Here is a 922746-nt window from a genome sequence, read left to right on the forward strand (position 1 = left end):
CGCACCCAAGCCACGGCACCCTGCGCCTGGCCGACAGCCATTACGGCATGTATGGCATCCTCGTGCCGCCGAAAGGCGTGCAGTACTGGAGCGAAGCCGCTGCGGAACTGGGCGTCGAAGGTATCGTGGCGGGCGAAGTCATCACCGAGGAATTCACCAGTCAGTTCGGCCAGACTGTGGCGGAGCTCTGCGCCAGCGACCCGTCCCTGTGCGTGCTGAAGGTGGCCTACGTGTGGACCAAGGCCGGCGCGGAAGAGTTTGCGGATGACAACGTGAAGGCGGGCGACCTGCTCGACCCCGTGGCGCTCAAGTGGCCGACGGTTTGCGAGGAAAAGCCCACCTGGTGCGGCACGGCCAACGCCACGTTCGACTACAAGGCCTCGAGCCTGCGCCACAGCGTGCTGCGCACGGGCACGGGCGACCTGGACCTGGTCAGCGGCGGCGACCTGCGCATGGACAGCCTGTATGGCGTGTACACGGCAGGCATGTCGTCCGTGGCGACGTCGGCCGGCGATCCGTACAACCAGGCGCGCGGCCGCAATGCCGACGGCAAGGTGCTGAGCAATCCTGACGGTGCGCACGAACACCTGGTCGACGGCGGCGCCGACAGCGTGTACCGCGCCTGGTACCCGGACCAGGGCGGCAACCTGCTGCTGAACGTGGCGGGCAACCTGACGGGCTCGCTGATGACGGGCAGCAGCGCGATCAATCTGCGTCCCGTCGGTTCGGACAGCGGCCACGACAGCGCGGCCGTCGGCAACTGGCTGTGGCGCCAGGGCAGCGGCGCGGTCGCCACGGGTGGCCAGGCGCAGCCGGCGGCGTGGTGGATCAATTTCGGCAGCTATGTGGGCGATGCCAGCGGCAACAAGGGCGCCGACAAGCTGCTGGGCTTTACGGGCTTCGGTACCCTGGGCGGCGGCAACGTGCGCGCCGACGTGGCCGGCGACGCGGGCGTGCAGGCGCTGCTGTCCGGCAGCAGTTTTGACAACAATATCAATACCCGTTCGCAGGGCCTGCTGCTGGCCGTGGGCGGCACGGGCCGCGTGCAGGCCGATGGTAGCCTGCTGCTGACGGGCGGCGGCGACCTCGAGCTGCGCGTTGGCGGCGCCCTCAATCCGGCCGGCACGGCAGGCCTCAACCACATGAATGGCGCGCTGGTCGATGTGCGCGGCCACGCGGCCACGTCGGCCACGCAACTGGGCAGCGTGGCGCTGGAATACGGCTCGCAGCCTACCCAGCACGTGCCGCTGGAAACGCGCGCCTACGATGCCTTCACCGCGACGCGCGCCGCGCCGAAGGGCGGCATGACCCTGGTGCCGGGCGACGCCACCTTCACGGTGGCGACCCTGGGCGACCAGGTGTTGCAGGACGTGGCCGACCCCGGCCGCGTGCCTTTGCTCAGCGCATCCCCGTTCACCAGCGCCGCGGGCGAGGCGGGCGTCGGCTACAGCTGGTTCAGCCTGTGGACGCCGCGCACGGCGCTCGACCTGTTCTCCGCCGGCGGCAACATGACGCCGTTGACGGCACCGGTCGGCACGGCCACCGACCTGGCCATCGTTTACCCGTCCATCGTGCGCGTCGCGGCGCCGAATGGCAGTTTGTACTACGGCAAGGCAACCGCCAGCTGGAATAGCGCCAACAGCTATGCCGAGCCGCTGGTGCTGGCGCCATCGCCGAATGCCCAACTGGAGTGGCTGGCCGGCGATTCCATCTATGCGGGCGGTTATGCCGTCAGCCAGTCCGGCGCCGGCGCGGACAGCATGGCGACGCCGTTCAAGCCAGCCTTCGTGGGCTGGAGCGCGAATGCGGCCGATGCTAATCCCGTGACGGGCAACATTTCCAGCACGGGCGCGCCGGCGACGCGCTGGAACTTCCCGCTGTTCGCCTTCGGCCCCGATTCCGCCGCCGGACCTGCCAACAGCGGCACGCAAGCGGCCCGCATCTATGCCGTGAAGGGCGATTTGATCGGCGTCAATAGTGGCCGCATGGTCGCGTTCTACGACGCCAGGCATGCGGGCACCACCTGGTATGAGGGGGCGCAACCGGTGTGGATGAAGGCGGGCCGCGATATCGTCAGCAGCGGCACGGCATTGCTTGAGGGGATAGACGGTAGCGAGAACACGAGCGGCATGATATTCAGGAATTACAGCAACCTGTTCGTGCACAACAATGCGTTTGACGTCTCGGTGGTCTCGGCCGGGCGCGATATCCTGAACAGCTCCTTCAACGTGGCCGGCCCCGGCACGCTCGACATCAGCGCGGGACGCAACATATTGATGCAGGACAAGGGCAGCGTCGTCAGCCTCGGTCCCGTCGTCGCCGGAGATAAACGCCCGGGCGCCGGCATCGCCATGCAGGCGGGCGTGGGCGCCGCCGGCCTCGACTATCTGCGCTTCGTCAAGCCGTATCTTGACCCGGCCAACGTGGCCCAGGCGGGCGTGCCGCTGGCCGAGCAGGCAGGCAAGGTGGTGAAGTCGTACGCGACCGAATTGACGACCTGGCTGAATGAACGCTACGGCTTCAAGGGCACGGCCGCCGAGGCGCAGGCCTTTTATCTGGCCTTGCCCGAGCCGCAGCAGCGCGTCTTTGCCCGCCAGGTGTATTTCGCGGAACTGAAGGCGGGCGGGCGCGAGTTCAACGATGCGGACAGCGCCCGCTACGGCAGCTTCCTGCGCAGCCGCAATGCCATCGCGGCCCTGGCGCCGGCCAAGGACGCCAGCGGCAAGGCCATCGATTATGCGGGCGACATCGTCATGTACCGCGGGCTTTACGCCAAGCGGAACGACGGCGAGCAGCGCTGGGACTATTTCCCCCGCAGCGGCTACGTGCACACCAACTTCGGCGGCGACATCCAGCTGTTGACGCCGGGCGGCAAGCAGGTGTTCGGCATCGAAGGCGAGGCGCCGCCGTCGACCTCGGGCGTTATCACCAAGGGCGGCGGCAACATCGAGTTGTTCTCGCACGGCAGCATCCTGCTGGGCCAGAGCCGCGTCATGACGACGTTTGGAGGCGATATCCTCGGCTGGTCGTCGGAGGGCGACATCAACGCGGGGCGCGGCTCGAAGTCGACTATCGTCTACACGCCGCCCAAGCGCGTGTATGACAACTGGGGCAACGTGACCCTGTCGTCCGACGTGCCGAGCACGGGCGCCGGCATCGCCACCCTGGCGCCGATCGCGGAAGTGCCGGCCGGCGATGTCGACTTGCTGGCGCCGCTGGGCACCATCGACGCGGGCGAGGCGGGCATCCGCGTCTCGGGCAGCGTCAACCTGGCCGCGCTGACGGTGGTGAACGCGGCGAACATCCAGGTCAAGGGCGAAGCCAAGGGCATGCCGACGGTGGCGTCCGTCAACGTGGCCGCCATGACGAACGCCAGCGCGGCCGCCACGCAGGCCACGGCCGCCGCGCAGGACGTGGTGCAGCGCGAGCGCGCCGCCACCCGTGCCGCGCAGCCGTCCGTGTTCACGGTGCGCGTGCTGGGCTTTGGCAACGACGCACCGCCCGACAGCGCGCAAGCGGCGCCGCAGGATGGCGCGCGCACCGAGGCGGCCGACTACAACCCGCGCAGCGCCGTGCGCGTGCTGGGTCTGGGCACGCTGCCGGAATCGGCCACGCGCCAGCTGACGGCGCAAGAGCGCAGCAGGTTGTCGCCATGATGGCCGGCATGGCTGGCGCCTTGCCCTTGCGCATGACAGGTGCCATGCGGCAGGCAGGCATGGCCTGGTACCGGCCCGCCATCCGGCCCCGCATGCAGGCGGCCAATGATATGGCGCCCGTGTCAACGCCGGCGCCGGGGCAGGGCGCAAGGCTGCAGGCGGTGCTGGAAGGCAATTACGCGGCCCTGCACCGGCGCCTGGCGCGCCACCTGGGCTGCGCCGAGCTGGCCAGCGACAGCCTGCACGACGCCTGGCTGCGCCTGGGCGCGCTGACGGCCGGGGACGGCGCGGCGCTGGCGCACAGCCCCGTCGCCTATGTGTTTCGCGTGGCGTGCAACGCGGCCATGGACAGTCTGCGGCGCAATCGCGCCTGGCTGTATGCGGACGAGGAGGATGGCGTCGCAGGCCTCGTCGATTTCCTCGCCGATACGGCGGCGGGACCGGAGCGCCTGGCCGAGCTGCATGCCGACGTGCGGCGGCTGGCGCAAGCCGTCGACTTGCTGCCGCGGCGCCACCGGCAGGTGCTCGAAGCGCTGCGCGTGGATGAGCTGACCCGCCAGGAAGTGGCCGAGCGGCACGACATGTCGCTGCGCAACGTCGATACGGCCTTGCGCCAGGCGCTCGACCATTGCGCCCGCCACACGGGCTACGCGGCGCAGGGCGGCGTCGGCACGACCCGGCGCAGCTTGAGGCTGAACGTTCGTTCGCGTACAGACGCTTAGGCATCCGGCGGCCAGACTGCTGCTTCGGGCCTGCATGCGCCCACCCAGCCAGTCCACAGCCAGGAGGAAGCGCGAGATGACAGACTCTAATCACATCAATGCCGGCAGGCGCGGCTTGCTGATCGCCGGTGCGCTGTCGGCCACGGCGGTGGCCGTGCCCGGCGTGACGGGGGCAGCCGAAGCGGCCCATGGCGCGGCCCAATCCGGACATGTGCCGCCCGTCCTGATGAAAGTCGGCCTGAACGTCAACGGCCGGCGCCACAGCCTGGAACTCGACACGCGCACCACCTTGCTCGACGCTTTGCGCGAACATTTGCAACTGACGGGAACCAAAAAGGGCTGCGACCACGGCCAGTGCGGCGCCTGCACCGTCATGCTCGACGGCCAGCGCATCAATGCCTGTCTGACCCTGGCCGTGATGCATGACGGCGCCAGGGTCACCACCATCGAAGGGCTGGGCACGCCGGAGAAACTGCATCCGATGCAGGCCGCCTTCATCGCGCATGACGGTTATCAATGCGGCTACTGCACCCCGGGGCAGATCTGTTCGGCCGTCGCCGCGCTGGGCGAGATCCGCCAGGGCATCCCCAGCCACGTCAGCGCGGACCTGAACGCGGCCCCGCAAGCGACGCCCGAAGAATTGCGCGAACGCATGAGCGGCAATATTTGCCGCTGCGGCGCCTATTCCAACATCATCGAAGCCATTACCGAGGTGGCGGGGAGGCCCGCATGAGAGTGTTCAGCTATCAAAAGCCCGCCACGCCGGCCGAAGCGGCGGCGGCCGCCTTGACTACGCCGGGCGCCCGCTTCATCGCGGGCGGCACGAATCTGCTCGATCTGATGAAACTGGAAATCGAAACGCCCGCGCATTTGATCGACGTCAATGGCCTCGCGCTGGACAAGGTGGAGACGACGAAGGACGGCGGCTTGCGCATCGGCGCCCTCGTGCGCAACACGGCCCTGGCCGCGCACGCCACGGTGCGGCGCGACTATGCCGTGCTGTCGCGCGCCTTGCTGGCCGGGGCCTCGGCGCAATTGCGCAACAAGGCGACGACGGCCGGCAACCTTCTGCAGCGCACGCGCTGCCCGTATTTCTATGACACGAACCAGGCGTGCAACAAGCGCGTGCCGGGCAGCGGCTGCTCGGCCATAGCCGGCTTCAGCCGGCCGCTGGCCATTCTGGGCGGCAGCGAGGCGTGCATCGCCACGCACCCAAGCGACATGGCCGTGGCCATGCGCGTGCTCGACGCCGGCATCGACACGGTGCGGGCCGACGGCAGCACGCGCAGCATCCCCATCGCCGACTTTTACCGCTTGCCGGGCAGTACGCCGCAGCTGGAAACGATGCTGCAGCCGGGCGAATTGATCACCAGCGTGACCTTGCCCCGGCCTATCGGCGGCACGCACGTCTACCGCAAGGTGCGCGACCGCGCCTCGTATGCGTTCGCGCTGGTGTCTGTCGCGGCGATCATCTTGCCCGATGGCACCGGCAGGCTGGCCCTGGGCGGCGTCGCGCCGCAGCCGTGGCGGCTTGCCGCCGCCGAGCAGGCCATGCCCGCTGGCGCGGCCGCCGTCAGCGAACGCCTGCTGGCCGGCGCCAGGCCGACGGCCGATAACGGCTTCAAGCTGATCCTGGCGCAGCGCACCGTGGCGTCCGTCCTGGCGCAAGCACCAGCGAAGAAAGGCTAGGGCCATGAAATTCACGACACCTGCGACCACCAATCCCATCGACCAGCTGAAAGTCGTGGGCCGCCCCACGGACCGCATCGACGGCCCCCTGAAAACCACGGGCACGGCGCCGTACGCGTATGAACAGAACAAGGCCGCGCCGCATGCCGCCTACGGCCACGTCGTCGGCGCGGCGATTGCCAAGGGGCGCATCGCTTCGATCGACACCAGCGCCGCGCGCCGCGCGCCCGGCGTGCTGGCCGTGGTGACGGCGGAATCGGCGGGCAAGCTGGGCAAAGGCAAGATGAACACGGCGAAGCTGCTGGGCGGGCCGGACATCGAGCATTACCACCAGGCCATCGCGCTGGTGGTGGCGGAAACGTTCGAGCAAGCGCGTTCGGCCGCGCAGTTGCTCGATGTCAAGTATATCGAGCAGCCGGGCGCCTTCGATTTGGCCAAAGCAAAGGGCACGGCGGCCAAGCCGAAGGACGGCAAGCCCGACAGCAAGACGGGGAACTTCGCCGGCGCCTTTGCCCATGCCCCCGTGCGCCTGGACGCGACCTATACGACGCCTGACCAGTCGCACGCCATGATGGAGCCGCACGCCTCGATTGCCGCCTGGGAGGGGGATAAATTGACGGTGTGGACGGCGAACCAGATGGTGGACTGGGGCCGGGGCGACTTGGCGCGCACCCTGGGAATGCCGAAGGAGAAGGTGCGCATCGTCTCGCCCTACATCGGCGGCGGCTTCGGCGGCAAGCTGTTCGTGCGCGCCGAAGCGTTGCTGGCGGCCCTGGGTGCGCGCGCGGCGCAGCGTCCCGTCAAGGTGGCCCTGACGCGGCCCATGATGATCAACAACACGACGCACCGGCCCGCCACCATCCAGCGCCTGCGCATCGGTGCCACGCGCGACGGCAAGATCACGGCCATCGGCCATGAATCGTGGTCGGGCGACCTGAAGGGCGGTCAGCCGGAAACGGCCGTGATGCAGACGCGCCTGCTGTACGCGGGGGCCAACCGCATGACGGCCATGCGCCTGGCCGTGCTCGACTTGCCAGAAGGCAACGCCATGCGCGCGCCGGGCGAGGCGCCGGGGCTGATGGCGCTGGAAATCGCCATGGACGAGCTGGCGGAGAAATTGAACATGGACCCCATCGTCGTGCGCATCCTGAACGACACCAGGGTGGACCCGGAAAAACCGGGCAGACCGTTTTCCCAGCGCCGCCTGATCGACTGCCTGCGCACGGGCGCCGTGGAATTCGGCTGGAAAGAGAGAGCAGCCCAGCCGGGCATGCGGCGCGACGGCCGCTGGCTCGTGGGCATGGGCGTGGCGGCCGCTTTCCGCAACAACCTCGTCATGCAGTCCGCCGCCCGGGTGCGTCTCGATGGCAACGGCATCGTGACCGTCGAGACGGACATGACGGATATCGGCACGGGCAGCTATACGATCATCGCGCAGACGGCGGCGGAAATGCTGGGCGTGACCTTGAACCGGGTCGTCGTGCGCCTGGGCGACTCGGATTTTCCCGTCTCGGCCGGTTCGGGCGGGCAGTGGGGCGGCAACAGCTCGACGGCCGGCGTGTACGCGGCCTGCGTGCGCCTGCGCCAGGCCATCGCCGGCAAGCTGGGCTTCGACGAGAAAGAGGCGCGCTTTTCCGATGGCCAAGTCAGCCAGGGCGAACGCAGCGTGCCGCTCGCGGCCGCCGCCTTGCATGGCGACGTCGTCGCGGAAGACCATATGGAATACGGCGAGCTCGATAAAAAATTCCAGCAATCGACGTTCGGCGCCCATTTCGTCGAAGTGGGCGTGGACAGCGACACGGGCGAAGTACGCGTGCGCCGCATGCTGGCCGTGTGCGCGGCCGGCCGCATCCTGAACCCGAAAGCGGCGCGCAGCCAGGTGATCGGCGCCATGACCATGGGCGTGGGCGCGGCCCTGATGGAGGAACTGGTGGTCGACCAGCGCCGCGGCTTCTTCGTCAACCACGACCTGGCCGGCTACGAAGTGCCCGTGCACGCCGACATCCCGCACCAGGACGTGATCTTTCTCGACGAAACGGATCCCATGTCCTCGCCCATGAAAGCCAAGGGCGTGGGCGAGCTGGGCATCTGCGGCGTGGCGGCGGCCGTCGCCAACGCCGTCTACAACGCGACGGGCGTGCGCGTGCGCGACTATCCGCTGACCCTCGACAAGTTGCTGCGCGGGCTGCCCGTCATGAGCTGACATCTGCCCGGCGCCGGCGCGCGCGTGACAAAGCGTGTATTTTTGGTAATTTCCAGATGCTATGCTCGGAACGCATGCTGCGGGGCAAGTTCCCTCTCCGCAAGGCCATGCCGCCAGGAGAATGCATGAACAGATCATCAATGCCGCCCCGGATACTGATCGTCGATGACGAGCTGGCGCACGTGCGCGCCCTGTGCGACACCTTGCGCGGCCAGGCGTACGACACGACGGGGCTCGCTTCGGGCGAGGCGGCGCTGGCCCTGCTGGCCGTCGAATCGTTCGACCTGCTGCTGGTCGACCTGATGATGCCGGGCATGAACGGCATCGCCGTGGTGGAAGCGGCGCGCAAGATCGATCCGGACCTGGCCTGCATCATCATGACGGGCGAAGGCACGATCGCCTCGGCCGTGCAAGCGATGAAGGCGGGCGCGCTCGATTACGTCGTCAAGCCGTTCAAGGTGTCGGGCATCCTGCTGATACTGGCGCGGGCGCTGGAGACGCGCCAGCTGCGCATCGCCAATGCGCGCCTGGAACTGCTGCTGCGCCAGCACACGGCCGAACTCGACGCCATGAACCGGGATTTGCGGCTGGCCCGCGAAGTGGCCGAGCGGGCAAGCGAGGAAAAGACCAATTTCCTGGCCAGCATGAGCCACGAGCTGCGCACGCCGCTCAACGCCATCCTGGGCTTTTCGCAGATGCTCACGTCCGATTCCATCCCCTCGACGGCGCAGGAAAAGAAAACCTTTGCCTCGCACATCTTCGGCGCCGGCCGGCATTTGCTGACCTTGATCAACGATATCCTCGACATCGCCAAAATCGAGTCGGGCAATATGGCGCTGTCGATGGAGTCCGTGGGCCTGGCCGGCATTTACCACGAATGCTGGCAAATGATGGAGCCGCTGGCGCGCAAGCGCGGCATCACCTTGACGTTCGTCGAAGCGGGCAGCGTGCACGTGCTGGCCGACCGCACGCGCCTCAAGCAGGTGCTGCTCAACCTGCTGTCGAACGCCGTCAAGTACAACCGCGATCAGGGCGAGATCCACGTTGATTGCCAGCCCGTCGATGCACGGCAGCTGCGCCTGTCCGTGCGTGACACGGGCGGCGGGCTGAGCGCCGCGCAGCTGGAGGTGCTGTTCCAGCCCTTCAACCGCCTGGGACGCGATGGGCGCGACGAGGAGGGCACGGGCCTGGGGCTGGTGGTCAGCAAGCGCCTGGCCGAAGCCATGCAGGCGACCATAGGCGTGACCAGCACGCCCGGGCGCGGCAGCACTTTCTGGCTCGATATCGACAGTTGCCCCGCGCGCTACCCGCTGCAGGAAAGCCCGCGCCTGTCGGCCCTTGCCCGGCCCGCTGAATCGATGCCCCTGCCGGAGCGCAAGACGCTGCTGTATGTGGAAGACAATCCCCTGAACGTGACCCTGGTGGCGGGCTTGGTGCATTTTCGCCCCGATCTCGACCTGCTGTCTGCCGGCGACGGGCAGACGGGCCTGGACATGGCGCGCCGCCACCTGCCGCAGCTGATACTGATGGATTGCGACTTGCCCGACATCAGCGGCACGCAAGTCATGCAGCTGCTGCGTGCCGATGCCCGCACCGCGCATATCCCCGTCATCGCGCTGACGGCCGTGGCCGGACCCGGCGATATCCGCCAGGGGCTGGCGGCGGGTTTTTTCCGCTATCTGACCAAGCCGATCGACGTGGCGGCGTTTTCCGAGGCCGTCAACAGCGCGCTGGAGTCGGCCACGGCGCAGTGCAGCGCATGAACGGCCCGGCACCGGCGCGGCGGGCGGTCTGGCTGGCGGCCGCACTGCCGCTGCTGGCGCTGGCCGCCGTGGCCGTCTGGCGGCTCGCTGCCCGTCCCGCGCCGCCGCCCGGCCCCGTGGAAGTGCTGCGCCTGGCCGTGAATGCGGAGTACGTGGGCAGCTGCCCCGTGCTGGCCGCGCGCGGGCACGGTTATTTCGCGCGCGAAGGCATCGACGCGCTGCTGCAGCCGTATTCGTCGGGCAAGGCCTCGCTGGAAGCCGTGCTGCAGGGCAAGGCCGACCTGAGCACGGTGTCCGATATTCCTGTGGTGCTGGCCAGCCTGCAGAACCAGTCCGTCGTCATCATCGCCAGCATCTTCGAGGCCGAGCGCGACCACGGCATCGTGGGGCGCCTGGACCGCGGCGTGTCCACGCCCGCGAGCCTGAAGGGCAAGCGCATCGGCGTCACGTTGGGCACATCCGGCCAGTTCACGCTCGAGGCCTTTTTGAACCGCCAGAAGCTGCTGCCCGCCGAAGTCACCTTGCGCAATTACGCGCCGGACCAGCTGGCCGGGGCGCTGGCGCGGGGCGAGGTCGATGCGGCGGCAGGCTGGGAACCGTTCCTGACGGGCATGACGCACGCCATTGCCGGCAATGCGGCCATCTTCTATGGCGAAGACGTGTATGCGGGCCTGTTCAACGTGGCCGGCACGGGCGGCTATGTGCGCAGCCACCCGGCGGCGATGCGCAAGGTGCTGCGCGCACTGATCGCCGGCGCGCGCTTTTGCCGGGATGAGCCCGATGCCGCGCGCGCGCTGTTTGCCAAGGCGTCGGCCAGCGAGGCGCAGCGCCTGCAGGCAGCCTGGCACGGTTATCAGTTCGGCATCGTGCTCGACCAGCGCTTGCTGCTGGCGCTGGAAGACGAGGCGCGCTGGGCCATCAAGAACCGCCTGGCCGGGAACGGCGAGATGCCGAACTTCCTCGATGCCGTCTACCTGGACGGCCTGGAAGCCGTGGCGCCGTCGGCCGTGACGGTCATCCATTGAGAAGGCCACCGTGAAAATCGTCACGCGCTTCAAGCTGGCAGAACTGTTTTGCGTGCTGCTCGTGGCCATCATCGTCGCCGTGCTGTTCTCCACCAGCATGGCGATGCAGCGCGAACTGGCGAAGAACAAGGCGGCGGCCGATATCCTGCAAGCCGTCACGTCGCTGCGCTACCTGTCGATCGAATATGCGCTGCACCATGGCGCGCGCACGCGGGCACAGTGGCAGCTGCGCAGCGAGTCGCTGTCCACCGGCTTGCTGGCCACGCCGGCCTTCGCCGCCGGCGAGGAGCGCGCGCTGCTGCGGGAATTGCGGCGCGACCTGGCAAGCGTGGACGGCCTGTTCGAGCTGTTTGTCGCGAATCACCGCGAGTTGGGTCAGGACCCGCAGCGGCGCGAGGTGCTGGGCGAGCTGGAGTCGCGCCTGTCCGGCCAGATCATGGGCAAGGTGCAGGGCATGATCGCCGATGCGATGCTGCTGTCCGCATTGAGCCGGCAAGGCGTGCTGGACGCCCAGCAGCAGGCCAACGTGGCCGTGATATTGTTCGGCGGCATGATCATCGCGCTGGTGGCCGGTTTGATCTATTTCACCATGACCAGCGTCACGGGGCCGCTGGAGAAGCTGCGCCAGGGCACCCTGATCGTCGGCGAAGGCAAGCTCGATTTTGCGCTCGGCGTGCATACCAGGAATGAAATCGGCGACCTGGCACGCGCCTTCGACGGCATGACGGAAAAGCTGCGCCGCACCACCGTCTCGCGCGACGAACTGGCGCAGGCGAATGCGGCCCTGGAAACGCAGATACAGGAACGTCAGCTGGCCGAGCGCAAGGTGCATGAACAGCTTGAGCGCCTGAACCTGCTGCAGCAGATCACGCGCTCGATCGGAGAGCGGCAGGATTTGCGCAGTATTTTCCAGGTGGTGGTGCGCAGCCTGGAAGAGCAGCTGCCCATCGATTTCAGCTGCATTTGCCTGTACGAACCGTCCGAACACGCGCTGCAGGTGATGTGCGTGGGCGTGCGCAGCGAGGCGCTGGCGCTATCGTTCATGATGGGCGAACACGCGCACATTCCCATCGACGAGAATGGCCTGTCGAGCTGCGTGCGCGGCAAGCTCGTGTATGAGGCCGACATTGCCGACGTGGCGTTCCCGTTTCCGCAGCGCCTGGCGCAAGGGGGGCTGCGCGCCCTCGTCATGGCGCCGCTGCCGGCCGAAAACACGGTCTTCGGCATCCTCATCGTGGCGCGCCGCGCCGCGCACAGCTTTACCAGCGGCGAGTGCGAATTCCTCAGCCAGCTGAGCGAACACGTGGCGCTGGCCGCCAACCAGGCGCGGCTCTACGGCGCGCTGCAGCGCGCGTATGACGATTTGCGCCAGACGCAGCAGTCGGTAATGCAGCAGGAGCGCCTGCGCGCGCTGGGGCAGATGGCCAGCGGCATCGCGCACGATATCAATAACGCCATTTCGCCCGTGGCCCTGTACACGGAATCGCTGCTGGAGACGGAAACCAATCTCAGTCCGCAGGGCCGGCATTGCCTGGAAGTGATCGAACGCGCCATCGACGACGTGGCCGCCACCGTGGCGCGCATGCGCGAATTCTACCGCCAGCGCGAACCGCAACTGGCGCTCTCGCCCATCGACGCGAACCTGGTGGTGCAGCAGGTGCTGGACCTGACCCGCGCGCGCTGGAGCGACATGCCGCAGCAGCGCGGCATCGTCATCGCCCTGCACACGGAGCTGGCGCACGGCCTGCCCATGCTGCCGGGCAGCGCGGGCGAGCTGCGCGAAGCGCTGACGAACCTGGTCTTCAACGCCGTCGACGCCATGCCGGAAGGCGGCACCCTGAGCGTGCGCACCAGCTGCGCCGACGTGGCGGGCGAGGCGGCGCGGCAGATGCGGATAGAAGTAGCCGACACGGGCATCGGCATGGACGACAATACGCGCCGCCGCTGCCTGGAACCGTTTTTTACCACCAAGGGCGAGCGTGGCACGGGTCTGGGCCTGGCCATGGTGTACGGCATGATGGAGCGCCATGGCGCCAGCATCGACATCGTCACGGCGCCGGGGCAGGGCACGGCGGTGCGCCTGGTTTTTCCCGCCTGCGCCGCCGACGAGGGGCAGCAAGCGCCCGACATGGCCCATCTTGTGCCGCCGCGCCTGCGCATCCTCGTGGTGGACGACGACCCGATGGTGCTCAAGTCCCTGCGCGACATCCTGGAAATCGATGGCCACGACGTGGTGTCGGCCGACGGCGGCCAGGCCGGCATCGATAGCTTCCTGGCCGCGCGCGACAGGCACGAGGATTTTGCCGTGGTCATCACGGACCTGGGCATGCCTCACGTGGACGGGCGCAAGGTGGCCAGCGCCGTGCGCCGCTGTTCGCCGGCCACGCCCATCATCATGCTCACGGGCTGGGGCCAGCGCCTGGCCGCCGACAGCGATTATCCCGAGCACGTCAACTGCGTGCTGGGCAAGCCGCCCCGGCTGAAAGAATTGCGGCGTGCCCTGAATGCGGTCATGTCGACGGGGTAGAGCCGCCGAGTCGTTCAACCCCGATCATCCTTGTTTAATCCGTATCAAGCTTCACTGCGATGTCCGCACAGCCGCGTGACGACTCACTAGACTTGCATGGATGGACCCGTCATTCCAGCCTTTGCCAAAGGCGTGATGAGAATGTCTGTTGTCTGTCCAAGCGCGTCAAACGACTTGTCGTTAAATTAGGGCGATACTGTGATCATACCGAGACCCCCGCCAGGAGCAGCACCTGTCCCGACGTACAGCAGCGATTCGCTGAGCAAGAAAATAGCGATCCTCGATCTCGTGACGACCTTGACATATAAACTGGCCGTTGCGGCGGGCGCCATCGTCACGCTGACCTATCTGTTTGACATTCAGTTTTTCCCCAGTGGCCTGACGCCAGGCGAAGTGGTGTTCTTTATCTTTGTGGCACTGATGTTCGGTTTTCTGTACTGCATCTTTTTGTTGTTCGGGGCCATGTCTGCACTGTGGCTGCTCAAACTACTTTCTTTGCTGGAAGTGCGGGTTTCCAGGCGGCGCGCAGCCCATGCGCAGGCGACCCTGTTTGTCGTTCCTGCCGGGCTGCACGGCCTTGGCTATTTCCTGTTATCGCTTCTCTTTTTTTTGCTGTCCCTGTTTTATGCCTTTGCCCTTGTACAACCTCCACTGCTGTTATTGATCACGATCTTTTTTTGTGCCGGTTTTCTCGCCCTGATGCTAGTTACGGCTGGCACGCAAGGCGGCATCACGGTCACAGGCGCGCGGCCGAAGCCGCAGCGCAGATTGGCGCAGCTTGCCGCAGTGTTCGTGGCACCGCTGGTACTCGTGCTGTTCTTCGGGCCGTTCATGAATATGGTGCATATGGCTTTCCAGCTATTGGGTGTACGTATTCCCGACGTGAGCATCGAAGTACCCGATAGCGAGCTCGGTGAAATCGAGCGCGTCACGGAAGTCGTCGGCCGCCCCATCCTTGACTGCCGCAGGGGCGCGGGGGGACGATTGCTGGTACATCATGCCGATGTCTTGTGGACTGGCGTTGGCGGCGTGTCGCTTGTCACGTTCAGTGTACGCACGAAGCCGGAGGCCGGCATTTTCAGCCCCGAACCGACCATCCTCAGGGTTGCCACCTTGCGCCTGGACGCGGCCACGATGCGCATCATCAAGAGCCGGCCTGCGCTGAATCCCTGTTTCGACCTTTCCAACGACTTGCTGTTCAAGACTGGCAGCGATCAATTGTTGCCAACGGCACAGCCGCGTCTGCGGGCTCTTGCCTCAGCCATTCTGGCGTCGGGTACGCCGCGTGACATTCTGGTACGCGGTCACAGCGATGCCCGTCCTTTCGCCCGGAACCTGGCAGGAAAAGGCGTGGATAACCAGCGTCTTTCGGAGTTGCGCGCAGAGGCGATTGTCAATGTGCTCAGAACTACGCTGGAGGGAAAGAACCTGACATTTGCCTCGGAAGGGGCGGGTGCGCGGGAACCGCGCGTGAAATGCCCTGTCGAGGCAAGTACCACCTCCTATGAAACGGAACAGTGCAATGCCCTGAACCGCAGGGTGGAGGTGCGCGTGATGTACGCAAGAACGCAGTAAGACGAGTTGCGGCAACGGCGTTTTTCAGCCGTTGCCACCGCTCGCCTGGCGTTTTATATCGGTACAGCTTGTATCAGAACCGGTACGTCAAGGTACCTCGCACGCTGCGCGGCGCGCCATACGTGCCTTGCGCATAGGTGTTGATGTTGATGTATTTCTTGTCGAGCACGTTTTCCACGTTCAGCTGGGCTGTCAGCTGGCGTGACAGCTGGTACGTGGCCATCAGGCTGACCGTGCTGTAGGCTTGCTGCGTGACGCGCTCCTTGCCGTTCGGGCCCGCATCGTCAAAGTAGAACTTGCTTTGCCAGTTGACGCCGCCGCCCACGGTGAGGCCGGGCTGGACTTTCCAGGTGGTGAACAATCGCGCCGTCGAGCGGGGCGACAGGGTGTTGATATCCTGCTGCTCGCTGTCCTTGGCGCGGAAGTGGCTGGCGCTGGCCGTCACGTTCCAGCCTGGCGCCAGGCGGCCCGACAATTCCCCCTCGATGCCGCGGCTGGTGGCGCCGCGCGCCGCGTAATACGCTTGCGTGGTGGTGCCGGGGACCCGGTGTGCGCCGTCGGGCTGGGCCAGCTTGTCCTGTTTGATCTCGAAGAGGCCGATGGAGCCGTTGGCCTGGCCGCCGGCCAATTCCCCCTTCACGCCCACTTCCATGCTCTGGCCCGTCAGCGGGTCCAGCCAGGCGCCCGCGCGGTCCTGGTTTTCCTGCGGGCGGAAGATGTCCGTGTAGCTGGCATACATCGAATACGTGTCGTTCAGGTCCACCACCAGGCCCGCGTAGGGCACGAACTTGCTTTTGGCGAAGGCGAAGCGGGCGCTGCCGTCAAAGCCGATGCGGTCCTTGTCCCAGCGGCTCAGGCGTCCGCCGACGATCAGTCTGGTGCTGTCGGCCAGGTTCAGGCGCGCCGCGCCGTAGGCACCATATTGCTTGGTGGTATATTTTTCCGACAGCACGGGCTCGCCCCAGGCCGGCTGCGGGTAGCTGCCATCCCAGGCGAGGAAATTGCCGATCGGTTCGGGATCGAGCGCTTCCTTGACGCTGAATTCGGCGTGCTGCACGGTGTAATTGGCGCCCACGATGGCTTCATGTTCGCGTCCGCCCAGGGTAAATGGCCCGGACAGTTTCACGTCGGCGCTGCTCTGGTCGCGCGAGCCGATGTAGCGGTTCGGGTAGGCCAGCATGCCCAGGCCCGTGGTGCGGTCGGGCCGCTCGGCCAGGAACAGCAGCGGCGTGTCTTCCGTGTGCTTGCTGTACATGGCTTGCGCCTGCGCCTTCCAGCCCTGGCCCAGCGCGTGTTCCAAGGTGGCGTGCACGTTGGTCTGCTCGGTGGCCCAGGCGGCCCAGCGGGGCGCCGTGGTGACGGAACGGTCGAAATCGGTGCGCGAACCGTCGCTGTACCACAGGGGGAAGCCACCCCAGTTGCTGCCTTTCGGGTCGTTCTTCTGGTAGCTGGCGCCCACCATGATCACGCTGCCGGGCGCCAGGTCCGCCTCGGCGGTGGCGTAGACGAGCTGGCGCTGGTTCGAATAGCCATTCGTAAACGACTTGCGGTCTTGCCAGGCGCCAGCGATCCTGCCGCGCACGGAGCCGTCTGCGTTCAGCGGCGCGGCCAGGTCGACGGTACCCCGGTAATCGCTCCAGGAGCCGGCCGCCAGCGACCATTGCCCCTCGAACTGCCTGGCGCTGGCCCGCTTGCGCACCAGGTTGATCGAGGCGGACGGGTAGCCGGCGCCCGTCAGCAAGCCCGTGGCGCCCCGCGTCACTTCCACGCGGTCGTAGATCAGCGAATCCATTTCCGATTCGCCGCCCGAATACTGCACCTTATACGTGGTGGGCACGCCGTCGTACTGGAAATTGTCGACGTCGAAGCCGCGCGCGGAAAAGGTGCTGCGCTCCGTGTCGAACTGGTTGACGGCGATGCCGGGCGTATTGCGCAGCACGTCGCGCACCGTCAGCAAGTCCTGGTCATCCATGCGCTGGCGCGTGATGACGCTGACCGATTGCGGCGTTTCGCGCAAGGACAGCACCAGTCCGGTGGCGCTGGCCGTGGCTGGCGTCGTGTACGAATGCGTCCCTTCCGTGCTGGTGCCGCGCTCGGCCGTGGCGCGCACGGCGATGCCGGGCAGGGTGGTTGCCTCGCTGGCGGACGGCAGCCTGCGCACGGCGTAGTGGCCGCCGCCCTGGTCGACCGCAATGAGGCCGCTGCCGTCGAGCAGGCGGGCAAAGCCGTCGGACACCTGGTAATTGCCGCTCAAGCCCCGGCTGTTCAAGCCCGCGTACAGGCTGGCGGCGCCGGAAATGCTGACGCCCGCCTCGGCCGCAAAGGCGGACAGGGCGGTACTGAGGGGACCGGCTGCCACCTGGTAGTGGCGCGCGGGCGCTTCCTGATGCTGGGCGAATGCGGGCGGCGTCAGGGCCAGGCTGCCCAACAGGGCCAGGGTCATGCTGGTGTTGCGGTAGTGCTTCATTGCTTGTTTCCCTTCGTTCATGTGTTGGTCTTGTGTGGATTGACGGGGCACATGCGCGAAAGGGACATTTTTTTTAAAATATTGATGCGGGTTCGATGGAAATCCACCAGCGGCTGTGGCGCTGCACGCGGATGGGTAGCGATGCTTGCAATAGTGATAACAATTGATCCGTATCATGCAATTGGTACACGCCCGACACGCGCAGCCGCGCCACGGCCGGGTCGCAGCGCACCACGCCGTGGCGGTAGCGGCTCAGCTGCGCCAGCACGTCGGCCAGCGGCGTGTCGTCCGCGTACAGCAATCCCTTGGTCCACGTGGACGCATGCGGCGCCAGCGGCTGCTGTGCGCTGGCCGCCGCTTCGTCGAAGCTGGCTTGCCAGCCCGCCTGCACGATGACGGGCAAGCCTTTCGCGGGCCGCACTTCGACGGCGCCCTGCGAAACGGCCACCTGAGTGCGCGCGCCGAACAGGCTGTCTTCCTGGCGCACCGTGAAGCGCGTGCCGAGGGCACGGATGCTGCCGTTGCTGGTGCGCACGATGAACGGACGCTGGCGCGGATCGGGGCTGGTCGCCACGTGCAGTTCGCCGGCGCGCAGCTGGACCAGGCGCAGCGCGTCGCTGAAACCGAGGTCGGCGGCGCTGGCCGTGTTCAGGCTCAAGGCGCTGCCATCGGGCAAGGTGAGATGGCGGATTTCGCCCGTTGCCGTGCGCAGGTCCGCCGTCCAAGCCTGCCACGGCGGCACTTTCAGCATGGCCCAGCCGCCTGGCCCGGCGGCGATCAGCAGGGCCAGGGTTTTCAGGGCGGCGCGGCGCGGCGCGCCGGACGGACGGTCGAGCACCGGCATGGCCAGCGGCGGGGGCAGCATGCCGAAGGTGCGGCAGACTTGCTCGGCCCGCTGCCAGGCAGTTTCATGGTCGGGGTGGGCGGCGCGCCAGCGGGCCAGGCCCTGCTGCGCATCAGCGTCCAGTTCGCCTCCTTGCAGGCGCATCATCCAGTGCGCCGCCACGCGCGCGGCGCGCGCATCGAGGGTTGCGCCCATGTCAGGCCAGCAACAAAATACATTGTTCGAACGCCTGCACCATATAGCGCTTGACGGTGCGCTCGCTCACGTGCAGGCGCGCGGCGATGTCCGCATACGCCATGCCTTCGAGCTGCGACAGCAAAAAGGCCGTGCGCACCTTCGCGCCCAGGCCGTCGAGCATGGCATCGATCTGGTGCAGGGTTTCCAGGATCAGCAAACGCTCCTCCGCCGATGGCGCGGCGGGCGCGGGCAGCTGCGCCAGGGTGGCCAGCCAGGCTTGCTCCAGCGACTGGCGGCGGTAGTGGTCGATCAGCAGGCGCCGCGCCACAGTGGTCAGGTAGGCGCGCGGTTCGCGCAGAGTGGCGGCAGGTTCGCCAGGCGTGGCCAGCAGCTTGACGAAGGTATCCTGCGCCAGGTCGGCCGCATGATCGGTGCAGGACAATTTGCCGCGCAGCCAGCGCAGCAGCCAGGGATGGTGCTGGCCATACAGCAGTGCGACAGGATCGGCGGCAGGGGATACGGCATACGTCACGGCACACTCCAGTTGGCGCGGAAGTCCCGTGCCGCTGGCGCATGCAGGCCCTTCTTAAATGCGAATGGTTCTCATTTTACATTGACGCGCCCGAATGTCAATGCGCTGGCTCAGTTGGCATGGCCATCATGGCATTTCCGCTATACTGGCCCCCCAATAATATTGCCGCCACCAGCCGAAAATCACCATGGACCTCAGTACCCACGCCGCCGTCGTCAATTGCGAAGCGTATCGCGACGGCAGGAAGATCGCCCACTTCGACATCGACAAGGTGGGCGACTTTCTTGGCGACCCCGATTATTTCGTCTGGATCGGCATGGCCAGCCCCGACGCCACGGCCATGCAGGCGCTGCAATCGGCCTTCGGCTTGCACGAACTGGCCGTCGAGGATGCGCAGGGTGCGCATGAGCGGCCCAAGCTGGAAGAGTACGGCGACACGCTGTTCATGGTGATGCACACGGCCACGCTGGACGGCGACGCCATCGTCTACGGCGAAACCCACGTCTTTCTCGGCCCCCGCTTCATCATCACGGTGCGCCACGGCCCTTCGGCCGGCTATGCGAAGCTGCGCGAGCGCAAGGAAAGCGTGCCCGAGAAGCTGGCCAGCGGCCCCGGCTACGTGCTGTATTCCATCATCGATTTCATCGTCGACCAGTACCAGCCGTGCATCGACCATTTGCAGGCCCGTTTCCAGCACTATGAATTGCAGCTGTTCAAGCCCAGCCTGAGCGAAGACAAGCTGCAGGATTTCTACCAGCTCAAGACGGAGCTGCTGAAACTCGATGCGGCCGTCAATCCCCTGCACGACATCTGCACCCAGCTGATCCGTTTCCATGGCGACATAGTGCCCAAGGAAAACCGCATCTATTACCGCGACATCCTCGACCACGTCAAACGGGTCACGCACACGGCGGGGCAGATGCGCGAGCTGGTCAATTCGGCCATGCAGGTGGCGCTGGGGCAAATTTCGATCCGCCAGAACGAGGTCGTCAAGCGCCTGGCCGCCTGGGCCGCCATCCTGGCCGTGCCCACCATGGTCTTCAGCCTGTACGGCATGAACTTCGAATTCATGCCGGAACTGAAGTGGCGCGGCAGCTATCCGGCCGTGATCGTCGTCATCATCGCCGGCTGCTACTGGCTGCACCGGCGCCTGAAGCGCGAACGGTGGCTGTAGCGGCAGAAGGCCGGCATGCAAATATTGGAGAGTTTTGCCGCGCAATCAGCTGCTACGATGAAGTGGCATGGCAATGCGGTTGACGGCAGGTGGCTGAACCTCCTTGGCGTGGATAGCGGTCCGGCCGGCGCTGTACCCCAGAGCTGCCGGTGCGGACCACATTGCCTGTCCGGCGCCAAAGGCTCCTGGTTTTCAGGAGCCTTTTTTTTGGAGCTCTGTCCCCGACAAATAGGGGAACTCAAGGAATCTTCCCCAGCCCCGGCTGTCTGACTGTGTATCGCAGACAAACGGGAACCATCCATGCAGCCAGCCGAATGGAAAACCTTCATCGCCCAGTTCGCCGTACTGAACCGTCGCCAGCGTCAGGCGAGCACTGCTCTGCTGCGCGGGGCAGGATCGCAGAACGCCGCCGTGGCACTGATCGAAAGCGTGGCCCGGCAGCGGTTACACTGTCCCGCCTGCAACAGCAGCCATGCGCATCGGCACGGTCATGCGCACGGACTGCAGCGCTACCGTTGCGTGCCGTGCGGGCGCACCTTCAATGCGCTCACCGGCACACCGCTGGCCCGCTTGCGCCACAAGACCTTGTGGCTCGACTACGCCGACTGCCTGCTCGAATCGGCTTCCGTGCGCAAGGCGGCAAGCCAGCTGGGCGTGCACCGCAACACCGCCTTTCGCTGGCGCCACCGGTTTTTAAGCCTGGCCAAGACGGACCGGCCCCATTGCCTGCATGGCATCGCCGAAGCGGACGAGCTGTATGTGCTGGAGTCAGAAAAGGGCGCGCGGCATCTGACGCGTCCGGCGCGCCGCCGTGGCGGCCATGCCCACAAGCGCGGCATTTCCAGTGAACAAGTCTGTATCCTGGTGGCGCGCGACCGCACGGGACAAACCCGCGATTTCGTCGCGGGAAAAGGGGCGCTGACGAAGGCGCAGCTGCATGCCTGCCTGCCACCGGTGATCGACAAGGACATCTTGCTGATGACCGACGACCACGCTGCCTATCGCGCCTTTGCCAAGGAAGCGGGAATCAGCCACCAGGCCGTCAATGTGCGTGCCGGCATCCGCGTGCAGGGCGCCGCGCATGTACAGAACGTCAATGCATATCACAGCCGCCTGCGGGCATGGCTACGCTCCTTTCACGGCGTGGCGACGCGCTATCTGCCGAATTACCTGGGCTGGCGCTGGATACTGGACGCCGGGCGCATCCGCTCCCCGGAAACATTATTGAAGGCAACATTGGGCGAGTTTCCACATTTGACGGTGACATAGCCTTTTTTGCCCGTGCCGCCTATGCCTGCGCCACCGCGCTTGCCGCCTCCAGGATCAGCGCCGCCACCTCCACGGGACGCGAGGCCAGCGACGCATGGCTGGCGTTGAGCGTGATGACTTTGCGCGCTTGCAGGCGCACCGCCATGCGCTCCTGGTTGACGGGGGAAATCATGCGGTCGGCGCTGGAAACCTGGTACCAGCTGGGCTTATGCTTCCAGGCCGGGTCGTTGACGGTGTCGCCGAAGGTGCTGGCCAGCGGTGCCTTCTGCACCACGCCCAGCACGGCGCCTTCTTCCGCGTCGAGGTCCTGGCAAAAGCTGTCATGGTATTGCTCGGGTTTGACCCACAGATAGCCGTCGCTGTCGCCTTCCAGATTGGCCGCACCCAGGGGCGGGTGTTCCTGCGTGATGCTGCCCGGGCTTTCGCCCGCATCGGGGGCGAAGGCGGCGATGTACACGAGGCCCGCCACATTCGGCGCATTGCCGGCCACGCTGATGACGGCGCCGCCATAGGAGTGTCCTACCAGCAACACCGGGCCATTTACTTGCGCCACCATCTTGCGCGTGCGCTCGGCGTCGTCGGCCAGCGAGGTCAAGGGAAGTTCGACGGCGCGGATGGCCGTGTGGCCCTGCCGGCGCAATTCGACGATGACGCGGCTCCAGTGGGTGGCGCCGACGGGGTGCGACACAGGCCGCGCGGCCCGGCAACAGGCGGCCGCGCAGTGTCCAGCCTGGCTATTCTAGGCCGTTCCCCGGCTGCAAGCATCGCTTGTCGAATGAGCAATCCCGGTTAAAATATGATCTGGAGCGTTGCAGCGGCACTCACCGGGTTTGCCCTGCACCAGCTCCGATTGATATCAATAACAAACTACATGACAATGAAATTAGTATTCACCGCTACGCTGGGCCTTTTATCGCTGCTTCGCACATCGTCTTCCTTCGCGGAGAATGTGAATGGAAAAAATCTCTACATGCAGCGATGCGCCGTGTGCCACGGAGCCGAAATCAGAGGAACAGGGCCGTTGGCGAATAAAAGCAATCCCCGTACCCCCGATCTGACCACCTCCGCTTTCAAGAAACGGCTCAATGATTATCCCGGCGTGATCGTCTCGTCGGTCATCCTTCGTCCGAATGGCGACCTGATTCCGAAAACCTTGAAAGAAAATGGCGTCAAGATTGCGCCGCACGCCTGGAGCGTGCAGGATTTTCGCGATCTGAATCAATACATGAGCGGCGTGATTTTAAAAAACCGGTGATGCGGCGATGAGCGGCGGGCATGGCAATCCGGAGCCATTCCGAATTGTCGACATGGCCTATTCTTTTGCCGCGGTTGCCCACGTCGTATCCGCAAATTTGCTGGCATGCGCCTTGGTCATGTCGGCAATCTTCAACGCCGTTATTTTAAACACCATGCCTGCTGGCGAGAAAGTGAATATCAAGGCCACGCCACAGCCTTCCTGCGAACTTGAGTATCCCTCATATAGTGTGGGGTCGGCCGAGTTCATCACTTTTTTTTCGCCACGAAAATAGCCGTCCACATACACCAGGACGTCTTTGCGTTCTTCCGCCAGGTAGGTCGCGAAGAACGGCGCTCCGAGCACGGCAATGATGTCATTGGAATTCCTGGCATTTTTCGGCAATTCAAAGCCCTTTAAGGGCCTGCCGACGGTGGTTTCTTCACATGCGCTGGTCGTTGCCGCATACGTATGCGGCACAACGACGCTCAATGCGCCGATGAGTGCCAGCGACAGTTGCCATTTATTTTTTTGAAAGACCATATAGCCGCATTCCCTTGTCAAAAGCTTGTTGTACATCGTGCATGCCGGACGTCGCCAGTTCATAGCCGCTTGACATGGCGTGCCTGCGCTGCTCGGGCGTACCATGATGGTCGCGATCGTTGAAGTTGGTATCGCCCATGGCGAAAAATTCCTGCTTTAATTCTTCATACGCAATTTTCATTCGTTGGCCTTTCATCCCCATGTACCAGCCGGCCAGAAAGTCCGCGTGTAGCTCCGATGGCGTGACGGGGGATGGAAATATCAGGCCCTGTTTGAATTGCAATACGTGGGCCCACTCATGTGCGATGACGCCGCCCATTGCCCCTTCCCACACTTCAGGGAATTTTTGCGGAATTTTTTTGTCCTCGACCGGGTTCAAGGTCCCGCTCATGCGGTGCAGCATGCGGATCCCGAACATGACGCGATAGACGTCATGGCCCGGAGAGGCATAGGCATTCGCACCATCCAGATCGTTAATAAAACCAAAGTCCGCGCGAACGCCAAATGTGCTGGCGAGTTCTTCGATTTCATTCTTCACCCCTGAATCGACGCGAAACAGGCCACTTTCTTCCATTTTAAGGCGGTTTTCCCACATGGCGCCGCCTTTTGTCGCGCTGACAAAGCAGCCAGTATCAAGGTGATTGCCGGGGCTTGCAGAACTGGCGCCAGTGCTTGCGGCCAAAGCCAAGGCCAGGTGGAAAGTCAAATAGTGTCTGAACATGCGTTCGCCAAGTTTGTTATTGATTGCCAATCATATTACATGATCAGTTCATGATGAAAAATTACCGCACTGCGCCCTAGTGCGACACCAGCACCGGTAACGTCATCTCTTGCAGCACCGTGCGCGTGACGCCGCCCAGCAGCGCCTCGCGCAGGCGCATGTGGCCGTAGCAGCCCATCACGACCAGGTCGCAGTGCCGCTGGGCCGCCATGGCCAGCAGGGCCGTGCCCACGTCCTGGCCCGGCGGCGTGTCGTGCTGCAGCACCTCGACGTTGACGCCGTGGCGCGCCAGGTACAGGGCCAGGTCGGCGCCCGGCTGCTCGCCGTGCGCGGCCGGCTGGGCGTGCGAATTGACGACGGCCAGGGTCACTTGCCGGGCCCGCTGCAGCAGCGGCAGCGCATCGGTGATGGCGCGCAGCGCTTCGGCGCTGCCGTTCCAGGCCAGCAGCGGATGCTGCGCGATGGCCGCTGGCGCGGCGCAAGGCGCGTGCGGCACCATCAGCACGGGCCGGCCGCAATGGAGCATCAGGTATTCGGCCGTGCCGGCGATGACGCGCGACGGCGTATCCTGCGCATCCGTCTGGCCCAGGATCAGCAGGTCGCAATAGCGCGCCTGCAGCAGCAGCGCGCCTTGCGCATCGTCGTCGACGAAGCGCGTTTCGTAGGTGCCCAGGCCTTCCTCGCGGGCAATGCGCTCGAAGTCGTGCAATGCCTCGCTGGCCTGGGTGCGCAGCGCCTGCATCTGCGCCGGTGCAAACTGCAGCGCGTTGACGCCGCCGCCATATGCGTAGCGCGAAATGCCGCTCATGGCCGAGCCGATCAGGTGCGCGCCTTCGGCAACGGCCAGGCGCACGGCCAGGCGGATGCGCTGGGCGCAATGGCGGGAATTGTCGACGTGGACCAGCAGGGTGGTGTAGGGCATGGCGTTTTCCTCGGTTGTTGGTTGTCAGGTCTGCAGCACGTAACTGCCCGGCGCATCGCCCAGGTCGGGTCCCATGGCCGGCGGCGCCGCTTGCGCGCCCGGGCGTTCTGCCAGCCAGGCTTGCCAGGCGGGCCACCACGAACCGTCATGGTGCGCCACCTCGCGCTGCCAGCTGTCCGCGTCGATGTAGGGCGCGTCGTGGCGGTGCGTGGCCAGCTGGTAGCTGCGGTGCGGCTGGCCCGGCGGCGAGACCACGCCCGCATTGTGGCCGCCCGAGGTGAGCAAAAAAGTGACGTCCGTGTCGGTCAGCAGCTGCAGCTTGTAGACGGAGCGCCACGGCGCCACGTGGTCCGTCAGTGTGCCGACGGCGAAGACGGGCGCCTTGATGTCGGGCAGGGCGATGTGGCGGCCCGCCGTGCGGTAGCGCCCTTCGGCCAGGTCGTTGTGCAGGAACAGACGGCGCAGGTATTCCGAATGCATGCGGCAGGGCATGCGCGTGGCATCCGCATTCCAGGCCATCAGGTCGCTGTCCTGTTCGTCGAGGCCAAGCAGATAATGGCGCAGCTGGCGCGACCAGATCAGGTCGTTCGAGCGCAGCAGCTGGAAGGCGCCCGCCATCTGTTTCGTATCGAGATAACCCTGCTTCCACATGGCCGCTTCCAGGAAACTGACCTGGCTCTCGTCGATGAACAGCGACAGTTCGCCCGGTTCCTTGAAGTCCACTTGCGAGGCCAGCATGGTCAGGCTGGCCAGGCGCATATCGCCGTCGCGCGCCATTGTCGCGGCGGCGATCGCCAGCAGGGTGCCGCCCAGGCAATAGCCGGCCGCGTGCACCTGCGGCGCGCCCGTGATGCGGATGACGGCGTCGAGCGCCTCCATCACGCCCAGCTGACGGTAGTCTTCCAGCGACAGCTCGCGGTCTTCTTCCAGCGGATTTTTCCAGGAAATCATGAACACCGTGTGGCCCTGGCCCACCAGGTAGCGCACCAGCGAATTGTGCGGCGACAGGTCGAGAATATAGAACTTCATGATCCATGCCGGCACGAACAGCAGGGGCGTCGCATGCACCCGGGCGGTCGCGGGCGCGTATTGGATCAATTCGATCAAGTCGTTGCGGTAGACCACCTTGCCCGGCGTGACGGCCACGTTCACGCCCACTTTATACGTGCGCCGGTCGGGCGCATGCGCGCCCATGGCGGCGCGCTGCCAGTCCTCGGCCGCGTGGATCATGCCGCGCGTCAGGTTGGCGCCGCCGCTTGCCAGGGTGGCTTGCTGCACCACGGGATTGGTCAGCAGGAAGTTCGACGGCGCCAGCATGTCGAGCCACTGGCGCACGGTGAACGTGACGACATCCTCGTGGTGCGGCGCGACGCCGCGCACGCCCGTGGTGGCGCGGTGCCACCATTGCTGCTGCAGCAGGAAGCCCTGGTAGACCAGGTTGTAGGGCCAGCGCCGCCAGGCCGGGTCTTCGAAGCGCCGGTCCTGCGGCAGCGGCGCGATGCACGGCGGCTCGGCGGCGCCGCCAGCGATGGCCGATTGCATGGCGTACTGTTGCCAGCGGCCGATCTTCTTCCACGCTTCCTGCAGCAGGGCTTGCTGCTTTGATGGCGCCAGCGCCAGATGGCTGAGCCAGTCGGCATAGGCGTTGCCCAGCGCGGCCGGCGAAATACCGCCCGTAAACTTGCCCAGCCAGGCATTCAGCAGCAGGTCCAGGGTGGCGCCTTCCGGCGCGCTTTCCGGGTAGTCGGGCGCCGGTACGCCTTGCCAGGCGCTGCCCAGGCGCTCATGTTCCACGTTGTGCTGCGCATCGCTCGGCTGCGTCTTGCTCATCCACGGCTCCTGTCATTTTTTTACAGGATAGCAAGAGCTTGTTTAAAAAATTATGATCTACATCAAGTTTGGCCGGATGCGTGCAGCATATGGCTTGCCGCCTGGATGGCCGCCTCCGTTTCCTGCACAAACAGGCGCAACTGCTCTTCCAGCGCATCGAGGCGCGCCAGCAACGCGCCCTGCGGCGCCTTGGCCGCTTCGCGCTCGATGGCGGCGGCGATGGCGACGGCCGGCGCGGCGCGGAAGTTGGCCAGCAGGCCGGCCAGGGTGTGGGCTTGCCGGCTCACGGTGGCCCGGTCGCCTTCCCGCATGGCCGCCCGCAAGGCATCCAGCTGCGCCGGCAGGGCGGTCAGGAACGATGCGCCGATGATGCCGATCACGTCGGCATCGGCCTCGGCCAGCGCGGCCCCGTAGCCGAAGCGCGGCGTGTGCTTGTTTATTTGCAGCACATGCTGCTCGATCAGACTGTGGAAGGCGGCCGCGCGGAACGGCTTGGACAGGTAGTCATCCATGCCGCCGGCGATGCAGCGTTCGCGGTCGCCTTCGAAGGCGCTGGCCGTCATGGCGATGATGACGCTTCTCGGCATGCCTTGCGCTTCGCGCGCGCGTATCTGCGCGGTGGCTTCGAAACCGCCCATTTCCGGCATTTGCAGGTCCATCAGGATCATGTCGAAATGGCCGGCGGCCTGGCAATCGAGGGCGATGCGGCCGTTGGCCGCATGCGTGACGCGGTGGCCCGCGTTCGACAGCAGCACGGTGGCCAGTTCGCGGTTCATGGCGTTGTCCTCGACGAGCAGGATGTCCAGGCCGGGCGTGCCTTCGCTTACGGTCTGGCGCGTCGCCACGGGCGCGGCGCTGGGCATGCCGCGGCAGGTGCCCAGCACGCTCATGGTGACGGCCAGCAATTCCTCTGGACTGGCAGGCTTGAGCAGGTAGCCGTCGATGCCCAGTTCGCGGCAGCGCGCCGCGTCGCCCAGGCTGCCGCAGGACGACAGCACGACGACGGGCACCTGGCTCCAGTGGGGCAGGGAGGACAGCGCCGATGCCGTGTCGAAGCCATTCATGCCGGGCATGGCGAAGTCCATGATGATGCAGTCCGCCGGCAAGGCGCCGCGGCAGTGCTCCAGCGCCGCCTCGCCGGACTCGCAGGCCGTGACCATGGCGCCGCTGTGCTCGAAGATCCGGCGCAGGATGGTCAGGCTGCTGGGATTGTCGTCGACCACCAGGATGGCGCGTCCCGCCAGCGAGGCACCGGGCGACGGCAAGGACTGCTGTTCGCCGATGGGCAAGGCCAGGTCCACGGTGAAGCAGCTGCCCTTGCCCAGTTCGCTCGACAGGCCGATGCGGCCTCCCATCATCGTCACCAGGCGGCGCGTGATCGACAGGCCCAGGCCCGTGCCGCCGAAGCGCCGCGTGGTCGAACCGTCTTCCTGCTGGAAGGCGTCGAAGACGGCCTCCTGCATGTCGGCGGCGATGCCGATGCCGGTGTCGCGCACGCACAGGCGCAGGCGGGCCATGCCGTCGCCGCTGGCGCGCAGCCTGGCGCTGACGACCACCTCGCCCTGCGGCGTGAACTTGATGGCGTTGCCCGCCAGGTTGGTCAGTACCTGGCGCAGCCGGCCCGGGTCGCCGAGCAGGGTGTGCGGCAGCGCGGGATCGACGTCGAGCAGCAGTTCCAGGCCGCTGGTCTGCGCCCGCATGGCGTGGGCGCGCATGGTTTCCTGCAGCAACCGGTGCAGGTCGAAGGGGATGCTTTCCAGGGTCAGCATGCCCGCCTCGATCTTCGAGAAATCGAGGATGTCGTTGATGATGCACAGCAGGGCGTCGGCCGAGGCCTTGACGATTTCCAGGTACTTGCGCTGGTGGGCATCGAGGTCGGAATCGAGCACCAGGTCCGTCATGCCCAGGATGCCGTTCATCGGCGTGCGGATCTCGTGGCTCATGTTGGCCAGAAATTCGCTCTTCGAGCGGCTGGCCGATTCGGCCACTTCCTTGGCCAGCAGCAGCGCGCGCTCGGCCGCCTTCTGACTGGAAATGTCGACGATGGTGCCCACCAGACCGTGCAGGCTGCCGTCGGACTTCAGCAGGGCCGCCTTGCTGCACAGGACATCGACCTGCCGCGTGCCGACGATCACCCGGTCTTCATATGTGTGGTTGCCCCGGTCCTGCAGCAGCGCCACGTCGTGCTGCCGCGCTTGCTGCGCCTGCTGCTGCGGCAGGATGTCCGCCACCGTCAGGCCCGCGATGCGCGCCTGGTCGAGATGGAAGAAGGCGCAAAAGGCGCGGTTGGCGCGCAGGTAGCGGCCGTGCACGTCCTTCAGGTACAAGGGGATGGGAATGGTCTCGATCAGCGCATCGACGAAGTTGAGGTTGTGCCGCAGCTCGCGCGCCGCCTGGCGCCGCTCCGTGATGTCCGTCAGGCTGCCGGTGATGCCGGCCAGCTGCCCCAGGCCATCGCGTTCGGCGCGCGCGCACACGTCGATCCAGCGCACGTCGCCGTCGCGGGTGACATAGCGCGCTTCATGGCGCATGCTGTCCACCTGGCCGCCCAACAGCTGGGCCAGGCCGGCCGCGGCGCGCTCGCGGTCGCGCGCATCGACGAATTGCAGGATATGCTTGCCCAGGCTGTCGGCGGCGTCGAAGCCGGTGATGGTGTGCCAGGCGGGATTGAGGAAGGTCCAGGCGCCGCGCAAATCCGTGCGGAAGACCACCTCATTGAGGCTGTTGACGACGTTGCGGTATTCGCGCTCGCTTTTCGCGATGGTCTCGGCCATGCGCTTGCTGTCGCTGATTTCCGTGCGGATGGCGATGTACTGGTATGGCTTGCCGGCCGCGTCGAGGAAGGGCACGATGGTGGCGTCCACCCAGTATTGCCCGCCATCCTTGGCGTGGTTGCAGATTTCGCCATGCCAGACCCGGCCGGCCGTAATGGTTTGCCACATCTGCGCAAAGAAGGCGTCCGTATGCGTGTGCGAGTTGATCAGGCGGTGCGTCTGGCCGACCAGCTCTTCGCGCGCGAAGCCGCTGATGGCGCAGAATTTGTCGTTGACGTAGATGATGACGCCGGCCGTATCGGTGACGCTGATAATGGCGTGCTGGTCCATCGCAAAGCGCTGGTTCTGCAGTTCGATGCGGCGCAGCTCCTGCTGCGCCACCAGTTCGGCCAGCAGCACCGACAGGCCCTCGATATCGCCTTCCTGCGGCAGGTGCAGGCCGGAATCGTCGTTGTCGAGCAGGCGCACGGCCGCCACGCGCAGCGACTGGATCACGCGGTTGCGGCTGGCCAGTTCCGTGCGCAGCAGGTCATTCGTCATGCTCAGTTCCGTCGAACTCAGTTCCAGGCTGCGCGAGCGCAAGTCCAGGTCGCGTTCGGACTGGTCGTAGGCGCCGTCGATGCGCTGCAGCAGGGCTGGCAAGCCGGCCAGGAAACCGGCCAGTTCGCGCGGCGTGTCGGCTTTCCCGCACAGTGCCTGCGCCTGTTCCAGCAAGGCGGCGCAGGCGCTTTCCGAGTCGATATCGCAGACGCGGTTCAATTGGCGGGCGAGGGTGCGGTTCATGCTTCGCTCAACACAGTCACGGTCATCGTCTGGTTGTGCAGCTGGCAGCTGCCATGCGGCTGGGCGATGCCGATTTCGCCGTTGGAGTAAAAGCCGGCGATGCAGGACGCGCCGCCCAGCAGGTCGGCCACCGCTTCGACCTCTTCCTCGGCCCGGTCGCCCATCACCAGCTTGCGGCCCACGCAGCTGACCAGCAGGGCCAGCTGGTCGCCCTGCGCATCGGCATGGGGCACGACGCCGCGCGCGGCCGTCTCGGCCCCGTCGATCAGCCGGTTGGTACTGGAATGCATGAGCTTCAGGTAGCCGTCGGCGAGGATGTCGCCGGCCAGGGTCAGCGAACCCTGTTCTTCGTCGACGGCGAGGATGGTGCGGAAGACATTGCTTTTTTCATGCGCGGCCGTGAGCATTTCAAACGGGAACAGCAGGCCGGAAGCGGGCAGATCGCGCGCATGGTCGCCCAGGTACAGCTTGTAGATGTCGAGCGCCCGCGCGCCATCGAGGCCATACAGCACGTTGTCGACGCAGCGCGTCACCTTGCGCGCGGGGCCGAACGCTTCCCAGCCCGCATGGCTGCCGTAGCCGAGGCGGATATGCTCGCCGTACAGGCCGACGGCGACGATGGTATTGTCGGCCGCGCCGCGCGGACCCAGGGTCCAGGTCTGGCGAAAGGCGCCGCCGTCCGCCGCCAGCCCGCCCGACACCGTCACGCCCGGCGGCAGGTTCGCCTGCAGGCCGGCGATGAGCGCGCTGCCGTTGATGGCCACGCCCGTGCCCAGCATGAAGACGGCCGTCAGACCGTCCTGCGGCAGCGCCTGCGCCAGGCGCTCGCCCGCCTCGTGCGAATCGGCCATGTCGCAGATGATGGCGTCGGCAATCGCCACCGTCGTGCGGGCGAAGCGGATGGCCGTGATGACGCAGCTGTCGTCGTAGACGCGCTTGCCGGCGATCTCGCCGGCCGTGGAGCAGCCGGCGATGACGGCGCCGGGCAGCTGGCGGCGCAGCGCCGCGTTCAGGCCGGGCGTGGCAAAGTAGGGGCAGGCGCCGAACACCAGCACCAGGTCGGGCGCCATGGCGGCCAGAGGTGCCAGGGCGGCATCGAAGTCGGCATGGTTTTTCAGGATCAGTTGTTGCACGCGCATGGCGGGCTCCTCGCTTACAGTGGGTGGGCGTGTTGCGGGACGGGGTCGGGCAGGCTGTCGCGGATGGCCAGCACCTCGTCCCAGGCGCCCAGGAAGGCGTCGAGGCACAGCGGGCAGAAATGGCTGCCCCTGTTTTGCTCCAGGTACTGGCGTGCCTCGGCCAACGGCCAGGCCGGCTTGTACGGGCGCTCCGAACTCAGCGCGTCGAAGACGTCGGCCACGGCGACGATGCGCGCCGACAGCGGTATCTGCTCCTCCGCCAGGCCGTCCGGATAGCCGCTGCCGTCGTATTTTTCGTGGTGGCCGCAGGCGATTTCCTCGGCCAGGCGGATCAGCGGCGAGTCGCTGCCGGCGAGGATATGGCCGCCGATTTTCGCGTGCTGGCGCATGATGGCCATCTCATCGGGGTCCAGCCGCCCCGGCTTGAGCAGGATATGGTCGGGCGTGGCCAGCTTGCCCACGTCGTGCATGGGCGCCGCCTTGAGCAGCAGGTCCTGCCATTGTGCGTCGAGGCCCAGTTCCCTGGCGATCAGCGCCGAGTAGCGCGCCATGCGCATGATGTGGGCGCCCGTTTCGGGGTCGCGGAATTCGGCCGCCCGCGCCAGGCGCGTAACCAGTTCCATCTCCCTGGCCGTGACGTTGGCGATCGCCTGTTCCACTTCGTGTTCGAGCAGCTTGGCGCGGTCGGCCAGCATGGTTTGCGCCGTGCGCAGGGCCAGCAGGTTGCGCACGCGCAGGCTGAACTCGATGGTGTCGACGGGCTTGGTGAGAAACTCCGTCACGCCCAGCGAAAAAGCCTGTTTGCGCACGGCGTGGTCGTTTTCGGTGGTCACCATGATGATGGGGATGTCGGCCATGCCCGGCATCTTGCGGAAAATGCTGAGGAACTCGTTGCCCGACAGGCTGGGCATCCGGTAGTCGAGCAAGACCAGGTCCGGCACATGCGACTCGCACCAGTACAGCGCATCGACGGGATCATTCATGCAGACGGGTTCGATGCTGCTGGCCTTGCCCGCCAGGGTCGCCAGCAGGCTCAGGTTGGTGTCGTTGTCATCGACGATCAGGATGCTCATGGTGTCTCCGGCGGATGGCGGTCAGGTGGCGGGCGGGACGGCGACAGCCGCCTCAGGCGGCCAGCTTGCCCATGGCGTGCATGCCCATGCCCGCCAGCAGGCTGTCGATGTCGAGCACGATCAGCATGCGCTCGTCGAGGGCGCCGATGGCCGTCACGTGGCCGGCCATGGCTGAACCGTGCAGTTGCGGCGGCGGCTTGATCTGCGCCGGCGCCAGCGGCACCACGTCGGCCACGCGGTCGACCACGATGCCGGTGGCGCCATGCGCGAAGATCAGGATGATCACCACGGTCGAGGCGTCGTAAGCGGGTTCGGCCTGGCCCAGCGCGATGCGCAGGTCGACCAGCGGCACAATGCTGCCGCGCAGGTGGATGAACCCCTTGAGGAAGGCGGGTGCGTTGGCGATGCGGGTGACGGCGCCGTAGCCGCGGATTTCCTGCACCAGGCCGATGTCGATCGCATATTCCTCCTTGCCGAGTCCGAAGACCAGCAATTCCCGGGCATCCGCTTGCGCCAGCTGGCTCGCTGCTGCGGCATGTGTCGTGATGGTTTCCATGTGCTTGCTCCTGTCAGGTGCTGCGTGATGCATGAAACTGCGAAGGGTGTCGGGCGGGATTCAAGCCTGCTCGACGCGGTTGCGGCCATTGTTCTTGGCCTGGTACAGCGCGGCGTCTGCTTGCATGAAGGCCGCCTTCCAGTCGCCGTTGTCGGGCAGCGGCGCCATTCCGATGCTGATCGTCACCGGAATGGACAGCTTGCCGAACTCGAAACGCGTCTCTTCCACGGCGCGGCGTATGCGCTCGGCCACCTGGCAGGCCATGCTCATGTTCGTATGCGGGAACAGGAAACCGAATTCCTCGCCTCCCACGCGGGCGACGACGTCCGAGGCCCGCGCCTGGAACTGGAACACGGCGGCGATGGTTTGCAGGACGGCATCGCCGGCGGCATGGCCATGCTGGTCGTTGACGTGTTTGAAGAAGTCGATGTCGGCGATGCCGATGGCCAGTGGGGTGTGGGCGCGTCTGGCACGCGCGGCCGCGCGCACGGCTTCGACCTCGAAGGCGCGGCGGTTGGGCAGATGGGTCAGCGGGTCGCTCAGGGCGATGCGCTGCAACTGCTGCCAACGGGCCGCATTCTGCTGTTCGAGCGCGCGCTCGCGGCGCTGGTCGATAAAAAAGGCGCCCATGTAGTTTTCGTCGCCGAGCTTGCCCAGGTCCATGGCCTTGAGCACGATGGGCAGCATGGAGCCGTCGTGGTGGCGAATGGCGAAATGGCGTTTGTGCCCAAGTACCCTGGACTTCTTTTCGCCGGCCAGATAGGCGCCGATCTGCGCGCCATGCTGCTCGCGCACGGCATCCGGCAGCAGCGCTTCGATCTGCTGGCCCGCCAGGCTGCCCTGCGCATAGCCGCTCAGCGCATACATGGCGTCGTTCGCATACTGGATGCGTGAAGCGGTGTCGATGATGACGGCAGCGTCTTCTGCGGCGTCGAGCAAGCGCAAGGCCAGGACTTTGTTCATGCGTATCTCCCTACATTGGTGCGGATTTCCCGAGTGGCGAAAGGCACGATGTCGTCGCATCGTTTTCGGTTCCCCATATCAATCATCATACCTCAAATAAAATAGAATGCAATGAATTTCATGATTTTAATGATTTGTGTTTGCCGTGCAACTGCCGTCCTGTTTGCGATATTGCCTCGAGACGCTTTGTTTTTCCTCTGTTGAGGCGAAAATCTATCCATTTGTCATCATTTCAAAAGTGATAAATTCGTTTAAATTTTTCATTTAAATGTTGTAATTGGTTAAATCATGGAGCAAAATGAATTTGATCTAAGTCAAAAAGATGGCAAATAGAGGCAAGTTGTTGGCAAGGCGCCTCTCGTCACTTGTCAGGATCTGTGCAGGAAAGAGCAGTGTTGTTCAGGCCAGGGCGCGAGCCCGCTTCTTTTCGGGTGGCGCCGCCATTCGCTTGTGTAGGACAGGGGAGACAGAAATGCGTACAAATATGCCGGTAACGAACAGGGAATATGTGCTTCATGACGGTCAGACGGTGGTATCGAAGACTGACCTGAAGGGCAACATCACCTATGTCAACCAGGATTTCATCGATATCAGCGGCTTTTCGGCCGAGGAGCTGATCGGCGCGCCGCAAAACATCGTGCGCCATCCGGATATGCCGGCCGAGGCCTTCGCCGACTTCTGGCGCACCATCAAGAGCGGCAAGGCGTGGACGGGCATGGTCAAGAACCGCTGCAAGAATGGCGATTACTACTGGGTGGAAGCGAATGCCGCGCCGATGCTGGAAAATGGCCAGATGGTGGGCTACACCTCGATCCGCGTCAAGCCCAGCCGGGAACAGGTGGCCGCTGCCGAGCAGGCATACCAGGCCATCAAGCAAGGCGGCACGACGCTGGAAGTGCGCGAGGGCGTGGCCGTGCACCGCTCGCTCGTGCGGCGCCTGAATCCGCTGGCGCAACTGACGCTGCGCGCCCGGATGTCCCTCGTGTTCGGCTCGCTGGCGCTGCTGTTCGTTGCCGCGCCGGCCATCTCCTATGTGGCGTCGGGACACGCCGGCATGCCGATGCTGTTCAGCACTCTCTGCGGCGTGGTGTCGTGCGCGGCCGGCGGCTACACCGTGCAGCGCGCGGCCGTGGTGCCGCTGGAGCGCATGCGCGGCGATATCGAGCGCATGAGCGCGGGCGACCTGTCGGGCAACATCAGCGCCAGCGGCAACGACGAACTGACGGCGGTGGCGCAGGCGCTGCGCGTCCTGCAGACGAACGTCAAGCTGCTGGTCGGGCAAATCAAGGAATCGACGGGCGTGGTGGGCCGCGGCGCGGAGGAAATCGCCGCAGGCAATGCGAACCTGTCGCGGCGCACGGAGTCGCAGGCCAGCGCACTGGAAGAGACGGCGTCGTCCATGGAAGAACTGACCGGCACGGTCAGGCAGAATGCCGACAATGCGCGCGAGGCGAACCGCCTCGTCAGTACCGCCTCCGAGACCGCGCACAAGGGCGAACAAGCCATGTCGCAGGTGATTGCCACCATGGGCTCGATCCAGGACAGCTCGCGCAAGATCGTCGACATCATCGGCGTGATCGACGGCATCGCCTTCCAGACGAATATCCTGGCGCTGAATGCGGCCGTCGAGGCGGCGCGGGCCGGGGAACAGGGGCGCGGCTTTGCCGTGGTGGCGTCCGAGGTGCGCAGCCTGGCGCACCGCTCGGCGCAGGCGGCCAAGGAAATCAAGGTGCTGATCGGCGATTCGGTGGACAAGGTGGGGGCGGGCAGCCGGCTGGTGCAGGACGCCGGCAAGACGATGGGCGATATCGAGCAGTCGGTGCGCCAGGTGGCCGGCTACATGGCGGACATTACGGCGGCCAGCCAGGAGCAGAGCGAGGGTATCGAACAAATCAACCAGGCCATCACGCAGATGGACGACGTGACGCAGCAAAATGCGGCCCTGGTCGAGCAGGCCGCCGCCGCCGCGGCCGGCATGCAGCAGCAGGCCGTGCAACTGGCGACGCTGGTCGATTCCTTCCAGCTGGTGCGCAGTGTGGCGGCCGGCGCGGCGGCCCGGCCGGCAGCCCGGGCTGCCGCGCCGCGCAAGCAGTTATCAGTGACGAGCCTGCTGAAACCGCAGCTGGCGTGATGCCGCGCCAGGCGCTGGCGCTGGAAAAGCCCGCTTACACCGCCTGGCTGACGGCATGAATCAGCAGGCCGGCCAGGCCGCCCACGATGGTGCCGTTGATGCGGATGAATTGCAGGTCGCGCCCGATGGCCAGTTCGATGCGCTCGCTCATTTCTTCCTTGCTCCACAAGTCCAGGCGGGCGGCGATGAAGGCGCCCACTTCGCCCCGGTAGCGCCGCACCAGCGCGCCGCTGCCGGCGACGATGGCGCCGTTCAGCCATGCCCGGGCATGCTCGTCCTTGCCCAGCACCTGACCCGTGTTGCGCGCCAGGCTGGCGACGGCTTGCGCCAGCACGGGCGCGTCGGCGTGCAGGTCGGCCAGCACGCGCGCGCGGATGGCGTCCCACAGCTCGCCAAGCATCGCTTGCACCGTATCGCTGGCGATCAGCTGCAGCTGGTAGCGGCGCACCGTGTCCTGCCACTGCGGATCGGCCTTCAGGTGCAGCGCGCTGTCGGCGATCCAGCCGGCGATGCGCTGGCGCAGCGGGTGGGCCGGGTCGATGCGCACGGCGAGGGCGAATTTTTGCAGCGAGGCGATCATGCGCGGCTCGTACGCTTTCACGGCCTTTTTCACGAGCGCGTTCTCGATCTGGAAGGCGCCCAGCACGAAGTCGCCGATGGCGGCGTGGTGCGCCTCGTCGTCCAGGTAGGCGGCGCCCCGGTCGAGCAGGAAGTCCAGCAGCTGCTGCGGCTTGCCGTCGGCGATCAGCGCGTCGATGCAGTCGGCCGCCACGTCCGATACGTTCAGCTGGCCCAGGTAGCTGCTGGCCTGCTCGCGCAGCAGGCGGCCCAGCGTGTCGTGGTCGGCCATCGCCAGCAGCTGTTTCACCACGCCGGCGCTGGCCATCCCCAGTTGCCGCGCGTGGACCTCGTCACTGAGCCAGGCGCCCAGGCGCGCGGCGGGATCGGCTTGCACGATGCGCTCGGCGATGCCTTGCTCGGTAATGAAATGGTTTTCCACGAAGGTGCCCAGGCTGCGCCCGATGTCGGCCTTGCTGTTCGGGATGATGGCCGTATGCCACAGGGGGATGCCCAGCGGGTGGCGGAACAGGGCGACGACGGCGAACCAGTCGGCGATCGCGCCCACCATGGATGCTTCGGCGAATGCCTCCACATAGCCCCAGGCGGGGTGGCCGCCCCGTTGCAAGCGGGCCACGGCGAAGACCAGCGCGGCGAGCAGCAGCAGGCCGGCGGCCAGCAGCTGCATGCTGCGCAGGCGCGCGCGCTTGAGCTGGTCCGTGCTCTGGTCCAGCTGGGCGATAAGGTCGGGGGAAGGTTGCATGGATGGCGGTCTGCACGGTTGCGAGACCGCCATCTTACTGCGATGGCGCAGTGACGGGCTTACTGTTGCGGATGCAGCAGCGAACGGCGGCGCGCGTAGCCGAAATAGATGGCCAGGCCGATCACCAGCCAGATGGAAAAGGCCATCCAGGTGACCCAGCTGAGGAAGGTCATCAGGCCCACGCACAGGATCACGGCCAGCGCCGGCACGAACGGCACGCCGGGGCAGCGGAAGGCGCGCGGCAGGTCGGGGCGCTTCTTGCGCAGCACCACCACGGCGACGGAGACCATGGTGAAGGCGGCCAGGGTGCCGATGTTGATCAGCTCGGCGAGGATGTTGAGCGGGATCGTGGCGGCGATCAGGCCGAAGACGATGCCGACCAGCCAGGTGGCGAAGAACGGCGTGTGGAAGCGCGGGTGCACGGTCGACAGGCGCTTGGGCAGCAAGCCGTCGCGCGACATGGCGAAGATGATGCGCGTCTGGCCGAAGGCCATCACGAGGATCACGGTGGTCATGCCGAGGATGGCGCCCAGGTCGACGAAGCCGGCGATCCAGTTTTCGCCCGCATACTGCAGGGCCAGCGAGACGGGATGGTCGACACCGAGGAATTTCTGGTACGGCACGATGCCCGTCATGATGGCCGAGACCACCACGTACAGTACGGCGCACACGGCCAGCGAGCCGATGATGCCGATGGGCAGGTCGCGCGACGGTTTCTTGACTTCCTCGGCGGCCGAGGTGACGGCGTCGAAGCCGATGAAGGCGAAGAAGACGAGGGCGGCGGCGCTCAGCATGCCGTGGTAGCCGAACGGCATGTAGGGCTGCCAGTTGGCCGGCTGCACGTGGCGCGCGCCGAAGATGATGAACAGCAGCACCACGCCCACCTTGATGGCCACCATGATGTTGTTCAGGCGCGCCGATTCGCGCACGCCCCAGCCCAGCATGGCCGTCAGCAGCAGCATGATGACGAGGGCCGGCAGGTTGATGAAGGTCGTCACGCCGGGCAGCGCGCCCGGCGCGGCCGTCAGGGCCACGGGCAGGGCGATGCCAAAGCCCGACAGCAGCGACTGGAAATAGCCGGACCAGCCGACGGAGACGGCGGCCGCGGCCAGGCCGTATTCGAGCAGCAAGTCCCAGCCTATCATCCAGGCCGCCAGCTCGCCCAGGGTGGCATAGCTGTAGGTGTAGATGGAGCCGGCCACGGGCACGGTGGAGGCGAATTCCGCATAGCACAGGGCGGCGAAGCAGCAGGCGACGGCCGCCACGACGAACGACAGCGACAGGGCGGGACCGGCCGTCAGCGCGCCCGTGCCGGTGAGTACGAAAATACCGGTGCCGACGATGGCGCCGATGCCCATGAGCACAAGGTCGAACGGTCCCAGCACCTTGGCCAGACCTCCCGGCTTCTTGCTGTGGGCAATCATGTCATCCAAATTCTTGGTTCTAAATAAGCTCACTGTGTCTCCTGGTGGTTTTTGTCATGGCGCCATTGCCGCCTCGTGAGTAGCACGACGCAGCCAGATTCTAGCCCACGCGCCCGTGATTCCAGAAGGAAAACCGTACGCTACCGTGCGCGCCGGCCCTGTCAACTTGACCGGCAGGCAAAAAAACAGCCCCGGACGGTGGGCCGGGGCTGGAAAGGAGACTGCTACAGTTGGTTACTCGGGCTTACTTGGAAAAGTGCGCTTCGATCTCTTCCAGGGTCTTGCCCTTGGTCTCAGGCAACAAAAACGCGGCCGCCAGGAAGTACAGCACGGTGCAGCCGGCGCCGAAGAAGAACAGGGTCGAATAACCGTGCAAGCCCACGGTCGGCAGGAAGATGGCGGCGATCACGGTCGAGACGAACTGGTTGACCAGCAGCGCGATGCTCATGCCGTTCGAGCGGATGCGGGTCGGCATCAGCTCGGACAGGGCCAGCCACACGCACACGCCCGGTCCCACGGCAAAGCTGGAGACGAACACGCAGATGGCGATCGCCACCAGCCAGCCGTGCGTGGACGGGGGCACGGGGCCCAGGCTGGCCTTCTCGATGCGCAGCGGCGCCTCGCGTCCGGCGGCCGGGTCGGCGAACGGGTTCAGGTGCAGCTTGCGGAAGAACACGCCGATCACGCTGTCGGCCTGTACGGCGTCTTCGCGGGCGATCGTCACCTGGCGCAGTACGGGGTCGTCGCTGCGCAGGCTTTTCACGTTGGTGAACGGACCGTAGGCGTAGGCGATGGTCAGCTGCTGCGGCGTGCCGTCGGCGGCCGCGCCCAGGGCCGTCAAGGTGGCCGCATCGAGGTGCACGGCCAGGCCGTCGTTTTGCACCTGGGCGGCGATGGCGGGGCGCACGTCGGCCAGGTGGGCTTCGGCGCCGCGGAACAGCAGCCCGGCCGCCAGCAGCGAGACGACGATGCCGCCCGTGCCCAGCATCAGCAGGAACTTGCGGCCCTTGCGGTCGACCAGCAGCACGGCCACCACCGTCATCACGGCGTTCAGCACTTTCAGCAAGACGTCCGCCATATTGGCCGAGGCGCCCGACAGGCCGGCCTGGTTCAGGATATTGACGACATAGGCGAGGATGGAATTGATGCCCGTCGCCTGCGTGCAGGCGAGGATCAGGCAGGCCAGCAGGAAGGGCAGCACGTAGCGGCGGCTCAAGAGCGGGTCTTTTGCCCTGGCATTGCCGCTGGCCTTGGCCGCGTTCTCGGGCGTATCGAGCATTTCGCGCAGTTCCAGGTCGGCGGCGGCGGGCAGGCGCGTGCGCAGCAGCGACTGGCGCGCCTGTTCGACGCGGCCGCGGCGCGCCAGCCAGCGCGGCGACTCGGCCAGCAGCAGGGCGCCGATGGTGAATACGAGGCCAGGCGCCAGGCAGACCCAGAAGATGCTGCGCCAGGCGTGGTCCTTGGCCGCGAAGATGGCGGCGATGCGGCCCGCTTCCGGCAACGACTGCGCCGCCTGCGTGGCCGTTTCCACCGTCTGCGCCTGCAGCAGGCCGATCAGGGCGGCCGCTACCAGGCCGATGGTCAGCAGCAGCTGGAACAGGGCGGCACCGCGCCCACGCTGTTGCGCGGGCAGGCATTCGGCCAGGTACAGGGGCACGACGACGCCGATCAAGCCGCCGCTGATGCCTTGCAGCAGGCGGCCCAGCAGCAGCGGCGTGTAGCCGTCGGCCAGGGCGATCAGCGGGATGCTGGCGCTGAACAGGGCGCCGGCCAGGAACATTACCCAGCGCCGGCCCAGGATATCGGCCAGGGCGCCGGCGAACAGCGACGACAGCACCGAACCCAGGAGCACGGCGGCGACGATAAAGCTCAGCTGCTGGGCCGTCAGTTTCCAGGCCACGGAGGCCGTCGATTCCAGGTAGGGCAGGGCGCCGGCGATGATGCCGATGTCTATGCCGTACAGCAATCCCCCCATGCCGGCAATAAATAGCAGGTAGCGCATGGCCCACACGGGGGCCTTGTGTGACGTGTCGTGCATGGTAACTCCGGGACGGGGTTGAGGTAAGTTGAGGTGGTCTAGCGGGTGGAAAGATCGATGGCCGCGCCTTCGACGAAGACGGACACTGGCTGTAGTGACGAATCGAGGACGACGATATCGGCCCAGGCGCCCGGTGCCAAACGGCCCCGTTCGGATTCGCCCAGATAATCGGCCGGGTACAGCGAGAGGCGGTTCGAGGCGTCGGCCAGGTCCAGGCCCAGGTCGACGAAATTGCGCAGGGCCTGGTCCATGGTCAGCACGCTGCCGGCCAGCGAGCCCGTGGCCAGGCGCACGCAACCCATGCATTTATAGACGCGCTGCGTGCCCAGGCCGTATTCGCCGTCGGGCATGCCGGTGGCCGAGGTGGCGTCGGTCACGCCGTACAGGCGCGGGATGGCGCGCAGGGCCGCGCGCAGGGCGCCCTTGGCCACGTGCTGCAGGTCGGGGATGATTTCCGCGTATTCGGCATGCGCGAGCGCCGCGCCCACCATGCCCGGGTCGTAGTGCGTCATGCCCGTCATGCCGTTGTACAGGTGGGTAAAGCCCGAGACCCCGGCCTTGAGCGCGGCCACGCCATCGTCATACGTGCCGGCGCTATGGCCGATCTGCACGCGGATGCCCATCGCCGCCAGCTGCGGGATCAGCTCCAGGTGACCGGGGATTTCCGGCGCCATGGTCAAGACCTTGATCGGGGCGATGGCGTGAAAGCGCTGCACCAGCGCCAGGCTCGCCTGCACCACGTCGGGCGGCTGCGCGCCCAGGCGGTGCAGGTTCAAAAACGGTCCTTCCAGATGCACGCCCAGCATGCGCGCGCCGTTGGCGGGGCGCTCGGCGATGACGCCGGCCAGTCCTTGCAGCGCGCGCACGATCGACGGCTCCTTGGCCGTCAGTGTGGTGCCCAGCAGGGCCGTGGTGCCGTGGCGCGCGTGTACCTGCGCCACGGTGGCGCCCGCGTTTGCGCCTTCCATGATGTCGACGCCGGCCGCGCCGTGCACGTGCAGGTCGATGAAGCCGGGCAGGATGGTGAGCGCGCTGTCGGCGGCAGGGTCTTCTTGTATCTGGACGATGCGCTGGTCAAAAGTGATGGTGCCCGTGATCCAGCCAGATGGGGTAAGGATTCTGCCGCTCAGCATGTGTTATTCCGCTATAAAAAGTTCGATGCCCAGCTTGTGCAGCCCTTCGCGGTATTCCTGGCTGATGCTGGCATCGGTGATGACGGTATCGACGCGGTCCAGCTGCACGATACGGTGCAGGCTGACGCGGCCGAACTTCGAGGCGTCCGTGAGGACGATGATTTTCTTGGCCCGTTCCACCATCTTGTGGTTCAGGCTCGCTTCCGCTTCGTGGTGGGTGGTGACGCCGAACTGCAGGTCGAAGCCGTCCACGCCCAGGAACAGCTTGTCGAAGCTGTAGGCCTGCAGACAGGTTTCGGCCTGGCTGCCCTGGATCGACAGCGACTGCTTGCGCAGCAGGCCGCCCGTGAGGATCAGGTCCACGCCGGGCGCGTCGGCCAGCTCCCACGCGATGTTCAGGCCATTCGTGGCCACCGTCACGCCGGTGGCGTCGCGCAGATGGCGCGCCAGCGAGATGGTGGTGGTGCCCGAGTCGATGATGATGTTGTCGCCCGGTTCCACCAGCCGCGCCGCGTAGGCGCCGATGCGCTCCTTCTGCTCGTGGTTGATGGCATCCTTCTGGCGTATCGTATGCTCGGGCGGCGGCGTGCGCGTCAGGGTCGCGCCGCCGTGGCTGCGCGTGGCCATGCCTTGCGCTTCCAGCGCATTCAAGTCGCTGCGGATGGTGACCGCGGACACGCCGAGCTTTTCCACCAGATCGGTCACCTGCACCGAGCCCTGCTGGGCAAGCATTTGGAGGATGGATTCACGGCGTTGGCTGGTATTTCGCATGGTGGCGGGCTCAGTAAAAAATGAAAATACCGAGCTTAACAGATTGCCGCTTCGGCAATGACAGCCACTGCCGCATTGCGGTTGCAGGCGCGCGCATATTGCGCCAGCAAGCTGCCGATCTTGTGCTCGATCAAGGCTGGCGCCTGCGCTGGCAGGCTGCCCTGCACCACGGCCAGATACTGTTCCGGCAAATGCTGGCTCAGCAGCGGCAGTGGAATCGCCACGGCATCGAGGTTGGCCAGCAGCTTGCCGACGGCGGCCGCCACTTCCGGCTCGCCCCAGTAATAGCGGCAACGGTCGCTCAAGCCGTAGCGGCGCATCAATCGCTGTTCTTCCGGCGTGCCCAGGTAATGCTTGATCCAGTTCTTCGGCTTGGCCACCATCACGTCGTCGAGCACCTGCATCAGCTGCGAGGTGGCGTGCGCCGGCAGCAGTTCTTCCTCGATCTGGCACAGGGCGAACAGCGCTTCGCGCAGGGCGAAGGTGGCGGCCGGGCCCACTTTCAGGATGGCGAAATGGTCGCGCACCATGGCGTGCAGGGCCGATTCGCGCTGGTAGTCGGTCGAGTGGGCTTCGAACACGAGGCCAGGCTGCTCGGCCACGAAGGCCGACAGCTCGGCGGCGGCCTGCGCATCGTAGTGCTGGATGCTGCTCTGGTCGAAATCGACGCCCGGCTGCACCACCATGGCGATGACGCGGCGCCAGGCGCTATGCAGCTCGTTTTCCATGAAGGCGCGGCGGTGGACGTCCAGCGTACGGCGCGCGGCCTGCGGGCTGGTGACGGCGCCGGCCTGCGCCAAGGACGCTTCGCCGCCGGGAACCGGCACTTCCGTGCCGATCACGTAGACGGGCGGCGCGAAGCCGGCGGCGGCGGCCGCCGTTTCGGCGACGATGCACAGGCGCGCCGAACGGGCGGCCACGGTTTCATCGTCGAGCTGCAGGGGATCATCGGCACAGCGCATGCTGCAATCGAGGTGGATTTTATGGAAGCCGGCCGACGCATACGCGGCGATCAGGGTCTCGGCGTGGGCCATGGCGGTGGCCGCGTCGAGGTGCTGCCAGGCGTTCGGACCCAGATGGTCGCCGCCCAGCACCAGGCGCTCGGTCGGGAAACCCTGTTCCCGGGCCAGTGCCAGCATGGTGTCGCGGAAAACGTTTGGTGTCATGCCCGTGTAGCCGCCGAACTGGTCGACCTGGTTCGAGGTCGCTTCGACCAGCAGCACGGTGTCGTAGTCGCTGGCCACGCGCATGGCGGCGCGCAGCACGCTCGGCTGGCTGCAGCAGACGGCGTACAAGCCCACGCGCTCGCCGCGGCGGTGCGCCTTGATCACTTGCTGGATGGGCGACAGGGTAAAACTCGGGTTTTCCGCTTGCTTCATCATGTTGACGCCTTTATATGTTGTCGTATCAAAAGGGCCGCGCCGCGCGCGCCGCCGGCGTCGCCAAAGCGGGGCGGCAGGATGGGCGGCACGTGCACGCCGGGGAACAGGTGGCGTTTCACGGCGGCCGGCAGCTTGTCGTACAGGTGCGGCAATTTGGACAGGCCGCCGCCAAGCACGATGACGTGCGGGTCGTAGGCCAGCACCAGGCCGGCCAGCGCGTGGCCCAGCACGTCGAGGTGCACGGCCACCGTGCGTTCGGCCACGGCGTCGCCCATGTTGGCGCGTGCCACGATGGCCAGCGGCTCGGCGCCGTCGCCGCCGAAATGCGCGTGGAGTTTACTCATGGCGGGTCCGGAAACGTAGCGTTCCAGGCAGCCCGCCTTGCCGCACGGGCAGGCGTAATCGATCAGGCCATGCTGCGCCAGCAGGGAGGCGGGCAGGCTCCAGTGGCCCCATTCGCCGGCCACGCCGTTCAAGCCGCGCAGCAGCTGGCCGCCCACGCAATAGCCGCCGCCGGCGCCCGTGCCGAGGATGGCGCCGAACATGCTGGCGGCATGGTCGGCCGTGCCGCCTTGCGCTTCCGACAAGGCGAAGCACTGGCAATCGTTGCCGATGGCGACAGGGCGCTGCAAGGCTTGCTGCAGGGTTTGCGCCACCAGGCGGCCGTTCAGGGCCGGCACGTTGGAGCTCAGTTGCCGGCCGCTGGCGCTGTCGATCACGCCGGGCAAGCCGATGCCGACGGGCGCCGTCGTGCCCAGCGCGGCGTCGCCGCGCGCCACCAGGTCGACGATCGCCTGCACGAAGGCGCTAAAATCGTCGCCCGGCGTGGCCACGCGCTCGCGGAACGTTTCGGTCAGCGCGCCGTCGCGGTCGGCAAAGGCGACCAGCTCCATCTTGCTGCCGCCGATGTCGATGCCGTGAAAGCCCTGGATGGAATTAGAATTGGTCATAGCCATAGATGGTGACGCCCTGCACGACACGGTTGACGATGCCGCCGGCGAATGGATTGTCGGGGCGCAGTTGCAGCAGCGCGGACTGGTGCAGCGCATATTGCTGCGCCATCAGCAGCCACAGCGGGGCCAGCCAGGCGTCGGGCCAGGCCGGCGCGTCGGCCGCCAAGTTGGCAGATAAGTCGCCGCCGATGCCCACCGTCAGGCACGTCTGCGCCACGCTGTCGCGCTGCAGTTCCTGCAGTAAGTCGTCTTCGTACTGGCGCGCCAATGGCTTGCTGCTGCGCAGCAGGATCACCAAGGACTCCGTGGTGACTGCCGATTTCGGGCCATGGCGGAAGCCCAGCGGCGTATTCGCCATGGCCATCACGCGCCCGCCCGTCAGTTCCAGAATTTTCAATGCCGCTTCCTTGGCCAGCGCTTCCAGCGGGCCGCTGCCCAGGTAAACGACGCGCTGCACCGGCTGCGAGCCCAGGTCCGCCACGGGAGCCGACCAGTCGCGCAGGGCGTCTTCGCCCAGCTGCGCCAGGGTCTCGAGGCGCGCCACGTCGACGTCCTTGCCCAGTACCGACAGGGCCGCCAGCAGCATGCTGCTAAAGCTGCTGGTCATGGCGAAGCCGCGGTCGCAGCTGCCTTCCGGCATCAGCAAGTTATATGTATTGCTGTCGTTGGCGCCTTGGCGCGCCAGCTTGCCATCGGCGTTGCAAGTGATGTTCAGGAAGCGCGCACCGGGCACGACCTGGCGCAGCAGTTCCACGGCCGCCAGGCTTTCCGGGCTGTCGCCGCTGCGGGCAAACGAGACGAGCAGGGTGGGCGCATCCGCTTCCAGGTACAGCTCATGGTGCGTCAGCAAAGTCGTGGTGGCGATGGCGCGGATCTGCGCGGGCCAGGCGGCATTCAGGGTGTCGACGACGATTTCGCCCACATACGCCGAGCTGCCGGCACCCGTCAGGATCACGCGCTGCTGTGGATGGGACAGCGCATCGCCCAGAAAGGCGGCCAGGCTGGCTTGCTCGCTGCGCAAAATGCCGGCCAGCGCGCGCCAGATGGCGGGCTGATGGGCGATTTCCTCGGCCGTGTGCAGGCCGCCGATGTCGCGCCAGGTTTGAATGTCACGCTGAAGAAGGGTAGTCATGAGAGGTCAGTAAAGTGTTTGTTGGAGAAAGCATAAATACTAAATTTCGAAAAGTCAAATACGAAAGTAAAACGAAAGTAAATAGTTGTGTGGCTTGCGAAATAATGGCGTCGGACTGGTGCTTTTCTGGACGCAAATCATGTTGCGCTGCCGCATGAAACCCAGTCGTGCCGCCGCCTGTCGCTGAAATACGACGATAACGAAAGTATGTTTTGTGACATTTTGTTGAAACGTAAGAAAAATGCGCCAATTCTGGGCATTTTATTAATAAATCGGTCTAAGAACTTTCTTTTGATTGACGATATTTATTTTTCTTCTTAAAGTATTTCCATCACTTCGATTTTCTGAAAGCCCGCAGATGAAACCTCTCCCGCTTCCCCGCCGCGCCCTTGCCGCCTGTGTCCTCGCCGCCCTTGCCACCCTGGCCGCTCCTGGCTTGCAAGCCGCGCCTATCGGCAATCTGCAGTCGCTCTCCGCCGTGCATGCGGCCGACGTGGCCAAGGGCGAGGCGCTGGGATGGGATCTGCGCAGCGACACGGGCGTGCAGCTGCGTATCAGCCTGCCGCAGGCGGACGTGTTGCGCATCCAGGCGGGCGGCAAGGGGGGCTTGACGGGTCCCGGCGACAAGGCCGCGCCCATCGTCGTGGGCCAGCCCGCCGCGCAAGTGGCATACGAGATCAGCGAGCATCCCGACCATATCCTGATCAGCACCGAAGCCCTGAACCTGCGCATCGACCGCAAACCCTTGCGCCTTACCTTGTACCGCAAGGGCGATGCGGTGCCGCTGTGGCGCGAAGTGCAGCCGCTGTCGCTCGACGACAAGCAGGGCGTGCAGGTGCTATCGAGCTTGCCGGGTGAGCGTTACTTCGGCGGCGGGCAGCAAAATGGGCGCTTCGAGTTCAAGGGCAAGCAGGTGCCCGTGTCGTATTCGGGCGGCTGGGAAGAGGGCGACCGGCCGAATCCCGCGCCATTCCTCATGAGTTCACGGGGCTGGGGCATGCTGCGCAATACCTGGTCCGACGGGCACTACGATTTGCGCGACAAGGAACAGATCTCGCTGCAGCACGCGGAAGGGCGCTTCGATGCGTATTTCTTCGTCGGCAAGGACTTGCGCGACGTCGTCGCCCGCTACACGGACTTGACGGGCCGCGCGCGCATGCTGCCCCGCTGGGCGCTCGAATACGGCGACGCCGATTGCTACAACGATGGCGACAACGTGAAAAAGCCCGGTTCCGTGCCCAAAGGCTGGAGCGACGGCCCCACCGGCAAGACGCCGGACGTGGTGGAAACCGTGGCGCGCCAGTACCGCGAACACGACATGCCAGGCGGCTGGATCTTGCCCAACGACGGCTATGGCTGCGGCTACACGAACTTGCCGGAAACGGTGAAGGGCCTGGCCGGCTATGGCTTCCGCACGGGCCTGTGGACGGAAAACGGCGTCGACAAGATCGCCTGGGAAGTGGGCCAGGCGGGCAGCCGCGTGCAAAAGCTGGACGTGGCGTGGACGGGCAAGGGATATCAATTTGCCATGGATGCGAACAAGTCTGCGTATGACGGCATCCTGAACAACTCCGACAGCCGCCCCTTCCTCTGGACGGTGATGGGCTGGGCCGGCATCCAGCGCTATGCCGTGGCGTGGACGGGCGACCAGAGCGCCAGCTGGGACTACATCCGCTGGCACATTCCGACCCTGATCGGCTCGGGCCTGTCCGGCCAGGCATATGCCTCGGGCGACGTGGATGCCATCTTCGGCGGCAGCCCGGAAACCTATCTGCGCGACTTGCAGTGGAAAAGCTTTACGCCCGTGCTGATGGGCATGTCCGGCTGGGCCGCGGCCGAGCGCAAGCATCCGTGGTGGTTCGAGCAACCGTACCGCGACATCAACCGCCGCTATCTGAAGCTCAAGATGCGTTTGACGCCATATATGTACACCCTGGTGCGCGAAGCGGAGCAATCGGGCGCGCCGCTGGTGCGCGGCCTGATGTGGGATTATCCGCAAGACCCGGCCGCCTACACGGAAGCGTATAAATATCAATTCCTGCTGGGCCGCGACGTGCTGGTGGCGCCCGTCTACCGCAGCCAGGCCGTCAGCGGCGGCTGGCGCAAGGGCATCCACCTGCCGCAGGGTACGTGGTATGACTACTGGGATGGCCGCCAGGTCACGGCGGACGCGAAAGGGCGCGACCTCGATATGCAGGTGACCCTGGACAAGCTGCCCGTGTTCGTGCGCGCCGGCGCCATCCTGCCCATGTATCCGGAAATGCTGTACGACGGCCAGAAACCGAAGGACCAGCTGACGTTCGATATCTACCCGCACGGCGATTCCGAATACACCCTGTATGAAGACGACGGCAACACGCGCCAGTACCAGGGCGGCGCCTTCAGCCAGCAAATCATCCGCATGCACCAGACGGGCGCCGACGTGCAGGTCGACATCGGCGCCGTCGATGGCAAGTACCAGGGCCAGGAAGCGCGCCGCGGCTATGCGCTGCGCATGCTGGCAGGCCAGGCACCGGCCGCCGTCAAGGCGGGCGAACGGCTGCTCGCGGCATCCGCCGACCGTGCCGCCTACGACAAGGCGCTTGATGCCTGGTTCTTCGATCCTGCCGACCGCCAGGGCACCCTGCACGTGAAGGTGGCGGCGCAGGATATCCGCCAGCCCCTGGCCTTGCAGGTGGCCGGCGCGCTGGCCGTGGCGCGTATCGATGCCGACTTCCCCGTCGCCCCCGTGCCGGGCCGCGCCTTGCCGGCTGACGCCATGCAGGTGGTGTCGCGTCCTGCGGAAGAAAGCGGCTATCCGCTGGAAAACGCCTTCGACGGCAAGCCCGAGACCTGGTTCCGCACCGTGCGCAGCCCGTCCGTGAAAAGCGGTCCCCATGAATGGGTGATCGGCTTTTCGGAACGCCGCCTCGTCGATGGCATCGAACTGGCGCCGCGCAACGATCAGCACTGGAAGCATGGCCAGGTGCGGGATTACGAAATCTACATTGGCGACAACAACGGCGAGTGGGGCGCGGCGCTTGCGCGCGGCACGCTCAAATTGCAAGAGGGTACGCAGACGATCAATTTCCCCGCCACGGCCGGGCGCTTGCTGCGCTTCCGCGTGATGAGAACGCAAAATCCGGAAGGCGATGGCGCCGCATCCACCGACCCGATGGTGACGGCGGCGCAAGCCGGGCCGGTGGCGCGCGCGTTCGACGCGGCGCTGGCGAGCGACGTGGCGCCCGTGACCTTGTCCGCATTCCGCGTGCTCGAACACCGCGTGGCCGAAGCAGAAGAGGTGCAGCGCTATCTGTCGGACCTGGCGCTGCCGAAGACTGTCGCGAAAGACCGGCCGGCCGGCAAGGCCGCCGAGATGCGCATGAACGGGCTGTGGTTCCGCAAGGGCCTCGGCGTGGGACCCGCCAGCCGCATCGACTTGCAGCTGGCGGGCAACTGGAATCTGCTGCGCGCCGACCTGGGCGTGGACGATAGCTGCCGCAGCGCGGGCGGCTTGCAATTCCAGGTCTGGAGCGGTGAACGGCTGCTGTATGACAGCGGCCTGGTCACGGCTCCCGGGGTGGTCAAACCCGAAATCGACGTGCGCGGCCTGAGCCAGCTCAGTTTGCGCACCCTGGGCGCGCGCGGCGCCCACCCGGCCCAGGTCTGCGGCAACTGGGCCAACGCCGTGCTGACCGGCACGGAGGGCGCGACAGTCAAGCCGCGCTAACTACTTCAATCATTTCACTAACAACGAGCCCCTCTTCGGACCGGGGAGGGGCTCTTGCAGCCTGACGAAAACAAATCACTTATAAAAGGGAGATGGGAATGCACTTGAAAAAACTGATGTCCGCCATGGTGGCGGTCGGACTTGGCTCAACCGCGTTGGCGTCGACGGCGCTCGCGGCGGAGGAGGAAAAACTGGCGCGCGTCGAAGTGACGGGTTCCAGCCTGAAGCGCATCAATGCGGAAACGGCGTCGCCCGTGCAGGTGATCAACGCCAAGCAGATCGAAAACATGGGCGCGCTCACCTTGCTGCAGGTGCTCGACAACCTGCCCGCGGCCCGTCCGGCGCAGCAGGACTTCCGCTCGATGTTCACGGGTTCCGATGGCGGCTCGCAGGCGAACTTGCGCGGCATGGGCGCGCAGGGCACGCTGGTGCTGCTCAATGGCCGCCGCCTGTCGTTCTACGGCGCGCCGGCCGGCTTCCAGACCATGTTCGTCAATATCGACGCCATTCCCGCCGCCGCCATCGAGCGCATGGAGATTTTGACGGATGGCGCGTCGGCCGTGTATGGCTCCGATGCCGTCGCCGGCGTCATCAACGTGATCACCAAGAAGTCGTATCAAGGGCTGGAGGCGCGCGCCAACGGCGAGTTTTCGCCCAGCGTGAAAGCGTACGGCGAACGCCAGGCCAGCGTGCTGTATGGCGTGGGCGACCTGGCCAGCGACGGCTACAACATCTACGGTTCCGTCAACGTCTACCAGCGCGACCGCATTGCGCTGGCCGATACCTGGCAGAAGCGCCCCTCGTATTTTTATGTGAACAATCCCAATTTCATCCCGAACATGCGCGTGGGCGTGGGCAGCGAACCGGGCGTGATGAATCCGGGGACCTTCTTTGTCTTCGACAAGGCCAACAACAATGCCCGCACCCAGCGCGCCGCCCCCGGCTGCAACAACAGCATCACCGAAGCGTCGGGCACGCGCTGCGTGTGGAATGCGCTGCCCAACCAGCTCGATACGGGCCCCACCTCGGAGCGCGCCACGGCCTACCTGAGCGGCCGGCTGAAGCTGGGCGGCGACATGGAAGCGTTCGCGGAAGGTGCGTTCACCCACATCAAGATGCGCGGCGAGAATGGCCCCTCCAGCTTCAACAGCGGCAGCACGAACAACTGGTTCGCGCGCAATACGGGCACTACCCTGAACACCTTCGCCACGCCTTTCCTGAGTCCCAACAACGTCTACCTGAAGGGCAAGCTCGATGCTGACATGGTGGCCAAGATGGGTGGCGCCGCCGGCTTGAACTACCTGCTGCAGGATGCCACGGGCCACTTCGGCCAGAAGAATGTCGATGAAAACTACCGCGCGCTCGTCGGCCTGCGCGGCAGCATCGGCGGCGGCTGGGATTTTGAAACGGCGCTCAGTGTGGCGGGCAGCCATTCCACGCTGTTCCAGACGGCGAACGTGAATATCAATGGCTTCAAGCAGGCGTTCGGCCCGTTCACGAAAGATCCCGTCAGCGGCCGCACGTATATCTCCGACAATCCCGCCTACAAGTTCGGCGAAATCAGCGAGGCCAATGCGGCGCTGCTGCGCGCCGCCTATCCGACCTTCGCCATCGAATCGTGGACCAAATTGATGACCTGGGACGCCAAGCTGGAAGGCACCCTGTTCAAGCTGGGCGAGCGCGAAGTGCGCGCCGCCGTGGGCACCAACGTCATGCGCGAAAGCTTCCTCACGCCCGGCAACGCGGATGCGGCCAATGGCCTGATCACGCAGCAGGGCGGTTCCTGGTTCGATGGCAAGCGCACCATCGCCGCCGTGTTTGGCGAAGTGGTGGTGCCGCTTTCCGACACCCTGGAAGTCAATGCGGCCGCGCGCCTGGACAAATACCCGCATTTCTCGGCCAACCTGGCGCCCAAGCTGGGCGTGATCTGGCGCGCGCGTCCCGACCTGATGCTGCGCGGGACGTATTCGGAAGGCTTCCGCGCGCCCAACCTGGCTGAATCGGGCTCGGGCGGCGTCTTTGCCCAGGTGGGCGGCATCCGCGATACGGTGCGCTGCGATGAGACGAATGCCATGGCGCGCGCCCTGATGAAGTCCAGGGTGGCGACGGACGCGGACCTGGGCAAGAGCCTGCTCAATTCGAACTGCTCGACGACGGTGGGCGGCCTGACGCCGCCGAACCAGAACCTGCGTCCGGAAAAGGCCAAGATTTCCACCGTGGGCCTGGTCCTGCAGCCGGCCAAGGACGTGAGCATCTCCATCGATTACTGGTTCATCAACCGCCGCGACGAGATCGTGCGCCAGGACTTCAACGAACTGTTTACGGAACTGGTGGACAAGTACGGCCCGACCCTGGCCGGTACATCGAGCGCCATCCGCAACGACTTGACGGACACGGACCGGGGCAATATGGCGGCGGTGGCGGCCATGTGCGCCAATCCCGCCAACGCGGGCGTGTGCGCGGGCGGCGTGCCGGGCTACTCGGTGGGCAACCTGGGTGGCTTGATCAACTCGTATTCGAACCGCGGCCGCACCCTCATGGACGGCGTGGACATCGACGCGCGCACGCGCTTTGCGCTCGGCGACTGGGGCAAGCTGAGTACCGGCATCGCCGCCACCATCCGCAAGCGCGACACCCACGACAGCGAAGACGGCAGCGATATCAAGGGCAATACCGTCGGCTACTACGATTCGCCGCGCTACCGCGCCACCGTCAACGCCGACTGGAGCTACCGCAATTTCGTCAGCAGCGTCTTCATCAACTATTCTGGCAAGACGCGCTGGGCCTACGGTCCGTGGGACAAGGACAACACGCCGGAAAACTGCACCGCCGCCTCGGTATCGCTGCCGGCCGGCCAGTGCAAGGGCGCGCCGTCGTACACCACGGTGAACCTGGCCTTCAGCTGGAAGCCGCTCAAGAACCTGGACGTGGGCCTGAACGTGAAGAACGCGTTCAACAAGCAGCCGTACTACGACCCGAACGGCTGGGAAGGCTACAACCATAGCCAGGACCTGTTCGGCCGCCAGTTTGCCCTGTCGGCCAGCTACAAGTTCTTTTAAGACGTGACGCCGCCCCGGCCTGCCAGCGGGCCGGGGTATCGTCATGAAAAGAAAAAGACAATATTCCGAAATGCGCAATACGAAAGATAAACGTAAGTGAAAGGGGATTGCCATGGCTACTTTCGCGTTTTTCCATCGGGATTGCCGTGTGGAATGTCTCCTGCGGGCCGCCTTCTTGCCGGCGCGTGTATCCGCCACGCCACGATAACGAAAGTTATTTGCCGCATCACGGATTGAATCGAAAGATAAAACGTCTTTATTTACTGAATTTAGCGATAAATTTGCGCTGTAACTTTCTTTTTGTTGACGATACTTATTTTTCTTTTTAAAGTAATCCCAAGAAAACGAAAATCAGCCAAGACGGACTGATTTCCCGGAAGGAACGGCTGCCTGGCTCTCCCTTCCGACGCTCACCATAAAAATTGCATCCCCCCGACTTCGCCCTGGAGCGGGGAGGGCGCGTATAACCCTCGATATAGACGGAGAGACACATGCATACCACCCGACTCAAATTGCGCGACATCAGCCGCGCCGCCGCGATCGTGATCGCCCTGGCGGCCGGCGTGCCAGGCCAGGCCTGGGCACAGTCGAACGCCACCAGCACCATCTTCGGCGAAGTGAGCGCGCCCGCCGGCGCCACCGTGGTGCTGGAAAACCTGGCGACGGGCGTGCAGCGCACCCTGACGCCGGATACGTCGGGCCGCTATGTGGCCAACTCCATGCCGCCGGGCCGTTACGCGGTGCGCGTGCTGCGCGCCGGGTCGGTCGAAGCGTCGCAGGAAGTCGAAGCCCTGATCGGCGCGGGCGCCGAAGCGAACTTCGGCCCGGCCAGCGCGGCCGGCCCCGTGGGCCAGGAACAGACCGTCGTGGTGAAGGCGTCGCGCAATCCGATCGACGTGTCGAACACGAACAATGGCGTGATCTTCACGGCCAAGGAATTGAAAGCGCTGCCGGTCGGCAATGACGTGGCCTCCATCGTGCAGCTGACGCCGGGCGTGTCGCGCGGCACCAATAGCGTGTACGGCAATGCGCCATCGATCGGCGGCTCGGGCCAGTCGGAAAACGCGTTCTACGTCAACGGCTTCCCCATCACCAACATCCTGACCCAGGTGGGCGCGTCGGAACTGCCGTTTGGCGCGATCTCCAACCTGCAGGTGCTGTCGGGCGGCTATGGTTCGGAATTCGGCCGCTCCACGGGCGGCGTGATCAATATCACCACCAAGAGCGGCGGCAACAAGGTCGAATTCGGCGGCAAGGTCTCCATCATTCCCCGTTCGCTGAAAGGCGAGCCGGAAAACACGTATTACCCGAACACGGGCGCCAATCCCAAGACGGACGGCAATCTGCTGTACTGGAACCGCGACAACGGCAGCACCAGCAAGGTGGTGGGCCTGTACGGCAGCGGTCCCCTGATCAAGAACAAGCTGTTCGCCTTCGTGGCGCTGGAACAGACGCGCACCGACAGCCAGGCCGTCGCCGCCACCGCCGACTCGGGCACGGCCCTGGCGCGCGGCTGGAGCACGAGCCAGAGCAAGGTGGACCGCATGACGGCCAAGCTCGATTTCAACCTGACGGACGACCATCACTTCGAATATACCAAGCTGTATGACCGCACGAAGACGGACAGCCAGGCGTATGGCTACAGCTACGCCACGCATGCGAGCAACGGCGTACAGGCAGGCAAGGGCGAGACGACGGTCAACTGCTGCGGCTCGTCGGCCGCGCCGGGCGCCAACATCGACATTTTCAAATATACGGGCTACCTGACGGACAACCTGACCGTGACGGCCATGATGGGCGAATCGCGCACCTCGCACACGCGCACGCCGAATGGCTACAATCCGCTGCTGGCGCAAACGTCGTCGAACGCATCGACCCAGGTGCCGGGCCTGAGCTATGCCAATCCGCAGACGGTGACGGGCACCCTGGTCGACCCGTCGTCGGAAGACCGCCAGAAAGCCAAGCGACTCGATCTCGAATACAAGCTGGGCAAGCATTCGCTGCGCGGCGGCATCGACCGCATCGACGTGGAATCGAAAGTGGGCCTGAGCCTGGCCGGCGGCTACCGCTGGAGCTACCAGCGCGCGACCGATCCGAACCGCCCGATCAACGGCGCGTTTGAAACGCCGGCCCAGGGCGGCGGCTACGGCGCGCAAGGCTACTACGTCAGCAAGGACTTGAACGCCAACCTGGCGCGTCCGACCAGCGTGCAATCGGCGCAATACATCCAGGATCACTACCAGGTTACGGAACGGGTGCTGCTGGACCTGGGCCTGCGCCGCGAACAGTTCACCAACTACAGCACCGATGGCGTGGCCTTCATTTCGCAGCGCAACATGATCGCTCCGCGCGTGGGCGCCACCTGGGATTACCTGGGCGACGGCACCCTGAAATTCTTCGCCAACGGCGGCCGCTACCACCTGCCGGTGCCATCGAATTTGTCGAGCAACATGGCCAGCCCTTTCCTGGCCACCAGCGAGATGTACACTTACACGGGCGTCGATCCAGTCACGGGCGCGCCGACGGGCCTGCACGCGATCAGCAAGCCGTATTCGGCCAACAACGCGTATGGCCAGAGCCGCGATGCGCGCGAAGTGACGGCCATCGGCTTGAAGCCGCTGTCGCAGGATGAATTCTCGCTCGGTTTCGAACGCGCCCTGAGCAAGAAGCTGGTGGTGGGCGCCAGCGTCCTGTACCGCAAGCTGAACGACACCAACGACGACACCTGCGACGCGCGTCCGCTGCAAGCCTGGGCCACGCGCAACAGCGTCGACACGAGCAACTGGGGCGGCTTCCAGTGCGCCATCATCAACCCGGGCCGCGACAACAGCCTGATGGTGGACTTCGACGACGGCAAGGGCTTGCGCCGCGTGGATATTTCGGCGGCCGAGTGGGGCAACCCGCTGCCATCGCGCACCTACCGCGCCCTGAACCTGTTCGTCGAGCACCCGTACACGAACGGCTGGTACGGCAAGCTGACCTACACCCTGTCTGCGCTGAAGGGCAATATGGAAGGCCAGACGGACAGCATCGGCGGCGGCGACGTGGGCCTGACGGTCAGCGACGACCACAAGGAACTGATGTACAACGCCTATGGCTACCTGCCGGGCGACCACCGCCATGCGTTCAAGGCCTACGGCTTCATGCAGGTGATCCCGGACGTGACGGTCGGCGCCAACCTGTCGCTGACCTCGGGCGCGCCGCGCAACTGCATCGGCGCGCTGCCCGATAACCTGAGGTTCGAGAACGACTACGGCGATTCCTACTTCTATTGCAATGGCAAGCCGGCGCCGCGCGGCAGCCAGGGCCGCCTGCCATGGCAAGCCCAGCTGGACATGAATCTGGCCTATACTCCCAGCGCCGTCAAGGGCCTGAGCCTGAAAGTGGACGTGTTCAATGTGTTCAACAGCCAGACCGTGACCCGCTACAACGAAACGCGCGAAGACCACGGCGCCATCGCCCGCAGCTATCTGCAGGTGGCCGGCCGCACGGCGCCGCGTTCCGTGCGCTTCACGGCGGAATACACTTATTAAATTGCAACCGGCCCGCCGTGCGGCGGGCCGGCGACGATCATTACCAATGGAAGCGAGAAGAGACCAATGACGACACAATTCAATCGACGCAATTTCCTTTCCGCCAGCGCCGCGCTGGCCGGTGGCGCCATGGCAGGCAGCGCCTTGCTGCCTGGCGACGCCAACGCCGCACCCGCCGCCGGCCGCGACAAGGTTCGCCTGGGCCTGATCGGCACGGGCATGCGCGGGCAGGTGCTGCTGGCCGAACTGGTGCGCCGCGACGACGTGGAAGTCGTTGCCCTGTGCGATATCGAACCGATCATGCTGAAACATGCGCTGGGCCAGGTGGAAAAAGCCGGCAAGCCGCGCCCGCGCACTTATGGCGAAGACCGCGACCAGAAAGCCTACAAGCGCATGCTGGACGCGGGCGGCCTCGACGGCGTGATCATCGCCACGCCGTGGGAATTCCATGCGCCGATGGCGATCGCCGCCATGCAGGCGAAGATCGCCGTCGGCTGCGAAGTGGTGGCCGGCATCACCCTGCAAGACCACTGGGATGTCCTGAATACCCAGCTGAAGACGGGCACGCCGTACATGTTGCTGGAAAACGTGTGCTACCGCCGCGACGTGATGGCGGCGCTGCAGATGGTGCGCGCGGGCCTGTTCGGCGAACTGCTGCACCTGCAAGGCGGCTACCAGCACGATCTGCGCGCCGTCAAATTCAACAGCGGCAATCCGGCCAAGCCGTACGGCGGCGGCGTGGAATTCGGAGAGAAGGGCTGGTCCGAAGCCCATTGGCGCACGCAGCACTCGGTCGAGCGCAACGGCGAACTGTATCCGAGCCATGGCATCGGCCCCTGCGCCATGTACACCAACATCAACCGCGGCAACCGTTTTACGCGCATCAACGCCTTCGCCACCAAGGCGCGCGGCTTGCACGACTACATCGTCAAGCAGCCGGGCGGCGCGCAGCATGCGAACGCCAAGGTGAAATTCAAGCTGGGCGACGTGGTCACCACGACCCTGGCGTGCGAAAACGGCGAAACCATCATCCTGCAGCACGATACGAGTCTGCCGCGCCCGTATTCGCTGGGCTTCCGCGTGCAAGGCACGGACGGCCTGTGGATGGACCTGAACAATTCCATCCATATCGAGGGCGTCAGCAAGCCGCACCAGTGGGACGACTTCAAGGCTTACCAGGACAAGTATGAACACCCCGTCTGGCGCAAGTATGCGGCGCAAGCCGAGGGCGCGGGCCACGGCGGCATGGACTTCTTCGTCATCCACGCCTTTGTCGAAGCATTGAAGGCCAACGCGCCGATGCCGATCGATATCTACGATGCCGTGACGTGGAGCGCCATCACGCCGCTGTCCGAGCAATCGATCGCCGCCAACTTCCAGACCCTGGACTTCCCGGACTTCACGGGCGGGCAGTGGAAATCGCGCAAGCCGATCTTCGCCCTCGACGGCAAGTACTAAGCCTTAACGACCCGCTACCGCACCAGTTGCCGTAGCGGGTTTTTTCTTTCCCTATCCATTTTTCAACCGCGGCGCAGGCGCGCAGGCCCTTGTTCGTCCGCCGCAAGCCGTACCACACCAGGAGACGTTGATGAAGCACACAAGTTCATTGCTCTTTGCATTCCTTCCCGCCATGCCGATGCTGCTGGCGGCCTGCGGTGGCGCCACCGCCACCGGCTCGGGCGGCACCGCCTTGCTGGCCGCCACCGTGGCCGCGCCCGCCACGTCCGCCACCGTGGAACTGGCCGGCAACGCCTTCATCACCAGCGGGAATGAGGGCGCCGTCATCAGCGAGCGCGGCCTGTCTGGCTGGAGCAATCCCGCTGCCGTCGCCAGCACCTACTTCCGCGTGGGCGGGGCGGGACCCGTGCAGGTGGCGCTCGACGCCAGCCTGGCCGATGGCGGCAACAGCACCATCCGCGTGAAGGTCAACGGCACGCCGTTCGACGTCAAGCTGGCCGGCAAGGAACGCAAGACCTATGCCGTGGGCACGGTGAACGTGGCGGCGGCCGGCTATGTGAAGGTGGACTTGCAGGGACTGTCGCGCGTGAAGGACACGTTCGGCGACGTCTCCGCGCTGAAGGTGACGGCCAGCGCCGCGCTCACCTACGCCAACGACCCCGCCAATTACTACTGGTCGCGGCGCGGCCCGTCCGTGCACATGGGCTACACGGTGCCCGCCAATACCGAGTATTTCTATAACGAGATGACGATTCCCCAGGGCCAGGACGCGATCGGCTCCTACTTCATGGCCAACGGCTTCAGCCAAGGCTACATGGGCATCCAGGTGAAATCGCCGAGCGAGCGCTGGATCTTGTTCTCCGTGTGGGATGCCGACAATGGCGCGAAAACCACCCTGGTCAGCAAGGGCGCCGGCGTGGTCGACAATGCGTTCGGCGGCGAGGGCACGGGCGGCCAGACCTATCTGTCGTATAACTGGGCGGCCGGCACGACGTACCGTTTCATCACGCGCGCGCGGCCCGACGGCAATGGCGGCAGCGATTACTCGGCCTGGTTCTTCGCGCCCGAGACGGGCAAGTGGCGCTACATCGCCACCTGGAAGCGGCCGGCGATTGCCACGTATTTGACGGGCGTGCATTCCTTCCTCGAGAATTTCATCGATACCCTGGGCTACACGGAGCGCCGCGTCCAGTTCGGCAACCAGTGGGCGAGGAACGTTGCCGGCACCTGGTCGGAAGTGACGGCGGGGCGCTTCACGGGCGACGCCACGGCCACCAATGCGCAGCGCATGGATTACGCGGGCGGCGTGGAAAACGGCAGGTTCTACCTGCATAACGGCGGCTTCTTTGCCGATGTCGTGAAAAGCAGCCAGAACTTCACGCGCCCCGCGACAGGCCAGGCGCCCGCCGTCGATGTGAGCGCCTTGCCGATGCAATAGGCGTGGGTGCTTAGCCCGGCCGCTTGCCCGCCATCGCTTCGATGCCGCGATAGTAGGTAAGCGGCCGGCCTATCGTCACGCCCATCAAGGCCGCCGCCTGGATGATGTCGTTTGTATCGCGCCGGTACACGAGCAGCGCATCCATTTCGTCGGAGCCGTTGCCGTCGATCTGGATCAGCTCATAGCCGCCTTCGTCCACGGCGCGCTGCGCCAGTTCCGTATCGAGCCACTCGAAGTACGGCAGCGCGCTGCCGCGGCCTGCCTTGAGCAGTTCGTACGGGAAGTCGGGGAATTCGTCGAACATGTCCTGTATCTGTTCGTGCAGCTCATCGAGCTTGTCGCTAGACGCCATATAGCCGCCCAGCTGCGAGAGGATCTCCAGCGCATAGGCCTGGGCATCGCTGTCGATCCACTCGTCGCGTGGCGCGGAGGGCGCAGCGGTGATGGCGGCGACGGCCTCGTCGAGCTCCTCGCCTTCGAGGTCACCGCAGGTCAGTTTGGTCAGCAATTCGGATAGCAGCATGTTCGCCTTTCAATGGGGGATGCATGGCCAGGGTGGCCGGCTTGTCGATGATGTTGCCGATACTATCATTGCCGCGTAGCCGGGCGCGTTCTGCTGAATTTGCAATGCAGGCTACGCCACCGGATACGATCAGCAAGGAAATTTTGGAAAGAAGCGCGTCAAACAAGCGCTGGCAGGGCGCTTGCGCCGCAGCAGCGTATGGATATAGAATGCGAATCATTATTATTTGCGAATCGGGGAGTATGCGACGTGTCGGCGGCCCAACCCGGCGCTCACCAGGAGGTGGGCAGCCTGTATCACGAACACCACCGGTGGCTGCAAGGCTGGCTGCGGCACAAGCTGGGCAACGCCTTTGACGCGGCCGACGTGGCGCACGACACCTTCATGCGCCTGCTCAATCGCGACGAAGCCATCGCCGCGCGCGCGCCTCGCGCCTTTTTGACGACGGTGGCCAAGGGCGTGCTGGGCAATCTGTACCGCCGGCGCGACCTGGAGGCGGCTTACCTGGAAACGCTGGCCAGCCTGCCGGCGCAGCACGCGCCCGATCCCGAGGCGCAGGCGATCCTGCTCGAAGCCCTGTTCGACATCGACCGCCGCCTCGATGGCCTGGCGCCTGCCGTGCGCCGCGCGTTCCTGCTGTCGCAGCTCGATGGCATGCCGCAGGCGGCCATCGCGCTGGAACTGAATGTCTCGCTGGCGACCGTGCAGCGCTACCTGGTCAAAGCCATGCACCAGTGTTTCTTTACCCATCCGGCATCGTGATGGGCGCCTTCACGCCGGAAGCGGCCAGCCTGCAAGCGGTGGAATGGCTGGTGCGCCTGCAGGCCGGCGACGCCACGCCGGAAGTGGAGCAGGCCTGGCGCGCCTGGCGCGACAGCGACCCCGAACATGAGCAAGCCTGGCAGCATGTGGAGGGCTGCATGGCGCGCATGCGTGCCTTGCCCGCGCCGCTGGCGCACGGCACGCTGGCGCGCAAGCCGGTCCATGCGCAGGCGAATGCGGCGCGCCGGCAGTCGCTCAAGCTGCTGGCGCTGCTGGCCGTGGGCGGCGGCGCCTGGCTGGCGGGCGGCGATGAGCAGGCGCGCTTCTGGCTTGCCGACTACCGCACGGGCACGGGAGAATTACGCCACGTCGTGCTGGACGACGGCACGCGCATCGCGCTCAATACGGCATCCAGCATCGACGTGCGCTATGACGCGGGCCAGCGCCTGGTGACGGTAGTCAAAGGCGAGATCATGGTCAGCACGGCGCGCGATCAGGCCGGCCGGCCATTTGTCGTGCAAACGGCGCAAGGCCGCTTGCAACCGGTGGGCACGCGCTTTGCCGTGCGCGTGGACGGAGAGCGCACGCAGCTGGGCGTGTTCGCCGGTGCCGTCGACATTCAACTGGAACAGGCGCCCGATGCTGCGCGCAGGCTGCAGGCAGGCCAGCAAACCAGCTTTACGGCGGCGCAGATCGGCGCCGTTCGGACCTTGGCTGCCGGCGCGGATGCCTGGACGGCCGGCATGCTGGTGGCGCACGACATGCCGCTGGCGGAATTTATCGGCGAGCTGGCCCGTTACCGCCATGGGCGTCTGGCCTGCGATCCGGCCATTGCCCACTTGCGCGTGTCGGGCATCTATCCGCTGGCCGACACGACGCAAGTGCTCGACATGCTGACGCGCACCTTGCCCGTCGACGTGCGCCAGACCACGCGCTTCTGGGTGAGCGTGGTGCCGCATCGGCAGCATGCATGAATATTTTTTGAAAAGTGAGGGGTTTGCGATTTTCGCGTGACATAGCAAGTGAACCCTCCATTCACTTTCAGGAAAACAGTCCGCATGCCCAGCACACCACTTATTCACGTTTCTTCCGCCTCCCGTACCTGCCGCCGCAGCGTGGCGGCGCTGGCCGTCAGTCAGGCCCTGTGGCTGCTCGCCGCCAGCGGCGCCACCATCTTCGCTCCTGCGGCCCAGGCCGCGAATGCGGTGCGCATCGCGCTGGCGATACCGGCCGGCTCCCTGGAACAGGTGCTGGTGCGTTTCGGCCAGGAGACGGGCACCATGATTTCCTACCAGGCCGCCGCCTTGGCGGGCAAGCGCAGCGCCGGCCTGACCGGTAGCTACAGCGTGCCTGAAGCGCTGGGCGCCATCGTCGCCGGCTCGGGCTTGCGCGCCGTGCCGCAGGCCAATGGCGGTTATGTGCTCGACGCGGCAGCGGCCGATGGCGGTCAGACCATGCCCGAGATGAAGGTCAGCGCCAGCTTTGATGCGAACGGCGCGACGGAAGGCAGCGGCGCCTATACGACGCAGACCATGCGCTCGGCCACGCGCCTGGGCCTGTCCGTGCGCGAGACGCCGCAAGCCGTCAGCGTGGTCACGCGCCAGCAGATGGATGACCAGAACCTGCAAACGGTGGAAGAGGTGCTGCAAAACGCAGCCGGCATCGCCATCAACCGCTACGACAGCGACCGCACCTCGTTCTTCGCGCGCGGCTTTTCCATCGCCAGCTACCAGTACGACGGCATTCCCACCACGGTCGACAATGCGTTCAATGTGGGCGACAGCACGCTGGACATGACGGCCTACGACCGGGTCGAGATCGTGCGCGGCGCCACGGGCCTGCTGACGGGCGCGGGCGAACCGTCGGCCACCATCAACCTGGTACGCAAGCGCGCATTGTCGGCGCAGCTGGCCGGGAATGCGGCCCTGAGCCTGGGTTCCTGGCAGAATGCGCGCGCCAGCGCGGACCTGTCCACACCCCTGAGTGCTGATGGCAAGGTGCGCGGAAGAGTCGTGGCCAGCTACCAGGACAGCGAATCGTATGTGAATCTGTATCATGGCAAGAAGGCCATGGCTTACGCCACCGTGGAGGCGGATCTGGCGCCCGGCAGCGTGCTGATCGCCGGCTATGAATACCAGGACAACCGCCCGCGCGGCGGCATGTACGGCGGCCTGCCGCTGTGGTACGCGGATGGCGAACGGGCCACGTTTTCCCGCTCCACCACCACGGCCACCACCTGGAGCCGCTGGTTCAGCACCAGCCAGACGGCCTTCCTGCGCCTGGAGCAGCAACTGGGCAAGGGCTGGAACCTGACGGCCATGCTGAATCACGGCTGGGGCAATTACTCGGCGGCCGAACTCTTCGCCAATACCTGGCCGGACAAGGCCACGGGCCAGGGCGTGACGGGCTACGCCGGCTTTTACTCGGGCACGCGGCGCCAGGACAGCGTCGACGCCTATGTGCAGGGGCCGCTGCAGCTGTTGGGCCGCACGCACGACCTGGCGTTCGGCGTTTCGGGCAGCAACCAGTTCGCCAGCAACCCCGGCATTGCCGGCGGCAGCGTCGACTACGGCAATTTTCATCAGTGGCAGGGCGTGACGCCGGAGCCGGACTGGAACGACCCGAATTTCTCGCGCTGGAAGCTGCTCGACACGGTGCAGCAGCGCGGCATCTATGGCACGGCGCGGTTTTCGCTGGCCGATCCCCTGAAGCTGATCGTCGGCGCGCGCTACAGCCGCTACAAGGCGGACCACGTCGATGACTGGGGCGGCGGCTACGCCTATGCCAAGCACGCCGTCACGCCATATGCTGGCCTGGTATGGGATATCGATGCGCAGCATGCGCTGTACACCAGCTACAGCAAGATCTTCAAGCCGCAGGGCTACCAGGACCGGTTTGGCCGCTATCTCGACCCCGTGCAAGGCAAGAATGTGGAAGCGGGCGTGAAGGGCGAGTATTTCGGCGGCAAACTCAATGCGGCGCTGGCCGTGTTCCGCATCGCGCAGGATGGCCTGGCGCAGGAAGACACGGGCCATTTTGTCGGCAATTCGCTGACGCAGGCGTACTACGCGGCCTCGGGCACCACCAGCAAGGGGGTGGAACTGGACGTGTCGGGCGAGCTGGCCAAGGGCTGGAACGTCTCGGCCAGCGTGTCGCATGCGGCGGCCGAGGACAACACGGGCGCGCGCCTGAACAGCTATGTGCCGCAGACCCTGGCGCGCGTGTTTTCCACGTACCATCTGCCTGGCGGCTGGCGCGCCTTGTCCGTGGGCGGCGGCGTGAACTGGCAGAGCGGCGCCTACCGCGACGCCACGGGACCGAACGGTGTCGAGCGCGTGGAGCAGGGCGGCTATGCCGTGGCCAGCCTGATGGCGAAATACGCGCTGTCGCGCCAGCTGTCCCTGCAGGCGAACATCAACAACGTGTTCGACAAGCATTACTACAGCCAGCTCGGCATGTACAACCAGGGGTACTGGGGTGCGCCGCGCAACGCCAGCGTTACCCTGCGCTACCTCTTCTGATGCGCTTGCCTGGTGCTACAGCGGCCAGGCCTGCTTGGTGACGGCCACGGCGACGATGTAGGCGAAGACCAGCACGGCGAGGGCGAAGGCGGCGCCGCGCACGGCCGGCGTCTTGCCCCGCTTCAGGGCGATGGTGCCCAGCGCGATGTAGGCCACCAGCGCGCACAGCTTGGCGGCCAGCCAGGGCTGGCTGCCCGGCGACTGGCCGCTCCACACGGCCAGGGCGATGGCGCTGGCCAGCAGGGCCGTGTCGACCAGGTGCGGCAGGATTTTCACCCAGCGCTGCTGCAAGGCGGGCGAGGCGCGCAGCATCCAGGCGCCGCGCAACAGGAAAAGACAGCCGCTGGCGGCGGCGCAGCCCATGTGGAAATGTTTGAGGCTCAGATAATCCATGCGTGATGTTGTGCGGTGATTGATGGTGGTGCCAGCATAGCCGCCTTTGGCCTTCCGCACCATACGCCGTCGGGATGAGACGAGCCTAAGGCAGGAATTTCACGTACACGAACTCCGGATCGCCCTCATCGAGATGGTCGATCCGGCCGCTGCGCACGAAGCCCGCGCCGGCGAACAGCCGTTGCGCGGCGCCGTTCGACCGGTTCGTCGAGGTGAATAGCTTCCCTGTCTGGCACGCGTCCGCGGCGGCCGCCAGCAGGCGCAATCCCACGCCGCAGCGCTGGTGCACGGGCGAGACCACCACCAGCGAGACAAAATCGTGGCCGAAGAAGTCGCCGTGCGTGAGGATATAGCCAGCCACCTGGCCGGCCCGGAGGGCCACCTGGCAGTGGCCCTTGCCGACGGCGGCGCGCACGGCCTCGCCGCGCTCCGGGTGCGTCTGGGCATAGGCATCGCAAGCCAGCATGGCTTTCACATCGCCAGCTTGGGCCACGCGCGTGATGATCTCGTCTGTTTCGTGCCTGTTCTGCATGCCGCTCCTTTTCTCCAGGCGCCGAGTGTGCCAAAAATGCGCCGGTTTGTAAAACACCCGCCATCCAGGCTAGGCGCGCACCCCCGTCATCTAGTCACTTTTGCCGATGCGGCTATCCAGATTGCCTTCCCGGAATCACCCTGTGGCCGATAGTGCCTTTCGCCGCTGCCACGTAAGCTGATCGGGACGGCTGGCCAGACGGCCAGTGCATTCATGGAGAAACATCGTGGCTACCCTAGATGGCACTAACAAGAACAGTAACAGCAGTAACAAGGCAGTCGAACCGGGCATGCGGCGCAAGCAGGCGTCCGTATTAATCAGCAGTACCTTCGCATTTACCATCTGCTTTGCAGTCTGGATGATGTTTGCCGTACTGGGCATCCCCATCAAGACCAGCCTGGGCTTGACTGAAACGCAATTCGGCCTGCTGGCCGCCATGCCCGTGCTGACGGGCTCCCTCGTGCGCGTGCCGCTGGGCATCTGGACAGACAAATACGGCGGACGCCGCGTCTTCTTCCTGCTGATGCTGGCCAGCGTGGTGCCGATCTACCTGATTTCCTACGCCACCGCCTACTGGCATTTCCTTGTGCTGGGCATGTTCGTGGGCCTGGCGGGCGGTTCGTTTTCCGTCGGCACGCCGTACGTGGCGCGCTGGTACGAAAAGGAGCGCCGCGGCCTGGCGATGGGCATTTTCGGCGCCGGTAACTCCGGTTCCGCGCTGACCAAGTTCGTTGCGCCGGGCATCGTCGCCGCCTTCGGCTGGCAGATGCTGCCCAAGGTGTATGCGGTGGCCATGCTGGCCACGGCCATCATCTTCTGGCTGTTTTCGTACACGGACAAATCGCACCTGGCGCCATCGGGCGAAAGTTTTTCGGCCCAGATGAAGGTGCTGAAGGATCCGCGCGTGTGGCGCTACTGCCAGTACTACTCGGTGGTGTTCGGCGGCTATGTGGCGCTGGCCCTGTGGATGACGAAGTATTACGTGGCCGAATACGGTTTTGATCTGAAGCACGCGGCGCTGCTGGCCGCCTGCTTCTCGCTGCCGGGCGGCGTGCTGCGCGCGCTGGGCGGCTGGATCTCCGACAAATACGGTGCGGCGAAAGTCACCTGGGCCGTGATGTGGGTGTGCTGGGTGTGCTTCTTCCTGCTGTCGTATCCGCAAACGCAGATGGTGATCGAGACCGTCACGGGGCCGCTGGCCTTCCATATCGGCCTGTCGCCGCTGTGGTTCACCGTGCTGCTGTTCATCGTCGGCATCGCCATGGCTGTCGGCAAGGCGTCCGTCTTCAAGTTCATCGGCGATGATTTTTCCGACAACATCGGTGCCGTCTCGGGCGTGGTGGGTCTGGCCGGCGGCCTGGGCGGCTTCATCCTGCCCGTGATGTTCGGCGCCCTGGTGGACTTCACGGGCGTGCGTTCGAGCTCCTTCATGCTCCTGTACGGCACCGTCTGCGTTTCCCTCGTCTGGATGCATTTCTCGTTCAAGCCGCTGCGTGCGGCACCAACTACTCAACCTGCAGGAGTTAAAGCATGAGCCGCTATATGATCAATACCTGGGAGCCGGAAACCCCGAGCTTCTGGCAAAGCACGGGCAAGGCCACGGCCGCGCGCAATCTGTGGATCTCGATTCCCGCGCTGCTGCTGGCGTTTGCCGTGTGGATGGTGTGGAGCGTGGTGGTGGTCAACCTGCCCAACATCGGTTTCACCTACAGTAACAACCAGCTGTTCTGGCTGACGGCCTTGCCGGGCCTGTCCGGCGCCACCTTGCGCATCTTTTACTCGTTCATGGTGCCAATCTTCGGCGGCCGGCGCTGGACGGCCATTTCCACGGGTTCCCTGCTGATTCCCGCCATCGGCATCGGCCTGGCCGTGCAGGACGTGAACACCGGTTATCCGACCATGCTGATCCTGGCGCTGCTGTGCGGTTTCGGCGGCGGCAATTTCGCCTCGTCGATGGCCAACATCAGCTTTTTCTATCCAAAGGCGAGCAAGGGCTTCGCGCTGGGCATGAATGCGGGCCTGGGCAACCTGGGCGTGTCGGTGGTGCAGTTCGTCGTGCCGCTGGTGATCACGTTCGCCGTCTTCGGCGCCTGGGGCGGCGATTCGCTCACCTGGGTCAAGAATGGCGTGAGCAAGGAGATGTGGCTGCAAAACGCGGGCTTCATCTGGGTGCCGTTCATCGCGCTGTCGACTTTACTGGCCTGGTTCGGCATGAATGACCTGGCGTCGGCCAAGGCGTCGTTTTCCGAACAGGCCGTGATCTTCAAGCGCAAGCACAACTGGCTCATGTGCTGGCTGTACACGGGCACCTTCGGCTCCTTCATCGGTTACTCGGCCGCGTTCCCGCTGCTGATCAAGATCCAGTTCCCCGACGTCAACCCGCTCGATTACGCCTTCCTGGGACCGTTGGTCGGCGCCCTGGCGCGCGTGGCCGGCGGCGTGATTTCCGACAAACTGGGCGGCGCCCGCGTCACCCTGTGGTCGTTCCTCCTGATGATAGGCGCCGTGCTGGGCGTGCTGTACTTCATGCCGCAAGCGGGCGGAAGTGTGCACACTGCGGGCAGTTTCAACGGCTTCTTCTGGATGTTCATGCTGCTGTTCGCCGGCACGGGTATCGGCAATGCCTCGACCTTCCGCATGATCCCCGTGATCTTCCTGACGGAGCACCAGCGCGCGGCCGCCGGCAAGGGCAAGGCGGCGCAGGAACAAGCGATCGTCGACGCCAACAAGGAAGGCGCGGCCGTGCTGGGCTTCACGTCGGCCGTGGCGGCCTACGGCGCCTTCTTCATCCCGAAAAGCTATGGCACGTCGATTGCGCTGACGGGCAGCCCCGACGCGGCCCTGTGGTGCTTCATCGGCTTTTATGTCAGCTGCATCGCCATCACCTGGTGGTGCTATGCGCGCAAGAATGCGCCGATGCCTTGCTAAAGTTGGAATGTCTGGCAAGTCGTTCTTGCCAGACGTTGAGGAAATGAGAGTATGTCATGGAAGAACTGGAAAAATTCGTCAACGGCTTCAGCCTGTTTCAGCAGCAGTATTTCAGCGAGCCGCAAACCTTGTACGACAGCCTGCGCGACGGGCAGCGGCCCACGACCCTGCTGATCGGCTGCTGCGATTCGCGGGTCGATCCGATGCTGCTGACGGGCAGCGACCCGGGCGACATGTTCGTCGTGCGCAATATCGCCAACCTGGTGCCGCCGTGCACGCCAGACGCGCCGCCCGGCGTCAGTTCGGCCATCGAATTCGCCGTCTGCAAGCTCGAAGTGGCCAGGGTCATCGTGCTGGGCCATGCGCGCTGCGGCGGCATCCGCGCGCTGCTGGAACCGCAGCCGCGCGCGGAAGGGCAGGAAACGGACTTCGTGGGACAGTGGATGCGCATCGCCGAACCGGTGGCGCAGCGCGTGCGGCGTGACCTGGCGCACCGCTCGTCGGAGGAACAGCACCATGCGTGCGAACTGGCCAGCATCCTGCAGTCGCTGGACAACCTGCTCACCTACCCGTGGCTCAAGCGCCGGGTGGAGCAGGGCGTATTGAAACTGCATGGCTGGTATTTTGACATCGACAGCGGGGCGCTGATGGCCTATTCGGCGCGCCAGCAGCAGTTTTTGCCGCTTGTCTGTCCGATAGAGCGGGCGCGCCATCTGCATGAGCGCCCTTGGCCGGATGCGGCCAGGTAATCCGAAACGTGCCGCCAACAATGTGTCGGATTACGCTACGCTAATCCGACCTGCATCTGGTAGGTCGGATTAGGCGGGGCTGCCGAGGCCGCAGGCCGTAATCCGACAAATTCCCTCAGCTAAAACGCAATAAATCCCCGCTGCGGTCAAACGCCAGCAGGCTGTCGATGCGGCCTTGCTCGATCGCCGTCACCATGGCGCGCAGGGGCGCTTCGCATTCCTGCGCGGCGGGCGGCTGGCCCTCGCGACCCGCCAGTCCCGCCACGAAGACCACGTCCCAGTGCGTCTGCATCTGTTTCGACTCTTCCTTCAATGTCTCGAAGCTGCCCAGTTCATCGGGCAGCTTGTCGGCGCACATCACGGGCGTGAGGGACTTGCCCTGGCCGCCAGGCTGGGCCTGCGCCTGGGTAAAGGTGAACAGCAGGCGTTGCGGCTGCTCCTGGTTGCGGGCGCTGTGCAGCAGGCTGGCGTAATCGGTAATCGACATGGTGCTCTTTCTCTGTGTTGAACGATGACGACAGGTATACCGCAGCACGGTCGCGGCGCCCATAGGCAATAGTGACTATCCGGGTGACTACGTGCCTATGCATTCCTGGTGCCGGAAACCGACTTCTTGCCAATACCGCCGGGCACGGCGCGTCGATAGACTGTTTGTATCGACGCGTGGGCCATCCGGCTTGCAGCGTTTTTATGACCTGGCGCCGCTCCGGCGGCGCAATGTGGAGGTAGCATGAGTCACTTTCTGGACCGTCTTAAATTTTTTAGCAAGCCCGCCGAGCCGTTTTCGAACGGCCATGGCACCGTGGTCGACGAAGACCGCACCTGGGAAAACGCCTACCGCCAGCGCTGGCAGCACGACAAGATCGTGCGCTCCACGCATGGCGTGAACTGTACCGGCTCGTGCAGCTGGAAGGTGTACGTCAAGAATGGCCTGATCACCTGGGAAACCCAGCAAACCGATTACCCGCGCACGCGGCCCGACCTGCCCAACCACGAACCGCGCGGCTGCCCGCGCGGCGCCAGCTATTCCTGGTACGTGTATTCGGCCCAGCGCGTGAAATACCCGATGGTGCGGGGCCGCCTGATGGAAATGTGGCGCGAAGCGCGCAAGACCATGGACCCCGTCACGGCCTGGGACTGGATCAGCCAGGACCCCGTGCGCTCGCAGCAATACAAATCCATCCGCGGCCTGGGCGGCTTCGTGCGCGCCACGTGGGAAGAATCGAATGAAATCATCGCCGCCGCGAACGCGCTGACGATCAAGAAATACGGCCCGGACCGCATCGTCGGCTTCTCGCCGATTCCCGCCATGTCCATGGTCAGCTATGCTTCCGGCACGCGCTACCTGTCGCTGATCGGCGGCGTGGCCCTGAGCTTCTACGACTGGTATTGCGACTTGCCGCCGGCCAGCCCGCAAGTGTGGGGAGAACAGACGGACGTGCCGGAATCGGCCGACTGGTACAACTCGACCTATCTGATGGTGTGGGGCTCGAACGTGCCGATGACGCGCACGCCGGACGCCCACTTCTACACGGAAGTGCGCTACAAAGGCACGAAAACCGTGGCCATCTCGCCCGACTACGGCGAAATGGTGAAGTTCGGCGACATCTGGCTGGCGCCGAAACAGGGCACGGACGCCGCGCTGGCGCTGGCCATGGGCCACGTCATCCTCAAGGAATTCCACTCGGAAGGCCAGAGCGCCTACTTCCGCGACTATGCGCGCCAGTACACGGACTTCCCCATGCTGGTGCTGCTCAAGGAGCATAACGGCACCCTGGTGCCCGATTACTTCCTGCGCGCTTCGCACCTGGACAACAACCTCGACGAAACCAACAACCCGGAATGGAAAACCCTGGTCATCGACGAAACCACGGGCGCCATCACCGCGCCGGCCGGCTCCATCGGCTTCCGCTGGGGCGAGTCGGGCAAGTGGAACCTGGAACAGAAGGCCGGCGGCAGCGGCGCGCCCATCGTGCCGATGCTCTCCATGATCAACGACAGCGACGCCGTCACGGAAGTGGGTTTTGCCTACTTCGGCGGCAAGGACGCGTCCGACATGCTGCTGCGCAAGGTGCCGGTGAAAACCATCCGCCTGGCCGACGGCACGACGGGCCTAGTCACCACCGTATTCGACCTGACCCTGGCCAACTACGGCATCGACCGTGGCCTGGGCGGCGAGAACGTGGCCGAGAGCTATGACGACGACGTGCCGTACACCCCCGCGTGGCAAGAGAAGCACACGGGCGTGAAACGCGCCGACGTCATCACCGTGGCGCGCCAGTTCGCAGAAAACGCGGACCAGACGCGCGGCAAGAGCATGGTCATCGTGGGCGCCGGCCTGAATCACTGGTACCACATGGACATGACCTACCGCGGCATCATCAACATGCTGATGATGTGCGGCTGTATCGGCCAGTCGGGCGGCGGCTGGGCCCATTACGTGGGCCAGGAAAAACTGCGTCCGCAAACGGGCTGGACGCCTTTGGCCTTCGCCCAGGACTGGGTGCGCCCGATGCGCCAGATGAACGGCACCTCGTTCTTCTATGCCCACACGAGCCAGTGGCGCCATGAAAAGCTGGAAACGGGCGACATCGCCTCGCCATCGGCGGCCGGCGGCACGGGCGACCTGACCCTGCTCGATTACAACGCCAAGGCCGAGCGCATGGGCTGGCTGCCATCGGCGCCGCAGCTGCAGACCAATCCGCTGGAGGTGGCCAAGGCCGCCAAGGCGGCAGGGCAGGCGCCGGCCGCGTATGCGCTCGACCAGATCAAGGCGGGCCAGCTGCAGTTCTCGTGCGACGATCCGGACAATCCGGCCAACTTCCCGCGCAATATGTTTGTCTGGCGCTCGAACATCCTGGGCAGCTCGGGCAAGGGCCACGAGTACTTCCTGAAATACCTGCTGGGCACGCAGAACGGCTTGCTCAGCGACGAAGACGACTGCATCACGCCGAAACAGGTGAAAGTGCGCCCGGCCGCCGAAGGCAAGCTCGATCTGCTGGTGGTGCTCGATTTCCGCATGTCGACCACCTGCCTGTATGGCGATGTAGTGCTGCCGACGGCCACCTGGTATGAAAAAGACGATCTGAATACGTCGGACATGCATCCGTTCATCCATCCGCTGTCCGAAGCCGTGCAGCCGCTGTGGCAATCGAAGTCGGACTGGGAAATCTACAAGGGGCTGGCAGAGAAATTCTCGGAAATCGGCGGCGAGCTGCTGGGCACCCAGCAAGACATCATCCTCACCCCGCTGATGCACGACACGCCGGGCGAACTGGGCCAGCCCTTCGATCCCAAGGATTGGCGCGCAGGCGAATGCGATGCGATTCCCGGCAAGACCATGCCGAACATGACGGTGGTCGAGCGCAATTACCGCGACGTCTACAAGAAGTTCACCTCGATCGGACCGCTGCTGGAAACCATCGGCAATGGCGGCAAGGGCATTTCCTGGAAAACGGGCCATGAAGTCGAGGTATTGCGGGGCATCAACCGCACGGTGCTGGAAGATGGCGTGTCGAAGGGCCAGCCGCGCCTCGATACGGCCATCGATGCAGCCGAAATGATTCTGTCGCTGGCGCCGGAAACGAATGGCCACGTGGCCGTCAAGGCCTGGGCCGCGCTGTCCGCCATCACGGGACGCGAGCACACACATCTGGCGCTGCCGCGCGAGCATGACAGCATCCGCTTCCGCGACGTGCAGGCGCAGCCGCGCAAGATCATTTCTTCGCCCACCTGGTCGGGCCTGGAAAGCGAGGAAGTCAGCTACACGGCCGGCTATACCAACGTGCATGAACTGATTCCATGGCGCACCCTGACGGGCCGTCAGCAGTTCTACCAGGATCACCTGTGGATGCGCGACTTCGGCGAGGGACTGTGCGTGTACAAGCCGGCCATCAACACGAAGACGACGGAAGCGCTGCTGGGCACCAAGCCGAACGGCAACAAGGAGCTGGCGCTGAACTTTTTGACGCCGCACCAGAAATGGGGCATCCACTCCACGTATTCGGACAACCTGCGCATGCTGACCCTGTCGCGCGGCGGACCGCACGTGTGGCTGTCGGAGACCGACGCGCAAGCTGCCGGCATCGTCGACAACGACTGGATCGAGGTCTTCAACGTGAACGGCAGCCTGACGGCGCGCGCCATCGTCAGCCAGCGCATCCCGGCCGGCATGACGATGATGTACCACGCCCAGGAAAAGATCATCAACGTGCCCGGCGCGGAGATGACGGGCAAGCGGGGCGGCATCCATAACTCGGTGACGCGCGCCGTGCCCAAGCCGACGCACATGATCGGCGGCTACGCCCAGCTGGCCTACGGCTTCAATTACTACGGCACGGTGGGCTCCAACCGCGATGAATTCGTATTGGTGCGCAAGATGAACAAGGTCGACTGGCTCGAAGGCCCGTTGCAGGAAGAAGGAGCATAGTATGAAAATCAGAGCGCAAATCGGCATGGTGCTGAACCTGGACAAGTGCATCGGCTGCCACACCTGTTCCGTCACCTGCAAGAACGTGTGGACCAGCCGCGACGGCGTCGAGTACGCATGGTTCAACAACGTGGAAACCAAGCCCGGCATCGGCTATCCGAAGCAGTGGGAAAACCAGGACAAGTGGAATGGCGGCTGGCGCCGCACGGACTCTGGCAAGATCGAGCCGCGCCAGGGCAGCCGTTTGAAGATCCTGGCCAATATCTTCGCCAATCCGAACCTGCCCGCCATCGACGAGTACTACGAGCCGTTCACCTACGACTACGAGCACCTGCAAAGCGCGCCGCTGTCGCAGACGCCGCCGACGGCCCGTCCGATCTCCGTGCTGACGGGGAAAAAGATGGAAAAAATCGAGTGGGGCCCGAACTGGGAAGATGACTTGGGCGGCGAGTTTGCCCAGCGCAGCAAGGACAAGCTGTTCGACAACATGCAGAAGGAGATGTACGGCACGTTCGAAAACACCTTCATGATGTATCTGCCGCGTCTGTGCGAGCATTGCCTCAATCCGACGTGCGTGGCGTCTTGCCCGTCCGGCTCCGTGTACAAGCGCGAAGACGACGGCATCGTGCTGATCGACCAGGACAAGTGCCGCGGCTGGCGCATGTGCATCTCCGGTTGCCCGTACAAGAAGATTTACTACAATTGGTCGTCCGGCAAGGCGGAGAAGTGCACGTTCTGCTTCCCCCGCATCGAGGCCGGCCAGCCTACCGTGTGCTCGGAAACGTGCGTGGGCCGCATCCGCTACCTGGGCGTGCTGCTGTACGACGCCGACAAGATCGAGGCTGCCGCCTCCGTGCCGCAGGAGCAGGACCTGTACCAGGCGCAATTGGGCCTGTTCCTCGATCCGCACGACCCGGCCATCATCGCCGAGGCGCGCCGCCAGGGCATCCCGGACCTTTGGCTCGATGCTGCCGTCAAGTCGCCCGTCTACAAGATGGCCGTCGAGTGGAAAGTGGCGTTCCCGCTGCATCCCGAATACCGCACCTTGCCGATGGTGTGGTACGTGCCGCCGCTGTCGCCGATCCAGGCAGCCGCCGAATCTGGCAAGCTGGGCGTGAACGGCATGCTGCCCGACACCCAAAGCCTGCGCATTCCCGTGCAGTACCTGGCCAATTTGCTGACGGCCGGCGACCAGCCGCCCATCGTCACGGCGCTGGACCGCATGCTGGCCATGCGTGCCTACATGCGCAGCAAGACGGTCGAGAAGGTGGAGAACCTCACGGTGCTCAAGCAAGTGGGATTGACCCAGGCGCAGGTGGAGGACATGTACCACATCATGGCCATCGCCAATTACGAAGACCGCTTCGTTATCCCCAGCAGCCACAAGGAAATGGCCGAGGACAGCTTCAACGAGAAGGGTTCGTGCGGCTTCAGTTTCGGCAACGGCTGCTCGGACGGCAGCAGCGAACCGACCTTGTTCGGCAAGAAAAAACACGGTTCGGCCATCTTCATGCAGATGCCGAAGTCGCGCAAAACGGCGCCTGGCGCCTAAGGAACCGATATGAACAACGCTATGCATCACTATCAAGTCCTCTCGCGCCTGCTGCTGTATCCCGAGCCCGAGCTGATCGCGCACCTGCCGCAACTGGAGGCCGCGCTGGCGGCCGTGCCGGAGCAGCAGGCGCTGTTGCGGCCCTTGCTGGCGCACCTGGAAAGCAGCAGCCTGATCGACCTGCAGCAGCAGTACGTGGCCACATTCGACCGCAATCCCTCGCACTCGCTGCACCTGTTCGAGCATATCCACGGCGAATCGCGCGACCGGGGCCAGGCCATGGTCGACCTGATGGAGGAATACAAGCGCCACGGCCTGCAGATGGTGGGCGACGACTTGCCCGACTTCGTGCCCCTGTTCCTGGAGTTTTTGGCGCAGCTCGACGAGGCAGTCTCGGCGCCGCTGCTGGGCGACGCCGTCCACGTGCTGGCCCACATCGGCCGCAAGCTGACGGCCAACGGCAGCCCGTATGCGCCCGTCTTCACCGTGCTCGAACGCCTGAGTCCCGTGGCGGCCGAAATGCTGGCCGAACCGCCGGTGCGCGACATGGATGAAGCGCTGGAAACCTTCGGTCCCGGTGCGGATGGCGTCGAGCCCTTGCTGCGTCAAGCCCCGGGCGGCGTCCATCCCGTGCATTTTCACCCGCAGCCGCGCCGCGCCGCTTGAAGCGCGCCCGCATGAGGAGAGTACATCATGAGTAATTATTTGCATCAATTTGTGTATGGCATTTATCCATACATCGCGCTGGCCATCTTTTTTCTCGGCAGCCTGATCCGTTTCGACCGCGAGCAATACACGTGGAAGTCCGATTCCAGCCAGCTGCTGCACCGCGGCAGCCTGCGTTTGGGCAATATCCTGTTCCACATCGGCATCATCGGCCTGCTGTTCGGCCATGCGGCCGGCTTGCTGACCCCAGTCTGGGTGTGGGATACCTTGGGCGTGTCGCATAGCCTGAAGCAGGGCGTGGCCATGGCGGCCGGCGGCGTGATGGGCGGCCTGTGCCTGGCCGGCATCCTGATCCTGCTGGCGCGCCGCTTCGGCAATGCACGGCTGCGCGCCGTCACCACGGCCGGCGACAAGCTGGTGATGGTGTGGATCTTGCTGACCTTGCTGCTGGGCCTGTCGTCAATCTTCGTCTCGGCATCGCACATGGATGGCCACATGATGGTCTTGCTGATGAACTGGGCGCAGCACATCGTCACCCTCCGCGGCGACGCCGCCAGCTTCATCGTCGATGCGCCGCTGGTGTTCAAGCTGCACCTGTTCATGGGCATGTCGCTGTTCGTCATCTTCCCGTTCACCCGTCTGGTGCACGTGTGGAGCGGCTTTGGCGCCATCGGTTACCTGGGACGCGCCTATCAACTGGTGCGCCGCCGTTAAGAAAGGAATCACATCATGGGAATCTCCGTCAATGGCATCGATATCGACGATGCCGACATCGCGCAGGAACTGCCGCATCACGACGGTGCCGGCAATCCGCTGAAACAGGCCGTGCATGAACTGGTGCTGCGCCGGCTGCTGCTGGCCGAGGCGCAGCGCCTCGGCGTGCAGGGCGGCAGCGATGACGACCGCATCGAGGCGCTGTTTGCGCAGGAAGTGCGCGTGCCGCCCGCCGACGATGCGGCTTGCCGCACCTTTTATGCACAGCGCCCGCAGCTGTTTCGCAGCGGGGCGCTGGTCGAGGCGCGCCACATCCTGTTTCAGGTGACGCCGGAGGCGCCTTTGGAGCTGCTGCGCACGACGGCGCAAGCCGTGCTCGATGCCCTGAAACTGGCGCCCGAGCGCTTCGCCGAACTGGCGGCGCAGTATTCGAACTGTCCGTCGGGCGCCCTGGGCGGTAGCCTGGGCCAGCTGTCGCCGGGCCAGAGCGTGCCGGAATTCGACGCCCTCGTGTTCCGCCTGGAGGCAGGCGCGCTGGCCGGCCATTTGCTGGAAACGCGCTTCGGCTACCACATCGTGCAGGTGCTGCGCCGGGTCGAAGGCCAGGCCATCCCGTACGAAGCGGTGCAGGCGCAGATCGCCGACCGCCTGGCGCGGGCGGCGTGGCAGCGCGCCGTGCACCAGTATCTGCACCTGCTCGTGGGGCGCGCGGACATCGCCGGTATCGAGCTCGAAGGCACTGCCAGCCCGCTGGTTCAGTAAGTAGAAATACGTAGCTAAAAAGGCGTAGGCCGCTAGGTCTTCTGGGGCACAGCCAGATCGTGCCCCAGCCTTTACAATCACGGAAGAATCAGGAGTAGCGTCATGGGTAGCGTCAAGTTGCAGGACCGTTTTGGCCGTTCGATCGATTATGTGCGGCTGTCCGTCACCGACCGCTGCGATTTGCGCTGCGGTTATTGCATGCCCAAGGGATTTCGCGGCTTCGAGGAGCCGAAGGACTGGCTGACGTTCGACGAGATCGAGCGCCTGCTGGGCATTTTCGTGCGCCTCGGCACGCGCCGCGTGCGGCTGACGGGCGGCGAACCGCTGTTGCGGCGCAATCTGCCGCAGCTGGCGCAAAGGCTGTCCGCGCTGCCCGGTCTGGACGACCTGTCGCTGTCGACCAACGCCACCCAACTGGGCAAGCATGCCGTGGCCTTGCGCGCGGCCGGCGTGGACCGCATCAACGTCAGCCTCGATTCGCTCGACCGCGCCTGCATGCAGCAGATCACGGGGCGCGACAGCCTGCAGCCCATTCTGGATGGCCTGATGGCGGGCAAGGCGGCCGGTTTCGACCCGATCAAGATCAATATGGTGGCCATGCGCGGCGTCAATGACGGCCAGATCGAGGCCATGGCGGCCTTCTGCATCGAGCAGCAGTTCATCCTGCGCCTGATCGAAGCCATGCCGATGGGCAGCACGGGCCGCAATGCCAGCTACATGCCGCTGGGTCCCGTGCGCGAACGCCTGGCGGCCCGCTTCGGCCTGGTGCCACAGGCGATGGAACTGGGGGGAGGGCCGGCGCGCTACATGGCGACCCCCGACGGACGCTCGAGCATCGGCTTCATTACGCCCATGTCGCAGCATTTTTGCGCCACCTGCAACCGCGTGCGCCTGTCCGTCGACGGCACCCTGTATTTGTGCCTGGGACAGGAAGAGAAATTCGCGTTTGGCCCCATGCTGCGCGGCGGGGCCACGGATGCGCAGATCGAGGCGGCGATCCGCGCCGCCATCGAACTGAAGCCGCAGCAGCATGATTTCAATACGCAGCCCGATAAAATTATCAGGTTCATGGCGCAGACGGGCGGCTGAGTGGAGGTGTCACTGCTGGGGTCAGACCCGCCGGGTCTGACCCCGGATCTTTGCCTGTGGGTGGAGTGATGTCGCTGACTTGACTGCATAGGGGCCACAAACAGGCATTCATTAGGGGTAGTATGAAATTCAAGGCGATGTTTTCCTCCTGGCAGAAGCTGTCGACCAAGATCGTCGGCGCGCTGCTGCTCATGCTGGTGCTGGCCTTGAGCGCCATCGGCTGCACCCTGTTTTTGTCGTGGCAGCTCGAAGGCAGTTCGGCCGCCATCAACGAGACGGGCCGGCTGCGCATGCAGACCTACCGCCTGACCCTGCTGCTTGCCAGCGACGCCCGCGAGCAGGCGCGCCAGCAAGTGCTGCTGATCGACGAGACCCTGGCCAAGATCGGCCACGGCGACCCGCAGCGTCCCCTGTTCCTGCCCCCCAGCACGGCTATCAAGTCCGAATTCGAACGCATCGGCGTCGCCTGGCGCAGTGCCTTGCGTCCGGCCGCCCTGGCCGCCGATTCCATTGTGCGCGCGCGCCAGTTCGAGCATGACGCCGACACCTTCGTGGGACAGGTGGACCAGCTGGTGCGCCTGATCGAGCACGACAGCGAACAGCGCACCTTCTGGCTGCGCGCCTCGCAGCTGATCCTCGTCGGCATGGCCGTCATCGGCACGGTCAGCATGATTTACCTGATGTTCATGCTCATCATCGAACCGGTGACGCGGCTGCGCCTGGGCATGCAGCGCATGAAGGAGCGCGACTTCAGCGTGCGCCTGGCCGTCGAGAGCAATGACGAATTTGGCCAGCTGGCCAGCGGCTTCAACCAGATGGCCGACCGCCTGCAGGCGCTGTACGGCAACCTGGAAGAGGGCGTGCGCAGCAAGACGGCCACGCTCGAATACCGCAACCGCGAGCTTGCGCTGCTGTATGAAAGCGCCGCCTTTTTGCAGCGCCCGCAGCCGCTGGAAGACATCTGCGGCGGTTTCATGCAGCGCATCGTCGATTATTTCGAGGCCGACGGCTCCACCGTGCGCGTGCTCGACGCCGAGCGGGGCAACCTGCACATGGTGGTGCATACGGGCCTGTCCGAAGAACTGGTGGCGTCCGAGCATTGCCTGAAGGTGGGCGACTGCCTGTGCGGCACGGCCGTCGAGATGAAGGTGGCGAAAGTGCACGACATGCGGCGCATCGACAAGGCGCACGAGCTGCGCTGCCACCGCGAGGGCTTTGCCACCGTCTCCGTTTTCCATATCCACGCGCACGAACAGCACCTGGGCTTTTTCAACCTGCATTTCCGCCATGCGCGCGTGTTTTCCGCGCGCGAGCTGGCCTTGCTGGAAACCCTGGGCCAGCTGCTGGGCATCGCGCTGGAAAACCTGCGCCTGGCCGCGCGCGAACGCGAGATGGCCATTTCCGAAGAGCGCAACCTGGTGGCGCAGGGTCTGCACGACAGCATCGCGCAAAGCCTCAACTTCCTCAACCTGCAGGTGCAGATGCTCGACGACTCCGTGCGCAATGCGCGTTTCGACGAGGTGGCGGGCATCGTGCCGGCCCTGCACGCGGGCGTGAAGGAAAGCTACGAGGACGTGCGCGAACTGCTGGCCAATTTCCGCAGCCGCCTGATGGAAGATGACCTGATCGGCTCCCTGCGCGCGGCGCTCGAGAAATTCCGCCGCCAGACGGGCATCGACGCCGAGCTGCTGGCCGACGTCGACGGCGCGCCATTCCCCCGCGAGCAGCAATTGCAGTTATTATTCATCGTGCAGGAAGCGCTGTCGAACATCCGCAAGCACGCGCAGGCCAGCCACGTCGAGGTGCGTCTCGCCGATCACCAGGATTTTACGCTGACGATCAGCGACAATGGCGTCGGCTTCGACGCTGCCGCCGTGCTGGAAAAGGGCGACAGCCATGTCGGCATCCATATCATGCGCGAGCGCGCGCAGCGCATCGACGCCACGTTCGACGTGCATGCCTGCCCCGGTGGCGGCACGACCGTCGAACTGCATTTGTCGCGCGAGCAGCGCCGCGCCGCCTAAGCCACTATCTGAAAGTATAAAAAAATGGAGACTCCCGATAAACCGATCACCGTCATGCTGGTGGACGACCACGCGCTGTTCCGCAGCGGCATACGCTCGCTGCTGCAGCGCCATACGGATTTTTCCGTCGTCGGCGAGGCGGCCGATGGCGTGGAAGGCATCAAGCGCGCCATCCAGCTGCAGCCCGACGTGGTGCTGCTGGACCTGAACATGGCCGGCATGTCCGGCGTGGAAGCGCTGCAGCTGATGCAGCACGACTGCCCCGATACGGCCATCGTCATGCTGACCGTGTCGGAAGACGCAGAAGACCTGGCCACGGCCCTGCGCGCGGGCGCCTGCGGCTATTTGATCAAGAATATCGACGCCGACTACCTGGTGCGCGCCATCCGCCGCGCGGCGGCCGGCGAAGTCGTCATCGCCGAAGCGATGACGGGCAAGCTGGTGGCGCAGCTGCAGGCGGGCACGCGGCGCGAGGAACCCGTGTCGGAACTCGACAAGCTCACCCCGCGCGAAAAGGAAATCATCGACTGCCTGTCGCGCGGCGAGAGCAACAAGGGCATCGCCCGCACCCTGGACCTGGCCGAAAGCACGGTCAAGATCCACGTGCAGAACGTGCTGAAAAAACTCAACCTCACGAGCCGCGTGCAGGCGGCCGTGTACGCGGTCGAGCACCGCCAGGGCAAGTAGCCCGAGTCGGGGTCGGACCCGCCGGGTCAGACCCCATGGTGACTTCTCGCTATCTCTCTAGTCCTTTATGCCGATGGCGGCATCTGCGCTTTTAAAGTAGTATATTGAATATATCTTTAAAGGCGACTCCATCATGGCCATCACCCCGATCAGCGAACCTTCTCCACCTTCCACGACAGCAGGCGCCGCTCCCTGGCATGCCGGCCACGCCGTCTGGCAACTGGGCTTCCGCCCGTTCTACCTGCTGGCGGCCGTGTTTGCGGCCATCGCCATTCCCCTGTGGCTGGCCAGCTATGCGGGCCTGCTGCCGGGCGGTCTGCAGGTGGGTCTGGGATGGCACATGCATGAAATGGTGTTCGGCTTCGCGCTGGCCGTCGTCGTCGGTTTCCTCTATACGGCGGGGCGCAACTGGACGGGCTTGCCCACGCCGCACGGTGCGCAGCTGATGGCGCTGGCGGGGCTGTGGCTGGCGGGACGCGTGGCCATGCTGTGCGGTCCCGGCCTGCTGCCGGCGCTGGTCGACTGGCTGTTCCTGCCGCTGGCCGCCTGGCCCCTGTACCAGGTGCTGCGCCGCTCGGGCAATACGCGCAATCTGTTCCTCGTCGGTCTGCTGGCCTTGCTGGCGCTGGCCAATGCCCTGTTCCACGCGGCCGTGCTGGGCGCTCTGCCGCTGTCGCTGTTTGTGCCCGTGCAGGCGGCCATCTTCATCATCGTGCTGATCGAATCGGTGATCGGCGCGCGCGTCATTCCCATGTTTACCCGCAATGGCGCACCTGGCAGCACGCCGGTGGCCAGCCCGAAACGCGCGCTGGTCGCCGTGGCCTGCATGGCGGCGGCCGCGATCGCGTGGCTGGCCGGCGCGCCCGCCTGGCTGACGGCGCCGCTGGCCTTGTGCGCGGCAGGCGTATCGCTGGCCAATCTGCTGGCCTGGCAGCCGCAGCGCACGGTGCGCGTGCCGCTGCTGTGGATTTTGCACCTGTCGTATGCGTGGATCGGCATCGGCTTTGCGCTGCTGGCGGCTGCCAGCCTGGGTCTGCTGCCGGCCAGCGCCGCCTTGCACGCGCTGACGGTGGGATCGATGGCGGGCCTGATCATCGGCATGATGACGCGCACCACCCTGGGCCACACGGGACGTGCGCTCAAGGGCGGCAGGGCGGAAGCGGCGATGTACTGGCTGATCCAGCTGGGCGCGCTGGCGCGCCTGCTGGCCGCCGTCGGTCCCGCCGCGCTGTCCATGCCGCTGCTGCTGGCCGCCGGCGCGTGCTGGTCGCTGGCCTTCGGCCTGTATGCGTGCGTGTATGCGCCTTATTTGTGGCGCGCCAGGGTGGATGGCCGCGAAGGCTAGCCTGGCATCAGAACGGGCGCCAGGCCAGCAGTTTCCTGATTTCCGGCGCCCAGTAGGACAGCGATTCGCCCACGACGAATAGCAGCATGCCCAGCATGAATGCTCTCAACAGCAAATCCCTGCACCAGATCATGGCGTCTCCCAAATTTTCATATTGGCAAGTCTATCATTGGCATGCGCTGCCATGTTGCGTTTCTGGCATGGCCGGCTGGCCGGGCGCCGGCGTCTGTGCCGTGAATGCGGCGACGGCATCGATGGCGTGCGCCAGCGTCTGTTCCAGGGCATCGAGCGCGGCTGACGCATCGCCGCCCGCGTGCAGCAGCTGTTCGGCTTGCTGGGCGGCTTGCAGGGTGGCGGGCAGGGCCAGGCTGCCTGCCACGCCGGCCAGCTTGTGCGCCAGCGCGGCGGCGTCGCCGCGTGCGTTGGCCGCCAGCAGCGCGCGCATGGCGCCCACCGTATTGCGGTAAGTGTTGCCGAAGTGCGACAGATGCTGGCGGTAGGGCGCTTCGTCGAGCCACTGCGCCATCCCTTGCGCCAGGTCGATCACGGGCGCCGCGCCGCCTGCCCGCAAGGGCGTCGCCGCTTCGGTCGCTGCCGGCGGCAGGGCCGGCAGCCCTTGCGCATGGCGCCGGTGCGCGCTCGCGATCAGGGCGATGGTCTGCGGCACGTCGAACGGTTTGCTGATGAAATGGTTCACGCCCGCTTCCAGCGCCGCCGTGCGCTGTGTCCGGAACGCCCCGGCCGTCAGGGCCACCACGGGCAAGTCCTGGAACTGCGGCAGCTGGCGCAGCGCGCGCGTCGCCTGCAAGCCATCCATGACGGGCATCTGCACATCCATCAGCACGATGTCGACGTCGGACGGGTGGGCCAGCAGCCAGTCCAGCGCCTGCTGGCCATCGCAGGCGAACGAGGGCAGGGCGCCCTGGTCGCACAGGATATGGTTGACCACGTCGCGGTTGATGTCGCTGTCGTCGACCACCAGCACGCGCACGCCGGCCAGCACGCGTGCGCCCAGCGCTGCGTGGCCCGTGTCCAGGCCGGCCGCTTCAGCACGCCGCTGGCGCGCTTCCATCGTCGCGTTGTACAGGCTGGAAGCCGTCACCGGTTCGTTGAGGATGGCATCGGCCGGATTGGCCGGGTCCGTATGGCGGCGCGCGGGCGCTGTCGCCGGTGCGCCGCTGGCCGCCAGGATCACGATGGGGCAATCCTGCGGCGGCAGGTGCTCGCGCAGGGCGCGCGCCGTGGTTTCCCCGTCCATGTCCGGCATGCGCGCGGCCAGCACGATGACGCCGGGCCGCGCGTCCTCGGCGCAGGCCAGCGCATGCTCGAGCGCCGCCTGGCCGCCGGAGACGGCATGCACGCGCCAGCCCAGACCCTGCGCGACGGCGGCCACGGCGGCGCGCGAGTCGGCCTTGCCGTCGGCCAGCAAGACGCGCAAGCCTTGCATGTCGGGCGAGGACGGGGCGCTGGCGGGCATCAGCTGCAGCGGCACCGTGAAACTGAATGTGCTGCCCTGGCCCATGACGCTTGTCAGGCGCATGGCGCCGCCCATCAGACGCACCAGCTGGCGGCAGATGGTCAGGCCCAGGCCCGTGCCGCCGAAGCGGCGCGTGGTGGAGCTATCGGCCTGGGCGAAGGCGGAAAAGATCGCCTCCTGCACCTCGGGCGCGATGCCGATGCCCGTGTCGCGCACGCTGAAACACAGCACCGCGGCGTCGCCGTCGCGGCTCTCCAGCGCGCTCGTCAGCTCGACCGCGCCTTGCGCGGTGAACTTGATGGCGTTGCTGGTCAGGTTGACCAGCACCTGTTCCAGCCGCAGCGCGTCGCCCATCACCTGCTCGACGCCATCGGGCAGCGGCCCGATGCGCACTTCGATCGGCTTGTCATGCGCGGCCACGCCCATGCTGACGGCGATCTTTTCGATCACGTCGGCCAGGCGGAACGGCGCCCGTTCGATGGTCATGTGGCCCGCCTCGATTTTCGATACGTCGAGCACGTCGTTGATGATGCCCAGCAGGGACTGGCCGGCGGCGCGGATCTTGCGCGCCATGAGCAGCGCTTCGCCATCGAGGCCGTCGCGTTCCAGCAGCCAGGCCATGCCGAGGATGGCGTTGAGCGGCGAGCGGATTTCATGGCTCATGTTGGCGAGGAATTCCGCCTTGCTGCGGTTGGCCGATTCGGCCGCGTCGCGCGCCAGCAGCATGGCCTCTTCGGCCTGCTTTTGCGTGGAAATATCCTGGGCAAAGATCAGGGTCGCCGGTCCATCCTTGAGCACCACGCGCGTGGTGGTCTTGTACATGGGCACGGGCAGGCCCTGCTTGCCCAGGCCGACGGCCTCGAACACCTGTTCGCTGGGCGAATCCGCCTCGATCAGCGCTTCATTGGCGGCCAGCGCCGCCAGCGATGGCGCGGAAATCATGGCGGACCAGGGCAGGCCGTTCAGATTGTCATCCGCCGTGTAGCCGTGCAGCCTGCGGTAGCGGGGATTCGAGTAGATGAAGCGGCCGTGGCGCAGGATGGCGATGGCCACGGGCGCGTCTTCGATCAGGGTGCGAAAGCGCGTTTCGCTGTCGGACACGGCTTGCATGGCCTGGCGCTCCGTTTCCTGCTCCGCATGCCAGGCGGCCTGCTGCCGGCGCCGCCGCTGGCTCCAGAACAGCAGGCTGGCCGCGGCCAGCGCCAGCACGGCAAAGGAAAGGACGTAGCCGAGCGCCTGGCGTTGCAGCGGGGCGGCGATGGCCGCTTCTTCGCGGCTCAGGCCGATGATGAGGGCGCGGTCCATGTGCAGGGCCGGCGGGGCGATGGTCGCCATGGCCATGACGCGGGGGGCGGCGGGGGCGCCGGCAATGTCGACGCCGCTCAGGACGCCCGCCTGATAGCCGCTGTCGCGAAAGCGCCGCAGGAAGCTGCCGGGGACGTCCATATTGGCGCCATTGGCAGTCCTGGCCGGGTAATTCAGGAACTGCCGGCCGTCGCCATGCAGCACCACGGCCCAGACGTCGGGCGCGTACATGGCGGTGCGGAACTTGGCCGTGAAGTATTCGGGGGCGAAGGTGGCCACCACCACGCCGGCAAAGCGGCCTTGCTTGTCCTGCACCATGCGCGACGCCGTGATGACCAGGTCGCCCTTGAAGGTATGGAAGGGCGCCGAGATGTACAGCATGCGCGCATCGGGGGCGTCGCGCGCCGTCTGGAAGTAGCCGCGGCGCGAAAAATCCTGGTCCGCCAGTTCCGCGATGTTGGTGGCGACCGGCTTGCCTTGCGCATCGATGACCAGCATGGTGCGCACGCCAGGCATGGCGTCGACCAGCGCGGCCAGGCGCCGGGGCAGCGCTTGCCCGGCGTCCGGTGCCGTGCCGGCGGCCAGATAGTCGCGGATCACGCCGCCCAGCACCAGGTTGGTTGCCTCCAGGTCGACTTCGATATTTTTTGCCAGCAGCGCCGTCAGCACGCTCAGGCGCTCGCGTTCGGCGGCGTCATGGCGCGTCGCCTCGGCCAGATGCGCATAGGCGAGGGCGGCAGCGACGATGAGCAGCCCGAGGAGCAAGAACAGCCATTCGATCCATTGTCTGCGCACCGCCGCCGCATCTGTGTGATAGGTCATGTGGCGATGCTATACCCGATATGGATTGAGAACAACTTTTGCGCACAACTATGCATGTGATAGTGTGGCCAATTTGCCCCCAAGGGACAGGGGCAGGTGCAGGCGGAAGACGGCGCCCTGGCCCGGCGCGGATGCCACGCCGATGCTGCCGCCCATCAGCACGGCGAGCTGGCGCGCGATGGCCAGGCCCATGCCTGCGCCGTCATGGGCGCGGCTCGGCGAGTCGTCCGCCTGCGAGAATTTGTCGAAGATGACGCCCTGCTGCGCCTGCGCGATGCCGATACCCGTATCGCGCACTTCGATCTGCAGGTCCGCGCCGCTGTGCATGACGTGCACGTCGACCCGGCCCGCAGCCGTGTAGCGGATGGCGTTATCGAGCAGGATATCGAGCACGCGCACGAGGCGCACGCGGTCGCAATCGATGCTCGGCGGCGTGGCGGGCGCCACGTGCGCGGCCAGCTGCAAGCCCTTGTGGGCCGCGCGCGGCCGGTGCGGCGCCAGCGCCAGTTCCAGCAGCTGGTCCAATGGCGCGGCGCTGGACTGCAGCCTTACCTGGTCCTGTTCGAGCGCGCTCAATTCCATCGCCGCCTCGACCATGGCCAGCAACTGGCGGCCGCTGTCCTGTATCGTTTGCGCGTAGGCGGCCTGTTCCGGCTGGCGCAGCTGCTCCAGCAGCAGCTCGGAAAAGCCGAGGATGCCGTTCAGGGGCGTGCGCAATTCATGCGACATGTTCGACAGGAAGCGCGACTTCGCCTCGCTGGCGGCGATGGCCCTGGCGCGGCTGTCGACCAGGCGGCCGATCAGCAGCACCAGCGCGGCCCACGACAGCACGATCAGGGCGCTCGTGATGGCCGCCATCAGCAAGGCCTGGTCGCGGCGCGAGACGTAGTCGGCCAATACCGTGTCGCGGTCCAGCCCGACCAGCATGTACAGCGGGTAGCCGGCCAGTTTTTCGAACGCGTAAAAGCGCAGGACGCCGTCGACGGGACTGCGTTCGGTGAAGCCGCCCCGCGTTTTACCTTGCATCAGAGAAAATACCTTGCTGCCGCCGATATCCTGGCCGATGGTGTCGACGGTGCCGACCCGGCGCGCGCGCACCACGCCGTCGTTGCCGACCAGTTCGGTGGAGCTGTTGTCGCCCAGGTCGACTTCGTCGTACAGGCGGGTAAAGTAATACGGGTCCATCGAGACCACCACCACGCCCTTGAAGCGGCCATCGGCATGGTTGATGCGGCGCGTCATCTGGATCGACCATTTTTTCGACACCCGGCCCAGCACCGGCTTGCTGATATACAGTTCGCCGCTGTCGCGCTGCATGTGTACCCGGATGTGCTCTCGGTCGGCCAGGTTGGTGGGCTGGAAAGGGCGGCTCGACAGCACCGTGTCGCCCTGTTCGTCGACGATGGTAAACAGGTTGTACAGGGGGCCGGGATTGAGGCCTTGCCGCAGATCGGCCACGATGTCGAGGCGGCTGCCCAGCGCCTGGTAGCGGCTGCGCAAATACGTGACCGCCTGATCCGCCGCCTCGATCGTGCGGATTGCGTGTTCGTCAAAGACGCGCGCCATGCTGCGCGCATCGCGCCCGGCGCCGGCGACGGCGGCGTCGTAGGCGTGCCGCAGTTGCAGCATGGTGATGCCCCACAAGCCCGCCAGCAGCACGGCCATGAAGAGCGACAGCAGGGTGCGCGTATCCCAACGCTCCCAACGCTCCCAGGCCATGGCCTTCCAGTATCTGTGCTGCCGCATGCCGCCTCCGCAAGGTCCGCCGCCAGTTGTGCCGTTGTGCGAGGATGCCCGGCGTCGCTGGCGCGTCGTTTTATCAATTATAGCGAATATAATTGATTTTAACGATTAAAATGATTTTTTTGCGGGGAAAGTGTTGTATTGTGCGCGGCCCGGGCGGCTAAGTAATCCTCGGGAAATTATTGTGAATTTATGACGAACAGAACCGGATGCTGTGCAAGGCGCCTGCAGTGACGCAGTGCGAGCACTGCTAGCTGCGGGCAACACAGCACAGCGCCGGTTATGGAAGTCAGAAATTACAATAATTTATTGGGGGTTACTTCGCGTATCGCCGCCTGGCGCGTCAGCCAGCGGTCGACCATTTCGCGCAGCTGGGCGGCCGTAAACGGCTTGGACAGATAATCGTCCATGCCGGCCGCCATGCAGCGCTGCCGGTCGTCCTCGGTGACGCCGGCCGTGAGGGCGATGACGGGCAGGCGCGGCGCGCCGCTGGCCGCTTCGCGGGCGCGCAGGGCCTGGCACGCCTGGTAGCCGTCCATGACGGGCATCATGCAGTCCATCAGGACCAGGTCGTACTGCTGCTCGGCCAGCGCCTGCAAGCCCAGCTCGCCGTTTTCCGCCGTGTCGATGCGGTAGCCGCGCGCGCCCAGCTGCAGGCACACCAGCTGGCGGTTCAGCGCCGTGTCCTCGACCAGCAGGATGCGCGCGCCCCCTTCCGATGCGGGAACGGGCGCGCAGGCGGCTGCGGATTCCGATGGCGCGGCTGTCTCCGGCTCCGGCTCCGGCGCCTGCGCCGGCATGCAGGGGATGCGCACGGTGAAGCGGGAACCGGCGCCGGGCGCGCTGCTGCAGAAAATCTCGCCGCCCAGCAGTGCCACCAGGTGCTTGCAGATGGTCAGGCCCAGCCCCGTGCCGCCATAGGCGCCGCTGATGCTGTCGTCGGCCTGGCAAAACGGCTCGAAGATGCGGCTCAGCTGCTGCCCCGTCATGCCGATGCCCTGGTCGCTGACCATGGCGACGAGGCAGGCGCTGGCGCCGTCCGGCGTGGCCGGTTCCAGGTGCAGGCGCACGGTCACCGTGCCGGAGGGCGTGAACTTGATGGCATTGCTGAGCAGGTTGCCGAGGATTTGCGCGAGGCGCGTGCGGTCCGAGCAGATCAGCGGCGGCACGCTGTTGCCGATTTCGCTGACCAGGAACAGCTGTTTGCTATCGGCCTGCGGGCGGTGCAGCGCCAGCACGTCGTCGAGCAGCAGGCGCGGGTCGAAGTCGCGCAGCTCGATGCCCATCTGGCCTGCCTCGACCTTGGACAGGTCGAGGATATCGTTCAGGATGCGCATCAGGTGCTGCACGCCATCGCCGATGCGCTGCGCATGCTGCCGCTGCGACGCATCGAGCGCGGTGTCCTGCAGCAGTTCGGCCATGCCGGCGATGCCCGCCATCGGCGTGCGGATCTCGTGGCTCATGACGGCCAGGAAGCGCGACTTGGCGGCATTCGCCGCTTCCGCGCGCGTTTGCAGCGCCAGCGCCATGGCCGCGTCGCGCTCCTGGCGCCGCAGCAGGGCCAGGATCAGCGCGATGGCCCCGGCCAGCACGAGCAGGCTGACCACGGCCGCCCCGCCCATGGTGCGCAGCATGCGCCGCCAGGCCGCCAGATACACCGCGTCCGTGACGGTCACGTTGACGGCCAGCGGATAGTCGCGCACCAGCCGGATGCCGGCCAGGCGGTCGACCGTGCGTCCCTGGTCGGCCGCGCGCGGCGTGTCCACCTGCAGCACGCCATCGCTCTTGCCCTGTTCCAGCAGGCGGTAGGTGCTGCCCGTCAGGTTGCGCTTGCCCATCATCTCGGGCACGGCCGGCCAGCGGGCCAGCAGCGTGTAGTCGCTGCGGTACAGGGAAAAGGCCGTGTGTTCGCCGATGCTGGTGCTCTGGAAGAATTTGCTGAAGAAGTCGCATGACAGGCCGACCAGCACCACGCCCAGGAAGCGGCCGTCCGGTCCGCTGATGCGCCGGCTGATATAGAAGGTCCAGGCGCCATTGCCCTTGTTTTGCACGGGCGCGCTGACGTGCATGCCGCCGTTCGGGTGGCGCCGGTGATACTCGAAGTAATCGCGCTCGCCGAGGCGGATGGACGGCGCGGGAAAGGCGCGGCTGAAGGCCAGCACGCTGGCGTCGCTGCCGACGATCGATACGACGTCCACTTGCGGCACGCCGCCGATCTTGTGCCGCAGCGTCTGGTGCATGGCCTGGGTACCGACGGCGGCGGCCAGCGCCTGCGCGTCCCCAGGGGCGGCGGCCTCGATCTCGTTGCTGACGCTGTCGAGCACCAAACGGGCCGCCGTCATGCTCTGCGCCGTGTTTTCCGCCAGCAGCAGCGACAGGTTCGACAGGTCCTGTTTCCAGTCATCGACGGCTTCGCGGTGCAGCAGCACGCCGGAGACGGCGATGCGCAGCGCCAGCAGGCCCACCAGCACCAGGCCCACGACGGTCGTCATGGTGCGCGGCCGGTAGCGGTGCACCAGGCGCAGGACGGCCTGGCGCGCGTTCATTCCTGCGCGCCCGTGTATTCAAGCATGCTGCGGCGAACCTCCTGCTCCACCGCGCCGAGCAGCGCCGCCGTTTCGGTCAGCCAGTCCGCTGCCGCCGCACCTTGATGGCGCACCAGCTGCTCGAGCGCCGCCAGGCGCGCCACCAGGGCGCTGGCGCCCAGCAGGGCCACGGTGCCGCGCAAGGTATGGCAGCTATGCACGATGGCTTGCGCCGCACCGCCGCGCACGGCCTGCTCGACGCGCGCAAACATGGCCGGCGACGTGTCGAGGTAGGTCTGCGACAGGGCGCGGAACATCTCCAGGTCGTGGCCGGTGGCGTGGAACAGCACGGCAGGATCGATGTGGCGATAGGCTGGCATGACGGCTCCGTGGCGAGGGGAAAGCGGTGGCGGGAAGGTGACGCGCTAGGCGGCCAGGCTGTTGCGCCGCGCATGGCCGGCGCAGCAGGCGCGCAGATAGCCGCGCAGTTCGTCGTAATTGACGGGCTTGGCAAAGAACACCACGCCGGGCGGCACGCCGCCCCGTTCTCCCAGCTCTTCCTGCGTCAGGCTCGACAGCATGGCGATGTGCATGTCCGCCAGCAGCGGGTCGGCCAGGATGGTACGGATCACTTCGTAGCCGTCGATGCCTTCCATGACGATGTCGGCCAGCAGGATGTCGGGCTGATCGCGGGCGATTTCCATCAGCGCCTGGTAGCCGTTCTCGCAAAAGCGCAAGTCCGCCTGCAAGCCCCATGAACCGATCTGTTTTTCATACAGCGCGCGTTCGATGGGATTGTCCTCGATCACGAGGATGGACGGTGGACGGCCCGATGGGACGGGGCGGTTGGCCCGTGCCGCGCGCTGGTCCTGGCCCGGCTGGCCGGGATTGCCCTTGTAGGCTTCGACGGCCGCGAGGGGAATGCGCCGGTGGCCGCCCTTGGTCTTCCAGGCTTCGATCACGCCGGCCTCGACCAGTTGCTGCACCGAGGTGACCGAGATGCCGAGGATTTCAGCGGCCTTTTGGGTAGTGCAAACGTCTGCAGTGTGCATGATGGGCTTTATGGTCGCGGATGTAGTTGAAAGGAATGATACGCAATCGGGCTCAAAAAATCAATTTCAACGAATTATATGAATTCACTAAAAACTTCGCGTGCGGCGGGCCGGACTCGCGTGCGCGTGCGGCAGGGGGCAATATGCGTCTGCGGTTCCAGGAGATCGCGCCGCTCGCTGCACTCGGCGCTGCTGTGGCGCAGCAGGGTTTCCATGTCGTTTCTGTCCAGGCCCAGTACCCGCGCGGCGGCCAGGACCGGCCCGCGCGGCCCCGCGCCGTTGCGCAATATCAGGTCGGCGAAGCCGCTGGCCAGCTTCAGCAGCCAGGCCAGGTCCGTCATGTGCCCGGCCCGCCCGAAGCCGGGCGGCGCGGCATGGCAGCGCACGGCGTCGCACAGGATGTCCGGCATGCCCCAGCCCCGCATGAGCATGGCCGACAACGCCAGCTGGTGGCGGCCGAAGCGCTGCGACTCCGCGCACAGCAGCCGGGCCCTGGCGCCATTGCCGTACTGGCCCAGCAGTTCCCCATATTCCTGCGGATGCCAGGTGGCCAGGGCCAGCTGGCCGCAGTTGGCCAGCAAGCCGCAACTGTACAGCTCATCGGCCGGCGCCAGCTGCAGCGCATCGCCGGCCACGCGGGCGGCGCACGCCATGGCCAGCGCGTGCGACCAGTAGCGCTGTGCGTCGAAGTGCGCGCACGTGGCCGCAGGCAGGGCCGGTGCGGCGAACGCCTGGCGCAGGGCGGGCAGGCCGATCGCGGCCAGCATCGCCGCGCTGACCGCCGCATGCGTGCGCTCGCCCGGCGGTACGCCCGCATTCGCCAGGCCGATGACCTTGCCCGTCAGGGCGGGATCGCAGCCCAGTTGTTCCGCCAGTTCATCGAGCGATACCTGCTGCTCGCACAAGTTTGCCAGCCAGTGGCAACGCCCGGCGGGCGAAGGCAGGATGGCGCCGCCGGGCAGGTGCGCCAGGTCGATATGCGCGCTCATGGCCGGCTCCCGACGCCGCTGCGGTCATCGGCTTGCGCCGCGCCCGCCGTCTGCAGGACCGTGACGGCCTGCGACAGCGCGTCGAGCGCCATCAGCAGTTCCGCATGCAGGCGGCGCAGCGCGCCGATATCGTTGGAAAAGCCCGCGTGCACGGCCTGGCGCGCCAGCGCCTGCAGCGGGAGCAGACCCATGGACTGGCTGCCGTCGAGGATTTCCTGCGCCAGCACGCGCGCCGGCGCGGTCCGTTCGCAGCGCAGCGCATGGGCGATGCCGGCCAGGCGGTCGCGCGTCTCGGCCACGAACAGGGCCAGAATCTCGCCCTGCAGGCGCCGGTCGTAGCCGAACATGGCGTCCAGGCGGGCCGCGTCGAACGGCGGCGTGTCCGGCGCCCTGGACGCTGGTGGTGGCGGTGTGCTGTCCGCCACCTTGGCCGGCGGGACCATTTTGCGCATCTGCAACAGTGCATGCAGATCGGCCGGTGCCGCGCGGCCGGCCTGACGCCCGCGGGTACGGCGCCAGAGCAGGGCGGCCAGCAGCAACACCAGGCCGGCCAGGGCCAGCGCCGTGCGCATCAGCGACAGGTCTTCGCAGCGAAGGAAGGGGTGAATGGTGAAGAGGGTGTTCATGACCGTGCTCCAATGAATGCTATCTAGGCAAGTGATGCTGCGGGATGGCGGGCCTAAAAGACGTCCCAGTCGCCCGCGTCGGCGGTGGCCGGTGCCGCGGCTCTGGCCTGGCCTGCGGGCCGCGTGGCGACCAGCTTTAGCGCCGCCTTGTGCTGTGCGGGCCGCCGCGCGGCTGGCGCTTGCGGCGCCGCGCCGGCCTGTCCTGGCGCCAGCTTGAAGGCGCCCACCACGCCAGCGAGCCTGGCCGCCTGCTCCTGCAGCGATTGCGATGCGGCCGCCGCTTCCTCGACCAGGGCCGCATTCTGCTGCGTGGCTTCATCCATCTGCGTGACGGCGCGGTTGATTTCCTCGATGCCCGTGCTTTGTTCCGCGCTGGCGGCCGAGATTTCGCTGACGATGTCGGTCACGCCGCGTGCCGTGTCGACCACTTCCGTCATGGCCGCGCCGGCCTGCCGCACCAGCTTGCCGCCTTGTTCGACCTGTTCCACGGAATCGCCGATCAGTACCTTGATTTCCTTGGCGGCGGCCGCCGAACGGTGCGCCAGGTTGCGCACTTCCGTGGCCACGACGGCAAAGCCGCGCCCCTGTTCCCCGGCGCGTGCCGCTTCCACGGCCGCATTCAGGGCCAGGATATTGGTCTGGAAGGCGATGCCGTCGATGACGCTGATGATGTCGGCGATCTTGTTGGACGAGCTGTCGATCGCTTCCATGGTGCGTATCACGTCGTCCATGACTGCTCCGCCCCGCTGCGCCTTGTCCGAGGCGCTGACGGCCATTTGCTTGGCCTGGCGGGCGTTGTCCGCGTTTTGCCGCACGGTGGCCGTCAGTTCTTCCATGGCCGAGGCGGTTTCTTCCAGCGAGCCGGCCTGCTGCTCCGTGCGCGCCGACAGGTCCAGGTTGCCGGCCGCGATCTGGCCCGATGCCGTGCTGATGCTGTCCGTGCCGGAACGCACTTCGGCCACGATGCGTACCAGGCTCGCGCTCATGTCCGCCATGGCCTTCATCAGCTGGCCCACCTCGTCGTTTGACGCGGTGTTCACTTGCACGCTGAGGTCACCGCCCGCGATGGTGCGGGCCACGTCGATGGCGCCGGCCAGCGAAGCGGCGATGCGCCGCGCCAGCAGCAGACCCATGCCGGCCACCAGCGCCGTCACGGCCAGGGCCAGGCCGATGGAAATCCAGCGCGCGTTGGCGGCGGCGGCGGCGCCATCGGCCGCGCCCTTGGCGGACACGTTTTCGTTGTAGCGGTGGTGGGCGGCGAGGGCGTCGACCAGTTCCTTGATGATGGGCTGGTTTTCCATCAGCAAGTCGCGTGCCGCGTCCACTTCGCCCGCCTTCGACAGCGCCAGCACCTTGTCGCGCACCGTGTCGTAGCGCGCCAGCACGGCACGGTCGGCAGCCAGCAGCGCGCGGTCCTGCTCGTCGGTGACATCGTCTTTTTCATACTGGTCGAGCGCCTTGCCCACCGCCGCGCGCGCTTCCCTGATGCCCGCTTCGAGCTTGTCGCGCCCGGCCGCATCCTTGCTGGCCATGTGCTGCCAGACGGCCGTGCGCATCTGCGCGAACGGCACGAAAGCCTGGTTCAATGTCAGCAGGCTGGGCACCGTGTTGACGGTGGCATAGCTGGCCGCCGTGTACACGCGGTCCATCTGGTAGATGCCAAAACCCGCCAGAGCGGCCAGTCCGAGGACGACGGAAAGAATCAATGCGTACAGTCGTTTAGCGATGGTCATGATGGGCGCCGCTCCAGTGAAGTGAAATGCAAGAAAAAGTGGTTGGTTTCGCTGTTTTTTTCATTCTACGATAAAAATTCGTTTTATTCGAGAAATTTGTTGTTAATTTATTTTATTCAATGATTTTCATCAAAATCGTACTGCTGTAGCTGGCTCGACGGTCAGCTCGTGTATAAAAAGCCACACGGCACGCGGCGCCCGTTCTCGCGTGTGGCACGCTTTGCCGATTGGTGAAAAAATGCAATTTGCTTGATTGCAATCAAATACGGTGCGCAGGCGCGTGCCGCCGACTGACTCTTGTAAAGGAGCATCATGACTGCCTCTGCCCGGCCTGGACCCTTGCTTGTCATCACCGCAGTCATCTTCATCTTGCTGGGCCTGGCGCTTGCCGGCGGCGGCGCCTGGCTCGTCAGCCTCGGCGGTTCCTGGTATTACGTGGTGGCCGGCATCGGCATGCTCGTCGCGGGCGCGCTCGTGTGGAAGGGGCGGCGCAGCGCCCAGCTGTTTCTCGCGCTGCTGCTGTTCGCCACCGTGATCTGGTCCGTCATCGAAGTGAAGTTCGACTGGTGGCAATTGCTGCCGCGCCTCGATATCTGGTTCGCCGCCGCCGTCTGGCTGCTGCTGCCGTTCGTCGACCGCCGCCTCGATCCGCCCTTGACGGCCGGGGCCAAACCGCGCGACGCGGGCAAGAGCGCCCTGACGGCGGCCGTGGTGCTGACGGCCGCCGTGGGTATCTTTTCCCTGTTCCAGGACTATTACACCTTGCATGGCGAAGTGCCGGCCGAGAACATGGCGGCCGCGCCGCAAGGCGATTTCGCGCCGGGCGTGGCGCCCAATGACTGGGCCGCGTATGGCCGTTCCGGCTATGGCGACCGCTATGCGCCGGCCGCGCAGATCACGCCGGCCAACGCGGCGCAGCTGAAACAGGCGTGGGTGTACCACACGGGCGACTTCAAGGGGCCGAACGACCCGGGCGAGATCGCCAACGAAGTCACGCCCCTGAAAGTGAACGGCATGCTGTACCTGTGCACGCCGCATAACATCGTCATCGCGCTCGATCCGGACACGGGCAAGGAACTGTGGCGCCACAATCCGAAGATCAACCGCGACGCGTCGAGCTACCAGCACATGATCTGCCGCGGCGTGGCCTACTGGGACGTCAACGCGGGCCGCGCCAAGGACGACCCTGCACCCGAGGCGGCCGGCATGGAGTGCCCGCGCCGCATCTTCGCGCCGACCATGGATGCGACCCTGATCGCCGTCAATGCCGATACGGGCGCAGCGTGCAAAAGCTTTGGCGAAAACGGCGTGATCGGCCTGTATCACGGCATGGGCATGAAGAAGCGGGGCTTTTTGATGCCGACCTCGCCGCCGGCCGTGGCGCAAAACGTGGTGGTGATGGCCGCCAGCGTGACCGACAATTTTTCCACGGAAGAGCCGTCGGGCGTGATTCGCGGCTACGACCCCGTCACTGGCAAGCTGATGTGGAACTGGGATGCCTCGAACCCCGACGACACGGCGCCGATTGCCGATGGCAAGACCTACACCAACAATTCACCGAATTCCTGGGGCGTCTCCAGCGTCGATGAAAAGCTGGGCATGGTGTACATCCCGATGGGCAATGAAACGCCCGACACGTGGGGCGGTAACCGCAATCCGCATGGCGAGAAATACAATAGCGCCATCGTCGCGCTAGACCTGGCGACAGGCAAGGTGCGCTGGGTCTACCAGACCGTGCACCACGATATCTGGGACATGGATATCGGCGGCCAGCCGACCCTGGTCGACATCGACACGCCGAAAGGCAAAGTCCCATCGGTCGTCGCTACGACGAAACGGGGCGACATCTATGTGATCGACCGGCGCGACGGCAGCCTGGTCGTGCCGGCGCCGGAAAAACCCGTGCCGACCGCCAACGCGGCCCCTGGCGACCGCCTCTCGCCCACGCAGCCGTTCTCGGCGCTCACGTTCCTGCCCGAGAAACACATCAGCGAAACGGACATGTGGGGCACGACGCCGTTCGACCAGCTCGCTTGCCGCATCATCTTCCGCCAGCACCGCTATGAAGGGCCGTTCACGCCGCAGACGGTGGCCGAAGGCAAGATCAAGGGCGCCATCATCTCGCCGGGCCCGCTGGGCATCTTCGAGTGGGGCGGGGCGGCCGTCGATCCCGTGCGCCAGCTGCTGCTGGTGAACCCCGACTACATGGGCTTCCTCGAGCGCCTGGTGCCGCGCGCGCAAGCCAATGCGAAGGGCGGTACGGGCACGGAAATGGGCTTGCAGCCGCAGACGGGCGTGCCGTTTGCCGTGGAAATCAAGCCCTTCCTGTCGCCGCTGGGTTTCCCATGCCAGGCGCCGCCCTGGGGCTATATCGCCGCTGTCGACCTGCGCACCATGAAAAAAGTGTGGATGCACAAAAACGGCACCACGCGCGACAGCGCCCCCGTGCCCATCGCCTTGCCGCTGGGCGTGCCCAGCCTGGGCGGCATCAGCACGACGGGCGGCGGCGTGGCTTTCCTCAGCAGCACGCTCGACTATTACATCCGCGGCTACGACGTGCGCAACGGCAAAACTGTATGGAAAGCCCGCTTGCCGGCCGGCGGCCAGGCCACGCCGATGAGTTATGTCTCCGACAAGACGGGCAAGCAGTACGTGGTGGTGATGGCCGGCGGCCACGGTTCGCTGGGCACGAAGATGGGCGACAGCCTGGTGGCGTTTGCCTTGCCGGATGAGGCGGTGAAGGAGGCGGGGAAAGCGAAGTAAGAGGATAAGTAAGTGAAGCGCATCGGCGGCATGGTCTGGCCATGCCGCCGATGCGCCGCCATTGAGGTGCCCGACGCTATGGCAAGCGGCGATTCAAGACGATGAGTTCGGCATTCTCCGCTGTACCGACTACCCTCGGGTAGAGCACGACCGCATAACCACGCTCCGTGGTCTTGTTGATGCTGGAAATGATCAATTTGTCATGCTGCATGGACAGAAGCTCGTTTGTCAGCAAGTTCCGGTAGCCTTGCTCGCCTTTGCTATAGAATATTTCCAATAACTTATCATTTTTCGTGGTCAGCCAGCCGTTTCCAAACTCGGTATTGAAACGCGTGACAAAAGTGTCGTCAGCGATGTCGACTGGTTGCCATGTATTGAACAGTGGATCGGCAAAGTCCACTAATGCAATGATTTCGCTTGCCCCAGCCGCATCTATTTTTTCGAGAATGATTTTATCGTTGTCTTGCGCCAGCAGATAAGAATCCTTGTCGAACGATGAGCTCAGTATCTGTAAAACATCGATATCCTTCGCGTCGATTTCCCGCGAGCGCAGGACGTTGCCTTTTTCATCGATCTCCCGGTGCAGGAGAATGCTGCCGTCATTGGCCAGCAAATGAATCGTCTTGTCGCAAATGGCGATGCGGTTATTTGCGGGTAATGGAATCTTGACATTGTGTTTCTTCTTCAGTTTTCCATTGATAAACTCGATGGCAAGGATTTTGTCCGGCTTGTTATCTTCAAAAGGCACATCGTGAAATATCGAATACGAGTCCGTCGTTCCAATGAAGTGTCCTGTAAATGGACGGTTACCCTTTGGTAATTCCACACCGTCACGATGAAAGACGGGAATGCTGATTTCCAGTTCTTTATCAGGATGATAGGGGATGACGGAGACATAATTTTCCTGATCCGGACTCAGGAACAGTGTCGGCAAAATGCCGTCATCCTCGACGTAGTTATCAATACTACCATCAATCCCGACCACCGTATAAATCAGCTTGTACGTGCCATTCTTGTCGTACACATAGTTCGATAGCAGCGTCTTTTCACCAAATGCAATGCTGTCTTTTGCCGATACGCCGACTTCGGCTACCAGCGTTGTCATGGTGCCCCAGTTTCCCTGGGTAATGGACGATGTATAGGGCGCTACCTTGTCGAGGTTTTTCATGCGTCAGATGGTTTCCATATCTTATTGTGCCGCCAATCCCAGCTTCAAGCCCACCAGCTTGCCCGGCGCAGCCTCCGTTTTTTCCGGCGCGCCCGCGCTGACCCTGGCCGCCGGCGTGCCGTCCTGCTGCAGGGCCGCCACAATCGCCGCGCTGCGCTGGGCGCCCAGTTTGCTCAATGCATCGGCAGGCAGGGGCTGCTTGGCTTCCAGCTGTTCGCGCAAGCCGTTGTAGAACGCGCCCGTGTCGGCCACTTGCGGCTCACCCTCGATCAGCTTGCCCAGGCGTTGGAAGACGGGGATTTTGGCCGCCGCCGGCGCGGAAGCGTTGGCGGAGGCCGCCGCTGGGGCAGGCGCAGCCGATTCCGCGGCCTTTTTCTGCTTGTCCAGCTCAGCCTTGCCGAAGCGCTCGCCATACAGGTCGCGCAGGGCGCCACGGATCTTGCGTTCGCCCAGGTTTAACGGCCCCGGTTCTTCGCCCGCTTCCAGCTTGATGCCGGCCTTGGCGGCGACGGCGCGGCGCACGGCCTGGGCGCGCAGGGCGGCCCCGTCCGTGTCGCTGTACTGGCCCGGCACGGCCAGCTTCAGCTGTTCGCGCTTGGCGAGGATCTGCGCCACCTGCTTGAGTTTTTCCCGCTCGGGCGGCAGCAGCACGGCGCTGCCCGCATCGAAGTCGATGGCTTCCAGCTTGTCGGCGCTGATGCCCAGTAAGTTGCCCAGCGCGCGGAACGGCGCCGTGACGATTTTCGTCAGCACATTGCCCACGGCTTTCCAGATCAGCGCGCCATAGCTGAATTGCGGGTCGTTCATGTCGCCCGACACGGGCAAGCCCAGGTCGATGCGCCCGTCGCTATCCTTGAGGATGGCCAGCGCCAATTCCAGCGGCAGCTTCAGGGCGTCCGGGCTGTCGATGCGCTCGCCCAGGGTCAGCTTGTCGAGCACGACCTGGTTGGTGCCGTCGAGCTGGCGGTTGCGCACCTTGTATTGCAAGTCCAGCGAAATCTTGCCTTCCGCCACTTTATAGCCGGCGAATTTCATCGTGTACGGCGAGGCGGATACCATGTCGACGTTCTTGAAGACCACGTTCAAGTCCGTGTTGTCGGTCGGGGCGAAGGGATTTAATTGTCCGCGCACGCGCGCCAGGCCGAATTCGTCGATGCGGCCGTCCAGCTCGATCTGGCTGCGCGCATCGCGCTTGGTCGACAGGCCCGTGACGACGCCGTTGAGCTCATAGATCTTGGCGGCGAACTGCGGGCGCAGGCTCAGGTCGGCAAAGTCCAGCTTGGCATTCTGCAGGCGCACGCGGCGTACGCGTACGGGGAAGGCGGCGTCGGCGGGCGCGCTGGCGGTAGCAGGAGCGGGTGCCGTGGCCGGCTCGGGCGCCTTCACCAGCAGGCGCTGGGCATTGAGGCTGCGGTCGTTTTCGATGATCAGCTGCGCATTCGGTTCGACCACGCGCAGCTCGGGTATGTCGACAAAATCGGGACCCACGCTGGCAGTCAGCTTGTCGGCACGCACGCTTTTCCATGACGCAAAACGCTTGCCATCCGTTTCATTGAGCACGAGGCCGGCGATATCCACGCCGCCCTCATAGCGTACTTTCGGCGCTTTCGGCGCGCCGCCGCCCGTCGTCAGGCGGCCGCTGCCGGAGAGGGTGCCGCCCGCCAGCTTCAGCTTTACATGCTGCGCCAGCAACGGTTGCACGGGCGCCAGGGTCAGCTGTTTCAAATTCAGTTGCGCATCGACGGCGCCCGTGGCCGGCACGAACTTGCCGTTGGCCGTGAGCAAGCCGCCTTCGCGCAGGCCCACGCCCAGCTCGAACGGCAGCGCCTGCTTCATATCGTTGCTGACCTTGTGCAGGGACAGGCTGGCATCCTGCAGCGTGCCCTTGATGCCTGTGCCCGCGTCTTCGAAACGGGCGCCGAACTTGCTCAGTTCCACCTTGTCTACCGTCGTGGACCACGGCGCGGAAGGGGTTTCCTTGCCTGCGTCGGCTTTGCCGGAGGCAAACACGGGCAGTTTTTGCGCAATCGCAAACTCTCCCTGGCGGTTGCGCGTCAGGTCAATCTGCGCACCGCTGGCCGTCACGGCGCTCAGGTGCACGCTATGCGCCGCCAGGTCGATCTTGCCTTCCGTAAAGCCCAGCTGGGCCAGCTTGAACGGCGTTTGCGCGCCCCGTTGCATGGCCAGGTCGGCCAGGCTGAAATTGGCGCCGTCGATCACGGTGGCCAAGCCCGCTGGCCCTTGTTGCAAGCCCAGCTGCAGCTGCAGTTGCAACTGTTTCGCGCTCAATTGCAGGGTAGGCGTGACGGTTTCATCGATGGCGGAGACGTCCACATTGGCCAGTGCGAGCTGTTTTAAATCCACCTTCCACTTGCCAGGTTTGGCTGGCGCGGCGGCCGGTGCTGCAGGTGCGGGATTGCCCGGCAGCATCAGGTTCGCCACGTCGATCTCGCCCTTGCTGTCGCGCCGCACGGCCACCTTGCCGCCGTACAAGTTGATTTTATCCACCGTGACGTTCTGGCGCGCCAGATCCACGTTCACGCCGGCGATGCCCAGGGTGTCCAGCGATGTAAATGGCGCGCCCTTGCCGTCTTGCACCAGCGCCAGGTCGCGCAAGGCCAGGCCCGCGCCCTTGACGGTCGCTTCCAGCGTGCCGTCGGCATAGGAAAAGGCGTAGGGCAGGCGCGCCGACAGCTTGCCGCTGCTCACCGTCGCCCGCGTGTACGCCTTCAAATACGCGGCCAGGCCGGGCAGGGAAGCGTCGTTCAGTATCAACTCGCCTTCGCCCCGGATCGGGCTCAGCGAGGCCGTGCCGCGCCAGTGCAGCTTGCCGCCGCGCGCCGCGTCGGCGCTGAGGCTGTAGCTGCCGTTGGCATCGGGCAGGGTGGAGATATTGTCGAGTGTAAAGTTGATCGGCGTGAAGTTATCCGCATAACCCGCCTTCTGGTCTTGCCAGTCCACTTTGCCTTGCTCCAGCGCAAAGTGGCCGATGACGAGGCGCGGCATGCCGCCGTCGCTCTTGTCCGGATGATTGCGTTGCCAGGTGGCCAGCACTTCGGCCAGGTTGAACTTGCCGTCCGGCGTGATGGTCAGCTGCGCCTGCGGCGCCGTGATGCGGATTTCCGCCAGGCTCCAGGCGCGGCGCACGATGGATTTCCATTCGAGTTGCACGGCCAGCGCGCCGATGGACAGCAGCGGCGCGCCGCTCTGGCCACCAGCGCTGGCCGCTTCCTTGAAGGCGATCTGCTCCGCTTCCAGGCGCAAGGTGAACGGGTTGAAGCGTACGGAGCTTATGCTGGCCTGGCGCGCCAGTTCTTTTGCTGCAAATTTGGGCAGCTGGTTTTTGATGACGTAGGGCACCAGCCAGAAGCCGGCCGCGCTGTAGGCGGCCAGGACGCAGCCGGTGCCGACGGCCCAGCGCTGCCAGCGTTTCCAGCGAAATGTTTTCGTCTGCACGCTTTTGTTGTCGATTGTGTTCACGAACTTACCTTTTGATCTTGTTGGGGCGGCACATCCTGCGCGCCGTGACTGTCAGTATGCCTCTTTGCGGCCTCGTCTGCAAAATCCAAACGTGTTCAAGTGATAACAGGCGCCACGGTGGCCTTGTTTCTTCTGTAAAACTCACACAAACTCACACTTACTTGATAATGATTCTCATTATCGGTATCATGCGCGCTAACCGTAAGTTTCCATCCGTACATATTTTCTCATTGAAAGCCCAATGTCATGCCTGCTGTATCTCCCCGCACCCGCTTACTTCCAGTCGCCGCGGCCCTGTCGCTGGCCTTCGCTTCCCATGCGGCCCATGCCGCCAGCGGCCAGGACGATCTGACGGCTGGCGATGAGAAAGTCATGCAAGCCGTGCAAGTGACGGGCACCCGCGCGCAAGGCCTGGTGCCCGTCACGACGGAGGCGGGCAGCTTTCGCGGCGCCAACATCATGGACGTGCCGTCGACCGTCAACGTGATCACGCGCGAATTGCTGGAGCAGCAAGCCGTGTCCGGCCTGTACGACGCCGTGCGCAATACGGCGGGCGTGACGCGCCAGCAAAATGGCGGCGAAACGTGGGATCAGCTGGTGATACGCGGCATCGCCGTGGAAAACCGCACGAATTACCGCCTCAATGGCTCCATGCCCATCATGAACTTCTCGCAAGTGCCCATGGAAAACAAGGAGCGCGTGGAAGTGCTGAAGGGCGCCTCGGCCCTGTACTACGGTTTTACGTCGCCGGCCGGCGTCGTCAACTTCGTCACCAAGCGGGCTGGCAGCCAGCCCGTCACCAGCATGGGCCTGAGCCTCGATGACCGGGGCAGTGCCGTGGCGAATGTCGACGTGGGCCGCCGTTTCGGCGCGCAGCAGGAATTCGGCGTGCGCATCAATGCCGCCGGCGGCACCCTGGGTTCCTACCTCGATCATGTCGGCAATGGCAACCGCAGCTTTCTCTCCACGGCGCTGGACTGGCGGGTGACTAATAAACTGCTGTTGAAGGCCGACCTGGAATACGACCGCCGCAAGGTGACGGAGCAGGCGGGCGTGGCCTTGCCCACCGCCGTGAAAGGCGTGATCAACCTGCCGCGCGCCGTCGATCCGCGCAACTTGATCGGCCCCGACTGGTCGAATTTCGAGGCGCAGACGAAAAACGCGCAATTGCGCGCCGACTACGCCATCACGGATGGCTGGGCCTTGACGGTGGAGGCGGGCCACTCGGAAACGGCGCGCGACCGCCGCCTGGCCATCTTCCGCCTGAATAACGCGGCCGCGCTGGCCACGGGCGCGGGCCGCATCACGGGCAATATCCAGCACAGCGTGACGGCGTCGGACTTGCTGCGCGCGGAACTGGCCGGCAACTTTAATACGGGTTTGATTGCCCACGAACTGACCCTGGGCGCCTCGCGTACGGACAAGTCGCAAGATGCTATCTACCAGAGCAACTACACGATCGCGTCGCAAAACCTGTACCAGCCCGTGCCCGTGACGAATGTCGTGTTCGGTCCCAAGCCGACGGCGCCGACGACGGCTGCGCTCGAGACGCGCGACACGGGCTTGTACGCGCTCGACCGCATGGTCTTCAGCCCGCAGTGGCAAAGCGTCATCGGCGTGCGCCGCAGCAGTTATCAGAGCGACCAGGGCGCCAGCCACTACGACGTCAGCAAGACGACGCCGATGGCCTCATTGATCTACAAGGCCACGCCCGAACTGTCGTTTTACGCGTCCACGGCGCGGGGCCTGGAAGAGGGCGAGACGGGCCCGACGGGCACAGCCAATCAGGGCGTCAAGATGGCGCCCGGCGTGAGCAAGCAGAAAGAGCTCGGTGCGCGCTGGCTGACGCCGGGCGGCACCCTGGTCTCCGCCGCGCTGTTCGACATCACGCGCCCCGGCTATTACACGAATAGCAGCAACGTCTTCACGTCGGATGGTGAACAGCGCTACCGCGGCCTGGAAATCTCGACGCAAGGCAAGCTGACGCGCCAGCTGTCGTGGCAGACGTCGGCCCAGCTGCTCGCCCCGCGCTTTGCGCACATCAACGCCGACTACAATGGCAAGGCGCCGGAAAACGCGTCGAAACGCACGGCCAGCGCCTTCCTCGCCTACGCGTTTGACGCCGTGCCGGGCCTGTCCGTCAATGGCGGCGCGTATTACTACAGCGCCCGTCCCGTCAACGACCTGAACCAGGCCTTCCTCGGCGGCGTGAGCCTGTTCAGCGCGGGCGCCCGCTATGCGAGCCGCGTGATGGACAAGGCCGTCGTGTGGCAGCTGAACGTGGAAAACACGGCCGACAAGCGCTACTGGGCCGGCGCGGGCACGCGGCTGGCGTCGGGCGCACCGCGCGCTATCAAGCTGTCGATGAAGGTGGATTTGTAAGAACGCCTATCAAAACCTACTGCGCGTCGTGATCTGCGGCCTGCGATGCTCACTGCCTCGGCGGCCCCGTGCCAAGCACAGTTCCGCTTCTCAGCCACAGCTCCCTTCCGCTCGCTACGGTTTTGTTAGGCGTTGTAAGCAAGGTTTGACTTGCACCCTGTGCGCAGGGGCCTTGCCCTGATACAATGTTGCCATGTTCATCAGCAAAGGCAAGGCCGGCATCGTCCTGTGGATCGCGTGTATCGCCATCTTCCTGGCCACGCTCGCCCCTACGGTGTCGCGCGCGCTGACGGTCGCCAGCGGCCTGGCCGTGCCCAGCCTGGAAATCTGCTCGGTGGCGGGCGGCATGCAAGCCGTGCCCGCCCGCTACGATGCGCAAGAGCCTTCCGCGCCTGAGAAATCGGGCATGCGCATGGGCGATTGCCCCTGCTGCAGCATGCATGCGGACACCTTGTCGATACCGCCCACCACCCTCGTGCTCGCTTCCGGCGAGCTCCTCACGGGCTTGCTGCCCGAGCTGTTCTACCAGTCCGCCACGCCATTGTTCGCCTGGACGCCCGTCCAGCCCCGTGGGCCTCCCGCCGCTTTCTGATCTGTCCCTTTCCCTGAACTGCCTTGCGCCGCGCGTGCCGTGCGCTTGCGCCTGTTCATCTTACCTATACAGAATCTGAAAGCAGCACCATGAAACATTTACCGTTCTTGATTTCCCTCGCCATCGCCATGCCCGCCGTGGCGCAAACCCACAATGAAGCGGGCACCACCGTTTTGCCGGAAATGAAAGTCATCGTCACGGCCATAGGCGACGGCTACCGTCCTGCCGCCGACTCGGCGCTCATGCTCTCCAGCACGCCCGGCTACAGCGTGGCGGCCGGCGGCGGCGTGTCCGGCTTGCCTGTCGTCAATGGTTTTGCCGATGACCGCCTCAAGATTCGCATCGACGGCATGGAACTGACGTCGGCCTGTGCCAATCACATGAATGCGCCGTTGTCGTACATTGATCCGCAACAAGTGCAGCGCATCCGCCTGATCGCGGGTGTGACCCCCGTCAGCGCGGGCGGCGACAGCATCGGCGGCACCATCGAGGTGCAATCGAACGCGCCCGTTTTCGCCCGGCCGGGCGCGGGCCTGCTCACGCAAGGCAGCTTTGCCGTGTCGGGGCGCAGCGTCAACAACAGCGTGGCGACCAGCGTGCATGCCACGGCCGCCAGCGACGTGCTCAGCATCGGCTACAGCGGCGCTTACACGCGCGGCCACAGCTATGAAGACGGCCACGGCAATAAAGTGCTGGCCAGCATGTTTGAAAGCATCAACCAGGCCATCGTGCTGGCGGCGAAGGGCGATGGTCAGCAGCTGACCTTGCGCGCCGGCGTGCAGCACATCCCGTACCAGGGTTTTCCCAACCAGTACATGGACATGACGGACAACCATGGCCAGTTCGCCAATCTCGCTTACCAGGGTACATTTGCCTGGGGCGTGCTGGACGCGCGCGCCTACTGGCAGCAGACGGACCACGAGATGGGCTTTTTCACGCCCGAGCGCAAGGGTTCGATGCCGATGATTACGCATGGCCGCAACACCGGTTATGCGCTGATGGCCAGTTTGCCGACAGGGGCTGGCGAGTTGCGCCTGGGCCAGGAGTGGCACAGTTTCCGTCTCGACGATTACTGGCCGGCCGTGCCCGGTTCCATGATGATGGGACCGCGCACCTACCTGAACATCAATGACGGCAAGCGCGACCGCACCGTGCTGTTCGGCGAGCTGGAAACGCGCCACGCTGCGCGCTGGACGAGCGTGCTGGGCGTGCGCGGCGAATCCGTGCGCATGGAGTCGGGCGACGTGCAATCGTACGGCACCAACATGATGAACATGCCGGACCTGATGGCCGCCAAGGCCTTCAATGCGCGCAGCCGCAGCCAGCGCGACACGAATATCGATGCCTCCGCGCAAGCGACATTCACGCCCGATGCGGCCAGCAGCTATGCATTCGCGCTGGCGCGCAAGGTGCGCTCGCCCAACCTGTACGAGCGCTACTCGTGGGGCCGCGGCTCGATGGCCATGACCATGACCAACTGGTTTGGCGACGGCAACGGCTATGTGGGCGATATCGACCTGAAACCCGAGACGGCGTACACGGCGGCGTTCACGGCCGACTGGCATGGCGGCGGCGAGGAGGGCTGGTTCCTGCGCGTCAATCCCTATTACAGCAAGGTCGACAACTACATCGACGTCGACGTGCTGGCGTCTTTCCACCCGTACATGAAAATGGGCGCGAACGGCAACCTGCTGCGCTTTGCCAACCATGACGCCAAATTGTACGGCGCGAATCTGGCGTGGCAGCTGCCGCTGGCCAGCAGCGCCCACTGGGGCCGCTTCATGGCGACGGGCAATGCCGCTTACACGCGGGGCAAGCGCAGCGATGGCGGCGACCTGTACCGCATGATGCCGTTCAACGCCTTGCTGGCCGTCGAGCACAAGCTGGGCGCCTGGAGCAGCCGCATCGAAACGAAGATCGTGGCCCGCAAGGACAAGGTCGACGTGCGCCGCTTCGAGCCGGAGACGGGCGGCTATGCGCTCGTCAACCTGCGCAGCAGCGTGGCGCTGAACAAGATGGCCAGCCTGAGCGCCGGTGTCAGCAACCTGTTCAACCGCGCGTATGCGGACCCGCTCGGTGGCGTGTACCTGTCGGGACTGAAGGCGAACGGCGGGGCGCTGCAAGCCTTGCCGGCCGAGGGACGGTCGATTGACCTGGGGCTGCAGCTGAAGTTTTAAGCCTGCTATCAGCGTGCGTCTTCCTGCCGCCGATGCGGGGGGAAGGCGCACGCTGGCAACGCCGCATCGGCGAGCGCCATGTGGTCGTGACAATGTGCGCATGTTTCTCGACGGTAATTTGTTATGCTCTCTGGCGCCTGCTTCAGGCGTTTGGCGCACATGGGTGCGATAGCGGAGGCTGAAGGCTTTATCTGCTGAAATGAAGCTGACTTAATATAAAGGTGTCCATGATCGCATTTAAAGATTTTCGTTCGACCACTGCGGGCAGTCCGCTTTCCGATGGCATGGACCGGTCGCTGGTATTGGCCAATGAATGGCTGTTAAAAACCGGCGTTCGTCCGGTCAACATCGAAACCATCACGGAAACGCGAGGCTGGACGGCGTTAGCCAAGGTTGAGCGAGGGATACGGGTTTGGTATGAAGTGGCGCCTCCTCCCTTGAAGTCCTGAGCTGTTCAGGCAGACCATTCCCCGCTCACCGGCCGCAGAGCCATCAACTTCCGCCTCCGCTCTTTTTTCGCCGTGAGCCCGTCAGCACGCGCAGCGCGGTGGCGATCGGCACCTTGTTCTTGGCCAGGTAGGCGGCGGCCGTGGCGGTATCGAGCATTTCCTGGAAAATAATGCCGACCTCGACCTTTTGGGCCGTCAAATCGTCCTGCCTTGCGCAGTCGAGGATTTCCATATTCGTAGCAGTAACTTTGTCATTCTTGGAGCGCATTTTTGCCTCGGTAGAAAAGAGAAAAAATGTCTCCTTTATTTGCCTTTAAGATAACTTATTTTTGTGACTTTGTGGAAATTTTTCTTTAATCGATAGTGCCTTCAAGAATTAAATTTAGCTATGGGCCAAGGTTGGTGCCTGGGGATGAATGCGGGATAGATGACATTCCCTCATGCATTGCCTGATCAACCATCGTTTGCCAGCGGCGCCCGGATGCGCTCTAATCATGGCTTGTTCCTACACGAGGTTGCCATGCTGCCCACTCCCGCCATCGCCGCGCTGCGCGAAAAATTTCCCCTGATTACAGAACTGATGGCCTTGCAGCCCTTGAGCTGGTTCAATCCCCGCATCGCCCCGGCGGCCGAGGGTTTGAAGGATGTGGGCTTGACGGCGGACGACGTGGCCGATGCCAGCGCGCGCCTGGCGCGCTTTGCGCCGTACCTGGCCAAGGCGTTTCCGGAAACGCAGGCCAGCGGCGGCGTCATCGAGTCGCCCGTCGTGCCGCTGCCCGCCATGCAGGCGGCCTTAGACATGACGAGCGGTCAGCTGTGGCTCAAGCAGGACAGCCATTTGCCCATTTCCGGCTCGATCAAGGCGCGCGGCGGCATCTATGAAGTGTTGAAACATGCGGAAATGCTGGCGCTGGACGCGGGCTTGCTGAAGGAGGGCGATGACTACAGCCTGCTGGCCAGCGACGCCGTGCGCGCCTTCTTTGGCCAGTATGCGATCGCCGTCGGCTCCACGGGCAACCTGGGTTTGTCGATCGGCATCATGAGCGCGCGTCTGGGCTTTCGCGCCACCGTGCACATGTCAGCCGATGCGCGGCAATGGAAGAAGGATAAATTGCGCAGCCACGGCGTCACCGTCGTCGAGTACGCGACCGACTACAGCGTGGCCGTGGAAGCGGGGCGCCAGCAGGCGGAGAACGACCCCACCTGCCACTTCGTCGACGATGAAAATTCGCACGATCTGTTTCTCGGCTATGCGGTGGCGGGCCAGCGCCTGCAAGCCCAGTTCCAAGCGGCCGGCGTCGTGGTCGATGCGCATCACCCCCTGTTCGTCTACCTGCCGTGCGGCGTGGGCGGCGGTCCCGGCGGCGTGGCCTTCGGCTTGAAGCTGGCCTTTGGCGATTTTGTTCACTGCGTCTTCGTCGAGCCGACCCACTCGCCGTGCATGCTGCTGGGCGTACACACGGGCTTGCACGAGGGAATCAGCGTGCAGGAGATCGGCATCGACAACCTGACGGCCGCCGATGGACTGGCCGTGGGACGCCCGTCCGGCTTCGTCGGGCGCGCCATGCAGCGGCTGATCGACGGCTACGCCACCGTCACCGATGACGAACTGTACCGCTTGCTGGCGACGCTGGAACAAACGCAAGGCTTGCGCCTGGAACCGTCCGCCGTGGCCGGTTTCGCGGGCATCCCTGCCGTGCTGGCCGCGCCGCAATACCAGGCGCAGCTGGAAACGGCCACCCACCTCGTGTGGGGCACGGGCGGCAGCATGGTGCCCGAGCCGGAAATGACGGCCTATGTGGCGCGCGGCCGCGCCTTGCTGGCGGCCGGAGCCGCGTGATGCCGCCCGGCATGCCGCGCATGTCCACGCTGACGGCCAGCCAGTTCGCCAACCTGCACACCTTTCTCGTGGCGGCGCGCCATGCCAGCTTCGCGCTGGCCGCGCAGGAACTGGCGCTCACGCCCAGCGCCGTCAGCCACCGCATCGCGCGGCTGGAAAGCAGCCTGGGCTTGCGGCTGTTCCAGCGCCTGACGCGGCAGGTCAAACTGACGGCCGACGGCGAGCGCATCTTTGCCGCCCTGCAAATCGGCTGGGACGGCTTGCAGGCGGCGCTGGCCGGCGGCGATGCGCTGGCGGGCAGCATCACCGTGCATGCGCGCCCGTCCATCGCCCGGTGCTGGCTGGTGCCCCGCCTGGCAGGCTTCGCTGCACAATATCCGGACGTGTCGGTCGACTTGCGCGTGGGCAATGAAAGCGTGGACTTTCGCGCCGGCCAGGTCGACCTGGCCTTGCACTATGGCGACGGCCACTTTCCCGGCCTGGCATCGCGCAAGCTGATGGCGGAATGGCTGGCGCCCGTGTGCAGCCCGCACTATGCGCGCGAACACGGCTTGTTTGACGCGCCGCATCAGCTGTCCAGCGCGACGCTGCTGCACGACACCCTGGCGTGGCCCGCCTGCGCGCCCGACGCCGAGTGGCGGTTGTGGCTGGACGGGCAGGCGCCGGAGGTGACCTTGCCGGCGCGCAGCCTGCGTTTCGACCGCGCCGACCTGTGCGCGCAGGCGGCCATCCACCACGCGGGCGTGGCCATGGGCCGGCGCCAGCTGGTGCAGCCGTGGCTGGCCAGCGGGCAGCTGGTTTTGCCGTTCGGCCCTTTTAACTTGCCCAGCCCGCAGGCGTATTACCTCGTGCACAGCGCACACGCCGCGCTGCCGGCGCGCGTGCAGGCCTTGTTCGATTGGCTGCTGGGGCAGGCAATTTGATACACTGCGCCCCTCATTGAAACGCGCACGAAAGTATGCCCATGCAGCCAACCCCATCGACTTCGACCGCGCCGGCGCAATTGCGCGAGTTACGCAGCACTGCGCTGGCCTGCCTGCTGGAACCGGACCCGGCAACCAAGGTGGCGATGGTGGCGGCCATGGCCGAGGCGCCGCTGGCACTCGACGCGCAGGCGGACTTGGCGCCCACGGGCGCCGTGCCGGGCCGGCCCGAGCGTCCGGAACTGGTGCCGCCGCGCCTGGTGGGGCGGCGTTCGATGATCACGCCGGAAGGGCGCGCCATGCTGGTGCACGCGCTCGCGCATATCGAATTCAACGCGATGAATTTGGCGCTCGATGCCCTGTGGCGCTTCCCGGACCTGCCGGCTGAATACTATACGGACTGGCTGCGCGTGGCGAAGGAGGAAGCGACGCACTTTGCCATGCTGCAGGCGCACCTGCAGGTCTTGGGCCACACGTATGGCGACTTTCCCGGCCACGACAGCCTGTGGGAAATGGTCGACAAGACGCGCGGCGACGTGCTGGCGCGCATGGCGCTGGTGCCGCGCACCCTGGAAGCGCGCGGGCTCGATGCGATTCCGCCGCTGCGCGCCAAGCTGGCGCAGGCGGGAGATCTGGCCGCCGCAGCCATCCTCGACATCATCCTGCGCGACGAAGTGGGGCACGTCGAGATCGGCAACCGCTGGTACGGCTATCTGTGCGGGCAGCGCGGCCTGGACCTGCGCGCGACGTATGCCGAGCTGGCGCTGCGCTACGAGGCGCCCACCCTGCGCGGCCCGTTCAACCTGGAAGCGCGGCGGCGGGCGGGGTTTTCGGAGCTGGAATTGTCCGATCTGCCCGCCTGACCTTGCCTACGGATGGGCCGTGAGGCTGATGTGCCAGTGGCTCAGGTGTCCCGTCTCGATGTGCACTTTTGCCGGCTTGGTCCAGGCGCCCGCGCCGGGGATCTTGTCGGCCGGCGCGGCGGAAAAGCGCCCGTCGACGAGGGCCAGCTTGATGAAGCTGGGGCCGATGTAGATGATGCGCGTGCTGGCCGGCGCCGCTTCCTGGGCCAGCATGGCCCGGTTCGCCGCGATCCACGCCAGCAGCGCCGCCAGTTTCGGCTTTTGCGCGGGGTTGGCCACCACTTCCGCTTTTGCGTCGTTGATCAGCTGGTGAATGGCGGCGCCGTCGTTCTGGCCGCCCAGCGCGTCCGTATAGCCGCCGGCGCCGTCCGCGTAGCGCAGGTCGATCTGCTGGCCGTCGCTGTGGCCGCTGTGGCCGAGGATGGACCGGCCCGTTGCCGTCTGCGTCACGTGCTGGCCGCTGATGTCGTCGAAACGGTAAGCCTTGCCCGCCAGCCAGGCGATGGCCAGGCGCGTGGCCCACGAATCGCCGCCAGGATCGCGCGTGCCGTAGCGCCGCGCCGCCAGCGCCGCCTCGTCGTTGGCCAGGTACAGGGGGATATAGGCCGTGTCGCCCTTGAACGCCACTTGTCCCCCTTCGGCCGGGTCGGAGCTGGCATCGGTATTGTCGATGCGGCCCTTCAGGCGCACCGTGACGACGGCCTTCTTGTCGAGCTTGGCGCCGGCAAAGGCGGGCAGCACCAGGCTGGGAAATTTCACGGTGCCGGCAGTCTTGGTATTGGTCTGGGACAATAAATTCTGCGTGCTGAAGGCGGGGTCGCCGCCGCCGGACGCAATGCCGATGTTCACTTCCGTAATCGTCGCCGCCGCCGGCGTGTAGTGCAATTCCAGCGGCAAGGTGTGCGTGGCCGTGGCGTTTCCTTGCGACACGGATACATACGGTCCCGCCAGATTGCCCGTCAACTTGATCGGCTGCAACACGGGGTGGGCATCCTTGTTGGGCGAAAGGAATTTTGCCAGCGTCACCTTCAAGCCCTTGCACGCGAGGCTCAGTTCCACCGTCGTCACGGTGGCCAGAGCGCTGTCGCCGATATTCGTGGCGCTGACATTGCCGCCCAGGTTCAACGCCCCATCCTTGGTTTGCTTGCTGACATCGACGCACTCGGTCCTGACGATGGTGCCCTGCGTAAAGTGGCTCTGGTTGACGGCGCCTGCGGCGGCCAGGTTGACCCCGGGCAGCCCCGTCACGGAATAGGACCAGGTATCGTTGTACTGGCTTTGCGCCGTCGTGTAGACGGGATACTCGGCCGTGCTGACGGTGATTTTCACGCCCACGTTTTTCGTGTCCTTGGGCACCGTGAAGGCGATGGGCGAGCTGATGGTCTGGTTTTGCGCGGCGGCCGTGGCCGTGAAGGTCTTGCTGTCCGCGTCATCCTGCGGCGTGACGTCGCCCGCGGCGCGATGGCTGGCGGGCACCTCGCGCGCGGGCGGCGCGGCGCCATCCTGCGTGACGCTGCCGGCGGTATAGGTCTTCGCCTCGGCGCGCAAGGCCGGGCTCGCCGCATACGGGTAGACGATGTCGACATTGACGTTGCTGCTGCTGTTGAAGACGACGGCGCTGACGCTGACCACGTTCGGATGGACGAGGTCGTTCAAGGTCAGCTGGTAGGTGTCGGGCAGCACGCCATCGAAGTGGAAGGCGCCCGTGGCGTCGATCACGGCCACCTGGCGCTGGCGGTTGTTGTAGCCGGCCAATAACATTTTCTTGCCGGCCAGTCCCGTGGCATTGGCGCCTGCGGGCGTGCGCAGCTGTCCTTGCAGCACGATGCCGGACTTGATGACGATCAAGGCATAGCTGGCCGTGAACTCGCCATCCTGCGAGACGAAATTGAGATTCAGGTCGTAGCTGCCGTTGGGCAAGGATGCCAGCAGTTGCTGCATGGCCGTGGCGCCGATGCTGAAGGTGCCGCTGGCCGCATCGAACGTCCAGTAGCTCTTGAGGCTGATGGCCGCGCCGTCCGGCATCGACAGCAGACCGTCGCTGTCATCCTGCAGTGCCATGGGGGCCGCGCCCACGAGGCGCAATCCCAGGCCGCCCGGCTGCAGGCGGTTGTTCGGCCCCAGCCCAGTGATGGCCAGCACGGGCGCCGCGGCGGGCACGCTGCCGTCGTCGTTCGGCTCCACATAGGTTTCCACGGCCGTCGGCAGTTCGGTCTGGATCAGCAGATCCAGGATGGTGACCTTGCCGCCCTTGCTGAGGGAAAATTGCGCATGCTGGTCGACGCCCGTGTCGCCCGGCGTGGAAAAGCGCAGGCTGCCTTCCTGCAGCAGCACGTCCGTGACGGCGCCGCTGGCCTTGACGCTGTCGGCGCCGTCGGGAAAGCCCAGCCCGGACAGCGGCAGCACGACCACTTGCGCGGGCCGCACGGGGTCGAGGGCGATGCCGGTGCTGGCGCTGAAAGTCCAGGTCAGGCCGGCGCTCTGGAAGGCGATGCTGCGCTCGATGCGCAGGGTGATGGTGTCAGCGGGCGTGACGGTGGCGCCCGCGCCGATGCTGCCGGCCTGCACGTCGCCATCGATGATGGTGCTGCCTTCTGGCGCGCTGGCCAGCACGGCTTGCACATTGCCGGCCGCCTCGCTGCCATTGTTGCGGATGTGCACGCGGTAGGTGTAGTCCCAGACCGTGCGGCTGACGCGCTGTTCAGCCACTTTATCGAGCATCGTCACTTCAAAGTCGCCGGCGGCCTGGACGGTGGCTGCCGCTGCCGCCAGCATGACCTTCGGCGCGGGCGACTGCGTGGGATCGTTGGGGCCGCCGCAGGCGCACAGGCCGAGCGCCAGGCCTGTGGCCAGCGCGGCGCCGGCCAGCTGCCGGCGCCGCAGGCACGCCAAGCCCAGCACGCCGGCCAGCAGCAGCCATGGTGTAGAGGGCAGGGGCACGGCGGCCGGCTGCGTGATGCCCGTGTCGAGTTCGATGAAGGAGACGGGGTCGAGGATGCTAAACGGCTGGGCGCCGGGGCTGCCCGCGCCCAGGTAATCGAAGGTGACGGAAAAGCCCGTGGCCGTGGCGCCGGGGACGATGCCGCCGGCCAGCGCCAGCGCGTCGAGGTAGCCGCTGGCGGGAATGGCGGGATCGGGCTGCACCAGCAGCACGTCCCAGCCCGGCGCCGTGGAGACGCTCTGCAGGTTGGCGTAGGTGCCCACGCTGAAGAACAAGGTGAATTCCTCGATGGGCACGGCCAAGGTGGTATTGCTGACCGTGTAGTCGTAGCGCCACTGCGTGCCGCCCAGCGACGTTGCCGTGTAGCCGATGCTGGTGGCGTGCGCGGCCGACATTGCGCATAGCAGCAGCGCCAGCAGCACTTGTTTGATAAAGCTCATGATCGTTCCCCCGTTGACTGGCGCCAAGCGTGCCCAGGCGAGAGGTCAAGCAGGAAACGTTCCTGTCTGGATTATGCTGCAAAAACAAGGGCTAGTCTGGGACGGGCCGGAGCAGGTGTCAAATCTGCCGACATCGGCATTTATGGCTGAGTCTGTCAGCGCTGTCCTACCCATCTTGTCGAAACCGTCTGATTGTATGCCTTGTGGAAACACGCGATGATCGTGTCCATGCTGCAACAGCCAACCAGTCCGACGGAGTATGCGATGCAAAAGCCAGGCCAGTCCCTTCACGTGAACAAGCCATTCCTGCTGATCTGCCTGTTCACCTTTTCGACCCTGGCGGCCACCTGGATGAATGCGGGCGAGGCGCAGAACGGCGATGCCGCGCCGGCCCCCGTGGCGCGCGAAGCGGGGCATGGCACCTTGCCCGTGTGCCGCAGCGATGCCCTCACGCTGTCGGCCCAGTGCCAGCGCCAGCCCGCGCGCCAGGCTTGACCGCACTCTGCAGGCGCTGCTGCAGCAAGGCCAGCACGGCCGCTTCCTCCGGCGCCAGCGCCGGCAGTTCTTCCCGTAATTGCTCCTGCGCCCGCGCGCGCATGCCTTCCAATAAACTGCCCTCCAGATACGATTCCAGCACGGCCGGATGCACATAGCATTTGCGGCAGATCGTCGGCGTATTGCCCAGTTTTTTCGCCACGGACTCGATCGCCTGCACGATGTTTTTCTTCGCTTGCGCATCGGAATCGACCTGCTCGAACGCCTGCAGGGCCAGCGCGGCCAGCAGGGTGCCGGACCAGGTGCGGAAATCCTTGGCCGTGTAGTCTTCGCCCGTCACCTCGCGCAGATAATCGTTGACGTCGCCCGAATCGACGCCGTGGCGAGCGCCATCGTCATCGATGTATTGAAACAGTTCCTGGCCCGGCAACTCGCGCATGCGCCGCAGCACCGTGGCCAGCTTGCGGTCGCTCAGGCGGATATCGTGGCGCACGCCGCTCTTGCCCTTGAAGTGAAAGGCCACGGCGCTGCCGTCGACCTGCACGTGGCGCGTGCGCAGGGTGGTCAGGCCGAACGATTTGTTCGTGCGCGCATATTCTTCGTTGCCGATGCGCATCATCGTCAATTCCAGCAGGTGCACGATGGTGGCCAGCACTTTTTCGCGTGGCAAGCCCGGCAGGTGCATGCCGCGCGCGACGGCGGCGCGGATGGCGGGCAGGGCGCGGCCAAAGCTGAGCATGCGCTCATATTTCGCTTCGTCGCGCACCTGGCGCCAGCGCGCATGGTAGCGGTACTGCTTGCGGCCCCGCGCGTCGCGGCCCGTCGCCTGCAGGTGGCCGTTGGCGTGCGGGCAGATCCACACGTCCGTCCAGGCGGGCGGGATGGCCAGCGCCTTGATGCGCGTCAAGGCGGCGCTATCGCGCACGATCTGGCCGTCCGCGTCGCGGTAGCGGAACTTGCCGGGCTTGCCCGATCGGGCGATGCCGTTCTGATGGTCGCCCGTGTAACGCAGGCCGGCGGCGCGGGCCGTGGTGGTGGCAGATATTTCCATGACGATAGCTTACCTTGCAGGCCGCGCATCCGGCGCGCCGTTATGCTAAGGTGCGCATTCGTAACGCCGTGCGCGGCAGACAGGAGCAGCAGATGTTTGGCAGAAAAAAGAATCTGGAAGAAGACCACGCCCCCCAGACCGACAAGCAGTATGAAAAGAAGTACACGGATGACAGCTTCTGGGACAAGGTCGTCAAGTTCGCCAAGACGGCGGGACGCGAAGTCATCGAAAAAGCCCTTTGGCTGTACTACGCCGCCCAGCAGCCGAACACCCCGCTGTGGGCCAAGACGGCCATTTACGGCGCGCTCGGCTATTTCATTTCACCCATCGATGCGATTCCCGACATCACGCCCGTGGTCGGCTATGCGGATGACCTGGCCGTGCTGGCGGCGGCCGTCGCCACCGTCGCCACCTACATCACGGCCGAGGTCAAGGAACGGGCCGCCGAGAAACTGCGCGGCTGGTTCGGCGCCTAGCCGCCGGCAGCGGGCAGGCCCGGCTGGCCCTTGACGGCGTTCCGGTACCTGGCCCTGGCCTCGGCCTTCTTCACCGCCTCGGCGGCGATGTTCTGCGCCTTGATGCGGGCTTTTTCACTCTTGCTGCGCTGCTGCGCCACGTCCTTGTTGCCGATGCGGTTCGTCATGCTGGTCTCCTCGTTGATGGTCAAGTTTGACCAGCACAGCATACGTTCTTGCCCAGGCGCTACCGTGCGCCCGTTCACACAAGCGCCATGCCTACCTCGCTGGCGCGCCGCCGGCCCCGTGCGCGAGCAGGCGCAGCACGACTTCTTTCTGGAATGAACGAAACTCCTTGTCGGCGCTGACGTTCGCGAAGGCCAGCACGGCCGTCTTGCTGGCCCGGTCGACGCAGACGACGGACGCGGCCCCCGGGTCGCCGCCGCTGTGCGTGGCCAGCGCCCGGCCGTCGACGTCGCGCAGCAGCCACACCAGCGCTTGCTGCACGGATGAATCGGCGGGCACGACGGGGGCCGCTTGCGGGGCGAAAAACAGTTGCAGCGTCGCGTCTTGCAGGTAGCGGTGGCCATCGACCCGGCCGCCATTGCTGAAAATGGCCAGGAAACGGGCAAAGTCCTGCGCCGAGCTGCGCAGCAGGCCGGCCGGCCAGTCCGGATAGCCGACGGGCGGCAGCGCTTGCAGGCCCGGCTCCTTGTGCGCGTACGGCTGGGCGACGACGGCGCGCCGCGGCAAGCCGGCCAGGTTCCAGGCCGTGCTGTCCATGCCCAGCGGTTCGAACAGGTGCTCGCGCGTATAGGCGTCGAGGCCATCGGGGTTCAAACGGCCGACCAGATAGCCGAGCAGGGCGATGCCAACATTGCTGTAGCGCCATTCCGTGCCGGGCCGGGCGGCAAACGACACATCCGCGTCATACCAGGCGCCGCCGCGCGACAGATAGCCCTTGACGAAGTCGCGCAGGGGCAAGCGCGGGTCGCCCTGGACGGCAAATGCCGTCGTCTTGTCGTACACGGCGTCGGAAATGCCCGAGGTGTGGCTGAGCAAATGGCGAAAGGTGATGGGCACGTCGGGAAACTTCGGATGCATGAGCGGAAAGTCCAGGTAGGCCGCCACCTTGTCGTCGAGCTGGAAGGCGCCCTGTTCCAGCAGCATCATGACGGCCGTGGCCGTGACGAGTTTGCTGACGGAGGCGACATGGAACACCGTGTTCGCATCGGCCTTCTTGCCGGCCTGGATGTCGGCCCAGCCATAGCCGCGCGCGAAGACGGTTTGTTCGCCGCGCACCACGGCCACGCTCATGCCCGGCGTTTCCGTGCGGGCCAGGCCATCGCGCATGAAGCCGTCAAATTCCGTTTCCCACGCCAGCCTGGCCGGATCGGTGGCGCAGCCCGTTTGCAGCAGGGCCAGTGAGACGCCCAGTCCCAGCATGCTTCGTCGTTTCATTGATTCTCTCTTTTGCCATTTTTAATTATCTTAACAATATTTCCGTCCGCCATAGGGGCAATTGACAAATCATTGCTTTGCAGCAATGACAAAGGGAGCGGCGGGTGCTTGTTTGGCCAGTTATTTGCGCCAGTAGCGTTCCAGCAAAGGCTTGACCGTCAGACCGTGCACGACGATGGAGAGGATGACGACGACGAGGGTGATGTCGGCCAGTTCGCGCGCCAGGCCGCGCGGCAAGCCATGCGCGATGGCATAGCTGAGGTAGTACAGCGAGCCGATGCCGCGCACGCCGAACCAGGCGGCCAGCCCCCGCAGCCGCACGCTGGTGCCGGAAGCCAGCAAGCCGAGCATCACGCTGGCCGGACGCGCCATCAGCAACAGGAACAGCGCCACGCTCCACGCCCGCCAGCTCCAGGCGGCGGCCGTGACGGCGCCGCCCAGCAACAGCACCAGGGTCAGTTCGGACAGGCGTTCCAGATGTTCCTTGAAGACGAGGGCTTCGCCGCTGACGGTCAGCGTCACCTCGCTGTCGTGCGGTTTGGCGGCGGACACGGCATGGGTTTCTTCCGCCTGCAGCAAGCCTTGCCGGTCTTTCGGCGCGCCGGCCAGCCGCAGTTCCGTCTGGCGCAAGGCCACGCCGGCAAAGAAGACGGCCAGGAAGCCCCACGCGTGCAGCCAGCTGGACACGCCGTAGACGAGGGCGATCAGACCCAGGGCCGCTAGGTCATCGAGCACTTCATGCTTCGGCTCCTTGGCGCGCAGCTGCCAGCCCAGCCAGGCCAGCAGCGCGCCGCCGGCCGCGCCCAGGGCGATGGCGCCCGCGCTGGCCCAGAGTAAATCGCGCCACAGCCAGGTGGCGCCATGCGGCCCCAGTTCATGCAAGCCCAGCAAGCCCAGGCCCAGCATGACGAAAGGAAAACCGCTGCCATCGTTCATGCCCGCCTCGCTGGTCAGCATGAAGCGCAATTGCTCGCTGTCGCCCGCATGGCGCAGCTGAACGTCGGTGGCCAGCACAGGGTCGGTGGGTGCGAGGATGGCGCCCAGCAGGATGCCCGCGCCCAATGGCAGATCCAGCAGCAGGCAGGCAAAGGCCGCCACGAGGGCCACGGAAATGGTCATCGACAGCCACGCCAGGCGCAGCGAAGGCAGCCAGCGTGCCAGGCTGAAGGGCACGGGCATTTTGACGCCGGCGGAAAACAGGGAGATGAGGACGGCGATTTCCGTCAGGGTTTCCAGCAGGGGCGCCTGTTGCACCAGGTCGAACGAGAACAGGCCGAGGAACAGGGGGCCCAGCAGCAGGCCCACGCCCAGGTAAGCCATGGCCGAGGTCAATGGCAGGCGCGCGATGCCGTCGGCGCCCAGGCCACGCGCCAGCATCAGGCAGCCGATCAGGATGAACCAGGCGGTGGTGCTCATGCTCCTATTCTAGCGGCGCATGGGCCGGGGCAGCGCGCCGCAGGTTTTGTTATGCCTTGTACAACTGCACCGTATCGTTCTGCGCCTGCATGGCGTGCAGCTCGATCGGGTCGAGCGTGGAGCGCAAGCGGGGCAGGCTGTGCGGATAATTGGTCGTGATAAAGGCCAGCATCTGCTCGCGCACGAGGCAGCGCAATTCAAACGCCGTGCCTGAATCCACCGCGCTGATCAGGAAACGCACGCGCACGGCCCGCTCGTTCGAATCCGTCGCCTGCACGGTGCAGACGCGGCCGTCCCATTGCTTGGCGGATGCGCAGATGCGCGTCAGTTCCGCCCGCAGGGGCTCGATCGGGATGCTGAAATCGAGCCACAGGAACACCGTGCCGAGGATGTCGGAGGAGGTATGCGTCCAGTTCTCGAACGGATTTTCGATGAACCATTGCAGCGGCACGATCAGCCGGCGTTCGTCCCACACGCGCACGACCACGTAGGTGCCCTTGATTTCCTCCACCGTGCCCCATTCGCCATTGACGATCAGCACATCGTCGATGCGGATCGGTTGCGAAAACGCAATTTGCAGCCCTGCAATGAAATTGCCGAGCACGGGCCGGGCGGCGATACCGGCCACCAGGCCCGCCACGCCGGCCGAGGCCAGCAGGCTGGCGCCGATCTGCCGCGCGCCGGGCAAGGTCAGCAGCACGAAGGACACGCCCAGCAGGACGACGATGGCATGCGCGCTGCGCGTGAGCACGCGGGCCTGGGTGATCCGGCGTCGCGCGCGCAGGTTGTCGGCCGCATCGACGGGATTGATCTGGGAAATCGTGATGCTGAGCGACTCGATGCATTGCATGGCCAGCCAGGTCAGCGCGATGATCAGCGCCACGCTGGCCAGGTGCGACATGGCGACGAGGCCCGGCGTGTCGTCGGGCGCGCTGGCCAGCACCATGCGCAGGCCGAAGACGATCAGGCACAGCTGGCTGGCGCGGAAGGCCACGCGCGCCACGTTGCTGGCCAGCGCGTGGCCATGGGCCAGTCTTTTCAGCAAGCCGATGCCGGCCCGGTGCACGCCGATGGCGACGAGGGTGACGAGCAGGGCGGAAACGAGCACGGTCAGCGCCGAGCGCAGCGGGCCTCCCATCAGCGAGTGAAACGTGCTGAGATCCATAGGCGAAAACTCCTTATTGATAAGTGAAATGGATGTCGGAAGCGGGTATTTTACGGGCAGATGACGTCGCGGGGGCGTGCGTTGCCGTACGGATAAGACTTCGGTCAAGGCGGATACTGGAAGAAATTGCTGCGCTGCGCCATGCCACGTTGACGTTTCAATACGGAAAGCAAGCGGGCGTCGCCGCATTGGAAACATAGTCATACTTGCCATGCTTTTTGTTTTTGCAAAGGAAACCGATGATAGTACGATCACTCCGCATGTCCTTGCGCTTCATCCTGCCGCTTGCCCTCGTGCTGGGACTGTTTGCTTATATCGTGGTACCCCTGTTAGACAATATTACCCTGCGCTGGTATGTGCGCGACCTCGACAGCCGGGCTGAATTGCTCGCTGGAACCCTCCGCCCCTCGCTCACCGAATACCTGCCTGCGCAAGACGCCGCGCGCATCGGCGAACTGTTCCAGGGCGCCACGCGCGACGAACGCCTGATCGCCATCGGCTTTTGCGACAACGGGGGCCACTTGCTGTACCAGTCCGCGCAATACCCAACTTCCATCGGCTGCTGGAGCACGCCCTCGACGGGCGGCCTGTACAAATCCCTGGCGCAATTGCCGCAAGGGCAAGTCCACCTCAGCGAAACCCCCGTCATGCAGGACGCGTCCCAGCTGGGCCGTCTGGTGCTGGTGCAGGACATGAGCTTTGTCGAGCGCCGCAATACCGATACCAAGCGTTTTATTTTTGCCTTCCTGGCCGTGCTGGCCGTGCTCATTTCCCTGATGACCGTGTTCGTCGCCCACCTGAGCTGGCGCGGCTGGCTGTCGGCCGTGAAGGATATTTTACGGGGCGAGTTGCTGCCGAAAAGCAATGGTGCAGTGGCCGCCGCTACGGCGCCCGCCGCCGCGCCCGCGCCGCCGCCGGAAATGCAGCCGCTGATCGGCGACTTGCGCGAATTGCTGCAGGAATACCATTTGGAACGCCAGGGCGACAACGGCTGGTCGTCCGACTGGACGCCGGACAAGCTGCGCGCCTTGCTGGAGGCGGACTTGCAGGGCGACCAGGTGCTGGTTGTGTCGAACCGCGAACCGTATATCCACACCAAAACAGAGAGCGGGATTGCCGTGCAGCGCCCGGCCAGCGGCCTGGTGACGGCCGTGGAAGCCGTGATGCGGGCGTGCTCCGGCACGTGGATCGCGCATGGCGCCGGTTCCGCCGACCGCGAGACGGTCGACAAGCTCGACCACGTACCCGTGCCGCCCGACAATCCCAGCTATACCTTGCGCCGCGTGTGGCTGACGGAAGAGGAAGAGCAGGGATATTATTATGGTTTTGCCAATGAGGGCATGTGGCCGCTGTGCCATATCGCCCACGTGCGTCCCGTGTTCCGCTCGTCCGACTGGGAGCAGTATGTAAAGGTCAACCGCCGCTTCGCCGATGCCGTGATCGCCGAGGCGAAGACGGACAATCCCGTCGTGCTGGTGCAGGATTATCACTTCGCCTTGCTGCCGCGCATGGTGCGCGAAGCCTTGCCGAAGGCGACGATTATCACTTTCTGGCATATCCCCTGGCCGAACTCGGAATCGTTCGGCATTTGCCCATGGCGCGAGGAAATCCTCGACGGCTTGCTGGGCAGCACGATCCTCGGCTTCCACACGCCATTCCACCGCAAGAATTTCCTCGAAACGGTGGACCGCTACCTGGAAACCCGCATCGAGCCGGAAGCGTCGACCATTTCGTATGGCGGCGAGATGACGCAGGTCGAGGATTACCCGATCTCGATCGCCTGGCCCGAGGATGATCCGGCGCAGCCCGACGTGGCCGCGTGCCGCGCGCAAATCCGTGCCGAGCTGGGCGTGGCGCCTGACCACTTGCTGGGCATCGGCGTGGACCGCCTCGATTACACGAAAGGCATCGTCGAGCGCTTCCAGGCCGTCGAGCGCATGCTGGAACAGCAGCCCGGCATGGTCGGCAATTTCACGTTCGTGCAAATCGCCGCCCCCAGCCGCGCTTCGCTCGATGAATATCAAAGTTTTGACGCGCGGGTGCGCAAGATGGTCGAGCGCATCAACCGCCGCTTCGGCAGCGGAGATTACGTGCCCATCCTGCTGAAGGCCGAACACCATGGCCAGGACGATTTGCAGCGCTATTTCCGCGCCTCGGAAGTGTGCATGGTGACGAGCTTGCATGACGGCATGAATCTGGTGGCCAAGGAATTCATCGCCGCGCGCGACGACGAACTGGGCGTGCTGGTGCTGTCGCAATTCACGGGCGCCGCGCGCGAGCTGCATGAAGCGCTGATCATCAACCCGTATCATATCGAGCAGGGCGCCGAGGCCCTGTACCGCGCCCTCGTGATGCCGCCCGTGGAACAGCGCGAGCGCATGAAAAGCATGCGGGCGAGAGTCAAACATTTCAATGTCTACCGCTGGGCCGGGCGCATGCTGCTGGATGCGGCCCGTTTGCGCCAGCGCGACAAGGTCATGACCAAGATCGACGCCCACAGCCGCATCAAGCGGCGCAAGGGGATGTGATGGCCGATATCCCTGACGATAGCGCAGCCCTGTTACAGCTGCTGAGTGCGCCCGGAACAGCCGTCTTCCTCGACTTCGACGGCACCCTGGTCGACCTGGCGCCCACGCCCGATGGCGTGCATGTGGCGCCCGGCGTCATCGAAGCGCTGGCGCTGCTGGCCGAGCGCCATGGCGGCGCGCTGGCCCTCATTTCCGGCCGTCCCGTGGCGCAGATCGACGCCATGCTGGCGCCCCTGGTCTTGCCTGTTGCCGGCGTGCACGGCGTGGAGCGGCGCGGCGCCGATGGCGCGTTGCACGTGGCGGCCACGCCCGACGTGGCGCCCGTGCTGGCGCGCGCGCAGGCGCTGGCGGCGATTCACCCCGGCTTGCTGGTGGAACGGAAGCGGGGCGCCGTGGCCCTGCATTATCGGCTGGCGCCCCACCTCGAGCAATTGTGCTTGCAAGAAATGACGGCCGCCGTGCAAGCGTGCCCGGGGGTATTGCTGTTGCATGGCAAAATGGTCCTGGAAGCCAAGCCGGCCGCCACCGACAAGGGCGGCGCCATCGCCGCCTTCATGCAGGAAAGCCCCTTCGCCGGCCGCCGGCCCGTATTCGCGGGCGACGACACCACCGACGAGGCAGGCTTTGCCTTTGTACAACAAGCAGGCGGGCAGGGCGTCAAAGTGGGCAGCGGCCCCAGCGCCGCCACCCTGCGCCTGGCCAGCCCCGGCGCCTTGCGCACGGCGCTGCTGGCCGCTTCCGTATCCCCGACATCGAAGGAGTAGCCCATGACGACATCGCATGACACCGCCGCCAGCCAACCACCCACGCAAGCATCGCTGAACTGCGGCGTTGTGGGCAATTGCGCCTTCAACGCCCTGATCGACCAGGCGGGGCAGGTCGTCTGGTCTTGCCTGCCCCGTTTCGACGGCGATCCCGTCTTCAACCGCTTGCTGGACGACACGGAAAACGGCAGCGTGTGGGCCATCGACATCGAGAACTTCGCGCGCAGCGAGCAATTCTACGAGCCGAACACGGCCGTGCTGCGCACGCGCCTGTACGACACGCAGGGGCGCGGCGTGGAAATCACGGATTTCGCGCCCCGTTTCCTCAGCCGCGACCGCATGTTCCGCCCGCTGATGCTGATCCGCCGCGTCCGGCCGCTCGACCATGCCGTGCGCATCCGCGTCCGTCTGCGCCCCCGCTACGACTGGGGCCGGCTGGCGCCGCAGATCACGCAGGGCAGCCACCACATCCGCTACGTGGGACCGGAACAGACCTTGCGCCTGAACACCGATGTGTCGCTCAATTATGTGCTGAGCGAAACGTATTTCGTGCTGGGCGGCACGGCCAACTTCCTGCTGGGCCCCGATGAAACCCTGGCCGGCGGCATTGACGAGACGGCGCGCATCTTCGAAAAGGAAACGATCAACTATTGGCGCACCTACACGCGCCGCCTGGCCGTGCCGCTGGAATGGCAGGACGTGGTCATCCGCGCCGCCATCACCTTGAAACTGTCTTTATATGAGGACACGGGCGCCATCATCGCCGCCATGACCACCAGCATCCCCGAAGCGCCGGGCAGCAGCCGCAACTGGGATTACCGCTATTGCTGGCTGCGCGATGCCTTCTTTGTCGTGCGCGCATTGAACAGCCTGTCGGAAGTGGGCACGATGGAAGAGTATTTGCGCTGGCTGACGAATATCGTCGCCCGCTCGAAAGGCGGCCACATCCAGCCCCTGTACGGCATCGGCCTGGAAGAGCAGCTGCCCGAATCGATACTCGACCACTTGCCCGGCTACCGGGGCAACGGCCCCGTGCGGGTGGGCAACCAGGCGCAGGAACACTTCCAGCACGACGTCTACGGCAATATCGTGCTGGGCGCGGCGCAGGCCTTCCTCGACCACCGCCTGTTCCACCGCGCCGGCAAGGCCGAGTTTGCAGCGCTGGAAGCCGTGGGCGACCAGGCATTCAGATTGCACGCGGAACCGGACGCGGGCATGTGGGAGCTGCGTACGCGGGCCCGCGTCCACACCTCGTCCATGCTGATGAGCTGGGCCGCCTGCGACCGCCTGGCCAAGGTCGCCCATAAACTGGGCTTGGCGGACCGCGCCGACCACTGGAACAGCCGCGCCGTGCTGATCCGAGAGCGCCTGCTGCGCGAAGCGTGGAGCGAAGAGCGCCAGGCGTTTGCGGAAAGCCTGGGCGGGCGCGACCTCGACGCCTCCGTCCTGCTGATGGCGGAAGTCAACTTCATCGACCCCATGGACCCGCGTTTCATCGCTACAGTCGACGCGCTCGAAGCATCGCTGTGCGACGGCCCCTACATGCGCCGCTATGAAGCCCCCGACGACTTCGGCAAACCCGAGACCGCCTTCAACATCTGCACCTTCTGGCGCATCGACGCCCTGGCGCGCATCGGCAGGAAAGACGAGGCGCGCAAGATCTTCGAAACCATGCTGCTGGCGCGCAACCACCTGGGCCTGCTGTCGGAAGACACGCACCCGGTGACGGGAGAGATGTGGGGGAACTTTCCGCAGACGTATTCGATGGTGGGGCTGATCAACTGTGCCGTGCGGTTGTCGGCGCCTTGGGATAGTGCGGTTTAGACACTTCGCGGTGAGAAGCTTACCTCTCACCTGCCGAAAATGACAATTTTTTTTGAGGCCCGCTGAAGCGGGCTTTTTTATGAGCACTAAGGAACGGTTTAATAACTTAGCGGAAATTTAGTCGACGCAGCAGCAACGAACCCATGGCCAGGTAAATCATATTTTCCGAAACATCAAGGCGCTGCTCGTAGTCGCGCACCAAGCGCCGGTAACGCATCAGCCATGCAAACGTTCGCTCGACCACCCAGCGCCTGGGTTGAACAGCGAAACCTTGCTGCCCTTGCAGGCGCCGCACGACTTCCACCGTGAAGTCAAGAAACGCAGCCTTGTCCATCAACTGTTTGCGGTCATATGCCGCATCCCCAAACAGATGCTTCACCCATGGCCAGCGTTTAATCAGGCCGTCGAGCACCATCTGAGCACCAGTGGAGTCGGCAATATCGGCTGGGGTCAGGTTCATCGCCAGTAAGCGACCGTCCGTGTCGACCGCGATATGGCGTTTGCGCCCGCTGAGTTTCTTGTGGGCGTCATAGCCTCTTGTTCGTGCCCCTGGCGCTTTCACGCTCTGGCTATCGACAACACCGGCACTCGGCAGCACCTCCCGTTCATTGCACATACGATCGAGCATCAGCGCCAAGTCATGAATGGTACGAAACAGCATGCGCCGCATCAGCCGCCGAAACCAGTAATAAACCGTCTGATACGGCGGGAAATCATTTGGCAGCATGCGCCACTCGCATCCGGACCGTACCATGTAACGCAGCGCATTGATCACCGTGCGCAAATCCGTTTTGCGAGGTCTTCCCGTCTTCGCTTGCCTTGGCAGCAGCGGTGCGATCAGACGCCACTCTTCATCTTTCACATCTGTGGGATAGCCACGTTTAAGTGCCGTCCTCACCTGCTGATGCCGGCTTCGATTCTCTTGCGTCCACATCGTCAATCACTCCAAAACATCAAAGATGCTTTGACCTGAAAGTTGCTATAAAGTTTTTAAACCGTTACTAAGAGCAGTCGATATATTGACAATTTATTTTAAGTGATATCTATAATAACTTTTGCATGAAAGTGTACGTTAGCGTTGACGCTGCGCCGAATTCTTGGCGTCGGACTGCTCACAGCGAATGCAGCGGTTGTCACCATCGGTCATCCTGCCGGCTTCAGTTCCGGTCGTCAATTTGCGACATGGCTCGGCTTGGTACTAAGCCAGACTGAAATTGGTGGATACGTTCGTTAATTTGGTTTAAGCAAACTGGGCGACGTCTATCTGTGAACATTGCTCGTTCACGGCGCTAGAGCGATCATCTCAGGCAGTGCGCACTCCCCATGGATTATTGAACTTTTAAGTGAAGGCCGTACGGCGTTACAGGTACCGCTCTGGCGAACAAGTTGGCTCGAATAATTTTGGCAGTATTGTTCACGATAACGTATTTGATCTCGAGTAAAGTCCACCGAACTGAAAAGTTCGGCATACGGGACAACAAGCTTTACTTCAGGAGTGCAAGCGAAAAATACATGATGGCGAACAGAGAGTACCGTGACGAGAATAACCTGATAGGGAATTGCAGCCATTGATATTAAAAATAAGATAAGAAATTGTCGGTGAATTCTATCAGGGTCTGCAAGTGATGGACCTGCATCAACAGGCTAGATATCAGACTGTTACCTCATCTGGACTTAACGTGCGAAGCTACTTAATCTCCGTGAGTCGTCCATATAAGTTATCCATAGAGCCTGTCCAGGCTCACGTCCACACTTATCCGCCAAAAAATATGCGCTTTTAAGTGATATTTAAAGAGACTACATCCAAAAATGAAGCTATCATTTAGGATTGATCCTACTTACTAAATTCAAAGGAAAACATGACAGTCGATCTTGATGTGGTTATAGATAGTCCCGACTATTCGGTTGAAATGAAATCTGGCCTTAAAACACTTCAGGGTTCATCGGATGCCATCAGAATAGTTGCAGAAACCGTTTTGTCGGGAAAAATCCCAGGAAGAAAGACTTTCAAAGGGAAAGTTAAAACAATCTTGAAGGCCAGCTTTAGCGGATCATATGGTCAGATTTTCACGTTAGATATTTCCGATCAGGTATTAAAAGAGAAATATGGAGAGATTGGATGGGAAGTATTTACGGAAATAATTTCTTATTTCTTAAATGATTCGGTTTATAAGGAAAATGAAATATTGAGCGCTCAAGCAAAGGAAATAATCGATAATCTGGGAGAGAAAGCAGAAGACCTTAGCAAACATCTTCGAGTTTCGGCGATGAAAAATATTCATGACACAAGTTTTAAATTTAACTATGATGTCAAAATTCGATTCAGAAAAAACAGAGATGAAAAGAAAATATTGGCAGAATTTGATAGAAGTACAGGCTTAACTTTAGCAGCGAAATTGGATCGCCAGAGCATAGATGTCTCTGTTGCAATTACAAGGTTGAATATAAATACAGGTAATGGACGTCTTCAAATTTTCGGTGAAAATGAAACTACAGCATTTGGTTTCTTGAGTGAGTATAAAGTAATAAACGCAAGGGCAAAAAGCTTGATATCGGATAATCTTTCGAAAAATAATATATTGGATGAAGAGCAACGAATTTATATAAAATTACAAGTTCGCGCTTTAAGAATTCGTGATGGAAAAGCAGTGAAGTATTTTATCTCGGGATTTTATGAGGAATAATTATCTTACTTTTCTTGGCGGGATGGCAATTACGATAATAATCGCTTTCTATGTATTGAAATTTTTCCCAATATTTGGCTCCCAATTGTCAGAGGATACGGCGGTTTGGGGCCAGTTTGGTGACTACATAGGTGGGACATTAAACCCAATCTTAAGTTTTTTATCCGTTGTACTCCTGATACGATCAGCCACATTGCAAAAAGAAGCAAATGCCGAGCTTAAAAAAGAACTTAAGAATAGCGAAAGAACTGAAAATTTTAGATTGTTTAATACGTTGTTTTTCAATATGATAGAATCACAAAAAAATATTTTTCGTGAATTTAAAATATATTTCTACGAAGGTCACAACATTGTGGAGAAAACAGGTGCTGCTGCTGTATTGCATATGGAAGAGGAAATAGAGAATTTGAGAGATAATGGCGTAGGCAACGAAGGTGTAGCAGATTATCTTAGTGAGTTGGATTCCGAAGATCAGATTTTTGGGGTTTTGCGTGCTTTTTACACTACCGTGAAAATAATTTGCGATAAGATTGTTGAGGAGAATGGTTTCAAAGAAGGAGAAGCAAGAGATCAAATAATAACTTTGATTAACTTTACAGATTTCTCTCAGCTTCGTTTGGTGGTGATTGGCACTCAATTTTTAAATTACAAATCTTGCGAGTATCTTAGAGGTAATAATTTATTTATATCCTCGCTCAACGAGGTTAAGCTTAGTTTGGATTTGTATTAATTAGAATTGGGACACTTATTGAACTTTTTCTGATGCAATCGATTTTGCTAAACATCAAGTTTTTGCGCAAAATTCGCGTCATGCATCAGCGCGCTTTTCACCACGCCCATACAACCTGCACTCCGCCGCCAGCGCCAGCAAATTGGGATCACGCTCGCGGCTGCTCTGCATCAACAGGGTGATTTGCTGGTGCGAGCCGTAGCGCGCGTCGAGGGGCAGCAGTTCGATGCGCGAGCTGAAGGCGCGCACTCTGCCTGGCAGCAGGCTGTAGCCGATGCCGCCGCTCACCAGGTTGATCAGCGAGAAGATGTCGCCCACCCTCATGGCCGTGTCGGGCACGAAGCCGGCCAGCTCGAATGCGTGGTTGAAGCTTTGCGAGGTGACGAATCCCTCGTTGAGCGTGACGAATTTGTCGTCGCGCAACTGTTGCAAGTCCACCGAGGCCGTTCCCGCATAGGGCGAGGCGAGCGGCGCGGCCAGGAAGATGTCGTCTTGGAACAGGGGCACGGCCACCAGGCCCGCATGCTGTTCGTCTTCCTGCACGCCGATGATGATGGCGTCCAGCCGGCCGTCGGCCAGGCTTTGCAGCAGGTCGCGGTTCGAACCCAGGGTCAGGTCGATGTCCAGGCCCGGCCGGCGCAGTTTCAGGGCGATCACCAGCTGCGGGATGCAGTGCAGGGTCAATGAATACAGCGAACCGATCTTCAGGCGCACGGGGTTGATGCCCGACATTTCGCGCACCTTGCGCACGCCTTCCTCGCATTCGGCCAGCGCGCGCCGCGCCGATTCGGCAAAGGTGTAGGCCGTATGCAGGGGTATCAGACTGCGCCCCTCGCGCTTGAACAGTGGGCAGCGCAAGCCGTCTTCCAGCGAGTGCAGGGCGCGGTGCACGCTGACCGTGCTCTGGCCCAGCGCATCGGCCACCCGCGCCAGGTTGTTCAATTCCATGAAGCTGAGAAAAACTTCCAGCTTTTTCAGGGTAATTTCTTCGTTGATGGCCATGACTAGCCTCTTTCAAGGGAGTTCATTAACTTCAGGGTAATGAACATGGTAGCAGGTTGATTGTCGCGCTGGCGCTTTCGTTCTATCGTCTGGACTCGATAGCTCATTCCGGAGGCATGATGTCAACCGCCACAGCAGCGCCAGCGCAGCGGCAAAAACAATGGGACACGCGGCGCACCGAGAAACGCCGACGCCTGGAAGCCGTGCGCCAATATGCGAACGGTCCCGTGCTGCAACCGGGCGACATGGTCGCCGTGCTCGAAGCGCTGCTCGCGCCGGGCGACCGCGTCGTTCTTGAAGGCAATAACCAGAAGCAGGCCGACTTCCTCGCCCGCATGTTGACCCAGGTCAACCCCGACAAGATCCACCATCTGCACCTGATCATGCCCAGCGTCAGCCTGCCCGAGCACTTGGACCTGTTCGAGCGCGGCATCGCCCGCAAGCTCGATTTCTCGTTCGCCGGCACGCAAAGCCTGCGCATCGCCCAGTTCCTGCAGGATGGCTTGCTCGAAGTGGGCGCCATCCACACGTATATCGAGCTGTATGCGCGCCTGTTCGTCGACCTCACGCCCAACGTCGTCATGGTGGCCGGCTACATGGCCGACCGCCAGGGCAATCTGTACACGGGCCCCAGCACCGAGGACACGCCCACGCTGGTGGAATCGGCCGCCTTCCGCGACGGCATCGTCATCGCCCAGGTGAACCAGATCGTCGACGACGTCAGCGATTTGCCCCGGGTCGACGTGCCTGGCTCGTGGATCGATTTCGTGGTGCAGTCCGACAAACCGTTCTTCATCGAGCCCTTGTTTACCCGCGATCCGCGCGTGATCAAGCCCGTGCACGTGCTGATGGCCATGATGGCGATCCGCGGCGTGTATGAAAAACACCAGGTGCAGTCGCTGAACCACGGCATCGGCTTCAATACGGCCGCCATCGAGCTGATCTTGCCCACGTATGGCGAGCAACTGGGCTTGAAGGGCAAGATTTGCCGCAACTGGGTGCTCAACCCCCATCCCACCCTGATCCCCGCCATCGAGACGGGCTGGGTCGAGAGCGTGCACTGCTTCGGCGCGGAACTGGGCATGGAAGGCTATGCGGCCGCGCGGCCCGACGTGTTCTTCACGGGCCGCGACGGTTCCATGCGCTCGAACCGCGCCCTGTGCCAGCTGGCGGGCCAGTACGCGGTCGACCTGTTCATCGGCGCGACCCTGCAGATGGATGGCCTGGGCAATTCCTCGACCGTCACCAACGGCCGCCTGGCCGGGTTCGGCGGCGCGCCCAATATGGGTCATGACCCGCACGGTCGGCGCCACCCGACACCGGCCTGGCTGGACCTGATCGAGACGGACGACCCGCTGGCGCGCGGCAAGAAGCTGGTGGTGCAGATGGTCGAGACGTTCCAGGACGGCGGCCAGCCGACCATCGTCGAATCGCTCGACGCCGTGGCCGTGGGCCAAGCCAGTGGCATGCCGCTGGCGCCCGTGATGATCTATGGCGACGACGTCACCCATGTGCTGACGGAAGAGGGCATCGCCTACCTGTACAAGGCCCGTTCGCTAGACGAGCGCAAGGCCATGCTGGCGGCGGTCGCCGGCGTGACGCCCATCGGCCTGCGCCACGACCCGAAGACGACGGCCAAATTGCGCGCCGACGGCCTGATCGCGCTGCCCGAGGATATCGGCGTGCAGCGCGGCGCGGCGAACCGCTCGCTGCTGGCGGCGAAAAGCATCGCCGACCTGGTCGAGTGGTCGGACGGCCTGTATCAACCCCCCGCCAAATTCAGGAGCTGGTAATGAGCACGATGATGACGACGATGACAATGACGCCGGTGCGGGAACGCGCCGCCGCGCTGGGGCGGCAGGTGCTGCAGGCGCTGCTCGATGAAGTGACCCTGACGCCGAAACCGGGCCTGGTCGATTTGCGCAGCCGGGGCGCCCACGCGGACTTGAACTGGGCCCTGATGTGCCACTCTGCCTGCGTGCTGGAACCCGTGTTTGCCGCCATGGCCCAAGCGGCTTGGGAAAGCGGCGATGACGATGGCCTGCGCCAGCGCATCGGCGCCATCGGCCGCGAAGGCGAGGCGTTGATGCTGGCAGCGACGGGCGGCGTGAACACGCACCGGGGCGCCATCTGGGCGCTGGGCCTCCTGGCGACGGCGGCGGCGCAGCAGGGCGCGCGCGGCGCATCGCTGACGCCGCACGCCGTGGCGGCGCGGGCCGGCGCGCTGGCCCGTTTGCACGATCGTGGCGCGCCTGCCGTCACCGGCAACAAGGGCGAGCTGGCATGCCGCCAGTACCAGGTGGACGGGGCGCGGGGCCAGGCCCGCGCCGGCTTTCCCCTCGTGACGGGGGCCGGGCTGGCGCAGCTGCGCGCCTCGCGGGCGCGCGGCGACAACGAGACGACAGCGCGCCTGAATGCCTTGCTGGCGATTATCAGCCAGCTGGACGACACCTGCGTGCTGTCGCGCGGGGGCGAGGCGGCCTTGCTGGACCTGCAGGCGGGAGCGGCGCGGGTGCTGGCGGCCGGCGGCGCGGCTACCAATGCCGGAACGCAGGCGCTGCTGGCGCTGGAAGCGGCGGCGCTGGCGCGCGGCGTGTCGCCGGGCGGCGCGGCCGATCTGCTGGCGGCGACCCTGTTCCTGGACAGATTACAAGAAGGAGAAGCGCATGGAGACGCGTGACTATACATTCCCCGCCGGGCAGCCGGCGTCGGGGCGCGCGCTGGCCGGCGTCGTCGGTTCGGGCGACCTGGAAGTGCTGCTGCAGCCCGCCGACGATGGCGTGACCCGCATCGTCGTCAACACCTCCGTCGACGGCAAGGGCGCCGTCTGGGATGCGCTCTTGCAGCGCGTATTCGGCGGCGAGCCGCTGCCGGCGGCGACCATCGTCATCAACGATTGCGGCGCCACGCCGGGCGTGGTGCGCATGCGCATCGAGCAAGCCTACGAAGAATTGCAAGCGGGGAGGGCGGCATGAGTACATTACAACAACTGCTTGAGCGCGACAGCTTCATCGAACGGGGGGCGCGCAGCCGCGCTAAAGCCTTGCTGGATGCGGGCAGCATGCGCGAACTGCTCGACCCGTTCTGCGGCATCGCGTCGCCGTGGCTGCCGCAGCAGGGCGTCACGGCCCAGGCGGACGACGGCGTGGTGGTGGCCAAGGGCCTGTTCGACGGCCAGCCGGCCGTGGTGCTGGCCATCGAGGGCGCCTATCAGGGCGGCAGCATGGGCGAAGTGGGCGGCGCGAAGATCGCCGGGGCGCTGGAACTGGCGGCGCGCGACAACCGCCAGGGCGTGCCGACGCGCGCCGTGATCCTGTTCGAGACGGGCGGCGTGCGCCTGCAGGAAGCCAACCTGGGCCTGGCGGCGATTGCCGACATCCATGCCGCCATCGTCGACCTGCGCCGCTACCAGCCCGTCATCGGCATCACGGCCGGCACGGTGGGCTGCTACGGCGGCATGTCGATCGCGGCGGGCCTGTGCAGCTATGTTGTCGTGACCCGCGAGGCGCGATTGGGTCTCAATGGCCCCGCCGTGATCGAGCAGGAGGCGGGCGTGGACGAATTCGACTCGCGCAGCAAGCCATTTATATGGAGCCTGACGGGCGGCGAACAGCGTTTTAAGAGCGGCCTGGCCGACGCCTATGTGGAAGACGATACGGCGCAGATGCGCGCCATGGTGGCCGAGCTGTTCGCGCGCGGCGTGCCGGCCCGGCACCGCAGCGACCAGGCGGAAAGCTACCTGGCGCGCCTGGCCGATGTCGACGCGGCCGTGCAAGCCACGCCGGAAGCCGTGCGTTTGATCTACAGCAAAGGAGCCGCAGCATGAACGCCATCACCGACACGAGCCGCGGCGCCGTCTGGCTGGCGGCCCTGACGCACAACGCTGCGCCCCTGCCTGATTATCCACCGTCCGTGCGCGTGGTCGATGCGCCGCTGGCCGGCGCACCGGCGCGCTATCTGGCCGTGCTGCCCGACCCGGACAACCGTTTTACGCGCGCCCGCACGGGTGAAATCGGCCTGGTCGAGGCGTGGCAGCTGGCGCGCGCCGTGCAGCAGGTGGTTGTTGAAGACCGCGACCTGGCCGTCAAGCGGCCGTTTGTTGCCGTCATCGACGTGGCCAGCCAGGCGTATGGCCGGCGCGAAGAGGCGTACGGCATCCACCAGGCGCTGGCCGGCGCGGCGGGGGCTTACGCCGAGGCGCGCCTGGCCGGCCATCCCGTCATCGGCCTGATCGTCGGCAAGGCCATGTCGGGCGCGTTCCTGGCGCACGGCTACCAGTCCAACCGCCTGATCGCGCTCGACGATCCGCAAGTGATGGTGCATGCGATGGGCAAGGCCTCGGCCGCGCGCATCACCTTGCGCACGGTGGCAGCGCTCGAAGCGCTGGCCGCGACGATTCCACCGATGGCTTATGACGTCAAGAATTACGCGACCCTGGGCCTGCTGTGGCAAACCTTGCAGGTGGCGCAGCCCGACCATCCTTCGGCGCAGGACACGGCTGCCGTCGACGCCTGCCTGCAGGCGGCGCTGGCCGACATCCGCGCCGATCCGGAAAGGGACCTTTCCAGCCGCCTGGGCGCGCCGCATCGCCAGGCGTCGGCAAAAGTCAGGGAGGTGCTACGGCAGCAGTGGTAAGTGAAATAACAGAGAAGACACCAAGTCATTCCTATTCCAATAACGGAGACAATCATGATCATTTACGGAACCGCACTGCTGGCCCTGTGCCATTTGCTCGGCATCTTCCTGGGCGACCTGCTCGGGCAGCTGATGGGCGTCAAGACCAACGTGGGCGGCGTGGGCATCGCCATGCTGCTGCTGATCTGCGCCCGGCTCTACATGCAGCGCCGATCCTGGCTGCCGCAGATGACGGAGCGGGGCGTCGAATACTGGGGCGCCATGTATATTCCCGTGGTGGTGGCGATGGCGGCCCAGCAGGATGTGGTGGCGGCCCTGCGCGGCGGCCCAGTGGCCGTCCTCGCCGCCATCGGTTCCGTGCTCGTTTGCGGCGCCGTGATCTCGCTGATGAACCGGATGGAAACCGCGCGCATGGAAAACCCGGCCGCCGCCGAAGCGGAGTCGATGTTGGTCAAGGAGCACCGTCATGCTTGAACTCTTTGAAAAAGCGGCCATCCACAATGGCCTGGTGACGGCCTTCGCCTTTGTCGGCCTGATCATGCTGGTATCGATGGCGCTGTCGAAATACCTGACCTTCGGCCGCGTGCATGGCTCGGCCATTGCGATCGTGATCGGCCTGGGGCTCGCTTACTGGGGCGGCGTGCATAGCGGCGGCCACAAGGGCCTGGCCGATCTGTCGCTGTTCGGCGGCATCGGCCTGATGGGCGGCGCCATGCTGCGCGACTTCGCCATCGTCGCCACCGCCTTCGAGGTGCAGGCGACCGAGGCGCGCAAGGCGGGCCTGATCGGCCTCGTGGCCCTGGTGCTGGGCGTGGTGCTGCCGTTTCTCGTCGGCGCCGGCGTGGCTTACGCGTTTGGCTATTCGGACGCCGTCAGCATGACCACCATCGGCGCCGGCGCCGTCACGTACATCGTCGGCCCCGTCACGGGCGCGGCCATCGGCGCCAGCTCGGACGTCATGGCCCTGAGCATCGCGGCCGGCCTCATCAAGGCCATCCTCGTGATGGTGGGCACGCCCGTCGCGGCGCGCTTCCTGCGCCTGAAGACGCCCCGTTCGGCGATGGTCTTCGGCGGCCTGGCCGGCACCGTCAGCGGCGTATCGGCGGGACTGGCCGCCACCGACCGCAAACTGGTGCCGTATGGCGCGCTGGTGGCCACGTTTCATACGGGCCTGGGTTGTCTGCTGGGGCCTTCGCTGCTGTTCTTCGCCGTCAAGGCTGTGGTGGCCTGATGGAAGCCTGGCGCGCGCATGATTTATTGTGGGTATCCGGCTTGCCGGACGGCGCATCCATGCCTGCCTGGCTTGATGCCGCGTGGATGGCCGCCGCACCTCTGGTGGTGCGGCGCGCCAACTGCGCGCCCGGGCGGATTCCCGTGGGCGTGCGCGGCCTGCTGCGCAGCGAGCGGCAGGCGTGCGAAGTGGAAGCGGCCGCCGTCGTGCGCCGCGTGACGCCTGAAACGGTGGCGAGGATGCCGCTGCCTGATTTTTCCTGCGCCGCGCTGGACGCATTGCGGCAGGTCGCGCCCCTGCTCGACGCCACGGGCTGGGCCTGGGGGCCGACGGGCGGCGTGGGATTTGCCCTGGCCAGCGGCTTGCCCGTGCTGCGGGCCGACAGCGACCTTGATCTTGTGCTGCGCCTTGCCGCGCCGCCGGACGCCGCGCAAGCCGAGGCCCTGCGCGCCATCGCGGAGACTGTCACGGCATGCCGGCTGGACCTGCAGATCGACACGGGCCATGGCGGCTTTGCGTATGCCGAGTGGGCGGCGGGGCGGGGCCGGGTCCTGCTGAAAACGGACCAGGGCCCCGTGCTGACGGCCACGCCATGGGAGCCGGCATGAGCGTGCTGTTTACCTTTCCCGGCCAGGGCGCCCAGTCTCCGGGCATGCTGCACGCGCTGCCCGGCGACGCGGCGGTGGCCGATACCCTGGCCGAGGCGGCTGAAGTGCTGGGCCACGATCCCTTGACGCTGGACACGGCTTGCGCGCTGGCGTCGACGCGGGCCGTGCAACTGTGCTTGCTGATCGCGGGCGTGGCCATGGCGCGCTCCCTGGCCGCGCGCGGCGCGCTGCCCGACATGGTGGCCGGCTTTTCCATCGGCGAGTATGCGGCCGCCGTCGTCGCCGGCGCGCTCGATTACGGCGATGCCGTGCGCCTGGTGGCGCGGCGCGGACAGTTGATGGAGCAGGCGTATCCCACCGGTTACGGCATGGCTGCCATCATCGGGCTTGATCTGGCGCAACTCGAACCCTTGCTGGCCCGGGTGCACGGCGCCGCCACGCCCGTGTATATCGCCAACCTGAATGCGCCGCGCCAGATCGCCATTGCCGGCAGCGAACCTGCCTTGGAGGCCGTGATGGCGCTGGCCCTCGCACATGGCGCCGGCAAGGCCAAGCGCCTGGCCGTCAGCGTGCCGTCGCATTGCCCGCTGCTGGAAGGCGCCGCGCTGGACTTGCGCGCGGCTTTCGACGGCGTGGCCATGCGCCGGCCGTCGCTCGTCTACCTGAGCAGCAGTGCGGCGCGCGCGCTGTTCGACCCGGCCCGCATCCGCGACAGCCTGGCCGCTAACATGGCCCAGCGCGTGCAGTGGAGCAGTACCGTGCGCCTGGCGTGGGAGCGGGGCGCCCGGCTGGCGCTGGAAATGCCCCCGGGCAGCGTGCTGACGCGGTTGACGGCGCCCGGCTTCACGGATGGCGTGGCCGTCTGCTGCGACGGCAACCGGGGCGACAGCCTGCTGGCGCTGGTGCGGCGGGAGCGCAACGGCAGCGTGCCTTAAAGCCTGGCGCTCAGGCCAACTTGGAAGCCACGGCCCGGCAAGGGCGCGATGTATTTCAGCGGGGAATTGTGCGGCCTGGCATCCGCGTCGAGCAGGTTGCTGCCGCTGATGAACACCTCGACGCTGGCAAACGGCGAATCCCGCACCTGCAGTGCGCGGCTTACCTGGAAGTTCACCATGGTGTAGCCGTCGAGCGGCACTTCCTCGCTGACGCTCTTGCCCAGGTACTTTTGCTTGTCGTAGCGGGTGCCTGACAACCGCGTCTTCCAGCCCTGGTTTTCCCACTGCAGATTGGCGCCGTAGCGGTTGGTGGGCATGTTGGGCAGGTAGGCGCCGTCATTGTGCGCGCGCAGCTTGTCGGGATAGTCCGCCTTGTTCTTGACCAGGTCGGCAAATGCGGAGAGGTTCAGCTTGCCGTAGGCGCCGAGTTGAACGGTCTGTGAGGCATCGATCTCGAATCCCTTGACCGTCGTATCGGTCTGCTTCCAGTATTTTAATGGCAGGCGATTGGCCATCTGGGCGCCCGAATGGCCAAGGTAGAGATAGTTCTCGTATTTCATGACGTAGCCCGTCGCGGACAGCTGGAAGCCGCGATTGGCGAACAAACCGGTCAGTTCCGTATTCCTCGCGCGCTCGGCCTTCAATTTCTGGTTGCCTTCTTCCTGGGTCATGATCGAATAGTGGCGGTTGCTCGCATACAACTCATTGACGTCGGGCGCTCTTTCCGACGCCGAGTAGCGCAGCTTTGCGCCGAACAGCTGGCCAAGCCTGGTTGAAGCGCCCAGGCTGTAGCTGTTCAGGCTGAACGACTTGTCCTCGAGTGTGGAGTTGCTCGCATTCCTCGACGTCTTGAATCCGCTCTTGCGGATGTCGTGCGCCACGTTTTCATGGCGAAAGCCCGCATCGAAGGTGGCCCAGTCGAATTCCAGGTTTTGCTTGACGAACAGGGCGCGGCTGAGCGTGCTTGCGTCGGGCAGGTAAAGTTGCGTTCCGCTGCCGGTGATATCCCTGGCCTTGTAGCTGAGGCCAAGCAAGCCGCTCAAGGGACCGGCGCGCCGCTGCGCCAGCAGGAGCTCGGCTTGATTCGTGTCGAACCGGTAGTCGTTGGCTTTGGTAGCGCCAAGACGCTCTCCCGACGCATTGTTCAGACGGGACACGCGCAATTGCGCGCTTTCAATGTACGCGACGGGGTCGCGCAGATGCGCTTCCAGCGCATATTTATCCTGCTTGATGATCACGCCGACGGGCAGCCCCTCGTCATAGTTCGCGCCGAACGACTTGTTTTCCATGGAAAAGCCCGGCACGCCATATTCGCTTTCCTTGGAATCGAGGCTGACGGCCACGTAGCCGCGATCGAAAAAGTAGGTGCTGCCGACGCCAAAGTGGGCATTGCTGGCATGGCTGTTGCCCAGGGTGCCGTGGTAATCGGGCGTCACGTCCTTGTTGATCTTGTTCTGGGTCATCGATGGCGTGCCCGGCACGTAGGCGGGGTTGGCCGGATTGACGTAGGTCTTGCGCTGCCAGACGGAGGTCGGATTATTGGTGTAGAAGGAAAAATCGCCGTCCGCCCAGTCCGGATTTTCCTTCATGAACTGGTCGATAAACGGCTGCGACGCCTTGTTGTAGACCTGCTGGATCCGCGCTTCCTTCTGGCAACTGTCGGCCAGAAAGGTATTCACGCCGCCCTTCGCGGGGAACAGCTGGCTGTTGCACACGCCTGCCTTGCTGTTGCCGGGAATATCGTAATGGCCGATCTTCTGGAATGACAGCTGCAGATTCGTCGAAAAGCGCTGCCCGTCGTTGAAGTTCGCGCGCAAGCCTTGCGCGTTCGCATCATTGAAGCCCTTGCGCAGCACCAGTTCCACATCCTTCCGCGTGCTCTCCATCTTGCGGGAAACGAGGCCGGAATCGACGTCGACGCTGCCGCCGATCGCATTGCCGCCGAAACGCACGCTATCGGATGATTTGTTGACGGTGACGCTGCGCGCAAACAGGGGATCGAACGGGATGTCGATGTCGCCGCTGAGCGCATTCATGCCGAGGATGGACTGGCCGTCTTCGAGGATCTGCACGCGGCTGCCGCTCAGGCTGCGGATCACCGGTGCGCCCGCATTCGGCCCGAAGGCGCTGCTTTGCACGCCCGAGACATGCTCGAGCATGCCGCCCAGCGTCCTGTTCTGGGCTTGCGTATTCTCGACCAGAACGACGCTGTCGATGTTTGAAGGCTTGTCTGCCCGGACCTTGATGGTTTGCAGGGTGACGTCGTCTGCCGCATAAGCGAGCGGGGCGGTGGACAGCATGGCAGCTGCGAATACGTGATGGCGCATGGATCTCTCTAAAAAGGCGGAATGGGGTGCTGGCGCGGGATGCAGGCGCAGCGCGATGGTATAGATGCAATCGAGTTGCAATAATAGCCGGCACGCCATGCTAATGCAAGTAAACTGCATTTGAGGGTTTGGGATGTCTGGCGCACGGCAAGCGCGCAGCGCAGACGGCCGGCATGTGCCGGCGACTGTGGTGCAAAGTGCTGAGGTGCGAGGGGCGTTGCGCGTTGCACATGATCGTGCCGGTGGCAATGCGTGCGGCGCAGGCTGAGTCAGTCCGCCTGCGCCCTATGGGGCGCTACTTGAGGCGGGTGTCAGCGGCTTTTCGCCTGCAGCCGGCGCGCGCGGCGCTTTCTTTCCCAGATGACGATGCCCGTCACGGACAGCATGGCGACCATCAGCCCCATGCAGGACATCAAAATACGCCCCGGCAAGCCGAGGATGCGGCCCGAGTGGAGGGGAAATTGCAGTTGCACGAAGACGTCGGCGGCCGTGCCTTCCCAGGGTTTGTGCTGGCCGATGATGCTGCCGTCCATGCCGTCGACGTACAGGTTCGACAAGCCCATGCCGGCCGTGCCGAACTCGTCGGCCGGGTCGAAGAACGAGACGTTGTAGAACGAATAATTGCCGCCATAATAAATGCCGCCGATGGGCGCCGTGATGCCGCGCTGCACGGCTTGCTTTTTCGCAATGTCCACCGCCTGCTCGAAGCCGATCACGGGCGTGATGTAACTGCCGTACGGCGCCGGCGTCTGCGTTTCATACGGTCCCGGCGTGGTGGTGGAGACGAGCGACATGACGGGGTAAAACACTTCGCGGTACAGGTTCAGCGAGAACGACGTGAACGCGACGACGATGATGACGGCCCACACCCACAGGCCGCCCGCGCGGTGCAGATCGAAATTGAGCTTGTAGCCGCCGGCCGCCCAGCGCACCACCCACGACGGTTTCCAGCGTTGCCACCAGCTGGCGGCGTCGCGGTGGCGCGGCGCTTCGTCCGGGGCGCGCTGGCGCAAACGGCGCGGCGTGGTCAGATACAAGGCCACCATGCTGTCGAGCAGCCAGATGAGGGCCACGCTCCCCATCAGCCAGTAACCCCAGCGGTCCGTGCCCCAGAAGGCGGGCACGTGCAGGCTGTAGTGCAGATGGCGCAAGAACGGCATCAGGCTGCGGCGCGACAGGGAAATGGCCGTCGAATCGCGCGTGCCCGTGATCTGCGCCGTGACGGGGTCGATGTAGACGGTGTTGTAGCCGAGCACGAACGGTTTGCCCGTGGCCGTATCGGTCAATGGGCGCACCATGAAGGCGGCCGCATGGCCTTCTTCCAGGCCCAGGGTCATGTAATTGACTTCCACGCGCGGGTCGGCGGCGGCCACCTTGTGCGCCAGCGCAAACGGCGCCTGCAGGGGGCCGCGGCCCGGGGTGTCCATGATGTCGGCGTTGAGCCATTCATCGAGTTCGTGGTCCCACGACGTGACGGCGCCCGTGAGTCCCGCGACGATGAGGAAGAGGGCGATGGTCAGGCCGGCCCAGCGGTGTATGACAGTCCAGAAAGCGCGCATGCGGTACAAACCTTCAACATGAAACCGGCTTGTTGCCGCCAGCAGGCGCCAGAGCGGCGCACAGGAAAACGCCAGGCATACGCCTGGTAGTTTGATAATGGGAATCGTTCTCATTATCCGCCGTAGCCAGGCGTTTGTCCAGCGCCAATGGTGTTGCCCAAGGTCAAATCGCGCATGTTAAGATGCTAGCAATAAATTAATTTACATTCCACATGGAAATATCCAAGGCTGAAGCGGCATGCGTATAGAAGATCGGAACAATGTCCGCGTAAGCGAACGCAGCGGTGCATCGCAGGCGGGCGCGGCAGCCACAATGGTGTTCATGCACGGTTTTGGCTGCGACCAGACCATGTGGCGCTATCTGGAGCCGCTGTTCCGTCCCCGCTACCGCACCGTGCTGTTCGACCTGGTCGGCAGCGGCGCTTCGGATTTGGGTGCCTATGATTTTGATCGCTATGCGCGGCTTGACGCGCATGGCGCCGATCTGCGCCAGGTCATCCATGCCGTCGGCGGCGGCCCCGTCATTTGCGTGGGCCATTCCGTCAGCGCCATGAGCGCCTTGCTGGCCAGTATCGCCGAGCCGGACCTGTTCGCCGCGCAAGTCATGCTGGCGCCGTCGCCGTGCTATGTCGACGATGCGGCGGCGGGCTATCGGGGCGGCTTCAGCCGTGCCGATATCGACGACTTGCTCGATGCCATGGACAGCAATTACCTGGGCTGGTCCGCCGGCATGGCGCCGGCCATCATGGGCGCACCCGGCCAGCCGGCGCTGGGCGAGGACCTGGCAAGCAGCTTTTGCCGCACCGATCCCGCCATCGCCCGGCATTTCGCGCAAGCGACGTTTTTGTCCGATCACCGCGCCATCTTGCCGCACAACCGCACGCCGGCCCTGATCGTGCAATGCAGCGACGATTTCATCGCGCCGCTGCCCGTGGGCGAGTATTTGCGCGAGATGCTGCCGCACAGCAGCCTGCACGTGGTCGAGAATGCGGGCCATTGCCCGCACATGAGCGTGCCCGATGCCAGCTACCGCGCCATCCGCCACTTTCTCGACGGCCTGCACCTGTAATGCGGGACGCGATGCCTTCCTTGCCTGATACCAGTACCTTGTTCCAGCACGCGGCCTGCGGCTTGCTGCTGTGCACGGCCGACGGCACCATCGTGCAGGCGAACGCCACTTTTTGCGGCTGGCTCGGTTATGGCGCCGGGGAATTGCTCGGGAGAAAGAAACTGCAGGACTTGCTGACCATCGGCGGGCGCGTGTTCCACCAGACGCACTGGCTGCCGCTGATGCAGGTGCAGGGCAGCGTGTCGGAAATCCTGCTCGACATGCGCCAGCGCCATGGGCAATCCATCCCCATGCTGTTCAATGCCGTGCGGCGCGTGCACGAGGGCGTGCGTTATGACGAGATCGCCGTCTTCGTCGCCAGCGACCGCCGCAAATACGAGCAGCAGCTGCAGCTGGCGCGCAAGGAAGCAGGCGAGCTCAACGACCAGCTGGCGGCCGCCGACCGGCGCAAGGACGAGTTCCTGGCGACCCTGGCGCACGAGTTGCGCAATCCGCTGGCGCCGATCCGCAACGTGCTGGAAGTGCTGCGCCTGGCGCAGCTGGACGACCCGCAGCTGCGCTGGGCCCGCGACGTGCTGGGACGGCAGGTGGGGCACATGACGCACCTGGTCGACGATCTGATGGAAGTGTCACGCATCACGCGGGGGCGCCTGGAATTGCGCCGCGCCAGCGTGGAGCTGGCGCCCGTGGTGGAAGCGGCTCTGCACAGCGTGGCGGAGCTGGCGGCGCAGTCGGGCCACAAGGTGCACGTGGAGCAATGGCCGCAGCCGATCTGGCTCGACGCCGACGCCACGCGCCTGGGGCAGATGATCGCCAACCTGCTGACCAATGCCGTCAAGTACACGCCCGCCAACGGCGTCATCTGGCTGGAAGTGGCTTGCACGGAAAACGACGTGCACATTACCGTGCGCGATTCGGGCATCGGCATTGCGCCCAAGCACCTGGACACCGTCTTCGACATGTTTTCGCAGCTGGAGCCGGCCCTGTCGCGCGCGCAGGGCGGCCTGGGCATTGGCCTGTCGCTCGTGCGGGGCCTGGCCGAATTGCATGGCGGCAGCATCAGCGCCCGCAGCGATGGCGTGGGGCAGGGCAGCACGTTCGAACTGCGCCTGCCGCTGCCCGCCGTGCCCCTGCAGGCGCCGCCCGAGCCCAACCGACGCTTGCTGGCCGGCACGCGCGAGGGCAAGGTGCTGGTCATCGACGACAGCGCCGACGCGGCCGAAAGCCTGGCGCTGGCGCTCGACATCCTCGGTTATGAGGTGCGCACGGCCTACGATGGCGCGGCCGGCATGGCGGCCGCGCAAGCTTTTATGCCGCGCGTGATCCTGCTCGACATCGGCTTGCCGGAAATGAACGGCTACGACGTGGCGCGGCTGCTGCGCAGCGAGCCCTGCGGTCAGAACGCCATCCTCGTGGCCGTCACGGGCTGGGGCCAGGACAAGGATCGCCAGATGGCGTCCGACGCGGGCTTCGATCTGCACCTGACCAAGCCTGTGGATTTTTATGAGCTTGATGCGGTGCTGCAAAAGATGCTGCAGGCGCAGTGAGCGATATATGCCGTATCAACAATCATCGCGCAGCGTGATCCAGGAAGAATGGCATCTGCCTGACTTGCTGGATGGCGCCCGCGCGCTGCACGATGCCTTGCTCGATTATGCAGGTGATGGCGTGTATGCCGACCTGCTCCTTCCCTGGTTGCGCGACAATCCGCAGGTACTGGGCTGGCTGCGTTCATTTGCGCAAAGGCAAGGAAATCCTGTTCCGCCGGCAAGCAAAGAGGAATTGTGGGTACTCCACGCGTTCAGCCGCATAGGCCAGCTGCTGGTCTTGCCCTTGCAACAGGGGCGCGGCAATGGCGAAGGCTGGGCCGGACCACCGCTGTCGCTCGCCGAGTATGAGGCTTTCGTCGAGGCGCTGGGCATGACGGTGCTGCGGCCGGCACAATTTTCGCCTTTTTATCACGAGATAGTCGAGCTGCAGCCCGCTGGGTCTGCACATGCGCGCGCCGCGATCTTGGCGTGGAGATGGCCGTGCGTGATGCTCGGCAACATGCTGTTTTCGCGTGGCGGCGTCGATGTCTGCGCTGGCAAGACAATTTTCAAGCCCGGCATCGCCGACGCATCGACGCTGTACTGGGCTGACCGCCGCAAGGGACGCCCTGTCAACGACCTGTCGCATGGATGGGGCAGCAATTCGCAATGGCGCACGTCATTCCGCCGCGACTATGTCGTCGGCGATACGCGACTTTACAATGTGGATGGCAAGTATGATCTGGCCACGAAAGGGGCCGATACGGCAGATGACGGCCGGTTTCCGGTGCTGACCCTGGCGGAAAGAATTGAGCTGCTGACGCAGCGATGCCTGGTCAGCAGCACGAAGGCCCATGATGAGCTGTGGCCCTATGACGACTGCTGGCGCGATTCGGCAGACAACGGCGGCGTGCGGGAGCGGTGGCCGCGCTGGCTGTCAGCCTTGCTCGGCAGCGGCAGGCGGGGAACAAATGCGTGAAACCGCGATACGGGATGCAAGCGAAGCGCCCCCGGTGTCGGCATGGCAATCACCGGTATTGAATGGAAAAACATGGAACAACTGACAGAATTGGAAATCGCCTTTTTTCAACTGCGCATGGGTTTTGGCCCGGCGGACCGCTGTGTCGACTGGGCCGTGGAGCGTTTGCGCCTGGACCAGGAAGGCGACGATCTGGACGTCGTGCTGCTGGCCAGCGCCCGGGGCCGCGATGAGGTGCTGCCCCTGGGCGAGGCCATCATCGAGCGCTACCGGGGTGTGCAGTGTCTCAGTGACCAGTTTCTGGCGGGAAAATTCATCGTCGAATTGCGCGCCGCTTATCTGGCGGGCAGGGAAAGCGTGTCGTCGCTCGACGCCATCCTGACACGCCTGTACCCGGCGCTTCGCTATCCCGACTGGCTGGTCATGCTGAGCCGCAATTGCGAGTATGCGACGGACGTACCCGATTTCGAGCAGCCGTTCGAGGATGAATTCCGCTACATCGCCAGCCTGTGGGCGCAGGCGGAGAGCCTGGCCGCGTTCGAGGGCGAATACAGCCGCGCGACGTCGGACCGGCATGATGTGGGCTATGCTTGAGAGGGGGCATCTGACTGTACTATGAAAAAAATCGATATTTTTGCCTGTTCCGAAGCCGAGATGCGCGCATGTGCCAGCTGGCAGGATGCCTTCGATTCTTTCCCCGTCACCGGCATCACTTTGCCCGGCGAACTGGATTTTGTGTCGCTGGGGCAATTGCTGACGTTCTCGACGGCTCCTGCCATCCGGCATGTGCCTTTTCCGGGCCGCGAGCTGTACATGTTCAGCGCTGCGATTGCGCAGGCGTTCGAGCGGATGGCGGCCGACGATCTGGCCGATATCGCGGCGGCATGGGCGCAGACCGCGCCATGGGCCGGGCTGGAGGTCAATCCCGTCGATCTGGCAGGATTCCTGATGGAGTTGAAAGCGAACTGGCATCGATCCGCCACACCGGATAAAGCCTTGTTCCTGTGGCTGGACGCCTGATGGGCAGAACATGGCTGGCGATGGCCGCCGTATAATTTTCGCAACTCATCTTGCGGGGAATAAGGTACATGCAAAACAAGACGATAGGACTCATCGGCGGCATCGGCTGGGCTTCCACCCTGGAATATTACCGCCTGCTTAATGAAATGCTGGTGGCGCGCCTCGGCCCCGCGCATAGCGCGCGCATCATGCTGGTCAGCATCGACCAGGCCGATTTCGTCGCGCACGCGGCGCAGCCCGATTCCCGCGCCATCGAGCAATTCCTCGTCGCTGAAGGGCAACGCCTGCAAGGCATGGGCGCGGATTTCTTCCTGCTGTGCGCAAACGGCGCCCACCGTTTCGCCCCGGCCGTCGTGCCACGCATCGGCTTGCCTTTTATCAGCATCGTCGAGGAAACGGCGAAGCGGGTGCGGGAGTCGGGTGTGCGCAAGGTCGGCTTGCTGGGCGTCAAACAGACCATGGCGGGCCGCTTTTATCACGATGCGCTGGAGCAGCAGGGCATCGCGACGGCGACGCCCGATGCGGCCGACCAGGAAATCCTGCACGACATCATCTACACGGAACTGGTGCAGAATATCTTTACCGATGCGAGCCGGAACATTTTCCTGGAGATCATCGAGAAACTGCGGCGGCAAGGCGCGCAGGGCGTGATTTTGGGCTGCACGGAGATTCCGCTGCTGATCCAGCCCGGCGATATCGACTTGCCGCTATTTAATACCACAGCCATTCATTGCGAGGCGGCGGTGGCGTTTGCCGTCGAAGACTAGCCGCTTGCATGTGCGCGGCGCCCGCAGGGGGCTGCCGCTCATTTCACACCATCAAGCCGGCTGCACACCGCCCACATTGCGGCTGCGATTTTCCACCAGCACGGAAATGCCGAGCACGACGATGCCGCCGCAGGCCAGCATGGCGCCCACCCAGCCCGTCGAGCGCAAGCCCATGCCCATGGCGATGGCGATGCCGCCGGCCCAGGCGCCCAGGGCGTTGGCGATGTTGAAGGCGGAATGGTTGAGGGCGGCGGCCACGGTTTGCGCGTCGCCGGCCACGTCCATCAGGCGCGTCTGCACGGCCGGGGCGACGGCGATGCCGGCGCCGATGGCGAACAGGTTGATCGCCGTCAGCCAGACATTGCTGCTGGTATAAGTAAACGCGGCCAGGGCGGCCACGTTCCACAGCAGCACGCCGAAGATCGTCCACAGGCGTGAGCGGTCGGCCAGCCAGCCGCCGATCAGGTTACCCACCGTCATGCCCACGCCGATGATGGCCAGCAGGATCGAGATGACGAGGGGCGAGACTTTCGTGATTTCCAGCAAGGTTGGCGTAATAAACGTGTAGACGGCGAACATGCCGCCGAAGCCGATGGCCACCATCAGCAGGGTCAGCCACACTTGCAGGCGGCGGAACACGCCCAGTTCGCGGCGCGGGCTGGAATCGCCGGCGGCGACCATCGGCACGAAGATGCGCACCATCAGCATGGTCAGCAAACCCAGCGCGGCGACCAGCAAAAAGGCCGAGCGCCAGCCCAGGGTCTGGCCGATATAGGTGGCCAGCGGCACGCCGAAGATATTTGCGACCGTGAGGCCCATCAGCACGCGGGCAACGGCCTGGCCGCGCCGGTCCGGTTCGGCCAGCGCGGCCGCCACCAAGGCTGCCACGCCGAAATACGCGCCATGCGGGATGCCGGCGACGAAGCGGGCGACGACCAGCAAGCCGTAGTTGGGGGCGATGGCGCTGAGCAGGTTGCCGCCGGCGAACATCAGCATCAAACAGATCAGCATCAGCCGGCGCGGCATGCGCGCCAGGAAGATCGTGATCAGGGGCGCGCCGATGACCACGCCCAGCGCGTAGGCGCTGATCATGTGGCTCATCTGGGGCAATGTCGTGCCCAGGTCGTCGGCCACCACGGGCAGGATGCTCATGGAGGCGAATTCGCCCGTGCCGATGGCGAGGCCGCCGATGGCCAGGGCCAGGTCGGCATAGCCAGCGCCAAAAGGCGCGGTGACGCGCGGAATCAATGGGTCTACGGAGGCGTGCATGTTCTTGTTGTTTGGGTAAAGAATGACAGGGTGGAGAGGGCGCGCTGTGGCCCGGCCGGAAGTGGCAATGCGCCACCAGAGTCGACGGCTGGCCGGTATTTTCGGGCTATAACAACTAACAACTGCCCAAGGACAACATTGTAAAAGATTCGGGCAAGCTCTGCTGGGCGGCGGCTAAAATCTGCTGCACTGCACACAACAGCGATGGCGCTTGTTGTTAACGATAACACGGAATGCGCGCGATTCCGCCACAGGGCAGGCGAAGAAAACCTGGCTGTGGCGGAAATGGTCTTACTTCGCCAACGTTTGCTGCAGCGCTTCCAGTCCCGCCACGTAGATCCCGTGGAACAAGTCGGTTACTTCCTGCTCGCTCGCGCCCACGGGCGTGAAGCGGCCCGACCAGGTGACCCGCGCGCCAGCGCCGCCTGCCAGGGGTTCGACTTGCAGGGTGGACAGATAATCGCTGGCGGGAAACGGCGCCTGCAGGATGGAATAGCTGTAGCTGCGCGCCGTGTTGTCGTACGCTTCCAGTTGCTCGACGATGACGTCGCCGGCCGGATTGGCCAAGTGGCGGATGCGGCCCCCGTCGCTCAAGGTGCTGCTGGGAATGTAGGGCAGCCAGTCGGGCAGCGAGTCGAAGCCGCCGATCAGTTGCCAGACCTTTTCCGGTGTGGCGGCGATGTCGATGGAGGTGGTGGTATGGGCCATGGTGCGTTCCTTGTATCTATTAGTTGGAGCCGGTTGGCAGCGGAGCATGGGCGGCTACCAGCTGTTCGGCGCGCATGTCGTGCCAGAACGCGGCGGGGATGACGCTGTGCAATGCTTGCTGATCTTCGGCCAGGCGTTCGGGACGGCTGGCGCCGGGGATCACGGCGGCCACGGCCGGATTGGCCAAGGAAAATTGCAGGGCGGCTGCCTTCACGCTGACGCCATGGCGCGCGGCAATGGCCTTGATACGTTCCACTTTGGCAATGATGGCGGGCGAGGCTTTCTGGTATTCGAAGTGCGCGCCGCCGGCCAGGATGCCCGAACTGTAGGGGCCGCCCACGACGATGTCGACGTTCTGGCTTGCCGCGGCCGGCATCATCCGCTGCAGCGCCCGTTCATGGTCGAGCAGGGTGTAGCGGCCGGCCAGCAGGAAGGCATCGGGCTGCGCTTCGCTTAAATCCAGGGTCAGTTCCAGCGGTTCCACCTTGTTCACGCCCACGCCCCAGGCCTTGATGACGCCTTCTTCGCGCAAGCGGGTCAGCACGCGGAAGGCGCCCGTGCGGGCAATCTCGAATTGCGCCAGCCAGTTGTCGCCATGGAAGTCTTGCGCAATGTCATGCACCCAGACGATGTCGAGGCGGTCCGTGTCCAGGCGCTTGAGGCTGTCTTCGATCGAGCGCAGGGTGGCGTCGGCCGAATAGTCGTCGACGATTTTGTTCTTGCGGCCGAATTCGAACAAGCCGCCTTTTTCGCCCAGTTCGCGGGCAGCCGGGTCTTCCAGTTCGTCGAGGATGAGGCGGCCGACCTTGGTGCTGAGCACGTAATCGTCGCGGCGGCGCTGCTTCAGGGCGGCGCCCAGGCGCAGCTCGGCCAGGCCGGCGCCGTAGAACGGGGCCGTATCGAAATAGCGGATGCCTGATTCCCAGGCGGCGTCAACGGTGGCCAGCGCTTCTGCCTCGGGAATGTTGCGGAACATATTGCCCAGCGGCGCCGTGCCGAAACCGAGTTTGCCTGTCAGTAAGTGTTTGATCGTCATGGTGTTTTTCCTTCAATGAGTGAGTCAATGGAGACAGAATAGCTGGACAAGTTAAGCCTGTCCAAGACATAATTGGCGCAACTTGAGTCCTGAAAGGTCTGACATGTTGGACATACGCCAATTGCAATATTTCATCGCCGTCGCCGAGGAAGAACATGTGGGACGGGCCGCCGAGCGCCTGCATATTTCCCAATCGCCGCTGAGCCGGCAAATCGCCCAGCTCGAAGAGAAGCTGGGCCTGACCTTGTTCGAGCGCAGCGCCCAGCGCATCCGCCTGACGCGCGACGGCCATACTTTCCTGGCCGAAGCGCGCGCTTTTATTACCCACGGGAACCGGCTGGAAGCGCTGGCCAAGCGCCTGGGGCGCGGTGATGAAGGGGGCTTGTGCATCGGCTACATCGAAAATGCCATGCATGCGGGCGTCTTGCCGGACGGCTTGCGCACCTTGCGCGCCACGCGGCCGCAAGTGCACGTCGCCCTGTATAACCTGCATTCGGCCGAGCAGATCGAGGGCTTGCGCCAGCGCAGCCTCGATATTGCGCTGCTGTGCGAACCGCCGCTGCCGAACGACCCGGACCTCGATTGCGCGCAGGTGCTGAGCGACCCCATGCTGCTCGCCTTGCCGGAGACGCATCCGCTGGCGCATAAGGCGGATCTGACGCCCGAGGACCTGGCGGGCCAGGAGTGGATTGCCGTGCTGCACAAAGAAAGCGTGCTGAAACACGATAACTTCATCGCCGCCTGCGCGCGCGCCGGCTTTACGCCCGATATCCGCATGGAAGCAACGGAGCCGCTGACGGCGCTGGGTCTGGTGGCGGCGGGCCTGGGCATGGCCATGATCCAGCACAGCCTGCGCCAGCACGCGCCGGCCGGCGTCGTCGTGCGCGAGCTGCCGTGGTTCAGCTACCGCACGCCATTGTGGCTGGCCTGGCACAAGGTGAATTTGCGCCCGCTGGTGGGGATCTTCCGTGCAACCTTGCTGGAACAAGCCAGCGGTGTGGCCATGGCGGGGCAAAAAGACGTATAAATAAGGCAATCATCTGTCGGGAGGATTGCCATGTTCGATCTGGAGGTGCCGGTGTGGGAACTGGTGGTGCGCGCCGTCATCGTCTACCTTGCCTTGCTGCTGATGGTGCGCATGACGGGCAAGCGGACGGTGGGGCAATTCACGCCGTTCGACTTGCTGGTGGTCATGTTGCTGAGCGAAGCCGTATCGAATGCCTTGTCCGGTGGCGACGATTCCGTTCCCGCCGGCCTGGTGCTGGCCTTGACCCTGATCTGCCTCAACATGCTGATTGCGTGGATCACCTCGCGCAGCCGCAAGCTCGCCGAGCTGGTCGATGGCACGCCCGTGCTGCTGGGCCGCGATGGCGTGATTTTCGATGATGTCGTCAAGAAATGCAGGGTGGCGGGCGGCGATGTCGAGCAAGCGCTGCGCGAGGCCGATTGTCCCTTGCCGGACATGAAATGCGCGTTCCTGGAAGCGGACGGCAAGATCACCATTCTGCAAAAATAGCCGCGGCGGCCAGCCACGCCTATATTTTCTTGCTGCGTTTTAAGTGCAGGGGCAGCAGCCACCACATACAGACGATCAGCGTGCCCATCAGGATGCTGGCGACGATGCCGGGCAGGTGGCCAAAGACTTCCGACATCACCAGATTGGTGCCCAGAATAAACGCCAGCGCGAGCGAAAAGGCGCCGCACATCATGATGCGGTCGGCCACGCGCTTGAAGCGTTCGCGGTCTTGCAGGGGGCGCATCACGCGGTGCTGGATGGCTGGCGCGCTGAGCAGTACCAGACTGGTCATGGAGAGGAAAAACGTCAGCAGGAAGACGACCTTTTCCGTCTGCACGATCTTCGCGAAGCCGCCGTTGAAGGGCAGGATGATGAGGAAGGCCGTCAGCATCTGCGCGCCCGGCAAGAGGATGCGCAACTCGCTGAGCAGATCGGACAGGTCGCCGTCGTCGCTTGGCTGGTCATCGTCTTGCTGCTGTCGCGCGTGTGGCATGGGGTGGTCCTTGAGGTAGTGATGGGACCAGTCTACGCGCAGGCGCCCGCGCTGACTGTGGGCGCGCGCACCTTCAGAAGCAATGCGCGATGTGTTGGCGCAAGCGCCACAGCGGTGTCGAGACGATGGCCGTTGCGCTGTGCGAGGCGTCATGGCCGCAATGGCCGCAGCTGTGGCGGCGGTGCGGTGCCAGCGCGAAGCTGCCCAGGTCCAGGTGCGGATGGCCGCAGCGGGCGCAGTCGCTGCAGTCCAGCGGCGTGCCTGCCTGCAAGGCGGCGGCGTAGGCTTGCGCGGCGGGCGGCGTGAGGTTCAGCTGGACGATGTCGGGCGGGAACAGGCCGGGCAGGGCGCGGCAATCGATGGCCAGCGCGGCCGCGTCGCGCGCCAGCAGGCTGCCGCCGTCATTGGCCAGGGCGCGCAGTTGCAGCAAGCCATCGGGGGACAGGCGCAAGGTGGTGGCGTGAAAGCGGCCGGGGTCGAACAGTTCCGGATACAGCACATAGCCCATGGGGCTGGCGTGCTGGCGGCAGCGCATCTGCCGCGTCGCCTGCCAGTCGGCCAGGTCGGCCTTGGCGCCCCAGTAGCACTGGTGCGTGCGGCACCAGTGGCGCGCCGCGCCATTGCGAAATTTTCCAGCCGGCAGCAGGTCGCACAGCACGATGGCATCGCAGCCCGCGCCGGCGCGAAAGTGCCCGGTGATATGCTGCGTGGTGACGGCGAGATGGCCCGTGCTCGCTTGCAGGGGCCAGCAGATGCCGGGCAGGGTCAGCGGCGTGGGCAAGCGCGCCTCCGCGCGGCGACCGGCTTGCCAGCCGCCATGGCGTAAAAAAGCCCGCCGGCTGGGGCGGGCCGTGCTGACGGGAATACCTGCGGCATGGCCCGGTTTATTCTTCCGTATCGGCCAGGGTGACGATGGCGCGCGCCCACTTCGAGTATTTCAAGTTCGCCAGATCGCGCACGGTCTTGATATTGAACGCCTGCTTGAGCAGTTCCGCATCCTTCTCGCTCACGCCTTGCAGCGCATCGACGGGGGCATCGGCAATTTCCTTGAACGTCTTTTTTTCGTAGGCTTTGTCTACCGCTTTATTGATGTTCATGTGTTGATACTCCTCAGTAAGTAGGAAAATTAATTCTACACGGTTTTGTAACTCGTCAATTTACGCTTGCATGTTGTGCCGAACTAAATATGATGGAGGTGGGTGAGGCTGCGGCCGAGCCTGGTTTTGTTCCGCCTGTTAAATTGTAATTATAGCATTTGAATTATGTATAGTATAATTGTTGCGTGTGTCGGCGACTATGCGCCGGCCTTACCGGATGCCGCTGTATGCGGCACCAATTGACAGCGTTCAGGAGAATACGATGAGTTTGCTAGATCAACTTGCAGGACAGGCGATGAGCGCTTTGGGCAACAAGGGTGCGGACGGCGAAGCCTCGTCGGGACTGATGGCCAGCGTGATGGACCTGGTCAACCAGCATGGCGGTTTGCCCGGCCTGCTGCAGAAATTCCAGGAAAGCGGCCTGGGCGACCAAGTGGCCAGCTGGATCGGCACCGGCGCCAATGCGCCCGTCTCCGGCGATCAGATCAAGGATGCGCTGGGCGCCGACACGATCACCGAGATCGCTGCAAAAGCGGGCGTCGCCCCGGACGCGGCCTCGGGCGGCCTGGCCGCCTTGCTGCCCCAGCTGATCGACAAGCTGACGCCGAACGGTCAAGTACCTGAAGGCAATGACCTGGTCAGCCAGGGCTTGAATATGCTCAAGGGCAAGATCTTCGGTTGAGCAGCCGATGCCACAACAAAAAACCTCGCAGCGATGCGAGGTTTTTTTATGTGCAAGGTTTTGTGTGCGAACTATGAACGTCTGAAAAACGCCCAGGGCTAGGCGCCGCCCCGAAGACAGTACGCGAGTACGGCGAGGGGCAGGCAACAACGCCATGGGCGTTTTTCAGGCGGCGGCCATCATGCCGAAGTGGGGAGGCGCGCCGGTCAGCCTGGCCGTACTCCCCTCGACCAGATAGGAACAATAGCGGCGCCGCTCGGCGATGCCGCCGCGCCGCTCCATCAGTTCGCCCAGCATGGCGACGGCGTCGGTGGCCATCTTTTGCACGGGCTGGCGCAGGGTGGTGATGTCGTAGCTGAGCCAGCCCGATGCTTCCAGCGCGTCGAAGCCGGCCACGGACATTTGCAGCGGCACCTGGATGCCCATCTGGTGGCGTGCCGTGTCCAGGCAGCCGATGGCCATGATGTCGTTGCCGCAAATGACGGCGTCCGGCACGCGTCCCAGGCGGTCGATGACTTTGCGCAAGCCATGGCCGCCGCTGGCGTAATCGTAGTTGCCGCTGACGACGATGGGCGCGGGCAAGCCCAGTGTGAACAGCCGGTCCAGCACGCCGGTCTTGCGCTCCTGCGCGACGGCCGAGTCGCCGGGGCCGTCGATGACGGCGAACTGGCGGTGGCCCGCCTCGGCCAGGCGCGAGACGAGCAGGCGCGCCGCTTCGCCCTGGTCGCACAGCACCGCGTGCACGGCGTGTTCGCGCGGGCTGCGGTTGAACAGCACCAGCGGCACGTCGCGCCGGCCGAATTCGGCCATCTGCTCGTCCGACAGGCAGGCGGCCACGACGGCGCCATCGACCTGGTATTGCCACACGTCGCTCAAGACCTTGCCGATGTCCGCTTCGCGCTCCAGGGTAAACAGCAATAAACGCTTGCCCTGGCGGGCGATTTGCTGGCTCAGGTCGGACAACACTTGCGGATAGTACAGATTGGCCAGGTTGGAAATGATGACGGCCACCAGGTTCGAGCGGCGCGTAATCAGGCTGCGCGCGGCCGCGTTGGGGATGTAATCGAGGGTGATGGCCGCCTGCATGACCTTGGCATGCGTGGCGGGCGAGACGCTGGCGCCCGGCTTGAAGCAGCGCGACACGGCCGATTGCGACACGCCGGCCATCAGGGCCACGTCATACGAGGTCACGCGCCGTCCGGCTCCGGGTATGGCGCGGGCAGTGGTGCCGGGTGTCCGGGCTACAGTATTCTTTTTTCGCATATTGGTCTGGCAAGCAACCTGTCTCAAAGTATTCCTGCAGGCCCGGCCGCTTGTGGCGGCCTGGGCGGGAAAAATGAGCATAGCGAAAATATTTCCATGTGGCAAGACTGTTTTCTTATCCATGTTGCAAATAATTTGATTGAATGGCAAGTGGTATGCATGCCCTTCCATGGTCATGGTCGCAGGGGCCGCTGCCATAGGGGCGGAGGCGTCCCGTCGGGTCCCGGCATCAATTTTCCAACAGGAGCTTTTGCGCGCGGCCCGTACCGAATGCAAAGCAAGCTTGGGACGTTCACCGGGCTGAACGGGTTTTTCTGGTGCAATGGCCTGCCTTCTGATAACATAACGCCCCTTTATTCAGGGAAGGGTCGACATGGCCAATGCTTGCGGCGTCGATTTCGGCACGTCAAATTCCACGGTAGGCTGGGCGCGTCCCGGGCAGAGCACCATGCTTGGCCTGGAAGATGGCAAGACGACCTTACCGTCCGTTGTCTTCTTCAATGCGGAAGACGAGGAAGTCAGTTTTGGCCGCGCGGCGCTGGCCGGCTATCTGGCCGGTTACGAGGGGCGTCTGATGCGCTCGCTGAAAAGCTTGCTGGGCACGAGCCTCATCGATGGCCAGACGGAAGTGGGTGGCCGCGCCTTGCCGTTCCGCATGTTGCTGGCGCAATTCATCGGCGAAGTGAAACGCCGTGCCGAGCAGTCCGCCGGCCGCGAATTCACGTCCGCCGTGTTCGGCCGTCCCGTCTTCTTTATCGACGATAATGCGCAGGCCGACCAGCTGGCGCAGGATACCCTGGCCGAAGTGGCCCGCTCCGTCGGTTTCAAGGACGTCGCCTTCCAGTTCGAGCCGATCGCCGCCGCCTTCGACTACGAGTCGCAAATCGACAAGGAAGAGCTGGTGCTGATCGCCGACATCGGCGGCGGTACTTCCGACTTTTCGCTCGTACGCCTGTCGCCGGAACGGGCGAAAAAGATGGAACGGCGCGACGATATCCTCGCCACGGGCGGCGTGCACATCGGCGGCACGGACTTCGATAAATACCTGAGCCTGTCCTCCGTCATGCCCTTGCTCGGCTATGGCAGCCGCCTGCACAACAATAGCGAAGTGCCGTCCAGCTATTATTTCAACCTGGCGACCTGGCACACGATCAACCTGGCCTACACGAAGAAGATCTGGGTACAGCTGGCTGACGTGTGCCGCGATGCGCGCGAGCAAGACAAAGTGAAGCGGCTGCAAACGCTGATCGACGAGCGCGCCGGCCACTGGCTGGCCATGAAAGTGGAAGAGGGCAAGATCGCCCTGTCCGACGCGGCCGAAGTACAGCTGGAGCTGGACCGTTTGTCGCCCGCGCAAAGCCTGTTGCTCAAACGTGCGCAATTCGACGACGCCATCGGCCACCTGTGCGGCTCCGTGGAAGAAACCGTGCTGCGGCTGCTGCGCGACGCGGGCGTGGCGCCGGACGCCGTCGACACCGTGTTCTTTACGGGCGGCTCGAGCGGCGTGCGCTTGTTGCGCGAAAAGATCGCCGCCCTGGTGCCGGCCGCGCGCAAGGTCGAGGGCGATTTGTTCGGCAGCATCGGTGCGGGCCTCGCGCTGGACGCCGTGCGCAAGTTCGGCTGATAAAATGTGCATGGCGGCGTTGCCGCGTCTTGCCGTACTAGTGTACTGTCTGCGACGCGGCGCCTTGCCCTGCGCATTTTATCGATACACCCACTGTTGCACCCACGAAAGAGCGCCCCATGCATGTGTTTGACAAACCGATCGTCATGATCGACTTCGAGACGACCGGCTTGTCGCCCGACATGGGCGACCGCATCACGGAAGTGGCGGCGCTGCGCATCGAGGGCGGGCGGATCACGGACCGCTATGTGACCTTGATCAATTGCCATGCGCGCATTCCCGCGTTCATCACAGGCTTGACGGGCATCACGCAGGCCATGGTGGACAAGGCGCCGCCCGTGGCCGAGGTGGTGCCGCAATTGCTGGATTTTATCGGCAGCGACGCCTTGTCGGCGCACAATGCCAGCTTCGATGAAAAATTCCTGCGCGCCGAAAGCGCCAGGCTGAACCTGACGCCCGCGCACCAGTCGCTCGTGTGTTCCTTGAAACTGTCGCGCCGCGTGTTTCCCGGCATGGCCAGCTACAAGCTGGGCTTGCTGTCGAGCCAGCTGGGTATCGCCTTCAAGAGCGCCGCCCACAGGGCCGAGTCCGATGCGGAAGTGGCGGCGCAAGTGCTGATCCATATCGGCCGCCACTTGCGCAGCAGCTACGGTATCGCCGATGTCGATGCCGACCTGCTGGTGTCGCTGAACAAGCTGGCCGCCGGCAAGGTGCCGCAATTCCTGCAAAAGCATCCATCGCGCCGCTGAGCGCCTTAGCCTGTCTAAGCAGGCTCATCAAAACGATATAATTTTGTTATTTCCTTTGAGCCTGCTCAAGTCCTTCCCCCGCATCGAATTTAAAATTTAAGCAACACACGATTTCGCCGCCCTGGGCCGCCGTTTTGCGCGTGCTGCCGGCAAGCGCAATGTGGATGGGGGCGCACATGGACAAGCACCATACTGCCAGAGATAGCCACGAAGCATATATCTGGTTCCGCACGGCTGCCGAGCAGGGCAATGCGTATGCCCAGTTCAATCTGGGATTGATGTACAAGAAGGGCGAAGGCGTGGCGCAGGACGATGCGCGCGCCTATGTCTGGCTGCGCCTGGCCGCGCTGCAAGGGCTGGCTTTCGCGCAGAACCATCTGGGTGCCCTGTATTACCACGGGCGCGGCGTGGCGCAGAGCGATGCAGACGCCGTGCTGTGGTTTCGCCGCGCGGCTGCCCAGGGCGATGCCTCGGCCCAGCAAAACTTGGGGCAGATGTACCGCAAGGGGCGCGGCGTGCTGCAGAGCGACGAGCTGGCCCTGGCGTGGTTCTACCGCGCTTCCGAGCAGGGCGTGGCCAGTGCGCAATCCTTGCTGGGCGAAGCGTATGCGCAAGGCCTGGGAGCGAAAAAAAACGATGCGCTGGCCCTGGCCTGGTTCCGCAAGGCGGCCTTGCAGGGCGATGCCCAGGCGCAGCTGAACCTGGGGCTCGTCTACAAACGCGGGCAAGGCGTGGCGCAAAGCGATGCCCAGGCGCTGGCATGGTTCCGCCAGGCCGCCGCTCAGGGCCTCGCCGTGGCGCAGCGGCAACTCGGCGTGGCATATGCGGAAGGGCTGGGCGTGGCGCCCGACCAGCTGCGCGCCTACGCCTGGCTGCAGCGGGCGGCCGAGCAGGATGACGCCGACGCCCAGTTCAACCTGGGCCTGATGCTGGCGCGTGGCCAGGGCGTGGACAAGGACGAGGCGCGCGCCGTCGTCTGGTACCGGCGTGCCGCCCTGCAAGGCCATTGCATGGCGCAATACAATCTCGGCGGCATGTTTGCGGGCGGGCGCGGCGTTGTCCGCGACTTGCGCCAGGCACTGGACTGGTATGCGAAGGCGGCGGCCCAAGGCGCGTCGAATGCGCAATTCAACCTGGGCGTGATGTATGCCAACGGCCAGGGCGTGGAGCGTGACGAGGTGTGCGCCGTGCGCTGGTACCGCACGGCTGCCGAGCAGGGCGATGCCAGCGCGCAAAATAACCTGGGCGTCATGTATGCGAATGGTCATGGCGTGCCGCAAGACGATGGCCTGGCCGTGCATTGGTATGCGCGCGCGGCGGGCCAGGGCCATGCGCTGGCGCAGTACAACCTGGGCGGCATGTACAACGGCGGGCGCGGCGTGGAGAAGGATCGCGTCTGCGGCTATATGTGGCTGGCGCTGGCGGCCGAGGGGGGCGATAGCGGGGCGGTCAGGGCCAGGGAAGCGGCTGCCACCAGGCTGGCGCCGGCGCAGCTGCAGGAGGCGCAGCAGCGCGTGCGGCAATGGCATCAGGTGCGCTCGCCGCCGTTGCCGCCGGTCGACTGACGCGCCGGCGCCGTGCGCGCAGCGATGCGCGCTGCATGCGATAATTGCCCAAGAGCATGCCGCGAAGGCGGCGCGGTTTTCGGCAAAGTGAAAGGTGGAGCATGGTAAGGCAGGCAGGTGAGGATGCATCCGAGCAAAAAGTTATCGACGACATCGCCACGCATGGCTGGCATGGCGTCCATATCGGTCCCGATGAAGAGGGGCCCGGCTATGCGTTCACGATAGGCGCCGGCCACAGCTTCGGCCAGCCTGAATTGCTGATCATGGGCTTGCCGCGCGCCATGGCCCACCAGATACTCGACGTGGCGCTCGATGCCGTGCGCAGCGGCGCCATCACGGATTTCACGGCCACCACGGACGCCTTGTTCGAAGGCCATCCGTGCGCCTTCGTGCGCGTGCCCGTCGAGCAATACCGCAACTACATCGGCTATGCGCGCTGGTATTACCAGGGCGATGATTTTACCTTGTACCAGATCGTCTGGCCGTCGCGTGATGGCCATTTTCCGTGGCAGGCGCAAGCGAGCGCGCAGTATGTGGAGAGCCAGCCCCTGTTGGGGCCGGCGCCGCTGGCCGCATGACGGCAGGCGCCTCCGTCCGCATTCTGACCGGCACGGCAACCTTGTGCGTGTTCGACCCGGCCGTCCTGCGCCACAAGCTCGACGATGACTGCGACTGGTGGAGCCTCCCCAGCGCGGAACTGGCGGCCGTGAATGCGGGGCAGGCGGCGTTTTTCAACGTGGGCGGCGACGGCGCGTATGACGTGGTTTTGCACGGGGAACTTGCCGAGCCGCATGCGAGCGTGCACCTGGTTGTGGCCTCGGGCCGCGTCTTCATCGGCGCCGGGGAAGACGTCACGGGCGGCGGCCTGGAACCGGACACGGCATACGGCGGCCTGTTCGTGGACGTGCCCGTGGGCAGCTACCGCGTGCAGGCACGCCGCGATGGCGCGCGCATCAGCCTGGCATTCGTGCCCGATGCGCGCAGCAGCAATGCGTTTGCCGACCTCGTGCGTATTTGATGCGCCGTTGCACCTTGGCTAGGCGTCCATGCGGGCCACGGCCGCGCCTTGCCGCCGGTCCAGGAACAGGCTGTTGCCGTGGATTTTCTTCGCCTGTTTCTTCGCTTCCGCCGCCTGGGTGGCGATCTGATGGTGCGTGTAATACTGGTGCGCCTCGACCTTGATCGCGCCCAGCGACAGGCTGATCAAGGAATAAAACACTTTTTTGCCTTGCCGGTCTTCGCTGATGTAGCCGCCCCGTTCGCAGTCGCTGGTGCTGTAGTAGGCGGGGATGGCGGCCGCGAAGTCGTCCAGCATGGCCTGGCAGCGCGTTTCCCAGTCTTCGCTCTGGAACAGAATCATGAAATCGTCGCCGCCGATGTGGCCGATGAAGTCGCGGTTCGGGTCGCAATGGCTGCTGAGAATTTCTCCCGTCAGCTGGATCACGTCGTCGCCCTTGCGGTAGCCGTACACATCGTTGAAGGGCTTGAAGTGGTCGAGGTCGCAATAGCAGACCCAGAAGCGGCTGCCGCTGTGCAATAAACGGTCGATATGCTCGTTGATGGGGACGTTGCCGGGCAGTTGCGTCAGCGGGTTGGCGTAACGGGCCGCATTGATCTGCATCTGCGTGATTTCGCGCATCAGGTCGTGCCCCGTGCCCATGCCGAGATAGCGGCCGTGTTCGGTAATGATGAAGCCGTTGAACAGGTGGTGAGCATCAGACTGCACCATGGTGTAGCTGAGTTCTTGCAAGCTCGTCTCGTGGTCGGCGATCAGGGGCGTGGCATCCATGAACAGGCTGCATGATTTCTTGCCGTACAGTTCGCGCTGGTAGGGGCGGGCGAAGTGGTCGATCATTTCGAAGCGGCTGATCAGGCCCAGCGGCACGCCGTCGTCGACGACGGGGATGATCATCAACTTTGGTTCTTTCAGGAAAATGTCGTAGACCTCGTTATTATTGAACTGCGGCGAGACGGCCGCTACCTTGTTCAGCAGCTTGCGGATGCTGGCGCCGTTCTTTTCCAGGCTGCTGCGTTGCGGATACACGGCCACGCCATTGCGCCCCAGCGCCTGCACCACTTCGGCGGGCAGCGCGCGCGCCGGCACCGCGTTGGGCCGGCCCAGGTGGTAGCCTTGCCCGAACGCCACGCCCAGGTCGCGCAAGACCAGCAATTCCGTCTGGGCCTCGATGCCTTCGGCGATCACCAGGGTGCCCGATTTTTCCGCGATTTCCTGGATTGAGCGCACGAACTGCAGTTTGACGGGGTCGTTGTTGATGCCCTGGATGAAATGCATGTCGATCTTCACGTATTCAGGCCGCAGTTCCGACCACAGGCGCAGGCTGGAAAAGCCTTCGCCCAGGTCGTCGATGGCGATCTGAAAACCCATGTTGCGGTAATGCAGTACCGCTTCGCGCATCAGCTCGTAGTCATAGGTGGGCTGGTTTTCCGTCAGCTCGATGATGACACGGTCCGGGTTGATGCCGATGTGTTCGATGTATTCCAGGGTTTCGCCATGGCGCGCATTGCGCAGCAACAAACACTCGGGGCTGACGTTGAGAAACAGTTTTCCTGGCAACTGCAGCTCGGCGAAGCGTTCAAGCACGACCTGGCGGCACAGGTGTTCCACTTCCAGGGTCAGGTCGTGCGCGCGCGCCACCTTGAACAGATTCATCGGCGCGTGCAGCGGGCTGTCGGACGGACCCCGTATCAAGCCTTCGTAGCCGATGATGTCGCCGCTGTGCATGTGGATGATGGGCTGGAACAGCGCGCTGAGCTTGCGGCCCGCCAGGATGTCGTGCAAGGCATCCGTCCCTTCGATGCTCATGCTGGCCGATGGGGGCTTCAGGTAAGCCACGTTCGATGGCGTCGCGGGGGCCGGCGCGGCGGTGGCGGAGGGGAGGGCGAGAGTGTACATAGGCGGACGTGGCGGCACGGCCTCTGGACGGGCCATGAACATGTTGCCGATAGTAAAGAAGATTTATGACAGCTTGATGAAACGACTTTGCTTTTGATAATGTTTCTTGTATGAACGTCAGTTTGCCGATTCCGCCGAAAGCGAGATTTATCATGGCAATCCATGTGAATTTGCCAAACAAAAGACGGCAAATCCATCGGATAACTGTGCTTTAAAAGTAGCAATCCGCGCTATGATTTCTCTTGGCGAAAGTCAACATGGGCAGCCGCGGTGTGTGTGCGGCTTGCTTTCCTCGACATCCAACAATGAGACAACAACCCATGCAATTACGTAGTGCAACCCTCATATTCAGCTTGCTGGCCGCTTTCGGTGGCAATGCCCTGGCGCAAAACGCCGCGATGCCATCGTGCCCGGCCGGCGACGGCGCTCCCGTGACGTATCCGGTCAGCAAAAAAGTCGATCAGCAAGACAGCTATTTCGGCACCACCATCGCTGATCCGTACCGCTGGCTGGAAGACGCCAACAGCGCGGAAACGGGCGAGTGGGTCACGGCGCAAAACAAGCTGACGCAGTCGTACCTGGGCACCATCCCCGAGCGCGCCGCGATCAAGCAGCGCCTGACCAAGCTGTGGAATTATGAGCGTTTCTCTACGCCAACGAAGCAGGGCGGCCGCTACTTCTACAGCCGCAACGACGGCTTGCAGAACCAGGCCGTGCTGTACACGGTGAAAAAGCTGACGGACGAACCGCGCCTGCTGCTGGACCCGAACACCCTGTCCACCGATGGCACGGTGGCGCTGGCCGGCACCTCGATCAGCCCGAACGGCAAGTATCTGGCCTACGCCACGTCCGCGTCCGGTTCCGACTGGAACGAGTGGAAAGTGCGCGACATCGAATCGGGCAAGGATTTGACGGACCACATCAAGTGGGCCAAGTTCTCGGGCGCTTCGTGGACCAAGGACAACACCGGTTTCTTCTACAGCCGCTATGACGCGCCGAACGAGGCAACCAAGCTGGCCGATATCAATTACTTCCAGAAATTGTATTTCCACAAGATCGGCACGCCGCAAAGCGACGACGTGCTCGTCTTCGACCGTCCCGACCAGAAGGAATGGGCGTTCGGCGGCAGCACCGTCAGCGATGACGGCAATTACCTGATCATCACGGCCACGCAGGGCACGGAACGCAAGAACCGCGTCTTTTACAAGGACTTGCGCCAGAAGAATGCCAAGGTCGTGGGCTTGCTGGAAGAGTTCGACGCATCGTACTCGTTCATCGACAATGATGGCCCCGTCTTCTTCTTCAAGACGGACAACAAGGCGCCGAAATCGCGCGTGATCGCCATCGATACGCGCAAACCTGCGCCTGCCGACTGGAAAGAGATCGTGCCGCAAAGCGCGGAAACCCTGGTCGCCGTCAACCTGATCAACAACCAGCTGGTGCTCGATTACTTGAAAGATGCGCAAACGCAAATCAAGATCGTCGATCTGAACGGCAAGCTGGTGCGTGAAGTGGCCTTGCCGGGCATCGGTTCGGCCGGTGGTTTTGCGGGCAAGCGTGGCGACACGGAAACGTTCTACTCGTTTACCAGCTTCACGACGCCGGCGACCATCTATCGCTACGACATGAAGTCGGGCAAGAGCACGGTGTACCGCCAGCCGAAAGTCGATTTCGACCCGAATGCCTTTGAAACGCGCCAGCAATTCTTCACCAGCCGCGACGGTACCAAGGTGCCGATGTTCATCGTCTCGAAAAAAGGCATGAAGCTCGATGGCACGAATCCGACCTACCTGTACGGCTATGGCGGCTTCAATATTTCGCTCACGCCGAGCTTCTCCGTGGCGAATCTTGCCTGGGTAGAAATGGGCGGTGTCTACGTGATGGCCAACCTGCGCGGCGGCGGAGAGTACGGCGAAGCGTGGCACCAGGCTGGCACCAAGCTGAACAAGCAAAACGTGTTCGACGACTTTATTGGCGCGGCGCAATGGCTGGTGGACAACAAGGTCACCTCGCCATCGAAGCTGGCGATCGGCGGCGGCAGCAATGGCGGCCTGCTGGTGGGCGCGGCCATGACGCAGCGTCCCGACCTGTTCGCCGCGGCGATTCCGCAGGTGGGCGTGCTCGACATGTTGCGTTTCCACAAGTTCACCGTGGGCTGGGGCTGGGTGCCTGACTACGGCTCGTCGGACGATGCCGAACAGTTCAAGGCGCTCGTGAAATACTCGCCGCTGCACAACCTGAAGGCGGGCGGCTGCTATCCGGCTACCATGATCACCACGGCCGACCACGACGACCGCGTCGTGCCTGCCCACAGCTTCAAGTTCGCCGCCGCCGCCCAGGCAGCGCAAGGCGGCCCGGCACCCGTGCTGATCCGCATCGACAGCAAGGCGGGCCATGGCGCCGGCAAGCCGACGACCAAGCAGATCGAAGAAGTGGCGGACCGCTGGGGCTTCCTCAGCCGTTCGCTGAAGATGACGCCGGCAGTGGCGGAGCCGGCCAAGGTGGCGGCGCAGTAAAACCGGGTAGGTCGGATTAGCGCGGCATCGCCGTGCGTAATCCGACACCACCTGTCATGTCAGCACGATGTCGGATTACGCGGCGTGCCGCCGCTAATCCGACCTACGCTGGCCTGCTTCCGTAATCCTCGCCAGCACCCCCTCTCCAAACACCGCCTGAAACGGCAAATCCTTGCGCTGCGCGTAGCCGATATAGCAATCGCACTTGAAGCGCGGGCAGCGGCGTTCCTGCAGCATGTCGGCCAGGTCATCCTCATATAAATTCCCCAGCCGCTCGGGCACGAAATGGCAGCGCGCCAGTTCGCCGTCGCCATCGACGGACAGCGACGCCTCGCCCGCCAGGCACGGTTTATTGCGCGAGGGAGACGGGCGGCGGTTTTGCGCGAACCACGGGTCGACGGCGTCCAGTTCGGCCAGGTCTTGTTCGCTGTAGTAGCCGGGGCCACGGCGGTCGTAGGCGTTCAGCCACAGGTAGACGTGGGCGGGCAGCGCCGCGCGCAGGGCGCGGACGGCGTCCAGATGCTCGTTCATGGCGACGACGCCGACGGAGTAGCGCACGCCCATGGCATCGAGCTTCGCGCAGCGGGCGAGAAAGCGGGACAAGGTCGTCTGGTCCGGGTGGAAGGTGCACCACAGGCCGACCTTTTCCAGCCCGTCCATGTTCTCCAGCCAGTCCAGGGGGCCGGACAGATTCGTCTGCAGCGCCACTTGCCGTACGTGCGGCAGGCTGGCCAGGGTTTGCATCGCGCTCCGGTAGTGGCGCCGCACCAGCGCCTCGCCCCAAGGCGTGAACAGCACGCCGATGGGGCGCGTCTGCTGCGCCACCCAGCCGGTAAAACGCGCCACTTCGCGCGCGTCGCGGGCCAGCGCGGCGCGGCTGTCGCGCTTCTTGGCGAACGGGCAGTAGCCGCAGGCGTAATTGCAGCTCGATAGCGTGCCCCGGTACAGCAGGGACAAAGCGCCAGGCTGCGTTGTCAGCACGTCTGGCCGCCTTCGGCCATCAGCGCGCGCACCGTATCGGATGCCAGCCAGGGGCCGATGGTGTCGGCGTAGCTGTAGCCCCGGTCACTCAGGCGCAGCAGCGGGCCATTTTCTTCCACTAATTCCAGCGCGTGCAGCTCGGCCAGCTGCGGCAAGTCTGCTTCGCAGCTGGAGCCGAAGCGCGCCGCGTAGGCGTCGCGGTCCAGGCCCGGTTCCGTCAGCAGCGACTGGATCACATAGCGCCGGCGCTGTTCTTCGTCATTGAGCTGGTAACCGTGTTCGGCCTGCGCGAAGCGCGCCTCGTCGAGCGCCAGGTAGTTGTCGATGATGTTGATGGTGTCAAGCCGCGCCACCGCGTACTCGCTTGAATAATGCAGGCTGGCCGTGTACGAGCGGGCGCCCGCGCCCAGGCCCACCATGCCGTCGTTCTGGCAGCAGTACGAGGGACCGTTCTGTTCCGGCGCATGGGGGGCGCGGAACATGCGCATCGAGACCTGCTCATAGCCCTGCGCGCGCAAATGGTCGCGCGCGGCCGCGTACAGGGCCAGACGGCTGTCGCCATCGCGGGCCAGCATGATGGGGTTGAGCGACTGCGCGCCCTGGCGGCGCGCTACCTTGCCGAGACCCGTCTGTTCGCGCACATACAGCGGATACAGATAGAGCTCCTCGGGCCGGAAGGCCAGCGCGCTGTCGATGGAGGCCAGCAGGCTGGCGACGGTTTGCCCCGCGATGCCGTAGATCAGATCCAGGTTCAGGGTGGGAAAACCGGCCGCGCGTATCAGACCGATGGCGTGATGGACGGTGGCGTTCTGTTGCGGACGGGCCAGCGCGCGCATTTCGCCTGCGGCAAAGCTCTGGATGCCCAGGCTGACGCGGTCGATGCCATGCGCGCGGCACACGGCCAGCCGTTCCGCCGTGATGGTTTCGGGCGAGGCCTCGATGCCGGCCGGCGTGTGCTGCAGGTCGATGCCGAGGATGTCGCGCGCGCCGCACAGCAGGGTGCCCAGCTGCGCGGGCGACAGATAGGTGGGCGTGCCGCCGCCCAGCGCGAAGCGGGCGAAGCGCCGTTCGCCCAGTGCGCCGTTGAGTGCGCGCATCTGCACCAGCACTTGCTGCACGTAGCGCTCGACCATGTCGGCGCTTGGGCGGGCCATGGCGAACAGGTTGCAAAAGCCGCAGCGCATCTCGCAGAACGGGATGTGGATGTAGGCGAAGAGGGCGGAACGGTCCTGCTGCGCCCACAGCGGTGCCAGGGGCGCGGCCTGCGGCAAGGCGCGGTAGGCGGCCTTGTGCGGATACGAATAGGAATACGCCTGGTAGGGCGTGTGGCGCATGCGCTGCGCCAGGGTGCCCGGCTGTTCGGATGGGTTCACGGTGCGGCTTCCTTGGAATGCGGTGGTAAAGAATCAATGAAAAAGTTCGCATACGGCACGTTCCACACGCTGTCGTGGGCGACCCGGTGGCCCCGGTAGCCATCTTCGCCGTACGCGCTGCCGTGGTCCGAGCAGACGATGGCGAACGTGGGCGCGCGCGCGGCGCAGGCGGCGAACAGCGGCGCCAGCGCCCCGTCCACATAGCGCAGGGCAGCAGCGTGGCTGTCCAGGCAGTCGGCGCGGCAGCCGGGCAGGTAGGCGCGGTTGGGCGTATGCAGCGCGCTGACATTGATGAACAAAAAAGTGCGTTGATCGTTTTGCGCCAGCAGCTGGGTCGCCAGCGCCACCTGTTTTTGCGTCGAATGACGGCTGGCCACGCCCATGCCTGCGCTCCAGTGGCTTTCCTGGAACAGCGACGGCAGCACGGAGCCCAGCGCCGTCTGTTTGTTAAAGAAACCCACGCCGCCGATGCAGATGGTGCGGTAGCCGCGCGCGGCCAGCGCGGCGGGAAGGTCGGCTTCTTCGAACGCAAACGTGTGCGGCGACGTCGTCTCGCTGCCGGCGAAGGCTGAAGCGAACAGGCGCGGATGGCGGCCCGGCGCGGCCGGCGTGGGCAGAAAGCCCGCGAAGAAGGCCTGGTGCGCCGCATAGGTGAACGTGGCGGGCGAGTGACGGCGTTCCCAGCCGCCCGGCGGTAAAAAGCGCCCCAGCACGGGCAGTTCGCCCGCCTCGTACAGGGCTTGCGCCACGTCGTAACGCAGGGTGTCGAGCGTGAGGAAGACGATGTCGTGGCTGCCGACGATGGCGTGCATGTCGGGGATGGTCGGTGTTTCTTCAAGCATGGGTCAGTTGTGCCGTGTAAGTATCGATGCCTTGCCAGAGCAGGCCGGGCAGCAGGTCGCCGAAGGCGTTCGCTTCCAGCACGTGGGCCTGGCCGTGGCGCACGACCAGGTCGTAGCCCGTCACGTGGCTGGCCGGGAAGGCGCGCGCGGCCAGGGCGGCGGTTTCCTCCAGCGTGGCCAGGTCGGCTGCGTTCAAGAGGCCGGACGCGTCGCCGCGCCGGTTGTCGAGGTGCAGATTCGTCATCATCTGCTGTCCGATGCGCGCCACGCGGTGCGCGGGCTGGCCCGCCACGGTCACGACTCTCAGGTCGTAATGGCTGTCGCCGCAGCGCGGCTTGTTCAGCCACGCTTCCGCATACAGTTCCTGCGCGGCCAGCGCATCGACGAGGGCGGCGATGTCGGCGGGGGTCTCGTAGCGCGCCATGCGCTTGACGTTGAACAAGCGCGTCTCGCCATCCGCCCGCGACAAGGCGGCCGACGTGGTGGCTTGCTGGCGCCCGGCCTTGTTTCGACGGTAGGCGACGACGCCCGATGCGGACGAGCCGTAGCGCGGTTTCAGGTAGACGCGGTCCAGGTCATGCTGCTGCAGCAGCGCCTGCAGATGCTCGTAGCCCTGCACGGGCCCCAGCAAGGCAGGAATCGGCACGCCATGCGCGGCCAGGTGGCGCTGGCATGCCAGCTTGTCCGTCATGCGGCTGATGTCGGACGGCGCATTGAAGACGCGCGTGTGCGGCAGCTCAAGCAATTGCGCCGCCAGGGCAGTCATGGCGGAAGTAAAACCGGCAAACCACGCATCCATGGCCAGCAGTTCGCCGTGTTCGGGCGCGGCGACCGGCGGACGCTCCAGCAGCCTGCAGCCTGCCTGCAGCAACAGCCGGTGGGCGGCGGGATCGTCGCCGGGCGGCTCGATTTTCAGCAAGCCGGGCTGGCGCAAGGCTTCCTCGAGCAGCGCCGGCTGCGCCAGCCAGTCGCGCCATTCCAGCACTTGCGCGGGCGGCAGGCGCAGTTGCGCGCGCGCCGCCTGCATCAGGCGCACGCGCTTGCTGCCCTGTGTCGCCAGCAGGGTGAGTTGCGTGTGCAAAGGGCGAAGCTCCGCTTATTCGCCCACGGCCACGTAGCGGTAGCTTTCGCCGTCGTCCTCGTCCGCTTCCTGCGGGTCGTCCAGCACCACCTCGAAAGGCAGCGCCTTGAGTTTCGCCTGGTTTTCCTCGGAAATGTAATGGTGCGACAGGTCCAGGCGCTTCAACTTGCCCAGCTGCGTGTGATTGAGCACGGCCACGGCGCCCAGGTCGCCGATGGTGCCCAGCGACAGGTCCAGCGTGTCGAGCTGCGCCACCAGCGGTTCCTCGGCCAGCCAGACGGCCAGGTCGTCGGCGATTTCCGCGTCGCGCAAGCCCAGGTAGCGCAGGGTCGGCACGGTCTGCTGCGCCAGCACCTTGCGGTACAGGTCCACGTCGCCCGAGAAGCCATAGTCGTCCGTGCCCAGCCACAGCTCCAGGTGTTCCAGCTGCGGCATGCTCGATTGGGCCAGCGCTTCGGCGATCTTTTGATCGAGGCCGCCCGCTTCGATGGTGAAGCGGCGCAGGTGCTGGTGCGCGAACGGCTCGATGACGAGTTCATTGCCGCCACGGATGCGCAATTCTTCCAGCAGCGGGAAGGCGTCCAGCAGGGGCTTGTAACTGCCTTGCACGATCCACGAGATTTCGCATTCCTCGTAAGTCATGTCGCCGATGAACAGGGCGCGCAGCTTCGGCAGCTGCGGCGCGTGGGCGATCAGCGCGGCCATCACTTCGTCGGCGCCTGATTCGTACGGGTCGCCCCACATGCCGATGATCAGCGCTTCGAGCGCGCCCTTGTCGGCTTTGTCGAGGAAGCCGGCGATCAGCTCGTCCATCTTGCGCTTGTCGTCGTATTCGAGCGACAGGCGGTAGACGATGCCCGGTGACGCATCGAACGGCAGGTCGGGGTCGTACTGGACGACTGTCTTGTTGTGGAAGGTGGTGGTGCTGTCGGAAATGGTCATCGCTGTGGCTCCGTGTAGGCGGTGGAGGCCTGGATGCCGCGCGCAGTGTGGCGGAGGGACGAGCCGGGATGTGCCGCGACGCTCTGCGAAGACATCCAGGCCTGGAAATCTTGTCTATACTAAAATCTTAGCATAGCCATATGGACATATTGCGCACTGCTGGCGTGCCTTATCGATGGATCACCACCAGCAAAGCCTTGCCCTCGGTCTTGCCCAGGTTGCGTATCGTATGCGGCTGGTCCGCCGGATAGCGTGCCGTGCCGCCATTCTTGACCTTTTTCTTCGCCGCGCCCACTTCCAGTTCCAGGTTGCCGTGGATGACCGTCAAATGCTCGGTGGTGCCCGGGTCGTGCGGCTGCGACGCCAGTTCGCCACCGGGCGCCAGGGTCACTTCATACCACTCGTATTTGCCGGCCAGTTCCATCGGCCCCAGGATGCGCAGCACGTAGCCCGCGTGGTCGCCGGGCAGGGTGGGGGTTTCGTGGGCATCCGTGATGCGGATGGTTTCCACGGCTTTTTCCGCGCTCGACAGCAATTCGCCGATCTGCACGCCCAGGGCGTTGGCCAGGCGCCACGTAATGGCGATGGTGGGATTGGCTTTTTCGCGCTCGATCTGCGACAGCATGGACTTCGACACGCCCGCGATGCGCGACAAATCCTCGAGTGTCAGGCCGCGCGCCAGGCGCAGCCGTTGCAGGGTGGCACCCACTTCAGGGGGAGAATTGGTCGAAACGCTGGTTTTCATCGGCAGGTGGCTTGCAAAGTTCAAAAGGCTTGGGTAATATCCACTATATTGAATTTCAGTTCGAAATAGTGGATTTTGAAGGAAATCACGGAAACGTGTAGACTTCAAACAGCGCTTCACGGTACAGCATTGTGCGCGCACCGGTCAAGCGGCGGCTTTTCCCATATGGCGGCTGAAACCACACGCACACCACACGCATACATCAGGGACACAAGGAATATCATGAGCGAGCAAGCGAAGAACACCTTTTTCAGCGGTCTGCAACAGAATCTCGATCAACTGCGCCAGCAGGGCTTGTACAAGCCCGAGCGCGTGATCGCCTCGCGCCAGGGCGCTGAAGTGGTGTGCGACGACGGCCGTACCCTGATCAATATGTGTGCGAACAACTACCTGGGCCTGTCCGGCGACCTGCAGACGCAGGAAGCGTCTATTGCCGCCACGCAAAAATACGGCTACGGCCTGTCGTCCGTGCGTTTTATCTGCGGCACGCAAACCGTACATAAAGAACTGGAACAGGCGATTTCCGCCTTCCTGGGCACCGAGGACACGATTTTGTACGCGGCGGCCTTCGACGCCAACGGCGGCGTATTCGAGCCCCTGTTCGATGAAAACGACGCCATCATCTCGGACGCGCTGAACCACGCTTCCATCATCGACGGCATCCGCCTGTGCAAGGCCGGCCGCTACCGCTATGCGCACAACGACATGGCCGACCTGGAAGTGCAGCTGCAGGCGGCGATTGCCGCCGGCAAGCGCCACAAGGTCATCGTCACGGACGGCGTGTTCTCGATGGACGGCACGATTGCGCAACTCGACAAGATCTGCGACCTGGCCGACAAGTACGGCGCGCTGGTGATGATCGACGAATGCCACGCTTCGGGCTTCATGGGCGCGACGGGCCGCGGCACGCACGAGCACCACAATGTGATGGGCCGCATCGACATCATCACGGGCACCCTGGGCAAGGCCCTGGGCGGCGCCATGGGCGGTTTTACCTCGGCGCGCAAGGAAGTCATCGACACCCTGCGCCAGAAATCGCGCCCGTATCTGTTCTCGAACACGCTGGCGCCATCGATCGCCGGCGCTTCGCTGTCGGTGCTGGAGCGCCTGGCCAAGTCGACGGAACTGCGCGACCGCCTGCATGACAACACGGCTTTCTTCCGCAGCGAGATCGAGCGCATCGGCTTTACCATCAAGCCGGGCACGCATCCGGTGGTTCCCGTGATGCTGTTCGACGCGCCCGTGGCACAGAAATTCGCCGCCCGCCTGTATGAACTGGGCGTGCTGGTGACGGGCTTCTTCTACCCGGTCGTGCCGATGGGCCAGGCCCGTGTCCGTGTGCAGCTGTCCGCCGCGCATACCCGCGAGCAGCTGGTGCAGGTGCTGGCCGCCTTCGAGCAGGCCGGCAAGGAACTCGGTCTGCTGACCGCCACTACCACGACCAACTAACAAGAATTCAGGAAAATAGCATGGAACGCATCTTAGTCATTGGCGCAAACGGCCAAATCGGTAGTGAACTGGTGGGCGCGCTGGCGCAGCAGCACGGCGCGGACAACGTCATCGCCAGCGACATCGGCACGAACAATCTGTACCAGGCCAGGCGCTACGCGCAGCTGAACGTGCTGGACAAGGACGGCCTGGCGAAGATCATCGCCGACGAGAACATCACCCAGGTGTACCAGCTGGCGGCCATGCTGTCGGCCACGGGCGAAGCGGCGCCGCTGAAGGCGTGGAGCCTGAACATGGATGGCTTGCTGAATATCCTGGAACTGGCGCGCGAGCGGGGCGAAGCGGGCAAGCCGCTGCGCATCTTCTGGCCGTCGTCGATTGCCGCCTTCGGCCCGAACACGCCGCAAGTGAACACGCCGCAAATGACGGTGATGGACCCGACCTCGATGTACGGCATCAGCAAGCTGGCCGGCGAGCGCCTGTGCGAATACTACTTCAACAAGTATGGCGTGGACGTGCGCAGCATCCGCTACCCTGGCATCATCAGCTACAAATCGCCTCCGGGCGGCGGCACCACCGATTACGCGATCGCCATCTTCCATGCAGCCTTGCGCGGCGAGCGCTATGACTGCTTCCTCGATGCGAACACCACCTTGCCGATGATCTACATGCCCGACGCCATCCGCGCCACCATCGAACTGATGGACGCGCCGGCGGCATCGATCAAGATCCGCTCGTCCTACAATGTGGCCGGCGTGTCGTTCAACCCCGAGCAGCTGGCGAAAGCCATCGTGCGCATGGTGCCCGACTTCAAGATCAGCTACAAGCCGGACAGCCGCCAGGCCATCGCCGACAGCTGGCCGCAAAGCCTGGACGACAGCAAGGCCAGCGCCGACTGGGGCTGGAAGGCGCAGATCGGCGTCGAGCAGATGGTCACGGACATGCTGGCCAATGTCGATGCGGGGCAGGCGGCCAAGGCGGCCTGAGTCTTGTCCCGGCATTCATAAAAACATACTAATATAAAGAGACACTACATGGATATGAGCGTATTTGACCTGTTCAAGATCGGCATCGGGCCGTCGAGTTCCCACACGGTGGGGCCGATGGTGGCGGCGCGGCGTTTTCTGGTCGAATACGGTCCGCTGGACCAGGTAGTGGGCGTCGAGGCGGCCCTGTATGGCTCGCTGGCGCTGACGGGCGTGGGCCATGCCACGGACAAGGCCGTCATTCTTGGCCTGATGGGCGAAACGCCGCAAGACGTGGTGCCCGACGAAGTCGACAGCAAGCTGGCCGCCATCGAGGCGGCCGGCGAGATCGCGCTGCTGGGCACGCACGTGGTGCCGTTTACGGCGGCCACGGGCTTGATCTGGCACAAGAGCGAATCCTTGCCCGAACACCCGAACGGCATGCGTTTTACGCTGAAACTGGCTGACGGCAGCCGCGTCGACAAGGTGTATTACTCGATCGGCGGCGGCTTTATCCGCGAGGCAGGCGAAGCCCAGGCGGAAGCTGCCGTGGAATCGGCCGCGTCCGCCCGCGTCGTCTTCCCCTTCGACACCATGGAGCAGTTGCTGGCGCATGGCGTGGAAAGCGGCCTGTCGATCCCTGAAATGCTGCGCGCCAATGAGTGCGTCAAGCGCAGCGAGACGGAACTCGATGAAGGCCTGGATCGCATCTGGCACGTCATGCGCGACTGCATCGCGCACGGCCTGGAAACGACGGGCAACCTGCCGGGCGGCTTGAACGTCAAGCGCCGCGCCGCCAAACTGTGGCGATTGGCGCAGGAAGCGAAGGCGTCGGACAACCGCGCCAACGACTTGCCGCACGACGCCGTGCACCTGGTCAGCCTGTACGCGATGGCCGTCAACGAGGAAAACGCGGCCGGCGGCCGTGTGGTCACTGCCCCGACCAACGGCGCCGCCGGCATCATCCCGGCCGTGCTGCGCTACTACGCGCAGGATTGCCGCCCCAGCGATCCGGTCGGCGGCGTGCGCCGCTTCATGCTGACGGCAGCGGCCATCGGCATGTTGTGCAAACGCAATGCCTCGATCTCGGGCGCCGAAGTGGGTTGCCAGGGCGAAGTGGGCGTGGCCTGCGCCATGGCGGCAGCCGGCCTGGTGGCGGCCTTGGGCGGCACGAATGAACAGATCGAGAACGCGGCCGAAATCGGCATCGAACACCACCTGGGCATGACCTGCGACCCCATCGGCGGCCTGGTGCAGATCCCGTGCATCGAACGCAACGGCATGGGCGCCGTGAAAGCCATCACGGCCGCCTCGCTGGCGTTGAAGGGCGACGGCACGCACTTCGTCAGCCTCGACGAAGTCATCGAAACCATGCGCCAGACGGGCGCGGACATGCAGGACAAGTACAAGGAAACGTCCCTGGGCGGCCTGGCCATCCACGTGATTACAGTCAACCACGCCGCTTGCTGATGCGCTGGTGGTGGCGTCGGATTACGCGCGCAGCGCTAATCCGACCTACGCCATGCCGCAAGCAACGCAGGTCGGCGCAGGTCGGCTTAGCCCGCAGGGCGTAAGCCGACATCACCAAATAAGTAAGCCGACATCACCAAATAAGTAAGCCGACATCACCAAAGCAGCAAACCACCACCTCACTCCTCCTCAAACAACTGCTCCAGCCTGCGCGGGTAGTTATTCAAAAAATCGCGCGTCACGGCATAGTGTTCCGTGTCTTCATACGCCACCTCATGGATGCCGCCGCCTGTAAACATCAGGATTTTCGCGTTCGGGTAGGCGAGCAGAATCGGCGAGTGGGTGGCGATGATCAGCTGCGAGTCATCCTGCACCAGCTGGTGGATCACCGATAAAGCCGCCATCTGGCGGCTGGGCGACAGGGCCGCCTCCGGTTCGTCCAGCAAATACAAGCCTTTTCCGCGCAGCTTGTTGATCAGGGTCGCCATGAACGCTTCGCCGTGCGACTGCGCGTGCAGCGACTTGCCGCCGTAGCTGCCCAGGTATTCCGGCATGGCGTCCATGTAGGTGGCGACGTTGAAAAAGCTTTCGGCGCGCAGGAAATAGCTGTCCTCGGGTTTTTTATAGCTCTTGCTCAGGCGCAAGTGTGCATGCAAGCCCGATTCCTCGTCCGACGGCAGGGCGATGTGCACGTTGCGCGTGCCGCCATCCTTGCCGAAGCCCAGCCCCACGGCCAGCGCTTCGAGCATGGTCGACTTGCCGCTGCCGTTCTCGCCCACGAAAAACGTCACGTCGGGGTGGAAATCCATGTGCACGAAGTCGCGGATGGCGGGGATGGTGAACGGATAGTGATCGAGGTCGACGACAGCGTCGGAGCGCAGCGCGGCGCTTTGCAGATATGGTTTTTTACTCAGCGACATGGCCGGTTTTCGACTCCATTATTGGCACTTTGCAGGGCAGAAAGCTCAGTGTGGCCTAAATCGTCGGCGCGCGCCAGTGCGTACGCGGGTCATGTTCGCCTGGCTTGATCTCATACAATTATGGCTTGTTTGATAATAAGCAGGCTCTCCAATTGTCACATCTTGATCAGGCTGGCGCCACGCGATTCGCCTTGGACGGCCGCTGGCACTATAATATCCGCTGCCATTCATGATCAACCGCACTCAGCTCAACTGGACTCTTCAAATCTATGCATTACGTGTCTACCCGCGCTGACAAAGCGCCATCGAATCCGCAGCAATTCTCCGACATCCTTCTGGGCGGCCTGGCCCCCGATGGCGGACTGTATCTCCCTGAACACTACCCGCAAGTCACTGGTGCCGAGCTCAATGCCTGGCGCACATTGTCGTATGCCGACCTGGCCTGCGAAATCCTGAAGAAGTTCGCCACCGATATCCCGGCCGCGGACCTGAAGGCACTGACGGCGAAAACCTATACCAAGGCAGTCTACAAGAACGCCCGCGCCGGCGAAAACGCGGCCGACATCACGCCGCTGCGCGTACTCGAAGAAAACGTCGTCAAGGGCGGATCGACCACGCTGATGCTGCAGGCGCTGTCGAACGGCCCGACCCTGGCCTTCAAGGACATGGCCATGCAGCTGCTGGGCAACCTGTTCGAATACACCTTGGCCAAGCACGACGCCGAACTCAATATCTTCGGCGCCACGTCCGGCGACACGGGCAGCGCGGCCGAATACGCGATGCGCGGCAAGAAGGGCATCCGCGTCTTCATGCTGTCGCCGCACAAGAAAATGAGCGCCTTCCAGACGGCGCAGATGTTCAGCCTGCAAGACCCGAACATCTACAATATCGCCGTCGAAGGCGTGTTCGACGACTGCCAGGATATGGTGAAAGCCGTGTCGAACGACCTGCCGTTCAAGGCGAAACAGAAGATCGGCACCGTCAATTCCATCAACTGGGCGCGTGTCGTGGCGCAGGTCGTGTATTACTTCCGCGGCTACCTGGCGGCCACCACCAGCAACGAGCAGAAAGTGTCGTTCACGGTGCCGTCGGGCAACTTCGGCAATATCTGTGCCGGCCATATCGCCCGCATGATGGGCTTGCCCATCTCGAAACTGGTGGCCGCGACGAATGAAAACGACGTGCTCGACGAATTCTTCCGCACGGGCGTCTACCGCGTGCGCAAGTCGGCCGAGACGTACCACACGAGCAGCCCGTCGATGGATATCTCGAAAGCGTCGAACTTCGAGCGCTTCGTCTACGACCTCGTGGGCCGCGACAGCGAGCGCGTGCGCGCCCTGTTCACGAAAGTGGAAACGCACGGCGGCTTTGACCTCTCCGGCAAACCTGGCAGCGATGGCGACGAGTTCAAGCTGGTGGCCAAATACGGCTTCAAGTCGGGCAAGTCCACGCACCAGGACCGCCTCGACACCATCCGCGACGTCGCCGACGACTACGGTATCACCATCGACACGCACACGGCCGACGGCATCAAGGTGGCGCGCGAACACCTGGAGCCGAACGTGCCGATGATCGTGCTGGAAACGGCGCTGGCGGCCAAGTTCAACGAAACCATCCTCGAAGCGCTGGGCGTGGACGCGGAACGCCCGGCCGGCTTCGAAAACATCGAGGACTTGCCGCAAAAGTTCGTTGTGATGGGCACGGACGTGGAAAAAATGAAGGCGTATATCGCCGCCAATACGGGCTTGTGATGACGGACGCCAGCACTGTACGCAAACCCATGCTGTCGGTGGCCGAAGCGCAAGCCTTCATGCTGGGCGCGGCGCGCCCGGTGACCGAGGTGGAGCTGGTCGACACCATGCGCGCCAACGGCCGCGTGCTGGCCACGGCGCAAACGTCGACCCTGAACGTGCCCGAGCGCGACAACACGCAGATGGATGGCTATGCCGTGCGCGCCAGCGATTGCGCCAGCGGCGCGGCCAGCCTGCCCGTGTCGCAGCGCATCGCGGCCGGTCACGTGGGCCAGCCCTTGCAGCCGGGGACGGCGGCGCGCATTTTTACGGGCGCGCTGATCCCCGAAGGCGCCGACTGCGTCGTGATGCAGGAGCAGTGCACGGCGGCGGACGGCATGGTGACGGTCAACCACGTGCCGAAAGCCGGGGAATGGGTGCGCCGTCAGGGCGAGGATATCCGCGCCGGCGGCGAAATCCTCGGCGCGGGCCGGCGCCTGCGCAGCCAGGAAATGGGCCTGGCCGCTTCCGTGGGCCTGGCGCAGTTGCCGGTGCTGCGCAAGCTGCGCGTGGCCGTGTTCTTCACGGGCGACGAGCTGGCCATGCCGGGCGAACCTTTGGTGCCGGGCGCCGTCTACAACTCGAACCGTTTTACCTTGCGCGGCCTGCTGGAAAACCTCGGCTGCGAGATCACGGACCTGGGCATCGTGCCCGACAGCCTGGAAGCGACGCGCGCCGTGCTGCGCCAGGCGGCGCAGGGCAATGATTTGATCATCACCTCGGGCGGCGTGTCCGTGGGCGAGGAAGACCATATCAAGCCGGCCGTGGAAGCGGAAGGGCGGCTGAACATGTGGCAGATCGCCGTCAAGCCGGGCAAGCCGCTGGCGTTTGGCGAAGTGCGGGAGGCGTTCTTTATCGGCTTGCCCGGCAATCCCGTCTCCAGTTTCGTCACGTTTTTGCTGTTCGTGCGCCCGTTCATCCTGCGCCTGCAGGGCGCGGCGGGCAGCCTGGCGCCGCGCAGCTACAAGCTGCCGGCCGCGTTCGAGCGCCTGAAGGCGGACAAGCGCAACGAGTTCCTGCGCGCCAAAGTGAATGATGAGGGCGAGCTGGAATTGTTCGCCAACCAGAGTTCGGGCGTGCTGACGTCCACCGTGTGGGGCGACGGTTTGATCGATTGCCCGCCGGGGCTGTCGATTGCGCGCGGCGACATGCTGCGTTTTATTCCGTTTAACGAATTGCTGTACTAAGGAAGTATCGATGAAGATCAATCTGCGATTTTTTGCCAGCGTGCGCGAACTGGTGGGCACGGGTCACGAAGTGCTGGAAGTGGCCGGGCCGCTGACGGTGGGCGAGGTGAGAAACCTGCTGATCGCCCGCGGCGGCAACTGGGAGTACGCGCTGGCCCAGGGCCGCGCGCTGCGCACGGCGCACAAGCAGGTGATGTGCGATGCCCACACCGTGATCGGCGAAGGCGACGAGGTGGCGTTCTTCCCGCCCGTAACGGGCGGCTGATCCCATTTCTCAAACAAGACGGCCACTTCATCGAAGTGGCCGTTTTTTCATGACGATCTGGTTTTCGGTTTGTCCCCGCTGCACGTGGCGCAGGCGACGGCCTTCCTGTAGCGCCAGTATTTCGAGCCGATGAAGATGGCCGACGCCACCAGCGACCAGGCCAGCGCGCTGAGGATGTCGGTCTGGCTGGTCGTGCCCTTGCTGTACTCGACCACCGTCAGGATGATGAATAAGATCGAGCTGGCCAGCAAATAACGGGAAATCCAGAATCCTGCACCCATGTGTTTCTCCTCTTGTCGTCGCGTTGTCGCGTGAAGTCAAGCCGCCGGTCGCTGCGGCCTCTGCGCGCAGTATGCATCATTTTTCGGCATTCTTGCCATCTCCGGGCCTTATCTCGACTAAAATGCCGGGGTTTTCACCGTCTTTCAGCCTGCCATGACCGATTCCAGCCTTCCTCCCTTTCACATCGCCGTCATCGGCGGCGGCCCCGCCGGCCTGATGGCCGCCCAGGCGGCCAGCGACCAGGGGGCGAGGGTGGAGTTGTTCGACGCCATGCCGTCCGTCGGCCGCAAATTCCTGCTGGCGGGGCGGGGCGGCATGAACATCACGCATGCGGAAGGCTACCAGGCCTTCGTCTCCCGCTACGCCCGGCAGGCGCACCGCGTGAAACCGGCGCTGGACCAGTTCGGCCCGCAAAAGGTGCGCGACTGGGTGCACGGCCTGGGCGTCGAGACCTTTGTCGGCTCGTCGAACCGCGTCTTCCCCACGGACATGAAGGCGGCGCCCCTGCTGCGCGCCTGGCTGCACCGCCTGCGCGAAGCGGGCGTGCAGTTTCACATGCGCCACCGCTGGACGGGCTGGCGCGACGGCCAGCTGGTCTTTGCCACGCCGGACGGCGAACGCCTGTGCGCCTTCGACGCCGTGATCCTCGCGCTGGGCGGCGGCAGCTGGGCGCGGCTTGGTTCGGACGGCGCCTGGGTGCCGCTGCTGCAAGGGCAGGGCGTGGCCGTGGAAGCGCTGGCGCCGGCCAATTGCGGCTTCGACGTGGACTGGAGCGAACATTTCAGCAGCCGCCATGCGGGCGAACCGCTGGCGACCGTGGCCATCACGGCGCATGACATCGACGGCTTGATCATCAAGCGCCAGGGGCAGTTCGTCATCACGGCGGGCGGCGTCGAAGGCAGCCTGATTTATGCGCTGTCGGCCGCGCTGCGCGAGCAGATCGCACGCGACGGCCACGCCACCATCTGGCTCGACCTGGCGCCCGACCACACGCATGAACGCGTGTTCGAGGAAGTGACGCGCCCGCGCGGCGCCCGTTCCATGTCCAGCCACCTGAATAGCCGGCTGGGCATCAAGGGCGTGAAATCGGGCTTGCTGCGCGAATGCCTGAGCGCGGCCGACTTTGCCGACGAGGCCAGGCTGGCGGCCGCCATCAAGCTGCTGCCTGTCACGCTCAAGCGTGCGCGCCCCATCGATGAAGCGATCAGCAGCGCCGGCGGCGTGGACTTCGAGGGCATCGACGGCAGCATGCTGCGCGCCATGCCAGGCGTCTTCGTGGCGGGGGAAATGCTGGACTGGGAAGCGCCGACGGGCGGCTACCTGCTGACGGCCTGCCTGGCGCAAGGCAAGGCGGCCGGCGAGCAGGCCGTGGCGTGGCTGGAAAAGAATTGCTGAAAAAGAAATGCTTCAACGCCACGACGCAGCTCACAATCGTAGCGAGCGGCCCCGAGTTGTGGCTGAGAAGCGCAGCTGTACTCTGGTACGGGGCCGCCGAGGCAGCGAGCATCGCCAGCCGCAAATCGCGCCGCGCAGTAGATTGTGAACTGCGTCATCATTAATGCCAGATGATGTCGCCTGACCCGCTTTTCTGGGTCTCGCGCTGGCGCGGATTACCGTGGACGTGGATGTCGCCGCTGCCGCGCAGGGTCAGGTTGGCGGCGTCGCGCACGAAGACGGTGCTCTGGCCCGAGCCTTGGAGACTGACGCTGGCCTTGTCGGCCGCCAGGTGTTCGGCATCGATGTCGCCTGAGCCGCTCAGGTCGGCACGCAGGAATTTCGTGTTGCCGCTGGCGGCGATGCGCCCGGAACCGACCATTTCCAGCACGACGCTGTCGCTGTTGCCGGCATTGATATCGAGATCGCCACTGCCGTTGACGGTCGCTTGCACCTGCTTGTAGCGGCCCGTGAAGCTGACGTCGCCTGAACCCATAAGTTCCAGGATGAAACTGTCGCCGGAAAATCCCGTGATCCTGCTGTCGCCATTGCCGTGCACTTCCAGTCGCACGAGACTTGGCAGCACCAGTTCCACCTGCAGCGGCTGGCGATGGTGGAACAGCATGCCTTTCGGGCCGATATGCAGGGTCGTGCCGTCGGCCGTCGTGTCGACGTTCGACAGCAGGCGTTGTTCGCCGCTCACTTTCAGCGATGGCGTGGCGCCGCGGCGCAGCACCAGGTCGATGGGACCGGCCAGATCGATGCTGTTGATAGTGGCGGAAATCGGGCGCGTGTCGCTGCGCACGGCGCGGCCGGCAGCGCTGCTGGGATTGCTGATCCCCTTGGCGCGCAGCGCCGCATACGACATGGCGATCAGGACCATGGCCAGCAAGAGCATGGACAGGCCGACTTTGAGCAAGCGTTTCATGGCAGCCTTTCTAGTGACCTTTGAGCAGGGAGACATTCATGGCGATATAGCGCTTGATACCGATCAAGGTATAGCGCGTGACCACCAGACTGAGCAGGAATATGGCGATGCCGCCGAGCAGCATGCCCACGCCGAAGACGGTTTGTGTGGTGCGCGCATCGCGGTCCATGTCGGTGGAGATGCGGATGCCGCCCCCGGCCAGCGCTTCGGCCCGCTCCATCATGCGCGACGAAGCGCCGGGCGCCTCCGCTTCAGCCGGTTCACGCTGCAAGGGGCCGGGCACATGGTCGATTTCGATGCCCTTGTCGCCGATGGTGATGCGCGTTTCGCGCCGTTCGTCGCCTTCGCCGCCCTCGTCGTCATGAATGAAGACGTGGCGCAGCGGCCCCTCGAGCACCAGTTCGTTGGCGCCGGACAAGCCGCTGGCCGTGATGGCGATGCCGGCCAGGTAAAAGCTCAGGCCGACCGCATACAGGGCGGCCAGCAGCGCCGCGTACACGGCGGCGGGCACGACCATGAACAGGTTGAAGATGGCCAGGCCCACCAGCGAGACGAGCAGGCGCAGCAGGTTGACGGGGGTTTTCTTTTGCTCGAACGCCTGGCGGTGGGTGCTGCTGCGCAAGGTGAGGGCGATCTTTTTCGGGTCGCCCAGGTCGTCGGCGATTTCGTGCTCGCTGCGGCCGGCCGCCGCGCCTTCGATGAAGGTCTGTTCGTAATAATCGAGGGTCTTGGCCACCAGGTCCGGCGGCAAGCCTGCCAGCGCGCGCCGCAGTGCCTCGAGATAGTCTTGCTTGTTCATCATATTCTTCCTGTTACTCCGCTTCGCCGCCTCAGCCCACCGCCGGCAGCAGCATGCTTGCCTGGCTCAGCAGCAATGGCGTTTGTGGCACTTGCTGTCCGTGAATGACGATGACGGTGGCGAGCAGCACACAAGCGAGCAGCGCCACGGCTTTCAAGCTGTTTTTCAAGTGCAAGGTGGTGTGCATGGTATTTTCCGTGGCATGGCCGTTGTCGATGATCAGACTGTACCCAAGCGCACGCGAGCGCACCAGCACGGTGCGACAGAATGCAATTTCGCGGGGGCGAGCGACACCAGGGCGGGATGCACCGTCAAGTCTGTTTTGCCGCCTTGCCCGTGTTCGCCATCCTGGCCGCCGCCACGCCGCTGCGCACGGCCGCTTCGATGGTGGCCGGATAGTCCTGCGTCCGGTCGTCATTGGCCGTGTAGTCGCCTGCCAGCAGCAGGCCCGGCATGCCGCTGGCATTGCCGGGGCGCGCCAGGTCCGGCGTGCAGGCAAAGGTGGCGCGCTTTTCCGTGATCAGCTGGCTCCAGGCCGGTTGCGCCAGTTCCGGGCGCTGCAGCACTTGCGCCAGCTGCGCGGCGATCGCCTGCGCCAGCGGACCATGGCCTTGCTCGGCGGCAGGGCCGGACGCGCTGATGACGACGGCCAGCAAGCCCGCCTGATTCGCGTCGAGCTGGCCCCGGTCGAAGACGAACTGCCCCCAGTGCTGTTGCTCTGGCGCATCGACGAGAGCGTAAAACGGCAAGTCCAGGCGCACCGACGCGTCGTATTGCAGGTAGCAGGTGCTGATGGCTTCCGGCGTGAAGGCCTGCATTTTGGTAATAACGTCATCGAGGCGCGCGTCCTGCACGCCTTGCAGCAGACTGGCCGCTTGCACGGATGAGGTGGCGACGATGACGCCGTCATAGTGTTCGCCATCATCGACGCCATCATCGAGTCGCCAGCGGCCATCGGGCAAGGCGTGCAAGGCGGCCACCTTGGCGCCCGTGCGCACTGCGCCGCCATGTTGTTCCACATAGCGGGCGGCCGCGTCGGGCAACAGGGTGGAGAGGTCCGCCTTCGGGATCAGCATGTCGGACGCGCGGCGGCGCGATGCCCCCAGGCTGTCGCGCAGCACGTTGATGAAGACGCGGGCCGATGCGCGCTCGGGCGGCGTGTTCAGCGCGGCCAGGCACAGCGGATGCCACATCAGGCGGTTCAAGGTGTCCGTCTGATCGAAGCGCTGCAGCAATTCGGTTACCGTGCAATCGTTGTACAGCTGCCAGCCCATCCACCGCATGGCGGTGGAAAAGCGCATCAGGGCCAGTTTGTCGGCGCGTTGTAAGCCTTTGGCGCGCAGCAATGCCCACGCCAGGTGCAGCGGCGCCGGCAGGCGCGGCGCGAGAAAATCCATGCCTTTGGTGCCGGGCGGATAGCGCATCTGCAGGGGCAGGGTGAGGATCAGCTCGGCAGGGTCTTGCCCTGCGAGCTTGATCAGGCGCAAGGTTTCCGTGTACGCGCCCAGCAGGATGTGCTGGCCGTTGTCGAGCACCGTCTTTTCCCGTTCGACCCGGCGCGCGCGCCCGCCCAGGGTGCGCGCCGCCTCGTAGACGGTCACGGCATGGCCGGCGCGCGCCAGTTCCATGGCTGCCGCACAGCCGGCCCAGCCGGCGCCGATGACGGCGTAGCGTTGCTTCACGCTACTGTCAGCCACGAACCCAGGTCTTCCAGGCCAGCCACAGTTTGCGGATCGGCGTGAGCGAGATGCGCTGGTTCAGCACGTGATAGCCGTCGCGCTCGACTTCGTTGAGCAGGGTGCGGTAGATGGCGGCCATGATCAGGCCCGGGCGCTGGGCGCGGCGGTCCTCCGCCGGCAGCAGGGCGAACGCTTCGTCGTAGGCTTTTTGCGCGCGCGCCACCTGGAAGCGCATGAGGTTTTCAAAGTTTTCGCTGTGGCGCGCGTTCAGCAAATCGGCCGCCGTCACATTGAATTGCTGCAATTCGCTGATCGGCAGGTAGATGCGCCCCTTGCGCGCATCCTCGCCCACGTCACGGATGATGTTGGTCAGCTGGAAGGCATGGCCCAGCTTTTCCGCGTACAGCAGGGTTTCCGGGCGGGTCGCGCCGAAGATGCTGGCCGACAAGATACCGACCACGCTGGCCACGTGCCAGCAATAGCGGCTCATGGCCTGGTAATCGAGGTAGCGGGTCTGATTCAAGTCCATTTCCATGCCGTCGATGATGGCCTGCAAATGCTTTTCTTCCAGCTTATACATGTCCAGGTGCGGCTGCAGCGCGCGCATCACGGGATGTGTGGGGTTGCCCTCGTACATGGCCTTGACTTCCTTGCGCCACCAGACCAGCTTGGTGCGTGCCACGGCTTCGTCCGTGCATTCATCGACCGTATCGTCGACTTCGCGGCAGAAGGCGTACAGGGCCGTGATGGCCTTGCGGCGCTCGGCCGGCAGGAACAGGAAGCTGTAGTAGAAGCTGGAGCCGCTCTGGGCGGCCTTTTGTTGGCAGTATTCGTCGGGAGACATAGTCAAAAGAGCAAGGGTTGCAGATCGAAGCCGCTATTCTATCGTCTTACAGAGTGGGCGACGGGGGAAAAGCCGTTTTTACTTGTGTCTCTTGATGCAGGCTTTTGCGCGACATGCGCAGGGCGCGCCAGAAAATGATCAGCCAGTCGCGTTTCTCCAGCTTGGGACGGCGTCGGAACACGTCGTAATTGACGGCTTCGATGCATTCGAGAATGCGCAAGCCCCCTTGCACCACCAGGCGCAGTTCCCAGCCGATGCGTCCGCGCAAGCGCAGGGCCAGCGGCGCGCCGGACAGCATCAGCGCGCGCGCGCGGGCCACTTCGAAGCGCATCAGGGCACTCCACTTGCCGTGCGCCTCGGGCCGCTCGAAGGCGGCGGCGGAGACGGCAAAGCGGCTCAAGTCTTCCATCGGCAGGTAGATGCGCTCTTTTTGCTGGTCGATGGCGACGTCTTGCAAGAAATTAATTAGTTGTAAAGCTGAACATATGGCATCGGAATCGCGTACATTCTGTTCATCGGCCGCACCGTACAGGTGCAGCATCAGCAGCCCCACGGGGTTGGCGGAGCGGGCGCAGTAATCGAGCACGTCATCGTAGCTGGCGTAGCGCGTCGTTTCCACATCCTGCTTGAAGGCGGACAATAAATCGTGGAACGGCTTGAGCGGCAGCTGGAACTTGGCGATGACGGCGGCCAGACGTTCGAACATGGCGGCGTTCTCGCCGGCATGGCCTTCCTGGCGGGCGATGCGGCCCAGCGCCTCTTCGTAGGCGTGTAGAAAGGCCAGGCGTTCGGCCGGTGTGGCGTCGCCTTCGTCGGCCAGGTCGTCGGCACTGCGGGCGAAGGCATAGATGGCTTCGACGGCGGGCACCAGGCGGCGCGGCAGTAAAAATGATGCAACAGGAAAATTTTCGTAATGGTCTACAGGCATGAACACACTTCTCTAGTCTTGCGTTTGTCCGGCACTCCCGCAAACGCTGGAATGTGGTCGGACGTTGTACGTCTCAAGATTAATGACGCAAAAGTCACTAAAAACTTTTACGCACGATTATAATTAATAACCAGAAAGTCATTAGCGGAAAATCGTCCTCCGCTACGACCAAACTGATATTGTCACAAATTTAAGGATATCGCGTGCGAAAAAGTTTGGCTTGGCCCAAAGGACAGGCAAAAAGTTTCTCCGCATAAAAATATTGCAGCCCGCATAGTAAAGGAAAATACCTTGTTTGCCCTGAAAACCCTGCGCCGCGAGACCGGCGCATCCGCACTTCCTGCCTTGCGGCTGATTGCCGCCGCGGCCCTTGCGACTACCCTGGCGGCCTGTTCCAAGCCTGCCGTCAAAGTGGAAGACGTGCGTCCCGTCCGTGCCATCGTGTTGTCTAGTAGCAATGTTGACGTGAGTGCCGAGCTGTCGGGCGAAGTCGTGCCCCGCGTCGTATCGCAGCTGGGTTTCCGCGTGGGCGGCAAGATCGTCGCGCGCAAGGTCGACGTGGGCGCCAGCGTGAAGAAGGGGCAAGTGCTGATGCAGCTCGACCCCGCCGACTTGCAGCTGTCGCAGGCGCAGGCGAAGGCCTCGCTGGTGAGCGCGGAAACGAACCGCGACCTGGCGCGCGCGGAATTGAAGCGCTACCAGGACTTGCGCGAGAAAAATTTCGTCAGCCAGGCCGTGCTCGATGGCAAGGACGCCACCTACAAGGCGGCGCAGGCAAACGTGGAAGCGGCGCAAGCCCTGTACCGGGGCCAGGCGAACCAGTCCGGTTATGCCAGCCTGCTGGCCGATGCGGACGGCGTCGTCACGCGCATCGATGCGGAAGTAGGGCAGTTGGTGGCGCCTGGCGCGCCCGTCGTGGTGGTGGCCAAGAGCGGCGAGAAGGAAGTGGTGATCGGCATTCCTGAAGACAAGGTGGAAACCTTGCGCAGTGTCAAGGATGTGGTCGTGCGTCTGTGGGCCGACCCGAAGCAGGCGCTGCCGGGCAAGATCCGCGAAGTGTCGCCCGTGGCCGATGCGGCCACGCGCACCTATACTGCCAAGGTCAGCATCCCGGACGCGCCGCAAGTGCGCCTGGGCATGACGGCCGTGGTGCAGTTCGCTTCGCAGACGGCCACGCCGCAGATCAAGGTGCCGCTGACGGCCCTGTTCAATGAAAAGTCGCAAAGCTCCGTCTGGGTGGTGGAAAACGGCGCCGTGAAGCTCGTGCCGGTGACGGTGGGCGGCGTGGCGGGCAATGAGTTGCTGCTGGCCTCGGGCGTGAAAGCGGGGCAGACGGTGGTCACGGCCGGCGTCAACCTGCTCAAGCCTGGCCAGAAAGTGACCATCCTCGGCGCCGAACTGGCCAGCAAGCCGGATGTCGCCGCTGCCGCCGTCAGCGTGGGTGCGGCCAAATGAAGGGCGGCTTCAATCTGTCGCGCTGGGCCCTCGAACACATCCCGCTGACGCGCTACCTGATGGCCGTGCTGCTGATCGGCGGCATGCTCAGCTACGCCAACCTGGGCCAGGATGAAGATCCCCCGTTTACTTTCCGCGCCATGGTCTTGCAAGCGTACTGGCCCGGCGCCACGGCGCTGCAGATGGCCGAGCAGGTGACGGACAAGCTGGAAAAGAAACTGCAGGAAACGCCATACATCGACGAGATTACCAGCTATTCGAAGCCGGGCGAAACCTTGATCCTGCTGGAGCTGCGCGAATCGGCGCCGCCCAAGGAAACGGCGGCCGCCTGGTACCAGGTGCGCAAAAAGATCGGCGACATCAAGGGCACCTTGCCGGCCGGCGTCGTGGGCCCGTTCTTCAACGACGAGTTCGGCGACACCTACGGCTCCATCTTCGCCCTGTCCGGCGACGGTTTTACGTACGCGGAAATGAAGGATTACGCGGACAAGGTGCGCCAGGAACTGCTGGCCGTGGGGCAGGTGTCGAAAGTGGAACTGTTCGGCGTGCAGGATGAAAAGATTAATATTATCTTTTCGCACAAGAAATTTGCCCAGCTGGGCATTCCTTTCGACGCCATCGTGCAGCAATTGTCCGAGCAAAACAGCATCAACGCCACGGGTGTGCTGGTGACGCCGACGGACAATCTGCAAGTGCGCGTGACGGGCGCCATGCTGACCGTCAAGGACCTGGAAAACCTGGAGCTGCGCGCCAACGGCACCACCTTCCGCCTCGGTGACTTTGCCACGGTGAAGCGTGAATTCGTCGATCCGCCCAAGGACAAGATGCGTTTCAATGGCAAGGAAGTGATCGGCCTGGGCGTGTCGATGGAAAAGGGCGGCAACATCATCGACATGGGCAAGGCCTTGCAGGCAACGGTGACGCGCATGAAGAGCGAGTTGCCGGTTGGCATAGAATTGCAGCGCGTGTCGAACCAGCCGGAAGCCGTGTCCGCTTCCGTGGGCGAATTCGTGCATACCCTGATCGAAGCCATTCTGATCGTGCTGGCCGTCAGCTTTGTCGCGCTGGGCTTGCACACGAAGCCGCTGCGCATCGACGTGCGCCCGGGCCTGGTGGTGGCGCTGACCATTCCGCTGGTGCTGGCCGTCACCTTCCTGTTCATGCGCCTGCTCGACATCGACTTGCACAAGATCTCGCTGGGCGCGCTGATCATCGCGCTGGGTTTGCTGGTCGATGACGCCATCATCGCCGTCGAGATGATGGTGCGCAAGATGGAAGAGGGCATGTCCCGCTTCGATGCGGCCACGTTCGCCTATACGTCCACGGCCATGCCCATGCTGACGGGCACCCTGATCACGGTGGCGGGCTTCTTGCCCATCGGCCTGGCCAAGTCGGCCGCCGGCGAATACACGTTTTCCTTGTTCTCCGTCAATGCGCTGGCCCTGATCATTTCCTGGGTGGTGGCCGTCGTCTTCACGCCCTACATCGGCTACGTCTTGCTCAAGGTCAAGCCGCACGCGCATGACGACCATGAATTGTTCGATACGCCGAACTTCCGCCGCTTCCGCCGCGCCGTCACCTGGTGCGTGGAGTGGCGCAAGACGACGATTGCCGCCACCCTGGCCATCTTTGCACTGGGTATTTACGGTTTTAACTTTATCGAAAAGCAATTCTTCCCCGATTCCAGCCGTCCGGAACTGATGGTGGAACTGTGGTCGCCCGAAGGCACGACGTTTGCTGCTAACGAGAAACAGGTGAAGAAGTTCGAGGCTTTTGTTGGCAAGCTCGACGGCGTGGAAAGCGTCACCAGCTACGTGGGAACCGGTAGTCCCCGTTTCTACTTGCCGCTCGATCAGATCTTCCCGCAGACCAACGTGTCGCAAGTGGTGGTCTTGCCGAAGAGCCTGGCCGACCGCGAACGCTTGCGCCAGCAAATCGTCGACGTCTTCAAGAAAGATTTCCCGGAAGTGCGGGGCCGGGTGAAACTGTTGCCGAACGGGCCGCCCGTGCCATATCCCGTGCAATTTCGCGTCATGGGGCCGGAGGTGGCCGGTGTGCGGGCCATTGCCGACCAGGTCAAGGACATTATGCGCGCCAATCCGAACACCCTGGGCGTGAACGATAACTGGAACGAATCGGTGAAAGTGCTGCGCCTGGACCTGGATCAGGACAAGATGCGTGCGCTGGGCGTTACCTCGAAAACGGTGATGCAGGCGGCCAATACAATTCTGTCGGGCACGGTCATTGGCCAGTTCCGCGAAGACAACAAGCTGATCGATATCCAGGTGCGCCAGCCTTTGGCCGAGCGGGCGACGATTTCCGTGCTGAATGACACGAATATCCCGACGGCAACGGGCAAGTCCGTGCCCATCTCGCAGCTGGCCCGCGCGCATTTCGTGTGGGAACCGGGTGTCGTCTGGCGCGACAAGCGCGAATGGGCCATTACCGTGCAGTCGGATGTGATCGACGGCATCCAGGGCGCCACCGTGTCGACGCAACTGGCGCCGCAGCTCGATGCCTTGCGCGCCAAAATGCCGACCGGTTACCGCATCGTCGTGAAAGGCGTGGCGGCCGACAGCGGCGAGGCGGAAGCGTCGATCTCGGCGAACTTGCCGCTGGCCATTTTCATCATCTTCACCTTGCTGATGCTGCAACTGCACAGTTTCTCGCGTTCCTTGCTGGTCTTCCTGACGGGGCCGCTGGGCGTGGCGGGTGCCGCGTTTGCCTTGCTGGCGCTGGGGCGGCCACTTGGTTTCGTGGCCAACCTGGGCATCATCGCGCTGTTCGGCATGATCATCCGCAACTCGGTGATCCTTGTCGACCAGATCGAGCAAGACATCAATGACGGTTCGACGCCATGGGACGCCATCATCGACTCGGCCGTGCGCCGCTGCCGACCCATCGTGCTGACGGCCGCCGCCGCGGCGCTGGCCATGATCCCGCTGTCGCGTTCGGTCTTCTGGGGACCGATGGCGGTCGCCATCATGGGGGGATTGATCCTGGCAACGGCCTTGACCTTGCTGTTCCTGCCGGCCCTGTATGCGGCCTGGTTCCGGGTCAAGAAGCCGGAGCCTGCGACCGCAAAAGAGGGCTAGTAGGCAACGCCAAGGTGCAGTCATAAAAAAGGCGGCATTCCTCTGGGAAATCCAGTAGAATGCCGCCTTTGCTTTACCGAGGGCTTGCTCTATCAGTCCACGGTAGCCAGATCGCCCACGAGTTGTTAAAATCAGGGGCAGCAGCCTGTGGCAAGTAGCACAAAGTAGTACAAATGCGGATGTGGTGGAATTGGTAGACACGCTGGTCTTAGAAGCCAGTGCTTCGGCTTGGGAGTTCGAGTCTCCCCATCCGCACCAATCCGGGTTGTTCCAGCCCGGAAGTGCAGCACCATCAAAATTTTCCCTGAACTAATTTCATCAGCCCAGTTTCATCAGCCCAGTGCGCCGAGTGCGCCCAGTTGCCGGCTCGACTGTTGCACCATCTGCGCAATCAGTGCCTGCGCCTGCGGGTAGCCGCTTCTTTCCATTAATTTATCATCTTCAGTCAGCGGCCAAAGTGCCTGCAAGACGCGCTGCCGTGCCTGCGGCCAGTTGTACTCCTGCGCATGGGTTGACTGCGGTGCTTCCTGATCCAGCAGGTACAGCGCCTCGCGCGTCATCGCCACCTCTTGCTGCGCCTGGGCGGCCAGCGTGTCGCTGCGGGGCGGCGGCTGCCGCGCGAGGAAAGTGTCGAGCTTGCGGCTCTGGCGTTCGTACAGGTCGAGCAGCAGGTGCAAGGTGGCGCCGCTGGGCCGCCGTTGCGTATCGAGTGCGTCGAGCACGTCCAGCAGCCAGCGCGTCATCTGGCGCCCGGCCAATCCCAGTTCCGGCCAGGTGGTGTTGTGCAATTGTTCGCCCAGGTAGCGGGCGCGGTCGATGGCGCGCCGGCTGCCGCTCATGTGCTGGCCAATGGGGCCGTACCGGGGCGCCAGCGCCGCTTCCTGGCGCTCGGCCAGCAGGCACAGCAAGGCCAGGTGGACGTACACGTGGAAGGCGGCCAGGGTGCGGTGGGCATCCCAGTAGTGATTGTCGTCATCATCGGGCGCGTTCCACAGCGAGCAGACCTTGGCGCCGTCGTCGCGCGCATAGTCGGGCGCCAGCAGGCTGTGGCCGTGGCGGAAGTCGTACAGTTTCTGGTGCAGCGACTCGTGCAGCAAGTGTTCGGCCAGCCACCACGGGTTGCCGATCAGCTCCTGGTTCAGGAACACGCTGCCATTGACGCGAAATTGCGAGCTGGACGCCTTGCCGCGCCACGTGCCCAGCTTGGGAAACAGGGCGATCAATTGCACGTGAGACAGCGCGCTGGCCGTCAGGCGGGGCAGCAGGGTTTCCAGCAAGCCTAGCCCGCGGCGCAGCAGCGCCCGTTCCTGCGGCGTAGGGGTGGCCAGCGGCGCGCCGTAGTTATCGTCCATCACGGCAAGAAAGGCGCGCGCATATGGCGTGCCTTCCTGCCAGGCATGCCATATGCAGGTGTCACATTCGGTGTCCGCGTCTTCCATGGTGCGCCCCTCGTGCAAGCGTGCCATGGGCGGCAGATGGGCTACCAGCGGGCCGCCGGGCAGGCCTGCGTCCAGGTGCTCGCTGGCCGCCTGGAACAGCGCCGCGCATTGCGGCAGGGGCAGTCCGTACTCGTCACCCAAGTGCAGTTGCCGCATGGCGTGCTGGACGGCGCAGCGCAGCACCGTGTCGCCCAGCAACTGGCGCTGGCGCGCGGGCGGCGCCGTATCGAGCGCGCCGGCCAGCCGTTCGGCCTCGGGCAGGGTGCCGCCCAGCTTGTGCAGGCGCCGCCGGTAGGCGACGGCCAGCTGGTCGCGGATGTAGCCGCTGTCGCCAAAGGCGCGGTGGGTCACCAGCGCCGTTTCCACGGCGGCCAGCACGTCCGCATCCGGTGGAGCGGCTCGCAGGGTAGGCGCAGCCACTGCCGGGTCAGGCGACGGTAGGGTGGTCGTGGTCGTGGTGGCCATCGCCCTTCATGCGCAATTCCATTTCATCGACTTCCGTCTGGATTTTTTGCAGATCGTCGTCCGTGACGCCGTCGAGCAGGCGGCTGAGGACCATTTGCAGCTTGGCTTTGGCGTTGCTGGAACTGCCGGGTGTGCTATCGCTCATGATGTTTTCTCCTTTAAATTCACTTGGAGAGGGGATGTGCGGCTTAGGTTTGCCTGAAAAATGGCCAAATTGAGGTAAATCAAAGGTTTTTTGGCCGAAATCTTCGCCAGGAGCGCATTTCTTTGTTTCGGACGGGGCGCCAGTTCGCATATACTAATGAACGAAGCAGGCTGGAAAGCCTGTCTCTGGCGAAATAAAGAATGCCGGGGCAAGAGTAAAGACAGGGCCATCCAGGCTGTAGCGATTCGTTCGCCGCCGCCGGTATCCTCTGTGGCGTGGCTGCAAAGCCAGCCACTTTCCCGAAGTCCTTTGTTATAATGCCACGCTTTACCGAATGATGGCCGGCCCTGCATTTACTGAGAAGCAGGGTTGGACGCTCGGAGCCCTGTCGCAGTACTGGAAGCGGCGGATTGTTTGGTGCCTGGTGCGGGTTTTTCCCTCCGCCGGGTAGACCAGGTCCATCGTCCTGTTTTCAGTGCTTTTACAGATGAATATGCGAGCGAGTGAAGCTGGACCCATGTCTTGCGCCAGTGATGGCGCAAGGGGTCGGGTCTTCTTTTCTCGCACCAACAGTGTTTATTTTTTGGACGATTTTTTACATGGCAACTGCAGTCGAAACCTTGGGCAAACTCGAACGTCGTATCACGATCTCCTTCCCGCTGACGGACGTCCGCACGGAAGTTGAGAAGCGCCTGAAAGTGCAAGCCCGTACGGCTAAGGCACCGGGCTTCCGTCCGGGCAAAGTGCCGTTGAAAATGGTCGCAGCACAATACGGCTACCAAATTGAATCCGAAGTGCTGAATGACAAAGTCGGCCGCGCGTTCAACGACGCCGCCAACGAAAACAATCTGCGCGTGGCCGGTTTCCCGAACATCGTGCCGAAAGAAGAAGCCGCCGAAGGCCAGCTGGCTTTCGACGCCACGTTCGAAGTGTATCCGGAAGTCGCCATCGGCGACCTGACGGCCGTTGAAATCGAAACCGTGCAAGCCGACGTGTCGGAAGCCGAAATCGACAAGACCATCGACATCCTGCGCAAGCAGCGCGTGCATTTCCACACCAAGGGCGAAGCTGGCGAACACGGCGACGGCGGTGAGGCTATCGCTGCCAACGGCGACCGCGTGACCGTCGACTTCGTCGGCTCGATCGACGGTGTTGAATTCCCAGGCGGCAAAGCTGAAGGCTACGCTTTCGTGCTGGGCGAAGGCCGCATGCTGCCGGAATTCGAAGCAGCGACCCTGGGCCTGAAAGTAGGCGAGTCGAAGACTTTCCCGTTGTCGTTCCCAGAGGACTACCACGGTAAAGACGTTGCCGGCAAAACCGCTTCGTTCACCATCACGCTGCAAAAGCTGGAATGGGCGCACCTGCCGGAAGTCGATGCCGAATTCGCCAAATCGCTGGGCGTTGCCGACGGCGACCTGGCCAAAATGCGCGAAGACATCAAAGTCAACCTGCAGCGCGAAGTAGCTGGCCGCGTAAAAGCACGCAACAAGGAAGCCGTCATGGACGCGCTGATCAAAGTTGCTGAGCTGGAGGTGCCAAAAACGCTGATCGCTCAGGATTCCGAGCGCCTGGCCGAAATGACCCGCCAGGACATGGCGCAGCGCGGCATGAACGTCAAGGACGTGCCTTTCCCAGCAGAACTGTTCGCGGAAAAAGCCGAGCGTCGCGTACGCCTGGGCCTGATCCTGTCGCAACTGGTGGGCGACAACAACCTGCAGGCAACGCCTGAGCAAGTCAAGGCGCAGATCGAAGATTTCGCCCAAAGCTACGAAGACCCGCGCGAAGTGCTGAAGTACTACTACAGCGACCGTCGTCGTCTGGGTGAGATCGAAGCCCTTGTATTGGAAGAAAACGTCGTCACTTACGTGTTGGGCCTGTCGAAAGTCACGACGAAAGCAGTTGCTTTCGACGAACTGATGGGAAGCAACGCACAAGCGTAAACCAGTTGGTATCCGGATGCCGCTCCCGGCCGTCAGGCCGGGGCGGCGCCCTCTAACTGCTTCACAAGGAAATGAAATGACAGGTATGAACCGTAATCCGGCGCTGGACACAGAGATGCTCGGCCTGGTGCCGATGGTGGTGGAACAAAGCGGTCGCGGCGAGCGCTCGTATGATATTTACTCGCGCCTGCTGAAGGAACGCTTGATTTTCATGGTCGGCCCGGTCAATGACCAGATGGCCAACCTGGTTGTCGCCCAGCTGCTGTTCCTGGAAAGCGAAAATCCGGAAAAGGAAATCTCGCTCTACATCAACTCGCCAGGTGGTTCGGTCTCGGCCGGCATGGCCATCTACGACACCATGCAGTTCATCAAGCCGGACGTCTCGACCCTGTGCACGGGCATGGCTGCTTCGATGGGCGCTTTCCTGCTGGCCGCTGGCGCCAAGGGCAAGCGTTTCTCGCTGCCGAACTCGCGCATCATGATTCACCAGCCGTCCGGTGGTTCGCAAGGCATGGCGTCCGACATCGAGATCCAGGCGAAGGAAATCCTTTACCTGCGCACCCGCTTGAACGGCATCATGGCCGAGCGCACGGGCCAGACGATCGAACAGATCGCCAAGGACACCGACCGCGACCGTTTCATGTCCGCCGACGAGGCCGTTGAGTATGGTTTGATCGACAAAGTGTTGACCAGCCGCGCTTGATGAGCCCCTACCGGTATTGCTAAGCAAGTAAGTAAACGCCCGGGCGATCAAACGTTCGGGCGTTTCGCTTTTATTTCGGGTAGCATGGAGCTTGTGCACGTTGTTGACTTGCGCCATGGGTAGCTGCCTTTCCGGCAACTACCGCACTCCGGCTTGCGATTTTGCAATATTGTTAATGCAGTTCCAACCAAAATGCCTTATGTCAGACAAAAAATCCTCTAGCGGCGAAAAATTACTGTATTGCTCGTTCTGCGGCAAAAGCCAGCACGAGGTGAAGAAACTCATCGCCGGCCCGTCCGTGTTCATTTGCGACGAGTGCATCGACCTGTGCAACGACATCATCCGTGATGAAACGTCGAGCATCGAGACGGTGACCGGTACCAAATCCGACCTGCCGACGCCGCAAGAAATTGCCGCCTTGCTCGATCAGTACGTGATCGGCCAGCAGACTGCCAAGCGCATCCTGTCGGTGGCGGTGTACAACCATTACAAGCGCCTCAAGCACCTGGGCAAGAAAGACGACATCGAACTGGCCAAGAGCAACATCTTGCTGGTCGGTCCTACCGGCTCGGGCAAGACCCTGCTGGCACAGACCCTGGCGCGCATGCTCAACGTGCCGTTCGTGATCGCCGACGCCACCACCCTGACCGAAGCCGGTTACGTGGGTGAGGACGTGGAAAACATCATCCAGAAGCTGCTGCAAAGCTGCAACTATGACGTCGAGAAAGCCCAGCGCGGCATCGTCTACATCGATGAAATCGACAAGATTTCGCGCAAGTCCGACAATCCGTCCATCACGCGCGACGTGTCGGGCGAGGGCGTGCAGCAAGCCTTGTTGAAACTCATCGAAGGCACGATGGCTTCCGTGCCGCCACAAGGCGGCCGCAAGCATCCGAACCAGGATTTCGTGCAGATCGACACGACCAACATCATGTTCATCTGCGGCGGCGCCTTCGACGGCCTGTCGAAAGTGATCGCCAACCGTTCCGAAAAGAGCGGCATCGGCTTCTCGGCCACCGTGCGCAGCAAGTCGCAAAGCTCGGCCAGCGAACTGATGTTGCAAGCGGAACCGGAAGATCTGGTCAAGTTCGGCCTGATCCCGGAACTGGTCGGCCGTCTGCCCGTCATCGCCACCCTGGCGGAATTGACGGAAGAGGCGCTGATCCAGATCCTCGTCGAGCCGAAGAATGCGCTGATCAAGCAGTATTCGAAGCTGCTCGAGATGGAAGGCGCGGAACTGGAGATTCGTCCGGCCGCCCTGCATGCGATCGCCAAGAAGGCGCTGGCGCGCAAGACCGGCGCCCGTGGCCTGCGTTCCATCCTGGAACATGCTTTGCTGGACGTCATGTACGAACTGCCGAGCGAACAAAATGTGGTGAAGGTCGTCATCGACGAAAATACCATCACCAGTGGCGCCAAACCTTTGTTGATTTATCAAGAGACTGCCAAGGCCTCCGGAGAAAATTGATTACTGCCGAGACAAATGCATAAAAAGGATTTTGATTCCTTAATGCATGGCAGTACAATTTAAATCAATGAGTGCAGGCTTCAATCGGAAAGCCACTCGCGGCGCTTAGCTGCGCGTGGCTTTTTTACTGTGAAAACTGCATTTATTACCGTCATGCGGGTGTGTTTTGCGAAATAGACAGAAAATGTTTGTTTCACAGAATTATTTATTCTCGCCGGTCTTGTGTTTTGGCAGCGAGCGCCAACATCGTAAACACGCTTTCTATAAGGTACGCCATGACAACTTCCAAATTAACTGAGCAAACTCAACTGCCGTTATTGCCGTTGCGGGATGTCGTCGTTTTCCCGCATATGGTGATACCGCTGTTCGTTGGCCGTCCAAAGTCGATCAAGGCGCTGGAAGCTGCGATGGAGCAGGGCAAGAGCATCATGCTTGCCGCTCAAAAAGCAGCCGCGAAGGACGAGCCGTCTCCTTCGGATATCTATGAAATTGGCTGCGTTGCCAATATTCTGCAAATGCTGAAGCTGCCCGATGGCACCGTCAAGGTGCTGGTCGAAGGCGCGCAGCGTGCCCGTATCAACCACATCAGCGATGCGCCGACGCACTTCATCGCCGACCTGACGCCGCTCGAGTCCGAGCCGGGCGACGAGTCGGAAGTCGAAGCCATGCGCCGCGCGATCGTGCAGCAGTTCGACCAGTACGTCAAACTGAACAAAAAGATCCCGCCGGAAATCCTGGCATCCTTGTCGGGCATCGACGATGCCGGCCGTCTGGCCGACACGGTGGCCGCGCATCTGCCCCTGAAACTGGAGCAAAAACAGGTCATCCTGGAAATTTTCAGCGTGGCCAAGCGCCTCGAGCACCTGCTGGGCCAGCTCGAAGGCGAGCTCGACATCCTGCAGGTGGAAAAACGCATCCGCGGCAGAGTCAAGCGCCAGATGGAAAAGTCGCAGCGCGAGTACTACCTGAACGAGCAGGTCAAGGCGATCCAGAAAGAACTGGGCGAGGGCGAGGATGGCGCCGACCTCGACGAGCTGGAGAAAAAAGTCGCTTCGGCCAAGATGCCGAAGGAAGCGCTCGACAAGGCCACCAACGAGCTGAAGAAGCTGAAACTGATGTCGCCGATGTCGGCCGAAGCCACCGTTGTGCGCAATTACATCGACACCCTCGTCAACTTGCCTTGGAAAAAGAAATCCAAGGTCAATAACGACTTGTCGAATGCGGAAAAAGTGCTCGAAGGCGACCACTACGGCCTCGACAAGGTCAAGGAACGCATCCTGGAATACCTCGCGGTGCAACAGCGCGTCGACAAGCTCAAAGCGCCTATCCTGTGCTTCGTCGGTCCTCCGGGCGTCGGCAAGACCTCGCTGGGCCAGTCCATCGCCCGCGCGACGAACCGCAAGTTCGTGCGCATGGCCCTGGGCGGCGTGCGCGACGAAGCCGAGATCCGTGGCCATCGCCGCACCTACATCGGCTCGATGCCGGGCAAGATCCTGCAATCGCTGTCGAAAGTCGGCGTGCGCAATCCTTTGTTCCTGCTCGATGAAGTCGACAAGATGGGCGCCGATTTCCGTGGCGATCCTTCGTCGGCCCTGCTGGAAGTGTTAGACCCGGAACAGAACCACACGTTCTCCGACCATTACATCGAAGTCGATTTCGACCTCTCCGACGTGATGTTCGTGGCCACGTCGAACTCGTACAACATTCCGCCAGCCTTGCTTGACCGCATGGAAGTGATCCGTCTGTCCGGTTACACGGAAGATGAAAAGACCAGCATCGCGCAGCGTTACCTGCTGCCGAAGCAGATCAAGAACAATGGCTTGAAGGAAGAGGAAATCTCGGTGGCCGAGTCGGCCTTGCGCGACATCATCCGCTACTACACGCGGGAAGCCGGTGTGCGTTCGCTCGAGCGTGAAGTGTCGAAGATCTGCCGCAAGGTGGTCAAGATGCTGCTGCTGAAGAAATCCGACAAGAAAGTCATCGTCAACTCGAAGAACCTGGACAAGTTCCTCGGCGTGCGCCGCTATGATTTCGGTGTCGCAGAGAAAGAAAACCAGGTGGGCCAGGTGGTCGGTCTGGCATGGACGGAAGTGGGCGGCGATCTGCTGACCATCGAAGCCGTGTCGATGCCGGGCAAGGGCGGCATCATCCGCACGGGTACCCTGGGCGACGTCATGAAAGAGTCGATCGAGGCAGCCCGCACGGTGGTGCGCAGCCGGGCACAGCGTCTGGGCATCAAGGCGGACGTGTTCGAGAAGAGCGACATCCACATCCACGTGCCGGAAGGCGCGACACCGAAGGACGGTCCTTCGGCTGGCGCGGCCATGACGGTGGCGATGGTGTCGGTCTTCACGGGCATTCCCGTGCGCGCCGACGTGGCGATGACGGGCGAGATCACCTTGCGCGGCGAAGTGTTGCCGATCGGCGGCCTGAAGGAAAAGCTGCTGGCAGCGCATCGCGGCGGCATCAAGACGGTCCTGATTCCAGAGCAGAATGTGAAAGACCTGGCCGATATTCCGGACAACGTCAAGAACAAACTGGAGATCGTGCCCGTGCGCTGGATCGACAAAGTGCTGGAAATCGCCCTCGAACGCATGCCTGAAGCGTTGGCGGACGTCGCTGCGGTGGAGGCTGTCACGGCCGCCGCGGCCAAGCCTGACGCGGCCGGCGAGGTAGTAAAACACTAACGTTTTACCCCTGTTTTCCCCAAACAAGCGCTTTTAGAGCGCTTGTTTTATATTGAAACGTGAATTGCGCCCCCAAAGCGCTTGACACATATACAGTGTGGCTTGTTTAATACGCCTGCACATTTTTTTCGCCGGACAGCTGTGGTGCCAAAAGTGCCGCAACGATACGGTAAACGTTTTATACCTTTGTAATTGGGGATGCTAGTGAACAAGACTGAATTGATCGACCACATTGCTGAAAAAGCTGACATTTCCAAAGCCGCCGCTGCGCGCGCACTCGACGCTGTTATCGGCGGCGTGACGGAAACTTTGAAAAACAACGACAGCGTAACGCTGGTTGGTTTTGGCACTTTCTCGGTCAGCGAACGCGCTGAACGTACCGGCCGCAATCCGCGTACCAAAGAAGCGATCACGATCGAAGCAGCAAAAGTTCCAAAATTTAAAGCTGGTAAAGCTTTGAAGGATGCTGTAAACTAACGGACTTCGGTGAGGTGACAATCACCGGAAACATTTGGCGGCGCCTTCGGGTGCCGCGATTTCAAGGTTGACGTTCTGCGAATTGCAGCCTTGAATGCAAATGCAAGCAGTACTGTGTATTTTTCGGAGTGGTAGTTCAGTTGGTTAGAATGCCGGCCTGTCACGTCGGAGGTCGCGGGTTCGAGTCCCGTCCGCTCCGCCAAAAAAATACGCTCTTAAGGAGTGGTAGTTCAGTTGGTTAGAATACCGGCCTGTCACGTCGGGGGTCGCGGGTTCGAGTCCCGTCCGCTCCGCCAGAATATAGAAGCCCGCGCTGCTGAATAAGTAGCGCGGGTTTTTCTTTTTCAGCGCCAGATTATCTCGGTGCGACGTCTTTTAGAATCCCTTCCTGCCGTTTTGAATAAAACGCACCTCGATTTAAATCCGCTTTAAGCTGCGCCCGGTTTAATGCCTGCCCTGGCGCCTTGCCGTTCAGGCGGCGCCAGGGCAGGGCGCGCGCCCTGATTTACCCTTGCTATAGCGCTATGGGCATTGTAGAATCAGGAGATAATGGCTTGGGCGTCAGAATCCTGCTTTAGTTCCAGCGCCAAGTTGTTGAATCTAAAGGGGAAGTGGACATCTGTCCCGTCCATTCCGCCGAAGAAATCAAGGCGAACGCATGTTCGCCTTTTTTTATAGTGATCCACTCATCCCGAATTGGCTGACCATGTTTGAATTTATTCGTACCCATCGACGCTTGATGCAGTTTCTTCTGATGCTGGTCATCGTCCCGTCTTTTGCACTGGTCGGTATCAGCGGCTACCAAAGCTTCGGCGATGGCGCGAACACCATCGCCAAGGTCGGCGACCAGGTCGTTACGCAGCAGCAATATGAAGAAGCGCAACGCCAGCAGATCGACCGCTACCGCCAGATGATGGGCGAGCAGTTCGACCAGAAAATGTTTGACACGCCGGAAGCCCGCAAGAGCATCCTCGACAACCTGATCGCCGAGCGCGCCGTGGCCGCCGAAGTGGGCCGTAGCCGCCTGGTCATCAGCGATGCCGTGCTGCAAAAGGAAGTGCTGGAAATCCCAGGCTTGACCTTGCCGGACGGTAAATTCGACCTGGAACGCTACAAGGCCATGCTGGCCGCCCAAGGCATGTCCCCACAGCAGTACGATGCGCGCCGCCGCAGCGACCTGGCCCTGCAGCAACTGGCGGGCGCCGTGCAAGGTACGGCCTTCGCGCCGAACACCGTCTCCAAGCGCCTGTCCGACATCACCTCGGAAGAGCGTGAAGTGCAGGAACTGCTGTTGCCGATCGCCCAGTACGTGCCGGAAGTCAAAGTGACGGACGCCATGATCAAGGCCTTCTATGACAAGAACAGCAAGTTCTTCGAAATCCCGGAACAAGCCAAGATCGAATACGTCGTGCTCGACGACAGCGCTGCGGGCGAGCAAGTCGACGTCAGCGACGCCGACGTGACTGCCTACTACGCGAAGAACCAGAAAGCCTACACGACGCCAGAGGCGCGCCAGGCCAGCCATATCCTGGTCGCCGTCAAGAAAGATGCATCGGCCGCCGACAAGGCCGCCGCCAAGGCCAAGGCCGAAGCGATCCTGGCGGAAGTACGCAAGGCGCCTGCCAGCTTCGCCGCCGTGGCGAAAGCCAAGTCGGAAGATCCGGCATCCGCCGAACAGGGCGGCGATCTGGGCGTGATCGGCAAGGATGGCTTGCCGGCACCGTTGCTGAGCGCTGTAAGCAAGCTCAAGCAAGGCGAAATCAGCGATGTCGTCGCTTCCGATTTCGGCTACCACATCCTGACGATCACCTCGCTCAAGCCGCAGCACGTGCGTGCGCTGGACGAAGTACGCGGCGAAATCACGGCCGACCTGCGCAAGCAATTTGCTGCCAAGAAATACTCGGAAATGGCGGAAACGTTCACCAACACGGTCTACGAGCAATCGGACAGCCTGAAACCGGTGGCCGACAAGCTGAAGCTGAAAGTGGAAACCGCCGCCAACCTGTCGCGCACGCCGTCGCCGGCACTGGGCAAGGCGCCGTTCAACAACGCCAAGTTCCTCACCGCCATCTTCTCGAACGACTCGCTGAAAGACAAGCGCAACACGGAAGCCGTCACCGTCGCGCCGAACGTGCTGATCGCCGGCCGCGTGGTGGAATTCAAGCCCGCCTCGAAGCGTCCGCTGGCCGAAGTCGAAGCGATGATCCGTCAGCGTGTGACCATGGAAGAAGCGGAAAAGCTGGCCAAGAAAGCGGGCGAGACCAAGCTGGCCGCCTTGAAAGCCTCGGGTGATGCGAGCGGTTTCGGCGCAGCGCAATGGGTGTCGCGCAGCAAGCTCGACGGCATCAACCGCGCCGCCATCGCGCAAGTCATGAAGGCGGACACGAGCAAGCTGCCAGCGTACGTGGGCGTGGACTTGCCAGCCCTGGGCTACGGCATCTACCGCATCGCCAAGGTGCAGCAGCCGGCGCAAGTCGATGCGGCGCGCCGCCAGCAAGAGAAAGACCAGATCAGCGGCATCCTGGCACAACAGGAAATGTTCGACTACGTCGAATACCTGAAAGCCAAGGCCAAGGTGAAGATCGTCAAACCGGTCACCGCGCCAGCGGCCCCAGCGCCAGCGCCGTAAGATTTAGTTTTCACGCATAAAAATAGCCGCTCTTGAGCGGCTATTTTTTTTGTCTGTGAGTCGGGAACTTTATTTAACCCACCGGCGTAAGACTGGGGTCGGACCCTCAGGGGCCGACCCCGGCAGTTCGGCCTTCGGGGTGAAAATTGAGTGAGCTTATGAACCGGCTTACTTCGCCCCCAGCAACGGCGCCAGCCGCGGCCAGATATTTTTCAAAATGGTCGGGTGCGCCTGCGCATTCGGGTGCATGCGGTCGGCCTGGAACAGCTGCGGCTGGTCGGCGATGCCTTCGAACATGAAGGGCACGAGCGGCGCCTTCCATTCCTTGGCCAGCTTGCCGTACACGCCATAAAACTGCTCGCCGTAAGCGCGGCCATAGTTGGGCGGCATGCGCATACCCACCAGCACCACCTGCGCGCCCGATTTTTTTGCCGCTTCGCCCATGGCGCGCAGGTTCGCTTCGGCGGCCGCCACGGGCAAGCCGCGCAAGCCGTCGTTGGCGCCCAGTTCGATCAGCACGACATCGGGCTGGTGCTTGGCCAGCAGCGAGGGCAGGCGCGCGCGGCCGCCGCTGGTGGTCTCGCCGCTGATGCTGGCGTTGACGATGCGCGTGTCGTTCTTTTGCGCTTGCAGCCGCTGTTCCAGCAGCGCCACCCAGCCAGTACCGCGTGCCAGCCCATACTCGGCCGAGAGACTATCGCCGAGCACCAGCAGCGTTTTTGGTGCAGAATAGGCGTTCGTCATGCTCGATACCAGCAGCACGGCTGCCGCAGGAAGCAGGGACAGCGTGCGCCGCCGCAGGCGGTTGCCGCCCTTGACACTTATTTGTTCACGAAATTTTTTAAGATAGATCAGCATGCCCGAATTCCCTAAAGCGACTTCCACCAGTTTTCTCCCGTCCGACGCGGCGGCCCAGCGGCCCGCCGCACTCAACAGTCAAAACAGCCAAAATGCCCGGCCGGCCATCGAAGTGGTCCAGCTGGCCAAGCGCGTACCTGATGCCGATGGTGAGCTGACCATCCTGCATCAAGTCGATTTTACCGTGCAAACGGCGGAGACGCTGGCCATCGTCGGCGCCTCCGGGTCCGGCAAGTCCACCTTGCTGGGCTTGCTGGCCGGGCTGGACACGCCCAGCGACGGCAAGGTGGTGCTCGACGGTACCGATATCTTCGCGCTGGACGAAGACGGCCGCGCCGGTTTTCGCAAGGAAAAGCTCGGTTTCGTGTTTCAGTCCTTCCAGCTGCTGGCCCACCTGACGGCGCTGGAAAACGTCATGCTGCCGCTGGAATTGCGGGGCGACCCCGATGCGAAGGAAAAGGCGCAAGCCATGCTGGGCAGAGTCAACCTGGGCAGCCGCCTGAAACACTATCCGAAATACCTGTCCGGCGGCGAGCAGCAGCGCGTGGCCCTGGCCCGCGCGTTCGTGACGGAGCCGCCGCTGCTGTTTGCCGATGAACCGACGGGCAGCCTGGACGCCGCCACCGGCGAGGCCGTGATCCAGCTGATGTTCGAGTTGAACCGTGAACGGGGTTCGACCTTGGTGCTCGTCACGCACGACAGTTCAATTGCGGCCCGTTGCGGCCGCACCATCACGATTGCGGCGGGCAGGTTGGTGTGATTGCTGGTGGTGATTGTCGGATTACGCGCTGCGCGCTAATCCGACCTACCCGACTTCCGGGCCGTAGGTTGGATTAGCGCAGCGTAATCCAACGCCACCACACCGCATGCCTATGCCGACAAGGCATTGATCAAGCTGCGTATCGCCGGGATCAACTCCCCCGCCGTCAGGCCGATCGGGCCGCTGCCTGCCGCCACCAGCGCATCGGCCGCCGCGCCGTGCAGCCAGACGGCGCCGAGCGCCGCTTCCCATTCCGGCCAGCCCTGGGCCAGCAGGCTGCCGCACAGGCCGGACAGCACGTCGCCCGTGCCGGCCGTCGCCAGGGCGGGGCCGCCCGTGTTGTTGACGACCACCTGGCCATCGGGCGCGGCGATCACCGTGCCCGACCCTTTCAATACGACGATCACGCCCAGCTGCGCCGCCAGCTGGCGCGCCGCGCCCAGGCGGTCGGCCTGCACCTCGGCCACCGTCATGTCGAGCAGCCGGGCCGCTTCCAGCGGATGCGGCGTCAGAATCGTCGCGCCCGCGCCCGTGCGCACGGCCAGCGCCGATTGCAGCTCCGGCTCTGCCGCCATCAGGTTCAGCGCATCGGCATCGAGCAGCAGCGGGCTGTCGCTGTCAATGGCACGCTGCAGCAGTTCCACCGTATCGGCGTCGTCGCCCAGGCCCGGCCCCGCCACCAGCGCGGCAAAGTGCAGGCCGGAGAAATCCACGTCCTGCGCGCGGCGGCACATCAGCTCCGGCTGGCCGCTGTCGAAGGCGGGCGGTGCATCGGGAAAGGCGATATACACTCTTCCCGCGCCCGCATGCAGGGCCGTGCGGGCCGCCAGGATGGGCGCGCCGGCCATGCCTTGCGCGCCCCCGATGACGGCCACGCTGCCGTAGCTGCCCTTGTGCGTATTTTGCCGGCGCGGCTGCAACTGGCGCGCGAACAGGTGCAGGCCGCCCAGCTGGGCCCTGGCTTCCGGCAGCAGGGACGGATCGATGGCCAGCGCCGCCACTTCCACTTCGCCCGCGTAGTCGCGGCCATTCGCCGTGTGCAGGCCCGGCTTGTCGCCGATGAAGGTGAGCGTGTGCGTGGCGCGGATGGCGACGCCGTCGATGGCGCCCGTGTCCGCGTGCAGGCCGCTGGGCACGTCGAGCGCCAGCACGGGGCAATCGAGATTGTTGACCAGCTGCGCCATGTCGCGGCATTCGCCTTCCAGGGGGCGCGACGCGCCGATGCCGAACAGGCCATCGATGACCAGGTGCCACGGCGCGGCGCCCACGGCGGCCGAGGCCATGGACGTCGCCGCATCCATGAAGCGCGCGGCACTGTTGCGGGCGCGGTTCAGGGCCTGTTCGCGTTCGGGCGACGTGGCCGCTGCTTCGGGCGCCAGCCATATCAGCACCTCGGTGCCACTGGCGGCCAGGTGCGCGGCCGCTTCCAGCGCGTCGCCGCCATTGTCGCCGGGGCCGGCCAGCACCAGCACGCGCCGGTGGCCCGCCTCGTCGCCATCCTCCTGGGCGTGCAGCAGCTTCAGGGCGGCGCTGGCGGCGGCCTGGCCCGCGCGCTGCATCAGCAGCCCTTGCGGCAGGTCGCGCAGGGCCGCTTGTTCGATGGCGCGCAGTTCGGCGATGGAGTACAGCGCAAGGGTGCTACCGGCAAAGTCGATCGGGGTCATGGGGTGTTCCGTTAGTCAGCATGCCTTCAACATAAGGCCGAAGCGGGCGAAAGGCAAGGCGCGCACGCCTGAAACGCGTCCCTGTTTGGCGGCTACAATAGCCATCTCACATAAGCACGGGGGCAGGACGATGGACTGGCAATTCTGGATCGACCGGGGCGGCACCTTTACGGACATCGTGGCGCGCCGTCCTGACGGCAGCCTCGCCACGCATAAACTGCTGTCGGAGAATCCGGGCCAGTACCGCGACGCGGCGCTGGCCGGCATGCGCCAGCTGATGGGCCTTGCGTCCGGCGCGCCGCTGCCCGTGGAACAGGTGGGCGCCATCAAGATGGGCACGACGGTGGCGACCAATGCACTGCTCGAACGCAAGGGCGAGCCCACCGTGCTGGCCATCACGCGCGGTTTTCGCGACGCCTTGCGCATCGCCTACCAGAACCGTCCGCAGCTGTTCGCGCGCCAGATCATCCTGCCGGAACTGCTGTACGGCGACGTGATCGAGATCGATGAACGTGTGGGCGCCCATGGCGAGGTGGTGACGCCGCTCGACGAGTCGTCCGCGCGTACGGCGCTGGCACACGCGCATGCGCGTGGCGTGCGCGCCATCGCCATCGTGCTGATGCACGGCTACCGCTACCATGCGCACGAGGCGCGGCTGGCGCAGCTGGCGCGCGATGCCGGTTTTACGCAGGTGTCCGTGTCGCACGAGGTCAGCCCCATGATGAAACTGGTGGCGCGCGGCGACACCACCGTCGTTGACGCCTACCTGTCGCCGATCCTGCGCCGCTACGTCGACCAGCTGGCGATGGAGCTGCCCGGCGTGCACCTGCAATTCATGCAATCGAACGGCGGCTTGACGGATGCGCGCGCCTTCCAGGGCAAGGACAGCATTTTGTCCGGCCCCGCCGGCGGCATCGTCGGCATGGTGCGCGCCAGCGCGCTGGCCGGCTTCGACAAGGTCATCGGCTTCGACATGGGCGGCACGTCCACCGACGTGTCGCATTACGCGGGCGAGTTCGAGCGCGTGTTCGAGACGCAGATCGCCGGCGTGCGCATGCGCGCCCCCATGATGAGCATCCACACGGTGGCGGCGGGCGGCGGCTCCATCCTGCATTTCGACGGCGCCCGCTACAAGGTGGGACCGGACAGCGCGGGCGCCAATCCCGGCCCCGCCAGCTACCGGCGCGGCGGCCCGCTGGCCGTCACCGACTGCAACGTCATGCTGGGCAAGCTGCAGCCCGCCTTCTTCCCCCGCGTCTTCGGCCCCGACGCGAACGAAGCGCTGGACGCGGCCACCGTGCGCGCCCAGTTCGAAGCGCTGGCGCGCACGGTGGACAGCACGCCGGAACAGGTGGCCGAAGGCTATGTCACCATCGCCGTGGGCAATATGGCCAACGCCATCAAGCAGATTTCCGTGCAGCGCGGTCACGACGTCACCGACTATACGCTCACCAGCTTTGGCGGCGCGGGCGGCCAGCACGCCTGCCTCGTGGCCGATGCGCTGGGCATGCGCACGGTCTTCATCCACAGCCTGGCGGGGGTGATGTCGGCCTACGGCATGGGCCTGGCCGACCAGAGCGCCATGCGCGAACGGGCCATCGAGGCGGCCCTGGCCGTGGACCTAGCGCGCCATTTCGAGACCTTGGGCGCGCAGGCGCGCGACGACTTGCTGCGCCAGGGCGTGGAAGGGGAGCGCATCGCGCTCGTGCATCGCGTGCACCTGCGCTACGAAGGCACGGATACGGCCCTCGTCGTGCTGTTCGACACGGCCGCCGGCATGCAGGCGCAGTTCGAAGCGGCCTACAAAAAACGCTTTTCCTTTTTGATGCCGGCGCGCGCCCTGATCGTCGAAGCCATTTCCGTGGAAGCCATCGGCGCGTCCGATGCGCCGGAACCGGCCGCGCCCGCGTATGCGCCCCGTGAAGGCGCTCTGGCGCCCGTGCAGACGGTGGCCATGTACTGCGCCGGCGCCTGGCGCGACAGCGGCCTGTATGGGGCGGACAGCCTGCGTCCCGGCGATACTATCGACGGCCCGGCCATCGTCAGCGACGCCAACGCCACCACCGTCATCGAACCTGGCTGGCGCGCGGAAGTGACGGCGCACGGCCATTTGATCTTGCGCAGAGTCGTCGCCGTGCCGGAGCGTGTCGCCATCGGGACCAATGCCGACCCTGTGATGCTGGAAATTTTCAATAATCAGTTCATGTCGATCGCCGAGCAGATGGGCCTGCGCCTGCAGAATACGGCCCATTCCGTCAACATCAAGGAGCGGCTCGATTTCAGCTGCGCCATCTTCGACGCCCAGGGCCACCTGATCGCCAACGCGCCGCACATGCCCGTGCACCTCGGTTCCATGGGCGAGAGCATCCGCACCGTCATGACGCGCAATGCGGGCGCCATGCGGCCCGGCGACGTCTTCATGCTGAACGACCCGTATCACGGCGGCACGCATTTGCCCGACGTGACGGTGATCTCGCCCGTGTTTGACGAAGCGGGCGAGGCCATCCTGTTCTATGTCGGTTCGCGCGGCCACCATGCCGATATCGGCGGCACCACACCCGGCTCCATGCCGCCCGATTCCACGCGCATCGAGGAAGAGGGCGTCCTGATCGACAATTTCAAGCTGGTCGACGGCGCCACCGGTTTGCTGCGCGAAGCGGAAACCCTGGCCCTGCTGGCGGGCGCCAGCTGGCCGGCGCGCAACCCGCAGCAGAATTTGGCCGATCTGCGCGCCCAGGTGGCGGCCAACCAGAAGGGGGCCGAGGAACTGCATAACATGGTCGCGCATTTCGGCTTGCCTGTCGTGCAAGCCTACATGGGCCACGTGCAGGACAATGCCGAGGAAGCCGTGCGCCGGGTCATCACCACTTTGAAGGATGGCAGCTACGCGCTGGACCTGGATAACGGCGCGCGCATCCAGGTGGCGATCAAGGTGGACGTGGCGCAGCGCAGCGCCGTCCTCGACTTTACGGGGACGTCCGTCCAGCTGCCGAACAATTTCAATGCGCCGTCCGCCGTCTGCATGGCGGCCGTGCTGTACGTGTTCCGCACCCTGGTCGACGACGAGATTCCCCTGAATGCGGGCTGCCTGAAGCCATTGACCGTGATCATTCCGTCCGGCTCCATGCTCAATCCGCAGTATCCGGCCTCCGTTGTGTCGGGCAACGTGGAAACCTCGACCTGCATCACCAACGCCCTGTACGGCGCGCTGGGGGCGATGGCCGCCTCGCAGGGCACGATGAACAATTTCACGTTCGGCAGCGATAAATATCAGTATTACGAGACGATATCGGGCGGCTCGGGCGCCGGTCCCGGCTTCGACGGCACGGACGTGGTGCAGACGAACATGACCAATTCGCGCCTGACGGACCCGGAAATCCTCGAGTGGCGCTTCCCCGTGTGCCTCGACAGCTACGGCATCCGCGCCGGTTCCGGCGGCGCGGGGCGCTGGCACGGCGGCAATGGCGGCGTGCGCCGGGTGCGCTTTCTGGAACCGATGACGGCGGCCATCCTGTCGAACAACCGCATTGTTCCGCCGTTCGGCATGGACGGCGGCGCGCCAGGCGCGCTGGGGAGCAACTACGTCGAGCGCGCGGACGGCATGGTGGAGCAGCTGGCGCATATCGGCAAGACCGCCATGCAGCCTGGCGACGTGTTCGTCATCGAGACGCCGGGCGGCGGCGGTTACGGCAAGACGGAATAGGCCAGGTCAGCACTGGTGCCGCTCAGCTGCGCGCGCACTTGGCCCACGTCGCGCATGGGTGCGCGGCCGAACTGGCGGCTGTATTCTCGGCTGAACTGCGACTCGCTGGCGTAGCCGACCCGGTAGCCGGCCGTGCCCGCGTCGATCTGCTCGACCAGCATCAAACGCCGCGCTTCCTGCAGGCGCAGCAGCTTCTGGTACTGCATCGGCGTCATGGCCGTAATCGTCTTGAAGTGGTGGTGCAGCGAGGACATGCTCATGTTCGCCATGCCGGCCAGGTGCTCGATGCGCAGCGGCTGCGCGTAATGGTGCTTGATCCAGTCGATGGCTTGCGCCACTTGGTGCGACTGGCTGCTGGCCAGCGCCATGTGGCGCAGGCGCGCGCCGACGGGACCGTTCAGCAGGCGGTAGGTCAGTTCGCGGCGGATCAAGGGCGCCAGCGTGGCGATGTCCTCCGGCTTGTCGAGCAGGCGCACGAGGCGCAGCATGGCGTCGAGCAGTTCGGCCGACACGTCGCTGACGGAAATGCCGCGCGTGGCGGGCAGGATTTTCTGCTGCGCCGCGCCGGCTGCGCCGCTGGCGCTTTCGCTGTCGAGCAGCGCGGCCACGTCGGCGATGTCGATGCCCAGCACCACGCACAGGTGCGGCTGCTCCACGCTCGCCTCCACCACGCGCACCTGCACCGGCAAGTCGACGGACGTCAGCAGATACTGCATGCGGCTGTAGTGGAAGGTTTCGCTGCCCAGGGTGACGTCCTTCGCGCCTTGCGCGATGATGGCCACGCTGGGGCGCGCCGCATGGAACAGCGATTCCGTGACGGACGACTGGCGGTGGAAGGTCAGGTTGCCGATGGCCGTCGTGAAGTCGCCCGTGCGCGGCGCGTGGCGGATGATCAGGGCGGCGATTTCATCTTGCGGAGTAAGTGGCGTGGACATGGAGGTCAGTATGCGTGAGGCGAGGGAGGGCAGGGGCTGATCTTACGCAGATTTGGAGGATCGTGCAAAGGTCTTGCAGGATCGCGGTAACGGCGGACGGGCATCTCGGGCACACTTGTGCAATCGCATGCACGGCACGCGTCACCCCTCGCCACACATTACAGATACAGGAGTTTTTATGACCACCATCGCCAAAGGCTACGCCGCACTGGGCCCGACTTCCGCACTGCAACCGTTCACGTTCGAGCGCCGCGCCCCGCGCGAAGACGACGTGGCCATCTCGATCAAATACTGCGGCGTATGCCATTCCGACATCCACCAGGCGCGCGACGAATGGGGCGGCGCCGCCTTCCCCATGGTGCCCGGCCATGAAATCGCCGGCGTCGTCACGGCCGTCGGCGCCAATGTGAGCAAGTTCAAGGTGGGCGACCACGTGGGCGTGGGCTGCTTCGTCGATTCCTGCACTACCTGCAAGACACGCAACGTGGATCTGGAGCAGTACATGCCAGGCCTGATCCAGACCTACAACGGCCTGGAAGCGGACGGCAAGACGGCCACGCAGGGCGGCTACTCGGACAGCATCGTCGTCAAGGAAGGCTATGTGCTGTCGATTCCCGACAACCTGCCGCTGGACGCGGCCGCGCCGCTGCTGTGCGCCGGCATCACCCTGTATTCGCCGCTGAACCACTGGAAGGCCGGCCCCGGCAAGCAGGTCGCCATCCTGGGCATGGGCGGCCTTGGCCACATGGGCGTCAAGATCGCCCACGCCATGGGCGCCGAAGTGACGGTGCTGAGCCAGACCCTGTCGAAGCGCGAAGACGGCCTGCGCCTGGGCGCCGACCATTACTACGCCACCAACGACGCGGAAACGTTCAGCAAGCTGGCCGGCACCTTCGATCTGATCATTTGCACGGTGGGCGCGGCCATCGACTGGAACCAGTACATCAACTTGCTGAAAGTCGATGGCAACATGGTCATCGTCGGCATCCCGGATGGCGCCGTGCCGCCCGTGAACGCCTTCGGCCTGGTGGGCGCGCGCCGCAGCCTGTCCGGCTCCATGATCGGCTCGATCAAGGAAACCCAGGAAATGCTCGATTTCTGCGGCAAGCACAATATCGTGTCCGACATCGAGATCATCCGCATCCAGGATATCAATGAGGCGTTTGAGCGCGTGGTCAAGAGCGACGTCAGGTATCGTTTCGTCATCGATATGGCATCCCTGTAACACCCGGCCCGCCTGTGTTTGTTGGATTACGCGCTTTGCGCTAATCCAACCTACGCCTGTCCAGCGGTCCGGTTCGCCTGATTAGTGCGGTAGGTCGGATTAGCGCGTACGCGCGTAATCGGACAACCCCGCCAGTTCCCCATTCCCGCCCAAAATCAAGCACCCATGTCAATTTTTCTTTCCTTGCATCAAAAATCGGCATAAAATGAAACCGTACAGTACAGTTTCACTACGTAGATTTAAAAAACCAGCCATCCCCGGCGTGCTTGCCTGGGCAGGGGAGGCGTCATGGATAAAAAATGGACACTTCAGTAAATAAAGGAGCGCCGGCGATCCCGGCGGTCTTCAGGGGCAAGCGGCTTGCCCTGACGGTTTTCGGCATCTTTCTTGGATTCTCCGGCCTGGCCCTGGCGGCGGGCGGCATCGAACTCATCACCATTGGCGGTTCCTGGTATTACCTGCCGGCCGGCCTGGGCCTCATCCTCGCCGGCGTGCTATATCTGCGCCGCAAACCGCTGGCCAGTGCCGTCGTCGCCGCGCTGCTCGTCGCGACACTGATCTGGGCCGTGTGGGAAATCGGCTTTGCCTTCTGGCCCATGGTGCCGCGCCTGGCGCCTTTCCTCGTCATCGGCCTGGTGGCCGCCTTGCTGCATCCGTGGCTGGCGGGGCGTTCACACAGTGGCCAGTCGCGCGGTTTCGCTGCCCTGTTTGCCGTCGTGCTGGCGGCCGGTTTCGCCTCGATGTTCAAGCCGCATGGCGTGACGGAGGCCACGGCGCAGCCGCAGCAGGATGCGGTGGCGGCCATCAATGACGGCAGCGCCAACTGGGCGCATTACGGCTATGGACCGTCGGGCACACGCTTCGCGCCGTACACGCAGATCGGCAAGGCCAACGTCGACCAGCTGCAGGTGGCGTGGACCTACCGCTCGGGCGAGCTGGCCGAAGGGGCATCCGAATCGCAAAACACGCCGCTGCAGATCGGCGACACCATTTATACCTGCACGCCGACGAGCAAGGTCATCGCGCTCGACGCGGACACGGGCAAGGAACGCTGGACCTTCGATCCGAAGCCGGCCAACACGAAGACGTGGAACCGCTGCCGCGGCGTGGGCTACTACGAGCCGGTGAAAGTGACAAAGCCGTTCCAGTTCGAGGGCATGCAGGCGGCCAGCGCGCCGGTGGCGGGCGCATGCGCGAAGCGCATCGTGCAGGTGACCATGGATGCGCGCCTGATCGAGATCGACGCGCAGACGGGCAAGCGGTGCGAGGGTTTTGGCGACAAGGGCTCCGTCGACCTCACCGTCGGCCTGGGCAAGGTCAAGATGAACGTGCCGTACTACGCCTATACGTCCGCGCCCACCGTGGCGCGCAACCTGATCATCCTCGGCGGCTGGGTCTTCGATGGCCGCTCGACCGATGAACCGTCGGGCGTCGTGCGCGCCTACAGCGCCGACACGGGGGAGCTGGTGTGGGCGTGGGACCTCGGTAATCCGGCCATCACGAAGCTGCCGCCGGAAGGGCAGACCTACACGCGCAGCACGCCGAATATGTGGTCGGCGCCCGCGTTCGACGATGCGCTGGGCCTGGTCTACCTGCCGACGGGGAACGAGCAGCCGGACTTCTGGGGCGGCAAGCGTCCGCCGCTGACGGAGAAGTATTCGTCGGCCATCGTCGCCCTCGACATGGCCACGGGCCGCGAGCGCTGGACGTATCAAACCGTTCACCACGATATCTGGGATTACGACGTGGCCGCGCAGCCCGCCCTGTACGACGTCCCGGACGGCAAGGGTGGAAAAATACCCGCGCTGGTGCAGCTGACCAAACGGGGCCAGATCTTCATGCTGGACCGCCGCACGGGCAAGCCGATTGCGGACGTGGTGGAAAAACCCGTGCCGCAAGAGCATGCGGCCGGCGACTGGGTATCCAAAACGCAGCCATATTCGACCGGCATGCCGGCCCTCGGCGCGGAAACGCTGACGGAACGCGACATGTGGGGCGCCACCTTCTTCGACCAGCTGGTTTGCCGCATCAGCTTCCGCAAGCTCAATTACCAGGGCGAGTTCACGGCGCCGAGCACAAAAGAGACGCTGATCTACCCGGGCTACTATGGCGGCTTCAACTGGGGCGGCGCTGCCGTCGATGAAGGCAACGGCTATATGTTCGTCAACGATATCCGCATGCCGCAGGTGGTCAGGCTGGTGCCGCGCGAAACGGTGGACGTGGCCAAGCTGACGTCGGGCCACGGCGTGGGCAGCACCTATCCGATGGATGGCACGCCGTTCGTCATCGACCACAAGGCCTTCAATTCGCCGCTGGGCATACCGTGCCAAAGCCCGCCCTGGGGCGTGTTTGCCGCCATTGACCTGAAAACGCGCACGAAAGTGTGGGAGCGCCCGGCCGGCACGGTGCGCGATGCCGTCATTCACGGCGTGCGCGCAAGCCTGCCCATCCCGCTGGGCATGCCGACCCTGGGCGGCGGCGTCAGTACGGCGTCCGGCCTGGTGTTTTATGCGGGCACGCAGGATTACTATTTGCGCGCCATGGATATCGCCACCGGCCGTGAAGTGTGGAAGGCGCGCATGCCCGTCGGTTCGCAAGGCACGCCGATGACGTATGTGTCGCCCAGGTCGGGCCGCCAGTACGTCGTGGTGGTCGCGGGCGGCGCCCGCCAGAGCCCGGACCGGGGGGATTACGTGATAGCATACGCGCTTCCCAAGACACAGTAAGAGTTTGCTTCATGCCCCAGTTGCGCACCGTTCCCGCTTCCCCGAGTACCCGAAGCGAGGAGCGGCGGCGCAAGCTGCTGGCGGCGGCGGCGGGCCTCTTCCTCGCCTCCGGCTACGACGGCGTCAGCATGGACGCCATCGTGGCCGAGGCGGGCGGCTCGAAAGCCACCGCCTACCGCTACTTCGGCAGCAAGCAGGAACTGCTGGTGGCCGTGGTCGAGTACCTGTGCGCCGACTTCATCATCGCGCTGCGCCAGCTCGATACGTCGCAGGCGGGCCTGGAGCAGGGTTTGCAGCTGATCCTCGATGAACTGGTGGCGGTCGTCACCAGCCCCCGCCATGTAGACTTTTATCGCCTCGTCGTCACGGGTGCGGCCGCCGTGCCGGCCGTGGGCCAGACCTGGTACGAGCACGGCCCGCAAGTGTGGCACGCATTGATATTGCGCCTGCTGGAGCAGCAGCGCGCCCAGGGCCGCATCGCGCCCGACACCTCGTTTTCCAATCTGCCGCAGATCCTGTTCGACGCCGTCTTCTCGCACCTGACCACGCGCACCGTAATGCTGGGGCGGGGCGGCGATGCCGCCACGTTCCGGCCCTTGATCGCGGAGCTGATCGAGCTGGTGGTGGCGAGGGTGGAGCGCAGGTAAGCGGCGAAAAGAGACTTGAGCCCATCGGGCAGCATGCTTTAGCCATAGCATCACTCCTGCCAAGAACCCGCCGGTCATCCTGTCGCTGACTGTCGTGTCGCTGACTGCCGTGTACGTCCGCTATCGCCCCAAACCGGAAGTTCAGGAAGCGTCTAAGCGATCATTCAGCCTGTAAATTTAGCCGCGCTCACGCTTTGGGCGGCGAGCTGACAAACTAATCAGTCCAAGCAGCTAACATCATCAAGAATCCAATTTCGGCGACCTTGCTGCCATTCAGAAAGCGAGTCAGGCGAAATGTAAGATGACCAATTCTCGATATATTCGGCGATGGCTGCCGACGTTTGGTCATTAGTACGTTCGAGGTACGACAAAGTCTCATTAAGCCCAGCGCCGATGAAATACCACCCATCTAGCTCACCAATGTCCTGATTAAGGTACTGCGCCCTCCATATATTCACCGTATCGCTTGGCTCTGCGCAGCAGTAAAGCAGAAATGCGCAGTGGTAGATACATTCGGAAAACGCCCCATTGTCCTTCACAGTTCCGTCCCACAGCGCATTCCGGAATGCAATCTCTTCATCGAAGAGACGAAGCAACAATTGCCGGAATTGCTGGGGTTTTCGATCAACGATGAATCCATACATCGCCAATCGGTCATCAGGGTTTCGAAGACGCGCCGCCAAGGTGGGAGGTATTGCGCCAGTTTCCAAGACTTGGATGAGTTCGTGCTGGATGAGCTTCATTGTCAGCTTCCCGGTTGGTTCAGGTGTTCCTTGCGGTGTTCGCTGGAACAAAGTGTTGGGCGAAAATTTTAAGAAAACTTCCACCATGGCTGCGGTGCCGCAGTAGTATTTAAATGTCCGCTGCTGGCCGCCAGCGGCCCACGAGCATAACGAATTATCAAGCGAGAAAAGTCACGCATTGTCACCTCAACGTGAATGGCCGTTTGTGGCGGCGGATTCTATCGGTGGTCGCAGCACCTTGGAGTACGCTAAAGTCAAGCGGCCAGCGCAAGCTTCTGCTTGGGCCAGACGCCAGACGCCATGTCGCGCCGATTCTGATGGCAACTGCATCATCAGCATGCAAAATCGCCGGTCCCATCGAGCGCTCCCGGCAGAAGATGGGCCAGGCTGTTGTCGCCAACTGTGACGTTATCACGCGCAGAAGCAGGCGCTCTGCCGCGGCTGCTCCGGCCGGGGCGATGGACTCGTTCCGCCCCCGGGTCGCGTTGCGCCAGGGGCGAATGATATAGTGGCGGAAATGTATACACTGAAAGAAACTACCATGAAAAACGATGCAAGCACTCGCCCGCCAGCCAGCCAGGCACCTGCCAGGCTCAGCAAAGGGGACTTCGTCACCGCACTGCGCAAGCAGTTGCAAGAAGAAGGAAAGGCCGGCAAGTCCAGCGTGGACGTACGCGCTGCGACCCTGCACACGGACGTTGGCGTGTATCCGGCGCGCGGCCACTCGATGCCGACCTGTTGCACGGTGATGTATGAAGAGATGCAGCCCGGTGACGAGATTCTGCTGACGCCATCCGGCGGCAAGGGACCGACGCTGCTGGTACGGTATAAACTCCCGCGCTGATCGAACCTTGCCCTGCGCCGTGAACAGGTGTTCACGGCACCGCTCTGGCTTGCGGCGGCAAGCGGCGGACATTGGCACAGCAGTTGTTGACCATCCATTTCACATGCGGCTGGCGCTGGCAGCACCATCCATCACTGCGCAAGAATGGCGTTATCGCACCAGAGACTGCTCAGCGGATGTTCAGTGCCGGTACCTTTGAAAACGCTTCCGCGATGAAGTCCATGAACACGATGGCCCGCGTTGGCAGCAGCCTGTTTGCGACATAGACGATTTGAACCGGGACGGGCAGGGCAGTGTGCGCCGTCAGGAGCAGCTGCAAATTGCCATTCCTGAGTCCTTCCTCGAACAGCCACTGCGGCCCATGTCCGATACCGAGTCCCGCATTGACCAGTTCGCGCACGGCCTCGGGTGAGTTTACCCGTACCTTTCCCGATACTGCTACTTCCGTATCGCGGAAGCGCCATGTGGCACCCGACGACAGCAGGGTGTAGATCACGCAATCGTGCCCGCGCAGATCATCGGGCGTGACCGGCACGCCGCGTTTGGCGAGATAGCCCTTGCTGGCGACAAACACGCGCTCGAACAGGCCGATGCGCCGCGCGCGCAGGGCGCTGTCTTCCAGATGGCCGATCCGAATTGCCAGTTCCGCTCCTTCATCGACCAGACCCACATAGCGATCATTGATCTGGAGATCGAGCGCCAGGCCGGGATAGCGCTCCAGGAAGGCGGGGACATGCGGCAACACAAATGCATGCGCCAGAGCGGTCGGACACGCGACGCGCAGCAATCCGGACGGATCGACGTTCTCCCTGAAGGACGATTCGGACTCGTCGACGGCGTCAAGGATGCGCCGCACTTCCGCATAGTAGCGTTCCCCTTCGGGCGTGAGGGCAAGCTTGCGCGTTGAGCGGTGCAGCAGCCGCGTCTGCAGATGCTCTTCCAATGCCGCCACATGACGGCTGACGTTGGGCTGCCCCAGGCCCAGGTCGCGGCCGGCAGCGGAGAAGCTCCCCGTCTCCACAGCGCGCGCGAAGCATGTCATCAAAAGAAACCGGTCCAAAGTTACTCTCCCCGATTCATGCAATTGGAGCATGAATTATATGCAAAGATACGATCTTATCGAATTTCAAGCATGGGCGCATAGTTCTTCCCACGGCAGGTCAGCCAATGCTGGCTGACCCTGAATCACCTACAGGAGAATTTTATGTCCCGCTTGCAAGGAAAACGTACTCTTATCACCGGCGGCACCAGCGGCATCGGCCTCGAAACAGCCAGGCAGTTTCTCGCCGAAGGCGCACGCGTCATCGTCACCGGCGTCACTCCGGAATCGATCGAGAAGGCCAGGAAAGAACTTGGCGCCGAGGTTCTCGTGCTACGCGCCGATTCCGCCAATGTCGCCGCCCAACAGGAGTTGGCGCGCGCCGTCCAGGCGCACTACGGCCAGCTCGATATCGCCTTTCTCAACGCCGGCGTATCCGTCTGGACGCCGATCGAAGCGTGGACGGAGGAAATGTTCGACCGATCGTTCGACATCAACGTCAAGGGTCCCTATTTCCTGATCCAGGCGCTGCTGCCAGTGTTCGCGAACCCCGCATCGGTGGTGCTCAACACATCGGTCAGCGCGCACGTGGGCTCGGCGCATTCATCGGTATATGCCGCAACCAAGGCCGCATTCCTGAACTTGTCGAAAACGCTGTCGGGCGAACTGCTGGCACGCGGCATTCGCGTCAACGCCGTCAGTCCCGGCCCCGTCGAAACGCCGCTGTACGACAAGCTCGGCATCCCGGATGCCTACCGCGATCAACTCAACAAGGACATTGTCGCAACGATTCCGTTCGGCCGCTTCGGCACGCCGGAGGAAGTGGCCAAGGCGGTGTTATACCTCGCTTCCGACGAGTCCCGCTGGACCGTCGGCTCCGAAATCATCGTTGACGGCGGCCGTACGCTTAACGGCTGACGTCACACAACTGCCGAACTATACGGATGCGCCCGCTCCGAATGCGTGAGCGGGCTTCATTTTGAAACAGAGTATTCAAATTGCGCAAACGGCGGCGAAGGGACGGCCCACCTTGTCGAAAGGCTTGTTGTCGATTGACAGGCAGGGCACAGGCAAGAGTCAGGTCGCAATACCATACTTGTGCTGCGTAGCCGCATACTGCTGCTTGAGCGACTCCAGCTGCGGATGCCTGGGGTCGATCTTGCGGATCACCTGCATCTGGTGCTGCGCCTGTTCAGCGAGCGGGGCTTCCCAGCCCAGCATGTTGAGCTGGCGCAGGATGGCCTCGACGGAGGCGAACAGCACGGGCAGGTTGCCCGGCGTCTTGCGCAGGGCCTGGCGCAGCACGAAGACGGCGCCCTTGAGTTCTCCGCTTTCCGCCTTGCTGGCCGCATCCTGCATCAATTCCTGCACCTGGTTCGTGATCTGCTGGCCCATGCCTTGCGCCAGGTCGTGGCGGCCCGCTTTTTCAAAGACGTCGACGGCCGCTTCCATCGTCACGTCGCTGTCGGCTTCGTTGACGAGTTTCATCATGACGTCGGACGCGGCCTGTTCCAGGTTGTTCTTCAGGCAGCTTTGCACGAGGCCCACCTTCAGCTGCGTCGACAGGCCCCGCGCGTCGTCCAGGGCGGCGGCGGCCAGTTGCAGTTCGGTGGCGGCGGCGATGTCGTTGCCCGACAGTTCATGCAGCATGGCGGCCGAGATGGCGCGGCATGCTTCCACGTTGGCGCTGCCCCGCAGGGAGCGCTCCATGTCGCGCAGCACGCCGCTCGCTTGCGGCGCGTCGCCCTTTTTCACCAGCGTTTTTACCAGGTTGACGTGGTCTTCCGGGTCGCGGAATTCGGAGTACTTCGCTTTCGTCACGACCTGCTTGTAGGCCCGTTCGGCCGCGCCGATGTCGCCCGTGTCGAAGGCGATGCCGCCCAGGTGGCGCAAGCGGCGCACCATGTGCGGCGAGATGGCCACCGCGTCCTCGAGGATTTTCTTGGCCTGCAGTTGCTGGCCCATGGCTTCGTGGTTTTGCGCCAGCAAGTCGTAGGCGGCCATGAAGCGGGGATAGGTCTCCACCAGTTCCAGCAGCGCTTCCTGCGCATCCTCGTGGCGCTGCTGTTCGAACAGGGTGCGCGCCAGGCCCAGGTGCGCCCAGGCCATGGGCCGCGTTGCCAGCATGTCGGCGTAGAGCTGTTCCGCTTCCTTCCATTCGTCCAGGCTGATGTGCAGTTCGGCGCGCAGGCGGGCGAAATCGGCCGCCAGGCGCGGGTGCTGCAGTTCGGCCGCGCGGCAGCTTTTCACGGCTTCGCGCAGGTCGCCCTTGTCGATCAGCTGATACGTGGGCAGAAAAACGGCGCGCCGCTCGATGGCGCGCGCGATGCGGCCGCTCAGCACGTCGACGGTGAACGGTTTTAATATGTAGTCGGACGGGGTCAGCTCCGCTGCGCTGATCACCTTGCTGTGGATGGCCTCCGAGGTCAGCATGATGAAGATCGTCCACAGGCCGATCAGCTTATGGTGGCGCAAGTCTTCCAGCAATTGCTGGCCATCCTGGCCATCCGTGCCGCTGCCAAGGTCGTATTCGCACAGGATGATGTCGAACGGTTTCTTCATCAGCAAGCGGATGGCCGTGCCGGCATTGACGGCATATTCCACCTTGGTGATGGCGGCCTGGTTCAGCATATTGTGCAGATTGCCCCGCATGCTGGGGTTCGGGTCGACGATCAGGACAGATAAGTCGCTAGTTTCTGGCATGGTTCAGCTCTCGTTCATCTGTTCGGTCATTTGCGGGAACTCTTCTTATATGTAGCTGCCTGGCAGTATTGTTTTTTATCAGCATACTGCAAAGCCGCCCGACACTGCCAGCAAAATGCATGCAATCGGGTGCCGTGCGCAAGGGCAGGCGCGTGCAGCGCCGTCCGGCGTTGTATTTCATGACACGAGCGCCCCTTGCGACAGTGCGGGCGCCTGTTTTTCCGGCCATTCCCTGACTACCGTGATAGTATTCTAAAATGCAACACCTGTTGCATGCCGCACCACGTCGCGGCAAGGCATGCGCAAGGCTTTAACGGGCGCTTTATCCCTCTCTGGTGTCGATACCCGTCATGCGCGTTCCTGAACTGTCTACCTTGCGGCGCATTGCCGTTCCCCTTGCCTTTGGCGGCAACAGCGAACAGCAGCATACGTATTTTGCGGAATTGCACCGGGTCGGCCTGATCACGCAAGTGATGGGCATCATCGCCTTCAGCCTGGCCTGGCTGCTGATGCCGCCGGCCTACCATCCGAACCTGACGCACGCCGTGCTGGCCTTGCTGGGCATGTTGGCGAGCCTGGCCGTGCGCGCCCGCTGCACCACCTTGCCCGTGCTGACCATGACGGGGGCCTGCGCCGTGCTGGCACTGACCTTCGGCTTGCGCACCATGGCCGATGCTGTCCACCACGCCAGCTTCTGGGTCTTGCCCGTGGGTGTCTTCATGACCCTGGCCATCGCTTCCATCTTCAATGGCGGTCTCAGCTACCTGGCCGTGGTGGCCGGCGTGTGGTGGAACGTGGGCCACGGCCTGTATCCCGTCAACGCTGGCTTGCCCGACCAGCCCTGGGTGCCGTTGATGATCGCCGTCAGCGTGCTGTTCGGGCTGGCGCTGAACGTCAGCTTCAGCTTATTGCGCCTGCGTAACTATCACGCCAAGGTGGAATTGACGCGGCTGGCCTTCCAAGATAGCCTGACGGGCTTGAACAACCGCCGCATGTTCACGCAGCGCGCCCAGCAGATGCACGGTGCGCATCAGGGCGGCATGCTGCATTTCCTGATGATCGACATCGACGATTTCAAGATCATCAACGACCAGCAGGGCCACGACGCGGGCGACGCGGTGCTCATGCGCACGGCCGCCATCATCGCGGACAAGGCGCAAAGCCATCTGTGCGGACGCCTGGGCGGCGAGGAATTCGGCATCGTCTACGCGGGCGACCGCGAGGCCGTGCGCGCCTTCGCCGGCGCCCTGGTCGCCGCCGTCAGCCAGGCTTTCCATGCGGCACAGTTCGTGTCGATCAGCGTGGGCGTGGCCGAGCTGGACCGGGACAAGGAGCTGAGCCACAGTTACCGCCTGGCCGACGAGGCGCTGTACCTGGCCAAGCGCCAGGGGAAGAACCGCTATGTGATTGCCTGATCCTGTTGTTGCAAGTTGGCAAAAACTGCCGGTTTCAGGGGCAAAATGGCCGCAAAGCCATAAGTTCCGGTAATAAAGCAGGGGTAAAACGGGTATAATGCGCGCAAAGGAAATTTGCCGTACGAAAGATATTGTCATACCTACCTTTAACCCGCAGCCACGCTGCATCAACCACCTTCCAATCATGTTGATACTGCCGGGTTCCAATGCCCTGTCCCATTTCCGTAGCCACCGTCTGTTAAGCCAACTGCAAGCCGTCTCGCCTGCGATCGTTGCCGTGCAAGCACGCTATGTCCATTTCATCGATGCCAGCGCGCCCCTCACGGCCGGCGACAGCACGCGCCTTGGCGCCTTGCTGACGTACGGCGAGCCGGCCCAGGCCGACAATACGGAAGGCGCTGCCGAAGAATTCTTCGTCATCCCCCGTTTCGGCACGATTTCGCCGTGGGCTTCGAAAGCCACCGACATCGCGCACAACTGCGGCATGGCGCACATCAAGCGCGTCGAACGCGGCATCGCTTTCCGCATCAACCTGAAATCGGGCATCCTGGGCAGCGCCATCGGCGCCGGCAAACTGACGGACGAGCAAGTACAGGCCGTGGCCGACCTGCTGCACGACCGCATGACGGAATCCGTGCTGCGCAGCGCCGACGACGCCAAGGACTTGTTCCGCACGCTGGAAGCGCGTCCGTTGGAATCGATCGACTTGCTGGGGCAGGGCAAGCGCGCGCTGGAAACGGCGAACACGGAACTGGGTCTGGCGATGTCGGAAGACGAAATCGACTACCTGGATGCCGCCTTCACCAAGGCCGGCCGCAATCCGACGGACGTGGAACTGATGATGTTCGCGCAGGCGAATAGCGAGCATTGCCGCCACAAGATCTTCAACGCCAACTGGACCATCGACGGCGTGGCGCAACCGAAGTCGCTGTTCGGCATGATCAAGAACACGCACGAACTGCAGCCGAAAGGCACCGTCGTCGCCTACAGCGACAACTCGTCCATCATGGAAGGCGCCACGGTCTCGCGCTTCTACCCGCGCGGTGCGAACCACGAATACGCGGCATCGACGGAGCTGACGCACACCCTGATGAAGGTGGAAACGCATAACCACCCGACGGCCATCTCCCCATTCCCTGGCGCCTCCACGGGCGCGGGCGGCGAGATCCGCGACGAAGGCGCGACGGGCCGCGGCGCCAAGCCGAAGGCTGGCTTGACCGGTTTCACCGTGTCGAACCTGTCGCTGCCGGACGCCGTGCGCAGCTGGGAAACGGCCGCTTCCGTGACGGCGCCGCTGGCGGGCCGTACGGATGCAGATCAATACGGCAAACCGGAACGCATCGCGTCGCCGCTGCAGATCATGATCGAAGGCCCGCTGGGCGGCGCCGCGTTCTCGAACGAATTCGGCCGTCCAGTCCTGGGCGGCTACTTCCGCACGTATGAGCAGAACGTCGGCGCAGATAAAGACGCCGTGTTCGGCTACCACAAGCCGATCATGATCGCGGGCGGCATCGGCAATATCTCGGCGCAGCACACGCACAAGAACGACATCCCCGTCGGCAGCCTGCTGGTGCAGCTGGGTGGCCCGGGCATGCGCATCGGCATGGGCGGCAGCGCCGCCTCGTCGATGACCACCGGCAGCAACACGGCCGACCTGGACTTCGATTCCGTCCAGCGCGGCAATCCTGAAATGGAACGCCGCGCCCAGGAAGTCATCAACGCCTGCTGGCAAATGGGCGCGGACAATCCGATCATCTCGATCCACGACGTGGGTGCGGGCGGCTTGTCGAACGCGTTCCCGGAAATCACCAACGACGCCAAGCGCGGCGCGATTTTCGACCTGCGCAAGATCCCGCTGGAAGAATCGGGCATGGCGCCGAAGGAAATCTGGAGCAATGAATCGCAGGAACGCTACGTTCTGGCCATCGCGCCGGAAAGCCTGCCGCTGTTCAAAGCCATGTGCGAACGCGAACGCTGCCTGTTCGCCGCCGTGGGCGTGGCCACCGAAGAACGTCAACTGAAGTTGATCGACCCGGAACTGGGCAACGAACCGGTCGACATGCCGATGGACGTCTTGCTGGGCAAGCCGCCCAAGATGCAGCGCGATGTGGTCCATGTGGCCAACGATTTCCCGGCCATCGACCTGACGGGCATGGACCTGGTGGACGTAGCGCAAAAAGTGCTGCTGCTGCCGACCGTGGCCGACAAATCGTTCCTGATCACCATCGGCGACCGCAGCGTGGGCGGCATGACCGTGCGCGACCAGATGGTGGGACCGTGGCAAGTGCCGGTGGCCGATTGCGCCGTCACCACCATGAGCTTTGAAGGTTATCTGGGCGAAGCGATGGCCATGGGCGAACGCACGCCGCTGGCCGTCATCGACGCGGCAGCTTCCGGCCGCATGGCCGTGGGCGAAGCCGTCACCAACATCGCCGCCGCCGCGATTGCCGACATTTCCGACATCAAGCTGTCCGCCAACTGGATGGCCGCCTGCGGCCAGCCTGGCCAGGACGCGGCCCTGTACGACACGGTGAAAGCCGTCGGCATGGACCTGTGCCCGGCGCTGGGCATCAGCATCCCCGTCGGCAAGGATTCGCTGTCGATGCGCACGACCTGGAAAGACGAGAACACGGGCGCGGCGAAATCCGTCACGTCGCCGGTGTCCCTGATCGTTTCCTCGTTCGCGCCAGTCACGGACGTGCGCAAGTCGCTCACGCCGCAGCTGAAAACGGACCAGGGCGATACGTCCTTGATCCTGATCGACCTCGGTCGCGGCAAGAACCGCCTGGGCGCCTCCGCCCTGGCGCAAGTCATGGGCCAGCTGGGCAATGAAACGCCGGACGTGGACAGCGCGGAAGACCTGAAAGGCTTCTTCGCCGCCGTCCAAAAGCTCAACAGCGACGACAAGCTGCTGGCCTACCATGACCGTTCGGACGGCGGCCTGTACGCCACCCTGACGGAAATGGCCTTCGCCGGTCACACGGGCATGTCCGTCAACCTGGACATGCTGACCATGGAAGGCGAGCATTCGAGCGACTGGGGCGACGCCAAGAACTGGACGGGCCAGGTGGCGGAACGCCGCAACGAGCTGACCCTGCGTGCCTTGTTCAGCGAAGAGCTGGGCGCCGTCATCCAGGTGCGCGCGGAAGAAAAGTCGCTCGTCATGGACGTGCTGCGCACGTTTAATTTGGGCGCCTGCAGCCATATCATCGGTAAATTGAACGACCGCGACGTGATCGAATTCACGCGCGACGCCAAGCTGATTTACACCCAGCCGCGCGCGGACCTGCACCGCCTGTGGAGCGAAACGAGCTGGCGCATCGCCCGCCTGCGCGACAATCCGGCCTGCGCGGACGCCGAATACGACCGCCTGCTGGACGTGCAAGACCCGGGCATGTCGCCTATCGTCACGTTCGACCAGAACGACAACATCGCCGCGCCATTCATCGCCACCGGCGTGCGTCCGCGTGTCGCCATCCTGCGCGAGCAGGGCGTCAACTCGCACATCGAGACGGCCTACGTGATGCACCAGGCAGGCTTCACGGCCGTCGACGTGCACATGAGCGACCTGATTGCGGGCCGCGTGAAACTGGACGACTTCCAGGGCGTCATCGCCGTGGGCGGCTTCTCGTACGGCGACGTGCTGGGCGCGGGCGAAGGCTGGGCAAAAACGATTCTGTTCAACGCCAGCCTGGCAGAACAGTTCGCGCGCTTCTTCAACCGCACGGACAGCTTCGGCCTCGGCATCTGCAACGGCTGCCAGATGATGAGCAACCTGAAATCCATCATCCCCGGCGCCCACGCCTGGCCCAAGTTCACGCGCAACAAGTCGGAGAAATTCGAAGGCCGCTTTGCCATGGTCGAAGTGATGGATTCCCCATCGATCTTCTTCAACGGCATGGCCGGCACCCAAGCCGGCATCGCCATCGCCCACGGCGAAGGCTACGCCGACTTCTCGCAAACGGGCGACATCACCCAGGTCACGAAAGCCATGCGCTTCGTCGACAACAAGGGCGCCGCCACGGAAGCCTACCCGTACAACCCGAACGGCTCGCCGGAAGGCATCACCTCCGTCACCACGCCAGACGGACGCTTTACAGTGTTAATGCCGCACGCGGAGCGCGTGTTCCGCAGCGTCCAGCAGTCGTATCACCCTGAAGCATGGGGCGAGGATTCGCCATGGATGCGCATGTTCAGGAATGCACGGAAGTTTGTGGGGTAATTTAGTTAGCTTTCAGCGCGGCACCTTGGGTCAAGGCGCTGTTGCTGGGTAGGAATGAGAAAGCCGCTGTCGGGAGATAGCGGCTTTTGTATTTAAATGCCTAATTTTCTATTTCTGTGTTAATACTGAAAATTAATCAATAAGTGTTCGGCCAAAAAGCAAGGTTGTGTAATTGCTTCTATCGCAACAAGTGTCATTTTTTGAGATATCTTTAAGGTCTTTGAGATATACATTTCTCTGTACTAGTGCTTCTATGTTGGCCTGTTCAATCGTTCGTGGCCCACCCGGTCGACCAAGCATTATGGATAGTATATTTAATATTATATCTAGATAATAGTGAGCACATTGTACAATTTCACCTAATCCATCGGTGCTCTTTCCATTGTGAACAATTTGGTTTCTTGTTCGATAAATTCTATTAATATCATATTTTATTCTGTCTGAAATATTTTTATTATGGATTGATATCTTTCCTGCTGATTGACACCATTTTATGCAGGAAAATATTCTTTGTCTCAGAAGAGGATTGCAGTCTAGTTTTCTCAAAAATTCCGTCATCGGGGCCTCGTATTCTTTTATGGATATTGCTGCGGCGAATCCATAATGATTTTCGCCCATATTTAATTCTGGAAATTTTTCAATAGCCTCATTCCAGTGAGTTAAATGCGAGTCCACTATTTCCGACCAAAGTTCTGCGAATTGGTATGATATCCATCGTCCACTTATATATGGTTCAACTGCATCCATTATCTCTTTTATTTTTGATGTATCACCTTTTCGAACAAATAGCGTCTCGAAAGCAATCCAAATATTTAATAATTGAGATTCATCCTCTGGTGCAGAAAGAGCCGTTCCGTGTAGTTCAAGTGCACGGATAAACCTATTTACACTTCCAGCCTCCGACATGCGGAAAATAGAAGAGAACTGTAAAAGCGTCTCTTTCTCAATCCCTGTTGGGTCATGTGGGACTCGCAGCACTGGTGGTCTGGGTCGATTGGAGTGAACAGGTGAACCATCTTTTCCTTCAATTGATACTACAGCTGGATTTTCGATAAGGAAACGTTGGCTATGAATCGAAAATTTTAAAAGATCATCTAATAAGCGCAACCTGCGTTCAGATATTTGTCTTGCTGATTGAGGGTCAAGTGCTTGAACCTTCTCGAAGCACACAATTGACTCCCATTCATGTTCATTAAAGAACCGTTTTGTTGTCGCAGGAAATTTATCCAAAATATTCTCAGCATCAGCCGATGTTCTTTTTTGAATGGTGCTGCCTATCGATGCAAAAGTTTCTGATACTCCGCTGGCAATTCCTGATATTCCAAAATATACTGTGTAGGAATGTTTTTTTAAGTCGAAATTTGAGAAGAATTTCTCTAGGCGACTTTTGGCATCCATTGGAGTTTTTGTTTTATCAAGAAATGATACGTTAAGTAGGTGATATATTGTTTGTGCCGGATATCCGGCATCTCGTATGCCTGCAATAAATCCTTCTGTGAGTTTTATTAATTTATCTTTTTCTTTTCCTCCCGACGTTATTATTTTTATTATTGCTTCTGATGAATGATCGAAATAACGTTTCTGTGCTAATCTATTTTTGAGTATTTGAGCGGCTTCTAGTTGATTATTTATATCATTATCCGATAGGAGTGACTCACTGATATATGTCATTCTATCGCCAATTAATTCTGTCGCGATTGAATCTTCACGTAGTGATTCTCTTAATTCATCCAATAGAAGTCGAATGTTAGCGCTAGTTGAGCTATGAGGGGTCTCCTTCTGTTGCCTAATTAAGTAATTTATTTCTCTGCAAATTGTAAATGGTGCTGCTCTGTCTGCTCGGCATAAAAGGCTACTGGTGTGAAGGAGTAGCTGCCGAGCTCGTTGAACAAACAATAGTAATGGCATTGTCTCATTTTCTTCGCAGCCCCATGTTTTTGCATGTGTAGATAAAACTCTATTAATCGCCATTTTCGCCTCTTAATTATTTTATTTATTAAAGTTTATTCGCGAAACCCACAATCACCACCGTCGACGGCACCAGCAAAAACTGCGCAATCAGCGTTCCTGCCAATCGAACCCCCACCAGCCACACCACCGCGCACCCGAATTGCGACTCTTCGATCTTGCCTTCGATGACGTCATCCGTCATGCCCGAGATATGCGGGTCGATGAAGATGGCCATCATGATGGTGGCGCCGCCGTTGATGATCGATGAAAGCGTGCTGGAGGTGACTCGCACGCTCTGGTCGAGCACGCCTGCGTACAGGGCGGCGGTGTAAGGTGGACAAAGATGCGCCCACCGTCCACAGGGCCGTGGCGATGACGATGGAGACGGAGACGCCCGATTTTTGGCGCAGGCCCGTGACGTTGGCGGGCTTGGGCAGGCTGGCGGAGGTCTTGAGGTAGGACAAGCCGCCCTTGAAGACGGCGTGCAGCAGCAGTTTCGGCACCGACCTGTGTACCTGGAAATGCTCGACGGCGCGGCAGAAGGCGCGCTGGAATGAATTTAAGGGGCGGCGACAGCAGCATTGGAATGCTGAACAGGGCCAGCCGCCGCGTGCGGATGCCGGCGATGCGCACGGAGTAGGCCAGGGTGGCGATGAAGGGGATGATGAACGCCAGTGCGTAAATCAGCAGCAATTGCTTGTCCATCACAACCTTGCAGTATGGAAAATGTAATTCCATGCTGCCATGAAATTATTTATTTTTCAACTGCAAATAAGTTAATTTTCCTGTGATGGGAGATTTGTGGTGTTTTGGCTGGCGCGCAGTGTATTGCCAGCCCGGTACAGAAACCGGGGTACACTCTGCCGTTGGGTGACGGCGGCAGCGTAACTGCGCTACATGCGTTCGTCTTATTCGGGACGGAATTGCAAAAAATGCAAAAACTTATTAAAATGAAAATTCTGCTTTGATAAGGAATGCCATGCGCCAGCTCGCTTTCAGCCGTATCGCCGTACTCATGGGCACTTGCCTGACAGGGCTGGCCATCGCTGCGCCCACTGTGCACTTGTCCGCCAGCCCGGACGTGGTGGCCAAGGGAACGAGCACCTCGATCGCCTGGGATGCGCTGGGCGCCGAATCGTGCGCTGCGTCGTGGTCGCCGTCGCTGCCCCTGACGGGCTCGTACACGCCGCCGGCGCTGCAGGGGGCCACTAGCTATACGGTGACGTGCCAGGGTGGCGGTGCCAGCGTGTCGCAGCAAGTGATGGTGCAGCTGGCGCCCGTCTGCGTAACGAATTGCTTTACCAAACGCTGGATCTATTTTTATGGCGGTATTGCTTGGGGTAAAAAAACCGCGAACGCGGACTTCAACAAGTTGTCGGCGCTGATCGTCAACGCGGCAGCGCTGGGCTATAACGGCATCGTCGTCAATATCGGCGGCGAAGACTCATATATTTCCGACTCGCGCGATTCGCCCGATTTCGCCGGCAATCTGGCGGCGATCAAGCAACTGGCGCTGGAGCAGCAAATAGAATTGATACCGATGGGCGGCCATCCGCACATCCCTGCGCAATTGCAGCCGGAACTGTCGGAGGCGCTTGCCGTGGAAAAGACGCCGTTTGTCGTCACCCAGGGGCGGGCGGTACCGGCCGTGCGCTGGCTGGCCAACGACAATTTCAGCAACGGCAATGGGCCATGGGACTTGATGGACCCCGGCACGGTCAGCTTCGACGGCGGTACCGACCACCTCAAGACGGGCAACGTGCCGGGCAAGGGTGCGATCCGGCTGTCGCAGCCGAATGTGTTGCTGCCTGACGGCAGCGTGAAGACGCAAACGCGCTTGCATCGGCGGTTTGTCAATTTGAAGGCGCACACGGCTTACCGCGTGTCGTTCTGGCTGCGCACGGCGAACTACAAGGCGCCGCTGAAGGTGCAGATCTATGACGATGCCGTCAAGGTACCGCTGTACCTGAATTTGTATCCGATGGGGCGGGGTACGACGAATGGTGCCTGGAACGCCTTGCCGAACACGGTATTGCCTGACCAGGATTGGACGAACTACAACTTCGATTTCAATACCGGCGCCAATACCAGCATCCGTTTCTACCTTGGCGCCTGGAGCAATGCAAAGAATAACGAGGCGGGCCAGGCCTGGATAGACGACATGCAGATCCGCGAAATTGGCCTCGCGCATACAATCACGCGCGCGGGGCTGCCGATAGTCGTCACTTCGGCTGATGGCACGGTGCAATACTCCTCGGTGAATGGCAAGGATTACGTGGCTGGCATCGAATCGCTGGCAATTCCCGCCACCAGCGCCATCCCCGATGGCAGCAACTTGCTGGTGTCGTGGTACCAAGAGGCGAAGAACATGATGCCGGTCTGGACCTCGCCCGCCAGCGCTTGTCCGCCGCAATTCATGGCCTTGCAAAGGCAGGGCTACGAAAAAATCAAGGCGCTGTATCCCACCAGCCAGAAGTTCTTCATCAATTACGACGAGTGGCGCATCATGAACTGGGACCCGACCTGCCAGTACGCGAGCGCGGGCGCCTACCTGGCCGGCACGATGACGGCCATGCAAGCGATGGTCAAGCAGGTCAATCCTGGCGTGGAACTGTATGTGTGGAACGACATGTTCGATCCCAACATGAATGCCATCGACAAGTATTTCATGGTCAATGGCAGTCTGCTGGGGGCTGCCGACGGCATCGAGCCGAATACCGTCATCGTCAACTGGACGCAGAGGAATGTGTACGTTGACCCGCCGGCCATCCCGCTGCAGCAGTCTTCGTTGAAATTTTTCCACGACCGCAATCTCAAGCAGGTGATTGCCCTGTATTACGACGACTTGCCGCTGACGGACGAATGGCTCGACAATCTGGATGCGGCCGAAGCAGACGGCGTGACGGGCGTCGATGGCTTCATGTACACCACCTGGGTCGACAATGGCAAATATGACGACCTGGCGGCAGTCGCCAGCAAGATCAAGGCGCGCGCCAAGGCCCGCTGGCCGCAGTGACGGGCAATGGTGCGCTGGCGTGCCTTGGCTGCCTGCATTCCGGGCAAGCGGCCTCAACCGAAGTCACGGCACGACTAGCTTTTGTCCCACCACGGCGGCGTGCCCGACGACCAGGGGCACGCCATGTCCATTTCGCGTATCCTGTAGCGGATCTCGATCACCTGGCCGGGGCTGAAGGGACCGCGCTTCCAGTCGCCGGAATCAAAGACGTAGCCTTTGCCCTTGATGCAATGAGTGGTCGGATTGTTGCCGATGGGGCCGGTCGAGTGCAGGGTGACGCGCACTTCGCCGTTGGCGTCCAGCGGGGCGTCGCCGCCCGTGAACAGTGGATCCGAGCCGACGTCGCAGACAGTGGTGCTGCCTATCTTGCTGCAGCGCTTGATGTACGTTTGCTGGCGCGCATTGGCCAGGTAATCGTCATGCCGCATCGGCTTGCCGTCGTCATAGGTAAAGCGCAGGACGACTTGCGTGGGCTCGCTGGCAGGATGGCGCGTGGTGCTGGTGCAGGCGGCGCTGACCAGGGCCAGCAGGGGCCAGGCCAGCAGGCGCAGGACGCCGCGCAGCAGCGTCGAGATCGGGTTGTTGCCGGGTGAGTGTTGCATGTGCCGTTGCCATCTGTCTCATGATCGGGGCGCCGATCATAGCATGTGGCGGCAGCGGTTCGGCTAGGGCGCGCCGCGATTCAATTCCTGCAGCACTTTCTTGCACAACACCCCATAGCCCACGCCCGTGCCGCGCTTGTGTGCGGCCAAGTCAACTCTGGCGCTGATGTCATCCCACGCCACGCTGCCAGGCAAAGGGCGCAGATCGTCGTCGAGGTCCATTTCGAAATGGATGAAGCGGCCATCGGCGCTCAGCAGCTTGCCGCAGACGAGGGGGAGGTCGGGGAAGGCCAGTTGCAGGTCGAGCATGATGGCCGTGTCCAGCGCCACGCCATGGCTGGCCGCGCACTGGCGCAAGGCGTCGGGCAGGGGGCGGGCGCGCCACCAGGCCGCCGTCTGTTTGATGGCGGCCAGGGTCAGCGCGTTTTGCTGTTGCACAGAATATTGCTTGCTCATGGCTGTCACCCATGCGGAAGGCGGCTTGCTGCATCAGCGCGATGCCAGGCTCATGCTTTGAACATGGGCGGGCACGATGTCGCCGCTGGCCAGTTTTTCGGCCGGCACCACCATCAGCACTTCGCCGCCCACCCTGCCATTGTCGCGCAAGTCGATGCGCATGGCCATTTGCCGGTCGAGCGCCACGAAGCTGTTGCTGCCGCTGGCGACGATGCGGTGTTCTTCCTGGTCATCGATGCGCGCATACATCATGGCGCCGATGCTGCTGGCGTTGCGCAGGTACAGCACTTGTCCGTTCGACAGCTCATAGCCGCCGCGGAACGGAGAAAATTCTTGCGCGCTCATGAAGTGCCTGTGGGCGGGCAGTTCGATCGTCTGCATGCGCCCGCCTGGAATGACGACGGTCTGGCTGTCGGGAAGCGTTTGTGCATTTGCCAGCAGGGCGCAGATGCCCAGGGTGCCGGCCAAGATCCATGTTTTCATTTTTTTACCCATCCTTGAACTTTGGTGCCGTCCGCTGCCGGCGCGGCGATATTGTTGTCGATGCCAGGGAAATCGCGCCGGGTGGCCCGCGTGCGCCGTGGTGACCTTGGCAAGGCGGGAGCGCCCGGTCTTGCCAGTGTAGGCAGGCAAGATGCCGCGCACATCATCCGATCGGATGACACGGCCTCATGCATCCAACACGGTCAGGTGCGCCGTCGCGCCGTGGATCAGCGCGATCAGCTCGCCCTGGCGCCGCGTGTCGGTCTTCAAATAGGTGTGGTGCAGATGCGTCTTGACGGTATTGACGCTGATGCCGCCGCGCGCGGCGATTTCCTCGATGGTGGCCCCTTGCGCCAGTGCCTTGCCCACTTGCGCTTCGGCTTGCGTCAAGTCGAACAGCTGCCGCAAGGCAGTGACAGACGTGCTCGCTTGGGTGGGATCGCGCGCGATCAGCAGCGCGCATGGGGGCTGGCAATCGGCAAGCGGTGTGACTGTCAGGGCCAGGGGACCTTGCTGCCTGCGGGCCAGGCGCAGCGACTGGCATTGCGCTGCGCCGCCGGTGCTGCCGATGACCATGCGCACGGCGCGCGCCAAGTCGGGCGGCGCGGCGTGCGCCAGTTGCGCCGCATGCAAGGCGTGGCCGGCGGGCGTGGCGAAACGCAGTCCCAGGTTGGCGTCGAGCACCAGCACGATGGCGCCCATGGCGTCGAGTGCCGCCAGCGCGCAATGGCTGGCCAGTTGCGCTTCGCGCAGGCGCTGCTGCAGGCACAGGGCGCGTTGCAGATGCGGCAAGAGTTCCTGCCATTGCTGGCCGCTCAGGTCAGCGCTGTCGAGCTGCGGCCAGTCGCCCGCGCCACAGGCCGAGTCGTACATGGCGGCGATCAGTTTCCCCACATCCGCCGTTGCTGTACCTGTGTCCATGCTTGCCCCCAATCCTGACTACATCAATGTGCCGCAGGCGCGCAGGTGCGGAACTGGGTAAGGGCGGTGTTGCGCAGCGATTCGTCCCACCTTTGTGAGGAAAGTCTGTTCGCTGCCTTCTGTCCTGGGCAACTATCAAGATAGTACAAAGATATCGGTGCCGCAATGGTTCACGCCTGTCCTTCTGGATAGTGTTCTGCAGGAAACTCGCGCGGGTAAATCATGGCCATGATGTAAGATTCGCACTATGTCCGATTTCACATTTACCGATTGCCCATGAGTTCAATAATGATTCCCGACGTCGCCCTGGTCGACAACACCGAACAACGCACGCCGCTGGTGCTCGTGCTCGACTGCTCCGGCAGCATGGATGGCGAACCCGTCGCGCTGCTCAACGATGGCCTGGCCTTGCTGGAACAGGAACTCAAGTCCGATGTGATCGCCGCCAAGCGCGTGCGCATCCTCGTGATTCAATACGGCGCCCACGATGAAGCCGTGGTGGCCAGCACCTGGTGCGACGCCATGGATTTCACGGCGCCCCGGCTTGAAGCGAACGGCACCACGCCGACCGGGGCGGCTGTCGAACTGGCCCTGGCCGAGATCGAGCAGGAAAAGCAGCGCTTCCGCGCGGCGGGCGTGGCGTACACGCGGCCGTGGCTGTTTTTGATGTCGGACGGCGAGCCGACGGACCGCTGGCAGCGCGGCGCCGAGCAGGCGCGCGCGGCTGAACAGGCGAATAAAGTGGCGATCTTCCCCATCGCCGTGGGCGACCATGCGAACATCGATACGCTGGGGCAGTTTTCCAGCCGTGGCGAACGGGGCGTCAAGCAGCTGAAAGGCTTGCAGTTCCGCGAGCTGTTCCTGTGGCTGAGCGCCAGCATGCAGGTGGTGTCGCAGTCGCGCCCCGGCGCGCAGGCGCAGCTGGCGTCGACGGACGGCTGGTCTGTCGTGAGTACGTGAAAGCCCGTTGATCCATGGCAATAGCAAATCAGCATTGGCGCGTGTTCGGCGCGTCCGTCACGGGCAAGGCGCACCTGGATAAGGACATTCCTTGCCAAGACGCGCACGCGCACGCCGTCGTGAACGACGTTTTGGTGGCCATCGTCTGCGATGGCGCCGGCTCGGCCAGGCTCAGCGAGCAGGGCGCGCAGTTTGTTGCCGCGCAAACCGTGCAGGCGCTGGCCGGACGGCTGGAGCAGGGCGCCACCGTGCAGGATCTGCATGACGGCGCGCTGGCGGGCACCCTGGCGCAGATCCGCGCCGCGCTCGACGACATCGCCCGCGCCGCCAATGCCACCTTGGACGACTACGCCAGCACGGTGGTGGGCGTGGTGATGGGCGCGGATGCCGGCTTCTTCTTCCACCTGGGCGACGGCCTGGGCGTGGCGCAACTGATGGACGGTGGCGAACTGATCTCGCTGCCCGCGAACGGCGAATACGCCAATGAAACATATTTCATCAGTGGCGAGCGCTGGCGCGAACAGTTGCGCCTGCTGGCGATTCCGCAAGCCGTGCGCGGCGTCGTGCTGATGTCGGATGGCTGCATGCCCTTTGCCATGAGCAAGAACAATGCAGCGCTGTACGCGCCGTTCATGGATGCCGTGCAAGGCTATCTGCGCACGGTCGAGAGCAGCGAGCTGGGCAATACGGCGCTGGCGTCCACCCTGGCCGACCCGCGCACGCACCAGATCACGGGCGACGACAAGACCCTGCTGCTGGCCTTGCGCGCATGAGCCGGAAGCAGGGAGTCACGCCCGGATTGAGTCCGGGCGGCAAGATATGGCTCGATAAAGTCCGCAGCCTGGTACTGGGCAAACTGATTAAAAGCGGCGGGGCGGGCAGCGTGTATCTGCTGCCCGGCGCGCCCGCGCAGGTGGCCAAGCTGTACCACCCGCACCTGGACCGGGCCGCCAACCGGCGCAAGCTCGAAGCGATGCTGGAACTGTCGCCCGAATTGCCCGATCAAGTGGAAAACGGCAAGCGCTATGTGCAGATCGCGTGGCCGCAAGCGGCCGTGTTCGACGGCCAGGGCGGCTTCGCCGGTTTCGTCATGCCCCTGCTTGACATGGCGCAGACGGCCGAGCTGGAACAGATCATGCAGGAGCGGCAAGCACGCGCGGCCGGCTTGCCCACGGGACTCGGTCCCAAGCTGACCCTGGCCGCCAATCTGGCCGCCGTCCTCGACGCGCTGCACCAGCAGCAGCATTACGTGGTCGACTTAAAACCCGTGAACCTGCGCTTTTACCGCGATTCGCTGTACATCGCCATGCTCGATTGCGACGGTTTCAGCATCCAGGGCCATGCGGAGCGTTTTCCTGCCGAGCAATTCACGGCCGACTACCTGGCGCCGGAATTCCAGCGCAAGGGCATGCCTGCGGGCACGGAAATGGCGCAAGACCGTTTCGCCCTGGCCGTCGTCATCTTCCAGTTGCTCAACTTCGGCATCCACCCGTACAGCGGGCGGCCCGGCAATGCGCAGGTGGCCACCGATATTCCCGGCCGCATCCGCGATGGTTATTACGCGTATGGCGTGAAGCGCCACAAGCTGCTGGCGCCGAACGCCACCAGCGGCCACGCGCTGATGCCGCCCGAGCTGCGCGCCATGTTCGACCGCGCGTTTTCCCAGTCGCCAAACTCCCAGCGGCCCTCGGCGGCCGACTGGGCGCAATTGCTGCGCGGTTATGCGCAGCGCAGCGGCGGCAAGTTGACACTGTGCGCCGTGAATCCCGAACATCAGCATTTTGCGGGCCACGGTTGCGCGGCCTGCGCGCGCGACAAGGTGATCGGCGCGGCCGCGCAAGCTTCGGCTCAGGCTCAGGCTCAGGCTCAGGCTCAGGCTCAGGCTCAGGCTTCGGCGCAGGCAAGGCAGGCGCCGCCGCCGCGGCGTCCGCGTACCTTGCCTGGCAACGCCGCGCCGGCGCCGGCCGCGCAAGGCCAGTCCGCCGTGTCGGACACGGGCTGGGTGGTCATCGTCATCCTGATCGTGCTGTTCGTGATCGGTTTTGCGATCTGGACCGCCGTACCGGACGATGCGGAAAAGAAGACCGGGCAACAAGCCACGACGGTGCCCGTAGCCGGGCTGGAACAGCTGGATTGGCATGCGCGCAAGGCCGGTGCATTGCAGCAGTCGGACGTGCGCCGTGCCGTGCGCAGCCTGTCGCAAGCCATGGGCAAGGGCGACGATGCCGCCGTCGTGCGGGGCCTGCAACTGCTGTACCGCAGCGAACGGGAAAAATCGTCGGGCTACAGTGGCGACCTGACGCGCACGCGCCTGCGCACCTCGATGATGGAAAGCATGGGCTGGCTGCCCGGCTACCAATCCAGCCTGTCCGATACCTACCTCGATTTGCTGCAAGCCGATCCGCGCGACCACCTGGCCGCGGCGGCGTTGGCGCGCACGCACCTGAGCCTGAACGAGCCGCAAGCGGCGCGCCAGTACTTCGAGCAAGCCGTGTGGGCACGTCCGACTGATGGCGTGGCCTGGCTCGGCATCGCCGCCACGGCGCTGCTGCGCGGCGGCGGGGGCGAGCAGGATGCCGCCAACCTGGTGGCGCTGGCGCAAGTGACGGCGCAGCGCCATACGGCGCAGAATGCCATGCCGGCCGAAGAAGGCGAAGCGGCCGACAACGGCGTCGAGCGCACTGCCAGCCGCATGGAGCGCGCGGCCAATATGCTGCGCCTGGTGCAGCCGGGCGCCTATCCGAAGCGCTGGGACAAGGCGCTGGCAGACGGTGCCTTGCTGGCAAAGAAGTTGGCAGCCTTGCCGGCGCCGCCAGACCAGGGCGCCAGCGTGCAGCGCGACACGATGGCCACCGTCGCCTACCGCGTGTTGAGTGAGGCGCAGGCCAGCGGCGAAAGCCGCCTGACCCTGTCCATCGCTGCCGATGGCAGCCTGACCGCTGCGCGGGCCGAGCAATTCATGGAGCCCATGCTCAACAAGGTCATCCTGGATAGCCTGAAGAGCTGGACTTTCAACCCGTCCGTGAAAAATGGACAATTCCAGGACGGCAAGGTTGACGTGCTGGTGCGCTACCGCAATGGCCGTGCCAGTTTCGTGCCTGCCGACGCGCCCGCCACGACGCAAAATTAAAGGAATAGCATGAAAATCAAGATCCTATGCGCCATGTTGGGCGCCTGCTTGTTGTATCCGGGCATGGCGCAGGCGGACATCGTGCAGCGCCAGGTGCTGGCCAGCATGGCCAGCGAGCAAGATAGCGAAGGCGGCGATGTGTTCACGATTGCCGGCACGACGGCCTGCGGCGGCAAGCAGATTCGCATGGATGCCCGCTCGGTCAATCTGGACGAGGCGCCGTACGACGCGCTGAAAGCCGATCTGGCCCGGCACATCCGCAGCAAGACGCCCATGCTCGTCACCCTGAAAAAATGCCCAGAGGATGCAAGCGTGCCCATCGTGCGCCAGATCGCCGCCTGCACGCCAGCCGCCTGTGCCGATGGCCGGGCGCGGCTGTACCTGCACGCAGGTTTCTACCCCATCGAGCAGGAAAAAGCGCCCAACGTACTGCTGTTGCCCTTGCCGAAAGGCAAGCTGTCAGGCACATGGAAGGTCGATATTTATAGCGTCGCCGACCACAAGTTGCGCCTGTCCGGCCAGGTCAACCGCGCCGATTATGCCTCCGGCGAGCTGGTGGGCGGCTATGTGACGTATTTCCCCAATGGCAAGGTCGAGAAACAGGTGGCGCAGGATGGGCAAGGCCGGCAACACGGCATCGGCAGCAAGTACTATCCCGACGGCACGCTGGAGCTGCGCGGCAATTGGCGCCATGGCATGCCAGAGGGCGAGCACCAGCGCTATCACGCGACGGGCAAGCTGAGCGAGACGAGCAGCTACCGCGACGGCCAGCGCCTGGACGGGCCAGTGCAAACCTTCGATGAAAATGGCAAGCCCAGTACCAGCTACACTTTACGCAGCGGCAAGATGGAAGGCGAGATGCTCACGTATTTCCCGAATGGAAAAGTCTCCAGCCGCTCGGAAATGCACGATGGCAAGTCTAATGGCTTGACGACGAATTACTACCCCGATGGCGCCGTGCACGCCAGGATGACGCAGGTCGACGATTTGCCGGTCGGGGAAGCGCTGGAGTTCTATCCCGACGGCAAGGTGCAAAGCCGCCAGCGGTACGGCGACAAGGGCGGGCTGCTGAGCCTGCAGCGCTACAGTCCGCAGGGCGTGCTGGTGCTGGAACGACGCTGGGATGCGCAATGGCGCGAGCAGGGCACGTCGCGCTCGTGGTACGAGAACGGCAAGCCCGAGCAATCGATCGAGTACGTGAATGACCGGCGCGACGGCTGGAGCCGCAGCTGGCGCGAAGATGGCAGCCTGAAAAGCGAATGCCAGTATGTGGCCGGCAAGGCCCGGGGCGGTTGCAGCGAGCCGTTGCCATCGCAGGAACTGGAACGCAAGGAGCAAGCATGGCGCGCATTGTGAAGCACGTGCTTGGCGCCACGCTGCTGTGGCCGGCGCTGGCCAGCGCCGAGATCGAGCAGCGCCAGGTCGTCAGCGCCATCGCGGCGGCGGCCGGCGGCGATGTGCTGACCCTGGCCAGCGACAGCGGTTGCGGCGGGCGCCAGGTGCGCATGGATGCCTTGTCCGTGCACCTGGACGCAGCGCAATACGCGGCCATGAAGCAGCAACTGGCGCCGTTGATACGCGAGGCGACGCCCTTGCTGATGCGCATCAGATCGTGTCCGGCACCCGGTGCGACGCTCGCCATGCCCGAAGTCAGCAAGCTGGGCGGCTGCGAGCCGCAAGCGTGTGCCGACGGCAAGGCGCGCCTGTACCTGAATCACAATCTGACGCGCGGCGAAGTGAAGGAACATGCGCGCTATGCGCTGGTCGTTCCGCTGCCGCCCGGCAAGACGCCGGGCACCTGGCAAGTCGAGATCTATCACGTGCGCGAAGGCGAGCCGAAGCGGCTGACGGGCCAGGTCGACGCCCCCGATTACCTGCGCGGCAAGCTGGTGGGCAACTACAGCATGTATTACCCGCATGGTCAGCTGGAAATGCTGGTGGAGCAGGACGGGCGCGGCGTGCAGGAAGGCGTGCAGACCCGCTATTACCCGGACGGCCAGGTTTCCATGCGCGGCACGTGGCGCAATGGCGTGCAGGAGGGCGAGGAGCAGACTTATCACCAGAGTGGCAAGCTGATCGAGTCACGCACCTACCGCAACGGCGCCCGCGCCGATGGTGTGGTGGAAACGTTCGATGAGCACGGCAAGCTGCGCACGCGCATGACGCGGGTCAAGGGCGAGACGGACGGCGAGCTGCTGCTGTTCTATCCCGACGGCACCGTGGAAAGCCGCAGCCTGTATGTCAACGGCATCAGGACGGGACCGGGCACGGAATATTTTCCAGATGGCAAAGTGCGCAGCACGGGCAGTTATGTCGATGGCAAGCCTGCCGGCGAAAGCGTCGAATATTATCCGGACGGCAAGGTGGCCAGCCGGCGCACGCACAGCGGCCATTACGTGCTGCGCAGCGAACAGCGCTTCAGCCCCCAAGGCGTGTTGCTCGTGCAGAAACAGTGGAACGAGGGCGGCCGCGAGGAGGGCGCATTGCGCTCTTGGTACGCCGATGGCAAGCCGAAGCAGCTGATCGAATACGTCGATGGCGAGCGCCAGGGCTGGACCCGGCACTGGCGCGCAGATGGCAGCCTGGAAAGCGAATGCCGCTATGTGGCGGACGAGCCGCAGGGGGAGTGTATGGGTGCGTCTGCCAAGATGTCGTACACGGAGGATGGCATCGCGCCGATGATACCGGAACCGTGAGCAGGGAAGGTTATTGCCGTTCGATCACTGATGCGTGGCCTGCCTTTTTTGCGAGACAGGTACAGGTACAGGTACGGGAATGACACTGGTTGGCGTCCACGGTTCGTCCGGTCGCAGCACTGTGCTGCTGGCGTAAAACACCGCTGCCAGCCCGGACGAGACCTTGGCGCATGGCCGTTTGTGCCGGACCGGGCCTTTTGTGGTCGGCAGGTTCCGCCCCGTTGCAGACCCTCGCGATTAAGACGTCTGATAGAGTCGTCTACGCTTCAGCGCCAAGTCAGCTGCCGGTATTTCAGTATTTAAATATACAGCGATTGAGAGTAAAGCAAATACTGCGCAGACCTCTAGTCTACTTTCGAAAGTAGCTACTTTTTTAAAAACCATGCCATTACCCACCTCTCCAAGCTCGTATATATCGCCATTTTTACCGTAGGACCACCCTCCAGAACCACGTCTGTCTTCGATATCAATCTCCCATTCACGGACAAGTTGAGGGTGTTTATCAAGACAATCCACAATTTCTTCAACACTCAAGTCTTGAAGATAGATTCTTATTCCAGATTGAAGTGCAAGTTCTATTCGAGAATCACTACGTTTTTCCCGCCAGTCTAAGGGGACCGAGCAAGCTTTCAAAACCGACTGATGACGGCTTGGTATTGTATTTTTGGCGCTCATTGAAGGTCTCCTTCTGGCCGGCAGCTGTCGTTGGCAGGTTCCGCCCCAAACCGGACATAATCCTCAGTGGGTCGAAGTAACGGCTAATCGGCTAGCACACTCCTGGCCGGCTCCAAAATATAGGCTTCAAAATCATCAAACGCTTCGTTTGAAAGGAAGTACGCATTAAGACACTCTTCGCCGGATTGCACATACTCATCCCAAGGACGTCGTGTTTTGGGTGCGCCATAGACTAGGGCAGAGCACAGTCCAACAAACTCCCACCCAATGCAAGAGTAAGCCAACTTAACCGCGTCGTTATATGCAGCGACTGCGTCTTTCTCATATCCAAATAACGAGCCGATTTTTGCATACGAAATGAACGGCAATGTTTTTAGCCCTTGGTTCATTGTGTTGATCTGTCGTTCTGGTTCCTCGTACTGCCTATACAAACCAGATAAGCTCGCCATGATAGTACGAGGCCAATAGAGGCGATCCAATTCTAATAGCGCGTCGTCAACGTAACTCATTTTTTTCCTTATTCGCCGTTTCAGCCCTGTCTGCTTTTGGCCGTATGCTGTCGTCACCGGGAGCAGGAGCGGTTGAGTCGAACCAATCAATCGGGAACCCAAATTTTTTTCGGCACGGTTCGCACGTAAAGAAAAAGTAGGCCTAAGCAGATCCAAAAGCCATTTCTATAGATTCTCTCTTCCGGAAAAGTGAAGTTCAACATCGCACATAACAAAATCAAACCTGCGATCAATGACGCACCAGCGAAGGCAAGTCGTCGTGCATTATTCTCAGTCATCATCCTCTCCCGGGGCACTTCGTTCAGTGCAGTATATGCGAAAGCGTGAATACGTCTGCTTCTGGCCGGATACTGTCGGAGGTCAGAATAGCACCTTGCGATGTTCCCCAACGCCTGTACCTATTGGCTCAACCATGACCCGCCCGGAAAAATCAGATGCCACCACCTGGACAGTTGCGGAGGCGTCGTTGCGCCTGTATTCGCAGATAAGCTCGTAAGCCTCAGTGCACGAGACTAAGGCGCACTGGTGCGAACTTGCGTAAACAATGACGTCCTTCGTGCCTACATATTCCCTAATCAAAGAATCCACCAAATTCACGTCGAGTACGTTCTCTTTTATGAGGTGGTGATATCCGTCCGCCGCTGAAACGCGGAAGTAGCAAAACTTTCTCATCAGGGTTTGAATCTCTCGCGGCGTCATCAATGTCGATTCAATATGTTGTCATCTTTGGCGGCAACGTCGGCTTTTGGCCGGTTGCCGTCGTTGGCAGGTTGCGCCCCTTAGCTGCCTTTCGAAAATCCGAAGTCAGCGATGCCCGGATTTCCTCCAATAGTTCCGGATATCGTGTCAAATTGATAGGCGACGATGAAAGCTCATTGTCCAATTGGTTTCCCAAGTATTGCAGTCATCGGTCGAGAATGCTTGCTCCCAGCGAAGTTCATCCGGCCCTACCTGACTCCATAAGAATCGAACCGTGATAGGCAAGTTTGCAAAAGTATCTTTTGCAAAAAACGTACCGACGCCGTCTTTAAATTCGCCCACGACTGGAACATCGATTTGACCAGGAAATCGACCATCAAGCCACCAGATTGACCATTTTTTTGTTGACTGGTCATAAGAGCGCAGTGCGATTGCTCGAAATTCTCCTTCCGGAAAATGTAGAACATTGTCTTCAAGGTTGCCAAAGCCACCTAAAATCTTCTGTGTCGACATTGCTCCGTCGAACTCCACCCACTCGTGGCAGTCCGCGAGTCGCTGTTTGAGTCGTTTATGAATCACTGCCCAGTCGCCTATGACAAAGTCAAAGTCGTTCGGCGCTGATGCGAGGGTTTCCAATGCCATTGTTTTTCCTGACTGAGGATTAAATGGTTATTTTTGCATGGGAAAATTGTAAAAGCTACGGCCCTGTTAAAAATATTCAACTGTCCGCTATTGGCCGAAAGCGGAACTTCCCGAGACCATGTCTACCTCAGCCTCCTGTGTCAAACATTGTTGTTTTGTGTCTGACTTTAATAAGCGCGCTCCAGTGAGGCTGCCGGATTAATCCACTGCATCGTTAAGCAGCGCATCCATCAGTGAAAAAGCGTGACCGCATCCGGCGCAACATGCGCTGCCAAACAGGAAAGGCAAGCGAAACGCGATGTCATCCAGCAATGGCAAAGCGTCCGTTTGCGCTTGCAACCAGGCAAAGGCGGCAAGGTGGGGTGAATTGTCGGCAGGGCCGGCAATCACCAGCAGCGTTTTCGCTGTTGGCGTAAAGACGGGATCCTCGGCGGCGACCGACAGCCCTTGCGCTACCGGCCACACATAGAGCTCTACGCCGCAGGCAGGACATGCCAGGCAGAACTCCTCGTTGGCAAAGCCGCCCAGCACTTGCGCCACGCCGGCAAATCCGGCGAATGATGCGGCGGCCTTAAGCAGGTAGATGCCGCTCACCGTGTCTTCGACCTGCCGCAGGTCGGCGGTTGCCATGACGAGCGCGGCCGGGACTGCGGCATTAAAGGCCGCGGCATAAGGGGATGCCTTCAATTCCTTGTCGAAGCCGGCGCTTTCATGAATCGAGGCCGCCAGCGACAGCACGCCGGCGCGCAGGTCCGGCGAAGTCAGCGTCGCCGCCAGGGAAACCAGGTGCGGGAATGCGGCGACCGAAGCCGGATAAATCGAACCCTGGTGACAAATATGGCCATACAAATCGTCCAGGGCCTCGGCGTCGCTCCGCCGCAGGTCCTGCAGCAGCGCGGGAATTTTTTCAGCGCCGCCGTAACCATCCGTCAGGCTTGCCCATGCGGCAGAACGCAGATCGAGTGGCGTCGTTTCAGTCTGTTTTTCCATTGCATCAACTTAAATGATGGGCGACAGGCAGTCAAGCCTGACGCTACGGGACCGTGTACTGCCCGGGGCCGGTCCAGGCGCTGATCCTAAACGGGCCGGTGATATGGCCTTGATCCCTGTAGTACGTTACCACCTCGGCCGACAAGGATTTCATAGGAAAGGGTTTGATCTTCATGGTCTTTCCCGTGGTTTTTTGTCTGCTTATGGCCGGTTGCCGTCGTTACCCGGTTCCGCCCTAAAACATACATCCTACGTTTCACCGGTGATGTATCGATTCGCCACCGCTGCCGCTGACCTGGCAACCGCTGGCAATTGGGCAGTCACTCTGCCGATAGCCTCAATCATGAAGCGCTGCGCTGAAGATTGTTCTGCAGGGTCATCCAGGTCCACCGCGGATGCAATGGCATTAAAAAGTCTCTTATTCAACATTTGCATTCAGTTTCGGTGATTGCGCGATGCCTGCAGCGCTGGGCGCCTCCAGCAAATGGCGTTCCCCCAAGACACAGATTGGGGTCGTACCCTCAGGGTACGACCCCGGACCTTGCATGGGTTCCATGATGGAAGGGCCTGGTGGCTTAGCGGTGCGGCGGCGTCAGCACGCTGGCGATGGCCTTCGGCAAGGTTTCCGGATAATCGCGGCTGAAGTGCAGGCCACGGCTTTCGCGGCGGGACAGGGCGCTGTTGACGATCATCGAGGCCACGTCGACGAGGTTGCGCAATTCCAGTAAATCGTGCGTGATGCGGAAGTTGCGGTAGTACTCGTCGATTTCTTCCTTCAAGAGCGCAATGCGGTGCTGGGCCCGCTCCAAACGCTTGGTCGTGCGCACGATGCCCACGTAATTCCACATGAAGCGGCGCAGCTCGTCCCAATTGTGGGAAATTACCACTTCCTCGTCCGCATCCGTGACGCGGCTTTCATCCCAGTCGGGCAGGTAGGGCGTGCCCAGCTTTTCCTTGCTTTCGATATCCTGCGCGCAGGCGCGGCCGATGACGATGCATTCCAGCAAGGAATTACTCGCCAGGCGGTTCGCGCCATGCAAGCCCGTGCACGCCGTCTCGCCGACCGCATACAGGCCCGGCAAGTCGGCACGGCCGGACAGGTCCGTCACGACGCCGCCGCACGTGTAGTGGGCGGCGGGCACGATGGGAATCGGCTGCTTGGTGATGTCGATGCCCAGTTCCAGGCAGCGCGCGTAAATGGTGGGGAAGTGTTCGATGAGGAATTCGGCCGGTTTGTGGCTGATATCGAGGTGCACGTAGTCGAGGCCCCGCTTCTTGATCTCGAAGTCGATGGCGCGCGCCACCACGTCGCGCGGCGCCAGTTCGGCCCGCTCGTCGTGGGCCAGCATGAAGCGCTGGCCGGCAGCCGCGCCCGCTTCAGGCGGCAGTTTCAGCAAGCCGCCTTCGCCGCGGATGGCTTCGGTGATCAGGAACGACTTCGCATATGGGTGGTACAAACAGGTCGGGTGGAACTGGATGAATTCCATGTTCGACACGCGGCAGCCGGCGCGCCAGGCCATGGCGATGCCGTCGCCGCTGGCCGTGTCGGGGTTGGTGGTATATAAATACACCTTGCCGGCGCCGCCCGTGGCCAGCACGGTGTGCTCGGCGGCAAACGTGTGCACCTTGCCCGTTTGCTCATCCTGCACGTACAGGCCGTGGCAATGCGGTTGCGCATTGCGCTGGGTCGGTTTCATGCCCAGCTTGTCGGAGGTGATCAGGTCGATCGCGCAATGGTGTTCGAACAGGCTGATGTTCGGGTGGGCGCGCACCTTTTCTTCCAGGGTCACTTGCACGGCGTGCCCGGTGGCGTCGGCCGCGTGGATGATGCGGCGCTGGCTGTGGCCGCCTTCGCGGGTCAGGTGGAAACCCAGCTCGGCCGAGGCGTCGCGCGTGAACGGCACGCCTTGCTCGATCAGCCATTCGATCGCTTCGCGGCCGTGCTCGACGATGTAGCGCGTGGCGCTCTCGTCGCACAGGCCGCCGCCGGCGATCAGGGTGTCTTCGATGTGCTGCTGGTGGCTGTCGCCGGAGTCCAGCACGGCCGCGATGCCGCCCTGCGCCCAGTTGCTGGCGCCATCGAGCAGCGCGCGTTTGGAAATGATCGCGACGGTGCGCGTCTCAGCTAAATGCAGTGCAACCGATAAACCCGCCAGGCCACTGCCGACAATCGCTACATCAAATTTCATGACATTTATCTTCTTTTAGGGGAAGCATACTATATGCCATTTCCCCTCATTCGGTAATGTATTGAGATAAATTCTGCCAGTGAAAGATCGCTGGGGCTGTAGCTTGTGGCGCATCAATGTCTTCTTGGAACAGTTCGCCATCATGGCAAGACCAGCAGCGGCCCGCCTTGCGCGCCGCCTGGTGCTTTTTGCCGCAGGGGGAACCATGATCCGCATCTTCAGCCATTATGTCTCGAAAACAGCGTTTATCTTGCTGTTGCTGGAAATCCTGCTCCTGCTGCTGTCGGCCACCCTGACGTCCTTGCTGTGGCTGGCGGACGGCAGCCGCGTGCTGCGCGTGGGCGATATTTACCTGTCGTCCGCCATCTTTGCGCTGGTCATGGTCCTGAGCATGAGTGCGCTGGGCATGTACCAGCACCGCTCGCGCGAAGACATCCGCAACACCTTATTGCGCATCCTGCCTTCGTTCGCGCTGGGTTTTGCCGTGCTCAGCGTCCTGATACGCTTCATTCCGACGCTGCAATTCGGGCGCGGCAGTGCGATGATCTTCGGCCTGGGCGCCATTGGCGTGCTGCTGGCGCGCCTGGTGGTATTCAAATCCTCGCAATCGGCGCTGATGGAAGGCCGGCTGATCCTGGTGGGCGGCGGGGCGCTGGCGCGCGAATGCATGGACTTGGCGGCCAGCAAGATCGGCTTCCATCAATTTACGGTGGTCGGCTGCATCGATGTGGCGGGCGAGCAATGCTGCGTGCCGGCCTCGGCCTTGCTGCCGGCCGGACCGTCGCTGCTGGCCACGGCGCAGCGCCACGCCGCGCATGAAATCGTCGTGTCCGTCAGCGACCGGCGCAATGGCGCGTTTCCTGCCAAGCAATTGCTGGAATGCGCGCTGGGCGGCGTCAAGGTGATCGACGCGGCCACGTTTTTCGAACGCGAAGCATGCCAGATCCGCATCGATTCCTTGCAACCGAGCTATCTGATCTATGGCGGCGGTTTCGACCAGAGTTTTTTCCGCGCCGCGTCGAAGCGTTTGTTCGATCTGGCGGCCAGCGCGGTTATCTGCCTGGCCACGCTGCCCGTGATGCTGGTGACGGCCCTGTGCATCCGCCTGGAAGACGGCGGCCCCGTGTTTTACCAGCAAGAGCGGGTGGGGCGCGATGGCCTGCCTTTCAAGGTGCTGAAATTTCGCAGCATGCGTTGCGATGCCGAGCGCGACGGCAAGCCCATCTGGGCCCTGGCCAACGATGCGCGCATCACGCGCGTGGGCAATCTGATCCGCAAGCTGCGCATCGACGAACTGCCGCAGATGCTCAATGTGTTTCGCGGCGAAATGAGTTTCGTGGGCCCCCGTCCCGAGCGCGCGTATTTTGTCGAGCAATTGAAGGAGCAGGTGCCGTACTACAACATTCGTCACAACATCAAGCCTGGCATCACGGGTCTGGCGCAGGTGCGCTACCAGTATGGCGCTTCCGTCGACGATGCCGTCAAGAAGCTGCAATACGATCTGTATTATGTGAAAAACAATAGCCTGTTCCTCGACTTGCTGATTTTGCTCGACACGGTGCAGGTGGTACTGTTTGGCAAGGGCAGCCGATGATGCGGGCACAGTCGGCCTGGCTGGCGGCGGCCGATGCGGCGGCGCTCAGCCATGGTCTGGCATCGCTGGCTTTTTTCGTGCTGGCGCTGCTGCTCATCAGCAATTGGCGCGCGCGGCAGAACGTGCGCGCCTTGCTGGTCGCGTGCCTGGCGACGGGAGTCTGGGCCACGGGCACGGTGGTGCTGGTGCTGCTGGGGCAACGCATCGCGCTGGCCGGCGATGCGCTCGAATTGCTGCGCACCCTGGCCTGGCTGGTGTTTTTGCTGCTGCTGATCGAACCGTCGCGGCCCCGCCTGCGCCTCGTGCTGGCCGGCATCGTTCTCACGGCGCTGGCGCCCTGGCTGCTCTCCGTGGCTTCCTCCTGGCTGGCGCTGCCTTTGCCGGCGCGCATCATCGCCAGTGTCTGCCGTTTGCTGCTGGCCGTGCTGGGCATGTTGCTGGTGGAACAGTGGTACCGCAACACGCCGCCCTTGAAACGGTGGGGCATCAAGTTTGCGTGCCTGGGCGTGGGCGGGCTGTTTGCCTACGATTTCTATCTGTACAGCGATGCCTTGCTGTTTCGCGCGGTCAACGATGACATCTGGGCCGCGCGCGGCATCGTCGACGCCCTGTGCGCGCCGCTGCTGGCCGTCTCGGCGGCGCGCAATCCGGGCTGGGCGCTGGGCTTGTCCGTCTCGCGCCAGATGCTGTACCGCTCGGCCGCCTTGCTGGGCTCGGCCATTTACCTACTGGCCATGGCGGCCAGCGCCTATTATTTGCGCTACTTCGGCGGCACCTGGGGTTCCTTGATGCAGATGGCTTACCTGGGCGGCGCGGCCCTGCTGCTGGCGGGCGTGCTGTTTTCGGGCAGCCTCCGCGCCAAGCTCAAGGTGACTATCAATAAACATTTTTACAATGCCATCTTCGACTACCGCGAGGAATGGCTGCGGTTTACGCGGGCCTTGTCGGAAGACGGGCCGGCCCTGGGCGAGCGCACGATACAGGCCATGGCGAAACTGGTGGAAAGCCGCGCCGGCGCGCTGTGGATACTGCGCGAACCTGGCCTGTTTGCCCCGGCCGCCAGCTGGAACTGGCCGCCGAGCACGTGGAGCGAGCCGGCGTCCGGCAGGCTGTGCCAGTTTCTGGAGGCGCGGCAATGGGTGATCGACGTGCCCGACTGCGAGCACAACCCGCGCCAGTACGGCGGCTTGCTGTTGCCGCCCGCGCTGCTGGCGCTGCCCGACGTGTGGCTGCTGGTGCCCCTGATGCTGCATGGCCAGTTGTTCGCCTTTGTCGCGCTGGCGCGGCCACGCACGCACATCGGCTTGAACTGGGAAATCCTCGACGTGCTGAAAATTGCCGGCAGCCAGGCCGCCAGCTACCTGGCGCACCGCGAATCGCTCGATACGCTGACGGTGGCGCGTCAGTTCGAGTCGTTCAACCGCATGTCGACTTTCATCGTGCACGACCTCAAGAACCTCGTGTTCCAGTTGTCCCTGTTACTGAGCAATGCGGAAAAGCACCGCGCCAATCCCGCCTTTCAGGAAGACATGCTGGGCACCTTGGACCATTCCGTGCAGAAAATGAAGACCCTGCTGCAGAAGCTGGCGCGCGGCGAGGCGCCGGAAGCGCCCGCGCCGCTGCTGCTCGACGGTTTGCTGCGCCAGGCCGTGGCCGCCAAGGCGAGCCTGGCGCCGGCGCCCCGGCTGGAAATCGTCGATGGCGAACTGACGGTGCTGGCCAACCGCGCGCGGCTGGAACGGGTGCTGGGCCACTTGATCCAGAACGCCATCGAGGCCACGGCCAGCGACGGCAAGGTGGACGTGCGGCTGCGGCGCGAAGAGCATACGGCAGTCGTCGAGCTCGACGATACGGGGCAGGGCATGAGCGAACAGTTCATCCGCGAACGCTTGTTCAAGCCGTTCGACACGACCAAGACGGCGGGCATGGGCATCGGCGTGTTCGAAAGCCGCGAGTACCTGCGCGAAGTGGGCGGCAGCCTGGAAGTGCGCAGCGAACCGCAGGTGGGCACGACGTTTCGCGTGATCCTGCCGCTGCATGCGCCTTTGGGGGCAGCGCCGTCGGCGCTGACCCCGGACTTCCGTTGCCCTATTCACTGACAGGAGCTGATACGCATGGCCAAGCAAAAGTTGCTAGTCATCGAAGACGATCCCGGCCTGCAAAAGCAGCTGCACTGGAGTTTCGACGGTTATGAGGTCTTGCTGGCGGGCGAGCGCGAGGCGGCGCTGGCGCTGGTGCGGCGCCACCAGCCTGCCGTCGTGACGATGGACCTGGGCTTGCCGCCCGACCCGGACGGCGCCACGGAAGGCCTGGCTACGCTGCAGCAAATCCTCGCGCTGGCGCCGGACACGAAAGTCATCATTTTGTCGGGCAACCAGGAGCGCGCGCATGCCTTGAAAGCCATCGCGCTGGGCGCCTACGATTTCCACCAGAAACCGTTCGAGGCCGACATGCTGGGCCTGGTCATCGCCCGCGCGTTCTACCTGCACGCGATGCAGCAGGAAAACCGCCGCATGCTGCAGACGCAGGCCGACTCGCCCCTGGCGGGCATCGTCAGCCGCGATCCCGGCATGCTCAAACTGTGCCGCAGCGTGGAAAAAGTGGCGCCCTCGTCGGCCAGCGTGATGCTGCTGGGCGACTCGGGCAGCGGCAAGGAACTGATCGCGCGGGGCTTGCATGCGCTGTCGAGCCGCCATGCCCAGCGTTTTGTCGCCATCAATTGTGCGGCCATCCCGGAAAACCTGCTGGAAAGCGAGCTGTTCGGTTATGAGCGGGGGGCGTTTACGGGCGCGGCGCGGCAAACGCTGGGCAAGATCGAGCTGGCCCACGGCGGCACTTTCTTTCTCGATGAAATCGGCGACATGCCGATGGCGCTGCAGGCGAAACTGCTGCGTTTCCTGCAGGAGAGAATCATCGAACGGGTGGGCGGACGGGCCGAGATCGCCGTCGACGTGCGCATTGTCTGCGCCACGCACCAGGATGTAAAGGTGCTGGCGGAACAGGGCCGTTTCCGCGAAGACCTGTTTTACCGCCTTAGCGAGATCGTGCTGCGCATACCGCCGCTGCGCGAGCGGGCTGGCGATGCGGCATTGCTGGCCCATCATTTCAAGAACAAGTTCTGCGCCAGCGAAGGGCGCGGCAACCTGCATTTCAGCGCCGGCGCGCTGCAGCTGATCGAAAGCTATGGCTGGCCAGGCAACGTGCGCGAAGTGGAAAACTGCATCAAGCGGGCCGTCATCATGAGCGACGGGCCGCAGATCGCCGCCGACGACCTGGGCTTGCCCGCCGGCGCCCAGGCGGCGCCCCAGGACGAATCGCTGAACCTGCGCCAGGCACGCGACGGAGCCGAATACAAGGTCATGGTGCGCGCGCTGGCGCGGGCCGACGGCAATATCGCCAAGGCGGCCGAACTGCTGGGCGTCAGCCGGCCCACGCTGTACGACTTGATGAACCACCACGGCATCAAATAGTGTCCGTGCACTGATGTGTATCAAATATCAAGATTGTGTAAGGCGTCGCACATACGCAGGCGCCGCCGTGGCGCATCCTAGCCTCATCAACAACGAGGAGGCGTCATGAATGCGATCAGTTTATTAATGCAGGACCACAAGGCCGTCAAAGCCCTGTTTGCCCAGTATGAAGGCTTGAGCAACCGCTCATTTGCCACCAAGAAAAAGCTGGCCGACCAGATCTGCCAGGAATTGACCGTGCACACGCAGCTGGAAGAAGAAATCTTCTACCCGGCCGTGCGTCGTCCCATCCACGATGGTGACCTGATGGATGAAGCCCTCGTCGAGCACGCGAGCGCCAAGGAACTCATCGCGCAAATTACCGCGATGGACCCCGCCGACGACCTGTACGACGCCAAGGTCAAGGTCCTGTCCGAGCAGATCGAGCACCACGTCCAGGAAGAAGAGGGCGACATGTTTCCCAAGGTACGCGATACGGCCGTCGACCTCGACGCGCTGGGCAAGGAAATGGCCGCGCGCAAGGAACAGCTGACGGGCGTCGCCGCCTGAACGGCATAAAAAATCAACAACCAAGGGAGTATTTCATGCAAGCTACACAATTGTCCGTATCGGACCTGAACAACCCGGGCGTGTCCTGGGGCGCCGTGCTGGCGGGCGCCGCCGCGGCGGCCGCCTTGTCCTTCATCCTGCTGATCCTCGGCGTGGGCCTGGGCCTGTCGTCCGTATCGCCGTGGTCGTTCAACGCCACGGCCATCGGCATGTCGACCATTGCCTGGCTGGCCTTCATGCAACTGGCCGCCTCCGGCATCGGCGGCTACATGGCGGGCCGTCTGCGCGTGAAATGGAGCGCCATTCACACGGATGAAGTGCATTTCCGCGATACGGCGCACGGCTTGCTGGCCTGGGCCGTGGCTACCCTGATCACCGTGGCCGTGCTGGCCGGCGGCACGCGCGCCGTGCTGAGCGGCGCCATCGATGCGGGCAGCGGCGTGGCGGCGGCAGTTGGCCCGACCGTGGGGGCGGGCGCAGGTGCAGCAGGTGCCGCCAGCGCCAGGCAAGGCGAGGGCGGCGGCGCCAATCCGCTCGATTATTTCTCGGACATGCTGCTGCGCGCGGCGCCAGCGCCAGCTGCGACCGGCACGCCAGCGATGGCGAATCCTGGCGCGACCGTCGCCGACCAGCGCATGGAAATCGGCAAGATCTTCGCCACCAGCCTGTCCACGGGCAGCCTGGCCGCCGATGACCGCGCCTACCTGGGCCAGGTCGTGGCCAGCCGCACGGGCGTGACGCAGGCTGAAGCGGAAGCGCGCGTCGACGCCGTCTATGCGCGTGCCGTGAAAGCTGCCGCCGATGCGAAGGCTGCCGCCCAGCAAGCGGCGGAAACGGCCCGCAAGGCCGGCGCCCACACGGCACTGTGGATGTTCGTCGCCTTGCTGCTCGGCGCTTTCGTGGCTAGCCTGGCGGCAACGTTCGGCGGCCGCCAGCGCGACCATGAGCGTGTGTTGCGCCACGTCACCATCTGAACCCCTACCTATTAGATAAATCAAGGAGTCTGCCATGCGTTCCATCCTCTTGCTGCTGTTGGGCATTCCATTACCCATCGTCATACTGATCGCCCTGTTCGTCCGCTGACAAGGCCCAGACCAGGCCAACATGAGAAAAACCGGCGCCCGCTGCAAGGTGGGCGCCGGTTTTTGCGTGAAAGCAGACGCATGTGTAAGATGACGCCATCTTTCCACCGAGACTATCCATGAACGTGAGCACCATCCGTCCCTTGCTGAAAACCGCCGCCATCGCCGCCTTTGCCTGCAGCGTGCTGGCCTCGTGTTCCACCCTGATCGGCCCGCGCGACGTGAATGTGTCGCTCAGCAAGATGCAGCAAGGCCTCGAGCGCCGCTTTCCCATCGATAAACGGGTACTGTCCGTGCTGGACGTCAAGCTGACCCGCCCGCAGCTGTCCTTGCAGCCCGAGCGCGAGCGCGTCGCCTTGAGCGTGGACGCCAGCGTGATGCCGCCGTTCATCCGCCAGACCTGGCGCGGCAGTCTGGCCATGTCGGGCCGTTTGGTGCTCGACGCGCAGCGCAACGCCGTCTACCTGAGCGAAGCGAGCGTGGACAAGGTGAGCATCGACGGCATGGACGAGGCGCAGCAGCGCCAGTTCGCCAAGGTGGCCAGCCTGGTGGCCGACCAGCTCATGCATGAAACGCCGATCTACACCTTCAAGCCCGACGAATTGCGCTATGCGGGCGTGCAATTCGTGCCCACGCAGATCAGGACCACGGGCAATGGCTTGACGGTGACGTTCGAGCCGGTGAAGTAGCGGTGAAGTAGCTTAGGCCCGGAATGCGGGAGCGGCGAGTTGCTTGGCCGTGTTATTGCGTGGCGTCGCTTCTTCATGGAACAGGTCGGCCAGGTATTCGCATAGCGCGTCGCCTTGAATATCGTCTGGAATAATGAAATCGGCGGGGCGGCGCTTGCCTTCCGCACCCAGGTAGAAGGCGCGCCATGCTCCCGGATTGCCCCGGATGGCGATCAGCGTGCCGAAAATATTGAATCTGTATTCCTGCATCAAGCTGCTCCGTTCCCTTGCCCAGGTTTGACATTTGTTGTGCTATAGTAATATTTACTTATATAGTAACATTTACTGATCCAGGGGCGGACAATGGTCAATATCAGCACGGCGGGAATCCAACCAGGGGCACTGTCTGCCGCGGAAGGCAACAAGGTGTCATCAGGCAAGGCAGCATCGGACAAGGCCCAGACAACCCAGGCGCCAGCCGGCGTCGGCGCCGTCGCGGACGCGGTCGTGATTTCGACCCTGGCCGGGCGTTTGTCGACGGCCGCGACGGCGACCAGCGCCGCTATCGAGGGTTACGATCATCGATCGCTGGGCGCATGGGTCAATGACAATATCAGCAGCATCCTGTATCCGCTGGACGCCGAACACAAGGCGGCCGCCGCACAGCAGCTGCCGCAACCAAATGACGCGGCATCGGCCAGGTCGGCCGCGGCCGCGGCCGCGTTTATCGATAACAAGGGTCCCAATCCGTTTGCGGGCTTGTCGCGCGAGCAATTGGCCACCATCACGCACGACGACAGCGGGACATTTACGGTCAACGAGCGGCGCGCCGCCTATACGCAGGCCTATGATGAAGAGCAGGCGTGGCGCAGCCAGGTCGTGGCGCAAGCCATGCAGGAATACAATACCACCGGCAAGATGACCAATTTCTTCAAGTCGGCGCTGGCGCATTTCAATGCATTGCCGCAGCTGGAACAGGCACAGTATCCTGAGAATTACGCGAGCGGCCTGCAAGACAAAATCAAGCTCGATTTTAACTATTTCAATCACGCGGCCGGCGATGGCGCGCCTACGCCGGGTTCGCTGGCCGACATGCAGCGCAATCAGGGCGCCAAGCAAGGCGCAGACCTGTTTGAGCTCCTGAGCCGCTGATCACTGGAATTGTTCAACGGACATTGTTTCCACGAAGGTTGGCCGACTATAATCCTGCCTCGCATGCCTGGACACAGCATGTTCTCCAACATGAAGTGAAAACAATTAAAGGAATCTTCGTGAAACGTTCGCTTATCAGCGCCGCCTGCTGCGCTTTGTTCGCCTTATCTTCGCCATCGCTGTACGCCCAGCAAGCCGTAACTGCTGCTGCACCCGTCTCCGGCATCGACCTGAAAACGCTGGACCCGGCCGTCAGTCCCAGGGATGATTTCTACGGCTACGTCAACGGCGTGTGGACCCGCAATACGGAAATCCCGGCTGACAAATCCGTCTGGGGCACGTATATCGAATTGCGTGAAATCGCGCAAGGCCAGCTGCGCGGCCTGATCGATGCCACCGTCAAGAATCCGGGCAAGCCCGGCAGCGAGGCGCACAAGATCGCCGACCTGTACACGAGTTTCATGAACGACAAGGCGCGCGATGCGGCCGGCTTCAAGCCCCTGAAGGCCGAGCTCGCCCGCGTCGCCGCCATCAAGGACAAGAAGGACTTGCCGGCGCTGTTTGCTTATTTGCAAGGCAATGGCATCCAGACGCCGTTTTCCGCCTATGTGGCGCCCGATGCGCAAGACCCGGAGCGCTACACGGTCAACATCAGCCAGTCCGGCCTGGGCTTGCCCGACCGCGATTACTACCTGAAGGATGACGACGCCAAGTTGCAAGCCGTGCGCGCCAAGTACCTCAAGCATATCGAGACCATGCTGGCCATGAGCGGCGACAAGGCCGCGGCCGAACACGCGGCGCAGATCCTCGACATCGAAACGCGCCTGGCGGCCGTGCAGTGGACGCGCGTGCAGATGCGCGATCCCGTCAAGTCGTACAACCGCGTCGATTTCGACAAGTTCGCGGCACTGGCGCCCGCCTTCGACTGGAAAGCCTACTTTGCCGCCGCCGGCCTGGCGAAAAAGGAAAGCTCGGGCGTGGTACGCCAGCCCAGCTTCCTCAGCGGTTTTTCCGAGACCGTGGCCGCCGTGCCGCTGGCATCGTGGAAGAGCTACCTGAACTGGCGCATCATCGAAAGCTATGCTTCCTACCTGGACAGCGCCACCGTCAAGGAGCGTTTCGCCTTCGACGGCACGGTGCTGCGCGGCGTGCCGCAAAGCGAACCGCAGTGGCAGCTGGCGCTGCGCTTCACGGATAACGCCATCAGCGACGCCGTCGGCAAGCGCTACGTGGACATGTATCTGCCGCCGGAAACCCGGCCCCGCGTGATGGCCATGTTCGACAATTTCGTCGCCTCGTTCAAGGAGGGCATCGAGCAGCTCGACTGGATGGGTCCGGAAACCAAGAAGGAAGCGCAGCTCAAGCTGGCAGCCCTGAAGCCGAAGATCGCGTATCCCGATACCTGGCGCGACTACAGCAGCATGCAGACGCGGCCGAACGACCTGATCGCCAACGTGCGCGCCTCGCGCGTATGGAGCCGCCAGCAAAACCTGGCCAAGCTGGGCAAGCCCGTCGACCGCGACGAATGGTCGATGACGCCGCAAACCGTCAACGCCAGCTACAGCCCCGCGCTGAACGCCATCACCATCCCGGCCGCCATTTTGCAGCCGCCATTCTTCAACGTGAAAGCGGAAGACGCCGTCAATTACGGCTTGCTGGGCATCACCTTCGGCCATGAGATCAGCCATGCCTTCGATGATTCTGGCAGCCAGTACGATGCCAAGGGCCGCCTGCGCAACTGGTGGACGGCGCAAGACCGCGCGGCCTTCAAGGCGCTGGCCGCCGGCCTCGTCAAGCAGTACGGCGCCTACAGCCCCGTGCCGGGCTACCACATCAATGGCGAGCTGACCCTGGGCGAAAACATCGGCGACAATTCCGGCCTGTCGATCACCTACAAGGCTTACCAGCGTTCGCTGGGCGGCAAGCCGTCGCCCGTCATCGACGGTTTGACGGGCGAACAGCGCCTGTACATCGGCTTTGCGCAGAAATGGCGCGCGAAACTGCGTCCCGAAGCGGCGATCGCCCAGATCAAGAGCGACCCCCATTCGCCGGGCGAATTCCGCGCCAAGGGCACGGTCAAGAACCAGCCCGGCTTTTATGAGGCGTTCGGCATCAAGCCGGGCGACCCGATGTACCTGCCGCCCGAGCAGCGCGTGATCATGTGGTAAGCATGGTTTAAGCGGCTCGCCGCGCCGGGGACTATTCCTTGGCGTGGTTGAGCGTGTACCGGGGCAGTTCGACCGTCAGGTCTTCGTTTGACACGCGCGCCTGGCAGGACAGGCGCGAGTGGGGTTGCAAGCCCCAGGCCTGGTCGAGCATGTCTTCTTCATTGTCGCCCAGTGCGTTGAGCGAGTCGAAACCCCGCACCACGACCACGTGGCAGGTGGAACAGGCGCCCACCTGGCCGCAGGCATGTTCGATGTCTATCTTGTGAAGCAGCAAGGCGTCGCAGATGCTCATTTGCTCGGGCGCGTCGAAGACGGCGCCGTCGGGAGCGAGCTCGGGATGGGGCAGGACGGTGATTTTTGGCATGCGGGATTCTCCTCGGTTATCTTGCAATACCGTCACCTTGGGCCTTCCCGCCTTGGCAAGGTCAAGCCCCTGCGCGATCCTGTGCGACGATGCACGCGTCGAGATGATCGAGCAATTGCAAGAACACGCGTTTATCCGCAAAGTGATTCATCGTGGCGCTCGTCAAGACATCGCTGGCCACCGCCGTCACGGCGGCCCTGGCCTGCGCGCAGGCGGCATGCAGCTGCGCGCGATCGAGTTCCAGCAAGGCCGTATCGATGGCTGCGCGCGTAAAATCGTAGGCATCCATGCCGCAGCAGCCGGCCACGCAATGCGTTTCCAGCCGGCAGATCAGCTGCCACAGTTCCCCCAGCAAGGCATCGATGTCGATCGCCTGGTCATAGCGGCCGTCAAGATCGATGAATTCGATCCAGGCGTCGTCGCCGATCTGGATATCGTACTGGCGGTCGCGTTCGGTCATTTTTCAACATTCTCCGGGTCGGTGGCATCGCATTATAAAAAAAACCGCCCGAAGGCGGCTTTCCAATGCGGTGCAAGCAAGGCGCTTAAATAAAATAGATCAGCGCGATGATGCCGACCACCAGCGCCACGCGGGTGACCTGGTAGGCCGTCTTGTTCCACGCCTTGAAGCGGCGGCGGTACTGGCCCATGGTCCAGGAAATCTGGAACAATTTACTCACGCCGCCCACCTGGTCGCCCAGTTCGTTGGGCGAGGCGGCGGCCGTCATCAGCGTGCGGCCCAGCCAGCGGTTCAAGCCTTGCGCCCAGCGGTAGCGCATCGGGCGCTCGATGTCGCAGAACAGGATGATGCGGTCGCTGTCGGCATCGTTGCGGGCCCAGTGGATATACGTTTCATCGAACATCACGGCCTGGCCGTCGCGCCAGCTGTGGCGTTCGCCATCGACGTCGATGAAGCAGCGGTCGTCGTTCGGCGTCTGCAGGCCCAGGTGGTAGCGCAGCGAACCGGCGAACGGGTCGCGGTGCGGGTTGAGCTTGCCGCCTTGCGGCAGTTCCGCGAACATGGCCGCCTTGATGGACGGAATCGATTGCAGCAGCGCATAGGTTTGCGGGCACATCTGCTGTGCCGACGGGTGGTTCGCGTCATACCATTTCAGGTAGAAACGCTTCCAGCCATACTTGAAGAAGGAATTGAAGCCCACGTCATTGTTCTTTTCGGCCGCCTTGATCTTTTTCATTTCCTGCATGCGCAGCGCTTCATCGCGGATGATTTGCCAGTTCTGCTGCAGCGGCGCCAGTTCCGGAAATTGATCGACGGACAGATAGGGCGTGGCCGGCACCTTGGAAAAGGTATGCATGAACAGGTTCAGCGGCGCCATGAACGAGGAGTGATCGAAGATCTGGCGGCGAAACGGCAGGCGCACCTTGCCTCGAAAATGAATATGTAAAACAGAAAACACAAAAATGCCCAGCAAGGCCCACTTCATACACAACCTCGTTTTGAAAGAATGGGGCAATTATAACCAGTTAATGCCCCGGCTACCCCGTGCCACGGTGAAGGAAAGATGAAGCGGCGCGCGCTGGCGCTCTGTCCTACAATGGCTTTATTTCATCACTGAAGGGGTAACAATGGAAATCTGGCACGCACCGCTCGACCTGGCCGCCCTCAACGCCGCCAGCGAGGGCACGGCCATGCGCCACCTGGGCATCGAATTCTCGGCCTTCGGCCCCGACTGGATCGAGGCGACCATGCCCGTCGACCACCGCACCATGCAGCCTTTCAAGCTGCTGCATGGCGGCGCGTCCGTCCTGCTGGCCGAAACCCTGGGCAGCATGGCCGCGAATGCCTGCCTCGACAGCCGCCGGCAGGTCAGCGTGGGGCAGGAAATCAACGCCAACCACGTGCGCGGCGTGCGCGGCGGCCACGTGACGGGGCGCGCCACGCCCATCCACCGGGGCCGCGCCAGCCAGGTCTGGGAAATCCGCATCAGCGACGACGACGGCAAACTGTGCTGCATCTCGCGCATCACCATGGCCGTTATCGACACTCCGGGCGCAGGTTGACGCGGCGGTTCTTGACTTGCATCAAGGCACTAAAAGCGAGCGCGTGGAATCATCCATAACGCTGTTCGCTTATAATTCAGTGTGCTGTTGTATTGCGCGGGGTTTCCAGCCGCGCAACTACATTGCCCGAAATTAAAAGCTGACTGCCCAAAAAACGCCAGTTAGATACCCATCCTGCGCCATGCGGGAAAGGCAACACGACGGCGAGCAGATCGCTGGTTCCAAGTAACTTCCAGTGGATTACTTGACGTAACCGGCAACAATCAACTTTATACAGGGCAATAACAACAATGATGTCATTCAATCGTTTGACGATAGGCGCGCGCCTGAGCGCAGGCTTCGGGCTGCTGGTCTTGCTCATGCTGGTGCTGGCTGCTTTCGCGCTGCTGCGCATCGGCGCCATCTCCGGCGCCATGGACGCGCAAGAAAAAGTGCAGCTGGAAAAACTCGAACCGCTGTACGTGGCGCGCGAAGCGCTCGACCAGACGGGCCTGGCTGCCCGCAACGCATATATCTTCCATGACCAGGCCGCCGCCGAAAAGGAGCTGGCCATCCTCGACACCCAGAAAGCGCTGTACCTGGACGCGCTGGCGAAGCTGGCGCCGCAGTTCGCCGGCGATGCGCAATTCGAGAAGGTCAGCACGGGCCTGAAAACCATGGCGCAGGAATTGCTGCGTCCGCGCCAGTTCCGCGCCACGGGACAGATGGAGCAGTACGGCACTTTCCTCGTCGAGGAGTGCAGCCCTCTGCGGCGCCAGATCGTGTCCGATATCGATGCCGTCCTGAAAAACGTGCAGCGCGAATCGGAGCAGGCCAGCGTGGCCGCGCGCGCCATCTACGGCCAGTCGCTGCGCTGGATCGGCGTGCTGGCCGCGCTCAGCGTGCTCATTTGTATTGCGGTCGCCACCGTCATCACGCGGGGATTGCTGCGCCAGCTGGGCGGCGAACCGGCGTATGCGGCCTCGATTGCCGGACGCATCGCGCTCGGGGAACTGGCCATCGACGTGCATACGCGCCACGGCGACGACAGCAGCCTGCTGTTCGCCATCAAGACCATGCGCGACAACCTGGCCGCCATCGTCGGCAAGGTGCGCCACGGTACGGAAAGCATCGCCACGGCCTCGACCGAGATCGCTACCGGCAACCGCGACCTGTCGCAGCGCACGGAGCAGCAGGCCGGTTCGCTCGAGGAAGTGGCGTCATCGATGGAAGAACTGATATCCGCCGTGCGCCAGAATGCGGACAATGCCCAGCAGGCGAACCACCTGGCGCGCGAAGCGTCGAAGGTGTCGGAGCAGGGCGGCAAGGCCGTGGCCGAAGTGGTGCACACCATGGGTCTCATCAATGCCTCGTCGAACAAGATCGTCGACATCATCGGCGTGATCGACAGCATCGCCTTCCAGACGAACATCCTGGCCCTGAACGCGGCCGTGGAAGCGGCGCGCGCGGGCGAGCAGGGGCGCGGTTTCGCCGTGGTGGCAACGGAAGTGCGCAACCTGGCGCAGCGCTCGAGCGCGGCCGCGCGCGAAATCAAGGCCCTGATTGACGATTCCGTCAGCAAGGTGGGCACGGGCACGGTGCTCGTCGAGCAGGCGGGCGCCACCATGCATGAGGTGGTGGCCGGCATCGGCCGGGTGACGGGCATCATGGCCGAGATCAGCCATGCCACGCAGGAGCAGGGCGCCGGCATCGAGCAAGTCAACCGCGCCATCGTCGACATGGACCGCGTGACCCAGCAAAATGCAGCCCTGGTCGAGCAGGCGGCGGCCGCCGCGCACGAATTGCAGCAGCAGGCGGCGCAGCTGGAACAGGAAGTGGGCATTTTTAAATTGGCCCCGCCGGCGAACGGCCCTTTGCGCCTGGCGGCCTGACGCCGATGGCACGGCGGCACGGCGCGCCGGCAGCCATGCGCCAATAGTCGTATTCCGCGCTACAATGAGCGCTGGATCACCGCCAGGACTACTCATGCAAGTGCGCAGCAGCCATGATCTATCCAGCCCGGACGACGACAAGCCGGCGCCGCCCGTGCTGCAGCTGGCCCTTGCCGGTCTCGGCTGGGGCTTGCTCACCTGCATGCTGTGCTTTGCGATCCTGTTCCTCACCAAATGGCTGCTGCCGCCCGAATACTGGGGCGCGCACACGGGCCTGTCCAAGTTCAAGCGCGAAATGTCGCTGCCGCTGCTGGTGTTCTGGGTCGTCATCTATTCTCCCATCCTGGAAACGTTTCTCGGCCAGCTGCTGCCGCTGGAAATCCTCAAGCGCCTGGGCGCCAGCCGCCAGCTGAGCATTTTTATCGGCGCCATCCTGTGGGCCATCGTGCATTTCATCAGCGGCGGCTTGCTGCACGCCATCGTCGCGCTGGGTTCGGGCGCCATGTTCAGCTTTGTCTACCTGCGCTACCGCGCACCCACTGTGGCCGTGGCCTACGCGACAACGACCTTTTCCCGCGCCTGCAACAACATCGCCATCCTTGTCGCGGTGTTTTACGGCCTCGACGCGTAGACGCCTTCCAAAACCTGCTGCGCAGCATCGCGCAGCTGCCGCCGCAGGAAGCGCTGACGGCGGCCCTGCGCGACGACTGGGTGCGGCCCCTGTACATGGGCTTGCACCAGCCCCAGGCGCAGGAGTGCGCGGCGCGGCTGGCGCAGGCCGACGCCGCCGTCATCGCGCGCCTGCTGGGGCAATTCGACTGGCGCAGCCGCACGGCGGGCGCCTACCTGGCCGCATTGACCGGGCAGGGCGCCTTCACGGACCAGCTGGGCGGCCTGCTGCTGGCCAGCGAGGTCTGCTACGCGGGCAGCGCGTATTGCCTGGCGCTGGCCGTTTTCGACACGCCCGCCAGCCGCGACTACCTGCACCGCTATCTGGAACATTACCTGCGCCAGCCGCAGTTGTACTTTGATCAGGAACAAGCCATGGCTGTCATCGCCTGGCTCGATGGTCAGCACGGCCGGGATGAGGCGGCGCGCCACGCGCCAGCCTGGGCCGTTTTCGCGGCCAGCCGGCCGGGTCTGGCGCTGGACGATGCGCTCGCGGCGTTTGCGGCCAGTATGGACCGCTTGCGCGCCCTGCAAGCTCTGAGGGCGCCCGCTAAGTAATCCTCAGGAAATTCTTGTGAAGTTTTGCAAGTCAGAAATCACAATAATTTCTTGGGGGTTAGTTACTTAGCATCGCTCCAGCCGCCGACGTCCCATCCCCACGCCGTACGGCCACTCCCTCCCCACATCCCGCTTTCATGACATTTGCGTGACAAATGGCAGTGTTTCCCCGCCTGATCTGTCACTGCAGGGTGCATGCCGAAGCTGCCTTTCGACGCGGCACGACTTTGTCTTCCATGCCGGCTTGCGCTGGCATATCCACGCGTGATTTTTTTAAGTTTAACGACAGGAAACTGCAATATGACTAAGAAATTTGAATCCGCCGCCTTCGCGCAATCTTCCGAAGCGGCCGGCGTGTCCGCCATTGACGCCTATCTGAACAGCCTGGCGGCCCCGCAGCGTTTCGTGGGCACGGCGAACGCCGATGTACTCACCGGCACCACGGGCGCGGACGTGCTCGAAGGACTGGCGGGCGACGACACGTATTACGTCAACCATAGCGGCGACGTGGTCGTCGAGCTGGCCAACGGCGGCACCGATACCGTGTACACCAGCGTCAACTACACGGTGGCCGAGAACGTCGAGAACGTCCACCTGACCGCCGCAGGTCTGACGGTGACGGGCAGCGCCACGACCAACAACATCTTTTACGTCGATGTCCCTGGCGGGCACGTGATTGATGGCGGCAGCACGGGCAACGTGGTCAACTACGGCGGCGCAAGCGCGGGAGTGACGGCTGTCTTTGCGCCTGCGGACGGCCCACTAGTGGCGCGTCCTGGCGCTGACGTAGTGAGGAATGTGGCCAGCATCGTCGGCAGCAAGTTCAATGATGTGCTGACCGGCAACGAACTCAGGAATTTCCTTGCCGGCGGTTATGGAAATGACATTTTGCAGGGCGGCAAAGGCGACGATGGCCTGTTCGGCGCGATGGGTGACGATACCTACATTTTCGCTCGCGGCGACGGCGCCGATAACATCACCGAGATGGTGGAGGCGGGCAGCCGCAACGTCGTCTCCTTCCTGGCAGGCGTCAGCGCCGACCAGTTGTGGTTCCGCCAGGTGGGCGCGAACCTTGAAGTGAGCACCATCGGCACGGCCGACAGGATCACCATCAATGGCTGGTATAACGCCGGCTCGCCTCCTCGCATCGATGAATTCCGCACAGCCAACGGCCGCGTGCTGCTGGGAAGCGACGTGGAAAACCTGGTGCGGGCGATGGCCGTCCTGGTGCCGCCGCCGGCGGGCCAGCTGACCTTGCCGGCCGGCATCGCCGCCGCGCTGGCACCAGCGCTGGCGCAGAACTGGCGCACGGAAGGGCCGAACCAGCCGACCAACGGCACTTTCACCGGCACGGCGAACCCGGACATCATCAAGGGCACGGCGGGCGCCGACGTGATGGCCGGCCTGGGCGGCGACGATATCTATTACGTCAACCATGGCGGCGACGCTGTCGTCGAACAGGCGGGCGGCGGACGCGACACAGTCTACACCACCGTCAATCACACCCTGGCCGCCAACGTGGAAGAGGTGCATGTCAGCGCCGCCGGCCTGACGGTGACGGGCAACGGCAACGCGAACGTCTTCCACGTCGATGCCGCCGGCGGCAATGTGCTGCGCGGCGTCGGCGCGAACACTTCGGCCACCTATGCCGCGTCCAAGGCTGGCGTGACGGCCGCCATGATCGCCGTCAACGGTGACGCCACGGCGCGCCCGGGCAGCGATGTGCTGGTCAATATTTCCAACGTGACAGGCAGCGCCCATGACGACGTGCTGTCAGGCAACGAACTGGCCAACACCCTGTCCGGCGGCCTCGGCAACGATACCTTGCAAGGCGGCAAGGGGGACGACGTGCTGACCGGCGGCCTGGGCGACGATATCTATGTCTTTGCGCGCGGCGACGGCGCCGACGTCATCGCCGAGCCCTCGGCCGACGCCAATTACGACAGCATCGCCTTTTTGGCCGGCGTGAACATCGACCAGCTGTGGTTCCGCCAGGTGGGCGCGGATCTGGAAGTGAGCACCATCGGCACGACGGACAAGATCACCATCCGCAGCTGGAACGCGGCTGCGCCGAACATCGAGGAATTCCGCACGGCCGCCGGCCACGTCATGCGCGGCGCCGACGTGCAGCTGCTGGTGCAGGCGATGGCGAACCTGACGCCGCCGCCGCTGGGCCAGTTGACCCTGCCGGCCGCCACGGCCGCTGCCCTGGCGCCCGTGCTGGCCCAGGCCTGGCACTTCAACGGTCCCACGCAGCCCACGGGGCAGCACTTTGTCGGCACGGCGAACGCCGATGTCATCAACGGCACGGCCGGCGCCGACCTGCTCGAAGGCTTGGGCGGCGACGACACGTATTACGTCAACCACAGTGGCGACTTCATCGTCGAGCGGGGCAACGGCGGCAACGATACCGTCTACACCAGCGTCGATTACACGGTGGCCGACAATGTCGAATACGTGCGCCTCGCCTCTGCCGGCCTGAAGGTGACTGGCAGCGCCTATAACAACAACGTCTTTTATGTCGATACCCCCGGCGGCAATGTGCTCGATGGCGCCGGTGCCGGCAACTCGGTCACTTACAGCGGCGCCAGCACAGGCGTGACGGCCGTCTTCGCGCCCGTTGGCGGTCCCTTGACCGCGCGTCCCGGCGTAGACGTGCTGTCCAATTTCGGCATGCTGTTCGGCAGCAAGTTCGACGATGTGCTGATCGGCAATGAGCTCAAGAACATTCTCTTTGGCGGCTTCGGCAATGATATCTTCCAAGGCGGCAAGGGCGGTGACACTCTGGCCGGCCTCGCGGGCGACGACACCTATATCTTCGCCCGCGGCGACGGCGCCGACATCATCGCTGAGACGGAGGAGGCGGGCAGCCATGACGTCGTGTCTTTCCTGGCCGGCATCAGCGCCGAGCAGCTGTGGTTCCGCCAGGTGGGCGCCAACCTGGAAGTGAGCACCATCGGCACCACGGACAAGATCACCGTGAATAACTGGTTTGCCGATACGGCCGTGCGCATCGAGGAATTCCGCATGGCCGATGGCCGCGTCTTGTTGGGTAGCAATGTGCAAAACCTCGTGCAAGCGATGGCTAGCCTGACGCCGCCGCCGGCCGGCCAGCTGACCTTGCCTGCCGGCACGGCAGCCATCCTGGCGCCGGCGCTGGCGCAGAACTGGCGTGCCGCGCAGCAATTTGGCGCGGCCAGCCAGGGCGGATCCGCTGCCTGGCAAGCCGATCCGGCGCATCTGGTGCAAGCGATGGCCGGCTTTGCCGTGCCCGCGGCCGCATCGGCGCCCTGGTCCGGCCACGGCAACCCGTCGACGCAGATCCAGCTGGCGGCAGCGCAATGACCGCTTACGTTGATCGCTTGAGCACGTAGTTCCACCCCCGCGCAGCCGGGCCGGCCTTGCACGTGCCGGCCCGGCTGCGCCATTGATTTCCGACATGATCCGATGACCGTACTTCCATATCGCCACGCCACTTCGTCCACCGAACCCGCGCCCGACACGGGCCTGCTGTCGCTGCTGCTGATGGCCAGCCTGCACGGCATCGCCGCCGACGGCGCCCAGCTCAAGCACGCTTTCGGCCAGGCCGTGTTCACGCGCCAAACCGTCCTGCTGGCCGCGAAAGGGCTGGGCTTGACGGCCAAGCTGGTGCGCCAGGCGCCCGAACGGCTGGCGCAAGCGCCGCTGCCCGCCATCGCCATCGGTCACGACGGGCGTTTCTTTATTCTCGGCAAGGTCGACAGCAGCGACGGCGCCGTGAGCAAGGTGCTGATCCAGCATCCGGGCCAGCCGCCGCAGATCCTCGGCCGCGACGCTTTCCTCGCCGCCTGGTCGGGCGAACTGATCTTTTTTACCAGCAAGGCCAGCTATGCGGGCGAGACGGCCCGCTTCGACTTCAGCTGGTTCATCCCCGCCATCGTCAAATACCGCAGGCTGCTGGGCGAAGTGTTGCTCATTTCCTTCGTGCTGCAGCTGATCGGCCTGGCCACGCCCCTGTTTTTCCAGGTGGTGATGGACAAGGTGCTGGTCAACCACGCCATGCAGACCCTGAACGTGGTGGCCATCGGCCTGGTCTGCGCCATCGTCTTCGAGGCGGCGCTGGGCCTCATCCGTACCTATGTTTTCGCGCGCACCAGCAGCAAGATCGACGTGGAACTGGGCGCGCGGCTGTTCCGCCACCTGCTGGCCTTGCCGATCGCGTATTTCCAGGCGCGCCGCGTGGGCGATTCCGTGGCCCGCATCCATGAACTGGAAAACATCCGCTCATTTCTTACCGGCAACGCCATGACCCTGGTGCTCGACCTGCTGTTTTCCTTCATCTTCATCGCCGCCATGCTGTGGTACAGCGCGGCGCTCAGCGTGGTCGTGCTCGCGTCTATCCCCGTCTACGCGGTCCTGTCGATGCTGCTCACGCCCGTGCTGCGGGGGCGCTTGAACGACAAGTTCAACCGCAGCGCGGAAAACCAGTCTTTTCTGGTTGAAACGATCAGCGGCGTCGACACGGTCAAGGCCATGGCCGTCGAGCCGCGCTGGCAGCAGCAGTGGGAAAAACAGCTGGCCGGCTATGTGTCGGCCGGCCTGTCGGCGAACAATATCGGCATGCTGGCCAGCGGCGGCGTCACCCTGGTGAGTAAACTGGTGACGGCGGCCATCATGTGGTGGGGCGCCACGCTCGTCATCGACGGCAGGATGACGGTGGGCGAGCTGGTGGCCTTCAATATGCTGGCGGGGCAGGTGGCTTCGCCCATCCTGCGCCTGGCGCAGCTGTGGAACGATTTCCAGCAAGTGGGCATCTCCATGAGCCGTCTGGGCGACATCCTCAACGCCCGTACGGAAGCAGGCAGCCAAAACGCGGGCAACCAGAAGGCGCGCCTGCCGCGCATCGCCGGCGCCATCGACTTCCAGCAGGTGGGTTTCCGCTACCGACCCGACGCGGCCGAGGTGCTGCGCGAGGTGACGATCGCCATCGCGCCCGGCGAGGTGATCGGCATCGTCGGGCGCTCCGGCTCGGGCAAGAGCACCCTGACGCGGCTGGCGCAACGTCTGTACATCCCCGAGCGGGGCAAGGTGCTGATCGACGGGCAGGATATCGCCGTCATCGACACGGCCTCGCTGCGGCGCCAGATCGGCGTGGTGCTGCAGGAAAACATCCTGTTCAACCGCTCCGTGCGCGACAACATCGCCCTGAGCGACCCGGCGCTGCCCATCGATGCGGTCATCGCCGTGGCGAAACTGGCGGGCGCCCACGATTTTATCTGCGAACTGCCGGAAGGCTACGACACCATGGTGGGCGAACACGGCACGGGCCTGTCGGGTGGCCAGCGCCAGCGCATCGCCATCGCCCGCGCCCTGATCGGCGACCCGCGCATCCTGATTTTTGACGAAGCGACCAGCGCGCTCGACTACGAGTCGGAAAAGATTATCCAGGACAATATGCGCGGCATTTGCGCGGGACGCACCGTGCTGATCATCGCCCACCGCCTGTCGGCCGTGCGCGAAGCCAACCGCATCGTCGTCATGGAGCGGGGGCAGGTGGCGGAACTGGGCAGCCACGACGCGCTGCTGAAGCGGCCGGGCGGCATCTACGCCCATTTGTACAGCCTGCAGCAGGGTACGCACGGAAGCGCAACAGGGGACGCAACATGAGCGCCGGCCACCGTCTCGCCGCGTATGGCGAGCTGTTCAAACGCTATGGCCAGGTGCTGCGGCACAGCTGGCAAAGCCGCGCCACGCTGGGCGGCCCTGTGCTCAGCGAAGACGAGGCGGCCTTCCTGCCGGCCGCGCTGGCGCTGCAGGAGCGGCCCGTGTCGCCGTCGTTGCGCCTGACTGCCAGGGTGCTGATGCTGCTGGTCGGCTGCGTGGTGCTGTGGGCCGTTTTTGGCCGGGTCGACATCATCGTCCATGCGGCGGGCAAGATCATTCCATCCGGTAACACCAAGACCATCGCTTCCGTCGACGTGGCTGCCGTGCGCGCCCTGCATGTGCGGGAAGGGCAGGCCGTGCAGGCGGGCCAGCTGCTGGTGGAACTCGACAGCCGGGGGCCCGACGCCGAGCGCGACAAGGCGGCCGGCGACGCCGTGGCGGCCGCGCTGCAGGTGGCCCGCGCGCGCGCGCTGATCGCCGCCGTCGACACCCTGACGATGCCGAAGCTGGCGGCGCCGGACGCGATCCCGGCCCTGGAGCGCGCCGCCGCGCAAGCGCACGTGGATGGCCAGTACGCGAGTTTTCGCGCCAGGCTGGCGCACCTCGACGGCGAAATCGCCCGCTACGCGCAGGCGCTGCCATTGGCGGCCCAGCGGGCCGGCGATTACCGGGCGCTGCTGGCCACGCGCGACGTGGCCGAACACGCATGGCTGGAGAAGGAACAGGCGCGCATCGACCTGGCCGGCCAGCTGGCGTCGGCCCGCAGCGAGCGGGCGGCCCTGGTGGCGCAGACGAGGAAAGACGCCTACGACGCGCTGGCGGAAGGGGCGCGAGTGGCGGCCGCCAGCGGCCAGGACGCGCGCCGCGCGGGCGCCCGCGGCAGCCTGCTGCGCCTGACGGCCCCCGTCGACGGCACGGTGCAGCAACTGAAACTGCACACGGTGGGCGGCGTGGTCCCGGCCGCGCAGGCGCTGATGCAGATCGTGCCGCGCCAGGGCAAGCTGGAAATCGACGCCATGCTGGAAAACCGCGACGTGGGTTTCGTGCAGGCAGGGCAGGCGGTCGCCGTCAAGATCGACGCCTTCGACTACACCAAGTATGGCACCGTGCCCGCCGTCGTCAGCAGCGTCTCGCGCGACGCCATCGAGGATGAAAAGAAGGGGCCCGTCTACGCCGTCAGGATCACCTTGCGCCAGCCGGCCATCGTCATCGACGGCAGATTGGTGCCGCTGTCGGCCGGCATGGCCGTGCGCGCGGAAATCCGCACGGGCACGCGCAGGGTGGTCGAATACGTGCTCTCGCCGCTGGTGCGGCACCAGAAGGAGGCGCTGCATGAACGCTAGGCACGCCGCCATTTTCTTCGCCGCCGGTTTGTTCCTGGCCGCCGCGCCAGTCCGGGCGCAGATGCTGGACGCCGCGCCATGTCCATCTACCTATGAAGCCGCAGTCCCATTGACCCTGCCGGCGGCCGTCGACCTGGCCCTGTGCCGCAACGCGCAGGTGCACGGCGCCTGGGCCGGTATCCGGCTGCAGGCGGCCGGCGTGGGCGAGGCCAGGGCGGCCTATCTGCCCACCCTGAATGGGGGGCTGAGCCGGGTGCACGACCGCACGGCCTATCCGGGCGCGGACACGCCTTCCGGCAGCCTGAACAGCAATACGGGTTCGCTGAGCCTGTCCTGGCGCCTGTTCGACTTCGGCGGGCGCGCGGCGGGCCATCGTTCCGCGCAAGCCATGCTGGACGCGGCCCTGGCCAACCGCGACGCCGTGCTACAAAAGACCCTGGCGGCGACGGTCAGCGCGTATTTCGAGGCGCAGACGGCGCGCGCCAGCGTGCGCATGCGGCAGGAATACCAGGCGCTGGCCAATGAAACGGTGCAGGCCACGCAGCGCCGCGCCCAGCGGGGTCTCGGCTCGCACAGCGACACCCTGCAGGCGGCCAGCGCCCTGGCCAAGGCGGCCCTGGGCGCCAGCCGCGCCGACGGCGAGTTCCACAAGGCCCGTGCCGTGCTGGTCTACACGCTGGGCTTGCCGGCCGATGCGGGCGTGATCCTGGACGACGACGCGGACGGCGCGGCGGCGGGCCTGCGCGAGGGGTTGCAAGATGAGCTGCACGCCTGGCTGGCGCTGGCCCAGGCGCGCCACCCGGCCATCCTGGCGGCGCAGGCGCAGCTGGCGGCGGCGCGCGAACGGGTGGAGATTGCCCGCTCGGAGGGCCGCCCCAGCATCGATCTGACGGCCAATCTCTACCAGAACGGCCGGCCCAACCAGGGCTTGTCGCCGGCTTCCACGCGCGAAACGCTGGTGGGCATCTCGCTCAACATCCCCCTGTTCGACGGCTTTGCGCGCCACTACAAGGTGCGCGGCGCGCAGGCGCAGGCGGGGCAAAGGGAAGCCGAGGCTGAGGAAGTGCGGCAGCAGACCCTGATGGAACTGGTGAAAACCCATGCGGAGGCCAGCATGGCGCTGGCCAACCTGGCCGCGTCGCAAGCGTGGCTGGATGCGGCGCAGGACGCGCTGGCCAGCGTGCGGCGCAAGTTCGGCCTGGGCGCGGCCGATATCCTGGAAATGCTGAACACGCAGTCCGCGCTGCTCGAGGCGCAGCAGGAGCGCATCCGTTGCCAGGCGGAATGGCGCTCGGCCCGGCTGCGGCTGCTGGCCAGCGCCGGCATGCTGGCGCGCGACGACGTCGCGCAAGGGGGAGGCAAATTGCGCGCCCCGGCGGCGCAATAATGACTATATTGGTGGCGGTCCTTCCCGCACAGGGAAGGCGTTCCTGTTTCGGACTAGGGAGACATCATGCACAGCGTACAAAAGATTACCCCATGTTTATGGTTCAACGGCAACGCCGAGGCGGCGGCCCGGTTTTATATGGAAATATTTCCCAATTCGAAGATCGGCCAGATCCTGCGTTATGGCGAGGAAGGCAAGGAAATCCACGGCCAGGAGCCGGGCAGCGTGCTGACGGTGGCCTTTGAGCTCGATGGCCAGACGTTTACGGGCTTGAACGGCGGGCCGCAATTCCAGTTTTCCGAAGCGATCTCGTTCCAGGTCAATTGCGAAACCCAGGATGAAGTCGACCACTACTGGAACCTGCTGTCCCGGGGCGGGCCGCCGGAAGCGCAGCAATGCAGCTGGCTCAAGGACCAGTTCGGGGTGTCGTGGCAAATCGTGCCCACCCTGATGATCAAGCTGCTGGGCGACCCCGATCCCGTCAAGGCCGGGCGTGTGATGAAGGCCATGATGGGCATGAAAAAAATCGACATCGAGCAGATCAAGCGGGCGTACGCGGGCTAGCCCGCCACGCGGGGCAGGGGGCGCACGCCAGCGGCGCACCCTGTCCAAGATGGCCGGCATTTGCTATAGTTCCGGCCATCTTTCCATTGCCAGATTGACCCTGCCCATGACTATCAGCACCAGCAACACCATCGCCCCGCGCACCTTCGGCACACCGCTGTCTTCCACCGCCATCAAAGTCATGCTGCTGGGTTCCGGCGAACTGGGCAAGGAAGTGATCATTGCGCTGCAGCGCCTGGGCGTGGAAGTGATCGCCGTCGACCGCTATCCGAACGCGCCGGGCCACCCCGTGGCGCACCGCTCGCACGTGATCGACATGAGCGACGGCGTGGCGCTGGCCGCCCTGATCGACCTGGAAAAGCCGGATTTGATCGTGCCGGAAATCGAAGCCATCGCCACCGACACCCTGGCGGCGCTGGAAGCTGCCGGGCAGATCACCTGCATCCCGAACGCGCGCGCGGCCGTGCTGACGATGAACCGCGAAGGCATCCGCACCCTGGCGGCCGAAACCCTGGGCGTGGCCACGTCGCCATACCGCTTCGCCAGCAGCCTGCAGGAGTTGCAGGCCGCTTGCCAGGAGATCGGCTTCCCGTGCGTGGTGAAACCCGTGATGTCGTCGTCGGGCAAGGGCCAGTCCAAACTCGATGGCGCCGCTGACGTGGACGCCGCATGGGCGTATGCGGCCAGCGGCAGCCGGGTCGATACGGGCCGCGTCATCGTCGAAGGCTTCATCGACTTCGACTACGAAATCACCCTGCTGACGGTGCGCGCCGTCGGTGCTTCGGGGCAGATCGAAACGCAGTTCTGCGAGCCGATCGGCCACTTGCAGGTACACGGCGACTACGTGGAATCGTGGCAGCCGGCCCGCATGGCGCCGCTGGCACTTGAGCGTTCGCGCGAGATCGCCCGCAAGGTGACGGACAACCTGGGCGGCCTGGGCCTGTTCGGCGTGGAGCTGTTCGTCAAGGACGACATGGTGTGGTTCTCGGAAGTGAGCCCCCGTCCGCACGACACGGGCATGGTCACGATGGCCAGCCAGGTGCAGAGCGAATTCGAGCTGCACGCGAAAGCCATCCTCGGTTTGCCCGTCAACGTGGCGCTGCGTTCGCCCGGTGCCTCGGCCGTCATCTACGGCCAGCTGGAAGCGAAAGGCATCGCCTTTGAAGGCGTGGCCGACGCCTTGAAGGTGCCGGGCGCCGATTTGCGCCTGTTCGGCAAGCCGGAATCGTTCGCCCGCCGCCGCATGGGCGTGGCGCTGGCCACGGCCGACGATATCGACACGGCCCGCCAGCGCGCCGTGCTGGCCGCGTCGAAAGTCAAGCCGGTGGCCCGCTGATGGCCCTGGCGGCGCACGCCAGCCTGCCGCTGGCTGACGCCGGCGGCGACGACATCAAGCGCAAGCTGCGCGGCCACATCGCGCGGCGCAACCTGGCCGGCGCCGCCAACGACTGCAAGTGGAACGAACTGCTGGCCTTCATGCGCGGGCGGACCGACTGGGTGCCGTCGTACCGCTACGGTTCCGTGTCCGGCTACGTGTCGCGCTGGGACACGGAGTGGGATTACCACCCGCCGTTTCCGTTCATGGGCGTGGAATGGTTCGACATCAGCCTGTACTCGGAAGAACACGTGGCCATGCTGCTGCCGAAGAAAATCATCGACCATGGCGTGTGGATCGTGCCGGAGCTCCAACGCATCGGCTTCGATTTCGAGGTGCGGGACCGGGTGGCGCGCATCTGGGGCTATCTGCCCCGTTCCTACCATGACTTCCCGCCTGCCGACTAATTCAATGAGTATTGATATGCCTGACAACGATATTCCACAAGTACCGCAACCGGACGACGCCGTCGTCGGCAAGGAAGCGGGCGCGCAGATGCTGGTTGCGGCCTGTGCCGCGCGCGACGCCTTTTATGCCACCCTGGGCACCGTAGACACCGACGTGCTGGCGCCGCTGGTCAACCCGGCCTTCATGGGAGGCCCCCGCTGGCCATCGCTGCGCCAGGCCTGGAGGGTGATCCGCCGTGCCGATACCATCATCATCGCCAGCGATGGCTTGAGCGATCCGTTCGAGGATGACGACGACGTGTTTGTGCCGCGCGGCCACCTGCTGGAAGTGTGCATCGAGGCGCCGCTGTCCGCCTTTGACGGCAAGGACGTGGCGCATTCCTGGCTGTTCGACCTGATCTACCAGGTCAGCCAGAACGTGGCCGACCATGGCTCCATCGACTTGCTGGTGCAGCGCCACGGCAGCGTCTCGATGGTGCTGGACGTGCGCGATGCGCCGGCAGGCCTCGAAGACGAGGACGAACAGGTGGGCGTGCTGCTGGCCCAGGGCGCAAGCAGCATCGCGCCATCGTTCGATACGCCATATGGCGAAGTGATGCTGCTCGCCGTCACCGCGCTGCAGCCGGCCGAACTGGCGTTCATCAGCGAGGCCGCCGACAAGGCGCAATCGCGGCGCGACCTGGCTGCCGCGCTGGCCGCCTCGCCGACGGGGCATTGGAGCGTGGCCCAGCGGCCGGCCGTCATTCCCCGCTAGGTTCTTCGACCGGCGGCACGGCCGGTTCCTCGGTTTTCCGTGCTTCCTTCGCTTCAACGACGGCCGGCGCCGGCGGCGGCTCGCGCCACTTGCCCGCCGCCTTCAGCTTGTTCTTCAGCCCCGGCAAGGGGAAGCCCAGCGCATAGGCTTTTTGCGCATGCGCGCTGGCCTTCTCGTATTCCTTCTTTTTCACATACATCAAGCCCAGGTTGTACTGAATGGTGGCCTGCTCGGGCGCCAGGCGGCTGGCCGCATCCAGCTGTTCCAGCGCCATCGCATCCTGGCCCGTGGCCAGCAGGTAGTTGCCAAACACCATGCGCGCCGTCACGTCCTGCGGCGCGAAGGCGATCGCCCGTTCGAAGTAGCAACTGACCGTGTAGCGGGCGCCCACCGGCTGCGCGCTTTTCAGCCGCAATCCCAGCTTGGCCATCGACGCCAGCGCCCGGTGGTGGTTCGGGAAGTGCTCCAGGGTGTAGAGAAATTCGCGCTTGACCTTGAGGATTTCGATCATTTCCAGCATGCCGCGGCTGGCCGCATACACGGCGCCCGACCAGGACCAGGCGCGCGGATCGCCTTCGTCGCCGTACTGCGCCACTTTCGACAGGTCGACGGAACCCACGAGGTCGGCCAGGTCGGCCGTCGTGGGATCGTGCGGCGCATACGTGCCGATGCCGCAGCGGCCCGCCTCGGACAGGTGGATGCGCTCGACGGGCATGCGCAGGAAGTCGCCCCCGTACTGTTCTTCCAGGCGGGCGCGGCAATGGGGACACAGTTCGCCGTGCAGTTCGGCATCATAGCTGGCGCGAAAGTCGGCGCGCATGCTGTGCGGCACCAGATGCAGCGGCGATTCGTGCACGGGACAGCCGGCGATGCCATATAGCGCGCCTTCACTGCTGTGGCTGTATTCTTCCAGCCCCCGCTTGAGCAGGATCACCATGGTCGACTTGCCGCCCGATGGCGGGCCCAGCAGCAACAGCATGCGCCGGCCGACTTCGGAGCCGGCGGCGGCCGCCTTGAAGTAGGCGGCGACCCGGTCGATCGCCTCGTCGATGCCGAACAGCTCGTCGTCGAACAGGCGGCAGCGGAAGCGCCCGCTGTCGTCGGTCTGGCCGTTCCAGCGCATCATGTCCCACAGATACTGGTGCGCGCTGCGCGTCAGCAGGCCCGCGCGGCCGGGCAGGATTTGCTCGATGAAGTCGGCAAAACTGCCACGCCAGGGACTGATGCGGTGTTTTTCCGCCCAGGCCGCCATGCCGTGCACAAAACCCGCATGCTGGCCTTGCTCGCCCGCAGGCGCGTCGTCATCGGATTGGTGTGGCCTACCAGGAATCGTCATTATTTTCCCATCCATACCGTTGCTGCCGTGTGCAGGCCCAGTTCCAGCCTGCCAGTCAAGTATACGACGCTGCCTCTGCCCGCACGACTGATCTCGCTCAACCTTGACGAGGGAACTATTTTTATCCTCGCCGCGCCCATTGAGACAAGGCAGCCATGCGTCAGCGCGGTTCAATCCAGATCAATACTGGCCTGCGCGGCACGTCCACACTGGTCTTGCGACGACCCACGAGGAGAACATAATGATAGGTAACGAGAATGGTTTCAGCGCCCCGCCTGGCGGCAGCGGCAGGGGACAAAGCGCGGACGATGAAGAGGCCGTCGGCCAGTTTGCCGCCCCCGGCGAAGACGACCATACGATCGAGAGCGCGTCCGTCTCGGAGGTACCCGACGCCCTGAGCGGCGTCAGCATGGAATTGCTGGAAATCAAGCGCAGCATCGAAGACGGCATGCGCCAAAGCATTTCGCAGGCGGGCGGCGTGCGCGCGGCCGATGCCTTCAGCGACGGCGGCAATATCCAGGGCGTGTCCATCGGCCTGGGCGAGGGCGCCAGCGACAGCTCGTCCGGCGAGCCGGGCTTGCCGGCCCTGACCCTGTACGTGGCCGAACCCACCTCCGTCGACCGCGCCAAGGCCGCCATCGTGGGGGCCATGGGCGTGCGCGCCGTGGCCAGCGACAAGGTGCCCGTCAACATCGTCGTCACGGGCGTGATCGATGCGCAACCGCACCGTTTCCGCTTGCGCCCGGCGCCGGGCGGCGTGTCGGTCGGGCATTTCCGCATCACGGCCGGCACCATCGGCTGCCTGGCCGTGGGCCGCAGCGCACCGCGCAGCGGCCGATTGATGATCCTGAGCAATAATCACGTGCTGGCCAATTCCAACGGCGGCGTGTTCAACGATTGCATCGTGCAGCCTGGTCCTATCGACGGGGGACGTTGTCCGCAAGACCAGGTGGCCGTGCTCGAGCGTTTCGTGCCCATCAATTTCAGCGGCGGCGTCAATTACGTCGATTGCGCCACCGGCTGGGCCTGGCCTGACCGCGTGCGGCCCGAACTGGTCTACCTGCGCGGCGGCGTGCCCGCCTACTTCCGTATCAGCAATGCGCTGGTGGCCCCCGCGTTGGGCATGATGGTCGGCAAGTCCGGCCGCACGACGCAATTGACGCAGGGCCGCATCACGGGCCTGGGCGCCACCATCAACGTCAATTACGGCGGCGGCAGGATCGCGCTGTTCCAGGACCAGATCGCCATCACGGGCGTGAGCGGGGCGTTCAGCGCGGGCGGCGATTCGGGTTCGTCCATCTGGACCTGGAACCAGCAGCGCAATCCCGTCGGCCTGCTGTTTGCGGGCGGCAACAACATCACGTTTGCCAACCAGATGCGGCGCGTGGTGGCGGCGCTCGACATCAATTTGTACACCTGAGCACGCTGCCAGGTGCCGCCTTGCATAACGCTGCTTTTTGCACGATGATGATTGTATGAGAGGCCGCAGCCATGCATGGTTGTGCCCGGCGAACGGCGCTGCAGCGCCGGATGGCCGGGTGTATCATGGAATGCCTCAGGAGGGTTGTCATGTCAAACAGTAAATTCGTACCATCGCCATATGCCGTCTTCGAAGACGCTGCCATGCCGTACTTACCGGATGAGATTCCTGGACAGGGCATGGGGCAGTACTCCCCGGCCGCGCCCCAGGGCCGCCTGGAAGCGGCAAGGCGGCGCAACGAGCGGGCGCTGATGGCCATCGACGGCGTGGAAGGCGTCAGCGTGGGACACACGGCCGTGGGCAAGGACGCGCTCGTCGTGTATTTGCGCGACTCGTCCGTCAAGCGGCGCGTGCCGTCGCAGGTCGAGGGCTATCCGGTGGAAACGAGCGTCACTGGCCAGATCGATATCCAGCGCTGGTAGGCAGGCCTGGCCGCGGATCGTTGCGGCGGAAGGCCTGTTGCCAGGCCTTCCGGGTTCCTTTCAGCCTGCCTTACTTGCTCAGGCGGCTGATCGCTTCGGCCACGCCCGCGCCATAGGCGGGGTCGCACAGCGTGCAATTGCCGATGTGGCGTTGCTTGACTTGCTCCGAAGCGCCCGAGATGGCGCGCGCCGTGTTGTCGAACAGCGCCTGCTGCTGTGCCGGCGTCATCAGCTGGAACAGGGCGCGCGGCTGCGAATAGTAATCCTCGTCGACCCTGTGGTTCCAGTGGTCGGCCGCGCCTTCGATGCTCAATGGCGGTTCGCGGAAGTCCGGCTGCTCGGCCCATTCCTGCTCGCTGTTCGGCTCATAGCCCAACGTTCCTCCCTGGTTGCCGTCGACGCGCATCTGGCCGTCGCGGTGGTAGCTGTGGAACGGGCATTTCGGCGCGTTGACAGGGATATGGCTGTGGTTGACGCCGAGGCGGTAGCGCTGCGCGTCGCCATACGAAAACAGGCGGCCTTGCAGCATCTTGTCCGGCGAAAAGCTGATGCCCGGTACCACGTTGGCCGGGTTGAAGGCCGCCTGTTCCACTTCCGCGAAATGGTTGTCCGCATTGCGGTTCAGTTCCAGCACGCCCACTTCGATCAGCGGGTAGTCGCCGTGCGGCCACACTTTCGACAGGTCGAACGGGTTGAGGTGATACGTGCCTGCCTCTTTTTCCGGCATGATCTGCACGTACAGGGTCCAGCGGGGGAAATCCTTGTTTTCGATGCTTTCATACAGGTCGCGGTGCGAGCTTTCGCGGTCCTTGCCGACCAGTTCCTCGGCTTGCGCGTCGGTCAGGTTTTGAATGCCTTGCTGGGTTTTAAAGGTGAACTTGACCCAGAAACGCTCGTTTTGCGCATTCAGGAAGCTGAAGGTATGGCTGCCGAAACCGTGCATGTGGCGGAAACTGCGCGGCAAGCCACGGTCGCTCATCACCACCGTCACCTGGTGCAGCGCTTCGGGCAGCGAAGTCCAGAAATCCCAGTTGCTGTTGGGGCTGCGCAAGCCCGTGCGCGGGTCGCGCTTGATGGCGTGGTTCAGATCGGGAAATTTCAATGGGTCGCGCATGAAAAACACGGGCGTGTTGTTGCCGACCAGGTCCCAGTTACCTTCTTCCGTATAAAACTTCAGGGCGAAGCCGCGGATATCGCGTTCCGCATCGGCCGCACCCCGTTCGCCGGCCACCGTGGAAAAGCGCGCAAACATCGGCGTTTGCTTGCCCACTGCGCCAAAAATCTTGGCCCGCGTGTAGCGCGTGATGTCGTGCGTGACGGTAAACGTGCCGTGCGCGCCCGATCCCTTGGCATGCATGCGGCGCTCGGGAATCACTTCACGGTCGAAGTGGGCCAGCTTTTCCAGGAACCAGACATCTTGCAACAGGGCGGGGCCGCGTGGGCCGGCCGTCTGGATGTTCTGGTTGTCGACGACAGGCGCGCCAAAGGCGGTGGTCAGCTTTTTCATTGGACTCTTTCTTTCATGGCTAGGCAGAGCAATGGACGCACCGGCGCTACTCAAACACTGGCTGGGCTGAATGCACACTCACCGGGGCTGGTCCAGAGTAAAATTTCTAAAATGCAAACCAGTGTAAACTTTTTGGTACGGGATGGCTTGCCACGCCGTCCGAGCAAGCTCAGCCGGCGTACTTGCATCATAAGCGCTCCATCGCTGCCGCTCCCGCACGCTTGCAAGTTGCCAGTATATAAAGGCAGGCGACGATCACGCCACTGGCCTTTTGCCCAGTTCTTAAAACTTGTTCCAGTTGTTATGCCGGTGCTCCGTCGCTTCCTTCATCAGGTGGCCCGCGCGCAGGGCGTCGTCCGCCTGCAGCGTCATGGCCAGTTCCTGGAGGGCGGGCGGGTATTCGTGGTGGGCGGCTTCTTCCAGCAATTCACGGCCCTTGGCCAGGTCGCGCGGCACGCCGCGGCCTTCGCGGTAGGCGTTGTACAGCAGGAACATGGCGTGTGGATTGCCCAGTTCGCTGGACTTGGCCAGCCAGTGCGCCGCTATGACGGGATCTTGCGGCACGCCTTCGCCATTCGCCGCCAGCAAGCCCAGCATCAGGGCCGCCTTCGCATGGCCTTGCTGCGCCGCTTGCCGGTACCACAGCCACGCTTGGGCCGGCGTGGCCGCGCGCAGCATCTGGCCCAGCTCGAACGCCGCTTCCGTGTCGCCGGCGCGGGCCGCCTGTTCGAACAGACTCAGCGTCTCGGCGCGGCGCTCGGGGCGGGGCTGGTAAATCAGCGCCAGTTCGCGCTCGGCGACGGGCATGTCCTTGCCGGCCCAGCTGCGTACCTTGCGTTCGGCCTGGTGGTCGCCCGCCTGGCGCGCGAGCATGGCCACGGCTTCGATTTCCGCCGCCGTGGGTGGTGGCGACGACTGGCAGGCGGCCAGGACGGTAGCCAGCACGACGGAGGGAAGGGAGAGTGCGTGTTTCATCTGGATGACCTTTCATCAAAACAGGCCGGAACTGCCGCAGTCCCGGCCCATGGACCTTATTTGCTCAGGTCGATGCGGTACTTGGCGAAACCGCTGGCGTCGAGCCCGCCTTCGGCCGCCACGCTGGCGATGCCGCTGCCCTGCGCCAATGCCAGGTGGCCCGGCGCCGAGCGCAGGATGACGGGGCCGGCCGTGGCCGTCTTGACGAAGCTCCAGCTGCGCGCGCTGCCATTGGCCGCCAGGGTCACCTTGCCGCCCTTGGTGCTGAGCGACGCCAGGTAGTTGCTGACCACGGCCTGGTTCGCATCGGGCGACTTGATGATGGTCTTGCTGCCGTCAATGCCCGGCACGGCACCGCCGCCGCCGGCGCGGTAATCGTTGGTGGCGACGATGAAATCATCGCCATCGGCCACGGGCGCGCCCTTGTACGTGAGGTTGACGATGCGGCTGCCCGGTTTTTTCGTCACGTCGATCTGATACGTGAGGGCATTGTTTTCCGCGTAGAACACGTCATAGTTGTAGATCGTGCCATACGACGGCACCAGGTCCTGCTCCGCCGTGGCGCTCGGGTCGATCTGGGCGAATTGCCTGGCCGACGTTTCCAGCCAGGCCTTCAAGTCCGCGCCCTTGATCTTCACGGCTTGCAAGTTGTTATTGCTATATAAATACAGGTCGCCCGGATTGCGCACCTGCAAGCCAACCGGCGCGGCCGGCGTCGCGCCCGCGGCCACGTCCGTGAAGTCCGACGGCCCGTTGCGGCCCGCCTTGAATGGCGCGCTGCACGAGATGACGGGGATATTCTTGTAGCTGGACAAGGTCGCATCCGTGCTGGTGGCGATGAAGTTCTTCACGTAATCGAGCTGTGCCTGGTTCACCAGCTGGATGGCGCTGACGTCGCCCACCAGCGCGAAGTAGGCCGACATCTCGAAATCCGTGCTGATGCCCAGCGGCTGCCTGGCGTAGGCGATGGTGGCCGCATGCTCGGTGGCTACCAGCGGGGCGATGGCCGGGTCGGCTTTCACGAGGGTCGTGCCGTCCGTGTACTTGAAGCCGCGCGATTCCACCGTCGTCTTGGCCGGCTGCACCACCCACTTGCCGCCCTGATAGACCATCGTCAGCTTGATGATGCCCAGACGGCGGCCCCAGCTTTGCGCCATGACGGTGGGCACGCCGTTCACAAAGCCGTTGACGGCGTCGATCTTCGCGCTGGCGGGGAAGGCGGCGAACGAGGCGTCCAGCGCGGCCGCGCCCGTCTCTTTGCCTTTCGGGAAGATCAAATGCGAGTGGCCGATCATCAGGGCGTCGATGCCCGTGCTGGTCAGGTGATAGCTGCCGTTTTCCATCTTCGGGCTGTAGGTGCTGGTGTCCAGGCCGCCATGGGACAGGGCCACGACGAGGTCGGCTCCCTTGTTGCGCAATTCCGGCACATATTGCTTGGCCGCTTCCTGCACGCCCGTCACGCTGACTTTGCCGGCGAGCACTTTCTGGTCCCATTCGAGGATTTGCGGCGGTACAAAGCTCAGCACGCCCACATTGATTTTCACGGTCAGCTTGCTGCCGTCGGGCGCCGTGGCGGCGAAATCGCGGGGCAGCAGGGCGTAAGGCTGGAAGATGGGCTTGCCGCTGCTCACGCCGACGACATTGCTCAGCACGGAAGGGAAGGCGGGCGCGCCGCAGGTGCCCGTCGGTTTGGCCACGCCGGGTATGCCGAAATCCGTGTTGGTGATCTGGCTCAGGTAGGGCAAGCCATAGTTGAATTCATGGTTGCCCATGCCGCCCGCGTCGTATTTCAGCGCGTTCATGGCCTTGTGCACGGCCAGGGTGCCGCTGCAAGGAACGGGCGCGGCCACGGCCTGCAGGTCGGCCAGCAAGGTGCCCTGGATGACGTCGCCATCGTCGAGCAGCACATTGTTCGGATTTTCCACGCGCGCCGCCTGGATCAGGGTCGACGTGCGCTCCAGGCCCAGGCTCGTGTCTTCGGCCAGCGCATAATAGTTGTAGCTCAAGACGTTCGAGTGGATATCGGTGGTTTCCAGCAATGCCACGGTGACCGTCGTGCCCTCGGGAATGGCTGGCGCCGTGTTCGAACTGCCGTTGCAACCGACGAGACCCGCACTTGCCAGCGCCGCCAGCATGACCCAATTTGTTTTCATTACCGCCCTCGGAAAGATTCAAAGGACGCGACTGTAACGCCGCCATATGACGCGGCGATGACAGCCGTGCAAGGCGCATGGAGACAGGGTCGCGCGCGATGGCGCGACCGCCTGTCAATGTGCCGGCAGTTTTTTCAGCACTTCATTGCTGAAGTAAGGCTCGTCTTCCACCCAGAAAATATAGTCGAGGTCCAGGTAGTTGCGGGCAAAGTCGAGCAAGTCTTCGACTGAATTCTTTTTCCCGGTACGAGGATTGATTTGGCGCAGGTTGCCGTCCTGTACGGCCATGCCCTTGACCAGGTTCGCCGGATAGTCCTTAATAAAGCCGTAACTCTGGCCCATATGGCTTTTCCGATACGGCATCAGGTCAGGACCGCCGACGCCCATACGCAGCATTTGCGCCTGCGCAAACAGGCCGCGCATATAGCCCTTGTCGGTCCACGGCAGCCATTCACCGGGCAGAAAATTCAGATACACCATGGTGGTGGTGTGGGGAAAAGCCGCGGCCAGTACCTGCATGTTGTCCTTGATGGCATCGACATAGTGTTGCGGCTTGAAATCATCGGGGAACGTCGTATTTCCCTTGCCGTCTTCCACGCCAATGTCGATCGAGCTTTCGCTGAAATTGATGCCCTCGATTTTCCCGTCAAATTCCTTGCCCAACGCCTGGATCAAGCGTTGATAACGCTCGCGTACCGGCGCTTCCCACATTTTTGGCGACCAGCCATATTCATCATCGGTGACCGCTTTATGCGGATCGCGTTCCGGTGCGGAAAGCATGCTTTGCTTGATGATGCCGCCCTGGTAGCGAGGATCGCTGAGCAAATATGCCGGCACATTGTGGCGCGGCGTGAATGATTTTTCCTGCAATTGTATCCACAGCTTTTTCCCGATCGAGTCGAGATAGCTGATGTCGTGGCGGATCGGCGCAAAATCGTAACGGTCCTGTTCCGGCTCCAGGCTGCGCCAGGTGTACACGATTTGAGCACCGCTGAAGCGCGGATCGCTTAATGCCTTATCCGCGCGGATGTTTTCCCCGTGCGGTTCACGGTGATTGAAGTAAATATAGTGCTTGATCGGGTGCTTTATTTCCGCGGCAATCGCACTGCCCATCATCAAAATAACTAATGCAAAAAACGTTGTATGGCTGCGTAAGATCATCGATTCCTTGGGCACTGTGAGAATTTAGCTATTCAGTCGCCAGGCGCTTGCTTCGATAGCAGAGCCGGTGCGATTCCACTATAGCACCTTGAGGAGGTGGCCTGGACTGCGCGGCGTGTTCAGGATGGCAGGTGACGATTAGCATGCTCAATGCAAGTAAGTTGCATTATAATTCGCAAATGCAATTGAACTGCATTTGCTTCCGCCATCACGCACCCACCAATTCGAAGGATTCCCCATGCCCCAGCGCAAACTCCCCGTCACCGTCCTGTCCGGCTTTCTCGGCGCCGGCAAGACCACCTTGCTCAACCACATACTGCGCAACCGCGAAGGCAAGCGCGTGGCCGTCATCGTCAACGACATGAGCGAAGTCAATATCGACGCTTCGTTGGTCAAGGATAGTGCCGAAGCGGCCGGCGCGGCGCTGTCGCGCACGGAAGAAAAACTCGTGGAAATGTCGAACGGCTGCATCTGCTGCACCCTGCGCGACGATCTGTTGCTGGAAGTGCGGCGCCTGGCTGCCGAAGACCGCTTCGATTACCTGTTGATCGAATCGACGGGCGTGGGCGAACCGATGCCCGTGGCCGCCACCTTCGACTTCGAGGACGAGCACGGCGACAGCCTGAACGACGTGGCCCGCATCGACTGCATGGTCACCGTCGTCGACTGCGCCAACCTGCTGGCGGATTTTCATAGCGAAGACAGCCTGGAGCAGCGCGGCGAGATCGCGGGCGAGGGCGACGACCGCCAGCTGGCCAACCTGCTCACGGAACAGATCGAGTTTGCCAATGTCATCGTCCTCAACAAGGTCGACATGGTGGCGGCGGACGAGCGCCGGCGCGTGCTGGCCATTTTAAAAGCCCTCAATCCCGGCGCGCGCATCATCGAAACCAACCAGTCCGTCGTGCCGCTCGACGCCATCCTGGGCACGCACTTGTTCGACCTGGAGCAGGCGGCCGCCATGCCGGGCTGGGCGCAGGAGTTGGCTGGCAGCCACACGCCGGAGACGGACACCTACGGCATCGGCAGCTTCGTCTACCGGACGAAGGAACCGTTCCACGCGCAGCGCCTGCACGATTTCATCTCGCAACCGATACCGGGCGTGGTGCGCAGCAAGGGATATTTCTGGCTGGCCAGCCGCCCCGAATGGGTGGCCAGCCTGTCCGGCGCGGGCAAGCTGATGAATATCGAGCCCGTGGGACTGTGGTGGGCGTCCGTGCCGAAGGAGCGCTGGCCCACGGATGCCGCCTCGCTGGCGGAAGTGAAGGCGGGCTGGAGCGAAACGTACGGCGACCGCTACCAGGAGCTCGTCTTCATCGGCCAGGACATGGACCAGGCGGCCATCGAGGCGGACTTGAAGAAATGTCAACTCAGCACCACGGAAACGCGCCAGGGCATGGCCGCCTGGCGCCAGCTGCCCGACCCGTTTCCACTATGGCAACGCATGGAAGAACTCGAAGACTAACTTGAACAGGAACACACTATGACAGAACTGATCCCCGTCACCATCATCACGGGCTTTCTCGGCAGCGGGAAAACGACCTTGCTCAAGCGCATATTGCAGGGCGATCACGGCGTGCGCATCGCCGTGATCGAAAATGAATTCGCCGCCGAAAGCATCGACCATGGCTTGCTGGTGCAGGACAGCGACGAGCAGATCGTGGAAATGAACACTGGCTGCATCTGCTGCAGCGTGCGGGGCGACCTGATCCGCATCCTGGGCGAATTGCACGCCAGGCGCGCGGCGGGAAGCATCACGTTTGATCACGTCATCCTCGAAACGACGGGCCTGGCCGCGCCGGGTCCCGTGGCGCAAACCTTCTTTGCGGAACCCTCCGTCAGCGAGTGCTACATGCTGGACGCCATTTTGACGGTGGTCGATGCGCGCCATGCGCAGCAGCAATTGACGGCGCACAAGGAAGCGCAGGAGCAAGTGGGCTTTGCCGACCGCATCCTGCTGTCGAAGACGGACCTGGTCAGCAAGGACGACCTGGCCGCGCTGCGCCAGCGCCTGGTCGCCATCAATGGCCGCGCCAGCATACAGAAAGTGCGCTTTGGCAATGTTCCGCTGCGCGACATCCTGAACATCCGCGGTTTCAATCTGAACGCCATCGTCGAACTGGAGCCGGATTTCCTCGGAGAATTGGGCCACCGCCATGGGGACGGCGTGCAATCGTTCGTCTACCACCAGTCCCAGCCCCTCGATCTGCTGCAGGTGGAAAACTTTCTCGATGCCGTGGTGCAGCTGTTCGGCGCCCAGCTGATGCGCTACAAGGGCATTTTGTATGTTGCCGACTTGCCATGCCGCGCCGTGTTCCAGGGCGTGCACATGCTGATGGGCTCGGAATTGGGCGCACCGTGGCGCGACGATGAGCCGCGCGCCAGCAAGATCATTTTTATCGGCCGCGACTTGCCGCAGGAGATGCTGATCCGGGGCCTGGACCGCTGCGTGGTCAAGGCGGATAGTCCCGTCGGGGTGGCCGCATGAGCGTGGAAGCGGGCTTGCCCGCCCTGGCGCTGATCTTTCTGCTTGGCATGCGGCATGGCCTGGAACCGGACCACCTGGCTGCCGTCGATGGCCTCACCTTGCGTAGCCAGGCGGCCCACCCGCGCTGGACGCCGTGGATGGGGGCGCTGTTTGCCCTAGGGCATGGCGTCTGCGTGCTGGCCATCGTGGCCGTTGCCGCCCTGGCATCCAGGCAATTGACTCCTTCGGAAAGCGTGTTCGGCTGGCTGGAATGGCTGCCCATCGTCTTGCTGCTGGTGATAGCCGCGCTGAATGCGCGCAGCTTGCTGGCTGGCGCGCAACTGGCCGAGGTGCGCGGCCGGCTGCTGCCAGGCTGGCTGCGGCGCGCGTCCGGGCCGCTGGGCGCCATCCTCGTCGGCATGCTGTTCGCGCTGGTGTTCGATACGGCCTTGCAGGCGGCGGCCTGGGGCTACGCGGCCGTGGCGCTGGGCGGCATGGGGCCAGCCTTGCTGACGGGGACGGTGTTTGCCGTCGGCATGGGCGTAACGGATACCTTCGATGGCTGGGTCACGGCAAAGGTCATGCGCACCGGCAAGCTTGATGTCGTGCGGGCGTTCCGGCGCCGCCTGGGCTGGCCCATCGTCGCCATCTGCGTGGCGATGGCCGCTTACATGGCTGCCGGCAAGCTTGATCCGGCCTGGTCGCTGCCGGAAAGCTGGACGGCGGCGCTGGGCGCGGCCATGGTCTTGCTGATGGCGGCCGTGTACGGCTGGACCTTGCTGGGCTTGCGCCGCGTGCGTGCGTAAGGGAAGGGCGTGGGTATAATGGGAAAAAACTGCCGAGTCCTCCCATGCCCGCACCCGATATCGTCATCCGCCTGCTGACGCCAGCCGACACCACCGCCTTTTGCGCGCTGCGCCTGCGCGCCATCCTCGATTCGCCCAGCTCGTTTTCGGCGTCACGCGAGGATGAGCTGGCGCGCACGCCGGAAGAACACGTGCAGCGCATCGCCGGCGGCACCCTGCAGCGCGGCTTTGGCGCCTTCGATGGCGATCGTCTCGTCGGTTTTGCCGGCTTGCGGCGCGAATCGCTGCGCCAGCTGTCGCACAAGGCCGTGTTATGGGGCGTGTTCGTCGATGTGACGCAGCGGGGCCATGGCGTGGCGCGGCGTCTGGTGAACGCCTGCATCGAACTGGCCGAGACGGACCCTGCCATCATGCAAGTGCACTTGAGCGTGAATGCGGAAAACAATGCCGCCCTGCGCCTGTATGAATCCCTGGGATTTATCGCGTATGGCACGGAGCCGCGCTCGATGCGCGTGGGCGACCTGTTTTATGACGAGCATCACCTGGCCTTGCTGCTCAAGTGATGTCAGAAGAGTCTTACTTGCAGCGCGGGCACAGGCCCTTGATCAGGTAATCGACTTCGCCGCCGCTGAAGCCTTCCGGCAAGAGCACGGGCGGCGGCAGCTTGACTTCATTGAAGCAGGTAACGTTCGCGCATTTGGTGCACTGAAAGTGCGCGTGTTCGTGCGCCTGGTGGCCGGCACCGGCGCTGAAGCGCCACACCTGGTCGGCGCCCGCGATGCGGTGCACCAGTTCATTTTCCGTCAGCCATTCCAGCACCCGGTACAGGGTGACGGAATCGATATCGCTGTCCTGCGACAGCGCTTGCTGGATTTCATGGTGGGTCAGCGAACGGCTTTGCGCCATTAAAAAGTCGAGTACCTTCACGCGCGTCTTGGTGACGCGGGCGTTGGTATTGCGGATCAGCGATTCGGCGTGCGGTGTAGAAGATGATGTCAACATGATAAGCCTGCTTGCGGGGGATCGGCTGACGGCGTCATCGCCGTGCCCGTTGCCACCCTATGGGCCGTATCTTAGCATGCGTGCCGCACCGGATGGAACGGCGTCATGGTTTGAACGTCCAATAGCGGCCGGCGGCCGTATCGACGGGCTCGAGAAAGCGCTGGTCGGCGCGCGCATGGTTGCGTATCAGATAAAACATGTCGGACAGGGCCGAGCGCTTTTCCGCAAAGTAGGAGTGCTTCATGAAGCTCGTGTCGACCCCGGTGGCGTCGATGGTTTCCACGCCCGCCACGATCAGCATGCCGGCGCCGCTGTCGCCTGCGCGCGCGTAGCCGTGCACGGCTTTCGAGGCGGCCAGCGCCAGGTCTTGCGAAGAGGCATATAAAGTGACGGGGTTGCGCGCGCCGGCCAGTTTGGGCGCGATATCCTGTTTGAAGATGGCGGCGTCGATGTCGGGCGCGGACAGGATGATTTCCGTGATCTTTTGCGCCAGCTGCGGTTGCGCGGCCAGCAAGTCGGCCACGGCGCGCGCCAGGCCCCGGCTGCCCATGCTGTGGCCTACCAGATAGACTTGCGCCGCCTCCGTGCTGGCGAGAAAGTCGCCCAGGAAGGCCGTGATGTGGGGCGTGCTCCATTCGATATTGTTTTCATCGATGGTGTAGCTGGCCACTTCACCGCGCGACGGCCAGCTGTAGAACACGGGCGCGCCGTCGAAACCGAGGTCGTAGGCCATTTGTCCCGTGCGCCGCGCCGCATCCTCGAAACTCACGTTGTAGCCGTGCACGAAGATAAAGGCGCTCTTGCCGGCCGACGCGCGGATCTGGGTTTTCAGTGCGGCAAAGAAGTTGTCGTGGTCCTGCACGTCGGCCGACAGCACCACCACGTGCTTGGCTGGGTCGTCGCGAAATTCCAGGCGCCACAGCGACGGCGATTCCAGCTGGCCCATGCGGTGGTCGCGCGGGATGCTGATGTCGCAGCTGCCATAGCTGAGCGGGCCATTGCCTCCCATGACGTTGCGTTCGCCGCTGAAGCGCTGGGCCGGCGGCTTGCCCACGTCGCGCTGGCGGTCCGTGGCGAAATACACTTTCACCACCGCGTAGTTCGACACAACGGCGCTTTTGTCGGCGGGGGCGGGCGCCGTTTGCGCCGCAGGCGCTGCCGGCGGCAGGGCTACGGGCGGACGCAGCGCATCGAGCAAGCCTTGCGCGGCGAACAGGGTTTCCATGTCATCGGGTATTTTCGCCGTGGAGAGGGCAGCCGACAGGGCCAGTTGCAGCTGGGTATTGGCGGGTTCGGCCTCCAGCGCGGCGATGGCGGCCAGGATGGCGGCGGCGCTGTCGAACTTGGCGATGGCCAGCTTCAGGCGTTGATAGTGGCTGGCGACGGCTTCCGGCGCGTGGCCGGGCGCGCCATGTTCGATGGCCGCCACGACGGCGGAAGTAATCAAGTCCATGCGCTACCTGCCTCTCTGATCAGTATGAATTAAATATCAACTCATATTGCCATAAAAGCACGCGGAAAGCGACTTGTCCAGCACCGCGCGCACGCGGTGCGCGGCAGGTCAATGCTGCTTGTCGTCGCTGAACTGCTGCGCCAAGGATTGCAGAGGGGCCACCGTCAGGCCGCCGCGGCTCACATGCTCGGGGATGGCCACGCGCACCGGCTTGCTGTGCATGTTGCTTGACGACAGCACGTTCGTCGTGGTCTCTGGCGCCGCATTCCACACGGGATCGACGATGCCTTCGAACACCTGTTTCAATTGCTCGCCCCAGGTATCTCGGATCATGCGGAAATACTGGTTCTTTTCATCGATGGTGACGAAGCGCGTGACGGCCAGGCTGCCCGTCTCGTAGACGAGCAGATCGAGCGGCAAGCCGACGGAAATGTTCGAGCGCAAGGTGGAATCCATGGAGATCAGCGCACACTTGGCCGCTTCATCGAGGCGCGTGAACGGGTTGATGACCCGGTCGATGATGGGCTTGCCGTATTTGGCTTCGCCGATCTGGAAATACGTGTTTTCATCATGCGATTCGATGAAATTGCCGGCCGAATACACCTGGAACAATCGGCAGCGCTCGGCGCCTATCTGGCCGCCCACAATGATGCTGACGTTGAAATCGATGCCGCAGTCGGCCAGGGCCTTCGCTTCGCGCAGGTGCACGGTGCGCACGGCTTCGCCCACGATGCGCGCCGCGTCGTACATGCTGGCCACGTTCCAGATGCTGCGTCCGTCCGCATCGACGTGTTCGGAGACGATCTGGCGGATCGCCTGCGAGATCGACAGGTTGCCGGCCGTCATCAGGACCAGCATGCGGTCGCCCGGGTTCTCGAACACGCTCATCTTGCGGAAGGTGCCCACCTGGTCCACGCCGGCGTTGGTGCGGGAGTCGGACAGGAAGACCAGGCCTTCGTTCAGGCGCATGCCTATGCAATAAGTCATCGTCGTAAATCAAATCCAAAGGGGGAGCATTCTACACCAGCCGGGGCTTGAGTATCCGCCGCAAGCCCCGGCCAGCCTCATTCCTGCCTATTTACACGGGCACGATCTGTACATCCACGTGCAGCGTTTCCGTGCCGCCGCCCTGGCGCACGCCGCGCACGGGCGCCGCCGAATCGTAGTCGCGCCCGATGGCCAGGCGGCAATACGCATCCGTCATCAAGCGCGCATGCGTGACGTCGATGCTGACCCAGCCCGCGAAATCCGTGTCTTCCGTCCAGGCGTCGACCCAGGCGTGGCTGGCCGCGTGGCCCGTCGTGCCCGGGTCGATATAGCCGGACACATAACGGGCCGGGATGCCCCAGGCGTGGCAGCAGGCGAGGAACAGGTGCGCGTGGTCCTGGCACACGCCGCGTCCCAGCGCCAGGGCGTCGCCGGCCGTGGTGGTGACCATGGTGGCGCCGCTTTCATAGGCCACCTTGCCGACGATGTGCTCGGCCAGGCGCAGCAAATGGCCCGTGCCGGCCGTCACGCGGCGGTCCGGCAGGCTGGCGGCCGCCAGCTCCACGATGGCAGGGTTGGCCTGCGTCAGCGGCGTCGGCATGGTAAACAACAGCGGCGAGAGGGTATCGACCAGGTTCAGTCGTCCCTTGTGCGGGTAGATGGTTTCCACCACGCCCTGGGCGACCAGGCTCAGCGACTGATGGCTGCCGTTAATGGTCAGCATGTGCGACAAATTGCCGTAGGCATCCGTATAGGCGTGGCACTGGCCCGGCGTCGTGATTTGCCAGGACAGGGGCCGCTGCTGCGGCTCGATACGCGGCGTCAGGTGCAGCTGCTGGATGGTATAGGCCAGCGGTGCACTGTAGGCGTAGCGGGTTTCGTGGCGGATGGCGAGCTGCATCAGGCCGCCAGGGGAACGAGGAAGTCGCGGCTGACCCGGTTGCCCAGCTCATAGATGTTTTCCAGAAACTCAGTCAGGGTATGGTGCAAGCCCGCCTTCATGATGTCGTCGATATGGCCGAATTTCAGTTCCGCATGCAGCTTGCCGGCGAACCGCTCCGTATCGGCCGACACGTCGTTGCGGATATGTTTCAGATTTTCCACCACGTCATCCATGCAGGCAAGGAGCGACCTGGGCATGTCGCCGCGCAGCATCAGCAATTCCGCCACGCGCGCCGGCGTGATCACGTCGCGGTAGACCTTGCGGTAGATCTCGAAGCCGGACACGGAGCGCAGCAGGGCGGCCCAGTAGTAAAAGTCGCGCTGGGTGATGTCTTTCGAGGTGTCGCGCGCGCCATGGAACTTCACGTCGAGGATGCGCGCCGTGTTGTCGGCCCGCTCGAGGAAGGTGCCCAGGCGAATGAAGTGGATGGCTTCGTCCTTGAGCATGGTGCCCAGGGTCACGCCGCGCGACAGATGCGAGCGGTATTTGACCCATTCGAAGAAGGCGCTGGGGTCCGTTTCCAGCAGATTGCTTTTCAGGCGCTTCTGCATGTCGAGCCAGGTGGCGTTCTGGATTTCCCACACTTCCGTCGTCAACGTCCCCCGCACGGCGCGGGCGTTTTCGCGCGCGCCCGTCAGGCAGGCCAGGATGGACGAGGGGTTGTTCGGGTCGCGCACCATGAAGTCGAGCACGTCGCGCGTATGAAAGTGGCCATATTGGTGGTCGTACGCGCTTTGCAGCTCGGAAATGCCCAGGGTGGCGCGCCAGCCTTGCTCCGCGTCCTGCTCGGACTGGGGCAGCATGGACGTCTGCATGTTGACGTCGAGCATGCGCGCCGTGTTTTCCGCCCGCTCCGTGTAGCGGGCCATCCAGAACAAATGATCGGCAGTGCGGCTCAGCATGTTTTCTCTCCTGCAAAAGCTGCTTTTTCTTCTGATAATGTGGCTTCCAGTACCCAGGTATCCTTGGTGCCGCCTCCCTGCGAGGAATTGACCACCAGCGAGCCTTCGCCCAGCGCCACGCGGGTCAAGCCGCCCGGTACCATGGAAATCGTCTTGCCGGACAGCACGAACGGACGCAAATCGATGTGGCGCGGCGCGATGCCGGCCTCGACATACGTGGGGCAGGCGGACAGGGCCAAGGTCGGCTGGGCGATGTAGCCGTCCGGATTGGCCAGCAGGCGCTGGCGGAAATCCTCGATCTGCGCCAGGCTCGACGCGGGCCCCACCAGCATGCCGTAGCCGCCCGCGCCATGCACTTCCTTGACCACCAGTTTCGGCAAATTCGCCAGCACGTAGGACAGGTCGGCCGCCTTGCGACACTGGTACGTCGGCACGTTGTTGAGGATCGGTTCCTGCGACAGGTAGAACTTGATCATGTCGGGCACGAAAGGGTAGATCGACTTGTCGTCGGCCACGCCCGTGCCGATGGCGTTCGCCAACGTCACACGCCCGGCGCGGTAGACGGACAGCAGGCCCGGCACGCCCAGCGAGGAATCGGAGCGGAAGGCCAGCGGGTCGAGGAAATCGTCGTCGACGCGGCGATAAATGACGTCGACGCGCTTGGGCCCGCGCGTGGTGCGCATGTAGACGGAATTGTCGTTGACAAACAAATCCTTGCCTTCGACCAGTTCCACGCCCATCTGCTGGGCCAGGAAAGCGTGCTCGAAGTAGGCGGAGTTGTACATGCCGGGCGTCATGACGACGACCGTCGGGTCATCGACGCCCATGGGCGCGACGGAACGCAAGTTGTCTAGCAGCATATCCGGGTAATGGTCGACGGGCGCGATGCGGTTGCGGGCGAACAGTTCCGGGAACAGCCGCATCATCATCTTGCGGTCTTCCAGCATGTAGGATACGCCGGACGGCACCCGCAGATTGTCTTCCAGTACATAGAATTCGCCCTGGCCCGCGCGCACGATGTCGACGCCGGCGATGTGCGCATAGATGTCGGAAGCGACGGCAATGCCCTGCATTTCCGGGCGGTATTGGGCATTCTTGTAGATTTGCTCGGCGGGAATGATGCCCGCCTTGATGATGTTTTGCTCATGGTAAATATCATGGATGAACATGTTCAAGGCTTGCACGCGCTGCACCAGGCCCGTCTGCATCTGCGCCCATTCGGCGGCGGGGATGATGCGGGGGATGGTGTCGAACGGAATCAGGCGTTCCGTGCCGGCATCGTCGCCGTAGACGGCGAACGTGATGCCGACGCGGCGGAACGTCAGGTCGGCTTCGGCCCGCTTGCGGGCGATGGTCTCGGGCGATTGCTGTGCCAGCCAGTTGCTGAATTCACGATAGTGTTCGCGTACCTTGCTGTCCGTACCCACGTCATCTGCAGTCATTTCATTGAAAAAATTTGCCATGTTGTGATTTCCCTTGAGCCGTGTCTGACTATAGCTCAGCAGGAAGCGTGCCAATGGCGCACACCCGAAAGTATGTAAAAAATGACCACTTTTGTGGCGTAAAACCGTCATCCGCACCGCTTTGGTGCGCTACGGCAGCGATTTTGCCGGCAGATGGGGCGCAGGGCAGGTGAGGTCAGGCGCCTGGCGTGACGAAGGGCCGGCAATCGATCGGCAGGTCGATGGTAAACGTGGTGCCCGTTTCCGGCGCACTGTCGACCAGCGCGCTGCCGCCGTGACTTTCCGCCACGTTTTGTACGAAGGGCAGGCCGATGCCCCAGCCGGGCGCGTTGCCTTCGTGCTCGCGGCGCAGGTATTCGAAGATGCGCTGCGTCTGGTCTTGCGCGATATTGCTGCCCGTGTTGTGCACGCTCAAGATCATGCGTTCGCGCAAACTGTCGATATGAATATGGATGGGACCGTCGTCGCCATACTTGACGGCATTGACGACGAGGTTTTCCAGGGCACGGCGCAGCGAATTTTCGCACCACCAGCCCGTCACGGAGGTGCCGCTGACCACGCATTTGCCCGGATGGCCGATATTGACGCTGTCGGCAACCTGCCATGCCAGCGGCAGTACGTCGAGGCGCCGCAGGACGAGGGGCAGCTTTTGTCCCCGGTGGTAGCTGAGCGTATCGAGCAATTCCTGGATCATGTCGTCGAGGCGCTTGCCGTGCTCGATAATTTTCAGCGCCAGCGCCGCCACGTCCGGCTGTTGCGCGCGCCGCTGCAGCAGCTGTGCACTGTTGAGCATGACGGACAGGGGATTGCGCATGTCGTGCGACAGCCCGGCGGCGATGCGGCGCTGAAAACTTTCGTGCATGGCGGTAAATTCCAGGATGGCTTCGCGGATGCCCGTATCGATCGAGGCATTGATCACCTTCCAGTCCTTTCGCCGCAGCGGCACGCCCGCCTCCAGCGCGGCGGCGGCGAAGCAGTCGCGGAAAATCTGGTATTCCTGAATTACCTGTTCCGGGCCATAACTGGTCATGCGCGCCCGTTCGTTGCCATGCACGGCAGGCGCGTTGGTGTTGCTGGTGGCGTCGTCGCGCGGGTAGCCTGGCGTGAGCGCTTCGGCCAGGTTGTCGAAGAAGGCGGGCAAGGTGTTGATGAGGATGGGCGTGAGCAAGGCATCGGCGCCGCGTACCTTGGCGCGCACCTCGTGCTCCCACTGCGTCAGCACGGCATCGCGCATGCTGAAGATGCGCCGCGTGCGTGCGGGCATGTCCAGCGCGTGCATTTTCTGGTCAGAGGCATAGGTCATCGCGGCTCCCCATCGACATCCCGGCATCCGCGCGATGCAAGGCGGGAGCTAAAGTATCCTCCAAATCGGCGCGCAGGTGGCGTTCAATTTGACGCGTGGGCGCCCGTCATGACGGCGCTCAAATGGCTGAGGGCCGCATCCCATTGCTCCAGCGAAAAGTTTTGCGGGTCGTCATGACCGTTCGCAAAGCCCGTATCGAGCACGGCGTGGAAGGCGGGAATCAGCCACGTGCCCTTGCGCACGCTGGCGGCGATGTACAGCAGGGCCAGGCGGTCGTATTGGGCCGGCGTAAAGCCGGGATCGGGCGCCAGGCCGTCGTTGCCCTTGCCGCCGCCGGGCACGGAGTTGCGCGGCTGCACCAGTTCCACGTGCAGGAACAGGCCCGTCAGCGACGGCTTGTCCTTTTCCAGCTTGCTGGCATAGCCGGCCGTGCCGAAGTCGCGCACGGCCAGGGAATCGCCGAGACGGTTCACGTAGACATGGCCTTTCGGACCGCCGCCCAGCGCCGGATTGTGCAAGCTGAAGTCGTTGAAATCCCAGCTGGCGTCGTTGATGTGATCGGGAATAGTTTCTAACAAGAAATTCGGGTAGCTGGTGTCGTGGATGACGAAATAGCGGGCCATGGGCGCGGCCAGCCGGCCCACGGCGCGCGACAGCGGTGCATCGACGGCGCCGCCCGCGTCCGCTTCGCTGATCGATTGCTGCGCCAGCCAGGCCCGCAGGGCGACGGGGGCGATGCCCGTGCGCTGGCCGACGTGGGCGGCAAGAAAGGCCGGCAGCGGCGCACTGTCGCCCAGGCGCGCATACAGTTTCACGGGGCGCAGCAGACACGTGGCTTGCGCCCGCGCATCGCCCTTGAAACCACTTTTCCAGGCGGCGTAAGGGCAGGCGGCCTGCTTTTGGGCAGCGGCGGGCAGGGACAGGCAGAGCAATAACAGGAGGGCAGGGAGTTTCATGCGGGCATTGTCGCCCAAATCCGGCCGTTGGCACAGGCGCGCACGCGAAGCTGCCCAGGAAAGCGGCAGCTTCGCGTCTGTCCGGTTAAAACGCCACGCTGCCCGATACGACGAAGGTGCGCGGCGCGGCCAGCACGAGGCTGCCCGCATCGAAGGAAGACACGGCGGAAGCCCAGTAGCTGCGGTCGGCCACGTTGTCGATGCGCGCGCGCAAGGTCACGTCATGGCCCGCCAGTTGCGTCAGGTAGCGCGCGCCGATGTCGACGCGGGTCCAGGATGGCAACTGTTTGGTGTTGGCCAGATCCGCATACTGCGTCGAGGTGTAGACGGTGCGGGCATTCAGGCTCAAGCCTGGCGCGCCGGGCACGTCCCATTCGCCGGCAACGCTGAGCTGTGTTTTTGGCGCGCCGATGGCGTTCTTGCCATTGTTGGCCGGCTTGTCCGTCTTGCGCTGTTCCGTATCGAGCCAGGTCAGGCCGCCCAGCAGGCGCACCCCCGCCATCGGCGTGCCGAAGACGGACAGTTCCAGGCCCTGGTTGCGCTGTTCGCCCGACAAGGTGGCGCGCGAGCCGACCACGGCCGGCAAGGGCTTGGCGGTCGAGAACAGCGCGGCGCTCATGCCCAGCCTGCCGCCGTCGTACTTGATGCCGATTTCCTTCTGCTTCGACTTGTAGGGCGCGAAGACTTCGCCATGGTTGCTGACCAGCTGGTTCTCCTTGCCATCGAAGTAGGTGCCGCTGGCAACGGGACCCTTGACCAGCGCTTCGATGTAGTTGGCGTAGACCGACACGTTCTTGCCGGCCTTGTAGACGATGCCGGCCACGGGCGTCGTGGCGCTCTTGTCATAGCTGGAATATTGCACGGCCGTGCCATAGGCATACGCCGCGTCGCGGATCTGCTGGCGGCGCAGGCCCACGGTCAGCAGCAGCCGGTCGTCGAGGAAGGCCATGGTATCGGCCACGGCGTAGCTGTTGAGGATAGTCTTTTGTGTCAGGCGCGGGTCGTTCATCACGCCGCCCGAGTTCGCGGGCAGGGTGGGCGGCATGGCCACGTCCAGCGGATGGTAGATATTCGTCGGCAAGCCCGCGTAATCGCTGATCGCATACGCATTCTTCGCCTCGTTCCAGTGACCGGACCAGCTGGCCACCAGGGTGTGGCGGACGGCGCCGGTATGGAGCTTGCCGCGCACGCCCAGTTCGCCCGTGCGGATTTCCTGCTTGCGGGCATTGTCGAAGCGGTACACGCTGGCATCGCCATTGAGCGCGCTCAACGTCGGTTGGGCCAGGCTGTTCGCTTCCTTCGTCGAGCGGCTGCCGAACGCGGCCCAGGCTACGACATCCTTGGCGAGGTCGACTTCGGCGCGCGCCGTGCCGAACACGTCATGCTCCTTCGAATAGCTCCACGGCTGGGCAAAGTTCTTCGACGCATCGGGTGCGCCTGGCAAGGCCGTCAGGCTGCCCGTGTTGATGGAAGGGCGCGGCGCCGTCAAATCGAAATTCTGGTAGCCGGCGTCGGCCGACAGGCGGTAGCCGCGGCCCCGGTAGTCGAGGCCGACCGAGAACATGCCCACGTCGTGGTCTTCGCGCTGGATGCCGGTTTCGCCCTGGCGCTTGGCGGCATTCACGCGCACGCCGAATTCCTGCTGCTCGCCGAAGCGGCGCGCCACGTCGATGGCCGCGTAGGCGTGGCCGCCCGATTCCACGCCCACGGTCAATTCCGTCAGCGGCGTGTTGCCGGCGCGCTTGGGCATCAGGTTGATGGCGCCGCCGATGCCGCTGCCGCCCGGCGCCGCGCCGTTGAGGAAGGCGCTGGCGCCGCGGAACACTTCCACGCGCTCGAGTAATTCCGGCGAGACATATTGGCGGGGCAGAACGCCGTACAGACCGTTGTAAGCCACGTCGTCCGAATCGAGGGCGAAGCCGCGGATCACATACACTTCCTGGAAGTTGCCGTAACCGCGAGACATGCGCACCGCGCCATCGCTTTGCAGCAAGTCGCCCACGCTGCGCGCTTGCTGGTCGGCAATGAATTGCTGTGTATAACTGGTGCTGCCGAATGGCGAGTCCATCATGTCCACGGCACCGAGGATGCCCATGCGCCCGCCGCGCGCCACCTGGCCACCCGCATACGCTTTCGACAGTCCTTGCGCCGACGCGTCGGCCGAGGCATTGACGACTACCGTGGGCATGGTTGGCGCGTCGCCGGCCGCTGCTGCGGTGCTGGTTTGCGCGTGGGCGGCGGCGCTGGCCAGCAGGAAGGCGGCCAGGGCGAACGGGGTAGGGACGAGGTGGAAGGTGCGCATGGAGTTATCTGGATATTAATGAGAATGATTATCATTATATTCCAGCGCGGTGCGGCGCGTGGGAAAGTGTGAGAAAGCGATGAAAAAGTCGTCATTTGTGCAACATCCGATACCCCAGGGTGCCGGAATCTGGCGAGAAAAGGCGCGCCAGGCGATACCTTGTGGATTTATTAATGCCTATGGTCAAGTTTCGCTAAAATAAGCCATCGCGCCCGGCGCCCACAGGAAACCGCATGCCATTGCACCGCCATCTACAGTCCGCTTCCATGCGCCTACGGGGCGGCTTGAGCTTCAAAGGCGCCGCCGTCGCCCTGATCCTGGCCATGCATGTGCTGGGCCTGTATTTCCTCCTGCTGCCGGCGCGGAAGCTCAAGCAATATACGGAAGTGGCTTTCATGACCTTGCTGCCGCCCCGGCCCGCGCCGCCGGCGCCGCCGATGGCCATGCCGCCACCCATGCCGATTCCCGTGCCGATTCCCGTGCCGCGCGCGCGGGCTCAGGTTCCGTCCGTCGTGCCTGACATGCCGCCCGTGACAGCAGAAGCCATCACCATGCCCGCCGAGGAATTGTCCGCCGCGCCCCCGAACGCGCCAGCTGGCCCCGATTTGCGCACGCGCGCCCGGCTGGCTGCGGGCGCGGCCGACAAGGCCTTGCGCGGCGAACTCAAACAACAACAGCCTTGGCTGGCCGCGGCCGACCTCAAAGGCGACAGCGCGTTCCAGAAACAGGTCGCCTCCGCCTGGCGCGGCGGCGCCGTCATCCGCGTAGAGGAATACCTGACGGCCGATGGGCGTCCCGCCACGCGCGTCGTCAACCCCGGCGGTGCCACGTGCTTTGGCATGGATGCGAACCCGGGCGCGGGCGCCGACCCGTTCAAGACGGGCGGCAAGATCAAACGCGTGCCTTGCCCTGGTTGAGCCGGATTGAATGCTATGTAGGTCAGATTAGCGCAGCGTAATCTGACAGGCTGCGTGGCGGCGCTTGTCGGCTTACGCCCGTTGGGCTAAGCCGACCTACGATGGAATCGGGTGGCTCCACGCAGGCAAAGACCGCGCGGCATGCAGTTGTAGGTCAGATTAGCGCAGCGTAATCTGACAGGCTGCGTGGCAGCGCTTGTCGGCTTGCGCCCTGCGGGCTAAGCCGACCTACGGCGGAATCGGGCAGCCCGACGCTGGCAAAGACCAGTTGTAGGTCAGATTAGCGCAGCGCAATCTGACAGGCTGCGTCGCGGCGCTTGTCGACTTGCGCCCTGCGGGCTAAGCCGACCTACGGCGGAATCGGGCAGCCTGACGCAGGCAAAGACCGCGCGGCGTGCAGGGTTTTAGGGGCGGTATTAGGGTATGCCATCCCCGGCTGGGTCTCAAATATGCTAAGTTGCGTCTGCAAATCTTGTCGACACGACCCAGGACGCCCATGCCACCCGAACTCCTCATCCTCGCCCCCAGTCCCTCGGCTGCCGTCAACGCGCAGCTGGAACAGCAATATACCTGCCACCATGCCTGGCAAGTGCCGGCGGATGAACGCCGCGCCTGGCTGGCTGAACGCGCACCCGGTATCCGCGCCGTCGTCACGACGGGCGCGCTGGGCTTGAACGCCGCCGACATGGGCCTGCTGCCCGCATTGGAAATCGTTGCCGTCAATGGCGTGGGCCTCGATGGCGTGGCGCTCGACGTGGCGCGCGAGCGCGGCATTGCCGTTACGACCACGCCGAACGTGCTGACGGACGACGTGGCCGACATGGCGCTGGCCTTGCTGCTGGCCAGCGCGCGGCATGTCGTGGCACTCGACCGTTTCGTGCGCGATGGGGGCTGGGAACGCCGCGAGGCCATCGCCCCCGCATCTACCTTGCGCGGCAAGACGGCCGGCATCTTCGGTTTTGGCCAGATCGGGCAAGCCATCGCACTGCGCCTGGCCGCCTTCGGCATTCATGTGCGCTACTTCCAGCCGCGCGCCATTGCCGGCACCAGAGTGCCGCGCGCGGAGTCCTTGCTGGCCCTGGCGCAGGAAAGCGATTATTTGATCGTCTGCGCGCCGGGCACGCCGGCCACGCGCAAGATCGTCGACCGCACCGTGCTCGACGCGCTGGGGCCGCAAGGCACCCTGATCAATATCGCCCGTGGCGCCCTGATCGACGAAGACGCCCTGATCGCCGCCTTGCAGGATGGCCACCTGGGCGCGGCCGGCCTCGACGTGTTTGCGGACGAACCGCGCGTGCCAAACGCCTTGCGCGCCTTGCCCAACGTCGTGCTCACGCCGCACGTGGGCAGCCTGACCGTGGAAACACGCCATGCGATGGGACAACTGGTCGTCGATAACCTGGCCGCCCACTTCGCCGGCTTGCCCTTAATGACACCAGCAAGCGCATAAGCCCGGAATGCACCGTTTTAATCAAGCATGAATGAAAGAGTCGCTATGGAATTAAGTAAATCGCTGTTGCGCACGCGCGGCGGGCTGGACAGCGGCAAGGTGGGCATGATCGAGCTGTTCTTCGATCTCGTGTTCGTGTTTGCGGTCACGCAACTGTCGCACGGCTTGCTGGCGCACCTGAGCGCCATGGGCTGGCTGCAGACGGGCTTGCTGCTGATGGCCGTCTGGTGGGTGTGGATCTTCACCTCGTGGATCACCAACTGGCTCGACCCCGAGCGCATTCCCGTGCGCATCAGCCTGTTTGCGCTGATGCTGGGCGGGTTGATCATGTCGGCCTCGATACCGGAAGCGTTCGGCACGCGGGGCCTGGGCTTTGCTGGCGCCTATGTCGCCATGCAGGTGGGCCGGCCCCTGTTCGCCTGGTGGGCCGTGCGCCATGAAGCGCTGGCGCGCCGCCGCAATTTCCAGCGCATCGCCTTGTGGGCCGTGCTGTCCGGCATCTTCTGGATCGCCGGCGGCATCGCGTCGCCCGAGCAGCGCATCTTCTGGTGGGCAGCGGCCCTGCTGATCGACCTGGCCGGACCATGGATGCTGTTCGGCATGCCGGGCCTGGGCCGCTCGACGACGGCCGACTGGGACGTCGATGGCAGCCACATGGCCGAACGCTGCGGCCTGTTCGTCATCATCGCCCTGGGCGAATCCTTGCTGGTGACGGGCGCCACGTTCGCGGGCCTGGAATGGACGGCCGGCAACTGGCTGAGCTTCTTGTCTGCTCTGGTCGGCAGCATCGCCATGTGGTGGATTTATTTCGACACGGGCGCCGAAGCGGGCCACCACCGCATCGCCCACTCGAAGGACCCGGGCCGCATCGCCCGCAAGGCTTACACGTATATCCACGTGCTGATCGTGGGCGGCGTGATCGTCAGTGCCGTGGCCGATGAACTGGCCCTCGTGCATCCGGATGAAGCAAGCTTCGCCGGCATCAGCGCCTTGCTGGGCGGCCCGATCCTGTATCTGCTGGGCAATGCGCTGTTCAAATGGGTCAGCAGCGACCGCACCGCGCCGCCGCTGTCGCATCTGCTGGGCATTTTGATCATCCTGGCGCTGATCCCGATGGCCTACGGCCGCCTGTATTCGCCCTTGATCCTGGCCTGCATCACGAGCTGCGTGCTGGTACTGGTGGCCGTGTGGGAACATATGGCGCTGCGCCGCCCGCCGCCGGAGATTGATCCTTGACGTCTGTTTGACCTCAACCGGCCGGCGCGATGTCGTCCGGATCGCTGCGCGCATCGAGTTGCAGCTGCAAGAACGCCAGGTCCAGCCAGGCGCCGAACTTGGTGCCCACCTGGCGCATCAAACCCACTTCCTCGAAGCCCAGCTGCTTGTGCAGGGCGATCGAGCCGGCATTGCCCGCCTCAATGCCCGCCACCATCACATGCTTGCCCAGGCCGCGCGCCCGCATAATCAGTTCCCCCATCAAGGCCTTGCCGACCCCGGCGCCGCGGCGATCGGCGCGCACATACACGGAATGCTCGACCGTATGGCGGAAACCCTCGAACGGGCGCCAGTCGCCGAACGAGGCGTAGCCAGCCACCTTTTCCTCTGCATCGATGGCGACGAGCACGGGATAGCCGGCCCGCTCGCGATCGGCCAGCCAGGCGGCGCGGTTGGCCGCATCGACTGTCCGTTCATTCCAGATGGCCAGGGTATGGCTGACGGCATCGTTGTAGATGGCCGTGATGGCCTCGATATCGCCCGCGTGGGCATCGCGTATGTGCATGTTGCTCTCCTTGCTGGTAGTCTACTATAATGGACAAATAATAGTGTGCCGCCCACGCCTTGTCCAATAAAATCCGAATGGAACCCGATATATGTCCACTAAACCAGACGAATTGAACCAGCGCATCGGGGCCCGGGTGCGCCTCGAGCGGGAAAGCCTGGGCTGGTCGCTGACGGACCTGGCGGCCCGCTCGGGCGTGTCGCGCGCGATGGTGCACAAGGTGGAGCGCGGCGATTGCAGCCCCACGGCCACCTTGCTGGCGCGCCTGTCGGGCGCCTTCGGCCTCAGCATGTCCGAACTAATCGCCCGCGCCGAGATGCGCGAGGGACGCTTGCTGCGCAAGCTTGAGCAGCCCGTGTGGGTCGACCCGCAGAGCGGCTATGTGCGGCGCCACGTGTCGCCCGCGTCCGACATGCCGCTCGACCTCGTGCACATTACCTTGCCGCCGGGCGCCGTGGTGGCCATGCCGGCCGCCGCCTACGTGGCGCGGCGCCAGCTGATCTGGTCACTCAGCGGCAGGCTCGTCTTCATCGAGGGCGACACCCGCCACGTGCTGGACGAGGGCGACTGCCTGGAACTGGGTCCGCCGGCCGACTGCGTGTTTAGGAATGAAACGACTACGGCCTGCACCTACGCCGTGGCGGTATTGAAAGGCGCTTGACCTTAAGCCAGTGCCGCCGCGCGCAGCTGGGCAATGAAGGCGCGCGCGGCGGGCGCCTGTTCGTGGCGGCGGAAGGCCACGGCGATTTCCGAGCTGATCTGCGGCGCTGCCAGTTCGCGGAACACCACGCCGGGCAATTGCACGCTGGCCATCACGGAGTGGGGCACGATGGCGCAGCCCATGCCCAGCGACACTTCCGTCAGCACGGCCACCAGGCTGCCGGGGCGCGACACTACCTGCGCCGCAAAGCCGCCGCGCCGGCTCACCTCCAGGGTGCCCAGTTCCTGTTCCGGCACGATGAACGCCTGCTGCGCCAGCACGGCCGGTGCCGCCACCTCCAGCCGGGCGAGCGGGCTGTCGGCCGGCACGGCCAGCACGAAGCGGTCGCGCAGCAACACAACTCTGTCCAGTCCGTCCGGCAGGCGCAGGGGCGGGCGCACGAAGGCCAGGTCGACTCTGCCCTGGTCCAGCAAGCCGGGCAGGGCATCCATCGCGTATTCGCGCGCGCCGATCCGGATGCCGGGGTGGCTGGCGCGAAACTGCGCAAACTGTCCCTGCAGCACGCCGGCATAGGCGGCCGAAGCCACGTAGCCGATTTCCAGCCGTCCCAGTTCGCCCCGTCCCGCCCGGCGCGCCACGTCCTGCGCCTGCGCCAGCTGCTCCAGCGCGCGCGCCGCTTCCAGCACGAACAGTTCTCCGGCGGCCGTCAGGGACACGGCGCGCTTGCTGCGCTGGAACAGGCGCGTGCCCAGCAGCTGCTCCGTTTCCTGCACCTGCTTGGTCAGCGCGGGCGGCGAAATGCCGAGTTCCGCCGCCGCCCGCGCGAAGTGCAGGCTGTGCGCCACGGCCAGCACGCAGCGGAAATGCCGCAATTCCATGTCTTTGTCTGTATTCACCATAGGTAAATTATAAGGCGCTTGTCTTATAACAGGAAATAACAGCAGCCTGCTTAAAATACAGGCATGAAGAATACCAACTGGACCCTCTATACCTGCTCGGGCGTGTGCGCGCTGATCATGCTCGACACCAACGTCGTCGCCGTTTCGCTGCCGTCGATCGCCCGCTCGCTCAACGCCAGCTTCGTCGACGTGGAATGGGTGGTCAGCGCCTACATGCTGGCGTTTGCCTCGTTCCTGTTGCCGGCCGGCAGCATCGCCGACCGCCTGGGACGGCGCAAGGTCATGCTGTATGGCCTCTCCGTGTTCGCGCTGGCGTCCTTGCTGTGCGGCCTGGCGTGGACGCCGTTCGTGCTCAACGTGGCGCGCGCCGTCAAGGGACTCGGTGCCGCGCTGCTGCTCACGTCCGCGCTGGCCGTCATCGGCCACACGTTTCATGCGGAAAAGGAGAGGGCGCGCGCCTGGTCCGTGTGGGGGGCGGCCATGGGCGTGGCCATGACGGTGGCGCCGCTCTTGGGCGGCCTCGTCACGAGCGCCATCAACTGGCGCTGGATTTTCTACCTGAACCTGCCCGTCGTCGCCATCCTGATGTGGCTGGTAGGCAGGCACGTGGACGAGTCGAAGGACGCTTCCAACGCCAGTTTTGATCCATTGGGCGCGCTGCTGTTTTCCGCCGGCCTGTTCTGCATCATCTGGGGCTTGATCGACGCCAGCGTGGCGGGCTGGTCCAGCCATGCCACCATGCTGCGCTTTGCGGCCGGCGCCGCGCTGCTGCTGGTGTTCGTGCTGGTGGAACGGCGCCAGCGCGCGCCCATGGTCGATTTGAGCCTGTTTGGCCGGCGCGTGTTCGTCGGCGCCGTGCTGGGCATGTTCGGCTACGCCATCGCCGCGCAAGTGATGATGACCTTCTTGCCGCTGTACCTGCAGAACGGCTTCGGCTTTTCCGCCGTGCTGGCCGGCTGCGCCATGCTGCCGTTCGCCGTCGCCATGGTGGTGTTGTCAAGGCTGGCGCCGCGCGCCATGCGGGTGCTGGACGACCGCGGCATATTGGTGACGGGCTTGCTGATCGTCGCCGTGGGCAACGTCGCCACGGCGCTGGCCGCCGCCAGCCTGCAGTACGGCTGGGTGGCAGCCGGCATGGTCGTCACGGGCGCGGGGGCGGGCTTGCTCAACGGCACGACCCAGAAGGCCATCCTCGCCTGCATCCCCCGCGAACGCACGGGCATGGGCTCGGGCATCAGCACCACCACGCGCTTCGTCGGCATCGTGCTGGCCGTGGGCGCGCTGGGCGCCGTGCTGGCCATGCGCACGGCCGCCTCGTTCGAGAAACTGGCGTGGCTGCACGGCTTGAAAGCCTCGCCCGAGATGATCGGGCGCATCGTGGCCGGCAACGCGGCCGACGCCTTCGGCCAGCTGCCGCCCGCGCTGCAAGCCGTGGCGCAGGAAGCGGCGCGCCACGCCTTCATCGACGGCTTTGCCAGCGTGCTGTATCTGGCTGGCGGGCTGGCGGCCGTGGTGGCGGCGCTGGTGTTCGTGCTGGCCAGGCCGCTGGAAAAAGTGTAACTCTTCAGCAAGATGCGCGTGCGCCGCCCGCACTTGTAATATGATGCCATCGAGAAATACATGGCAATAATATAACTATCGCAGGGAGTAGCATGCGCAGAAAACGCATTATCGTGACCAGCGTGCTGGTCGCCGTCATCGGCGTGGCCGCCCCCCTGAGCCTGGCCTTCTATTTGTCGTCCGTGCGCGCCGAGCAGGGCGAGCAGGAACGCCTGCGCCTGCTGGCCGGCTACGCGCTCGAGCGCGCCCACCGCTCCATCGCGTCGGCCGGGCTCGCCTTGCGCAGCGCCGATGCGCTGGACCTGGCGCCGTGCTCGGAGGCGCATATCCTGCAGTTGCGCCGCATCACCATCACCACGCGCAGCATCGACGATATCGGCTACGTGGAAAATGGCTTGCTCAAATGCACGTCCACGGGCATCGAAGAAGCACGCATCGCCGTCACGCCTGCCGGTTTCACCCTGGCCAACGGCATGGGCATCGATTTCAACCTGCGGCCCGTCGTCAGCGGCGGCAAGCGCATGGTGGGGCTGTCCCACCGCGCCTACAAGGTGCTGATCGATCCCGTACGCTTTTCCGACGTCATCGTCGACAGCGATATCCAGATGGCCGTGGCCATCGGCAAGCAGGGCGTGCTCGACACCCTCCATCATCCCGACCCGGCCGTGGTGCAGGCCCTGCTCGCCGGCCAGCCAGCGGCGGACGGCCACATCCACGCGACGCTGTACCGCGACGGCTTGACGGCCGTCATGATCGAGCCCCGCAGCAAGCTGAACGACAGGCTGCGCCGCGAACAGCTGCTGCTCCTGCCGCTGGGCCTGCTGATGGCGGCCTTCATCGTCGGCATTGTCATCTGGCTGTCGCGCCGCCGGCTGTCCTTGCGCGGCGAACTGGAAACGGCGGTCGAGCGGCGCGAATTCTTTGTTCATTATCAACCGATCATCGCGCTCGACACGGGCGTGTGCGTGGGCGCCGAGGCGCTGATACGCTGGCGCCGTCCCGACGGCAGCATGATACGGCCCGACCTGTTCATCCCCGTGGCCGAGGAAAGCGACCTGATTCTGCCCATCACGGACCAGGTGATCGCCTGCGTCATCGCCGACATGCGCGCCGCGCTGCTGGCCGACCGCGAACTGCACATCGCCATCAACCTGTGCGCCAGCGATATCGAGACGGGCAGGGTGCTCGACGTGCTCGAACGGGCGCTGGCCGGCACGGGCATCGAGGCGCAGCAGATCTGGCTGGAAGCGACGGAACGGGGCTTCATCAACGTGGAAGCGGCCCGCGCCACCATCGAAAAAGCCAGGGCACGGGGCCACGCCGTGGCCATCGACGACTTCGGCACCGGTTATTCCAGCCTGTCGAGCCTGCAAAACCTGCCGCTCGACGCCTTGAAAATCGACAAGTCCTTTGTCGACACCATCGGCACGGATGCGGCCACCAGCAGCGTCACGCCGCACATCATCGACATGGCGCGCACTTTGAACATGCTGATCGTGGCCGAAGGCATCGAAACGCAGCAGCAAGCCGATTATTTGCTGGAACGCAAGGTCGAATTCGGCCAGGGCTGGCTGTTTGCCAAAGCGCTGCCGGCCTTGGACTTCCTCGCCTTTTACGCAAGCCGCCGCCTGCCATCGCCCACATGAAACAGCCACGCTTTCCCTATCCATTGCAGCCGCTGCGCGTGCCGGGCGGCTGGCACATCACCGTCAACACCCTGTTCGAGGTGGAGCCTGGCCCGGATACCATGCAATGGTTCAGCAGCGCATTGCTGCTGTGGGGCAGCTGCCGCGACAGCGGTTACTGCTTCAATTCGCATTTTGAACCGGAAGACGATCCCGATGGCGAATTCGTGCTGGAGATGGGCAAGGTGGCATACGACCGCCACGGCAAGATCGTCCAGGGCAGCGACGCCTTCCTCGGCGAATTTCGCACGCGCAGCAAGGCGCAATTCGTCGCCCGGGTCGAGCAATTCATGCAGGACCCGGCAGCCTAGGGTTACTGCTTGCGCGGCAACACCACGTCCTGCCCGCCTTGCGTGAGCACGGCGCCGGCGATCTTGCCCGCGGCATCGCGCGTAAAGGCCAGGTCCGCCTCGATGGCGCGGAAGAAAAATTGATCTTTCGCGCTGGCAAACAAGGGGGCTGAGCCGACGCCCGTGCCTGCCGCTTCCAGGCCATGCTTGCCCAAGGTCACCGTCAACGTGAAATCCTTGTCCAATGGATACTCGCCCACGTACTCGGCCAGCGCGGCGCGCGGCAATTCGATGGCGGCCGGCGGCTTTTTCAGCGGCGGCAAGGGCGTGCCGGGCAGCAGGGCGGACAAGCCCAGCGCGTCGATATCGCGCGCCGCGTTCGTCAACACCACCACGCCCCGCTTGCCGTCCGTCGTGAACGCCGCATAGCTGGTGTAGCCGCCCGTCTGGCCGCTGTGCCAGGCGTAGCTTTGACCCTGCCGCTGCTCCAGCAGCCACGCCAGGCCGATTTTCGTCTCGCTGTCCGGTGCCAGTTGCCGCTGCGGCTTGAGCGCCAGCGCATACGGGCGCAGCGGCTTGAACATGTATGCTTGCAGGTAGGCAACCATGTCGCGCGCGCTCGAATATACGCCGCCGGCCGGCGCCACCACGTTCAAATCCCAGGCGGGTGTCGGCTCGCCCGACAGCAAATGACCGGGCGCCAGGCGCGCCAGCATGCCGTGCGTGGGCGTGTTCGACGTCGAGCGCATGCCCAGCGGTACCGCGATGCGCTTTTGCAGCAGCGCTTCATAGCTGGTACCGGCCTGTGCGGCCAGGGCCGTGCCCAGCACGGCATAGCCGATGTTCGAGTAGTCAAATTTGGTGCCCGGCGCGCGGGGCAGATGGTAGGCGGCGAGAAACTGCCGCTGCTTCGCTTCCGTGTAGTCCGCATACGGATTGGCGGGGTCCTTGGGCGCGAAATTGTCGGGCAGGCGCGGCAGCGAGGAATAATGCGTGGCCAGGTCGAGCAGGCTGATCTGCTTGCCGTCGAAGGCCGGCATGGTGTACCCAGGCAATATTGCCGTCACCGGCGCGTCGAGTTTGACCTTGCCTTCGACGACGGCGTCGGCCAGCAGCAAGGCCGTCATGGTCTTGGTGACGGAACCGATCTGGTAGACGGTGTCGGCGCCCGGCTTGGTATTCTTGCCTGCATGCACGCTGCCAAAGCCGTAGACGGCGCTGGTCTTGCCGTCGATCACGGCGATGACGATGCTGGGGAGCATGCCCGTGCGCGTGAGTTCCTCGGCGCGCTGGCGCACGGCGTCGTCCAGGACGGGCGCGGCCAGGGCGGCGCTGCCGAGCAGGCAAAGGGGGAGAAGGGCGAAAGTGGGTGTCATGGGTAACCTTGTCCAGGGTGGGCCGAATGCACGCCGGCACCTGGATAAGATGGCTGGCATGCCCTGGGAAGCATACGGCGCCAACATGAAGGGCGTCTGAGTTTTATGCTACTTTTACCGCTTTGCTAAGGTTTGCGCTTGCCCGGCATGGCCTGGCCGTTCTGGTGCAGGACGACGCCCGTGATGGCACCCTGGGCGTCGCGCTGGAACACCAGTTGCGCTTCGACCACCTTGTAAAAGAAGGTGTCCTTCGCGCTCGCGTACACGGGCGCTTCGGGCTGGCCCGTGGCGCCCACCAGCAAGCCGTCGGGACCCTGGCGCACGCTGAGGACAAACGTGGGCGCCAGCGCATACTGGCCCGCATATTGCGCCAGCTCGGCCGGGGCGATGGCGATTTCCTTCGGCGCCGGGGCATTTGGCGGCGGCAGGCTGCCGGGCAGCAGCACGCCCACGCCCAGCCCATCGACGTTGCGCGCCGTGCTGCTCAGTACCACCACGCCCCGCTTGCCGTCCAGGGTGTAGCCGGCAAAGCTGGCATAGCCGCCCGTCTGCCCGTTATGCCAGGCGAAAGGCTGGCCCTTGACCTGGTCGAGCATCCACGCCAGGCCGATCTTTTTCACGCCGTCGCCTTCACCTTCGCCGGCCAATACCCGGCGCGGCTGCACGGCCAGCTGCTGCGCAGGACTGCTCGCCCGCATGTACGATTGCATGTAGGCAATCATGTCGCGCGCGCTGGAACGCACGGCGCCAGCCCCCGCGATGGCCTGGAAATCCCAGTTCGCGGCCGGCTTGCCATCGGCCAGGTGGCCGGGCGCCAGCCGCGCGCGCAGGGCGGGCGTCGTCACTGCCGAGCTGCTGCCCATGCCCAGCGGACGGAAAATGCGCGCTTGCAGCAGTTCTTCGTAAGACATATTGGCTTGCGTGGCCAAGGCCGTGCCCAGCAAGCCATACGCGAGATTCGAGTATTCATACGCGGCGCCCGGCGCGCGCGCCAGCGCATGGCCGGCCAAAAAGGTGCGCAGCTGCGCCTCGCCATAGCCGACGTAGGGATTGGCCATGTCCGCCGGCGCCAGGTTGGCAGGCAGGCGGGGCAAGCCGGAAAAGTGCGTGGCCAGCTGGCCCACGGTAATTTTCTGGCCCGTCAGCGCGGGGATGGCGTAGGCGGGCAGCAGTTCGGCCACCGGTTGATCCAGTTGCGCTTTGCCCGCCACGACGGCGTCGGCCAGCAGCAAGCCCGTCATGGTTTTCGTCACGGAGCCGATTTCATACACGGTGTCGGCATCGGGCACGCCCTGGTCGCCGGGCCGCACGCGGCCGAAGCCGTACACGGCGCTGTCCTTGCCGTCGATCACGGCGATGACCAGGCTCGCATGCTTGCCGTCACGCACCAATGTTTCCGCCCGTTCCCGCATGGCCGCGTCGAGGGTGGGCGCGGCCAAGGCGGCACCGCCGGACAGGGACAGGAGGGGCAGCAGCAGGGTGCGTAAGCGTGGAGGCATCGTCGATTCCGTCAGGAAAGTGATTGGTGGGAATACAGCATAACAGCATCACTGGAAAGATAGCCGTTTTGGCAAGATGGTGCGGCGATCATGGCCGCCAGCTGCGCGCGCATGTCGGCGGCCATGCCGAGCAGCAATTCACCGCGCCGGCGCGCATCGGCCCGTTTCTTCGATGGCACCGCGGCCAGATCCGGCACGCGGTAAGCAGCGCAGGGCAAGTGATAATTGCCGTCGCGCATGCGCAAGGCATGCAATTCCTGCCACGCCTGGTCGTAATCGGCGGCGATATGGCGCCGCCGGCGCGCATTCAGGGCGATGCGGTTGTCATTGCTGATCAAGAACAGGTTGGTGCAGGCGAAAAAATCGCCAAAATCGCGCAAGGCCGTCACCATCAGGTTTTTCGGACGGCAGCCGTGCAGCGCCCGCGTGGCGTCCTTGACGGCCAGCTTGCCCGCTTCCGAGCGCAAGCCTTGCAGCGCGCCCAGCTGCAGCGAGACGCCATCGGCGCGCGGCACGAACAAAAAGCTGGCCAGGTACAGGGGCAGGCCGTCGCGCGTCAGGCGCAGGCACAGTTCGCCCTCGCGGTAGCTGTCGTGGATGGCCGTCAGCTGCAAACGGTATTGCGCCCCGTCCTTGCCGTCGAACGCGGCCAGCACCACGGCTTCGCGCGCGGCCCGCTCGACCAGCGCACGCGCACCCGCCTGCCACAGGAAGCGGTAATGCCCTTCCAGCAAGGCCAGGCGATCCGCGCAGCCGAGCCGGCGCGAGGCGTATGGGCGGTAAATCTTGAAGCGCAGGCAGGGATGCAGCTGCGCCAGCGAGTTCAAGCCCGGCATGCTGCCGAGGAAGGCGTGCCAGCGCGTGCGCTGGCGGGGAAAGAAGAGGGCGCCCAGCGCCGCTTTCAGACGGTGGCCGCTGGCGGAATATAGTGGCACTGCGGGTGGCGTGGCGGGCGGCACGGCGGCGCCGTGGTGCAAGGTCAAAGCGATGTCATTCATGGTTCTGCCGGAAAATGGCAGGCGCTGCACAATGAGAGCCTTGCCAATTTGAATGCTACGCGGGCCAGGTGAATTTCATATTAAGAAGCTATCCCCACGGATATTTAGAGGATGGAAACTAAACATTTGCCTTTTGGCAACGTCGCCGGTTATGCTCGCGTCACTGTGACCCGATGAAATGATTGCACCCCATGAAACTCCGCCATTTGCTTGCCATCCCCATGCTGCTCGCCGCGCAGGCCGCCCATGCCCAGGACCGCACGGCCGATCCTCTGGCGCCGCTGGCGCAATGCATCAACCGCAGCCAGTTCCAGTTCAAAACGCAGGACCGCTTGCCGGCCAGCGCGACCACGCGCGTCGTCAAGATGGCGGCGGGGGAGCGCCGGGTCTCGACGGCCGATGGCTACCGGCTGATGCTGTTCCGCAAGAGCAGCTTGCCCCTCGCGAATCTGAAGATCGAGCGCAGCGCCGCAGGCCAGTTTGCCGCCGACCGCGAGACCATCGTGGCGCAAATGCAGGAGATGTCGGCCAGCAGCAAGCCGCCGAATCAGGTGCCGCTGGAAACGGACGCGCGCCAGGGAGTGGAAGTGCTAGGATTGAATAACGCCAGCATCGCGGAGACACCGGGCATTATCAGTTTCTATACGCTGCTGCATGCCGCCAGCGGCACGGTCGCCAGCGCCTATGTGCTGAACCAGCCGGCCGACCCGCGCGACTTTGCCACGGATGCCCAATACCAGGCCTTGCGCGACCAATTCATTGCTTCGCTTGCCAACTGCATGGCCGATCCTGCGCAGTAAGACAAGCGCACAGGAAGGAGACGTGAACCATGAAAAAAGCCGCTGCAAGCGCGCCGCCCGCCGGGGAAGCGGCAATCACCGAATCGCCCGCCCGCCAGATCGACGCGAAAATCGCCTCGCTGGCGGACTGGCGCGGCAAAACCCTGGCCGCCGTGCGCGCACTGATCCACCAGGCGGACCCGGAGGTGGTCGAAGAAGTCAAATGGCGCGGCGTGCCCGTCTGGTCGCATGCGGGCATGATTTGCACGGGCGAAACGTATAAACTGGCCGTGAAACTCACCTTCGCCAAGGGCGCCACCTTGCCCGATCCGGCCCACCTGTTCAATTCCAGCCTGGACGGCAACACGCGCCGGGCCATCGACATCCACGAAGGCGAGCATCTCGATGCCGCGGCGTTCAAGGCGTTGATACGCGCCGCCGTGGCCGCAAATACGGCGCCAAAACCAAAGCGAACGAACACTTGAGACATTATCTGTATATCTGGCACGACCCGGCCGCGCGCATGCTGGTCGCCTCCGGCATCGAATTCAACGATGTCATCCCCGCGCTCCTGGACGCGGACGGCATCGTGCTGCGCAAGGGCAGCGCCGGGACGCCCAGGAAACCTGCCGGCTACCAGACCCTGGCGCGGCAGCAATTGCCAGCGCTGGCGCATGAAGATATCCATGCCTGGGGCAGCCACGCCTGGGCCGATTGGCAGGGCGCGCCGCCGGCCCCCGGCGATGCGGACGTGGCCGCGATGCTTGACCATCGTGGCGCGCTCACGCCGCCTGCCGCCTTGCGCAGCCGCTTTCTCGCCTTTGCGCACGACGACGGCTGGTACCTGAAACTGTTGTATGCGGCATGGGACGACGCGGCGGCCTTGCTTGCCGGCGCCATCGCGCCAACCTTGGGCGCGCTCGACATGGACGCGCTGCAACGGGGAGGCGAAGGTTATTGGCTGCAGGATGGCGCGGTCCAGGCCGAGCTGAAAACCCACGATATCGACAGCGTGCTGAACCGCCGTTTGTAGCCCATGAAAACGCCACAAGAAAAGAAACACCTCAGTTACGCCAAAGACCGCCGCAATACTTATGGCGAAAACAGTAAATCCTCGCGCAAGGCGATTCACGCCGCCAAGGCACGGGCGAATCGCATGGAGAGACATACGCAAGAGCAACTATTGGCGTCCACCCTGAAAGCGGACGACGCCGAGCAGTTGGCAGCGGTCGAGAATCGCGTGCGTGCCACGCCGCCCAGGCGATGGCGCAAGTTTCCCGATACGGCGCTCGGCCTGGTGCTGGCGCGCCGCCGGCCTGCTTGATACTGGCGGCACGGTTTGGTCTCGGCGGCATCCAGGAAAAGATGTAAAAAGCGGGGCACAGCGCGGCTTTGCCGCAGCAGCGGCACCAGGGCAGCCTGGATGGCGTCCTCAAGCGCATCCTGGCGGACGCCGACGCCACGGTGTCCGCGATGGCTGTCCAGTGCGACGGTGCCCGTTTGAAATTGCAGCTCCCGGCGGCGGAAGATGTCTCATTGCTCAGTTGCCAGCGCCAGCAGCGTCGCGTGGATTGGCATCAAGGTGAAATGCTGTGCGTACTCGTCCCCGTCGGCCGTCATCTGGCAGGCGAAATACTGGGGCAAGCCTTGAACGCTGGCCAGGCCCGTCCCGCGACCGTCATAGAGACCCCATACCATGTAGACAAGCTCAAACAGCGCGTTTCTCCCGGCTATCCATGAGCAGGGCCAGCTTGGCCGCCATGCCGGCACTGTCGCGCAGCAAGGTATCGCGTTCCAGCGTCAGCGCTTCGGCGCGCTGCTGCGCTGCCTGGGTGTTTTCCGCCAGCATGTCGAGCTGTCTGTCCTGTGCAGCCAGCGCCACCTTGGCGTCGTTCAGCGCCAGCAAGGCCGTGTCCAGCTTGGCCAGCAGGGCGTCGGCCGAGGCGGCCGCCTGCAAATATTGAAACTCGAACTGGTCGCGCTCGGGGCGCACGGTGGCCAGCGCCTCGCGGTCGGCGGCCGCTTCATCTGCCAGGCGCGCGTGTTCCGCCTGCATCTGTGACAGGCGCATGTCTTGCTGCACCAGGGTCGCCTGCTGGCCTTGCAGGCGTTGCTGCAACTGCGCGTTATCCTGCTCCAGACGGCTGATCCGTTGCTGCGCCTGGGCCCGCTCCTCGCTGCGCTGGGTCGCGGCCGCTTCCTGGTAATGGTCGAACTGCGAGCGCACCTGCGCCAGCTGGCGGTTCAGGGCGGCGATTTCCTCGCCCCGGTCGGCCAGGCGCTGCGTCAGGCCCGCATTGTCGCTGTGCAAGGTCGCCAGCGTGACGGCGCGAAAATGGTGTTCTTCCTTCAGTTGCGCCAGCGCATGCTGGGTGGCGCGCAATTCCTGGGTGAGGGCGGCGCGCGCCTCCGTCAGTTTCAAGCGTTCGCTTTCCGTCTTCTTCAGTGTTTCCAGCGCCGCATCGCGTTCCGCGCGGTGTTGCTGCATGCCCGTTTCCAGCTGCTGCGCCACGTCGCGCTGCTGCTTTTCATAGACGCCGCGCATCGCTTCCATCAATTCGGCCGGCAAGCCTGACTCCGTTTTCACGGCGCCCGCGCCCTGAAACTCTTCCTTCCAGCGCTTGAGCAGGGGTGCGATGGTGCTCTTGCTGCCCGTGCTGCCCAGCGCTTCGCGCACATTGTCGACCGTGGGATTGCGCCCATCGGCAGCGACGATTTGGGCTGCTTTCATAACATCAGAGTACAGAATGCCGGTGCGGGCCATGAAATCACCTATGAACGAAATTTAGTAACGTATTACATGATACGTAATATCGCATAATATTACGATATAAATTTTCATCGTTTTTGAAAAATATAAGGCACGATAAGATCGCTTATCGCATGTTATGGGGGTGTCTGGCATGCTATTCTGTGACCCTCTCAGTACAAAACCGCGATTTCGCCGCCGCCATGCCCGATTTGCCCCTGACTAAACGCCGCCTTGCCGTGCCGAAAAACGCCGCCTTGGCTCCTGTGCCGTTACGCGGCGCCCTGGTCGATGCCGAGCTGGCCGCGCGCCACCAGGCCTTTTTAGCCGCCGCCACGTCCGACAACACGCGCCGCACCTACCGTTCCGCCATCCGCCACTTCCAGGCCTGGGGCGGGACGCTGCCCGCCGACGAGTCCACCGTCATCCGCTACCTGATGGCCTATGCGGACAGCCTGAACGCGCGCACCCTGGCCCTGCGCCTGACGGCGCTGTCGCAATGGCATGTGTACCAGGGCTTTGCCGACCCCGCGTCCACGCCCACCGTGCGCAAGACCCTGGCCGGCATCGCGCGCCTGCATGGCAAGCCGAAAAAGAAGGCGAGGGCGCTGCCGCTGGAAGATCTGGAACTGATCGTCGCCAGGCTGGCCGCCCTGGGTACCAACAAGGCCTTGCGCGACAGCGCCTTGCTGCAGCTGGGCTTTTTTGGCGCTTTCCGCCGCAGCGAACTGGTGGGATTGAGGCTGGAAGACATCCGCTGGGAGCCGCAAGGCCTGGTGATCACCTTGCCCCGTTCGAAAACGGATCAACTGGGGGAAGGCATCGTCAAGGCGATCCCGTTCGGCGACGGCATCTGCTGCCCGGCCACGGCCCTGCGCGCCTGGCTGGGCGTGGCGGGCATCGCCGCCGGGCCGCTCTTGCGCACCGTCAACCAGTGGGGCCATGTGGGAGGAAAAGGATTGCACGCGAGCAGCATCAACACGATATTGGAAGGCTGCGCCCGGCTGGCCGGGCTCGATTACGTGCCGGAACTATCGAGCCACAGCCTGCGCCGCGGCATGGCCACCAGCGCCCACCGGGCCGGCGCCGATTTCCAGGCCATCAAGCGCCAGGGCGGCTGGCGCCACGACGGCACCGTGCATGGCTATATAGAAGAGGCGGGCCGCTTCGAGGAAAATGCGGCGGGGAGTTTGTTGAAGGGGAAGAAGAAGGCGGCGGGATGAGGCGAGCGACAACACCTCGCGGCAGGCCTTCAGCGGATGGCATGAATACGTATAGAGGCTCCCTTTGAAGTAGTCGGTTGCCCGCTTCACATGCTGTTAATCACACTCAAAGAACTATATCCAGTCAACGACATTGCTGGCCTTCAATCGCAGCCAGAGACTTGAGCACCCAGCAGCTGTAGCTGGCCGGCGCAAGACTCAACTGGTGAGCGCATACGTCTTGTCCGCGATCTTCTTGAATATCTTCCGCGCGCACAAGCTGGTGATGACGCGCCCAACAATATCGTCGATAGACGTACCGAAATCCTGAGGCACGATGCATTCCTCGATCCAGCCAGCAATACTCTGCCGTGTGATCTCGCTGCCCTCACGTCGACCATTGAATATCACGAGGATCGAACCTAGGAGTAGTTCAAGCTCACGCCCATTGTTTTCAACGCTCGCGCGAGGGTCGAACAACTGGTTCGTGCCAGCAATCTTTGCTGCGACATTCCGAATTGAGGTCAAAGGGGCGGAAAGGGTAACCTCCTTGCCCTCGAGTAGGTCGTAAGCCTGACGGATGGCATCCGCGTTCAACGCTACCGAGGAACAGGGAATACAGGATTGGAGGAACGGATGTGGTGTCATACGCGCGCATGCGTTGCAGTACTTGGGCCTGACTGCATATGCCAAGCGATTCTGCGCCTGCTCAATACTATAGAAACGCGTGTTCGTCAGAATTTTGAGCAAAATGCCCCAAAGTTGTGCTTCTGAGTTTGGCCAGCTCTGCGTATCCGTCAACCATCCTCGCCAAGCTTCTGAAAACGAAAAAGTACATCCCGCAACATCATAGGACTGACTCTTGCCGGCATATTTCTTAATGATGTTCGCGATATAGACGGGCTCGCGCTCGTTGAAATCTTTTTCGATGAGTTTGGGCCGGCAATGCTCAAGCTCGTCCTTCAAATAATCGAGCCGGATATGCGCAGGATCGGTAAAACACTGGGCTTGGTGCCACAGGACAATAGCACGTGTCGTGCATCGACCAAGTGCACAGGCGAGGGTGTTTCCATCCATGTCGACATCGCCGAGGATAATCACGATGGGAGCCTCCATGCCACGGAAGGCTGCAATTGTCGTGACTTCGACGCCGGGGATTATGAAGTCGACACTGAATTGTGATAAGACGACGATATCTTGCGCCTTCGCCCCCGCGCTTTTCAGGTTCTTAATTTGGTTTTTGAGGCTTACTTCGACGTTTTTGACGAAATACTGGTTGAGCGCCATATTCCTGTCGGTGCGCTGATTGATGATTTCATGATTCACCGGCAATATTTCCAGGATTTTTTCGGTTACCGACCAGGGATTCCGGTACACGGCATGCAAATAATAAGCCTCGACGCCATACGTCGCTTCCAAGTAGCTGTAGTCTACGCCTTTTTCCATAGGCGAAAATACTTGGTAGCGATCCGCAAAGATATATTTCTTTGCATGTTGAAAGTGACGCACGAGCGCAGCGTGGTCGGTTTCGCTCAACCCTTGAGCCTCATCAACGATCAAACAGTCATAAATTGTATCGACGCTCGACATCAAGTATTTGTGATAGTCGTCAAATGCGTGCCGTTCCGTCAGGTCATCCCGGGAATACTTATCGCAATAAGCATGAAATGTCGATACCATGATTCTGTCACCATTCGGCGCGGTGTTAACTTGTTCTGCAATATGGGAAGCGATTTTCTTATTCTTGAACAGGAAAGCAACACGCTTTCCAGCAGCCGCATATGCCGTCGCGACGGCATATGCGATGACGGTCTTACCTGTCCCTGCAAAGCCGGCGGTTATCCAGGAATTGTTCTTTAGGCATCTCTTTACGATATGATGCTGATTCTGATCGAGTTTTAGCCAGACTTCGTTGTCGAAGGAAATCTTGCGGGCTAATTCGTTATCGATGATTTCCTTCGGCCAAACGGTAGCGATGAATCGCTCTATCACATCTGCAAAATCCTGTTTGGCAGGAGACAATGCCGTGCGCCAAAATTCAAATAATTCGAGAATACGTTCCTGGATGCGTTGCTCGTGCTTGGGCAGAAGAATGATGCCTTCCTGTAGTTGGGTCTCACCGATAGGGAAATATGCTGAAGCGAAATCCGGAGTGTCGAGCTGACTGTTGCAGATATAAACTGCATAACCGACCGGGCAGGAAATCTGCTTTTGTTCAAGTAAATCAATGGTTGTGAACGCATTTTTCTTGACCTGATCCAGCGGATCAATGATGTGACGATCCTTCGCATGTACGAAACGGGCTCCGAGTGGGTGGTAATCGCCGGTCTTGACCTCGATGCAGAGTATCCCGTACTTGGGATGCGTAATAACGAAATCTGTTTCCCCTGTTAAGTTTTTTTTATTGTTCCGGAAAAGGTTTATATAGCGGTGCTTTGTTTGTGAGAAAATGCGATTTACACTCGGCCTCAGCCAGGGGCAGGAATGGACGACAGTAAATTCGTCGTCTAGCGCAGCCAGCGTATTGAACAGCTTGTATTCACCTTCGCTCTTGAAACATGCATCTTTCAGTTCAGGTAAGAAAACTGCCATATTCATTCGACTTTACAAAGGTAGATGGACGTATGCGGTGCTAGCGATATATGTCTCAGTGTATGGTGTTGTTACTCCCATGACAAGGAAGAACCAAACCAGTGGCTGCGTGAGCCGTTCGAAGGCAAGGGCTTGATGAAGTGTATGCGCTCCCGGGTCGGGTCTCCAAAGTGCTCCACTGCGCGTATCCGATACCCTTTGCGGACCAGCAAGCGCAGCATGGCCGGGTAGCGGTTCATCGATTTCACGGTGACGGCCGCAAAGCCTTGTGCACCGGCCCCGGCTTCCTGGCGTTCCAGCGGGCGCTGCGTCAGGCCTGTCTTGCGGTGCGCGGGCAGCACACCGCCCAGTCAGCTATACAAGGAGCCATCGTCGGTGCCATAGCCCAGCTTGCGGCCCATGGGCTGGCCGCCCGCTTCCGCGATCAGCGCCAGCGCGCTGGCGGACAGCCGGCCCTGCAACTGCGCCAGGTACCGGGCCATATCACGCGGCCGCTTGCTCCCGCGGCCGGATGATCATGCAGGTGGCCGTCGCGTGCGCGTAGACTTTGCCGGCTTCGTCGCGGATCGTGCCTTCGGAAATGACCAGGTTGCGGCCTGCATTGATGACCTTTCCTTCCGCAAAGACCGTCACGTTGAAGGGCAGGGGGCGGCACATCTTGATGTTCAGGTCCGTCGTGCCGTAGCTTTCGCCGGCCGGCAAGACCGTGTGCGTGGCGCAGCCCGTGACCGTGTCGAGCACGGTGGCGGCGAAACCGCCGTGCACGCCGCCCATGGGATTCGTGTGGTTTTCATTCGCCGTGGCCGTGAAGATCACGCGGCCGTGCTCGATCGTGTGCGCATCCATGGGCATGGTCTTGGAAATGCCGGGCCGGGGGAACAGGCCTTGCGCGAATGCTTGCATCAGTTGCAAGCCGTTCATGTCGTTGGGGTGCATGGGTAACTCCTGTGGTGGTGATGGGGGGATGAATCAGACGTCCTGCGCAAAACGCAGGCGCGAGGCGTGCAGCAGGAAGCGGGCGACGACGGCCAGCTCTTCCTCGCTGAAACCGGCTTTCAGTTGTTCGTTCAGGCTGTCGAGCAGGGGCAGGGCATGGGCCAGTACCTCGCCGCCCTTGGCCGACATGTGCAGGGTGCCGGCACGTGCGTCGAGCGCCGACTGGCCGCGCACGATCAGGCCGTTTTCTTCCATGCGCGCCACCAGGCCCGTTACGGCCGAGTTTTTCAGCTGCAATGCCCGCCCCAGATCCTTCAATTGGCAGCCTTCTTCGCCCTTCAGGGCAAACAGGGCGACCACTTGCGTGCCGGAAAAGCCCAGCTCACTGGTGAAAACGGCATCAGCCGAGCGGAACAGGTTCTGGCGCGCCAGGTTGAGCAGATTGAACAGGCGCGGCGAACGCTCGCCCAGCGGGCAGGCGGCGGCATCGGGAAGGTCTGGCTGGAGGGAGGTATTGGTACGCATGCGAAGTATACTACTACGTATGCGTAATAAATCAAGCGACTATTTTCAGTCGCGCTGGTGGCGCCCCACGTAGCGGGCGCGGGGCCGTATCAGTGCCGCGCTGGCGGCTTGCTCGGCGGCATGCGCGATCCAGCCGGCCGAGCGGGCCAGCGCAAATACGCTCATGCCCGCGCCTTCGGACCAGCCGAACGCCAGTTCCATGGCGGCCAGCGCCAGGTCGGCATTCGGGCGGGCATTGAGCCGTTTGCTCGCCGTGGCGCAGACGGACAGAATGGCGGCCAGATGGGGGTACCCGGGCGACAGCGCCGACAAGCTTCCCAGCAGATACGCGGCACGCGGGTCGCCGTCTGGATACAGCGGATGGCCAAAGCCGGCAAATTCCGGTGCGATGGTCTTGTAATACTGGCCGATGGCGGCCCTGGCGTCCGGTGCGGCCAGCGCCTGCGTCAACATGCGCCTGGCCGCCGCGCTGCCGCCGCCGTGCTTGTCTCCGGACAAGGCACCCAACCCGGCCATCAGCGCGGCGGGCAGGCTGGCGCCCGTCGAAGCGACGCAGCGTACGGCAAAGGTCGAGGCATTCAATTCGTGGTCGGCCAGCAGCACGAGGGCCGCGCGCAGCAATTCCGTTTGCTGCGCATCGGCATGCCACGCCCAGGCCAGCTGCAGGTGCAGCGGCAGGGCGGACGGCGGCGTCCGGAGCAGGGCGGCGGCCAAGATGCGCATCTGGGCGGGACCGGATGACAGCATGCTTGCAGGCAGATTCGCGGACGTGGACGCCAGCATGGCCAGGGCGAGCATGGCGCGCGCCAGCGGCGGCGCGTCCGGCGCGCTGGCCAGTCCTGGCGGCAGGGCCGGCGCGTCCTGCTGAAAATAGTCGCTCGCGTTATCGTCCCACAGCAGGCCGGCAGTCGCTTCCAGCGTCGCGGACTCGGCCAATGCCGTCGCATCGCAGCCCCGGTACAGCAATCGTCCATCGAGAATGTGGGAAATCCGTGTCTCCAGCACGGGCAGGCCCCAGTGCATGGCGGCCACGGCCGTCTGGCCGCCGCGCTTGGCGTCGTTCTTGCGGGCCGCCAGGCGCAGCACGTCTTCCTGCGGATAGCGCTTGCGGCGCGATGCACCGTTGCTGACGGAGGCCAGCAAGCCCCGGCTCACATAGGAATACAGGGTGGGCAGGCTGACGTTCAAGAGGCGCGCGGCCTCGGCAGCAGACAGATCGTTGTTCATGGCGGCCATTGTAGCGGCTGTCGCTTTACATTGATTGATGGAATCAAGATTGACGGGCCGGGCGGCACGTCACTAGACTCATGCCTTTCCAGGAGTCTCCATGAGCATATTTACCATTCGCACCCTGCGCCCCGGCGATGCCGCGCCCTTGCTGGCCTTCGAGCAAGCCAACCGGGCCTGGTTCGAGCGCCATATCGACCGGCGCCCCGACGATTTTTACAGCCTCGACGGCATTCATGCCCACGTCGCGCAATTCCTGGACCAGCACGCACAGGGCCGCATGCACCCCTGCATCATCGTCGATGAACAGGGACAATTGATCGGGCGCGCCAACCTCAAGGACATTGACCAACAGCAAGGCGTAGCCGAAGTCGGCTACCGCATCGGGGAATTACAGGCTGGCAAGGGCCTGGCCACGGCCGCGCTGCGCCATCTGATTGATCTGGCGCAAAACGAATGGCAGCTGGCCAGCCTGTGCGCCTACGCCATCGACGGTAATGCGGCGTCGATCCGCGTGCTGGAACGCTGCGGTTTTGTGCAGGGAATGGCCGTGCCCGATATCGCCATCGTGGAAGGCAAGGTTGTGGATGGCCATGGCTATGCGCTGCAGTTGCGGGCGGCTGGGGTAGACTCTGCCAGGTAATAGATAGGCAATGTTGACAAATATGAATCATGATGGCCCAAAACGCGCTGGACGCATTGCCATCGTCGGCGCGTCGCTCGCCTACCACCGGGCCAGCAAGGGCCACAAGTCACCGTGGTCGAGGCAGGCGGCATCGCGTCCGGCGTGACGGGGACCTGATTTGCCTGGCTAGCACCACAGTTGCGGCAAACGCCGGAACAGGCTGTCCACGAGCCGGAGCAGGGCGTCGTCGACGCCGTTGCCGCAACCCACGCCTTGCTGGCAGCGGCCGGGGCGCTCGACGCCACGGTCCGCACGCATACCGTTAATGCGACAGCACCGAATCGCGCGACCTGTGCCCGAGGTAAGGCAGCAAGCTGATTAGTCCAAGCACTGCCAGCGCGACGCCGACCCACAGTGGGGAGCGCAAGCCGTAGCCGGCGGCAATGCCGAGGCCTCCGAGCCATGAGCCGGCGCCCAGGCCGATGTTGATGACGGAGGTATGGACGGTGTTGACCAGGGGCCCGGGATGGGCGGTTTTCATCACGCGGGCGATGATGGCGGGATTCATCGACATGCCCACGAGGCCTGTGACGACCAGCAAGGCGACGCTGATGGCCTTGTCGTGCGCAAAGACCGCGAACAGTGCCAGACTGATGCTCAGGATGACCATGCCCCAGACCATGATGGGCGTGGTGTAGCGGTCCGCATAACGGCCGACCACGCCATTGCCTACCACGTTCGCGATGCCATAGACGCCCAGCAGCCAGGGGATCGAAGACGCTGGAAAGCCGGTAATTTCCGTCAGGATGGCCGCGAAGTAGCTGAACGCCGCGAAAATCGCACCGATGATGAGGCCGCTGCTGGCATACGCTGCCCACAGATGGCGGTTGCGAAACTCCCCCAGTTCCTTGCCGAGGCTGACGATTTCGGACGGCTTGGCGCGCGGCACCAGCACGGTGATCAGTGCCAGGCACAAGAGCGCCAACAGTACCACCAGCCAGAAGCTGGCGCGCCACCCCAGGTGCTGGTCGATGAGCGTGGCGACCGGCACGCCGACCACCGAAGCGAGCATGAGGCCGCCGATCACGACGGCGGCGGCGCGTCCGCGCGCGTTGGGGTTGACGATGTCGGCACAAATGGCCAGGGACAAGCCAAAGCAGGTGGAGGCCGCCACGCCCGTTACCACGCGTGCAATGGCCAGCATGTCATAGCTGGTGGCCGACGCGGCGACGGATTGGGCAAGGATATAAAAGCCCAGCAGCCACAGCAGTCCCTTCTTGTTCGGCACGCGCAGTTTGAGCAAGGCAATGGTGCTCAGCGGCCCGCCGATGACCATGCCCATGGCATAGAGCGAGATCAGGTAGCCGATCCGTGTCACCGGTTCGTCCATGGCCAGGGCCAGCGACGGCATCATGCCCGCCACCATGAATTCGGATGTCGTTAACGAAAAGATCGTCAACCCCAGAATGTAAACAACCAGCGGCATAGCAATATCCTTCGAGATTAATAACTAAAACACTCGCCAGGCGCGCGCGCGCCCGGGCCGTATGGGGCTCGGGCGCGCGCCACATCCTGGTCAGGTGTTGCAAGACGTAAAGACGCTATCCGGAATGTCGCCGACTAGCAGGTTGGGGAAGTCGCGTACCGAAAGGTGCTGCGGATCATTGCCGGTGACCATGCGCAGCAGGCGGTTGCCGCCGGCCTCCAGGTAAAAGACCGATGGCGGCTTGCCCGCACGCTCGACTACCCAGGCGTCCGCCTCCTGGCCCAGCACGGTGTGGCGGCCGTCGTGACGCGCACCGCCGTCCAGCAGCACGGCTTGCGGCAGGAACAAGTCATGGAATGGCGTGACCTCGTCGGCCAGCGCCGTGCCCTGCAGCTGCTCGCCAGTTGCCTGCGCCTGCCTCGCGTAGGCCACTTTCTGCTTGCGGCTTTGTTCGCGCCTGGCATCGCCGATTTCCGACATCCACAGCAGGTGCCCATGTTCCTTTTCCGACCAGGGATTGAACAGGCCATCGATGCGGCAGATGTTGCGCGCATAGTCGAACCAGCAATAGCCGGACGTGACCTGATCGTCCTCCTGCATCGGTGTCCAGTAGGAGATATAGGCGCTGCTCCATTGCAGCGGCAGCAGCGGCGGGGCGAGGTGTGTCGGCATGGCGGCTCCCTAGCGGCCCAGCGCGTAGCCGAGGCTGGCCATCAGCGCTTCCTGCAGCGACGGCAAGTCCTTGCGTCGCGCGTCGAAGCTGGCGGTCAGCTCTTCATTGCTCAGTCCGATACGCTCGCCCACGCTTTCAAACCACAGGCGGCTGCTGTTGGCGTGGTCCTTGAACAATTGCATCAGGGGCACGGCGCGCGCGTTGAAGCTGTCCAGGGCGGCCGCCGCGCCGGCTTCGGTATGGAGGATCTTGACCAGCAGCAGGGCTGCCACCACCGCCATGGTGGTGCCATGGCCGATGGAAAAATGCCCCGATTGCAGCGCATCGCCGAGCAGCACGAACTTGCCGTCGCAGGCCCGGTCGCGGCTGAGAGTCATGAAGTTGCGCCAGCCCTGGCCCGGTTGGCTCTGCAACCCGTGCTCGCCGAGTTCGGCCTTGAAGGTTTGGGCGATATACGCGGCGGCGTCGCGTTCGGACAGCGCCTCCAGCCCCGCCTTGGCGTACGTTTCTTCGCTGCATTCGACGATAAAGGTGCTCATCGTGTCCGAGTATTTATAGGCATGGCCGATGAAAATCCCTTGGTCATTGCTGCGGAACACCAGGTTCATCTGGTCAAACAGCTGGGTGGTGCCGTACCAGATGTATTTGTTGCGGCCGAAATCGATGTGCGGCGCCAGCGCGGGCGGCAAGTCCAGCGATTTGTAGTTGACGCCATTCGACACCACCACCAGGTCGTACTCGGCTTCCAGCTGCGCCTTGTCCGCCGGCGGCGTTTCATAGCGGATGGCGATGCCGGCCGCCACGCACTTGGCGCGCAAGGCCTGCACCAGGGCCTGGCGTCCCACGCCGCACAGGGTCACACCGGTGCTCATCAGGTTGGGCTGGTCGTGATGCACGAGCTTGAATTCTTCCAGGAACTGCGGATTGAGCCGTTCCGGCTGCTCCAGGTAGGAGAGCGGATTGGCAGGATGGCGCGGCGGCCGGCCCGGCAGCACCACGCCCCAGCCCAGCACTTCTTCCGGGGTATTTTTTTCCGTAATGCTGATATCCCAGCCCGGTTGGGCTTGTTTCATCTGACTGGCAAAGATCAGTCCTGCGGGTCCTGCGCCGATAACGAGAATGTTCATTAATTTACCCTTCCAAGTTTGTACCAAACGTTTTGTTTCTTCTGGATTTGCTGCAGTTCATCGTAGGGAACCGATGTGAAGTACAGTTTCTCCGCCATGTCTGGCGGATAAACACGGGGGAATTTCTTGTGCATGTAGCGCGTGTAGCGCGTCTGCAGGAAGAAAATCAGATTCGGATTGCTCAGCGCTTCATAGTTGGCGATCGCCATGTCCTGCATGGCGTCGGCCTGCACCTTGCGCTGCTGCGTGAATTCGGACAGGGCGGGGCCCAGGGCATTGCCATGCTTTTCCAGCAGGGAAACGAAGACGTGGACGTCTTCCAGCGCCATGTTCATGCCCTGCCCGAGGAAGGGGGCGGTGGCATGCGCCGCATCGCCGATCAGCAGAATATTGGCCTTGTAGTGGAAGGTGCTGGAGCGGACATTGATGAGGTCGTTACTGGGCAGCGTCATGAACTGGTCCAGCATCTCCTTGCGATGCTCCGGCGGCAGGCTGCCGAAGTAGCGGCTGAAGAAGTCGGCCATGGCTTCGCGGTTCAGCGTGCCCAGGCTCGGTGTGCCGGTGTAGGGCAGGCACAGGGCAAAGCTGATGCTGCCGTCCGGAATGGTGGCCGCGCGGCCGGCAAACAGCCCCTTGGAATCCATGCCGAAGAAGTACAGCAAATCCTTCCTGAATCCCAAGTCCGCCGCGTTCGGCAACACCAAGGTTTTGTAGCCATGGCGGAAGTAACTCTGCCTGAACTCAAAGCGGCGCACGCCGCTTTGCATGGCACGCCGTACTGCGGAGTGGGCGCCGTCTGCGCCAATGATCAGGTCGCCATCCAGCTGCCGTACGGCGCCGTCCGGGGCCTGGATCAGTACGCTCTTTCTTTCCAGGTCGACATCCAGGCATTTATGCTCAAAGTAATACTTCACCTCGTGCTTGACGGCATGCCGGTTCAGCAGGCGCTGGAAGGCCGTGCGGTCCAGCGACAGGGGAAACAGGCCTTCGAGCGGGGTCAGCTCGCGTATCCGGTGCCGGCCGCCCACGCTGAACGCCATGCCGACGATGGGCTCGCCGCACTGGTCGAGCTCCTGTTTATTGATGCCGGCTCCCAGGACGGCCTTGATGCCGCGCACGGTCATGCTCACGCCGATGGCGCGCGAGTTGACCGGGTCGGCGTTTGCGGCATTCTCCAGCAGCGGATCGCCGCGTTTTTCGACAACGTGGACATCGTGTCCCCGTTGCGCCAGATAAATGGCGCTGAGGCTACCTGCCAGGCCTCCGCCGACGATAATGATTTTATGCATTTCAGGCCTCTCTTGACATCTTTCCCCGAGATAAATCGGTAAGTTGCTGATTGAAAAACTCCAACATTTCTATCGGCGCCATGCCGATGACATCGCTCTCAAGGCTGCGCGCGTACTGCGCCAGCGCCAGGCATTTCTGCGCCAGCATGTCGCAGCCCAGGCTGTAGTCGCTGCTGACCCGGCTGCCGACCGGCTCGGGTACGGGCGGTCCCGCGTGGCGGCCGGGCAAGCCGGACGGCATGTTCATCAGGGCCGCCGACAGGGGACGCAACAGGCCGGTCATGATGTCGATCGAGGCGTTCATCAGGCGCGAGCGGCGCAGGCTGCCCAGCGGCTGCTGCGCGAAATGGTGCGCCATCAGCAGGAAGGTCAGTTCGTAGCACCCCTGATACAGCCGCATCAGCGCGCGCGCCTTCGGGTCGGTCACCACGCTGCAGTCCGCGCGCGCTTCCAGCACGGGATTCTTCAGCGCCGGCAGGGCCGGCTCGAACGGCTTGTCGCAGGCGGAAAACCTGCCGGCGACGGCACGCAGGCGGTGGAAATGTGACGAGGCGAAATGCGGCGAATCGACAGCCACACCTTCTCCCTGCTCGGTGACGAAGTCGATGGCGAACAGCGCGCTGTCGCGGTCGGACACCTCCAGCTGGTAGCCGGGATAGGCGTGGTTGGTCAGCTCTTTCAGGAACAGGTGGTGTTCGCCGCCGCGCTTGCCGCCGCCGCTCTCGAACAGGCCGGGCAGCTCGGCCACGGCCTGGCGGATCGCCGTATAGAAGGTCGCGATGGATTTGCCCGGCGTGGGAATATAGTCGGGCCATTCGAAACGCACGAAGCGGGCCAGCACGTGTTCGGAAAATGGCTCGAAGGCGAATTCCGTGTCCAGGCCGAAACGCTGGCGCGCCTGCTGGCCCAGCACCGGGGTGCCGCTATAAAACGGTTCGCCCAGCGCCATCAACACATTGTTGACTAATAAGTAGTGAATCATTTCTTCATGGGCGATTTCCAGCAGCGCGCCGCGCGTCCCGCTGTTGCGGCGCCGGTCTTCGCCGCCGCAGGCCAGTTCCAGCTCGGCCGGCAGCCAGCGGCCGGCCCGCACCAGCGCCGCCCCCTGCGCGTAATTGGGAATCGAATACGCGGCATACAGGTATTGCAGCATCAGCGACAATTCCAGGTCGATGGCCTTCTTCAGCTCGTCGATCAGCTCCGCCTTGCCGCCGATGACATGCTGTGCCGCCGGTTGCGGCAGCGCCGCCTTGGCCTTTGCCTCGACCTGCGTCAGGTATTTCAGGAACAGGCGCGACTTCGGCAGCGACAGTTCGCGGGTGCTGGGCATGTAATAGCTCTTGTCGCGGTTCTGCGGGTCGCACATCTGCCACATCAGGCGCGAATACGTTTCGCACTTGCACTGGTCCGCCAGGCTGAAGACCTTGTCCGACATGAAGGGGTACACGAGCTCGTAGTAGCTCATCACATGCCGGTAGAGGAAGGCGTAGTCGACCTGTTCGGCCGGTACATCGTCGAGGTCCCAGTCGTCGGGCAGCACGCGCACGCCGAGGTACTGTTTGTCGTTGCCGGTCCCCAGCACGATCCTGGTCGCGCCCGGCTGGCGGCCCGTCAGGGTCAGCGCCGTGTAGCCATGCCCGAGCGGCGACGGCTGCTGCTCCACGGCCAGCAGCGCACCGTCCTCGGCCTGCGCTGACAGGGTAGCAAGTGCCGCCAGTTCGCCGCGGAAGCGGCTTTGTACGGTGATCGTCTGCGGAAATTGCTCGTGCTTTTTCCGGTTCGGCGCTTCCAGGTACAGCTGGTTGCTGTCCGATTGCAGCACCCAGTCGGCTTCTTCCCACTGCGCCTGCGCGCTGCCCAGGCTGAGCGAACCCGAGGCGGCGGCATGTTGCAGCGGCACATCGAAGACGCCGTGATGGCGCCAATAGTCGCGGTACAGCTGCTCGGGAATCCGGGCCAGCAAGGTGCCGGCGCCGTCATGCAGCAACAGCTCGCCCAGCGCCTGCTTGCCGCCCAAGGCATGCGTCGGATGCTGTTCCGAGACGGCGCCCGTGCCGCGCGTGGTGAACGGAATGGCGGTCGGCATGTTGAACGAGACGCGGTCCGCATGTACTTTTACCAGCACCGGCCCCAGGCTGCCCTGGCGCGGCTGCAGCAGGCGGCCGGCCGGATAGGTGGCCAGCTCGTCGCGCCGCCACAGGCCGATGCTGCCGGCCAGGTCGTAGAACACGGGCGAGTCGGGTTTTTGCGGCGTGGACATATTGAACAGGCAATACTGCACCGTCAGTCCCAGCACCTCGTCGTCGGCCAGGGCTTGCTGCAAGGCATGCATGCTGGCCGGCAGCGGCAGGTCCGCATTGAACAGGAAATGCGGGTCCCCCTTTGCCACGGAAAACTGGAACAGCCTGGAGCGGCCGAATTCATCATCCAGGAAATGCCCGCTGCGTTCCGTGATATGGCCGCTGCCGAGCCAGCGCACCGAATGCGCCTGCGCGATGTCGGCGGTGAACAAGGTGGGCGTGTTTGGCGTGGCCAGTTTGTCGCTCAAGGTGAACTGGCCGGCGTAGATCAGCGTGGTGTCCGGCTGCGCCGGGTTGTTGTCGATCCACCTGGCGCGGTTGAACGTCGTACGCAGATACTCGTTGTAGTGGCCCCACAGCGCCAGCCTGGCGCCCACCAGCGCGTCTTGCGTATCGACCTCGCCATCGCGCAGCTGGACGCCCGTGATCCTCGCGTTCTCCCACGAGAAATGATTGTTGCCACAAAAATTATAGCCTGCCGCCTGGCTGAAGATGCCGTCCGGATCGGGCTTGCCCTCCGCATTGAAACGGGGGGCAAGCTGTTTCAGGTGCGCATGGAATTCGGCCGGCGGCCGGCTCAGGTCGACAGCTTCGCCCGCCATCGATACCGCATTCGTGGCGATATCGATGTTGCCATGCGTATTGCGATTCCCGGTCGGCACATTGGCGCGGGCAAAACCCCGAAAATGCAGGCGGGGGAAGTCAAGTAGGCTCATGCGCGCTCGGTCGAGGTAGTGATGAAGGTATCGTTGGCGGCGGCGACGTCTTCCAGCTGATCTAGCCGTTGCAGCAACAGGCCGCAGGCTTGCTGGGCACTGATCAGGCTGCCTTCCATCCAGCCGCAATGCGCGGTATACGCATCCGAACAGGAAATGATGCCGTCCCGGTGCAGCAGGACGGCCGGGTGCTCGGCTTCCGGCTCCACGCAAAACTCGACGCCATGGGGCCAGAACTTGTGAAAGTGCGCCTTGATCTGTGGCAGCGGCTGACCGTCGAGCGGCAGCACTTCTTCCAGGTGGCTGCGGACACGCTCCAGGTACACGTCTTCACCGAGCTCGAGGCTGTCCCGCCAGTAGGCGGCGCTTTTGCTGTCGGTATAGAACAGCACATATTTGTCGCTCTTGAAGTAGATCTTGCGCAGGGGATTTGCCGCCATCAGCACCTTGTCGGTCAGCCCGAGCGCGTCCCACCAGGCCGTGTCGAACGTCAGGAAGCCCTTGAACAGGGGCAGCGAGTCGTACTGGAATGGACTCCAGGCGTGCGGGAAATCCAGGTTCAGGCGCGGCATGGCGGACGGCGGGATGGCCATCACCAGATGGCGTGTGCGGTGCATCTGCGTGTCGCCATGGTGGCTGAAGGCGAGCACATGCTCGGCGCCGGATTTTTCAACGGACAGCAGACGATGTTCGAGCCGGAATTCCACCCCGGCGGCCTGGGCCTGGTGCTGCAACTGGCACAGCAACGCGTGGTAGCCGTCGGTCGCATAGTGCCACTGGTTGGCGGCGTTTTCCGTAAAGTGCTGCGTTTCCGGGTGTTTCTTGATGATGTCGTAGGCCATGACCGCCGACACCATCGGCAGCAGCAATGCGTCATAGCCGGTCGCCTTGATGATGTGGGTGGCCTTGGCGGCGCCCAGGTAATGGCTGACGAACGCGAGGAAGGAGTCATTCGGATGCTCTTTCAGCATCGGGCTCAGGTCATCCAGTGTTGCCTTCAGCTCTTCCAGCACGCTATCGTGGGAGATGACTTCGGTGAACGGGTAGACCGCATGCGGCAATCCGCTACCCTGCATGAGTTGCTGGAAATGCGGATGCAGCTGCGGCGAGTAGCGGGCGGCGCCCAGTTCGGCGATTTCCTCGCCATCTATTTTCCGCGACTGGATGCGGCCGCCGACGGTGGCATTCAGGTCGAATACGTGGATGCGCAGCTTCCTGCCGGCGGCGCCGTCGATCAGCCGATTGGCGCAAGTCAGGCCGCCTATGCCGGCGCCGATGATGCAAATATCAGAATACGTGCTCATACGAAATTCCTTTTTAACGTTCATTAAAAAAGCTGCAAAATCGTTAGCAAAAGTTTCCCCAGCTCGTGTAGGCAAGAGAGGGGGAACGCTGGGTGTTACCGCACTTGGCGAGCGTTATCGGCTGGGAAATGAAGAGCCTGGCGAGAACTGGCGTTGCGTCTGGTATGGTCGATTCTTGGCAGCAGAGTTTCTGTTTCAAATCAAAGATGGCACCGACAATAGCCCGGGTATCGGGCTGTCAGTTTGATAAATATCAATGTAGTTGTCGTCTGCAAGGCGCGCGCTGATCAAGCGCGAATGTTGCTACGCTCATCGAAAACAGGAGGCACCATGTCCGAATTCATCGACTTATTGCAATGCTCCGCCATGGCCGCTTCGCTGCTGGTGGCGTGGCTGGTGGGTTCGCGCACGGCTGCGCGGCGCCTTGCCGGGTTCTAGATATCGCCATCGTGGAAGGCAAGGTTGTCGATGGCCATGCCTATGCGCTGGAGTTGCTGCGCCCGTGGTAGACTCGGTCCCGTGATAAATAAGCAAAGTTGTCAACTGTGAATCAAAGTGCTCCAGAACGCGTCGTCGTCATCGGCGCCGGCATCGTCGGCGCGTCGCTCGCCTACCACCTGGCCAGCAAGGGCGCACAAGTCACCGTGGTCGAGGCGGGCGCCATCGCGTCCGGCGTGACGGGCACCTCGTTTGCGTGGATTAACACCTCCTGCGCGGGGATTGATCCCATCGCGGCCCTGCGCGGCGGCGCCATCGCAGCCTACCGGAAGCTGGAATCGCAGGTGCCGGGCTTGACGATGCGCTGGCACGGAGCCTTGTCGTATGGCACGCAGGATGGGCGTGTGTCGCCCGAATCCATCTTGATTGACCGCTCGCGCATCGCCCAGCTTGAACCTCAGCTGCGGCAGCCGCCGGAACAGGCCGTCCACGAGCCGGATGAGGGTGCGCTCGACGCCATTGCCGCCACGCACGCTTTGCTGGCGGCGGCCCAGGCGCTCGGTGCAACGGTCCGCACGCACACGCCCGTGCTGGGTTTTACCATACGGGACGCACAGGTGACGGGCGTGGAGACGGCCGCGGGCCTCATCGGGGCCGATATTGTCGTGCTGGCGGCGGGTACGGGCACGGCCAGCCTGGCCGCGCAACTGGGAGTTGACTTGCCGATTCACGCCTCGCCCGCCATCTTCCTGCGCTACCAGGCGCCGCCCGGCCTCGTGCGCGGCATCATTTCCAATCATGCAATGGAAGTGCGGCAAGCCGAGGACGGGACCATGCTGGCAGCGGAAGACTATCTGGACGACGCGCCGGAAAACCAGCCCGCCGCCATCGCGCTACGCACGGCCTGCGCGATTAGGGCAGAACTGGCGGGCGCCGATGCCATTGTGCCGGAATTCGCCGGCATCGGCTTGCGCCCCATGCCCGCAGACGGCGTACCCGTCATCGGCTATCTGCCAAATATCAAAGGAGTGTACGTATGCGCCATGCATCCGGGCGTGGTGCTGGCCGCCATCGTGGGCCAGCTGGCCAGCGGGGAGATTGTCACTGGCGAGCCAGCGCCGGCCCTGGAGGCTTGCCGGCCCGCGCGTTTTCTGGCGTGCTGACTTTTAAGGCACGGCTACCACGAACACGGGCAGGACGAACGGCACTTGCTCCTGCGCATCGCCTTCCTCCGACGGGGCCTGCATGAAATCCTCATTGCGCCAGTCGCCGTTGACCACGCGCTCGGCGATCAGCGCCATATCCTGCGTTTCGCGCAGTTCGCAGCGAAACGGCAGCCGCCCATGCGAGCGCGACACCAGGCTAAAACGCAACTGCCGGCATTGCGCATCGTGCCAGCAATAGAACAGCATATCCTCGCCAGCGAGGGCACTGCGGCGCGCCGCGATCACCTCGCCGATGAAGGCGACGATATCGGCCGCATGGATCTGCGGCGTTTCCTCGTCTGTGGGAGAGAAGCTCCACATATTGGCTCTGGCTTCGTGGTTGATGTCGTCGGGATCAATCTCCACGGGATCGTCTTTGGCCATGGTGAGCCAGTTGCTGAACACCGTTGATAGCGTCATGTCAATCTTTCTATTTTCGTGCGTGCAAGCGGCTAGCGGGCAATGCGGTGGCGGCGTAGCCACTCATCGGCAACATCGCCCATGGTTTTCGCGGCGCCGTCGCGTATCCAGGCCATGAAATCGCGCTGGAACGTAAATTGCGGTCCGCATTGGGCAAGCAAGAAGCGCCTGACGTTCTGCGTATTCCTGTAGTGCACATCAACGACAGTGTGGCGGGAAATAATGCCGCCGTGCCAATCGAATTCCATGCTGTATTCCCTTTGCTGTATTACCTTGAATGGCCAGAGCGTGCCATTCTAGATCATGGGCAACAGTTCAGCGACTGTCCAACTGTCTCACCCCCTAGGCCCATCCGCCAACAACTCCGCCAGCCTGGTCGTCAGCCACAAACTCGTCTCGCTCAGCTTCTTGCCATGGATAGCCAGCCGCCGCACCGGTAGCCTGGATAAAGCCAGCGCAGGGCAGGGCACTTCCTGCAGATAGCCCTTGTAGTTATCGTAATTGGCGATGTTCAGCGGCAAAATTGCCCAGCCCAGCTCGTCCGCGACCATTTCCGCGATGCTGTAAAAACTGTCGGAAAACCAGACGGCGGGGCTGAAGGCCTGTTCGCGGTTGAGCTCGGAATCCATGATCAGCTGGCGGTAGCGGGTCAGCTCGTTGCGGCTTACTTCCTGGCCGTGCGCCATGGGGTGGCCCTTGGCCACGAACACGCCTTGCGCCACGCTGCCAATGTGCTGCTGTTCCAGCACGGGAGAAATCGGGCCACGGTCAAAATGAAAAGCCACGTCGGCTTGCTGCTGCTCCACGTATTGCGCCACTTCCGACGCCGTGGCGTTGAGCATCACCAGTTCCAGCGCCGGGTAGCGCGCCGCCAGCTCTTTTACCAGGGTGCCGATGGCCAGATAGGGCAGGGCTTCGTCCAGGGCCAGGGTCAGCTGCGCTTCGGGCGCCTCGCTCAGCAGCTGGGCGCGCAGCTGCAAGCGCTCGGCCTGGCGCAGCAGTTCGCACGCTTCGAGGTGCATGACCTTGCCCGCTTCCGTCAGCACGGCGCTGCGGCGCGAGCGGTCGAACAGTTCCACGCCGAATTCCGCTTCCAGCAAGCCGATCGAGGTGCTGACCACCGATTGCGCGCGGCCCAGCCTGCGCGCCGCGCCCGAGAAAGAACCGGCCGCGACAGCCGCTTCAAAGTAACGCATTTGTTCCAAAGTCCATTGCATGGCATCCACCTATCTGTTTTACAGATGGATTTTAACTTGAATGCCATTCAGGGGCGACATAAAATGCTTTTACTAATTCAATAACACGAGATCCGCCATGAAAAACGCCCAAGCCCATACCCCCGCCATCAGCTTCAGCTGGTGTCACGACGCCACCGCCGAAGACGCGCTGTGCAAGCTCTACCTTGACAATGTCAGCGCCGACTATATCTCCCATTCGGAGCTGCAGGGCGAACGGGCCGATGCGCCCGGCAACTGGCGCGCGGACTTGCCTGAAGTCATACGCGGCGAAATCCGCGCCGCCCTGTCGCACGACTGGGCGCATGGCGATTCGACCCTGCTGGCCGTCGCCACTGCCGGCGACGCCATCGTCGGCATGGCCTTGGTGTCCATCGATACGCGCCAGCGCGCCTCGAAATCGTTCGCCGCGCTGGACGACCTGGTCTTGCTGCCTTCCGTGCGCGGCAGCGGCATCGGCAGCTTGCTGGTGGAGTGGGTGGCCGACGAGCTGCGCAGCCACGGCATCGCCCGCTTGTTCCTTGAATGCGGCGCGCACAACCTGACGGCACAACAATTCTTCCAGGGCCGCGGCTTCAAGCAAGTGTCCGTCGTCATGCTGCGCGAACTCGACGCAACTACAGCGAGTGCCGCCGTGGATGACAAGGATGGCGACCGTGGCTGACGCAAGCCGCCCCCGACAAGGCCAGGCCCGTGGCAGCCTGGAACGTAAATATTTGCGCAGCACCAGATTTATCCAAACCGATAGTTGTTAAAAGTTACACTAAAATCCATGAGTTGTTTATGCATCCAATGAAAAAATGGCTGACGCTGGCCATCGTCTCCAGCGCCCTGTTCCTGATCGTGGTCGACATGACCGTGCTCTACACCGCCTTGCCCGCGCTGACGCGCGACTTGCAAGCCACTTCCTCGCAAAAACTGTGGATCATCAACGTCTACGCGCTGGTCGTCTCCGGTCTGTTGCCCGGCCTCGGCACCCTCGGTGACCGCTTGAGCCACAAACCCGTTTTCCTCGCCGGCCTGGCCGTGTTCGGCATCGCCTCGCTGTGCGCCGCGTTTTCGCCTGCGCCGGAATGGCTGATCTTTGCCCGCGTGCTGCTGGCCATCGGCGCCGCCCTGATGATGCCGGCCACCTTGTCCATCATCCGCCTGACCTTTACGGATAACCGCGAGCGCTCGTTCGCCATCGGCGTGTGGGCGGCCATCGCCTCCGGCGGTGCCGCCTTCGGGCCCGTGCTCGGTGGTTTCCTGCTGGAACATTACTGGTGGGGTTCCGTCTTCCTGATCAACGTGCCCATCGTGCTGCTGACCTTGGTATTGGCCACTGTCATCCTGCCGAAACGGGCCGGTAACCGCGACAAGCCATGGGACTTGAAGGGCTCGCTGCAAGTCATGATGGGTTTGCTTGGTGGCGTGTATGCGATCAAGGAGCTGGGCAAGTCGCAGCCCTCGTATGCGCTGGCCGCCGCCTCGTTCGCCGTGGGCGCCTTCTTCATGCTGAAGTTCGTGCGTCGCCAGAAGCGCCAAGCCCGGCCGCTGATCGACTTCGCCCTGTTCCGCGAACTGCCGTTTTCCAGCGCAGTGGCCGCCGCCATGGTGGCGTCCGCCGCCCTGATCGGCATGGAACTGGCGCTGAGCCAGCACATGCAGCTGGTGCGGGAACTGTCGCCGCTGGAAGCGGGTCTGCTGCTGTTGCCGCTGCCGCTGGCGTCCGTGTTTGCCGGTCCGTTGACGGGTTTCATGCTGCCGCGCGCCGACAAGGCCAAGGTCTTGTGGGGTTCGCTGTTGCTGTCCGGTATAGGCATGGCATCGTATCTGGTGCTGCATGACGCCGCCGTCTCGGCGCAAGTGGCCAGCCTGGTGATCCTGGGCCTTGGCCTGGGCGCCGTCATGACGGCCGCATCGAGCGCCGTGATGCTCAACGTGGCTCCCCAGCAAGCCGGCATGGCCGCCTCGATCGAGGAAGTGTCGTACGAACTGGGCGCCGTGATCGGCGTGACGGTTCTGGGCACCATCATGTCGGCCGTCTACAGCGCCACCCTGGTGATCCCGGAAAGCGCGGGCCTGCTGCCGAACGCCCATGACACCTTGGACGCGGCGCTGCTGGCCGCCGAGCAATTGCCGGCCGAACTGGGCTTGCAAGTGTCGGAACTGGCCCGTTCGGCCTTCGACAAGGCATTTATTGTCGTGCTGGCAACGGCTTCCGCCATCCTGATGGCGGCCGCCGCCACCATCCGTTACCTGCATCTGCGGGCGCGCCGCGCGATTTAATGAATCAGCGGCACCACCTGGTCGCGCAAGACCGTCCATTGGGCGTGCAGCACGGCCTGGTTGGGGTCGTGTCCGGCCCGTTTTACCAGGGTAAAACCCTTGGCCGGCGCCGTGATGCTGTCGAAATACGTGCGCGCGATGGCGGGCGAGGTCAACAAGTCCGCTTCGCCCGTGATGAAGAAGACGGGCAAGTCGAAGCGTGTCCCCAGCGCGGGCAGGTCGACCTTGGCGAACATGCCGTCGCCGCGCAGGCCGATGAACTGGAGGTACGAGTAGTCATCGGCCGCCTCGGCATCGGCCAGCGCTTGCGGCGTGGCGTAGAACGGCGCCGGCTGCCACCAGTGTTTTGGCGGCGCATCCGTTGCCAATCCCTCATATTTGCGGTCGAAACGGCGCAGGATGCCGAAGTTGCGCGGATCGGTCCATGGCGGCGGCCCCAGCGCTGCCAGCTTGTCCACCGTAGGGGTATCGCCGGCCGCTTGCGCCAGCGCAAGCACTTCGCGGTACATGCCGGCCTCGTTGTCGCGCGCATTGACCACTTGCGCCGTGCCGAGATACGCGTGGAACAGGTCCGGCTGCGCCTTGGCCATGTGCACGCCCAGGATCGAACCCCAGGAACTGCCCATCAAGATGACCTTGTCCTTGCCCAGGTGCTGCCGCAGATAACGGGCTACGGCGATGCCGTCGTCGCGCATCTGTTCCACCGTCAAGGGGATATCTTCCGTCGGGCGCTGTTTCGCGTAGGTCATGCCCGCGCCGCGCTGGTCCCACTGCACCAGGGTGTAATTCTGTTGCCAGGGTGCATAGATGGCGTCGGCAAACGGACTCAAGGCATTGCCGGGACCGCCATGGATAAACAGGATCACGGGATTGCCGCAGGCGGCGCCCGTGACCGTGATCCATTGTTCGATGCCATTGATGGGCACGTAGCCCTGTTCGCGCACGGCTTGCGCGGGCGAGGCGAAGATGGTGCCAGCGGAAAAAGCGGGTTCGGCTGCCTCGACAAACCCCAGGCAGGACAGTAGTGAAAGTACTGAGCAGATTTTGCGCATATTATCCTGACAGAATGTTCCATAACGGCGATGCATCGGAAAAACGTGCAACCCGAAAGCAGAAACTGGGGTCGGACCCTGAGGGTCCGACCCCAGACCTTGCCTTGGGGGTTAATACTCACAGCGTACCCTTGGCAGGCTTGCCGGCAGGCACATCGGCGGCAAACTTGCGCACGAAGACGTGCATGGCATCCGCGTCGCCGACGGCGTGGCCCTGGGCATCGTAGCTGCCGGGCACGTTCAAGCCCGAGCACAGGCTGCCGGGGGCGGCCGTATCGGAGCAGGGCGTGAAGAACATCGGTTCGGCGTGCAAGGAGGTGCCAGCCAGCAGAGCGGCCAGCAGGGACAGGCGGGGCAGCAAGGTCATCGGCTACTTTGGCGGCGGTGGGAGCAGCCGCCAAAGTAGCGTTTTTTACACCAATTGTCCAGATGGAAATATTTCTTTCCGGGACTATGTTTGCTTGTTATTGCGCAACAGGCGCAAGCCATTGGCCACCACCAGCAGGCTGGCGCCCACGTCGGCAAACACGGCCATCCACAGGGTCGCCATGCCGGCCAGGGCCAGGCCGAAGAACACGGCCTTGATGCCGATGGCAAAGCTGATGTTTTGCACGAGGATGCTGCGCGTGCGCTGGCTCAGGCTGATGAATTCAGGCAACTTGCCCAGTTCATCATCCATCAGGGCCACGTCCGCCGTTTCGATGGCCGTGTCGCTGCCGGCCGCGCCCATGGCAAAGCCGATGTCCGCCTGCGCCAGGGCCGGGGCGTCGTTGACGCCGTCGCCCAGCATGGCCACCACGCCGAACTCTTGCTGCAAGGCCTTGATTTCATCGAGCTTGTTTTCCGGCAGCAATTCCGCCTTGACCAGGCTCACGCCGACGTCAAACGCGATGCGCTGCGCCGTCAGCAGATTGTCTCCCGTCAGCATGACGGTCGTCACGCCCAGCGCATTCAGGCGGGCAATGGCGGACGCGGCCGTCGGACGCAGCACGTCGGCCACGGCGATCACGCCCAGCGCACCGGCCGGGGTGGCCAGCACCATGGCCGTGTAGGCTTGCTGTTCCAGCCGTGCCAAAATCGCTTGCAGTGCCGGCGTCAAGACTTTCAATTCCGTCATCAGGCGCGCGTTGCCCAGATAATAGGTCTGGCCATCGATATTGCCTTGCACGCCGCGTCCATGCAGGGCGGCAAACTGGCTGACGGGCAAGTGGCTGCCGGCGGGCGGACCCGCCTTGACGATGGCGGCGGCCAGCGGGTGGGCCGAGTTGGCGTCCAGGCTGGCGGCCAGCAGCAGGATGGTGTCGCGGTCGCTGCCATCCAGGGCCACCACATCCGTGACGGCCGGCTTGCCCATGGTCAGGGTGCCCGTCTTGTCGACGGCAATGGCCTTGATCCGATAACCCGTTTCCAGGAATTGCCCGCCTTTCACTAAAATGCCGCGCCGCGCGGCCGCCGTCAGGCCGCTGACCACCGTGACGGGCGTGGAAATGACGAGCGCGCAAGGGCAGGCGATCACCAGCATCACCAAGGCCTTGTAGACCCAGGCCATGAAGGGCTGGCCCAGCAGCAAGGGCGGCAGCACGGCCACGAGGATGGCGAAGACGACCACGGCAGGCGTGTAGTAGCGGGCGAAATTGTCGACAAAGCGCTGCGTGGGCGCCTGCTTGCCCTGGGTTTCCTCGATCACCTTGACGATCTTGGCCAGAGTGCTGTTGCCGCTGTTGACCGTCACGGTGACGTCGAGCAAACCCCGTTCATTGATGGTGCCCGCATACACGACGTCGCCCACGGCCTTGTCCACCGGCATGCTTTCACCGGTGATCGGCGCCTGGTTGACGGACGATTCGCCGCTGGCCACGACGCCATCGAGGGCGATGCGCTCGCCCGGTTTCACGCGCATGGTCGCGCCGATGGCCACGGTGGCGACGGATACTTGCTGCCAGGCGCCGCTGGCGTCGGCCACTGTCGCCGTGTCCGGCGCCAGCTGCATCAGGCTGTGCACGGCGTTGCGCGCGCGGTTCAGGGACAGGCCCTCGATCAGCTCGGCGATGGCGAACAGGAAGATGACCATGGCCGCTTCCGGCCACTGGCCGATGGCGATGGCGCCAAACACTGCCAGGCTCATCAGGAAATTGATGTTCAGGGTGAACGTCTTCAGGGCAATCCAGCCCTTCTTCAGGGTCGGCCAGCCGCCCGTGGCGATCGACAGCAGGGCCAGGGCGATGACGAGGGGCGAACTGTCTTCATGCGTGGTCCACGCCAGCGCTTCGGCGCCCGCTGCGGCCAGGCCGGAAACGACCAGCAAGCCTTTTTGCATGCCGGACAGATTGCCTTCGTTCGGGTCACGCGCAACGGCAGCGTTCGCTTCCATGGGAATGGCCTGCATGCCGATGCCGTGCAGGGCCGCTTCCACCGTGGCCAGCGCGGGCAGGGTGTGGTGCACGTCCAGCACGCGGTTCATCAGGTTGAAATCGAGGCCCACCACGCCCGCCATATTCGCCAGCTTGTTGCGGATCAAGCGTTCTTCCGTGGGGCAATCCATGTTGGCGATGCGGTATTTGGCCGTGCTCGCGCCGGCGATGGCCGCGCTGGGCAGCGCTGGACCAGACGGGGCCGCAGGCGTGGACGAGCACGCATGCTGGCTGGAACAGCAACTGGCCGCCTTGGGTGCATGCTGATGCTCATGGTCGTGCTTGTGCTCGTGGGTATGATCGTGGCTATCGTGCGGCATCGCATTCGTCCTTCCGGTTTCGTGTATGCTTCCATTAGAAACCCTGTAGCCGCTACAGGGTCAAGCGGAATTTGCACGAAAGAATGAAAAAGGGGATGCCATGCGTATCGGAGAACTGGCCAAACGGACAGATTGTGACGTGGAAACCGTGCGTTACTATGAAAAGGCGGGCTTGCTGCAGGAACCGGGGCGCAACAGCGCCGGCTACCGCGAATACCGCGAAGAACACCAGGAACGGCTGCAATTCATCCGCCATTGCCGCTCCTTGCAGATCGGCTTGACCGATATCCGCGCCTTGCTGGAATTTAAGAACAATCCGGCCGAAGGCTGCCAGAGCGTCAACGAATTGCTCGACCACCATATCCTGCGCATCGCCGAGCAGATGGCAAATTTGCAAACCCTGCAGCAGCAGCTTGTGACCTTGCGCCACCAGTGCGACCAGCCGCAGCCATCGCAAGACTGCGCGATTCTGCAAAACCTGTCCGAGGCGGCCAGCGGCCACGACTGCGCCTGCCATACCGAACTCCCACAATCCCATTGATTCATGCTGAAACTGTTACCTGCAAGAGCTTTATTCACCTTGTCCCTGCTGTCGCCGCTGAGCCATGCGGCAGATATTCCCGCCGCCGCCGGCCACTACCTGACCCTGTACGCCGCCCCCGGCGTGCCGCAAGACGATGATCCGTACACCTGGAGCACGGTGGGCGGCAAGCAACTGACAAAGGGCGTGACCAAGGCGGACGGCCGAGCCTATCTCAAGGCAGAAGAGGGCGAAGAGACGTATGTCCTGGAAACGGTCAGCATGCGCTGGACGTTCACGGTGCCGGCTCGCTGCTGGCAAGAAGCGCCTGCCGCCTTCCAGTCATGCCTGAAACTCAAGCAAAGCGCCAGCCAATACGATATCAGACAGGATGCGGAAAAACTGGCCAGAGAGAAAGATCAACAGGCCAAGGCGGTAGCCTACGAGCTGGCGGTGCGGGCCAACGACGATGCGCTGGCCTGGCTGGGCAAATTGCCGCCGCAGTGTTCCGTACAGGAACACGCCAGGCGCCTGCTGGCCATCGGCGACAAGATCGAGCGGCATATCGCCAGCGGCTTGCGGCAAGGCGGCCCCGATGCGCGCCAGTTTGTCTGCAAGGCGCCCACGGCCTACGGCGCGTTGCCGCAGCAGCAAGCCGTGCTGGCCTATCAGCTGCAGCCGCGGCCCGTGCCGCACGCCGGTGCCGCCTGGGACCAGCTGCTTGCGGCTGCCGCGCAGGGCAACTGGATGGCGCGCCTGGAAGTGTATGAGGCGCTGGCGGAGCGCAAGGTGAGCGAACTGAGCTATGTGGAGCAGGCGCGCCTGGTGCAATTGATGGCATGGCTGCAGCAACGCGAAATCGCCGGCCTGTACAGCTTTTTCAGCGCCCGTACCCTTGGCGATGGTGCCACGCAAGACCGCGTGGCACGCCTGGCCGCCATGCAGGGCAGCGTTGCCGACCAGAGCGTCGTCGGGACGCTGCTGCAGGACGAGGACGATCCGGCACTGGCGGCGGCAGGCAAGCGGATGCTCGCCTGCGCGGCAGCGGCCATGCGGTCGCCGCGCTAACGCGGCAGCAGCGGCGGGCCACCGTCGCCCAGGCGGAAGGCGTCGACCACGCGCAATAAATCATGCGCCTGGTCCTGCATGCTTTGCGCGGCGGCGGCCGATTGCTCGACCAGGGCGGCATTGCGCTGGGTCAATTCGTCCATTTCCGTGATGGCATTGTTGACTTCCTCGATGCCCTTGCTCTGGCGCTGGCTGGCCGCCGTGATGTCGTTCATGATCTCCGTCACCTGCTGAACGGAGGCGACGATATCGCCCATGGTGCGCCCGGCGCTGTCGGCCAGCTCGCTGCCCGTTTCTATTCTGGCAACGGAATCCTCGATCAGCTGCTTGATTTCGCGCGCCGCCGTGGCCGAGCGCTGCGCCAGGCCCCGCACTTCCGTGGCGACGACGGCGAAGCCGCGCCCCTGTTCGCCCGCGCGCGCCGCTTCCACGGCCGCGTTCAAGGCGAGGATATTGGTCTGGAAGGCAATGCCGTCGATGACGGCGATGATGTCGACGATGCGCCCGGAACTGGCCTTGATCGACCCCATCGTCTCGACCACCTGGCCCACGACGCGGCCGCCTTCCAGCGCCACGTTTGAGGTCGACAGCACCATCTGGTTGGCCTGGTGCGCATGGCTGGCGTTTTCCTTCACGGTATCGGTCAGCGCATGCATGGACGAGGCTGTTTCCTGCAAAGAATGCGCTTGCGACTCCGTACGGGCCGACAGGTCCGCATTGCCGAGGGCGATTTCGCTCGCTTCTACCGTGATGGTGGAGCCCGCCTGGCGTATCTCGCCCAATAAAGTGTTCCAGTTTTTCAAGACGGTAGCCAGCGCCCGCGACAGCTTGCCGACCTCATCGTCGCTCCGGGCGTCGATGCGCGTGGTCAGGTCGCCGGCCGCCAGGCTTTCAGCGGCGCGGCACGCCTCGTCGATGGGGCGCACGACGGAGCGCGCCACCCAGGTGGCAATCAGGGCCAGCAGGGCAAAGCCGACAGCCATGGTGCCCAGCGACAGCCAGCCGGCGCGCTGGCCCGCATTTTTTGTCTCTTGCAGCGCGTCGACCGTGCGGTGGTCGAGGTTGAGCAGCACCTGGCGCAGTTGCCCGCTCACTTGCTGGTAGTGCCCGGCGGCATTTTGCATCGCCGCCACGCCCGTATTCGGGTCCATCGAGGCCAGGTCCAGCGCCTGCGCCACGCTGGCACGGTAGCGCTCGACACCGGGCAGCGCCTGGCCCGCTTCCGTGGCGGCGCCCGAGAATTGCTTGAGTTCCTTCAAGCCTTGCGCGATGGCATTGAGCTGGCGATCCGTTTGCGCGCCGAACTGCTTGAACTGTTCGTCCGACAGGCTGGCGGCGATGGCGATCTTCGCATACACGTCGGCGTGTACCTGACCCAGGGCAATGGCTTGCTGGTTGGCAAGCCGCTCGGCCGTCAAGGTCACGTCTTTCAAGTCGCGCATGCGGCTTTCGTTTTGCTGCATGGCGAAATAGGACAAGGCCCCCATGGCCAGCAGGCAAGCCAGCGCGACCACCGGGACGATCAACATCTTCTGTGCGATTTTCACATGAGGCCCATATCGTTGAGAAATTCGTTGAGAGATCGGTGTGCCATCCCGGCGCTGGCGGCGCGGCGGCGGCTACAGGTAGATGCCGCCGCAGACGACGGTCTCGGCGAGTTTCTCGCAATACATTACCTTCGGCTCGATCTTCTTGGTTTCCGGATTCGTGAATTTGTATTCCTGCCAGAACGTGCCCTTGCTCTTGGCCAGGTCGACTCGTTCCTTCACGAAAGCCTTGCCATCGATATCCTTCAGCTCGATCAAGTTCTTGCCGACCATTTTCGGATTGGCGCCATGCGCAACCACCGTCCCGTCGAGTTTATAGACGACCAGGTACAGGTCGTGCAGGATGAATTGCGGCGACTTGGCCGTGATGTCGCCATACGCCTTGGCGTCGCCGGCGCTCTTGATGTAGGACACGCCTTTCTTGACCATGGCTTCCGCGTCGGCGCGCGTGGCGCCGCCTTCGGCAGCGCTGGCGATACAGGGCAGCATGCCGGCGGCAAGCATGACCGACAGGCAAATGGCAGGGGCGAACTTGGGCATGAGAATCTCCTTCACATTGCGGCAGGGGAAAGCCGGCGGGGAACCGGTGCGGTGAGGCGGCGCCTATCGAAGTGCCGACGTTTCATAGTAGCGCGATGCCAGCAGACATGCGCTGGTGCAACAGATTTTTTTTGAATGGGGCGTTTTTGCAACGATGCGTGCAGACGGCCGTAATCGCGTCCACAGAGGGAAAGTGAGAGCGCAGACTAGCGTATCGATAGTGTGGTGCGGGCGCCGCGTTACCAGCTGGCCGGGTCTTCCGCCGCCGCGCGCGCCAGGTCGTCGTGCCAATCTTGCTGCACCAGGCGGTAGATCTCGGCAAAGAAGGCGCGCGGATCGGCCATTTCATCCCACAAGGCAGGCAGGGCATTCGTGCTTTCCGGGTCATGTTCGAGGATGGCCTGGAAATCATAGCCGGGGTCTTGCAGCGCCTGCGCCAGCACGGCCACCAGCGCATGGCGGTGGCGATAGCTGAGTTCCTTGTATTGCGACGTGATGTCGCGCCGTATCAGGGCCACGCGCTGGAGCGGGTCGTTCATGTCCCAGCGGTCCAGTTCCACGCCCAAGGTTTCTTCACGATCATACACGTCGAAGGGGCCGAGAAAATGGTGAAGCGTAGGAATGTAGGGAGCATCGCTCCAGGGGCCGCGCAGCATGGGACTCTTTCGTTTGATTGCTAAATGATCACGCGCATTCGGGCAAGGTCCAGCTTTCGTCGCCCATGTCCGTCGGGTAGATGGCGCGGGTCTGGTTCTGGCCCCAGCGCGCATGGTCGAGGATGCCGTCTTCATGCATGTCCAGTACCCATTCCGTGCTTTCCAGCAAGGTGCCATCCTTGTGGTAGACGCGGAAGAAGGTGGAAGTGCTGAGGGCGCGCACGATGTTCTGCGGCACGCCGTTGCCGTAGTGGGGTACGTAGGTATTGATCACGCACGTGCGCTGATCGTTCCATTCCTGGGCATATACGCTGGCATTGCGCGCCGCGCTCACTTTGATGAAGAGCCAGCCTGCCAGCACGAGGATGAGCAGGAAGGCGGCGGCGATCAGGCCGGTTTTCTTGAGTAGCTGCATGAGGTCATGGCATGGCCAAAAACGAAGTTGCCGCATTGTATGTCAATAGCAGATATGCTTGCCGTACGGCACGTACAGCAAGCATATCCCCGCTAATTGCCGGTAACTTGGCTATTGACTTGGCTATTTGCCCACCGCCGTGTGCAGGGTATTGGCCATGTCCAGATGATGTTGCAACGCTGGCAAGGTCTTCGCGGCAAAGGCCTTGATGTCGGGATCGCTCGCCTTCTGGCTGGCATCCGTGAACAGTTTCACCGCCTCCTTGTGCGCCGCCACGCCGATGGTGGCCGCATATTCCTTGTCAAACTGCGCGCCTTCCAGGCGGCTCAGCTTGTCGATCTGCGCCCGGTGCTTCTTGCCGGGCTGGTCGCTGATCTCGATCTGCTTGCTGCTGGCCAGCTGTTTCAGCTCATCCGCCACTTTCGTGTGATCGGTGACCATGGCATCGGCGAATTTCTTCACTTCCGCATTGCTGCTCTTGCTTTGCGCGACTTTGCTGGCGGCAATTTCCGTGCTGCCAGCGTCGGCGGCCTTGCTGAGGAATTGCTTGTCGTACGCGCCCGGCGCCGCGGCGGCGATGCTGTTGATGGCGATGCCGCTCAATAAGGCAACGGCGGCGCCGATTGCCACGCTTTTGAAGGACGGGGCACGGGAGCTGGTGGTCGGGATAGGCATGGGAAATCCTTTCGAGTGTGGTTTTTTCTACAAGCTGATGACAATGTTAAGCCAGCAGCCTGCGCACACCCATAGGACAGTCGCGATCATGCCCGTAGGATTAGTCCTGTTCGTTAGCGCACAGTTCGACTTGCTTCAGGGCAAATAAGGCGGCAATACCGGCATCGCGGCGCCACGCGGGCATGCCGATATCGAGCCATTCCGCCATCGCGTCCAGGTGCGACGGTTCCGAGACGCTGTGTTCGAGTTCGTCAAGCACCGTGTCGCGGTCGATATACAGGCTATCCAGCCACGCGTCGAATGAAGGCGCCAGTTCCATCAGGCCATGGGCGCGCTTGCCCGTCCACTCCGGCAACTCCTGCACATAGGCCAGCACGCGGCCGCCGCCTTCCTCCGTCAGATCCAGATAAACCATGGAATTGCCGCCATCGCGGGCGAACGGCAGGATGCGCACCGGCATGTCCGTATGCTTGCGCGCGGCGCGGATTTCGCCGACCAAGGTTTCGTCGCAGAAATCGCCTTCGTCGGCGCTGAAAAAGGTATTGAAGCCCATTTTTTCCACGCCGCCATTGCCGTCCGGCACATCGCAGGTGTAATCAAACCAGGCGCCGTTGGCCACTTGCAAGAACGCCAGGAAGGCGGGCGGCAACGGCGCTTCCAGCAGGGCTTCGATGGCGGCGAGCTGCTGCGCCGTGGGGGCGGGCTTGGCGCCCTCGAGCGCCAGGTGGCGGTATTGCGTGTAATAAGTCATTGATTATCCTTGTAGTTTCCTGCGGCCGCCACGCTATCCTTGCAGCCCGTCTCCACCTTGGCCAGCGCATCGACGAGTCCGGCCCGCAGCACGGCCATCGAGCGGGCCTTGTCGTCGATCTGCGCGATTTTCGTTTCCAGCATGGCCCGCTTGGTTTGCGCATCGAGCGCATTTTCCTGCCATACGGCAATGACCTCGGCGATTTCCTTCAAGGTAAAGCCCAGCGCCTTGGCGTGGCCGATCAGCTCGATGCGGCGCAAGGCTTGCGCCGAATATTCCTTGTAGTTATTCGTCAGGCCCGGCTGCGGCGCTTCGTCCAGCAGCCCCTGGCGCTCGTAAAAGCGCACCGTATCCTTGCTGACGCCCGTCAGGCGGGTGATTTCTCCGATACGCATCGATTCCCCTTGACCGTGGACTAAAGTCTACAGTTTACAGTAGAAACACTTTCAACTACACACCGCTGCCATGACCGCCATCAACTACACCAACCAGACCGTGCTGATCACGGGCGCCTCGTCCGGCATCGGCCGCGTCTTTGCGGAAACCCTGGCCGCGCGCGGCGCCCATTTGCTGCTGCTGGCCCGCTCCGGCGCCGTGCTCGACAGCCTGGCCAAGGAACTGTCCCAGCGCCACGGCATCCGCGCCCACGCGCTGGTGGCCGACCTGAGCCTGCCTGGCGCCGCCGCACAAGCCCATGCGCAGGCTTGCGCGCTGGGCATGCCGCCCGACGTGCTGATCAATAACGCGGGTTTCGCCACGCATGGCCGCTTCGAAAACATCGCCCTGGCGCGGCAAGTCGATGAAGTGACCGTCAATTGCACGGCCCTGATGGAAATGACGCACTGCGCCTTGCCGCACATGCTGGCGCAAAAGCGGGGCGCCATCATCAACGTGGCGTCCACGGCGGCCCTGCAGCCCGATCCCTATATGGCGGTCTACGGCGCCAGCAAGGCTTTCGTGCTGTCGTTCTCGGAAGCGCTGTGGGCGGAAAACCGCAGCCGCGGCGTGCGCATGCTGGGCTTGTGCCCGGGCGCCACGGACACGGCTTTCTTCGACGTCGTGGCCGCGCCGGAGGCAGCCGTGGGCCAGCGCATGGATCCTCAAACGGTCGTCGACGAAGCGCTGCGCGCGCTGGACCGGGGCCGCAGCAGCCACGTGGCGGGCCGCCCGAACCGGCTGCTGGCCTGGCTGCCGCGCTTGCTGCCGCGCCAGACCGTGCTGGGCATCGTGGAAGGCATGCTCAAGCCGAAGGCGGCCTAGGCATCAGAACGCCATGGTGGCGAACATGGACAGCACGGCCGTCGCCATGACGATGGTCGACAGCCAGCCCAGCGCCCGCAGGCGGCGCGAAATGGTCAAGGTGCCCATGATGGCGGGGCGCGAGGCCATCACCATCATCAGGGCCATGATGGGCACGGAAATGACGCCGTTGATGACGGCGCTCCAGTACAGGGCCTTGATGGGGTCGAGCGGCGAAAAGCACAGGGCGGCGCCGATCACGGTGGCCGTGACGATGATGCCGTAAAACTTCTTGGCGGCCCGGGGCGCCAGTTCCAGGCTGTTTTTCCAGTGAAAGGCGCCGGCCATGGCGTAGGCGGCCGAGCCGGCCAGCACGGGAATGGCCAGCAAGCCCGTGCCGATGATGCCCAGGCTGAACAGCGCGAAGGCGAAGTCGCCCGCGATGGGGCGCAGGGCGGAAGCGGCCTGGGCGGACGTATCGATGTGCGTGATGCCTTGCGCGCCCAGGGTCACGGCCGTCGTCAGCATGATGAAGAAGGCCACCAGGTTGGAAAAGCCCATGCCGATAGCCGTGTCCATCTTGATGCGCTGGAATTGCCGTGGCGCCTGTTCCGGCGCACGGCGCAAGGCTTGCGCGCCAGCGTCCGCCTGCAAGTCTTCCACTTCCTGCGAGGCTTGCCAAAAGAATAAATAGGGGCTGATCGTGGTGCCGAACACGGCCACGATCATGGTGACCGAGGCGGCCGACCAGGCGAACTGGGGCCAGACGGTGCGCAGCGCCACTTCGCCCCAGGGAATGTGCACGGTCAGCACGGTGGCCACATAGGCCAGCAAGCCCAGGGTCAGCCATTTCAGGATGCGCACGTACTGTTGATACGGAATGAAGACTTGCAGCAGCAGCGACAGCAGGCCAAAGCCAGCGGCGTACAGATGCGTGGGGCCGCCGATGATCAGGGTCAGGGCATCGCCCATGGCGGCCACGTCGGCGGCGATATTGATGACATTGGCCAGCAGCAGCAAGCTGACGATGGCGTACAGCAAGGATTTCGGATAGTGGCGGCGGATGTTCGTTGCCAGCCCATGGCCGCTGACCCGGCCGATCTTGGCGCTGATGACCTGGATGCCCAGCATCAGGGGGAACGTCAGGCAGACGGTCCACAGCATGCCGAAACCGAACTGGGCGCCCGCCTGCGAATACGTGGCGATGCCGCTGGGGTCGTCATCGGCCGCGCCTGTGATCAGGCCGGGGCCCAGCTTGCCCAGCCAGGTGTCGGATGGGTCGGCCCGGCCGCTGTCGGTCTGCATGCGTCGCTCCTGCGTGATGGAGCGAGCAGCGTATCACAGGCGGGCGGCGTCCAGAAGGGCGCCGCCCGGAAAATTCACGCGTCAGTAGCGCGCATCCTTCGGCTTGCCGCCCTTGGGCCAATCCTTGACCTTGTCGGGGAAGTCCGGACGGGGCATGTGCGTAAAATATTCGGCCACGTCGACGGCGTCCTGGTCGGACAGGTTGCCTTGTCCCAGCGGGAATTTCTGGCCGTGGCCCATCACCATATTGGCCTTGACGAAGCCGGCCGCCGTGTAGGTGCGGGCCATGCCGGCGCCAATGTTGAAGGAACGCTCACCCCACAGCGGCGGGAAGGCGACGACGCCGTTGGCGCCCTTGATGCCTTCGCCATTCGCGCCATGGCAAACGGCGCATTGCTCGGCATACACTTTTTTGCCATGCACGGGATCGGGCAGCAGAGCCCGGTCAATCTTCGCCACGCCGCGTCCCGCCACCTTGTCGCCCGCTTGCGTGGCGCCCTTCATCCAGTCGATGTAGGCGACCATCGCCTGCAGGTCGGGGCCGTCCACGGGCAGCGGCTTGCCGTGCATGGAGCGGCGGAAGCAGCCGTTGATGCGCTCTCCCAGGCTGATGACCTTGCCGGCACGCGGCGCTTCCGACGGGAAGAAGGCGGAAATGCCGAGGAAGGGCGAACCGTTGGCCACGGTGCCGCCATTCAGGTGGCAGCTGCTGCAATTGAGGTCGTTGCCCACGTTTTGCGGCAGCCGGGCCCGTGTTTCCGTCATCAGCTGCATGCCGTGAATCAATTGACTGGCGTTCGGATCGGCCGTCAGGGCGGCGAAGCGGGGCGTGACGAAGCCGCCCGCGTCCGGCGCCTTGAGCTTGAGCTCCTTGCGCACTTTGGCGATCTGCGCCGGGGTCACGGGTGCGCCCTGGTTGCCCCACTTGCCGCGCACAAAGGTGAGGATTTCCGCCAGTTCCGTGTCCGCCAGGCGGTCATACGCGGGCATGCCGAACGAGCGGGGCGAGTGCTGCGTGACGGCCGACTGCCAGCCCGTCAGCGCGATATGGATGACGGAGGTGGCGTCTTTCGATTGCACCGAGTCGTTCTGCGCCAGCGGCGGGAAGATGTTTTCCACGCCACGGCCGTCGCGGCGGTGGCAGGTGGCGCAGAACTGCAGGTAGCCGAGGCCGCCCCGCGTGTTGTACAGGGCATCGTTGCTGGCCGCCACGACGGGCGCCGTTTTCTTCGGCGGCGCGGCCGCCCCATCCTTGGCCGGCAAGCCGTGCAGGTAGTGCGCCAGCGCGTCGAGGTCGGCATCCGTGAAGTATTGCGTGCTGTGCGTGATGACTTCCGTCATGCTGCCGGCCGCCGTGCCGAAACTGTTGCGGCCGGTTTTCAGCAATTGCACGATGTCGCCCGGCGTCCACAGATTGCGCAGGTTCACCGCATGCCAGCCATCGAAGGTAAAACCGGACAGGTAGTGCTTGCCGCTGCCGCCGTCCTGGCCCATGGTTTTTTCCTGGAAAGCCACGCCGCGCGGCGTGTGGCAGGAGCCGCAATGGCCCAACCCTTGGGCCAGGTAGCTGCCCCGGTTCCACTGGGCCGACTTGGCGCTGTCGGGCTTGAACGGTGCGTCGTCGAGGAAGACGGCGTTCCACAGCGACAAGCCCCAGCGCATGCTGAACGGCCATTTCATGTCCGTTTCGCGGTTTTGCTGCGCCACGGGCGCCACGCCCCGCTGCAGATAGGCGTACAGCGCCTGCATGTCGTCGGGCGTGATCTTCGCGTAGGAAGGGTAGGGCATGGCCGGGTACAGATTGTGGCCGTCCGCCGCCACGCCCTTGCGCATGGCGCGGTCGAACTGGGCAAACGTGTACGTGCCCAGGCCCGTCTTCGCGTCGGGCGTGATATTCGTGCTGTAGATGGTGCCGAACGGCGTTTTCAGTTCCAGGCCGCCGGCCATGGCGGCGCCGTTCGGGCTGGTATGGCAGGCCACGCAGTCGCCAAGGCGGGCGACGTATTCGCCGCGCTTGATCAGCTCGGCCGAGGCTGCGGGCATCCTGGCGGGCGCGGCGGCGGGTGCCGCCCTGGCGTTGGCGCAGAAGCCCAGCATGCCCAGAAGCATTGCCGCCAGCCAGGCAGTGATCGAAAAGGAAAAAGCGGGAGGGCGGCGCGAACCGCGATGCAGGATGGAAATGGCGTTCATGGTGACCCTTTATTATTACGCGCAAGCTTACGCAGTCGTCACCACGGCGAACATTGGGAATTTCTTTCGAGCAACTAGGTAATCTTCCCTAGTGTTTTATAGCGGGAAATCGTGTAGCGGCGCCTGCAAGCTGGCCAGGATGCGTTCGCGCAGCCAGCGGTGCGCCGGGTCCAGGTGCATGCGTTCGTGCCAGACCATGGCCATTTCGTAGTCGGGCAGGGCGACGGGCGGCTCCCAGGTGCGCAGCGCGCCCAGCGCATTCTTCAGCAGGCGCGACGGCAGCAGGGCCACCATGTCGGACGCTGTCAGCAAGGGCGGCACGATCAGGAAATGCGGCACGGACAGCACCACCTTGCGCGTGCGCCCCAGCTTTTCCAGTGCCGTATCGACGTTGCTGCGGAAACCGCCGCCGTTGGGCGAGACGACGATGAATTCCAGCGCGCAGAACTGGTCGAGCTTGGGCGGCGATTGCAGCAACGGGTGGTCGTGGCGGCCCGCCAGCACATAGTGTTCAGTGAACAGCGTGCGGTGGCGCAAGCCGGGCGGCGCTTCTTCCTGCGCCAGGAAACCCAGGTCGACCTGGCCCGTTTCCAGGTCGTGCGCCATGCGCGCCGGCACGGCTTCGAACACGGCCATGCGCGACAACGGCGCCTGCGCGCGCAGGGCGGGCAGCATGGGCAGCAGGATCGCATATTCGGCGGCGTCGGCCGCCGCCAGGTTCCAGCGCACCTGGGCCGTGGCCGGATCGAAGGCCGCTTCGGGTTGCAAGACTTGCTCCAGCTGGGCCAGCACGGCTTGCAAGGGCGCCAGCAGGGCCAGCGCCCGCGCCGTGGGCAGCATGCCGCGCGGACCGGGCAAGAGCAGCGGATCGTCGAAGGCCGCGCGCAGCTTGCCCAGTTGCACGCTGACGGAGGGCTGGCTCAGGTGCAGTCGCGCGGCCGCCCGCGTGACGTTGCGCTCGATCAGCAGGGCGTTGAGGGTCAGCAGCAGGTTCAGGTCCAGCTTGCGCAAATTGTCCATGACTATACCTTGTATATCAACTATTCATTTCCGCTATGATAGCGCAAGCCCTACAGTGGTTCCTGTGACTTTTACTCTTCACCTTTTACAGGAACTAACTGATGCAACTGCATGAATATACAAGCTTTGATGGATTAGGACTGGCCCAGCTGCTGCGCGAGGGCGCCGTTTCCGCCGCCGAATTGCACGACGCAGCCCAGCGCGCCTGCGCCGCCGTCAATCCGCAGATCAATGCCGTGGTCGAGCTGTGGCCGGCCGATGTATCGCAGGTGGACGGCACCGCGCCATTCGCCGGCGTGCCATTCCTGATCAAGGATGTGGCCGTCACCATGGCGGGCCAGCGCAGCGAAGCGGGCAGCCGCCTGGGCGCCGGCCATGTCGCGTCCGCCGATTCCCATCTGATGACGCAGTTCCGCGCCGCCGGCCTGGCGACGTTCGGCCGCACCAGCACGCCGGAAATGGCGTTTGCCACCACCACCGAACCGGTCTTATATGGCGCCACGCGCAACCCGTGGAACGTCCACCTGAGCGCGGGCGGCTCCAGCGGCGGCGCGGCGGCGGCCGTGGCGGCTGGCATCGTGCCGCTGGCGCATGCGACGGATGCGGCCGGCTCCATCCGCGTGCCCGCCGCCTCGACGGGCCTGTTCGGCTTCAAGCCCAGCCGGGGACGGGTGTCGAACGGCCCCGCCATGGACGAAATCTTCAGCGGCCTGGGCGTGCAGCTGGGCGTGAGCCGCAGCGTGCGCGACAGCGCCGCCTTGCTCGACTGCGTGCAGGGCGTGCTGCCGGGTGAGCCGTATGTGACGAATCCTCCCGGCCACAGCTGGTTGTCGCAGGTGAGCGTGGCGCCGGGCAAGCTGCGCATCGCCGTGCAGCGGACCGCCAGCAATGGCGCCCGGCCCGTACCCGCCGTCGATGCCGCGCTGCAAGACACCGTGCGCCTGCTGGAAAGCCTGGGCCACCACGTGGAAGAAGTGTCGCCCGCGCTGGGCGTGTCGTGGCAAGCCTTCGTACAAGCCAATGCCGGCATCTGGTGCGCCAACCTGGTGCCGTGGATAGACGGCCTGGCGCGGGAAAGCGGGCGGACCGTGTCGCTCGATACGCTGGAACCGGCCACGTTGGCCTGCTACCGGTACGGGCAGACGGTGTCGGCCGTCGATTTCGTGGCCGCGCTCGACGTGCGCAACACCGTCACGCGTCAGGCCGGCGCCTTGTTTGAGCAGTACGACGTGCTGCTCACGCCCACCATGCCGGATATGCCGTGGCAACTGGGGTGCTATGGAGAAAACGAGGAAAAGCTCGATGGGCTGGGCTGGACGGCACGCCTGTTCGAGCATTCGCCGTACACGCCGCTGGCCAACGTGGCGGGCTTGCCGGCCATGTCCGTGCCGCTGGCCATGTCCAATGATGGCTTGCCGATCGGCATGCAGTTCATGGCCGGGTATGGAAACGATGGAACCTTGCTGCGCCTGGCGGGCCAGCTGGAGCGGGCGGCGCCATGGCTTCCAAGGCGGCCGCCTGTGTGGGCAGGCAAGGTGCAAGCACGCCTTGCGGACGGCTGAAACCGGCCACCATCGCGGCTTTGGCCAGCGACAAGAAGCCGGGGTCGGACCCGCCGGGTCCGACCCCAGTCCTTGTTCTTGGGTGAAAAGTATCAGGTGGGCATCGTAGTCAGCTGCGCCGCGCCCCGGCCTTCCATACGGAAACGAAATCGTTCCCACAGCCGGTCGTGGAAGGGCAGCACGATCACGTTGCAGATGGGCTCGACCACGGCCAGCAAGCCGCCGAAGGCCATGGAACCCGTGGCCCAGTACATGACGCTGAAAGCGACGCCCATGTGCATGGCCGTCTGGCTCAGCTTTTCACCGGCCAGGGCGGCAAAGCCCAGGCGGCTGGCCGCGTAGCGGCGGCGGATCGCGTGCCAGGCTTTTTCATGCCACGGCAGCAGGCTCACATTGATGATCGGTTCGATGATTGCGGCCAGGCCACCGAGTGCCAACGAGCCCGTCAGCAAATAGGCTAGGCCGAAGGCGATCGACATGTGCGTGCACACCTGGCTGAATGTTTTGATGGCTGTGAACAAGGGACGCTCCTTTCTGTTGAATTCGCTTATCCTTGATTTAGATAGTAACGATTCTCATTTACAAAAGGAAGTGAAATATTTCAACTGGATCGATAGATTTCATCTATTGATTTGGAAATATCAATTACCCATGCTGCGGGCGTATCCCGCTGCAGGCATCGCCGTCAGCGTATAGAGGGCCGGCCGGGATTGCGGCTTTTACCGCAAAAAGAATTCTAACCAATTGATTTATTTAGTAAATTCGACTTTGTAGTTCATCGGGGCCACCTCTCGCTCAAGGTCCAGCATGTATTCGCCGAATCGGTTGATGTGCCCTTTCCGATATGGCGCTAAGCCGCGAAGCACCTCCTCCGTTAGCACATATCCCTTTGCCTGTATTGTCTTGAGGAGCCGCGTCATCTCATGGACATTGTGCAGGATGACCATGTTCGCAACGAGCTGGTTGTACTTGATAACCTTGCGCTGTTCGTGCCGAACGTTTTCGGCAATGATGCCTTCGCCCCCAAAAAACAACCATTTGATGAAGCCGTTGAATTCCTCGCTCTTGTTGGTTGCTGCATGGATGGTACGACGCAATTCCGCGTCGTTGATGTACTTGAGCAGGAACATTGTCCGATGTACCCTACCGAGCTCGCGGAACGCGTAGTAGAGCTTGTTCTTGCGGCTAGCGGTCCCTAGGCGGCGCAGGATCGTCGATGGCGCAATCTTGCCCGCTTTTATGGAAATAACGACGCGCAGCATGTCCTTCATATGACGCGCGATCAGTTCCCAGTCGATCGATCCACGGAACAGGCTGCCAATATTGTCATACTGGTCGGCCTTGTCCGCCTTGAAGAACACCAGATCTTTGATATTGCGGATGCGCGGCATCAGGTCGATACCCAGCAGCGAAGCCAGGCCAAAGACAGGCGTGCTTTGGGCCTGGGTATCGCCGTGCAGCGTATCTGGCTGGATGTCCGACTGGTTGTTGATTAGCCCATCGAGGATGTAAACCGCCTCATAGACGCCGCATGGAATAAAGTGACTGAACAACGCGATGTACTTGTCGGACACATGGTAGTAGCCAATGCCGCCGTATCCACCGTAGCGGATATGGTATTCGGAAAGCAGGTTAGCCTCGTAAATGTTCCATTTGGTACCGTCGGCCGACGCGCTCTTTCCCGACCCCCAATAACGTGGCAATGCGAAGCGGTTGTATGCATTGATCACCTTGACGATCGCCTTGTCCAGACGCTGCTCGGTGACATGCTTGAGATTGAGCCAGGCCACCTGCTTGCGGCTCAGTCCCTTGATCGAGCGTGCGGTTTGCGTGGCGCCCAGGTTACAACCATAGCAAAACAACGTAGTGATGAAGCGCTTGCGCGGATCGTCTACTTTGGCCTCGAAGCCGGACAACGGACCGAAGAGTTTATGCAAGTCCAACCATTTTTCAGTCTCGGTCAATACATCAAGGATGCTCACCGGATCCATTTCATTGGTGACCATCTGCTCGATGGCGTCAAGTTCGGGTGGCGGCTTCGGGCGCTCCATGCGACGGATCACAATGCCGCTCTCGTCTATATCGGCAAGGCTATTTTGCGGGAATCGGCTGTCAACGTCGCGCGCTAGACTGCCGAGTTTGTCGCGCAACTGCGCGACAAACGCCGGAGCTTCCACCGACAGCCCTACCAGTTCACCATAGGCTTTCACTTCACGCTCGTATTGCTCCCAGTCCACCAGGTGGTTGCGATAATCATCGTAGTCGCCGCTATGCTCGACGTACAGATCGCCCGACTTGAGTTCATCCATGACTTGCGTCATCACGGCAAGTTCGAAATACTTGCGATGCACGTTCGCTGGGGCATCGGCTGCGACTCGGCCAAAAACCAGCTTGCGCCACTTATCGGACATCCAGTCCAGTGCCAATTCAGGTAGCGCACCTTCTGCCGCTGGCAGTTGTTCCTTGTGGCTGGAGCGATGCTTTTGGATGATGGCGATCGCCGCCAGCAGGCTCTGATCCTGGGAGCTCGATTTCAGACTGAGCGCTTCGAGGCACTTGAAGAGCAGGCTGCGCTTGCCAACATACCCGACCAGCATGAACGGATAATAGTTATTGCCAGCATACGCCATGTGCTCGTCGCATTCAGTGATCCATGCCCCAAGATCCCCGTCGAGGGATTGCTCGACCCTAGCGACGCGCTCCTCGTCGCTGCCCTCGTCGCTCAGGACGGTCAGCACTTCGCGGAACTGTCCGATCAAACGCTCAATCTGTTCGGCGTGCTGCAGGTGATATTGCCGCAACCGTTCCTCGGCACCGTTATGCAAGCTGCGGATGGTCTTGATGAAGATTTCGGCGATATCGTCCATTGCCTTCTGCAACTGGCTTTGAATCAGCAGCACGATGAGGGTGTGGCGCTTGAGTGGCTTGAGCCGCCGCATTTCCGCCACATCCAGGGCACGCGCCTCCAAAACGAGTTGTTCACGCTTGGTTGCGGCGATGGCCTCGGTATTGGGCAGATCCTGCGCCAGCGCGATCATGGTCTCAATGTGGGCCAGGAAATCCGTCACCGCACGCACATTGGGCTGCTTCGGCTCGCGTTTGAGGCTATCCCATATGCGCAGGTTCTTACCCGCAGTGAGCATGTGTTCAAAACGCTCGACCACGCAAGTTGGCAATCCGCCAGCCACCGCCTTATAGATGCCGTCATTGACGCTGGTACGGGAATGGCGAGCCAGCCTGAACAAGTAGGTGAATCCAGGCAGTTCCAGGCGACGCTGGACCAACTCTTCAATCAGGACATTGATAATGTCGGGTAGCTCCTGCTTGGTATGGGCAGCCTGCAGGGCCTGATCTTCCAGCCAGTATTCATCGGACGAGTCCATCACCCGGATCCCCACGTACCCGCGCAGACGGCGCTGGTGTGTTGTCTTGCTACCGGATTGATCGTATTGCGCCAGCGCTCGTTTTGCCGGAACGCGCAGACCGCTATGTTCGCAGATATGCCGCACCACGATAGACGGGATGCTCGACAAAGGGACGAAATAACCGAGCCTTTGCAACAGCATAAGTTGGATCAGCAAAAAAGTACGATGCGATGCTTGGCGATACAGCGTGAAGATATGGTCAATTTGAGCGCGCGAAGGCGTGTAGATCGCCCCGAGCTCCTGCTCAGTGAATTCTTGTTTCAGGCGTGGATAAGCCGTTTCATGAATATTCGTCATTGAAATCAGTCGACACCGGTCCAGCGAAGGAATTGCTGGAAATCGTGCATCGATTGCAAGTTTTTTGTCAAGCAATTAAACGTAAAGCATTCCAATCCGGCGACATATGTCTTTGACCTTCCCCATTATGGTAATGCGTATAGTGATGATACCGGTCATTCGGATCCGTACTTGCTCACGGTCAAGTGCATCGCAGCAATACCTTGACAGTGGGTCTGATACAACCTAGGCTACGAATACCGTCCATATAGATAGTTTATGAAGACCTCCCGCACAGTGCGATTGTTCACGACTCTTGTCGCGATACTTAGCATGCTGTTCATGCAGCATGCGGTTGCTTCGTACCTGTGCCCTGGCGTACCGATGGGAGGCGGTGGCTCTGTTGTAGCCGCAGGTGTTAGGGCATCTGCGATGCCCGCGATGACAGATTGCGCTGGCATGGACACTGACCAGTCGACGTTGTGTCAAATTTATGCTGTGGGAGATGCATCCAGGCAGTCGCTGGACAAGACACCTGTCGCCGACCACCCATCATTCGTCCCTGTTGTCCTGCTTTTGACGTTAGCTATTTATGACACTCCCGTAGTGTATTCAGCAAAACCTCCTTTGCTCATTACCTTGGCGAGGCCAACGGCACCGCCTATCGCTATCCGCCATTGCTGTTTGCGTATTTGATACTCCAGACTGCCTAGATCGTCATCGCCTTGTCGGGTTCGACAGGGCGTTGTTGCCCATCGCATTCTGGAGCTGCCATGCCAATCCCGTACTCCGTGCAGTCGCATGCACGCGTCGTCCGTCTTCGCCCATTCATGAAGACGGCGCTCGCTCTCGCCCTTACTTTTCCGCTGCTTGCCTTCGTTCATGATGCGCGCGCGGCCCCCCAGCCAATCACCTTCACCGAGGCGCTGCAGCAGGCTGTCGTCCGCTCGCGCCAACTTCATGCGCAGGACCAGGCCACTGTCGCTGCACATGAAATGGCGGTAGCGGTGGCGCAGCGCCCCGATCCCACTCTCAAGGTCGGCATCGATAATGTGCCCTTAAGTGGCAGTGATCGCTTTAGTTTGAGCGGGGATTTCATGACGATGCGGCGCATCGGCATTTCGCAGGAACTGACACGCGCCGATAAATTGCGCTGGCGTTCCGCACGTCTTGAGCGCGAAGCCGACAAGGCGCAGGCGCAAAAAGATGTCGCACTCGCCGCGATTCAGCGCGACACGGCGATCTCCTGGCTCAACGTCTACTACATTCGGAAAATGTCAGTAGTTCTGACAGAACAAGTGGTCTTTTCCCGCCAGGAAATTGACGCCGCTACGGCCGCCTATCGGGGCGGGCGTGGCAGCCAGGCCGACGTGCTGGCTGCGCGTTCTGCCTTGTTAACCCTTGAGGACCGAGCCAGTCAGGTCGAACGCGACCTCAATACGGCAAAAAACATGCTGGTGCGTTGGACCGGCAGCAGCGGCGAACTTGCCGATGCCAGCATGCCCGACTTGGGCACCATCCCTCTGGACCCGGTGTTGCTCGACACTGAACTGGCGCACCGCCCGCAGATCATGGTGTTGAATCGGCAGGAAGAAGCCGCCCAGGCGGACGTCAATCTGGCGCAAGCGAACCGACGCCCGGACTGGAGTATCGAGTTCGCATTCCAGCAGCGCGGTGCGGCCTATTCAAACATGGTCTCCATTGGCCTGTCTCTGCCATTGCAGTGGGATCGCAAGAACCGGCAGGACCGCGAACTAGGCTCCAAACTCGCCTTGGTCGAACAAGCCAGGAGCGAGCGCGACGAACTGCTGCGGGAAGATGCTGCCAACATCCGTGCCTTGCTCATCGAATGGAGGAGTGGCCAAGAACGTAGCGAGCGCTACGCGCTCCAGCTATTGCCACTAGCCGACGAGCGCAGCCTGGCGCTCCTGGCCTCCTATCGTGGCGGTAAAGCCTCTTTGGCCGAGGTGCTCGCTGCCAGGCGTAACAGTGCTGACATGCACGTTCAGTTGCTGCAGTTGCAGATGAATACAGCCCAGTTTTGGGCACAGCTTCGCTTCCTCTTTCCCGACACCGCAAGCGCGCAGATTTCCGCAGTACATAGCCAGCAGGAACTCAAATGAACAATAAGAAATTACGCGTCCTAGTACTTGCGGGTGCCCTTGCAGCGGTCGCTTATGCCGGTTACCAGTTTGGTGTACGACAAGCACATCAGACAGTATCTACAGGTGACGTCAAGGCGGTATCCGGCAACGCAGCAGGCGCCGCGAGTGCTGCCAACAAGAAACCATTATATTGGCATGACCCCATGGTGCCGGGCCAGAAGTTTGACAAACCCGGTAAGTCACCGTTCATGGATATGCCGCTGGTGCCCGTCTATGCTGCGGGGGATGGTGAGGACAGTAATGTTACGATTAGCCCGCGGGTCCAGCAAAACCTGGGAGTGCGCACAGCGCTCGTCACATCAGGAAGGATGTCCGCCGGCTTGGTTGCCGTCGGTAACGTTGCCTATAACGAGCGCGACGTGGCACTGGTGCAGGCGCGTAGCGGTGGATTTGTAGAGCGCTTGTATGCGCGTGCCCTGCTCGATCCGGTGGAAAAGGGGCAACCCTTGGCTGACTTGTATGTCCCTGACTGGATCGCGGCACAAGAAGACTATCTGGCAAGCCGTCGTATGCAAGGCAATGAAACAGCATCCCTGGTCGACGCTGCCCGCCAGCGCATGCGGCTAGTTGGTATGAGTGAGGGGCAAATCCGGCTAGTCGAGTCAAGTGGAAAGGTCCATCCTCGCTTGACGGTTTCAGCACCCATCAGCGGTGTGATCGCAGAGCTTGGCGCCCGCGAAGGAATGACCGTCTCCGCTGGTGCGCCGCTGTTTCGCATCAATGGACTTGCGACAGTATGGGTCAACGCGGAGGTTCCCGAAAGCGTGGCGGCCAAGGTTCGCCCTGGTGACGCCGTCGAAGCGCAGGTACAGGCGCTACCCGGAACTATTTTCAAGGGCAAGGTGGGTGCCATTTTGCCGGAAGTTAATGCCGCGACGCGAACCCTGAAAGCCCGTGTGGAGCTGGCTAACCCCGGCGCTCAGTTGTTGCCCGGTATGTTTGCTACTCTGACCTTCGCGTCAAACAGTGGCACCGATGTTTTGCAGGTGCCGTCGGAGGCAGTCATCCAGACGGGTACGCGCAGCGTTGTCATGCTTGCCCAGGAGGGCGGCAAGTTTATGCCCGTCGATGTGGAGGTCGGCAGCGAAGGCAGTGGTCTCACCGAAATTCGCAAGGGCCTATCCGCTGGTCAGAAAGTGGTCGTCTCGGCGCAGTTCTTGATCGATTCCGAGGCCAGCCTGAAGGGAACGACGACACGCATGAGCGATACGCAGTCCCCTGACGCAGACAAGGCACTTCCGCGCCACCATGGGGTAGGCAAGGTCGAACAGATCGGCAAGGATGAAATCACCATTTCGCATGGCCCTATCACGTCGCTGCAGTGGGGGGCGATGACGATGGGTTTCAAAGTGTCTTCCACGGGCTTGCAGCGCAATATTGGCATAGGTGACCGAGTCGCCTTCGACATCCAGCAAGGCGAGGATGGCAGCTTTGAGATCGTGGCCATTGCGCCGACCTCCGGTGCGCCGAAACCCGAAAATAAACCCATGGGTGGCATGAAAGCACCCGCGGGAGTGGCGAAATGATCACAAAACTGATCCGCTGGTCTATCAGCAACCGTTTTCTGGTCTTGTTGGCGACTGTATTCATTACGGTCTGGGGCATTTGGTCGCTGGCGCGCACGCCGCTCGATGCCATTCCCGACCTGTCGGACGTGCAGGTTATTATCCGCACCAGCTATCCGGGGCAAGCGCCGCAAATCGTCGAGAACCAGGTCACGTATCCACTGACCACCACCATGCTGTCGGTGCCGGGTGCCAAGACGGTGCGCGGATACTCGTTTTTCGGTGACTCCTTCGTCTACATTCTGTTTGAAGACGGTACCGATCCGTACTGGGCGCGTTCACGGGTGTTGGAATATCTGAACCAGGTGCAGTCACGCCTGCCACCGCAGGCAAAAACCGCGCTCGGACCAGATGCGACCGGCGTCGGCTGGGTCTATGAATATGCGCTGGTCGACCGTAGCGGCAAGACCGATTTGTCGCAATTGCGCGCCTTGCAGGACTGGTTTCTCAAGTATGAGTTGAAAGCGGTGCCCAACGTCTCGGAAGTGGCCAGCATTGGCGGCATGGTGCGTCAGTACCAGATCGTGCTCGATCCAGACAAGATGCGCGCCTTTAACATCCCACATGGCAAAATTATCGATGCCGTGCAGAAAGCCAACCAGGAAACGGGCGGTTCCGTGCTGGAATTGGGCGAGGCCGAATACATGGTACGGGCCTCTGGTTATCTGAAGTCGCTTGACGACTTCCGCAAGATTCCGTTGATGACGACTGACGCTGGCGTATCGGTCCGGCTGGGCGATGTCGCGCGCATCCAGATCGGGCCAGAGATGCGGCGCGGGATTGCCGATTTGAATGGTGAGGGCGAAGTTGCTGGCGGCGTGATCATCATGCGTTCCGGGAAAAATGCGCTGGAAACCATCGATGCCGTCAAGGTCAAGCTGGAAAAGCTAAAAGCGAGCCTTCCGCCCGGCGTCGAGATCATCCCCACCTACGACCGATCGAACCTGATCAAGCGCGCTGTGACCAACCTGAAAGAAAAGCTGATCGAGGAATTCATTGTCGTCGCTGTGGTCTGTGCGCTGTTCCTGTTTCACTTGCGCTCGGCGCTGGTGGCCATCATCACGCTGCCGATCGGCATCCTGATCGCCTTTATCGTCATGTACTACCAGGGAGTCAACGCCAATATCATGTCGCTGGGCGGTATCGCCATTGCTGTAGGCGCGATGGTCGATGCCGCCGTGGTGATGATCGAGAATGCCCATAAGCATATTGAAGCCTGGAATCATGCCCATCCAGGTAAACAGCTAAAGGGTCATGAGCATTGGCGCGTCATTGGCGACGCTGCTGTTGAGGTTGGACCAGCACTGTTCTTTTCGCTTTTGATCATCGTTCTCTCGTTTATTCCCGTGTTCACTCTGGAAGCGCAAGAGGGCCGTCTGTTTTCGCCGCTGGCCTTTACCAAGACGTATGCGATGGCGGCGGCGGCTGGACTGGCGGTGACGCTGATTCCCATTTTAATGGGCTATCTGATCCGCGGCCGGATTCCCGATGAGCAAAAGAATCCCCTCAATCGTTTCCTGGTCGCGCTATACCGCCCCTTGCTCGATGTCGTACTGCGTTTTCCAAAGCTGACTTTGCTGGCGGCAGCACTGGTAGCAGCCATCACGATCTGGCCCATGACCCGGCTCGGCGGCGAATTCATGCCGCCATTGGATGAAGGCGATGTGCTGTACATGCCGTCGGCGTTGCCCGGTCTGTCGGCCGGCAAGGTCGCGCAGTTGTTGCAGCAGACTGACCGGCTGATTAAAACGGTACCAGAGGTACAAAGCGTCTTCGGCAAGGCCGGTCGAGCCGAGAGCGCCACTGATCCGGCGCCGCTGGAAATGTTCGAAACCATGATCCAGTTCAAGCCGCGCGATCAGTGGCGCCCTGGCATGACGCCGGAAAAATTGATACAGGAACTGGACCGCACCGTCAAGGTGCCTGGGCTGTCCAACATCTGGGTGCCGCCGATCCGCAACCGGATTGACATGCTGGCCACCGGCATAAAAAGCCCGGTCGGCGTCAAGGTCGCAGGCGTTAGCTTGCAGGAAATTGACCGCATCACTGGTGAGATAGAACGCGCAGTCAAGAAGGTGCCGGGTGTCTCCTCAGCGCTGGCCGAGCGCCTGAACGGCGGACGGTACATCGACGTCAACATCGATCGCGACGCGGCCGCCCGCTACGGCTTGAATATTGCAGACGTGCAAAGCGTGGTGTCGGCGGCGATCGGCGGTGACAATATCGGTGAAACTGTCGAAGGATTGCAGCGTTTCCCGATTAATGTGCGTTATCCACGCGAGGTGCGCGACTCAGTCGAGAAACTGCGCCAGCTACCGGTGCTGACAGAGCGGGGGGCGCAAATCCGGCTGGGTGATGTCGCCGCGATCCGCATCGACGACGGTCCACCGATGCTCAAGAGTGAAAATGCCCGGCTGTCAGGCTGGGTGTATGTCGATATTCGCGATCGCGACTTGAGTTCGACTGTGTATGACATGAAGCAAGTCGTCGCCAGGGAAGTCAAATTGCCGGCGGGTTACTCCATTGCATGGTCGGGGCAGTTCGAATATCTAGAGCGTGCCACTGAAAAACTCAAAATCGTCGTGCCAGCGACCTTGCTTATTATCTTCGTGCTGCTTTATTTGACCTTCAAGCGCTTCGATGAAGCGGCCTTGATCATGGCAACGTTGCCGTTTGCGCTGGCCGGCGGCATTTGGCTACTGTGGTTGCTCGACTATCACCTGTCAGTCGCCGGCAGCGTCGGCTTCATCGCGTTGGCTGGCGTCTCGGCCGAATTCGGCGTAATCATGCTGCTTTATTTAAAGCATGCCTGGGATGAACGTCTGGCGAATGGTAACGCTGGTGAAACCGATCTGCTCGATGCAATTCGTGAAGGGGCGGTCTTGCGCGTGAGGCCCAAGGCAATGACGGTGGCGGTCATTATCGCCGGCCTGGTGCCGATTATGCTGGGCACCGGCACTGGGTCGGAGGTCATGCAGCGCATCGCCGCGCCGATGGTTGGCGGCATGATTACCGCGCCGTTGTTGTCCATGTTTGTGGTCCCTGCGGTTTATCTGCTGCTACGTCGGCGTCAGATCCGTGCCGCCGGCTCGGCAGCAGCAGAGGAGAATTAGCCGTCATGAGACCGTTTGGCACCTACCGATCGGCTAAGCACCTCGTGTATTTCGTGAGGTGTGCGGTGGTGTTGTTCGGTTTTATCTGGTGCAGCCATGTGCCGGCGTTTCCACTGCAAAACGACATGCGTGCATCTGCGGCGATTGCGCAGCCGATGGCCATGCCAAGCTGCCAGCCATGCGCCTTCTGCTATATGGGACCACCTTTTGCCGACCATAACGCAGGCGGCGACTATCCGGATCTCGGTGCTACCACTGCTACGATGCGTTTTGTTTCGCAAACGGATAGAGGTGATTTTTTTTCTGATATGTCAGACGTTCCCGCAGTTGCGCTGCGGCTTTTGTATTGTCGATGGTTGAATTAGCCACTTGACCATGGGGATGACGATGCATACATCAAATTAGTTTATCGAGGAGTCTATCATGAAAAAATTACTACTTACGCTGCTCTGTATCAGCACTCTTAGCACTGCATTTCCCGCCTTCGCTGGCCCGGACTGGCAACTGATTGAGCAAGGGCGCAAGGCCAAGCAGGCGCAAATGATGCGAGCGGCCAATAAAGCCCCGCAAGCTGGAATGGAACATCAGATGGAGCCAAAAATGGATCATCAAATGGATCCGAAAATGCATGAAAAAATGGATCAAATGATGAAGGACTGTCAGGAAATGATGAAGAAAAAGTAACGCGTTTTTGAGTGCTGGATGCGATCGCTGCTGGTGGCATATGCGGACAGCAGCGATCGTATCCATTCAGGTGCTTACCCGATCACGCCATGACTTAATCTTTCCGTTGCCTGCGGTAGTTGCATTAAGTCGCTACTGTCAGTATTTCCAAGTAGGGATTACTAATATGGTGTATTTTTCAAAAGGTCATCTAGTTCCTTGAAGCGTCCCTTGACACGATCAACGCTGTATTCATACATGAGGGAATTGTGAGCAAACTGGGCCCGTTCAACATCCATATCAACGGTATTGCCATCAATACTACCTTGGGCTGGAAGACGAAATTGCAGGGAAACGTCATCTTTTGACTTTCCTGTTTTTAAGGCCTTCTCAACATCAATATCTACCGCCACATATCCAGGCGTATCGGCATTCGCGATATTGGATGCGAGAAGTTCTTGACGGTATGCCCGCAGTCCGAGCGCACGTTCATTGATACTCGGCTGCTGCCAAATCTTAGCAGCGGTCAAATTCAATGGAAGGTCAAACTGTGTGTGTTGAATAGTTGCCACTGGAGGCAAGGCCATTGCCACTTTTGGCGTCGATCCAAGTGCATTAGCTAATGTGGCAGAAAACATTTGCCCTGCCGTCTTGCCTTCCGCGCTAGTGCTACCCTTAACTGTGAGCCCGATAGATGCCTGGATCGATTCAATTTTATTCATGGATTCCTCCCTCATTGACATTCGATTTCTGACGTTTCAGAGAGCTGGTCGGATAGAGTAACTAACTAACCTGTTCGCTTTAAGGATCAAACACGTCTCAATCGTGATGGGAACTAGCTCTAGTCGCGATAGAGCTGATTTCATTCGCAGTGCGCTCGTCGTCCAAACTATAAACAGGTGCAAAACCACCTCCAGGGGTGCGAAAGTTGGTGGTTTGCCCCTGATACATCCTGGCCGCGGTCCACTGCACCTTTCCGTCATAAACATAGACTCGAAGGTCGAATTTCAGCGAGCTAGGATTATCGGTGGAACCGATCGAGCGCTCACCGGGTATGACGAGGGCCTGAGCGACGTAGTCACCAGCCAGAATGTCCTGCCATACCCGTTTGGTGATCTTTTCACCACGGTACGTGGCTCGCCCCCCGTAACCTGCAACAGGTTTAAAAAACAACTTTCGGCGCTCCGTCCACAAGCGGTCCGCATCGGAGGCCGTCACAATCTGCGTTCGCGGTATGCTCTTGAGCAGAATATCTTGCACGGCGGGGGCTACGCCAAGCGCTACGAGCTCTTTCTTATCCGATAGCAGAACCAGATTTGCCTTATTTGCATAGAGGGCATGCGCTTGGGGGTGCGGCGTTAGCACGATCGCACTGTCTAGATACGCCGACCGCAATGGGAGACACTGGGGCGACTCAAGCATGAAATCGGTCAGCCGGTTATAGACCAAGTCGACAGCAAGATCCCCATGACGTAAAACGCCATCACGATAGGTAAGGTCCGATGGTGAGGCAATGACGGCCTCGATGCCGTGGCGTTGGAACAAGCGTTGAAAAAGAACAAACTCGGGATAGAGATACTGCTGCTCTGGATGTTCGTCAACTATCGCGACTGTCCGAAGTGGCTGTGAACGTCGAGAGAGTACCCATTCAGACTCAAACATGTTGAAGATGGTGTCTTCAAGGGTCGCACCGCTATCAATGGCACGTGTCAATTCACTATCGCTGAGACAGCACGATCTATGGGCTTTGGCCATCGCGGCGTTGAGCATCGCTCCACCGGCATTTGTGTTGATTTCGATGAGCGCCAAGGTATCGTCGCGCATGTGGAAGTCATAGCCAAAAAATACTCCTTTTGCACCATCAGGATTATGCTTGGCAATGTCAGGAGCATCAGTCAGAACGCGCGCACGAAAGGATGGCAGCGATATCACGGATTCAATCGCTGCAATAACGTCCGCAATACGTTTGCTTTGGTGATAGGAGACAAAAATAGGCCGCGCAGAAAATAGATAGGGACACCGCTCCTCGATCAACTCGTGCAATCCGTCCATACCCGGTTCGCTAGAAAGCGCTATTTTCAATGCGGAGCTATCCAAACTGGTGCAGAAACAGTCTCTATTGAGGCGTGCAGCCGGAAGAAAGCTCAATTCTTCGTTGCTAAGCAAGCAGCCGTTTTTCGATGCAGCTTTCACTATCGCAGGTGTATTCATGTTTGCTTCCACAAGAATGTCGCTCGGTGCCACAGTCAGCGGTTAAGGCCGACCGGTACCGCGCAACCGGAGTGCATTAGTAATGACAGACACGGAACTCAGGCTCATCGCTAACGCGGCGATCATCGGCGATAGCAGTTGGCCAGTAAATGGATACAGCACACCGGCAGCCAGGGGAATGCCCAAGGCATTGTAGACAAACGCGAAGCCCAGGTTCTGCCACATATTTCGAACAGTGTCGACCGAGATTCGACGGGCAAGGGCAATCCCACGCAGATCTCCTTTTACTAAAGCGACGTGAGCGCTATTGATAGCCACGTCTGTTCCTGTACCCATGGCAATACCAACGTTGGCCTTCGCCAGTGCGGGGGCATCATTGATTCCATCGCCGGCCATTGCGACCACCTTGCCTTGCTTTTGGAGTTTTTCTACCAAGGCCAACTTGTCCTGTGGTTTCACCTCGCCGTAGAACTCCGTGATGCCCAGCCTTTCGGCCACGGACCTCGCAGTAGTGACGCCATCGCCAGTGGCCATGATCACGGTCAGCCCTTCGGCGCGCAGGCCCTCTATCGCCTCACGCGTCGTTGCCTTGATGGGATCCGACACGGCGATCAGTCCAGCCAAAACGCCGTCAGAGGATAGATACATGACGCTAGCACCTTCTGTTCGCAAGCGTTCAGCGACCTCAGCAAGCGGCCGCCAATCAACTTTGTCAGTATCCATCAGGGCGGTGTTGCCCAGTGCGATGTGCACCCCGCCAAGCGTGCCGCGCACGCCAATACCGCTGGCGGACTCAAAACTGTCAGGCTTTGTTAGCGCCAGTGCTCGCCGATTCGCTTCGTTGACAATCGCGTGCGCTAAAGGATGTTCGCTTCCCTGGTCTATGCTCGCCGCCATTTGCAGGACGTCTTCGTCCTTGAAACCAGGCGCTGCGACCACGCTGTTAAAGGAAGGCTTACCTTCAGTGAGGGTCCCCGTCTTGTCGACAATCAGTGTGTCGACCTTCTTGAGGTCTTCTATTGCCGCGGCATCCCGAAAGAGCACCCCCTGGGTGGCGGCGCGGCCAGTGGCGGCCATGATGGACATCGGTGTGGCTAACCCCAATGCACATGGGCAAGCAATGATCAGTACTGCAACGGCGTTAACAAAACCAAAGACCCAGCTTGGTTCAGGGCCATACATTCCCCATAACACGAACGTCAGTAGCGCTATGGCCACGACCACGACCACGAAATAGCCTGCGACACTATCGGCGAGTCGTTGCATAGGCGCGCGGGAGCGCTGTGCCTGCGCGACCATTTGTACGATTTGAGACAACATCGTGTCGCTGCCGATTTTCTCGGCACGCATAATCAGGCTCCCGCTGGTATTGATCGTTGCGCCAATCAACGTGTCTCCGGGACGTTTTGTCACAGGTAAGGGCTCGCCAGTCAGCATTGATTCATCAAGCGAACTCTCGCCATCAAGCACTACGCCATCAACCGGCACCTTCTCACCGGGTCTGACACGGAGTTTGTCGCCGACGTGGACGTGCGTGAGAGGAATGTCGTCTTCGGCCCCATCGTCCTGAATGCGCCGAGCCGTTTTCGGAGCGAGGCCAAGTAAGGATTTGATTGCCGCGGAAGTTTGGGAGCGTGCGCGCAGCTCAAGGATCTGTCCCAGTAGCGTGAGCGAAACAATGACTGCTGCGGCTTCAAAATAGACGCCTATGCGGCCATGTGCAGCAAAGGTAGGTGGGAAGAAGCCCGGTGCGATGGTGGCGACGACACTATAGCCATAGGCAGCCATTACGCCAAAACCAATCAAGGTCCACATATTCGGGCGCATGCGTGCCAGCGATTGCGCCCAGCGCGTGAAAAATGGCCAGCCGGCCCACAGTACGACAGGGGTACTTAATGCGAATTCAATCCAGTTCTGGCCTGGCAGCCCCATTTCAAGGAACACATGCCCAAACATCGCCAACAGGAACACCACCAGAGTCAGAGGCAGCGTCCACCAGAAGCGGTGGCGGAAATCGACTAGTTCCGGATTTTCCGCCTCATCTAGCGTCGGCATTTCAGGTTCGAGCGACATGCCGCAAATGGGGCAAGTTCCCGGTGCAGGCTGGCGTATCTCGGGGTGCATGGGGCAGGTGTAGACCGCTCCCTGCTGTGGCGAGTGCTCGGGGCTGGGCGCCGCATTCGCTCTATCGATGAAGGAATCTGGCGCTGCGTTGAACTTTGCCATGCATTTCCCGCTACAGAAGTGGTAGACCATACTTTTGTAGGTGATTTCTTGCTCGGGATTTGCGCCAACGCGCATGCCGCACACAGGATCGATGAATGGTTTTTCTTCCCCTGTCTTCATCGTATTGCCAGGCCCGGTCTTGCTATGGGTATCGTGATGATGCTCGTGCGCATGATGCTCGGCGTCAGTTCTACTCATGAATCACTCCTTGGGCAGATTCGCCTGTTTCTTTGCCTACGGTGGAACCAGCTATGGTGACAATGGCGGGAATTGAACATTCCCGCCGAACGAAGTCATCTACTTGGCGGAGACTACTACCAGCCCCTTCATGCCGGCCTCAAAGTGACCGGGTTGTAAGCAAGCAAACTCCACTTTGCCGGCTTTGTCGAACTGCCAAACGATGGTTCCCGATTTTCCAGGCGTCACGGTCACTTGATTGGGTTCCGCATGCTCCATCTCCGGAAACTTTGCCATTTGTTGGGCATGTTCTTTTAACTCGCTCTCAGAACCAATGACCATTTCATGCTTGATCTTGCCGGAATTGTTGACGACAAAGCGAATGATCTCGCCCCGTTTCACGGCAATAGACGCTGGGCTAAAGCGCATGCTGTCGTTCATATCGACAGTGACGGTACGCGTCACTTTTTTCGGGTCTCCCGCCTTGCCCACAAGAGATGCGCTCTGCTCATTTGCGCCATGCTGGTGGCCACTATGTGCTACTGGGCTGCTATCCGGTACCGCAGCATTGCTGAAAGTGCTCAAGCTGGCCAGTAACATTACTGCAATTGCATTTAAGGTCATCTTTTTCATATCGTACTCCCTTGTAGAAAACCGTCGCGGCATTACATCGCGGTAGGTGGTTGTTGAGTGGTAAGAATTGCCGCCGCAAACAGTGCACCGAGCAGTAGCAAGGTTTCCACTTGTAAAACGACTCTCACCAGAGTGACGCCGCGCAAGGAGCGGGAGGCGGCAGGCAGTCCAAGAAATTTGTTGTAGCCGCCCAAGGCGATAGCCAGGAGGACCAATGCAACTTTGACCAACAAGGTTATGCCATAGGTGGTATGAACAAGATGCTCTGAGCTCCCCACACGGTGCCAGGCGCTGTAAATACCAGTGGCGGCAATGGCAACTACTGCAAGCATTGCTGCCTGAGACATCAATTCGAGGTACTGATCGGTGCTACCCGTATCAAATTTCCGTACCCGCGCCTCATGCAGAACAAACCAGCCGGTAACCATCACCGCACCAGTCCATAGGCCGATGGCAAAAAAATGAATCGCTTCAACCGCTAGCGGAATAGTCCAGAAGCCTTCCTCTCCCGCATGCCCCATGGACGCCCGTGTTACAGAAAAAACAGCCAAAAGTAGAACGACTGCAATATCGCTGATGCGGCCGACTCCGCCTGCTAATCGCACAAAAAAGAGAACAAGCATCGCCACAATAATGGCGCAGCCTGCATGTCCGTAGTCGGTTGTAGACACCATCATCCAGAACATCGGGCACGCTTCGCGCAGGCCAACACCTCCCATAACTGCCGTCGCGCTCAATAGTGCCGATGCACTACCAACTATGCTGATTGCCGCTGCCATCAAGTCAAGTTTGCGCAGCGCTGGCTCGAAATGATCATGATCGACACCGCTAGAACGCATCCAGTAGCGTGCAAACCATGATCCGACGAGCCAGGCAAAGCCGAGGTTCAGCAGCAACGCTGAACTGACTTGCAACAGCGAGACTGCATCCAATTATTTCACCGTGAACTTAAAGTCGCCTTTGCGACGGTGTCCATCGTGCCCTGCAACTGCCCAGCTCACGGTATAGGCGCCAGCATTCAATGCCGGTACTTCCAAGCGTAAGATGGCTGGATTTGCGGCATCGACCTTTGCCTTGTTTGCAGCGACGGTTTTGCCTTCGCCATCGGCCAGAACGATCGTGCTAAAGGCTTCTTCCACCTTCTCGTTGAAGGTCAGCGCAATCTCTTTCGGTGCAACTGCCAGGGAGGCGCCCGCCTCGGGATTGGAGCTCTTCAAGCTCGCATGTGCCAAGGCAAATGGGGTAGCCAGCGTTGCCGCCAATATGGACGTGGCAAGAATAATGTTCCGCAGGGTCTTCATCTTCTACTTTCGTTGTTAAATTTACTTTACTGCCTCGATGGAGGTGACCGTGAGTGCGCCACCAACTTTTTCCACGACGAAACGTACTTTGTCCCCTTGTTTGACCTTGTCGAGCATTGACGGCTCTTTGACTTTGAACATCATGGTCATCCCTGGCATGCCCAGGTTCTTCAGCTCACCATGCTTGATGGTCAGCTTGCCGGCGTCCTTGTCCACTTTCTTAATTTCCCCTTCGCTCATCGCGTCTTGCGTCGCGGAGGCGCTCTGCTGCTGGGCGAACGCCACGGAGGTGGTTGCCACGGAAGACAGGCCAATCAAGGTTGCCAATACAACTTTGTGCAGGTTTTTCATGATGTTTCCTTTCAGTTAAAAAATTAGTGACCGCTATGTCCGGTCGGTTTACGAACAGTGACTTCAATATTAGGTTTGTTCATCGTTGGCATCGACTGCCCCCCAGCATTGGTGGCACGTTCTGGTTCAGGAAGGGTACCCGTCCACTCGTATGCCACGGTTCCGGCCGGATGCTTGTACCAACCAGGGTCGGAATAGTCGCCGCGCTTCTGATCCTTGCGTACCTTCAGTACGGTAAACATGCCTCCCATCTCAACCCCACCGAACGGTCCTTCACCTGACATCATCGGTAAAGTATTATCTGGCAGTGGCATTTCCATGCCTCCCATGGAGCCGCCCTTGTCGCCCATCACCATATATTCAGGAACGATTTTGTTAATTTTCTCTGCAACCCCGCGATGGTTGACGCCAATCATTGTCGGTACCGAGTGGCCCATTGCATTCATGGTATGGTGGGATTTATGGCAGTGAAGTGCCCAGTCACCCAGGTCGGTAGCGACGAACTCGATGGCGCGCATTTGTCCAACGGCGACATCGGTGGTGACTTCAGGCCAGCGCGACGCTGGTGGAGTCCAGCCGCCATCCGTACCAGTAACGAAAAATTCATGGCCATGAATGTGAATAGGATGATTCGTCATCGTCAAATTACCGACACGGATACGTACCTTGTCACCTTGGCGCACCGGCAATGAATCAATGCCGGGGAAGACGCGGCTATTGAATGTCCACAAGTTGAAGTCCAGCATGGTGTTGATCTTCGGCGTATAGCTTCCCGGCTCTACGTCGTACGCGTTGAGCAGGAAGACGAAATCGCGGTCCACCGCATGGAGCGAAGGATCCTTTGGATGGGTCACCCAGAAGCCCATCATCCCCATCGCCATTTGGGCCATCTCGTCGGCGTGGGGATGGTACATAAACGTACCTGGCCGTTTGGCCTCGAATTCGTAGACGAAAGTCCTTCCAGGAGCGATACCTGGTTGATTGAGGCCCGTTACGCCATCCATGCCGTTCGGCAGTCGCTGGCCATGCCAATGAACACTGGTGTGCTCAGGTAACTTGTTGGTCACGAAAATACGCACACGGTCACCTTCGACCACTTCAATTGTCGGACCTGGGGATTGACCGTTATAGCCCCACAGGTTGGCTTTCATTCCTGGTGCAAGTTCACGCACCACGGGTTCGGCCACCAGATGGAATTCCTTTACGCCATTTTTCATGCGCCATGGCAATGACCAGCCGTTCAGGGTCACGACCGGATTGTAGGGCCGTCCAGTGGGGGGCGCCAAGGGAATGTGTGTCTTGGCATTGTCCATCAACATCGCCTCAGGCAATGACGCGGCACCAGCCTTGCTAACGGCAACGGCACTCACCGCTACAGCACCGGCACCTCTGAAAAAGTCTCTACGTGAAATCATGGCATGGCCCTTGTATCGTTCGTACTTCCACCGTTGATGGCGGATTGAAGTTTGGTTTCCGCTATCCAAAAGTCGCGCTGGGTTTCGATGGCGGTATTCACGCTCACCAGTTGCTCGCGCGAGTCCGCCAGCAATTCGAATACGCTGGCAAGCATCCCGTTGTAGCGAAGCAGAACCTCGTCGGATATTTTTTTCCGCAGCGGCACAACATCGTCGCGATAATGACGAGCGATGTCATAGCTAGTACGGTATGCGGAGAAGGCCTCACGCACCTCTGAGCGCGCCCGCACGGCGGTGTCGGTGGTGCGATGGACGGACTGCATATAAAGCGCTTCCGCCCGTGCGACCTTGGCGCCACCCCAATCGAAGATCGGTAATTCAAGGGAAATCTGGTAGCCGTTCTCGCGTGGCAAGCCTGTCGTACTCTTGTTGGTGTAGCCAGCGTCAAAGACGTTGATGAAGCCAGTTGCCTTTGTTAAGCCAAGTGCTGCGGCCGTTGCTTCGGTCTCGCGGCGGGCCGACAGCATATCGAGGCGTTGTGACATGGCCTGTGCTTCCGCATTGTTCGTTTCCCGCGGCTTGTCCGGCAGTGGAGGCAATCTGTCCGGCAGGACGAAATTTTGCTGCTCTCCCCACAGGCCCAGGAGGCGAATGAGCTGTTCGCGCGTGGCTGTTGCTTCATGCTTGGTCCTCGCCAATTGTGTCAACGCATCTTGGTAAAACGCACGCTCACGGGCCTGGTCAAGTGTGCTCCAGTTGCCAACCTTGGTCATGCTGTCGGCGAGTTGCGATGATGCCTCGGCGGCGCCGCGCACTTGCTCCGCGAATGCGGCCGATTGGGCCGCCGCAACGGCCATAAAATATGCCCGACGTGTCTCTGCCGCCAACTGCACAGCCTGAGCAGCTGTTAGCAACTTTGTTTGTTCAAAGCGTCCTTGCTCAATGCGTCGACGCGTGGGCAGCGTCAGCAGGCCCGCAATGTCAAACATCACACTGCGATCGATTTCAGCGTCGCCACCGCCGCTGACGCGGCCAAAACTAAAACTTGGATTACGCATCCGTCCAGCTTGTACAAACTCAGCCTCCGAGACCCCCAATTCAGCGAAGGAGACCTTCAGCGCTGCATTATTGAGCAGCGCAATCTGGACAGCAGATTCAGGCGTAAGTGGTGCGGACAGCAAGGACTGCACCTGTGTATTGGACTGCTGGCTGTCTTTCAGCGTCTCTTTCGTGAAGGGCTTGACTTGCCCAATCCGCTCTTGTGTTAGCCGAGAGACATCATTTAAGCCACCATCCGGTGAAAAGCTGGCGCAACCTGCAAGAAATACCACGCCGAATACAGTGGCTACCCGATTGGCTGTCGGCAACGATAATCGCTTCATGCTATTTGCCTTTCATGTTCATTTGATGGCCTTTGTGCGGATCGTTCGCCGAAGACGGCTTGGGTTTTTCCTGGCTTTTTGCCCCGGGTACCATTTCCATCGACATGTCCCCCTGAGCGCCATGCTGAGAGCCCCCTGTTACATCTTGATTTGCCTGAATCCAGGCCTTATCCGGAGATGTCGGGGGCTCCCCAATCGGCTTAACATCCGCAAAAGCGGAAACATATTTCAACGGCGGCACCATCGCCTTAGCATCCGTCACTGTCGCCGTGGTGCGCGCGGGTTGAGTGGATTGTGCATAGACAACCGGCGAGAAGCTAACCGTTGCCAGAAGCAATAAGTGGAAGCGTTGCATGATTCTCTTTCAAAATGACTGGTTACTGGGTGGATACAGCACGAGGTGAGGCGAACGCCAGTACATGATTTCAGGAGACGGCGGGGAAAGTGGTGAGAAGGGAGCTCAAGGGACGCGAGGAACGAGTGGCGGCTCTTGTTGCCTCCAAAGGTAGAGCAAGGCGTACGCTGTTCTGCACCTATTTCGGCCCGGTTGCTTACAATGCGCGTCAGCATGAAATTCATCTGCAGTATCTTCCCTATGACGGACAACTAAGTTGCTTGCAAATTGCCTGAACCACCTGAGATGAAATCGCCTTTTTAGGCTACACCTTCCAACGGACGGAAGGTCAAGCGAATTTCAGTTTTCCAGAGTATTTTCACTTCCACCTTGTCACAATCACCGCCCGCTGATTTAATTGCATCGCTGCAATTCATCATATAAACAAAAAACACTGGAGACCTCGTGCGCCAACTTACTTCCCTAATCGCTATTTCCGTATTCAGTCTTCCCCTATACGCCGCCACACCAACTGAAACTGTTGCTGCATTTCACGAAGCGCTTGCCAGCGGAAAATCCGAGCAGGCGAGTACTTTGCTTAGCCCTGAAATTAAAATTTACGAATCTGGACATGTTGAACGTTCACGTGATGAATATGCTGGCCATCACCTGCCAGCCGATACCGCCTTTGCTAAGGCCACTAAAAGCAAAGTCCTAAAACAAAACGAACGTATTGATGGAAACCTGGCCGTCGTGATGCAGGAAACAGAGACCACAGGACAATTCCAAGGCAAAAATGTCCACTTATTCGGCACAGAAACAGCTTTGCTTGAAAAACAGGGCGATCAATGGGTCATCTTTCATCTTCACTGGTCGTCCCGGAAATCTCAGTAATTTCATGTGCCGGCAACGCACTGGCGGGCGTACATGTAGTTAGTTGGCGTAGGTCGGGTTAGGTGCCACATACACGCGTACGCCGTGGGTATTCACGCCGGACGGCGCAATTGCCGAAAAGTCAAAGCTGGCATTGGCTCGCAGCGTATCGAACTGCCAAGTGAACGTCTTACCATCCACATCAAACTTGACGACGTCGCCCTGGGCGACATTCACATACTTCGTAGTCGATGAAATCGTGATAGTGCGCGTGGCGGCCGGCGCCGGAGCCGCACTGCCAAACGCTGGATTCGAGTGCATTTCGCCTTGGTGTGCCATCGCGGCAAGCGGGCTGAGAGCGATGACAGCGAAAACGGCGACGATGTTGGCTTTGATGGATTTCATTGGAATGTCCTTATTTTTCAGTTGCGGGTGAATGAAGTTGCGGATCCGATGAAGCTATTCTACGTAGGGGACCCGCACACCCGAATGACGGAAGCATTACATTTACATTACAGAAACTTCAGCAGTTCCAAGGTCAAGTACCTATCCCCAATTCAACTTGAACTAACTGTTTAGTGACTGTTCAGCCGCAGTCAGCAGGCAGAATAGGACGACCAGTAGACGCCTGAGCTAGCGGTGCAGCGCCACAAGCGCACCCGCATCGAACTATCAGTGGGTAATAACGCCTGGAAAAAATAGCGTGAATTGGGTCACTCCATCGGGCTCACTCGTGACGCTGGCGCGGCCATGGTGAAGCGTCATAATGGATTTGACGATTGAAAGACCCAATCCAGCGGAGGCTGACGTGCTGGACCTCGATTTATCGGAACGGTAGAACCGGTCAAACAGCCGCGGCAGGTGTTCCTTCACGATGCCAGGGCCAGGATTGGAAACGGAAACCAGTGCCCCGTCGTCGTCGGCTTTTGCCTCGAGCGAGATAGTTCCTCCCTTCGGGGTGTATCGAAGGGCGTTCGACACAAGGTTGCTCACCGCGCGGCGAAGCAGGTGCCCATCAGCAAGCACTGTGCCAGAGGCGATGACGACGAATGATATTTCGGCGTCGGATGCCGGCCCTTCAAAGTACTCGGCGATTCGCGTCAGCTCAACATCCATATCAAGCTGCTCAGTTGCTAGCGAAATTTGGTCATGGTCAGCCCGCGCCAAAAATAATATGCTTTCCACCATTCTAGCTAGACGGCCAAACTCCTCGTAATTAGATGAAAGCAGGTTTTGATATTCATCGGATGATCTGGGCTGAGACAGGGCAACTTCTGTTTGGACCATCAGATTGTTGAGAGGCGTACGCAAATCGTGTGCCAAGTCATCTGCGAACTGGGAAAGGTTATTAAAGCTATTTTGCAGGCGGTCAAGCACCTCATTGAACGAATCAGCCAGTATCTGGATTTCCTTCGGGGCTGATTTTGCATGCAAGCGCACTTCCAAATTGTGCGCACTGACTTGCTGAGCTTGCTGCGCGATGAGCTTTACTTTGTGCAACGCGCGACGTACTAGTAGAAACCCCAGTAGGGCTGTTAGCACCGCACCAAAGAAGCCCGATGCAAGCACTTTTAACTTGTATGCAGATAGAACAGCTGCGCGGCTCTCTTCGCTTCTGGCGAGCGTGATTTTCACCACGGAACCGGTCGAACCAACGGTACCCAGCGCAGCAATAACTCTTAGGTTGGGTTCGCTATGCCCTGGTGCAGCACGTACGTGAGATGGCTCTGGCATCGTCTCTACCGGCACAGCCCCGCTGGCATGCATGAATGAACGGTCACGGGTATTGCGGATTAATTCTTCACCGTCTTGTGCCTGCATAACGAGCAAAAAGCCGCCATGCAAATCGACAGCATCTAAAAAACGGTGCGGATCCACACGAATCGACTCTACACTCGGTGTTTCCTCCAGCATATGTCTGATGAACACAATACGGTCGACAAGGTCTGCATCATCCCGTGCTTGGAGCTGCGCCGCGAGTGCTTGATAGAGATAGATGCCTAAGACCGAAAATGCAATTGCCGAGATGCAGGCGAAGAGCACCCCCAGCTGCGTGGTAAGAGACCAGTTCTTGGCCTTCATTGTCTATCTTCTAATACATAGCCCATACTCCGAATCGTATGGATCAGTTTTACCTCGAAGGGGTCGTCAATTTTTGCTCGTAGACGGCGTACCGCGACATCCACCACGTTCGTGTCGCTGTCAAAATTCATATCCCAGACTTGCGATGCAATCAACGGCCGGGATAAAACTTGTCCGACCCGCTTGGATAGCAAATGCAAAAGTGCAAATTCTTTCGCAGTCAAATCAATCCGAACACCGGCACGTATTACTCTTCGCTTAGGAATGTCCAGTTCCAGATCGGCAATCTGAAAAATATCAGCTTCTCTGATCGGCCCTCGACGCAACAACGTTCGAATACGAACAAGCAGTTCAACAAAAGCGAATGGCTTGACTAAGTAATCATCCGCACCGAGCTCCAGGCCTTTGATGCGGTCATCGAGTCCATCCCGTGCGGTAAGAAACAGCACCGGCGTATCGACCGTTTTGCGCAACTCAGCAATGACTTGCCAACCATCTAAGCCCGGAAGCATGACGTCAAGCACGATCAGGTCGTAATGGGCAGTCGTGGCAGCGTGAAGGCCGTCGGGCCCAGTTCTCGCCAAGTCAACAACAAAACCAGACTCACTCAGACCTTTCTGAATATATTCGCCCGCCTTTTGCTCGTCCTCAACCACTAATAATCGCATGTCACTTTTCCACTAGTTCAACTGCTGTGTCCACGTTATGCGGATGGTGAAGATCGCCGTCGGTCTCTTTCTTCAGTCTACCTTGGAAAGATGACAATCGTCTAACGCCAGGATTACAATCTTGTCAGAATTAAAGGTCCACCTGCAGCTGTTTAATTACTTGCTATAAAGAGGATACAGGTTTTGTTCGATACGGCGCTGGTTAAAGGGATCTTCCCTATCGATGTAGCGCATGGCGGATTGGGCGTTTTTCCAGCCCACGTGCTCCATCAGCGTCTTGAGATCCCAGCCATTGGCTGTTGCCCAGCTGGCAAAGCCGCGCCGCAGCGAGTGAGCACTGTACAACTCAGGCGCATCAACGCCAGCTTCCTGCAGGATATTACGCAGGAGCGGTACCAGGCTATCGATGTTCAGTCCGTTATCGCTGATGTTGCCCCAGCGATCAATGGCACGAAACACCGGTCCAGCCGTCAATCTCGCCGCAGCGATCCATTCCTCATAAGCGCTGACCGGGCACAGGCGCGATAGCAACGGCACCTTGAAGTAGCCGCCCTTGAACTGGCGATCACCTTTGGTGCGCGGCAAGAAGCAAGTCATCCCTTCACCTTGCGTGATGTGAACATGCTCGATTTGCAGGCGCGTCAACTCGTCGCCGCGAAACCCGCGCCAGAAACCAAGCAGAAACAACGCTTTGTTGCGGCGGTACCGCAGCTCGGTGCCCATTTCTCCCTGGGATTGCGCGGCGTCGACGTTGGCCGTCAACCAGTGCTCGACCAGCATGAGTTGATCGATCTGAAATGGTTTTGCCCGCTTTTCCTCGGCTGGATGCAGCGTCTGGAGGTTCTGTCGCATTAGCATACCGTCGATGGCCGATCAGGTAAGCTACGGCGCCCGAACCTTGGATGAATCGCCATGCTCAACTTCAAAGGGATGCGCTTTCCGATCGATGTGATCCTGGTCTGCATTCGCTGGTACGTAGCATACCCGCTGAGCTACCGGCACCTGGAAGAAATGATGGAAGAGCGCGGCGTATCGGTCGACCATTCGTCGATCAATCGGTGGGCGATTCGTTTCCTGCCTCTCGTCGAGAAGATGGCCCGGAAACACAAGCGCCCGGTCGGTGGCAGCTGGCGAATGGATGAGACGTATATCAAGGTCAAGGGCGTCTGGAAATACCTGTACCGCGCCGTCGACAAGCAGGGCAAAACCGTCGACTTCCTGCTCACGGCCAAACGCGATATGGTCTCAGCGAAGCGCTTCTTCGACAAGGCGATGGGAGCGCACGGCGATCCGGACAAAGTCGCGATGGACAAGAGCGGGGCCAACAAGGCGGCGATCGATGCGATCAACGCCAGCCGTGACGTGCCGATCGTGGTGCGCCAAGTCAAGTACCTCAACAACATCGTCGAACAGGACCATCGCGCCATCAAGCGGGTAACCAGTCCGATGCTCAACTTCAAATCGTTCCGCGCCGCCCACTGCGTGCTCGCCGGCGTTGAGCTCATGCACATGATCCGCAAGGGCCAGTTCGCAATCAACGGAACCGATGCGATGTCGTTCGCCGACCAATTTTATGCGCTGGCAGCACAGGTCCGTCCAGTTTGAGGCACCCCAGTTCCTTTCCTGGAAAATTCCGTCTTCGGATCAACAACGCGACACAACCCCTTAGCACCACAAGTTCGACAGGCGATTTCCAGCATGTCGCCATGCACCGGGCAGCATTTGTTGGCGCCGATTTGATGCACGACGCTGTGATATCCGCGGCACAGGCACTTCCGACAATACCGGAAATCGGGGCCGCTGATAGCTTGCAATGCATCAGGGAGCACAGAGTCCCGCACCAGCTTGAGCGGTAGCCCCAGGGTGAGATGTAAGCGGCACAGGTCGACCTCTGAGCGGCGTGCCGCCACGCCCTCGTATGGGTCAATGTCGGACTTGGCCAACTGCGTGGTGATCGCCTGGCCGGATAGCCGGTTCATCCTGGCCAGCTTCCACAGGATGGACACGATCGATTCAAACGGATCGAGCCATTTGGGGTCGAACACGTAGCCGAAAGATGGCCTCAGCGCGCGCTCGTCGAACAGCATGATGGGCAAGCTCTTGCTCTCCATCGCGTCACGCAGCGCTGGACAGTTCAGAGAGGCCGCGGGTGGTCGCCACCCTGGCTTGGACATAACCGGAACTGCGCACCGCCTGGGTCCACAACTGGGCCGACGGCCGATACTGCGCAGCATCCTGCAGCTCACTTTCCTTGAGCACGATCTCGACGGCACGGGTGAACGATTCCATCGGAATTTCCAGTGCGCCGGCCAGCCCCGCCTTGTTGTGTATCGAGGCGAAGGCCTCCCAGAGCACTTGGGCATCGTCAACCAGGCGATATCCGGCATCCACCGCCTGCTGCAGATAGAAGCGCGTAAAAGACCAGTCGGTCCTGCGGGGGAAATTGGTCTGGCCATAACCGACCAGGCAGGTGGCGACATCGTCGGCATTGCGAATGCCATGGAATGCGAGTTCGTCGACCATCAGGCGCGCCACAATCTGGGTCTTGCCGGCGCACTGCATGGCGATCTTGATGGCCAGCAGATCCTGCTGGCCGACGAGGATCGTGAACAGCTTGATCTGCAGCCGATCAAGATGATCATGTACGTCGCGCAGCCATTCGTACTCGTTGTCGTCGTAGCGTTGTGCCTCGTCGCAAAACAGGATGACTGTCCCGCCGCCGTTCTTGGCACAGGCTTCCTTGATTTTGTTGATGAGCCGAATGCGCTTGGTTGGATTCGACCCGTGGTCAGGATCGGGATAGCCCACGGCTTCTAACAGATTTGAGAAAAATGGACCCTCGGCATGGCGCGGCTTGTGTTCGGCCTGGGCGTGATAGGTGGTGATCTTGGGATGGGTCTCGGCCAGCAACAGCCGCACATATTCGATGGCGCGCGTCTTGCCAATGCGCGAGGCGCCGTAGATGAGCGCACCGGTGGTCCGGTAGCGTAGACAGCGCATGACGAGCTCGTGCAGTTCCTGGATGGCCGGTGTGGCGATGCGGTAGTTGCCGGTGGCAATGGGATGCAAATCGGGGGCGATTGGCCGGGGCAGTTTCAATGACATCAGACTTCTCCTTGGCGAAAGAATCGTTTAGATGACTGTCGTAAAGCCGGAAGGGATCGTGAGTTTTTGTGGCTCGATATTCTGAGGAGTCTGTGCCGCGGGCACCGAATCTGTTGTCGCTAGCGGCGCGGCGGCTGGTGACAACGGCGTGGACTTTGGCAGATCTGGCGGTGTGTTAGCCGTTGGCGCGTTCGCCAGAGCGCGCATCGTTCTTTCCAGGGCGCTGGCAGCGCGCCGGCTGTGCTTTGCCTTCTTCCGCTTCTCTTCTACAAAGCGGTCAATGAATTCCTGCGTAACCGTGGATGCCAGCCGCTTCTTGGCGCGCAGTTTCATGATCTCGCGGCGCAGCTTCAGGTCGTGCCTGATCTCGCCCCACGCACCCTGCGCCTTGAGTATGCCAAGCTCCGATCCGTCTGCGAGAAAGGCGCGCACGGTGCGCAGGTCGTCGCTGTTGTAATAGACGCGCAGCTCCTTCCCCAGCAGCGCACCGCTGGCGGCCAGCACCTCGCTTGTGTAGCGTACCTGGAACAGGTTGATATGCGGCCTGGTGCCTTGCGCCAGATAGCCGCGGATCCGGCAACGGTGCGCCGTCTGCATCAGGCACATCGTGCGCCGCTTCGCTTCTGGCAGCCACCAGATCATCTGTCCTTTGCCGCGTACCAGGTATTCCATAGCCTCCAGCGGCGTACGGCCATTCAAACCATCGTGCGGCGTAGCGTTATAGCCGGCGATCGACGCCTCCATCAATTCCTCCATCTCGGCAAGCGACACGAACAAGCGCAGGTTACCCTTCGGGTCGGCCAACGCACGACGGAGATCCTTGGGATTCGAGCCTGTGTAGCCCGGCAGACGCGAGGAGAGCGTACTGGCGACGGTGCCGAAAAAACGTTCGATATAGGGCCTGTCGTCGGGATGATGTGGCGGGCCGGCGTCGGCGGCCGTAGTGGAAAGCGAAAGTGTCACTTTTGCGAGGGTAAATGTGTCAATCCATCTTTTTGGTCTCGGAAAATTCAAAATTTGTTAATTTTTTCAATGGCTTACCGAATCTGGAAAGCAATTGTGTCAACTGGGACGCAAGGAAAGGAAATGTGTCACTTCATTGCCGCCTTAAATCGGCACCGATTCGCATCGTCAGCGTCATATCGATGCGATCAGAAATACGCAAAATAGCTCCATCGCAGCCGCGTGATGGCGATGCGCGCCTTCTTGTTGAATGGACGCTTGTTCCGCGGCGAAACGGGCGGCGATGCGCCATATAGGTGGCCACAGTTTCCGCATCGGTAGGGCGCGTCGAGCAGGGCTACGTTGAGCCGGTAGGGCGCCTTGGCGCCGCACGTAAGACAGGCAATTTCCAGCATGTCGCCATGCACCAGGCAGCATTTGTTGGCGCCGATCTGATGCACGACACTGTGATAGCCGCGGCACAGGCATTTCCGGCAATACCGGAAATGGGGGCCGCTGACAGCTTGCAATGCATCAGGGAGCACAGAGTCCCGCACTAGCTTGAGCGGTAGCCCCAGGGTGAGATGTAAGCGGCACAGGTCGACCTCCGAGCGGCGTGCCGCTAAGCCCTCATATGGGTCAATGTCGGACTTGGCCAACTGCGTGGTGATCGCCTGGCCGGATAGCCGGTTCATCCTGGCCAGCTTCCACAGGATGGACACGATCGATTCAAACGGATCGAGCCATTTCGGGTCGAACACGTAGCCGAACGACGGCGTCAGCGTGCGCTCGTCGAACAACATGATGGGCAAGCTCTTGGTCTCCATCACATCATGCGGCGCTGGACAGTTCCGACAGGCCGCGGGTAGTCGCCACCCGGGCCTGGACATAGCCGGAACTGCGCACCGCCTGGATCCACAACTGGGGCGACGGCCGGTAATGCGCAGCGTCCTGCAGCTCGCTTTCCTTGAGTACGATCTCGACGGCACGTGTAAACGATTCCATCGGAATCTCCAGTGCGCCGGCCAGCCCCGCCTTGTTGTGTATCGCGGCAAAGGCCTCCCAAAGCACTTGGGCATCGTCGACCAGGCGATATCCGGCGTCCACCGCCTGCTGCAGATAGAAGCGCGTGAAAGACCAGTCGGTGCGGCGCGGGAAATTGGTCTGGCCATAACCGACCAGGCAGGTGGCGACATCGTCGGCATTGCGAATGCCATGGAATGCGAGTTCGTCGACCATCAGGCGCGCCACAATCTGGGTCTTGCCGGCGCACTGCATGGCGATCTTGATGGCCAGCAGATCCTGCTGGCCGACGAGGATCGTGAACAACTTGATCTGCAACCGGTCCAGATGGTCATGCACGTCGCGCAGCCATTCGTACTCGTTGTCGTCGTACCTCTGCGCCTCGTCACAAAACAGGATGACCGTCCCGCCACCATTCTTGGCGCAGGCTTCCTTGATCTTGTTGATGAGCCGAATGCGCTTGGTCGGATTCGATCCGTGGTCCGGATCGGGGTAGCCCACGGCTTCCAGCAGATTCGAGAAGAAGGGGCCTTCGGCATGGCGCGGCTTGTGTTCAGCCTGGGCGTGGTAGGTGGTGATCTTGGGATGGGTCTCTGCCAGCAGCAGCCGCACATATTCGATGGCGCGGGTCTTGCCGATGCGGGAGGCACCGTGGATGAGCGCACCGGTGGTCCGGTAGCGCAGACAGCGCATGACGAGCTCGTGCAGTTCCTGGATGGCCGGTGTGGCGATGCGGTAGTTGCCGGTGGCGATGGGATGCAGATCTGGGGCGATGGGCCGGGGCAGTTTCAAAGACATCAGACTTCTCCTTGGCGAAAGAATCGTTTAGATGACTGTCGTGAAGCCGGAAGGGATCGTGAGCTTTTGTGGTTCGATTTTCTGGGGAGTCTGTGCCGGGAGTGCCGAATCTGTCGTTGCTTGCGGCGCGGCGGCCGGCGCCACCGGCCCGGACTTTGGCGGCCCCGGTGGTGTGTTGGCCGTTGGCGCATTGGCCAGAGCGCGCATCGTTCTTTCCAGGTCGCTGGCAGCGCGCCGGCTGTGCTCTGCCTTCTTCCGTTTTTCTTCGACGAAGCGGTCGATGAATTCCTGCGTGACCGTGAATGCCAGCCGCTTCTTGGCGCGCAGTTTCATGATCTCGCGGCGCAGCTTCAGGTCGTGGCTGATCTCACCCCACGCACCCTGCGCCTTGAGTATGCCTAGCTCCGAGCCGTCGGCGAGGAAGGCGCGCACGCTGCGCAAGTCGTCACTGTTGTAATAGACGCGCAGCTCCCTGCCCAGCAGTGCACCGCTGGCGGCCAGCATTTCGCTCGTGTAACGCACCTGGAACAGGTTAATATGCGGCCTGGTGCCTTGCGCCAGATAGCCGCGGACCCGGCAACGGTGCGCCGTTTGCATCAGGCACATCGTGCGGCGCTTCGCCTCGGATAGCCACCAGATCATCTGTCCTTTGCCGCGCACCAGATATTCCATCGCCTCTAGCGGCGTGCGCCCGTTCAAACCATCGTGCGGTGTGGCGTTGTAGCCAGCGATCGATGCCTCCATCAATTCCTCCATCTCGGCGAGCGACACGAACAAGCGCAGGTTGCCCTTCGGGTCGGCCAATGCGCGGCGGAGATCTTTGGGATTCGAGCCTGTGTAGCCGGGCAGGCGGGAGGATAGCGTGCTGGCGACCGTGCCGAAGAAACGTTCGATATAGGGTCGGTCGTCGGGGTGATGTGGCGGGCCGGCGTCGGCGGCGCAGCCGATGAATTCACACAATGCCGTCATGGTGTCGCTGGCCAGGTTGGCCTTCGCGTTGTCGAGCCGCATGCGTTCCCATATCGCGTACCCCAGCTCTGGCAGCTTGCCGGATGGGAAGCCGCCCGTCGATCCATATCCGACGTCGGGCAGGGTGAACGTGCGCGGCCGGTGCGGTGTCAGCGCCTGCTCGATTGTCTTGATCACATCGTAGCGGCTGTATTCGCGCGACAGCACCAGGTGGTAACCCAGCACCGCGCGGGTGCATACGTCGATGATCACCAGCAGCCAGATGCGCTCGATTTCGAATTCCTGTTCGAAGCCAAGCGGGTCGCGGATCACTATCTTCAAGCGCACATCGAGCCGGTGTCCGTCGAATTCGACCACCTGGTATGGACGAACGGCGCCGCGGCCGGCGGCGCCGGGCATACCCTTGAGACGCGTGGCGCCGGCGGCGCGCGCCGCGTCACCGAAGTTGGTGAGTATTTCCGCCGTCACGTAGGCCGACAATGAGCGGATGCCCATGCGATCGGTGTTCAAGGGATAGTCGGCAGCCGTGATACCGACGGCCCTGCACTGCGTAAGAAAACCGGCATGCAGATTGCCCAGCCCACTCAACCTGGTCTTGAGCGGGCCATCTGTACTGACTTGGTGTAGTGTGACGGCGCGCTTGCAAATCTTTTGCGTCAGCCATTGCGCCAACGGTGGATGCTGTTCAAGCAGAAATGCGAAGGCGCCGCCCAATCCGCCGCCGCTGGCGGCGGCGCGAGCACTTCCCAAAGGCGCAGTGCGGGTATATGGCGCAATGCGTTGATACTTGAGTAGCGCCGGAAATCCAACAACTCGGCCATCCGCATCGATCTTCAGGCAACGATCAAGCAGGAAATAGAGCTGGCGTCGGTTGATGCCTGTCCGCTCTTCAATCAGGCGTACGGCTTCTCCTTTGACATACAGTTCAATCGCTCGCCGTCTTTTGGAAAAAATGATGCGCTGTGCATCGGAGAGGGCATTGAAATCAACGTCAGGCCAGATACCGATGTCGATGCCATGAAGGTCTCCGCGTTGACGATTCATGATGGCGGCCTCACCGGGTGGATTGAAGTCAAGAACGAAATTTTTTCCGGGTGCAGCTGCGGGGCCCGGAGTTTTCCAGCATGGAGTAAGCAAAAGACAGCGGCTCACACAGGCGTCGGATCACCGGCGGAAAATTCCTGTTCGATGCGGGAAAGCTGCATCGGCTCGGCTACAAATTTCAGGATCGATTGTTGGAGCGAGGGTGGGATTTCCGTTCGAGAGCAGGTGATTGCCACCAGCATGCGCTGCCAGTTGTCGGTCCACATTTTGCTCGCTGAAAGTTCGGCTGGCGGTACGACGCGCACTGCCATTTCGACGCCATCGATTATCGTGCTGCGCGCCTCGCAGGCATCGTCCATGACGAGCAACATTTCGCGGTCGCCTTGGCGTACCCAGAAGTCAACTCGGAGTACCCCATCCGCGAAATTCAAGTCGAGTGGGCGCTCGCAAAATGTCTGGATTGTTGGATCAACTTCGAGACGTATCCACTGTTCAAAAACGGCTTCGCCAAAGCACTGCAGGCGCCGACCCAGCTTCAGACTGTACGCCTCGATGATGCGAGAACCGGCAGGCCTTGCGCGCGGAACAGCAGAGTGGAATCGTGCGGTTTTGTTCATGATTTCAGCAGCTTATCGCTGCTGCCGCATCTTCAAAGCTACGAGTTGACGGATTTTCTTTCCGATGCTACGAATTGACACAATTGCTTTCTTGGACGTGCCGGTAAATGTGTCACTTTCCGGCTGCGGTCAAGAGGGAAGCAAGCGTTGAAACCGGTGACACAATTGCTTTCCTCTACGGTAGGGGCGACGCCTTTCCTGAGCAAGGGGTTGGAGCGCGTAAGGACCGAGATGAGCCTTCATGTCCTCGCCTATAACCTGAAGCTGCTGATCGCTATCCTCGGCATTACGGATATGATGAAGGCCATCGAGGCTTTTATCCATTTCCGCGGCTTAAAAGCGGCGCTTCCAGCGATGTCGTGGCATTTCGAAGGAGAATTCCCATAAAACGATATGGCACAGTGCAACGCGTTTTAGACCCTCCTCAACATAGCTTGGCGGCCCGAGTCCGCCATTGTGGAAACAGAATTGCATTTTTACACAGCCTGGGCCGAAAGCGGAAGTTCATCGCGGCTAGTTTAACTCGGCAAGGAGCGGGGGGCCTTGCTACTTCACCCCCGGTAGTCGCAGCAATTTCCAAAACGTCGCATCTATTTCGGAAAGTCACAGGCATATCTTTGAAAACGGCGAGACCGCCAATGGGGAAATGACAAAGTTGAAAATGTGCCAGTCAATGGCCTTAGTCGGTGGCGCTTCTACATGAAACGCCACCGACGGAGGTTACTAAAACATGAAAATACTACTACTTCTTCTGTTTGATATCTTGGTACTGACCGCTCACTTTGACTGTGATGGTCACGGCCTTATCGCCGCGATTTCGCCAGAACCAGCCATGCTCTCCATCAAAGGCAGCGATCAATTCACCTTTGTCGGAGCCAACCTGCACACCCTTTGAGTAGCGATGCGAGCCTTTTGTCCCGACGATGGTCGATTCACCATGCGTATCATGATTGACCAGTCCGCCATCTGTGGTCCATGAGTACTCGACCCTGGCACCCTTGGCCATGAGCATTTTAACTTCGGTGCCCTGATTTGAAGCGAGCGTCACCTTCACTTCATCGCTACGGATGCCTGTGTTGACGTTCGGCGCGGCTATCGCCATTGATGTTGGTGCTGCCACTGCGGTTTTTGCAGACGTTGGCGCATCATGATCATGGCCATGTTTTTCCTCACCTTGGCAGGCGCTGAGTACTGACAGGGACAGAGCGGCGACAGCGAGTTTTTGCATAAATTTTTTCATTACAATTTCCTTCAAGTGATCAAGCGGGGTGGGAATCAGGATTTTTGCTTCAGATTTTTGAATTGACCGCTGACGGTCAATGAAATGCGAATGCTGCTTTCGCCGCGATTACGCCAATACCAGCCGTGGGAGCCATCGAATTCGGCCGTCAACTGGCCGCGATTGCCAGCGACATTCGCTTCCTTCAAATAACTGTGAAATGCATTGGCTGGCCCACTGACCGGCTCGCCGTGCGTGTCGTGGTTCACTACACCGCCATCGGTTTGCCAGGCATAACTTACTTCCTGGCCTTTGAGCATGTCCATCTTGACTTCTTTGCCCGCACCTGGAGGAAGTACTATCGTGATCTCCTGTGTAATACCGGCTTTGGCCGCATCATCTTGGACAGGTGCAGGCTGTGCAACGGCTGGTGCATTAATTGCAGCAGTGACTGGCGCCGGCGTAAGCGCTTGGCGCGCGGCTGCCAAGGCGTCAGCTTGCGCATCAGCGGCAGCTTCGGTGGCGAGTTGTGTTTTGATCTCGCCCATCGCTTTCAAGCCGAGTACCTTCCCAATGCCGGTTGGATCAATGCCGTATTCCGATGGCAGCACCACCGTGACCAGCAGCGCTGCGGCGGTTATCAATGCGATTGCCGTGGAGCGTAATAATTTGGCCGAGCTAGGCAATTCCGCCCGTGTTGGCAAATCTGTGTTGTACATTTGAATTCCTTATTAAGATGTGAAATAACCGGTGAGCTGATAGCCAATCAGCATGAAGCCTGCGGTCATCATCACGGTGTTGGCGGTATAGGCATGCTTGAGGAAACTACTGGTACGACGCCAGTAGCCCATACCAATCAGAATGGCTGATAGTGCGAGCAGTTGACCTATCTCTACACCGACGTTAAATCCGATCATGTTCGCCAGTAGCCCATCAGGAGAAATTTCATATTCCTGAATCTTGGTGGCCAAGCCAAATCCGTGGAACAAGCCAAAGATGAGTGTTGCGACCTTGGTGTTGGGCTGCACCCCAAACCAGCGCTGGAATGCGCCGACGTTGTCCAGGGCCTTGTAGACCACAGATAAACCGATAATCGCGTCAATCAGGTAGCCATTGATCGTCGTACCCATGAACACGCCGAGCAACATCGTGCTGGAATGGCCGATGGCGAACAAGCTGACATACAGTCCGATATCTTTGAGCTTGTACAGAAAAAAGATCACGCCGAACAGGAAGAGGATGTGATCGTAGCCAGTGAACATGTGCTTGGCGCCCAGATACATAAAGGACAAAAAGTGCACGCCAGTGATCTCGGAAATATAGCCCTTGTCACCCTGGGCGATGCCATGAGCATGGGCCAGGGAGAGCGTGAGAAAGTACAAGAGCAGCGTGCCGATGACCCACCGCAGGTGACGGAGGGGACGCTGACGTAAAAGCGTTCTCCCACCGTCGATTTGAGACAGAAAAAACATATATTCTCCAGTTACTAAGAATGGCGGATGTTGAGGCCACCAGAAAAGGTTAGACGGACGTGGAGGCTTTTGGCGGCTTATCGGGCAGCGGCAAAATGACGGATGGAAAGCGCACCGTCTGCCGTTGGTACCCGTCGTCGGCTGTCACACTTGGGACGCCGAAAGGAACGGGCAATAGTGGGATATCGTGGGTATGGTCGCCTGGATTATGTTTGTGTAAGTGTGTTGCCGACAGCTCGGACGATTCAATAGCGTCAGCGTCATCCGTGCTGGCATCCAGCTGATGCGTGTGCGGCAATAGGACGTGCGAACCCGACTTGGCTCCCCATAAACTGAGGCCAAGCATCGAAATCATCATTAGCGCCAGAATAAGGCGGACGGTAGCACGACACAGGTTCATGGCAATTCCAAAAGAGATAAATTCAGTCCACTTAAATGTCTTATGTATTCGCACCGAAGGCCGGCGGTTGAAAAAGACAGCTCGTCCGAAAGGAATGTCCAGCGGCCTGATTCAGTACGGTTAATCATGCTCGCCACGGCTACTTTCCGCCCTTGATCCATTGCGCCGGAACAGGAGAACATCACAACCCAGTTCAGGCGGCAGCAGCAGACGCGCCAGATCCGGTCTGTGTTCCATTGCAAATGACTGTTGGGATGCATAATCACTCCAGTTCCCACTAGCAAAATGGTGAATGCTCACCACCACCAAGTAGATCCGTACGCTTGCTGTTTGGAAGACTTCGCGCTCGAAATTGTTTTGCGATGGCGGCCAGGAGCACAACACAACCTCGGGGGCATATTTTCGTATTGCCGCAATGGCCTCAAGCCGCTCCACGTCAGCCGGAAAGCTGATCCGGTCATGCCAGCTATAGTTATCAGTTGCCCGTACCTGGATTCCTTCCTGACGCAAGAAACGGCTCAACGTCCCGTCGCCTGCGGCAATTTCCAGGCAAGACCGCTCGCCGATGATTTCTGCTACCCGCCTAACGAAGGCATCTGAATAAAAACAGTAGATGCCCTTGCGCGTTACCAGTGGCATCAGCAGGCGCTTTTGCCAGACCAGAGGCCACAACAAACGAAACCATAGCAATGGCACAGCTTTGCGTTCGAGGTCACGTCGGAACAGCAGGCGCTGTGCCAGCCAGCCGTTGAACAGGTTGAAACGCATCGTGCCCGATGCTTTCCCTGTGACCGCCGCCATTCCATAGTGCTCAATTGTCAGCGCGGCCATACGCTGGCGTACCGCTACGCGCACGAGCTCACGTCGTGCATGCCTGGGGTTCCCACCAGGCGGCATGGCAGGATGGAGCAAATGGTGAAGGCGGGCTGAATCACGTTGTGACAATGCCGCTTGCAGTTCCTGTTCCATCGTTATCCATTCATCTGGAAATGCTGTGCGCAACGCCTGAGCAGTCGGGCGTTGCTGCAGCCAAGCGGCGACCTCGCGTGGCTTGTCCAATGTTGGCACGGCAGCGTTGATGGTCATGGCATACCCTCGGCACGCGTAGCACCCGGCTTCACATACGACGGCATTGCTCCGCAGTCCTTGACGTCCACATGCTCGTTCTCCAGCAAGACGGGTCCGCAATGTGGCAACACAATCGGAGTTTGAAAAAGGCGCATCGTCATGGTCTCAGTCCGGCCAGCGCCGGTGATGCTCATCGATGACAAATACATGTTCATGCGTATCAGTATCGTTTTGCCCGCCCTGGTGCAGGTGTTCCTGGTCAGCCAGGCCGGTATGGCGATGCTCAATGACATCCGGATCGTTGGCTGGCCAGGCGATCGCGGCAACCGCCACGCCCACTATCGTAATCGCTGCCAGCACCACGAAAGTGGCTGGCATGCCAAACTTGGCGCCCATGAAGCCGGCGATTGGATACGTGATCAACCAGCATACGTGCGAGAGCGAAAATTGCGCGGCGAATACCGCTGGCCGGCTATCGGAGCTAGCCGATCGGCGTAAAAGTCGGCCACTGGGCGTGAGAGTGGTGGAGTAACCGACGCCGATTACAAACCAGGTCATAAGGAGGGCGGGCCATTCGTAGGCCCCGCCCATGGTGGCTACAAAAGCGCCCGCAATCAGGCCGCCGCCCATCAGTGCAGCACCTGCCAGCATGGCCGGACGATCCGGCCGCTGATCGAGTAACTTGGGCAAGAACAACGCGATCAGCATCGAGCCACAGCCAAATGCAGCCAGCGCGAATGGCACATCGGAGCTGGGGCGGAGAAGCTTACTTTGCACATACACCACCGTATTGACGATGACCATGGAACTGCCCGCCGCTGCGGCCAGGTTCAGGCCCAACAGTCCACGTAGGCGTGGCGTGCGCAGGTAAATGGCGATGCCGCGAAAGGTCTTGGCATAGATGCTGCCGGTCGCTGGCACCGCTGGTGATTGCGGCAGCGACACTGAAACGACCAGCGCCGCCGAGCAGATGAAACCGATCACCGTGCCACCAAAAAGCCAGTGGTAACTGATTATCGATAGCAAAGCGGCCGCTAATATCGGGCTCACCAGGGTTTCCATATCGTAGGCCATACGCGAGAGGGACAATGCTCGCGTGTAATCGCTTTCCTCTGGCAAAACATCGGGAATCGTTGCCTGGAAGGTAGGGGTAAAGGCGGCTGAGGCCGATTGGAGAAAAAAGATCAGCAGATAAATCTGCCATATCTGTGTCACGAACGGAAGTGATAACGCGACGCCGGCGCGTACCAAATCCATTGCGACCAAGAAGGCGCGGCGCGGGAGCATGTTGGCAAAGGCACCGACCACGGGGGCGATCAGCACGTAAGCGAGCATCTTGATCGCCAGAGCGGTTCCCAACACGCTGCCGGCATTGGTGCCAGCAAGCTTATATGCAAGCAAACCCAACGCTACGGTCAGCAAACCGGTGCCCACCAAGGCAATAATTTGTGCCAAGAACAGGTGCCTGTATGTACGATTGGCCAATATATTTAACATGTTAATTCAGCTCCTTTTAAGCACGAACAAGGGATTCAAGCTGGCGACATGGCCGCCAGCTTATGCTCCGAGTGAAGTCGCTTGGTGATGAGTTATGCCAACGCGACGGCGCTGTCAACCAGCGTCACCGATACTCCGACCGTCACGACCTCAACGGCAGTTGTTCCGGCAAGCAAGGCCGTAAACCACGCGGCCAACGCAGTGCTACGATCAAAAAAACGACATGCATATTCCTCGCTGTTCGAGTGCGACGTCCGCTTGTATTGGCGGGCGTCGCAGGCGATTGCATTACACCGGCTTAGGCTCAGCCACAAGTACAGGCACGGTGCCGCTGGTATCCCCATCGTCCTTGACGGTACGGCGACGACGCAAAACGATACCTGCTATAGCCGGGAGTACGAACAGCGTCAGGATGGTGGCCGTCACAAGGCCCCCGATGACCACAGTCGCAAGTGGTTTTTGCACTTCGGCGCCTGTGCCGGTGGCAATTGCCATCGGCACGAAGCCCAGGGAGGCCACCAATGCGGTCATCAGGACAGGCCGCAGACGCTCCATTGCACCGTCGATTACCGCCTTGGAAGCTTCCATGCCATCAGCTATCCGTTTATTGACAGCAGAGATGAGCACCAGGCCGTTGAGCACGGCCACGCCAGATACGGCAATGAAGCCCACTGCTGCTGAAATCGAGAACGGAATGCCGCGCAGTACCAATGCAAACACGCCTCCTGCCAACGCCAGCGGCACAGCCGTCAGCACGGTTGCCGTCAACATCGCATTTCCGATTGCCATGTACAACGCGACAGAGATCAGCACGAAGCAGATAGGCACAATGATCATCAGACGTTCGGTCGCCGCACGCAGGTTTTGGAATTGGCCACCCCATTCAATCCATGAACCTGGCGCCAATTTGACCTCTTTCTGCAGGCGCTGCTGCGCTTCGTCGACATAGCTGCCCATATCGCGGCCGACGACATTGGCCTCGACATAGATACGGCGCTTGCCATTGTCGCGGCTGACTTCGTTCAAGCCTTGGGTAAAGCGGAATTCCACAAGCTGACGCAGTGGCACTGACTGGCGCACTTGTTCACCGGTGGCTGGCAGCATGATGGGCAAAGCACCCAGCTCATCAAGGTTGTCGCGCAGTGCCGGCGGCAAGCGCACGACAATATCGAAACGCCGGTCGCCTTCAAAGATCTGACCGGCCGAACGGCCCGCCAGCGCAGTGGCCACAGTGTCGGCAACTTCTTTGACTGTCAGGCCATATCGAGCGATAGCGGCACGGTCAAACGAAATGTCGAATGTCGGAAACCCTTCCGTTTGCGCCACTCGCACGTCGGCCGCACCTGGCACCTTGCGCAGCACTGCTGCAATTTCCTTGGCATTTTGGGCGAGCTTGTCCAGATCATCACCAAAGACCTTGACGGCGACATCACTGCGCACGCCGCCGATCAGCTCATTGAAGCGCATTTCAATCGGCTGAGTGACGTCATAGTTGTTACCGATGATAGGCGCAGTCTTGGCGCGGATACGTTCGATGACCTGTTCTTTGGTGGTGATGCCTGCAGGCCATTCCTCCTTCGGTTTCAGAATCACGTAGTTATCCGACGCGTTCGGTGGCATCGGGTCGGCCGCCAAGCTGGCGGTACCAGCTTTCGAATACACGGTTTTGACTTCCGGAAGTGACAGAATGGCGCGCTCGATCGGCAGGTCAAGTGCTGCCGATGCTTCGATCGGCGTCGACGGGATACGTACCGAAGACAGATTCAGATTATGCTCATCGAGGGTAGGCATGAACTCGCGACCAACAAAGCTGAAGGCCACACCTGCAAGTATCAGTACGGCGACACCGGCGCCGATAAACGGCAGCGGTCGCGCTACAGCACGGCGCAGCAGCGGCTCATAGCGGTTTTTCGTCATGACGATAGCTTTGACCTCATGCTCGGCCACTTTCCCGTTCATCATTACCGCGATCAGCGCCGGCACGAACGTCAGCGACAGGACGAAAGCTGAGCCCAGGGCGAGCATCAGAGTGATCACCATCGGCGAGAACATCTTTCCTTCCACGCCTTGGAAGCTCAGACAAGGCAGAAACACCAGGAAGATCACCAATTGGCCGTAAATGGTGGGACGAAGCATTTCGCGTGATGACGCCACCACTTCTTCCAGACGTTCCTTCAGCAACAGGAGTCGCCCTTCTTGATGCTGGCGTTGGGCCAAGCGGCGCAAGGTATTTTCAACGATGATCACGGCGCCATCGATGATCAGACCAAAGTCGAGCGCACCAAGGCTCATCAGGTTGCCGGAGATCCCCATCGAATTCATGCCGATGGCGCTCATCAGCAGCGATAGTGGGATGACCAATGCGGCGATGATCGCTGCGCGCCAGTTGCCCAACAATGCAAACAGAATGACGATCACCAGCAGCGCGCCCTCAGCCAGATTTTTCGCGACAGTGGTAATGGTGGCAACCACCAGTTGTGAGCGATCCAGCGTTGGCACGATAGTGATGCCGGCAGGAAGCGTTTTAGTCACCACCTTCAGCTTTTCGCCGACGGCGCTGGCGACTGTGCGGCTGTTTGCACCAACCAGCATCAGCGCGCTACCGATCACCGTTTCGTAGCCATCGCGACTTGCCGCGCCACGGCGCAACTCGCCACCGATGGTAACCTTGGCAACCTGACTGACCATAATCGGTACACCGTTACGGGTAGCAATTACTGCGCGCGCTATCTCGTCGGCACTGCGGGCGCGGCCGTCCGCGCGCACCAGATAAGCTTCGCCGGAGCGACGAATGTAATTGGCACCCACCGACACGTTGGATGCTTCGAGTGCGGTGGCGAGTTCGGCGTACGAAATGCCTAGCGCAACCAATTTGGCGGAATCAGGTTCGACCACGTATTCCTTGACGTAACCACCCAAGGAATCGACATCGGCCACACCCGGTGTCGTACGCAATTGCGGACGCACGATCCAGTCCTGGACTGTACGCAGGTACGCCAGTTTTGACACTTCGTCGGACAGGCTCTCGCCCTGATCGGTCAAAAAGCTGCCATCACTTTGCCAGCCGGCCTTGCCATCGTTACGCGGTGCTCCCTTGCCTTCAGGATGGGTGAACTCCACACTATAGTGAAACACTTCACCAAGCCCGGTAGACACCGGACCCATCTGCGGTTGGGCCTCCTCAGGCAGATCTGCCCGTGCCCGCGCCAAGCGTTCAGAAACTTGCTGACGCATGAAATAGAGATCGGTATTTTCCTTGAAGATGGCGGTGACCTGGCTAAAACCGTTACGCGAGAACGAGCGCACAGTCTCGACGCCGGCCAAGCCGGAAAGCGCAGTCTCGATCGGATAGGTCACGCGCTTTTCGATTTCGACCGGACTTAGTGTCGGAACGACAGTATTGATCTGCACTTGCTTGTTGGTGATGTCCGGTGTGACATCAATTGGCAGTAAATTGAGCTGCCACGCACCGATCACCGCCACGATGATGGTCATGAACAGGACCAGCCAACGCGACCGAACGGAGCTGGTAATTATGGAATCAATCATTATTCTTCCTTGCCAGACTTAATCATGTCGGCCTTCACGAGAAAGGCGTTGCGAGTGGCGACCTGGTCGCCGGCCTTGACGCCGGAGACGATCTGCGCCACACCGCCGCTACGTATGCCCACCAGTACTGGTTGGATGCGAAAGCCTTTCTGGCTGCGCACGAACACCACGTCACGACCCTCAAGGTTTTGTACCGCTTCCTCCGGTACCACCAAGCCGTCGCCTTGACCCTTGACGTGCAGGCGTACCCGCACGCCTTCGCCGACGACCAGCGCCGCGGTGGCGGCAGTCGGCGTCAGTATCACGGTCGCGGAGCGCGTAGCACCGTTGACCGTCGATGTTACCGAGCGCACAGTGGCATCGACTGGCATGCCATTGGACGCTATCACGGTCGCCTGGTCGCCACTGGAGATGCGGATGATGTCGGCGGATGAGACGGCAGCTTCAATCTGTACCGGACCTGTGCCAGCGACGCGAAATAATTCGGTCTGAGGCTGCACAAAACTGCCCAGTGTGGCGGCGTTAAACGTGACCTTGCCGGCGATCGGGCTGACGACGGCTACCGATCTGCCATCGGCGGCCACCTTCGCGGCACGAGCCACGGCGTTGGCGCGTTGTGCCTCGCTTTCGGCAACGGCCAGCGTCGCCTGTGCCGCTTCAAGATCAGCACGCGGCGTGACACCCTGTTCGAATAGCGAGGCTTCACGCGCTTGGTTCTTGCGAGCGAGTTCAGCCTTGGCATTGGCGACGGTGCGCTCCGCAGCAAGGCCTGCTGCTTCCATACTTTCGACGGTAGCGAGCGTTTCGCCGGCCTTCACGGTATCGCCTAACTGGCGATTGATCCGTGCGATGTTGCCCGCCGCGCGGGCAACAATGACGGCTTCGCTGTTAGGTTGAGCGGCAACCGAACCTGGCGCCAGGATCTCGGAGCGCAGACCGCCTGCAGCAACGGCTTCAACCGCGATGCCGGCAGCTTTGAGGTATTCACCAGGAATATTAACTTCCTGTACCGGCTCTACGGCCGCAGCAGGTGTGGAAGAGGCCACCGCTGCAACAACCGGTGCCTTTTTGGTCCCGGTCCATTGCGCGGCGCCGAAGCCGGCGGCGGCAGCGATTGCCACCAGGGCTGCGGCGAGCGGCAGGTTAATGGCGCGACGTGGTTTTTCTGTCATGGTGTAACTCCAAATGCGATGCGGCCTTCGGCCGTGAAAAGGGTAGCGAGGGCGCGCACGCGCGCCAAGCGGGCTTCAATGGAGAGAGCCTGTGCTTCGGATAATGCGCGCCGGATAGCCAGTAATTCGATCAGTGGTGTCTTGCCAGCGTCATAGCCGGCTCGCCCCAATCGATAGGCGTCGACTGCGGCAGTTTCGCCCTGTTCGGCGGCTTGGAGGCGTCGCTCTGTAGCCACCACCCGGGCTTGTGCGGCGCGGTGCGTTGCCTGTGCTTCCAACCGCGCCGCTTCCACACGCTGTTCGGCGGCGCTGGCCCGCTCACGCGCGGCTGTCACGCCATGCTGATTGCGATCAAACAAGGGGATGTTGATGTTGACGCCAATGATGGCGGCACGCTCGTTACTCCAGCCAAACTTCCGCATGCCTGCGCTAACACCCACATCGGGAACCCAGCGTTTTTGCTCCATCCTCACTTGCGCCGTTAATGCGTCGCTTTCTGCACGCGCGCTGGCCAGCGCTGGCGACGCGTCGGTCGTCCAGCGTTGATCGCTACGGGGTGCTATTGCGTGGTCGAGAAACGGATGGCTGATGCCGGTGTATGGCTGATCGGCGCCAGCTACCGCAGATAATCGCTCCAGCGCATCAGTAGCGTCAGCCACGGCCGACTGAACCGCTGCTTCGGCGGCAGATACGCTGGCGCGCGCTTGTGCCAAGCGCAGCTGGGCTTCACGGCCGGCTTGCACCAGCGCCGTTGTCGCGCGAAAGTCATCGTTGGCGCGAGCCAGTTCGGCATCGGCCACTTGTTTTCGCAATTGCATGGCCTCTGCCGTGGCGTAGGCGACTGCCAATTCATTGGCGAAAGCAATGCGAATCTGACGTTCGCGCGCGCCCACCGCATCGGCCTTGCGTTGCTCCGCTTCGATACGGGCGCTGCGCTTGCCTCCGATCTCGAATACCTGCGTTAAGGTATAAGTGTCTTGGCGCTGGCTGACGCCGTCCATCTTGGGTGCGCCAAGATTTTCGCCGGTGTAACCCAGCGAAGGGTTAGCCCAGGCGCGTGCCTGGCGCGCATCGGCGCCGGCAGCGCGCACCGTGGCGGCCTGCTCCAGCAGCGCCGGTGCCTGCGTTTCAGATTGTTGCAATAGTGCAGCCAGCGATGGCGCGTCGGCCGCTTGGGCAGCGCCCACGAATAGAGACAGGACGATGCCTGTCAGTTTGCCGCGCGCAAGTGCGCACGGACTCACGGATAACCTGTACATAGTTAAGCCCCTGCTTGTTAAAAAGAGTGCAGTGCAGCGGGCCGCAGCATGAACGTCAGGCGTTCATGCGCTTTACAGGAATGTGAAGGAGGGCAGCCCGCGTGTTAGACGGGCGAACGAGGAGGACGTAACAGCGGTAATGTGGCTCGATCGGAAAAAGTGTCGAGAAATGCTTCAGGGGCGATACGAATATCGAGAACCAGCGGCAGCTGAAATGGCGGAGGGAACAGCAAGTTCATGCTGTTTCCGTGCTCGAAGTCGGACAGGTGACGGGATGATTTTTGAGAATCGTCGAGATGGACGTCGCCGTCGTCGTCACCAGCGTCGTCGAGATCGTGGTGATGGAGAATTTCGGAGGAATGCTCCGTCATGTGCTTGGCGACGAAGCCGATCCCGTATGTGTTGTAGCCTTCCATGACGTGAGCGAAGTTGCGTTCCGCAGCAATCAGCGATTGCAAGGGAAGCAAAAACATCATCAAGATGAGTAGCGCTTTCTTCATGTGCGAAGGATATCGTCGGTAGGCAACAAACAAAGTATGTGTAGTATTATATCCCCTAGGGAGGATACCATGTCAATTCATAATTCGCATTCAGCGATCATAAAGCGCCTCAAGCGTGCCGGCGGCCACCTTAGCAGCATTGTCGCCATGCTGGAGGAGGATCGCCCTTGTGTAGAAATCGCGCAACAGTTGCAGGCAGTCGAAAGTGCCATCGGTTCGGCCAAAAAAGCACTCATACACGACCATATCAGTGAATGCCTGACCGTTACCAGTGCCGATACACAAGGGCATGACCGAAATGTTGCTGCGGAATTCAGAGCTATCGCCAAGTACTTATAGATAGTAGATTTTTTGACAATTTTGGCAATCCTGCACGTTAGAAGGAAAGTGCATGGCACTGCCTTCACGGTAGCAAGCTTTGTGGAAGCGAAACGGCCTGGTTTCCGCTTCATTCGATCAACTATGCGACATTTCCAGCGCCGCCAAGCCAGCATTGGCCACAAAGACGGACCTCGGCAACTTTTTACGCTTTTGCAACATCAGCAAGGTGATCGAGGGGGTTGAAAAGTCAACGAGCGAGTGTTTGGCACTTTTTTCTTTGTTAATCAAAAAAATGAACCGATGTTACAAATCACGCCACGCTGCCACTGTCACGGAAACACTCAGCTGTTTATACAAGTTTTTATTAAAACGACCTAATATCCCATTAAACTTTTTAATATCTCGTTGAAGTTTCTATTCCGACGTAGCCTGCCACTCAGGAGAAAGTCTTGCCCGTTTGTCGCTGCCGACAATTGCCGCTAGGTACAGACGCTGAGGCACTTGGAAAAAATAAAGTAAATGTCGTTACACCATCCTGTTCGCTCTGAACTTGAGCACTTCCGTGATGCAAGGACATGATCGACTTGACGATGGCCAGTCCTAATCCGGCTGATGCAGAAATGCTCGATCTTGATTTGTCCGATCGGTAAAAACGGTCGAACAGGCGCGGCAAATCTTCCGCGACAATACTTGGGCCAGTGTTGGAAACCGATAGGTGCACACCATCTTGATCAGCCACCGTACGCAACACGATGGTGTTGCCTCTTGTCGTGTAACGAATAGCGTTGGAGACCAGATTGCTTACTGCGCGGCGCAGCAGGTGTGCGTCGGCATGCACCGTGCCGGTGGCAATCAGCAAAAGGAGAACCCCAGCCTCGGAGGCGGGGCCTTCGAAGTACTCGGTAATGCGCGTGAGCTCGCCGTGAGCGTCCAGTTGTTCCGTCGATAGTGCAACCTGATCGTGATCTGCACGAGCCAAGAACAACATGCTTTCCACCATTCTCGCTAGCCGCCCAAATTCTTCATAGTTAGATGAAAGCAGGTTTTGATATTCCTCGGTTTCTCTAGGTTGAGATAACACGACTTCGGTCTGAACCATCAGGTTGTTCAGCGGCGTGCGTAAATCATGAGCAAGGTCGCCAGCAAATTCGGACAGATTATTGAGACTGCTTTGCAGGCGGTTAAGCACCTCGTTAAACGAATCGGCCAGAACCCTTAGCTCAGCAGGTGCCGATTGTGCATCCAATCGTATTTCAAGGTTATGCGCCGTAATCTGTTGTGCTTGACCTGCAAATAACTTCACTTTCCCCAAGCCACAACGAACGACAATAAAGCCCAGTAGCGCTGTCAGCACTGCGCCGATGAGTCCTGCAATAACAACTTTCAATCTATAAGTAGCTAAGACCGCAGCAAGGCCATTGCTACTGCGGGCAAGCGTGATGGTGACTTCCGTACCGGTGGCGCCAACAGAACCCAGTGCACGGATGACTCGCAAATTTTGCTCGTTGCGCTGTACGGCATTGCGAACATGCGATGGTTCAGGTATCACAGCTGCAGGTATCGGTGCGGCGGCATCCGTGAACGAGTACTGGACATTATTACGCACCAAGATCTCCCTATTCTTAGCTTGTATCAGCAACGAAAACTCTCCGTGAATGTTAACTGCCTCCAAAAAACGATGAGGATGCAGGCGGATCGAGTCGACATCAGCCGTTTCCTCTAAAACGTGTCTGATGAATAGAATGCACTCCACGAGGTTGGTATCGTCCCGTTCCTGGAGTTGGCTTGCCAGCGCCTGATAAAGGTAAATGCCAAGCACGGAAAACACAAACACTGAAATAAAGGCAAAGAGTGCTCCCAACTGCGCGGTGAGAGACCAGTTGCTGACCCTCACCGCCGGTCTTCCAAAACATAACCCATACTGCGGATTGTATGGATAAGCTTAACTTCAAACGGATCATCAATTTTCGCCCGCAGGCGACGTATCGCAACATCGACAACATTGGTATCACTGTCGAAATTCATGTCCCAGACTTGAGAGGCAATCAGTGGCCGCGACAAAACTTGACCGACGCGCTTCAGCAGCAAATGCAAGAGGGCAAACTCCTTTGCAGTCAAATCGATGCGGATCCCAGCCCGAATGACTCGCCGCTTGGGAGCGTCTAGCTCCAGATCGGCGACGTGTAAGAGATCTGGTTCCCTAGTTGGACCTCGCCGAAGCAGTGTGCGGATGCGCACAAGAAGCTCTACAAAAGCAAATGGTTTTACCAGGTAGTCATCCGCGCCGAGTTCAAGTCCCTTAACGCGGTCATCCAAGCCATCCCGCGCAGTCAGAAAAAGTACCGGCGTATCAATGGTTTTGCGCAACTCCGATATCACCTGCCAGCCATCAAGGCCAGGAAGCATGACGTCAAGGACGATCAGATCATACTGTGACACGGTCGCAGCATGAAGCCCGTCTGGGCCGGTGGTGGCGAGATCGACTATAAAACCTGACTCGGTGAGACCCTTGCGAATATATTCGCCTGCCTTTTGTTCATCTTCCACCACTAATAGACGCATGTTGTTGTTCCACTGAGCAAGCTAATTATTGACATCTGACAGCATATGGGACTTCTGGTCAGCGTTTTTGCGTTGAGTCTACTTCGACCAAGTGACAACCGTCTGACGCCAACATTACATTTTTGTCAGAATCAACGTGTTTTCGAACCTATTAGAGCCAAAAATCAGATAAGTATTGATGGCCTTGCTGGCACTTGCAAGCCTTCCTCGACGATGTCCCTTCGGCCGTTCGGGTTGGTAGAGAAAATCCTGCATTATGGAAAATGATGCATTCGAATGTACGATATTTGCACGGCGGGCCTATGAAAACAAGGAAAAAGACAGTGTTCAGGCTTTTGGTTGCTGACATGGATGCGAGTCAGGAAGAATCGATAAAGCTGTTGTTAGAACGTGCCTCCTCACCCAATAAATATTATCTTAAAGGCAAATTAAATGGTTTAGTTATGTAGCAACAGCTTGCTGATCTGGCGTTTAGCATGTATCACATCCCAAGTAATATCCAGTTATAATCAGTCATGCTCAAACGCTTCCTCTATATTCTTGCTGTCGCTTTCGCTCTCCAGATGAGTTGGGGAATTGCGAGCGCATATTGCTTGCATGAGACCGGTAAAGCAAGTTTGCATTTTGGGCATCACCAGCACGAACACAAAACATCCAAAGATACTTGTTGTGGTTCTTCCTCTTCCAGTTCAAAGAAATCGGCTGTTCATCTTGACTGCCCATCGTGCTCGCATGGCTTGGTAGGCATGATCACTTGGGCTTCCAATTTCGAGGAGCCGTTGACGGCAATTCATTCCCCGCCGTTATTAGTTCGAGCACTACCCCCTCCCTATCCTGACTTACCTGAGCGCCCTCAGTGGCATGTTGCCGCCTAGTCCGGCGACATAGACTCATATACATCTTCGTATTTGTAGATCACCACTACAGGTGAGCGTGTCGTCGCCGGATTCTTCCCATTTTATTTTTTGGAGAATTCTATGCGACCATCATTTTTGCCGCTTGTGCTTGCGATCGTACTCGCATTTCCGCTGCAAGCGGCTGCACAGACGGAAGTACCGTCAGTTGCAACGGCAGCCCCAGCGGCTGCTCATAAAGGCGCTTCTGCATTGACATTGGCAGAAGCAATCAAACTCGCCTTTGAGGGCAACCCTGGGCTCCGGACAGCCATGCGTGATATTGATATCGCCGCTGGCGAATTGATCCAGGCGGGTACCCGACCTAACCCTGAGCTTTCCTTTGTTTCGGAGGGTCTTAAAAAAGAACAGAGGACACGAACTATACAATTCAGTCAACCGTTGGAGCTGGGTGGCAAACGTGCTGCCCGCATGGCGGCAGCGAGCCTCGGAGGAGATATTGCCTCTGCCGATCTGGCCGGGTACCGTACCTCGTTGCGCGCTGACGTCGTGACTGCTTTTTTCGACGTCGTAGCGGCTCAAGAGGGCTATCAACTTGCGCTTGCATCACAGCAACTTGCGCAGCGCGTCAGCGATGCAGCGGCGCGGCGTGTGATGGCAGGCAAGGTGTCTCCGGTAGAGCAAACCCGGGCTCGTGTGGCGGAAGCAAGCAGCAAGATTGAACTCAATCAGGCTGCCAATGATCTGACGCTGTCCAAACGGCGTCTCGCTGCAACTTGGGGAAGCCAGACACCCCAGTTTGATTCCGTTGTCGCACTTGAAATGCCAGCACAGGCTGTCCCTACCTCTAATGAATTGAATAATCGCCTTCCGACAGCCCCACAGACTCTCCGGGCACGTCTGGAAGTTGATCGCCAAGAGGCGTTGACTAAGGTAGAACGCAGCCGCAGGATTCCTGATGTAAATCTGATCGTTGGAACCCAGCGTGACGAACAACTTGGTCAAGTCGGGCCGCGTCGCACCATCTTGGGGCTATCGATTCCGTTGCCACTTTTCGATCGTAATCAAGGCAACGTCCTCGCAGCCTTGCGCCGAGCAGACAAAGCCAGAGATGAGCTGAAGGCAGTAGAGAACAGATTGTCAGCGGAAGTTGCTGAGGCAACTGCACGCCTCAGTGTTGCGCAGTCCGAATTGACAATTTTGCGGACCGACATTCTGCCAGGAGCGCTGAGTGCATATGAGGCAGCTTCAAAAGGGTTTGAACTCGGAAAATTTAGCTTCCTGGATGTCCTTGATGCACAGCGCACACTTTTCCAGGCAAAAACTCAATATGTACGCGCGCTCGCTGAATCACATCGCTCCGCCGCCGACATCGATCGCATTATCGGACGCGTTGAATCGAATGGCACTTTGATTGCACCTGCGATCTCATATCAGGAAACAAAATGAAAACACCGAACATTGAAAAGAAATCGCTGCGCGCGATGATGGCGATCGTAGCAATCGGCGCTGTGCTGTTGGCCGCCATTTTATTTACTGGTAAATCCGGCGGCGCCCCGGAAGGGACGGACACTGAAACTACCGCCAAGGCAGATGAAAAAGAGAAAGGCGTTGGAGGAGGCGCCGGCAAAGGCAGCCATGGCGGAAAATTGTTTGTCCAAGGGGCGACTACCGTTGAAGTCATCCTTGCAGAAGAGAAGGGAGAAGCTCGCCATCGCTTATGGCTCTACGAAAATGGCAAACCCGTCGCGCCGACTACCGCCACTGCGACCGAGCAAATCAAACGCGCTGACGGCCAGGTGATGAACTTTGAATTCGCAGTCGACAAAGATAGTTTGCTGGCCAAAGAGAGCATTGCCGAACCGCATATTTTTGATGCTCTCATTACTGTCCGTAAGGGCGGCGTCACGATCCCGATCAAGTTGCAAAGCGAGGAAGGCAAAATTGAGTTGACTGATGCTCAAATCAAGACTGCTGGGGTGATGGTAGCAAAATCCGGTACGGCGAGTATTAATAGTGCCTTTCAACTAGCTGGCGAAGTGCGCTTCAACGAAGACCGTACTGCACACATCGTGCCCCGTTTGCAAGGTGTAGTTGAAAGTGTGGCCGTCGACCTTGGTCAGCAGGTAAAGAAAGGACAAGTTCTAGCAATCATCGCCAGCACCGTTTTGTCTGAAATGCGCAGCGAATCGCTTGGTGCGCAAAAGCGCCTGGCGATGGCGAAATTGACCTACGACCGTGAGAAAAAATTGTGGGAAGACAAAATTTCCGCAGAGCAGGATTATTTGCAAGCCCAGCAGGGGCTGCGCGAAGCGGAAATAGCTGCTCAGAACGCTTCTCAAAAAATCGCCGCCATTGGTGCCTCTGGTGCTAGTTCCGGTGCATTGAACCGCTTTGAACTGCGTGCGCCATTCGATGGTGCAATCATCGAAAAGCACATTACTTTAGGCGAATCTGTGGCCGCCGATGTGAACGTATTCACGATTGCGGATCTGTCAACGGTATGGGCAGAAATCATCGTTCCCGCCAAGGATCTCGGCACTGTGCGCGTTGGTACGAAAGCACTCGTCAAGGCAACCACGATGGATTCCGAGGCATCTGGTGTCGTTTCCTATGTCGGTTCGCTGCTTGGAGAACAGACACGCACGGCTAAAGCCCGAGTCACCCTGGCCAACCCGAAACTGGCCTGGCGCCCGGGCCTGTTCGTCAATGTCGACATGACCTCCGATGAGCGCGAAGTACCTGTTGCGGTGGCCAGCGATGCAATCCAGACGGTCGAAGGTAGTCCAGCCGTGTATATCCGCATCGATGGCGGCTTTTTCGCTCAGCCAGTGGAGACCGGCCGCAGCGATGGGAAATACACCGAGATCGTAAAGGGTCTTGCTGCTGGTACTACGTATGCGGCAAAAGGTAGCTTCGTCCTCAAGGCGGAGCAGGGCAAAGACAGCGCCGAACATGCACATTAAGCCGGAGAAATCAAATGTTTGAACGCATAATCCGCTTTTCCATCGAGCATCGATGGTTGGTGATACTCGGTGTTATTGCCATGATGGGTATTGGTATCTTCAGCTACCAAAAGCTGCCAATTGATGCCGTACCCGATATTACCAATGTCCAGGTTCAGATTAATACCTCAGCACCAGGATATTCGCCGCTGGAAGTTGAACAACGTGTTACTTTTCCGATCGAAACAGTGATGGCCGGCTTGCCAAGTCTGGAGCAGACGCGCTCATTGTCGCGTTATGGCTTGTCGCAGATTACCGTCATCTTTAAAGATGGAACGGATATTTACTTCGCCAGGCAACTGGTCAACCAACGATTGCAGGAAGCGAAAGAACGCCTGCCTGAAGGCGTTTCTCCGGTACTCGGTCCAATTTCAACGGGTTTGGGCGAAATTTATCTCTGGACAGTTGAGAGTGAGCCGAACGCAAAGAAGGCCGATGGCCAGCCTTACACGCCGACGGATCTGCGTGAAATCCAGGACTGGATCATCAAGCCGCAATTGCGCAACGTGACTGGGGTTACGGAAATCAACTCCATAGGTGGCTTTGCAAAGGAATATCACGTTACACCGAACCCGACAAAGCTGTCATCGTATGGCCTGACGTTTCAGGACATCGTCACTGCGCTGGACGCGAACAACAACAATGTCGGTGCCGGTTATATTGAAAAACGTGGTGAACAGTTTCTGATCCGCGCTCCTGGCCAGGTAAAGTCGCTGGAGGATATGAGAAATATTATTCTCAATACCGTTCAAGGGGTACCGATTCGCATTCGTGATGTGGCCGAAGTCGAACTCGGGCGTGAACTGCGTACCGGTGCGGCGACCGATAACGGCCGCGAGGTTGTGTTGGGTACTGTCTTCATGCTGATTGGACAAAACAGTCGGATCGTCTCGCAAGCGGTAGACAAAAAAATGGCGGAGATTAACCGCACTTTGCCCGCTGGTGTCAAAGCCGTCACTGTTTATGACAGGACCGTGCTGGTTGACAAGGCAATCAATACCGTTAAGAAAAATCTGATGGAAGGCGCGGTACTGGTCATCGTCGTACTGTTCCTATTCCTTGGTAACATACGAGCTGCTCTGATCACCGCGATGGTCATTCCGCTGGCCATGCTGTTTACGTTCACGGGGATGGTAACTTATAAGGTCAGCGCGAACCTGATGAGTCTCGGCGCCCTTGACTTCGGCATCATCGTCGACGGAGCCGTTGTCATTGTAGAAAACTGCGTACGCCGTCTGGCTCATGCGCAAGCGCATCATCAACGCACATTGACTCGCGCGGAACGTTTTCATGAGGTATTTGCTGCGGCAAAAGAGGCACGTCGCCCATTGTTGTTCGGTCAGCTCATCATCATGATCGTCTATATTCCTATCTTCGCCCTGACCGGTGTGGAAGGAAAAATGTTCCATCCAATGGCATTTACCGTTGTCGCGGCACTTGTCGGCGCGATGATTCTGTCGCTCACTTTCATCCCGGCCGCTATCGCACTGTTTATCGGCAAGAATGTTGCTGAAAAAGAAAATCGCGTAATGGAGTTCGCCAAGCGCTTATACACGCCTTTGCTGGCCAAGGCGTTGCTCAATAAAGCTATCGTGGTAACCTCTGCAGTCGTGCTTATCGTACTGTCGGGTGCTGTCGCAAGTCGGATGGGGAGCGAGTTCATTCCCAATCTGAACGAAGGCGATTTTGCGATTCAGTCGTTGCGCATCCCCGGGACTAGCCTGACCCAGTCGATCGAAATGCAGAAACAGCTCGAAGCTGGTCTGAAGGCCAAGTTTCCGGAAATTGAGCGGGTCTTCGCGCGTACAGGTACTGCGGAAATTGCTTCTGACCCGATGCCGCCGAATATTTCAGACGGCTATGTGATGCTTAAGCCTGAAAAAGACTGGCCGAGTCCGAAAAAAACCCGCGCGCAAGTACTAGCGGCCGTACAAGCGGAGGCAGCCACTTACGCCGGCAACAGTTATGAGTTCTCACAGCCCATTCAGTTGCGCTTCAATGAACTCATTTCTGGGGTGCGTAGCGATGTCGCCGTCAAGATATTTGGCGACGATATGGACGTTCTGAATGCGACAGCGGCGCAGATCGCTGGTGTACTTTCTCGCATCCCCGGCGCGGCGGAGGTCAAGACCGAACAGACTTCAGGCCTGCCAATGCTCACTGTCAATATCGATCGGGAGAAGACTGCTCGCTATGGCCTCAATGTCGGCGCGGTTCAAGAAGCGTTGGCGATTGCTACAGGCGGAAGAAATGCCGGCACCGTGTTTGAGGGTGACCGCCGTTTCGACATCATCGTGCGGCTTCCGGAAGATCTGAGAACTGACTTGGAGGCACTCAAGCGCCTGCCTATTCCTTTGGCACGTTCTTCGGGAACGAACGGTGCGGCCGGGGAAGTTAGTTTCATACCTCTCTCCGAAGTAGCCACCCTCGATTTTGCACCAGGTCCTAATCAGATCAGCCGGGAGGATGGCAAGCGACGCATCGTGGTGAGCGCGAATGTGCGTGGGCGCGATATTGGTACCTTCGTTCCCGAAGCGGAAAAACTGATTCAGAAGGAAGTCAAAATACCACCTGGTTACTGGATGATCTGGGGCGGGACTTTTGAACAACTGCAGTCAGCAACCCAGCGACTGCAACTGGTCGTGCCACTCGCATTATTCCTCGTGTTTACCTTGCTATTCGTGATGTTCAATAACGCCAAGGACGGCTTGATTGTGTTCACAGGCATTCCGTTTGCGCTGACAGGCGGCATTCTGGCGCTTTGGCTGCGCGATATTCCGCTCTCGATTTCCGCTGCAGTCGGTTTTATCGCCTTGTCTGGTGTGGCCGTGCTGAACGGTTTAGTGATGATCTCCTTTATCCGGACACTTCGCGATGAGGGCATGTCCTTAGATCAGGCAATCACGACGGGTGCGCTGACTCGTTTGCGACCAGTCTTGATGACTGCATTAGTGGCATCGCTGGGATTTATTCCGATGGCGATTGCGACCGGCACAGGTGCGGAAGTACAACAGCCACTTGCGACAGTCGTTATCGGGGGAATTATTTCATCGACGCTGCTAACGCTACTGGTCCTTCCGCTGCTTTATCGCTTAGCACATGGCAAGGATGAGGATGCTGAATCCGGTACTGCCCAGGAAAAAGATCAACTTCCTGCTTGATCCTCATATTGATTAACGACAACTGATAACAAACCGCCCAAGCATGGCATCGCTTGGGCGGAAAAAGAGCGACATAGACGTGGTCAGAAATCACAACACCGCCATAGGCACAGTAGAAAAGTATGATTTCGATAATACTTAATGTAATTATTATTTATTTTATTAAAAATGAAAATTTTTAATTAACATTTTTAGAATTTCTTCTTGGTTCGCGCGATCAGAAGGTTGTCAGTAATTGAATTTTTTCAAAAAATATTACGATTTAATTATGCATTGATATGATGTATAGGGAAAGAGTTGGTGTACCAATGGAAAATGAAAGAGAATTTATAAAATATATCGGTGAAAAATTGTTGATATTGGCACTCGTTTTATTGTTGATTTTTGTTTTTTTTGATTCTGTGTCCTATTGGTTGCCGGATTTAAATTGGTTAATCACAAATATTTTATAGAAATAAAATATTTCACAATCAAATAAAATAATTTTTTGGTAAAGATGGGGGGAGTCATGCGTATATTATTGCTGGGAAGTGATATCTCATTTGCCGACAAGGTATTTGATAGCGCCTTGAAAAATGGCTGGAATATCAATCATGTAAAAGACCTTATCGCAGCAAGATTGGCCTTGCTTGAGACGAGTTACTCTATTGTCCTAATCGATAATGATCTATCTTCGAAATTCGGGTTGAACCTCCTTCGAAATATGCGTGCACAATATGATGTGACACCAGTACTCATAACAGCCGAATCCTGTAAGGTGAGTGAGCGTATAACCTGGATTGATGCTGGTGCAGACGATTATTTGCTGAAACCATTTGAATTTGATGAGCTGTGGGCGCGTGTACGCGCAGTAACCCGAAGAAGTGAGGGCCGTATGGTGCCTTTAATAACTTGGGGCGATATTGAAATTGACGTCGTAAAGCGTAGTGTAACGCGTGCTGGTAAGCCAGTCCGGCTTAGCGATCACGAATACCGGATCCTGCTGACCCTTATGCAGGGAAAGGGACATGTTGTTGGACATGAGCATCTGGAAGCAATGATGTATGACGGAGCGGCTACGATTGAAAGCAATACGCTAGCCGTGCATATTTGTCAGGTCCGACGCAAACTGGGTGCGGGCATTATTACTACCGCCTATGGCCAAGGATATTTAATGGCTAATCCGTGCTGAAAATTCATTTGGCGTTGACTGCGTTCTAAATACAAAATATAAAAATTAAAAAGCCATATTAATTTTAATATACATCTCACATATTAATTGAGATTTGAAATGAATGATGCGATTAAAAATTCTCCGATAGTAGAAAACAAACCACTTGAAAGCGTGGGAGCCCGCAATCTGACAGAGATGCCTGATTTTCATCTGGACGTCACTTGGACAGTTTTGGGTACATCCGTTCTGACATTCTTGCTGCTCATGGGATTCGTGTTATGGATGCGGCTGTCGAGTCGTAGAAGAAAGTTGGTAAAGAAAGAAATTCTTCTACCGATTCGACATCCACGCAAGCGAAAACGGCGACGCCATTAAAACCATTGTGAATTCCCAAATTTTAATAAATTAGAGGAAGGTTATATTTTGATGCTTCGCTTTCAAGCAATGAGCTGGATTGAAGTCGCTTCTCACATTATTGATATGTTGATCGCCTATGCTTTGGCATTGCCAATTGGCTGGGACAGAGAGTCAGCAACAAATGGTGGCGCAGGTTTGCGGACATTTCCTATAGTTGCAATGGCCAGCTGCGGTTTTATTTTAATTGGAATCGGTGCGTTCGGTGAAAATTCACCACAGTTAGCGCAGGTTCTATACGGTTTGATCGTGGGGATTGGATTTATTGGTACCGGTACTATCTTCAAGAGTAGCAGCGAGATGCGCGGAAATACCACGGCATCGACAGTGTGGGTGACTGGCGCAATTGGCGCTGCAGTGGGATTTGCTTTGTACGATATCGCCGTGGTATTGAGTTTTGTAACTTTTTTGACACTACGTCTCAGAAAATTAAATACATGAATGATCATGAATGCCCATCATTACGAATATTTCTTTTGAAGTTTTATGTATAATTATTTGTTAAAATTAATGAAATTTAAAATTATTATCAATAGGAAGATATTTTAAAATATATTTCGGAGTAAACTATGTTGGAACACATCAAAGCAAGTTTGACCGATGCTAAGCAGGCCCTCGATACATTTCTAGCCGACGAAGCTGGGCTGCAGCGGGTAGAGCGTGCAGCAAATGTCTTGCTGGCTGCCTTTAATGGTGAAGGAAGGATATTCACATGTGGTAACGGAGGGTCCATGTGCGACGCGATGCATTTTGCAGAAGAGTTTACTGGGCGTTTCCGTAATGATCGATCTGGTCTGCCAGCAACAGCGATCAGTGACCCAAGCCATATGTCGTGTGTTGCAAACGATTTCGGATATGACCAGGTATTTTCTCGCTATCTGGAAGCGCATGGTCGTAAAGGCGATGTGTTGTTAGCCATTAGTACGAGCGGGAAAAGTCCGTCGATCATTATGGCTGTTACCAGCGCGCGCAATCTCGGAATGAAGGTAATTGGATTGACAGGCAAGGCGGGTTCGGAATTTGAGCCACTATGCGATGTTTGTATTTGTGCACCAGCTGGCCAATATGCAGACCGCGTGCAAGAGATGCATATTAAAATTATTCACATACTGATCGAATTGGTAGAGCGTTCGCGCTTTCCTGAAAACTACTAGTACATTTATGTGAAAATCCGGTCTCACTGGAATGCAGAGAATTTTTACCTGATGAGATAAAACTTGTCTTTGGTTTGTACTGTTTTTTTACTTCCCATCGTTAGGGATGGTTCTTAAAGACACTGTTCCAATAGCTGCGCGAAAGATGCGGTATCGGAAAATGTTAAGTACGACCGACGTTCCACAGCGCAAGCTCCATTATTCCTTTGACATGAAAGAATTAATCCATGAATGCAACTAAACATCCCGTTGAAGGCGGACCGGAAGATAAACAGCCTGACAAGGCTGCGCAAGCCCACGACCATCCTGGGCAGGTGGCATCTGATCACCGCCCTAAGGATGAACATGTTGGCCACGACCATGCGCATGGTGGTGCTTTGGGTGAAAATGCGGAACTCATTTTTGCCGGTTTATCTGGCGTCTTGCTGCTGGCAGGATGGGGGATCGAAAAATTCTCGTTCGGCCCAAGCTGGTTGCCTACTGCATCATTTGTTGCAGCGTATTTTTTCGGCGGATTTTTTACCGCCAAGGAAGCGATCGAGAATATCCGTGCGCGTCGTTTCGAAATTGACACTCTGATGCTGGTCGCTGCCGTGGGTGCTGCGGCATTGGGAAAATGGGCGGAAGGGGCTCTATTACTGTTTTTGTTTAGCCTTGGGCATTCGCTGGAGCATTATGCAATGGGGCGTGCCCGTCGTGCGATCGAGGCATTGGCCAAGCTTGCTCCCGAAACGGCCAACGTACGCAGGAATGGGACCATGATTGAGCTTCCAGTGTCACAACTGCAGCTCGGCGATATCGTGATTGTCCGACCGAACGAACGCCTTCCTGCTGACGGTGTGGTGACCCTGGGTACCAGCAGTGTGAACCAGGCGCCAGTAACCGGCGAAAGCGTTCCCGTCGACAAGCAACCCGCTTCTAATCCTGCAGAGGCGGTGAAGGCTTTCGACAAGGTCGCAGCTGTAAACCGCGTGTTCGCAGGCACCATCAATGGTAGTGGCGTCATCGAGGTCATGGTGGCCCGGCGTGCGGATCAGTCGACGATGGCGCGCGTAGTCAAGATGGTTGCCGATGCAGAAACGCAGCGCTCACCGACGCAGAATTTTACCGAAAAGTTTGAGCGTATTTTCGTGCCGGCGGTTCTTGTTCTAGTAACCATTCTGCTGTTTGCCGGAGTTGTGGTGGATGAACCTTTCTCGGACAGCTTTTACCGCGCCATGGCTGTCCTGGTTGCCGCAAGCCCATGTGCGTTGGCCATCTCCGTACCAAGTGCTGTATTGAGCGGTGTTGCAAGGGCGGCGCGGGGTGGTGTGCTGGTAAAAGGAGGAGCGCCGCTGGAAAATCTCGGCACGCTTACTTCAATTGCTTTTGATAAAACCGGCACTCTCACTGAAGGCAAGCCTAAGCTGACTGATGCTGTTGCGGCTAACGGGGCGAGCGAACAGGAACTGTTATCAGTAGCTATGGCAATCGAGGAGCATAGTGACCATCCGCTGGCGTCTGCCGTGGTGGTCGGTGCAAAGGAACGACTAGGGAACTCCGTGATACCAGTGCAGGCGTCCGATATCAAGAGCATTACGGGTCGCGGAGTACAGGCGCTGGTTGGTGAAGAACTCGTGTACATTGCCAAGCCGGTCTTTTTTTCGGAAACAGCCGGCAATGTCCTGCCGGTAGACGTGCTCAACGCTGATCTGAAACTAGTGGAAGCTGGGCGTACGACCATGATTGTTCTTAAAGGGAAACGCTTTCTGGGAGTACTGGGCGTCATGGATACGCCTCGTCCTGTGGCAGGAGAGGTCATGGCGGCGCTGCGTGGTTTGGGTATCGATCGCCTGATCATGATTTCAGGCGATAATCAGCAAGTTGCCAATGCGGTTGCCAAAAGCGTAGGCTTAACTGAGGCGCGTGGCGACCTGATGCCAGAGCAAAAGGTCGAAGCGATCAAGGAACTTCGTGATAAGCACGGCAAAGTCGCCATGGTTGGCGATGGCGTCAACGATGCACCAGCTATGGCAAATGCAACAGTGGGAATCGCCATGGGCGCTGCGGGTTCGGACGTTGCGCTAGAAACGGCAGATGTTGCACTGATGGCAGACGACCTTGCACAATTACCCTTCGCCGTAGGACTGTCCAGGAGCACCAGTCGTATCATCAAGCAAAACTTGTGGGTCAGTTTGGGCGTCGTCGCGGTATTGATACCAGCCACCATAATGGGTTTGAACATTGGGACCGCGGTCATATTCCATGAAGGATCGACGTTGCTGGTTGTCATCAATGCATTACGTTTGCTGGTTTATGGTGATGTTAAATCTGCAAAAACCATCGCGTAAAAAGAAAGGGCGCGCTCCAGAGCTGAACGGTAGCGCGCCGAAATTTATTTTCTTAAATCCTCCCTCGTTGGCTCTATGCAGAGCCAAAATAAAGAGCAAGGATTAGCGCCGCGGCGAACCAGATCGACCATAACGTATGGCTCAGAAAATGGGCCCCGCGTAATTGCTGTGATATACCCATGGTTAACCCCACCGCAAGACCTGCTACGCCCGCAAGAATAGCCTTTTTTGGCTCGGCCGGTAGCCAAAAAACACATAACGAAATCAGCCATAAGCCGCCTGAAGCGTGTCCGGCAGGAAAACAATTTCCGGCTATAACGAAATCCGGCATAAATTCCAGAAGACGGTAATAAGGCACGGTGCCGCCAAATTGATCAATATCCCAAGGGCAGTGCGACCGGCTACGCCTCTTCAATAGACTGATAGTCGCAGGAACCAGTATCTACGATAGAATGACTAGTCGGATGCGGCGGTCGAATTTGGGTTTCCAAAACTTTCCCGGATACTTCCAGCCGATCATGGTTAGAATAGCAAAGCCAATAGCCAGTAAAATCAGTGAATTTTTAAGATATTTGTGTAACAGGCGTTCGGTCACCCATGGATTTCGCAACGGAAAAACCTGCTGTTGGGCGTCAAAGCTCAGTCCTGCTAGCCACATGTCGATATTAGCGGCCTGCCCCATCCATAATAGCAAGCCGGCGCTAACAGCTAAGAGGAGCAATGCCTTGGAGTATGCCTTACTCTGCATTGGTGCATCCGTTTAAGATATCAAGCTCTGGCTTGTAAACTGAGGTGCTTACGCCGAGCAATCCCAGTATCGAATGGAATACATTATCGTGCGAGTAAGGCAAGGCGCGTCGCGCGTCCAGACAATAACGTTTGAGTCGCAGTCTGTCTTGAAAGCGATCTGACATCCATATAAGCATCGGTACGTGGCGCTGTTCTATGGGGGATATAACAAAAGGCGTTCCAAAAAAACAACTTAAATGATATGTAAGAGAATGAATCAGTGGATAATAGTTAATTCGATGGCGGATGCCTGTATTCGATCAACCTTTTCTCAGCATCGCATAGAAAAATATCCGCGAAGTATACATCGTATATTCTTATCTCGAATTTTAGATAGGAGGGGCACAAATTTCTGGATATTGCAGAAAAAATGAATTGGCTGTGCAAAGCCATTGCTTCTGGAATAGCAAGTAATGTATAAGTCTGGCACGTAGATGTATGCTGCAAACTACGGTTCGCGTAGCGGTTTGGCAGGCTGTTTGGCAGGCTTTAGCTACGCGAGTAACAAGCTACACTGTCGGGCTACATGCCACGTGCAAGGAAATGACATGTGCCGGTTAAACAGTTATCAGCTAGTTGGCATAAAGAGGATTTGATCCCACATATACGCGAACACCATGCGTTTTCATTTCGGCTGGGGCAATGGAGGATAGGTCAAAATCATCTGTAGGGCGAAGAGTATCGAATAGCCAGGTAAACTGTTTTCCATCAGAGGTGAATGTAACGACATCTCCCTGCCTGACATTTACATATTTTGTAGATGGCAAAATTGTGACGCTACGTGTTACTGCTTGGGTTTGGACCGTGCTGCCAAGGTTGGTTTTAGCCATGACTTTACTCTGAGACTGAGCAGTGGCAATTAGCGGGCTGAGGGATGCAATCACAAACGCGGTGATGATTTTGGTTTTGATTAAGTTCATTTGATCTCCTGCCTCATGGTTGTGGTGAAAGAATCTTCGAATTCGGTGAGTTCATTTTATAGAAGTGATCGCACACCGGAATGGCCGAATCATTACATTTGCATTACAACAGTAAGCGTCAGCTACCCAATCTTTACCGCTCTCTCCGCGTCGAGTAATGAGGTACCCTGACTTTTTCGGACACTCTAGTTTGGTAAACTTCACCAACTGGAGAACTTATGACACGCTCACAAACCTACACACCGGAGCTTCGGGAAGAAGCGGTAAAACTGGTCCTGACACAAGGCCTGACGCTGGAAGATGCTGCGTTGCGCCTGACCATTCCAAAGGGCACGCTGGCAACTGGGTGAGTGCGGCAAGGCGCGGCACGTCGCCCAAAGTGGCCCCCGGCAGCCGCTCCGTACCGGAGCTTGAGGCCGAGGTAACCAAGCTGCGCAAAGAGCTCGCGGAGGCCCGCATGGAGCGCGATATCGTAAAAAAAGCGGCAGCGTACTTCGCACGGGAGTCGCTTCCAAGTACGCGGTCATGAAGACATTGCGACTCGAATTTCCCGTCACCGTCATGTGCCGCGTCTTTGATGTGTCGTGCAGTGGTTTTTATGCCTGGGCGAACGGCAAGCCGTCGCAGCGGGCACAGGACGACGCGCGCCTGAAGGTCGCCATCGAGGCCGTGCACGCGCAGAGTCGGCAGACCTACGGCCCGCTGCGCATGCAGCCGGAATTGACGGCGCAGGGCTTTCCGGCGGGGCGTGACCGCATCGTCCGCCTGCGTCGAGAACTCGCCTTACGCTGCAAGCAGAAGCGCAAGTTCAAGGCCACCACGAACTCGAATCATGACCTGCCGGTGGCCGACAACCTGCTCAATCAGACCTTTGCACCGACCCGTCCGAACGAAGCCTGAGTGACCGACATCACTTATGTGGCCACCGGCGAGGGGTGGCTTTACCTGGACGGCATCAAGGACGTGTTCACCTGCTAGCTGGTGGGCTACGCGATGGACGAGCGCATGACGCAAACGCTGACGGCAACGGCGCTGTGGAAGGCCGTGCGCAACAAACGCCCGGCGCCGGGTCTGATTCACCACTCCGACCTTTGCAGCCAGGGCGGATTCAACTGGTCCTCGCAACACCCTAAATCAAGGAGGTGTTTATGGGACGACCCGCGAGGTGGATGGAAAAATTGACGGGGCGTGGAGCGATGCGCTCACCAGGTGCGCCGTCGCTTCGCCGCGAAACAATGCGGCTATTCTGGGAGCAAATAGCAACAGGTATTACGAGTGAGAAGGCTGCTGAGGCGGTGGGCGTTTCTCAAGCGGTTGGGACGCGATGGTTCCGCCATAATGGCGGCATGCCACTTTCTATTTTGAGCCCGGTTTCCGGGAGGTACTTGTCGTTCGCGGAACGAGAGGAAATCGGACTTCTTTCGTGCCGAGGTGCTGGAGTACGCGAGATTGCTCGTCTTATCGGGCGCAGTGCATCAACGGTTTCCCGCGAACTGACGCGTAACGCTGCAACTCGCGGCGGCCGACTTGAGTATCGAGCTTCGGTTGCGCAGTGGAAGGCGGAGCTGGTTGCCAAGAGACCTAAACCTTCGAAACTGGCAATCAATGAGCGCTTGCACGACTACGTTCAAGACCGTCTTGAAGGTAGGATTCGAGACGCCAATGGCCGTCCAGTTTCTGGGCCGCAGCAAGCGCCGTTCATTGGGAGAAACAAGCCGCATCGCGGTGACCGTAAATGGGTCAGTGGTTGGTCGCCCGAACAAATTTCTAACCGGCTGAAGACCGATTTCCCTGACGACGAATCGATGCGCATTTCTCACGAAGCCATTTATCAAGCACTTTATATCCAAGGGCGAGGAGCCCTCAAGCGCGAGTTGGTTAGTTGTCTGCGCACTGGGCGGGCTTTGCGCGTGCCGAGGACAAGGGCCCAAGCTAAGGCTTGGGCACACGTCAGGGAGGATGTGATGATCTCCAAGCGGCCCGCTGAGGCCGAAGATCGTGCTGTGCCAGGACATTGGGAAGGTGACCTGATCATTGGCCTAAACCGATCCGCGATCGGCACCTTGGTCGAGCGATCAAGCCGATTTACGATGCTTGTCCACCTGCCTCGTGAGGACGGCTATGGGTTGATGCCGAGGATGAAGAATGGCCCCGCCCTATCTGGCTACGGAGCTGTGACGATGGCTAATGCGCTCAAGAATACCGTGACCGACATGCCTGCCCTTTTGTGGCAAACGTTGACTTGGGACCGCGGTAAAGAACTGTCTGATCATGCCCGTTTCACAATCGAATCAGGGGTAAAGGTATTTTTCGCCGATCCGCATAGTCCATGGCAGCGAGGTACAAACGAAAACACGAATGGCCTCCTGCGACAATACTTCCCAAAGGGCACAGACCTGTCTCGGTGGAGCGCTCAAGAAATCCGAGCCGTTGCTAATGCATTGAATTCCAGACCACGAAAAACACTGGGTTGGAAAACTCCGGCCGAAGCGCTGGACGAGTATCTAAAATCTGCTCAATAATCTGGTGTTGCGAGGACCAGTTGAATCCGCCTCGCCGAGGGCCGTCAGACGCAGTGCTAGTGTGCGCGGATTGAGGGATTCTGCGTAGGACATCAGAGCGCGGATCCTCGTCGGTTCGTCGGCAGGCAGCACGCCGCCCCCCGCCAAGTAGTGGCTCACCGCTGAGCGGTAGGGCAGAATAACATGCAGCGGCCCGGCTTGACTCACGATTAATTGAAGTTGTCGAAGGTGAGCGTGTGCGTATTTTCGTGACCAACAAGCTACAGGAACAGACGTGGCTATCAATAGCGTTCACGTGGCCTTAGTAAAAGGAGACCTGCGTGGGATTGTCCTTGCCCGGCGAATCTCAGTCGATACTGTTCGTAACATATGGCAGAACCTGGGCTTCGCCTTTGTCTACAATGCCTTGGGCATTCCCCTGGCTGCCGGCGTACTGTATCCATTTACTGGCCAATTGCTATCGCCGATGATCGCCGCGTTAGCGATGAGCCTGAGTTCCGTGTCTGTCATTACCAATGCACTTCGGTTATGCGGCACCGGCCGGCCATAGCCCGCTGCGGGGGACGACCACCAGCGCGCATCGCGCTGGTGCTGACTTCCGCGACATTGAGTGCCAAGGCGACTGGCGCCAGGATGGCACGGGGCAAGGTTACATCGAGGAGGCCGGTTGATTCGAGGATAACGTGGCCGGAAGCCTGCTACGTGCGAGGGCGAAACGAAACTGATTCGCATCAACGTCGATACCCCGCCAATTACAGTAACTTCGCGCCAATTCCCAGCCGACGAATGGAAATCCAGTCGGTCATCTCCCTTGGACGAGATTACGGTAATTATCTTGACCGAGTCAACGTTTCATCATGGCGTCAGCCGCATTGGCACTTGATTTCCGTTGTGACTGGATATTGTAGACAACGCTGGCCACAATAATCATCAGGGTCAGCACTTGCGCCAGGATGGTTTGCATCGACGGATAGACGCCCAGGACGTCAATCCGAGGCATGGTGATTGGCGTTATTTCCAGATAGCCAATCTTTTGCAATGCGGCGACGCCTTTACCCATGAGTACAACTGCCAGCACTGCAACCAGAGCCGAGCTGAACGCGAAAAACTGGCTGATCGGCAAACGCGCCGACGAGCGCAATAAAATCACACCGATGGCAGCGAGGATTGCCGTGCCGGTCGCAAGGCCGGCGAGTAAGTACCCACCGTTCTCTGGTGTCCAAAGCGCCGCGTAAAACAGGACGGTTTCAAAGACCTCACGATAGACCGTGACGAACGCCAATAGGAACAGCATCATGGCCGATTTTTTGTTCAGCGCCGACGACAGCTTTTGTTTGACGTAGGACTGCCAGCGCCCCGCCAGACTCTTTTGATGCATCCAGATGCCAACGCCGAGTAGAACGATAGCGGCAAAGATGGCCGAAAACCCCTCTGTCATCTCGCGGCTAGCTCCGCTCAGGTCGACTAGGTACGTGGCGACCGCCCATGTTAGTCCGCCTGCCGCCAGCGCCGCCATCCAGCCGGCATGCACATAGGGCAGAACGTCGGTGCGTTCAGCCTTCTTCAGAAAAGCTATCATCGCGACTACAACCAACAATGCTTCAAGCCCTTCGCGCAGCAGGATCGTCAACGCGCCCACAAACGTCGACAGCGGATCATTGGATGAATCGAGCGCTAATTGCGCCTCGGTCAGCAACACCTGCAAACGCTGCTCGATGGAATGCGCCTGCGGGACATTCCCAGTAGTGACCGCATTGCGATAAGAGCCCATGGTCTTTTCGATATTCTCAAACAAGCCCTTGTTCTTGGCCGCCAGCGCCGGCTCGACGGGTTCGAATCCGTCGAGATAGGCAGATAACGCAAGCCGCGCCGCCGCCGACTTGTCTCCGCTATCCAAGGCGGCAATGCTTTCCCTTAACTTGTTCTTGGCAATCGGAAGACTGTCCGCGCCCGATGCATTGAGGGCGTCCGGCGTGCTTCTCAAATAGGCGACCAACGGCCGCGCCGCATCTCCTACAGCGGTTTTGGCAAGCGCCGCCTCGGCGGTCAGGCTCAATTTGGCAAGCGTGGGCACGGCCGCGTGCAGATCCGCACGTGACGACCATAGCTTTGCGCCTGCCTGACGCTCACTCCCAGAGTACGACAGCGTAGACGCAAAATAGGCGACAGCCCAACGCTCATCCTCTGATAGTTGTGCAAAGCTTGGCATTGATGTACCCGCGACGCCCTGTGTGATGATTTGCTGCAGGGCGAACACGCTACGCTCTTGAGCGCGACTGTGGTCCGACAGCGCAATGGGTGGTGGATTCAAGGTGGCGGCCAGTGGGCCATCAGCATGGCCCGATACTCCGTGACAGGAAGCGCACTGGCTTTGGTAGAGCGCTGCACCACGCTGCAGATCCGGCAATTTGGTGGGAGCAACCGGAACAGGATAGATCGCGAGCAAAGCGGCAGCTAACGCGTGCGCTTGGTCGCCGACCGCCGCCGCCGGCGCTTTTTCAGCAACGGACGCACGCAGCGTGGCCGCGTCCTTTATCAATCCTGGTAGGGCCTGGCTGGTCGGCATTTCTGTCAGTTGCCGTTCCGCGGTGTAAGCAAACTCCTGCATCTCAGTGTATTCCACTTGGTTGACCACCGCGCCGTCCTTGACGGATTTATGATAGTCAACAGCGATATAGTCGAGCAACTGCCAGACCTGCTTCGTTTTGTTCTGTGTGGATAGGTCATCTGCATGAACCGGCAGCAGCGATGACGCGAGACAGATCAGGGCAATCGAAAAAAAGCGGAGAGTGAACATACAGTTTTTTCTTCAAAAATCGAAAGGTTAATGCGAATAATTCCCATTGTAATCTTCTTTTGCTAGTCGTAGGCTTATGTGTATAATGTTAAGGGATGAAACGTGCGCTCCTTATCCTGCTAATGACTTTATTGCCGCTCCACATGGCGTGGGCAGCGGTAGCAGGCATACGCGAATTGGCGGACACGAGTCTTTCGCAGGCTGCGTCTGAAAACGCAGGACAACGCTCCACCGTTGATAAGCCCACTCAGAAAACTGCCAACAAATATCAACGTAGTTGCTGCCCAGGTTGCCACCTGTTTTGTAATTTTGCCGCCGCTACACCAGCGTATTCCTTCAATTCATTAATTCCGGTAGAACAAGACTTTGTGTCCGTTTTATCCGATGCCACGGCATACCAATCGCACATTCCCGATGGGCCAATACGGCCTAAATGGCCTGCCGCCAGCTGAGCTGGCGGGGGCGTTCTGTTCTAAGCGCACACTTTAGTTGGCGCTATTGCGACCTCTCGCCGAATATTCCTCGTTTTGTTGGAGAATTCGATGCAAGTCGTTATGCTGCCGCTCTTTGCGGCACTACTAGTCATTCCCGTTGCTGCCCATCCCAGTGAACGGGTGATACAAATCTCAGTTGATCAAACCGCCGTTACTGCCATGACGTCCGGAACCTCGCTCTCGCTCGAACAGGCGTTTCTGCGTGCTGAACAACAGAACCCAGATCTGCGCCGTGCGCTAGCACAGCGGGCGGCGGTCGAAGGCGAAGCGGCAGATGCGCGCGGCCTGCTACGTAACAATCCGGAATTGTCATTGGAACGCACTCGGCGCACTGTGCCCCAAGCTGGCTTGACATCCGACATTCAACGCGAGTGGATGGTGGGCATCGCCCAAACCGTCGAAATCGCGGGCCAACAAGGTTATCGGCGCCAAGCGGCCCGACAGGAACTTGATGTGCTCGATGCATCGATTGAGGAGGCGCGGCTCCGGTTGCGCGGTGAAGTAGAACGCCGGTTCGTCCAAGTGCTGTCGCTGCAGGAACGTGCGGCAACGGAACAGAGCTCGCTGAAGACCATTGAAGATACCGCATTGGCAATCAAGAAACGGGTGACGGCCGGCGAGGATAGCCGTCTCGATGGCAACTTGGCCCAAGTCGAAGCGGTTCGTGCCAGAAATCAAATCGGCTCATTGCAAGAACAGGTGATACAAGCCCGTGCAGAATTGGGCACGATCCTCCAGTTGCCACCCGGCCAGCTTCCCGAAGCGATAGGTTTGCTGGATGTTCCGACGCCCGACTACACACTGGAAAAATTGCTAGAGCAAAGCGCAAACCGTCCTCAGCTGCGAGTACTCGATCACCGCGAACAGGCGGCGACACATCGCCTCTCTCTTGAGCACGCGGCGCGTTACCCGGACGTGACAATGGGAATTTCGACCGCCCGTGAAGGCGCTAGTGATGCCCGCGAACGGATTACCCGATTGACACTGTCACTGCCGTTGCCACTATTTCGAAATAACGCCAGCGGAATCGGGCGTGCAAGTACTGATCTGACGCAGGCACAGATCGAGCGGCAAAGCGCTATTCGCGACACAGGAGCGGACATCAACGCGATGTGGCAAAAACTACAGAGCCAAATTGTACGGATGAACGCTTTGCGTCTGTCCGCGCTTCCCGCTCTTGAAGAAAACCAGCGCCTGTCGCTCAAGAGTCTCCAGGCAGGCGAGATCGGATTGATGCAACTCCTTCTCGTAAACCGCCAAGTACTCGATGGACGGCGCGACCTGATCGATGCCGAAACCGAACTGCGGATGACACGCATTGCTCTGCAGCAGGCAGCCGGATGGCTCGATACCGGGGCACCAAGATGAGCCCAGAGATTCACTCCAACTCCAAACATTCTGACGGAAAAATATCCATGACCTCACTCCAATGGCGTTGCGCCTGCGCGCTCCTCTTGGTAGCGGCCCTCGCCGGTTGCGGCAAAGGGCAATCCTCGACACCGACCGCCGCTAAACAAGAACAGCCTGCTGGACAGCGAGCCGACTCGGCGAGCGAGAAAGGGAAATCGGCAGAAAGCGCCGAACATGAAAAGGGAAAGCTACAGCTTTCCGCTGAAGAGATTCAAGCTGCGGACATCTCCATCGCCCCATTACAAGAAAAAGAGGTCAGTGAGCAAATCGAAGTGACAGCATCGATCGGTGCCAATCAAGACCGGTTTGCCCACGTCGCGCCGAGAGTCGCAGGTCGGCTAGTCAAAGTAATAGGCAATCTGGGAGACAATGTGCGGTCGGGTCAAACGCTAGCGTTGATCGACAGCATTGAAGTGGGAGAAGCTCAGTCTGCATTCATACAGGCGGTCAGCGAACATGCTTTGGCAAAGGCCGGTGCGGAACGTGCTGACAAGCTGTTTGCCGATCAAATCATCCCACAAAAGGATTATTTGCGTGCCAAGGGAGATTTTGAGAAATCCAAGGCCGTGTTGCGCGCAGCGGAAGATAGGCGTCAGACCTTGGGAGTCGCCGGGCACCAGGCGTCCACAAGCGGCACCTCTGTATTTGCTGTCTCCGCGCCGTTTGCCGGCACGGTGGTGGAAAAAAAAGCGGTGCTCGGTGAGCTTGCGCAGCCGGATAAGGTCCTCTATGCCATAGCGGACCTCTCCAGTGTTTGGATTGATGTCAACCTGTACGAGAAGGATATTGCGAGAGTCAAGACCGGCGCAGCGGCACTCATTACCTTGACCGCTTACCCCGGTGAGAGCTTTACAGGAAAGGTCTCTTATATCAGCAGCCTAATGGACAAGGAGACGCGCACAATCAAAGCCAGAGTAGAGGTTCCTAATCCAGACGGGAAGCTGAAATTGGACATGTTCGCTACAGCGGCGATCATGGCGGGAGGTGGGAGCAAGAAGCTGCTGCTTCCCGAACAGGCCGTCGTACTAATTCAAGGACAACCTACTGCATTTGTGCGCGAGGACGATGGCTTCGAGGCGCGCGCGGTCGACCTGGGCGAAAAGCTGCGTGGAAACGTGGTGTTGAAGTCGGGTATCAAGCCAGGCGAAAAAGTGGTGACTTCTGGTGCCTATGCATTGAAGGCCAAGATGCTCAAGTCGCAAATCGGCGACGCTGATTAAGGGGCCACTATGCTAAATACCATTGTTGATGTATCGCTGCGCTACAAGGTGCTGGTCATTGTTGCGTTCGTGATTGTTATTATTTTTGGGATAAAGACCTGGCGCGATCTGCCGGTTGATGCTTTCCCCGACGTCACCCCGGTTCAGGTCAATATCTACACGGAATCGCCAGGACTGGCTGCCGAAGATGTCGAGAAACTGCTGACCACGCCGATCGAAACGAGCATGGCTGGTCTCGCCGGTGTGGAGGCGATTCGGTCAGTCTCGCTGTTTGGGTTGTCCTATGTGAGTGTCAATTTCAAGGATGACGTCGATACCTATTTCGCGCGGCGACTGGTCAGCGAAAAATTGCTGGAAGCGAAACAGCGGATACCGGAAGGGTATGGGGAGCCGACACTCGGTGCCAATAGCTCAGGACTGGGACAGGTCTTCTGGTATACCGTCGAATCGGCTGATCAAAGCATGTCGACAATGGACTTGCGAACGCTGCAAGACTGGAATGTGCGGCTCAAACTGCGCACGGCGGCTGGCGTAGATGACGTGACATCCTGGGGCGGTGATGAAAAGCAGTATCAGGTGCTGATCAATCCGAATCAGTTAATCAAATATGGCATCAGCCTCAAAGCCGTCATGGAAACGTTAACGGCCAATAACCGCCAGGTCGGCGGGCAGTATTTGAACATCGGACAAGAGCAATATCTGGTGCGCGGCCTGGGTCTGGTCGCTAGTGTGAAAGACATTGGCAGTGTGGTACTGGCGACCCGCAACGGTACGCCGGTCTATGTGCGAGATATCGCCGAGGTCAAGGAAGGTCCCTCCCTGCGCTCAGGTGCCGTAACAAAGGATGGCAAAGAAGTCGTGCTTGGCACGGCGCTGCAGCGCATCGGGGAAAATGCCAAGGTTGTCGTTGAAGGGGTGAAGGAGAAACTCAAGGTCGTTCAACAAGGGCTGCCCAAAGGCGTGTCGATTAAGCCCATTTATGACCGTACCGAATTGGTTGACAAGGCAGTCGCCACGGCGGAACGCGCTTTGATTGAAGGGTCGATTCTGGTTGCACTCATTCTGTTCCTGTTTCTGGGTGAAATCCGGTCCGCCCTAGTCGTTATCGTCACCTTGCCGTTGGCAATGCTCATCAGCTTCATCCTGATGAAGCAATGGGGTCTCTCAGCGAACTTGATGTCGCTTGCCGGCTTGGCGGTGGGGATCGGCATGATGGTCGACGGCGCGGTCGTGCTGGTCGAGAATGGATTTCGTTTGCTGTCCCATCAAGGCGGCAAGTCCGTCAACAAGACCCACATCATCCTTGAGGCGGCGCGCGAAGTGATGAACCCCGTTGCGTTTGCCATCCTGATCATTATTGTCGTCTTCCTGCCCTTGTTCTCCCTGACCGGATTGGAGGGCAAGATGTTCAAGCCGATGGCATTGGCCATCACCTTTGCCATGATCGGTTCACTGGTACTGACACTGACGCTGGTGCCCGTATTGTCGGCGCTGATTCTGAAACCTAAGCAAGAGAAGGATACCTTTGTTGTTCGGCATGCAAAGCGACTCTATCTGCCATTGCTGGATTGGGCACTGGAACGAAAAAAGCTCGTCGTCAGCGTAGCGGTCGTGGCGCTGCTCGCGTCCTTTGCATTGGTTCCTTTTCTGGGCAAGGAGTTCATGCCTTCTTTGCAGGAAGGCACGATCATGTTCCGAGTAAGCAGCATCCCATCAACCTCGCTCGACGAATCGATCCGCATCTCCCAACAACTGGAAAAGACGCTGAAAACGTTCCCCCAAACTGACTCGGCCATTGCGATGATTGGACGGGCCGAAAAAGGTGATACGGCAGACGTGAACTACATGGAATTGCTGGTGAATCTGAAACCGCAAGCCACCTGGCCCGAGAAGATCAACGTGCCGACGTTGGCAAAAACGATGCAGGAGAAGCTCGAAAAGGCCGCACCTTCATCGGTGATTTCGGCGACCCAACCGATCCAGATGCGCGTAGAAGAGCTGATTTCAGGCGTACGCGCCACGTTGGCATTGAAGCTGTATGGTGAGGACCTGAACACGCTGGACCGGCTATCCGGCCAGCTCAAGGGCGTACTTGACAAAGTTCCTGGCGTAGCGGATCTGTCGCTCGAAGCAAACAAGGGTAAGCCGCAATTGGTCATTAATGTGAACCGGGACGCCGCAGCGCGCTACGGGATCAACGCCAATGACATCCTCGATGTGGTCCAGGCAGGTATCGGCGGCAAGGCCGTGTCCACGGTGATCGAGGGCACCAGACGCTTCGACATCCAGGTGTGGTTGGCGCCAGAATTTCGCAACAGCGTCCAAAGCATCAGTGTTATCCCGATTCGCACCGAGAGCGGCGCCCTGGTGCCCCTGTCGGATGTGGCGACAATCGAACTCGACGAAGGCTATTCGTTCGTCCGCCGGGAACAGCTGCAGCGCTATGCGGTCATCCAGATGGACGTCAAAGGCCGGGACGTAGATAGCTTCGTGAAGGAAGCCAGCGCAAAAATCGCTCAACAGGTCAAGCTTCCGGAGGGCTATGTGATCGAGTGGGGCGGTGCCTTCGAGAATCAGCAACGAGCGATGACCAAACTGGCCATCATCGTTCCCTTGACCATCGGCCTGATCTTTATTTTGCTCTACACAGCTTTCAATTCACTCACCTACGCCACGCTCATCATCGCCAACGTGCCCTTCGCGACAATCGGCGGTGTGGTGGGCCTGTTCATCACGGGACAATACCTGTCCGTGCCGTCGGCGATCGGATTCATCGCGGTCTTTGGCGTTGCCATGCTCAATGGCATAGTCCTGGTCACCTTCCTGAATGACCAGCGCGAACAAGGCATGTCGATTCGCGACGCGGTGCGGCAAGGAGCGGCATTGCGTTTGCGACCGGTCCTGATGACCGCATCGATCGCGATTTTTGGTCTGGTACCGATGCTGTTGTCGAGCGGAGTCGGGGCCGAGACACAGCGACCGCTGGCCACCGTTGTTGTTGGCGGTCTATTCACTTCGACGGCGTTGACCCTCTTACTACTTCCGCTGCTCTACGAGTGGGTGGAGAATCGCAAGCAACGTAAAGCTCTTTCGGCGACTTAATCGACCATTTGCCGCCCCAACGGGCGGCATCCCTTAGCGGAGCATGACATGAAACAGATTAACGCTTTTGTACATCCTCATCACATCACCGCAGTGACCGAGGCATTGCGTGACTCCGGAATGTGCGATATCACTTCGGGTATCGGTTGCTATCACCTGACAGTCTCAACTGTGCAAAGACTGTACACCAGTGCGGACCCGCACCAGCAACACTATTCCGTCGAGCTTGCCGAGCCGGTAGTGGCGGAAATAAAGTTGGAACTCATTTGTGACGACGGCTTGGCTGAGTCGCTGCAGCAGCTCATTATTCAGGCTGCGCAGCCCAGCACAGGATGGGTCTTCATCAACGACATTCAAAGCGCCACTAAAGTTGGCTAGTGACGAGGTGACCTCACTTTCATGGAAATAGACTGCGATGAAAACTCACATATTTGCATTGGTAGCATCGGCATTGACGGCTGCAGTTCTAACTCTAACAGGATGTGCGACAGATCCGGGATTGGGTCCCAACAGCCGAGCCGGCTATGTTAGCGAAATCTACACCGTTGAGAATTTACGCGTATCCCCGCCGCGCTGTCTTACGTCATTGACATCAGCGCAGATCGCTGCCGGAACTTATATAGGAATCAAGGTTCCCCACGGCCGCCACGGCGAATATCTCAGCGCGCATGTGCCTTCATCGATCAAGCCTGAGCTTTACGACAAGGTCGAAATATCCCCACAATACTGCAAGGACGGGAACGTGCCGGAAGTAATACAGATCCTGTCGGGTAGTGTTTCGCCTGACAGTTCCCCCGAAACGCCTCTCACTCGGGACAAAAAGTAGCCCAAGCCACCAAGCTGGTCACCTTCGATAGCATGCGCCGAGTGGCGTACACTGGCCTAGCCTAGAGAGTAACGCTTTTCCGGTATTCTCTCTGAAACAGTCATCAGCGCTAACCCTGCAAAATAACGCTAGTGTCCCGAGTTAAAAATTCGTTGAATAAATATGCCGAGAATCGCTCCGATACTGCGTCACAAATGCGCGCCAGGCCCCGGCCTAGCTGTGCTTTGTTCCTTGTCTCCATGCGATTTCAACACATTTAATCATCAACGAATTTCCAACTCAGTACACTAGGGAAACATGAATAAAGGAGTTCTTTGAAGACAAAAACGAATCAACAAGTTGCGGTTGTGCGGTGACATCATCGACGTCAATGATGACCTCCTCGCTTGCAGACCAAAGTCGCGCGACATATCACATCGAAAATATGGATTGCCCGACCGAGGAAGGACTGATCGACGAAGGCATCCCAGGACATGACGGCCTCAATGGCGGCGAATGGGTCGCGGCCCGACTGTTTGGCGTCAACCAGCACCTGGCCGATGCGTCCGCACAGGCGCGCCTTGGCATTGATCGCCATGCCGGACGCCTGGAACTGCTGCTGATGCTTGTTCTGGGCAGCATTAAACAGCTTGCCCATAATGCGCTCGTGCAGGTCGATGATTTCGTCGGTGACGGTGGCCATGCCCTCGATAACTTAGCCAGGTCGGCAGGCGTCATCTGGCCGCCCTCGCGGGCAATCTTGAGCAGACGGTTCTGGTGAGCCAGCATTGCATCCAGTTCCGGCCGCAGGGTATAGCTCAACCGGACAATTCGCCTTCTGCGGTTACACCTCTTTGGATTACAACTACCAAAAGCAAGCAGACGGCTCCGGCAGAAATTGCCACATCGGCGACATTGAAGGCGGGCCAGTGCGCGAGCCGCCAATGGAAGTCGAGGAAATCAACAACCTGTCCACGCAACACGCGATCCGCGACATTGCCAAGCGCACCACCAAGAATCAGGCTGTAGCCCGCCGCTTCAAGCCGTGGCCGTTGCTGGCACAGCATGCGTCCCAGCCAAACAGAAACGGCCAGACCCAGCGTGATGAAGAAGTAACGTTGCCAGCCGCCGGCATTCGCCAAGAAGCTGAATGCCGCGCCGGGATTCAGAACATGGACAAAGTTGAAGAAGGTGGTGACTTCGACCTGCTCACCGTAGGCAAACGTGCGGGTGATGGCGAACTTCGCGAGCTGATCGGTCATGACAGCGCTGGCGGCCATTGCAAACCAGATCCAAGTCGATGTGCGGCGAGGCAATTGCCACACAGGGGCAGCCAGCAGGGTCAGCCGCCCGGTGAGCGCCGAGCAACTTAATCCTAATACCCACCCCGCCAGCACATCGGCTGGAAAGTGCATTCCGGCTGCGATGCGCGACCAGCCGACCAGCATGGCGTACAGCATTAAACCGATGTGGCCACGACGGCCCATCAAAGGCCAGAGCGCGCCGCCCACCAGCGCGCCATAGGTAGCATGCCCGCTGGGCAGGCTGTAGTGCTGCTCAATCTCACCGATGACGCGTACCAGGTCGCCGAGAACGGCAGGCGGGCGTGGAAAGTCAAGCCATAGCTTCAAGACGGTGGTGACCAGGAAAGCCAGCAAAACGGCCGCGCTAAATCCAATAAGGCGGCGCAGAACGACCGCGCCACGCGCCGGGTTGGTGGCCAACTTCGACCACCGCCACAAACCCAGCATCATCAGCGGCGCTGTCCAGTAACTCCCCACGAGGCTGAAGAACCACGCTAGCTGCCCCAGCGTGGCTGGTGTACCCGTGTTGATGGCTTGAAACAACGCGATGTTCAGGCCACCCCAGTCATAGAGAAAGAATTTCCAGCTCATCTGCGCAACAGCCTCAGGCCATTGCCAACGACGAGCAAGCTAGCCCCCATATCAGCAAACACAGCCATCCACATGGTCGCGTGACCCGTGAAGGTAAGCACCAGAAACACTGCCTTGATGCCAAGGGCCAGTACAATGTTTTGCATCAGCACCTGCGCCGTCGCACGCGACAGGCGCACGAACGTCGGAATCTTGCGCAGGTTGTCGTCCATCAGGGCCACATCGGCGGTCTCGATTGCGGTATCCGTGCCAGCAGCCCCCATTGCAAAGCCGATGTCCGCTCGTGCCAAGGCCGGGGCATCATTGATTCCATCACCGACCATGCCAACCTTGCCGTTTCTGGCAAGTTTCTCAACTTCGCGCAGTTTGTCGTCTGGGAGCAGGTTGCCTTGCGCACGGTTGATTCCGGCTTGTGCGGCAATGGCCTGTGCCGTATGGGGGTTATCGCCGGTCAGCATCATGGTTTTGATGCCCAGTGCATGCAGCTCTGCAATGGCGTTCCTGCTGCTGTCCTTGATGGTGTCCGCTACGGCGAATAAGGCATGTACCTCCTTTGCGCCTACCAACATCACGACGGTCTTGCCCGCGGTTTCCAGCGCAGCGATGCGCTGTCCCAGCTCTGGAGTGCTCTGTCCCAGCTCTTCGAGCATCCGGTGGTTGCCAAGATGGTAGGTCTCCCCGTTGATTTTACCTTGCGCACCCCGACCGGGCAACGCGCTGAACTCGGCTACGTCGAATAGGGCAACTGCATCAGTCTGCGCGGCCTGTGCCACCGCTTTGGATACAGGATGGTCGGAGCGGGCAGCCAGACTGGCAGCGATGCTGCGGCTGTCCAAGGCGAGTGTATTGCCCCATGCGACGAAATCGGTCTGTGCGGGCTTGCCGTGTGTGATCGTGCCGGTCTTGTCCAAAGCCAGCCAGCGCAGCTTGCGGCCTTCTTCCAGATAGACGCCGCCCTTGATGAGAATGCCGTGGCGGGCGGCAGCGGCCAAGCCGCTGACAATGCTGACCGGTGTAGAGATTACTAGTGCGCATGGGCAGGCGACCACCAACAGAACCAATGCACGGTAGATCCAGTCGAGCCATGCCGCACCCATGAACAGCGGCGGCAACAACGCAACGGCGATGGCAACGCCAAACACAATGGGTGTGTACCAGCGGGCGAACTGATCGACAAAACGTTGGGTTGGTGCACGGCTCCCCTGAGCAGCCTCAACCGCGTGAATGATGCGGGCTAGTGTGGAGTGGCTGGCTACAGCGGTGACGCGGTACTCGAATGAACCGGATTCGTTTATGGTGCCAGCGAACACCGAATCACCGGGGCCTTCTCGACCGGGAGGCTTTCACCCGTGATCGGGGCTTGGTTTACGGCAGAGCGGCCTTCCAGCACCTCACCATCAAGGGCGATGCGCTCACCCGGCTTGACCCGGACGCGGCTTTCAATGGCAATTTGCTTTGCACTCACCTCCCTCCATGTACCGTCAATCTGTTGCACCGTGGCCAGTTCCGGGGTCAGGTCGAGCAGGCCACGGATTGCGTTGCGGGCGCGATCCAATGACTTGGCTTCGATCACTTCGGCCAGCGCGAAGAGCACCATCACCATAGCCGCTTCGGGCCAGTGACCGATCAACATGGCACCCGTGACGGCAATCGACATCAGAGCGTTCATGTTGAGGTTACGGTTCTTGAGCGCAATCCAACCCTTCTTGTAGGTGGAGAGGCCGCCCGTGAAGACTGCGACCAGGGCCAAAGCGACGACCGACCAATGATTGCCATTGTGGAACCAGTAGACCGCCTCGGCCGCCGATGCAGTTACCAACGAGATGCCCAGCGGCCACCAGTTGGTTGGCGCGGTCAAAGGAGAAGTGGATGGTGCGGCCTCGGTCGTGTCCATCACCTGCGCCTCAAATCCAAGCGTTTGCAGAGCCGCGAGCACGTCAGGTAGAGCTTGGTCAGCATGGCGTACCGACAGCGTGCGCTGCATCAGGTTGAAATCGAGATCGGCAACCCCAGCCACGGTGCCGAGCTTGTTGCGGATCAACGCTTCTTCGGTCGGGCAATCCATCTTGGCGATGGACAGCTTGGTCTTTTTTTCGGTCGATGCCTGATCCATGCGCACGGCTTGCATACCGATGGCCGTCAGCGCTTGCTCAACGGAAGATAGCGAGGGCAATTCGTGCCGCACGGCTAAAGTGCGCTGCATCAAGTTGAAGTCGAGTCCGACTACGCCGGGCAGCCCGCCCAGCTTGCCTCGAATCAACGCCTCTTCCGTGGGGCAATCCATGTTCTCGATGCGATACACCGCTTGAGCCGATTCGGTTGTCTGCGGGACTTGTGTCGTGGGTTGGATGATCGGCTCAGTTGTGCAGCCACACCCCTTTGAAGCGCATTCGCTCATGGATAACTCCTTCAAATGTTCTATACAATCTCAATTAAAATCCCTATAGTCACTATAGAGTCAAGTAATAAATGGAGATTGAGGCATGGAAATCAGAATTGGCGATCTCGCCAAGCGCTCTGGGTGCGTGGCTGTGACCATCCGCTACTACGAAAAGGAAGGGCTGCTGCCGAAGCCGGCGCGAAGCGGTGGTAACTTCCGGCTGTACGGCGATGCTCACATTGAGCGCTTGCAATTCATTCGTCATTGCCGCTCGCTCGACATGACGTTGAGCGAGATTCGGGCGTTGTTAGGTCTGAGAGACAACCCAACGCAGGATTGTGGCGAGGTTAATGTGCTACTGGACACCCATATCCAGCAAGTGGAAGTACGTGTGGAAGCGTTGTTGCAGTTGAGGCAATACCTGCTTGTTCTGCGCGAACAGTGTTCAGGTGCTCGCCCTGTGCAGGCATGCGGCATTTTGCAAGGGTTGGGCAATTGCAATTGCCATGTTGTAAGTGCCGAACAGTCAGCCATCTGAGCAAGCCAGGGCTTAACGTGCTTAATTTTCCGTTTTCTGAGATACCCCCCATATGGGCAATAACTCGGTGCGGATAGCCGAACTGACTGAGCAGTATCGGTCGTGGGCGGCAGGTTTACGCATCAGATCGAGGCTCAGGCTGATGGCCTTTACCAAACCCATCACTTCATTCGAATCGGCCCTGCATAAGGTGCTCAGTGGATACGCGCCTTCGGTACAGCCGCAGATGTGCGATCACTTGCTCTCAGGAGGACGCAGATTTTGCTCGATGCGGTGCCGGTTAAAGGGATCTTCACTGTCGATGTAGCGGATGGCGGACTGGGCGTTTTTCCAGCCCACGTGCTCCATTAGCGTTTTGAGATCCCATCCATTGGCTGTTGCCCAGCTGGCAAAGCCGCGCCGCAGCGAGTGAGCGCTGTACAACTCAGGCGCATCAACGCCGGCTTCCTGCAGGATATTACGCAGGAGCGGTACCAGGCTATCGATGTTTAGTCCGTTATCGCTGATGTTGCCCCAGCGATCAATGGCACGAAACACCGGTCCAGCCGTCAATCTCGCCGCAGCGATCCATTCCTCATAAGCGCTGACCGGGCACAGGCGCGATAGCAACGGCACCTTGAAGTTGCCGCCCTTGAACTGGCGATCACCTTTGGTGCGCGGCAAGAAGCAAGTCATCCCTTCACCTTGCGTGATGTGAACATGCTCAATTTGCAGGCGCGTCAACTCGTCGCCGCGAAACCCGCGCCAGAAACCAAGCAGAAACAACGCTTTGTTGCGGCGGTACCGCAGCTCGGTGCCCATTTCTCCCTGGGATTGCGCGGCGTCGACGTTGGCCGTCAACCAGTGCTCGACCAGCATGAGTTGATCGATCAGAAATGGTTTTGCCCGCTTTTCCTCGGCTGGATGCAGCGTCTGGATACCGCGCAAGACCTGGCGTACTACCGGAGCTTTGGTTGGGTCTGGAAAGCCTTGGTCGAGATGCCACTGAGCTAATGCGGCCAATCGCTGACGCAGGGTGTTGACGACATGTTTGCCGGCACGATCGGCCAGGTAGCGTGCCACGCTATCGGACGTCGCCGGCAAAAAACCACCCCATTCCACTTCAAAGTCGCGGATCGCGCTTTGATAGCTTTTTCGCGTGTTCTCGCGCGTGGCGGCCTGCAGAAAGAGGTCGATATTAGACATGGCATGACAAGGGAGAAAAAGCGGGCGGGTAACGCCGGCGTGTAGATCGTAGCGAGCGGCGTAACCAATTATGTCTGGCGCTATCGGCAAATGTACAACACACGCGGCCAAAATGGCACGAAAGCAGGTCTGACACAGGATAACCTTATATTATCCTGCTTCAATTTCAAGGAAAAGTTGAGCTTGAATTTCGAGAAAAATGGTATGTAATTACATGGTATGTAATCCATCATCTTATTTCGTGGAGACGCCATGGCCCGCGCCGGACTGTATCAATCGAATATCAAAAAAGCTCGCGATGCGTTGCTGGCGCAAGGGCGCTACCCGTCGGTTGACGCCGTTCGCGTAGCGTTGGGAAACACCGGCTCCAAAACCACCATCCACAAGTACCTCAAGGAGCTGGAAACCGAGGACGGCGGCGGCGACGGCAAGCGCACCTCGGTAAGTGAAGCTTTGCAAGATCTGGTGGAGCGACTGGCCGCGCGGCTGCAGCAGGAGGCTGAGGAGCGGGTAGCAGCGGTCCGTGTCGATTCCGATGCGAAGGCTGCCGAGCATGCGGCGTCGCTGCAAGGTATCCAAAATGAGAATTCGCGGCTACGGGCTCGCGCGCTGGAACTGGAGATCTCCCTGCAGGAACAGATGGCGGCGCTCGTTGTCAGCCACGCCGATCATCAAAGGGAGTCGACCATGCGCCAGGTCACCGAACAGCAGGTGTCAGACCTCCAGCAGCGCCTTGCCGAGAATGAGGCGCACCGCCAATCGCTGGAGGAAAAACACCAGCACGCGCGCCAAGCGCTGGAGCACTATCGCCAGTCGGTAAAGGAGCAGCGGGAAGCCGACATCCGACGCCACGAACAGCAGATCCAGCAAGTGCAGGCCGAACTGCGGCAGGCACAGCAGACGATCGCCGTGAAACAGGACGAAACGACCCGTCTGAACCAGGAAGGGGCGAAGCTGGTGGCGGATCTGTCCTACACGAAACTGGGCCTGTATGAGCAGTTGACGCAGAACCGTAAGCTGGAGCAGAAAATCGACACGCTGCAATCGCTGCACGTACATGCCGCCGATACTGAGCACCAACTTGCCAGCAAAATTGCCGAGGCGAAATTGCTGGCTGAACAGTTGAGGGACGCCAACAACGGTATGGCGCCGCTGAAGGCGCAGGTCAGCGAGCTGGAGTTCATGTTCGCGCAGGCCAACGCCAAGGTTCAGGCGCAGGAGCAAATCGGCGAGCAGTTGCGAGCCTACCTCGACAAGATCGCAGCCACCCCAGCAACCTCAAAGGCAGACCACTGAGTATCCGTCTATGATCAATGCCAGAATGCCAATTATATAATCGTTTTTTGAGAAAAGGACCTTTTTGTAATCGTTTTTGAGTCAAATTAATTGTTTTTTGCGTGCTTATGTCGATCAGTATCAGTCCATTCAGCGGCCGGCTAGCCGCAGCACCCACGCTGCAGTTGGATTGGCGGACATTTCACTGTGCCGTATGAACAGAAGACGCAACAGTCGCCGGCCTTCGGCCTCAACACGATGGCGCAGCCCGTACATTCATAATAGAACTGGCACGCATCGGTAGGCATGACTTCCTGCTTGCTTAGTCCGCAGTGCGGGCAGATCAGGGTCGATGTGAGAATTGCCTCGGCCATGGCGTTACTTCCCGACCGTGGACGGGAAGCCCGCATCGGCGGTCGCCTTGGTCAGCAGCGCGATATTGGCCTTGTCCGCATCCAGATGCACCGTTGCGGTCTTGTGCTCGAAATCGATCTTCACATCGCTCACACCTGGAACCTGCTCCAGCGCTTTTTTGACGGTGATCGGGCATGCCGGACAAGTCATATTCTGGATATTGAGGGTGACGGTTTTCAGCGAACTGGCGAAAACCGATCCAGCCAGTAGCAGCGAGAAAATGAAGGTGGGGATGCGCATAGAATATCCTTTCAATAGAACAGCGGGGCATACAAGGGGAATGCCAGCAGCAGTATCACTGGCAACGTAACGAGCCAGTACAGGATGCGTTGGCTCCTGATGACTCGATCTGCAGCGCACGCTTCACCCGGCGCGCAGGCGCGTCGGCGCACATAGAGATTGTAGAAGGCCAGGCCGAGAAGCAGCAGCGTCAGGCCGGTGAAATAAGGACTGTACAGCTCAAATGCGATAAGGCGCGACGCCCAACCACCGCCGACGCCAAGCATCAGCAGGACGAGCGGGCCGGCGCAGCATGCGGATGCGCCAAGCGCCGCCAATACCCCAGCGGCCAGAGTGCCTTTCGTTCCGATCGTCATGGCGATTCCAATTGGTTTTACACGAGAATAGGATAAACTCCGTACATAGATACGGAGTCAAGTGCATGATCGAGAAAATGACCATCGGCCGTTTGGCCGGCGCCGCCGGCGTGAACGTGGAAACAATCCGGTTTTACCAGCGTAGCGGGCTAATCGACGAACCGGCGCGGCCGCACGGAGGCTACCGGACCTATGGAGAAGAAGACATTCGTCGGATTCGGTTCATCAAGCGCGCGCAGCTACTTGGCTTCACGCTCGATGAAATTACGAGCTTGCTCAAACTGGAAGGTTCGCTGGCCTGCGTCGGCACGCGCAATCTGGCTGCCAGGAAGCTTGCCATGGTGGAGTCCAAATTGGCCGATCTGCAGACGATCAAAATCGCTCTCACAGGCATGGTTGCACGGTGCGACAACGAGGAACGGGACGAATGCTGCCCAATCATTCAGGCGCTGATCAACGACTGAAATGCAAATCCTTGTAGCCCAGACACGAAAAGCCGTTGCGGCCGAGCTGTACTACCATAATGCCATCTTATGATAAGGACCTTCGAAACAAAAGTTGGGTGCAGATCACTTGGCGTTTTCTTAAAAGGACTTTTGTGAGAGCGAGAATCTATCTTGTCGATGATGCATTAGTTGCGGACTGCGAAAGCGGCCTTCGTTTATCGCACTCTGATGCCACTGAACTGGCTGATCTTCTTTGGACAAACGATGTGACATCGGAAGAAGTATCCATGATTGACTGGCATGAGGACGTAGAGCGTGCCCCTCTAACCGGGCACAAGATAGCCGTCTATCAGCGTCTACGCCTGCATGAGCAATCATTGGAGTGACAGCCGGCTTGGCGCACGGGCAGGAGTTGATTAAGTAGCACAGCGGGAGTGCTCAAAATGCTGTCGGCGCAGATGTAGATTGGATAGAGCACAGGACCCACGACATAAAAGACTATCCATTTATAAAAAAACATCAATGGGCGACTATTGTATCCACTGCGGATAGAGAATTGTGTCGATTTACTATTTCTTTCCATGTAATCATTAGCTTAGTTAGCTTTTCGCGAAAAAAACCGCAATCCCGGCCGACCCTCGTATAGCCGTCGCCTGCGACCAGACGGCTTGCCAGCGCCCATCGCGCCATTCGTAGCTATCCATATGCCAGTAGCGGGCGCGCGGCACGGCGTGGCCGCCGAAGATGATTTCCAGTTGCGCCGAGTAACGCAGGATGGCGGCCGTGCCGTACAGGCGCACGCTGATCGCGTCCGGCTCCCAGCTCAGATAGCGCATGTGGCCGGAGGCGATGGCGCCCAGGTAGTGTTCCCGTGACAGCATGCTGCCGATGGGCGTGATCAGCTGGAAGTCGTCGGCATGCAGGGCGCGCGCCGCCTGCGTATCGGCGGCCACGAGGGCGCGCAAACGGCTGCGTTCCGTATGGCGCAGCAGGTCCATCTGCTGTTCTTCAGTCGGTGCGGCATTGAAATCGTGCATCGCAGTCCTGTTCGGGTAGGTAATTGACATTTTGACGGTTTTTGTCCAAAAGTCATGTTGACACTATATGCTCAAAGTGTCAACATGACTGGATGACGACCGATACCCTGAAAAGCCAGCTCATCCTCGATGCGGCCCTGGCCGTGTTTTGCCGCTACGGCTACCGCAAGACGTCCATGCTCGACATCGCGCAGGCGGCCGGCATGTCGCGCGCGGCGCTGTATTTGCACTTCAAGAACAAGGAAGACGTGTTCCGCGCCGGCTCCGAACGGGCCCATGCCACCGTGATGGCGCACGTGGCGGCGGCGATGGCCGAGCCCGGTCCCGTTCTTGCGCGCATCGAAACGGCACTGCTGGCATTCCAGCAAGGCTTGATGGCGGAAATTTCCGACAGCGCCCACGGACAGGAATTGTTCGACGCCAACATGACCCTGGCCGCCGACATCACCTTGACGGCGCGGGCAACCTTGGTGGCGTCGCTGGCCGGCGCGCTGGAACAGGCCGAAGCGGCAGGCGACATTGCGCTGCGCCGGGTGGACGCGACTGCCGCGCAAGTGGCCGCCTTGCTGGTGGCCACCATGGATGGCATCAAGCACACGCAGGGGGGAGGGGAGGCGTTTCGCCACGGCATTGCGCTGCAGATGCGCGTGCTGGGCGCGGCGGTGCTGCGCATGTGAGCGGCAAAGCCCGCATGCGCAGTCGGGCAATGCCGCTTACGGCAAGGTTTTCAGGACATTCTTCGTCGGCACGGAGAAGTTATAGCCGTCGTGGCGGTCCCAGTTAATTGACCACGTCATCACGCCGCGGAAGTCCGGATACGCCTGCAGAGGCTTGATGGTGCCGCAGTTGAGCAGGCGCGTCAGGCAATTCAGGGCGTTGCTGACGTCGGCATTCGTCGTGAAACCGGAACCAGCCGAGCTGCGGCCCGATGGCACGCCGAAGCCCACCTGGTCCGGACGCAAGCCGGCGAAGGTGTTGCCGCCATAGTTAAAACCCTCGATCAGCATGCGCGCCGTGGCCACCAGCTGGTCGGCCGAGCCCGCCTTGATGGCACCCGTGGCGTACGGCGTGTAGATGTCGCCGTTGTTGTAGTACTGCGGGTGCAGCACCGTCAGCTCGCTGCGCAAGGCATTGATGATGGGAATGTAGGCGCCCCAGATGCTGCCGTAGCTCGTGTAGCCCCCTTCCACGTACACCCATTCCGGCGCCATCGACAAATAAAAGCTGCTGCCGACCTTGGCTTTCAGGTTTTTCACGGCGATCGGCAAGTAGGTCTGAATGGCCGCGCCCTGCGCCACGCCGTTTTCCAGGTCCAGGTCGATGCCGTCGAAACCATACTTGGTGATGATGGCGTACAGGCTGTTGGTGAAATTCGTCGCTTCGGCCGTGTTGCCGACGGAAACGGAACCGTTTTGCCCGCCCAGCGACAGGATGACTTTCTTGCCTTTCGCCCGCTTGGCGGCCACGTCGGCGATGAATTGCGCTTCCGTGCCCGCACCCGGATCGATGGTCAGGCTGACATTGCCGCCGCCCGCGTTGTCGCCGAACGAGACGACGATCACGTCCCAGTCGTCGCTGACCTGGCTGATCGGATACGTCGCGCCGCTGGGGTTGGTGAAGTTATGCCAGTAGCCAATCAGCGCGTGCTTCGCCAGGCCGGTCGGCGTCGGAGTTGGTGTCGGCGTTGGGGTTGGGGTAGGAGTTGGCGTTGGTGTTGGGGTAGGCGTCGGTGTCGGTGTCGGGGTGGGCGTAGGCCTTGGGGTAGGAGTCGGTGTCGGCGTACCGCAGTCTCCCACCACCGTCCAGGGCTGGCCGCTGCCGGCGCCGCCGCTGCTGGTCGACGGGTTATTGCCTTGCGTCCACCAGTTGGCCGTGTAGTTGACGTTGTTGTAACTGGCCTTGCCGCCGCCGTTGTAGGCGGTGCCGCTGTTCCATGGCGTGTAGCAGGCGACCGCTTCGGTGGCGCCGGCCAGCAGCTGGCTTGCTCCTGCGCTGGAGCCGTCGCCCCCGCCGCAAGCGGCCAACGTCCCGCCGAAGAGGGTAAGGATGAGGGTATTCATGACTGTCCGGTTCATTGCGTCTCCTTGTGTATTTTTTTCATGGCCCAGCCGGTTTATCACCGTCCGATTTTTCAGAGTGCAAGCATTGCAGGTGGTAGTCAACTGGTTTTATTGTTTGTGCAAGATCACAATACCAGTTGCGGACTTTCCCCTTCGGATGGGCGATGCGGGCCATACCAGTGCCTGTTTTCCGGTGCGCTGGTATGGTGCCAGGAATGGTGCCGGGAGCAGGGCGGGGAAGGGAGGATGACTCTCTCAGCGGCTGCGGTATTGTTTCCTGGCGCAAATCGGCATGCGGCACGCGGCACATCCAGCAGCGACAGAAAGCGGCAGCAATGCACTAAAAGAAGCGCCGGGCGTGGATGCGAGTGAGTCATGCGGGTCTCCTGATTGCTTATCCAATGTTGAGACTTCTCATTCAACATAGTCGGCAAGCACTTGATTTCATTGAAATTACACGGGCAGCAATCTACCATGAGACCAGGCGATGGGCTGGCACTCATGGAGCGTTTTGTCTTTTTTTCAAGCGCGCCGTGTTCCTTTCGTCGAAGAAAGGCTGTAACTTCCTGCATGGCAGCGTGCCATGACGAAAACGATAACGATGAAAAAGATATTGATACTGGGTGCAGGCGGACAGGTGGCGCAGTGGGTCATCCGCGCCTTCGCGGGCCGTAAAGACTTCGCCTTGACGCTGTTGCTGCGCAATCCCGGCAAGCTGCCAACGCCAGTCCCGGCCAACAGCAGCGTGCTGGCCGGTGACGTGCTGGACCAGGCTTTGCTGCGGCAAACGATGCCCGGTCACGACGTGGTCTACGCCAATCTGGTGGGCGACGACATGGAACACCAGGCCAACAGTATCATTGCCGCCATGCGGGCCTCGGGCGTCGAACGCCTGATTTTCGTCCTGTCGATGGGCATCTACGATGAAGTTCCCGGCAAATTCGGCGAGTGGAACAACGCCATGCTGGCCGAAGACCTGAAACCATTCCGCCGCGCCGCCGACGCCATCGAAGCATCGGGCCTGGCATACACCATCGTGCGCCCAGCCTGGATGACGAACGAAGACGAAGTCGACTACGAACTGACCACGCGCCGCGCGCCATTCAAAGGCACCGTGGTCTCGCGCCGGAGCGTGGCAGACCTGATCGCCAGCATCATCGAAACGCCAGACCTGCACCGGCACGCCAACCTGGGCGTGAACAAACCGAACACGGACGGGGACAAGCCGTATTTCATGTAGCTGGTGCGCCGCCGGCAACAGCGGCGCGCAAAGGGCCAAAATCGCATTTGCGATTGTATAAGTTGCAAAACGGGGGATTTGACAAATCCGTCCATAACTTCGCATAATTTATATTATGTCAAATTATGGACGGAGGTGGGCGATACTTTTAGTACATTCGTTCGTTTGCACAAAGTTGTTCCCGAAATTTGCATAAATTTGTTCCTACCCCCCTAGCAGCAAATAGTAAGCCCACACAATTCTCTACTCTCTGTGGACACAATAGTCTCTCATCGATAGTTTTTTCATAAATGGATAGAGTTCAACATTGCGGCTGTCCGCGGCCATGCCGACATGGTTTCGGCCCATTCGTGAAACTCTCTCGCAAGCATACGCTCTTGATCACCGCCTTCATCCATAGCCCTACTGTAAACTCCTCGCATATTGGACCGTTCTGTGAACACACCACGTTCACGAGCCGTTCGATGACCGACCTTACTGATTCGTGTGGCCATGCATTTTCCTTCTTGCTTAAGGGATCTTTTCTGGAGCAATATCCTGTCTCTTGCGCAACTCATCGAAGGCCCGCTCGATGATGTAAATGGATATGGTCATATGCCCACGTTGCCGCCGATTCATCAAGTACCATGAGAAATCTTGCAATTCGCTCGGGAGATGCTCCCTCGCCAGATAACTTATCTGCGGTATCCATGTAAATTGGTGGTGACGAATGTATATTTTTCAAATATCCTGAGCACGACGCTTAATAAGATTTTGCACACTCACCATTCAGAACCAAGAGAGGTTTCGTTGTCCACTTTGCTTAAAACAATTGTAGATGGTATTCGGGAGGACTTTGGTCAGCCAGTCAGCCTAATGCGCCTTCTCGCCGAACATCCAGAAATACGGGTTTCGTTGGATGATCCACCTCCCTGTATTGCCGCTGAAAGCATCGTGCAATGGCATAAGTTGGGCCAGGTTCCATATACAGACTACTCCCGCCGTAAACACGGTACGCTGATGGGGTGGAAATTGCATGACAAATACCACTACAGCGGTTTCACTTTGAATCGTCCAGAATACGAACACATTGGGAAGCAGGAAGTCATTGAGCACTGGACTTGCGACATAGCCGACGTGCATGGATTCTCAGCATCAAAGTCCGAACTTCGACAATTTTCCAGCACCGATGAGATGGTCGAAACCAATTCAAGCGAAATGATCGATGTGGTCACGCACGAGAAGTTGGCCAAAAACCTCGCTCACAGCGAGATTCGAATTATTCATTCCCCAGGGAGCGACTATTTTGGACGCTATCGTTGGGACAACCGTCTGTTCTTGATGAACAGCGGTGGTTCACATCACTTCGCCGCAGCAAAGTACATCGCCACTCGTCTTTCTGAGTCGGTTCCGCTTCAGGGTAAGCTCTATACTTATTCGTTGAATTTAGATGCAATTACATCGCTTTGTCGTGATTACGAGATGTTCGTCATCTCTGATGAAACGACCGTCTCACTGCGGTTTCATGACGCAATGAAAGCCTTCAGGGCAACATGGTTATGGCACTACATGCCCCGTCCATTTAAAAATGCCAAAGCGATTTTGCTGCCTAAAAACGAGCGTCGTTCGCTAAAAGTTGCCGCTGTGCTTCGACAAGCGGGCGTGGTCGATTTGGGGCAACACCTTATCGGCCTTGCGTCCAAGCAGTTGATCCACTGAGCAATCGACTTCTAATACGTTGCAGGCCATACTTGGCGGTACGCGACAGCACTTGGCTTAGCCAAATGTTACTCTAATGATTGCTCATAGAGGCGTAGACGTTGATATATGGCCACCTTGTGCCCGGATAGTGGAGCATGTTCTGCGTCCTCATGCCAGTCGATCATAGAAATTTCTGACGATGTCACATCGTTCAACCCAAGCAGATCAGCTAGTTGAGCGGCGTCAGCGTGTGATAAACGGAGTCCGTCTTCGCGCTCCGCAACTAGCACGCCTTCAGCAAGATGAATTATGGCTCTCACGAAATCCTTTTTAGGCATGCGACCAGTGATGCTTAACCGGCCTCTCGGTTATAGCGTGGATGGTTCATTGCTTCGTACTTAAACTATTCAGAAAACACTCCTCTTCCACGTGCCATTTTACACCTCCGGCAGCGACACTAGAACATTGTGGCTACCCACAATTACTCATCCCGCTTGCTTCGCCCAATGACGCGCTCGGCCTCATGGTCATACTCTGCGGCGAGATCTCGTAGAGTGGACGCGAACCGCATAAAGCCCGCGTTCTCCACAGCTTCCGCACGTGTCCGGTATTTTTCGGCTAATCCACGCTCAGGGGCACCGGTGGGGTCAACCCAGTGCGCACCCCGCGAGTTATACAACTGAATCCGAAAACCGTCACGCAAAGTCTCTGCGTCAGGTGCATCCAGGATAGCAGCCACAACCTTATGAATCCACAGCCCAGATGGATCCTCTGGTGCATGGGTCAAGACACGGCCGAACATATCCAATGAAATGCCGAGATGTCCCGTTCTAGTTGCATTCTCCCGCATGGCCTGTGACCATTCGATTAACGCTGCACCGTTAAATCTTCCATCACGTGATCCTGGGACCACCTTCCAGTTACTCAGCAAACGATATGCGTTGGTGGCAATATTTTGCTGTGAAGGGGAAGCCTCCTCAATGGGTTTTTCTTCCTCCTCCGGCCCGAAAACCAGGCGAATCATGTCACAGAATGTATTGGAGTTCTCTGCCATCTCCGATTCGATTGTTTTCGGCGAAACACCTAGATGATGTTCAAGGAGCGGCAGATACACCCATTCTATGCGCGCCAGTTCGCTTTGGTCAGTGCCCTTGGTTTCTTGAAGAAGTGCTATCAACTTAATGGACGAATGCTCCTCCAACTGATGTTGTGGCTCTGACGAATTCACCGCCGCGAGAAGAGCCTTGGCCACTTGGGCATGGTCGATCTTCTTGTGCTGGTGATGAAGCTGATACAGGCAGCTGATAGCCGTGCGGGGCCTGTCATACTGGAGTAATTTATCAATCGCATCATGGCTTCCTTCGTCCGCTTCGTACATGTTGGCATCTGCGATGCGCCAATACAGTTCTTGGTCTTCCCCCAAGACCACGTCGGCCCTTTGCCAAGTTGGCAGAGTGAATGGGAAAAGGGACAGGAATTCGGCCGCATCTGGTTTCGTCCACTGCGCAAAGCCCTGTTTGTCGATCCATTCCCATTTAGCCAGTGTGAAGCGTGACCAGGCATAGCCGCTCGCAAACTGGTATCGGACGCTATGTCTGTCGCTCAAGAAAGCAGGGAATACGCGCGCGTCCAGATGCTCGTCCGCCTCTGCTCCATAAGCCAGGCCGACCTGCCGAGGCGACTTTGTAGATTCCGCAAACCGGACAACCGATTCAAAGCCACCGGATGAGTGGATCTCTGCCACCGCATCTTGGCGGCTTTGTTCCAAAGCCTGACGGGCGGCCTCCCAGTCGTTTTCCGAACTGTAGAGATCAAAATCATTGCCGTTAAATAGCCGACGGTAAAAGATGAGCGGATCCTTTGGCGTGAGCTTGTCCGTCAACCGGGCAATCTGCTCCACTTCTTCCTCTGGCATGGCCCATGCCGCATCTGCGAAACGTCGGTGCTTCCGTACAACGTGGTCCAATGCGGACCAAATGGCAAAGCCAGTTTCGCCGGAAGTGTCCTTCGACACACCCTCTTCGATACTTTGAAACAGCAATTCCTGCACATCTGGTGGCAACACGCCGATTCGGCCAGTAACCTCGATCAGGCGATCAGTGTCGGAACGCGCCATTTCAGTCGCTAGCCGCGCGTATGCCCCAGTCTGATGCCAGTATTCCTCCTCGGACACTCCCTTCTTCCAGTCCTCTGGTATCCAAGAGCGCCATGCAGGACGCCGCGTCCCATCTGATGTGGAATGAGACTCGGGAAAAAGCTTCAACAGCAGTGACCATGCAACCCTGGGTAGGTCCTTGATCAATATTTCGACCGCAGAAATTCGCTTGGGCACATCAGCGCACGTTAAAGGGAGCCACGGCAGCAAAATGGTGCGAAGCGAATTTATTGGGCGGTTGGACCACTTCCCTCCAGGATCCCGCTCGGCCAACTGGGCCAGGCAATGAATTGACCGAATGAACAGATCTGGGGCCCACGCAAGGGTTTCCAGTGCCCACAATAACCCGCTAATGTATGTTCCCCCAGTGAGCGCGCCGTCGCCTTCTTGTTTAAACAGTTCATCAAATGGGCAATCAGTGGCCTGGAGCGAGTCCTCTACCGCCGCTAGAAAAGCACTAGGCGACGCCTCAGCTAGCAAAGGTAGGACATCGTTGAGTGTTGCCCAGTGCTGCCAAGTGGCACCATCCAGGATGTCGCGCACCACACGAGTGGCAATATGGGGGGCTTTGCCAGTTGAACAGGATGTTAATGCAGTCGGTTCGCTGCCAAGCAATGCAAGGAATTCAGACACCCCTAGCCGCAGCGTCGACGAATGCCGATTTGACTTTCCTTTAAAATTGGCAAAATGGCGCTGGTCGGCCGGCAAATCAAGTTCAGGATGCACCTCACGGAGAACTGTGACAGCAACTTGGCCGACGCGCTCAACCTGATCGTCGAATAGCATTGGGCCTAGTGCGAACCAGCCCTCGTAGCGTGCGGCGAAGCGCCATTCGCTTTCCCATTGTTTAAGGGGAGTGCCCGGGCGCAACGCTGCCTGACGGATTGCCGCGATCCACTCCCCGTAGGTCTTTCCCGCGGCGATTCCTACTGCCTGAGTATCCGCGTCGGAGCGCTCGTTCCAAGATCCCAAAAGCATCGCGATGGCCAGTTCTGCCGAAGCCGAGTTCTCCGCCCATTGGGGCATCAAAGAAAGGTTTTGAATACAGCGTAAAAGCGATCCCAGATTCCCTCCACTTTTCTGGGCAAGCGATCGGGCGCGCTCGTCGTTGTAGCCGCCTTTCTCCAGCCCATCTTGGATATGCTGCATTTTGGGCATGGACAAGGGAATACTGGCCGGGTCTGGAATGCCGCCTCGGGGGCCGCCGAATATCACAGCATGCCCTTTGCGTCGTGCCTTCTGGATTAAACGCAACCCCATGTCATTATTCAGGTCGAGTTGCGCGTCAGCAATCAGAATGTGCTTTTCGTCGTAAAGAACAAGCGCTTCCCATGCTGCAGGGCTTGATAAGATCAAGCACCGCCCCATTGCATCGGCCTTGGTTTCTGCATCAAATGTCGAGATATATGCCGAGATGAAGTCGACAACTTGATCGGGATAATGGGTCTCCAGCTTCAGCTGCGTCAGCTTATCATCGATTACTTCTTGCAATTTAACGCAGGCATCTCCCCTGTTGGCGAGAAATAGCTCGCTGACCAGGGCCGGAGGCTCGCCAATTGAGCGCGTTAGATCCCAGCGCTCCTCCGCAGTTTCAATGTCGTGCATTGGCATGCCGCGCATCGTTTGAAGCAACCATTTTTCCACCGCTGGAAACTTGCGAATCCAGTCCAGCAGCACGGTTCCATCGATCACGCGTACCTCGCGCCACTCCTCTTGATTTCGACGCTTAGACAGCCAATCAAGCTGAGCTTCAGGTTTCCACGAACCCTCCCATCCTCGTCGTCCAGAAAATGGCGTGACAAATACAAAGGTCGCCGCCTTGCGAACATCTTCAGGCGTCGCTTCTTTCAGGCTTTTGTAATCTGACGTAGCCTTCGCTCCAGCATCTAGATTGGTACCGATTTCCCAGTAAGAATCACCGTCTGGCACGAAGGGATCGAAACCCAGATCAACACGTAGTTTTCCATCGGGGCCGTGCTGCCCGATACTGTCGCCCAGCGGGAAACGGCGCTCCCGTGGTTTTGGCACAGATGCAGCAACTATACGCCAAACCAGTTCCACGATGACACCTTGTGCGTCCCGGGCATTGCCTCGGACCCAGTCATCGAGTAAATTTTCAGTGAGCAACAAGTGGTAGTCTCCCAGGAGTGGAAAAAGCCAGCGTGATGGTTAACCGCGAAAAGCGTGCGCGCCAAGTTTCTACTAAAAAAGATTTTACTAGAGTTGCCAAGGAAATAGAGATAACTTTAGGTAAGCGTTCAGTAAAAGTGGCCGATGATCTTCGACTACATCGAGATGCTCTACGATCCGAAGCGTCGTCATGGCGTCAACAACAAGCAGCCACCGGTGAATTACGAAAATCACTATTTTGAGTGGCTCGAGAGAGTCTAGTGAACCCGTGGCAATTCAGTTAAAGGCATTGGAGCATCCGTAATTAGTCGATGCGACCGATGAATATCGGAGTTCCGTTCAGCCTATACGTTCGGATGGATTACGAATCAATTCAAATAATAAAGCGAGCACCCACACGGCCCTATTCACCAGCGTCTACGCCTACATGGACTCCCATTGTAGTGACTGCAACTCGCGCCGCGTGCTTGCCTAACCTATCAACAATAAGATGAATGTCTAGTCTTGTATGGACACTTTGGATGATGCTTGGAATTTTCGAACCGAGGCAACAAAAGGAGAGTTCTGGCGCAAAGCAGCTGCGTGAGGCGACCGTTCTTCCAAAATGGAAGCCGCGTCATTAGGATGCTTGAGAAGTTCTCGCCAAGCATAAATATAGTCTCTGCTACAGAGTGAACTCTTTTCCCATCGTTCTACCTGGAGGTTGGCTAAAAAGATAATTTCGCTCACAATCGGAGCCGCTGCCGTACGAAGGGCTAATGCAACTGGCGCATGCTTTGCAAGACGACGTTCATCAATATCCAAGAACGCTTTACTGTTGTGTTGAATTTGTGAATTGCCGACCATAATGCCATCTCAGACCGCTATGTATATAGCTAAGAATTCACCGATAACTTCAGCATAGCACATGTTTTGCTTAAAAATGATGCACCACCCCGACAAAGTAGAGGGTTGGATATGCCGTCGATCTCAACTCAATCAGGTTGCGGATTACGGCCACGCAACTCACAAATAATTTGCTGCTGTGAAACCAACGTTGCCTGCGCCGTCCCAAGTGCCGCTTCCAACGTGCGTGATTGGTTTGACAGCACCTCTGTTTGCGCTGCCGCCTGAGTCAGCTGTTCCTCAAGAGCCTCTATCCGACGCTCGCTGCTGGCGACTTGCACCAACATTACTCCGACCTGGTGTTCGGCACTTTGGCTGGCGGCAAGCTGCTCGGTTAATCGACGCCCTGCTGCCTGCTCATCATATAACGACTTTTCAACCTGCAAGAGCGCAGCAACCAGCCGTGCACCTTCCTGATTGAGGTGCGTCGCTTCTTCCTGCTTTTGCACAAGAGTATGTTGCTGTTGCCGTAGCTCTGCTTGAACTTGTTGTAGCTGTTGCTCGTGGCGCCGGAGATCCTGGTCTCGCTGCTCTTTGACGGATTGCCTGTAGTGTTCTAAAGAATTGCGTGCATGTGTATGTTTTTCTTCCAGTGATTGTCGGTGCGCCTCATTTTCGGCCAGGCGCTCCTGGAGGCCAATCACCTGCTGTTGTGCGGTGTGACGAGAGATAGCTTCTTGTTGCAAGCGGTTACCGGTGTCGGCATGTGCCCGCCCTATTTCCTCGACCTGGTCCTTGGCCAGGCGCAGTTGCTCTTCCAGCGACACCAATTCCTGCCGCAAACCAGCCACAATCACAACATGATCCCTCTCCTTCTCTTTTACAGCTGTCTCGATCACTGAAACGCGTTCATTTGCTTCATCGTGCAACTGCGCCGCCAGCCGCGCCACGATATCCTGCAATGCATCGCTGATAGGCGCCTTTCGTTTATCACGTCCCCCCTCCTCCGCTTCCAATTTTTTCAAATATTTATGGATGGTGGTTTTGGAACCGGTGTTGCCCAGGGCAACGCGCACTGCGTCGACCGACGGATGCCGTCCTTGCGCAAGCAAGGTGTCGCGTGCTTTTTTGACATCAAAATGATAAAGTCCAATACGGGCCATGGCGTGTCGACGAAATAAGATAGGATATTACGTACCATGTAATTACATACCATTTTTGCCGAACTTCAAGAAGAGTTCTTACTTGAAAATGACGCAGGATAATGTATTCTTATCCTGTGCCAAGCCATGTTTTGTGCAGTTTTGACCAGTGCATCTGTACATTTAGTCTGAAAGCCAGACAAACGCGGCACCGCTCCTTTACCAACGACCACGTCACGGCCCTTGTCCACATTCCTTCAGCTTTGCTTGCCATGTCTGATATCGATCGCTTCCTGCAGGCCGCCACACGCGAAAATACCCGGCAGAGCTATCAAAGCGCTATCCGCGACTTCGAGGTGGAATGGGGCGGGTTTTTACCCGCCACGCCTGACAGCATTGCGCGCTACTTGGCCAATCGCGCCGACAAACATGCCGTTAACACCTTGCGTCAGCGTTTGGCTGCACTGGCCAAGTGGCATCTCGATCAAGGCTTTCCAGATCCGACCAAGGCATCCGTGATACGCCAGGTCTTGCGTGGCATCCAGACCTTGTACCCGGCCCAGGAAAAGCGGGCAAAACCCTTTCAAATCGATCAACTCAAGCTAGTCGATCGCTGGTTGACGGCTAATGCGGACTCCGCGCAATCCCATGGAGACTTGGCCTCCGAACTGCGATACCGCCGCAACAAAGCGTTGTTTCTGCTGGGTTTCTGGCGCGGGTTTCGCGGGGATGAGCTGACCCGCGTGCAGATCGAGCATGTCCATGTCACTCCAGGTGAAGGGATGACTTGCTTTTTACCACGCACCAAAAGTGATCGCCAGCTCAAAGGCGGCAATTTCAAGGTGCCGTTGCTATCATGCTTATGCCCTGTCACCGCTTATGAGGAATGGATCGCTGCAGCGAGATTGACGGCTGGACCGGTGTTCCGTGCCGTTGATCGCTGGGCCAACATCAGCGCTAACGGCCTAAATATCGATAGCTTGGTACCGCTCCTGCGTAATATCCTGCAGGATGCTGGCGTGGATGCGCCTGAGTTGTACAGCGCCCACTCGCTACGCCGCGGCTTTGCCAGTTGGGCAACCGCGAATGGGTGGGATCTGATAACGCTGATGGAGCATGTGGGCTGGAAAAATGCCCAGTCCGCCATGCGCTACATAGATCGGGAAGATCCCTTTAACCAGCGCCGTATCGAGCATGCCCTGCTTCCTACTCAAGGCAAGTGACAGGTTCTCGCCGGCACGTCAATAATCTGGTACCGCTCAACTACTTCGGCCTGCTTCACTGGCAGCCCGCTTCGACGGTGAACGCAAAGCGACGGTAACGGATGATTCACTATGGCGATCGGTGTGGCAATGCCGAACTGACCTTTCTCTTCTGGCGCATCGACTAGCACATCTATACAGAGGCGCTGGCCGGGCAACGGCCCCGGTAGGTTTGCATATTCATCCAGTCAGGCTCTCATATAACGGCGTGCTCGCAGAAGATTCTTTACGCGGCGGCCATTTCCTTGTGTACTCATTCGGTTGGGAATCACTTATGGTGCCACGAAGACGGCTCCAGTGTGGATTGCTTCAACGTCAAAAAGATCAAGCTGACGTATGTGCTCCGCTGCCTGCTCAGGATTGGCCGTGAAAAGAACAACCGCGAGGTCTTTCAACGCCCTCGTGCAACTCACATAGAAAAGACGGCGCGTTCGATCCATGGTTGTTTCTTCGCCTGCATCTATATGTTTTCGGTCGTTATCTGACGGTTCCTTAAGGCCTAGGTATTTTTCGTAGGAGAACTGGAAGTGGCTACTTTCAGCATCATCCAAGACGACAAGTACCCTATCGAACTCGGCTCCTTTGATGCCTTGCTGAGTCCAAAAAGGTGACCGTTCCGAGATATAGGTATGGTATGACAAAAGCTGGCTAGCAGGGCACGCTAGAAAAGCATCCATTGAGGCCATTTCCTTGTCGGACTCATCGTCTTCTTGAACGTCGTCGTCATTGTCCGCGCCTTTTTCGGGCTCAGGCGGCACAGGAACAGCTGCATTTGGGTCCAAGTACGATACTAACCGAGGGTCGAGGATCAATAACTCAGCGACATGTACCTGTCTCAGAAGAGCGCCGATCGTTACTCCGGAATCCCCCGCTATGCCTTCTGCGATCGAAGCGATAAGGTCACCAAGTACTTTAAGACGCTCAGCTACGCTTACCTCGACAAGGGAATCTTTATCGAGAAGAAGTGAATATTCCCGAATAAGTCGCATCACTTCAAGCTGTCGGCCACGAGTGTGAGCGATAGCGATCGGGATCAAAAACTTTACACATGCCGAAATAGGCCACGCAGATCCGTCTAAAAAACCGTCTTTGAACGCCAATGGAGCTTTGGAGTTGAGCGCAGCGTAGAGGTCTCCAAATCCTAACCGCCTTGCGGCCATATTGTGAACAATGACAAGAAGCTTGACGCGCGCTTGGTCGTCATCACCTGATTGCCAATGGTCATCACCGGTTCGTGCCGCCATCCATTCGCGTACTCGAACCAGATTCGCGTCCCGTGTATCATCCGCAGGGAAAATGAAAAGGTGCGCTGAACCTTCAGGGGTTGGAACGATGCCGTCTGGGCCTAGACGTTGGCCAGGGGTTTGAACTAGGTCATCACCATCACGACGAATGGCATTCGCGAGCTTCAGAACTTTAGTTGAGCACCGAAAATTTTCAGGTTTCGGAATGTCAGCCCAAGTGGGTTCTGCTTCAACCTGTCCGGTCCCCGTAGCGTAGATACGTTGCATCGGATCCCCAAAGAAGCCGAGACAAAATGTGACTTCGGGTTCACGCTCGACGGTCTTCAAAGCTTCCACGACCTCGGTGGTCGTGTCTTGGCTTTCGTCGACAAATACGAAAGGGAACTGGCGCGCGAGAAGGACTCGGAAGAGAGGGCGTTCGGCAATCAGATAGGGTACGAGCTTCAGAATTTCATCATGGCCCAGAATCCCCTTTGCGTAGTTACTACCTGTTCCGTATCGGAAACCTTTGACTGCAGCGATCCGCCCCGACTGCCGATGGAGGCGTTCTATATCTCGGGTGTCCTTATCCTTCGTCCGTTGCTGAACCCTGGGACCATAGGCTGCCTGCTTTTCTTCAAGAGCCTCAATTTTTTCCACGATGCGCCCAGACACCCAAACGCGAATGTCGTTCTGGAAAGGCTTAGCCAGCAGCCACATGAAGCTGTGGATTGTAGAAACGTGAACCAGAGGGTCACTGCCGACGTCCCGCCAGATCTCTCCGGCCGCAATCTCGGTGTAGGTAATGCAGGCAACGCGTTGACGGGTCTTCTTAAGCTTATCGCCGTGCATTTGGATAATTGATGACAGGCCTTTAATCAGCGACGTAGTTTTTCCAGAGCCAGCACCAGCCTTCATGATGAAACTGCGAGGTGGCACGTTTCCAAGGCAGTTTCGCAGATCGATGTCGGCCTGTGTGTCCGGCTTATTCGCTCGGCTATTCATGCTCGCCCCTTATCGCGACATCTTCTTCAGCGATGAGGATGGCGTCGGGCAGCACGGTCTCAAGTTCGATACGTATTTCGTCCTTCAGCCAGACAAGCCCATCACGGATGTAAGCCGGTACATGCCAGGCTTCTTCGTCTTCAGTGAGAACGGCAAGCGCAAACTTCGTTTTGTCGAAGCTCTTCCGCGAAACCTTCTCATGAAGGCCTTTGGCAAGAGCAACAGGACTAGCGGCTCCGCCCTTCACAATTAGGCCCAGAGGCTTCCTCGCAATGGCCTGGGACCAGTCGGGGTTTTCGAGGCCAAAGTCCTCCTCTAACGTACGCCCGCAGAGGGTTTCTGCGGCTCCGTTCCAAGTGATAGCCCGTTCAGTCTGATAGGCCACGCGAACCTTCGCATCGTCTTCGAGCACATGAATTTTGTCTGCTTCAGATGCGTTACGCAAATCTTCGATTGTGAACTTCCCCGGAAGCCATTTGATGAGGGTCTGATTCGAAGTTGCAGCGTCCGGTTCGCTGGGCAAACAAGCCTTGCCATACTTCTTCTTGGGTGCTGGAACCATAGCCTCATCGACTGGATCTTGCCCATTGTCTTGGGCCTGCACTGCAGCATCGTCTTCGGCGTCGTGTGGAACCTCGAACTCTTCGACTTCCTCGTCGTCGACGGCCGCAGGTGCCACAAGGGCAACACTATCAATATCAGTAATGATCAGGGTTGTCAGACCAAGAAATTCTATAAGCGACTGGAAGCGGTGCCCAAAGGCACCGCCGACCTCCAAAATGCATAGACAAGCTGAGCGGAGAGTCTTCGCGCTCTTTCGAATCATGACAGGGAGGAGCAATCTCTCAACGTTGCCTTCAACGAGAATAGCTGCATCTGAGAAAAATAGATCACAGTGTGTCAGCTTCAGATATCGTTCCAGAAAATCACGATCATCTGGCTGGTTTTTATAGAATGCCGATAGGTTTAGAACTTCCGTCAACTGTTCCTTGCCAACTTTCTTGCGTCGGAAGTAGCGGATCGGCTTGAAGCCTCGCTCGTAAAGGATGTGCGGCGAGTGGGTCGTGATGACCATCTGGCTGCCAAAAATACTTCCATCGTCGCCCTCTATATTCAGAAGCTCAAGAATATTTCGTATGAAGACCTGTTGGAGTTGGGCGTGAAGATGGGCCTCTGGTTCCTCCACAAAAAGCAGGTGCAATGGTGGGCGATCGTCCATCGTAGCCCACCTGGCTTGAGAGTCGAGAATCTCTACGACCATGTAGATCAAATTCTTGAAGCCAAGCCCGTTATAACTGTCTGGAAGGGTATTGGTGTCTTCGCCTTCTCCGATCTGATAGTGAACCCGCGCGTCTTGGCTCATGACGTGGGCGGGGTCTAGCGCCGACATTATCTTCAGGCGCGGGTTATTGACGCCCGGATAGCCAAGCTTGGCGAGCCGATCAAGCGTTGGCTTGAATACCCCATCCAGGTGAATGTTGAGCGCTTGCTCAGATTCGAACAGAGCCTTGAGGGCTATGTGATCGTCTTGCCTCTGATTAAGGTTTCGCTTGTAAAAACGGCTCAATCGCTTTGACAGGTCTTCTGATCTGCTGCCTGCTTCCGGATTAGGATCAGCAAGGTGTCGCTGAGCACCAAGATTGTCGATATGAATAAGAGATTTTAGAATCGTTCCGCCACCTGGCTCTCCGCCTAGTTCATCTGGAATGTAACCGCCGATCTCGCGGAAGGTCTCATCGAATTGCGTGCGATCCAAGATGAAGTAGCGGAGCTCATATTCGCTCTTGAGCTCGCGCTGGAGATAGTCCGTCATGGAGCGAGGCCAAGGGATATATTGTGATTCGGGCGGCAGTTCCGCTGCCTGCCCAGCACCTTTAACCTTAGCTTCTTGGAAATTTCGGATGAGGTTAATGGGGCTTCTAGCGGTTAGGGAAACTCGGATGCCGACCTTGGTTCCCTCCCATGCTGTACTCGGAAGCAAGGGAATCACTAGATAGAGGTCTGGCGCCGCAACCTCGAACCAGAGATCAAGATCTATGCTTGGAAGCGTGAAACCCTTGGGTATCGGGGCGGCCAAGTTGATATTTGCAGCTTCATCGAAAATCTTCCAGCACGATGAGCTGAAATCATAGAGACTGAAACGATCCCGTCCGCCCGTGACGAAAGCATGGATCGCCTGAGTTGCCGACGTTTTTCCACTGTTATTCGATCCTACAAATATTGAGATGTCGTCAGCCAGCTCAATATGAGCATCTTTCAGGCGTCGAAAGTTTCTGAGGCGATACGAGTGAAGATGCACGAAAAATCCTCCGCTAATTTTTGAAATTACATAGAAAGCCATATTCGCCGAAAGATAGCGGAGCGTTCGCGTTTTGCTAGAGTCAATATCCAGTTCTACCTGTAGTAGCTAACTCATTCAAATTAATAATAAGCGAAATAACACATCAGTGCGTCTCCGTTTCTCGGACCGCGCTGTTCCAAGTTCGCTTTTCGCTCATCCTTGGCGGAATTGGCTATCTCCAGCCTTTCACATCCCTGACGCCCAGCTTCGGGCCTTCGCGCTTCGCTTGCGGGCGATCCGCACAAAGGGACGGCCGTTGCCTGTCCAACCATCTTTCTTTACCTCATTACCTTGCTTGCGACTGTAGCCTGCGGCCGTGTGCTGCCAAGGCGCGCAGGGTCGTGTCCTCGGCTTCACCTAGAGGCCGCTTCGCCGCTCAGCACCGTACCTGATGCGAATACGCTTCGTATCATTGCTTTGCCGCTCGGTAAGGTTCGCGGCCCTTGCTTGTTAGGGGCACTGTTGATGGTTTCATGAATGATCGTGCCGATGATGAATGTCTGGATAATGGGGATGTGCATGGCGCAGCGGCACATGCTGATGCGCGTGCACATGTGGCTCCTTGCCGTCCCAACCATCCTCGTGGGTATGCTGATGATGGGCGTCGTGGCTGTGTGCATGCGTGTGTAACAGCGGCTCGTGCTCGTGATCGTGCTCATGCTTTTCCGTCAAATGCAGCCAGATGCCTGCGGCCATCAGTGCCGCGGCTAGCCAGAATAGCAGTCCGGGTATCTCGCCCAGCATGAACAGCGAGATGACGGCCCCGACAAACGGTGCCGCCGAAAAATAAGCGCCCGTGCGGGCAGTTCCCAGGTGGCGCAACGCCAGCACGAACATCACCAGGCTCAAGCCATAGCCGCAAAAACCGACCAGTCCGGCGCTCAGGGAAATGGTGACGCTGGGCAAGGAATAACCGAGGGCCAGGGCAATGGCCAGGTTGACGGAACCGGCCACCAGACCCTTCAAGGCGGCAATCTGCAAAGCATCGCTGGCCGACACCTTGCGCGTCAGGTTGTTGTCGATGCCCCAGCACAGGCAGGCGCCGACAATGGCGATCGCCCCCCAAGGCACGCCAAGCTTGGGCACTTGTTCCCACGACAGCAGGATGCCGGCGGCGACAATCAGCAGCATGCCGATGAAAATGCGGCGGTCGAAATTTTCCTTGAAGACGAACCAGGCCAACATCGCTGTGAGCACGCCCTCGATATTGAGCAGCAGCGATGCCGATGAGGCTGGCGTGAGCGTCAGGCCAAACATCAGCAGGACCGGCCCCGCAATCCCGCCGAAAGCGATCGCCCCCGCGAGCCAGGGCAGATCCGCAGCCGTCAGCGTGGCGGGTTTGTCCTGATTGTTACGGGTGAGCACCGCGCGCGCCAGGAAGCAGGCCAGCAGGCCCAGCCCGCTGCCTAGGTACAGGATACCGGCCAGGGTCACCGGAGCGACCTGCCCTACCAGCGTTTTGGCAAAGGGCGTGCTGGCGCCAAACAGGGCTGCCGCCAGCAAGGCGTACACGACGCCCTGATGCGCACCCTGCCCGGGTAAAGATGATAAAGATGCCATGCGATGCTTTCGTGGGGTGTTTTTTTATCCTGGCTGCCAGTATGCACGATCCGACACACGCTGGCAGCGCCTTCCTCATTGCGGCCCGGTGAGGGGCCGCATGGTGGCTTACTTGGCGACCAGCTCGGCCTTGACCGTGTTCTTGTCCGCGAAGGTGATGCTGGCCTGGGCTCGGGTGCCGGCGGCCAACGGCGCCGCCGTCTTGCCGACCATCGTATTGTCGGCGCCAGGCTGCAATACGACGTCAGTCTTGGTGCCGCCCGAGATAATCGTCAACACACCCGTTGCGCCGGCGGTCGCATAGTTCTTGCCCGCGCTTTTGGCATACACCGTGGCTCCCGTCTTACCGCCCTTCAGTTCGAGCTTGATCTGCGCTGGCGCCTCATCATGGTCGTGGTCGGTGTGGGCCCACGCACCAGGTGCGGCCGAAACAAACAACAAGGCAGCCAACGTCAACATAACTTTTTTCATGTAATTCTCCATGGATGCGGCGATTTTGGTCGGCCTCGCCGCGATAAGCCGTCGTGCTTATACGCAGCACCGTGTGACTGGTGCCGCGCACTGAAACCAGCGGTACTAATTACTTCTTGTAAATGTCAGCGTAAAAACCACTGGAGCGCAGGACCAAGGTCACCGGCTCGGCCGATTTGTTTTTCCAGTACCAGCCGTGCACGCCTGTAAAGGGCGCGATGAGCGAGCCGCTGGAGCTGCTCACGCCCTTGTCGGCGATAAAGCTCTCGAACTCGTCTTCCCGCGCGTTGACCGGTTCGCCATGAAAATCATGGTTGACCACGGCGCCACCCTTCGTTTCCCAGGAATAAATCAGCGTTGCGCCCTTGGCCAAGTGGGTTTTGACTTCCAGGCCTTTACCGGGCGCCAGCGTAATTTCCTGCTCGTCCGAGCGATATGGCACCGTTTGCTTGGCGGCAATCGTGAGTGCGCGCGCCTCGCCGGGCGCTGCTACCTGCGAGCCCTGCGCTGCGGGTGCGCTGTCGGCGGCGGTCGCCGGGCGATGCAAGGTGGTCAAGCCCAGCGCCTTGCCGATTCCAGTCGGATCGATGCCATATTCGGCAGGCAGGATCGCAACGGTCAGAATGAGGCCGGCAACCACGGCCGCCAGGCCGGTACCGCGCAACAGTTCTTTTTTTGCGACCGAAATGCCGCCGTTCATTGGTGTGGATGTCATGGGTCGTGCTCCTATTTGCTAAGAAAGCCGGTGAATTGGTAGCCGGCCAGAATGAATCCGGCCGTCATCAGGACGAAATTGCCGGTGGCGGCATGCCGTACAAAGCTGGTGGTGCTGCGCCAGTAGCGCATGGCGATCAGGATCATGCTCAAGGCCAGCAGCTGGCCGATCTCCACGCCGACATTGAAGGCGATCATGTTTGGCACCAGGCCATCGGCGGACAAGGCAAAGTCCTGTAGCTTGGTAGCCAGGCCAAGACCATGGAAGAAGCCGAAGATCAGCACGGCCGCCCGCTTGTTCGGCTGCACGCCAAAGACCGCCTGGAAACCGCCCAGGTTGTCGAATGCGCGGTACACGATGGACAGGCCGATAATGGCGTCAACAAAATAAGCATTGATATGCCAGCCGTTGATCACGCCCAGCAGCAAGGTCGTGCTGTGGCCGATGGCAAACAGCGTCACATACAGGCCGATATCCTTCATGCGGTACAGGAAGAAGATCACGCCGCACAAAAACAGCAAATGATCGTAGCCGGTGACCATGTGCTTGGCCCCCAGATAAATGTACGGCAGGATCTGCATGCCGCTGCTGGCCTGCAGAAAGCCCTTGTCGGACTCGGATACGCCATGGGCGGCCGCGATACCAGCGCATAGCCACAGCAAGGCGCCGGCCAACCAGCTCCACCAGGCGCCAAGGCCCGGCTTGTTCGTCATCAATTTCATGTATTGCTCCTGTTAAAAGTCATAGTGTCGGGAGACGCCTGTAAGGTGCTTTATTCATGGTCCATGTCCCACACCACATGCGCGTCGACCAGGATGCCGTAATACGCGCGTGCCGCCGCCACCCGCGCCGCCAGGGCGTTTTGCTGAGCGGTGGTCGCCTGGCGGCGGGCCGCCAACAAGGTAGGAAGATCGGCTTCGCCCAAGGTGTAGGCACGTTGCAGCAGGCGTGCGTTGTCACGCATGTCCGCCGCGCCCGCTTCGGCCACCTGCCAGCTTTCATGCGCGCCCTGTGCCGACGCCAGCGATACGGCAATGGCGCTATCGAGGGCGCGCCGCTTCAGTGCGACCTCATGCTGCGACACCTCCATGGCCTGGACTGCCCGCCCATCGCGTGCGGCCCGGTGGGCGCCCGGCAAGGGAATGCTGAACATGACACCCGTGATGCGCTCACGACCGCCCACCTCGGACGCCGTGTACAGGCCGACAGTGGGATCTGGCGTGCGCTCGGCCCGCATGCGCGCGCTCATGCCTTGCGCCTTGAGCAGTTGCGCCTCGGTAATCTTGAGTTCGTCACTCTGGGCCAGGATGCGTTCACGCCAGAACGTCGGCGACTCGGCAAGGGGAAGCGAGGAAGGCAAGGTGGACAACTCGCGCTGGAAGCCAGGAAAACGCGCATGCAGGCGTGCCCAAGCAACAGCTGCCGCCGTTTTGGCTTCGATACTGACTCGTTGCTGGTCGGCCAGGTCCCCGCGCGCCAGGCTGGCGTCGAGTGCGGCGGCGTCACCGGCCTTGACGCGCTTGTTCACCGCAGCAAGATTGTCGCTGGCCGCCTGCTGGTGTTCGGCCGCCAATACCAGCGCCTGTTCAGCGTGCGACCAGTCCAGCCACAGTCCCAGCAATTCACGCGCGGTCTCGTGCAAGGCCTCGCCATAGCGCGCCTCCCCCTCTTCCTGCAAGGCCTGGCCGATGCGGCGATCCGCATTGGCCTTGGCCGGCAAGCGCAAAGTGCGCTCCACGCCCGCATTCCACTCCCTGTAATGGGGGCCGGCTTCCACGGTACGCCGCTGGGCCGTGACCTTGGCGGTCCACTCGTACGGCGATTCCTGCGCCAGCGCGGCGTCCTGGCGCAGCATCTCGCGCCCGGCACGGGCGGCGGCCACCTCAGGATCCTGGTCCAGTAAAGGGCGCACCATCGCTGTCGGCAACAAGCCGGGCGCCGGCGGAATTGGCGCGGCCTGGACCGCACCCGCCGCCAGCGCAATGAGTAATCCATACTTCATAGCAGCTCCCCCGATTCGGTAATGGGTGTGAGCCAATAGCGCACACCACCGCCCTGCAAGACTTGGCGCAGCATAGTCAGCACCGTTTCCCGATGCGTTTCCGGCAGAAGTGCATCGATGCGCGTCATCTTGGCCAAGCCGAGCACTTGCTCGGTGGCGCTGAGCCGATCGTGCGCCAGGCCGTGCGCGGCGGCCGACGTGCTGGTAAATAGGGAAATTTCACTGCTCATCAGCAGCGTGTCGAGCACGCGCTCTTCCAGCGCTGGAGGACACAGCAAGGTTAAACACAGTTCAGTCATGGAATTTCTCCTGCTTCGCCACCGCGAAGCGCAAATAAAGAATGGGCAACAGCAGCAGGGTCAAGGCGGTCGCCGTGATCAAGCCGCCAATCACCACAATGGCCAGGGGGCGCTGAATTTCCGAGCCCGGCCCGCTGGCGAAGAGCAGCGGGATCAGGCCAAAGGCCGTAATCGAGGCAGTCATCATCACGGGGCGCAGGCGCCGGCGCGCCCCCTGCACCACCAGTTCGGCCAGGGCCATGCCTTCGGCACGCAGCTGATTGAAGTAACTGACCAGAACGATGCCATTGAGCACCGTAATACCCAGCAAGGCGATAAAGCCCACGGATGCCGGCACGGACAGATACTCACCCGTGGCCCACAAGGCAACGATGCCACCCACCAGGGCGAACGGGATGATCGACAGAATTAACAGCGCCTGGCGTACCGAGCGGAAGGTGGAAAACAGCACGATAAAGATCAGTCCCAAGGCCACCGGAACGACAACGCCCAGGCGCGCGGCCGCACGCTGCTGGTTCTCGAACTGGCCACCCCAGGTGATGCGGTAGCCGGTCGGCAAGGCCAAGGTCTTGGCGACGCTGGCCTTGGCCTCGTTGACAAAGCCCACTAGGTCGCGCCCGCTGACATTAGCAATCACCACGCTGTAGCGGCTGCCCATCTCGCGGTCGATCTTGACCGGTCCTTCGGCGCGTTCCAGCTTCGCCACAGTGCTGAGCGGCACGCTGCTGCCATCCTTGGCGGTAATGCGTACGGCGGCGAAATCCGTCGGCGACAGACGGATGGACTCGTCGGCGCGCAGCACGATCGGTGTGCGGCGGTTGCCTTCGACCGCATGCCCGGCCTGCTGGCCTTCGATCTGCACCCGCAGCGCATCCTGGATTTCCTCAACGCTCAAGCCCAGGCGGCCCGCCTGCAGGCGGTCGACCGCCACGCGCAGGTATTGCACGCCATCGTTTTGCACCGTGTACACATCCTGATTGCCTGGTATGGTTTTCAGCACGCTTTCCACCTGCGACGCGAACTGGTTCAGCTGCGCCAGATCGGGACCGAAGATTTTCACGGCGATGTCGCCGCGCACGCCAATAATCATCTCGCTCACGCGCATTTCGATCGGTTGCGTAAAACTGTATTTAATGCCCGGCAGCTGGTCGAGTACCTTGCGGATCTCGTCCATCAGGGCTTCCTTGCCCTTCATCCGCCATTCGCCGCGTGGCTTGAGCAAGAGATAGGTGTCGGTTTGATTCAAGCCCATCGGGTCGAGGCCGATCTCGTCAGAACCCGCACGCGCCACCACGCCCGTCACTTCCGGCAGCGCCTGCATCAAAGCCTGATGGATCTTGAGGTCCAGCGCAGCGCTTTGCTCCAGGCTGACGGAAGGCAGCTTTTCGATGCCGACAATCAGGTCGCCCTCATCCATGGTGGGCATGAACGTCTTGCCCACCTGTGTGTAGAGCAAGCCCGCGCCGAGCAGCATGACTGCGGCGCCGATGGCAACCACCCGTTGCCGGCGCATGCTCCAGGCCAGCACGGGTTCGTACCAGATCAGCAGCTTGCGCGGCAACCAAGGTTCCTGATGCGCTACGTCGCGTAGCAGATACGAGGCCAGCACGGGAATGACGGTCAACGACAGCAGCAGCGAGCCTGCCAGTGCAAAGACGATGGCCAGGGCGACCGGTGCAAAGAATTTGCCTTCCAGGTCCTGCAAGGTCAGTAGCGGCAAAAATACCGTGATGATGATGACGATGCCGGAAGTGACCGGGACAGCCACTTCGCGCACCGCCCGGTAAATCGTATGCAGGCGTGGCAACTTGCCCGCTGTCGGGTCGTGCGCCAGCCTTTGGACGATGTTTTCCACCACCACCACGGCCGCATCGACCAGCATGCCGATGGCAATGGCCAGGCCGCCCAGACTCATCAGATTGGCCGACATATTGAAACCACGCATGAGAATGAACGTGATCAGCGCCGCCAGCGGCAGTACCAGGGCTACCGTGAGCGCCGCGCGCATGTTTCCCAGGAACAGGACCAGGAGGACGACGACAATCACCGTTGCCTCCAGCAGCGCCGACGAGACGGCGCCCACGGCTTTCGAAACGAGCTCGGCCCGGTCATAGAAAACATTCAGGGTGACGCCCTTGGGCAAGGTAGGCTGGATCTCGCCGAGCTTCTTGCGCACGCCTTCAACCACTTGCTGCGCATTGGCGCCGGCAAGACCCAGCACCAGTCCCTGCACAGCCTCCCCTTTGCCGCTCTGGGTGACGACGCCATAGCGTGTCAGCGAGCCGATACGCACTTCGGCCAATGCTCCCACGCGTAGCGGCGCCCCGTTCTGTACCGTCACGACGACCGCGCGCAGATCATCGAGGCTGGTGATGCTGCCCTCGCTACGCACCAGCAATACTTCATCGCCTTCGCCCAAGCGTCCGGCACCGTCGTTGCGGTTGTTGGCACGGATGGCCTCGCTCAACTGCGCCAGGGTGACGCCGCCGGCCGCCATGGCCAGTGGATTAGGCACGACCTCGAAGGCGCGCACGACACCGCCAAGGGCATTCACATCGGCCACGCCGGGCACCGTGCGCAAGGCGGGCCGGATCACCCAGTCGAGCAAGCTGCGGCGTTCGGCCAGGGAAAGACCGCCGCCCTCGATGGTAAACATGAACATTTCCCCGAGCGGCGTGGTAACCGGCGCCATGCCGCCGCTGATGCCACTGGGCAAGCTATCCGTGATGCCCGCCAGCCGCTCACTGACTTGCTGGCGTGCCCAGAAGATATCGGTGCCGTCCTGAAAGTCGATGGTTACGTCGGCCAGGCCGTATTTCGTCACCGACCGCAGGACCTTGGTCTTCGGAATGCCCAGCATTTCAACTTCAACCGGCACCGCAATACGGCTTTCCACCTCTTCCGGCGTCATGCCGGGGGCTTTCATGATGATCTTGACCTGTGTACTGGACACATCAGGAAAGGCATCGATGGGCAGCTGCTTGAACGCATACCACCCGGCGCCGCCCAGCATCAGCGCTGCGAGCAGGACAAACAGGCGTTGCGAGAGGCAGGCCTGGATCAGGCGGGCGAGCATCAGCTGCCCCCCTTCTCGCCCAGCCAGGAGCCTTTCAGGGCCACGACACCGGAGACGGCGATTTTCTCACCGGCCTTGAGCATGCCGGACACCCGCACGCGCTGCCCTGCGCTACTGACGACGGCGACTGGACGCGCTTCAAAACCGTCCTTGGAGTGCACAAATACATAGGCTTGCTTGCCGTCGTGCGCCAGCGCGGCCAGTGGCACGTCCCAGGCGGCCGTATTGGCGCCCAGTGGCAATTGCACTGTGACCATTTCGCCGGGCCGCAAGCCGCTGGTGCCGGCATCGAGTTCCGCGCGGATCGCAACCGTCTGGCTGCCTGGCGCGACGACGGGGCTGATACTGACGATGCGTGCCTTGCTGTTGCGCCCCTCGACCTGCAGGGTACCGCCGACACGCCAGGCCGCAGATTGCGCTGCGGGCGCCTGGATTTCCAGTGCCAGGCGATCGAGTTGCGTCAGGTGCAGCAAGGCGGTGGCAGGATCGATGCGCTGGCCTGGTTTGACGTCGATCTGGGTCACGATGCCGGCCTGGGTAGCCGTCAGCGTCACTCCATCCTCCAGCTTGCCGCTGGCAATAATGCGCTCAATTGCCTGCGCCGGGAGACCGGCCAGGCGCAGCGCAGCTTTCGCCTGGCGCAATGTCGCTTCGCTGTCCTGTAACGCTGTCTGCGCTTCCTGAACGCGGCGCTGGGCGATGATGCCTTCATCGAACAAGGCGCGTTCGCGCTGCGCAGTCTGGCGGGCCAGGCCGGCCCGGCTCGCAGCTTGCAGCAATTGCAATTGCAAAGGCCCAAGTTCCTGGCTCACCAGGCGCAGCAATGGTGCACCGCGCTTGACTACCTGGTTCGGCTGCACGTACAACTGCACCGCCAGGCCCGTCACGGGCGAGCTGACAATCTGTTCACCACTGGCGGGCAACGTGACTTGTGCAGGCAGGTTCAGCACGACCAGCTCGGCATCGCGCTGCAATGCCCGCACTTGAATATCGAGGGCTTTCATCTGCTGTTCCGTGACAGCAAATTTGGCCGAGCGCTCCGCAGCGGACGACGGAAGGCACCATGCCAGCGCAAGCGCCAGGCACAGTGGCGAGAGTATTTCTCTTGTTTTCATGATTCTTTCCTGAATGAGACAGACAGGGCTACCGGGCAATCGACGCCATGGCCCGCGGGCCAGGCACGCCAACGCTCCCAGGCGCGCCAAAGTGGCGGCTGTGAAGGAAGGCAGCACAAGGTAAAGATGCAACGAGGACAGAGACGCACGGCGCATCAGGGCGCGCGTCTAATCCGGCAGATGCTGGATGGGGAGCGCAGGCTCCCGGTCTTGCAGACGGAGTTAGGCTGTCAGCGCACCGCTACAAGGCGGGCGGAACGGAGGGTCGTACGATGGGAGCGGCAAGCGCAGGGTGACGAATTGCGGAGGGACATTGGCGTCCGCAGCCAGCATGGAAAAACCACCAAAGGCGGTATCCGGGAAAAACTGCAGGTGGTCGACGGCGTGCAAGGCCTGGTGTCCGGACTTGCCGGGCACCTCATTGTTGCGATCATCATGATCGCCGTCGTCGCTGTGGCCCAGGTGGGCATGCTCATGTTCACCTGCATCCTGGTCGAGCTGGCCGATATGCTCCATCTCATGCGCCAGGCGAACGCTGCTCCCCGTCCATGCGCCGCTGTTCGTCATGAACATGACGAACAGAAAAAAAGCGAGGTAATGGGAGAGTGACTTGCGCATGCCCGGAATGTATCACGCCAGCCTAGACTTGGCGAGTGCTACTTGTGAGGGTAGGAAAAGCGCGCCAACAGATTCAAAATCACGATTGAGTAATTTACTCTACATATCTTGTAAAGATAACTACAGCATTGTATGCTGTATCCATGAAAACTATTCCACCAAATTGGCTGCTGCTCGTCGTGAGCCTGCCGACCGATAGCGCGACAGCCAGGATGCGTATCTGGCGTGCCCTGAAAAGCCTGGGGTGCGGCGCCTTGCGCGACGGTGCCTACCTGCTGCCCGACCGCGCCGACCAACAGCAACAGCTGAGCGACCTCGCGGCGGAAACCCTGCGTGAAGGCGGCAGCGCCTGGCTATTGACGGTCCAGGCCCAGTCCACGGCCGACAACGAAGCGTATTGCAGCCTGTTCGACCGCAGCGCCGAAATGGCCGAGTTTGTCGAGGGCCTGACGCGCGTGCGCCGCACGCTGGATGGACTGGCGCCGGCGGACATCAACCGTGCCCTACGCAAGCTGCGGCGCGAATTCGATGCCCTGTGCGCCACCGACTATTTCCCCTCACAGGCCAGCGCCGCTGCCCAGGCAGCCTGGATGGACTTTATCCATGTAGCCGAAGCCCTGCTGTCGCCCGGCGAACCGCAGGCCAGCAATGCGCCTATCGTGCAACTCGATGCCGCAGCCTTCCAGGGACGCCTTTGGGCAACTCGCCGCCACCTGTGGGTGGACCGGGTAGCCAGTGCATGGCTGATCCAGCGTTTTATCGATCAGCAAGCCCGCTTTGCCTGGGTGGACACGCCAGCCGACTGCCCTCCCGAGGCACTGGGATTTGATTTCGACCAGGCCCGCTTTACCCACGTGGGCGACAGTGTGACATTTGAAGTGCTGGTGGCCAGTTTTGGAATGGGCCACGATACAGGCCTGCTGCGTCTCGGCGCCATGGTGCATGCGCTCGACGTGGGCGGCACCTTTGTGCCGGAAGCGAGCGGTTTCGAAGCCATGCTCAGCGGTGCCCGCCAACGCGCCAGGGACGACGATCAGTTGCTGCAAGAGATCAGCCTGGTACTCGACGCCCTGTACCAGCATTTTTCCAGTGAATTGAAGGTTGTGCCATCGCTGGCATAAGGATTCCCCATGAAGACAATAGACGCCCAGCCAGCCCGTGCCAGCTACACGCTATGGCAGATGATCGCGTACATGCTGCGACTGGGCAGCCTGGGATTCGGTGGCCCGATTGCGCTGGTCGGCTATATGCACCGCGACCTGGTCGAACAGCGCGGATGGATCACGGAGGCCGACTACAAGGAAGGCCTGGCGCTGGCGCAGCTCGCGCCGGGTCCGCTCGCCGCGCAGCTGGGCATCTACATGGGTTACGTCCATTACCGCTTGCTCGGCGCCACCTTGGCTGGCCTGGCGTTCGTGCTGCCGTCGTTTTTCATGGTCGTCGCGCTGGGCTGGGCGTACATGCGCTTTGGCGGCCTATCCTGGATGCAGGCCGTGTTTTATGGTGTGGGTGCGGCGGTGATCGGTATCATTGCCATCAGCGCCAGGAAGCTGACGATTAAGAGCATTGGCAAGGATAAATTGCTGTGGGCCATCTACCTGCTGCTCGCCGGCGTGACCATCGTCACTGAATCCGAGGTGGCTTGGCTATTTATCGCGGCCGGCGTACTAGTGTGGCTGGTGCGCGCCCCGCCAAAGGGCCTCGTGAAAGGCGGTGGATTGCAGGCGATCGGCATGGCGCAGCTGCCAACGGCGCCTGGCATTTGGGGCGTGGTGGACGTGTCGCAGTTGACGCAAATCGGCATCTTCTTTGCCGAAGCGGGCGCCTTTGTGTTCGGTTCAGGCCTGGCCATCGTGCCGTTCTTGTATGGTGGCGTCGTCACCGAGCACCATTGGCTGACCGACAGGCAATTTGTGGACGCCGTCGCCGTTGCCATGATCACGCCGGGACCCGTCGTCATCACCGTCGGCTTTATAGGCTACCTGATCGCCGGTTTCCCGGGCGCCGCCGTGGCGGCCCTGGCCACCTTCATTCCCTGCTACCTATTTACCGTGATTCCGGCACCGTACTTTAAAAAATACGGCAAGCTGCCGGGCGTGCTGGCCTTCGTCGACGGCATCACTGCCGCAGCCATCGGCGCCATCACCGGCTCGGTGATCGTCATCGCCAGGCGCTCGATCATGGACATCCCGACGGCCTTGATCGCCGTGGCCGCCGTGGTACTGTTGTGGAAGTTTAAAAAGTTGCCGGAGCCCGTCGTCGTGGCCACCGCTGCAGTGGCAGGTTTGCTGATTTATCCACTGCTGCATCACTAACCGAATGAAACGGAAGGCTAGGCGTAGCCGCCTATCTTGCCATCGCGTTCGAGAACGTACCACGGTGACTGCGCGCCGACAGAGGCACGGTGTAACCCAGGGCCAAGGAGATGGCCGGGTTGACGGAACTGGCCACCAGGCCCTTCAAGGCGGAAATTTGCGAGGCATCGCTGGCCGGCGCCTTGCACGTCAGGTTGCTGTCAATGCCCCAGCACAGGCAGGCGCCGACAATGTCGATCGCGCCCCATGGCACGCCAAGCTAAGCAGGGAATATCCGTTGAAATGACTGGCAATCTTCGACGAGCGAAACATTGTCAGGCGCTCCTAGACCTAGCCCATCTACTACTTTCCCATCGGGCGTAACGTAGAGGGGAAAATCATTATTTTCGTCGCCATCTTTCCTAAAAAAAACTTCTCTTATCGGTACAAAGCTCCATTTGACGTGTGCCCCATCGTGGACAGGAATAAGTAGGAAGATATCCAGCAGCTTTCGCTTTTCGTCTATGTTCACATGCTTGCAAAACGACAGCGCATCGTTATGTCTCCAGAACATTGAGGTCTGTGGCAACCAGCCATCTTCATGCCTAATTGCGTAACTCATGACAACGTAAATCACCCCTACGTGAAGTGTGACCGCTCTCCATGTTGACACGCCAGGTCCGGTCGCAAAAGGGAATCTAGGGAGCTCATGCTCCTGCTGTGTAGTTAGCATTTCAGTTTTTCACCAACAAATGAACACTATAGATTGTAGTCCTAAAGTGCGCGGCGTGAGTACATCGTGTATTTTGCACTGGACCAATGTATGGGTTTACTTGAACGCTTCGGCGCGGGCCTACAGAAGGCACGGAAGAGCCGCGGACTTACCCAGGAGGACTTTTCGATTGTATCCAGTCGAACTTACCTTAGTAGCTTGGAGCGAGGACTGAAGGCGCCAACTATTTCGAAGATTGATGAAATCTCATCGGTGCTGGAAGTGCACCCTCTATCGCTACTCGCACTCGCGTATTTGCCAGAAACAGACGAGCAGCGCAAAGAACTATGGGAGCGAGTCCATGCAGAAATACAGTCGTTTGACCGCATTTTTCCCGACAAGCGTGGCGCTGACGAAACTTAATTGGCGCCACTACGGCGAAAAATACCTTGTTTCACACAGATCAAGAACGCTTCATGTCGACAACAAAAGTAGCATCCGCTGCTTCAGGCTGAAAGACGTTCCTTACCGCCGCGACGACCGCCGCGGCTAACGAGGTAGCAGCGAGCTGAGGAAACTTTTTAATTAGGTCGTTTGACACTGTCCAGCCATTGTCACGCACTGACCGGATGATTTGATCTATATCAGAGTTCGGTCCCTCCAGCGACCCTTTGACGGCATGCCGTGCACGTTCAATGTCACGCTGATAACTAGCTTCGTTGCTCATTTCTACTTCGATGGTGGACCTGATGATATTTCCGAGAAACTCGGTCTGGTGTGTCAGGTCCGGGTAACGCCAGGTCGGCAGAGCATCGTCGTAAGCATCAAAATGGAAATTGGAGCGAGCGCCATCTGGACAAGTGTATTCGTTACCGAAATGAAAGTCCTCTTGGTACATGCTTACCAAGGGCCGCGACAAGGTTTCCAGTGCGCGACTATACCCTAAGCGCTGCTGCGCCTTGTTAGTGATAGTTGCTGAGATCGGCAGGATGAAGGGGGCCGGTATAGCACCGTCTCTGCGCAGCACGTCATTGACCAAAAATCGAGAGATGCGGCCGTTTCCATCGCTCATCGGGTGAATATAAACGAAGCCGAACGATGCGATCGATGCGCGCAATAACGATGATGTACCTGTAGTCTTGGCCAAGCACCGCTGGAGACCTACGAGCAATTCCGTCGTTCGCTCCCATGGCGGTGCGATGTACTCGACGATATTCTCAACGCCGTGCGTATATCCGATGACGGCTGGTGATTGGCGTACGCCATAGCGCGTAGCAATGCCGAGGATTTCACCTTGAATCTCGCTAAGTGCTTGTAGCGCGAGAGAATCACCATTTTGACCGCATCGGTGCTCCATGAGTGCAGCGAAGCGCTTCACTCGATCGACCTGTTTTTCCTCCTTCTCAATTGCAAAAGAGGCACGACTCTCTTTGATAGAAAGCCATACGGCACTACGCACCAAGATATCGGCACCAAACTGGATCTCGAGGGATTCAAGCGCTGCGGCGCAATTGAAGTGCTCTAGAGCACGAACAGCGTCAGTTCGCCGGATCGTTGGGCAGAAGTCACGGGTTCCAGGAAGATTGTCTCTAACACGCCAGCGCTGGGTGTTGGAAGCGCGGGATGCTACGACAAATTCGATGGGATTTAGGGCGTCGACGTAATTTCCGGATGGGGTATCTTGCACGTCGAGACGGCGGCCTGTGAGCCATTCAAACAGAAAGCCTGCGCGCCGGGCGTACGCGCCAGTAGGTTCGCTACGAATCCAGTCCTCCAGTACCGTCTTGTCGATTACCGAGAAGAGTCTCGCCAGAAACTCTAGATTGACGAGCTCATGCTTCAGCGCAAAAGATAGATGACTGGCTGTTGTTGGATCCGGCCGAACAGTCCTGCTATATGTTTCTTTCCTGATTGAACTGATCACCGTTCGACGCAACTTGCCTACTTGACTTTCTACCGCGAGAGGCTGTACCTCCCGGATATTCAGCTGTTTAGCCAGCCACTTAAAACCTATGTAATCTGTCATTTTTCAGTTAAACCGCTCACTTTTTATATAAAAAATAGTGTCACGCAAAAAATATGATTATTAAATTGCATCCTTACAAACACTTCGATGCCTAAAATGCAAATTATCTGAACATCTCAACCTATCTCAAGACTTTTCGAACGATCTCATCAGGCTGTTCAAGATGGTGTAGACGTTGAAACACTGCCACCTTATGGCCGGACATTGGCGCATGTTCAGCGTCCTCATGCCAGTCGGTCATCCAAACTTCTGACGATGCCACATTATTCGCCCAAAGAAGGTCAGCCAAGCGAACGGCATCAGTGTCCGATAGGCGAAGACCATCCTCGCGTACAGCAATCAGCAAACCATCAGCAAAATAAATTTTGGTTCTCATAAAAATCCGTTGGGAAAATACTCAATGATAGTTAGCTATTGTTTTGCCATCAGACAGATAGATGTATTTTAGACAATAATATGCACTCATAAATTTGCTTACCGTGCCGTGTGCACATCGTGAATTGCACAGATAAGTGAGCATTTCCCGTAGCGCTTGTGCTTCGATCTCTCTTTCGCCATCTTACCCTAATGAAGCGCTAGGTTCTTCAACTGCGACTCCATTTTCTCAACCTGGTAGCATTGACTTTTAGACTTAGGATCTACTGTACACACAATAGTTTAACAATCTACAGCTTGAACTGCTCGATTTTTGACTGCGCGTATTTCATTTGTTTGCGCAATTCTTCAAGAATCTCTTTCTAGGCATATACGAAAATATGCAAGGTACTGCTCTATACGCCGACATAATAATTTTATTAAAAATACCAATTGTAGTGACAAGCCGTTACTTCGTATAGCTTCCTTAATGTTTCTTTTTTTTGCGCCACCATTTTAACAAGAGCAAACCATCTTCAGTCTTAGCTAAATGAATCGCACCTCCTTGAGGCGGACAGTTTTCTGGATCTTCGCCGCACTCAATATCGTCCAGCCAATCGAATAGTGAATCGGAAAAGGATTCCACTTCAAATTGTGTAATATTTTCTAGCACCAAATTAATAAAAGGAGTTCCGATCCACTCCATGTAGGGTAAAAAATTAGGGGAAAAGTAAAAATATTCATCAGGAGATGAATTCAATTTCATATTAAATTTCACTAGACCTATTTCATTTAATTCTTTGGCATATTTTATGTATTCAAGACGTTCTTTATAAGATTTTCGATCGGATAAAAAATCAAGTCGCAACCCCACAGCAAGCTCAAATTCCTGACGAGCAACATCATATGGACAGGTTATTTGCCAATGTGGCCAGTGATTCGGAGATACACCAATCCAATGCGTTCCGAAAGAAACCACCTCCCGCCCCCATTTGCAATGGCATTTTGGATGACGCTTATCTAAGGCCTGACGCACAAGGTTGATATTTTCAGTAAAAGGAAAATGTTGCGAAGAATATGCGGCCGCACATTTATAAAACATCCACAGTAGATCGATATTTAGATCGGAAATCCTTTCGAATTCTTCCTTAGCTTGAATCGGAAAATGCATTACCTCCACTTTCCAGCCCTCCTGCACATCAGTAAACAGCGGAGTCAAGGCTTCTGGAATATGTTCAAGGGCACGAACCATTCCCAACAACTGAGCATTGTCATGCGGCCGAGGGGGTCTAGTGTTAGTGCAATACCAAAATTCTCCCTGATCAAATTGCTTTGCCACTTTAATGACACGAGGCATCCATTCTGCGAGCGCTCGGAAGCACTCGTAAGATTCCGGAAAAAAAGGCTCCGGACTTGAAGCTGGCCAATATGGGCAGGCCGTCTGCATCAGCTCCAGCAACGCTTGGCCGCGACGCACCTGAATTTTTGTATAGTCCTTTCCGGCGCAAGTACTGTGCAATGGCGTCTGATGGAAAGGGCATCGTGCCATCCAAGGTTGCTCATGTAAGTAACTGTGGTAGCCGATTTTCGAACATTCTGCACAGTAGCGTAAGGAATAGCGCGGCAATTGATCAACGGAGCTCAGATAAATATTATACGGCAATGAAATCTCCATATTGAGTACACTTTTGGTGACTTGAATATCCTCTCCCAGTATTTCGTTAATCCACCTGATATCCACATCATCGAGGGAAAAACCCGCTTCAAGATGGCCACGAAAGAAACTATTACATTGTTTCAAATCGATTCCATTTAGTACGGAAAAACGAGTCGCTAGTGAAATGAATGACTCATAAGGTCGCAAATTTCCTTTCCACCAGTTTACGGCTGGAAAAGATTTCATATCAACCAGCAGTCGCAATGATTCGCATGTGGTCCGAGTAGTTGACCTTGGCAAGCTCATTTAGCCAGCTTTCATATGATGTAGTTACGTTCCAATCTTCGCCGTGTGATAGGCGGCTTAATATCTCTTCCACTGTCCTCGCTATATGCTGCATCGGAAATTCCGTATAATTTTTTACGGATGCAGGACGTAGCTCAATCAGTGCTCGCCATAAGTATTCAGCACAGTCAACAAGGCGCTTTCCCTGAGCAAATGAGGTCGGGGCGAAACAATTCAGGAATGATATCCCACTACCTGCTGGCCATTCGGAATCCACGTCATAGTTATTGAGGACATATCGAATCTCCTCTAGTGTACGAATGCCATGGAAGCGAGCGTGTGCGGCCATAAATCTGGCAGCAATATGTGCATTTCCGGTGCTAGCTAAGTATTCGTGACGATAACCTAATTGATGCGATCCTATTGAGAATACACTCAGAAGAATCCCACTGTAATCCAAACGATTTTGCAGACCGACTAGCCACTTCCATTCATGCAGCGTCATTTCCTGGGCCTCATCGATTACTAGTACTACATAGTTTCTTCCAGCATTTTTGGCTATCGAAATGAATCGCTGCAGGCACAGATACGCTCCTTCAGTTTTTTTTGCTGGCTTACGTGGATCAACGAATTGAAAATTAGAAGCTACCAATAATTGATGCCAGAATGCTGCTTCGGTTGGCAATGAGTCTGACCTATCCCAGATAATAAGCGGAACAATGGCACCGAAACGCTCAGCCAATACGTCTGCGAGATACCAAATGATTGCACGTGTCTTCCCCAGGCGCGATGCTCCATAAATGTATCCTCCCGGACGCTGCTGATCTATCCAATCACCTATCTGAACGGTCATCTCGTGTATGGGTTGGGTGTAGACCGCGTATTGCTTGGTAAAAATGCAATGATCTGGATCAATGTGAGATGCGCGCATAGTTATTTCCGTATCGAGGTCATACGGCGGAGCAGTATGGTAGTTTGCGCACTGAGATTATTGCTTGATGAGGCCCGTGGAGTCCGAGGAGCATTAGAAGATTTAACATCATCTTGAGACGGAGAGGGCCTTACACGGTCCTGCGCGGCCTTCAGCAAACTTTCGCCAACAAACTGATCTGCGGCTTGTGTCAATATTCTGCGTGACTCAAGATATGCTGGGTGAATTGGCAGCTTATTACTTGGCTGGTGTTCGACAAAATTTATGAATGTGTCAATTGCGTCGCCTCCCGCTGGAATCAAGAATTGTCCCCGCGCCTCCGCTTGGCAGACCGCTTTACGAACTGACAGGCTATGCGGTGAAATATGCCATGGCGGTGATGCGCGGAGAATTCCTAATGGCATCCCGTCTAGCGTCGAAGCTAATGCTACGCGGCCATCGTCCTCTTTATGGTTAATAACCCAAATATCGGTGCCTACAAGATCCTGACGATTTTGCAACATCTCATTTGTGTAGTGCGCATAGTAAAACTCGACAAATGCTGCTCGTCCAACTTTGGCTCCACCACGAACCCGGCACTTTTTCCTAATACTAAACAGTGATGCGACCACATCAGGTTCAACGTGACGCATCGGTTGTTGGGAGTGTTCAAACAGGAACTTCGCGTAGTTCAGCGGAGTTTTTCTGCCAATACCTTTGTGCGGATGCGCATTGTAGTTAGCGATTAGTACGTTCAGGAGTTCTTCAGCGTACTCGTACGAAAAACAAGACGTGATAGCCACCGTATCAGGATCACGCCCCTTTCGATCAGCAGCTTTAGCACCAGTAGTATTGGATAAACGTTGGAACCCATTGCCAGCTAGGTTCCGGAAAAAAGTTTCAATATAAGGTCGGTCGTCCAAACCCCGCTTAACAGAAAAGGAGTTTTCCGGTTCCAGTAACACCGACCCAACTGCGTCTTTCAGTGCGCCCCTTACGCGAGTGCAAACTTCTGCCAATGCCCCATCAACGCTGGTTTCATCCCAGCAAAGACCTACAAAGTCTTCCCCCATCGTTGACAACAGCCCTGCTCCTTGCACATAAGGTTCCTTGGAAAACGACACCGGGCGAAGATGCCACTTAGTAAGAGCACCCTTGATCGCTCGCATCACATCATCGGAAGATACTTCTTTCCTCAGGCTGAAGTAGTAGCCAATAACGGCGCGGGATACTACCTCTACCAGCACAATGACCCAAAGTCGATATACGATACGCTCCCTGCTCTCCCCAGAAATATCTGGTATCGATACGCAAAACCGGCCATCAAGCTTATGTGCATCCATTTCAATCCGTTGCATGAACCGCATAACTGGACGGTTAGAGCCATCTCCAGTCTTAAGCTTGCGCACAAGATTTTCTCCGCCGGCATTATTTGCCAAGGCTTTTACATCAGATGCAAGAATTTTGTTGATATATCGTCGGACCGAATAATAAGCAGTACTACTGGTATTGAAAGGCCATTCACCTCGTTGTTCGTAGCCAAGACTTCGCAACTCATCAAGAAACCAAGTGCAGTGCCTAGTCACGGAACGTTTTATTTCGACTAATTTCCCTCTACCTGGCACCGCTTTGATCCGCTTCTCAAACCTTAGCCTTAGGTCAGGGTGAGCATCCAGCATTGTATCCATCGCACCGGCACCACCAGCCCCGAATTGATCGAGTTGGATTTTTTTTCGTCGCTTGTATGATCGTATTCGGAGGTATGGAATTAGCGCACGCCACCCATATGGTTGACCATCGACATGAATGGCTAGACAGCGTTCCCGAATCAGTCTATATGCTTGTTTCGCTCCAAGTGAGGTAACTCGCTTTATTTGAGCGGCATCCGCCCCCTGCAAATAAAGCGTGACTGCGGACTTCCGTGCGAAATAAAGGGCACAATCTTCGCTGTTCAGCGCCCCCTCATCAGGAGTAGGCCACTGGCTCGCGTCTATACATTCGCCGTTAATTACGCGAAATGAGAATTGAGCCTTGACCTCCCCACCCTCTGGCATCCCAGCTCCCGAGATCATGTCTAGTCAGTTATCAAAATAGCATATGCAACAACTGAGGACAAGAAGTTTGATAGGTGTTCGGATTAGATACAATTTTATGCAAAATGCATGCAAAAGATACAGTTTTATGCAAATTTTTTTTGCATAAAACTGTACTTATAGACGATCTCGCTAGAGGGCAGTAGCAGGAACATTATTATGCAAAATGTCGACATTCGGCCCTACCTGCACATGACAAGAAAAGTAGCTAGGCGCTTGAAACTTTTACCATCGTCACTAAGCGCCGCCTCGCTCTCATGAATGCCTAAAAAAACAAAAATACGAAGAATGTCTCAGTCATTGGGAAGAAATTGAATGGCCAAGAACATTTACAACAACCTACTTATGCGGCAGCCAACTTACGACGATTAGTAAAGTCAGTGCGCCACTGCTTAAGTAATTCAATATCTGCTTTCAACTCAACTGCTTCTGGAATGAAAGCCGGAATTTCTTGAGATTGACTATGCTCATAAAATGAATATTTGGTCATCAACCTATCAATAAGTTGGCAATCGTCTGACTCAATAGAGTGTATTGTCCCAAGCCGATTATCTGTAGTTATGCTTCTACGATGACGTTTAACCACTTCGTTAAAAAGATCGTCTTCGACAGTGCGTTCCAATAACTTCCGGAAATCGCTGCATATCCCCTGTGCTAAGCCGCGATACATTTCAGCGCCACTCTCTTCACCCACCTTTTTTGCCGCATCAATTCGAGTTATTAGTATATTATTTGCCTTCTCAGTCTTACCGTTCCATACTGCTTGCTCAACTGGATGACCAGCAGCACCAGAAAATGCCTCAATGCATAGCTGAGTGAAATTTCTCTTTTTCCAATCTTCACCTATTTTCTTCGCTGCATCATCCAATAATCCATACAAGGAAAGTCGATGTGTAAACACCAAAACTTGTCGACTTTTTGCTAGTTCAGCCAGACGCACAGCAACGCTCCATTCAAAATCATGATCCAAGGAGGAAATAGGATCATCAAAAATAAATGGCGCAATTTGCGGCTTATCTGCCACATCTGCCAAAAATGCCGCAAGTGAAATAATTCGTCTTTCACCTTCACTCAATATGGCCTCTGGCATTGTTTTATCGTTTTTTACGCCCTTTAATCTTAGCTGATGATATACCTTGGCTCGACTAGTACGACTTTTTATAAGCTCAATTTGAATTTTCCGTGCTCCTAGTGCTTGCAATTCTTTATTGAAGCGTGCCACATATGCTTGAGTAATGAACTTCTCTGATACATCACTTGCTTTAATGGAAATTTTCCTTGAATTAGTCAGCGTCTTCCAAGAATCGTAGATTTTAATTTTCTTCAGTCGTTCAACTTCGACAAGCACAGCCGCAGCTTGTTGTGATATCCATTTTTGTGCTTCCAACTCTAACTTGGCATTTTCAGCTTTAACTCGATCAAATCCCATTGCATCTATATCATAGCGTTGAGCATCCAACTCTAACTGCAAAATATATTCACGAAGTATACGTAAACTCTCAGTCTGCTCATCAACGGGAAAAGCCATTTCAGTTGACTCATCGGTCAATAAACTACTTCGAACCTGCATAACCATAGTCCAAAACTTGTAAAAATGCTGCTTCCACTCTTCAGTATTAACGCCAGCGGCCTCACATTGAGTATCAATCTGCTGTTTATTCAAAGCAACAGGAAGATCTTTTAATATATCACCATAAAGCGCCTCTGCAGCCTTAGCCTCGGATTCTAACTTGCTTTGTACAAAGTTCTCGAAATCCTTGAGCCGTTGTTGGGCATCGGCGTTTAACTCTTGATGACACAGAACACAAAACGCATCATTAGTTACTGGAAAAACCTGTTGCGGATATGCCGTTGCAGAATATGATTTAGCTGCGCTCCAAAGGGCGCGCCAGGTGGCTGACCCTACACCATCTAATCTGGCGGACACTACTTGTGCCGCTTCAGTTGCAATTTTCCGTTTAGCCCATGCGTCGTTCCGAAGCATCCTCACAAGTTCAACATGAGCCAAACCATAATTTTTCGCAGTGTGATTCAGGGTGGTGATTAGCTGCTCCACTTGCAATTTTGTTGCCCTCTTTTGCCTCGCAAGTGCTGCTGGATCGACTACCTTTAAGCGCTCAACAAGCTCATCGAGATTTTTACCATCCAACTCTGTCCAATTAAGCAGCTTTTTGAGCGCTAATTCTTTTATACCATGGAGCGCTACATACTGTTTTCCACGCTCAGTTGCAAGAAAAGCAGCAGGAACTACAGGAAGAACACTAACCAATCGGTCCTGCTCTGCTTGTAACGCATCTCTTATCCTATCGCTTGTGGAGGCCAACGACTCAAACATGGCAACCATAGGTGGCGTGTATGCAGCGGCATTTTCTTTGCTTAAATAATGCCCGGCTTCATCGCTGTCAAAAATATCAGTGGCGCGAATATTCTCAATTACATCACCATTGGCAATCCATTCGGTTACAGTATTTTCTTCGCCATATTTATAAGAAATTGTGCATTTTTTATCGATAGGTGCAGGCTGAAACACATTATGCTTAAGGTCAATTGCCCTAGGTTTTCCAGATGCTCTTTTAATAATTCGAGAGTAACTAGATTTCCCCGATCCATTGTGACCATAAATTATAGTTAAATTTCCTGGCCCAAAAACTAATGGGTGTCGCGGGCTGAGATTTTCGATGCCGACAACGCTACCTATAGAATTCAAACGAAGCTCATGCCCGACATCCCTTCCTACAATCAGTCCTTCGAATATCCGATTTTTAGTAACGATCTGCCCAGCAGGAGTCTTGAGAATGGCCGTAATTTCCGACATGTCGTCATCACTGAGTACACCTTTTCTCATTAGCCTGTCAGCTGCTACTTGAAGCCATTCCTGCTGCGTCAAAAGCCATTCATGAACGTCCTCTTGAATTGTCGACATTAAATTTCCTTTTAATATATTCCACGGATTGGCATAAAAACTTATTTCATCTTTATTTTCTAAATACGACACCTATGCTATCAGCAAAAAAATCCAAGATCATAAGATAGATAATCCAATTATCACAAATCGTAAAATTATAAAGAAATATATGGAAATGGTGGTTTTGTTGCAACAATTTATTGCATTATTGAGATTTATATACATCTATACAATTGTTAAAAAGTTACTTATTGAAGTCACCTCGCTTAGCCCGTGTGAAGTATAACTTGCAATTAAGTTGATTTTGCGAGTTGTTTTGCACTGCTAACACTATCCTGTAGTCGGGACTCTAAACATAACATAGCAAGCCACTTATCTCGGTGGTTTCAAGTACGGAATTGCGAATGCCGCATTAGGGCGGTTTCGGCCTAGTGTGAAGATGCGTGAGTTTTACAGATGAGCAAGCTGCTATCCTAAGCGCTGTCAGCCGAGGTCGGCCAGAAGCTGCCGGTTAGCGGAAATAGAGATATCGACTTTCGAGCCTTGATCGAAGATGGAATGGAAAAAATGTCTACTAAATACGAGGCCGTGAAAGCCGCTGTTGACCAAGCCGTAGAACGATATGCTTCATCGGACACGTTACGTGCAGCGGTGCAGTTTGTGCCTGTCGTGGGTGGAGCAATCGATACGATATTATCGGGACGGGGATCACGCCTTCAGCTTGCGCGCTTGGAGCGATTTGTCGGCCAGCTTCATGATCGCCTGCTTCACGTAGAAGCAGGCAGCATCAACCTAGACGGTGAAGACTTTATTGATTTCATGATTTCCTGCTTGGAAAAAGCTTCACGATCGCGCACGCCCCAAAAATCCCAGCGTTTTGCAGAAATCGTTGCTACTCAAGTTTCGGATGTACGGCCTTGGGATGAAGCAGACATGGCGGTGCGACTGTTGGCCGACCTTGAGGACATTCACATGAGTATACTGGGCGCTGCCTTGGCTGCGCCCGAGGGCATGAACTCATTTTCTGGAATAAAAGTCATAGCATTGAAAATCCAGGCAGGCGATACCCTATTAGATGGACTTTCGGCACCGCTGTTGAACGAACTGGGCAACCAGTATTCTTTGATCTCTGTACGCTTAGCATGTTCTGAACTAGTCGCTAGGGGCCTGCTACATGATGAAGGTGTAGGACGATGGGACACCGTCGCGATGACATACTTTGTAGCAACTGATCTCGCGACTTGGCTGAAAAACTGGACCCAGCCAACCGGAACGTAACTTGAGCAGGCTACTGCGCTCTATTCCTTCACTAAAGCGCTCGTGCAGCAACCGTTGAACGCCGGAAAACCATTTGCTAAATGTCTGGAGGTATTCCAGACGTCGATTGGTTCGATCAACAGCTGTATCTTATGGTTTATCAGCGGTGGCTATGTGCACGGGCTGACCTTCAATGAACTCCAGTTCGCCCTTCCCCCATCTTCGATAATTGCTGCTGCCCGAGGGGAAAACTTTGATAGACGCCCATCGCCTACCACAGCATCTGCGTCGCCATAAAAGCAAGGAAATCGCCGAAATCAAAAAGGCGACAGAGATGTTTACGCGGACCCCGCGTGAGTGCGTCGCCGCCGTAAAGCAGCATGCTATGAACTTGGCTGCCGCGCAGCAGTGGATCATCAGCAACGCTTCGGAGGAGCCCGAACCGCCAATCACGGCGATTTCGAAGGTGCCGGCGTGCAACCTGATATCCCTAGCCCCTCGATTCGCGCGCTGCCTCTGGCGCACAAGCTGGCGCTTGAACATCTGGCCAAGACCGATGACGCCAGGCGAACCGAACTTGCCTGGCTGCTCCCGAGCCTGACGGCAGCGATCGAGCGCCCGCACGTCGATGCCGCGGTGTTGGCGAAAGCCGCCGGAAAATACGAAGGCCGCCAGATCATCCTGGACAATGGCACGCTTTACTATCTCTGGCGCGAACGGTTCCGGGTCGCGCTTGAGCCGATCGGTCCCAACCTGTTTGCGGTGGAAGGCGTGTCGGATTTTCGATACCGCCTGACTACCTTGCGCGGAAAAGTGACGGAGCTGGAACGCGTGAACAAGGATGGCAGCATCCAGAGGTACAAGCGCCTTGACTAAAAAAACCCATCAACCGGCCCCGATCGATGACGCCGTGTTTCTCGGCCGCGCTGTCGAACGGCTGAGCGTCCTGATCGCCGAGCAATCCAAGACTGTCTTCGATACGATGGGGATCGTCATCCAGGTTCGTTCGTGTTCGCTGATGACTGTCCTGGCAACGCTCGGCACGGCCTCCGCCGCGGATCTGGCGCGTGAACTCGGACATTCGCACCAGCTGGTCATGCAAAAGATACCAAAGCTGCTCCGCCTGGGCCTCGTACGGTATCGGAACGATGACAATGATGCCCGCCGACGGCTATTGGTGCCCACGGAGGAAGGCATGTCGCAGCTCGCGAAATTCGAGCAGTGCACGGTGCTGATCCGGGCAGCCTATGCCGGCCTGTTTGCCGAGGTGGGAGACGTCAGGCAATTCGTGGACCGGGCCGCCGATGCGCTCAACGAGAGGCCGCTGGACAAGCGCATCCATTCCCCGGCGCGTTTGACCTGACGCACAAGCAGTTTTGTCTTCAGTTTTTGCTGGCTATCCCCATGCTTTCCATGATCCTGGCTGTATTATCCTTGCAGTCGATATCCTCGGGTTTTGCCTCGATCAGCTGAATCAGCGACAAAAGATGGGCCTTGTTCTGCGCCAGCCGCACTTCCAGCGACTCGATATCGGCGATCTTCTTCTTGAGCGCCACCATCAGCTCATCATGTTTCCATGATGAAATATCCTCCGGCAAGACCTGCCTGATTTCGTCCAAGGAAAAGCCCGCCTGCTGGGCGTCGGTGATGATGGACAGTACCGCCACCGCTTCCAGCGGATAGTCGCGGTAGCCGTTCGATTGCCGGTCCACGGCTTTCAGCAAGCCCTTGGCTTCATAGAAGCGTATCGTGGACGCCGCCAGGCCGCTGCGCTTGGCCAGTTCGCCGATTTTCATCTTTTTTCCTGCTCCCTTATTGTGGTGTGTTATTCCGCAGGGCCGCGAGCAGAGCTTGCGCCACTTCCTTGCTCGATCCGGGGTTCTGGCCCGTGACGAGGCGGCCATCGGTCATGACGAAGCTGCCAAACGGTAGAAAACCCTTGTCATACAGCGCTCCCCTTCCCTCGAGCTCGCTTTGCAGCAGGTAGGGTACCTGATCCTTGATGCCGGCCAGCGATTCCTCCGTATTCGAAAAGCCCGTCACGCGGCGCCCTTGTATCAGCGGCTTGCCGTTGTCGTCCTGCAGGTCGAGCAAGCCGGCGGCGCCGTGGCAGACGGAAGAAACGATGCCGCCGTTGCGGTAGATCGCCTCGGCAATGCGCTTGAGGTCCTGGTTGCCCTTGAAATCCCACATCGTGCCATGGCCGCCCGTGTAGAAAATAGCCCGGTAGCCAGCAGGATCGATGTCGGCCGCCGCTCGTGTCGACGCCAAAGCCGCCATGAAAGCGGGATCTTTCAAGTGGTTTTTTGCGGCGGCATCGATATACAGCCATCCCAGACTGCGCTCATCGAGCGGCACGGCGCCGCCGTTCGGGCTGACGAAGTCGACGCCAAAGCCGGCGTCCTTCAGCGCGTCATAGACGTGGGTGAGTTCCGTGAGCCAGAGCCCGGTATGGTCGTTTCTGCTCGGATACTGGGAATGATTGGTCATGACCACGAGTACCGTGCCCGGTTCCCGCTTTGGCGACGCCGGTTCGGCAGCGACGATCTGCATGAGCAGCAAGGGCATGAGCGCGAGGAAAAGCTGCTTGAAAACTGACATGGGATCGTCCTCCTGATGATTGAGTGGCCTGCGCCATGTGATCCACTATAAGCTTAAAGCCAACTTGAATGTCAAGCGGCAGATGGGCGGTGACAGGATTTTGTTGTCTCAGGCTGCTGCGTTTCTTCCAGCCCGTGTTGCGAACGGTACACAGGCAAAAAAAGTGCGTTTTAGAGCTTGACCTTCAAGTTAGCTTAAAGCTTATCGTGAGGTCATCGCAACCCTGGAGATAAGCATGAAGCCTTTTACCCCACTGACGCTGCCCAATGGAAGCGTCATTCCGAACCGCCTCGCCAAAGCCGCCATGGAAGAGAACATGGCTGACAACGATCACGCGCCCTCACAGGAGCTGATCCGCCTTTACCAGTCATGGGCCGACGGTGGCGTTGGCCTGATGATCACGGGAAATGTGATGATCGACCGCCGCGCCATGACGGGACCGGGCGGCGTGGTGCTCGATTCTGCGCAATTTGGCGCCCGCTTCGAGCAATGGTCGCGCACTGCCCGTTCACGCGGGGCGCAGATCTGGATGCAGATTAACCATCCCGGACGCCAGATGCCGGCCGCCATGGGACAGGAAACCATCGCGCCCTCGGCCGTGCCCATGGATATGGGCAACTTTTCCAAGCAGTTTTCCGCGCCGCGTGCAATGACGGAAGCCGACATTGCCGACGTGAAGCAGCGCTTTGTCAACAGCGCCAAGCTGGCGGAACAGTTCGGCTTTACGGGCGTGCAAATCCATGCGGCGCACGGCTACCTGCTCAGCCAGTTCCTCTCCCCTATTACAAATAAACGCACGGACCGCTGGGGCGGCTCGCTCGAGAACCGGGCGCGGCTGCTGGTCGACGTCGTCAACGGGGTGCGGCAAGCCGTGGGCAAAGGCTTTGCCGTCGCCGTCAAACTCAACTCGGCGGATTTCCAGAAAGGCGGCTTCAGCTCGGAGGATGCCAAACACGTGGTTTCCATGCTCAACAGCCTGGGCGTGGACCTGATCGAATTGTCCGGCGGCAGTTACGAAGCCCCTGCCATGCATGGACAGGCCCGCGACGGCCGCACCTTGGCCCGCGAAGCGTATTTCCTGGAGTTTGCCAAGGACATCGCCACCGTGGCCACGATGCCCATCATGGTGACGGGCGGCATACGCCGCTACCCGGTGGTCGAGCAAGTGCTGGGCAGCGGCATCGCCATGGCCGGGATGGGAACGGGGCTGGCCATCGACCCGCACTTGCCGAAAGCATGGCGTGCCGATCAATCGGCCAGCCCCTTGCTCAGGGCCATTACCTGGAAAAACAAGGTGCTGTCGTCGATCGGCTACATGGCGATGGTCAAGTATCAGCTGCGGCGCCTGAGCCAGGGCAAGCCAACGCGGCCCAATGTGGCGCCCGCCCTGGCGCTGGCGATGCAGCAATGGGAAACCGCCATCAGGAACCGGCAGTATCGCCGCCGCATGAATAGCGGCACGTGAATTGAATTTTTTAAATCCAACATAAAAGGTGCAAGCAATGAACATGAAAATTGCCGCGGCGGTATCCGCATTGATATGGAGTGCCGCCGCAGCCCCGTCGCGGGCTGACAATCCTGTTGAAAACAAGCCGGTCATCATCGATATCGCCGGCCATGACGTGCCGGTGGCGGCCGGCGGCCTGTACGACCGCTATCGCTCGAACCCGCCTCTATCGGTGATCGCGGCGGAAGCGCCGGAGCTCGACCTGAGCTGGTTCAAGGGAATCAAAAAAGAAAAGGTCGCCATCGGCTTTGACTCGTATTCGCCGAATTTCTATTATAAAAACAGCAAAATCACGGCCGTCTTCACGGCGGACCTGGCAAGGCTGAAGGAACTGATGCCGGAAGACATACTGAAGCAGGTGCAGCCATTGCAAGTGTGGCCGGGCCGGGGCGCGGTGGCATTGACGGCCTACGCCTATGAATACTGCGACAACGACAGCTACAATGAAATTTCCCTGGCGATCGTGACGAACAAGCCCGGCACGTCCAGTTTCGGCCCTTTCACCTTGCTGGGCCAATCGCTGTCGAAGGATTTCTGGGGCTATGTGCTCAAGCTGCCCGTGAACACGGAACTGGCCAGGGTGCGCGGTGTCGTTGGCTACAACTTGCCAAAGTGGCTGACCGGTATCGAGCGCAAGGAAACGGACGCCGCCGTCTCCTTTGAAGTCATGGACAGCGCAACGGGCAAGCTCGATTTTGTCTTCGCGGGGAAAAAACTGGACGGCCTGTCGCACCAGGCCGAGCTGGTGACGAACAGCTTCACCAACCAGGATGGCGCCGGCACGCTGACGTATGGCTATGCCGTTTCGCGCCAGCTCAGCCATGCAACGAGCACGAGCGCGGAAGCGGTCGGCCTGACACTGTGCGACGGCAGCTTCTCCAGCTATCTCAAGTCATTGAAGCTGGGGAAGATGATGAAATATGAATATGTGCCGGAATTTCAAAATGCGCTGTATGCGCCGAAACCCTTATTAATAGGCAATTAATAAGCTACTTGCCCGGCGTCTCGTGTTCCATGGCCGCCGCGGCAAGGGCGCGCGCATCGAGCGGCATGGATTCCTTGCGCTCGCTGTAGCGGCTGGTCAGGTAATCCGAGCGGTCGCGCACAACCAGGGTGAATTTGTACAATTCTTCCATGACATCGACCAGGCGGTCGTAGTACGGCGACGGCTTCATGCGGTCGTTGTCGTCGAACTCCTGGTAGGCCTTGGCGACGGACGACTGGTTCGGGATCGTCACCATGCGCATCCAGCGGCCCAGCACGCGCAAGCCGTTGACGGCGTTGAACGATTGCGAGCCGCCCGATACCTGCATCACCGCCAGGGTGCGCCCCTGCGTGGGACGCACGCTGCCCATTTCCAGCGGCAGCCAGTCGATCTGCGACTTGAACACGCCCGTCACGGCGCCATGACGTTCCGGGCTGCACCAGACCTGGCCTTCCGACCACAGCGACAAGGCGCGCAATTCCTGCACCTTGGGATGGTCGGGACCGACGCTGTCGACCATGGGCAAGCCATGCGGGTCGAAGACGCGTGTCTCGGCGCCGAAATGCTGGAGCAGCCGCTCCGCCTCCAGGGTCAGCAAGCGGCTGAATGAACGTTCACGCAGCGAACCGTACAGCAGCAGGATGCGTGGCGGATGCGTGGCCACCGCCGGTGGCGCCAGTTTATCGAGGGTCGGCGTGTCGAGGTGGGCTGCGCTGATGTTGGGCAAGTCATGCATGGTGATTTCCTTGTTTAATAATTCCATGATAGTCGAATTATGGAATTAATGTAAACCTGTTTTGTTCCTGAAGCACCGGCCCTCCCTTCCGGCATATGTTGATGTAGATCAATCAATTTTTGTATCGTGTGCAGCAGAATATGACCATGCGCAACTCGCTATCCAATAGACGATGGTCCGCGTCTGCGCTCCGCACTACTCCGTACCCACTTCAAAGGAATACCATGATCCCCACTACCATGAAAGCCGCCGTTGTCGAGCAACTGGGCCAGCCGCTGGTGCTGCGCGACGTACCCGTGCCGGTGCCCGGTCCCGGCCAGATCCTCGTCAGGACGGAAGCATGCGGCGTCTGCCACACGGACTTGCATGCGGCGCGCGGCGACTGGCCCGTCAAGCCGACGCCGCCATTCATTCCCGGCCACGAAGGCATCGGTGTGGTGGTGGAGTTGGGCACGGGCGTGACCGAGGTGCGGCTGGGCGACCGGGTCGGCGTGCCCTGGCTCTATTCCGCTTGCGGCCATTGCGAACATTGCCTGGCAGCCTGGGAAACCGTGTGCGCCGAGGCGCAGTTCGGCGGTTACACGAAAAATGGCGGCTTCGCCGAATACATCCTGGCCGACCCGCGCTACGTCGCGCATATTCCGGCCGGTCTTTCTGCCGTGCAAGCGGCCCCCATCATCTGCGCGGGCGTAACGAGCTACAAGGGCATCAAGGAAACGGGCGCGCGGCCGGGCCAGTGGCTGGCCGTATCCGGCATCGGCGGACTGGGCCACCTGGCCATCGAATATGCGGTGGCGATGGGCTTGCGCGTGGCGGCCGTCGACATCGATGAAGGCAAGCTCGAGCACGCCCGCACCCTCGGCGCCGAAGTGACGATCAATGCGCGCCAGGGCGACCCCGTCGCCGCCTTGCGCGAAGCGACGGGCGGCGGCGCCCACGGCGTACTCATCACGGCACCATCGATCGATGCCTTCCAGCAAGGCGTGGCGATGACGCGCAAGCGCGGCACCTGCGTGCTGGTGGGCTTGCCGCCGGGCGACTTCCCGACGCCGCTGTTCGATGTCGTCGCCAATTGCGTGACGATACGCGGCTCTTTTGTCGGCACGCGCCAGGACATGGCCGAGGCGCTGGCGTTCGCCGCCACCGGCAAGGTCACGGCCGGCATCGAATTGCAGCCGCTGTCGGCCATCAACGAAGTCTTCAGCCGCCTGGAACATGGCAAGGTCGCCTCGCGCGTGGTGCTCGATTTCAGCAGCAGCTGAGCGCGACGCCGCCGCGCGGCCGGTGTGTCCTATGGTGCGACGGCAAGCAATTGCCGTTGTTATGATCGCATTTCATAAAAGACACAACAAGGACACCGCGATGAAAAAATCCCTTTCCGGCCTGCTGGCCTGCGCCGCCCTCGCCTGGCCGCTTGCGGCCGGCGCGGCCGGGCAGGCTCCATCCGCGCTGCCCGGGCACTATTACCTGCAGGGCGTCATGGAAACGGGTTCCGAGCTGCTGCTGAAAAAGGACGGCACCTTCGAATGGGTGCTCAGCTACGGCAATACCGACCAGCAAGCCAGCGGCGAGTGGCGCGTTGCCGGCGACACGGTGACCCTGGTGACGGGCAACAGCGGCAAGGAGCCGCAGTTCCGCGTGTTCGAGGAAGCGGAAATGCGCATCCAGAAACCGGCCGAAGCGGGCCTGTGGGTGGCCATCGTCGGCTTCCCCAAAGTGGGGCCGATGGCCGGCGTGGAGGTAAAATTCGAGGCGCAAAGCGGGAAGACGGCCACGGCGGTAAGCGTGGCGAACGGCGACGCCATCGTCCGCATGCCGGCGTCGGAACGCTGGGTGCGCGCCGGCTTGCGCCGCCAGGGTTCAACAGCCGACTATCAATGGCTGGCCGTGCCGGCGGCGCGCGCGCAGGAACGCATCGCCGCGTTCGCCGTCACCGACGCGCAGTGGCTGCGGGGCCAGGCATTCCAGAAGCTGGCCTTGCGCGTCGTCGATGGCGGTCTGAAAGTCGACGATGCGGACAATGGCCTGTCCAGGGGCTTGTACGCCAAACCGGCATCGAAGCAGTAGCCCTCAATCTACCTCATTCCATTGCGCAAACGCCTTGCACCTGGCCAGCAATATCGGCCAGGGCAGCGCTGTTTTGCGCCCACGCACGCCCGTGCGCCGTTGACACCCTGCGCCGTCTGTCCTATAGTCGCCGGGTTAACGACAAATGAGAATGAGAATCATGTTCACTTCTATCAAGAGATGGCTGGTCTGCTATCCGCTCGTGGCTGCCAGCCTCAGCCTGTTACTGGCCGGAGGCGCGCAGGCGCAGGCGGCCGATCCTGGCGCCGGCGCCAAGCAATTGTGGCAATTGATTGACTACGTTGCCGTCGATTACAGCGGCGCCGTCGAGCACGGCAAGGTGGTCAGCGAGGCGGAATACGCGGAAATGCTCGACTTTACCGACAACGCAACGACGCAGATCGCCGCCCTGCCCGCCCACGCATCGCAGGCGGCCATCGCCGCCGCCATCGCCGACCTGCGCAAAGCCGTCGTGGCCAAGGCCGATGGCGTGGAAGTCAAGCGCCTGGCGCACCACGCGAATGACTTGCTGATTGCCGCCTACCCGATACCCGTGGCGCCGAAAGTGCTGCCGAACCTGGCGCGCGGCGCGGCCCTGTATGCGGCCCAGTGCGCCTCTTGCCACGGCGTGGCCGGCGGCGGCGATGGTCCGCTGGCGGCAAGCCTGGAGCCGAAACCGATCGCCTTCACGGATGGCGAACGGGCGCAGTCGCGCAGCCTGATGGCCCTGTACCAGGTCATTTCGCAAGGCGTGGCGGGCACCTCGATGGCCAGTTTCGGCCAGTTGTCCGAAAACGAGCGCTGGGACCTGGCTTTCTATATCGGCGGCATGTCGCACGATGCGGCGGCAAGCGCGCGCGGCGAAAAACTGTGGCAGGACGATCCGCGCAGCAAAAAACTGTACGCGGACCAGGCCGCCGTGACGACCGTGACGCAGGAAGCTGCGGCCGCCAAGCTGGGCGCGGACGAGGCGCAAGCCTTGACGGCATACCTGCGCAGCCATCCTGACAAGGCCGAGGCGCACAAGCCTGCCGGCCTGGCCCTGTCGCGTATGCGCCTGGAAGAAAGCCTCGCCGCCATGCATGCGGGCGACCGCGCGGCCGCCACGCGCCTGGGCCTGTCCGCCTACCTGGACGGTTTCGAGCCGATCGAGCCGATGGTCGGCGCGCGCAACAAATCCCTGCTGCTGGCCGTGGAAAACGCCATGCTGGCCTACCGCTCCGCCGTTGCCAAGGGCACGGTGGCCGACGCCGAGGCGGCCGGCGACAAGCTGCAGCAACTGTTTACCCACGTGGAAGCGGAACTGGGCGACGCCAAGGCCGATCCGATGACGACTTTTGTCGGCGCCCTGACGATCCTGCTGCGCGAAGGCGTGGAAGCGCTGCTGATCGTCATCGGCATCATCGCCTTCCTGCGCAAGGCCAAGCGCAACGACGTGTTGCCCTACGTGCATGCGGGCTGGGCCAGCGCCCTGGTGGCGGGCGGCCTGACGTGGGTGGCGGCAACCTATCTGGTGACCATCAGCGGCGCCAGCCGCGAGGTGAGCGAGGGTCTCGGTTCCGTGTTCGCGGCCCTGGTCCTGCTCAGCGTGGGCTTGTGGATGCACCAGAAGAGCAGCGCCGGGCGCTGGCAGGAATATTTGCACGAGAAACTCACGGCGGCGATGACGCGGCGCTCGGCCTGGGGCCTGTTCGCCCTGGCCTTCATCGCCGTCTACCGCGAAGTGTTTGAAACCGTGCTGTTCTATTCCGCCCTGGCGGCGGACGGCAACGGCGGCGCCCTTCTGGGCGGCTTCCTGGTGGCCATCGTGCTGCTGGTCGTCATCGCCTGGGCCTTGCTGCGCACCAGCGCCCGCATGCCGATCGGCAAGTTCTTCTCGTGGACGTCGGCCTTCGTGGCCGTGCTGGCCGTGATTTTGATGGGCAAAGGCGTGGCCGCGCTGCAGGAAGCGGGCTGGGTCGGCGTCACCCCCGTCGACTTCATGCGCATCGACTTGCTGGGCATCCTGCCGACGGCGGAAACCCTGCTGGCGCAGGCGTCCATCGTGGCCATCATCATCGCCGGCTATGGCTGGAACCGCGTCTCCGCAGGCAAGCGCAAGCTGGCCTGACCTTGCAATAGCCGGCATGGGCAAGCCGCCCGTGCCGGCACTTCCGCACTTTTTCCCCATTCACCTGTTGCCATGCCGCTCAAGGAGCGGCATGGCGCGCATCCACGTAGGCCCAGGCTTGCAGGCCCGACGCCAGGGTCACGCGTTCGCGCCGGTAGTCGGCCACCTCGTAACCATCCGCCTGCCGCAATTCCTCGAGCGAGACGGCCAGTACGGCGCCCGGCACGCTATCCGTCGGTTCGCCGCGCGAGGCGATCGGATGATGCGTCTTGCCGCTGGTCGCCACCACCTGCGCATCGTCGATGGCCAGCAGCGCCAGACGGTAGCCGGGTAACTGGTCGGGCCCGCTGTCGAGCAGGCGCCCGAAGGTGGCCAGTTGCACCCCGGGCTGCTGCAAGGTGCCGTAGGAAAACAGGTGTTCCATCGTTGCCGTTGAAATAGTTGCCATCTGTCGCTCCTGGTCGCATGTCGATAGCATGCATCGTAACGCCTTTTGGCGGCACAAGCCCTGCACGGTTTTGAAAACTGCGATATGATGACCATCATGCAGAACTCATCCAACAAATCATCTGACAAGCAACCCTCGGCGCAAAGCCGCAAGGAAGCCACCCACGAACGCATCGTCGAGGTGGCCACGCGTGCCATCCGCCGCAGCGGCTATGCGGGCACGGGTGTGGCCGACATCATGAAGGAAGCGGGCCTGACGCACGGCGGCTTTTATGCGCACTTCGCCTCGCGCGACGCGCTGCTGGCCGAAGCGGGCGACCGCGCGGGCGCCGAAGCGGTGGCGCTGGCGGCCAGGGTGGCGGCCGCCGCCCCGCCCGGCCAGGCGCTGCAGGCGATGCTGGCCGCCTACTTGTCGCCCGAACACATCGCCGCCATCGAGGTCGGCTGCCCCGTGTCGGCGCTGGGCTCGGAAATGCCGCGCCAGGCGCCCGAGGTGCGGCGCGCCGCCACCATCCACATCAAGGAAATGATCGACCTGTTCGCGCGCCAGCTGCCGAACTGGGGCCAGCCCGAAGCGCACGCGCAAGCCATGGCGACGGTGTGCGCCATGATCGGCACCACCATCCTGGCGCGCGCCGTCGACGAACCGGCGCTGTCGGACGCCCTGTGCGCCGCCACCCTGGCGCAGTTCCAGGAGACAAACCAGCCGTAATGCCCATGGCCCGGGTCCGTCCCGGGCTTTTTTTCAAACAACAATATGACGATCATCATATTCAACACTATCCACCACTGAAGGACTGCCATGAACGATAACAAGATTGCCCTGGTCACCGGCGCCTCGTCCGGCATCGGCGCGGCCACGGCCCAGCGCCTGGCGCAAGCGGGCTACACGGTGTACGGCACCAGCCGCCGCGGCGCGCAAGCCGATGCGGTCGGCTACACGATGCTGGCGCTCGACGTCACCAGCGACGCTTCGGTCGCTGCCGCCGTGGCCGAGCTGATGCGGCGCGAAGGCCGCATCGACCTGCTGGTCAATAACGCCGGCTTCGGCGTGGCCCCGGCGGGCGCCGAGGAAAGCAGCGTGGCGCAGGCGCAAGCCATCTTCGACACGAATTTTTACGGCGTCGTGCGCATGACCCTGGCTGTGCTGCCGCACATGCGGGCCCAGAGCGGCGGGCGCATCCTCAACATCGGTTCCGTCGTGGGCTTTTTGCCCATGCCCTACGGCGCGCTGTATTCGGCCACCAAGCACGCGATCGAGGGCTACACTGAATCGCTCGACCATGAAGTGCGCGGCTGGGGCATCCGCGCCAGCGTCATCGAACCGGCCTATACGAAAACCACGTTCGAAGCCAATCTGCTGGCGCCCGATACGCCGCTGTCCGCCTACCGGCAAGTGAGCGCGGCCGTCACAAGCCGGCTGCAAGCGCTGATGGCCGGCGCCGATGACCCTGGCGTCGTGGCCGATACCGTGCTGGCGGCGGCCCAGGCAAGCGAGCCGAAATTGCGCTACACGGCCGGGCCGCTGGCGGCACGCTTGCGCCTGATGCGCCGTTTCCTGCCCGCCGCGCTGATGGACGCCGGCTTGCGCAAGGACCTGCGCCTGGCCTGAACGCCAGCATTTTTTCCAGCATTCAGAGAGAACATCATGCAAGCATTGCAACTTAAAAAATACGGCGGTCTCGATCACGTGACGTTTGCGGAACTGCCCCGCCCTACCCCCGGCCCCGGCGAACTGCTGGTGCGGGTGCACGCCGTCGGCCTGAACCCCATCGATAACCTGATTCCCAGGGGCGACTTCAAGCCGATATTAAAACTGCGCTTGCCGGCCACCCTGGGCAGCGACCTGGCCGGCGTCGTGATGGAAGTCGGCAGCGGCGTCACGCGCTTCAAGGTCGGCGACGCCGTGTATGCGAGCATTTTCGACACGCCGCACGGCAGCCTGGCCGAATTTGCCGTCGTGCCGGAACAGGCGGCCGCCCTGAAACCGGCCAGCCTCGATTTCGTGCAGGCGGCGTCGATTCCCATGGTGGGCTTGACGGCGTGGCAAGCCATGCACGAGCGCATGCAGCTGCGGCCGGGTCAGAAAGTGTTCATCCCGGCCGGTTCCGGCGGCATCGGCACGTTCGCCATCCAGCTGGCCAGGCACCTGGGCGCCCGCGTGGGCACCACCACCAGCACGGCCAACGTGGAACTGGTGCGCGGCCTGGGCGCCGATGAGGTGGTCGATTACAAGAAACAGCCGTTCGAGGACGTGCTGCGCGATTACGACGCCGTGCTGGGCACGGTGCGCGGCGACGGGCTGGAAAAAGCCTTGCGCATCGTCAAGCCCGGCAGCCGCGTCGTCTCGCTGGTCGGCCCGCCGGATGCGGCCTTTGCCCGCGCGCGCGGCATGCACGTGGTGCTGAAACTGGTGTTCGGCTTACTCAGCCGCAAGATCATCGGCCAGGCGCGGCGGCGCGGCGCCAGCTACGCCTTCCACTTCGTGCGTCCCGACGGCGGCCAGCTGGCGCAGATCGCCGCCCTGCTTGAGGCGGGCACCATCCGCCCCGTCATCGACCAGGTGTTTCCTTTTCTTCAAGCCAAACAGGCGCTGGCCTACCTGGCGCAGGGACGCGCACGGGGCAAGGTGGTAGTACAGCTGACCATGCCTTGAACGAGCTGCGCCGCAACGGCTTCGGGCGCCGTGACTATGTGTGAGTTTTTTGTTGGCAATTTCCTCCATACTCGTTGTCAACCCCATGCCTATTGATACCGGTCAACCTCCATAAAGGTAGCTCATGCGCTTTTCCCCGGAATGCTGCTGGCTCGCTATCGCTCTCGTGGCCGGCATAGTCCATGCCGCCGAACCGGGCGTCACCGATACGCACATCCGGCTGGGCATGGTCAATGCGCAAACGGGCGCGGCCTCGGGGCTGGGACGGGCCATGCTCGATGGCGCGACGGCCGTGTTCCAGGAAGCGAACCGCAGCGGCGGCATCCACGGCCGCAGCATCGAGCTGGTGGTGGCCGACGATGGTTACGATCCGGACCGCGCCATCAGCGAAACGCTCAGGCTGGTCGAGGAAAAACAGGTATTCGCCCTGTTCGGCAACGTGGGCACGCCCACCACCAACGCCGTCATACCGATTGTGCAGGAAATGAAGGTGCCGCTGGTGGGCGCGTTTACGGGCGCGATGACCTTGCGCCGCCCCGTGGTGCATGAAATCATCAACTTTCGCGCCAGTTACGACGATGAGTCCGATGCCCTGGTGCAGTATTTCGCCAGCCGGGGCATCCAGCGCTTTGGCGTGCTGTACCAGGACGACGGTTTCGGCAATGCCGTGCTCGACGGCACCGTGCGCGCGCTGCAGCGGCGCGGCATGGAACTCGTTGCCAAGGGATCGTTCCAGCGCGGCACGACGGCCGTCAAGGCGGGCCTGGCGGCCCTGATCGGCCACGACCTGCAAGCGGTGATCATGGCCGGCCCCTACACCCCGGTGGCCGCATTCGTGCGCGAAGCGGGCCAGGCCGGGCTGAAGGCGGCCTTGGCCACGGTATCGTTTGTCGGTACCGACAGCCTGCTGCAGCTGCTGGGCACGGAAGGCAACAACATTGTGATTTCGCAAGTGGTGCCCCTGCCGGAAGACCGCCAGTTGCCGATCGCCGCCGACTGCGCCGCCCTGCTGGCCCGGCACGTGCCGGCGGCCAGGCTGTCTTTCGTCAGTTTCGAAGGCTGCATCTCGGCCACCCTGATGGTGGCGGCGCTGCGCCGCACAGGCGCCGACCTCACGCGCGAGCGCCTGATCCAGAGTTTCGAAACGTTCGACCGGCTCGATCTGGGCGGCATGCTGGTAACGCTGCGGCCGGACAATCACCAGGCGTCGACGGCCGTTTTCCTGACCCGTATCGCCGACGGCAGGATCGTTCCGGCGGATATGGCGCCTGGCGCGAAGTGATGCGCGCCCATTTTTGCGGCCCGCCCTGGAGCCTGGCATGAAAATCAGGACCAAGCTGATCATCAGTACCACCGTCCTGCTGGCCGGCGTGGCGGCCATGGCGGCAGCGAGCCTGCTGCTGGTGAAAGGCATCGAAACCCATGTCCACGGCTTGACCGACGAAACGGTGCCGTTGTACACGGACGTGTTGCGCCTGCGCTATACCGTGCAGGATATGGCGTCGGACTTTTTCGAGCTGGGCAAGGCGGAAGACCTGGCGCAGCTCGAGCAGGTATCGAACAAGATCGGCGCCAATATCGAGGCCGCCGAGAACATCAGCGACGATTTGCGGCGCCATGGCGAATCGCAGGCGCCCCGCTACCACGCAGCCTTCGAACGGGAATTCCAGCGCATGCGCGTCGCCGTGCGCAAGCGCCTGGAAAACGAGGCCTATTACAAGGCGCAGGCGACGGAGATGCGGCAAGTGCTGGCGCAGATCAAGGCCGCCGCCAAGGGCGCGCGCAGCAAGATCCGCGTCGTCGACAGCCAGGCCCAGGCCACGGCCGCCGAGGTGCAGCTGCAAAGCCAGCGCCTGAACCAGAATGCCCGCTACCTGACCGACCTGCGCAAGAGCATCCACGACATGCAGATTGCGCTGGCCGAAACGGAAGCCGTGAAGAACCGTTTCCGCATCGCTCCCCTGCGCGAGCGGCTGACGGCGGCCGTCGCGCACCTGGCGGGAACCAGCGAGCGCGACATCAGCCCGGCCCAGCAGACGCTGCGGGCGACCCTGCTGGCCACGGCGCGCCAGATGCTCGATCCCGCCGCCGGCTTGCTGGCCCTGCGCGCCGGCCTGCTGGCCGAGGGCGGCGCCAGCGCGGCGCAGCAGGCGCAATATGCGGCGCTCAAGGAACAGACCAGCACCGCCCTGGCCGCTGCCCACCTGCGCCTGGCCGAGGAGCTCGATCCCATCGAACTGCAGCTGGCCATCGGACGCGCCCGGATGGCCGAGGCCGGCCGCTACATGCGCACCTCGGCCCGCATCGAGGATGCCAGCGGTGAAATCAACCTTGCCGTCGACGCCATCAGCATCGACGTGGGCGAAGTCATGCTCGCCACGGCCGCCGCCGACGTCACCCGGCTGGGCCAGGATATCGCCCGGCGCATCAGCGCCCTGCACCGCGACATGGCCACCATGCAGGCCCTACAGCAAAGCATAGGCCAGCTGGGCTTGCTGGCCGAAACGAGGGTCGTCAACACCTACCTGGACGCCGTGGAGCGCTCGGGACAGCGGCTGGTGCAGGCCAAGGGCAGCGTGCTGGACAGCCAGACGGCGCTGAACGAGGTCATCGACCATGTGCGCGCCTTCGAGCGCGAACAGGCCGCCTATTCCGCGCAGCAAGTGGCGCGCATCACGGGGCAGCAGCAGGATGCGGTGGCCAAGGTGCGCGACGGCGTGCGGCATGCCTTCGTGCTGATCCTCGGCATCGCGCTGGTCCTGCTGCTGGCCTGCGTGGCCATCACGGGCCTGATCAGCGCATCGATCGCCAGGCCGCTGGCGCGTTTGTCCTACGCCATCGCGCATATCCGCGACGGCAAGGCCCTGTCGGTGCGCGTCGCGCAGCACGGCAGCGACGAACTGGGGCAGCTGATCACGGGCTTCAACGGCATGCTCGAGCACGTCGAACAGCGCGACCTGGCGCTGACGCAGGCCAAGGCCGAGGCCGATGCCGCCAACCGCGCCAAATCGGAATTCCTGGCCAAGATGAGCCACGAGATCCGCACGCCGATGAATGGCGTGCTGGGCATGACGGAATTGCTGCAACGCACGGAACTGAGTCCCAAGCAGCAGCGTTTCGTGCACACGGTGCACCGTTCGGGTGAAAGCCTGCTCAGCATCATCGACGACATCCTCGATTTTTCCAAGATCGAGGCGGGCAAGCTGGTACTCGAACACATCCCTTTCGACCTGCGCCAGGTGATCGACGACGTGGTGGCGCTGTTTGCCAACGGCATCCAGCGCAAGGTCATCGAATTTACCTGCCGCATCGCCTCCGACGTGCCGCAGCACGTGCGCGGCGACCCCGTGCGCCTGCGCCAGATCCTCACCAACCTGCTCAATAACGCCACCAAGTTCACGGAACGGGGCGAAATTTCCGTCGATGTCAGCTGCCCCGCTGCCGGCCGGATCCGCCTGGAAGTGCGCGACACGGGCATCGGCATGGCGCCGGAAGCGGCCGCAGCCGTCTTCCAGCCGTTCCGCCAGGCCGACAGCACCACCTCGCGCAAGTACGGCGGCACGGGACTGGGCCTGGCCATCATCAAGCAGCTGGCGGAAATGATGGGCGGCAACATTGTGCTCCAATCCGTGGCGGGACAGGGTTCCAGCTTCGCCGTGACCGTCGTCGTCGGCGAGGTGGCGCCCGAGGACGCGCCGGCGGCGCCGCCACCGCGCGTGTCGCTCCATGCCTTGAACGTGCTGATCGTGGACGACAACGCCACCAACCGCAGTATCCTGCTGCAGCACGCGATCGAGTGGCAGATGGCCGCCGCCAGCGCCGCCGACGGCGCCGAGGCGCTGGACCGGCTGCAAGGCGCGCTGCGCAGCGGGCGCCCGTTCGACCTGGCGATCATCGACATGCGCATGCCAGTCATGGATGGCGCCGAGCTGGTGCGGGCAATCAAAGGCGACGCGCGCATGGCGGCGCTGAAAATCATCATGCTCAGTTCGCTCGACGCCTCGGCCGATCTGCGCCAGGTGACGGCGCTGGGCGTGGAATACTGCCTGACCAAGCCCGTGCGGGCGCTGGAATTGCGCCACTGCATCGAGGCCGTCGGCGGCTTCGGCACCCTGGCGCCAGCGACGGCTGCGATACCTGCCACGTCGGCCCCGCCCGCCGCGCCGGATACGGCTGGCGCAGCCCCGGGCCAGGCCCCGCTGCGCATGCTGCTGGTGGAAGACAACGCGATCAACCAGGAAATCGCCCTGGCCATGCTGGAAGACACGGGCTACGAGGCCACGCCGGCCGACAACGGGCGGCGCGCGCTGGCCCTGTGGGAGCGCTACCCGTTCGATGTGATCCTGATGGATTGCCAGATGCCGGAAATGGACGGCTTCGAAGCGACCCGGCGCCTGCGCCGCATGGAAGCCCAGCAAGGCCGCAGCCGCACGCCCATCATTGCCCTGACGGCCAACGCCATTCTGGGCGACCGCGAACTGTGCCTGGAGGCGGGCATGGACGACTACCTCGCCAAGCCGTATACGCGCGCCGCCCTGCTGTCCATGCTGGCCCGCTGGTGCCCGCCGGCGGCAGCGGAGACGGTAGCGGAAGCCGCTCCGGCGCAGCCCGCCCCGGCGGCGCCGGCTGAAACAAGCGCCATCCTCGACGCGGCCGCCCTGCAAAACCTGCGCGCCATGCGGCGTCCCGGCCGTCCCGACGTGCTGGGCCGCATCATCGATTTGTTTTACAGCGATGCCCCGCGCCTGCTGGGCCAGCTGGAAGTGGCGGCCGGGGCCAGCGACGCCGCGGCGCTGCAGCTGGCGGCGCACACGCTCAAGTCCAGCTGCGCCAACGTGGGCGCGCTGGGCTTGTCGGCCACCTGCCGTGAAATCGAACAATACGCGCGCGGCAATGACGTCGGCAGCGCGCTGCAGCATATCCGCGGCATCCAGCAAGAACTCGACCGTGTCCTCGCCGCCCTGGCCATTGAGAAGGAAACCCCATGAATACAGCACAGCCCCCGCAAGCACTGGTCCTGGTGGTCGATGACGACACCATGACGCGCATCCTCGTGACGGAAGCGCTGGAGCCGGAAGGCTTCCGCATCGAGGAAGCGGCCAGCGGGCTGGAAGCGCTGGCCGCCTTCCAGCGCGGCGTGCCCGACCTGATCCTGCTCGACGTCGCCATGCCCGGCATGAGCGGCTTCGAATGCTGCGCACAGCTGCGCCGGCTGCCCGGCGGCGCGCACGTGCCCATCGTCGTGCTGACCGGCAACGACGACGATGATTCCATCAAGCAGGCGCTGGAAGCGGGTGCCAGCGATTTCATCTCCAAGCCGATGCAATGGCGGCTGCTGGCGCACCGCTTGCGCTACCTGCTGCGGGCCAGCAGCGCGCTCACCGAGCTGAGCCGCATCCAGGATAGCCTCAGCCACGCGCAGGCGCTGGCCCGCCTCGGCAACTGGGAATACCGGGGCACCGGCGGCGATGGCTACTGGTCGCCGGAACTGTTGCGCATCCTGGGCCTGGACGCCGATTCCGGCCCCACCAGCTTCGACCGTTTGCTGCAATGCCTGCCCGAAGACCAGCGGCCCCTGCTGCTCGATGCCTTCATGGAACTGCATGCCAACGGCACCAGCTACAGCCTGGAGCACAAGGTGCTGCAGCCCGATGGCGGCGAGTGCATCGTCTTTCACCAGGCCGAAGCCGTGCGCGAAGGCCATCAGGTGCTGCTGATGCGCGGTACCGTGCAGGACATCACGGAACGCAAGCTGCAGCAAAGGCGCATCGAATACCTGGCCAACCACGATGCGCTGACGGACTTGCCCAACCGCCAGTTGCTGAACGACCGCATCGGCCAGGCCATCGCCCACGCGCGCCGCACCCGTTTGCACCTGGCGACCCTGATGCTGGACCTCGACCGTTTCAAGTTCGTCAACGACAGCTATGGCCACCCCGTGGGCGATGCGCTGCTGCAGGAAGTGGCCCGCCGACTCAAGCTGGCCGTGCGCGAAGGCGACACCGTGGCCCGCCAGGGCGGCGACGAATTCGTCGTCCTGCTGACGGACCTGCCCGACATCGGGACGGCCGAAGAGATCGTGAAAAAAGTACTCGAACTATTCGCCGATCCTGTCGTGCTGGGCGAACATACCTTGCACGTCAGCACCAGTATCGGCGCCAGCGTCTTTCCCTCCGACGGCGACAGCGCCGACATGCTGCTCAAGACGGCCGACGCGGCCCTGTACAGCGCCAAGGACAAGGGCCGCAATGGCTGCCAGTTCTACAACCACAAGATGGGCGTGCTGGTGGAAGAGCGGGCCGAAATCGAACACGCGCTGCACCAGGCGCTGGCGCTGGGCGAGCTGGAATTGCATTACCAGCCCAAGGTCGACCTCACCAGCGGCAAGATTTATGGCATGGAAGCGCTGCTGCGCTGGCGCCGCGACGGCATCGGGCTGGTGCCGCCGGACCGATTCATTCCCCTCGCCGAGGAAACGGGCATGATCGTGCCAATCGGCGAATGGGTGCTGCGCACGGCCTGCGCGCAGCTGGGCGTATGGCATGCCTACGGCTTTACGCACCTGACGATGGCCGTCAACGTGTCGGCACGCCAGTTCCGCCAGGTCGACATGCCGGAACTGGTGCGCGCAGTGCTGGACGACAGCGGCCTGCCGGCGCATTGCCTGGAACTGGAGCTGACGGAGAGCGTGCTGATGCAGAACCGCGACCTCGTGGTGCGGGCGCTGGAACACCTGAAGGAAATCGGCGTCACCCTGTCGCTGGACGACTTCGGCACCGGCTATTCCAGCCTGTCCTATCTGAAGCAATTCCCCATCGACGTGGTCAAGATCGACCAATCGTTCATCCGCGACGTGACCGACAGCGTGGATGGCGCGTCGCTGACCCGCTCCATCATCGCCATGGCCAAGTCCCTGCACCTGACCACGGTGGCCGAAGGCGTGGAAACGGAGGGTCAATTGGGTTTTCTCAATACCAACCGCTGCGACGCCATGCAAGGCTATTACTTCAGCCGCCCCCTGCCCGGCGCCGAGATGGATCTGATGCTGCATGCAGGCACCCATTTGCCGCCCGAGAGCTGCCATGCCGTGGCGCCCCAGCGCGTGCTGCTGCTGGTCGATGATGAGGAGCATATCCTGTCCGCCCTGCGCCGCTCGCTGCGCAAGGAAGGCTACCAGATACTCAGCACCACCAATCCCCAGGAAGCGCTGGAACTGGTCGCCTCGCATGCGGTGGGCGTGATCCTCACGGATGCGCGCATGCCGGGCATGTCGGGCAACGAACTATTGCGCCGCATCAAGGGCGTCTATCCCGAGATCGTGCGCGTGATGCTGTCCGGCTACCCTGAGCTGCATTCGGTCACGGCGGCCATCAACGAAGGCTCGGTGTACAAATTCATCACCAAGCCGTGGGACGAAACCCTGCTGAAAGACCACTTGCTGGAAGCCTTCCAGCGTTTCGAATCGGGCGTGCAGCGGCCACCACGGGGGCCCCATGGCATCGAGATCAGCAACCGCGCCGCCTAGCGCGCCGCCAGGAGCCATCATGCAGGAGCAGCTGTTCTTCGAAGGCTTGCGCGCCCTGGCCGAAGCGGCCTTTCCCAAGCATTGCGCCTGCTGCGGGCGCGTCTTCGCCACGGCGCACGAGTTCATCGGGCAGACACGGGCGATGCGCCAGGATGTCTCGGGGCTCAAGCAAAGTTTCGATGACAACAACGTCGCCATCGTCGAGGTCTACCGCAATTGCCTGTGCGGCTCGACCCTGATGGATTTCTTTTCGGACCGGCGCGACAGGTCCGAACCATCGCTGCGGCGGCGCCAGCTGTTTGAGCGCCTGCTGCCGCTGCTGCAGGAAAAAGGCATGGAACGGGCCGCGGCGCGCGACTATCTGCTGCAAGTCGTGCGCGGCGAGCTGCCTTACCAGTAGCCGAGCACCTTCCACCACGTCGTGCCGACGACGGCAAAGATCAGCAGTTCCACCACGCACATGATGAAGCCGACCCGCCACCAGTTGCCCATCGTCACAAAGCCGCTGCCGAAGATGATGGGCGAGGTACCCGTCGCGTAGTGGGTCAGGGTCATCATGATGGCCGAGCCGGCCGTCATCATCAGCATGAACGGCACGTGGTATTCGGCCGGGATCAGGTGCAGGCCCACGGTCAGAAAGGCCAGCAGCATGGCGCTGATGTGCGCCGTCGTGCTGGCAAAGAAGTAATGCGAAAAGACAAACACCAGCACGAGGACGCCGGCGATCGGCAGCCAGTCCATGCCGCTGGCGACAATCGCCGCCTTCATGCCGGCCGAAAACCAGGCGATCACGCCCGTCTTGTTCAGCTGCTCGGCCATCATCACCAGCGCGCCGAACCACACCAGGGTGTCCCAGGCGCTCTTTTCGGACAGCACGTCGTCCCAGTCGATGGTGCCGGTAATGATCAGCACGAACAAGCCGACAAAGGCGACCACCGTCGCATCGAGCGAAAAGGCGGGGCCGAACAGCATGGCGGGCACGTTGGCCCACAGCAGCAGCAACAGGGCGAAGGTGCCCAGCATGACTTTTTCCGGCGGCGACAGCGGGCCCATGCCTTTCAATTGCGCCTTGGCGTAGGTGACGGCGTCGGGCGTGGCTTTCAGTTCCGGCGGCGACAGCCAATAGATGATCAAAGGCATCACCAGCAGGCAGACCAGGCCCGGCAGCAGCATGCACAGGGCCCAGGTGGTCCACGTCAGGTGGAAACTCTGGCCGCTGGCCTTGGCCACGAAGTCGACCACCAGCGGGTTGGGCGCCGTGGCCGTCAGGAACATGGCCGAGGTGATCGGGTTGGCATGGTAGTTGACGAGGGCCAGATACGTGCCCACCTTCTTTTCCGTGCCCTTGGCCGGGTCCGAATCGAAGGCGTTGGCGATCGATTTCATGACGGGGTGGACGATGCCGCCGCCGCGTGCCGTGTTACTGGGCGTAAATGGCGCCAGCACCAGTTCGCAAATCGCCAGGCCATAGCCGATGCCCATGGTGCGCTTGCCCAGCAAGGAAATGAACAGCAGGCCGATGCGGCTGCCCAGCCCCGTCTTCTTCAGGCCGCGCGATATCAGAATCGCCACGACGATCAGCCAGATCAGAGGATTCGAGAAACTGCTGAGCGCATCCGTGATGGCGCCCTTGGACGAAGTCGACGTCACCTGCGACAAGGAAACAATGACGATGGCCATCATCGCCATCACGCCGATCGGCATGACTTTTAATATGATCGCCAGTATCGTGGTGAGGAAGATCGCCACCAGGCCCCAAGCCTTGGGCGTCAAGCCTTCGGGCGCCGGCAGCAATAGCATGCCGACAAGCAAGGCGGTGCAGATCAGGGCGGGGACAAGGCGGAATGGGACGGCTTCCTTGAAATGCAGGAACAGGTCGCGCACTGTTTTATACATCATGATTTCCTTTACTGGACAGGCATCCGGACGGGCAGTGGCGCCCGCTCGGCTTGTGATAATTCTTTTTAGCAACATCATACAAGCTCATACGCAACCGCCCCGCTCCATTACGCGTGCGCGTGCCAGGAAATTCCCGAATCGTTGACTTGAGCGCTATCACAGGAGCGGAATATATTGACGGCCAGTGACAATGGGTGACTTTTTTGGCAATTTTTCTCTGTATCTTTCCCCGTAGCTGCCGCCAGATATGCCACCAGGATTGCCAACCTTTCAGGGGAAAACTTGATGAATAGCACGGAACAGTATTCGATCCACCCATCCATCGGCATCGCCCGCGTGGGCAACAGCCATGATTCGTTCTATCTGGCGCCGGAAACCATCGGCGGGCTGCCGGTCGAAGCGGACGGCAACAACGATCCGCTGCTGGCCGATGGCAAGCCGGTCCACGTTGCCCAGTTCAAGGATGCGGCCGGCCGCGTGCGGCGCCAGGCGGCCAGTTTCCGCATCTACAAGTCCGTGGCGGGACGTCCCGGGGAAAAAGTCCTGGTCGACCTGCAAGACCCGAGCATTGCCAAAATCGAGTGGACAGTGCACGTGGCTAACAAGAAGGCGGCCTGGTGGAACTTCATCCCCCTGCTGGGCGACCTGATGTTTGGCCCGTACAACAGCTATGAAACCTGGGAAAATACGCCGCCCGCCTGGAACCTCACGCCCACGTCCTGGACCAATCTGCGCAACAGCGACGTCACGGGAGAGGCGGCACGGCAAAAACTGATCGTCGATCCGGGACCGCGCACCCTCGACGCGCCGCTGGGCAAGGCCCAGTTCGACAAGGACGGCGCCGGTTCCTATGCGCACGTGTCCTTCCCCGATCCGCAAGCCATCACGCAAGGCTATCCGGTGCGCACCCTGGGCGAAATGCGCACGGATTCGCGCGGCAACTTGCTGGTGATCGGCGCCTATGGCCGCGCCGGCGGCTCGGAAAGCATCACGGGCTTCGGCGGCGGCGATACGTGGAATGACGACGTGGCCGACGGCCCCGTCAGCGCAACCATCCATTTCAAGGATGGCAGCCCCTCCGTGGAGCTGAAAGCCTGGGTGGTCATCGGCTCGCCGAAGTTCGCGCCAGAACTGGTGAATATTTCCACCTGGGATGACGTCGTGGCCGACATGGCCATCAAATACAAGAACGCGCTGCCCGAGGCCTACGATGCGGCCCGCTGGAGCGGCAGCGATGGCTGGAACCCCGACTATGTCGTCAATTACGCGCAGGACATTCAGCCATTCCTCGCCAGGATAGGCGATTACCAGTGGGTGGCAACGGTGCCGTCGATGACGGCCTTCATCCGCCCCGCCTTCGACGTGGCCGATGCCTCGGAAGCAAACCGGCCCCAGCGGGAGAAATTCCTCAGTTACTTCAGGAAGCCATCGGCCATCCGGCCAGGGACAAAGGAACAGGTGCCGGGTTTTACCGGCGGCCAGGGCGGGCAATTGTTCAGCGCCGCCACCACGGACAATGCCGGCGCGGGCATACCGCTCGTGCCCCTGAATTCGGGCAGCAATTCCGTGCGCAACAACGTCATCAGCAAGTTTTCGGTATTGACGGATACGCAATACTTTGCCTTGCAGCAATGGGCGGCCGGCAAATTCGCCCCCGACGCGCCGGGCCTGGCCTTGCCGGGCATCGACCCGCTCGACCACGCGACCATCGGCAATTGCGTCGGCGAACCCATGTGCCCTGGCATCGAAGTGACGTGGAGCGTGCGCAACCCCATCATCTATGAAAAACCGTACGCCATCCTGCACCGCGTGGATGCCGACTACGCCAAAAACGGCCTCTCGCCGGGCCGCGACGAATGCGAACCGCTGGACTGGAGCGATCCGACCGTCGGCACCGGCTGCGAACCGGGCGACCTGACCAAGCGCATGGCGATTCCATGGCAGGCCGACTTCTATGACTGCTCCGTGCAGATGATCAACTTCGACAATCCGGACATCGTCAAGAATCCCGATACGATGATCCCCGTGCCGCCCACCTACTACGCCTACTGGTGGCCGCCGCAAAGCCCGTGGAACGTGATCAATGGCGCCACCACCAAGGAAGAACAGGCGCTCGCCGGCGTGCCGGCCGGCATGCAGGTGATGTACAGCCGCGGCATGAACAGTTTTTCGCAGATGATCAGCTCCTGGCACTACCTGGGTTTCATCGTGAACCAGAACGAGGATGCAGAATCGGGCCGCCAGTATCCGTACTTTGTCGAAAAGGAGCGCAATCACGCGAAATTCGTGGCTGCCAGCGTGGGGGTCGGCAATGCCAGCAGTTTCATCACGGGCGACGATGCCAACTACCTGCCCGCGTGGTTCCTCAAGGATGAAGATCCGCAGACGGCGCCCGAGAAGGCCTCGCAGCTGTTTGCCAGCGGCGGCGCGCAAGTGGCCCTGCATGACACGCCGAAGAAAATCATGCCGGCCAACCGGCGCCGGTTTTCCCATTGAGCATGTCTTCATCGCCCGACTACGACGTCGTCATTGTCGGCGGCGGTGCCGCCGGCACGGCCGCCGCCCTGACCCTGGCCCGCTACACGGGCTTGCGCATCGCCTTGCTGGAAAAGCAGCTGTTCGACGATTACCGGGCCGGCGAAACGGTCTCGTCGTCCATCTTCTCGATGCTCGACTTTCTGGGCGTGGGCCGCGACCTGCTGGACGGCGCCCAACTGCCCGCGTTTTCCCACGCGGCCGCCTGGGGCAGCGCGGAACTGATGTCGCGCGACGCCGTCTTCAGCAGCCATGGCCACGGCCTGCACCTGGACCGCCGGCATTACGACGCCATCCTGCTGGAGCAGGCGCGCCAGGCGGGCGTGGAGCTGTGGCGTCCCGCCCAACTGGTGCAGCTGGAACACGGCGACCCATGGCGTTTGCGCGTGGCGGCCGGCGGGCAGGAAGTGGACCTGACGGCCCGTTACCTGATCGATTGCAGCGGCAAGCAGGCGGCCATCGTGCGCCAGCGCAAGCGCCCCATCCACACGCAAGACGCGCTGGTGGCGCTGTACGCCTATTATCAGTTGCAAGAACCGCAATTCCTGCCGCACCGCACCCTGGTGGAAACGACGCAGCACGGCTGGTATTATGCGGCGCCCCTGCCCGGCGACCGCGTGGCGCTGGCCTTCATCACGGATGCCGACATCCTCAAGCGCCTGCGGCTGAAAGAGGAAGCGCCCTGGCGCGATGCCGCCATGGGCACGCAGCACGTGCGCGATATCATGCCGCGCCTGCCCGCGCCGAACGCCCTGCGCCACTATGCGATCCACAGCCGCGTGGCCTCGCTGCCGGCGGACGACAACTGGACGGCGGCGGGCGACGCGGCCGCCTGCTTCGACCCCATCTCATCGCTGGGCATCGGTCAGGCCATGGCGTCGGGCATCCATGCGGCGCGGGTCGCGGAAGCCTGCCTGGCGGGCGACCGGGGCATGGCGGCGGGTTACCGGCGCAGCGTCTTCGCCTCGTTTGAAACCTATCTGCAGATGCGGCGCGGCTTCTACGGCGCCGAACAGCGCTGGCCGGAGGCGCCATTCTGGCAGCGCCGGGCCGCGTCCTGATGCCGCCGGCGAAAAACTGAGCCAGGTCAAGAGACCGCATGCCCACCGCCCGTTTCCGGGCGAATTTCAGCCCCGCCTTGCCGTTCGCACTATAATGTCGGCACCGCGTGCGGCAGCATTGGCGGCGATAGACGGTAACAATTTCGTGTGGAGGCCAGTACAATAGCGTCTGGGCCTACACAGGGTTTCACTTTTGCCAGCAGTTGCCAGCAACTAACCATTTTTTTGACCAGCCAACAAATACTATGAGTTCGATGAATGAAGAGCGCGTTTTAAGCGTGCACCACTGGACGGATACCCTGTTCTCCTTTACCACCACGCGCGACCCGTCGCTGCGTTTCTCGAATGGCCACTTCACCATGATCGGCCTGCGCGTCGACGGCAAGCCATTGCTGCGCGCCTACAGTATCGCCAGCGCCAATTACGAAGACCACCTGGAATTCTTCAGCATCAAGGTGCCGGGCGGCCCCCTGACGTCGCGTCTGCAACACTTGCAAGTGGGAGACACCGTCATCGTCGGCCGCAAGCCGACCGGCACCCTGGTCTCCGACTACCTGCTGCCGGGCAAGCGCCTGTACATGCTGTCGACGGGCACGGGCCTGGCGCCTTTCCTCAGCATCGTGCGCGATCCGGACATCTACGAACGCTTCGACGAATTGATCCTCGTGCACGGCGTGCGCCAGGTCGACGAACTGGCTTACCACGACTTGCTGGAAGAACATCTGCCGAAGCATGAGTTCCTGGGCGAAATGGTCAGCGACAAGCTGCGCTACTACCCGACCGTGACGCGCGAAGACTTCCGCAACATGGGCCGCATCACGGAACTGATCGAGAACGGCAAGCTGGCCAAAGACCTGGGCGTGCCGGAACTCAATCCTGCCGAAGACCGCGTGATGATTTGCGGCAGCTCCGAGATGCTGCGCGACCTGAAAGACATGCTGGAAGCGCGTGGCTTCAAGGAAGGCAATACCTCGACGCCTGGCGACTTCGTTGTCGAGCGCGCATTCGCCGAGAAGTAATCGAGAGCAAATCCGCAGCAAATGCAGGGGCCCGGCCCCGCCGCTTCCCGCGGCGGCGCCGGGCCTTTTCATTGCCGGCTCAGCGGCGCAGCCCCGCGCTGGTACTGCAAGCCATTCATGAAGCGCTGCACGGGCGTAAAGGCACTGCTGAGGATATCGTCATGCGCGGCGTAATAGCGCGTCTCGATCTTCAGCAGGCCCAGCACGGTCGCATCAAGCTTGTCCGTCTGATACGGCCGGCTTTCCAGCGCGGCGCGCGCGGCCGTCGACTGCGGCGCTTGCTGGTTATCCCAGATCAACATGGGGATTTCATAGCCGCTCTTGTCCGACGCGGAATGGCCCGCGTGATTGCGGCTGTAGCCCACTTCCTGCCCATGGTCGGAGACGAACAGCAAGGAGGCGGCCCGGCCGGTCTTGGCCGTTTCCGCCATGCCGATCAGGGTGCCCAGCACGTAATCGCCATAGCGGATGGCGTTATCGTATTCGTCGCGCTGGTTGCGTATCCAGCTGGACCTGCCCTGGCTGGCCATCTGCGCGCTGACGGCGTCCTGTGCCCGGTCGAAATGGGCGAAGCGGCTGGGATAGCGCATGTCATAGCTGGGATGCGCGCCCAGCAAGTGCACGACGATGAGCTTTTTCGGCGCCGCGTCGCGCAGCGCGTGGGCGAATGGCTGGAACAGGTTGCCGTCAAAATTGTTTTCTCCACGACCGGTGCCGTAGTTGATGAAGTCGCTTTCATCGGCCTCGCCCGCCAGCAGCCCGATCCAGCCATCGTTACGCGTCTGGTTCGAAACCCAGAACGTCTTGTAGCCGGCCGCCTCGGCCAGCATCAGCAGATTCGGCTTGGCCATCCACGCATCGGGGTTGCCGATATCGGCCGGCGTGAGCATGGTCATCATCGATTCCACCGTGCTGGACGCGGGCGAAATCACATCGTTAAAAACCAGCAGCTTCGCACGCATGGCGTCGAGCTGGGGCGTGGTCGCGCGCGGATAGCCGTACAGCGACATCGAGGCGCGGTTGGTGCTCTCGCCGATCACCAGGATGACGGTGCGCGCCTCCTCGCCCGCATAGCGCACATTCCAGTCGCGCGGCGCGGCCATGGCCGCCGTCAGCGCATGCTGCATCGATTTCATCGCGTCCAGCTGCGCGCTGTACTGCTGGTAGCGCAGCGGCCAGAACAGGGCCGGATTTTCGCGCCGCATGGTGGTATTGACGTGCAGCAGCACGAGAAACACGGCCATACCGGCGGCAAAGGCTTTGTGCGGCCAGCCCGGCGCGGTACCGGCGCGCGACGCCTGCCAGCGCTGCAGCTGGTGGTCGGCCAGCAGCACGGCCGCCGTCACGAGCACAAACCAGCCGGCCGCTTGCGCCAGGGCGACGCTGTTGTGCAGGAGAAATTCTCCCGTTTCCGCTTGATCTGTCGCAAACATGGCCTGCAAAACCGCATTCGGGTTCGGGCGCATGCCAAAATAGCCACGCAAGAAGCCTTTTACGGCGGCGTCCAGGTAAAACACGGGCACGACGACGCGCACCAGCACGGTGATCGCGCCGGAACTGCCACGCCATGCGTGCAGCACGCCGCCCACGCCCAGCAGGAAGGCCGCCAGCAACACGCTCAATTTCAGGCATTCGTTCGCGCTTAACTGATCGAAGAGGAAGAAAACCAGCAGGCCAGCAATGCTGAACAGGACACGGCAAAACAGAATCAGCATGGAGGCGATGGAGAGTAAGCATTGAACAAGGACAAGCCCGCGCGGACGGGCCAGCGATTGTAGCGCAGTCTGTTGCAACTTGTACCATCGTTTCCTGCGCGCTGCTGATTCACGCATGCTACTGACAGAAATTGTCAGTGCTTTTTATTATGATTTCGGCACCAGCTGGCCAGCCAGTACTATTGATATCTCCACCTGCGACAGGACTTTTCATGACACGTGCCATTACCATACTGACCGAAAACTTTGCCGATTGGGAAACCGCCCTGCTCAATTCCACGGCGCGCCTGTACTACGGCTTTTACACGCAGTTCGCCACGCCAGGCGGCTTGCCCGTCACCTCGTCCGGCGGCATGCTGGTTACGCCGCAACTGGCGCTGGAAGATATCGTGCTCGAGGAGCTCGATTTGCTGATGGTGTGCGGCGGCAGCCATTGGCAAAGCGGCAAGGCGCCCGACCTGGGACCCCTGCTGCGCGCGGCGCGCGACAAGGGCGTGGTGCTGGCCGGCATTTGCGACGGCACGCGCGTGCTGGCGCAGGCGGGCGTGCTCGACACCGTGCGCCATACGTCCAACAGCGCGGGCAACTTGCTGGAAACGGGCTATGCTGGCGCCGCCCTGTACCAGGACGTACCGTGGGCCGTTGCCGACCAGCGCATCATCACGGCGCCCGGCACGGCGCCCGTCACCTTCACCAAGGAAGTCTTGCGCGCCCTGGGCATCGCCGACGACAACCTGACGGCCTACCTGGCCATGCATGGGTCCGAGCACGGCCAGGCCGCAGCGGCGCGCTAATCCGGGGAAAGCACGCGCAAACGCGCCACGGCGTGCGTGTTGCCCGGGTCCAGCTCCAGCGAACGGCGGTAATGCGTGACGGCCAGCGCCGTGGCGCCATCGGCCTCGTACGCTTCGGCCAGGCTGTCGTGGCCATTCGCCCCTTGCGGATACAGCTGCACACCCAGCTGGAAGACGGCGACCGCCTGTTTCGGCTGCTGCCGGCCCAGCAAGCGATAGCCCCAGGCATTCAGGTCGTCGTCGGCGGGTGCGGGCAGCCCATGCTGGCGCCGGATGGCGGCCAGTTTCTGCTCCAGCCCTTCAAAGCCCGTGCTGGCCGCCTTGTTGCGCAATAAATGCGCGGCATACGCGCCGCCCCGCTGCTGGCGCAGTCCGGGAACATAAAAGCCGGCAATGGTATCGATCAGCTGTTCCGGCTGGCCGCCGGCCAGGTTGCTCAGGATAATGACGGCCAGGCCATCGTCGGGATACACATAGAAGGCCGAGCGGCCGCCGCCGATGCCGGCCACGGCGCGGTGGCCATCACGGCCGATGGTGGGCCAGCCCAGCGCCCACGGCGCCGGCTTGCCGTCGTTCAAACTGGTCGGCTGCCACAGCCGTTCCACACTGGCGGGCGCCAGCAAGCGCCCCGACTGCAGGGCGATGAGCCAGTTGACCAGTTCGCCCGCATTGCTGTTGATGCCGGCCCCGGCGCGCATGAAGACGGGAAAGTCCTCGATCACGTTGCGGTAGCCGTTGCCTCCCCGGTCCAGCACGTAGGAACTGGCCTTGTTGGCGACGACGTCCTTCGCATCGCCAAAGCCGCTGTGCCGCATGCCGGCCACGTCGAACTGCCGGTGCCGGATGAAGTCGGTAAAGGGCTGGCCGTTCTGGCGCTCAATCAATTGCGCCAGCAACACGTAATTGGTCTGGTTGTAGCGGTAGCGCTGGCCTGGCGGGGCTTCCACGGGCAGCGCCTGCACGGCGCTCCACGCCGCAGCGGCGTCGTCCGGTTGCGGCCCCACCAGCTTGCCGCTGCGCTGGTCGAGCACGTCGGGCAAGCCCGAGGTATGGTTGAGCAATTGCGTCACCGTCACGGATTGCCAGGCTGCAGGCAGCCCCGTCAGGTATTGGCCGATGGGCGCGGCCAGGTCGATCTTGCCCTCCTGCACCAGCTGCATCACGGCCACGCCCGCAAACGCCTTGGTGGCCGAGTTGATGGAAAACAGGCTGGCGTCCGTCACCGGCACCTGGTATTGCAGGCTGGCCAGGCCGAAATTGCGCTTCAGCACGACCTTGCCGTGCCGGATCACGGCCAGCTGCAGCCCGGGAATCTGGCGCTCCCGCATTTCGCTGCGCACAAAGGCGGCAATCTCCTGTTCCGCGCGCGATGCCTGCGATGGGCTGGCGGGGGCGGCGATGGCGAGCGAGGTGACGGGAGCTGCCACGGCGGCAAGCGCCATGACGAGCAGGACGGACGGGAGGCGTGGCTTCAAGATGCGGCTTTCGACAGTTGAAAACGGAACCGCAGCATCCCATACCTATTTGTCAACGTCAACGACAATCTTGCCGACTAGAAAGTTACTCTTCCAGCCACACATCTTCATACCCTTGCCGGTCGAGAATGAACTTGGCGCCGCTGGGCAAGGCCAGGTAATCGACCACCTGCGGCAGCATCTCGTGCAGGTGCTCCGCATGCAGGGCCTGGTAAAAGCCGCTGGCGTCGTCGTGTTCGCCGCAGTGGATGAACCAGCTGATGGTGCCGTTTTCCGGCAGCACGATGCGGGTGCCATAGATGGGCGACTGCGCCAGGCTGCCGATGGCCAGGGCCACCATAGTTTCGGGCGCCTGCGCCGGCAAGCCGAATTTGTCGCAGATGCGTTGCTGTGTTTCGCTGATCAGTTCAGTCATGGTGCTCTCAGGATCCGATGTAGCGGTAATGGAGGCGCAGCGCGCCATCGTGGCCGGACATTTCCAGGTGCAAAATCGCTTCGCCCGGCTTGCCGTCGGCCAGCAACAGGCATTCCAGGCCCAACGGGCCGTCGCCGGTGGCGTACACATCGACGCCGGGCCGGCCGCCCTTGCCCGGCACAAAGGCGTGCGCCAGCGGCGTCAGGGACAGCGCCTCGTTGGCCGCAAAGTAGCTGTCGAGCATGTCGACGATCTCCGCGGCCACGGCCGGCGACAGACCCCAGTCGCGTTGCAGCGCAACAGGATCGCGCCCGTTCAGCGTCTGCACGAACGCTGCGGCCTGCGCGTACGCCAGCTCTCGCAGGCTGTCAGTAACTGTCATTTCCATATAGCGACTCCACCTTCTCCATTCAACAGGCGCCATTATAGTGCGTGGCCGGGCGCATAGTCGATCCGTTTGCCATCCATAATCAAACGGCTTGCCGATCATTTAAAACGCCGCCTTTATTATTTATCGCACTGCAATAACATAAATGGCCGGCGTGATATTTGGTGAGTATCTCGGACATATAATCGCGAATACGGTTGATTTCCAATTGACGCTTATTTATTCCGGCGCTAATATCGAACGGCCATATACCATGGCACACAGCGCAAGCCGTACTTAACCATCACAAGAGGATAGTACAATGCAAAACCAATCCAAATTGTTCGCATTCAAACTGGCTGAAAAACAAGTTCAAAAACAGGCGGCGCCCGCCACCGTCTGGAAAGTGCGCGACGGCGTCGCCGTGGCCGGCTGCACCGCCGTCGGCACCAATGATCAATATCGCGACTCTTCGCGTCTCAAGCCGAACGACAGCGGCCAGTATTGCTGATTTCCGGCACGCCATAACCCCGCCCGGCGCGGGGTTGCATATATTCCCCATATTCAAACCGGCGCCGTGCGGCGCGGATTTTCCGCGCGCAATGAATATATGAACCCCTCTCAATTGGAGATGCCATTCTTTAAAGCAGTTATCGGTAAAAATCGAAACATAACCATTAACAGAGGATCTCATGCACGATAAAACCAAGCTGTTCGCATTCAAACTGGCGGAAAAAAAGGAAGAGGAAAAACCGGCGCGTCCTGCGCCCTGGAAAGTGCGCGACGGTGTCGCCGTGGCCGGCTGCACGGCGGTCGACAGCGAGGAACAATACCGCTATTCGCGCGTCGGCTCGAGTGACGGCGGAGAATTCTGCTGATCGCTGCGCCAACTGAAAGCCTTGCCGCGGCAAGGCTTTTTCATCTTCCCGATTTTCCGCTACTGCAGGCTCCCCGACATGCATAAAAAGGTATTGATTATCAGCCATAGCGGCGATCTGCACGCCGACCTGGTGGCAACGATTCTCGCCGACCGCGGCCATGCCCCCTTCCGTATCGATCTCGACGCCTTTCCCCGCGATTACCAGCTGTGCCAGCGCATGCTGGGCGGCCAGGCCAGCGCGCGGCTGCGCCGCCTGCCCGACGGCGACTGGCTGGACCTGCGCCAGGTGGGCGCCGTCTGGCTGCGCAAGGCGGCCGACTACGCCTATGCCAGCGCCGACCTGACGCCGCAGGAACGCGCCTATGCCCGGCTGGAAACGGAACAAGCCATCTTCAGCGTGCTGTACAGCCTCGATTGTTACTGGCTCAGCCACCCGCTGGCCCTGCGCGGCGCCCAATGGAAGGGCGAACAGCTGGCGCGGGCCGCGCGCATGGGTTTTCGCGTGCCCGCCACCGTGATTACCAACGTGCCCGACGACGTGCGCGCTTTCCGCGCCACCGTCGGCGGCCCCATCATTTTCAAGAGCATGTCCACGCCCAGCCTGGCAGCCGAAGCCGTCGAAGACGTGGACAGAATCAGCGCCGGCCTCGGCACCACCATCGTCGACGACGCCATGCAAGGCAGCCTGGACGCCGTTAGCGAGCTGAGCTGCCAATTCCAGGAATATATCGCCAAGCAATATGAATTGCGGGTCACCGTAATCGGCCAGCAACTGTTTGCCGCTCGCCTGTATTCCCAGGACGATGCGCGCACGGCCATCGATTCACGCGACATGTCGGCCCCCATCCGCTATGAAGCCGCGACCTTGCCCGATGACATACGGCAGCGCTGCCTCGCTTTCGTGCACAGCTATGGGCTCGAATATGGCGCGCTGGATCTCATCGTCACGCCCGAAGGCGAATATGTTTTCCTGGAAAACAATCCTGTTGGTCAATTTCTATATGTGCAACAACTGGTGCCCGCCTTGCCCCTGCTGGAAAGCGTGGCCACTACCCTGATCGAAGGAGCCTTATGCCGCAGCCAGACCTGAGCCAGATTCCCCACCAGTTGCGCGAACTGGAACTGGCGCGCGACAGCCGTGCCATCGTCCTGGCCGCCTCGCACCTGGACATGGAACTGCTGCCCGCCCTGTATGAACTGTGCCAAGACATCGGCCCCGTGGCGCGCCTCGACGTGGTGCTGCACGGACGGGGCGGCATCGTCAACGCGGCGCGGCGCATCGCCCTTCTGCTGCGCCGGCATGCGCGCCACCTGAGCTTTATCGTGCCCTTCCACTGCCAGTCGGCCGCCACCTTGCTGGCCCTGGGCGCCGATGAGATCATCGCCGGCGACCTCGCCCTGTTCTCGCCCATCGACCCGCAGCTCGATGGCGCCGACGGCGGCTCCATGTCCAGCCTGGACATCAAGGTCTTCGGCGACATGGCGCAGCAGTGGTTCGGCGTCGATGCCGGCGAAGCGCGCCAGCAATCCTTGTCCCTGCTGTGCGGCAGCATCTTTCCCCCGTCCCTGACGGCCTTTTACCGCACCACGCTGGAACTGGCGCAAATCGGCGAGGAATTGCTGGCGTGGCAATTGCCCGATGCCACGCAAGAGGCGCGGCGTGCCATCGTCGCGCAATTGGTGACTGGATACCACTCGCATAACTATGCCTTGACGCGCGAAGAGCTGGCCCGGCTGGGCTTGAACATGGCGCGCGATGCCCAGGCTGAACGGCTGGGCTGGGCCATCTCGACCCAGTTGCAGGCGCACATAGGCGGCGCCCTGCGCAGCGCCCCCGACGAACCGTGGAACGATGCGCTGCTGGCCTCGCGCGACGGCGTGCAGCTGCGGCGCCAGCGTCCGGGCGGCTTCGCACCGCTGTGGACCACGCAAACGGGGGCAGCATGCTGACGGCATTACTGTCTGATATTGCGCGCTGCTGCATCGCCTTGCTGCTGCTGGCGGCCAGCGTGGGCAAGCTGCGCAGCTACGGGGAATTTCGCGGCAACCTGGCCACCTCGTTCGGCCTGCCGCCCGCCGCCGCTGCCTGGGCCGCGCCAGCCCTGGTGGCGGCAGAACTGCTGCTGGCCGGCTGGCTGCTGGCCGGCGGCGCCCGGCTGCCGATGCTGCTGTCGTTATTGCTATTGAGCACCCTCACTGCCGTGCTGGCCTGGCGCTACTTCACGCACAGCGTGGTGCGCTGCAGCTGCTTCGGCGAAGCGGCGCGGCCCGTCTCGCAGTACGACTTGCTGCGCAACGCGCTGGCGGTGGGCATCAACGGCAGCTACTTTGCGCTGGCGCAAGATGCGGCCTTGCCCGTCGCCACCACTGTATTGGCGGCCGGCTTGGCGGCCATCGCCTGCGTGGCCATCATTTCCCTGCACGACATCGCCACCCTGGCAAAGGCCGGATGATGGATGCCGCGACCTTGCAACTGGTGCTGGCGGCACTGGCGTTCGCCATCGCCGGCAATCTCTGGCTGACCCTGGCCGTGCTGCGCGCCAGCCGCCGCGAAAGGCTGGCGCCCACGGCGCTGGCGCCGGGCGAGCCCCTGCCCGCCGTGCCAGCCCGCCCGCTGACTGGCGGCGCGCGTTTCCAGCCGGGCGCCCCCGGCCAGGCGGCCGTGCTGCTGTTCCTCGCCAGCCGCTGCCCGAAATGCGCGGATAAGCTGGCCGGCATCGAACGGCTGCTGCCGTTGGCGCGCAATGCGGGCCTGGCCGTGTGGCTGCTCAGCGAAGAACCGGCCCGCCGGCTGCGCGCCTTCCTGCCCGGCGACGCCTTGCGTGCGGCGGCGGCGCGCGTCAGCCTGCGCGACTACCGGCGCGTCAATCCCCAAATGAGCTCGCCGTCCTATGTCTTTGTCAATCACCAGGGACGCGTGGAAGCGGCCGGCCTGATCGGCGACGCAGACTGGCTGGCCCTCGTCGGACAATTGAACGCCGAACCGTCACAGGAGCGCGCCGCATGAGCAATATCAACTTCGGCCCGCATTTTGAACGCCTGCGCCTGCTGTACCCCGTGCGCTGGCGCATTGCCGCCGGCCTGCTGTGCATGGCCCTTACCGTGGGCGCGCAGCTGGCCTTTCCGCAAGCCATCGCGTATTTCATCGACAACGTGACCGCCCTCACCCGGCACGGCGTCACGCCGGGCATGGTCGCCGCCATGCTGGCCTTCAGCGTGCTGTATGCGCTGGCCTCGGCCGCGCGCTTCTACCTGCTGCAATCGAGCGGCCACATGGTTGTCATGGGCGTGCGCCGGCGCCTGTTCGACGTGGTGATCAACCAGCCCATCGCCTTCTTCGACAAGCACCATGGCGGCGAGCTGAACAGCCGGCTCACGTCCGACGTGTCGGCCCTGCATGAAAGCCTGACCATCGGCGCGGCCAACGCCCTGCGCTCGCTGTGCGTGTTTTTGGGCGGCATCGCCATGCTGCTGCAGCTGTCGCCCATGCTGAGCCTGCCGCTGGCCTTGTTCATTCCCATCAGCCTGTATCTCGGCAAGTTATCCGGCAGCAATTACCGGCAGCGCGCGCGGGCCATTTCGGCCACCCTGGCCGCCAGCGGCAAGGTGGCGCAGGAATATTTTGCCCATGCGCGCCTGGTGCAGGCGTTCAACCAGCAAGGCGGCGCCATGGCCCGTTACGCGCAAGCCATGCGGGAGCTGCTGGAGGTGTCGCTGGCCGGCACGCGGCTGCTGGCCGTGTTCCAGGGCGCGCAGGGGCTGCTCGCTTTTGCTGCCCTGCTGACCACCCTGTGCTTCGGCGCCCACCTGATCGGCCAGGGCCGCCTGAGCGTGGGCGAGCTGACGGCCTTTGTCATCTATGCCAGCATGGTGACGGACACGGCCGGCTCCATCAGCGAGTTCTGGAACACCTGGATGCGCACCATGGGCTCGACCGACCGCATCTTCGAGATCCTGCGCAGCCACCGTGCCGTGCCCGAGGCGCCGCCGCAGCCGCCGCTGGCGGGCCACATCGCGCTGCGCGACGTGCGTTTTGCGTATCCCGAGCGCGTACAGGTCGCGGCGCTCGACGGCGTCAGCCTGTCCATCCGCGCAGGCGAAAAGATCGCCCTCGTCGGCGCCTCGGGTGCGGGCAAGTCCACCATCGCCAGCCTGGTGCTGGGCCACTACAAGATGGACGCGGGCAGCCTGCAATTCGACGGCATCGACGCGCAGGTGCTGGGCGTGACGCAGTTGCGGCGCCAGATGGCCGTGGTGGAGCAGGAGCCGGCCCTGTTTTCCGGCAGCATCGCCGACAATATCGCCTTTGCCGTGCCGGACCGGGTCGTGGCGCGCGAAGCGATGGTGGCGGCGGCGCGCCTGGCCCATGCCCACGATTTTATCGCGGCCTTTCCGGACGGCTACGACACCCTCGTGGGCGAACGGGGCGTGCAATTATCTGGCGGACAGAAGCAGCGCATCGCGATTGCCCGCGCCATCCTGCGCGCGCCGAAAATCCTGATTCTGGACGAGGCCACCAGCGCGCTCGACGCGGCCAGCGAACAGCTGGTGCAGCGCGCGCTCGACGCGCTGATGCAAGGACGCACCACCATCATCATCGCCCACCGCTTTTCCACCATCGTCAAGGCCGACCGCATCATCGTCATGGACAAGGGCCGGATTTGCCAGCAAGGCACGCACGCCGAGCTGCTGCGCGCGGGCGGCCAGTATGCGCGGCTGATGCAGCAGCAGCTGTCGCAATTCCAGCAGTTGCATGACAGTACGGCCACCCTGTAGAGTGGGCCAGATGAAAAAAACCTACCATGGCAGTTGCCACTGCGGCGCCGTGCGCTTCGCGGCCGAGATCGACCTGGCGGCCCCCAGCCTGCGCTGCAACTGTTCCTATTGCCTGAAAATCCGCTGCTGGGCCAGCCAGGTGCCGCCCGCCGACTTCCGGCTGCTGGCCGGCGAAGGCGACTTGAGCGCATACCGCTTCGGCGCCGGCCGCGAACGCCACTATTTTTGCCGCCACTGCGGCGTACACCCGTTTGGCTACGGCGATTCGCCCCGCAGCGGCCCATTTGTCGGCATTGGCGTGAACTGCCTCGACGATGCGGCGGCGGCCGAGCTGGCCCGGGTGCCCGTCACCTTTGTCGATGGCTGGCATGACGACTGGGACAGGCCGCCGCAGGAAACAGGGCACTTGTAAACAATGCAAATGTAGAAATGGTTGTCAGCTACGCCGGAGTTTTCCTACGTGGCGACAAGGAGTGTCCCTATGGTTAAGCCCGACGCTTGCAACGAGAATGGTCTCAACGGTGCTGCACGGCGCCGGAGCTCAGCAGGAACATCCGACCCAATATTGGAGCGGATGACGACGCAGACTAACCTTAGGGGACATGATCATGACTTCGAACAGCAACGACAAATCCGGCAGCCAATCGGACAAACAGCAATCGGGCAGCCAACAGTCGGACAAACAGTCCGGCAGCCGCCAATCGTCGGGCGGCACCCAGGGCGGCACGCACGAGCAGCACGTCGAGGCGGGCCGCCAAAGCCACAAGAATGACGGCGACAAGCAATCAGGCTCACAAGGTTCGCAGCAGTCGGGCCAGCAATCGGGCCAGGGCAAGAGCGGCGGCGGCAGCCAGCAATCGGGTTCCGGCTCCGGCACGCGCGGCGGCACGCATGAGCAGCACGTGGAAGCGGGACGTCAAAGCCACAAGAATGACGACAAATCCTGATTTCGCAGGCACGGCCCGATGCTGCTGGTCGACATGAAAGCGCTGAAGGCCATGCTGTGCGCCGGGCTGGGCATGGGCCTGGCCGCCTGCGGCGCCAGGAATACGGCATCGAACGTGGAGGCCCCGGGCGCGCCAGCCGGGGTCTCCACGCGCGTGCTCGATGCTGGCGCCGACGCCCTGCAAGCCCGGCCGCCCATTGCGGCCCTCAATGCCTATCTCGACGGTTTTCATTTCTACAACGGCAATCTGCGCGGTCAGATGGAGGCGCACCACTATTGCGCCATCGTCAATGAAGAGTTGATTCAATGCGTGATTTACGACGGCAACGTCAAGGATGCCAAGCTGATGGGCGTCGAATACATCGTCAGCGCCAGGCTGTACCAAGGTTTGCCTGCGGCGGAAAAAGCGCTGTGGCACAGCCATGTGCATGAAGTGAAGTCGGGCCAGCTGATCGCGCCCGGCATACCGGCCGTGGCGGAAAAGGCGCTGATGCAAAAGCTGGTGGGCACCTACGGCAAGACCTGGCATACCTGGCACACGGATCTGCACAAGACCTTGCCGCTGGGCGTGCCGCAACTGATGATGGGCTTTACAGCCGACGGTCAGGCCGACGCCGCCATGGTCGCCGCGCGCGACCACCGCTTCGGCATCGATTCGGCCGAAAAACGCCGCCAGCGGACCGACATCGCCGCGCCCGCCATCGTTGCCGGTGCCGACGCCTGGCAGCACGGCACGGTCATCCAGCTGGCCGACCCGACGGGAATGCCGCACAGTTCATCATCACCGCCGCCGCCATCCACGCACACGGCCGCGCCCGCCATTTCGCGTCCATCTAGATAGACGGCGTGCGAAAGGCCGTTGTCTGGATCGGCATTCTGGGCGATAATTACGCCCATGAACGATACCACTACCTTACCCCCATTGCCCGATCGCCTGTCGATCGACCCGAGCAGCCCTTACCACGTTGCAGCCGTGTTCGAGAACGACGTCGGCATCCGCTTCAACGACAAGGAACGTCTTGACGTGGAAGAATATTGCATCAGCGAACGCTGGATCAAGGTCGCTTCCACCAAGTCCCTCGACCGCCGCGGCCGTCCGCTGCAGATCAAGCTGAAGGGCAAAGTCGAAGCGTTTTACCGCTAAGCAACACCTGCAGTTGTCATCGAGGCCGATTTTCATCGGCCTTTTTTGCGTCCGCCGCCTTCCGCTCAGGCAGCGCTGGTGATCAGCCCGGCCGCGGCCGCCATGGGCAGCCACAGCATGGCGTCGGCCAGCACCTCGTCCGGCGGCCTGCCGCTGGACTGCGCAGCCTGCTGCGCGCACTGCGCCAGCGTCGCGCCGCCGGCCAGCGCCTGCAGGCAGTCAAATTGCCACGGCTGCAGCTCTTGCATGGCAAGCCGGTAATGCATGCGCGAGATGGCAACAAAGGCGGGACTGGCCTCCGGCTGGGCCGGAATGGCGTCGTCCGGCGCGGCCTGTGCCTGTTGCCAGAATGCACACAAGGGAAATGACAGGGCCAGCAACCGCGTGCACGGCGCCAGGCGCCAGGCCGGCGCATTTCCCAAAAGCAAGTCCAGACCGGACGGCAGGACGGGCTGCACCAGTTTTTCCAGCCCCGGCGCCCTGCCCGCCTCGCTGCGCGCCCGCTCCAGCCGCGCCAGTTCGACGGGAAAGCGCAAGACGTCCCCCTGCGCGCCGGCGGCACCCTGGCTGGCGGCGAGAAAATCGGCAAAGCCGCCGCCCAGGTCGTACAAGGTCGGGGAAGCGGACGGGTGGCGCCACACATAGGCGCGGGCAAAGAAGGCGAACAGCTCGTCGCCCATGACCTTGCGCAAGACGGGATAGTCGGCCTGCAGGCATTCGAGCAGACGCTGCACGTAGCCGTCCGCATGGATGTGCAGCGGCGCCGGCCCGCCCCGCGCCCGCTTCAACACTTGCTCCTGCGTCAAACCGTGGCGCTCGCTGGCCAACTGCGCGCCGCGCGCCGCACCGCCCGGCGCCGTCATGGCCGTCAGGAACCACGCCTGCAATTGCGCCAGCGGTGCGTCCGCGCGCGCGTCGCCGTCGGCGCTACGGGGCATGGGCGGCCTCCAGGTGAAAGCCCAGCGGCGCCGGGACGCCGGCCAGGCTCGCCGTGGCCGTGGCTGGTACGGCATCGGAAAACTCTCCCCGCCCGGCCGCGCGCGCCTTGTCGAGTTCGGCCAGCAGCTGCGGGTACGCCGGGATATCCGCATCCCATTCCAGCAGGGCCGACACGCCCCCCGTCAGCTGCTGCGCCAGCGCGTACAGGCGCCAGACGGCCGCCGGCACGGGGGCGTCGTGCGTGTCGATCAGCATGGCGCCGCAGACGGTGGGCCCGGCCAGGTGGATCTGCACGATGTGGTCATGCGGCAACTGGCGGATGTAGGCGGCCGCGTCATAGCCATGGTTATGCGCACTGACATGGACATTATTAACGTCGAGCAAGAGTCCGCAGCCCGTGTCCACCGCCAGGCGGCCCAGGAATTCCCATTCCGGCATGCTGGACTGGGCAAACTCCACGTAGGAGCTGGGGTTTTCCAGGATCAGGGGCCGGCCCAGGAATTCCTGTACCTGGCGCACGCGCGCGCCCACATGGCGCAGGCTGGCCTCGTCCAGCGGCAAGGGCAGCAAGTCATGGCTGTTGAGCGAGGCGGCGCCCGTCCAGCACAGGTGGTCGGAAATCCACGCGGGGCGGATCTCGGCGGCCAACTGGCGCAGCTTGCGCAGGTAGGCCAGGCTCAGGGGATCGCTGCCGCCGATCGACAGCGACACGCCATGCATGACGATGGGCACCTGCGCCGCCACCTGCTCGAGCACATGGCGCGCATAGCCGTGGTTGTCGATGAAATTCTCGCTGATGATCTCGAACCAGTCCACCTGCGGCCCGTGTTCCAGGATGTGCGCGTAATGGGGCGGGCGCAGCCCCACGCCCAGGCCCAGGTTCGGCAGGCCCAGGCGCGGCCGCGCCTCGTGCAGGATGCCCCGCATCAGGTCGACGGCGGCAAGGCCAGGCGCAGGTCGGTGGGCGCCGGCGGCGCGCCCACCGGCGTGCCGCGCGCGGCCATCACCTTGCCGTAGGCTTCCCATGCCTTGTCGTAGACATTGTCGCCGAGCGCAAAACTCATGCTCTGGCCCAGCGGAATGCTGCGGTGCTCGGGCGCGGGACCGAAATCGTACAGGGTCATGGTGGCGGGTTCGGGCGGGTCCTTCTTCGTGGTGTTCGGATACAGCTGCGAGGCCGAAATCGGCACGGCGCAGCCGCCGAAGCCGCCGCATTTGTTGTCGCTGGGCGCGCTGTAGACTTTATCGTCCTGCGGCGGCGGTGGCGGCACGTAGCACTCGCTGCCAGGCGCCGCGGCAGCCTTGACCGAATGGCCGCAGGACGAGCCGCCCGTGTCGGCCTGGGCAAAGCCGCAGCCGCCCTGGGCATGGCAGCCGTTGGAGCCGCGGCACGTATGGTAGACGGCCAGCGCGGCGCAGGTGGACGACGCTTCGCCCTCCAGATGCATGCCCTGGCAGGCGTGGTACAGCACGCCTTTCTCGGCCAGCGGCACGCCCGTCGCCAGGTTCGGCGCCTGGCCCAGCACGGCCCAGCAGATGGCCATGCGGTCGCCCGCGCCCACCATCGACGGATACGGAAACTCCAGTTGCTGGTTCAGCCAGTACTTGTCCAGCACGGAAGTGATGCCATAGATGGCGCCCGTGGCCACCGTGCTCAGCATTTGCAGGGTGCCGCCGGCGTCCTTCAGGCGGTTCAGCGCGCCCGCCACGGCAGCGGGCGCGGGGATGTTCTTCGGCGCGGTGGCCGGGTTGTAGCGCTCGTTGGTCAGCATGGCTTCGCTCCAGCGCCCGCCTTCCTTGTGCCAGCCGGCCCAGGTCTTGACGGGCAGCATGGCCTTGACCTGACCGAAACGCTCATAGTGATCGAACGGGGCGCTGTCGTGGCGCGCGGCCGCATCGCGCGATTCGGCGTCCTTGCCATTGTTCGCGTACGACGGGTAATCGCACTTCAAGGCGGCCAGGTCTTCGCGGTAGTCGGGCTGCACGGCCATCAGGCGCTGCCCTGCGTCACGGCGGTAGCGCTGGATGGCCGTGTCGCTGCCCTCGCCCTGGTCCGTGATGGCCGCCATCATGTCGATGGCCTTGTTGAACGAGCCCCTCTGGCCGCCATCCTGGTCCTGCGGGCCGAAGCAGGTGTCGAACTTGGGAAACTCGGCCCGCGCATGGCCCTGCACCTGGCTGTTGAACATGTCCTGCTGCACCGAGCCGGTGACGAACAGCTTGTGCCACAAGGTCTGGCCATCCGTGTATTCGATGCTGATATAGCGCGCGTAGCACTCATACATGTAGCCGATGGTACCGAACAGGGGCAGATCATGCACGTGCTTGCCCGGCGTCCAGCCCACGAACGGCACCTCGGGGAAATATTTGGTGTGGTTGTGCTCGTCAAACTTCGCCAGCTGGGCGCGCGCCTGCTGTTCCGGCTGCTCGATGGCGAGGAACAGGTCGCACTGGTTATCGTTCAGCTCTTCCAGGTTGACGCGCACGTGGCGGTAGCCGGCCGTGTCCTGCAAGTCGACGATGTGCGGGATCACCGTGCAATCCTTGCCGTAGCAGGTCCAGCCGTGGTCCTGCGACTGCAGCTCCGAGCCCGTGAAGCATGGCGCCGTGCCGATGGCCGTGGCCAGGTTGGCCGCCATCTGCAGGTGCAGCATTTCCTGGATGAAGACGCTGAAGATGATATTGAAGGCCTTCTGCTCATTCAGTTCGGGGCGCGCCGTGGTACCCATGCCCGGCCACTGGCGGCCTTCGTAGTAGGTGATGCCTTTCGAGTTGATCTGGTGCGTGCCCTGGATCGAATACATGGTGGCCATGTACAGGGGAATGGTGAACAGTTCCACGCTGACGGCTGCCTGGGCGATGGCGCGCACTGCCGCCGTATCGGTGGCCAGCATGTCGAGCGGACGGTTGCTGATGGCGGCCTGGGTGCTTCCTAAAACGGGCATTTTCATTCTGTCTCTCCACAGGAACGATGCGTTTCGGATATCGGACCGGGCCGCGCCATCTGCGTGCGCTGCTCACGGCACGGAAATCATACGCCTGAGAAAGATATTTTTGCGGCAATATTTATATGCCGGCCGACGCATTGAACTGCGCCTATGCAGCCGGCCTTGCACCATGAAAATAAGCGTTTCAGGCTGTCATTCGATGACAATTGAATAGAATCGGCGAAACGCGCGCGTGTATAAGCAGCGCACCGGCCATGGCCGGCGCGTCGCTTGCATGATGATAGTCAGGCACTTGGCGGCGGCTGGAAGGCGCAAAAGCCGGGCCACTGGTCGCGGCTGTCGCACACTTTCAGGCAGCCTTGATTGCCCTTGAACGTGGCGACGACCTTGATGCGAAAGCCATAGAGTGGCGTGGTGGCCAGGAAGGCGGACGGGCAGCTTTGCTCATTGCTGAAGCGGAAAGTGATTTCTTCGCGGCGGCCCTTGCGCGCAAAGCTCAGCATGAAGGTTTCATTGCTGTTCCACTGCGCCTTGCCCGGCACGCGGAAGCGATAGCGGGGGCTGCCCGGCTGCTGGCCGTCAAGTTTCTGGCCGAAGACGCGGCTGCTGGCCGTGGCCGTTTCCACCTTGGCGATCGGATACGGCACGGCAAACATATAGGTGCCGGCAAAACCCTGGTCGAAGCCGAGACCCTTCTGGTAAAACGGCACGACGATGTGCGGCGCGCCCGCGTATTCCACGCTATTGCGGGCCGTCACGCGCGACGTCAGCTTGTCATCGGGCGCTTGCCCGAAGACCACGTCCACTTCCACCAGCGCCTGGCTCTTGTCGATGTCTTGCGCCAGATAATCCCTGGGGGCGATTTCGCCATGCACGCAGCCGGCCAGCAAGGTGGCGGCGAGGCAGCCGGCGATCAGTTGAGGGGTGCTCATGGCTGTTTTCCTTCCGGCGGCGCGGAAGCGAGGCCCAGGCCCGTCACTTGCCAGCCGCCCTTGCCTTGTTTCCATTGAAATTGCTGGCCGAACCAGGCCAGTTCCAGCTCGCGCCGGATGCGGTTCGAATCCGTGCGGCCCTGGCGCGCCTTGATGGCGGCGCGCGCCTGCGCGGAAGCCGTTTCCGAGATCGGTTTCAGCCAGCGCTGATACGTGTCTGGCGGCAAGGCCAGCACGCCGGCCACGCCGTCGTCGCGCGTGGCGACGATGATCCCCACCTTCGTCAGCGCATTCGTCAGCGTATTCGTCAGATATGCGCCGCGCCGCCCGTCGGGCGAAACGGAGACCAGCATGGCGGGCGCGTAATCGCCCGTGACGCCGCCCGGCACGTCAAACCACAGCAGCTCGCCCGTGTCCGTATCGAGCGCGCGGCCGTCGCGGGCAAACAGCAGCATCTCGGGACGGCCCGGCTGCGGCACGCCCCATTCGGGGTCGCGCTCCGTGCGCACCATGCTGTCGCGCTGCAGGGGACTGATGGGGCGCATCAGCGGTTCGCCATTCTGCACGCCGATCAGTATCGTGCCCTGGCCCGTATAGCCCTTGGTGAATGCCAGCAGCATGGGCTGGCCCTCGCGCGTCGCTTTCAGCGGACGCACCTCCACCACTTCGCGCGCGCCGCCGGGCCAGTAGCCGTGCTTGCGGAAAGTCAAGGTAACGAGCGGGGCGTGGCGGTCACGCGTGACGACAAAGTCGCCGTATTGCTGCATCACCGGCACGTATGGCGCTTGCGCCTGCGCGGCGGGCACGATGGCGGCGGCCAGGATGGCGGCGGCCGCCAGGCGGTGTAAAGAAAAGAACAGCATGGCATCCTGTAAAGGTCGCGCTGGGCGAAGGAACGCCATCATAAACGATTCATCGCCAGCAATACTGTCCAATAGGAAACATCAGCGGCGCTGGATTTCGATCAGTTCGATCTCGAACAGCTTGGGCCACAGTTTGCCCGTGACAAACAGGCGTTTTCCCCGTGCATCCCAGGCGATGCCGTTGAGCACGGCGTCGGGATTGGCCGTGCCCCGCTGCTCGGGCGGCAGCAAGCCCGTCAGGTCGATCCAGCCCACGACCTTGCCGCTGGCCGGGTCGACGCGGGCGATCACATCCGCGCCCCACACATTGGCGAACAGTTGCCCGTCGACCATTTCCAGCTCGTTCAGCCGGTCGATGGGCCGCCCTTCGGCTTTCACTTCGAAGCGGCGCACTTCCTTCAGGGTTTTCGGATTGAGCACGCGGATGGCCGACGTGCCGTCGCTCATGTAGACGAATTGATTGTCGCTGGCCAGGCCCCAGCCTTCGCCCGGGTAGCTGAATTTGCGTTTCAATTTGAAGGTCTTCACGTCGAAGACATAGCCGGTCTGCGAAATCCACGTCAGGCCCAGGAGCTCATCGCCCACATCCGTGATGCCTTCGCCAAACACATTCTTGTCGAGCATGCTTTTCTGCAGCACCTTGCCCGTCGTCAATTCCACCTTGCGCAAGGAGGACTGGCCATTCTGGCCCGTGCTTTCATACAGATGGCCATCCTTGAACAGCAAGCCTTGCGTGAACGCCTGGGGGTCGTGCGGATAGGTGTTCTTGACGAAATAACCATACACGGGCAAGGCGGCCTGGGCGTAGCCCATTTCGCTCATCAGGCCCACGGTGCATAACAATCCCAGCAGCAATGAGCCGGCCGTGCGTTTAAGTCTGGTATTGACGTTGATGTTCATCGGGTCGGGCGGAAGTTGGCGAGCGCCTATTGTAAACGTGCCGAGTCCGCCATGCGCGCCCTGACGAGCTCCAGCCAGGCGCGCGCCGCGAACGACAGCCGCCCGCCCCGGCGCCAGGCCAGCATCAAATTCCACTCCACGGGCGGGCCGTCCAGGGGGATGACGTCAAATTGCGCGGCATCAAGCGTGTCGCAATACATCTTCGGCAGCAGGCAGATGCCCACGCCCAGGCGTACCAGCGAGGCAATGAAATCCCACTGGCCGCTGCGGCCCGTGATGCGCGGCGCGAAACCGGCCCGCTGGCAGGCATCCTGCACGATGTCGTTGAGGGCAAACGCGGCGCCATAGAAGATGAAGGGGCTGTCGGCCAGCTCGGCCAGGGCCACGGCAGCGCGCCCCTGCCACGGCGAGCCAGGCGCCGCCAGCAGGCACAGCGGCGAGCGCACGAGGGGCAAGGCTTCGAAATCCTGCCAGGTGGCCGCGTTGCCCGGATAGTCGAGCATGGTGCCCAGTTCCACCGTGCCGGTGCGCAAGTCGCGCTCGATCGCCTGCGTGCCGCTTTCATACATTTTCAGTTCGATGCCCGGATAGCGCTGGTGGTATTCGGCCAGCCATGGCGCCAGGGTGGAGTGCGTCTGCGGCGACACGCCGACGCGCAATTCGCCCCGTTCCAGATGTTGCAGGTCACGCAATTCCACCTTCAGTTCCGCATGCAGGGCCAGCAGTTCATGCGCGCGCGACAGCACCACCTTGCCCGCGTCCGTCAGCGTAAAACGCTTGCCCGCGCGGTCCAGCAGGGCCAGGTCCAGCGATTGCTCCAGCTGTTGCACCATCTTGCTGACGGTGGGCTGCGTCACGTGCAGCCTGGCGGCCGCGCGCGTAAAACTGGCTTGCTCGACCACTTCGACGAAGTAGCGCAGGGAGCGGATATCCATGATGCATTCCAATATCGAATGATAATCATGAGTTTAAGTCATTTTATCTTTTGATGTGGGCTCACTACAATGAAAACCTCCCCCATCCGTTTGAAAGCCTGCCGTGAAAGCCGTCCCTTGTTCCACCGCCGCCCCACTCTCCATCCCTGTCTGGCGCCAGCCCGCGCAGACCGCGTGGCAAGTGGGCATCCTGATCGCCGCCTGGTGGCTGGCCGACGCAGCCGCGTCCGCCCTGCACTTGCCGTTCTCCGGCGGAGTCGTGGGCCTGTTCGTGCTGGTGGCGCTGCTGCTGGCGGGCTGGGTGCGCCCCGCCGCCATCGAACTGGGCGCGAACTGGCTGCTGGCCAATATGCTGCTGTTCTTCATACCGCTGGTCGTATCCGTGGTGCAATTTACGCAACTGTTGAAGTCGCAAGGTCTGATGCTGTTCGTAAATATCGGCCTGGGCTTTGCCTGCGTGATGCTGGCGACGGCGCTGACGGTGGAAGGGGTGTGCCGCTATGAACGCAAGTTGCGTCTGAATAAGCTGCTGCGCCAGCGCGCCGCGAGGGCGCAAGCATGAGCACCCTGCTGCTGTCGCTGCTGTTCCTGCTGCTGACCCTGGTGCTGTTCTACGCCAACCAGGCCGTGCACCGCCGCCACCCGCATTTCTTGCTGACGCCCGCCATCTGCACCTCGGCCATCTTGATCGTCATCGTGCAGGCCACGTCGACGCCGTTCGCCACGTATTTCGGCGAGACGCGCTGGCTGCCGTGGCTGCTGGGCCCGGCCACCATCGCGTTTGCGCTGCCCATCTTCCAGGAGCGCAAGCTGATCCGCAAGCACTGGCTGGCCTTGTCGCTGGGCAGCTGCGCCGGCATCGTGGCATCGGTCGCCGCCACCTTGCTGCTGGACCGGGTATTTGGCGTGCACGGCGACATGGCGCGCAGCCTGCTGGCACGCTCCGTCTCGACGCCGTTCGCGCTGGAAGCGTCGCGCCACATGGGCGGTTCGGCCCAGCTGACGGGCATCTTCGTGGTGATGACGGGCTTGTTCGGCTTGATGCTGGGCAAGCCGCTGCTGAAACTGCTGCCCTTGCGTATGCGCATCGCCCGTGGTGCCCCCTATGGCGCGGCCGCGCACGGCTTCGGCTTGTCCGTGGCGCGCCGCGTGGGCACGGAAGAAGGCGCCGTGGCCAGCCTGACGATGATCTTTTCCGGCATCGTAACGGTGCTGCTGGCGCCGCTGCTGGGACATGTGCTGGGCTAGCGGCCCGCTTGCAGCGCCTGCATGCCATGCACGATCAGGTCGATGCCCGCCAAAAAATCCTCGCGGTCGTCGTGCGCGCGCAACTGACCCGCCACCTTGCGGGCAAACGGAAAGGCCTGCACATCGAGGCGTGACCAGGCGCCCGCCAGGGTGTCGAGGAAATGCGCGCGTTCCAGGCCCTGTTCCCGGGCGATGACGGCATTGGCCGCATTCTGCCCGCTCACGCCCAGCAGATAATTGAGCAAGGCGCATGCCGCCATCCACTGCCGGTCCTGCGGCACGCCCAGCGCATCGACCTGCCGGCCCAGGCGTTCCAGGATGCGCACGGTGGGCAGCTGGCCCGGCGCGCGGGACAGGGCCGAACCCAGCCACGGATGCGCATCCATCGCCTCGAACATGGCCAGCGCCACTTCGCGGATGCCCGCCTGCGGCGTATCACCAGGCGGGGCGGCCTGCATGGCGCGGGCGACGATGGCGTCGCTGGCGGCCGTGAACAAATCATCCTTGTCGGCCACGTGCCAGTAGATGGCGCCCGCTCCCGTCGCCAGGCGCGCGGCCAGGGCGCGGAAGGTCAGGCCGCCCTCGCCTGCCGTGTCGAGCAGGGCAATGGCGGCGTCGATGATGGAGTCGCGCGTCAGCGAGTCGGCGCGTCGTGGTGGGGTCGCTACGGTATCGGGCATCGCTTATCTTGACACAGATGATGGCTTGCCGCAAAATTCTTCTGGAACGCCGTTCCACTACTATTTTGAACACCACCTGAAGGATCACCATGCAAATCGCCATCATCGGCGCGGGCCTGGGCGGGCTGATGCTCGCCCGCGTGCTGCACGTCCACGGCATCGCCGCCACCGTGTATGAAGCGGATGCGTCGCCCCAGGCGCGCCGCCAGGGCGGCATGCTCGATATCCACGAGGAAAGCGGCCAACAAGCGCTGCGGGCGGCCGGCCTGCACGACGCCTTCCGTGCCCTCATCCATGTGGGCGGCGAAGCGAGCCGCGTGCTCGACCAGCATGGCACGGTCCTGCACGACGAGGGCGACGATGGCACGGGCGGGCGTCCCGAAGTGCCGCGCGGCGAGCTGCGCCGCATCTTGCTCGATGCCTTGCCTGAAGGCTGCGTGCGCTGGGGCCACAAGCTGACAAACGTCGCGACGCTGGACGACGGCAGGTACATGCTGAGCTTTGCGCATGGCGCCACGGCGGCCAGCGATCTGCTGGTGGGCGCGGACGGCGCCTGGTCCCGGGTGCGGCCGCTGCTCTCCAGCGCGCAGCCCGCCTACAGCGGCATTGCCTTCATTGAAACGTATCTGTTCGACAGCGACCGCCGCCACGGGGCCACTGCGCAAGCCGTGGGCGCCGGCGCCCTGTTCGCGCTGGCGCCGGGCAAGGGCATCCAGGCTCACCGCGAAGCCGATGGCGTGCTGCATGCGTATGTGGCCCTGAGTAAACCCGAAGAGTGGCTGGCAGGCATCGATTTTGCCGATCCCGCCGCCGCGCGGGCAGCCATCGCCGCCCAGTTTGCCGGCTGGGCGCCGGCGCTCACGGCCCTGATCACGGACGCGGACACGCCGCCCGTGCCCCGTCCCGTGCACCTGCTGCCCGCCGGCCACCGCTGGCAACGCGTGGCAGGCGTGACCTTACTGGGCGACGCGGCCCATTTGATGGCGCCGGCCGGCGAAGGCGCCAACCTGGCCATGCTGGACGGCGCCGAGCTGGCGCAGGCGCTTGCCGCGCACCCAAGCGACGTGGAAGCGGCCTTGCTGGCATATGAAACGGCGCTGTTTGCGCGCAGCAGCGCGGCCGCGGTGGAGTCGGAACGCATCCTGCGCCTGTGCTTTGACGACGACGCGCCGCATAGCCTGGTGCGGTTCTTCACAGGCATGCGGGACGCCGGCCCGGCACGCACAGTGTGAAAGGCGGCGCCAAAGCCCCACGCCGGCGGCCTTTATCGGGGATAATACGTCTTTCCCCATTCCAAGCAGCCGCGCCACGATGAAATACCCCGCAGTCCTTCCCTTCAGCGACATCCTGCCACGCCTGCATGAATTCGACGCCATCATCGACGTGCGCAGCCCGTCCGAGTTCGCGGAAGACCACTTACCGGGCGCCATCAACCTGCCCGTGCTCGACGACGAGCAGCGCGTGCGCGTCGGCACGCTATATAAACAGACCAGCGCCTTCGAAGCGAAGAAGCTGGGCGCGGCGCTGGTGGCGAAGAATATCGCGCGGCATATCGAAGACGGTTTCCTCGGTCACCCGCACGAATGGAAGCCGCTCGTCTACTGCTGGCGCGGCGGCAACCGCAGCGGCGCCATGGCGCACATCCTGGCGCGCATCGGCTGGCCCGTCACGCAACTCGACGGCGGCTACAAGGATTACCGGCGCCACGTGAATGCCGAACTGGCCACCCTGCCCGAGCGCTTCGATTTCATCAACGTGCTGTGCGGCCCGACGGGCAGCGGCAAGAGCCGCTTGCTGCAAGTGCTGGACACGCAAGGCGCGCAAGTGATCGACCTGGAACAATTGGCAGCGCACCGCGGCTCCGTGCTGGGCGGCTTGCCCGAGGAAGAGCAGCCCTCGCAAAAGGCGTTCGAAAGCGCGCTGTGGCAGCAGTTGCGCCAGTTCGACCCGGCATTGCCCGTCTTCATCGAATCGGAAAGCAAGAAAGTAGGCCGCGTGCGCGTGCCCGACGCGCTGATGGACAAGATGCGCGCGGCCGCCTGCACCGACGTGCGGCTGGCCACGGACCAGCGCGTGCAATTGCTGATGCAGGACTATGAACATTTCGTCGGCGACCCGGCCCGCCTGAATGTGCAGCTGGCCCTGTTGACGCAGCTGCATGGCAAGGAGAAAATCGCCCATTGGCAGCAGCTGGCGACGGCGGGCCAGATGGCCGAGCTGGTGGAGGAACTGCTGGTCCAGCACTACGACCCCGTCTACCGGCAATCGATCGCCCGCAACTTCAGCCGCTACGCCCAGGCGACGCCGCTGGTCTTGCCCGATATTTCAGAACATGCCTTTGAGCAAGCCGCGCGCGCGTTGTGTGGTATTGTCGGCACTAATTCCCCCTAAAGACGCAGTGCCGGGGTCGGCCCCTGAGAGTCCGACCCCAGACCTTGCGTTTGGGGTAAAAATGATCATCGTTGTACACAACATCAGCAGGAATTTCCATGTCAGATAGCGCAGCAACATCCAATACCCCCATCCGATTGACCGAATTTGCCCATGGCGGCGGCTGCGGCTGCAAGATCGCGCCCGGCGTGCTGGCCGACATCTTAAAGGGCAGCGGCGGCTTTCCCCTGCCGAAAGAATTGCTGGTCGGCATAGAAACCTCCGATGACGCGGCCGTCTACCAGCTCAACGACGAGCAGGCGCTGATCGCCACGACGGATTTCTTCATGCCCATCGTCGACGACCCGTTCGACTTCGGCCGCATCGCCGCCACCAACGCCATTTCCGACGTGTACGCCATGGGCGGCACGCCCATCATGGCGCTGGCCCTGGTCGGCATGCCGATCAACAAGCTGCCCGTGGAAACCATCGGCCTCATCTTGAAAGGCGGCGAAACCATCTGCGCCCAGGCCGGCATCCCCATCGCGGGCGGCCACACCATCGATTCCGTCGAACCGATCTATGGCCTCGTCGTGCTGGGTCTCGTGCACCCGTCGCAAGTGAAGCGCAATGCGGGCGCGCGCGCCGGCGACAAACTGGTATTGGGCAAACCGATCGGCGTGGGCATCCTGTCGGCCGCGCTGAAGAAAAATGCGCTCGACGCGGACGGCTACGCGTCCTTGATCGACAACACCACCAAATTGAATACCCCAGGCAAGAAACTGGCCCTGCTCGATGGCGTGCATGCGCTGACGGACGTGACGGGCTTCGGCTTGCTGGGCCACACGCTGGAGCTGGCACGCGGCGCCAAGTTGCAGGCGCGCATCGCCATGGCTGACGTGCCGCTGCTGCCGCAAGTGCAGCAACTGGCGCAGAATGGCAACATCACGGGCGCCTCGGGCCGCAACTGGCAGGGTTACGGTGCGCAAGTGGCGCTGGATGACAGTCTAACTGCCATCGACAAGGCGATCCTGACGGACCCGCAAACGGCCGGCCCCCTGCTGGTGGCCTGCGCGCCGGAAGCCGTCGAACAGGTGCTGGCGATTTTCCGCGCCGAAGGCTTTGGCGACTCCGTCGTCATCGGCGAGATGCAGGATGGCAATACCGGGGTTTCCGTATATTAATGAACAATCTTTCAAAGGCAGTCCCATGACCACATTCTCCAACAAGTTCCCCGCCATCCTGGCCACCGTCGCCGCCACCCTGGCCATCCACAGCGGCCTGGCGCAGGCGCAGCAAGTGCTGCGCGTGTCCGCCATCCCCGACGAAGCGCCGACGGAGTTGCAGCGCAAGTTCAAGCCGCTGGGCAGCTATCTGGAGAAAAAGCTGGGCATGAAGGTGGAATTTACGCCCGTCACCGATTACGCGGCGTCCGTGGAAGGCTTGATCAATCACAAGCTCGACATGGTCTGGTTCGGCGGTTTCACGTTTGTACAAGCCAACGTGCGCAGCGGCGGCAAGATCGTGCCGCTGGTGCAGCGCGAGGAAGACACGAAGTTCCGCTCCGTGTTCGTGACCACCAGCAAGGACATCAATCAATTGTCGGACCTGAAAGGCAAGAACTTCACGTTCGGCTCGGAATCGTCGACCTCGGGCCATTTGATGCCCCGTTACTACTTGCTGGCCGCCAAGATCAACCCGGACACGGACATGAAGCGCATCGCATTCTCGGGCGCGCATGACGCCACCGTGGCCGCCGTGGCCGGCGGCAAGGTCGACGCGGGCACCTTGAACATTTCCGTATGGGAAAAGCTGGTCGAAGCGAAAAAGGTCGATCCAAGCAAGGTGCGCGTGTTCTACACGACACCGGGCTACTACGATTACAACTGGAGCGTGCGCGCCGACATGAACCCCGTCGTGCGCAAGAAGCTGACGGACGCCTTCCTGGCGCTGGACCCATCGACGGCCGAAGGCAAGGAAATCCTCGAGCTGCAGCGCGCGACCAAATTCATCCCGACCAAGGCCGAGAACTACAAGGATATCGAAGCGGCCGCGCGCGATGCGAAGCTGTTGAAGTAAACTACGTCGTCGCGTTTTATCGTAGGTCGGATTAGCGGCAAAGCCGCGTAATCCGACACAAGCAATAATGCCAACAATGTTGTCGGATTACGGCCTCCGGCCTAATCCGACCTACGCTGCCGTCGCATGGCGTAATCCGACACACCAACGCCCCCATACCGAACATCGCATGACATTCCAACTTCACAAGGTCAGCGTCCACCACGCGGGTGCCGCCGGCAATGCGCTGGCCCTGCGCGAGCTGGACCTGGACGTGGCCCAGGGCGAACAGATCGCCCTGATCGGCCCTTCCGGCGCCGGCAAGACCAGCCTGCTGCACACCTTGGCCTGCGCGCTGCGCCCGGCATCGGGCACATTGCACATCCTGGGCACGTCGCCCTGGCAAGTCGGCAGCGGCGAACGCCACGCCTTGCGCGCTCGATTATTCCTGGCGCCGCAAACGCCGCCGCTGCCGCCGCGCCAGCGCGTCGTCAACGCCGTGCTGGCGGGACGCTTGCCGCAATGGAGTTTGTGGACGGCCATCCGTTCGCTGGTCGCGCCCGTCGATCCGCGCGCCGCGTGGGAAGCACTGGGCAAATTCAACCTTCAGGATAAGCTGTACGCCAGGGTCGACCGCCTGTCCGGCGGCGAACGCCAGCGCTGCGGCATGGCGCGCGCGCTCGTGTCGGATGCACAAGTGTTCCTCGTCGACGAACCCTTGTCCGCGCTCGACCCCACACTGGCCTTGCAGACGATCCATGTGCTGCAGGCGGAAGCGACGGCGCGCAACGCCACCCTGATCTGCAGCCTGCACCAGGTGGAGATCGCGCGCGCCTGTTTTACGCGCATCATCGCCTTGCGCGACGGCAAGATCGTCTTCGACTTGCCTGCTAGCGAGGTCAGCGACGCCATGATCGCCGAGCTGTACCGCAACAAGGCCGACGCCGCGCCCCAGTTCGAGGCGGTGGAGGCGAACCTGGACGCCGCGAGGCCCCTTTGCTGAAGAGCGCCGACGCCGCCATGCCGCGCGACCCCGCCTGGCGCGGCCGCCTGACCGGGGCTGCCATCGTGCTGCTCGTGCTGTGGCCGATGCTGGTGCAGGCCGAATTCAAGCCGTGGATACTCTGGGATGCGCAAAGCCTGGCCGCCACCTGGCAATTCATCGCCAGTTTCGTGCCGCCCGCCCACTCGCTGGAATTTTTGCAACTGGTGGCCATTTCCAGCTGGGAAACCATCGCCATGGCCACGGCCGGCATGGCACTGGCCATGCTGGGCGCCATTCCCCTGACCTTGCTGGTGACGGAGCGCTTGTCGATTTCCCGCATCGGTTCCGGCCGGGTGGCGCCGCTGGCCGCCGCGCTGCGCCACGCGGTCCGTGCGCTGCTGGTGCTGCTGCGCAGCGTGCCGGAACTGGTCTGGGCATTGCTATTGGTGCGCATCGTGGGACTGGGGCCGACGGCGGGCGTGATCGCCATCGCGCTCACGTATTGCGGCATGCTGGGCAAGGTGTATGCGGAAATCCTCGAATCATCGGACGCCGCCGCCTGCAACGCGCTATTGCACAACGGCAGCGGCAGATTAAAAGCCTTGCTGTACGGCGCCCTGCCCGAATCGGCCGCGGAACTGGTATCGTACACGATCTACCGCTGGGAATGCGCGATCCGCGGCTCCGTCGTCATGGGATTTGTCGGCGCGGGCGGCCTGGGCCAGCGCATGGATGAATCGATGAAGATGATGGCGGGCAATGAGCTGGCCACCATGCTGATGGTGTTCGTGCTGCTGGTGGCGGGCGCCGACGCCGTCTCCGCCATGCTGCGCCGGAGGCTGGCATGAAGACTGAACCGATGTTGCCCGCCCCTGCCCCCGTGCGCTGGTCGACCTGGGCCTTGCTGGCCGGTCTGCTGCTGCTGGTCATCGCCAGCTTCGCCACCCTGCCCCTGAAATGGGGAGAATTCTTCAGTGCCGATGCCGTGCGCACGACGGCCGATTTCCTGCACGGCTTCGCCCCGCCCGAGCTGGCCAGCCCCTTCCTGATGAAAGTGGGCATTGCCACCTTTGAAACACTTGCCATGTCGGCCATCGGCACGGTGATCGCCGCCATCCTGGGCGCGCTGCTGGCCCTGCCCGCCAGCGGCCGTTTCGGCAGCCTGGCGCGCAACGCGACGCGTGGCGTGTTGAATGTGCTGCGCTCGATCCCGGAGCTGGTGTGGGCCTCGATCCTGCTGATCGCCGCCGGCCTGGGCCCGTTCGCGGGCACACTGGCGCTGGCCCTGCACACGGTGGGCGTGCTGGGCCGCTTGTTTGCCGACGCGTTCGAAAACTGCCCGCCCTTGCCGGCCGCAACCCTGCGCATCAACGGCGCCCGGCCTGCGGTGGCCTTTTTGTACGCGACCTTGCCGCAGTGCGGGCCGCAGATGATGTCCTACACTTTGTACCGCTGGGAAAACAATATCCGCGCCGCCGCCATCCTCGGCGTCGTCGGCGCGGGCGGCCTGGGGCAGATGCTGAAATACCATCTGTCGCTGTTCCAGATGCAGAACGCCGCCACCGTCATCGTCGCCATGCTGCTGATGGTGGCCGCCGTCGATGGCCTCAGCTACCTGCTGCGCCGCGCCATGACCCGCTAATTTTCACTTTTCACAAGGAATGCCCATGTCAGGCTGGTGGACGATTATCTCGACAGAAACGCCGGAACAAATGGCCGATATGACGAAGGTCAACAAGGAAGCGTTTCTCGCCACGTGGGAAGCGGGCCTGTTCGGCGCCGACTGGATCGCGCAATTGTGTGAGCAAGGCAAGGCGACCCAGCTGGCCTTCAACGGCTTCCCCAACCGCTACACGGCCTCGACGGACGTCATCGCGCCCCTGCTGCTGGCGGGCATCGCCGAAGCGCAGGATGGGGAATTTCCGCAAGACAAGCCCACGGGCTGGCCCGGCAGCATTACCGTGTATCCGGAGCGCATCGCCGCCTGCAGACCTGGACAGTTGCTGACCATCGAAGTGTGGGACCAATCGTAAATGATGATCAGAGGCAAATGATTTACACTGACAGCTGAACAATAAAGGAGTCCATGCATGGGATTGGCAATAACAGTCGGCGCTCTGGCCGACCTGCACGAAGAAGACCCGGAAGGCGCGCAATGGTTGGCCGATTCCCTGGCGCAAGCGAACGCCCTGCTGCAAAAAGCGGGCTTGCCGCAGCATGGCGAACCGCTGGTCTTGCCGCAACTGCAGTCGCGCGCATCGCTTGATTCCTTTCCATACAGCTACCTGCATTATTTGCGCCGCGCGTATGCGCATGCGGTCCAGCATGGGCAATGGCAGGCCACGCCGCTGGCCGAAGGCGAGGATCCAAGCGAAGATCCGGTGCTGGAAGCAGCGCAGGATGACCTGGACAGCCACCTGCTCTGCCATTCCGATTGCGAGGGCTTTTATTTCCCCCTCGTCTTCGACGACGTCATTTTTGCCGATGATGAACATCCGCTGCTGGGCGGCATGCTCGGTTCCTCGTACAGCCTGCGCGCCGAACTGGTCACGGTCGCGCCCGCGCTGGGCATTTTCCTGCTCGGCGACGAGTTGAGCGATGAAGAAGCGGCACGCATCAATGCACGCATCGACGCAGAAGACGGTCTCGAGCGCGAACTGATCGCCTGGCTGGCCGCGTATGAGGCATGCAGGCTCAGCATCGAACACAAGACGGCGATCGTCTTCAACTGAGCATGCTGATACGGCCCACCACCGCCAGCGACTGGCCGGCGCTGAAAGCCACGCGCCTGGCCGCGCTGCTCGACGCCCCCACGGCCTTTGGCGCCAGCCACGCCAGCGCGGCCGCTTTTTCCGATGCCGACTGGCAGCAGCGCGCCGTCAGCACGCCGCAGCGCACGTTTTTCCTTGCCTTTGACGGAGAACAAGCCATCGGCCTGGCCGCGCAAGTGGTGGCCGGCAATGGCGAATGCCATTTGATCGCGATGTGGGTACAGTCCGCATATCGGGGCCTGGCCGTGGCGCAAGGCTTGGTCGAGGCCGTAAAACAATGCGCGGTGGACAATGGCCATTCCCGGCTGGTGCTCGACGTCGCGCCCGAGAATGCGCGTGCGGCGGCGTTCTACCAGAAGCAGGGGTTTGTCTTTTTGCCCGAATGGGAAGCGCTGGAAAGCCATCCGCATATCCGCGTGCAGAAAATGGCGTGGCGAGCGGCGGCGTGAACTCGCTCCGTACCCGCAACAACCGTTATGCGGCCATCCTGGCGCTTCAGGCAATGGTAAGCAGAGAGTGGCAATTTTATGTGTAACTGCAAGGAACTGCCTCCGGCAATTGCCGATCTCGATAATGGGCGAAGGCACTTTGATTACCAGGGTGCGCAAGCCTTTGCCGCCTATTTCCAGCAGTTCGATGCCGAAGATCTTTCCCCGGCGCTCGACCATGAAATTTCAAACTATGCGTGCAAAATATGCTTGCAAAAGTGGTATGTGGAATGCGCGCCTGAGCAGACAAGCTGGCCCGTATTTGCCATGAAAGACATGACAGGCAAGCTGACCGCGCACTCGGCCGGTGTGGCGGCGCAGAAGGCTTTTCTGGAAGTGCTTGCCCACGGCGGCTTTTCAGAGGAACGGTGTTTGTTCAAACACTGCAGCGGATTGACTTTGAACGGCCGCTTCGTCTGCTACGCGCACCTGCAGTAATCGTCCAGGAGCGGTCCTGGCTGGGCTTGTTATTATCATGAGGAATCGACGTACTATGCCGAAACACAAAGCACTTTCTGATGGGCTTGCACTGATCTTTCAAGGTATCGCCCATCTCCATTCAACATTTCCAAACCGGAAATTTACCGTTGATGGCCGGCTGGTTGGCGATATCGGGGAAATCATTGCGGAGCTTGAATACGACATCATTCTGGACGCAGTATCGCAACCCGCCTACGACGGCGTTACCAGCGATGGGCAGAAACGCGTGCAAATAAAGGCAACTTTCAAGGATAGCTTGACCTTCAAGGGTACACCCGATTACTTTCTCGGCTTTAAGCTCTTCCCCGATGGGCGTTACGAGGAAATCTATAATGGTCCGGGGAGCTTCATTCATGACAGATACGCGCATCGGCGCGGCATAGGCAGTACATTGCTTTCCTTTCCCAATGCAGTTTTAAAAGAACTTTCAAGTGCCGTGGCACCCGGGTCCAGAGTTCAAAAACGCGGCAGCTAAACAAATGGACAGCATCATGAATATCTGAGCCTACCCGGCCACGTAACAACACAGGGGGAATCTGTGATTCCTGCAGCGTCCGAATGGCGTTTGCTCACGCAATTCCGACAAGAGCAATGTGCACCTTGAAGCACCGCATGCTGAAAAACAGCGATTTCAAGCATTCCATTTATCCGGATTGACACCCTGTCTTAAATATCTGCATTCACCTGCGGTTTTTTTCTACACTTGCTTTTCCCTCAATGCGCGCAATAACCCCTGTATTTCTTATGCGCCGGGAATACGGATGCCAAGGTGGTTTTGGCTTGACAAGCAATTAATTGAGATTCAAAGGAAGAGAATGAATATGGGTGCAGTCAAAAAAGCCGGTCTTCTGCTGTGTTTATGCGGCGCTGCGCTGCAGACCCATGCTGACACCGCGCAAACAGCGCAGCACGCCACAGAGCCATCCCCATCCGCGCAGGATGCGGCAGCATCCGTCAACGTGAAAGGCGTCCGCGACCCGGACTGGAAGCCCTACAGTGCCATGCTCAAGGGCGTCAAGCGCTTCGAGGAAAAGCATGCGCTGGCGCCCGGCACGGAGTTGAAATTCATCCTGGAGCCGTGCCGACGTCGACATGCATGGCATCGCGCTGCGGCTGGAAAGCGACGAGGCGGGCCTGGCGATACCGTTGGGCGAGCGCAATATCTTCAGCTTGCCCGTCGGACAGGGTCCGCTGTACGACAAGGCCGAGCTGACAGTGAACCGCAAGGCGGGATCGGTCCGGTGGATACCCTACGTCAGGAGCGCGGCGACCAGCGACACGCTGCGCCGCTTGGGCGACCTGCGGCTGGCGTGCGAAGTCCACTGGGCCATCGACAAGGAGACCTTGCCTTTCGCCATGCGCACCATGATGAGCGCAATGGGCGGGCCCTGCAATTTCGTGTCGCAGAAAGGCACCTACAGCTTTACGGAAACGCGGCGCATCACGGCCGCGACGATCAGTTTCAATGGGAAAAGCGCGCCCGTGCCATTCAGCGGCTCGTGGTTCACGCCGCCGTTGCGGGAGCAGGACTGGAGCGATGAAAGTACGATCGAACTGGCATTCGACAACGACCAAACTGCGCAGTGACTACCGGAATGTCTACTTGACCCGCTGCTTTTCCAGCTTGCGCGCCAGGGTGCGCCGGTGCATGCCCAGCCTTCTTGCCGTTTCCGAAATATTGAAATCCGTCTCGGCCAGCATTTCGTGGATGCGTTCCCATTCCAGGGTCTTGATGTTGGTGGCGCGATTCGTCAGTTCGATGTCGGCGTTGCCGGCCACGTGGCCGAAAGCCGCTTCGATGTCGTCCGTGTTCGACGGTTTCGCCAGGTACTGGCAGGCGCCCAGCTTGATGGCTTCGACGGCCGTGCCGATGCTGGCGTAGCCCGTCAGCACGACGATCAGCATTTCCGGGTCGTGCTGGTGCAGCATCTGCACGCAGGCCAGGCCGGACGTATTGCCATTGAGTTTCAGGTCGACGACGGCGTAGTCGGGGCAATGCTGTTCCAGCAAGGCGCTCGCTTCGTCGAAATTGGTGGCCAGGATGACCTGGTAGCCGCGCCGTTCGAACGAGCGGCCAAGGGTGCGGGCAAACGCGGCGTCGTCTTCGATGATCAATAACAGACGGTCATCCTGCATGGTGGTCGCTTTCTCTTTCCAGTTTGATGGCCGCCAGCGGCAAGGCCAGGTGCACCACCGCCCCGCCCTGCACCCGATTGCGCGCCGTCACCGTACCACCTAAAGTACGCGCGACATTCACCACCAGGAACAGGCCCAGGCCGCCGCCGGGCTTGCCCTTGCTGCTTTGATATGGCTTGCCCAGGTGCGTCAGCATCGACGGCTCGAAGCCGGGGCCCGCATCGGTAACGACCAGGTGCAAGGCGTCCGCTTCGCGCGTCGCTTCGAAGCGCAGCCACTCGGGCGACGCTTCCAGCGCATTGTCGAGCACATTGCAGATGGTTTGCTTCAGGGTCGAATCGAAGACGACGGGCACGTCGTGCTCGATGCGGTTATCGTACTCGAAATCATGGATCGGCCGGCTCGTACGCCACTCGTCGACCAGGTCGTTGAGGAAGGTATTGATCGTCGTTTTCACGGAAGACTCCCCGCGCGCCTCGCCCGCCGACAATAAAATGCCGCTGACAATGCTCTTGCAGCGCTGCAATTGCGCCTGCATTTCCGTGATTTCTTCCAGCAATTCGCTGTTCTTGCTCAATTCCGGCATGCGGCGCCAGTCGCCGAGGATGACGGACAAGGTTGCCAGCGGCGTGCCCAGCTCGTGCGCGGCGCCCGAGGCCAGCAAGCCCATGCGGATGATGTGCTCCTCTTCCGCCGCGCGCTGGCGCAAGTCGGCCACCTTGGCGTCGCCGGCCCGCTGGTTGCGGTTGATGCGCGTGATGAAGACCACCAGCAAGGCGGCGTTCAAAATAAAACAGATCAGCAGGCCCTGCACGTACAGGCTGGAAAAACCGCGCTCGGGGTCGATCGGCAGGATCAAGGGGCCGGGCAGCAAGGCCAGGCCCGCCAGGCACAGGCTGGTAATGGCCACCATGATCCAGGTCGACCACACTTCCAGCAGCACGGCGCTGAGGATGACTTGCAATAAATACAGGAAGGCAAACGGATTGCTGATGCCGCCGCTCAGGTAGAGCTGGGCCGTCAGCACGGTGACGTCGACCAGCAGGGCAAGAAACAGGGCCGTATTGGACACGGGCTGGCGTTCGTGCCAGCGCAACAGGCTGGCCAGGTTGAAGGCGATCAGGCAGGACAGCACTTCGAGCATGTAGGGCACGGGCAAGGCGATGCCCAGTCCCACGCCCACGCCGAAGATGGTGCTGATCTGGCCGATCACGGCCAGCCAGCGCAGCTGGATCAGCAGCTTCATGTTCTGGTGGCCGGCCGGATGTTCCATCTCGGCCGCCACGGCGCCGCGTTCTAGTACCTCGCGGTTGGGCAGGATTTCAATCCTGCCCGGCATGGTCGCTTTCCTGGCGATCGGCATTGCCCGCCTTGCGCGCGCGGCGGCGCTTGTCTTCGCGCACGATCCACCATGTGATGCCGACCACCATCAGGGCCAGCGCGAACCACGTCAGTGCATACACGAGGTGGTTGTTGTGGAACGAGATCACGGTCAGGCCGCCGACGGGGGCGTCACTGGCCGTTTCCGATTTCTCTTTCGCATCGACGAAATATGGCGCCACGTTGGTGAGCATGTGCGAGGCGGCGATGGCGGCCACGTCGCGCGAATACCAGTGCTGCGTGGCAGGACTGTTTTCACGCAAGAAACCGCCGCCCGTCTCGCTGATGCGCAGCAAGCCGTCGACCTCGACGATGCCGGCCGGCGTGCTGGCGGCGATGCCGGCGCGTTTCGGCACGAAGCCGCGGTTGATGAGCACGGTGCTGCCGTCGGCTAGGCGCAAGGGCGTCACCAGCCAGTAACCGCTGCCCAGTGCCGTCGTTGCTTGCACCAGGGTATTGAATAGGGGGAGATAGGTACCGGAGAGTCGCACATGGCGGTATTCATCCGTTTGTGGCGTGATGCTGGCCCAGGCTGCGGGTCCAGGCGCGTCCGTTGCGGGCGCATGTACGCGTTGTTCGACGCGCTCGATCAGGTCAAGCTTCCAGAACAGGCGCTTGACTTGCCAGGTTCCCAGGACACAGAAACCGGCAAACAAGATCCCCGCCAGCAAGGCCAGTGCATACCGCATAGCCATGCCGCGTGGGCCTGGCGCGGCATCTTGCGATGCGGCGCCAGGGGCGCGCCCGGTGTTGCTTGGGCGCGTATTACTCATCATGGAGCCGTTTTCGTATGCATGTACTCAGGCATCAGATCCGGCATCATGTTGTGGTTCATGTGGTACATGACCCACAGGGAACCGGCCATGGCGATGCCCACGATCATGATCGTGAAGATCAGCGCCATCATGTTCCAGCCGCCTTCGGACTTGGTGTTCATGTGCAGGAAGTACACCATGTGTACCACCACTTGAACCGCCGCGAACGCCAGCAGGACCAGACCCATGGTGCCCGAGTTGGTGATGGCTTTCGTCATCACCAGCCAGAACGGAATGGCCGTCAGGATCACCGACAGGATGAAACCGATCGCGTAGCTTTTCAGGCTGCCATGATCGTGGTTGTCATGGTGGTGGCTATCGCCGTGTGTGTGGTGGTCGCTCATGGCAGCACTCCCATCAGGTAGACAAAGGTGAAGACGCCGATCCAGATGACGTCCAGGAAGTGCCAGAACAGCGACAGGCACATCATGCGGCGGCCGTTTTCCGGGGTCAGGCCATGCTTGTTCAACTGGAACATCAGGGTCACGAGCCAGATCACGCCGAACGTCACGTGCAAGCCGTGGGTACCGACCAGGGCGAAGAACGACGACAGGAACGCGCTGCGCTGCGGACCGGCGCCTTCGTGGATCAGATGAATGAATTCATACATTTCCAGCGACAGGAAGGCCAGGCCGAACAGGCCCGTGATGCCCAGCCAGACCAGGGTGCTGCGCAATTGCTTGCGCTGCATGGACAGCATGGCGAAGCCGTAGGTGATCGACGACAGCAGCAGCATGGCCGTGTTGACGGCCACCAGCGGCAGGTCGAACAGCGCGGCGCCCGTCGGGCCGTCCGCATAGCTGCGGCCGACCACGGCGTACGTGGCGAACAGACAGGCGAAGATCAGGCAATCGCTCATCAGGTAGAGCCAGAAACCGAGCAAGCTGCCGTTTTCCGGGTGGTGCTCGCGCACAAAGTAGCTGCGCGTGCTTGGTGCGGCGCCAGCGGCGCCGGTGTTATGGGCGATGGTATCAGACATGGCTGCTCAGCAATTTAGTATAAGCGTCTTCGGTACGGACCACTTCTTCCGCAGGAATGTAGTAATCGCGCTTGTAGTTAAAGGTATGGACGATGATGGTAATCATCATGATCGCGAAGCCGATGCCGGCGACGAGCCACATTTGCCAGATCAGGCCAAAACCAACCAGTGCGGACAGTGCGGCGATCACGAAACCAGCCCAGGTGTTCTTCGGCATGTGGATCTTCGTGAAACCGGACGTCGGACGCTGGTAACCGTGTTTCTTCATGTCGGTCCATGCATCGAGTTCGTGCACTTGCGGTGTGAAGGCGAAATTATAGTCTGGCGGTGGCGACGACGTCGACCATTCCAGCGTACGGCCGCCCCATGGGTCGCCGGTGACGTCGCGCAGGGCGTGACGGTTGCGGAAACTCACATAGAACTGCATCAGCAGGGAACCGATGCCCAGCGCGATCGAGACGGCGCCAAACCAGGCGATGATGGTCCAGATTTGCAGCGATGGATCTTCAAAGTGGTTGACACGGCGGGTCACGCCCATCAGGCCCAGCACGTACAGCGGCATGAAGGCCAGGTAGAAGCCGACGAACCAGAACCAGAACGAGCATTTGCCCCAGAACGCGTCGAGCTTGTAGCCGAAGGCTTTCGGGTACCAGTAGTTAATTGCAGCAAATACACCGAACACCACGCCGCCGATAATCACGTTATGGAAGTGGGCGATCAGGAACAGGCTGTTATGCAGCACGAAGTCCGCTGGTGGCACGGCCAGCAGCACGCCGGTCATGCCGCCGATGGTGAAGGTGACCATGAAGCCGATCGTCCACAGCATAGGCAGTTCAAAGCGGATACGGCCGCGGTACATGGTAAACAGCCAGTTGAAGATCTTCGCGCCCGTCGGGATCGAGATGATCATCGTCGTGATGCCGAAGAAGGAGTTGACGCTGGCGCCCGAACCCATGGTGAAGAAGTGATGCAGCCATACCAGGTACGACAGGATCATGATGACGCAGGTGGCGTACACCATCGAGGCGTAGCCGAACAGACGCTTGCTGCTGAACGTGGCAACCACTTCCGAGAACACGCCGAACAGCGGCAGGATCAGGATGTAGACTTCCGGGTGGCCCCAGATCCATATCAGGTTGACGTACATCATGGCGTTGCCGCCCAGTTCCGTCGTGAAGAAGTTAAAGCCGGCAACGCGGTCCAGCGACAGCATGGCCAATACGGCCGTCAGCACCGGGAAGGCGGCGACGATCAGGATGTTGGTGCACAGTGCGGTCCAGGTGAAGACGGGCATTTTCATCCAGGTCATGCCTGGTGCGCGCATCTTGACGATGGTGGCGATCAGGTTGACACCGGACAATAGCGTCCCGACCCCGGCAATCTGCAAGGACCAGATGTAATAGTCTACCCCCACGTCCGGACTGCCGACGATGCCCGACAGCGGCGGATACGCAAGCCAGCCCGTGCGGGCGAATTCGCCGACGAACAGCGAAGCCATGACCAGGGCGGCGCCCATGGTGGTCATCCAGAAGCTGAAGTTGTTGAGGAATGGGAAAGCCACGTCGCGCGCGCCGATCTGCAGCGGCACCACGTAGTTCATCAGACCCGTCACGAAAGGCATCGCGACGAAGAAGATCATGATCACGCCGTGGGCGGTGAAGATCTGGTCGTAGTGATGCGGTGGCAGGAAGCCGGCATTGTCGCCAAAGGCGATCGCCTGCTGGGTACGCATCATGAGCGCGTCGGCAAAGCCGCGCAGCAGCATGACCAGGCCCAGGATCATGTACATGATACCGATTTTTTTATGGTCGATACTGGTGATCCAGTCGCGCCACAGGGTACCCCAGACGCGGAAATACGTCAGTGCCGCAACGAGTGCGATACCGCCCAGGGCGACCATTGCAAAGGTCGCCAGCAGGATAGGTTCGTGAAATGGAATTGCATCCCAAGTCAGACGGCCGAATATAAGCTTCGTCAGATCAATATGGTCTAGCATTGTTACTCTCAGAGAAAAAAGGGAGGCGCCAGGCAAGCGGCGCCAGTATCTGCAGCGCCACTACGATGCGCTGCGGGATTCATGCAGTGGTTACTTGGCTTGAACGCCCTTTTCCACGACTGCATCGCTAGCGACTACTGCCGTTACGGCCGCTACCGGGCTTTTTGCCATCGTCAATTTGTATGGCTCGACCGGCGTCACGCACAGGGCGTCGGAAACGATGGTGCGGTTCAGAATTGCCTTGTACAGATCGTTAGGCACGGCGCTGTAGCGGCGTACCGGGTCGCGTTCGCTAGGCTGGGCCAGCGACAGGTAGTCGTCGCGGTTCAGCGCGCCGCCACCGGCACGTGCCGATTCCACCCATTTGTCGAAGTCCGCATCATTGACACCGTGGAACTTGAAGCGCATGCCCGAGAAACCGGCACCGCTGTAGTTCGCGGAGAAGCCTTTATAGACACCCGGCTTGTTGATGACGGCATTCAACTGCGTTTCCATGCCCGGCATGGCGTAGATCTGACCTGCCAGTGCGGGGATGAAGAACGAGTTCATGACGGACGACGCGGTGATCTTGAAGCGGATCGGACGATCGACGGGCGCGTACAGTTCATTCACGGAAGCGATGCCTTGCTCCGGGTAGATGAACAGCCATTTCCAGTCCAGGGCCACGACTTCGACGATCATCGGCTTGTGGCTGGCGGGAATGGGACGGTTGGCGTCGATACGGCTCAATGGGCGGTATGGATCGAGGGTGTGGGTGCTGATCCAGGTCAGCAGGCCCAGCACGATGATGATCAGCAGGGGCGCGCCCCAGATAATCAGCTCGAGGCGAGTCGAGTGGTCCCAGTCCGGCTCGTATTTGGCCGCGGTGTTGTTTTTTCTATAGCGCCATGCGAACAGCAGGGTCAGGGCGATTACCGGAACGATAATCAACAGCATCAGCAATGTCGAGATGACAATCAGATTGCCTTGCTGAACTGCGATGTCGCCAGACGGATTCAGTACCACCGTATTGCAACCAGCCAACAATGCGAGAGGTAAAAGAAGCAGTCCGCGACGAACTTTTAATGAAAACATACAGGAAAGTCCAGTACAGGGGATGAAGATATGGTACTGTATTCTCACTGGAGCGCACTGGCAATTGGACGTTTTGTCCTACCCCTTGCTCGGACTTTCACTTGGTAGACGAGGACTTCTCCTACAACTATCTAATGAATAGTCCTGCTCCGGGCGTGAGACACCCGGGGTAAGTTACGCGTTGGCCGAACTCGAAACGATATTGGAGACGATCATCATGTCCAGCACGCGCACACACAGCGGCGATGTACCCGCCGACTTTTCCCCCCACTCCCTGCGCGACGCACGCGGGGCCGGTACGGTCGAATCGCATATCGACCCCGGTGAGATCGCCGTCGGCGTGATCATCGGCCGCGCTTCCGAATACTTTGACTTCTTTGTTTACGCCATCGCCTCGGTGCTGGTGTTTCCGCGCGTCTTCTTCCCGTTCGAAGAACGCCTGGAAGGGACGTTATATGCGTTCCTGATTTTCTCATTCGCCTTCATCGCCCGTCCGTTCGGCACCGTGATCTTCATGGAAATCCAGCGCCGCATGGGACGCAGCGCCAAGCTGACGTTCGCCCTCTTCCTCCTGGGCGTGTCGACGGCCGGCATCGCCTTCCTGCCGACCTACTCCCACCTGGGCTTTGCCGCCATCATCTGGCTGTCCGTGCTGCGCATCGGCCAGGGCGTCGCCCTGGGCGGTTCCTGGGATGGCTTGCCATCGCTGCTGGCCCTGAACGCGCCGGAAAACAAGCGCGGCTGGTACGCCATGCTGGGCCAGCTGGGCGCGCCCGCCGGCTTCCTGATCGCCGCCGGCCTGTTCTGGTTCATGCTGACCAGCCTGACGGATGAAGACTTCCTCGACTGGGGCTGGCGCTATCCCTTCTATGTCGCCTTCGCCATCAACGTCGTGGCCCTGTTTGCCCGTTTGCGCCTGGTGTCGACGAATGAATATGCGCGCCTGCTCGACGAACGCGAACTGCAGCCCGTGAGCGTGTTTGAAATGAGCCGCGGCCAGGGCCGCAACGTGCTGATCGGCGCCCTCGCCGCGCTGGCCAGCTACGCCCTGTTCCACCTGGTCACCGTGTTCCCGCTGTCGTGGATTTCCGTCTACCAGACGCGTTCGGCCCCGGACTTCCTGCAAATCCAGATGCTCGGCGCCGTGCTGGCCGCCATCGGCGTGGTGATTTCCGGCTTGCTGGCCGATAAAGTGGGCCGCCGCACCACCCTGGGCGTGCTGGCCGTGCTGATCGCCATCTTCAGCGCCTTCGTGCCGACCCTGATGGGCGGCGGCAATACCGGCCAGAATGTGTTCATCCTCGTGGGCTTCAGCCTGCTGGGACTGTCCTACGGCCAGGCTGCCGGCGCCGTGACGGCCAACTTCCCTGCCCGCTTCCGCTATACGGGCGCGGCCCTGACGTCCGACCTGGCCTGGCTGGTCGGCGCCGGTTTCGCCCCGCTGGTGGCGCTGGGCCTGTCGGCCAACTTCGGCCTCGCCTATGTCAGCTTCTACCTGCTGTCGGGCGCCGTCGCCTCGCTGGCCGCGCTGAGCCTGAACCGGGCGCTGGAAATCCGCGACTGACATATATATAGAGGCAAATCGGGTGGCAGCGTGCTGCCACCCGACAATACCCAAGAAACGCCGGCACCGTCCGGCGTTTTTTCATGCCCGCTCCTTGGCCAGGCTTACTGTATCGCCAGCTGCCGCCCGCCCGTGCCCTCCTTCTTCGGCAAGTCCAGCAGCAGCACGCCATTTTCATAGCGCGCCTGCGCGCCGGCCTCGTCCACCTCGTGCGGCAGCACGAAGCTGCGGTATTGCTGGCCATACTCGCGTTCGCTGCGCACGGTCTTGCCGCCGCCGTCGCGCGTCACTCTTTCATCCTTGAGTTCGGCACTGATGGAGACGCGGCTCCCGTCGATGGAGACCTTGATATCGTCCTTGTTGACGCCTGGAATGTCTGCCTGCACCTGATAGGCTTGCTCGGTTTCGGAAATATCGACGCGCATGCGTGACGAACCCGCATCGCGCAAGCGCAAGGCGGGCGCGAAAAAGTCATGCATGAAATCTTCCATGTCGCTGAACGGGTCGAAACGTGCCAGCGGGTTTTGCGGATCGCGACGCATCAATTGATTAGCCATGATGTCCTCCTGCATGGGTTGGTTTGCACACGGCGGTCGTCGCAGGGACGCCGCCACCTCCTGCATCTTAGGATGCGAACCGTTTGTCTCTTTGATCTGCCTCAATCGCGGCCAGCTTGATTTTTCCCCGACGATCATCTGTGCGCTGGCGCGCTTTGCATCGCCTTACGCGTCGGCAATTTAGCGCAAGACTGTTATGCTAGCGCACGCTATGCTTGACCACCAGAAACCTTGCATTTCAATTAAAATTGACTTTTTCGCGACAGCCTTACACGGACATGATGAATACCAAGACCCCGATCGACTCCTTCAGCTTTCGCCGCATCCTCGCCCGCAACGTTACCTTGCCGCTGCTTATCGGGATCGTCACGGCCCTCGTCTTTGTCGGCTTGATCGCCTACCTGCTCTCGGCCCTGCGCTCGGTCGAGCATTCCGAACGGGTGATCGGCAACGCCAACGAGGTCATGAAGCTGTCCGTCGACCTGGAAACAGGCATGCGCGGCTACCTGCTGACGGGCGATGAAACGTTTTTGGCGCCGTATAAATCGGGCAAGGCAAAGATCGCCGTGGAAATGAACACGCTGCTCGAGCTGGTGTCGGACAACTCCATCCAGGTGGACCGGCTGCGCCGCATCCGCGCGCTGCAAGGCCAGTGGATGGAGTACGCGGAAGCCGTGATCGCCCAGCGCCGCAACAACCAGGAATTCCTCGCGCGCGTGCGCCAGGGCGAAGGGAAGCTGGAATTCGACGAAATCCGCCGCGAATTTCTCACCTTCCTGTCCATGGAGCAGCGCCTGCGCCAGGAGCGGGCCGACTCGGCCGAGGGCCGCACCATGCTGGCCGTGGTGGTGTTCCTGATCCTCAGCCTGGGCATGTCCGGCTTGCTGGCCTACCTGGGACGGCGCGAACTGCTGCGCCTGTCCGATATCTATAACGATGCGCTGGAGCAGCGCGGCAAGGACAACGACGTGCTGCAGGAGCAAGCATGGCTGCGCACGGGACAGACGGAGCTGGCGGCCCACACGAGCGGCCAGCTGGGCCTGCCGCAACTGGGACGGCACGTGCTCGATTTCCTGGCCCACCGGCTGGAAGTGGCCGTGGCCACCCTGTACGTCGTCGACGAGGATGGCAGCCTGCGCCGTACTGCCGTGTACGGCTTCAACGAACAGGGCGTGAAGGAAAAACAGGTGTTCAAGCTGGGCGAAGGCCTGGTGGGCGAGACGGCGCGCGAAAAACGCCTCAAGCATGTGCAGCAAGTGCCCGAGAATTATCTGACCGTGACGTCGAGCCTGGGCAGCGGCGCGCCGCTGGAACTGGTGTTGGTGCCCGTCAACAATGAAGGCGTCGTCAACGGCGTCATCGAACTGGGCTTTACGCATCCCGTCAGCGCCCGCGCCAAGGAGTGGCTGAACCTGATTGGCACCAATATCGGCACCTCGCTGGAAGCGGCCCTGTACCGCCAGCGCCTGCAAAATGTACTGGAAGAAACGCAGCAATTGAATGAAGAACTGGAAGTGCAGCAGGAAGAACTGCGCACGGCCAATGAAGAGCTGGGTGAGCAATCGCGCGTGCTGGAACAGTCGCAAGCCCACCTGGAAGAGCAAAAAGCGGCGCTGGAACAGTCGAACGAGCAGCTGGCCGTGCAGGCGCTGTCGCTGGACCAGAAGAACATGGCGATCGTCCAGGCGCACGCCCAGCTGGAAGCGCGCGCCGAAGAGCTGCAGCGGGCCAGCCGCTACAAATCCGAGTTCCTGGCGAACATGTCGCATGAGCTGCGCACGCCGCTGAACAGCTCGCTGATCCTGTCGAAGCTGTTGTCCGACAACAGCAGCGGCAACCTGACGCCGGAACAAGTGACGTTTGCGCAAACCATCTATTCGGCCGGCAATGACCTGTTGACCCTCATCAACGACATCCTCGACATTTCCAAGGTCGAGGCGGGCAAGCTGGAATTGACGCCGGACGCCGTGCCTTTCGACGAGCTGCTCAGCAGCATGAAGATGCTGTTCGGCGCCCAGGCGCAGCAAAAGAAACTGGTGTTTGACGTCAAGGTGGCGCCGGACACGCCGCCATCGTTCGTCAGCGACCGCCAGCGCCTGGAGCAGATCCTGAAAAATCTGCTGTCGAACGCCATCAAGTTTACCGATGCGGGCACGGTGTCCCTGCACGTGAGCGCCGATGCGGCGGGCCAGGTGCGCTTCCAGGTGCAGGATTCGGGCATCGGCATCGCCGACGACCAGCAGCACAAGATTTTCGACGCCTTCCACCAGGCCGACGGCACCACCAGCCGCCGCTATGGCGGCACGGGCCTGGGCCTGTCGATTTCGCGCGACCTGGCCGCCTTGCTGGGCGGCGGCATCGAGCTGGCCAGCACGCCGGGCCAGGGCAGCACGTTTACCTTGGTGCTGCCGGCCGTCATGCCGGAACGCGCGGTGGAGGCGGCGGCAGCGCCCCACGCCGCGCCGCAAGCGCCCGCAAAAACCGCGGCCGCCGCACCGAAGGCGGCGCCTGCCGCCAAACCCGTGCCGCTGCCCACGTTCCAGGATGACCGCGATAGCGTGCCCCCCGCCAAGACGGGCCAGCGTTCCGTGCTGGTGATCGAGGATGAGCCGTCGTTTGCCGGCATCCTGTTCGACCTCGCGCATGAAATGCAATACCGCTGCCTGGTGGCGCACGGCGCAGACGAAGGCTTGCGCCTGGCGGAAGAATTCCTGCCCGACGCCATCCTGCTCGACATGGGCTTGCCGGACCGCCCTGGCTTGCTGGTCTTGCAGCAATTGAAGGAAAACCCGATAACCCGCCACATTCCCGTGCACATCGTCTCCGGCAACGACCAGATCCAGGAAGCCATGCAGCTGGGCGCCATCGGCTACGCCACCAAGCCGCGCACGCGCGAACAATTGAAGGAAGTGTTCCACAAGCTCGAATCAAAATTCACGCAGCAGATGAAGCGCATCCTGCTGGTCGAGGACGATGAACGCCAGCGCGAAAGCGTGGTCCACCTGATCAGCGACAACGACGTGGAAATCACGGCCGTGGCGCTGGGTGAACAGGCGCTGGAACTGCTGAAGACGCAAATTTTCGACTGCATGATCATCGACTTGAAGCTGCCCGACATCCAGGGCAACGAATTGCTCGAACGTATGGAACATGAAGAATTGTGCTCGTTCCCGCCCGTCATCGTCTACACGGGCCGCAACCTGAGCCGCGAGGAAGAAGCGGATTTAATGAAATATTCGCGCTCGATCATCATCAAGGGCGCCCGTTCGCCCGAGCGCCTGCTCGACGAAGTGACCCTCTTCCTGCACAAGGTGGAGTCGGAACTGTCGAGCGAGCGCCAGGGCATGCTGCAACAGGTGCGCAGCCGCGAGCGCGTGTTTGAAGGGCGCAAGATTTTGCTGGTGGACGACGACGTGCGCAACATCTTTGCCCTGACGAATGCGCTGGAACAGAAAGGCGTGGTGGTGGAAATCGGCCGCAACGGCTTCGAAGCCATCAGCAAGCTCAACAGCGTGGACGATATCGACCTGGTGTTGATGGACGTCATGATGCCGGGCATGGACGGCCTGGAAGCGACGCGCCTGATCCGCGCCGATGGCCGCTACAACAAGCTGCCCATCATCGCGATTACGGCCAAGGCCATGAAGAATGACCAGGAAGAATGCCTGCAGGCGGGCGCATCCGACTACCTGGCCAAGCCGATCGACCTGGACCGTCTGTATTCGCTGCTGCGCGTGTGGATGCCGAAGATGGAACGCATCTGATGCCACGCCACGCGATGGAAAGCCGCTGATGTCCCCGCGCTACACGGACGAGCAGCTGCATGCGCTGATGGAAGCCATCTATCAGCGCTACAGCTACGACTTTCGCGACTATTCCCTGCCCTCGCAGCGCCGCCGCCTGAACCAGGCGCTCGAGCGCTTCCATTGCGCCGACTTGCCTGCCTTGCAACAGCAAGTGCTGGACGACGCAGCCAGCTTTGGCAAGCTGCTGCAGATTTTGACCGTGCCCGTCACGCAGATGTTCCGCGACCCGGCGTTTTTCCTCGCCTTGCGCGAACACGTGGTGCCCGTGCTGAAAACCTACCCGTCGCCGACCATCTGGGTGGCCGGCTGCTGCACGGGCGAAGAAGCGCTGTCGCTGGCCATCGTGCTGCACGAGGAAGGCTTGCTCGAACGCAGCACGATCTACGCCACGGACATCAATCCGCAGGCGCTGGCCACGGCCGCGCGCGGCGTGTATCCGCTGCACCGGCTCGAGGAGTATGGCGCCAACTACCTGGCAGCGGGCGGCCTGGGCCAGCTGGCAGACTACTACACGGTCGAGCATGCCACGGCGCGTTTCCAGCAGCGTCTGCTCGACAGTATCAACTTTGCCGACCACAGCTTGTCCACGGACAGCGTTTTTATCGAAACGCAATTGATTTTGTGCCGTAACGTACTGATTTACTTCAACAAAACCTTGCAGGAGCGGGCCCTGGGCCTGTTCCACGACTCGCTGTGCCACCGGGGTTTCCTGGGTCTGGGCAGCAAGGAAAGCACGCATTTCACGCGCTTTGCCGCCGACTTCGAGCCATTGCCGGGTCCCGAAAAGCTCTACCGCAAGCGTGCGCCGTCGCACGCCGCTTCCCATTACGCTGGGCGGCACATGCCAGGATTGAAACATGATGAATGAAACAAGCACCAAACTGCTGATCGTCGATGACTTGCCGGAAAACCTGCGCGCGCTCAATGCGCTGATCCGCGAGAGCGACCGCAGCGTCTACCAGGCCTCGTCGGGCGAAGAAGCGCTGGCCCTGCTGCTCGAACACGATTTCGCGCTGGCCATCCTCGACGTGCAAATGCCGGAAATGGATGGCTTTGAGCTGGCGCAACTGATGCGCGGCACGGAAAAGACGCGCCATATCCCCATCGTCTTCGTCACGGCGGCCGGCAAGGAAATGAATTTCGCCTTCCAGGGCTATGAAAGCGGCGCCGTCGACTTCCTGCACAAGCCGCTCGACATCAATGCCGTGCAAAGCAAGGTCAACGTGTTCGTCGCCCTGCACCAGCAGCGCAGCGAGACGCGGCGCCAGGTGCAGGCGCTCGAGCACAGCCGCCAGCAGCAGGAAGCGTTATTGAAGGAATTGCGCGCCACCCAGGCTGAACTGCAGCGCTCGCTGCGCCTGCGCGACGAATTCATGTCCATGGTGGCGCACGAGCTGCGCACGCCCCTGAACACGCTGTTTCTCGAGACGCAGATGCGCACCGTGAACCTCGAGCGGGGCAATCTGGCCGCCTTCGAGCCGGAAAAGCTGGGCAAGATGGTGGCGCGCGACGGGCGGCAAATCCGCAGCATGGTGCGCCTGATCGACGACATGCTCGACGTGTCGCGCATTACCAGCGGCAAGCTGTCTATCCGCCGCGAATCGGTCGACCTGACCAGCCTGGTGCGCCGGGTGGCCGACGACCTGTCGCCGTATGCCGCCGCGGCCGGCAGCGTGCTGGAAGTGCTGGCCTTCGAACCCATCCACGGTTACTGGGATGCCTTCCGCGTCGAGCAAATCGTTGTCAACCTGATCAGCAATGCCGTGCGCTACGGCCAGGGCCAGCCCGTGGAAATCAGCCTGGCGCACACGCAGAACAGCGCCGTCATCGAAGTGCGCGACCATGGCATCGGCATCAACGCGCGCGACCAGGAGCGCATCTTCGACGCCTTCGAGCGCGTCATGCACCAGGACCGCACCGGCGGCCTGGGCCTGGGCCTGTTCATCACCAAGCAACTGGTCGACGCGCATGGCGGCGCCATCACCCTGCAAAGCCAGCCCGGCAATGGCGCCCTGTTCAGCGTCACCCTGCCGCTGGCCGGCAGCTGAGGCCGGCATGACCATCACACCCGCCCCCCGCGGCCAGGCCGGCGCCAGCGGCGTCGCCTTCTTGCTGCAGCTGGAACGCCGGCTGCGGCTGCTGCAGGACACGGGCGAGATCCTGTCCCTGTCGGCGCAGCTGCTGGGACAGCGCCTGGGCGCCCAGCAAGTGGCCTGTTTCGATATCGACCAGAGTCTGCAATGCCCTACCCTGCAGCATGCGTGGAGCGACGGCCTGGCGCCCGGTGCCGCCGGCGAGTATTTCCTCGGCGATTATGCCGCACGCCTGGCCGATGCGCTGGCCGCAGGCCAGGCGCTGGCCGTCAGCGATGTGGCGAGCGACCCGCGCACGGCCATGCCGGCCGCGCTGGCCACGTTTGCGCGCCTGGGCATCCGTGCCTTCCTGAACATTCCCATTGCCAAGGAAGGCCGGCTGGCGGCCCTGTTCGTCGTGCACAGCAGCGCGGCACGGCTGTGGCATGCGGACGAAATCGAACTGGCCGTGCAAGTGTCGGAACGGGTCTGGTCGACCATTTTGCGGGCCCGGGCGGAATCGCGCCTGCGCGCCCTCAGCGCCACCATGGAAACACAGGTGGCCGAGCGCACGCGCGAGTTCGGCCGCACCTGGAACGTCAGCCCCGACTTGCTGGGCGTGCTCAACCTCGACGGCTATTTCGAACACTCGAACCCGGCCTGGCAAGCCACCCTGGGCTGGTCGGTCGAGGAAATCCGCACGACGAAATTTTTTGAACTGATCCATCCCGAAGACTTGCCGCGCACCCATGCGGCCTGGGAGGCGGCCAACCAGGGCCAGCCGGCGCTACGCTTCGAAAACCGCTACCGCCACAAGCTGGGCGGCTGGCACTGGCTGTCGTGGGTGGCCGTGCCCGAGGGCGAGAAGGTGTATTGCAGCGCGCGCGACATCACCGTGGAAAAGAAGCTGGAAGCGGACCTGGCCGCGCGCAACAGCGAGCGCGAACGGCTGTGGCGCAGCGCGCAAGACCTGATGGTGGCCATCGATGCCGAAGGCTGCTTTACCGCCGTCAACCCGGCCGCCAGCGCCATCCTGGGCTGGCTGCCCGAGGAAATGCTGGGCCGCAGCCTGTTCGACTTCGTGCTGCCCGAGGATGCCGCCGCCACGCGCCAGGCGCTGGCGCAAGTGTCGCGGGAAGCCATGCCCAGCTTTGAAAACCGCTACCGGCACCGCGATGGCGGCCACCGCTGGCTGTCGTGGGTGGCGGCGACCGAAGGCGACCTGGTGTTTGCCACCGGGCGCCACGTCACCCTGGAAAAGGAAGCGCAAAGCACCTTGCTCAGCATGCAGGAATCGTTGCGCCACAGCGAAATGGCGCTGCTGCAATCGCAAAAACTCGAAGCGCTGGGCAAGCTGACGGGCGGCGTGGCCCATGATTTCAATAACGTCCTGCAAATTATTTCGGGCAATCTGCAGCTGCTGCAAATGACCCTGGACGGCGACCCGCTGGCCGCCAAGCGCATTGCCAGCGCCTCGGCCGCCGTGGAACGGGGCGCCAAGCTGTCGGCCCAGCTGCTGGCGTTTGCGCGGCGTCAACCGTTGAAACCGCTGGTGACGGACCTGGCGCAACTGCTGCGTTCGACGGAAGAGCTGCTGCGGCGCGCCACGGGCGAAACCATCGAAACGCGTTTGCTGCTGTCCGACGACTGCTGGCGCGCGCTGGTCGACCCGCACCAGCTGGAAAACGTCATCCTCAACCTGGCCATCAACGCGCGCGACGCCATGAATGGCCAGGGCCAGCTGACCATCGAACTGAGCAACAGCGTGCTGGACAGCGGCTACGCGGCGCGCCATGCGGACGTGGCGCCCGGCGACTACGTGCAGCTTGCCGTCTCGGATACGGGCACGGGCATTCCCGCCGAGCTGCTGGACAAGATTTTCGAACCGTTCTTCACGACGAAAAGCGAGGGCGAAGGCACGGGACTGGGCCTGTCCATGGCGTACGGCTTCCTGCGCCAGAGCGGCGGCCACCTGACGGTGGACAGTTTGCCAGGCCACGGCAGCACCTTCCGCATCTACCTGCCGCGCTCGCTCGAAGCGGAAACGGAACTGCCGCTGCAACTGGGCGGTCCCGTGCTGGGCGGCAAGGAAACCATCCTCGTCGTGGAAGACGACGTGCAAGTGCAGACGACGGTGGTGGACATGCTGCGCGGCCTCGGCTACGTCGTGCTGCGCGCGAGCGACGGCGAAAGCGCGCTGGCCATCGTTGGCAGCGGCGTGCCCATCGACCTGCTGTTTACGGACGTGGTAATGCCGGGCAAGGTAGCCAGCACGGAACTGGCGCGCCAGGCCCGCTTGCTGCTGCCGCAGCTGGCCGTGTTGTTTACCTCGGGCTACACGCAGGACGCCATCATGCAGGGCGGCCGGCTGGAACCGGGCGTCGAGCTGCTGAGCAAACCCTACCGGCGCGAAGACCTGGCGCGGCGCATCCGCCACCTGCTGGCCAACGGCCGCCATGTGACGGCCCTGCACCAGTACCGTGCGCAGCTGGCGCCGCAGCCTGCGCCGGCGCTGCCGGAGGGAAGGCATATCCTGTTGGTGGAAGACAATGCCGACGCGCGCGCCATGACGAGCGAACTGCTGGCCATGCTCGGCCACACGGTGCTGGCCGTGGGCACGGCCGAGGAAGCCCTGCCGCTGCTGGGCACGCCGGGACTGGATCTGCTGCTGACCGATATCAGCCTGCCGCAGATGTCGGGCGTCCAGCTGGCCGAGCTGGCGGCGCGCGACTATCCGCAGCTGGAAGTGGTGTTTTCCACCGGCCATGCGCCGGCCAATTCCGGCGTGCTCGACCCGCAGGCGCGCTTCCTGGTGAAACCATTTACCGTCAAGCAATTACAGCGGGCCTTGCTGCCGCCAGGTCAGTAGACGTCGAGCCGGCGTGCCTTCAGTGCGCTGGCCAGCTCTTCCAGGCCAAACGGCTTGCGCAGGAAGCGCGCGCTGGCGTCCTGCATCAGGCTGGCGCCCCAGTCGTGTCCTGAAGCAAACACCACGTCCAGCTGCGGCCAGTGCGCGCGCGCATGGCGCGCCAGCTCCAGGCCGGACATGGTGGGCAGGCTGATGTCCGTCACCAGCACGTCCAGGCCCGGCATGGCCAACAGCGGCATGGCCGCTTCCGCGCTGGCCACGCCGTGCACGGTGTGCCCCAGCATATTGAGCATCTCGGTGGTCATTTCGCGCGCATCGTCATTGTCTTCCACCAGCAGGATGCGCCGCCCGGACGGATCGGGCGCGCCCACCAGGCGGCGGTCGGCCAGCAAATGGCGGATGCGCCGCGCCAGGTCTTCGCGCCGGTAGGGTTTGCTCAACAGCTCGACGCCAGCGTCCAGCCGCCCGCCGCGCATGATGGCGTTATGCGTATAGCCCGAGGTAAACAGCACGGCCAGGTCCGGCAGCAGCAATCTCGCCTGCTGCGCCAGCTCCTTGCTGCTGACGGGACCGGGCATGACGACGTCCGTAAACAGCAGGTCGATGGCCACGCCCGTGCCCAGCAGGGCCAGCGCCGAGGCGCCGTCGTCCGCATGCAGCACGTCGTAGCCGAGGCCGCGCAGCATGTCGACCACCGTGTGCTGCACGGGCGCGTCGTCTTCCACCACGAGGATGGTCTCGCCGCCGCCCAGCACGGGGCCCGTCAGGCCAGGCGGCGGTTCGGCCAGCTTTTCCAGCGAACGGGGCAGATAAATTTTAAAAGTCGTGCCCGCACCGGGCGCGCTGTGCACCTTGATGTGGCCCGCGCTTTGGCGGATGAAGCCGTACGCCATGGACAGGCCCAGGCCCGTGCCCTCGCCTTCCTTTTTCGTCGTGAAGAACGGTTCGAATATCTGGTCGATCACGTCGCGCTCCATGCCGTGGCCCGTGTCGGTGATGGTCAGCAGCACGTATTGCCCCTCCAGCACATCGGCATGCAGGCTGGCATAGGCGGCGTCGAGCGTGACGTTACTCAAGGTAAACGTGAGGCGCCCGCCCTTGTCCATCGCGTCGCGCGCATTGATGGCCATGTTCAGCAGCACGTTTTCCATCTGGTTCGGGTCGACCAGGGTATGCCACAAGCCTTCGCTGATGAAGGTTTCCTCGGTAATCGCCTCACCCAGGGCGCGGCGGATCAGCTCATGCATGCGGCGCAGCAGCCGGCCCAGGTCCGTCACCAGCGGTTTTAATGGCTGGCGCCGTGCAAAGGCCAGCAGTTGCGACGACAGCTTGGCGCCCCGCTCGACGGCCGAGGCGGCTGAATCGAGGCGCCTGGCCGCCTGCGGATTATCGGCCACAGTCAGCTTCAGCAACTGCAAATTACCGGAGATAATTTGCAGCACGTTATTGAAATCATGGGCCACGCCGCCCGTCAGCTTGCCGATCGATTCCAGCTTTTGCGCCTGCAACAAGGCTTGCTCGCTGCGCACCAGCGCCAGACGCGCCTCTTTTTCATCGGTGACGTCGCGGCCGATGGCGTGGATCAGCTTTTGCGCCGGCACGGCCGTCCAGGAAATCCAGCGGTAGCCGCCATCGCGCCGGCGGTAGCGGTTTTCCATGCGCAAGGTGGGTGCGCCGTGGGCCAGGCGCGACAAGTCCTGCAGGGCCGCCATGCGGTCGTCGGGATGCACGAGGCTGATGAAGTCCATGCCCAGCGATTCGATTTCCGGGCGCTCGAGGATCTTGCTCCATGCGGGGTTGACGGCAATGATCATGCCGGACAGGTCCGCCACCAGCATAATGTCGGTGGACAGCCGCCACATGCGGTCGCGGTCTGCCGTGCGGTTGGCCATTTCCACTTCCAGCGAGGAATTCAGGTAGGCCATCTTTTCCAGCACGTTCTTCTGTTCCTGCACGTCCGTATTCGTGCCCACCCAGCGCAGTACCTTGCCCGCCTCGTCGAACAGGGGCAAGGCGCGCGCCAGGAACCAGCGGTAGGCGCCGTCGCTGGCGCGGCGCATGCGGAACTCCTGCTCATAGGCGCTGGCGGTGGCGACGGCCCGGTCCCAGCTTTTCTGCGTGATCTGCACATCGTCCGGATGCACGCAGTGGCGAAAGCCGCTCGATACAAGCGACTTCATCGATTGCCCTGTGTATTCGCACACCTGTTCGTTGACCCAGTAAGTGGCGCCGCTGCCATGCGCCAGCCAGGCCTGGTTGGGCATGGTCGAGGCAAGCGAACGGAACTGCGCCTCGCTGTCGAGCAAGGCGTTGCGCGCCTGCCAGTGTTCGTCGATATCTTCGCAGGAGCCATACCATTTCACGGCCTGGCCGCGCTCGTCTCGCCGGCAATACGCGCGCGAATGCACCCAGCGGTACTGGCCATCCTGCCGGCGCACGCGCATTTCCTGGTCCAGGGGTTGGCCGCTGCCCACCGCTTCGCTCCACGCCGCCAGTGTACGGGGTACGTCCTCGGGATGGATGGCGTCCAGCCAGCTGGTGCCGAGGCCGCTGCCGCCCGTCCAGTCGCGCCAGCGCTGCGCCACATAGTCGAGCTTGCCGTCGAGGTCGGCCGTCCACAGCACTTGCGTGTTGAGCTCGATGGCGTAATGAAAGTGTTCGCGGCTGTCGTGCAGCGCCTGTTCCAGCTGGCCCCGCTCGATGACATGCGCGGCCACGCGCGCGGCCAGCGCCAGCAGTTCGATTTCCGGTTGCGTGGGATGGCATGTCGCCTGGAAAAACAGGCCCAGCACACCCAGGATATGCCCCTTCGCGCCAAAGACGGGGGCGACCCAGCAGGCGCGGTAGCCGTGCAGCATGGCTTCCTTGCGTCCCGCGCTCCAGTGCACGTCGCGCGTGATGTCGCCGCAATATACGGGCGCGCCGGAAAAGGCCGCCGTGCCGAATGGAGAAGGCTGTTCGCCGCCGTGGCGCAGGGCCAGGCACAGGTCTTGTGGCAGGCTGGGCGCGGACAAGCCGCAAAAGCGGTCGGCCTCGTCGATGAGCACCAGGCAGGCATGCGCGCCGCCCTCGGCCAGGTCTTGCAGCGCCAGCAACAAATGCTCCAATGCCTGGGCCAGGTCGGCGCCTGCCGCGATGCTGCCCAGCGCACTATGTTCGGCGTCCAGCAAGGAAAGAATGTTGTTTGCGTGCACCGTGTCGATAAGGGGAAAACTGATGCCCGAAATATACCATGGGGCAACGCTCTTGCAGGAGGAAAACAGCATGCCCCTTGATCTCTCCCCCCACGCGACCCTATGCTAAAGTGTTGCTCTCTTCTCAAGCGAATCCCAGCATGCCTACCACCTTGCCGTCCTCCCTGATCGCCACCGCCCTGCTCGCCTCCGTCCAAGGCGCCGTCGCCGCCCCCATGAGCCTCGACGATTACCTGGCCCTGAGCGGCCCCGCCCCCACGGCGCAGATCGCGTATGGCCCCGCGCCGTCGCAATACGCGCAGCTGTTCCGGCCCGAAGGCAGCGGCCCGTTCGCCGTCGTCGTGCTCGTCCATGGCGGCTGCTGGACGGTGGCCTTCGGCGGCATCAAACAGATGCGCAACGTGGCCGGCGCCCTCGTCGCGCAAGGCATCGCCGTGTGGAACGTCGAGTACCGCCGGGTCGACGAGCCGGGTGGCGGCTATCCGGGCACCTACGAAGACATGCACGCGGCGCTCGACAGCCTGCAGCAGCACGCGCCCCAGTACCAGATCGACACGAGCCGCATCGTCGCCATGGGCCACTCGGCCGGCGGCCAGCTGGTGCAGTGGATCGCCGGCCGCGAAAAGCTGCCCAGGACCAGCCCCCTGTACCGCGACACCTACCTGCCGGTAAAAAACATCGTCAGCCTGGGCGGCCTGGCCGACCTGCGCCATGAAAAGGAGTTGATCAAGACCAGCTGCGAGCGCGACATCGCGCAACTGGCAGGCAGCGCCAGCACTGAGCGTCCCGACATCTACAGCGACACCAACGCCGCCGACCTGATCCCCAACGGCAGCCGCACTGTGCTTGCCACGGGCGAGCTAGACACCATCTCCCCGCCCAGAGTCGCGCACGACTACGCGGCCAGGGCACTCAAGGCCGGCGACCATGCGGAAGTGCTAATCTTGCCCGGCGCCAGCCATTACGATGAGATTGCGGCGACGTCGAATGCTTGGGGGATAATTTTGCCGGTGGTGCGGGAGATGTTGGAGATGGCGGATGAAAAGGTGCAGTAAATGGGGCAGCATCCGCCTCAAACTTCACCCTGCATGTGCTATGTGATCAGTTACAATCAGAAGGAATAGCGTATAGCGTCAGAACGAAAGTCTACAACATGAGAGTAGTGAAAATTTGGGACGCGGATATTTATCGAGACGGCGGATCATATGGCTTTTGCTTTGATGCCGATGATGGTCACTGGTACGAGTTGTTCATGCAAACCACTGCGTTCGATGACGATAAGAGCGCCACGCACCGCCCTCCCGTCATTTACTTTGAAGGCTGCAATAGCGGACATGTCGTTCAAAACCTTTCATGGGATGAAGCAAAGGTCTTTATCAAACACCTGTCCTACAACAATCATCGCTTCAGCGAATTAGCGCTCATCGTCGCAAATGAAGGTCGCGAACTTACCGGCTGAGATTGTCCGCCACCCAGTTCGATCGCCACTCGTGGCCTGGAATTTAATTCAACTATAAATTTTTCAACAAGACTGCGATCCTTTTCCGTTTTGTCATTCTTCCAGTGAACAATGGTTCCGCGGTTTGGGGGCAGGCCGCGCCTTTGCGAGCAGACAACGACAGCAAGAACCCGCCCGCGCCTCGAACGAAGGCTGCCCGGGCCCAGCGGGCCTGAAAAATGGCCAGGGCAAGGCGCGCGGGCGAAGACAGTACGCATGTACGGCGAGCCCAAGCAACGCAGCCATGGCCATTTTCTCAGGCCCGCGGCTCTGGCCCGCCGTTCAAAACAATACGCTCACTGAACACGCGCCAGGTACTGCGCCAGCTGGGCAAACGTCGCCTTGAACCCCTGCTTCATCGACTCAAACCCCTGCTTGAACGTCTCATGCTGCTCATCCGTCGCCTTGTGCGGCGTCGACCGCAAGGTCATCGTCGTCTTGCCGTTTTCCTCGGTAAGCGTCATGACGTTGAACGATTCCAATGGCCAGGTCGCGCTAACCGGATGCTGCACGGCATTGCCCTGCTTGTCGGCGAAGGACAGGATCGAGACGATCTTTTCCGGCGCTTCAATGGCCTGGTAGGTGAACTTGCCCCACATCTCGTAGCCATTGTCGGCGCGCATGCCGTAGTGGAAGACGCCGCCCGGCCGCAAGTCCAGCGCCAGCACGCTCAATTCGAAGCCGACGGGGCCCCACCACTGGGCCAGGCGATCGGGCTCCACCCACGACTGGAACACCAGTTCGCGCGGCGCGTCGAAGGTTTGCGTGATGACAAAGTCGCTGCTGTCGCGGTGCTGTCCGTCCTGCTTCTGTTTTTCCGTCGTCATGCTGTCTCCTGATGGTGATGGGCTGACTGTTAATGTACCAGCGGCGCCAACAAACGGAAAGGCCTGTACGCCTGTCAAACCAGCATGCTAGAATATTAGTTAGACACCTAACCATTAGACGACTCACCTTATGATTTCTATCGAAGAGCGCTTTTCCGCCGCGCTCCACAAGACGGCGCGCGGCTGGCGCCATGCCATCGACCGGCGCCTGAAAGACCTGGACCTGGGGCAAGCGAGCTGGATGTGCATCGCCATGATCGCCAAATCGCCGCAGCCGCCCTCGCAAAGCGAGCTGGCCCATCAACTGGGCGTGGAAAACCCCACCATGGTGTCGATGCTGGACCGGCTCGTGAAATCGGGCTTCGTGCAGCGCCAGCCGTCGGAAACGGACCGCCGCGTGAAACTCGTCGTGCTGACGGAAGCTGGCCTGCAGGTGTATGACACGGTGCGCAAGGAAGCGGACGGTTTCCGCAAGGAGCTATTGCAGGGTATTGATCCCGATCAACTGCGGGCCGCCACCGAACTGCTGGAAGCCTTGCAGGCGGCCACGGAGAAATCCGCATGAGTTCGGCCACAGCCAGCGCCATACCGGCGCTGCCCGCTTCACAGGACCCTACCTTGAACCGGCGCATGATCACGATTTCGATCATGCTCGCCACCATCATCCAGGCGCTCGACGGCACCATCGCCAACGTCGCCCTGCCCCACATGCAAGGCAGCCTGTCCGCCTCGCAAGACCAGATCACCTGGGTGCTGACCTCGTTCATCGTCGCCGCCGCCATCGCCACGCCCCTGACGGGCTGGCTGTGCGACCGTTTCGGCCAGAAAAACACCTTTCTCGTGTCGGTCGCCGGTTTTACGCTCGCCTCCGTGCTGTGCGGCCTGTCCGGCACCCTGTCCGAGATCGTCGCCGCCCGCTTGCTGCAAGGCGTGTTCGGCGCGGCCCTCGTGCCGCTGTCGCAGGCGGTCTTGCTTGACATCAATCCACGCGAAAAACACGGCTCGGCCATGGCCATCTGGGGCATGGGCGTAATGATCGGCCCCATCCTGGGACCGACCTTGGGCGGCTGGCTGACGGACAGCTACAGCTGGCGCTGGGTCTTCTTCATCAACATCCCCATCGGCGCCATGGCCTTCTATGGCATCTGGCGCTACATCCGCAAGGACCCGCCCAACCGCCGCATGAACTTTGACATGTTCGGCTTTGCCACCTTGAGCCTGTCCATCGGCGCGCTGCAGATGCTGCTGGACCGGGGCGAGCAGAACGACTGGTTTTCCTCGACGGAAACGTGGATCGAAGCCATCGTGCTGGCCATGAGCCTCTGTTACTTCATCGCCCACACGGCGCTGCGCCCGGCCGGCAAGTCCTTCCTCGACTACCGCCTGCTGAAGAATTCGAACTATGTGAGCGGCCTGCTGTTCATCTTCATCGTCGGCATGGTGCTGTTCGCCACCCGCGCGCTGACGCCGTCGATGCTGCAAGGCTTGATGAATTACCCGGCGGCCATTGCCGGCCTGGTGACGGCGCCCAGCGGCCTGGGCACGATGCTGGCCATGCTGATCGTCGGCAGGCTGACGGGCAAGATCGATACGCGCATCCTGCTGGGCGTGGGCTTTTCGATTACCGCGTTTTCGCTGTGGCAAATGGCCAATTTCACCCTGGACCTCGTGCCGAAGACGGTCGTATGGAACGGCATCATCCAGGGCATCGGCCTGGGCCTCGTCTTCGTGCCGCTGAGCGCGGCCACGTTCGCCACCCTGTCGCCGCAGATGCGGGCCGAAGGCACGGCCATCTACAGCCTCGTGCGCAATATCGGCAGCAGCATCGGCATCGCCCTCGTGCAAACCTTGTTGGTGCGCAATACGCAGATTGCCCATGCCTCCCTGACGGAACACATCACTATCGCCAACCCGGCCCTGCATGACCCCGGTATCGCCCAGGTGTTCGACCTCGGCACGAGCACGGGCATGGCGGCGCTGAATGGCGAAATCACGCGGCAGGCGTCGATGATCGCCTACCTCGACGACTTCTGGCTGATGATGTGGCTGACCATCCTCGTGCTGCCGCTTTTGCTCCTGATCAAACCACCAAAGAAGAATGCGCCCGTCGTGGTCGACCACGCGGCCATGGAATAACCCTCATGCACACACCGATGAAACTCTCCCTGAGCGTCCTGGCGCTAAGTTTATCCCTGGCAGGCTGCGCCAGCATTCCGCCCGACACGCAACAGCTGCCGCAACAAGACCTGGCCACCGTGCAACTGGCGGCCGACATCCACCTCGCCAGCGAAGGCTGGCCCGCCGCCCAGTGGTGGCGCCAGTTCCAGGACGATCAGCTGGACCAGCTGATTGAACAGGCGCTGGCCGCCAGCCCGAACCTGGCGGTGGCGAATGCCCGCATCGGCTCGGCCCTTGCCGCGTTTGACGCGCAACACGCGCAGCGCGGCCCCAGGGTCGACCTGGACGCCAACGCCAGCCGCCAGCGCTATTCGGGCAACGGCCTGATGCCCGCCCCCATCGGCGGCAATTACTACAACGAGGTCACGGTGGGCGTGCAAGCCCATTACGACCTGGACTGGTGGGGCAAGCATAAGGCGCAGATCGCCGCCAGCCTGGGCGAAGTCAACGCGCGCCGTGCCGAGTATGCGATGGCGGAACAGATGCTGGCGGCCGAGATCGCCCGCCACTACTTCAGCATGCAAAACGGCTGGGCCCGCATGGACAACCTGCATGCGCTGGTCAAATTGCAACAGCTGCTGGTGCTGGACAAGGAAAAGCGCATCGCCAACGGCCTCGGCGTGAGCGACGACCATCTGTCCGCGCAAACGCGTTTGAGCTTGCTGCAGCAGCAGATCGCCCTGCTGGAAACGCAGGTCGTCACGGAACGGGAAGCCTTGCGCGCCCTGGTCGGCGGCGACAGCTCGGCGCTGGCCAGCCTGCAGCCGAGACAGGCCCAGGCGCTGCCGCATGCCCTGCCCGGCAAGCTGGGCATGGAATTGCTGGCGCGCCGGCCCGACTTGCAGGCGGCGCGCTGGCGAGTGCAAGCATCGATGAGCAAGATCGAGGCGGCGCAGGCGGCGTTCTACCCCGATATCGACCTGGGGGCCTCGTTCGGCCTCGATGCCATCAAGCTGGGCAAGCTGCTGCAATCGGGCAGCCGCACCCTGTTCATCGGCCCCGCCCTGTCCTTGCCCCTGTTCGACAGCGGCCGCCTGCAGGCGCAGCTTGCCGGCGCGCGCAGCGAACGCAACGAGCTGATCGCCGACTACAACCAGAACGTCTTCAATGTCGTGCGCGACGTGGCGCAGGCAGGCGCCAGGGTGCAAGGCGTGGAAAATCAGCTGCGGCTGCAGCAGGAAAACCTGCGCGCCAGCGAAGCGCAGCTGCGCAACGCCAATGCCCGCCTGAAACAAGGTCTGGCCGACCGCGCCACGCAACTGAACGCGGAAATGACCGTGCGCGGCCAGGTGGACCTGGGCATGCAGCTGCAAAACCAGCGCCAGAACGCGGAAATCAGCCTGACCGTGGCCCTGGGCGGCGGCTACCGGGGCAGCAGCGACTTTGCCGCCACGACGACTCAACAATAACGATCGATTACGGAACACATCATGAGCAGCGACACCACAGCCACCACCACCTCCACCGAACAGCCGGGCAAGCGCAAGGCCGTCCTGATCGCCATCACGGCCGCCTTTCTCGTGGCGGGTGCCGCCTGGACCGCCTACTATCAACTGGTGCTGTCCAGGGAAGAAGTGACGGACAACGCCTATGTGGGCGGCAACCTCGTCACCCTGTCCGCCCAAGTGACGGGCAATGTCGACGCCATCCGCGCCGACGAAACGCAGATGGTCAAGGCGGGCGCCCCGCTGATCACGCTGAACGCCATCGATGCGGACCTGGCCCTGAGCCAAGCCGAGGCGCGCCTGGGCAACGTCGTGCGCCAGGAGCGCGAACGCTATGCCAGCGTGGCGCAGTACGACGCCGTCATCGAGCAGCGCCGCCTGGCGCTGGCCACGGCGCAGGGCAACCTGGCCCGCCGCGCGCCGCTGGCGGCGGACCATACGATCTCGGGCGAAGATCTTGTTCATGCGAAACAGGCCGTCGACGACGCCAAAGCGGCCTTGATCGTGGCGCAGCGCCAGGCCGAGTCGGCCAAAGCGGGCGTGAGCGGCGTGAACCTGGCCAGCCATCCGGCCGTGCTGTCGGCCAAGGGCGACGTGCTGCAGGCGTGGCTGGCCGTGCGCCGCAACGCCGTGGTCGCGCCCGTTTCAGGCTATGTGGCCAAGCGCAGCGTGCAGCTGGGCACGCACGTGACGCCGGGCACGCCCCTGATGTCCATCGTGCCGCTCGACCAGTTATGGGTCGACGCGAACTTCAAGGAGTCCGAATTGCGCAATATCCGCGTGGGACAGGCGGCGACCATCGAAACGGATTTGTATGGCAGCAAAGTCGTCTACCACGGCAAGGTGCTGGGCATGTCGGCCGGCACGGGCAGCGCGTTTTCGCTGTTGCCGGCGCAAAACGCCACGGGCAACTGGATCAAGGTGGTGCAGCGCGTGCCCGTGCGCATCACGCTGGACCCGAAAGAGCTGGCCGCCCACCCGCTGCGCATCGGCCTGTCGACGACGGTGACGGTCGACACCAGCCATGGCGAAGGGGCAACCCTGGACCAGCCGATGGTGGCGTCCACCGTCTACACTACCCAGGCGCTGAGCCAGCCCGTGGACGAGGCGGAGAAGATGGCCGATGCCATCATTGCGCAAAACCTACTGAATTGATGCGTAGGTCGGCTTAGCGCAAGGCGCGTAAGCCGACAACATTGTTGGCATGGCCGGTGGTGGTGTCGGATTACGCGGGGCGTTGCCCCGCTAATCCGACCTACCTGGCCTTGCCAGCCGATGCTACCTGGTCCAGGATATGCTTGGGCACTGCCGCATAATGCTTGAATTCCATCGTGTACGTGGCGCGGCCCTGGGTCAGCGAGCGCAGGGTGGTGGAATAGCCGAACATTTCCGCCAGCGGCACGAGGGCCTTGACGATGCGCCCCGCACCGCCGGGGATGTCGTCGACGCCCTGCACCATGCCGCGCCGGGCCGTCAAGTCGCCCATGACGTTGCCCATGAACTCTTCCGGCGTTTCCGCCTCCACCTGCATCATCGGTTCCAGCAGCACGGGCGACGCCTTGCGCATGCCGTCCTTGAAGGCGATGGAGCCGGCCATGCGGAATGCGTTTTCATTCGAATCGACGTCGTGGTAGGAGCCGAACGTCAATGTCGCCTTGACGTCCACCACCGGATAGCCGGCCAGCACGCCCGATTTGAGGGTTTCGATGATGCCTTTGTCGACGGCGGGAATGAATTCGCGCGGCACCACGCCGCCCTTGATGGCGTCAACGAACTGGTAGCCCGTGCCCGGCTCCAGCGGTTCGAGTTTCAGCACCACGTGGCCGTACTGGCCCCGTCCACCCGATTGCTTGACGAACTTGCCCTCGATATCTTCCACCGCGCGCGTGATGGTTTCACGGTACGCCACCTGGGGCTTGCCCACCTTCGCTTCCACGCCGAATTCGCGCCGCATGCGGTCGACCAGAATTTCCAGGTGCAGTTCGCCCATGCCCGACATGATGGTCTGGCCCGATTCCTCGTCCGTATGCACCCTGAACGACGGGTCTTCCTGCGCCAGGCGGTTCAGGGCGATGCCCATCTTTTCCTGGTCCGGCTTGGTCTTCGGTTCGACGGCCTGGGAAATCACGGGTTCCGGGAAGATCATCTTTTCCAGCACGATGATGTGGTCGATGGCGCACAGGGTGTCGCCCGTGGTGACGGCTTTCAGGCCCACGGCGGCGGCGATGTCGCCCGCATACACTTCCTTGATTTCCTTGCGCTCGTTCGCATGCATCTGCAGGATGCGCCCCAGCCGTTCCCGCGCGCTCTTGGTGGGGTTGTAGACCATGTCGCCCGAGTTCACCACGCCCGAATACACGCGGAAGAACGTCAGCTGCCCCACGAACGGGTCCGTCATGATCTTGAAGGCCAGCGCCGAGAAATGCTCGTCGTCGGCCGGATGGCGCTCCACCTCGTTGTCGTGCTCGTCGTGGCCCATGATGGGCGGCACTTCCAGCGGCGACGGCAGGTATTCGATGACGGCGTCGAGCATGGCCTGCACGCCCTTGTTCTTGAAGGCGCTGCCGCACAGCATGGGCACGATTTCGTTGCGGATGGTGCGCGCGCGCAAAGCCTGCTTGAGTTCCGCTTCCGTGAACGTGTCGCCATTCAGGTAGCGCTCCGTCATGTCGAGGCTCGCTTCAGCCGCCTGTTCGACCAGGTGCTCGTGCCATTCCCGCGCCTGCGCCAGCAGCTCGGCGGGAATCTCGCCATAGCTGAACTGCACTCCCTGGCTGGCGTCGTCCCAGGTGATGGCGCGCATTTTCAGCAAGTCGATGACGCCCGTAAAATGCTCTTCCGCGCCGATGGGCAGCTGGATGGGCACGGCCACGCCCTTCAGGCGCTCGCCGATCTGCTTGCGCACGCGCAAGAAATCCGCGCCCACCCGGTCCATCTTGTTGATGAAGGCGATGCGCGGCACATGGTATTTATTGGCCTGGCGCCAGACGGTCTCGGACTGGGGCTGCACGCCGCCGACGGCGTCGTAGACCATCACGGCGCCGTCGAGCACGCGCATCGAACGCTCCACCTCGATCGTGAAATCCACGTGGCCGGGCGTGTCGATGATGTTAATGCGGTGTTCGGGGAAGTTGCCGGCCATGCCTTTCCAGAACGCGGTGGTGGCGGCCGAGGTGATGGTGATGCCCCGTTCCTGCTCCTGCTCCATCCAGTCCATGGTGGCGGCGCCGTTGTGCACTTCACCGATCTTGTGATTGACCCCCGTATAAAAAAGGATGCGCTCGGTGGTGGTGGTCTTGCCGGCGTCGATATGGGCGCTGATGCCGATGTTGCGGTAGCGCTCGATAGGTGTTTTGCGGGTCATCACAATCTCCATGGCTAGCCCCGGCACGACTGTGTTTGCGCCGGTTTTCCAGTGTAGCAGACATCGATTTTGGCAGTGGCGGGTAACCGGTTTTTACCATGCGCGCAACACTGACATTAACGCGCACGCGCGTTGCACAGGACAAATAAGAGTTTCGGCTATACTTTCAACTTTATTAATCCAGCAAAGATTAATCAAAATCAATACGCACGGTGAATTACCGTGCAAGGCGACGCCGCCGGCATGCAGCCCAGGTGCGCACCGAATGACATGCCCCACTCAGCCTATGACCATCCAACTAAGAAAAATAATCCTCTCCTCCCTGCTGGCGTCGCCGGCGCTGGCCATGGCCGGCGAACTGGAACAGCAAATGCAGCGTTGCGCCGTGCTTGGTGACGCCAGCGCCCGCCTGGGCTGCTTCGACACCCTGGCCAAGGCGGCGGAAAAAGCCACCATCGCCGCCGGCGGCGATCCCGTCACCGCTGCCGTGGCCCTGGCAGCGGCTGCCGAGGTTGCTCCCATCACGCCCGTCAGCCCGCCGGGCGTGGCCACGCCGGACGCCGTCAACGCCGCCATCCCCGCCATCGCGCAGGCTGGCGCGGCGCCGCCGGAAGCACCGATTTCGCGCACCCAGCAATCGTGGGAACTGAACGACGCATCGAAACGGGGCCTGTTCAACTTCCGCCCGCACCGCGACACCTATCTGTTGCTGGCCAATTACAGCGACGCCTCGAACGACGAACCGTTCCAGGATTTCACGCCAGCCGGCATCAAGAGCCAGCACGTGGAATTGACCTTCCAGCTGAGTTTCAAGATGAAACTGCTGGAGGACATCGCCGGCACGCCCATCGACATGTGGTTCGGCTACACGCAGCAAAGTTTCTGGCAGGCGTATAACCGCAAGGCTTCGAGCCCCTTCCGCGAGACCAATTACCAGCCGGAGCTGATGCTGATCTTGCCGATCAACAAGAATTTCGCGGGCCTGGAATTCAATTACCTGAACCTGGGCCTCGTGCACCAGTCGAATGGCCAGACCTCGACCCTGTCGCGCAGCTGGAACCGCGTGTATGCCGAGCTGGGCGTGGAAAAAGACAACCTGGCCGTCACGGGCCGCATCTGGCACCGCCTCGACAACAGCGCGACGGACAACGACAATATCGACATCACCGATTACATGGGACATGGCGACTTGCGCGTGAGCTACCGCAACAAGGGCCATGAATACGCCGTGACGGCGCGCCGCAATTTCAGCAAGAAGCATGGCTCGATGCAGGCCAGCTGGGCTTTCCCATTGAAAGCCAACCTGAAAGGCTATCTGCAGCTGTTCTCCGGCTATGGCCAGAGCCTGATCGACTATAACTATTCGCAGAAATCGATCGGCGCCGGTTTCATGGTCGACCTGTAAGCAGTACACGCATAAAAAATGGCGCCGACGGCGCCATTTTTTATGGGAAATCCAGTTCAGTGCCGCCCGCCACCGAGCACCCGAGCCGGCAGCATGACGATGGCGCGCAGCAATTCGAACACGCCTTCCACGCCGATGCCGATCAGGCGAAATGGCAGCAACAGCAGCCAGGCCAGCGGATACAGCACGAGAGCCAGCAAGGCCAGGGGCCAGCACACCAGCAAGAGCAGCAGCCACAGCACGAATCCCAGCATCGCGTTCCCCTCGAATGAAATGTGCGGAGCAAGCCGTGCTTGCCCCGCTACCGTGACGGCACTATAGCCAAGCGCCGCGGGGGCGGCAACGGCCGTGCGACGAACTGCGTGCTACGGGGATGAACGGTGCAAAAACGGGAATGAACGGGGGCTTACTGGCCGACGCAAATCACTTTCGTGATGTACTCGTGCGCGTTCGGCTTCTTGCTGGCGGCCCATTTGATGGCCTGGTTGGCCTCTTCGATGGTCAGGATGGAGGCCTTGTCCTTCGACTTGATGAAGGACACGCCTTCAAACACGCCTTCCTTGCTGCGCATTACCTTGGCAAACACGGGCGGTTTGGTCTCGCCGTCGCTGATTTTGTTCTGTTGCACGAGGTAACGCTGATCGATCTGTTCCATGATAATAAAGCTGTCCAGTGGTAAAAGACGGAATATACCCTGAATGGACAAACGCCGCAGGATGAAATCGCTGCGGCGTTATCTTTAAATCAATGATACTCAGGCGTAGACGGCGTTCTGCGTGGCAGGCTGCAGATTCACGTCATAGATCACCTGCGCGCGGATCGACGTTTCCAGCGAGGGGATCGAGCCGCCCGCGCGGTACTGGAAGCTCACCTGCAGCACGTCGCCCGCCTTCACGGCCACCGGCGCGGCCAGCGGCAGGCACATGTAGTGGTTCAGCCAGTCGATGGTGGTCGAGCGCTCGGGCACGACGGCCAGGATGTTCTTGGTGACGAAACGCAAGGCGTTCAAGGTGCCGCTGCGCTCGACGACGAACTTGCCGTCGAAGCCGAACACGCTGTCCGTCGGCTGGCTGAAGTCGATGATGCTGTAGACGGACGGCGGCGCCAGTTCCAGCACGCCCGGGTGGATGGCCGTGGTTTCCTGGAATTGCACGATGGGCGCATAAAACCCCTCGAAATCGTATTCCTGCTGCATCGGCTGCACGGCCATGATGACGGCCTCGGGCAGGAAGATGGGCAGCGGGCCGCCGAAGCGGGCCAGGTAGCGGCGCTTGAACGATTCGATCACTTCCACCTGCTTTTCGCGCAGCATGCCTACATGGATCATTTCGCAGATGACCACGTCAACGGGCTCGGGCGGCAGGTATTCGAAGGCGTCCGCATGGACGACTTCGACTTTTTCACCGTTCGGGTTGAGCGCCAGCATCTTGCGCGCTTCCTTGACCATGTCCGGATTGAACTCCACGCACCAGACCTTGTCGGCGCGCGCTGCCGCAAACCACGACAGCACGCCCGTGCCGCCGCCCAGCTCCAGCACCTTCATGCCGGGTTTCACCGCGTAATCGATCGCCGACTTGAACCCGTGCATGCGGTTCTGGTCCATCAACATATTGTGATGGTAATGGACGGGGATAAATTGCCCCAGGTAACAACTCTCGATTTCTCGTTCATTCAGCATGTCTGTCCTCTTGGAGTCTGGCTCCGATGGCCGATCGGTTTTGTCATTCCAGAAAGCAGTGATATCGCACGGGCTGCGCGAGGGGCGGCGACAATACAGCCGGCGCCTGACGGTGGTGTGATGGCCCATGCGAACAATCTCCTGATTAATGCGACACGATCATTATCGTTAATCGCCAGGGAGAACAAAGGGCTGAGGTGAGAGGCAATTCCATGCCAGTTTCGGCGCTGGCATGGAAAATATTATCAGAACGACTATTTGCGGGCAGCGCGCGCCTTCTGGGCCGCTTCGATGATGGCGACCACGCCCGGCTTGTCGCCGGCCTGGGCGAACTGCACGGCCGTCCAGCCATGGTCGCTTTTCAGGGTGGCGTCCGCGCCCCAGGACAACAGCAGCTTGACGGCGCCCTCCTGTCCTTCGCGGGCGGCAAACATCAGCGGCGTGATATTGGCAGGCGCGCGCGCATCAACGACGGCGTCGCGGTCGAGCAATATCTTCATGATGGGCAAGTCACCCGCCGAGGCCGCATAGTGGAGCGCCGTCCAGCCGCTCTGGTTGACCTTGGCCCCCTTGGCCAGCAAGGCGTTCACCGCGTCCAGCTTGTGCTTGTAGGCGGCCATCATCAGCGCCGTGTTGCCGTTGGCCGAACGGGCCTCGATGTCGATGCCGGGTGCGTCGAGCAGCAGCTTGAACACCTTGTCCGCATCGTCGCGCAGCGCCAGCACGAGCGGTATGTCGCCGCGCTGCGCGTCAGGCTGGTTCGGATTCATGCCGTCAGCCAGCATGCCGCGCACGCCGCTGTCGTTGTTGACGGAGACGGCGCGGAAGAAGGCATCCGGTTCCGGCGCCGCCTGGCCGGCCGTCGCCCAGCACAGCAGCATCGCCGCAGCGAGTTTTCTCATCATGTCGGACCTTAAGAAGTTATGGCAACTGATTGAATAGCTTGAAGAAATTGTCCGTCGTCTGTTTCGCCACCTGGTCCAGGGGGATGCCTTTCAGGGTCGACAGGTACTCGGCCACGTGGGCCACGTAACCCGGTTCGTTCATGCGGCCGCGGAACGGCACGGGGGCCAGATACGGCGAATCCGTCTCGATCAGGATGCGCTCGAGCGGCACTTCCAGCGCCACGGCCTGCAAATCCTTGGCGCTCTTGAACGTGACGATGCCTGAAAACGAGATATAGAAACCCATGTCGATGGCGGCGCGCGCCACTTCCAGCGATTCCGTAAAGCAATGCATGACGCCGGCCACGCCGCCGTCGGCCACGCCCGCGCCCTCTTCGCGCATGATGCGTATCGTGTCTTCGCTGGCCGCTCTTGTGTGAATAATCAAGGGTTTACGGGTGATTCTTGAAGCTTTGATGTGAGTGCGGAAACGCTCGCGCTGCCACTCGAGGTCGCCCGTCAGGCGGAAATAATCGAGGCCCGTCTCGCCGATGGCGATGATCTTCGGGTGGTCGGCCAGGCGCACCAGGTCTTCCACTGACGGTTCAGGCGTGTCCTCGTAATCGGGATGCACGCCAACGGAGGCAAAGATATGCGGATACTGCTCGGCCAGGGCCAGCACCTGCGGAAAGTCCGGCAAGTCGACGGACACGCACAGCGCGTGCGTCACCTTGTTCTCGGCCATCTTGGCGAGGATCTCGGGCATGCGAGCAGCCAGCTCGGGGAAATTGATATGGCAATGGGAATCGATATACATAAGGCGGGATTGTACCGGAGGGAGCAAAAACTGGCAGGGGAACGGCGGCGGCGCGCATCCCCTGCCGGGGCGGTTCGGATGCTGGCAGCCGATTACATCTGCGAGGCCGGATGTTCTGCGAGCGGAACGAAGTTGCCGGTCGATTCGTCGAGCGCGTCGAGCGAACCGTTCTCGATGTCGTACACCCAGCCATGCAGGGTCAGGCGATGCTGCGCCATGGCCAGCGCCACCGAGGGATGCGTGCGCAGGTTATTCAGTTGCGCGACCACGTTGGCGCGCACCATGCCGTCGATGCGCGACTGCTCCGTCGGATGGTCGACCGATTCGTTGATCATGCGCGCAGCATCCGCATGGTGCAGCCAGCTGCGCACGGCCGGCATGTGATCGAGGCAGGCGCAGGTGGCGATCGCCTTCATCGCGCCGCAATCGGAATGGCCGCAAATGACGATGTCGCTCACGTTCAGGGCGGACACGGCAAATTCCACCGTGGCGCTGACGCCGCCCGGCTCCGGGCCGTACGAAGGCACGATGTTGCCCGCGTTGCGGATCACGAAGAGTTCGCCCGGCTCGCGCTGCGTCACCAGTTCGGGCACCATGCGGCTGTCCGAGCAGGAAATGAACAGGGCCTTCGGGGTTTGTCCCGTGGCCAGGGTCTTGAACAACTCGCGGCGCTCAGGAAAAACCTCTTTTTGGAAACGTAGGAATCCAGCAATAATGTCGCGCATAATCAATAGGGATCGTTATCTGAGCCGGTATTATCGCTGAATGGCGCAGGTTTCGCCTATTGCCCCGCCTACTGCCCTTCTGGCGGCTGCCACAGTTCCACCTTGTTGCCCTCGGGATCGATGACCCAGCCGAACTGGCCGTATGCCGAGTCGGGCGCCTTGTCCAGCACATTACAGCCTTCGTCGCGCAGCGCTTGCAGCAGCGCATCGAGGTCGTCGACCCGGTAATTGATCATGAAGGACGCCTTGCCGGGCGCGAACTGCTCGCTGTCCTTGGCCGCCACGGACCAGATGGTGGTGCCGGCCGTGGGCTGGCCAGCGGCGTCCGTCCAGGTGAAGGCGGCGCCGCCCCAGGGCTGCACGTCCAGACCCAGGTGACGCTGGTACCAGGCGCGCAGCGCGGCCGGGTCTTGCGCCTGGAAAAAGATACCGCCAATGCCAGTGACTCGTTGCATGCACGCCTCCGTTGCTGTCCAGTGCCTGACTGTAACACCGGGGGTCAAGCGTGGCAAACGGCGCAGAGATAATTTACATTAACTTAGTAACACAAGCGCTTGATTTCATTGGCAACTTGACGCATAGTCCAGCAGCATGTCTTCGAGGAACAGCTTGGGCGACAAGGGGTGTTCGGCAATCGCGCGGCGCTCATTCGCCGCCTTGATGGCGGCCATCAGGCGGCTGACGTTGATGCGCCCGGCCAGCGCTTCCAGTTCGCGCCGGTGGCGCGGGTAGTAGCGGATGGTGCCGGACAATTTAACGGAAAACACGTCGTACAGCCAGCGCTGGAGCGATGCCACGAGCGGCGCCAGCGGCGCCTTCTGCAATTTGTCGGCCGCCTTCAGGGCCGCTTCCACGCCGGGATTGGCCAGCACCTGCAGCAACTGTTCCGTTTCCTCGCGACCGCCCGATTCGGACTGGGCCAGCGCGGCCAGCGGCGCGCCGCCCTGCTCGCGCAGCCAGCTGTCCGCATCGTTCAAGCCTTGAGCCTTGAGCCACGTCAACGCCTGCTCGTGGCTGGGCATGGGCAAGGCAAATTTCCTGCAGCGCGACAAGATCGTCGGCAACAGGCGGTCCAGGCTGTTCGAGGCCAGCAGGAACAAGGTGCCCGGCGGCGGCTCTTCCAGGGTCTTCAGCAAGGCGTTCGAGGCGGGCGTATTGAGCGCCTCGGCCGGGTACAGCACCACCACGCGCAAGCCTTGCCGGTGCGTGGAAATGTTCATGAAGTCGGCCAGGTTGCGGATCTGTTCGATCTTGATGTCTTTCGACGGCGTCTTGGTCTTGGCGCTTTTCTTCGCGCCTTCACCCTCTTCGCCGTCGTCCGCCACTTCGTCTTCCAGCGCTTCCGGACGCACGCGGCGGTAATCGGGATGGTTGCCCTGGCTAAACCAGCCGCACGAGACGCAGGCACCGCAGGCATGGCCGTCGGCGCGCACGTCTTCGCACAGCAGCGCTTGCGCAAAATGCTCGATGAAGTCGGCCTTGCCGATGCCTTGCGCGCCATGGAACAGGATGGCATGCGGCATGCGCGGGCGCAAGGCTTGCAGCTGCTGCCACGCGTCCTGTTGCCACGGATACAGAGAACTTGTCATATCTTCTTCTTTTAAATCAGCGCGTTACAGTGCTTTGTGCAAGTAATACATCAAGCAATTGCGCGAGCTGCACCTGGATGTCGGCAATGCTTTGCGTGGAATCGATGATGCGGAAACGCTGCGGGAACTGGGCCGCGCGGCGCAAATACTCATTGCGCGTGGCGGCAAAGAAGTCGGCCTGCTCCTGCTCGAATTTATCCAGGGCACGCGTGGCGTCCAGGCGGGCCCGGGCAACTTCCAGGGGCACGTCGAACAGGAAAGTGATGTCCGGCTGCAGATGCGGGTGCACCCACGCTTCCAGCGCTTCCATCTTGCGCAAGTCCATGCCCCGCCCGCCGCCCTGGTAGGCGAAGCTGGCATCGGTAAAGCGGTCGGAAATGACCCACTCGCCCCGCTCCAGGGCGGGCGCGATGACTTGCGCGATGTGTTCGCGGCGGCTGGCGAACATCAGCAGGGCTTCCGTTTCCAGGTGCATCTTTTCATGCAGCAGCAGTTCGCGCAGCTTTTCGCCCAGGCTGGTGCCGCCCGGTTCGCGCGACGAGACGAGGGCCACGCCCCGTTGCCGCAGGTAATCGGTAACAAAGCCGATATGCGTCGACTTGCCCGCGCCATCGATGCCTTCGAAGGTGATGAAGCGGGGTTGATAGTGTTGTGTCATGAAACTCTTGATCTGATAAGGATATTAGCGCTGGTACTGGTTCACGGCGCGGTTATGGTCGGGCAAGTTGGCCGAGAACTGGCTGGTGCCGTCGCCGCGCGCGACGAAATACAGCGCCTGCGTGCGGGCCGGCGCGAGCGCCGCCGTCAGCGATTGCGCGCCAGCCAGGGCGATCGGCGTGGGCGGCAAGCCGCCGCGCGTGTAGGTATTGTACGGGGTGTCCGCTTCCAGGTCGCGTTTGCGGATCTTGCCCTGGTAATTGTCGCCCATGCCATAGATCACGGTCGGGTCCGTCTGCAGCAGCATGCCCGTCTTCAGGCGGTTGACGAAGACGCCGGCGATCATGGCCCGCTCGGACTTTTGGCCCGTTTCCTTTTCCACGATGGACGCCATGATCAGCGCCTCGTACGGGTTTTTATATGGCAAGGCCGGATCGCGCTTGAACCACGCTTCGGACAGGCGGCCTATCATGGCCGCGTGCGCCTGCTTGAAAATCTGCATTTCGCTGGCGCCCTTGGCGAACAGATACGTGTCCGGGAAGAACAAGCCTTCCGGCAGCACATATTCGGGGCTGATCTTCGCCATCAGTTCCTTGTCGGACAGGCCCACGGTATCGTGCTTGAGACCGGGATGGCTGGCCATGGCCATGCGCATCTGCTTGAAAGTCCAGCCTTCGATGATGGTCAAGGATTCCTGCGCGAACTCGCCGCGTGCCAGCTGCGTGATCAGACGCTGCGGCGTCGTGCCCGGTTTCAGCTCGTAGGAACCGGCCTTGATCTTCGAGGTCTTGCCTTCGATGCGCGCCAGCATGTTGAACAGGATGGGCACGATGGGCACGCCCGCGTCCGCGATCTGCTGGCCGGCCGCATGCGCGCCGCTGCCGGGCGCAATCGTAAACGGAATCGCTTCGCCGTCCGTGGTGATGGGCTGCTGCGCCCAGTACACAAAAGTACCGCCCACGCCGATGGCGGCGATGACTGAACTGACTACAAGTTTTTTAAAGAAAGCCATTGTTCCGATTCTTGTGATGCACTCGCTGGCGGGCAGCGCGCGCTTGTTATGATCGTTCATTTGTGAAGCAAGTACGCGCAAAGCGGCGCCAACACTGGCAATCTTGCCGCTGCCGACGCAATCTGCGCGACATCACTATAATGAACCCGTAATGATAATGCTTAATCGCTGATCTAATGGAAATTATGAATAACTGGAATCAATTTTTAACCGCCCAAGGCGCCCGCCCCGCTGCCATCGATGGCGCGCCTGACGGCACCGTCCCCATCGCCGCCGCCCCTATCGCCGATTTTGGCCAGTCCCTGACAGTGTCCCAGCTGCAAGAAGGTTTTGTCGTGGCCATCACGGACCAGGGCTTGATCGGCTTGAACGGCGACGAGGCAGCCAGTTTCCTGCACGGCCAGCTGACCAATGACGTGGAGCACCTGAACCAGGAGCAAGTGCGCCTGGCCGGCTACTGCACGCCGAAAGGCCGGCTGCTGGCCAGTTTCCTGATGTGGCGCAACGCCACCACCATTTATCTGCAATTGCCGCGCGCCATACAGACCGCCATCCAGAAGCGCCTGCAGATGTTCGTGCTGCGCGCCAAGGCCAAGCTGCACGATGCATCCGTTGATGAAGCGAACCAGGTCGTCCTGGGCTTGGGCGGCAAGCAAGCTGGCGCGGCCCTGTCGGCCTGGTTCCCCGCCCTGCCCGCCACGCCGTTCAGCAAGGTCGAGCACGCGCTGGGCACCCTGCTGCGCGTGGCCGATGCCTTTGGCAGCCCCCGCTATGAATGGCTGACGTCGGCCGCCACGGCACGCGACGTGTGGCCGCAGCTGGCTGAAAAACTGGCCAAGGGCGGAAATGACGCCTGGCAATTGTCGGACATCCATGCGGGCATCCCGCAAATCACGGCCGCCACGCAAGAGCAATTCGTGCCGCAGATGGTCAATTTCGAGCTGCTGGGCGGCGTCAATTTCAAGAAAGGCTGCTACCCGGGCCAGGAAATCGTCGCGCGCAGCCAGTACCTGGGCAAGCTCAAGCGCCGCACCACCCTCGTCAGCATCGCTGACGCAAGCGTCGTGGCCGGTGGCGAACTGTTTGCCGTCAGCGACCCCGAGCAACCTTGCGGCATGGTCGTCAACGCCGCACCCAACGGTGATGGCGGCATCGACGCCCTCGTTGAAATGAAGCTGGGGGCGATCGAAGAAGGTTCAAGCGCCGCCGGCGCCGTGCGCTACGGCTCGGCCCAGGGTGCGGCCGTGCATTTCCTGCCCATGCCTTACGTGCTTGACGCACTCGACTTGTGAGAATGCCATGAAAGATTTGTACATTTATTATCAGGTCAAGCAAGAGCACGCCCAGGCGCTGGAAGCCAGGGTGCGCGCCTTGCAGGCGAAACTGGCGGCCGCGTCCGGCGTGGCGCCGCAACTGAAGCGCCGTCCTGACAGCAAGGATGGCTTGCAGACGTGGATGGAAATCTATCCCGTCGTCGGCGAAGGGTTTGCCGAATTGCTGGCCGCTGCCGCCGACGAGGCAGGCTTGCTGGCCCTGACGGCCGGCGCGCGCCATACGGAAGTGTTCATGGATTTGCCCCCATGTGCCTGATCGTTTTTGCCTGGAAAGTCAATCCGCACATTCCGCTGATTGCCGCCGCCAACCGCGACGAATTCTATGAACGCGCCAGCGCCCCCGCCGGGGCCTGGCCCGAGCACCCGCAAGTGTATGCGGGCCGCGACCTGCAGGCGGGCGGCAGCTGGATGGGCATCACGCAGTCCGGCAGCGGCAGCTCGCGCTTTGCCGCCATCACGAACATCCGCAGCCCGCAAGACCGCAACCCGGACGCCCCCTCGCGCGGCGCCCTGGTGGCCGACTATCTGGCCGGCGACATGTCGCCGCAAGACTATATCGCGCAAATCCGTCCCGGCTGCAAAGCCTACAACGGTTTTAACCTGGTGCTGGGCGATGCGGATACGCTGATCTGGTTTTCCAACCGCGGCGATGGCGACGCGCGCAATGGCCAGCCATTGGAACCGGGCATCTACGGCCTGTCGAACGCCCTGCTCGACGCACCGTGGCCGAAGGTCCTGAAGACCAAGGCCCAGTTCGCCAGCCTGCTGTGCCAGGGCGCCCCCGACGAGGCCTATTTCGACATGCTGGCCGACACCACGCGCGCGCCGGACTTCCGCTTGCCCGACACGGGCGTGCCGCTCGACCTCGAGCGCGTGCTGTCCGCCGTCTGCATCGAAACACCGGGCTACGGCACGCGCACGTCCACCGTGGTGAAACTGTTCCCGGACTCGCCCGGCGAATTGCATGAGCTGGTGATCCAGTAGGTCGGGTTAGCGCGCAAGCGCGTAACCCGACAATACCAGCGTCCTCAACCGGCATCACCACCGTCCCCGATGTCGGATTACGCGCGCCTCCGGCGCGCTAATCCGACCTACGCAAGCTTTCCCTATCCTCATCGAAAACCCATCCATCATCGCCGCGCAGAAAAAAGAAAACGCTTGCATTAGCGCGCAAGCGCGTAACCCGACAACACCAGCGCCCTCAACCGGCATCACCACCGTCCCCGATGTCGGATTACGCGCGCCTCGGGCGCGCTAATCCGACCTACGCAAGCTTCCCCTATCCTCATCGAAAACCCACCATCCACCCATCCGCACAAAAAAAGAAAGCGCTTGCGCAAGCGCTTTCTTTTGTTTACGATAGATTCCAACGCGGCGACACAGCCGCACACTATCGCAGCACACAATAAGAATAAAACCATCAGGAGACACCATGGCCACCATGGAAGATGTAGCGCGGGCGGCGGACGTATCGTTGTCGACCGTTTCGCACGTACTCAACGGCACCCGCAAGGTCAGCCCGAAAACCGTCGCCGCCGTCAACGCGGCCATGCAGCAGATCGGCTATGTGCCGAACATGCTGGCGCGTGCCCTGGCCGGCTCCTCGTCGGGCACCATCGGCGTGGCCATTTCCGCTTTCACCAATCATTACTTCAGTGAAACCGTGCGCGCCATCGAGGCGGCCTGCACGCGCCACGGTTTGATGATGCTGTTTTCCGATACGCATGACGATCCCGAACAGGAACTCAAGGTGGTGCAGAACTTGCACCAGCGCCGGGTCGACGGCATCGTGCTGGCACCTTCGGGCGACTCGCACCATCGCACGCTCGACTACTTGACCAGCAACAAGATCGCTTCCGTGCTGGTCGACCGCATGTCGCCCCAGCCCTTCGACCAGGTGGGCGTGGAAAACATCGAGGCGACGGCCCAGCTGGTCAGCCACCTGATCGCGGCCCACGGCCACCGCCGCATCGGCTTCATCAGCGGCGCACCCGGCCTGTCCACGACGCACGAGCGTATCGACGGCTACCGCCTGGCCTTGCAGCGCGCCGATATCGTTTTTGACCCCGCACTGCTGCGCTCGGGCGACTCGAACCTCGAGCGCAGCGGCGCGGCCACGCGCGAGTTGCTGGCCCTGCCCGCCGGACAGCGCCCGACAGCCATCGTGGCCGGCAATAACCTGATGACCATCGGCACCATGCACGCCTTGCGCGATGCACAGATTGCGGTACCGCAAGACGTGGCGCTGGCCGGCTTCGATGATTTCGACTGGGCCGATTACTTCAGCCCCCGCCTGACCGTGATGGCGCAGCCGCTGGAAGAGCTGGGCGCCATGGCCGTCGACCTGTTGATCGACCGTATCGCCAACCCGGGCCGCGCCCAGCATGTGCAGCGCTTGTCGCCGACCTTGCGCGTACGCAACTCCTGCGGCTGCCCCTGACCTTTCACTGTAAATCAACATGCATCCAGCGATTTCCCTCGGTATCGACCTCGGTACCTCCGAACTGAAAACCGTGCTGATGGACGGCACGGGCGCCGTGCGCGGCCAGGCCTCCGTGCGCATCGATACCAGCCGCCCGCAGCCGGGCTGGTCCGAACAGTCGCCGCAGGACTGGTGGGCCGCCTGCGTCAACGCGCTGGGCCAGCTGCGCACCGGCTGGCCGCAGGACTACGCGCGCATCGCCTGCATCGGCCTGTCGGGCCAGATGCATGGCGCCGTGCTGCTCGACAGCAACGACAAGGTGATCCGCCCCGCCATCCTGTGGAACGATGCGCGCGCCGAAGCCGAGGCGGCGAGCCTGGCGCGCGATTATCCCGCCTACGCGGACGTGACGGGCAGCCTGCCCATGGCGGGCCTGACGGCGCCAAAACTGCTGTGGCTGCAAAAGCATGAACCGGCCGCGTTTGCCGCCATCGCCTGCCTGCTGTCGCCGAAAGACTATCTGCGCCTGCGCTTGACCGGAATCAAACTGACGGACATGTCCGACGCGGCCGGCACCCTGTGGCTGGACGAGGCCGCTCGCGCCTGGTACGGCCCCATGCTGGCCGCCTGCGGTTTGCGTGCGAAACAGATGCCGGCGCTGGCCGAAGGCGACGCGGCCACGGGCATCGTGCCGGCCGCCGTCGCGGATCAGCTGGGCTTGCCGATGGACGTGGTGGTGGCCGGTGGCGGGGGCGACAACCCCGTCTCGGCCGTAGGCATCGGCGCCGTCAACGGCGGCGACAGTTTCATTTCGCTGGGCACCAGCGCCGCCATCGTCTCCGTCACCGAGCAGCCGCTGGGCAACCCGACCGGCGGCGTGCACAGCTTTTGCCACGCCCTGCCCGGCCGCTGGTATGCGATGGGCGCGATCCTGTCGGGCGCCAGCTGCCTGCGCTGGGCCACTGGCGTACTGGGCCAGCCCGACGAGGCGGCGCTGCTGGCGCTGGTGGAAAGCGCCCTGCCGCTCGATACGGCCATCGCGCCGTCCGCCCCCCTGTTCCTGCCCTACCTGTCGGGCGAACGCACGCCGCACAACGACCCGCAGGTGCGCGGCGCTTTTTTGCAGCTGGGCCACGACAGCACGCCGGCGCAGCTCGGCTACGCCGTGCTCGAAGGCGTGGCGTTTGCCTTGCGCGACGCCATGGCGGCCGTCACCTCGACCGGTGCCGTGGTGCCCCACTGCATGCTCGTGGGCGGCGGCGCGCGCAGCCAGTACTGGGCGCAGCTGCTGGCCAATGTGCTGGGACGCGAAATGCGCACCTTGCACAACAGCGAGCTGTCGGCCAGCCTCGGTGCGGCCAAGCTGGGCTTTGCGGCCATCGGCGACGCCAGCCTGCTGACGCAGGGCTTGCCCATCAAAAACACTTTCCTGCCCGATGCCGCGCACAGCGCAGCCTTGAGCATCCGCTACGGCCGCTACCGTAGCCTGTTTCCCGCCGTGCAAGCTCTGCACCAACTCAGTGATAAGGAATAGCAATGAATCAGCTGCAACAACTGAAGCAAACCAGCACCGTCGTCGCCGACACGGGCGACTTTTTGCAACTGGCCCGCTTCGCGCCGCAAGACGCCACCACCAATCCGTCGCTGATTTTAAAAGCCGTGCTGCAACCCGATTACGCACCCTTGCTGGAAAGCACGGTCGCAGCCCACAAGCATGCCTCGCTCGACGATATCGTCGACCAGGTGCTGGTGCGCTTCGGCCTGGAAATCCTGAAAGTGGTACCGGGCCGCGTGTCGACGGAAGTCGATGCCCGTTTGAGCTTTGACCGCGACGCCACTGTCGCCCGCGGACGCCGCCTGATCGCCCTGTACGAACAAGCCGGCATTGGCCGTGAGCGCGTGCTGATCAAGGTCGCCGCTACCTGGGAAGGCATCCAGGCGGCGCGCGAACTGGAGAAAGACGGCATCTTTTGCAACCTGACCCTGCTGTTCGCGTTTTGCCAGGCCGTCGCCTGCGCCGACGCCAAAGTACGGCTGATTTCGCCATTCGTGGGCCGCATCTACGACTGGCATAAAAAATCGCTGGGCGCGGCATGGGACGAAGCGGCGCGCAGCCTGTCCAACGATCCAGGCGTGCAATCGGTCACGCGCATCTTTAATTACTACAAGCAACATGGCATCGCTACGCAAGTGATGGGCGCCAGCTTTCGCAACGTGGGGCAGATCACGGCCCTGTCCGGCTGCGACTTGCTGACCATCAGCCCCGACCTGCTGGCGAAACTCGAAGCGTCCAACGAACCGTTCGAGCGCGCGCTGGGCGGCGACCTGGGCGCGGCGCAGCCGGCCGTCACGTATGACGAAGCCGCTTTCCGCTATGCCCTGAACGACGATGCGATGGCGACCGAAAAGCTGGCCGAAGGCATCCGCGGCTTTGCCGTCGATGCGGGCAAGCTCGATGCCATGATCGAGAAATTACGCAGCCAATAAGTTTGCACCCGTTTTTTCACCCGTAGCACCGTTTGTTTTTACAATAAAAACCCTTGGAGATCCTCATGAAAAAAGTCATTACCGCCACCCTGCTGCTGTCCGCCGCCTGCGGCGCCTTCGCCGCCGACAAACCGCTGAAATCGATCGGCGTAAGCGTGGGCGACCTGGCCAACCCGTTTTTTGTCGCGATTGGCCGCGGCGCGGAAGAAAGCGCGAAAAAGCTGGGCGGCCCCGGCGTGAAAGTCACCACGGTGTCCAGCAAGTATGACCTGAACACCCAGGTGGACCAGATCGAAAACTTTATCGCCAATAAAACCGACATCATCATCCTGAACGCCGTCGATTCCAAGGGCATCGCCCCGGCCATCAAGAAAGCGCGCAATGCGGGCGTGGTCGTGATCGCCGTCGACGTGGGCGCCGTGGGCGCTTCGGCCACCGTGATGTCCGACAACACCATGGCCGGCGACGTCTCGTGCGCCTACCTGGCCAAGCAGATCGGCGGCAAGGGCAATGTGGTGATCCTCAACGGCCCACCGGTCACGTCCGTGATCGACCGCGTGAACGGCTGCAAGAAGACCCTGGCCGCGTTCAAGGATATCAAGATCCTGTCCGACAACCAGAATGCGGGCGGCAGCCGCGACGGCGGCATGACCGTGATGTCGAACTTGCTGACGGCCCATCCGAAGATCGACGGCGTGTTCGCCATCAACGATCCGACGGGCATCGGCGCCGAACTGGCGATCAAGCAATCGAAACGCACGGACGTGAAACTGATCACGGCAGTCGATGGCGCGCCCGATGGCCAGAACGCCCTGAAAAACAAGGCCGGCCTGTTTGCCGCCACCTCGGCGCAAAACCCGTACCGCATGGCAACGGACGCCGTGCAGATGGGCTACGACATCATGAACGGCCGCACGCCGAAACAGACCATGGTGCTGTTGCCGACCCCGGCCATCACCAAGGAAAACGTCGCCACCTACACGGGCTGGGTAAAGAACTGATCTGCCTGACCTGAACCACGTGGCGCCGCCGGCCAGTTCGCGGGCGGCGCCAGTTTCACCAGCAAGGAAGGACAGTCATGAGCGACAATATTATTTTTGAAATGCGCGGCATCGAGAAGCGCTTCGGCGCCACGCGCGCGCTGCGCGGCGTGCACCTGACGGTGCGCAGCGGCGAAATCCATGCCGTGATGGGAGAGAATGGCGCCGGCAAGAGCACCCTGATGAAGATTTTATCGGGCGTGTACACCCCCGATGCGGGTGAAATCCTTCTCGACGGCAAGCCGATCAAGATCCGCAACCCGGGCGAGGCCCGCGCCCTGGGCATCAACCTGATTTACCAGGAACTGAGCGTGGCCAAGAACATGACGGTGGCGCAGAACGTCTTCATGGGCAGCGAGCCGCAAGGCCCGTTCTGGACCGTCAAGGGCGGCGAGATGCGCGCGCGCACGAACGCCATCCTGGCCGACCTCGGTTCCCGTTTCGACGCCGACACCATGGTCTCGACCCTGTCGATCGCCGAGCAGCAGCAGGTGGAAATCGCCCGCGCCCTCGTGCACGAAAGCCGCATCCTGATCATGGACGAGCCGACGGCCGCCCTGTCCGACCGGGAAACAGAACAATTGTTCCGCATCATCGAAGAACAGCGCGACAAGGGCCTGGCCGTGCTCTACATCAGCCACCGCATGGCCGAGGTGGAACGTTTGGCGCGCCGCATCACGGTGCTGCGCGACGGCGCCTATGTGGGCGAGCTGGGCAAGGATGAGCTGGATCAAAAGAAAGTCGTGCAAATGATGGTGGGCCGCCCTGCCGACGACTTTTATTCGCACCAGCGCCGCACCACGCGCGGTGCCGAACGCTTGCGCGTGGAAAACGTGGGCGGCGGCAAGGTCAAGCCCGCCTCGTTCGCCCTGCATGCGGGCGAAGTGACGGGCCTGGCGGGACTCGTGGGCGCGGGCCGCACGGAACTGGCGCGCCTGATCTTTGGCGCGGACAAGAAGCAATCGGGGCAAGTGTGGCTCGACGGCCAGGAAGTGCACATCCAGCGGCCGCTGGCGGCCATCCGCCACGGCATCGGCTATCTGCCGGAAGACCGCAAGAGCCTGGGCTTGTTCATGCAATTGTCGGCCATGGAAAACATGTCGATGAATATCCTGTCCAAACATTCGACGGCGGGCGTGGTCAACCGTGGCGCCCTGACGCAGCTCACGCGCGAGGCGATTGCCAACCTGAACGTCAAGGTCTCGGGTCCGGAAGGCATCGTGGGGGGACTGTCCGGCGGCAACCAGCAGAAAGTCTTGCTGGCGCGCTGGCTGGCCATCGCGCCGAAAGTCCTCATCCTCGACGAACCGACGCGGGGCGTGGACGTGGGCGCAAAGAGCGAAATTTACAAGATCATCCACCAGCTGGCGGACGCGGGCACGGCCGTCCTGTGCATTTCCAGCGAACTGGCCGAGCTGGTCGGCATCTGCGACCGCGTGATGGTGATGTGCGAAGGACGGCTGACGGGCGAAGTGACGGGCGACGATATCACGCAGGAAAACATCCTCGCTTACGCCACCCAGCTGGAAGCGGCATAAGAATAATCATTCAGGAGATAGACCATGACAACGAGTACCACCCGCGGCGCCCCGCGCGCCGGCGAACCCTTCAATGCCTCGAACCTGATGCGCCGCCTGGGCATGCTGCCCGTGCTGGTCGTGCTGTACCTGGCCATGTATGGCCTGACCGTGTATTTCTCGGCCGACGGCACGTCCACGTTCATGACCAGCAACAACACCATGAACATCTTCCGCCAGGTGTCGATCAACATCGTGCTGGCCTCGGGCATGACTTTCGTCATCCTGACCAGCGGCATCGATTTATCGGTCGGCTCCGTGCTGGCCGTCTCGGCCGTGGCAGGCATGCTGATGTCCTTGTCTGCCCAGTTCGCCGGCTTTTCGATTCCCACCTTCCTCATCGTCGGCTTGCTGCTGGGCGCGCTGAACGGCGTGCTGGTCGCCCTCGTCGGCCTGAACCCGTTTGTCGTGACCCTGGGTACCATGACGGCCCTGCGCGGCGCGGCCTATCTGCTGGCCGACGGCACCAGCGTGCTGAACACGGAAATCCCCAGCTTCGAATGGATGGGCAACGGCAGCTTCCTGGCCGTGCCCTGGCTGATCTGGCTGGCCGCGGCCGTCGTTCTGCTGACCTGGTTTATTTTGCGCAAGACCACCCTGGGCCTGCATATCTATGCCGTCGGCGGCAATATCCAGGCGGCCCGTTTGACGGGCATCAAGGTCGGTCTCGTGCTGATGTTTGTCTACACCATCAGCGGCCTGTTCGCGGGCCTGGGCGGCGCCATGTCGGCCAGCCGTCTGTATGCGGCCAACGGCAACTGGGGCACGGGCTATGAGCTGGACGCCATCGCGGCCGTCGTGCTCGGCGGCACGAGCCTGATGGGCGGCGTCGGTTCCGTCTGGGGCACCGTCATCGGCGCCCTGATCATCGGCGTGATGAACAATGGCTTGACGATCCTGGGGCTGTCGTCGTTCTGGCAGTATGTGGCGAAAGGTGTCGTGATCGTGCTGGCCGTGATCCTCGATAAATGGCGCCAGTCGCACGCACAGAATTGATGGCGCTGGTGGTGTCGGGTTACGCGCTTCGCGCTAACCCGACCTACCATAGCCGCCACAGGCCGGCGTAGGTCGGATTAGGACCGAAGGGCCGTAATCCGACAACACCGGAAGCACCGTTAAAACACCAGCCGCATCTCCACATGCGCAATCCCCGCCTCTTCAAATTGTTCCCCCTGCTGCACGAAACCGTGGCGCGCATAGAATGGCGCGGCCACGGTTTGTGCGTTCAACACCACCGCCAGGTCACCGCGTTCGCGCGCCTTGTCCATCAGCATGGTCAAAATGGCGCCGCCCACGCCCGTGCCGCGGCCCGGCTGGCGCACGGCCATGCGGCCGATGTGGCCATCGGGCAATAGCCGGCCCGTGCCGACGGCGTTGCCCGCGTCGTCATAGGCCACGGCATGCAGGCAGACGGCGTCCATGTCGTCGAGTTCGATCTCGGCCGGCACTTTCTGTTCATCGACGAAGACTTCAAAACGGATGGCGGTGGCATCAAGGCCCAGGGTGGCCCAGTCGCCGAGGCGGATGGTGTGCTTGGTCATGGTGTAATGTAGAAAGAAACAGGCCGTTATTGTCGCACGGCCTGCCTTTCGAGAGGGAGATCAGCTGAGCTTGACCAGCTGCTTGCCGAAGTTACGGCCTTTCAACAGGCCGATGAAGGCTTCCGGCGCGCTGGCCAGGCCCTCGGCCACGGATTCGCGGAATTTCAGCTTGCCCGTCGCCACCAGGGTACCCAGCTCCGCCAAGCCTTGCGGCCAGAATTCCGGCTGCTCGGAAACGATGAAACCGCGCATGGTGAGGCGGTTGGTGAGGATGAAGCGCGCATTGTTGAGCGGCGTCGGTTCGCCGTTGTAGCCGGCTATCCAGCCGCACAGGGCCACGCGGCCAAACGCGTTGGTGCGCGCCAGGGCCGCGTCGAATACGGCGCCGCCCACGTTTTCAAAGATGGCGTCGATGCCGTCCGGCGTGGCCGCGGCCAGGTCGGCTTCCAAGTTGCCCGCCTTGTAATCGACGCAGGCATCGAAACCCAGCTCGTCGACGACATACGCGCACTTCTCCGCCCCGCCCGCGATGCCGACCACCCTGCAACCTTTCAGTTTCGCCAGCTGGCCCACGACGCTGCCCACGGCGCCGCTGGCGGCCGATACCACCACCGTTTCGCCCGCTTTCGGCGCCATGATCTGGTTCAAGCCATACCATGCCGTCATGCCCGGCATGCCGACGGCGCCCAGGTAGGCCGACGCGGGGATGTGCGTCGTATCGACCTTGCGCAGCATCGTGCCATCCGACACGGCCACTTCCGTCCAGCCCAGGGTCCCCACCACCGTGTCACCCACGGCGAACTTTGGATGCTTCGACTCGAGCACCATGCCCACCGTGCCACCGATCATGGTTTCATCGAGCGCTTGCGGCGCCGCATAGCTTTTATTCGTGCTCATGCGCCCCCGCATGTAGGGATCGAGCGACAGGAACTGGTTGCGCACCAGCAGCTGGCCATCCGTGATGGCGGGAATCTCGACAGTTTCCAGACGGAAGTTATCCGGCTGCACTTCTCCCGTGGGACGCGAGGCGAGGACGATGCGTTGGTAAGTGGTCATAAGGGTTCCTGTTTGTGGGGTGAATTCAGAATTTAGCCCGTAACGCAAGAGCTGGGGTCAGACCCGGCGGGTCTGACCCCGGATTTACACTTCGTAATCCATGCATTGCCGTGCTTCGCGCACCGCCCCAAAAAACGGCTTGATTTTCACGTGCTCGGGATGGTTCTGGTAGGCATCGAGCGCTTCGCGGCTGGCGAACTCGCTGTACAGGACGATGTCGTAGGTCGCTTCCAGGCCCGGCTGGGCCACGGCTGCCTCGAATTTCAGGATGCCGGGCACCAAATCCGAACAGGAATCGAGCAGGGCCTTCAGTTTCAGGGCATTCGTGGCGCGGTCGGCGCCTTCGGCGTGGTCTTTGAGTTTCCAGAAAACGATGTGCTTGAGCATGGTGGCAGCTGCTTGTTTATTAATGAACCATTACTGTACCCGCTATCGGCGTGCCTTGCAGAAAGTGAGCGGCAAAAGAAAACGGGCGGCACTCAGGCCGCCCGCAGACTGGCTGTCAAGCAAGCATCACAGCACTTCGAACAGCCCGGCCGCGCCCTGCCCACCGCCGATGCACATGGTCACCACCACGTATTTGACGCCGCGGCGCTTGCCTTCGATCAAAGCGTGGCCCGTCAGGCGCGCGCCCGACACGCCGTACGGGTGGCCGACGGCAATCGCGCCTCCGTTCACGTTCAGGCGGTCCATGGGGATGCCCAGGGTGTCGGCGCAATACAGCACTTGCACGGCAAACGCTTCGTTGAGTTCCCACAGGCCGATGTCGGCCACCGTCAAGCCCGCCTTTTTCAGCAGTTTCGGAATCGCGTACACGGGGCCGATACCCATTTCATCAGGTTCGCAGCCGGCCACGGCAAAGCCGCGGAAGATGCCCAGCGGCTGCAGGCCTTTCGCTTCGGCCACTTTCGCGTTCATCACGATGGCCATGGACGCGCCGTCGGAGAACTGGCTGGCATTGCCGGCGCTGATGACGCCGCCGGGCATGGCGGGGCGGATCTTCGCCACGCCGTCATACGTTGTGTCGGCACGGATGCCTTCGTCGGCGGCAATCGTCACTTCGCGCGACACCAGCATGCCGCTGGCCTTGTCGGCCACGCCCATGACGGTGGTCATCGGCACGATTTCCGCATCGAACAGGCCGGCCGCCTGGGCCGCGGCGGCGCGCTGCTGGCTTTGCGCACCGTAGGCATCCTGGCGCTCGCGCGAAATCTGATAGCGCTTGGCCACGGTTTCGGCCGTCTGCAGCATGGGCCAGTAGACTTCCGGCTTGTGCTGCTGCAGCCAGACTTCCCTGTACATATGCGTGTTCATTTCATTTTGCACGCAGGAAATCGATTCCACGCCGCCGGCCGCATAGATATCGCCTTCGCCCGCGATGATGCGCTGCGCCGCCAGGGCGATGGCCTGCAAGCCCGAGGAACAGAAGCGGTTAACGGTCATGCCGGCCGTGGTGACGGGGCAGCCGCCGCGCAAGGCCACCTGGCGCGCGATATTGCCGCCCGTGGCGCCTTCGGGGAAGGCGCAGCCGACCAGCACGTCTTCCACTTCTTCCGCCTCGATGCGCGCGCGCTCGACGGCGGCCGCCAGTACATGGCCGCCCAGGGTGGCGCCATGCGTCATGTTGAACGCGCCCTTCCAGGACTTGGCCAGGCCCGTGCGGGCAGTCGATACGATGACGGCTTCATTCATGCTGTGTCTCCTTGTGGGGATATTATTGGGTGGGGTGTCTGCGGAATGAGAATAGCACATTTAAGTACGGTCGTTCGCAAAGTTGGAATGATCAGCAATTTGTAAGCTTGGTGTAAGTTTCAAGCAAGCATGACGTAAGGTTCGGAGAACACACTCGCCCCAAGCTGTTGCAAGAATGGTCAAAAAGACCTCGGCACCAGTTCACTATAAAACATAGGGAGACAAACCATGGCATCACCATCCGGCTCGGCCGACGTACGGAAAATGTCCACCAAGGGAACGCCGATTACGCCCGAGGAACGCAAGGTCATCTTTGCATCCTCGCTCGGCACCGTTTTTGAATGGTACGATTTTTACCTGTACGGTTCGCTGGCATCCATCATCGCCAAGCAATTCTTCATCGGCGACCCCACCACCACCTTCATTTTCGCGCTGCTGGCCTTTGCCGCCGGCTTCATCGTGCGTCCGTTCGGCGCGCTGGTCTTCGGCCGCTTGGGCGACATGATCGGCCGCAAGTACACTTTCCTGATCACGATTCTGATCATGGGCGGCTCCACCTTCATCGTCGGCTTGCTGCCGGGCCATGCGTCCATCGGCATCGCCGCACCGATCATCCTCGTCATCCTGCGCATCCTGCAAGGCCTGGCGCTGGGCGGCGAATACGGCGGCGCAGCCACCTATGTGGCCGAGCACGCGCCTGAAGGCAAGCGCGGCGCGTTCACGGCGTGGATACAGACGACGGCAACGCTGGGCTTCTTCCTGTCGCTGATGGTCATCCTGGGCACCCGCCTGGCGACCGGCGAGAAGGATTTCGAGGCCTGGGGCTGGCGCATTCCCTTCCTCGTTTCCGTCATCCTGCTCGGTATTTCCGTGTGGATCCGCTTGGCCATGAATGAATCGCCGGCATTTGCCAAGATGAAGGCCGAGGGCAAGACCTCGAAGGCGCCGCTGACGGAAGCGTTCGGCAAGTGGAAAAACCTGAAGATCGTCATCCTGGCCCTGATCGGCCTGACCGCCGGCCAGGCCGTCGTCTGGTACACGGGCCAGTTCTACGCCCTGTTCTTCATGATCCAGACCCTGAAAGTGGACCTGGCCACGGCCAACGTGCTCGTCGCCATCGCCCTGCTGCTGGCCACGCCGTTCTTCCTGTTCTTCGGCAGCCTGTCGGACCGCATCGGCCGCAAGTACATCATCCTCGGCGGCTGCCTGATCGCCGCCCTGACCTACTTCCCGATCTTCAACGGCCTGACCCACTTCGCCAATCCGCAGCTGGAAGCTGCACTGAAGAACTCGCCAGTGGTGGTGGTGGCCGATCCCGCTTCCTGCCACTTCCAGTTCAACATGACCGGCACCAAGAAGTTCCCGTCGTCGTGCGACATCGCCACGGGCTTCCTGTCGAACAGCTCGGTGAACTACACGAAGGAAGACGCGCCAGCGGGCAGCATCGCCAAGGTACGCATCGGTGCGAAGGAATTTACCTCGTTTAACGCCGTCATGACGCCGGACGGCCTGAACTTCGATGCCGAGAGCAAGGCCCATGAAGCAGCGCTGAAGAAAGAAATCGGCGCCGGCATCAAGGAAGCGGGCTACCCTGCGAAAGCCGATCCGGACCAGATCAACAAGCCGATGGTCGTCTTGCTGCTGTTCATCCTGGTGCTGTACGTGACCATGGTGTATGGCCCGATCGCCGCCATGCTGGTGGAAATGTTCCCGACGCGTATACGTTACACCTCGATGTCGCTGCCCTACCATATCGGTAACGGCTGGTTCGGCGGCTTGCTGCCGACCACGGCCTTCGCGCTGGTGGCCTTCAAGGGCGATATCTATTACGGCCTGTGGTATCCGATCGTCGTCGCCCTGGCGACTGTCGTGATCGGCACCCTGTTCGTCAAGGAAACCAAGGACAACAATATCTACGCCGACGACTGATCCGATGCAAGCCCCGGCCGCCAGGCCGGGGCCCGCAAAGCAAAACGCCGCTGACTGGTCAGCGGCGTTTGTTTTTTTAAGCAGCGTATGCGGCGCAGGCGGCGGCAAGCCTATTTTTCGCTCTTGCCCTTTTTCAGCTGGTCGCGCTGCTGCACGTATTCCTGGTAGCTGGTCTGGTTGCGCTTGCGGCAGGCGTTGCGGTCGTCGAAATTATTAAGGCTGTTGCAATACTCGCCGATCTTGTCCCGGTTCGCGTCATACAGTACTTCGCAGCCAGTGATGGCCAGCAAGAAGGGAACGATCAGATATTTCATTGCTACTCTCATGGATAGGGACGGATTGCGCGAAAAAACACCAGATTGCCCGCTGGATAAGCGTGCAGCTTTATCTTAACGCGATCCTGGCGAAAAGTACAAGCGCTCGGTATTACTAAATAGAAAGGATTCCCGGCGTGCCGCGCGCCAGGGCAGCCACCTCATCGGCACCGGCATCCTCATTCAACAGCGGGTTGGCCGCCGCAAACGCCGCCAGGTGCTCGAGCAGCACGCGCACGCGGGCCGGCAGGTAGCGCCGCTGCGTCCACACGGCATACACATGGCGCGGCTGCGGCATCCAGTCGGGCAGCACGCGCACGAGCGAACCGCGCGCCACCTCGTCGCGGCACTGCAAAAGCGGACACAGCAAGATGCCGATGCCCGCGTCGGCCATCTCCACGGCCAGGCGCATTTCGTTGACGCGCAGGCGCGCCTGCGGCTCGATCAGCATTTCGGCGCCGTCGCCGGGCCGCCGCAAGCGCCAGCTGCGCAACGGTTCGGCCACGATCAGCTCGTGCCGCTCGAGGTCCTGCAAGTCGCGCGGCACGCCGGCGCGCGCCAGGTAGCCGGGCGCGGCCACCATCACCAGCGCGGCGCTGCCCAGGCGGCGCTGCATCAGCGAGGAATCGTCGAGTGCGCCCACGCGGATGGCCAGGTCGGCGCCGCTGCCCACGAGGTCTTGCAGCAGGTTCGACAGTTCCAGCTCCAGGCGGATATCCGGATACTGCTGCATGAAACTGACCCAGGCCGGCGTCAGCAAGCCGCTGGCAAAGTTCACGGGCGCCAGCACGCGGATGCTGCCCGAAACGGCCGACAGACTGGCGTCGAGCTGCTGCGTCGCCTGCCGCAGCGCGTGCACGAGGGGTCTGCACTGCTCGTAGTATTGCCAGCCTTCCGCCGTCGGCTGCAGGCGGCGCGCGCTGCGGTTCAGCAAACGGTAGCCGAGCTGGCTTTCCAGCTTCTGCAGCCGGCGCGTGACGGTGGCGGCGGGCAAGTCTTCCTTGACGGCCGCCGCATGCAGGCTGCCCGCCTCGACGATGGCGACAAACAGGGCTAGGTCATCGAGCATGATTCGTCAAGCATGATTGCATTTTCGGAATTTGAAATTAAAAATATGGCTCTAGTATAGATTGCTGCAAGTTGTTACGCTGCATATCTTCACCATTTTGAAAGTGTCCCATGTCCGACGCCCTGCGCCTGCGCTGCGTATTTGCCTTCCTGATGTCGCTGCTCATGACCCTGCTGATGAGCGCCTGGGTCACCTGGCTCAATATCGGCTTGCAGGCGGACTTCCTGCCCCGCTGGCGCCATGCCTTCTTTGCCGCCTGGCCCGTGGCCTTCTGCGCCGTGATGCTGTTCGCGCCCCGCGTGCAGCTGATGAGCCGCAACATCGTGGCGCGGCTCGCCCGCCACCCTTAACCGGCAGTCAACCAGCAACGGTATCACTCGGTCACTGCCGCCCACGGCCGCCCTGATCCGGGCTATGCTATGGCCGTCCTGTTTTTTACAGCGGAGTGCCCATGCTCGATCACGTATCCCTCACCGTCAGCGACCTGGAACGCGCCGAGCGCTTCTATGACGCCGTCTTTGCCGCGCTCGACGTGCCCAAGGTAGGCAGCGACCATGCCAACGCCTGGATAGGCTACGGCGAGCGCAGCGATGCACAGCACCCCGAGCGCAGCTACTTTTCCGTGCGCCTGGGCCCGCAGCCCGACGACGCGCCGCGCCGCCACTGCTGCTTCAAGGCCCCCTCGCGCGCGGCCGTGGAAGCGTTTTGGCAGGCCGGACTGGCGCATGGCGGCATCGACCTGGGCGCGCCCGGCCTGCGCCACTATCACGCCAGCTATTACGCGGCCTTTCTGTTCGATCCGGACGGCAACCGGATCGAAGCCGTCTGCCACCGCGCCGAGGCCGGCTGACAGGTGGGGAAATCCGGCTCTGTTCGGCATTTCCACTTCGAGACGATTTGCCTATAATGGCTGGCACGCCATACCGGTCCGTGAACAAAGAAGGAGATTCATGCATCATCTATTCGTCGGCCGCCCCGCGCGCACCATGCTCCTCTCCAGCGCCGGCTTGCTGCTGGCAGGCTGTTTTTCCGGCTGCTCTCTGTTTCCATCCGCCCCGGCCACGCCAGGTGTGCCGGCCACTGCGGCCCTGCCCGACGCCAGCATCGCGTATACCCTGAGCGGCCAGGACGGCTTGCCCGTCGTGTTCCAGTCGGCCATGGGCGACGGCAAGGATGTATGGGCCAAGGTCGTGCCGGAAGTCGCCCGGCAGCACCGCGTGCTCGTCTACGACCGTCCCGGCTATGGCGACAGCCAGAAGACCACCACGCCGCGCGATCCCTGCACCATTGCCGCCCAGCAGCGCGCCCTGCTGGCGCAAGCGGGCCTGAAGCCGCCGTATATACTGGTCGGCCATGGCCTGGGCGGGCTGTACCAGTATGTGTATGCCAGGCTGTACCCGCAGGACGTGGCCGGCCTGGTCCTCCTCGACCCCACGCACCCGCAGCAGTGGAACCGCCTGCAGACAGACGCGTCCACCTACGCCATGCTCGTGAAGACGCGGCGCAAACTCATGTTCAACAGTACGGAATCGGCCGAATTCGATGCCCAGACGCAATGTCTGCAACACGTCGACATGAACAGCCCGCTGCGCGTGCCCGCCATGCTGCTGGTGCGCGACAAGTTCGGCATCGAGGAAATGGGCTCGTTTGAAAACGTGGTGCGGGCGCAGGAAAAGGATTGGCAGCGCCTGTCCGGCGCGCCGGCCATCGAGCGCATCACGGGCGCCGGCTATTACATCCAGAAAGACAACCCCGTCATCGTCAACGAGGCGGTCAAGATGGTGGCGAAGAAGAAGTAAACATGCTTGCTGGCGTCCGTGGTGGTGTCGGATTACGCGGCGTGCCGCCGCTAATCCGACCTTGTATTATTCCCCTCATGCCGTTCGTGGTATTGCGAACGGTATCGACCGCTGTCAAAATCTTGATAGGCATATCAAGACCGGGTAACTGGATGCCGTATCCGCCCTTAGGCCCCGAGCCAGCTCCGTAGATCTCGCACCAGTTACCCATCCTCCATGTCAAGATCGGACAGTATCTTTGGCACCGGCATGCCGGTTAGCCCGCATTTGCAAGGTAGATCGCAAGAGGACCACAGCATGTTTAATTTAGGAATCGACGTTGCCAAGGCCAAGCTCGACTGCGCGCTGCGCCTGCCCAACGGCAAGCATCGTAACAAGGTTGTCGAGAACAACCACCAAGGATTCACCGCGCTCCACGCATGGCTGCTGAAGCATGCTGCCGGCAGCCCCAGGGTGTGCATGGAAGCGACGGGCACGTATTGGGAAGGGGTTGCCGAATATCTCGCTGGACTTGGCATGGTGGTCAGTGTCATCAATCCAGCCCAGATCAAGGCCTTCAGCGCTTCACGCCTGGTGCGCACCAAGACCGACAAGGTCGACGCACAGCTGATCGCCGACTTCGCCCATGAACGCCAGCCAGAGCCCTGGCAGGCGCCATCGCCGGCCGAGCAATCGCTGCGCGCGCTGGTGCTGCGCCTCGATGCCTTGCAAGCGATGCGCCAGCAGGAAAGCAACCGGCTTGAAGTGGCGCGCGCGGCGGTACGCCAGGGTATCGAGGATCATATTGCCTGGCTCGACGCCGAGATCAAGGCGCTGATCCTGGCGATCCGCCGTCATATCGATGACGACCCGGATTTACGCGGCAAGCGCGAATTGCTCGATAGCATCCCTGGCCTGGGCGAGCGCACGATTCCCGTGCTGCTGTCCTACTACGCCAATCCTGAGCGCTTCGACAGCGCCAAGCAGGCGGTGGCGTTTGCGGGCCTCGATCCGCGCCAGCACGAGTCAGGTTCCAGCGTGCGTGGCAAGCCACGCATGTCGAAGGTCGGCCACAGTTTCCTGCGCAAGGCACTGTACATGCCGGCCATGGTGGCAGTGCATAAGACGCCTTGGGGCAAGCGCTTCGGTCAGCGTCTGCGTGACGCCGGCAAAGCGCCCAAGCTGATCATCGGCGCCATGATGCGCAAGCTGGTGCACGTGGCATTCGGCGTGCTCAGGTCGGGAAAAATATTTGATCCGGCCTTGCACGCCGCTTGACGGGGATAACAGTATCTACCCGGCTCTTGAGCCCCTTGTCAAACCGTAGGTCGGATTAGCGAGGCTTCGCCTCGCGTAATCCGACAATACTGTTGGCATCGGCTTAGCTATTGAAACCCTTGCCTTCGCCTGCCAGCTTCACCAGCAGGGGCGCCGGCGTCCACGCTTCGCCGTGGCGGCCTTTGGCGTAGCCGGCGATCGTATCGAGCACGTTCGGCAAGCCCACCGTGTCCGCGTAGAACATCGGGCCGCCGCGGAACAGCGGGAAGCCGTAGCCCGTCAGATACACCATGTCGATATCCGAGGCGCGCAAGGCGATGCCCTCTTCCAGGATGCGCGCGCCTTCATTGACGAGCGCATACACGAGGCGTTCGACGATTTCCTGGTCGCCGATCTTGCGCCGCGTCACGCCGATGTCGGCGGAGTGCTGAACGATCATGGCGTTGACCTGTTCCGACGGATACGCCTTGCGGTCGCCCGCCTTGTAGTCATACCAGCCGGCGCCCGTCTTCTGGCCATAGCGTTTCATTTCGCACAGCAGGTCGGCCGTCTTCGAATACGTGACGTCCGGCTTTTCCACGTAGCGGCGCTTGCGGATGGCCCAGCCGATGTCGTTGCCGGCCAGGTCGCCCATGCGGAACGGGCCCATGGCAAAGCCGAACTTCTCGACGGCCTTGTCGACCTGCTCCGGCAAGCAGCCTTCTTCCAGCAGGAAGCCGGCCTGGCGGCTGTATTGCTCGATCATGCGGTTGCCGATAAAGCCGTCGCATACGCCCGAGACGACGCCCGTTTTTTTCAGCTTTTTCGACAGCGCCAGCGCCGTCGCCAGCACGTCCTTGCCCGTTTCCTTGCCGCGCACGATTTCCAGCAGCTTCATGACGTTCGCGGGGCTGAAGAAATGCGTGCCGATCACGTCCTGCGGGCGCTGCGTGAACGCGGCGATCTTGTCCAGGTCCAGGGTGGACGTGTTCGAGGCAAGGATGGCACCCGGCTTCATGACGGCGTCAAGCTGCTTGAAGACGGCTTCCTTCACGCCCAGCTCTTCGAACACGGCTTCGATGACGATGTCGGCTTGCGCGATGTCGGCATACGCCAACGTGCCGCTGACCAGCGCGATGCGCTGCTCGGCCTTCTCTTGCGTCAGCTTGCCCTTCTTGACCGTGTTTTCGTAATTCTTGCGGATCGTGGCCAGGCCCTTGTCCAGCGCTTCCTGCTTCGTTTCCAGCAGCATCACGGGAATGCCCGCGTTGGCGAAGTTCATGGCGATGCCGCCGCCCATGGTGCCGGCGCCCACGATGGCCGCGCTGGCGATCGTGCGCACGGGCGTATCAGCAGGCACGTCGGGCACCTTGCTGGCGACCCGTTCGGCAAAGAAGGCGTGGCGCAGGGCTTTCGATTCCGGTGACTGCACCAGTTGCATGAACAGTTCGCGCTCGTACTTCAAGCCATCGTCGAATTTCATCGTCACGGCGGCCGCCACGGCGTCCACGCATTTGAGCGGCGCCGGGAACGGGCCGGACATGGCCTTGACGGTATTGCGCGAAAACTGCAGGAACGCTTCATGGTTCGGGTAATCGACCTTGCGCTCGCGCACTTTCGGCAGCGGGCGCACGTCGGCTATCTTCGTGGCGAAGGCCACGGCGGCGGCCAGCAAGTCGGCGCCGGGGGCGATGACTTCGTCGAACAGGGCCGTGCCGGCCAGTTTTTCGGACGCCACGGGCGTGCCCGAGACGATCATGTTGAGGGCCATTTCCAGGCCCAGCACACGCGGCAGGCGCTGCGTGCCGCCCGCGCCCGGCAAGATGCCGAGTTTGACTTCCGGCAAGGCCATCTGCGCGCCAGGCGCCGCCACGCGGTAGTTGCAACCGAGCGCCAGCTCCAGGCCGCCACCCATGCAGACGCTGTGGATGGCCGCCACGACGGGCTTGGTCGACTGTTCGACGACGTTGATCAGGGTGTGCAGGGTCGGTTCCGTGAGCGCCTTGGGCGAATTGAATTCCTTGATATCGGCGCCGCCCGAAAAGGCCTTGCCGGCGCCCGTGATGACGATGGCTTTGACGGACTCGTCCTCCAGCGCCTGGCGGATGCCGGCCACGGCGGCCGTGCGCGTCGCCAGGCCCAGACCATTGACGGGCGGATTGGCCAGGGTAATGACGGCAACGGCGCCGTTCACTTGATATTCAGCACTCATGTCTCTTCCTTATTGGTTTTGCTCAACGTATGAGGTGGTTGCAAGGGATGAAGCTTTACTATACCGCATAAAAGAACGCTCGTATTATTTTTGTCGTGTGCGCGCGGCCGCCAGCATGCTACGCCATGGTACAACATCGTTTGCGAATCGATTCTGCTACAAGCGGCAAACTCCGGCAGAAGCTATCAATTGGATATTCATTCAAATAACAAAACCACAATAATAATAACGTCGTTTTATTCTGCGAAGGAATGCGTTTGTGATATGCCGGCATGGGGTAATTACGACAATTCTTACATTATTTATTCCCTCCCCTTGTTTTTCGACAGACGCTGGGGAATAATAAAATTATTGATTCAAATCAATACTCTACAATTTATCTACCATAGGGCCACGCGCAGAAAAAACATGGGCGGCAGTTCATTGCGCACATTCTCACCGATTATCACCAAATCACGGCCGGTGCAATGACATCCTTGCCTTATACCGATAGCAGAAAAATAATAACAGCAGCCTTATCGCCCCCATTCCTCTTCTCATATCGAAGGACATACTATGGACGCAGCCAGCCATGTCAGCCCCACGCAGGATCTGGACTTAGAAGCGATAAATACTGCATTGAACCGTGTCCAGGCCGTCATCGAATTCGAACTCGACGGCACCATCCTGCATGCGAATGACAATTTCCTGCGTGTCGTCGGATACAGCCTGGCCGAGGTGCAAGGCAAGCACCATGCCATCTTCTGCGATCCCGAGTATGTAAAAACGGCCGAATACGCCAACTTCTGGGCCAAGCTGGCACGCGGCGAATTCGACCAGGGCGAATACAAGCGCCGCGCCAGGGATGGCCGCGAAGTGTGGATCAACGCGTCGTACAACCCCATCCTCGACGCGGACGGCAAACCGTATAAAGTCATCAAGTTCGCCACCGACATCACGGCCAGCAAGCACCGCAACGCCGATTATGAAGGCAAGATCGACGCCATCAGCAAGGCCCAGGCCGTGATCGAGTTCCGGCTCGACGGCACCATCATCCGCGCCAACGACAATTTCCTCAAGTCCGTCGGCTACACGCTCGACGAGATCGAAGGCAAGCACCACCGCATGTTTTGCGAGCCCGAGTACGCCAAGAGCGCGGAGTACGCGCAGTTCTGGCAAAAACTGGGCAAGGGCGAGTTCGACGCGGGCGAATACAAGCGCGTGACCAAGGACGGCCGCGAAATCTGGCTCAATGCCTCGTACAACCCCATCTTTGACGCGGAGGGCCGCCCCTTCAAGGTGGTCAAGTTCGCCAGCGATGTGACGGCCCTGAAAAAGCGCAATGCCGAATACGAAGGCAAGGTCAGCGCAATCGGCAAGGCGCAGGCCGTGATCGAATTCGACATGCAGGGCAAGGTGCTCGATGCCAACGGCAATTTCCTCGCCGTCATGGACTATGACTTGAGCGATATCCAGGGCGAACACCACCGCATGTTCTGCGAGCCCGAGTATGCGGGCAGCGCCGAGTACAAGAAGTTCTGGCAAAAGCTCAACCGGGGCGAATTCGACGCGGGCCGCTACAAGCGCCTGGGCAACCATGGCAAGGTGGTGTGGATACAAGCGACCTACAACCCCATCCTGGACCTGAACGGCAAGCCGTATAAAGTGGTCAAGTTCGCCATCGACATCACGGACCAGGTGAACCTGGAAAACAGCATCCAGGCCAAGGCCGCCAACGACAGCCGCAAGGTCAATGCCCTGCTCGACTCGGTGGCGCGCGCGGCGCAAGGCGACCTGACCTGCCATATCGTGCCCGAAGGCGGCGAACCGATCGATTTGCTGGCCGGCGGCATCAGCAAGATGATCGTCGACTTGCGCGGCGTCATCGGCAACGTGGTATCGGCGGCCAACGGCTTTGCCGAGGCTTCGCACACCATCGCCGAACGGGCCACGGGCGTAGCCGTGGGCACGCAGGCGCTGGGGGCCACGGTGGAAGAAATGAACGCCTCCATCGACGGCTTGACGTTTTCCATCAATTCCATCGCGGAAAACACCTCGAACGCCGATTCGCTGGCGAAAGCCACGCAGCAGGAAGCGGAATCGGGCGCGCGCGCCGTCGCCAAATCGATCGAGGCGATGGACCTGATCAACCGCTCGTCGGAAGACATCGGCGAAATCGTCAAGGTCATCAGCGAAATCGCCAACCAGACCAACATGCTGGCCTTCAATGCGGCCATCGAGGCGGCGCGCGCGGGCGAGCACGGCCTGGGGTTTTCCGTCGTCGCCGACGAGGTGCGCAAGCTGGCCGAGCGTTCCTCGCAGGCGACCAAGGAAATTTCCAAGCTGATCAACGAATCCGTCAAGCGGGTGTCCACCGGCAGCGAGATTTCGCGCCAGGCCAGCGACGCCTTCGACAAGATCGTCTCGGGCGTGGCCAAGACCACGCTGGCCATCTCCGATATCTCGAAGGCGGCCAACGAGCAGCTGCTGACGGCGCGCGAAGTGTCGACGGCGATCCAGTACATCGCCGAGGAAACGGAAAAGTCGGCCGCCAACTGCGACAGCATCGCCCGCTCGACGGATGGCTTGAACGAGCGCGCGGGCAGCCTGAACCAGACTGTCTCCGGCTTCGTGGTGTAGGCCATGAGCCACGCGGCCACCTTGACGCCCGAGGTGCTGACGACCCTGATCGCGCTGGTGCGCCAGCATACGGGCATCGCCATGACCGCGCGCAAGAGCGTCTTGCTGGAACGGCGCTTGCAGCCACGGCTGCATGCGCTGTCCCTGCACAGCTACCAGGCGTACCTGGACCGGGTGGCCAGCGACCGCGACGAGGTGGCCCATTTCATCGACCTGGTGACCACCAACGACACCCTGTTCTTCCGCACGCCGCAGGTCTGGGATTACTTCCGCGACCGCTACCTGCCCGCCTGGGCGCGCGCCCATCCCGACGGCTGCCTCGCCATCTGGTCGGCGGCCGCCGCCAGTGGCGAGGAGCTGTATTCGATCGCCATGCTGTGCGAGCAATTCAAGCTGCAAGTGCCCGCCTTCCGCTACCAGATCCTGGCCAGCGACATTTCGCAGCAGATCCTCGCGGCGGCGAAGGCCGGCCAGTACAGCGGGCGCTCCGTCGAGCGCATCCGGCTGTCGCACCCGGACTTGCTGCGCAAATATTTCTCGCCCGCGCCATATGGCGTCAAGGTCAACGACGAGCTGCGGCAGCATGTCAGCTTTGCCCAGCATAACTTGCTCGAAGCGCTGCGCCCGGCGCGCCAATTCGACCTGGTGTTCCTGCGCAATGTACTGATTTATTTCGACGCGGAGCACCAGGAAGCCGTGCTGCGCCAGACGCGCCTGAGTCTCAAGGATGAAGGCCGGCTGATCCTGGGCGAGTCGGAAACGATCGCCCGCCTCGGTACCGGCTATCAGTTCGAATTTCCCATGATTTACAAGGCGGGCAGCGCATGAGCATCATCATCGAACATGGCCTGGCGCCGCAACATGTTGGCATGGGGCAACTTAGCGTCGGTACGCATGGCGAGCAGCTGCAAGCCTTGCTCGGCTCCTGCATCGGCATCGGCTTCATCTGGAAGAACGGCCCCTGCTGCGGCCTGGCCCACTGCCTGCTGCCGGAAGCGCCCGGTGCCGAGCATGCCCTTGGCGCCCGCTATGTGAGCCAGGCCGTGCCCTCGCTGCTGCGCCTGATGGGCGTGCGCCAGGCCGATTATGCCGATATCGAGGTGGTGCTGGCGGGCGGCGCCAGCATGTTCGGCCCCGCCCACGTCCATGGCCGCCTGCAGGTGGGCCGGCAAAACGCGGAGGCGGCGCAAAAATACCTGGCCCAGTGCGGCTTGCACGTCAGTTTTTGCGCGCTGGGAGGCCGCCACGGCCGCCAGTTGCTGATCGATTGCGCCCGGCACAGCTACGCCGTCACCGAGGTGGTGGCGCCACCCGAATGGATTCCACGCAAGGAAGGCGCATATGGATATGCATGAAGCGACGGGCTTGCAGGCCCATGGCGCAAGCGACACGGCCGCCGAACTGTTCGGCTCCTTCCACCTGGGCGGCGATGAATTCGCCCTGCCCGCCAGCTGCATCCGCGAAGTGGTGAACTACCCCGCGAAAGTCACGGCCCTGCCCCTGTCGCCCGCGTATCTGGAAGGCATGTTCACCTTGCGCGGCAGCGTCATTCCGGTGGTCAACCTGGGGCGCTTGTTCCGCGCCGATGCGCCGCGCGCCGTGGCCACGGACAAGATCGCCATCCTCGATTTCCAGCAAGTACTGATCGGCATCGTCTTCCAGGATACGGGCGAAATCCTGCGCGTGCCCGCCAGTGCGCGCAGCGCCCTGCAATATGCGGCCGGCGACAGACAGGCCGTCATCGCCGGCACGATTTTGCTCGACGGCGGCGCGCGCCTGCTGCAGATACTCGACCCGCACGCCCTGCTGCGCATCGAAAACGTGCCCCACGTACTGGCCCTGCAGGCGACGGGCGCCAAGCTGAGCACGGCCCGCTACCATGCGCAAAGCGAACGCCGCCAGTGCGTCAGCTTCCATGCGGCCGGCGCCACGTTCGCCTTCGAAATGCTGGCCATCCAGGAAATCATCAAGGTGCCGGAGCTGCACAGTTCCCTGCTGAACAACGAACTGTGCCTGGGGCGCATGCATTTCCGCGGCAACCAGGTGGCCGTCGTCGACTTCGGCGCCCTGCTGCAGGCGCCTGCGTGCGGCAAGGCGGCCAGGGAAGCCACGCCGGACCAGCGTGTCATCGTCGTGCGCCTCGACGGCACGACCGTGGGCTTCCTCGTCGACTCCGTCGACAGCATCGTGCATTTCTTTGGCGACGAGGTGCTGCCGATTCCCCTGCTGAGCAAGGCGCGCGCCGCCATGTTCGCCGGCTGCATCACGAAAGAAGGCTTGGGCGACATCATTTTCCTGAACCACAAGGACATCCTGTCGCAGGCGGAGATCGTCGAGATGCGCGACGGCCACGCGCGCCTGTACCCGGCCGACACGGAAACGGGCGCCGCCAAGCACAAGGCGCGGCGCCGCGTCTACATCACCTTTACGGTGGAAACCCGCTTCGCCGTGGAAATCGGGCAAGTGCGCGAAATCATCGATTTCAGCCACGCCATCACCACGCCGCCGGGGATGCCGGCCTGCATGCTCGGCATGCTCAACTTGCGTCAGCAAATGATCAGCATCATCGATCTGCGCCAGCTGTATGCGATGCCGGCCCTGCCGGACGCCAGCAGCGGCAAGATCTTGATCGTGGAACGGGGCGCCGAACGCTACGGCTTCCTCGTCGACCACGTCGACAACATCATGACCATCTCCGACAGCCAGCGCTTTGCGGCGCCGCAAATCATCCGCACGGGAGAACACGACGATCTGCGCAGCGAAATGGATGAAATGATCGACATCGGCACGGAGGCGCAGCGCCAGACCCTGTCCGTCTTCCAGTGCGATCATCTGCTGGAAAAGCTGGAGACGGCGCTGCCGCGAGCGGCCTAGGATTCCTTACATCCCCGGCAACTGGTGTCCCTTGAACTGCTCGCGCAGCTTGTTCTTCTGGATCTTGCCCGTGGCGCCCATGGGCAAGGCGTCGATGAACAGCACGTCGTCGGGCGTCCACCACTTGGCGATCTTGCCCTCAAAGAACTGCAGCAAGGCGTCGCGCGTGACCGTCATGCCGGGACGCAACACCACGACGAGCACGGGACGCTCGTCCCATTTCGGGTGGAACACGCCGATGCAGGCCGCCTGCAGTACGGCCGGGTGCGCCATGGCCAGGTTTTCCAGGTCGATGGTGCCGATCCACTCGCCGCCCGACTTGATCACGTCCTTGCTGCGGTCCGTGATCTGCATGTAGCCGTCCGCATCGATGGTGGCCACGTCGCCCGTGGGGAACCAGCCGTCCTGCAGCACCTCGCCGCCCTCGTTCTTGTAATACGAGGAAATGATCCACGGTCCCTTCACCAGCAGATGGCCATACGCCACGCCATCCCACGGCAATTCCTTGCCGTCGTCGTCGACGATCTTCATGTCCACGCCGTAGATCGCGTGGCCCTGCTTTTGCAGGATCTTGCGCTGCTCGTCCTTCGGCAAGTCCAGGTGCTTGGTCTGCAAGCCGCCCGCCGTCCCCAGCGGCGACATTTCCGTCATGCCCCAGGCGTGGATGACCTCGATGTCGAACTTGTCGATCAGGGTGTCCATCATGGCCGGCGGGCACGCCGCGCCGCCGATCACCGTGCGGCGGAAGGTGGAAAACGTCAAGTTATTCTGCAAGGCGTGGTTCAGCAAGCCCAGCCAGACGGTGGGCACGCCGGCCGAGAACGTCACTTTTTCGGCCTCGAACAATTCATACAGCGACTTGCCGTCCAGCGCCGCGCCGGGAAACACCATGCGCGCGCCGGACAGGGGCACGGAATACGGCAAGCCCCAGGCGTTCACGTGGAACATGGGCACGACGGGCAGCACGGTATCGGAGGCGCGCACGTTCAGGGCGCTGGGCATGGCCGACGCATACGCGTGCAGCACGGTCGAGCGGTGCGAATACAGGGCGCCCTTGGGATTGCCCGTCGTGCCCGACGTATAGCACAGGGTGGCGGCCGAGTTCTCGTCGAACAAGGGCCATGCGTAGTCGTCCGAATGCGTGGCGATCAAGTCTTCATAGCACAGCAGGTCGGGGATGGTGCTGCTGGCGGGCATCCGCTCCCGGTCGCACATCAGCACGAAATGGCGCACGAAGGTGCAGTCGGCGGCGATTTTTTCCACCACGGGCAAAAAGGTCAGATCGAACAATAAAACCTGGTCTTGCGCATGGTTCGAGATGTAGGCGATCTGGTCGGGGAACAGGCGCGGATTGATCGTGTGCAGCACAGCGCCCGAGCCGGACACGGCATAGTACGCTTCCAGGTGGCGATAGCCATTCCAGGCCAGGGTGGCGACGCGGTCGCCCATGCCGATGCCGAGGCCATGCAAGGCATTGGCCAGCCGGCGCGCGCGCTGGTGACAATCGCGGTAGGTGTAGCGGTGCATATCGCCTTCCACCCGGCGCGAAATGATTTCGCTGCCGCCATAATGACGCGCTGCAAACTCGATAATGCTGGAAATCAGCAGGGGCTGATTCATCATCTGGCCCATCACTGGACTCAAGGGGAATGCCGACATCGTGTCTCCTGGGGTAGCTACTCGGTTATTGTTGGAATTGACAGATTTTTCCTAGTTTCGTACGGTCGTGCGGAAATCGTCAACGCATTTCGATATTGCGCTGCAGCATGGAATTTTTGATTCCGTTTCCAGCCGCATGGGCAAGCGCCACGCGCCCTGGCGCGGTGCGGTAAAATCGCATTCCAGGCTGGCGCACCTTGCCGGTCCACCTTATTTGACTGGAATTGCCATCACCGCTCATACCTTACCACTGGATAACGCCTTTGCGGCCTTGCCGCCCGCGTTCTATACGCGCTTGATGCCCACGCCCCTGCCCGCCCCATATTTCGTGGCCGCCAGCGCGCCGGCCGCCAGCCTGGTGGGCCTCGATGCGGCGCGTCTGGCCGAGCCTGATTACGTGGCGCTGCTGGCCGGCAATGCGATTGCCGAGCGCTCGCAGCCCCTGTCGGCCGTGTATTCGGGCCACCAGTTCGGCGTCTGGGCCGGCCAGCTGGGCGACGGCCGCGCCATCCTGCTGGGCGATATCGCCACAGCGAGCGGCCCCATGGAACTGCAGCTGAAAGGCGCTGGCGCCACGCCGTATTCGCGCATGGGCGACGGGCGCGCCGTGCTGCGCTCGTCCATCCGCGAATTCCTGTGCTCGGAAGCCATGGCGGCGCTCGGCATTCCCACCTCGCGCGCGCTGGCCATCATGGGTTCGCAGCAAGGCATCATGCGCGAAACGGTGGAAACGGCGGCCGTCGTCACGCGCATGGCGCCCACGTTTGTGCGCTTCGGCTCGTTCGAACACTGGTTTTACCGCAAGCAGCCGAACGAACTGAAAATCCTCGCCGATTACGTGATCGACAGTTTTTATCCCGAGTTGCGCGCCGCAGCAAATCCATATCAAGCCTTGCTGGCGGAAGTGTGCGTGCGCACGGCGCACATGATCGCGCAATGGCAAGCCGTCGGCTTCATGCATGGCGTGATGAATACGGACAATATGTCGATCCTGGGCCTGACGCTCGATTTCGGCCCGTTCGGCTTCATGGAAGCGTTTGATGCCGAACACATCTGCAACCATACGGACCAACAGGGCCGCTATTCCTACGCCAACCAGCCGCAGGTGGGCCACTGGAACTGCTACGCGCTGGGCCAGGCCCTGCTGCCGCTGATCGGCGAAGTGGAACTGGCGCAGGCGGCGCTGGACAGCTACCAGCCGGCGTTCGCGGAGAAGATGAATAGCTTGCTGCGCGCCAAGCTGGGCTTGCAAACGAGCCAGGACGGCGATACGGCCCTGTTCGACAGCATGTTTGCGCTGATGCAAGCCAATCATGTGGATTTCACGAATTTCTTCCGCGCCTTGTCTACACTGCAGGTAGCGGCGCCCGAACATGACACCATGTTGCGCGACATGTTCATCGACCGCCCCGCCTTCGATACGTGGGCAGCGCAATACCGTGCGCGCCTGATGGCGGAAAAGAGCGTCGATGCCGAACGGCAAGCGGCCATGAACGGCGTCAACCCGAAATACGTGCTGCGCAACTATCTGGCGCAAGTGGCCATCGAGAAAGCCCAGCAGCAGGACTACACGGAAGTGGCGACATTGCTGGAAATATTGCAAAAGCCATTTGACGAACAGCCCGAACACCAGCACTATGCGGCCCTGCCGCCCGACTGGGCCAGCCACCTTGAAGTCAGCTGCTCATCCTAAGGAGTCATTATGACCACGAATAAAGTCAAGAAAACCGACGCCGAATGGCGCGCCATGCTCGACTCGATGCAATACGAAGTCACGCGCCACGCTGCCACGGAACGCGCGTTCACGGGCAAGTTCTGGGACCACCACGAACACGGCGTCTATACCTGCGTCTGCTGCAACACGCCCCTGTTCGCCTCGGACACGAAGTTCGATTCCGGCTGCGGCTGGCCCAGCTATTTCCAGGCGCTGGACCCGGCGAATGTCACGGAAATCGTCGATCGCAGCCACGGCATGGTGCGCACGGAAATCGTCTGCGCCGTCTGCGACGCCCACCTGGGCCACGTCTTCCCGGACGGCCCGCCGCCGACCGGCTTGCGCTATTGCATCAATTCGGCCTCCTTGCGCTTCGATCCGCAGCCTTGATCTGGCGATGGCTTGGGCGTTGCTCCTAAGCCATTCCTAAGATGATTCTAATAAGACCAGTGTAAAGTCTCGCCATGAAATTTCTATTCGACCTATTCCCCCTGATTGCCTTCTTCACCGCCTTCAAATTGGGCGGCATGTATGAAGCGGCCACGCACGATTTCGTGCAGCAATATTTGTCCGGCTTCGTGTCTGGCGGCCTGATCAAGGCCGACCAGGCGCCGTGGATACTTGCCACCCTCGTCGGCATCGTCGCCACGGCTTGCCAGGTCAGCTATCTGCTGCTGCGCGGGCGCAAGGTGGACGGCATGCTGTGGCTGTCGCTGTTCATCTTTGTCGTGTTCGGCGGCGCCAGCATCTATCTGCATGACGATTTCTTCCTGAAATGGAAGCCGACCCTGATCTACTGGCTGTCCGGCCTGGCCCTCTTGATTGCCCACGTGGGTTTCAAGAAAAACCTGATCCGCAAGACCATGGAAGCGCAAGTGCAATTGCCCGATGCCGTCTGGAACCAGCTGCTGGCCGCATGGATCATCTTCTTCGGCGCCATCGGCGCACTGAACCTGTTCGTCGCCTTCGTGCTGTACAAGGGCGACATGGCCGCCTGGGTCAGTTTTAAAGCGTTTGGCGCGACGGGCATCTTCTTTGCCTTCATCGTGGCGCAAACCCTGTTCCTGGCCAAACATATCAAGGAAGACGCATGATGAGCTCCACCACTGAAAACACCGCGCCGGAAACGCGCATGCAGCGCATTCGTACCCGCCTGGAAACGGCACTTTCCCCTCTGGAATGCGTGCTGGAAGACGACTCGGCACGCCACCGGGGCCATGCGGGCGCCGCCTCGGGCGGAGGCCATTACAATCTACGCATAATTTCTAGTCAATTTGAGGGGCTCAGACTCGTCATGCGTCATCGACTGGTGTATGATTCCGTGCACGATATGATGCATAATGAGATACATGCATTGGCGATTGTGGCCCTGGCGCCGTCCGAAGTAGTGTAAGGACGGCGTTTTTGGCGTACCGGGGCAACTTGGTATGCCATTTGCCGCAAGCGCCATGCACGCGTTTTCTTCCCATGCGTTTTTTACGAAACTTTCCCTAACAGGATTTAATAATGACTTTTAAGCCAGCCCGCTTGCTGATCGCACTACTCGCCGTTGTCGCGGTACCTGTTTTTGCGCAAAATGTTGCCGTTGTTAATGGCAAGCCTATCCCATCGTCGCGCGTTGATGCAGTCGTCAAGCAAGTCGTCGCCCAAGGCCAGCAACCGGATTCGCCGCAACTGCGCGAAATGATCAAGAAAGATTTGATCGGCCGTGAAGTGCTGATGCAAGAAGCGGAAAACAAAGGTTTCGGTAAAGATGCAGCCGTCAAGCAGCAAATCGAGAACGCACGCCAAGCCATCGTCATCAACGCCCTGGTCGGCGACTACCTGAAAAAGAACCCGGTCAACGACGCTGAAATCAAGGCCGAATACGACCGCTTCGTGGCGCAGACGGGCGACAAGGAATACCACGTACGCCACATCCTCGTGGGCACCGAAGCAGAGGCGAAAGACATCATCGCCAAGCTGAAAGGCGGCGCCAAGTTCGAAGATCTGGCCAAGCAATCGAAAGATACCGGTTCGGCCGACAATGGCGGCGACCTGGACTGGGCAGCCCCGTCGTCGTTCCCGAAAGTGTTCTCGGACGCCTTCGTGAAACTGCAAAAAGGCCAGGTTACCGACACCCCGGTGCAAACGCCTAACGGTTTCCACGTGATCAAGCTGGACGACACCCGCGCGGCAAAACTGCCGACCCTGGAAGAAGTCAAGCCACAGATCGCCGAAGCGCTGCAGCAAAAGAAACTGCAAGCGTATCAGGAAGAAATGATCAAAAAAGCGAAAGTTCAGTAAGAACTGACCTCCCCGGCGCCCTTTTCGGCGCCGGTCGTGTATTCTGCGCCTGAATGCGCACTGCGCGCCAGTCGCGTATATCGATTTTTAGTATATTTATTAGGAATGAACATGATTTTGAAGCCAGCCCGCCTGATCTTAGCCCTGGTCGCCGTCGTCGCGATCCCTGCGTTCGCGCAAAACGTGGCCACCGTGAATGGCAAGGCCATCCCATCGTCGCGCGTCGACCAGGTCGTCAAGCAAGTCGTCGCCCAAGGCAAGCAAGCTGATTCGCCGCAATTGCGCGAAGCCATCAAGAAAGACCTGATCGGCCGCGAAGTGCTGATCCAGGAAGCCGACAAGCAAGGCTACGGCACGCGTCCGGAAGTCAAGTCGCAGATCGACAATGCCCGTCAAAGCATCATCATCAATGCTCTGCTGGCCGACTACGTCAAGAAAAACCCTGTCAAGGACGCTGAAATCAAGGCCGAATACGACAAGTTCAAGGCACAAGCGGGCGACAAGGAATACCATGCACGCCACATCCTGGTGGCCACCGAAGCGGAAGCGAAAGACATCATCGCCAAGCTGAAAGGCGGCGCCAAGTTCGAAGAACTGGCGAAAGTGTCGAAAGACGGTTCCGCAGCCAATGGCGGCGACCTGGACTGGGCTAGCCCGGCTTCGTACGTGAAGCCATTCTCCGACGCCATGGTCGCCCTGAAACCAGGCCAGGTCACGCAAACGCCCGTGCAATCGCAATTCGGCTTCCACGTGATCAAGCTGGAAGAAACCCGTCCGACGAAGCTGCCGGCACTGGAAGAAGTCAAGGGCCAGGTGGCTGAGTCGCTGCAACAGAAAAAACTCGCCGCCTACCGCGATGAACTCATGAAAAAAGCCAAGATTCAGTAATATTGGATCGGCATGAAAAAGCGCTCCCGGTGAGCGCTTTTTTTACGCCTGAAAGAAAGCGAGATGCCATGAATCTACATGCAGAATTGAAAGCCGCGCTGGAAGCGGCCGCCGAACCGGGCCGCGCAGCGCCCATGCAGGCCTACATGCGCGGCCAGTTCGTGTTCCTGGGCGTGGCGGCACCACAGCGGCGGCTGGCCGCCAGGGGCTTGCTGGCGGGCTTGAAAGGCGTGGGGGCCGAGGTGCTGCTGGAACATGCGCAACTGCTGTGGCAGCAGCCAGAGCGTGAATACCAGCATGTGGCGCTCGACATGCTGGCCCTGCACCGGCGGCAACTGGGCGTCGAACACCTCCCCGCCCTGCTGGGCCTGGCGCGTCAGCGCGCGTGGTGGGACAGCGTCGACGGCATGGCGGGCATCGTGGGCGAGGTGCTGCAGGCGGAGCGCCAGCGCGGCGGCGATGGCCATGCGCACATGGATGGCGCCTTGCGCCACGAGGACCTCTGGCTGCGCCGCATCGCCATGCTGCACCAGCTGGGCTGGCGCGCCGGCACGGATGCCGGCTGGCTGTTCGGCGCGGCGCTGGCGCTGGCCCACGAAGACGAGTTTTTCATCCGCAAGGCCATCGGCTGGGCCTTGCGCGATTACGCGCGCCACGCGCCGAGAGAGGTGCTAGCTTTTGCCACAGAGCACCGCCAACGGCTCTCTCCCCTCAGCTACCGCGAAGCGCTGAAGCACCAGCGACCTTGAACGACTGACCGCTGAGCAATCGCAGCGCCGCGTCGATACGGGGCGCCGCATCCCAGGCCGGCACGGGTGCCAGCAAGCCCAGCGCCATCTGCCGCAGCGGCTCGGCAATTACCATGGCCAGCAGCAAGCCGGCCAGTTCGTGCCCATCCTGCAGCACCAGATGGCCGCGCGCGGCCTGGCGCTGCAACCACTGGGCCAGCAAGGCCGTACCCCGCTCGATGCCGTTGCGCTGATACACGGCCAGCAAATCGGCGCGTGCGGGAAACTCCGTGCACAGCAGACGGAACAGGCCCACGGCATCGGCCGTCAGCACGCGCGCGGCCATCGCCTGCAAGATCTCTTTTAATAATGGCAGCACTTCGCCGGGCCCAGCCGCATCGTGCGCCATGGCCGGTAAAAAGGCGTCCGTCCAGCCGCGCACCACCAGGGCCACGAGTTCCTCGCGGTTGGCCGCATACTGATACAGCGACTTCTTTGCCATGCCCGCGTGGCGCGCCACCGCTTCCATGGTCGTGGCCGCATAGCCTTCGTGCAGCAGCAGCCAGGTGGCCGCCTGCACGGCCGCCTCGCGCGCTTCTTCGGGCGGGCGCGCCGGACGGCCCCGTCCACGCACAGCCTTGCTCTCTGCCTTGCTCTCTTCTTCCTGCATGCCGGCTCCAAGCTTGATCGATGGGCAATTTTACACTGAAACATATTTAGGAAACCCTATGCGTTTCTTTAATATATAATTGCTTCACCCAAACAAAGGAGAACGACATGACGAAGCATATTGAATTCCCATGGAGCATCACCGGTACGGGCGACTTGCTCGACCCGTTCCCGCTGCACCTGGAAACGGGCATCACGCGCCTGGAAAATGGCTGCCTGCTGGTGGCGGCGCGCACAGAGCTGCACGGCTGCAGCGGGCGCATGCTGGACTGGTGGTTTACGTTTTTCGAGACGACGCAGCACATCAAGTGGTGGCATCCGCACGACCATGTGGCCCATCACGGCTGGAACAGCGCGTGGAAAAAGGGAGAAAGCTATTACGGCGCCTCGATCGAGGCGGTGGAGTCGCTGGGCGATATTCCACCCGTGAAAGCCAAGCTGAAGTTCCATGATCCGAAGGAAGTCTTTGACCCGGTGCAGCTGCAGCAGGCACGCGACAGCGGCGCGCTGTCGGCCGCCATCTGCGCGCGCATCGGCTTCGGCCAGCACGTGCAACTGGACCCGCAGGGCGACCCGCTCGATGGCGAAATGCTGCACCTGACGCGCGACACGCCGACGGGCTGCGTGCTGCGCAGCCGCTTCTTGCTGGGCCGCAATAGCCTGGACCCCGTGCGCGACGTGCCCGACGTGCTCGGCCTGAATTTGCTGCGCCATTGCTACAGCGAATTTACCTATCTGTCGCGCTTTTTACCGTCGCTGTACTACGGCGAGCACGCCAATGGCGAAAAGGCGCCGCTGCCCTGGTAAAGAGCCTTACAGCCGCTTGTGCATGCGCGCCAGCGGCAGTTTGATCGCGTTGGGCAAGTCGAGGTGAAAATCTTCCGTGACGGAAAAGCCGCTGGCCAGGTACAACGCCACGCCGGGCAAGGTGGCGGCCAATTCCAGTGCCGTAAAACCCGCGGCCCGCGCCTGCCGTTCGCAATGGCGCATCAGCATGCTGCCCAGGCCCTGGCGCGCCGCGGCCGGTTCCACGAAGAAGGCGCGGATGCGGCCCGGCTGGCTGGCCGGATCGAGCAGCGGGTCCGGCCCGCTCTTCGCGCGGTCGGCACCGTACAGGGTGGCGCGCCGGCTCCAGCCGCCGCAGGCCAGCATGACGCCGTCGCGTTCGATGACGAAATACGTGCGGTCGGCAACGAGCTGCGTATCGACGCCGAACACGTGGCGCGTCACGGCCTCGGCCTGTTCCAATGTATAGAATCCCGCGCTCAGCGCCACGCCGGAACGGGCGATCAGCGCATTCATTGCAGGCACGTCGGCCGGCAGCGCCACGCGCAGGCGCGTCAACGCGCCAAAGCTGAACCAGGCACGGCGGATGCGGCCCTGCTCCACCTCATAGGTCGCCACCAATTCCTGTGCCGAGACCCCATCGTCCGTGTCGCCATGGACGATTTCATGATCGATCACCAGCTTGCCGCAGGCGATGCGGTTGAGCAACTGCGCCTGCGGCTGGCTGGCGGCGAAGCGCGCCGTGAAGCGGGGGCCGATCTGCGCACTGCCTTGGGCCAGCAAGGTATCGGGATGCTGGAATTGCTGTGCGTCATCGGCGTAGATGGCCAGCAAGGCGGCCACGTCGTGGGCATTGTAGGCGTCCAGTTGCGCCTGGACCACCGCCGTGGGAGAAATGCGTGTATCGTTGGCAAGCGCCATGCGTGTACCTGTTGTGGAGTCGATGGAAAGTTGCAAAGGGTAACATTGTCGCCCCTGTCGCGGCGTGGTTTACTGCGATAATAACAAGATTCGTCGCAAGTGGCATATTGAGGCGTCATCCATCAACCGTAGAGCGCAATCGCACAAGCACAGCAGGAGTAAATATCATGAAATGGGAAGGCAATCGCGAAAGCGACAATGTGGAAGACCGCCGTGGCGAAGATGGCGGCGGGGGCGGCGGTGGGGGCGGCTTTGGTTTTGGCGGACGCTCGATCGGCATCGGCACCATCGTCATCGCCCTCGTCGGCTCGTATGTGCTGGGCGTCAATCCCCTGACCCTGCTCAACCTGCTCAGCGGCGGTGGCGGCCAGGTCAGCACCCAGCAAAGCCAGGCCCCGGCGCGCCAGCCGCCCGAATCGGACGAGATGGCCCGCTTCGTGAAAACGGTGCTGGCCGATACGGAAGACACCTGGGGCGCCCTGTTCAAGGCCGAAGGCGGCAGCTATGTGAAGCCCAAGCTGGTGCTGTTTTCCGGCAGCATCCCGACGGCCTGCGGCACGGGCCAGAGCGCCAGCGGGCCCTTCTATTGCCCCGGCGACCAGAAAGTCTATCTGGACCTCGACTTCTTCAATCTGATGCAGCAGCGCTTCAAGGTCTCGGGCGAGTTTGCGGAAGCCTACGTGATCGCGCATGAAGTGGGCCACCACGTGCAGAACCTGATGGGCTTGTCCGAGAAGGTCGACAATGCGCGCCGCACGGCCTCCGAACGCCAGGCCAACGCCATGTCCGTGCGCCTGGAATTGCAGGCCGATTGCTTTGCCGGCGTGTGGGCATTTCACGCGAACCAAGACCGCAAGATCCTGGAACAGGGCGACGTGGAAGCGGCCCTGAAAGCGGCCACGGCCATTGGCGATGATGCGCTGCAGCGCCAGTCGCAAGGCCATGTTGTGCCGGACTCATTTACGCACGGCACCTCGGAGCAGCGCGTGCGCTGGTTCAGCAAGGGCATCGAGAGCGGCCAGATTGCCCAGTGCAATACGTTCGAGGCGCGCCAGCTGTAAAGATCGCCCCCGTGCCGCCCTGCGCGCGCACGGGGACGTTGCTTCTACTTCAAATCGATGCGCCCGTATTGCCCATGCGTCTCGTCATCCGGCCCGGCCGCATAGAACAGCGTATTGACGGGCTGGCTGTTGAGGCCATTGCCGAAGGCGATGCCCCACAAGCCATCGATCGCCAGCGGCGTGCCATCGGTCTTGCGCAGCACGCCAGCGGCGGTACCCGTGTCGGGGTCATAGGCATTGATCTTGCCATCGCCAAAATTCCCTATCAACAACATATTGCTGGCCGTGCCGAAATCGGCGGGCGCCAGTGCCATGCCCCATGGCGCATTCAGGGTGCCGCCGCTCACCAGCCGCTTGATCAGTGTGCCGCCCGTGTCATACACGTTCACGATACCGAGGCCGGCACCGGCCTCTTCATCGTCGCCGCTGGCTTCCCGCTTCGCGTAGGCGACATAGATGCGCTCGCCAATGGCCTGGATGCCGAACGGCGCATAGCCAGCCGGCAAGCCGGGGTCGCCGAATGCGCCAGGCAGGGCGACCCTGGCGAAGCCGGCATCGAAGACGTCGACGCGCCCGTTGTGGAAATCGGCCGCATACAGGTAATTGGCGCCCGCATAGCGCGAAATGGCCAGGCCCTTGTAGACGCTGCCGCCCGCGCTGCCGTCGAACACGACCAGGGCCGTCGTCGGGCTGACCGTGGGCGACCAGGCGGAAATAGTCCCGCTTTCGCTGGCGAAGATGAAGGGGCTGGGCGCCGTCACGCCGTTCTGGCTCAGCTTGAAGTCCTGCGTGCCGTTGAAGACGATGCCCGTGGGCCCTGCCGGCGTGCCGACCACCAGCGATTGCGGCACGCCGTTGCCATCGTACAAAGTGGACTTCGCCGTGCCATTCGCGGCCACCCAGACGAAACCGCGCGGGTTGAAGGCCACGCCCCAGGCGTTGACGAGGTTGGGGTCCGTGTGCGCGGCCGGCACGGCGGGCGTGTCCGACACCAGGCTGGTGGCCGCATAGGCGCTCACGGCCGGTGGATGGTGATGATGGCCGCCGCCGCAGGCAAACAGGGCCGCGGCCAGCGCGATGACGAAACCGGTGCAGATCAGTTGCTTGATGCGGTGCGTATCCATGGCATTCCCCTCGGCGTGATGGGCAGTATTTGCTGCCTGCTTTCAGGGTAGAACCGGGCCATGGAGCATGCTTGAGGCGTGTCAAGCGCGGCAAAGATAGCCAGTGTCAGGGTATGCTGACGTCGTAGCGCTTGCCCAGTCGTTTCAATTCGCCCGTCTCGATCAGGTTATTCAGTTCCTGGTCGAACTGCAGCCGCAGCCTGTCGAAAGCGGGTGAGCGTGGATAGGCAAAATAGCCGTTTTGCAGTTCGATGATTCTGGGCAGCGGTTTCACCTGGCGGCCATAGCCGAGACGGGCGATGACGGGGTCGGTATTGCGGCGGTTGCTGATGAACACGTCGACGTGGCTGTGCACCAGCATCTTCAAGCCATTTTCCACATTGTTGGCCACGCTGACCTGCAGGCCGGGCCGCACGCGCTCCCAGTCCGCGCCATAGGCCCAGCCATTGAGCAGCACCACTCGGCGGTTCTTCAGCGCCGCGTAATCGCCATCCCAGCCGAAACTGGCGTCCTGGCGCGTATAAAAGACCATCTGGTCCTGGTAGAACGGCTTGTCGGAAAACGCCATGCTGGCAATGCGCTCGGGCGTCTTGTAGGGACCGATGAGGATATCGGCCTGGCCCTGCACCAGCATGGCTTGCGCGCGCGCCCACGGCACCATGCGAAAACGCACGGTGTTACCCGTGCGCGCCGCCATCACGCGCAGCAGTTCCGCGCCCAGGCCGCCGTATTCGCCGCTGTCCTGATATTCGAACACGCGCTCGAACTGCGCACCCACGGCCAGCAGCTCGCGCGCCGGCGCCGGCAAAGGCACGGCAAACGCCGGCCACAGCAGCGCCAAGGCCAGCAGGCGCCGCCCCGCTCTTCTCATCAGCCGACGATGCGCAAAGAGTAATCGGTGGCCCGCACGTCCTTCGTCAGGCTGCCGATCGAGATGCGGTCCACGCCCGTTTCGGCGATGGCGCGCACGGTGTCGAAGTTAATGCCGCCCGACGCTTCGAGCAAGGCGCGGCCGTTGGTGAGGGCCACGGCCTCGCGCATCATGTCGTTGCTGAAGTTATCGAGCAAGACGGAGACGGCGCCCGCATCGAGCGCTTCCTGCAATTGCGCCAGGGTTTCCACCTCAATCTGCACGGGCACGCCCGCATCGAGGTTGCGCGCGTTTTCCAGGGCTTGGCTGACGCCGCCTGCCGCCGCGATATGGTTTTCCTTGATCAAGATGCCGTCGTACAGGGCCAGGCGCTGGTTCTTGCCGCCGCCAACGCGCACCGCATACTTTTGCGCCAGGCGCAGGCCCGGCAAGGTCTTGCGCGTGTCCAGGATGGACGCCTTGGTGCCGGCGATCACATCGACATACCGGCGCGTGGCCGTGGCCACAGCCGACAGCAGCTGTAGGAAATTGAGGGCGCTGCGCTCGGCCGTGAGCAGGGCGCGCGCCGGCGCCTGAATCGTGCAGACGACGCTGTCGGCCGTCATCATGTCGCCTTCAGCGTAATGCCAGGCAATATCGATGCTGCGGTCCAGGCTTTTCATGATGCCTTCGAACCACGGCGCGCCGCACAGCACGGCCGCTTCGCGCACGATGACACGGGCCGTGACGATGTGGTCGGGCGGCACCAGCTCGCCCGTCAGGTCGCACTGGCCCACGTCTTCCAGCAAGGCGGCCAGCAGATTGCCCTCGAACGCGCGCGCCAGGGCCGGATCGAAGGGAGCGAAAGAATTAACGAGGGTACTCATGCTGGACCGATTCCTTGGAACAATGTGGTTTCTTTTGCCAGGTCCGCGCCCGGCTTGAGGCCCGCCTTCTTGGCGGCGGCGAAGTCGAGCATGCGATTGATCGAACGCACGGCCAGCTGGCCGACGGCGGGATCGACGTGGATTTCGTTGTGCATGTTTTCCAGCGTTTGCGCCAGGTTCAGCAAGCCGTTCATGGCCATCCACGGGCAGTGCGCGCAGCTTTTACAGGTGGCGCTGTTGCCGGCCGTGGGCGCTTCGATGAAGCGTTTACCTGGCGCGGCCGCGCGCATCTTGTGCAGGATACCGTTGTCGGTGGCGACAATAAAAGTGTCCGTGTCCATGGTTTGCGCTGCCGCAATCATTTGCGACGTCGAGCCCACCATGTCGGCCAGGGCCACCACGTTGGCGGGCGACTCCGGATGCACGAGCACCTTGGCTTGCGGATACTCTTCCTTGAGCAAATCGAGTTCGATGCCCTTGAATTCGTCGTGCACGAGGCAGCTACCTTGCCACAGCAGCATGTCGGCGCCCGTTTCCTTCTGGATGTAGGAACCCAGGTGCTTGTCGGGCGCCCACAGGATTTTCTTGCCCTGCGCATGCAGGTGGGCAACGATGTCGAGGCCGATCGACGACGTCACCATCCAGTCCGCGCGCGCCTTGACGGCCGCGCTGGTGTTGGCGTAAACAACGACCGTGCGGTCCGGATGGGCATCGCAGAAGGCCGTGAATTCATCGACCGGGCAGCCGAGGTCGAGCGAGCAAGTGGCGTCGAGGTCGGGCATCAGGACGGTTTTCTCGGGACTGAGGATTTTCGCCGTTTCACCCATGAAGCGCACGCCGGCCACGACGAGGGTCTTGGCCGGATGGTCGCGCCCGAAGCGGGCCATTTCCAGCGAGTCGGAGACGCAGCCGCCCGTGGCTTCGGCCAGGTCTTGCAGGTCGGCATCTACGTAATAGTGGGCAACGAGCACGGCTTCGCGCTCGATCAGCAAGCGCTTGATGCGCGTGATCAGTTCGGCTTTTTCAGCCGGGGACGGCGTCGCTGGCGTGCGTGCCCAGGCGTGGGCAGTGCAGCTGGCTCCGTCTTGTGGATGTTCGTACTCGACGGATTTGATGGCTAAAGTTTGCATGGCTGTGTCAAACAAAAACGGGATAGACCGGCACGATTGCAATGAAGCAGGTGCGCCGGAACGAATGAACCGCGGCGCGTCGGTGTGGTGCTCGGTGGTTTGCCTTGTAATGTCGGATTACGCTACGCTAATCCGACCTACGCGACCAACCCGGGGAACTCACCCTGACGTAGGTCGGATTAGCGCACAGCGCGTAATCCGACCCAACGTGAGCGCACCAATTAATCGATACCCTGGCTCTTCAGGTAATCCTCGTAATTGCCGCGGTAATCGACCACTTCATCTTCCTTGATTTCGATGATGCGGTTGGCCAGCGAGGACACGAATTCGCGGTCATGCGACACGAAGATCAGGGTGCCCGCGTATTTTTCCAGCGCGATGTTCAAGGATTCGATCGATTCCATGTCCATGTGGTTGGTCGGCTCATCGAGCATCAGCACGTTGTGGCGGCCCAGCATCAGCTTGCCGTACATCATGCGGCCCTTTTCACCACCGGACAGTACCTTGACGGCCTTTTTCACATCGTCGCCGCCGAACAGCAAGCGGCCCAGGATGGAACGCACGGCCTGGTCGTCGTCGCCTTCTTTCGTCCACTGGCCGATCCAGTCGGTCAGGTTCGTGTCTTTGGCGAAATCTTCCGTCGGATCTTGCGGCATGTAGCCCACGTTGGCGTTTTCCGCCCACTTCACGCGGCCCTGGTCCGGCTGCAGGCCGGCGATGTCGCCCGCGATGCAGCGCAGCATGGTGGTCTTGCCGGCGCCGTTGGCGCCGATGATGGCGATGCGTTCGCCCGCTTCGACCATGATGCTGAAATTCTTGAACAGCTGGCGATCAAAACCTTTCGAGATGTTCTCGACTTCCACGGCCAGACGGTGCAATTTCTTTTCGCCGTCGAAGCGCACGAACGGATAGGCGCGCGACGATGGCTTGATGTCGTCGACCTTGATCTTTTCGATCTGCTTGGCGCGCGACGTCGCCTGGCGGGCCTTCGATTTGTTCGCGGCGAAGCGGCGCACGAATTCCTGCAGTTCCGCAACCTTGTCTTTCGCTTTCGCGTTGTTGGCCAGCTGCTGGTTGCGCGCCTGGGTCGAGGCGAACATGTATTCGTCGTAGTTGCCCGGATAAATCTTCAAGGTGCCGTAATCCATGTCGGCCACGTGGGTGCAGACCTGGTTCAGGAAGTGGCGATCATGGGAAATGATGATCATGGTGGAGTTGCGCTCGTTGAGCACGTCTTCCAGCCAGCGGATCGTGTTGATGTCCAGGTTATTCGTCGGCTCGTCGAGCAGCAGGATGTCCGGATTCGAGAACAGCGCCTGCGCCAGCAGCACGCGCAGCTTCCAGCCTGGCGAGACATTGCTCATCGGGCCTTGATGCAGGTCGATGGCGACACCGGCGCCCAGCAGCAGTTCACCGGCGCGCGATTCGGCCGTGTAGCCGTCGTATTCGGACACTTTGCCTTCCAGCTCAGCGGCTTGCATGTAGTCGTCGTCCGTCGCTTCCGGGTTCGCGTAGATCGCGTCGCGTTGCTGGATGGCGGCCCACATTTCCGTGTGGCCCATCATGACGACGTCGAGCACGCGCATGTCTTCAAACGCGAACTGGTCCTGGCGCAGCTTGCCCAGGCGCTCGTTGGTGTCGAGCATGACGTTGCCGCCCGACGGGTCCAGGTCGCCGCCCAGGATTTTCATGAACGTCGACTTGCCGCAGCCGTTGGCACCGATCAAGCCATAGCGGTTGCCGTCGCCGAACTTGACGGAGATATTCTCAAACAATGGCTTGGCGCCAAACTGCATCGTAATATTTGCTGTAGAGAGCATGTGATATTGGGTCTTTATTCAGTTAAAACAGCTAGTTAAATACTTTTCTCCCATTATACAGCACCCACCCTCATCACTCTATAGCGGTCCGCCGAGGGCGACCGGAGCACATGCGGAGAAATAATGGCAAGAAAATATGATTGCCGTATTTTAATTTAACAGATACGCTGCGGGGCATCCGTTTCCACCCCTCCATCTCACAGGCTTCACTTGAAAAAAATCACCATCGCCGCGGCCCTGGCCGTCATTGCCGTCGCCGCCACCGTCTACGCGTCGCCGTACTATGCCTTGCACCAGATCAAGACCGCCCTGGCCGAGCGCAATGCCGAGGCCCTGGCCGAAAACGTGGACTTCCCCGCCCTGCGCGCCAGCGTCAAGACGCAGCTCGAAGCGAGCATGGCGCGCAGCATCGCGGCGACCGCCGGCAGCGATAACCCGCTGGCCGCGCTGGGCCAGTCGATCGCCGGCGCCATGCTGGGCAAGATGGTCGATGCCATGGTCTCGCCGGCAGGTGTCGTCGCGCTGGTCAACAAGAGCGCCGTCAGCCCGCAAGCGGGAGCCGCAGGCGACGCGGACGCACCCGCCGATGGCGCCCGGAAAAAAGCCGCGTATTCCGCAGGCTACGCCGGCCTGAACACCTTCGTCGTGCGCGCACAAGACGGCAATGCGCAGGACGGCGCACTGGTCCTGCAGCGCCATGGCGTGTGGGGCTGGAAGCTGAGTTCGATCGAGATTGCGTCGGCGATGGCAGCACCTTAAGGAAAGGAACGCGCATGCGCAGGCGATCTGAGACACAATGCGTGTCATTTTGCCTCGGATTGCAGGAAATTTCATGCTGAAACATACGGCTTTATCGCTGGCGTTGGCCCTTGTCGGCGCCGCGCCATTCGCCCACGCCCTCGATGGCACAGCCGGGAGCAGCCACTCCGTCGTTTCGCGCATGCAGGCGGAAACGTCCAGCGCCGCCGATCCCGACGCTCCCGCGCCGCTGCCCGTGCCCAGCGACATCTCGCTCGCCGAGCTGGAGCGTCGCTGGGCGCTGGGACAGGCGCAAGCGGCCGAAAAACACTGGACCAGCGCGCTCGACCCGGCCCCGCTGACGGCCCTGGCGCAGCAGATGGATTGCCAGGATATCGTCGGCGTGCAACCGTTCGGCTTTCCGCTTGAGCCAGCGCAAGCGACCGTCCTGAGCGGCGCCCACCTGCTGGCCCGCTGCCCGGACCGCGCTTACGTGACGATCACGGCGATGTCGATGGCGGGCAAGGCGGGCAAGCGCGCCTCCCTCAACCCGCAGGCGTTCAGGCACACGGTCGATGGCCGGCCCGCGCGGCGCCTGTATTACAAGGCGCCCAACGGCCGCCAGAAGGAATCGCTGACCATCATTGATGGCAGCTATGCGTATGCGCTCGAATACTGGTCGCTCGATGACAGCCAGCACAGCGGCATGGTGGGCATGCGCCGCATGGAAACATTGACGTTGCCGCAACAAGACGGGCAAAAATAGCCGAAATACTGTATATTCATACAGTTATCAGCTATTTTCCTGCCCGCCATGCCCGCCAACCCGCACCACGCCTTGCCCTACACCATTTCCGTCAGCGCCACCATCGATGCGGAGGTCGAGCAAACCATCCTCGACGGCTTGAACGCCTATAACGATGCGATCACGGGATACCAGGACAGGCAGGTGTTGAGCGTGGTCGTGCGCGACCGCGACAGCCAGCGCGTGCTGGGCGGCGCCATGGGCCGGACCTCGCTGGGCCTGCTGTTTCTCGATTTGTTTTATTTGCCCGCCGCCTTGCGGGGGCTGGGACTGGGCAGCCAGGTACTGGCGCAGTTCGAGGAGGAAGGCCGCCGGCGCGGCTGCGCCTCGGCGGTGCTGTACACCATCAGTTTCCAGGCGCCCGAATTTTACGAGCGCCGCGGCTGGCGCCGCTTCGGCGACATCGCCTGCAGTCCCGAAGGCACGAGCCGTATCTTCATGAGCAAGACCTTGTAGGCTGTCAACGGCAGCGGCCGGCGGCAAACCGGCCGCCAGCCGCTCTCCGATACCGCTGCTTACATGCCCAGCGATTTGAGCAGGTCGGCGTTGTCGTCGTCTTCCGGTTCCGCCGCAGGCGCCGGGGCGGCGTCGCGTTCGCGGTTCGCATACTCGCTATCCATCAGCGAATCGGCGTCGATTTCGCGCGAATCGAAATCGTGCAGCTTGATGAACTCGGTACGGTCGATCGCCAGTTCCAGATAGAAAATATTATTCTTTTCCGTATAGAAAGTGACGCGGCGCATTTCCGGGCGGTCCAGCGGCGTGTCGACGCTGAGCATCACCTGCTTGTTCAGCACCAGCATCTTCGGCTGGCTCTGGGTGATGTTCGTTTGCAGCTCGCGCCGCACCTTGCCCGTGAAGTCGCCGACGATCTGGTTCATCAGTTCGCCCATGATGTTCGACACTTCGTCCGACGTGTAGAAGCTGGCCAGCTCCGACTTCGGCATACCCATGTGCAACATGTAGCGCTCGTAGATTTCCATCGCCGTATCGGCGGCGAAATTGAGCACCACCAGGCCCGTGAAACCGCCATCGAACATCACGAAGCAGCCGATGTCGGGCTTGAGGCCCGTCTTGGTAATGCGCTGCACCATGCCCGAATAATTGACCTTGCTTTGTGTTGCCACGTTGAGCACCCGAACCACCGAGTTGCACAAACTCATCAACAAATCTTCTGTACCGTACACAACATCCTTTTCTGCATCCATGAGCAACCTCTCCTACTATTTTAAAGATGACAGCACTGTTCCCTGCCCGCCGCGAGCCGAAACATGACCGTTTCGCTCAGCAAGCGGACGACTTCACCTTTGCATGCCTGACCTTGCGTGGCAGTGCGCGCCGCGATGCCGCCGGCCCGAACCGCCCTCTTACCTTTTTCTGTATAGAAATAAGTATCAGATGCGCAGAATACCGAGATGTAACATTTCCGTCCAGCCATACCTGCATTTACTTGACGATCTGTGCGGAAATACCATAGCTGGCCAGGACACGGGTGCAGGCAGAAGAAATAGTAACTAAAAATCAAGTGCGCGCAAGACGACGCTGCTGACCAGCAGATCGCGGCTCAGGTAAGCGAAGGCGCGCTGGCCGATGCGCAGGCGGTGGCTGTCGAAGATGTCCAGCAAGTTGCCGCCCTGCTCCTGGTCCAGGCTGTGCAAGGCCGTCACGGTGATGCGGCAGGTCTTTTCCGCCCCGAAGACGGACAAATGGAAGCGAATGGCATCGCCCGCCGGCTCGAGCGCGATGCTGTCGCGCAGGATTTCATAGGGCATGGTCTGGCATCCCGCTGTGCGTATGGTCCGCCGCCCCCCGGCACCACCTGACTGACGGAATGGCCGAACAACGACGCTCAAGCTCGGCGCGGTTTTCTGCTAGGAATAAATGCATCATGACGTGTACGGCAATCTCAATGATCAATAACAAGCAAGCGTAGCGCGACGGCTCGTCAACTACCGTCTGTTACCGTACATATTCAACCGCGCGCCTGCCTTGGGGCCGTGCGGCGCACGTCCCGGCCCTCCCCCTGTGCTATTGTCGTCAGGTACATCACCAGGCAGGAGCCATGCATGAGCAACATCGTTACCAGCGTCTCGTTCCGCTACATCGATCCGCGCCACAAGGAACCGGGCCCCAGCCGGGAATTCATCAACCAGAACATTCTGCTGCCGCCGGGCGCCCATCTGCCGCGCATGGGCGAAGCGATCGAACTCATGCACTGGGACTTGAACCGCGACATGAAATCGGGCGTGTATTCCGTGCTGTTCGTCCACACGCGCATCGCCTTGTTTGATGGCAATGACAAGCCATCGGGCTGGCACACCACGATCACCGTGGGACCGCAGTCCGACGACATCGACGCGCGCTTCCTCACCGCCCCCTCGTGACAACCGTGCGGCCCTTGTTGCAGCCAGGCCCGACCACCTAAAATAGTGCTTTATATTAAACATGATCGTGACGGCAGCCGGTGGCACCGTCACGTGCAATGCAGGGAAAGACGACGATACAGATGAGCAATCTTGTAGAGCAGGCAACACAAGAAATGACGGCGGCAATCGAAGCGTGGTTTGCCGAGCGCCTCAAGCGTACCGACCTGGAAGCCGCCGTGAAGCGGACCACCTTACAAATGGGCGTTTTTAACGATTTCCTGCTCGACTACAAGCCGGGACGCACCACGGCCGACGATTTCCATCTGGCCGAGGACGATGATGTCGCACCGAGGACGCCTTCGCGCCTCGACGAAGCCGTCGTGCGCGACACCATCGCGCCCCGGCTGGCAGCGCTCGTGCGGGCGAAGCTGGAAACACTGGCCGACACGCCCTTCGTCGATTACCGCTTCAGCTTTCGCGGCAAATTCCAGACGGCCCAGGGCATGCTGCACCTGAACCTGCTCGAGTATGTCAACGCAGGCAAGCGCACAAGCTTGCTCGAGCACATACACAGCTACGTCACGCAAAAGCTCGAGCATGGCAACCGCCCGACGAAAAAGCTGGAAACCTTCTTCCTGGCGCGCCACCTGCTCGATCCCCACCTGTTTCCCCAACCCGATATCGCCTGGACGATCGCCCAATTCGAGCGCATCGAGCAGCTGAACAAGTCGCGCCCGCAAGCGCTGGCCGAACACCGCAGCGATATCATCCAGGCCGTGTCGGCGTGGGCGGAAAAGCAGTTCCTGCCGCAGTTCTATGACGTGCAGCAATCAAGCTACCGCGCCACCGAATACACATTGAAAGAGGGCGCGGCGCTTGACACGCAGGCGCTGGCGCCCATCGACCTGTTGCTGTATGGCGCCGTGATGATCTTGCGCCACGAACCGAGCTACGCCAAGTCGACGGGCGTCAAATTCCTCGACATCGCGCGCGAACTGGGCAGCGAACGGGCCGTGCGCATGCTCAAGGAAGGCAGCGGCACCTTCGCGCCCGACGCCGTCCACCTGAAAAATGCGCAGCTGGAATGCCGCGCCAACGATGTGTTTGCCACCATCAGCATCGCGATAGCCCGGGAAGAGGAAGAGGCGTATGCGCAGGCACTGGCCTTCATCACGCATTTGCTGAACAACGGTTTCCCGAAAAGCTGCCAGATCAAGCTCAAGTCCAAGGTCAAGCAGTACCTGCCGATCAAGGGACTGGCGAAATCCGATACGCACCGCTTCTTTGCCAACGCCCTCGCCTATCCCGCCCTGCAGCCGCAACTGGAAGCGTATGCGCGCGCCGCCATCGAGCAATTCGAATTCTATGCCGACACGGAAGGCGAAAAGAATTGCATGCCCGGCAGCTATGCCACGTTCGGACTGGGCCTGCTCGACGCGCGCTATTTCCCGCTGGTGCAACACTACATGGCCAACGTCGACGAGGAACACCAGTCCGTGCAGGACCAGTTCACGGCGGCCTTTGCCGAAAAGCATGGCGTGACGCGCGATTCCGCTCCCGTGCTGGCCGCGTGCCTGCGCGCCTGCACGGATAACGCAAAGGTGAAGATCCAGGCGGAACTGGAAGAGGTGGGGAAACTGGAGCTGTTCTGCCAGCAACTGCAAGGGCTGGAAGGCTATCTGGTCGAGCACATGCTGTATCCCATCTGGGGCAAGCTGGAAAAACTGGCCACCCTGGCGCGCAAGGCGGACGGACGGCGCAAGGAACTGCTGCTGGCCTTGCTGGAAGCGGCCAGCAAGGCGGACGCCTGAGGTGCGCAAGCTTCTGTGCGCAACGTTATGACTTTTACCATCTATAATGCGCGCGCCATAGTTGCTATAAAGCATTTTTTGGCGCCTGACATTGAATCGTGGAGAAAATACATGCACCAAACACAAGAAACATCGCGCACTGCCCTGCTGGCGGCAGCCTTGGCTACCGCCGTGGCACTGGCCCAGCCCGCCATCGCCGCGGAAACCGCCGCCGAACTGGCCCCCGTCGACGTGGCCAACCTATACATCAAGACCATCATCAACCAGGATGAAGCGAGCGTCGCCCAGCTCAATGCCTATCTGCGCCCCACCCGCCTGGCGGGCAAGCAGAGCGCCGAATACGCGTCGTACAGCGACCTGAAGGCGGCCGATGCCAAGTTTCCGACGGAAACCGGCAAGCTGATCGCCGACCTGTTCCCCGCCGCCATGCGCGCGGCCGTCACGCCTGCCGCCGAACAGCTGGCCGCGAATGTCATCGCCGCCAAGAATGGCGCCCTATGCCGGGCCACGAAGGCGGCCCCCGTGACGGTGGAAAACGGCATGCAGACGGCTGCCGTCAGCTTCGAATGCCAGGTCGTCAAGGTGCCGGTGGCATGGGCACCTGCCGCCCAGCAACTGGCGAAGAGCGGCTGCAAGGTTGAACAATGCACAGCCGGCCTGCAAAAGATCGCCGCCACCTACACGAGCTCGCCGAAGCAGGCGTGGCGCGCCGTGTTTGCTGTCAGCCGCGAAAAGAACTCGGAAGCCTGGCGCAACGATTTCGCGCGCGAAACCTTCGATGAAATCTGGGAATACCTGTAATCCCGGCCTCGTTTAGAATGGCTGGATGGACAAATTGACACCGGCACCACAGCCCGCGGGCCTGGCCTTGCTGCGCTTGATCGACCCCGAGCATGTGGAAGGCGCGGTGGTCGCGCAAGCGCTGGCGCAAGACTTGCCCGCCCTGCACGCCAGGCAATTGCTGGCGCTGCTGCGCCGGCTGCGGGCCGCGCAATCGAATCAGCAGGATTATGCGGGCGCCAGCCCCGCGCAGGCCGAACAGCAGTTCGGCGCCGCCATCGCCGCCGTCAAGGCGGAGCTGGCCACGCGCCCGCACATTCCCAACAAGCAGGAAGCCAAGGCCCTGCGCCAGGCGGCGCCAAAGAAGCGCTGAACGGGCCTGCGGTGCGCGGGCGGGCACGGCCCGCCTTCTATAATCGGTGACAATACCTTGTTTCCCGCACTGAAAGGACCCCCCATGCCCACATCAATCTCCCGCCATGTAGCCGGTTGCGCCGTATTGGCCTTTTCCGGTTTGGTCGCCATGCAGGCCGTCCATGCCGAAGAGACGGGGCCCATCGATGCGCGTGCCGTGTGGCAGGAACGCTCGCTGTCAACCTGCCGCAGCGGGCAATCGCACTCCGCGCCCGACGTCTGCCTGCTGCGCACCATGCAGCGTACCGGTGCGCACCCGCAAGCCATCGCCGCCGCCAGGATGCTGGTCAGGGCAAACATGGCAGGTTACATCTCTGCCTGGCGCCCGCTGGGCAAGGTGGCGCTGGCCACCGTCACCTATCCGTTTCGCGCCAACACGAATGAAAGCACCTTGCTGATCGGCAGCGATGGCGCCGCCATCGACGTCGACGAGCACTCCGTGCGCGAGGAAGACCGCGCCACGCCTGCATGGCAAGCGTTTACCGCCGCCCACCCGGATGCCATGCCGTTTGCGCCCGCCGAGTTCGTCGGCAGCACGGCCACCAGCGATGGCGGCCAGAGCGTGCTGTTTTCCACGCCCCTGATCACCTGCCACGCCTGCGCCGAGGATGGCGCGCTGCTGGTCGCCTACACGATCGACAAGGCGGGAATCGTGCGCGAGCGCAAGGTATTGACGATCAAGTAAGCCTGCCTCAAAGATAAGATAGAATTGCTTAGTGGCATGTCTATACGCGTACATGCCATCTATCCACTACTTATTATGGGAAAACATGCGCCGCTCTTGCCTTGCACTGCACCTCACTGCCGCCCTGCTGCTGTCCAGCTCTGTCCACCTCGCCACTGCCGCGCCCGCCGCTACGGCTAACGCTGCCGCCAGCGCGGCCACGCCGCTCGTCATCGGCGAAAGTTTCACGATCGACTCGCAGGCGCTGAGGGAACAGCGCCACATCAATGTGTATGTGGCGCGCGCCTGGGATACGCCGCCCGACGCGCCCCTGCCCGTGCTGTACATGCCGGACGGCGGCGTGGCCGAAGACTTTCTGCACGTGGCCGGCTTGCTGCAGGTGTCGGTAGCCAACGGCACGATGCGCCCGTTCATGCTGGTCGGCATGCAAAACACGCAGCGCCGGCGCGACCTGACGGGGCCGACGGACAGCGCGGAAGACCGCAAGATCGCCCCCGTCGTGGGCGGTTCGCAAGCCTACCGGGCCTTCATCCGCGATGAACTGATGCCGGAAGTCAAACGCCGCTACCGCACGACGGGCGAGACGGCCATTGTCGGCGAATCGCTGGCGGGCCTGTTCGTGGTGGAAACATACCTGCTGGAACCGCAGCTGTTCGACCACTACCTGGCCTTCGACCCCAGCCTGTGGTGGAACCAGGGCGCGCTGCCGCGCCAGGCGGCGGCGCTGCTGGCCAAGGGCAAGCCGGGCAAGCACAGCCTGTACCTGGCGTCCAGCAGCGAAGCGGGCATCGCCATCGAAGTGCAGCGCCTGTCCGACGTGCTGCAAAAGCAGGCGCCGCCCGGCTTGCAATGGCACGTGGAAAAGATGCCGGAAGAGACCCATGGCACGGTCTACCACCCCGCAGCCTTGAAGGCTTTCCGCAGCGTCTTCAAGCCGCAAGAACCGGCCAGGCAGTAAGACATGGACAAACTGTAATCTGGTGAGGGGCTCATGCGCAGGGTCGGGCGGGTAAAATCGGCGGCCCTGCGTTTCCATCCAAGTCCCGTCCCCATGAGCTTTTTGCAATTATTTATCCTTTCCATCGTCCAGGGCTTCGCCGAGCTGCTGCCCGTGTCCAGTTCCGCCCACGTCATCATGGCGGAAAAATGGATGGGGCTGGATCCCACGTCGCCCGAACTGACCATGCTGCTCGTGATGTTGCATACCGGCACCATGTTCGCCGTCATCGTGTATTTCTGGGCATCCTGGCGCGCCACCTATTTCAGTTCGGCCAGCGCCTTCCGACGCAATGTGCTGCTGCTCGCGGCCGCCACGGCCCTGACGGGCATCGTCGGCTTCGGCTTGCTCAAGGGCATCACCCATGTCATGAGCAAGGATGCACCCGGTTTTGAAATCGAGCACCTGTTTGGCAACGCGAAACTGATGGCCGCCGCGCTGGCCGCCGCCGGCGTGCTGATCATTGTGTCGTCGCGCCTGCAGGCGCGTCAGCATGGCACCTTGTCCATTGGCAAGGCGATGGTGATCGGCGCCGTGCAAGGCCTGTGCCTGCCCTTCCGCGGCTTTTCCCGCTCGGGCGCCACCATTTCCGCCGGCATCGCCATGGGCGTGCCGCAGCGCCGGGCCGAGGAATTCAGCTTTGCCCTGGCCGTCGTGCTGACGCCGGCCGTGCTGGCCAAGGAAGGCTGGCGCTTCTACCAGGCCGTGGCAAATGGCAGCCTGGACCATCTGGAACACGGCAACAGCCTGCTGCACCTGCTCGGCCCCAGCCTGCTGGGCATGCTGCTGTCGTTCCTGGCCGGCTTGCTGGCCTTGCGCTGGCTGTCGCGCTGGCTGGAACAGGGCCGCTGGCATTTCTTTGGCACGTATTGCCTGCTGGCCTCTGCCGTGGTGCTGTACGTAGGGTAAAATCGCCGGGTTTGTCATTTGTCACTACCATCCCAGCCAGGTTTTACAGAAAGCCAACGATGAATTTCGCCGCCACCGCCGCCCTCTCCCTCGCCATGTCCACCGATGCCTTCGCGGCTGCCGTCGGCAAGGGCGCAGCCCTGCACAAGCCGCAATGGCGCGAGGCGCTGCGCACGGGGCTGATCTTTGGCGTCATCGAGGCAATCACGCCCATCATCGGCTGGGCCCTGGGCAGCGTGGCAGCGCCCTACGTGGAAGCGTGGGATCACTGGATCGCCTTCAGCCTGCTGGGCATCATCGGCCTGTTGATGATACGCAATGCCCTGTCCGACGCCGACGAGGAAGAAGCGCCGGCCCAGTCGCACTCGTTCTGGGTGCTGGCCGTCACGGGCCTGGCGACCAGCATCGACGCCATGGTCGTGGGTGCGGGCCTGGCCTTGCTGGGCGCCAATATCGTCGTCACGGCGGCCGCCATCGGCTTTTCCACCTTCGTCATGGTGACCCTGGGCGTGATGCTGGGCCGCGTGCTGGGCACGGTAGCGGGCCGGCGCGCCGAACTGGTGGGCGGCCTGGTGCTGATCGTCATCGGCTGCGTGATCTTGTACGAGCATATCGGCCACCCGGCCTGAAGCCCGGGCGCGCACGGCACAAGCGCCGGCGTGGACGGCAGCGCGCTTTGTGCTACATTCAATGCTCTGCATTCCTGTCTCGCAAGGTGACCATCATGGAAACTATTGAGCTGCTTTTTGCCGCGCTGGTGCGCGAAACGGCCGAATCGATACGCGACCACCACGTCCCTTTTACCATCAAACACGATGAGCGCGCGTATTTCGAGTGGATGGATGGGCACCCGATCCATGGCTATATTCAGGAAGCGTATCGCGAGATCGAGGAAACAGCCCAACAGATCCGCGCCATTCGCGCTGGGTGATGACGGCTGGCAGAATCGGCTGCGCGGGACGCTTTGCGGCCTGCGATGCTCACCGTACTTATGTACGGTTGCGCTTCTTAGCCACAAATCGCCGCCGCTCGCTTCGATTTTGCCAGCCGTCGTGACGTGCGTTGGATCGTGCTCAAGAAATGGGGTATTGATCGAGATCAAACACTCTGCTGTTCGATACGCGTGGCATGGTCTGGCCCATGACAATCAGGTCTGGAGGCGGCAAACATGGATCAGCAACAAAAACACCAGATCCGGGGCTATGAATTTCATGTGGCGGGGGCGCTGGAGAAGGATGGGCGCTACCGGGGCATGATTTTGATCAGCAAGCGCGGCGATACCCTGCAGGTGTACGCCAAGCCCGTGCTGATAGAAACGCCGAGCAGTTTCAAGTCCGTGCATGCGGCCTTGATCGAGGCATCGGCGTATGCCCAGGAACTCATCTATAACGGCGCCATCAAGGCGCTGCTGCCGGCCGACGGGCCGCTGGCCGGAAAACAGGCGCCGCAGCCGCCGGATTTCGTCGGCAACTGACGCCGGCAAGCGCATCCGGCCATCCAGGGTGGCGCGTATAATGACGCGCTTTCCCGGATGAAAAATCAACACCATGGAATTTGTGAATGTACCGCTCGTCTTCCTGGTCGGCTGCGCGCTGATCGCCTTGCTGGCCAAGAAGAATGGCTACTCGTGGTACCTGTTTTTCTTCGCGATCGCCGTGCCCGCGCCCCTGTTGCTGCTGGCTTTGCCCCATGTGCTGGGCGTGGAGGCCGCGTCGCTGACCTCCGTACGGCTGGGCGCCGCGCTGCTGCTGCCGCTCGCAGGCTTGCTGCTGGCCCTGCGAGGCAAGCGCTAAGGCCGTTTCAGCGTGCAGGCACTCCATCGGCCAGGCGCCAGCCTACCGACAAGGCCACTTGCTGCGCCTCTTTTTCATTGCTGCAATCGTCGTAATCGCAGGTGTCCGCATATGCGCCGCACGCCTGGTTCTGGCTGATGTACGAACCGACCCAGCGGCCATCGCGGCGCTGGCTGGCCGTGGCGCTGATGATAAAGCCTTTGTGGATGGTGGGGTTTTCAAAAGACATAATTCCTCCGATGCAAAAAAAGCGTCAGGGATCTGACTGGATCCCACTGTGCGCCACATGCTGCCAGCAGTCTGTACGTTTGATCACACTCACGAAAAGGACGCACGCCGCGCTCGCGCCAACAGGCGATCGGGTATGATTTCGGCATGTGTGGACGATTCGATCAAAATGACACGGCGCGCGTGCTGGCGTCATCGTTCGGCTGGACCGACGCGGTGTTCGACAGCGAGGCCGAGCCGCACCTGAACGTGTCGCCCGGCACGTACCGGCCCGTGCTGCATATCCAGGATGGTGTGCACCGGGTCGACGATGTCTTCTGGGGCTACCGCCCTGCCTGGGCCGCCCAAGCCGTGCCCGTCCCCGGCAAGAAAAAAATCCCCATCGCCATCAATGCCCGGCTGGAAAAATTGGCAAGCGCCTACTGGAAACCCTTGCTGCGCGCGGGGCGCGGCATCGTCTGCGTCGATGGCTGGTATGAATGGACGGGAGAGAAAGGCCGCAAGCAGCCGTGGCACATCCACCGCAAGGACCGCGCGCGCCTGTTCCTGCTGGCGCTGGCCCAGTTCGGGCCGTACAAATTCAACCGCGAGGAAGCGGGCTTCGTGCTGGTGACGGCCGACAGCCTGGGCGGCATGGTCGATATCCACGACCGCCGCCCCGTCGCCGTCAGCCTGGAAGACGCGCACCGCTGGCTAGCCCCCGCGCTCACGCCCGAGCAGGCGCTGCACCTGGCGCGCACCTGCATGCTCGACGTGGACTTGTTCGAGTGGCATGCCGTCGATAATCCGCTCGTGCCGTCCGCCAAACCCAAGGCACCACCGCCGGCGTCGCCGCAAGGCGCGTTCGACTGGGGCGCCGACTAACTCAGCCGGGCAAGCGCGCCAGCCGGCGCCACAGCGCTTCCATCGGCCCCTGGCGGAAGTGCCGCAACCAATAGTGGCTGAGCAGCACCTGCCCCGCCATGATCACTATGGCCAGGCCCAGCATCTCGATGGGACGCAGCGTGGCGCCCCAGCCCAGGCCCGGCCCCTGCAGCAGCCAGGTGCCAAGCAAGGATTGCAAGAGATAATTACTCAGCGCCATGCGGCCCACGGGCGCCAGCCATGCACCGAGCCAGCGCAGCAGGAAGGGACCGGCCAGCATCAGCACCGCCACATAACCGGCCGCCAGCACGGGACCGCCGGCAAACAGGCCCACTTCGAACAGGGCCGTATCAAACACGGTTTGATACGGATCGGCCACCTGCCACGCGACGGCCCCCGCCGCCAGCAGGTTGAATGGCAAGCCCACGCCCAGCCCCACGGCGCGCACGCGGCGCCACAGGCGCTCGTGGCGCCGCGGCTGCGTCAGCCAGCCGCAGCGCACGGACAAAATACCCAGCAGGAACAGCACGATGATGTGCGGCAGCATGACGGCGGCGTACAGCAAGGACACGAGAAAATCGTTGGCGCGCAGCCTGGCCACGGCCCACACACTGCCTTGCGTGTAGGTGGCGTAGCGGGCGGCGAAGTTTTGCAAATCCTGCGCCGTATCCGGCGCGCCGCCCTGCTGGCCCACGGGAATGAGCAAACACATGAAGAGCAGAAAACCGGCCGCCACCAGCCAGGCGCGGTTGCGTATGCGGCTCAGTTTGGCCGCTGCCAGCGGCAGAATCAGCATGCCGGCGACAGCATACGAGGTCAGCACGTCGCCGCTCCAGATGCAAAAGCCGTGCAGCAGGCCGAACACGAGCAGCCAGCGCAAACGGCGCCGGTACGCCGCTTGCGCCGCTTCCCAGCTGCCCAGCTGGCGTTTCAGTGAACGTGTTTGCAGGGCAAATCCGGCACCGAACAAGAAGGCGAAGACGGGGTAGAACTTGAATTGCGCCAGCGCCGCCACGCCGAAAATGACGAGCTGGTCCAGCACGGGCGGCTGCGCCGGCAAGGTGCCGTAGCGCAAGGACAGCGTCCCCCAGGCAAAGCCCCAGATATTTACCAGCAAGATGCCAAACACGGCGATGCCGCGCAGCACGTCGAGCTGCAGCAACCTGCCGGGTTTGGCGTGAATAGCGTTCAGGGAGTTCAGGGGCGCGCCAGGGTCGGGTAATCAACCACCTGCAGGGTGAAGCCGGACGCGTCCGATTGCAGCCGCGCCTGGCCGCCGAACGGCAAGGTGACCCGCCGGCGGACGTGCCCGAATTCGAGCCCCGTCAGCACGGGCACGGGCAGGCGCTCGCGCACGTAGGCCAGCATGACGTCGAAATCGTAGCCCCTGTCCATCGGACTCAGCTTATAGGCGGAAAAGTCACCGAGCACGACCGCATGCTGGCGTTCGAACACGCCCGCATGCAGCAATTGCAGCAGCATGCGCTCGACCCGGTACGGGTGCTCGTTGACGTCTTCCAGGAACAGAATGCCGCCGTCGATCTCGGGGAAATACGGCGTGCCGAGCAGGTGGACCAGCATGGCCAGATTGCCGCCCCACAATTTCCCCGCCACATCAACCTGCGGATTGCCAGCTGCCGTGCCCGTGACCGTGTGCGTGGGTCCCTCCAGGCACGACCACAGCTGATCGAGCGTAAATTGCTCGGGTTCGTCACGGATGAAATCGTCGCAGACCATGGGGCCGGCAAAGCTGGCGCGGCCCGTTTTCGCCATCAAGCCCATGTGGAAGGCAGTAAAATCGCTGTAGCCGACGAACAGCTTGCCGCTGGCGGCCATGCGGTCGAAATCGATGTCGGGCAGGATGCGGCTGATGCCGTAGCTGCCGCGCAAGGCGATCACCACCTGCACGTCCGGGTCGGCGGCTGCAGCGTTGAGCTGCGCCAGGCGACCCGCATCCGTGCCGCCGAAGCGCTGGAAGCTGTGTGCGGGGTCGTAGTAGTTGTGGACGGTGGCGCCTTGCGCCTGCAGGCGGGCGATGCCGCGCGCCACGGCCGCGTCATCGGGCGCGCAACCGCCGGGCGCCACGATGGCGATGCCAATTTCAGGTGTCTTCAAAATGCCCGTGCCTTCAAAAGTTGTGGGCGCGCCTAGGCTGGCTGGGAGCGCATCTGGGGCGCCATCTTACCTTGCAGATGCACATCGATCAAGGCGAGCAGGCGCTCGATCAGCTGGGGCGGCATGTCGTGCCCCATGCCTTCGATCACTTCGAGCGTGGCGCCCGGAATCAGCGCCGCCGTATCGATGCCGCAGGCGACGGGGATCAGGGGATCGGCCGCGCCATGGATCACCAGCGCCGGGCAGCTGATACTGGGCAGCAAGGCCGTGCGCTCGCCCGAGGCGGCAATGGCCACCATTTGCCGCGCCACGCCTTCCGGGCAACTGCCCCGCTGCAACGCCGCTTCGATGCGCTGGTACAGCAGCTTTTCCGACACCGGATAGGCGGGACTGCCGATCACGCGCACGGTGGCCGCCATATGGGCCATCAGTTCGGCGCGGCTGGCATTGCGTTTCGGGCGTTGCAACAGCGCATTGCGTGCCGCCCGCGTGGGGCCGGGCAAGCCGCGCCGGCCGCTGCTCGACATGATGGAGGTCAGGCTGAGCACTTGCAACGGCGCGCGCGCCGCCATCACTTGCGCGATCATGCCGCCCATCGACACGCCGATCACGTGCGCCTGCGCAATGCGCAGAGCCGCCAGCAAGCCCAGCGCGTCGTCCGCCATGTCATCGAGGGTGTAGGAAGTTTTGAGGGGCCAGCCCAGCAGGTTTTTCACGTAGGCCAGCGGCAGATACGGTTTGCCCGCCTGCGCCATCTTGCTCGACAGGCCGCTGTCGCGGTTATCGAAACGCACGACGCGAAAACCTTGTTCGACGATGCCTTCGACAAAGTCCGCCGGCCAGGCGATCAGTTGCATGCCCAGGCCCATGACCAGCAGCACGCACGGATCATCCGGGTTGCCGTGGCTTTCATAAGCTATGTTGAGGCCGTTCGCCATGATGGTTGCCATGATTGCCTCTCTTCAGGAACCAGCACGCAGACACGATCGCTGCGGCCTTGCAATCAGCATACCACTATTGTGCTTCAGACATGAGACCGGCACGCGGCACCCACACTGAAGTGTTGCTCTGGTCGCACATGACATCAGCTACGGCGTATCGCTGCGGTTCTGTCACGTGCTGATACTCATCAACTTGCAAAAACCTTATTTTGCCTTTGGCAGACTATCGGCCAGATCCACCCAGCTTTGCGGCTGCGGTTTGCCCCGCTCGCGCACGCCGAAGAAGGAGACCACTTGCGTGCCGTCGTTGTCGAAGAACTCGACGGACGTGACGCCGCCGCGCTTGACGACCCAGCCGCTGCGCAGGGCTGTGTCGCGGATGTGCAGGTTGAAGTCCGGGTCCAGCACGTTGAAGAAACCGCCGGCCGCCATGGTTTTTTCGATCTTGCCGCTGTAGATCTGCGTCAAGCCTTCATTGCCCAGGAACACCATGATGGCGACCTTGTCCTTGGCCGCGTTTTCCAGCAGGGTGCGCAGTGCTTGCGGCGTCACGCGCTCGACCACGCCGGCCGGCGCCAGGCGCAGCGCCTGTTCGCGCGTCAGGTGGAATTCGCGCATGATTTGCGCAAACTGGTGCACGTCCGTCATGTCTTTCCAGGCCAGCTGGAATTCCTTGACGTCGATTTCGCTGTCCGGCTTTTCCGCCGCTTTCGGCGCCACGGCCAGCACGTTCAGTTCGGCGCTTTGCTGCGGCGCGCGGAAGGTGGCCACCAATTTATCGTAGACGGCCACGCCAGGCTCGTTGCGCAGGTAGATTTTGTGCACGGCCGTGCCGTTGGCGTCAAAAAATTGCAGGCTGCGCGTCGGCTTGCCATCGCGGCCAGGCTGTTCCACGGCAAATGCGTATTTCCAGTTTTCAAAGTGGAAACGCAGGTCGATCTGGCCGCCCAGGTAGCCGCCCGCGATATTGCGCTGGCGCGCTTCCGTTTCCGGGTCCTTGGCGTCGGCCTGCTCGGACTTGTCGCCCGCCTGCTTGAACTTGCTGGCCACGCCCGTCGTTTCGATGACGCCGTTTTCATTGCGCGTGATCGCTTGCACGAGGCCCAGGTCCAGCGCGGCGCGCATGATTTCGCGCGGCTGGTTGCCGTCCGCCTGCAAGCGCGTGACGCCCTTGCCGATGTTGGTTGCCAGCAATTGCGCTTCCGACACGCCCAGCGCGCGCGCCGCGTCGCGGATCTGCAGCTTCGGCTGTTCCGTGCGCAAGGTGGACCAGCGTTCCGCCAGGGTGGCTGGGGCCGCATATGCGTTTGCAATCAGCAGGCTGCCTAGCAGGGATAGAACGAGTTTGGATAACTTCATAGAGAGACCATTCAATCAAACATGGAAAATAAGAGGGGCAGGCGCCCCTCCCCGGTAAAAATCAGAAATTGACGCTGAGGCTGGCGGCGACGTTGCGGCCCGGTTTGGCGTAGCGCTCGATCTCGGCGCGGCTGGCGGCCGTGGTGCCGGCGGCCAGGCTGCGCGAGGCGGCGTAGTCCCAGTACTTGCGATCCGTCAAGTTGTACACGCCGACGACGATCTTCGCGTTCTTGTGCACGTTCCAGTACGTCGACAGGTCGAAGATGGTGTACGACGGCACGGTAAACAGCGGGCCGGCATCGCCGATCAGCAGGTTTTCCGGCGCCTGCTTGGCGCCCGCATGCACGGCCGTCAGCGCCAGGCCGAACAGCTGGTTCGCATGGTCGTAGCCGAAGGTCAATGCCGACTTGGCGGGCGCCACCGAGTTCAGGCCGCCGCTCTCGCCCGTCTGGGTATTGAAGGAGCGGCCCTTGGCCACGCCCGTGGCCAGGTCCATGTGGTAGCCCTGCATGGCCGGCGCCCAGGCGCCCAGCTCGGCGCGCAGGGTCAGCTCGGCGCCCCAGGTGCGGGCATTGCCGATGTTTTCCGGGCGGAACAGGCCGCGCGTGATGGTCGGGTAGTTCACCGGATCATCTTTTTGCATCACGTAGTCGATCATGTCCGTGTATTCCGTCTGATAGACGGACGCGTGCATGCTCAAGCCCCTGGTGACGTCGCCCTTCAGGCCCAGTTCATACGCCTTGCTCGTTTCCTTGCGCAAGTTCGCATTGCCCAGCACGGCATAGCCCTGCCCCGTGCCCGTATAGCTGAACGAGTCGTAGGTGCCCGTGCGCTCGGCCGCCGTCGGCAGGCGCGTGCCGCGCGTGAAGGTGGCGTAGGCGTTCATCTGCGGCAAGACTTCCACGGACAGGCTCAGGCTGGGCGTGAAATAGGTGTCGCTCTCTTTGCGCACTTCCTTGGCCGCGTTCGGCACGGCGATCGCATAGGTTTGCAGGTTTTTCGGTTCGTTCTTGCGGTAGTCGGCACGCAAGCCCGGCGTCAGCACGGCTTTCTTGCCCGCCAGATTGAAACTGAAATCGTCGCGCACATACAGGGCCAGCTTGCTCGTGTCCATGTCGGCCATGCGGTTCTTGTTGGTGACCTGATGCTGGCCCGTGGCAACGATGACGCGGTCTTCGCGCCACGGACGGCGCGTTTTCAGCTGTTCCAGCTGCACGCCGTACAGCAGCGCGTTGTCCGCATTGAGCTGCTTGAACGCTTCCGACGTCAGGCCGATGCTGTCATTCTTGAAATTGGTATCGATGGCGCGCCGGGCCGGACTGCCGAACGTGTAGAGGCCTTGCGTCTTGTCCTCGGTTTTCGCGTTCTGCAGATAGACCTTCGACGTCAGGCGGTCGAACAGGGCGAAATCCTTGAGCACCACGTCGTGGCCCAGGCTCACGCGCGTGCGCTTGGTGGTGGAATCCTGCTGCACGCCCGTCGGATAATACGTGCTGACCTTGCTGCGCAGGTCGCGCTTGTTCTTGCGCTCGAACATGTCGACCGTCAAGTCCAGCTTCTGTTCGCCAGGCAAGGTCCACACGAGCTTGGACAGCAAGGCGTTCGAATGCCAGTCGTCCGGGTTGACGGGCGTGGTACCGCGGCTGTCCATCTGCTCGCCATCGCGGTGCACGTAGACGGCCAGGCCCTGCAGATTGGCGCCGAGCTTGGCGGCGCCCGTCAGCGTGTGCGCATTGCTGCGGTCGGCCGTGGCGCGGCCGTATTTATAGGCCACGTAATGGTCTTGCCCTTCGCCCAGGTAATCCTCGGGCGACTTGGTGATGAAGGCCACGCCGCCGCCCAGGCCGGGATTGGCGCCGCTGGCGGCCGTCGTGCCCGAATCGATGCGCACTTCGCGGAAGGTTTCCGGATCAAAATAATCACGGCCCGTGGCGAAAGCGTTGAGGGTGTTGCCGTCCGGCTTGGGCGCCGCGTCGGGCAGCGAGATGCCGTCGAGTTCCAGGCTGACCCGGTTGCCTTCCAGGCCGCGGATGTTGTAACCGGTATTGCCAGAGCCGTCCCACACGCTGCCGCTGCCGGAGGCCGCCGCCGGAGCACTGATCAAGGGCAAATAGCGCACGATGCCGCCCATCTCGGTGACATTGCGGCGCTCCAGGTCGTCCGCCGTGACGACCGTCTTGGTGCCGGCGCGGCGCTCATAGTCCTGCTTGGCGTTGACGACGATTTCCGGGAAGACAGGCAACTTGGCCGGCTCCTGAGCGGCCGTGCCCGCATTGATGGCGGCCGTCTGCGCGAGAGCAGGCAGCATCGGCGCCGCGAACAGGCCCAGCAAGGCGGCGCGCAGCACCAGGTTATGGCGGCGGGCAGGCAGATGAGCTGAGAATACGACGGGTGCAGCGGTGCGCTGCGGAAGCACAGTAGTCATGATGGTCCGGTTTAAGAGTGGAGGCTGGCTCTTGAACCCGGATCGATAACGAAAGTGTTAACGATGCATAAGGAAAGTTTGCTGGCGAAAACAATACTGTAACACGAATCATTCTCATTTGAGAATGGCAATTGGTCTAGACAGATGTTATTTCGCAACAATTGTAAAAAAGCCAGCCGGATGGCTGGCAAGGGATGACTGACAAGGCATGGCTGACATTCTGGCAAAGCCATGGCGGCCCTGCCCTGCCCGGCGTCAGGTAGCCGGATTGGCCAGCTTGCGCGCTTCCGCCTGCGAACGGCGGCGCTCGGCAAAGAAACGCTTGAGGAAGGCGCCGCACTCGTCGGCCAGCACCCCGCCTGCGATGGCCGTCTGGTGGTTCAGCGCGGGCTGCTCGAACAGGTTCAGCACGGAGCCGCAGGCGCCCGTCTTCGGGTCGCCCGCACCGTACACCACGCGCGCCAGCCGGGCATGCAGCATGGCGCCCGAGCACATCACGCACGGCTCCAGGGTCACGTACAGCTCGCAGCCGGGCAAGCGGTAGTTGCCCAGCTTTTCGGCGGCGGCGCGCAAGGCCATCACTTCCGCGTGCGCCGTGGGGTCGTGGCGGCCGATGGGCTGGTTGTAGCCGACGGCGATGACTTCCCCGTCCTTGACAACGACGGCGCCGACGGGCACTTCGCCCAGGTCCCACGCGTGCTGGGCCTGCTCCAGGGCCAGCTGCATGTAGCGCGCGTCCTGCGCGCCAGCGTGCATTTCAGTCATCGGTCACTTCTGCCCAGCAATTTGGCGTTTCATGCAGCACCAGCTTATGCAGGTGCAAGCCCGTGCCGAAATGGTCGGTGAACGCCGCTTTCAGGATCTCGAAGGCGATGCGCGCCAGGTTTTCCACGGTCGGGATGCGGTCGATGACGACGGTTTTATGGTCGGGCAGGCTGGCCAGGAAATCGCGCACGGCCGTGTCTTTCTCGTAGACGAGGAAGGCGTGGTCCCACACATCGACCAGGTGCTGCTTGGCCAGGGTTTTCACATCGGAAAAATCCATGATCATGCCATTGTCGGAATTGCCTTCCGCTTCGATGACCTTGCCGACCAGCGTGATTTCCACCGTGTAGCGGTGGCCGTGCAGGTTGCGGCACTGGCTTTTGTGGTCGGGAATGCGGTGGCCCGCGTCGAATTCGAGCTTGCGTGTGATAGTCAGCATATTGTTTTATTAAGGTATTTGCAGGAGTTTATGGGTTTGCAGGCTCAGCTTCCACTTCGGGTTGCTTTTGCACGTCTCGATGGCCAGCTTCATGTTGTGCGCGGCCAGGGGGCCGTCCATCGCCTGCACGAAGAAGTTCTCGAAGTCGAGCCCTTCGTAGGCGGCCAGGTCTTGCTGGAACTGGGGGATGACGACCTTGATCTCATTGCCCTTGTGGACGACCAGTGTCGAACCCATCTTCGGGCTGACGCAGATCCAGTCCACGCCGGCCGGCACGGGCAAGGTGCCGTTGGTTTCGATGGCGATGGTAAAACCCACCGCGTGCATGGCGTCGATCAGGGCCGTGTCCAGCTGCAGCAGCGGTTCGCCGCCCGTAAACACCACGTATTTGCTCGGCGCGTAGCTGGCCGGCCACAGGCTGTCGATCAGCGCGGCCAGCTCCTCGGGCGTCTTGAACTTGCCGCCCAGTTCGCCATCGGTGCCGACGAAATCCGTGTCACAGAACTGGCACACGGCCGTGGCGCGGTCGCTTTCGCGGCCCGTCCACAGATTGCATCCGGAAAAGCGGCAAAACACGGCCGGACGGCCCGCGTGCGCACCTTCGCCCTGCAGGGTGTAAAAAATCTCTTTGATGCTATAAGTCACTGTATTTCCTAAGAGCTGGCCGGCACATCGCGCATGGATGCGGGCGCGCCCGGCGCAAAACACCTGGCCGGGGCGTGAAGCCGATTGACAACCCTCTATTATATGCCGCCGCGACACTTCCCGTGCAAATGCCGTGCCTGCTGTCTGGCGCCGCGGCATCCGGCAGCAAGAAAGCCACAGCGGCCGGCAAAACTGCGCAGCTTTTGCGTTTAGACAATATAAATAACCCAAGGTTAATATATTTTCTGTAAGAACATTGCCTGTTGGAAAACATTTAGGGAGCGAGAAAATGATGCAACGCTGGCTACGCCCGCCGTGTCGCCTGAGCATTCTGGCTTGCCTGGCGGCCGGCGCACTCGCTTCCCTGCACGCCGGTTACGCCGCCGGCCCGATACTGCAGACCGGCACGCCCTTGCCCCTGATGCTGGCCTGCGCCATCCTGTGCGGTGCGCTGGCGCTGATGCTGTGGCGCCAGCACCGCCTGGCGCTGCGCCAGCGGGCGCTGGAACAGCTGCGTGCGGACGCCGAGCAGGAGCGCCTGGCCAGCGGGCAGCAGCAGGCGCGCGAACAAGAGCGCCAGCGCATCGGGCGCGACATCCACGACGACCTGGGCCAGCATCTGCTGACCTTGAAGATCGACCTGTCCATGCTGCAGACCAGCACGCATGGCACGGCGCCCCAGCTGGCGCAGCAACTGGCCGTGATCGTGCGCAATGTCGACCTCAGCATCGCTGCACTGCGCTGCGTCATCCATGACTTGCGCCCGCCCGCCCTCGACGCCGGGCTGCAAGCAGCATGCGAAGAGCTGCTGGCCGACTTCCGGCGCACCACGGGCATCGATTGCCGCTGCGATTACCGGCTCGATGCCGCCGCCGGCCGCGCGCACGGCGCCTTGCTGTACCACGTGGTGCAGGAAGCGCTGGCCAATATCGCCCGCCACGCGCGCGCCACGCATGTCCGGCTGTGCCTGCAGCAAGCGGGCGCCACCGTGGAATGCCGCATCCGCGACGACGGCATCGGGCTGCCGGGCTCGCCGCCGCGCCTCGGTTGCGGCCTGTCCGGCATGCATGAGCGCGTGGCCGCCGCCGGCGGCAGCCTGCACATCGACAGCCGCAGCGGCGCCGGCACCACCTTGCGCCTGTCGCTGCCGCTGCCGGTCCGCCATGACGAGGCGATGGCCCATCGCTGAAAATATTGCTCAATATCAACACCTTCGGCCCGCCACGCTGCATCATGGCCAACGAACCAGCCCCCACTCACGCCCAAGAAGGATGCTTTCATGCCGGATAGCCACGCACATGCCAGCGTATCACCGTATGGTGAAGCCCAGGGTTTCGCCGTCAAGATGATGGAATTACTGGTCGTGCCCACCTTCGTACTCGATGTGCATGGCAGGGTGATGATCTGGAACCGCGCCTGCGAGCAGCTGACGGGCGTGCCAGCGTCCGAAGTGCTGGGCGCGCGCGAGCCGGGCCGCTGCTTTTACAACGACGAGCGCCCCACCCTGGCCGACCTGCTGCTGTCCGGGCGCGGCGGCGACATGCGCGCCCTGCATGCCCAGCAACAATATCGCAGCGGCACGGGCAGCAACCTGTGCGCGGAAAACTGGTGCGACATGCCGCGCACGGGGCGGCGGCGCTACCTGGCCGTCGATGCCAGTCCCATCCATGGCAATCACGGTGAACTGATCGCCGTGGTCGAAACCCTGCGCGACATGACCGATGAAAAACGCGCGCAGGTGGAACTGGAACGCCTGGCCACGCGCGATGGCTTGACGGGGCTGGCCAACCGGCGTTGCTTTGACGACACCATCCTGGCCGAGTGGCAGCGCGCGCAGCGGCAGGAGCAGCCCCTGTCGCTGCTGATGGTCGACGTCGACAATTTCAAGGAATATAACGACAGCCACGGCCACCAGGGCGGCGACCTGTGCCTGCGCAAGGTGGCCGGCGCCGTGGCCAGCGAAATGCGCACGAACGACCTGGTGGCCCGCTACGGCGGCGAAGAATTTGCCGTCATCCTGCCGAACCAGTCGCTCAAGGGCGCGGCCATCGTGGCCGAACGCATCCGCCAGCGCGTGGAACGGCTGCAGCTGCCGCGCAAGCGTCCCGACGGCGCCTGCGTCACCGTCAGCATCGGCGCCGCCACGGCCCTGCCCGGTCCCGGCACGGAACTGGGGCAGTTGATCCACACGGCCGACTGCGCCCTGTACCGCGCCAAGCACTTGGGCCGCAACCGCATCAGCCTGCCGGAAACGACGCTGACCTGAGCACCGGTCCCTGCGGCACGCCTTGCCTGCCCTGACGCCCCCCTTCATGCCAAAACGCCTTGCCCCTATGCACGGCGGCATGAATATTCTATGCTGCGGCGTTGCACTTTCATAACATCCAAAAAAGAAGGAGCCCCCGTGTCAAGAATCATGCCCGCTTTATTACCCGTTTTCGCCCTGGCCCTGTCGGCCATGGCCGCGTCGAACCTGGGTGCGGCGCCCGTCAAACCGGCCGCCGCCCACGGCGCCACCGCCGCCAAGGCCGATTTGCTGCCGTTCAAGGCCACGGAAAAAACCCTGGCCAACGGTTTGAAAATCATCATCGTGCCGACGGGCTTCCCGAACCTGGTCTCGCTGCAGATTCCCGTACAGACGGGTTCGCGCAATGAAGTCGAACCGGGCAAGTCCGGTTTCGCGCATTTCTTCGAGCACATGATGTTCCGCGGCACCAAGGCCTATCCGCCCGAGAAATACCAGGAAGTCATTACCCGCGCCGGCGCGCGCCAGAACGCCTATACGAGCGACGACCTGACCAATTACCACACGACGTTTGCCAAGCAGGACCTGGAAACCGTGCTGAAAGTGGAGGCGGACCGCTTCCAGCACCTCGACTATGCGGAAGACGCGTTCAAGACGGAATCGCGGGCCGTGCTGGGCGAATACAACAAGAACAGCGCCAATCCCGTCTCGAAACTGTTCGAAGTGATGCGCGACAGCGCCTACACGACGCATACCTACAAGCATACGACGATGGGTTTTATCCAGGACATCGAAGACATGCCGAACCAGTACGCGTACTCGAAACTGTTCTTCGACCGCTGGTACCGACCCGAGCGCACCACCATCATCATCGCCGGCGACGTGGAGCCGCAGCAGGCGATCGCGCTGGTGGAAAAGTACTGGAGCGGCTGGCAGCGCGGCAAGCAGCAGGCGGCCGTGCCCGTCGAACCCGCGCCGCGCGGCCCCGTCTACAAGCACGTGGCCTGGCCCACGCCGACCCTACCGTGGGTAGCCGTGGGCTTCCACGCGCCCGCGTTTTCCGTCAAGGACAAGGACCAGGCGGCGCTGGCGACCTTGCTGTCGCTGTCGTTCGGCCGCACCTCGCCGCTGTATAAACGCCTGGTGCAGAACGAACAGAAGGTCGACCAGTTGTTCGAGATGACGCCGGACCGCGTCGATCCGACCCTGGCCGTGCTGGGCGCGCGCGTGAAAAACATCGATGACGCCGTCTACGTGCGCGACGCGATATTGGCCACCGTGGCGCAGCTGCGCGACACGCCGGTGAGCGAAAAAGACCTGGCGGACGCCAAGTCGGCCGAAAAATACGGCTTGATCCGCTCGCTCGACAACACGGAGCAGATCGCCGGCACCCTGGCCTCGTTCGTGCATTTCGACCGCTCGTATGCCACCATCAACCAGTACTACCGCCTGATCGACACGCTCACGCCGGCCGACCTGCAGGCGGCCGCGCGCAAATACCTGACGGATGACGGCCTGGTGGTGACCACCCTGTCGCACCAGCCGATGGCAGCCGCCATCGCCACCACGCCAAAGCTGGCCAGCCTGCTGCCGGCCGCCTCGAACGCGAAGTTCGACGTGCTGGTGCAAAAGTCCGCGCTGCCGCAAATCCGCTACAAGCTGCTGTTTACGGCCGGTTCCGCGCAAGATCCGCAAGGCAAGGAAGGCCTGGCCGCGCTGACGGCCGCGATGGTGGCGTCGGGCGGCTCGTCCGAGCGCAAGATCGACGAAGTCAACCAGGCACTGTTCCCGCTCGCCGGCAGTTTCAGCCAGCAGACGGACAAGGAAATGACGACGTTTACGGGTTCCATCCACAAGGATAACTGGACCCAGTTCAACGCCATCGCCCTGCCGCTGCTGCTCTCGCCCGGTTTCCGCGAAGACGACTTCCGCCGCCTGAAGGATGCGCAAAAGAACGCGCTGCTGCTGGACCTGAAGGACAACAACGAAGAGGAATTCGCCAAGGAACGCCTGCAAACCAATGTGTATGCGGGCACGCCGTACGGCCATCCCGTACTGGGCACGGTCGCCGGCATCGACGCCATCACCCTGGACGACGTGAAACAGTTCTGGCAGACGGCGTATGTGCAGGGCGCCGTGAAGGTGGGCATTTCCGGCGACGTGTCCGAGGCCATGACGGCGTCGCTGACACAGGCGCTGGCAAGCCTGCCGGCCGGCCCCGGCTTGCCGGCCACCGTCAAGCCCGCGGGCCGCAAGGCGCAGGGACTGGAAGTGGAAATCATCGAGAAAAACACGCGCGCCACGGCCATCTCGTTCGGCCTGCCGCTGGAGGTGACGCGCACGCACCCGGACTTCCCCGCTCTGTGGCTGGCGAAAACGTGGCTGGGCGAGCACCGCGCCTCGAATTCCTATCTGTACCAGCGCATCCGTGAAATCCGCGGCATGAACTACGGCGATTACGCGTACATCGAAGCTTTCCCGCGCGGCATGTATCAGTTCTTCCCGAATCCGAACCTGGGCCGCAAGGCGCAGCTGTTCGAAATCTGGGTCCGCCCCGTGGCGCCGGACAATGCCCACTTCGCCCTGCGCGTGGCGCTGACGGAATTGGGCAAGCTCATCGACAACGGCCTGACGCAGGACGATTTCGCCACCACGCGCGACTACCTGATGAAGAACGTCTTCGTCATGACCTCGACGCAGGACCAGCAACTCGGTTACGCGCTCGATTCGCAATGGTATGGCACGCCCGAGTTCACCAGGCTGATGCGTGACGGCTTGTCGAAACTGACGGTACAAGACGTCAACCGCGCCATCAAACAGCACTTGTCGGCGAAGAACCTGTCCGTGGTGATCGTCGCCAAGGATGCGGCCGGCTTGAAGGAAAAGCTCGTCAGCGACGCGTTTTCTCCCATCAAGTATGACGGCAACAAGCCGCAGGCCCTGCTCGATGAAGACAAGGTCATCGGCGCGATGCAGCTGAACATCAAGCCGGAGGCCGTCACCGTGACGCCGGCGGCGCAGGCGTTTGCGAAGTAAGCCGGCGCAGCATCAACCCCATCCGATGCAGACCGTCGGATGGGGTTCCGTTCCGCACGGGCGCCTGCCGCTCACTTTGCCGTAGCAAATTCATAGCACATATATTCCTCATGACATCCGAAGTAGTAGATTCCCCACGAGCAGAAACGCTCCCGCCGACCATGCCTGACAGCAGCCAGGCGAGACGCCCGCGTCCTGCAGCCGTCACGGTGACTGCCTATCTGTTACTCATGAACGCGGGCGGCGCGGTCATTTATTTCCTGCTGTTCGGCCGCCACACGGCGTCCGGTGCGCTGCAGTTACTTGAAGCATCTGGCTATGCCGACTTTTTCATTGCGATTGGCCTGCTCCGCGCGCAGCGGTGGGCGCGCATGGCCTACGTCATTGCGGGCATGATCGGCATAGGGGTGATGATCGCCATCGAATCGCCGGCACAGGGCAGCCTCGCCCTGCGACTGCTGTTCGCCGTACCGGCATTCGCGACCTTCCTCTACCTGCTGTACCGTGAGGATGCCCGGCTCTACTTTGCATCAGCGAAACTGCCCCGCCCCAGCCCTGGCGGCCGGCGGCGCATCGGCGCCTACCTCTACATCATCGCTGCCGTCTATGCTTACTGGTGCCTCAATGCGATTGTACTGGGCATTACAGAGATCTATCCGGCAAGCCTGCATCGCGACAAGCTGATCTTTATTGCCTTGCCGGTCATTTTGATCGCGGAGTGGGTGGGCAACACACCGGGACGCCTGGCCAGGGCCAGCATCCTGTCCATCGCATTCGCCCTGTACCTGGCGCAGATGTTTTTCTATAAATATATCTCACCGTACGCCGTTCAAATTGGGCCATCGCTGTGGCAACTGCGGAACTGGGCCATCGGCATGAGCTGCATCGCAATTGCCCTGCATTATCTGCAGTGGTCACGGGGTGCGCGGAAATGATGATCAGCGCTGACGCTGCACAAGCGATGATATTGCAGTTCTGCGAAGGCGACACGCAGTCGCCGCACTACATGAAGCACGCGATCCAGTGTTGCGTCCTGTCCGAACGCGGCGACTACTGGATCATCCGTGCCAATTCAGAGGCATATGTGGTACATGGCCGCAGCGAGTATTGCTACGTCGGCGTCAATGCATTCTTGCTTGACGTCCTGTCAGGCAAGATCGAGACCGTTGTGAGCGGAAACCGTGTCAGTCACTACCTGCAGGATAAATATGACGTCCGCGACGCGGCCGGCCAAGCTTACGTGCTCGAACCTGCCTTTGAGCGATCAGACAAAGCAGCAGTCGTCCGCCTGCGGCAAACCCTAGCTTGTCGCTTGCCCCACGCCCTGGCGCTGCTGTCGCCTGAACATCGCAGCTGGCTGACGGGCCAGCGTCGCGTGATGCAGTGGGCGCAACGCGAGCTCATGGCAAATGGCGTGGCAACCGAAGTTATGCTGCGCCCGGGGTCGGGCGGCGCATTGCATATTCCAGAGCAAATCTGGCATTGGGATTTGCTGCTGGCCGAACTCAAGCGGCTTCCGGGCCTGGTCTGACGATACTAAAGCGGCCCGGCCATGGCCAACTCACTCGAAGGGATTGGCCACCGACGTCACCTCGGGCGGCGGCAGCTGGTCCGGCAGTTCCCGCTTTTCCAGCTGCGCCACCACGTCGGCCAGCAGCTTTTGCAGCTGCTTCGCCAGCGCCAGGCCCGGCTTGTCCAGGGTCAGGTCGATGTCGCCGCTGATGCTGATGCGGTCGACGCGGTTTTCGATGGTCAGACTGCCGATTTCCAGCACATCGCTTTCATTGGCATACGGGACGAATTTCTTTGCGCACATGGCATTTCCTCTCAAGGCGATTATTTTTTGGACTTGCTATTGATCTTCGGCAAACTCAGCATGCGCAGTTTCTGCTGGCGCGTCAGCGACGGTAACAGATCGATGCCTATCCTGTCTTCCAGTTGCGCAATGCTCAGCACTTCATACGTCTTCGTGTCGACGTTTTCAATGAAGTAGGCGGCGCCGGCGCGCTGGCGCGGGCTGTACACGGCCTTGTACAGATGACTGGGCACAATGACTCTTCCCACCTTGCGCAGGTTGCCGCCGATAAAAGCCGGCCCCGTGATCACGTACAGGTCGCCCTCTTTCTTCGCCATCTTGCGCACGGCGCCCTCGATGCCGGCCCACACATAGCGGTTGTTGCGCGCGTCTTGCGGCACCATGTTAGCCAAGGTAAAGCTGTCGCGCTGGCTCTGGCGGTCCGGCATGTCGCCGTTGGGCGCCATGTGACCACGGTCGAAGCCGCTGCGCGCGTAGTCGGCCAATTCGGCGCGCTGGGCGGCGGGCAGCTTGCGTTCAGCGTGAAAGGAGTTTTCGCGCGACAAATCCTGCGCCGCTTCCAGATTGTTGGCCGTCAAGTGCTCGGCCGACCACAGCGGCGTGCGCGTGATACCCGAGTGCATGACGCCAAACACGTTGTAGCACAGCTCTTTGGTTGCCACGTCCAGCTTGGGGTTGGTGATTTCCGGCTTGCGGCCGTCGACGTAGTGGGCGGGACAGGCATCGGCATGCGCCAGGTTCGCGGCAAAGGCGGAAGCCAGCACGCCGCACGCCAGGGTCAGCCTGGCGATCGTTCCTTGAATCATATTTCCCTTTGAAATCTTTGCAGGCCAGCATTCTAGCGGACGGCGGCCCTCGCCACAAACCGGCACCAGCCTGGCGTGCGCGCCTGTGCGGGGCGGCAAATTGGCGTGCAGGCAGGCGTACAAGCGGCCCTGCGCAAAGCCGGCGCAAATAAAGGCCAACAGGCCGCGCACGGCCATTCATATCTGCTAAGATTGCCTTGATTCGTTCGCATCGACCATTCAAGATTTGGAGAGCATATGATCAAAAAAACCCTGCTGCTGATCGTTGTCGTCGTCGCCGCCATCCTCGGCTATGCCACCACCAAGCCCGACACCTTCAGTGTCCAGCGCGAAATCACCATCAAGGCCCCGCCCGAGAAAATCGCCGGCCTGATCACGGACTTCCATTACTGGGCCGCCTGGTCGCCGTGGGAAAAGCTCGATCCGGCCATGCGCCGCACGTTTACGGGCCCGGCCAATGGCCTGGGCGCGCAGTATGCATGGCAAGGCAATGACAAGGTGGGCGCCGGCCGCATGGAAATCACGGAGGCGGCCCAGCCCGAACGCACCGTCATCAAGCTGGACTTCCTCAAGCCGTTTGAAAGCCACAACACCACCACCTTTACCATGACTCCCGAGGGCGACGGCACCAAGGTGAACTGGACCATGACCGGCCCCAGCCCTTACGTCAGCAAGGTCATGACAGTCTTCGTCAGCATGGACAGGATGATCGGCAAGGATTTTGAAAAAGGCTTGAACAACCTGAAGGCAGCTGCGGAACGCTAAGTCTGCTCGCAGCACATGGCAACAGGGCCCGCGCGGCCCTGTTTTATTTGGCGCTCCCCCTTGCGGGCCCCGTCAGAATTGCTCGATCCAGGCGGCCAGGTGGTCCGGCGTGAGCGCCGGTTCGGCCTGCACCACCTTGCCCTGCAAACCCAGGTCCGTCTTGCTCAGCTGCAGCGACCAGCCGCGCCGCGCCAGCCACAACAAGCTGGCCAGCCAGAACGAGTGGATGGCCGAGACGGGCGCCGTGGTCGGCGTTTCCAGAAATTCCGTCAACAGCCGGCCATCGAGGAACAGCGCCGTGCCGCCCTGGTTTTGCAGCGCCGCGCCAAACACGGGCAGCAGCATGTCGATCGCCTGCTCCACGCCGCGCCCCGGATGCTCGCGCTCGAGCGTGTCGAGCTGCTGGCGCACGGCGGCAGCAAAGGCCGTGCCGCGGAAGGCTTCCGAACTGACCAGGTCGGCATAATCCATCAGCAGCCAGTCCGGCTCGGGCGGCGTGACGCCGGCCGTCAGGGCCGCCGACAGATACGCTTCCACAGGCAGCTGCTGTTCCGGACCGGCCAGGCTGGCGCACAAGGCGTACAGGGTGCCGATGCGGTTGGCGACGGCTTGCCGCTGGCGCACCATCAGCTTTTCGCGCAGCAACTGGGCGTGTTCATTGCGCAGCCGCGCCAGTTCCAATGCCTGCTTGAGTTCCATGCGCAACGCCGCGATATCCCATGGCTTCTGGATGTAGCGGTGGATCTGCCCCTGGTTGACGGCTTCCACCGTGTGCTCGAGCTCTGAATACGCGGTGGTCAGGATGCGCACGATGTGCGGATGGCGGTCCCAGCAATACGACAGCAGCTCGTTGCCGTAGGCGCCGGGCATGCGCTGGTCGGAGACCAGCACGGCGATGCGGTCGGCCTGCTCGTCGAGTATGCGCTTGCCTTCCTCGACCGAAGTGGCCGTCAGCACGTCGGCCAGCGGCGCGATGGCGCGCTGGAAGTATTTGAGGGCGTTGGCCTCATCATCGACATAGAGTATCGTCGGCAAGCCTTGCGCCGGCTCACGCTGAGCCGGTAAACGCAGATTGGCGTCAATCATGCTCGTTCCTTATATGTACTGGAAAATTCAGGGTTACCGTGGTGGAAGTGTCAAATTCGGTGGCGATATCGAGGTTGCCGCCGAACGACTGCATCATGCGGTGGCAAAACACCATGCCCCAGCCCTTGCCTTCGCCGCCACCGGCACTGACGGGGTCACTCAACAGCTGTGTAACGATCTCGGGGGCGATGCCGGCGCCATTGTCGCGCACCGCGATGCGGCCCGCATCGATACGGATGCCGATCGCAGGACGGGCTTGCTCGCCGGCCGAACGCAAGGCATTCGCCAGCACCGACGATAAAATCAGCGCGACGCAATTGGGCGACTCGGCAATGGAGAAATCGTCGCCCACTTCCACCGTAATGGCGGCGCGCTGGTCCGTGCTCAAGGGATAGCTGTCGAGCAAGGCATCCAGCAGCTGGCGCGCGCTGCCGGCGCGGCGTCCGCCCTGCATGCCGGGCCCGGCGCTGGCCAGGCGCACCGTGTCGACAAAGCTGGCCAGCACGGACAAACAATAGCGCGCATTGTCGTGCATCAAGGCGGCCGCTTCGCCGATCTCGGCCTGCGGTGCGGCGTCCGCCTGCGCGCGGCGCGCAATGCCGCGCGCAAAATTGGCGATGGCCGCCAGCGGCGTGTTCAATTCATGCGCGAGAAAGGCCAGCGATTCCTCCATCGCCACCAGGCCCTGGCGGCGGGCGGCGCGCTCGCGTCCCGTCTGCACGGCCAGCTGCAGCGCCGCTTGCATGGCGGCCAGGTCGAGCGGTTTTTCCAGCAAACGGAACAAGGTGCCGCCGTTGATCAGCTCGAGCAGCACGTCCTTGTCTGCATACGCGGTGACGAGCATGCAGACGATGTGCGGATAGCGCTGCGCCACTTCCTGCAGCAATTCGCTGCCCAGGCGGTCCGGCATGCGGTAATCGGTGACGAGCACGTCGATCTGGCCGGCCTCGTCTTCCAGCAAGGCCAGCGCAGCATCGACGCTCTGCGCCGTCAGTACGCGGTAGCGCTGGCCGACGGCGCGCTCGAAATACTTGCAGGCGAGCGCTTCGTCGTCCACGTACAGCACGCTGGCGCGGCTATCGTTATCCATGCTAGCGGCCCTCCCAGTCGGAACGCTGCAAGTCGAAATTCATGCTGGCCCATACACCCAGCTCGCTTTCGGCGGAGAGGGTGCCGCCGTGGCGCTCGATCACGCCATAGCTGATGCTCAGGCCCAGGCCCAGGCCCTGCCCCACTTCGCGCGTGGTGAAGAACGGTTCGAACACGCGCGCCAGATTTTCCGGGGCGATACCGGGGCCGTTGTCGCGCACGCTGATGCGCAGGCGGTTGTCATCCCAGTGGGCCGTGATGCGGATCTCGAACGGCGGCGCATTGCCCTTGCGCATGGACAGCACGGCATTGCCCAGCAAATTGATCAGCACGCCCACGATGGCCGCCTCGTCGCCGCGCACCAGGGTGTCGACCGGCAAGTCGTGGCTGATGCTGACATTCTTCGTTTCGTGACCCACGAGGCGGATGGCGGCCTCGAGCGCGCTGCGAAACTGGAAGTGGCCCGTTTCCAGCTGGTTGCCGCTCTTGCGGTAGGCAAAGGTTTTCAAATCGGACACGATGTGCTGCACGCGCAGCATGCCCTGCTTGGCGTCGGCCAGGCATTCGCTGACCAGCGCGCTTTGCTTGGCGGCCGGGTCTTCGATGGCCACCTCGATGGCCATCATGCAGAAATTCACGGGGTTGTTTACCTCGTGCAGCATGCCGGCGGCCAGGGTGCCGATGGCGGCCATCTTCTCTTGCTGCAGCATCTGTCCCTTGATATCGGCCAGGCTTTTATTCGTTTCTTCCAGCTGCGTGTTCTTTTGCGCCACCTCCGCCTTCAGCTGGAACAGCATGAAGCGGGCGCGTTCGTTAAAATAGGTAAATACGGCGCTGATGCTGGCCGACATGATGAGGAATAAACAGTTGACGACAAACGTGCTCGGCAAGTCGAAACCGCCGGCATGCCAGGCGCACGCAGCCACGTACAGCAGGCAGGAAATCGCGCCAAAGACCATATTTTGCCACAGGCCGAAGGCCAGCACGATGCCCGATGAATAGATGGCCAGGGTCATGCCCACATAATAGATCGAGGTGGCGCCTTCCGTGACGGCGATCATCCAGGCGATCATGATTTGCGGCAGGATCAGCCAGACAAAGGTCAGTCCCTGGATGCGGTCTTGCGCCCAGCGCGTGCGCATGGCCAGCACGACGCAAAAGATCAGCACGGACACGACGATGCGCGCGCTGGTGAACGCCGACTGTTTGTCCGGATACAGGGCCGAATCGAGGCCCATGCCCAGCAGGATCAGCACGATGCCCGTGTAGGCCCCGCCGCGGCTGAATTCCAGGCGGAAGTCGCGCAAAACGGCCGTGTAGCCGGCGTGCAGGCCTGGGGTATCCATGATCAAGGAATGCTCACTTCCGCAAACACATTCACGCCCGTGGCGTCGACATAGATTTTCGGGTCCCTTGCATGCTCGGGCAGCAAGGCCGACAGGCCCGCTTCATTGCGATAGATCAAATGCCATTCCAGCAAATGCTCCATGCCGAACTTGCCCGGATTATCCGCGTGCACATTCGTCACCAGCAAACGCCCGCCGGGACCCACGCGCGAGGCGAAGTGCATCAGCAGACGCGCGCACACCTTGTCGGACAGATAGTCGAACAGGCCGGCGCAATACACGGCGTCGAAACTGCCGGGCAAACCCGTGGCGCCCGAACCGTGGCGGCGCTTGAGCAGGTTGTGCACGGAATCGTGCACATAATCGATCTCGACCACGCGCCCCGTGCGCTGCATGATGGTGGTCAGGCGCGCGCGCGTCCAGTCCAGCGTCTCGCTGCTGAAGTCGACCAGTTCGAAGGCCAGCCATTGCGCATCGGGGCACGTTTCCAGAAAACGCTGCACCTCGATGGCCGGGCCACAGCCCACGTTGAGCACCTTATACACACGCCCGGCGGCGCGCGCCGCGGCCGCCTTTTGCGACAAAAACTCCGTCAGGATATCGATGCGGTTGCGGTGCGCCGTCGCCACGGCCGCCTGCAGAAAGGCCGCATTGACGATCTGAAAATACGTGCTCGGGCCCTGGCGCGGATCGTCCAGCAGCTGGTTGACCATCTGGTAATCGCCCGCATAGCCGAGCGGCTTGGTAAACGTGCGGAAAACGAACGGGGCGCGCAGGATCAGCGGGTGCAGCGCCGCCTGGGCGAAGGCGCGGTGGGCCGGCGCCCGCTCTTCCTCGACCAGCGAGGCTTCCACCTCGAGCTGGCGCAGGTAAAGCTGGGTCTGTTCCATCAGCGGCAAGGCCAGCTCGTCGAAGATATCGGGGCGCAGGCGGCCGTTTTCCTTGGGCAGCGAGTCGGACAGGTCGACCTGCTCGACCCAGCGCGCCACTTCCGACAGGAAGGCGCGCATTTCGTTGACGACGATCTGGTAGTCGCGGCGGATGCGGAAGCGCTCGCCCCAGCCGGCGACAAAGGCGCTCGACTCTTTCAACACGGCGCCCTTGACGACGACCACATCGCTCAGCTCGCGCCACTCGTCGATCAGGGTCACGGAAACGATGGCGGTCAGGCCCGTGTTGACGCTGCTGATGACGACGGCCTTGCCCACGTAGGCGTTTTTCGCCCCCATGCGCACGGTCACGTCATTGAGCACCTCGCTGACCTGCACAATCGAGTATGGATTATAGATTTCCATGACCAGCGAATTGCGCTGCAAGTTGAAAATCGTGCCGCGCACCGCCTCACCCTGGGTGTTGCGGAAACTGACGACTGGATCGATCTGCGATTGTGAATACACGATTGAGCATTATCAAGTTGCCCGGTTTCCGGCGCACCACACTGGTGACGCCAGTTTCCAGGCTGGGTTAAGGCACGGCACGCCGGTTGTCTGCCGCCGGCCCGCCATCGTGATGGCGGTATTGCGGCGTCGCGTGACGCCGTACCGGAGCGCCTCAAAGCGCGTCTGTCCGCTCTCTGATCGAGTGTACTATGGATGTAGCAGAACGGGCAATTGTTCCCTCAGGAACGACCTTGCGTGGCGCCGGCGCGCAACGCCGGCGATCATCCAGCAACGAACAGGGCCAGCGCGTGACGCAATAATTGCGGCGTTTGCCCCGTCCAGCGTTTGAACGAGCGGCGGAAGTTGGTGGCATCATGAAAGCCGAGGTAGGCGGCCACGGCATCGTTGTCGTAGCCATGCGCCTGGAACAGATAAATCGCCTTGTGCGCGCGCACCTGGTCCAGCTCGGCCTGGAAATGCGTGCCATGGCGCGCCAAATGGCGTTTCAGGGTGGCGGGACTGACGCCGAATTCCTGCGCCGTGCGCTCCAGGGTCGGTGCGCAGCGGATATTGAGCAGCAGGTAGTCGTACAGCGCACCGAGCAGGCTGGCTGCCGGCACGGGCGCCAGGGCCGCCGCGCGCAAGGCCAACGCCGCCGCCGTGGCATTGCCGCGCGGCCAGGGCTTGTCGAGCCAGCTCGAATCGATGAGCATGGCGTCCACCTGGCAATCGAAACGCAGGGACTGGCCCAGGTGCACTTCGTGCTGCTCCACGTGGCGAGGCCGCGCGCGGTTGAAACAGAAGCGCCATGGCAAGGACTCGCCCGCCAGCCAGCGGCACATGGCCGCCAGCGCCGTCATGTGCATTTCCACCAAAAAAGGCAGCTGGCTGGGCGCGCCGAACGCATCGACCCAGTACAGCACGTGCATGTCGCCGGCCTCCCGCAAGCGCGGCTGCAGCAGCGGACACAGCAAGGTATGAAAATCGCACAGGATGGTCAAGGCCTGGCGCAGATTCTGCGCCTGCAGCAAGGCATGGCTGGCGGCGCCGTAATGGCCGGGCAACATTTGCTGGCCCAGCATGAAGCTGGTGTCGGCACTGTCGAGGCCGCGCGCCACGTTGGCCAGCAATTGCAGGTATTGCGCGGCGCTCACCTGGCTTTCCGCGGACGGCAGCGCGCCGCCGTCCAGGCCCGTGCCCTTGAGCAGCGGCGCCGTAGCCAGTTCGCGGCTGCGCGCGTAATCGAGCACCAGCGCCGGCTGGTGATGGGCCGCGATGCCGGGGTCGCCCTGCTGAATCAGCGGCATCAGGCGGGCGCGGCGCTGCCGGCCCTGGGACTGGTGCTGCGGCCCGGTGTTTCCACGGCCCGGCTCAGCTCGGCCAGCACCACTTCCGGCACGCCATCGGTGAGCGAGCACGCATGCCGCAGGCTCAGGCGGATTTCGCGGTTGTCGTTGGTGTGGTGGCGCATCTGCCCCACCATGACGCACAGGTGGCGTGCCCGCACGGCCGCATCCTCGCGCGACACGCCCGGCATCAGCACGGCGAAGCGGTCGCCCGCATAGCGGCACAGCAGATCGTCATTGCGCAAGTTCAACAGCAGCATGTGGCCCACGGCTTGCAGCACGCGGTCGCCTTCGCGGTGGCCGTATTCGCGGTTAATCAGGTGAAAGCTGTCGATGTCGAGCAAGACCAGCGCGCAATCGAGGCCGGGCCGGCGTTCCTGCTCCAGGCGCATCTGCGTACGCAGGTAGCTGGCGTCGGCCAGCTGCGTGATACGGTCGAAGGCGCGGTGGTCGCGGAACAGGCGTTCGCGCTTTTGCAGATGTTCGTTCAGGCGGAACTGTTCCTGGCGCCAGTAATACATGCCGATCGTCAGCACCAGCATGCCGAACGGGATCAAGGCTTCCAGCCAGTTATCCCATACTTCCTGCTTGTCGATGGCGAAGAATTCATCGAGGCAATCGGCCCAAGACCCCAGCATGATGGCGCACAGGCCGCCGGCGATCAGGCTCGTCACCCGTCCACGCGGCCGGCTGCTGAGGGTAAACAAAAACCAGATGCCCGCCATGACGGCCGTGCCGCCTTCGCAGACGATATCCATCCACTTCCAGACGGCAAACGGTTTAACGTGGCCCAATGTGGCGTACAGGAACAAGAACAGGGGCAAGGCCAGTGCGGCGGCAATCAGGCTGTTACGGTGCAATGGCAGCATGTGGGAAAACCTTTAAAAGTGGTGCTGCCGCCACGATAGCGCCTGCCCATGACGGCACGATGACATGCCCCGCTCCCGTGCGGCAGGTGCAAACGGCTCATCATTACCAGGGACACCCATGCAAATACGGCGAGCCTTTGCCCATGCGCCCTGCGCCGGCAGGTCATTTCAGCTCACCCCGGTTCATTTCCGGCCGGAAAGCGTTCACCCGCCGTTGTTTTCAGGCTGGCAATCGATTGCCTGTCACGCAACCGTCATATTTGCTGCCTAGAATCCGCCCGGTTCCTTCCTCCCTAACCGAGCTCTTCATGAAAACCACGCACACATCGTTCCCCTCTCCGCTTCGCCTGACGGCCCTGTCCCTGGCCATCATGGCCGTCTTCAGCGGTCAAAGCCATGCGCAAGCACAAGATGCGGCTGGCCAGCCGGCCGCCACCGTGGTCGTCAGCGGCCAGCGCGCCAGCCTGCGCAACGCCATCGCCGCGCAAGAGAAAGCCGACAACATCATCAGCGTCATCAGCAGCGACGATATCGGCGGTTTGCCCGATAAAAACGCGGCCGAGGCGCTGGCCCGCTTGCCGGGCGTGTCCGTCCAGCGCGACCAGGGCGAAGGCCGCTACATCACGGTGCGCGGCCTGGGGCCTGACCTGAATGCCGTCACCATCAACGGCGCGCTGGTGCCGTCGCCGGAAGCGGGCCGCCGCGCCGTGGCGCTCGATATCCTGCCTGCCGGCCTGATCCGCACGCTGGAAGTCTCGAAGACCTTGCTGCCGGAAATGGACGCCAACTCCCTGGGCGCCACCATCGAAGTGAAATCGCTGTCCGCCTTCGACTTGCCGGGCAAGCTGCTGTCGGCCAACGTGGCCGCCAGCCATGATGAAAAGACGGGCAAGACCAGCCCCAGCGGCGGCGCCCTGTGGGCCCAGCGCTTTCTCGATGGCAAGCTGGGCGTGGCCGCCGGCCTGAGCGCGGAAAAGCGCTCGTTCGGCTCCGATGACGTGGAAACGGGCGGCGCCTGGAGCAAGGGCAAATTGTCGGGCCTGGAATTGCGCGACTACCTGCCCGTGCGCAAGCGCGGCGCCCTGGCAGTCAACCTCGATTACCGTCCGGAAGCGGGCAACAGCTGGTTTTTGCGCTCTTTTGTGAGCGAATTTTCCGACGATGAAGTGCGCGACCGCCTGACCATCAGCAATATCGCCGGCGGCAGCCTTGCCGAAGGCCAGACGGCCAGCGCGCGCGCCGAACGTCGCATCCGCCAGCGCAAGTACACGCAGCAAGTACGCTCGCTGGTGCTGGGCACGCAGCAGAAATCGGGCGACTGGACCCTGGACGTGAAAGGCGGCCTGAGCCGCGCCACGGAAGACACGCCGGAATCCTTGAACGACGGCCGTTTCCGCGGCCTCAGCAATTTTGCCGGCATCAGTTTCAACGGCACCGAGCAACCATCGTTGAGCGGCCCCGCCTCGCTGTACGAACCGGCCAGCTACGCGCTCAACGCCATCACGCTGCAAAAGCGTTACTCGAAGGACAATGAACACCATGCACGCATCGACCTGGCGCGCAAGTTCGACATCGCCACCCTGAAATTCGGCGCCAAAGTCAGCCGCCGCGAAAAGACGAATGACACGGATCAATGGGCGTATAACAGCAGCAAGGCCACCAGCGGCAATTACTGGGGCGCCGGCTCCACCTCGATGAGCGCCTTCGTGCAGGGCCACAATCTCGATTACGATCTGGGCAACATCGGCGTGGCGCTGGACCCGGCGCTGATCCGTGCCCGTGTGGCCGGCCTGGACCGCGACAAGGCGCGCCTGGCCACGGAATCGATCATCAACGATTACCGCATGCATGAAGACATCAACGCCATGTATGTGCAAAACAGCTATGACTTCGACGCCTGGCACATCCTGGGCGGGGTGCGCGCCGAACGCACCAGCTTCGAGGCGGCCGGCTCGCAGGTGGACAGCGCCGGCGTCGCCACGCCTTTGACGCGCGAACGTTCGTACACCAACTGGCTGCCGAACCTGCAAGCCCGTTATGACGTCGATCAAAAAACCAGCGTGCGGGCCGCCTGGACGCAAGCCGTGGTGCGCGCCAACTTCAGCCAGCTGGCACCCGGCATCAGCCTGGCCAGCAACACGGAAGCCGTGATCGGCAACCCGGACTTGAAACCCTTGAAAGCCAACAACCTGGACCTGGGTATCGAAAGAGTCCTGGGCAACGACGGCGTGATGTCGGCCTACGGCTTCTACAAGGACATCAAGAACTTTACGTACACGACCAACCTGGCCGGCACGGGAGCTTGGACGGGCTACACGACGGCCACCTCGTATGCGAACGGCGACGCGGCGAAAGTCAAGGGCATCGAACTGGCTTACATGCAGCCGCTGCGCATGCTGCCGGCGCCATTCAACAAGTTTCTCGTCGGCGTCAACGGCACCTTGAGCACGTCTAGCGCGCAAATCGGCCGCTACGACAAGGCGAGCAAGCAGCAGATGAACCGCGACATCCGCCTGCCGGGCCAGTCGAACCAGGTCATGAACCTGATGCTGGGCTATGAAACGGGGCCTGTCAGCGCCCGCCTGGCCCTCAACTACAAGTCGCCTTACCTGCTGGAAATGGGCGGCGATATCCTCGATCAAAGCCAGGACCGTATCGTGGACAGCCAGAAACAGCTCGACTTCTCGCTGTCCTACCAGATCAACAAGCAGTTCCAGGTGACGTTCGAGGCGGCCAACCTGAACAACGAGAAATACTATGTCTACCAGGGCACGAAGCCATACAACGTGCAAAACGAACAATACGGCCGCACTTTCAAAGTGAGCCTGAAAGCCAGCGCCTTCTGATGATTGTCAATAACATGAAAAAAACCGTACTCTGCAGCGCTTTGCTGGCTGCCTTCTGCATCAGCGGCACGGTGCAAGCCGCCCCCGTCGCGTCCAACGCCACCCCCTCCTTCACGCAGGAAGCGGAGGAACTGGCCCGCCTGCCCGGCGGCGGCTGGCTGACTTTGGACAAGCACGGCTTGCGTCTGTTCAATGCGGCCGGCCAGGAGCAAGAACGCATTGCCGTGCGCGCCAAGCAGCTCGACACGCGCATCGATGGCAGCAAGGTGCTGGCCGTCTTCCTGGAAGCGGACACGCAGCGCCCGCTGCCCGTCTCCGTCGATGTGCAGGCCGGCAAGCTGGTGAAACTGGCGCCGTTTCCCGTGCCGACGTTTTCCGTGGAAGCGTCCTGCCTGTACCGCGACGCCCAGCAGCTCGATCACCTGTTCTTGATCGGCAAGGATGGCCAAGCGGAACAATGGGTCATGCAGGGCGAGCAGCGCAGCCTGGTACGCAAACTGGCCCTGCCGCCGCACGCCAAACATTGCCGCGCCGACGATGGCGCGCAGCGCCTGCTGGTGAGCGAGTCCAACATGGGCGTGTGGGCGTATGACGCCGAGTCCGAAGGCATGGGCAAGCGCGAAGTGGTGGCCCTGCGCAAGCCGTACGGCCAGCTCGACGGCGGCGCCGGTGCGCTGGCCGTGCTGCCGGGCGGCGTGGCCGTGCTCGACGGCAAGGCGGACAAGCTGCACCTGTTCGCCCACCAGGACGGCCGATGGACGGCACAGCCAGCCCAGTCCGTCGCCTTGAACGTGCGCAAGGGCGACAGCCAGCTGGCGCTGGACAAGGACGCCTTGCTGCTGCGCGGCAAGAACGGTTGGCAGGCGCGGCCCTTGAAATGGGCAGGCAAAGCGGAAACGCAGCCTGCGGTGGCCATCATCGCCCCGCAAGCGCAGACGGAACCGATGGCGCGCCAGGGCGACGCGGCCGACGACCCGGCCATCTGGCTGTCCAGGAATCCAGCCGATGCGCGCATTCTCGGTACCAACAAGAAGCAGGGACTGCTCGTCTACGACCTGCAAGGCAAGCAGACGCAGCTGCTGGAAGTGGGCCGCCTGAACAACGTCGACGTGCGGCAGAACATCCAGTTGGGCGGCAGCAAGGTCGACCTGGCCGTGGCCACCCAGCGCGACGACAACAGCATGATGTTGTTCACCATCAATGCCAGCGGCGAGGTGGCGGAAGCGGGCCGCTTCCCGACCGGTCTGAAAAGCATCTACGGCATGTGTTTATATCAACCGGCCGGCGGCGGCGTGCAAGCGTTCATCAACGACAAGGACGGCACCTTCCAGCAATACCGCATCGGCCTGGAAGGGGGCAAATTCAGCGCGACTCTGTTGCGCAGCTTCAAGGTTGACACCCAACCGGAAGGCTGCGTGGCCGACGATGCCAACGCCAGACTGTTCCTGGGCGAGGAAACGCGCGGCATCTGGACCACCTCGGCCGACGCCGCCAGGCCGGACGCCCTCACCATGGTCTTGCCGGTGGGAGCGCACCTGACGGCGGATGTGGAAGGCATGGCCATCTACCGCCAGCCAGGCGCCAAGCCCGACACGGGCTATCTGATCGTCTCCAGCCAGGGCGACAGCAGCTATGTCGTGCTCGACACGCAAGCGCCGTACAAGGTGCGCGGCCGCTTCAAGGTGGGCTTCAACTTGCCCGCTGGCATAGACGGCACCTCGGAAACGGATGGCCTCGACGTCACCTCCGCCAACCTGGGCGGTGCGTATGCGCAAGGCATGCTGGTGATCCAGGACGGCTACAAGCGCTTGCCCGATGGGCCGCAGAACTTCAAGTATGTGGCGTGGGGGGATGTGGCGAAGGCGTTGAAGCTGGAGTAAAAGAGACGGTGAGCGTGGGTCAGTGGCATTCGCAACGTGACACCTGCTTGAGCCAGAGGGGCAAACGAATGAGATCGTGTCTGTCTGCCCCACAAACCCTCCGGGCGCGATTTCCGCCTTCTACGCGCCCGGGCCAATGGATCGCGGACAGTGGTGATGCCGTTATTGCACTGCCTCGTAACCCTGTGTGTTCGAGGTACCTCAGCATTAGTTGAATTTGGGAAATGCATAATTTGCAATATATTGCAAATGTTATAATTTGATAGATTATCTGTCATTATTGCCTGCCATACTTGTGACGCTGCATATCGACAAGGCAGGTAGGTAAAAAACGTAATTTTCGAAATTCAAAAAATGGAGAAATTGATGACTATCGTTGGAAGCCAAATTATTTTCCCAAAGGGTAACGAAACGTTTGTAAAGCTCACAAAAGAGGCGCCAGGTCCGCTACCTTGCCCCTCGGGAGACATTATTGCACCATTCGCAGCATTTCCAGCTCCGGCACCCGGTACATCGCGCTGGTACCGTCTGAAAGCAGTCTATTTTGACGAAAATGCAGGTGGTCAATGCAACGTGCAAATTCTTTTCAACATGTTTTCTGGCGAAACGATCAAATTTACCCTGCCTCAGGTTGCGAGCGGTGCTGGCGCGTCGAATTTTCACTATAGCGACTGGTACAAACCAGGAACAGTGAATGGGGAATACTCCCGTATCACCGCCTATTTTTCTAGTGCAGCCCCATATAACAACTCTGCCGGAATTTACTCCCTGATCTTGGAAGCCTACGACGTTTTAGCGTCACAAGCTGCATAAACAAACCGGGATCAGCTAGACAGGTATATTCTATGTGAAGCGTCACGCATTCGTTGCATGCGTGACGCTTGAGGTAGTCGGACATTCTCTGACCTCGTGCGCGCCTCAAAAACCCTCTCCAGCTCCAACATGAAGCCGGTGGCACCATTTCCCCGACTGTGATGATCAAACACAGCCTGTTTGCCGACCAGGAGCACAAAGCAAAGCTCAACAAGTTTGGCGATACGCTGCGACTGCTGGAACAGCGTGCTGACTTCGCCGCGTTAGCCGCAGCAGTCGATGCCGCTGCTCCAGGCCCCAGCTGCAAACGCGTCGGTTGTTTACCGTTCTCAACCAAACGGATGGTGCGTGTGCTGCTAATTTTACGGCTATTCAATCTCAGCGACGAGCAGATGAAACACCAACTGCTCGACCGCCTCGGTTTGCAACGCGTTTGGGTCGCGCATGAGCAGCCATATCCCCGACCGGAACACGTTCCGGACGCCAGGACTATCGGCGGGCGGGCCCCTTGATCGCTTATGGCGTCACTAATTTCTCAGCACACAAACCCGAATTCCAGTGATCAGAGCTTTCCTAAAAATAAAGCCGTGCATCCGATGCCGTATTAAAATACCGCCCCATGACCTCCCCCGCCTCGACCTCCGCCCTCCCCGACAACATCCTGCTCCCTTCCCTGGCCGTCCTGGGAGGGCAGATTTCCGTCAATCTGGGGGCGGCGATTGCGAAGAATCTGTTTCCCGTCATCGGGGTCGAGGGGATTACGGCGTACCGCGTGGGGTTCTCGGCGCTGATCCTGCTGGCCATCTTCCGGCCGTGGCGCTACCGGCTGACGCGCAAGGATGTGCTGAACCTGCTGGTGTATGGTTCCGTGCTGGGGTTGATGAACTTGCTGATTTACCGGGCGTTTGCGCTGATACCGATCGGTATCGCCGTCGCCATCGAGGTAACGGGGCCGCTGGCCGTGGCCATGCTGTCGTCGCGCCGGCCACGCGATTTGCTGGCCGTCGCGTGCGCCGTGTTTGGCTTGTATTTACTGTTGCCGCTGCAAGGCAGTCCGGGCAGCCTGGACCCCGTCGGCGTGGCGTATGCACTGGGCGCGGCCCTGTGCTGGGCGCTGTACATCATCTTCGGCAAGCGGGCCTCGACCTTGCAAGGTGGCCAAGCCGTGGCCTGGGGCATGACGGTGGCGGCCATGGTGACGGTGCCCATCGGCATCACCTACTCGGGAACAGCCTTGCTGGCGCCGTCGATTGCCTTGATGGGCCTGGCCATTGCCATGCTGTCGAGCGCCCTGCCGTACTCTCTGGAAATCTTTGCCCTTCGCCGCTTGCCGCAAGGGGTGTTCGGCATGTTCAGCAGCGCGGCGCCGGCCGTCAGCGCGCTGGCGGCCATGGCCGTGCTGGGAGAACTGTTGAGCCTGACCCAGTGGCTGGCCATCGCCTGCATCGTGTTTGCCTCGGCCATGGCGGCGCTCGGTGCACAGGGCGGCAAGCGCTAGCGGTATGGAGCCTGTCCCGCAGCTTGCGGCGCCGTGCCCTCGCCTAGCCGCCTGGCATGGCTAGCCTGGCATGGTTGCATAGCTGACGGGCAGGTTTTGATGCCCGCCTGTAAAATGCGTCATTACTTGCCATATCGCGCACTTCCGCCTCACCGATGACATCCCCATTTCTTTTTCGCTGGTCCTCTCCTCTTGCCGCCGCAGCCTTGCTACTGGCGCCAGCCCTGCTGCTGGCGCCAGCAGCCGTAGCGCAGGCTGCCGCTCCCGCCCCCCTCACCGGCAATGCCGAAGCGGGCAAGGCAGCATTTCGCAAATGCGCTTCCTGCCATCAGGTGGGACCATCGGCGCGCGGCGGCTTCGGTCCCAAGCTGACGGGCGTGATCGGCCGCAAGGCCGGCGCCACCACCGACTACAAATACTCGGCGGCCATGAAAAACGCGAATATTGTCTGGACCGAGCAAAACCTGGCCGCCTTCCTCAAGGCGCCCAGCGATTTCATTCCCGGCAATAACATGCGTTTCTGGGGCATCGGCAATGCGCAGCAAGTGGCCGACTTGCTGGCCTACCTGCGTACGCAGCAAGCCGTCCCATAACGCATGCATGGACAAGCCGGACACCGCATACAGCTCATGACGCCAGCTCAAGCCTCCAGCGCTTGCAGCACGCCCTTGCGCTTCTTGTGTGCCGCCTCATAAGCGCGCAGCCGCTTGCGCTGGGCAGCAGACAGGCTGTCCAGCTTGTCGCGGATCTGCGCCACCGTCAGTTGCTGGTAGCCAGCGATGGGCAAGTCAGGCGGTGACGCCTCCGGGGCAGCGCCGCCGGCTTTTTTCCGCTCCTGCGCTTGCCTGGTTTCACCCGACTGCGCCCTTTGCTTGTTCACGATGCGCGCCGCGACCTCTTCCTCGCGGCCCGGGTAACGTCCTTCCTGCTTGAAATCGCGTTCCAGCTTCTTGAATTCGCGTTCACGCTTGGGGCTTGCACCAACAGGCATGTATCCTCCCGTCTAGGATTTGGCCGGGAACTTGCGCAGGCACAGGTAAATGGAATACAGCGCCGCCAGCCCCACCAGCACGTACACGCCGCGCGAAGCCGCCGTCATGGCACCGAGGATGCGGGCCACGATGTCGATATCGAACAGGCCCACCAGCGCCCAGTTCAAGCCGCCCACGATCAAGAGGATCATGGAGATCCAGTCCACCACGTTCAAGCGCTTTGCCGACATTTCCTGTTTTGCCGCACCGTCCGATCCTGCCTGGATATTTGCCATATCAGCCTCCTGTAAGAAGAAAGGACCCGCCGCCGGGTCTATCAAAGAACAGTGTAGGCGCGGCACCGGCACACGCCAGTCGGACGATGCCGGGTATCGAGGTAGGACGGTTCTGTAATCAGACGGGTGATTTTATCTGGCAACAAGCCAGCCGACATTGGCTGGCAGCGGCAACATGCGGTCCTTGCAATTCATGAGTTCCCTTTGCCAGATCAATGCTGCAGTTGCTTGTACAGGATGGTGGTGGCGTCCAGCCGGTCGCCGGCCGGCGCCAGCGCATAGGCGGGGATGCAGCCCGCCACCACGTAGCCGAGCGACAAATACAGCGCTTGCGCATGGTCGCCGCTGCGCGTGTCCAGAGTCAGCAGGCTGCACGGCAGCTGCCGCGCCTGTTCTTCCAGCGCCCGCATCAACTGGCGGGCGATGCCATGCCGGCGGAAAGCGGGCGCGACCAGCAGCTTGCGCACTTCGGCCCGGTGCGCCTGGTTGGGATTGGTATCCCAATCCAACTGCACGGCGCCCGCCACCTTCCCTTCCACTTCGGCCACCAGCAGCAGGCGCACGCCGCGCGTCACGGCCGGCAAGACGTTATCCGTCCAGAACGCCTGGCTGGCCGCCGTATCGAACGGCAGGATAAAACCGATGCTGGCGCCGTCGTGCACGCAGTCTTGCAGCAAGGCGCCCAGTTCCGGCAGGCGTACAAGAATATCGGCGGGCAAAAAATGGCGTAGCGATGGGGACATATCAACCTCAGACGATGAACAAAAAATAGCGGGCACCGCTGTCCGGCGGGGTCGTAAACGCGCTGGCGCCATGCAACTGGTAGCGCAGGCAATCGCCGGGCAGCAAAGCGTGGGAGCGGCCGTCGACCGTCACGTTGAGCTTGCCGTCCTGCAGCAACAGATGGTGTTCCATGCCGGGCCGGGGCGAGGCGGCATAGCTGATCGTCACGCCCGCGCCGAGCTCGCATTCGAGCGCTTCGCCGGCCAGCGCGCGCGACGGGGGCGAGACGGAACGGCGGACAAAGCCCGTGTCCGCGTCCGTCCACACGCTTTGCTCAGCCCGCCGCAGCAGGGGCGGAAAATCGTCCTCTACCATGCGCAGCAGGCGCGACATGGCCAGGCCATACGCGGCGCACAGCTTGCCCAGCACGGCTGTCGTCGGACTGACTTCGCCATTTTCCAGGCGCGACAGGGTGGCGCGGCTGACCTGGCTGGCACTGGCCAGCTGGTCCAGCGACCAGCTCCGCTCCACGCGCAACTGTTTTAATCGCGCGGCCAGGCGCTGTTCCGTCTCGTTATCTGTGAGCGTTGAATTTTCCATATGTGGGAATTTATCCCTTATATGGAAAACAGTCAAGCCATGCGCGAGGCGTGGCGGCACAGTTCCAAAAATCCTGTCAAACGGGGCGAGAGGATCTTTTTGGCTTGGCGGATCAGATAGAAATTGCGCTCCAGGGGCGGCAGCATGGTTTCCAGCTCGACCAGTTGGCCGCTGGCCAGCAAATCGGCCACGACGACCCGCGACAGGCAGGCGATGCCGAGACCGGCCGCCGCGCCATATTTGATGGCTTCCGAGTTGCTGAATTCGCCTGCGGCGCGCAGATAATGCAGATACGGCACCAGCGCCTGCTCCACGGCTTCGCGCGTGCCCGAGCCCGCCTCGCGCAGCAGCCAGCCCGCCTGGTTCAGCTCCGCAAAGCTGAGCAAATGGCGCAGCTGCGCCAGCGGGTGCGTGGGCGCGGCCACGATCAGCATCTGGTCCGTCAGCCACGGTTCCACCAGCAGGCCCGCCTCATGGCACGGCCCTTCGATCAGGCCGATATCGACACGGAACTCCGCCACGGCGGCGGCGATGTCGGCCGTGTTGGCAATCGTCACCTGCGGGATGCTGCGCCCGTACTGCTGCGCCGCCTGGGCCAGGATCTGCGGCAACAGATAGATGCCTATCGTCGTGCTGGCGCCGATCTGCAGGCTGACGGGCACGGACGGGTCGGCGCCCGCGAACTGGCGCTCGATGCTGGCGGCCGCGTCGCGCATCTGCCGCGCCTGCGGCAACAGCAGGCGGCCATTGTCGTTGAGCAGCAATCGCTTGCCCACGCGGTCGAACAGTTGCGCGCCCAACAAGGTTTCCAGCTCGTTCAGGGCCGCGCTGGCGGCCGATTGCGACAGCGCAATCAGTTCGCCGGCCGCGCTGGTGCTGCCCGTGTCCGCCACGGCCAGGAAGATCTGCAGTTGCCGCAACGTAAGCGCCATCCAATATACTCACTCAATAGGTTAAACATACAAAAACAATCCGTTTTACCACTTATTCAGCGAACTGTACAGTCATGCCATACGAACCAAGAACCATGGAGTACGGCATGTCTTCCCTCTCAACAAGCAACACAACAAGTTTCAGCGACCGCTATGGCCGCCTCCTGCCCGGCCTGCTGCTGAGCGGCGTGATCGCCTGGGGCGCCATTGCGCTGGGCAAGCTGGAATGGATGCAAAGCCACGGCATGAGCGCCCTGACCTTGGCCATCATGCTGGGCATTGTGCTGGGCAACAGCGTGTATGGCAGCCTGGCGCCCACGTGCGGCGCCGGCGTGGCCTTTTCCAAGCAGACGTTATTGCGTCTTGGCATCATCCTGTATGGCTTCCGTTTGACATTCCAGGATATCGGCCAGGTGGGCCTGGCCGGCATCGCCATCGACGCGCTGGTGCTGGCGTCCACGTTTGGCCTGGCCATGTTCCTGGGCACCAGGGTGTTCAAGCTGGAACGCAACAGCGCCATCCTGATCGGCGCGGGCAGCTCGATCTGCGGCGCGGCAGCCGTGATGGCGACGGAGCCCGTCGTCAAGGGGCGCAGCGAGGACGTCACCGTCGCCGTCTCCACCGTCGTGGTGTTCGGCACCATCGCCATCTTTTTGTACCCCGTGCTGTACCAGCTGAATCAAGGCTGGCAAGTGCTGGGCGCCACGCCCACGGCCTTCGGCGTGTACATCGGTTCGACCGTGCATGAAGTGGCGCAAGTGGTGGCGGCCGGCAAGTCGATCGGGCAGGAGGCGGCGAATGCGGCTGTGATCGCCAAGATGGTGCGCGTAATGATGCTGGCGCCGTTCCTCGTCATCCTGTCGGCCCTGCTGGCGCGCGGCAAGGCCAAAGATGGCGGCCACGACAAGGCGGCCAAGCTGGCCATCCCCTGGTTTGCCTTCATTTTTATTGCCGTGGTGGCCTTCAATTCGCTGGGCCTGTTGCCAACGGGCACAGTGGCCACCATCACCGACATCGACACGGCCCTGCTGGCCATGGCCATGGCGGCCCTGGGCTTGACGACGCACATGTCGGCCATCCGCCGCGCCGGCATCAAGCCCCTGCTGCTGGCCGGCCTGCTGTTCTGCTGGCTGATCGCCGGCGGCGCCGCCATCAACCATGTGGTCGCCAGCCTGTTCGCCTGAAGCAAAGCCTGATTCAGGCGGGGCCGCCGGCGCGGGAGCCGAAAACTTCGTACAATAGACGTGTTTTGACTTCCCAATCCGGCTTCGGCCCCACCCAGGAACATCCATGCACCTCTCGAACTGGCTGCTTTTCTGCAGCGTCGCCCTGCTCGTCACGTTTTCTCCCGGCCCGGCCGTCTTGCTGGCCATCTCGAATGCCATCGCCGTCGGCCCCCGCCGCGCGATGATCAGCAGCATGGGCAATGGTTTTGGCTTGTTCATCATTTCCGGCGTGGCCATGGCCGGCATGGGCGTCGTGCTGGCCACCTCGGCCACGGCCTTCATGCTGCTGAAACTGGCCGGCGCCCTGTATCTGGTGTTCCTGGGCATCAAGCAATGGCGCAGCAAGACCAGCGTCGTGGCCGATGCGCCCGTGGTGCAAGGCGCGGCGAATCCAAATTCATTCTGGAAACTCTTCCGCCAGGGCTTGACGGTCGCGCTGACCAATCCGAAAGCCATCCTGTTCTTTTCGGCCCTGTTCCCTCAATTCATCACGCCGGGCGAGCCGGTGGCCATCCAGTTCACCGTGCTGACGACCTCGTTCGTCGCCTGCGCCATGCTGGCCCATCTGTTCTATGCCAACCTGGCGCGCCTGCTGAAAACCCAGCTGGCAACGCCGGGCCGCGCCAAGCTGTTCAACCGCATCACGGGCGGCGCCTTCGTGCTGCTGGGCCTGAGCTTGCTGCGCCTGCGCAGCAAGGCAGCATAAGGTCACTGCGCCGATAGAAACGCCTCGATGCTGGCCGCCAGGGCCAGCGGCGCTTCATTCATCGGATAGTGTCCCGCATTACCCAGCACCTCCAGCCGGGCTTGCGGGTACCACGCCAGATACGTGCGGCGCATCAAGTCCGCATCAAAGCGGGGGTCGTGTTCCCCCACCAGCGCCAGCAAGGGCAGTTTCGACGCCGTTGCCTGCACTTCGCCGCTGAAATCCGTCCCGCTCCACGCGAGGAAATAGGCGGCAAACGCGGCCTGATCCGCACTTTCCCACGAGTACTGCGCCTTCCAGTCCAGCCAGCTTGCAGGCAAGCGCCCGCCCGTGCTGCGATCGATGATGGCGCGCCGCGCATCGATGTTCGCGCTGGCATCGAGAAACAGTTGCCGGGCCGGCCCCTGCAGCGCCACGCCGCAGCTGGGCACGGGCGCCACGGCCACCAGCTTGCGCAAACGCAAGGGCGCCAGCAAGGCCAGCCGTTCCAGCGCCATGCCGCCCATGGAGTGACCGACCACGCTGAATGTGGCAAAGCCCAGCGCATCGGCCAAGGCCAGTGCGTCACGGGCGACCTCTTCCATCGAATACTCGCCCGCCGCGCCACGCATGCCGCCATAGCCGCGATTGTCCATGAAGACGTAGCTGAAGGCGCCGCCATCGAGGGCCGTTTCCATGGGCGCGAACGCGTGCGCGTCGCCAAACCAGCCGTGCAGGACGATGACGGCGTGGGGGCCATGGCCCACGCGATGATAGGTATTGTGCATATATGCATCCTTGAAGGAAAAGTCTGCATGGTAATGGCACAGGCAACGGCCCGCCTTCGATGCCAGGTCAAATACTGTAGAGTACGGGCCATGGATGATTTTTATACGGAAGTGCCGCGAACACTGATCGCCATCGCGCGCGACTATGCTACCGGCGAGATATTTCCCAGCCACAGCCATGCGCGCGGGCAATTCGCGTATGCGGCGCGCGGCGTCATCAGCGTGCACACGCCGCAGGGCAACTGGCTGGTGCCTCCGCAACGCGCTTGCTGGGTACCGGCCGGACTCGTCCACGGCATGCGCATGCATGGCGCCGTCACCATGCACAATGTGTTTGTCGATCCGCACGCCATCGCCGGCATGGATTTGCCGCCCGATTGCCAGGTGCTCGATGCCACGCCGCTGCTGCGCCAGTTGCTGGCCGAAGCCGTGACCGTGGAAGCCTTGTATGTGCAAGCGTCGCGCGCCGGACGGTTGATGGCCTTGCTGCTCGACGAGATCGCCGCTGCCAATCCCCTGCCCCTGAGCGCGCCCCTGCCGCAGGACGCCAGGCTGGCGCGGCTGTGCATGGAATTGCTCGAACAGCCCAGCCTGGACAGCAGCCTCGACGCGATGGCGGCGCGGGCAGGCATGAGCCGGCGCACGTTTACGCGGCAATTCCGCGCCCAGACGGGGCTGCCCTTTGCCCAATGGCGCCAGCAAGCGTGCCTGCTGGCCGCCATCACGCGGCTGGCCGAAGGACAAGCCGTTACCCGCGTGGCGCTCGATCTCGGTTATGCCAGCCCCAGCGCTTTTACGGCCGCCTTCCGCCGCGTGCTGGGCCGGGCGCCCAGCGACTATTTAGCTTAGGCAATCATGGCGGCGATGCGCTGTGCCAGCGCCTGCGCCAGTTTCTGCACATGGTAGCCATCGACAAAGCCGTGATGGGCCTGCGCCGAAAACGGTATCCGCATGCGGCCATCGTCCTGCGGCGGGCCGAATTTGCCCCAGGTAAAGGTCGGGATGTCCGCGTCGCGGTGGCGGCAGACCGGGTGCTCGATGGCCGCCAGCTCCAGCCATGGCAAACAGGTGATGAAGATATTGTTGCGCTGCTCCCGCTCGCTTTGTCCCTCGCCCGTGTTGATCAGCGCGGTGCTCGCTTCCGCGAGGCGCTTGGCTTCCAGGCTGCGTTCGATGAAGAGATAGAGCTGGTCCGTCATGATGAAACGCGTATAGTTGAGGTTCTCGTCGCCGTTGATGACGGTGTAGGACGCGGGAAAATCGTCGATACGGATCACTTCGCCCTGGCAGATGCGGTACATGAAATTATCGATGTCCTTGACCGTATTGAGCAGGCAAAACAGGAAAAAGTGAAACACGGGAATGTTCCGTTCCTTGCACCAGGGCCGGAAATCGGGCACGTCGAGCTGGAAATTGATGTTGACGAGGGGATTGTCAAACGCGCGGAACAAATCGTAGCGGTCGCGCCGCTTTTCAAAATTTTTCATGCGGCGAGTGTAGACGATGGAAGTGCTGGCGGGCAAGTCACGCCGCACCAGCGCCGCTGCCCGCCAAAATCTCCCGGGCCGCCTCGGCCACGCCTTCTTCCAGCTCGGCAGCCGTTGGCGACAGGGCGAAGCGCTGCAATTGCCCGTCCACCGCGGTAGCGAGCCCGGGGGAATGGCGCACGATGCCCAGCAGAACAACATATTTCCATTGTTCATCGTCGCTGGCCAGCACCGTCTTGAGATACGGAGCCAGGCGCGGACCGATGCCGGCCAGGTAAGGCAGGAGGACGGCGGCCACGGGCCAGTTGGCGTCCTGCACCCACTCGAGGATCTGCGGCATGGCGGGACGCAGTTCTTCCCAGCGCAAGGCGGTCAGGGCTTGCGCATTGTCCGTATCGTGTTTGTCGCGCGGCAATGGCAGACTCATGCGAGGCATCCTGTCATGCGGCGCCGCCATGCGCCAGGCCCCGCTGCACCTTCCACGCCAGCGGCAAGGTCAGCAGCAATACGGCCGCCAGCGCCAGCAAGGCCGTGGGCACGCTCGTATGGTCGCCCAGCGCGCCGAACAGCACGGGCGACAGCGCGCCGCCGCCGATGCTGCCCGTGTAGAACAGGGCAAACGCGTGCTCGCGCCTGCCGGACTCGGCCAGTTCCGGCACCACGCCGTACAGCACGGACGAGGTGCCGTTCAGCGCCAGCCCCAGCAGTGGCAGCATGGCCATGATGCCGGCCAGCGGCAGCCACAGGGCCGCGACGATCAGCAGCGAGGTCATCGATTCCGTCAGCCACACGGTCTTCATCATGCCGATGCGCGCGCCCAGGTAGCCGCACAGCAACTTGCCGAAGGCGCCGCCCACGAACAGCAGCGACAAGGCCACGCCGATGCCGGCCGTGCCCGCGCCCTTGCTTTTCAGCAAGAACGGCAAGAAGGTGAGAAAACCCATCCGCACGGCGCTGTCCAGGGTGCCCGTTGCCAGCAGCGCGCGAAAGCTTGCTTTGGAGCCGCTGCCAGTGACGGGCTTGACCGCTTTCTTCTGACTGGCCTGGATCTCTTCCGGCTTCGGCAGCAACCACCACAGCAAGCCGGCCGCCGCCAGGCCCAGCAAGCCCAGCAAGGAAACGCTCGCTTGCCAGCTGCATACGAGCAACAGCAAGCCCACCAGCGCGGGAATCAGGGTCTTGCCGATATCGCCCGCAAAGTTGTAGTGCGACAGCGCTTCCTTCACGCCGCCGCCCGCCTCGTGCGTATCGGTGACGATGGACGAGGCCAGCGGATGCTGGGTGCTGGCGCCCAGGCCGCCCAGCAGCAAGGCGATCAGCAGCACGGCCAGGCCGCCCGCCTGCCCCGCGATCAGGTAGGCGACGCCGGCCAGCGCCGTGCCGCCCACCAGCATGCGCTCGCGCCCCCAGCGCCTGGCCAGGCGGCTGGCCAGCAGCTGAAATCCGGCCATCATGCCCGAGTAGGACCCGCGCAACAGGCCCACCATGGCGTAGCTGATGGCAAACTGCGCCTGCCAGATGGGCAGCAGCACATAGATCACGTCCGTCAAACCGTCATGCACGGCATGCGCGCTGCAGGCGGCGAACAGCGAGCGGCGCCGGATCGATTTATCGGAGGAAGGTGCTTCGGGAGACAACGCGGCAACGGACGGTTCGGTCATGACTGTGCATGCGGGAAATCAGGAGGCGTCAAGCTTACACCAATTAGCAACTTCGCATCATGCGGCAGCATGGGTGAACGCTGGAAGACGCGCGCGGCCTGGCGCCATCGCGTTGACGGCGCCAGGCCCCTGCACTACTTGGCCATCGCATCCTTGGCCATGCCATCCTTTTTCATTTCATCCTTTTTCATGCCGTCTTTCCCCATGGCATCTTTTGCCATGCCATCCTTGGCCATGTGATCCTTTTTCATGTGTTTCTTGGCCATCGGCTTGTGCATGCCGTCCTTGTCCATCGCATCCTTGTGCATGGCGTCGGCCGAGGCAGGCTTGGCCATCGCGTCTTTCTGCATGGCGTCCTGGGCAAACGCGGCGCCCGACAGGAGGATGGCGGAAGCGATGATGGCGGCGAAGGTGGTGATGGTGGTTTTCATGATATGTCCTTGTCTCAGTGTTAGATGGGCGAGATTGCCCGGTGGTAAAACTATTGCTGTGCTACAGGGTGCTGCTTGCTGCTGAACATAAGGAAGGCCGGGAGGTGGTCAGGGCCAGGCGCATTGCCGCAGGCAGTACGACTAGTACGACAAGGCAATGCAACGCCGCCCTGGCCGGCTCCCCGGCCTTTCTAGGAACCGCCGAACCAGTTGTAGCCCTGATTCTCCCAATACCCTCCCGGGTAGGTATTCGTGACAAAAATGGCCTGGATGTGCTTGGGGTTCTTGTAGCCCAGCTTGGTCGGCATGCGCAATTTCATCGGGTAGCCGTATTTCGGCGGCAATTTCTGGCCGTCGTACGTGAGGGCCATGATGGTTTGCGGATGCAGGGCCGTGGCCATGTCGATGCTGGTGAAATAATCGTCGGCGCACTGGAAGCCGATGTATCTGGCCGTCGTGTCGGCGCCCACGCGCTTGAGGAAATGGGAAAACGGCACGCCGCCCCACTTGCCGATGGCGCTCCAGCCTTCCACGCAGATGTGGCGCGTGACCTGCGTTTCCTGCGGCAAGGCGCGCAGCTGCGGCAGGGTCCACGGCTTCTTGTCGGCGATCAAGCCGCTCAACTCCAGGCGCCAGGCGTCGCCATCGACCTGTTCCACCTCATCCTCGCCGTAATAGGCGTTGAAGGGAAACGGCCGCGTGATCATGGAGTCCGGATACGTGGGCGCCAGTTTGTTGGGGTCGAACAGCCAGCCCTGCACCCGGTCGTTGAAGCGCGAGACCGTCGTCAGGGCCGTCTCGATGCTGGACGGGTCGCTGGCGTTGCAACCCGTCAGCAGGGACAGGCCGCCCAGGGTCAGGCTGCGCTGCAAAAACAGGCGGCGCGACGGTTGTTTGATCTGGCGCAAGGCGTCGGCCAGCATGGCCTGGCCCTGCTCTTGCACGAGGATGGATTTTTTCATGCTCATCTCCTTAGCGGCCGCGCAGCATGGCGACCAGGGTGCGCGGCACCAGTGCCACCATCAGCAGGTGCACGCCCACAAAGCCCGTCAGCAGCGCCATGGCGATGAAGTGGACCCGGCGCGCGCTGTCATAGCCGCCCATCAGCTCGCGCAGCAGGGGAAACTGCACGGATTTCCACAGCACCAGGCCGGACAGCACCAGCACGATGCAATCGAGCATGACGAACAGGTAGGCGGCGCGCTGCACCATGTTGTAGCGGCGCGGGTCCGCATGGGCCAGCTTGCCCTTCAGCGCGGCGATGAAATCGGCCAGCAGCGCTCGCGGCGAGAGGGGAAAGAACTGGCGCCGCAGCCGTCCCGAGACGATATTGATGACCAGATACAGCAGGCCATTGCCCACCAGCAGCCACATGGCGGCGAAATGCCATTGCAGGGCGCCGCCCAGCCAGCCGCCCAGGGTCAGCGCGCGCGGCAGCTCAAACGGGAAGAATGGCGCCGCGTTGTAGATGCGCCAGCCGCTGGTGGCCAGCACCACCACGGCCACGGCATTGAGCCAGTGCGTCAGGCGCAGCCAGGCGGGGTGGATCACGCTTGCTTGTCCGTTCATCACATCACCCCTTTCGCGCAGGATGCCGTACTGACGGCTTGCAGGATGGCGCTGCTGTCGGCCCGCTGCACGAAGGCGACGATTTGCAGGTTTTCCGGGCGCCAGCTGGCGGGCAGGCTGACTTCGCGGCGCAGCCGGGCGCGGCCTTGCGCCAGCGCAACCGGCCCCAGCCACAGGCGCACGGCCGCATCGTGATGCAGGGTGGCGCCGCGGTTTTCGCCGCGCAGCACGGTCGAGACGATGCCGTTTTCGCTGATGGCGACGTATAGCTGGCCGTCCGTCCGCGCATCCGGCGCGCTGGCATCGGCTTCCAGCAGCAGCTTCCCACCCGGCGCCGGCGTGGCGGACAGGCGGATAGCGACGGGCGCGGCGGTCGCGTTGATGCGGCGGATGGCGGCCGGCAGCTGCGTATCCCAGCCGCGCAATTCCGTGCCGCCCACGAAGAACTGGGGCGTATAGGCCACATGGCGCGGCTGGTGGCGCAACAGCTCGGCCTGGCGCGCATCGAATTGCGCCTGCGCCAGCGGGTCCGTCCAGCCGATCTGGTCCCAGTACGTGACGTGCAGGGCCAGCGGCACGATCAGGCTGGCCGCCCCCGCTTCCTTGCGCAAGGCGTTCAGGCGCTGGTCGGCGGGCGGGCAGCTGGAGCAGCCTTCGCTGCTGTACAGCTCCACCAGCGCCGCCGTCTGCGCACCGCTTTTGACTTCGCAGCGCTGGCCGGAAGCCATCTGCGCCATGGCCGGCGCTACCACAGCCATGCTCAGCAAGGGTAAAAGTAATGTTGCAAGGCGCTGCTTGATGTCCATGGTCTTTCACCGGTATATTAAAAATAGGAAGCGTGCTTGCCTGTCAATTCGCCGCACCGTGCGGATTGGTTACAGCCACCCTCAAATAATTTAAGATTTATTTTTTTCAACGCCTGTCACCAAAGGCTTGCATGCAACGAATACCAATAAGCGAGCAGTTGCACGGCACGGAATTGCGGCTGCACGGCTTGATGCTGCGCGGCCTCGATGGCGATGCGGCGGCGTATCGCAGTTTCTTGCAGGCAAGCAGCGCCCATTTGCGCGCGTTTTTCCGGCGCCGCCTGCAGCGCTGGCCGGACGAGGTGGAAGACCTGGTGCAGGAGTGTCTGCTGGCCATCCACAACCAGCGCTTGACGTATGACACGGGGGTGCCGCTGACGTCGTGGATCCATGCGATCGCGCGCTACAAGATGATCGACTGGCTGCGCCGGCATGGGCGACGCGAGGCGCAGCACTTGCCGTATGACGAAGAGGATAGCGCGCAGGAACTATTTTCCAGCGCCGATGCCGAGGCGGCCGAGGCCAGCCGCGACTTGGGCAAGCTGCTGGCCACCTTGCCGGCGCAGCAGCGCGACGCCATCGTGCATACCAAGCTCGACGGCTGGTCCGTGCGCGACACAGCGGCGGCCATGGACATTTCGGAAGCCAGCGTCAAGGTGGCCGTGCATCGCGGCTTGAAAGCACTGGCGGCCCATTTAAGGATAGAAGGAAGCGCACCATGAAAACCGATGACTTGATCGCCATGCTGGCCAGCGGCCCCGACGTGGCCGCCACAGCGCCGCCCGGCACGCACTGGCGCGCGGCAGGCACTTTGGGCGCCGGCCTGCTGGCCAGCGTGGCCCTGATGGCCATGCTGCTGGGCGTGCGGCCCAACCTGGAACAGCTGGCACTGCTGCCCGACTTCTGGATCAAGGTGGGCTTTGTCGTGTGCCTGTGCCTGGCGGCCTGGCACGTCAGCCGCCGCCTGTGCCTGCCGGGCGCCGCTACCCGTGCCCTGCCCCTGCTGCTCGCCATGCCCGTGCTGCTGATGTGGGCGCTGGGCGCCATCATCGTGCAGGAAGCGCCGCCCGAACAGCGCGCCGAGCTGTTCTGGGGCGCCACCTGGCGCAGCTGCCCCCTGCTGATCGCCATGCTGTCGCTGCCCATCCTGGCCGCCGTGCTGCGCCTGATGCGCCAGCTGGCGCCCACGCGCCTGCGCCTGGCCGGCGCGGCCGCCGGATTTGCCGCCGGTGCCATGGCCGCGCTCGTGTATTGCCTGCATTGCCCGGAGCTGGCGGCCATCTTCGTCGGCTTCTGGTACGTGCTGGGCATGCTGGTGCCGACCGCCATCGGCGCCGCCCTCGGTCCCAAAGTGCTGGCCTGGTAGGGGGCCTACAAGGTCAGTTGCAGACTTTGACAAAGAGTTGAATCCGTTTTTTGTAGCCGTTCGTATAAGTCAGGCAGCCTGCAGTTTCTTGGACTTGTCTGTCAACGCCAACAAAAATCGGGAGAATCGAAATGTCATTGTCACACTCGAAAACCGCACTGGGTGCCGCCCTCCTGGGCAACCTTCTCGCCGTTTCCTTCACTTTGGCCATCGCGCCAGCCGCCTACGCGTCCAGCCACCGCGAAGCGCCGTTCATCACGCAAAACCCCAAAGTCGACGCCACCGACTTCTATATGTTCCGCAGCTATGAAGCGGGCCGCGGCGCCTACACCACCCTGGTGGCCGACTATATTCCCCTGCAGGACGCCTACGGCGGCCCGAATTACTTCGCCATGGACCCGAACGCCCTGTACGAAATCCATATCGACAACAATGGCGACGGCAAGGAAGACCTCACCTTCCAGTTCCGCTTCAGCAATACCATCAAGGACGGCCAGTTCACCGTGGGCGGCAAGAAAGTGTCGATTCCGCTCGTCATCAACGGCGGCGCCATCGATTCCGTCAACCCGGCCGGCCTGAACGTGCGCGAAACCTACAGCGTGACGGTGGTGCGGGGCGACCGCCGCTCGGGCACGCGCAGCAGCGTGACCAACGCCACAGGCGGCGGCACGACCTTCGACAAGCCCGTCGACTACATCGGCACCAAGTCCATCCCCAACTATGCCGCGTATGCCGCGCAGCACGTCTACACGGTCAACATCCCCGGCTGCGCCACGCCGGCGCGCATGTTCGTCGGCCAGCGCAAGGACCCTTTCGTGGTGAACCTGGGCGAAACGTTTGACTTGATTAACATCAAGGCGCCTGCCTCGGAGTTTGCCGCGAATGCGGAGTCGGCTGCCAAGGATGACCTGGCACGCAAGAACGTCACGGCCATCGAGATGGAAGTGCCGACCGCGTGCCTGACGGCGGGCCTGGAGCCCGTCATCGGCGGCTGGACCACGGCCAGCCTGCGCCAGGGTCGTTTGCTGAACCCGGCGCCGGGCAGCACCGCGGCATCGAAGGAAGGCGGCGCGTGGGTGCAAGTGTCGCGCCTGGGCATGCCGCTGGTAAATGAACTGGTCATCGGTCTGAAGGACAAGGACCGCTTCAACGCCAGCAAACCGTCGGGCGACGCGCAGTTTGCCGACTATGTCACCAACCCGACGGCGCCGGCGCTGGTGGAAGTGCTGTTCGGCTCGGCAGGCGCCAAGGCGCCCACCAACTTCCCCCGCAACGACCTGGTGGCCACCTTCTTGACGGGCATCAAGGGCGTCAACCAGCCCGTCACCGTGACGGCATCGGAAATGCTGCGCCTGAATACGTCGATCGCGCCCACCAACGTCGGTGCGCAAAAGCGCCTGGGCGTGATCGATGGCGACAACGCAGGCTTCCCGAACGGCCGGCGTCCCGGCGACGATGTGGTCGACGTGGTGCTGCGCGTGGCCATGGGCAAGCTGTGCACCTTGAACATCGGCTGCGCTCCGGCCGACGCGCCGGCCGGCGGCCTGCACTTCACGGACGGCGCCTTCCTCGATGAAACCTACTTCACGGCAGGCTTTCCCTACCTGAAAAACCCCATCGCCGGTTCGCCGCAGATGTAAGCCAACGAGGAGAACGCGATGAAAAAGCTCCATGCACTCAGCGCCCTGGCGCTCACGGCCCTGCTGGCAGGCTGCGGTGGCGGCGGCAGCAGCCACGACGGCGATAACGGCAACGGCGGCACCACGCCGCCGCCCGTGGTCTTGCTCGATGCGTTTTATGTGGCCGTCGGCAACGTCATCCTGACCACCAGCGATGACAAGGATGGCGTGGCCATCGACGCCATCATGGCGACGTCGCCGGAAGACACGGAACCGGTGCCGCTGTAAGGCCCTTGCGGGCGCCGGGGAGTCCGCTCTCCGGCGCCCGCATCAATGACTGTTGATGGCATCCATGATGAAAACACCGATTTCCCTGCTGTGCGTCTGCCTGCCCCTGCTGGCCCAGGCCGCGCCCTACACGCCGAAAGACGGCGGCGCCGTCATCGAACAGCTGCCGCGCCGCGCCGACGCCACGCAGAGCGAACTGCGCGGCCTGCGCCAGCAATTGAATGCTACGCCGCAAGACCTGACCCTGGCGGCAAGCCTGGCGCAGCGCTACATCGCCCTGGCGCGCAGCGAAACGGACCCGCGCTACCTCGGTTACGCGCAAGCGGCCCTGGCGCCCTGGTGGCGGCAAACGGCGCCGCCCCTGCCCGTGCGCCTGCTGCGCGCCACCATATTGCAAAGCACCCACAAGTTCGGTCTCGCCCTGCAAGACCTCGACGCCGTCATCGCGCAGCAGCCGCACAACGCCCAGGCATGGCTGACGCGCGCCACCGTCCTCACCGTGCAGGGCGATTACGCGCAGGCGACGGCCAGCTGCGCGCGCCTGTCGGCGCTTTCCACGCAGCTGGTCACCGTCACCTGCCTTGCCAATATCGCCAGCGTCACGGGCCGCGCCGCCGCCAGCGAGCGCCTGCTGGACCTGACCCTGCAAAGGAGCGCCGGCGCGGCGCCCGAGCTGGAAAACTGGGCCGCCACCCTGCTGGCGGAAATGGCCACGCGGCGCGGAGATTCAACGCTGGCCGAAGCGCGCTACAAGTCGGCGCTGGCGCGGCAGCCGCGCGACAGCTACCTGCTGGGCGCCTACGCGGATTTCCTGCTCGACCAGCAGCGTCCGCAGGACGTCGTCAAGTTACTCAAAGACCAGCAGCGCATCGACGCCCTGCTGCTGCGTTATGCGCTGGCCCTGCAATCGCTGCCCGGCCAGCAAGCGGCATTCCTGGCGGCCAAGACCGAGCTGGCGGCCCGCTTCAATGCGGCCATGCAACGCGGCGACACCGTGCACCAGCGCGAGCAAGCCCGTTTCGCGCTGTTCTTGCAACAGGATGTACCGTCCGCGCTGCAGCTGGCGCAGCAGAACTGGGCGATCCAGAAGGAAGTGCCCGACATGCGCATCGTGCTCGAAGCGGCCCTGGCCGCGCGCAACTACGCGGCGGCCCGGCCCGTGCTGGCGTGGGTGGCGGCCAACGGCGTGGAAGACGAGGCTCTGCAGCGCCTCGTCAGGCAGCTGGGGCCGCAGGATGGGCAAAAAGTCAGTATTATCGGGAAAGCGGGGCTACTGTGATGTGTGCTGTAAAGCGCTGCCTGTTCATCCTGTTCCTGTGCGCCTGGCTGGCCCCCGCGCAAGCCCACAAGCCCAGCGACAGCTATCTGAGCCTGGCCGTGCACGGCCAGCAGGTCGAGGGGCAATGGGATATCGCCCTGCGCGACCTCGATTTCGCCATCGGCCTCGATGGCAATGGCGACGGTGCGCTGACCTGGGATGAAATCCGCGCGCGCCACGCGGCCATTGCCGCCTACGCGCTGCAGCGCCTGCAGCTGGCCAGCGACCAGGGCGTCTGCCCCTTGCAAGCCGCCGGGCAGCTGATCGACAACCACACGGACGGCGCCTACAACGTGCTGCGCTTCCAGGCCACTTGCCCCGACGCCGCACCGGCCAATCTGACCATTGGCTATACACTGTTCGCCGACCTCGACCCGCAGCACAAGGGGCTGCTCAAGATCGACAGCGGCGGCGCCACGCAAACGGCCATCTTCGACCCGGACAGTCCGCGCCAGACCATCTCCCTGGCCGCGCCCGACCGCCTGGCGCAGTTCGGCGCCTACGTCAGACACGGCATCTGGCATATCTGGATCGGCTACGACCATATCCTGTTTTTGCTGTCGCTGCTGCTGCCGGCCGTGCTGCTGCCGGGCTTGCGCGAACAGCAGCAGGGTCTGAAGGCGGCCTTCCTTGACGTGCTGAAAGTCGTCACGGCGTTCACGCTCGCCCATTCCATCACCCTGAGCCTGGCCAGTCTGTCGCTCGTATCGCTGCCTTCGCGCTGGGTGGAGTCGGCCATCGCCGCTTCCGTCATTCTGGCCGCGCTGAACAACCTGCTGCCGCTGTTCCGCAGCAAGCGGCCCGTGGCCGCCTTCGCCTTCGGCCTGATCCACGGCTTCGGCTTTGCCAGCGTGCTGCGCGACCTGGGCTTGCCGCAAGGCTCGCTGCTGGCCAGCCTGCTGGGCTTCAACGTGGGCGTGGAAATCGGCCAGCTGGCCATCGTCGCCGCCTTCTTGCCCCTCGCCTGGCTGCTGCGCAAAACCTGGCTGTACCGGCAAGTGCTGACTGTGGGCTCGCTGGCGATTGCCCTGGTGGCGTGCGTGTGGCTGGTCGAGCGGGTGGCCGATATCAGGCTGATCCCGGCCTGATGCCGGCTCGCTAGCGTTGCTGGCCCGCCACTGCCGGGCCACAAGTCGCGGCAATCAGTCTACAATACGAACAATTCTCAATCGCATCAAGGCCACGCTGTCCCGCGGACCATGGCATGGAAAGGTTGCATGCTACGCCCGGAACTGGAACTGCACCATCAAATCGAAATCCTGTACAGCGACCATCACGGCTGGCTGCAGGGCTGGCTGCGCCGCAAGCTGGGCAACGCCTTCGATGCGGCCGACCTGGCGCACGACACGTATCTGCGCATCCTCGCGCGGGGCCGCGCGCCCCAGCCGGAAGAATCGCGCCAGCATCTGGCGCAGATCGCCAACGGCCTGGTGGTGGACCTGTTCCGCCGACGGCATATCGAGGCCGCCTATGCGGACGCCATCGCCGCGCAGCCGGAAGCGACTGTCCCCACGCCGGAAATGCGCGCGCTGATCCTCGAGACACTGCTGGAAATCGACGCCATCCTCGCCAGCCTGCCAGCCAAGGTGCGCGACGCCTTTTTGCTGTGCAAGCTCGAAGGCATGGCGTATGCCGACATCGCCGCGCGCCTGGGCGTATCCGTCTCGTCCGTGGAAAAATACATCGCCCGCGCCCTGCTGGCCTGCTGCGCGGCGCAATTCGCATGAGTTCCCAACCGGACGGCGCCCCCATCGCCCCCGCCGCGCTGCAGCGCGCCGCCGAGTGGATGGCGCGGCTGTGGGCGGAAGACGCCAGCGTGGCCGACGCGGATGCCTGCGCCGCCTGGCGCGCCGCCCACCCCGAGCACGAGCGGGCCTGGGCCCGGCTGCAGCGCTTCGCCCGGCAATTCGACGCTTTGCCGCGCGAGGTCGCGCGCGGCGCGCTGGCGCCGGTCCAGCGCCGTGCCACCGGGCGCCGGCGCGCCTTGCAGCTGCTGGGTCTGATCGCGGCGGGCGGCGGCACGGCCCTGCTGGCGCACGAGTCCGGCCTGTGGCAACGAACGGGCATGGGCAGCGACTACCGCACTGCCGTGGGCGAGACGCGCGCCATCGTGCTGGCCGACGGCACGCAGGTGGTGCTCGACACGGCCAGCGCCATCGACGTGCGCTACAACGCCGGCGAACGGCGCATCGTGCTGCGCGCGGGCGCCGTCCTCGTCACCAGCGCGCATGAAAACGCGGCAGTCTACCGCCCTCTGCTGGTGGCAACGCCGCAGGGCACGGCCACGGCACTGGGTACGCGCTTCTCCGTGCGCCTCGACGATGGCGTCAGCCAGGTCGCCGTCTTCCAGGGCGCCGTGGCCTTGCAGCCTGCCCGCGCCGGGGCGGAATCCCTGCATCTGCAGGCGGGCCAGCGCGCCGGCTACACGCGGCAGGACGTACAGGACGTGGCGAGCGTGGAAGACAGCGCCGCCGCCTGGGCGCAGGGCAGCCTGGTGGCCGAACGCATGCGCCTCGATGACTTGCTGGCCGAGCTGGGCCGCTACCGCCACGGCGTGTTGCGCTGCGACGAATCCATCGCCGGCCTGCGCGTGACGGGCGTGTATACGCTGCGCGACACGGACCGCTCGCTGGCCAACCTGGCCCTGAGCCTGCCCGTGCAATTGCGCTACCGCACACGCTACTGGGTCAGCGTGGGGCCGCGCCAGGCGTCCTGAAAAATACCTGCAAAAAAAATGAAAAAACGTTGAGGGTTTTGGCTTTTCGTTCGGAATACGGGAAGAACGAATTTTTTCCCGCCACTTTCCAAGGATTTGCACCATGCCTGCTCGCCTGACCGCTCCCGCACACAAGCTGCGCCCGTTTCCCCTCGCCGCCGCCATTCAGGCCCTGTTCCTCGCTGGTGCCGCCGTGGGCGCCCTGGCCGTCACGGTCCCTGCCGCCCACGCCCAGGCGGCAGGCAACACGCAGGCGCAGCGCCAGTACGCCATTCCCGCCGGACCGCTGGAACGTGCGCTGACCAGTTTCGCCAGCACGGCCGGGGTGGAACTGTCGGCCGATGCAGCGCTCCTGCAGGGCAAGCGCAGCGGCGGCCTGACGGGCAGCTACACGGTGCGCCAGGGCTTCGAGGAACTGCTGCGCGGCCAGGGCCTGCGCCTGGTGGCGGGCGCGCATGGCGCGTATGCGCTGCGCGCGGACGCCTCCGCGGCACAGACGCCAGCGCCGGCCCAGGCCAGCGCCACCCTGCCCGCGATCACCATCAATGCGAGCAGCGAGCGCGAGACGGCCACGGGCCCCGTGCGCGGCTATGTGGCGCGGCGCGCCGCCTCGGCCACCAAGACCGACACGGCCCTGAACGAGAACCCGCAATCCGTCTCGGTAGTCACGGCCGATGAAATCAGCGACCGCAATGCCGAGTCGCTCGACGAAACCCTGCGCTACACGGCCGGCGTGACGCCGAACCAGCGCCCGCTGGGCAGCGACGATTCCTCGCTGCTGCGCGGCTTCACCATCGAGACGAACGGCATCCTGCAGGATGGCTTGCGCAATTCGGGCCGCACCTTTGGCGCCTCGATCGAGCCGTATGGCCTGGAACGCCTGGAAGTGCTGCGCGGCCCCGCTTCCGTGCTGTACGGGCAGATTCCGCCCGGCGGCATGGTCAACGCCGTCAGCAAGCGCCCCAGCGCGGATGCCGTGCGCGAAGTGGGGATTGAGTACGGCAGCTCCCAGCGCCGCCAGTTGAAAGCCGACGTGGGCGGCGCGCTCGACGCACACGGCGACTGGACCTACCGGGTCGTCATGCTGGGCCGCGAAGCCCATACGCGGCTGGAGCGCGACCGCGACAACCGCCTGTACTTCGCCCCCTCGCTCACGTGGCAGGCAGGACCGGCCACGCGCCTGACCTTGCTGGCCCGCTACGAGCAGGACAACCAGCAGTACGCGTTTCCCAACCAGCTGCTGCAGCCTGGCCCGCGCGGCCAGGTCGACCCCAGCGTCAACCTGATGGGCGACGATAACCGTTTCAAGCGCCGCAACACCATGCTGGGCTACGAGTTCGAGCACAGATTCAGCGACACCTGGTCGCTGCGCCAGAACCTGCGCTACACGCGCCTGAACAACGACCGCACGGACATGTTCCCCTTGGGCCTGAATGACGATGGCACGGTGGAGCGCTATTTCATGCCCGTCGATACGGCGTCGAAAAGCCTGTTCGCCGACACCCAGCTGCAGGCGCGGTTTGCCACCGGCGGCCTGGCGCACCAGGTGCTGCTGGGCGTCGATTACGCGAACATCCGCAACACGGACGACTACCGCCATCAAAAAGGCTTTATCGCGCCGATCGACCTGTACCAGCCCGTGTACGGCAAGCAGCCGCTGCTTCCCGCCAAGGCGCCCACGCGCGCTGAAGCGCCGTCGCGCCAGCTGGGCCTGTATGCGCAGGATCAAATGAAATGGAACCGCTGGGTCGTGACGGCCGGCCTGCGCCGCGACAAGGCCACGCAATCGCGCGACGTCACCGACCTCCATAGCGGCGCCGTCAAACCCGACTTCCACCAGTCGCCATCGGCCACCACGGGCCGCGTGGGCGCCGTCTACCTGTTCGATGGCGGCTGGGCGCCGTATGTCAGCTACGCCACCTCGTTCTCGCCCGAACTGGGCATCACGGCCAACGGCAGCGCCCTGAAGCCATCGCGCGGCAAGCAGTTCGAGGCCGGCGTGCGCTACGAACCCGTGGGCCAGCGCGCCAGCTATACGGCGGCCGTCTTCGACCTGGTGCGCGACAACGTCACCACCTCCGACATCGGCAACCCGGGCCGCTTGCAGCAAACGGGCCAGGTGGGCTCGCGCGGCCTGGAACTGGAAGCGCGCACGGAGTTTGCCAGCCGCCTGAGCCTGATCGCGCAATACACCTACCTCGATACGGAAGTCAGGAAGAGCAATAACGGCGACCTGGGCTTGCAGCAAGCGGGCGCGCCGCGCCACAGCGCCTCGGCCTGGGCCCGCCAAGCGTTCAACCTAGGCACGGCGCTGCCTGCGTATGCGGCGCTGGGCATGCGTTTTCTCGGCGCCATGCGTTCGAACTCCGACGGCGAGAACCTGAATATCCGCAATGGCGGCATCACGCAGTGGGACGCGGCGCTGGGCGTGTCGCGCGGACCGTGGCAGTTTGCCCTCAACGTCAACAATGTGCTCAACAAGCAGACCCTGTATGACTGCGGCTACCTGCCCAATCTGTGCTACCGCAATGCCGAACGCACGGCCAACGTCAGCGCCATGTACCGCTTTTGATGCCATCGCTGCAAATGCGCCCTGCATTGGCGGCGCTGCACCGCTACGCCGGCCTGCTGATGGCCGGCTTCCTCATCGTGGCCGGCGTCACGGGCAGCGCGCTCGCGTGGAAGGATGAACTGGAGGCGGCCCTGCTGCCTGCCGTCTTCCGCGCGGCGCCGCCAACGCCGCGCGCCGCGCCGCTCGACGCCCTGCTGCTGCGCGAGTCCGTCGCCGCCCGCTTCCCGCAGGCGCAGGTCAGCTACGCGCCGCTGTCCGCGCCAACAGGCCGCAGCATGCAGTTCTACCTGCGCCCGGGCGACGAATCACCGCTGGCCAGCGACGAAGTGTTTGTCGATCCGTACACGGGGGCGCTACTGGGCCAGCGAAAATGGGGCGAGATCGGCCAGGGCGCCATCAACCTGCTGCCCTTCATCGAGCGCCTGCACTATGCGCTGGCGCTGGGCGACACGGGCTTGCTGATTTTCGGCCTGATCGCCATCATCTGGACCATCGACTGCTTCATCGGCGCCGCCCTGACCTTCCCCGCACGCCTGAAAAAACGCTCGCCGGGCAGCAAGCCGTGGCTGCTGCGCTGGCGCCCGTCGTGGCTGCTGCGCCGCCATGGCGGCACTTATAAACTGGTGTTCGACCTGCACCGCGCGGGCGGCCTGTGGCTGTGGGCCATGCTGCTGGTCTTCGCCTGGAGCGGCGTCGCCTTCAACCTGTACGGCGCGTATGCGGCCGTGATGCATCCGCTATTTCCCCATCAGCCAGCCGAGGAAGTGGTGGCGCGGCACACGCCGTCGCCGGGGCCGCGGCTGGACTGGCCTGCCGCCCGCGCGCAGGGCCGCAGCCTGATGGCGCAGCTGGCGCGCAGCGGGCACTTTGCCATCCTCGAGGAAAATGCGCTGGCCTACGAGCGCGCGCTGGGCGTCTACAGCTACAGCGTGCGCAGCAGCCGCGACGTGCGCGAACACAAGGGCCTGACCACCGTCTTTTTCGATGCGGCCAGCGGCCGGCAGCTGGCCGCCTGGCTGCCCACGGGCGCGGCCAGCGGCGACACCATCCGCAGCTGGATCAGCGCCCTGCACATGGCCTCGATGTGGGGCTGGCCCTTCAAACTGTTCATCTGCGCCATGGGCGTGCTGGTGGCGGGCCTGAGCGTGACGGGGGTGCTGATCTGGCGGCGCAAGCGCCAGGGGCAAGCCAGGGCCAGGGCGCTAAGCCATTAATCAGGGAAAACCGATGAACGCCCGCGGCACGGCCTGCGTCAGCCACACGCCGTTGTCCGACACATAAAACACGTGGCCCTGCGCCTGCATGGCGGCCACATCGACCGTCAGCACGACGGGCTTGCCGTGGCGCGCACCCACGGCCACGGCCGTTTCGCGGCTGGACGACAGGTGCACGTGATTGCGCGATCCCGGCAGCAGGCCGCCGGCGCGAATCGCTTCCACGAAACGGCTGGCCGTGCCGTGGTACAGCATGGCGGGCGGCGTGGCGGGCGGCAGTGCGATGTCGACGGCGGCCAAGGAATGCCCCTGGTTGGCGCGGATGCGCAAGCCGTCATCGCTGATGGCGTAGCGCGTCTTGCTGTCGCGCGCCACCACCTCATCCAATTGTTCGCGGGAAATATGTCGCCCATGCTGGGCAGCGTGCGCCAGCAGCTGACCGATATCGGCCCAGCCCTGGGCATCGAGCGCGAGGCCGATTTTTTCGGGAGAGTGGCGCAGTATGAGGGCAAGGAATTTACTGGTATTTACTAGGTGATCGGTCATGCCCCAGTTTATCGTTATCAGAACGCATACGACAAGGTCAAGCGCGCGGACCGGGGTTCGACGGGATGAAAGTGCCGGTCATTCACGCCGTCCGCCCCCTCGCCGGGCAGCCGTGACGCATAGTAGTAATCGATGTCGCTGGCGCGCTTGTTGAACAGATTGAAGACGTCGAGCGACAGCCGCGTCTTGCGGTTGAGCTGGTAAGCGAGGCGCGCATACGCCAGGGTCGTCGAGGTCGAGCGCACGCTGTTGTCCTCGATCAGGGGACGGGGGCCGAAATAGCGCAGCTGCAAGGCGCCCGACCATGGCCCCCGGTCCGTCACCGTCACGCCGAACGACGCCACCTTGCCGATCGCGCCCGGAATATGGTTGCCGGCCGCATCGTTTTGCGTGTAGCGCGAGCGCGAGACTGCCAGGTCCAGGTCGAACAGCAGCCACGGCGCGGCAACATAATGGTTGTTCCACTCGATGCCGTGGCGGCGGCTGGCACGGCTCGGCTGCGTTTCGCCAGCATCGCCCACGAACAGCAGTTCCGACGCCAGATCGAGGCGCCACAGGGCCAGCGAGCTTTGCAGGCCCGGCAGCCATTCCGTGCGCGCGCCCAGTTCCAGGCCCCTGGTCGGCACGAGGGGCGTCACGGGAGCCGAAGGCGTGCCATCGGGCAAGCGCGTCTGCGTCGTGCCCCGCGCATCGTTGCTATGGAAACCCTTGCCGTAGTTCACGAAGAATTCCGTCTGGCTCCACGGCCCCAGGATCACGGACAGTTTCGGCGACACCACGTGGTCCTGCGCCGTACCGCTGTTGCCGGCGATGCTGCTGGCCACATTGAAACGGTAGGTGTCGTAGCGCACGCCCGCCACGGAACGCAGCCACTGCAGCCACTGGGTCGTGTTTTCGCCGTACAGGCCGACGCTGGCCTCGCGCACCCGGTCTTCGCGCACCGTGGCTTGCCGCACTCTGTCCACCGTGCTGTACAGGCCCACCGGCGACACCCGGTCATAACGGGCCTGCACGCCGAGCTTGTTGCGCATGGAAAACCCCGCCAGCTCCGTGGTCCAGCTTTCGCTCGTGTTGACACCGGCCACCGTGCGCCGCTCGCTTTGCTGGAACTGGTCGCCGGCGGCCGGGTCGGCCAGGAAATAGGTGAAGTCACTGTTGAGTTCCAGCTGCGAGCGGATCAGGTACGCGTCAAACTCGAACACCCGGTTTTCCGTGCGCCGGCGCATCGCATACGACAGGCTGGCGCGCGAGGTGTCGCCGCCGTCGCTGGGCGCGAGCGAGCCAAAACGGCCGATCTGGCCGGACTCCACGGCGCGCAGCGGCACCTGGTCCGTGGCGTTCCAGCTGTTCTTGTAGGCCATGGCCGTCACGCTGAAGCCGTCGTCCGGCGTGCCCTGGCTGTAGCGCAGCACGCCGCTGACCTTGCGCACGCGCTCCGGCACGTCCCAGGGGCCATTGTTGCGGTTCACCTCCAGGCCGTAAAGCAAGGTGCCTGGTCCCGCATCAAGGGAATCGGCCACGACGGCGCGCACATAACCATGCTGGCCCACGGACACGCTGGCCTGGCCTTGCGGCAATCTGTCGGCCAGGCGGATGCGCGCCGCGCCCGCCGAGCCGAAATCGCCTTCGCCCGCGAAATACGGCCCCTTCTTGTAATCGATGCGCTGCACCAGCTCGGGAATGAGGAAATTGAGGTCGGAATAGCCCTGGCCATGCGCATGCGTGCGCATGTTGACGGGCATGCCGTCGACGTACGTGGCGAAATCCGTGCCATGGTCGAGGTTAAAACCGCGCAAGAAATACTGGTTGGCCTTGCCGTCGCCGCTGTGCTGGGTGACGATCAGGCCCGGCACGAATTCCAGCAATTCGCCCGTGCGCAAAGCGGGACGGTTGACGATCAGCTCATTGGTGATGACGCCCTGGCTGGCCGCATCCGAGGTGCCGACGGCGTTGTCGTAGTGGCCCGTCACGCGCACGGTGCGCGACGCATCCATGGGCGATGCGGCCTCCGGCGCAGCCGCCTTGCCGGCGCCGGCCAGCAGCAACAAGGCACAAGCTGCCAGCTGTTTGCGTTTTATCAACCGCATCGCGTCTCCCCTTTTTATGATGTCAGTACAGGCTCCTACGGGATATATACGCGGCAGGCCGGCTGCCTGGATTCAGCATTTTTCAAGGAGCGACCGTGGACCTGAGCGACAGCAGCGGCAAGGCGAGCAAAAGCGTCACAGCGGCCGTGCGCAAGCGCGACGTGCTGCCGTACATCCTGCTGTTCATCTTGCTGGCCGGGCTGCTGGCCGTGCTGGCGGGCGCCCTGCTGCCGCCCTACTACCACGCCGTGCCGGCCCTGCTGTGGAGCCTGGGCTTTTGCGTCAGCGGCATGCTGCTAGGGTTTTTATTCGGCATACCGCGCAGTCTGCCCTCGGGCACCGTCAACGCCGCCCCGCCCGACGAGCAGGCTAATGGCAAGGGCCGTTCCACGGACGAGCCTCCCCCGGCAAGCGCGGACGCGGCAACCGGCAACCCCAGCAATACCCTGTTTCTGGGCACGCCCACGCCCATGGAAATCAATTCGAATCTGGTGGAAGTGTCGGACTGGCTGACGAAAATCATCGTCGGCGTGGGTTTGATCGAGCTCAAAAGCCTGCCTGGCAGCGCGCGCAGCATGGCCGCCTTTATCGCGCCCAGCCTGGCCACGGACACGCCCACGGCCATGGCGGTAGTGGGCGGCATCATGCTGTTCTTTTCCGTGCACGGCTTTTTGATCGGCTATTTGCTCACGCGCATTTACCTGTCCATCATGATCAAGCGCGCCGACAGCCTCGTCAAAAACGAATCCGTGCGCCTGGAAAGCGGCAAGGAAATCGAAGTGACGGAACTGAGCCGTTTGCAGCAAAAGTCGCTCGACGACATGCAGGAAGCCGTCACGCAGTTGCTGCTGGCCCATCCCCCCGATGGCGCCGCCGCCGTCACGGCCCTGGCCGCCGCGCCGACGGCGCAACGGCCGGTCAGCCTCGTGCTGTGGCTGGACGACCACCCGCGCAACAATACCTTGCTGATGGAGCAGCTGGAGCGGGAAAACATCAAGGTGGACCAGGCCGTGTCGACGCGGCAGGCGCTGGTCATGCTGCAACAGAAGCACTACGCGCTGTTCATCACGGACATGGCCAGGGTGGAAAACGGCCGCCGGGTCAAGGATGCGGGCGTGCGCACGGTGCGCGAAGTGCGGCAGGCGCAGCCCGCATTACCGATCATCGTCTATTGCAACAAGGATACGTTGGCAAGCTATGGCACGGAAGCGCAGGCGGCGGGTGCCCGTTTCATCACCACCTCGGGCACCAGCCTGCTGGCCAGCGTCAACAAGCTCATACATGAACAACGCGGAAATGAGGCTCAGCCGCCGTCGCAGGCGTAGCTGCCCACGTGGTGCAGCGAGCTGCGCTGCGGATGCGCCAGTTGATTCGGCGCAAACACGCAGACGACCGTATCGGCCAGCACACCCTGCGCGTCCGCGCACGCCTGCGCCAGCCAGTTGTCCGCATACGACACGCCATCGAGCAACTCTGCCAGCGGCGCGGGCGCGGCCAGCAGCGCGCTCTCGAAGCAGGCCGGCTCATAACACGTGAGGCCCGTTTCCAGGAAGAATGGCGACGGCACGGCATCGCCATCTTCCGTGTACGCGGGCGCCAGGTAAGCCTGCAGCGCTTCCCAGCTGGGAAAGCGGCCGCTGCAGGTGAAGACGTGGACCATGGGCAAGTTGGACGTCAACTTACAGCTTCTCCATCTTTTGCCGCACGGCCGGCGCCGTCGAGACCGTCGGCGCCAGTTCCAGATAGGTTTTATATGCCGCTTTCGCCTTGGCCGCATCGCCGGCTTTGGCATACGCGTCGCCCAGGTTCAGGTAGGCGATGGCGCGCGACGGGTCCATCTTGACCGTGTTTTCAAACCAGCGTGCCGCTTCGCGGTATTTTTCCTGCTTGTAGAAGACAAAACCCAGGTTGTTGGCCGCCAGCGCGAAGTCGGGACGCAATTTCAGCGCTTCCGTAAATTGCGCTTCCGCCTGCGCGTACTGTTTCTCCTTGTACAGCTGCAAGCCGCGGTCGTTGGCCCGCTGGGCCAGCTGGCGTGTGGAGGTCGGTACGGCGCCCGGCGTGACGATCTTCTGTTCGCCGCCCTGCAAATCCTTCACCGTCACGCTGGCCGCCGCCGGTTTGGCGTCGAGCTTGCTGTTCAGGGCAATGGCTTCCGTCGACAGCTGCGTCGTGTTCGGGCTGAGGAATTCCGTCTCGCCCGGCAATTCGAAGACGAAATCGCCCCCTTCCGATCCGGGCAGGCTGCCAAACGCAGGCGTCTGGTTCGAGACGCTGGACACGGCCGGCGCTACATACGCCGCCAGTTCCGTGGCCGTGATCAGGCCGTCACCGTTCAGATCGCCCTTGCCCGCCAAGCCCTGCAGCAGGGTCCACGTAAACACGGAGTGGCCGTTCGGTCCGCCATCGGCGACGAGCTGGTCGCCGCCGCCGGCCGTCAGCATTTGCCGGCCGATGCGTTTGGCATTGTCGCGCAAGAAAGAGCTGGAACCGGCGCCGCGCGTCAGGCCCAGGCCGCTGTAGCAGGCGTCCATGACGAAGAACGCATGTTTGGCCGTCAGGGACTCCGCGATATTCTGGATTTCCGTCATCGGAATCGCATCCGTGGCGAACTGCGCCGGGTCGGAATCGACGGGCACGATGTAGCCGAGGTCGCGCCCCGAGCTGAGCTTGCGCGTGGCGCCGTGACCGGCGAAGAAGACGAAGATACGGTCATTCTTTTGCACGCCGCCATGGGCCAGCTTGTCATGGAAGGCGGCCAGGATGTTGTTGCGCGTCGCTTCGCCATTTTTCAGGGTCACGACGCGCTCGGGCGCAAACGCGAATTTTTCGATCAGGGTTTCGCGGATGCCTTGCGCGTCGCGCACCGCATACTGCAGCTTCGGCCATTTCGCGTAATCGTCGATGCCGATCACGACGGCCCAGGAATTGGCGTAGCCCGTGGTGACGGGCACTTTTTCCGGCGCGGGCGCCGTGGTTTTCGCCACCTGGAAGCTCGTGCCATCCCAGCCCGCAAATTGATAGCCTTCCGCGATCAGCTTGTCGAGCACGGCCGGCAAGGCTTTCACCGTGCGTTCGTGGATGTCGTGGAACAGGACGATGCCGCGCCCCGCCTTGTCGACGGACGCCAGCACGCGGTTCGTGATCGAGCTGGGCACGGGGTCGGCCCAGTCCAGCGAATCGATATTCCACATCACGGATTTCAAATGCGCGTCGGCCAGCGCGGCCATGCCTTCGCTATTGCGCGCGCCATACGGAAAGCGGAACAGCGCGGCCCGCTCGGGGCTGATGGCTTTTAATAAAGTGTCGGTGCCGAGGATTTCGCCTTTCAGCTTGTCGCCCGTCTGCTTCGACAACTGTGCGTGACTGAAACTGTGGTTGCCCACGGCATAGCCTTCCTTCATCAACTTGCGGCTCACTTCCGCGCCCGCGCCCAGCTTGGCATGGCCTTCCGCGTCCAGCGACCCCAGGTTGCGTCCCACATTGAAGAACACGGCCGGCACGCCATACTGTTTCAAAATGGCGCTGATTTCTTCCGTGTAACGGCGGTGCGGGCCGTCGTCGAAGGTCAGCACGATGGTTTTCTTCGGCAAGCCCAGACCGAAGATTTCCGCCTCATCTTTTTTTGGCGCCGGCTTGGCTTCGGGCATGGAGCCGGCGGGAGGAACAGCATACGGCACGACGATGCCATTTTCCTTCAGAATCTGTTCGCGGCTGTACAGTTTTTTCAGCTGCGCAACGTAATCGTCCCACCGTTCGCGCTTGAGTTCGATGGCGCGCTGGCCCAGGTTGCCGAAGATTTGCCGGATTTCCTTCTCGTAATTGCGCTCGATCTCGCCCAGCGCGTCGAGGTCTTCGGAAATGCGCTTGTGCAGCTTGATGGCAGGCAGGGACGAATCCTTGGCCACGTCGGCCAGCATGCTTTGCAGCAGCTCGCGGAAAGCCAGGCGGTCGGCATCGTACAGGCCCGGGTCGGATTCGATATACGTCAATAAACTGTCGAGCGCTTCGAAGCGGCCCGGATTCGTGGGCGCCGTCAATTGATCGAGCGCTGCATCGAGCTTGGCGATGCGTTCCTGGTTTTCATGGAACAGCGCCTGCCCCACTTTACGGGCTTCGTCGCGTGCCCCTTCTGGCAAGCTTTGCTCGTCGGCCAGCAGCACGATGATCTTGCGGAAATTGCCCAGCAAGTCGCGGAACTGGCTGGCCACGGCGGCCGTATCGACGGCGGAATGCGGCGCGGCGGCAGGGCTGCCCGAAGCCGGGGCACCGGGCGTGGCGGTGGCGGCCGGTCGGGTGTAGCTATAAATGCCGGCCCCAGCGGCGAGAGCCACGACAACGGTGGCGGCGATCTTGATCGGCTTGGAAGTCACAGGCTTGTCATTCCCTTCACATACTATGCATACAATTCAGATGGCGCGGATGCGCAAGATGCATAATTGTAGAGCACACTTGGTAATTTGCTCATCCCGCATGCTGAATTTCGGCAATAATATCGCTGCACACCTTCATAGATAGTGAAAACGGGAACGACGATGCACAAGAAACTCTGCGCTGCGGCGCTGATGCTGGGCGTGGCGCTGATGCTGCTGCAATTGCGCGCGCATGCGGGCAACGACGTGGTCAATGTGGCGGGACGCGTGTGTCTGCCGCACTGAGCCACGCCCTGCGGCCGGACTACACCTTGGCCGGCTCCCAGTAATTGGCCAGGCCCAGCTTTTTCAAGCCGGCCGCCACGAAACGCGGTTCCAGCAACTCTTCCGCCGTCAACGGCTGGCGGATCAGCTTTTGCTCCTGCGCAAACGCCAGCACCCGGCGGTAATGGCGGTACACGGCGTCGTCGTACAGGGGCGACCAGCGCTCCTTCCACTGCAGGCCCGGATCGTCGTAGCTGCGCCGCACCACGCTGTCCGGTGTGCCGTTGCGCGTACCATCCTTGATGATCGCCTCGCGGTTGCCATCGAGCGCCGCCCAGTGCTGGGCCCGCAGCCAGGCCGTGGCCACCAGTTCGGCGATATCGGGATGGGCTTGCGTAAAGTCGCGCCGCGCCCACAGTTCCGCCCGCATTTTCCTCTCCGGCAAGCCCTTGCTGGACCAGATGATGCGGCCGATACCCTTGTCTTCCAGCGGATAGCCATTGATCATGAACAAGGCGTCGACGGCGCCCGTGGCCAGCGCGGCCGTGCCCGGCTTCAAATCCATATTGATCAGGCGGAAATCCGTGGGTGACATGCGCTGGTCGGCAATCAGTTGGCGCAAGCCCAGTTCCCACGGCCGGCCCCGGTGCACGCTGATGCGCTTGCCCTTCAGGTCGGCCAGCGAGGTGGCGCGCGAACCGGTGGGCACCAAGAGGAACTGGTCCGTGCCCCGGCCCGCCGGCACGATCACCTGCGTGCGCACGCCGCCCGCGTTGAGTATGACGGACGGCAAGTCGCCATACGCGGCCATGTCGATGCGCCCGCTGGCGAACGCCTCGTTCATGGTCGCGCCCGTGTCGCCCGTGACGGGCAGCCATTCCAGCCGCACGCCGCGCAGCTTGAGTTCGCGGGCCAGCCAGCCTTCCTGCTGCACGCGGTAAGCGATGCCGCCCAGTTCCGCCTTGCCGTTTTCCGCAAAGCCCGTCGAGGCGATGCGCAGGGCTGCCGGCGGCGCCCCCGCCGCTTTCGCCGCCGAGGCCGCCTTTCCCGCCAGGGGCAGCAAGGCCAGCCCGCCCATCACCGTGCGTCGCCGCATCGCATTCTCCTCATCATCGAACATGGCCACCGTTGACGTGCTTCCCGCTCAGGCCGCGCGGCGCGTCTGCGCCAGCGCCGCGTCGAAAGGACGGGGATCGATCCACGCGCGCACGTCGACCTTGCTGGGCAGGAAGTTCCAGCGGAACAAAAAGTCGCTGAAATCCTGCAAGCCCGCGATCGACGTTTCCGCCAGATCCGTGTCCAGGCGCAGATGGGCATCCTTGCCGTAGGCCACTTGCACCCAGTGCTCGCTGGCATTCGATTCGCGCGCCAGAAAACGCCGCGTGTCGTCCGCGTGACCGCGCGCCCATGCTTCGGCCCGCAGCACTTGCTCGACCAGGGTGACGGCCGAGCTGAAATGATGGTCGAGCAAGTGCGCATCGACGCTCAGAGTGCGCGGCGTGCCATTGTTGGCGCGGATCAAGGGCTCCGGATGGCTGCCCGTGTCGATCACTGTGTGCAAGCCGAACTGCTGCGCCAGCTGGGCGGCCGAAGCGCCTTTCAGGAAGATGGCGTCGACCTCGCCCCGTAGCAGCCCCAGCAGTTCCGGGCTTTGCCCGCCGCGCCGCGCACCGCTGAACAGATTCGTCGCCGCGCCCCGTTCCGGCGGCATTTCGCTCTGGCCCGCTTGAATGACGTAATCGACCAGTTCCACGTCGGCAACCGTCAAGCCTTCCAGGCTCAGCGCGTTTTCCAGCCCGCGCAAGGCTTGCGCACGCGCAAAATCGATCTGCGCCCTGGCCCACAGAGGCAAGCCGAAGCGCCGGCCCTTCAAGTCGCGCACCGTCTCGATGCCGCTGCCGGGAAGAGTCAGGATCAGCTGCGTCTCGTCAGACCACGACAGGCCGATGACGCGCGTGTCGCGCCCCGCCGCCCTGGCCCACAGGGCGGGAATATTGCCGCCGTGGCGCACGGAATTTTGCAAGGTATGGTCGAAATGCGATTCGCGCACGGCTTCCTGCTCCGATTCACGCAAGGAGCGCAAGCTGGTGCCATCGGCGCGCAAGGCTTCTTCCAGCCAGCCCTGCTGCAGGGAAATGCCCAGGCCCGTGGGGACGGGACAGCGCGTGTACCACAGGGTGTCGAGTGCTTGGTTTGCTGCCTGACTTTCATTGCTCATGCTGTCTCTCCAGGTTGATGGATATCAAAAAAACTACAGCGCCATCCTGCGCGCCCATTCATTGCCATCCCACAGGGTGCTGGGATCCACTTCCTGCGCCACGGGCGCGTGCGCATCGTCGAGGTCGCTGAAATCCGCATGCAAGCCGTCGCGGATGGCAACGAAACCGGGCGAACCGCGCTGGCGCGGGTGGGCCAGCGGCACGTCCTGCACCCTGCGCACCTTGCCCGGCCGCGCATCGAGCACGACGATGCGGTCGGCCAGATACACGGCTTCGTCGATGTCATGCGTGACCATCACCATGGTGATGCCCTCGTCCTGCCACAGGCGGCGCAATTCCTGCTGCAAACGCAAGCGGGTCAGCGCGTCGAGCGCACCGAGCGGCTCGTCCAGCAGCAGCACGTCGGGCCGCCCGACCAGCGCGCGCGCGATGGCCGCCCGTTGCGACATGCCGCCCGACAATTGATGCGGATAGGCATCCGCATAGCCGTCGAGGCCCACGCGCGCGATTTCCGCCGCCACGCGCGCGTCGCGCTCGGCCTGCGGCACACGGGTATTGCTGAACGCCACGGCCACGTTCTGCTGCACCGTCAGCCACGGAAACAAGCGATGATCCTGGAACACGAGGCCCCGGCGCAAGTCCGTGCCACGGATCGGCACGCCGTCGTGCAGCAGCAAGCCCGTGTAGTCCGTATCGAGACCCGCCAGCAGACGCAGCAAGGTGGATTTGCCGCAACCGGAGGCGCCCACGATGGCGACGAATTCGCCGGGGGCGATGGTCAGCGAAATATCGTCGAGCACGGTTAGCGGCGCGCCTTTCAGCGAAAACGACTTGCTCACGTGCTGCACTTGCAAGCCGCCGCTCAGCTGCTGCCGCTGGGGCAGCAAGGTCGATGGGGAAACAAAATCATTCATGGCGTACTCTCTGCGGTGGGGGCGAGGGAAGGAATGGCGGCGGGCGGTGCCCGGCGCAGCCAGCGGCTGCCGTGGAAAACCAGCCAGGCGGCCAGCCAGGGAGCCAGCCAGATCAAAAACACATTGCGCAAGCCCGTCACGTCGGCCAGATGGCCGGCCGCCAGCGCGCCAACCGTGCCGCCCACCATGCCGAACAGGGTCAGATGGGCGGAAACGCGAGCCTTGTCGACGGGGGCGCGGGCGATGTTGTCCGTATTGACGAGGTTATTCACGCCCAGGCCCAGTCCCAGCAGCACGGAAGCGGCCAGGTAGGCGACGCTGGACGGCCACAAGCCCAGGATCAGCAAGGCGGCCATGATGGCCAGGTGCGCGCCGCCATACAGCTGCTCGCGGTAACGGCTGGCCAGCACGAAGCGCCCCAGGAACAGCAGCACGAGCACGCAGCTGAGTCCCTGCACGGCCATCAGCCAGACGGAGTGGTGCGCAGGCCAGTGCAGCACGCGGATCGCCAGCAGGATGGAAAACACGCCCACGCTGGATGCCGTGAAGCTGGCGAGGATTTCGAACAGGTAAGTCACGCGCACGATAGGCAGGCGCAGCAGCTCGCGCAGGCTGGCCGCACCGGGCAGCGCACTTTGTCCCATCTGCTTGCGCGGTGCCGTGTTATCCGGCAAAGTATTGTTGGGCAATACGTGCCAGCCCAGCACGGCCAGGATGGCGAACATCAGGGCGGAAATCAAAAAGCCCGCCTTCAGGCCCAGCTGCGCGATCAGGTAGTTGCCGCAGAGGGGACCCAGGAACTGCATGCCGAGGATCAAGGTGCCCTTGTACCAGCCCGCCTTGCCCTGCCCCAGTTCCGGCAGGCGCACGAGAAACACGGTGCTCATGGCCACGATGCGCAGCGAAATGCACAGTCCCACGAGAAACATCAGCAGGGCCACCCATTGCCAGCCGGGCAGCCACGGCAGCACGCAAAAGGCCAGCGCCAGGCTCAGGCTGACGCCCGCATACAAATGCTTCGGATTGCCGCGCGAAAGAATATAGCCGGCCGGAATCGTGCCCAGCGCCATGGCCAGGGTTTCCGCGCTGCTGATCGCGGCCAGCTGGAAATTACTCACGTGCAAATGCAAACCCAGCAAGGTGGCCAGCACCTTGTTCATGCCGATCGTTACGCCCGACAGCAGGGTCAGGCCGATAAAGCGCAGCAGGAAGGCGCGCAACTCGCCTTCGCGGGCACTGACGGCCGCGTCTGGCTGGAATGGCAGGGATTTACTCACTGCTGCGCCCCTTCACCAGCAAACGCGCGAGGCGCGCAAACGCCACGTTCATCGCTTGCGCCAGCAAGGCGATCACGAGCACGGCCAGCAGCACGACGTCCATACGGCCCGATACTTCACCGTTGAGCAACAGGGAACCCATGCCGGGACCGGCCGCAAACAGCAGTTCGCCGCCGAGGCAAGCGAGCCAGGCGAACGCCAGCGCATGCGTGACGCCGGTGACGATGGCCGGCATGGCGCCCGGCAACAGAATCTGGCGCAGGGTCTGCCAGCGCGTCAGGGTCAGCACCTGCCCCACTTCGCGCAGTCTCCCTTCCACCTGGCGCATGCCCGCATACGTGTTGAGCACGGTGGGATAAAAGGCGGCGATGGCGATCACGAGCAGCTTGGCGCCGTCGCCATTGCCCACCCACAATCCCAGCAAGGGAATCAGCCCCAGCAAGGGGACTTGGCGGATGCTGTGGAACAGCGGGCCGATCAGCCGGTCCGCCAGCGGCGACTGCGCCATCAGCGCGCCCGTGACGATGCCGGCGCTGCCGCCCAGCAGCAAGCCGGCCAGCGTGCGGCCCAGGCTGGCGCGCAGATGCACCCACAGTTCGCCCGTCCAGACCAGGTCGCGCAGGCTGTGCGCCAGATCGCCCAGCGAGACGAAGATGTAGGCGGCGGCAGCACCCTGCCCGGAGGCCCATTGCCAGGCGCCCAGCAAGGCCAGCGGCAGCAGCGCGCCCTTGAAGATCACACTCAAACGTTGCTTCATGCGTTCTCTCCACTGCGCTTCCAGCGCATCAGCCGTGCTTCCAGCGCGTGGCAGGCCCGGTCCAGGCCGAAGCCGATCACGCCCGTCAGCACCACGCCCACCATCACCACGTCGAGGCGGAACATTTGCCGGCCCATTTCCATCATCTGGCCCAGGCCGCTGTCGGCGGCCAGTAATTCCGCGCCCACCAGCACCATCCACGAACGCGACAGCGCGATGCGCATGCCCGTCAGCGCAGCCGGCACGATGGCGGGCAGGACGATCAAACGGATGCGCTGCCAGCGCGAGAAGCAATACACTTGCGCTACCTCAAAGTAACGCTGCGACAAGTTGCGGATGGCGTCATGCACGGCCAGCGCCACGATGAAGAAGCTGGCCTTGGCCACGATAAACACCTTGAAACTCTCGCCTATGCCGAACAGCAAGATAAACAAAGGGATCAGGGCGACGGTCGGCAGCTGGCGCAGGATATTGAACGTGGGATCGACATAGCTGCGCAAGCCTGGCGACAGGCCCAGCAGGACGCCGAAGGCCAGGCCCGCGCTGGCGCCCAGGCCGAAACCGGCCAGCAGGCGGAACAGGCTGATGCCCAGGTGCTGGCCCAGTTCTCCGCTTTCGGCCAGGTCCGCCGCCGTCAGCAGAACTTGCCACGGCGACATCAAGATGTGCGCAGGCATCCATTCGAAGGTGGTGGCGATGCTCCACAGCAGCAGCAAGGCCAGCGGCGACGCCCACACGGACCAGGGCGAGCGCACAAAGCGCCGCAGCCAGGGAATGGACGCCGCATGCGCAGGCGCACAAGAGCGCGGCAAGGCGACAGTGAGGGAAGTCATGGCGCCCAGTACGTTTGCAATTTCAGCTGCGCCAGCGCCTGGTTGACGAACTGGGGCGCGAACAGGCTGTCGACTTGCAGGGGCCGCCCGATCAGGCCCGCGCTCTTCGCATATGCCGCCTCGCCCAGGTAATGCTGGCGCAGGCTGGCCGTGAACAATGGCGACCAGCGCGCCTGCCACGGCGTATGGTCGCCTGCCAGTTCGCGCCGCACGACGCTTTCCACCTGGCCCGCCGCCGCCTCCGTGCGCACGTATTCGTCTTCGCCACCGGCGCCGGCGGCCCGGTGGTGCTCGCGCACATAGGCCGTCACCACCAGCTGGGCCAGCTGCGGCCAGCGTTGCAGGAAGCCGCTGTCGGCCCACAGTTCGGCGCGCATCTTCCAGTCCTGCGGCGGCGCCTTGCTGGACCAGATGATCTTGCCGACCTTTTTATCTTCCAGCAAAAAGGCGTCGCTGAGGGTAAAGAAGGCATCGGCGCCGCCCGTGGCCACGGCCGCCGCGCCCGCCTGCGGATTGAGGTTGAGGATTTTCACGTCGCGCAAAGTCATGCCATTCGCTTCCAGCAGGCGCGCGAACGGGTATTCCCACGGCCGGCCACGGTGCAGGGCGATCTTCTTGCCCTTCAGCTCCTTGATCGACTTCGCCGTGGAGCCGTTCGGCACCACCAGGTAAGTGTTGCTGAAGCTGCCGCCCGGCAAAATCAGCCGCGTCTGCAGGCCCGAGGCATTGGCGATGATCGATGGCAGGTCGCCATACTGGGCCAGGTCGATCGAGTGGTTGGCAAACGCCTCGTTGACTTGCGTCGCCACGGAATTGGTGGTGACGGGCACCCATTCCAGCTTCACGCCCAGCTTGCCCAGTTCGGCCGCCAGCCAGCCTTGGGCGGCCACCTGGGCGGCCGAACCGGCAAACACGGTCTTGCCGGACGGCGCCGTGCGCGCCACGACGGCGATGCGCACGGCGGCCGGCAGCGGCTCGGCCGCCGCCGCGATGGCTGGCGCCAGCAGGCTGGCCGCCATTACGGCGACAGACAGCTTGCGCCAGCTCAAACCTAAGAATTTCAATGACATTGCGGGCCTGTTCTAGTAAGGGTTACACCAGGTCGGTGGCAGGCAATAATGACAAGGCGCGCGCCGTGTCGATCAGCTTGCTCATCTTCCATTGCTGCAGCAGCACGCCGGGACCGAAGTCGCGCGAACCGCCGATGGCTTCGGCCGCGATCTGGATCTGCGCGCCCTCTTCCAGCAGCAGGATGAATTCGGCCAGCTTCAGCAAGCCCTGCTTGCCCCACACGGTGGCGCCGCCATTCGCTTCCAGGATGGCCGTCGCATGCGTATTGCGCGCGATTTCGCCGAGGATGAAATCGACTTCGGGCTGGCGGCGGTCGATATAGATGGGAATTTCACGGATCAGCTGGAAGCGCTGCACGGGCACATAGCGGATCGGCAGGGTGCGGTGCGTCTGCGCCCACGCACCCAGCGACGGCGAGTGCACGTGCGAGATCGACGTGACCTCGGGCCGCTCGCGGAACAGTTTCAGATAGCGCGCGCCGCCGTTGTTGGCGTCGCCGAGCAGCACCGTGCCGTCCAGCGCCAGCACGGCCGCCTTCAGGGGCTGGCCGCGGCGGAACGGGCCCGGGTCGTTGACCACCACGACCTTGTCGCCGCCAGGGGTGCGTTCGACAAAGCCCACCGTGCCATTGGCCGTCAGGCTGCCCGTCTCGCGCAAGCCGTCGAAGGCGATCTGCGCATCGCGCCGCACCTGTTCCACGAAGGCCAGTTCGGCCGCCGTCAGATCCTGGGTTTGTACTTGCTCTGGTGCTTGTGCTTGTGCCACGTCCGTCATGTCATGCTCCATTCTTGAGGTTGAGGTACGAATCAGTCATGCCTCTACTTTCGCAAGACGCGTGCCAGCGCCGGGGCCGTACAAATGACGGAGCGCTGCTGCCTGTGCAACAGCGGCTGCTGGCATGGCAGCAGTGGTACGGATATGCACTGTCTACCAGCCAGCAAGCGCGGTTCGGGGTCTGACCCGGCGGGTCAGACCCCGGCAGCAGGCATGTTTCGTGCAGCGTTCGGTCTTCCTCACCTTACCAAGGAATCCCATGACCACCGCAACCGCCCCCGCCGTCGATACCGTCTGGTTCACCCGCTGCCCCGTGCCCACGGCCACGGGCCTGGCCTATAAACTGGGCTGGCTGGACGAAGAATTCGCCCGCGACGGCATCGCCTTGAAGACGCTGCAGGAAGTGGGCGGCGAGCTGGCGCGCCACCATTACGACCATGGCCTGTCCACGCTCGTGCGCGAAGGGGGCAACCTGCTGGCCTTGCCCGCGCGCGCGCAAGGAGCACCCACGCGCCTGATCGGCCTGACGTGGATCGATGAATGGCAAGCCATCCTCGTGCGCCCCGGTTCCGGCATCGCCACGCCCGCGCAGCTGCAGGGCAAGCGGCTGGCGCTGCCCGTGTTCCGCGCCGAAGACTTGCGCGAGAACCGGCGCGGGCGCAGCATCGCGCGCGGCATGAGCCTGGCCGGCTACAAGGGCGTGCTGGCGTCGGCCGGCCTCACGCTCGACGATGTGCGGCTGGTGGAAGTGGGTGCCGACGCCCAGGCATCGGCCAATCTGGGCGCGGGCCTGTGGCAAGGCATAGGCCCGCGCGGCGGGGCTGGAAGTGGCCATCGACATCGACGCCCTGCCCGACCGGCGCTTCCGCGTCAACAACGGCACGCCGCGCCCGATCACCGTGCATGCAACCATGCTGGAACAGCATTTCGAGCTGGTCGTGCGCTTTTTGACGCAGACCTTGCGCGCCGCGCACTGGGCGCGCAGCCACAAAGAAGAGGTGCTGGCCATCCTGCAGGGCGAGACGCGGGCCGGCGCCGACGCCGTGGCCGAAGCCTACCGCGACGGTTTTCACCTGACCCTGGCGCCCGACCTGTCCGACGACAAGGTGGCGCTGTTCCGCCAGCAGAAGGATTTTCAATTGCAGCACGGTTTTCTCGACCGCGACGTCGATATCGACAGCTGGATCGACCGCCGGCCATTGGAAGAGGCCCAGCGGCGGCTGGAGGCGCTGCTGCGGCTGGAGGCGCTGCTGCGGGTGGCGGCGTAGTGGTGTTGTCGGCTTACGCTGCGCTAAGCCGACCTACCGCTGCGCTGAGCCGACCTACCGCTGCGCTGAGCCGACCTACTGGAAGAAAAAATGGCCGGCGAGTTTGCCGGCCTTTTTTACCTCAGGCAGTCACGCTCAGAACTGCACCGTGTACGACGCGCCCACCGTGCGGCCCTGGCCGATGATGACGGTGTCGCCGTTGACGGCGCCCGGCACGAAGCTGGTCAAGGTGTGGTTGCGGTAGACCTTATCGGCCAGGTTGTTCGCATATGCCGTGATCCGCTGCTTGCCGCCCGGGAGCACGTACGACAGGCGGGCATTGGCCAGCGCGAAGCCGCCCTGGTTCAGCAAGCCGCGCGCGTCGCTTTGCGGGTCGACATAGTAGTACTGCTTCGACGTATAGCGCACGTCGCCGCTGAAGACCAGCTGCGCGCCATTGCCCAGCGGGTAGCGGTAGTCGGCCGCCAGCAGCGCCGTCACGTGGGGCGAGCGCACGAATTCGTTGCCGGAGCGGTCGCCGCCATTGTTCTGGATGGCGAAATCGTCGAATTCCGTGCGCAGCAGGCCCAGGTTGGCGTTGATGTGCAGGTTGTCCGTCGGCTGCGCCTCGATCTCGAATTCCGCGCCGTTCACGTGGGCCTTGCGCACGTTTTGCAGGTAATTGACGCTTTGCGTGGGGTCGCCGTTGTACACGCCCGTGATATTGACCTGCACGTTCTTGTAATCATAGTGAAAAACGTTGGCGTTGAAATTCAAGCGCCCGTCCAGCCATTCGGACTTGATGCCCGCCTCGAACGAGTTCAGGGTTTCCGGCTTCACCGTATTGAGCGCCCGCACGTCCGTGGCGCTCGTGTTGTAGCCGCCCGACTTGATGCCGTGCGCGTATTTCAGGTAGCCGCGCAGGGTGCGGCTGAAGCGGTATTCGGGCGTCACGTCATACGTCAGCGCGTTCCACGTGGTCGATGGATTCGACGTGAAATTGTTGTTGGCCACGGAGGCGGCCGTGTAATTGCCGCCCCGGACCGTGTTCCACCAGCTGGCCGCGTCGCCGAACGTCACCGTGTTCGATGCGGCCTGCACGCGCTGCAAGTCCAGGTCCTTGGTTTCCGTGGTCCAGCGCAAGCCAAACGTGGACAGCAGCTGCTCGCTGAAGTTGACGGTCGTGCTGCCGAAGATGGCCGCGCTGCGCGCCTTGTGCTGGTAAATGGTACGGTTGTAGCCAACGGGCTGGGTGCTGCCCGCCAGCGCCGGCACGGTACCGTTGGGCAGGCGCGCGCCGGCCGCATCGGCATCGATCTTTTCATTGAAGTAGAACAGACCCGCCACCCAGCTCACGGCGCCGTTCTGCGGCGACGTCAGGCGCAGCTCCTGCGACACTTGTCGGCTGCTGGCCTTGGAACGGCTGCGGCCCACTTCCAGCGGCGTATTGTCGCTGTCGCCCGTGGCCTCGTTCCTGAAATTTTCATAGCCCGTGATGGAAGTGAGGGTCAGTTCGCCCAGCGCATATTCGAGGTTCAGCTGGGCGCCGCCCTGTTTCACGTCGCTGTCGGCCGGCGCATTCGTGCTCACGTCGTCGGGATTGGTGCTGGGGACGTAGCCGTTGCGGTACACGCCATTGGCGCCATAGCTGGCCACGGTGGTGGTGGCGCCCTTGGTCGTGTAGTCGCGGTAATGCAGGTTCAGATTCGCCGTCAGGTCGCGCCCGATCAGGGCCTTGAGCTGGCCGCGGATGGCGCTGTCCTTGAGTTTTCCATCGCGTTCGCCCGTAAACTGGTTGCGGAAGCGGCCCCTGTCCTGCTGCTCCGTATGGAAGGACAGCCGCCCCGCCAGCACCTCGTCGACAAGCGCGCCGCCGATGGCGCCTTCGGCCACGGTGGTGTCGTAGCTGCCGTAGTCGAGCTTGGCGTAGCCGCTGGACTTGAACGAGGGTTTGCGCGAGATCACGTTGATGGCGCCACCCGTCGTGTTCTTGCCCCACAGGGTGCCTTGCGGGCCGCGCAGCACTTCCACCCGGTCCAGGTCGAACAGGGGAAAGCCCGTGGCGCTGGAATTGCTGATGTAGACGTCATCGAGGTAGAAGCCGACGGGATTCGGAAAGTCCACCTGCTGCTGGCCCGCACCCACGCCGCGTATCCACCAGCGCGGGCGGCCGTGCTGCTGCGTGCCGGCCGAGGCGTTCGGTACGTAATTGAGGATTTCGCTGGCCGAGCGGCCGATGCCCGTGTCGAGCAGCTCCTTGCCACCCAGGACCGTGATCGCGCTGGGCACCTTCTGCGCCGATTCTTCGCGCTTTTGCGCCGTCACCGTCACCGATTGCAGCGAGGCGCCCTCGCCGGTGCCATTCGCGTCAGCCGCAGCGATGACATCGGCGCCAGGCGTTTCCGCATGGGCCAACCCTGGGGCGAGCATCAGGCCGCCGATGGCGAAGGCCGAGCGCAGCGCGCGGCGCACTGGCGTCAAATGAAGAGGAGATGGGGAGAAGGCGGCAGGGGCAGTCGAACGGCGCATGGGTGATTATCCTTGAGTAAAGTCAAAACGCGAGATGGTGATGACCTATATTGCAAGTGGCGTGCCCGCTGCCGCAGCGCAGCAAAATGGAAGTTAAGTGCTTGATTTCAAAGGGAGACTATCATCATGGTAGTGCTGTTGATTTGGCAGCAGCGCCGCCGCCGCGTGCTGCCTGCGCGACAGCAGTCGGTGGCGCTGCTGTCGCGGCAACAGGGGAAAGGATCAGGCGGCACGCAGCAGTGCCGCCGTGTGGCCGCGCACGAGCGGCAGCACTTCCTCGCCCACCCTGTACGCTTCTTCCAGGTGCGGCGTGCTGGCCAGGATGAAGGCGTCGGCGCCCAGCTGCACCAGCTCGTCCAGGCGTTCGGCCACCTGCTGGTAGCTGCCGACGATGCCCTGCGTCTGCCCGCCGCGCAGCAGATTGAAGCCGGACCAGATATTCGGCGCCGTGATCAAGTCCTTGTAGCTGTTCAAGGTGGTCGGGCGGTTGCCCCGCTGGCGCGCCGCGCCCACGGAATCGCCGCCATCGGTGCCGAGGAACTGGCGTAGGGTGGCCGCATCGACGGCCTCAAAGCCCTTGCGCACCTCGTCCCACGCTTCTTCTTCCGTGGCGCGGGCGACGATGTCGACGCGCACGGCGCACTTGATCTTGCGCCCCAGCAGCGCCGTCTTTTCCTGCACGCGGGCGAATTTCTCGCGCAGCTGCTCGAACGGTTCCAGCCACGTCAGGTAGTAATCGGCGTGCTTCGAGGCCGAACCGAGGGCCGCGTCGGACGAGCCGGAAAAATAGATCTCGGGGAAGTCCTGTTCGGACAACGGCGTGGCCAGGCCCGCGTCTTCCACCTGGTAGAACTTGCCCTGGTAGGAAAACGGTCCGCCGCGCCACACACCGCGCACCACGTCAAGGAATTCCGTCGTGCGCGTGTAGCGGTCGTCGTGGCCGGCCGCATCGCCCCACCACAGCTGTGCCGGGCCGCCGCCGCCCGTGATGACGTTGTACAGGGCGCGGCCGCCCGTGGCCCGCTGCAGGCTGGCCGTCATGCGCGCGGCCACCACGGGGTTCAGAAAGCCGGGCTGGAACGGGATCATGAAGCGGAAAGTGCGCGTTTCGCGCGCCAGCAGCGCGGAAATGGCCCACGGTTCATCCGTCATGGGAAACGACGGGATCAGGCCGCCCTGGAAGCCCGATAGCTCGGCCGCGCGGGCGATCTCCGCCAGGTAGTCGATATACGTAAAACCGTCGGCGCCACCACCACCGAGGCCGGCCTGGCGCAGGTTGTCATTGCCGGGAAACCAGTCGCCGCGAAACGGCGTGCGGGCGCGGTGCGAACTTGGTTCGCCATGCGTGGGGATGCGCCAGAAAAAATCGATTGCCATGTGAAGTACTCCTTGGTAAGTTAGATTCAGGCCGCTTTCAGCGCGGATGCCGTCAACGATGCGCGCACGAGCGGCAGCACGTGTTCGCCGACGCGATAGGCTTCCTCGAAATGAGGGATGGCCGCCAGCACGAAGCTCGACACGCCCGCCTGCGCGTACGCTTCCAGCGCGGCGGCCACCTGCGCATAACTGCCCACCAGGGCGCCGTGGGAGCCCGTCTGCGCTTGCGCAAAGCCGGGCCAGAACGCGGCGGCGCTGCCGTCGGACGGCAGTTCATCTGGCAGGCCCGCGCCGCTGCGGTAACGGCGCGCGTCGCGCAAGGCTTCGTCGAACGTTTCACGGGCCAGCACGTCGATGCGCAAGCCCGCCGCCACGATGCGGCCCAGCTGGCGCGCCTGCGTTTGCAGGCTGCCGATGGAAGGCTGCAAGTCCGCCAGCGGTGCCGCATCGAAGACGTGCACGTCGGCCTGGCGCGCCGACAGGGCCAGCGCTTCGGGCGTCTCGCCCGTCAGGTAGATGCCGTTGACGGGATGGTTCGCCAGCGGGCCCTTGAAGCCGCCGTCCTGCACCTCGAAGAACTTGCCCTTGAAGCTGAACGGCGACGTATTCTGCACGCCGCGCGCCACCGTGATGAATTCATCGATGCGGGGCAGAATATCGGCGTCCGGCGCCGCATCGCCCTGGCGCCTGCGCGCCGCCGCATTGCCGCCGTGGCCGATCTGCCAGGCGAAGCGCCCGCCCGTGAAGCGCTGGAAGCTGACGGCGTTCTTTGCCGCATACACGGCAGAACCCCAGGCCGCGTCGAATTCGGCGATCAGCTTCAGGTGGCGCGTGCTGCGGGCCAGGTAGCCGGCGACGATCCAGCTTTCATCGCCCTGCGTATCGTGGCGCACCTGGATGCCGTCGAAGCCGGACAGGTCGGCCGCGCGGGCGATCTGGTGCAGGTAGTCGAAGTAATTGAAGGGCGGACGCGCGCCGCGCGGGTCGCTCACGCCCGCCTGCAGGGGACTGGGCGCGCCAGCGGCCCGTTCGCCCCGGCGCGTGATGCCGGGCGCCGCGTAACGGCCGTCGCCGCTGGTGGGCAATTGCCAGATGAATTCGATGGTCATGCGTGGACTCCTGTCGTGGGTCGAAGAAAACACCGCCGCACATTGGCGCGGCGGCCTGCCCTTCCCTCCTCGCAGAAAGCATGCCATGCCCCGTGGGTCCGCCAGCGCCATTCTCTGTTGATTTGGCAGCAATCAGCTGCATCCACGGCAGCAGCGTGCTGCACGCGCAGCAGCCATGAAAAAAGCCGGAGCCGCAGCGCTGCGGGTCCGGCTCCAGGAGATCCATCACGCGCCTAGTCGATGGCGCCCGCCTTTTTCAAAAAGGTGCGCAGGATGTTGCGGCTCAGGTTCAGGTGTTTCGCCGTACGTACCTGGTTGCGCTCATTGCGCTCCCACGCGGCGCGCACCAGTTCCTGCTGCATCGCTTCGAATTCCACGGCCTCGCCCGAGTCGAGCAAGGCTTGCCAGGCGCGGGCAAAGCGCTCGGCGGCCAATAAATCGTCCTGGCCGGCCGCGCCGTGGGCCGCGTAGGCGATGTCGGCGCCGCCGGCCCACGCGTCCGGCACGGGCACAGGGGCGGATGCGGGCGCCGGAGCGCGGTGCCAGCCCGACAAGCTCAGGTCTTCGGCGCGCACGACGCCGCTGCGGCACACGAGCAGCGCGCGGTGGATGACGTTTTCCAGCTCGCGGATATTGCCCGGCCATGGATAGCCGAGCAAGGCCTCGTGCGCATCGAGGTCCAGCTCCACCTCGCCCAGATGCAGGCGCTGCGCATAGATGGCCATGAAGTGGCGCGTCAGCGGCATGATGTCGCCCGGGCGCTCGCGCAGGGGACGCAGCGGCAGGCCGATCACCTGCAGCCGGTAATACAGGTCTTCGCGGAATCGCCCGGCCCGCACGGCTTCGGCCAGGTCCACGTTCGTGGCGGCGATCAGGCGCACGTCGATGGGGATGGCGCGCCGCGCGCCCAGGCGCACCACTTCGCGCTCCTGCAGCACGCGCAGCAGCTTGACCTGCATCGCCAGCGGCAAGTCGCCGATTTCATCGAGGAACAGGGTGCCGCCGCTGGCCGTCTCGAACCAGCCCGGCTTGCCCTGCTGCGCGCCCGTAAATGCGCCCTTTTCATAGCCAAACAGTTCGCTCTCGACCAGGGTTTCGGAAAACGCGCCGCAGTTGATCGCCACGAAAGTCTGCTCGGCGCGTCCGCTCAAGCCGTGCACGTGGCGCGCAATCAGTTCTTTTCCCGTCCCCGTCTCACCCGTGATCAGCACCGTCGCCTCGCTGGGCGCGATGCGTTCGATCAGTTCGTGCAACTGGCGCGAACGGGGGTCGGCAAAGACAAAGGCCGTGGCGCGCACCAGCAAGCTCATTTGCTGCGGGTCGCGGAAGGCGACGAGCGCACCATCATCGTCGGCGCTGGCGCCACGGGCAAGGTGGGCGCTGCGCGCGAAATCGCTGCTGAAATTGTGGGCTAAGAGTTCCATGGGCCGACTATACCGCGCGCCATCTGCAGGCGTGAACGAATGGTGCCGCGCTAGCTTATCCGGATTTTGCATATGCGGGCGCTGGCCCCTTGCTGGCCCGAAGCTTGCATCGGCATTGACGCAGATCATGTTGCCACCCCACCACGGAGCTTCCCCCATGCCAGCACGCCAGCTCGTCCTGAACGTCTTTTTGCAGCGCCACGGCCACCACCCTGCCGCCTGGCGCCATCCGTCCGCCAGCGCCAGCGGACGGCCCGACCTGGCCTGGTGGCTGCGCGCCGCCCGGCTGGCCGAGGCGGCCAGGTTCGACAGCTTTTTCATCGCCGACTTCATCGGCCGCGCCGGCGACGTCACGGCGGACACGGGCCGCGCCGCCATCGGCCTGCCGTTCGAGCCTTTCACCCTGCTGTCGGCGATCGCCGCCGTCACGCGCCACATCGGCCTGATCGCCACCGTCAACACGAATTACGAACACCCGTATCACGTGGCGCGCAAATTCAGTTCGCTCGACCACCTGAGCGGCGGGCGCGCGGGCTGGAACGTCGTGTCCTCGTTCGGCGAACACACGGCCCGCAATTTCGGCATCGAGGCACCGCGCAGCCACGCGCAGCGCTATGCGCGGGCCGACGAATTCGTCGCCCTGTCCAAGGCCCTGTGGGATAGCTGGGACGACGATGCCTTCGACCGGCCAGACCGCGCCGGCGGCCGGTTCTACCAGCCGGCAGCGGGCCATGCGCTCGATTTCCAGGGCGAGTATTTCGCCTCGCAAGGCTTGCTGGACTTGCCCCGTCCCGTGCAGGGCCACCCCGTGCTGGTCCAGGCGGGCAATTCCGAGACGGGCCGCGAATTTGCCGCGCGGCTGGCCGAGATGGTGTACTGCTCCGCCACCTCGCTGCCCGTGGCGCAGGCGTATTACGCGGACGTGAAAGACCGCATGGCGACATACGGACGCACGGAAGATCAATTGAAAGTCACGCCCGGGCTGTCCGTCGTGGTGGCCGAATCGGACCAGCAGGCGCAGGACCAGTTCGGCGAGCTGCAGTCGCTGGTCGACTTCAGCAAGCTGGAATTTGGCGGCTTCGATTTGTCCGGCTACCCGCTCGACGGCCCCCTGCCCGACCTGCCCTACGCGGCCGGCGACAACGGCAAGGGACGTTTCCAGCAGCAGCTGGAGCTTGCCCGCCGCGAGCACCTGACCTTGCGCCAGCTGGTGCTGCGCTTTCGCGTGGCGCGCGGCCACCTGCAAGCGATCGGCTCCGTCAAGACGGTGGCCGACGTGATGGAGCAGTGGTTCGTGGAACGGGGCGCGGACGGCTTCAACGTCGTGCCGCCGCTGCTGCCGCAAGGTTTCGATAACTTTACGCGGCTGGTGGTGCCGGAACTGCAGCGGCGCGGCCTGTTCCGCACCGAGTATGCCAGCAGCACCCTGCGCGGCCACCTGGACCTCGACCGGCCCGCCAACCCGCATACGCGGGCGCGGGCCGCCTGATCAATCAGGATCCGGATCGAAATGCTTGCGCAAGCCTTGCCAGCACTCGAAATAATCGTGTTGCAGCAGGCCGCCGTCCAGCGCGAACGGCGTGGGCTTGAGGATGGTGCGCGTCTCGAACATGAAGGCCATGGTGTCGGCCACCTTCGCGGGCGCGGACGTGTCGCTGTGCGAGGCTTTCTCGAACGTCTGCGCATCGGGACCGTGGCCGGACATGCAGTTGTGCAGGCTGGCGCCGCCCGGCACGAAACCGGCCGCCTTGGCGTCGTACACGCCGTGGATCAAGCCCATGAATTCGCTGGCCACGTTGCGGTGGAACCAGGGCGGGCGGAACGTGTGCTCGGCGGCCAGCCAGCGGGGCGGGAAGATGGCGAAGTCGATGGCGCCGAACAGCGGATTTTCGCTCGGCGCCTGCAGCACGAGGAAGATCGACGGATCCGGATGGTCGTAGCTGATCGAGCCGATGACATTGAAGCGGCGCAAATCGTATTTGTACGGTGCGTAATTGCCATGCCAGGCGACGACGTCGAGCGGTGAATGGTCGAGCGTCGTGCGCCACAGGTGGCCGCCGAACTTGGCCACCAATTCGCAATCGCCGTCGATATCCTCGTAGGCCGCGTGCGGCGTGAGGAAGTCGCGGCTGTTGGCCAGGCCATTCGAGCCGATGGGCCCCATGTCCGGTAGGCGGAAAGCCGTGCCGAAATTTTCGCAGACATAGCCGCGCGCCTTGCCGTCCGGCAGGGTCACGCGGAAGCGCACGCCGCGCGGGATCACGGCGATTTCCTGCGGTTCCAGTTCGATCAAGCCCAGTTCCGTGGCAATCGCCAGCCGCCCTTCCTGCGGCACGACCAGCAATTCGCCGTCGGCCGAATAAAAGAAGCGCTGCATGGAGCGGTTGGCCGCGTACACGTGGATGGCGCAGCCGCTCATCGCTTCGGCGCTGCCGTTTCCCGCCATCGTTTGCCAGCCATCGATGAAATCGACCGGCGTGGCGTCGTCGGGCAGCGGCAGCGGGTCCCAGCGCAGCTGGTTCGGCGGCGTCGGCGGCATGGCGTGGAAATCGCTGACGATGCGCGTGTTTTCAGCCAATGTAAACGGCGGATGCTGGCTGGCGGGACGGATGCGGTACAGCCAGGAACGCCGGTTCTGCGCGCGCGGCGCCGTAAACGCCGTGCCCGACAATTGTTCCGCATACAGGCCCAGCGGCGCTTGCTGCGGCGAATTTTGCCCCTGCGGCAAGGCACCGGGGATGGCTTCCGTGGCAAACTCGTTGCCGAAGCCGCTTTGGTAGCCGGCGCCTATCATGCGCGCTCCGCCAGGCCGTCGGCCGCGTCGCGCAGCAAGCCTTGCACCACGTCGGCCTGGCCGATGGCGCCCATGGCCAGCAAGGCGAAGCGGGCCAGGAACAGCGGCGAGCGCTGCTCGCCCAGGCCGCCCATGGTGTGGCACAGCTCGGTGTATAAATTATCGAGTTCGATGTCGGTCATATGATCTCCTGATTTACTGTGCTCTTCCTTCGTTAACCCAAAAAGCGGAAGAGCTGGGGTCGGACCCTCAGGGACTCGGCGCCCCCGTCCGACCCCGGAATTTGCCACTGGGTTTGGTTCAAGACAACGCGCGTTTCAATGCATCCGCCACCTGCCCCACCCTCACCTCGCGCCAGCGCCCCAGCACGTGCCCATCCGGGCGCACGAGATAAAACGTGCCGGGCTGCGCGTCGAACAGCGAGCATACCTGCGCCGTATGGTCCCAGGCGCCCCCTTGCGCCCCGCTGCGGGCGATCGCCACGGTCGTCAACGGCAAGCTGTCGCCCAGCGCCAGCAGTTCCGCTGGCACCGCGCCATCGTCGCTGAAATACAGGCCCGTGAAATGGCCATCCGCGCGTTTGAGCAAATCGGTAATATACCGCGCTTTTTGACCGCCGTTGTGCGGCAGCGCGAGCGGGCACTCGGGCAAGACCGTGCCCGGCGCGGGACCGGCCGTGAACACGTCCAGCTCAGGCGCATTCAAGGCCGATTGCGCATACGCGATGGCGCTGGTCTGGCGCGGGTTGATCAGCGAGCGCACGTGCGCATGCTTGCCCGCCAGGCCCAGCACGGCCGTGCGCATCAGCTCGAAGGCAAACGTGGGCGGCGCCATGAATTCCGTGCTTTTCGTGCCGTGACGCAGGTTTTCATGGGCGGCGAACACGCGTTCGTTCGAATAGCTGTCGAGCAAGCTATCCGGCGCCCGGCCCTTGACGACGTAGGCGAGCTTCCAGGCCAGATTGTCCGCATCGTCGATGCCGGAATTGGCCCCACGCACGCCGAAGATGGGCACCAGGTGGGCCGCATCGCCCGCGAACAACACGGCGCCGTGCCGGTATTTTTCCAGTGTCAGCGCGTTGGCCTTGTAGATGGTGATCCACACGGGATGCCATGGCTGTGTCTCCCCCATCATGGCCAGCAGGCTGTCCACGCGCGGCGCCACGTTTTCCAGCAGCACGGCCGCCTGCGCATCCTCGTCGTCGCGCAGCTGGTAGTCGATGCGCCAGATATCGTCTGGCTGCTTGTGCACCAGCACGGTCGAGCCGGGGTTCGACGGCGGGTCGAAATACGCGAGGCGCTCCGTGGGGCGCTCGCTTTTCAGATGGATATCGACGATCACATAGCGGCCTTCATAGCTGGTGCCCTGCAATTTCAAGCCCAACGCCTCGCGCACGACGCTGCGCCCGCCATCGGCCGCCACCAGCCAGTCCGTGTCGATGGTGTAGGTGTCATCGGGCGTGGCCAGCGTGACCGTGGCGCCATCGGCGCGCTGCTGCACGCCAGTGACGCGCGTTTGCCAGCGGATATCGATCAGCTCGCTCTGGCGTTCGGCCGCGTCGAGCAGGAATTGCTCGATATGGTATTGCGCCAGGTTGACCATCGGCGGCAATTTCTGGTTCGCGTCTTGCGGCATCGTAAAGTGCAGCACTTCCTCGTCGCGGTAAAAGCTGCGGCCGCCCGCCCATGGCAAGCCTTTGCTGATAAAACCGTCGAGCGCACCGAGGCGATCGATGATTTCCAGGCTGCGCCGCGAGATGCAGATGGCGCGGCTGCCCGTGCAAACGCCATCGTCCGCCTCGATCAGCACCGAGCGCACGCCGTGGCGCGCCAGGCCCAGGGCCGTGGCCAGGCCCACGGGGCCGCCGCCGACGATCAGGACCGGCACGTGCTGCGTGCCGGCACCCGCAGGCTTGCCGGGCGGATACACTTTCGGCACATGGGGATAAGGGTGAAACGTGTCGCGCATGATGGTGTCCTCTCAAGAATGTGTTTTGCCGCCGCGCGCGATGGGCAGGGTCAGCACGATGGCCGAGCCCGCCACCAGCAGCACGCTGGCATACAGCAAGCCCGTGGCAAAGCTGTGCGTGAAATCCTTCAGCCAGCCCACGACGACGGGATTGAGGGCCGAGCCGATATTGCCCGTGGCATTGATGACGGCGATGCCGATGGCGCGTGCGCCCAGGCTCAGGGCCCGGTCCGGCGTGGTCCAGAAGACCGACATGGCCGTGTAGGCGCCCGTCGAGGCCATGCACACGCCCAGCAACTGCAGCACGGGTTTGCCAGAATAGGCGGTCAAGAGCCAACCGCCGGCCGACAGCAGCATGGGCCAGACGATATGCCAGCGGCGCTCCTGCAAGCGGTCCGAGCGGCGGCCCCAGACGATCATGCCGATCACGGTGCACACTTGCGGTATCGCCGCCAGCAGCCCGATCTGGGTGTTGCTGGCGCCGCTATTGAAACTTTTCACGATCAGCGGCGTCCACACGGCCACCATGGCCAGGGTATTCACCAGGCAAAAGTAGGCGATGCCGAATTTCAGCACGGTGGGCGACAGCATTTCCGCCAGCACGGAGACTTTTTGCCGGGGCGCATCAGGCTTGTGCTCGGCGGCCAGCATGCGCGCCAGCACCTGCTGTTCCAGCTTGCACAGCCAGTTTGCCTTGTTGGGCGAGTCGTCAAGGTAGCCGTAGACGGCCAGGCCCAGCAGCACGGAAGGCATGCCTTCGAGCAAGAACAGCCATTGCCAGCCTTTCAAGCCCCAGTGACCGTCCAGCCCCAGGATCAGGCCTGACAGGGCCGAACCGATGGCGGCCGTGACGGGCATGGCGATCATGAACAGGGCATTGGCCCGTGCCCGGTAGGCGCTGGGAAACCAGTACGTGAGGTAGAGCAGCATGCCGGGCAGAAAGCCCGCCTCCGTCACGCCCACTAAAAAGCGCAGCGCATACAAGCTGGCCGGGCCGCTGGCGAACAGGGTCGCCGTCGAGGCCAGGCCCCAGGCGATCATCATGCTGCCGATCCATTTACGGGCGCCGATACGCGCCAGCACGATGTTGCTGGGAATGCTGCAGGCAATGTAGGCGATGTAAAACAGGGTGGTGGCAAAGCCGAACTGGGTGCCGGACAGGCCCAGGTCTTGCATCATGGTCAGGCCGGCAAAGCCGATGTTGATGCGGTCAAGAAAGGAAAACACGAACAGCAGGAACAGAAATCCCAGCAGATGGCGCGATACCTTGCGCATCACCTGCTGTTCCAGTTGCACGCTGGCCGCGTCGAGGACGGGCGCCGGGGTGGCGGCGATGGCGGGGGTGGCCCCTTGGGCGATGGTCATGCAGGTCTCCATAAGGTGTCGCCCTCCCCTTGTTGATTTTATTGGGTGAGAGCGGCCGGGTGATCCCGGCTTGCAACACAGTATGCAGACGCGCGCCGCGAACCCTGTCCCCATTTTGGGGACATTTCGCGGCGAACACCGTCAAAAAGGCGGAGCCGTCCCTACGTCCAAGGGACTAGACAGGCGCTGGCGCCATGCACAGGGCAAACAACTGGCGCTGGCTGGAAATGCCCAGGCGTTTATACGCGCGCTTCTGGTAGGTGATGACGCTCGATGGCTGCAGGCCCATGGTCTCGGCGATTTCCACGGCCGTGAAGCCTTCGAGCACACAGCGCAGCACGTCCAGTTCGCGCTTGCTCAAGGCGGGACAATGCTGGCGCAGCCTGGCCAGCATCATGGGCGCGACACCCTGCGCGGGCTGGCCGTTCAAGCTGTAGTGGTGCCTGGCCGCATGGGCGAACAGCGGTGACAGGGTTTCGATGGCGGCGATTTCGCCAGGCTGGAACTGGCCCTGGCTGCTGTCGCGGTAAAAATTGACGGACAACCAGATATCGCCGGCCGGCTGCACCAGCAGGGACAGCCGGTCCGAGACATTCGGTTTTTGATAGCAGGTGGCGCGGTAGCCGGGATGGTCGATCTCGTCGGTCGCTTGCTGGTGCAGCACGATGGCGGGATCGATTTTCCGCCCGGGCGCGGGCGCGATCACGCGCTGGTTGCCGTCGAGCGCATAGTAATGGCGCGCGTAGCTGTCCGCGATATCCTGCAGGAAACGTCCGCCGCGCCGGTCGGCCACGGCCACCGTGCGGGGCCGGTTGCCGAATTCATAGGCAAAGATCGTGCACTGGGAAATGGGCGCGGCCGTGCTGACCGTCTTCAGGATGGCCCCGGCGACGGCATTCACGTCGGCATGGCCGATGGCGGCCACCAGGTCGAGGGCGCGCCCCAGATCCAGCTGCCCCTCGGCCTGCCGCCGCTCCACCTGCCAATAGCGCATGGCCGTCTCCCGTGACGCTTATTGTTGACGCTGCGGCAAGACCCAGTCCGGCCGGATGTAGTGGCAGGTGTAGCCGTGCGGCAAGCGCTGCAGATAATCCTGGTGCTCCGGTTCCGCTTCCCAGAACGGGCCGGCCGGCGCCACTTCCGTCACCACCTTGCCGGGCCACAGGCCGGAGGCGTCGACGTCGCGGATGGTGTCTTCGGCCACGCGCTTTTGCTCGTCGTTCGTGTAGAAGATGGCCGAACGGTAGCTCGTGCCGCGGTCGTTGCCCTGGCGGTCCGGCGTGCTGGGATCGTGGATCTGGAAGAAGAATTCCAGGATCTTGCGGTAGCTGATGGTGCTCGGGTCGAAGATGATCTCGATCGCTTCCGCATGCGTGCCGTGGTTGCGGTAGGTGGCGTTGGCGACGTCGCCGCCGCTGTAGCCCACGCGCGTGGCAAGCACGCCCGGATAGCGGCGCAGCAAGTCTTGCACACCCCAGAAGCAGCCGCCGGCCAGGATCGCGGTTTCGTTGTCTTGTGCCATGGTGTCTTTCCCGTTCTAGTCAGAAGCAGCTATCTTACTCTGTCGCGCGACTTTCTTCAGCGGGCCAGCAAGCGCTTGAGCTGCGCCGCCTGGTAGGCACCGATGGCGTCATTGAACAGGCAGCGGATCAGCGGGTCGTCGACGATGTCGGCCTCCGCCAGTGCGGCCCGCGCCCCGGCATCGAAAGGACCGTCATTGATGCGCATGTACATCGACGTCAGCGATTCACCGAGCACCAGCGCCGCATGGCATTTCACCAGCGGCACCTCGGTGGTCCAGCCGGGCGCTTCGTTCGTCTCGGGCACGAGGTCGATCAAGTCGCCGTGCGTGCGGTAATGCAGGACCGTGGCCGCACCGTCATGGCCATACAGGGCCAAGCGCCACAGGCGCGGTTGCTGGAAGTAGCTGTCCTCGGGCAGTTCCATGTCGCGGTAGCGTTCAAGCAAGCCACCCTGGCAAAAATCGAGCACCAGCGCCGCATCATGGGCACTCAAGGGCGCGAAACGGCGGGCGATGTCCGCCGTGGCGGGCGGCGGCGCGTCGGGACGGTAGTCGAAATCCACGTCCTGCGGTCCGACCGGGAGCACCCAGGGCAAGGGTTCGGCGCTGCTCACTCCGTGCGCGTCGAGCAGCACGGCCGTCGACGGATCGAGGCGGAAGATGTGCGCCTCGGGCAGCGCGGCGCCGATTTCATCGGCAAAGCGGCGGTAGGTAACGGGGAACATCGCGTGGTTGTACCAGGACCAGTCTTCCTGCACGAACTGGCAGGAGCTGGGCACGAGGTAACGGGGCGCCAGCGCGCGCAGCTGCGGCACCCAGTCGTCGGGAAGTTCGACCGGGCCTCGCGCTGCCAGCGACGGCGCGATGACGGCGATCTCGCGCATGGTCTGGAATGGCCACAGCACCATGTCCCACGGCGCGAACGCGGCCAGCTGCGCCAGCGTCTCGGGGCCGATCCACGAGTCGACGACGTTGAGCACGTTCATGCCGGCTGCGCGCACCTGGAACAGCGAATCGACATCGTCGTCGAGCGCCCGGCGCGGGATCACCTCGATGGCGCCCACGCGCACGGGCACGTCGACGTGCAGGCGCTGCACTTGCGTAAAGCCGAGCGCGCGCAGCATCGCGAACAGTTCGTCGAAGACGCAGTACAGATAGATGGGCGTGGCGCGGTCGAGCACGTCGATGCTGTCGAGCGAGCAGTGGTCGTCATGGAAGTGCGAAATGAAGACGGCATTCCAGCGCAACCGGCGCACGGCGTCGAGGTCGAAGCGCACGGACGGAAACGCGTGGCAGTTGCGGCTGAACGGGTTTTCAACGATGGGATCGAAGGCGATGGCCGTGCCTTCGCATTCGAAGACATAGCCGGCGTGCAGGATGCGGGAGATTTTCAGGGGCATGGGCGTGAGGAATGCAGAGAGAACCCCTGCAGCGTAAATGCTGGGGTCAGACCCGCCGGGTCTGACCCCGGAATTTGCTTTCGGGGTGAGAAAAACGCCGGGAATGCTCAATACGGATTATTCAGCACATCCATCGCAAAATACGTAAAGATCATGTCCGCGCCCGCGCGCTTGATGGCGCCCAGGGTTTCCTGCACCACGCGGCGCTCGTCGATGGCGCCCGCCTGGGCGGCGAACTTGATCATCGCGTATTCGCCGCTGACCTGGTAGGCGCCAATCGGCAGGCGCGTCACTTCGCGCAGGTCGCGGATGATGTCGAGGTAGGCGCCCGCAGGTTTCACCATCAGCGCGTCGGCGCCTTCGGCTTCGTCGATCAGGGACTCGCGCACCGCTTCGCGGCGGTTCATCGGGTCCATCTGGTAGGTCTTGCGGTCGCCCTTCAGGGTGCTGCCGGCCGCGTCGCGGAACGGGCCGTACAGGCCCGAGGCGAACTTGGTCGAATACGCCATCACGGGCGTGTCGTGGAAGCCGGCCGCATCGAGCGCGCTGCGGATCGCCGCCACCTGGCCATCCATGGCTGCCGAAGGGGCGATGATGTCGGCGCCCGCCTGGGCCGCGATGACGGCCTGCTTGCCCAGGTTCAGCACCGTGCTGTCATTGTCGACCGTGTCGCCATGCAGGATGCCGCAATGGCCGTGGTCCGTGTATTCGCAGAAGCAGGTGTCGGACATGACGACCATTTCCGGCACGGCGTCCTTGATGATGCGCGACATGCGCGCCACCAGGCCGTCCGGGTTCAGGGTGTCCGTGCCGTGGCTGTCCTTGTGGTGCGAAATGCCGAAGGTCATGACGGAGCGCAGGCCGGCGCGCGCGTAACGCTCGATTTCCTGCGCCAGCTTCGCTTCGGGAATGCGGCGCACGCCGGGCATGGACTTGATGTCGATGAAATCGCTGCTGCCTTCGTCGACGAAGATCGGCAGGACCAGGTCGCGCGGATTGATCTCGGTTTCGCGGAACAGCTCGCGCAGTTGCGGGGTCGCGCGCAGGCGGCGCATGCGCGAAGTGGGGAATTGTGCTGGCATGGGGTGACTGGCTTCAGGTTAACAACGCCAGCAAGTATACGCCGATCGCGCCGCTTGCGCCGGGCCGCCCGGCAAAAAAGCCGCGCAGGTCAAAAAATGCCGCCCTGCCCCGTCATTGCGGCTGCAACAGGGCCGCCACTTGCCAGCGCATGTCCGCCGCCAGCTGCACCAGCATGGCGCCGCGGCGGCGCGCATCAGCGCGCTTTTTCGACGGCACCAGTTCCAGGTCCGGCATCCGGCAAGGGCCGCATGGCAGGCGGTAATTGCCGTCGCCGGCAGGCAGCGCATGCAGTTCGCGCCACGCCAGGTCGTAATCGCACGAGATGTGGCGGCGCCGGCGCCAGTTCAGCGCGATGCGGTTGGCGTTGCTGACCAGGTCCATGTGGCCGCAGCCGAAAAAATCGCCCAGGTCGCGCAAGGCGGCCACCATCAGGTTCTTCGGCCGGCAGCCGTGCAGCGCCCGCGTGGCTTCCTTCACCGCCTGCGCGCCCGCCTGCGAGCGCAGTCCCTGCAAGGCGCCCAGCTGGATGACGGCGCCGCCGGGCTGGGGACGGAACAGGAAACTGGCCAGGTACAGCGACACGCCGTCGCGCGTCAGGCGCAGGCACAGGTCGCCCTCGCGGTGGCTGTCGTGGATGGCCGTCAGCTGCAGGCGGTAGATGGCGCCATCCTTGCCCTCGATGGCGGCCAGCATCAGCGCGCGGCGCGCCGCGTATTCCACCAGCGGCCGCGCGCCCGCCTGCCACAGGAAGCGGTAATGCCCGCGCAGCAGCTCCACCCGCGCCGCGCAACCGAGCTGGCGGCTGGCGTAAGGACGGTAAATCTTGTACAGCAGGCTGGGATGGGCGTGCGCCAGCGCCGCCAGGCCAGGCGTGCCTGCGACAAAGGCTTGCCAGCGCGCGCGCTGCAGGGGAAAAACAACGGCGCCCAGCGCGGCCTTGAGGCGGTGGCCATGCTGGCGCGGTGCTGCCTGTTGCGGCGCGGCGTTGTCGCCGGTGGCGGTAAAAGTAGGCATGAAAACGGCTCTGCGACGGATCGGAACAGACAAACCGCGGCAGGCCGCGGGCAGCCCGAAACAGGCGGCAGCACGCATGCAGCCGCTCTACGCCGGGTAGAGCGGATGATAGGTGGGAGCTAAAACAATGGGGGTTACAAGTTGGTAATGTGCTGCCTGCCTACGCTAGCGCAGCAGGTGCAGGCGCAGCCGCAAGCCCGGCGCCGCATCCTCGATTTCCAGACTGCCCCCATGCAGGGCCGCGATGGCCGCCACGATGGACAGGCCCAGGCCATTGCCGGGCAAATGGCGGCTCTTGTCGAGGCGGTAGAAGCGCTGCGTCAGCTTCGGCAGTTCTTCCGTTGGCACGCCGGGGCCGTTGTCGCGCACGGCCAGCCAGCTGCCCTGCGCATCGCTGCCGGCCGACACTTCCACCGTGGCACCCTGCCCCGCGTACTTGATGGCGTTGTCGACCAGGCTGGCCAGGGCGCTGCCCAGCAGGTTGCGGTCGCCGCGCGCCGGAACGCCCTCGCCATACATCTGCACCAGCAGCACGCCCTGCTCGTCGGCCGTCGCTTCATACATTTCCACGATATCGGCGCCGATCTGGTGCAGGTCGATGTCGTCGAAATTCTCGGGACGCATGCCCGATTCGGCCGCCGCGATCTGCAGCAGCTTGTCGAACACGCGCGTCAGGTCGTCGATGTCGTCGATGGCCGCCTGCGCGGCGCTCTCGTAGCCGGCCACGCCCTGCTGCTGGCGCAAGGCGCCATCGAGCTTGTTGCGGATGCGTCCCAGCGGCGTGCGCAGGTCGTGCGCGATGGCGTTCGACACGTGGCGCACGCCTTCCATCAGGTGTTCGATGCGGTCGAGCATGCGATTGATGTCGCGGCTCAGCAAGCCGAATTCATCCTCGCTGGAGACGGGAATGCGCCTGCTCAGGTCGCCCGCCTCGATCTCGCCCGCCGTGCGGCGGATCTGCCCGATGCGCGCCTCGAGCTGGCGGCGGAACAGCCAGGCGCCCGCCACCACCAGCAGGATAGCCACCCCGCCGCCATAGGCCAGCGAGCGCAGCACCAGCGTGCGGATCGACTTGCCCTCCTCCATGTCGCGTCCGACGAACAGGCGCGTGCCGCCCGTCAGGTCGCGGATCAGCATGCGCGCGGGCACCCGGCGCCCTTCGCGCGTGACGTCGCGGTGCAGCAGGCGGCCCACGGGGCTGCCCAGGTCGGGCCAGGACGACAGATTGCCTGCCACGCGGCGGCCATCGGCATCGACCAGCAAAAAGATCTCCGTGTCGCTGTCGGTGCGGTCGGTCAGCAGATGGGCGATTTCCGCCGTCGTGCGGCTGCTGCCACCCTGCTCGTACAGCGCGGCGAGGCGCTCCGAGAGCAGGGTCAGCTTGCGGTCCACGCTGCGATCGAGCACGCCGATGGTGCCGAAATAGAACACGGCGCAGACGATGCTGATCGACACGACCACCAGCACGCCATAGCCGAGCGCCAGCCGGGCCGCGATCGAGCGGTGCAAGTTACGCACTGTCGAGCACGCCCAGGGTGTAGCCGACGCCGCGCACCGTGTGGATCAGCGGCGGAGAAAACTCCTTGTCCACCTTGGTGCGCAAACGGCTCACCTGCACGTCGATGACGTTGGTCTGCGGGTCGAAATGGTAGTCCCACACGGCTTCGAGCAGCATGGCGCGCGTGACGGACTGCCCCTGGTGGCGCATCAGGTATTCGAGCAGGCGAAATTCGCGCGGCTGCAGGGCGATTTGCCGGTTGGCGCGGGTCACGCGCATGGTACGCATGTCGAGCACCAGGTCGGCCACCTGCAGCTGCGTCGATTCGGGCACGGGCGCGGCGCGGCGCAGCAGCGCCTCGATGCGCGCCAGCAGTTCGGCGATCGCGAACGGTTTCGACAGGTAATCGTCGCCGCCGCTGCGCAGGCCGCGCACGCGTTCGTCGACGCTCGACAGGGCCGACAGCACCAGCACGGGCGTGTTGCGGCCCATGCCGCGCAGGCGCGCGACGATGGCCAGGCCGTCGATCTCGCCGGGCAGCAGGCGGTCGAGCACCAGCGCATCCCAGTCCTCGCCGCAGGCCAGGCGCATGCCGTCGATGCCATTGTCGCAGGCGGTGACGTCGTGGCCCGCCTCGCGCAGGCCGGCACAAATGTAACGGGAAGTTTCGGCTTCGTCTTCGATGACCAGGCAGCGCACGGGGGATTCCTTGTAAGATCAGGCAGCAAATACGCGCAGCATACGCCAGGCGCGCGCCACTTGCCAGCCCCGGCGTGCGCCGCCAGGCGGCGGCCGGCTAGTTACATTTGCCGCGCAGCTTGGCGATCGCCACGAAGGGCAAGGCATACACGCCACCGATGCCGATCGGGCCGATGCTGGTGGGCTGGCGCTTCAAGCCGTCGGCGTGCAGGCAGTCGGGCACCTTCGCCTCGGCGAAGGCGGCGGAGAACTGCTCGTATTTCCGGTCGGCGCGTATCGTCACCTGCTGCATGGCCGGCTGCGGAAGTGCGTCGCGCGCCTGCGCCTCTTCCGCCAGTACGGCGCGCACGGCGTCGCGTATCATCGATTGCGTCAGTGGCGGTGCCGCTCCCGCTCCCGGCGTCGTCTCCAGCGCCTGGGCCCCGGCCTGCACCGCCGCGCACAGCCAGACCGCGGTGACAAGCTTGCAAGCTATTTTCATCGTCATCATCCACACATGCCAGGTTTGCAATATTTCCATCAATATAGCAGCATTCGTGCGCGCCGGGGCGTGCGGCGAACGTTGACGGGGTCGGGTACAATACAGCCTCGACAATGTTTGGCCGCGCCCGCGCGCGCATGTTTTATCGGCGCTTCCCGGCTTGCCGCGGCCAGCATCGCCACCACTGCCACTAACGAACATCAGGCGCGCCTGGCGCGCGCCACAGACCACTACAGCCATGAAATCGACCCACTCTCTCGCACTGGCGCTGGCCATGGCCATCACTTGCGGCAACGCCGCCGCCGCCGACACCAAGCAAAGCATGCTGTTTGATGAAATCCCCATCGGCAGCTGGAGCACTTCCGCCGAACTGGGCGCCATCACCACCTCGGGCAACACGGTCGGTACCTCGGTGACGGGCAAGATCGACGCGCGCCAGGAACTCGACGACTGGAGCAACCAGTACATCTTCAGCGGCTACTTCAAGGAAGACGAAACGACGAACGACGAAGGACAAAAGATCCGCGAACGCTCGGCCGAACGCTTTTCCGCCTCCGCCAAGGCCGCCTACAAGCTGATGGCCGACCATGAAAAACTGTTCGTGCTGGCCTCGCACGTGAACGACAAGTTCGGCGCCTACACCAAGTACTCGACCCTGGCCGTCGGTCACGGCTCGCGCTGGTATCAGTCGAGCGACAAGAGCGTCGACGTGGAATTCGGTCCTGGCTATTTCAGCGGCACCAATGACGCAGGCGAATCGGAACACGGCCTGACGGTGCGCGGCGCGGCCGCCATGAAGTGGAAGATCAGCCAGTCGGCCATGTTTACGCAGACGGTCAGCGTGGAACGGGGCACCTCGAACACCCACTCGATCGCCGAAACGGCCCTCAGCACGAAAATCAACGGCACCATGCAGATGAAGGCCGCCTTCAGCGCCCGCAACGATACCCGCGTACCGGACGACAAGAAGAACACGGATACGCAAACCTCGCTGACCCTGGTCTACTCGTTCTGAGATGCCGGCCACGCTGATGCGGCGCTTGCGCCTGGGCGCCCTGCTCTGTGCCGCGGCGCTGCTGAGCGGCTGCGCCGCCGTCACCGTCAGCGCCATTTCGCCGGCCGACTACCTGCAGCAGCGGCGCGGCGACATCCTCACCACGGGCAAACTCAGCGCATCGGCCAGCGAAGTGCTGCGCATCATCGGCAGCGACATCGCCGCCTGCGAAGCCAATACGGGCAGCTGCCGCGCCGACCTGGCCCGCTCCGAGCTGCTCAGCGACGAACAGCGCCTGGCAACCCTCTCCGAATTGTGGCTGGAAAGCGCCCTGGCCGAAGAAAAACAGGGCGGCCACCCCAGCGCCGAGCTGCTGGCCGCGTGGCTGGAATCGGCCCGCTATGCCTACGCCTACCTGTTCTACACGACGCGCACGCCGGGCCAGCGCGCCTTCGAGGAACGCCAGACGCAGATCCGCGACTACTATAACTACGCCGTGCAAAAGGCCGTCGGCAACCTGTTCCGCCACCGCGGCGAATACCGCCCGGACGGCCATGTGATCCGCGTCGCCGGCTGGCAGATCGACAGCGAACTGTCTGCCCTGCGGCTGCCCGCAGACGGCACCCTGCCGGAAGAACTGCTGCCGGCCACCTCGCTGACGTTTTCCGGCCTGCGCAATGTGTACCGGCGCGACGGCTTCGGCGCCGACCTGGTGGCCGTCATGCCCAAGCCCCCGGCGTCGACAGGCGACTATGTGCCGTACCAGGAAACCCGCTTCCCCGTCGTCACGGCGCTGATCCGCTTCGACGGCAACAGCCTGCAGGAAGTCCTGGCCACGCAGCAGCTGCTGGTGATGCTGGTCGACCCGACGCGCAGCGAATCGACGCGCATGGCAGGCCAGGAACTGCCCGTGGCAGCCAACTTCACGGCCGGCTATGGCCTGTGGCTGGCCCGCTCCGGCTTCGGCGTGCAGGCGCTGCGCACCCTGTTCGGCCGCGCCGACGGCATTTCGCGCCCGCAGGTGCACCTGATGCAGCCCTACGACCCGAACAAGCGCACCATCGTCATGCTGCACGGCCTGGCCAGCAGCCCGGAAGCGTGGATCAACGTGGCGAATGAACTGATGGGCGACGAACAGCTGCGCCGCCGCTACCAGATCTGGCAAGTGTACTATCCGAGCAATGCGCCGCTGGCCGCCAATAACGCCGCCATCCGCAAGGCGCTCGCCGCCACTCTGGCGCAGTTCGACCCGGCTGGCAAGGCGGACGCCGCGAACGAGATGGTCTTGATCGGCCACAGCATGGGCGGCGTGCTGGCGCGCCTGATGGTGTCCGACGCCAGCAACACCCTGCTCGACGCCATCACGGAAGAATACAATTTGAAGGGCAAGAAGGCGGAAAAAGTGCGCGCAGGACTGGCGCCCTACCTCAATTTCACGGCCATGCCGCAGGTCAACCGCGCCATCTTCATCGCCGCGCCGCACCGCGGCACCTCGTTCGCCAACCACAAGGTGGCGCGCTGGATCGCCAATCTCGTCACCTTGCCCATCACCATGCTCGACCAGCTGTCCGACGCGGCCGGCAGCCTGGCGCAGCTCGACACGGGCAGCAGCGAGCCGCTGCGCATCCCCAACAGCATCGATAACCTCAGCGACAAGGACCCGTTCGTGCGCCTGGTGGCGGACCTGCCCATCAGCCCGAAAGTGCGCTACTACTCCATCATGGGCAACGACACGCCGGAGCTACCCCTGGCCGAATCGAGCGACGGCGTGGTGCCCTACGCCAGCGCCCACCTCGACGGCGCGCTGTCGGAAAAAGTCATCCCCTCCTGGCACAGCGTGCAGGAAAGTCCGCAGGCGATTCTGGAGATACGGCGGATCTTGCGGTTGCCGGACAGCTTGCCCTGACATACAGCGCTGCCTGATGCAGAAAAGATGCGTTTTTCGCTTGATAAAGTTGCGAAACATGATAATCTTGTGTGTAAGACGCCTGGCGCATATACCCGAGGAGCGAACATGACAGCGCATCTGCATCACGACACTCTGGCGCCCGCGCGCCGGGAATGGACCGACAACGACCTGCGGGTAGTGGAACAATTCTCGCAATTGGTGAGCGCACAGCTCGACCTATTGGCGCAAGGTCCCGAGCGCGAGCGCCTGATCGACCTGGCCACGCGCGCGCTCGATGCGGCGCGCGCCTCTCTGCGCGCCACCCCGCCATCGATACCGCTGCAACTTCCCGTGTCAAAACTCAAGGTATCCGATGTCATTGGGCAAGGATGGGTGGAACTGTCGCAGGCGTCGCTGTATCGCGCAGTGGAAAGCCAGCGGTTTTATTGCGTGACACCCAAGGGGCGCAGTATCGGCAAGGAGTTTCCGGCGTGGCAATTTGTCCAGCCCGTGCCGGAATTGATCGCGCCCGTGCTCGCCATTCTCGCCGGCCAGCCCGGCAGTGACATTCATGCCTTCTGGGTCAGCAGCGCAGACGAACTCAACGAACTGTCGCCGGCAGAGCTGCTTGCAGGCAAATCGTTCGAAACGCGGGCCGAAGTGCATCCCAGTCAGCAGGCGCTGCTGGATCTGCCCGCCAGCGAGAGGTTGCGCAAGGTGCTGGCGGCGGCGAAGTGGCAGCATAGGGGCATGGCCGATATCGTAGGCTAGCCTCGCATGACGCTACAACTGAAAGATACGCTTGTCCCGCCAGAAATGATCACGCGCCTGCCGGCGCTGGCATTGCTGCGCGCTGAATTATTGAGTCATATCATCACCCATCCAGCAGGCCAGGCCGTGGTGCGCGCGGCGTGGAACATGGCATCGATCTGGCCATTGAAAGTCCAGCGCACCTACCGCTTCGGCCCACCCGCCGAACTGGCAGATGCGGCCGGCTTCCCCTATCACTGGGCGTATCTTGCGGACGATGCCTATACGGCGGCCTGGGAAGCCCAGCTTTGCCAGAACGACGTGACGCGTCCGGGCACCTTTTATATCGCGCATGGTGCGGAACTGGCCCTGATCGCCACGCTGTCGTTCAGCGCCCCGCTGCAATTGCTTGATCTGACCGGGCTGGCCGCCAGCCGCCTGGGTATCTACGATCAATTGCGCAGTCCCGACCACGGCTGGTGCCAATGGCTGGGCTGGCAGCTGGATCAGATCATTGCGCAGGAGGCAGGCGCGATTCATGGTTTCGTGTATCCATCGCGGCGACAACCCGGCAAACTTGCCTATGCGATATCCTCTCGCCACATGGCAGCCTTGGGCACAAGCATGGCATGCGCCCATGTGCAATTCGGCAGCACTGAAGCATATGCGCGCTTGCTGGCCGACCGCCTGCGCGTGGACCCGCCCTGAGCTGATACGCCCTACGCCGGCTCGCGCCACTTGTCCTTGATCTCCAGCATGGCCGGCAGCTGTTCGATGAACAGCGCCAGCAGCGCGGGATCGAAATGCGTGCCGCTGTCGCGCTGCATGGTGGCGATGGCCTCTTCGATCGCCCAGGCGCGCTTGTAGGGGCGCTCGCTGGTGAGCGCGTCGAAGACGTCGGCGATGGCGACGATGCGGCCTTCATGCGGGATTTCTTCGCCTTTGAGGCCTTGCGGATAGCCGCTGCCATCCCATTTCTCGTGGTGCGTCAGGGCGATGGTGCGCGCCATTTTCAGCAGGCCGCCCGCGTGCTCGCCGATGATGGCCGCGCCGATTTCCGCGTGGCGGCGCATGACGTTCCATTCGTCCGCATCGAGCTTGCCCGGCTTTTGCAGGATGGCGTCGGGGATGCCGATCTTGCCCACGTCGTGCATCGGTGCCGCATTCAATAAATCTTCCGCCCTGGCCGCGCTGTAGCCGGCCGCCAGTGCCAGCTGGCGCGCGTAATAGCTCATGCGGATAACGTGCATGCCCGTCTCGTTATCCTTGTATTCGGCCGCCTGGCCCAGGGTCTGGATCACCTGCAGGCGCGAGCGGCGCAATTCCTCGGCGTCCACCAGCGACAAGTGCGTGCGCACGCGGGCGCGCACGATGGGCGGGCTGACGGGCTTGGTGATGTAGTCGACGGCGCCCGCGTCGAAGCCGTCCGCCTCGTCCTTCACGTCGCACAGGGCGGTGACGAAAATGACGGGAATCGCGGCAGTAACCGGCATGGCTTTGAGCTGGCGGCACACTTCATAGCCCGTCATGGCCGGCATCATGATATCGAGCAGGATCAGTTCGACGGGGTTGTTCTGCGCCAGTTCCAGCGCCTTCTCGCCATCCTTGGCGTACAGCAGGCGGTAATCGTCCTGCAGTATCTGGCGCAGCACCTGCAGATTCGTCGCTTCGTCGTCGACGAGCAGCAGGATCGGTTTGTCTTCTTGTAAGGTCATCGTCAGTCCAGTATCAGGAAAGGTCGGCAGCCGCAGGAGCCTCGAGCCACGCCAGCAGCTGGCGCAGCACGCCCACGGCGCGCGCAAATTCAAAGTCGTCGATGGCGCTGGCCAGCGCCTGCAGGCGCGGCTGCTGGCCATGCGGCGCCAGCATGGCGGCGATCTGCGCCATCAGGGCGTCGTCGAGCTGCCCGCCCTCCAGGCTGGCGATAGCTTGCCGCAGCAAGACGCCGGCAGCTGGCGCATCGAGGGGCGCGCCGGCGGCCGTCGCGTCCATGGCCACGGCCGGCATATTTACCTCTTCCAGTTCACCGGCCAGCGCCATGAAGGCGGCGGCCAGCTGCACCAGCAATTCGGTGGCCGGCAGCTGGCGCGCGATCGCTTGTTCGATGCGTCCCAGCAGGCTTTCGACCTGCACCAGGCACAGATTGCCCGCCGCGCCCTTGATACGGTGCAGCAGGTGGCCGGCCACGCTGCCGCCGCCGCGTTCCAGTTCCGCCGCCAGCATGGCGGCGCAGTCGCCATTGGCCTGCACGAAGCGGCCGATCGCCCGCTGCAAGGCTTCGCGGCCGCCCCACAGGGCGATGCCGCGCTGCCAGTCGACCTGGCCGGCGGCCACGCGCGCCGCCGCGCCGGCGGCCGGCGGCGGCATGGCCACGGCGATATCGAGCAGGCGCGCGATTTCCGCCGTCAGCTTGTGCATTTCCAGCGGCTTCGAGGCAAAGCCGTTCATGCCCGCCGTCTGCGCGGCGCGGCGGTCCTGTTCCAGCACGCTGGCCGTCAGGGCGATGATGGGCGTCGCCTTCAGGCCCTGCTCGCGCTCGTGCACGCGGATCAGGCGCGTCGCTTCCAGGCCATCCATGCGCGGCATCTGCACGTCCATCAGGATGATGTCGAAGCTGCCCTTGCGGAACTCGCGCACGGCGCTCTCGCCATCGCTGGCGGCGATCACCTGGTGGCCCGCCGCGCCCAGGCTGATCAGGAGCAGCTCCACGTTCTGCGGCACGTCGTCTGCCGCCAGGATGCGCAGCGGCGGCAAGGCCGCCACGGGCTGCTCGCTGCGGCGCGCCACGGCCTTGCCCGGCGCCAGCGGCAGCAGCACGTGGAACACGCTGCCCACGCCCAGGGTGCTTTCCACCGTGATGGTGCCACCCATCAGCTCGACCAGCTGCAGCGAAATCGTCGTGCCCAGGCCCGTGCCGCCAAAGCGGCGGCTCATCGAGGAATCGGCTTGCGTGAATGGGGCGAATATCTTGTCCAGGCGGTCGGCCGGAATGCCGATGCCCGTGTCGTGCACGGCGATATGCACTTGCTCGCCCTGCATGCCGACGGCCACGCGCACATGGCCTACTTCCGTGAACTTGACGGCGTTGCCGATCAGATTCGTCAGCACCTGCTGCACCCGGCGCGCGTCGCCGAGGAAGAACTGGCCCATGCCGGGATCGACGTCGACATGCAGCACCAGGTCGCGCGCGTGCGCCGTGACGCGCAGGGAGGCGGCCACGTGGTCGACCAGGTCGGGCAGCGAGAAGTCCACCAGTTCCAGCTCGGTGGCGCCCTTTTCCAGCTTGGCCGTGTCGAGGATGTCGTTGAGCAGTTCGAGCAGCGAACGGGCCGACTGGCGCACGGTGCCCAGGTGGCGGCGCTGCAGGCTGTCCAGGGCCGTCCCCAGCAGCACTTCCGTAAAGCCGATGATGGCGTTCATCGGCGTGCGGATTTCATGGCTCATATTGGCCAGGAAGCTGGTCTTCGATTCGGCGGCCAGCTCGGCGCGGTCTTTCGCCGCGCGCAGGTTTTCCTGCATGGCGCGCCGCTCGCTCACGTCGGTGGCCAGCTTGACCACCTTGAACGGCTTGCCGTCCGTGTTGAAGATCGGATTGTACGACGCCTGTATCCACACTTCGCGGCCATCCTTGCCGATGCGCTTGTACTCGCCCGTATTGAATTCGCCGCCCGCCAGGTGCTGCCAGAACGCGATGTAGTCGGGCGAGATCACGTGGGCGGGTTCGCAGAAGATGCTGTGGTGCAGACCCAGCACGTCGTCGAGCCGGTAGCCGACCAGGTCGAGGAAGTTCTGATTGGCCGCCAGGATGCGCCCCTGCAGGTCGAATTCCGCCACGGCCGTCGCGCGCGAGATGGCTGTCACCTTGCCTTCGTATTCGGCGTTGCGCAATTCGCTTTCCGTGATGTCGAGGATCACGCCGTCGATCCAGCGCACCACGCCGTCGTTGTCGAGCACGGGGCCGCTGCTTTCGCGCACCCAGCGCTCGCGCCCGTCGCGGTGGATCAGGCGGTAGACGTTCTCGAAGTCGCGCTGTTCGCCGGCCGCCTGCACACAGGTGTCGTTGACGCGCTGGCGGTCGTCCGGATGCACGAGGTCGAACAGCCTGACCCGCCCTTCGATGAAGTCCTGCGGCGTCCAGCCCGTCAGGTTGAAGACGGCGTCGCTGATGAAAATCATCTTCCATTCGGGCGCGAAGCTGCAGTGGAAGGACACGCCCGGGATATTGCGGATCAGGGTACGGTACTGGCGTTCGCTGTCCTTGAGCGCCTGCTCCATGCTGCGCGACGAGCGCATGTCCGTGACGAACGCCACGAACAGGGGCTGGCCCGGCGTATCGATCTTGCCGATCGCCACGCGCATGGGCAGCACCGCGCCGTCCTTGTGGCAGCCATCGAGTTCGCGTCCGCTGTCGAGGATGCGCGAAGCGCCCGTTTCCAGATAGTCGCGCAGATAGCCCTCGTATTCGGCCGCGTCGGCCGGTTGCAGCAACACGCTGGCGTCGCGCCCGACGATGTCCGCTTCACGCCAGCCGAACAGGCTTTCCGCGGCGGGATTGAAGGAGCGCACCTTGCCCTGGCCATCGATGGTAATGAGGCCATCGGCCGCCGTGTCGACGATGGCGCGCAGGCGCGATTCGCTGGCGCTGGCGTGGCGCAGCAGCTGGCGGTAGCGCAGCAAGCCATTCGCGGCGGCCACAAACACCGTCAGGGTGACGGTGATCAGGGCCACGGCCAGGGCGACGAACGAGGCTTGCACCGTGATCGTGTTCTCGCCTGCCGTGGGCGTGCCCGAAAAGCGCGCCGCCAGCATGCCCGTGTAGTGCATGCCAGAAATGGCGAGGCCCATCACCACGCTGCTGACCAGCAAGGATGCCAGCGGACTGAGGCGCTGGCGCATGGCGTTCAGGCCGAAGCGCACCCACAGCGCCAGCATGGCCATGGTGACGGCCACCAGCAGCGAGAGCACAAACAGCCAGGGTTCGTAGCGCAGGGCCAGCGACGTCTGCATGGCGGCCATGCCGCTGTAATGCATCGAGCCGATCCCAACTCCGACGAGCACGCCGCCGACCACCAATTGCCGCCAGTTGATGCTCGGACGCGCCAGCAGGTGCAGCGCCACCCACGAAGCGCCCATGCCTGGCAGCATCGACAGCAGGGTCAGGCCGGGCGCGAAGGACACGCGCGTGCAGATATCAAAGGCCAGCATGCCGATGAAGTGCATCGACCAGATGCCGCCGCCGAGCGCGATGGCGCCCGTGATGATGGCCGTCTGGCGCTGGAAGCCGCGCTCGCTGCTGCGCGCCATGCCGGCGATCTGCAAGGCCATGAGCGAGGCAAAAATGGCGATGCCGATAGAAAACAACACCAGCCAGGCATTGTGCGTGCCATAGATGTACGGCAAGGTATCGTTCGATACGGCAAAGATGGAACTCAGCATACTGTCGTGAACCGAATAGAGTGAAACGTGACGTCGCAAAACATGACGGCGCACCGCGCGCCGGCGCCGGGCTTTTTAGTAAAGCGGCAACACAGCGAAAATGACAACGGCAGCAGTCGACCAGGGCAAGGCTCGGTCATCACGCCCGCGCCTGCCGCGCGGGGGAAAGGTGCTTTTTACAGAGGGAAAAAGCGGAATGCGTACGAACTCTGGCGCGGATATCTGGCCGCCAGCGTGACGATGATTTCTTAAAGAATGATGAGTATAGTTGCTTTGCGAACATATTCATAGGACTTCAGCAATATAGTTGCCAAAAGAAAAATATTCCGCAGCCCTGATGCGACAATTCCCGGCCGCTCAGCCTGGCGGCCACTGCGCGCGTATCGCGGCAGATTCCTGATAGGTGGGACCGGCCCGCACGGCGACAGGAATACCGGCCAGTTTGCAACGGCGGCTCAACTCGTCCTTGATCTGCCGCAAGGACCAGCGCTGCGGCACGGGCAGATCCATGCCAATCACGCGAATCAGCGGGCAGTCGTCGAGGGTCGAGTGCAGCAACAGCTCCAGGCGCGCCATCGGTGGCCCGCCCCGGTAGACGGTTACCGCGCCCGCGTAGGCGACCACCTCGAGCGCGCGTATCTGCCGCAGTTCCAGCTGCAGCGCCTTCTCATGGCCGGGCAAACGCCGCGCCACCCGGCGCAGCAACAGGCCGGCGTCGTTGATTTCGACATCAAAGGACAGATTGCGATCCGGCAGCAGGACCAGGCCGACGGTCCAGGCGGCCAGCGCCGGCAGGAGCAGCAGCACCGCATCGCCCGCGTATGGCACGTCGCGCCAGACGGCTTGCAGGACAAAGGCGAGGATCAGGGCGCAGCCGCCCAGCAGCACGCTGCGCCACAGCACGGGACGCAGATTGGCCATCATCGCTGCCTGGGAACTTGCATCGTCGGCCGGCGCAAAGCGTATCCATTCGGCGCGTGCCCCTTTGAGCTTGCGAGACGGCGCTGCGCTCAAGCGGTCGGCGCCAGCATGCCGCGGAACCACGCCAGCTGTTCGCGCGTCAGGTAGTTGGCACCATCGCCGTGCAGGATGACGATCTCGATCTCGGGAGGAATCGACGCGATCAGTTGCGCGCCCGTGACGGGAATCTTGGGAAAATTGATGCCGGCCAGGAAGGCCGGGTCTTCCGCCACCGTCACGCACTGGCGCTCGGGATTCGGCGACGGCACGAGGAACAGGTCGATCTGCTCGCTTTGCCCGCCGATCACGACGTGCAATTGCGCGGCCAGCAGTTCGGGCAGGATCAGCTCGATGTTATTCTCGGCGCGCGATTGCTGGAAAGCGCTTTTCAGGGGCGTGAGGACAGGCGTGGCGGACATGGGAACCGTGTAAAAGTGAAGACGGCGGCAGTGTAGCAGAGGCGCCCAGCCGGGCGCGCTCCGCTGGCGTCACCCCTACAGCTTGTAGTTCAGGGACAGCAGCACGCTGCGCGGCGCGCCGTAGCGTTCCAGCCCGCCCGACCACGCATAGCCGAGGCCCTGGTAGTAGCGGCGGTCCAGCACGTTGTCGACGCTGACGCGCAGCTGCACCTGCTCGCTCAGGCGGTAGCCGGCCGTCAAGCCGACGATGGCGTAGCCGCCCTGTTGCGTCAGGTAGCCCGTGTCGCGGCGGTATATCTTGTCCTGCGCGTACACGGAGCCGCCCAGATTCCAGCGCGCCAGGCTGCCGCGCAGCTGCACAGTCGTGTACAGCTTGAACAATTGCTTCGGCTCATCCGTGGCGATGCGCTGGCCGATGTTCGCCGCCACGCTGTCTTTCGTGTATTTGGCCAGCACATAGGTGTAGCCGCCGGCGATCTGCCAGCCCGGCAAAGGCGAGCCGGACACTTGCAGGTCGACGCCTTCGCTCTGCACCTGCCCGGCCGCGCGGGCGCAATAGATGGCGCCGCCCGTGGGGCAATTGACTTCATCGGCCATCGCGCGGTTATTCTGCTTGATGCGGAACAGCGCGCCGCCGGCATTGAGGCGGCCGCCGAAGTACTCGCCCTTGACGCCCACTTCCAGGTTGGTGCCGCTCAACGGCGGCAAAGTATTGCCGCGCATATCCAACGAGCTTTGCGGCTCGAAGATCTGCGTGCCGCTCGCATACACGGAGTGATGCTGGTCCAGGTCGTAGACGAGGCCCGCATACGGCGTAAACTTCGCGTTTTCCGTCAGGCCGCGCCGCCACGTGGGGTTGCTGGCATACCAGCCCGTCACGTCCTGCGCATACCAGCCGAAGCGCCCGCCCAGCACCAGGCGCAGCGGATCGGCCAGGCTGAAGTTGCCGGCCGCATAAATTCCCTTCTCATCCGTCTTGCGGCCCCAGTTGTACGGCTCGAACGGCGCGCCGTTCATGCGATAGGCATGGGGATTCCACTGGCGGATGTCGATCACGCGCGTGCCGGCGCCCTCCCAGCTCTGACCCGCATCCGAATCGTCGTGGCGGTAGCTGGCGCCCACGATGACGTCGTGCTGGCGGCCGAACCAGGTGACGGGGCCGCTCAGGCGCCAGTCAGCCACCACCTGTTCCGTGTTGTACTTCCAGCCCGTTTCCGACTGGCCGAAGCGATAGATCTCGCCATCGATGCGGCTGTTGGTGGTGTTGCGCGTGCTGGACGAGGCATCGATGCGCGTGATGGCAAAGCGGCTGCGCCAGCCCTTCTCCAGCCTGGTTTCCAGGTCGGCGAAGACGACGTTGTTGTCGCGTTTCTGGAACGAGTCGGCATTGTTCAGGAAGGTCGAGCGCGGCAAGTCCATGTGGCGGCCGTCGGCAAACGTCGGCAAGCCGACGAAGACGCCGTCGGTGCGGCTGTGCTGGCGCGAAAAGCCGATGCCGGCCGTGGTCGATGGCGTCAGGTCCGCTTCGACGATCGCATACACGGTGCCATTGGTGTTGTTGACCACATCGACGAAACTGTCGCTGTCGCGCCAGCTGGCCGCCACCCTCCCGCGCACGCTGCCCGAGGCGTTCAAGGCATTGCCGGCGTCCACCGTCAATTGCCGGTCCTTCCAGCTGCCAAGGTGAGCGGACGCGTTCAGCAGAGGCGTGGCCGTGGGGCGCTTGCGTATCATGTTGATGCTGCCCGACGGCGCGCCCGCCCCTTCCATCAAACCCGTGGCGCCGCGCACCACTTCCACCCGGTCGTACATCAGCATGTCGGCCGAGACGTTGCGTTCATTGAAACCCGTGACATCGAGCGGCAAGCCATCGACGTTGACGTGGCTCAAGGCAAAACCGCGCGCAAAATACGTGGTTTCCTGGTCGGACACGCCCTGCGTCTTGCCATAGATGCCAGGCGTGGCGCGCGCGACGTCCTGCAAGGTGGTCAAATCGAAATCTTCCATTTGCTGGCGCGCAATCACGCTGACCGTTTGCGGCGTGTGGCGCTGCGACAGGTTCAAGCCCGTGGCCGTCGACATGGCGCGCGCCGTATATAAACCCGTGCCTTCCGTAGCGCGGTCCGCCTCGGCGCTGACGACCACGGCGGGCATGCTGGCCAGGCCGCCATCGGCCGTGCTGGCATTCATTTTGCGCAACATATAATTGCCGCTGCCGCCGTCCACCACGTCCAGGCCGCTGCCTTGCAGCAACGTTTGCAAGCCGGCCGCGACGCCATAACGGCCCTGCAAGCCCGGCGTCACCAGGCCGTCGAGCGCCACGCCCTGCGTGGACAGGTTCACGCCGGCGGCGATGGCAAACGAGGCCAGCGCATCGCGCAGGCTGCCGGCGGGGATGCTGTAGTCGCGTGTGCTGGCTGCCTGGCTGGCCTCGGCCGCCAGCGCCAAGTGCGGCAAAGTGGCGCCGGCGCCGGCGCCGCCCACGGCGAGAAACAAGACCAGCGCGGCGCGCACGGCGCCGGTGGTGGGATGGAGCGTCATGCGTGCTGCTGTCAACGTGCGGTGCTGCAAAGCCATGTAAACCCTTTCGATGGTTCGGATTGTTCGTTCTCTACCTTGTATGACGAAGCAATCTGCAAAAAGGGACAGGCAAGAAGTAAATTGGAGCACGTCGGCTTACGCCCTGCGGGCTAAGCCGACCTACCATACCCGACAGGCGTAGGTCGGCTTAGCGTGGCAAGGCCACGCGTAAGCCGACAAGCTCAAGCCGCCTCGACACTGATCCAGTAGCGCGTGCGGCGCGCCAGCCGGATCGGCAAGGCGCGCTGCAGCAAGAGCAGGATGTTCTCCGGGTCGTGCAACTGGAAGATGCCGTCCACGGGCATGGCGGCGAGCGCCGGATCGCAGCGCAGCACGCCATAGCGGTAGCGGGCTACCTGTTCGAGCACCTCGCCCAGCGGCATGCGCTCGGCGATCAGCACGCCCCGCAGCCAGGCGTCCGCATGCGGCGCCAGCGGCGTCAAGGCGGAAACGGCCGCGTCGTCAAAACTGCCCTGCCGGCCCGCATCGACCCTGCGCAAGGCGTCGGAAGCTTCCCTTGGCCGGATCTCGACGGCGCCCTCGCTGACGCTCACCTGCGTGCGCGGCGCCAGCACGCTGCCGCCGTGGCGCACGCTGAAGTGCGTACCGAGCGCGCGCACGACGCCATTACTGCTGCGCACGAGGAACGGGCGCGCCGGCACGGCCCCGTCGTGCGCCGTGGCGACGTGTATTTCCCCGGCATGCAAGACCACCAGCCGCGCCGCGCCGTCAAAGCGCACGTCGATGGCCGTGTCCGTATTGAGTACCAGTTGCGTGCCATCGGGTAATGTCATGTGGCGGATTTCGCCCCTGGCCGTGCGGATGGCCGCGCGCCACGCTTGCCACGGCGCCGACTGGCTGGCCAGCCACAGTGCCGGTCCGGCCACGATCAGCCCGGCCAGGCCGTAGAGCACGGCACGCCGCTGCGGCGACTGCGGCGCCCCGTCCGCCGCCTGGCGCAGCACCGGCGGCACGCTGGCCAGGGTGCCGCACACGAGCTCGGCCCTTTTCCAGGCCGCTTCGTGCGCGGGATCGCTGGTGCGCCAGGCCTGGAAGGCTTGCTGTTCGTCAACGTTCAAAGGCCCCCCATGCAAGCGCACCAGCCATTGCGCCGCCGCGCGGGCGGCGCGCGGGTCGATGGCAGCCGTGCTGGCGTTCACAGGATCAAGAGGATGCAGCGCTCGAACGCCTGCACCATGTAGCGCTTGATGCTGCGCTCGCTCACGCCCAGGCGCCGGGCGATTTCTCCATAAGCGAGGCCATCGACATGCGCCAGCAGGAAGGCGTCGCGCACGAGCGGCGGCAAACCATCGAGCATGGCATCGATGCGCTGCAAGGCTTCCAATACCAGCAAACGCTCTTCCGGCGACTGCATCAGCAATTCAGGCTGCTGCGCCAGGGTTTCCAGCCACGCCTGCTCCAGCGACAGGCGCCGGTAATGGTCGATCAGCAGGCGCTGCGCCACGGTGGTGAGATAGGCGCGCGGTTCGCGCAGGCTGTGCCTTCCCTCGGGCGGCGCCGTCAGCAGGCGGACGAAGGTATCGTGCGCCAGGTCGGCCGCATGGTCGGCGCACTGCAGCTTGGCGCGCAGCCAGCGCATCAGCCAGCCGTGGTGGCTGCTGTAGATGCCTGCTATCGACTCGCTGGACTGCGCAATGTTCACTCGGGACTCCAATGCGCGCAAGGCAAGGCGCGACTAATTGATAATAATTCTCATTATCACAAATCCTGGCCTCCGGCGTCAATGCCGGCGCCTGCCTATCGCTGGAAACCGTTGTTTCAGCGCGGTTACCGGCTGCTAAGTAACCCCCAATAAATTATTGTGATTTCTGACTTCCATAACCGGCGCTCTGCAAGGTGGCCGACGAGGCTTGCTCACTGCTAGCAGTGATCGCACTGCGTCGCAGCGAGCGCCTTGCATAGCATCCGGTTCTGTTTGTCATAAATTCACACTAATTTTCCGAGGATTACATAGCGGTTGAGATACAAGCTCTTCATGACCATGCCGCCGCGCATTTTCTTCGCACCCGGCGCCAGCCCTGCGGGACAGGCACCGAGGAATACGCCCGCCAGTTCCGTGCGTTGCACCTCGGTCTTGCCGTTCAGTTCGATAGTGGTATCGGCGGTCAGGGTATACGCCTTGGCCAGGTCGCCCTTGAAACTGCCCGCCAGCTTGGCGCCAGGACAGCTGGACTGGAAAGTATAGCTGTCGCCCTGGCGGCTTTGCGACGCGATCTGGCATTCCTGCTCGAAATCGCTCCACAAGTCGTCGTCGATCAGGCGGTCGCGTTGCTGATCAACGCAAATTTCCCAGGAAAACGGCGAGGTCGCGGGCGTCACCTTCCACAGCCCCGTGGCACGCTGCAAGCGCTGCGCCGGCTCCGCCGCCGAGGCGGACGCGGCTGCGCACAGGGGAAGGATCATCATCAGGAACAGGGTCGCGCTGCGTTTCATGGGCATTCCATTCGCTAAAAGTTTAAATATAGCAAAGAGGAACGCGCGCAGGCCGCACGCTTAGCCGTGCATCCCGGGCCTGGCGGCCAATACGAAGGGAATGGCAAACGGCCCCAGGAGCACCACCAGGATGGCCCTGACAGCCGTAGTTTTCAAGGAGCGGCGTTTGGCAATGAAGAGGCAAACGAAAGCCGACAGCGACCAGATCAAAGCAGGCAAGTATGCAGTCATCATGCACTCCAGATGCGCCTTGCAAGGCAGGAGAACCATGCTGACACGGAAACGCGGGCATCGCAATGGCAGATTGGGCATCTGCCATTGCGCCTTGCGGCCAGCGGCCTCTTTTTCAGCCGTTCTTAAGGCTGCAGGCAACTGGCGGCGGGCGAGACGGTCAGTGCTGACCGATCTTCATGATCTTCAACGCATTCGTGCCGCCGACCTTGCCCATCGGCTCGCCCCAGGTCAGCACGACGGTGTCGCCCTTGGTCACGACTTTATGTTCCACCAGCAAATCTTCCGCCTGCTGCAAAACCTTGTCGCGGTCCGTGCCGGACGTCAGTTCCAGGGTGCTGACGTTGCGGTACAGGGCCAGCTTGCGGCGCGTGCCCACGCTCGGGGTCAGCGCGACGATGGGAATATCGATGTTGCAACGGCTCATCCACAGGGCTGTGGAGCCCGATTCCGTCAGGGTAGCGATCGCTTTCACGCGCAGGTGGTGGGCCGTAAACAGCGCGCCGTAGGCGATCGACTGGTCGATGCGCGAAAACGTGGCGTTGAGGAAATCGGCATCGAGCTTGCAGGTATCCCACTTTTCCGCGTCCAGGCAGATGGCGGCCATCGCTTCCACCGTTTCGATCGGATAGCGGCCCGACGCCGTTTCCGCCGACGTCATGACGGCATCCGTGCCGTCGAGCACTGCATTGGCCACGTCGGACACTTCCGCGCGCGTCGGCACGGCGTTGACGATCATCGATTCCATCATCTGCGTTGCCGTAATGGCAAGCTTATTCGACGCGCGCGCCATCTTGATCATGCGCTTTTGCAGGGCCGGCACGGCCGCGTTGCCCACTTCCACGGCCAAATCGCCACGGGCCACCATGATGCCGTCGGAAGCATCGAGAATTTCCTGCAGCGCGGGAATGGCTTCCGCCCGTTCGATCTTGGCGATCATCATCGGCTTGTGGTCCCACGCTTCGCCGGCGATATTGGCCAGCTGGCGCGCCATGACCATGTCCGTGGCGTTTTTCGGGAAGGAGACGGCTACGTAATCGGCCTGGAAGCTCATCGCCGTTTTCACGTCTTCCATGTCCTTGGCCGTCAGGGCCGGGGCCGACAAGCCGCCGCCCTGGCGGTTGATGCCCTTGTTGTTCGACAATTCGCCGCCGATTTTCACGGTCGTGTGGATTTCGCTGCCGACGACCTTGTCCACCGTCAGGACGATGAGGCCATCGTTGAGCAGCAGCACGTCGGCAGCGCGCAAGTCGCGCGGCAATTCCTTGTAGTCGAGGCCGCAGCGCTCGATGTTGCCCAGTTCGCCGTTTTCGCCCCATTTCGCGTCGAGGATGAACTTGGCGCCGTTTTCCAGGAAAATCTTGCCTTCTTCAAACTTGCCGACGCGAATTTTCGGGCCTTGCAAGTCGGCCATGATGGCCACTTCGCGGCCGCACAGCGCTGCCGCTTCGCGCACCATGCGGGCGCGGTCGATATGGTCTTGCGCCTTGCCATGCGAGAAGTTCAGGCGCACGACGTCGACGCCGGCCTTGAACATGCGGACCAGGGTATCGATATCGTTCGAAGCGGGGCCAATGGTGGAAACGATCTTGGTGGCGCGTTGCTGTACTTGCATGGTCATGGTGTGCTGCTTTCTATAAAGTTCGTGCTGCTGCAAGGGCCGGCCTTGTGGGCCGGCCGTCCTGGTGCGCTGGATCAGCGCTGGTTCTTCTTACTTGGCCGCCATCAGGGCGACCGTGGTGTCGAGCATGCGGTTCGAGAAACCCCACTCGTTGTCGTACCACGACGACACTTTCACGAGGCGGCCCGACACCTTGGTCAAGGTTGAATCGAAGTTCGACGAGGCCGGGTTGTGGTTGAAGTCGATGGAAACGAGCGGTTCCGTCTGGTAGGTGAGGATGCCTTTCAGCGCGCCTTCCGACGCCGTTTTCAGCAAGGCATTCACCTCTTCCACCGTGGTATCGCGCTTGGCGATAAAGGACAGGTCGACCAAGGAGACGTTGATGGTCGGCACGCGCACGGCGAAACCATCGAGCTTGCCATTGAGTTCCGGCAAGACGAGGCCCACGGCGGCCGCCGCACCCGTCTTGGTGGGGATCATCGAATGCGTGGCCGAACGGGCGCGGCGCAAGTCTTCATGCATCACGTCGGAGAGTACCTGGTCGTTCGTGTAGGCATGCACGGTGGTCATCAGGCCCGATTCGATGCCGATGGCGTCGTTGAGGGGTTTGACCAATGGCGCGAGGCAATTCGTCGTGCACGAAGCATTCGAAATCACTGTGTCCGATGCCTTCAAGACATGCTGGTTGACGCCGAACACGATGGTAGCGTCCACGTCCTTGCCGCCCGGCGCGGAAATGATGACTTTCTTTGCCCCGCCCTTCAGGTGGGCCGAGGCTTTTTCCTTGGTCGTGAAGAAACCCGTGCATTCGAGCACGACGTCGACACCGAGTTCTCCCCATGGAATCAGGGCCGGGTCGCGCTGCGCGAAGACGCGGATGCGGTCGCCGTTGACGAGCATGTTCTCGCCGTCGATGGTGACGACGCCGGGAAACTTGCCGTGCACCGTGTCGTAGCGCGTCAGATGCGCATTCGACTTGGCGTCGCCCAGGTCGTTGATGGCGACGATTTCGATATCCTGCTGCTTGCCGCCTTCATAAAACGCGCGCAAGACGTTGCGGCCGATGCGGCCATAGCCATTGATGGCAACTTTGATGGTCATGCTGTCTCCTTGTTGTTTTCTACTGAGTTCGTAAAGCCAACCCAAGTGCAAAGCTGGGGTCAGACCCGGCGGGGGAATACGCCCCAGTGGGGCGCATTCCGATCACGCAGTGACTGACCCCAAAAATTAACCGCTGTTGCGCAACCCCGCCGCAATGCCATTGATCGACAAATGAATCCCCGTGCGGGCCGCCGCATCCTGTTTACCCTCGCGGAAGCGTTTCAGCAGCTCCACCTGCACGTGGTTGAGCGGGTCGATGTAGGGGAAACGGTTGCGTATCGAGCGCTGCATCAGCGGGTTGGCTTGCTGCAACTCTTCCTGGCCCGTGATCAGCTTCAAGGCATCCAGGGTGGCCGCGTATTCGGTGCGGATGCGTGTAAAGATGGCGTCGCGCAGGGCCTTGTCCTTGACGAGCTCCGCATACTTGCCGGCGATGGCGATGTCGCTCTTGGCCAGCACCATATCCATGTTCGACAGCAGGGACGTGAAGAAGGGCCAATCCGTGTACATGCCGCGCAGCACGTCCGCCCCATCGGCGGGATGGGCGGCCAGGTAGGCTTGCACGGCGGAACCGAAACCGAACCAGCCCGGCAGCATCAAGCGGCATTGCGCCCAGCTCAATACCCAGGGAATGGCGCGCAAATCCTCGATCGAGGTCGACTTCTTGCGCGAAGCGGGACGGCTGCCGATGTTCAGCGCGGCAATTTCCGCGATCACCGTCGATTCCCAGAAGTACTGTTCGAAGCCCTCGGTGCCGTAGACGAGGTCGCGGTAAGCGTTCAGGGCCGTGCCGGACAGCTCTTCCATCGCGGCCAAATGGCCCGCGCCGGCCGAAGCCTTCGGCTGCAGCTGCGCCTGCGGCAGCAGGGTCGACTGGATGGTGGCGGCCACCAGCACTTCCAGGTTGCGGCGCCCTACTTCCGGATTCGCATACTTGGCCGTGATGACTTCGCCCTGCTCCGTCAGGCGGATCTGTCCCTGCACGGCGCCGGCCGGCTGGGCCAGGATGGCTTCGTAGCTGGGTCCGCCGCCGCGGCCCACGGAACCGCCGCGGCCGTGGAACAGGCGCAGCTTGATCTGGTATTGCTTGAACACCGTCACCAGCTCGATCTCGGCCTTGTAGAGTTCCCAGCCGGAGGTCAAGAAGCCTCCGTCCTTGTTGCTGTCGGAATAACCAAGCATGACTTCCTGCTGGTCCGCGCGCGACGCCAGCAAACCCCGGTAGAACGGCAAGCCGAACGCGCGCGCCATGATGGCGGGGCCGGCGCGCAAGTCGTCGATGGTTTCGAACAGGGGAATGATGTTGACGTCCACTTCGCGGCTGTCCTGGCGCAGCAAGCCCACTTCCTTCAGCAGCAAGGCCACTTCCAGCAAGTCCGACACGCTGGCCGCCTTGGAGATGATGCAGTTCGGCACCGATTCCTTGCCGTATTTCACATGCGCTTCGCGCACGGCGCGGAAGATGTCGAGTTCGGACGTCGTTTCTTCCGAGTACTGCGCATACGGCGACGTCAGCAGGCGTGGCGACTCCAGCTCGGCCAGCAGCAAGCTGATGCGCTGCTCCTCATCGAGGTCCAGGTAGACCAGGCCCGGCTGGGCGCCGGCGAACAGTTCGCCCACGACGCGCTCATGCACGTCGGAATTCTGGCGCAAGTCGAGCGGCGCCAGCGAAAAGCCGAACACCTTGACGGCACGGCGCAGCTGGCGCAAGCGACCCCGTGCCAGCGCGCGCAAGCCATTGCTGACGAGCGAATGCTGGACCACGTCCAGGTCGGCCAGCAACTCGGCGGCCGCAGCGTAGGGCTGCACCCCGTCCGCTTGCTTGCCCTTGCCAGACAGCACCACGCGCGTGGCGTCCAGGCGCGCGTGAATGCCATGCAGGGCGCGGCGGTACGGTTCGTCGACCCGGTGCGGCGAGGCATCGGCCGAGCGCTCGGCCAGCGCGCGCAGCGGCTCGCTGCAGGCGTTCAGGATTTGCGCCAGCGACAGTTGCGAAGCGAGCTTGCGCAATTCGCCGAGGTAAAAATCGAGCACCTTGTCGGCCTGCGTCTGCAGGGTGCTGCGCAGGATGTCGGCCGTGACGAAGGGGTTGCCGTCGCGGTCGCCGCCTATCCAGCTGCCCACTTTCATGAAATTGGGCAATTCCGCATCTTCCCAGCGGGCATCGCGCTGGGCCAGCATGGTTTCCAGCGAGGAATACAATTTCGGCAATTCACGCAAAATCGTGTGGTCGTAGAACGACAGGCCGTTGGCTACTTCATCCATGACGGACAGCTTGCTCGTGCGCAACAGACGCGTTTGCCACAGGGTCACAATGCCGCGGCCCAGCGCTTCCTCGTTCTGTTCCGCTTCTTCCGGCGTCATTTGCACGCGGTCGCGCTCGCTCAACAGGCGCGCGATGGCCATCTGGCAATTCTGGATGCTCTTGCGTTGCACTTCCGTCGGATGCGCCGTGAACACGGGGCTGACGAACGCATCTTCAAAGAACGTTTCCAACGCATCGGCCTTGCCCGCGTCAAACACGTTGCCGACGGCATGGCTGAGGCTACCCTGGCGCGGCGGCGACCCGGCGATCAAATGGGCGCGCGTGCGGCGGATGTGATGCTGGTCTTCCGCAATGTTGGCCAACAGCGAGAAATAGCTGAAAGCGCGCGTCAATTGCGTGGTTTCTTCCTGCGACAGCGCTTGCAGCGCATCGGACAGCTGCGCGCGCGCCGCTTCATCATTATCGCGGCGGAAACGGATGGCCAGCTGGCGCACATGTTCGATGCGCTCGAAGGCGGGGTCGCCCAGGTGGTTGCGGATGGCGTCGCCCAGCAGACGGCCCAGCTGGCGGATATCGCTGCTCAGCAGCTCGTCTTTCACTTCATTCATTTGCATGGTATGTATTTCCTGGGGCGGCCACGGCGGCACCGCACAGATTGCGTAGTACGCGCTCCCCGGCCGGGAAACGCCCATCATCCGATTTTTGTAGTAAATTTACCTTATTGCTTCACCATCCTCTTGATTTTCATCAATAAAATCCATGCTCAAAGGGCCGACAAGGGCCTGCAAGCTATTTACCAGGGCAACAATATGAAAATTTACTACGCATTTAAGCGAAAGGCAATCAACTTTTGTCTTTCGAGGATCAAAAGTGACGGCGCAACACACAGGGCCGGCGCTCTCCTGTATGCTGCGGATGAAACAAGGATGTAATCCACATCTTATGAACGATGCCCATGCGACTGACTGCCTACACTGACTACACCCTGCGCACCCTGATGTACCTGGGCGTGCACCGCGACCACCTTGTCACCATCCAGGACATCGCCGACCTGCATGCGATTTCCAAGAATCACCTGATGAAGGTGGTGCACCAGCTGGGCCTGTCGGGCATCGTGGAAACCGTGCGTGGGAGGAATGGCGGCCTGCGCCTGGCGCGCGACCCGGCCGAGATCAATATCGGCACCGTGGTACGCGAAACGGAAAATGACTTTTTTATGGCGGAATGTTTTAACAAGGAAAACAATACCTGCCCGCTGACGCCCGATTGCCTGCTGAAAGCCAAGCTGGGCCAGGCCACGGCCGCCTTCCTGGCCGTGCTCGACACGGTAACCCTGGCATCGATACTCGAAGCGACGCCGGGCGCGCCGGCGCTGGCGGCGGGCGTGATTCCCCTGCACGTGGCAAAGTAAGGCCATACCAATGTTGCGCAACTGCCGCGCCGGGAAGTAGCATGCGAAACGTGGGCTGAAGAAATGGCAGAAAACACTGCCCTGACTGCCGGCTAATTGATGCGGATATACCAATACACAGCGGCATTGCGAGGCCGGGTTTCCGGGCCACCCTTGTTTTCAACGGAAACCGCTGTCGATCCGTTCTCAGACGCTGCCACTACCCTGGCAGCGATCCCCCCATAAGCGGCAGCTTCGATCCTTTCGGCTATCCTGGGAAGAGCGGCAACATGATTATGCGCGGCAAAGGAATCCGGCTGCACGCTACCGGCCATGCGTTCGCCGTCTGGATCATTCCTTGCACCTTCATTTATTCCGCGCAAGAACAAACCACGCAGATCGGGGACCGTGCGCTTTCCGCTGGAAATTTTTTCGTACACCGAACGCGTCACATCCCGCCCATCCGCGAGAACCCACGTGTATTTTTCAGGAACATAGGTGGAATCAAGCCCTGCCTGACGGTAAAACTCGGCAGGCGGCAGCATCGAGCCGATGACCGCGCCTATCGGAATGAGATTATTACCGATAACTTTTTGCGCTGTTTCCGTAGCCACCCTTTGCGTTTGGATGTAACTGCTGCCTAATGATGAAGCCAAGCCGATCAATGCAATCATTATGGAAGGCAACCAGTGAGAAGAATGAGTCCCTGATGCATTCATGACATCCCCTTCCAGACGTACGTCCACACTTTGCGCCAAAGACATAGATAGCCGCTCATGGTCACAGCCTCTTACTTCGCGGGCACCGCTCACCGGAAGTACTCTCTTTATAGGTCAAACAGCCTCAATCCTTACTGACCTTTCTCAATTCATGAGCAAAGCGCCCGACTGCAAGATGCACAGAAATGAATTGCAGGCGCGCAAAACAATCACGCCCGGCGAACCGGGCGTGATTGTTTTCTTCAACAACACTTATTTACATCAATGCGCGCTGGCGCCTGCCGCGCCGATACCCGTTTCCGAGCGCATTTGCTGCGCTTCGTAGCCGGCGCGGTCGATGCGCGCGCGGGGGCTCTTGTCGAGCACCGAGAACAGCCAGATGCCGACGAAGCCGGCCGTCATCGAGAACAGCGCCGGCGAAGCGTACGGGAACAACGCTTCGCCATGACCGAGCACGTCGACCCACACGGACTTCGACACCACCGTCAGGGCGACGGCCGTGATCAAGCCCAGGAAACCGCCGATGGTGGCGCCCCGCGTGGTGCAGTCTTTCCACAGCACCGACATGAACAGCACGGGGAAGTTGGCCGAAGCGGCAATGGCGAAGGCCAGCGAGACCATGAAGGCGATGTTCTGCTTTTCAAAGGCGATGCCCAGCACCACGGCGATGATGCCCAGCACGATCGTCGTCACGCGCGACACTTTCAATTCGTTGGCGCCCGTGGCCTTGCCCTTCTTGATGACGGTGGCATACAGATCGTGCGACACGGCCGACGCTCCCGACAGGGTCAAGCCCGCCACCACGGCCAGGATGGTGGCGAACGCGACCGCCGACATGAAACCGAGGAAGACGTTGCCGCCCACGGCCTTGGCCAGGTGCACGGCCGCCATGTTGTTACCGCCCAGCAATTTGCCGGCCGCATCCTTGAACTCGGGATTGGTGCTGACCAGCACGATGGCGCCAAAGCCGATGATGAAGGTCAGAATGTAGAAATAGGCGATCCAGGTGGTGGCCCAGAACACGGATTTGCGCGCTTCCTTGGCGCTTGGCACCGTGAAGAAACGCATCAGGATGTGCGGCAGGCCGGCCGTGCCGAACATCAGCGCCATGCCGAACGAGATGGCCGAGATCGGGTCCTTGATAAAGGAACCAGGGCCCATGATGGCTTCCTTGGTGGCATGCACGTCCACGGACTTGGCGAACAGCGCTTCCGGGCTGAAGTTGAATTGCGCCAGCACGGCCACGGCCATGAAGGTGGCGCCGCCCAGCAGCATCACGGCCTTGATGATCTGCACCCAGGTGGTGGCCGTCATGCCGCCGAACAGCACGTAGATCATCATCAAGGTACCGACCAGGACGACGGCGATCCAGTATTCGAGGCCGAACAGCAGCTTGATCAGCTGGCCCGCGCCCACCATCTGCGCGATCAGGTAAAAGGCCACGACGACGAGGGTGCCGGAGGCCGAGAAAATGCGGATCGGCGCCTGCTTGAAGCGGTAGGCGGCCACGTCGGCAAAGGTGTAGCGGCCCAGGTTGCGCAGGCGCTCGGCCATCAGAAAGGTGATGACGGGCCAGCCGACGAGAAAGCCGATGGCGTAGATCAGGCCGTCATAGCCGTTCAAAAAGACGGCGGCGGAAATGCCGAGGAACGATGCAGCCGACATATAGTCGCCCGCGATGGCCAGGCCGTTCTGGAAGCCCGTGATGCCGCCGCCGGCCGTGTAGAAATCGGAAGCCGACTTGGTCTTCTTGGCCGCCCACTTTGTGACGAACAGGGTAAAGATGACGAAGACGGCGAACATGATGATGGCCGTCCAGTTGGTGGGCTGCTTGACTGCCTGGCCCAGGTCGGCGCCGGCTGCGAACGCGGCATTGCTGGCCCCCAGCAAGGCCAGCGCGCTCAGGCCGGCCACGCCGCGCAGCGCATGCTTGGCGGCGCTCATGCCTGCACCCGTGCCTGGATGGCGCTGGTCAGGTCGTCGAATTGCTTGTTGGCGCGGCGCACGTAGATGCCCGTGATCACCACGGTAAACACGATGACGAACAGGCCGATCGGCATGCCCCAGGTCATCACGCCCGTGCCCGTTTTAGCAGCAAGAAATTCCTTGTCGAACGCGATGAGCAGGATGTAGCCGTAGTACACCAGCATCATCAGGCCCGTCAGAGCCCAGCCGAAGCGCGAGCGCACCTTGACCAGCTGATGATAATTGGGGTCCGTCTTGAGTTTTTGTACCAGATCGTCATGCATGGTGTTGCCTCCGTTATGTAAAAAACTGCTCTTTTCTTTTCGAGCTTGCATTCACGATACGGCGCGAGGCTTACCCGCCCCTTACGGCGGCGGTTTTTTCTCGCAGGGGCAACACAAGGCAGGAGAAATCAGTTCAAGGCGGCTGCCGGTCCGAAGAATTCATGGTGCGTCTGCCGTTCCGGCACGCCCAGTTCGCGCAGGTATTGCTTGACGGCCCGCATGAACGGCTGCGGCCCCAGGAAGTAGGCGTCGACGTCGCGCGAGGCCGGCAGCCAGCTTTTCAACTGCTCTTTATTCAACAATCCGACGGCATCGGGCGCATCTTGCTCGCCGGCATGTTCCGCGTAGCAGTAATAGCGCCGCAGCTGCGGGTGCTGCGCGGCCAGTTCGTCGATCTGCGCGCCGAATGCATGCACGCCGTGGTGGCGCGCCGCGTGGATGAAATGCACGGGACGCGTGCCGCGCAGGGCCGCCGTCAGCATGGCCAAGGTCGGCGTGATGCCCACGCCGCCGCTGATCAGCACCAGCGGCTTGTCGCTCTCGGTCAGGACGAAGTCGCCCGAGGGCGGCGTCAGCTGCACCGTGTCGCCCGCCTGCACGTGGTCATGGAAGAAATTCGACACCTTGCCGCCCTCTTCGCGCTTGACGCTGATGCGGTAGGTCTGGCCATTGCTGGCGGCGGACAACGAGTACTGGCGGCGCATGGGCACGCCATCGACGTCGACCAGCACGCCGATGTATTGACCCGGCGCAAAGTCGAGCACGGGCTGGCCATTGGCGGGCGCCAGCAGGAAGGACGTAATCTCGCCGCTTTCCACCGTCTTGCTGCGCACGGTAAAGTCGCGCGCGCCGCTCCAGCCGCCCGGCGCGGCCGCTTGCGCCTTGTAGATGCGCCCTTCCTCGCCGGCCAGGATGTCGGCCAGCTGGCCGTAGGCCGCACCCCAGGCGTCGATGACGGCGTCGCTGGCCACCTCTTCGCCCAACACTTCACGGATCGCCTGCAGCAGGCTGGCGCCCACCAGCGGATAGTGCTCGGCGCGGATCTGCAGGGCCACGTGCTTGTTGACGATGGTGGCCACCAGGTCGCCCAGCGCGGCAAGCTGATCGATATGTTTGGCATACATCAGCACGCCATTGGCCAGCGCGCGCTGCTGGTCGCCGCTGTGCTGGTGCGCCTGGTTAAAGTACGGCAGCACTTCGGGATGGTCGCGGAACAGGTTCTTGTAGAAATGACGGGTCAGCGCTTCGCCGCCCTGCTCGAGGATGGGGACGGTGGCCGTGATGATGGCGCGTTGTTCTTGGGTCAGCATGTGGAATTCCTTTAGATAGATGAGCAGGCGGTTTTCAGGCCAGTGATTCGATGGCGGGATAAAGATCGTGGTCTTCGCGGCGCATGCGCTGGAACAGCGCATGCAGCACGGTATTGGCTTCGCTGCGGAAGGCGTCCGGTTCGGCTGCCAGGCGCACGGGCGTATTCCAGCGGCCGGCGAAATCGAGGTAGGCGCCGGCGATGCCGTGCATCTCGTGTTCGTACTGGCGCCCCAGCCGGGCCACCGTGGCCACGCCGGACGCCTGCGCGGCCGGATACAGGTAGCGCTGCTCGACGGCCAGGTGCAGCTTGATCAAGCCGCTCATGGCGACGATCTGTTCGGCGATGGCCTGCGCCTGCGCGGCAACGCCGCCGCGCGCCAGCCGGCGCAAGTCATCGATGGCGGCCAGGATGGCCAGGTGCTGCTGTTTGAATTTGTCGATATTCATGGCGTGATTCTCTTGTTGAGTGTTGCCAGTGTAGCGGAATCCCCATAAACATGCAAATCATATACATCTTTAATGACCCAGGCGAAGACGTCAATGTTTCCGGCAGGAATGTACATCGACATGCGCCACTATGTGCGGCACAGAACACAAGCCATGGCCATGTCTGCCTATAATTTATTCATCACAGCGCGTGCCCGTTTGCGGCCGTGCCGCACCCTCCACTCAGCGAAGGATCAGCATGAACATCAAGACGGGCATGGGCCAGGCGCAACAACTGGCCGGCATCATCAACGAACACCACACGGAACTGCTGGACGGCTGGATGGCCGGCCTGATCGCCCGCCTGGTGCGGCGCGACAAGATCGCCGAAAACGAGCTGCGCCAGCAGGCATCGCAATTCCTGCCGCTGCTGGCGGGCGCGCTGGATAGCGGCGACTCGTTCGACATCGAGGGCGGCGCCTGGGACGACACGCGCCAGCTGCTGGCCGAAATATCGCAGTCGCGCGTGCGCCAGGGCTATTCGCCGATCGACACGGCCAGCTTCATGTTCGCCCTCAAGGAACCGCTGTTCGCCTACCTGCGCAAGGCAATCACGGCGCAGCCGGAGCAGCTGGGCGACGCCATCGTCAGCACCAGCAAATTGTTCGACGAGCTGGGCCTGCTGACCATCGCCGTCTACCAGAAGGCGCGCGAACAGGTGATATTGCGCCAGCAGCAGGAATTGCTGGAGTTATCCACGCCCGTGGTGCAGCTGTGGCAAAACGTGCTGGCCCTGCCCCTGATCGGCACCCTCGACAGCGCCCGCACGCAGGTGGTGATGGAAAGCCTGCTGCAAAAGATCGTCGATACGGGCGCCCTGATCGCCATCATCGACATCACGGGCGTGCCCACCGTCGACACCCTGGTGGCGCAGCACCTGCTGAAGACCATCGCCGCCGCGCGCCTGATGGGCGCCGACTGCATCATCAGCGGCATCCGCCCGCAGATCGCGCAAACCATCGTGCACCTGGGCGTCAACCTGGAAGACGTGATGACCAAGGCCACCCTGGCCGACGCCTTCGTCGTGGCCCTGAAACGCACGGGTTCCAGCATCACCTACCAGCAGCAACAACACTGAGGCGCCTATGGAAAGAATCCCCATTTTACGCATGGGCCGGCTGTTGCTGGTGACGATACAGGTGGACATGCATGACCGCCTGGCGATGACCCTGCAGGACGACCTGACCACCCGCATCGTGACGGACCGCGCCACGGGCGTGCTGATCGACATTTCCGCGCTCGACATCGTCGACTCCTTTATCGGCCGCATGATCAGCAACACGGCGGCGATGGCGAAAATCCTCGACGCGCGCACCGTCGTCGTCGGCATGCAGCCGGCCGTCGCCATCACCCTGGTGGAACTGGGGCTGACCCTGGAAGGCGTGAGCACGGCGCTCAACGTGGAGCTGGGCATCAAGCTGCTGGAACGGGGCGGCGCATGCGCATGACGGGGGCGCCATGCTAGGCGCGCAGGCACAGGAGCGGGCGCAGCCGGGGGCGCAACAGATCCTGCCCCTGCATAACGACGAAGACGTCGTGCGCTTGCGCAAGCAGGTGCGCGACAGCATGGTCGCCATGGGTTTTGGCCTGATCGAACAGACCAAGATCATCACGGCGGCCAGCGAACTGGCGCGCAACACCCTGCGCTACGGCGGCGGCGGCGAGGCGCGCATCGCGCGCGTCAGCGATGGCGCGCGCCAGGGCCTGGAACTGCGCTTCGTCGACGCGGGACCGGGCATTGACGATATTCCCCTGGCGCTGACCGATGGCTATACCAGCGGCGGCGGGCTGGGACTGGGGCTGGGCGGCGCCAAGCGCCTGGCCGACGCATTTCACATCGACACGGCGCCCGGCGCGGGCACCACCGTCACCATCGCGAAATGGAAGCTGTTTTGAACCACCAGGAACCACAGCCTGACATTCTCAGGCAAAGAAGTTTTCCCATCGGCGAACCGAGCGAGATCGCCGCGGCCCGCCGCGCCGGCAACGAGCTGGCGCGCCGCATCGGCTTCGACGACGTGCGCACGGGCCAGCTGGCCATCATCATCAGCGAAGCGGCCACCAATATCGTCAAGCACGCGCAGCGCGGCGAGATCCTGCTGCGCAAGGTGCTGCGCGGCGGCACCAGCGGCATCGAAGTGCTGGCCATCGACAACGGCCCCGGCATGGCCAATGTGCGCCAGCACATGCAGGATGGCCATTCCACCACGGGCACCTACGGCGTGGGGCTGGGCGCGATACGCCGCCTGAGCCAGGAATTCGACCTGTACACGGGGCCCGGCAAGGGCACGGTGCTGATGATGGTGGTATGGGGACCCAACGCCAGCAGCGCCATTCCCGCCCATCCGAACTGGCGCATCGGCGCCGTGTGCCTGCCGCTGGCCTCGGAACAAGTGTGCGGCGACGCGTGGAACGTTGTGTGCGAAGGCCATGAACTGAGCCTGATGGTGGCCGATGGCCTGGGCCACGGCCCGCTGGCGGCGCGCGCGTCGGAACGCGCCAGCGCCCTGCTGGAACACGACACGCCCGGCTTGCCACCCCTGCCCGCCCCCTTCATCGAACTGGCCCACGGCGCGCTGCGCACCACGCGCGGCGCGGCCATGGCGGTGGCGCATATCGACAGCGCGCGCCGCGAATTGCGCTATGCGGGCGTGGGCAACATCGCCGCCTGCGCCTTCGACGCGCAGCAGCGCCGGCATCTGCTGTCGCATAACGGCATCGTCGGCAGCAATCTGCGCAAGGTGCAGGAATTCTGCTATCCGTGGCAGCTGGGCACGACCCTGATCATGCACTCGGACGGCTTGCACACGCGCTGGGACCTGGAACAGTATCCGGGCCTGGCGCAATGCCACCCCAGCCTGATCGCCGCCGTGCTGTACCGCGATTTTTCGCGCGGGCGCGACGACGTCACGGTGGTGGTGCTGCGCGAACATGAGGAACATCAGGCTGTAACGGCAGAAAGGACAGGTGGGGCATGACGCAACGCATATTGACAGCCCATATCGGCAGCGAACTCGATGTGGTGGGGGCGCGCCAGCGCGCGCGGCAGATCGCCGCCCTGTGCGGCTTCGGCGTGCAGGATCAGGTGCGCATCGCCACGGCCGTGTCGGAACTGGCGCGCAACGTCTACAACTACGCGGGCAGCGGCAAGGTGCATTTCGCCATCGATGGCCAGACGGCGCCGCAGGTGCTCAGCATCCGCATCGAGGACCAGGGTCCCGGCATCGCGCAGCTCGACCGGATACTGGCCGGCACCTACCGCTCGCCCACGGGCATGGGCCTGGGCATCCTGGGCGCGCAGCGCCTGATGGACCGCTGCCATATCCACAGCGCGCCCGGCGACGGCACGCAAATCACGCTGCACAAGCTGTTCCCGCGCGACGCGCCCCTGCTCGACGGGCAAAGCATCGGCGCGCTGTCCGGCAGCCTGCAGGCGCTGCCCTCGGATATCACGCTGTCCGAGGTGCAGCAGCAGAACCGCGAACTGCTGAGCACCCTGGCCGAACTGAAGACGCGCCAGGACGATTTGCTGCAGCTGACGCGCGAACTGGAAGACACCAACCGGGGCGTGGTGGCGCTGTTCGCGGAACTCGATGAAAAAGCCGACCACCTGCGCCGCGCCGACCAGATGAAGTCGCGCTTCCTGTCGAACATGAGCCATGAATTCCGCACGCCGCTCAGCTCCATCCGCGCCCTGTCCAAGCTGCTGCTCGACCGCATCGACGGCGAACTGTCGGAGGAACAGGAAAAGCAGGTGCTGTTCATCCTGCAAAGCGCCGTCAGCCTGAGCGACCTGGTAAACGACCTGCTGGACCTGGCCAAGATCGAGGCGGGCAAGGTCGACGTGCACGCCAACAGCTTCCAGGTGGCCGACCTGTTCAGCGCCCTGCGCGGCATGCTGCGCCCGCTGCTGGTGTCCGATACGCTCACGCTCACCTTCATCGACCCCGACCCGGCGCTGCAGATCCATACGGATGAAGGCAAGCTGTCGCAAATCCTGCGCAACTTTATCTCCAACGCCCTCAAGTTCACGGAGGCGGGTGCCATCGTCGTCAGCGCCACGCCCTTGCCGGAGCAGGACGCCATCCGCTTTTCCGTCTCCGACACGGGCCTGGGCATCGATGCCGAAGACGTGCAGCTGATCTTCGAGGAATTCAGCCAGGTGGAAAACCACATGCAGCGCAAGGTCAAGGGCACGGGCCTGGGCCTGCCCCTGTGCCGCAACCTGGCCACCCTGCTCAATGGCACGGTGTCGGTAGACAGCACGCCGGGCCACGGTTCGCTGTTTTCCGTGGTCCTGCCCACCAGCTACCATGCGCCCGAAGGCAGCCTGCCGCCGAGCGCGCCGGCCAACGACAACGGCAACGACCAGCGCATCGGCGTGCTGGTGGTGGAAGACAATCCGCCCGTGCGCCTGCTGTATGAAAAATTCTTGGCCGGCAGCGAATTTCGCGTCGTCCCCGCGCGCAGCGTGCGCGAGGCGCAGGAACGCTGGGAACAGCAGCGCCCCGCCGCCGTCATCCTCGACATCCTGCTGCACGGCGAAACGGCCTGGCACTGGCTGGCCGAGCTGAAAAACGACCCGCTGCGGCGCCAGGTGCCCGTCATCGTCGCCACCGAGATCGATGACGTGCGCAAGGGCCTGGCCCTGGGCGCCGACGCCTATTACGTCAAGCCGCTGTCGCGCCAGCAATTGCTGGCGACCCTGCGCGCGCTGATCGGCAACCAACACCACCGGCAAGAGCCGGTTCCGCCGCAAGGCACAACCACCTGGGACAATGCGCATGCTACCGGATAACAACAGCGATGCTCTGATCCTGAACGTCGATGACAGCGATGGCGCACGCTACGCCAAATCGCGCATCCTCAAACGCGCCGGCTTCAAGGTCATCGAAGCCTCGAACGGCGGCGACGCACTGCTGCGCGCCCGCCAGGACCGCCCTAACCTGATCCTGCTCGACGTCAAGCTGCCCGACATCAACGGCCTGGAAGTGTGCCGCCAACTGAAGGGCGGCGCCGAGACGAACACCATTCTGGTGCTGCAGACGTCGGCCTCGTGCATCGGCACGGCCGACAAGATCCGCGCCCTCGATGGCGGCGCCGACAATTACCTGGTCGAACCGATCGAGGCCGATGAACTGATCGCCAACGTCAAGGCGCTGCTGCGCCTGGGCCGGGTCGAGCGCGCGCTGCGCGACGTGGACCGCCGCAAGGATGAATTCCTGGCCACCCTGGCCCACGAATTGCGCAATCCGCTGGGCCCCATCCGCACGGCGCTGGCCCTGTTGTGCAAGCTCGACCCCGTCGTGCCGGCCGTGCAGGACAATGCGCGCCGCACCATCGGCCGCCATACGGACCACCTGGTGCGCCTGGTGGACGACCTGCTCGACGTGTCGCGCATTTCGCAGGGTAAGATCTCGCTGCAATGGGAAAGCGTGAGCCTGCTCAGCGTCATCCGCAGCGCGCTGGAAACGAGTTCGCACAGCATCGAGGCGCGCGGCCATGCGCTCGACGTGCATCTGCCCAAGGAAGAACTGTGGGTCTGCGGCGACGCCGTGCGCCTGTCGCAGATCGTCGCCAACTTGCTGCTGAACGCGGCCAAGTTCACGGCGCCGGGCGGGCGCATCGCCATTTCCGCCGCGCGCGAAGGCGACAACGTACGCATCCGCCTGAGCGACAACGGCATCGGCATCGCCGCCGCCAGCATCGACAGCATCTTCGGCCTGTTCGAGCAGAGCGGCCATTCACCCGACCGGGTGCAGGACGGCCTGGGCATCGGCCTGTCGCTGGTGCGCAACCTGGTGACCTTGCACGGCGGCCAGGTCAGCGTGCACAGCCCCGGCGTGGGACTGGGCAGCACCTTCGAGGTCATCCTGCCCCTCGACGCCAACGTGCCCGTGGCCGCCGCCGCGCCGGCGCGCGAGGCGGCCAGCGGCGGCAGCCAGCGCATCCTCGTGGTCGACGACAACAGCGATGCGGCCGACACCCTGGCCGAACTGCTGGAGATGTACGGCCACACGGTGCGCACGGCCTACACGGGCGCGCAAGCGACCGAGCGCACCCTGGAATTCAAGCCCGACATCGTCTTTCTCGACATCGGCCTGCCCGACATGAGCGGCTACGACGTGGCCGGCAAGCTGCGCCAGCTGCCGATACCGCAGCAATTCCAGCTCGTGGCGCTGACCGGCTATGGCCAGGAACACGACCGCCAGGCGGCACTGCAGGCCGGGTTCAACGAGCACTTCGCCAAGCCAGTCGATTTCGGCAAGCTGGCCATGCTGGGGCTGCATATCACGCCATGAGCGCAGCATGAGCGGGGGGGGGCGGCTGCCGGTTGCCGAGGCGTCGGCTATAATCGGCGGCCGGCGATGGCGCCGCATCGCATCCGCCGCGCCGGGCACCCCCACCATTGGAACGATCACATGAAAACCCGCACGCCGCTGCTGCGCATCACCATGATACTGGGCGCCCTGCACGCCCTGCTGGGCTGGCTGCTGCTGCCCGCGCTGCCCGTCGGCCTGGCCGGCTGGCTGCTGGGCGGCGTTGTATTGCTGGCCTCGACCATGCTGATGCCGATGACCATCTTCGCCCGCGCCGTCACCAACGATGCGCGCCTGGCCGACCGTTTGAGCTGGGCCGGCTCGCTGTGCATGGGCTTTTTTTCCTCGCTGTTCGTGCTCACCGTGCTGCGCGAACTGCTGATGCTGATCCCCGCCACCCGCCCGCATGCCCAGGCGTCCGCCGTGGCGGCGCTAGCCCTGGCGCTGCTGGCCACCGTCGTCGGTTTCATCAACGCCCGCCGTGTGGCGCGCGTGCGCGAAGTCTCGGTGCCGATTACCGGCTTGCCGGCCGCCCTGCAAGGTTTTAGCATCGTGCAGCTGAGCGACATCCACGTAGGCGCCACCATCAAGCGCGCCTATGTGGACGCCATCGTCGCGCGCGCCAACGGCCTGCAAGCGGACGTCATCGCCATCACGGGCGACGTGGTCGACGGCACGGTGGCGCAACTGGCCAGCCATACGGCGCCGCTGGGCGAGCTTCGGGCGCGCCACGGCGTCTTTCTCGTCACGGGCAACCACGAATACTATTCGGGCGCCGCGCCATGGGTGGCGGAATTTCGCCGCCTGGGCTTGCGCGTGCTGATGAACGAACACACGGTGCTCGAGCACGACGGCGCGCGCCTGGCGCTGGCCGGCGTCACCGATTTCAATGCCGGCGCCTTCGATCCGGATCAACGCAGCGACCCGCAGGGCGCCATCGCCGGCGCACCGGCCGATATCCCCCGCATCCTGCTGGCGCACCAGCCGCGCAGCGCGCCCGAGGCGGAAGCGGCCGGCTACGACCTGCAACTGTCGGGCCACACGCACGGGGGACAATTCTGGCCGTGGAATCTGTTCGTGCCGCTGCAGCAGCCGTACGTGGCGGGCCTGCACCGGCGCGGCCGCCTGTGGATTTATGTCAGCCGCGGCACGGGTTACTGGGGCCCGCCCAAGCGCATCGGCGCGCCGGCGGAGATCACGTTGTTGCGGCTGGTGGCGGCGTAGAACCTAGTCGGCCCAGCTGGCCATCCATGCCTCGAAACGCGCCACCACGGCCGGCGGATTCAAACGCGCCAGCGCGCCTTCCACCGGCTCGCTGTCGCTGACCTCGAACAGCAGCACGGCTTGATCGCGCAGCGCGCCCGTACCAAAACAGCCTTCGGCGTCGAGCTGCGCCAGCGCCGCGATGCAGGCGTCGAACACGCCCGCGCGGAAGGTGGCGAATGCGACGTCGAACGGCAGCGCGCGGTGCGCCTGCAGCAGCAAGCGGTAGGCGCTGTCGAAGTAGGCGCCGCCGCCGTCAAACGCCCATTCGGCCGGGTTCCACAGCATCTCTTCGCCGTATTCCGAGACGGCCAGCGCTTCGCGGCTGTTCGCCATGCAGCCTATCGTCATGGCGCTGTCGTCGCTGACCAGGGCGAAAGCGTCGATGTACTGGTCCGGATGCGCACGGCGCACGCAGTCGAAAGCCAGGCGCGCGGCCTGCGCCACCAGGGTTTGCAGCAGCGCGAAATCGAAGACGGCAGGATCGATGACGCTCGCGCGCGCCAAGCTGTAGCCGTCGGCCAGCGCCGCCTGGCAACGTGCTACGTAGGCGGCGTGCGCCTCGGCATCGCTGGCGTAGTGCGTGCGCGTCTCCGCGCCCCAGGTCATGGCCGCGCCGCTGGCCGTCCAGACGGTCGTACCGAATACGCGCGCTTCCTGGAAGCGGGCCGGCTGATCGCCGTCAAAGGTGTAAAACAGACTGTAGTTATCAGGCATGAGAATTTTTCTTTGTTTAATCGGGCCGCATCTGCGCGGCGAAATCGCGCTGGCGGAACTGCTCCAGCAAGAAATCGACGAAGACGCGCGTCTTTGCGGGCAGCAGCTTCTTGCTCGCATAGTACACGGACAGGGGGCCGGAATCGGCATGCCAGCCGGGCAGCAGGCGGATCAACGCGCCGCTGCGCAAATGGGCCAGCGCGTGCGGCATGGGCAGCAGCGCCACGCCGACACCCTGGATGGCCGCCTGCGCCATCGCTTCCGGATCGTCGAAGATGGCGCGCGGCCGGCATTCGGCCACGCCTTCGCCGCCAGAACCATCGCGCAATATCCAGCTGCGCAATCTGCCGCTGCCGGCCGAGCGGCGCGCCACGCCGTCGAATTGCGCCAGGTCCGAAGGATGGGCGGGCATGCGTTTCCCCCGCATGAAGGCGGGCGACGCCGTGGCGACGACGTGGGCGTGACCCAGTTCGCGCGCCACCACGCCGGGCGTCAGCTCGATGCCGCCGCCGATGGCGACATCGAAACCTTCGCCGATCAAATCCACTTGCCGGTTGTCGAAATGGCAGTCGGGAATGACGCCCGGGTAGCGCGCGATGAAGTCGCCCAGCAAGGGAACCACATAGCTGCGCCCGAACGACGGCGCCATGCTGATTTTCAGGATGCCGGCCGGCTGGCCGCCCTCTTCGGCCACGCCGGCGATCGCCTCGCGCAAGGTGGACAAGGCGCCGCCAATCTGCTGCAGGAAACGCTCGCCCCCTTCCGTCAGGGTCAGGCGGCGCGTGCTGCGCTGGAACAGGCGCAGTCCCAGGCTCGCTTCCAGCCGCGCCACGTTCTTGCTGACGGCCGCCGGCGTCAGCCCCAAACGGCGCGCGGCCGCCGAAAAGCTGCCCAGCTCGGCGGACAGCACAAACGATTGCAAGTGATTGAGGGCATCCATGCGCCTATTCTACCCGCTCATTTGATCGTTTTAGTTGAAAGTGATTGTAGCGATTCATGGCTAGCGCGGCAGGAATGAAACCTAGATACTGAATTCCTCGACTCCTCACACAGAAAGCCCGTCATGCAAACCCAAAGCAACCATACCCATTCACTGCTGAACAAGATCGCCTTTGTGACGGGCGGCTCGCGCGGCATCGGCGCGGCCATCGTGCGCCGCCTGGCCAGCCAGGGAGCCAATGTCGTCTTCACGTATCAAAGCTCGGCCGCCGAAGCGCAGGCGCTGGCGGCCAAGGTGGAAGCGGCCGGCGGCAAGGCGCTGGGCGTGCAGGCCGATGCGGCCGACGCCGCAGCCCTGACGGCCGCCATCGACCAGGTGGCGGCGCAATTTGGCCGTGTCGATATCCTCGTCAACAACGCGGGCGTATTCCTGCCCGGCGCCATCGATGATTTTTCGCTGGCGGACTTCGACAAGACGATTGCCGTCAACGTGCGCGCCGTGTTCGTGGCCATCAAGGCGGCCGTGGCGCACATGCAGACGGGCGGGCGCATCATCAATATCGGCAGCACGAATGCGCACCGCATGCCGTTCGGCGGCGCGGCCGCCTACGCCATGAGCAAATCGGCGCTGAGCGGCCTGACACAAGGCCTGTCGCGCGACCTGGGACCGCGCGGCATCACCATCAACAACGTGGAACCAGGCCCCGTCGCCACCGACATGAACCCGCCCACGGGCGACTTCGCCGACCTGATGCACGGCCTGATGGCCCTGCCCCGCCACGGCACGGCCGATGAAATCGCCGGCATGGTGGCTTACCTGGCCAGCGACGAAGCGGCGTTCGTCACGGGCGCCGGGCTGAAGATCGACGGGGGTTTTGCCGCCTGATCCAGCCCGAACATCAGCGAACGGTGTGCCGCCACGCCCGCCATGGCGCCGTCGGCCACCGCGAACGCCACGCTGCCGGCCATGCGGCCCGCGTCACCGCAGCAAAAGACGCCGGGCACGCTGCTGGCCTTTTGCTCGTCGGTGCGCACGAACGGACCCATGGCGCCCTCTTCCAGCGCGCAGCCCAGCGTCACAGCCAGGGCACTGGCCAGGCGGGTGCGGGTGGCCACGAACAGGCCGGCCATCGCATGGCGGCTGCCGTCGGCCATGACCACGTCGGCCACGCCGTCGATCCGCGCCACAGGCGTGCGCACCACCGTCACGCCGCGCGCCTCGAGTTGCGCCAGCTGCGCCGCATCGGGTTCGAACGCGCCATTCAGGAAAAAAGTGACCGTGCCCCAGTCGGGCAGCATCAGCGCATGGTGCATCGACAGTGGCCCCGTGGCCAGCACGCCGATGGCGCCATGCTCCAGTTCATAACCGTGGCAATAGGGGCAGTGAAAGACGCTGGCGCCCCAGCGCTCGGACAAGCCATCGACGGGCGGCAGTTCATCGATCACGCCGGTGGCCAGCACCAGGCGGCGGCCGTGAACGACATTGCCGTCCGCCAGGGTCACGTCGAAGCCATCGCCATCGCGGCTGGCTGCCGCCTGCACGGCCGTGCCGTCCAGCCAGGACACGGTGGCATACGCCAGCAGCTGCGCCTTGCCCTCGGCGGCGATGGCGGCCGTCCCGCTGCCGTCCTGGGTCAGGAAGCCGTGGGAATGGCTGGCGTAGCGGTTGCGGCGCTGGCCGCCGTCGATCACCAGCACGCGGCGGCGGGCGCGCGCCAGTTGCGTGGCGGCGGACAGGCCGGCGTAGCTGCCGCCGACGATGATGGCGTCAAAGATGTGCATGGGGTGCTCCTCGGTGGATGGCATATTCTTGGCTGAAACGTTCGGCCAGGTCGGCCAGGGTGACGGCGCCGAAGCGCCGGATCAGCAGCGCCTCGGCTTCATCGAAGGCGCCGGCCAGCGACTGGTTGACCACCTGCTCCACCAGGCAGCCCGGCTGGTCGACGCGGTTGCCCATGGCGAAGATGGTGGGCGAACCGACGGCCACGTAGATGTCTTGCAGGGTCACCCTGTGCAGGTCGCAGACGATGCGCCAGCCGCCGCCATGCCCCTTGCCCGAGGCCACGTAGCCGCGCTCGCGCAAGCCGGCCATCACACGCCGCACCAGCACGGGGTTGGTGTCCAGGCAGCCGGCGAGTTCCTCGGACGTCATCGGGCGTCCCGCGTGGGCCATGTGCAGCAGCACATGGAGGATCGATGATAGTTTGCTGTCGCGTCTCATGTAACTCATGATAGTACATAAGTTCCGCATATGCAAACGAGTTGCAAAAAATCTGCGCAAGAAAAAGGGGTCAGACCCTGTCGGGTCTGACCCCAGCCTTTGCTTCAGGGGGATTTTTTAAGCTGCTGATGTTTCCTTGCGCCGCCGTCCCCGCCACCACAGCAGCAAGGCCAGCAGCACCAGCACGGCGACGATGATGGCGGCGCGGGCCAGGCCGATCAGGTTCGAGGCAGGACCGCCATTGCGCAGGGTCGTCACCTGTTCCGCCGTCACCTTCACGTCAGGATTGCCGTACATCTTTTGCACGTAATTGCCGAGGGTGACGATCTGCTCGTCCGACAGGGTCTGGCGGAAGGCTGGCATCAGGTGTCCCGCAATATGATTACCCTTGCCATCCTGCCGCTCCACCCCATCGAGGATCGCCATCACCAGGTTGTTGCTGTTGCTGCGGCCCGTTACCGAGTTGTGGAACAAGGGCGGCAAGCTGCCGTCGAAACTGCCCTCGCCCTTCGCATGGTGGCAGCTGGCGCACTGCGCATCGTACAGCTGCGCACCCGACATCCTGTTCAGGTTTTGCGGCAGCGCCACGCCGCGGATCGCATTGAGCTCATCGCCCGCCTGGCCCCATTGCGTCACCGGTTTCGTATCCGCCTTGTCGCGGATGGCGGGTACGCTCTTGATGTAGTGCGCGATGGCGCTCAGGTCCGCGTCGCTCAGGTGCTTCAGGCTATGGTCGATGGCTTCGGCCATCGGTCCGGCAGCCTGCCCCCGGTGCGCGGCGCGGCCCGTGCGCAGGTAGTCGACCAGGTCTTGCTGGCTCCAGCTGCCGATGCCGCTGTTGGCGTCCGAGGTGATGTTCGGCGCAAACCAGGTGCCCAGATCAAAGCCCCCCAGCTCCTTCGACAGCTGCTCGGCCATCAGCGCGTTGCGCGGCGTGTGGCAGGTGCTGCAGTGGGCCAGCCCTTGCGCCAGGTAGGCGCCGCGGTTCCACTCCATGCTCTTGGCTGGATCGGCCACGAACGGCTTCTTGTCGAGGAAGAGCCAATTCCAGCCCGCCAGCGACAGGCGGATGTTGAACGGGAACGGCAAGTCCGTCTGTGTTGCCGGCGCCGTGTCCACCGCCGCCACGCCATGCATGAAGTAGGCGTACAGGGCGGCCGTGTCGTCATCCGTCACCCTGGCGTAGGCCGTGTAGGGCATGGCCGGGTACAGGTGCGCGCCGTCGGCCCGCACGCCATGGCGCACGGCGTCGGAAAACTGCTTGAGCGTGTAGTTGCCGATGCCGTGCGTTGTCGACGGCGTGATGTTGGTGGCGACAATGGCCCCCAACGGCGTGGCCAGGGACAGGCCGCCCGCCATCGGCTTGCCGCCCGGGACGCTGTGGCAGGCGATGCAGTCGCCCGCCGTCGCCAGGTAGCGGCCGCGCTCGATGGCCTGCACGTCGGCGCCAGGGGCGTTCGCCGCCAGCACGGGCAAGGCCAGTGCCAGCAAGGCGGCGCCGGCCGCCATTCTGAAGGTCGCCATCATGCTGTTCCTCCCTGTTGTTCGTCGAGGATATGCTTGACGGTGCGCAGTGCCACGGCCAGGCCGTTTTCCGTCGAATTGCAGGTGCCCGACGTGGGCAGCACGCCGGTGCTGCACAGGAACAGGTTGGCGTGATCAAACGTGCGGCCCCACTGGTCGCACACGGCCTTGGCCGGATCGGAACCCATCGACAGGGTGCCGCAGATGTGCTGGTTGTTGGCGAACACGCCTTCCTTGCTGTGGCGCAGATTGGTGCCGCCCATCAGTTTGGCGATCTGCTCGAAATCCTGCTTCGAGCGCTCGTGGCCCCGTTTTGTGTACTCGTCGATCGCAAAATGCGCCTGCGGCTTGGGGATCCCCATGGCATCCTTTTCGCTGCTGAGGGCAATGCGGTTTTCCGGGTTCGGCAGCACTTCCAGCACGTTTTTCAGGCTCATTTCGCGCGCCGAGCGGAAACGCAGCTGCTGTTCGAATTCCGCGCCAAACACGCCCTTGCCGATCAACTCCCTGGTCGCGCCATCCACGCGCGAGATGTTCGTGAAGTCCAGACGGTACGGCGAATGCTGGCTGCGGAAGTCGCCGTCGCGCATGGTGTTGATGGAATTGGGACTTTGCGGGCCCCGGCCCAGCCACAGGTCTTCATCGGCGTCGAAGGTGATCGAGGTGCTCGGGTGGTCCATCAGGTTGCGGCCCACCATGTCGCTGCTGTTCGCCAGGCCGTTCGGGTACTTGTCCGTGGCGGAAACGAGCAGCAAGCGGGGGCTTTCGATGCCGTTGGCCGCCAGAATGAAGGTCCTGGCCGTGACCCGGTGACTTTTTTTATCCACGTCGTAGTACAAGGCCGCCGTGATGCGGCCCTGCGCGTCGTGTTCCAGCTTGTAGACGTTGGCGTTGCAGACGATCTTCACGCCCGCGTCTTCCGCCTGCTGCGCGGCGATGCCGCCGTGGTATTGCGCGTCGATGGGGCAGATCGGCTGGCAGCTGTTGTTGCCGCAGCAGGCCGGGCGGCCATCGTAGCTGACGCTGTTGCGCGCCACCGTGTTGCCGACCACCTTGAACGACGGGTCGAGGCGTTCGCGGATGCGGCGCATGGCGTACGGCTCCGTCACGGGATCCATCGGGAATGGCTGCTTGCGCGGCGAACCCGTATTCTCGGCACCCGAGACGCCCATGATCTCTTCCGCTTCCTGGTAGAACGGCTCCAGGTCTTCGTAGCTGATGGGCCAGTCGACGCCCACGCCATACAAGGTATGGATGCGGAAATCGTTCGGCACGTTGCGCCACGCCTGCGCGGCCCAGTGCCACGAGGTGCCGCCGAACTGGCGGATGTACTCTGCCGGGTACGGGTACGGGCCCGCCTGCACCAGGTAGCCGTTATCCTTCGGCTGGTAGATCGGGTGCGGCGCCGTGGCCACCGACGGATACGGCGACATCCAGTCGCTGCGGCGCGTCGTGTTGCGGAAACGGGCGACGATTTCGCCGCGCGACACGCGCGGGCCCGCTTCCAGGATCAGCACCGAGGCGCCGGCCAGCGCCAGCTTGCGCGCGGCCAGCGAGCCGATGATGCCGGAGCCGATGACGAGGTAATCGGCGGAGAGTTCTTCAGCCATGATGGCTCCTTAAATTGGTTTTCTGGCCCAGCTGCCGTAGGCGCCGTAGGAATACGTGGGGGGCTTGAGCACGTCGGCCACGACGGCCGCGTTCAGCGCCTGCTCGTAGGCGACGCAGACGGCCGCCTCGCCCGTGCCGACGATGCCCAGGTACCAGGCGCTGGCGATCTGGCGCGGCAGGGCCGCCAGCGGCGACAGTGCCGGGTCGAGCGCATCGAGCGCTTCCTGCAGGCCGGCCGCCTGCAAGCCCTGCGCATTGATCAGGGCCAGCAAGGCACGCACATTCGCGGGGAAGGCAGCGTCCTGCGCCACCAACGCGTCATACAGGCGCCGGGCCAGCACGGGATCGAGCACCTGGCGCCCGACCAGCATGGCCGACACGCCCAGGAAGGCGCCCTGCTCCGCACTGGCGACCGGTTCGGCCAGCGCCCAGGGAATCAGCGCCGCGGCCGAAGCCGACAGCAAGCCGGCCAGCACCATGCGGCGGCCGGGATTCAGGGGGCCGCGGCCCTCCTTGTTATGTGTAGCGTCCAATTGAAGCTCCCGTGAGTTCAGCAACCGTTCAGAAAGAATGCTTGAGACCGACCATCACCACCGTCTGGCCGCCGTTCGACGACGGCGTGCCGTTTTGCGAATCGCCGACCGAGGCGACGGCGTCGACGATGGCGCCGTTCTGGCCCAGGGTCTGGCCGCGCGCCAGCTGGCGCGCTTCGATCAGGTAGATCGCCGTGCGCTTGGACAGCGCATAATTCTGTTCGAACGACAGCTGGCGGTAGCGCGCGCGGTCCGACACGCCGTTGGCGCGGCTGGCGAAGGTGTCGCTGTAGCCAGCGCTCAGGAACCACTGCGGCGTCCACTGGTAGCTGGCGATCAGGCCGGCCGTGTTGAAGATGGCCGTGTCGCGGAAGGTGGAATGGCTGCCCGCCTGGTATTGCACGTTGCTGGCGTTGGCGCCCACCATCCACTTGCCCATCGTGTAGCGGGCGCTGGCGGCGATGAATTCGATGCTGTCGGCCGAGGCGTAGCCCTGGTTGATGGCGGAGATGCCGAAGCTGGCCGAGGCCTTGTCGCTCCAGCCGGTGCCGTTCTCGCCATTTTTCAGTTTCAGGTAGCCGAGCGCGAATTCGGCCGGCGAGGTGCTGTACTTGACGGCGGCGCTGAAGCTGCTGCCCGCGGCATTGCCGTCGGCCGCTTCGCCAAAGCCGTATTGCGCGCTCGCTTGCAGGCCGCGCCAGGCGGGCATGCTGTAGGTGACGGAATTGCTGATGCGCACGGTCGTATCGAGGCCGTCGATATCGCCCGGGTGGGCGCCGGTGGCGCCCGTCAAGACGTTGCTCGATGCCAGGGAACCCACGAGCAGATAGTACGGCGTGTACTGGCGCCCGGCCGTCAGGCTGCCGTAGGCGTGCGATTGCAGGCCCACGTAAGCCTGGCGGTTGAACAGGGCGCTGGCCGAACTTTGCGCGCCCGTATCGCTTTCAAAGCCGTTTTCCAGCAGGAACAGCGCCTTCAGGTCGCCGCCCAGGTCTTCCACGCCCTGGAAACCGATCTTGCTGGCGGACAAGTTACCGCTGCGCATGTAGGTGTTCGAATTGCCGCCCTGGTTGCTCGCGTACGCGGTGGCCGCGTCGACCACGCCATAGATGGTGACATTGCTTTGGGCGCAAACGTTTGCGCCGATGAGTGTGGAGACGGCCAGCGCCGCAGCGCGCATGCATGTATGGTTCATTTTTCCCTGACTTTCCTGTTTTATCTGGCGAAATACGGGCGTGGCGCCGCGTTGCCGCCCCATCAACAATGAGGCATCCGCTGTTCTTCTTGATTTAGATCAAGTGCGCCAAATTATACGCTTATTTACTCACATGTAAGTGATTGACTGTAAGGCGTAGTCTTATAGCAAAACTGACAGAGGTGCGGGCACAAGCCCGGCAGGCTGCGGCAATGCACGGAACAGGCATGGGAAAAGCAGCGGCGGCGCGTGTCGAAAAACACGCGCCCGATGATGCTCAGGCAAGGAGAAGTTCGGGGCTCAGCGCAGGATGGCGGGCGCCACCGGCAGGGTTTCGAGGGCAATGAAGGCTTCCAGCGCGCGGCGCATGTCTTCGAATACCTGCTTGCCGTACGCTTCTTCCAGGTGGGCGTATTGCAGGTCGATCAGTTTACCCATCTGCAGCAGCAGGCTGGCGCCCGCTTCCGACAGGTGCACCTTGCGGCGGCGCTGGTCGCCTTCGAACTTGCTGCGCCCGATCAGGCCGATCTCTTCCATGCGCGCCAGGATGCCGCTCATGCTGGGACTGGAAATCTGGCAGATTTCGCACAGCTCGCGCGGTTCCAGGGTGGGGCTTTCGTTCAGCGCGCGCATGATGCGCCACTGCTGCTCCGTCACGCCGAAGTGATTGAGGATGGGGCGGAAATGCTGGAGCAGGCTGTCGCGCGCCTTCAGCAGCAGTTGCGGCATGTTCGGATAACGGATCGGTAGCTGCAAGCGGAACTCCTTGGGTGACCGGCAAATGAGCGTCATTATACGGCCGGCCCAGGGCAAACGGCGGACTGACAACGATGTATTTTTCGCTACGTCCGCCCTGCCCCACGCCCTTCTCCCCGCCCGTCTGCCCGCCCCTCTGCCTCCTCGTGCGCATGCCGCTGCACGGACCACAGCACGCCCGCCGTCAGCAGGAGCACGGCCACCCACTCCAGCGCCCGCGGCATGCGCTGCGCGTAGGCGAAGCCGTACAGCAGCGCGAACAGGGTCTCCGACAGGATCAGCTGGCCCGACAGGGTGACGGGCACCCGGCGCGACGCCAGATTCCACAGGTAGTTGCCGATCACGGAAGCGCCCAGCGCCAGCAGCAGGCACACGAGCCAGAAGCGAGGCCAGTCGCGCGCCGGAGCGCCATCGGCGCCGCCCGCCGGCTGCAGCGCCAGCATCACGGCGCCCACGACCAGCGCGATGACGCCGCTGGCCAGGCCATACAGCATGGCCCACTCCGCGGCGCTGACATGCGCATGGCGCTTGAGGAAACGGGCATTGTCGAGCGCATACCAGGTCCAGCACGCGAGCGCGCCGATGGCGCACAACACGCCGGCCAGCTTGTGCGCCAGGCTGGCGACATCCGCGCCCGCGCCGCCTGCCTGGCTGAAGATATCGACATTGATGCAGGCGATGCCTGCGGCCACCACCAGCAGCGGCAAGGCCAGGCGGCGCAAGGGCGGCGCGCCGTGGTCCTTGTGGCCGAACAGCGTCACGCTCAGGGGCAGCAAACCGATGATCAGCGACGTGGGCGCCACGCCGGCCAGCTTGACGCCATACGCCAGCAGCAGGTAATACACGACATTGCCCGCCAGCGCCTGGCGCAGCATGGCCAGCCAGTCGCCGCGCCGCAGCCGCCGCAGCAGGGGCAGGAGGCGCGGCAGCATCAGGCCGGCCGCCAGCGCGCCGTAACAGATGTAGCGGCCCACCATCAGCTCGGCCGGAGAAAAATCCGGCAGCAAGACGGGCACAATGAAAACGGCGCCCCAGAAGGCGCCGGCCAGCAAACCAGATACGATCCCACGCCACATGCAACCACGCTCACGTCATTATTCAAGGACGCCAGTATAGGGTATGCGGCGCGAGTCGCCCGCCGTCAGCCCTTCGCTTTTCTCTGCTCGGGGATGAAGTGTTCGCGCACGGCCTTGGCCAGCAAGTCCGGCGGCAGCAAGCCCTGTCCCAGCAGGAAGTTGTTGAAGGCCAGGCGGTCGAATCGGTCTCCCAGCGCCAGCTCCGTTTCCGCGCGCAGCTGCAGGATGCGCGTATAGCCGTAGAAATAGCTGCCCGCCTGGCCCGGCATGTTGAAGGTGTAGCGGTCCAGCTCCTGGCGCGCCATCGGTTTCGACAGCATCACTTCGTCGGTCAGGATGCGCCCCGCCTCTTCACGCGTGACTTGTCCCAGGTTCAGCATCGGGTCGAGCATGGCGCGCGCCGCGCGCAGCATGCGGAACTGCAGCGCGATGAACTGGCCCTCGGCCGGCTCGTACGGGATCATCTCCGCTTCCGCGTACAGCGCCCAGCCTTCCACGTTGACGCTGTTGAACGCATACAGGCTGCGCGCCTGCGACACGCCCCGCTCCACCATGGCGCTGAACTGCAGTTCGTGGCCGGGACGGCCCTCGTGCGCGCTCAGGGTCCAGGCCGCGCCCGCGAAGTTGAAATCGTCATACGCCTCGCCCTTGCCGCTGGCGGCCGGATTGCTGACGGGCAGGACGAACTGGCCGTGTTCTCCCGTATTGCCGATCAGCGGAGGCGGACGCATATGCGGCGCCGGCTGGGCCGCCGATTCGGCGCTTGACGCCAGGCGCATGGTCATGGCGCGCGCAGGGATATCGACCACGCGCTGCCGGGCGATGCGTTCCTCGAGCTGGGTATTGACGCCCTTGTAGTGCGCTTCGAGCTGCGCGTTCGGGATCGAATCGCTCTTCAGCGCGCGCAGCACCTGGCGGTAGTCGCTACCGTCGACGCCCTTCAAGGCCAGCCTGGCCGCCACCACGGGCGCCAGCGCCTGCATGGCGGCGCGCGTTTCCAGGTAAGCCACCTGCGCCCGTTCCACCAGCGCGCGCGGCTCGATGTCGATGCCCACCTGCTTCAGGCGAAACGCGTACAGCTCGGGCGCCATGCGGAAATCCGCGCGCGACAAGGGCAGCACCACCTGCTTTTCCCATGCCGCATAGTCGTTCAGCTGCTGCTCCATGGCGGCCAGCGCGGGTTCGGCACCTGCGATCTTCATGTCGGCGAACAGCTTGCGGATGCCGGCGATATACGCGGGCACGTTTTCCAGCGACTGCGCCACCTGCAGGCGCACGGGACCGGCCAGGCCAGGCGTGCCGATTTTCTCCGTGAAGCGCGCCTTCGCCTGCTGCGTGATCGGCGTGCTGCCCGGGAACTGGCCCACATAGCGCTGCAGGCGCTCAAGCGCCTTGGCGCGGCGCGCGGCCGGGCGCTGCTCCTGCAGCAGGCTTTGCATGCTGCCAAAGACCATCTGCGGCACATCGACCCATGGCAAGGTGTATCTGGCTTCCAGCTCGGTGCCGGCGATTTCCTGGTCGACGGCGCCGATCAGAATTTCCAGGTCCTGGCGTATGCGTTCGTCGCGTTCCAGTTCCAGCTTCTGCTGCAACTGCGCGCGCGCCTTCCGCATGGCCGCCACCTGGCGCCCGGTGATGTCCGGCCCCAGGTCGGCGGCCAGGCCGTCGTACTGGGCCAGGCCCCTGTCGGACGCGTCTTCGGGCGAGAACTGCGCCTGCGCCGCCAGCACGATGGCCGCGTTGCGGTTGCTGGCCTCGACCCAGGCGGACGACGCGGAAGCCGCTGCGGAAACGGCGGGGTCGGCCGCCATGGCGGGCATGGCCAGCGCGGCTGCAAGCGCGGCGGCGAGCACGGTCTTGCACAATTGCGGAGTGACGGACATCGGGGGATTCCTTCAAAGGTGAGCGATGAGCGAAGCGGCGAGTATCGGCCAGCCTCGCAGGCCTGTCAATTCACCCCGTTCAGGACGGGCAGGTTCCACGGCGTGACGATCTGGATGGCGGACAGTGACGGCGATTGCGCCAGGGCCGGCAGCGCACCCTGTGCCCGCAGGATTTCCTGGCAGGCGCGGCGCATGTCCTGGCCCAGGTCGTGGTGCAGCACGGCCTGGATGGCGCCCGACTTGAGCAGCGCCACGTTGTCCGCATCGAGGTCGTGGCCGATGAAGACCTGGCAGGGCCGGCCCGCTCGCGCAAAGGCCTGCACGATGGCGGCATTGCCGCCGCCGATCGAATAGACGGCGGCGATGCCCGGATGATCTGCCAGGGCTAGACGCACCAGCGCCCCCGTGGCCCCGTCGATGCCGTGGCCCTCGCTCACTTCGACGATGGATAAATGGCGGTGACGTTCGCGCAGCGCGCGGCGAAAGCCGATCTCGCGCTCTTCCTCGCCATGAAAGCGGTTGCTGCTCAGGGTCACCAGCACCTGCTGTTTTTTCCGGCTACCCAGCCAGTGGCCGACCAGGCAGGCGGCCGTCTCGCCCGCCGCGCGGTTATCCATGCCCACGTAGCTGCGGCGCGCGGAGCCTGGCAAGTCCGTCACCAGGGTCACGACGGGGATGCCGGCCGCCGCCAGCCGGTTCACCGCTTCCGCCACCGCTGGCAAGTCCGGTGCTTTCAGCAGCACGCCGTGGCTGCCGTTCTTGCGGATGCGCTCCAGCAGGTCGACGATGCCGTCCACCTCCAGGGTTTCATGCAGGTGAAAGCGCGAACGCAGCACGGCCGGATGCAGCGACGGCAATTCGGCCTCCAGCGCGGCCCGCACGGCGTCCGTGAAGCGGCGCGGCGCCACCATCAGCACATCGAGCATGAATTTTCTGCCAGACAGGCCCACCTGCGTGCTTTGGCGCGCCAGTTCATCGAGCGCCTGCATCACGCGGCGCACCGTATTGGCGTGCACGCCGCCGCGCTGCTTGATCACGCGGTCGACGGTGGCCACGCTGACGCCGGCCTGCAGCGCCACGACCTTGACGGGGAACGGATGCGTCATGCCATATCCAATTCAGATTGATGGTTTTTTGATGGATTTTTTGATAAAAAATGCGGATTTTCATCCCTATACTGATTCTACAACTTAAACAACGGAGACACCGCATGCCCACCACAGACGCCGCCGCAGCGCCGCCCAGCCCCTTCTGGCTGGCATCAGAAAACTGCGACCTGCAGGATTTCATCGCCACCGTCAGCCTATGCACGGCGCTGGCCGACTATCCCCACGCCGCTGCGGTGAAAGAAAACATTCTCGTCTACGACTGCGACCGGGTGCGCGCGCTGGCCGCCAGTGCGGTGTCGCTGCGCGCGCTGCAGGCCGAATGGGGCCGGGCGCTGATGGATGGTCCGGGCGTCATCGTGCTGCAACGCGCCGTCGCCGACATGGACACGCTGGAACAGGTAAGCGGCGTGTTTCGCGCGCTGATCGCCGAACAGCATGCGAGCGGCCAGGCGGGCGGCGACCATTTTGCCAAGGCTGGCGCGAATGACCGCATCTGGAACGCCCAGCAAAAACTGTGTCTGCGGGCACCCGAGGCATTCGCGCGCTATTACGCCAACCCCGTCTTCGCGTGGATCGCCGAGGCCTGGCTCGGGCCCGCCTACCAGATGACGGCGCAAGTGAATGTCGTCAACCCGGGCGGAGCGGCCCAGGCGCCGCACCGCGACTATCACCTGGGCTTCCAGAGCGCCGCCAGCTGCGCCGCCTACCCCGCGCCCGTGCACCAGATGACGGCCCTCTTGACCTTGCAGGGCGCCGTCGCCCACTGCGACATGCCGCTGGCATCGGGCCCCACCCTGTACCTGCCCGGGTCGCAGCGCTACCGCGCCGGTTTTCTCGCCTGGCAGCAGCGGCCGTTCCGCGACTACTTTGCGCAGCATTGCGTGCAGCTGCCCCTGTCCAAAGGCGACGCCGTGTTCTTCAACCCCGCCCTCTTCCACGCGGCCGGGCATAACCGCTCGTCCGACATCCGCCGCATGGCCAACCTGCTGCAGGTGTCGTCGCCGTTCGGGCGCGCCATGGAAGCGCTGGACCGCCGCGCCATGAGCGCCGCCCTGTATCCGGCCCTGCAGGCGCTGCGCTCCCGGGGCACCCTCGATGACGACGGCGTGCGCCACGCGGTGGCCGCCTGCGCCGAAGGCTATGCATTCCCCAGCAACCTCGACCGCGACCAGCCCATCGCCGGCATGGCGCCGCCCACGCAGCAGCAGCTGATGCACGAAGCGCTGGCGCAGGACTGGCCCGCTGCGCGCTTCCTCGACGCGCTGGACAGCCATGCCTGGCGCCAGCAAGCCTGAATCCCTCACCGCGACACGAACGGAGTACCCGCATATGCAAGACATCAACATCGGCCTGATCGGCGCCGGCTACATGGGCAAAGCCCACACCATCGCCTATAAAACTGTGCGCAGCATTTTTCACACGGCCCTGAACCCCGTGTGCGAATGCATCGGCACCAGCAGCGCAGAAGGCGCCGCCCGCAGCGCGCAGGAACTGGGCTGGAACCGCTCCACGGGCGACTGGCGCGCGCTGGTGGGCGATCCCGCCATCGACGCCGTCATCGTCGCCACGCCGCCGGCCACACACAAGGACATCGTGCTGGCGGCGCTGGCCCTGAGCAAGCCCGTATTCTGCGAAAAACCGCTGGGCATGACGGCCACCGAATCCCTGCAACTGGCGCAGGCGGCGGAAAGCGCGGGCGTGGCCAATATGGTCGGCTATAACTACATCCGCACGCCCGCCAGCCAGCTGGCGCGGCAGATCATCGAATCGGGAGAGATCGGCGAGATCATCCACGTCGCCGCCGAACACGTGGAAGACTACCTGCACGATCCGCGCGCGCCCGCTTCGTGGCGCACGCGCGAGGCGACGGCAACGCGCGCCGGCGCGCTGGCCGACGTGGGCTCGCACCTGCTCAACCTGGCCCTGCGCCTGGGCGGCCCCGTCGACGCGCTGGTGGCCGACATGAATACCGTGCACGCGCAGCGGCAAGGCCGGCACGGCATGGAAGCAGTGGAAAACGACGACCAGGGCAATGTGATGCTGCGCTTTGCCAGCGGCGCGCTCGGCGCCCTCACCTTCAGCCGCGTGGCGGCCGGCCGCAAAATGGGCTACACCTACCGCATCACGGGGACCAAAGGCGCGATCGCCTTCGACCAGGAAGACCAGAATGCACTATGGCTGTACGACGCCGGCCGTCCCGCGCAGCGCCAGGGTTTCCAGCGCCTGCTGATGGGGCCTGCCACCCCGACTACCTGGCGTTCAGCCAGGGCGCGGGGCACGGCACCGGGTACAACGAGCAGATCGTCATCGAAGCGCGCGATTTTCTGCAGGCCATCGCCAGCGGCGCGCCCGTCTGGCCCACCTTCCGCGACGGCTACGAGGTGGACCGGCTGATCGACGCCGCGCTGCGCTCCGCACGGGAGCGCAGCTGGATTTCCGTGCGTTGACAACAGAGACGGTTTAGTAAGCCAGCCCGTAGCCGAACTTGTACAGCGGATGGGCCGTGTCATACGGCACGTCCGATTTCTGCACCTGCACTTCGGCCATCGACGACGGTAGCTCGAACGGCAGCTTGCCCTGCGGCTTGGCCTTGCCCGTCAGGACATCGAACAGCGCGCCGTCGCTCACGCCGAAGTTGGCGACGATGGCGCTGGCCTTGTCCTGCACATTGCCGAGGATGGCCGGACGGTCCAGGTACACGGTGACCACCGTCTTCGGCGCGAATTTCGCCGCGTTCTTGATCGCCTCGTAGTCGGCGTTGCCGTCGACGTAATCGAGGCGGCCCTCGTGCTGCATGCTGCCGAAGATGTAGTTCGGGTGCAGGGTTTCATAGGGCGCGGCCACGCGCAGCAGGGCCACGTCCGCTTCCTGCGGCGTGGCGACCACCGTGTAGCCATACTGCTGCGCCACGGCCGCATCGATGCCGTACAGGTAGACCTTCTTGACGGTGGCGGCCAGCGGCAAGACCTTGTCCTTGTTTTCCAGCAAGACCAGCGAGCGGCGCTGGGCTTCCAGGCCCGCCTCGACAAATTCCGCCTTGCCCACGGTGGCGGCCGCCTTGGCCGCATCGACGAACGGATGCTCGAACAGGCCCTGCTTGAATTTCTGGATCAGGATGCGCCGCGCCGACGCGTCGATGCGCGCTTCCGTCAGCTGGCCCCGCTGCACGGCTTGCGTCAGATATGGCGCTTCCGTCACGCCGCCGAACTGGTCCATCCCCGCCGTCACGGCCTTCACGTAGCGCTCGGCCTTGGTGGCGTCTTCCATGCCCCACGGCGTGCCGAAGCCGATGAAGGAAGGCGCGACGCCAGGCGCCGTGCCGTTGCGGCAGTTGGCGTCGCAGTCGGAGGTGATGCCCCAATCGGACAGGATCACGCCCTCGAAACCGTATTTGCCGCGCAGCAGATCCGTCAGCATGGTCTTGCTGAAGCCGGCCGCCACTTGCTCCAGGGTGATGCCGTCGATGGTGATATTGCCGTCCGGCAGGGCGTAGGTCGGCATGACGGAGGCCGCCTTGGCCGTGAACGCCCCTTCGAACGGCTTGACGTGATAGGCGAAGTTATTGCCAGGGTAGGTCATGTAGCGGCCATAGTAATTGTGGCCGTCGAAGCCCTCTTTCGTGGCGCCATAGCCGACCCAGTGCTTGACGACGGCCACCACGCTGCCGTCATGCAAGCCCGTATTGCCGTCCTGGAAACCTTCGATATAGTGCTGCACCATGCGCTTGGCCAGGTCCGCGTCTTCGCCGAAGGTGCCGTTGATGCGCGACCAGCGCGGCTCGGTGGCCAGGTCCGCCTGCGGCGACAGCGCCTGCGTGATGCCGACGGCCAGGTATTCCTGGCGCGCGATGTCGCCGAAGCGGCGCACCAGCGCATCGTCGCCGATGGCGGCCAGGCCCAGGGTTTCCGGCCACTGCGAGAAACCCTTGGTACCGGCGCTGGCGCCCACCGTGTACTGGAAATGGTGGCGCGGGTCCGTGCTGATCGACACGGGAATGCCATGGCGCGAGGTTTCGCTCAGCGCCTGCACCTTGTTGTACTGGGCCGCCATATTGGCCGTGTCGCCCGCCATGCGGGTGATGAAGGTGTTGACGTATTGCTTGACGATCAGGTCTTGCAGCGCCGTCAAATCGTAGGCGCCGCCCTGGCCGATGCCGGTGGGGTCGGCCACGGTGGGCGCCGTGCCGTGCATCATCAGGCCCGTTTTTTCATCGAGGCTCATGCGCGACAACAGGTCGTCCGCGCGCGCCTCGGCCGGCAGGCGCCAGTCTTCGTACGGGTCGATCTTGCCGTTGCGGTTCATGTCCTTGAAGGTATAGCCGTCGACTTTCAACTGGGTGTAGGTGGTGGTGCCGAACACGGGCTGCGTGTATCCCTCGCTGCCGGTGTGGTTGTTGCCGCAAGCGGCCAGGGCAAGCGTGGCGACGCAGCCGGCGACCACGCGGGCCATCGGTTTCAAAGTGCAATTCATCATTATCTCCAAGACTGTTTTTGTAGGTATCAAGGCACGGCAGCAAGGCCGGCCGAAAACAATATAGCGTGAGAATGCGTGAGTTTCTTGACCGCGCAGCACGCGTTTTATACCCGCGAGAACAATTTTTGGTTAGATGGCACAACAACCAACAATCTCCTACAAAGTGCTAATATTTGTGAAAAATTACTACAACAAGCAGAATAAGCAGGAGGCAGCCTTGCACAAACCCGACACGCGCACGGTTTCGAACCGCATCGCTCAGCAATGCGCGCGCGCCATGCAGGCCGATGGCCACGACCCCGCCGACTTTTTTCGCCAGACGGGCATCACGCCGGCGCAGCTGGACGAGCCGGGCGGCCGCATCAACGCCGAGCGGCACCGGCGCATGACGGCCTACGCCCAGCAGCTGCCGCAGCACCGCGGCCTGCTCGACCTCGACGTGACGCACTGGTTCGCGCATTACTCGGGCATCGCCCACGTCTGCTTCAACCGCCCCACCCTGCGCAGCGCGCTGCACGAGCTGCTGCACTTGCGGGGCCTGATCGGCGAATTCGACTTCATGCTGATGAGCGAGAACGGCACGCGCATCGAGATCGAATACCTGTCCGAATTCTGCCAGCTGGGGGGCGCCATGCAGGCGCTGGCCAATTTCCGCATGCTGTCGCTGGTGGCGCGCGCCTACGACGACGGCACACCCACCGCCTTCCATGCCGGCTTCCAGGGCAAGGCGCCGTGGTTCGCGCCGGCCATTGCCGAATGCTTCGGCGCCGCCGTCACCTTCGGCCAGGCGCGCAATACCCTGACGTTCGACGCGCCGGCGCTGGACCGGCCCTTCGCCCAGTTCAACGCCATGCTGGCGCCGCACGCGCTGCGGCACGCGCAGGGACAGTTGCAGCAGCTGCAGGGGGCGCAGCTGTTTTCCGCCCGCGTGGAGCAGGCGATCATCGATTTGCTGGGCCGGCAAGGCGCCGGGGACGCCGACGGCGCCGCGCTGCTGCCGGCCCTGTGCGACGGTCTGGCGATGAACCGCTGGACCTTGCAGCGCCAGCTGCAGCAGGAACAGACCTCGTTCCGCGCGCTGGAATTGCGCGCGAAAAGCCGCGAATCGCGCCGTTTGCTGTGCGAAACGAGCCTGAGCGTGGCGGAAATCGGCGACCGCCTGGGTTTTTCCTCGCAAAGCGCATTTACCCGCTTCTTCAAGAACCAGTTCGAACTGCCGCCGGCGCGCTACCGGCAGGATGCCGCCGGAGCCTAGAGAAAGAGACAAGCAACAAGAAACAAGAAACAAGCAAACAAGCAAACCGCCAAACCACGAAACGGCCCAAGTCAGAAAGACAGGCTCCCCGGGCCAAGCGGACCTGAAAAATGTCGGGGGCAAGGCGCGGCGACGCAGACAGTACACAAGTACGGCAAGGAAGCCGCAACGCCGCCATCGGCATTTTCTCAGGCTCGCGTCTCCGGCCCGCTATTCAAGCTATACAGCCTGCGGCCGTATCCTGAACCAGATCGCGTACATGGCCGGCAGGAAAACCAAGGTCAGCACCGTGCCGGCAAACGTGCCGCCGATCAGGGTATAGGCCAAGGTGCCCCAGAATACCGAATGGGTCAGCGGAATAAAGGCCAGGATGGCCGCCAGCGCCGTGAGGATCACGGGACGCGCGCGCTGCACGGTCGCTTCGACCACGGCGTCAAACGGCGCCAGGCCGGCCGCCTCGTTCTGGTGGATCTGGCCGATCAGGATCAGGGTATTGCGCATCAGGATGCCCGACAGCGCGATCAGGCCGACCAGCGCATTGATGCCGAACGGCTGCTGGAACAGCAGCAAGGTGGGCACGACGCCGATCAGGCCCAACGGGCTGGTCAGGAACACCATCACCATCGCCGAGATCGAGCGCACCTGCAGGATGATCATCAGCAGGGTCAGCGCCAGCATAATGGGGAACAGCGGCAGCATCGCTTGCGTTGCCTTCGCCGATTCCTCGATGGAGCCGGCCTGCTCGATGCGATAGCCGGCCGGCAGCTTGTCGATGACGGCTTGCAGCTGCGCCGTGATGGCGCCCGAGACGTCGGGCGGCTGCATGCCGTCGGCGATGTCGCCGCGCACGGTAATCGTCGGCTGGCGGTCGCGCCGGCGCATCACGGGTTCTTCCGAGCGCACCTCGACGCTGCCCACCTGCGACAGCGCGATGCGTTCGCCATTCGCGCCGGCCAGGGTCAGGTCGGCGATGCGCGCCGGGTCCAGCCGCACGTCGCCTGCCGCGCGCGCCACCACCTGCACCGTGCGGATATCTTCGCGCACGGCGGTGACGGGCACGCCGCTGAGCAGGAACTGCAGCTGCTGCGCCACGGCGGCCGACGTCAGGCCCATCGCCTGCAAGCGGTCCTGCTGCAGGCTGAAATGCAGGGTGGGCGTGCGCGTGCCCCAATCGGTATTGACGGTACGCATCATCGGGCTGGCCTGCATCACGCGCCGCACCTCGTCGGCGATGCCGCGCAACACCTCGGGATCGGGGCCGCTGACCCGGTAGGCGACGGGAAACGGCGAGTACGGGCCGAACACCAGTTGCGTGACGCGCACGCGCGCCTCCGGCGCCAGGCCGGAGGCAACGGCCACGCGCAAGCGCTGCTTGAGGCTGTCGCGCGCCAGCTGGCTGTCGGTGCGCACGACGATCTTGGCAAACGAAGGATCGGGCAATTCCGGCCCCATCGCCAGGTAAAAGCGCGGGGCGCCCTGGCCCACATAGGCCGTGACGATCTTCGCTTCGGGCTGGCGCGCCAGCCAGGCTTCCACTTTCGCCGCCGCGCCGCTGGTCTGTCCGATCGCGCTGCCATAGGGCAGCTGCACTTCGATCAGCACTTCAGGGCGGTCCGAGATCGGGAAGAACTGTTTCTTGACGACGGCCATGCCCAGCACGGCCAGCACGAACAGGCCGATCACGGTGCAGAACACCAGCCATTTTCGGGCGATCACGCGCCCCAGCAGGCGGCGAAAGCGGTGGTAACGCGGCGTGTCGTACAGCGCATCATGGCCGCCGGCGACCTGTTTCAGCTCGGGCAGCAGCTTCACGCCCAGGTAGGGCGTAAACACCACCGCCACCACCCATGACGCGATCAGCGCGATGCCGACGATCCAGAACATATTGCTCGTGTATTCGCCGGCGCTGGAGCGGGCAAAGCCGTTGGGCATGAAGCCGACGGCCGTTACCAGGGTACCCGCCAGCATGGGCGCGGCCGTATGGCTCCAGGCGTAGGCGGAGGCGGCGATGCGGCTGTAGCCCTCTTCCATTTTCACGACCATCATTTCGATGGCGATGATGGCATCGTCCACCAGCAGGCCGAGGCCCAGGATCAGGGAACCGAGGGTGATGCGGTCGAAATTCTTGCCTGTCGCGGCCATCACGATGAACACGACGGCCAGGGTCAGCGGCACGGCGGCGGCCACCACGATGCCGACGCGCCAGCCCATGCTGATAAAGCACACCAGCATCACCACCAGCAGCGCGGCAAGAAACTTGAGCATGAATTCATCGACGGCCGCGCTGATATTAACGGCCTGATCGGTAACCTTGGCCAGGCTCATGCCCAGCGGCATGGCGGCACCGATGGCCGTCACTTCCCCGTCCAGCGCCTTGCCCAGGTCCAGCCCGTTCCAGCCGTCGCGCATGACCACGCCCAGCAGCAGCGCCGGCTCGCCGCCATTGCGCACCATGAAACTGGCCGGGTCTTCCTGGCCACGGCGCACGGTGGCGATATCGGACAGGGCCAAGGTGCGCCCCTGCACCACCACGGGCGTATCGCGGATCTTTTGCAGCGCGTCGAGCGCACCGTCGAGGCGGATGGACACCTGCGGCCCGCGCGTTTCGACCGAGCCGGCCGGCGTGAGGGCATTCTGGCCGTGCAGTGCCGCGAACACGTCCTGCGCCCGCACGCCCAGGGTGGCCAGGCGTTCCTGCGAAAACTCCACGTAGATGCGTTCGGCCTGCTCGCCGATGATATTGACCTTTTTGACGCCCGCCACGTGCAGCAGCCGCTGGCGCAAGGTTTCCGCCTCGCGCACCAGCAGGCGCTGCGGCTCGCCTTTGGCTTTCAGCGCATACAGGGCAAAGGTGACGTCCGCGTATTCGTCATTGATCATGGGGCCGATCACGCCGGCCGGCAAATTGGCCGCCTCGTCGCCGGCCTTCTTGCGCGCCTGGTAGAACTCGGCCTGCACCTGCCCGGGCGGCGTGCTGTCGAGCAGTGTCAGGGTCGTGAAAGCCAGGCCCGGCCTGGTGTAGGTCTCGGCCCGTTCATACCAGCGCAGCTCCTGCAAGCGCTTTTCGATCTTGTCGGCCACCTGGTCCTGCATTTCGCGCGCGCTGGCGCCGGGCCAGGCGGTGACGATGGTCATCACCTTGACCGTGAAGGCCGGGTCTTCCGCGCGCCCCAGCTTGAAGAACGACAGCAGGCCGGCCAGCGATATCAAGCAGATCAGGAACAGGGTGACGGAACGCTCGCGCACGGCCAGCGCCGACAGGTTGAAGCCCGCCGCGCTCATGGATGCGCTCCCGCGCCGGCGGCCACTGGCGCCGGTTCGAGCCTGACCCGCTCTCCCTGGTGCAGCAGATGGGCGCCCAGCGCGACGATGCGTTCGCCCGCCTTCAGGCCGCTGACGTCGGCGCCGTCATCGTGCAGCCCCTGCACCTTCACCGGCCGCCAGGTCACTTGCGCCGGCGTACCGGCGATCACCCACACGCCCTGCCCCTTGCCCGCATCGTGCAGGGCCGCCAGCGGCACTTGCACAGTGCCGCTGGCGGCATGCGCGCCGGGCAGGCGCAGGGTGACGGTGGCGCCCAGCGGCGCGCTTGAGAGCGCCGCGTCGAGCACATAGCGCGCCTCGAAAGTGCGCGTTTGCCGGTCCGCCGTCTGCGCCAGCTGGCGCAAGGTGGCCGGCACGCTGGCGCCCGGCCTGCCGAACAGGGTGGCCTGGCCCTTGGAGCCGAGCGCGGGGCGCACGGTTTCCGGCAGCTGGATCGCCGCTTCGCGCCGGCCGTCATGGGCCAGGCGCACCACCACCTGCCCGGCCGCGACCACCTGGCCCGGTTCGGCCATGGTGTCCATCACGACACCGTCGGCGTCGGCCAGCAGCACCGCGTACTGCAACGCATTGCGCGCCACCCCGGCCAGGGCTTCGGACGCTTTCAATTGGGCGCCGGCCGCGTCAGCCACCGCCTTCACCTGGTCGTAATTGGATGCCGAGATGGCGCCGGTGCCGCGCAAGTCGCGGTAGCGCGCCTCCTCGTCCGCCGCCTGGCGCGCGCGGGCGCGGTCGGCCGTGACGGACTCCTGCCGCGCCTGCGCCAGCAGTTGCAGGTCGTCGGCGTCGAGGCGCATCAATGGCTGGCCACGGCGCACGACCTGGCCGGCGTCGACCAGCCGTTCGCTCACCTTGCCGGCCACGCGGAAACCGAGGTCGCTTTGCACGCGCGGCGCGACCACGCCCGTAAAGCTGCGCGTGCCCGCTTCGGCGCCCTGCACCGGGACGGCGCGCACCAGCGGCGTGGCGGTGCGCGGATCGGCCTGCGCCTTGTCGGCGCAGGCGCTCAAGGCCAGGGGCAAGGTGGAGATGACTACAGATGAAGCGAGGCGGCGCCAGCGCATAAGAATCCCATGAATGAGTGATCAGGGTTCTCATTCTGGTACTAGTGACCAAATAAGTCAATGGTCACAAATTAGTGCAAAACTATGGCGACAGGCTGCGCAACACCAGGCTGGACAGTTGCAGCACCGCCGTTTCGCTGCTGTCGACGCTGTGCTGCAGCAGCAAGGGATTGACGTAGGGGCGCATCACCAGATAGATCGCGCTGGCCGTTTCGTCGAGCGGCGTCTTGCGTTCAAAGTCGCCCGTCTTGCGTCCCTGCTGCAAGATATCCTGCAGCAAGGCGCCCATGGCCAGCTCGTAGGCCTGCACGGCAGGCCAGCGCCCGGTGGCGGCCGAGGCGGCGATGTCGTACAGCTTGCGGTCCTGGAAAAACAGCCGCAAGCTGGCCTCGACGCTGGCCCGGAACATGCGCCGCAGCTGCTCCGGCGGCTGGCCGGCCGCCGCCACCGCGTTTCTCACCTCGGTTTCGATCTGGCGCAGGCAGCTGGCGCAGATATGCTCGCCGATGGCTTGCTTGGATTCGAAGAATTTATAGATATAGGCCTTGGAAAAGCCGATCGCCCTGGCCAGGTCGGAGACCGTCGTCTTTTCATAGCCGTAGCGGCTGAAGTAATCGGTGGCGGCGGCAACGATCTGGTCGCGCACGTCGTGGCCGGCCGGGCCGCGCGCAGGGCTTGGTGTGTCGGGTGTGGTGGAATTCATGGCGACAGCTTAACGCGCCGCGACGGAATGCACAATAAGTGACCAATATGTATTATAGTCACACATTATTTCTTTTTTGAACTGGAAGACCACCATGCCACTGCCACGCCTGCGCCTCCCCTTTCTGCTGATCGCCGCCGGCCTGGCCGCCACCGGCTGCACTGCTGGCCTGGACTACCGCCGGCCCGAAGCGCCGCTAGCGGCGCAGTATCTGCACCAGGCGGCGCTCGGCGCGCGCCAGGACGCGGACGCTGCCGAACTGCGGCAGTGGTGGACAGCGTTCGGCGATCCGCGCCTGACCCGTCTGGTAACGGTGGCGCTGGCGCAAAACCTCGACCTGGAGCAGGCGCAGGCCAGGGTCAGGCAGGCGCGCGCCGCCACCGGGGCGGCAGACGCCGCGCTGCTGCCGTCGGCCAGCATTGGCGGTCAGGCGGCGCGCGCCTACCAGTCGGTGCAAACGCCGCTGGGCAAGGTCTTGAACGCCACGCCAGGCCATGACCGCGCCGGCAGCGCGCGGGAATTGAACCTGCAGGCGTCGTGGGAACTCGACCTGTTCGGCGGCCTGCGCCGCGAACGTGAAGCGGCGCGCGCCGATTACGAGGCCAGCGAGGCTGGATGGGCCGCAACGCGCCTGGCCGTGGCGGCGCAAACGGCGGACCTTTACCTGTCCATCCAGGGCCTGCAGGCGCGGCTCGACCTCGCACGCCGGCAGGTCGACACCGACGCGGCGCTGCTGGAACTCGCCACGCTGCTATACGACAAGGGATTGGCGAACGAGCCGGCCCTGCGGCAGGCCGAAGCATCGCTGGCGCAGGCGAGCGCCGCCGTGCCCGGCCTGGACACGGCGCGCGAGGTGGCGCTGCATGCGCTCGACGTGATGCTGGGCGCGGCCCCCGGCACCTACGGCGATGAAATGGCCGCCGCCGGCGTGATGGCGCGCGCGCCGCGTATCACGGCCGGCGGCTCGCCAGGCGAACTGCTGCGGCGCCGGCCCGACCTGATCGCCGCCGAGCGGCGCCTCGCCGCGGCCAGCGCGCGCACCGGCGCGGCCGTTGCCGAGTACTACCCGAAATTCAATTTTGGCGCCTTGTTTGGCAGCGCCACGGCCGGCGGCGCCCTGTTCGGCAGCGGCTCCGGCCAGGCCGCCGGCATGCTGGGCCTGCGCTGGCGCCTGTTCGATTTCGGCCGCATCGATGCGCAGATCGAGGCTTCGCGTGGCCAGGAAGCCGAGCTGCTGGCGGCCTACCGGCTCGCCGCGCTGCATGCTGCCGAAGACGTGGAAAACGCCTGCTCGGCTCTGCTGCGCCATGAAGAACAGGCCAATTTACTGGCGCATGGCGTAGAGGCGCTTGAGCGCGCCCGCGACGCTTCGCTGGCAGCCTACGAGAAAGGCGTCACCAGCCGGCTTGATGTACTGCAGGCCGATACGAGGCTGCTGCGTGCAAGGGACGCGCGCACGCAGGCGCAAACGGCGTCGGCGCGCGCGGCAGTCGCCGCCTACCGGGCGCTGGGCGGCGGCTGGCAGGCGCCGCAGGCCGGGGCCGAGGCGGTCGCTGCCAGGTAAATGTGATGGCGGCCCGAGCCACAGCCGCCGTGCCCTCGGTGTTCCACCGCCGTTTGATACGGGTGGTGGAACAGTATTGCCAATTGAGTAATTTTTCCCCATACTGCCAGGCATTGCCCTTCATTGCCGTCCACTATGCTTATCAGCCTGCGCCCCGTCACCGTCGACAATTTCGACCTCGTCAGCGACTTGCCCCTGTTGCCCCAGCAGCGCGACTACCTGGCCAGCAACGACTATTCCATCGCGCAAGCGAGCTTCCATCCCACCATCCTGCATACGCGCGCCGTGTATGGCGACGAGGAAGTGATCGGCTTCCTGATGTTCGTCTCGCCCGACGCCGACGACCCGCCCGGCCACTACCAGATCTGGCGCTTCATGATCGACCACCGGCGCCAGGGGCAAGGCCATGGCCGCGCCGCCCTCGCCCTGGCGCTGGCGGAAATCCGCGCCCGCCCGGATGCGCGCAGCATCGAAATCTGCTACAAGCCCGGTAATACCAACGCGAAACAGTTCTATGCCAGCATGGGTTTCGTGGAAAAAGGCATGGACGCGGATGGCAATGACATGCTGGCCGTGATCGAACTAAGCTAGCTGCCTGGCGTCGCGCCCGCATCGGACCTGGCATCGAACGCCAGCCGCGCCGCATCGATGGCGTCGCGGTGGCCGTAGGCCCAGGCGCCCAGCGCGCTGATGGGAATCAATAGCGAACGCCCCAGGTCCGTCAGCGCATAGTCGACGCGCGGCGGCACGGTGGGAAACACGGTGCGCGTGACGAGACCGTCGCGTTCAAGACCGCGCAGGGTCAAAGTCAGCATGCGCTGCGAAATGCCGCCGATCAGGCGGCGCATCTCGTTGAAGCGCTTGGTGCCATTGCCCAGCAACATCACCACCATCACGCTCCATTTGTCGCCCACGCGGGTCAGGATATCCGTGATCGGGCGGCACGAGTCCGCCACGCCCGCATGGCCACCGTGGTCGCGCATGCGCTTTTCCAGCTCGGCCCCGCGCGCGGCCACCTCGCCCATAGTCACATCCGTGTGCCCCAGTGTGGAAAAAGTGCCTTCTTGTGCGTTCATTTGATAGTCACTATATTTAACCCGGTTACAAAAACATACCACCCGATCATACCATCCAAGAAGGCATATATGAACATCCTGCATATCGATTCCAGCGTCCTCGGCGAGCACTCCGTCAGCCGCCAATTGAGCGCCGCCATCGCCGCCCGCCTGCAAGCGGCCGCGCCCGGCGCCACCGTCCACTACCGCGACCTGGCCGCCCAGCCCTTGCCGCAATTTACGGCCGCCCCCGGCGCCGCCGAGGGGGAAATCCTTGCCGCCGCGCTGGAGCAAGTACTGGCCGCCGACATCATCGTCATCGGCGCGCCCATGTACAACTTCGCCATCCCCAGCCAGCTCAAATCGTGGCTCGATGCGCTGGCCGTGCCCGGCAAGACCTTCCAGTACGGCGCCAATGGCCCGGAAGGCTTGCTGGGAGCCAAGCGCGTGATCATCGCCTCGACGCGCGGCGGCTACTACGGCGCCGACACGCCGATGGCCGCCCTGGAACACCAGGAAAGCCATCTGCGCGCCTTCCTCGGCTTTCTCGGCATCCAGCAGATCGAGATCGTGCGCGCCGAAGGCGTCAAGGTCAGCGACGCGGCCAGGATGCAGGCCATGACGGCGGCCTTCGAGCAGATCGGCGCGCTGCAGGCGGCGTAGGTTCAGCTTGATTCTCTGGCTGCGGCGGAAACTGTTTCGGCGCAGCCAGACTGGGCATGGCGGACAAGAAAGGGCAAGATGCGCTAAGCTGCATCCGCCCCACCACTTTACAAGGACCACCATGACCCTGACCGTCGTCGCCACCATCGATGCCCAACCTCAACATATCGACGCCGTGCGCGCCGCCCTGGAAGCCGTCGTGCCGCCGAGCCGCGCGGAAAGCGGCTGCCTGCGCTACGAACTGCACCTCGACAACAAGATTCCCACGCGCTTCATCATGCTGGAAGAATGGACGAACAACGCGGCCCTGACGGCGCACTACGCGATGCCCCACTTCCATGCACTCGTGGCCGCCACCGAGGGCAAGGTCGTCAAGATCGACGTGGCGGAATTGAGCAAGCTGAAGTAACAAGCGGCGCGCTGCGCAAGCGCGCGGCCATCTTGGCAAGTTACCATCTATAATATGGCAACTTTTCTTTATGGCCATCATGATTCCATTTTCCTGCCTACGCGGCGCTACAGCGGCAGCCGCCTTGACTCTCTGCGCCGGCGCCTTCGCCCAAGCGCCCCTTCCCCTGACCAAGCTGGTGGGCGAATACAATCTGCTCTCGTCGAAGACCGTGCCGCCCAGTAACTGGGGCTATTCCAAGGGACGCATCTCGGTCAAGCAACTCGATGAGCATCACCTGCTGATCGTCCTGTCCTGCGAGTGGAAACGCGAGCCGAAGGCCGTCTGCGGCGATTATTTCTACGCCCAGCAGCGCGACGATGGCCTGTACCTGCAGGACATGAACACGTTTGCCATGCGCCTGTACTTCGATCCCGCCACGCGCAAGCTCACCATCATTTCGCGCGGCGCCGACGCCAAGCAAAGCGTGCGCCACGAAGTGTTCGGCACGACGACCGAACCGCTGGTCGATACCGCCCTCGTGCGGCGCATGAAGCGCGAGCAATCGAATGCCGACAGCAAGGAAAACCGGCGCGTGTTCGGCCCCTACACCAAGTGGACCTACCAGGAAAACCGCATCGAATTCCAGCGCCAGGACTTGACGGCGCCGTGATGCAACGGCTGAGCCAGCCCCTGCGGCGCCAGCTGCTGCGCGTCGCCGGCGTCCTGCTGTGCTCGCCCGTGCTTGCGCGCGCGGTAGACAACGACCTGCCCCGCGCCGTGCGCCAGCGCATCCTGTCCACACTAGACTCTCTGCTGCCCAAGGTGCTCAATGTGCACCATCTGGCGCTGATGCGGCGTTTCAATATCGGCTGGTCGCCCGTGGAAAGCGGCGGCCGCACGCCATGCAAGCAGGAGTCTGTTCCAGCGATGAACCGGCACAGCAGCTTATTCCCGTGCTGTCAATCCGATTCGGCGCCTGTCTCGCTCATCCTCGATGGGGGATGATGGGCAGGCCCTTTTTCGAGTCCGATCATTTTGGGCGGCGATGGATCTTTTCTGCGCTCGCAGACCAATACGCGCAATGCGACAGATAGCGGCACGCCATTTGTATGCAGGTATTTTGCTGCCACGGCAGTGCCAAGCATTTCCTGAAAAATAATCGCCACATCAATTTTTTGTGCTGTCAATGCATCGATCCGCCTGGGATGATCCGGTTCCACCTGCACGGGGCCGCCGATGTAATTTTTAGTCACCATGTCAATTCATGTCAAGTAGAGGGACAAGCACCGCATGCTCCCGCTTCGGGCTACCGCAATTCGGCAGGCCGCCTTTATTGATACTCTTCCGGTCTCTTGCGTATCTCCGCCCTTACTCTGTGCATACGGCTTCGCACTGTTCCCATTCGGTACGCCATCTTTATCGCAATTTCGCCATCGCCCATACCTTCATCCTCACGCAACAATAATGCCTTTCCCAGGGAAGGCAGGAAATGGGCGATAAAAAGAACGATGTTTATTCCAGTTTCCATTGCACCGAAAATCTCTTCTTCATGAAAAATATTCAACGCATCAATTGCACAATCTACGCCACCAATTAAACCATCAGAACCTGATTTAATTCTGCCGGCATTACAATAATGGGCTTTATAGCATTCACGGCCATTAACAATCTGAACCATACCATCAATATATTTCTCACGATGAATATATTGGCGCGGAAAATATCGTATGCGGATACGCCATCTGCTTTACGGCACCTCAAATATCTCTTCGGCACCCGCACAAAAAATTTTCCAAAAATAACTTTCATTTCCCATGAGCATGCATCACTCACCGAAGCCAGAGTTGAGCCATATCCTAACAGCAAGAATACCTCCTCAAATTAATACGCAGAAAACATTGATTTATATCAATATAAGAAATACAAGATAATAAATATTGCAAAACATATAAACACATATCCATCGAGAAACAATTAACCTGAAACTGTTCCTGCGATGTGCAAAAATAACGCCACTCCATAGTTGAACTTTAATTTATTAAAAATAATAAATATTTCTTTATGGAAAAATTTTTATAATGCCGTCTTCTTTGTTACATTCGCCTTCGTGCGCGATGGAAATTTTTTATGTAGTAATATTTAAAAAAATTTCAAAGCATTTTGGGTGAGCATTTCCAATGACAAAAAAGACAAGCACTTCATACGTCATCGAGTTTACGCAACGAACGACGCGAGTGTTGAGGTCGCTCAATGTGAAGTCTGGAAGAGTGAAGATTGATATCAAAGATACGGCGATGCCGTTCGACACGCGAATAGTCGATGCCTGGGTCAGCATCGAAGACGGAGTCCTGTGGCTGGAGCATGAAACGGGAGAAGACTATACGGTGAGAATCAGGCTTGCCACAGTGCTGCGCTGGTCACGTCAACCAAAATGGTAGGCAGCCTGCCGCCACCGCTCGGCAGTTTTTCGGGCCTTGCCCGCTACCGTTTCCCATAACATGAGGAAATCCTGAGTCCCGGCTCCATCGTCCGGTTGGACATCCACCGTGGGAAACAGACCACATTGCCCTGCGTTACAAGGAATCGAGCCTGGCCAGCATCGTGGCCGCCTGCTGCCGGAAAGCGGCGACTGTTTCCTCGTCCATTTTTTCCAGCTGGCGATACGCCATGCCGATGCGGGGATTGTGCTCCAGCGTGGCCGCGTTGCGGTGGAAAAAATCCCAGTACAGGGCATTGAAGGGGCAGGCGCGCTCGCCGATGCGCGCCTTCTTGTCGTAATGGCATCCCTTGCAATAATCGCCCATGCGGTCGATATACGCGGCGCTGGAGACATACGGCTTGGTGGCCAACAGGCCGCCGTCGGCGAACTGGCTCATGCCGACGGTATTGGGCAGTTCCACCCATTCGAAGGCGTCGATGTAAATGCCCAGGTACCAGCCGTGGACCCTCGCCGGATCGAGGCCGGCCAGCAGCGCGAAGTTGCCGATCACCATCAGGCGCTGGATGTGGTGCGCGTGCGCCTGTTCCAGCGACTGCGTGATCGCCTGCGACAAACAATGCATCTTCGTCTTGCCGTCCCAGAACCAGGAGGGCAGCGCACGCGCATGGCCAAAGAAATTCTTTTCCGCATAACCGGGCATCTGCGCCCAGTAGACGCCGCGCACATATTCGCGCCAGCCCAGGATCTGGCGGATGAAGCCCTCGACCGCGGCCAGGGGAGCGTGGCCGGCGTAATAGGCGGCCTGCACCCTGTCGACGACTTCGCGCGGGTTCAGCATTTTCACGTTCAGCGCGAACGACAGCAGGGAGTGGAACAGGCGCCAGGCCTTGCTGCTCATGGCATCCTGAAAATCGCCAAAATGCGGCAAGGCCCGCTCGATGAAGGCATCGAGCTGCTGCAGCGCCTCATCCCGGTTCAGCGCCCAGGCCAGCCGGTCCGCACGGGGCGCGCCGAAGCTCTTCACGCCGGCGGCGACGATGCTTTCCCATAGACGGGAATGGTCATGCACGGTGCGCGGGTCTTGCGGCTCGGCGGGCGTGCCGCGCCAGGGCTTGCGGTTATCGTGATCGAAATTCCACTGGCCGCCGACGGGTTTTTTCGCGTCTTCCATCAACACCTGATGCGTGCCGCGCATCTGGCGGTAGAAAAACTCCATCAGCCATTGCTTGCGCCCGGCGAAAATATCGGCCGCCTCGTTGCGGGCCGTATAGAAATGCTCGCTGTCGACCATCAACCACGGGATGGCCGAGCGTCGTCCGGCCTGGTAGAGCTGCTGGTCGAGGCGCCACTCGTCGGGCGCCTGGTACTCGACGGCGCCGGCGTCATAGTGGCGAATCAGCGCTTCGATATTCTCTGGTATCGAGCGCGTGCTGGCCACGTCGTCGATGGCGATGTAATGCACGGTGTGGTCCGCTTCGCGCAGCTGGCGCGCAAAGTCGCGCATGGCAGCGAAGATGGCCAGGATTTTCTGCGCATGGTGCAGCACATAATCGGTTTCTTGCCGCACTTCCATCAAGACATAGATGGTGGCGTCATCGACGTCGGTAAACCAGCGGTGCTGCGTATTGAGCTGGTCACCGAGGATCAGGCGCAAGGTGGGCTTCGGTGTCATTATTGTCCTGTATCAAATAACATCGTGGCCGCTAGCCTTGCGGCATTGGCTGCGGCGCCGGGACGGGCGCGGGAGCCGGTTCCGGCACCGCCTTGCCATGCGCTTCCTGCCCGCCCTCTTCCGCCGGCACGGCCAGCGGCGCGGGCGGCGCGCCTTCCTGCAACAGATCGCCCGGCTCTTCCACCGGTTCATCCTGCGGTTCCTCGACGGGTTCCACGTGGCGCAGCGGTGGTGGCGGCTTGCCGCCGGGGAAGATGGCGTCGCGCGCGATCTTGCCCGTGTCGAGCGCCGTCTTGAAGAAGTCGCCCACCACCAGCACGGCGTTGTGGCCGCCCTGGCCCCAGTAATTGCTGCGCATGGTGACGCGCGCGTCGTTGAAACCCACCCAGGCGCCGCCGACGAGTTCCGGGTGCATCAGGATGAACCAGCCGTCCGCATTGTTTTGCGTGGTGCCGCTCTTGCCGGCCACGTCGGAACGGATGCCGAAGCGGCTGCGGATGGCCGTGCCCGTGCCCCGGTCGATGACGCCGCGCATCATGTCCGTCAGGGTGGCGGCCGATTCGGCCCGCATGGCGCGCTTGGGCTTGTCTTCGCCGAAGCGGGCGATGACCTTGCCTTCGCGGTCGGTGATGTGCGTGACGACGAACGGCAGACGGGCCTCGCCCTGGGCCGCGATGCTGGCGTAGGCGTTGACCATTTCCAGCAAGGTGACGGGACTGGTGCCCAACGCCAAGGACGGCACTTTTTCCAGCTTGCTGTCGCGGATGCCGAGCGCGCGCGCCAGCTTGATGATCGACGGCAAGCCGACGTCCTGCATCACCTGCGCCGTGATGGTGTTTTTCGAGTAGACGAGGCCGTCGCGCATGGTCATGTCGCGGCCCGTCGTGCCGCTCATGTCCGTCGGGCGCCATTTGGTGCCGTCGGCCGCCTTGATGTCCATCACGGCATCACGGTAGACGTGGTCAGGGCTGAGTCCCTTTTCCAGCGCCGCGCCATACACGATGGGCTTGAAGGTGGAACCGGGCTGGCGCGCCGCCTGCGACACGTGATCGAATTGCTCGCGCGCAAAGTCGCGGCTGCCCACCCAGGCGCGCACGGCGCCCGTGGCCGGGTCCATGGCCGCAAAGCCCGCTTCCAGCCGCGTCTTCGACTTGCGCAGGGCCGCCATGAAGGCGCGGTCGCCCTTCAGCTGCGCCAGCGCCGTTTCGGGCATGCCGCCGGCCGCCGTCAGCTTGCGGTAGTCGGCGGACTCGCGCACGAAGGCGTCCAGCAGCGCCGGATGCGATTTCCAGAAATAATCGAAGGGCACGCTGCCGCCCTGCATGCCCGCGTACATGCCCGTCGACGTGGACGACGGCACGCCGGCGCGGCTCCATTCCACGTCGGCGATCGCCTGCAAGGCATTCGCCTGGCGCTCGACGGCGCGTTCGGCCGCCTGCTGCAAATCATGGTCGAGCGTGGTGTGCACCACCAGCGCATCGAGTTCCAGGTTGTAGTCGTTCTCGTCGGCCCAGTCGATCAGCCACTTGCGCACATAGGCCGTGAAATGGCTGTCCGACTGCGCCCGCTCGCTCTGGCGCTCGAAATGCAGGCGCAATGGTCGCTTGATCAGCTGCTTGTAGCGCGCCTCGTCGATGACGTCGTGCTTGCGCATCTGGCCCAGCACCACGTTGCGCCGCTGCAGGGAGCGTTCGGGATTGCCGACGGGATTGTAGTAATTCGTCCCCTTGAGCATGCCGACAAGGGTGGCGCTTTCCAGGATGTCGAGGCGCGCGGCGGGTTTGTCGAAATACGTGCGGGCCGCCATTTCGATGCCGTAGGTGTTGTACAGGAAGGGAACCGTGTTCAGGTAGGCTTCCAGGATTTCCGTCTTGCTGTAGGTGGCCTCGATTTTCAGGGCCGTGATCAATTCCTTGAGCTTGCGGTTCAGGTTGCGCGAGCGGCCGATTTCCTCGGGAAACATATTGCGCGCCAGCTGCTGCGTGATGGTGGAACCGCCTTGCGGGTTGCCCCCTGCCGTATGCAGAATGGCGCCGGCCGTGCGCGTGAAGTCGATGCCGTGGTGTTCGTAGAAACGGTGGTCTTCCGTCGAGATCAGCGCACTGATCACGTTCGGCGAAATCTGCTTTAACGTGACCCGCTCCTGCAAGCCCTGGTCGAAGCGGGCAAGTTCCTTGCCATCGGCGCTGACCATGGTGGTCGGCGCGGCCGCGCGCGCCTGGCGCAAGTCGTGGATGCTCGGTGTCAGGGGGATCAGCAACAGCATGTACAGGATCACCAGCGCCAGCAGGGCCAGAAACGACCATAAGGCCAGCACCAGCGCACGCCGCACGGGCGGCAAGGTCATCAAGTGCGCGTGGCCGCGCCGGTACAGCGCCACTGCCTTGATCCACGCCACTCCCGCCACGCGCACTGCCTGCGCGCGCGCCCGTATGAACGCCTGCCGTGCTTTTTCCTGAAACTGCTCCATGCCTGATGCCATGCTTGTAACCTTGTCTGATGCCGGGGAATCCGTTTCAGCAAGTATATAGGGCGGGCAACAAAGCGGGCCGGAATTTACGCCAGGCAAGCATCGAGGCGCGCCAAGGTGACGCCGACATACGCGCCCACGCAGCGCCCGTCATGCGTCGTAAACGGGTTTTCCAGCTGTAGCAGGCCGCAATCGCAGACGACGGGATCGACCTGGGTCACGATGCCGAGCGCCAGGTAGCGCCAGCCATCGAGGCGCACCAGGCGCTTTTCCCGGCCAGGATTGGCGCGGAAGATGGCGTCCCATTCATCGATTTCGCTGGCCATGGGCCACAGTTCGAGCTGGACTTGCGTGCCGGCGGCCAGTTGCCCGCCGCCGAACTCGTCCATCACGTGCAGGCGCTGGCCGCCCACCTCGATGACGGCTTCCAGGTACTCGCCCTCGGTAGCGATGAAGGTGGCGGCGACGATGCTGGCCGTCACTTCTGCGCCTGCTCCAGCAGGGCCGGCAATTCCTTCAGCATGGCCTCGCGCGTGCGCAAGCCTGCGGACTGCTGGCCCTTCTGCTCATCCTGCACCAGGCGCGCGAACACGATGCTGCGCCCGCCCTTGCTGGCCCAGCCCACGAACCAGCCGTAGCCATGCGCTTCGTCAAAGCTGCCGTCAGGCTTGCGCGGGAAGGCGGCGCCCGTCTTGCCATGCACTTGCCAGCCGCCCACGTCCGCCAGGCGCGTCAGGCGTCGCGTCTGCTCCATGGCCTGCTTGGTGACGGGCAATTGATCGTTGACCAGTTTGCGCAGGAAACCCAGCTGTTCCAGCGGAGAGATCTTCAGCGAAGAGCTGATCCACGAGCGTTCCAGGCTGTTATCCTTGCCCGGGTCGCCCGAGACGTCCGCATTGCCGTAGCGCAAAGCCTTGGCGTATTTCTGGAAGCGCTCGGCGCCCAGCGCCTGCGTGATCTGCTGCGAATACCAGACCACCGAGTACTGCATCCAGCGCGACGGGTCCGTATCCTGGCGCCACGCTTCGCCGCCCCAGTCCACATAGCCCTGGCGGAATGGCAAGCTGGGCTTGTGCTCGTCCTTGAGGAAGCCGGCGTCATAGCCCATCAGGCTGAGCGCGATCTTGAACGTGGACGCGGGGGTAACGCGGTCGATGCAATTGCCCTCCTGCAGCAGGACGGCGCCTGTCCTGGCATCGGCCATGGCGGTGCAGACGGTGGCGGAATGGGCTTGCGAGCCGGCCAGGACGGCGCCTGTCAGGCCGAGGATAAACTGGAACAATGCGCGATATTTCATGGGACTCCGGGGCTGAGGGAGAATGACAAAGCGAAATTGTACCGGGCGGCGCGGCGCGATGCCAGCGCTGATGCAGTGCATGCGCATTAGCGCCCCGCCGGCGCGCCCGGCTGGCCTTCCCGCTTCAAATGTTCCTCTTCCAGCTCGTCCATGCCCAGTTTTTCCTCGTCGATCAGCGCATGCTCGCGCCGCTCGCGCTCCAGTTCCTCTTCCAGGCTGTCTTCGCCCGGCTCCTGCGTGATGTTCTCCGGCATGCGGTCTTCCTCCACGGTGGTTGAGTGAAAAGCTCAGGCAAGCTGGCCCGCCTGCGCCACGGCATCGTGCGGATGCAGGCTTTCCATATGCCGTACGGTAACACGCGGCTGCGCATAATGCGGCGCCAGTGCCGCCTGCACGCGGCGGGCCGCGTCTTCCACGTACATCAGATTAGCACCATTCAAGCGCGCAAACGCCTGTTCGTCGGCCCGTTTCACGGCCGTCTGCAGGGGCGTCGCCAGCGCCGCTTCCACCCGATCGATCAGGGGAAACAGGCCCAGCTCGGCCTGCTCCGTCAATGGCACGGTCACCGTCGCCGTGCTGCGCTGGCTGTGCGGCGTGGCCAGGCTCGCGTGTTCCTGCAGCCAGTCGCGCGCGGCCGCGCCGTCGATGCCGCCTTTGCCGAACTGCGCCGCAAACGCGTCGGCCAGCAATTGCCGCGCCAGCGCCGCCGAGCACGGACAGGTCGACGAGTAGCCGATCTCCACCGTCAGGGACAGGGCAAAACCCTGCGGAGAAACACTGGCCTGCAGGCGCACGGGATACGATTTCCATCCCGCCAGCCCCGCCGTCAGCAGCGCCGGCCGGCGCAGCAGCACGGGAAACGCCAGCGCGATGCGCGCCTGCGTGCTGCCGCAGTCGGCGTGACTGTCCACCATGCGCCGCAACACGGCGGCCAGGGCGCCCGCATCGAGCGGCTGCGCGGCGGCAAAGGCATCGAGCAGCAGATACAGGCGCGACATATGGATGCCCTTCACGCGCGGAGCGGGCAGATCGACATGCACGTCGGCCCACGCATGCACTTGCTGCGCCTGCCCGCCCTCTTCCAGCCACAGCGGCAAGGCGATGCCCTGCATGCCGACCCATTCCAATGGCAAAGGGTGGCCCAGATGGGGGCCGGCCGCCACGTCGGGCAGGGGCGAAGAAAGGGAATCGCGCTTCATGTCATGGCTCCATATGCAAACAAGTTGCATATCATGGAGAAAATGCGCCGCATTTGCAAGTATCTTGCATTAAAACGGCGAATGATTTATCTTGACTCGCTAACACATGTCAGATAATGTTGACACATGACAGATACAAATACAGTCCATCCCACCGGCGACCGCTTGCTGGCCATGCTGGCGGCGCTCGACAATCCGCACCGGCTGCGCATCATCGCAGCCCTGGCCAACGGCGGGCGCAACTACATCAGCCAGCTGGCGCGCGACCTGGGCATCAGCCGGCCCCTGCTGCATTTGCACCTGCAAAAGCTGGAACACGCGGGACTCGTCACCAGCCAGCTGGAACTGTCGCATGACGGCAAGGCCCTTAATTACTTCGAAGCCAGCCCATTTGAATTGCTGCTGACGCCGGCCAGCATCGCCGCCGCGGCGTCCTCGCTCACCCCCAACGCCGATTAATCCTGAACTGTAGAGGTCATCATGTCTGAAAATGTCTTTTTCGCCGCCTTCTTCTTCCCCTGCACGGCCGCCGTCATCATCTTCGCCCTCAAATATACGTCCGGCATCGTGCAGGCGCGCGCCCGGCTGGCGCAGGACGGCGCCTACCAGGAGCTGGCCAGGTCCATGGCCGCCGCGCAGGCGGAAACGGCCGTTTCGCTGGCCGCGCTAAACGCTTCCGTGGCGCAGATCCAGGCGCGCCTGGGCAGCCTGGAAACGATACTCAAAGAAGTCGAGTAAACCCTTTCATAGCCACCCCACGACCAGGAGACCGCACCATGAATACCGTATCGACCGCCCGTCTGTATGCGCTGCGCGCCATGTATCTGCTGGTTGTCCTGGGCCTCGGCAGCGTGCTGTGGCCCGGCATCGTCACGCCGCACGCGCCGTGGGAACTGGCGCGGGGCACCGTCAACTGCATGCTGGCCGCGTTTTCGCTGCTATGTTTGCTGGGCTTGCGCTATCCGCTGCAGATGCTGCCCCTGCTGCTGTGGGAGGCGCTGTGGAAGACCATCTGGCTGCTGCTCGTGCCGCTGCCGCAATGGCTGAACGGCCAGATCGATCCCGCCACCGCGGCAACCGCGTTTGAATGCGCGTTCGTGGTGCTGGTCTACCTGGCCATTCCGTGGCGCCATGTGCATGCGCACTACATCGTCAAGCCGGCCACGCCGTGGCGCCAGCTCAGGCAGCCTTGCGAAACGTCAAATTGATGCGCTGCGCGCCCAGCAGCGCGTGTTCGCCCTCCTTCAGCGGCGCCACGCCGTGGAAGCGCAGGCGGTCGGCGCCGCCCCACACGACCACGTCGCCGTGCAGCAGCGCGATGCGCGCCGCCTTGTCGCTGCGCTCGGCGCCGCCGAACAAAAAGGTGGCGGGCAAACCGAGCGAGACGGAAACGATGGGCGCGTTGAAATCGCATTCGTCGCGGTCCTGGTGCAGGGCCATGCGCGCACCGGGCGCATAGCGGTTGACCAGGCAGGCGTCGGGCGTGAAGCCCGGATAGCCGGCCGCCAGCGCCGCTTGCTGCGCCAGGCACAGGAACACGGGCGGCATGGGCGGCCAGGGTACACCGCTGGCGGGATCGAGCCGCGCATAGCGGTAGCCGCGCCCATCCGTGACCCAGCCCAGGGGGCCGCAATTGCTCATGGCCACGGACATGCGCAAACCGCCCGGCGTGGCCATGTGGCGCAGGGGCGCGGCCAGCACGATGGCGTCCAGCGCCGGCAGCAGCTCGGGCAGATACGGCAGCGCAAAACGGCGCAGCAGGACCGACGCGGACGAGCCGGGCACCAGCGGCACCGGTCCGGTCGGGACGTCGTCTTCATCGGCAAACAGGGTCAGGTTCATGCCGCCTATTTTAGCCGCATTACACAAAAAGCCCCCACGGTGCGCTACAGTAGCGCTTCCAGCCACTACCACCCGCCTCCACGATGGATCATTACGCCGATTTGCTGCACACCCTGGCGCAGCAGGAAGAAACCCTGCAATTCGAACGCTTCGACAACGATGCGGCGCTGGCCGTGGGCCTGTGGATCGTCGAGGAAGTGCGCAAGCGGGGCAAGGCCGTCACCGTCAACATCACGCGCAATGGCCAGGTCCTGTTCCACCACGCCATGACAGGCGCCACGGCGGACCAGGCGGACTGGATACGCCGCAAAAACAACACGGTGCAGCGCTTTTGCCGCAGCTCCTACTACATGGGCATCTCGTATAAAAGCCGCGGCAGCACCTTCGAAGACGTGAAGTACCTCGATGACATCGAATACGCGGGCCACGGCGGCGCCTTCCCCCTGCTGATACGCGGCGTGGGACTGGTCGGCACGGTCACCGTGTCCGGCCTGGCGCAGGCGGACGATCACGCGCTGGTGGTGGCGGCCCTGCAGGCGCAGCTGGACAAATAGTCAGGCGTCCAGCGCCCGGCGCAAGGCGGCGCGCGCCAGCAAGCGCGTGGAATCGAGCGTCGGCAGCGGCGAATTGGCGTCGCCGATGATCAGCGGGATTTCCGTGCAGCCAAGGATGACGGCGTCGCAGCCCTGCTCACGCAAGCCGGCGATGACGGCCTGGAAGCGGGTGACGCTTTTCGGCCGGATCACGCCCGGCACCAGTTCTTCCATGATGATGCGGTTGATTTCGCTGCGCTCGTCTTCGCCCGGCCGCACACAATCGATGCCGCGCGCGGCCAGCCTGTCCGGATACACGGCGCTGTCGACCAGCCAGCGCGTGCCCGTCAATCCCACGCGCTGGTAGCCGCGCGCGGCCGCCTCGCTGGCCACCACATCGGCGATATGCAGCCAGGGCAGCGGCGAGCGGGGTGCCACCAGCGCGAATGCCTGGTGGATGGTGTTGTCGGGGCAGATCAGGAAATCGGCGCCCGCCGCGGCAAGCTTGTGCGCCGACGCCAGCATCAGTTCGGCCACGCCGGCCAGGTCGCCTGCATTCAGGCAAGCCACATAGCGCGCCAGCGGCGGCGTATGCAGCGTCACTTCCGGATGTTCATACGCTCCCAGCGCATGCGCGCCCTCTTCGCAAATCGTGCGGTAGCACAGGGCCGCGCCTTCGGCCGAGCAGCCGACGATGCCGATATGTTTGCTCATGATCTTCCTCCTGGATTAAATACGCTGGCCGCCGTCGATGGGAATTTCCGCGCCCGTGATGTACGAGGCGCGCTCGCTGCACAGGAACTCCACCAGATCCGCCACTTCGGCCGTCGTGCCCAGGCGGCGCAGGGGGATTTGCGTGTCGACGATGTGCGAGGTGCCCGGCGACAGAATCGCCGTGTCGATCTCGCCCGGCGCGATGGCATTCACGCGCACGTTCAGCGGCGCCATGTCGTTGGCCATCTCACGCGTTAGCGAGGCCAGCGCCGCCTTCGAGCTGGCGTAGGCGGAGCCGGCGAACGGGTGCACTCGATAGCCGGCGATCGAGCACAGGTTCACGACGGCGCCGTGCGCGTTCGACAGTTCCTGCGCAAAGCCGCGCGTCAGGGCCAGCGGCGCAAAGAAATTCGTGTTGTACATTTCCTGCCAGGTCTGCATGTCGGTCGTCAGCGAATTGACGCGCGAACCGCCCGGCCCCTTCGGCGACACGCCCGCGTTGTTCACCAGCGCGTGCAATTTCGAGTCGCCCAGCATGGGGCGCAGGGTGTCGACCATCTGCCCGATCTGGCTCAGGTCCGACAGATCCATGCACACATGCGTGTTGTGCTCCTGGCTGCGCGGGCAGCCGCCCGGAATCGGGCTGCGCGAGACGGTGATCACGCGCCAGCCCAGGCTGCGGAAGCGCTCGGCCACGGCGTGGCCGATGCCGCGGCTGGCGCCCGTGACGATGGCCGTTTTCTGTTCAATCTTCTGTTCAGTCTGGTACGTGTTCTGCGTCATGTGCTTCCTTGTCTAGTTGTGTTGCACCGGCATGGATGCGCTCCTGGCGCATCACATACGCCAGCATCTGCGTGCCGCCGTCGAGAATGTCCTGTTCGATGGCGCGCCGCGCAGCCGCCCCGTCGCGCTGGCGCAGCGCGGCGATGATGGCGTGGTGGTGGCCGACGCGCATGTCGGGCGAAAAGCTGGCGTAGCCGGCGGCGATCAGGGGCGCCGTCTGCATCCACAGGTGGTCGATGAAGCGTTTTAACGTCGGCATGCCGGCCGCCTGCGACAGGCCCAGGTGAAACGCCTGGTTGCATTGCAGGGCCGCCGGCAGGTCGTGCCGCGCAATCGCCTCTTCGTTCGCCTGCAGCAGGCGCTCGAGGTCGGCCAGGGTGGCGGCGTCGATGCGCTGCGCCGCCTCGAACGCGCCCAGCCCTTCCAGCTCGAGCCGCAGCGCGCGGATTTCCAGGTAGCGCGCCACGCTGAGCACGGGCACGCGAAAGTCGCGCGGCGAGCGCAGCACCAGCGCCTCTTCCTGCACCAGCTGCAGCATGGCGTCGCGCACGGGCGTGACGCTGGTGCCGAGCTGCAGCGCCAGTTCGCGGATGCGCAGCCGCTCATTCGGCTGGTAGCGTCCGGCCGCCAGCGCCTCGCGCAGCATCGCGTACACGGACTTGCCCAGGTTGACGTGCTGCAGACTGTCCAATTGGTGCTTCATGCGTATTTTTGATCTTTTGAAATTATGATGCATCATACATCAATGTGAAAAACAGTGTTTTTCCAGACGTGCGCCGCAGACAGGAAACAAGCAAACACCGCAAGCACGTACAATCAGCCGCCACCGCATCGAAAGGAGCGCTCTTGAACTGGGATTATCCGCACGCCCACACCCTGCCCGTCACGCCCGAACCGGGCGACATCGACGGCTTGCAGCACACCAACAATGCCGTCTATGTACGCTGGTGCGAGCATATCGCCTGGCACCACTCGGCCACCCTGGGGCTGGACCTCGACGATTACCGGCGCCTGGACCGTGCCATGGCGATCCGCCGCGGCGAATACGACTACCTGCTGCCGACCCGGGCCGGCGAAGCGCTGACCCTGGCCACCTGGCTGTGCGCCAGCGATGGGCGTTCCAGCATGGAACGGCGCTTCCAGCTGGTCCGCGACAGCGATGGCGCCACCGTCGTGCGCGGACGCTGGGACTTGATCTGCATCGAATTGAGCAGCGGCCGCGCGCGCCGCCTGCCGCCCGAGTTTTTGGCCGTGTATGAACCGGCCATCGTCGCGGCCGCCGCGTAAAGCGTCGCCCGGGCCGCCGTTTTGCGCGCCGTTCGGCGAAGATGCGGGGCTTTTCTTGCGCCTTCGCAGTGCAACATGCATTTCGCTCCTGCTTTGCCCGTGCATGCTTTAGAATCAGCGACCTCAGCCCCGTAAAAACAGGATAAAACATATGACGGCAGTCGGGAGTACCGAACCACAAGAGCTCAAGCGCGGCCTGAAAAGCCGCCACATCCAGCTCATCGCCCTGGGCGGCGCCATCGGCACCGGCCTGTTTCTGGGCATCGCGCAAACCATCAAGATGGCCGGCCCTTCCGTGCTGCTCGGCTATGGCATTGCCGGCGTCATCGCCTTTCTGATCATGCGCCAGCTGGGCGAGATGGTGGTCGACGAACCCGTCGCCGGCTCCTTCAGCTACTTTGCCGACAAATACTGCGGCCACCTGCCCGGCTTTTTGTCGGGCTGGAACTACTGGGTGCTGTATGTGCTCGTCAGCATGGCCGAGCTGACGGCCGTCGGAATCTACGTGCAGTACTGGTGGCCCGGCGTGCCGACCTGGGTCTCGGCACTGATCTTCTTTTGCGCCATCAACGCCATCAGTTTGCTCAATGTCAAAGCGTTTGGCGAGATGGAATTCTGGTTCGCCATCATCAAGGTGGTCGCCATCATCGGCATGATCGTCTTCGGCGCGTATCTGCTCGCTTCCGGCGACGCGGGGCCGCAGGCGTCCGTGGCCAACCTGTGGCAGCACGGCGGCTTTTTCCCGAATGGCTGGCAGGGGCTGGTGATGGCCATGGCCGTCATCATGTTCTCGTTCGGCGGCCTGGAGCTGGTAGGCATCACGGCGGCCGAGGCGGATGATCCGAGCACGACGATTCCGCGCGCCACCAACCAGGCCATCTACCGTATCCTGATCTTTTACATCGGCGCGCTCGGCATCCTGCTGTCGCTGTACCCGTGGCAAAACGTCGTCACCGGCGGCAGCCCTTTTGTCCTGATCTTCCATGCGCTCGACAGCAACCTGGTGGCCACGGCCCTGAACGTGGTGGTGCTGACGGCGGCACTCTCCGTCTACAACAGCGGCGTGTACTGCAACACGCGCATGCTGTTCGGCCTGGCCAAGCAAGGCAATGCGCCGCGCGCGCTGCTGCACCTGAACCGCCGCGGCGTGCCGCTGGTGGCGCTGGGCGTGTCCGCGCTGGCGACGGGCGCCTGCGTGGTGGTCAATTACTTCATGCCGGGCGAAGCGTTCGAAGTGCTGATGGGCCTTGTCGTGTCGGCGCTGATCATCAACTGGGCCATGATCAGCTGGATCCATTTGCGTTTCCGCGCGCAAAAGAAGGCCGAGGGCAAGACGACCCTGTTCCAGAGCCTGGGCTACCCGTTTACCAACTACCTGTGCCTGGTGTTCCTGGCCGGCATCCTGGTGATCATGTACCTGACGCCGGGCCTGCGCATCTCCGTCTACCTGATTCCCGTGTGGCTGGCCGCGCTGGGCGTCGGCTACTGGATCAAGCAAAACAAGGCCAAGGCATAGGCTGTTTTGCGCCGCATCCAGCCAAGCAACAAGCAAGCAAAAAGCCCGTCTTCGCAGACGGGCTTTTTGCATGGACGCGCGGTCATGTCTACGCGACGGCGGCTCCGCCCTCTTCCGGCTGTGCATCGGTTCGCCACATGCTGACGGTCTGACCCGCATACGATTGCAGCAGCACATCGTCGCTCAAGGTCAGCATCGCCTGCTGGCGCTGCTCCGCCTTCTTCTCGGGCGTCATGCCGAGCTCTCCGGTCCGGTACGGTCCCAGCACGGGCAGCAAATCGCGCAGCACGGAATAATTGCCTGGTATGGTCTTGTCCGATTCCAGCTTGGCCAGGAAATACTTCATGACATGCTCGGACTGCTTGCCCTCCTGCCGCAAGCTCGCCTTCACCATCTTGCCATCCTTGTAGGCCACCTGCGCATCGCTGCTGGCCGTATCCTCGATCTGATGATACGTATAGTTCTGCGATTCCGTGCTGTCCGTCAGGCGCAGCGGCACGCCGGGGACGAGGGTCTCATGGAAGCTGGCGCTCAGCTTCGATTGCTGCTGCTGTCTGACTGACCGCTCGTCCTGACTGGCGCCGGCCTGCAGCGTCTTTTGCGACACTTCATAATTGAAGCCATCCTTTTCCGAACTGCGCATGGGATTGCTGAATTTCACGGCCTGCGATACGGAGGCGCTGAAATCGGCCAGCCCCGTCAGGATGGACTTGTCCTCGGCCGCCAGGCGCCACTTGCCCGTCTCGGGTGTGTCCGTGGCCGCTTGCGGCGCGGCGGTATTGCTGTGCAGGGCCGTAAAGCTATCCTTGAGCATGGCCACCAGGCCGGCGTCGCCGTGGCCGCGCGACGCCGCCTGGTCGAACTGCTTCATGTAGCTGCCCAGCGCCTTGGCTTGCCGTTCGCGACTGCCCAGGGTATTGAGTTGGCTGGCGTCGACCTTCAGGTCCAGGGAGCCGGCCACGCCGCTGAAGCTGACCTGGCGCTGCGCGCCATCTGCCTGGAAATCCAGGGTTTGCACGCCCTCTATCTCGCCGCGCACCTTGACTTCCGCATGCAGTTTCACCGACGCCAGCAACTGCTGGTCGAACTGCATCAAGCCTTCCAGCTTGATTTTCGGCGTATCCCGTCCCATGCCATCGATGGCGTCCTGAAAACCCTTCGCCAGGTCACCCAGGGCGCTGGCTTCAGCGTCGCTGAGGTCGCCACTGGTCGTCATGCTCACGGCCAGGCCGTCGCCCTGGCTGTCGAGCGACAGCTTGACTTCCACGCCGCTTTTGGTCGTGATGCTGAGGGTAACCTTGTCTTCGCCATTGCCATGCAGGCTGCCCGGCGCGATGCCGGACGCCGCATAGACATTCGGCGTGGTGCTCGGCGGCGGCTGCCGCATCGCCTGCGAGAAATTGTAGTTGCCCAGCTTGGCCTGCCCCAGCATGGCCGCGCCCAGGCCGCTGAAGCGGCCGCCAAACGCATGCGAAGAGAAGCTCTTTGTCATCGCCTCGCTCACCTTGTTGCGCGTCGCGCTTTCCCATATCGTCGGCGAAGGCAGCAGCTGCGCGACGGCTTGCGTCGCCCCGATGTCAACAATGGAGGACGGGCTCGGCGCCGGAGACGGCGCGGCATCCGCTTTGGTGGCAGCGGCATTGAGCGCGCGTGAGGGACTTGGATTCCAGCTCGGGATCGAGGAGACGGAGGTCATGGGTCTTATGCCTTGCTAAACGAAGATGGGTGGTTAGGTAAAGTATGCATAACTTTCATTTTTTGATAACTGGTAGCCGTCGAGTACTGCCATGTTTTCTCAGAGCAAGGGATGGGTCGCATCTCAAGCGCTAAGCAGACACTGCTATAACGACGTGAAATGTGAAATCATGAGCGCAAAGGAGCATGAAAATTTTTCATTCTTGATACAAATCATGCTCCGCCGCCATACCAGCGTTCGCAGGTGTTCGCCATCTAACTCAATTTGAACAGTTGCCACAAGTAAATTTCTACTGTTGCTCAAATGCTGAAAGTGACGAAGTGTGATATTTCGCCCGCCCGCAATCAATATGATCGCTGAGTGCTTCGTGATAAAGCTGCATATGCTTATTCGGAACCGCAAGCACGGCCTTAAGGAGGCAATATGAAATTTATGCACTTAACCATCGCCAAGCGGCTCGGCATGGGCTTTGGCCTGGTCGCCCTGTTCCTGTTGCTGGTCATCGCGCTGGGGCTCACCAGCATGCGACAAATCCAGGACCGCATGGATGAAGCAACCAAGGTCAACAACGTCGAAACCAGGCTGGCCCAGACTATGGACTTGACAGTGACCGAGCGGGCGCTGGCGCTGCGCAATCTGATTTTGCTGAAGGAGGAGAAGGAGATCCAGATCGAGGTCGCGCGCATCGCCGAGCAGGAAAAAAAATACGCCGCTGCCCAGCAAAAGCTGGGGGAAATGTTCGCCAAACTGGAAGGCACCTCGAGCGAAGAAAAAAGCCTGCTCGAACAGATCCGCACACAAAGCGACCTGGCGGCGCCCTTCATTCAGCGGGCCGCCGCGCTGGCGCTGGAGCACAAGCAGGACGATGCCTACAAACTGCTGCGCTATGAATTCCGCCCCGTGCAAAAGCGCTGGTGGGAATTGCTGCGCACCTTGATCGCCGTCGAGGAAAAGCAGAATAACGAGGCTTCCAGCATGGCCGAGGCGGCCTACAGCCAGGCGCGCCTGGTGATGCTGAGCATAGGCTCGCTGGCCCTCATCACCAGCCTGCTGGCCGCCGTGCTGATCACGCGCAGCGTGACGCGCCAACTCGGTTGCGAGCCCGACGAAGCGGCGGCGATCGCCGGGCAGATTGCCAGCGGCAACCTGGCCGTGCCCATTCATACCCGCCCCGGCGACACGCACAGCCTGCTGCACGCCATGCAATCGATGCGCGACAGCCTGGCGCAGATCGTCCAGCAAGTTCACGCCAGCACCGAGACCATCGCCACAGCGGCAGGCCAGATCGCCATGGGCAACCTGGACTTGTCTTCGCGCACGGAACAGCAGGCCAGTACGCTGGAGCAAACCGCTTCATCCATGGAAGAACTAACCAGCACCGTGCGCATCAACACCGACCATGCACGCCAGGCCAACGGGCTGGTCGAATCGGCCTCCAATGTCGCCACCAAGGGCGGCGCCGTGGTGGCGCAGGTGGTCGACACCATGGCGGCCATCGATGTCTCGGCGCGCAAGATCGTCGACATCATCGCCGTCATCGACGGCATCGCCTTCCAGACGAATATCCTGGCGCTGAACGCGGCGGTCGAGGCGGCCCGTGCCGGGGAACAGGGGCGCGGCTTTGCCGTGGTGGCCACCGAGGTGCGCAATCTGGCGCAGCGCTCGGCCGCCGCAGCCAAGGAAATCAAGGACCTGATCGGCGACTCGGTCGACAAGGTCCAGGCCGGCAACCGGCTGGTCGAACAGGCAGGATCGACCATGCACGAGGTGGTCGCCAGCGTCAAGCGCGTCACCGGCATCATGTCTGAAATGATGTCCGCCAGCCAGGAACAATCCGCTGGCATCGAGCAAATCAATATGGCCGTGACGCAAATGGACAATGTGACGCAGCAAAATGCGGCACTGGTCGAAGAAGCCGCCGCCGCAGCGCAAGCGATGCAGGAACAGGTCAACAGCCTGAACGATGTCGTCAGCGTCTTCCGCGTGGGCAACATCGCTGGCGGCCGCGATGCGGGACTGCGCCTGGTCAGCCGTCAGCCACCGCCGCCGGCGGCGGTGCGGCGCGCGCCCGCCACGGCAAAGCCGGCCCGTCCGGCCGTCGCCAAGCCCAGCGAAATCGAGTGGGAACAGTTTTAAGCCGGCAACGGGGGAGTGGCACACGTGGGTAAACTGGAACAGATCGCCGCTGCGGGCGAAGTGGTAGCGACGCACATCTTCCCGCATGCAAGCCATATCGGCAAGGAACAACGGGGCCTGCTGGCCGGTCAGCAAGGCGCGACGCTGTGGCTGACCGGCCTGAGCGGCGCAGGCAAGTCGACGCTGGCGTACGCGCTGGAAAGGCGGCTGCTGGCCGAGGGTCACCTGAGCTGCGTGCTCGACGGCGACAATATGCGGCACCACCTGAATGGAGACCTGGGTTTCTCTCCCCGCGACCGCCAGGAAAACATCCGCCGCAGCGCCGTCGTGGCCAGGCTGATGAACGATGCCGGCATGATGGTCATCTGCGCCTTCATCTCGCCGCTGCGCAGCGACCGAGAGATGGCGCGCCAGATCATCGGCAGCGACAATTTTATCGAAGCCTATATCAGCACGCCGAGCGCGCTATGCGAGGAACGCGACCCCAAGGGACTGTACAAAAAAGCGCGAGCCGGACTGATCCCTGCATTTACGGGCGTCTCCGCGCCCTACGAGGCACCGCTGGCGCCGGCGCTTATGCTGGACACGGGCGTGCTGTCGCTGGAACAGGCCTGCGAGCGGCTGTTCCAGCAACTGTGCCCGCACTTCATCTGATGCCGCGCGGCCACCTTTTCGAGGAATGATGAGATGATCAGCAGCCACCATCCCGGCCAAGGCGCGCGCCCGCGCCCCGTCATGATGATCCCCTTGCGCCGCTGCGGCAGCCATGCCCTGCGCCTGCGCCTGAACCTGTCGCCGCAGTTTTATTCGCCGTATCCACTGCACCTGGTTGACATGATGCCGCTGCTGCCCCTGTACGGCGACTTGCGCGATGACCGCGCCTACTTTCGCCTGGTGGTCGATGTGGTGGGCCTGACGGCGGCCAGCATGGTCAAGTGGCCGGAGGTCGTCTTCGATCCGGTGGAAGTGTTCGAGACGCTGCGCGGCCAGCCGCGCAGCATCCACCGCGTGGCGTGGGAGCTGCTGCTGCGCGCAGGCGAACGCCGCCAGGCGCAGGTGGTGATGGACAAGTCGCTCGACAGCGTGCACTACGCCGACGACATCGTGCGGCTATATCCCGACATGCTGTTCCTGAACGTGGTGCGCGATCCGCGCGCGCAAGTGGCGTCGATGAACCGCGCCATCATCCACGATTTCGACACGCTGCTCAATGCCAGGACCTGGCTGGCCGCCCATGCGGCAGCCGACCATGTCGTGCAACGCTATCCGCGGCGCGTGCTGACGATACGCTATGAAGATTTCCTGTCGCGGCAACAAGAGACGCTGGAAACGGTATGTCATTTTCTCGGCATCGCCTTCCTGCCGCAAATGCTGGACGTGGCCGCGTCGGCGGAGGCGCGACAAATCGCGCAGTTGTCATCGCTCTGGTCGGCCAACTGCCATGCGCCGATCGCGGCCAACATCGACAAATTCAGGCAGCAGCTATCGGACGATGACATCAACCTCATCGAAACGCTCACCGGCCCGTATATGGACCGCTACGGCTACGCGCGCCTGAGCCGCGGCGACGCCAACATCACGCCGGCGCTGATCGAACTGGCCGGCAAGCGCTCGGCGCAAGGACGCGAGCGCGCCTGGCACGCCTTGGAACAGGATAACTTCCGCGATTACGTGCTGCGCCGCTGCCGCGCCGACTATCTGGCCCAGCTGCATGCACGGCTCAGCCAGGCCAGCGGCGCGCAGGGCAGCAGCACCATCGTCACGCTGGATCAACTCGACCAGGGCGCGTTTGCCGTCAGCGACTAACACCTATCAAAACCTACTGCGCGTCGTAATTTGCGGTCTGCGATGCTCACTGCCTCGGCGGCCCCGTACTTCGTACAGTTGCGCTTCTCAACCGCAACTTCCTTCCGCTCGCTACGGTTTTGTCAGGTGTTGTAAGCGCCTGGCCATCGCCTGCCCCAGGCTGCGCTCCTGCGTCTGAATGCGACTTTTTGACCGGATACCTCCCCCGCAACGACAAGCATCAGCATGCCGCCGCTGCCGGCCCGACAAGCCATGATCAATGCTCTTTGTTTTCTAAAAACAACAATTTCAATATCGATCGGCAATGTCCACTAGAATGGTGGGCATATGAAACATATGATTAGCGCGCCGGTCGCCAGTTTCACCGATTTGCTGCTTGACGCCGTGTGCATGGTTGACGTGGACGGGCGCTTCGTGTTCGTCAGCGCCGCTTGCGAACGCATCTTCGGCTACACGCAGCAGGAAATGATCGGCAAGCTCATGCTCGACATGGTCGCCCCCGCCGACCGCGCCCGCACCCTGGCCGCCGCGCGCGCCATCATGGATGGCCATGCGCAGACGCACTTTGAAAACCGCTACCTGCGCAAGGATGGCAGCCTGGCCCACATCATGTGGTCGGCCCGCTGGTCCGCCGCCGACCAGCTGCGCGTGGCCGTGGCGCGCGACATCACCTTGCTGAAACAGGCGCAGGCAAAGCAGGCCGCGCTGTACGCCATTTCCGAAGCCATGCAGGCGACGCAGGACTTGCCCGCCTTGCTGTACCGCATACAGCACATCATCGGCGAGCACTTGCCTGCGCGCAGCCTGACCTTGCTGCTGCAGGACGAACACGGCGCACAGCCTTTGATGACCTGCCATGCCGGCGACAGCGCGCCGCAGCCGACGCCGTCCCTGGCCAGCCTGCTGTGCGACGAAGTCCTGCGCAGCGGCCGTCCCTTGCTGCTGCAGGCGGGACAACTGGCCGGCCTGCCGCCGGCGCTGCAAACGGCGGCTGGCGCCCTGTCCTCGTGCTGGCTTGCCGTGCCCCTGTATTCCTCGCTGGGCAGCATCGGCGCGCTGGCCTTGCAAGGCGGCCAGGATGCCGTCATTGGCACGGCGCAAGACCAGGATTTGCTGCAATTTGTCGCAAAGCAACTAGCGACCGCCATCGAGCGCCGGCAGTTGCAGACGCAAATGCAGTTCATGGCCATGCACGATGAACTGACCCGTTTGCCGAACCGCCGCCTGTTCCACGACCGCCTGCACACGGCGTTCGCGCGCGCGCACCGCCAGGAAGGCCGGCTGTCGCTGCTGTTCCTGGACTTGAACAACTTCAAGCGCGTCAACGATGACCACGGCCATGCCTGTGGCGACCTGCTGCTGCAAACGGTGGCGAACCGCCTGCGCGATTGCATGCGCGAAACCGACACCTTGGCCAGGATGGGCGGCGATGAATTCGTCGTGCTCCTGGAAAGCAATGTCACACCGGCCGATGTCAGCCTGATCGAGCAAAAGATCCACGCGGCCCTGGCCGCGCCGCTGCACCTGGGTAACGGACAGCAATTGCGGATCACCGTCAGCATCGGCGTGGCCCACTATCCGGAAGACGGCGATACCATGCAACTGCTGTTGCGCCATGCGGACCGGGCCATGTATGCATCGAAGATGCTTGCCGCCGCCTCGCGCTAGCCTGCCCTGGCGACAGTACCCGCATGCTATACTTTCCGGCAATGCTGAGACTCTTCAAAACATGGCTGATCCTGCTGCTGATCGCGGCGGTGCCGCTGCAGGCGGCGGGCGCCATGCGGGCGTGCGCGCCGCTTGCGGCATCGCCTGCCGCCGCGATGGCAGGGGCTTGCCAGCATCACGCCGTGCAGTCATCCGCCATCACGGACAGCGCCGGCACGCCGGAAGAAAACAAGACCCCTGCCAAGCATGCCGCGTGCGGCGCCTGTTCCCTCTTTTGCCTGGGCGCACTGATGCCGCCCGGCCTCTCCCTGCCTGCCGCCGCCGGCACGGGTGCGCAACGCGTCGCCGCTGCAACGGATACCTTGCTGCCGGGATTCATTCCCGACGGCCCGCGCCGGCCCCCGCGGCCGCTTTCCGCTTAAATTCCAAGCTCGTCCCAAGCAGGCCACTGCGGTGGCCACGATAGCCCTATTCCGTCTGAAAGCGACACATGATCAAACATTACATACTGCGCGGCGCCTTCGCCGCCATGCTGGGCTTGCCCACGTTCGCCATGGCGGCCCTGCCCGTCATTGAAGTCTACAAGAGCGCCTCGTGCGGCTGCTGTTCCGAATGGATCAAGCACCTGGAAGCGAACGGTTTCACGGTGCGCGCGAAAAACGTCGAGATGCCGGCGCAATACCGCAAGCTGGCCGGCATTCCCGACGCGCTCGGCTCCTGCCACACGGGCCTCGTCAACGGCTACGCCATCGAAGGCCATGTGCCGGCCAGCGACATCAAGCAGCTGCTGCGCGAAAAACCCAAGGCGAAGGGCCTGGCCGTGCCGGCAATGCCGATGGGCTCGCCAGGCATGGAAGGGCCGCGCAAGGATGCATACGACGTCTTGCTGGTCAAGAGCAATGGCAGCACCAGTGTTTACAAGCACTACCAGTAAGATGCAGGGCCAGTAAGATGCAGGGAAAATGAAAAACGCCGCCGGAATCGCTTCCGGCGGCGTTTTTTTGTCAGGCAGTAAAGAACTTACTGCCTGTCAGGACTGCATCAGATGGTGTCGAGCACGGCATTCAGGCTGGCGCTAGGACGCATGACCGCTTCCGTCTTCGCGGGATCCGGCAGGTAGTAACCGCCGATATCCGTTTCCTTGCCTTGCACTGCTTTCAGCTCGGCAACGATCTTTTCTTCGTTGTCCGCCAGGGCTTTTGCCACTGGCGCAAAGTGCGCCGCCAGTTCCGCATCATCCTTCTGCGCTGCCAGGGCTTGCGCCCAGTACATGGCAAGGTAGAAATGGCTGCCGCGGTTGTCCAGCTCGCCGGTGCGTGGCGATGGCGACTTGTTGTTGTCCAGCAATTTGCCGGTGGCTTCGTCCAGGGTTTTCGCGAGGATCTTGGCCTTCGCATTGCCCGTCTTGATGCCCATGTCTTCCAGCGACACGGCCAGCGCCAGGAACTCGCCCAGCGAATCCCAGCGCAGATGGTTTTCTTCCACCAGCTGCTTGACGTGTTTCGGTGCCGAACCGCCGGCGCCCGTTTCGTACATGCCGCCACCGGCCATCAATGGCACGATCGACAGCATCTTGGCGGACGTGCCCAGTTCCAGGATCGGGAACAGATCGGTCAGGTAGTCGCGCAGGATGTTGCCGGTCACCGAGATGGTGTCCAGGCCGCGGAAGGCGCGTTCCAGCGTGTAGCGCATGGCGCGCGTCTGCGACATGATCTGGATGTCCAGACCCTTGGTGTCGTGCTCCTTCAGGTAAACCTGTACCTTCTTGATGACTTCGTTCTCGTGCGGACGGTAGGAATCGAGCCAGAACACGGCAGGCATGCCCGAGTTGCGCGCGCGCGTGACGGCCAGCTTGACCCAGTCGCGGATCGGGGCGTCCTTGACCTGGCACATGCGCCAGATATCGCCCTCTTCCACCGTTTGCGTCAGCAGCACTTCGCCCGTTTCCAGGTCGGTGATGTTGGCGGTGCCGCCTTCAGGCACTTCAAACGTCTTGTCGTGCGAACCGTATTCTTCCGCTTGCTGCGCCATCAGGCCTACGTTCGGCACGGTGCCCATGGTCTTCGGATCGAAGTTGCCATGCCATTTGCAGAAGCCGATCATTTCCTGGTAGATGCGTGCGAAAGTCGATTCCGGCATGACTGCCTTGACGTCTTTCGGACGGCCGTCGGCACCCCACATCTTGCCGCCGATACGGATCATGGCCGGCATCGACGCGTCGACGATGATGTCGTTCGGCGAATGGAAGTTGGTGATGCCCTTGGCCGAATCGACCATGGCCAGTTCCGGACGATGCGCGTGGCAGGCGTGCAGGTCCTTGAGGATTTCATCCTTTTGCGACGCTGGCAACGTGTCGATCTTGTCGTACAGGTTGCTCATGCCATTGTTGACATTCACGCCCAGCTTGTCGAACAGTTCGGCGTGCTTGGCAAACGCGTCCTTGTAGAAGATACGCACGCAGTGGCCGAAGACGATCGGGTGCGAGACCTTCATCATGGTGGCCTTGACGTGCAGCGAGAACATCACGCCCGTCTTGAAGGCGTCGTCGATTTCCTTCTCGTAGAACTCCAGCAGTGCTTTCTTGCTCATGAACATGCTGTCGATGATCTCGCCCGCTTGCAGCGAAACCTTCGGTTTCAGCACGATGGTCTTGCCCGAGGCTGTGACCAGTTCCATCTTGACATCGCGCGCTTTTTCCAGGGTCAGCGATTTTTCGCCGTGGTAGAAGTCGCCATGGTGCATGTGCGAGACGTGGGTTTGCGACGACTGGCTCCACTCGCCCATCGAGTGCGGGTGCTTGCGCGCATACTCTTTGACGGCTTTCGGTGCGCGGCGGTCGGAATTGCCTTCACGCAGGACCGGGTTGACCGAGCTGCCGATGCATTTGCCGTAGCGGGCCTTCAAGGCTTTTTCTTCTTCGGTCTTCGCATCTTCCGGATAGTCGGGCAGCTTGTAGCCACGGCCTTGCAGTTCGCGCACGCAAGCGATCAACTGGCCTTGCGAGGCGCTGATGTTCGGCAGCTTGATGATGTTGGTGTCCGGATTCTGGGTCAATTTGCCCAGTTCAGCCAGGGTATTCGGGACTTTTTGCGCGTCCGTCAGGAATTCGGGAAATTCAGCCAGTACACGTGCCGCCACCGAAATATCGCTGGACACCACGTCCACGCCAGCCGGCGCGGTGAATTTTTTGATAATCGGCAGCAGGGAATACGTCGCGAGCAGCGGCGCCTCGTCAGTCAGCGTGTAGATGATTTTGGATTTTTGTGTTGCCATGTTCATTCCCTTGTATGCGGTGATGCCTGGTGGTTAACTTTCTTCATTCCAAACACAGGACGGTTAGCCTTGCTTTGGACGGCTAGTGTGCCGGCGGTGACGCCGTGCTTGCCCACCGCGTATTTTAGACTGTCCTGCCGCTGTTTGTGTATCCGATGGCGACGAATCTTATATAAGACAGCAAATATCCGGAACTACCGGGCCAGAATGGCCATTTTCCGCCTTGAAATGGATGCGGGGCGGCGGCACGGCATGTATGCCGCCTCGAAAAAACATTCCATATTGACAATATCCAAGTGGAAGCGACGTCACGGTCCCTCGTTCTTGACGATGCCGCGCACATTCGTCAGCGCCAGGCAAACGTTCAGCACGATCAAGGCCCAGGCTTCGTCTTGCCAGCCCCAGCACACCCACAGCACGTTGCTGAACAGGAAAACCCAGAACCCGGCAAGGCGCCGCGCGGCCATGCGCGAGCCCACCAGCCAGGCCGCCAGCAGCGAAGCGGCCATGGCGGGCCATTGCAACAGTTCGATAATGTCCGACATGGCGCCTCCTGTGCATCGTTCAGTTGGCAATATTGTCTGTTGTTTTATCAGCGCACGCCTGCCCATCCCGCCCCACTTCCCCGTAAATCCTCAGTCGGCTTGATGTCGATTAAGCCAGCTTATTAAAACAGCCATACGATGAGCGTGCTTGCTTCTTTTATTCATCCATTGTTTGTCTTTTCTCAACTGAAAGGTATTTCAAATGAAACCTGCTATGCGGAAAATCAAGTCAATACGGCAACAATTGGGACAGGGCATGACGGAATACATCGTCATCGTGGCCCTGATCGCCGTCGCCGCCATCGGCGTATATCAATTGTTCGGCGCCACCATACGCAACCAGACGGCCGGTATCGCCATGGAGGTGTCGGGCAAGAACGGCACAGCCGCCATCGCCAAGGCCGGCGGGGCCGCCACCAAGGCCGAGACCGCCGCCAAGGACACGGCGAAGAACAGCCTGTCCACGTACGGCGACCAGGCCACCACCGGCAAGCAGGACTAGGCTGCCGCCGCCAGCGAGCCCCCGAGCCAATGAGCGCCTCATCCACATCATCATGACACCGCTACAGGCAGTCCGCCTGCCCCCCTTCGCGCAACGCCGCCAGCAAGGCCAGGCGCTCATCTATGGCATCGTCGTTCTCATGGGCGGCCTGGCCGCCCTGCTCTTCGTTTTCAATACGGGCCAGCTCACGGCGGAAAAAACCAAGCTCGTCAATACGGCCGACGCCGTCGCCTACAGCGCCGCTGTCATGCAGGCGCGCGCCCTCAATTTCGACGCCTACACCAACCGCGCGCTGATGGCCAACGAGGTCATGATCGCGCAAGCCGTCAGCATCGCCGCGTGGTCCGCCCATGTCGTCAAACATACGGAAAACGTCACCCCCCTCAACTGCCGCAGCTATTACTCCGTGCCGGCGGCGCTGCTGCTGATCGATTACATCCCCGTCTGCTACCTGCTCAGCTTGCCTACCGCCAGGAATACCGCGCAAGCCGTCGACCAGGTGGCGCAGCAAGCAGCGCAGGCCAGCGTGCTGGCGTCCGAAGCGGCCAAGGCCGTCCTGCAGGGGGCGCAGGCGAACATGGCGGCCACCATCCTGCCTGCCCGTAAAACGCTGATGCAGCAGGTGGCCGACGCCAACTATGCGGGCGACGGCAGCGTACATGTCGACAGCATGCCCATCACCGATACGTTCACGCAGTTCGAGGGAAGCAGCTTCATCCGCGCGTATGCGGGCGCCGAACGGGGCCGCTTCAAGCAGGCGGCGCTCGCGGCCGCCCAGCGCGATGCCTTCGTCCGGCAGCGCTCCTGGACCTCGGCCAATCACCTGCCTTGCCTGTTGGGCAACAAGGCGGAGTTCCGCCGGCGCGGCGGTACGGAGCTCGTCGACTTCGACGAGTGGAAAGCCATGGACACGGCGTCGCTGCACCACTGGTCCTGGCATACGCACGGCCTGTTTCGCCTGCCCACCTGCGACGACGATGAAATGCCGCTCGGCTACGGCACGCAGGCGGCGGCCCACGGCACGCCCGACGACAGCGGCGCCGCTTACGGCCAGTCGCGCCCTGGCAATCCCCGCGCCAGCGCCCTGGCCAGCAGCAGCGACTGGCATTACAGCGGTTTGCCCACCTTTTACGACATCGCCGTGCCGGCCCTGGCCTACGCGTCGACGGACCCGCAGCCGCGCCTGACCTTCGCCATCCGCCTGACGCGGGCGAAAGACCAGCTCAGGACATCCGATGGCAGCTCCGGCATCAAGCCGGGCGGCCGCCTGGCCCTCATCGACGGCAAGCCGGCCCACGCCGTGCTGGCGGCAGTGTCCTCCGCACAAGTGTATTTCGAACGGCCAAGCGGGCGCGACGATGGCATGACGGAGTTGGCCAGCCTGTTCAACCCGTATTGGCAAGTGCGCCTCGTGCCGACCTCGGCGGCCGATCTGGCGGCCGCCACAGCAATGGGAGGCGCGCGATGAAGCCGTTTGGCCTGTCCTTGTTGCTCCTGCTTTGCATCCTGCTGCCGGCCAGGGCCAGCACGCAGGCCGAAGATGCCGTGCGTCAAATGCCCATGGTCCACGAAGCGCTGGCGGCGCGCGACGCCACCGTCAAGGTGCACCTGGTCAGCGCGCGCGGCTACCTGAACGGCAAGCCCGGCGACGCGGCCGGCCTGGCCCGCTTGCACGCGGAAGTACAGGCTTGCGTCCAGCGCAACAGCGAACGGGGCATCGCCTCGAAGCCGCCACACGCCTGGCCCGAACATGTCATCAGCATGCGTCTGGACACCTATGCTGCCGTCAACCGCAGCATCGTGTACGCCGCCGGCCTGTCCTATGCCATCGATCCCCGCGATTGCAGTCTGATGGAAGCGCGCACCAGCAAGGCCAGCCTGTCATCGAGCCTGGGGACCTGCGAAGTCGATTTGCTGGCAAAGACGGCGCACGGTCATTGCGATGCCACGGGGCAGGCGCGCGCCGCGCCGCCGCGCCGCCAGCCGCCGATGACGGCGGCGCAAAAGGCCGACATCGTGCGTCTTGCGGCCGGCAGCCCGGCCATGGCCGCATTCGCTGCCGCCATGCAAGCGCACCCGCAGGCGGGCATGGGCGAACGCAAGGTCATCCTCGGCCTGGAATGCGAGGTCCGGCCCAATCCGCTCGACCCGGAAGGCAAGAACTGCGTGTCGCGCGGCGGCTCCTTTTCCTCGCTGGACGCCATCGGCGAAGCAGGCATGTCCGGCATGACCTTGGAAATGAGCTCGTCCAACGGCATCGAGCTGCGCGCCACGCAGGCCAGGCTCGACACCCTGGTGCCGAACGCCGTTTTCGCGCCCTACCTCGAGGGCGGCTTTCGCATCACGCGCCCGGAGAACCGGCCATGAAACGGCACAGCTTTCGCCCCAGGCACGACCGCGGCCAGGCGCTGACGGAGTTTCTCGTGCTCGCCGCCGCCTTGTTGCCGCTGTACCTGCTGCTGCCCCTGATCGCCAAATACCAGGACATCGCCACGCAGGCCGGCATGGCCAGCCGCTACGTCACCTTCGAGGCGATCACGCACAACGATGCGCAGAGTGCCTGGAAGCCGCCGGCAGCCCTGGCCGGCGAAGTGCGCCGGCGCTTTTTCAGCAATGCGGACGCCCCCATCAAGACGGGCGATACGGCCGGTAATTTTCTCGCGCACCAGAACCTGTTCTGGCGCGGGCCTGCCGGCATCGCCCTGATCGCGGACTTCGACAGCGACGTGGCCGTCAGTTTTGGCCCCGGCAACGCGGCCAGCCATGCCGGCGCTTTCACGCCCGCCAGCGACGGCGCACCTTTCAACGGCTTGCCGGGCACCTCCGCAGGCCTGCACACCGCCGACGAACTGGGCTTGCCAAGCCGCGGCATTTACCGGGGCAACGTCAGCGTGCGCCTGGCCAAGTTGCCGGCAGGCATCGTTGCCTATCAACCGTTTGACAGTTTCGACCTGGCCATCCACCGCCATACGAGCGTCGCCATCGATGGCTGGGCAGCCGGGGGACCGGCCCAGGTGCAGTCCCGTCTCGACAGCAAGCTGCTGGTTCCCGCCACGGCGCTGCGCGATGCGGCGGGCGTGGTCAATGCCAGCGTGACCCTGGTGGAAATGGGGCACATCCAAGGTCCGAAGCTGGGGCAGCTCGACTTCTGGCGCGATGTCGTGCCGCCCGACCGACTCAGGTAGGCATTGCGCCATCCAGCTTATCCGCATCAGGGGAGATTGCAGAAATGACAGCAAAACAATATCTTCGGCGTCTATCAGGCGCGGCACTGGCGCTGTTGCTGCCCTGCGGTGCCGCTGTGTCGGCGCCGACAGCCTGGCCCGTGATCGCTGTTCCCACCGGCATTGAAACCTTTGCCACGGGTGGCGAGATGCGCGTCAATGGCCTGCCGCTGCACATGCGCGGCGTGCTGTCGGCCAGGACGCCGGTCCAGGTGGCGGCGCTGTTCCGCGCCAGCCTGGGACAACCGCTGACGGAACACACGCGGGACGGCACGCTGGTGCTGGGACGGGCGCTGGGCGAATTTTACGCCACGGTGCAGCTGCAGCCAGCGGGAAGCGGTACGCGCGGCCTGCTTGCCGTCAGCCACCTGGGCGCCGCGCCGGGGCCGCACGATAGCGCCACGGACAGGCTGCTGTCGCGCTTTCCTGCCGGCTCGCGCTTGCTGACGCAAACGCGTTCGGTGGATGGCCCGCGCCGCGCCGAGTTGCTCACTGTCAGCAACGCCATGGGCGTCGAGAGCAATGTCCGTCACTTGCGGCGCGCCCTCGAAGCGCAAGGCTACACGCTCGAGCATGCGGACTCGGCTGCCAGTGCGCCCGGCGGCGCCACCTCGCTGTTTTTCAAGACCTCCGCCAGTGAAGCGCTCGCGGTGATTTACCGCGACAGCCAGGGCCACACGGCCATCGCCCTGAACACCATCACGCGCCTGGAGTCCGCCAGATGAGGCCCCGCTTCCGCCGCCGGCCGCAAGAGGGGCAATCCAGCGTCGAGTACGCCATCGTCTGCGCCGCGCTGGCCATCGCCCTGGGCGTGGGCATGAGCGGCGAGACCAGCGTGCTCAGGCAACTGCTGGCCGCCTTCAAGTCCGTGTACCAGGACTTCAGCTACGCCATTTCCCTGCCCGGCTGAGCATCATGAAAATTCCCTTTCCCCCGTTTTCGAAGATCAACAAGACCTGGGTGGTACTGGGCGCCGCACTCGCCATCGGCCTGCTCGCCGCCGTCGCCACGCGCAGCTTCCTCAGCTCCCGGGTGGCCGAAATCGAGGCGCGCAATGTGCATCAGACGCTCAGCGTCGTCGTCGCCAAGACGGATCTGGCGCAAAACACGATCTTGTCGAACGACAACGCGGCCGTGCGCAAGATTCCCGTCGAATATGCCCACTCGGGCGCCGTGCAGCCGGGCGATTTCGAGCGTATCGCCGGCAACGCCATCGCGTTTCCCGTCAAGGCGGGTGAAATGATCATGTGGAGCCAGATGGCGGGCAAGCGCGTGCCCACCTTTTCCGCGCGCCTGGCGGCGGGGCGGCGCGCCATCACGGTGGTGGTCGATGAAATCAATTCGATCTCCGGCATGCTGGAACCAGGCGACCTGATCGACCTGATGCTGACCATCGACCAGAACGGCAGGAAGGTCGTGCTACCGCTGTTGCAAAGCATGCAAGTCATGGCCACGGGCCAGCGCTCGGTGGATGACGCGAAAAACGGCGAGGCCGCGCAATTTGCCACCGTCACCCTCGACACCACGCCCGCGCAAGCGCGTAACCTCATCATCGCGCGCGAAAGCGGCAAGCTGACGGCCTTGCTGCGCAATCCGGCGGACAAGGCCGCGCCTGGCCAGCAAGACTATGACCTGTCGTTGCTGTTCGACACCCGGCCGGATAGCCTTCCCCTGCCGCAGCGGCGCGGCATCCCCGTGCTGTATGGCGGCAGCGGCATGCCGGCGCCGCCCGACGCCCTGCGCCTGCAGGGGCATCGCAGCGGTACCGATCCGCCAGTGGCGATGCCGCCGGCGCCAGTGGCCGCCCCACCGCCCATTCCGCTCATCAACGCTGCCGCCGCGCCGCCCTGAGGCGTACCGGCGACAGCCTGCCTTGCGCCAGCGCGCAAGCCACCGCACGCCCTTTGTATGGACACAGTCCCATGAAACGCTACTTCCTCACCCTGCTGCCAGCCCTTTGCGTAACGCTCGTGCTGGGCGCGAGCCTGGCGGCACCGGCCTGCGCCCGCGCCCAAACGGCGTCCCAGGGCGTGATCGAAGGCAAGGCGCCGCTCGCAGCCAGGGCCGGCAGCATGCCAAAGACCGCCAATCCCAGCAGCGCGGCAGCGCGCTACCAGCCCATCGCCAAACAGGACGATGCCGAAGCGGAGCCCGAACTGGAGCTGTACCTGGGCGAATCACGCGTCTTCCCCACGCCGGGCGTGGCGCGCATTGCCGTGGGCAATGGCCAGGTCATCACCGCCAACGCGCTCGACGACAGGGATGTCATCATTTTCGCCAACGGCGCCGGCAACTCCTCGTTGTTCGTCTGGCACCAGGATGGCCGCTACCAGCGCGTAAAAGTCACGGTGCTGCCGCTCGACATGCGCCGCTATGCGCGCGATATCGCCAGCTTTTTGTCGGCCATCCCGAAAGCGAAGGCCAGCGTGGTGGGCGACAAGGTCGTCGTCGAAGGCGATGAATTGTCCGACGCGGACCGCGACAAGGTGGCGGAACTGGCCAGGCGCTATCCGCAAATCGTCAATTTCACCAGCCCCATCGGCTGGGAGCAGATGGTCATGATGGACGTCAAGGTGGTCGAGTTCCCCCGCACGGAACTGCGCGAGCTGGGCCTGAAATGGAGCGCCACGGGCGGCGCGGCCATCGGCGGCATCTGGGCGCCGTCCAGCCGCGGCGATGCGGGCCGCTATGCGATCAACGTGCGCACGGGCGAGGCCAATGCGCCGCCGATCACCGTGCCGAATGGCGGCAACGGCGGTTTCGTGCCCCTGCCCTCGAACCTCACCATCCTCAGCGCCATCAACCTGGGGCTGAACGCGCAGTTACTTGCACTACAACAAAATGGCACTGCCAGCATCCTTGCCGAGCCCCAATTGTCGACGCGCAGCGGCTACAAGGCCAGCTTCCTGGCCGGCGGCGAGATTCCGTATTCCGTCGCCTCCGTCAACGGCGTGACGGTACAGTTCAAGCCCTACGGCATCAAGCTCGACATCGAACCCAAGGTGGGCAGCAATGGCGTCATCCGCGCCGTCATCGAGTCGGAAGTCAGTTCCATCGACGCCTCGCTGTCCACCAGCAGCGGCCCGGCCTTGCTGACGCGGCGCACGCGTACGGAATTCAATGTGCGGCAGGGCGAAACCATCGTCCTTGCCGGACTGCTGCAACGCAATAGCAGCAGCGACGTCGACAAAGTGCCCCTGCTGGGCGACATCCCCATCCTGGGCACTCTGTTCCGCTCGAAGCGCTACCAGAACAAGGAAACGGAGCTGGTGGTATTCGTCACGCCCAGCATCGTCGACAGCCGCAGCGCCGGCCTGGCGGACCGGGCCCGCAGCGCCACGCAACGGCTGGAGCAGCAGCTGGGCCAGCCGCCCCACCTCAGCGATCCCCTGTAGCCCGGCGCGGATGCGGCCCGCTTCAACCAGGCGCCGCCGTCCGTGCCGGCGCAGTGAAGGCCATCATGTTCCAGGTCGACATCCTCCACCCCGACGGCAGCGCCAGGCAAGTCAACGTACCCGACGACTGCATGGTCGGCAGCAAGACCAGCAACGACATCTGGCTCGACAGCTGGCGCATCGGCAAGGAACACGCGCGCCTGCTCAGGACGCCCTCCGGCGTTTTGCTGGAAGACATGGGCTCCTATGCGGGCACCAGCGTCAACGGCGTGCGCATCCGCAGCCAGCACGGCCCGCTGGCGCCGGGCGACGTGATCGCCATCGGCCCCTACAGGCTGCAGGTGCAGGAAGCGGCCAGCGCGGCACGGCCCGTGCAGGCGGCCGCCTTCCACTCGCGCTCGAGCAGCGCCGCCACGCGCAACCAGCGCGCCACGGCGGAAATCCACGCCTCGCGCCTGGCGGCGGAAAAAATGCAGGAACAGTTGCGGCAAACGGCCGACGGCGCCGCGTCGGAAGAGGACTTTGCCATCATCCTGGCGCCGCAGGCACGCCAGCAGCTGGAATTCGAATGGCGCCAGCGCCTGCACGCGATCTTGCTCGAAACCATGGATTTGCGCCGCCACGACGTATCGAAAATGAGCGATGAGCAATTGCGCGCGGAAGCGCGGCGCTACATTCACGACATCATGCGGGCGCAGCGGGCCGAGATCCCTGAGGAACTCGACTATGAACTGCTGGCCAGGCAAGTGCTCGACGAAGCCGTGGGCCTGGGGCCGCTGGAGGAATTGCTCGACGATGCAGGCGTCACGGAAATCATGGTCAACCAGTTCGACCGGATTTATATCGAGCGCGACGGCAAGCTGGAAAGGCATCCGCTGACGTTTACCAGCGAACGGGCCGTGCTGGGCGTCATCGAGCGCATCGTCGCACCGCTGGGCAGGCGCATCGATGAATCCTCGCCCATGGTCGACGCGCGCCTGAAGGATGGCTCGCGCGTCAACGCCATCATCGCGCCGCTGGCCCTGAAAGGCCCGGCATTGACGATCCGCAAGTTCGCCAGATACAAGATGACGGCGGACAATCTCGTGCAACTGGGCGCCCTCAGCGCCGACATGGCCGCTTTCCTGCAAGTGTGCGTGGCGGCGCGCAAGAATATCGTCGTCTCGGGCGGCACCGGTTCCGGCAAGACGACCCTGCTCAACATCCTGTCCAACTTCATTCCCGCGGGCGAGCGCATCATCACGGTAGAAGACGCGGCCGAGCTGCAACTGCACCATGAACACTGGGTCAGCCTGGAGGCGCGCCCCGCCAATGTCGAGGGCAAGGGCGCCGTTTCCATCCGCGAACTGGTGCGCAACACCCTGCGCATGCGCCCCGACCGCATCGTCGTTGGCGAATGCCGGGGCGGCGAGGCGCTCGACATGCTGCAGGCGATGAACACGGGCCACGACGGTTCGCTGACCACCCTGCACGCCAACAGCCCGCGCGACGCCCTGGCGCGCCTGGAAACCATGGTCTTGATGGCCGGTATGGAATTGCCCCTGTCTGCCATCCGCGACCAGGTCGCCTCCGCCATCCACCTGATCGTGCAGCAGACGCGCTTTGCCTGCGGCACGCGCCTGGTCAGCAGCATCACGGAAATCACGGGCATGGAAAGCGGCAAGTTCCAGATGCAGGAACTGTTCCGTTTCGTCCACCTCGGCTACGGCGGCGCGGGCGAAGGCGAAGGCGAAGGCACTACCGTACGCGGCTATTTCAGCGGCTGCGACCTGCTGCCGGGCTTTTACGAGGCCTTGCGCAGCCAGGGCCAGCCGCTCGACACGACGATCTTCCGCCAGCGGGAGGCGACATGAACAGCGCCATGAACGCCGCCCACATGCTGCTGTTCATCACCGCCATCGCCGCCCTGGCGGCGGCCATCCTCGCCTGGCTGGTGATCGACATCGGTATCGCCACCATGCTGCGCTACCGCGCCCACTTCACGGAACGCACGCGTTTCCAGGTGCGCGAATTCTTCCTGTTCGTCGATCCCGCGCGCATCTTCCTGGCCCACGCGGCCACCATGACCCTGGGCGCCATCATCGCCGGGCTGGCCAGCGGCAGCATGCTGGTGGCCGCCCTGGCCTTCCTCGGCCTGGCCCTGCTGCCGCGCGCCGTGTATGCCTGGCTGCGCCGGCGGCGCCTGCGCAAGTTCGAAGAGCAGTTGCCGGACGCGCTGATGATGCTGGCCGGTGCCCTGCGCGCGGGCCTGAGCCTGAACCTGGCCATGTCGCAGCTGGTCATCGAGGCGCAGGCGCCGCTGGGCCAGGAATTTACCCTGCTGCTGCGCGAGCAGCGCCTGGGCGTGACCCTGGAGCAAAGCTTGAACGGCCTGGTGCGGCGCATTCCTACCCAGACCACGATCCTCGTGGTGTCGGCCATGCGCATCGCCACGGAAACGGGCGGCGGGCTGGCGGAAATGCTCGAACGCACGGCCAGCACGGTGCGCAACCGATTGCACATCGAAGGCAAGATCCGCGCGCTGACGTCGCAGGGCAAGTTGCAGGCGTGGATAGTCGGCCTCTTGCCCGTCACCCTGATGCTCGTGCTCGACCACATGGAGCCGCAGGCGATGGACCAGCTGTGGCACACGCGCATGGGCTGGGGGGCGCTGGCCGTCATTGCCAGCCTTGAAGTGCTGGGCATCCACGTCATCCGGCGCATCGTCGCCATCGATGTCTAGGCGCCGCCATGTCTCCCACCCGCATCGAACTCACCATCACTGCCCTGGCCATGCTGTCCGGCCTGGCCATGGCGCTGCTGGCGACTTTGCTGGCCAGGACGGTGGCCGCCATCCCGGCCGAGGACCGCAGCTACAAGGATGCGCCGCCCCTCGCCTTCCGCCTGCTGTGGTGGCCCATCCACTGGGGCGGCCATGCGCTGCGCCCTTTCATTGCCAGGGCGCCCACGGCCTCGCTGCCCGTGCGCTTGCGCAAGGCGGGCCTGGACTACAGTCTCAGCCCCTCGCAATTCGTCGCGGCGCGGCTGCTGTGCGCGCTGATCGTCGCCGCATTTTCGTGCTGGGTGCTCGATTCGCTGGGCCAGGGCAGCCGCAGCGGCGTCGGCGCCGCCCGCTACTGGCAGGCAGGGCTTGCCGGCGCCGGATCCGGCTGGTGCTACCCGGCTATCTGGCTGCGCGACCGCATGGCGCTGCGCAGGAGCGCGCTGAACAAGTCCCTGCCCTTCTACCTCGACCTCATCACCCTGTGCGTGGAAGCGGGACTCAATCTGCAGGGCGCGCTGCAACAGGCTGCGCTGAAAGGGCCGAAAGGCGCGCTGTGCGACGAAATCAAGCGCGTGCTGCGCGATGTGCGTAGCGGCAAGGCGCGTGCCGACGCGCTGCGCGCCATGAGCGAACGGGTGCAGGAACCGGCCGTGACCAATTTCGTCACGGCGCTGATCCAGGCTGAACGCATGGGCATGAACCTGGGACCCGTGCTGCGGGCACAAGCGGATCAGCGGCGCTCCGAGCGCTTTCTGCGCGCCGAAAAACTGGCCATGGAAGCGCCCGTCAAGCTGCTGTTTCCCCTCATCGCCTTCATCTTTCCCTGCACCTTCATCGTCCTGTTCTTTCCCATCGTCGTGCAATTCATGCAGTCGGGCCTATAAGGAGCCGCCATGCCCACACGCCATTCCAGCATCCTGCACACGGCCAGCGGTGCGCACGCGCTGGACCTGCGCCTGGCGGACAGCTTTCTCACGCGCCTGCGCGGCCTGATGCTGGCCGCCCCGCTGCATGGCGCGCAAGGCTTGCTGATCACGCGCTGCACCAGCGTGCATGCGGCCTGCATGCGCTATCCCATCGACGTGGTCTACCTGGACCGCCACGGCGTCGTCACCCGCTGCGCCGCCGGCCTGCGCCCGTGGCGCGCCAGCTTCGGCGGCCTCGGCTGGCGTGCGCCGCGCACGGCGCACACGCTGGAACTGGCCGCCGGCGCCATCGCGGCCCTGCACATTCGTCCTGGCGACCGCCTGCAGCATCCACGGCTGGAAGCTGCGCCCGCAACGGTGGCCGGCATGCGGGACAAGACCCAGCGCGGCTCGGCGATGATCGAATTTACCGTGGTCGGCCCCATCATCACCCTGCTCGGGCTGTCGATCCTGCAATACGGCATGTTGTTTTTTGCCAGGACACAAATCAACTACGCGGCCTTCATGGCCGCGCGCGAAGGGGCCGTCGCCCATGCCAGCGTCAGCAGCGCCTACGCGGCGTACACGCGCGCGCTGATCCCCCTGTACGGCGGCGGCCAGACGCCAGCCCAGCTCGCCGCTTCGCTGGCCAAAGCGAACGCAGACCTCGGCGCCAACGGCACCGGTAACGCCAGCATCGAGCTGCTCAACCCGACCCGGCAAAGTTTTGATGACTGGAACGACGTGCACAGGCAAATCGCGCTGCATACGGGCAACCGCCGCGTCATCCCGTACAGCGGCCAGAGCCTGAAGGAGCAGAAAGTGGGCCCTACTTCCGGCCAAACCATCCAGGACGCCAACCTCATCAAGCTGCGCATCACGCATGGCTACCTGCCAAAAGTTCCCCTGGTCAAGAACCTGTATGCCACCTACCTGAAATGGCTGGACCCGCACACGGACGCCTTTCATACCAAACTGCTGGACAGCGGCCGCATACCCGTGGTCACGCACGTCACCGTACACATGCAGTCCGACGCCATCGAGGGCAACAGCCCCGTTTCCACGCCGGGGCCGGGCAACGGCGGAGCGCCCGTCAACCCCGGCAACCCGCCCGTCACAGACCTGCCGCCGCCCGCGTGCGACAACCTCAGTTGCACCGATCCGCCCGTGACGCCGCCCCCTTGCAACCCGTTCACGGACCCGCGGCATTGCGTGCCGGAACCGTGCTCCATCGTCTGCTGCGAACCGAGCTGAGGTAAACCATGTTGCCATCTCTATATATTCATCGTCTGCGTCCCCGCAGTATCAGCCTGCCGGCCTGGTTCTTGTTATCCTGCATGCTATCTTTTACCTTGCCCGCGCGCGCCTGCGGCCCCGAACCGGGCGGCCCCCCGTCCCCCTGCAGCGGCGCCGTCGCCGGCGTGGGCGGCAGCGGCGGTCCCGATGCGGGCGCGGGCAATCCCATCAACGTCATCACCGGCAATAAATACCAGCGCGAGGAAGACTTGCCCGCCCTGCCCGGCGTGCTGGGAGTGGAAATCGTACGTCACTACAACAGCGCCTACAGCAAGCCAGGCAGCCCCAACGGTCCCATGGGACGCGAATGGAAACTGTCGTATGAAACCGAACTGATCGACAAATTCGGCCGCATCCAGATCCTGCAGGCCGACGGCGCCCGCGTCATCTTCGACCGCGATCGACGGCATCCGGACCTGTGCAGCACGGCGCTGCCGGCCCACGGCCGCCTGACGCTGGCGCCCCAGGCCAACGGCGCCAGCGACTACACCTGGACCCTGCCCGACGGGCGCCGCCTGCATTTCAATACCTTGGGCAAGCTCGACAGCATCACGGCCGCCACGGGCGAAATGCTCAGGCTGCTGTATGACGACAACCATCTGCTGGTGCAAGTGACCGACCCGCAAGGCCGCAGCCTGCACCTGCGCTACCTGGCGCCCACCTCGGCAGGCGCCAGGGCCGGCACGCAATTTCGCGGCGTGCAACACATCGACAGCCCCGTGGGACGCTTTTCCTACGACTACGGCGGCGCGCCGCCACCGGGAGCACTGTCCTTCGAGCGGCGCATCCTGCTGGCCAACCTGCTGCGCGTGCACTTGCCGGCGGGCGACAAGGCGCAGCCCGCTGTCAGCCGCCGCTACCACCACGAAGACCCGCGCCTGCCCTGGCTGCTGACGGGCATCAGCATCGAAACCGGCAGCGCCGGCGGCCCGCCCGTGGCCACGCGCTACGCCACCTTCGGCTACGACAGCAACGGCCGCGCCAACCTCAGCACGCATGCCGGCAATGTCGGCAAGGTCACGCTCGATACCAGCGAGGGGGGAAAAACCGTGCTCACCAACAGCCTGGGCCAGCGCACCGTCTACCGCCACGCCATCGTCGGGGGCCAGCAGCGCCTGCTGGAAGTACGCGGCGCCGGCTGCGCCAGCTGCGGCGAAAGCAATGTGCGCTACGCCTACGACAAGCTGGGGCAACTACTGGAAACGACCCGCCTGGACGACAAGGGCGAGCCCGTCAGTGCCAACTGGCGCGAACTGGATCCGCTGGGCCGCACCGTCCGCGCCGGCAGCGTGACATACCAGCACGGCAAGCGGGGCATCGCGCAATGGCGGCTACGCCTGGAATACGCGGGCGACGATCCCGCGCCCACGCTGATCGCCCGCCCCAGCGTCGTGCCGGGCAAGGAGCGGCAAACGCGCATCGATTACAACGCCATGGGCCAGGTCCTGCGCGTGACGCAGACGGGCTGGGTGCCAGGCCACGACGGCCAGCAGGCAACGGCCGCCATCGCGCGCACCACCAGTTACCAGTACGCCATCATCGCCGGCCACAGCCTGCTGACCCGTACCGACGGCCCCCTGCCCAACGGCAAGACGGGCACGCCGTCGGACTCCGACGTCACCGTGTTTGAATATGGCCAGCCGGCGGACAAGAGCGACGCGGGCAAGCTGGCGCGGTATGACGAACATGGAACAAACGACGTCCCCCTGACCGCCATCATCGCGCCTGGCAATCTCAAGCGCGCGTTCACCTATGACGGCGCCGGCCGCATCGCCACCATCTCCGATGCGCTCGGTCAGATCACGCAGTACGCCTACACGCCGTGCGGCCAGTTAATGCGCCAGACGCGCGACGGCGCGACGTATGCGGCGCGTTACGACGGCCTGGGTAATCCGTTCGAAATCGCATACAGCGACCAGGCAGGCCAGCAGTCGCTTGCCCGCCTGGGTTACGACGCCGCCGGCCGCCGCATCTGGAACGCCTCACACCTGGGCATCGTGACGCGCCATCGCTACGACACGGAAAACCGCCTGCTCGACACCACCACGCAATCGAGTACCATCAAGCAAACCCTTGGCTACCGCTACGACCCGTTGGGCCATCTGCTGGCCATGACCGATGCGAATGGCGCGCGCTCGACGATCAGGTGGAACGCACGCGGCCTGCCTGATACGGTGGCCGATGCGCTGGGGCGCGTCACGCGTTTGCGGCATGACGCCATGGGCAATATCGTCGGCGTGACGCAGTGGGCGAACACGCCGGAGGCATTGGGACAAAACACGGAAACCCGCTTCGAACGCGATATCGACGGTCAGCCCACTGCCGTGACAGCGCCAAACGGCGCCACCACCCGCTATCTGCGCGATGATTTCGGCCAGGTCATCGCCACCATCAGCCCCGACAGCGGCATGACACGCCGGCAATTCGACGCCGCCGGCAGGCTGATAGCGGGCACCGACGCCATGGGGAACCAGGCCAGCTACGCCTACGATGGCGCCGGGCGCATCGTGCGCCAGGTCATCACCGATGTCGGCACTCCGGCCGGCCAGCGCCAGACCGTCACCACCTGGCGCTACGCGGGCGCACACCTGGTCGCCATCGATCACCCGCTACAAGCCGAACGCTACAGCCATGACGCGCATGGGCGCCTGTCCGTCAAGACCGTCATCATCACGCTCCACGGCGGCAAACAGGCCAGCTATCACACCCGTTACCGCTATGACAGCCTGGGGCAGCTGAGCGGCATCAGCTTGCCGGACGGCAGCCTGCTCGAATACCGGCGCAATGGCCAGCAGCAAGTAGTCGCGCTTGAGCGCCAACGCGTCCACATTCCCTGGCTGCGCTGGCTGCTGCCAGGGACAAGCATCGTCAAGGACCTGGAGCGCGACGTGATGGGCCTCAAGCGCTACACCTATGGTAACGGCATCGAAGCCCTTTACCAGCGCAGCAAGGAAGGGGCGCTGGCGCGCATCGTCTACCGCAACGTGCGGGGGGACCAATCCGGGCAGCAAGCCGTCTTGGCGTTGCAAGCCGTGCTGGGCATCGGCCAGGCCGTGGCCGCGCCGAAATCCGCGCTGCCAGCCGAAAATGCGCAGCACGCCGCTCAGGCTGGCGCGTTGGGCCTGCCACCCGATCCGGCCGCCCTGCTCGATCACCGCTACCTGTGGGACGTGCAGGGCAACTTGCTGTATACGAGGGACAGGGACGCTGCCAGCAGCTACGCCTACGATGCCCACGACCGCCTGATTGCGGCGGCAACGGCCGCCCCGGCCCCGTCAACGGCGGCAAGCTTCGACCGCTACCACTACGACAGCGGCGGCAACCGCCTTATCAGCCAGGAAGAGATCGCCAGCCAGGATGAACTGCGGCGCAACACCGTCCGCGCCAGCGATACGAAAGACGCCCGCTACGACGCGGCCGGCCAGCCGCAGCGCATCGGCCAGCGCCGCTATGCATGGGATGCGCTGGGCAGGCTGTTGTCAGTGCATCAGGGTCAGGACCTGCTGGCGCGCTACCGCTACAACCATCGCGGGCTGCGCATCGCCAAGGAAGTGCGCGGGATGCGTACTTATTATCTGTACGACGACGACAGAAAGCTGCTGGCGGAACTCGATGCCGACGGCAAGGTCAGCCGGCAATACATCTATCTTGCCGGCCAGCCGCTGGCGCTGATCGACACGGCGGCCGACGCCGCCGCCGAATTACGGGAACAGCGTGGGCCGCTGGCGCAAGCCATGGCCGACATCTCGGCCATCTGGAAGGCGTGGTTCAGCCGCGGCGAGAGCATCGCCTTCCTGCACAACAACCATCTGGGGGCGCCCGAGCTGGCTACCGACGCCCATGGCAAGCCCGTGTGGCAAGCCGCATATGCGCCATTTGGCAAGTTAAGAAAAACAAACACCCAGTACGCCTTCCAGCTCAAGCTGCGCCTGCCGGGCCAGTATGCCGACCAGGAAACGGGCTTGTACTACAACGACCAGCGCTATTACGACCCGGCCCAGGGCCGTTACCTGACGCCCGACCCGCTGGGCCTGCGCGCCGGCGCCAACAGCTATGCCTATGTCGCGGGCAATCCGCTCAAGTATGTCGATCCGAACGGGCTGATCCTGTTTGCGTTTGATGGCACGGGCAATAGCGAACATCCGAAGCCGGACAGTTCGATTTCCAATGTGCTGAAGTTCTACGAGGTCTATGACCAGATCAAAAATGGAAAGGCTTTTTATATCACCGGCATCGGCACCACCAACCCGGATATGCCCTACGCCGGCAGCGCCATTACGGGCGAAGGCTTCGACCAGCGCGTGAGCCTGGGGCTTACCTTTCTCAACGACTACATCAAAGAAAGCGCGAACACTGGTCTCCTGGATATTGACGTGGTGGGTTTTAGCCGAGGTGCAGCAGAGGCACGCTTTTTTCTCAATGTCGTTGCCGACAACCTCAAGAAAAATGACGGCGCCTATGTGACTGATGGGAAAAGCCGCTGCCTGAACCTGCGCTTTGAAGGTCTGTGGGATACCGTGCCGCATCTCGGCATACTGCATGAAGGTGAAAAGCAATACTTCTTTTCAGTACCGGCCGCCGTCAAATACGCGGTGCATGCAGTCGCGCTGAACGAGCACCGCGGTGGGCCGCCTGACTTCGATCTGCGCTCCATCATGGACAGACCCGGCCAGACCAGTTCGGCGAACCGCCTCGAAAAGGCGTTCATTGGTAGCCATTCCGACATCGGCGGCGGCTTCGGCACCGGCGACCTGTCCGATGTGGCGCTGATGTGGATGGTTGAACAGGCGAAGGGACAGGGAATCGCCATAAGCGAAAAAAAACTAGAAAAAAATGGATGGGACATTATCACTAATCCCATCTTGCATGACCGGAGCGGCAACAGGTTCAACAGCGACGACATTACCGTCACCAGATACGTCGGCTATGAAAACGGCAAGGAAGTATCGCAGACGGACGCGGTCTTCGATGGCAAGCGAACCTCGGACACCAACGATTTCATCAATTTTTTTCCCGATGCTTACAAGTGCGGCACGATGGCCAATCCCGATATCGGGCTGGTGGACATGAACAAATACAAGCTCTGGCTGGCCAGTTATGGCTTAAGCATCACCACCGGCCCCATCGTCAACGCTTCCTGCAAGGCACCATCATGAAAACATATCTGCTCCAGGCAGTTTGCTTCCTGGCGGCCATCGCCCTCTGCACTGCCTGTGCCGCGCCACACTCGCAGCAAGGCCCCGGCATGATCGTGACCTTCAGCAACGGCATCAAAGGAAAAGAGGTCGACGTGCTGCGTGCGCGAACGGCGAACGGCGTATTTTTTCCGACCCCTGGCTCCCTGGGACCCGACAAGAATCCCATGACTGGCGGCAAGACCATGGGTGCCGCGCCGGATGGCCGCGAACTGCCGCATTGGGTGGAGTTCGAATGGCAGGTATGGCCCTATCCCTACCCGGACAGGCCTTCTGATCCTGTAGCGCGGCAAGTCTGGAGTGACGGCGTGCATGCCATGTCCCGCTCGCTGCCCATCCAGACGGCCCGCGTCGCCGTCCAGTCACGCGTGCCGCAAGACGTCATCGACGAAGTACTGGCGTCGAACAGGCAAAGAGCGCCGCGGGCGCTGCCGGACAAGATGCTGTGGGTGTATTTCATCTGGTACGAGACGGGCATCAAACTCCGCTGGAAACTGAAAAGCAGCTGCTGTGGCTTGTTGCGCGAAGGCGGCGACGAGCTTGCGCCATGACCAAAACCCCAGGCAACCAGCACCGGCCGGCGCGCCCGCCGTGGCCGTCCCCCCCCCCACCTTCAACGCTTCCTGCAAGGCGCCATCATGAAAACATATCTGCTCCAGGCAATTTGCTTCCTGGCGGCCATCGCCCTCTGCACTGCCTGTGCCGCACCACACTCGCAGCAAGGCCCCGGCATGATCGTGACCTTCAGCAACGGCATCAAAGGCAAAAAAGTCTACGTCGTACGTGCGAGAACGGCGAACAGCACGTTTTTTCCGACCCCCGGCTCCCTGGGTCCCGACAAAAATCCCATGACCGGCGGAGTCACCATGGGCGCCGCGCCGGATGGCCGCGCACTGCCGCAATGGGTGGAGTTCGAATGGACCGAATGGCCCTATCCAGCACCGCCTCCACCAACAGAGCCAAGCGCCCTACAGGCATGGAACGACCGTGTGGACTTGCTGACCCGGACTTTGCCGCACAAACGTGCCCGCGTCGCCGTCCAGTCACGCGTGCCGCAAGACGTCATCGACGAAGTACTGGCGTCAAACAGGCAAAGAGCGCCCAACGCGCTGTCGGACAAGGATCTCTGGGTGTATTTCATCTGGTACGAGACGGGCATCAAGTTTCGCTGGAGGCTGCTGCAAGGCTGTTGCCAGATGCTGCGCGAAGGCGGCGACGAGCTTGCGCCATGACCAAAACCCCAGGCAACCAGCACCGGCCGGCGCGCCCGCCGTGGCCGCCGGCCCTACCTTCAACGCATCCTGCAAGGCGCCATCATGCAAAAATATCTGCTTCAGACGATCTGCTTCCTGGCGGCCATCGCCCTCTGCACTGCCTGCTCTGTAACACGGTCGCAGGACGGCCCCGGCATGATCGTGACCTTCAGCAACGGCATCAAAGGAAAAGAGGTCGACGTGCTGCGTGCACGAACGGCGAACGGCGTATTTTTTCCGACCCCTGGCTCCCTGGGACCCGACAAGAATCCCATGACTGGCGGCAAGACCATGGGTGCCGCGCCCGATGGCCGCGAACTGCCGCAATGGGTGGAGTTCGAATGGAAGGTATGGCCCTATCCCTACCCGGACAGGCCTTCTGATCCTGTAGCGCGGCAAGTCTGGAGTGACGGCGTGCATGCCATGTCCCGCTCGCTGCCCATCCAGACGGCCCGCGTCGCCGCCCAGTCACGCGTGCCGCAAGACGTCATCGACGAAGTACTGGCGTCGAACAGGCAAAGAGCGCCGCGGGCGCTGCCGGACAAGATGCTGTGGGTGTATTTCATCTGGTACGAGACGGGCATCAAACTCCGCTGGAAACTGAAAAGCAGCTGCTGTGGCTTGTTGCGCGAAGGCGGCGACGAGCTTGCGCCATGACCAAAACCCCAGGCAACCAGCACCGGCCGGCGCGCCCGCCGTGGCCGCCCCCCCCACCTTCAACACTTCCTGCAAGGCGCCATCATGCAAAAATATCTGCTTCAGACGATCTGCTTCCTGGCGGCCATCGCCCTCTGCACTGCCTGCTCTGTAACACGGTCGCAGCAAGGACCCGGCATGATCGTGACCTTCAGCAACGGCATCCAAGGCAAAAAAGTCTACGTCATACGTGCGAGAACGGCGAACAGCACGTTTTTTCCGCCCCCCGGCTCCCTTGGTCCCGACAAAAGTCCCATGACCGGCGGAGCCACCATGGGCGCCGCTCCCGATGGCCGCGCACTGCCGCAATGGGTGGAGTTCGAATGGACCGAATGGCCCTATCCAGCACCGCCTCCACCAACAGAGCCAAGCGCCCTACAGGCATGGAACGACCGTGTGGACTTGCTGACCCGGACTTTGCCGCACAAACGTGCCGGCGTCGCCGTCCAGTCACGCGTGCCGCAAGACGTCATTGACGAAGTGCTGGTATCAAACAGGCAAAGAGCGCCCAACGCGCTGCCGGACAAGGATCTCTGGGTGTATTTCATCTGGTACGAGACGGGAATCAAGTTTCGCTGGAGGCTGCTGCAGGGCTGCTGCAAGATGCTGCGCGAAGGCGGCGACGAGCTTGCGCCATGACCAAAGCGCCAGGCCCCACAGAGCGACCAAAAACATCAGGCCTGTTCCTTGGACTGGCAGCAGGATCTTGCCGAGTGCCGCCAAGCCCGCCAGCGCAGGCATGAGCACTAAAGTGGCACGCAGGCTACGCTCCATTAGCCAGCCGGCCAGCAGCGTGCCAACGAAGTTGGCGACACCAAAACCCAGGAGCATCAGAGACAAACCGTTTACATCTATATGGACAACGCTTTCAAGAGCGGGGCGAATATAGGTGAACAATGCATATTGCCCGGTATGGGCCAGTACGCAGCCCAACATCCCGATCCCGATCCCCGGGCGACGGAGCAATCGCAGTACCGATGTGGTGCGCGTCATCGTGCGCGGCGCCATACGGGGCAGCGTGAACAATTGAAACAAAAGTGTTAGCCCTCCGACAGCCGCGGCTGCTATAAATGCACTGCGCCAGCCATATATGCCCCCTAAGTAACTGCCCAGCGGTACGGAAACGACCGTCCCGATGGCGATGCCGCTGAATAATCAGAACGGCTAAAATGAGCAAGCAAAATCAAATTTTTCCATTGTCTAATCTCGTCAGTGAACTATTGACAAGTACTGAAGCATCAGCGGGCAAGACTGAACTTTCATTAAAAATATTAAAAAGATATGTCCATTTTTGATCTCGTCCTCAATATCTCTCCCTCCTTCCATCGCCAATGTTCAATTCGGATTGAAGGTGAGGCCACGGGACTGGCCACATTTGAAGCCCTTCAGACAGGCCTTCTTCCGCGCATTACACATAGTTTGCCAGTCGAAAGTGAACAAATGGCGACACTCCATAGACGTTCTTCCGCCATGTTAATGGAGTGGGATGAACAGTGGAATCAGCTTGGCTTGGATGGAATTAGCATTAACGGAGTTTTCGGTTCCTCGAGTTCGAAGCCTCAGTTGTTTTCGTTGTGGAGTCCGAAAGAAGGGTGCGCTGCACACACGATGCTGGCTGCTGTGTTTGAATGTTTGCCCTTTGACCGTTGCAGCGGGCCTGCTGGCGAACTGCTCGAGATTGTGCGGAGCTATTTAGACCTGCAGCCGCCCGTCAGCATCATCAACTATAAGCCGACGCATCTTCGGCTTGCACCGTGGGTGCATGCAAATGACGCGTGCGAGGTCGAAAGCCATTTGCGGATGCTTGCCGATGACGGTGACTTGATAGTTGATGCGTCCGGTATGGAGCGATTTTGCGGAGCGCTAACGCAGCTACTGCCTGTTGAGCATCTGCTGAAAAGACGTGGGGAAGTACGTTGGATAGTCCGCAGCGAGTTTTCAAATGCTCTCATACAGGCTGGTGTTGCACAGTCTATGATTGAAATTGTTCCAGCCCTTCCGATTTCGCGCAAGGGTGAACCGATAGTGCTCGGCGGTATTTTTGTGGGTTCTTCAGAATTGATTTCTTTTGCCAAAGCCGGAGAAAGGATGCAATTGGTTCGCAGTTTTAGAAAAGAATACTCACTGACGATCGAGCAAGCCTCTAAGGCTGCAGCGGAGCTAATGGAAATTGTCGCATGCCATCCAATGCATTGAAGGAAACAAAAGCACGTTTTTCTTCGCTCAATTTCCAGTGATGAATCGGCGCCAGTAGCTTAGACGCTCCTGAGACATAGTTCTTGAAAGATGAAAAACCGATGGATCGTGTTTGGCATGGGCGTCCTGCCAGGCACCTGGTGTGCGATCTCGTAGCTGCCCGCTCCAACGACGAGATCGGGTCTGGCCTATCTATTCAGCTCTGCAATGATGCATTTAAGTTAAAGTGTTGCGTTGATCGATTGAACCCGCAGCCAAAAGCAGCCTTTGTCAGTGATGGATTTGCTCAGTTCCCTTCTGCCTGAATCGCGACCATGAAGAATCAATACCGTGTAACAAAATATGACCCCTCGCTGAGAGATGCGACAGGCGGATACACAGGCTGCGATTGGACTTCGCGATCTGATATCGGACGGGTATTTGACGGTGGGATGCTGTCTGAGGCGGTGTATCTGAATGTTGAAAATAGCTACCTGTCCGCTATGAAAAGTTTCCTGGATGAGGCAGGTATCGAGTCATTGGCGTTGACGGCATTGGAATGTCGCGACGCCCCCGCAGATGGTTTTCTGCACCGGGGGAACCTATCTATTGCTCAAAGCCTCGATTTCGCGCGTTTCGTCCTTCGCGAAGAGGCCTGGGGAAAACTCGTCGTGCCAGGCAAGGCGTATGTCCACTTTGGCTACGACTACTACATGTACATCGGAGTACCCTCGAAATGCGAGCGGTCGATTGCGATCGCACGCGATCTAGGTCTATTTGTCGAACGAATTCGCTCGCCTCATCTTCGTCAACAGCCATTCAGATAAGTTACCCGACTTCGGATGAGGCAAACGAGTCAGTGCAGTGGTTTAATGTACCCGTCAGTCAAAAAGTAATCGAGTGGGATGGTCCCGCGTCAGGCATAAGCCGACACCAAAGAGCACTAAAGCACCTCTCAGCCCGCCTAAATGCGGGCTGTTTTCGTTTTCAGCCTGGCACTGTCTGGCAAGTTTTCGCACCACCAAGCCCCCCTCCCGCTACTATGAACTGCCCGGAGCAATCAGCTGCATCCGCCCGCATGGTCGTTGCCACCGTGCCCGGCGATGAACATGGCGACTGCGGACCGGCAATAGGATTCGATTTCGTTGTCGTCCTCCGCTATCGCTTCATTGAAGCGTGCGATGATCAGCAGATCGGAACCTTTTAACAGCGCGGCAAACAAGCGGGCGGACCGGCGAGGATCGGGCACATGCAGAACCTCCTTCGCGTGCAACTGACGCAACAGGGCCTCGATTTGGGCGATGACATGGGCGGGGCCTGCTTCGTATTGGAGCTTGCTTAGCGACTGTTGATTCGTCTTGTCGGCCATGATCATGGCTTCGATACGACGGACGTCCGGGTTCAAGAACGTGCGAAGCAGGGATGATCCAACCGCCATGAGCTGATCCTCGGCCGAACCGTCTACGCCTTCAAACAGGGCCTGCGGTGCAAACTGATGGCAGCGGGCCGCGATGGCAGCGCTAAACAGCGCCTCCTTGTTCTCGAAGTGCCGATAGATGCTTAGCTTGGATATCTTCGCCCGCTGGGCGACCTTGTCCATTGTCGTCGCTTGAAAACCCAATTCCACAAAAAGCTCGCACGCCGCGTCGGCGATCGTTTGGCCAAGCGCCTCGTTGGTTGGCCGGCCGCGCCGGCCCTGATTTTTTTCAGTCATAAAAATTCCAGTACTTGACAGTATCCAATTCTTTAATTAGGATACCACATAGTATCCAAAAGGTGCAAACCCAATGGACAGGTTATTGCGCGCCAAGCCCTACCCAGCCCTCACCCACACACGGAGTCCATCACCATGAATGACGTCATCATTATCGGCGGCAGCTTTGCTGGCCTCGCCGCCGCCCTGCAGCTCGGCCGTGCCCGCCGCAAGGTCACGGTCCTCGACAGTTGCCGGCCGCGCAACCGCTTTGCCGGCCATTCGCATGGTCTGCTCGGCCACGATCACAAGCCGCCGCTGGACATCCTGGTCGAGGCGCGGCAGCAGCTGGCGCGCTATCCAACGATCAGGCTGGTCACTGCCCGTGCCGAATGCATCTCCGGTACGATCGACGATTTCTGCGTCGTCACTGACGATAACGAAAGCCTAAGGGCACGTCGCCTGATCCTGAGCTATGGAGTCGTCGATCAAATGCCTGATATCCCGGGCTTCGCCGAAGGCTGGGGCACGTCCATTGTGCCTTGCCCCTATTGTGACGGTTTTGAAGTCGCCGGCCAGCATTGGGGCCTCGTCTGGTCCGGTCCGCAGTCGCACAATTATGTCAGGCTGTACGGCGATTGGACCGAGACGCTGACGGTCTTCGCCGATGGTCACGACATTCCACCCGATATCCGGGCCGATCTGGCGCGCCGCAACATACCTGTCGTCGATGGCCGAATCATGGAAATCACCCGACACGGAGGCGAAAATGCCACTGTCAAGCTCGATACCGCCACCAATGTCGCGGTCGACATCCTGTTCGCGCATCCGCGCAACAAGCCGTCCGCAAGCCTGCATGAATCACTGGGCCTCGCTACAGTCAATACGCCACTGGGCATCGCCCTCAAGGTCGACGAGCGCCGCGAAACCAGCATACCCGGCATCTACGCCGCCGGCGATCTTGCAAACCCAGCCATGGCCTCGGTCACCACGGCAATATCGCAGGGCGCAACGGCGGGTATCTCCGCTCAGCAGTCGATGCTGGTTTGAGGGCACAGATTTGTGATGAGCATGGCCATCGAACCCGACAGCGCCGGTGTACGCATCCCTCCGCCCGTCATCTATCCGGGAGCGCTGCTGTCGGGGTTGGCGGCGGAGCAGATCGAACGCACGGCCGCGCTCGCAATTCCTCACCCACTCACGTTCATGAGATCCTCTCCGCGCAGGTCGAGGACCGCCATCGGTTCGCCGCACGGCACGCAATGGATCGTCCCCCGACGTCGACCACTTCCTACACATCGAGGCCCCCGAGGCGATCGCGGAATGGATCGCGGCGTGGGGCCGACTCGTGTCATTCCCCCCCTGCCTCGACAAAAGGGGTTTAGTCAAGAACAAATCAGAACAAGGAGATAGCATGACAGAGCAAAATGCCTATCAGGTCGCCGACTGGAATGATCAAAGCGGAGAGCGCTGGGTCGCAAACCAGGCCCGGCTTGATGCCATGGTGGCGGTGTTCGGCCAAGCCGCGATCGAAGCCGCCGCGCCCGCGACGGGCGAGCGCGTGCTGGACGTCGGCTGCGGCGCAGGCGCGTCGAGTCTGGCTCTGGCCGCCCGCGTCGGCGCGCAGGGGCAAGTGCTGGGCGTGGACATATCCGAATCGCTGATCGGCCGCGCACGCACGCTTACGCCACAACATACGCCGGCCCAGTTCCTGGTAGCCGACGCCAGCAGTGCCGAGTTGCCGGAAGGCGCGTTCGACATCCTGTTCTCGCGCTTCGGGGTGATGTTCTTCGGCGATCCAACAGGGGCGTTCGCCCATATGCGACGCGCGCTGCGGCCGGGCGGGCGGGTCGCTTTCGTCTGCTGGCGCGGCGCGGCCGAGAACGAATGGATGCGCCTGCCGATGGGCGAGATACAGGGCATCGTCGCGCTGACCGCGCCGCCCGATCCCGAAGCGCCCGGCCCGTTTTCGTTCGGCGAGCGGGATCGGGTGACGCGCATCCTGACGGCAGCCGGTTTCACCGATATCGCTATCGCGCCCTTCGATGCTTCCGTCCCGTTCGGCGAGGGCGGAACGCGGGACGCTGCGATCGACGACGCGGTGAAGATGGCGCTCGAGGTCGGCCCGCTGTCGCGCGTACTCGCCGCTCAGCCCGATGACATCCGTGCCCGCGCGGCAGTCGCCGTCCGTACCGCCTTCGCGGGCCGCCCCGGCGAGCGCTCGGTGATGATCGACGGCGCGGCATGGATCGTCACGGCGCGCAATCCGGCAAGTTGACACGGATTAACACGGGGGACGCCCGCCGCTTGGTGGAACGGGGCGCCTTGGGCCGGGCAGATTGATATCCCGTCTGGCGTGGCTCTGACGGTACTGGCGCTGCAATGAAAAATGTGCCGTCTAGGATGTCCGACTTTATTGTTCGTCCAGATAAAAATATGAGCTTGCAGGGACTGCTGAAGGTCGCGACCGACCGTTTCCGCCCGGCCGATAGCAGACGACATGCGTGGCTTAGGCTTTGAGAGCAAGGAAGAGATATGATAGGCGTAAGCCTGCTTGATATGAAAACGGCCGCAGGAAGCGGCCGTATCGTTTGGGACTGGACAATGGACGAAAATCCCATTGCCCCAAGTTTGCCCCAAGTTCGTATTCAGACAAAAGATGAAATCCTGAGTCATTGAATACAAACGAAAAAATTTGGTGGGAAGTGCAAGTTTCGAACTTGCGACCCCTGCAGTGTGAATGCCATTGCCAGCACGTTTTTGCAGTGCTCTCATAGGGGGAATTTTCCACTGACCATCATCAAGTGGCGCTGGATTGCACCCAATTACACCCGGAATTACACCCACTTTGCCGACCTCGCTAGAAGCATCGAAGGCCCATCTATGCGTTTGCGCAGCACGGCGCTCGCAATAAATGTGTATGTTGCTGTTAAATCAATACGCATTAGCCGAGGCCTCGCATATGAATCTTCTGCCAAGGGGGATTGTTGTTTTAGCATTATGCTCATGCAGTGCGCCGAGCCCAAGCAAACGTGTTGATTTAGTCGGCATGAACACCTTCGCCCTCGCCGCCCGCTACGGCACGCCCTCCAGCTATCAACACCAGGGCGAATACCTGCAACTGAACTATGGCAGCGCGGCGGCCGGCTGCCAAGTCATCGTGCTGGTCGACCAGCAACAGCGCGTGGCTGGCTGGGCATCCGCCGGACGATCTTGCCCGGCACGCTGATCAGCCGTCTTCTTACTCAGGTGGTTGCATTATGGCAAAGCAAGGCTCGCCGTCCAGTTGCACCCGAAGCGAGGCACGGATCAGCCCGGACATGCCGACGCGCGGCCCCAAGCTGCGCTCCAATTCATCGGCCGCCGCCGCGATCTCGCGCAGGCGCCGAACCTCCCACAAAAGCGCGCGCACATCGGCCGAGTCATTGCGACCTTGAATTTCTTTCAGCTGCTCGATGCTGAGGGGTTTTCGAATCTTGCTCATAACTTTTCGTTTGCCCGATGCCAGTTCATCCTCGCGCGTTAAACTCGATCGGCATTCTATCGAACCATGCGCGCCTCGCGCTTCGTCAGCTCGCGTTCTTTCATGTCGATGCTAACCAGCCACCCGCCGCGCTCCAGCTGCTCCGGACGGTTCTCGAAACTCGAGCGCAACTGCAGGCCGCCCAGTTCGAACGACTCTTCCGACATCCACTCGATATAACAGTCGATCAGGCGACCCTCCGGAAATGTCGAAATCTGATGGCTGCGCAGCTCAGCGCACGTGGTCTGGCGCTGAAGCACATTTGAGTAATTATCAGCCACCGCCAGCAACCCGCGCGAGCCACCGCTCTCACGCGCAAGTTTTTTCGGTAGCGCCACTCCAGATCTATACAGTTCCCTGGCTCGAAATCCGATAGCGTTTTCCGGTACGAAAAGTTTGCATACCCAGGTCTGGGCGACCTCGCGGGTGTGGCCGGACTCATCCCTCGTCGCCTCAATGCCACTCAACACGATATTCCATCCTTGAACCCGCACCAGTTTGGGCTTGGCCAGCTGCGCCAAGATGCGCGGCGCGCCTATCGTCTGCAGGCGTGCCACTTTTGAAGGGCGTCGGTTCCCCTCCAGCGTTACGTCGACCACCAACAGTTCGAGCAGCATGGCGCCCTCTACTACCGGTGCAGGGGCTGCCAGCACTGCCCCATCCTCTCGACGCCTTGATGCCCAAACCTTCATCATCCATCCCAAATATACTGTACAAAAACACAGTATATTGCCAAGCTTAGAAAACCAGAAGGCGAAATTTGTAACTAGTAGAGCCCGCCCTGCTCCGGAGGTGCGGCCGGCGCAGGTGCTTTCGAACGTGATCGCGGTTGCATAGGGTCGGCGACGAGCAACTCTGCTAGATTCTGCAGATAAACGCCCAATTCTGCCAGCGAGCCGCCCATCCAGAATTGATGCTTCTCAGCATCCACAATCATCACCATGCGAATTTTTTTAAATGACTAATCTGGCTACGCCCAGAATCAGCCCCCCACAAGTTGCCACGACGCCAAAAAGTGACAACTTACCAGAATGCCGCTCAAAAAAATTCCTAACTTTAAGTTTTACAGACTCTTTCCCACACTGCCATTTCTCACCGTTAAAATAGGTAAAGTAAAAATCAATTGCATACTCGCCTGGCCTGACATTATTTTGCAATTTTAATTTATATGAAAGGGGGGCTTGTCGGATTTCCGACTCAGTCGATATTGTCGGACATCCACACGAGTTTATGTCAAAATAAGATGTTGACTCAGTCCAGGTAACGTCTTTTATTCCCGCAATGTTGCATGAAAATCCGCTAGCATCTATAGCGGTTTTCAAACCACCAAAATATAGCCCCTTTTCATCTTTGCCAAAACTATGAATAACTTCTGATTTCGCACCATCAAATACTGAAGTTGAAACATACCCGAGAATTTTGCTACCCTTAATATCTCCATATCCTGTTATAAATTGATCGAACTCAAAAAAATCTCCAGGATCTATAACGTTTGAAGTTACCCGTGTGGCTAACTGATACGCACCTGGTTTTATAGCGTGATCTGCCCGCCGTGGCGCTACTAATATCGCGTCATCTGCAAACGGGATAGCTTGGTTGCCTTCCTTGTTTTCCTCTAGATTGTTCATTTTCGCCCTTGAGTGATCAGTTGTAATATTGTGAATAAATTCATTTTACATACAAATCCTCGGCAATGGGGATAGAAGATATATGACTTTTGATATCCTTTTTAATTTAACTTTTCTGCCTTTAGTAAGCACTCCTGAAAAACGACGTCGCAGCTTAATTTGGAGAAAACTAAGCGACGCTGCCGCTATCGGCAGCCTGCAACTACCGCCTCCAGTTCCACTTCATACTTCCGTGCACGCGGCCAGTCTCGCGCCAGCGCCAGGACAATCTCGCCATCCGATGCTGACGGCACTAGCTGGTCGAACTCAAACCCTGGGCGCACCGGCACCGCGCCAATGCACGACACCATCACTGGCACCTCGACGCGCTGCGGCGCCGGTGGTGCGCTGCCGCAGCCAGCCAGCACCACTGCCAGAATAATTTTTGGAATAATTTGTCGCGTCATCCGGTGTTTCATCTCACACCCTCCAGCAACAGCCTGACAACCGGCATGGCCTCGTCGCAGGTCGTGGCGCGCGCGCCAGCAACTTGCGCCAGGGCCGCGTCGTACTTCCTGCCCTTGGCAACGACTGCCGCCTGGGCCGCCGCGCCGCGATCCTGCGCCGCCAGGGTTGCCTTAGCCATGCCATCGATGGCGCGGTTTTGCTCGCTGATCGAGGCCCGCAGCGCAGCGGTGACGCCCTGCTCCAGCACCAGCGCCGCGCGCGCGGTGTCACGGTCGCTGGCGGCCAGCCACCAGCCGGTACCGGTGGAGCTGGCAACAGCCAGCAGAACACCGGCCAGGACAATGGCCGCCGCCTTCCAGATTCCGCTGACGGCGGCGCCCGCCAGCGCGCCCAGGGCGATCACGCCAGCACCCGCTGCGCCACCGCGAACAGCGCCAGGCGCTCGGCCAGGCCATTCACGCCACCGTTGATCCGGCGCGTCACCTTCACCTGGTCGCCGGCATCGGCCAGCGCGTTCAGCCCCTTCGTCTGCCAGAACCAGCCCGCCGAGCGGCAGGCGTTTACGGCCTGCTCGAGCAGTTCAGGCTGGGCCAGCAGATCCAGGCCCAGCGCCTTGCCGCAGGCAGCGTAGTTCGTCCGGCCGGTCACCTGCAGCAGGCCACGGCCACGGAAGCGCACGCCGTCACCGCGCTGCGTGTTGCCCAGGTCGGCGCGGCCCTCGTATGCTTGGCCGCTGGCCAGCTCGCGCACATAGACCAGGCTGCCGGACTCATGACCCACCTGCGCCAGGAACGATGCCTGGCGCGCCGGCGTCGTAATCCCGAATTCCGCCATGGCCGCGTTCAGCGGCGCCAGGAAGGCAGGCGCGCGCGCACGTGCCAGCGGCATGATGGCCAGCAGCTGGGCCAGCGTGACGGCGTTCACAGACCACCCCGCACGTCCTTGACGATGGCAGCCACATCATGCGCCAGCTCGCCGATGTCCTTGTCCTTGCGCTTGTCGAGCCAGCGCACCGTGGCGCCCAACACCCACCAGGCGGGCAAGCCGGCGGCGACCATCAGCGGCGCAGCGATGAACAGGAAGCCCAGGGCGGGTTCGCTGTCGTACAGCACCGCCACCTCTTTCGCGTTCTCGAACAGGCCGGGCCACCAGGAGCGCACGGCCACCACCAGCGCCGGGCCCAGCAGAATGGAAGAAATGATCGTCACGAAGAAGCGCGCGAACGCCTCCTTTTTTGTCTTTGGCCACATAAACATAAATCCCAGGGAGGTTGCGGCAGCGCCGGCCAGGACCGGGATACCAAAAATTTTGATCAGTGCGCCGCCGGCGGCGGTCGTTTCGAGGGCCATGTAGTGCCTTTCAGGTGGTGGAAATGAAAAAACCCGCCTAAGCGGGTTAATAACGGACTGCGCGCGCTTTTAGATCGCGTCAGGATCAAAAGCCTCGCGGATAACCGGTGGCGCAGCAGCGATAATTGCCACGTAGGCGTCCCTCATAGCCTTCTCGAGACCATCGAGATCGGTAGCGGCCAGCACGGCCGGCGCGATGGTGATATCGAGCAGCGCCTGCCGAGCGGTGGCTGCCTCCTGGGCCATAAAAGTGTCGGCGGCAAGCAGTGCCGCCATGCCAATGCCGGCCAGGCGGTTGAGAACTTGTTCGCGGATGACACGAACGGAGTCCAGGTATGCGACAGCGATTGGCGCGAAAGGGAGTGCCGGCGCTGCGGTAAAGGTGAATTTCACGTTGGAGTAGGAGATCGTGTCACCGCGGCAAATTGCAGCACGCAACGCCCCTTCAGTGGCGATATCAACCTCTACAGCGTCATCAGGCCATGTGCCGGCATTTTCATAAGTGGAACGAAGTTCATTTGCGTAAAACCCGCCGGTGATGATCGAAAACGATTTATTCATTTTATTTCTTTCTTATCGGCCAACCGCGAAATAGGACGGCGTTGATCCGCCAGAAGGAGCGCCGCCAATATATGTAAAGATTTTGCAGCCGGCGAGGGTAATTGCCCCCGTTGCCATACCTGTGAACTGGGATGCGGGCGTTGCACCCTTCGGTTGATAGAACGAAATCACATGCAAAACTTCATTTGGGAAGGCTGTGGTAAATATCGCATTCGAAACCCCAGAGGCATCAGCAGTTCCCCCAAGTCCCCACTGAAAAATTAAGCTTCCGAGCCAGGATGGGAACTTTATGTACCCGTTTGGCGTGAGACTTACCGCGAAGCCCATCGCTACGGCTACAGTTGCAATAGCGTTATAGAACCAGCCGGTCGTCGCGACTTTCGTGCTGTTATCGGCTGCAGGCGGAGTCGGTGCCGTAGGCGATACTGTGAACGCATTCATCACGTTCAGCATCGCAGCGGTGCCGGAAAACGGTGCGCCAATTGCCTTCGCGATATTCCCTGCATTAATCGTGGTTTGTCCGTTCGCGACGGTGACAACCCACAAGCCGACATAGCCTGCATCTGCAGCAGGCGTCACTTGCGATCCGGTCACAGCCGCGATGCCGGCCTTCGCCGAGAGTGCCACCGTCCCGTCGCGTACGGTATTGTTCGTTGTGCCTGCCCCGCCCGGGCCACTATATGCGGTCGACGGGTTGCTGGCGTTGTAGTACGGCAGCACCACTGCTCCGCTATCCACCTCTGAAAACGCTGCTTGGATCAGGTAATTGATACTCTGGCCGGCAGTACCAGGTGCCGCGCACGCCAACGTCACGGAATCAAGCAAGATGCCCTGTTTCATGATCGAGTGCGCGGTGTCGGCGGCAATTGAACTGTAGGCCGTGCCATCGATGTTTTGCAGGCTGTAGATCTCACCCGGTGAAATCACAACGTTCAGCGCAGCAGGCGAGTTCGGCGCGCAGCCCAAGCCACTTACTGTGGTCGCTGTACCGATGATAGTCTCCGTCAGCTTTGCCAGGGCAATCATCGTGTTCTTGTTGGTGCCGAGCAAGTCGGTCTCCAAAGGGATCTGGCCTGGATAGATAAGTTGTCGTTTCAAAATTTGCTCCAAAAAAAGAGCCGCATATGCGGCCCTTGTGGGTGAATTTGATAAAAATCAAGAGCTAATGCTCATCCAAACGATGGTTCCGATCGGCTTCACACTGTCCACGGCCGTATACAGGTCAGCGTCCGTCACTGCGCCAGTGCTTTGCGACAGCGCTGCGTAGGCCGCACGAGACGGCGCACTGTAACCGCCTGGCGGTGAGCCGTAGCCGGCGATATACGGGATGCCGGAAGAGGCTGGACGATAAGCTTGCACGAACGCTTGGAACGGCAACAAGATCGATCCGTATGCGCCGGCCACGCCGTAGCCGCTGTTTGGCGCTCCATATGCACCAGTGTCCGCCGGCCGCTGCGGCTCGATGATGATCGGCGCGCGCCCGGTAAGGTCGGTAAGCACTCGGGTAATCGCGTTGCGCGTGGCGCGCTCGCGGAATAGGCTGAGGATGATCCGTGCGCGAAAACTGGCGTCGGACTGGTTCGCCGAGCGCATCAGCGCGGTGCCGAAAAAGTCTGCTGCGATCATGTCGAGCCAGCCCTCTGTCGCCGTCTTAATGCGGGTTTGCAGCACTGCGTATTGATAGAGCGCATATGCGAATGCGGATGCACTGGCGAGGCCTTGGATCAGAGCGTCCACCAAATCGCGCACCGAGCCGAACCAGGGAGGCAGCACACTTTTTATACGTGAAACAATATCTGCTTGGTCGCCTGTCATCACGCCACGCTCACGGTTCCGGTCTTAATGACCTGCAGGGCGGTAGCAGCGAGATCGACTGTATCACCGTTGAGCATGACGGCGGTCACGTTGGTCACGCCTGGCGAGGCATCGTAGGCGATCTGCGTCATGCGTGAAAACGCCAATTTCTGCCCCAGAGTCAGCGAATTGACGTAAGTCCGAAGCGCTGCCGCCACAATCGCGGCTGTCGCTGTGCGGTCGTAGCCGGTGGCCGTGGTAATCGTCATCGAAATATTGGCAGTGACCACTATCGGGGCAAAAACGCCAAACGTCGACGTGAACGGGCGCACTGCATCGATCGCATTTGCCGCCGACAGCAGAAGTTGCGATGGCGGATAGCCCGTACCGTCATCGACGACAGCAAAAAAATAGCCGTTCTGCGCCACGCCGCCGTAGGTGAAATTCTCGGTAAGTGAGAACGTCACGCCCTGCGCCAGCGACGTGATAGCGTTCCCAATCGCCAGCTTGGTCGCCTTCGACAGCGAGGCGATGTAGGTGATGAAACGGGCTCGCAGGGCGGCGTTTTTCTCTGCGTCGACGCCATTTGTGAAGCCGGCCGCGTTCGTGACGGCGTCGACGCCGGGGATCGGCTGATTGATCAACGCAATCTGCCCGGCCACCGCGTTCGCTGCCGCGCCAGGCGTCGATGCGGTCACGGTGATATTGATGCTCGCCACGCCCGGCGCAAGCACGTAGCCGCCCAGCAGAGCGCTGTATGCGGCATTCGTCGCGTCAAGCAGCGCGACATAGGCCTGCGTGCCGTCAAGCGTCAAAACGGTGGCGCCGACCGGGACGACAGCCTGAGCGGTCGGAGTAAAGCGCGAGAACGCAACCAGGCCCGAGGCCGGAACGGCGCCCAGGCGCACAACGCCAAAATCGGCCATCCAGCTATCAAGGTCGGCATCGTTGGAAGTTGCCGCCCGCGTGGCGGCCAGCAACTGCAAGATCAGACCCTGAAGCCACAGAATGACTGTGGCGTTGGCTTCGACTACGGCGCGCAAGATAGAGCCGACGGTCAGGTTGACCAGGCCGCTCGCGGAACCCTGGATCGCCGTAACAGCGTCGCGGACCAGTGTTACAAAATCTTTTGTAGAAATACTCATGGTCGCCTTATTTAGTTACGTCGAACGCGAGCGCCGCCGGCGTTCCGGTCTGCGCATCGTTGTAGCGGATATCGACCGACACGCCGCCCAAGATCTCGGTCACCGTGATGACCGGCGCCGGGCTGCGCGCAACGCACGCCTCGAGAAACATCTGCCCCTGGATAAGCCCCTTGATTTTTGGGATGTCGACGGCGTCGCCGATCATGCGCGGCAGGCCGGCGCCGTAGTCGGGGTGGAAAATATAGTCGCCCGGGATCAGCGTGGTGCCATCGGCATCAATCAGGGCCGGGTTTGTCAGCAGTCGGCGCAGCACGCGCTGCACACCCTCCCCTGTGCCGTCAATCTTTAGCAAATCGCCTGTGGACGACTGTGAAAGGTCGCCGCCGAAATAGTGGTTCAGGTCGCTCATGTGGGTGGATCGCTTATTTCTGTGCCACGACGAATGCCGCCATGTTCATGCTCAATACCGGATTTGCCGCCAAAAGTCACATTAATGGTGCCATCGACAATCGGAGCCGTGATCGTGTCCTGTACGTCTAGCGTGTCGTCCATGGTCACTGGCCCGTGGAAATCGTGGCCGGCCGCCGTGTAACTAATTCGGCCTGGCGCACTAATCTCGACAGTCCCGTTGTTATGGAATTTCATCACCTGCCCTGCCTTGTGCACCAGCCAGAACTCGCCGGACACCACCGGAAGCGGCAGGTCCTGGTCGTTGAAGGCGCGCAGGCCGGCCACGCCGGAATTGATGTCGCCATTCAAAAACGTGACCTCGACCAGATCGCCGATGGTCGGCGGACAGAACATACCCCAGCCGTTGCCCACCCAGGGCGTCAGCAGCGGGATCCAGCCGGTCATGTTGCCCTGCGGCTGCAGCTCCAGGCGCACTGCGTATTTCGTCGGGTCGTAGCTGCGCACGATGCCAGTACTCGGCAGCGCCACGTCGCCGAGCGCAGCCTGTGCCTGCTGGCGCATCGCGTTGAGCATGCCCCTCATATCGCCACGACCGTTTCCGGCGAATGGTTTTTCGCGTGCACAGTCATCGAATAGCCGGTGCTGACATCCATTTCGCGCATGATGCTCTCCGGATAATAGGTTTGATCAAACGCAGTACCTGTGCCGGTCACTGTGATGATGTTCGTCGTCGTCAGGATGTTGTCGGCCGGCAGGCTGGCCACCATCTTGACCTCGTGCTTCGTAATGGCGGCATGTTCGCGCTGGGCCCGATTCAGCGCCCCCTGCGGGCTGGTGCCGAGCATGGTGATGCGGTAGAGCTGCGCCGAAGCGGCGCTCTGGCCAACTTTGATATCGGCCGACTTGCTCGGATAACGCACACGGAACGTGCCTTTTTTGTTCGGCACGGTATAGGTCACCTCTACTACCACGCCGCGGGCGATGCTCAGTGCGCGGCGGAAACTGATGGACTTGCCATTGAAGCTGAACGCGCCCGTTTTCTCGTTTGGCGCCTCCCATTTCAATAAGTAGCTGTCGACCGGCGCTGCCGCGATCGGCTCGAAGTGGAGTTCCTTGCCACGCACGAAGCAGGTAAAGCCCTCGGCCGCCGCCAGCGTGGTCAAAATATCCCACTCGCTGCGCTGTGTGTTGACCTTGATCGTGTCCGTCTCGTAGTAACTGCCGACCATGTCTTTTGTCTTCGTGACCACTGGCGTAAAACCATGGCGCAGGGCCAGTTTCGTGGCCACCTGGGACGCGGTTAGGTTCTGGAATGACTCCATCGTCCGCGCGTCGATCAAGATGGCCGTCAGGTCGCGACCTGAGACAGTCACTGTGCGCATCACGGGATCGAACTCGACGTCATCGACGCGCCCGTAGACCCAACTCCGCAACTCCTGGGCACTATAGTGCTCGGCGTCGGCCGGGAAACCGGCGAACACCTCCACGAACACCTCCGTTTGCGATGCCCAGAACGCATCACCATAGGAGGCCGGCAGCGCCGACAGCGCGAACACAACGCGGAACGTGTCGGCCTCGCTGAAGGTGTTGTTGTCGGCCTCGAACCGCACCCAGCCGTCGACGCGTACGCCGCCCACATTGACAATGCCGCGCGGCTGGCGCGCAGCGGATACAGCATCTGGATTAACCGGCATTGATACCCCCTGTATCGCCCGGCACGCGCGGGACGACTATTGTTTGCACGCCGGTCAGTGCCGGGTCGCTGATTTTGTTGGCCCGGGCGATGCCTACCCATTTCGAAGCATCGCCGTAGGCCTTGGATGCCATGGCAAACAGGTTGCCGCCGGCGGTGGTGATGCTGGTCCCTGCGCCTGATACCGCGCCCAGGTTCGCGCCCATGCGCCCCACCGTCGACTGCAGGTTGAGCAGCAGCGGCAGTTGGGTAAAGCCCACCACTTGGCGAGACAGCTTGGCGGCCTGCGTCGCGATCGGATTATTCGGTAGCACGCCGCCGACCGTCGAGATATTCGAGATCGTGTTGCCCGTCGCGGCGATCAGCGCCGAGACGTGCGACTGGACGGCCAGGACAGGCCCCAGTACGCTGGTAATCGTGCTCTGCGCCGCGCCGGCAAAGGACGACACAGATTTGATGGCAGAATTGAGCGTGCCCAGCATCGTCGATAACGTCCCATCGCCGATTTGATCACCGAGCGCATTCGCTGCGTCCATGTCGTCGCTGATGGCGGTGTCGATGGACAATGCCGTCAGCTCCGATACCGGGATCGTCAGGTCCTCGATGACAGTGCACGAGATCGTGTATGGGATCTCGTAAGCGCGCCGGTAGTCCAGCAGCGCAGATCGAATGACAACCTTGTAAGCGAACTCAGCCCAAGACACGTTGACCTGCTTGCCAGCGATCCGCAGCGCGTTCAGGTAGCGAGCACGCTCGCTGGCATTCTCGCCGATGAACAGGCCAGACCACTCCAGAGGGCGATCCTGGCGCCCCATCGCATCGACAACGCGCCGGCCGCCCGTCAGCTCATGGACAGCCAATGCCTGCTCGCCACCAAAGCCGATCGATTCCGGCACCTCGAAGCGCGACAACTGCATGTCGCCAAGCTGCATGTAAGTGTCAGGTTTCATCGTAATATCCCTGGTTGTGGTGCTGCCATGGACGAATCAAAGCGCCCAATTCCGGACTGTGGCCCGGCCGAAACCTTGGTCTGGTAGGCGGTGACCGCTTTGCCGATTCTTACGCCATCAATGTGAATATTCGTTTCGACCATGCCGGTACGTTGAGTCGTGCTTGCAATCGCGTTATCAACAAGGGGCGAGGTAACCGTTGGGCCACGCGATATGGCAACCGTAGGGGCGCCATAAGGCACAGTGGAAATGCGGGGAGCCACTGGAAGAGACGGCGCTCCAAGCTCACCTTTGGCAATTCGCGCAGCAGCGGAAGGGCTCAACTTTGCGCCGCCTTCGAATTTTGCGGCTTCGATTTCGGACTTTGTAATTGGTCGAAATGCATACAAGGCGCCAGCAATAGTTCCAATGGCAAGAACTGCAATCGCGACAGGGGCGGCCAAACCAGCTGCGGCCACTCCCAAGGCCGTCAAACTAGCAGGTATAGTCAGGCCGGTTCCCATGGTCAGTAACAAGCCGAGAGAATTAAATGCAGCTCCGAGAAGAAGGATTGACCCGCGGATCACCAGACTGCCTGCCAGTAAGGTGAATGCGCCGACCAAGCCGCGAACCAGCCCCTCATTCTCCTTGACCCACTTAGACATCGAATCCAGCCCGCCGGCCAGCTGCAACAGGCCCTTGGTGATGGCGGGAAGATAAACAGAGCCGAATACAGCAAGAAAATTCTTCCATGCGGCACCAGCGGCCTCCTCTGCGCCCTCGGGCGACTTCAAGTAGTGCTGGTAGGCTTCTCCAACTCCCATCGTTTTATTAATAATGGCGGTGTCTTTGGATAATTTCGACGCCATGGTGATCTGAGTGCCAAGAAAATTACCTGTGCTGCGATTAAATTTCTTGGCCACCATTAATGCAATCTGGTCATCGGTCAGATCCATGCCAAAACGGGAGCGAATTAATGGTAAAAGCTTTTGGATAAAAAGATCAGGGCGACGAGCAAACAATTCCGAATCCGCGTCGTTCAAGCCTCCCGATACGATGCTTTGCCCCCCCATACTGGCGATCGACAACTTTTTTTCTTCTGGCGTCATATTTTTCATGGATGCATTCAGGAGGGCGAGACGCTTCTTACTAAATCCCTCCTGCCAAAGTCCAAGATCCGCCAGAAAACCCTTGCCCTTGGAATCCATGCGTCCGCTGATCAACGAACTGAATGCGGTCATTGCCTCCGTCCCAGTGCGTGCGCCGCCATTGATCGCCATCTGCCCGGCAAAGTTTCCGTACAGGTATTCTTTGTCATAAAGCTGATAAGCCATCTTGCCGGTGCCTGATGCAGTCAGGTAGTCCCTGGGGCTGACGCGCATTTTGGTTGCAAGCATCACCTTTGTCATCAGGCTCGCTTCAGCATCGAACTCCGCAGGATTATTTATCACTTTGCCGCCACGGTGTTCCAAGGCCTTAGCTGCGGCATTGATCATGCCGTCCATATCCTTGCCGCCGTTCGCCACCTTGCCTACAATCGACATTTTGGCGAACATATCCGCCGTGTCGACCGCATGATGCAGATCGCCGAACGCAGTGTGCAGGTCATGAATCAGCTTCACGTTTTCGGTAATCGTGGTGCCAAGCAGCTTATGCGACATGGCCGCCGCCTTCCCGAACACCTCAGCGTTCTCCCCGGCAGACAAGTTCAGCGTTTGAAAATTCGCCTGCGCCTGAGCGAGCTTCTTGGCTTCTTCATATGGTCCCTTGAGCAGCATCAGCATGCCCGCGCCAGCGCCGAGCATCAAACCACCTTTAAGGGCATCATTTTTGATACTATTCATGCGCCGCTGGAATAATGTCGCCTGTGCTTCCGTTTTGGCAAAGTCGCCAGCGATCAGCATCAGCCCTTTGCTGACGTGATTCGTCAGCGATAGCGTTACACCAATTTTGTACGCATCGAACATTGAGAAACCTTGGAAAAATATGAAGCTGTCACACAGAATTCAGGAATGGGCAGCCGACCGGGTGTCATGGGTGCAATACCCAAATCTCCGCCCAGCAGACGCTTTTACCCGAGCCGCGTCACGCTCAGGCTCAAGCTCGGCAGACAAACGCCAAATAACGATGGGGCAACGCTTCGACGTACTCGTTTTGGCAGGAGTGCTGGCAATGCTTAGCCTGCTTGGCTTTGCTTTTGGAGCTGCAATTTTCTACTTTGCATTTACGTTAATTTGGCCAATGTAAGCCCGGATCCGTAAAGCAGGCCCTCCGCTGCCGAGTGGCCAATGGTGTCGATAATCAGCTGCTTATTGCGGATGGCAGCCGGCCCAAGCACCGCCCGCGGCGGAATTTTGTCAGTGCCCAGTTCCTGGTACACCATCACTTCGCTTTCGGAGCCGATCACAGCTTCAGCGCCGCTAATTAAATGGCTAACTGACTTACGGAGCTCGCCAGTGCGCAGGAGCGGGTCGTTTTCAGTAAAGCCCTTCGCCAGTCGATCTTCTTTGGTGCTTTCAGCCAATTCTGTCCAGCCAGCAAACGGCGTTACTTCGCCTTGATAATGGCCAAACTCTTCTTTAGCTGTATTTTCAATCGCTACCGCGCACTTCTTCAGTGCGCGGTGGTCGGCTAGAGTTTGAGCGGCGGCAATAAGGGCTAAATGCTTTATCATTTCGCCAATATTTGAAAAATGTTTCATTTCTGCTCCTCATAGGCCATGGTGTGAAAGTTGAATTTCGCACCATCCATTTCAGAAAAAATGATGCACCAGCCCGTTCGCGTGATGTCATCCAGCCCGAACGCAATATCAAATGGCACATGGTTCTTTACCAGAAACAGGCATTCGCGAATCGAGCTGGCCCGGACTACTTTTTTAATTCCGCCTTGTCGGCATCCGGATCCGTCTTGCCGTAGGTTTCCTGGACGTGCTTCATGACGGCCTCGATGCCGTCCTCATCCAGCTGCTGAATAAGCGCCTCGACGTGCATTTTCAGCTTTGGAGGGTTCACTGCCAGATCGTCAATCGCGGTGACGTAGATCAGCGGCAAGACCATGCCCATATAGGTTTGGTTGGCAGCCGAGTCGCCCAATGCCTCGATCAGGCGGTACTGCGCGAGCACGCCCGGCTTCTTCAGCTTGATAACGCGGCCGCGCGCATCGGTGACGACCGTCTCTTCATTCGCCTTGGCGAGTACTTGCGCTGCAGGTGCTTCGCGCAAGGTCACTTTTACTTGTTCGGTATTCATGGCATTCCTTGGTTGCCACCGGGCGCGCCGGCAGCGATTGAATTAGGAGACTTTCACGCGGCGGGCGGCAACAAAGCGCACCTTCTGACGCACGGTATCGTCACCCTTGAAGCTTCCGGGGTCTTCCAGCGTCAGCAGCACTTGCAGAAACCGATACTGCGAAATCGAGCCGTCAACTTCCTGGATAGTCTCCGTGATCGTGGCCGGGCTTTCGTTCAGGCCTGCGTAGTAGTTTGCTTCCAACGTCGAGAAATAGTCGTCAACGACGTTGTTCTGGCGCTCCAGGTCGAACGAGCCCGACCAGCCGTCAGGAAAGCGCAGATGACGGGTAATGCCATCGAGGCCCTTGATTTTCTTGTCAGTGACGTCGGGTTTAGCTGTGAAGCCGACGATCTGATTAAGATTGATCGGCCCATTGGGGCCGATAATATCGAGCGACAAGTCGCGCCCGACTGAATAGCCATTAAGCGGCATCTGATACTCCTAGAAAAAGTGCGGCCCGGCAGCGCGGGCCTTGGTGGAATGAACGGCTTAGGCCAAATCGACGGATTGTCGGCTGATATTGACCGACTGGCCCCCTTCCAGATTGATGATGAATTTCTCGATCACCGACAAGTAGCGCACCTTGACGTCGGCTTGCATGTAACCCAAGGCTACGCGCGCCTGCGGGTTGTTCGCATCATTGATCTGCACGCTGTAGGGCTGGCTGCCGTCTGCGCTGCCGATCATGCCTTGGCCATTCATGCCTTCCAGCAGGGACGAAATCGATGCGGACGCGGACCGGCGCACGCTCGGAGATTGCAGCTTGCCAATGTATTGCCCCATGCCTGCATCAAGGCTATACGCGATGTAGTTGGTCAAGCGAGTGTAGTTATCGCCATTGGTGACCGCGTTGCTCGATGTGTTGTGGCCGAAGCGCGCACCGAAGCTGTTGCCGGCCGGAATCGGGTTCGTAATGACGTCAATTCCTGCCTGGCCCAGCAATTGGAGTTCGGCATTCGAATACACCAAGTTTTGCTGTGATTTCTGCGTGCCGACGATGCCGTACATCGGCTTGTTCAAACTGGACTGCTCGGGCGACAGGTTGGCCAGCCGACCGGCGCTGAATGCCTGCGGCGAGATCAAGCGCACCTGGCTGTTGACGGTATCGTTAAAGTAAATCCAGTCGCCGAAGAGCAGTTTTGCCGCGTACGAGTCGATGCCGGCCGTGGCCTTCGCAGTCACGGCATTGGTGATGGTGTCGCCGGCCGGGCCTGTCAAAACCATATACGCGCCTTCCGACAAACCAAACGCCACTTGGGTAGACCACTGGGTCGAATCGTCAACGTCGCTCAGCATGGCGACAGAGACACCCGTGTTACGGAGCGAGTACATGCCTTTGCGCGGAACGGTGTCTACGCCCACCAGCACAGATCCCGTAATCGTCGTGGCGCCGTCCGTGCCGCCGGCAACTGCGGCGGTGGCGGCGGCAGCGCTGGCAACGCCCAGGTTGTCAAACACTTCCGGTACTTGGCCAGGCAGAGCAATCGTGACGCGACTGGTTGCCGCTTTGCTGCCGGCGCCGATCGATACCACCATGGAATTGCCGAGGGTGCCGGTATATTTGGACGTGACGGTGACAACTGCCAAGGCTGCGGTTGCCACCGCCAGCATGGATGGCCCACGCAAGCCGGACTGGCCGGCATTGATTGCGGCCGCAATTGCCGTAGCATCGGCCGCCGACGAGGCTGTGAGCGTGCCGCTGGCAGCAGTATCGGTGCCATCGGTGACGCGCACACAGCGGAAGTTGTTGGCCCCTTGCAGCACTGCAGCGGCCACGGCCGTGCCCATGTCGTACTTGCGCGGCATGATTGCGCCGAACTGGCGCGCATAATCGGCCATGCTGCCGATAACCGCCGGTGCATTGACTGGCCCCCAGGTCGCAGTGCCAACGATGCCGAGAATATTGGTCGGCAATCCGTTGAGCAGTGCGACGCTTGGCGGAACGATCTGGACGTACAGATCGGGCACGATGAGTGCCGTGGTATTGATGCTGCCCTGTTGAACTACAGTCATGAACGGCTCCTAGAAATGAAAAAGCCGCCCGACGGCGGCCAAAATGGCTTGATGTTGGATTACTTCGCGGCAGCGTCGCCCTTTGCCGCCGATTTAGTAGCGGACGCCACCAGTACCGCGCTCTTCACGAAATGCCCTTGCCATTCAGAATCGACATACTTCGCGACCTCCGCAGCGTCACTGATCACGTCACCTTTACCGTGGGAAAGGAAAGCTTCGACAACAGTTAAATTGAAATTCATGGCATTCCTAAGTAGCGCTTCCCGTACTGTTCAGTGCGGTTTGCGTGATTTGGGTTGCAGTCATTGACTGCGTTGTCGAATACTCGACGCTGTACTGAAAGTCGCGCCGATACAGCTTCGCCTTCTGCTGGTGGTCAGTGATGTGGCTGCTCCGATACAAAAGGCGCGCGCCGTACCCATCGGCCAGCGTGAAGCGCTCGGTCCCCGCCAGGACGGTATCGAGCGCCCTGCCGATGACGTCGCGCTGCGCCGGGGTCGCTGACCAGACCGTAATCTGAAACACGCGTTCCAAGGTGCGAAGCGCACGCACTACAGTCCCGGCCACGCCGATCAGCGCCGCCGTAATGTTCGCCGCGGCTGGCAGCGTGATGACGCCGCCGGCGGCAGCCACAGACGGCCAATCAACGGCAATCTGGTCTGCCAGTACAGCAGCCAGAGTCGCCGGCGTGTCTTCCGGGGCTGCGGCCAGCACATAGGACTGTCGGCCAATCCTGACCGAGACGTTCTCAGGCAGGAACGGCACAAGCGGTGCGCCGCTAATCGTAATTTGCTGGCCGATCACCGCTATGGCCAGGCCAGGACTATTGATACTCGCCTCCTTCCAGTCCTTCGGATACCGGGTTTTGTTCGTCTCGGTTTGAGTTTGAAAGATCGTGACGTGAGCCTTTTCCATCAGTAGATCTGCGTCGAGGCGCGAGCCAGTCGGCCAGCCGGCATAGACCACAATGTCCTTGCCGGATACAGAGGCGGCGCCGATGCCGCTCGGATAGACCGCCGCCGCAACCATGGCCACGAGGCTGTTTTGTACGTCGCCGATATCGCTCATGTCAGGGCCTGCATTGCGGTGATGCGCCAGCCCATGTCGGTCAACTCGGCAGAGCTGACCACCAGGCGGCGGCCTAAATCGTCGGTGATAATGTCCGCCGTGCGCACCAGAACACCTGGGAGCGCAGGCAACAGGACGGCCCACCACGGCGAACGTACGTCGCCCGGCAGATTCGTTTCATTCTTCTCGCCTTTGGTGCCCTGCAGCACCGATGCTGGCCAGTCGATCAGCAGCGGCGTTTCGTTTGTGTCAACGTCGCCGCCGTAGCCGACGGCGCCTATCCCAGTCTGTTGCTGCGGGCGCAGCACGGTGATGATGTTGGAGCACTCGACGGCCAGGATCGGCAGCAGCGCCTGCTGAGCGGCGATGAAGAACGTACCGCTCGGCCCGACCAAGTAGTCGCCCACTCGTGTCTGCGCGCCATCAACCACTGCATACCATGTCGGCTTGCCATACTTGTTCGGCCTGCCGTAGCCAAAGCTCTCGGCGTTGAAGCTGGCCGGAAGGCTCGCCAGCCTATTGCCGCTTGCCAGCGGGCTGGTCGAGCCAATCGGTCGGTAAAGGTCGTGCGCGATACCAATCTTGGCGGCCGCTTTGGCGTAGCCGCGATAAACGCGGCTTTGAATGGTGGAGCCGTCCATTAGGGCCCCTTTAAATAGTCATGCGGCGGCGTCTCGGCGAAACGCACCGCCTTGATCGTGGTTTTGCCATCGATCAAGGCACGCAGCACGCGATGCCAGCCGTCCATGATGAAACCCTGCTGGCACAAAATGATCGGGTATTCGGTTTTGACGTCCAACGCGCGGCGCACGTGGTGCGCGATACCGTAGGCCGAGCCGACGGGAGTCCAGACCTCGGTGCCAGAGTAGATCGCCGCCAGCGGCAAATCGAACGGCTCCAGATCCTTGGCGCGCGCGATAAGGTTTGTGACGGTCCATACCTTTCCATCGGAACTGTAGGTGTTATCTGCGACGAAACAGCCGTCGATCCTCACCGCCGGGAAGGAACTCATGCTCTCACCAGCCTGATGGTGTTTCCGCCAGCGCCGCAAAGCCCGGGCCCTGGCGCGAAGCCAATGAAATCGCACATCTGGCGCCGGACGCGGTTGAAAAGCGCTGCGCGATCGCTGACCTCGCTCTTGTTGTGCGTCCAGATGGCCGCGATGTCGGTGTCGAGGTTGTCACTGGCGCCGAAGATCGCCGTTTCCAGAGGCGCGAGATTAGCCAGGTAGACGGTCGTAAGGACCGCCTCCTCTTCCGGCGTCAGCGTGGTCAGGCGCTTGTACAGCGACATGGTCACCATGCCGAACGCGCCATACACGACGTCGTTGTCGGCGTTGATCGCCACCGTGGTGCCAACTACCTGATAACCCATCCAGCGCCGAGCGTCCGTCATTTGTGCTGATGTCAACATTGGATCCCCCGCGAAAATGCGGCATTGAAATTACTGGCGCAGCGCGCATCTGCCGCGGCGACGCTGGCGTAGGATTCGGCGTCGGGCAGGCCGGCGCCGGTTTCGAAAATAAGCATCGCGTCTCCTCGGGCTATGAGAGCAGCTTGAGGGCTGGCGCAAGTACGTCCGCCTCAAAGCGATCTGCCAACAGCTTCATGGCGTTGTCATATGGATGTGTGCCATCACTCATGCCGACCACCATTGCAGCCGGGCTGGCGCCATCACTCAGCACGCCATCAAAGTCGGCAACTACCGCGACCTTGCCGTAAAGCGACAGCAGCTCTGCATTGAAAGCCTTGCGCCTGTTGTCAGATGCGGCATTCCATCCCTTCGATGCAGGCAGGCCTGTCCACAGCACAGGAATGATCTGTGCAGCACGGCACAAGTCAACAAACTGCGACGCTCGCCAGCGCATGCCGTCGACCATGGCTTGCGTCAACGTACCAGTGTTAGGGTCGTCATTTGGCGAGAACGGCGCGTAAACGGCCATTGTAGGACGAACTACCGCCAGCAGGTCGCTTAAGCGCGCGAAGTATTGAATGCTTTTCTGGCCAGACCAGCCGCAATTCGCACTGCTAACTGGGATGTTGTTCTTTGACATGCTCAGCCGTTTTGCAGCGACCTGGAACATGTTTTGACTTTTAAACTCCACCGATGCCTGGGCGCGGGTGATCGAATCGCCTGCAGTCACGGAACAGAGAGCTGGGCCCCGGGTAATGATCTCCACACCCCATATCGGAGAGTCACCACGCGATGCTCCAGGATTGTATGTGCCCTGGCCAGTCGTAACGAAATCGCCCCCCGCGCGATTGGAATACATCATCCCGCTGGTCAGATTGTTGAGTTGCGTCAGGTCGACATTAGAACTAAGACTGGCAATCAGTGTGCCACCAGTCGGAACACACACCCGCAGATATACCAGATAGCCAGGGCCACCATCAGTGCGCGGGACTGCAGCTACCGGGATGAAATCAGGCGCGGTGACGCTCGGGCGATCAGCTACGCCAGCTTTCTGTGTGCCTGTCGCGGCCCCCGCGAAAGTGCCAGCGACCCATGTGAGTGTATTGCCAGTCTTATCAGCGGCATTTGTGCCCGAGGCAGCGCAGCAGACTAAGCCTGGGATATCATTGCCGGCGGCATTGAAAAGGATGGGCCGCACGGCGTCGAATGGCACGTCAACCTGAACAATCATCAGCCAAGTATATGTCGCGAAGCTTGCATACGTCGCAGTCTCCGCACCCATGGGTGCCACCAGCAAGCGATTGCGTGGCGCAGCAGCCAATTGCGCGGCAAGCAGGCCGCTACGGGGCTGCAGCGCAGTAGCGGCGCCATTCTGAACTGTTGCATCAATAATGCCCGCCGAACAAGTCAGCAAAAAACGCTGCTCGCCAGCATACCCCCCGATAGGCGCCAGCGCACCAGCGCCGACCAGCCATGATTGCAGCGAGTTCGTGCCGCCCAGGACTGGATCGAGGCGATACACTACGCCAGCAGTGCCGGCGCCGCCGCTAACGTTCAGTACCTGGCCCTCGGGCAAAGCGATGGTTTGCGGCGTGCCGCCGGCGGTGATGGTTGGCATAGTGACTTTCGGGAATGCGGTTTATGGAATGCCCCGGTGTACGGGGCGGTGCTGGACGGGGATTACGCCTTGGCAGCTTTGGCTGGCTTTTCGGCCACGGCCGTGGCCGCTGCAGCTTGTGCCTGCGCGGCAACAGCGTCCTTGGCAGCCTGGAGGCTTGCCGCTTCGTCGCGCAGGCGCTGCGCTTCGACTTCGTTGGCCTGGGCCTGCTCGGCGATGCGATCCTTTTCGGCCGCCAGTTCACGCTCGCGCTCCAGCAGCTGATCACGCGCGGCCAGCAGTTCGGCCATGGTCGGCACGCGCTCCGCCAGCGAGACAGTGCCCAGGTCGTCGCCAAACGGCTCGTGCTTGGCCGAGTCGAAATCGGCTCGGTTGATGATGATGAAGCCCAGCGGGTTCTCGCTGGATTCCGGGGAGACTACGCGGATGGTTTCAATGTTCATGGGGTTTCCAATTGTGGCAGAGGGCCGAAGCCCTCCGCGTGTTGATGCCGGCCGGAGCCGGGTCGATTAGCCCAGCAGCAGCGCGATGTGCTCGCTCTTGGCCGCTTTCACGCCCCACGCCAGGCCGATTTCGTACTTGATCTGACGGTACATCTTGTACATCGCGATCTGGTAGACCAGACCGGAAATCGGATCGACCATTTCGACAACGTCGTCAGCCATATCCATCGGCTTACCATCGGGACCAACAGGCATCGCGGGCGCGCGGGTAATCAGCTGGATCGCGCTGCGGTTGAAGGCCAGATTAGCGGTGTAGCTGCCGCCGATAGTCATTGCGGTAGCTGCAGCCGGAATTGCCTGCAGCAGGCCTGGCGCCGCCAGAGTGATCGGGCCGGCGGCGGTATTACCAACTGCAACGACATATTTGTTCGGGTCACCAGCCCAGGTAACGACATCGCCAGCCAGAACGGTGCCCGTGCCGGTAATGATATTGACGACCGTAGCGCCAGCGGCATAGCCTGCCGTATTCGAGGTGTAGTTGGTGCCGGTGCCTTTGGTAAAGGACTTGATCTGACCCGACTCATGCGGGTAGAAGCCGTCGACTGGCAGCGCGATCGAGCCAGTACGCAGGAGGATTTCCGAGCCGGCTTCATTCACTTTGAACAGGCCGGCCTGTTTGCCGCGCATATTGGCGGCTGCAGCCGTGTTCATGACCATTTGCAGGTCGGTCTGTGGGGCGCCGTTGTCGATCAGGATCTTGCGCGACTGTGCGAAGTCCGACAGATCAGCCGAAACGCCAAAGGGCGTGGTGCCAGCCGTACCGTAAGCACGCGAAGCATTGATCGCCAACGAGGCCAGATCACCCTCGACGGCATTGGCCAGTGTGCGGAAACCTTGCATGAACTGGTCCAGCAACGTGCTGTTGTAGGTGCCCGCGTTCAACTGGCCACGCTGCTCCTCGCCGCCCCACAGGACCTCGTAGGCCTTCGATTTCGAGATCGTCATGGTGTTTGGCGCGACAGTCTGGCCGCCGGTGCCGGCCGCAGTAACGCCAGGCGTAATGTCAATCAGCGTGCCCTGTTGAGTAACAGGAATGGTGATGACCTGCCCGAGCGCAGCCTTCTCAGCGCTGGAGTTGCGCTTTACTGCGGGAATGAAGCCGACAGCCTCGCGCGACACGGTGTCGAGCGCCTCGAACATGGTCGGGATCAGACCGGTCAGATTGTTCACGCCGAGCATCAGGCCTTGATTGGCCATGAAATTGTTGATGTGCGCATAAGCGATCTCACCGAAGGCACGAGCGTAGAGGCTCAGCTTATCGATGCTAGCGGTGGTTGCAGACGCGACCGATGCAAAAGCCATGGCGGCCATTGCGACGGCGATGGTGTGGAATTTTTTCATGTTAATAGAGCCTTTTGGAAAATGGGAGATTTGGTTTCAAACAGGCCATCCAGCCCAAAGCGCCACTCCCCATCCAGGTCATGGCTATGTCGTTGCGGTGCTGAGGATGCAAAAAAGCCCGCGCGTGGCGGGCCAGCGATCACGAATCGGATATTGTTACTCGGTAACGGTAGCCCCGCCTTTCATCGCGGCCTGGCGTTCCATCGGGGGCATCGCATCAAACTGGGCGCGGGTGATGCTCTTGCCGCCAGTGCCGCCAGCCCCGCCGCCCTGGGCGCCACCGCCGGAGGCACCAGAGCCCTTGAGGATCATGTCCTTGTTGGCGTACTGGCCGACCATGACCTGCAGCGCTTCTTCGAAATCGGCATGCTCGCCGTGGCGGGTCGCGGAGAAAATCGGGTTGCCATCCGGCCCCATCGGGACCAGCTTGCCGTTGTCGACCTTGAAGCGGTCGCCGAAGACCTTCTGCGCGATATCTGCAGGAATGGCCAGCTTTTCGGAAATAAACTTGGAACTGGCGAAACTGCCGCCGATGATGTGGTTGTTCAGGTTCTGCGTGAGCTTTTCGTTCTGCTCGGTCAGTGCGCGCTGCTTTTCTTCGGCGGCACGCGTGGCGTTTGCGACCTGCTCTTGCGCGGTGCGCGTGGCGGCGTCCTTGATTTCCTGAACCTTGCCTGCGGTTACCAGATCACCGTCCTTGATGTTTTTGGCCAACGTGATAGCCTGGGCTGCGGCTGCCGCGTCTTCGATACCGGCGTCCTTAAATGGCTTCAATGCCGCTTCAGCAGTCTCCTTGGCGATGCGGTGCGCCTTGGCCTCACCATTCAGGCGGCCAATAGTGGCGACGGTAGCATCAGCGTCGAACGGCGCTTCGGCACCATCAGTATTGATGAAGATTGGCTTCTTGTCGGCATCCATGGCGATATTGCCGTTTGCGTCATATTTGAATGGCATGGTCGTTCTTTCCGGGCATCCGCCCTATCGATGGCCTTCCGGCCGTGCACCGCGTCGCGTCCGCTTGCGGCGATAAAAAACCGCCTCGAGGGCGGTCGGTAAAATCGTTTTTGTTACATTCGCTCCAGGCGCTCGGCCCGCGATACATCGTCAGGATGGTTCAACAGCTTGCGCATCACACTGGCTAGGTGGGTGCCGTGGCCGCCCGCGACGGCATAGTCGTCGACTCGATTTCCTGCCAGCGCCAGCGCTGCGGCCCGGGAGTCAACAGCAGACATCGCAGCAGCAGATTGGTCCAGATATGCAGGTGGTGGCCGTGGCCATGCTCGTGAGCTCCGGCGACGGCAATCTCAGCTTGCACCAGCAGCGTGGGCAATGAGGCAGGCAGACGCGCGCGGAATCCGTCGAAGCGCACCTGGTGAACCGGCAGGACGGTCGCCGCGAGAGCTACCATCAGCAGGTTGAAGCCTACCCAAGCGGTCTACGCACAGCCAGCAACTTGCAATGCAGTTTCGATGCGCCTTCGCTTGTGACATAAAAAAAGCCGCCATATTTAAAGGCGGCTTCAATTCAGCAATACATATTAGGGAAGATTTAAATACCGGCAAAGAAATGAGAACAAAAGAAAAAGGAATCCAACTCCAAAGATAGCACCTTTTTTACAATAACTCACAAAAAAAGACGTTACCCAGAAAAATAACGAAATCATCGCCGAAAATATATGATTCGAAATGTTTCGAGAGAATACAGCAACCGAGAATATGAATAAAAAAATCCCCGTTGCCGGTACTGCTATGCCCCACAGTCCGAATTCTCTCACAACATACTCTTGCGAAAACATCATTCCCAAGGACGCAATAAATAGGAATAAAGTTATTGCAAGCTTGGTCCGATTATTAACAAAAATCTCTTGATAAGACAACTTCCAGTTCGACTCTGCTCGCAACTGAAAATTCTTGGCCTTTCTATTTATCCATATATTAATATTTTCTCTTTGATCAGGATCAAAAAAATAATCCGCCCCCATCATTCCCGAAGCAATGATTTGCAACGACAAGATAAAGCCATCAGGCACTGCTCCAACAGTCATATCATAAATTTAGAAATTTCGACGCTGCTATTATGCCACTATTCCCACACGGCAACAATTTTTGCGTTTCCACGTTAGAAGGAAGTGCAACATGTGCCTGGAATCGAAATACCAACGCTGAATCTTGGTGCCTTTTATCATTAAATCCCTCTTCCATCTTTGGGTGTTTTGATCTTGGCTCGTTCCGATTCCCAATCTAGATCTGGCGACAGGATGCCGCGACGCTTGAGTTCATTGAAGTAGCTCTCGGCCGACAGCAGGCCGCTCGATGCACCTTTGAACAGCAGCTCTGCACTGGCGGCAGCTAGCGACGCTGCGCCGAAGTCTTTGAAAATGGAGATGTGGCCGCCTTCGGCTTCGCCCACCCATTGCGCCATGAACTGAAGCGCCTGGTCGCCGGCATCCTCGACGTTGCCCGCGATCTTCTGCAGCGCGCATGCGCCCTGCTCGTTGTCGGCCAGGGTCTGCGATTCGGTCACGTTGCCCGGCTTGATCACTAGCAGTTCAGCGCCAGCCTGGCGCATGCGGTCTTCCAGGTCGAGGATGGATAGGCGCCCAGCCTCGATGGCCTTGCCGCCGTGCTCCACGAATTTCAGGTCGCCTTCTGGTGATTCGGACTTGACCGCGCTGCCGGCGCCGACCGTGATGCCACCCTCGCCCAGCATCTTGGCAAACAGGATCGGCACCCGCGCGACGTGCAGAATGTTCTGTTGGTCGCTCTTGCTCTGCCAGTGCTCAACGTTGCTGTGCGCTAGCTCGAGCAGCGGCGGCGTCGCCTGCATGTAGCCCAGGCGCTTGCCGTAGACCGGCACGAATGCGATGCGTTTCAGTGTGGTGGTGCCCTCCTCGTGCAGCACCCACTCCTTTTTGCCAGCCGTTTCGCGCTGGCGCCAGGTTTGCCAGGTACCGCGCCCGAGCACGCGCACCTGCTCGATTTCCTTGGTATCGAATTCACCATTCGGCTCGGACACGCTTTCCAGCAGCCGCAACTGGGTCAGCCCTTCGAGGCTGGTCGCATTCTTCGGCAACCAGCCCAGGACGTTCTGCACGTGCACCTGGACGAAGTACGGGCGCACGCCAGCGGCCTGCTCGTCCGCCTTCGTGACCAGATTGCCCGCCTTGGGGAAGTCGACCAAGATGCCAGCAAACCCGTAGCCCATCGCCTCCTGGGTAATTTCCGACAGGAAGCTATGCAGGTCACGGCCAGACAGGTCGACGTCTTGCAGCCAAGGCTTGATCCGGTCCGGTACGTCCTCGCCAAGCGTCACCGGCTTGCTGAATGGCTTGGCTGACAGCACATCGATGGTGCGGGCATAGGCTGGGAACAGTGTGGCGACGGCCAGGCGCAGCTTGTAGGTCTCGTCATCCTCGCCCGGCCACTGCGGCAAATACGCCTTGCCAGCGGCGCGCATTGTCTTCGTGCCACCCAGCAGCGCGGCGATCAGCGCGCAATCCTCGTTCAGCTTCGCCGCTTCGGCTGATTGTGTGCGTACATCGGTCATGGAAATCCTTGTTGTTACATGCGCAGCGGCGCGGTGGTCGTCGTGCGACTCGTTACTGGCCAGCGTTTGGTAATGAAGTACCCGCCAGCGTCACAGGCATGGTCAAAACCGCCCTTCTTATCCGGCTCGCCCTTGTCGTCATAAATCTGACGCTCTAGGCTCAGCGTGTATTTCGGGCACTTGGCGGCGTTGACCAGCATGCGGCGCTGGTCGTAGGTATTGCACAGCATGGCGTTCACGCTGTTTATGCGGTCTTTCACGGCCGGATTGCTATGGTCGACCACCACCGTGAAGCCGGCCGCCTTGAGCAGCGACAGGTCCGATTCGCTGGCGCCACTGCTCTTGCGGTTCTGGCCGGACGCATCCGGGTAAATCGTTATCAGATGCTGTTGGCCGGCCTGCTTGTATCGGCCCTTGATCTTTTCAATCATGGCCGGCGTGTCAAACACCTCCATGAATTCATCGACTGCGCGCGGCAAGTCGTCGCGAATCACGAAAACCACCGCCGCGCCTTTGCCGACGTTGAAGTCCATGCCGATGTGCAGCGCATCGCCCGGTTTGACTGTGTCGTCGCTATGGTTGCGGCGCCGGTCGAAGCAGTAATAAATGACGCCCTGGTAGTTCTCGAAGCTGGCCAGGTATTCCTGGCGGAACGTGCGCGGATCCATCTTACGCCGCGCGGCTTCGATCTCTTCGGCCGGGACGTTGCCGCCGTCGACCGAGGTGTACAACCAGCTCTTATGGTCAGGCTCACGCCCCTGGCCATCAAGGTAGCTGTCATAGCAATGGTTAAAGCCCTTCGGCGTGCCGATGCGCAGGGCGTGGCCGCCGACCCGCTCCTCGCCATTGATGACGAAGCGACAGGTCGACAGCATTGGACGGAGCACCTCCTCCCAGGCCGCGTACACGCAGTCTGCCCACTCATCGACCAATGCGAAGAAGAGGCCCGAGCCGCGCAGGTTGTCATACGCGTCCAGGCCAACGATACGGATGACGTGGCCGGCCTTGGTGGTGATCGAGCATTCCGTCTCGTTCGGTTTGCCGGCGCGCCAGCTGGGCGGGATTGCCTGCTTGAGCCGCTTCCAGAACACACGCTTCGCCTGCTTGAACGTCGGCGCGCAATACCAGATCTCATCCTCGGTGCTGACGCCCCACTCGGCAGCCAGTCGCGCAGCACGGCGAATCTCGGCCTTGCCCAGGAACGTCTTGCCGAAGCGCCGACCGCACACCGCATCACGGAAGCGAGCCTTCTTTTGCCACCCCCAGCAGTAAATGTTCGCCTGTTTCGGCGTCAGCGCGACGGGCCCTTCAGAGAATCGGGCTGTCGGGGAGGTCTTCATCGGGCTTCAATATGTATTCAGGTGCGGCCGGCATGCCTTCGCCAGTATCACCTGGAGCTTTCGGCGCATCGAGGCGGCGGTTCACGTAGACGTCGCCTACCTCCTTGGCTGCCTGCTCGATCACGGCGACGGCCAGCGCGATATTGCGCATGCCCTCGGCCTGCTGCGCCATCCTGGCCAACGCACGCAGACGGAAAGCGCGGCTGGCAATCGGAATGGCCGCCGTGTCCTCTCGGAACCTGGCCCGCGTATCGTTAAAAATGGTCTTCCATTTGGCACTCAACTGGCGCCCCACGTACTTTTCCGGGTCGTAGGTGGCGACCTGCTGTCGCGGCACGTCGAGCCCGAATTCATCCTTTACTGCCACCGACACCTGCGTCGGCGTGTCGAAACAGGCCAGCGCTTGGACGATAAACAGCTTCACCTCGTCACGTAGTGCTGCCATGAGTTGCCTTCCGGTAAATGGCCGGTCAACCTTATGCAGCCTTCAGCAAACAGGTTCCGCAAGCCCTCGCGATGTTGATTCTCGCCACTTCTGGCGGTGTCTTTGCTGCGTCGATGATGCGCTGCACGTCCTGGCTGGCACCGTAGCGCCGGACCACGCCGACAAACTCTTCGACGTCGTGTGAGCGCATGCACAGCTTCGGCAGCCCGTACTTGTTGAAGGCCGGCGCGCCGAATTCATCCTGCTCCTGGCCGATGTGATAAAGCTCGTGCTCGAGCAGCGCGCAGAATTCGGCGTCGCTGCAGGTCAGGCAATACGATGCGTCCAGGGTAATGAGGAAGTCCGGCACCGCGCCGAACCAGTCGACCATCTGCTGTTGCTGGCGGCCCTTCTGCCACGGCCCGCAGCGGAATGTGACTTCCTCGCACTGTCCCAGCACCGTGCGACCGGCCTTCACAAAGCCCATCGGCGCCCACAGGAACTGCACGTCGGCATATTCCAGGTGGGCGTGGTCTTCGTTGTAGAGTGCGCCGCCTTCGGTGAGGATGGTTGCGCGGGCCCACTTGAGCACCGCGGGTGCGGGCTGGTACCTGTTGTTCAGCGGGTCGGCGAATTCGGGTGGCGGCATCGGGCGCGAGGAGCCAGGCGCTGCGAGATTGCGGCTTTTTTTCATTCAGACCTACTAGATGTAGTGTTTGACAGTAATTCTAGCGGTCTCAGCCCGGTGATTTTTGACACTTTCGCTCGCGACCTACTAAATGTAGTGTCTCACGCGCATTCGATGCTTAAACTGACCGGCGGCATGGTCGCGCCCAGCACCCACAGCGCGATAGAGCCGCCGGAATTCAGCACGGCCAGTTCCTCGACGCTCGGGCGCCAGTACGACACCACGGCGGGCAGATCGCCAACGTGCGTGCGCGTGATCGGCAATGCGCCACACGGAAGCTCGCCCTGGTCCCAGCCCGCTGGTGCGCCGAGAACGCCGTTATTCGATGGGTGTTGGATTTTCTGCATGGCTGCCTTCGTTGTGTCACCGCCGGCCCCAGCAGGCGCCGCAGTGCATCGCGGCTGGAGTCCTCTGGATCTTTGCTACGTCGGTGAACTGCGCCCGTTTTGTAAGCCCTACCACTGGAGCGCACTGGCAGATTGCAAGCAAACACGCCTACGCAAAATTGATTTGAGCTGCTGTTGAATCTGGAGGCCCCGAAAAGCCCTTAGAATGGTCTCTTAACCACTGGAGGACGTCATGTTCGAAAAAAACTACTTTTCCCGTCTTGATCGCTATGTGGCTTTGGAAATGCCATTACCCTCAACACCTTGCAGCCCCCTCAGGCGAATTCGTATCGCGAAGCAAATTCAATTGCTTCATAACTGGATCGAGGCCAATACGCCCTGGCCTGAGCGCTACCGCGACTGAGTCGCAGCACCTGTGCGGCGTCATTTGTACGGCCAAGTGCTGGCCACTGGCGCGCGTCGCGCGGTTCGCGCCGACGTGGGATGGTTGGCGCTGCACAGAATCAGCATGATGGCGAGCATGCTCATGCTGTCATTTCGAAATTGAACATGCTGTACCTCAAATAGAAAAGCCGCCAGCGTAGTGATGCGGCCGGCGGCGAAACCCGGCGTGCAGGGCAAGGAGAGCTGGAGCGGGCGGCGGGAATCGAACCCACGTGGAAAGCTTGGAAGGCTTCCGCTCTACCATTGAGCTACGCCCGCAGTCTGGAAAACCCACCAGAGGAACGTAAAAAGTATCAGGCCCACAATGGGATAAACAACCCATCGAGGCGCAAATGACTACCAAAAACGATTTACTCTGGCTTTACATTGATCGTGCTTTACTTCTTTATCCACTATGCGAAGTGCTATGCCACTTCGTTGTCCCTTATCTTGGTGCTGGGTGACAGCGTCCCAGCGTCGGTTTGGCGCGCAGCCGCACGGCAGCGCCCGACTGATTTTCCCTATTTATCGCTGGTTAGCTACTTCACGTCGCACCTCCTTTTCAGGCCTGCGGCGGCATGATCGCGCGCGCATCTGACCTGTTCAGTTTCTTTCGTTGCCCTCCGCGTGCCGACACTTGGAATGTCGAATTCCTTTACGACTTTCGCCCGTACAACGGCAAGCTGGAGCGATTTTCGTTTAAATTCAGCGACTTAATAAAATGGCACGCTTCCTGCTCTGCTTGGCTCCGGGCATTTGCCCGATCAAACTTAATCCACGGGAAAAACCATGAATCGCAAATTTTATTGGGCGACACTGGCGCTCTGTCTCGCCAGCGCCGCTGTGCGGGCCGACAATTTCAAAAATGGTGGCTTCGAGAACGGCAACGCGACCGGCTGGACCACTGGCGAAGGGTACCGCGGCAACACGCTCAACGACTCGCTCAATCCCGGCAAGCTTCTGCCTGGCGGCGGCCTTTACAGTGGACCTGCTACACGCTCGGACATCATCGATGCCGGCACCATTGATCCAAATATCGGCTCTCAACTGGGTTCAACCGTGTACGCTGGGAAATATTCGTACCGAGTCGAGGATACGTACGTTGGCGGCTACGCTTCGGTGATCAGTCAATCGGTCAGCAACTACACCGAATCCGATATTTTCTTTACCTGGAAAGCCGTGATTGAAAACGGTGGCCACGCCGATAACGAATCAGCAGCCTTTTTTATCTCGCTTCGCGATGACACCACGGGTACGGAATTGGTCAAGCGTTTTTACAATGCCGGCAATGGCGGTGGCGGCGTTGACGCTCGATTTAAAACCTATGGCGATTATTACTACACGCCACTGTGGCAGATCGAGCGCCTAACAATCGATTCCAGCCTGTCCGGGCACGACTTCACACTCTCAGTCGCTGCAGCCGACTGCTATTTCAACGGTCATACCGGGTATGCATACGTTGACGGTTTTGGCGGCGTCAATCCAATTCCAGAGCCTGAAACTTACGCCATGATGTTGGCGGGCCTCGGCCTATTGGGCTTCATAACGCGCCGGCGCAATAAGCGAGCGTAGAAAGGGAAAAGCCACCCATAAGGTGGCTTATCTTTTGCTCCCGCGGCCATAATGCGTGGTGAGCGACAAATTCAAGGCGTGCAGGTGCGGCGCTGGGTCCGGGTACTGTCGCGAGTTCCAGCTATCGGTGGCGCGATGCGCACATTACGATTTCCGGAAGAATTTTCTTGAACTGAGGATTGAAGTATACCGCAGAAATACTGTTTGTAAACACAAGCCTAAAGAAAACCTGCGCTACATGTCTCCGCCGCGTAACAGTCCACCCGCCCGGCCAGAATGACTGTCGTAAATGGCACTCAGGTCGCTCACCATGTCCTTGACGCGCTCCAGCTCCAGGCCCGCCACTCCGTACACGGGCGCCACACCGGATCCTTTGCACGACGTGCACTGCCCATTCCCCAACAGCACTTTGACGCCGGTGCCGCTGCAGCCCTTGCACTTGCCGTCGAGCCAGTGCGCCAGCGACTTCTCGGCCACCCGGTGATACAGCGCCTGCGCCGACTGTGCATCCCAGGCCGTGTTTTCCGGCAGCCAGCGCCGCGCCCGGCCGCGCCGGATAACTTCGGCGGTCCAGATGCGCAGCAGCTGCGCCAGGTTCTGCTGGTTGACCTCGAACATGCGGTTGAGCGTGCCGTCTGCGTACTTCACGCGGCACAGCAGCGCACCGATGTCACCGGCCAGCGCCGCAGCGGCCAACGGATCGGTCTGGTGGTGCTGCGCGTCGTCCATCAGGTTGCTCGAACCGATTGCTGCGATGTAGCGGTCTGTAAAGCCCATGTCTTGCCTTTCATTTTGTATGCCAACGTTAACACCCTTTTTAGCCCTGTGCCAGCCCTGCCACTTCTCGGGGCCGCTCATACGCGCAGCACGCCGGTCCGGTTGAATTCGCGCACGGCTGCAAGGCCAGCGCGCGCAATTGCGACGTTCGGTACGCCGCGCAGGAAGACCATCGTCTTGCCGAGGCCATCGCGCAGCACGCGCATTTCGTCGCCGTTGACACCGAAGGTGCCCGTACGCTGGGCCCGCGCCTGGATCTCGGCAATCGCCTCGACCATCGCCTGGGCCACCGGCAGGATGGCATGGCCAGCTGACGCAATACGGCGCGCCATATCGGCGTTGCTCAGCAGATCGTAGACGTGCTGCTCCTGGAAGTGCCCCTTGCCCATCGCCTCGCTGGCCTGGAAGCCAGGCATTTCGAATGCCAGGTCTGCGCGCAGCCCGGCCGGCAGCACGGCTGGCTTCGGGATGTACCGCTTGCGCGGCTTCTTGTTCGCAGCCATCAGAATTCCTCCACTTTCCAGCCCCCGCCCGCCTTCTTCGGCAGCGCCTGCACGGCAATGAAGCGCAGCGGGTACATATCGGCCGCGATCTTGATCTTCGCTCGCGCATCCTCTTGCCAGTACCCTTTCACTTCGTGCGCCTCCAGCGCGCCGTCGGCCAGCTGCACGGCAAAATCCGGCGTGTAAAAAGTGTTATCGGCCAGGCGGAATTTCAGGCCTTCGAACTTGTACCAGGCCACCTCGCCGGCTGCCTTGCGCAGCTCCAGCGTCCTGGCGTAGGCCGCCTCGGTCTGGTTCATGGCGCCGACCTTGAGGCGGCCCAGGGCCTGCAAGCCACGGGCCATCATCGCGCGCTCGCCAGCTTGTGCATCACGGCCATGGCAATGGCCAACGTGACAGCCGCGTTTTTTGAAGTGTGTAGGTAGTGGTGAACCATGTACCCGCCAGCAGTCGATGTTCTGGTGCCAGGTTCGATCACGATGTTGTACTCGACCGCCAGCGGCCCGGCCGCCGCCCAGTCGCTGGCCCAATCCGGTACCAGCGCCTGGCCACGGCTTTCGGCCGCGCCCGCCGGCGGCGTGCCGATCAGGGCGCCATTCACCTCGGCGATATTGGACCAGCCCAACAGCTCGGCCAGGCGTTTGTTTGCTGCGATTTTGTTTTCTTGATTTTGCATAGAGCCTCTGTATTCAATTCTTTTCGTATCGGATGAGGCTAGGTAGCGGCCACGCCACGTTCGTGCTGTAGCGAACCGCTCCACAAGCCTGAGCAGCTTTTGCCGCTATGCAGCGCGCCCATTAATGCGGGCCAGCGGCGCTGCGAGCGCGCCGACTGGCGCCATGGCGATGATTTGCTGCGACGTTCCACCCGCCATCACCAGCGCGGCCAGCTTCTGGTCACCGATCATCATCGGCGGCTCCACACCAAAGCCGGCGCGCTGGTTTTGCGCTTCCGTCAAGCCCACCATCACCGGCGTGTAATCCGGCTGCTCGTTGCGCATGCGGTATCCGCGATATCGGTTTTCGAATTCCTTGCCGACGAATGGCCATTCGTGTTCCGTCTTTGCTCCCAGCGATACCCAGCCGCCCATTTCGACCAGCACGCGGTGGATCAGCGGATCATCGAACACGACGCTTCGGTATGGCCCGACGACGCGCAGTGCGCGGTCGACCTTCGACCAGGCCACTAGTGCAGAGTCTTGCGTCGTCCCGCCCATCATCCGGATCAGGTCGGCCGGCTTCGGCGCAAACTGGCCGGTATCGGGATTGCGGACGTGGCGATCAAATGCCTGGCGCACAGCTGTCAGGTCGTACTGACGCAGCGCACCCCACCAAATCGTGATGGCGAACTCGCTTGCGGCCCGGCCGTAAAGTTCGGTGATTGCGCCCACCATGCCCGCAAATTCCTCGTAATCATCCTGCGTCATGCTTTTCTCCCTGCTGTGCTGCGTTACCGAAGATTCGAACTTTGGCGCGCTCTGCGGCGGCCATCGTTTGGGCGTAGACCGTAGTGGAACCCGGCCCCTGCCCCGTTCGCACGGCGTGCTGGGTGATCCATTCGGCCTTGAAACCACGCCAGCCACGCTCGCAGCAGATGCGCAAAGCGCCTTCCAGCGTGAGTCCGGCTTTTTCGGCCTCACGCACAATGCCTTGGATAGCAGTCCGCGTTATCGGCGCCCGGTGCTTCGTTCTCAGCGCCTTGAAGTCGGCGACGATCTGCGGATCAATGTCGGGAAACAGGGCATCGGGAGCCGGAGGCGACTTGTCTTTTGTTTTTACTGGTTTATGGTTATTGGTTATTGGTTCTTGGTTAGTTTTTGATCCGGTTTCAGTTGGGTTGCCGGTAGCATCCGAATCAGAACCGGATGGAAACCCGATGGGTTCCTGATTGGTTGCCGTTTGCTTGCGCGGGCGACCGCCAAGCTTGCCATTTGCTTTCGCTGTCTCTGCCTTGATTTGGTAGTCCGCAATCACCTGTTCGCAGACGTCGTGCCGGTAGCCCGCATCTGTCTTGAGGAACTTGAAGCGAAGCAGTCGCTCAACAATCGCGCGCTCGTCTGCCGCCTCGACGCCCAAGGCGTCGCACAGCACATCTATGTCGAGCGGAAGTGGCGCCTCGACGTCGTAGTAGACGTCCATCATGTCGCGGTATATCCAGCGCGCCTGGCGAGACATGTTCACTGTCCCGGAGCGGAAGTCGCCGATGTGGAAGGGGTAATAATTCAAGTTTGGGCCTCCTGCGCGCGCGCCGCGCCGAACAGCGCAGCCACCAGCGGATCGCCCACGGCGCCCGCCTTGCGGATCCAGTACTTACTGCGCCAGCGCGCCTTCATCGAGTCCCAGCGGCCGTCCTGCTTGGCCTTGGCCTCGAACCGCAGGCGAACCTGGCGCTTCGTCAAGTGCTTTAGCGTACGCGGCGCGTCTGGCAGGTCGCCGACGGCGTACACGGCCATGGCGGCGCCGGCGCGCGGGTGCGGCTTCCATCTGGCGATGTAAATCTTGCGATCAGCATGCAGCAGACCGACCCAGCGCAGCACGGCAGCCTGGCTGACGCCTGACTTGATAACGATCTCGGCTTTGGTACCGGGCGTGGCGCCCAGCGCGAATTCACTGAAATTTACGCGCGTCACTTTGCATTCTCCTCGTCCATCAGTTCCATATCGAACAGCGTGGGCATGCTGACTTCGCGCTCCATGGCCTGGCAGTAGTGCACCTGGTCAGCGAAATATGCCGGGTTCAGTTCGCTGCCGCAGCCCTGGCGGCCCAGCTTCATCGCGCGCACCGGCACGGTGCCCAGACCACAGAACGGGTCATAGATCACCTCGCTCGGGTTGCTATAGCGGCCAATCAAGCGGTCAACGATGTCGATCTGAAACGGGCAAACGTGCTTTTCCACCGCACGAGCCGACTGCTCGCCGTTCAGGGTGCGCATGCGCACGATGTCGTGCCACACGGCCGGATCGGCGCTGCCCGGCGCCAGGCTGAGATAATCCGCAGGCAAGGCCTTGCCGGCCAGCAGCGCCTCGCCCACCTCGACGTGGTATTCGTAGTTGTAGACGTTCTCCAGCGACATGCTGGTGAACAACTTCGCCAGCTTGCCCGGGCCGAAGCTGGCCAGCTCGGCCGCGCCCAGCATGCGGTCGCCGCTGGAGCGCCAGAACGCATGCGCATCGACCTGCCAGCGCGCCACGCTGTAGCCGGTACCAGGAATCGGCGCGGCCTTGCGGTCAAACGGGATCCGGTCGCCGGCATCATCCAGGCACATCGGCTTGGCCTTGGTGACGGGCACATCGGCATAGCCACGGCTGCGGTCCGTCTGCGGCTTGTGGAACAGCAGGATGTATTCCGGCGAGCCGACGCCCATCTTCGTACCGTCCTTGCATACCTCGGAATAACCCAGGCGGTAAGTCTGGTTGTTCTCGCGCACCACGTCGGTCACGACGGTGATCATGCCCATGTAGTCGAAACCGTGCTTGATGCCGTGGAACAGCGCCTCGGCGTGGAACGGGCTGACCGTCGGGATGCCGGCGCCGGTCACGTTGCCGAAGTTGATACGGTCTTTGACGTGGCACGCGTAGATGCGGCCCGGCTGCAGGATGCGCAGCAGCTCCGGCGTCAGGAAGTCCATCTGCGCCCAGAAGTGATCATTGTCCTGGGTGTGGCCGAAATCGTTGTAGCTGGGCGTGTATTCGTAATGGTTGGCGAACGGGACGCTGGTGATGATCATGCCCACCGAGTTGTCCGGCTGCTGCATGGCTTCCAGCACGCAGTCATTATTGGCCACCGAGAACCGCTCGCCGGCCACCACGGCGCGCTCGACGCCAATGGTGCGCGCCAACGAGTCCTGCATGGACAGCTGATCCAGGCCATAGGCGCGGATGATCTTGCCCATTGTTTCCTGCATTTCGTCGTGGCGGCGCCATTTCTCCATCAGGTCAGCCAGCACCTTGCGCTCGACTTCCGTATGGATGATGTCGATGCGCACAGCATGCTGCTGTTGGAAGCGCTGCACGCGGTGAATGGCCTGGATGAAATCGTTGAACTTGAACCCAATGCCCGCGAAAATTTCGCGATGACAGTGCACCTGGAAGTTGCAGCCGCTACCGGCGATGATCGGCTTGGTCGACAGGTCCTTGATCTTGCCGTCGCTGAAGTCAGCGATGCGCTGCTCACGCTGGTCCAGGTCCTGCGTGCCCCAAACGCTGACCACGCCTGGCACCGCTGTCTGAATAGCGTGGCGCTCGTCCTCCAGGTCGTGCCAGATCAGGAAGTGATCGTCAGGATCCGCCGCCATGATCTCGGCGACCTTGGCGACACGCGCAGCCATGCTGTCACGCTTCTCGCCGGCGGCGGCCGACAGGCCCATGGCCACGTTCGGGATCAGCAAGCCCTGCCCGTTCTTTTCAGCGCCAGCCGTGCTGTAATTGCTCGGCACCTCGTGAAAGCGCACGTCTAGCGCCGGCAGGTCGTAGCCGTCGTCCGAATGGCCCAGGTCGCTCGGGCGTTGGATGAAAACCGCCCAGCTGGCCACCCACAGCCAGAATTCCTGTTCCTTGTGCGGGTACAGCGTCAGGTTGCCGGCCTTCTCGCTGTCGCGCTGGAAGAAGCGTGTCAGGGCCTGGCCAGTGTCCATCACGCCCAGGAAGCCGGCATAGTGGATCAGTTCCTTGAAGCGGTTCGGCGACGGCGTGGCCGTGTAGACGAATTTGAACTCGACCTGCTCGAACAGTGGCAGGAATTCTTGATAGGTCTTGCTGCCGTAGCTGCGCAGCACGCTGGCCTCGTCCAGGCCGACGGCGCGGAACTTGCGCACATCGATCTTGCCCTCGCGTACCGATTCGTAGTTCGTCAGGTAGACGACGTCCTGGCCGTCAATCTCTGCGTCCGTGCGGATGAACCGCACTTGCACCTCGTATTCGCCAGTAAAGCGCTTCGCGGCCTCGCGGATGAACTCCTGGCGCACGCCCAGCGGCAGCACGATCAGGCGCAGGCCCGGCCGGTGGATACCGATCTGCCGCATCACCTCCAGGTTGGTGCTGGTCTTGTGCAGGCCAAACGAGGCGAAGATGGCGCGCTGGCCGCCAGCCAAGGCCCAGCGCACGATGTCGCGCGTGTGCGGCTTGAGGCCGGGATGGATATCGGCCAGCGGCACGTCGAAGCCCTTGCGCTGCGCCAGCTTGATCTTGGCGCGCAGGAATTCGCTGTACGCGGCTTCTTTCAGGTGTTTTTGCTCTTGCGGGCTAAAGGCGCTCATGGGTGTTCCAATGTAGGTTGAATGGCGACGGGCGCTGCATCGAGCAGGCCCATAGACCGTAAGATTTCGTGTGTGGTGGCGACGGCCGCGCGAAAGGCAGCCTCCAGGCCGGCCAGCGACAGATCAGCCGGGCGCAGGCGCCGGCCGTCGAGCACGTCGTGGCAGGCGCTGCAGCCGAACGCTGCGGCGGTGTCCGGCGCTTTCAGGCCCATGCCCTTCCCGTCCGCCAGGAAGTTCGAGTGGCAGAGCACGGTGGTGTCAGGGTCGAAGTTGCAGACGGCCAGGCGCAGCGTGCAGTCTTGGCCGCGCGCGGCGCGCCGGATGGGCGTCGAGACCGGGCCTTTCGACTTCAAGCCGGTCTTGCGCTTCGGCGTCGTGCGTTGGTGCGACTGCACGGAGAGCATGCCGGAAGTGGGCATGGGTAAGGTGCGCTTGAGCTTTGACACTTCTCGCGCCTCGATGCGCTCGCCGCGCGCGAAGGCTGTGCGTTTTAGGCTGGCACCGGGCTTCATGGGTGATTTGCGCATCATGATAAGATTTCCTTTTGATAAGGAAATTTATGCTGAACTGGTTTAGGTGGACAACCTTGATGACCGCCTTGAGCGCAGTTTCTTACTACGGATACCGCGCCACTCCTTGGACATACATTGATGCCACCATATCCGCATACTGGGTGCAGGCTGTCGGCGCAACATTGGGCCTTGGCATCGCAATTTACGTTCCATATCGCCAGCGTGAGGATGCGATTAAATTGTCGAACGCAAGGCAAAAAGATGAGGCGCGACGAGTGCAGATGTCCATTAAGGACGAATTGCTGGCATTGCAAAAAACCTTTGCTGGGCCAAATGTTTCGCACCTGCTTGAGATTGAAGATCCTGGAATTTTTGATAGGCACATCCCGATCCCGCTGCAGCGCTTCCCGATATATGCCTCGCTCATCGACCGCCTCACGCTTATTGAGGATGATGAATTGCGATCCGAGATCATCCATACATTTGCCGTGGCGAATGGTTTGATAGCCTACGCTCAACAGAATAATCAACTGCTTGCGGTATTGACGGACATTGAAGCAGAGCTTCACTACAGGCCGGACGCATTCCAGTATGAGAGAAAAAGAATGCATGGAGTCAAAATGATAGCGATGTGCAGGGAGATGCAAGTTATCTGCCGAGAAACAATTAGATTGGTAGATGCGCTTGTGATGAAGTTGTGAGGCGCCATGCATATTGTTTATTCGCATAACGTCCTCGCAATCTCGCTTTTTGCGCTTGCGGCTGAGATTCCAGTAATTTGCTCCAGCGTCAGCCTTCCCTTTGTTTTGCTCGGCATCATCATGACCTGGCCGGTACTGCGCTCCAGGCCCACATACTTCGGGTAGAGGTGCGGGTCGTTTAGAAGTTCAGGGCGCTCAGTTGCCAGACGTGCGGCGGTGCGCAGGTCGGCTTCGCTGGCCATGATGCAAAACACACAGCTGAACCGGGACATGCCCAGGCTGTAGATGATGTGCGGCTGCTGACCGGCGGCGGCGATGCGGTCGAATACCTGGCGCTCACTCCAGCCGTGGATTGGGAGCCATTCGAACCATTCCCGGCCCGCGTGCAGCACCTTGCCGGACTTCTTCGACGCGCGAGCGCGTATCGATTTTCCTGTGGGCTTACCCTTCGAGTTCTCGTACGGCACCCACTGGAACGGCACTAGCTTGGCGCGCTTTGAACTTTCCTCCGCCCGCATGCCCATGCAGTTGACTATCAGGCCGCCGAACTGGGGGTTGTCGTTCAGGATCGCCCGAATGGTGCGCTCGATCGGGCCGCGTTTCAGGTCGCTGGTGCACTGGCGCTGCTGCGGCGACGGGAACATGCCGCGCTCTTCGATCATTTCCAGTAGCGTTCGGCGCGAGCGGCAGATGTGCAGCGGCTCACCGGCCGTGGTTGCACGGATATGAGCAACGGCGCCGGCCCACTCGACTGCGCCCAGGTCGGCATGTACGATAACGCGCTGCGCCGCCGGCACCAAGCCGCGCAGCAGCAGGTACATGGCCTGACTGTCTTTGCCGCCAGAGTGGTTGATGACGAACAGGGCGCCGCGCGCGATCAGGTCAATGATTTGCTCGGGTACCTGCGCGATGCCGGCAACTAATAATTCGGATTGGTCCATCGTCAATCCTCCATCGCACGCTTGATGCTAGCGGCGTCGAGACCAGCAGCCTTGCAGCCCAGGCGAGTCGCATAGAAATAGGTCATTCCGTTGGCGGCACGGCCAGCCGTGGCCAGGCCGGCGGCAACCAGGCGCTGCATGGCCTCGTGCTGCTGGCCGCTGCCGGCGGCAAAGTAGTTGCGCCATCCCCACTTGGACTTCGGATATTGCTGCACGGCGCCGAGCATGTGCTGCAGCTTGGCGAAGTCGCCGGGCATGATCGCGTCGCAGACGGCCGCCAGCGCGCAGGCGGCGCATTTGCCGTGCTGGGCCAGCTGCTTGGCGGTGCTGGCCTTGCCACAGGTGCAGACCTTGCGGATCAGCGAATAGGCGGGCGCGGCCTGGTTCGCAAAGTGGTGGCGGGTAATCTGGGCTGGGTTGACGATCATGGTAAGATTCCATTTTGATAAGGACATTGCTCATGCGCGAAAAGAGATCCATCGACACCAAGGACGGCTGGGAAATCTTCAGCACTTGCGAAGAGGACAACCCTCTGGACTGGCGGCCGGGTAACCCAATCCGATTCAAAGCTTTCGGGTTTGCCGAATACACAGAAAAATCTGGCGTTAAAGATGAGTTTTCCTGCACGTCTCGGCAGAATTTCCCGGAAGCTGGCGTGCACCACGTGTTTACTTACGAAGATGGTCACGAAGACGTACGCAAAGAGTTGCGGAAAGCAATAAAACGTTTGAAGTCGATGTGATTTCATGCCACCCTCGCAATTTCTCGCTCATGCGCGAAGTTGGCGCCTTTCCGCGTGCGAGCCGCTTCGAGTTCGCCGCGGTGCTCATCCGCATGCTCCTTGCGCGTCAGCGCCTGGAGATTGGCCGGCGCGTCGTTCAAGCTGTCACGGTCGCGATGGTGGATAACCAAGCCGCGCGGCACTGGGCCATGCTCCGCCTCCCATACCAGTACCGCCCGCTTGCGCCACACGTTCGGCTCAGCCGTTTTTACCCAGGCGCGATCGAGCACGGTATGCGTTTCGCGGCGCACGCGCACGGCGCCGACAGGTAGTCGGTTGTGCGCATCCATGCCGGGCTTGAATTCCGTGGCCGGCGAGAGCCGCTGGCCAGGCTGAATTTCTGTTGCAGGCGCCGAGTGTTGACCTGGCTTGAACTGCGTGGTCGGCGAGTAGCTTCTCCCGGCTATGAAGCGGCCGGCTTCGGTTCGAGTAGCCGCTATCACAATTCACCTCCCGCGCCAGCCTGCGACGCCGCAATAGCGATCGCCACGGGCTGCACCCATATCGGCATGGCGCTGAGTACGAATGTCTCGCCGGCGGCGGCCAGCAGCAACGTGGTGCCCATCACTTCGCCTATGGCCTGCGCGGCCAGCTTCGGGACGGCATTGCCGATGCGCTCGCGATGCGCGCTATCGTTGGTGCCATCGAGCAGCGGGAACGCGCTGGCGCCAGTGCGGCGCTTGTGCTCGTCAATCTCACGCTGAATTTTCGGATCGGTTGACCAGTGCTCGTCCGGATCGATCAGCGATTGCAGCGCCCCGAGTTCCAGCGTGGTAAATGGCCGGTGCCATGTGCCGTCGAGCGCGCGGATCAGCGCGACTGTTTTCTGGTTCAGAGCCGGCAGCTGCGGCGCTTCGTCAATGCGCGGGTCCGCGATGCTCCAGCGGCCGTTGTCGTAGCCGGCCGAAGCGCTGACGGCGCCGCTCTGGCCATCCCACGGCAGCACGCCGTAGTGGCCGCCGGTCAAGAACGCATCACCCTTCTGGCGATTGATTGCGCGCGGATCTGCGACGCAAAATGCGCCTTGGCCGGTGGTACTGCCGGCGATCACGGTGCCGGCCGCCTCATCGAACGGCGTGACCAGGTACTTGCCCGCGCCTTCAAAGCCCGTGCTCGATCGTGGATCGGCCACAGCGTAGGCGCCTTGGTCGTCGCCACCGATCACGGTACCGGTACGCTTATCCCATGGGGTGACCGCGTACTTGCTGAATATGGGGCCGCTTGGTGGGCGCGGGTCAGCGACAGAGAAGCCACCTTGTATTGGCGAGCGCTGGCCCGTTATCGTGCCGGTGGGCTTATCCCATTGCCGCACACCCAGCTGTCCATAATCGCCATCGTTGATATATCGAGGGTCGGCCACACACTGGCCGGTGCTATGCGCACTCGAAACCACCTTTGCAGGGTCGGTCCACGGGTTGATGCGGCATTCGTTGCTGTGCTTGTCCGGGCCGAAGTGGCGAGGATCAGCAACGGAAAAGGATCCCGTAGCCGGGCGGCTGTTGCCGGTTACAGTTCCTGTGGGCACGCCCCAGTCACGGACACCCAGCACGCCATTGTGCATGTCCGGCACGATCAGGTAGTCACTTAAGTGACCGTTCTCGACCGCCAGCTTATTCAGGCTGCGCCAGTCGCTGCCGGCTTCGACGAACGCCAGCCGCACCCAAGTTTTCCATTGCAGGCGCGGGATGCGGTGCATCGGGCCGCCAGCAGCATCGCCAGGGAACGGCATGCGGCCAAGCACGTCGCCGACGGCGCGCAAGCGCTTCCGCTCTGGCTCATAGAGGAATGGCGGCACTTTTTCCATGTGGCGCGCCACGAGCAAGAAGCGCTTGCGGCTTTGCGCCAGGCCACCCAGCTCGCCGCAATCGTGCGTCGTCTCGGCCACGGCGTAGCCGAACTGCTGCAGCAGCTGGTTGATCTGGTCGAGCAGGTGCCGGCCGCGCGTGGCCAGGCGTGGTACGTTCTCGAACACGATCAGGTCGACCGGGTTGTCGGCCCAGGCCTCGCACATCAGCCAGATGCAACGCAGCGTCAGTTCGTTCAGGGCCTGGTATTTGGCCGTCTTGCTCAGCGTCTCGCTCAGCAGGCCGCTGGCGCCCTTGCATGGGGAGCTGATGAAAACGATGTTCGGCGATTCATTGCCGGCCGCGCGGCGGATATCGACGGCGGTGGCCTCGCGCCAACCTGATGGCGGCTCTTTACCGTGAAAGGCCGTGTATTGCGCGCGCGTGAACAGATCCATGACGGTGCCGGGGCGGCCAGGGCCGGCACGGTCGAAGTCGCGGATCGCCGCAGGATCATTGTCGATGCCGCCGATGCAGCGCAGCGTCGCGGCCATATTGCCGACCTGTGGCTGCGCTGCATTAAAGCCTTGCTTCCCGCCGCCAAGGCCGCAGCAAAAATGAAAGTGGCGGAATTCTTTGGCGATGGTAATGAGGTCGCGCTTCATGGGCGCACCTCTGCAGCTGGTGCGCCGAACATGGCGGCGACGAGTGGATCACGGCCGTGCTCGCCGCGCGGCCAGTTGCTGCTGCGATTACGGTAGAGGTCGAATTCAGCCTGATCATCCAGATCGGGCATGCCGTACAGGGCGCGAACGTGCGCAGCTGCCGGCTCGATCAACACGAGTTGGCCGGCCGTGACCAGCTTGGCCAGGCGTTTGCGCACGGTCTCGCGGTGGAGCGTCAGGTCCAGGGCAATATCGCCGATGGTTGCGGCGCCACAGCGCTTGACCATGGCCAGGATATCGGCGGCGCGGTCGGCGTTGGCGGAATTGCGGATAGATGCTACGCCAGCAGGCGGGCGCGTGCGATTGTCAGCTTGGCCATTCACAACGCCACCTCCGCCAGGACTGAGTCGCGCCACTTCACTTGCTGGATTGGCGTGCCGCTGGCATGCGCCTTACCGGTGTCCATCACGTAGGCATGCTCCCTGCCCTTCTCCGTCGGCACCCAGTGCCCGGCGATGTTCTCTTGCAGGCCAGCCTGCACCAGCAGCTGGTTGAACGACTTGCCGCTCTTGACAAAGCGGCTTCCCAGCTCCGTCGGCGTGTAGTAAATCTCTTGGCTGGGCGTGGCCAAGTGCGTGCGCTCCATCAGCTGCAGCATGTTCACGCCGGTCAGCGCGGCCGTGCCCTGGTTCGCGCTGATAGCCGCAGCGTTCTTGTCGAGCCCGATCAGGCGCGCAATGCCGAAGATCGCACGGAATTCCTTGGCGGGCGAGACTGCGCTGCGTGCGGGCGCGGCGGCCGGCGCCTGGCCGGTGGCAACGCCGTCAAAGGTACGGATGACTTCCAGGTGGAACTTGGGGCTGATCCACATGGCGTAGGCGTAGACCAGTTCCTTGCAAACGTATGTGCCGCCCGTCCGGCCCTCGGATTTAACTACAGGAATTCCCGTAGTTTCCAATTCTGCAACAAGCTCCTTGGTTTGCTGATTAATCAGCCACGCGGATGGCTCGTGACGGCGTTCGCCGCCGGCCGCTTGGTGCAGGTCGTTCAAGCGAAAACGGCCTGCCTGATCTGTTGCAATGGCCGTATTCGCAATGCTGATGCTTTTCTGTTGTACAATTTGGCTCATAAATTCTCTCAAAGATTTATAGCGTTTCAAGGAAGCCCGCCTGCAAGCGGGCTTTTTTATTGGCTGGCGCGCTGCTCTTCGAGCATTGCTTCGTAGTGCTGACGCGTCCGGACGTGGCCGGGATCAACAGGCAACGCGCCATCGTGCGGCTCTTGCTGGGCGTGACCGCCCTGCTCGCCCAGCGCCGCGCTTGCGCCGGGCGCCGGCTGCGTGGTCGACCAGGTCAAGCCGCCACCTCGGCGCGCGCGATGCGCTTGAGCTCGCGGATCGACACGTCGAACACCTCGTGCATGCGGATCAGCAACGAGGCGCCAATCGGCAGGCGGCCGTGGCGAATCTTCGAGATCACTGGCGGCGCCACTTCCAGCGCGCGGGCCAGCGCTGCATCGTTCTTCGGGCCCTTGGCCAGCAGCATGTCGAGCAATTCGTTGTTGCCGTGGGCGTCGTCCAGCGAGCGATACGGCGATGTGGCTGTTGTTTGCGTCATGTCATATTCCTAATTGATGGTGATTAAAGTGGCCGATTCCGGCCGTGCAATGCTGTAGCTGTCGGGTGCGGGTTCGTTATGGTGGCTCGCGCCGCGGCACCTCGTATTTCTTCGCCACCCTGTCGGTGGCATCGCGCCATTTCTGGCGCGCTTCCTTGTGCGCAGCCTTCGCCGCGCTCTCGCCCTCCCCGTCCTTGGCGCCCTGCAGGTCTTTCTCGGCCTGGCGGTAAATCATCGAACGCTGGAATACCAGCTCCTTTTCCTCGGCTGTCACCTCGGCTGGTTTATTCAATAGCTGCCTCCATGCCGTTAAACCCGCATCCGCACGACGCGAGGGACCAGGCCGAAGCTGGGGCGGTGCGCCTGGAGTGGGCCCAGCTTTTCCCGTGATTTGGGTCTAGCCCCGTTCGAAAACGGCGGCGTATCATTGCGTTTCGGCCTGGCGTCCAGGTGATTGCGGATGATCACGATCGTGCATTCGTTCAGCACGTCGCTGACGGTCTTGCGCATCGCCGTGCATGCGGCTTGCAAGGCATCCTTGTTGTCGTCAGTGATGTAGCCCTTGACGAGCGCGGTACGTTTTTGCTTCTGTTTCATGGTTTTCTCCTGGTGGTCGGTGTTACAGGGTTTGGGTACAGCGAAAATGCAGGGTGATGCTTGGTGCTGTTTTACGGTGGGCGCTCGCTTGCTGGCGATGCGCACTCCTCGAGCGGCGCGCCGCGAAGCAGCTGGCGCGGATCGAGAAGCGGGATAACTGCGCAGCCGTCTAGTGGGCACAGTGGGAAAATGTGAATGCGGTGGATCATGGCTTGGCGCCGACGTCAATGACGATGTCGGCGCTCGCAGGCAGGGCGTCGAAGGCGCCGTTGATGATGGCGGGATGGCGATCTTCATGGCTTGGATCGGGCGCGAGGTTGGTATCGCGGCGCAAGGCGGCAGCCTCCGCCTGTCGAAAGAAGATTTCTGGGTGGGCTAGCTGAACTTTCGGAGGCACGCCGCGCACGGTCCAATTCTGCACTCGCTGAACGCCGCCCTGCTTATCGTAGCCGAGTCGTTCAGCCAGTTTTGTGGCGCCGCCGAGTGATTCGATAAGTGCTTTGTGGTCTGACATCGCTGGTTACCTGGTTGGTAGATTTAGCGACATTAAACACTATGTTTATAAACAAGTCAAACATTCTTAACCATCTTGTGTAACACAAAATGTTTAGTTAACGTGAAAATAGCGGATGCACAATCAAATGACACGACTTTATGAGGCGGCCAAACTCCTAAAGGGGATTGAAGGGCAGTCCGACGTCGCGCGCGCCATGAACGCGTCACCCCAGACCATTAATAATTGGGAAGCGCGCGGCATATCAAAATCTGGGATGTTAAAAGCTCAAGCAGTATTTGGTTGCTCCGCAACTTGGCTTGATACTGGTGCTGGCCAGATGATGCTGGCCGCGCCAGATGATCCGGGCATCCCAGGCTCGATGCGTGTTGAGCTACGCGACGATTCGTCCAGCGACTACTACAAAATCCCAAAGGTTCAACTACGACTGCAGGCTGGAATCAATGGCGTTCAGACCGAACCCGACAACTCCGACGGCGGCATGGTGAGCATTCCTCGCGACTGGGCCGACCGCGAGGGCTACCACCCTACTCAGCTGTTGGCCACCAAAGTACGCGGTGAAAGTATGGAACCTGCTCTGTATGAGAACGACGTGATTGTCATTAACTTGAGTGACAAAAAACCGCTCGATGGCGAGGTCTACGCCATCAACTACGAAGGTGAGGCTATCGTTAAGCGCATGTCGCGTGATGCTGGCGAGTGGTGGTTGATGTCGGATAATGCCGACCAACGCAAGTATCATCGCAAGCTTTGTCGTGGTGCCGAGTGTATTATTATTGGTCGCGTGATCCGGCGCGAAGGCGGCCGGATATGAGGCGTGCCGCACTGGGAGTTGCAGCAGCCGCCCTCATTTTGTCCGCCGGCGGTGCTGGTGCGCAGCAAATCAAGGAACCAGCCGCTATTGCAAAATTTGTCGCGCCATTTAAGACCTACACTGGCCAGCCACTAATTGAACTATTGGCACAATACGGAATGCGTATTGAATGGATCGACACCACGCCGATTGATACAATGATCGCTACTGTTCGGCGCCCAGGCGACCAGAACGGTGACCTGGTGACAATACTATCTCTTACGGGAAAACCAAAGAAGATGCCTTGCAATCTGGATAGATGGATGCGGCAGGGCTACGCTGGTGGACATGCTGAGGATATGGCTGAGATTATGTATCGAAATGGTCGGTTTTTGATTAATGCTTCCGATCTAAACCCGGTTTTGTATTGGGCTGCGACAGGCAAGTGTTCGACGCAATACTCACTGTAACTGCCCGACCTGTTGAACATCACAGCCGCTATAGTAGAAGCCAAGGGCATTCGTCTGGCCGTTGTCCTCGCTCCGTTGATTGAAGTCCACCCTACTCCTAATCTAAGCCTCCTCCGTCGCGCGCAGAATCTTTTCCCCACCCTTCCAATCATGCTCATGTCGCCTCGCGTGGGCGGCTTCTCGCACAGCTACGCTACTTTCAAGCTCGACGAAATCGTCAAGCACGTCAATGCCAATGAGATTGGGTGGCGTAGCTTTACTCCCGCGCTAACGCTGCCGCCTGACGGCACCCCTCCGTTCTAGGCAAACACCAACACCATCCCAGCCCGCAATACGCGGGCTTTTTTTCGCCTAAAAATTCATCAAGTGTAAGTTTTTTCTGAAATATTAAACAAAATGTTTGACTGAGAAGATAAACATGGTGTTTAATGACGTCATTGAACAGCAACCACCGGAGCAAATGATGATCAGGAAAAGTAAGCAGAACTGGGCAATAGGAGCAACGGTCAAAGTAGGCTTCTTGAGCGGCTTGCTGGTAGTCGCCGCGGTACCGACTCCAGGTGATTCTGCGCCTGATGCATACGTCCTCTCCCGAAATAACCAGTTCTATTCCTTCGTGCCTCACAACGGCCTTGCAAAGATCGACCCGATAGAAGCCATCGAAATGATTGATTCCGCGAAGGTGCACGCTGAGCGCGCAACAAACGCGGCGATCGAAAAAGCGGCCGCCTCGGCGCGCCATATCGAAGTCATCAACAAGCTGATGTTTGCTTAAAGGAACAGGTCATGTCACGCGCCGAACTAGCAGCACTTGAAGCAGCCCTGATCGCCGCCGGCGAACAGATCCCGGTCGTGCACGTTGCAGCGACGCGCCGTTAATCACTTTTCACAGGAATACGTCATGCACGCCGACACCATCGCCAAAACTCGCACCTTCCGCAGCGCAGAAGCCTGCAGCGACTTTGCGCTCGAACGCGCCTTCGCCCGGTGGGTGGCAGCTCTTGAAATTGCGCTGGGTTTCAAGCTCGATGCGTCAGCACTGGAACTCGCCGACGAACTGTTCGCCTCGGACTGGTCTGTCGAAGACGCGGTCGGTGAATTCTCGAAGGCGGTCTGAATGAGCGCCCGCGACCACGACACCGCCAAGCTGCAAGCCGAGTTGGCCCAGCACCTGGCTGCTGCCACAGCGCCAGCCCCGCGCTTTCACTTCGACGTGACTATTCGCTTCACGGACGGCACGTACCGCAACAAGGTCCGCGCCCGCAACAAAAGTGTGGCGCATGCCATGGCCCTGACGGATGCACGCATGGCCTCGCCCTGCAGCACCTTCTACGGCAAAGAGGTCGGCCACCTGGTCGAGCTGGCCAAACAAGATCAGCGGTCGCCCGCGCCGTAGTTCAAGGCGGGACAGGCCGGCGGGCCGGATAAATGCCCTGTGGGATCAGCATGCCCCGATTGATCTTCGTGAGGATCGGGCGCCCGGGGAAGCCCGGCGCCACAACCAACCTTGAAGGAAATACAGCATGTCGAATTTCAAAGAAAACCAAAAAGTGAACGTCAAGGGCACCAAAACCGACCCGGCGGCGCGCCCCGGCAAGTTCATGAAGACGCATCCGGGCGTACGCGGCGACTTCCTGGAAGTGCTGCTGGACGGCTCGACGCAAAGCCAGCGCTTCCGCCCTTCGCAGGTGTCGGCAGCCTGATTTACCGGTGCGGCCTGGCGCAGGCCGCCACCCCTGCCCTGCGCCAGGCGAGCGCAGGAACCACACTATCAGCGGTTGGGCGGCTCCATGTAGCCGCAGCCGCATGGGGCGTAACGCAGAGGCGCAATACCAAGCCTGTGAAGCGTGAGCAGCCGCTGACAGTGTGGTGAATGCGCAGGCTGATGCGCTGCCCTACGCGGGGCGTTTCTCAACCGGTACCCAGCCCGGAGAGACCATGCAGGCGAAAGCCGATTGGAACACTCAAGCCGGAGTCACGACCCGCACCGGCCGCGCTTCCTGGCGTACGCAGGATTGAAAGCCCCGGAGTGGCTCAGGGCCGGACAGCAAGGGCCGGAACTGGTCGAGTTCGATTCTCGGCAGGGGCGCCACCGAACAACGAAATTAAAATGGGAGCAGCAGAATGTTGACCAATGGACATGCTTGGGCCGGGTATGCGGATCCAGACACATACGTGCCGTGCTATCCGTTGCACGTTGGCTCGAAGCGCGGTTTTGAAATCGGTAGCGGCGTTGGGGTCTGGGATGCAAGCGGCAGGTGGGTGGCCACCTTCCGCAACGCAGAGGACGGCCAGCGTTTCGTTGACGATGGTGTCAAGCGCGCGCAGGAAATGAAGATTGCGCAGAAGCGAGCTTACGACAATTCGAAAATCGACACCGGCGATGATGACCGCACGCTGTGCCGCGTGTGCCTCAAGTACTTTTCGAGCATGGGCATTGGTCAGCATACGAAAGCAAAGCACCAGATGAAGCTGGGGAAAATGCTTGATCTGCGCGTGCCTACGGAGCGCGAGTATCGCAACTTCCTCGCAGCCAAGGCCGGGAGCGCAGCATGAGCTACATCATCACCATTCGCACCGCCAGCACGGTGCACAGCTTCGCCGCGATCGGCAACCTGGCCGCGCTGATCGATGCCGCCTACGACGGCGGCGCCCTGGGCGTCACGGCAATGGTGCGGCCATGATCGCCCTCTTCCACCGCCTCCTGGCCGCCCACCGCCACTACCAGGCGCAGCACCAGCACCACATGAACAAGATGCGCCTGGCCGGCGTGCGCCGCGAGCTGGCCGGCCTCGAAGAAATGCGCAAGGAACTGATCACCGCGCAGATCGAAGCGCTGATCGACTTGGACACATCCGCCGCGCGCGTGAAGCAGCTGGGTCGCGCCCACCGGGAGGCGCAGTGGACGTCGTAAGCCAAGCAGTGATGGACGTGGCCGGCCAGGCCATGCGCAACTGGCATGCCGGCCACGCCATCGTCTACGCCGTCCGCCTGGCGCTGTTGAAGGCAGAAATCATAAAACTCACAAGGAAAAAGTCATGAACGCAGTTACGCAAGAAAGCAGCGCCGCGATGCAGGTTTCGCAAAATGAGCAAGCCGAACTGCCAGTCGTGGCCACCAGCAGCGCTGCTCTGATCCTCGACAGCGCAAGCATGGACAGCATGATGCGCCTAGCCGACATCATGGCCAAAGGCCGCGCCACCATCCCAGAGCACCTGCGCGGCAGCCCGGCCGACTGCGCCGCCGTCATCATGCAGGCCATCCAGTGGCGCATGAATCCCTTCGCGGTGGCGCAGAAAACGCACTTGGTCAACGGCGCTCTGGGCTACGAGGCACAGCTGGTCAATGCCGTGATCCAGTCGAGCGGTGTTACACGGGATCGCTTCAACTATGAGTGGTATGGCCCGTGGGAAAAAATCATCGGCAAGACGCGCGTCTGCAATGCGCCGGCCAAGGGCAAGCCTGGCGAGAACGGTTACAAAAAGGAGTACCAGTACCGCGTGCCGGACTACGACCTCAAGGACGAGGATGGCTTGGGCGTGCGCATCTGGGCAACGTTACGCGGCGAGGCTGAGCCGCGCGTTCTGGAACTGCTATTGGTGCAGGCCAGCGTACGCAATTCCCCGCTGTGGGCGACCGACCCGAAGCAGCAGCTGGCGTACCTGGCTGTGAAGCGCTGGACCCGCCTTTACTCCCCCGACGTCATCCTGGGTGTCTATACGCCCGACGAACTGGACGAAGGCAACCGTGAGGCGCGCGATATTACGCCGGATACCGGAGGCATGCGCGCACCAGCGCCAGCCCAGGCATCCCAAGCATTGATCGACGCTGCCGAAGCTGCCGCAGGCAAAGGTGTAGCAGCCTATCAAAAATTCTGGACTGAAACCGGCGTGCCAAATCGAAAAGCCCTGGCTGCCGATCATGAAAGCCTGAAAGCAAAAGCAAAAGCTGTGGCTGCAGATCAAAGTCGTACGGTTGATGCGGCGCCGGCGTCCAGTGCAACGCCTCCCCCGCTCTCGCCTGAAATGGAAGAGTTGGCTGCCGATCTTGGCGCAGTCGCTGACGAGGGTCTGGAAGCATTTGTTGGCGCTTGGGATCGACTCTCCAAGACCACGCAGGACAAGCTGGCCGGCGCCTACCCGGCAATGAAGGCACGGGCAGAAGCTGTCGAGGTGGCCAAATGATCATCCTTACCTGCGAGCAGGGAAGCCCCGAATGGCATGCCGCCCGGGCTGGGGTCATCACCGCCAGCATGTTCGTAGTGGCGCGCGCCAAGCTGAAATCGGGTGCGAACAAAGGCCAGCCCACCTCGGCAGCCAATGATTACGCCTTCCGCCTGGCCATCGAGCGCATCAGCGGCATGCCGCTCGACGAAGGATTCGAAACCTATGCCATGCGACGCGGCCACGACCTTGAGCCAGCCGCACGCCATGAGCACGAAGTGCAAAGCGGTCACGTTGTCGAGCGCGCTGGCTTTGTCCTTACCGAGGATCGATTGTTCGGCGCTAGCGCGGACGGCCTGATTGGCAACGATGGCGGCAGCGAATACAAGTGCCTTATCTCGCCAGAACGCCTCCGCGACGTTCTGATAAATGGCGATTTCAGCGAGTTCATGGACCAGGTGCAGGGCTGCATGTGGATCACGGGCCGCCGCTGGTGGGATTTCTGCCTGTACTGCCCTGCTCTGGCTCCAGTCGGCAAAGAACTGTGGTTCCGCCGCGTCGAGCGCGACGACGCCTACATCGACGCAATGGTGCTCGACCTGGTCGATTTTGAAAAACTGGTTACTGAAAACGAAACAATTTTACGAATGAAGGAGGCAGCATGATCACCGAAACCACCCAGGCCGCGCCGGCCGCCACCGCCCTCACCCTGCCGCAGCGCGCGGCCGTCGCGCTGGGCGCCGTGGACTACGAGGCAAAAATCAAGGAGCAGGTTGCGGCCTCGACCGACATCACCGCCGTCATCGATCCCGCCGGCCGCGAGCAGGCACACCGCATCGGAATGAACCTGCTGAAACTGCGCACCGGCATCAAGGCCGTCGGCGAGGCCGCACGCAAAGACGCGACCGACTTCAGCAAGGCGGTAATTGCCAAGGAAAAAGACCTGATTGCGCTGATCACGCCAGAAGAAAATCGCGTGTTCGAGCTGCGCGACGCCTACGACACCAAGGTTGAGGCCGAGAAGCAAGCTGCGATTGCGAAGGAGCGCGAGCGCATTGCCGCGATCCAGGCTGATATCGCGGCAATCCATGATGCGCCGCTGGAACTGGTGGACAAGTCCGCTGCCGACATTCAGGCGGCTGAAGCTACCGTGGCAGCCATCGTCGTAGATAAGGAGCGCTTTGCCGAATTCGAGAAGGATGCTGCCAAGGTCGTTGCCGAAGTGAGCGCCAAGCTGGCCAGCCTGCACGCCGCAGCAGTGGCGAACGAAGAAGAAGCCGCCCGCATTGCCGCCGAGCGCGCCGAGTTGGCGCAACTGCGCGAAGCGGCTGCCGAGGCCCGGCGCATCGCCCAGGTGGAAGCTGACCGCATCGCTGCCCAGCGCCAGGCCGAAGACGACCGCCGTGCGGCGCTGGTCGCCGAGCAGGAAGCCGAGGCGCTGCGCCAACGCGAGGCCCAGGCCGCTGAATTGAAAAAGCAGGCAGACGCCCAAGCAGAGCAGAACCGGCTGGAGCAAGCGGAAATCGCACGCCAGCGCCAGGAACTGCTGGACATGCAAACCGCTGCAGCAGAAGCCGCACGGCTGGCCCAGGTCGACGCCGACCGCTTGGCCAATGAAGCTGTGCAAGCCGAGCAAGCCGCACAGCTCGCCGTGGCGCGCGCCGCCGAGCAAGCCGCACAGGTTGCCGCGCCTGCGCCCTCCGCTCCTATCGGCATCCACCGCGCGCCCGCCGCCATCGCGCCGGCCGTTAGCCGCCCAGCGCCAGCACCTGACCTGCTCGACGCCACTGCCGATGACCTCTACCCATCCGACAGCGACATCCTCGATGTGATGTTTGACCAGTTCGGGCTGACGGCGGCGGAGGCCATCGACCGCCTGGCCAAGTTCGACTTTGCCGCCGCGCGCGCCGGCCTGATCGCCGAAGCCGCATAAACACCGCCCCGCCCACCACCTGGAGAAACCAATGAATACAGCAGTCGCAGCACCACAAATCACCCTGCAAGCCATTCAGTCCTCGCAGATTGCCGCCATCGGCCACTGCCCGGCTACCGAAACCCTGGCCGTGCAGTTTTTCCGCAAGGGCGCGCCGGCGGACGTCTACCACTACGCCAACGTCACGGCCACCGAATATGCCGCCTTCGCTGGCGCCGAATCCATCGGCAAGCACTTCTACGCGCACATCAAGCCGCATGCCGACAAGCACCCGTACACGAACATGGGCACGCCGGCCGTCGAGCTGGCGCCGGTCAAGCTGAGCAAGGAACTGCTGGCCGGGCTGCTGACGGGCCGCGAATACGGTAAGGAAATGGTAAAGGAAGAAGAGCAGCAGGCCAAGGCGGCCGGCCTGATCGTGATCTTTGGTGCCAGCGACGACCTGATGGAGTTCCGTGGCTTCGTGGACGACGAGCGCGGCGCGCCGACCATCGCACTGCTCGACGCCAAGGGCTTGCTGCCATTCCGCGAGGATATCCAGCACGACGACGATGCACTCAAGGACTATTTCGCCCGTGCGCCGCAGGTGCGCGCCGTGGACGCCCTGTGGGACAAGGAAGACGGCTACAGCTGGACTTACCGCACCGAAGTGCCGCACGCCACCTTTGAAATCGTGGAAGACGGCGAGCCGTATTGCCGCGGCATCGTGATCGACGTGGCCGACCTGGGCGGCGCAGCATGACCACCCGCGCCGAACGCCAGGCTCAGGCGACAGCAAAGCTCCAGGCTGCTTGCGAAAAGTTCAACGCCGCGCACCAGGTCGGCGCCGCCGTCAGCGTCGAGCTGGACAGTGGCGAGATCCGCGAGACGGTCACCGTCAGCGAGGCGCAGGTGCTCAGCGGCCACACCGCAGTCATCTGGCTGGATGGCGTTAGCGGGTGCTATGACCTGGAACGCGTGACGGCTTTAAAGGCGGCGATAGCATGAGCGCCGTCTGCACCGAAGAGTGCTTCTTGCGCGACGTCGCCGAACATGCGATGACCGTGATCCGCGAAGACGGCGTGAACCGACATATCCGGTTCTCCAAACCAGGCACGAGCTGCATGCACTTCGACCTGATCACCTGGCCTGGCTACCTCTGCTACACCGGTGACATGGGCACCTATGTCTTTCAGCGGCTGACCGACATGTTTGAGTTTTTCCGCACAGGCCGGGAATACAAAAAACTCAAAGGCGCTAAATTGGCGGTCAACCTCGCGTACTGGGGCGAAAAGCTCCAGGCGACAGACCGCGACGGTTATCGCAAGTATTCGGCCGAGAAATTCAAGGCGAATGTCATGGACTGGGTTGAGCAACGGGGGCTGACCGGAAAGCTTGGGCACGGCCTACGTAATGAGCTTCAATCCGAAGTACTGGACCATGCAGACGATGGCGCCGACACGGCCTACCGCGCGGCAATGGACTTTGTCTGGAACGGGAAGCGCGTTTTCCCCGATTTTTACGAGGTAGACAGCGAGGATTACTCGCACCGCTTCCTCTGGTGCTGCTACGCGCTGGCCTGGGGCATCGAGCAATACGACGAGGTCAAGCAGTCGGCGGCCGAGGCGGGGCCAGCATGATGGCGCGCCGTGCCGCAGGAGCACCGCCATGACGAAACAGACCTATTTCCTCGTCCACGACGAGGCGCGGCGCCGAGCGGTCGAATTCGCCAAAACCGCACCGCCCGGCTGGATGGTCGTGTTTTCCGAGCCAAAGAAGAAGCGCGCCCAGGAAGAAAAGTACCACGCCATGATCGGCGAGATCGCCAAGCAGATCGAGCACATCGGGCGCAAGTGGGATGCGGACGACATGAAGCGGCTACTGGTGGACGAGTTTGCCGACGAAATGCGCCTGGCCGGCACGCCGCTGCACCACGACGGACGCGTGACGCCCAGCTTCGACGGGCGCCGCATCGTGCAGCTGGGCGTCCAGACCAGCGACTTCTACGTGAAGGAAGCCGCGCAGTTCATTGAATTTTTGTATGCCTTCGGTGCCGCGCGCGGCGTCGTGTTCTCAGAATAAGGAATCGTCATGTTTTTCAAGAATTTGCAGATTTACCGCTTGCCCGCCCCTTGGGCCATGACAGCCGCCGCGCTCGAGCAGGCGCTGGCGCCGCAACAGTTCACGCCCACCACCAGCATGGACCTGGTGCGCCAAGGCTGGGCCCCGCCGCGCGCCGCCGGCACGCCGCTCGTGCACGCCGTGGGCGGCCAGTTCCTGCTGCAGCTGAAAACCGAGAAAAAGCTGCTGCCGTCGACCGTGGTCAACCAGGTGGCCGCCGCCCGCGCGCTGGAAATGGAAGAAGCCCAGGGCTTCGCGCCCGGCAAGAAGGCCATGAAGGAACTGAAGGAGCGTGTCACCGACGAGCTGCTGCCGCGCGCCTTCGCCATTCTCAGCACCACGGCAGTGTGGATCGACCCGATCAACGGCTGGCTGGTGGTGGACGCGGCAAGTCCGGCCAAGGCGGACGAGGTGGTCAAGCTGCTGCTGAAATCCGTCGACAAGCTGCCGCTGGAAAGCCTGCGCGTGCGGCGCTCGCCGGTGGGCGCGATGACAGAATGGCTACAGGCGGACGAATCCCCTGCCGGCTTCACGGTCGACCAGGACGCGATCATGCGCGCCACAGGCGAAAGCAAGGCCCAGGTGGCATACAAGCGCCACACGCTGGAAGCGGACGATATCCGCCGCCACATCGCCGCCGGCAAGCAGTGCACGCGCCTGGCCATGACCTGGAGCGACAAGATCAGCTTCGTACTGGACGAGAGCCTGGCCATTAAATCGGTGAAGCCACTGGAGATCATCAAGGAAAGCGCCACGCGCAACGACGACGAGCGCTTCGACAGCGACTTCGCCCTGATGGCCGGCGAGCTGGCGAAGATGCTGACCGATCTGGTCGAGGCACTGGGTGGCGAAGCCGAGGTAGATGCGCGGCCGCAGGGCGCGGCCGTCGACGCGGCGCCGGCCAAAGGCCACGAACCAGTGCGCGAGCAACGCGTGGTGCTGGAGTTGAATGGCCAAGCGCCCGGTACCGTGCCGCCAGGTGACGGCAGCGCGAGCGATCCGCTGTACGAGCAGTCCGTCGAGCTGGTGCGCAGCCGGCAGCGCGCATCGATATCCCTGGTGCAGCGGTATTTGGGCATTGGCTACAACCGGGCTGCCCGGCTGATCGAGGCGATGGAAGCCGGCGGCGTGGTCAAGGGCACGCAGGGTATCTACACGGTCGCGGCCGTGGCGGGAGCTGCAGCATGAGCGGCGTGCGCACCCCTGGTCTGCTTTTCGTTGCCGAAACGGGCCAGGATGAAGGTAGCAGTCCAGAAACCGTGATCCGTGGAATGGACGGTCAGGCCGGCGTGGCGGTCGCCATCGACTTCGGCGCGAACAATCCGGGCATGCGCGAGGCCAATGCACATCGCCTGGTCGCCTGCTGGAATGCGCTCGACGGACTGTCCGACGATCATCTTGCCGGCGGCTGGAACGCGCGCGGCATGAGTGCCTACGCAAAGGGGCTGGAAGAAAAGCTGCGCGTGGCGCGCGACTTGCTCTTGGCGATCAAGAAGCTGGACGATGGCGGCGACATTACCGATCACGATGAGGGCACGCCTTGTACCTCGGAGAAATTCGATGAGGTGATGGTAAGCGTGCGCGAAGTCTTGAGAGGTGGCGCCACATGATCAACCGCCTCTACGCCGTCAGCGCCACAGTGACGGCCGTCATCATGGCAACCAGCGAGCGCGAAGCTGAAAACCGCTTTGGGTTGAGCTCTTGCGAGATCAAAGGTAGGAAATGGGAAGGGATGATTAAGGAGGACCGTCGCTGCCGTGCGTGTCGTCGTTTCCATGACCCTCATCGCTCTCAAGCATGTTAAGGAAGTCAGCTACATGCACTTTTTTAAAATACTTCGCATAGATGGGTTCGCAGTGTTCGATCGAGTGCCCATCAAGGCATGTTGCGAACGCGTCGGCCATGTCCTGCGACTCGAAAATGTAAACATAATTACCCACTTTTACCACGCTAAACCGTTCGTAATGAGTCATATACCCTCCATATTTCAAAATAAGCAATATACCAGATAAGGAAAGGAACTTGACAAAAATGCAGAATTTAATCCTTCCGGAGGTCCGATGAAAGAGCACCCCATCCTCATGAACTGCGCCATGGTGCGCGCCTTGCTCGACGGCAGCAAGACGCAGACGCGGCGCATTATGAAGCCGCAACCAGAGCCGACCCCGCATCGTCCAGGCGACTACCAGTGGCCTTGCAATGCGTTCCAGTCGATGGTGAGCGTTTCGGATACGCGTGCGCCTGGCGCCCACGGCATGGCCGGCGACGCGTGCCCACACGGCGGGCATGGTGACGGTCTGCGCGTGCGCGAAACGTTCTTCGCCTACGGCCGCTGGGTGACGCGCTACAGCAAGAAGAAGCGCCGTGACGAATGGCACTTTATCGACATGACCGTCGAATGCGACCGCGCATACCAGTACGACGCCGAATCCCCGGACGTGCCGCTGGCGGCCGGGCGCGGCGGCGCACTACCCGGCTGGTACAAGCGCCCCTCTATCTTCATGCCTCGCGCTGCCAGCCGCATCTTGCTGGCGATCGTGTCGGTGCGCGTCGAGCGCCTGCAGGACATCAGCGATGCCGACATTGTTGCCGAAGGCATCGATATGGAAGCGCTGGCGGAATCGCAGGAGCGCTACGACGCGATTGCCAAGGATGGCAACGCATCCGGCCGGGCTACGCTGCGCACGACCTGGCGCGATCTGTGGGAGTCGACCGGCGGCGAGTGGGAAACGAACCCGTGGTGCTGGGTAATTTCGTTTAAGCGGGTGACGCCGTGAGCGCAATGATCCTGCGCAGCGTGGCGGAAACACTGCCGCGATTCGCATATCGGTTCGCGAACGAGGTGGTCCTGCACGAGGGCATGGCGCAGGTGCTCACCGAAGCCGGAATCGAATTCCAGCGCGAGGTGGTAGCTGGGTCGAAGGATCGTTTCGACTTCCTTGTCGCGCCCGGCATCGTCATCGAGGCCAAGATTAAAGGCTCGCTATCGCAGGCGCTCACGCAAATCGCCCGATACGCCGCCCGGCCAGATGTCACGGCCGTGCTGCTGGTAACGACCAGGTTCTGGGGTACAGCTGGCGCCAAGGTCGAGCAACTGCACGGCAAGCCGGTGCGCATTATCAAACTGACAGGAGCATCGTTTTGACTTCGACATACGGAACCATCAACTATACCGAGCGTTTCTGGCTTATCCAGGGCGAACCGTTCGTGCGGGCGCGACTGAAGCGCGTTTTCCCGCGCGTGCCGCAGCATGCCGCCAAGCACATCTGCATTTCGGTGACGCCGGAGAATACGCGCGAACTGGCCTGGTTTATCGACCGGTACCCGATGGACGTCGATCGCCGCGACATCATGGATCGCCTGGCCGATCAGCATCGGGACAGCGAAACGCGGCTGGCGGACCTGATGGCTGGCCACGTGGCGCCCTTCGATATCAAGCTCGCTAAGCCGGCGCGCGAATACCAGGCCTTCGCCGCGCAGATGCTCGAGCTGAAAGGCGGCTTCCTGCTGGCGGACGACCTGGGCCTGGGCAAAACGGTTTCGGCCATCTGCGGCATGGTGCGCGCCGAGAATCTGCCCGTCGTGGTGGTCTGCCCGGCGCACTTGCCGCGCCAGTGGCGCGCCATGATCAAGGAGTTCGCGCCCGACCTGACCGTGCACATTCTCAAGAAAGGTTCGCCATACGACCTGATGCCGCGCTCGCGCTCGAAGCAGATTGAACTGATTCCGCCGCGCCTGCCGGACGTGATCATCACCTCGTATCACAAGCTGCGTGGCTGGGCAGAGACTTTGCACGGCGTGGCGAAATACGTGGTCTATGACGAGTGCCAGGCGCTGCGCAGTCCCGGCACCGCAATCTACCAGGCTGCCGCACACCTTGGCGCCGGTGCCGCGCGCCGCATGGGCCTGAGCGCAACACCGATCTATAACTATGGCCACGAGTTCTATCACGTGCTGAACGTGGTGGCGCCCGAGGCGCTGGGCGAGTACGACGAATTCGTGCGCGAGTGGTGCTCGACCGAAGTTGACGGCAAGGCCAGGCTGGCCAACGCCAAGGAATTCGGTGCCTACCTGCGCCGCGAAGGCATCATGCTGCGCCGTACGCGCGCAGATGTGGGCCGCGAGCTTCCCGACTTGTCGAAGATCGTGCACGAAGTAGACGCCGACGAGAAGGCGCTCGATGCCTTACAGAGCGACGCAGTCTCTCTGGCTAAGATCGTCCTGCGCCATAACGAGCAGTTCCGCGGTGAAAAGATGCAGGCCGCCGGCGAATTCGACGCGCTGATGCGCCAGGCCACTGGCATCGCCAAGGCGCCCTATGTTGCCGAGTTCGTCAAATTATTGCTCGACAGCGGCGAGCCGATTGTGCTGTTTGGCTGGCACCGTGCGGTCTATGGCATCTGGATGGAGGCGCTGGCCGACTTCAATCCGGTGCTGTACACCGGTAGCGAGTCGGCGAACCAAAAGGACGAGGCGGTCAGCGCTTTCCTGACTGGCAAGGCCCAGGTGCTGATCATGTCACTTCGATCCGGCGCTGGCGTCGACGGCCTGCAGGGCTATTGCAATACGGTTGTGTTCGGCGAACTGGACTGGTCGCCTGGCGTGCACGAGCAATGCATCGGGCGGGTGCACCGTGATGGCCAGGATGCGCCCTGCTCTGCTTACTTCCTGGTGTCGGACAGCGGCGCCGACCCGATCATGGCCGAAGTGCTGGGCGTGAAGCGTGAGCAGATCGAGTCGGTGCGCAATCCGGACTCGGCGCTTGCCGAACGGATCAACACTGGCGAGAACAACATTCAGCGACTGGCGCGGGAATTTTTGGCGCGGCGAGGTGAGGCTTTAACGCCAGTGGAAACGGTAGCCGCACTCCCAGGCGTGCCGGGAGCTGCGACATGACCGACAACGACGAAGTGCCCAACAGCGAGCGCAGCCCCGGCGCCGCACGGGTGGCGGCAGCCCTGATACTGATTTACGTGGCGGCGACCTTGGCGGGCGTCCTGGCCGCGACAACCTGAAAGGTGGATATGAGCAAGCTTATTGAATGGGCGCCGGTCGTGCGCGACACCAACGGATCATATGTGCATCCGGACCTGCCGGCTATTGATGATGGCGACGTCGAGAATGTGAAGAAATGGCTCCAGTCCCATGGGCTACTGATGCAGATGGTATGGATGAAGAGTGACGCGCCGGCCATGTTCGATAGCCACGGTGATGGTGATCCATGTGCAATTGCCGCCTGGCAGCCCGCGCCGCCAGCTGGCGATGACTGGTTCCTGCTGGCTCTGCACGAAAGCGAGGACGGCCCGGTGGCATGGTTCGCCCGCCGTGCGCCGGTGGCGCAATGAGTGGGCGCAACCCAGCGCCGCCGCCGGAAACCCCGGCCGAGGCCGCCTACAAGTTGGACCGTGCAGTGCTGCGCGCGATCCACACCTGCCAGCCCGTACTGTTCGAGGGCAAGCAGCACCACTTGCGAGCCATGGGTACCCAGGTGCTGGGCGGGGGCGTGTCTTCCGTGATCTACCTGATGGGCGACGCGACAGCGCGCCAGCCCGGTGAAATAACCTTTTTGGAGCATGCAGAATGATTAATCTCTTAGCCGGGAGCGCGCCATGAACATGAGCGACGTAGAAATGCGCCATATCGCCGAAATGGTGGCGGCGCTGGGCGGGGCTGGCGGCAAGCGCACCGCCACCACGGCCGGCGAACTGAACAGGCAACAGATCTGCGCCGCCCTCGGCGTCAGCGAATCAACGATCCGCCGCCTCGAACAGGCCGGGCTGCCATACACACCGGTCGGCGCGCGCTCCAAGCGCTACGACCTTGAAGAATGCAAGAACTGGTTAAAGGAGAACAACCAATGTCCATCTGGGACGACAAAAAAGGCAGGAAGCACGTCGGCATCATGGTCGATGGCAAAAGAATTCACAGAAAGCTGCCGGAAGGCGCAACTACGAGTGATGCCAAGTTAGCTGAGGCAGAGTTGCGCGCGGCGGTTGCGCGCGCTCCGAAAAGCCAACAGGTGCACATTCCCGGCGACCCGCCGATGGCCTTCATCCTCGCGCTCTACGTCGAGCACGCCGCCAGTTTGCGTAGTAGCGACACGTCGAAGCATCATGCGAAACGGCTTGGACCTTGGGCGGAGCGCTACAAAGCAAGCCAGGCCCAGGAGTTTGCCGATCATGTTATCCGTGACATGAGCAAGCTCATACCAAATAAGAAAACCGGCAGACTAGAGCCTGCCTATGCGCCAGCAACGGTGAACCGGTCATTGGCCTGCGCAAAAAAAGGCTTGCAGCTGGCATGGCGCCAGCGCCTCGTTCCTGAAAACTATGGCTTGCGGATCGATAACGTGGCCGTCAACAACAAGCGCGAGGTGTTTCTCACGGTTGAGCAAGTGAGGAAGATCGCAGCCTTCTGCACGCCGATTGCGCAGGCCGCGATATGGGCGGCACTGCTGACTGGCGCGCGCCGCGGTGAGCTGTTTCAGATCCAGCGTGAGCATATTGGAAAGGACTCGATTACCTTTCCTGCCAGCAATACTAAAACACTCCGGATGCGCGTGGTGCCTATCATCCCGGCCTTACGGCCATGGTTGAAGTATTTTCCGTTGGAGATGACGTTGTACGGTGTGCAGTCCTCGTGGCGCCGCGCACGCGTCAAGGCTGGCATGCCTCATGTGAATTTCCATGACCTGCGCCATTCTTGCGCGAGCATCATGCTGGGCTTGGGCGTGGACCTCTACACCATCAGCAAAATTCTCGGCCATGCCAATGTGCAAACAACACAGCGCTACGCACACCTGCAGGTGGATGCTCAGCGCCTCGCGCTGGACAAGCTGTCCGCTCTGGTGGTGGCAAAGTAAATTACACCCGAAAATTACACCCAATAAAAAAGCCGACCACATAAATGTGTCGGCTTAAATATAAGTACTTGATTGTATTGCGAATTCTTGGTGGGAAGTGCAAGTTTCGAACTTGCGACCCCTGCAGTGTGAATGCAGTGCTCTACCCCTGAGCTAACCTCCCGAAGCGAGGCGAATTATCGCATAGGTGTTGCGGCATCTGCAAGGGCTGGCAAGAGGAAATTTACCATGTGCCGCTTTTTTCTCAGGCGGCCGCTGGCGGCGACGTGACGGCGGTCCAGATGCACTGGCCTTTGGCGGCCTTGTCGAGGCCGGCGATGGTGGCTGCGTGGGCGGCGAGTTCGTCGGCCGTGGCGCTCTGGAAGATGACTTCGGCCAGGGGCACGATTTCCAGCACGGCGCCGTCGGCGGCCACTTCCACCTCTTCTTCCATGCTCAGGCTGTTTTGCCCGCGCGTCATGGCCAGGTAGACGTCGGCCAGCAATTCGGAGTCGAGCAGCGCGCCGTGCAGCTTGCGGTGGGCGTTCGAGACGCCGTAGCGGTCGCACAGGGCGTCGAGCGAGTTGCGCTTGCCCGGATGCATTTCCTTCGCCTGCACCAGGGTATCGATCACGCCAACCACTTGTTCATGCACGGGCGGCAGGTTCAGGCGCTTGAATTCCGCGTTCAGGAAGCCGATATCGAACGGGGCGTTGTGGATGATCAGTTCGGCGCCGGCGATGTAGGCGCGGAATTCGTCGGCGATTTCCGCGAATTTCGGCTTGTCGCTGAGGAATTCCGTCGTCAATCCGTGGACGGCCAGCGCGCCCTCTTCCGAATCGCGCTCGGGATTGATGTAATGGTGGAAATTATTCCCCGTCAACATGCGGTTGTTCAGCTCGACCGCCCCGATCTCCAGGATGCGGTCGCCCGTGCGCGGGTTCAGGCCGGTGGTTTCAGTATCGAGAACAATTTGACGCATGGCGGATTCATTCGTAAAAGCAAAAAGCGAAGGGCACAGTATAGCAAACCTGTGTGCTGCAATCGCACCCAGACATGTTCGAACGCCCAACAAAACAGTAGCGAGCTGCAGTGATTTGTGGCCGAGAAGCGCAACCGTACTCTAGTACGGTGAGCATCACAGGCCGCAAAGCGCGCCGCGCAGTAGGTTGGGTTGGGCGTTCTTAGGCGCGCACGGTTTCCACGCCCAGGTTGGCCAGCTGATCGGCTCGCTCATTGCCAGGATGGCCATTGTGGCCGCGCACCCAGCGCCATTCCACTTCATGCACGGCCTGGGCCGTATCGAGCGCCTGCCACAGGTCGACGTTTTTCACGGGCGCCTTGGCCGCCGTTTTCCATCCGCGCGCCTTCCAGCCGTGGATCCATTCGCTGATGCCCTTCTGGACATACTGGCTATCGGTATACAGCACCACCTGGCAGGGACGTTTGAGCGCCGTCAAGGCTTCGATCACGGCCTTCAATTCCATGCGGTTATTCGTCGTATTGAGTTCCCCGCCGTAAATTTCTTTCTTGGCGCCATCGGCTACCATCAGCGCGCCCCAACCGCCCGTGCCGGGATTGCCCTTGCATGCGCCATCGGCGTAAATCTCTACCTTATCCATCTTGCTGTTCCCGCCTTTTATTCGTGACCGGTGCGCCTGCGGGCGCCGTCGCCGGTTTCTTGGTCCACGCCGGACCGATCAAACGCATCCCTTTGACGCGCTTGATCGCCTGCACTATATACACTGCGCCCAGATATGGCCACCAGCGCGCGCCCGCCTTGTCCATGAAAGCGTTGCGGCGCAGCCATTTTTCTGTCCTGCAGGCAGGTGCGTAGCAGCCGAAGTAGCTTTGGCTGACGCCCATGTTCAGCAATTTTAACCAGTCTTTCATGCGCGGCATAGAGATCAGCTCGCCCGCCTGCGGCAGGTAATGGCGTCCCGTGACCCGCCCCAGCCCCTGGCGCACGCCCCACAGGCTGGCCGGATTGAAGCCGCAGACGATCACGCGCCCCTCGGGGATCAGCACGCGCTCGACTTCGCGCAAGACCTGGTGCGGCTCGGCGGCAAATTCAAGCACGTGCGGCAAGACCACGAGGTCCAGGCTTTGCGAGTCGAACGGCAACTCGTCAAAGGCCGACACGAGGGTCAAACGACTCTCTTGCGGCGGACGCGATGGCAGGCGCGAATCGAGCAGCCATTTATTCGGCATGCGGTTGGCGGCCAGTGCGTCGAGCTGGGGCAAACCTATCTGCACGGCATTAAAACCGAAGATGTCAACGGTCAGACTGTCGAGACATTGCTGCTCCCAGGCGCGCACGTACACACCGGCCGGCGTCTGCAGCCAGCCGTCAAGCGCTATAATGGATTTTTCGGATGCCACACTGTCCATTCAGTTTTCTCTTTTGCTCATGACACACTCCCCTGAACACGCTTTATCGGTACTTGCCGTGCCCGCTTTTGCCGACAATTACCTGTGGCTGATCCATGACGGCCGCCACGCCGCCGTGGTCGACCCCGGCGATGCAATGGCCATCCTCGATGCGCTCAAAGCCGATCAGTTGACCTTGTCCGCCATTTTACTCACGCATCACCACGCCGACCACACGGGTGGCGTGCCTGAATTGTTGCAGCATTTCGCCGTCCCCGTCTTCGGCCCTCGCAATGAGGCTATCACAGCCATCACGGAACCGCTTGCCGAAGGCGATGTCGCTTACGTGCCCGAACTGGGCTTGCAAATGACCGTCATCGACGTGCCCGGCCATACGAAGGGGCATATCGCCTACGTGCGCCAGCGCGACGAGCGCAGCGGCGCACCGTGGCTGTTTTCCGGCGACACCCTGTTTGCGGGCGGATGCGGCCGCCTGTTCGAAGGCACGCCGGGCCAGATGGCCGACTCGCTGGGCAAGCTGGCCGCCCTGCCCGACGATACCGAGGTATTTTGCGCGCATGAGTACACCTTGTCCAATTTGCGCTTCGCTAACGCCGTCGAGCCGGGCAATGTGGCCTTGCAGGAACGCATCGCCATCGACACGGAAAAGCGCCAGCAGGGTTTATCGACCGTGCCGTCAACCATTGCCCTTGAGAAGGCCACGAACCCCTTCCTGCGCTACCGCGAACCGGCCATCCTGAGCAGCCTGAAGGTGGAAGGCAAGCTGACCACCGATGCTTCGCCCGTCGAAGCGTTTGCAGCTTTGCGGATGTGGAAAAATAATTTTTAAACGTACCCTTTCGCCATAAAAAATCCCGGCAGATGCTGATCGCATCGCCGGGATTTTTTTATGCTGTTATTTGATCAGGATCAGATTTCCTCGTACAGCGGCAAGGTCAGGAACTCGGCGAACGATTCCGACGTCGACATTTCCTCGAAAATCTGGCCGGCGCGCACATAGGTCGGACCATTGCCGCCCGGCGCATCGCGCTGCACCTTGGCCAGCTCTTCCGGAATCATGGCGCGCACCATGTCTGCCGTCACCTTGCGGCCGTCTTCCAGCACGCCCTTGCTGGAACGAATCCACTGCCACACTTGCGAGCGGCTGATCTCGGCCGTGGCCGCGTCTTCCATCAGGTTGTGGATGGGCACACAACCGTTGCCGGCCAGCCAGCTGCCCAGGTAGTGGATGCCCACGTTGATGTTGTAACGCAAACCGGCTTCCGTAATCGGCGCTTCCGGCTGGAAGTTCAGCAAGTCCGATGCCTTGACGTCGATGTCGGGACGCTGTTTCTCGATCTGGTTCGGCTTGTCGCCCAGCACTTTGGTGAACTCGCCCATGGCCAGTTCCACCAGACCCGGATGGGCAACCCAGCCGCCGTCATAGCCGTCGGTGGCGTCGCGCGCCTTGTCGTTGCGCACGCCACCCATGGCGATGTCGTTCTTTTCCGGATCATTCTTGATCGGGATCAAGGCCGCCATGCCGCCGATGGCCGGTGCACCACGTTTGTGGCAGGTTTTCAGCAGCAGCAAGGCGTAGGCGCGCATGAAGGGCGCCGTCATCGTGACTTTCGCGCGGTCGGCCAGGCAGAAATCCTTGTCCAGCTTGAATTTCTTGATACACGAGAAGATGTAATCCCAGCGGCCCGCGTTCAGGCCCGAGCTGTGCTCCTTCAGTTCGTACAGGATTTCATCCATTTCGAACGCGGCGAGGATAGTTTCGATCAGCACCGTCGCCTTGATCGTGCCTTGTGGCAATCCCAGTTCGTTTTGCGTCATGACGAAGATGTCGTTCCACAGGCGCGCTTCCAGGTGCGATTCCATCTTCGGCAGGTAGAAATACGGGCCGGCGCCGCGCGCCAGCTGCTCCTTGGCGTTATGGAACATGAACAGGGCGAAATCAAAAATGCCGCCGGAAATGCGCTTGCCGTCGACCAGCACGTGCTTTTCATCGAGGTGCCAGCCGCGCGGACGCACAACCAAGGTCGCGATCTTGTCGTTCAGCTTGTACGACTTGCCATTTTGCTCGAGCGAAATCGTCTTGCGCACGGCGTCATACATATTGATCTGGCCCGTGATCTGGTTATCCCAGTTCGGCGTGTTCGAATCCTCGAAGTCCGTCATGTAACTGTCCGCGCCGGAATTGAAGGCGTTGATGACCATCTTGCGCTCGACGGGACCGGTGATTTCCACGCGGCGGCATTCCAGCGCCTTCGGAATCGGCGCGATCTTCCAGTCGCCGTCGCGGATGTGCGCGGTTTCTGGCAGAAAATCAGGACGCTCGCCCGCGTCGAGGCGCTTGGCCCGTTCCACGCGCACGGCCAGCAACTCCTGGCGGCGCGGCTCGAATGCACGCGTCAGCTTGGCCACCAGCGCCAGCGCGGCCGGCGTCAAAATCCGTTCGTAGCCTGGGGCGATGTCACCCGTGATTTGCATGCCATCGGGAAGTGCGATCGTGTTCTGCGTCATGAAGTTCTCCGGTTTTTAGTCAATATAAGCAAAGGAAATCTGGTGATCCAAGTATAAGCGCAACAACTGCGCAGGCAAGCTGGACAGAGGCGCAAAAACACTCTGCCAGGCGGCGCGTTTGTTCTATAGTATTGCACTATAAGGCATGGAAACGAGATTAAAAATCACTTCATCTATGCGTTTTTATCACAAGTGATGACATAGCGGGAGCAACACATGGGCCAGTTCAGACAAATATCGACCTTCGTGGAAGTGGTGGCCAAGGGCAGCCTGTCGGCCGCCGCACGCGCGGAAGGCATCGCGCCGGCCATGATAGGCCGCCGCCTCGATGCGCTGGAGCAGCGCCTGGGCGTCAAATTGCTGCAACGTACGACGCGCAAGCTGGCGCTCACGAATGAAGGCGCCGCCTTCCTGGAAGATTGCCAGCGCATCCTGGGCGAGCTGGAAGAAGCGGAAGCGGCCGTGGCCGAGCGCAGCGTCAAAGCCAGCGGCCATCTGCTCATTTCCGCGCCGGCCGGCTTCGGACGCCAGCACGTGGCGCCTTTGATTCCCTCGTTTGTCGCCGAGCACCGCGACGTGACGGTGTCGCTGAATCTGAACGACCGCCTCGTCGACCTGATCGGCGAAGGCATCGACGTGGCCATCCGCATCGCCAGCCTGTCCGATTCCTCGCTCGTGAGCACCAAGCTGGCCGACAACCAGCGCGTGCTCGTCGGCTCGCCCGCCTATCTGAAACGGGCGGGCACGCCGCGCATCCCGGCCGACCTGGCCAAGCACAATTGCCTGGCGATCAGCAGCGAAGGCAGCCAGCGGGGCTGGACCTTCCGCGAAAACGGCAAGAATGTGATTCTGAAAGTAGCAGGCAATATGGTGTGCAACGATGGCGAAGTACTGCACGACTGGGCCCTGGCAGGCAAGGGTCTGGCGTGGCGCTCGATGTGGGAAGTGGGCGCGGAGATCGAATCGGGCCAGCTGGTGACGGTGCTGGACCAGTTCGCCGCGCCGGGCAACGACATTTATGCCGTCTTCGCCCAGCGCCGCCACTTGCCGCTGCGCATACGGGCATTTGTGGATTTTTTGCGGCATGCATATTCCCAACCCGACTACTGGCGCGAGCGCGCCATTTGAGGATGCCGGACCCAAGCTGCTGCGCGACGGTTTTGCCCCCGTCGTGACGCATGAGGGAACAACTTCAGCCCCCTGATCGTGCGTAGGTCGGCCAAGGTCGGCGTAGGTCGGCTTAGCGCAGCGTAAGCCGACACCGCCAGCCCATGCACCTCGCCAGCACCGCCATTGTCGGCTTACGCGCAAGCGCTAAGCCGACCTACCAGCTACCGGCCTGCCCGGCGAGGCATGCCGGCCAAAAATCACTGGGGTTCGCAATGGCTTGATTGCGCACCGCGACGTACCAGACGCAGGCCGGCATGGGTCAGCGTAGGTCGACGCAAGTCGGCGTAGGTCGGCTTAGCGCAGCGTAAGCCGACACCGCCAGCCCATGCACCTCGCCAGCACCGCCATTGTCGGCTTACGCGCAAGCGCTAAGCCGACCTACCAGCTACCCGCCTGCCCGGCGAGGCATGCCGGCCAAAAATCAGAGGTATTCGCACGGCTTGATTGCGCACCGCGACGTGCGAGACGCAGGCCGGCATGGGTCAGCGTAGGTCGACGTAGGTCGACGCAAGTCGGCGTAGGTCGGCTTAGCGCAGCGTAAGCCGACACCCCAGCTCATGCACCTCCCCAGCACCGCCATTGTCGGCTTACGCGCAAGCGCTAAGCCGACCTACCAGCTACCCGCCTGCCCGGCGAGGCAGGCCGGCCAAAAATCACTGGGGTTCGCAATGGCTTGATTGCGAACCGCGACGTGCGAGACGCAGGTCGGCATCGGTCAGCGTAGGTCGACGCAAGTCGGCGTAGGTCGGCTTAGCGCAGCGTAAGCCGACACCCCAGCTCATGCACCTCCCCAGCACCGCCATTGTCGGCTTACGCGCAAGCGCTAAGCCGACCTACACGGCGACGCAAGCACGCCAAAAGAGCGCGCAGCCCACGAAAAACCCATACCTCACGGAAATTCAGGCGAAAAAAAATCCTCGGAGACCGAGGATTTCTTTATTTCGTTTGATCCAGCGTATTAGATTGGCTGAATGTTCGAAGCTTGCTTGCCTTTAGGGCCAGCGGTCACTTCAAAAGAAACGCGTTGGTTCTCTTGCAGGGACTTGAAGCCGTTCGACTGGATAGCCGAGAAGTGAGCGAACAGATCTTCGCCGCCTTCGTCAGGGGTAATAAAGCCGAAACCCTTCGAATCATTGAACCATTTTACGATGCCAGTTGCCATTACAATTTCCTATTTCAGTTAAGTTGGGCTTGCGCCCGTTATATCGTTTGAAGCAAGAAAGAAATGACAGACAAACTGCACTACTACCTCGAATCCAACGATGCCCAATTATACCAACAAAACTGAGAAAAACCATTCTTTCGCAAAATAAACTTGCGAACACTACTTTAATAGCCAAATCCCCGTCTTGCGGCGCCCTTTACCAGCGGCATGGAGACACTATATCCTAATCTTCGACGCGGGTGCTTTGCGTTGCATCAAATGAATCATTGCAACCACATCTCTGTAGTGCTGTCTCTCACGCGGTGAAATGGGTGGCGGCCGCATCACGTCCGGCCCAGTCCAGTAGCGCCGTCACTTGCGCCCGCAAGGCGGGCCATTCCGCCACCGCTTGCGCTGGGGTATTGAGCATGGCGCGCACCAGCTGTTCGATGCGCCGGCATTCCTGGCCCAGCGCGGCAAAGCCGAAGGTGGCGGCCGAGCCGGCCACCGCGTGCAGCGCGCGGTGCAGCTCCGTCAACGGTTCCAGACGGGCGCCTTCGCTGTCGCAGCGGCCGCTTGCCTGCGCAATCGCCTGCATCAGGGCCGGCACGCTGGCCGCATACTTTTCGTTCAATGCACGCAAACGCGTGCGGAAATCCGGATCGATCAAGGTTGCCATCGCAATACTCGCCTGAATGACTTACTTGGTGCCGAAGATACGGTCGCCGGCGTCGCCCAGGCCCGGCACGATGTAGGCGTGGTCATCCAGGTGCGAGTCGAGCGCGGCGCAGAACATCTTGACGTTCGGGTGCGCGTTCTGGAACACGGTCACGCCTTCCGGTGCGGCCACCAGGGCCAGGAAGATGATCTGCTCGTCCGTCACGCCCCGTTTTTTCAGCACATCGACGGCATACACGGCCGAATTACCGGTCGCCACCATCGGGTCGCACAGGATGAAAGTACGCTCGTTCAGGTCCGGCAGGCGCACCAGGTATTCCACGGGCATGTGCGTGGCCGGGTCGCGGTACACGCCGATATGGCCCACGCGCGCCGACGGCACCAGGTTCAGCAAGCCATCGCTCATGCCGATGCCTGCGCGCAGGATGGGCACGATGGCCAGTTTCTTACCGGCAATGACGGGCGCATCGATGGTCACCAGCGGGGTCTTGATTTCGCGCGTGGTCAGCGGCAGATCGCGCGTGATTTCATAGCCCATCAGCAAAGTGATTTCCTTGAGCAATTCGCGAAAGGTGCGCGTCGACGTGTCGTGCTCGCGCATGTGGCTCAGTTTGTGCTGGATCAACGGGTGATCGGTAATGAACAAATTCGGGAAGCGTGGATCTTGTTTCATATTGTTTTTCTTTCTCTACTCTCTGGCGCGGCGGCAAGCATGCACCGCAAGCGCGCTGTGTGTCGATAAAATCATGGATTGCAGCATTATCCCAGTCCGCAGCCCGCCTGTGGCCGGAATTTTCGAAATATTCGGATTTATTGAAATCAATACTCGCGCAGCGCGCGCGCCAGGATGGCCGCGCAATCGGTGCCCGCCGGCAAGCGGCCATACGCCCCGCCCGGCGCCTGCACCAGCCGCGACTGCAGGAAGGCTTGCGCGACGAACGGCGGCGCATGGCGCAGCAGCAAGGCCGCCTGCACGGCCAGCACGATGCGTTCGGACAATTGCCTGGCGCCAAACTCGTCCGTCTGCGGCCCGTCCAGGTCGGCCAGCAGGCGCGCGCGGCAGGCCACAAAGGAAGCGTCATCATCGCCGGCCAGCGCCAGCTCGGCCGCCAGGGCGTCGCGCGCGGCAGGCGACTTGCCGAAGGCGCGCAAGACATCGAGGCACATGACGTTGCCCGAGCCTTCCCAGATCGAGTTGACGGGCAGTTCGCGGTACAGGCGCGCCAGCGGCGCCTCTTCCACATAGCCCGTGCCGCCCAGCACTTCCATGGCTTCCGCGCCGAAGCCGGGCCCCCGTTTGCAGATCCAGTACTTGCCGGCCGGCGTGAGCACGCGCGCCAGCATCGCCTGCCCTGCATCGTCCTTTTCATCGAAACAGCGGGCCAGGCGCAACGCAAACGCCGTGGCCGCTTCCGACTCGAGCGCGAGGTCGGCCAGCACGTTTTGCATCAGCGGCTGCTCGGCCAGCGGCTTGCCGAACACGGCCCGTTGGCGCGCATGGTGCAGCGCCTGCGTCAAGGCGGCGCGCATGATGCCGGTGCTGCCCAGCACGCAATCGAGGCGCGTATGGCTGGCCATCTCCAGGATGGTGGGAATGCCGCGCCCCGGCTGCCCCACGAGCCAGCCGTAGGCATTGGTGAACTCCACCTCCGACGAGGCGTTCGAGCGGTTGCCCAGTTTGTCTTTCAGGCGCTGCACGCGGATGGCGTTGCGGCTGCCGTCGGGCAGGTAGCGGGGCAAAAAGAAACACGACAGTCCGCCCTCGTCCGCCTGCGCCAGGATCAGATGCGCGTCGCACTGGGGCGCCGAGAAAAACCATTTGTGGCCGACGATGCGCCAGGCGCCGCCTGCCTCTGCACCGAACAGCGCTTGCGCCTCGTCCGGCGGCACGGGCACGGCGCGCGTGGTATTGCTGCGCACGTCCGAGCCGCCCTGTTTTTCCGTCATGCCCATGCCGACCAGGGCGCCCCGTTTTTGTTCCACGGGCAAGGAGCGGGGATCGTATTCGCGCGACAGGATTTTCGGCAGCCAGCGTTGCGCGATCTGCGGCAGATCCTGCGCCTGGCGCAGGGCCGGCACCGAGGCATACGTCATCGTCACGGGACACTGCGTGCCGTTTTCCACTTGCCCCACTAATAGATAGGCGGCCGCGCGCGCTACCTGGGCGCCGGGGCCGGGCGAGGCCCAGGGCGACGCGTGCGCGCCGGCGCCCACGAGGATGGCCATCAGTTCATGCCAGGCCGGATGGAACAGCACTTCGTCGATGCGCCGGCCGGACCGGTCGAACTGCTGCAGTTCGGGCGTGTGGATATTGGCCAGACGCGCCAGCGCGTACGTCTCGGCCCGGCCCAGCTTGTCGCCCAGCGCGTCGAGCTCCTGCAGCGCCGCGCCGCCGCCTTCACGCAGCAGCGCTTCGATCAGCGCCGGGTCGCAGGCGAACAGGTTGACGTTTTCAAACGGCGTGGCCTGGTTGAAAACTTCATGCGTATCAAAAGCATTCATGGGGGTCTCCCGCGATTTGTTATCATGGCGCCCTTGTCTGCCGCGGGCGCGCCGTCAACACCGTCTGCCAGCCAGACTAGCGCAAAGCGCAAGGCGGGGCAAGCGCGCCAGGGGAAGCAAGCGCAGATAAATGTTTCCACGTGGAATGAAAATACCCATGTGTGTCGCGCGGCATGATTTTTTTCATGGAAGGCAGGAATATTTACAAAACCTGAAGCAATGTTGCTTTATTTCATGTAATCGAATGCTTTTCAATGATACATTTCGTGTGGATCGCGTTCCGATAGCCGCCCTTCCGGCCCCTATGGCGCGCGTCACGCACGATGCACTGTTTCCGTTGGCGCCCTGCCCTGCAGCGAGCGCCGGCACTGATAATAAAAAGGTAAAAGCCAGCACGATGTTTTCCAGTACCCCATCCGCCGCCCACCGCGAGGCCCGCCACGAGTTGGACAACCTCATGGAAGAGGCAGGCGACGTCGTGTTCCGGCTCGATACGGACGGCCTGATCCTGTTCGCCAGCAAGCGCGCGGCCACCCTGTTCGGCGCGCCCTCGGGCCTGTCCGGCCATTTGCTGCTGCCGCTGGCCACCGAAGCGTCGCGCGCGGCGCTGCAGGCGGCGCTGGAAGACGCGCTGGAAGAGCCGGGCCGCCTGGAAGTGCGCCTGCAAGCGCCGGACCAGGAAATCTGGTTCGAGCTGCGCCTGTCGTCTTATATGAACGCGGCCGGCGTGGCCGAATTGCTGGTGGTCGGGCGCGACACGTCGGCCCAGCACAACACGGAAGAACGGCTGCGCCACATGGCAACGCACGATGCGCTCACGGGTCTGCCGAACCGCCTGCTGCTGTCGGACCGCATCCGCATGGTGATCGCCCAGGCCGCCCGTTCGGGCCAGGGCTTTTCCGTCGCCACCATCGGCCTCGATGGTTTTAAAAAGGTCAACGATGGCCTGGGCCACCCCGTCGGCGACGCCGTACTGCGCCTGGCCGCCGCGCGCCTGCGCAAGACCCTGCGCGACAGCGACACCCTGGCGCGCGTGGGCGGCGACGAATTCGTCGCCGTGCTGCCTGGCAGCGCCACCGACGCCCAGATCAAGCTGGTGACGGGCCGCCTGCTGGCCACCCTGCAGGCGCCGTTCGAAGTCGATGGCCACACGATCTACGTGGGCGCCTCCGTCGGCGTATCGATCTATCCGCTGCACGCGGAGGATGAAGTGCGCCTGGTGGCGCTGGCCGATGCGGCCATGTCGCGCGCCAAGGAAACGGGCAAGGCCCGCTGCCTGGTCTACAGCCCGCGCCTGAACGGCCCGTCGGAACACGATATTTCGTTGGAAGCGGCCATGTTCCACGCCGTGCGCGAAGGCGAATTCCTGCTGTTTTACCAGCCCATCGTCGACGCGCACACGCGCCAGATCCAGGGCTTCGAAACCCTGATGCGCTGGAAGCATCCGACACTGGGCCTGGTGCCGCCCGTGCGCTTCATCCCGATTGCGGAAGCCAATGGCCTGATCAACCTGCTCGGCGCCTGGGCGTTGAAGGCGGCCTGCGTGCAGCTCAAGCAGTTCCAGGAAGTGGCCAAACGGCCGTTGTACATCTCCGTCAACATCAGCCCGCGCCAGTTCCGCAACGATAAATTCCTCGACGTGCTCGATGAAGCCATCGCGTTTTCGGGACTCTCCGGCGAACACCTGGTGCTGGAAATCACGGAAGGCACGCTGATGATCGACCCCGTGCATGCGGAAACCATCCTCGTCAAGATGACGGAGCGCCGCGCGCGCATCGCCATCGACGATTTCGGCACCGGCTACTCCTCGCTCGCGTATCTGAAGCGCTTCCCCATTTCCGTGCTGAAGATCGACCGCACCTTCATCAAGGACTTGCCCGAATCGAGCAAGGATGCGGCCATCTGCAACACCATTCTCGACCTGGCCAAGCATTTGAATTTGTCCGTCGTGGCCGAGGGCGTGGAAACCGAGGAGCAGATGCACTTCATCGAGTCGCGCGGCTGCCAGTACGTGCAAGGCTACCTGACGGGCAAGCCGATGCCGGCCCATGCCGCGCTATCGGCCTTGAGCGACAAAACCTATGCGGCGCTGGTGCCTGCGCCGTCTGCCAATGAACCGCGCGGAGGGGTGCAATGAATCCAGGTCATTTCACGGTACCGACACAGCTCGGCAAAAACACCCTGGACCTGCTGTGGGCGCGCACGCGACAGCAAGGCGACATGCCCGGCTTCGCGAAAGCCATCAGCGCCATCCTGGGCGCCATGCGCGGCGAGGATGACCACGAATTCGACATCACGCAAACGGTGCTGTCCGACCCTGTCCTCACGCACAAGGTGCTCAGGCTGGCCAACAGCGGCATGTATTCGGCCTTCGGCCAGCGCGTCAACACGGTCTCGAAGGCCGTGCTGGTGCTCGGCATCGACGCCATCGGCCACCTGGCGCTGGGCCTGAAGCTGATCGAGGAGCTGTCGCAGGCGTCGCCCGATTCCGTCAGCGCCCACGTGGAAATGGAAAAAGCCGTGCTGGCCGGGATGGTGGCGCAGCAGGTGGCCACCAGCGCCGGCAGCCTGCAGGCGGAGCAAGCCGTCGTCTGCTCCATGCTGCACACCCTGGGCCGCATGATGGTGACGTTCTACATGACGGATTTCTGGGCGCGCATGCAGGCGCATGCGGGTCCCGGCAACGAAGCTGCCGCCGCGCGCGAAATCCTCGGCCTGTCGCTGCCCGAAGTGGGCTATGCCACGGCCGCCCACTGGGGCTTGCCGCAGCACCTGATCAACGGCATGCGTCCGATGGACCCGTCGCCGGACAACTCCCCCGTCAGCGGCGCCGACTGGATGGCGGGCCTGTCGACGATGGCGGCGCGCTGCGCCGACTCGCTGTGGCATGACGATGCGGCCGGCGCGGCGCAGGTGCATGCGCTGATCGACGATTATGCGGGCACCCTGGGCATCACCGCGACCGACCTGGTGGTGGCGGTGGACAAGGCCAAGGCGATGGCGGCGGCCGACCTGTCGATCGCACCGCTGTCGAAACCGGCCGAACGGCGCGCGCGCCAGCTGGCCTCGACGCGCATGCGCGCCGAAGGCAATCGCGTGTTGATCGGCGGCCTGGCCGACCTGCGCGGCGCCATCGGCAGCGCCAGCCCGGGACAGATGGTCTCGATGGCACTCGAAACGCTGCACCAGGGCTTCGATTTTTCGCGCTCGGTGGCGTTCGTGCGCAACCACAGGGACCATTTGTATTCGGCGCGCATCAGCTTGGGCGAAGGCATGGCGGACCTGCAGGATTTGATGGTGTTTGGCGACGCGTATGAGCCGAACGTCTTCCATGCGGCCCTCAATAGCGACCGCGTGATCTTCATCGACAACGCGCGCGACCCGAAATTCGCCGCCAAGCTGCCGCAATGGTGGAAGACGACCCTGTCGGAAGCGCGCAGCTTCGTCGTGCTGCCGCTGTCGGCCAACGGCCACCCCACGGGATTTTTATATGGCGACTGGGACGACAGCTTCCCGCCGATCCAATTGAATCAGACGGAATTCAACCTGATCAACGATATCCGGGCGTTGCTGGTGCAGTCGGTGGAGATGCGCCATCAATTGGAACTGGTGGCGAACAAGGTAGCATGAGAACACCTGACCAAACCTACTGCGCGTCGGTATAGGCGGCCTGCGATGCTCACCGTACCAGAGTACGGTTGCGCTTCTCAGCCACCTCTCCCTTCCGCTCGCTACGGTTTTGTCAGGTGTCGCAAGCGTCGTTGTTAAACGAGAAAACGACCATCCAGGTCGTAGGTCGGATCAGGGCCGCAGGCCCGTCATCCGACAACATTCAACTTACTTCAGCTTCGGCGTATTCACGCTGACATCGCCGCATTGCGCGCGGTGCATCAGGGCGTGGTCAATCAGCACCAGCGCCAGCATGGCTTCAGCGATCGGCGTGGCGCGGATGCCCACGCAGGGGTCGTGGCGGCCGAACGTTTCCACCATCACGGGATTGCCCTCTTTATCGATCGAGCGGCGCGGCGTGCGGATCGACGACGTCGGCTTGATGGCGATCGACACGCTGATGTCCTGCCCCGTCGAAATGCCGCCCAGCACGCCGCCCGCGTTATTGCCGATAAAGCCTTCCGGCGTCAGTTCGTCGCCGTGCTCGGAACCCTTTTGCGCCACCGAATCGAAGCCGGCGCCGATTTCCACGCCCTTGACGGCATTGATGCCCATCATGGCATAGGCGATGTCGGCGTCGAGCTTGTCGTAGATGGGCTGGCCCAGACCGACCGGCACGTTTTGCGCGATCACGTCGATGCGAGCACCGATGGAATCGCCGTCGCGGCGCAGCTGGTCCATCGCCGCTTCCATACGCGCGATCAGATCCGCGTCGCCGCTGGCGGCAAAGAACGGGTTCGCATGCACATGCTCCCACGACTGGAACGGCACGGGAATATCGCCCAGCTGGCTCATGCAGCCCTTGAACGTGGTGCCGTACTGCTGCAGCAGCCATTTCTTGGCGATGGCCGCCGCGCCCACGACGGGTGCCGTCAGGCGCGCCGACGAGCGCCCGCCCCCGCGCGGATCGCGCACGCCGTATTTATGCCAGTAGGTGTAGTCGGCGTGGCCGGGGCGGAAGCTTTCCGCGATATTGCCGTAGTCCTTGCTGCGCTGGTCTTCATTGTGGATCAGCAGCGCGATGGGCGTACCCGTCGTCACGCCCTGGTACACGCCGGAGAGGATTTCCACGGTATCCGATTCCTGGCGCTGCGTCACGTGGCGCGAAGTGCCCGGCTTGCGGCGGTCCAGCTCGGGCTGGATATCGGCTTCCGACAGGATCAAGCCCGGCGGGCAGCCATCGATCACGCAGCCGATGGCCGGACCGTGCGATTCGCCGAAAGTGGTAACAGTAAACAGCTTGCCAAAAGAATTGCCGGACATAGTAGGAAGTGGTGAGGACTGGAAAACTCAATTCTACCAGCCTGCGGGGCATGCCATGCCGCTAATGCCAGGCCACTGCCCGATATTTACCCGCCACCCACCCTCCCGCCGCGCCTTTCGCCCCGCCCCAAACCGCCATTTTAAAATCCCGCGTTATTTTTTCGCATAAAAAATACCAAATAAGCGTCGCAATCATGCAATGCAAGAAATATTGCCCTACAGAATAGACTTAAAAAAACATTTTGCTTATTAAATAGCTATATACTTGGATCAGAGCGCGGCACACAATACTGAACGCCAACCCAGATTTAGGCTGCGCCGAGAGCACGTCACAAAATGCCCAGGGCCAGGCGTCGTTGCCGAAGACAGTACGCAAGTACGGCGAGGCAACGCAACGATAGTTGAGTGCTGTTTTTCGTTGTTCCAGAGTGCATCAGAAATGCCCAGGGCTAGGCGTACTGCCGAAGACAGTACGCGAGTACGGCGAGGCAGTACAACAACGCCATGGACATTTCTGATGTGCTCACGTTCCGTATTGAGTCATCCTGGAGAAGCTATACATGCCCGCACCGATCATCCCCCTTGACGCCAACAAGGACGATCACGACGACCTGGTATTCCTCGATGAGCAACCAGCGGCGTCGCTGGCCGTCGCACAGCGCAGCGTCTGGAGGGTGATGATCATCGACGACGATGAAGACGTCCACTCCACCACCACATTCGCCCTGGGCAATCTGGAAATGCAGCACCGCCCGCTGGAATTCGTGCATGCGTATTCGGCCGGCCAGGCGCGCGAACTGCTCAAGCATGAAGACGACATCGCCGTCATCCTGCTCGACGTGGTCATGGAACAGGATGATGCGGGCCTGCACCTGGTGCGCTACATACGCGAAACGCTGAAAATGACGGACGTGCGCATCATCCTGCGCACGGGCCAGCCCGGCTATGCGCCGGAAATCGACGCCATCCGCGATTTCGACATCAACGACTACAAGACCAAGTCCGAACTGACGCGCATCAAGCTGTTTACCACGGTGACGGCGGCCATCCGCTCGTACGAGCAGATCCGTTCAATCAACAGCAGCCGGCGCGGCCTGGACCGTATCGTCCACGCCAGCACGCAGCTGATGGCGCTGCATGGCGTACAGAATTTCTCGGCCGGCGTGCTGGCGCAGATCGCCGACCTGCTGGGCACCCGGGCCGACGGCGTGCTGTGCGTGCAGGACTTGCAGGACAATGGCAGCAAGGAGCTGCTCGTTTCGGCCTGCACGGGCAGCTTTTCCAGCCTGCCGCACAGCGCCCTGTGCGGCCTGCAAAACCCGCGCGTGATGGCCGCCATCGAACACACGCTGGCGCAGCGGCGCAATGTCTACGCGCACGACTACGCCACGCTGTACTTCGCGGGCAAGGCCGGCCGCGACGCGGCCGCCTACCTCGTGCTGCCGCGCCCCCTTTCCGCCATCGATGAAAGCCTGCTGGAAGTATTCTGCAGCAACGTCGCCGTGGGCTTGGACAACGTCGAGCTGGTATCGCACTTGCACAACGCCGCCTTCTACGACCAGTTGTCGAAGCTGCCGAACCGCACCCGCCTGGTGGAAATTCTCGACGCCACCCTGGCCGGTCCCGCGCGCGACGACGCCACGTTGTCGCTGGTCGACCTCGACCACTTTGCCGAAACCAACGACGCGCTGGGACATCAGTTCGGCGATACGCTGCTGATCGCCGTGGCGGGCCGCTTGCAAACCCAGCTGGGGCCGCAGCTGACGGTGGCGCGCCTGGGCGGCGATATCTTTTGCGTGCTGGGCGACTCGTCCCAAGTCAACCCAGGCAATATCCTGGCCCTGTTCCAGCCGCCGTTCTGCATCGATGGCCAGGACGTGCAACTGTCAGCCACCCTGGGCCTGGTGCGCCTGGGCGAACATGCGGGCACGGGCGCCGATGCACTGAAGGATGCCGACATCGCGCTGAAACGGGCAAAAAGCCAGCAGCGCGCCGGGCACTTCTATTTTTCGCGCAGCATGGGCATCGAAATCCGCGAACGGGTGCGCATGATGCACGCGCTGCGCACGGCTTTCAGCCAGGACCAGCTGTTTGTCGTGTACCAGCCGCAAATCGACCTGACCACGCGCCGGCCCGTGGGCGCCGAAGCGCTGCTGCGCTGGCAGACGCCGGACGGCAAGTTCATCTCGCCCGACCGCTTCATTCCGATCGCCGAGTATTCGGGCATCATCATCGACCTCGGCGAATGGGTGCTGCGCACGGCGTGCCGCGAACTGGTGCTGCTGCGCGAGCAGGGCCACCGCAATTTCGTCATGTCCGTCAACGTGTCGCAAGTGCAGTTTCGCCACCCGCTGTTCCTGGAAATGCTGCGCGCGGCGCTGGAAGAAACGCAGGCGCCGCCCGAATTCATCGAGCTGGAAATCACGGAATCGATGGCCATGGAAGAGCCGGACTTATTGATCAAGATGCTGTGGCAGATCAAGCAGACGGGCGTGAGCATCGCCATTGACGACTTCGGCACGGGCTTTTCCTCGCTGTCCTATTTGCAGCGCCTGCAGGTCGACCGCCTGAAGATCGACCGCGCCTTCGTCACCGAGATCACAGGATCGGCGCGCGGCAGCAGCATCGCCGAAATGGTCATCCAGCTGGGCCGCAACCTGGGCCTGGCCGTGATCGCCGAAGGCGTGGAAGACGAGCGGCAAGCGCAAATCTTGCAGGCGCTGGGTTGCCCGATGGCGCAAGGCTTTCTGTTCGCCCGCCCCATGACGGCCACGGCTCTGGGCACCTGGCTGAACAACGAGGCGCTGCAGGGGGCGGCATAGGCTGCACCTTGGATCGCGAATGCAAAACGCCGGCAATCGCCGGCGTTGTTTTTACTGCATGAGTAAAGCTTAGTCGGTGGTTTCAGCCGGCCAGTCGCGAATGTACGCTTTCAGCATCTGGTTTTCAAAGCTTTGCGCTTCAAGCACGGCGCGCGCCACGTCGTAGAAGGAAATGACGCCCAGCAAGGTCTTGGCATTCATGACGGGCAGGTAGCGCGCGTGCTTTTCCAGCATGATGCGGCGCACTTCGTTGACTTCCGTATCCGGGGTCACGGTGATCGGGTGGTCATCCATGTGCTTGCGCACGGTGCCGCCGCCGATCTGGCCCGCGTTTTCATGCAAGGCATTCAACACTTCACGGAAGGTCAGCATGCCGACCAGGTCGCCAAATTCCATGACCACCAGCGAACCGATGTCTTTTTCAGCCATGGTATTGGCCGCGTCAAGCAGGGGCTGGTCAGGCGTGACCGTGTAGAGGATATTGCCCTTGACTTGGAGAATTTCAGATACTTTCATATTGGCCGTCCTGTCCGCGTGATTGGTATTTTAGTTATTCTAAGCCCTTACTGCGACTGTAGCCTATGCCTGCGGAAAAATCCAGCCTTGTGCGCAATCAAATCGAAGGGGATTGCGCGCAACTTTTCATCAGCCCCGGCGGCGGAACCACCCGGCAATCGAGAGGCGCTCGCGCGCCGTCGGCAGCACTTCGTGCAGCATCTCCCCCGACATGAACATGGCCATGCGGCCCGCCTGCGGCAAGATATCCACCTGAGCGCCATCCTGCGGATGCAAACGCAGCGCGCCGCCATGCCCGGGCAGCCAGTCGTCGTTCAGGTACAGCACGACGGACACGGTGCGCTTGTCGTCGTCGCGGAAACGGTCCAGATGGGCCCGGTAAAAGGCGCCCGGCGCGTACAGGGCGAAATGGCTTTCATACTCTTCCAGCCCCAGGAACAGCTCGCGGTTGAGCATGCGGCGCAGCGCTTCCATGTGTTCCAGGTAGCGGTCGCACGCGCTTGACCTGCCCGTTTCCAGCCATTCGATATGGTCGCCGCGGATGTCGGGCTGCAGCAGCGGCGCATGGCCGCTGCCCACGCCGGCCCCCTTCATCTTGCCGCTGAGCATGGATTGCACGCATTCGGCGGCCAGCTGGCGGCTCAGTTCAGGGGAAATGAAATGCTCTTGCATGAGCCAGCCTGCCTGGCAGAGGCCGTCGACGATAGAGGGTCCGGGTACGGCAAGGGAGCCGTCGAACGATATTGCGGGCATAAAATCTTTCCTGGTGGACATGCATGAGAGTGCGCCTGAAGCCCAGGATTTCGTTCGCTTGCAACTGCTTCCCTGCGGCGCGGCGCACGCGCACAGCTAAGACAGCCCGAATATCGCTGATACGATATCGTACCACCGCCGCACCGTGCCGGTCACTTTTTTTACACTTCAGGTTACACGCGAGCTGAGCCTGACCGTCCGCCAGCACGGCCCCATGCGCCCTGCACAGGAGCCCTTTTGCTCAGCTGCAAATCAGGTTACGATCTTGCCACTATAAAACTTGGCGGAGACACCATGAGCGGCCCGAAATACCCCGGTTTCGATACCTTATCCCTGCATGCGGGTGCCGCGCCCGACCCGGCCACGGGCGCGCGCGCCACGCCCATCCATTTCACGTCCTCGTTTGCCTTCAAGAGTTCGGACCATGCGGCCTCGCTGTTCAATATGGAACGGGCCGGCCACGTCTACTCGCGCATCTCGAATCCCACCAACGCCGTGCTCGAAGAGCGCATCGCCGCCCTCGAAGGGGGCGTGGCCGGCATCGCCACGGCCAGCGGCCAGGCCGCCATGCACCTGGGTTTATGTACCATCGCCGGCGCCGGCTCGCACATCGTGGCCTCGCGCGCCCTGTACGGCGGCTCGCACAACCTGCTCGCCTACACATTAAAACGCTTCGGCATCGAGACGACCTTCGTCGACCCGCGCGACGTGGACGCCTGGCGCGCTGCCATCCGCCCGAATACCAAAGTCCTGTTCGCGGAAACCCTGGGCAATCCCGGCCTCGACGTGCTCGATATCCCGACCATTGCCGCCCTGGCGCACGAGCAGCACTTGCCGCTGATGCTCGATTCGACGTTCACCACGCCGTATTTGCTGCGCCCCTTCGAGCATGGCGCCGACCTGGTGTTCCACTCGGCCACCAAGTTTTTATGCGGCCATGGCACGGCCATCGGCGGCTTGCTGGTCGACGGCGGCACTTTTGATTGGCAGGCGGCCTACGACCAGACGGGCCGTTTCGCCGAACTGTGCGAACCGTATGACGGCTTTCACGGCATGGTCTTCGCCGAGGAATCGACGGTGGCGCCGTTCGCCCTGCGCGCGCGGCGCGAAGGCTTGCGCGACTTCGGCGCCGTCATGAGCCCGCACAACGCCTTCGCCATCCTGCAGGGCATCGAAACCCTGGGCTTGCGCATGGACCGCCACGTGGCCAATACGCGCAAGGTCATCGATTTTCTGCTGGTCAATCCGGCCGTGGAATCCGTGTCCTACCCGGAACTGCCGTCGCATCCCGATTACGAGCTGGCCAAGACCCTGCTGCCGAAGGGCGCGGGCGGCGTCTTCACCTTCCGCCTGCGCGGCGACCGCACGGCGGGCCAGCGCTTCGTCGACAGCCTGAAGATCTTTTCGCACCTGGCCAACGTGGGGGACGCCAAGTCGCTCGTCATCCACCCCGCCTCCACCACGCACTTCCGCGTGCCCGACGATCAACTGGCGCAGGCAGGCATCACGCAGGGCACCATGCGCTTGTCGGTGGGCCTGGAAGACGCCGACGATTTGATCGAAGACCTGGCCCGTGGCCTGAAACTGTCGCAGAAAGGCGCCTGACATGCAGCTCACCATTGAGAACACCACGGCCTACTGCTACACGGGCGGCAAGCCATTCAACCCGAACCAGCCCACGGCCGTCTTCATCCACGGCGCGCAAAACGACCATAGCGTGTGGGCCCTGCAGACGCGCTACTTTGCTCACCACGGCTGGAACGTGCTGGCCGTCGACTTGCCGGGCCATGGCCGCAGCGGCGGCGCGGCGAAAACCAAGGTCGAGGAACTGGCGCGCTGGATCCTCGCCGTGCTGGACGGGGCCGGCGCACCCAGGGCCATGCTGATCGGCCACAGCATGGGATCATTGATCGCGCTGGAAGCGGCATTCCTGGCACCGGATCGCGTCAGCCACCTGGCCATGCTCGGCTCCACCTACCCGATGAAAGTCTCGCCGGCGCTGCTGGAAACATCGCTCAACGATGAACAGGCGGCCATCGACATGGTCAATATCTGGTCGCACTCGTCGATCGCGCAAAAGCCCTCGTTTCCCGGCCCCGGCTTCTATGCCATGGGCGGCGCGCGGCGCCTGAAACAGCGCATCGCCGCGCTCAATCCCGCTCACGTGTTTCACACGGATTTTTCTGCCTGCAATGCCTACGCGAACGGCGAAATCGCGGCCGCTTCGGTACACTGCCCCACTTTATTCATTTTCGGCGCGCGCGACATGATGACGCCGCCCAAGTCGACCCGGCTGCTGACGTCCACCATAGCGCATGGCACCGTGGTGCAGGTCGACAGCGGGCACGAATTGATGGCCGAGCAGCCGGACGCCGTGCTCGACGCGCTGTTTGCGTTTGCGCAAACGGCAGCGGCAGCGGCAGCGGCATGAACGCTTTTTTTAGGATAGATGCACATGTTGTTGAATACCCTGTTTGAAGAATTGACCGGCCGCGGCAGCGGCACGGAGGCGGAGCGGCACGAACGCTACAACTGGCTGCAACAGCTGCGTTTCAATAACCCGCAAGCGGAAGAAGGCGGCCCGATGGCCGGCATTCCGTACTACCAATGGTGCCGGCTGCCGCAAGCGCTGATCGTCGCGGGCCAGCACACGGACCTGCTGGTCGGCACCACGAGCGCACTGTATCTGGTCTTCGAGGGCCGCCACGCGGCCGCGTTTGCGGCCGAACTGGGCCTGCAATACGACGCCAACAACCGCATCGACCGCCCCGGCGGCCTCGACGAGCTGCTCGATGCCTATGAAGAGCAGGACGACGGCAGCTGGGCCACCCTGCCGAACGAAGCGCCAGCGCCGCCGCTTGCCGGCTGGGACGACGTGTACTTCCGCGTGCGCGACCTGAGCGACGGCAGGACCATCCAGAGCGTGACCACCATCGCCTACGAAAGCAGCCGTTTCCCTGGCTACACCCTGCTGGGCACGACCATGGTGGGCGCGGGCGCCATCGCCCACGACGACGAGACGGCGGAATATTTGCAGCAAATCTTCGC

The 922746-nt window shown here is 62.3% G+C and carries 847 protein-coding genes, 5 tRNA genes and 7 pseudogenes (2 of these 859 cut by a window edge); 412 read left to right on the forward strand and 447 right to left on the reverse strand.

Annotated elements, in window-relative coordinates; all coding sequences use genetic code 11:
* The 9 genes from D9M09_RS10915 to D9M09_RS10955 form a co-directional block, all read left to right on the forward strand.
* A protein-coding gene (locus D9M09_RS10915) for a filamentous haemagglutinin family protein (RefSeq protein WP_121669255.1) crosses the window boundary here: on the forward strand, positions 1-3656 show its end. It extends 8974 nt beyond the left edge of the window; the window shows 3656 of its 12630 coding nt (coding positions 8975-12630); its start codon lies off the left edge, out of view; the stop codon is at positions 3654-3656.
* Positions 3653-4378 carry an RNA polymerase sigma factor gene (locus tag D9M09_RS10920; protein WP_070288126.1) on the forward strand — a complete coding sequence of 242 codons (726 nt, stop codon included), beginning with the start codon at positions 3653-3655 and terminating at the stop codon, positions 4376-4378. The genes D9M09_RS10915 and D9M09_RS10920 overlap by 4 nt, the downstream gene beginning before the upstream one ends.
* Positions 4379-4454: 76 nt before the next feature.
* The gene (paoA, locus tag D9M09_RS10925; RefSeq protein ID WP_070288128.1) at positions 4455-5111 is read left to right on the forward strand and encodes an aldehyde dehydrogenase iron-sulfur subunit PaoA; all 657 of its coding nucleotides are present in this window, start codon (positions 4455-4457) and stop codon (positions 5109-5111) included.
* Positions 5108-6067 (forward strand): FAD binding domain-containing protein, encoded by a 960-nt coding sequence (locus D9M09_RS10930; protein WP_121669256.1) that lies wholly within the window; start codon positions 5108-5110, stop codon positions 6065-6067. The genes paoA and D9M09_RS10930 overlap by 4 nt, the downstream gene beginning before the upstream one ends.
* A 4-nt stretch (positions 6068-6071) precedes the next feature.
* On the forward strand, positions 6072-8270 hold the full coding sequence (gene paoC / locus D9M09_RS10935; protein ID WP_121669257.1) for an aldehyde oxidoreductase molybdenum-binding subunit PaoC: 2199 nt from the start codon (positions 6072-6074) through the stop codon (positions 8268-8270).
* A gap of 125 nt (positions 8271-8395) precedes the next feature.
* On the forward strand, positions 8396-10033 hold the full coding sequence (locus D9M09_RS10940; protein WP_240453611.1) for a response regulator: 1638 nt from the start codon (positions 8396-8398) through the stop codon (positions 10031-10033).
* Positions 10030-11058: an ABC transporter substrate-binding protein gene (locus D9M09_RS10945; RefSeq protein ID WP_121669259.1), complete on the forward strand. Its 1029-nt coding sequence runs from the start codon at positions 10030-10032 to the stop codon at positions 11056-11058. Before D9M09_RS10940 ends, D9M09_RS10945 begins: the two co-directional genes overlap by 4 nt.
* 10 nt (positions 11059-11068) lie before the next feature.
* Entirely contained in the window at positions 11069-13585 is a 2517-nt protein-coding gene (locus D9M09_RS10950; RefSeq protein ID WP_070313603.1) for an ATP-binding protein, read from the forward strand.
* Between the two features lie 297 nt (positions 13586-13882).
* On the forward strand, positions 13883-15160 hold the full coding sequence (locus D9M09_RS10955; RefSeq protein WP_121669260.1) for an OmpA family protein: 1278 nt from the start codon (positions 13883-13885) through the stop codon (positions 15158-15160).
* 73 nt (positions 15161-15233) lie between these two features.
* Here the strand turns inward: D9M09_RS10955 and D9M09_RS10960 are convergent, their stop codons facing one another.
* From D9M09_RS10960 to D9M09_RS10970, 3 genes are read right to left on the reverse strand one after another with little or no spacing between them, the layout of a single operon-like run.
* The gene (locus D9M09_RS10960) at positions 15234-17648 is read right to left on the reverse strand and encodes a TonB-dependent siderophore receptor (protein WP_240453612.1); all 2415 of its coding nucleotides are present in this window, start codon (positions 17646-17648) and stop codon (positions 15234-15236) included.
* A 52-nt stretch (positions 17649-17700) separates the two neighbouring features.
* Entirely contained in the window at positions 17701-18666 is a 966-nt protein-coding gene (locus D9M09_RS10965; protein ID WP_070217853.1) for a FecR domain-containing protein, read from the reverse strand.
* A 1-nt stretch (position 18667) separates the two neighbouring features.
* Positions 18668-19180: a sigma-70 family RNA polymerase sigma factor gene (locus D9M09_RS10970; RefSeq protein WP_121669261.1), complete on the reverse strand. Its 513-nt coding sequence runs from the start codon at positions 19178-19180 to the stop codon at positions 18668-18670.
* Between the two features lie 187 nt (positions 19181-19367).
* Between D9M09_RS10970 and D9M09_RS10975 the strand changes: the two genes are divergently transcribed.
* Both D9M09_RS10975 and D9M09_RS10980 read left to right on the forward strand, forming a co-directional pair.
* Positions 19368-20354 (forward strand): magnesium and cobalt transport protein CorA, encoded by a 987-nt coding sequence (locus tag D9M09_RS10975; RefSeq protein ID WP_121669262.1) that lies wholly within the window; start codon positions 19368-19370, stop codon positions 20352-20354.
* A 300-nt stretch (positions 20355-20654) separates the two neighbouring features.
* Positions 20655-21623 carry an IS1595 family transposase gene (locus tag D9M09_RS10980; RefSeq protein ID WP_070217860.1) on the forward strand — a complete coding sequence of 323 codons (969 nt, stop codon included), beginning with the start codon at positions 20655-20657 and terminating at the stop codon, positions 21621-21623.
* A gap of 19 nt (positions 21624-21642) precedes the next feature.
* On the opposite strand, the gene D9M09_RS10985 is transcribed toward D9M09_RS10980, so the two are convergent.
* A complete protein-coding gene (locus D9M09_RS10985) occupies positions 21643-22311 on the reverse strand; it encodes an alpha/beta hydrolase (RefSeq protein WP_070217861.1) in 669 nt (222 codons plus the stop codon).
* A gap of 189 nt (positions 22312-22500) precedes the next feature.
* On the opposite strand from D9M09_RS10985, the gene D9M09_RS10990 reads away from it, so the two are divergent.
* On the forward strand, positions 22501-22878 hold the full coding sequence (locus tag D9M09_RS10990; protein WP_205602388.1) for a c-type cytochrome: 378 nt from the start codon (positions 22501-22503) through the stop codon (positions 22876-22878).
* Between the two features lie 57 nt (positions 22879-22935).
* Here D9M09_RS10990 and D9M09_RS10995 read toward each other — a convergent pair whose 3' ends face one another.
* The 9 genes from D9M09_RS10995 to D9M09_RS11035 form a co-directional block, all read right to left on the reverse strand.
* Positions 22936-23400, reverse strand: a complete 465-nt coding sequence (locus D9M09_RS10995; protein WP_070217863.1) for a hypothetical protein — start codon at positions 23398-23400, stop codon at positions 22936-22938.
* Complete coding sequence (locus D9M09_RS11000; protein WP_070217865.1) at positions 23381-24121, reverse strand: hypothetical protein; 741 nt, start codon at positions 24119-24121, stop codon at positions 23381-23383. Before D9M09_RS11000 ends, D9M09_RS10995 begins: the two co-directional genes overlap by 20 nt.
* Before the next feature lie 76 nt (positions 24122-24197).
* Positions 24198-25043, reverse strand: a complete 846-nt coding sequence (locus D9M09_RS11005) for a universal stress protein (RefSeq protein WP_070217867.1) — start codon at positions 25041-25043, stop codon at positions 24198-24200.
* A gap of 24 nt (positions 25044-25067) precedes the next feature.
* A complete protein-coding gene (locus D9M09_RS11010; RefSeq protein WP_083287081.1) occupies positions 25068-26873 on the reverse strand; it encodes a PHA/PHB synthase family protein in 1806 nt (601 codons plus the stop codon).
* Positions 26874-26935: 62 nt separating this feature from the next.
* Positions 26936-30430 carry a PAS domain S-box protein gene (locus D9M09_RS11015; protein ID WP_121669264.1) on the reverse strand — a complete coding sequence of 1165 codons (3495 nt, stop codon included), beginning with the start codon at positions 30428-30430 and terminating at the stop codon, positions 26936-26938.
* Positions 30427-31569 (reverse strand): FIST signal transduction protein, encoded by a 1143-nt coding sequence (locus D9M09_RS11020; RefSeq protein ID WP_070288155.1) that lies wholly within the window; start codon positions 31567-31569, stop codon positions 30427-30429. The genes D9M09_RS11015 and D9M09_RS11020 overlap by 4 nt, the downstream gene beginning before the upstream one ends.
* 14 nt (positions 31570-31583) lie before the next feature.
* A complete protein-coding gene (locus D9M09_RS11025) occupies positions 31584-32642 on the reverse strand; it encodes an HD domain-containing phosphohydrolase (RefSeq protein ID WP_121669265.1) in 1059 nt (352 codons plus the stop codon).
* 52 nt (positions 32643-32694) lie between these two features.
* The gene (locus tag D9M09_RS11030; RefSeq protein WP_121669266.1) at positions 32695-33198 is read right to left on the reverse strand and encodes a chemotaxis protein CheW; all 504 of its coding nucleotides are present in this window, start codon (positions 33196-33198) and stop codon (positions 32695-32697) included.
* Between the two features lie 60 nt (positions 33199-33258).
* Positions 33259-34161, reverse strand: coding sequence for a GGDEF domain-containing protein (locus D9M09_RS11035; RefSeq protein ID WP_070288158.1), 903 nt, complete (start codon positions 34159-34161; stop codon positions 33259-33261).
* 508 nt (positions 34162-34669) lie between these two features.
* Here D9M09_RS11035 and D9M09_RS11040 point away from each other — a divergent pair.
* Positions 34670-36292, forward strand: a complete 1623-nt coding sequence (locus tag D9M09_RS11040) for a methyl-accepting chemotaxis protein (RefSeq protein ID WP_343216093.1) — start codon at positions 34670-34672, stop codon at positions 36290-36292.
* Between the two features lie 34 nt (positions 36293-36326).
* Here D9M09_RS11040 and D9M09_RS11045 read toward each other — a convergent pair whose 3' ends face one another.
* The 8 genes from D9M09_RS11045 to D9M09_RS11080 form a co-directional block, all read right to left on the reverse strand.
* Positions 36327-37613: a DUF445 domain-containing protein gene (locus tag D9M09_RS11045; RefSeq protein ID WP_121669267.1), complete on the reverse strand. Its 1287-nt coding sequence runs from the start codon at positions 37611-37613 to the stop codon at positions 36327-36329.
* A 59-nt stretch (positions 37614-37672) separates the two neighbouring features.
* Positions 37673-39070 carry an amino acid permease gene (locus D9M09_RS11050; RefSeq protein ID WP_070313618.1) on the reverse strand — a complete coding sequence of 466 codons (1398 nt, stop codon included), beginning with the start codon at positions 39068-39070 and terminating at the stop codon, positions 37673-37675.
* Between the two features lie 211 nt (positions 39071-39281).
* Entirely contained in the window at positions 39282-41075 is a 1794-nt protein-coding gene (locus tag D9M09_RS11055) for an MFS transporter (protein ID WP_121669268.1), read from the reverse strand.
* Positions 41076-41113: 38 nt separating this feature from the next.
* On the reverse strand, positions 41114-42208 hold the full coding sequence (locus D9M09_RS11060; RefSeq protein WP_121669269.1) for an N-acetylglucosamine-6-phosphate deacetylase: 1095 nt from the start codon (positions 42206-42208) through the stop codon (positions 41114-41116).
* Positions 42209-42211: 3 nt separating this feature from the next.
* Entirely contained in the window at positions 42212-42979 is a 768-nt protein-coding gene (locus D9M09_RS11065; RefSeq protein WP_070223655.1) for a DeoR family transcriptional regulator, read from the reverse strand.
* 35 nt (positions 42980-43014) lie between these two features.
* Positions 43015-44358 (reverse strand): D-tagatose-bisphosphate aldolase, class II, non-catalytic subunit, encoded by a 1344-nt coding sequence (locus D9M09_RS11070; protein ID WP_205602389.1) that lies wholly within the window; start codon positions 44356-44358, stop codon positions 43015-43017.
* On the reverse strand, positions 44358-45311 hold the full coding sequence (locus tag D9M09_RS11075) for an ROK family protein (protein WP_205602350.1): 954 nt from the start codon (positions 45309-45311) through the stop codon (positions 44358-44360). Before D9M09_RS11075 ends, D9M09_RS11070 begins: the two co-directional genes overlap by 1 nt.
* On the reverse strand, positions 45298-46446 hold the full coding sequence (locus D9M09_RS11080) for an SIS domain-containing protein (RefSeq protein WP_121669270.1): 1149 nt from the start codon (positions 46444-46446) through the stop codon (positions 45298-45300). Before D9M09_RS11080 ends, D9M09_RS11075 begins: the two co-directional genes overlap by 14 nt.
* A gap of 358 nt (positions 46447-46804) precedes the next feature.
* On the opposite strand from D9M09_RS11080, the gene D9M09_RS11085 reads away from it, so the two are divergent.
* The 5 genes from D9M09_RS11085 (at position 46805) to D9M09_RS11105 (ending at position 59643) form a co-directional block, all read left to right on the forward strand.
* A complete protein-coding gene (locus D9M09_RS11085; RefSeq protein WP_121669271.1) occupies positions 46805-50155 on the forward strand; it encodes a TIM-barrel domain-containing protein in 3351 nt (1116 codons plus the stop codon).
* A 98-nt stretch (positions 50156-50253) separates the two neighbouring features.
* On the forward strand, positions 50254-53214 hold the full coding sequence (locus D9M09_RS11090) for a TonB-dependent receptor plug domain-containing protein (protein WP_121669272.1): 2961 nt from the start codon (positions 50254-50256) through the stop codon (positions 53212-53214).
* Between the two features lie 491 nt (positions 53215-53705).
* Positions 53706-56747, forward strand: a complete 3042-nt coding sequence (locus D9M09_RS11095) for a TonB-dependent receptor (RefSeq protein WP_121669273.1) — start codon at positions 53706-53708, stop codon at positions 56745-56747.
* A gap of 66 nt (positions 56748-56813) precedes the next feature.
* Positions 56814-58205, forward strand: a complete 1392-nt coding sequence (locus D9M09_RS11100) for a Gfo/Idh/MocA family protein (protein WP_099410826.1) — start codon at positions 56814-56816, stop codon at positions 58203-58205.
* A gap of 130 nt (positions 58206-58335) precedes the next feature.
* Positions 58336-59643 (forward strand): DUF3472 domain-containing protein, encoded by a 1308-nt coding sequence (locus D9M09_RS11105; RefSeq protein ID WP_240453613.1) that lies wholly within the window; start codon positions 58336-58338, stop codon positions 59641-59643.
* A gap of 10 nt (positions 59644-59653) precedes the next feature.
* Here the strand turns inward: D9M09_RS11105 and D9M09_RS11110 are convergent, their stop codons facing one another.
* Positions 59654-60166, reverse strand: coding sequence for a hypothetical protein (locus tag D9M09_RS11110; RefSeq protein WP_070223641.1), 513 nt, complete (start codon positions 60164-60166; stop codon positions 59654-59656).
* Entirely contained in the window at positions 60126-60386 is a 261-nt protein-coding gene (locus D9M09_RS28900) for a hypothetical protein (RefSeq protein WP_162995633.1), read from the reverse strand. Before D9M09_RS28900 ends, D9M09_RS11110 begins: the two co-directional genes overlap by 41 nt.
* Before the next feature lie 29 nt (positions 60387-60415).
* Here D9M09_RS28900 and D9M09_RS11115 point away from each other — a divergent pair, with 29 nt between their 5' ends.
* The 3 genes from D9M09_RS11115 to D9M09_RS11125 all read left to right on the forward strand — a co-directional run bounded on the left by D9M09_RS11115 (position 60416) and on the right by D9M09_RS11125 (position 64449).
* Positions 60416-60928, forward strand: coding sequence for a sigma-70 family RNA polymerase sigma factor (locus tag D9M09_RS11115; protein WP_121669275.1), 513 nt, complete (start codon positions 60416-60418; stop codon positions 60926-60928).
* The gene (locus D9M09_RS11120; RefSeq protein WP_240453614.1) at positions 60901-61902 is read left to right on the forward strand and encodes a FecR domain-containing protein; all 1002 of its coding nucleotides are present in this window, start codon (positions 60901-60903) and stop codon (positions 61900-61902) included. The genes D9M09_RS11115 and D9M09_RS11120 overlap by 28 nt, the downstream gene beginning before the upstream one ends.
* Positions 61903-61986: 84 nt before the next feature.
* On the forward strand, positions 61987-64449 hold the full coding sequence (locus tag D9M09_RS11125) for a TonB-dependent siderophore receptor (protein WP_121669277.1): 2463 nt from the start codon (positions 61987-61989) through the stop codon (positions 64447-64449).
* Between the two features lie 15 nt (positions 64450-64464).
* Here D9M09_RS11125 and D9M09_RS11130 read toward each other — a convergent pair whose 3' ends face one another.
* Both D9M09_RS11130 and D9M09_RS11135 read right to left on the reverse strand, forming a co-directional pair.
* On the reverse strand, positions 64465-64842 hold the full coding sequence (locus D9M09_RS11130; RefSeq protein WP_070223635.1) for a SirB2 family protein: 378 nt from the start codon (positions 64840-64842) through the stop codon (positions 64465-64467).
* Positions 64843-64927: 85 nt separating this feature from the next.
* Complete coding sequence (locus tag D9M09_RS11135) at positions 64928-65374, reverse strand: GNAT family N-acetyltransferase (protein ID WP_121669278.1); 447 nt, start codon at positions 65372-65374, stop codon at positions 64928-64930.
* Positions 65375-65663: 289 nt separating this feature from the next.
* On the opposite strand from D9M09_RS11135, the gene D9M09_RS11140 reads away from it, so the two are divergent.
* The 3 genes from D9M09_RS11140 to D9M09_RS11150 are packed head-to-tail and all read left to right on the forward strand — an operon-like array spanning position 65664 to position 69051.
* The gene (locus D9M09_RS11140) at positions 65664-66908 is read left to right on the forward strand and encodes an MFS transporter (RefSeq protein ID WP_070223631.1); all 1245 of its coding nucleotides are present in this window, start codon (positions 65664-65666) and stop codon (positions 66906-66908) included.
* Positions 66905-68302 carry a NarK family nitrate/nitrite MFS transporter gene (locus tag D9M09_RS11145; protein WP_070223628.1) on the forward strand — a complete coding sequence of 466 codons (1398 nt, stop codon included), beginning with the start codon at positions 66905-66907 and terminating at the stop codon, positions 68300-68302. Before D9M09_RS11140 ends, D9M09_RS11145 begins: the two co-directional genes overlap by 4 nt.
* A gap of 56 nt (positions 68303-68358) precedes the next feature.
* Complete coding sequence (locus tag D9M09_RS11150) at positions 68359-69051, forward strand: carbonic anhydrase (RefSeq protein WP_070223626.1); 693 nt, start codon at positions 68359-68361, stop codon at positions 69049-69051.
* A gap of 115 nt (positions 69052-69166) precedes the next feature.
* On the opposite strand, the gene D9M09_RS11155 is transcribed toward D9M09_RS11150, so the two are convergent.
* On the reverse strand, positions 69167-69538 hold the full coding sequence (locus D9M09_RS11155) for a ribonucleotide reductase subunit alpha (protein ID WP_070223625.1): 372 nt from the start codon (positions 69536-69538) through the stop codon (positions 69167-69169).
* A gap of 243 nt (positions 69539-69781) precedes the next feature.
* Between D9M09_RS11155 and D9M09_RS11160 the strand changes: the two genes are divergently transcribed.
* The 9 genes from D9M09_RS11160 to D9M09_RS11200 all read left to right on the forward strand — a co-directional run bounded on the left by D9M09_RS11160 (position 69782) and on the right by D9M09_RS11200 (position 82319).
* Positions 69782-73480 (forward strand): nitrate reductase subunit alpha, encoded by a 3699-nt coding sequence (locus tag D9M09_RS11160; protein WP_121669279.1) that lies wholly within the window; start codon positions 69782-69784, stop codon positions 73478-73480.
* 1 nt (position 73481) lies between these two features.
* A complete protein-coding gene (gene narH / locus D9M09_RS11165) occupies positions 73482-75032 on the forward strand; it encodes a nitrate reductase subunit beta (RefSeq protein ID WP_121669280.1) in 1551 nt (516 codons plus the stop codon).
* 21 nt (positions 75033-75053) lie between these two features.
* On the forward strand, positions 75054-75698 hold the full coding sequence (narJ, locus tag D9M09_RS11170; protein WP_083287560.1) for a nitrate reductase molybdenum cofactor assembly chaperone: 645 nt from the start codon (positions 75054-75056) through the stop codon (positions 75696-75698).
* Positions 75699-75725: 27 nt separating this feature from the next.
* Positions 75726-76412 carry a respiratory nitrate reductase subunit gamma gene (gene narI / locus D9M09_RS11175; RefSeq protein ID WP_121669281.1) on the forward strand — a complete coding sequence of 229 codons (687 nt, stop codon included), beginning with the start codon at positions 75726-75728 and terminating at the stop codon, positions 76410-76412.
* A gap of 15 nt (positions 76413-76427) precedes the next feature.
* Positions 76428-77174 carry a peptidylprolyl isomerase gene (locus D9M09_RS11180; protein ID WP_121669282.1) on the forward strand — a complete coding sequence of 249 codons (747 nt, stop codon included), beginning with the start codon at positions 76428-76430 and terminating at the stop codon, positions 77172-77174.
* Positions 77175-77276: 102 nt separating this feature from the next.
* On the forward strand, positions 77277-78263 hold the full coding sequence (gene moaA, locus D9M09_RS11185) for a GTP 3',8-cyclase MoaA (protein WP_070313637.1): 987 nt from the start codon (positions 77277-77279) through the stop codon (positions 78261-78263).
* A gap of 122 nt (positions 78264-78385) precedes the next feature.
* Positions 78386-80287 (forward strand): type IV pili methyl-accepting chemotaxis transducer N-terminal domain-containing protein, encoded by a 1902-nt coding sequence (locus D9M09_RS11190; RefSeq protein ID WP_070288173.1) that lies wholly within the window; start codon positions 78386-78388, stop codon positions 80285-80287.
* A gap of 24 nt (positions 80288-80311) precedes the next feature.
* Positions 80312-80974, forward strand: coding sequence for a response regulator (locus tag D9M09_RS11195; protein WP_034781594.1), 663 nt, complete (start codon positions 80312-80314; stop codon positions 80972-80974).
* 133 nt (positions 80975-81107) lie between these two features.
* Positions 81108-82319, forward strand: coding sequence for an NnrS family protein (locus D9M09_RS11200; RefSeq protein ID WP_121669283.1), 1212 nt, complete (start codon positions 81108-81110; stop codon positions 82317-82319).
* A gap of 7 nt (positions 82320-82326) precedes the next feature.
* Here D9M09_RS11200 and D9M09_RS29925 read toward each other — a convergent pair whose 3' ends face one another.
* From D9M09_RS29925 to D9M09_RS29930, 9 genes are all read right to left on the reverse strand, one after another.
* A complete protein-coding gene (locus tag D9M09_RS29925; protein ID WP_256267366.1) occupies positions 82327-82452 on the reverse strand; it encodes a hypothetical protein in 126 nt (41 codons plus the stop codon).
* Positions 82453-82485: 33 nt separating this feature from the next.
* Positions 82486-85923 carry a response regulator gene (locus tag D9M09_RS11205; protein ID WP_121669284.1) on the reverse strand — a complete coding sequence of 1146 codons (3438 nt, stop codon included), beginning with the start codon at positions 85921-85923 and terminating at the stop codon, positions 82486-82488.
* 48 nt (positions 85924-85971) lie between these two features.
* The gene (locus tag D9M09_RS11210) at positions 85972-87669 is read right to left on the reverse strand and encodes a sensor histidine kinase (RefSeq protein ID WP_227741960.1); all 1698 of its coding nucleotides are present in this window, start codon (positions 87667-87669) and stop codon (positions 85972-85974) included.
* A gap of 293 nt (positions 87670-87962) precedes the next feature.
* The gene (locus D9M09_RS11215) at positions 87963-90212 is read right to left on the reverse strand and encodes a hybrid sensor histidine kinase/response regulator (protein WP_121669285.1); all 2250 of its coding nucleotides are present in this window, start codon (positions 90210-90212) and stop codon (positions 87963-87965) included.
* Positions 90209-90571 carry an Hpt domain-containing protein gene (locus D9M09_RS11220; RefSeq protein WP_070223602.1) on the reverse strand — a complete coding sequence of 121 codons (363 nt, stop codon included), beginning with the start codon at positions 90569-90571 and terminating at the stop codon, positions 90209-90211. The genes D9M09_RS11215 and D9M09_RS11220 overlap by 4 nt, the downstream gene beginning before the upstream one ends.
* A 45-nt stretch (positions 90572-90616) precedes the next feature.
* Positions 90617-91243 carry a response regulator gene (locus tag D9M09_RS11225; RefSeq protein WP_070223600.1) on the reverse strand — a complete coding sequence of 209 codons (627 nt, stop codon included), beginning with the start codon at positions 91241-91243 and terminating at the stop codon, positions 90617-90619.
* A 74-nt stretch (positions 91244-91317) separates the two neighbouring features.
* Entirely contained in the window at positions 91318-92232 is a 915-nt protein-coding gene (locus D9M09_RS11230) for an HDOD domain-containing protein (protein ID WP_070313640.1), read from the reverse strand.
* Positions 92229-92858, reverse strand: coding sequence for an Hpt domain-containing protein (locus tag D9M09_RS11235; RefSeq protein ID WP_070313641.1), 630 nt, complete (start codon positions 92856-92858; stop codon positions 92229-92231). The genes D9M09_RS11230 and D9M09_RS11235 overlap by 4 nt, the downstream gene beginning before the upstream one ends.
* Before the next feature lie 53 nt (positions 92859-92911).
* On the reverse strand, positions 92912-94591 hold the full coding sequence (locus tag D9M09_RS29930; RefSeq protein ID WP_121669286.1) for a methyl-accepting chemotaxis protein: 1680 nt from the start codon (positions 94589-94591) through the stop codon (positions 92912-92914).
* 312 nt (positions 94592-94903) lie between these two features.
* On the opposite strand from D9M09_RS29930, the gene D9M09_RS11245 reads away from it, so the two are divergent.
* Positions 94904-97354, forward strand: a complete 2451-nt coding sequence (locus D9M09_RS11245) for a membrane-bound PQQ-dependent dehydrogenase, glucose/quinate/shikimate family (RefSeq protein ID WP_121669287.1) — start codon at positions 94904-94906, stop codon at positions 97352-97354.
* Between the two features lie 76 nt (positions 97355-97430).
* On the opposite strand, the gene D9M09_RS11250 is transcribed toward D9M09_RS11245, so the two are convergent.
* Positions 97431-98522 (reverse strand): hypothetical protein, encoded by a 1092-nt coding sequence (locus tag D9M09_RS11250; RefSeq protein ID WP_121669288.1) that lies wholly within the window; start codon positions 98520-98522, stop codon positions 97431-97433.
* A gap of 21 nt (positions 98523-98543) precedes the next feature.
* Positions 98544-102002 carry a DUF748 domain-containing protein gene (locus D9M09_RS11255; protein ID WP_240453615.1) on the reverse strand — a complete coding sequence of 1153 codons (3459 nt, stop codon included), beginning with the start codon at positions 102000-102002 and terminating at the stop codon, positions 98544-98546.
* 246 nt (positions 102003-102248) lie between these two features.
* Here D9M09_RS11255 and D9M09_RS11260 point away from each other — a divergent pair, with 246 nt between their 5' ends.
* The 4 genes from D9M09_RS11260 to D9M09_RS28905 all read left to right on the forward strand — a co-directional run bounded on the left by D9M09_RS11260 (position 102249) and on the right by D9M09_RS28905 (position 107602).
* The gene (locus tag D9M09_RS11260) at positions 102249-104384 is read left to right on the forward strand and encodes a TonB-dependent siderophore receptor (RefSeq protein WP_121669289.1); all 2136 of its coding nucleotides are present in this window, start codon (positions 102249-102251) and stop codon (positions 104382-104384) included.
* A gap of 193 nt (positions 104385-104577) precedes the next feature.
* A complete protein-coding gene (locus tag D9M09_RS11265; RefSeq protein WP_070223590.1) occupies positions 104578-104976 on the forward strand; it encodes a DUF2946 domain-containing protein in 399 nt (132 codons plus the stop codon).
* 89 nt (positions 104977-105065) lie between these two features.
* The gene (locus D9M09_RS11270; protein WP_121669290.1) at positions 105066-107153 is read left to right on the forward strand and encodes a TonB-dependent receptor; all 2088 of its coding nucleotides are present in this window, start codon (positions 105066-105068) and stop codon (positions 107151-107153) included.
* A gap of 227 nt (positions 107154-107380) precedes the next feature.
* Positions 107381-107602 carry a hypothetical protein gene (locus tag D9M09_RS28905; protein WP_139142896.1) on the forward strand — a complete coding sequence of 74 codons (222 nt, stop codon included), beginning with the start codon at positions 107381-107383 and terminating at the stop codon, positions 107600-107602.
* Positions 107603-107645: 43 nt separating this feature from the next.
* Here D9M09_RS28905 and D9M09_RS11275 read toward each other — a convergent pair whose 3' ends face one another.
* A complete protein-coding gene (locus D9M09_RS11275) occupies positions 107646-107834 on the reverse strand; it encodes a hypothetical protein (RefSeq protein WP_143449874.1) in 189 nt (62 codons plus the stop codon).
* A 288-nt stretch (positions 107835-108122) separates the two neighbouring features.
* Here D9M09_RS11275 and D9M09_RS11280 point away from each other — a divergent pair, with 288 nt between their 5' ends.
* The 3 genes from D9M09_RS11280 to D9M09_RS11290 are packed head-to-tail and all read left to right on the forward strand — an operon-like array spanning position 108123 to position 111228.
* Positions 108123-109442 carry a D-serine ammonia-lyase gene (locus D9M09_RS11280; RefSeq protein ID WP_121669291.1) on the forward strand — a complete coding sequence of 440 codons (1320 nt, stop codon included), beginning with the start codon at positions 108123-108125 and terminating at the stop codon, positions 109440-109442.
* A 20-nt stretch (positions 109443-109462) separates the two neighbouring features.
* A complete protein-coding gene (gene dsdC / locus D9M09_RS11285; protein ID WP_121671051.1) occupies positions 109463-110365 on the forward strand; it encodes a DNA-binding transcriptional regulator DsdC in 903 nt (300 codons plus the stop codon).
* 41 nt (positions 110366-110406) lie between these two features.
* Positions 110407-111228: a ferritin-like domain-containing protein gene (locus D9M09_RS11290; RefSeq protein WP_121669292.1), complete on the forward strand. Its 822-nt coding sequence runs from the start codon at positions 110407-110409 to the stop codon at positions 111226-111228.
* 6 nt (positions 111229-111234) lie between these two features.
* Here the strand turns inward: D9M09_RS11290 and D9M09_RS29625 are convergent, their stop codons facing one another.
* A complete protein-coding gene (locus D9M09_RS29625) occupies positions 111235-114609 on the reverse strand; it encodes a hypothetical protein (RefSeq protein ID WP_240453616.1) in 3375 nt (1124 codons plus the stop codon).
* A 264-nt stretch (positions 114610-114873) separates the two neighbouring features.
* On the opposite strand from D9M09_RS29625, the gene D9M09_RS11300 reads away from it, so the two are divergent.
* Positions 114874-115104: a hypothetical protein gene (locus D9M09_RS11300; protein ID WP_162995634.1), complete on the forward strand. Its 231-nt coding sequence runs from the start codon at positions 114874-114876 to the stop codon at positions 115102-115104.
* On the opposite strand, the gene D9M09_RS11305 is transcribed toward D9M09_RS11300, so the two are convergent.
* Positions 115058-116155: a DNA topoisomerase IB gene (locus D9M09_RS11305; RefSeq protein WP_121669294.1), complete on the reverse strand. Its 1098-nt coding sequence runs from the start codon at positions 116153-116155 to the stop codon at positions 115058-115060. The two genes, D9M09_RS11300 and D9M09_RS11305, sit on opposite strands and share 47 nt — an antisense overlap.
* Before the next feature lie 92 nt (positions 116156-116247).
* On the opposite strand from D9M09_RS11305, the gene D9M09_RS11310 reads away from it, so the two are divergent.
* The gene (locus D9M09_RS11310) at positions 116248-116631 is read left to right on the forward strand and encodes a YkvA family protein (RefSeq protein WP_070313662.1); all 384 of its coding nucleotides are present in this window, start codon (positions 116248-116250) and stop codon (positions 116629-116631) included.
* Here D9M09_RS11310 and D9M09_RS11315 read toward each other — a convergent pair.
* From D9M09_RS11315 to D9M09_RS11330, 4 genes are all read right to left on the reverse strand, one after another.
* Positions 116628-116798 (reverse strand): hypothetical protein, encoded by a 171-nt coding sequence (locus D9M09_RS11315; protein ID WP_162995635.1) that lies wholly within the window; start codon positions 116796-116798, stop codon positions 116628-116630. The two genes, D9M09_RS11310 and D9M09_RS11315, sit on opposite strands and share 4 nt — an antisense overlap.
* A 91-nt stretch (positions 116799-116889) precedes the next feature.
* Complete coding sequence (locus D9M09_RS11320; RefSeq protein WP_070288187.1) at positions 116890-118071, reverse strand: serine hydrolase domain-containing protein; 1182 nt, start codon at positions 118069-118071, stop codon at positions 116890-116892.
* Between the two features lie 120 nt (positions 118072-118191).
* Complete coding sequence (locus D9M09_RS11325; RefSeq protein WP_121669295.1) at positions 118192-119487, reverse strand: cation:proton antiporter; 1296 nt, start codon at positions 119485-119487, stop codon at positions 118192-118194.
* Between the two features lie 49 nt (positions 119488-119536).
* The gene (locus D9M09_RS11330; RefSeq protein ID WP_070218622.1) at positions 119537-120652 is read right to left on the reverse strand and encodes a mechanosensitive ion channel family protein; all 1116 of its coding nucleotides are present in this window, start codon (positions 120650-120652) and stop codon (positions 119537-119539) included.
* 260 nt (positions 120653-120912) lie between these two features.
* Here D9M09_RS11330 and D9M09_RS11335 point away from each other — a divergent pair, with 260 nt between their 5' ends.
* The 3 genes from D9M09_RS11335 to D9M09_RS11345 are packed head-to-tail and all read left to right on the forward strand — an operon-like array spanning position 120913 to position 125768.
* Entirely contained in the window at positions 120913-123180 is a 2268-nt protein-coding gene (locus D9M09_RS11335) for an alpha,alpha-trehalose-phosphate synthase (UDP-forming) (protein WP_121669296.1), read from the forward strand.
* Positions 123180-123944, forward strand: coding sequence for a trehalose-phosphatase (gene otsB / locus D9M09_RS11340; protein WP_070313654.1), 765 nt, complete (start codon positions 123180-123182; stop codon positions 123942-123944). Before D9M09_RS11335 ends, otsB begins: the two co-directional genes overlap by 1 nt.
* 3 nt (positions 123945-123947) lie before the next feature.
* Complete coding sequence (locus D9M09_RS11345) at positions 123948-125768, forward strand: glycoside hydrolase family 15 protein (protein WP_121669297.1); 1821 nt, start codon at positions 123948-123950, stop codon at positions 125766-125768.
* Between the two features lie 106 nt (positions 125769-125874).
* On the opposite strand, the gene D9M09_RS11350 is transcribed toward D9M09_RS11345, so the two are convergent.
* Entirely contained in the window at positions 125875-126702 is an 828-nt protein-coding gene (locus D9M09_RS11350; RefSeq protein WP_070308615.1) for an IS5 family transposase, read from the reverse strand.
* A 144-nt stretch (positions 126703-126846) separates the two neighbouring features.
* On the opposite strand from D9M09_RS11350, the gene D9M09_RS11355 reads away from it, so the two are divergent.
* From D9M09_RS11355 to D9M09_RS28910, 3 genes are all read left to right on the forward strand, one after another.
* Positions 126847-127002: a transposase gene (locus D9M09_RS11355; RefSeq protein WP_121669298.1), complete on the forward strand. Its 156-nt coding sequence runs from the start codon at positions 126847-126849 to the stop codon at positions 127000-127002.
* Positions 127003-127627: 625 nt separating this feature from the next.
* The gene (locus D9M09_RS11360; protein ID WP_205602351.1) at positions 127628-128452 is read left to right on the forward strand and encodes a hypothetical protein; all 825 of its coding nucleotides are present in this window, start codon (positions 127628-127630) and stop codon (positions 128450-128452) included.
* Positions 128442-129182, forward strand: a complete 741-nt coding sequence (locus tag D9M09_RS28910) for a hypothetical protein (protein ID WP_162995636.1) — start codon at positions 128442-128444, stop codon at positions 129180-129182. The genes D9M09_RS11360 and D9M09_RS28910 overlap by 11 nt, the downstream gene beginning before the upstream one ends.
* A gap of 78 nt (positions 129183-129260) precedes the next feature.
* Here the strand turns inward: D9M09_RS28910 and D9M09_RS11370 are convergent, their stop codons facing one another.
* A complete protein-coding gene (locus D9M09_RS11370; protein WP_121669300.1) occupies positions 129261-130184 on the reverse strand; it encodes a LysR family transcriptional regulator in 924 nt (307 codons plus the stop codon).
* A 116-nt stretch (positions 130185-130300) separates the two neighbouring features.
* Here D9M09_RS11370 and mdcA point away from each other — a divergent pair, with 116 nt between their 5' ends.
* From mdcA to mdcH, 9 genes are read left to right on the forward strand one after another with little or no spacing between them, the layout of a single operon-like run.
* Complete coding sequence (gene mdcA / locus D9M09_RS11375) at positions 130301-131977, forward strand: malonate decarboxylase subunit alpha (protein WP_240453617.1); 1677 nt, start codon at positions 130301-130303, stop codon at positions 131975-131977.
* Positions 131977-132864: a triphosphoribosyl-dephospho-CoA synthase gene (locus tag D9M09_RS11380; protein WP_121669301.1), complete on the forward strand. Its 888-nt coding sequence runs from the start codon at positions 131977-131979 to the stop codon at positions 132862-132864. The genes mdcA and D9M09_RS11380 overlap by 1 nt, the downstream gene beginning before the upstream one ends.
* Complete coding sequence (locus tag D9M09_RS11385) at positions 132851-133159, forward strand: malonate decarboxylase subunit delta (RefSeq protein ID WP_121669302.1); 309 nt, start codon at positions 132851-132853, stop codon at positions 133157-133159. The genes D9M09_RS11380 and D9M09_RS11385 overlap by 14 nt, the downstream gene beginning before the upstream one ends.
* Positions 133156-134010 (forward strand): biotin-independent malonate decarboxylase subunit beta, encoded by an 855-nt coding sequence (locus D9M09_RS11390; RefSeq protein ID WP_121669303.1) that lies wholly within the window; start codon positions 133156-133158, stop codon positions 134008-134010. Before D9M09_RS11385 ends, D9M09_RS11390 begins: the two co-directional genes overlap by 4 nt.
* Positions 134007-134819: a biotin-independent malonate decarboxylase subunit gamma gene (gene mdcE, locus D9M09_RS11395; RefSeq protein WP_121669304.1), complete on the forward strand. Its 813-nt coding sequence runs from the start codon at positions 134007-134009 to the stop codon at positions 134817-134819. Before D9M09_RS11390 ends, mdcE begins: the two co-directional genes overlap by 4 nt.
* A gap of 54 nt (positions 134820-134873) precedes the next feature.
* Positions 134874-135293, forward strand: coding sequence for a malonate transporter subunit MadL (gene madL, locus D9M09_RS11400; protein ID WP_070218631.1), 420 nt, complete (start codon positions 134874-134876; stop codon positions 135291-135293).
* Positions 135286-136050 carry a malonate transporter subunit MadM gene (gene madM, locus D9M09_RS11405; protein ID WP_070218632.1) on the forward strand — a complete coding sequence of 255 codons (765 nt, stop codon included), beginning with the start codon at positions 135286-135288 and terminating at the stop codon, positions 136048-136050. Before madL ends, madM begins: the two co-directional genes overlap by 8 nt.
* Entirely contained in the window at positions 136050-136658 is a 609-nt protein-coding gene (locus tag D9M09_RS11410) for a malonate decarboxylase holo-ACP synthase (protein ID WP_121669305.1), read from the forward strand. The genes madM and D9M09_RS11410 overlap by 1 nt, the downstream gene beginning before the upstream one ends.
* Complete coding sequence (gene mdcH / locus D9M09_RS11415) at positions 136655-137593, forward strand: malonate decarboxylase subunit epsilon (RefSeq protein WP_121671053.1); 939 nt, start codon at positions 136655-136657, stop codon at positions 137591-137593. The genes D9M09_RS11410 and mdcH overlap by 4 nt, the downstream gene beginning before the upstream one ends.
* On the opposite strand, the gene D9M09_RS11420 is transcribed toward mdcH, so the two are convergent.
* The gene (locus D9M09_RS11420) at positions 137590-139893 is read right to left on the reverse strand and encodes a TonB-dependent receptor (RefSeq protein ID WP_240453618.1); all 2304 of its coding nucleotides are present in this window, start codon (positions 139891-139893) and stop codon (positions 137590-137592) included. The genes mdcH and D9M09_RS11420 overlap by 4 nt on opposite strands.
* Positions 139894-140231: 338 nt before the next feature.
* Positions 140232-141479: a PepSY-associated TM helix domain-containing protein gene (locus D9M09_RS11425; RefSeq protein ID WP_070288526.1), complete on the reverse strand. Its 1248-nt coding sequence runs from the start codon at positions 141477-141479 to the stop codon at positions 140232-140234.
* Between the two features lie 238 nt (positions 141480-141717).
* Between D9M09_RS11425 and D9M09_RS11430 the strand changes: the two genes are divergently transcribed.
* The 6 genes from D9M09_RS11430 to D9M09_RS11455 all read left to right on the forward strand — a co-directional run bounded on the left by D9M09_RS11430 (position 141718) and on the right by D9M09_RS11455 (position 146843).
* The gene (locus D9M09_RS11430; protein WP_121669306.1) at positions 141718-142548 is read left to right on the forward strand and encodes an alpha/beta fold hydrolase; all 831 of its coding nucleotides are present in this window, start codon (positions 141718-141720) and stop codon (positions 142546-142548) included.
* 11 nt (positions 142549-142559) lie between these two features.
* On the forward strand, positions 142560-144095 hold the full coding sequence (locus D9M09_RS11435; RefSeq protein WP_121669307.1) for an ATP-binding protein: 1536 nt from the start codon (positions 142560-142562) through the stop codon (positions 144093-144095).
* A 7-nt stretch (positions 144096-144102) separates the two neighbouring features.
* Positions 144103-145056 (forward strand): hypothetical protein, encoded by a 954-nt coding sequence (locus D9M09_RS11440; protein WP_121669308.1) that lies wholly within the window; start codon positions 144103-144105, stop codon positions 145054-145056.
* Positions 145057-145128: 72 nt separating this feature from the next.
* A complete protein-coding gene (locus tag D9M09_RS11445) occupies positions 145129-145650 on the forward strand; it encodes a hypothetical protein (RefSeq protein WP_121669309.1) in 522 nt (173 codons plus the stop codon).
* Positions 145651-145671: 21 nt separating this feature from the next.
* Entirely contained in the window at positions 145672-146076 is a 405-nt protein-coding gene (locus tag D9M09_RS11450) for a hypothetical protein (protein WP_121669310.1), read from the forward strand.
* Between the two features lie 68 nt (positions 146077-146144).
* Positions 146145-146843, forward strand: a complete 699-nt coding sequence (locus D9M09_RS11455) for an aspartate/glutamate racemase family protein (RefSeq protein ID WP_121669311.1) — start codon at positions 146145-146147, stop codon at positions 146841-146843.
* 51 nt (positions 146844-146894) lie between these two features.
* Here the strand turns inward: D9M09_RS11455 and D9M09_RS11460 are convergent, their stop codons facing one another.
* The 3 genes from D9M09_RS11460 to D9M09_RS11470 all read right to left on the reverse strand — a co-directional run bounded on the left by D9M09_RS11460 (position 146895) and on the right by D9M09_RS11470 (position 149856).
* The gene (locus D9M09_RS11460; protein WP_083287090.1) at positions 146895-148112 is read right to left on the reverse strand and encodes an MFS transporter; all 1218 of its coding nucleotides are present in this window, start codon (positions 148110-148112) and stop codon (positions 146895-146897) included.
* A 291-nt stretch (positions 148113-148403) separates the two neighbouring features.
* Entirely contained in the window at positions 148404-148820 is a 417-nt protein-coding gene (locus tag D9M09_RS11465) for an SRPBCC family protein (RefSeq protein ID WP_070288205.1), read from the reverse strand.
* Positions 148821-148839: 19 nt separating this feature from the next.
* A complete protein-coding gene (locus D9M09_RS11470) occupies positions 148840-149856 on the reverse strand; it encodes an aldo/keto reductase (RefSeq protein WP_121669312.1) in 1017 nt (338 codons plus the stop codon).
* Positions 149857-149959: 103 nt separating this feature from the next.
* Here D9M09_RS11470 and D9M09_RS11475 point away from each other — a divergent pair, with 103 nt between their 5' ends.
* Entirely contained in the window at positions 149960-150883 is a 924-nt protein-coding gene (locus D9M09_RS11475; RefSeq protein WP_070218643.1) for a LysR family transcriptional regulator, read from the forward strand.
* A 30-nt stretch (positions 150884-150913) separates the two neighbouring features.
* Positions 150914-151372 carry a DUF421 domain-containing protein gene (locus D9M09_RS11480; protein WP_070218644.1) on the forward strand — a complete coding sequence of 153 codons (459 nt, stop codon included), beginning with the start codon at positions 150914-150916 and terminating at the stop codon, positions 151370-151372.
* A gap of 19 nt (positions 151373-151391) precedes the next feature.
* Here the strand turns inward: D9M09_RS11480 and D9M09_RS11485 are convergent, their stop codons facing one another.
* The 3 genes from D9M09_RS11485 to D9M09_RS11495 all read right to left on the reverse strand — a co-directional run bounded on the left by D9M09_RS11485 (position 151392) and on the right by D9M09_RS11495 (position 152962).
* Positions 151392-151865 carry a DUF6328 family protein gene (locus D9M09_RS11485; protein ID WP_070218645.1) on the reverse strand — a complete coding sequence of 158 codons (474 nt, stop codon included), beginning with the start codon at positions 151863-151865 and terminating at the stop codon, positions 151392-151394.
* 73 nt (positions 151866-151938) lie between these two features.
* Positions 151939-152646 (reverse strand): hypothetical protein, encoded by a 708-nt coding sequence (locus tag D9M09_RS11490; protein WP_121669313.1) that lies wholly within the window; start codon positions 152644-152646, stop codon positions 151939-151941.
* Positions 152647-152749: 103 nt separating this feature from the next.
* Positions 152750-152962: a hypothetical protein gene (locus tag D9M09_RS11495; RefSeq protein WP_034751103.1), complete on the reverse strand. Its 213-nt coding sequence runs from the start codon at positions 152960-152962 to the stop codon at positions 152750-152752.
* Positions 152963-153257: 295 nt separating this feature from the next.
* On the opposite strand from D9M09_RS11495, the gene D9M09_RS11500 reads away from it, so the two are divergent.
* Complete coding sequence (locus tag D9M09_RS11500) at positions 153258-153644, forward strand: YidB family protein (protein ID WP_205602352.1); 387 nt, start codon at positions 153258-153260, stop codon at positions 153642-153644.
* A gap of 165 nt (positions 153645-153809) precedes the next feature.
* Here the strand turns inward: D9M09_RS11500 and D9M09_RS11505 are convergent, their stop codons facing one another.
* Positions 153810-154835 carry a LacI family DNA-binding transcriptional regulator gene (locus D9M09_RS11505; RefSeq protein WP_240453619.1) on the reverse strand — a complete coding sequence of 342 codons (1026 nt, stop codon included), beginning with the start codon at positions 154833-154835 and terminating at the stop codon, positions 153810-153812.
* Between the two features lie 445 nt (positions 154836-155280).
* Between D9M09_RS11505 and D9M09_RS11510 the strand changes: the two genes are divergently transcribed.
* The 5 genes from D9M09_RS11510 (at position 155281) to D9M09_RS11530 (ending at position 159863) form a co-directional block, all read left to right on the forward strand.
* On the forward strand, positions 155281-156531 hold the full coding sequence (locus D9M09_RS11510; protein WP_070218648.1) for an Hsp70 family protein: 1251 nt from the start codon (positions 155281-155283) through the stop codon (positions 156529-156531).
* A 119-nt stretch (positions 156532-156650) separates the two neighbouring features.
* Positions 156651-157280 carry a 3'-5' exonuclease gene (locus D9M09_RS11515; RefSeq protein WP_205602353.1) on the forward strand — a complete coding sequence of 210 codons (630 nt, stop codon included), beginning with the start codon at positions 156651-156653 and terminating at the stop codon, positions 157278-157280.
* Between the two features lie 176 nt (positions 157281-157456).
* Entirely contained in the window at positions 157457-158845 is a 1389-nt protein-coding gene (locus D9M09_RS11520) for a tetratricopeptide repeat protein (protein WP_121671056.1), read from the forward strand.
* 101 nt (positions 158846-158946) lie between these two features.
* Positions 158947-159423 (forward strand): DUF4262 domain-containing protein, encoded by a 477-nt coding sequence (locus D9M09_RS11525; RefSeq protein WP_121669315.1) that lies wholly within the window; start codon positions 158947-158949, stop codon positions 159421-159423.
* Positions 159420-159863 (forward strand): DUF6386 family protein, encoded by a 444-nt coding sequence (locus D9M09_RS11530; RefSeq protein WP_121669316.1) that lies wholly within the window; start codon positions 159420-159422, stop codon positions 159861-159863. The genes D9M09_RS11525 and D9M09_RS11530 overlap by 4 nt, the downstream gene beginning before the upstream one ends.
* Before the next feature lie 18 nt (positions 159864-159881).
* On the opposite strand, the gene D9M09_RS11535 is transcribed toward D9M09_RS11530, so the two are convergent.
* Positions 159882-161669, reverse strand: a complete 1788-nt coding sequence (locus D9M09_RS11535) for a GGDEF domain-containing protein (RefSeq protein WP_121669317.1) — start codon at positions 161667-161669, stop codon at positions 159882-159884.
* Between the two features lie 410 nt (positions 161670-162079).
* Between D9M09_RS11535 and D9M09_RS11540 the strand changes: the two genes are divergently transcribed.
* On the forward strand, positions 162080-164275 hold the full coding sequence (locus D9M09_RS11540) for a prolyl oligopeptidase family serine peptidase (RefSeq protein WP_099408320.1): 2196 nt from the start codon (positions 162080-162082) through the stop codon (positions 164273-164275).
* A 93-nt stretch (positions 164276-164368) separates the two neighbouring features.
* Here the strand turns inward: D9M09_RS11540 and D9M09_RS11545 are convergent, their stop codons facing one another.
* From D9M09_RS11545 to D9M09_RS11570, 6 genes are all read right to left on the reverse strand, one after another.
* Positions 164369-165256: an STM4011 family radical SAM protein gene (locus tag D9M09_RS11545; RefSeq protein WP_121669318.1), complete on the reverse strand. Its 888-nt coding sequence runs from the start codon at positions 165254-165256 to the stop codon at positions 164369-164371.
* On the reverse strand, positions 165250-166629 hold the full coding sequence (locus tag D9M09_RS11550) for an STM4012 family radical SAM protein (protein ID WP_205602354.1): 1380 nt from the start codon (positions 166627-166629) through the stop codon (positions 165250-165252). Before D9M09_RS11550 ends, D9M09_RS11545 begins: the two co-directional genes overlap by 7 nt.
* Complete coding sequence (locus D9M09_RS11555; RefSeq protein ID WP_121669319.1) at positions 166626-167471, reverse strand: STM4013/SEN3800 family hydrolase; 846 nt, start codon at positions 167469-167471, stop codon at positions 166626-166628. Before D9M09_RS11555 ends, D9M09_RS11550 begins: the two co-directional genes overlap by 4 nt.
* Positions 167464-168552, reverse strand: coding sequence for an STM4014 family protein (locus D9M09_RS11560; protein ID WP_121669320.1), 1089 nt, complete (start codon positions 168550-168552; stop codon positions 167464-167466). Before D9M09_RS11560 ends, D9M09_RS11555 begins: the two co-directional genes overlap by 8 nt.
* A 15-nt stretch (positions 168553-168567) precedes the next feature.
* Positions 168568-169494: an STM4015 family protein gene (locus tag D9M09_RS11565; RefSeq protein WP_121669321.1), complete on the reverse strand. Its 927-nt coding sequence runs from the start codon at positions 169492-169494 to the stop codon at positions 168568-168570.
* 169 nt (positions 169495-169663) lie between these two features.
* On the reverse strand, positions 169664-170239 hold the full coding sequence (locus D9M09_RS11570; protein WP_070218654.1) for a helix-turn-helix domain-containing protein: 576 nt from the start codon (positions 170237-170239) through the stop codon (positions 169664-169666).
* A 222-nt stretch (positions 170240-170461) separates the two neighbouring features.
* On the opposite strand from D9M09_RS11570, the gene kbl reads away from it, so the two are divergent.
* Genes kbl through D9M09_RS11585 form a run of 3 tightly spaced genes read left to right on the forward strand, consistent with a single transcriptional unit; the run spans position 170462 to position 174123 of the window.
* Positions 170462-171688: a glycine C-acetyltransferase gene (gene kbl, locus D9M09_RS11575; protein WP_121669322.1), complete on the forward strand. Its 1227-nt coding sequence runs from the start codon at positions 170462-170464 to the stop codon at positions 171686-171688.
* Positions 171689-171708: 20 nt separating this feature from the next.
* Positions 171709-172674, forward strand: a complete 966-nt coding sequence (locus D9M09_RS11580) for an NAD-dependent epimerase/dehydratase family protein (RefSeq protein WP_070288215.1) — start codon at positions 171709-171711, stop codon at positions 172672-172674.
* Positions 172675-172722: 48 nt separating this feature from the next.
* Positions 172723-174123 carry an L-serine ammonia-lyase gene (locus tag D9M09_RS11585; protein ID WP_121669323.1) on the forward strand — a complete coding sequence of 467 codons (1401 nt, stop codon included), beginning with the start codon at positions 172723-172725 and terminating at the stop codon, positions 174121-174123.
* A 179-nt stretch (positions 174124-174302) separates the two neighbouring features.
* Here D9M09_RS11585 and D9M09_RS11590 read toward each other — a convergent pair whose 3' ends face one another.
* A complete protein-coding gene (locus D9M09_RS11590; RefSeq protein WP_121669324.1) occupies positions 174303-175043 on the reverse strand; it encodes an AAA family ATPase in 741 nt (246 codons plus the stop codon).
* A 269-nt stretch (positions 175044-175312) separates the two neighbouring features.
* Here D9M09_RS11590 and thrC point away from each other — a divergent pair, with 269 nt between their 5' ends.
* From thrC to D9M09_RS11605, 3 genes are read left to right on the forward strand one after another with little or no spacing between them, the layout of a single operon-like run.
* Positions 175313-176794, forward strand: coding sequence for a threonine synthase (gene thrC, locus D9M09_RS11595; RefSeq protein WP_070218659.1), 1482 nt, complete (start codon positions 175313-175315; stop codon positions 176792-176794).
* Complete coding sequence (locus tag D9M09_RS11600; RefSeq protein WP_121669325.1) at positions 176794-178020, forward strand: molybdopterin molybdotransferase MoeA; 1227 nt, start codon at positions 176794-176796, stop codon at positions 178018-178020. Before thrC ends, D9M09_RS11600 begins: the two co-directional genes overlap by 1 nt.
* 10 nt (positions 178021-178030) lie before the next feature.
* Positions 178031-178285 carry a MoaD/ThiS family protein gene (locus D9M09_RS11605; RefSeq protein ID WP_121669326.1) on the forward strand — a complete coding sequence of 85 codons (255 nt, stop codon included), beginning with the start codon at positions 178031-178033 and terminating at the stop codon, positions 178283-178285.
* Between the two features lie 47 nt (positions 178286-178332).
* Here D9M09_RS11605 and D9M09_RS11610 read toward each other — a convergent pair whose 3' ends face one another.
* The gene (locus D9M09_RS11610; protein WP_070218662.1) at positions 178333-178566 is read right to left on the reverse strand and encodes a hypothetical protein; all 234 of its coding nucleotides are present in this window, start codon (positions 178564-178566) and stop codon (positions 178333-178335) included.
* Between the two features lie 154 nt (positions 178567-178720).
* On the opposite strand from D9M09_RS11610, the gene D9M09_RS11615 reads away from it, so the two are divergent.
* The gene (locus D9M09_RS11615; RefSeq protein ID WP_121669327.1) at positions 178721-179962 is read left to right on the forward strand and encodes a TIGR03862 family flavoprotein; all 1242 of its coding nucleotides are present in this window, start codon (positions 178721-178723) and stop codon (positions 179960-179962) included.
* Positions 179963-180122: 160 nt separating this feature from the next.
* Here D9M09_RS11615 and D9M09_RS11620 read toward each other — a convergent pair whose 3' ends face one another.
* The 6 genes from D9M09_RS11620 to hpnC form a co-directional block, all read right to left on the reverse strand.
* Positions 180123-180929, reverse strand: a complete 807-nt coding sequence (locus D9M09_RS11620; protein WP_121669328.1) for a head GIN domain-containing protein — start codon at positions 180927-180929, stop codon at positions 180123-180125.
* 10 nt (positions 180930-180939) lie between these two features.
* Positions 180940-181731, reverse strand: coding sequence for a DUF1700 domain-containing protein (locus D9M09_RS11625; protein WP_240453620.1), 792 nt, complete (start codon positions 181729-181731; stop codon positions 180940-180942).
* A gap of 28 nt (positions 181732-181759) precedes the next feature.
* The gene (locus D9M09_RS11630) at positions 181760-181915 is read right to left on the reverse strand and encodes a hypothetical protein (RefSeq protein ID WP_162995637.1); all 156 of its coding nucleotides are present in this window, start codon (positions 181913-181915) and stop codon (positions 181760-181762) included.
* 124 nt (positions 181916-182039) lie between these two features.
* Positions 182040-183410, reverse strand: a complete 1371-nt coding sequence (hpnE, locus tag D9M09_RS11635; protein ID WP_346428576.1) for a hydroxysqualene dehydroxylase HpnE — start codon at positions 183408-183410, stop codon at positions 182040-182042.
* Between the two features lie 7 nt (positions 183411-183417).
* Positions 183418-184251: a presqualene diphosphate synthase HpnD gene (gene hpnD, locus D9M09_RS11640; protein WP_121669331.1), complete on the reverse strand. Its 834-nt coding sequence runs from the start codon at positions 184249-184251 to the stop codon at positions 183418-183420.
* A gap of 46 nt (positions 184252-184297) precedes the next feature.
* Positions 184298-185179, reverse strand: a complete 882-nt coding sequence (hpnC, locus tag D9M09_RS11645; RefSeq protein WP_070218668.1) for a squalene synthase HpnC — start codon at positions 185177-185179, stop codon at positions 184298-184300.
* A gap of 291 nt (positions 185180-185470) precedes the next feature.
* On the opposite strand from hpnC, the gene D9M09_RS11650 reads away from it, so the two are divergent.
* From D9M09_RS11650 to D9M09_RS11660, 3 genes are all read left to right on the forward strand, one after another.
* Entirely contained in the window at positions 185471-186634 is a 1164-nt protein-coding gene (locus D9M09_RS11650) for an efflux RND transporter periplasmic adaptor subunit (protein ID WP_121669332.1), read from the forward strand.
* Positions 186631-189729: an efflux RND transporter permease subunit gene (locus D9M09_RS11655; RefSeq protein WP_121669333.1), complete on the forward strand. Its 3099-nt coding sequence runs from the start codon at positions 186631-186633 to the stop codon at positions 189727-189729. Before D9M09_RS11650 ends, D9M09_RS11655 begins: the two co-directional genes overlap by 4 nt.
* Before the next feature lie 175 nt (positions 189730-189904).
* A tRNA-Leu gene (locus D9M09_RS11660) sits at positions 189905-189987 on the forward strand.
* A 74-nt stretch (positions 189988-190061) separates the two neighbouring features.
* Here the strand turns inward: D9M09_RS11660 and D9M09_RS28915 are convergent.
* Both D9M09_RS28915 and D9M09_RS11670 read right to left on the reverse strand, forming a co-directional pair.
* Positions 190062-191633, reverse strand: coding sequence for a hypothetical protein (locus D9M09_RS28915; RefSeq protein WP_162995638.1), 1572 nt, complete (start codon positions 191631-191633; stop codon positions 190062-190064).
* Complete coding sequence (locus D9M09_RS11670; protein ID WP_070288232.1) at positions 191596-191778, reverse strand: hypothetical protein; 183 nt, start codon at positions 191776-191778, stop codon at positions 191596-191598. The genes D9M09_RS28915 and D9M09_RS11670 overlap by 38 nt, the downstream gene beginning before the upstream one ends.
* Before the next feature lie 599 nt (positions 191779-192377).
* Between D9M09_RS11670 and tig the strand changes: the two genes are divergently transcribed.
* The 8 genes from tig to D9M09_RS11710 all read left to right on the forward strand — a co-directional run bounded on the left by tig (position 192378) and on the right by D9M09_RS11710 (position 201682).
* Complete coding sequence (tig, locus tag D9M09_RS11675) at positions 192378-193718, forward strand: trigger factor (protein ID WP_046685568.1); 1341 nt, start codon at positions 192378-192380, stop codon at positions 193716-193718.
* Between the two features lie 85 nt (positions 193719-193803).
* A complete protein-coding gene (gene clpP, locus D9M09_RS11680; RefSeq protein WP_369811567.1) occupies positions 193804-194421 on the forward strand; it encodes an ATP-dependent Clp endopeptidase proteolytic subunit ClpP in 618 nt (205 codons plus the stop codon).
* 199 nt (positions 194422-194620) lie between these two features.
* A complete protein-coding gene (gene clpX / locus D9M09_RS11685) occupies positions 194621-195889 on the forward strand; it encodes an ATP-dependent Clp protease ATP-binding subunit ClpX (protein WP_010398446.1) in 1269 nt (422 codons plus the stop codon).
* 275 nt (positions 195890-196164) lie between these two features.
* On the forward strand, positions 196165-198576 hold the full coding sequence (gene lon, locus D9M09_RS11690) for an endopeptidase La (protein WP_034751007.1): 2412 nt from the start codon (positions 196165-196167) through the stop codon (positions 198574-198576).
* Positions 198577-198780: 204 nt separating this feature from the next.
* Positions 198781-199053, forward strand: coding sequence for an HU family DNA-binding protein (locus tag D9M09_RS11695; protein WP_010398442.1), 273 nt, complete (start codon positions 198781-198783; stop codon positions 199051-199053).
* A 125-nt stretch (positions 199054-199178) separates the two neighbouring features.
* Positions 199179-199255, forward strand: a tRNA-Asp gene (locus tag D9M09_RS11700).
* 17 nt (positions 199256-199272) lie between these two features.
* Positions 199273-199349: transfer RNA gene (locus D9M09_RS11705), tRNA-Asp, on the forward strand.
* A 410-nt stretch (positions 199350-199759) separates the two neighbouring features.
* Complete coding sequence (locus tag D9M09_RS11710) at positions 199760-201682, forward strand: SurA N-terminal domain-containing protein (RefSeq protein ID WP_162995639.1); 1923 nt, start codon at positions 199760-199762, stop codon at positions 201680-201682.
* A 168-nt stretch (positions 201683-201850) separates the two neighbouring features.
* Here D9M09_RS11710 and D9M09_RS11715 read toward each other — a convergent pair whose 3' ends face one another.
* Positions 201851-202540: an arylesterase gene (locus D9M09_RS11715; protein WP_121669335.1), complete on the reverse strand. Its 690-nt coding sequence runs from the start codon at positions 202538-202540 to the stop codon at positions 201851-201853.
* Between D9M09_RS11715 and D9M09_RS11720 the strand changes: the two genes are divergently transcribed.
* On the forward strand, positions 202539-203300 hold the full coding sequence (locus D9M09_RS11720; protein ID WP_373631156.1) for an ABC transporter ATP-binding protein: 762 nt from the start codon (positions 202539-202541) through the stop codon (positions 203298-203300). The two genes, D9M09_RS11715 and D9M09_RS11720, sit on opposite strands and share 2 nt — an antisense overlap.
* Positions 203301-203410: 110 nt before the next feature.
* On the opposite strand, the gene D9M09_RS11725 is transcribed toward D9M09_RS11720, so the two are convergent.
* Positions 203411-204964, reverse strand: coding sequence for an NAD(P)H-hydrate dehydratase (locus tag D9M09_RS11725; RefSeq protein ID WP_121669336.1), 1554 nt, complete (start codon positions 204962-204964; stop codon positions 203411-203413).
* A 130-nt stretch (positions 204965-205094) separates the two neighbouring features.
* Here D9M09_RS11725 and D9M09_RS11730 point away from each other — a divergent pair, with 130 nt between their 5' ends.
* On the forward strand, positions 205095-208667 hold the full coding sequence (locus D9M09_RS11730) for a hydantoinase B/oxoprolinase family protein (RefSeq protein ID WP_121669337.1): 3573 nt from the start codon (positions 205095-205097) through the stop codon (positions 208665-208667).
* On the opposite strand, the gene D9M09_RS11735 is transcribed toward D9M09_RS11730, so the two are convergent.
* A complete protein-coding gene (locus tag D9M09_RS11735; RefSeq protein ID WP_121669338.1) occupies positions 208649-209602 on the reverse strand; it encodes an AraC family transcriptional regulator in 954 nt (317 codons plus the stop codon). The two genes, D9M09_RS11730 and D9M09_RS11735, sit on opposite strands and share 19 nt — an antisense overlap.
* Positions 209603-209780: 178 nt before the next feature.
* On the opposite strand from D9M09_RS11735, the gene D9M09_RS11740 reads away from it, so the two are divergent.
* From D9M09_RS11740 to D9M09_RS11750, 3 genes are all read left to right on the forward strand, one after another.
* Positions 209781-210827, forward strand: a complete 1047-nt coding sequence (locus D9M09_RS11740) for an NAD(P)-dependent alcohol dehydrogenase (RefSeq protein WP_070218675.1) — start codon at positions 209781-209783, stop codon at positions 210825-210827.
* Between the two features lie 299 nt (positions 210828-211126).
* Positions 211127-213553, forward strand: coding sequence for a membrane-bound PQQ-dependent dehydrogenase, glucose/quinate/shikimate family (locus D9M09_RS11745; protein ID WP_121669339.1), 2427 nt, complete (start codon positions 211127-211129; stop codon positions 213551-213553).
* 11 nt (positions 213554-213564) lie between these two features.
* Positions 213565-214200, forward strand: a complete 636-nt coding sequence (locus D9M09_RS11750; protein WP_121669340.1) for a TetR/AcrR family transcriptional regulator — start codon at positions 213565-213567, stop codon at positions 214198-214200.
* A gap of 218 nt (positions 214201-214418) precedes the next feature.
* Here D9M09_RS11750 and D9M09_RS11755 read toward each other — a convergent pair whose 3' ends face one another.
* Entirely contained in the window at positions 214419-215030 is a 612-nt protein-coding gene (locus D9M09_RS11755) for a hypothetical protein (RefSeq protein WP_139142906.1), read from the reverse strand.
* Between the two features lie 454 nt (positions 215031-215484).
* On the opposite strand from D9M09_RS11755, the gene D9M09_RS11760 reads away from it, so the two are divergent.
* On the forward strand, positions 215485-215787 hold the full coding sequence (locus tag D9M09_RS11760) for an HNH endonuclease (RefSeq protein ID WP_070310833.1): 303 nt from the start codon (positions 215485-215487) through the stop codon (positions 215785-215787).
* Between the two features lie 169 nt (positions 215788-215956).
* Here D9M09_RS11760 and D9M09_RS11765 read toward each other — a convergent pair whose 3' ends face one another.
* On the reverse strand, positions 215957-216880 hold the full coding sequence (locus tag D9M09_RS11765) for a LysR family transcriptional regulator (protein WP_240453622.1): 924 nt from the start codon (positions 216878-216880) through the stop codon (positions 215957-215959).
* A gap of 111 nt (positions 216881-216991) precedes the next feature.
* Between D9M09_RS11765 and D9M09_RS11770 the strand changes: the two genes are divergently transcribed.
* Positions 216992-217744, forward strand: a complete 753-nt coding sequence (locus D9M09_RS11770; protein WP_121669342.1) for an SDR family oxidoreductase — start codon at positions 216992-216994, stop codon at positions 217742-217744.
* A gap of 159 nt (positions 217745-217903) precedes the next feature.
* Here the strand turns inward: D9M09_RS11770 and D9M09_RS11775 are convergent, their stop codons facing one another.
* Complete coding sequence (locus tag D9M09_RS11775; RefSeq protein ID WP_070288250.1) at positions 217904-219529, reverse strand: response regulator; 1626 nt, start codon at positions 219527-219529, stop codon at positions 217904-217906.
* A gap of 350 nt (positions 219530-219879) precedes the next feature.
* Between D9M09_RS11775 and D9M09_RS11780 the strand changes: the two genes are divergently transcribed.
* Complete coding sequence (locus D9M09_RS11780; protein ID WP_141749915.1) at positions 219880-220944, forward strand: GGDEF domain-containing protein; 1065 nt, start codon at positions 219880-219882, stop codon at positions 220942-220944.
* 184 nt (positions 220945-221128) lie between these two features.
* On the forward strand, positions 221129-225166 hold the full coding sequence (gene purL / locus D9M09_RS11785; protein ID WP_121669343.1) for a phosphoribosylformylglycinamidine synthase: 4038 nt from the start codon (positions 221129-221131) through the stop codon (positions 225164-225166).
* Between the two features lie 132 nt (positions 225167-225298).
* On the opposite strand, the gene D9M09_RS28920 is transcribed toward purL, so the two are convergent.
* Positions 225299-227137, reverse strand: a complete 1839-nt coding sequence (locus D9M09_RS28920) for a HEPN domain-containing protein (RefSeq protein WP_162995640.1) — start codon at positions 227135-227137, stop codon at positions 225299-225301.
* Between the two features lie 25 nt (positions 227138-227162).
* Positions 227163-227821 (reverse strand): annotated as a pseudogene (locus D9M09_RS11790) (lipid II flippase family protein).
* Positions 227822-228095: 274 nt separating this feature from the next.
* Here D9M09_RS11790 and D9M09_RS11795 point away from each other — a divergent pair.
* Positions 228096-230132 carry a hypothetical protein gene (locus tag D9M09_RS11795; protein ID WP_121669344.1) on the forward strand — a complete coding sequence of 679 codons (2037 nt, stop codon included), beginning with the start codon at positions 228096-228098 and terminating at the stop codon, positions 230130-230132.
* Positions 230133-230206: 74 nt separating this feature from the next.
* Here D9M09_RS11795 and D9M09_RS11800 read toward each other — a convergent pair whose 3' ends face one another.
* The 4 genes from D9M09_RS11800 to D9M09_RS11815 form a co-directional block, all read right to left on the reverse strand.
* Positions 230207-230734 carry a hypothetical protein gene (locus D9M09_RS11800; protein WP_121669345.1) on the reverse strand — a complete coding sequence of 176 codons (528 nt, stop codon included), beginning with the start codon at positions 230732-230734 and terminating at the stop codon, positions 230207-230209.
* A gap of 63 nt (positions 230735-230797) precedes the next feature.
* Positions 230798-231190 carry a hypothetical protein gene (locus tag D9M09_RS11805; protein WP_070218687.1) on the reverse strand — a complete coding sequence of 131 codons (393 nt, stop codon included), beginning with the start codon at positions 231188-231190 and terminating at the stop codon, positions 230798-230800.
* A gap of 33 nt (positions 231191-231223) precedes the next feature.
* Positions 231224-231673, reverse strand: coding sequence for a hypothetical protein (locus tag D9M09_RS11810; RefSeq protein ID WP_121669346.1), 450 nt, complete (start codon positions 231671-231673; stop codon positions 231224-231226).
* A 186-nt stretch (positions 231674-231859) separates the two neighbouring features.
* A complete protein-coding gene (locus tag D9M09_RS11815; RefSeq protein WP_121669347.1) occupies positions 231860-232594 on the reverse strand; it encodes a helix-turn-helix transcriptional regulator in 735 nt (244 codons plus the stop codon).
* Positions 232595-232870: 276 nt separating this feature from the next.
* Here D9M09_RS11815 and D9M09_RS11820 point away from each other — a divergent pair, with 276 nt between their 5' ends.
* The 5 genes from D9M09_RS11820 to D9M09_RS11840 are packed head-to-tail and all read left to right on the forward strand — an operon-like array spanning position 232871 to position 239380.
* Entirely contained in the window at positions 232871-233554 is a 684-nt protein-coding gene (locus D9M09_RS11820) for a vWA domain-containing protein (protein WP_121669348.1), read from the forward strand.
* 14 nt (positions 233555-233568) lie between these two features.
* Entirely contained in the window at positions 233569-234327 is a 759-nt protein-coding gene (locus D9M09_RS11825; protein WP_121669349.1) for a PP2C family serine/threonine-protein phosphatase, read from the forward strand.
* Positions 234324-236684, forward strand: a complete 2361-nt coding sequence (locus D9M09_RS29335) for a hypothetical protein (protein ID WP_205602355.1) — start codon at positions 234324-234326, stop codon at positions 236682-236684. The genes D9M09_RS11825 and D9M09_RS29335 overlap by 4 nt, the downstream gene beginning before the upstream one ends.
* 9 nt (positions 236685-236693) lie before the next feature.
* Positions 236694-238040 (forward strand): toxin-antitoxin system YwqK family antitoxin, encoded by a 1347-nt coding sequence (locus tag D9M09_RS11835; protein ID WP_121669350.1) that lies wholly within the window; start codon positions 236694-236696, stop codon positions 238038-238040.
* Complete coding sequence (locus D9M09_RS11840; protein WP_162995641.1) at positions 238025-239380, forward strand: toxin-antitoxin system YwqK family antitoxin; 1356 nt, start codon at positions 238025-238027, stop codon at positions 239378-239380. Before D9M09_RS11835 ends, D9M09_RS11840 begins: the two co-directional genes overlap by 16 nt.
* Before the next feature lie 237 nt (positions 239381-239617).
* On the opposite strand, the gene D9M09_RS28925 is transcribed toward D9M09_RS11840, so the two are convergent.
* The 6 genes from D9M09_RS28925 to D9M09_RS28930 all read right to left on the reverse strand — a co-directional run bounded on the left by D9M09_RS28925 (position 239618) and on the right by D9M09_RS28930 (position 245310).
* Positions 239618-240055, reverse strand: a complete 438-nt coding sequence (locus D9M09_RS28925) for a hypothetical protein (protein ID WP_162995642.1) — start codon at positions 240053-240055, stop codon at positions 239618-239620.
* A gap of 83 nt (positions 240056-240138) precedes the next feature.
* On the reverse strand, positions 240139-240564 hold the full coding sequence (locus D9M09_RS11845) for a hypothetical protein (RefSeq protein ID WP_121669352.1): 426 nt from the start codon (positions 240562-240564) through the stop codon (positions 240139-240141).
* A gap of 846 nt (positions 240565-241410) precedes the next feature.
* The gene (locus D9M09_RS11855; protein WP_121669353.1) at positions 241411-241905 is read right to left on the reverse strand and encodes a DUF1579 domain-containing protein; all 495 of its coding nucleotides are present in this window, start codon (positions 241903-241905) and stop codon (positions 241411-241413) included.
* 198 nt (positions 241906-242103) lie between these two features.
* The gene (locus tag D9M09_RS11860; RefSeq protein ID WP_121669354.1) at positions 242104-242895 is read right to left on the reverse strand and encodes a hypothetical protein; all 792 of its coding nucleotides are present in this window, start codon (positions 242893-242895) and stop codon (positions 242104-242106) included.
* A gap of 575 nt (positions 242896-243470) precedes the next feature.
* Positions 243471-245084 carry an L-aspartate oxidase gene (gene nadB, locus D9M09_RS11865; protein ID WP_070218697.1) on the reverse strand — a complete coding sequence of 538 codons (1614 nt, stop codon included), beginning with the start codon at positions 245082-245084 and terminating at the stop codon, positions 243471-243473.
* A 46-nt stretch (positions 245085-245130) separates the two neighbouring features.
* On the reverse strand, positions 245131-245310 hold the full coding sequence (locus D9M09_RS28930; protein ID WP_139143629.1) for a hypothetical protein: 180 nt from the start codon (positions 245308-245310) through the stop codon (positions 245131-245133).
* Between D9M09_RS28930 and D9M09_RS11870 the strand changes: the two genes are divergently transcribed.
* The 6 genes from D9M09_RS11870 to D9M09_RS11895 all read left to right on the forward strand — a co-directional run bounded on the left by D9M09_RS11870 (position 245290) and on the right by D9M09_RS11895 (position 252468).
* Positions 245290-246678, forward strand: a complete 1389-nt coding sequence (locus tag D9M09_RS11870; RefSeq protein ID WP_070310810.1) for a TIGR03013 family XrtA/PEP-CTERM system glycosyltransferase — start codon at positions 245290-245292, stop codon at positions 246676-246678. The two genes, D9M09_RS28930 and D9M09_RS11870, sit on opposite strands and share 21 nt — an antisense overlap.
* Entirely contained in the window at positions 246675-248777 is a 2103-nt protein-coding gene (gene prsK / locus D9M09_RS11875; RefSeq protein WP_121669355.1) for an XrtA/PEP-CTERM system histidine kinase PrsK, read from the forward strand. Before D9M09_RS11870 ends, prsK begins: the two co-directional genes overlap by 4 nt.
* Positions 248778-248792: 15 nt before the next feature.
* Positions 248793-250148, forward strand: a complete 1356-nt coding sequence (gene prsR / locus D9M09_RS11880) for a PEP-CTERM-box response regulator transcription factor (protein ID WP_121669356.1) — start codon at positions 248793-248795, stop codon at positions 250146-250148.
* A gap of 105 nt (positions 250149-250253) precedes the next feature.
* Positions 250254-250697 (forward strand): hemerythrin domain-containing protein, encoded by a 444-nt coding sequence (locus D9M09_RS11885; protein ID WP_121669357.1) that lies wholly within the window; start codon positions 250254-250256, stop codon positions 250695-250697.
* 35 nt (positions 250698-250732) lie between these two features.
* The gene (locus D9M09_RS11890; RefSeq protein WP_121669358.1) at positions 250733-251671 is read left to right on the forward strand and encodes a hypothetical protein; all 939 of its coding nucleotides are present in this window, start codon (positions 250733-250735) and stop codon (positions 251669-251671) included.
* Positions 251672-251898: 227 nt separating this feature from the next.
* Entirely contained in the window at positions 251899-252468 is a 570-nt protein-coding gene (locus D9M09_RS11895) for a DUF1439 domain-containing protein (RefSeq protein ID WP_070288282.1), read from the forward strand.
* 12 nt (positions 252469-252480) lie between these two features.
* On the opposite strand, the gene D9M09_RS11900 is transcribed toward D9M09_RS11895, so the two are convergent.
* A complete protein-coding gene (locus D9M09_RS11900; protein WP_070288283.1) occupies positions 252481-252717 on the reverse strand; it encodes a DUF7661 family protein in 237 nt (78 codons plus the stop codon).
* A gap of 156 nt (positions 252718-252873) precedes the next feature.
* Between D9M09_RS11900 and D9M09_RS11905 the strand changes: the two genes are divergently transcribed.
* Positions 252874-253599 (forward strand): hypothetical protein, encoded by a 726-nt coding sequence (locus tag D9M09_RS11905; protein ID WP_162995643.1) that lies wholly within the window; start codon positions 252874-252876, stop codon positions 253597-253599.
* Positions 253600-253718: 119 nt separating this feature from the next.
* On the forward strand, positions 253719-255767 hold the full coding sequence (locus D9M09_RS11910) for a M13 family metallopeptidase (RefSeq protein ID WP_121669360.1): 2049 nt from the start codon (positions 253719-253721) through the stop codon (positions 255765-255767).
* Between the two features lie 31 nt (positions 255768-255798).
* On the opposite strand, the gene fdx is transcribed toward D9M09_RS11910, so the two are convergent.
* The 3 genes from fdx to lpxO form a co-directional block, all read right to left on the reverse strand.
* Complete coding sequence (gene fdx / locus D9M09_RS11915; protein ID WP_070310802.1) at positions 255799-256131, reverse strand: ISC system 2Fe-2S type ferredoxin; 333 nt, start codon at positions 256129-256131, stop codon at positions 255799-255801.
* 61 nt (positions 256132-256192) lie between these two features.
* Positions 256193-256591 carry a DUF6331 family protein gene (locus D9M09_RS11920; RefSeq protein ID WP_121669361.1) on the reverse strand — a complete coding sequence of 133 codons (399 nt, stop codon included), beginning with the start codon at positions 256589-256591 and terminating at the stop codon, positions 256193-256195.
* Between the two features lie 85 nt (positions 256592-256676).
* Positions 256677-257576, reverse strand: coding sequence for a lipid A hydroxylase LpxO (gene lpxO, locus D9M09_RS11925; protein ID WP_034787360.1), 900 nt, complete (start codon positions 257574-257576; stop codon positions 256677-256679).
* A 142-nt stretch (positions 257577-257718) separates the two neighbouring features.
* Between lpxO and D9M09_RS11930 the strand changes: the two genes are divergently transcribed.
* From D9M09_RS11930 to D9M09_RS11985, 12 genes are all read left to right on the forward strand, one after another.
* Positions 257719-258153, forward strand: coding sequence for a hotdog fold thioesterase (locus tag D9M09_RS11930; RefSeq protein ID WP_121669362.1), 435 nt, complete (start codon positions 257719-257721; stop codon positions 258151-258153).
* Positions 258154-258443: 290 nt separating this feature from the next.
* A complete protein-coding gene (locus D9M09_RS11935) occupies positions 258444-260024 on the forward strand; it encodes a methyl-accepting chemotaxis protein (RefSeq protein ID WP_121669363.1) in 1581 nt (526 codons plus the stop codon).
* 94 nt (positions 260025-260118) lie between these two features.
* Positions 260119-260655, forward strand: coding sequence for a CPBP family glutamic-type intramembrane protease (locus D9M09_RS11940; RefSeq protein ID WP_162995644.1), 537 nt, complete (start codon positions 260119-260121; stop codon positions 260653-260655).
* Between the two features lie 95 nt (positions 260656-260750).
* Positions 260751-261251, forward strand: a complete 501-nt coding sequence (locus D9M09_RS11945) for a DUF6000 family protein (protein WP_162995645.1) — start codon at positions 260751-260753, stop codon at positions 261249-261251.
* Between the two features lie 300 nt (positions 261252-261551).
* A complete protein-coding gene (locus D9M09_RS11950; RefSeq protein WP_162995646.1) occupies positions 261552-264596 on the forward strand; it encodes a calcium-binding protein in 3045 nt (1014 codons plus the stop codon).
* Positions 264597-264698: 102 nt separating this feature from the next.
* Positions 264699-266897, forward strand: coding sequence for a type I secretion system permease/ATPase (locus tag D9M09_RS11955; protein ID WP_121669367.1), 2199 nt, complete (start codon positions 264699-264701; stop codon positions 266895-266897).
* Positions 266894-268237 carry an HlyD family type I secretion periplasmic adaptor subunit gene (locus tag D9M09_RS11960; RefSeq protein WP_121669368.1) on the forward strand — a complete coding sequence of 448 codons (1344 nt, stop codon included), beginning with the start codon at positions 266894-266896 and terminating at the stop codon, positions 268235-268237. Before D9M09_RS11955 ends, D9M09_RS11960 begins: the two co-directional genes overlap by 4 nt.
* Complete coding sequence (locus D9M09_RS11965) at positions 268227-269624, forward strand: TolC family protein (protein ID WP_121669369.1); 1398 nt, start codon at positions 268227-268229, stop codon at positions 269622-269624. The genes D9M09_RS11960 and D9M09_RS11965 overlap by 11 nt, the downstream gene beginning before the upstream one ends.
* Positions 269625-269690: 66 nt before the next feature.
* The gene (locus D9M09_RS11970) at positions 269691-270188 is read left to right on the forward strand and encodes a VOC family protein (RefSeq protein WP_121669370.1); all 498 of its coding nucleotides are present in this window, start codon (positions 269691-269693) and stop codon (positions 270186-270188) included.
* A 106-nt stretch (positions 270189-270294) separates the two neighbouring features.
* A complete protein-coding gene (gene purT, locus D9M09_RS11975; protein WP_121669371.1) occupies positions 270295-271524 on the forward strand; it encodes a formate-dependent phosphoribosylglycinamide formyltransferase in 1230 nt (409 codons plus the stop codon).
* Complete coding sequence (locus D9M09_RS11980) at positions 271524-271970, forward strand: DUF6678 family protein (RefSeq protein ID WP_121669372.1); 447 nt, start codon at positions 271524-271526, stop codon at positions 271968-271970. The genes purT and D9M09_RS11980 overlap by 1 nt, the downstream gene beginning before the upstream one ends.
* Positions 271971-271986: 16 nt before the next feature.
* The gene (locus D9M09_RS11985; RefSeq protein ID WP_121669373.1) at positions 271987-272724 is read left to right on the forward strand and encodes a hypothetical protein; all 738 of its coding nucleotides are present in this window, start codon (positions 271987-271989) and stop codon (positions 272722-272724) included.
* On the opposite strand, the gene D9M09_RS11990 is transcribed toward D9M09_RS11985, so the two are convergent.
* Entirely contained in the window at positions 272711-274060 is a 1350-nt protein-coding gene (locus tag D9M09_RS11990; protein ID WP_205602356.1) for a hypothetical protein, read from the reverse strand. The genes D9M09_RS11985 and D9M09_RS11990 overlap by 14 nt on opposite strands.
* A 241-nt stretch (positions 274061-274301) precedes the next feature.
* Between D9M09_RS11990 and D9M09_RS11995 the strand changes: the two genes are divergently transcribed.
* On the forward strand, positions 274302-275480 hold the full coding sequence (locus D9M09_RS11995; protein WP_121669374.1) for a hypothetical protein: 1179 nt from the start codon (positions 274302-274304) through the stop codon (positions 275478-275480).
* Between the two features lie 149 nt (positions 275481-275629).
* Positions 275630-275962: a hypothetical protein gene (locus D9M09_RS12000; RefSeq protein ID WP_121669375.1), complete on the forward strand. Its 333-nt coding sequence runs from the start codon at positions 275630-275632 to the stop codon at positions 275960-275962.
* 70 nt (positions 275963-276032) lie between these two features.
* On the opposite strand, the gene D9M09_RS12005 is transcribed toward D9M09_RS12000, so the two are convergent.
* From D9M09_RS12005 to D9M09_RS12020, 4 genes are all read right to left on the reverse strand, one after another.
* Positions 276033-277469, reverse strand: a complete 1437-nt coding sequence (locus D9M09_RS12005) for a catalase (RefSeq protein ID WP_070310789.1) — start codon at positions 277467-277469, stop codon at positions 276033-276035.
* Between the two features lie 282 nt (positions 277470-277751).
* A complete protein-coding gene (locus tag D9M09_RS12010) occupies positions 277752-278444 on the reverse strand; it encodes a tetratricopeptide repeat protein (protein WP_121669376.1) in 693 nt (230 codons plus the stop codon).
* A gap of 56 nt (positions 278445-278500) precedes the next feature.
* Positions 278501-280597: a bifunctional 2',3'-cyclic-nucleotide 2'-phosphodiesterase/3'-nucleotidase gene (locus D9M09_RS12015; protein ID WP_121669377.1), complete on the reverse strand. Its 2097-nt coding sequence runs from the start codon at positions 280595-280597 to the stop codon at positions 278501-278503.
* 114 nt (positions 280598-280711) lie between these two features.
* Positions 280712-281758, reverse strand: a complete 1047-nt coding sequence (locus D9M09_RS12020; protein WP_121669378.1) for a hypothetical protein — start codon at positions 281756-281758, stop codon at positions 280712-280714.
* A 238-nt stretch (positions 281759-281996) separates the two neighbouring features.
* Between D9M09_RS12020 and zigA the strand changes: the two genes are divergently transcribed.
* The 4 genes from zigA to D9M09_RS12040 are packed head-to-tail and all read left to right on the forward strand — an operon-like array spanning position 281997 to position 285594.
* Positions 281997-283223, forward strand: coding sequence for a zinc metallochaperone GTPase ZigA (gene zigA, locus D9M09_RS12025; RefSeq protein WP_121669379.1), 1227 nt, complete (start codon positions 281997-281999; stop codon positions 283221-283223).
* A gap of 18 nt (positions 283224-283241) precedes the next feature.
* Positions 283242-284246, forward strand: a complete 1005-nt coding sequence (locus D9M09_RS12030) for a CobW family GTP-binding protein (RefSeq protein ID WP_121669380.1) — start codon at positions 283242-283244, stop codon at positions 284244-284246.
* Positions 284243-285031: a nickel transporter gene (locus tag D9M09_RS12035; RefSeq protein ID WP_121669381.1), complete on the forward strand. Its 789-nt coding sequence runs from the start codon at positions 284243-284245 to the stop codon at positions 285029-285031. The genes D9M09_RS12030 and D9M09_RS12035 overlap by 4 nt, the downstream gene beginning before the upstream one ends.
* Positions 285032-285075: 44 nt before the next feature.
* On the forward strand, positions 285076-285594 hold the full coding sequence (locus D9M09_RS12040; RefSeq protein WP_070218729.1) for a GNAT family N-acetyltransferase: 519 nt from the start codon (positions 285076-285078) through the stop codon (positions 285592-285594).
* Positions 285595-285607: 13 nt separating this feature from the next.
* Here the strand turns inward: D9M09_RS12040 and D9M09_RS12045 are convergent, their stop codons facing one another.
* The 9 genes from D9M09_RS12045 to D9M09_RS12085 form a co-directional block, all read right to left on the reverse strand.
* Entirely contained in the window at positions 285608-286033 is a 426-nt protein-coding gene (locus D9M09_RS12045) for a Fur family transcriptional regulator (RefSeq protein ID WP_070218730.1), read from the reverse strand.
* Positions 286034-286136: 103 nt separating this feature from the next.
* Positions 286137-287486, reverse strand: a complete 1350-nt coding sequence (locus D9M09_RS12050; RefSeq protein ID WP_121669382.1) for an alpha/beta hydrolase — start codon at positions 287484-287486, stop codon at positions 286137-286139.
* A 108-nt stretch (positions 287487-287594) separates the two neighbouring features.
* On the reverse strand, positions 287595-288473 hold the full coding sequence (locus D9M09_RS12055; protein WP_121669383.1) for a peptidase: 879 nt from the start codon (positions 288471-288473) through the stop codon (positions 287595-287597).
* Positions 288474-288564: 91 nt separating this feature from the next.
* Positions 288565-289374, reverse strand: a complete 810-nt coding sequence (locus D9M09_RS12060) for a transglutaminase family protein (protein ID WP_070288327.1) — start codon at positions 289372-289374, stop codon at positions 288565-288567.
* Positions 289374-290318 (reverse strand): alpha-E domain-containing protein, encoded by a 945-nt coding sequence (locus D9M09_RS12065; protein ID WP_070288329.1) that lies wholly within the window; start codon positions 290316-290318, stop codon positions 289374-289376. Before D9M09_RS12065 ends, D9M09_RS12060 begins: the two co-directional genes overlap by 1 nt.
* The gene (locus tag D9M09_RS12070; protein ID WP_121669384.1) at positions 290312-291781 is read right to left on the reverse strand and encodes a circularly permuted type 2 ATP-grasp protein; all 1470 of its coding nucleotides are present in this window, start codon (positions 291779-291781) and stop codon (positions 290312-290314) included. The genes D9M09_RS12065 and D9M09_RS12070 overlap by 7 nt, the downstream gene beginning before the upstream one ends.
* 175 nt (positions 291782-291956) lie before the next feature.
* Positions 291957-293084 (reverse strand): sensor histidine kinase, encoded by a 1128-nt coding sequence (locus D9M09_RS12075; protein WP_162995647.1) that lies wholly within the window; start codon positions 293082-293084, stop codon positions 291957-291959.
* Positions 293085-293167: 83 nt separating this feature from the next.
* A complete protein-coding gene (locus D9M09_RS12080; protein ID WP_162995648.1) occupies positions 293168-294040 on the reverse strand; it encodes a hypothetical protein in 873 nt (290 codons plus the stop codon).
* 85 nt (positions 294041-294125) lie between these two features.
* Positions 294126-296342, reverse strand: coding sequence for a TonB-dependent receptor (locus D9M09_RS12085; RefSeq protein WP_121669387.1), 2217 nt, complete (start codon positions 296340-296342; stop codon positions 294126-294128).
* Between the two features lie 233 nt (positions 296343-296575).
* Here D9M09_RS12085 and D9M09_RS12090 point away from each other — a divergent pair, with 233 nt between their 5' ends.
* The 3 genes from D9M09_RS12090 to D9M09_RS12100 all read left to right on the forward strand — a co-directional run bounded on the left by D9M09_RS12090 (position 296576) and on the right by D9M09_RS12100 (position 299945).
* Entirely contained in the window at positions 296576-297259 is a 684-nt protein-coding gene (locus D9M09_RS12090) for a hypothetical protein (protein WP_070310775.1), read from the forward strand.
* A gap of 496 nt (positions 297260-297755) precedes the next feature.
* Positions 297756-298709: a 2-hydroxyacid dehydrogenase gene (locus D9M09_RS12095; RefSeq protein ID WP_121669389.1), complete on the forward strand. Its 954-nt coding sequence runs from the start codon at positions 297756-297758 to the stop codon at positions 298707-298709.
* A 45-nt stretch (positions 298710-298754) separates the two neighbouring features.
* Positions 298755-299945 (forward strand): low temperature requirement protein A, encoded by a 1191-nt coding sequence (locus D9M09_RS12100; protein ID WP_070288342.1) that lies wholly within the window; start codon positions 298755-298757, stop codon positions 299943-299945.
* Between the two features lie 13 nt (positions 299946-299958).
* Here the strand turns inward: D9M09_RS12100 and D9M09_RS12105 are convergent, their stop codons facing one another.
* Positions 299959-300489 (reverse strand): GNAT family N-acetyltransferase, encoded by a 531-nt coding sequence (locus D9M09_RS12105; RefSeq protein WP_070288344.1) that lies wholly within the window; start codon positions 300487-300489, stop codon positions 299959-299961.
* Positions 300490-300580: 91 nt separating this feature from the next.
* On the opposite strand from D9M09_RS12105, the gene D9M09_RS12110 reads away from it, so the two are divergent.
* The gene (locus tag D9M09_RS12110; RefSeq protein WP_121669390.1) at positions 300581-301150 is read left to right on the forward strand and encodes a helix-turn-helix domain-containing protein; all 570 of its coding nucleotides are present in this window, start codon (positions 300581-300583) and stop codon (positions 301148-301150) included.
* A gap of 2 nt (positions 301151-301152) precedes the next feature.
* Here the strand turns inward: D9M09_RS12110 and D9M09_RS12115 are convergent, their stop codons facing one another.
* Positions 301153-302049, reverse strand: a complete 897-nt coding sequence (locus D9M09_RS12115; protein ID WP_240453623.1) for a LysR family transcriptional regulator — start codon at positions 302047-302049, stop codon at positions 301153-301155.
* 63 nt (positions 302050-302112) lie between these two features.
* Here D9M09_RS12115 and D9M09_RS12120 point away from each other — a divergent pair, with 63 nt between their 5' ends.
* The 3 genes from D9M09_RS12120 to D9M09_RS12130 all read left to right on the forward strand — a co-directional run bounded on the left by D9M09_RS12120 (position 302113) and on the right by D9M09_RS12130 (position 305605).
* Positions 302113-303609, forward strand: a complete 1497-nt coding sequence (locus D9M09_RS12120; protein WP_070310773.1) for an MFS transporter — start codon at positions 302113-302115, stop codon at positions 303607-303609.
* Between the two features lie 92 nt (positions 303610-303701).
* The gene (locus D9M09_RS12125) at positions 303702-305255 is read left to right on the forward strand and encodes an EAL domain-containing protein (protein WP_070288355.1); all 1554 of its coding nucleotides are present in this window, start codon (positions 303702-303704) and stop codon (positions 305253-305255) included.
* On the forward strand, positions 305252-305605 hold the full coding sequence (locus tag D9M09_RS12130; protein ID WP_121669391.1) for a hypothetical protein: 354 nt from the start codon (positions 305252-305254) through the stop codon (positions 305603-305605). The genes D9M09_RS12125 and D9M09_RS12130 overlap by 4 nt, the downstream gene beginning before the upstream one ends.
* Positions 305606-305607: 2 nt before the next feature.
* On the opposite strand, the gene D9M09_RS12135 is transcribed toward D9M09_RS12130, so the two are convergent.
* The 3 genes from D9M09_RS12135 to D9M09_RS12145 form a co-directional block, all read right to left on the reverse strand.
* A complete protein-coding gene (locus D9M09_RS12135) occupies positions 305608-306960 on the reverse strand; it encodes a serine hydrolase domain-containing protein (RefSeq protein ID WP_162995649.1) in 1353 nt (450 codons plus the stop codon).
* Between the two features lie 125 nt (positions 306961-307085).
* The gene (locus D9M09_RS12140; protein WP_121669393.1) at positions 307086-308459 is read right to left on the reverse strand and encodes a serine hydrolase; all 1374 of its coding nucleotides are present in this window, start codon (positions 308457-308459) and stop codon (positions 307086-307088) included.
* Between the two features lie 11 nt (positions 308460-308470).
* The gene (locus tag D9M09_RS12145; protein ID WP_121669394.1) at positions 308471-309457 is read right to left on the reverse strand and encodes a VirK/YbjX family protein; all 987 of its coding nucleotides are present in this window, start codon (positions 309455-309457) and stop codon (positions 308471-308473) included.
* Positions 309458-309648: 191 nt separating this feature from the next.
* Here D9M09_RS12145 and D9M09_RS12150 point away from each other — a divergent pair, with 191 nt between their 5' ends.
* The 4 genes from D9M09_RS12150 to D9M09_RS12165 are packed head-to-tail and all read left to right on the forward strand — an operon-like array spanning position 309649 to position 311560.
* Positions 309649-310257: a hypothetical protein gene (locus D9M09_RS12150; RefSeq protein WP_121669395.1), complete on the forward strand. Its 609-nt coding sequence runs from the start codon at positions 309649-309651 to the stop codon at positions 310255-310257.
* Positions 310258-310286: 29 nt separating this feature from the next.
* Positions 310287-310721 (forward strand): DUF1801 domain-containing protein, encoded by a 435-nt coding sequence (locus D9M09_RS12155; RefSeq protein WP_121669396.1) that lies wholly within the window; start codon positions 310287-310289, stop codon positions 310719-310721.
* A complete protein-coding gene (locus D9M09_RS12160; RefSeq protein WP_070218753.1) occupies positions 310718-311269 on the forward strand; it encodes a hypothetical protein in 552 nt (183 codons plus the stop codon). The genes D9M09_RS12155 and D9M09_RS12160 overlap by 4 nt, the downstream gene beginning before the upstream one ends.
* A gap of 3 nt (positions 311270-311272) precedes the next feature.
* Positions 311273-311560 (forward strand): hypothetical protein, encoded by a 288-nt coding sequence (locus D9M09_RS12165; protein WP_121669397.1) that lies wholly within the window; start codon positions 311273-311275, stop codon positions 311558-311560.
* A 209-nt stretch (positions 311561-311769) separates the two neighbouring features.
* Here D9M09_RS12165 and D9M09_RS28935 read toward each other — a convergent pair whose 3' ends face one another.
* The gene (locus D9M09_RS28935; protein ID WP_162995650.1) at positions 311770-311934 is read right to left on the reverse strand and encodes a hypothetical protein; all 165 of its coding nucleotides are present in this window, start codon (positions 311932-311934) and stop codon (positions 311770-311772) included.
* A gap of 10 nt (positions 311935-311944) precedes the next feature.
* A complete protein-coding gene (locus D9M09_RS12175; RefSeq protein ID WP_240453624.1) occupies positions 311945-312967 on the reverse strand; it encodes a DNA-binding protein in 1023 nt (340 codons plus the stop codon).
* 182 nt (positions 312968-313149) lie between these two features.
* Between D9M09_RS12175 and D9M09_RS12180 the strand changes: the two genes are divergently transcribed.
* Entirely contained in the window at positions 313150-314208 is a 1059-nt protein-coding gene (locus D9M09_RS12180) for a site-specific integrase (protein WP_240453625.1), read from the forward strand.
* 198 nt (positions 314209-314406) lie between these two features.
* Here D9M09_RS12180 and D9M09_RS12185 read toward each other — a convergent pair whose 3' ends face one another.
* From D9M09_RS12185 to D9M09_RS12200, 5 genes are all read right to left on the reverse strand, one after another.
* On the reverse strand, positions 314407-316779 hold the full coding sequence (locus D9M09_RS12185; RefSeq protein WP_162995651.1) for a nuclease-related domain-containing DEAD/DEAH box helicase: 2373 nt from the start codon (positions 316777-316779) through the stop codon (positions 314407-314409).
* Positions 316780-317129: 350 nt separating this feature from the next.
* Positions 317130-317261, reverse strand: a complete 132-nt coding sequence (locus D9M09_RS29935) for a hypothetical protein (RefSeq protein WP_275528093.1) — start codon at positions 317259-317261, stop codon at positions 317130-317132.
* Position 317262: 1 nt separating this feature from the next.
* Positions 317263-317715 (reverse strand): PaaI family thioesterase, encoded by a 453-nt coding sequence (locus D9M09_RS12190; protein ID WP_121669401.1) that lies wholly within the window; start codon positions 317713-317715, stop codon positions 317263-317265.
* Positions 317716-317748: 33 nt separating this feature from the next.
* Complete coding sequence (locus D9M09_RS12195; protein WP_121669402.1) at positions 317749-318240, reverse strand: MarR family winged helix-turn-helix transcriptional regulator; 492 nt, start codon at positions 318238-318240, stop codon at positions 317749-317751.
* Between the two features lie 45 nt (positions 318241-318285).
* Positions 318286-319467: a citrate synthase family protein gene (locus D9M09_RS12200; RefSeq protein ID WP_121671062.1), complete on the reverse strand. Its 1182-nt coding sequence runs from the start codon at positions 319465-319467 to the stop codon at positions 318286-318288.
* Positions 319468-319567: 100 nt separating this feature from the next.
* Between D9M09_RS12200 and D9M09_RS12205 the strand changes: the two genes are divergently transcribed.
* The gene (locus D9M09_RS12205; protein WP_121669403.1) at positions 319568-320110 is read left to right on the forward strand and encodes a GNAT family N-acetyltransferase; all 543 of its coding nucleotides are present in this window, start codon (positions 319568-319570) and stop codon (positions 320108-320110) included.
* Positions 320111-320278: 168 nt separating this feature from the next.
* On the opposite strand, the gene D9M09_RS29940 is transcribed toward D9M09_RS12205, so the two are convergent.
* From D9M09_RS29940 to D9M09_RS12235, 7 genes are all read right to left on the reverse strand, one after another.
* A complete protein-coding gene (locus tag D9M09_RS29940; protein WP_276208750.1) occupies positions 320279-320410 on the reverse strand; it encodes a hypothetical protein in 132 nt (43 codons plus the stop codon).
* 4 nt (positions 320411-320414) lie between these two features.
* Positions 320415-321578 carry an MFS transporter gene (locus tag D9M09_RS12210; RefSeq protein WP_121669404.1) on the reverse strand — a complete coding sequence of 388 codons (1164 nt, stop codon included), beginning with the start codon at positions 321576-321578 and terminating at the stop codon, positions 320415-320417.
* A gap of 90 nt (positions 321579-321668) precedes the next feature.
* Positions 321669-322250, reverse strand: coding sequence for a violacein biosynthesis enzyme VioE (vioE, locus tag D9M09_RS12215; RefSeq protein ID WP_070288371.1), 582 nt, complete (start codon positions 322248-322250; stop codon positions 321669-321671).
* A gap of 9 nt (positions 322251-322259) precedes the next feature.
* A complete protein-coding gene (locus tag D9M09_RS12220; RefSeq protein WP_121669405.1) occupies positions 322260-323378 on the reverse strand; it encodes a tryptophan hydroxylase in 1119 nt (372 codons plus the stop codon).
* A complete protein-coding gene (locus D9M09_RS12225; RefSeq protein WP_121669406.1) occupies positions 323378-324667 on the reverse strand; it encodes an FAD-dependent oxidoreductase in 1290 nt (429 codons plus the stop codon). Before D9M09_RS12225 ends, D9M09_RS12220 begins: the two co-directional genes overlap by 1 nt.
* Position 324668: 1 nt before the next feature.
* Complete coding sequence (gene vioB, locus D9M09_RS12230; RefSeq protein ID WP_121669407.1) at positions 324669-327683, reverse strand: iminophenyl-pyruvate dimer synthase VioB; 3015 nt, start codon at positions 327681-327683, stop codon at positions 324669-324671.
* A complete protein-coding gene (locus D9M09_RS12235; protein ID WP_121669408.1) occupies positions 327680-328987 on the reverse strand; it encodes an FAD-dependent oxidoreductase in 1308 nt (435 codons plus the stop codon). Before D9M09_RS12235 ends, vioB begins: the two co-directional genes overlap by 4 nt.
* Before the next feature lie 545 nt (positions 328988-329532).
* On the opposite strand from D9M09_RS12235, the gene D9M09_RS12240 reads away from it, so the two are divergent.
* Complete coding sequence (locus D9M09_RS12240) at positions 329533-330588, forward strand: NAD(P)/FAD-dependent oxidoreductase (RefSeq protein WP_121669409.1); 1056 nt, start codon at positions 329533-329535, stop codon at positions 330586-330588.
* A gap of 3 nt (positions 330589-330591) precedes the next feature.
* On the opposite strand, the gene D9M09_RS12245 is transcribed toward D9M09_RS12240, so the two are convergent.
* The 3 genes from D9M09_RS12245 to D9M09_RS12255 form a co-directional block, all read right to left on the reverse strand.
* The gene (locus D9M09_RS12245) at positions 330592-331050 is read right to left on the reverse strand and encodes a hypothetical protein (protein ID WP_121669410.1); all 459 of its coding nucleotides are present in this window, start codon (positions 331048-331050) and stop codon (positions 330592-330594) included.
* A gap of 32 nt (positions 331051-331082) precedes the next feature.
* Positions 331083-331298 carry a DUF6434 domain-containing protein gene (locus tag D9M09_RS12250; protein ID WP_070218770.1) on the reverse strand — a complete coding sequence of 72 codons (216 nt, stop codon included), beginning with the start codon at positions 331296-331298 and terminating at the stop codon, positions 331083-331085.
* Between the two features lie 87 nt (positions 331299-331385).
* Complete coding sequence (locus D9M09_RS12255) at positions 331386-332267, reverse strand: LysR family transcriptional regulator (protein WP_070310845.1); 882 nt, start codon at positions 332265-332267, stop codon at positions 331386-331388.
* A 97-nt stretch (positions 332268-332364) separates the two neighbouring features.
* Here D9M09_RS12255 and D9M09_RS12260 point away from each other — a divergent pair, with 97 nt between their 5' ends.
* Both D9M09_RS12260 and D9M09_RS12265 read left to right on the forward strand, forming a co-directional pair.
* Positions 332365-332949: a GNAT family N-acetyltransferase gene (locus D9M09_RS12260; RefSeq protein ID WP_121669411.1), complete on the forward strand. Its 585-nt coding sequence runs from the start codon at positions 332365-332367 to the stop codon at positions 332947-332949.
* Between the two features lie 128 nt (positions 332950-333077).
* The gene (locus D9M09_RS12265; protein WP_276208772.1) at positions 333078-334556 is read left to right on the forward strand and encodes an MFS transporter; all 1479 of its coding nucleotides are present in this window, start codon (positions 333078-333080) and stop codon (positions 334554-334556) included.
* On the opposite strand, the gene D9M09_RS12270 is transcribed toward D9M09_RS12265, so the two are convergent.
* The 3 genes from D9M09_RS12270 to D9M09_RS12280 all read right to left on the reverse strand — a co-directional run bounded on the left by D9M09_RS12270 (position 334553) and on the right by D9M09_RS12280 (position 338339).
* Positions 334553-335608, reverse strand: coding sequence for an alpha/beta fold hydrolase (locus D9M09_RS12270; protein ID WP_121669413.1), 1056 nt, complete (start codon positions 335606-335608; stop codon positions 334553-334555). The two genes, D9M09_RS12265 and D9M09_RS12270, sit on opposite strands and share 4 nt — an antisense overlap.
* A gap of 118 nt (positions 335609-335726) precedes the next feature.
* Complete coding sequence (locus D9M09_RS12275) at positions 335727-335975, reverse strand: hypothetical protein (protein WP_121669414.1); 249 nt, start codon at positions 335973-335975, stop codon at positions 335727-335729.
* An 84-nt stretch (positions 335976-336059) separates the two neighbouring features.
* On the reverse strand, positions 336060-338339 hold the full coding sequence (locus D9M09_RS12280; RefSeq protein WP_121669415.1) for a heavy metal translocating P-type ATPase: 2280 nt from the start codon (positions 338337-338339) through the stop codon (positions 336060-336062).
* Positions 338340-338439: 100 nt separating this feature from the next.
* On the opposite strand from D9M09_RS12280, the gene cadR (D9M09_RS12285) reads away from it, so the two are divergent.
* Together cadR (D9M09_RS12285) and D9M09_RS12290 are read left to right on the forward strand one after the other, a co-directional pair.
* Positions 338440-338880: a Cd(II)/Pb(II)-responsive transcriptional regulator gene (cadR, locus tag D9M09_RS12285; protein WP_070218780.1), complete on the forward strand. Its 441-nt coding sequence runs from the start codon at positions 338440-338442 to the stop codon at positions 338878-338880.
* 3 nt (positions 338881-338883) lie between these two features.
* Entirely contained in the window at positions 338884-339927 is a 1044-nt protein-coding gene (locus tag D9M09_RS12290) for a hypothetical protein (RefSeq protein ID WP_162995652.1), read from the forward strand.
* Here D9M09_RS12290 and D9M09_RS12295 read toward each other — a convergent pair.
* From D9M09_RS12295 to D9M09_RS12325, 7 genes are all read right to left on the reverse strand, one after another.
* Positions 339924-341456: a methyl-accepting chemotaxis protein gene (locus D9M09_RS12295; protein ID WP_070288384.1), complete on the reverse strand. Its 1533-nt coding sequence runs from the start codon at positions 341454-341456 to the stop codon at positions 339924-339926. The genes D9M09_RS12290 and D9M09_RS12295 overlap by 4 nt on opposite strands.
* Before the next feature lie 90 nt (positions 341457-341546).
* Positions 341547-342014 (reverse strand): cache domain-containing protein, encoded by a 468-nt coding sequence (locus D9M09_RS12300; protein WP_083287192.1) that lies wholly within the window; start codon positions 342012-342014, stop codon positions 341547-341549.
* Between the two features lie 239 nt (positions 342015-342253).
* On the reverse strand, positions 342254-342670 hold the full coding sequence (locus tag D9M09_RS12305; protein ID WP_121669417.1) for a hypothetical protein: 417 nt from the start codon (positions 342668-342670) through the stop codon (positions 342254-342256).
* Between the two features lie 28 nt (positions 342671-342698).
* The gene (locus D9M09_RS12310; protein WP_070310750.1) at positions 342699-343085 is read right to left on the reverse strand and encodes a hypothetical protein; all 387 of its coding nucleotides are present in this window, start codon (positions 343083-343085) and stop codon (positions 342699-342701) included.
* A gap of 123 nt (positions 343086-343208) precedes the next feature.
* Entirely contained in the window at positions 343209-343760 is a 552-nt protein-coding gene (locus D9M09_RS12315) for a DUF4142 domain-containing protein (RefSeq protein ID WP_121669418.1), read from the reverse strand.
* Positions 343761-343860: 100 nt separating this feature from the next.
* Positions 343861-344511, reverse strand: a complete 651-nt coding sequence (locus D9M09_RS12320) for an SMI1/KNR4 family protein (RefSeq protein WP_121669419.1) — start codon at positions 344509-344511, stop codon at positions 343861-343863.
* On the reverse strand, positions 344508-344906 hold the full coding sequence (locus D9M09_RS12325; RefSeq protein ID WP_121669420.1) for a MerR family transcriptional regulator: 399 nt from the start codon (positions 344904-344906) through the stop codon (positions 344508-344510). The genes D9M09_RS12320 and D9M09_RS12325 overlap by 4 nt, the downstream gene beginning before the upstream one ends.
* A gap of 70 nt (positions 344907-344976) precedes the next feature.
* Here D9M09_RS12325 and D9M09_RS12330 point away from each other — a divergent pair, with 70 nt between their 5' ends.
* Positions 344977-345771, forward strand: a complete 795-nt coding sequence (locus tag D9M09_RS12330; protein WP_121669421.1) for an SDR family NAD(P)-dependent oxidoreductase — start codon at positions 344977-344979, stop codon at positions 345769-345771.
* Between the two features lie 3 nt (positions 345772-345774).
* Here D9M09_RS12330 and D9M09_RS12335 read toward each other — a convergent pair whose 3' ends face one another.
* The 3 genes from D9M09_RS12335 to D9M09_RS12345 all read right to left on the reverse strand — a co-directional run bounded on the left by D9M09_RS12335 (position 345775) and on the right by D9M09_RS12345 (position 350265).
* Positions 345775-347055 carry an NRAMP family divalent metal transporter gene (locus D9M09_RS12335; RefSeq protein ID WP_121669422.1) on the reverse strand — a complete coding sequence of 427 codons (1281 nt, stop codon included), beginning with the start codon at positions 347053-347055 and terminating at the stop codon, positions 345775-345777.
* 81 nt (positions 347056-347136) lie between these two features.
* A complete protein-coding gene (locus tag D9M09_RS12340; RefSeq protein WP_430886697.1) occupies positions 347137-349164 on the reverse strand; it encodes a c-type cytochrome in 2028 nt (675 codons plus the stop codon).
* 177 nt (positions 349165-349341) lie between these two features.
* Positions 349342-350265, reverse strand: a complete 924-nt coding sequence (locus D9M09_RS12345) for a LysR family transcriptional regulator (protein ID WP_121669424.1) — start codon at positions 350263-350265, stop codon at positions 349342-349344.
* A 101-nt stretch (positions 350266-350366) separates the two neighbouring features.
* On the opposite strand from D9M09_RS12345, the gene D9M09_RS12350 reads away from it, so the two are divergent.
* Positions 350367-351827: an amidase gene (locus D9M09_RS12350; protein ID WP_121669425.1), complete on the forward strand. Its 1461-nt coding sequence runs from the start codon at positions 350367-350369 to the stop codon at positions 351825-351827.
* Between the two features lie 92 nt (positions 351828-351919).
* Here D9M09_RS12350 and D9M09_RS12355 read toward each other — a convergent pair whose 3' ends face one another.
* Positions 351920-352348 (reverse strand): DUF2061 domain-containing protein, encoded by a 429-nt coding sequence (locus D9M09_RS12355; RefSeq protein ID WP_121669426.1) that lies wholly within the window; start codon positions 352346-352348, stop codon positions 351920-351922.
* Positions 352349-352576: 228 nt separating this feature from the next.
* The gene (locus tag D9M09_RS12360) at positions 352577-355549 is read right to left on the reverse strand and encodes a Tn3 family transposase (RefSeq protein ID WP_070289053.1); all 2973 of its coding nucleotides are present in this window, start codon (positions 355547-355549) and stop codon (positions 352577-352579) included.
* Between the two features lie 752 nt (positions 355550-356301).
* Here D9M09_RS12360 and D9M09_RS12365 point away from each other — a divergent pair.
* Genes D9M09_RS12365 through D9M09_RS12380 form a run of 5 tightly spaced genes read left to right on the forward strand, consistent with a single transcriptional unit; the run spans position 356302 to position 363055 of the window.
* On the forward strand, positions 356302-357651 hold the full coding sequence (locus tag D9M09_RS12365; RefSeq protein WP_240453626.1) for a TolC family protein: 1350 nt from the start codon (positions 356302-356304) through the stop codon (positions 357649-357651).
* Complete coding sequence (locus D9M09_RS12370; protein WP_121669427.1) at positions 357648-359219, forward strand: efflux RND transporter periplasmic adaptor subunit; 1572 nt, start codon at positions 357648-357650, stop codon at positions 359217-359219. Before D9M09_RS12365 ends, D9M09_RS12370 begins: the two co-directional genes overlap by 4 nt.
* The gene (locus tag D9M09_RS12375) at positions 359216-362371 is read left to right on the forward strand and encodes an efflux RND transporter permease subunit (protein ID WP_121669428.1); all 3156 of its coding nucleotides are present in this window, start codon (positions 359216-359218) and stop codon (positions 362369-362371) included. The genes D9M09_RS12370 and D9M09_RS12375 overlap by 4 nt, the downstream gene beginning before the upstream one ends.
* 5 nt (positions 362372-362376) lie before the next feature.
* The gene (locus tag D9M09_RS28940) at positions 362377-362736 is read left to right on the forward strand and encodes a hypothetical protein (protein WP_133250774.1); all 360 of its coding nucleotides are present in this window, start codon (positions 362377-362379) and stop codon (positions 362734-362736) included.
* A 58-nt stretch (positions 362737-362794) separates the two neighbouring features.
* Positions 362795-363055: a hypothetical protein gene (locus D9M09_RS12380; protein ID WP_058051341.1), complete on the forward strand. Its 261-nt coding sequence runs from the start codon at positions 362795-362797 to the stop codon at positions 363053-363055.
* Between the two features lie 161 nt (positions 363056-363216).
* Here D9M09_RS12380 and D9M09_RS12385 read toward each other — a convergent pair whose 3' ends face one another.
* The 10 genes from D9M09_RS12385 to D9M09_RS12430 form a co-directional block, all read right to left on the reverse strand.
* Entirely contained in the window at positions 363217-363621 is a 405-nt protein-coding gene (locus tag D9M09_RS12385; protein WP_099764762.1) for a flagellar basal body rod protein FlgB, read from the reverse strand.
* A gap of 232 nt (positions 363622-363853) precedes the next feature.
* Positions 363854-365245, reverse strand: a complete 1392-nt coding sequence (locus D9M09_RS12390) for a hypothetical protein (protein ID WP_240453627.1) — start codon at positions 365243-365245, stop codon at positions 363854-363856.
* 42 nt (positions 365246-365287) lie between these two features.
* On the reverse strand, positions 365288-367669 hold the full coding sequence (locus D9M09_RS12395; RefSeq protein WP_099764684.1) for a heavy metal translocating P-type ATPase: 2382 nt from the start codon (positions 367667-367669) through the stop codon (positions 365288-365290).
* Between the two features lie 99 nt (positions 367670-367768).
* Positions 367769-368281, reverse strand: coding sequence for a cupredoxin domain-containing protein (locus tag D9M09_RS12400; protein WP_076568727.1), 513 nt, complete (start codon positions 368279-368281; stop codon positions 367769-367771).
* A gap of 32 nt (positions 368282-368313) precedes the next feature.
* Entirely contained in the window at positions 368314-369213 is a 900-nt protein-coding gene (locus D9M09_RS12405) for a copper resistance D family protein (protein WP_099764685.1), read from the reverse strand.
* Positions 369214-369582 (reverse strand): copper resistance CopC family protein, encoded by a 369-nt coding sequence (locus tag D9M09_RS12410; protein ID WP_099764686.1) that lies wholly within the window; start codon positions 369580-369582, stop codon positions 369214-369216. It lies immediately after the preceding gene.
* Between the two features lie 21 nt (positions 369583-369603).
* Positions 369604-369933 (reverse strand): copper-binding protein, encoded by a 330-nt coding sequence (locus tag D9M09_RS12415; protein WP_099764687.1) that lies wholly within the window; start codon positions 369931-369933, stop codon positions 369604-369606.
* 23 nt (positions 369934-369956) lie between these two features.
* Complete coding sequence (locus tag D9M09_RS12420; RefSeq protein ID WP_099764688.1) at positions 369957-371348, reverse strand: multicopper oxidase family protein; 1392 nt, start codon at positions 371346-371348, stop codon at positions 369957-369959.
* Positions 371345-372730, reverse strand: a complete 1386-nt coding sequence (locus D9M09_RS12425) for a TolC family protein (RefSeq protein WP_099764689.1) — start codon at positions 372728-372730, stop codon at positions 371345-371347. The genes D9M09_RS12420 and D9M09_RS12425 overlap by 4 nt, the downstream gene beginning before the upstream one ends.
* Before the next feature lies 1 nt (position 372731).
* The gene (locus tag D9M09_RS12430; RefSeq protein WP_099764690.1) at positions 372732-373085 is read right to left on the reverse strand and encodes a hypothetical protein; all 354 of its coding nucleotides are present in this window, start codon (positions 373083-373085) and stop codon (positions 372732-372734) included.
* Positions 373086-373529: 444 nt separating this feature from the next.
* Here D9M09_RS12430 and D9M09_RS12435 point away from each other — a divergent pair, with 444 nt between their 5' ends.
* Positions 373530-373958 carry a YybH family protein gene (locus D9M09_RS12435; protein WP_099764691.1) on the forward strand — a complete coding sequence of 143 codons (429 nt, stop codon included), beginning with the start codon at positions 373530-373532 and terminating at the stop codon, positions 373956-373958.
* A 39-nt stretch (positions 373959-373997) separates the two neighbouring features.
* Here D9M09_RS12435 and D9M09_RS12440 read toward each other — a convergent pair whose 3' ends face one another.
* From D9M09_RS12440 to D9M09_RS12455, 4 genes are all read right to left on the reverse strand, one after another.
* The gene (locus D9M09_RS12440) at positions 373998-374342 is read right to left on the reverse strand and encodes a CzcE family metal-binding protein (protein ID WP_099764692.1); all 345 of its coding nucleotides are present in this window, start codon (positions 374340-374342) and stop codon (positions 373998-374000) included.
* Between the two features lie 267 nt (positions 374343-374609).
* Positions 374610-376019 (reverse strand): heavy metal sensor histidine kinase, encoded by a 1410-nt coding sequence (locus tag D9M09_RS12445; protein WP_099764693.1) that lies wholly within the window; start codon positions 376017-376019, stop codon positions 374610-374612.
* Positions 376016-376687: a heavy metal response regulator transcription factor gene (locus tag D9M09_RS12450; protein ID WP_099764694.1), complete on the reverse strand. Its 672-nt coding sequence runs from the start codon at positions 376685-376687 to the stop codon at positions 376016-376018. The genes D9M09_RS12445 and D9M09_RS12450 overlap by 4 nt, the downstream gene beginning before the upstream one ends.
* Positions 376688-376843: 156 nt before the next feature.
* The gene (locus D9M09_RS12455) at positions 376844-377539 is read right to left on the reverse strand and encodes a site-specific integrase (RefSeq protein WP_240453628.1); all 696 of its coding nucleotides are present in this window, start codon (positions 377537-377539) and stop codon (positions 376844-376846) included.
* A gap of 60 nt (positions 377540-377599) precedes the next feature.
* Between D9M09_RS12455 and D9M09_RS12460 the strand changes: the two genes are divergently transcribed.
* Entirely contained in the window at positions 377600-378292 is a 693-nt protein-coding gene (locus tag D9M09_RS12460) for an IS6 family transposase (protein ID WP_198511364.1), read from the forward strand.
* Here the strand turns inward: D9M09_RS12460 and D9M09_RS12465 are convergent.
* From D9M09_RS12465 to D9M09_RS12495, 7 genes are all read right to left on the reverse strand, one after another.
* The gene (locus tag D9M09_RS12465; protein WP_162995653.1) at positions 378259-378783 is read right to left on the reverse strand and encodes a hypothetical protein; all 525 of its coding nucleotides are present in this window, start codon (positions 378781-378783) and stop codon (positions 378259-378261) included. The two genes, D9M09_RS12460 and D9M09_RS12465, sit on opposite strands and share 34 nt — an antisense overlap.
* Before the next feature lie 19 nt (positions 378784-378802).
* On the reverse strand, positions 378803-379792 hold the full coding sequence (locus D9M09_RS12470; RefSeq protein WP_121669431.1) for an ATP-binding protein: 990 nt from the start codon (positions 379790-379792) through the stop codon (positions 378803-378805).
* 27 nt (positions 379793-379819) lie between these two features.
* Complete coding sequence (locus D9M09_RS12475) at positions 379820-380755, reverse strand: integrase catalytic subunit (protein ID WP_162995654.1); 936 nt, start codon at positions 380753-380755, stop codon at positions 379820-379822.
* A gap of 188 nt (positions 380756-380943) precedes the next feature.
* Positions 380944-381561: a hypothetical protein gene (locus D9M09_RS12480; protein ID WP_121669433.1), complete on the reverse strand. Its 618-nt coding sequence runs from the start codon at positions 381559-381561 to the stop codon at positions 380944-380946.
* 4 nt (positions 381562-381565) lie between these two features.
* Positions 381566-382555 (reverse strand): ATP-binding protein, encoded by a 990-nt coding sequence (locus D9M09_RS12485; RefSeq protein WP_121669434.1) that lies wholly within the window; start codon positions 382553-382555, stop codon positions 381566-381568.
* 27 nt (positions 382556-382582) lie between these two features.
* On the reverse strand, positions 382583-384568 hold the full coding sequence (locus D9M09_RS12490; RefSeq protein WP_121669435.1) for a DDE-type integrase/transposase/recombinase: 1986 nt from the start codon (positions 384566-384568) through the stop codon (positions 382583-382585).
* A gap of 104 nt (positions 384569-384672) precedes the next feature.
* A complete protein-coding gene (locus D9M09_RS12495; protein WP_121669436.1) occupies positions 384673-385185 on the reverse strand; it encodes a hypothetical protein in 513 nt (170 codons plus the stop codon).
* Positions 385186-385416: 231 nt separating this feature from the next.
* Between D9M09_RS12495 and D9M09_RS12500 the strand changes: the two genes are divergently transcribed.
* Entirely contained in the window at positions 385417-385572 is a 156-nt protein-coding gene (locus D9M09_RS12500) for a hypothetical protein (protein WP_157808921.1), read from the forward strand.
* Positions 385573-385927: 355 nt separating this feature from the next.
* Here D9M09_RS12500 and D9M09_RS12505 read toward each other — a convergent pair whose 3' ends face one another.
* The 10 genes from D9M09_RS12505 to D9M09_RS12550 form a co-directional block, all read right to left on the reverse strand.
* Positions 385928-386425: a hypothetical protein gene (locus D9M09_RS12505; protein WP_157808920.1), complete on the reverse strand. Its 498-nt coding sequence runs from the start codon at positions 386423-386425 to the stop codon at positions 385928-385930.
* 35 nt (positions 386426-386460) lie between these two features.
* Positions 386461-387123, reverse strand: a complete 663-nt coding sequence (locus D9M09_RS12510) for a transmembrane anchor protein (protein WP_121669438.1) — start codon at positions 387121-387123, stop codon at positions 386461-386463.
* Between the two features lie 12 nt (positions 387124-387135).
* Positions 387136-387876, reverse strand: coding sequence for a HupE/UreJ family protein (locus D9M09_RS12515; protein WP_100429661.1), 741 nt, complete (start codon positions 387874-387876; stop codon positions 387136-387138).
* A 49-nt stretch (positions 387877-387925) separates the two neighbouring features.
* Entirely contained in the window at positions 387926-388276 is a 351-nt protein-coding gene (locus D9M09_RS12520) for a hypothetical protein (RefSeq protein WP_121669439.1), read from the reverse strand.
* Positions 388277-388396: 120 nt separating this feature from the next.
* Complete coding sequence (locus D9M09_RS12525) at positions 388397-389362, reverse strand: SAM-dependent methyltransferase (protein WP_157808919.1); 966 nt, start codon at positions 389360-389362, stop codon at positions 388397-388399.
* Between the two features lie 147 nt (positions 389363-389509).
* Positions 389510-390841, reverse strand: a complete 1332-nt coding sequence (locus tag D9M09_RS12530) for an MFS transporter (RefSeq protein WP_100429659.1) — start codon at positions 390839-390841, stop codon at positions 389510-389512.
* A gap of 288 nt (positions 390842-391129) precedes the next feature.
* On the reverse strand, positions 391130-394390 hold the full coding sequence (locus D9M09_RS12535) for a CusA/CzcA family heavy metal efflux RND transporter (RefSeq protein WP_100429658.1): 3261 nt from the start codon (positions 394388-394390) through the stop codon (positions 391130-391132).
* On the reverse strand, positions 394390-395562 hold the full coding sequence (locus D9M09_RS12540; protein WP_100429657.1) for an efflux RND transporter periplasmic adaptor subunit: 1173 nt from the start codon (positions 395560-395562) through the stop codon (positions 394390-394392). Before D9M09_RS12540 ends, D9M09_RS12535 begins: the two co-directional genes overlap by 1 nt.
* Positions 395559-396821 carry a TolC family protein gene (locus D9M09_RS12545; RefSeq protein WP_100429656.1) on the reverse strand — a complete coding sequence of 421 codons (1263 nt, stop codon included), beginning with the start codon at positions 396819-396821 and terminating at the stop codon, positions 395559-395561. Before D9M09_RS12545 ends, D9M09_RS12540 begins: the two co-directional genes overlap by 4 nt.
* Positions 396822-396925: 104 nt before the next feature.
* Positions 396926-397321 carry a hypothetical protein gene (locus D9M09_RS12550; protein ID WP_100429655.1) on the reverse strand — a complete coding sequence of 132 codons (396 nt, stop codon included), beginning with the start codon at positions 397319-397321 and terminating at the stop codon, positions 396926-396928.
* Between the two features lie 69 nt (positions 397322-397390).
* Between D9M09_RS12550 and D9M09_RS12555 the strand changes: the two genes are divergently transcribed.
* Positions 397391-397660 carry a metal-sensing transcriptional repressor gene (locus D9M09_RS12555; RefSeq protein WP_100429715.1) on the forward strand — a complete coding sequence of 90 codons (270 nt, stop codon included), beginning with the start codon at positions 397391-397393 and terminating at the stop codon, positions 397658-397660.
* A 418-nt stretch (positions 397661-398078) separates the two neighbouring features.
* On the opposite strand, the gene D9M09_RS12560 is transcribed toward D9M09_RS12555, so the two are convergent.
* Together D9M09_RS12560 and D9M09_RS12565 are read right to left on the reverse strand one after the other, a co-directional pair.
* Positions 398079-399536, reverse strand: a complete 1458-nt coding sequence (locus tag D9M09_RS12560; RefSeq protein WP_121669441.1) for a heavy metal sensor histidine kinase — start codon at positions 399534-399536, stop codon at positions 398079-398081.
* Positions 399533-400204, reverse strand: coding sequence for a heavy metal response regulator transcription factor (locus D9M09_RS12565; RefSeq protein ID WP_070223724.1), 672 nt, complete (start codon positions 400202-400204; stop codon positions 399533-399535). Before D9M09_RS12565 ends, D9M09_RS12560 begins: the two co-directional genes overlap by 4 nt.
* Positions 400205-401181: 977 nt before the next feature.
* Between D9M09_RS12565 and D9M09_RS12570 the strand changes: the two genes are divergently transcribed.
* From D9M09_RS12570 to D9M09_RS12600, 7 genes are all read left to right on the forward strand, one after another.
* Positions 401182-402507, forward strand: a complete 1326-nt coding sequence (locus D9M09_RS12570; protein WP_100429652.1) for a TolC family protein — start codon at positions 401182-401184, stop codon at positions 402505-402507.
* Positions 402504-404024, forward strand: a complete 1521-nt coding sequence (locus tag D9M09_RS12575) for an efflux RND transporter periplasmic adaptor subunit (protein ID WP_100429651.1) — start codon at positions 402504-402506, stop codon at positions 404022-404024. The genes D9M09_RS12570 and D9M09_RS12575 overlap by 4 nt, the downstream gene beginning before the upstream one ends.
* 14 nt (positions 404025-404038) lie before the next feature.
* On the forward strand, positions 404039-407224 hold the full coding sequence (locus tag D9M09_RS12580) for a CusA/CzcA family heavy metal efflux RND transporter (RefSeq protein WP_100429650.1): 3186 nt from the start codon (positions 404039-404041) through the stop codon (positions 407222-407224).
* A gap of 508 nt (positions 407225-407732) precedes the next feature.
* Entirely contained in the window at positions 407733-408395 is a 663-nt protein-coding gene (locus D9M09_RS12585; protein WP_100429714.1) for a winged helix-turn-helix domain-containing protein, read from the forward strand.
* A 408-nt stretch (positions 408396-408803) separates the two neighbouring features.
* Complete coding sequence (locus D9M09_RS12590; protein WP_100429649.1) at positions 408804-409232, forward strand: MgtC/SapB family protein; 429 nt, start codon at positions 408804-408806, stop codon at positions 409230-409232.
* A gap of 128 nt (positions 409233-409360) precedes the next feature.
* Entirely contained in the window at positions 409361-409945 is a 585-nt protein-coding gene (locus tag D9M09_RS12595; RefSeq protein ID WP_100429648.1) for an SIS domain-containing protein, read from the forward strand.
* Positions 409946-410172: 227 nt separating this feature from the next.
* Positions 410173-412275 carry a heavy metal translocating P-type ATPase gene (locus tag D9M09_RS12600; RefSeq protein ID WP_121669442.1) on the forward strand — a complete coding sequence of 701 codons (2103 nt, stop codon included), beginning with the start codon at positions 410173-410175 and terminating at the stop codon, positions 412273-412275.
* Positions 412276-412348: 73 nt separating this feature from the next.
* On the opposite strand, the gene D9M09_RS30090 is transcribed toward D9M09_RS12600, so the two are convergent.
* From D9M09_RS30090 to D9M09_RS12615, 4 genes are all read right to left on the reverse strand, one after another.
* Positions 412349-412717, reverse strand: a complete 369-nt coding sequence (locus tag D9M09_RS30090; protein ID WP_100429646.1) for a phosphatase PAP2 family protein — start codon at positions 412715-412717, stop codon at positions 412349-412351.
* Positions 412718-413023, reverse strand: a complete 306-nt coding sequence (locus tag D9M09_RS12610; protein ID WP_100429645.1) for a hypothetical protein — start codon at positions 413021-413023, stop codon at positions 412718-412720.
* Entirely contained in the window at positions 413013-413312 is a 300-nt protein-coding gene (locus D9M09_RS30095; RefSeq protein ID WP_430886698.1) for a sulfatase-like hydrolase/transferase, read from the reverse strand. Before D9M09_RS30095 ends, D9M09_RS12610 begins: the two co-directional genes overlap by 11 nt.
* Before the next feature lie 324 nt (positions 413313-413636).
* Positions 413637-413984, reverse strand: coding sequence for a CzcE family metal-binding protein (locus tag D9M09_RS12615; RefSeq protein WP_071650240.1), 348 nt, complete (start codon positions 413982-413984; stop codon positions 413637-413639).
* Between the two features lie 218 nt (positions 413985-414202).
* On the opposite strand from D9M09_RS12615, the pseudogene D9M09_RS29630 reads away from it, so the two are divergent.
* From D9M09_RS29630 to D9M09_RS12635, 3 genes and pseudogenes are all read left to right on the forward strand, one after another.
* Positions 414203-415085, forward strand: a pseudogene (locus D9M09_RS29630) (IS3 family transposase); the annotation flags it as partial.
* 68 nt (positions 415086-415153) lie between these two features.
* On the forward strand, positions 415154-416506 hold the full coding sequence (locus D9M09_RS12625) for an IS30 family transposase (protein ID WP_100877123.1): 1353 nt from the start codon (positions 415154-415156) through the stop codon (positions 416504-416506).
* Positions 416507-416768: 262 nt separating this feature from the next.
* Positions 416769-417056: pseudogene (locus D9M09_RS12635) on the forward strand (copper-transporting ATPase); the annotation flags it as partial.
* A 294-nt stretch (positions 417057-417350) separates the two neighbouring features.
* Here the strand turns inward: D9M09_RS12635 and D9M09_RS12645 are convergent.
* Positions 417351-419303 carry an FTR1 family protein gene (locus D9M09_RS12645; RefSeq protein ID WP_121669445.1) on the reverse strand — a complete coding sequence of 651 codons (1953 nt, stop codon included), beginning with the start codon at positions 419301-419303 and terminating at the stop codon, positions 417351-417353.
* A gap of 542 nt (positions 419304-419845) precedes the next feature.
* Between D9M09_RS12645 and D9M09_RS12650 the strand changes: the two genes are divergently transcribed.
* From D9M09_RS12650 to D9M09_RS12665, 4 genes are read left to right on the forward strand one after another with little or no spacing between them, the layout of a single operon-like run.
* On the forward strand, positions 419846-421165 hold the full coding sequence (locus tag D9M09_RS12650) for a TolC family protein (protein ID WP_121669446.1): 1320 nt from the start codon (positions 419846-419848) through the stop codon (positions 421163-421165).
* Between the two features lie 47 nt (positions 421166-421212).
* Complete coding sequence (locus D9M09_RS12655; protein ID WP_071080542.1) at positions 421213-422427, forward strand: efflux RND transporter periplasmic adaptor subunit; 1215 nt, start codon at positions 421213-421215, stop codon at positions 422425-422427.
* Between the two features lie 9 nt (positions 422428-422436).
* Entirely contained in the window at positions 422437-425529 is a 3093-nt protein-coding gene (locus D9M09_RS12660; protein WP_121669447.1) for an efflux RND transporter permease subunit, read from the forward strand.
* Between the two features lie 48 nt (positions 425530-425577).
* Complete coding sequence (locus D9M09_RS12665) at positions 425578-425907, forward strand: P-II family nitrogen regulator (RefSeq protein WP_071080219.1); 330 nt, start codon at positions 425578-425580, stop codon at positions 425905-425907.
* A gap of 899 nt (positions 425908-426806) precedes the next feature.
* Here the strand turns inward: D9M09_RS12665 and D9M09_RS12670 are convergent.
* The 3 genes and pseudogenes from D9M09_RS12670 to D9M09_RS12680 all read right to left on the reverse strand — a co-directional run.
* Positions 426807-427120: pseudogene (locus tag D9M09_RS12670) on the reverse strand (Tn3 family transposase); the annotation flags it as partial.
* Positions 427121-427152: 32 nt separating this feature from the next.
* Entirely contained in the window at positions 427153-428229 is a 1077-nt protein-coding gene (gene lspA, locus D9M09_RS12675; RefSeq protein WP_121669448.1) for a signal peptidase II, read from the reverse strand.
* Positions 428226-430627, reverse strand: a pseudogene (locus tag D9M09_RS12680) (heavy metal translocating P-type ATPase). Before D9M09_RS12680 ends, lspA begins: the two are co-directional and overlap by 4 nt.
* An 85-nt stretch (positions 430628-430712) precedes the next feature.
* Here D9M09_RS12680 and cadR (D9M09_RS12685) point away from each other — a divergent pair.
* On the forward strand, positions 430713-431147 hold the full coding sequence (cadR, locus tag D9M09_RS12685) for a Cd(II)/Pb(II)-responsive transcriptional regulator (protein WP_071080215.1): 435 nt from the start codon (positions 430713-430715) through the stop codon (positions 431145-431147).
* Between the two features lie 234 nt (positions 431148-431381).
* Here the strand turns inward: cadR (D9M09_RS12685) and D9M09_RS12690 are convergent, their stop codons facing one another.
* A complete protein-coding gene (locus D9M09_RS12690) occupies positions 431382-432332 on the reverse strand; it encodes a site-specific integrase (RefSeq protein ID WP_071080214.1) in 951 nt (316 codons plus the stop codon).
* A gap of 252 nt (positions 432333-432584) precedes the next feature.
* On the opposite strand from D9M09_RS12690, the gene D9M09_RS12695 reads away from it, so the two are divergent.
* On the forward strand, positions 432585-433628 hold the full coding sequence (locus D9M09_RS12695; RefSeq protein ID WP_121669449.1) for a DNA-binding protein: 1044 nt from the start codon (positions 432585-432587) through the stop codon (positions 433626-433628).
* A 140-nt stretch (positions 433629-433768) separates the two neighbouring features.
* On the opposite strand, the gene D9M09_RS29635 is transcribed toward D9M09_RS12695, so the two are convergent.
* The 3 genes from D9M09_RS29635 to D9M09_RS12710 are packed head-to-tail and all read right to left on the reverse strand — an operon-like array spanning position 433769 to position 434617.
* On the reverse strand, positions 433769-433981 hold the full coding sequence (locus D9M09_RS29635) for a GDCCVxC domain-containing (seleno)protein (RefSeq protein ID WP_121669450.1): 213 nt from the start codon (positions 433979-433981) through the stop codon (positions 433769-433771).
* 4 nt (positions 433982-433985) lie between these two features.
* Positions 433986-434261 (reverse strand): mercury resistance system periplasmic binding protein MerP, encoded by a 276-nt coding sequence (gene merP, locus D9M09_RS12705; protein WP_121669451.1) that lies wholly within the window; start codon positions 434259-434261, stop codon positions 433986-433988.
* 11 nt (positions 434262-434272) lie between these two features.
* Positions 434273-434617, reverse strand: a complete 345-nt coding sequence (locus D9M09_RS12710) for a mercuric transporter MerT family protein (protein WP_121669452.1) — start codon at positions 434615-434617, stop codon at positions 434273-434275.
* A 65-nt stretch (positions 434618-434682) separates the two neighbouring features.
* Here D9M09_RS12710 and merR point away from each other — a divergent pair, with 65 nt between their 5' ends.
* Entirely contained in the window at positions 434683-435081 is a 399-nt protein-coding gene (gene merR, locus D9M09_RS12715; protein ID WP_121669453.1) for an Hg(II)-responsive transcriptional regulator, read from the forward strand.
* Positions 435082-435662: 581 nt separating this feature from the next.
* On the opposite strand, the gene D9M09_RS12720 is transcribed toward merR, so the two are convergent.
* On the reverse strand, positions 435663-436100 hold the full coding sequence (locus D9M09_RS12720) for a nuclear transport factor 2 family protein (RefSeq protein ID WP_121669454.1): 438 nt from the start codon (positions 436098-436100) through the stop codon (positions 435663-435665).
* Positions 436101-436192: 92 nt separating this feature from the next.
* Here D9M09_RS12720 and D9M09_RS12725 point away from each other — a divergent pair, with 92 nt between their 5' ends.
* Positions 436193-436777, forward strand: a complete 585-nt coding sequence (locus D9M09_RS12725; RefSeq protein ID WP_121669455.1) for a TetR/AcrR family transcriptional regulator — start codon at positions 436193-436195, stop codon at positions 436775-436777.
* Positions 436778-436813: 36 nt separating this feature from the next.
* On the opposite strand, the gene D9M09_RS12730 is transcribed toward D9M09_RS12725, so the two are convergent.
* Positions 436814-438160: a chitinase gene (locus tag D9M09_RS12730; RefSeq protein ID WP_240453629.1), complete on the reverse strand. Its 1347-nt coding sequence runs from the start codon at positions 438158-438160 to the stop codon at positions 436814-436816.
* A 583-nt stretch (positions 438161-438743) separates the two neighbouring features.
* Between D9M09_RS12730 and D9M09_RS12735 the strand changes: the two genes are divergently transcribed.
* A complete protein-coding gene (locus tag D9M09_RS12735) occupies positions 438744-439400 on the forward strand; it encodes an SDR family oxidoreductase (protein WP_240453630.1) in 657 nt (218 codons plus the stop codon).
* A 789-nt stretch (positions 439401-440189) separates the two neighbouring features.
* The gene (locus D9M09_RS12740; RefSeq protein ID WP_205602357.1) at positions 440190-441098 is read left to right on the forward strand and encodes a DUF6685 family protein; all 909 of its coding nucleotides are present in this window, start codon (positions 440190-440192) and stop codon (positions 441096-441098) included.
* Positions 441099-441561: 463 nt separating this feature from the next.
* Here D9M09_RS12740 and D9M09_RS12745 read toward each other — a convergent pair whose 3' ends face one another.
* Positions 441562-445365 carry a hypothetical protein gene (locus D9M09_RS12745; protein ID WP_162995656.1) on the reverse strand — a complete coding sequence of 1268 codons (3804 nt, stop codon included), beginning with the start codon at positions 445363-445365 and terminating at the stop codon, positions 441562-441564.
* 17 nt (positions 445366-445382) lie between these two features.
* On the opposite strand from D9M09_RS12745, the gene D9M09_RS28955 reads away from it, so the two are divergent.
* Positions 445383-445607 (forward strand): hypothetical protein, encoded by a 225-nt coding sequence (locus D9M09_RS28955; RefSeq protein WP_162995657.1) that lies wholly within the window; start codon positions 445383-445385, stop codon positions 445605-445607.
* A gap of 256 nt (positions 445608-445863) precedes the next feature.
* On the opposite strand, the gene D9M09_RS28960 is transcribed toward D9M09_RS28955, so the two are convergent.
* Both D9M09_RS28960 and D9M09_RS12750 read right to left on the reverse strand, forming a co-directional pair.
* Entirely contained in the window at positions 445864-446211 is a 348-nt protein-coding gene (locus tag D9M09_RS28960; RefSeq protein ID WP_162995658.1) for a hypothetical protein, read from the reverse strand.
* A 128-nt stretch (positions 446212-446339) separates the two neighbouring features.
* Positions 446340-447353 (reverse strand): DNA-binding protein, encoded by a 1014-nt coding sequence (locus tag D9M09_RS12750; RefSeq protein WP_121669457.1) that lies wholly within the window; start codon positions 447351-447353, stop codon positions 446340-446342.
* Positions 447354-447604: 251 nt separating this feature from the next.
* Between D9M09_RS12750 and D9M09_RS12755 the strand changes: the two genes are divergently transcribed.
* A complete protein-coding gene (locus D9M09_RS12755; RefSeq protein ID WP_121669458.1) occupies positions 447605-448555 on the forward strand; it encodes a site-specific integrase in 951 nt (316 codons plus the stop codon).
* Positions 448556-448866: 311 nt separating this feature from the next.
* On the opposite strand, the gene D9M09_RS12760 is transcribed toward D9M09_RS12755, so the two are convergent.
* From D9M09_RS12760 to D9M09_RS28965, 11 genes are all read right to left on the reverse strand, one after another.
* The gene (locus D9M09_RS12760) at positions 448867-450822 is read right to left on the reverse strand and encodes a UvrD-helicase domain-containing protein (protein WP_121669459.1); all 1956 of its coding nucleotides are present in this window, start codon (positions 450820-450822) and stop codon (positions 448867-448869) included.
* Positions 450815-453163, reverse strand: a complete 2349-nt coding sequence (locus tag D9M09_RS12765; protein WP_240453631.1) for an AAA family ATPase — start codon at positions 453161-453163, stop codon at positions 450815-450817. Before D9M09_RS12765 ends, D9M09_RS12760 begins: the two co-directional genes overlap by 8 nt.
* Positions 453164-453634: 471 nt before the next feature.
* Positions 453635-454723: a DMT family transporter gene (locus tag D9M09_RS12770; RefSeq protein ID WP_121669460.1), complete on the reverse strand. Its 1089-nt coding sequence runs from the start codon at positions 454721-454723 to the stop codon at positions 453635-453637.
* A gap of 108 nt (positions 454724-454831) precedes the next feature.
* A complete protein-coding gene (locus tag D9M09_RS12775) occupies positions 454832-455194 on the reverse strand; it encodes a hypothetical protein (protein ID WP_162995659.1) in 363 nt (120 codons plus the stop codon).
* 109 nt (positions 455195-455303) lie between these two features.
* The gene (locus D9M09_RS12780) at positions 455304-455909 is read right to left on the reverse strand and encodes a hypothetical protein (RefSeq protein ID WP_162995660.1); all 606 of its coding nucleotides are present in this window, start codon (positions 455907-455909) and stop codon (positions 455304-455306) included.
* An 11-nt stretch (positions 455910-455920) separates the two neighbouring features.
* Positions 455921-456631, reverse strand: a complete 711-nt coding sequence (locus tag D9M09_RS12785; protein WP_205602358.1) for a HupE/UreJ family protein — start codon at positions 456629-456631, stop codon at positions 455921-455923.
* A gap of 50 nt (positions 456632-456681) precedes the next feature.
* Positions 456682-457911 carry a TolC family protein gene (locus tag D9M09_RS12790; RefSeq protein ID WP_121669463.1) on the reverse strand — a complete coding sequence of 410 codons (1230 nt, stop codon included), beginning with the start codon at positions 457909-457911 and terminating at the stop codon, positions 456682-456684.
* A complete protein-coding gene (locus D9M09_RS12795) occupies positions 457908-458210 on the reverse strand; it encodes a DUF3240 family protein (RefSeq protein ID WP_121669464.1) in 303 nt (100 codons plus the stop codon). The genes D9M09_RS12790 and D9M09_RS12795 overlap by 4 nt, the downstream gene beginning before the upstream one ends.
* On the reverse strand, positions 458203-461286 hold the full coding sequence (locus tag D9M09_RS12800) for an efflux RND transporter permease subunit (protein WP_121669465.1): 3084 nt from the start codon (positions 461284-461286) through the stop codon (positions 458203-458205). Before D9M09_RS12800 ends, D9M09_RS12795 begins: the two co-directional genes overlap by 8 nt.
* Complete coding sequence (locus D9M09_RS12805; protein WP_121669466.1) at positions 461286-462401, reverse strand: efflux RND transporter periplasmic adaptor subunit; 1116 nt, start codon at positions 462399-462401, stop codon at positions 461286-461288. The genes D9M09_RS12800 and D9M09_RS12805 overlap by 1 nt, the downstream gene beginning before the upstream one ends.
* 222 nt (positions 462402-462623) lie before the next feature.
* Positions 462624-463019: a hypothetical protein gene (locus D9M09_RS28965; RefSeq protein ID WP_162995661.1), complete on the reverse strand. Its 396-nt coding sequence runs from the start codon at positions 463017-463019 to the stop codon at positions 462624-462626.
* Between the two features lie 143 nt (positions 463020-463162).
* Between D9M09_RS28965 and D9M09_RS12815 the strand changes: the two genes are divergently transcribed.
* Both D9M09_RS12815 and D9M09_RS12820 read left to right on the forward strand, forming a co-directional pair.
* Complete coding sequence (locus tag D9M09_RS12815) at positions 463163-464140, forward strand: chromate resistance protein ChrB domain-containing protein (RefSeq protein WP_121669468.1); 978 nt, start codon at positions 463163-463165, stop codon at positions 464138-464140.
* A 9-nt stretch (positions 464141-464149) separates the two neighbouring features.
* Positions 464150-465334 carry a chromate transporter gene (locus tag D9M09_RS12820; protein WP_205602359.1) on the forward strand — a complete coding sequence of 395 codons (1185 nt, stop codon included), beginning with the start codon at positions 464150-464152 and terminating at the stop codon, positions 465332-465334.
* Positions 465335-465365: 31 nt separating this feature from the next.
* On the opposite strand, the gene D9M09_RS29640 is transcribed toward D9M09_RS12820, so the two are convergent.
* On the reverse strand, positions 465366-465587 hold the full coding sequence (locus D9M09_RS29640) for a hypothetical protein (RefSeq protein ID WP_121669469.1): 222 nt from the start codon (positions 465585-465587) through the stop codon (positions 465366-465368).
* Between the two features lie 549 nt (positions 465588-466136).
* On the opposite strand from D9M09_RS29640, the gene D9M09_RS12830 reads away from it, so the two are divergent.
* Positions 466137-466448: a helix-turn-helix domain-containing protein gene (locus tag D9M09_RS12830; RefSeq protein ID WP_121669470.1), complete on the forward strand. Its 312-nt coding sequence runs from the start codon at positions 466137-466139 to the stop codon at positions 466446-466448.
* A 40-nt stretch (positions 466449-466488) separates the two neighbouring features.
* Here D9M09_RS12830 and D9M09_RS12835 read toward each other — a convergent pair whose 3' ends face one another.
* The 6 genes from D9M09_RS12835 to D9M09_RS12845 all read right to left on the reverse strand — a co-directional run bounded on the left by D9M09_RS12835 (position 466489) and on the right by D9M09_RS12845 (position 476273).
* Positions 466489-468051: a Fic family protein gene (locus tag D9M09_RS12835; protein WP_121669471.1), complete on the reverse strand. Its 1563-nt coding sequence runs from the start codon at positions 468049-468051 to the stop codon at positions 466489-466491.
* A 121-nt stretch (positions 468052-468172) separates the two neighbouring features.
* Positions 468173-468427, reverse strand: a complete 255-nt coding sequence (locus D9M09_RS28970; protein ID WP_162995662.1) for a hypothetical protein — start codon at positions 468425-468427, stop codon at positions 468173-468175.
* Between the two features lie 465 nt (positions 468428-468892).
* Positions 468893-470308, reverse strand: coding sequence for a hypothetical protein (locus D9M09_RS28975; protein WP_162995663.1), 1416 nt, complete (start codon positions 470306-470308; stop codon positions 468893-468895).
* Position 470309: 1 nt separating this feature from the next.
* Positions 470310-471278, reverse strand: coding sequence for an ATP-binding protein (locus D9M09_RS12840; RefSeq protein ID WP_121669472.1), 969 nt, complete (start codon positions 471276-471278; stop codon positions 470310-470312).
* Positions 471279-471280: 2 nt separating this feature from the next.
* Positions 471281-473329, reverse strand: a complete 2049-nt coding sequence (locus tag D9M09_RS28980; RefSeq protein WP_162995664.1) for a hypothetical protein — start codon at positions 473327-473329, stop codon at positions 471281-471283.
* Between the two features lie 364 nt (positions 473330-473693).
* A complete protein-coding gene (locus D9M09_RS12845) occupies positions 473694-476273 on the reverse strand; it encodes an AAA family ATPase (protein WP_121669473.1) in 2580 nt (859 codons plus the stop codon).
* Positions 476274-476813: 540 nt separating this feature from the next.
* Between D9M09_RS12845 and D9M09_RS28985 the strand changes: the two genes are divergently transcribed.
* From D9M09_RS28985 to D9M09_RS12860, 3 genes are all read left to right on the forward strand, one after another.
* A complete protein-coding gene (locus D9M09_RS28985; RefSeq protein ID WP_162995665.1) occupies positions 476814-477533 on the forward strand; it encodes a hypothetical protein in 720 nt (239 codons plus the stop codon).
* A gap of 387 nt (positions 477534-477920) precedes the next feature.
* Entirely contained in the window at positions 477921-478388 is a 468-nt protein-coding gene (locus tag D9M09_RS12855; protein WP_121669475.1) for a hypothetical protein, read from the forward strand.
* Complete coding sequence (locus D9M09_RS12860) at positions 478381-478875, forward strand: MarR family winged helix-turn-helix transcriptional regulator (RefSeq protein WP_162995666.1); 495 nt, start codon at positions 478381-478383, stop codon at positions 478873-478875. The genes D9M09_RS12855 and D9M09_RS12860 overlap by 8 nt, the downstream gene beginning before the upstream one ends.
* 19 nt (positions 478876-478894) lie before the next feature.
* Here the strand turns inward: D9M09_RS12860 and D9M09_RS12865 are convergent, their stop codons facing one another.
* Both D9M09_RS12865 and D9M09_RS12870 read right to left on the reverse strand, forming a co-directional pair.
* On the reverse strand, positions 478895-479308 hold the full coding sequence (locus D9M09_RS12865; protein ID WP_121669477.1) for a MerR family transcriptional regulator: 414 nt from the start codon (positions 479306-479308) through the stop codon (positions 478895-478897).
* Between the two features lie 16 nt (positions 479309-479324).
* Positions 479325-480113, reverse strand: a complete 789-nt coding sequence (locus D9M09_RS12870) for a type 1 glutamine amidotransferase domain-containing protein (protein ID WP_121669478.1) — start codon at positions 480111-480113, stop codon at positions 479325-479327.
* A gap of 235 nt (positions 480114-480348) precedes the next feature.
* Between D9M09_RS12870 and D9M09_RS12875 the strand changes: the two genes are divergently transcribed.
* Positions 480349-481578 carry an NADH:flavin oxidoreductase/NADH oxidase family protein gene (locus D9M09_RS12875; RefSeq protein WP_121669479.1) on the forward strand — a complete coding sequence of 410 codons (1230 nt, stop codon included), beginning with the start codon at positions 480349-480351 and terminating at the stop codon, positions 481576-481578.
* Positions 481579-481621: 43 nt separating this feature from the next.
* Complete coding sequence (locus D9M09_RS12880; RefSeq protein WP_121671071.1) at positions 481622-482605, forward strand: acetoacetate decarboxylase (ADC); 984 nt, start codon at positions 481622-481624, stop codon at positions 482603-482605.
* 4 nt (positions 482606-482609) lie between these two features.
* On the opposite strand, the gene arsH is transcribed toward D9M09_RS12880, so the two are convergent.
* Positions 482610-483341, reverse strand: a complete 732-nt coding sequence (gene arsH, locus D9M09_RS12885; protein ID WP_121669480.1) for an arsenical resistance protein ArsH — start codon at positions 483339-483341, stop codon at positions 482610-482612.
* Positions 483342-483565: 224 nt separating this feature from the next.
* Here arsH and D9M09_RS12890 point away from each other — a divergent pair, with 224 nt between their 5' ends.
* The 3 genes from D9M09_RS12890 to D9M09_RS12900 all read left to right on the forward strand — a co-directional run bounded on the left by D9M09_RS12890 (position 483566) and on the right by D9M09_RS12900 (position 487518).
* Entirely contained in the window at positions 483566-484603 is a 1038-nt protein-coding gene (locus D9M09_RS12890; protein WP_430886692.1) for a zinc-dependent alcohol dehydrogenase, read from the forward strand.
* Between the two features lie 100 nt (positions 484604-484703).
* Positions 484704-485408, forward strand: coding sequence for a hypothetical protein (locus D9M09_RS12895; protein ID WP_121669482.1), 705 nt, complete (start codon positions 484704-484706; stop codon positions 485406-485408).
* 160 nt (positions 485409-485568) lie between these two features.
* Complete coding sequence (locus D9M09_RS12900) at positions 485569-487518, forward strand: cytochrome c/FTR1 family iron permease (protein ID WP_121669483.1); 1950 nt, start codon at positions 485569-485571, stop codon at positions 487516-487518.
* A gap of 79 nt (positions 487519-487597) precedes the next feature.
* Here D9M09_RS12900 and D9M09_RS12905 read toward each other — a convergent pair whose 3' ends face one another.
* Positions 487598-487966, reverse strand: coding sequence for a gamma-glutamylcyclotransferase family protein (locus D9M09_RS12905; RefSeq protein WP_070218805.1), 369 nt, complete (start codon positions 487964-487966; stop codon positions 487598-487600).
* Between the two features lie 84 nt (positions 487967-488050).
* Here D9M09_RS12905 and D9M09_RS12910 point away from each other — a divergent pair, with 84 nt between their 5' ends.
* The 7 genes from D9M09_RS12910 to D9M09_RS12940 all read left to right on the forward strand — a co-directional run bounded on the left by D9M09_RS12910 (position 488051) and on the right by D9M09_RS12940 (position 498546).
* Positions 488051-488677, forward strand: a complete 627-nt coding sequence (locus D9M09_RS12910; RefSeq protein ID WP_121671072.1) for a TetR/AcrR family transcriptional regulator — start codon at positions 488051-488053, stop codon at positions 488675-488677.
* A gap of 90 nt (positions 488678-488767) precedes the next feature.
* Positions 488768-489577, forward strand: coding sequence for an oxidoreductase (locus tag D9M09_RS12915; protein WP_121669484.1), 810 nt, complete (start codon positions 488768-488770; stop codon positions 489575-489577).
* 36 nt (positions 489578-489613) lie between these two features.
* Entirely contained in the window at positions 489614-490621 is a 1008-nt protein-coding gene (locus D9M09_RS12920) for an NADP-dependent oxidoreductase (protein WP_121669485.1), read from the forward strand.
* Between the two features lie 124 nt (positions 490622-490745).
* Positions 490746-491903 carry an ABC transporter substrate-binding protein gene (locus D9M09_RS12925; RefSeq protein WP_121669486.1) on the forward strand — a complete coding sequence of 386 codons (1158 nt, stop codon included), beginning with the start codon at positions 490746-490748 and terminating at the stop codon, positions 491901-491903.
* Between the two features lie 37 nt (positions 491904-491940).
* Positions 491941-495609, forward strand: coding sequence for a response regulator (locus D9M09_RS12930; protein WP_121669487.1), 3669 nt, complete (start codon positions 491941-491943; stop codon positions 495607-495609).
* The gene (locus D9M09_RS12935) at positions 495606-498146 is read left to right on the forward strand and encodes an EAL domain-containing protein (RefSeq protein WP_121669488.1); all 2541 of its coding nucleotides are present in this window, start codon (positions 495606-495608) and stop codon (positions 498144-498146) included. Before D9M09_RS12930 ends, D9M09_RS12935 begins: the two co-directional genes overlap by 4 nt.
* A gap of 19 nt (positions 498147-498165) precedes the next feature.
* On the forward strand, positions 498166-498546 hold the full coding sequence (locus tag D9M09_RS12940; RefSeq protein WP_121669489.1) for an oxidoreductase: 381 nt from the start codon (positions 498166-498168) through the stop codon (positions 498544-498546).
* On the opposite strand, the gene D9M09_RS12945 is transcribed toward D9M09_RS12940, so the two are convergent.
* A complete protein-coding gene (locus tag D9M09_RS12945) occupies positions 498537-500042 on the reverse strand; it encodes an anion permease (RefSeq protein WP_070218812.1) in 1506 nt (501 codons plus the stop codon). The genes D9M09_RS12940 and D9M09_RS12945 overlap by 10 nt on opposite strands.
* A gap of 288 nt (positions 500043-500330) precedes the next feature.
* Between D9M09_RS12945 and lodA the strand changes: the two genes are divergently transcribed.
* The 3 genes from lodA to D9M09_RS12960 all read left to right on the forward strand — a co-directional run bounded on the left by lodA (position 500331) and on the right by D9M09_RS12960 (position 504660).
* Positions 500331-502541 (forward strand): CTQ-dependent lysine 6-oxidase LodA, encoded by a 2211-nt coding sequence (gene lodA, locus D9M09_RS12950; protein ID WP_070218813.1) that lies wholly within the window; start codon positions 500331-500333, stop codon positions 502539-502541.
* A gap of 2 nt (positions 502542-502543) precedes the next feature.
* Complete coding sequence (locus tag D9M09_RS12955; RefSeq protein WP_070218814.1) at positions 502544-503641, forward strand: tryptophan 7-halogenase; 1098 nt, start codon at positions 502544-502546, stop codon at positions 503639-503641.
* A gap of 245 nt (positions 503642-503886) precedes the next feature.
* Entirely contained in the window at positions 503887-504660 is a 774-nt protein-coding gene (locus tag D9M09_RS12960) for a ferredoxin--NADP reductase (RefSeq protein WP_070218815.1), read from the forward strand.
* Between the two features lie 68 nt (positions 504661-504728).
* Here the strand turns inward: D9M09_RS12960 and D9M09_RS12965 are convergent, their stop codons facing one another.
* Positions 504729-506375, reverse strand: a complete 1647-nt coding sequence (locus D9M09_RS12965) for a phosphoethanolamine transferase (RefSeq protein ID WP_070218816.1) — start codon at positions 506373-506375, stop codon at positions 504729-504731.
* Positions 506376-506587: 212 nt separating this feature from the next.
* On the opposite strand from D9M09_RS12965, the gene D9M09_RS12970 reads away from it, so the two are divergent.
* Positions 506588-507169 carry a type 1 glutamine amidotransferase family protein gene (locus tag D9M09_RS12970; RefSeq protein WP_070288436.1) on the forward strand — a complete coding sequence of 194 codons (582 nt, stop codon included), beginning with the start codon at positions 506588-506590 and terminating at the stop codon, positions 507167-507169.
* On the opposite strand, the gene D9M09_RS12975 is transcribed toward D9M09_RS12970, so the two are convergent.
* From D9M09_RS12975 to D9M09_RS12985, 3 genes are all read right to left on the reverse strand, one after another.
* Positions 507166-508644: a serine hydrolase domain-containing protein gene (locus D9M09_RS12975; RefSeq protein WP_141749867.1), complete on the reverse strand. Its 1479-nt coding sequence runs from the start codon at positions 508642-508644 to the stop codon at positions 507166-507168. The two genes, D9M09_RS12970 and D9M09_RS12975, sit on opposite strands and share 4 nt — an antisense overlap.
* A gap of 85 nt (positions 508645-508729) precedes the next feature.
* A complete protein-coding gene (locus D9M09_RS12980) occupies positions 508730-509059 on the reverse strand; it encodes an immunity protein Imm33 domain-containing protein (protein WP_070310397.1) in 330 nt (109 codons plus the stop codon).
* Between the two features lie 7 nt (positions 509060-509066).
* Entirely contained in the window at positions 509067-509441 is a 375-nt protein-coding gene (locus D9M09_RS12985) for a hypothetical protein (RefSeq protein ID WP_070310436.1), read from the reverse strand.
* Between the two features lie 307 nt (positions 509442-509748).
* Here D9M09_RS12985 and D9M09_RS12990 point away from each other — a divergent pair, with 307 nt between their 5' ends.
* The 11 genes from D9M09_RS12990 to D9M09_RS13040 all read left to right on the forward strand — a co-directional run bounded on the left by D9M09_RS12990 (position 509749) and on the right by D9M09_RS13040 (position 517172).
* A complete protein-coding gene (locus tag D9M09_RS12990) occupies positions 509749-509937 on the forward strand; it encodes a hypothetical protein (RefSeq protein WP_070288439.1) in 189 nt (62 codons plus the stop codon).
* A 181-nt stretch (positions 509938-510118) separates the two neighbouring features.
* Entirely contained in the window at positions 510119-510304 is a 186-nt protein-coding gene (locus tag D9M09_RS12995; protein WP_070288440.1) for a hypothetical protein, read from the forward strand.
* Positions 510305-510382: 78 nt separating this feature from the next.
* Positions 510383-511396, forward strand: a complete 1014-nt coding sequence (locus tag D9M09_RS13000) for an ATP-grasp domain-containing protein (protein WP_070288555.1) — start codon at positions 510383-510385, stop codon at positions 511394-511396.
* Positions 511378-512256, forward strand: coding sequence for an SDH family Clp fold serine proteinase (locus D9M09_RS13005; protein WP_070310399.1), 879 nt, complete (start codon positions 511378-511380; stop codon positions 512254-512256). Before D9M09_RS13000 ends, D9M09_RS13005 begins: the two co-directional genes overlap by 19 nt.
* On the forward strand, positions 512250-512759 hold the full coding sequence (locus tag D9M09_RS13010; RefSeq protein WP_070310401.1) for a MauE/DoxX family redox-associated membrane protein: 510 nt from the start codon (positions 512250-512252) through the stop codon (positions 512757-512759). Before D9M09_RS13005 ends, D9M09_RS13010 begins: the two co-directional genes overlap by 7 nt.
* Positions 512756-513313 (forward strand): hypothetical protein, encoded by a 558-nt coding sequence (locus D9M09_RS13015; RefSeq protein ID WP_070310402.1) that lies wholly within the window; start codon positions 512756-512758, stop codon positions 513311-513313. The genes D9M09_RS13010 and D9M09_RS13015 overlap by 4 nt, the downstream gene beginning before the upstream one ends.
* Entirely contained in the window at positions 513310-515082 is a 1773-nt protein-coding gene (locus D9M09_RS13020) for an ABC transporter ATP-binding protein (protein ID WP_070310404.1), read from the forward strand. The genes D9M09_RS13015 and D9M09_RS13020 overlap by 4 nt, the downstream gene beginning before the upstream one ends.
* A gap of 10 nt (positions 515083-515092) precedes the next feature.
* Positions 515093-515494, forward strand: coding sequence for a GFA family protein (locus tag D9M09_RS13025; RefSeq protein ID WP_070310406.1), 402 nt, complete (start codon positions 515093-515095; stop codon positions 515492-515494).
* Between the two features lie 196 nt (positions 515495-515690).
* Positions 515691-516029 carry a hypothetical protein gene (locus tag D9M09_RS13030; protein WP_205602360.1) on the forward strand — a complete coding sequence of 113 codons (339 nt, stop codon included), beginning with the start codon at positions 515691-515693 and terminating at the stop codon, positions 516027-516029.
* Positions 516030-516047: 18 nt separating this feature from the next.
* Complete coding sequence (locus D9M09_RS13035) at positions 516048-516869, forward strand: OBAP family protein (RefSeq protein ID WP_121669491.1); 822 nt, start codon at positions 516048-516050, stop codon at positions 516867-516869.
* Between the two features lie 54 nt (positions 516870-516923).
* Positions 516924-517172: a DUF3297 family protein gene (locus tag D9M09_RS13040; protein ID WP_010398340.1), complete on the forward strand. Its 249-nt coding sequence runs from the start codon at positions 516924-516926 to the stop codon at positions 517170-517172.
* Positions 517173-517237: 65 nt separating this feature from the next.
* Here D9M09_RS13040 and D9M09_RS13045 read toward each other — a convergent pair whose 3' ends face one another.
* The 7 genes from D9M09_RS13045 to D9M09_RS13075 all read right to left on the reverse strand — a co-directional run bounded on the left by D9M09_RS13045 (position 517238) and on the right by D9M09_RS13075 (position 524689).
* A complete protein-coding gene (locus D9M09_RS13045) occupies positions 517238-518110 on the reverse strand; it encodes an HvfC/BufC N-terminal domain-containing protein (protein ID WP_121669492.1) in 873 nt (290 codons plus the stop codon).
* Positions 518100-519038 (reverse strand): MNIO family bufferin maturase, encoded by a 939-nt coding sequence (gene bufB / locus D9M09_RS13050; protein WP_121669493.1) that lies wholly within the window; start codon positions 519036-519038, stop codon positions 518100-518102. The genes D9M09_RS13045 and bufB overlap by 11 nt, the downstream gene beginning before the upstream one ends.
* Positions 519038-521062 (reverse strand): ferritin-like domain-containing protein, encoded by a 2025-nt coding sequence (locus D9M09_RS13055; RefSeq protein ID WP_121669494.1) that lies wholly within the window; start codon positions 521060-521062, stop codon positions 519038-519040. The genes bufB and D9M09_RS13055 overlap by 1 nt, the downstream gene beginning before the upstream one ends.
* Before the next feature lie 281 nt (positions 521063-521343).
* Positions 521344-521991, reverse strand: a complete 648-nt coding sequence (locus tag D9M09_RS13060; protein ID WP_121669495.1) for a hypothetical protein — start codon at positions 521989-521991, stop codon at positions 521344-521346.
* Positions 521988-522854, reverse strand: coding sequence for a hypothetical protein (locus D9M09_RS13065; RefSeq protein WP_205602361.1), 867 nt, complete (start codon positions 522852-522854; stop codon positions 521988-521990). The genes D9M09_RS13060 and D9M09_RS13065 overlap by 4 nt, the downstream gene beginning before the upstream one ends.
* 81 nt (positions 522855-522935) lie before the next feature.
* Positions 522936-523754 carry a glutaminyl-peptide cyclotransferase gene (locus tag D9M09_RS13070; RefSeq protein WP_121669496.1) on the reverse strand — a complete coding sequence of 273 codons (819 nt, stop codon included), beginning with the start codon at positions 523752-523754 and terminating at the stop codon, positions 522936-522938.
* 26 nt (positions 523755-523780) lie between these two features.
* Positions 523781-524689 carry a LysR family transcriptional regulator gene (locus D9M09_RS13075; RefSeq protein WP_121669497.1) on the reverse strand — a complete coding sequence of 303 codons (909 nt, stop codon included), beginning with the start codon at positions 524687-524689 and terminating at the stop codon, positions 523781-523783.
* A gap of 103 nt (positions 524690-524792) precedes the next feature.
* On the opposite strand from D9M09_RS13075, the gene D9M09_RS13080 reads away from it, so the two are divergent.
* Positions 524793-525251 carry a CidA/LrgA family protein gene (locus D9M09_RS13080; RefSeq protein ID WP_121669498.1) on the forward strand — a complete coding sequence of 153 codons (459 nt, stop codon included), beginning with the start codon at positions 524793-524795 and terminating at the stop codon, positions 525249-525251.
* Entirely contained in the window at positions 525248-525937 is a 690-nt protein-coding gene (locus D9M09_RS13085) for an LrgB family protein (RefSeq protein ID WP_070310414.1), read from the forward strand. The genes D9M09_RS13080 and D9M09_RS13085 overlap by 4 nt, the downstream gene beginning before the upstream one ends.
* Here D9M09_RS13085 and D9M09_RS13090 read toward each other — a convergent pair.
* The gene (locus D9M09_RS13090; RefSeq protein WP_121669499.1) at positions 525934-526617 is read right to left on the reverse strand and encodes a TetR/AcrR family transcriptional regulator; all 684 of its coding nucleotides are present in this window, start codon (positions 526615-526617) and stop codon (positions 525934-525936) included. The genes D9M09_RS13085 and D9M09_RS13090 overlap by 4 nt on opposite strands.
* Positions 526618-526706: 89 nt before the next feature.
* Between D9M09_RS13090 and D9M09_RS13095 the strand changes: the two genes are divergently transcribed.
* The 13 genes from D9M09_RS13095 (at position 526707) to D9M09_RS13155 (ending at position 537356) form a co-directional block, all read left to right on the forward strand.
* Positions 526707-527849 (forward strand): FAD-dependent oxidoreductase, encoded by a 1143-nt coding sequence (locus tag D9M09_RS13095; RefSeq protein WP_205602362.1) that lies wholly within the window; start codon positions 526707-526709, stop codon positions 527847-527849.
* Between the two features lie 79 nt (positions 527850-527928).
* The gene (gene mnmH, locus D9M09_RS13100; protein WP_121669501.1) at positions 527929-529008 is read left to right on the forward strand and encodes a tRNA 2-selenouridine(34) synthase MnmH; all 1080 of its coding nucleotides are present in this window, start codon (positions 527929-527931) and stop codon (positions 529006-529008) included.
* 98 nt (positions 529009-529106) lie between these two features.
* Positions 529107-530171, forward strand: coding sequence for a selenide, water dikinase SelD (gene selD / locus D9M09_RS13105; RefSeq protein WP_121669502.1), 1065 nt, complete (start codon positions 529107-529109; stop codon positions 530169-530171).
* A 25-nt stretch (positions 530172-530196) separates the two neighbouring features.
* Positions 530197-531066 carry a putative selenate ABC transporter substrate-binding protein gene (locus tag D9M09_RS13110; RefSeq protein ID WP_070218836.1) on the forward strand — a complete coding sequence of 290 codons (870 nt, stop codon included), beginning with the start codon at positions 530197-530199 and terminating at the stop codon, positions 531064-531066.
* A 169-nt stretch (positions 531067-531235) separates the two neighbouring features.
* Complete coding sequence (locus tag D9M09_RS13115; protein WP_121669503.1) at positions 531236-532048, forward strand: phosphonate ABC transporter ATP-binding protein; 813 nt, start codon at positions 531236-531238, stop codon at positions 532046-532048.
* Between the two features lie 17 nt (positions 532049-532065).
* Entirely contained in the window at positions 532066-532878 is an 813-nt protein-coding gene (locus D9M09_RS13120) for a PhnE/PtxC family ABC transporter permease (RefSeq protein ID WP_121671074.1), read from the forward strand.
* Positions 532875-533672, forward strand: coding sequence for a phosphonate ABC transporter, permease protein PhnE (gene phnE / locus D9M09_RS13125; protein ID WP_070288457.1), 798 nt, complete (start codon positions 532875-532877; stop codon positions 533670-533672). The genes D9M09_RS13120 and phnE overlap by 4 nt, the downstream gene beginning before the upstream one ends.
* A gap of 25 nt (positions 533673-533697) precedes the next feature.
* Positions 533698-534063: a hypothetical protein gene (locus D9M09_RS13130; RefSeq protein ID WP_121669504.1), complete on the forward strand. Its 366-nt coding sequence runs from the start codon at positions 533698-533700 to the stop codon at positions 534061-534063.
* Positions 534064-534120: 57 nt separating this feature from the next.
* A complete protein-coding gene (locus tag D9M09_RS13135) occupies positions 534121-534762 on the forward strand; it encodes a hypothetical protein (RefSeq protein ID WP_121669505.1) in 642 nt (213 codons plus the stop codon).
* Positions 534763-534764: 2 nt separating this feature from the next.
* Positions 534765-535250 carry a GNAT family N-acetyltransferase gene (locus tag D9M09_RS13140; protein ID WP_121669506.1) on the forward strand — a complete coding sequence of 162 codons (486 nt, stop codon included), beginning with the start codon at positions 534765-534767 and terminating at the stop codon, positions 535248-535250.
* Between the two features lie 78 nt (positions 535251-535328).
* Positions 535329-535727, forward strand: coding sequence for a hypothetical protein (locus D9M09_RS13145; protein WP_121669507.1), 399 nt, complete (start codon positions 535329-535331; stop codon positions 535725-535727).
* Positions 535728-535782: 55 nt separating this feature from the next.
* A complete protein-coding gene (locus D9M09_RS28990) occupies positions 535783-536244 on the forward strand; it encodes a DUF6998 domain-containing protein (protein WP_162995667.1) in 462 nt (153 codons plus the stop codon).
* A 617-nt stretch (positions 536245-536861) separates the two neighbouring features.
* Positions 536862-537356: a hypothetical protein gene (locus tag D9M09_RS13155; protein ID WP_121669509.1), complete on the forward strand. Its 495-nt coding sequence runs from the start codon at positions 536862-536864 to the stop codon at positions 537354-537356.
* A 12-nt stretch (positions 537357-537368) separates the two neighbouring features.
* On the opposite strand, the gene D9M09_RS13160 is transcribed toward D9M09_RS13155, so the two are convergent.
* The 7 genes from D9M09_RS13160 to cyoA all read right to left on the reverse strand — a co-directional run bounded on the left by D9M09_RS13160 (position 537369) and on the right by cyoA (position 544149).
* Positions 537369-537905, reverse strand: coding sequence for a response regulator transcription factor (locus tag D9M09_RS13160; RefSeq protein WP_099377157.1), 537 nt, complete (start codon positions 537903-537905; stop codon positions 537369-537371).
* Entirely contained in the window at positions 537895-539244 is a 1350-nt protein-coding gene (locus D9M09_RS13165; RefSeq protein ID WP_121669510.1) for an ATP-binding protein, read from the reverse strand. Before D9M09_RS13165 ends, D9M09_RS13160 begins: the two co-directional genes overlap by 11 nt.
* Entirely contained in the window at positions 539228-540061 is an 834-nt protein-coding gene (locus D9M09_RS13170; RefSeq protein WP_121669511.1) for an SURF1 family protein, read from the reverse strand. Before D9M09_RS13170 ends, D9M09_RS13165 begins: the two co-directional genes overlap by 17 nt.
* Complete coding sequence (cyoD, locus tag D9M09_RS13175) at positions 540058-540444, reverse strand: cytochrome o ubiquinol oxidase subunit IV (RefSeq protein WP_034788483.1); 387 nt, start codon at positions 540442-540444, stop codon at positions 540058-540060. The genes D9M09_RS13170 and cyoD overlap by 4 nt, the downstream gene beginning before the upstream one ends.
* A complete protein-coding gene (cyoC, locus tag D9M09_RS13180; protein ID WP_121669512.1) occupies positions 540441-541079 on the reverse strand; it encodes a cytochrome o ubiquinol oxidase subunit III in 639 nt (212 codons plus the stop codon). Before cyoC ends, cyoD begins: the two co-directional genes overlap by 4 nt.
* Positions 541072-543075: a cytochrome o ubiquinol oxidase subunit I gene (cyoB, locus tag D9M09_RS13185; protein ID WP_121669513.1), complete on the reverse strand. Its 2004-nt coding sequence runs from the start codon at positions 543073-543075 to the stop codon at positions 541072-541074. The genes cyoC and cyoB overlap by 8 nt, the downstream gene beginning before the upstream one ends.
* A gap of 90 nt (positions 543076-543165) precedes the next feature.
* The gene (gene cyoA / locus D9M09_RS13190) at positions 543166-544149 is read right to left on the reverse strand and encodes a ubiquinol oxidase subunit II (RefSeq protein WP_230537640.1); all 984 of its coding nucleotides are present in this window, start codon (positions 544147-544149) and stop codon (positions 543166-543168) included.
* A gap of 217 nt (positions 544150-544366) precedes the next feature.
* Here cyoA and D9M09_RS13195 point away from each other — a divergent pair, with 217 nt between their 5' ends.
* On the forward strand, positions 544367-545713 hold the full coding sequence (locus tag D9M09_RS13195) for an MFS transporter (RefSeq protein ID WP_070288561.1): 1347 nt from the start codon (positions 544367-544369) through the stop codon (positions 545711-545713).
* A 104-nt stretch (positions 545714-545817) separates the two neighbouring features.
* Here D9M09_RS13195 and D9M09_RS13200 read toward each other — a convergent pair whose 3' ends face one another.
* Positions 545818-546270, reverse strand: coding sequence for an Hsp20/alpha crystallin family protein (locus tag D9M09_RS13200; RefSeq protein WP_070218889.1), 453 nt, complete (start codon positions 546268-546270; stop codon positions 545818-545820).
* A 281-nt stretch (positions 546271-546551) separates the two neighbouring features.
* On the opposite strand from D9M09_RS13200, the gene D9M09_RS13205 reads away from it, so the two are divergent.
* From D9M09_RS13205 to D9M09_RS13220, 4 genes are read left to right on the forward strand one after another with little or no spacing between them, the layout of a single operon-like run.
* The gene (locus D9M09_RS13205; protein WP_121671075.1) at positions 546552-550034 is read left to right on the forward strand and encodes a response regulator; all 3483 of its coding nucleotides are present in this window, start codon (positions 546552-546554) and stop codon (positions 550032-550034) included.
* 28 nt (positions 550035-550062) lie between these two features.
* Positions 550063-550944, forward strand: coding sequence for a CheR family methyltransferase (locus D9M09_RS13210; RefSeq protein ID WP_121669515.1), 882 nt, complete (start codon positions 550063-550065; stop codon positions 550942-550944).
* Positions 550934-552124 carry a hybrid sensor histidine kinase/response regulator gene (locus D9M09_RS13215; RefSeq protein WP_070218328.1) on the forward strand — a complete coding sequence of 397 codons (1191 nt, stop codon included), beginning with the start codon at positions 550934-550936 and terminating at the stop codon, positions 552122-552124. The genes D9M09_RS13210 and D9M09_RS13215 overlap by 11 nt, the downstream gene beginning before the upstream one ends.
* Positions 552125-552131: 7 nt before the next feature.
* Complete coding sequence (locus D9M09_RS13220) at positions 552132-555017, forward strand: hybrid sensor histidine kinase/response regulator (protein ID WP_162995668.1); 2886 nt, start codon at positions 552132-552134, stop codon at positions 555015-555017.
* Here the strand turns inward: D9M09_RS13220 and D9M09_RS13225 are convergent.
* Positions 555011-558283 carry a PAS domain-containing protein gene (locus D9M09_RS13225; RefSeq protein ID WP_240453634.1) on the reverse strand — a complete coding sequence of 1091 codons (3273 nt, stop codon included), beginning with the start codon at positions 558281-558283 and terminating at the stop codon, positions 555011-555013. The two genes, D9M09_RS13220 and D9M09_RS13225, sit on opposite strands and share 7 nt — an antisense overlap.
* Positions 558284-558351: 68 nt before the next feature.
* Between D9M09_RS13225 and D9M09_RS13230 the strand changes: the two genes are divergently transcribed.
* Both D9M09_RS13230 and D9M09_RS13235 read left to right on the forward strand, forming a co-directional pair.
* Positions 558352-559266, forward strand: a complete 915-nt coding sequence (locus D9M09_RS13230) for an alpha/beta hydrolase (RefSeq protein WP_121669517.1) — start codon at positions 558352-558354, stop codon at positions 559264-559266.
* Positions 559267-559364: 98 nt separating this feature from the next.
* Positions 559365-559670: a hypothetical protein gene (locus tag D9M09_RS13235; protein WP_121669518.1), complete on the forward strand. Its 306-nt coding sequence runs from the start codon at positions 559365-559367 to the stop codon at positions 559668-559670.
* A 335-nt stretch (positions 559671-560005) separates the two neighbouring features.
* Here D9M09_RS13235 and D9M09_RS13240 read toward each other — a convergent pair whose 3' ends face one another.
* Positions 560006-560536, reverse strand: a complete 531-nt coding sequence (locus D9M09_RS13240; RefSeq protein ID WP_121669519.1) for an SRPBCC family protein — start codon at positions 560534-560536, stop codon at positions 560006-560008.
* A 130-nt stretch (positions 560537-560666) separates the two neighbouring features.
* Here D9M09_RS13240 and D9M09_RS13245 point away from each other — a divergent pair, with 130 nt between their 5' ends.
* The 4 genes from D9M09_RS13245 to D9M09_RS13260 are packed head-to-tail and all read left to right on the forward strand — an operon-like array spanning position 560667 to position 565314.
* A complete protein-coding gene (locus D9M09_RS13245) occupies positions 560667-561101 on the forward strand; it encodes a MarR family winged helix-turn-helix transcriptional regulator (RefSeq protein ID WP_121669520.1) in 435 nt (144 codons plus the stop codon).
* A complete protein-coding gene (locus tag D9M09_RS13250; RefSeq protein WP_121669521.1) occupies positions 561098-562672 on the forward strand; it encodes a DHA2 family efflux MFS transporter permease subunit in 1575 nt (524 codons plus the stop codon). Before D9M09_RS13245 ends, D9M09_RS13250 begins: the two co-directional genes overlap by 4 nt.
* 5 nt (positions 562673-562677) lie before the next feature.
* A complete protein-coding gene (locus tag D9M09_RS13255; protein WP_240453635.1) occupies positions 562678-564123 on the forward strand; it encodes an efflux transporter outer membrane subunit in 1446 nt (481 codons plus the stop codon).
* A 21-nt stretch (positions 564124-564144) separates the two neighbouring features.
* The gene (locus D9M09_RS13260; RefSeq protein ID WP_121669523.1) at positions 564145-565314 is read left to right on the forward strand and encodes an efflux RND transporter periplasmic adaptor subunit; all 1170 of its coding nucleotides are present in this window, start codon (positions 564145-564147) and stop codon (positions 565312-565314) included.
* A 100-nt stretch (positions 565315-565414) separates the two neighbouring features.
* Here the strand turns inward: D9M09_RS13260 and fusA are convergent, their stop codons facing one another.
* Positions 565415-567523 (reverse strand): elongation factor G, encoded by a 2109-nt coding sequence (gene fusA, locus D9M09_RS13265; RefSeq protein ID WP_121671077.1) that lies wholly within the window; start codon positions 567521-567523, stop codon positions 565415-565417.
* Between the two features lie 286 nt (positions 567524-567809).
* On the opposite strand from fusA, the gene D9M09_RS13270 reads away from it, so the two are divergent.
* A complete protein-coding gene (locus D9M09_RS13270; RefSeq protein ID WP_070218340.1) occupies positions 567810-568928 on the forward strand; it encodes a phospholipase A in 1119 nt (372 codons plus the stop codon).
* Positions 568929-568984: 56 nt separating this feature from the next.
* On the opposite strand, the gene D9M09_RS13275 is transcribed toward D9M09_RS13270, so the two are convergent.
* The 10 genes from D9M09_RS13275 to mltG all read right to left on the reverse strand — a co-directional run bounded on the left by D9M09_RS13275 (position 568985) and on the right by mltG (position 576290).
* On the reverse strand, positions 568985-569182 hold the full coding sequence (locus D9M09_RS13275) for a hypothetical protein (RefSeq protein ID WP_070218341.1): 198 nt from the start codon (positions 569180-569182) through the stop codon (positions 568985-568987).
* Positions 569183-569334: 152 nt separating this feature from the next.
* Positions 569335-569583: a hypothetical protein gene (locus tag D9M09_RS13280; protein WP_070218342.1), complete on the reverse strand. Its 249-nt coding sequence runs from the start codon at positions 569581-569583 to the stop codon at positions 569335-569337.
* 99 nt (positions 569584-569682) lie between these two features.
* The gene (locus tag D9M09_RS13285) at positions 569683-570606 is read right to left on the reverse strand and encodes a methyltransferase domain-containing protein (protein WP_099408549.1); all 924 of its coding nucleotides are present in this window, start codon (positions 570604-570606) and stop codon (positions 569683-569685) included.
* Positions 570607-570860: 254 nt separating this feature from the next.
* Positions 570861-571511: an ankyrin repeat domain-containing protein gene (locus D9M09_RS13290; RefSeq protein ID WP_070218344.1), complete on the reverse strand. Its 651-nt coding sequence runs from the start codon at positions 571509-571511 to the stop codon at positions 570861-570863.
* A 16-nt stretch (positions 571512-571527) separates the two neighbouring features.
* Positions 571528-572307, reverse strand: coding sequence for a TatD family hydrolase (locus tag D9M09_RS13295; protein ID WP_070288475.1), 780 nt, complete (start codon positions 572305-572307; stop codon positions 571528-571530).
* 92 nt (positions 572308-572399) lie between these two features.
* Positions 572400-573032 (reverse strand): carbonic anhydrase, encoded by a 633-nt coding sequence (locus tag D9M09_RS13300; RefSeq protein WP_034756156.1) that lies wholly within the window; start codon positions 573030-573032, stop codon positions 572400-572402.
* A 68-nt stretch (positions 573033-573100) separates the two neighbouring features.
* Positions 573101-573487: a VOC family protein gene (locus tag D9M09_RS13305; protein WP_121669524.1), complete on the reverse strand. Its 387-nt coding sequence runs from the start codon at positions 573485-573487 to the stop codon at positions 573101-573103.
* A gap of 105 nt (positions 573488-573592) precedes the next feature.
* On the reverse strand, positions 573593-574621 hold the full coding sequence (locus tag D9M09_RS13310) for a DNA polymerase III subunit delta' (RefSeq protein WP_121669525.1): 1029 nt from the start codon (positions 574619-574621) through the stop codon (positions 573593-573595).
* 16 nt (positions 574622-574637) lie between these two features.
* Entirely contained in the window at positions 574638-575279 is a 642-nt protein-coding gene (tmk, locus tag D9M09_RS13315; protein WP_121669526.1) for a dTMP kinase, read from the reverse strand.
* A gap of 24 nt (positions 575280-575303) precedes the next feature.
* Positions 575304-576290 (reverse strand): endolytic transglycosylase MltG, encoded by a 987-nt coding sequence (gene mltG, locus D9M09_RS13320; RefSeq protein ID WP_121669527.1) that lies wholly within the window; start codon positions 576288-576290, stop codon positions 575304-575306.
* Positions 576291-576466: 176 nt separating this feature from the next.
* Here mltG and D9M09_RS13325 point away from each other — a divergent pair, with 176 nt between their 5' ends.
* The 9 genes from D9M09_RS13325 (at position 576467) to D9M09_RS13365 (ending at position 586146) form a co-directional block, all read left to right on the forward strand.
* Complete coding sequence (locus tag D9M09_RS13325) at positions 576467-577582, forward strand: YgfZ/GcvT domain-containing protein (protein WP_070288480.1); 1116 nt, start codon at positions 576467-576469, stop codon at positions 577580-577582.
* 7 nt (positions 577583-577589) lie between these two features.
* Positions 577590-577880 carry a DUF4936 family protein gene (locus tag D9M09_RS13330; protein WP_070218351.1) on the forward strand — a complete coding sequence of 97 codons (291 nt, stop codon included), beginning with the start codon at positions 577590-577592 and terminating at the stop codon, positions 577878-577880.
* Positions 577871-578608, forward strand: coding sequence for an NRDE family protein (locus D9M09_RS13335; RefSeq protein WP_121669528.1), 738 nt, complete (start codon positions 577871-577873; stop codon positions 578606-578608). Before D9M09_RS13330 ends, D9M09_RS13335 begins: the two co-directional genes overlap by 10 nt.
* A 448-nt stretch (positions 578609-579056) precedes the next feature.
* The gene (locus D9M09_RS13340; protein WP_121669529.1) at positions 579057-580064 is read left to right on the forward strand and encodes a LacI family DNA-binding transcriptional regulator; all 1008 of its coding nucleotides are present in this window, start codon (positions 579057-579059) and stop codon (positions 580062-580064) included.
* 31 nt (positions 580065-580095) lie between these two features.
* Entirely contained in the window at positions 580096-581580 is a 1485-nt protein-coding gene (xylB, locus tag D9M09_RS13345; protein WP_205602401.1) for a xylulokinase, read from the forward strand.
* 2 nt (positions 581581-581582) lie between these two features.
* Positions 581583-582533: a transaldolase gene (gene tal, locus D9M09_RS13350; protein WP_121669531.1), complete on the forward strand. Its 951-nt coding sequence runs from the start codon at positions 581583-581585 to the stop codon at positions 582531-582533.
* A 65-nt stretch (positions 582534-582598) separates the two neighbouring features.
* Entirely contained in the window at positions 582599-583534 is a 936-nt protein-coding gene (locus tag D9M09_RS13355; protein WP_121669532.1) for an ABC transporter substrate-binding protein, read from the forward strand.
* A 77-nt stretch (positions 583535-583611) separates the two neighbouring features.
* Positions 583612-585111 (forward strand): sugar ABC transporter ATP-binding protein, encoded by a 1500-nt coding sequence (locus D9M09_RS13360; protein ID WP_121669533.1) that lies wholly within the window; start codon positions 583612-583614, stop codon positions 585109-585111.
* Between the two features lie 24 nt (positions 585112-585135).
* Positions 585136-586146, forward strand: coding sequence for an ABC transporter permease subunit (locus tag D9M09_RS13365; protein ID WP_121669534.1), 1011 nt, complete (start codon positions 585136-585138; stop codon positions 586144-586146).
* 119 nt (positions 586147-586265) lie between these two features.
* On the opposite strand, the gene D9M09_RS13370 is transcribed toward D9M09_RS13365, so the two are convergent.
* The 4 genes from D9M09_RS13370 to D9M09_RS13385 form a co-directional block, all read right to left on the reverse strand.
* A complete protein-coding gene (locus D9M09_RS13370; RefSeq protein ID WP_121669535.1) occupies positions 586266-586691 on the reverse strand; it encodes a GNAT family N-acetyltransferase in 426 nt (141 codons plus the stop codon).
* Between the two features lie 60 nt (positions 586692-586751).
* Positions 586752-587747, reverse strand: coding sequence for an NADP-dependent oxidoreductase (locus D9M09_RS13375; RefSeq protein WP_121669536.1), 996 nt, complete (start codon positions 587745-587747; stop codon positions 586752-586754).
* 84 nt (positions 587748-587831) lie between these two features.
* Positions 587832-588134: a Dabb family protein gene (locus D9M09_RS13380; RefSeq protein ID WP_121669537.1), complete on the reverse strand. Its 303-nt coding sequence runs from the start codon at positions 588132-588134 to the stop codon at positions 587832-587834.
* Positions 588135-588260: 126 nt separating this feature from the next.
* The gene (locus D9M09_RS13385; protein ID WP_121669538.1) at positions 588261-589439 is read right to left on the reverse strand and encodes an acetyl-CoA C-acyltransferase; all 1179 of its coding nucleotides are present in this window, start codon (positions 589437-589439) and stop codon (positions 588261-588263) included.
* 228 nt (positions 589440-589667) lie between these two features.
* Here D9M09_RS13385 and D9M09_RS13390 point away from each other — a divergent pair, with 228 nt between their 5' ends.
* The gene (locus D9M09_RS13390) at positions 589668-591368 is read left to right on the forward strand and encodes an MFS transporter (RefSeq protein WP_070218362.1); all 1701 of its coding nucleotides are present in this window, start codon (positions 589668-589670) and stop codon (positions 591366-591368) included.
* A 110-nt stretch (positions 591369-591478) separates the two neighbouring features.
* Here D9M09_RS13390 and D9M09_RS13395 read toward each other — a convergent pair whose 3' ends face one another.
* Entirely contained in the window at positions 591479-591682 is a 204-nt protein-coding gene (locus tag D9M09_RS13395; RefSeq protein ID WP_070218363.1) for a hypothetical protein, read from the reverse strand.
* A 115-nt stretch (positions 591683-591797) separates the two neighbouring features.
* Positions 591798-592751 (reverse strand): LysR family transcriptional regulator, encoded by a 954-nt coding sequence (locus D9M09_RS13400; protein ID WP_121669539.1) that lies wholly within the window; start codon positions 592749-592751, stop codon positions 591798-591800.
* A gap of 110 nt (positions 592752-592861) precedes the next feature.
* On the opposite strand from D9M09_RS13400, the gene D9M09_RS13405 reads away from it, so the two are divergent.
* The 4 genes from D9M09_RS13405 to D9M09_RS13420 all read left to right on the forward strand — a co-directional run bounded on the left by D9M09_RS13405 (position 592862) and on the right by D9M09_RS13420 (position 595807).
* The gene (locus tag D9M09_RS13405) at positions 592862-593101 is read left to right on the forward strand and encodes a DUF2798 domain-containing protein (RefSeq protein WP_070288493.1); all 240 of its coding nucleotides are present in this window, start codon (positions 592862-592864) and stop codon (positions 593099-593101) included.
* 101 nt (positions 593102-593202) lie between these two features.
* The gene (locus D9M09_RS13410) at positions 593203-593601 is read left to right on the forward strand and encodes a VOC family protein (protein WP_070288494.1); all 399 of its coding nucleotides are present in this window, start codon (positions 593203-593205) and stop codon (positions 593599-593601) included.
* 100 nt (positions 593602-593701) lie between these two features.
* The gene (locus D9M09_RS13415; protein ID WP_121669540.1) at positions 593702-594550 is read left to right on the forward strand and encodes an alpha/beta fold hydrolase; all 849 of its coding nucleotides are present in this window, start codon (positions 593702-593704) and stop codon (positions 594548-594550) included.
* A gap of 297 nt (positions 594551-594847) precedes the next feature.
* On the forward strand, positions 594848-595807 hold the full coding sequence (locus D9M09_RS13420) for an IS110 family transposase (RefSeq protein ID WP_121668350.1): 960 nt from the start codon (positions 594848-594850) through the stop codon (positions 595805-595807).
* Positions 595808-595910: 103 nt separating this feature from the next.
* Here the strand turns inward: D9M09_RS13420 and D9M09_RS13425 are convergent, their stop codons facing one another.
* Positions 595911-597998: a 3-hydroxyacyl-CoA dehydrogenase NAD-binding domain-containing protein gene (locus D9M09_RS13425; RefSeq protein WP_121669541.1), complete on the reverse strand. Its 2088-nt coding sequence runs from the start codon at positions 597996-597998 to the stop codon at positions 595911-595913.
* Between the two features lie 555 nt (positions 597999-598553).
* On the opposite strand from D9M09_RS13425, the gene D9M09_RS13430 reads away from it, so the two are divergent.
* Genes D9M09_RS13430 through D9M09_RS13445 form a run of 4 tightly spaced genes read left to right on the forward strand, consistent with a single transcriptional unit; the run spans position 598554 to position 603491 of the window.
* Positions 598554-600617 carry a methyl-accepting chemotaxis protein gene (locus D9M09_RS13430; RefSeq protein ID WP_121669542.1) on the forward strand — a complete coding sequence of 688 codons (2064 nt, stop codon included), beginning with the start codon at positions 598554-598556 and terminating at the stop codon, positions 600615-600617.
* 3 nt (positions 600618-600620) lie between these two features.
* The gene (locus D9M09_RS13435) at positions 600621-601445 is read left to right on the forward strand and encodes a CheR family methyltransferase (RefSeq protein WP_070311878.1); all 825 of its coding nucleotides are present in this window, start codon (positions 600621-600623) and stop codon (positions 601443-601445) included.
* A complete protein-coding gene (locus tag D9M09_RS13440) occupies positions 601442-601972 on the forward strand; it encodes a chemotaxis protein CheD (protein ID WP_121669543.1) in 531 nt (176 codons plus the stop codon). Before D9M09_RS13435 ends, D9M09_RS13440 begins: the two co-directional genes overlap by 4 nt.
* Complete coding sequence (locus D9M09_RS13445) at positions 601959-603491, forward strand: chemotaxis protein CheW (RefSeq protein ID WP_240453636.1); 1533 nt, start codon at positions 601959-601961, stop codon at positions 603489-603491. Before D9M09_RS13440 ends, D9M09_RS13445 begins: the two co-directional genes overlap by 14 nt.
* Positions 603492-603497: 6 nt before the next feature.
* Here D9M09_RS13445 and D9M09_RS13450 read toward each other — a convergent pair whose 3' ends face one another.
* Positions 603498-605150 carry a 3-(methylthio)propionyl-CoA ligase gene (locus D9M09_RS13450; RefSeq protein ID WP_121669544.1) on the reverse strand — a complete coding sequence of 551 codons (1653 nt, stop codon included), beginning with the start codon at positions 605148-605150 and terminating at the stop codon, positions 603498-603500.
* Between the two features lie 136 nt (positions 605151-605286).
* On the opposite strand from D9M09_RS13450, the gene D9M09_RS13455 reads away from it, so the two are divergent.
* The 7 genes from D9M09_RS13455 (at position 605287) to D9M09_RS13485 (ending at position 610787) form a co-directional block, all read left to right on the forward strand.
* Positions 605287-606843: a protein adenylyltransferase SelO gene (locus D9M09_RS13455; protein ID WP_121669545.1), complete on the forward strand. Its 1557-nt coding sequence runs from the start codon at positions 605287-605289 to the stop codon at positions 606841-606843.
* A gap of 9 nt (positions 606844-606852) precedes the next feature.
* The gene (gene msrB / locus D9M09_RS13460; RefSeq protein ID WP_034756083.1) at positions 606853-607254 is read left to right on the forward strand and encodes a peptide-methionine (R)-S-oxide reductase MsrB; all 402 of its coding nucleotides are present in this window, start codon (positions 606853-606855) and stop codon (positions 607252-607254) included.
* 74 nt (positions 607255-607328) lie between these two features.
* Positions 607329-607958 (forward strand): septation protein A, encoded by a 630-nt coding sequence (locus D9M09_RS13465; RefSeq protein WP_099411909.1) that lies wholly within the window; start codon positions 607329-607331, stop codon positions 607956-607958.
* Entirely contained in the window at positions 607955-608257 is a 303-nt protein-coding gene (locus tag D9M09_RS13470) for a BolA family protein (RefSeq protein WP_225317325.1), read from the forward strand. Before D9M09_RS13465 ends, D9M09_RS13470 begins: the two co-directional genes overlap by 4 nt.
* Before the next feature lie 113 nt (positions 608258-608370).
* Positions 608371-609150 carry a peptidylprolyl isomerase gene (locus D9M09_RS13475; RefSeq protein ID WP_070218374.1) on the forward strand — a complete coding sequence of 260 codons (780 nt, stop codon included), beginning with the start codon at positions 608371-608373 and terminating at the stop codon, positions 609148-609150.
* Positions 609151-609261: 111 nt separating this feature from the next.
* A complete protein-coding gene (locus D9M09_RS13480) occupies positions 609262-610038 on the forward strand; it encodes a peptidylprolyl isomerase (protein WP_034756072.1) in 777 nt (258 codons plus the stop codon).
* Between the two features lie 68 nt (positions 610039-610106).
* Positions 610107-610787: a DNA alkylation repair protein gene (locus D9M09_RS13485; protein ID WP_121669546.1), complete on the forward strand. Its 681-nt coding sequence runs from the start codon at positions 610107-610109 to the stop codon at positions 610785-610787.
* Here D9M09_RS13485 and D9M09_RS13490 read toward each other — a convergent pair.
* Positions 610750-611436: a TetR/AcrR family transcriptional regulator gene (locus tag D9M09_RS13490; protein WP_121669547.1), complete on the reverse strand. Its 687-nt coding sequence runs from the start codon at positions 611434-611436 to the stop codon at positions 610750-610752. The genes D9M09_RS13485 and D9M09_RS13490 overlap by 38 nt on opposite strands.
* 107 nt (positions 611437-611543) lie before the next feature.
* Here D9M09_RS13490 and D9M09_RS13495 point away from each other — a divergent pair, with 107 nt between their 5' ends.
* Positions 611544-612242, forward strand: coding sequence for a DAPG hydrolase family protein (locus tag D9M09_RS13495; RefSeq protein ID WP_162995669.1), 699 nt, complete (start codon positions 611544-611546; stop codon positions 612240-612242).
* A gap of 6 nt (positions 612243-612248) precedes the next feature.
* Here the strand turns inward: D9M09_RS13495 and D9M09_RS29650 are convergent, their stop codons facing one another.
* The gene (locus D9M09_RS29650; RefSeq protein WP_121669548.1) at positions 612249-613142 is read right to left on the reverse strand and encodes a GNAT family N-acetyltransferase; all 894 of its coding nucleotides are present in this window, start codon (positions 613140-613142) and stop codon (positions 612249-612251) included.
* A 167-nt stretch (positions 613143-613309) separates the two neighbouring features.
* Between D9M09_RS29650 and ypfJ the strand changes: the two genes are divergently transcribed.
* Positions 613310-614203 carry a KPN_02809 family neutral zinc metallopeptidase gene (ypfJ, locus tag D9M09_RS13505; protein ID WP_121669549.1) on the forward strand — a complete coding sequence of 298 codons (894 nt, stop codon included), beginning with the start codon at positions 613310-613312 and terminating at the stop codon, positions 614201-614203.
* A 44-nt stretch (positions 614204-614247) separates the two neighbouring features.
* On the opposite strand, the gene D9M09_RS13510 is transcribed toward ypfJ, so the two are convergent.
* From D9M09_RS13510 to D9M09_RS13530, 5 genes are all read right to left on the reverse strand, one after another.
* A complete protein-coding gene (locus tag D9M09_RS13510) occupies positions 614248-615327 on the reverse strand; it encodes a TIGR03118 family protein (RefSeq protein ID WP_121669550.1) in 1080 nt (359 codons plus the stop codon).
* Positions 615328-615433: 106 nt separating this feature from the next.
* On the reverse strand, positions 615434-616198 hold the full coding sequence (locus D9M09_RS13515; protein WP_070292299.1) for a substrate-binding periplasmic protein: 765 nt from the start codon (positions 616196-616198) through the stop codon (positions 615434-615436).
* Positions 616198-617064 carry a carboxylating nicotinate-nucleotide diphosphorylase gene (gene nadC, locus D9M09_RS13520; RefSeq protein ID WP_121669551.1) on the reverse strand — a complete coding sequence of 289 codons (867 nt, stop codon included), beginning with the start codon at positions 617062-617064 and terminating at the stop codon, positions 616198-616200. The genes D9M09_RS13515 and nadC overlap by 1 nt, the downstream gene beginning before the upstream one ends.
* The gene (nadA, locus tag D9M09_RS13525; RefSeq protein WP_070218383.1) at positions 617061-618194 is read right to left on the reverse strand and encodes a quinolinate synthase NadA; all 1134 of its coding nucleotides are present in this window, start codon (positions 618192-618194) and stop codon (positions 617061-617063) included. The genes nadC and nadA overlap by 4 nt, the downstream gene beginning before the upstream one ends.
* Positions 618195-618415: 221 nt before the next feature.
* Positions 618416-620014 (reverse strand): ABC-F family ATPase, encoded by a 1599-nt coding sequence (locus D9M09_RS13530; protein ID WP_034756044.1) that lies wholly within the window; start codon positions 620012-620014, stop codon positions 618416-618418.
* Between the two features lie 210 nt (positions 620015-620224).
* Here D9M09_RS13530 and D9M09_RS13535 point away from each other — a divergent pair, with 210 nt between their 5' ends.
* The 3 genes from D9M09_RS13535 to D9M09_RS13545 all read left to right on the forward strand — a co-directional run bounded on the left by D9M09_RS13535 (position 620225) and on the right by D9M09_RS13545 (position 622013).
* Positions 620225-620773, forward strand: a complete 549-nt coding sequence (locus D9M09_RS13535) for a DUF2939 domain-containing protein (RefSeq protein WP_121669552.1) — start codon at positions 620225-620227, stop codon at positions 620771-620773.
* 73 nt (positions 620774-620846) lie between these two features.
* Positions 620847-621518 carry a hypothetical protein gene (locus D9M09_RS13540; RefSeq protein WP_121669553.1) on the forward strand — a complete coding sequence of 224 codons (672 nt, stop codon included), beginning with the start codon at positions 620847-620849 and terminating at the stop codon, positions 621516-621518.
* Between the two features lie 48 nt (positions 621519-621566).
* Entirely contained in the window at positions 621567-622013 is a 447-nt protein-coding gene (locus D9M09_RS13545; protein WP_121669554.1) for a GNAT family N-acetyltransferase, read from the forward strand.
* A gap of 59 nt (positions 622014-622072) precedes the next feature.
* Here D9M09_RS13545 and D9M09_RS13550 read toward each other — a convergent pair whose 3' ends face one another.
* Both D9M09_RS13550 and D9M09_RS13555 read right to left on the reverse strand, forming a co-directional pair.
* Positions 622073-622765, reverse strand: a complete 693-nt coding sequence (locus tag D9M09_RS13550) for a DUF3334 family protein (protein ID WP_070218387.1) — start codon at positions 622763-622765, stop codon at positions 622073-622075.
* Between the two features lie 306 nt (positions 622766-623071).
* On the reverse strand, positions 623072-623329 hold the full coding sequence (locus D9M09_RS13555) for a DUF1488 family protein (protein ID WP_070218388.1): 258 nt from the start codon (positions 623327-623329) through the stop codon (positions 623072-623074).
* Between the two features lie 294 nt (positions 623330-623623).
* Between D9M09_RS13555 and D9M09_RS13560 the strand changes: the two genes are divergently transcribed.
* The 11 genes from D9M09_RS13560 to D9M09_RS13610 all read left to right on the forward strand — a co-directional run bounded on the left by D9M09_RS13560 (position 623624) and on the right by D9M09_RS13610 (position 631312).
* Positions 623624-623941, forward strand: a complete 318-nt coding sequence (locus D9M09_RS13560; RefSeq protein ID WP_070292295.1) for a hypothetical protein — start codon at positions 623624-623626, stop codon at positions 623939-623941.
* A gap of 122 nt (positions 623942-624063) precedes the next feature.
* Positions 624064-625734, forward strand: coding sequence for a DUF6138 family protein (locus tag D9M09_RS13565; RefSeq protein ID WP_121669555.1), 1671 nt, complete (start codon positions 624064-624066; stop codon positions 625732-625734).
* A gap of 111 nt (positions 625735-625845) precedes the next feature.
* Complete coding sequence (locus D9M09_RS13570) at positions 625846-626535, forward strand: hypothetical protein (RefSeq protein WP_121669556.1); 690 nt, start codon at positions 625846-625848, stop codon at positions 626533-626535.
* Positions 626536-626560: 25 nt separating this feature from the next.
* Positions 626561-626887, forward strand: coding sequence for a hypothetical protein (locus D9M09_RS13575; RefSeq protein ID WP_121669557.1), 327 nt, complete (start codon positions 626561-626563; stop codon positions 626885-626887).
* Between the two features lie 84 nt (positions 626888-626971).
* Positions 626972-627613, forward strand: coding sequence for a hypothetical protein (locus D9M09_RS13580; protein ID WP_162995670.1), 642 nt, complete (start codon positions 626972-626974; stop codon positions 627611-627613).
* A gap of 85 nt (positions 627614-627698) precedes the next feature.
* Positions 627699-628571: an alpha/beta hydrolase gene (locus D9M09_RS13585; protein WP_121669559.1), complete on the forward strand. Its 873-nt coding sequence runs from the start codon at positions 627699-627701 to the stop codon at positions 628569-628571.
* 93 nt (positions 628572-628664) lie between these two features.
* A complete protein-coding gene (locus D9M09_RS13590; protein WP_121669560.1) occupies positions 628665-629519 on the forward strand; it encodes an undecaprenyl-diphosphate phosphatase in 855 nt (284 codons plus the stop codon).
* 59 nt (positions 629520-629578) lie between these two features.
* A complete protein-coding gene (gene mntP, locus D9M09_RS13595) occupies positions 629579-630148 on the forward strand; it encodes a manganese efflux pump MntP (RefSeq protein WP_070218395.1) in 570 nt (189 codons plus the stop codon).
* Between the two features lie 95 nt (positions 630149-630243).
* Positions 630244-630450: a hypothetical protein gene (locus D9M09_RS13600; RefSeq protein WP_162995671.1), complete on the forward strand. Its 207-nt coding sequence runs from the start codon at positions 630244-630246 to the stop codon at positions 630448-630450.
* Positions 630451-630687: 237 nt separating this feature from the next.
* The gene (locus tag D9M09_RS13605; RefSeq protein WP_070218397.1) at positions 630688-630993 is read left to right on the forward strand and encodes a hypothetical protein; all 306 of its coding nucleotides are present in this window, start codon (positions 630688-630690) and stop codon (positions 630991-630993) included.
* A 73-nt stretch (positions 630994-631066) separates the two neighbouring features.
* A complete protein-coding gene (locus D9M09_RS13610; RefSeq protein WP_121669562.1) occupies positions 631067-631312 on the forward strand; it encodes a hypothetical protein in 246 nt (81 codons plus the stop codon).
* 7 nt (positions 631313-631319) lie between these two features.
* Here the strand turns inward: D9M09_RS13610 and D9M09_RS13615 are convergent, their stop codons facing one another.
* The gene (locus D9M09_RS13615) at positions 631320-631541 is read right to left on the reverse strand and encodes a hypothetical protein (protein ID WP_070310581.1); all 222 of its coding nucleotides are present in this window, start codon (positions 631539-631541) and stop codon (positions 631320-631322) included.
* Between the two features lie 146 nt (positions 631542-631687).
* On the opposite strand from D9M09_RS13615, the gene D9M09_RS13620 reads away from it, so the two are divergent.
* The gene (locus D9M09_RS13620) at positions 631688-632404 is read left to right on the forward strand and encodes an SOS response-associated peptidase (RefSeq protein WP_121669563.1); all 717 of its coding nucleotides are present in this window, start codon (positions 631688-631690) and stop codon (positions 632402-632404) included.
* Between the two features lies 1 nt (position 632405).
* Here the strand turns inward: D9M09_RS13620 and D9M09_RS13625 are convergent, their stop codons facing one another.
* The 8 genes from D9M09_RS13625 to queE all read right to left on the reverse strand — a co-directional run bounded on the left by D9M09_RS13625 (position 632406) and on the right by queE (position 641093).
* Entirely contained in the window at positions 632406-633566 is a 1161-nt protein-coding gene (locus D9M09_RS13625) for a DUF418 domain-containing protein (protein ID WP_240453638.1), read from the reverse strand.
* Positions 633567-633601: 35 nt separating this feature from the next.
* Positions 633602-634519, reverse strand: coding sequence for a muramoyltetrapeptide carboxypeptidase (ldcA, locus tag D9M09_RS13630; RefSeq protein WP_121669565.1), 918 nt, complete (start codon positions 634517-634519; stop codon positions 633602-633604).
* Positions 634520-634551: 32 nt separating this feature from the next.
* Complete coding sequence (locus tag D9M09_RS13635; RefSeq protein ID WP_070218402.1) at positions 634552-635469, reverse strand: alpha/beta fold hydrolase; 918 nt, start codon at positions 635467-635469, stop codon at positions 634552-634554.
* A gap of 195 nt (positions 635470-635664) precedes the next feature.
* The gene (locus D9M09_RS13640) at positions 635665-636819 is read right to left on the reverse strand and encodes a hemin-degrading factor (RefSeq protein WP_070292284.1); all 1155 of its coding nucleotides are present in this window, start codon (positions 636817-636819) and stop codon (positions 635665-635667) included.
* 61 nt (positions 636820-636880) lie between these two features.
* Positions 636881-639244 carry a TonB-dependent hemoglobin/transferrin/lactoferrin family receptor gene (locus tag D9M09_RS13645; protein WP_121669566.1) on the reverse strand — a complete coding sequence of 788 codons (2364 nt, stop codon included), beginning with the start codon at positions 639242-639244 and terminating at the stop codon, positions 636881-636883.
* A gap of 255 nt (positions 639245-639499) precedes the next feature.
* Positions 639500-640009, reverse strand: a complete 510-nt coding sequence (tadA, locus tag D9M09_RS13650; protein ID WP_121669567.1) for a tRNA adenosine(34) deaminase TadA — start codon at positions 640007-640009, stop codon at positions 639500-639502.
* Positions 640002-640448, reverse strand: a complete 447-nt coding sequence (gene queD, locus D9M09_RS13655) for a 6-carboxytetrahydropterin synthase QueD (protein ID WP_035819191.1) — start codon at positions 640446-640448, stop codon at positions 640002-640004. Before queD ends, tadA begins: the two co-directional genes overlap by 8 nt.
* A gap of 9 nt (positions 640449-640457) precedes the next feature.
* A complete protein-coding gene (gene queE / locus D9M09_RS13660; protein ID WP_070218406.1) occupies positions 640458-641093 on the reverse strand; it encodes a 7-carboxy-7-deazaguanine synthase in 636 nt (211 codons plus the stop codon).
* A gap of 289 nt (positions 641094-641382) precedes the next feature.
* Here queE and D9M09_RS13665 point away from each other — a divergent pair, with 289 nt between their 5' ends.
* From D9M09_RS13665 to D9M09_RS13685, 5 genes are all read left to right on the forward strand, one after another.
* Entirely contained in the window at positions 641383-642282 is a 900-nt protein-coding gene (locus tag D9M09_RS13665) for a sensor histidine kinase (protein ID WP_121669568.1), read from the forward strand.
* Positions 642283-642372: 90 nt separating this feature from the next.
* Positions 642373-643359: a sensor domain-containing diguanylate cyclase gene (locus tag D9M09_RS13670; protein ID WP_070218408.1), complete on the forward strand. Its 987-nt coding sequence runs from the start codon at positions 642373-642375 to the stop codon at positions 643357-643359.
* Positions 643360-643497: 138 nt separating this feature from the next.
* Positions 643498-646374 (forward strand): M16 family metallopeptidase, encoded by a 2877-nt coding sequence (locus D9M09_RS13675; RefSeq protein WP_240453639.1) that lies wholly within the window; start codon positions 643498-643500, stop codon positions 646372-646374.
* A 161-nt stretch (positions 646375-646535) separates the two neighbouring features.
* Positions 646536-647309, forward strand: a complete 774-nt coding sequence (locus D9M09_RS13680; protein WP_162995672.1) for a hypothetical protein — start codon at positions 646536-646538, stop codon at positions 647307-647309.
* On the forward strand, positions 647306-647905 hold the full coding sequence (locus tag D9M09_RS13685; RefSeq protein ID WP_162995673.1) for a hypothetical protein: 600 nt from the start codon (positions 647306-647308) through the stop codon (positions 647903-647905). The genes D9M09_RS13680 and D9M09_RS13685 overlap by 4 nt, the downstream gene beginning before the upstream one ends.
* A 30-nt stretch (positions 647906-647935) precedes the next feature.
* On the opposite strand, the gene D9M09_RS13690 is transcribed toward D9M09_RS13685, so the two are convergent.
* Both D9M09_RS13690 and D9M09_RS13695 read right to left on the reverse strand, forming a co-directional pair.
* A complete protein-coding gene (locus tag D9M09_RS13690) occupies positions 647936-648190 on the reverse strand; it encodes a hypothetical protein (RefSeq protein WP_121669572.1) in 255 nt (84 codons plus the stop codon).
* A gap of 20 nt (positions 648191-648210) precedes the next feature.
* Complete coding sequence (locus tag D9M09_RS13695) at positions 648211-648996, reverse strand: DNA/RNA non-specific endonuclease (RefSeq protein ID WP_121671080.1); 786 nt, start codon at positions 648994-648996, stop codon at positions 648211-648213.
* 237 nt (positions 648997-649233) lie between these two features.
* Between D9M09_RS13695 and D9M09_RS13700 the strand changes: the two genes are divergently transcribed.
* Positions 649234-649761: an SRPBCC family protein gene (locus D9M09_RS13700; RefSeq protein ID WP_121669573.1), complete on the forward strand. Its 528-nt coding sequence runs from the start codon at positions 649234-649236 to the stop codon at positions 649759-649761.
* Positions 649762-649833: 72 nt separating this feature from the next.
* On the opposite strand, the gene D9M09_RS13705 is transcribed toward D9M09_RS13700, so the two are convergent.
* From D9M09_RS13705 to D9M09_RS13730, 6 genes are all read right to left on the reverse strand, one after another.
* A complete protein-coding gene (locus D9M09_RS13705; protein WP_121669574.1) occupies positions 649834-650847 on the reverse strand; it encodes a response regulator in 1014 nt (337 codons plus the stop codon).
* The gene (locus D9M09_RS13710) at positions 650840-651937 is read right to left on the reverse strand and encodes a hybrid sensor histidine kinase/response regulator (protein ID WP_121669575.1); all 1098 of its coding nucleotides are present in this window, start codon (positions 651935-651937) and stop codon (positions 650840-650842) included. The genes D9M09_RS13705 and D9M09_RS13710 overlap by 8 nt, the downstream gene beginning before the upstream one ends.
* Position 651938: 1 nt before the next feature.
* The gene (locus D9M09_RS13715) at positions 651939-653282 is read right to left on the reverse strand and encodes a sensor histidine kinase (RefSeq protein ID WP_070292310.1); all 1344 of its coding nucleotides are present in this window, start codon (positions 653280-653282) and stop codon (positions 651939-651941) included.
* A 2-nt stretch (positions 653283-653284) separates the two neighbouring features.
* Positions 653285-654679, reverse strand: a complete 1395-nt coding sequence (locus D9M09_RS13720; protein ID WP_121669576.1) for a class I SAM-dependent methyltransferase — start codon at positions 654677-654679, stop codon at positions 653285-653287.
* Positions 654680-654942: 263 nt separating this feature from the next.
* The gene (locus D9M09_RS13725) at positions 654943-655968 is read right to left on the reverse strand and encodes an AraC family transcriptional regulator (RefSeq protein ID WP_121669577.1); all 1026 of its coding nucleotides are present in this window, start codon (positions 655966-655968) and stop codon (positions 654943-654945) included.
* Positions 655968-656876 carry a GGDEF domain-containing protein gene (locus D9M09_RS13730; RefSeq protein ID WP_121669578.1) on the reverse strand — a complete coding sequence of 303 codons (909 nt, stop codon included), beginning with the start codon at positions 656874-656876 and terminating at the stop codon, positions 655968-655970. The genes D9M09_RS13725 and D9M09_RS13730 overlap by 1 nt, the downstream gene beginning before the upstream one ends.
* Before the next feature lie 308 nt (positions 656877-657184).
* Here D9M09_RS13730 and D9M09_RS13735 point away from each other — a divergent pair, with 308 nt between their 5' ends.
* The 6 genes from D9M09_RS13735 to D9M09_RS13755 all read left to right on the forward strand — a co-directional run bounded on the left by D9M09_RS13735 (position 657185) and on the right by D9M09_RS13755 (position 664506).
* Positions 657185-659722, forward strand: coding sequence for a TonB-dependent receptor (locus tag D9M09_RS13735; protein WP_121669579.1), 2538 nt, complete (start codon positions 657185-657187; stop codon positions 659720-659722).
* A gap of 14 nt (positions 659723-659736) precedes the next feature.
* Positions 659737-661602, forward strand: a complete 1866-nt coding sequence (locus D9M09_RS13740; protein WP_121671081.1) for a phytase — start codon at positions 659737-659739, stop codon at positions 661600-661602.
* 366 nt (positions 661603-661968) lie between these two features.
* Complete coding sequence (locus tag D9M09_RS28995; protein ID WP_139143683.1) at positions 661969-662415, forward strand: hypothetical protein; 447 nt, start codon at positions 661969-661971, stop codon at positions 662413-662415.
* Positions 662416-662576: 161 nt separating this feature from the next.
* The gene (locus D9M09_RS13745) at positions 662577-662927 is read left to right on the forward strand and encodes a transposase (protein ID WP_121669580.1); all 351 of its coding nucleotides are present in this window, start codon (positions 662577-662579) and stop codon (positions 662925-662927) included.
* 107 nt (positions 662928-663034) lie between these two features.
* On the forward strand, positions 663035-663913 hold the full coding sequence (locus D9M09_RS13750; protein WP_070292269.1) for an EamA family transporter: 879 nt from the start codon (positions 663035-663037) through the stop codon (positions 663911-663913).
* A 155-nt stretch (positions 663914-664068) separates the two neighbouring features.
* Positions 664069-664506, forward strand: a complete 438-nt coding sequence (locus tag D9M09_RS13755; protein ID WP_083287946.1) for a c-type cytochrome — start codon at positions 664069-664071, stop codon at positions 664504-664506.
* 47 nt (positions 664507-664553) lie between these two features.
* Here the strand turns inward: D9M09_RS13755 and D9M09_RS13760 are convergent, their stop codons facing one another.
* The 5 genes from D9M09_RS13760 to D9M09_RS13780 all read right to left on the reverse strand — a co-directional run bounded on the left by D9M09_RS13760 (position 664554) and on the right by D9M09_RS13780 (position 667435).
* A complete protein-coding gene (locus D9M09_RS13760) occupies positions 664554-664904 on the reverse strand; it encodes a hypothetical protein (RefSeq protein ID WP_070310599.1) in 351 nt (116 codons plus the stop codon).
* Positions 664905-664916: 12 nt separating this feature from the next.
* Entirely contained in the window at positions 664917-665180 is a 264-nt protein-coding gene (locus D9M09_RS13765; protein ID WP_083287945.1) for a DUF378 domain-containing protein, read from the reverse strand.
* Positions 665181-665392: 212 nt separating this feature from the next.
* Entirely contained in the window at positions 665393-665923 is a 531-nt protein-coding gene (locus tag D9M09_RS13770) for a GNAT family N-acetyltransferase (protein ID WP_121669581.1), read from the reverse strand.
* A 7-nt stretch (positions 665924-665930) separates the two neighbouring features.
* Positions 665931-666503 carry a helix-turn-helix domain-containing protein gene (locus D9M09_RS13775; RefSeq protein ID WP_121669582.1) on the reverse strand — a complete coding sequence of 191 codons (573 nt, stop codon included), beginning with the start codon at positions 666501-666503 and terminating at the stop codon, positions 665931-665933.
* A gap of 32 nt (positions 666504-666535) precedes the next feature.
* Complete coding sequence (locus D9M09_RS13780) at positions 666536-667435, reverse strand: LysR family transcriptional regulator (RefSeq protein ID WP_121669583.1); 900 nt, start codon at positions 667433-667435, stop codon at positions 666536-666538.
* A 107-nt stretch (positions 667436-667542) separates the two neighbouring features.
* On the opposite strand from D9M09_RS13780, the gene D9M09_RS13785 reads away from it, so the two are divergent.
* Both D9M09_RS13785 and D9M09_RS13790 read left to right on the forward strand, forming a co-directional pair.
* Positions 667543-668619, forward strand: coding sequence for a YeiH family protein (locus D9M09_RS13785; protein ID WP_240453640.1), 1077 nt, complete (start codon positions 667543-667545; stop codon positions 668617-668619).
* 106 nt (positions 668620-668725) lie between these two features.
* Positions 668726-669367 carry a LysE family translocator gene (locus tag D9M09_RS13790; protein ID WP_070218425.1) on the forward strand — a complete coding sequence of 214 codons (642 nt, stop codon included), beginning with the start codon at positions 668726-668728 and terminating at the stop codon, positions 669365-669367.
* A 2-nt stretch (positions 669368-669369) separates the two neighbouring features.
* Here D9M09_RS13790 and D9M09_RS13795 read toward each other — a convergent pair whose 3' ends face one another.
* Positions 669370-670134 (reverse strand): alpha/beta fold hydrolase, encoded by a 765-nt coding sequence (locus D9M09_RS13795; RefSeq protein WP_121669585.1) that lies wholly within the window; start codon positions 670132-670134, stop codon positions 669370-669372.
* Between the two features lie 90 nt (positions 670135-670224).
* Here D9M09_RS13795 and D9M09_RS13800 point away from each other — a divergent pair, with 90 nt between their 5' ends.
* Entirely contained in the window at positions 670225-670983 is a 759-nt protein-coding gene (locus D9M09_RS13800) for an AraC family transcriptional regulator (protein WP_205602364.1), read from the forward strand.
* Here the strand turns inward: D9M09_RS13800 and D9M09_RS13805 are convergent.
* From D9M09_RS13805 to D9M09_RS13835, 7 genes are all read right to left on the reverse strand, one after another.
* Complete coding sequence (locus tag D9M09_RS13805; protein WP_121669587.1) at positions 670980-671621, reverse strand: CatA-like O-acetyltransferase; 642 nt, start codon at positions 671619-671621, stop codon at positions 670980-670982. The two genes, D9M09_RS13800 and D9M09_RS13805, sit on opposite strands and share 4 nt — an antisense overlap.
* A 37-nt stretch (positions 671622-671658) precedes the next feature.
* The gene (locus D9M09_RS13810; protein ID WP_162995674.1) at positions 671659-672048 is read right to left on the reverse strand and encodes a DUF5071 domain-containing protein; all 390 of its coding nucleotides are present in this window, start codon (positions 672046-672048) and stop codon (positions 671659-671661) included.
* A gap of 13 nt (positions 672049-672061) precedes the next feature.
* On the reverse strand, positions 672062-673282 hold the full coding sequence (locus tag D9M09_RS13815; RefSeq protein ID WP_121669589.1) for an MFS transporter: 1221 nt from the start codon (positions 673280-673282) through the stop codon (positions 672062-672064).
* Positions 673283-673416: 134 nt separating this feature from the next.
* Entirely contained in the window at positions 673417-673713 is a 297-nt protein-coding gene (locus D9M09_RS13820) for a pentapeptide MXKDX repeat protein (RefSeq protein WP_121669590.1), read from the reverse strand.
* Positions 673714-673904: 191 nt separating this feature from the next.
* Positions 673905-674681, reverse strand: coding sequence for a molybdopterin-dependent oxidoreductase (locus D9M09_RS13825; protein ID WP_121669591.1), 777 nt, complete (start codon positions 674679-674681; stop codon positions 673905-673907).
* Positions 674682-674685: 4 nt separating this feature from the next.
* The gene (locus D9M09_RS13830) at positions 674686-675282 is read right to left on the reverse strand and encodes a cytochrome b/b6 domain-containing protein (RefSeq protein WP_121669592.1); all 597 of its coding nucleotides are present in this window, start codon (positions 675280-675282) and stop codon (positions 674686-674688) included.
* Positions 675282-676088 carry a DUF1223 domain-containing protein gene (locus tag D9M09_RS13835; RefSeq protein ID WP_071650140.1) on the reverse strand — a complete coding sequence of 269 codons (807 nt, stop codon included), beginning with the start codon at positions 676086-676088 and terminating at the stop codon, positions 675282-675284. The genes D9M09_RS13830 and D9M09_RS13835 overlap by 1 nt, the downstream gene beginning before the upstream one ends.
* A 131-nt stretch (positions 676089-676219) precedes the next feature.
* On the opposite strand from D9M09_RS13835, the gene D9M09_RS13840 reads away from it, so the two are divergent.
* The 10 genes from D9M09_RS13840 to D9M09_RS13885 all read left to right on the forward strand — a co-directional run bounded on the left by D9M09_RS13840 (position 676220) and on the right by D9M09_RS13885 (position 687181).
* Positions 676220-676810, forward strand: coding sequence for a sigma-70 family RNA polymerase sigma factor (locus D9M09_RS13840; RefSeq protein ID WP_121669593.1), 591 nt, complete (start codon positions 676220-676222; stop codon positions 676808-676810).
* Positions 676807-677454 carry an NrsF family protein gene (locus D9M09_RS13845; protein ID WP_121669594.1) on the forward strand — a complete coding sequence of 216 codons (648 nt, stop codon included), beginning with the start codon at positions 676807-676809 and terminating at the stop codon, positions 677452-677454. Before D9M09_RS13840 ends, D9M09_RS13845 begins: the two co-directional genes overlap by 4 nt.
* A gap of 131 nt (positions 677455-677585) precedes the next feature.
* Entirely contained in the window at positions 677586-679094 is a 1509-nt protein-coding gene (locus tag D9M09_RS13850) for a DUF4331 domain-containing protein (RefSeq protein ID WP_205602365.1), read from the forward strand.
* A gap of 18 nt (positions 679095-679112) precedes the next feature.
* Positions 679113-679361 (forward strand): hypothetical protein, encoded by a 249-nt coding sequence (locus D9M09_RS13855; protein ID WP_121669595.1) that lies wholly within the window; start codon positions 679113-679115, stop codon positions 679359-679361.
* A gap of 64 nt (positions 679362-679425) precedes the next feature.
* Positions 679426-680640 (forward strand): hypothetical protein, encoded by a 1215-nt coding sequence (locus D9M09_RS13860; protein ID WP_121671083.1) that lies wholly within the window; start codon positions 679426-679428, stop codon positions 680638-680640.
* Positions 680640-681767, forward strand: a complete 1128-nt coding sequence (locus D9M09_RS13865) for a HupE/UreJ family protein (RefSeq protein ID WP_121669596.1) — start codon at positions 680640-680642, stop codon at positions 681765-681767. Before D9M09_RS13860 ends, D9M09_RS13865 begins: the two co-directional genes overlap by 1 nt.
* 129 nt (positions 681768-681896) lie before the next feature.
* Positions 681897-682406, forward strand: coding sequence for a sigma-70 family RNA polymerase sigma factor (locus D9M09_RS13870; RefSeq protein WP_121669597.1), 510 nt, complete (start codon positions 681897-681899; stop codon positions 682404-682406).
* Positions 682403-683395, forward strand: coding sequence for a FecR domain-containing protein (locus D9M09_RS13875; protein WP_121669598.1), 993 nt, complete (start codon positions 682403-682405; stop codon positions 683393-683395). The genes D9M09_RS13870 and D9M09_RS13875 overlap by 4 nt, the downstream gene beginning before the upstream one ends.
* 103 nt (positions 683396-683498) lie before the next feature.
* Positions 683499-685967 carry a TonB-dependent siderophore receptor gene (locus tag D9M09_RS13880; protein WP_121669599.1) on the forward strand — a complete coding sequence of 823 codons (2469 nt, stop codon included), beginning with the start codon at positions 683499-683501 and terminating at the stop codon, positions 685965-685967.
* Entirely contained in the window at positions 685967-687181 is a 1215-nt protein-coding gene (locus D9M09_RS13885; RefSeq protein ID WP_205602366.1) for a PepSY-associated TM helix domain-containing protein, read from the forward strand. Before D9M09_RS13880 ends, D9M09_RS13885 begins: the two co-directional genes overlap by 1 nt.
* Here the strand turns inward: D9M09_RS13885 and D9M09_RS13890 are convergent, their stop codons facing one another.
* Positions 687182-687727 (reverse strand): RNA 2'-phosphotransferase, encoded by a 546-nt coding sequence (locus D9M09_RS13890; RefSeq protein ID WP_121669600.1) that lies wholly within the window; start codon positions 687725-687727, stop codon positions 687182-687184. It lies immediately after the preceding gene.
* A gap of 17 nt (positions 687728-687744) precedes the next feature.
* Positions 687745-689814, reverse strand: a complete 2070-nt coding sequence (locus tag D9M09_RS13895; RefSeq protein WP_205602367.1) for a TonB-dependent receptor — start codon at positions 689812-689814, stop codon at positions 687745-687747.
* Positions 689815-689909: 95 nt separating this feature from the next.
* Between D9M09_RS13895 and D9M09_RS13900 the strand changes: the two genes are divergently transcribed.
* Positions 689910-691139 (forward strand): response regulator, encoded by a 1230-nt coding sequence (locus tag D9M09_RS13900; protein ID WP_121669601.1) that lies wholly within the window; start codon positions 689910-689912, stop codon positions 691137-691139.
* On the opposite strand, the gene D9M09_RS13905 is transcribed toward D9M09_RS13900, so the two are convergent.
* On the reverse strand, positions 691118-691492 hold the full coding sequence (locus D9M09_RS13905; protein ID WP_162995675.1) for an immunity 22 family protein: 375 nt from the start codon (positions 691490-691492) through the stop codon (positions 691118-691120). The genes D9M09_RS13900 and D9M09_RS13905 overlap by 22 nt on opposite strands.
* Before the next feature lies 1 nt (position 691493).
* Positions 691494-694187 (reverse strand): polysaccharide deacetylase family protein, encoded by a 2694-nt coding sequence (locus tag D9M09_RS13910; RefSeq protein ID WP_121669603.1) that lies wholly within the window; start codon positions 694185-694187, stop codon positions 691494-691496.
* A 162-nt stretch (positions 694188-694349) separates the two neighbouring features.
* Here D9M09_RS13910 and D9M09_RS29945 point away from each other — a divergent pair, with 162 nt between their 5' ends.
* On the forward strand, positions 694350-694472 hold the full coding sequence (locus D9M09_RS29945) for a hypothetical protein (RefSeq protein ID WP_276208760.1): 123 nt from the start codon (positions 694350-694352) through the stop codon (positions 694470-694472).
* Positions 694473-694491: 19 nt separating this feature from the next.
* Here the strand turns inward: D9M09_RS29945 and D9M09_RS13915 are convergent, their stop codons facing one another.
* The 9 genes from D9M09_RS13915 to D9M09_RS29350 form a co-directional block, all read right to left on the reverse strand.
* The gene (locus D9M09_RS13915; RefSeq protein WP_162995676.1) at positions 694492-695547 is read right to left on the reverse strand and encodes an ABC transporter substrate-binding protein; all 1056 of its coding nucleotides are present in this window, start codon (positions 695545-695547) and stop codon (positions 694492-694494) included.
* A 48-nt stretch (positions 695548-695595) separates the two neighbouring features.
* Positions 695596-696669, reverse strand: a complete 1074-nt coding sequence (locus tag D9M09_RS13920; protein ID WP_121669605.1) for an ABC transporter substrate-binding protein — start codon at positions 696667-696669, stop codon at positions 695596-695598.
* Between the two features lie 33 nt (positions 696670-696702).
* Positions 696703-697584, reverse strand: coding sequence for an ABC transporter ATP-binding protein (locus tag D9M09_RS13925; protein ID WP_121669606.1), 882 nt, complete (start codon positions 697582-697584; stop codon positions 696703-696705).
* Positions 697581-698861: an MFS transporter gene (locus tag D9M09_RS13930; protein ID WP_162995677.1), complete on the reverse strand. Its 1281-nt coding sequence runs from the start codon at positions 698859-698861 to the stop codon at positions 697581-697583. The genes D9M09_RS13925 and D9M09_RS13930 overlap by 4 nt, the downstream gene beginning before the upstream one ends.
* On the reverse strand, positions 698854-699618 hold the full coding sequence (locus tag D9M09_RS13935; RefSeq protein ID WP_099409382.1) for an ABC transporter permease: 765 nt from the start codon (positions 699616-699618) through the stop codon (positions 698854-698856). The genes D9M09_RS13930 and D9M09_RS13935 overlap by 8 nt, the downstream gene beginning before the upstream one ends.
* Positions 699615-700451 (reverse strand): ABC transporter permease, encoded by an 837-nt coding sequence (locus tag D9M09_RS13940; RefSeq protein WP_121669608.1) that lies wholly within the window; start codon positions 700449-700451, stop codon positions 699615-699617. The genes D9M09_RS13935 and D9M09_RS13940 overlap by 4 nt, the downstream gene beginning before the upstream one ends.
* A complete protein-coding gene (locus tag D9M09_RS13945) occupies positions 700448-701521 on the reverse strand; it encodes a PhnD/SsuA/transferrin family substrate-binding protein (RefSeq protein WP_121669609.1) in 1074 nt (357 codons plus the stop codon). The genes D9M09_RS13940 and D9M09_RS13945 overlap by 4 nt, the downstream gene beginning before the upstream one ends.
* A gap of 22 nt (positions 701522-701543) precedes the next feature.
* Positions 701544-702296, reverse strand: coding sequence for a class II aldolase/adducin family protein (locus tag D9M09_RS13950; protein ID WP_121669610.1), 753 nt, complete (start codon positions 702294-702296; stop codon positions 701544-701546).
* A 244-nt stretch (positions 702297-702540) separates the two neighbouring features.
* Positions 702541-703131 carry a hypothetical protein gene (locus D9M09_RS29350; protein ID WP_205602368.1) on the reverse strand — a complete coding sequence of 197 codons (591 nt, stop codon included), beginning with the start codon at positions 703129-703131 and terminating at the stop codon, positions 702541-702543.
* Here D9M09_RS29350 and D9M09_RS29355 point away from each other — a divergent pair.
* Entirely contained in the window at positions 703124-703564 is a 441-nt protein-coding gene (locus D9M09_RS29355) for an ABC transporter substrate-binding protein (protein ID WP_205602369.1), read from the forward strand. The two genes, D9M09_RS29350 and D9M09_RS29355, sit on opposite strands and share 8 nt — an antisense overlap.
* A gap of 135 nt (positions 703565-703699) precedes the next feature.
* On the opposite strand, the gene D9M09_RS13960 is transcribed toward D9M09_RS29355, so the two are convergent.
* The 4 genes from D9M09_RS13960 to D9M09_RS13975 all read right to left on the reverse strand — a co-directional run bounded on the left by D9M09_RS13960 (position 703700) and on the right by D9M09_RS13975 (position 709982).
* On the reverse strand, positions 703700-706072 hold the full coding sequence (locus D9M09_RS13960; protein ID WP_121669611.1) for a TonB-dependent receptor: 2373 nt from the start codon (positions 706070-706072) through the stop codon (positions 703700-703702).
* 222 nt (positions 706073-706294) lie between these two features.
* Positions 706295-707449, reverse strand: coding sequence for an LLM class flavin-dependent oxidoreductase (locus D9M09_RS13965; protein ID WP_121669612.1), 1155 nt, complete (start codon positions 707447-707449; stop codon positions 706295-706297).
* Positions 707450-707475: 26 nt separating this feature from the next.
* Positions 707476-708558 (reverse strand): LLM class flavin-dependent oxidoreductase, encoded by a 1083-nt coding sequence (locus D9M09_RS13970; RefSeq protein ID WP_121669613.1) that lies wholly within the window; start codon positions 708556-708558, stop codon positions 707476-707478.
* A 233-nt stretch (positions 708559-708791) separates the two neighbouring features.
* Positions 708792-709982, reverse strand: coding sequence for a sigma-54 interaction domain-containing protein (locus D9M09_RS13975; RefSeq protein WP_121669614.1), 1191 nt, complete (start codon positions 709980-709982; stop codon positions 708792-708794).
* A 157-nt stretch (positions 709983-710139) separates the two neighbouring features.
* Between D9M09_RS13975 and D9M09_RS13980 the strand changes: the two genes are divergently transcribed.
* Positions 710140-711471, forward strand: coding sequence for an LLM class flavin-dependent oxidoreductase (locus D9M09_RS13980; RefSeq protein ID WP_121669615.1), 1332 nt, complete (start codon positions 710140-710142; stop codon positions 711469-711471).
* On the opposite strand, the gene hmgA is transcribed toward D9M09_RS13980, so the two are convergent.
* The 12 genes from hmgA to D9M09_RS14040 form a co-directional block, all read right to left on the reverse strand.
* Positions 711472-712776 carry a homogentisate 1,2-dioxygenase gene (gene hmgA, locus D9M09_RS13985; protein WP_070291429.1) on the reverse strand — a complete coding sequence of 435 codons (1305 nt, stop codon included), beginning with the start codon at positions 712774-712776 and terminating at the stop codon, positions 711472-711474. It lies immediately after the preceding gene.
* On the reverse strand, positions 712773-712958 hold the full coding sequence (locus D9M09_RS13990; protein ID WP_070218444.1) for a DUF2783 domain-containing protein: 186 nt from the start codon (positions 712956-712958) through the stop codon (positions 712773-712775). Before D9M09_RS13990 ends, hmgA begins: the two co-directional genes overlap by 4 nt.
* A 118-nt stretch (positions 712959-713076) precedes the next feature.
* On the reverse strand, positions 713077-714744 hold the full coding sequence (locus tag D9M09_RS13995) for an FAD-dependent oxidoreductase (RefSeq protein WP_121669616.1): 1668 nt from the start codon (positions 714742-714744) through the stop codon (positions 713077-713079).
* A 12-nt stretch (positions 714745-714756) separates the two neighbouring features.
* A complete protein-coding gene (locus tag D9M09_RS14000) occupies positions 714757-716109 on the reverse strand; it encodes an MFS transporter (RefSeq protein ID WP_205602370.1) in 1353 nt (450 codons plus the stop codon).
* Positions 716110-716284: 175 nt separating this feature from the next.
* Positions 716285-717103: a helix-turn-helix domain-containing protein gene (locus tag D9M09_RS14005; RefSeq protein ID WP_121669617.1), complete on the reverse strand. Its 819-nt coding sequence runs from the start codon at positions 717101-717103 to the stop codon at positions 716285-716287.
* An 18-nt stretch (positions 717104-717121) separates the two neighbouring features.
* Positions 717122-717631, reverse strand: a complete 510-nt coding sequence (gene msrA / locus D9M09_RS14010; protein WP_070310624.1) for a peptide-methionine (S)-S-oxide reductase MsrA — start codon at positions 717629-717631, stop codon at positions 717122-717124.
* 56 nt (positions 717632-717687) lie between these two features.
* On the reverse strand, positions 717688-719031 hold the full coding sequence (locus tag D9M09_RS14015; protein WP_121669618.1) for an MBL fold metallo-hydrolase: 1344 nt from the start codon (positions 719029-719031) through the stop codon (positions 717688-717690).
* A gap of 107 nt (positions 719032-719138) precedes the next feature.
* Complete coding sequence (gene hemB / locus D9M09_RS14020; RefSeq protein WP_070218449.1) at positions 719139-720113, reverse strand: porphobilinogen synthase; 975 nt, start codon at positions 720111-720113, stop codon at positions 719139-719141.
* A 112-nt stretch (positions 720114-720225) separates the two neighbouring features.
* Positions 720226-721128, reverse strand: coding sequence for a VirK/YbjX family protein (locus D9M09_RS14025; protein ID WP_162995678.1), 903 nt, complete (start codon positions 721126-721128; stop codon positions 720226-720228).
* 165 nt (positions 721129-721293) lie between these two features.
* Positions 721294-722646: a sensor histidine kinase gene (locus D9M09_RS14030; RefSeq protein ID WP_121669620.1), complete on the reverse strand. Its 1353-nt coding sequence runs from the start codon at positions 722644-722646 to the stop codon at positions 721294-721296.
* Entirely contained in the window at positions 722639-723325 is a 687-nt protein-coding gene (locus D9M09_RS14035; protein ID WP_070218452.1) for a winged helix-turn-helix domain-containing protein, read from the reverse strand. Before D9M09_RS14035 ends, D9M09_RS14030 begins: the two co-directional genes overlap by 8 nt.
* A gap of 97 nt (positions 723326-723422) precedes the next feature.
* Complete coding sequence (locus tag D9M09_RS14040; RefSeq protein ID WP_162995679.1) at positions 723423-723806, reverse strand: hypothetical protein; 384 nt, start codon at positions 723804-723806, stop codon at positions 723423-723425.
* Positions 723807-724044: 238 nt separating this feature from the next.
* On the opposite strand from D9M09_RS14040, the gene D9M09_RS14045 reads away from it, so the two are divergent.
* The 4 genes from D9M09_RS14045 to D9M09_RS14060 all read left to right on the forward strand — a co-directional run bounded on the left by D9M09_RS14045 (position 724045) and on the right by D9M09_RS14060 (position 728146).
* On the forward strand, positions 724045-724821 hold the full coding sequence (locus D9M09_RS14045; protein WP_070218454.1) for a DUF481 domain-containing protein: 777 nt from the start codon (positions 724045-724047) through the stop codon (positions 724819-724821).
* A 1-nt stretch (position 724822) separates the two neighbouring features.
* Positions 724823-726706 (forward strand): esterase/lipase family protein, encoded by a 1884-nt coding sequence (locus D9M09_RS14050; RefSeq protein WP_121669622.1) that lies wholly within the window; start codon positions 724823-724825, stop codon positions 726704-726706.
* Between the two features lie 108 nt (positions 726707-726814).
* The gene (locus tag D9M09_RS29655; protein WP_227741975.1) at positions 726815-727459 is read left to right on the forward strand and encodes a hypothetical protein; all 645 of its coding nucleotides are present in this window, start codon (positions 726815-726817) and stop codon (positions 727457-727459) included.
* A gap of 6 nt (positions 727460-727465) precedes the next feature.
* Complete coding sequence (locus tag D9M09_RS14060) at positions 727466-728146, forward strand: RES family NAD+ phosphorylase (RefSeq protein WP_162995680.1); 681 nt, start codon at positions 727466-727468, stop codon at positions 728144-728146.
* Positions 728147-728157: 11 nt separating this feature from the next.
* Here D9M09_RS14060 and D9M09_RS14065 read toward each other — a convergent pair whose 3' ends face one another.
* Together D9M09_RS14065 and D9M09_RS14070 are read right to left on the reverse strand one after the other, a co-directional pair.
* Complete coding sequence (locus D9M09_RS14065) at positions 728158-729153, reverse strand: HD domain-containing phosphohydrolase (RefSeq protein ID WP_121669624.1); 996 nt, start codon at positions 729151-729153, stop codon at positions 728158-728160.
* Positions 729154-729166: 13 nt separating this feature from the next.
* A complete protein-coding gene (locus tag D9M09_RS14070) occupies positions 729167-732874 on the reverse strand; it encodes a PAS domain S-box protein (RefSeq protein ID WP_121669625.1) in 3708 nt (1235 codons plus the stop codon).
* Between the two features lie 27 nt (positions 732875-732901).
* Between D9M09_RS14070 and D9M09_RS29000 the strand changes: the two genes are divergently transcribed.
* Positions 732902-733126, forward strand: a complete 225-nt coding sequence (locus D9M09_RS29000) for a hypothetical protein (RefSeq protein ID WP_139143139.1) — start codon at positions 732902-732904, stop codon at positions 733124-733126.
* 105 nt (positions 733127-733231) lie between these two features.
* Here D9M09_RS29000 and D9M09_RS14075 read toward each other — a convergent pair whose 3' ends face one another.
* The 9 genes from D9M09_RS14075 to ppc all read right to left on the reverse strand — a co-directional run bounded on the left by D9M09_RS14075 (position 733232) and on the right by ppc (position 745120).
* Complete coding sequence (locus tag D9M09_RS14075; RefSeq protein ID WP_139143688.1) at positions 733232-733888, reverse strand: hypothetical protein; 657 nt, start codon at positions 733886-733888, stop codon at positions 733232-733234.
* The gene (locus D9M09_RS14080) at positions 733885-734253 is read right to left on the reverse strand and encodes a hypothetical protein (RefSeq protein ID WP_070291444.1); all 369 of its coding nucleotides are present in this window, start codon (positions 734251-734253) and stop codon (positions 733885-733887) included. The genes D9M09_RS14075 and D9M09_RS14080 overlap by 4 nt, the downstream gene beginning before the upstream one ends.
* A 75-nt stretch (positions 734254-734328) precedes the next feature.
* Entirely contained in the window at positions 734329-736794 is a 2466-nt protein-coding gene (locus D9M09_RS14085; protein ID WP_121669627.1) for a TonB-dependent siderophore receptor, read from the reverse strand.
* Positions 736795-737015: 221 nt separating this feature from the next.
* On the reverse strand, positions 737016-737993 hold the full coding sequence (locus D9M09_RS14090) for a FecR domain-containing protein (protein ID WP_070218461.1): 978 nt from the start codon (positions 737991-737993) through the stop codon (positions 737016-737018).
* Positions 737990-738496, reverse strand: a complete 507-nt coding sequence (locus tag D9M09_RS14095; RefSeq protein ID WP_121669628.1) for a sigma-70 family RNA polymerase sigma factor — start codon at positions 738494-738496, stop codon at positions 737990-737992. Before D9M09_RS14095 ends, D9M09_RS14090 begins: the two co-directional genes overlap by 4 nt.
* A 284-nt stretch (positions 738497-738780) precedes the next feature.
* Positions 738781-739287, reverse strand: a complete 507-nt coding sequence (locus tag D9M09_RS14100) for a DUF3617 domain-containing protein (protein WP_121669629.1) — start codon at positions 739285-739287, stop codon at positions 738781-738783.
* Positions 739288-739678: 391 nt separating this feature from the next.
* Entirely contained in the window at positions 739679-741139 is a 1461-nt protein-coding gene (gene pyk, locus D9M09_RS14110) for a pyruvate kinase (RefSeq protein ID WP_175444767.1), read from the reverse strand.
* Between the two features lie 90 nt (positions 741140-741229).
* Positions 741230-742240 carry a type I glyceraldehyde-3-phosphate dehydrogenase gene (gene gap, locus D9M09_RS14115; protein ID WP_121669631.1) on the reverse strand — a complete coding sequence of 337 codons (1011 nt, stop codon included), beginning with the start codon at positions 742238-742240 and terminating at the stop codon, positions 741230-741232.
* A gap of 126 nt (positions 742241-742366) precedes the next feature.
* Positions 742367-745120, reverse strand: coding sequence for a phosphoenolpyruvate carboxylase (gene ppc / locus D9M09_RS14120; protein ID WP_205602371.1), 2754 nt, complete (start codon positions 745118-745120; stop codon positions 742367-742369).
* Between the two features lie 341 nt (positions 745121-745461).
* Between ppc and D9M09_RS14130 the strand changes: the two genes are divergently transcribed.
* Positions 745462-745917, forward strand: coding sequence for an RrF2 family transcriptional regulator (locus D9M09_RS14130; protein WP_070218567.1), 456 nt, complete (start codon positions 745462-745464; stop codon positions 745915-745917).
* Between the two features lie 92 nt (positions 745918-746009).
* Here D9M09_RS14130 and D9M09_RS14135 read toward each other — a convergent pair whose 3' ends face one another.
* The 5 genes from D9M09_RS14135 to D9M09_RS14155 all read right to left on the reverse strand — a co-directional run bounded on the left by D9M09_RS14135 (position 746010) and on the right by D9M09_RS14155 (position 750622).
* Positions 746010-746660 (reverse strand): hypothetical protein, encoded by a 651-nt coding sequence (locus D9M09_RS14135; RefSeq protein WP_141749892.1) that lies wholly within the window; start codon positions 746658-746660, stop codon positions 746010-746012.
* A gap of 216 nt (positions 746661-746876) precedes the next feature.
* A complete protein-coding gene (locus tag D9M09_RS14140) occupies positions 746877-748559 on the reverse strand; it encodes a cation acetate symporter (protein WP_070218469.1) in 1683 nt (560 codons plus the stop codon).
* Positions 748556-748864 (reverse strand): DUF485 domain-containing protein, encoded by a 309-nt coding sequence (locus tag D9M09_RS14145; RefSeq protein WP_070310641.1) that lies wholly within the window; start codon positions 748862-748864, stop codon positions 748556-748558. Before D9M09_RS14145 ends, D9M09_RS14140 begins: the two co-directional genes overlap by 4 nt.
* 128 nt (positions 748865-748992) lie before the next feature.
* Complete coding sequence (gene hmpA, locus D9M09_RS14150; protein ID WP_121669632.1) at positions 748993-750174, reverse strand: NO-inducible flavohemoprotein; 1182 nt, start codon at positions 750172-750174, stop codon at positions 748993-748995.
* A gap of 34 nt (positions 750175-750208) precedes the next feature.
* A complete protein-coding gene (locus D9M09_RS14155; protein WP_121669633.1) occupies positions 750209-750622 on the reverse strand; it encodes a hemerythrin domain-containing protein in 414 nt (137 codons plus the stop codon).
* Positions 750623-750860: 238 nt separating this feature from the next.
* Here D9M09_RS14155 and D9M09_RS14160 point away from each other — a divergent pair, with 238 nt between their 5' ends.
* The 7 genes from D9M09_RS14160 to D9M09_RS14190 all read left to right on the forward strand — a co-directional run bounded on the left by D9M09_RS14160 (position 750861) and on the right by D9M09_RS14190 (position 758205).
* Positions 750861-751739 carry an STAS domain-containing protein gene (locus tag D9M09_RS14160; RefSeq protein WP_070291455.1) on the forward strand — a complete coding sequence of 293 codons (879 nt, stop codon included), beginning with the start codon at positions 750861-750863 and terminating at the stop codon, positions 751737-751739.
* Between the two features lie 7 nt (positions 751740-751746).
* Positions 751747-752109 carry an STAS domain-containing protein gene (locus D9M09_RS14165; RefSeq protein ID WP_034785745.1) on the forward strand — a complete coding sequence of 121 codons (363 nt, stop codon included), beginning with the start codon at positions 751747-751749 and terminating at the stop codon, positions 752107-752109.
* Between the two features lie 10 nt (positions 752110-752119).
* Positions 752120-752557 (forward strand): ATP-binding protein, encoded by a 438-nt coding sequence (locus D9M09_RS14170; RefSeq protein ID WP_070291456.1) that lies wholly within the window; start codon positions 752120-752122, stop codon positions 752555-752557.
* Positions 752554-753639 carry an ATP-binding SpoIIE family protein phosphatase gene (locus D9M09_RS14175; protein ID WP_240453641.1) on the forward strand — a complete coding sequence of 362 codons (1086 nt, stop codon included), beginning with the start codon at positions 752554-752556 and terminating at the stop codon, positions 753637-753639. The genes D9M09_RS14170 and D9M09_RS14175 overlap by 4 nt, the downstream gene beginning before the upstream one ends.
* Positions 753636-755459 carry an ATP-binding protein gene (locus D9M09_RS14180; RefSeq protein WP_083293461.1) on the forward strand — a complete coding sequence of 608 codons (1824 nt, stop codon included), beginning with the start codon at positions 753636-753638 and terminating at the stop codon, positions 755457-755459. Before D9M09_RS14175 ends, D9M09_RS14180 begins: the two co-directional genes overlap by 4 nt.
* Entirely contained in the window at positions 755446-756963 is a 1518-nt protein-coding gene (locus D9M09_RS14185) for an ATP-binding response regulator (RefSeq protein ID WP_121671089.1), read from the forward strand. Before D9M09_RS14180 ends, D9M09_RS14185 begins: the two co-directional genes overlap by 14 nt.
* A gap of 120 nt (positions 756964-757083) precedes the next feature.
* Positions 757084-758205 (forward strand): metallophosphoesterase, encoded by a 1122-nt coding sequence (locus tag D9M09_RS14190; protein WP_121669635.1) that lies wholly within the window; start codon positions 757084-757086, stop codon positions 758203-758205.
* A gap of 3 nt (positions 758206-758208) precedes the next feature.
* On the opposite strand, the gene D9M09_RS14195 is transcribed toward D9M09_RS14190, so the two are convergent.
* Both D9M09_RS14195 and D9M09_RS14200 read right to left on the reverse strand, forming a co-directional pair.
* Positions 758209-758961: a DUF4303 domain-containing protein gene (locus tag D9M09_RS14195; protein WP_162995681.1), complete on the reverse strand. Its 753-nt coding sequence runs from the start codon at positions 758959-758961 to the stop codon at positions 758209-758211.
* Positions 758962-758977: 16 nt separating this feature from the next.
* Entirely contained in the window at positions 758978-759901 is a 924-nt protein-coding gene (locus D9M09_RS14200) for a LysR family transcriptional regulator (protein WP_121669637.1), read from the reverse strand.
* A 123-nt stretch (positions 759902-760024) separates the two neighbouring features.
* Between D9M09_RS14200 and D9M09_RS14205 the strand changes: the two genes are divergently transcribed.
* Positions 760025-760786, forward strand: a complete 762-nt coding sequence (locus D9M09_RS14205) for an SDR family oxidoreductase (protein ID WP_121669638.1) — start codon at positions 760025-760027, stop codon at positions 760784-760786.
* Here the strand turns inward: D9M09_RS14205 and D9M09_RS14210 are convergent.
* The 10 genes from D9M09_RS14210 to D9M09_RS14255 all read right to left on the reverse strand — a co-directional run bounded on the left by D9M09_RS14210 (position 760714) and on the right by D9M09_RS14255 (position 771805).
* On the reverse strand, positions 760714-761682 hold the full coding sequence (locus tag D9M09_RS14210; RefSeq protein WP_121669639.1) for an NAD(P)/FAD-dependent oxidoreductase: 969 nt from the start codon (positions 761680-761682) through the stop codon (positions 760714-760716). The genes D9M09_RS14205 and D9M09_RS14210 overlap by 73 nt on opposite strands.
* Positions 761669-762121: an RrF2 family transcriptional regulator gene (locus D9M09_RS14215; protein ID WP_121669640.1), complete on the reverse strand. Its 453-nt coding sequence runs from the start codon at positions 762119-762121 to the stop codon at positions 761669-761671. The genes D9M09_RS14210 and D9M09_RS14215 overlap by 14 nt, the downstream gene beginning before the upstream one ends.
* 117 nt (positions 762122-762238) lie before the next feature.
* A complete protein-coding gene (locus tag D9M09_RS14220; RefSeq protein WP_121669641.1) occupies positions 762239-763648 on the reverse strand; it encodes a cytochrome c in 1410 nt (469 codons plus the stop codon).
* On the reverse strand, positions 763645-765255 hold the full coding sequence (locus D9M09_RS14225) for a GMC family oxidoreductase (RefSeq protein WP_121669642.1): 1611 nt from the start codon (positions 765253-765255) through the stop codon (positions 763645-763647). The genes D9M09_RS14220 and D9M09_RS14225 overlap by 4 nt, the downstream gene beginning before the upstream one ends.
* 9 nt (positions 765256-765264) lie before the next feature.
* Positions 765265-765789, reverse strand: coding sequence for a sorbitol dehydrogenase family protein (locus D9M09_RS14230; RefSeq protein ID WP_240453642.1), 525 nt, complete (start codon positions 765787-765789; stop codon positions 765265-765267).
* A 28-nt stretch (positions 765790-765817) separates the two neighbouring features.
* Positions 765818-766984: a porin gene (locus D9M09_RS14235; RefSeq protein ID WP_240453643.1), complete on the reverse strand. Its 1167-nt coding sequence runs from the start codon at positions 766982-766984 to the stop codon at positions 765818-765820.
* A 300-nt stretch (positions 766985-767284) separates the two neighbouring features.
* Positions 767285-767740, reverse strand: coding sequence for a homoprotocatechuate degradation operon regulator HpaR (gene hpaR / locus D9M09_RS14240; RefSeq protein WP_227741981.1), 456 nt, complete (start codon positions 767738-767740; stop codon positions 767285-767287).
* An 86-nt stretch (positions 767741-767826) separates the two neighbouring features.
* Positions 767827-768816 carry a DMT family transporter gene (locus tag D9M09_RS14245; RefSeq protein ID WP_121669644.1) on the reverse strand — a complete coding sequence of 330 codons (990 nt, stop codon included), beginning with the start codon at positions 768814-768816 and terminating at the stop codon, positions 767827-767829.
* A gap of 65 nt (positions 768817-768881) precedes the next feature.
* Positions 768882-770699, reverse strand: a complete 1818-nt coding sequence (locus D9M09_RS14250) for a DUF885 domain-containing protein (protein ID WP_205602372.1) — start codon at positions 770697-770699, stop codon at positions 768882-768884.
* A gap of 65 nt (positions 770700-770764) precedes the next feature.
* On the reverse strand, positions 770765-771805 hold the full coding sequence (locus tag D9M09_RS14255; protein ID WP_121669645.1) for a LacI family DNA-binding transcriptional regulator: 1041 nt from the start codon (positions 771803-771805) through the stop codon (positions 770765-770767).
* 104 nt (positions 771806-771909) lie between these two features.
* Here D9M09_RS14255 and D9M09_RS14260 point away from each other — a divergent pair, with 104 nt between their 5' ends.
* Positions 771910-773103, forward strand: coding sequence for a phytanoyl-CoA dioxygenase family protein (locus tag D9M09_RS14260; protein ID WP_121669646.1), 1194 nt, complete (start codon positions 771910-771912; stop codon positions 773101-773103).
* A 34-nt stretch (positions 773104-773137) separates the two neighbouring features.
* The gene (locus tag D9M09_RS14265; RefSeq protein ID WP_205602373.1) at positions 773138-774202 is read left to right on the forward strand and encodes a Gfo/Idh/MocA family protein; all 1065 of its coding nucleotides are present in this window, start codon (positions 773138-773140) and stop codon (positions 774200-774202) included.
* Between the two features lie 66 nt (positions 774203-774268).
* Here the strand turns inward: D9M09_RS14265 and D9M09_RS14270 are convergent, their stop codons facing one another.
* Positions 774269-776281 (reverse strand): glycoside hydrolase family 3 protein, encoded by a 2013-nt coding sequence (locus tag D9M09_RS14270; protein WP_121669647.1) that lies wholly within the window; start codon positions 776279-776281, stop codon positions 774269-774271.
* A gap of 217 nt (positions 776282-776498) precedes the next feature.
* Here D9M09_RS14270 and D9M09_RS14275 point away from each other — a divergent pair, with 217 nt between their 5' ends.
* Positions 776499-777536 (forward strand): helix-turn-helix transcriptional regulator, encoded by a 1038-nt coding sequence (locus D9M09_RS14275; RefSeq protein ID WP_162995682.1) that lies wholly within the window; start codon positions 776499-776501, stop codon positions 777534-777536.
* 219 nt (positions 777537-777755) lie between these two features.
* Here D9M09_RS14275 and D9M09_RS14280 read toward each other — a convergent pair whose 3' ends face one another.
* The 3 genes from D9M09_RS14280 to D9M09_RS14290 all read right to left on the reverse strand — a co-directional run bounded on the left by D9M09_RS14280 (position 777756) and on the right by D9M09_RS14290 (position 782624).
* The gene (locus tag D9M09_RS14280) at positions 777756-780818 is read right to left on the reverse strand and encodes an efflux RND transporter permease subunit (protein WP_099409436.1); all 3063 of its coding nucleotides are present in this window, start codon (positions 780816-780818) and stop codon (positions 777756-777758) included.
* Positions 780815-781921, reverse strand: a complete 1107-nt coding sequence (locus D9M09_RS14285) for an efflux RND transporter periplasmic adaptor subunit (RefSeq protein WP_121669649.1) — start codon at positions 781919-781921, stop codon at positions 780815-780817. The genes D9M09_RS14280 and D9M09_RS14285 overlap by 4 nt, the downstream gene beginning before the upstream one ends.
* A gap of 82 nt (positions 781922-782003) precedes the next feature.
* Positions 782004-782624 carry a TetR/AcrR family transcriptional regulator gene (locus D9M09_RS14290; RefSeq protein ID WP_121669650.1) on the reverse strand — a complete coding sequence of 207 codons (621 nt, stop codon included), beginning with the start codon at positions 782622-782624 and terminating at the stop codon, positions 782004-782006.
* A 94-nt stretch (positions 782625-782718) separates the two neighbouring features.
* Here D9M09_RS14290 and D9M09_RS14295 point away from each other — a divergent pair, with 94 nt between their 5' ends.
* On the forward strand, positions 782719-784188 hold the full coding sequence (locus tag D9M09_RS14295) for an efflux transporter outer membrane subunit (RefSeq protein ID WP_121669651.1): 1470 nt from the start codon (positions 782719-782721) through the stop codon (positions 784186-784188).
* A 135-nt stretch (positions 784189-784323) separates the two neighbouring features.
* Positions 784324-784779, forward strand: a complete 456-nt coding sequence (locus D9M09_RS14300) for a GNAT family N-acetyltransferase (RefSeq protein WP_121669652.1) — start codon at positions 784324-784326, stop codon at positions 784777-784779.
* Here D9M09_RS14300 and D9M09_RS14305 read toward each other — a convergent pair.
* The gene (locus D9M09_RS14305) at positions 784776-785171 is read right to left on the reverse strand and encodes a winged helix-turn-helix transcriptional regulator (RefSeq protein WP_121671091.1); all 396 of its coding nucleotides are present in this window, start codon (positions 785169-785171) and stop codon (positions 784776-784778) included. The genes D9M09_RS14300 and D9M09_RS14305 overlap by 4 nt on opposite strands.
* A 162-nt stretch (positions 785172-785333) precedes the next feature.
* On the opposite strand from D9M09_RS14305, the gene D9M09_RS14310 reads away from it, so the two are divergent.
* The 4 genes from D9M09_RS14310 to D9M09_RS14325 all read left to right on the forward strand — a co-directional run bounded on the left by D9M09_RS14310 (position 785334) and on the right by D9M09_RS14325 (position 787302).
* Entirely contained in the window at positions 785334-785906 is a 573-nt protein-coding gene (locus D9M09_RS14310; RefSeq protein ID WP_121669653.1) for an FMN-dependent NADH-azoreductase, read from the forward strand.
* A gap of 121 nt (positions 785907-786027) precedes the next feature.
* Positions 786028-786315 carry a putative quinol monooxygenase gene (locus D9M09_RS14315; protein WP_121669654.1) on the forward strand — a complete coding sequence of 96 codons (288 nt, stop codon included), beginning with the start codon at positions 786028-786030 and terminating at the stop codon, positions 786313-786315.
* Between the two features lie 124 nt (positions 786316-786439).
* Positions 786440-786967 (forward strand): hypothetical protein, encoded by a 528-nt coding sequence (locus D9M09_RS14320; protein WP_230502814.1) that lies wholly within the window; start codon positions 786440-786442, stop codon positions 786965-786967.
* A complete protein-coding gene (locus tag D9M09_RS14325) occupies positions 786967-787302 on the forward strand; it encodes a hypothetical protein (RefSeq protein WP_121669655.1) in 336 nt (111 codons plus the stop codon). The genes D9M09_RS14320 and D9M09_RS14325 overlap by 1 nt, the downstream gene beginning before the upstream one ends.
* Here the strand turns inward: D9M09_RS14325 and D9M09_RS29005 are convergent.
* Complete coding sequence (locus D9M09_RS29005; RefSeq protein WP_162995683.1) at positions 787257-787553, reverse strand: hypothetical protein; 297 nt, start codon at positions 787551-787553, stop codon at positions 787257-787259. The two genes, D9M09_RS14325 and D9M09_RS29005, sit on opposite strands and share 46 nt — an antisense overlap.
* Positions 787554-787627: 74 nt before the next feature.
* Positions 787628-787975 (reverse strand): hypothetical protein, encoded by a 348-nt coding sequence (locus D9M09_RS29010; RefSeq protein ID WP_162995684.1) that lies wholly within the window; start codon positions 787973-787975, stop codon positions 787628-787630.
* 499 nt (positions 787976-788474) lie between these two features.
* Here D9M09_RS29010 and D9M09_RS29015 point away from each other — a divergent pair, with 499 nt between their 5' ends.
* On the forward strand, positions 788475-788735 hold the full coding sequence (locus D9M09_RS29015; protein WP_070312467.1) for a hypothetical protein: 261 nt from the start codon (positions 788475-788477) through the stop codon (positions 788733-788735).
* A gap of 135 nt (positions 788736-788870) precedes the next feature.
* On the opposite strand, the gene D9M09_RS14330 is transcribed toward D9M09_RS29015, so the two are convergent.
* From D9M09_RS14330 to folE2, 6 genes are all read right to left on the reverse strand, one after another.
* Positions 788871-790409, reverse strand: a complete 1539-nt coding sequence (locus D9M09_RS14330) for a cryptochrome/photolyase family protein (RefSeq protein ID WP_121669656.1) — start codon at positions 790407-790409, stop codon at positions 788871-788873.
* Positions 790410-790440: 31 nt separating this feature from the next.
* Complete coding sequence (locus D9M09_RS14335) at positions 790441-792891, reverse strand: penicillin-binding protein 1A (RefSeq protein WP_121669657.1); 2451 nt, start codon at positions 792889-792891, stop codon at positions 790441-790443.
* A gap of 74 nt (positions 792892-792965) precedes the next feature.
* Positions 792966-793361, reverse strand: a complete 396-nt coding sequence (locus tag D9M09_RS14340) for a hypothetical protein (RefSeq protein WP_121669658.1) — start codon at positions 793359-793361, stop codon at positions 792966-792968.
* Positions 793358-794176: a class D beta-lactamase gene (gene blaOXA, locus D9M09_RS14345; RefSeq protein WP_121669659.1), complete on the reverse strand. Its 819-nt coding sequence runs from the start codon at positions 794174-794176 to the stop codon at positions 793358-793360. The genes D9M09_RS14340 and blaOXA overlap by 4 nt, the downstream gene beginning before the upstream one ends.
* Positions 794177-794262: 86 nt before the next feature.
* A complete protein-coding gene (locus D9M09_RS29020) occupies positions 794263-794430 on the reverse strand; it encodes a hypothetical protein (RefSeq protein WP_162995685.1) in 168 nt (55 codons plus the stop codon).
* A 33-nt stretch (positions 794431-794463) separates the two neighbouring features.
* The gene (folE2, locus tag D9M09_RS14350; RefSeq protein WP_121669660.1) at positions 794464-795375 is read right to left on the reverse strand and encodes a GTP cyclohydrolase FolE2; all 912 of its coding nucleotides are present in this window, start codon (positions 795373-795375) and stop codon (positions 794464-794466) included.
* Between the two features lie 126 nt (positions 795376-795501).
* Between folE2 and D9M09_RS14355 the strand changes: the two genes are divergently transcribed.
* From D9M09_RS14355 to D9M09_RS14365, 3 genes are read left to right on the forward strand one after another with little or no spacing between them, the layout of a single operon-like run.
* Entirely contained in the window at positions 795502-795834 is a 333-nt protein-coding gene (locus tag D9M09_RS14355; RefSeq protein ID WP_121669661.1) for an ArsR/SmtB family transcription factor, read from the forward strand.
* A gap of 21 nt (positions 795835-795855) precedes the next feature.
* Positions 795856-796113 carry a hypothetical protein gene (locus tag D9M09_RS14360; protein ID WP_121669662.1) on the forward strand — a complete coding sequence of 86 codons (258 nt, stop codon included), beginning with the start codon at positions 795856-795858 and terminating at the stop codon, positions 796111-796113.
* Positions 796114-796151: 38 nt separating this feature from the next.
* The gene (locus D9M09_RS14365) at positions 796152-796583 is read left to right on the forward strand and encodes a hypothetical protein (protein ID WP_162995686.1); all 432 of its coding nucleotides are present in this window, start codon (positions 796152-796154) and stop codon (positions 796581-796583) included.
* Here D9M09_RS14365 and alkB read toward each other — a convergent pair.
* The gene (gene alkB, locus D9M09_RS14370) at positions 796555-797217 is read right to left on the reverse strand and encodes a DNA oxidative demethylase AlkB (RefSeq protein WP_070218511.1); all 663 of its coding nucleotides are present in this window, start codon (positions 797215-797217) and stop codon (positions 796555-796557) included. The genes D9M09_RS14365 and alkB overlap by 29 nt on opposite strands.
* A gap of 83 nt (positions 797218-797300) precedes the next feature.
* On the opposite strand from alkB, the gene D9M09_RS14375 reads away from it, so the two are divergent.
* On the forward strand, positions 797301-797771 hold the full coding sequence (locus tag D9M09_RS14375; protein WP_121669663.1) for a heme-degrading domain-containing protein: 471 nt from the start codon (positions 797301-797303) through the stop codon (positions 797769-797771).
* Here D9M09_RS14375 and D9M09_RS14380 read toward each other — a convergent pair whose 3' ends face one another.
* The 3 genes from D9M09_RS14380 to D9M09_RS14390 are packed head-to-tail and all read right to left on the reverse strand — an operon-like array spanning position 797772 to position 799950.
* Positions 797772-798464: an aspartate/glutamate racemase family protein gene (locus tag D9M09_RS14380; RefSeq protein WP_070218513.1), complete on the reverse strand. Its 693-nt coding sequence runs from the start codon at positions 798462-798464 to the stop codon at positions 797772-797774. It abuts the gene before it with no gap.
* 15 nt (positions 798465-798479) lie between these two features.
* Complete coding sequence (locus D9M09_RS14385) at positions 798480-799247, reverse strand: SDR family NAD(P)-dependent oxidoreductase (RefSeq protein ID WP_121669664.1); 768 nt, start codon at positions 799245-799247, stop codon at positions 798480-798482.
* The gene (locus D9M09_RS14390; RefSeq protein ID WP_121669665.1) at positions 799222-799950 is read right to left on the reverse strand and encodes a GntR family transcriptional regulator; all 729 of its coding nucleotides are present in this window, start codon (positions 799948-799950) and stop codon (positions 799222-799224) included. The genes D9M09_RS14385 and D9M09_RS14390 overlap by 26 nt, the downstream gene beginning before the upstream one ends.
* Before the next feature lie 143 nt (positions 799951-800093).
* Between D9M09_RS14390 and D9M09_RS14395 the strand changes: the two genes are divergently transcribed.
* Both D9M09_RS14395 and D9M09_RS14400 read left to right on the forward strand, forming a co-directional pair.
* A complete protein-coding gene (locus D9M09_RS14395; protein ID WP_121669666.1) occupies positions 800094-800534 on the forward strand; it encodes an acyl-CoA thioesterase in 441 nt (146 codons plus the stop codon).
* Between the two features lie 151 nt (positions 800535-800685).
* On the forward strand, positions 800686-802050 hold the full coding sequence (locus D9M09_RS14400) for an amino acid permease (protein ID WP_121669667.1): 1365 nt from the start codon (positions 800686-800688) through the stop codon (positions 802048-802050).
* 88 nt (positions 802051-802138) lie between these two features.
* Here D9M09_RS14400 and D9M09_RS14405 read toward each other — a convergent pair whose 3' ends face one another.
* Positions 802139-803746, reverse strand: coding sequence for a hypothetical protein (locus D9M09_RS14405; RefSeq protein ID WP_121669668.1), 1608 nt, complete (start codon positions 803744-803746; stop codon positions 802139-802141).
* Positions 803747-804169: 423 nt separating this feature from the next.
* Between D9M09_RS14405 and D9M09_RS14410 the strand changes: the two genes are divergently transcribed.
* The 6 genes from D9M09_RS14410 (at position 804170) to D9M09_RS14435 (ending at position 810290) form a co-directional block, all read left to right on the forward strand.
* Positions 804170-805882, forward strand: coding sequence for a methyl-accepting chemotaxis protein (locus D9M09_RS14410; protein ID WP_162995687.1), 1713 nt, complete (start codon positions 804170-804172; stop codon positions 805880-805882).
* 24 nt (positions 805883-805906) lie between these two features.
* The gene (gene cysC / locus D9M09_RS14415) at positions 805907-806536 is read left to right on the forward strand and encodes an adenylyl-sulfate kinase (protein WP_070218576.1); all 630 of its coding nucleotides are present in this window, start codon (positions 805907-805909) and stop codon (positions 806534-806536) included.
* A gap of 33 nt (positions 806537-806569) precedes the next feature.
* Positions 806570-807688: a sulfotransferase family protein gene (locus D9M09_RS14420; RefSeq protein ID WP_121669669.1), complete on the forward strand. Its 1119-nt coding sequence runs from the start codon at positions 806570-806572 to the stop codon at positions 807686-807688.
* 327 nt (positions 807689-808015) lie between these two features.
* Complete coding sequence (locus tag D9M09_RS14425) at positions 808016-809356, forward strand: sensor domain-containing protein (protein WP_121669670.1); 1341 nt, start codon at positions 808016-808018, stop codon at positions 809354-809356.
* Positions 809357-809397: 41 nt separating this feature from the next.
* Entirely contained in the window at positions 809398-809778 is a 381-nt protein-coding gene (locus D9M09_RS14430; RefSeq protein WP_121669671.1) for a DUF2946 family protein, read from the forward strand.
* A 68-nt stretch (positions 809779-809846) separates the two neighbouring features.
* Positions 809847-810290 carry a DUF411 domain-containing protein gene (locus tag D9M09_RS14435; protein WP_070218523.1) on the forward strand — a complete coding sequence of 148 codons (444 nt, stop codon included), beginning with the start codon at positions 809847-809849 and terminating at the stop codon, positions 810288-810290.
* 107 nt (positions 810291-810397) lie between these two features.
* Here D9M09_RS14435 and D9M09_RS14440 read toward each other — a convergent pair whose 3' ends face one another.
* Complete coding sequence (locus D9M09_RS14440) at positions 810398-812629, reverse strand: NADP-dependent isocitrate dehydrogenase (protein WP_070218577.1); 2232 nt, start codon at positions 812627-812629, stop codon at positions 810398-810400.
* Positions 812630-812937: 308 nt separating this feature from the next.
* Positions 812938-813174 (reverse strand): hypothetical protein, encoded by a 237-nt coding sequence (locus D9M09_RS14445; RefSeq protein ID WP_070218524.1) that lies wholly within the window; start codon positions 813172-813174, stop codon positions 812938-812940.
* A 256-nt stretch (positions 813175-813430) separates the two neighbouring features.
* Between D9M09_RS14445 and D9M09_RS14450 the strand changes: the two genes are divergently transcribed.
* The 17 genes from D9M09_RS14450 (at position 813431) to D9M09_RS29660 (ending at position 833043) form a co-directional block, all read left to right on the forward strand.
* Complete coding sequence (locus D9M09_RS14450) at positions 813431-813676, forward strand: Flp family type IVb pilin (protein ID WP_070218525.1); 246 nt, start codon at positions 813431-813433, stop codon at positions 813674-813676.
* Between the two features lie 52 nt (positions 813677-813728).
* A complete protein-coding gene (locus tag D9M09_RS14455) occupies positions 813729-815144 on the forward strand; it encodes a pilus assembly protein TadG-related protein (protein WP_121669672.1) in 1416 nt (471 codons plus the stop codon).
* Positions 815141-816043: a hypothetical protein gene (locus D9M09_RS14460; protein WP_121669673.1), complete on the forward strand. Its 903-nt coding sequence runs from the start codon at positions 815141-815143 to the stop codon at positions 816041-816043. Before D9M09_RS14455 ends, D9M09_RS14460 begins: the two co-directional genes overlap by 4 nt.
* Complete coding sequence (locus D9M09_RS14465) at positions 816040-816861, forward strand: hypothetical protein (RefSeq protein ID WP_121669674.1); 822 nt, start codon at positions 816040-816042, stop codon at positions 816859-816861. Before D9M09_RS14460 ends, D9M09_RS14465 begins: the two co-directional genes overlap by 4 nt.
* A gap of 116 nt (positions 816862-816977) precedes the next feature.
* The gene (locus tag D9M09_RS14470; protein WP_162995688.1) at positions 816978-817625 is read left to right on the forward strand and encodes a hypothetical protein; all 648 of its coding nucleotides are present in this window, start codon (positions 816978-816980) and stop codon (positions 817623-817625) included.
* The gene (locus D9M09_RS14475; protein ID WP_070291499.1) at positions 817622-817810 is read left to right on the forward strand and encodes a Flp family type IVb pilin; all 189 of its coding nucleotides are present in this window, start codon (positions 817622-817624) and stop codon (positions 817808-817810) included. Before D9M09_RS14470 ends, D9M09_RS14475 begins: the two co-directional genes overlap by 4 nt.
* Before the next feature lie 5 nt (positions 817811-817815).
* Complete coding sequence (gene cpaB / locus D9M09_RS14480) at positions 817816-818751, forward strand: Flp pilus assembly protein CpaB (protein ID WP_070312485.1); 936 nt, start codon at positions 817816-817818, stop codon at positions 818749-818751.
* A 71-nt stretch (positions 818752-818822) separates the two neighbouring features.
* The gene (locus tag D9M09_RS14485; protein WP_121669676.1) at positions 818823-820295 is read left to right on the forward strand and encodes a type II and III secretion system protein family protein; all 1473 of its coding nucleotides are present in this window, start codon (positions 818823-818825) and stop codon (positions 820293-820295) included.
* A gap of 65 nt (positions 820296-820360) precedes the next feature.
* Entirely contained in the window at positions 820361-822148 is a 1788-nt protein-coding gene (locus tag D9M09_RS14490; protein ID WP_121671095.1) for an ATPase, T2SS/T4P/T4SS family, read from the forward strand.
* Positions 822145-823017 carry a type II secretion system F family protein gene (locus tag D9M09_RS14495; RefSeq protein ID WP_240453375.1) on the forward strand — a complete coding sequence of 291 codons (873 nt, stop codon included), beginning with the start codon at positions 822145-822147 and terminating at the stop codon, positions 823015-823017. Before D9M09_RS14490 ends, D9M09_RS14495 begins: the two co-directional genes overlap by 4 nt.
* A gap of 8 nt (positions 823018-823025) precedes the next feature.
* Entirely contained in the window at positions 823026-823943 is a 918-nt protein-coding gene (locus tag D9M09_RS14500; protein WP_121669678.1) for a type II secretion system F family protein, read from the forward strand.
* Positions 823944-823952: 9 nt separating this feature from the next.
* Entirely contained in the window at positions 823953-825218 is a 1266-nt protein-coding gene (locus tag D9M09_RS14505) for a DUF192 domain-containing protein (protein ID WP_121669679.1), read from the forward strand.
* Positions 825219-825301: 83 nt separating this feature from the next.
* A complete protein-coding gene (locus D9M09_RS14510) occupies positions 825302-830416 on the forward strand; it encodes a phospholipase effector Tle1 domain-containing protein (protein ID WP_162995689.1) in 5115 nt (1704 codons plus the stop codon).
* Complete coding sequence (locus D9M09_RS14515) at positions 830413-831006, forward strand: hypothetical protein (RefSeq protein ID WP_070218537.1); 594 nt, start codon at positions 830413-830415, stop codon at positions 831004-831006. Before D9M09_RS14510 ends, D9M09_RS14515 begins: the two co-directional genes overlap by 4 nt.
* Before the next feature lie 87 nt (positions 831007-831093).
* Positions 831094-831687, forward strand: a complete 594-nt coding sequence (locus D9M09_RS14520; protein WP_162995690.1) for a hypothetical protein — start codon at positions 831094-831096, stop codon at positions 831685-831687.
* A gap of 84 nt (positions 831688-831771) precedes the next feature.
* Positions 831772-832365, forward strand: a complete 594-nt coding sequence (locus D9M09_RS14525; RefSeq protein ID WP_162995691.1) for a hypothetical protein — start codon at positions 831772-831774, stop codon at positions 832363-832365.
* Between the two features lie 84 nt (positions 832366-832449).
* Complete coding sequence (locus D9M09_RS29660; RefSeq protein WP_240453376.1) at positions 832450-833043, forward strand: hypothetical protein; 594 nt, start codon at positions 832450-832452, stop codon at positions 833041-833043.
* 18 nt (positions 833044-833061) lie between these two features.
* Here the strand turns inward: D9M09_RS29660 and D9M09_RS14530 are convergent.
* A pseudogene (locus D9M09_RS14530) lies at positions 833062-833547 on the reverse strand (MFS transporter); the annotation flags it as partial.
* A 138-nt stretch (positions 833548-833685) separates the two neighbouring features.
* Between D9M09_RS14530 and D9M09_RS14535 the strand changes: the two are divergent.
* Entirely contained in the window at positions 833686-834600 is a 915-nt protein-coding gene (locus D9M09_RS14535) for a hypothetical protein (RefSeq protein ID WP_139143842.1), read from the forward strand.
* 314 nt (positions 834601-834914) lie between these two features.
* The gene (locus D9M09_RS14540) at positions 834915-835406 is read left to right on the forward strand and encodes a hypothetical protein (RefSeq protein WP_162995692.1); all 492 of its coding nucleotides are present in this window, start codon (positions 834915-834917) and stop codon (positions 835404-835406) included.
* 233 nt (positions 835407-835639) lie between these two features.
* Here the strand turns inward: D9M09_RS14540 and D9M09_RS14545 are convergent, their stop codons facing one another.
* Positions 835640-836293: a TetR/AcrR family transcriptional regulator gene (locus D9M09_RS14545; protein WP_121669684.1), complete on the reverse strand. Its 654-nt coding sequence runs from the start codon at positions 836291-836293 to the stop codon at positions 835640-835642.
* A gap of 135 nt (positions 836294-836428) precedes the next feature.
* On the opposite strand from D9M09_RS14545, the gene D9M09_RS14550 reads away from it, so the two are divergent.
* The 3 genes from D9M09_RS14550 (at position 836429) to D9M09_RS14565 (ending at position 839501) form a co-directional block, all read left to right on the forward strand.
* A complete protein-coding gene (locus D9M09_RS14550) occupies positions 836429-837322 on the forward strand; it encodes an NAD(P)/FAD-dependent oxidoreductase (protein ID WP_121669685.1) in 894 nt (297 codons plus the stop codon).
* A gap of 364 nt (positions 837323-837686) precedes the next feature.
* Positions 837687-838550 (forward strand): class I SAM-dependent methyltransferase, encoded by an 864-nt coding sequence (locus D9M09_RS14560; protein WP_121669686.1) that lies wholly within the window; start codon positions 837687-837689, stop codon positions 838548-838550.
* Positions 838551-839321: 771 nt separating this feature from the next.
* On the forward strand, positions 839322-839501 hold the full coding sequence (locus D9M09_RS14565) for a hypothetical protein (RefSeq protein ID WP_121669687.1): 180 nt from the start codon (positions 839322-839324) through the stop codon (positions 839499-839501).
* A 12-nt stretch (positions 839502-839513) separates the two neighbouring features.
* Here the strand turns inward: D9M09_RS14565 and D9M09_RS14570 are convergent, their stop codons facing one another.
* The 37 genes from D9M09_RS14570 to D9M09_RS14735 form a co-directional block, all read right to left on the reverse strand.
* Complete coding sequence (locus tag D9M09_RS14570; protein WP_121669688.1) at positions 839514-839756, reverse strand: hypothetical protein; 243 nt, start codon at positions 839754-839756, stop codon at positions 839514-839516.
* A gap of 56 nt (positions 839757-839812) precedes the next feature.
* On the reverse strand, positions 839813-840412 hold the full coding sequence (locus tag D9M09_RS14575; RefSeq protein WP_121669689.1) for a hypothetical protein: 600 nt from the start codon (positions 840410-840412) through the stop codon (positions 839813-839815).
* A gap of 336 nt (positions 840413-840748) precedes the next feature.
* Positions 840749-841423: a hypothetical protein gene (locus D9M09_RS29025; RefSeq protein ID WP_162995693.1), complete on the reverse strand. Its 675-nt coding sequence runs from the start codon at positions 841421-841423 to the stop codon at positions 840749-840751.
* Positions 841424-841608: 185 nt separating this feature from the next.
* Positions 841609-841881: a hypothetical protein gene (locus tag D9M09_RS14580; protein WP_121669690.1), complete on the reverse strand. Its 273-nt coding sequence runs from the start codon at positions 841879-841881 to the stop codon at positions 841609-841611.
* A complete protein-coding gene (locus tag D9M09_RS14585) occupies positions 841878-842273 on the reverse strand; it encodes a hypothetical protein (RefSeq protein ID WP_121669691.1) in 396 nt (131 codons plus the stop codon). Before D9M09_RS14585 ends, D9M09_RS14580 begins: the two co-directional genes overlap by 4 nt.
* Positions 842270-842794 (reverse strand): glycoside hydrolase family 19 protein, encoded by a 525-nt coding sequence (locus tag D9M09_RS14590; RefSeq protein ID WP_240453377.1) that lies wholly within the window; start codon positions 842792-842794, stop codon positions 842270-842272. The genes D9M09_RS14585 and D9M09_RS14590 overlap by 4 nt, the downstream gene beginning before the upstream one ends.
* The gene (locus tag D9M09_RS14595) at positions 842791-843120 is read right to left on the reverse strand and encodes a hypothetical protein (RefSeq protein ID WP_240453378.1); all 330 of its coding nucleotides are present in this window, start codon (positions 843118-843120) and stop codon (positions 842791-842793) included. Before D9M09_RS14595 ends, D9M09_RS14590 begins: the two co-directional genes overlap by 4 nt.
* Positions 843121-843288: 168 nt before the next feature.
* Complete coding sequence (locus D9M09_RS29360) at positions 843289-843780, reverse strand: hypothetical protein (RefSeq protein WP_205602254.1); 492 nt, start codon at positions 843778-843780, stop codon at positions 843289-843291.
* A gap of 12 nt (positions 843781-843792) precedes the next feature.
* Positions 843793-844878: a gp53-like domain-containing protein gene (locus tag D9M09_RS14605; RefSeq protein ID WP_162995519.1), complete on the reverse strand. Its 1086-nt coding sequence runs from the start codon at positions 844876-844878 to the stop codon at positions 843793-843795.
* A gap of 57 nt (positions 844879-844935) precedes the next feature.
* Complete coding sequence (locus D9M09_RS14610; protein ID WP_240453664.1) at positions 844936-845595, reverse strand: hypothetical protein; 660 nt, start codon at positions 845593-845595, stop codon at positions 844936-844938.
* The gene (locus D9M09_RS14615) at positions 845595-846719 is read right to left on the reverse strand and encodes a baseplate J/gp47 family protein (RefSeq protein ID WP_121669694.1); all 1125 of its coding nucleotides are present in this window, start codon (positions 846717-846719) and stop codon (positions 845595-845597) included. The genes D9M09_RS14610 and D9M09_RS14615 overlap by 1 nt, the downstream gene beginning before the upstream one ends.
* A gap of 7 nt (positions 846720-846726) precedes the next feature.
* Entirely contained in the window at positions 846727-847128 is a 402-nt protein-coding gene (locus D9M09_RS14620; protein WP_121669695.1) for a phage tail protein, read from the reverse strand.
* Positions 847125-847703, reverse strand: a complete 579-nt coding sequence (locus D9M09_RS14625) for a phage baseplate assembly protein V (RefSeq protein ID WP_121669696.1) — start codon at positions 847701-847703, stop codon at positions 847125-847127. The genes D9M09_RS14620 and D9M09_RS14625 overlap by 4 nt, the downstream gene beginning before the upstream one ends.
* Positions 847704-847708: 5 nt before the next feature.
* Complete coding sequence (locus D9M09_RS14630; RefSeq protein WP_121669697.1) at positions 847709-848824, reverse strand: hypothetical protein; 1116 nt, start codon at positions 848822-848824, stop codon at positions 847709-847711.
* Positions 848814-849773: a hypothetical protein gene (locus D9M09_RS14635; RefSeq protein WP_121669698.1), complete on the reverse strand. Its 960-nt coding sequence runs from the start codon at positions 849771-849773 to the stop codon at positions 848814-848816. The genes D9M09_RS14630 and D9M09_RS14635 overlap by 11 nt, the downstream gene beginning before the upstream one ends.
* Positions 849770-851719, reverse strand: a complete 1950-nt coding sequence (locus D9M09_RS14640; protein WP_121669699.1) for a hypothetical protein — start codon at positions 851717-851719, stop codon at positions 849770-849772. Before D9M09_RS14640 ends, D9M09_RS14635 begins: the two co-directional genes overlap by 4 nt.
* Positions 851720-851976: 257 nt before the next feature.
* Positions 851977-852453, reverse strand: coding sequence for a hypothetical protein (locus D9M09_RS14645; protein WP_121669700.1), 477 nt, complete (start codon positions 852451-852453; stop codon positions 851977-851979).
* A 166-nt stretch (positions 852454-852619) separates the two neighbouring features.
* Positions 852620-853000 (reverse strand): hypothetical protein, encoded by a 381-nt coding sequence (locus tag D9M09_RS14650; RefSeq protein WP_121669701.1) that lies wholly within the window; start codon positions 852998-853000, stop codon positions 852620-852622.
* 42 nt (positions 853001-853042) lie between these two features.
* Positions 853043-853474 (reverse strand): hypothetical protein, encoded by a 432-nt coding sequence (locus tag D9M09_RS14655; RefSeq protein WP_121669702.1) that lies wholly within the window; start codon positions 853472-853474, stop codon positions 853043-853045.
* Positions 853475-853531: 57 nt separating this feature from the next.
* Entirely contained in the window at positions 853532-855055 is a 1524-nt protein-coding gene (locus tag D9M09_RS14660) for a phage tail protein (protein WP_121669703.1), read from the reverse strand.
* A gap of 59 nt (positions 855056-855114) precedes the next feature.
* Positions 855115-855297 (reverse strand): hypothetical protein, encoded by a 183-nt coding sequence (locus tag D9M09_RS14665; RefSeq protein ID WP_121669704.1) that lies wholly within the window; start codon positions 855295-855297, stop codon positions 855115-855117.
* 7 nt (positions 855298-855304) lie between these two features.
* Complete coding sequence (locus tag D9M09_RS14670) at positions 855305-856123, reverse strand: hypothetical protein (protein ID WP_121669705.1); 819 nt, start codon at positions 856121-856123, stop codon at positions 855305-855307.
* On the reverse strand, positions 856120-856764 hold the full coding sequence (locus tag D9M09_RS14675; protein ID WP_121669706.1) for a hypothetical protein: 645 nt from the start codon (positions 856762-856764) through the stop codon (positions 856120-856122). The genes D9M09_RS14670 and D9M09_RS14675 overlap by 4 nt, the downstream gene beginning before the upstream one ends.
* Positions 856764-857135 (reverse strand): hypothetical protein, encoded by a 372-nt coding sequence (locus tag D9M09_RS14680; protein ID WP_121669707.1) that lies wholly within the window; start codon positions 857133-857135, stop codon positions 856764-856766. Before D9M09_RS14680 ends, D9M09_RS14675 begins: the two co-directional genes overlap by 1 nt.
* On the reverse strand, positions 857132-857536 hold the full coding sequence (locus D9M09_RS14685) for a hypothetical protein (RefSeq protein ID WP_121669708.1): 405 nt from the start codon (positions 857534-857536) through the stop codon (positions 857132-857134). The genes D9M09_RS14680 and D9M09_RS14685 overlap by 4 nt, the downstream gene beginning before the upstream one ends.
* Entirely contained in the window at positions 857530-857652 is a 123-nt protein-coding gene (locus tag D9M09_RS29950) for a DnaT-like ssDNA-binding protein (RefSeq protein WP_276208635.1), read from the reverse strand. The genes D9M09_RS14685 and D9M09_RS29950 overlap by 7 nt, the downstream gene beginning before the upstream one ends.
* A 14-nt stretch (positions 857653-857666) precedes the next feature.
* A complete protein-coding gene (locus D9M09_RS14690; protein WP_121669709.1) occupies positions 857667-859154 on the reverse strand; it encodes an SGNH/GDSL hydrolase family protein in 1488 nt (495 codons plus the stop codon).
* A 62-nt stretch (positions 859155-859216) separates the two neighbouring features.
* A complete protein-coding gene (locus D9M09_RS14695; protein WP_121669710.1) occupies positions 859217-859597 on the reverse strand; it encodes a hypothetical protein in 381 nt (126 codons plus the stop codon).
* 66 nt (positions 859598-859663) lie between these two features.
* Positions 859664-860998, reverse strand: coding sequence for a P22 phage major capsid protein family protein (locus D9M09_RS14700; RefSeq protein WP_121669711.1), 1335 nt, complete (start codon positions 860996-860998; stop codon positions 859664-859666).
* Positions 860999-861154: 156 nt separating this feature from the next.
* Entirely contained in the window at positions 861155-861952 is a 798-nt protein-coding gene (locus tag D9M09_RS14705; RefSeq protein ID WP_121669712.1) for a DUF6651 domain-containing protein, read from the reverse strand.
* Positions 861953-862136: 184 nt separating this feature from the next.
* A complete protein-coding gene (locus D9M09_RS14710) occupies positions 862137-862406 on the reverse strand; it encodes a hypothetical protein (RefSeq protein ID WP_121669713.1) in 270 nt (89 codons plus the stop codon).
* A 129-nt stretch (positions 862407-862535) separates the two neighbouring features.
* Positions 862536-863042, reverse strand: coding sequence for a hypothetical protein (locus D9M09_RS29030; RefSeq protein ID WP_162995694.1), 507 nt, complete (start codon positions 863040-863042; stop codon positions 862536-862538).
* A gap of 140 nt (positions 863043-863182) precedes the next feature.
* Entirely contained in the window at positions 863183-864544 is a 1362-nt protein-coding gene (locus tag D9M09_RS14715) for a DUF4055 domain-containing protein (RefSeq protein ID WP_121669714.1), read from the reverse strand.
* A 14-nt stretch (positions 864545-864558) separates the two neighbouring features.
* Entirely contained in the window at positions 864559-865884 is a 1326-nt protein-coding gene (locus D9M09_RS14720; protein ID WP_121669715.1) for a terminase, read from the reverse strand.
* The gene (locus tag D9M09_RS14725) at positions 865853-866329 is read right to left on the reverse strand and encodes a DUF2280 domain-containing protein (RefSeq protein WP_121669716.1); all 477 of its coding nucleotides are present in this window, start codon (positions 866327-866329) and stop codon (positions 865853-865855) included. Before D9M09_RS14725 ends, D9M09_RS14720 begins: the two co-directional genes overlap by 32 nt.
* Before the next feature lie 31 nt (positions 866330-866360).
* Positions 866361-867002 (reverse strand): putative metallopeptidase, encoded by a 642-nt coding sequence (locus tag D9M09_RS14730; protein WP_121669717.1) that lies wholly within the window; start codon positions 867000-867002, stop codon positions 866361-866363.
* Positions 867003-867097: 95 nt separating this feature from the next.
* The gene (locus D9M09_RS14735; RefSeq protein WP_121669718.1) at positions 867098-867343 is read right to left on the reverse strand and encodes a hypothetical protein; all 246 of its coding nucleotides are present in this window, start codon (positions 867341-867343) and stop codon (positions 867098-867100) included.
* A 232-nt stretch (positions 867344-867575) separates the two neighbouring features.
* On the opposite strand from D9M09_RS14735, the gene D9M09_RS29035 reads away from it, so the two are divergent.
* Positions 867576-867746, forward strand: coding sequence for a hypothetical protein (locus D9M09_RS29035; protein ID WP_162995695.1), 171 nt, complete (start codon positions 867576-867578; stop codon positions 867744-867746).
* Positions 867747-867971: 225 nt separating this feature from the next.
* Here the strand turns inward: D9M09_RS29035 and D9M09_RS14740 are convergent.
* A tRNA-Gly gene (locus D9M09_RS14740) sits at positions 867972-868045 on the reverse strand.
* Between the two features lie 510 nt (positions 868046-868555).
* Between D9M09_RS14740 and D9M09_RS29665 the strand changes: the two genes are divergently transcribed.
* Entirely contained in the window at positions 868556-869338 is a 783-nt protein-coding gene (locus D9M09_RS29665; protein ID WP_121669719.1) for a PEP-CTERM sorting domain-containing protein, read from the forward strand.
* Between the two features lie 234 nt (positions 869339-869572).
* Here the strand turns inward: D9M09_RS29665 and D9M09_RS14750 are convergent, their stop codons facing one another.
* The 9 genes from D9M09_RS14750 to D9M09_RS14790 all read right to left on the reverse strand — a co-directional run bounded on the left by D9M09_RS14750 (position 869573) and on the right by D9M09_RS14790 (position 876401).
* Positions 869573-870115 (reverse strand): hypothetical protein, encoded by a 543-nt coding sequence (locus D9M09_RS14750; RefSeq protein ID WP_121669720.1) that lies wholly within the window; start codon positions 870113-870115, stop codon positions 869573-869575.
* A 77-nt stretch (positions 870116-870192) separates the two neighbouring features.
* Positions 870193-870618 carry a hypothetical protein gene (locus D9M09_RS14755; protein WP_121669721.1) on the reverse strand — a complete coding sequence of 142 codons (426 nt, stop codon included), beginning with the start codon at positions 870616-870618 and terminating at the stop codon, positions 870193-870195.
* A complete protein-coding gene (locus D9M09_RS14760) occupies positions 870618-870965 on the reverse strand; it encodes a DUF1064 domain-containing protein (protein ID WP_240453379.1) in 348 nt (115 codons plus the stop codon). The genes D9M09_RS14755 and D9M09_RS14760 overlap by 1 nt, the downstream gene beginning before the upstream one ends.
* Complete coding sequence (locus tag D9M09_RS14765) at positions 870962-871294, reverse strand: hypothetical protein (protein WP_121669722.1); 333 nt, start codon at positions 871292-871294, stop codon at positions 870962-870964. Before D9M09_RS14765 ends, D9M09_RS14760 begins: the two co-directional genes overlap by 4 nt.
* Positions 871295-871399: 105 nt before the next feature.
* Positions 871400-872044: a DUF6475 domain-containing protein gene (locus D9M09_RS14770; RefSeq protein WP_121669723.1), complete on the reverse strand. Its 645-nt coding sequence runs from the start codon at positions 872042-872044 to the stop codon at positions 871400-871402.
* Positions 872031-872843 carry a YdaU family protein gene (locus tag D9M09_RS14775; RefSeq protein ID WP_121669724.1) on the reverse strand — a complete coding sequence of 271 codons (813 nt, stop codon included), beginning with the start codon at positions 872841-872843 and terminating at the stop codon, positions 872031-872033. Before D9M09_RS14775 ends, D9M09_RS14770 begins: the two co-directional genes overlap by 14 nt.
* Positions 872840-873247 carry a hypothetical protein gene (locus D9M09_RS14780; protein ID WP_121669725.1) on the reverse strand — a complete coding sequence of 136 codons (408 nt, stop codon included), beginning with the start codon at positions 873245-873247 and terminating at the stop codon, positions 872840-872842. Before D9M09_RS14780 ends, D9M09_RS14775 begins: the two co-directional genes overlap by 4 nt.
* The gene (locus D9M09_RS14785) at positions 873244-875871 is read right to left on the reverse strand and encodes a DNA methyltransferase (protein WP_121669726.1); all 2628 of its coding nucleotides are present in this window, start codon (positions 875869-875871) and stop codon (positions 873244-873246) included. Before D9M09_RS14785 ends, D9M09_RS14780 begins: the two co-directional genes overlap by 4 nt.
* Positions 875868-876401, reverse strand: a complete 534-nt coding sequence (locus D9M09_RS14790) for a nuclease domain-containing protein (RefSeq protein ID WP_205602256.1) — start codon at positions 876399-876401, stop codon at positions 875868-875870. Before D9M09_RS14790 ends, D9M09_RS14785 begins: the two co-directional genes overlap by 4 nt.
* 59 nt (positions 876402-876460) lie before the next feature.
* On the opposite strand from D9M09_RS14790, the gene D9M09_RS14795 reads away from it, so the two are divergent.
* A complete protein-coding gene (locus D9M09_RS14795) occupies positions 876461-877084 on the forward strand; it encodes a hypothetical protein (protein ID WP_162995696.1) in 624 nt (207 codons plus the stop codon).
* 17 nt (positions 877085-877101) lie between these two features.
* On the opposite strand, the gene D9M09_RS14800 is transcribed toward D9M09_RS14795, so the two are convergent.
* Both D9M09_RS14800 and D9M09_RS14805 read right to left on the reverse strand, forming a co-directional pair.
* Complete coding sequence (locus D9M09_RS14800; RefSeq protein ID WP_121669728.1) at positions 877102-878025, reverse strand: phosphoadenosine phosphosulfate reductase family protein; 924 nt, start codon at positions 878023-878025, stop codon at positions 877102-877104.
* Between the two features lie 2 nt (positions 878026-878027).
* Positions 878028-878453, reverse strand: a complete 426-nt coding sequence (locus D9M09_RS14805; RefSeq protein WP_121669729.1) for a hypothetical protein — start codon at positions 878451-878453, stop codon at positions 878028-878030.
* Between the two features lie 32 nt (positions 878454-878485).
* On the opposite strand from D9M09_RS14805, the gene D9M09_RS14810 reads away from it, so the two are divergent.
* Complete coding sequence (locus D9M09_RS14810; RefSeq protein ID WP_121669730.1) at positions 878486-878767, forward strand: hypothetical protein; 282 nt, start codon at positions 878486-878488, stop codon at positions 878765-878767.
* A 2-nt stretch (positions 878768-878769) separates the two neighbouring features.
* Here D9M09_RS14810 and D9M09_RS14815 read toward each other — a convergent pair whose 3' ends face one another.
* From D9M09_RS14815 to D9M09_RS29370, 9 genes are all read right to left on the reverse strand, one after another.
* Positions 878770-879096: an HNH endonuclease signature motif containing protein gene (locus D9M09_RS14815; RefSeq protein ID WP_121669731.1), complete on the reverse strand. Its 327-nt coding sequence runs from the start codon at positions 879094-879096 to the stop codon at positions 878770-878772.
* 149 nt (positions 879097-879245) lie between these two features.
* On the reverse strand, positions 879246-881255 hold the full coding sequence (locus D9M09_RS14820) for a DNA cytosine methyltransferase (protein ID WP_121669732.1): 2010 nt from the start codon (positions 881253-881255) through the stop codon (positions 879246-879248).
* Positions 881252-881638, reverse strand: a complete 387-nt coding sequence (locus D9M09_RS14825) for a hypothetical protein (RefSeq protein ID WP_121669733.1) — start codon at positions 881636-881638, stop codon at positions 881252-881254. Before D9M09_RS14825 ends, D9M09_RS14820 begins: the two co-directional genes overlap by 4 nt.
* Positions 881635-882414, reverse strand: a complete 780-nt coding sequence (locus D9M09_RS14830) for a KilA-N domain-containing protein (protein WP_240453380.1) — start codon at positions 882412-882414, stop codon at positions 881635-881637. The genes D9M09_RS14825 and D9M09_RS14830 overlap by 4 nt, the downstream gene beginning before the upstream one ends.
* 26 nt (positions 882415-882440) lie before the next feature.
* Positions 882441-882611: a hypothetical protein gene (locus D9M09_RS29040; RefSeq protein ID WP_162995697.1), complete on the reverse strand. Its 171-nt coding sequence runs from the start codon at positions 882609-882611 to the stop codon at positions 882441-882443.
* Positions 882608-882871 (reverse strand): helix-turn-helix domain-containing protein, encoded by a 264-nt coding sequence (locus D9M09_RS14835; protein WP_121669735.1) that lies wholly within the window; start codon positions 882869-882871, stop codon positions 882608-882610. Before D9M09_RS14835 ends, D9M09_RS29040 begins: the two co-directional genes overlap by 4 nt.
* 76 nt (positions 882872-882947) lie before the next feature.
* The gene (locus D9M09_RS14840) at positions 882948-883163 is read right to left on the reverse strand and encodes a hypothetical protein (protein ID WP_102293735.1); all 216 of its coding nucleotides are present in this window, start codon (positions 883161-883163) and stop codon (positions 882948-882950) included.
* 17 nt (positions 883164-883180) lie between these two features.
* The gene (locus D9M09_RS14845) at positions 883181-883468 is read right to left on the reverse strand and encodes a hypothetical protein (protein ID WP_070313276.1); all 288 of its coding nucleotides are present in this window, start codon (positions 883466-883468) and stop codon (positions 883181-883183) included.
* 205 nt (positions 883469-883673) lie between these two features.
* Positions 883674-883982 carry a hypothetical protein gene (locus D9M09_RS29370; protein WP_121669736.1) on the reverse strand — a complete coding sequence of 103 codons (309 nt, stop codon included), beginning with the start codon at positions 883980-883982 and terminating at the stop codon, positions 883674-883676.
* A 115-nt stretch (positions 883983-884097) separates the two neighbouring features.
* Here D9M09_RS29370 and D9M09_RS14855 point away from each other — a divergent pair, with 115 nt between their 5' ends.
* The 28 genes and pseudogenes from D9M09_RS14855 (at position 884098) to D9M09_RS14980 (ending at position 900303) form a co-directional block, all read left to right on the forward strand.
* Positions 884098-884796, forward strand: coding sequence for a LexA family transcriptional regulator (locus tag D9M09_RS14855; RefSeq protein WP_240453381.1), 699 nt, complete (start codon positions 884098-884100; stop codon positions 884794-884796).
* Positions 884793-885245, forward strand: coding sequence for a hypothetical protein (locus tag D9M09_RS14860; RefSeq protein WP_121669737.1), 453 nt, complete (start codon positions 884793-884795; stop codon positions 885243-885245). The genes D9M09_RS14855 and D9M09_RS14860 overlap by 4 nt, the downstream gene beginning before the upstream one ends.
* Before the next feature lie 418 nt (positions 885246-885663).
* On the forward strand, positions 885664-886020 hold the full coding sequence (locus D9M09_RS14870; protein WP_240453382.1) for a hypothetical protein: 357 nt from the start codon (positions 885664-885666) through the stop codon (positions 886018-886020).
* Between the two features lie 126 nt (positions 886021-886146).
* Positions 886147-886362, forward strand: coding sequence for a hypothetical protein (locus tag D9M09_RS14875; protein ID WP_121669739.1), 216 nt, complete (start codon positions 886147-886149; stop codon positions 886360-886362).
* Positions 886363-886641: a hypothetical protein gene (locus tag D9M09_RS14880; protein WP_121669740.1), complete on the forward strand. Its 279-nt coding sequence runs from the start codon at positions 886363-886365 to the stop codon at positions 886639-886641.
* 127 nt (positions 886642-886768) lie between these two features.
* A complete protein-coding gene (locus D9M09_RS14885) occupies positions 886769-886948 on the forward strand; it encodes a hypothetical protein (protein WP_121669741.1) in 180 nt (59 codons plus the stop codon).
* A gap of 421 nt (positions 886949-887369) precedes the next feature.
* Positions 887370-887801, forward strand: a complete 432-nt coding sequence (locus D9M09_RS14890) for a hypothetical protein (RefSeq protein ID WP_162995698.1) — start codon at positions 887370-887372, stop codon at positions 887799-887801.
* Positions 887798-887929, forward strand: coding sequence for a hypothetical protein (locus tag D9M09_RS29955; RefSeq protein ID WP_276208636.1), 132 nt, complete (start codon positions 887798-887800; stop codon positions 887927-887929). Before D9M09_RS14890 ends, D9M09_RS29955 begins: the two co-directional genes overlap by 4 nt.
* On the forward strand, positions 887926-888159 hold the full coding sequence (locus D9M09_RS14895; protein WP_121669743.1) for a hypothetical protein: 234 nt from the start codon (positions 887926-887928) through the stop codon (positions 888157-888159). Before D9M09_RS29955 ends, D9M09_RS14895 begins: the two co-directional genes overlap by 4 nt.
* Positions 888147-888287: a hypothetical protein gene (locus D9M09_RS29050; RefSeq protein WP_162995699.1), complete on the forward strand. Its 141-nt coding sequence runs from the start codon at positions 888147-888149 to the stop codon at positions 888285-888287. Before D9M09_RS14895 ends, D9M09_RS29050 begins: the two co-directional genes overlap by 13 nt.
* The gene (locus D9M09_RS29960; protein ID WP_121669744.1) at positions 888284-889429 is read left to right on the forward strand and encodes a RecT family recombinase; all 1146 of its coding nucleotides are present in this window, start codon (positions 888284-888286) and stop codon (positions 889427-889429) included. Before D9M09_RS29050 ends, D9M09_RS29960 begins: the two co-directional genes overlap by 4 nt.
* Entirely contained in the window at positions 889426-890073 is a 648-nt protein-coding gene (locus D9M09_RS14905; protein ID WP_121669745.1) for a lambda exonuclease family protein, read from the forward strand. Before D9M09_RS29960 ends, D9M09_RS14905 begins: the two co-directional genes overlap by 4 nt.
* Positions 890070-891341, forward strand: a complete 1272-nt coding sequence (locus D9M09_RS14910) for a hypothetical protein (RefSeq protein ID WP_121669746.1) — start codon at positions 890070-890072, stop codon at positions 891339-891341. Before D9M09_RS14905 ends, D9M09_RS14910 begins: the two co-directional genes overlap by 4 nt.
* Positions 891342-891372: 31 nt before the next feature.
* Positions 891373-892083: a KTSC domain-containing protein gene (locus D9M09_RS29375; protein ID WP_205602257.1), complete on the forward strand. Its 711-nt coding sequence runs from the start codon at positions 891373-891375 to the stop codon at positions 892081-892083.
* Positions 892080-892328: a hypothetical protein gene (locus tag D9M09_RS14925; RefSeq protein ID WP_121669747.1), complete on the forward strand. Its 249-nt coding sequence runs from the start codon at positions 892080-892082 to the stop codon at positions 892326-892328. Before D9M09_RS29375 ends, D9M09_RS14925 begins: the two co-directional genes overlap by 4 nt.
* Complete coding sequence (locus D9M09_RS14930) at positions 892325-892960, forward strand: hypothetical protein (protein WP_121669748.1); 636 nt, start codon at positions 892325-892327, stop codon at positions 892958-892960. Before D9M09_RS14925 ends, D9M09_RS14930 begins: the two co-directional genes overlap by 4 nt.
* Before the next feature lie 28 nt (positions 892961-892988).
* A complete protein-coding gene (locus D9M09_RS14935; protein WP_121669749.1) occupies positions 892989-893402 on the forward strand; it encodes a recombination protein NinB in 414 nt (137 codons plus the stop codon).
* A gap of 9 nt (positions 893403-893411) precedes the next feature.
* A pseudogene (locus D9M09_RS14940) lies at positions 893412-894302 on the forward strand (recombination-associated protein RdgC); the annotation flags it as partial.
* Positions 894303-894410: 108 nt separating this feature from the next.
* Entirely contained in the window at positions 894411-894629 is a 219-nt protein-coding gene (locus D9M09_RS29675) for a DNA translocase FtsK (RefSeq protein WP_276208774.1), read from the forward strand.
* A complete protein-coding gene (locus tag D9M09_RS14945; protein ID WP_162995701.1) occupies positions 894626-895051 on the forward strand; it encodes a hypothetical protein in 426 nt (141 codons plus the stop codon). Before D9M09_RS29675 ends, D9M09_RS14945 begins: the two co-directional genes overlap by 4 nt.
* A 450-nt stretch (positions 895052-895501) precedes the next feature.
* Positions 895502-896218, forward strand: coding sequence for a hypothetical protein (locus D9M09_RS14955; RefSeq protein WP_121669752.1), 717 nt, complete (start codon positions 895502-895504; stop codon positions 896216-896218).
* Complete coding sequence (locus D9M09_RS14960; protein ID WP_162995702.1) at positions 896215-896586, forward strand: hypothetical protein; 372 nt, start codon at positions 896215-896217, stop codon at positions 896584-896586. The genes D9M09_RS14955 and D9M09_RS14960 overlap by 4 nt, the downstream gene beginning before the upstream one ends.
* A complete protein-coding gene (locus tag D9M09_RS14965; RefSeq protein ID WP_121669754.1) occupies positions 896583-898337 on the forward strand; it encodes a DEAD/DEAH box helicase in 1755 nt (584 codons plus the stop codon). Before D9M09_RS14960 ends, D9M09_RS14965 begins: the two co-directional genes overlap by 4 nt.
* On the forward strand, positions 898334-898456 hold the full coding sequence (locus tag D9M09_RS29965) for a hypothetical protein (protein ID WP_257224801.1): 123 nt from the start codon (positions 898334-898336) through the stop codon (positions 898454-898456). Before D9M09_RS14965 ends, D9M09_RS29965 begins: the two co-directional genes overlap by 4 nt.
* A 9-nt stretch (positions 898457-898465) precedes the next feature.
* The gene (locus D9M09_RS14970) at positions 898466-898786 is read left to right on the forward strand and encodes a hypothetical protein (RefSeq protein ID WP_121669755.1); all 321 of its coding nucleotides are present in this window, start codon (positions 898466-898468) and stop codon (positions 898784-898786) included.
* The gene (locus tag D9M09_RS14975; protein WP_121669756.1) at positions 898783-899025 is read left to right on the forward strand and encodes a hypothetical protein; all 243 of its coding nucleotides are present in this window, start codon (positions 898783-898785) and stop codon (positions 899023-899025) included. Before D9M09_RS14970 ends, D9M09_RS14975 begins: the two co-directional genes overlap by 4 nt.
* A gap of 25 nt (positions 899026-899050) precedes the next feature.
* Complete coding sequence (locus tag D9M09_RS29055; protein WP_162995703.1) at positions 899051-899410, forward strand: helix-turn-helix transcriptional regulator; 360 nt, start codon at positions 899051-899053, stop codon at positions 899408-899410.
* Complete coding sequence (locus tag D9M09_RS14980; protein WP_121669757.1) at positions 899299-900303, forward strand: tyrosine-type recombinase/integrase; 1005 nt, start codon at positions 899299-899301, stop codon at positions 900301-900303. The genes D9M09_RS29055 and D9M09_RS14980 overlap by 112 nt, the downstream gene beginning before the upstream one ends.
* 88 nt (positions 900304-900391) lie before the next feature.
* On the opposite strand, the gene D9M09_RS14985 is transcribed toward D9M09_RS14980, so the two are convergent.
* The 4 genes from D9M09_RS14985 to D9M09_RS15000 all read right to left on the reverse strand — a co-directional run bounded on the left by D9M09_RS14985 (position 900392) and on the right by D9M09_RS15000 (position 902673).
* Positions 900392-900466 (reverse strand) — tRNA-Val (locus D9M09_RS14985).
* Between the two features lie 81 nt (positions 900467-900547).
* The gene (gene dnaQ / locus D9M09_RS14990; RefSeq protein ID WP_070288822.1) at positions 900548-901264 is read right to left on the reverse strand and encodes a DNA polymerase III subunit epsilon; all 717 of its coding nucleotides are present in this window, start codon (positions 901262-901264) and stop codon (positions 900548-900550) included.
* 202 nt (positions 901265-901466) lie between these two features.
* On the reverse strand, positions 901467-901904 hold the full coding sequence (gene rnhA / locus D9M09_RS14995; RefSeq protein ID WP_034784447.1) for a ribonuclease HI: 438 nt from the start codon (positions 901902-901904) through the stop codon (positions 901467-901469).
* Positions 901897-902673 (reverse strand): class I SAM-dependent methyltransferase, encoded by a 777-nt coding sequence (locus D9M09_RS15000; protein ID WP_121669758.1) that lies wholly within the window; start codon positions 902671-902673, stop codon positions 901897-901899. Before D9M09_RS15000 ends, rnhA begins: the two co-directional genes overlap by 8 nt.
* Before the next feature lie 19 nt (positions 902674-902692).
* Between D9M09_RS15000 and gloB the strand changes: the two genes are divergently transcribed.
* Positions 902693-903502, forward strand: coding sequence for a hydroxyacylglutathione hydrolase (gene gloB, locus D9M09_RS15005; protein WP_121669759.1), 810 nt, complete (start codon positions 902693-902695; stop codon positions 903500-903502).
* A gap of 80 nt (positions 903503-903582) precedes the next feature.
* Here the strand turns inward: gloB and aceB are convergent, their stop codons facing one another.
* Complete coding sequence (aceB, locus tag D9M09_RS15010) at positions 903583-905181, reverse strand: malate synthase A (RefSeq protein WP_121669760.1); 1599 nt, start codon at positions 905179-905181, stop codon at positions 903583-903585.
* Positions 905182-905397: 216 nt separating this feature from the next.
* Here aceB and D9M09_RS15015 point away from each other — a divergent pair, with 216 nt between their 5' ends.
* Positions 905398-906309 carry a LysR family transcriptional regulator gene (locus D9M09_RS15015; RefSeq protein WP_070288820.1) on the forward strand — a complete coding sequence of 304 codons (912 nt, stop codon included), beginning with the start codon at positions 905398-905400 and terminating at the stop codon, positions 906307-906309.
* A gap of 1000 nt (positions 906310-907309) precedes the next feature.
* Here D9M09_RS15015 and D9M09_RS15020 read toward each other — a convergent pair.
* The 4 genes from D9M09_RS15020 to D9M09_RS15035 all read right to left on the reverse strand — a co-directional run bounded on the left by D9M09_RS15020 (position 907310) and on the right by D9M09_RS15035 (position 910675).
* Entirely contained in the window at positions 907310-907513 is a 204-nt protein-coding gene (locus tag D9M09_RS15020) for a cold-shock protein (protein WP_010398811.1), read from the reverse strand.
* A gap of 298 nt (positions 907514-907811) precedes the next feature.
* Entirely contained in the window at positions 907812-908174 is a 363-nt protein-coding gene (locus D9M09_RS15025) for an Hpt domain-containing protein (RefSeq protein ID WP_070291633.1), read from the reverse strand.
* 21 nt (positions 908175-908195) lie between these two features.
* A complete protein-coding gene (upp, locus tag D9M09_RS15030) occupies positions 908196-908846 on the reverse strand; it encodes a uracil phosphoribosyltransferase (RefSeq protein WP_046682928.1) in 651 nt (216 codons plus the stop codon).
* Between the two features lie 146 nt (positions 908847-908992).
* Positions 908993-910675: an isovaleryl-CoA dehydrogenase gene (locus D9M09_RS15035; protein ID WP_121669761.1), complete on the reverse strand. Its 1683-nt coding sequence runs from the start codon at positions 910673-910675 to the stop codon at positions 908993-908995.
* Between the two features lie 397 nt (positions 910676-911072).
* Between D9M09_RS15035 and D9M09_RS15040 the strand changes: the two genes are divergently transcribed.
* Complete coding sequence (locus D9M09_RS15040; protein WP_070224478.1) at positions 911073-912812, forward strand: putative bifunctional diguanylate cyclase/phosphodiesterase; 1740 nt, start codon at positions 911073-911075, stop codon at positions 912810-912812.
* Positions 912809-914305, forward strand: a complete 1497-nt coding sequence (locus D9M09_RS15045; protein WP_070224427.1) for an HDOD domain-containing protein — start codon at positions 912809-912811, stop codon at positions 914303-914305. Before D9M09_RS15040 ends, D9M09_RS15045 begins: the two co-directional genes overlap by 4 nt.
* A gap of 207 nt (positions 914306-914512) precedes the next feature.
* On the opposite strand, the gene aroC is transcribed toward D9M09_RS15045, so the two are convergent.
* Positions 914513-915607 (reverse strand): chorismate synthase, encoded by a 1095-nt coding sequence (gene aroC, locus D9M09_RS15050; RefSeq protein ID WP_121669762.1) that lies wholly within the window; start codon positions 915605-915607, stop codon positions 914513-914515.
* Between the two features lie 560 nt (positions 915608-916167).
* On the opposite strand from aroC, the gene D9M09_RS15055 reads away from it, so the two are divergent.
* Positions 916168-918429: a putative bifunctional diguanylate cyclase/phosphodiesterase gene (locus D9M09_RS15055; protein ID WP_121669763.1), complete on the forward strand. Its 2262-nt coding sequence runs from the start codon at positions 916168-916170 to the stop codon at positions 918427-918429.
* 69 nt (positions 918430-918498) lie between these two features.
* On the opposite strand, the gene D9M09_RS15060 is transcribed toward D9M09_RS15055, so the two are convergent.
* Both D9M09_RS15060 and D9M09_RS15065 read right to left on the reverse strand, forming a co-directional pair.
* A complete protein-coding gene (locus D9M09_RS15060) occupies positions 918499-918945 on the reverse strand; it encodes a CBS domain-containing protein (protein WP_010398828.1) in 447 nt (148 codons plus the stop codon).
* Positions 918946-919074: 129 nt separating this feature from the next.
* Entirely contained in the window at positions 919075-919698 is a 624-nt protein-coding gene (locus D9M09_RS15065; protein ID WP_121669764.1) for a 2OG-Fe(II) oxygenase, read from the reverse strand.
* Positions 919699-919992: 294 nt separating this feature from the next.
* Here D9M09_RS15065 and D9M09_RS15070 point away from each other — a divergent pair, with 294 nt between their 5' ends.
* The 3 genes in view from D9M09_RS15070 to D9M09_RS15080 are tightly spaced (at most 24 nt apart) and all read left to right on the forward strand, a layout consistent with a single transcriptional unit that may run on beyond the window.
* Positions 919993-921303: an O-acetylhomoserine aminocarboxypropyltransferase gene (locus D9M09_RS15070; protein ID WP_070224431.1), complete on the forward strand. Its 1311-nt coding sequence runs from the start codon at positions 919993-919995 to the stop codon at positions 921301-921303.
* A 1-nt stretch (position 921304) separates the two neighbouring features.
* Positions 921305-922129, forward strand: a complete 825-nt coding sequence (locus D9M09_RS15075; RefSeq protein ID WP_121669765.1) for an alpha/beta fold hydrolase — start codon at positions 921305-921307, stop codon at positions 922127-922129.
* A 24-nt stretch (positions 922130-922153) separates the two neighbouring features.
* Positions 922154-922746 carry the 5' portion of a PoNe immunity protein domain-containing protein gene (locus tag D9M09_RS15080; RefSeq protein WP_162995704.1) on the forward strand. The gene runs 811 nt beyond the window's last position, so 593 of the gene's 1404 nt are visible here — the first part of the coding sequence; it begins with the start codon at positions 922154-922156; its stop codon lies off the right edge, out of view.

This window comes from Janthinobacterium agaricidamnosum (assembly GCF_003667705.1).
Lineage (GTDB): Bacteria > Pseudomonadota > Gammaproteobacteria > Burkholderiales > Burkholderiaceae_D > Janthinobacterium.

Coding starts and splice junctions, on each gene's coding strand:
- D9M09_RS14520 (WP_162995690.1), top strand. CDS start 831,094: ATGAAAACATATCTGCTCCAGGCAATTTGCTTCCTGGCGGCCATCGCC.
- D9M09_RS11855 (WP_121669353.1), bottom strand. CDS start 241,905: ATGGCATTGGAAACCCTCGCATCAGCGCCGAACGACTTTGACTTTGTC.
- D9M09_RS11615 (WP_121669327.1), top strand. CDS start 178,721: ATGACCGATTCCAGCCTTCCTCCCTTTCACATCGCCGTCATCGGCGGC.
- D9M09_RS12725 (WP_121669455.1), top strand. CDS start 436,193: ATGACGACCGATACCCTGAAAAGCCAGCTCATCCTCGATGCGGCCCTG.
- D9M09_RS13890 (WP_121669600.1), bottom strand. CDS start 687,727: ATGACCGATCACCTAGTAAATACCAGTAAATTCCTTGCCCTCATACTG.
- D9M09_RS13735 (WP_121669579.1), top strand. CDS start 657,185: ATGAAAACCACGCACACATCGTTCCCCTCTCCGCTTCGCCTGACGGCC.
- D9M09_RS13220 (WP_162995668.1), top strand. CDS start 552,132: ATGACCATCACACCCGCCCCCCGCGGCCAGGCCGGCGCCAGCGGCGTC.
- D9M09_RS14620 (WP_121669695.1), bottom strand. CDS start 847,128: ATGAGCGACCTGAACCACTATTTCGGCGGCGACCTTTCACAGTCGTCC.
- D9M09_RS11130 (WP_070223635.1), bottom strand. CDS start 64,842: ATGGATTATCTGAGCCTCAAACATTTCCACATGGGCTGCGCCGCCGCC.
- D9M09_RS12385 (WP_099764762.1), bottom strand. CDS start 363,621: ATGGCCTTGCCTCCAGTGGCAACTATTCAACACACACAGTTTGACCTT.
- D9M09_RS12100 (WP_070288342.1), top strand. CDS start 298,755: ATGGAATTAAGTAAATCGCTGTTGCGCACGCGCGGCGGGCTGGACAGC.
- D9M09_RS13420 (WP_121668350.1), top strand. CDS start 594,848: ATGTTTAATTTAGGAATCGACGTTGCCAAGGCCAAGCTCGACTGCGCG.
- D9M09_RS14675 (WP_121669706.1), bottom strand. CDS start 856,764: ATGGACGGCTCCACCATTCAAAGCCGCGTTTATCGCGGCTACGCCAAA.
- D9M09_RS13450 (WP_121669544.1), bottom strand. CDS start 605,150: ATGTCGGCATTCCCCTTGAGTCCAGTGATGGGCCAGATGATGAATCAG.
- D9M09_RS14190 (WP_121669635.1), top strand. CDS start 757,084: ATGAAAACCCGCACGCCGCTGCTGCGCATCACCATGATACTGGGCGCC.
- D9M09_RS11345 (WP_121669297.1), top strand. CDS start 123,948: ATGACGACATCGCATGACACCGCCGCCAGCCAACCACCCACGCAAGCA.
- D9M09_RS14550 (WP_121669685.1), top strand. CDS start 836,429: ATGAATGACGTCATCATTATCGGCGGCAGCTTTGCTGGCCTCGCCGCC.
- D9M09_RS12095 (WP_121669389.1), top strand. CDS start 297,756: ATGCCACCCGAACTCCTCATCCTCGCCCCCAGTCCCTCGGCTGCCGTC.
- D9M09_RS11920 (WP_121669361.1), bottom strand. CDS start 256,591: ATGACCGAACGCGACCGCCAGTACGATATCCAGATCGGCGACGACGCC.
- D9M09_RS13950 (WP_121669610.1), bottom strand. CDS start 702,296: ATGACGGACGTGGCACAAGCACAAGCACCAGAGCAAGTACAAACCCAG.
- D9M09_RS28935 (WP_162995650.1), bottom strand. CDS start 311,934: ATGGTATGGGGTCTCTATGACGGTCGCGGGACGGGCCTGGCCAGCGTT.
- D9M09_RS12065 (WP_070288329.1), bottom strand. CDS start 290,318: ATGCTGAGCCGCACTGCCGATCATTTGTTCTGGATGGCCCGCTACACG.
- D9M09_RS29650 (WP_121669548.1), bottom strand. CDS start 613,142: ATGGCGCTTGCCAACGATACACGCATTTCTCCCACGGCGGTGGTCCAG.
- D9M09_RS14580 (WP_121669690.1), bottom strand. CDS start 841,881: ATGAAACACCGGATGACGCGACAAATTATTCCAAAAATTATTCTGGCA.
- D9M09_RS15000 (WP_121669758.1), bottom strand. CDS start 902,673: ATGGACAGTGTGGCATCCGAAAAATCCATTATAGCGCTTGACGGCTGG.
- D9M09_RS29030 (WP_162995694.1), bottom strand. CDS start 863,042: ATGACTGTTGGAGCAGTGCCTGATGGCTTTATCTTGTCGTTGCAAATC.
- D9M09_RS12120 (WP_070310773.1), top strand. CDS start 302,113: ATGAAGAATACCAACTGGACCCTCTATACCTGCTCGGGCGTGTGCGCG.
- D9M09_RS13000 (WP_070288555.1), top strand. CDS start 510,383: ATGCATAAAAAGGTATTGATTATCAGCCATAGCGGCGATCTGCACGCC.
- D9M09_RS11970 (WP_121669370.1), top strand. CDS start 269,691: ATGCACAGCGTACAAAAGATTACCCCATGTTTATGGTTCAACGGCAAC.
- D9M09_RS11005 (WP_070217867.1), bottom strand. CDS start 25,043: ATGCCCTACACCACCCTGCTGGTCCACGTCGACAATTCCCGCCATTGC.
- nadC (WP_121669551.1), bottom strand. CDS start 617,064: ATGAGTACCCTCGTTAATTCTTTCGCTCCCTTCGATCCGGCCCTGGCG.
- D9M09_RS13170 (WP_121669511.1), bottom strand. CDS start 540,061: ATGATGAGTAATACGCGCCCAAGCAACACCGGGCGCGCCCCTGGCGCC.
- D9M09_RS14540 (WP_162995692.1), top strand. CDS start 834,915: ATGAAGAATCAATACCGTGTAACAAAATATGACCCCTCGCTGAGAGAT.
- D9M09_RS14195 (WP_162995681.1), bottom strand. CDS start 758,961: ATGCCTGATAACTACAGTCTGTTTTACACCTTTGACGGCGATCAGCCG.
- D9M09_RS13475 (WP_070218374.1), top strand. CDS start 608,371: ATGACTTTTAAGCCAGCCCGCTTGCTGATCGCACTACTCGCCGTTGTC.
- D9M09_RS11070 (WP_205602389.1), bottom strand. CDS start 44,358: ATGAAGCAAGCGGAAAACCCGAGTTTTACCCTGTCGCCCATCCAGCAA.
- D9M09_RS11510 (WP_070218648.1), top strand. CDS start 155,281: ATGGCCAATGCTTGCGGCGTCGATTTCGGCACGTCAAATTCCACGGTA.
- D9M09_RS12245 (WP_121669410.1), bottom strand. CDS start 331,050: ATGACGCTATCAACGGTGTTCAGCAACTGGCTCACCATGGCCAAAGAC.
- D9M09_RS11755 (WP_139142906.1), bottom strand. CDS start 215,030: ATGGTGGAAGTTTTCTTAAAATTTTCGCCCAACACTTTGTTCCAGCGA.
- D9M09_RS13820 (WP_121669590.1), bottom strand. CDS start 673,713: ATGAAAACCACCATCACCACCTTCGCCGCCATCATCGCTTCCGCCATC.
- D9M09_RS12890 (WP_430886692.1), top strand. CDS start 483,566: ATGATCCCCACTACCATGAAAGCCGCCGTTGTCGAGCAACTGGGCCAG.
- madM (WP_070218632.1), top strand. CDS start 135,286: ATGCTTGAACTCTTTGAAAAAGCGGCCATCCACAATGGCCTGGTGACG.
- D9M09_RS12730 (WP_240453629.1), bottom strand. CDS start 438,160: ATGAATACCCTCATCCTTACCCTCTTCGGCGGGACGTTGGCCGCTTGC.
- D9M09_RS13540 (WP_121669553.1), top strand. CDS start 620,847: ATGCTGAAACATACGGCTTTATCGCTGGCGTTGGCCCTTGTCGGCGCC.
- D9M09_RS13840 (WP_121669593.1), top strand. CDS start 676,220: ATGCAACGAATACCAATAAGCGAGCAGTTGCACGGCACGGAATTGCGG.
- D9M09_RS14735 (WP_121669718.1), bottom strand. CDS start 867,343: ATGCAGAAAATCCAACACCCATCGAATAACGGCGTTCTCGGCGCACCA.
- D9M09_RS14460 (WP_121669673.1), top strand. CDS start 815,141: ATGAAGCCGTTTGGCCTGTCCTTGTTGCTCCTGCTTTGCATCCTGCTG.
- arsH (WP_121669480.1), bottom strand. CDS start 483,341: ATGCATGACTTGCCCAACATCAGCGCAGCCCACCTCGACACGCCGACC.
- D9M09_RS12990 (WP_070288439.1), top strand. CDS start 509,749: ATGCAAAACCAATCCAAATTGTTCGCATTCAAACTGGCTGAAAAACAA.
- D9M09_RS13965 (WP_121669612.1), bottom strand. CDS start 707,449: ATGGCAATCGATTTTTTCTGGCGCATCCCCACGCATGGCGAACCAAGT.
- D9M09_RS11885 (WP_121669357.1), top strand. CDS start 250,254: ATGAATGCGATCAGTTTATTAATGCAGGACCACAAGGCCGTCAAAGCC.
- D9M09_RS13340 (WP_121669529.1), top strand. CDS start 579,057: ATGGCCACCATGGAAGATGTAGCGCGGGCGGCGGACGTATCGTTGTCG.
- D9M09_RS29005 (WP_162995683.1), bottom strand. CDS start 787,553: ATGGTGACTAAAAATTACATCGGCGGCCCCGTGCAGGTGGAACCGGAT.
- ppc (WP_205602371.1), bottom strand. CDS start 745,120: ATGCAAATGAATGAAGTGAAAGACGAGCTGCTGAGCAGCGATATCCGC.
- D9M09_RS14000 (WP_205602370.1), bottom strand. CDS start 716,109: ATGACCATCGCCCAAGGGGCCACCCCCGCCATCGCCGCCACCCCGGCG.
- D9M09_RS10995 (WP_070217863.1), bottom strand. CDS start 23,400: ATGGTCTTTCAAAAAAATAAATGGCAACTGTCGCTGGCACTCATCGGC.
- D9M09_RS11470 (WP_121669312.1), bottom strand. CDS start 149,856: ATGACGATCAAACACTTACTGACAGGCAAACTCGGTTTCGGCACGGCG.
- D9M09_RS29375 (WP_205602257.1), top strand. CDS start 891,373: ATGAATACAGCAGTCGCAGCACCACAAATCACCCTGCAAGCCATTCAG.
- D9M09_RS10945 (WP_121669259.1), top strand. CDS start 10,030: ATGAACGGCCCGGCACCGGCGCGGCGGGCGGTCTGGCTGGCGGCCGCA.
- D9M09_RS11390 (WP_121669303.1), top strand. CDS start 133,156: ATGAGTACATTACAACAACTGCTTGAGCGCGACAGCTTCATCGAACGG.
- D9M09_RS11990 (WP_205602356.1), bottom strand. CDS start 274,060: ATGACGATTCCTGGTAGGCCACACCAATCCGATGACGACGCGCCTGCG.
- D9M09_RS14690 (WP_121669709.1), bottom strand. CDS start 859,154: ATGCCAACCATCACCGCCGGCGGCACGCCGCAAACCATCGCTTTGCCC.
- D9M09_RS14450 (WP_070218525.1), top strand. CDS start 813,431: ATGACGGAATACATCGTCATCGTGGCCCTGATCGCCGTCGCCGCCATC.
- merR (WP_121669453.1), top strand. CDS start 434,683: ATGATCGAGAAAATGACCATCGGCCGTTTGGCCGGCGCCGCCGGCGTG.
- D9M09_RS29055 (WP_162995703.1), top strand. CDS start 899,051: ATGAACATGAGCGACGTAGAAATGCGCCATATCGCCGAAATGGTGGCG.
- D9M09_RS12805 (WP_121669466.1), bottom strand. CDS start 462,401: ATGAAAACAAGAGAAATACTCTCGCCACTGTGCCTGGCGCTTGCGCTG.
- D9M09_RS14485 (WP_121669676.1), top strand. CDS start 818,823: ATGAAACGCTACTTCCTCACCCTGCTGCCAGCCCTTTGCGTAACGCTC.
- D9M09_RS11540 (WP_099408320.1), top strand. CDS start 162,080: ATGCAATTACGTAGTGCAACCCTCATATTCAGCTTGCTGGCCGCTTTC.
- D9M09_RS13075 (WP_121669497.1), bottom strand. CDS start 524,689: ATGGATATCCGCTCCCTGCGCTACTTCGTCGAAGTGGTCGAGCAAGCC.
- D9M09_RS13145 (WP_121669507.1), top strand. CDS start 535,329: ATGTGTAACTGCAAGGAACTGCCTCCGGCAATTGCCGATCTCGATAAT.
- alkB (WP_070218511.1), bottom strand. CDS start 797,217: ATGAACCTGACCCTGTTTGCCGATGAAGACGACGTCCCGACCGGACCG.
- D9M09_RS12125 (WP_070288355.1), top strand. CDS start 303,702: ATGCGCAGAAAACGCATTATCGTGACCAGCGTGCTGGTCGCCGTCATC.
- D9M09_RS13545 (WP_121669554.1), top strand. CDS start 621,567: ATGCCCGCCAACCCGCACCACGCCTTGCCCTACACCATTTCCGTCAGC.
- D9M09_RS12835 (WP_121669471.1), bottom strand. CDS start 468,051: ATGACAGATTACATAGGTTTTAAGTGGCTGGCTAAACAGCTGAATATC.
- D9M09_RS12315 (WP_121669418.1), bottom strand. CDS start 343,760: ATGCCTATCCCGACCACCAGCTCCCGTGCCCCGTCCTTCAAAAGCGTG.
- D9M09_RS13095 (WP_205602362.1), top strand. CDS start 526,707: ATGCAAATCGCCATCATCGGCGCGGGCCTGGGCGGGCTGATGCTCGCC.
- D9M09_RS11150 (WP_070223626.1), top strand. CDS start 68,359: ATGGAAGAACTGGAAAAATTCGTCAACGGCTTCAGCCTGTTTCAGCAG.
- D9M09_RS11320 (WP_070288187.1), bottom strand. CDS start 118,071: ATGAAACGACGAAGCATGCTGGGACTGGGCGTCTCACTGGCCCTGCTG.
- D9M09_RS12275 (WP_121669414.1), bottom strand. CDS start 335,975: ATGACCTTGCTGCCCCGCCTGTCCCTGCTGGCCGCTCTGCTGGCTGGC.
- D9M09_RS10975 (WP_121669262.1), top strand. CDS start 19,368: ATGGACCTCAGTACCCACGCCGCCGTCGTCAATTGCGAAGCGTATCGC.
- prsR (WP_121669356.1), top strand. CDS start 248,793: ATGGCCAAGCAAAAGTTGCTAGTCATCGAAGACGATCCCGGCCTGCAA.
- D9M09_RS12690 (WP_071080214.1), bottom strand. CDS start 432,332: ATGTCTAATATCGACCTCTTTCTGCAGGCCGCCACGCGCGAGAACACG.
- D9M09_RS29635 (WP_121669450.1), bottom strand. CDS start 433,981: ATGGCCGAGGCAATTCTCACATCGACCCTGATCTGCCCGCACTGCGGA.
- D9M09_RS14930 (WP_121669748.1), top strand. CDS start 892,325: ATGAGCGCCGTCTGCACCGAAGAGTGCTTCTTGCGCGACGTCGCCGAA.
- D9M09_RS12510 (WP_121669438.1), bottom strand. CDS start 387,123: ATGTACAACACAGATTTGCCAACACGGGCGGAATTGCCTAGCTCGGCC.
- D9M09_RS14200 (WP_121669637.1), bottom strand. CDS start 759,901: ATGGATGCCCTCAATCACTTGCAATCGTTTGTGCTGTCCGCCGAGCTG.
- D9M09_RS12530 (WP_100429659.1), bottom strand. CDS start 390,841: ATGTTAAATATATTGGCCAATCGTACATACAGGCACCTGTTCTTGGCA.
- D9M09_RS12310 (WP_070310750.1), bottom strand. CDS start 343,085: ATGCAGCTACTCAAGAAAACCGGCCTGATCGCCGCCGCCTTCCTGCTC.
- D9M09_RS12255 (WP_070310845.1), bottom strand. CDS start 332,267: ATGCAATGGACTTTGGAACAAATGCGTTACTTTGAAGCGGCTGTCGCG.
- D9M09_RS12650 (WP_121669446.1), top strand. CDS start 419,846: ATGCAAGTCGTTATGCTGCCGCTCTTTGCGGCACTACTAGTCATTCCC.
- D9M09_RS12260 (WP_121669411.1), top strand. CDS start 332,365: ATGAAAAACGCCCAAGCCCATACCCCCGCCATCAGCTTCAGCTGGTGT.
- D9M09_RS12150 (WP_121669395.1), top strand. CDS start 309,649: ATGAAACTCCGCCATTTGCTTGCCATCCCCATGCTGCTCGCCGCGCAG.
- D9M09_RS11125 (WP_121669277.1), top strand. CDS start 61,987: ATGCCCAGCACACCACTTATTCACGTTTCTTCCGCCTCCCGTACCTGC.
- D9M09_RS11310 (WP_070313662.1), top strand. CDS start 116,248: ATGTTTGGCAGAAAAAAGAATCTGGAAGAAGACCACGCCCCCCAGACC.
- D9M09_RS13935 (WP_099409382.1), bottom strand. CDS start 699,618: ATGAAGCAACGTTTGAGTGTGATCTTCAAGGGCGCGCTGCTGCCGCTG.
- D9M09_RS13250 (WP_121669521.1), top strand. CDS start 561,098: ATGAGTTCGGCCACAGCCAGCGCCATACCGGCGCTGCCCGCTTCACAG.
- D9M09_RS11610 (WP_070218662.1), bottom strand. CDS start 178,566: ATGGGTGCAGGATTCTGGATTTCCCGTTATTTGCTGGCCAGCTCGATC.
- D9M09_RS12460 (WP_198511364.1), top strand. CDS start 377,600: ATGCTCAACTTCAAAGGGATGCGCTTTCCGATCGATGTGATCCTGGTC.
- D9M09_RS14500 (WP_121669678.1), top strand. CDS start 823,026: ATGTCTCCCACCCGCATCGAACTCACCATCACTGCCCTGGCCATGCTG.
- D9M09_RS10940 (WP_240453611.1), top strand. CDS start 8,396: ATGAACAGATCATCAATGCCGCCCCGGATACTGATCGTCGATGACGAG.
- D9M09_RS12545 (WP_100429656.1), bottom strand. CDS start 396,821: ATGTACAGGTTATCCGTGAGTCCGTGCGCACTTGCGCGCGGCAAACTG.
- D9M09_RS13785 (WP_240453640.1), top strand. CDS start 667,543: ATGTCTTCCCTCTCAACAAGCAACACAACAAGTTTCAGCGACCGCTAT.
- D9M09_RS14315 (WP_121669654.1), top strand. CDS start 786,028: ATGACCCTGACCGTCGTCGCCACCATCGATGCCCAACCTCAACATATC.
- D9M09_RS12490 (WP_121669435.1), bottom strand. CDS start 384,568: ATGAATCGTCAACGCGGAGACCTTCATGGCATCGACATCGGTATCTGG.
- phnE (WP_070288457.1), top strand. CDS start 532,875: ATGAAGACTGAACCGATGTTGCCCGCCCCTGCCCCCGTGCGCTGGTCG.
- D9M09_RS12305 (WP_121669417.1), bottom strand. CDS start 342,670: ATGCTGCGCGGCCCCTGGAGCGATGCTCCCTACATTCCTACGCTTCAC.
- D9M09_RS13375 (WP_121669536.1), bottom strand. CDS start 587,747: ATGACCACTTACCAACGCATCGTCCTCGCCTCGCGTCCCACGGGAGAA.
- D9M09_RS11535 (WP_121669317.1), bottom strand. CDS start 161,669: ATGAGCATCGAAGGGACGGATGCCTTGCACGACATCCTGGCGGGCCGC.
- D9M09_RS11980 (WP_121669372.1), top strand. CDS start 271,524: ATGGCCCTGGCGGCGCACGCCAGCCTGCCGCTGGCTGACGCCGGCGGC.
- D9M09_RS14715 (WP_121669714.1), bottom strand. CDS start 864,544: ATGACCGATGTACGCACACAATCAGCCGAAGCGGCGAAGCTGAACGAG.
- D9M09_RS29965 (WP_257224801.1), top strand. CDS start 898,334: ATGACCGACAACGACGAAGTGCCCAACAGCGAGCGCAGCCCCGGCGCC.
- D9M09_RS11515 (WP_205602353.1), top strand. CDS start 156,651: ATGCATGTGTTTGACAAACCGATCGTCATGATCGACTTCGAGACGACC.
- D9M09_RS11710 (WP_162995639.1), top strand. CDS start 199,760: ATGTTTGAATTTATTCGTACCCATCGACGCTTGATGCAGTTTCTTCTG.
- lodA (WP_070218813.1), top strand. CDS start 500,331: ATGAATAGCACGGAACAGTATTCGATCCACCCATCCATCGGCATCGCC.
- D9M09_RS11250 (WP_121669288.1), bottom strand. CDS start 98,522: ATGAAAAACCTCGACAAGGTAGCGCCCTATACATCGTCCATTACCCAG.
- D9M09_RS13875 (WP_121669598.1), top strand. CDS start 682,403: ATGAGTTCCCAACCGGACGGCGCCCCCATCGCCCCCGCCGCGCTGCAG.
- D9M09_RS12185 (WP_162995651.1), bottom strand. CDS start 316,779: ATGGCAGTTTTCTTACCTGAACTGAAAGATGCATGTTTCAAGAGCGAA.
- D9M09_RS11290 (WP_121669292.1), top strand. CDS start 110,407: ATGCAGCCAACCCCATCGACTTCGACCGCGCCGGCGCAATTGCGCGAG.
- D9M09_RS11455 (WP_121669311.1), top strand. CDS start 146,145: ATGCAAAACAAGACGATAGGACTCATCGGCGGCATCGGCTGGGCTTCC.
- D9M09_RS13855 (WP_121669595.1), top strand. CDS start 679,113: ATGAAAAAGCTCCATGCACTCAGCGCCCTGGCGCTCACGGCCCTGCTG.
- D9M09_RS13455 (WP_121669545.1), top strand. CDS start 605,287: ATGGGCAAGCGCCACGCGCCCTGGCGCGGTGCGGTAAAATCGCATTCC.
- D9M09_RS13940 (WP_121669608.1), bottom strand. CDS start 700,451: ATGACTTCCCTCACTGTCGCCTTGCCGCGCTCTTGTGCGCCTGCGCAT.
- D9M09_RS10965 (WP_070217853.1), bottom strand. CDS start 18,666: ATGGGCGCAACCCTCGATGCGCGCGCCGCGCGCGTGGCGGCGCACTGG.
- D9M09_RS13295 (WP_070288475.1), bottom strand. CDS start 572,307: ATGTATATCGATTCCCATTGCCATATCAATTTCCCCGAGCTGGCTGCT.
- D9M09_RS13485 (WP_121669546.1), top strand. CDS start 610,107: ATGAATCTACATGCAGAATTGAAAGCCGCGCTGGAAGCGGCCGCCGAA.
- D9M09_RS14760 (WP_240453379.1), bottom strand. CDS start 870,965: ATGATGGCCCGTGGCTTGCAGGCCCTGGGCCGCCTCAAGGTCGGCGCC.
- D9M09_RS28910 (WP_162995636.1), top strand. CDS start 128,442: ATGAGGAATAATTATCTTACTTTTCTTGGCGGGATGGCAATTACGATA.
- D9M09_RS12720 (WP_121669454.1), bottom strand. CDS start 436,100: ATGCACGATTTCAATGCCGCACCGACTGAAGAACAGCAGATGGACCTG.
- D9M09_RS13135 (WP_121669505.1), top strand. CDS start 534,121: ATGGGATTGGCAATAACAGTCGGCGCTCTGGCCGACCTGCACGAAGAA.
- D9M09_RS13565 (WP_121669555.1), top strand. CDS start 624,064: ATGAGCAATCTTGTAGAGCAGGCAACACAAGAAATGACGGCGGCAATC.
- cyoA (WP_230537640.1), bottom strand. CDS start 544,149: ATGTTTTCATTAAAAGTTCGTCGCGGACTGCTTCTTTTACCTCTCGCA.
- D9M09_RS14635 (WP_121669698.1), bottom strand. CDS start 849,773: ATGAAACCTGACACTTACATGCAGCTTGGCGACATGCAGTTGTCGCGC.
- D9M09_RS12830 (WP_121669470.1), top strand. CDS start 466,137: ATGGGTTTACTTGAACGCTTCGGCGCGGGCCTACAGAAGGCACGGAAG.
- D9M09_RS13310 (WP_121669525.1), bottom strand. CDS start 574,621: ATGACAAGTTCTCTGTATCCGTGGCAACAGGACGCGTGGCAGCAGCTG.
- D9M09_RS11420 (WP_240453618.1), bottom strand. CDS start 139,893: ATGCTGTCCACCGCCCCGCTCGCTTATGCGGCAGACGACGTCACCCTG.
- D9M09_RS13275 (WP_070218341.1), bottom strand. CDS start 569,182: ATGCTGGGATTCGTGCTGTGGCTGCTGCTCTTGCTGGTGTGCTGGCCC.
- D9M09_RS13805 (WP_121669587.1), bottom strand. CDS start 671,621: ATGAAAAATTTTGAAAAGCGGCGCGACCGCTACGATTTGTTCCGCGCG.
- ypfJ (WP_121669549.1), top strand. CDS start 613,310: ATGAAATGGGAAGGCAATCGCGAAAGCGACAATGTGGAAGACCGCCGT.
- D9M09_RS12945 (WP_070218812.1), bottom strand. CDS start 500,042: ATGTATAAAACAGTGCGCGACCTGTTCCTGCATTTCAAGGAAGCCGTC.
- D9M09_RS11985 (WP_121669373.1), top strand. CDS start 271,987: ATGCCTGACAACGATATTCCACAAGTACCGCAACCGGACGACGCCGTC.
- D9M09_RS12575 (WP_100429651.1), top strand. CDS start 402,504: ATGAAAACACCGAACATTGAAAAGAAATCGCTGCGCGCGATGATGGCG.
- D9M09_RS12295 (WP_070288384.1), bottom strand. CDS start 341,456: ATGTTGATCGTCCCGGTGGTCGCGCTGGCTTGCCTGCTGGCCATGGGG.
- D9M09_RS11435 (WP_121669307.1), top strand. CDS start 142,560: ATGCCTTCCTTGCCTGATACCAGTACCTTGTTCCAGCACGCGGCCTGC.
- D9M09_RS14595 (WP_240453378.1), bottom strand. CDS start 843,120: ATGTGGCCAAAGACAAAAAAGGAGGCGTTCGCGCGCTTCTTCGTGACG.
- D9M09_RS13365 (WP_121669534.1), top strand. CDS start 585,136: ATGACAACGAGTACCACCCGCGGCGCCCCGCGCGCCGGCGAACCCTTC.
- D9M09_RS13255 (WP_240453635.1), top strand. CDS start 562,678: ATGCACACACCGATGAAACTCTCCCTGAGCGTCCTGGCGCTAAGTTTA.
- D9M09_RS11765 (WP_240453622.1), bottom strand. CDS start 216,880: ATGCTCCAATTGCATGAATCGGGGAGAGTAACTTTGGACCGGTTTCTT.
- D9M09_RS13425 (WP_121669541.1), bottom strand. CDS start 597,998: ATGAGTGCTGAATATCAAGTGAACGGCGCCGTTGCCGTCATTACCCTG.
- D9M09_RS29955 (WP_276208636.1), top strand. CDS start 887,798: ATGAGCTACATCATCACCATTCGCACCGCCAGCACGGTGCACAGCTTC.
- D9M09_RS12695 (WP_121669449.1), top strand. CDS start 432,585: ATGGCCCGCGCCGGACTGTATCAATCGAATATCAAAAAAGCTCGCGAT.
- D9M09_RS11585 (WP_121669323.1), top strand. CDS start 172,723: ATGGATATGAGCGTATTTGACCTGTTCAAGATCGGCATCGGGCCGTCG.
- D9M09_RS13860 (WP_121671083.1), top strand. CDS start 679,426: ATGATGAAAACACCGATTTCCCTGCTGTGCGTCTGCCTGCCCCTGCTG.
- D9M09_RS14955 (WP_121669752.1), top strand. CDS start 895,502: ATGAAAGAGCACCCCATCCTCATGAACTGCGCCATGGTGCGCGCCTTG.
- D9M09_RS12005 (WP_070310789.1), bottom strand. CDS start 277,469: ATGAAAAAGCTGACCACCGCCTTTGGCGCGCCTGTCGTCGACAACCAG.
- mdcA (WP_240453617.1), top strand. CDS start 130,301: ATGATGTCAACCGCCACAGCAGCGCCAGCGCAGCGGCAAAAACAATGG.
- D9M09_RS12205 (WP_121669403.1), top strand. CDS start 319,568: ATGAGCATATTTACCATTCGCACCCTGCGCCCCGGCGATGCCGCGCCC.
- D9M09_RS13390 (WP_070218362.1), top strand. CDS start 589,668: ATGGCATCACCATCCGGCTCGGCCGACGTACGGAAAATGTCCACCAAG.
- D9M09_RS12010 (WP_121669376.1), bottom strand. CDS start 278,444: ATGAAACACGCACTCTCCCTTCCCTCCGTCGTGCTGGCTACCGTCCTG.
- D9M09_RS14710 (WP_121669713.1), bottom strand. CDS start 862,406: ATGGTAGCTCTCGCGGCGACCGTCCTGCCGGTTCACCAGGTGCGCTTC.
- kbl (WP_121669322.1), top strand. CDS start 170,462: ATGAGCGAGCAAGCGAAGAACACCTTTTTCAGCGGTCTGCAACAGAAT.
- D9M09_RS13755 (WP_083287946.1), top strand. CDS start 664,069: ATGACATCCCCATTTCTTTTTCGCTGGTCCTCTCCTCTTGCCGCCGCA.
- D9M09_RS11000 (WP_070217865.1), bottom strand. CDS start 24,121: ATGTTCAGACACTATTTGACTTTCCACCTGGCCTTGGCTTTGGCCGCA.
- D9M09_RS14515 (WP_070218537.1), top strand. CDS start 830,413: ATGAAAACATATCTGCTCCAGGCAGTTTGCTTCCTGGCGGCCATCGCC.
- D9M09_RS14245 (WP_121669644.1), bottom strand. CDS start 768,816: ATGTGGCGTGGGATCGTATCTGGTTTGCTGGCCGGCGCCTTCTGGGGC.
- D9M09_RS13915 (WP_162995676.1), bottom strand. CDS start 695,547: ATGCGGCGACGCACGGTGATGGGCGGGCTGGCCTTGCTGCCCCTGGCG.
- D9M09_RS14435 (WP_070218523.1), top strand. CDS start 809,847: ATGATCAAACATTACATACTGCGCGGCGCCTTCGCCGCCATGCTGGGC.
- D9M09_RS12195 (WP_121669402.1), bottom strand. CDS start 318,240: ATGCGTACCAATACCTCCCTCCAGCCAGACCTTCCCGATGCCGCCGCC.
- D9M09_RS13730 (WP_121669578.1), bottom strand. CDS start 656,876: ATGCTGCCATTGCACCGTAACAGCCTGATTGCCGCCGCACTGGCCTTG.
- D9M09_RS12665 (WP_071080219.1), top strand. CDS start 425,578: ATGAAACAGATTAACGCTTTTGTACATCCTCATCACATCACCGCAGTG.
- D9M09_RS13880 (WP_121669599.1), top strand. CDS start 683,499: ATGCCTGCTCGCCTGACCGCTCCCGCACACAAGCTGCGCCCGTTTCCC.
- hmgA (WP_070291429.1), bottom strand. CDS start 712,776: ATGATAGGCGCCGGCTACCAAAGCGGCTTCGGCAACGAGTTTGCCACG.
- D9M09_RS12370 (WP_121669427.1), top strand. CDS start 357,648: ATGAACAATAAGAAATTACGCGTCCTAGTACTTGCGGGTGCCCTTGCA.
- D9M09_RS14845 (WP_070313276.1), bottom strand. CDS start 883,468: ATGAAACAGAAGCAAAAACGTACCGCGCTCGTCAAGGGCTACATCACT.
- D9M09_RS29010 (WP_162995684.1), bottom strand. CDS start 787,975: ATGGTTCAGATTGTTAATGGCCGTGAATGCTATAAAGCCCATTATTGT.
- D9M09_RS29930 (WP_121669286.1), bottom strand. CDS start 94,591: ATGACCATCGCTAAACGACTGTACGCATTGATTCTTTCCGTCGTCCTC.
- D9M09_RS12590 (WP_100429649.1), top strand. CDS start 408,804: ATGCTTCGCTTTCAAGCAATGAGCTGGATTGAAGTCGCTTCTCACATT.
- D9M09_RS11860 (WP_121669354.1), bottom strand. CDS start 242,895: ATGGAAAAACAGACTGAAACGACGCCACTCGATCTGCGTTCTGCCGCA.
- D9M09_RS14805 (WP_121669729.1), bottom strand. CDS start 878,453: ATGATCGTCAACCCAGCCCAGATTACCCGCCACCACTTTGCGAACCAG.
- D9M09_RS12965 (WP_070218816.1), bottom strand. CDS start 506,375: ATGCTGATTCTGTTTTGCCGTGTCCTGTTCAGCATTGCTGGCCTGCTG.
- D9M09_RS12335 (WP_121669422.1), bottom strand. CDS start 347,055: ATGCAGACCGACAGCGGCCGGGCCGACCCATCCGACACCTGGCTGGGC.
- D9M09_RS12350 (WP_121669425.1), top strand. CDS start 350,367: ATGCAACTGCATGAATATACAAGCTTTGATGGATTAGGACTGGCCCAG.
- D9M09_RS13570 (WP_121669556.1), top strand. CDS start 625,846: ATGCACCAAACACAAGAAACATCGCGCACTGCCCTGCTGGCGGCAGCC.
- D9M09_RS13215 (WP_070218328.1), top strand. CDS start 550,934: ATGATGAATGAAACAAGCACCAAACTGCTGATCGTCGATGACTTGCCG.
- D9M09_RS14625 (WP_121669696.1), bottom strand. CDS start 847,703: ATGCTCAACGCGATGCGCCAGCAGGCACAGGCTGCGCTCGGCGACGTG.
- D9M09_RS13160 (WP_099377157.1), bottom strand. CDS start 537,905: ATGCAGGATGACCGTCTGTTATTGATCATCGAAGACGACGCCGCGTTT.
- D9M09_RS14750 (WP_121669720.1), bottom strand. CDS start 870,115: ATGGGCTTTACAGACCGCTACATCGCAGCAATCGGTTCGAGCAACCTG.
- D9M09_RS12210 (WP_121669404.1), bottom strand. CDS start 321,578: ATGCCGCTGGTTGTTTACATTCTGGGGTTGACGATCTTTTCGTTAACG.
- D9M09_RS13995 (WP_121669616.1), bottom strand. CDS start 714,744: ATGCGCGACACGTTTCACCCTTATCCCCATGTGCCGAAAGTGTATCCG.
- D9M09_RS12365 (WP_240453626.1), top strand. CDS start 356,302: ATGCCAATCCCGTACTCCGTGCAGTCGCATGCACGCGTCGTCCGTCTT.
- D9M09_RS11090 (WP_121669272.1), top strand. CDS start 50,254: ATGCACTTGAAAAAACTGATGTCCGCCATGGTGGCGGTCGGACTTGGC.
- D9M09_RS11440 (WP_121669308.1), top strand. CDS start 144,103: ATGCCGTATCAACAATCATCGCGCAGCGTGATCCAGGAAGAATGGCAT.
- D9M09_RS11900 (WP_070288283.1), bottom strand. CDS start 252,717: ATGCAGGAATACAGATTCAATATTTTCGGCACGCTGATCGCCATCCGG.
- D9M09_RS13290 (WP_070218344.1), bottom strand. CDS start 571,511: ATGATGAGAAAACTCGCTGCGGCGATGCTGCTGTGCTGGGCGACGGCC.
- D9M09_RS11095 (WP_121669273.1), top strand. CDS start 53,706: ATGCATACCACCCGACTCAAATTGCGCGACATCAGCCGCGCCGCCGCG.
- D9M09_RS14895 (WP_121669743.1), top strand. CDS start 887,926: ATGATCGCCCTCTTCCACCGCCTCCTGGCCGCCCACCGCCACTACCAG.
- D9M09_RS12400 (WP_076568727.1), bottom strand. CDS start 368,281: ATGAAAAAGATGACCTTAAATGCAATTGCAGTAATGTTACTGGCCAGC.
- D9M09_RS14205 (WP_121669638.1), top strand. CDS start 760,025: ATGCAAACCCAAAGCAACCATACCCATTCACTGCTGAACAAGATCGCC.
- D9M09_RS13765 (WP_083287945.1), bottom strand. CDS start 665,180: ATGGCAAATATCCAGGCAGGATCGGACGGTGCGGCAAAACAGGAAATG.
- D9M09_RS11820 (WP_121669348.1), top strand. CDS start 232,871: ATGAGTTCAATAATGATTCCCGACGTCGCCCTGGTCGACAACACCGAA.
- D9M09_RS13435 (WP_070311878.1), top strand. CDS start 600,621: ATGAGCCACGCGGCCACCTTGACGCCCGAGGTGCTGACGACCCTGATC.
- D9M09_RS11110 (WP_070223641.1), bottom strand. CDS start 60,166: ATGCTGCTATCCGAATTGCTGACCAAACTGACCTGCGGTGACCTCGAA.
- D9M09_RS12090 (WP_070310775.1), top strand. CDS start 296,576: ATGCCATTGCACCGCCATCTACAGTCCGCTTCCATGCGCCTACGGGGC.
- D9M09_RS13245 (WP_121669520.1), top strand. CDS start 560,667: ATGATTTCTATCGAAGAGCGCTTTTCCGCCGCGCTCCACAAGACGGCG.
- D9M09_RS11530 (WP_121669316.1), top strand. CDS start 159,420: ATGACGGCAGGCGCCTCCGTCCGCATTCTGACCGGCACGGCAACCTTG.
- lspA (WP_121669448.1), bottom strand. CDS start 428,229: ATGAGCTGGAAATTCTTTCTCTATGACTGGGGTGGCCTGAACATCGCG.
- D9M09_RS12395 (WP_099764684.1), bottom strand. CDS start 367,669: ATGAGTAGAACTGACGCCGAGCATCATGCGCACGAGCATCATCACGAT.
- D9M09_RS29035 (WP_162995695.1), top strand. CDS start 867,576: ATGTTCGAAAAAAACTACTTTTCCCGTCTTGATCGCTATGTGGCTTTG.
- D9M09_RS13530 (WP_034756044.1), bottom strand. CDS start 620,014: ATGCTCTCTACAGCAAATATTACGATGCAGTTTGGCGCCAAGCCATTG.
- D9M09_RS13155 (WP_121669509.1), top strand. CDS start 536,862: ATGCATGGCATCGCGCTGCGGCTGGAAAGCGACGAGGCGGGCCTGGCG.
- D9M09_RS13590 (WP_121669560.1), top strand. CDS start 628,665: ATGAGCTTTTTGCAATTATTTATCCTTTCCATCGTCCAGGGCTTCGCC.
- D9M09_RS13635 (WP_070218402.1), bottom strand. CDS start 635,469: ATGGCAACCATCATGGCGAACGGCCTCAACATAGCTTATGAAAGCCAC.
- D9M09_RS12445 (WP_099764693.1), bottom strand. CDS start 376,019: ATGAAGGCCAAGAACTGGTCTCTTACCACGCAGCTGGGGGTGCTCTTC.
- D9M09_RS14720 (WP_121669715.1), bottom strand. CDS start 865,884: ATGAAGACCTCCCCGACAGCCCGATTCTCTGAAGGGCCCGTCGCGCTG.
- cyoB (WP_121669513.1), bottom strand. CDS start 543,075: ATGCTAGACCATATTGATCTGACGAAGCTTATATTCGGCCGTCTGACT.
- D9M09_RS11760 (WP_070310833.1), top strand. CDS start 215,485: ATGAAAAACGATGCAAGCACTCGCCCGCCAGCCAGCCAGGCACCTGCC.
- D9M09_RS12485 (WP_121669434.1), bottom strand. CDS start 382,555: ATGTCTTTGAAACTGCCCCGGCCCATCGCCCCAGATCTGCATCCCATC.
- D9M09_RS13025 (WP_070310406.1), top strand. CDS start 515,093: ATGAAAAAAACCTACCATGGCAGTTGCCACTGCGGCGCCGTGCGCTTC.
- D9M09_RS14670 (WP_121669705.1), bottom strand. CDS start 856,123: ATGAGCGATATCGGCGACGTACAAAACAGCCTCGTGGCCATGGTTGCG.
- queD (WP_035819191.1), bottom strand. CDS start 640,448: ATGCTGACTATCACACGCAAGCTCGAATTCGACGCGGGCCACCGCATT.
- D9M09_RS15015 (WP_070288820.1), top strand. CDS start 905,398: ATGGGCCAGTTCAGACAAATATCGACCTTCGTGGAAGTGGTGGCCAAG.
- D9M09_RS14290 (WP_121669650.1), bottom strand. CDS start 782,624: ATGAATTCCACCACACCCGACACACCAAGCCCTGCGCGCGGCCCGGCC.
- D9M09_RS14815 (WP_121669731.1), bottom strand. CDS start 879,096: ATGGATGCGCACAACCGACTACCTGTCGGCGCCGTGCGCGTGCGCCGC.
- folE2 (WP_121669660.1), bottom strand. CDS start 795,375: ATGAAGCGCGATTCCCTTTCTTCGCCCCTGCCCGACGTGGCGGCCGGC.
- D9M09_RS11965 (WP_121669369.1), top strand. CDS start 268,227: ATGAACGCTAGGCACGCCGCCATTTTCTTCGCCGCCGGTTTGTTCCTG.
- D9M09_RS11870 (WP_070310810.1), top strand. CDS start 245,290: ATGATCCGCATCTTCAGCCATTATGTCTCGAAAACAGCGTTTATCTTG.
- D9M09_RS14050 (WP_121669622.1), top strand. CDS start 724,823: ATGCCGGCCACGCTGATGCGGCGCTTGCGCCTGGGCGCCCTGCTCTGT.
- D9M09_RS12865 (WP_121669477.1), bottom strand. CDS start 479,308: ATGAAAATCGGCGAACTGGCCAAGCGCAGCGGCCTGGCGGCGTCCACG.
- D9M09_RS14145 (WP_070310641.1), bottom strand. CDS start 748,864: ATGCATGACGATCTGGTACAAAAACTCAAGACGGACCCCAATTATCAT.
- D9M09_RS13020 (WP_070310404.1), top strand. CDS start 513,310: ATGAGCAATATCAACTTCGGCCCGCATTTTGAACGCCTGCGCCTGCTG.
- D9M09_RS13285 (WP_099408549.1), bottom strand. CDS start 570,606: ATGCTGAATGAACGAGAAATCGAGAGTTGTTACCTGGGGCAATTTATC.
- D9M09_RS12500 (WP_157808921.1), top strand. CDS start 385,417: ATGAGCCTTCATGTCCTCGCCTATAACCTGAAGCTGCTGATCGCTATC.
- D9M09_RS11630 (WP_162995637.1), bottom strand. CDS start 181,915: ATGCACACCACCTTGCACTTGAAAAACAGCTTGAAAGCCGTGGCGCTG.
- D9M09_RS13705 (WP_121669574.1), bottom strand. CDS start 650,847: ATGATTGACGCCAATCTGCGTTTACCGGCTCAGCGTGAGCCGGCGCAA.
- D9M09_RS14015 (WP_121669618.1), bottom strand. CDS start 719,031: ATGCCCCTGAAAATCTCCCGCATCCTGCACGCCGGCTATGTCTTCGAA.
- dsdC (WP_121671051.1), top strand. CDS start 109,463: ATGTCCACGCTGACGGCCAGCCAGTTCGCCAACCTGCACACCTTTCTC.
- D9M09_RS11265 (WP_070223590.1), top strand. CDS start 104,578: ATGTTCATCAGCAAAGGCAAGGCCGGCATCGTCCTGTGGATCGCGTGT.
- D9M09_RS13610 (WP_121669562.1), top strand. CDS start 631,067: ATGGAATTTGTGAATGTACCGCTCGTCTTCCTGGTCGGCTGCGCGCTG.
- D9M09_RS12600 (WP_121669442.1), top strand. CDS start 410,173: ATGAATGCAACTAAACATCCCGTTGAAGGCGGACCGGAAGATAAACAG.
- D9M09_RS29335 (WP_205602355.1), top strand. CDS start 234,324: ATGAGCCGGAAGCAGGGAGTCACGCCCGGATTGAGTCCGGGCGGCAAG.
- D9M09_RS11220 (WP_070223602.1), bottom strand. CDS start 90,571: ATGCCAGCCTATCGCCACATCGATCCTGCCGTGCTGTTCCACGCCACC.
- aceB (WP_121669760.1), bottom strand. CDS start 905,181: ATGACGCAGAACACGATCGCACTTCCCGATGGCATGCAAATCACGGGT.
- D9M09_RS13885 (WP_205602366.1), top strand. CDS start 685,967: ATGCCATCGCTGCAAATGCGCCCTGCATTGGCGGCGCTGCACCGCTAC.
- D9M09_RS11930 (WP_121669362.1), top strand. CDS start 257,719: ATGGAAATCTGGCACGCACCGCTCGACCTGGCCGCCCTCAACGCCGCC.
- mltG (WP_121669527.1), bottom strand. CDS start 576,290: ATGGCTTTCTTTAAAAAACTTGTAGTCAGTTCAGTCATCGCCGCCATC.
- D9M09_RS13005 (WP_070310399.1), top strand. CDS start 511,378: ATGCCGCAGCCAGACCTGAGCCAGATTCCCCACCAGTTGCGCGAACTG.
- D9M09_RS13670 (WP_070218408.1), top strand. CDS start 642,373: ATGCCGGATAGCCACGCACATGCCAGCGTATCACCGTATGGTGAAGCC.
- D9M09_RS13360 (WP_121669533.1), top strand. CDS start 583,612: ATGAGCGACAATATTATTTTTGAAATGCGCGGCATCGAGAAGCGCTTC.
- D9M09_RS14040 (WP_162995679.1), bottom strand. CDS start 723,806: ATGAAAATAGCTTGCAAGCTTGTCACCGCGGTCTGGCTGTGCGCGGCG.
- D9M09_RS12875 (WP_121669479.1), top strand. CDS start 480,349: ATGAAGCCTTTTACCCCACTGACGCTGCCCAATGGAAGCGTCATTCCG.
- cadR (WP_071080215.1), top strand. CDS start 430,713: ATGGAAATCAGAATTGGCGATCTCGCCAAGCGCTCTGGGTGCGTGGCT.
- D9M09_RS11155 (WP_070223625.1), bottom strand. CDS start 69,538: ATGTCGATTACCGATTACGCCAGCCTGCTGCACAGCGCCCGCAACCAG.
- D9M09_RS28985 (WP_162995665.1), top strand. CDS start 476,814: ATGGAAAAAATGTCTACTAAATACGAGGCCGTGAAAGCCGCTGTTGAC.
- D9M09_RS13040 (WP_010398340.1), top strand. CDS start 516,924: ATGAACGATACCACTACCTTACCCCCATTGCCCGATCGCCTGTCGATC.
- D9M09_RS12915 (WP_121669484.1), top strand. CDS start 488,768: ATGAACGATAACAAGATTGCCCTGGTCACCGGCGCCTCGTCCGGCATC.
- D9M09_RS11580 (WP_070288215.1), top strand. CDS start 171,709: ATGGAACGCATCTTAGTCATTGGCGCAAACGGCCAAATCGGTAGTGAA.
- D9M09_RS13015 (WP_070310402.1), top strand. CDS start 512,756: ATGATGGATGCCGCGACCTTGCAACTGGTGCTGGCGGCACTGGCGTTC.
- D9M09_RS11020 (WP_070288155.1), bottom strand. CDS start 31,569: ATGCGCGTGCAACAACTGATCCTGAAAAACCATGCCGACTTCGATGCC.
- D9M09_RS11140 (WP_070223631.1), top strand. CDS start 65,664: ATGCGGCGCAAGCAGGCGTCCGTATTAATCAGCAGTACCTTCGCATTT.
- D9M09_RS13270 (WP_070218340.1), top strand. CDS start 567,810: ATGACCATCCAACTAAGAAAAATAATCCTCTCCTCCCTGCTGGCGTCG.
- D9M09_RS12535 (WP_100429658.1), bottom strand. CDS start 394,390: ATGATTGATTCCATAATTACCAGCTCCGTTCGGTCGCGTTGGCTGGTC.
- D9M09_RS14065 (WP_121669624.1), bottom strand. CDS start 729,153: ATGACCTTACAAGAAGACAAACCGATCCTGCTGCTCGTCGACGACGAA.
- D9M09_RS13325 (WP_070288480.1), top strand. CDS start 576,467: ATGGAAATTATGAATAACTGGAATCAATTTTTAACCGCCCAAGGCGCC.
- bufB (WP_121669493.1), bottom strand. CDS start 519,038: ATGCGGGGCATCCTGCACGAGGCGCGGCCGCGCCTGGGCCTGCCGAAC.
- D9M09_RS14215 (WP_121669640.1), bottom strand. CDS start 762,121: ATGAGACGCGACAGCAAACTATCATCGATCCTCCATGTGCTGCTGCAC.
- D9M09_RS12440 (WP_099764692.1), bottom strand. CDS start 374,342: ATGAAATCCATCAAAGCCAACATCGTCGCCGTTTTCGCTGTCATCGCT.
- D9M09_RS11200 (WP_121669283.1), top strand. CDS start 81,108: ATGGCCATCACCCCGATCAGCGAACCTTCTCCACCTTCCACGACAGCA.
- D9M09_RS12340 (WP_430886697.1), bottom strand. CDS start 349,164: ATGCTTCTGGGCATGCTGGGCTTCTGCGCCAACGCCAGGGCGGCACCC.
- D9M09_RS14375 (WP_121669663.1), top strand. CDS start 797,301: ATGGATCATTACGCCGATTTGCTGCACACCCTGGCGCAGCAGGAAGAA.
- D9M09_RS13010 (WP_070310401.1), top strand. CDS start 512,250: ATGCTGACGGCATTACTGTCTGATATTGCGCGCTGCTGCATCGCCTTG.
- D9M09_RS14570 (WP_121669688.1), bottom strand. CDS start 839,756: ATGAGCAAGATTCGAAAACCCCTCAGCATCGAGCAGCTGAAAGAAATT.
- D9M09_RS14795 (WP_162995696.1), top strand. CDS start 876,461: ATGACCGCCTTGAGCGCAGTTTCTTACTACGGATACCGCGCCACTCCT.
- D9M09_RS12505 (WP_157808920.1), bottom strand. CDS start 386,425: ATGAAAAAATTTATGCAAAAACTCGCTGTCGCCGCTCTGTCCCTGTCA.
- D9M09_RS13620 (WP_121669563.1), top strand. CDS start 631,688: ATGTGTGGACGATTCGATCAAAATGACACGGCGCGCGTGCTGGCGTCA.
- D9M09_RS13945 (WP_121669609.1), bottom strand. CDS start 701,521: ATGTCATTGAAATTCTTAGGTTTGAGCTGGCGCAAGCTGTCTGTCGCC.
- D9M09_RS14545 (WP_121669684.1), bottom strand. CDS start 836,293: ATGACTGAAAAAAATCAGGGCCGGCGCGGCCGGCCAACCAACGAGGCG.
- D9M09_RS12175 (WP_240453624.1), bottom strand. CDS start 312,967: ATGAAAGCAGCCCAAATCGTCGCTGCCGATGGGCGCAATCCCACGGTC.
- D9M09_RS13195 (WP_070288561.1), top strand. CDS start 544,367: ATGTCCAGCACGCGCACACACAGCGGCGATGTACCCGCCGACTTTTCC.
- D9M09_RS14880 (WP_121669740.1), top strand. CDS start 886,363: ATGAGCGCCCGCGACCACGACACCGCCAAGCTGCAAGCCGAGTTGGCC.
- D9M09_RS28925 (WP_162995642.1), bottom strand. CDS start 240,055: ATGAGCGCCAAAAATACAATACCAAGCCGTCATCAGTCGGTTTTGAAA.
- D9M09_RS14935 (WP_121669749.1), top strand. CDS start 892,989: ATGACGAAACAGACCTATTTCCTCGTCCACGACGAGGCGCGGCGCCGA.
- prsK (WP_121669355.1), top strand. CDS start 246,675: ATGATGCGGGCACAGTCGGCCTGGCTGGCGGCGGCCGATGCGGCGGCG.
- D9M09_RS14890 (WP_162995698.1), top strand. CDS start 887,370: ATGTTGACCAATGGACATGCTTGGGCCGGGTATGCGGATCCAGACACA.
- D9M09_RS12900 (WP_121669483.1), top strand. CDS start 485,569: ATGTTCACTTCTATCAAGAGATGGCTGGTCTGCTATCCGCTCGTGGCT.
- D9M09_RS13115 (WP_121669503.1), top strand. CDS start 531,236: ATGACATTCCAACTTCACAAGGTCAGCGTCCACCACGCGGGTGCCGCC.
- D9M09_RS13835 (WP_071650140.1), bottom strand. CDS start 676,088: ATGGACATCAAGCAGCGCCTTGCAACATTACTTTTACCCTTGCTGAGC.
- D9M09_RS12660 (WP_121669447.1), top strand. CDS start 422,437: ATGCTAAATACCATTGTTGATGTATCGCTGCGCTACAAGGTGCTGGTC.
- D9M09_RS14910 (WP_121669746.1), top strand. CDS start 890,070: ATGATCACCGAAACCACCCAGGCCGCGCCGGCCGCCACCGCCCTCACC.
- D9M09_RS13745 (WP_121669580.1), top strand. CDS start 662,577: ATGATCAAACACAGCCTGTTTGCCGACCAGGAGCACAAAGCAAAGCTC.
- D9M09_RS11260 (WP_121669289.1), top strand. CDS start 102,249: ATGCCTGCTGTATCTCCCCGCACCCGCTTACTTCCAGTCGCCGCGGCC.
- D9M09_RS14260 (WP_121669646.1), top strand. CDS start 771,910: ATGCCCACCACAGACGCCGCCGCAGCGCCGCCCAGCCCCTTCTGGCTG.
- D9M09_RS15075 (WP_121669765.1), top strand. CDS start 921,305: ATGCAGCTCACCATTGAGAACACCACGGCCTACTGCTACACGGGCGGC.
- D9M09_RS10980 (WP_070217860.1), top strand. CDS start 20,655: ATGCAGCCAGCCGAATGGAAAACCTTCATCGCCCAGTTCGCCGTACTG.
- D9M09_RS12655 (WP_071080542.1), top strand. CDS start 421,213: ATGACCTCACTCCAATGGCGTTGCGCCTGCGCGCTCCTCTTGGTAGCG.
- D9M09_RS14100 (WP_121669629.1), bottom strand. CDS start 739,287: ATGAAACGCAGCGCGACCCTGTTCCTGATGATGATCCTTCCCCTGTGC.
- D9M09_RS13960 (WP_121669611.1), bottom strand. CDS start 706,072: ATGCGCCGTTCGACTGCCCCTGCCGCCTTCTCCCCATCTCCTCTTCAT.
- D9M09_RS13925 (WP_121669606.1), bottom strand. CDS start 697,584: ATGAATGATTTTGTTTCCCCATCGACCTTGCTGCCCCAGCGGCAGCAG.
- D9M09_RS28915 (WP_162995638.1), bottom strand. CDS start 191,633: ATGGCCACCACGACCACGACCACCCTACCGTCGCCTGACCCGGCAGTG.
- D9M09_RS13045 (WP_121669492.1), bottom strand. CDS start 518,110: ATGCCCCGTAGCGCCGACGGCGACGCGCGCGCGGACGCACCGCTGGCG.
- D9M09_RS13510 (WP_121669550.1), bottom strand. CDS start 615,327: ATGGATACGCACCGCATCAAGCAACTGATCTGCACCGGTTTCGTCATC.
- D9M09_RS11500 (WP_205602352.1), top strand. CDS start 153,258: ATGAGCGCTTTGGGCAACAAGGGTGCGGACGGCGAAGCCTCGTCGGGA.
- D9M09_RS11035 (WP_070288158.1), bottom strand. CDS start 34,161: ATGAACAAAGTCCTGGCCTTGCGCTTGCTCGACGCCGCAGAAGACGCT.
- D9M09_RS12925 (WP_121669486.1), top strand. CDS start 490,746: ATGCGCTTTTCCCCGGAATGCTGCTGGCTCGCTATCGCTCTCGTGGCC.
- D9M09_RS13165 (WP_121669510.1), bottom strand. CDS start 539,244: ATGCCGGGCAGGATTGAAATCCTGCCCAACCGCGAGGTACTAGAACGC.
- D9M09_RS11300 (WP_162995634.1), top strand. CDS start 114,874: ATGCAAAAGCCAGGCCAGTCCCTTCACGTGAACAAGCCATTCCTGCTG.
- D9M09_RS12060 (WP_070288327.1), bottom strand. CDS start 289,374: ATGCAGCTCGCCATCCGCCACGAAACCCGCTACGCCTACAGTGCACCG.
- vioB (WP_121669407.1), bottom strand. CDS start 327,683: ATGAGCCTACTTGACTTCCCCCGCCTGCATTTTCGGGGTTTTGCCCGC.
- D9M09_RS14330 (WP_121669656.1), bottom strand. CDS start 790,409: ATGACACCGAAGCCCACCTTGCGCCTGATCCTCGGTGACCAGCTCAAT.
- D9M09_RS14860 (WP_121669737.1), top strand. CDS start 884,793: ATGAGGCGTGCCGCACTGGGAGTTGCAGCAGCCGCCCTCATTTTGTCC.
- D9M09_RS12960 (WP_070218815.1), top strand. CDS start 503,887: ATGAGTTCGATGAATGAAGAGCGCGTTTTAAGCGTGCACCACTGGACG.
- D9M09_RS29025 (WP_162995693.1), bottom strand. CDS start 841,423: ATGAACAATCTAGAGGAAAACAAGGAAGGCAACCAAGCTATCCCGTTT.
- D9M09_RS11385 (WP_121669302.1), top strand. CDS start 132,851: ATGGAGACGCGTGACTATACATTCCCCGCCGGGCAGCCGGCGTCGGGG.
- D9M09_RS11795 (WP_121669344.1), top strand. CDS start 228,096: ATGCGCCAGCTCGCTTTCAGCCGTATCGCCGTACTCATGGGCACTTGC.
- D9M09_RS11195 (WP_034781594.1), top strand. CDS start 80,312: ATGGAGACTCCCGATAAACCGATCACCGTCATGCTGGTGGACGACCAC.
- clpP (WP_369811567.1), top strand. CDS start 193,804: ATGAACCGTAATCCGGCGCTGGACACAGAGATGCTCGGCCTGGTGCCG.
- D9M09_RS29940 (WP_276208750.1), bottom strand. CDS start 320,410: ATGCGTGCGGACCGTGGCGTCGAGCGCCCCGGCCGCTGCCAGCAAGGC.
- D9M09_RS12750 (WP_121669457.1), bottom strand. CDS start 447,353: ATGGCCCGTATTGGACTTTATCATTTTGATGTCAAAAAAGCACGCGAC.
- D9M09_RS13370 (WP_121669535.1), bottom strand. CDS start 586,691: ATGACCAAGCACACCATCCGCCTCGGCGACTGGGCCACCCTGGGCCTT.
- D9M09_RS12710 (WP_121669452.1), bottom strand. CDS start 434,617: ATGACGATCGGAACGAAAGGCACTCTGGCCGCTGGGGTATTGGCGGCG.
- D9M09_RS13400 (WP_121669539.1), bottom strand. CDS start 592,751: ATGCTCGATGACCTAGCCCTGTTTGTCGCCATCGTCGAGGCGGGCAGC.
- D9M09_RS12300 (WP_083287192.1), bottom strand. CDS start 342,014: ATGCCCAAGTTCGCCCCTGCCATTTGCCTGTCGGTCATGCTTGCCGCC.
- D9M09_RS29015 (WP_070312467.1), top strand. CDS start 788,475: ATGACAAAAAAGACAAGCACTTCATACGTCATCGAGTTTACGCAACGA.
- D9M09_RS12645 (WP_121669445.1), bottom strand. CDS start 419,303: ATGTTCACTCTCCGCTTTTTTTCGATTGCCCTGATCTGTCTCGCGTCA.
- D9M09_RS14060 (WP_162995680.1), top strand. CDS start 727,466: ATGACGCTACAACTGAAAGATACGCTTGTCCCGCCAGAAATGATCACG.
- tmk (WP_121669526.1), bottom strand. CDS start 575,279: ATGACACAACACTATCAACCCCGCTTCATCACCTTCGAAGGCATCGAT.
- D9M09_RS11740 (WP_070218675.1), top strand. CDS start 209,781: ATGACCACCATCGCCAAAGGCTACGCCGCACTGGGCCCGACTTCCGCA.
- D9M09_RS29660 (WP_240453376.1), top strand. CDS start 832,450: ATGCAAAAATATCTGCTTCAGACGATCTGCTTCCTGGCGGCCATCGCC.
- D9M09_RS14700 (WP_121669711.1), bottom strand. CDS start 860,998: ATGAAAAAATTCCACACCATCGCCGTCGCAATGGCCGCCATGGCTTTT.
- D9M09_RS12595 (WP_100429648.1), top strand. CDS start 409,361: ATGTTGGAACACATCAAAGCAAGTTTGACCGATGCTAAGCAGGCCCTC.
- D9M09_RS14975 (WP_121669756.1), top strand. CDS start 898,783: ATGAGTGGGCGCAACCCAGCGCCGCCGCCGGAAACCCCGGCCGAGGCC.
- D9M09_RS11145 (WP_070223628.1), top strand. CDS start 66,905: ATGAGCCGCTATATGATCAATACCTGGGAGCCGGAAACCCCGAGCTTC.
- D9M09_RS15065 (WP_121669764.1), bottom strand. CDS start 919,698: ATGCCCGCAATATCGTTCGACGGCTCCCTTGCCGTACCCGGACCCTCT.
- D9M09_RS12155 (WP_121669396.1), top strand. CDS start 310,287: ATGAAAAAAGCCGCTGCAAGCGCGCCGCCCGCCGGGGAAGCGGCAATC.
- cyoC (WP_121669512.1), bottom strand. CDS start 541,079: ATGTCTGATACCATCGCCCATAACACCGGCGCCGCTGGCGCCGCACCA.
- cadR (WP_070218780.1), top strand. CDS start 338,440: ATGCGTATCGGAGAACTGGCCAAACGGACAGATTGTGACGTGGAAACC.
- D9M09_RS13970 (WP_121669613.1), bottom strand. CDS start 708,558: ATGACCATCGAATTCATCTGGCAATTGCCCACCAGCGGCGACGGCCGT.
- cyoD (WP_034788483.1), bottom strand. CDS start 540,444: ATGAGCGACCACCACACACACGGCGATAGCCACCACCATGACAACCAC.
- D9M09_RS12525 (WP_157808919.1), bottom strand. CDS start 389,362: ATGACCATCAACGCTGCCGTGCCAACATTGGACAAGCCACGCGAGGTC.
- D9M09_RS11075 (WP_205602350.1), bottom strand. CDS start 45,311: ATGACCAATTCTAATTCCATCCAGGGCTTTCACGGCATCGACATCGGC.
- D9M09_RS12615 (WP_071650240.1), bottom strand. CDS start 413,984: ATGAACTTAATCAAAACCAAAATCATCACCGCGTTTGTGATTGCATCC.
- D9M09_RS12920 (WP_121669485.1), top strand. CDS start 489,614: ATGCAAGCATTGCAACTTAAAAAATACGGCGGTCTCGATCACGTGACG.
- nadB (WP_070218697.1), bottom strand. CDS start 245,084: ATGAAATTTGATGTAGCGATTGTCGGCAGTGGCCTGGCGGGTTTATCG.
- D9M09_RS12250 (WP_070218770.1), bottom strand. CDS start 331,298: ATGGAATTCGATTGGCACGGCGGCATTATTTCCCGCCACACTGTCGTT.
- D9M09_RS14440 (WP_070218577.1), bottom strand. CDS start 812,629: ATGGCAACACAAAAATCCAAAATCATCTACACGCTGACTGACGAGGCG.
- D9M09_RS11555 (WP_121669319.1), bottom strand. CDS start 167,471: ATGCTTGAAGAAACACCGACCATCCCCGACATGCACGCCATCGTCGGC.
- D9M09_RS11275 (WP_143449874.1), bottom strand. CDS start 107,834: ATGGAAATCCTCGACTGCGCAAGGCAGGACGATTTGACGGCCCAAAAG.
- D9M09_RS13055 (WP_121669494.1), bottom strand. CDS start 521,062: ATGAAAATGCCCGTTTTAGGAAGCACCCAGGCCGCCATCAGCAACCGT.
- D9M09_RS13760 (WP_070310599.1), bottom strand. CDS start 664,904: ATGCCTGTTGGTGCAAGCCCCAAGCGTGAACGCGAATTCAAGAAGCTG.
- D9M09_RS11600 (WP_121669325.1), top strand. CDS start 176,794: ATGACGGACGCCAGCACTGTACGCAAACCCATGCTGTCGGTGGCCGAA.
- thrC (WP_070218659.1), top strand. CDS start 175,313: ATGCATTACGTGTCTACCCGCGCTGACAAAGCGCCATCGAATCCGCAG.
- D9M09_RS13385 (WP_121669538.1), bottom strand. CDS start 589,439: ATGAATGAAGCCGTCATCGTATCGACTGCCCGCACGGGCCTGGCCAAG.
- D9M09_RS14665 (WP_121669704.1), bottom strand. CDS start 855,297: ATGAATTTCAATTTAACTGTTGTCGAAGCTTTCCTTTCCCACGGTAAA.
- D9M09_RS13465 (WP_099411909.1), top strand. CDS start 607,329: ATGAAATTTCTATTCGACCTATTCCCCCTGATTGCCTTCTTCACCGCC.
- gap (WP_121669631.1), bottom strand. CDS start 742,240: ATGACCATCAAAGTTGCCATCAATGGCTATGGCCGCATCGGCCGCAAC.
- D9M09_RS13380 (WP_121669537.1), bottom strand. CDS start 588,134: ATGCTCAAGCACATCGTTTTCTGGAAACTCAAAGACCACGCCGAAGGC.
- D9M09_RS15025 (WP_070291633.1), bottom strand. CDS start 908,174: ATGGCAACCTTGATCGATCCGGATTTCCGCACGCGTTTGCGTGCATTG.
- D9M09_RS11485 (WP_070218645.1), bottom strand. CDS start 151,865: ATGCCACACGCGCGACAGCAGCAAGACGATGACCAGCCAAGCGACGAC.
- D9M09_RS12145 (WP_121669394.1), bottom strand. CDS start 309,457: ATGAATGACATCGCTTTGACCTTGCACCACGGCGCCGCCGTGCCGCCC.
- D9M09_RS15040 (WP_070224478.1), top strand. CDS start 911,073: ATGTTTTCCAGTACCCCATCCGCCGCCCACCGCGAGGCCCGCCACGAG.
- D9M09_RS12360 (WP_070289053.1), bottom strand. CDS start 355,549: ATGACGAATATTCATGAAACGGCTTATCCACGCCTGAAACAAGAATTC.
- D9M09_RS13300 (WP_034756156.1), bottom strand. CDS start 573,032: ATGCGCGACATTATTGCTGGATTCCTACGTTTCCAAAAAGAGGTTTTT.
- D9M09_RS14445 (WP_070218524.1), bottom strand. CDS start 813,174: ATGTCGGACATTATCGAACTGTTGCAATGGCCCGCCATGGCCGCTTCG.
- D9M09_RS12325 (WP_121669420.1), bottom strand. CDS start 344,906: ATGCGTATCGGAGAAATCACCCGCCTGACGGGCGTCAGCAAGGATACG.
- D9M09_RS11845 (WP_121669352.1), bottom strand. CDS start 240,564: ATGAGTTACGTTGACGACGCGCTATTAGAATTGGATCGCCTCTATTGG.
- D9M09_RS11335 (WP_121669296.1), top strand. CDS start 120,913: ATGTCCTTGCGCTTCATCCTGCCGCTTGCCCTCGTGCTGGGACTGTTT.
- D9M09_RS12970 (WP_070288436.1), top strand. CDS start 506,588: ATGACACGTGCCATTACCATACTGACCGAAAACTTTGCCGATTGGGAA.
- D9M09_RS14575 (WP_121669689.1), bottom strand. CDS start 840,412: ATGCTGCTCGAACTGTTGGTGGTCGACGTAACGCTGGAGGGGAACCGA.
- D9M09_RS13645 (WP_121669566.1), bottom strand. CDS start 639,244: ATGACTACTGTGCTTCCGCAGCGCACCGCTGCACCCGTCGTATTCTCA.
- D9M09_RS12115 (WP_240453623.1), bottom strand. CDS start 302,049: ATGGTGAATACAGACAAAGACATGGAATTGCGGCATTTCCGCTGCGTG.
- D9M09_RS14365 (WP_162995686.1), top strand. CDS start 796,152: ATGAATACCGTATCGACCGCCCGTCTGTATGCGCTGCGCGCCATGTAT.
- D9M09_RS14045 (WP_070218454.1), top strand. CDS start 724,045: ATGAAATCGACCCACTCTCTCGCACTGGCGCTGGCCATGGCCATCACT.
- D9M09_RS14535 (WP_139143842.1), top strand. CDS start 833,686: ATGTCCATTTTTGATCTCGTCCTCAATATCTCTCCCTCCTTCCATCGC.
- D9M09_RS13140 (WP_121669506.1), top strand. CDS start 534,765: ATGCTGATACGGCCCACCACCGCCAGCGACTGGCCGGCGCTGAAAGCC.
- D9M09_RS14410 (WP_162995687.1), top strand. CDS start 804,170: ATGAAATTTATGCACTTAACCATCGCCAAGCGGCTCGGCATGGGCTTT.
- D9M09_RS14360 (WP_121669662.1), top strand. CDS start 795,856: ATGTCTGAAAATGTCTTTTTCGCCGCCTTCTTCTTCCCCTGCACGGCC.
- D9M09_RS11670 (WP_070288232.1), bottom strand. CDS start 191,778: ATGAGCGATAGCACACCCGGCAGTTCCAGCAACGCCAAAGCCAAGCTG.
- D9M09_RS13615 (WP_070310581.1), bottom strand. CDS start 631,541: ATGTCTTTTGAAAACCCCACCATCCACAAAGGCTTTATCATCAGCGCC.
- D9M09_RS13415 (WP_121669540.1), top strand. CDS start 593,702: ATGCATCATCTATTCGTCGGCCGCCCCGCGCGCACCATGCTCCTCTCC.
- D9M09_RS14640 (WP_121669699.1), bottom strand. CDS start 851,719: ATGTTCGATGCGTACAAAATTGGTGTAACGCTATCGCTGACGAATCAC.
- D9M09_RS13845 (WP_121669594.1), top strand. CDS start 676,807: ATGAAAACCGATGACTTGATCGCCATGCTGGCCAGCGGCCCCGACGTG.
- D9M09_RS12430 (WP_099764690.1), bottom strand. CDS start 373,085: ATGCAACGCTTCCACTTATTGCTTCTGGCAACGGTTAGCTTCTCGCCG.
- D9M09_RS14025 (WP_162995678.1), bottom strand. CDS start 721,128: ATGCCTACTTTTACCGCCACCGGCGACAACGCCGCGCCGCAACAGGCA.
- D9M09_RS11835 (WP_121669350.1), top strand. CDS start 236,694: ATGAAAATCAAGATCCTATGCGCCATGTTGGGCGCCTGCTTGTTGTAT.
- madL (WP_070218631.1), top strand. CDS start 134,874: ATGATCATTTACGGAACCGCACTGCTGGCCCTGTGCCATTTGCTCGGC.
- D9M09_RS12785 (WP_205602358.1), bottom strand. CDS start 456,631: ATGAAATTGATGACGAACAAGCCGGGCCTTGGCGCCTGGTGGAGCTGG.
- D9M09_RS14565 (WP_121669687.1), top strand. CDS start 839,322: ATGAACACCTTCGCCCTCGCCGCCCGCTACGGCACGCCCTCCAGCTAT.
- D9M09_RS13800 (WP_205602364.1), top strand. CDS start 670,225: ATGGATGATTTTTATACGGAAGTGCCGCGAACACTGATCGCCATCGCG.
- D9M09_RS14255 (WP_121669645.1), bottom strand. CDS start 771,805: ATGACGCATCCGTTCCCCGTCAAGGTCGTGGCGCTGCAGGCCGGCGTC.
- D9M09_RS12930 (WP_121669487.1), top strand. CDS start 491,941: ATGAAAATCAGGACCAAGCTGATCATCAGTACCACCGTCCTGCTGGCC.
- D9M09_RS14855 (WP_240453381.1), top strand. CDS start 884,098: ATGCACAATCAAATGACACGACTTTATGAGGCGGCCAAACTCCTAAAG.
- D9M09_RS14310 (WP_121669653.1), top strand. CDS start 785,334: ATGAACATCCTGCATATCGATTCCAGCGTCCTCGGCGAGCACTCCGTC.
- D9M09_RS14380 (WP_070218513.1), bottom strand. CDS start 798,464: ATGAGCAAACATATCGGCATCGTCGGCTGCTCGGCCGAAGGCGCGGCC.
- D9M09_RS28920 (WP_162995640.1), bottom strand. CDS start 227,137: ATGGCGATTAATAGAGTTTTATCTACACATGCAAAAACATGGGGCTGC.
- D9M09_RS12390 (WP_240453627.1), bottom strand. CDS start 365,245: ATGAATACACCTGCGATAGTGAAAGCTGCATCGAAAAACGGCTGCTTG.
- D9M09_RS28970 (WP_162995662.1), bottom strand. CDS start 468,427: ATGAGAACCAAAATTTATTTTGCTGATGGTTTGCTGATTGCTGTACGC.
- D9M09_RS13480 (WP_034756072.1), top strand. CDS start 609,262: ATGATTTTGAAGCCAGCCCGCCTGATCTTAGCCCTGGTCGCCGTCGTC.
- D9M09_RS12330 (WP_121669421.1), top strand. CDS start 344,977: ATGACCGCCATCAACTACACCAACCAGACCGTGCTGATCACGGGCGCC.
- D9M09_RS14420 (WP_121669669.1), top strand. CDS start 806,570: ATGATCAGCAGCCACCATCCCGGCCAAGGCGCGCGCCCGCGCCCCGTC.
- D9M09_RS12055 (WP_121669383.1), bottom strand. CDS start 288,473: ATGACTTATTGCATAGGCATGCGCCTGAACGAAGGCCTGGTCTTCCTG.
- D9M09_RS11305 (WP_121669294.1), bottom strand. CDS start 116,155: ATGGAAATATCTGCCACCACCACGGCCCGCGCCGCCGGCCTGCGTTAC.
- D9M09_RS11410 (WP_121669305.1), top strand. CDS start 136,050: ATGGAAGCCTGGCGCGCGCATGATTTATTGTGGGTATCCGGCTTGCCG.
- D9M09_RS11715 (WP_121669335.1), bottom strand. CDS start 202,540: ATGCTGATCTATCTTAAAAAATTTCGTGAACAAATAAGTGTCAAGGGC.
- D9M09_RS11215 (WP_121669285.1), bottom strand. CDS start 90,212: ATGAACGCGCGCCAGGCCGTCCTGCGCCTGGTGCACCGCTACCGGCCG.
- narI (WP_121669281.1), top strand. CDS start 75,726: ATGAGTAATTATTTGCATCAATTTGTGTATGGCATTTATCCATACATC.
- D9M09_RS12455 (WP_240453628.1), bottom strand. CDS start 377,539: ATGCGACAGAACCTCCAGACGCTGCATCCAGCCGAGGAAAAGCGGGCA.
- D9M09_RS12625 (WP_100877123.1), top strand. CDS start 415,154: ATGGAAAAATTGACGGGGCGTGGAGCGATGCGCTCACCAGGTGCGCCG.
- D9M09_RS13445 (WP_240453636.1), top strand. CDS start 601,959: ATGGATATGCATGAAGCGACGGGCTTGCAGGCCCATGGCGCAAGCGAC.
- D9M09_RS12910 (WP_121671072.1), top strand. CDS start 488,051: ATGATGACCATCATGCAGAACTCATCCAACAAATCATCTGACAAGCAA.
- D9M09_RS14225 (WP_121669642.1), bottom strand. CDS start 765,255: ATGGCTGAAGAACTCTCCGCCGATTACCTCGTCATCGGCTCCGGCATC.
- msrB (WP_034756083.1), top strand. CDS start 606,853: ATGACCACGAATAAAGTCAAGAAAACCGACGCCGAATGGCGCGCCATG.
- D9M09_RS13680 (WP_162995672.1), top strand. CDS start 646,536: ATGCCTGACAGCAGCCAGGCGAGACGCCCGCGTCCTGCAGCCGTCACG.
- D9M09_RS12220 (WP_121669405.1), bottom strand. CDS start 323,378: ATGAACATTCTCGTTATCGGCGCAGGACCCGCAGGACTGATCTTTGCC.
- D9M09_RS14005 (WP_121669617.1), bottom strand. CDS start 717,103: ATGCGCTATTGGCAGGTGGAGCGGCGGCAGGCCGAGGGGCAGCTGGAT.
- D9M09_RS14455 (WP_121669672.1), top strand. CDS start 813,729: ATGACACCGCTACAGGCAGTCCGCCTGCCCCCCTTCGCGCAACGCCGC.
- D9M09_RS14285 (WP_121669649.1), bottom strand. CDS start 781,921: ATGCGCTGGCGCCGCCTCGCTTCATCTGTAGTCATCTCCACCTTGCCC.
- D9M09_RS12290 (WP_162995652.1), top strand. CDS start 338,884: ATGCTGAAACTGTTACCTGCAAGAGCTTTATTCACCTTGTCCCTGCTG.
- D9M09_RS14355 (WP_121669661.1), top strand. CDS start 795,502: ATGACAGATACAAATACAGTCCATCCCACCGGCGACCGCTTGCTGGCC.
- D9M09_RS14980 (WP_121669757.1), top strand. CDS start 899,299: ATGTCCATCTGGGACGACAAAAAAGGCAGGAAGCACGTCGGCATCATG.
- D9M09_RS13440 (WP_121669543.1), top strand. CDS start 601,442: ATGAGCATCATCATCGAACATGGCCTGGCGCCGCAACATGTTGGCATG.
- D9M09_RS13795 (WP_121669585.1), bottom strand. CDS start 670,134: ATGCACAATACCTATCATCGCGTGGGCCATGGCCCCCACGCCGTCATC.
- nadA (WP_070218383.1), bottom strand. CDS start 618,194: ATGCAAACTTTAGCCATCAAATCCGTCGAGTACGAACATCCACAAGAC.
- D9M09_RS12085 (WP_121669387.1), bottom strand. CDS start 296,342: ATGCGCACCTTCCACCTCGTCCCTACCCCGTTCGCCCTGGCCGCCTTC.
- D9M09_RS13980 (WP_121669615.1), top strand. CDS start 710,140: ATGCCAGCACGCCAGCTCGTCCTGAACGTCTTTTTGCAGCGCCACGGC.
- D9M09_RS11745 (WP_121669339.1), top strand. CDS start 211,127: ATGGACACTTCAGTAAATAAAGGAGCGCCGGCGATCCCGGCGGTCTTC.
- D9M09_RS14660 (WP_121669703.1), bottom strand. CDS start 855,055: ATGACTGTAGTTCAACAGGGCAGCATCAATACCACGGCACTCATCGTG.
- D9M09_RS13335 (WP_121669528.1), top strand. CDS start 577,871: ATGTGCCTGATCGTTTTTGCCTGGAAAGTCAATCCGCACATTCCGCTG.
- D9M09_RS12550 (WP_100429655.1), bottom strand. CDS start 397,321: ATGAAGAAAGCGCTACTCATCTTGATGATGTTTTTGCTTCCCTTGCAA.
- D9M09_RS11380 (WP_121669301.1), top strand. CDS start 131,977: ATGAGCACGATGATGACGACGATGACAATGACGCCGGTGCGGGAACGC.
- D9M09_RS11525 (WP_121669315.1), top strand. CDS start 158,947: ATGGTAAGGCAGGCAGGTGAGGATGCATCCGAGCAAAAAGTTATCGAC.
- D9M09_RS11315 (WP_162995635.1), bottom strand. CDS start 116,798: ATGACGAACCGCATCGGCAACAAGGACGTGGCGCAGCAGCGCAGCAAG.
- D9M09_RS13870 (WP_121669597.1), top strand. CDS start 681,897: ATGCTACGCCCGGAACTGGAACTGCACCATCAAATCGAAATCCTGTAC.
- D9M09_RS11370 (WP_121669300.1), bottom strand. CDS start 130,184: ATGGCCATCAACGAAGAAATTACCCTGAAAAAGCTGGAAGTTTTTCTC.
- D9M09_RS10960 (WP_240453612.1), bottom strand. CDS start 17,648: ATGAACGAAGGGAAACAAGCAATGAAGCACTACCGCAACACCAGCATG.
- D9M09_RS11055 (WP_121669268.1), bottom strand. CDS start 41,075: ATGCACGACACGTCACACAAGGCCCCCGTGTGGGCCATGCGCTACCTG.
- dnaQ (WP_070288822.1), bottom strand. CDS start 901,264: ATGCGTCAAATTGTTCTCGATACTGAAACCACCGGCCTGAACCCGCGC.
- D9M09_RS14135 (WP_141749892.1), bottom strand. CDS start 746,660: ATGTCTTTGGCGCAAAGTGTGGACGTACGTCTGGAAGGGGATGTCATG.
- D9M09_RS13070 (WP_121669496.1), bottom strand. CDS start 523,754: ATGAACATCAACGTCAATACCAGACTTAAACGCACGGCCGGCTCATTG.
- D9M09_RS11940 (WP_162995644.1), top strand. CDS start 260,119: ATGCAAGTGCGCAGCAGCCATGATCTATCCAGCCCGGACGACGACAAG.
- D9M09_RS13560 (WP_070292295.1), top strand. CDS start 623,624: ATGAGCAACATCGTTACCAGCGTCTCGTTCCGCTACATCGATCCGCGC.
- D9M09_RS11360 (WP_205602351.1), top strand. CDS start 127,628: ATGACAGTCGATCTTGATGTGGTTATAGATAGTCCCGACTATTCGGTT.
- D9M09_RS12110 (WP_121669390.1), top strand. CDS start 300,581: ATGTCCACTAAACCAGACGAATTGAACCAGCGCATCGGGGCCCGGGTG.
- D9M09_RS14335 (WP_121669657.1), bottom strand. CDS start 792,891: ATGGCATCAGGCATGGAGCAGTTTCAGGAAAAAGCACGGCAGGCGTTC.
- D9M09_RS11045 (WP_121669267.1), bottom strand. CDS start 37,613: ATGCAACCTTCCCCCGACCTTATCGCCCAGCTGGACCAGAGCACGGAC.
- tadA (WP_121669567.1), bottom strand. CDS start 640,009: ATGACTGAAATGCACGCTGGCGCGCAGGACGCGCGCTACATGCAGCTG.
- D9M09_RS12470 (WP_121669431.1), bottom strand. CDS start 379,792: ATGTCATTGAAACTGCCCCGGCCAATCGCCCCCGATTTGCATCCCATT.
- D9M09_RS13230 (WP_121669517.1), top strand. CDS start 558,352: ATGCCTACCACCTTGCCGTCCTCCCTGATCGCCACCGCCCTGCTCGCC.
- D9M09_RS13060 (WP_121669495.1), bottom strand. CDS start 521,991: ATGAGCACCCCTCAACTGATCGCCGGCTGCCTCGCCGCCACCTTGCTG.
- D9M09_RS11955 (WP_121669367.1), top strand. CDS start 264,699: ATGACCGTACTTCCATATCGCCACGCCACTTCGTCCACCGAACCCGCG.
- D9M09_RS13395 (WP_070218363.1), bottom strand. CDS start 591,682: ATGAAATATCTGATCGTTCCCTTCTTGCTGGCCATCACTGGCTGCGAA.
- D9M09_RS13065 (WP_205602361.1), bottom strand. CDS start 522,854: ATGCTGTTCTTTTCTTTACACCGCCTGGCGGCCGCCGCCATCCTGGCC.
- D9M09_RS14130 (WP_070218567.1), top strand. CDS start 745,462: ATGCGACTGACTGCCTACACTGACTACACCCTGCGCACCCTGATGTAC.
- D9M09_RS12540 (WP_100429657.1), bottom strand. CDS start 395,562: ATGACAGAAAAACCACGTCGCGCCATTAACCTGCCGCTCGCCGCAGCC.
- D9M09_RS12000 (WP_121669375.1), top strand. CDS start 275,630: ATGTCAAACAGTAAATTCGTACCATCGCCATATGCCGTCTTCGAAGAC.
- D9M09_RS11280 (WP_121669291.1), top strand. CDS start 108,123: ATGCTGCCCACTCCCGCCATCGCCGCGCTGCGCGAAAAATTTCCCCTG.
- D9M09_RS13740 (WP_121671081.1), top strand. CDS start 659,737: ATGAAAAAAACCGTACTCTGCAGCGCTTTGCTGGCTGCCTTCTGCATC.
- D9M09_RS28995 (WP_139143683.1), top strand. CDS start 661,969: ATGACTATCGTTGGAAGCCAAATTATTTTCCCAAAGGGTAACGAAACG.
- D9M09_RS13305 (WP_121669524.1), bottom strand. CDS start 573,487: ATGCAACGAGTCACTGGCATTGGCGGTATCTTTTTCCAGGCGCAAGAC.
- D9M09_RS14080 (WP_070291444.1), bottom strand. CDS start 734,253: ATGTCCGCCACGCCTGTCCTCACGCCCCTGAAAAGCGCTTTCCAGCAA.
- D9M09_RS14300 (WP_121669652.1), top strand. CDS start 784,324: ATGCTTATCAGCCTGCGCCCCGTCACCGTCGACAATTTCGACCTCGTC.
- D9M09_RS12935 (WP_121669488.1), top strand. CDS start 495,606: ATGAATACAGCACAGCCCCCGCAAGCACTGGTCCTGGTGGTCGATGAC.
- D9M09_RS13975 (WP_121669614.1), bottom strand. CDS start 709,982: ATGGAACTCTTAGCCCACAATTTCAGCAGCGATTTCGCGCGCAGCGCC.
- D9M09_RS11085 (WP_121669271.1), top strand. CDS start 46,805: ATGAAACCTCTCCCGCTTCCCCGCCGCGCCCTTGCCGCCTGTGTCCTC.
- D9M09_RS13815 (WP_121669589.1), bottom strand. CDS start 673,282: ATGACCGAACCGTCCGTTGCCGCGTTGTCTCCCGAAGCACCTTCCTCC.
- D9M09_RS13030 (WP_205602360.1), top strand. CDS start 515,691: ATGACTTCGAACAGCAACGACAAATCCGGCAGCCAATCGGACAAACAG.
- D9M09_RS11625 (WP_240453620.1), bottom strand. CDS start 181,731: ATGATGAACAAGCAAGACTATCTCGAGGCACTGCGGCGCGCGCTGGCA.
- D9M09_RS12585 (WP_100429714.1), top strand. CDS start 407,733: ATGCGTATATTATTGCTGGGAAGTGATATCTCATTTGCCGACAAGGTA.
- D9M09_RS11270 (WP_121669290.1), top strand. CDS start 105,066: ATGAAACATTTACCGTTCTTGATTTCCCTCGCCATCGCCATGCCCGCC.
- D9M09_RS14490 (WP_121671095.1), top strand. CDS start 820,361: ATGTTCCAGGTCGACATCCTCCACCCCGACGGCAGCGCCAGGCAAGTC.
- D9M09_RS13700 (WP_121669573.1), top strand. CDS start 649,234: ATGATCAAAAAAACCCTGCTGCTGATCGTTGTCGTCGTCGCCGCCATC.
- D9M09_RS14270 (WP_121669647.1), bottom strand. CDS start 776,281: ATGATGAATTGCACTTTGAAACCGATGGCCCGCGTGGTCGCCGGCTGC.
- D9M09_RS14425 (WP_121669670.1), top strand. CDS start 808,016: ATGAAACATATGATTAGCGCGCCGGTCGCCAGTTTCACCGATTTGCTG.
- D9M09_RS11890 (WP_121669358.1), top strand. CDS start 250,733: ATGCAAGCTACACAATTGTCCGTATCGGACCTGAACAACCCGGGCGTG.
- D9M09_RS12320 (WP_121669419.1), bottom strand. CDS start 344,511: ATGACTTATTACACGCAATACCGCCACCTGGCGCTCGAGGGCGCCAAG.
- D9M09_RS28940 (WP_133250774.1), top strand. CDS start 362,377: ATGAGACCGTTTGGCACCTACCGATCGGCTAAGCACCTCGTGTATTTC.
- D9M09_RS12270 (WP_121669413.1), bottom strand. CDS start 335,608: ATGCGCAAAATCTGCTCAGTACTTTCACTACTGTCCTGCCTGGGGTTT.
- D9M09_RS28930 (WP_139143629.1), bottom strand. CDS start 245,310: ATGGCTGAAGATGCGGATCATGGTTCCCCCTGCGGCAAAAAGCACCAG.
- purT (WP_121669371.1), top strand. CDS start 270,295: ATGACTATCAGCACCAGCAACACCATCGCCCCGCGCACCTTCGGCACA.
- D9M09_RS15055 (WP_121669763.1), top strand. CDS start 916,168: ATGCCCGCACCGATCATCCCCCTTGACGCCAACAAGGACGATCACGAC.
- D9M09_RS28980 (WP_162995664.1), bottom strand. CDS start 473,329: ATGATCTCGGGAGCTGGGATGCCAGAGGGTGGGGAGGTCAAGGCTCAA.
- D9M09_RS11190 (WP_070288173.1), top strand. CDS start 78,386: ATGAAATTCAAGGCGATGTTTTCCTCCTGGCAGAAGCTGTCGACCAAG.
- mnmH (WP_121669501.1), top strand. CDS start 527,929: ATGAAATACCCCGCAGTCCTTCCCTTCAGCGACATCCTGCCACGCCTG.
- D9M09_RS13210 (WP_121669515.1), top strand. CDS start 550,063: ATGTCCCCGCGCTACACGGACGAGCAGCTGCATGCGCTGATGGAAGCC.
- D9M09_RS10920 (WP_070288126.1), top strand. CDS start 3,653: ATGATGGCCGGCATGGCTGGCGCCTTGCCCTTGCGCATGACAGGTGCC.
- D9M09_RS14265 (WP_205602373.1), top strand. CDS start 773,138: ATGCAAGACATCAACATCGGCCTGATCGGCGCCGGCTACATGGGCAAA.
- D9M09_RS14785 (WP_121669726.1), bottom strand. CDS start 875,871: ATGAGCGCCTTTAGCCCGCAAGAGCAAAAACACCTGAAAGAAGCCGCG.
- D9M09_RS12880 (WP_121671071.1), top strand. CDS start 481,622: ATGAAAATTGCCGCGGCGGTATCCGCATTGATATGGAGTGCCGCCGCA.
- D9M09_RS29665 (WP_121669719.1), top strand. CDS start 868,556: ATGAATCGCAAATTTTATTGGGCGACACTGGCGCTCTGTCTCGCCAGC.
- D9M09_RS11730 (WP_121669337.1), top strand. CDS start 205,095: ATGGACTGGCAATTCTGGATCGACCGGGGCGGCACCTTTACGGACATC.
- purL (WP_121669343.1), top strand. CDS start 221,129: ATGTTGATACTGCCGGGTTCCAATGCCCTGTCCCATTTCCGTAGCCAC.
- D9M09_RS13130 (WP_121669504.1), top strand. CDS start 533,698: ATGTCAGGCTGGTGGACGATTATCTCGACAGAAACGCCGGAACAAATG.
- D9M09_RS13260 (WP_121669523.1), top strand. CDS start 564,145: ATGAGCAGCGACACCACAGCCACCACCACCTCCACCGAACAGCCGGGC.
- D9M09_RS14810 (WP_121669730.1), top strand. CDS start 878,486: ATGCGCGAAAAGAGATCCATCGACACCAAGGACGGCTGGGAAATCTTC.
- D9M09_RS11805 (WP_070218687.1), bottom strand. CDS start 231,190: ATGAGCAAGCAATATTCTGTGCAACAGCAAAACGCGCTGACCCTGGCC.
- D9M09_RS13225 (WP_240453634.1), bottom strand. CDS start 558,283: ATGCTGTTTTCCTCCTGCAAGAGCGTTGCCCCATGGTATATTTCGGGC.
- D9M09_RS11245 (WP_121669287.1), top strand. CDS start 94,904: ATGACTGCCTCTGCCCGGCCTGGACCCTTGCTTGTCATCACCGCAGTC.
- mdcE (WP_121669304.1), top strand. CDS start 134,007: ATGAACGCCATCACCGACACGAGCCGCGGCGCCGTCTGGCTGGCGGCC.
- D9M09_RS28990 (WP_162995667.1), top strand. CDS start 535,783: ATGCCGAAACACAAAGCACTTTCTGATGGGCTTGCACTGATCTTTCAA.
- D9M09_RS13490 (WP_121669547.1), bottom strand. CDS start 611,436: ATGCAGGAAGAAGAGAGCAAGGCAGAGAGCAAGGCTGTGCGTGGACGG.
- D9M09_RS29950 (WP_276208635.1), bottom strand. CDS start 857,652: ATGCTTATTTTCGAAACCGGCGCCGGCCTGCCCGACGCCGAATCCTAC.
- D9M09_RS28905 (WP_139142896.1), top strand. CDS start 107,381: ATGATCGCATTTAAAGATTTTCGTTCGACCACTGCGGGCAGTCCGCTT.
- D9M09_RS12105 (WP_070288344.1), bottom strand. CDS start 300,489: ATGCACATACGCGATGCCCACGCGGGCGATATCGAGGCCATCACGGCC.
- D9M09_RS12190 (WP_121669401.1), bottom strand. CDS start 317,715: ATGCACCCCAACGACATGAACGGCTTGCAACTGATGCAAGCATTCGCG.
- D9M09_RS13550 (WP_070218387.1), bottom strand. CDS start 622,765: ATGGATGCAGAAAAGGATGTTGTGTACGGTACAGAAGATTTGTTGATG.
- D9M09_RS11750 (WP_121669340.1), top strand. CDS start 213,565: ATGCCCCAGTTGCGCACCGTTCCCGCTTCCCCGAGTACCCGAAGCGAG.
- D9M09_RS11780 (WP_141749915.1), top strand. CDS start 219,880: ATGCGCGTTCCTGAACTGTCTACCTTGCGGCGCATTGCCGTTCCCCTT.
- D9M09_RS11230 (WP_070313640.1), bottom strand. CDS start 92,232: ATGAGCGCGCATATCGACCTGGCGCACCTGCCCGGCGGCGCCATCCTG.
- D9M09_RS11210 (WP_227741960.1), bottom strand. CDS start 87,669: ATGCGGCAGCACAGATACTGGAAGGCCATGGCCTGGGAGCGTTGGGAG.
- D9M09_RS13085 (WP_070310414.1), top strand. CDS start 525,248: ATGAGCACCCTGCTGCTGTCGCTGCTGTTCCTGCTGCTGACCCTGGTG.
- D9M09_RS11605 (WP_121669326.1), top strand. CDS start 178,031: ATGAAGATCAATCTGCGATTTTTTGCCAGCGTGCGCGAACTGGTGGGC.
- D9M09_RS11100 (WP_099410826.1), top strand. CDS start 56,814: ATGACGACACAATTCAATCGACGCAATTTCCTTTCCGCCAGCGCCGCG.
- D9M09_RS14610 (WP_240453664.1), bottom strand. CDS start 845,595: ATGACAGGCGACCAAGCAGATATTGTTTCACGTATAAAAAGTGTGCTG.
- D9M09_RS13580 (WP_162995670.1), top strand. CDS start 626,972: ATGCCCACATCAATCTCCCGCCATGTAGCCGGTTGCGCCGTATTGGCC.
- D9M09_RS12555 (WP_100429715.1), top strand. CDS start 397,391: ATGTCAATTCATAATTCGCATTCAGCGATCATAAAGCGCCTCAAGCGT.
- D9M09_RS12410 (WP_099764686.1), bottom strand. CDS start 369,582: ATGAAGACCCTGCGGAACATTATTCTTGCCACGTCCATATTGGCGGCA.
- D9M09_RS11425 (WP_070288526.1), bottom strand. CDS start 141,479: ATGCGCGCTTTCTGGACTGTCATACACCGCTGGGCCGGCCTGACCATC.
- D9M09_RS11825 (WP_121669349.1), top strand. CDS start 233,569: ATGGCAATAGCAAATCAGCATTGGCGCGTGTTCGGCGCGTCCGTCACG.
- D9M09_RS13575 (WP_121669557.1), top strand. CDS start 626,561: ATGGACAAATTGACACCGGCACCACAGCCCGCGGGCCTGGCCTTGCTG.
- D9M09_RS14160 (WP_070291455.1), top strand. CDS start 750,861: ATGAACATCAAGACGGGCATGGGCCAGGCGCAACAACTGGCCGGCATC.
- D9M09_RS12985 (WP_070310436.1), bottom strand. CDS start 509,441: ATGACAGTTACTGACAGCCTGCGAGAGCTGGCGTACGCGCAGGCCGCA.
- tal (WP_121669531.1), top strand. CDS start 581,583: ATGAATCAGCTGCAACAACTGAAGCAAACCAGCACCGTCGTCGCCGAC.
- D9M09_RS10930 (WP_121669256.1), top strand. CDS start 5,108: ATGAGAGTGTTCAGCTATCAAAAGCCCGCCACGCCGGCCGAAGCGGCG.
- D9M09_RS11475 (WP_070218643.1), top strand. CDS start 149,960: ATGTTGGACATACGCCAATTGCAATATTTCATCGCCGTCGCCGAGGAA.
- D9M09_RS12380 (WP_058051341.1), top strand. CDS start 362,795: ATGAAAAAATTACTACTTACGCTGCTCTGTATCAGCACTCTTAGCACT.
- D9M09_RS28960 (WP_162995658.1), bottom strand. CDS start 446,211: ATGGTCGGCAATTCACAAATTCAACACAACAGTAAAGCGTTCTTGGAT.
- zigA (WP_121669379.1), top strand. CDS start 281,997: ATGCCCCAGCGCAAACTCCCCGTCACCGTCCTGTCCGGCTTTCTCGGC.
- D9M09_RS12030 (WP_121669380.1), top strand. CDS start 283,242: ATGACAGAACTGATCCCCGTCACCATCATCACGGGCTTTCTCGGCAGC.
- D9M09_RS14235 (WP_240453643.1), bottom strand. CDS start 766,984: ATGAACCATACATGCATGCGCGCTGCGGCGCTGGCCGTCTCCACACTC.
- D9M09_RS12495 (WP_121669436.1), bottom strand. CDS start 385,185: ATGAACAAAACCGCACGATTCCACTCTGCTGTTCCGCGCGCAAGGCCT.
- D9M09_RS29350 (WP_205602368.1), bottom strand. CDS start 703,131: ATGGCCACTTCCAGCCCCGCCGCGCGGGCCTATGCCTTGCCACAGGCC.
- D9M09_RS11330 (WP_070218622.1), bottom strand. CDS start 120,652: ATGGATCTCAGCACGTTTCACTCGCTGATGGGAGGCCCGCTGCGCTCG.
- D9M09_RS12425 (WP_099764689.1), bottom strand. CDS start 372,730: ATGAAGCGATTATCGTTGCCGACAGCCAATCGGGTAGCCACTGTATTC.
- D9M09_RS11810 (WP_121669346.1), bottom strand. CDS start 231,673: ATGAAAACATGGATCTTGGCCGGCACCCTGGGCATCTGCGCCCTGCTG.
- D9M09_RS10990 (WP_205602388.1), top strand. CDS start 22,501: ATGAAATTAGTATTCACCGCTACGCTGGGCCTTTTATCGCTGCTTCGC.
- D9M09_RS11725 (WP_121669336.1), bottom strand. CDS start 204,964: ATGACCCCGATCGACTTTGCCGGTAGCACCCTTGCGCTGTACTCCATC.
- D9M09_RS12480 (WP_121669433.1), bottom strand. CDS start 381,561: ATGGAGACCAAGAGCTTGCCCATCATGTTGTTCGACGAGCGCACGCTG.
- D9M09_RS12070 (WP_121669384.1), bottom strand. CDS start 291,781: ATGGCAAATTTTTTCAATGAAATGACTGCAGATGACGTGGGTACGGAC.
- D9M09_RS12080 (WP_162995648.1), bottom strand. CDS start 294,040: ATGAAACTCCCTGCCCTCCTGTTATTGCTCTGCCTGTCCCTGCCCGCC.
- D9M09_RS29625 (WP_240453616.1), bottom strand. CDS start 114,609: ATGAGCTTTATCAAACAAGTGCTGCTGGCGCTGCTGCTATGCGCAATG.
- D9M09_RS13035 (WP_121669491.1), top strand. CDS start 516,048: ATGCTGCTGGTCGACATGAAAGCGCTGAAGGCCATGCTGTGCGCCGGG.
- narJ (WP_083287560.1), top strand. CDS start 75,054: ATGCATCACTATCAAGTCCTCTCGCGCCTGCTGCTGTATCCCGAGCCC.
- D9M09_RS12760 (WP_121669459.1), bottom strand. CDS start 450,822: ATGAATAGCCGAGCGAATAAGCCGGACACACAGGCCGACATCGATCTG.
- fusA (WP_121671077.1), bottom strand. CDS start 567,523: ATGACCCGCAAAACACCTATCGAGCGCTACCGCAACATCGGCATCAGC.
- D9M09_RS12075 (WP_162995647.1), bottom strand. CDS start 293,084: ATGACCTATGCCTCTGACCAGAAAATGCACGCGCTGGACATGCCCGCA.
- lon (WP_034751007.1), top strand. CDS start 196,165: ATGACAACTTCCAAATTAACTGAGCAAACTCAACTGCCGTTATTGCCG.
- D9M09_RS14730 (WP_121669717.1), bottom strand. CDS start 867,002: ATGAAAAAAAGCCGCAATCTCGCAGCGCCTGGCTCCTCGCGCCCGATG.
- D9M09_RS12280 (WP_121669415.1), bottom strand. CDS start 338,339: ATGCCGCACGATAGCCACGATCATACCCACGAGCACAAGCACGACCAT.
- vioE (WP_070288371.1), bottom strand. CDS start 322,250: ATGCCGACACACCTCGCCCCGCCGCTGCTGCCGCTGCAATGGAGCAGC.
- D9M09_RS12610 (WP_100429645.1), bottom strand. CDS start 413,023: ATGCAGAGTAAGGCATACTCCAAGGCATTGCTCCTCTTAGCTGTTAGC.
- D9M09_RS13640 (WP_070292284.1), bottom strand. CDS start 636,819: ATGAAGTTATCCAAACTCGTTCTATCCCTGCTAGGCAGCCTGCTGATT.
- D9M09_RS14615 (WP_121669694.1), bottom strand. CDS start 846,719: ATGAGTATTTCTACAAAAGATTTTGTAACACTGGTCCGCGACGCTGTT.
- D9M09_RS12565 (WP_070223724.1), bottom strand. CDS start 400,204: ATGCGTCTATTAGTGGTGGAAGATGAACAAAAGGCAGGCGAATATATT.
- D9M09_RS14945 (WP_162995701.1), top strand. CDS start 894,626: ATGAGCGGCGTGCGCACCCCTGGTCTGCTTTTCGTTGCCGAAACGGGC.
- D9M09_RS12995 (WP_070288440.1), top strand. CDS start 510,119: ATGCACGATAAAACCAAGCTGTTCGCATTCAAACTGGCGGAAAAAAAG.
- otsB (WP_070313654.1), top strand. CDS start 123,180: ATGGCCGATATCCCTGACGATAGCGCAGCCCTGTTACAGCTGCTGAGT.
- D9M09_RS11060 (WP_121669269.1), bottom strand. CDS start 42,208: ATGCTGAGCGGCAGAATCCTTACCCCATCTGGCTGGATCACGGGCACC.
- hpnD (WP_121669331.1), bottom strand. CDS start 184,251: ATGTCTCCCGACGAATACTGCCAACAAAAGGCCGCCCAGAGCGGCTCC.
- D9M09_RS12955 (WP_070218814.1), top strand. CDS start 502,544: ATGTCTTCATCGCCCGACTACGACGTCGTCATTGTCGGCGGCGGTGCC.
- D9M09_RS14790 (WP_205602256.1), bottom strand. CDS start 876,401: ATGATGCGCAAATCACCCATGAAGCCCGGTGCCAGCCTAAAACGCACA.
- D9M09_RS14925 (WP_121669747.1), top strand. CDS start 892,080: ATGACCACCCGCGCCGAACGCCAGGCTCAGGCGACAGCAAAGCTCCAG.
- D9M09_RS12345 (WP_121669424.1), bottom strand. CDS start 350,265: ATGGACAATTTGCGCAAGCTGGACCTGAACCTGCTGCTGACCCTCAAC.
- D9M09_RS12905 (WP_070218805.1), bottom strand. CDS start 487,966: ATGGCAACTATTTCAACGGCAACGATGGAACACCTGTTTTCCTACGGC.
- D9M09_RS12415 (WP_099764687.1), bottom strand. CDS start 369,933: ATGAAAAACCTGCACAAAGTTGTATTGGCAACCTTGATTGGCCTGTCT.
- msrA (WP_070310624.1), bottom strand. CDS start 717,631: ATGGCACAAGACAACGAAACCGCGATCCTGGCCGGCGGCTGCTTCTGG.
- D9M09_RS14870 (WP_240453382.1), top strand. CDS start 885,664: ATGGTGTTTAATGACGTCATTGAACAGCAACCACCGGAGCAAATGATG.
- D9M09_RS14695 (WP_121669710.1), bottom strand. CDS start 859,597: ATGAACATTGAAACCATCCGCGTAGTCTCCCCGGAATCCAGCGAGAAC.
- D9M09_RS13865 (WP_121669596.1), top strand. CDS start 680,640: ATGTGTGCTGTAAAGCGCTGCCTGTTCATCCTGTTCCTGTGCGCCTGG.
- D9M09_RS14085 (WP_121669627.1), bottom strand. CDS start 736,794: ATGACGCTCCATCCCACCACCGGCGCCGTGCGCGCCGCGCTGGTCTTG.
- D9M09_RS15020 (WP_010398811.1), bottom strand. CDS start 907,513: ATGGCAACTGGCATCGTAAAATGGTTCAATGATTCGAAGGGTTTCGGC.
- D9M09_RS11950 (WP_162995646.1), top strand. CDS start 261,552: ATGACTAAGAAATTTGAATCCGCCGCCTTCGCGCAATCTTCCGAAGCG.
- D9M09_RS29370 (WP_121669736.1), bottom strand. CDS start 883,982: ATGTCAGACCACAAAGCACTTATCGAATCACTCGGCGGCGCCACAAAA.
- D9M09_RS12520 (WP_121669439.1), bottom strand. CDS start 388,276: ATGAACCTGTGTCGTGCTACCGTCCGCCTTATTCTGGCGCTAATGATG.
- paoC (WP_121669257.1), top strand. CDS start 6,072: ATGAAATTCACGACACCTGCGACCACCAATCCCATCGACCAGCTGAAA.
- D9M09_RS28975 (WP_162995663.1), bottom strand. CDS start 470,308: ATGAAATCTTTTCCAGCCGTAAACTGGTGGAAAGGAAATTTGCGACCT.
- D9M09_RS12580 (WP_100429650.1), top strand. CDS start 404,039: ATGTTTGAACGCATAATCCGCTTTTCCATCGAGCATCGATGGTTGGTG.
- D9M09_RS14170 (WP_070291456.1), top strand. CDS start 752,120: ATGCTAGGCGCGCAGGCACAGGAGCGGGCGCAGCCGGGGGCGCAACAG.
- D9M09_RS14765 (WP_121669722.1), bottom strand. CDS start 871,294: ATGCAAAATCAAGAAAACAAAATCGCAGCAAACAAACGCCTGGCCGAG.
- D9M09_RS13585 (WP_121669559.1), top strand. CDS start 627,699: ATGCGCCGCTCTTGCCTTGCACTGCACCTCACTGCCGCCCTGCTGCTG.
- D9M09_RS12940 (WP_121669489.1), top strand. CDS start 498,166: ATGCAGGAGCAGCTGTTCTTCGAAGGCTTGCGCGCCCTGGCCGAAGCG.
- D9M09_RS14465 (WP_121669674.1), top strand. CDS start 816,040: ATGAAACGGCACAGCTTTCGCCCCAGGCACGACCGCGGCCAGGCGCTG.
- D9M09_RS12235 (WP_121669408.1), bottom strand. CDS start 328,987: ATGAGCACGTATTCTGATATTTGCATCATCGGCGCCGGCATAGGCGGC.
- D9M09_RS11935 (WP_121669363.1), top strand. CDS start 258,444: ATGATGTCATTCAATCGTTTGACGATAGGCGCGCGCCTGAGCGCAGGC.
- D9M09_RS29655 (WP_227741975.1), top strand. CDS start 726,815: ATGACAGCGCATCTGCATCACGACACTCTGGCGCCCGCGCGCCGGGAA.
- D9M09_RS13690 (WP_121669572.1), bottom strand. CDS start 648,190: ATGTGCGCAAAGAAATTCGTCCCGTATGCCAATGAAAGCGATGTGCTG.
- D9M09_RS29360 (WP_205602254.1), bottom strand. CDS start 843,780: ATGAATAAATCGTTTTCGATCATCACCGGCGGGTTTTACGCAAATGAA.
- D9M09_RS14140 (WP_070218469.1), bottom strand. CDS start 748,559: ATGAGCGCCGCCAAGCATGCGCTGCGCGGCGTGGCCGGCCTGAGCGCG.
- D9M09_RS11450 (WP_121669310.1), top strand. CDS start 145,672: ATGAAAAAAATCGATATTTTTGCCTGTTCCGAAGCCGAGATGCGCGCA.
- D9M09_RS14385 (WP_121669664.1), bottom strand. CDS start 799,247: ATGACGCAGAACACGTACCAGACTGAACAGAAGATTGAACAGAAAACG.
- D9M09_RS13495 (WP_162995669.1), top strand. CDS start 611,544: ATGACGAAGCATATTGAATTCCCATGGAGCATCACCGGTACGGGCGAC.
- D9M09_RS12775 (WP_162995659.1), bottom strand. CDS start 455,194: ATGAAAAAAGTTATGTTGACGTTGGCTGCCTTGTTGTTTGTTTCGGCC.
- D9M09_RS11815 (WP_121669347.1), bottom strand. CDS start 232,594: ATGGACACAGGTACAGCAACGGCGGATGTGGGGAAACTGATCGCCGCC.
- D9M09_RS13120 (WP_121671074.1), top strand. CDS start 532,066: ATGCCGCGCGACCCCGCCTGGCGCGGCCGCCTGACCGGGGCTGCCATC.
- D9M09_RS13685 (WP_162995673.1), top strand. CDS start 647,306: ATGATGATCAGCGCTGACGCTGCACAAGCGATGATATTGCAGTTCTGC.
- D9M09_RS13780 (WP_121669583.1), bottom strand. CDS start 667,435: ATGGCGCTTACGTTGCGGCAACTGCAGATCTTCCTGGCCGTGGCGGAC.
- D9M09_RS12790 (WP_121669463.1), bottom strand. CDS start 457,911: ATGAAGTATGGATTACTCATTGCGCTGGCGGCGGGTGCGGTCCAGGCC.
- D9M09_RS29935 (WP_275528093.1), bottom strand. CDS start 317,261: ATGGCCCGGTACCTGGCGCAGTTGCAGGGCCGGCTGTCCGCCAGCGCG.
- D9M09_RS12820 (WP_205602359.1), top strand. CDS start 464,150: ATGAAGACAATAGACGCCCAGCCAGCCCGTGCCAGCTACACGCTATGG.
- D9M09_RS12050 (WP_121669382.1), bottom strand. CDS start 287,486: ATGGACTTGATTACTTCCGCCGTCGTGGCGGCCATCGAACATGGCGCG.
- D9M09_RS11430 (WP_121669306.1), top strand. CDS start 141,718: ATGCGTATAGAAGATCGGAACAATGTCCGCGTAAGCGAACGCAGCGGT.
- D9M09_RS11770 (WP_121669342.1), top strand. CDS start 216,992: ATGTCCCGCTTGCAAGGAAAACGTACTCTTATCACCGGCGGCACCAGC.
- D9M09_RS14560 (WP_121669686.1), top strand. CDS start 837,687: ATGACAGAGCAAAATGCCTATCAGGTCGCCGACTGGAATGATCAAAGC.
- D9M09_RS12265 (WP_276208772.1), top strand. CDS start 333,078: ATGAAAAAATGGCTGACGCTGGCCATCGTCTCCAGCGCCCTGTTCCTG.
- D9M09_RS13825 (WP_121669591.1), bottom strand. CDS start 674,681: ATGAGCATGAAAAAATCCATCCTCGTGCAAGAGCAGGGCCAGGCCATG.
- D9M09_RS12165 (WP_121669397.1), top strand. CDS start 311,273: ATGAAAACGCCACAAGAAAAGAAACACCTCAGTTACGCCAAAGACCGC.
- D9M09_RS14405 (WP_121669668.1), bottom strand. CDS start 803,746: ATGACCTCCGTCTCCTCGATCCCGAGCTGGAATCCAAGTCCCTCACGC.
- D9M09_RS13355 (WP_121669532.1), top strand. CDS start 582,599: ATGAAAAAAGTCATTACCGCCACCCTGCTGCTGTCCGCCGCCTGCGGC.
- D9M09_RS11520 (WP_121671056.1), top strand. CDS start 157,457: ATGGACAAGCACCATACTGCCAGAGATAGCCACGAAGCATATATCTGG.
- D9M09_RS13555 (WP_070218388.1), bottom strand. CDS start 623,329: ATGCCCTATGAAATCCTGCGCGACAGCATCGCGCTCGAGCCGGCGGGC.
- D9M09_RS11325 (WP_121669295.1), bottom strand. CDS start 119,487: ATGAGCACCACCGCCTGGTTCATCCTGATCGGCTGCCTGATGCTGGCG.
- D9M09_RS13710 (WP_121669575.1), bottom strand. CDS start 651,937: ATGGATAACGATAGCCGCGCCAGCGTGCTGTACGTGGACGACGAAGCG.
- D9M09_RS13790 (WP_070218425.1), top strand. CDS start 668,726: ATGCACCTCTCGAACTGGCTGCTTTTCTGCAGCGTCGCCCTGCTCGTC.
- mntP (WP_070218395.1), top strand. CDS start 629,579: ATGAATTTCGCCGCCACCGCCGCCCTCTCCCTCGCCATGTCCACCGAT.
- D9M09_RS13920 (WP_121669605.1), bottom strand. CDS start 696,669: ATGAGCAATGAAAGTCAGGCAGCAAACCAAGCACTCGACACCCTGTGG.
- D9M09_RS13850 (WP_205602365.1), top strand. CDS start 677,586: ATGTCATTGTCACACTCGAAAACCGCACTGGGTGCCGCCCTCCTGGGC.
- D9M09_RS11205 (WP_121669284.1), bottom strand. CDS start 85,923: ATGACCTATCACACAGATGCGGCGGCGGTGCGCAGACAATGGATCGAA.
- D9M09_RS11080 (WP_121669270.1), bottom strand. CDS start 46,446: ATGACTACCCTTCTTCAGCGTGACATTCAAACCTGGCGCGACATCGGC.
- D9M09_RS14070 (WP_121669625.1), bottom strand. CDS start 732,874: ATGCTGAGTTCCATCTTTGCCGTATCGAACGATACCTTGCCGTACATC.
- D9M09_RS12200 (WP_121671062.1), bottom strand. CDS start 319,467: ATGAACAACGATCTGTCTGCTGCCGAGGCCGCGCGCCTCTTGAACGTC.
- D9M09_RS29020 (WP_162995685.1), bottom strand. CDS start 794,430: ATGCCGGAGAACATCACGCAGGAGCCGGGCGAAGACAGCCTGGAAGAG.
- D9M09_RS14475 (WP_070291499.1), top strand. CDS start 817,622: ATGAGGCCCCGCTTCCGCCGCCGGCCGCAAGAGGGGCAATCCAGCGTC.
- D9M09_RS11225 (WP_070223600.1), bottom strand. CDS start 91,243: ATGCACACTGCAGACGTTTGCACTACCCAAAAGGCCGCTGAAATCCTC.
- D9M09_RS11030 (WP_121669266.1), bottom strand. CDS start 33,198: ATGGAAACCATCACGACACATGCCGCAGCAGCGAGCCAGCTGGCGCAA.
- aroC (WP_121669762.1), bottom strand. CDS start 915,607: ATGTCCGGCAATTCTTTTGGCAAGCTGTTTACTGTTACCACTTTCGGC.
- D9M09_RS13895 (WP_205602367.1), bottom strand. CDS start 689,814: ATGCGGTTGATAAAACGCAAACAGCTGGCAGCTTGTGCCTTGTTGCTG.
- D9M09_RS13770 (WP_121669581.1), bottom strand. CDS start 665,923: ATGTCCCCATCGCTACGCCATTTTTTGCCCGCCGATATTCTTGTACGC.
- D9M09_RS15060 (WP_010398828.1), bottom strand. CDS start 918,945: ATGAAAGTATCTGAAATTCTCCAAGTCAAGGGCAATATCCTCTACACG.
- D9M09_RS11620 (WP_121669328.1), bottom strand. CDS start 180,929: ATGAAACGCTTGCTCAAAGTCGGCCTGTCCATGCTCTTGCTGGCCATG.
- D9M09_RS11840 (WP_162995641.1), top strand. CDS start 238,025: ATGGCGCGCATTGTGAAGCACGTGCTTGGCGCCACGCTGCTGTGGCCG.
- D9M09_RS12135 (WP_162995649.1), bottom strand. CDS start 306,960: ATGACACCCACTTTCGCCCTTCTCCCCCTTTGCCTGCTCGGCAGCGCC.
- D9M09_RS11135 (WP_121669278.1), bottom strand. CDS start 65,374: ATGCAGAACAGGCACGAAACAGACGAGATCATCACGCGCGTGGCCCAA.
- D9M09_RS29945 (WP_276208760.1), top strand. CDS start 694,350: ATGCACAAGAAACTCTGCGCTGCGGCGCTGATGCTGGGCGTGGCGCTG.
- D9M09_RS14525 (WP_162995691.1), top strand. CDS start 831,772: ATGCAAAAATATCTGCTTCAGACGATCTGCTTCCTGGCGGCCATCGCC.
- D9M09_RS13725 (WP_121669577.1), bottom strand. CDS start 655,968: ATGCCGCTGATTCAGCAGGGCGACCCCGGCATCGCGGCCCATCACCAG.
- D9M09_RS11235 (WP_070313641.1), bottom strand. CDS start 92,858: ATGAACACCCTCTTCACCATTCACCCCTTCCTTCGCTGCGAAGACCTG.
- D9M09_RS13235 (WP_121669518.1), top strand. CDS start 559,365: ATGAGAGTAGTGAAAATTTGGGACGCGGATATTTATCGAGACGGCGGA.
- hemB (WP_070218449.1), bottom strand. CDS start 720,113: ATGCCAGCACAATTCCCCACTTCGCGCATGCGCCGCCTGCGCGCGACC.
- D9M09_RS14165 (WP_034785745.1), top strand. CDS start 751,747: ATGGAAAGAATCCCCATTTTACGCATGGGCCGGCTGTTGCTGGTGACG.
- D9M09_RS11590 (WP_121669324.1), bottom strand. CDS start 175,043: ATGTCGCTGAGTAAAAAACCATATCTGCAAAGCGCCGCGCTGCGCTCC.
- D9M09_RS13715 (WP_070292310.1), bottom strand. CDS start 653,282: ATGGATACCCCAGGCCTGCACGCCGGCTACACGGCCGTTTTGCGCGAC.
- D9M09_RS11025 (WP_121669265.1), bottom strand. CDS start 32,642: ATGAGCATCCTGATCGTCGATGACAACGACACCAACCTGAGCCTGCTG.
- D9M09_RS11180 (WP_121669282.1), top strand. CDS start 76,428: ATGGGAATCTCCGTCAATGGCATCGATATCGACGATGCCGACATCGCG.
- D9M09_RS12735 (WP_240453630.1), top strand. CDS start 438,744: ATGACGAAAACGATAACGATGAAAAAGATATTGATACTGGGTGCAGGC.
- gloB (WP_121669759.1), top strand. CDS start 902,693: ATGACACACTCCCCTGAACACGCTTTATCGGTACTTGCCGTGCCCGCT.
- D9M09_RS14180 (WP_083293461.1), top strand. CDS start 753,636: ATGACGCAACGCATATTGACAGCCCATATCGGCAGCGAACTCGATGTG.
- D9M09_RS13280 (WP_070218342.1), bottom strand. CDS start 569,583: ATGGAACAGATCGATCAGCGTTACCTCGTGCAACAGAACAAAATCAGC.
- merP (WP_121669451.1), bottom strand. CDS start 434,261: ATGCGCATCCCCACCTTCATTTTCTCGCTGCTACTGGCTGGATCGGTT.
- D9M09_RS14725 (WP_121669716.1), bottom strand. CDS start 866,329: ATGGCAGCACTACGTGACGAGGTGAAGCTGTTTATCGTCCAAGCGCTG.
- D9M09_RS14820 (WP_121669732.1), bottom strand. CDS start 881,255: ATGAAGCGCGACCTCATTACCATCGCCAAAGAATTCCGCCACTTTCAT.
- D9M09_RS13750 (WP_070292269.1), top strand. CDS start 663,035: ATGACCTCCCCCGCCTCGACCTCCGCCCTCCCCGACAACATCCTGCTC.
- D9M09_RS13205 (WP_121671075.1), top strand. CDS start 546,552: ATGAATACCAAGACCCCGATCGACTCCTTCAGCTTTCGCCGCATCCTC.
- D9M09_RS13090 (WP_121669499.1), bottom strand. CDS start 526,617: ATGCCCGATACCGTAGCGACCCCACCACGACGCGCCGACTCGCTGACG.
- D9M09_RS12040 (WP_070218729.1), top strand. CDS start 285,076: ATGCCCGCACCCGATATCGTCATCCGCCTGCTGACGCCAGCCGACACC.
- D9M09_RS13430 (WP_121669542.1), top strand. CDS start 598,554: ATGGACGCAGCCAGCCATGTCAGCCCCACGCAGGATCTGGACTTAGAA.
- D9M09_RS28900 (WP_162995633.1), bottom strand. CDS start 60,386: ATGATTCGCATTCTATATCCATACGCTGCTGCGGCGCAAGCGCCCTGC.
- D9M09_RS14685 (WP_121669708.1), bottom strand. CDS start 857,536: ATGTTGACATCAGCACAAATGACGGACGCTCGGCGCTGGATGGGTTAT.
- D9M09_RS11800 (WP_121669345.1), bottom strand. CDS start 230,734: ATGCAACACTCACCCGGCAACAACCCGATCTCGACGCTGCTGCGCGGC.
- D9M09_RS14220 (WP_121669641.1), bottom strand. CDS start 763,648: ATGATGGCGACCTTCAGAATGGCGGCCGGCGCCGCCTTGCTGGCACTG.
- D9M09_RS14505 (WP_121669679.1), top strand. CDS start 823,953: ATGCCCACACGCCATTCCAGCATCCTGCACACGGCCAGCGGTGCGCAC.
- D9M09_RS12765 (WP_240453631.1), bottom strand. CDS start 453,163: ATGGCTTTCTATGTAATTTCAAAAATTAGCGGAGGATTTTTCGTGCAT.
- D9M09_RS11160 (WP_121669279.1), top strand. CDS start 69,782: ATGAGTCACTTTCTGGACCGTCTTAAATTTTTTAGCAAGCCCGCCGAG.
- upp (WP_046682928.1), bottom strand. CDS start 908,846: ATGAAACAAGATCCACGCTTCCCGAATTTGTTCATTACCGATCACCCG.
- D9M09_RS14390 (WP_121669665.1), bottom strand. CDS start 799,950: ATGAAGCACCAATTGGACAGTCTGCAGCACGTCAACCTGGGCAAGTCC.
- D9M09_RS14705 (WP_121669712.1), bottom strand. CDS start 861,952: ATGCCATTCAAATATGACGCAAACGGCAATATCGCCATGGATGCCGAC.
- D9M09_RS13775 (WP_121669582.1), bottom strand. CDS start 666,503: ATGGAAAATTCAACGCTCACAGATAACGAGACGGAACAGCGCCTGGCC.
- D9M09_RS14800 (WP_121669728.1), bottom strand. CDS start 878,025: ATGGACCAATCCGAATTATTAGTTGCCGGCATCGCGCAGGTACCCGAG.
- D9M09_RS11350 (WP_070308615.1), bottom strand. CDS start 126,702: ATGTGGACGCAAGAGAATCGAAGCCGGCATCAGCAGGTGAGGACGGCA.
- D9M09_RS14495 (WP_240453375.1), top strand. CDS start 822,145: ATGAACAGCGCCATGAACGCCGCCCACATGCTGCTGTTCATCACCGCC.
- D9M09_RS14835 (WP_121669735.1), bottom strand. CDS start 882,871: ATGACGCAAACAACAGCCACATCGCCGTATCGCTCGCTGGACGACGCC.
- D9M09_RS13410 (WP_070288494.1), top strand. CDS start 593,203: ATGCTCGATCACGTATCCCTCACCGTCAGCGACCTGGAACGCGCCGAG.
- D9M09_RS15035 (WP_121669761.1), bottom strand. CDS start 910,675: ATGAATGCTTTTGATACGCATGAAGTTTTCAACCAGGCCACGCCGTTT.
- D9M09_RS11655 (WP_121669333.1), top strand. CDS start 186,631: ATGAAGGGCGGCTTCAATCTGTCGCGCTGGGCCCTCGAACACATCCCG.
- D9M09_RS13990 (WP_070218444.1), bottom strand. CDS start 712,958: ATGACCGACATCGAACTCGATAATTTATACACCGAGCTGTGCCACACC.
- moaA (WP_070313637.1), top strand. CDS start 77,277: ATGGGTAGCGTCAAGTTGCAGGACCGTTTTGGCCGTTCGATCGATTAT.
- D9M09_RS11565 (WP_121669321.1), bottom strand. CDS start 169,494: ATGACCATTTCCGACAGCACCACCACCTTCCACAACAAGACAGTCGTC.
- D9M09_RS12450 (WP_099764694.1), bottom strand. CDS start 376,687: ATGCGATTATTAGTGGTTGAGGACGAGCAAAAGGCGGGCGAATATATT.
- D9M09_RS13665 (WP_121669568.1), top strand. CDS start 641,383: ATGATGCAACGCTGGCTACGCCCGCCGTGTCGCCTGAGCATTCTGGCT.
- narH (WP_121669280.1), top strand. CDS start 73,482: ATGAAAATCAGAGCGCAAATCGGCATGGTGCTGAACCTGGACAAGTGC.
- D9M09_RS11465 (WP_070288205.1), bottom strand. CDS start 148,820: ATGGCCCATACCACCACCTCCATCGACATCGCCGCCACACCGGAAAAG.
- D9M09_RS29925 (WP_256267366.1), bottom strand. CDS start 82,452: ATGATCTGGTGCAGGGATTTGCTGTTGAGAGCATTCATGCTGGGCATG.
- D9M09_RS11105 (WP_240453613.1), top strand. CDS start 58,336: ATGAAGCACACAAGTTCATTGCTCTTTGCATTCCTTCCCGCCATGCCG.
- hmpA (WP_121669632.1), bottom strand. CDS start 750,174: ATGCTGACCCAAGAACAACGCGCCATCATCACGGCCACCGTCCCCATC.
- D9M09_RS11015 (WP_121669264.1), bottom strand. CDS start 30,430: ATGAACCGCACCCTCGCCCGCCAATTGAACCGCGTCTGCGATATCGAC.
- D9M09_RS14885 (WP_121669741.1), top strand. CDS start 886,769: ATGTCGAATTTCAAAGAAAACCAAAAAGTGAACGTCAAGGGCACCAAA.
- D9M09_RS12840 (WP_121669472.1), bottom strand. CDS start 471,278: ATGCGCGCATCTCACATTGATCCAGATCATTGCATTTTTACCAAGCAA.
- paoA (WP_070288128.1), top strand. CDS start 4,455: ATGACAGACTCTAATCACATCAATGCCGGCAGGCGCGGCTTGCTGATC.
- D9M09_RS12980 (WP_070310397.1), bottom strand. CDS start 509,059: ATGACTGAACTGATCAGCGAAACACAGCAACGCATCTGCGACAAATTC.
- D9M09_RS14630 (WP_121669697.1), bottom strand. CDS start 848,824: ATGCCGGTTAATCCAGATGCTGTATCCGCTGCGCGCCAGCCGCGCGGC.
- D9M09_RS12140 (WP_121669393.1), bottom strand. CDS start 308,459: ATGCCTCCACGCTTACGCACCCTGCTGCTGCCCCTCCTGTCCCTGTCC.
- D9M09_RS13810 (WP_162995674.1), bottom strand. CDS start 672,048: ATGAGTCTGCCATTGCCGCGCGACAAACACGATACGGACAATGCGCAA.
- D9M09_RS12045 (WP_070218730.1), bottom strand. CDS start 286,033: ATGTTGACATCATCTTCTACACCGCACGCCGAATCGCTGATCCGCAAT.
- D9M09_RS14645 (WP_121669700.1), bottom strand. CDS start 852,453: ATGAAACATTTTTCAAATATTGGCGAAATGATAAAGCATTTAGCCCTT.
- D9M09_RS11570 (WP_070218654.1), bottom strand. CDS start 170,239: ATGAAAACCAGCGTTTCGACCAATTCTCCCCCTGAAGTGGGTGCCACC.
- D9M09_RS14970 (WP_121669755.1), top strand. CDS start 898,466: ATGAGCAAGCTTATTGAATGGGCGCCGGTCGTGCGCGACACCAACGGA.
- D9M09_RS12755 (WP_121669458.1), top strand. CDS start 447,605: ATGTCTGATATCGATCGCTTCCTGCAGGCCGCCACACGCGAAAATACC.
- D9M09_RS12225 (WP_121669406.1), bottom strand. CDS start 324,667: ATGCATAAAATCATTATCGTCGGCGGAGGCCTGGCAGGTAGCCTCAGC.
- hpnC (WP_070218668.1), bottom strand. CDS start 185,179: ATGCCTGTAGACCATTACGAAAATTTTCCTGTTGCATCATTTTTACTG.
- D9M09_RS28965 (WP_162995661.1), bottom strand. CDS start 463,019: ATGCGCAAGTCACTCTCCCATTACCTCGCTTTTTTTCTGTTCGTCATG.
- D9M09_RS14655 (WP_121669702.1), bottom strand. CDS start 853,474: ATGCCGCTTAATGGCTATTCAGTCGGGCGCGACTTGTCGCTCGATATT.
- D9M09_RS12895 (WP_121669482.1), top strand. CDS start 484,704: ATGAAAAAATCCCTTTCCGGCCTGCTGGCCTGCGCCGCCCTCGCCTGG.
- lpxO (WP_034787360.1), bottom strand. CDS start 257,576: ATGAAGTGGGCCTTGCTGGGCATTTTTGTGTTTTCTGTTTTACATATT.
- clpX (WP_010398446.1), top strand. CDS start 194,621: ATGTCAGACAAAAAATCCTCTAGCGGCGAAAAATTACTGTATTGCTCG.
- D9M09_RS11720 (WP_373631156.1), top strand. CDS start 202,539: ATGCCCGAATTCCCTAAAGCGACTTCCACCAGTTTTCTCCCGTCCGAC.
- D9M09_RS12845 (WP_121669473.1), bottom strand. CDS start 476,273: ATGTCGACAATTCAAGAGGACGTTCATGAATGGCTTTTGACGCAGCAG.
- D9M09_RS12780 (WP_162995660.1), bottom strand. CDS start 455,909: ATGACATCCACACCAATGAACGGCGGCATTTCGGTCGCAAAAAAAGAA.
- D9M09_RS12020 (WP_121669378.1), bottom strand. CDS start 281,758: ATGATCTTACGCAGCCATACAACGTTTTTTGCATTAGTTATTTTGATG.
- D9M09_RS11010 (WP_083287081.1), bottom strand. CDS start 26,873: ATGAGCAAGACGCAGCCGAGCGATGCGCAGCACAACGTGGAACATGAG.
- D9M09_RS13405 (WP_070288493.1), top strand. CDS start 592,862: ATGTCCGACGCCCTGCGCCTGCGCTGCGTATTTGCCTTCCTGATGTCG.
- D9M09_RS13600 (WP_162995671.1), top strand. CDS start 630,244: ATGGAAACTATTGAGCTGCTTTTTGCCGCGCTGGTGCGCGAAACGGCC.
- selD (WP_121669502.1), top strand. CDS start 529,107: ATGTCAGATAGCGCAGCAACATCCAATACCCCCATCCGATTGACCGAA.
- D9M09_RS13695 (WP_121671080.1), bottom strand. CDS start 648,996: ATGATTCAAGGAACGATCGCCAGGCTGACCCTGGCGTGCGGCGTGCTG.
- D9M09_RS14400 (WP_121669667.1), top strand. CDS start 800,686: ATGACGGCAGTCGGGAGTACCGAACCACAAGAGCTCAAGCGCGGCCTG.
- D9M09_RS13240 (WP_121669519.1), bottom strand. CDS start 560,536: ATGACGACGGAAAAACAGAAGCAGGACGGACAGCACCGCGACAGCAGC.
- D9M09_RS11445 (WP_121669309.1), top strand. CDS start 145,129: ATGGAACAACTGACAGAATTGGAAATCGCCTTTTTTCAACTGCGCATG.
- D9M09_RS13470 (WP_225317325.1), top strand. CDS start 607,955: ATGATGAGCTCCACCACTGAAAACACCGCGCCGGAAACGCGCATGCAG.
- D9M09_RS14650 (WP_121669701.1), bottom strand. CDS start 853,000: ATGAATACCGAACAAGTAAAAGTGACCTTGCGCGAAGCACCTGCAGCG.
- D9M09_RS13200 (WP_070218889.1), bottom strand. CDS start 546,270: ATGGCTAATCAATTGATGCGTCGCGATCCGCAAAACCCGCTGGCACGT.
- D9M09_RS11895 (WP_070288282.1), top strand. CDS start 251,899: ATGAACGTGAGCACCATCCGTCCCTTGCTGAAAACCGCCGCCATCGCC.
- D9M09_RS14305 (WP_121671091.1), bottom strand. CDS start 785,171: ATGCGCGACCACGGTGGCCATGCGGGCGTGGCGGACTCGTGCCGCCCG.
- D9M09_RS14185 (WP_121671089.1), top strand. CDS start 755,446: ATGCTACCGGATAACAACAGCGATGCTCTGATCCTGAACGTCGATGAC.
- pyk (WP_175444767.1), bottom strand. CDS start 741,139: ATGACCATGCAAGTACAGCAACGCGCCACCAAGATCGTTTCCACCATT.
- D9M09_RS13330 (WP_070218351.1), top strand. CDS start 577,590: ATGAAAGATTTGTACATTTATTATCAGGTCAAGCAAGAGCACGCCCAG.
- D9M09_RS13605 (WP_070218397.1), top strand. CDS start 630,688: ATGGATCAGCAACAAAAACACCAGATCCGGGGCTATGAATTTCATGTG.
- D9M09_RS12870 (WP_121669478.1), bottom strand. CDS start 480,113: ATGTCAGTTTTCAAGCAGCTTTTCCTCGCGCTCATGCCCTTGCTGCTC.
- D9M09_RS14430 (WP_121669671.1), top strand. CDS start 809,398: ATGCTGAGACTCTTCAAAACATGGCTGATCCTGCTGCTGATCGCGGCG.
- D9M09_RS11995 (WP_121669374.1), top strand. CDS start 274,302: ATGATAGGTAACGAGAATGGTTTCAGCGCCCCGCCTGGCGGCAGCGGC.
- D9M09_RS12770 (WP_121669460.1), bottom strand. CDS start 454,723: ATGGCATCTTTATCATCTTTACCCGGGCAGGGTGCGCATCAGGGCGTC.
- blaOXA (WP_121669659.1), bottom strand. CDS start 794,176: ATGAAATATCGCGCATTGTTCCAGTTTATCCTCGGCCTGACAGGCGCC.
- D9M09_RS14905 (WP_121669745.1), top strand. CDS start 889,426: ATGATCATCCTTACCTGCGAGCAGGGAAGCCCCGAATGGCATGCCGCC.
- tig (WP_046685568.1), top strand. CDS start 192,378: ATGGCAACTGCAGTCGAAACCTTGGGCAAACTCGAACGTCGTATCACG.
- D9M09_RS11495 (WP_034751103.1), bottom strand. CDS start 152,962: ATGAACATCAATAAAGCGGTAGACAAAGCCTACGAAAAAAAGACGTTC.
- D9M09_RS14510 (WP_162995689.1), top strand. CDS start 825,302: ATGCTATCTTTTACCTTGCCCGCGCGCGCCTGCGGCCCCGAACCGGGC.
- D9M09_RS12035 (WP_121669381.1), top strand. CDS start 284,243: ATGAGCGTGGAAGCGGGCTTGCCCGCCCTGGCGCTGATCTTTCTGCTT.
- D9M09_RS14250 (WP_205602372.1), bottom strand. CDS start 770,699: ATGTCCGTCACTCCGCAATTGTGCAAGACCGTGCTCGCCGCCGCGCTT.
- D9M09_RS29960 (WP_121669744.1), top strand. CDS start 888,284: ATGAACGCAGTTACGCAAGAAAGCAGCGCCGCGATGCAGGTTTCGCAA.
- D9M09_RS15045 (WP_070224427.1), top strand. CDS start 912,809: ATGAATCCAGGTCATTTCACGGTACCGACACAGCTCGGCAAAAACACC.
- D9M09_RS13515 (WP_070292299.1), bottom strand. CDS start 616,198: ATGAGAAGAGCGGGGCGGCGCCTGCTGGCCTTGGCGCTGCTGTGGCCG.
- D9M09_RS14680 (WP_121669707.1), bottom strand. CDS start 857,135: ATGAGTTCCTTCCCGGCGGTGAGGATCGACGGCTGTTTCGTCGCAGAT.
- D9M09_RS13830 (WP_121669592.1), bottom strand. CDS start 675,282: ATGAACGGACAAGCAAGCGTGATCCACCCCGCCTGGCTGCGCCTGACG.
- D9M09_RS14770 (WP_121669723.1), bottom strand. CDS start 872,044: ATGACGCAGGATGATTACGAGGAATTTGCGGGCATGGTGGGCGCAATC.
- D9M09_RS11945 (WP_162995645.1), top strand. CDS start 260,751: ATGGGCTTGCACCAGCCCCAGGCGCAGGAGTGCGCGGCGCGGCTGGCG.
- D9M09_RS13110 (WP_070218836.1), top strand. CDS start 530,197: ATGACCACATTCTCCAACAAGTTCCCCGCCATCCTGGCCACCGTCGCC.
- mdcH (WP_121671053.1), top strand. CDS start 136,655: ATGAGCGTGCTGTTTACCTTTCCCGGCCAGGGCGCCCAGTCTCCGGGC.
- D9M09_RS12570 (WP_100429652.1), top strand. CDS start 401,182: ATGCGACCATCATTTTTGCCGCTTGTGCTTGCGATCGTACTCGCATTT.
- D9M09_RS12130 (WP_121669391.1), top strand. CDS start 305,252: ATGAAACAGCCACGCTTTCCCTATCCATTGCAGCCGCTGCGCGTGCCG.
- D9M09_RS11480 (WP_070218644.1), top strand. CDS start 150,914: ATGTTCGATCTGGAGGTGCCGGTGTGGGAACTGGTGGTGCGCGCCGTC.
- fdx (WP_070310802.1), bottom strand. CDS start 256,131: ATGCCAAAAATCACCGTCCTGCCCCATCCCGAGCTCGCTCCCGACGGC.
- D9M09_RS11735 (WP_121669338.1), bottom strand. CDS start 209,602: ATGTCCACGCCACTTACTCCGCAAGATGAAATCGCCGCCCTGATCATC.
- D9M09_RS12375 (WP_121669428.1), top strand. CDS start 359,216: ATGATCACAAAACTGATCCGCTGGTCTATCAGCAACCGTTTTCTGGTC.
- D9M09_RS12515 (WP_100429661.1), bottom strand. CDS start 387,876: ATGTTTTTTCTGTCTCAAATCGACGGTGGGAGAACGCTTTTACGTCAG.
- D9M09_RS15070 (WP_070224431.1), top strand. CDS start 919,993: ATGAGCGGCCCGAAATACCCCGGTTTCGATACCTTATCCCTGCATGCG.
- D9M09_RS14755 (WP_121669721.1), bottom strand. CDS start 870,618: ATGGCTGCGAACAAGAAGCCGCGCAAGCGGTACATCCCGAAGCCAGCC.
- D9M09_RS14325 (WP_121669655.1), top strand. CDS start 786,967: ATGCAACGGCTGAGCCAGCCCCTGCGGCGCCAGCTGCTGCGCGTCGCC.
- D9M09_RS14280 (WP_099409436.1), bottom strand. CDS start 780,818: ATGAGCGCGGCGGGCTTCAACCTGTCGGCGCTGGCCGTGCGCGAGCGT.
- rnhA (WP_034784447.1), bottom strand. CDS start 901,904: ATGGATAAGGTAGAGATTTACGCCGATGGCGCATGCAAGGGCAATCCC.
- cpaB (WP_070312485.1), top strand. CDS start 817,816: ATGAAAATTCCCTTTCCCCCGTTTTCGAAGATCAACAAGACCTGGGTG.
- D9M09_RS14155 (WP_121669633.1), bottom strand. CDS start 750,622: ATGAATATCGACAAATTCAAACAGCAGCACCTGGCCATCCTGGCCGCC.
- D9M09_RS12015 (WP_121669377.1), bottom strand. CDS start 280,597: ATGAAAACAAATTGGGTCATGCTGGCGGCGCTGGCAAGTGCGGGTCTC.
- D9M09_RS12420 (WP_099764688.1), bottom strand. CDS start 371,348: ATGATTTCACGTAGAGACTTTTTCAGAGGTGCCGGTGCTGTAGCGGTG.
- D9M09_RS14295 (WP_121669651.1), top strand. CDS start 782,719: ATGCCACTGCCACGCCTGCGCCTCCCCTTTCTGCTGATCGCCGCCGGC.
- D9M09_RS12815 (WP_121669468.1), top strand. CDS start 463,163: ATGAAAACTATTCCACCAAATTGGCTGCTGCTCGTCGTGAGCCTGCCG.
- D9M09_RS12800 (WP_121669465.1), bottom strand. CDS start 461,286: ATGCTCGCCCGCCTGATCCAGGCCTGCCTCTCGCAACGCCTGTTTGTC.
- D9M09_RS12795 (WP_121669464.1), bottom strand. CDS start 458,210: ATGACTGAACTGTGTTTAACCTTGCTGTGTCCTCCAGCGCTGGAAGAG.
- D9M09_RS14210 (WP_121669639.1), bottom strand. CDS start 761,682: ATGCACATCTTTGACGCCATCATCGTCGGCGGCAGCTACGCCGGCCTG.
- D9M09_RS11960 (WP_121669368.1), top strand. CDS start 266,894: ATGAGCGCCGGCCACCGTCTCGCCGCGTATGGCGAGCTGTTCAAACGC.
- D9M09_RS14875 (WP_121669739.1), top strand. CDS start 886,147: ATGCACGCCGACACCATCGCCAAAACTCGCACCTTCCGCAGCGCAGAA.
- D9M09_RS11065 (WP_070223655.1), bottom strand. CDS start 42,979: ATGCGAAATACCAGCCAACGCCGTGAATCCATCCTCCAAATGCTTGCC.
- D9M09_RS11775 (WP_070288250.1), bottom strand. CDS start 219,529: ATGCCAGAAACTAGCGACTTATCTGTCCTGATCGTCGACCCGAACCCC.
- D9M09_RS11460 (WP_083287090.1), bottom strand. CDS start 148,112: ATGCACGCCTCCGTAGACCCATTGATTCCGCGCGTCACCGCGCCTTTT.